The following is a 922746-nucleotide window of genomic DNA, read 5'->3' on the forward strand; positions in this document are numbered from 1 at the left end:
TTCGGCCATCGTGAAGCACTCGGTGATCCTGCTGTCGCTGTCGCAGATGTCCGAGACCTTCTGCATCCTGCTGATTCCCTTCTTCCTCCGGCGTTTCGGCATCAAGAAGGTCATGCTGATCTCGATGCTGGCGTGGGTGCTGCGCTTCGGGTTCTTCGGCATCGGAAATCCCGGGTCGGGCGCGGCGTTCCTCGTGCTTTCGATGATCGTCTACGGCGTGGCGTTCGACTTTTTCAACATCTCCGGCTCGCTGTTCGTCGAGAAGGAGACCAGCCGCGAAATCCGCTCCTCGGCGCAGGGTGTCTTCATGATCATGACCAACGGCTTCGGCGCCTTCTTCGGCTCGTATGCCGCGGGCGCCGTGGTCGACGCCTTTCACTGGCCCGACTCGTGGTTCATCTTCGCGGGGTATGCGCTCGTGGTGGCCGTGGTTTTCGCCGTGGTCTTCAAATACAAGCACGACCCGGCCGAAATGGAGGGCGTGAAACATTGATGACTGACGGTCCGGCGGCGGGGAGAACCTTGCCGCCGGATTGTTTTTTCATCCGCGCAGGAGCATTCTGACGTGGGGAATTCCCGCTTCGGGGTATTCGCCGGCGGACAGTTCGCCGAAAGGGCGGATGACGACCGGATGCATGGCGGTCGTTTTATATTATACAGAGGTGCCGTTACGATATCAAAGATAGGAAAATTATGAATACGATCGGAGTGAATGATTCGAGCTGCATCCGCTGCGGCCGCTGTGTGAAGGTATGCCCTTCGCAGATTTTCGTGCAGGAAAAAGCCGGGGGCGGTGTGACGCTGCACAAACCCGAGAATTGCATCCTTTGCGGGCATTGCGTGGCTGCCTGCCCCACGGGGTCGGTGAACCATGCGGAGTTTCCGGCGGAGCGGGTGCATGCGGTGGATTACGGCGCGATGCCCACGCCCGAGCAGGTGGAACTGCTGCTGGCCGTGCGGCGTTCGAACCGCGCGCTTTCGGCGCGTCCCGTACCGCAGGAGATGCTGGACCGCATCGTTGCGGCGGCCGACCGGGCCCCGACGGCGAGCAACGCCCGCCGGCTGGCCTACACGCTGGTGACCGACGCGGCGCAGCTGCGCGCCGTCACGGAGTATACGCTCGGGATTTTCGGCAGGCTCGAAAAGCGGCTGCTGCATCCGCTCGTGCGGCCGTGGCTGAGCCGCCTCGCGCCGGGGATATACCGTTACGTCCCGGTGTTCGAACGCCTGCGGCGCGAATATGCCGAGGGCCGCGACCGCGTGCTGCGCGGTGCGACGGCCCTGCTGTTCATCCATGCTCCGAAGGCGAACCGGTTCGGTGCGGAGGACGGGAACCTGGCTTATGAAAACGCTTCGCTGATGGCCGAGGCACTGGGGGTGAGCCAGATATACATGGGGTTCGTGCTGACGGCCGTCCGGCAGGACAAGGAGGCGAAGCTGGCCGCGATGCTGGGGCTGGAGGGGCGCCGCATCTGTGCGGTGATGGCCCTCGGAATGCCGCAGTTCCGCTATCCCAACTACATCGACCGCACGCCGGCCGAAGTGACGTGCAAATAGCGGTTTCGGCGCTTCGCTGTTGCCGATGAAAAAAGGCCCTGCACATGCAGGGCCTTTTCTTGTGGGTACACGGGTATGCGCGCTAATACATGTTGTCGTACATCGACTGCGACTTGTCGTATTTCAGGTCGGAGAGCGACGCGGCCTTGACGCCGATATTGAAACTCCACGAACGGTGGTAGCCGAACGGAATCCACGAAAAGGACATCTGCCAGCAGTGGAGGTCGCGTGTGATCGAGACCGATGAGGTGGTCAGTTTGTTGGCCTTGATGTCGTAGCCGCCCTGGAAGGTGATGCCCGTCTTGGGGGTGACGTTCAGCGAACCGTTGAAACCGACGGTCTGGGTGACGTTCTTCCGGTAGCCCGTCGTGCCGTTGTTGGTGTATGAGATCGAGTAGTTGACCGCGTAGTTGAATCCGAAGTTCCACGGCAGCGAGAAGTCGTAGTAGCTTTGCGCCATGTACTGCCTTCGCAACACGGGGTCCATTTGCCCGTAAGGGTCGTAGAACGGATTCTGGTACTCCGGAGGGATCGACGTGATGTCGTTGATGGCCGTCTCGCTCCGGTCGCTGCGCGATTTGAACGTATAGCCGAACGACCAGCCCGTCGAGACGACGCGGCCCGGGAAGAATAGTTTGTTGTAGCGCTTGCCCTCGGGCGAGACGCGGTAGGGGTCGAGCGTCAGCGAGAGGTTGATGCCGAAATTGTTGAACAGCGTCGTACGGAACGAGACCGGGATGTTCGAGAGCCCCATCGAGTCGGCCAGGAAGTTGTACGAACCGCTGATGCGCAGTTCGTCGATCAGCTTGATCTTCTTCACGCCCGAGGTGTCGCGCTTCGAGAGGACCTTCATTTCGAGGTTCTGCGACAGCGAGAAGTTCATCGACATCGAGCGGCCCGACGAGGGGACGCCGTAGGCGTTGACCGCATAGGGCGAATAGGTCGTGAAGCGGCCCGTGGAGTCGGTCTGGCGGGTCTTGTAATAGCCGTATTTGGGGTCGCTGAAGTCCGGGGCGTAGGAGAAGCCGATCGAGGGGGTCAGCGTGTGGCGGATCGCCTGGATCTTGCGGTCGCGGCTCTTCTTCGTGAAGTCGTACATGCCGTAGACCGTCGTGGAGGCCGAAACGCTGAAGTTGTAGTTGTAGAGGCGGTAGAAACCGTAGTTGGTCGGCAGCGTGTCGGTCTGGTTGGTGACGGGGTTCCACTCGAACTCGACCTTCTTGAAATACCACTTCTCGTTGTAGTTGACCGAAGGCGAGAGGTTGATGTAGTTGAACAGGTTGAACGACGCCGAAACGGGAATCGAGTGCTCGATGCCGTTCTTCATGTTTTCGAGCGTCTCCTTGGAGAAGACCTCCGATTCGGTGGTGGTCACCGAGTTGGTCATCTTGCCCGTGTACTGCATCGAGATCTTTTCGTACCAGCGGTCCTTGCCCTGCTTCTCCTTGCGCTTGAAAGGGTAGAAGCGCGAGACGTTGAAGACCATCGTGGGGAGCGTGATGGAGATCGTCTTGTTCTGCGAGTTCTGCGAGATGGCCATGTTCGCCGACAGCGAGAAGGGCGTTCCGGCCCAGTTCTTCGAGTAGGAGACCGTCGAGTTGGTCTGCGTCGAGAGAATGTCGTTGAGGTTTGTGGCCGAATAGCGGCTGTAACCGCTCGTGGCGAAGTTCACCGAGGCCGAGAAGGTCGAACCCGGGTTGGCCTTGGGGTCCTGCGAGTGGGTCCACTGGATGCGGAAGTTGCTCTGCTTGATGTAGTCGTCCTCGCCCTTTTCGCCCGTCTTGACATTCGAATACTGCATGTTGAAACTGCCGCTGTACTTGTAGCGCTTGATGTAGCGCGACGCGGCCGAAGCCTCCCATGACCCGAGCGTGTAGATGCCGCCGCGCACCGCCAGGTCGGCGTATTCGCCCAGCGTGAAGTAATAGCCCAGGTCGCGCAGGAAGAAGCCCTTGGAGTACTCCTCGCCGTAGGTGGGCATCAGCAGGCCCGACTTGGGACCCATGTTGATCGGGAAGAAGCCCTCGGGGATGCCGAGGAAGTAGATCGGCACGTCCTCCATCACCAGGTAGGCCGGGCCGGTGATCACCTTCTTGCCGGGGATGACCTTCGCCTTGGTCATCGCCAGGTAGAAGTGGGGGTGGTCCGTATGGTCGCAGGTGGTGTACTTGCCGTGCTCGATGTTGATCGTGTTGTCGGGCATCTTCTTCACGCTGCCGCCCACCAGCCAGCCGTCGCCCTGCTGCGTGGCCACGCCCTTGATCTTCGCTTTCTTCGAGTCGAGGTTGTAGGTGATCGTGTCCATCTGGTAGGTGGCCGATCCCTCGGTGAATTCGGGCTTGGTGACAATATCCTTGCCGTCGAGCGTGTCGGGCTTGCCGTAGGCGTAGACCATCTTCGAATCCATGTCGATGCGCATGTAGTCGGCCTTGAGGTTGCTGTTCTGGTAGGTGACGTCGCCCTGGTTGTAGATGTAGACCAGTTTGTTGCGCACGTCGTAGACCAGCGAGTCGGTGTTCTTGCCCGTGATCGGGTCGTCGAGGAACGCCCCTGCGGGCCGCGGCGTCTTCACCGAATCGCGGCGGAGCGTGTCGGCGGCGAGCGAGTCGGGCCGTGCTGCGCCCGGCGAATCGGCCTTCTGCGCCACGAGCGAGTCGACCTGCGCCGAGAAGAGCGAATCCCTCTCCTCCTGCGACAGGGCGTTGAAGGCTTCGCGCCGCCGGGCCTCTTCGCGCGCCTGCCGCCGGGCCTCGCGGCGCGAGGGGGCGGTGAAAGGCGGACGGGCGCTCGTGTCGGGACGTATCGTGTCGGCGCGGGAAGGGACCGGAACGGTGTCTCCGGGGGCGGGATTGCGGGTCGTGCGGGGCGCTCCGCCGCCCAGTACGATCTGGGCAAACAGCAGAATCACCGTCGCCGACAAGAGATATTTTACCCTAATTCTATCCAAAATCCCAAAAATTTTCCGTACCTTTGCCGACAAGTCGGCAAAAACGCCCGGATCGAGGCTCTGCGCCCTTCCCGCCGCGTTTTCGGCCCGACAAAGATAGGTAAAAATTTATAGAAAGCTTACACTTGGTACTATTAAATATGCGCACACGACTTTTGCTGCTATTCGCCTTCGCGGCCGCAACTATTTTTACGAACGTTGCGTTTGCGGGGAATATTGCGCACGGTGTCGAAGTCGTGGTCATCGACGCCGGGCACGGGGGTAAATTCCCCGGCGCGCACTACGGCGGGGTCTATGAAAAGGACCTCACACTGAAGGTGGCGCTCAAGCTCGGGAAGCTCGTCGAGGAGGGGATGCCGGGCGTGAAGGTGGTCTACACCCGCTCCACGGACAAGACCCTCGGGGCGGACCTGGCGGCCGACCTGCAGGCGCGGGCCGATATTGCCAACAAGGCCGGGGGCGACCTCTTCATCTCGATCCACGCCAACGCTGCCCCCCGGGCGACGGGCGTGCGGGGCGTCGAGACGCTGATCATGGGCGAGAGTTCGAAGGAGCAGCGCTACAACGAAAACGCCCTGTTCGAGAACAACCGCGAGGACCTAATCGACATGTCCGACGAGCGGACGGCGGCCATCGTGCGGGCTTACATTCAGAATCTCCAGTTCACCTACGGCGAATACAGCATGGCTTTCGCCCGTTGCATCCAGAACAGCTACCTCAAGGCGGGGCGCCATTCGCGCGGCATAAAGCCGCAGCTGCTGCGGGTGCTCTATGCGACGGACATGCCGGGCGTGCTGACCGAGATCGGGTTCATGTCCAACCAGCAGGAGCTGGCCTACATGAAATCCGACAAGGGGCAGAACGAGATCGCCCGGTCGCTCTACCAGGCGATCCGCAACTATTCGGCCTACGTGCTCGGGACCCGGATGGCCGAGGAGGAGCAGGCCGCTTCGGCGAAGGCTGCCGTTGCCGGGGAGAAAGCGACGTCGGCGAAACCCGGGGCCGCCGAACAGGCTCCCGCATCCGCTGCGGGCACGGCGCCGGAGAAGAAACCCGCGGAGGGAAAAGCCGCAGCGCCCGCTCCGTCCGAAACCCCGGAAAAACCGGCTGCGAAACCCGCCGTACAGCCCTTGCGCTATACGATTCAGGTGATGGCTTCGGCGTCGTCCGTGCCTGTCTCTTCGGCGCAGTTCCGCGCCTACCGCGGCAAGGTGAAGGAGTACAAGGCCGAGGGGCGGTTCCCCTATAAATACGGTGTGGGCGAGTACGACACCCGTGAAGCCGCACAGCGGAAACTGGCCGAGGTGCGCAAGGTATTCCCCGGGGCCTTCGTGGTGAGTTGTAAAGGAACGCAAATTGTGAAATAGGGAATCGCATTCCGGGCGCATGCGATAAGTCCCCGCCGAGGCGGGGATTTAGGGGTGGGTCAGACTTGCAAACGTGGCGGAACGCCGCGGGAACATCCGGCGATGGCGGGAAAGCGGTAAGATTATGAATTAAGATTTATTAGATATGAGAAGGGAAGTTAAAATCGGAATTTTCGGCGTGACGATGATCATTGCCGCGTGGGCCGGAATCCGGTTTTTGAAAGGATTCGACATTTTCAGCCGCAATTCGGTCTATTACGCTGCCTACGACCAGATCAACGGCGTGCAGGCGGCGTCGCCGATCATGATGAAAGGCGTCAAAATCGGTACGGTGACGGGCATTTCGTTCGATCCGCAGCGCAGCGACAACGTCGTGCTGCAATTCACCGTCAAACGCCAGTACCACATTCCGACCGACTCCGAGGCCAAGATTTACAGCAACGGGCTGATGGGCGGAAAGGCCATCGAGATCACCTACGGCACGGCGCACACCTATCTCCAGAAGGGCGACACGCTGCGCTCGGTGCGCGAACGTGACCTGATGGACGTGGCCGGGTCGGAGCTGGATTTCTTCAAGCAGAAGGTGTCGCAGGTGACGGCCGACCTCTCGCGAACGCTGACCAACCTCAATAGCCTGATGGAGGCCAACTCGCAGAATATCTCCGGGACGCTGAGCCACCTGAACGCCATCACGGGCAACATGGCAGGAATCCTCGACGCCGAAAAGCACAATCTGAAAGCCGCCGTCGACGACCTTACGGAGTTCTCCGCGATGCTGGGCCAGAACGCTCCGCGCGTAGACAGCATCGTCGGCAGCCTGAACCGGATGACCGGGGAACTGGCCGACGCCGGGTTCGCCCGCAGGCTTACGGATGCCGTGGGCGAGGTGAACGGCCTGCTGGCGAAGATCGGGGCGGGCGAGGGGACTGTCGGCAAGCTGATGAACGATCCCGCGCTTTACGATTCGCTGATCGAGGCCAGCGGTAACCTCGCCTCGCTGCTGGCCAACCTCGAACAGTATCCCGGCCGCTACGTGCATTTCTCGCTTTTCGGGCGCAGCCCCGAGAAGATGCAGGAGAAGGCCGAGCGCAAAGCCGCCAAAGCCGCGGCCAGGGCCGAACGGGATTCGCTGAAAAGGCTGAAATAGGTTTTTTCGGGCTGCATTCGGTGTGCTGTTCGCTGCCGCTTCCGGTCGTAATTCCGGGTGCGTTGCGACAAGTCCCCTCCGAGGAGGGGATTTGGGGGAGGGTCAGACTTGCATACACGGCCAAAGGCCGTGGGTGTAACCCGTCCGGAGCGAAATGGCGGCCGATATTTAAACATGACTTCGATTCCATGATTTACCCTGCTACATTCGAGCAAAAGATAGGTTTCGACCGGCTCCGCGAACAGGTCGCAGGACGTTGCACGATGCGTGCCGCCCGCGAGCGGCTCGCTGCGGAGGGCTTTTCGACCTCGGCGCGCGAGATCGAACGGCGGCTGGCGCTCTCCGACGAAATGCGCCTCGTGCTGGACATGGAGCACGATTTCCCCGGGGGCGAGTACCCCGATGTCGATTACATCGTCGCCAAACTGCGCGTCGAGGGTTCGTTCCTCGACGTGGAGGAGGTCGTGACACTGCGCCGGGCGCTGGCTGCGATCGGCGGCATCGTCTCGTTCATCATCGGCCGCGAGGAGCGTTACCCGGCCCTCCATGCCCGCACGCGGGGCGTTGCGGCGTTCCCCGAGATCGTGCAGCGCATCGACGGCATTCTCGACCGCTTCGGCAACGTGAAGGACGACGCTTCGCCCGCCCTGCAGGAGATCCGCCGCTCCATCCGCGAGCGCGAAGGGCAGGCGGCCAAGCGCCTGCAGGCCGTACTGTCCTCGGCCAAGGGGGCGGGCATCGTCGATGCCGATGCCCAGATCTCGATCCGCGACGGCAAGGCCGTGATTCCGGTTTCGGCCGGCAACAAACGCAAACTCAACGGCTTTATCCACGACGAGTCGGCGACGGGCAAGACTTTCTACGTCGAGCCGGTCGAGGTGGTGGAGATCAACAACGAATTGCGCGAGTTGGAGTATGCCGAGCGGCGCGAGATCGTGCGCATCCTTACGGAGTTTACCGAAGCGATCCGTCCCGACGCGGGGCTGATCGCCGATTCGGGCGACTACCTGGCCGAGATCGACATGCTGCGCGCCAAGGGCCGCTGGGCCTCGGAGAACGGGTGCGTGCGGCCGATCCTCTCGACCGACGACAGGCTGGTGCTGAAAAACGCCCGTCACCCGCTGTTGCAGCAGACGCTGCGGGCCGCGGGGCGCGAGATCGTGCCGCTGGATTTGCAGCTCGACCGCCGCAAGCACATCCTCGTCATTTCGGGACCTAACGCCGGCGGCAAGTCGGTCTGCCTGAAAACCACGGGGATCGTGCAGTACATGTTCCAGTGCGGGTTTCCGGTTCCGGCCTCGGAGGTCTCGGAACTGCCCGTCTTCAGGAGTATCTTCATCGACATCGGCGACGAGCAGTCGATCGACAACGACCTGTCGACCTACTCGTCGCACCTGCTGAACATGAAGCACATGCTGGCGGGCGCTTCGGACCGCACGCTGGTGCTGATCGACGAATTCGGGTCGGGGACCGAGCCGATCATCGGCGGGGCCATCGCCGAGGCGATCCTCGAACGCCTGCTCGAGCGGGGCTGCTACGGCGTGATCACGACCCACTATGCCAATATCAAGTATTACGCCTCGTCGGTGGAGGGCATCGCCAACGGCGCGATGATGTTCGACGTGCAGAATATCCGGCCGCTGTTCCGCCTCGAAACGGGCAAGCCGGGGAGTTCGTTCGCCGTGGAGATCGCCCGCAAGATCGGGCTTCCGGAGGAGATCATCCGCGCGGCGAGCGAGAAGGCCGGGTCGGACCACATCAACATCGAGAAACAGCTGCGCGAGATCGCCCGCGACAAGCATTACTGGGAGCAGAAGCGCGACCGCATCCGTCTGACGGACCGCAAGGTCGAGGAGCTGGAGCAGAGCTACGCCGAGCAGCTGGCGAAAATCCGCGCCGAGCGGCAGGAGATTCTGAAAAAGGCCAAGCAGGAGGCCCGGCAGCTGATCGCCGACGCCAACAAACAGATCGAAAATACGATTAAGACGATCCGCGAGGCGCAGGCAGAGAAGGAGCTGACGCGGCTGGCGCGGCGCGAGCTGGACGACTTCCGCGAGGTGGTCGAGAAGGCCGACGAGGCCGGGAACGAAGCCGCCGTGGCCCGCGAGATCGAGCGCATCGAACGCCGCCGCCAGCGGCGCGCCGAGCGCAAGGCGCAGCAGGGTGCGAAGCCGGCGGCCGGGGAGACCCCTCCGGAACCCGAAAAACCGCGTGAGGTGGTCGCCGGGTCGAAAGTCCGCATGGCCGGGCAGGAGATGGTCGGCGTGGTGCAGTCGGTGAAGGGAAAAAGGGCGCAGGTGGCGTTCGGGCAGATACTTACGACGGTGGACAAAGGCCTGCTGACGGTGGTTTCGAACAACGAGTACCGCGAGGCGACACGCCCCGTCGCGGCCCGCACGGTCCTTTCGGTGGACATCTCGTCGCGCAAACTCAACTTCAAGGACCATATCGACGTGCGCGGCATGCGCGCTTCGGAGGCGCTGGACGAGGTGCGCAATTTCATCGACGACGCGCTGATGGTGGGCGTCGGCACGGTGTCGATCCTCCACGGCAAGGGCACGGGCGCCCTGAAGGAGGAGATTCGCCGTTACCTGCGATCGGTTCCTGAAATCGCGTCGGCCGCGGACGAGCATGCCGACCGGGGCGGGGCGGGGATTACGATAGTGACGTTCGATCTATCGTGATTTCGCCGCGATAGTGGCGACGGGTTTTGCGGTGTAGACTTTTTGCAAAAAAGTACTGTTAACCGCGGTCTTCGCCCGCGGAATTTTGGCACTTTTTGGTTCGGCAAAAAGTGCCTCAAAAACCGACCCGCCGACAAAAAGTCTAAAAGACGCGGCCTAACGCTGGCTCCGGGCGACTATTCGCGGGTTTGTAAACAAACCGTCCCCTCCGCTCGGGCTTTTAGTCCGCCTCTTTCTTGACGCCTTTTTTGCCAAGCGGGAGTTATTCGCCGTCTTTGGAGCGAGGAATAGTCCGCATTATCGCTTGCAGCGGAGAAAGAACAACCGAAAGCCCGCGCGCCCGGAGCGGGAGGCTGTAACGGCTTGATCTTACTGCACCCGCTTAGCGTGGGCTGGAGGTTGTTCCCGCGAAAGCGACATGCGGATGGTTTTGGCGCTACCTTTTGCCACCAAAAGGTAGTAATAACTCCGTGGGCGAAGACCGTAGTTAAGTATTTTTGTGGTCAAAAGGTATAAAGAAAAAATAGGTATTTTATGAAATATCTGCTTTCGCAAATCGCCGCCGTCGTGGGCGGCAGGTTCTCCGGAACGGACTGCGAGGTGCAGTCGGTGGTGACCGACAGCCGCTCGCTGACGTGCGAACTTGGCTCGGGGCCGTTGTTCGTCGCCATGTGCGGCGCGAATCACGATTCGCATGCGTTCGTCCCGCAGATGTATGCGCGCGGCGTGCGGGCCTTTCTGGTCGAACGGCCTCTCGAAGCCCTGCCGGAGTGCGGTTACGTGCTGGTGGAAAATGCCATCGCGGCCCTGCAATGCCTGGCCGCCTACCACCGGGCGCAGTTCCGGGGGACGGTGGTGGGCATCACCGGATCGAACGGCAAGACGGTCATCAAGGAGTGGATCGCCGAGGAACTGCCTGCAGGGATGAAGTGCTACCGTTCGCCCAAGAGCTACAATTCGCAGCTGGGCGTGCCGCTGTCGGTGCTGATGATCGAGGGTGACGAGCAGCTGGCGCTGATCGAGGCGGGGATTTCGAAACCCGGCGAGATGGCGCGGCTGGAGCGCATCATCCGTCCCGACGTGGTGGTTTTCACCTCGATCGGCGACGCGCATCAGGAGAATTTCCTCAATCTGGAGCAGAAATGCGACGAAAAGATGGTTCTGGCCCACCGTGCCGAGACCATCGTTTACCACAGTCACTACGACCCGTTGGGCCGCATGATCGCCTCGCGCTTCGCGGGGCGGAAACTCTGCGATGCGGCGGCATGTCCGGAGGTTCCGGAGGCGGTGATCGGCAACGCGGCATCGCGCCGCAATGCGCAGATCGTCGAGGCGTTCTGCGCGGCGATGGGCTATCCCGCGCCGTCGTTTACGGAGGCTCCCGAGGTTGCCATGCGCCTCGAAGTCAAGGACGGCATCAACGATTCGGTGCTGATCAACGACGCCTACAACCTCGATCTCAATTCGCTGGCCCTGGCGCTCGACTACCTGCACAGCGTGGCGCTGTCACGCCGCCGAACGCTCGTGCTGTCGGACATTGCGCAGAGCGGACTGACCGACGACGACCTTTACGGCCGCGTGGCGGGAATGGTCGCGCGGGCAGGCGTCGATACGCTCGTCGGCATCGGCCCGAAGCTGAAGCGCTACGCCGCGCTGTTCGGCTGCGACAAGGAGTTGTACGCTTCGACCGACGAGTGCATCGCCCGCATCGGCCGCCGGGCCGTGGCGGGGCGTGCCGTCTTGTTGAAAGGTGCGCGGGAGTACCGTTTCGAGAAGTTGGCGCATGCCTTGGCGCGCAAGAGCCACACGACGGTGCTGGAGGTCGATCTCGATGCCATGATCCACAACCTGAATTATTTCCGTTCGAAGCTGGATTTCTCGACCCGGCTCGTGGCGATGGTCAAGGCCGGGTCGTACGGCGCGGGGGATTTCGAGGTGGCGCAGATGCTCCAGCACCAGGGCGTCGATTACCTCGCCGTGGCGTTCGCCGACGAAGGCGTGTTGCTGCGCGAGCGGGGAATCACGATGCCTGTCGTGGTGCTGAACGCCGACGCCGACAGTTTCGACCAGATGATCGCCAACCGCCTCGAACCCGAGATATACAGTTTCCGTTCGCTCGCCGACTTCGCCGATGCGGTGTCGCATGCGAGCGAAACCCGCTATCCCATTCATATCAAACTCGATACGGGCATGCACCGGCTGGGATTCATGGAGGAGGAGATCGGGCGGTTGTGCGAGGTGCTGCCGACGATGCCCGCCGTGAAGGTGGCGTCGGTCTTCTCGCACCTGAACTGCGCCGACATGCCCGAAGAGGATGCCTACACCCGGGAGCAGATCGCGCGCTACGACCGCATGAGCGCCGCCGTAGCCGCGTCGCTGCCCTATCCAGTCATCCGCCATACGGCCAATTCGGCGGCCATCGAGCGGTTCCCCGAGGCGCGGTTCGACATGTGCCGCCTCGGACTGGGGCTTTACGGCTTCGGCTGGGAGCACAATGCGGGTCTGCGTCCGGTTTCGGCGCTCAAAACCCGCATCGTGCAGATCAAGCGTCTCGAAGCGGGCGACGCCGTGGGCTACGGGCGCGCCGGGAAATTGCTGCGGCCGACCGTGACGGCGACCGTGCCGATCGGTTACGCCGACGGGCTGGACCGCCACCTGGGGTGCGGACGCTGGTCGATGCGCGTGGCCGGGCGGCCTGCGCCGATCGTGGGCCGCGTCTGCATGGACAGCTGCATGATCGACATCACGGACATTCCGGGCGTCGGCGAGGGCGACGAAGTGACGGTCTTCTCCGCCGGGCCGGGCAACGACCTCGAAACGATGGCCCGGGTGCTCGACACGATACCTTACGAGATCATGACCTCGGTCTCGTCGCGTGTGAAACGAATCTACCTCAAAGAGTAATGGCAACCGGAACCCTTTACCTGATTCCCTGTCCGATTTCGGACGAAACGGCGCCGTGGGACGTGCTGCCTGCGGCCAATCGGGCCGTGATGGATGCGCTGGACTACTTCATCGTCGAGAACACCCGCACGGCGCGGCGTTTCCTGTCGAAAGCCGGCATCGCGCGGCCCATCGGCGAACTGGAATTCCGCGAACTGAACGAGCACACCGCGGCCGGCCGCGAAATCGAGGAGCTGATCGCGCCGCTGCTCGAAGGCCGCTCGGCAGGGGTGATCTCCGAGGCGGGCGTACCGGGCGTCGCCGATCCCGGGGCGCCGGTCGTCGGGGCGTGCCACCGCCGCGGCATCCGCGTCGTGCCGCTCGTCGGCCCGTCGTCGATCATCCTCGCAGTGATGGCCTCGGGGCTGAACGGCCAGTCGTTCGCTTTCAACGGCTACCTGCCCGTGAAGCCGCCCGAACGGGTCAAAGCCATCCGTTTTTTCGAACGCCGTGCGTTGACGGAGGGGCAGTCGCAGCTTTTCATCGAGGCTCCGTACCGCAATGTGAAGCTGATGGAGCAGCTGGTGCAGACGCTCGGGGCCCAGACGCGCCTGACCGTCGCCGTGGATCTCACGGCTCCGGGCGAGCGGATCGAGACCCGTACGGCCGGGGAGTGGCGCCGCTGTCGGCTGCCCGAAATGAACAGGCGTCCGGCCATTTTCATCATCGGATAGCGGCGTCTTGCCGTGAAGCGGTTTTTGGGCGGTAGCACGCAGATCGGTTCGATGCCCGGCATGCAGGTATTGCCCTTGAAGCCCGGCTTTTAGCCGGGTTGGTATGCAATTTGTTCGAATAAGGGGAAGAAAACTGAAAAATCACAAGATATGAAAAAGGAAAAAGTTTATAATGAGGCTGTTAGCGGCGATGAAGGGTTCGCCCCCGGCGATGGCTATCCGTCGTGCGACGGGGAGCCTTGTGCCAATGTGTCAGATGAAACCGACGAGGCGACTGACACAATGGCAGACGGCGAATCCGCTGCCGACGCCGACGCCGCCAAGGCGCTCGAAGCGGCCGTGGCCCAGTGGCAGGACAAGTACGTCCGTCTGCAGGCCGAGTTCGACAACTACCGCAAGCGTACGCTCAAGGAGAAGATGGACCTGGTGCAGACCGGGGGCCGCGACGTGCTGCTGGAGATGCTGCCCGTGCGCGACGACGTGCAGCGCGCCGTGGACGCCATGCAGAAGAGCGACGATCTGGAGGCGCTGCGGGCGGGCGTGACGCTCATTTCACAGAAATTTACCGAGGCGCTCCGCCGCAAGGGCGTGACCGAGATCGAGGTGCTGGACAAGGAGTTCGACGCCGATCTTTCGGAGGCCGTTGCCCGGTTCGCCGCCGGCGAGGAGAAGAAGGGCAAGGTCATCGACGTCGTCCAGACGGGTTACATGCTGGGCGAGAAGGTGCTGCGCTTCGCAAAAGTAGTTGTAGGAGAGTGAGACCATGGCAGAGAAGAGGGATTACTACGAAGTGCTGGGCGTTGCGAAGAACGCTAACGCAGACGAAATAAAGAAGGCTTACCGCAAAGCGGCCATCCAGTACCACCCCGACAAAAACCCCGGGGACAAGGAGGCCGAGGAGAAATTCAAGGAGGCCGCAGAGGCCTACGACGTGCTGTCGAACCCCGACAAGCGCGCCCGCTACGACCAGTTCGGCCATGCCGGAATGAGCGGTGCGGCAGGCGGCGGGGCCGGAGGCTTCGGCGGATTCAGCGGCGGAGGGTTCTCGATGGAGGACATCTTCTCGCAGTTCGGCGACATCTTCGGCGGCCATTTCGGGGGCGGCGGATTCCGCTCGTCGAACGGCGGCGGGGGGCGGCGCGTGAACCGCGGCTCGGACATCCGCGTGCGGGTCAGGCTGACGCTGGCGGAGATTGCCAACGGCGTCACGAAGAAACTCAAGATCAACAAGACCGTCGCCTGCGACAAGTGCGGCGGCACGGGAGCCAGGGATGCCAATTCCTATTCGACCTGTTCGACCTGCAACGGCACGGGCCATGTGACGCGGGTGGAGAACACCTTCTTCGGCCGGATGCAGACGCAGGGCGTGTGCCCCACGTGCGGCGGCACGGGCAAGGTGATCACCGCGCCGTGCGACAAGTGCAAGGGCGAAGGCACGCTGCGCGGGCAGGAGGTCGTGGAGATCAAGATTCCGGCCGGCGTGGGCGAGGGAATGGTCCTCACCGTCACGGGCAAGGGCAACGCCGCGCGTCAGGGCGGCGTGAACGGCGACCTGCAGGTGATGATCGAGGAGGAGCGCAACCCCGAACTGGTGCGTGACGGCAACGACCTGATCCACAACCTGAACATCACCGTGACGACGGCCCTGCTGGGCGGTACGGTCGAGGTCCCGACGGTGGACGGGCGCGCCAAGATCAAAATCGCCCCGGGAACGCATGCCGGCAAGGTGCTGCGCCTGGGCGGCAAGGGACTGCCCGACGTGAACGGCTACGGCCGCGGCGACGAGCTGGTGGTGGTGGACATCACCGTTCCGTCGAAGCTCTCGGCCGAGGAGCGGAAACTTGTCGAACAACTGGCCGCACAGCCCTCTTTCCAGAAGGCGGAATCGGTCAAGAACCAGAATATTTTCGAACGGATGAAGAGTTTCTTCCGGTAAAGAGATACTAAAACCGCGGAAAATTCGTACCTTTACCAAGTAGAGGAGACGAATTTTTCGTTTAGGGCCGTCCGGGTTATTCTTTCTGCCGCGATAGCGGCAGATACAAGTCCCCGCCGAGGCGGGGATTTAGGGGATTTAGGGGTGGGTCAGATTTGCATACACGGCGGAACGCCGTGACGACACCCCTCCGGGACGTACTTACGGTTGCAATAATTTAGAACTTACTGTTATGTTAGGCTTTACACCCTTCAAACGACACGCGAATAAATTCAACTATATCCCGCGTTATTACGACCCCGAGAAAGAGGCTCGTGAACAGCGCCGTGCCGAGCTGCGCGGCGAGCGCGCCGAGGATGCCGACCGCGAGTACCAGCCCGGACAGTACATCCGCACCCAGCGCGAAGCCCGGGAGGTGCGGCGTTCGAACGAGGAGGAGCGGGGGCGTATCCGCGTGCTGAAGATGGCCGCGGGGGCCGTGTTGGTGATGCTTTTCATCTACCTGCTCTACCCGAAGCTGGCCGATGTGTTCCTGCGCGCGCAGACCGTACCTGCGGCTAAAACGCAGCAGGTCGAGGAGGGCGGGTTCAATCCCTATGCGCCTATCACGGTCGTTCCCAACGATTACGAGGAGTAAATGGCAGACAAGATCAGATTATTGCCCGAGGTCGTTGCCAACCAGATCGCCGCAGGCGAGGTCGTCAACCGGCCCGCCTCGGTGGTGAAGGAGATGATGGAGAATGCCATCGACGCCGGGGCGGCTTCGGTGAAGGTCAACTTCCGCGACGGCGGCAAGGACCTGATCCAGATCGTCGACGACGGCTGCGGCATGTCGCCCATCGACGCGCGCATGGCCTTCGACCGCCATGCCACGAGCAAGATCGGGGCCGTGGAGGATATTTACGCCCTGCACACGTTCGGATTCCGCGGCGAGGCCCTGGCTTCGATCGCCGCCGTGTCGCAGGTCGAACTGCGCACCCGGCAGGCGGGCGACGAGGTGGGGACCGAGACCGAGATCAACGGCGGTCAGTTCGTGGCGCAGAACCCGGTGATGTGCCCCGTGGGTTCGCAGTTCTTCGTGCGCAACCTCTTCTACAACGTTCCGGCGCGCCGTCGTTTTCTGGACAAGAGCACCACCTCGGCGTCGCAGATCAAGGCCGAGTTCCAGCGCATCGCGCTCTGCAACCCGCAGATCGCCTTCGAACTCTACGCCAACGACGCACCGGTCTATACGTTGCAGGCCGGGTCCCTGGCGGGGCGCATCGTCGATGTGGTGGGACGTCACATCAAGCAGAACCTGCTGGAGGTCGAGGCCGACACTTCGATCGCCCGCATCGAGGGATATATCGGCCGTCCGGCGGCCGCCAAGAAACGCAACACGGAGCAATACCTGTTCGTCAACGGGCGCTTTTTCAAGAGCACCTACCTGACGAGCGCTATCCTGAAAGCCTACGAGAAGCTGATTCCCGAGAGTTGCCAGCCCTCCTATTTCCTCTACCTGACGCTCGATCCCGGGCGTATCGACGTCAACGTGCACCCGCAGAAAACCGAGGTCAAGTTCGCCGACGAGGAGGCCGTGTGGCAGATCGTCAACGCCGCCGTGCGCGAGACGCTGGCCAAAACGGGTGCCGTGCCGCTGATGGATTTCGACCGGGACAGCACGGTGGAGATTCCCGTTTTGCAGAAGGGCGCCGTCTACAGCGAGCCGCTGGCCATGTCGAACAGCGACTACAACCCTTTCCGCGAAGAGTACATCGACCCTTCGGCGCCCGATCCGAACGTCGATTTCACGGGTTTCGACGTGCCTTACCGCGACGGCGGAGGCGTGTCGGACAGTGCCGCCGGAGGATTGCGCACGGGCGGGGGCCGGAGCGCCGTGCCGTCGTTCCCGCGGGCCGCGGCGGGCGGATTCGCCCTGCTGGGTGCGGACGCCGGGGAGTTCGAGGAGTTCGAGTCGGGCGGCGGTTTCGAGATCACCCCTTCGGGCGGCGGTTTCGACGACAGCGTCCTGGATTTCATCCCTTCGTCGGCCGCTCCCGAACAGCAGCGGTTCGATATGCCGCAGCGCCCGGAATTCACCGATGCGCTGCCGCTGCCGGGCGGATATGTCGCCGCCCTGCTGGGCGGCCGCTTCGTGGTCGTCGACGTACGGCGTGCCCGCGAGCGGATTCTTTACGAGGATTACCTCCGGATGCTGGGCAACGGCTCGTCGGTGAGCCAGCAGCTGCTGTTTCCCGAGCGGCTGGTCCTCTCGGGCGACGAATACGCCCTCCTGGAGGAGAACGCCGTGGAGTTCGCGGCCCTGGGCTTCGACATCGACTTCTGCGGCGAAGGGGCCGTCGAGGTGAAGGGTACGCCCGCCGACATGCCCGCCGATTCGGTGGACCGGCTGTTGTTCGAACTGTTGCAGGCCTTTGCGACCCCGGTGTCGCTCTCCGACGTGCGGCGCGAGAAGATCGCCGGCGTGATGGCCCGCTCCGGCTCCAAGGGCGCAGGACGGACCTTGTCGCGCGAGGAGGCCGCGGCGCTGCTCGCACAGCTGGCCGACACGGGCAGTTTCAGTTTTTCGCCCTCGGGCAAGGCGATCACCGCCGAGATCACGCCGGAAGATTTGCGCGCCAAGTTGGGATAATCCGGCGGAAAAGAGTTACATTTGCAAAAATTAAAACGCATGAACCGCTATTTTCAGACCCCTCCGGTGGTCAAGAATTTGATAATCATCAATGTACTGGTCTACATGGCCACGGCGCTGCTGCCCGTCGGCGACACGATCATGCAGTATTGCGCCCTGTCGCTGGGAACACCCTATTTTCATACCTACCAGTTCATCACCTACATGTTCCTGCACGCCAATTTCGAACATATCTTCTTCAATATGTTCGCATTGTGGATGTTCGGGCGCACGCTCGAATACGAACTCGGCTCGCAGCGTTTCCTGACCTTCTACATGGTCTGCGGCGTGGGGGCGGCGCTGATCCAGTACCTCACGGCGCTGGCGTTCGGCGAACTGCCGCTGTTGCTGGTCGGCGCCTCGGGTGCGGTGATGGGCCTGCTGCTGGCGTTCGGCGTGATGCACCCCAATGCGGTCATCATGCTGCTGATTCCGCCTATTCCGATGAAGGCCAAGTGGTTCGTCATCATCTATGCCGTCATCGAGCTGTTCCTCGGATGGAGGGGCGTGGGCAACGTGGCACACTTCGCCCACGTGGGCGGCATGCTGTGGGGATTCCTGCTGCTGCATTGGTGGAAACGCCGGGGAACGATCCGTTTTTAGGCGATGGCTTCCGATTACTATAACGAATACGGGGGAGGCCCTTCGGGGAAACGGCGCCGCAGTCTCGTCATGCGGCTCGTCGACCTGGTGCTGACGCTCGTGACCCTGGTCGTGGGCGTGACGATGGTGCTCACCTATTTCGTCCCGTACGTCGATCCGGGCCGCGTGTGGTTCTTCCCCGTGCTGGGGCTGGCCGCTCCCGCGGTCTACGTCGCGTCGGTCGTGCTGACGCTCTACTGGATCATCCGCTGGCGCTGGGTGTGCGCCGGAGTGATGCTGGCCATCGTGGTGGCGGGGCTTTTCAAGGTCTCGCTCTTCTGGCGTCCCGAAATCCGCCGCAGCTATGCCGCAGAGGCGGCTTTCGACCGCGGTGCGGTCAAGGTCATGAGTTACAACGTGCGCAGTTTCTACGGCGAGGACGGCCGGAGCAGTGTCGACGACATCCTGCGCCTGATCGAGGAGCAGGCTCCCGACCTGATCTGCCTTCAGGAGTTCAATGCCCGCCTTGCGGAACAGTCCGAGGAGTTTACGCTGCTGGGCGAGAAGTACGAGATCGCGCACTTCGGCCGCACGCAGGCCCCGGACTCGGTCTACGGATCTACGCTGACCATCCTGAGCAAATACCGCATCCTGCGTTCGGATACCGTGCTGACGCCTTCGTCTTCGGTTTGGGCCGACGTGATGGTGGGCGAGGACACCGTGCGGATTTTCAACAACCACCTGCGCTCGACGGCCATCAACGCCTCGGACAACCAGTTCATCACCAGCCACCAGTTTCTCTCGGACACGGCGCGCGAGACCAAAATCCGCAGCATCGTGACCCGGCTGCGCGAGAACAGCGTGCTTCGGGCCGCACAGGTCGACAGCATCGCGCAGGTCGTGGGGGCGACGCGCACGCGGCGGATCGTCTGCGGCGATTTCAACGATACGCCCATGTCGTATGTCTACCGCACGATGGCGCGGGGGCTGCGCGACGCCTTCCGTGAGTGCGGGTCGGGCTATGCGCATACGTTCCGCGGTTTTTACAACACGCTGCGCATCGACTACGTGTTGAGCGGCGGTTTCGAACCGCTCTCCTACGAGGTGCTTTCGGTCGACTATTCGGACCACCACCCCGTCGTCGTGCGACTGCGGAAAAGTTCCTGACGAGTTGCCCGGAAAACGGGATGTCGTCCGGCGGAACCGGCCTTTCCGCCGGGTTTTAATTTTCCGGCGGGCGTTGTCCGAAGCGATTTTTTTGCTATCTTGTGGCAAAATTCAGCCATTCGTTCGCTATGATCCGATCCTTTTCGTTCGTAAGGAGAACGCTCTTCCTCTCCGTATGTGGGCTGCTTCTCCTCTCCGGCCGGCTTTTCGCCGGAAATCCCCTGCTGACGCCTTCCGATGCCCCTTACGGGGCACCCCGTCTCGACCGCATCCATGCCGCCGACATCATGCCCGCCATTGAGGAGGGAGTCCGCGCCTATAAGGCCGGGATTGCGAAAATCAGGGCGCTGGACCCCGCGGAGGCGACTTTCGAAAACGTCGTCGCGCCCCTCGACCGCGCCGACAGCCTGCTGGACGTTCCGCGCGCGGTGCTGGGTTACCTGAAATCGAATTTCGGAGGCGACTCCGTGATCCGGATCTCCCTGGAATCCGCGCAGCTGACCGGGGAGGCATACGACGCCGTGACACTCGACACGGCGATCTTCCGTCTGGTGAAGGCCGTCTACGACCGGCGCGACGCGGCCGGGCTGGATTCGCTCCAGCTGCGGACGCTCGGCAAGGTCTACCGGAGCTACATCCGCGGCGGGGCGCTCTGCGCGCCCGAACAGAAGGAACGGCTCAAGGAACTGAACCGCGAGCTTTCGCTCAAACGCATCCGCCACGGACAGAACATCACGCAGGCGACCCAGGAGTTCGTCCTGTACGTGCAGGACAGCAGCCTGCTCGACGGGCTTGCGGCGACGACCCGGCAGCGCTTCGCTCGCAATGCGGCCCGGCAGGGACACCCGGGCATGTGGGCCGTCGGGTTCACGAACGGCGACTATGCGTCGGTCATGGCCTCGGCCACGGATCGGGATTTGCGCAGGAGGCTCTACGAGGCCTACACCTCGCGCTGCATGGACGGGAAGTACGACAACCGGCACTTGTCGGTCGACATCGTCAACCTGCGCCTCGAAAGGGCCCGGATGCTGGGATACGAGAACTATGCCGCCTATACGCTGGAGACGAACATGGCCGGGACGCCCGAAAAGGTCCGCGAACTGCTGCTGCCGCTCAAGGATGCTGCCGCGAGGAAAGGAAGTGCGGAGCGTGCCGAGCTGGAGTCCTTCGCCGTGAAATACGAACGGGATTCGGCTTTCCGGCTGGAACCGTGGGACGTGGCGTTCTATTCGAATAAGCTGCGCAAGGCGAAATTCGGCTCCGAACTGGGACGCATGCGCAACTACCTGCTTTTCGACAATGTGCTCAATGACGGCGTTTTCTATGTGGCCAACCGCCTTTTCGGAATCACGATGACGCCGCGCACGGACATTCCCGTTTTCCACCCCGACGTGCTGACCTTCGAGGCCAGAGACGCCGAAGGCCGTCCCCTCGGACTGCTTTACCTGGATTGCTTCGTCCGCAAGGGCAAACGCGGCGGCGCGTGGTGCTCGCGCCTGCGCGGGTATTCGTGTGCCGCAGAGCGGGAGGTGCTGCCGCTGGTGACCATCAGCTGCAATTTCTCGCGTGCGGCCGAAGGCAGGCCGCAGCTGCTGTCGACCTCCGAGGTCAAGACCCTCTTCCACGAATTCGGGCACGCCCTGGCGGGCTTCTTCTCGCGCGGGCCGTATCCCCAGGTGACGGGCAGTTTCCCGCGCGACATGGTCGAACTGCCCTCGCAGCTGAACGAGCATTGGGCCTGGGAGCCGGAGGTGATGAAGCATTACGCCCGCGATTACGAGACCGGGCGGCCGATTCCCGATGCGCTGATCGCGAAGTTCAAGGAGGCGGAGAACTTCCTGAAGGGGCTTTACCTGACCGATTTCTATGCCACCGCGCTGCTCGACCTCGAATGGCACACCGTGCGGCAGCCGGTCGAAGGGTGCGACGTCGGGGCGTTCGAGCAGGCGTTCCTGAAATGTTACGACTTCCCGGAGCATACCGCTTTCCGCTTCCGGACGACCTATTACAACCATATCTTCGCCAGCAGTTATCCCGCGCAGTACTACTCCTACACGTGGTCGGCGGTGCTGGATACCGATGCCTTCGCGGCGTTCACCGAAACGGGCGATATTTTCGATCCCCGGACCGCGCGCCGTTACCGCCGCCACATCCTGACCGAAGCGGGGTATGACGAGCCGATGGCGCAGTATGTGCGTTTCCGGGGCGCCGTGCCCGATGCGACACCCCTGATGCGCCGTTACGGACTGGCGGAATAGCCGTCCGGCGCAATGGAAGGGGCGTCCGGCAAGCCGCCGAGAACGGAAATCACCCCTGCCGGAGATTGCTCTGACAGGGGTGAAACCGTAAGATTCAGGCTTGTTGGACAAGCCTCTGTTCCGTTCCGGTCACTCCCCGATCTTCTTGCGCGGGTGGACCATGTTTTCGGGTTGCAGCACCTTGTGCAGCTCCTCCTCGCTCATCAGATGGTGTTCGAGCACGAGATCGTAGATCCCCTTTCCGGTTTCGAGGGCCTCCTTGGCCAGCATGCTCGACGTTTCGTAACCCAGGTAGGGGTTGAGCGCCGTCACCAGCCCGATGCTGTTATAGACCATCCGGCGGCAGACCTCCTCGTTGGCCGTGATGCCGGCGATGCACTTCTCGCGCAGCGTGTTCATGGCGTTGATCAGCATTTCGATGCTCTCGAACAGGCAGTGGACGATGATCGGCTCCATGACGTTCAGTTCGAGCTGTCCGGCTTCCGATGCGATCGTCACGGTGAGGTCGTTGCCGATCACGCGGAACGCTACCTGGTTGACGACCTCGGGGATCACCGGGTTGACCTTGCCCGGCATGATCGACGATCCCGGCTGGCGCGGCGGGAGGTTGATTTCGTTCAGTCCGCAGCGGGGACCCGACGAGAGCAGGCGCAGGTCGTTGCAGATTTTCGAGAGCTTCACCGCGAGGCGTTTCTGGGCCGAGGAGTTCATGATGAAGGCGCCCGTGTCGCTCGTGGCCTCGATCATGTTCGACGCCTCGACGAGCGGCAGTCCGGTGATCTCGCGCAGGTAACGAGTGCAAAGCCCCGCGTAGTCGGGGTCGGCGTTGATGCCCGTTCCGATGGCCGTGGCCCCCATGTTGATCTCGAAGAAAAGTTTCATGTTGGCCGTCAGCCGCTCGGTCTCCTCGGTGAGGTTGGCGGCGTAGGCTTCGAACTCCTGTCCGAGAGTCATCGGCACGGCGTCCTGAAGCTGCGTGCGGCCCATCTTGATGATTCCGGAGAACTCCTCGCCCTTGGCATGGAACGCTGCGATGAGTTCGCGCAGCGAGGCCACCAGTTTCTCGATGCTGCGCACCAATGCGATCCTCACGGCCGTGGGGTAGGCGTCGTTGGTCGACTGCGAGAGGTTGACGTGGTTGTTGGGGTGGCAGTAGCGGTACTCGCCCTTTTCGTGGCCCAGGAGTTCCAGCGCCCGGTTGGCGATCACCTCGTTGGCATTCATGTTGGTCGACGTGCCGGCGCCGCCCTGCACCATGTCGACGACGAACTGCTCCTCCAGTTTCCCGGCGCGCAGCTCCTCGCAGGCCCGGATGATCGCGTCGGCGATCGCGGGGTCGAGCAGTCCCAGGTCGCGGTTGGCCATCGCGGCGCCCTGCTTGACGTCGGCCAGGGCGCGGATCAGCTCCGGAAAGAAGTTGAGCCGCACGCGGCTGATGTGGAAGTTCTCCACCGCGCGCATGGTCTGCACGCCGAAATAATACTCCGCCGGGATTTCCATTTCGCCCAGCAGATCGTGTTCACGACGGGTTTTGCCCGAAAGTCTGATCTCCGTAAAGTCCATGATCGGTATGTTTTTATCAAAGGTACGCAAAAGTCGGATGGGCTGAACCGAACCGGATGCGGTCCGGTAAACCGTTCCGACATCAAATATAATGCTTTTTCCGGCACTTTGTTAAAACAAAAAATCTTGTTAACTTTGTATTCGTTCCGCGGGGATCACAGAATCCGGCGGCGGACGAACGCAGGACCGAAAAACAAATAAAGAACATGATTTTAGACTCTCTGAAAAACAGCGCGCTTTACTACGGCGTAAGCCCGCGCATGAAACAGGCTTTCGAACTGATCGCCTCGACCGACTGGACAGCGATGGAGCCGGGTATTCACGAACTCGACGGCAAGGACATCTATGTCAACGTGATGGAGCGCGAGCTGAAACAGAAGCCCGACGCCAAACTCGAAATCCACAACGAGTACATCGACATCCAGGTTCTCATCCGGGGTGTGGAGGAGTCCTTCGGCTGGAGCGAGCGCAAGGATCTCAAGAAGCCGCTGGACGAATTCAGCGTCGAAAAGGACATCCAGCTCTTCGACGACGTGCCGCAAACCTATTACACGATGCGTCCAGGCCAGTTTACGGTGCTTTTCCCCGAGGACGGGCACGCTCCGATGGTGGGCGAGGGCACGGTGCGCAAGATCATCGTCAAAGTGCGCCGGTAAACGCGCAGGCGATACCTTCCGGGCCGGGATTTCCCGGCCTTTTTTTGTGCCCGGGCTTGCTCGTCTCGGGGATTTGTACTAAATTTGCCATACGGATATTCCCGTATGATATGAAAACATCGGCCTTCATATTCCTCTTCCTGCTGGTCTCCTCCCTTTCGTCCGCCATGGATCCGGGAGCGGAATCCGGTATGCCGGCTGCGGACGCGGTCCGGCAGACGGCGGAATGTTTCCTTGCCGGTTCCGAATACGGGGATTGCGTGGCGACGGAGACCGTCCGGACGGCCGTTCCCTCTCCCGTGCGGGCACTGCGCAAGCCGGTGGAAAGCCCGCAGCGGGTATCGGGCGGCGACCGTGATGTCTGCTCCGGGCGGTATTTTCCGCTGGTGCAGGGTTGCTGCACGAAATACGTCGTTTCTTCTTTATTGCGCGGCGGGCAGGCCGTCGTGCCCTTCCATCGCGCCGACTACCTCCGGTTCGGCATTCTGGTCATTTAGCCGTCAAATCCTTTCGTTTTCAATCGTATGATGCCGTCCGTGCATCGTACGTCGGATTTCCGTGTGCGGACTCCGGCTGCCGCATCGACGCCGGTGCGGTGCGGCGAACGACGTTCGGCATGCTTTGCCGCATGCGCAGAATGCTCCGGCACACCCAATGGCAAAACTTTGACGAATGTAAAAAATGGATTTGATTCATATGATCGAAGAGACGTCGCTGATGATGGGCTTCACGTTTATCGTGGGAATAGCCTTCGCGTACGTACTCAAACTGATGACGTTTTTCTTCTCCCGGCTTAACGGAACGGAGATGTCCGCGCTGTTGAGAAAAGGCCGTATATGGGGCCGTGCCTACCGCATGGACATTGCGCGTACCGACCGCTACATCCGTTCGGCCGCCCGGATCGGCGGGGAAGTCCCCGCCGATCCGGATGCGGACCGCGCGATGGACGCTCTGGCCGAATATCATCTCGGCAACCCGGAAGATGCCGCAAGGCAGGACAAGGAGATGACACGCTTATACGAGCTGCACCATGGAACGGTTTGATCTTGGCAATATTTTCCAGGGTATCTCGACGCTGCTGCAATCCGATCCCGCGATCATGTATACGCGCATCGGGCTGATCCTGCTGGGTATCCTGCTGGTTTACCTGGGACGCAGGGGCGTACTCGAACCGCTGGTGATGATTCCGATGGGGCTGGGCATGGCGGCGGTGAACGCCGGGGTGCTGATTTTTCCGGGCGGAATGCACGGCAACCTGTTTCTGGACCCCATGGTCACCGAAACCGATCAGTTGATGAACATTCTGCAGATCGACTTCCTGCAACCGGTCTACACCTTCATGTTCAGCAACGGACTGATAGCCTGCCTGATCTTCATGGGCATCGGGACGATGCTCGACATCAATTTCGTGCTGGCGAAGCCCCTGCAGAGCATGTTCCTCGCGCTGTGCGCCGAGCTGGGCACGTTCGCCGTACTGCCGATCGCCTGTTCGATGGGATTAAGCCCCAGCGACAGCGCTTCGATCGCGATGGTCGGCGGGGCCGACGGGCCGATGGTGCTTTTCACCTCGCTCAACCTCTCGAAGGAGATTTTCGTGCCGATCACCGTCGTCGCCTATCTCTATCTCGGCCTGACCTACGGCGGCTATCCCTATCTGGTGCGGGCGATGGTCCCCAAGCGTCTGCGGGCTATCAAGATGAAACCGGCGAAGAAACCGGCTAAACAGTACAGCGCCGCGACCAAGATTTCGTTCGCTGTGGTGATGTGCGTGATCCTCTGCCTGCTCTTTCCGGTGGCTGCGCCGCTCTTCTTCTCGCTCTTCATCGGCGTGGTGATCAAGGAGTCGGGACTCAAGCACGTGAACGATTTCATCAGCGGGCCGATGCTCTACGGTTCGACGTTTTTCCTGGGAATCCTGCTGGGCGTGCTGTGCGACGCGCATACGCTGCTCGATCCCACGGTGCTCAAACTGCTCGTCCTGGGAATTCTCGCCCTGCTGATCTCGGGCATCGGGGGCATTCTGGGCGGTTATCTCATGTATTTCTTCAAGCGGGGCAACTTCAACCCCGTCATCGGCATCGCCGCCGTCAGCTGCGTGCCCACGACGGCCAAGGTCGCGCAGAAGATCGTCGCGCACGACAACCCCTCGTCGATGATCCTGCCCGACGCGTTGGGAGCCAATATCATGGGCGTCATCACGTCGGCCATCATCGCAGCGATCTACGTGACGGTGATTCCGATGCTGTGACCCGAAAGAGAACCGGCCCGCGGAAAGCGGGCCGGTCTTTTATTTTCCGATGCCGGAATAGCGGAATCCCGCCGCTTCGACCTCGGGCTTGTCGAAAATGTTGCGGCCGTCGACGACTACGTCGCCCCGCATCGTCGCGCGCAGGTGCGTCCAGTCGGGCATGCGCAGCTCCTTCCATTCGGTCAGAAGGGCCACTGCGTCGGCGCCTTCGGCGGCTTCGTACATCGTCTGGGCGTAGCGGACCGGCAGGCCCGCCATCCGGCGGCGGCTTTCGGGCATCGCCACGGGGTCGTAGGCGCACACCTCGGCTCCCGCGTCGAGCAGGCGGCCGATCACCACCTCTGCCGGGGCCTCGCGCATGTCGTCGGTCTCGGGCTTGAAGGCCAGGCCCCAGATTGCGACGACCTTGCCCCGCAAGTCGCCCAGCGCAGCCCGCAGTTTCTCGAAAACCACCCCTTTCTGCTGCTCGTTGACCCGCTCGACGGCCTCGATGACCTGCATCGTGTAGCCGTGTTCCCGGGCCGTGTGGGCCAGCGCCTTCACGTCCTTCGGGAAGCATGAGCCGCCGTAGCCGCAGCCGGGGTAGAGGAACTTGTTGCCGATGCGGGCGTCGGAACCGATGCCCTTGCGGACCATCTCCACGTCGGCGCCCACGCGGTCGCACAGGTTGGCGATCTCGTTCATGAACGAGATGCGTGTCGCGAGCATGGCATTGGCGGCATATTTGGTCATTTCGGCCGAGGGGATGTCCATGAACAGTACGCGGAAATTGGTGATCAGGAACGGCCGGTAGAGCTTGGCCATCAGCTTGCGCGCCCGTTCGCTGTCGACGCCCACGACCACGCGGTCGGGCGACATGAAGTCCTTGATCGCCGCACCTTCCTTCAGGAACTCGGGGTTCGAGGCGACGTCGAACGGGACCTTGCAGCCGCGTTTTTCGAGTTCCTCTTCGATCACGGCGCGCACCTTCTGCGCCGTACCCACGGGCACGGTGCTCTTGGTGACCAGCACGGTGTATTTGCGGATGTGGCGGCCGAAGGTGCGGGCCACGTCGAGAACGTATTTCAGGTCGGCCGAACCGTCCTCGTCGGGCGGGGTCCCGACGGCCGAGAAGACCACTTCGACATGGGGCAGGCACTTCGTGAGGTCGGTGGTGAAGTGCAGGCGTTCCGCCTCCACGTTGCGCCGCACGAGTTCTTCGAGTCCCGGCTCGTAGATCGGGATAATGCCCGCGTTCAGACCGTCTATTTTTTTTGCGTCTATGTCCACGCAGGTGATGTCGAGTCCCATTTCGGCGAAGCAGGCCCCCGATACGAGTCCTACGTAACCCGTTCCCACGATTGCTATTTTCATCATGATTCCTGGAGTTTTTTCCTTTCGGAATGTAAATATAGTCTTTTTTTCGGAATATCCCCGCCGCAGCACGAAAAAGGGCGGTCCGAAGACCGCCCTTGCGTCGTTTTATTTTCCGCACCTGCATCCGGCGACAGCCTCCGCCAGCGTTGCGCAGGGGTCGCACATCTCGTGCGAGTAGCCCTGTTTCATCTCCACGGGATCGCACAGAGGCTCCCACTTCATCTTCTGGGCGAATTCCGCGAGCAGGCGCACCGAGGCTCCGGCCCAGCAGAACGAACCGAACCAGCCGAATTTGCGCTGGGGAATGCCGCGCGCGGCGATGCGGTCGAGCAGTTCGGCCACGGGCGGGAACAGGTTGCCGTTGTAGGTCGGGCCGCCGACGATCAGCGTGTCGAAACGGAAAACGTCGCGCAGGACCACCGACGGGTCGGCGTAGGAGAGGTTGTAGACCCGGATCGGGCCGACGTTCCGCGAGGCCAGTTCGCGCGCGATGCGCTCGGCCATCTGCTCCGTGTTGCCGTACATCGAGGCGTAGGCCACGACCACGCCCGGTTCGCCTTCGTAGCGGCTCAGACGGTCGTAAATGTCCAGGACCTTTGCGATCTGCCGCTGCCACACGGGTCCGTGCGTCGAGCAGATCGTCTCGACGGGAAGCGTGCGGACCTTCTGGAGCGCTTTCTGCACGGGGCCGCCGTATTTGCCCACGATGCAGGCGTAGTAGCGGCGCATCTCGTCCCAGTAACGGTCGGTCTCGACCTGCGAATCGGTGATGCCGCCGTCGAGCGCCCCGAACGTGCCGAAGGCGTCGCCCGAGAAGAGCGTCCGGTCACCGGCGCACCACGTGACCATCGTCTCGGGCCAGTGCACCATCGGGATCATGTGGAATGACAGCGTCTTGCCGCCCAGGTCGAGCGTGTCGCCCTCCTTGACCTCGACCGTGCCGGCGTCGATGCCGTAGAATCCGGCGAGCATCTGCAGGGTCTTGGCGTTGCCCACGACCTGCAGCTCGGGGTAGATGCGGCGCAGGGCCGAGATCGACGACGAGTGGTCGGGTTCCATGTGGTTGACGACGAGGTAGTCGATCCTGCGGTCGCCGATGGCTTCGCGGATGTTGGCTTCGAGGCGGCTTCCGAAGGACTCTTCGACGGTGTCGATCAGGGCGATCTTTTCGCCCACGACCAGGTAGGCATTGTACGACACGCCCGTCGGAAGCGACCAAAGGGCTTCGAAGCGCGTGGTGGTGCGGTCATTGACCCCGGCGTAGTGGATGCCGGGAAGTATTTCGGTAATTGCCATAAACGTTTGTGTTTTGTTTTGGCACAAATTTACGAAAAATATTTTTCCGGTGCTACTGCCGGTTTTTTTATTGCTCCGGCAAGTTGCATGCCGGGGTGTGAAAAAGCACCGTGTGCGGTGCGGCCCTTCATCCGGAAGCAAAACGCCGCAGCCCGGCGAGGGGCTGCGGCGCATGCCGGCAGAACGGCGTATCAGAGGAACCGCGGCATATCTTCGGCCCTGCTTTGGGGAGTGGCCTCCAGCGCGCCGGAGATGATGTCCGACGGGATTTCGGCCTTGACGAAGACGGAGACGTCGCTCGTGCTCGAAGTGCTGGTCAGCGTCATCCGCGTCCCGTCAGCGTTGAACGAAACCCGGTACGAGGAACTTCCCCACGAGGTGTTGTCGCTGTACCGGCCGCTGAGCGTGGGTTTGTCGTAGGAATACGTGCCGTCCAGGTGGACGTATTCGGGCTTGTACAGCCGCTGGTAGAGCTGGAACGAACCCGCCTCGCTGAACGAGAGGTAGACATCGGCGGACTGGAGCGTACTCCACGAAACCAGATGCCAGCTGCCGACGACGCTGCCGTCGCCTTCGGGTTCGGGGGTGTCCTTGGAATCGCCGCACCCGGTCAGCGCGAACGCAGCGGCGAGGCCGATCAATAACAGTTTGATGCTTTTCATAATATGTCCTTGTTTTATAACCAACCTCCGTTCTGGGAATGAATTTCACGCGCGATGAAGGCGAATTCCTTCGTGATCGGCATGCCGTTCATTCCGCTGTTGTTGCCGTTTCCGGCGAGCAGCTTGATCCGGACCACCGCAGAACCGGGTTTGGTGCATTTGAGGATGATCTGGTTGGCGAAGATGGTCGGGGTCGACGAAATGCCCAGCCGGTTCATGTCGTCGGCCGAAATGGAGATTTCCGTAATCTTCAGATCCAGGTTTCCGCCGCCGAGGTACGGCTGCAGGTTCAGCGTGTACTGGCTGCCGACGGGAATCGGGATGCAGGTGATGCCGCGGACGTTCATCAGCACCTGGTAGGCGTCGATATAGCCCGTGCCCATTCCCTTTTTGTGCTGCGACAGGTCGAGCGTCGCCAGGCTGCCCTTGTCGGTGACATACTGTTTCGTTCCGGTGCAGTATTGGTTGATGTCGTTTACCGATGTCAGCAGCAGCGTCGTGAATTCGTTCTGGGTGAAGGTTTTGCCGAGTTGCAGCGCATAGGATAGCCCGAGCGCCGCAACGCCCGAAACATGCGGGCATGCCATCGACGTGCCCTGCATGTAGCCGTACTTTCCGCCGTTGACGGTCGATAACACCTCGGACGCCCCGCTCGTGATGTTTTCCAGATAGGACTGGTAGGCGTCGCCGCCGGGAGCCGCAATGTTGCAGCCGGGGCCGTAGTCGGTGTAGTAGGCCGGGGTGTAGTCGCACGACATGGCCGTTACGGAGATGTAGTCGCGGTAAGCGCCGGGGTAGCTCGACATGCCGGTCATGTCGTTGCCGGCGGCGAATATGGCCAGTCCGCCGCTGATGGCCGCACAGTTCTGTTTGGCGATGAAGTAGTCGATGGCCTGTTTCTCGGCGCTGGCGCCGCTCGAATAGGCCGCGTCGGAGGTTACCGAACCGGCGGGGTAGCCGTAGCTGCATTGGATGATCGCAGCGCCGTTGTCGGCGGCATATTTGATGGCTTTGGCCGATATGGCCGCCGAGCCGCCGTCGTCGTCGTGGAAAATCTGACAGGACATGATCTTCACGCCGTCGTTTTTGCCCGAGCCGCCTGCGATGCCTGCGACGCCCGTGCCGTTGTTATTCACGGCTGCGACCGTCCCGGCCACGTGCGTGCCGTGGTCCGGCGCGTCGCCCTTGGTGCTGATGGTCAGCGTCGTATTGTCGACGAAGTTGAAACCGTGGATGTCGTCGGCATAGCCGTTCGAATCGTCGTCACGGCCTTCCGAACCGTTCTGCTCGGCGGTGTTGGTCCACATGTTGGCGGCCAGGTCGGGGTGGTCCCACTGCACGCAGTTGTCCACGACCGCGACGATGACGCGCGGGTCGCCCGTGCAGAGCTGCCATGCCTCGTCGCAGTTGACGTCGGCGCCCGCCTTGATCTTCGAATAGATCGACTTGTCGCCGGTGTTGATGTAGTGCCACTGTTTGCCCAGGTGGGGATCGTTGAAGCCGACGGCCGCGCGGGTCTGCGGCGCAGCTCCGGCTTCGGCCAGCGGGATGACCTTGCCGTCGTGGACGTGCATCAGCTGCTGGTTGAATTCCACCTTGCTCACTTCAGCGATCCGGGCCATGTCGAGGGCAGCCTTGTCGAGATCGGCGCTGTCATCGAACTCCACGACGTACCAGCGGTGCAGGCCGGCGGCGCGCGTGCGTTCCTCGTTCCGTTCGTCTACCGGAAACAGGCGCTGCAACGCCTTTACCCCGATGTTGCCGAGCACGGCGTCGAAATCGGCGATGCCCGAACGGGTGGCGACGCCGCCCGAACGCGTTACCTGCATGACCGACGATTCGATGCCCGCTACGGCCTCTTCGCCGAAGCAGACCAGCAGTTCGCCCTTGACGGCGTTCTCCGACGAGAATACGAGTTTGGAGGCGGCTTTCGCTTCCGGCTCGGGACCCGTCGCCTGTTCCGTCGCATCCTTGGCGCACGAACCCAGGGCGAGTGCCGCAGACAGGAGCAGCAGGCTCCATAAAGTTGTTGTCCTTGTCATAATTTTATAATCCTAATTAGTATATGTCGTGACCGGCGTTTCGTTTCATTGGACCACAGAACCCGACACGGTCGCTCGGACTGTGTCGGGTCGTGTGGAACAATATACGTCAATTATTTCAAAATCGGAAGGTTTTCGCGGATTTTGAAATCTGCGCGGCGGCCGATCTGCTTCGGCAGCGGTTCGCATTTCGCCGTCTTCACGCTGAGCGTGCGGACACCGTGGTTCGAGCTGTCGCTGTTTCTGACGAATTTGGTGTTCATCTGAAGGCTGCGCCTGTCGAGAGACTTCCCGATATGGGCCGGAACGCGGACGCTGCTGAACGGAATGTTCGTGCGGACGCCCTGAACTTTGGCTGCGGATGCCGCGGATGCCGTTCCGCTTTGCTTCGTGATGACTGTCCCGTCGGCATAGTATGCCGCCATGGCTCCGATGATCTTTCCGGCGGTGAAATCAGCAACGGGAACCTCGATGTCGGTCGCCAGCGCTGAAACCTGTTTCGACGTCGGATCGATCGTCAATACGATCGGGTCGTTGCCTTGGCTGTCTTCGGTTGCGAACGAGAAGATACCGTAACCGAGAGACTGGTCCGGAGTGAGCGCCTCCGTGAATTTGCCGAGCAGGTTCCCGTCGTCCTCCCGACCGAGCTGCACGCCGCTCATCGTCAGCGTCGACTTGGCCGGGTCATAGGTTGCATACCATTGGGTGCCGTCCTCTGCCGCGAAATCCTGCACGAAAAATTCGGTGTTGCTTCCGACGGTAGGTATTACCTCGAATACATTTTCGAACGTGTCTTCCGCGCTGGCCGCATAGGACATATCGTATTTCCCGATGACCAACTCTCCGGTATAGGGCGGTATGTCCGTCACGAACGGTTCGCACACGATCAGTTTTGTCTTGCCGTAGTTGTTCGTCGCTTCGACAACCAGCGTATAAGAAGCGCCCGGTGTCAGATTGATCATTATGTTCCAATACTTTCCGGTCGTTGCAAGTTCTTCCATCGCATCGGCACCGAGTTCTTTGCCGTATTTAGCGACCGCTTCCTGCAGGGTCAGGCCTCCGGTTTGAATCTCGATGTTCTCGATTATGGAAGTCTTGTTGAAGTAGGTCTTGATCTTCTTCATCTCCGTACCGGTGATCTCGTACACGGCCGATGAGTAATCGGGGTACTTCGACACATATGCTGCGGCATCGGGATAGGCGCTGACTTTATAGAGCGAGCCGGCGATGTCGTTGGGGACAGAGGCCCCTCCTATGCCCGGGAAGTAGAACGATGCTGCGGAAGCTTCGCCGGAAACCGGTTTCTGGGCTTTGTTAAGAGGCAGGGCAACTACGGTATAAGTTCCGGCTTTGGGCAGTACGGCTTCGGCCGAGACTTTCTCGCCGCCTACGGTGAAGTCCTGGAATTCGTTGATGTTCTCGGCTGATCCGTCGGCGATTGCTGCGACAAGCGTAGCGGTTTCGGCCTCGGTCAATTCATTTTCGACGAGAACATAGCGGATGTTCGTAACGTCGGCGCCGTAGGTGAAGTTGATGACGGCGCTCGCAGTTTCGCCGTCGGCGCTGACCTTCATGCCGTCGTATACGGCGGAGAGCGTGTAGTCGGTCAATTCGGCGTCGGGCAGGAGGATACGGAACAATCCTGACTTATTGGCTTTGAGGTTGCCGGCGCTGCAAACGAACGCGAGGGCCTCTTGGGGGAACGTGATTACGCCGTTTACCAGCGTACCTTCCCCGCCCGGGAACATGGCGATTTCATAATCGCCATAAGCCGGGTCTCCGTCGGTAATACCCGTGAACTGACGAGGCATGACCACTTTCGTCGGGTCGCTGCAATCGATGGTGATGTTGACCGGAGTATAGGTCAGTTTGACCTGCGACTCGATCTCTTCCTGCGAACCTCCGAAGAATTCGGTCAGGAACGGCCAGCCGTACATCTCTTCGACCATGTAGATACCCGCCTTCGATTTGTGCTTGTGGATCGTGACCTCGATTTCAGGATTTCCGCCGTTAAACATGCTGCAAAGATAGTCGTCGCGGAATTTTCCGGTTCCCAACTCCACCCAGGGCCACGGGGCAACGACGATGTCGAGCGAACGGTTGCCGTAGGGTGTCGTGTTGTCCTCGTCGTTGAGCAGGAATGAGATAGGATATTCCTTGCCGTCTTCGAGCTTGGTGCGGTCGAAGGTGATCAGCAGTTCGGAAGTCTCCTTGCCGGCTGCGAACGACACCGACGAAGGAATGGTGAACATTCCCGACTCGTCGCTGGCGAGAACCGCCACGGTCAGCGCCTCGTCCTTGGCGATGCGTTTTACCGGAATGGCGATGGAGGTGACGTCGTCGCTGATGCTGTAATCGGTGGTCACATTCTCGGGGAAGTAGACCTGTGCGCCGTCGACCTCGGGACCTGCTTTGAAGTCATCGTCGCTGCAGGCCGTGAACAGCCCCGCGACGATGGCGACAGTCGCCAGAAAGAATATTTTCAGACTTTTCATAAATAGCGATGTTTTTATTTAACAGACTTGACTGTTTGAGTCGGGTTCGGGTTGTTCTTGCCCGAAAGCGCCTTGTTCTGCTGTACGGCGTTCAGCGGGAATACGCAGTTCCACCAGGGGGCGCGGCCGTCCGTGGAAAGCTGGGCCATCGGCGGAGCGTTCGTTCCGGCGTCGCCGTTGTGCATGCCGATGTTCAGACGCTTCAGGTCGTAGTAGATGACGCCTTCGCCCCAGAACTCGATCCGTTTCTGGAAAATGATCTCGTCGATCAGGTCGTTGGCGGCGGGAACCGTATAGGCCGGGTCGCGGTTGGCCATGAACGACAGCAGCAGCGACTTGCCGGTGGCGGCGTCGTAGTGTGCCGTAGCCTCGGCCTCGATCAGGTACATCTCCTCGACACGCATCATCGGGATGCTCGTCACGTTACCCGTGGAATAATTCCGCTTCTCGCCGTTGGCTGCGTGGAACTTAAACGATGCGTAGGGGGCTACCGTTGCGAACTCCTCCTCGGTCAGGGTCGTATAGGGTGCGATGGCGTCGAACGAGCGGTCCGCTCCGACAAAACTCTTTTTGCGGAAGTCGCCCGACGAAATGCGGTTGTAGCTGAATACCGAGATACCCGGCTGTGCTCCGTAACCGTAACCCCAGATAGCCTCGGTCGCCATGTGGGCCGACCACGACAGCAGGTTGTTGAGCACGGTGTCGGTGGTCTGGATCATGGCCCACATCCACGACGAATTGACCGTGTTGAACCCGGTCTTCGGGTCGAGCCACTGGCTCTCGGTCATGATCGTACAGCCCGAAGCGTCGATAGCCTTGCGGGCGTATTCGGCGGCCAGACGGTAAGCGGCGTCGCCGGTCGGAACTTCCGCATACGATTCGGTGAAGCCGCCCAGCCAGAGGTAGGCGCGGGCCTTGAGTCCGTAGATCACGGCCAGCGAGGGCAGGTTCTTCGTCGCAGGCGAATAGTTGGCAAGCAGGGTCTCGGCGGTGTTGAGGTCTTCGAAGATGAACTTGAAGATCTCCTCACGCGATACGCGCGGGTTGTTCTCCAGTTCCTCCATGCTCGTATCTTCCCGGACGATGGGAACGGTCAGCCCCTTGACGGCTTCCAGCTCGGTCTCGTAGGCGGGACGCTCAGGAGCTTTGGCCGGCAGCGCGTCGTAGAGACGGGCCAGGTCGAGGTAGCAGAGCGCGCGGAAAGTCTTGGCAATGCCCATCATCTCCTCTGTGCCTTCGCTCTGGTTTGCGATGGCGATAGCTTCATTGGCCGTGAAGATGAACTTGTAATAGTTGGTGTAGAAGAACGGGGACGCCCAGCCGTTCGCTGCCAATCCGGTCGAGTTGCCCGGATAGAGCCAGGCCTGCCAACGGTCGTAGTACTGGTTGCCGCCCGGCAGGTTGCCGCTGACGGGGAATACCTCGCCGACCATGCGGTCGGTGGCGCCGAAGATGCCCGGGTAACCGAAGTCGATGTGCTCGCCGAGGTCTGTATAGTTGGTGATGAGCACCGTCGGCATCGCAGTGATAAGACCCTCCTTTGCGAACGGAGATTCGGCAGTCTGATCGCTGGTGGCGTATCCGCTTTCGGGGAAGGTCTCCTTGATACAGCCCGAAAGAAGCACGGATGAACCGAGAAGCAGCGCCGTTGTTTTCAGTATGTTGTTCATTTTCATAATATTCGTCGTTTAACAATTAGAACGTAACGGTTACACCGCCCGAGAAGGTGCGAATCGGGGCGTAGTAGTACGGGTTCGTGATGCCGTTGATAGCCTGGCGCGGGTCGAGTCCCTGACGCTTGGACCAGTACCATACATTGTCGCAGGCGAGGTAGATACGCAGATTCTCGACGAGGAACTTGCGCGTGATACGCTTGGGCAGCGTATAGCCGAGCGTGATGTTCTGGATGTTCAGGTACGATGCGCTGGTGAGGAACCGGTCCGAAATAGCGGCCTGGTCCGAGTCGTTGTAGGCAAAACGCGGAATGTTCGAGCCGGAGTTCTCGGGAGTCCACGAATTGAGCAGGTCGTGGTGGTAGTTGTTTCCGGTCGACGTTCCTGCAGGAGAACCCATGTAGAACATGTAACCCTGGTCGAGAACCTGTCCGCCGAGCTGGTAGGTGAAGCCGATCGAGAAATCGACGCCGTGGAAGCGCAGCGACGTGCCGAAACCGCCGTAAACGTCCGGCAGGGCGTCTCCGTGCATTTCGCGGCCCTCCTGCGAGGCCACCGAGTAATCGTCGGTCTTGATGCGCTCCTTGTTCCCGGCGTCATCGGTTTTGTAGGTGTACCACAGCGATTTTCCGGTCTCGGGGTCTACTCCCGCGTAGGTCGGAACGTAGAACGAGAAGACGGATTCACCTTCGGTGAGGAATTTGGTGCTCTGCCAGCGGCCTACGTGTTTGCCGTCGGCCGTCGTGTTGTTTTTGAACTGCTCCGGCAGGTGGGTTACCTTGTTCTTGTAGTGGGTCATGTTGAGCGAGAAGTCCCACACGAGGTTTTTGGTCCGGATCAGGTCGGCGTTCAGTTCGATTTCGAGACCGCGGTTGACCATGTCGCCGATGTTGGTGAAAATGGTCGTGTAACCCGACTCGATCGGGGTGGCCAGCTCGAACAGCATGTCGGTGGTCTTGCGGTTGAAGACGTCGATGCTACCCGACAAGCGGTTGTCCCAGAAGCCGAACTCGACGCCGACATTGAGGTTGGCGTTGGTCTCCCAGGTGATGTCGGGGTTGCCTTTCTGATAGAGTACGCTCGTGACGCCGTCGCCGCTGCTCAAAATTTCGCGGTAGTCGGTATAGCGGTAGTAGGATTCCGCCCTCGATCCGAGGTTGTCGTTACCCTGTGAGCCGTACGATGCCTTGACCTTCAGCATGTTGACCCACGAAGCGTTGAACCAGCTTTCGCGGTTGATGATCCAGGCTGCGCCGAGCGACCAGAAGTTGCCCCAGCGGTGGTCGGGGTGGAAGCGCGACGACGCGTCGCGACGGTACGATCCCGAGAAATAGATGCGGTTGTCGTAGTCGTACTGTCCACGGAAGAAGTAGCCTTCGTTGTTGTACTCCAGGACCGACGAACCCGACCGCGACGAGTCGACGACAGCGCCGCTGAGCTCGGTGTTGTCCGGCGAGAACATCATGGTTTTCGAGCCGTACAGAGCGTAGGATTTGCGGTTGTACATTTCATGACCGAAAAGCAGGTCGAGGTTGTGGACGTCGGCGAAGGTATTGGTGTAGGTCAGGAGCTGCTGCATGTTGTAGGCGATCTCCCGGCTGTGGCTCTTGAAGATAGCGCCGCCCGATTCGGCGAACTGTCCGTAGTAGGGATTCGACACTTCCGTACCGCGGGTCTCGTCGAGCGATACGCTGCCGTTGAGGGTCAGTTTCAGACCCTTGTACAGGGAGAAATCCGCAAAACCGTTGGCCATGAAGGCGTTGCCCTCGTTGGTGTATTTGTTGAGCTGGATGTCCTGCAGGTCGTTGCTCTTGCCTCCGTTGGTGCGCAGGGCGCCGCCGTTGCGGCCGTCGCCGGTATCGTACATCTTGAATCCGTACTCGTCGATCATGATGTTGCCGTTGCCGTCGCGCATGTAAACCGGATAGATCGGCGCCATGCGGATCGCCGTGGCGAATGCGTTTCCGCCGTCGGCGTTGCCTTCACCCTGGCTGTCGCCGTCGTCGTTGGTTTTGTTACCGTTGTTCCAGACGAAATGGGTGTAGGACATGTTACCGCCGACTTTCAGCCACTTTTTGGCCTGGTAGTCCGCGCGCAGACGGGCGGTGTAACGCTCGTTGCTCGAACCGTCGACGATACCCGTGTTGTCCAGGTAACCGAGCGATGCGAAGAAATTGGCGCGGTCCGTCGCGCCGGAAACGCTGACGTTGTACTCCTGACGGAACGACGACGATTTGTAGATTTCGTCGAGCCAGTTGTCGGGTTGCAGGTAGAACTGCTGGCCGTTGGCGTCGGTTACCAGGCGGCCCTGCTTCGCACGCGGATTGAGGCGGCCGTTTTCGCCGATGAGATTCTGGCCGTCGGGTACGGTGAAGACGTTGTAGCCCAGACCGCCGGCATCGGTCGACGTCAGCAGCTTGTTGGCAGCGATGTTGGCTGCCAGGGGAGTGTACTTCTGGTCGAGCGTGTAATAGTTGTACAGCGACTTGTAGTGCATCTCGTAGTATTCGCCGGCATCCTCCACGATGTCGTAAGTCTGGAGCGCACGGGTGTTGATGCCCCACTTGCCGTCGAAAGTCACGGTGGCCTCGCCGGCCTTCGCGCGCTTGGTCGTGACCATGATTACGCCGTTCGCGCCGCGGGAGCCGTACAGTGCATTCGATGCGGCGTCCTTGAGGACGCTGATCGACTCGATGTCGGCACTGTTGATGTTGTTGATGTCGCCTTCGTAGGGAACGCCGTCTACAACCCAAAGCGGGTCGTTCTTGGCATTCATCGAACCGTAGCCGCGTACGTAAATCTTCTGACCGGAACCCGGACGGCCCGACGCGGAGGAGAACTGTACGCCGGCGATTTTGCCGACGAGGGCATCCCCGACGTTCGAGGACTGCGTTTTTATCAGGTCGTCGGATTTGATCACCTTCGCCGCTCCGGTGAAGGCGTCTTTCTTGGCCGTACCGAAGGCCACCACGATCACGTCGTCGATGGCCTGGGCGTCTTCTTTCAGCGTGATGGTGATTCGGGTCTTGCCTCCGATGGCGACCTTCTGGGTTTCATAGCCGATGAAGGATACGACCAGCGATCCGTTTCCGGGAGCCGTGATGGTGAAGCTACCGTCTCCGTTTGAGGTCGTGCCGACATGCGAGCCGTCGACCATGACCGTTGCTCCGGCTACCGGTTTCCCGTCGGGACCGGTGACTGTACCGGAAATTTGCTTACTCTGGGCCAAAGAGAGTAATATTCCCCCCCCCAATAAAGCAATTAACGATAGTAGAATTTTTCTTACCATAAGCGTTAATCTAATAGATTTTTTAAAATAAAAAGTTCACAAGCAAAGGTATGAAATTGCTAACTCGTTTACAAATAAATTATTAAAATAATTTACCAATATAACATATGTGTAGAAGATTGGTTGATAACGGTTACGATTTAGGAAATATCGTCTCGTGGGGATTACAAATTGTAATCCCCATTTTTCGGTGTTTTCGGGCGTTTCGGGCGAATCTGTTAGCTGCGTGAACTTCTGCGTATACGTCAATCAGCCCTCAAAAACGCTCCTGGACCTTATCCAGATCGGTATCGCGATACAGCGTGTCGAGGCGTTTCGAAAGACGCTCCATGTCACCGTCGAGCTTCGAATGGGTGATGGTCGCATAAATCTGCGTGGTGCGTATGTTTTTATGCCCCAGTAATTTGCTGATGGTCTCGATCGCCATTCCCTGCGAAAGCGTGATCGTCGTGGCGAAGGTATGACGTGCTGAATGGAACGTGATGTGCCGTGGAATGCCCGCCAGGGACATAATGCGTTCGAGACAGATGTTGCACCAGCCGTTGCTCGGCAGGCAGAATATCCGTGCATTTCGCTGTATCGGTTTGTATTTCAACAGAATGGCGTACGGAATCGCGAAGATACGCACGTTGACCGCAGACCCGGTCTTGCGGCGGGTCGTGTTGATCCACAATTGTTTACCGTCCTGCTGGATATGCTGCGGGGTAAGCGTGCAGAGATCGATGTAGGAAAGTCCGGTGAAACAACTGAACAAAAACGCGTCGCGTACCAACTGTAAGGTCATGTCGTCGAGATCCAGACGGATCAGTTTGCGGATTTCGGCCATGGACAGGTAATTTCGCGAGACGAATTCGCTGTGCAGTTTGTAATTTGCGAAGAGGTCCTTGGCCATGTGGCCCCGGCTGCGGGCCAGCATGAGGATGTGCTTGAACGCGATCATGTAGATCCACGTCGTGTTCTTCTTGCGTCCGCACTCCTGCGCGATGTAGTGGTGGAACCCCGTCAGGAACTCTTTGTCAAGCTCTTTGAACAGCAAATCCTTGCGATTGAATTTGTCGTTGATGTAGTTTTCGAGATGCTTGTAAACACACCTATATTTATAATAAGTCGTTTTGCTGCGGCTGATGCCCACCATCCGGCTGAACTCCTCGTTGTGATGCCTGAAGAAGGCCAGCAGCGTTTCATTGCGCTGGTCGTTGCCGAAATACATCTCCTTGACCATTTTCGGAGTGACCAGCGCATGTTCGTAAAACAATGTGTTGTAACATCTTTCGATGTGAAAACGAATCTGCGAGAGTTGTTCGTTGACACGTGAGGCAACCGCACTGCGTCCTGCCGCCCGTCCCATACTCACACACCATAGATTCGGATTCACGGATAGTTGCGTGGACAGCTGCGTTCGCTGTCCGTTGATCGTGATGCGTCCCATGATCGGCGTGTTCCCATTGCGTAAAGGCGCATTCTTCTTGATGTAAAACAGTACTTTGAACGTGTTTCTCATTCCCTTCCTAACCTTTATTAAAACAATAAACAAACCGCGATAAAGGTAATGATAAAGTTACTTCCAAACGGTATACTAATTGGACCAAATAGCTTATTCAGTAGGGTTTAACCCGTCTTGTTCAGTAACTCTCTGGTAACACAACCCGGACACACGGAGGCATCGCCCGTATATCTTACACGCTTAGTACCAAACTGTTATCCATTTTCTTGAAAAATGCGATTCGGTACGCTATAATTATCACATATACAGATATTTGTTATTTAAAATCCGGGGCGATTGATTTTTATTTTAAAATTTTATTAAAATTAACGCTTATGGTAAGAAAAATTCTACTATCGTTAATTGCCGTTTTGGGCCTTTGTGCGTATGGATTCGCCCAAAACCGGCAGATTTCCGGTAAAGTTGCCGATGCGGAAGGCAAGCCTATCGCGGGCGCAACGGTTATGGTCGACGGTACGTCGACCGGTACGACCACGGGCACGGACGGTAAATTCACCATCGCCGCACCTGCTAACGCTACGCTGGCGGTTTCGTTCATCGGTTACGAGCCGCAGAAAGTGGCTGTTGCCGGAAAGACGCATGTCGACATTGTGATGCACGAAGATGCGCAGGCCATCGAAAATGTCGTGGTGACCGCTTTCGGCACGACGACGAAAAAGGACCTTACGGGGTCGATCGCGACCATCCGCGGTGAGGAACTTTCGAAGCGTCAGGTTTCGACCGTTTCGAAAATGCTCGAAGGAGCCGTTCCCGGCGTGCAGCTGACTACGGCCACCAACCAGCCCGGTACGGATGCTGCGATCTATGTCCGCGGCGTCGGTTCGCTCAATGCGGGCAACGGTGCGCTGATCGTGCTCGACGGCTCGCCCTATCAGGGCAGCCTGTCCGACATCAACCCGGCCGACATCGAGTCGATTTCCGTGTCGAAGGACGCTACGGCCAACTCGCTCTACGGTTCGCGCGCCGCCAACGGCGTGGTTTTCATCACGACCAAGCGCGGCAGCCTGGACAATCCCACGATCAGTGTCGACACGCGATTCGGTATCAACACCCGCGCCGTCCCCGAGTATGACATCATCACCGATCCGGGCGAATATCTCGAGGCGCAGTGGCGCACGATGCGCGACACGAAGTGGGTGGAAAACGGCGGCGACCTGGCTGCCGCGTCGCTCTACGCCTCGCAGGAGGTGCTGGGTGCACACGGGAACTACAGCCCGTACAAATTTTCCTCGACCTACCTGATCGACCCTGCGACCGGTAAACTGGACCCGTCGGCCCGGCGCATGTACAGCGAGCGCCTGCAGGACGAACTCTTCAAGTCGGGGTTCCGCAACGAGACGAACGTGTCGGTCAGCGGCGGAAACGACAAGTCGGACTACTTTATTTCGCTGGGTTACCTCAAGGACGAATCCTACGTGATCGAGTCGGGATTCGAGCGTTACAGCGCCCGTGTGAACGTCAACACCAAACTGCGCAAGTGGATCAAGGTGGGCGCCAACCTCTCCTATGCCCATACCGTTCAGAACAATGTTCTGGAGAACAGTTCGGCGGCAAGTTCCGCATTTGCCACGGCGCGTTCGTGGGAGCCGGTGTATCCGGTCTACGCGCGTGACGCCGAGGGCAATATCAAGTATGATGAAAACGGCGACAAGGTCTACGACCTGGGTACGGGGCAGACCGACGGTACGACGACCCGTCCCGGAACCTCGGGCCAGAACATCATCGCCACGCTGAAGATGGATACGCGCGACATCAAGCGTAACAACCTTCAGGGCCGGGCCTACGGGGAGATCTATTTCCTGCGCGACTTCACCTTCACGTCGAGCGCTTCGCTGGGCTACCGCGCTTCCGACGAACTGCTTTTCTACAACCCCACGATCGGCGACGGACGCGGAACCAACGGCCGGGTCAACAAAACGTCGACGGACGTTTACGATCTGGACCTGATTCAGATGCTCAACTACAAAAAGTCGATCGGACGCCATAGCATCAACGCATTGGTCGGCCACGAGTACAACAGCTGGGTGCGCGATTATCTGGACGTTTCGAAGACCAACATCTACGACCCCAAAAACCCGCAGCTGAACAATGCCGGCGAAATGGGGTCGATCAACGGCTATCAGGACGTGCTGCGCATTCAGGGCTTCTTCGGCAAACTGGAGTACAACTACGACAACCGCTACTATTTCTCGGGCGGTATCCGCCGCGACGGAACCTCGCGTTTCAAATACCACCCGTGGGGCACTTTCTGGTCCGTCGGCGGTTCGTGGCGCATCGGGGCCGAGAAATTCATGGAGAACACCCACGACTGGCTTTCGGAACTGAAACTCCGCGCGACGTACGGTACGCAGGGTAACGAGGACCTTACCAACTATTATCCCTACACCGACCAGTATAACGTGACGATTTCCGAGGGCAAGCTGGGCACGGAGATCTACTATTACGGTAATCCCGACCTGTCGTGGGAGAAGCAGAAGACCTTCGACCTGGGTCTGGACGTGGGCCTGCTCGACGACCGCATCAACCTGACGATGGACTATTTCATCCGTGTGTCGGACGGTCTGCTTTTCAAGCGCACGAAAGACATCTCGACCGGCCGCGCATACGACTGGTACAACGTCGGCAAACTGCGCAACTCGGGCTTCGAGTTCGATGTGAACGTGAAGATCATCCAGAAGAAGGACTGGTACTGGGATGTGTCGATCAACGGTTACACCTATGCCAACAAGATGCTCAACCTGCCCGACGAGTACAAGGAGGCGGGTATGCCCAACGGCAATCAACGCATTTACGAGGGCAAGGACATCTACCGCTGGGAAATGCGCCAGTATGCCGGACTGGACGAGAAGGGCAACTCGCTCTGGTACATGGATCAGGACATCACGGACAGTGAAGGCAACGTTGTCGGCGTGGAGAAAGTCACGACCGACAAGGCTACCGAGGCCACGCAGTACCTGCTGGAAAAGAGCGCGCTTCCCGATTTCACGGGCGGTCTGAACACCACGCTGCGCTGGAAGAGCCTCGACCTGACGATCATGGCCAATTTCCAGTTCGGCGGCTACGGCTACGATTACGACTTCTCGGCGTTCAGCAGTGCGAATTTCCCGATGAACCGTCTGAAGGATTATGCCGACGCCTGGAATCCGGAGACCGGGAAAGGCTCGGCCCCGATCTGGAACACGAACGACTCGAACATCAACGCTTCGTCGGACCGTTTCCTGGTCAGCAACACCTATTTCAACCTGCGTAACATCACGCTGGGCTACACGTTCCCCGCCGGCTGGATGAGCAAAATCGGAATCAAGAGCGCCCGCATTTACTTTGCCTGCGACAACGTCTTCTTCGCTTCGAAGCGCAAGGGCTACGATCCCCGCACGAGCATGGGCGGTCAGGGTGCGACGATTGCTTTGAACAGCGTGGACGGTACGTATTATTCGCCGATCCGCACCACTTCGGTAGGTCTCAACATTAACTTTTAAGCAGCGACATCGATATGAAAAAAATACTGATATTTTTAATGTGTGCGGCCGTTGCGGTATCCTGCAGCGACGACATCTTCGACGTGGACCCTTCGGGAAAAGTCTCTTCGGAGACCCGTGACGAAGTGGCCAAGGAAGATCCCGACAAGGTGCTTCAGGGTATCGAGGCTTCCATTTACGTGCACTATGCCACCTATTACAAGAACGACCTCCAGTGGCTGACCGGCTTCAAGGGTTTCGAACTTTCGTTCGGCATGGCAGGACAGGATATGGCCATGCTGCTGCAACACAGCATGAACCTTTACATGTACATCAACGACTACTGGCAGGAGGAGTATACGCCGACTTTCAACGTGTGGAACATGTTCTACATTCCCATTGCCACGGCGAATGAAATCCTCGCCACGGCTACCGCCGAGGCTTCCGCCGAGTCGGAGACGATGAAGGCTTACCGTGCCCGTGCGCTGACCTCCCGCGCGTTCGGTTACTACCACCTGATCAATGTGTACCAGTATCCCTATTCGGCGGCGAACAAGGACCTTCCGGGCGTACCCCTGGCCACCGAGGAGACCCTCGGCCAGAATCTGCCGCGCGCCACGATGGAGCAGGTTTACAAGCGGATCACCGACGACCTGGACGAAGCGCTGGACATTTTCGAGGAAATCGGATACGACGACACCGGCTCCCGGACCGATTTCGACGCCAGCGTGGCCGGTATCCTGCGCGCCCGTGTCGCATTGGTCATGGAGGACTGGGGGAAAGCCGTCTCGCTGGCCGACGATATTCTGGCCAAATACACGCTCGTCTCCAAGGAGAACTACAACAACGGCTTCAACCGTATCGAGAACGTTCCGAGCCTGATTTTCGGCTTCAAGATGACGGCCGACAACTGCCAGACGTGGGCTACCTGGTGTTCGCAGATGGACCCCTACATGAGCGGTTATGCGGGTATGTGGGCCGAGCGTCCCATCCACTCCTACCTCTATGAGCGTTTGAACAAGACCGACGTGCGCCGCGGCTGGTGGCTCAACGCGACGGACAATCCCGATCCGAATGCCGCGACGAGCGGTTATGCCTGTCTCCTGCCTTCCAACCTGCCCAATACGCTTGCTTCGGGCGTAAAAGCGCGTTCGGAGTACGTTTCGGTCAAGTTCCGCAGTTACAACGGCGACTGGAACAGTACCGACCTGATCTACATGCGAGCCGAAGAGGCTGTCTTCATCAAGGCCGAGGCCGAGGCGCACAGCAACATCGCTGCGGCCAAGAAGACGCTCAAGGATTACGTGACCGCTTACCGCGATCCGGGTTACGACATCACGGCGACCTCGCTCGACGACGTTGTCGAGGAGATCATTCTCCAGAAACGCATCGAGATGTGGATGGAGGGCGCCCTGGAGTGGCTCGACCGCCGTCGCCTGAATATGCCGATCGACCGCAGCGACGATGCCGCGATGACTGCCGCCGGCGTCGAGAACAACCATATCTACAAGGCGAAATGGGAGCAGGATGAGGTCGGCATGCGTTTTCAGTTGCCGCGTTCCGTCGTGATCGCCAATCCGGAAATCGGCGAAGCGAACCAGAATAAATCGAATTAAGCGCCTCTGTATCATACTTGTCAAGTCCGCTGTTCATTTGGGCAGCGGGCTTTTTCTGATTTCCGGTGCCGGCTGTTTTTGCCGGGCCGGGAAAAAATTACCGACAAAATTGCATGCGGCATTTGCAGTATTGAATTTTTTGCTTATCTTTGCACCACGATAACACGGAATAACCCGTTTTTCGCGGATGGTGCCATAGCTCAGTTGGTAGAGCAAAGGACTGAAAATGCCTCGGTCAAGCACTTGAAATAGACTTATAAAACATTAAATACAAGATGGTTACAGAAATGTAACCATCTTTTTTTATCCCTCGGAATCGGTCGAAAATACACTGGTTTACACAACTTGTGTAAACCAAATGTGTAAACCGAAACGAGGATGTCTGCAACGGGAGTAAACGTACTTTTATACCGTTCCAAAACACTTGCGAACGGAGAACATCCGCTGATGCTCTGCGTAACGAAAGAGCGTAGGCGCAAATATGTCAGCATGGGTATTTCGTTGGCCGCCCGATATTGGGATTTCGACAAGAGCAGGCCGAAACGGAATTGCCCCAACCGAATCTATATTGAAAAGTATATCGCCGACAAACAGCGGGAATATACGGATAAGGTGATTGAACTGACTTGCGAGGAAAAGGCATTTACGGCCAATACACTCGTCGAGAAAGTTTGTGGCGGCTATACGATCAAGACCGTAGGGCAGCTCTTTACCGAGCAAATCGAAGCGTTGATTGCGGCCAAACGAACAGGATATGCCTTATCGGTACGACAGGCATATACCTCGCTCATGCGGTTCAACGGGCATCTGAATATCTACTTTTCAGAGATAGATGTTACATGGCTCAAACGCTATGAAACATGGCTGCGTTCGGCAGGGTTGGCGGATAATACAATCGGGATTCGATTCCGTTCGTTGCGTATGCTCTACAATCTGGCTATCGAACAGAAAATCGTCAAGGCCGAATACTATCCGTTCCGCAGTTTCAAGGTATCGCGCCTGCATCAGCAGACAGCCAAACGAGCCATTCGCAAGGACGATATTTTACGCATCGTTCACTATTCGACGAATGATGAACGGGTGCAGTTAGCCGTCGATTTGTTTGCGTTCTCCTATTACATGGGCGGCATCAATTTCGTGGATATGTGCTATCTGACCGAGAAGAATATCATCGACAATCGGCTGGTCTATATTCGTAAGAAGACAAAGAAACTTATCAAGCTCCCGTTGCAGACGGAAGCCTTGAAGATTCTCGCTCGCTACAATGGAGTATCATTGCCTTATCTGTTTCCTATTCTCTCCTCGTTCCACAAGACGGAAACGCAACAGCACAACCGCGTGCATAAGGTGATTGCCAAAGTGAATATACGGTTGAAAAAGATCGGAGAGGAATTGAATCTGCCGATAGATATTACCACCTATGTTGCTCGGCACTCCTTTGCCACCGTACTGAAAAGGTCGGGTGTCAGCACCTCGCTGATTTGTGAAACGCTGGGGCATAGCTCGGAAAAGGTAACTCAAATCTACTTGGATAGCTTTGAAAACTCGCAGATAGATGCGGCGATGCAGAACTTGTTATGAATGAAAATAGGGGCTACGGATTGTTCCGTAGCCCCTTTTCTTTTACTATGGTAGGCAGATGTTACGCCGCTGCCTCGTCTTTTGCAGGTCGAGCCGCAATCTGTCCCTCTATGCCTTCGCGGTAATTGTCAGCTTCGACAGGCGAGAACCGCTCCTTGTAGAACTGAATCGATGCACCTAACGTGTTCTGCACACCCTCGCGCAGTACCTTTCTCATGGGTGCGCTTCCGAGGAATACCACATGCTCGGCTACGTTCTCTGGCTGGTAACCCAGCGCCTTGCACTCGCGGCAGAATCTGCGGCTGTCCAAGAGGATGTTCACCTGCTTCATGAACTCGATCCAAAACAGATTCTCATCGGCATAGAGGGCAGGCATGAACCGCTGAATACAGCTTGCCTTCACCTCGTTGGTCTTGCTGATCTGCACCGTGAACACGGGCCGAGCCTTGCCCAGCACTTTCCACAGGGCGGGAATTTCGTGCCGCTTGGATGCGGTGTACTCGCGGCGGCGTTCCGTCTTGGGCGTGTTTGCCTTGACAGCGTTGTTCATGTTCTCGATGTTTGCAGCGACCTCGGCTGCGGTGTTAATAGCATTATTTGCCATATCTATAATTACTCCTTGTTAGGGAGGGGCCTTAATTATTCCGCTCGCCTTGCCCAGAGGTTTGCAGGTCATCCGTTCGGCTTGACACTACAAAAGTATAGGCATATTACCCGCTTCATTAGGGAGTAAAAAACTGGGCAATCCACTCACCCTTATCAAAAGTAAACTTTGGAGGTCAGGGGAAAAGTGTAATCCCCGTATTCCTTGACAATGCCTTTCAGGGAAGAACTATCGACCGCAAAGGCTTCGTTACGGGTCAGACGGCAAAAGTAGATCAGACGCGAGATAAGCAACAGCTTGCTGTACGATACTGGTTCGCCCCGTTTCGCCCGTTTCTCGGGCAGTTGGAGGACATTAAACAGCGTTTCGAGTTGCTTATACATAAAAATTTGCTGATAAGATGCCGATAATTGCGTGTCGAATCCATTTTCATAACTGACGCTCCTAAACTCTTTCTGCTCGGGATGCTCCTCCAACAAAGTGAGATTTTCCTGAATGAACCGACGCAATGCCCCTAATACCATCGGGCTGGTGATTTCACAACGGTTGTCTTTCGGAATATCCTTATCATCGGATAGATAGAGACGGGCGTTGGGATGATTCGCCAGATAACTCTGAATATCGGTCAATACCTCATATTGTGATTTTCTAAAGTCAGCCAGATTCAGCGTTTTATCCATTGTCAGATCATAGATAAAGAGCAGTACCAGCCAAAATTTCTCGACATCCAGTCCGTAACCTTCTAATGTAGCGATAATATCCTCGTTGTCGCAGAACGCCTCCCATGTAAAGGGAGGTGTAATCTTCCCATGTTGCAAACGGTTGTAAAAATGAATGATCCAACCGCCGAGCCATCCGCCGTCATTTTCGTCAATCACGACATCGATCTCATAACATAAGCGCAAAACATACTCGAATCGCTCATCACTAATGCTTTCAATATCTTGATAATCCATAATCAGGTAAGAGTTAGACAACCAAAGTTAGCAAAAAGCCCTCGAAACGCCAAGCAGGAGACAAACAGAACAAAATATCCTGCATAATTGTTCTAATTATCTTTTGAAACAATGTTTTATCGGGTTTTTAGTACAAAAATGCAGTGCATTTAAGGGTATTCAGAACAAAATCACAATCACAAATGCGGCAAAGGCCATCTGGGGTATGCTGTATGCGAATCTGTAAGGGGTTATGAATGAGGGCGATTTTTCACAGAGAGTGCTTGAAATATCTCCCCAAAAGCAGCCAATAAACTTGTAAATAGTAAGGATTTTTAATATATTTGTGGTAGCAAATCCGAGATAGGGAATTCTTTTTGCTTCCATAGAAAAATAAGTTTACAAGGCAGATAAGGACAGTAGATAATGCTGTCCTTGTCTTTGCTTCCTATTTCCATATTTTTTGAGTGCGAAACGGATATTTCCTTTAATACGATCAATCCAGAATCAAAAATTATGGAAGATACGGATCAAGAGATAGAGTAGGTTTCCGAATGACGGGATAGAGAGTTGCTCAAAACTGTCCTGTGCAAACTGCTCAAAACTGTCCTATATATACACTACCTACTTATACATAACCTATTAAAGTCTTTCAGACCATGTACTACCACATCAAAGACCGCAAGTGATTCGATAACCGTAAGCAGGCTAAAGAGCATTACGGCATTGCCTGTTTTCGGAAACTATTGCATCTAAAAGAGATTATATTTACCAATAACACAAATTCCATTGCTAACGATGAATTATACCGTAATCCCCAAATCAATCGTGAACTTTCAGACGGGAAACAGTAAACCCGTCGATATTTATGTGTGAGCCGTCATTAAATGTTGCTCCAATCACAAGACCAACATATCCCATATAACTGAGGAAAAACTATCCCTGCTGACGGGATTGGATGAACGAACTATCCGCCGTGTTATCAAACGCTTAAAGGATGCGGGTTATCTGACCGTACAGACCACCATTAAAGAAGATGCAGACAGGGGCTTTATAAAGCGAAATTCCTATTATATAAAGCCAGCGAACAAAGATTATTTCTTTTTAGATAACGGTTTCTTTAAAAAGAACTATCCCGCCAAGATTGCAGGGTTTCTGCTGTTATTAAAGTCGGTATGCCTTAATAATACCGATACTGTCCAATGAAGCAACAGCCAGATTGCAAAGGCTGTCGGATTGTCCCGTAATACAACAACTGCATTATTAAATGAATGTAGGCAATTAGGGCTTATAAAAGCCATAGAGAAAGGTTATGAACTGACGGCAGGTTGTTTTATCAATTCAGCAGTTAGAAAGACTGCCGCAGGGATTTATAAAGAGATATGCGAATTCTGCAAATCCAAAGGTGCGATATCTCCAAATTGAGATAAGCGGGCAATGTCTGTGTTGCTTACAAAATACAATTCGATAAATTTATCTGCATCGGAACCGATAACGATTACATACCAACTGAACAAACGGTGTAAAAACCTGCCCGAAAAGGTATCGTTGCCTTACTTTATAAAAGCACTCGATATGCAGAAACAATATCGGAAGATTATAGAGCGAGAACAACAAATCGAAGCAGATTTCAGCGGTTTTGCATTTTAGATATACAGCCCCCGTGCTTACGCACGAGGGCTTTTTCATCTAATAAGAGACGGTGACATATTTCGGGAATTTCTTATTTATATACCCCTTGAAAATTGCGTCACTCCAATTTCTCTCTTTACATACGCGCCGTAGGCGCTTATCCTCAAAAGACAAAAAATACAAACTCCAACCCACAATGACAGCGGATTGGAGTTTTTCAATATTAAGTTGAAGACAATCTAATTCAAGGCCAACGAGTTTCCTGCAATATGCAACTTGGCATCCACATCAAGAGCCTTGAAAACTTTGAGGATTGTTGCAACCGTCAGATTCTGCCCATTCTCTATGCGTGAAATCTGTGCTTTCTTCACACCGATAAGATTACCCAAATCTTCCTGTGTCAGATTGCGTTTTTCCCGAATCTCACGGATGGTCTGACCTACCAAAAACAATTCGATGGTAAGGTCATAGGCATCCCGTTTGGCCGAACCTTTTTCTCCGACCAGCGTATTCACTACCTCATCATGTGTATAAATTCGTTTTTGTGCCATATCCGTATTTTTTATTCTTCGTAATATTCAGACCGAATCCGTATTGCTCGGTCAATCTCCTGTTTGGGCGTTCTCTGGGTTTTCTTCTTGAAACCATGCGTAGCGATTACCAATGTCTGTACGCTGTCCCGCTTATCCCAAAAGGCCAACAGCCGATATTGGATACCTGCATATTTCGTGCGGAACTCCCAAATCTCTCCTGTCAGCTTTTTCAGCAATTTGGGGTCTAATGCATAACGGGCCTTGTCGATATTCTCCAAAATCTTCAACCGTGAGGCTTCATCTATCTTTTGGAGAAAACGGTAGGCATCTTCCCAATATTTTACATCAAACAACGGTTTAGGTTCCATTCCTTTTATCGGTAATACGTTGCAAAGATACAAAAAGTTTCTATATATGTAAACTTAATATCTGTTTTTCTCTTTAAATACACGCCGTAGGCGTTTATCAGAAACAGGCTATAATGCCTGTTTTTTATAAAATATATCCCCTGCATATACAGATACTGTCTGTTAAAGCCCCCCCCCTTATTGAAATGGGGAATGATAATTATTAAGGATTGCAAACCAAAACTCCAAAATTGGATTTTTTAGTTTAATAATTTACTAATCATCTAATTCGTAGAGTTATGCAATTAAGACAATCCATGCGTCGGGCAGCCAAGATGCGGCTTGCTCTGGCGGGAGCTTCGGGTTCGGGCAAGACCTATTCGTCGCTTCTGATCGCTTACGGAATGACGGGCGACTGGTCTAAAATCGCCGTCATCGATTCCGAGAACTGCTCGGCAGACCTTTATGCCCATCTGGGCGGTTATCAAGTCCTCACCCTCGAAAACTATGCTCCCGAAACCTACATCGAGGCCATCGGTATCTGTGAGCAGGCAGGAGCCGAGGTAATCATCATCGACAGCATTTCCCATTGCTGGGATTATCTGCTGGATTTCCATGCCAACCTGCAAGGCAACTCCTTTGCAAACTGGGCCAAAGTCACACCCCGTCAGAACGCCTTTATCCAACGTATCCTTACCTCTTCCGCTCATGTTATCTGCACCATGCGTAGCAAACAGGATTATGTGCTCTCGGACAAGAACGGTAAGATGGTTCCAGAGAAAGTGGGCTTGAAAGCCGTACAGCGCGACAACGTGGACTACGAGTTTACCGCAGTCCTCGATATAGCCATGAACCACAAGGCTACCACATCCAAAGACCGCACGGGACTGTTCACGGGCCGTCCCGAGTTCCTCATCACGCCCGCTGTCGGTCAGGCCATCCTCAAATGGTGCAACCTTTCGAATCCGAGTGTTCACCCTCAAACTCCCTACCACCATGTACCCAGCGTTTCAGCCTAATGCAGAATTTGCCGTCGGTCTGAACTCCGACAGCCCTTTTCTCGATAACCCTGCCGCAGAGGGGACAACGATTGTAGAAGAACAACCAGCCCAATCAGCAACGACGGGTGTTGTCGTTCCTTTAGGTGTACGGCATAACCGCCACTTTATCGAGGCCAACACCAAGCCTGTCGATATAGCCCATTTGAGAGCGGATTGCGTCGTTCCCGTATTCAGCAAGGACAACGAGGTGACCATCTCCCACCAGAGCTTTATCGAAACGGTGCTGGGGGCTGCACACCGTATGTTCCCGCAGGAGGTAATCGACGCGCCCGATATAGTCGTGTCCCATATCATCAAGGGGCGTATTCCCGAAGCCATCCACAAGCCCGTGAACCAGCTCTTGGAAACCGATAAGACCATCTATTACGAACGGATGGCTTTCTGTTTCGAGATACCCACGATTTACGAGGATGTGGCAGGAAACAGACTGAATCTTTCGATTGGAGGGGTGCGAGCCTATAACCACGAGAATCTCTATTCCAAGAAGACGGTGGAGAAATTCAAGGTCTTCATCGGCTTCAAGAACCTCGTGTGCTGTAACCTTTGCGTTTCAACCGATGGATTCAAGAGTGAACTGCGGGTAATGGGAGTGCAGGACTTGTTCGATGCCACCTTGCGCCTGTTCCGAGAGTATGATGCCGAACGTCATGTAAAATTGATGGCTGCGATGCAGGAACGAACCCTTACCGAGCATCAATTCGCCCAGCTTATCGGCAAGACGCGGTTGTACCAATACCTGCCTACGGCAGAGAAACGACTGCTTCCCGCAATGGAGTTTACGGACTGCCATATCAACGCCGTAGCAAAGGCGTATTACGCTGACGAGAACTTTTCCAGAGGGGACAATCCAGAGATTGACCTTTGGAGGGTTTATAACCTCTTTACGGGAGCCAACAAGTCGAGTTACATAGATACGTTCCTTGACCGTTCGCTGAATGCTACCGAGCTTATCACGGGTATTGGCAGAGCCATTGAAGGCGATGCCCAGTACAGGTGGTTTCTGGAATAACCGAACGAAGAAGAATACCCTTGCTGTTTCACGACGGCAGGGGTATTTTCTTTGATAGGTAAACAAGACGACAATAACCTATATTCAATGATGCTGTCTGTTGATTTATTGCGCATTATATGGTTTTATATAATTCCAATGCTCAAAATATCGACTTTACGCTGGCATATTCTCGATAATTAAGGGTTGGAGTGATTTGCAACTCACTATTAGAGGAGATATGTCGGCTTGTTCTTTATAATTCAATCTGCAACAGTTCCGAGAAATCGGAAAGATGTTTTGCTTTTTAGTTTGTCTTGCCTATCTTTGTGGGACATACGACAAACACGGAAAGTGTTGCTTATTCTCGAAAGTCGAACGTAGGAAATTCACTTTTTAGCAGAGAAGGGCAGACATCTTGCCGCGTCATATCCATTCATGGATATAGGCGTGGGGCTGTTGCTTATTTTAATCTACAAGGTTTCCTACGACCTGACTTTCTAAAGTAAGTTTTCAGCACCACGCTTGAATTGATACTATTTCCATAATCATTTGAACTACACCAGATATATTTGGCGTCGACATCCAAATGATACCATAATGTTCCCGTTAAAACTATATTTCGGAGGCGGCAATCAACAGAGAGAGGTGGTTGCATTATAACTGACGTAGGGTTTATAATTGTATTAGATTGTAACAATCGACTACATAGAGGGATATTGACCTTATGTCCTAAAGTTCTTCGAATATAATTGTTTTATTACTCATTTTTTAGTTGTTTTCCGTGATAAATGACTTGTCTGCTCATTTATTATTAAAATTATCTGTATCTTTGTAAGAGATTGTATAGATAGAATAATTATGGAACGGAAACTTTTTAATCGTATTAAAGTCGTCCTTGCAGAGAAAAATAAATCTAACAAGTGGTTAGCTGAACAGCTGGATAAGGACCCTGCAATGGTTTCCAAGTGGGTTACAAATACGAATCAACCTAATATTGAAACACTTATTCATATTTCCAAAGTATTGAATGTAAGTGTAAATGACCTATTGAGAACCGAATAAGAAAAGAGCATCTGAATTATGAAGGAGAATAATATTATCATATCGGATTCGTTGGTTGCCGATGTGCGCAACATAATTGAGGAGGGGCGCAAGCGTGCTTTTTCAGTAGCCGGACAAGTAGCTATTCTAACTTATTGGAATGTCGGTCGCCGCATTGTAGAGGAAGAACAACAAGGTAATGCCCGTGCCGACTATGGCAAGGGGCTCATCCCTGCCCTCGCGGATAGACTCACTGCCGAATATGGGACTGGATATGGCAGGCGAAATTTGGCATATTATCGTAAGTTTTATTTGGAATTCAATGATTTGAATATTTTGCACACGCATGTGCAAAATCTGAATTGGTCGCATATCCGCCGCATCCTCTCCGTAAGTAACCCCGAAGCCCGTGAGTGGTATCTAAAAACTGCGGCAGACGATATGTGGAGCGTCAAGACGCTTGACCGTAATATTTCTACGCAGTATTATGAGCGAAGGCTTGCTGCACAGCGCGAAGATATAGCAATGCCTGCACCTCAAAGCGGCTCCGACCCTATGGAGTATATCAAGAATCCGATGGTGGCGGAGTTTATGGGCTTTCATCGGGATAACAACTACTCTGAATCTCAATTAGAACAGGCTCTTGTCGATAATCTTGAAAAATTCATTCTCGAACTCGGACGGGGTTTTGCGTTTGTAGAGAGGCAACAACATGTCGTCACCGACACGGCTGATTTTTATATAGACTTGGTGTTCTACAATTTCAAGATGAAGCGGTTTGTGATTTTCGAGTTGAAAACGCACAAACTGACGCATCAGGATATCGGGCAGCTGGATATGTATGTACGGATGTACGATGATTTGGTAAAAGGAACTGATGATGCGCCGACTGTAGGCGTTCTGCTTTGCACCGATACCGATAGCACCATCGCCCGATATTCAGTGCTTCATGACAATGAACAACTCTATGCCGCAAAGTATATGACCTATATGCCAACCGAAGATGAATTGCGCAATGAGATTGAGCAACAAAAGCGATTCTTCTTGGAACAACACGGGACGAACAATCAAGAATAAGCATATGGCGAAATTAAGGTATCTAAGAATTAGACATTTTCGAGGAATTGAATCTTTTGAGCAGACATTCTCGGATGGAATCACATGTATTATCGGACGAGGTGATACCTGTAAATCTACTATTTTGGACGCAATAGCCTATGTCTTTGCGCAATCTTGGAGTCTCCGTCTGAATGACAGTGATTTTTATATGTGCGATGCTTCATCGCCCATAATCATTGAAGGTGTTGTTTCAGATGTTCCAGATGATTTGGTGGCAAAGTATAGCAATCATCTCAGAGGAATTACGACAGATGGTCGATTGATTGATGATATGGAATCCGATGAAGCCATAGATGCTCAAGAAGTGCTTACAGTACGCCTTACAATAGGAAGAGATTTAGAACCCTTATGGGAGGTTGTCTCTTACAATGGCATTGAGCCATCTATTATCAAAGCCACAGATAGGGGAAAATTAAATGTATATATGGTGTCCGACTATATAGAACGTCATTTTTCTTTGAATAAAGTGACTCCTCTTTATAGCCTATACAGGCAGTTGTGTGGCGAGTATATGTCTGATAATGAAAATCTTGTATTAGATGTTGTTCGTGATGCCAAGAATGCATTTGATGCTAATATCGGCGACCGTTTTAATGGAGTTATAGAGAAGATAAGAGCAGTGTCCGAAGAATTAGGGATAACATTAAATGAGATGAAAGCGATGCTTGACCATAGAGATATTGCAATTAGCGAAAATAAGGTCAGCATTCACGAGGATGGGATTCCATTTCGGTTAAAGGGGAAAGGGTCAAAAAGGATTCTATCTCTTGCAATCCAATTAGCTTTAACTCAACCTTCAGGCATAATTTTAATTGATGAAATTGAACAAGGGTTAGAGCCTGATAGGGTTCAACATCTTGCTAACAGACTTTCTCAATATACTGATAAGCAAGTAATCATTACGACTCATTCAAGTAATGTCATTATTGAAATCCCTTGTACATCTCTCTTTATTTTACGAAAAGGTGCTTCCTGCTTACAACATATTAAAGGAGAATTGCAAGGATGCATTCGAAAGAATCCTGAGGCTTTTTTTGCAAAGAGAACATTAGTATGTGAAGGTGCCACGGAAGTTGGTTTCTGCCGTTCTCTTAACCAGTTTCGGATTCATAATACCAAAATCTCTGCCGCATGCAGAGGTGTGCGATTTGTAGATGGAACAGGAAATGAGATGGTTAACTATGTATTGGGGTTTAACGCTCTATCATATCCGACAGCTTTGCTGTGTGACTCGGATAACACTGATATTAATAAACGCAAAAAAGAATTTAATGATATTGGGATAAAAGTAATAGATTGTGAAGAGCCGTATTCCATCGAACAGCAAGTGTTTAATGATGTCCCTTGGAATGTAGTTAAGGAACTAATTCAAGTTGCAGTCAGAAAAATTGCAGAAGATGATGGAGTCTCTAATAAAGATGCTGAAAAAAGAATCTTTGATAGTACAAATGCAAATTTGCAGAATAAAATAGCACAGATAGAAAACTGGTGTGATAATGAAAGTATAGAGTTAAGGCAAGCTCTTGGGACGACGGCAAAAAATAAAGATTGGTATAAGAGGCAAACATATGGCGAACTTATGGGTGATTGTATTTTGTCACATTATTCTGAGCTCTCAGATGGTTGTCGTCTTAAAAGTATGATAGATGCTCTTTCCACTTGGATTGATGAGTAATTAGTATGGATATAAGCACTTTTCTTTCTGCCGACAAAAGTATGATTATTGCGCCGGCAGGTTATGGCAAGACATATACCATAGCCGAATGTATCGCCTCATATGATGGCAAGAAGAAAATATTAGTTCTGACTCATACCCATGCGGGAGTTGCTTCTTTGAGAGAGAAATTCAACCAGAAGCAGTTATCACCTTCGTCTTACCATCTTGAAACCATTTGTAGTTTTGCCCTAAACCTTACGCGCGTATTTCATATCAATAAAGATGAAATGCCTCAATCGTCTGATGCGGGGGCTCTATTCCTATTTGCTGTTGAGCATGCAACAAAAATATTAAGAGCTCAACCAATAAAAAGGTCTATATTCATCAAATATGATCATCTTATAGTAGATGAATATCAGGATTGTACCACAGGACAACATCAAATGATTATGGCTTTGTCCAATACGCTGAAGACACACATTTTGGGAGACCCGTTACAGGGGATATTTGGCTTTAGGAGAGAATCTATCGTGAATTTTTCCGATGCATCATTTGCTCCGTTTAACGATAATTGTCAGACATTGGATATACCGTGGCGATGGAATAATGCGGGTAAAAATGCTTTGGGACAAGAATTATCCTCTATACGAAGCAAACTCCTATCTTCCCATGCTATTAATCTTCAAGACTTTTCTGAAATCGAATGGGTTCAGGCACCTGAAAACGACTATGCAACTCCACGTTCATTGTATAAAGACCGTATATTTAACGCCTTACGCGAAGATAGCGTTTTGCTAATACATCCTGCAAGTGAATCTATCGAACCTCGGATAAAGTTTATCCAACAGTTTCCGCAGTTAAAAATGGTTGAATCTATAGATGACAAGATTTTTTATTCAAGTTGTTTGTCGTTTGATAATTCAAGCGGATATCCATTAATTGCAACTATTGTTAACTTAATGCGTAAAGTTGGGGCAAAAACTCAAATTAATGTTTGGTTTAATGATGCAGGCGGTCTAAAGAATAAAAGGTCTGCCGCAGATCAGCAAATCCGAAGGAAATTAGAAACAGTTATAACATCGTTAGTGTCAAAAAAATCATATGCCGATATTGCACTTTTAATTGAAGCTATTGCGGAGTTGCCATATGTTAGGATTTATCGTACAGACTGTTTACGAGATATTTGTCAGACCCTTCGAGATGCAGCGCGACTTGGAATTTCAGCCACAAAATCAATAGACCGGAATCGAAATATTTTGAGAAAAAGAGGACGTAAAGTTCAAGGAAGAGGAATTGGCACAACCTTACTTACTAAGGGGCTTGAATTCGATACAGTTGTTATTCTTAATGCTCAGCGTTTTACCGATAAAAAGCACTTGTATGTCGCCCTCACGCGTTGCTGCAAACGGCTAATTATAATCTCAAATAATCCGATCCTAAATCCTAATCAATAAAAAGATTGAGTCCTTAAATCTTGATGCAATTTTGTTCAAGTACTGAAATATCCTAAAACAGGAAAAGAATTCAGGCTTGTTCTTCGAGAAATGGATATAATGCAGACTCTCGTTTCTTTTCATTTTATCGTAAAAATACGAAGATGGCGTGCCTATATTTTGTGTCAAGCTTATAGGAGTGGGCTTAAAACCGAATGATCCTAAAATTTAGAAAGCGTTTTGATGATTCCACATTCGATGACGCTTGCGCCTAACGCTCGATGGTCAACAATTACCCTCCTTCAGTCGCCACAACTCAATATGGTTAAGAAGCATTAGGGCACCCTCCTCCGACTTGAGCTGTTGCTATTTACGTAATCAACTTAGATACAGCCTGCGCATTAGACTCCAGTAGTCAAATGCCACCACAATGTTCCTTACTTTTTACAACTTGCAATAGATCCTTCGGAAGGATGAAAGATCTCCTCTTAAACTTTCGAGAATGATTACAAATGGTTGCAGATAAGAAATACAATCAGTTCAAAAACTATACGAGGCATTTTTCGCTTTGGAAGCGTGGTCGGAGTTTCAGCCTGCCGGAAAGAAGATTATTTTCCTGCAATTTGTAATTGCATCTTCAATTTTGTCAATAGTTTCCAAAAATAGAGATGCTGTTAAACTGCATTCCCATATTGTTATAACATTCCATCCAGCCTGTTGAAGCATTATTATGGCATTTTTGTCTCTTTGCTGATTACCGCGAATTTTCGTTTCCCAGTATTCCACATTAGACTTTGGCAAGACAAAATGTTTGCATCCTTCGTGTCCGTGCCAGAAACATCCATTTACGAAGATTACAGTTTTGTATTTCGGCAAAACGATATCCGGTTTGCCTGGAAGTTTGCAGACATTGATTCGATAGCGATATCCTCTGCGAAACAATTCTTTTCTTACAAGAACTTCCGGTTTGGTATTCTTGGAACGAATTTGAGTCATACAATGATGGCGCTGTTCATTGGTCAATGTGTCTGACATAAGAACACTTTAATTTTTTATGTATTACCGTTGTAAAGATATGAATTATTCGTCAAAGAGTATGTAATCGCAGCAATCCAACATTAAAATAATTAGCAAAAAGGCGGCGATATTATAATACTTCGTATTATTTTTTATTTAGCTTAAGCTCTGACATGTAGAAAATTCGTATCTTTGTATAATGCTATTCGGCATATACATGCTGATGAAATAAAAATTATGAGGAGTGCAAACCATAAAATGAAGGAAGCCAATAAAAAAAATATAGGCATAGACCTCTTTGCCGGGGCAGGCGGTTTAAGTTTGGGTGCAGAAATGGCTGGCATATCAATGCGTTATGCTGTTGAATCGGACACTCATGCGGCGGCTTCATATAGAAAGAACTTTAAAGAAGCCACGGTTTTCTGTGAAGATATTAGAAAACTTTCAACTGACGGCTTAAAATCCGAACCTGTTTTTATAATAATGGGAGGCCCCCCTTGTCAGGGATTTTCACTCTCGAATACAAAAACCAGGGATATGTCTAATCCGAATAACAGAATGTTTGAGGAGTTTGTACGTTTTGTCCATGACATCGATCCGACGTGGTTTGTATTTGAAAATGTATATGGTCTGACAAAGTTTAAAAATGGAGACGAGAACATTCAAAATCATATAGAAAAACGATTCAGGGCTATAGGCTATGAAGTTAACTCAAAGATTTTGTATGCATCAGACTATGGCGTGCCGCAACGCCGGAATCGGTTGTTTATTGTTGGAAATAAAAATGGAATAAAATTCGAATTCCCCGACAAATTCGATTATTTGGTTTCTGTTGATGAAGCAATCGGCGATTTGCCGGTTCTCTGCAATGGAGAAACTCTAATGGAAGGGAAGTATACGATTTCATTTGAGCAGGCGACTCCGTATGCTCAATTAATGAGAAAAAAATCAAAAGCACCAACACAAAACATTGTCTCACGAAATAGAGATTATGTCATTGAGCGTTACAAATACATTGGGGAAGGTGAAAACTGGTCATCTATCCCCGACCATTTAATGGGGAACTATGCAGATAAAAAACGATGCCATAGCGGAATCTATAAACGATTGATTGGCAGCAAGCCGTCTGTGGTGATATCGAATTATAGAAAAAGTATGCTTATACATCCTCATCAGGATAGAGGACTGTCTGTTCGTGAAGCAGCTAGGCTGCAAAGCTTCCCAGACCATTTCATATTTGAAGGGCCGGTATCATATGTGCAGCAGCAGATTGGCAATGCTGTCCCGCCATTGTTGGCAAAGGCTGTTATGGAGAAAATATTAAGTTACAAATAACGCTTGTATGGGCACCTATAAAGAGAATATTCCCAAAGCTGATATGCTAATGGGGTCGATGCGCTCAATGGGCTATTCCTTTGAGTCAGCTGTCGCTGATATTATTGATAACAGCATTAGTGCCGGGTGCTCATATGTTTCACTGCTTTTCCCCACCGATGCGTTCCAGAAACAAGCGGTAGGTATTCTTGATGACGGCTGCGGATTGTCTCGTGAAGAACTTTTCGAGGCGATGTGCTACGGCAGTTCTGCGACAGAGGCAGTTCGTTCGGAGAATGATTTAGGAAGATTTGGCTTGGGACTTAAAGCTGCTTCATTATCACAATGCCGCATATTGACCGTTGTGAGTATGCAGGACGGAGAAATTTGTGCATATTCGTGGGATTATAATTACATACTTGAACACAAAAAGTGGTTTGTTAACGAACTGTCGGCGGATGAAATATCCAATCTGCCGTATATAGAGAATCTGCGTGAGACAGGGAAATCTAATGGCAGCGGAACCCTCGTGATATGGGAAGACTTTGATGTATTGGAGAAATCCAGCCATGGACAAGTTTTCAGCACTCTTCGTGAATTAAGCGATAAGGTGCAGGAGCATGTCGCTCTTATCTTTCACCGCTATATTTCCGCAAAGAAACTTGTTATCTGGATTAACAATGCAAAAGTAAAGGCGCAGGACCCATTTCTTGAAGGGAATGCTAAAACTACGACAAAGAAGGAGCGGACTATTGCGCTGCGGGACAGTCAGGGTGTAGAACGGCTGATTAAGGTTCGTCCGTTTGTGCTCCCATTTGGTTCTGATTTAACAGAGAAAGATAAAAAACTTTTAGGCGGTGCTGAAAATCTGAGGACAAGACAAGGATTTTATATCTACAGAAATCAGAGACTTATTATTTATGGGACATGGTTCGGTCTTAAACGCAGCGAATTGACAAAGAATGCCAGAATACGGGTGGATATCCCAAATTCATTGGATGATATTTGGGGCATTGATATTAAGAAACAGAATGCTTCAATACCTAAGTCTATTCAGAATCAACTTAAAAAGACTGTGGAGGAGGCAATGGATATTTCTGTTAGAAAGCAAACTCATCGCGGCCGCAAGGATAATTCGGAAGATAATATAAGCCACATTTGGGATAGAATTCGCGGCAGAAACGATGCCTACTACTATCAGATTAATCGAAACAGTCCGCTCTGCAAATATGTAATGGAGCACATTCCAGACGACGCGGCAGATGTTGTAGAAACACTGTTGTCCGAGATAGAAAAGGGTATCCCGGTGCAGGATATATATGTAGACCGATGCAATGATGCTATTGTTGCAGAAGATAAAGCGCAATATTTTGAAGATGACTTTCAGTTGGGAATTACGCTGATTGACAAAATGATGAAATACGGCAAAGAGTTCAATGACGCTGTTGATGCGATTACGACGGCAGAGCCGTGGTGCTTTCATCCGCAAATGAAAGAAATGTTGATAAACTATTATGCCAATGAAGATATCCAACGATGAGTTTAATGATCTTATTATGGTCATCGAACGCCGTATCGGAGCTGATAAGCGAACCGGGAAAACCATAAGATACGAAGATATTGACTCCTACATAGATAAGGGTCTTGAATTTATTCCAATCGTTCTGACCGCCGAGGACAGGGCAGAAGTGTTTCGCGCCATCGAAACTGAAGAGTCGATAAAACACACTAAGGGCAATTGTATATTCGATGATTATGATGACCCGCACAATTGGTACGGGCATGCAGAAATCGAAGATGAGCATTTTTGGAGGCTTTACAGCAGATATTTGAGAGAAGAGTCGTCGTTGGATGAAAAAAGTATTGATCTGCTGGACAAAACAACGCTTCCTGCAATTATGAACTGCCTTTGCAACCCAAAAGAGGAGCATGAAGGCAGGCGTCTTGTTCGCGGTCTGGTTATCGGAGATGTCCAGTCAGGGAAAACTGCAACATATTCAGGCTTGATTTGCAAAGCCGTTGATGCGGGTTATAAAGTTGTAATCCTACTTGCAGGAATAACAGAGAATCTCCGCCAGCAAACTCAGGAGCGAATAGATCAGGGGATCGTCGGTCTTGAAATTAAAAGAGATGATATAACGAAGATAGAGAAGCCCAAACGCGTAGGTGTGGGCAAATATGACAAGCAACTGCTTGCATCATCATATACGACTCAATCATCGGATTTTGTAGGACAAAAGGATAGTATCTTCGTATCGCTTGAAGCGCAGCGCTCTGTTGTCCTGTTTGTCGTTAAGAAGAATGTGTCTGTTCTTACAAAGTTGTATAACTGGTTAAAGAATAGCAATTATGACCATTTGGAAGAGTGCGTGAATGCGCCTCTGTTGCTTATAGACGATGAGGCGGATAATGCATCTGTCAATACAAGCAGGGATGAGACGAACCCGACTAAGACCAATGCCATTATAAGGAAGATTTGCAATTTGTTCAAAACTGCATCATATGTTGGTTTTACGGCAACACCATTCGCAAATGTATTCATTGATCCGGATTCGGTTGATGAAATGCAAAATGCGGATTTGTTCCCGGAGCATTTTATATATACGCTGCCAACGCCCTCATCATACATTGGAGCAAAGCAGATATTCAATGCCAGTTCCAAATATTACCGCAACATAAGACCAATCATCGATATTGATGAACCGGATTATGGAGATGAATGCTGGCGCGATTGGGCTCGCACACATATTGATGAGTTGAATGCAGGCACATTCTATTACAGGCATCAGAAAGAATGGAGCGGCATCCTTCCGGATTCGCTGAAAGAGGCTGTTTACTGCTTCTTCTTGGCAAATGCAATTCGGGATTTGCGCGGACAAAGTTCAGCGCCAAGAAGCATGCTGGTAAACATGTCTCGATTCGTAAAGGTGCAAAATGTAATTAAGAAGGAGGTAGAACGTATTTACAATGAATTTAAGAGTATAGTTGAAAAAGATTTCAGCGGCGACTCTTATAAAAATACAGACTTGCCCCTATATAAAGAATTGAAACGGTTGTGGGACAGGCATTACAGTTTCGTCTCCGATGTTTCATTTGAGAGAGCGGTAAAAAAAGAGAACCTTTTCAAAGCAGTTGAGCATATAAAAGTAGTTGTTGTAAATGGATTGAAATCAAGCGGGAGGCTCGATTACAAAGAGAACCCGTCATTGCGTGTTATTGCCGTTGGCGGTATGGCATTGTCTCGAGGCTTGACTTTGGAGGGGCTGCTGACGAGTTATTTCTATCGCAATACAGCTACTTTTGACGTCTTGATGCAGATGGGGCGATGGTTCGGTTATAGAAAAGGGTATGAGGATATTTTCCAAATATGGACAAGTGAGGAGAGTGCAAGCTGGTATGACGAAATATCAATGGCGTCAGAAGATTTGAAGGAAGAGCTGAAAGAGATGTTTGCACAGCGGCTGACACCGAAGGATTTTGGAATCAAAGTGCGCGACAATTGCCAAGAACTGCAAATTACGGCAAGCAACAAAATGAGGCAGGCGTACACTCTGGACATTCAGGAATCATTTTATGGCAATATATACGAGACACCGTATATCAGTTTGAATGCGGATCACAATAAAATAAACTTGAAGCAGGTGAATTGGCTGGTTGAGGAGCTGTATAAAAGAAATTATGCATTTAATAAATTCAAAAACAATACTTCTCTGATTGTAAGAGATGTGCCTAAAGAAGTCATAACTGCTTTTGTGAAAAATATTAAAAGTTCGAAGGTTAACCCGAATTTCAACACGGAATACATTTTAGACTTTATAACTGACTCGAATACTGTTGGGCTGGAGAAATGGGATATTGTGTTCCAGAGTGGTGACTCCAATAAATGTTATGGGGTATCACATATTGAATCAGTAAAATGTGCGGCGCGTACTGTTCATATCGAGAATAATGCTATCGCTGTCAGTTCGAGACGCAAATTGCTGAGCACTCAGGAAGGCACTTATGGACTATCTGAAGGACAGTTGAATATTGTAAAGGATAAATGCAAAGAACAGTGGCGGAAAGAAGGTAAAAATGAAAATCGGGAAATTCCGAATAAAGCATACTTTGAACATTTGGCAGACCGAAAGCCTCTGTTGATAATTATGCTTATCGAGCCAGTGAAAGTTGAGGGGAAAGATGAAAAAAGAAAACTGTCTGAATACCGTGAAGCATTGGGCGAAGATAAAATGGTTGCTTTTGCCATAGGTTTTCCGGGAGTGAAAGATGTTAAGAATGTAAAGCATTACAAGGCGAACAAAATATACTATCAGCAGTTTATGCAGGATGAGTCAGAAGATGTTGAATATGATGAAGCTGTACAATAGTCAGGACATATACGGAATCTTTTCAGAAGGATTTGAACAGGGATTCTTCAAAAGGGTTGGAGCAGTCCCGGAATTAAACACCTATGTTGGCAAAGATGACAAAGGCCGGTATGCTTTCAAGTTTAAGGGGCAGTATGTTCCGATACGAATATTCGGCTCCGAAATAATATCTGTCGAACAATATGAGGAGGATAGTTCGTATTCGCTGCTGTTTTTGCTTGAAAAGGAGGAATTGCTTGAGCGTTTCTGCACATTTTGTCAGGATCTTTTGTCTTCTGTTGACGGAATAGCCAATCAGGCAGAAGGATATCGCGCTATCTGCAACAGGTATGCTTCGTGGAAGCGTTTGTTCAAGCCCAATCATGGAGATATGACCGAGCCGGAAATTATGGGCTTGATTGGAGAAATGCTTTTCTTGAAAAACGAAATGATACCTGCCTATGGGACAGATAAGGCAATAGACAGTTGGATGGGGTCGGAAAAAACCAACAAAGATTTCTCCGTAGATAATGTATGGTATGAAGTGAAAGCTGTCAGCGCCGGAAAAGATTCGGTGCACATATCATCGATTGAGCAGCTGGACAGTGACGCAACCGGATACTTGGCTGTATACAAACTGGAAAAAATGAGCCCCGGCTATGACGGTGTTAAGCTCAGTTCTCTTGCTAATGAGATTATGACATTGGTAAGCAATGATTTCTATAAAGAGATGTTTGCCGGAAAGTTGATGTCATACGGTTTTGACTGGTCAAGCGACTACGACAACTTTGTGTATTCTCAAAGTTCATTTGCCAAGTATGTTGTATCAGAAGGGTTCCCGCGCATTTCGCGCAGCAGCATCGCTCTGCCAATTGTAAAGGTTCAGTATGAACTCATACTTTCAAATATAGACAAGTATAAACAATCATAAAACAAGTAGCAATGGATGTAGGCGAATTTAGAACACAATTTATGGAGCGGCTTCGCTTTGAAGCCGAACACGAAGGTTCGGAGCCCGAAGCACAGTTTATCAGCACAGCGCTGGAACTTTTGGAGGAGATTGGCGATGTCTCTGACCCTATGCCTATGTCCATTGAAATGAAGGGGCGCAGAGGGCGGATAATGTCTTTTGACGCCTATGCCTATGACGAAGCGGACGAAGCTCTGGTTATGATAGCCAGTGATTTTGTCAATGAGATTGATAATATCCCCACTTTAACCAACACTCGCATTGATGAATTATTCCTGCACATGAGGAATTTTATCGAAGAGAGTGTTGAGGGTGATATTTCTGCATATTGCGATGATTCAGACCAAGCCATTAATGTTGCAAAGGAGATTAAGGCGAAGATAGGCAAAAGTATGCTGACCACCGAAATATCCCGCTTTAAGTTTATTATCCTTTCCAATGCACTTCTCAGCAAGCAGGTTAAAAATGTCAGCCGCGAAGAATTCCTTGACCGCCCTGTCGAATTGAATGTGTGGACAATCGAGCGTTTTCATCAGACATACGCATCCAACTCCAGCGAAATCATTGAGATTGCCACAAAGGATTTTGATTGTGACGGAATACAGTATCTTAAAGCAGATATTGGCGAAGGGGCAAACTACGACGCCTATCTTGGCATTGTGCCGGGAGATTTTCTGGCGAGAATTTACTGCAAATATGGCAGCAAACTTCTTCAGGGAAATATTCGCGCCTTTTTGAGTGTGAGAGGCAAAGTCAATAAGGGAATACGAGAAACAATTATAAAGAATCCTGAAAATTTCTTTACATACAACAACGGTATTGCTGTTGTTGCCCGCTCCATCGGTTTTTCTGAGGACAGGACTAAAATAGTATATCTGAAAGACCCGCAGATAATTAACGGAGGCCAAACCACAGCATCACTGGCTAATGCGAAGATTAAGAAGGAGGTTAAGGCGGGCGGAATGGACAACTTGTTTGTGCCGATGAAGCTGACTGTACTTAATGTCGATGATGATATGTCAGAAGAAGATATTGAACGATATAACAGTATCACAAAAACGATATCTCAATGTGCTAACAGTCAGAATGCTGTGTCTGAAGCAGACTTTTTCTCAAATCATCCGTTCCATGTCTTAATGGAGCAGTTGTCGAGAAAGAAGATGGCTCCGCCGGTAAACGGAAATCCCTATCAGACAATTTGGTTCTATGAGCGTTCAAGAGGCAAATGGGAGCAGGAGCAGATGCAGCTCAGCCCTGCCGCACGTGCGAAATTCTGTGAGAAGCATCCTAAAAATCAGGTCATCAAAAAAGAAAAACTGGCTAAATGTCTTAATGCGTTTGCAATGAATCCGCATGAAGTCTGCCAAAGTTCGGCGATTAACTTCTCGCGTTTTGCCAAAACAATTGACAACCTGTATGAAACCTCAAAAGAGAGTATCAATGAGGTCTATTTCTCGAAATGTGTTTGCTCTGTGATCATTTTTGACTCTTTGGATCGTCGCATAAACAAAGCTGAGTGGTATCCAACAGGAGGCAATAAAGCACAGATTATCCCATATACAATTGCTAAGATGATGACGATGATTCCAAAAGATATGGATTTGGATTGGAAACTCATCTGGCAGAAGCAGGAAATGTACCCGGCTCTTGAGAAGGAGTTAATGAAACTGGCGCATAGTATTCATAATTTCTTTGAAGAGGAGGCTCAAGGCGGATTGGTTCGGAGTATGGCGCGTCGTGCTGATACCTGGAATAAGTGTAAAAGTTTGCAGTTGTCCTTGTCGGACGAGTTTATGTCTGCCTTAGTTTCAAAGAATGAGATGAAGCAGGAGGAGGTTGCTGCTAAAAAAGAAAGAAAATTCAGCCAAAATATAGATGTCTCTGTAGAAATATTTAAATTGGGAGCTGATTATTGGACTAAGGTGTACAATGAGCTATCAAAGGAGAATATACTGCCATATGGAGATGTCGCATTTATAGGCGGTATCGCAGAGTATATCAAGCGAAATTCTCTGCCGTCTGCCGCACAATGCAAACGCCTTGTCAAGATTGTTGAGAAGGCAGAAGATAAGGGATATATTATGCCATAACCTTATCAGTGGCTGTTTATGGAGTATAATGTAGAACAAGGACAAGCATAGGACAAGTTGACTATCCCTTTTCCCAAAGCACTGACAAATAGTAGCCAATCGAGATGATGGTATAGCAGAGCGGCAGGAGGAAGAACCACAGCAGTGTGTGGAATGCTTTTTTCGAGAGCCAGATGCCTTCGTTGGATTCGAGGTTGCGGCGTTGTTCGGAGAGAGAGGTGAGCCAAAGTTCTTTCTGCTTTTCCAGATGCCGGGTGAGCAATTGTTCCTCTGCTTTGAGAAATTCGTCAGAAAACAACGAAAGTTTCTGCAACTCGTTTTCGTCGATATGGGCTTTGATGTGAGTGTTCTCGGCTCGCAGCAGAGCAGCTTGAATGGTATCGATAATTCCCCAAAGACGTTTGTATATATTCTCACAAACCTCCCGCGCATCATCCATGCCGGCTTTTGCGTCTTTGAGTTGAATGATACTCTCCTGCAAAGTATCATTAAGTTGCTTCAATTCTTCGATATGCTCCACGGTAATAACTGCCTCGTGCTGTTTGGCGGCCTGCGTGTCAATCTCCTGCATCAAATTGTCGATGCCCGAAGTCTTTGTTTGTCGTATTGCCATAGTCCAATCATAAAAAGGTTTAACGGAATGTCGTGTTATCTTCGCCAGCCGCGTCTTTGCGGACGGTGCATTTCCATTGCCATGCGGGCGCAGCGGCGTACCCATTCGCGTTCGTCCTCGTCTTTGTCGCGTCCCCATCCGGATGAAAGTGCGCTGCCGCCACCTCCGTGCGATTCGGACATCACGGTTGCTGCGTCAACGTATCCTGCAAAGAGTAGCACGGCGGTCTTCTGCATCTCTAATATGCCGGCTGCGAACTCCTCGGCATCGGCAAGTGATATGGCATTGGCGAGGATGTGATATGCCTCCTTCGGAATATCGACCAGATAATGCTTGTCCGCAACCTCAATGTCGTAATGTACAATGGGATCGGGCTGAACGGTCGGTTGTGCTACCACATCGGCTGCCGATTGGCTTGTCTGTTGTGCAGCCGTTTTTTGCGCCGACTGTGCCTCCGAAATTCCGGATGCTTTTACCTCCGCAGTCTGTTTTGTCGGATGCAGATCGCGCCAAGTCTGTTCTATCTTTGAGGACGTCAAGTTGCGTCCCGAACCGAGTTGCCTTTGCCGACAGTGTAGCCGCGCACAATATCCTTCGAGTCTCGCTTCAGGTCTACGACATAGCCTTTGCGACCGAGCAGTTGCACATACTCCTCCCAGTCGAATTTGGACATCTGCCGCAGGACATCGAGACAGTTGTCGGCTATTTGCTGCCTGTTCTGCTCGCTGCGCTCCTCGGCGGTGAGCCAGCCGCGCTGTATGTTGATGCGCCGCGCCGTCTCCATCGCCCGTTCGTAGATGAAATGGGCATCGTTCACCCTGCCCTCCATATCGACGCGGTTGGCGACAATGTGCAGATGGGCGATTCCCGAGCGGCTGTCTCGGTGGAGTGCCACTACATACTGACTGTCTCCGAGGTTCGTCCGTGCCGCACTTTCGCGGCCAGCACGACTGGACATATTGATCCTGTCGAACTCCTGCACGAAGTCATTCGCCAGCCGTTCCCAGCCGGCGTGCGTCCACCCCTCCGATTCGTTCCGGGCAGGGGAGACCTCAATGCGTATGGCATTGTTCTGCAATGGGCGATGACGGCTCAATTTCGCCTCGAACTTTTTCTGATGAATGACCATTCGCTGCCAGATGCTTTCGAGGGGAATATCGTAAGGCAGGAGGTTCAACTTGATGATTTCCGCTTTATCCTTTTCAGTGGCGTAACGGACGGCATTTGCGCCATGTGATATAACTGCCGCTTTGGCTATCATAGTGTATAATGGTTTTCGTATTGATTGGTTAATGCAAGTTCTCTCGGTTGCTCCATAAGGGCTATTGGCTGATGTTACGGATGATATTGTCCCACTGCTCGACAAGGCGGTTCACAGCCATAATCCACTGCTCCATAAAGCGGGGATTTCCGAAGTATCGCTGCCTCTCCTGTTGGGTGCGTCCTTTGAGTGCATTGCGGATATGAATTAGTTCCGCCCGCGCGTCGGTTAGGCTGCACAGGGCTTCAATTCCTCGCTCCGACAATCGGCATTTGGGTCGTTGGCTGAGGGCACACCGGCGGACGTAGCCGCTCAATGTCAGCCCGCACTGCTGTGCCAGTGCGATGATGCGGTCCAGCTCTGCATCAGTTACCCGCGCTTCGATGCGGCGGCTGCGGGTTGTACCGCTTTTCTCCTGTTCTTCTTCGTTCATATCAAGTTCAATGAGTATTAAAAATTATTGTATAATAGTCAGCCCATGCGAGCCTGCGAGCATGGCAAGAATCCATTGGAAGTGCGGAATGGCAGCGCCATTTTGTACGACATAGGTATTTCTTGCAAAACACCACAAGTGATTGTTTTGGCTACTCCGCAAGCGAAGCACTGTCGGTTCTGTAAGAGGAATTTTTGAATGGTATGACTACTGCCATCTCATTGAGCCGGTCAGCGATTCGGTCGCCGTAACGCTTGCGGATGCCGTCGGGTGTGAGATTGGTGGTCATAAGCGTAAACAGTTGCTCGTCGTAGCGCTTCGTCAGAAGTTCTACAACAGGACTTATCACATTGCCATACTCCATCACTTCCAGCGGTTCGATACCTACATCATCTATGGCAAGCATCGGAGTCCGCGCCAGTGTGAGAAACGCCGGATAGTCGGTTCGCACGATATAGGCAATCTCTCGGGCATCGCAGAGACGCAGTCCCCAGACTTTGCCATGTCCGTCCGGGACGGGAATGTTCAGATAACAGAGCAGGTTCTGGAATGCTTTCACGAAGGTCGTTTTACCATTCCCGCAGCCGCCGCACAAGACCGCCGCGAACTTGGAAGAGTCGCCCGTAAGCCACGCCGCCATGCGACCGATTTGTTCGGACAGTGCATTGGTCATGGAAAAGGTTCGCCGCCTGTATGCGACTTCCGCCTGAACGGCAGCCAGCAGGGCATTGCTCGCCTGCGCAACATTCATCGGCAGCCTAAAACGCACCCTCGTAATCTTCCGGCGAAACAGTCGGGACATCAGCTCTCCGACGTCTATCGTTGTACGGTTGTTTATCAACTCCATTGCTATTCGTTTTCTGTTTTCTCAGCCAATTATAAAGGTGGTTTCTACAATCTCTCTCTTCCCTTTTCTCGAATCCCCGCGCTTTGAGCGTTTGAAAGAACTCGTGGATATACTCGCCAATCTTCGATTTGTCATTGTCCGATATAAGGGGAAGCAAAGACTGCTGCCATTCGGTATCGTTCAGAAACCGTCGTTCCATTTCATCCAATCCGATTTTCTCATCGGCTTTATTACTATAAAAATTTTTATCTATCTCTTTATCTTTATATACAGACGTCTTATCCGACAACCCGTGTGTCAATTCATCCGTCATCGGCTCCGACAACTGACCCGTCAATTCATCCGTCAGCAGTGCCGACAAAGTAATCGTGTAAAGGGAAGGCATATCCTTGCCTTTGCCCGGCGTAAACGTGATGAAGCCGCGCTGCCTGAGCGATTCCCGCGCCTTGACGATATTCTGTCGGGAGGTCTTCAGATGAAAGCATATCATAGCCGTCGGGCATCGCACAGGCATCTGCCAGCGGCGGTAGTTCGCCCTGTGCAGTAGATAGAAGTACAGTGCGATGTCCGATGTGGAGAACGGCTCGTACTCGTTTTCCTGCCAGAAGCGGTTCGAGAGTTCGTACAGATTCATGGCAGCAATTTCTTTTTGCGACAATAGGCGGAAACAGTCTCCTGATGGTTACCCGTGCGGATACGGTCGATATCTGTCTTGGTGTACATGTTCTTGTTGCCGAACTTGACGGGAACGAGGTAACTACGCTTTGCCCATAGGTTGAGCGTGGTGTCGCATACGTTGAACATCTCGCGCACCTGCTTCGTATTGTAATAGGTTTCGTCGTCCTCGCGGCGGACAGCATTCCGTTCTTCCTGTCGCGCCATAATGGTTCGTTGTACGATGGATTCCGCAAACATTTTAAGGTCTGAGGGAGTGACTTCCAGTTTCACGTTCGCACCCTGCTCGACCAGACTTTCTATGGTAATCATAAAATCGTTTGTTTAGGAATTTACAATGACCATCTGCATATTCCCTGATGCCCCGCTTCCGATGGCTTATAAAAGAGAAGCACCGCCGACCCTCAGGAAAGGATTGACGGTGCAAAACTATCTGCCCGTTATAAAAAGTTGAAATAAAATGGATTGTCATATTTGTCGTAACGAAAATGACAAATGTGACAATGCTAATTTGCCCTGTTTCGGGTTAATAAACGGATGAACTGGTTACGGTCAGCTTAGAAACATCAGCTAATTTGAGAGGACGATGGAATATTGTACCGCTTTTATCTCAGCTTTCAGCCGCCTTAAAACTGGGGTATATTCGTCACTGTCGAGCAGGCGGCCGCTGCGCATCTTCTGGTTGACGGTAATGTACTGTTCTCGCCGCAGCTGGCTTATCGCCTGCCGTATGGCGCTCTCGCTTTTGAGGGTCGGCATATCGCCGAACTCCTTGACCACGCCGACGCTGAACTCTTTGTCGGACGTCACTGTCAGCAGTTCGAGTTGTTGCAACGCATAGTAGGAAAGTGCCTGCCCGTTGGCGGTATGCTGACTGATAAGGAATTTGCGCAGCACCCCGATAACGGCATCTTTGTTCTCACCGTTGATATAAGAGGATAACGGCAAGTCTTTCGCCTTAGGTCTGCCGCCAGTGGCAGGTGTATCATTGTCAAATTGAGGTATCGGTTGTTCAGATTGCGTGTTTACGCCCCCCGTATCTTTAACCTCCTTAAACGCCCACTCACCGAGTTTGCCGCTTCGGACGGCGTTCTGCTCGGCAAAGAACCGCTCCCAGTCCTTACAACTGCGGTAATGGCCTTTGATACTGGTTTGGACGACCAGCTTCGAGACATAGCCGCAGGTCTGAATATCCAGCATACCCGCTTTGGGACGCTTTGCCTGCTTTTCGAGCATCAACACCATCGTCTCGAAACTCCGACCGAAGAACAGCCAGCTCAACACCAACGGCGCGGAAACACGGATGCGCGGCTCCGACCGCCAGCCGAAAAACATCCTGATGCGTTGCCACAGCGAAGGTGTGGCTGTATAAGCGGTGCTTCGTTCTCGCCCGTACTGCCCGACAATCTCCTGCGGTAGATTCTGCTCCTTGAACAGCATATAAATCTCGGCGAACTTGTCGGGGCAGGTGTCGTCGTTGTAGGTCAGCTCCCACTGCTTGACCAGCTGCGGCATCTGCTTCGCCACAGCCCGGTAAAAGAGGAAGAAGCCACGCTCGTCGCAGCCGCTCATCATTTGAGCAAAGCGATTGTACTTTTCCCTGTTATCGGTCTTCCATTTCCAGATATCCGCCTTGAAATCCTCAAAACGCTCGTATTTAGCTTTCATCTCCATAAGCCATGCAGTTCGTGTTAGTCCAGCAGACTGACCAGCTCTTTCTTCATCTCGTCATCAATCTTGCGGTATCGGGCGAAAGCGCGGCTACCCTCAGAGTGCCCGGACATGGAGGCAATCAGGTTCGGGTCCTTGACCTGCTTGTACAGGTTCCCGATGAAAGTCTTCCTCGCCGTGTGGGTAGTGGCCACCTCGTACAATGGTCTTGCCACATCCTCGCGCGTCTTCGGGTCGAGCACCCTGACCATACGGTCGATTCCCACGTGTTTGAGAATCTCCTTTATTTTCTTGTTGTAGCCGAAATGCGAGAATCTCGGGAGCAGCGCTTCTTCCAGGTCCTTGTACCGCTCCAGTATATCCAGTGCCTTCTGGTTAAGCGGGACACGTACCGTAGTGGCATGTTCCAGCCTGGTCTTCTGTGGGATGTATTCCACACAGCCGCCAACGATGTTCGCCTTGGTAAGCTTGTTCAGATCGCTGACACGGCAACCGATAAGACACTGGAACATGAATATGTCACGGTAGACCGGATAGGTGGCACCCATTCCGCTCAAGTCGGCATAATACACCTTGTCCCGCTCTTCAAGGGTGAGATAGAACGGGTCGCCATACATGGGCTGGGTTATCTGGTACTGGTCAAACGGATTGTTCCTTGTCAGTCCGCGTTTGATGCACCACTTGATGACGGTGCGGATGCGGTAAAGACTGCCTGACATGCTGTTTTCTGAACGTTTCTGCTCGACATTGCGGCGCAGTTCGTTCTGATAGAATACCGGGTACATGTCCACATACCTGTGTTCTTCCTGCATCCAGAACTTGAAATCCCTTATATCGTCTGCTGTAATGGAGTTGATGCAGAGGTGGAATCCGCGCTGGTGCATGACCTCGTGCCGGAAACGCTCGTAGCGCAGCACCTTGTTGAAATTGTCCTGATGATGTTTCATGCTGTCATGGGCAAGCGGAGTCTCGTCGATATATTTCTGAATCTGGTATGACAACAGGTATTCTTCGGCCTTGTTGCCGCCTCTTGCGTTGATGTTGGGGTGGTGGTATTCCTCTATCAGCCCTTTCAGCCAGTTGCCGTCCACGCCACGGTGGTACTCTTTGGTGATAAGGTGGGTTATTTGCTGGATGTCCCTGTCGAAGTTCATCCGCTTCTCTTCCGATACCAGGGCCACACGGGGCTTGTACCCCTGTTTCTCCGCGCTCCAGTGGTTGGGGTTGATGGAAAGTTCGCTTGCAGCCTTGATGTCCACACCGCCAATGTCACGGACACGGAAATAGACACGCGCCAGATCCGTCACGTTGTTCTTGGCAGATGTCTTTCTGATGAATGCCGTCACTTTCATATATGTATCTTTTTTGAGTTTCCTAATTTATCATTTCTACCAGCTTGCGCTTCATGTCGTCGTCAATGGTACGATAACGCCTGAACGCTCTGCTTCCCTCCACGTGTCCCGACATGGAGGCTATCAGGTTAGGGTCGGGGACTTGTTTATAGAGGTTGCCTACAAAGGTCTTCCGTGCCGTATGGCTACTGGCCACTTCATACAAGGGTCTTTGCACGGTATTGTAGCCGTGCGTATCAAGGATTGTCACCATACGGTCTATGCCGCAATGTTTCAGCAGTTCCCGTATGCCAAGATTATAGGTGTGTATGGGCTTGAACGGAAGTAATTTATCCGCATTTGCATCCGCATCATAGCGTTCCAGTATTCTGACCGCCTTTTCATGCAATGGGACCCTGACGGTTTTCGCCTGACACTTCTTGGTCTTTTGAGGCATATACTCCAGAAAACCGTCCTTGATGTTCTCCTTGGTCAACCTGTAGAGATCACCGACACGACAGCCGACATAGCAGTGGAATACAAATATGTCCCGGATGACAACCAGTTTCGGGCTGTCGCTCAGGTCCGCGTCGTACAGGACATTCCTCTCTTCCGATGTGAGGTAGAACGGGTCGCCGTAGGTCGGCTCCTTGCAGCCATAAACAACATAGACTTCGTTGTCGGAATACTTCATTCTCTTGCACCAGTGCAGGAACGTGCAGAAAAGGTTCATGATATTGATGACGGTCGTGTTGGATAGAGGTTTGGGCTTGTGGTTGATGAGCATACGGGGAGTATAAAAGTCAGGATACTCCTGGCGGAGCAGGTACTCGTTGGTGACGTACTCCCTGAAGTCGTTCATCTGCCCCAGGGTGACAGTTTCAACGAAGAGCGTGAAGTCAGTATCGCCCAATAATTCACGCCGGTACTCGTGATACCTGGTCATCGTTCGCTCGAAGCGGACGATGTGTTCCTTGGTTCTTTCCGCGCCGTCATATTTTTCCAGGTACTCGTGGATGCGGTGGAGCAGGTTCGGGTGATCACGCTCGAAAGCTCGCGCGGGATGCAGGACATCCTCGATGACCTGTTTCATCCATTTGCCGTCAGCCTTCTCCGAGAAGGTCTTTTCAGCTCTCTCGATGATGGCGGCGATCTGTTCGGGTACCCGCTTCTGTTCAATGGCCGTCACGGCAGTCGTTCGCCTGTAACATATGGTATCGGCATCCCAATACTTGTCATGGACCGCAATGGGGGAAACCACTTTGATGTCCACGTTCTTCTCCCGTACCCGGAAGCAGATGTTTGAAGTGGTCGCGGAACATTTTTTCAGATAAACGGAAATTTTCATTTGCTATGCCTTTTTGATTACATGACAAAGGTAAATAAATTCCCGGATATGTTCCCATATATCCCGAGGAAACTTGCAACGAATTAAGACAAATTAAAACAAATTAAAAAGTCATTCCCGAATCTGATACCACATAAAGTATTGAATATTAGAGATTATATTTACACTTGTTTAGCTCTTTTTTCATTTTCGGACTTATCTAACTTCTCAAATATCAGATATTGCAGTTCCACTCTTTCTGTTTATCTAAATCAAAAAAATTAACTGTCGCGGTGGTGCTGGAGCGACAACCTAAACTTATTCAATTATGAAAAAGTTGTTTCTTATTGTGGCCGCTATGTTTGCGGCAGTTTCTTTCTCGGCTTGCTCCGATGACAAGGATGATGCGTCCATTGTCGGAGAGTGGCAATTAACCCGTTCTGTCGGTTACGAAATTGAGGCAGGAGAACAGTATGATTTCGACAAGACATTCCCCGATGATGGCTACTACACGGGGTACATTTTCAATGAAGATGGCAAGGGAACGTATTATGCCACATATACAAACTCCGCCACTCCCGAAGAATCAACACCTATTACCTACTCTATTTCGGGAAAGACGCTGACAATAACCGCATCGGGCGATACGCAGACCTTTGAAATCAAAGAGCTATCCTCGGCAAAACTTGTTTTATATGAGAATAATTTAGATGCAGAATATGTCGAAACCACGACTTACAAAAGAGTAAAATAGACTTCTGCATAACTAAGGACAGACTTGTGTCAAAGGGTTAACTTATAGACCCTCTGCACAAGTTTGTCCTTTCTTTTTTTACTTGCATATCTCATAATTTTTTCGTATATTTATATCATAATCAAACATATAATTAACAATATAAATTTTAGCTAAAATGAATAAAACACCAAAAACAGAATGAAAAATCGGCAAACAGAAACAGGATGATTTGCAAATATCCTATATTGCCAAATCCGTAGCCTATAATGATTATGACGGAGTTTGCCTATTTGTTGGGAGAAAAGAAGATGAAACCGTCCCGTTTACCTTTTACTATTTCTTTGCATTGGACATCGACCAGCAGAAACCCGTAAAAATGACATTCCAACGACGAGGGAAGCCGATAGTTTCAATGTCTTGTCCGTTAGACGATATACACGGAGATATAACGCTAATCATGCCTAACGTTATTGAGTTTTCAAATTCCGCAGAGAGCGTAAACTTGTTTGCCGTTCACAACAAGAGTGACGCTGTTAGCTTTACATATACAGCAACGGACGGAACACAGAAAGATTTCAAATTCCCGTTAGTTGGGTTTAATGAAAAGTATTTAAAGCAGTTCATATAAAGATAATCCTCGGCCATGCGGTCGGGGATTTTTTATTTGCAGATTTGGGATTCTGTCAAAATTTTATGAAATTTGATAGAATCTAAAACTTTAAATATATGGACGTAGCAAATAAATACCCTCGTTTTTTAAATCGTCATTATATATTGGCAATAAAGGAAAATTTACAATCGCATTGTTTTGAAAAAACTATAATTACTTGTGGTACAGAATTGGATAAAGAGCGGGCTGAGTTATATGCAATATGCACAGACTGCCGTAAAAGCGTAAAAAATATGCTTGATTATATCAATTCCCGCGTAGAATTAAAACTAGCATATGAATCCTTTAATGGAGATGCTAGGTATAATAGTTTATCAACAGCTTTTGGTGGATTATGTGATTTTGAGTATAACGCTTTTGGCGAAAAACAAAAATGGGGTATCGCAGGTGCAGATTTATCTAATTTAGAATCAACTGATAAAGATATAAAATATAAGTTATTTAAATTGGTATTTCAACACATCATAGCATATAGAAGAGATATTACTATAAAACAGTGTTTGCAAGATGCAAATACTAAATTTGTAACCCATTGTCGCAAAGGATTCAGTACTTCTGAGTATAAAATTAGTAATTCCATTAAAATCATTTTAAAAACAAATTTTGCATATGGCCGATCTAGTTATTTGGGACTCGTTATAATGTATAAAGGGTTACAGATTCTGCCTTGCCATGATCTTGTTTTATTTTGGCATACTAGGATTACTATATTAATGAATTTCAGCAAATCATTTCCATTAATGCCAGATCTGGATAATCCCGAACCATGGGGTTGGGAGGCTGCTGTTAATTATATAGTTGATGCTGTAAATCTAGCTTCTATTAACGAGCAAACTTTTATTGATAGATATATTGTTTCACCATGTGAACAAATGGTAGAACAATTTGAAAAATGGGTAGCTCATAATGATTTTTATATTTTGGATATTTCTTCTGATGATGAGATTAACTTATTTGCAATTAGAGCAGAGCGGATCTCAAGTTCATTAAAATTTATGAATAGTTTACGGAAATTTGAACAAAATCATATCTCTGTGGGACAATTTATTTATAGAATCCAAAAATGTAATGAACAATTAAAGATTCGAATTGAAAAATATTTACCAGATATAATATTACGGATTCCAAAATGTAAATCGGAACTTGAAAAACTGGAATTAACAAGGTTGGAATTAGAGGCAAAGAAGCAATTATTACAAAATGAAGATGGGGTAAATCAGTTGATTAATACAATCAATGATGTTAGAACGCAGATTCGAATACGGAAGAGATTAATTGAAAATACACAATTAATACAACAGAGTTTAAGACAGATTAGGAAATATATAAAATAAAGATTACCAGTATATAATGCAAATATCGCCTAATTATATTGAGGTACTCCAATCTAACGAAATCTTCGTGTTCGGTAGCAACCTCGCAGGTATGCACGGTGGGGGTGCTGCACGGTTGGCATATCAGAAATTCAGGGCTGTCTGGGGACAGGGTGTCGGATTGCAGGGGCAGAGCTATGCCATACCGACCATGCAGGGTGGAGTGGAAACAATCCAGCCCTATGTGGACGAGTTTATCGAGTTTGCAAAGCAACATCCACAACTGAAATTCTTGGTGACGGAAATCGGTTGCGGGATAGCAGGGTTTAGTCCATCCGAGATTGCCCCGCTGTTTGAACAGGCAAGAGAGGTGAAGAATATCTACTTGCCCGAACGGTTCTGGATGGTTTTGAAATGACTTGCGAAAAGGTTGATGTTGGATAGAAAGCGGTTCTAATCGCGGTTGTATGATTGTTTGAGGGCAGAAAAGTTGTAAATTTTCGAGGAAACTTTTGCAAGTTTGAGAAATTTGCTTACCTTTGCACTCGCAATGAAACCGAAATAGGTATCGTTCTTTGCAAAAACGACTGTGTAAACCACGTTGTAAACCGAACTGAAAAGGTCGGGTGTCAGAGAAAAAGATCGAGTTTCGTAATCATTTGTAAACGAGTTTTATAACTCAACAGGATGGTGCCATAGCTCAGTTGGTAGAGCAAAGGACTGAAAATCCTTGTGTCCCCGGTTCGATTCCTGGTGGTACCACTTAAAGATCAGCGACTTGCAGAAATGCAGGTCGTTTTTCTTTTCTTATCGGCGCTCACCGTCATTCTGCGGGAGTATTTCAAATCTTTTATAAGTTTGGCATGACGGGTCGGTTGACCGCCCCGAAAGACGCTGCGGATCATCGGTTCACGGTGTTTCCTGGTCTCCGGCAGACGATTCCCGGTGGACGGATCGGGCCGCGAAATGGGCTTTGCCGCGCATATAGCTCTATATCCGGAAGGCGGGTACACACCGGAATCCGACCGATGAAGATTGAAACGAAAAGTCCCCGGCATCGGCCTTTTCGCTGCCGTTCCGGTTGTTTCCGTTGCTTTATGCAACAAATTATTTATTTTTGTATGTTCTAAAACGTCTGAAAAGTGGTTTAAACCGATTTGTATTCATAATGCTTCCGGCGACTACACGTTTGAAGGTGTCGTTTTAGTCGCTGTGCTACAAGTGTGTAGTAAAAATTGAGTGCATAATTGCGGAAATTTGCATTATGAAACGGCAGCGGCGTAATGATATTTTGGTGGAACAAGTCGTGGATCGGCTGAAAACGGTCCGCCGGGAGAGAGGCCTTACTCAAGAAAATGTCCGGTTCGACACCGACCTGAACATTGGTCGGATCGAAAGCGGAAGGCATAGCATTTCACTGACGACGCTGGCTGATTTGTGTGATTATTACAATGTTCCTCTGGAGGATTTCTTCAAGAAAATAGTGACGCGCTGAACAGTGAAATGAAAGAACCCGGGGAGTGGAGCCTCGGGTTCTGTTTTTTCGTATCGGTGTGTTCAGAGCCGTTTTTCATAAGCCAGCCGTTCTCCGCTTCGGTAGACGACTTTCCCGCAATAGCTGAATCCCGTGCGTTCGAGCAACCGCAGCATGGTCCGGTTGTCGAAGTTGGTGTCGATGCGGAAGGCCTTGACGCCGCGTTCCGACGCGAGCGCCTCCACACGGTGCAGGAACTCTGCCGCCACGCCGCGGCCCCGTTCCCCGTCGGCGACCGCTATGCGGTGCACCAGCACGTACGGTCCGTCGGTGAGCCATTGCCCGTCGATGGCATCATAGACCGGTTCGCCGTCGAACACCACCGCGCCGTAGGCGATCACCGCGAGCGGCCCCTCCACGCCGGGTTTGCACAATACATATCCACGGCTGCGGCCGATGTCCGCCGAAATATGCCCCGGGGCGGGATAGCCGTCCTGCCACTGGCGGCTGCCTGCCGCGTGCATCCGGGCCTGTGCCTGGCGGATGATCTGCATGATGCGGTCCGTTTCGCAGGACTGTGCCTGCCGGAAAATCAATTCGTTGTCCATGCTGCAAAAATAGGAAAATATTTAAGACGCCACACTGTCAGGACATTTTTTCTGGCTTTTCGGCAATTTTGTGCCGTATTTGTGACAATTCGTGACATTTTTTCAGTTTCTCCGAACTGGCATAGGATTTGACCGTATCGGATATGAAAGCGCTTCATAAGAGGCGCGGAGATGAAACGAAATGTTAAACCAAATAAAACCAAGGAGGACAAAACTATGGTACCTGTAAGACGTAATCAGAACTGGCTGCCGAGCATTTTCAACGATTTTCTGGGCAACGACTGGCTTGTCGAACGCCACAACACCACGGCCCCGGCCGTCAACATCATCGAGGACGAAAACGAATACAAGGTGGAAGTCGCCGCACCGGGTATGACCAAGGAGGATTTCAAGGTGCATATCAACGAGGATAACGAGTTGATCGTCACGATGGAGAAGAAAGCCGAGCAGAAGGAGGAAGACAAGAAGAAGGGCACGTACCTGCGCCGCGAGTTTTCCTACACGAAATTCCAGCAGAGCCTGCTGCTGCCCGACAACGTCGTGCGCGAGAAGATCGCGGCCAAGGTCGAGAACGGTGTGATGACCATCGAAATTCCCAAGAAGAAGGAGACGGAAGCCGCCGTTGCAGCCCGCCAGATCGAGGTCAGATAGCCTGCGGCCATTCTATGATGGGAGGGAGAATCCGGAAACGGGTTCTCCTTTTTTTGTGCCGGCCGCGGTGGACGACGGTCCGCTGGCGGTCGGCGGATATACGGAATGACGGAACGTGCGGCCGAAAGGCTGCCCGCCGTTTGTCAGCGTTCGAGGTGGAGAATGGGGTAGGGGCGTCCCGAAGGGTCCAGGGCGTCGCGCGAGACGATGCGAAAGCCCATCCGGGCATAGAATCCTGCGGCCTGCGTGTTCTGCTCGTTCACGTCCACACGCCGCACCCCGCAATGGGTTGTGACGTGCTCCACGAGTTCGCGTCCCAGCCCTTTTCCGTGCGCGGTAGGCGCGACGAACAGCATTTCGAGCCGGTCGGCTTCGACGCCCGCGAAGGCCGCGAAGTGGTTTTCGGAATCCCGTACGACATGGAGTTCCGCCGCCGGAAGCGCCTCTTCACGCACCATGCGGCGGAAAAAGGGGATGTCCTCCGGGGCCAGAAAGTCGTGCGTGGCGCGTACCGATTTCTCCCACAGATCGGTAAGTGCGTCCAGCTCATGCGCTGTCGGAGATGCGAGGCGTTCGGCCATGATTATAAAAGCGTTACGGGTGGTTTGCGCCGGGTGAAACTGCGTGCGAGGGCTGCGGCGAAGGGGGTGTGGAAACTCCGTGCCCCGACCGGACATCCCTTGACGCAGGCGCAGCAGCGGATACAGCGTGCAGGGTCGGTGTGCACCTCGTCGCCCCGTGCGATGGCCTGTGTCGGGCAGACCGCGGTGCAGCGGCCGCAATGGGTGCAGCGGTCGGCATCGCACGCGGGCAGGTAGACGGCGGGGTTTCTCTTCTGCCGGCGGCGGTAGCCCGCGACGAAACGGATGAAGCGCAGCATCGGCACGAGCGGCGTGCGCACGTCCTTCAGTTTCGCGGCGTCGACCGGGGCCGGCGTTCCCGCCGCGAGCTTTTCGCGCACCGCGGCGCCGAACTCCGCGGCCCGGGCGAGATCCTGCGCGTCGGGACGTCCCGCGGCGACGGGGGTTTCGGGGGTGCTGTACGAGTGTTCGCCGACGAATGCCGCGGCGGCCACGGGGACGAATCCCTGCCGGGCGGCCAGCGCGGCCAGCTCCGCGGCGGCCTTTTCGAAGGCCCGGTTGCCGTAGACGGCGATCACCACGGCGGGCGTTCCCGAGCCGCGGAGCGTTTCCAGCCTCTTTGCGGCCGTCGGGGCCACATGTCCCCCGTAGACGGGAGCGGCGATGACCGCCACGGCGCCGGCGGGCAGCACGGCGGACTGTGCCGCAGCGTGTGTCAGGTCGATGGTTTTCAGGGCTTCGGCCCCGGCGCCGGAGGCGATGCCCCGGGCTACAGCCTCGGCGATTTTTCTCGAAGTGCCCGTCGGCGAGAAGACGACGGTGCAGACGGTTTCGGGTTTCATGGCGTTGGGCGTTGACGTTGGATAAAGGTTTCAAAAAGTCGGATGATGCAAAACCGAATTGCGTGCGGTCTGGCATAACCTCTCGACTGGTAAAAGGGTCGTTACGACCCCAAAGGTAATCAAAAATCCCGTGCCTCGGACCTTTTGTTGCAGATTACGGCTCTTTGGCCTATATTTGCCCCGCAACTTTAAATAACAGATTATGAGGATCAAAACTTTTGAAATCCGCGTCGACCCGGCTTTCCGGGAGCACGACGAGCGGACGGTGAACGAATTTCTTTCGGCCGTCCGTGTGCCGCGCCTGCACTGCGGATGCCTGCGCAGCCGCAGTGCATGGATGCTGCTTGTCATTTTCAACGAGGAGACCGCCGACGAATCCGCGATGCGTGCCGCACTGGTCGGCGAGCACCTTCCCGCGGGGTCGGAACTCACGTCCGGGGAGTGCGAACGTTTCGAGGCGCTCCGCGTGTGGCGCGACCGGCGTGCGGCCGAAATGGGCTGCAAACCCTTCGTCGTCGCCTCGAACCGCGACCTGCTCAACGTGGCCCGGAGCGGAGCCGCCTCGCCTGCCGACCTGCTTTCGGTCGCGGGGTTCGGTCCCCGCAGGGCCGAACGCTACGGCGAGGAGATCGTCGCCGTGCTCGGCTCGGCTGCCGACGCGGATTTCGACTGAATGTCCGGAAGCGGGTTCGTGCCGGAAAAACGGGTGCGGATCGGAATTTTTTCATATATTCGTGGCGATACAACTAAATTTTGGGAAAGATGAAAACGAAACTGATTGCCTGCGCGGCGCTGCTGATGACGGCGTGCTGCGGAAGTCCGTCGGCCCGAAAGGCCGCGGCGACGAAGACCGAAGTGAAACACGGCCCGGAAATCGCCCTCGTGGCACCCGACACCGTGGGCGGGACGAGTGTGAACGAGGCGCTGGCCAACCGCCGCTCGTGGCGCGAATATGCGGCCGCACCGCTGACGCTCGAAGAGCTTTCGGGCGTGGTGTGGGCCGCCGCCGGCATCAACCGCCCCGGCACGGACCGTCTGACGGCTCCTTCGGCGCTGGCGCTTTATCCGGTGCGCGTCTATGCGTTTTTCGCCGAGGGCGTCTATTCTTACGACGCCCGGGCGCATAAGCTGGTGCGCGTGCTGGAGGGCGACCGCCGCAAGCTGGCCGGGATGCAGGACTTTGTCTTCACCGCGCCGCTGAATCTGGTTTACCTGGCTGACCGGACGGTATACGAGGGCAGGAACATCCCGGCGGAGCACGTCCGCTACCTCTGCGGGCAGGATGCCGCGGGCTATGCCGAGAATGTCAACCTCTATACGGCGGGGCACGGCCTGCGCTCGATCACGCGCGGCAGCGCCCCCGAGGCGGAACTGCTGGCGGCCCTCGGGCTGGACCCGGCGCGCTATTTTGTGGCGCTGGCGCAGACCGTCGGCAAATAGGCCTCCCGGCCGGTGAGAAGGGCGACCCTGCGAAAGGGCCGCCTTTTTTCGTGCCGTCAGTCGGCCGAGGGGGCCTCGTCTCCGGATTCGGAATTCCGTCCGCGTTCCTCCATCGGAACGACGTAGAAGCCCCTGCCGGGCGTCCATTCGACGCAGAACAGTTTTTCCGCGTCGGGATAGCCCGCCTCCCGGAGGTGGCGTGTGAGCCAGCGTTCGGTCTTGCCGCTGCGCCGGAGCGAGTCGCAGAGGACTTTGCCGCCGTTGACCAGCAGGTAGGATTCGGGCGGCTCGTTGCGGCGGGAGACGGTGATGTGTCCGTTGGTCTCGAAACGCACGTCGTCCACGTCGAACATCGAGAAGATGCCGTTTTCCCGCAGCATCGTCCGGAACTGTTTCATCTCCAGCCCGTTGCGGCGGAATTCGCGCAGCACCAGCTTGCGGTCGCGGACGAGCATCACCGTGTCGCCCCGGATCGCCTTGCGGATGCGGCGGAAACGCATCAGGTAGCGCAGGGCCACGTTCACGGCAGTCCAGACGACGAACGTGAAGACCAGCTGCCAGACCGAGGTCTCGGGGTTGTAGATGACGCCGCCGACCAGGGCGCCCAGTACGAAGGCGTTGACCGAGTCGAGCGGCGTGAGCTGCGCCATCTGGGTTTTGCCCGAGACGCGCAGAAAGAAGATGACGCCCAGCATGCCGGCCAGCAGCTTGACGGCGATCAAAAGGTACATAGGCGAAGGCTTTTTCGGTCAAGACTGCAAATTCCGGGCAAGAATGACGGCCGCTGCCGGGACTTCCGCCGGATGTCCGAAATGTTATTTAGGTCTTTTTGGATAAGTAGTAAAACGGAAACGTTTGGTTTTTCTGTCTGTTTTTAAGTTATTTTGAATTATTGCGAATGATATAGTACATAAAAAAGTGCGGAATGCTGTTTCGGTTTTCCGAAAAAAGTGTAACTTTGTAACTATTATAAGCCTGTCGCGGTTGGGTGTGCGGCGGCGAAAGGCGAATTAAAGCGTATTGATGGATGAAGTGCTGTCCGGGTTCGATTACCTGACATATTATTTCTACCTGCTGTATTATAAATTTATCGGCTATCCGGTGGTGGTGCGCATCTGCATCGCCGTCGTGACGCTGTGTGTGGTTTTCTACCTGTTCCTCGCCCTCTACCTGGTCTACGGCATCTACCGCCGCCAGCGGGAAAAGAGACTTTTCGCACGTATTCACAAACGCTTCTACGAGCCCCTGAAGGAGGTGCTGGGCGACCGCGAAAACCGTTCCGTCGGAGAGATCGCCGGGCTGGTGGAACACGACATCAAGAAGAGCCTGAAACGGCAGGAGATGCGTTTCCTGGTCCAGGTACTCATCCGGATCAAGAGCGAGCTGGGCGACGACAAGGTCAACAACTACAACATGCAGAACGTGCAGGGCGTGTTCAAGGTCGGCAGCTTCTTCGAGCGTGAAATCCAGTTCGGGCGGTCGCGGCGCAAGATTCAGGCCCTGTTGTCGATCCAGTCGGTCAACGGATACGTCTCCGAGGCCGTGCTGGTGCGTTTCCTCTACCACCGCCGCATCGAGCTGCGCCATGCCGCGCGCTTCGCCTACATGTGGCTGAGCCAGAGCAACCCGTTCCGCTTCTTCGACGAGGACGTCACGATGAAGCTCAGCCGGTGGAACATGGCCGAGATCCACATGATCGTGCGCCACCGCGAGAAGATGGGCTTCGTGGTCCCGAGTTTCCTCAAATGGGTCAACAGTTCGGTCGAGGACAACGTGAAGGCCTTCTTCGTGAGCGAGATCAAGCTCTTCGACCAGACGGACAACTGTCCGCCGCTGCTGGAGATGCTCAACACGAAAACCTGGACGCTGCGTAACGAGATCGTGCGCACGCTGGGCGGCATGAAATACATCGAATCCGAGTCGAAGATGGTCGAAATCTACGACGTGCAGCCCGAGTATATCAAACGGAACATCCTCGCCTCGGTGGCCGGCATGCAGACCGGGCAGGCGCTCGGGTTCCTGCACGAGGCCTTCGAACGCGCCGACGACCTGGGTACGAAACTCTGTGCGCTGACCTACCTCTACGATTACGGAGAGTCGGGCCGCGCCCTTTTCGGGCAGCTCGAAACCCTGACGACGGGCTACGCCTCGCAACTCTTCGCCCACGTCAAGAATCCACTAACGAACCGGGCATGAAAGCGATTCTCTTCGATTTTTTCAATTATTTCGTATTTTTCTATACGAGTTTTCTGGCGGTCAGCTTTATCGTCATGATGTTCCTGTCGTTCATCTCGCTCAAACTCCGCAGGAGCTACTACGACGACAACTACGTGCGCAAGGTGTTGAGCGAATCGCCCTATACGCCCGGCGTGTCGGTGATCGCCCCGGCCTACAACGAGGAGAAGACCATCATCGACAACGTCGATTCGATGCTCGGACTGGACTACCCGCTGTTCGAGGTGGTCATCGTCAACGACGGCAGCAGGGACTCCACGCTCGACAAGCTGATCGAACACTACGAGCTGGTCGAGGTTCCGTTCGCCTACATCGAGCGCATCAAGACCCAGCCGTTCCGGCGCGTGCTCAAGTCGACGAATCCGGAGTACCACAGGCTGATCGTCGTCGACAAGGAGAACGGCGGCACGAAGGCCGACGCCTCGAATGCCGGCATCAACGCCGCGCAGTATCCCTACTTCATCTGCACCGACGTGGACTGCATCCTGCGCCGCGACGCCCTCTACCGCTGTATCTGGCCCGTGCTCTCGTCGTCGAAGCACGTGATCGCCGTGAGCGGCACGATGCGCATGGCCAACGGCTGCAAGATCGAGAACGGGCAGGTGGTCGAGGTGCGGCCGCCCCATACGCCGATCCCGCTGTTCCAGAATCTGGAGTACATGCGCTCCTACCTGGTGGGCAAGATGGGGTGGTCGGCGATCAACGCCATGCCCAACGTCTCGGGCGGATTCGGGCTTTTCGACCGTCAGATCGCCATCGCGGCAGGCGGTTACGATCCGATGTCGTTCGCCGAGGACATGGACCTGCTGGCCCGCATGGTGGGTTACATGTGCGACTTCTCGCGCCCCTACAAGGTCGTGCAGGTCCCCGAGACCTGCTGCTGGACCGAGGGGCCTCCGAACCTCGTGGTGCTCTACCGCCAGCGTACGCGCTGGGGCCGCGGGCTGTTCCAGGCGCTGATGATCCACCGCAAGATGATCTTCAACAAGACCTACCGCCAGACGGGGCTCGTCACGCTGCCCTACATGGTCATCTTCGAGTTTCTGGCCCCGATCATAGAGGCCACGGGATTCATCCTGTTCCTGTTTCTGGCCTTCACCGGAGCCGTCAACTGGCACACGATGTGGGTGATTTTCCTGGCCATCTACCTTTTCTGCCAGTTCCTCTCGCTGGTGGTCGTCGCCTACGACTATTATCTGGGCACGCTCTACCGGCGGGGTTACGAATATATCTGGATCATTGCCGCGTCCATCCTCGAACCGTTCATCTACCACCCGCTGATCACCTTCTTCTCGCTGAAAGGTTATCTCAACCACCTCATGTCCCGCGACTACAAGTGGGGTAAGATGACCCGCAAGGGATTCAGCCAGCGCGAGGAGCCGGTTCCGGTGGACAGGCCGAAGGTTCCCCCTCCCTCGCCTGGCGGGATTTCCGGCAATGATCTCTAAACCCTGTGGACAGTATGAAGAATTCGATACGAACCTTGACAAGATTCCTGTTTGCGGGCTGTGTGTGTCTACTGGCCCTGGCGCCCCGGCACGCCGTAGCGCGGGACATGACGCCGGAAGAGTACGCCGAAAAGGTCCGGGACTATTTCTCCGAAGAGCAGTGGGAGGAGGGCAAGCAGTTGCTCGACGAGGGTCTGGCCAAGTACGACCTCGCCTCGAACCTGCAATACCTGATGGGCAGATACTGGTTCCACGGGCAGGACTACGACAAGTCGCGTTACTATCTGCTCAAGGCCGTCGACCTCAATTACGACAACGTCGAGGCCAAGCAGCTGCTGGTCGACGTCGAGGACATCACGCAGAACTACTCCAGCGCCATCTGCTTCGTCAACGAACTGCTGGAGGTGAATCCCTATTGGCGGGGGTTGTGGCGGCGTAAGATCGACCTTTACCGCAAGCAGGGCAACCACGTAGAGGCCGACCGGCTGCTCAAACGCATCAACCAGATCTATCCGCAGGACACCGTGCTGCACAGGGACCTGGTCTACTCGATGGAGCTGAATTATCAGCGTCAGAAGCGCGCCGGGGATCGGAAAACGGCCATCCTGACGCTTGAGGAACTGCTGAAAAGCGTTCCCGACAACGAACAGTATTACCTCGACATCATCAACCTGCACCTGCAGGAGGGCGAGCAGGAGCAGGCGCTGGCCTGGACTTCGCGCGGATTGGCGGCCCTGCCGGGCAGCGTGACGCTGGTCTACAAGAAGGTCGGCATTCTGAGCGAGATGAACCGCCATCCCGAGGCGCTGGCCTTCATGCGCGACCGCATGCGGAGGCGGAGCACGCCCGAGCTGCAACGGCTTTACAGTACGCTGGTGCTGGACGCTGCGCGCGCCGAGCGGCAGCGCGACCCCTACGTGCTCTACGGCACGGCCTTCGAGCGCGGCGACCACAGCCGCGAGGTGGTCGACTACCTGCTCAATACCTCGATGCTGCGCGGCTACAACGACGACGCGCTTTTCTACCTGCGCGAGATGCGCCGTTACTACGGCGACGACAAGCCGCTGTTATATAAGGAATACCTGATCTACCGCAACATGGGCGAGGAGCGGCAGGCCTTCAACCGGCTGACGCTGCTCTGCGAACGCTATCCCGGCGACGGGGAACTGACCGATGCGCTGTGCCGCATGCAGTTGCAGCGCGCCGACCGCCTGATGGAGCAGGAACTCTACACCGAGGCGCTGCCCGCCGCGATGTTCGTCACCCGCCAGCGGACCGACGCGGAGACGCTCCGCGCGGCGTGGGAGAAGGTACTCTCTTGCCGGATCCGGATGAAGCGTTACGACGACGCCATGGCGACTCTGGACACGCTTGCGACGCGCTTCCCGGATACCGAGAACCTCGTCGGCAAGCGGGCGTACGTGCTCGACCGCATGGGCCGCACCTCCGAGGCGATGTACCTCTACCTGGGGGCCATCGGGCGCGCCGATCCCCAGATGCGCGACTTCTACGTGGCGGGTTATGCCGACATCGCCATTCCCTACATCAGGCAATGCCTCGACGAGGGCGCCACGGCCCATGCCTTCGCGGAGGCCGACCAGCTGCTGGCGCTGGACCCCTCGAACGACCTGGCGCTGCGCTACGCCATCAACGCCGCCGCGCAGATGGGCCGCGACGACGTGTTCCGCGAATATACCGACCGGGGGCTGGAACGCCATCCCCGCGAGCCGTTCTATTTGGCCAAGAAAGCCGCGTCGCTCGACGCCGAGGGGAGGTACGAGGCTTCGATCGAGCTGATCCGGCCCGTACTGTGGGACTATCCGGGCAACCCCCAGCTGACGGGGGCGCTCTCGCAGAGCAGCGAATACCGGGCGCTGGACCTGACCCGCAGGGGGCGTCCCGACGAGGCGCTGACGGTGCTCGACACGGCGCTGCACTACGACGCCCGGAACAAGTCGCTGCTCTATGCCAAGGGACTCGCCTACGAGAAGAAAAAGGAGTACGGGCTGGCCTATTTCTACCAGCAGAACTACGAGCCTTCGGCCGCCGAACACTATGCCTTCAACCGCCACCTCAAGGGGCTGCGCTACGGGATGCTCCGGAACGAAATCGGGCTGGAGTACCTCCAGTCGCGCTACGGCGACGAGGATGCCATCCAGTCCGTCGCCACGCTGCAATATTCGCGCAAACAGCCCGGGAACACCTATACGGGGCGCGTCAACTATGCGGGCCGCAACGGCGAGCGCGAGGAGGACATCAATGCCAACGCCACCTCGTTCGACGGCGGCGGCGTGGGCGTCCAGCTGCAGGGCGAGTGGATCCACAAGTTCCCGCGCGACTGGCAGACGATGGTCAACCTCGCGTGGTCCGACCGGTATTTCCCCGCCTGGATGGCCAACGCCTCGCTGACCAAGTTCTTCCGCCGCGACTGGGAGGCGGAGGCCCGCGTCGGCTACCGCCGGCTCGACGGACGCAACCTCTGGTCCGTGGGACCGGGCGTCGCGAAGTTCCTCGGTCCGGTGTGGCTGAACGGCAAGTGCGATTTCTTCGTCATCGACTCGAAATTCTACTACAACGCGATGGCCCAGGTGCGCTATTACCCGGTGGACGACGGCCGGTCGTATGTCGTGGGCATGGCGGGCATCGGTTCGGCTCCCGAACTGTCGGTGCTCGACCGGGCGCTGCCGGGAACTTTCGACCACGCCAATACGATGGTGGGCATGGGCGGTCAGTATATGTTTACGCCCAACCTCACGCTGGGGCTGCTCGGCACGTGGTACACCTATTATACCGAAAAACGCCTGGGTTACGATACGATTCAGACCCGTTATAAAAACATGTACAATATTTATGTGCAGTTGTATATCTCGTTCTGAAAGGTTGGCGGCCGTCTTTTGCGCGACGCTGTGTCTGCTCCTCGCCGGGGCGGGCTGCTCCGCGGCGGCGCTGTCGCCCGCGGAGTGCGGGGGCTATGCGGTCGCGCCTGCCGACGACGCCTCGAAGCAGGACGCACGCTGGGCCGGATACCTGCGCGATCACCTGCGGCGGCGCGCCGAAGGCGGCATCCGGACGGTTCCGGACGAAGGGACCGGCGACCGGGAGCTGTTCGGGCTGACGGTGCGGATCGACACGCTGCTGAAAGGCGATTTCCGCGTCGAGCGCAGCCGCCGGGGCGTGCTGATCGCAGCCCGCGACGAGCGGACGATGCTCTGGCTGCAATACCAGCTGATGAAATCGCTCGCCGGGGAGGACCGGCGCATCGACGCCGCGGACTTGCCGCCCGCGGCGGTCGGACTGCGCGATACGGCGGGGCGGTTCGCATTCGCATACCGGGCGGTCTATACCCCTGCGGCGCAGGATGACGACCTGGCCGGAATCCTTTCGACGGACAATGTGGAGACCGGATGGGGACTTTGGGGCCACCAGCTGGACCGCGTGCTGGCGGACGCTCCGAAGGAAGTCTTCGCCACGGTCGGCGGCGAAACCTGCGACGGGCAGTTCTGCTTCTCGTCCGACGAGACTTTCCGCCGCATCGAGAAGTACGTTGCGGACAATTTCGGCGAGGGCGGCACGCTCCCGGCGCGGTTCGTGATCGCGCCTGCCGACAACGACGCCATCTGCACCTGCGAGGCCTGCTCGGCTGCGGGCAATACCTCCCGGACCGCGACTCCGGCCGTGATGCAGATGCTCGGGCGGCTGGCCGCGCGTTTCCCGCACCATACGTTCTTCACGCTGGGTTACCTCTCGACCGGGGAGCCTCCCGCCGTGCGGATGCCCGCCAATACGGGGGTGATCGTCAGCGCGATGGGACTGCCGCTGTCGGCCGGCGCCCTGAAATCCGCTTCGGGGAAGAAGTTCGCCGCGCGGCTCGATGGCTGGAAGGACGTTACCGACAACGTTTACATCTGGGATTACATCCAGAATTTCGACGACTACCTCACGCCCTTTCCCGTGCTGGAACGGATGGGCGAACGGCTGCGGTTCTACCGCGACAAGGGCGTGGAGGGCATTTTTCTCAACGGCAGCGGTTACGACTACGTGCCTTTCGACGATGTGCGGACCTATGTGCTCGCGTCGTTGCTGCGCGATCCCGGCCAGCCGGTCGGGACGTTGATGCGGCGTTATTTCGCCGCGAATTACCCGAAGTCGGGCGACCTGCTGGCGGGGTTCTGCGTGCAGGCCGAACGGCGCGCCGCGGCTTCGGCGAGGGCGCTGAATCTCTACGGCGGCATCCGCGATGCGGAGGCTTCGTGGCTCGATGCCGCGAAGTTCGCCGCCTTCTACGACGAACTGGGGCGCGTCCTTCCCACGGCGAAGGGCGCCGAGCGGCGGCAGCTGCACGAACTGCTGACGGCCTTGAGCTACTCGCGGCTCGAAGTGGCCCGCAACCACGCCGCCGGACCGTCCGGATGTATGGAGCGCAGGGGCGGGAGTCTCCGCGTGAGGCCGCAGGCCGGGCAATGGCTCGCGGCGTTGGAGGAGTGCGCCTCCTTCGCCGGCATGAAACACGTCGGCGAATCGGGACTCCCGGTCGGGGAGTATCTCGGCGCGTGGCGCAGCCGCATTTTCCAGGCTGAAACGGTGTCGAACCTGCTGCCGGACACCGGGTTGAAGGCCGTTTCGAGGCCCGACGAAGGCTATGAGGACCTCGGGGTGCTGACCGACGGGGTGCGCGGACTGCCGGTCGGATATCACTACGGCTGGCACATCAGTTCGGCCGACCTGGAGGTCGAAATACCCGCCGGGGCGGCTTCCCGGGCGCAGCGGTTCGAAATGTCGTTCCTCGACATGCCCCGCCACCGTCTCCGTGCGCCGCGGAGCGTGGAGGTTTACAAGGACGGCGCGTTGTACCGGGCCTTCGTGCCGAAGCCCGACGCCACGGGGCGGATCTTCACGGTTTCCGGTCCCGTGGACCTCTCGGGCGCGGAGCGGATAACGGTCCGCGCGCTGCGGCCCGAAGGCGGGCGCACGCAGCTTGCGGCCGATGAAATTTACTTGATTCCGTAGTTATGCGAAAAAGCGGTTTGACATACGCCGTGCTGCTCCTCGCAGCCATGCTCGTTTCCTCCTGCAGCAAGCGGGTGCAGCCGACCTCCGTCGAGGCCAAAGATCCTGTGCGGCACTATTTCCCGATTTTGCAGGGGCAGAAACTCGAACTGATGTTTCCGGTGACCAATACGGGCGAAAACCCGCTGGTGATCCATGAGATACAGACCTCGTGCGGATGCCTCGTCGCCGACCGCAAGTCGCGCATCATCGTGCCCCCGGGGCGTACGCAGCATATCCGCCTGACGTACGACAGCAACAAGAACGTCGGCGCGGTGGAGCATACCGTCTGGGTTTACGGCAACATCCTCCCGGCGGGAGTCCTGAAGCTCCGCTTCGACGTCAATGTCGTGCCCGATGCGGCCTACACGCGCGATTACGAGGAGCTGTTCCGCGAGCACAACCTCAAGAACGGCATCGTGAAGGAGCTGGTCGACGGCAAGGAGGCGGAAAAAGGTTATTATGTCGATGGAAGCTATGAAGATGCACGTCAATAGAATGTTCCGGATCGCGGCGGCCCTGCTGCCGCTCTTGGCTGCCGGCTGTTCGGACCCGGACGAAGGTCCCGGCAAGCCGCTCGAAATCACCCTCTCGGCACAGACGCTCGAATTGGAACACAGCGAGACGGGCTGCCTGCGCTTCGCGCTCACGCCCTGGAACGATGCGTGGAGCGTTTCCCGCGTCGAAATCACGGCCGCACCCGGCGGATCGTTCACCTCGGGATGCACGGTGACGGGGTGGAGCGGGCCGGTGGGCGGGCAGTTCTCGCTCTTCGTCACCGACCCGGCGACGGGGCAGGCCTACGACGAGCGGGTGTGTCTTACGGTGGAGATCGGCGGACAGCGGATGACCTCCGAACCGTTCACGCTCCGAAGTTCCCCGGCGGCGGCCGCCGGGCTGCCCGTGATCTATGTCACGGCTTCGGCTCCGGTCGAGGACACCGACACGTGGATCGCCGGGGCGATCCGCATCGAGGGCAACGGCGGGTTCGACGATCTGCCCGAGATGGCGGCCGAGGTCAAGGGCCGCGGCAACTCGACGTGGAACTGGGAGAAGAAGCCCTATGCGCTGAAACTCTCGAAGAAGACCGAAATACTGGGCATGCCGAAGCACAAACGCTGGTGTCTGATCGCCAACTACATGGACCGGACGCTGATGCGCAACCGCGTGGCGCATTACGTGGCGTCGCACACCTCGCTGCAATGGACGCCCCGCACCCGTTTCGCGGAGGTGTGGTTCAACGGCGAATACCTGGGCAACTACTTGGTCGTCGAGCAGATCAAGATCGACGAAAACCGTCTCAATATCGACGAACTGACCACCGACGACAACGAGGGCGATGCCCTCACGGGCGGCTATCTGCTCGAAATGGACTCCTATTTCGACGAGATGAACAAATTCCGTTCGTCGTATTCCGACATGCCGGTCAACATCAAGTCGCCCGACGAGTCGATCACCGCGGCGCAGTTCCGGTATATCCGCACCTACTTCAACGAGGCCGACAACCTGCTTTTCGACAAGGATTACCGCGATCCGGCGGCGATGTTCGACATCGGGTCGTTCGTCGACTACTGGATCGTCAACGAGCTGATGGGCAATCAGGAGATCAAGCATCCCAAGAGTTTTTACATCCACAAGCCCCGCGGGGGCAAGCTGACGGCGGGGCCGGTCTGGGATTTCGACTACGGCACGCTGACGCTCGCCGACGCCGAACGGTGGATGGTCCGGGAGAGCAGCATGTGGTATTCGCGGCTGTTCCAGAGCCGTGCGATCCGCCGGCAGGCGCGCGAACGCTGGGAGGCGCTCTATCCGTTCCTCGCCACCGTGCCCGACTACATCGAGGCGCAGCGTGACTATATCTCCGACTCGGCTCACCGCAACCTGGCGCGCTGGCCCGAGATCAAGATTTCCGATGCGGAGGTACAGATGCCCAACGGCGACGAACTGCTCACGTTCGACGAGGCCGTCGACCGCCTGAAAGCCAGCTATTCGATGCGTCTGGCGTGGCTCGACGCCCGGATCCGGAGCTGGTGACGCCCGCTTCTACGCCTTGTTTTCACAGAAATAACGCCACAGCGGTGCGGCCATCAGGGCCTGCCGGATACGGTCGGTGCGGAGCAGTTCCAGCACCTCTTCGCGCGTCATGAGGTGCACGCGCAGGTCTTCCGTCGGATCGAGGTGCTGTTCGCCGAGCGGTTCGACGCCCGTGGCGAGGTAGCAGTGGGTGAGGTTGTTCTGCGTGGCGGGGTTGGCCGAAAGGGTCGTCAGCAGGCGCCACTGGCCGCCGCCGTAGCCCGTCTCTTCCATCAGTTCGCGCTGTGCCGCGGCGAGCGGCGAGGCGTCCGACGGCTCGGTCACGCCGGCCGGAATCTCGTACGACGTTTCGCCAAGCCCGTGGCGGTACTGGTCGATCAGCACGAACCGTCCGTCGCGGGTGACGGCCGTGACGTTGATCCAGTCGGGGTATTCGAACACATAGTAGTCCGGGATGCGGCGTCCGTCGGGCAGTTCGAGGCTTTCATGGCGCACGGTGAACCACGGTTTGCGGGCGAGATATTCGCTCGTGAGGACTTTCCAACTGCGATTTTTCGGATTTTCCATCATTGTAATGCTTTCAGATAGGGCAAAAATAGTGTTTTTTTGTTATATTTGCGATTCAAGAAATTTCCGATCATGATAGCTCAAGCCGAACGCAACCAAATCATAGACCTGATCAACCGGGAGGTGGTCCCCGCCATCGGGTGCACCGAACCGATCGCCGTGGCGCTCTGCACGGCGCGCGCCGCGGAGACGCTGGACGGGGAACCCGAAAAAATCACGGTGCGCCTGAGCGCCAACATCCTCAAGAACGCCATGGGCGTCGGAATCCCCGGCACGGGGATGATCGGACTGCCGATCGCCGTAGCCCTCGGGGCGCTGGTGGGGCGTTCGGAATACCAGCTGGAGGTGCTGCGCGACGTGACGCCCGAAGCCGTCGAACGCGGCCGCCGCATGATCGACGGGCGGCGCATCGCGATCTGCCTGAAAGAGGACGCCGACGAAAAACTCTATATCGAGGCGGAGGCCGAAACCGCCGGCCACAGGGCCGTGGCGGTCATCGCCGGGGGACATACCTCCTTCGTCTTCGTCAGCCGCGACGGCGAGACGCTGCTCGACAGGCGGACCCCGGCGGCGGGCGGCGGGGAGGAGGACGACGTGCCCCTGACCCTCGCGCGCGTATGGGATTTCGCCATGACCTCGCCGCTGGACGAACTGCGCTTCATCCTCGAAACCAGCCGCCTGAACAAGGCCGCCGCCGAACGCTCCTTCGCGGGCGAGTTCGGTCACTGCGTGGGCCGCACGCTGTGCTGCGACCGCGAGCGGAAGGTGATGGGCGACAGCATCTTCACACGGATACTATCCTACACCTCCGCCGCCTGCGACGCCCGCATGGCCGGGGCGATGATCCCCGTGATGAGCAACTCGGGAAGCGGCAACCAGGGCATCGCCGCGACGCTGCCCGTGGTGGTCTACGCCGAGGAGACGCACGCCTCGGAGGAGCAGATGATCCGGGCGCTGACGTTGAGCCACCTCACGGTCATCTACATCAAGCAGAGCCTGGGACGTCTGTCGGCGCTGTGCGGCTGCGTGGTGGCGGCCACGGGATCGAGCTGCGGCATCACCTACCTGATGGGCGGCGGCTACGGCCAGGCGGCCGCGGCCGTGAAGAACATGATCGCCAACCTGACGGGCATGATCTGCGACGGAGCCAAGCCCAGTTGTGCGATGAAGCTCACGAGCGGCGTCTCGACCGCCGTGCTGTCGGCCATGATGGCCATGGACGGCCATTGCGTCACCCCGGTCGAGGGCATCATCGAGGAAGATGTGGACAAATGTATCCGCAACCTCACCGCCATCGGCCGCGACGGCATGAACGAGACCGACCGCCTCGTACTCCGGATTATGACCAACAAATGCTGACTATGAGATACCTTACACTGAAAACCCGTCTGCTGGCCCTGCTGCTGCTGGCCGCGACCTGCGCTGCGGCGCAGCCCACCCCTGCCCAACTGGCCGCCCGTCCCGAACTCTCCGCGGGCATCTATCACTCCTACGAGTACCGGCCCGGTCCGGCCGCACCGGTTCCCGACGGCTACGAGCCGTTCTACATCAGCCACTACGGCCGTCACGGAAGCCGCTATCACTCGAAGGAGGAGGCTTATGCCGAGCCGCTCGCCGCGCTGCGCAAGGCCGACAAGGCCGGGGCGCTGACCCCCAAGGGCCGCGAGGTGCTGGCCAAGGTCGAGATGCTGGCCGCCGATGCCTGCAAACGCTACGGCGACCTCTCGCCCCGCGGCGTACAGGAACACCGCGACATCGCCGGGCGGATGTTCGCCGCCTATCCCGGGGTGTTTTCGACCGACGGGGGCCGCGTGTGCCGTATCGAGAGCCGCTCGACGCAGGTTCCGCGCTGCATTTTGAGCATGGCGGCTTTCAACGAACGCCTCAAGGAGCTGAATCCCGCGATCAGCGCCACGCGCGATGCGAGCGCCCGCGATCTCTGTTACCTGGCCAACGGACCCTCGCTCAAGGCGAGCCGCAAGGCCGCTTCGGCAGTCGCGGACAGCCTTACCCGCGTGCGTGTGAATCCCGACCGGTTCGTGAAGTCGCTCGTCACCGATCCCGGATGCATCGACGAGCCGCTGGACCTGATGGAGGACCTTTTCATGCTGGCGGCCATCACGCAGGATGTCAGCCATCTGGGCATCAAGCCGTTCTATGAAATCTTCACCGAGAAGGAACTCTACGCGCTCTGGGAGTGCGAGAACCTTCGCCGTTACCTGATCATGGGACCTTCGGCCCGCTTCGGCGATCCGCTCGTCGCCGACGCCAGGCCGCTGCTGCGCAATATCGTCGAGACGGCCGACCGCGTCGTTGCGGGTGAATCGGACCTTTCGGCCTCGCTGCGTTTCGGCCACGACACCTATGTGGTTCCGCTGCTGGCCCTGCTGCGCGCCGAGGGCGCCTGTGCCCGCGTGGAGTCGCTCGACGACGTCGCTGCGGCGTGGAACGCCCATACGGTGACACCGATGGGAACCAACGTCCAGTTCATCTTCTTCCGCAATCCCGAAACAGGGGACGTGCGCGTCCGCGTGCTGCACAACGAACGCGACGCCAATCTGCCCCTCGCCGGGGGCCCGTACTATCCGTGGAAGGAGCTGAAGAAATACTGCGAATCGCTGTACGGAGCGAAAAATTGATAAAACAGACGAATTGATTTGGTTTTTGGGCGGAAATGTGTATCTTTGAGCGATCAAACGTTTGAACCATGCACATTTCCAGACTGGCATTCGTGCTCGCGGCATTGTCGGCCGCGTCGTGTATCGACAAGGATGTCGACAACGCCGAATTTTATGAGGAGTATACCAGGGAGTTCGACAACCGGACGACCGTGTCGGTGAATATCGCTTCCGAGGTTGCCGGGGAGTACTTTGCGGTGTACTTCGGGAATCCCTACGACGAGGAGGCGCTCGTGAAACAGCCTGCATTGACGGGTTTCACGCCGGTTTCGACCACGCTCGAGGTGCCGAAAGACGTTGAAAGACTGTACGTCGTGGCGCAGGGCGAGATGAAAAGTTACGAGGTGGGGAACCTGTCGGTCACGGCCGCTGCCCGGCTTCGTCCGCAGACCCGCGCCGCCGATGTGAATCCGGTCAGCGCCCGGGTCATGACGGCCGTCAACAGCATCTATTTCCCCGAAAAGACCAATAACGTCCGGGGTGACAACCTTTTCAAGTGCACCGACCTGGTGATCGACCAGACGCCGAGTTCGGGCGATTTCGACGAGGCGGAGATCTGGCTTACGTTCCTCGGCGACGGGGGCTGCCGCCAGAGCCAGCTTTTCGGCAAACTCTGGTTCTACACTTATCCGTCTTCGAAACGGGATGCGCTGACGCCCGGCGACTGCACCTTCTACGGGGTGAAGAACGGCGAAGTGGTCGGGATTCCCTATTCCGAGGTTCAGGCGCAGCGCAGCTGGGTATTCTACACCAAGGAGGAGTTCACCTCGAATATCGCCTCTTACAAACGCTACAAGCTGGGTGCATTCCCCAAGGGCGTGAACCTCGGGTTCGTCTACATCGGCAACAGCACGGTGAGCAACGGCGGATTCCGCTTCACCACGCCGCGGCTCAACGAGCGCGTGCGGGATTATACGCTGACCTACCAGGACGACAAGAAGACCTGCCGGATCGTCGACAAGCATCTGGCCAACGGCTATATCTGCCATGTCACGGAGGGTGATTTCCAGGGTAATATCCTCGGCATGGAGAACCGTGTGGTGACCGAAGGCGCGAAGTACGACGGCGACTACAACGACATTCTCTGCATGATCGAGAGCAACCCGAAGACCATCGCCCCCGACGAGGAGGTCGAGATCGGCAACAGCGGCAGCAAGGACCCCGAAGAGATCGCCTGCAAGACCTCCGTCGGACTTTACCTGTTCGAGGACAATTATCCGTACCGCGGCGATTTCGACTTCAACGATGCGGTGATTCAATACGAGATCAAGGATTACTACCAGTCGAAGAACCGGGCCAAGCAGATCACCGTGCAGTTGATGGCGACCGGATCGCATATGTCCAACAGTTTCGGATTCCGGGATTCGAAGGGTTTCCAGCCGTTCCTTTCAGGCCTGAAAGGGTACCAGAACGTCTATGCGGCGCAGGCCTTCGAACCCATCGGCGAGCCTGTCGTGCAAACGCTTTACGGCGACGTGGTTCCCTGCCTGAAAAACGAATCGGAGTATTATATCTATCCGTCGAGCTTCAATACGGCGGAGTATCCCAGCGTGCTGGACATTCCGCTCTCGGACCCCGACGACGCTTCGTGGAAGTTCAGGTGGCCGCAGGAGATGCAGAGCATCGACAACTGTTACTGGTTCCTCAAAAGCGCTTCGGGCGGTTCCCGTGAAAAGGACTGGTACAAGCATCCGAAGGATGACGCCCTGTTGTTCGAGCGCTGACGCTCCCGGTTTGCAGGCGGCTTTCCGTACAATCTTTTAAGCGGGGCGGATGGACGGGTACTAGACGTACGTTCCGTCCGTCCTGCTTTTTTCGATGCACGAATCTTCTTTTGAATTTGGAAACAGCCGGAGGAAATCCCGCGGATTTGCCGCTTGCGGCAGAACGGCTTTCCGGAAGTCGGGATGGCCGGTTCATGGGGCTGCTGCCCGCCGTTTCAGCAGCTATCGTGTGCCGGGACTGCGGCGGCAGCCCGTCGTTTGCATGCGGTCATTCGCCTGCCCGCCGCTGTTGTAACGGCGGCGGCAGCGGCGGAAACGCCTCCGAGCCGGCTCCAAGCCGGAGGAGGGGCTGCCGGAGAGATTTAGTGGAAGATCGTTTTGACGATTATACCCGTGGCTCCCTGGTGACGGGTGGTGTAATCTTTGGCGATGCGGCTGGTTTTCAGCAGGAACTCCTCGTTGTCGCGCAGGGGCACGAACCACGTGCGCAGCTGCTCGTAGTCGGTCACCGAACGGGCGGCGCCGAGCGTCACTAGATCGCGGGCCTCCTTGAATTTCCGGTAATTGGGTCCGAAGGCCACCGGAAGTCCGAACGTCGCGGCTTCGAGCGTGTTGTGAATGCCGACGCCGAATCCGCCGCCGATATAGCTCCAGGTGGCATAGCCGTAGACCGAGGCGAGGATACCCACCGTGTCGAGGATCAGCAGCTGCCGCGAACCGTACGTCGTGCGGGGCGTGCATTGCGTGTAGCGCAGCGCGCCGCCCTTGGTTTCGGCCATCAGCCGTGCGATGCGGGACTCGTCCATTTCGTGGGGCGCGACGACGAATTTCACGTCGGGATTGTCGTTCATCAGCCTGATCAGCAGTTCTTCGTCCGGTTCCCACGTCGAGCCGGCGATGAACAGCCGGTTGTCGCCCTTGAAGCGGTCGATGACGTCAATGTGCCTGGCCGCGCGGGCGATCTCCGCCACGCGGTCGAAACGCGTGTCTCCGGCCACCAGCACGTTGTCGAAACCCAGCGTCGCCAGCAGTTTCTTCGACTCCTCGTTCTGCACGAACATCACGTCGAACGACTCCAGCGCCTGCCGCCACATGCCGCCGTAAGGACGGAAAAAGACCGAATTGCGGCGGAAGATGGCCGACACGACGTAGGTGCGGATTTTCCGGCGGCGCAGTTCGCGGAGCAGGTTGAGCCAGTACTCGTATTTGACGAAAATGGCGATTTCGGGGTGTGCGGCGTCGAGGAAGCGGCGGGCATTGCGCGGCGTGTCGAGCGGGAGGTAGAAGATGTAGTCGACGCCCTTGTAGTTCTTGCGGATTTCGTAGCCCGAAGGTGAGAAGAAGGTCAGGAGAATCTTGTATTCGGGGTGCGTCTTGCGAAGCTGTTCGATGATGGGGCGGCCCTGTTCGAATTCCCCGAGCGACGCGACGTGTATCCAGACGATCCTGTCCGTGGGGGCGATGGCCTCCCGCATGCGTCGGAAGAGGTCTTTGCGGCCTTCGATCCAAAGGCGGGCCTTCGGATGGCGCGGAGCCACGAGACGGATGGCCCAAACGTAGAGAATCAGACCGAAATTATAGAACCACATCGGTATTTACGGTGTTGAGTTTTCAGTTTCTAACGCCCGCGCCCGGTGACCCGACGTCAGGCAGTTCTTTTTCAGTCCGGCAAAGATAGTACAATTTGTCGGAACTGCAAAATTACCAGTTGTATTCCAGCGCGTTTTCGATCAGTTCGACGCGGACGGAGCCGTCGGCGGCGGCTTCGGCGGCCGCCAGATCGAACTGCACTTCGCCCTCCCAGCCCGCGGTGCGCAGGTAGCAGGATGCGGCGCGGGACAAGGCCCGGAACTTGCGCTGCGTGGCGGCCGCCTCGGGCGGCGTGAGCGATCCCTCGCGCCGGGTCTTGACCTCCACGAAATGCAGCACGCCGTCCCGGAGGGCCACGATGTCCAGTTCGTAACGGCCCTGCCGCCAGTTGAGCGCGCAGATTTCGTACCCCGCACGCCGGAGGTATTCCGTTGCGGCGCGCTCGCCGGCCCGGCCCGTTTCGGCTGCCGCGGTCATCAGCGGATGATGCGTTGGATGGTATTGGCGCGCTCCATGGCGTTTTTCAGCCCCTCGGCGTCGTCGCGTTCGAGCATCCGGCGCATGATCTGCAACTGGTGTATGTGTTCGCGCAGTACGTCCAGCACGTTGTATTTGTTGCGCAGCAGGATCGGGACCCACGTTGCCGCCGAACTCTTGGCCAGGCGCACCGTGCTCTCGAAACCGCCGCCCGCCAGGTCGAAGATGTGGCGCTCCTCGCGCTCCTTTTCGAGCACCGTGAGCGCCAGCGCGAACGAGGTGACGTGCGAGATGTGCGAGACGTAGGCCGCGTGCAGGTCGTGCTCCTCGGGGTCCATGTAGACGGCCGGGCTGCCCAGCGTGCGGAAGATCCCTTCGACCGTGGCCAGGGCGTCCTTGTCGCTCCGCACCGTGTCGCACAGCACGACGCTGCGGCCCGTGAACGCGCCCCGCTGGGCGGCCTTCGGACCGCTGTACTCCGTGCCCCACATCGGGTGCGCGGCGACGAAGCGCCCGCGGCGGGCGTGCATCGAGATCACCTCGCACAACTCGCCCTTGATCGAACCCATGTCCATCACCACCTGCTTGCCGCCCGCGCGGTTGAGTGCCTTGACGGCCATCAGCGGGATGGTGTCGACGGGGGTGGCCAGCACCACGAGGTCGGCTTCCGGGATACCCTCCTCGAAACTCACTATCCGGTCCGCAAGGCCCAGTTGCAACGCTTCGGCGGCATGCTCTTCGGAGCCTTCGGCCCCGAGTATCTCCTCTGCGATGCCGTGGTCGCGAAGGGCCAGGGCGAACGAACCTCCGATAAGGCCCAGACCCGCAATCAGTACTTTCATAAACGATATACCTATTTATAATAAAAACGACAGGTCGCCGCCCGGTTCGACCTCGAAGGTTTCGACTCCCTTGCGGAACATCCGCATCGGACGTCGGCCGATCAGTTCCAGTTTCCCGTCCTCGCAGCGCAGCATGCAGCCTTCGCGCAGTCCGGCCACCCAGCGGCGCGGATTGGCCTCGATATACTCCAGGATGCGCTGTTCGCGGGTCTCCCCGGCGTGCCCTGCGGGGTTGGCGTCGAGGTAGTGGGGGTTGATCTGGAATTTGACCGCTCCGATGGCCTTGAACGACTCCGGTTCCACGATGGGCATGTCGTTTGTTGTCGAGATCGTCGGGCAGCAGACGTTGCTGCCTGCCGACCAGCCCACATAGGGCGTTCCGGCCTTGATTTTGCGGAGGATGGCCGTCATAAGCCCCTGCTGCTGCATCTTTTTGGCCAGTGCGAACGTGTTGCCGCCGCCGACGCAGATCGCTTCGGCCCCACGGACGAGGGCTGCGGGGTCCTTGGCCCGGTGGACCGAACGCACGCGGATGCCCAGTTCGGCGAAACGCGCCTGCACCTTTTTTTCGTAATCGGCGTAGGAGAACGTGACGGCCGCGTAGGGAACGAAGACGATTTCGTGCACCCCGTCGAGGAAACGCCCTATCTCCGGCAGCGGATAGCGCAGGTATTCCTCGCCGGCATTGGTCGAATTCGAGATCAGAAGCAATTTCATAAGGCTATGGTTTTGAATGTATTGATTAAATTTTTGTGCTAAATGTCGAAAAAGTTGTGAATAAAAAAACATGCCGTTTTGTCAAAAGTAATAAAAAAAGTGTTACTTTTGCGCAAAATTGCTCTGGAAATGTAAAAGAACTATTTCCAAATAATTGTTTAACTAAAAAATTAAAATTATGTCAGAAGTTCAATCAAAAGTTGTCGAGATCATCGTCGACAAACTGGGTGTCAAGGAGTCGGAGGTAGTCCCCGAAGCAAGCTTCACCAACCACCTGGGCGCAGACTCGCTCGACACTGTAGAGCTGATCATGGAGTTCGAGAAGGCTTTCGATATCCAGATCCCGGATGAGGACGCTGAGAAGATCGCTACCGTCGGCGACGCGATCTCGTATATCGAGGAACACAAGAAATAATTTTCCTTAAACAACGTTTCACGGCTGATAAAGCCTTAAATTTATGACAGGAAGAAGAGTAGTTGTTACGGGCATCGGTACGATAAACCCGCTCGGTAATAATATAGAGGAGTATTTTTCGAATCTGGAGAAGGGAGTCAGCGGTGCCGCACCCATTACTCATTTCGATGCCGAAAAATTTAAGACCAAGTTCGCTTGTGAAGTAAAGAATTACGATCCGAACCAGTATTTCGACCGTAAGGAAGTCCGTAAATACGACCTTTTTACGCAGTACGCTCTGATCGCGGCCACGCAGGCCGTGGAGGATTCGGCCCTCGATCTCGAGAAGGTCGACAAGGAGCAGGTGGGCGTTATCTGGAGTTCGGGCATCGGAGGAATCAAATCTTTCTTCGATGAGTGTCTGGGCTGGGCCGCCGGGGATGGAACCCCGCGGTTTAGCCCGTTTTTTATTCCCCGCATGATTTCCGACATCGCAGCCGGTTTCATCTCCATGAAGTACGGCTTCATGGGACCGAACTACTGCACCGTGTCGGCGTGCGCTTCGTCGAACCACGGCATCACGGCCGCCTTCGACGCCATCCGTTACGGCAAGGCCGACATCATGGTGGCCGGCGGTTCGGAGGCTGCGGTCAACGAACCTTCGGTCGGCGGATTCAACTCCATGCAGGCGCTTTCGACGCGCAACGACGATCCGCAGCACGCTTCGCGCCCCTTCGATAAGGACCGCGACGGCTTCGTGATCGGCGAAGGCGCCGGTGCGCTGATCCTGGAGGAGTACGAGCATGCCAAGGCGCGCGGCGCGAAGATCTATTGCGAGGTTGTAGGCGGAGGCGCTTCGGCCGACGCTTACCACTTCACGGCTCCCCACCCCGAGGGCAAGGGCGCCATGAAGGCGATGCGCGACGCCATCAAGGACGCGGGCATCACTCCCGAGGACATCGACTATGTGAACGTGCACGGAACTTCGACCCCTGCGGGCGACATTCCCGAACTGAAGGCCGTAGCAGGCGTTCTGGGCGACCACGTTTACAACGTCAACATCTCCTCGACCAAATCGATGACGGGACACCTGCTGGGTGCTGCCGGCGCTGTGGAGGCTCTGGCGTGCATCTTCGCGATGACGCACGGCGTGGTTCCCCCCACGATCAACTGCGAAAACCGCGATCCCGAGATCGACCCGAAACTGAACCTGACGCTCAACGTGGCGCAGAAGCGCGACGTGAAATGCACGTTGAGCAATACGTTCGGATTCGGCGGTCACAACTCGACGGTCATTTTCCGCAAACTCTGATCCCTGTAACGTCCGCGCCGTGATTGACTTTTTACTGCGTCCTTTCCGACGGAATTTCGGGCGTGACCGGGCATATTACAGAATTGTCGACGATCTGTTCGGATTCATTCCGCACAACGTCGAACTCTACAAGCTGGCTTTGATTCACAAGTCAGCTTCTTTGGTTTTGGAGGACGGCCGCGCGATCAACAACGAACGCCTGGAATATCTGGGCGACGCTGTGATCGAGGCCGTGACTTCGGACTATCTGTTCATCGAATATCCCGACCGCGACGAGGGCTTCATGACCCAGCTGCGGTCGAAGATCGTTTCGCGGCAGTCGCTCAACGCGCTGGCCGTGAACCTCGGGCTGGATGTCCATGTGATTTCGAACGGCGGTGCGGGTATCGCCCAGAAGCATATCTACGGCGACGCCTTCGAAGCGATGATGGGGGCGGTTTACCTCGATCAGGGGTACGAGTTCGTCAACCGGCTGCTGATCAATGATATTTATTTCCGTTTCCTGAACCTGGAGGAGCTGACCGAGTCGGAGAACGATTTCAAGAGCCGCCTGATCGAGTGGAGCCAGAAGAACCGTCACCGGATCGAGTTCCGCACGGAGCACGACAAGGAATACGCTTCGAACCACCCGGTTTTCTATTGTACGGTGCTGGTCGACGGCATGGAGGTCGGCCACGGAGCCGGAGATTCGAAGAAGGAGGCCGAACAGCGTGCGGCGTTCTCCGTGTCGCAGTACATGAGCGACGAGCAGTGCGCCTCGTTGCTGGACAAGGTGGACAGTCTGGAAGGCGCCCGCCTAAAAGGCGGGATTTAGGGGGCCGTCCAAAAGATGGGTTTTGAGGGGCGATGCTTGCTTCTCGTGTATCCGAACGGGGTTTTGGCCTGCCTGGGTGATGGTGGTCCGTTGTATTTCCTGTCCGGGTTTGCGTCCGCTCGGCAGATGGGATTCGGGTCCGGTTTCAAACGCCGCCCGCAGATTGCTGCTGCGGGTGTGGCTGGTCCAGCTGGTCCGGCTTGCCGGGATGGGAACGGTGTAAATTCGTATATAGTCACTTCTGCTTTTATGAAGAATATCCTCGATAAAATGGCGTCGCGGGGCGTGGAAGCCTTGAGCGACCGCGAACTGCTGGCCCTGCTCACCGACGACGAACAGTTGGCCGAGGTGGTGCTGTCGGCCTACGACGGTTCGCTGGCGCGTATCGGCGACCAGCCCGAAGCCCGCCTGCGCATGGTCGGGGGACTGGGCCTGAAACGGGCGCGGATGCTGTTGGCCGCGGCGGAATTCGGACGGCGGGCAGTTGCTGCCGGGGTTTCCGGGGCCGATTTCATCAATACGGGCGACGATGTGGTGCGGCTGTTCCGGCCGCAGCTGGAACGCCTCTCCTACGAGGAGTGCTGGGCTGTCTTCCTCACCTCGTCGAACCGGGTCATCGAGCGTTATCGCATCAGCCAGGGCGGGGTGACCGGCACGGTCGTCGACCACCGGCTGATCGTCAAACGGGCGCTGGAACTGCTTGCCACGCAGCTGATTCTGGTGCACAACCACCCATCGGGGACACCCGAGGCAAGCGCGCAGGACAAGGCGCTGACCGAACGCGTGGCGCGCGCCGCGGCGCTGTTCGACATCCGGCTGCTGGACCACATCATCATCGCCCGCGACGGGGATTTCTCGTTCCTGCGCGAAGGGCTGATGGGGTAGCGGTCCCCCGATCTCCGGCCATGAAAAAACAAGCAGCGGTTCCCTTGCGGAACCGCTGCTTTCCGATGGAACAGCGACGAATCAGATTCCGTCGAAGGTAAGCACGAAACGCGCCTCCCGCGATATACTGCTTTTGACGGTGATCTCCATGCCTTCGATCTGGGTGCCGATTTTCCAGCCGGTGAGATCCTTGTATTTGTAGGTGAGGGTCTCGGTTTCCGAGTCGCTGCCCCAGTTCGTGACCACTTTTTCAGGCAGTCGGGTGCTTTGATGACCGAGGAAGCCCAGCATGCGCAGCATGTCGGGATCGCTGATGACGTAGAGTGCCGGGTCAATGGCAGGGTAACTGGCAAAGAGACGTTCGAATTCATAGGGCTTTTGCTCATTGCCATAGGTAAAGGTCTGGGTGCCGCCCGTTCCCGAAAGGGCGCCCCATGTTATCTTCGTGCAGTCGCGATCCTGGTAAATATAGCGGTCCTCGTCTTTATTTCCCGTAGGGCCGTCTTCATCGACCGGTTCGTAAGTCACAGCAGAGAGTTGTTCGTCTGATGATGAATAGTCGAAGTGATAAATGTAATTGTTTCCGCTTGCGATCTCATGGCACTCGGCTGTTCCGATGAACGAAGCGCGTGGAGTGAGAACCGGATCCGGACAATTCCATTCTTTGCCATAGATGGTCGGAAGTTTGTCGTAATGTTTCTCCTCGATGAGCAGGTTGTCGTCGTCATAGGTGAAGAGATACTCTTCATAGAGATCTGCCAGTGTTTCGTCCCAATACATTTTGAATGACTTGATGCGGCTTCGGCTCTCGTCGGAGTCATCGTAGGTGATGACAGCCACGCTTTCCACCTCCTGACCCACATACTTGGTGATTTTTACCAGCCGGCCGTTCGGGGCGCGTTCCACCGGTTCGTCGCCGCCGTCGTCTTTGGTGCCCTCCTGCGTGACGGAGATTTCGATTTTCGACGTGCCGCACGTGATGACGATCGTCGCCGAGCGGGATTCTTCGGAATCGTTGGGTTCAAGGGTGATTTTCAGCGTGTAGGTTCCCGCGGCGTCGCCGTGGTCGGGTGATACGGAGATCCAGTCGGGCGCCTCGGCGCGGGTCTGGGTGATCGCCGAGGTCCACGCCCCTTCGGTGGAGAAGGTCACGCCCCGGGCGCTCTGCGTGTCGTCGGCGGAGATCGTCTGCTCCAGCTGACGGGTGTCCGGAACCTTGATCTGCCCGAAATCGCCCGAGTAGTCCTTGTCGTCGCTGCATGACGCGAGCAGCGCGGTGGCCAGTAGTGCCATGAAGAATTTTGCTGTTTTCATTTTTATTTTGTTTAAAGGGTTGTTCCCGTTCCGGCAAACAAAAGGCGCAGGCAAAATTCCACATTCACTGCAGGGGTATTGGACGACCCGAATGGTAGAATGACGGAATATGCCCACGCTGAAAAACAGCGAGAGCATCAACCTGATTCCTTACCATTCGTGAAAGTGTCCAATTTTCCGCAGTAAGAAAAAAGCCGATGCGCTTTTTATCGTCGTATGTCGGCGGCCCTCGCAGGCCGTCGGTACAAATATAGAAATAAAATCCCGATCGAAAGCGGCATTTTCCATTTATTTTGTACTTTTGTAATTCGGTAAATCAGTAAAGTAAAATAGATTGCGATGACTCAGGAAGAACTTTTCAAGAAACTGGTCGCCCATTGCAAGGAGTACGGATTCGTATTCCCTTCGAGCGAGATATACGACGGGCTCGGTGCCGTATACGATTACGGACAGAACGGCGTGGAACTGAAGAACAACATCAAGCGCTATTGGTGGGATTCGATGGTCAAACTGCACGAGAACATCGTCGGCATCGACGCCGCGATCTTCATGCACCCCAAGACTTGGGAGGCTTCGGGACACGTCTCGGCCTTCAACGACCCGCTGATCGACAATAAGGATTCGAAGAAACGCTACCGCGCCGACGTGCTAGTCGAGGAGTGGCTGGCCAAGCAGGATGAAAAGATCGCGAAAGAGGTCGAGAAGGCCCGCAAGCGCTTCGGCGCCGATTTCGACGAGGCCAAATACCGCGAAACCTCCCCGCGTGTCGTGGAGTTGCAGGCCAAGCGCGATGAGGTGCACAAGCGTTTCGCCGATGCGCTGAACGCCAACGACCTCGGGGAGCTGCGCCAGATCATCGTCGACTGCGAGATCGCCTGCCCGATCTCCGGCACGCGCAACTGGACCGAGGTGCGGCAGTTCAACCTGATGTTCTCGACCCAGATGGGTTCTACGGCCGAGGGTGCCAATACCATTTACCTGCGTCCCGAGACGGCGCAGGGTATCTTCGTCAACTTCCTGAACGTCCAGAAAACCGGACGTATGAAAATTCCGTTCGGCATTGCGCAGATCGGCAAGGCCTTCCGCAACGAGATCGTGGCCCGTCAGTTCATCTTCCGCATGCGCGAGTTCGAGCAGATGGAGATGCAGTTCTTCGTGCGCCCCGGGACCGAAATGAGGTGGTGGAACGAGTGGAAGAACACCCGCATGGCCTGGCATCGTGCGCTGGGCTTCGGCGACGACAACTACCGCTTCCACGACCACGACAAGCTGGCCCACTACGCCAACGCCGCGACGGACATCGAATACAACTTCCCGTTCGGCTTCAAGGAGGTCGAGGGTATCCACTCGCGCACGGACTTCGACCTGGGCAGCCACCAGAAGTTATCGGGCAAGAAGTTGCAGTACTTCGATCCGGAGACGGGCGAAAGCTATGTTCCCTATGTGGTCGAGACGTCGATCGGCGTGGACCGCATGTTCCTGCAGGTGATGTCGGCAGCCTATACCGAGCAGGCGCTCGAAGGCGGCGATTCGCGCGTCGTGCTGAAATTCCCGCCCGCATTGGCTCCGATCAAGGTGGCCGTGCTGCCGCTGGTGAAGAAGGACGGCATGCCCGAAGTGGCGCAGAAGATCGTCGACCTGCTGAAATACGATTACAATGTCGTTTACGACGAGAAGGACTCCGTCGGCAAGCGTTACCGCCGTCAGGATGCCGTCGGTACGCCGTTCTGCGTGACGGTCGACGGTCAGACGCTGGAGGACGGCACGGTGACGGTCCGCCACCGCGATACGATGGAGCAGGAGCGCGTCAAGATCGAGTCGCTGCCGTCGCTCGTCGACGAGGAGTGCTCCTACCGCAAGCTGTTCAGGACGCTGAACCTCTGATTTGGGACGCATTCTTGCCATAGACTACGGGACCCGGCGCACGGGAATCGCCGTGAGCGATCCCCTGCGCCTGATCGCCGGAGGGCTGGAGACGGTCGAGACGAAGGGTCTGGAGGCCTGGCTGGCAAAATATTTCGCCCGTGAGGACGTTAGTACGATAGTTGTGGGAAAACCCTCGCGGATGGACGGCACGCCGTCCGAGACGTGGAGGTTCATCGAGCCGCTGGCCGGCCGCCTGCGGCGGGCGTGGCCCGACAAGGAGGTGGTTTTTTACGACGAACGCTTTACTTCGGTGATGGCCCACCGCACGATGCTCGAGAGCGGTATCGGCAGGATGGCCCGCCGCGACAAGGCGTTGGTGGACAAGATTTCGGCAACCATTATCCTTCAGTCCTACATGGAAAGCGTTTTCCGTGACGACGGCTGACCCGTTTAAGAAGCGGGCGGAAGGGGGCACGCCTGCATTCCGGTGGTTGTCCGCATCCCGCGGCACGAAGCCCGGAATTCAGTTCGTTCGGACGGGAAACGGAAAAGAAAAAAAGGAATTTTTAGTTTATGATATACCCGATTGTAATTTATGGGGACGAGGTGCTGCGCCGCAAATGCGAGCCGATTGCGCCCGATTATCCCGAAGTGAAAAAACTCGCCGAGGACATGTTCCTCACGCTCGAAGAGGCCGAAGGCGTCGGACTGGCCGCGCCCCAGATCGGCAAGGACATCCGGCTGTTCATCGTCGACTGCACCCCGTGGGCCGAGGAGGACCCGTCGTGCGCCGACTACAAGCGTGCTTTCGTCAATCCCGAGATTTACGCCTTCTCCGAGGAGAAGAAGACCTACAACGAAGGCTGCCTCTCGTTTCCCGGAATTCATGCCGACGTGCCCCGCTCGCTGTCGATCCGCATGCGTTACATGGACACCGACTTCGTCGAGCACGACGAGGAGTTCACGGGGCTTAAGGCGTGGGTCATCCAGCATGAATACGACCACATCGAAGGCGTGGTCTTCACCGACCGCATCGCGCCCCTGCGCCGCCAGCTGCTCAAGAGCAAACTGCTGAACCTCGCGAAGGGAAAATACCGCTGTGCCTATAAAACCAGATAGCATGAAAAAACTTTTCGCTTTTGCATTCGCCGCGATGATGCTGGCGGGATGCGTCAAATCGCCCCTCGTAGGCGGAATCTATACCGATGTGAAGGACGGGTTGGCCGTGACGGGCAATGCCGGGTCGAGCAAGGTCGGCACGGCCGAGGCCAAGGGATATGTAGGCGTCGTCGCTCTGGGCGATGCGAGCATCCAGGCTGCTGCCCGCGAAGCCGGCATCACGCGCATCCACCACGTAGACTACCAGGCCAAGTCCTATGTCGGCGTCTACACGATCTACACGATCATCGTCTACGGTGACTAAACGCTTCTTGCTGGCGGCACTCTGCATCGCCGGAGCCTCGGCGCTCCCGGCGCAGAACATCCGCAGCCATTACGTGTCGAAGGCCGAGACCGACGGGGTGATCTATCATACCTTCCCCGTGACGCTTTTCGAGAGTCGCGAGGCGGGCGATCTGACTTTCGACATCACCTACAAGGAGCATCGCGGCGGGCGCGCCACGATCAATTTCACCTGCCGTCTGCCGCAGGCCGTGCCGGCCGATTCGGTGCGTTTCGCTGCGGACGTGGCGACGATGTCCGGACCGGTGGAAAAACTCTACCTCGAACCGGAAAGGAAGGTTTGGAAGCATCGTTACACCTTCGATGCCGACGGGTCGGAACTCTGCGGTTTCTTCGATGAGCGGGCTTCGCCCGAAGTGACGGTTTACGTCGGGGAAAAGTCGTATGTCTATCGTGCCAAGCGCTCTGCATGGCGCAGTTACGCGCCGATAGGGTATCGGATCTTCGATATGATTCGTGTAAACGAACAATAGTTTTAGATGATTGCGGCACACCTGCCGCACATCCCTCAAATTCCCGAATGGGACGTACTTCAGTACTACCCATCCGGGGATTTTTCTCGATGCACGGCATCTGCACCACACTGATCGGAAATGATGAATCCTGCTCTGCGATAATCAAAAACTCATCCGGGGCTTTTGCACGATGCACGGCATCTGCATCCCACTGATCGAAAACGGTTGAGGCCGATCCGCAAAAAAACAACCGGACCCGAAATGAATCGGGTCCGGTCGCTGTTTTCGGGCGTCTATGGTTAGAACTTGTATGCTGCGCCGATGCTGATGACTACGGGATTCTTGCGCCAGTCGTCGAACATGGGCTGCCATTTCAGGCCGGCCGAAAGGTCCCAGTTGCGGGCTACCTCGAAGTCGAAACCGCCGCCGATGTTCAGACCTGCAGCCCATTTGCCGATGTCGTTGGCCGTGAAGCCGACGGCGGGGTAAACGCTCCAGCCTTCGCTCAAGTGGAAGACGTACTGCGCGTCGACGCTGATGTCGATCGAACAGCCGCTGTGCAGCAGCGCCGTGAGCGACGGTTCGATACGCCAGTTATCCGAGAAACTGTAACGTCCGAATGCACCCAGACCCACCACGGCGTCACCCGTGTTGGTGTAGATGTTCATACGTGGGCCGAGCGCCCAGTTGCCTTTGTCCTGCGCCGATGCTGCCGTTACTGCGAACAGCGCGACGATCGCCGTTAAAAGAATTTTTTTCATGTTTCCGTTTTTTTATATTGAATAAACGTTATTCAAACTGTTTGCCAAAACAAATATAGGAAATTTCCCGGCTGCGGCCAAATATATTCAATGAACCCGACTTTTTTATAAATAAAAAGGAGGTCCGCGACAATCGGGTGCGGACCTCCGGAGTGTGTCGCCCCGTCGGGGCGTGAAATGCTATTTCTCGTTGAGCGCAGCGTGAGCCGCAGCCAGGCGTGCGATGGGCACGCGGAAGGGCGAACAGCTCACGTAGTTCAGACCTGCGTAGTGGCAGAACTCCACCGACGAAGGTTCGCCGCCGTGCTCGCCGCAGATGCCGCACTTGAGCGTCGGGCGCGTGCCGCGGCCCTTGAAGACGGCCTCGCGGATCAGCTGGCCCACGCCGTTTTGGTCGAGGATCTGGAACGGGTCGTTCTTCAGGATACCCTTCTCCAGGTATACCGGCAGGAACTTGCCGATGTCGTCGCGCGAGAATCCGAGCGTCATCTGCGTCAGGTCGTTGGTTCCGAACGAGAAGAACTCGGCGACTTCGGCGATCTGGTTGGCCGTCACGGCGGCGCGCGGAACCTCGATCATCGTGCCGACCATGTAGTCGATCTTGTCGTTACGCTCCGAGAATACCTGCTCGGCCGTGGCGTCGATGATCTTTTTCTGGTAGCGCAGCTCCTTGTGGTTGCCCACCAGCGGAACCATGATCTCCACGTGCACGGGCATGCCCGAAGCCTTGACGTTCATCGCAGCCTCGATGATGGCACGGGCCTGCATCTCGGTGATTTCGGGATAGGTGTTGCCCAGGCGGCAGCCGCGGTGTCCCAGCATGGGGTTGAACTCGGCCAGCGACTCGACCTTGGCGACGATCTTTGCGAGGGGCACGCCCATCTCGGCGGCCATCTCTTTCTGGCCCTTCTCGTCGTGGGGCACGAACTCGTGCAGAGGGGGATCCAGAAGGCGCACCGTCACGGGGAATCCGTTCATGGCCCTGAACAGTCCCTCGAAGTCGCCGCGCTGGATCGGCAGCAGCTTGGCCAGCGCCACGCGGCGTCCGGCTTCGTCGTCGGCGAGAATCATCTCGCGGAAAGCCTTGATGCGGTCGCCCTCGAAGAACATGTGCTCCGTGCGGCAGAGTCCGATGCCTTCGGCGCCGAACGAGAACGCCTGTGCGGCATCCTTCGGGGTGTCGGCGTTGGCGCGGACCTTCAGCACCGAGTATTTTCCGGCGAGGTTCATCAGCTGGCCGAAGTCACCGCTCAGGTCGGCGGCCATGGTGGCTACCTGGCCGAGGTACACTTCGCCCGTCGAGCCGTTGAGCGAAATCCAGTCGCCCTCCTTCACGGTGAATCCGTTCACCTGGATTGTGCGGGTTTTATAGTCGATCTGCAGTTCGCCTGCACCCGATACGCAGCATTTGCCCATGCCGCGGGCCACGACGGCCGCGTGCGAGGTCATGCCGCCGCGTGCGGTCAGGATACCTGCGGCGTCGAGCATGCCCTTGAGGTCCTCGGGCGAGGTCTCGATGCGCACCAGGATGGCGCGCTGGCCGGTTTTCTCCAGCGTTTTCTCGGCGTCCTCGGCGAAGAATACCACGGGTCCCGTGGCGGCTCCCGGCGATGCGGGCAGGCCCTTGGTGATGACCTGCGCACTGGCGATGGCCTTCTTGTCGAAAACGGGGTGGAGCAGTTCGTCGAGCTTCGCAGGCTCGCAGCGCAGTACGGCGGTCTTCTCGTCGATCAGACCCTCGCGCAGCATGTCCATGGCGATCTTGACCATCGCTGCGCCCGTGCGCTTGCCGTTGCGGCACTGGAGCATCCAGAGCTTGCCGTCCTGAATCGTGAACTCGATGTCCTGCATGTCCTTGAAGTACTGCTCCAGGTGGTGCTGGATTTCGTCCAGCTCCTTGTAAACCTCGGGCATCACCTCTTCGAGCGAGGGGAACTTCGCCTTGCGCTCCTCCTCCGAAACCTTCTGGGCCACGGCCCAGCGCTTCGAACCCTCGATGGTGATCTGCTGCGGGGTGCGGATGCCGGCTACGACGTCCTCGCCCTGGGCGTTGATCAGGTATTCGCCGTTGAAGAGGTTCTCACCCGTTGCGGCGTCGCGCGAGAAGGCTACGCCCGTCGCGGAATTCTCTCCCATGTTGCCGAACACCATGGCCTGCACCGATACGGCCGTGCCCCACTCGGCGGGGATGTTGTTGAGTTTGCGGTAGAGGATGGCGCGTTCGTTCATCCACGAGCCGAACACGGCGCAGATGGCGCCCCACAGCTGGTCCCACGGGCTGGTCGGGAAATCCTCGCCGGTCTGCTTCTTCACGGCGGCCTTGAAGTTCTTCACCAGCTCCTTGAGGTCGTCGGTCGTCAGGTCGGTGTCGTTCTTCACGCCCTTCTTGGCCTTCTGCTCCTCGATGATCACCTCGAACGGGTCGTGGTCCTCCTTCGAAACGGGTTTCATGCCCAGCACCACGTCGCCGTACATCTGTACGAAGCGGCGGTACGAGTCCCATGCGAAACGCGGGTTGCCCGTACGCTTGGCCACGGCCTCCACGGCCTGGTCGTTCATGCCCAGGTTGAGGATGGTGTCCATCATGCCGGGCATCGACGCGCGCGCGCCCGAACGTACGGATACGAGCAGCGGCATCTCCTTGTCGCCGAATTTCATGCCGGTCAGTTTCTCGATGTTCTTCATCGCCTTCTCGACTTCGGGGCGGAGCATCTCGATGACGGCCTCTTTGCCGTGCTTGTAGAATTCCGCACACACTTCCGTGGTGATGGTGAATCCCGGGGGCACGGGGATGCCGATGAGGTTCATCTCCGCAAGGTTCGCACCCTTGCCGCCGAGCAGTTCACGCATTTTGCCGTTTCCTTCGGCCTCTTTGTTACCGAAGGTATAGACCCGTTTTACGTCTGCCATAACTTTTTTTGGTTTTGAATTATAGTATAAATATAAAAATTTTTTCTTATACCTCTCCTTTGAAGCCGAAAAATTGCGGTGACGTTTCCGTTACCGCATCCGTAAAATGCATTTCCGTCGAAGGGATTGCGAAAATACGAAAACTTTTCGAAATATCCAAAAAATTCTACCGGATGTAAATGAATACCGGCAGCGAATAACCGTAGCCGCCGCGATAAACCCCGCGTGAGTAGGTCGTGAAGGGGTTACCGCTCTTTTGGTCAACCAGATAGCGGCGCGCGAAAACGTCGCCCTCCGAGGTCGTCAGCGCCGTGTCCGCGAGGATGCGGTCGCGCATCTGCCACCGTCCGCCGCGCCGTATGGTGCCCCGTCCGGCCTGTTCGGCGCGCCGGGTCGCATCGCGCAGTCCCCAGCGTCCGGGGTCGGGGAGATCCGAGCGTCCCAGTACGATCAGTTTCGCGTGCGGGCGCTCCGCGCGCAGGTCCTTCACGACCCACCGGGCCATGCGCGCGTCGCCGCACAGCGCCAGCCCCACGGTGTCGCGTCCGAGTTCGCCCTCGACGTAGAGGTAGCGGCGTCCCGGTTCGTCGTAGGTCGGGTAGAAGAGGTCCCCGTAGTAGAGCAACGCAAAATCCATTCCGTCGAGCGAATTGAGCGTGCGGTGGAGGTAGGAGTATTCGCCCCGGCAGGCGGCGGCGATGTCGCGGACGACCTGTTCGTTTTCGACGCCCCACAGGGCGACCAGGGGCAGGGCCATCGAGTCGATCACGGCCGCCGTATTGCGGATTTTGCGTTCGTAACGCTCTGCGGTCCAATGCAGACGGCCTTCTGGCGTATAGTCTGCGTCGTCGTAGAAAAGCGCCGGGAGGGTGTCGTAAATCCGGTCCACGTCGTAGAAGGCGATGCCGACGGGCCGTTGCCCGAGGGCGGCACAGCATCCGGCCCAGAGCAGGGCGGCCGTTATCAGTCGGCAGATCTTCACGGCCGACATTCAGAGCGGTTTTTCGGGCAGGAAATCGCGGGGCGAGCAGCCCAGGAATTTGGCGATTTCGTTGATGTGGTTGACATTGTATTTGATGTCGTACCGCGGACTTTCGGCCATACCGATGAATCCTTTCGAGACGCCGATGCCGTATGCCAGCATTGCCTGCGACACTTTCTGGGCCATTCGCTCTTTGCGGATGGCTTCGATAACATAGATGTCGGCAGGAGTTTTCACAAGCGGCTTGTTTTTGCTTACAAAACTAAAAAACATGCCATTTGCGATGCTCTTTTATACATGAGTATGCTCATTTATACTTGAGCGAATATTTCGTTCGCCCCAGCCCCCCCCCTGGGGGCGAACGACGGATCGCCCGGCGATCCGGGTGTGTTGCCGCTTTTTGGTCGGCAGTTAGCGCGGTCTTCGCCCGCGGGTTGTAGCTACCTTTTGATGTCAAAAGGTAGCACCAAAACCATCCGCATGTCGCTTTCGCGGGAACGTCGCTCGGCTACGCTAAAACGGGCGCCTTCGCGGGTTTGCGGCGCAAAGGAATGCGCCGCTTCGACTGTGGCGGCTCGGCAAAGCAAGCTTTGCTCTCGCCTGCTGGACGTCGTTGCGAGCAAACCGGCCTCGTTTTTTAACGCTCCGCCTTCGCTCCGTTCTTTTTCCGCTGCAAGCGATAATGCGGCGGTTTAAAACCGCTTCCAGAGGCGATGGCCGGATTCTGCGTTTCCGATCCGGTTGCTGTGCCTTCTCTCACGCCGCCGTTGGCGGCGCAGGATTCCGGCTCGATGCCAGAGCCGTCAAACGAAGGTCCGGCTAAAAGTGGTAAGAAACGGGGCCGGGGCGCGTGCGCCCCCGCGAATAGGCGCCCGTTTCGAACGTTAGACGGGACCGAAGCAGGCGAAGGCATCCGCTGGAGAGTTTTTGGTACTTTTTGCAGCCAAAAAGTACATAACCCTCCGCGGGGAAAAACCGCGGTTAACCACCGATCAAAAAACGGTAATATTCCTGGGGCAAAGACACATTCCGTTTTGGACACTTTTTACCTTTCAAAAAGGGTTCCGATGCCTGAAAAACAACCGGCCCTTCACGCCGAAGCGCAAAGAGCCGGAGAATATTGCCGGAATGTCCGGACGGCTATCTGATTCCGTATTTGCGGAGTATCTTCCGGATGCGGGGCAGCCGCTCCGAGATCATGCGGTCGTAGCCCAGGTCGGAACCGTGGTCGCAGTCGATGGTCCCTTCGGAGTCCTTGCCGTAGTACCACTCGCCGTCGAGGAAATAGACGTTGTCGTATTGTTTTGCCAGCCGCCGCATCATTCGGTCGGCGGTGTCGATCCGCTCGCGGTGGAACTGTGCGGCTTCTTTGTTGAAATTGCCTGCGGCGTGCCAGTGGGTCTGCATGAAAATCAGCGGTTTGTCGGGGTGGGCCTTGACGAGTGTCGCGACGAATGCGTCGAGACGGTCCCGGATCATGGCCGCAGAGGGGTTCGAGAAGGCGTCGAAGAGAAAGGCGTCGGCGTCGGTCTCGGCGAGCAGCCGGGCGAATTCGGGCTGGAGCATACTGTTGCCGCTGTATCCCAGGTTGACGAATTCGATGCCTGTCATACGGCTCATGCGCGCTGGGTAGGCCATTCCGGGGCGGCTGGCCGAAGCTCCGTGGGTAATGCTCGACCCGAAGACGATGACACGGTGTTTGTAGGGCGATGCGAGCGGTGTGACGGAGGCGTCTTCGTCCACGCCGATCTCCAGCGTCAGCAGTTCGCTCCATGTCGGCAGATAGAGCATGCACTCCCGGGTCTCGCGGTCCATGTGTTCGACGATGGCGCTGCTGTGCCGGCCGGTCGCTTCCGGGCCGGGCCGCGACGCACCGGCCATTGTCCAAATTCCGTCTTTGCGGATATAAAGGTCCATGCCGCGTTGCAGGACAGGACTCATGTTCCAGCCGTAGTTGCGTGGGGTCGTGGTCCAGCGGGCTTCGATCCGGCGGCTGTCGGTGGTGAAAAGCACCGCTACGCCGGCCGGATAGCCGCAATAGCGGCGGATGGTGGCGTTGTCGAAATGGTAGCGTGTCGTGTCGACCCGGTAGTAGGGGTGTCCCTCCATCGGGCAGGTGCGGCCGATGATGGTCAGCGTCGAGGCGTCGACGTACTTTTGGGCTGTCGCCGTGTGCAGGGACAGGACTCCGGCGGCGATAAGTGCAAAGTGTTTTATCATAGAGGTTTCAGTTTGGTCGGTTTTCAGTTCGGTCAGCCTTCGATCACGCCCGAGCCGATCAGCTCGTCGCCGTCGTACCACACCGCGAACTGTCCGGGGGTGATGCCCCGCTGGGGCCGGTCGAAAACGAGGTAAGCCCCTTCGTCGCGGACGAACAGCCGCGCGCCCTGCAACGGCTGGCGGTAACGGATGCGGACGGAGAAGCGGGCGCTCTGCCCGGCGGTCAGCTCCTGCGCGGGGTTCACCCAGTGGATTTCGCTGGGCGCGATGTGCAGCGCGGGGCGCCACAGTCCGGGGTGGGCGTCGCCTTCGCCGACCCAGATCACATTCTGTGTGGTGTCCGTGGCGAGGATGAACAGCGACTCCTTGCGGCCCCCGATGCCGAGTCCCTTGCGCTGTCCGATGGTGTAGTAATGGGCGCCGTTGTGCTCGCCGATCTTCTTGCCGTCGCGCACGGTGTAGCGCCACGGTTCGGCCAGCGCCGCGAGTTGTTCCGTCGTCGGCTCGCCCTCCGCCGGGGCGGCCTCACGCGCGTATTTCGGCCATGCGGGGAGTATTTCGTGGACGTTGCCCTTTTTCGGGGCGAGTTTCTGCTGGAGGAAGGTCGGCAGGTCGACCTTGCCTACGAAGCAGATGCCCTGCGAATCCTTGCGTTTGGCCGTGGCGAGGCCCTGCTCCTCGGCGATGCGCCGCACCTCGGGTTTCAGCAGTCCGCCGACGGGAAACAGCGCCCGGCGCAACTGCTCCTGCGAAAGCTGGCAGAGGAAATAGCTCTGGTCCTTGTTGGGGTCGCTTCCCGCGAGCAGTTTATGGATCGTCCTTCCGTCGGGCAGCGTCTCCTCGGCCTTGCGGCAGTAGTGGCCCGTGGCGACGTAGTCGGCGCCCAGCTTCAGCGCCTCGCGCAGGAAGACGTCGAATTTGATCTCGCGGTTGCACAGCACGTCGGGATTGGGCGTGCGGCCTCGTTCGTACTCCGCGAACATGTAGTCCACGACGCGCGCGCGGTAGTCCTCCGAAAGGTCGACCACGTGCAGCGCGATGTCGAGTTTCCTGGCCACGAGTTCGGCGAAAACCCGGTCGTCGTGCCACGGACAGTCACCTTCGAGCGTTCCCGTCGTGTCGTGCCAGTTGATCATGAAGAGTCCCACGACCTCGTGCCCCTGCTGTTTGAGGAGCCAGGCCGCGACGGACGAATCCACGCCGCCCGAAAGTCCGATTACCACCCGTGCCATATCAGATAATGAAAGCGATTGCGTTGTTCGATGCGTGTATGAGGAATACGAGCCAGAATGCCTGGGCGAAGCCCCGCCGTTCGAAACGGCTCAAATAGGCGAAAGCCCAAATCAGCCCTGTGACGAGCATGCAGGCCAGGTAGGCCGGACCCGCCTGGTGTCCGCTGCCGAAAACCCCGGCCGAGAAGATGACCGGCCACCAGAATGACCGGGGCAGCGCCTTGCGCACGAGCCAGATGACCAGCGCCTGCGCGACGAGTGTTTCCGCGAGCGGCGCGACGATGACGACGACGAACCAGCCGATGCGCCGGGCGCGTTCGGGATCTATGTCCGCATCCTCGATTCCCGTCGTGACGCCGAACAGCAGGAGGGCGGTTGCCTTGGCGGCGAACGAGACGATGAATACCAGTATGGCGAATTTCCATCCCGGCATGCGTCCCAGTGCGATGCGCCACCTTTGCAGCAGGCGGCCTGCGGTGAATTTTCCCTTCATCGGTCCAGGTCGATCAGTCCTTCGGGAAGTACCAGGTGCATCGTGCGCCCCTCGAAGTCGATGCGGGCGATGAACTCCTCGACGGCGGGGACCAGCACCTGCCGTCCGCCGATCTCCAGTTCGAACAGCGGATTGGCGTCGCTGTCGTAGTAGTCGGTGAGCGTGCCTTCGAATTTCCCGGAGGCGCGGGGTCCGGCTTCGGCGGCGGTTTCCGCCCCTCCGGACGAGGCTCCGGCCTCTTCGGCTACGACCGCGAAGCCGATCAGGTCCTCGAGGTAAAACTCGTCGTCGTCCTCCTCGCCGTTCAGTTCGATGCGGAATTCCAGCCCCATGAGTTCCTGCGCCCTGCGCTCGGTGTCGAAATCGGCGAACGTGGCGGTGGCGCCCGACTGGCCGCGGCGTTCGAAACGCTCGCACCAGAGCGGTACCTCCAGTGCGTCGATGGTGACACGCAGCGGGGTGTCGGTCGTGAAATCCTCGGGGAAAGCGGGGTAGAGCGAGAGCATCACTCCGCCCTCCGTGCCGAAAAGTTTGTTGATTCTGCCTGCGGGAACGATCATGTCGGTTGAATTATGGCGTAAAAATACAAAAAAAACGGTAATCTCCCGGACGGAAGTTTACCGTTTTTATGCGGATCAGGAAACGTCTTGCTGCGCTCCCTCCCCTGTGTCGCCTTATTCGGCGGCGGGAGCTTCCGGAGCGGCCTCTTCGGCAGCAGCCTCCGCAGTCTCGGCAGCGGCAGCTTCCGCGGCCTCACGGGCGGCAGCCTCGGCAGCGGCCTTCTTCTCGGCGATTGCGGCAGCGCGCTCCTCCTTGATCTTGGCCTCGGCAGCCAGACGTGCCTTCTCGGCCGACTTGGCGTCGGTCATCAGCTTGTTGGTCTTGGCCTCGATCTTGCCGGCTTTGGCTTCCATCCACTTGTTGAAGCGGGCTTCTGCCTCGGTCTCGGTGAACGCACCCTTGGCGACGCCGCCCAGCAGGTGTTTCTTGTACATTACGCCCTTGTACGAGAGGATAGCCCGACAAGTATCCGTAGGTTGTGCGCCTTTCTGTAACCAATCCAGGGCTTTCTCGAAGTCCAGATCAATCGTAGCAGGATTCGTGTTGGGGTTGTAGGTTCCCAACTTCTCGATGAATTTACCATCACGTGGCGCTCTGCTATCTGCGGCAACGATGTGATAGAAGGCATAACCCTTCTTACCGTGACGTGCCAGACGAATTTTAACAGCCATTTGCTATAAAATTTTGTTGTAATTAATAAAAAAACGCTCACCCCTTCGGGCTTTTAAGCCTGCAAATGTAGGGAAAATATTCCGCTCGGCAAAATAAATGCCGTAAAAAACTGCATTTCACGGCTGTGCCGGGATCATTCGGGCGAATGAAGCGGGCCGCTGCGGATTGCCGCGGGACGGGGCGGAAAGAAAAGACGGATGGAATTCAATTGCCTGAAAACCAATCCGTCCGTTGTGATCCCGGCGGGATTCGAACCCACGACCGACAGCTTAGAAGGCTGTTGCTCTATCCAACTGAGCTACGAGACCATCGTTGAAATGACGCTGCAAAAGTAAGAAATTTCGGGCCAACTGCAAACTTATCGTCCGATTTCTTGCGACCGGACCCTTGTCGGGAAACTCCCGGTTCCGCCGGAGCGGGGATGCCGGGACCGGGCGGATTGGCAAAAACAATCCGGAAAATGGGTTTTTCCGTCTGTAAATTGTTCAATTTGAGAAATTTTTCCTAACTTGACATAGCCCAACTCGCCCGTCATGCAAAAACAGACCCTTCTGTCGCTTCTGGCGATATTTTCGTGCGCATCGGTATGTGCGCAGGAACCCGACTATCGGCTCGGAAAGGTCTCCCTCGACGAGCTCCGCATGGAGCGTTACGACAAGGACCCCGCCGCCGATGCAGTCATCCTCTGCGAGGACAATTCCTGAACTACCAGTTCACCTCGACGATCACCCTCGTCCAGGAATACCGCGCCGTAGGCTGCGAGGACGTGACGACCGTGGAGATCCGTCTGCCGGCAAACGGGGGCCCGCGGTGGGACCCCGTTGTTTTTCGCCGGTGCCGCCTATTTCCGCGGCAGGACGACCACGATGCGCGTGCCTTCGGTGTACTCCGGGTCGATGCGGATTTCGCCGCCCAGGTGGCGGACGATCAGGCGGCAGAGGTAAAGTCCCAGTCCGTTGCCCTGGCTGAACGGGTCGAGCTTGGTGAACCGCTCGAATGCCTGGTCGTATTTCTCGGGCGGGATTCCGCAGCCGGTGTCCGTCACGGCGATATACACGCGCTCGTCGCCTTCGCGGCCGCATTCGAGGCGGATATGGCCTTCCCGGGTGAATTTATATGCGTTGCCGAGCAGTGCCGAGAGCAGGACGCCGAGGTATTTCTCGCTCGATACCACGGCGATCGTTTCGGCGGGAATGCCGTCGGCGTAGGCCACGCCGGTCTTCGGGCAGCGGATCTTCATGGCGCGCAGCTGCGAGCGGCACAGCGCGCAGAGGTTGAGGTAACTGCGCGGCAGCGGCTCGGTCAGGTTTTCGAGATAGGAGACTTCGAGCATGTCCTCGAACAGGTAGCGCAGCTGGCGGCGGCTCTCGTGGATGATCTGGCAGTATTGGTCGTGCGCTTCGGGCGACACTTCGTCGGCGCACAGCAGTTCCGAGAACCCGGCGATGCTGTTGAGCGGCGTGCGGACTTCGTGGCAGATCGAGTTGATGAAGGCGTTTTTCCTCTCCTCGCTCTTGCGGCCCTGCTCCATCTGCCGCAGCAACTCCTGCTGGAGCTGTTTCGTGCGGCGGTTGCCGGCGTAGATGAACGCCACGGCCGCGCCGGCCGCCAGCAGCAGCAGGGACAGCGACACGAGGGCTATCTTGTGGTGGCGGGCGCTCAGCAGCGCCTTGTCGAGCGCCAGCCGGTCCAGTTCGTACGAGGCCTGCATCTCGCGTATCGTCTCGGTCTGTTCGAAGCGCATGGCCGAATTGCGGACCTTCACGGCGAGGTCGTAGGCCGCGCAGGCTTCTTTGTCGCGGTGCAGGGCGTGGAGCACCCAGGCGCGTTTCTGGTAGCAGGCCGTGGGGCGCACGCCCTGTATCGGGCGGTGTTCGGCGAGGTAGATCAGCGAATCGGTGCAGGCGAGCGCGCGGACGTATTCGCCGCGGTTGACGGCTTTGCGATAGGCGGCCTGGAAGTAGCGGGTGCGGGCCATGGTCAGCCGGCTTTCGCGGATCGATTCGAGGAATCCGCTGGGCAGGAAGAGGTGCATGCCGGGTTTGCCGCCGAAGGGGGTATCGCCGTCCTCGGGAAGCCACGGCTGCGCCGAAACTCCGCGCGGAAGCGCCGTCAGAGCCAGTACGGCCAGCGTCGCCAGAGCGACGACGGATCGGATACGGTTCGTCGTCATGGCTTCAGGGGTATTGTGAAGATGAAACGCGCGCCTCCGGTGTAGTCCGCGTCGAAGCGTATCGAGCCGGAAAGGTGCCCGGCGATGATGCGGCAGAGCGAGAGGCTCAGGCCGCGCGACCCCACGGGGCCGTCGGACAGCGGACGGAAAATCTCCGCCTGCCGTTCGGGGGCGATTCCGCAGCCGGTGTCGGTGACCGAAACGCGGAGGATGTTGGCCGCCGGGTCTGTCTCGTAGCGGAGCGTGATGCTGCCCTCGGAGGTGAATTTCGCGGCGTTGTCGAGCAGCGCGCGGACCACGAACGAGAAGTATTGGGCATGCGTCGGGACGATACAGCGCGTCCCCGGCGTCTCGATGCGGTATTCGACTCCGCCGCTGTGCGGCAGGCGCGAGGCGGTCAGCAGTTCCGCGTTGCACAGTTCGTCGATGTCGGCCTCTTCGAACTGCAACTGCTCGGTCAGGCTGTCGAGGTTGGCGGCTTCGAGCATGTTGTCGAGCGTCGAGAGCAGCAGGTCGGTGTTTTCGCGGATGTCGCCGAGCATCTCCAGCCGTTCCCCGATTCCCGTGTCGGCGAGCATCAGTTTCTGCGAAGTCTGGTCGATGGTTTCCAGCGGCTGTCCGATTCCCCGGCAGATCGTGCCGATGAAGATCGACTTCATGTGCTCGCTCTCCCTGGCCTTGCGGTTGTGCCGGGCGATGGCGGCCTGGAGGCGGCGGTTGCGGCGCAGGGCGACGTAGTAGTAGACGCCGGTTCCGAGCAGCAGGACGCCGATGGCGATGAACGAAAACAGCGCTGCCATGCGGTTGCGGATCAGGGCGTGTGTCTCGGCGAGTTTGAGCCGGTCCATGTCGTGACGGCGGCGGATGGTTTCGCTCCGCTCGCGGCGCTCGGCCGAGAAGATCGAGTCCTGCACCTCCGCCGTGCGTTCGTAACCGGCGTACGATTCGTCGTAGCGGCCTGCGCGGGCCAGCATCACGCTGCGGTCGCGGTTGACCCGGTAGATTTTCGAGGGCATCATGCGGAAATAGCCCTTGCCCTGGTCGATCATCCTCATCAGCGAGTCGCAGTAGAGAACGCTCTGGTCGTAGTGGCCCCGGATTCCGTTCCAGAGGTAGCCCAGTTCGTAGATGTAGGTCTTGTTACGCACGAGGTTCTCGCCTTCGGCGTTGAGCATGCGTTGCCGGAATTCGTCGAAATTCCGTTCGATCAGATCGTCGCGTCCGACGTTGATCGCACAGCGGATCAGCTGCCGGTAGGGGTTTACGTAGCTGTTGTCGCGGTAGAGGTAGGGACGGCGCTGCAGGCGGTCTTCCAGGGCGTAGTAGGAGTCGATCAGGGCGATGAAATCCGAGGTCAGCCGCACCTGGCCGGCGTAATCGCAGGCCTGGTTGTAGGCGCCGCTGAGCAGGAAATAGACCAGATTGGCGAAATTCTTGCGCACGACCAGTTCGGGCATCTGCCGCGTCAGTTCGTAGGCCTCCTCCCAGGTTTTCGTCTGGGGGACGTAGGCCGATTTGACGCCCTTTTCGTAATAGTCGATCGTGATGCCCGCATGGCCTTTCAGCATGAGCCGCTTGACGCGGTGGAACACGTTGTCCGGGTGTGCGGAGTCGTCGTCGCACCATGCGACGATCTTATGGGCCAGCTCGAGGGCCTTTTTCCGGTCGTATTCGTTGTCCTGCCGGTAGTAGGTGACGGCCATTTCGGCGTAGGCGTCCATGCCCTCCTCGGGTGTTCCGGGCGTCAGTTCCCGCAGGTCGCGGATGTAGCGGTCGAGCGAATCCGCTTTTTCGGGATAGGGGGCGTACTGCGCCAGGATGGGCACGGTGGCCATGGTCATGGCGTAGGTGTCGCGGACGGCGGCGGCTTCGCGGAAAAGCTGGATCGAATAGGCCAGGTTGAGGTTCGAGTCTTCGTTGAGGTCTTTCAGGTTGAGCAGCAGCGCCACTCTCTGCCGGGGATCGGCCGTCTGCGCGAGCGCCTGCTGGAGGCTGTCCGACAACTGCTTGTGTGTCGATGCGTTCAGGCCTGTGCCCCACAGGACACAGAAGGCGAGGAGTATTTTCCGGAAGTGACGCATTTCCAAGGATGGCCGGATCGCAGCTTTTGGTGAGGAGAAAAAAAACGGACCGGAAGGGTCCGCTGTACACCGGTAAAACGGTTCCCGACCTTATTTCGTGAGGTATTTGTCGAGATACATTTTCAGTTCGCGCGGCATGACGGGTTTGGTGATGAACCCGTTGCATCCCGCTTCCTCGGCGATGCGCCGGTCGGTGTCGAAGGCGTAGGCCGTCTGCATGATGACGGGCAGCTTGTCCGTATGGAGACGAATCTCCTTCAGCGCCTCGATGCCGTCCATCACGGGCATTTTAATATCCATCAGTACGGCGTCGGGATTGTGCGATAGCGCATACTCCACAGCCTCCTTGCCGTTCTTCGCCCAGAGCAGATTATACTCTTTTTTGAGGATTATTTCCAGCAGCTTGTAGTTGCTTTCCACGTCTTCCGCAATCAGGATCAACGGCTTGCGTTCGGATGTATTGTTGTCTGTCATTGTGTATTGCATTGCAGTTCCCGCAAATATAGGAAAATTTTTCCAAAACCATTGTCCGTCAGCGGTAAAATGTTCCTTCGAAGTGCGTTGTATTTCCGCATCCGTCCGTGACCGAAAGCCGCACGGCGTGGGTGCGCCGCTGCGGCGGGGCGTCGAAAAAGTGCACCAGCGTTCCCTTCATCGGGAAGCGGTCGCAGGGAACCCATTCGCCGTCGATGTGCAGCGTCCACGAGGCGATGCCCGAGAAGTTGTCCGAGGCGCGGAACCGCACCCCTTCGGTCCGGGTGAGGTCGGCGCCTTGGGCGAAGAGCGGACGGATAGCGGGCGGCAGCGTGTCGGCCACGATCACCAAATCGCCGGCCGTGCGCACCGAAGCCGTCACCGCGCCGTCGGCATAAGCGCCTCCGACGCAGGCCAGCGAGCCTCTGCGCGTGCGGACGGCCAGCTGGGCGTGCAGTTGCAGGGGACGCGGCACGCGGGCGCGGAGCGTGACCTCCACGGCGCGGAAAAGGGGCGTCGCGGGATCGAAGAAACGGTAGGCGGGCGAGAGTACGACGACGCCCGAATCCGCCTGCGGGGCCTCCCCGCGTCCGGGACGGACGAAAGTCGGCTCGTAAATCGTCCCTTCGGGGATGCGGACCTCCGCCTCGCGCCCGATGCGCAGGACCGAAGCCCGGTCGGGCCGCAGTGCCACGGCCGTGGTGTCGGCTTCGGCGCGGAACTCCCCGGCGCGTCCGCGGACGGTGAATTCCAGCGTCGAGACATTGCCGCAGTCGTCCTCGGCCTCGATGCGGATGCGGCGCACCTGTCCTTCCGCCGTGCGTATCAGCCCGCGTTCCGCCATCGCCGGGTAGAAACTGTCGGGCGCGCCTTCCAGCTGCGCCAGGCGGATTGCCTCGTTGCGCGACGCGACCTGTATCGGGTAACAGCTCACGGCGTCGCTGCAACGCGATATGTCGTAGGTGAAGCTGTCCATACGGAATTCGAAGCAGGGGACACCGTCCGCGAAGACCGTGACGCGCCATACCCCGAAGGTGTTCCAGACGTCGTTGCGGCGGTCGGTGACTTCGGCCACGAAATAACCCCTGCGGCCCGCGCCGACGGGTCCGTCGTGCGTCAGGGCGTAGCGGCCTGCGGCCGTGCGGACCACGGCGTAGCTCTCCGGGACACTGCGCACGGGCACGCCCTGCACCGTGTCGACCTCGACGTAGTGCAGGCGCACGATGCGCGGCGGATATTCGTCCTTGGGGCGGATGATTCCCTCGCGGACGGGGTTGTAGAGCCGCTGGGTCTCCGTGTCGCGGATTTCGTAATGGAGGTGCGGGCCGCCCGACGAACCGCTGTCGCCCGAGTAAGCCACCGTGTCGCCCTGCTTCACGGGCCACTTTTCGGGACTGAACCAGAGGTTCACGCCGTTCGAACGGCGGTCGTAACGTTCCCTGCGCACGTGCCGCTCGATGTCGTTGCGGAAACGCTGGAGGTGGCCGTAGACGACCGTCGTGCCGTTGCGGAGCGTGAGGTAGACGGCGCGTCCGTAGCCGCCCGCCTGCAATGCCACGCGCGAAACGTAGCCGTCGGCCACGGCCACGACCGGTTTGCCCTCCTCGGCGTCGGTCTTGATGTCCACGCCCGCATGGAAATGCCCGGGGCGTATCTCGCCGAAATTGGCCGAGTAGAGCCGTTGTTTCAGATCCCGCAGGGGGTAGATGTAATCCTTCGGGTCGAGTTGCTGTCCCCGCACTCCCGAAGCGACTGCCGTAAGCAGAAGCAGTGTTAGAATTCGTCGCATGCGTCCGTCTCCCTGACCATTGCCGAGGCGGCGTCCATGACGGCCTCGTAGTCGTATCCGAGCGAAAGCCCGTAGCGTATCAGTTTGGTTTTCAATTCGTATTGTGTGGCGTATTTCACCGTCCGTGCCTTGCGTTCGAGCTGTTGCGCGAGCCGCTCGCCCATCCCCGAACGGTCGGCCTGCGACAGCGCCGCGCCGATCCGTTCCTTCGAAACCCCCTTGCGTTGCAGGGCCGTGCGGATTTTGTACTCGCCCCAGCCGCTCAGCCGCAGTTTTTCCCGCACGAAGGCCTCGGCGTAGCGGCTGTCGTCGATAAAGCGGTCGCGCACCAGCCGGGCGAGCACCTGCTCGGCATCCTTTTCCGCCACTCCCCAGCCGCGCATCAGCCGCCGGGCGTCGCCCTCCGACTTTTCGGCGCGGGCGCAGAGGCGCATCAGCGCCGCGAGCGCCTCGTCGGGCGTCTTGCCGCGTTTTTTCCTTATTTCAGCCGGCTGCATACCATGCGTGGTTTTCCGAAGAGGTCCTCGCGGACCTCGGTGTCGGTGTATCCTTCGGCGCCGAGCATGCGGACGATCTCCGCCGCGGCGCGTTCGTAAATCTCGAACCAAAGGCGTCCGCCGGGCGTCAGCATCCGCCGTCCCGCCTGCGCGATGGCGCGGTAGAAACGGATGGCGTCGTCGTCGGGGACGAACAGCGCCAGGCCGGGTTCGTGGTCGCGGACATTGGGGTGCATCGCCGCGCGGTCACTCTCGGGGACGTAGGGCGGATTCGATACGATCATGTCGAAGCGCTCCGGAAAAGCCTCCTCCAGTCCGCCGAGGGCATCGGCTTTGCGGAGCGTGACCGCCGCGCCGAGTTTCTGGAAATTCTCCGCCGCCACGGCCAGCGCGTCGTCCGAGATGTCGGCGGCGAAGACCTCCGCCCCGGGCATCCCCAGCGCCAGCGAAGCCGCGATGCAGCCGCTGCCCGTTCCTACATCCAGCAGCCTCCGTGCCCGGCGTTCCCCGCGCAGGATCGCGTCGACCAGCTCTTCGGTCTCGGGTCGCGGGATCAGGACCCCTTCGCGCACGGCGAAGCGGCGTCCGTAAAATTCCGTGTGTCCGACGACATATTGCAGGGGCCTTCCGGCGACGAGCTGCGCCTCCGCTTCCGGCAGGCCTTCCACGGTGAGTTCCGCCTCCGGGTCGGTCAGCAGGGCCGACGGCGACAGCCCCGAAAGTTCCGCTACGGCGGCCAGCGCGATGCTGCGGGCTTCGCGTGCGTCGTAAAGCCCCGTGAGCCGTGCGGCCAGCGCGTCGATGGTCCCGCGGCGCGTCATTGACGGAGGAAGTCGGCCAGGGCGATGGCCACGGCGGCTTCGACGACCACCGCACCGCGCAGGGCGACGCAGACGTCGTGGCGGCCGTGGATTTCCAGCGGTTCGACCCTGTCGGTCGCTAGGTTGTAGGTGATCTGTTCGCGGCCGATGCTCGGCGTGGGTTTCAGCGCTGCGCGCACCACGATCTCGTTGCCGTTGGTCAGCCCGCCGTTGATGCCCCCGGCGTTGTTGGTCGCCGTCGTGCCGGCGCAGTCCGTGAAGCAGTCGTTGTTCTCCGAGCCGCGCAGGCGCGCCCCGGCGAATCCGCTGCCGAATTCGACCCCCTTGACCGCCGGAACGGCGAACAGCAGGTGGGCGATCATGCTTTCGGCCGAATCGAAGAAGGGCTGTCCCAGGCCGAGGGGTACGCCCTGCACGCGGCATTCGACGATGCCGCCCACCGAGTCGCGGTCGGCCGTCGCGGCGTGCAGCACCTCGTTGAAACGTTCGGGGTCGGTGCAGCCGCCGATCTCGGTCAGCCGCGTGGCGAACTGCACGCCCGCGGGCAATACCTTCTTGGCCACGACGCCCGCGGCGACCAGCGCCACCGTAAGGCGCGCCGAGAAGTGCCCGCCGCCGCGCGGGTCGTTGAATCCGGCGAATTTGTGGTAGGCCACCAGGTCGGCATGCGAGGGCCGGTAGTGGCGCATGACGGTCGAGTAGTCCTGCGAGTGGGTGTTGGTGTTGGCGAATTCGATGGTCAGCGGCGCACCCGTCGTGTGGCCGTCGTAGACTCCCGACACGATCTGCGGTATGTCGGGTTCGCGCCTCGGCGTCGTGCCGGGCGCTCCGCTGCGGCGTCGTGCGAGGTCTTCGGCGAAGTCCTCCTCCGAGAGCGGGATGCCCGCCGGGACGCCGTCCAGCGAGATGCCTATCTGGTGTCCGTGCGACTCGCCCCAGATGGCGAGCCGGAAATTGTGTCCGAATTGGTTCATGGTCGGTTTGGTTTTAGACCCGAATATGTTCCAGGTCCTCGAAGAACCCGGGATAGCTTTTTGCGACGCTTTCGGCCCCCTCGATCTCCACGGCTTCGTCCGAGCGCAGGGCGGCGACGGCCAGCGACATGGCCATGCGGTGGTCGCCGTGGCTCTGCGTGCGTGCCGCGCGGACCTTTCCGCCGCGTATTTTCATCAGATCCTCTTCCGAGGTGTCGACCTCGATGCCCAGTTTGGCATACTCCTCGCGGATGGCCTCCGAGCGGTTGCATTCCTTGTATTCGAGGCGCGAGGTTCCCCGGATGACGCTCACGCCGTCGGCCGCCGCGGCCAGCGCGGCCAGCGCCGGGAACAGGTCGGGACAGTTCGTGGCGTCGAATTCGAAGGCCCGGAGCGGCCGGTGCAGGGCCGTCACCGAGTCCTCCTCGTTGATCACGGCGGCTCCCGCACGCACCAGCGCGGTGCAGATGGCCGTGTCGGCCTGCTTCGAGAGCATCGAGACGTTGCGCACGGTGACCTCCCCGGCCGTGGCACCCGCCACCAGCAGCATCGCTGCGGCGCTCCAGTCGCCCTCGATGCTGAAATAGGTCGAACGGTAGTGCTGCCGTCCGGGGATGTAGAACTCCTCGTAGTCGCGCTGGCTGATTTCGATGCCGAAGCGCGCGGCCGTGTCGAGAGTCATATCTAAATAAGGTGTCGAGACCGCCCCGTGCACGTGCAGCGAGGTGTCGCGTTTGGCCAGCGGCAGCGCCAGCAGCAGTCCCGTGATGAACTGCGACGAGACCGACCCGTCGACTTCGACCTCCCCGCCCTGGATCGGGCCGCAGACCTCGATGGGGAGGAATCCCCCGTTGTCGCGGACCCGCACGCCCAGCCGGCGGAGCGGTTCGAACATCATCTGCATCGGGCGGCGCAGCAGCGAACCGCGCCCCTCGATGGTGACGGGTGTGGGGCAGAGCGATGCCACGGGCGTGAAAAGACGTGTCGAGAGGCCCGATTCGCCGACGTTGAGCACGCGGCCCTTCGGGGCCAGCCCGCCTTCGATCGAGAGCGACGTGGGGTCGACCCGGTGCACCCGTGCGCCGAGCGTCTCGATACATTGCAGGGCGGAACGGGTGTCGTCGCAGAATTCGATGTTGCGCAGCACAGAGACCTCCTCCGAGAGCAGTGCCGCTGCGAGGGCACGCTGTGCATAGCTTTTCGAGCAGGGCGGCGTCAGCGTGCCTTTGACGCGGCCCGGCGGAACCGTTTTATCCATATTCACTCATTAACCTCCTGTCCCTTGCGGTTTTTCATCTCCTGCGTCAGCTGATGGCTCTTCTTCAGCTCGAAATGCTGTCCGAGGTAGACCTTGCGGACCATCGGGTCGGCGGCCAGCTCTTCGGCCGTACCCGTTTTCAGGATCTTGCCTTCGTAGAGCAGGTAGGTGCGGTCGGTGATGGCCAGCGTCTCGTCGACGTTGTGGTCGGTGATGATCACGCCGATGTTCTTGTGCTTGAGCGTCGCCACGATCGACTGGATGTCCTCCACGGCGATCGGGTCCACCCCGGCGAACGGTTCGTCGAGCAGGATGAACGCCGGGTTGATGGCCACGGCGCGCGCGATCTCCGTACGGCGGCGCTCGCCGCCCGAGAGCTGGATGCCGAGGCTTTTGCGCACCTTCTGCAGGCGGAACTCCTCGATCAGCGCCTCGACGCGTTCGGTCTGGTACTCCTTCGTGAAGGAGGTCATTTCCAGCACGGCCCGTATGTTGTCCTCCACCGAAAGGCGGCGGAATACCGACGCCTCCTGCGCCAGGTAACCCACGCCGAGCTGGGCGCGGCGGTATACGGGCAGGTCCGTCAGTTCGGTGGTCTGGCCTTCGTCGCTCTCGAGGAAGATGCGGCCTTCGTTGGGCTTGATCAGTCCCACGATCATGTAGAAAGTCGTGGTCTTGCCGGCTCCGTTGGGACCCAGCAGGCCTACGATCTCTCCCTGATTGACGTCGATCGACACGTGGTCGACGACGGTCCGGGCCTTGTATTTCTTGACGAGTTCGCTGGTGTAAAGGCGCATTGTGTTTTTCGATAAATTTTTTACAAAGTTATGCTTTTTTCCGAAAAGTTTTTTATCTTTACATTGAATTTTCTGATTTTAAAGCATACTATCGGCGAAATGAAACAATTTGATTCTTCCCTGCTGCATGACAAGCTGAAGGAGTACTTCGGCTTTTCGTCGTTCAAGGGGAACCAGGAAGCGGTGATCCGCAATGTGCTGGAAGGCAAGGATACCTTCGTGCTGATGCCCACGGGCGGCGGCAAGTCTTTGTGCTACCAGTTGCCGGCCATGCTGATGGACGGCGTTGCGATCATCATATCGCCGCTGATCGCCCTGATGAAGAACCAGGTCGACGCCATGCGCACCTTCTCGGCCGAGTCGGGGATCGCGCATTTCCTGAATTCGTCGCTCAACAAGACTGCCGTGGCGCAGGTCCGCCAGGACGTGCTCGACGGCAAGACCAAACTGCTCTATTTCGCCCCCGAGTCGCTCACCAAGGAGGACAACGTGGCGTTCCTGCGCAAGATAAAGGTTTCGTTCTACGCCATCGACGAGGCGCACTGCATTTCGGAGTGGGGCCATGACTTCCGTCCGGAGTACCGCCGCATCCGGCCGATCATCAACGAGATCGGCTCGGCGCCGCTGATCGCCCTGACGGCCACGGCCACGCCCAAGGTGCAGCTCGACATCCAGAAGAACCTGGGCATGTCCGACGCTTCGGTTTTCAAGTCGTCGTTCAACCGCCCGAACCTCTACTACGAAATCCGGCCCAAGCACAACGTCGACCACGACATCATCCGCTTCATCAAGCAGAACGAGGGCAAGAGCGGCATCATCTACTGCCTGAGCCGCAAGAAGGTCGAGGAGCTGACCGAGCTGCTCGTGGCCAACGGCATCCGGGCGCTGGCCTACCACGCCGGGATGGACGCGTCGACGCGCGCCGCCAACCAGGACGACTTCCTGATGGAGCGCGTGGAGGTTATCGTGGCCACGATCGCCTTCGGCATGGGTATCGACAAACCCGACGTGCGCTACGTCATCCACTACGACATTCCCAAGTCGCTCGAAGGCTATTACCAGGAGACGGGCCGCGCCGGCCGTGACGGCGGCGAGGGCTACTGCCTGACCTTTTACAGTTACAAGGACATCCAGAAACTCGAAAAGTTCATGCAGGGCAAGCCCATCGCCGAGCAGGAGATCGGCAAGCTGCTGCTGCTGGAGACGGTTTCCTACGCCGAGAGTTCGATGTGCCGCCGCAAGACGCTGCTGCACTATTTCGGCGAGGACTATACCGAGGACAACTGCGGCAACTGCGACAACTGCCGCAATCCCAAACCGAAGGTCGACGCCCGGGCGGCGCTCAAGATGGCGCTCGAAGCCCTGCGCGACATCGGCGACAAGTTCAAGGCCGACTATCTGGTCAACGTCCTGGTGGGCAAGACCACGGCCCTGATCAAGAGCTACGGGCACAACAAGTCGAAATGGTTCGGTGCGGGCGCCGAGTACGACGCCCGTTTCTGGGGCGCGGTGCTGCGTCAGGCCTTGATACTGGGCCTGATCGACAAGAATATCGAAAACTACGGGCTGATTTCGGTCAACAAGAAGGGCGAGGGCTATATCGCCCTGCCGTTCCCGGTGACCGTGACCCTCGACCACGACTACGACGAGGAGGAGAAGGAGTCCGAGTCCGTGGCTCCGATGGGCAAGGGCGGTGCGGCCGACGAGGAGCTGTTCTCGATGCTGAAGGACCTGCGCAAGAAGGTCGCCAAGCAGCACGGTCTGCCGCCGTTCGTCATTTTCCAGGACCCGTCGCTCGAAGACATGGCCGTGCAGTATCCGATCACCGTCGAGGAGATGCAGAACATCACGGGTGTCGGCGTGGGCAAGGCGCGCAAGTTCGGCGAGGAGTTCGTCCGTCTGATCAAGGCCTACGTCGAGGAGAAGGAGATCATCCGTCCGCAGGACATGATCGTCAAGGGCGTGGCCAGCAAGTCGGGCAACAAGATCTTCATCATCCAGTCGATCGACCGCAAGATGGATTTCGAGGACATCGCCCGCGCCAAGGACCTCGACTTCGACGAACTGCTGACCGAGATCGAAGGCATCGTCAACGCCGGAACGAGACTCGATATTTCGTACTACCTGAAGGAGTTCATGGACGAGGACAAGATCGAGGACATTTACCTCTACTTCAAGGAGGACGCCGAGAGCGACTCGCTCGACGCTGCCATCGAGGAGCTGGGGGCCGATTATACCGAGGAGGAGATACGCCTGGTGCGCATTAAGTTTATGTGCGAACAGGGCAACTGATCTTTGATTCTACAGGGCCATTTTCCGCACTTCGTTTGCGGCCCGAAACAGTCCGTGCTTTTGTATGGCTCCTGCTTCGGCCCACATCCCGAAGCTCGGAAACTGCTCCTCTGAAATCAAAAACGAACGGAACGGGGCTGGCGCTTTTGACGCCGATAGCAAGGAGGTAACTAACCGATATAACCTAAATTATGACGCCTATGAACAAGAAGACTTTTACTTTAGCCGTGATTTTTCTGATTTGCGCGTTGGGGTGGCTCGGGGCCAATGTCTATTGGCGCGTGACGCGTTCCAACTGCGTGAACGCATTCGATCTGGTCGTGGGCGTGCTGTTCGTCGCGGCCGGGATCGGAATGGTGTATAACGAATTCAACAAAAAGAAATGCAGACACCTCGACGAGGTGAACAAACACAAAATTCCTTGACCGATGCGTGCGATCGACCGTTTTCAGGCCATCATGGCCGTCGTATTTTTCATTGGGACCCTGGTTTCGGCCTGGCGGGTCTCCGTCGCCGACGGAGGGGACATCTGGTACGTTCCCGTGATCATGGCCCTGGCATCCGCCGCGATGACCGTCGGCGCTTTGCAGCACCGGAAAAGGAAAGTTACCCAAAATGAGGATTGACATGAAAACCAATCTTATGCAGCTTCTGCGCCTTGTATTGATGGTGCTGGCTGTCGCGGGCGTCATCTATGCCATCGAATTCATGGAACGCGGCATCGCCGTGTGGTTCTGGGTTGCGCTGCTCGGCATCGGATTCGCGGGTCTGCTCTACACGTTCCGCCTGACGCAGCGCCGCGTCGCCCGGGAACAGCGTGAGCGTCAGCGGCTCGAAAAGAAGCGCAGCCGCCGTTCGAAACGCTGACCGGGAACCGTAAGCGGGGCTTTCTTGCAGGCCCCGGGAACGGAGGATTGGGTTCCGCACCGCCCGGTCTTTCCTGGCCGGATTTGTTTTGCCGGCTGCGGGTTCCTGGGGGCGGGTTGCAGGTTTTGTGCGAGGCATTAGCCGCCGCCTCTAACGACCTTGCCGATAGGACATGCCGCTTTTGACGGCCGTATGCGAAAGCCGCCGGACGATCCGATCGTCCGGCGGCTTTCGCATGTCAGTTCTGAATCGAGGCGAGCGTTCCGTTTTCGAAATAGAGGTAGCTGTTCATTCCGTAGACCCATTGTTCGTGTACGCCCCAACTTCCCGACGAGCGGTTGATGTCTTCGGGCGAACCCCACGCCTCACGGCACATTTCCCGGGTCATGCCGATCCGGACTTTGCCTTCCAGAATCAGTTCGGCGGTGGCTTTCCCGTATTTCCGGCAGAGTGTCGCCCTGCGCTCCTTCTGCTCCTTCTCCTGCTGCAGGCGCGCCTCTTCGCGCAGACGCGCTTCTTCTGCCCGCTGGGCATATACCGCTTCGGAAGGGGTGAGGACCACTTCGTCCAGGAAGGCGCGGTCCCGGCCGATGGTGTATCCTTCTATTCCGAAGGGCGTCGGGTAGCGGCAAAGCGGAATGTAGAGCTGCGCGCTGTCCTCTTTCCGTTCGAATACGAACGACGGCACGGCGTAACCCTTTCCGTCGCCGATCAGCCGGATGTCCGTGCACCGCAGTTCCGTGCCGAAATTCAGCCGGGTCTCTTCGCCCTGCATGGTGTTGGCCCGTAATCCGAAATATTCGGAAACATATCCCTTTGCCCCGGGTTTGCGTTTGGTCAGGAAGAGATCTTTGCCGACGTATGCCGCGCGGTATTTTCCGATCAGCCCTTCGACGACGGCCGGATAATACTCGTCCCGCAGGTTCGTTTCGTCTTCGCCCATGTGTGCGAACCAGTAGAGCACTTTGCCTGCGTTGTCGCGAAGCCGGAACAGCAACAGTTCGGAATCTTCGAGCCTGCTTTGTTCGATTCCGAGAATTTCGAAACTCTGCCCTTCGACCGCCTCCGCCGGAGTGAACCATCCGGAACGGGTTAGCCCCGAATAGTCCAGCGTGCCGATCCCCCTGGCCTCGTGCAGCGAGCACCCGAGAGGCGTTATGTCGCCGTATCCGAAATGCTCGAAAAATCGGGGATTGTACACATCGCTGTAAAGGGTGTCCACGCGGAAATCCTCGGGGCGGACCTTCTTGCGGGGTTTGCGCAGCCACGTTGTGTCGATGCCTACGATGGCGGGCTGTTCGGCGAGGAAATTGAAGTAGGCGATCGGGCGGAGATTGGCATGAATGTCCCGGGGATAGAAAAGGATACGCTGTCCGACGAGGCTTTCGTAATAGGCAGCGTCGCCGCCCACGCGGATGTTCGCCGTTGAATCGTATACCGCCGCCGCGGTTTTCTCCGGTGCGGCGCCGTGCGGCAGGACGGATTGGACTTTGAACTGTGCCGGGGCGTTTGCGATGCAGCAGAGGCCGAGCAGGGTAGGGAGGAGGCGTTTCATTTCTTAAATCGTATGGACGCAAAGGTAGCAATAATCCGTACCGTTGGTGTCGCGGCGGCGCTTTTATTTGCCGGAGGGCTTTACAAACCTCCGGCGATTCGGTTTTGAACCGGCTTTTTCGTATCTTTGCTGCCTACAATGTAAAGCTATGGGTGAAGTAAGGGCAAAAAAGGCGCTGGGACAGCATTTCCTGGTCGATCTGAATATCGCGCGCAAAATCTGCGATTCGCTTTCGGGCGGCGATGCGGCCGGCGGGCCGTGCACGGTGCTCGAAGTGGGGTGCGGCATGGGCGTGCTGACGCAGTTCCTGCTGCGACGCAGCGACATCGTGACCTGGGGCGCCGAGATCGACCCGGAGAGCGTCGAGTACCTCCACGCGCACTACCCGGAGTTCGCGCCGCGGCTCGTCGCGGGCGATTTCCTCGGGATGAACCTGCGCGAACGCTTTCCCGAAGGGCTGAAGATCATCGGCAACTTCCCCTATAACATCTCGTCCCAGATTTTTTTCAAGGTGCTGGAAAACCGCGACCTCGTGCCCGAGTGCGTGGGCATGATCCAGAAGGAGGTCGCCGTGCGGCTGGCCGAGCCTCCCGGTTCGAAGGAGTACGGCATTCTGTCGGTCCTGTTGCAGGCGTGGTACGACATCGAATACCTCTTCACGGTGGGCGAGACGGTTTTCAATCCGCCCCCGAAGGTCAAGAGCGCCGTCATCCGCCTGCGCCGCAACGCCACGGAGCGCCTCGGCTGCGACGAGACCTTGTTCGTGAAGGTGGTGAAAGCCTCTTTCGGCCAGCGGCGCAAGATGATCCGCAACTCGCTGAAGTCCGTTTTCGGCGATTTCGGCGGGGCCGAGCATCCGTTCTTCACCCGGCGTGCCGAGCAGCTGGGCGTCGCCGAGTTCGTGGAGCTGACGAATTGGGTTTCCGAAAACCGCCGGTAGCGGCCGCTATTCCTCTTTTTTTAAATACGGTTCCATACGCTTTGTTTCCACGACGACGCCCGATTTTTCCAGCCGGGCGATGATCTCGCTGTAATCCCTGCTGCGGATTCCTTCCAGATAGTGCCACCGGACCTTTCCGCTGTCGTCCGTCAGACGGATGCGCGGGTTGGCCCGCAGGTCCCGGATGAACTCTACCCGCCGCAGGGTGTCGTAGGGGTAATCGAGCGTGCGCCGTGTGAACGGATTGCGGATCGAAATCTCGTGGTCGGAGAGTGCGATGCAGTTGCGGGTTGCGAGGTAGAGCAGGTACATTCCGGTATAGAAGCCTCCGAGGATGAAAAATCCCCGGGTCCGCAAAGTGTCCCATAGCAGCAGGCACATCGCGAGCGACCCGGCATAGATCCAGGTTTCCTGACTTCTGAAGAGGGGATTCCGGTATGTTTTCATAACCGGGGCTTTTCCGCCCCGGCGACCACCGTCACCAGGTCTTCGCGGCGGAGGTATTTTCGGGCCAGCTGCAGCACCTCGGCGGGCGTCATCTGCCGGATGCGGCGGATGTTCTCGCCGATCACCGTGTTGTCGCGGCCGCAGAGGATGTTCTCGATCGTCACGTCGGCGATACCGAACGGACCGTCGAGAATGCGCATCATCTCCCCCGTCATCATGTTCTTCACCAGTTCCAGTTCCGCTTCCGGCATCGGCTCCGCGCCGAGGCGTTCGATCTCGGCGTAAATCTCCCGCAGGGCCTCCTGCGTCACGTCGGCGCCGACCTGTGCCGCCACGGCGAAGTAACCTTCGCGCTCGAAGTTGACCATCGCCGAGACCACGCCGTAGGTGTAGCCGTGCTCTTCGCGCAGGTTCTGCATCAGGCGCGAGCCGAAGTATCCGCCCAGGGCCGTCGCCACGACCTGCATACCCAGAAAATCGGGATGTGTGCGCGGGAACAGCAGGCGGCCGATGCGCAGCGACGACTGCACGGCCCCCGGGTATTCGACGAACGCCGCATGCGTGGTCTCGGGCGCGGGGAAGACGGGCGGCGCTTCGGCGGCGCCGCGGGGAATCCGTCCGGCGAGTTCCGCCACGGCTTTCAGCTCGTGGTCGCCGATGCGCCCGCTGCACACGACGAAGCAGTTTTCGGCGGTGTAGAACCGTTTGTAGAAACCGGCCACGTCCTCGCGCGTGAGGCTGTCGTAGGCCTCTTCGTGCGACGAGACGCCGTAAGGATGCCGCTCCCCGAACAACGCCCGGGCGAACGCTTCGCGGGCCTTCACCTCGATCTTCGCCCGTTCGACCGCCAGCCGCTGTTTGCGTTTGGCGGCGTAGGTGCGCAGCTCTTCCTCGGGGAATGCGGGGCAGAGCAGGATCTGCTCCGCCACGGCGAGCGTCGGGTCGAAGAATTTCGAGAGGGTGGCGAAATTGATGTAGGCGTAGTCGCGGTCGACGTTCACGTCGTACCACGAGCCGTAGTAGTCGAGTTGTTCGGCGATCTGGTGCGCCGTCATGTCGCGCGAGCCTTCGGAGAGGAGGTTGGCGGCGGCCGACGCCGAGAAGGGCGCCTGCTGGAGGGCCGATCCGGCGCGGAAAACGAACGAGATGCGCAGCACCTCGAAATCGTCGGAGGCGAGCGTGTAGAGTCCGATGCCGTTGGGCAGCGTCGTGCGGCGGGCTTCGGCGACCTCGACCTGCGAGGGAGTTATGCGGGGTTGTGTCATTTCCTGGCGTTGTAAATGAGTGTAGAACTGTTTTCGGGCCGCAGCGTGCGGCGGCTGAACGAGCGGATGTCCTCGTCGGTGACGGCGCGGTAGCGGTCCACCTCGCGGTTGATCAGGGAGAGGTCGCCCAGCATCTCGTAGAACCCGAGGTTCATCGCCTTGTTCATCACGTTCAGTTCGCCGAAGAGCGTGTTGGCTTCGAACTTGTTCTTGACCTTTTCGATTTCGTATGCGGTCGCGGCGGTCGTTTGCAGGGCTTCGATCTCTTCGCGGAAAGCCGCTTCGGCCGCTTCGGGCGTCACGCCCGGGAGCAGCTGGCCCGTGAAGACGAACAGTCCCGGGTCGACGTCGCCCGTGATGTAGGCGTTGACGCTCGACAGCAGGTTGCGTTCTTTGACGAGGTGCGTGTAGAGGCGTCCCGAGTCGCCGCCCGAGAGCAGGTCCGAAACCAGGTCGGCGGTGTAGAAATCGGGCTTGGTGCGTGCGCACATGTGATAGGCTACGGTGACGGTCGAGGCCGGCACGTCGCGTTCGACCTCCTGGCGGCGGGCCTGTGTCTGCACGGGTTCCTGCGGGATGGCGGCCGTCTCGGACGGGTGGTCGGCGAGCGGCGCGAACCACTTTTCAGCCAGCTCCAGCATCCGCTCCTCCTCCATGTCGGCCGAGATCGACAGAATGGCGTTCGACGGGCGGTAGTGGGTGCGGTAGAAGGACTCGACGTCCGCGAGCGTGGCTCCGGCGATATGGTCGGTCGCGAGGCCGATGGCCGCCCAGCGGTAGGGGTGGACCTTGTAGGCGAGCGCCCGCAGCAGCATCGTCTGGTCGCCGTAGGGCTGGTTGAGGTATCGCTGGCGGAACTCCTCGATCACCACCTTCTTCTCGGCTTCGAGCTTGGCGGGGGTGATGTCGAGTCCCTCCATGCGGTCGCTTTCGAGCCAGAGGGCCGTTTCGAGGTTGTCCTTCGGGAGCGTGATGTAGAAATCCGTGTAGTCGTTGTTGGTGAAGGCGTTGTTGTCGCCCGAAGCCATCTGCACCGGAAGGTCGAAATTCTCCACGGTGCGCGTTCCGCGGAACATCAGGTGTTCGAACAGGTGGGCGAATCCCGTGCGTGCGGGGTTTTCGTTGCGCGCGCCGACCCGGTAGAGGATATTCACGGCGGCGAGTTTCGACGCCCGGTCGCGGTTGACCACGACGGTCAGCCCGTTGGGGAGTGTTTTTCTGGTGTATGGAATCATAGTTGCGCAAAGGTACGAAAAAGTCCGGTGGCTGCAAACCGGGATTGCGTGGGGTGGTCCCGTAGAACCTTCCGGCAGATAAAAGGGCGGTCGCGCCCCCGGGGACCGTAAAAAAGCAGCGGCGGGAAATACAAGTGACGCCTCATTGTTCGGAAAATGGATTCGGTGACTATGAAGAAGTTTGGGATAGGAATCCATCGCTCCCGCCGCTGCATGACCGGTACATCGGCAGAAACGAGAAGAGTGCTGCCGAGATCCTGGCTCCTGTGGCTCTGGTAAAGCCTGTAAACCCCTCACATCAGCGCGCACCCTTCGGGTACGATCCATTGTGGGTTTACAAAAAATTTACCAGATTTCAGGAGCCCCAATATAACCGTTTCAATAACGATATTTAAAGAACGAATGTAAACGTGTTTCCGAGGACAAAGTTAATAAAAAATCCCGGTTTGCGGCCAAAGTGTCCGAAAGTCCTATTCATAAACCTTATTTTAGGGGTTCCGGCCGGGCCGCGGGCCGCCCGGCCGCCGCGTGCTGTGTCCGGACGCTGGGCTTCCGCCTTCCCGCCGATGTGCCTGCCGGGTAATTCGCTATTGGTTAGCCAGTTCTGCAACTCGGTGATTTCCCGGCAGTTTGTTGTTAATCGAATAACAACCGGACTGTTAATCGATTCACATTTGAAATGTCAAAAAATAACGCTTTTTTGAACAAAAGTAAGTGCGGATTCTCGGCTGAAATTGCTATATTTGCATCGCCCGTTTGTCGGGGCTATGCCTGAAATATCGGAAAAACACACAAATATCATCTAAATTTCAACTAAAATGGCAGAAAAGAAATTTATCACCTGTGATGGTAACTACGCTGCGGCCCATGTGGCTTACATGTTCTCGGAAGTCGCGGCCATCTATCCCATCACGCCGTCGTCGACGATGGCCGAACTCGTGGACGAGTGGGCCGCCCAGGGCCGTAAAAATATCTTCGGAGAGACCGTTAAAGTCGTTGAAATGCAGTCCGAGGCCGGAGCCGCAGGTGCCGTCCACGGATCGTTGCAGAGCGGCGCCCTGACCTCGACGTTCACCGCTTCGCAGGGCCTGCTGCTGATGATTCCCAACATGTACAAGATCTCCGGCGAACTGCTCCCGGGCGTGTTCCACGTTTCGGCGCGTGCGCTGGCCGCGCAGTCGCTGTCGATTTTCGGCGACCATCAGGACGTGATGGCGGCCCGTCAGACGGGTTTTGCCATGCTGGCCACCTCGTCGGTCCAGGAGGTCATGGACCTCGCCGGCGTCGCGCACCTCGTGTCGCTCAAGGCCCGCGTGCCTTTCCTGCACTTCTTCGACGGTTTCCGCACCTCGCACGAGATCCAGAAGATCGAACTGATCGACGAAGCCGCGCTGACGGCGATGCTCGACCGCGACGCCCTGAAGGAGTTCCGTGCCCGTGCTTTGAACCCCGAACATCCCGTGACCCGCGGTACGGCCCAGAACCCCGACATCTATTTCCAGACGCGCGAGGCTTCGAACAAGTTCTACGACGCCATTCCCGACATGGTGGCCGACACCATGAAGGAGATTTCGAAGATCACGGGACGCGACTACAAGCCGTTCGTCTACTACGGCGCGAAGGATGCCGAGAACGTGATCGTCGCGATGGGTTCGGTGACCGAGACCATCAAGGAGACGGTCGACTACCTGATGGCCAAGGGCGAGAAGGTGGGCGTCGTCACCGTGCACCTCTACCGCCCGTTCTCGGTGAAATACCTGATGGCGGTGCTTCCCGAGAGCGTGAAGCGCGTCTGCGTGCTCGACCGCACGAAGGAGCCGGGAGCCAACGGCGACCCGCTGTATATGGACGTCGTCGAGGCGTTCTCCGCCTGCCCGTGCGACCGCAAGCCGCTCGTCATCGGCGGCCGCTACGGCCTTTCGTCGAAGGACACCACCCCGGCGCAGATGCTGGCCGTGTTCGAGAACCTGAAGATGAACGAGCCGAAGAACCAGTTCACGGTGGGTATCGTCGACGACGTGACGTTCCGTTCGCTGCCCGTCGGCGAGGAGATTTCGCTCGCGAAGCCCGGCACGTTCGAGGGCCTCTTCTTCGGTCTGGGCGCCGACGGCACGGTGGGCGCCAACAAGAACTCGATCAAGATCATCGGCGGCACGACCGACAAGTACTGCCAGGCCTATTTCTCCTATGACTCGAAGAAATCGGGCGGCTACACCTCGTCGCACCTGCGTTTCGGCGACCTGCCGATCACGTCGCCCTATCTGGTGACCACCCCCGACTTCGTGGCCTGCCACGTGCCTTCGTACGTCGACAAGTACGATGTGCTGAAGGGGCTGAAGACCGGCGGTTCGTTCCTGCTGAACTCGGTACACGACGCCGAGACGACCTGCGCGACGCTGCCCGACCACATGAAGGTCTACCTGGCCAAGAACAAGATCAACTTCTATATCATCAACGCCACGAAGATCGCCGCCGAACTGGGTCTGGGTTCGCGTACGAACACCATCATGCAGTCGGCTTTCTTCAAGATCGCCAATGTCATTCCGTTCGACAAGGCCGTCGAGGAGATGAAGAAAGCCATTCTGAAATCCTACGGCAAGAAAGGCGAGGACATCGTCAACATGAACTACGCGGCCGTCGATGCCGGCGGCAGCGCCGTGGTGAAGGTCGAGGTTCCGGCCGAGTGGGCGAATATCGTCGTGAAGGAGGAGGAGCGCACGGCCGATGCCGCGCGTCCCGACTTCGTGAAGAAGATCGTCGATCCGATCAACGCCCTGAAAGGCGACCTGCTGCCCGTTTCGGCCTTCAACGGCCGCGAAGACGGCACGTGGGACAACGGCACGGCCGCTTATGAGAAGCGTGGCATCGCCGTCAGCGTTCCCGAGTGGAAGATCGGGAACTGTATCCAGTGCAACCAGTGCGCCTATGTCTGCCCCCACGCCGTGATCCGTCCGTTCCTCGCCACCGAGGAGGAGGCCGCCGCTTCGGGCGTGGAGTGGAAGCAGGGCCTCGGCGAGACCAAGGAGTACAAGTTCCGCATTCAGATTTCGCCGATGGACTGTACGGGCTGTTCGAACTGCGTCGACGTCTGCCCCGCCAAGGAGAAGGCGCTCGTGATGCGCCCGCTCGAGGAGCAGATGCCCCAGCAGAAAAATTGGGATTACATCACCAAGCATATCGGTTACAAGCAGGTCGTCGACAAGACCAAGTCGGTCAAGAACCTGCAGTTCGCACAGCCGCTGTTCGAGTTCTCGGGCGCCTGCGCTGGTTGCGGCGAGACCCCTTATATCAAGGCCATTTCACAGCTGTTCGGCGACAAGATGATGGTTGCCAACGCCACGGGCTGCACCTCGATCTACTCGGGTTCGGCTCCCTCGACGCCTTACTGCACCAACGCCGCCGGCCAGGGTCCCGCATGGGCCAACTCGCTCTTCGAGGACAACGCCGAGTTCGGTCTGGGTATGCATATCGGCGTGGAGAAGCTCCGCGACCGCATTCAGGAGACGATGGAGAAGGCCATCGCCAACTGCGAAAAGTGTTCCGACGAGCTGAAGGCCGTGATGAAGGAGTGGATCGAAAACCGCGCCTCGTCGGCCAAGTCGGCCGAGGTTACGGCGCGCCTGATCCCGCTGATGGAGGCCTGCGGCTGCGACTACTGCAAGGAGATTCTCGAACACAAGGACTGGCTCGTGAAGAAGTCGCAGTGGATCATCGGCGGCGACGGCTGGGGCTACGACATCGGTTACGGCGGCGTGGACCACGTGCTGGCTACGGGTCAGGATGTGAACATCCTCGTCGTGGACACCGAGGTTTACTCGAACACCGGCGGTCAGTCGTCGAAATCGACCCCCGTGGGCGCCGTTGCCAAGTTCGCATCGAGCGGCAAGCGCATCCGCAAGAAAGACCTCGGCGCGATGGCCATGACCTACGGTTATGTCTATGTGGCGCAGGTTTCGATCGGCGCTTCGCAGCAGCAGCTGTTCAACGTGCTGAAAGAGGCCGAGGCTTATCCCGGACCTTCGCTCGTGATTGCCTACGCCCCGTGTATCAACCACGGCATCAAGGGCGGCATGACCCGCACGCAGACCGTCGGCAAAGAGGCCGTAGCCTGCGGTTACTGGCACCTGTGGCACTACAACCCGCTGCTTGAGGAGCAGGGCAAGAATCCGTTCGTGCTCGACTCGAAAGAGCCGGATTGGTCGAAGTTCCGCGAGTTCCTGCTGAAGGAGGTGCGCTACACCTCGCTCCAGAAGTCGTTCCCTGCCGAGGCCGACGAACTGTTCGCCGCCGCGGAGGAGAACGCCAAGTGGCGCTACAACGGCTACAAGCGCCTCGCGCAGATGGAGTACTGATCCCGCCTGTTCCTGCTGTAAAGGCCGCACCCCGATTCGGGGTGCGGCCTTTTTTGTTGAAACTCTGCGGCTTTCTCGTATAACGTCTGGATCGGCTCGTGATGAAATTCTGCTGTTTGGTGATGAATTTCCCCCCCCCCGGTTGAATTTATTTGATCGAGATAGGGCGGGGCAGTAATTTTGCGGCACAAATTGAATTCCAAATACCTCACTGATTATGAAAAAGATTTTTACGCGTGCAGCGATGCTGTTGGCAGTTGTTGCGATGGCATCCGCTTTTACCGCATGTGACGACGGCGACGACGGCGGAAAGAAAAAGTTCGAGTCCGAGTTGATCGGCAGCTATCAGCCGACCCCTGTGACGCTGACCATTCCCGATGTGGTCGAGGAACCCTCGCCGTTTTATTTCCTGCTGTTGCCGACGTGGACCGATCCCGATAATATCCCGGGCATCGACTTGTCGGAGTCGATGGGTATGCCTGCCGGAAGCTGGATTATGCCGATGAATACGATTTGCGGCTTGATTCAGGCCATGGCCTCGAATATCGTTAAAGGCGGTTTGGTGCAGGTGGATCTTAAAGACGACGGATCGTTCGGTGCCCGGTATCACGGTCTGATCATCGGCGACGACGTCATTTCGTCGATTATGGATCCGAAATTCACCCCGGAGATCAGTTCGTTCCCGAGTGCCGAGACCGCGGAACTGCTGCCCGAAGGCGCTCTGGGATATTATACGAAGGATTCGCACCTCTATTTCACCATCAGCAAGGCGTTCCTCAAACAGGTTGGCGAGACGTCGGAAATGGGCGACCTGACGTCGATTATCGACGGACTTCTTGCGGCTTACAAACTCGACATCGTCTCGACGGACGAATACTATGCTATTCCCTTGAAATACAGTGTTAAGGACGGTGTGACCAAACTCTATGTCGACCGTGCGATGATTATGCCTTTCCTGCCCCTGCTCGAAGAGTTGTTCAAACTGTTGGGTGACGAGGCCTCGTTTATGGGTATCAGCCTCGGCGATATCGTCACGACGGTTCTCAATAACACGACGGAACTGGAGATTGCGCTTCCCTTGCAGCGCCTCTGATCGGTAACAACCGGCTTATGGGCGGTCCGGATTTTCCGGGCCGCTTTTTTCTGCCGCTGTATTGGAGGTCCGGATTATATTGCCTATATTTGTCTGACAAAAACCGACCCGATATGAAGAAAAACTTTTTCCTGCTCGCCGCCGTGCTTCTCTGCGTTTGCGGCACGGCTTTCGGCTGGGGCAAGACCGGACACGATGCCATCGCCTACATTGCGGAATGCAACCTGACGCCCAGGGCGAAGAAAAACATCGGGAAGTACCTCGACGGCCGTTCGATCGTCTACTATGCCTCGTGGATGGACGCCGTGCGCGCTACGGAGCCTTACCGTGCCACTTCGAAATGGCACGGATTCGATGCCGACGCCGAATGCCGTTACGTGCCCCGTCCTGCCGAAGGCGACGCCGTGCTGGGCATCGAGGATGCGATGGAGAAACTCCGCGGCTACCGTCGTCAGGACGATTCGACGGTCCGTGTGGCGATCTGCTGCCTGGTGCACCTGGTGGGGGACATGCACTGCCCGACGCACGTCAAATATCCGTGGTACAGCAGTTTCAAGTTCGAACTCAACGGCCGGAAATGCGCTTTCCACGGCTTCTGGGACACCGAGGCGTTGGAACTCAACCACCGCTGGGGTTACGAGGACTACCGCTATCAGCTCGACCGCTGCCCGAAGTCCGAGCGCCGCGCCCTTGCCGCCGGCACGCCCCGCGAATGGGCCGCCGAGAACGCCCGCAACTGCCGCGTGATCTACGACTGGATCAAACCCGGCGACACGCTCGACAAAGCCCGGACGAGCGCCTACCTGATGACCGTACAGCCTCTTGCCGAGGCGCAGGTGCTGAAAGCCGGCTACCGTCTGGCGCGTATTTTGAATGAAATATTCGGTTAACAAACGTATTTTGAAATTATGAAAAAGATTTTTGCAGCCGCAGCGCTGCTTTTAGCCATGACCGCCTGCGGCGGATCGCAGAAAAAGGCTCTTCCGCTGGAGGGCACGACGTGGAAACTTGCCAAAATGGAGGCGATTCCCGCCAAGGCCATCGATGCCGAGGCCGATTTCTTCACCATGCAGTTCAGCGCCGCCGATACGCTCGTGTCGGGCCGCACCAACTGCAACCGTTTCTTCGGCAGGTACGAGCTGAAAGGTCAGAAGCTGGAGTTCGAAAACCTCGGCATGACCCGGATGGCCTGCCCCGAGATGCAGTATGAGGATGCCTTCGTGAAGATGCTCGACGAGGTGGACCGCTACGAGATCAAGGGTTCGGAGCTGAAATTCTACGACGACAAAAAGGTCGTTGCCGAATTCCGCGCCGTGCAGGACGCTGCGGCCAAGAAGAAATAAGTCGTATCCGGTCAGAATGACAAGCCCGCTTCCGACACACGGAAACGGGCTTGTCGTGTCTTGGCCGCGGGCTGCAGACGGCCCGTATGGGGTGTTATTCTCCGGAAGCGGATCCGGCCTCGAGCCGTTCGAAAAATTCCCGGAGCGGGATTCCGTAGTAGGCGCACAGATCGGCAAGCGTCGAGACCGAGATGTTTCCGCGTCCGGATTCGATCCGGCCGATGTTGATGTCGGTGTCGGTGAAGACCTGCTTCTGGGAGAGGTTGCGCGCATGACGCAGTTCGCGCAGTTGCGCGATCACGCCCCGGACCACCGGTTCGTTATATCGTTCGTTTTTCCGCCGCATGACGCAAAGGTACGTTAAATTCGGCAATTTCCGAAAGTCCGTCCGCTGCATCCTTCGCGGCCCTGTGTAAAGCCCGCACCCGCTGCCTTCGCGGCTCTGTAAAAAACCACTCTTGCCGCCCGCTGCCCCGTATCCCCGCCTTTTGTTCTGCCGCTGCACCGGGCGTATTCCTCTCCGGCAAGTCCGCTTTTTGTCCGAATGAGTGCCGGATCGGTTTTATATGTATTCTGAAAAGAGTTCGATATTGTTCTGTTTGGTTCAAGGCGTTGCCGGAACGGAAATTTTGCCTATCTTTGTACAAATAAACAAGGGTAAACAACTCTTTATACCTCTAGCAAACTTAGGGAACCTCACCAGGAGGCTGTTTGAACCGGGTATGATTGTTGTCAGTCCTGTGTTATGCCTCGACCTTAGGGTTGGGGCAGGCACGGGCGCGGGACGACTTTCCGGTTCATGGCTCCCTAAGGCCAGCATTGAGAGGGTCCGACTCGCGCTTTTTTGTTGGGAACAAAGCCGCGCGGTCATTATTCCGGGGCGGCGTCCGGCCGTTGCACTACGGTCGGGATTTCAGAAGAAATCCCCGTGTCGTCGCCCCAGTTGGATTTTTGGGGCGGTGGCTGTGATTTAGGCGTCACAGACAACATTCTTCCTATGGGATTCCTGTTTTGCCGTTCGTTTCCGAACGACGGGTGTACAGAGGCGTCACAGGAGAGTTCTCCGACAGGATCCCATCCGCCGCCCCTTTCTTTTTCGGGGACGGGCCGACGGCCAATACGTCACTACATACTAAAGTTTCACCCGGCGGAAGGTTCCGTCCCCGATTGTTCTTGAGACAGGCACACGAAAAAAGCGGCTTCCCGGAGGAGACCGCTTTTTATCGTTTTCGTTGTTTTGTTTACTCGCTGAGCGGGGAAACGCTTACGTAAGATTTTCCTTCGCTCTTCTTGCAGAATTCTACCGTTCCGTCTACGAGTGCGAAGAGCGTGTGGTCCTTGCCCATGCCTACGTTTTCACCGGCGTTGTGCACCGTGCCGCGCTGGCGAACGATGATGTTGCCCGCCTTTGCGAACTGACCGCCGAACAGTTTGATGCCGAGTCGCTTGCTTTCCGACTCGCGGCCGTTCTTCGAACTACCTACACCTTTCTTGTGTGCCATGTTGATTCAGTTTTTAAAGGTTATGCAACGATTTCCTCGACGAGAATCTGCGTCAGGTACTGGCGGTGTCCGTTGCACTTCTGGTAGCCCGTGCGACGTTTCTTTTTGAACACCAGAACCTTGTCATCCTTCAGATGCTTCAGGATCTTGCACTTCACTGCGGCGCCTTTCACTACAGGTGCGCCGACTTTAACCTGACCGTCGTTGTCTGTGAGCAGGACTTTGTCGAAACTTACGGACGAATTTTCTTCGCCCTGAAGACGGTGGACATAAAGTTTCCGACCTTTTTCAGCTTTAAATTGCTGACCTGCAATCTCTACTATAACGTACATTTAAGTCGATTATGTATTTGAACATAAATTCGGAGTGCAAATATACGCATATTTATCTTATAAACAACACAACCTGCAATTTTTTTTGTCCCGGCGCGCCTCTGGCACGGTTTTGGGCGCGGCAGACGCTGCCGGCAAAGCCGGCGGAAGGACATGCACCGAATATTGATTGTTTCCGACGAGGAGTTCCTGCGCGACGTGATCCGGCTTTCGCTCGCCGACATGCAGGCCGACGTGCGCTGCGCATCGGACGTATCCGACATGCAGCGCATGGCCCGGCGCATGCTGTTCGATCTGGTGATCGTCGTGGGGACTTCGGCCTTCTTCTCGGGCTGCGACGTGGTGCGCACGCTGCGCCCCGCCGGCCTCAAACGGCCGCTGGTCTATGTCGTGGCGTGGCAGCACGCCGAACAGACCGTGCTGAGCCTGCTGGAGTGCGGCGTCGACCAGTACATGACCTTTCCCGTAAGCCTCCAGCGATTGCGGACGAAGATCGCCAACGCCTTGAACCGACAGTTATGACCGAAACGCTTCTGATTCTCTATACGGCGCTTGCGGCGGCCGGGACATTCGTCCTGCTGTCGCTGCTCGGCGCGGCCGGACTCCGCGCCCGGAGGCGGCGCAGCCGCGACGCCGTTCTGCGCACGAAATACCTGCGTATCGTGATGCTTTACCTGCTCGCAGGCGAGGGGCCTGCGCCGCGTTTTCCCATGATCCGCCGCGTCGGCGCCCGGCTGCTTCTCGCCGAGACCATCGCCGGACTGGCCGACGTCACCTACGGACTGGACGCCGCGCCCCTGCGGCGCATCGTCGCGGAGTACGGACTCGATGACTGGCTGCTCCGCCGCACGGCCCGCTCCCGGGCCTACCGCCGGGCGCGCTGCCTGCTGCTGCTCTCGCGCCTGCCCGCCGGCGCTGCGGCGGGGGAGCGCGCCGCGCGTTATGCCGCGAGCCGCAACCGTTACGTGCGTTTCCAGTCGCTGATGGTGCGGCTTGCCGCCGACCCTTCGACGGCCCTTCGGCTGATGGCCGAATACCCCGATCCCTTTTCGGCCTGCGAAGTGGGGGAGATCATGGCCGTCCTGCGGCGCGGAATGCTGCCGATCGCCTACGAACCCCTCATCGGGTCGCCAAGCCGCAACCTGCGGATCGTGGGGCTGAACATCGTGCGGCAGTTCGGTATCGAGGAGGCCGAGCGGCTCCTGCTGCGCATCGTGTCCGGGGACGAAAACCCGGAGCTGGTGCGCGAGGCGCTCTATACGCTCTGCGCTCTGCGCCGTCCGCTGACGCGGCGGGCCGTTTCCGGGCGGCTGTCGGCCATGTCCCCCGCCGAACGCAAGGCCCTGCTGCGCTACGTCGTCGCCGAGGGTTATTCCCCGGGACCGCTCCGGCGGCTGCTCGACGAGCGCGAGCGGCCCTATTGCGAATCGCTCGTGCAAACCTATAAACGCAGCCTGGCATGAAGCTGATCCTTCTCCTGCTGTTCGCTGCGACGGCGGCATGCGTGGGCGCGCTGCTGCTGCTCATCTCCCGTGCCCGTGACAAACGGCTGTTGCTGAACGCCGTGCGCAGGGCTTCCAGCGACGCTCCCGACGGTATCGGCATCTCGGTCCTGTGCAGCGGCGTGACGAATGCGGCGCAGATCGAAAATCTCCTCTCCCCCGAATACTCGCGGTACGAGGTGATCGTGGTGCTCGACGCCCGTCGTCACGCCGCGGAATTTGCCGCACTGGTGGCGCGCTACCGCATGATCCGTGTCGAGTGGGCCTGTTCGGGCGAACTCGAAGTCTCGGGCGTCCGTGCGCTGGGGCGTTCGCGCAGGCGGTGTTTCCGGCGGCTGGTGCTCGTCGACCGGGCCTGGGATTCGGAGGCGGGCGATTTCGATGCCGCGGCGTCGGTGGCCGCCTACGACTACCTGCTGCCCGTCCGCACAGGATGCTTCCTGCTGCCCGGGACCGTCGAGCGGCTCGTCGCCGAACTGGGCGAAGGCCGGCCGGGGAGCCTCGACCTCATACGCTCGCCCCTGGGCGAACCTGCCGCCTTGTTGAGCCGCGAGGCGGTGGTCGCGGCCGGCGGTTTCGGGATGCGCCCGCTGCGCGGGATTCCCCGCGGCCGGAGGAGGAGGTTGTGGGAACCCCTGCTGGCCGCGCCGCGCTCCGGGACCCGGATGCCGGGGTGGCTGCGCGGACTGGCTGCGGCGGCGCTTGCCGCGGCCTTCGTCGCCGCTGCGGCAGCGGGGTGGTGGACAGCCGCCGCCGCACTCGCGACCCTTGCGCTGGTCTGGGCCGGCGGGGAGTATGCCGCGCGGCTTGCGGGCGGCGCGGTCCCTTGGGTCCCGGGCAACCTCACGGCATGGAGCCGCCTTTTCAGACATTATTAAGGCACTGAAAATTTTTCGATATCATAAATTCTTGTTACCTTTACCATGGCAATAAAAATTACCGATCCCAAAATACGAGTTACGATGATTAACGACAAGGTGAGAATGTATCTGCTGCCGCCGCTGTTCAATGCGGCAGTCAGAGCCGGAGCCTCGATCATGCACGTTTACAAGAATCTCGACGATTACGACATAAGCCTCAAAGACGATAAAACCCCGATCACGCTGGCCGACCGCGTCGCGCACAAGACCATCCGCGAATACCTCGGTCCCACACGCATCCCGATCCTTTCGGAGGAGGGTCGGGAGATGGGCTACGACGAACGCCGCAACTGGGAGCTGTACTGGCTGGTCGATCCGCTGGACGGCACGGTCGAATTTATCAAAGGCAACAACGAATTTACGGTCAACATCGCCCTGATGGAGAACAACGTCTGCATGGGGGCGGTTATTTATGTTCCCTATTTCGAAAAGATGTACATTGCGGGCCGCGATTCGGGTTCGTACCTCAAGGAGCATATCGCGCCGGACGCCGCTGCGGAGTATACCTACGACGAGATCGTCCGCAATTGGACGCCGCTGCCGCTGGCCGGGGAGGCGCACCACGCTCATCCGCGCGTGGCCCTTTCGCGTTCGCACCAGACGCCCGAGACCCGGGAGCATGTCGCCCGCCTTCGCGAGCGGCATCCCGACCTGGAGATCGTCGAGCAGGGCAGTTCCTATAAGTTCTGCCTGCTGGCCGAAGGCCGCGTCGACTACTACGTCCGCACGACGCACACCTACGAGTGGGACACGGCGGCGGGGGAGCTGATTCTCGCCGAGGCCGGCGGCAGCACCCGCACGCTTCCCGACAGCCGGGAACTGCTCTACAACGAGGAGGACCTCCGCAACCCGTGGTTCGTCTGCCGGTCGAAGTTCTGCAAGCTGTAAAAAAGTAGAGAGGAGCGCCGCTCCTCTCTATTTTCGCTTTTCCGTCCGGGGTTCCTCGATGTCGCAGGCTCCGCAGTTGCCCGAGCAGCCTGCGGGCTGGCTGCCGGAGCAGTCGGCCCCGCCGTCCGCCTCGCGCGTCTCGTGCACGGCGCATTTGATGCCGAGTTTCTGCATATTCTTATTGGTCGAGATCTCCGAGTCGATGTTGTGACCCTTGATCATCAGCGTGAGGGACATGCCCAGTACGAACAGCCCGACGGCGAGGATGGCGCAAAGCAGGACGATTAACCACGTTGGCATAGGATTCCGTTTTTTTACTACCCGAAATTTGGGGTTTCGGGGACAAATGTATACATTTGTAAGATAAATTGCAAAAATGTTGCCCGAATGTTCCGGGCCGACATATTGTGCTGACTAAACAGACGCAACTATGAAAATCGTGATAGCGGGTGCCGGCGAGATGGGCAGTCACCTGGCCCGGATGCTCAGCGGCAACGGCCACGACATCACCATCATCGACAGCGACCAGAAACTGCTCTCCGAGGTGGGCAGCCTGGCCGACGTGATCACCGTCGAGGGCGACTCGACGACCTTCGCCGTGCTGCGCAAGGCTTCGGTGCGCAAGTGCGACCTGTTCATCGCCGTCAACCACGAGGAGAACGACAACGTCGTGGCGGCGATGCTGGCCAAGAAGCTCGGCGCGCGGAAATCCATCGCCCGCATCGACAACAACGAATACCTCGAACCCAACAACAAGGAGATGTTCATCGACATGGGCATCGACTACCTGTTCTACCCCGAGAAGGTGGCGGCCCGCGAGGTGATCAACCTGCTGGGACACACCTCGACCACGGAGTACGTCGATTTTTCGAGCGGCAAGCTTTCGCTCGTGGTTTTCCGCCTCGAACCGGCCTCGCCGCTGGTGGGGGAGGTGCTCACGGGTTTCGACGACGACCAGGCTCCGTTGAGCTACCGCACGGTGGCCATCACGCGCGGCGGGCAGACGATCATTCCGCGCGAGGGCGAACAGTTCATGGAGGGCGACGTGATCTACGTCATCGCCCGCCAGGACGCCGTGCGTGAGGTGATGGAGTTTTCGGGCCAGTCGAACATCGAGATCAAGAACATGATGATCCTCGGCGGTTCGCGCATCGGCATCCGCATCGCCACCGAGCTGCAGGACGAGGTGAACATCAAACTGATCGACTATAACGCCGAGAAGGCCTACCGGCTGGCCGAGACGCTCGACAAGACGCTGATCATCAACGAGGACGGCCGCAACACCGAGGCGATGATGGAGGAGGGGCTTTCGAACATGGACGCCTTCGTGGCCGTGACGGGGCGCAGCGAGACCAACATCCTGGCGGCGATGCTGGCCAAGCGCATGGGGGTCAAGAAGGTGATCGCCGAGGTCGAGAATCTCAATTACATTAACCTCGCCGAGTCGATCGGCATCGACACGATCATCAACAAGAAGCTGGTGACCGCGTCGAACATTTTCCGCTTCACGATGTCGACCGACGTGCAGGCCATCAAGTGCCTGACGGGGAGCGACGCCGAGGTGCTGGAATTCATCGTCAAGCCCAACTCCCCGGCCACGAAGGCGCGGATCAAGGACCTCGGGCTGCCGGAGGATACGATCATCGGCGGCATCGTCCGCGGCGACAAGGTTTTCATCGCCGTCGACAACATGGAAATAATCCCCTACGACCGTGTGGTGGTCTTCGCCATGCCGGGTTCGGTGGGGAAGGTGGGGTATTATTTTAATTAGCGTAATGTCCTTTCGAAACATACTTCTCAAAGCCTGGTTCTCGCAGCGCGAGCGGGCCATCGACCGTTTTCGCCGCCGTCCTGCCGAGACGCAGGCGCGGATGTTCCGGCAGCTGTTGCGCCGGGGGCGCTTCACGGAGTTCGGCGACCGCTACGATTTGCGGCACATCCGTTCGGTGGAGCGGTTCCAGTCGCAGGTGGAGACGTTCGACTACGAGACCTTCAAGCCCTATATCGAACGGATGATGGAGGGCGTGCGGAGCGTCACGGCTCCGGGGCGTGTGTCGCTGTTCGCCCGTTCGTCGGGCACGACTTCCGACAGGAGCAAATACATCCCCGTGACGATGGAGTCGCTGTGGTGGAACCATACGCTGGGCATGCGCGACGTGGCGACGGTCTTTTCGGCCAACAACCCCAGGACCCGTGTCTTCGAGGGCAAGACCCTGACGCTCGGCGGATCGTGCAGCCGCGAGGGTCGCAACCTGGTCGGGGACCTTTCGGCGCTGCTGATCCACGAGACGACCTTCTGGAGCGGGTGGTTCCGGGCGCCGAAGGTCGAGACGGCGATCATCCCCGATTTCGACGAGAAATGCGCCGCCATCTGCCGCGAATGCGTCGGCGAACCGATCACGGCCTTTGCGGGCGTTCCGTCGTGGAACCTCGCGCTGATGCGCCGGGTGCTGGAGTATACGGGTAAGAAAAATCTGCTGGAGGTGTGGCCCGGGCTGGAGATGTTCGCCCACGGGGGCGTGGAGTTCGCGCCCTACCGGACGACGTTCGAGGAGCTGATTCCTTCGGAGAGGATGAAATACATGGAGACCTATAACGCGTCGGAGGGATTTTTCGCCATGGCCGACGATCCGTCGCGCAGCGACATGCTGCTGATGCTGGATTACGGGACCTTCTTCGAGTTCCGCAGCGGGACGCAGATCGTGCCGCTCGAAGGCGTGGAGTGCGGAAAGGTCTACGCCGTGCTGATCACGTCGAACAACGGCCTGTGGCGTTACGAGATCGGCGACACGGTGGAATTTACCTCGACGAACCCTTACCGCATCCGCTTTGCGGGGCGCACACGGCAGTATATCAACGTTTTCGGCGAGGAACTGATCGTCGACAACGCCGAACGCGCGCTGCTGGCCGCCTGCCGGAAGACGGGGGCCGTCGTGAGCGAATACAGCGTCGCGCCGTGCTACATGTCGCTCCGCGAACGGGGCGCACACGAGTGGATTGTGGAGTTCGAACGCGAGCCGGACAGCCTCGAACGCTTCGCCGGGACGCTCGACGGGGAGCTGCGGGCCGTCAATTCGGACTACGACGCCAAGCGGCGGACCACGCTCGAACGCCAGCGCCTGACGGTCGTGGAGCGCGGGCGGTTCCTCGCGTGGATGCGCGCGCGCGGTAAGAACAAGGTTCCGCGGCTGGTCAACGACCGCCGCGTGGCCGACGACATTTTGAAAGTTGAAAGTTGAAAATTTCGGCAGACTTTTCCGCCCGCATTTCGGTCGAAATCCCGGCCGCGCTGCGACAAGTCCTCTCCGGGGGCCGTTTAAGAAACGGCTTTTGGGAATGGAAGCGTGGAATTGAGTCCGAGTGCAGTAGCCTTACATCGCCCCTGAATCCCGGCTTTTAGCCGGGGAGGGTCAGACCTGTAGACGACGCCGGAGGCGGCGGGCATACAAGGGTCGGAGGCGAGAAAACGATTGAAAATATAAAACCCTATACCACTATGTACATAGCCATAGCCGGAAACATCGGGAGCGGCAAGACGACGCTTACCCAGATCCTTACGAAGCGTTACGACGCCAAGTGCTACCTCGAGGAGTGCGACAACCCCTATATCGGCGACTTCTACGAGGACATGAACCGCTGGGCGTTCAACCTTCAGATTTCGTTCCTCGGGAGCCGCATCCAGCAGACGATGGACATGATCTCCGGCTGCAAGTCGGGGGTGATTTTCCAGGACCGCACGATCTACGAGGATGCGCACATCTTCGCCGACAACCTGCATGAAATGGGACTGATGGCCACGCGCGACATCGAGACCTACATGAAGATTTTCCGGCTGGTGACAACGCTCATCCCCAAACCCGACCTGCTGATCTACCTCAAGGCGAGCGTTCCGACGCTCATTTCGCAGATCCGCAAGCGCGGCCGCGAGTACGAGATGAACATCGACGAACTGTACCTCAAGCGGCTGAATAACAAATACAACCACTGGATCGACAACATCTACGAGGGCGAGGTGCTCGTCGTGGACAAGGACCACGAGGATTTCGTCTCGAATCCCGCGGTGCTGGAACGGATCTGCGCGCGTCTCGACGCGCTCAAAGCCAGGGAATAGCGCATGACGCTGCCTGCGAAATTCGTGGAACGGGTCCTGCGCGACCTCGGTGAGACGGAGGGCGCGGCCCTCTGCGCGGCGCTCGACGCGGAGCCGCCGGTGTCGGTGCGGCTGAACCCGGCGAAGACCGGGACGGATAAGGCTTCCGCCGGACCTGATACCGGGTTTTCTGCTCTGGAGGCCATCGGACCTCCCGCTTCGGAGACCGCCGGACTTCCCGCTTTGGAGATCGCCGGGCGCGTGCCGTGGAACCGCGACGGGCGTTACCTCGCCGTGCGCCCGCCCTTCACGCTCGATCCCGATTTCCATGCCGGAGCCTACTACGTCCAGGAGGCTTCGTCGCAGTTCGTGGGGCACCTGCTCGCTGCGGTCCGTACCGAAGGGGCGCGCATCCTCGACCTGTGTGCGGCTCCGGGCGGCAAGACGACGCTCTATGCGTCGCTGGCCGGACCCGACGGGCTGGTCGTCGCCAACGAGATCGACCGCCGCCGCGCCTCGGTGCTGGCGGACAACGTGCGCAAGTGGGGCACGGGCAACGTGGCCGTCACGACCTGCGAGCCGCGTGCGCTGGGCGATTTCGAGGCGTGGTTCGACGTGGTGGCCGTCGATGCCCCCTGCTCGGGCGAGGGGATGTTCCGCAAGGACCCCGACGCCCGCGGCGAGTGGAGCGAAGGCAACGTGAGACAATGCGCCGTGCGGCAGGACGAAATCCTGCGCGAGGCGTGGCGGGCGCTGCGGCCGGGCGGCACGCTCGTGTACAGCACCTGCACGTTCAACCGCGACGAGGACGAAGGTGCGCTGGAGCGGATGGCGGCGTGGGCCGGCGACGAGATCGCCGAGTCGGAAGAAACGGCTGTGGAAGATGCGTGGGGCATCGTCTGCGGTCGTGTCGGAGCGTTCCGTACGTTCCGGTTCTATCCCCACCGGACCTGCGGCGAAGGGTTCTTCGCCGCCGTGGCCCGCAAGTCGTTCGACACCGGGGGCCGCGTGCGTACGCCGAAGGCGCGTCGCACGGTATTTGCGGCCGTGGACCGGAAGACCGCCGGCGAACTGGCCCGCTGGGTGCGGGACCCCGACGGGATGCGCTTCGCCGCGGTGGCCGACACCTGCTATGCGTGGTACGCCGCGCAGACGGATGCGGTCCGCCTGCTTTCCGGGGCGCTGCCCGTGATCTATTCGGGCGTGGCGCTGGGGCAGGTGTTCAAGGGCGTGTTGAAGCCCGATCCCGCGCTGGCCTTTTTCGACGGACTCTGCCGCGGGGCGCTGCCTGTTGCAGAGCTGGACGAAGCGGAGGCGCTGCGCTTCCTGCGCCGGCAGGACGTCGCCGCCGGGGGACTGGCCGAGGGGATGAACCTCGTGTGCTCGCGGGGACATGCGCTGGGATTCGCCAAGCGGATCGGCGCACGGGTGAATAACCTCTATCCCAACTCATTGCGAATTATAAAACGATAGATATGGCCGATAAACTTTTTTATTCGATGGGCGAGGTGGCCGAGATGTTCGACGTCAATACGTCGCTGATCCGCCATTGGGAGTCGCAGTTCAGCATTCTTCGCCCCAAGCGCAACAAGAAAGGCAACCGCCTCTTCTCGCCGGAGGACGTCGAGAATCTCAAGATGATCTACCACCTGGTCAAGGAGCGCGGCATGACGCTCGAAGGGGCCAAGAAGGCGCTCCGGAAAGCGCCCTCCGAGAGCGGCGTGGACCGTGACGCCGAGCTGATGGAGCGGTTGCAGCGTATCCGCGCCCTGCTGGTCGAGGTCCGTGAGGACCTGAAAGCCGGGGAGGGTGAGATCGTGGCGGCTTCGGATGCCGATATGGCCGATGCCGATGCCTCCGCCGCTGCCGCCGATGATACCGCTGCCGCCGCTGAAACGCCCGTGCGCCGCCGCCGGGCCAAGGCCGTGGTGAAGATCGCCGAGCCGTCGGACGCCGCCGGGGATGCCGCCGCGCAGCCTGCCGTCAAACGCACCGTCCGCAAGCCCCGCCGCAAGAAGGAGGAGGTCGAAAACAAGGAGCTGTTCGCCTTCTACGAGCAGTCGTTGTTTTAAGGATTGTTCGTAAAGACGCTCCCGATCCGTGGGGGTATTATGTCGCGAAGCGGCGTTTAAGATTCCGCATTATCGTTCGGAGCGGAAACGGACCGGCTTGAGTCCCGAGTGCCCGGAGCGGAAGGCTGTAAAGGCCTGATCTTACTGCGCCCGCTCAACGAGGGGCGTGGGCCGGTCCCGCGGAGAACGACATGCGGATGGTTTTGGACACCTTTTAACTTCGCTGCGCTCGTTTTCCTCCTTCTGGCGCGGCATAGTCCGCAAGCGGCCTCTACGCGCGCTGCGTGCGTCGGTTGCCACCAAAAGGTGTGAAAAGAGGACCGCGGTGTACCGCGATGAAAAACGATATAAATTATACGTTATGACTATCAAACAGATAACCGATGTCATCGAACGCTTTGCCCCGCTTGAATGGCAGGAATCGTATGACAATGCGGGACTTATCGTCGGCCGCCCCGACGACGAGGTGCACAAGGCCCTGCTGGCCGTGGACGTTACGGAGGAGGTGCTGGACGAGGCCGAAGCCGAAGGGTGCGATCTGGTGATCACGCACCATCCGATCGTCTTCCGCGCGCTCAAGCGGTTCAATTCGGCCGATCCCGTCGAGCGGTGTGTCGAGCGGGCCATCCGCAGCCGAATCGCGCTCTACGCCTGCCACACCAATCTCGACAGCGCCCCCGGGGGCATGAGCTGGCGGCTGGCCGAAATGCTGGGCGTGGGGAACCTCCGGGTACTCCAGCCTTCGGAGGCGGGGGACGGCGCGGGGTTCGGCGCCGTGGGCGAATTGCCGGAAATGGTTGATACCTTGGAATTTATGCGGATCATTCAACGGCGGCTTGAGGTAAGCGTCGTACGGTACAGTGACATAGCTACATCCGAGGTGCGCCGCGTGGCGGTCTGCACCGGGGCCGGGGCCTCGCTGATCGGCGAAGCACGCCGCGCCGGGGCCGACATCTACATCACCGCCGACATGAAGTACAACGACTTCATGACGCCCGATAAGGCCCTCACAGTAGCGGATATAGGCCATTTCGAAAGCGAATATTGCGCAATTCAATTAATATTTGATATTTTATCGAAAAATTTATGTACCTTTGCGGTTCGCAAGAGTGAACGCTCGCGCAATCCGGTAAACTATCTGGTTTAAGTCTAAACTATAAAGACAATATATGGCAACGCAAAAGAAGACGGCCGACGTCGATTATTCGATGCAGGAGAAGATCATGGCGCTCTATGAGCTGCAGAAGATCGACAGCAAAATCGACGAAATCAACAAGGTGAAAGGTGAACTGCCTCTCGAGGTTCAGGATCTCGAGGATGAGATGGCCGGGATGAAAACCCGCATCGAACACATCAACGCCGAGATCGAGGAGCTGAATACGCTGACCAAGCAGCGCAAGCGCGAGGTGGACCAGGCTAAAATCATGATCGGCAACTACAAGGAGCAGCAGAACAACGTGCGCAACAACCGCGAGTTCGACGCCATCACCAAGGAGATCGAGTATCAGGAACTCGAAATCGAGCTGGCCGAGAAGCGCCTGAAGGAGTATTCCGCCGGCGTGAAGGCCAAGAAACTCCAGCTGGAGGAGGCCGAGAACCTCTCCACGGAGCGCGCTGCCGACCTCGCGGCCAAAAAGGCCGAACTGGAGGGCATCGAGGCCGAGACGGCTCCGCTGGTGGCGGAATACGCCGTGCAGGGCGAGCGCGTCAAGGAGAAGATCGACGAACGCCTGCTGTCGGCTTACGACCGCATCCGCCGCAACGTCCGCAACGGACTGGCGGTGGTGACCGTCAAGCGCGACGCCTGCGGGGGCTGCTTCAACCGCATCCCGCCCCAGCGTCAGGTGGACATCCGCCAGGGCAAGAAGATCATCATCTGCGAATACTGCGGACGCATCCTCGTCGCCGATCCCGACGAAGCGCAGGAATAGAGACGATATGAACAGCGAAAAGGCTCCCGGATTTTCCGGGAGCCTTTTCGCTGTTTTTAAATATTTTCGTAAATGCGGAAATGTTAATTTATTAACATTGAAAATCTTTCCGACTTTTGCAAATAATCCTTAACTTTGCAAAGTCGTAATTTCCGGACTTAAATTACTCGCATGAAAATAGCCATAGCTCAGCTGAATTACACGATCGGAGACGTGGACGGCAATGCCTCGAAGATCATCGACTCCATTCACAAAGCGAAATCGCAGTGCGCCGATCTGGTGATTTTTGCCGAGCAGGCCGTGAGCGGAACCCCTGCCTTCGACCTGCTGCGTAAGACGACCTTCCTCGAACTCTGCGAGGACGCCCTGGTCGAAATCGCCTCCTGCTGCGACGGCATCGCCGCCATCGTCGGTCTTCCGATCCTCACGGCGGACGGCACGATCAGCGCCGCGGCGCTGATCCAGGACCGCAAGGTGCTGCGCTACATCGGCAAGAAATACATCACGGCGCGTCGTGAAATGGGTTTCCTGGTCCCGTCGAAAGGCTATGAATACGCCACGATCAAGGGCCACAAATGCGCGATCATCGTGGGCGACGATTTGAGCCGCGAGCGTGACTTCGACCAGTCGGTCGAGACGGTCATTTCGATCAACGCCCGCAAATACGGCAAGGGAACCATGACCTACCGTTACGAGATGATGCGCAACCTGGCTTTCGTCGAGAGCAAGAACCTCGTGCTGGTCAATCAGGTGGGCGGTTCGACCGACATCGTCTACGACGGCACGTCGGGCGCGCTGAACAGCCGCGGAGAACTGGTGCTGATGATGAAGAATTTCGAGGAGGATTTCCGGATTTTCGACACCGACGCCGAAGCGGTGCCGATCACGATCCCCTCGACCTACAACGACCGCACGCGCCTGGTCTACGAGGCGGCCCGCTGCGGACTGCGGGATTTCTTCCGCAAGAACGGCTACCGGAAGGCCTCGATCGGCCTTTCGGGCGGCATCGACTCGGCCGTGGTGGCCTCGATCGCCGCTGATGCACTGGGGGCGGAGAATGTCCGCGCGCTGCTGATGCCCTCGCCCTTCTCGTCCCACGAGTCGGTGGAGGACGCCAAGGAGCTGGCGCGCAACCTCGGCATCGAATACAACGTCATTCCGATCTCGGAAATCTATACCAGCGTGGTGAACACCCTCAAGCCGGTCATCGGCGGCACGGAGTTCGACGCCACGGAGGAGAATATCCAGACGCGCATCCGCACGGTGCTGCTGATGGCCCTCCAGAACAAGACGGACTACATCCTGCTGAACTCCTCGAACAAGAGTGAGAACGCGCTGGGTCTCTGCACCCTGTACGGCGACACGGCGGGCGCTTTCAGCCCCACGGGCGACCTCTACAAGAGCGAAATGTACGACGTGGCACGCTATATCAACCGGACGCAGGGCAACCCGATTCCCGAAAGCATCCTGACCAAGGAACCTTCGTCGGAACTGCATCCCGGGCAGAAGGACAGCGACATTCTGCCGCCCTACGAGGTGGTGGACGCCATCCTGTTCCGCATGATCGAGGAGGGGCAGCACCGCGAGGAGATCGTCAATGCCGGCTTCGACTCGGAGGTGGTGGAGAAGATCCACGCCATGATCATGCGCAACGAGAAGAAACGTTACCAGTTCCCGCCCGTGCTGCGGCTCTCGTCGTGCACGTTCGGACACGAGCGGCTGATGCCCCTCACCAATAAATACGGAGATTAGGGCGTGGCGGATTTGATCGAACACAGCGGCGTGGTGGAACGTACGGAGCGCGACACGGTCTATGTGCGGATCACCTCCCGGAGCGCCTGCGGAACCTGCAAGGCCCGCCAGGCGTGCGGCCTGGCCGAGGCGCAGGACAAGATCGTCGCCGTGGCGACCCCCGAGGCCGGGCAGTATGCCGTCGGCGGGGAGGTGATGGTCGGCGTGCGGCGGAGTGCCGGCGTACGCGCCGTCGTGCTGGCCTATGTCGGTGCGCTGGCCGTCCTGCTGGCCGTTCTGGCCGGGACGATCGCCGTCGCCGGGTGGAGCGAAGGTGCGGGCGCCCTCGCCGCTATTGCGGGCGTGGGCGTTTATTATTTCGTGCTGTGGCTCTTCCGGCGGAAAATCGAACACACAATTCAATTTACAATAACAAAAATCTGATGGAAGTATTACTTTACACGATCCTGACGCTGTGTGCGCTGGGAGTGCTCTCGGCGGTAATCCTCTATTTCGTGGCGCAGAAGTTCCGCGTCGAGGAGGACCCGCGGATCGACGAGGTGGAGAAGATGCTCCCCGGGGCCAACTGCGGCGGCTGCGGATTCGCCGGATGCCGGGGACTGGCCGATGCGCTTGTGAAGCGGGACGACATCTCGGCGCTCTTCTGCCCCGTGGGCGGCGGCGAGACGATGAAGTCCGTGGCCGCGTACCTCGGAAAAGCCGCTGCCGAAAAGCAGCCCGAGGTGGCGACCGTCCGCTGCGGCGGCACGTGCGAGAAGCGTCCCCGCACCAACGAGTACAACGGGGCCAAGTCGTGTGCCGTGGCTGCGTCGCTCTACGTGGGCGAGACGGGCTGCGCGTTCGGCTGTCTCGGCTTCGGCGACTGCGTTGCGGTCTGCGCCTTCGACGCCATTCACATCAACCCGGAAACGGGGCTTCCGGAGGTCGACGCCGACAAGTGCACGGCCTGCGGCGCCTGCGTGAAGGCGTGTCCGAAAATGATCATCGAATTGCGGAAGAAATGGCCCAAGAACCGCGCGGTCTACGTGTCGTGCGTGTCGAAGGATAAGGGAGCCGTGGTGATGAAGGCCTGCAAGGCAGGGTGTATCGGCTGCGGCAAGTGTGTGAAAGTATGCGCTTTCGACGCCATCACCGTGGAGAACAACCTCGCCTACATCGACCCGCAGAAGTGCAAACTCTGCCGCAAGTGTGTGAACGAATGTCCCACGGGAGCCATCCGGCTCGTCGGCATGGACCCGCTGCCCAAAGCCCCGAAGGCCGCTCCGGCAGCCCCCGCCGCTCCGAAGGCCGAAGCGGCTCCGAAAACTGAATCCGCACCCGCCGCTCCGAAGGCCGAATCCGTTCCGGCTCCCGCTGCGCCGAAGGCCGAAACGGCTCCCAAGGCCGAAGCCACGCCTGCTGCTAACAAAGAATCGTAAAAAAGGAATTCCAACTATGAAGACATTTCCAATGGGCGGAGTCCATCCGTCGGAAAATAAGTTGAGCTGCGCCAAGCCGATCGAGGTACTGCCGCTGCCCGACGTGGTGACGATTCCCCTCGCACAGCACATCGGTGCCCCGGCAGTAGCCAAGGTCGCCAAAGGCGACAAGGTGCTCACGGGCCAGCTCATCGCCGAAGCCGGCAGTTTCATGTCGGCCAACATTCACTCCCCGGTGTCGGGTACGGTGACGGCTGTCGATATGGCCGTCAACGGCCAGGGTCTGCGCCAGATGATGATCACCATCAAGCGCGAGGGCGACGACTGGGTCGAGGGCATCGACCGTTCGGACGCGCTGGTGAAGGTCTGCCCTTTCTCGGCGCAGGAGATCATCGCCAAGATCAAGGACGCCGGCATCGTCGGCATGGGCGGCGCGACGTTCCCCACGCACGTGAAACTTTCGGTGCCTCCCGGAAAGAAGGCCGAAGTCGTCATCATCAACGGTGTGGAGTGCGAGCCGTACCTCACTTCCGACCACCGCACAATGCTGGAGCACGGCGAGGAGCTGGTGATGGGCGTTACGATCCTGATGAAGGCCGTGGGCGTCGGGAAGGCGTGCATCGGTATCGAGAACAACAAGCCCGACGCCATTGCGCTCCTTCGGCGGATCGTGGCCGGGTATTCGGGCATCGAGGTCGTGCCTCTGAAGGTGATGTATCCGCAGGGCGGTGAGAAACAGCTGATCGCGGCCGTCACGGGACGTCAGGTCCCGCCTCCGCCCGCACTGCCGATCGACGTGGGAGCCGTGGTGTGCAACGCCTCGACGGCATTGGCGGTCTACCAGGCCGTGCTGAAGAACAAACCGCTGATCGAGCGCGTGGTGACCGTCACCGGCAAGAGCGTGAAGGAGCCGAAGAACCTGCTGACCCGTATGGGGACGCCGGTCTCGGCGCTGCTGGAGGCCGCGGGAGGCCTTCCCGAGGATGCCGGCAAGGTGATCAACGGCGGTCCGATGATGGGCCGGGCGATGGTCAACCTCGACTCGCCCGTGACGAAGGGCTGCTCGGGAATCACCGTCATGTCGGGCCGCGACGCACAGCGCCGCGAGGCGACGCAGTGCATCAAGTGCGCCAAGTGCGTCTCCGCCTGCCCGATGGGACTGGAACCCTATTACCTCTCGAAGATGACCCAGAAGAAGGGCTGGGACGAACTGGAAACGCTGATGATCACCTCGTGCATCGAGTGCGGCTGCTGCCAGTCGACGTGTCCGGCCTATCTGCCGCTGCTGGACTGGGTGCGCCTCGGCAAGCAGACCGTGATGGGCCTGATCCGCGCACGAGCCGCCGCAGCACCTAAAAAGTAAATGAAAAAACAGTATAGATATGGCTAATAAACTCATTGTGGCTCCCGCACCCCATGTGCAGACGGCCCAGTCGACGACCCGGATCATGCGCGATGTCGTGATCGCGCTGATGCCCGCGCTGGTCGTGTCGACGGTGGTCTTCGGACTGGACGTGCTGCGCGTTACGGCCCTTTCCGTGGTGTCGTGCGTGGTGATCGAGTACCTGATTCAGAAATTCATGGTCCGCGGCGCGACCACCGTCGGCAACTGGTCGGCCGTGGTGACCGGCGTGCTGCTCGCCTTCAACCTCCCGGCGTCGATTCCCTGGTGGATCGTCGTGATGGGCGCTTTCGTGGCCATCGCCGTCGCCAAGATGACCTTCGGCGGCCTGGGCAAGAACCCCTTCAACCCCGCGCTGGTGGGACGCGTGTTCCTGCTGATCGCCTATCCGGTGCAGATGACTACCTGGCCTCTGCCCGTGAACGGCTCGTTCGACGCCCTTTCGGGCGCCACGCCGCTGGCGGCCGTGAAAAACGGCGCGTGTCCCAATGTGCTCGACGTGCAGGATTTGGTGCTGGGCAACATTCCCGGTTCGCTGGGCGAGGTGGCCGCTGCGGCCTTGCTGTGCGGATTCGTCTACCTGCTGTGGCGGCGCGTGATCACGTGGCATATTCCCGTGACGGTGCTCGTGACGATGGCCGTGTTCGCCTTGGCCGTCGCGCTGGCGGGCGGCAAGACCGGAGCCTGGCTGTGGTCGGCTCCGCTGTTCCACGTGCTGGCGGGCGGTGCGATGCTCGGCGCGATCTTCATGGCCACGGACTATTCGACCTCGCCGATGACCGTCCGGGGCGGTGTGATCTTCGCCGTGGGAATCGGACTGATCACCATGTGCATCCGTTTGTGGGGCGCTTATCCCGAGGGCATGTCGTTTGCGATCCTGATCATGAACGCCTGCGTGCCCCTGATCAACAAATATGTCAAACCCAAGCGCTTCGGCGTGAAATAGAGGAGGTGACAGCATGAAAAGTACACTTTTGAACATGACGGCCGTCCTCTTCGGCATCACACTCGTGGCTTCGGCCGGAGTGGGCTTCGTCAATATGATTACCGTGGAGCCGATCGCGGCGGCCAAGGAGGCCGCGACGCTGGCAGCCCTGAACGAGGTGCTTCCCGCGTTCGACGCCACGACGACCGAGGAACTGACCATCGACGACATGCCGATCACGGTCTACACGGCGACGGCCGGGGGCAGCGTGAGCGGCTATGCCGTGCAGTCGATGACCAAGCAGGGCTTCGGCGGCGTGGTGCGCCTGATGGTGGGCTTCACGCCCGAGGGCGAAGTCGTGAACGTCAACGTGTTGGAGCAGACCGAGACCCCGGGTCTCGGCACCAAGATGGCCGACGAAGGCAACGTCCTGCTCGGCAGCGTCAAGGGGCAGAAGCTCGAAGAGAAGAAACTTGTGGACGGCCGACTGGCCGTGAAGAAGGACGGCGGCGACGTCGACGCGCTGACCGCCGCGACGATTTCGTCGCGCGCCTATGTCGACGCGATCAACCGTGCATGGATGGCTTACAAGAGCGTGGCGACGGGCGAAGCCCCGACGGACGTAGCATCCGGAGCGACGACGGCCGCCGCCGAACAAACCAACGAGCCTGCGGCTCAGGAAGGAGGTCAAAATGAATAAACTGCAAATTATATCGAGCGGTATCGTCAGGAACAACCCGACGTTCGTGCTGGTGCTGGGCATGTGCCCCACGCTGGGTACGACGACTTCGGCCGAAAACGGCATGGGCATGGGGCTGGCGACGATGGCCGTGCTGATCATGTCGAACCTCGTGATTTCGCTGATCAAGAACATCATTCCCGACAAGGTCCGCATCCCGGCGTTCATCGTCGTGATCGCCTCGTTCGTGACCATTATCCAGATGCTGATGCAGGCCTATGTGCCGGCGCTGTACGGCGCGCTGGGCGTCTTCATCCCGCTGATCGTGGTGAACTGCATCATCCTCGGCCGTGCCGAGGCCTTCGCGTCGAAGAACTCCCCGCTGGATTCGATCCTCGACGGCGTGGGTATCGGCCTGGGCTTCACGCTGGCGCTGACTGTGATCGGTGCCGTGCGCGAGATCCTGGGCAGCGGCGCCATCTTCGGCGTCAGCCTCGGCTTTGCGGACGTCGCGCCGCTGATCTTCGTGCTGGCCCCGGGAGCGTTCCTGGTGCTGGGCTATCTGATGGTATTGTTTAACAAATTAGCCAAGAAATAGTTATGGAGCTTTCCTATTTTGCAATCATCATCGGCGCCATCTTCGTCAACAACGTCGTGCTGGCGCAGTTCCTCGGCATCTGTCCCTTCCTGGGCGTGTCGTCGAAAGTCGAGACTTCGCTGGGCATGGGAGCCGCCGTAACCTTCGTGATGGCCATTGCGGCCGTCGTGGCATGGCTGATTCAGACCTACGTCCTCGTGCCGCTGGACATCGTCTACATGCAGACGATCGTCTTTATCCTCGTGATCGCGGCCCTCGTGCAGATGGTAGAGATCATGCTCAAGAAACTCTCGCCGTCGCTCTATCAGGCGCTGGGTATCTTCCTGCCCCTGATCACCACCAACTGCGCCGTGCTGGGCGTCGCGATCCTGATGATCCAGAAGGAGTTCAACCTGTTGCAGAGCGTCACTTACTCGGTGGCCACGGCCCTCGGTTTCGCCCTCGCGCTGGTGCTCTTCGCGGGTATCCGCGAGCGTCTCGATTTCGAGGACGTGCCCAAGGCGTTCAAAGGCATTCCCATCGCGCTGATCACGGCCGGGATTTTGGCCATGGCGTTTATGGGATTCTCCGGCCTGGTATAGTTTTCGATGATTGCGGCGCACCTGCCGCACATCCCTTAAATCCCCGAATGGGACGTACTTCAGTACTACCCATCCGGGGATTTTTCACGATGCACGGCATCTGCACCGCACTGATCGTAAAACGGGTTTCGGGGTCGGTGTGCATGCCGCTTCGGTTGCGGTCGGATTCAGTTGAAGTCGATAAGGAGATGCGTCGCCCAGAAAGGGTTGGGGGCTTCGCCCGGCAGGGGAAGGGGAGGAGCGAGTTCACCGGGAAAGAGCGTCCGCAGGGCATACCCGGCCTCCCCGGTGCGTTCGAGGACCAGTTGGCAGGTGCCGGTGGTTATCGTGCGGGAGGTGCGGACCGTGCGGACCGGGCATCCGTTGCGCAGGATGCTGCGGACCGTAGCCCGCTCGGCGGACGTCAGCTCCGAATCTGACGCCAGTCCGCTCGTTCCGACGGGTTCGTCGTAGCGGAACGACAGGCGCACCCGGCCGTCGGCTTCGGGGCGCAGGGCGGTGAAGGACCCGGGGAAATCCCGTTGCAGCCGTGCGACGGCTTCCTCCGGAGACCGGGCGAAAGAACGGAGGAATTTGGACCCCGGCATGCGTAACTGGCCGTCGATCTCCTCGTCGGTAAATCCCGCCCGGCGCAGGCTGCCGCGCAGCGGCTCGTCCGCCGCTTCGAAATGGGCCAGGACGTGGAAAAGCGCTTCGGGCGAGTGGGATATTCGTTCCATGTCCGATCAGGATTTGTTGCGCCGGTAATGCCAGACGGAGATGCTTGTGATCACGATTGCGGAGAGCAGGAGCGCGGCGAAAATCCGGAACGGGGCCGTGCCGCTTTCCCAGCCGAAATAATCCTTGACCAGCGACGCGCCGTCGTAGGTCGCCGAGCAGACGGTCAGCATCGTCAGGAAAAGGATAAGGCCCGCCAGCCGCCGCTCCGAGTTCTTTTCGAGACGTTCGGCCTCCTGTTCGAGGTGGCGGTGCAGTTGTTCGCGCTCGGTGGCGATGTCCAGCCCGGTGTCGATGGCCCGGTAGATGAGCTGCGGCAGGAAGTTGTAGGAGATGTTCGAGAAGGCGTACCAATGCTCCTGTTCCTTCATTTTGTGGAGCAGCCGGATGGACTTCCGGTCGTTGGTGTCCGAGCGGAATTGCCGGTTGACGACGAAGAGCAGCGTCTTCTGGTAAAGCGCATGGATGTAGATCAGCCGGAAATAGCTGTTGGGCCATACCCACATCTGCGCGGCCGTGCGGCCTTTTGCAACCACGGTGAAACTGTCGACCAGCGCCAGCGCTTTCCAGTCGCGGAATGCCGAAACCGTGTGGCTGCGGATGATCCGGTCGTAATACTCTTGGGAGGGGGAATATTCGTGTTTGTGGTCGGCGACGCAGCCGACGGGACTCAAGGTTCCCAGTTCGAAGAGCAGTTCGTCCGAGAAGTCGTCCAAAATGAAGATCTGGAAACATTTCAGTTTGTTGCCCGTGAGGGTCAGGCCGGAGAAACGTCCCTGGCGCGGGGATTCGGCCGACGGCCGGGGAGGGCACAGCCGCAGGATCTCTTCCAGCAGGCCGAGGTACTCCGGGGCGTCGATCTGCGATTTTGGAATCCCCTGCTCTACGGTCTCATAGCAGGAGGTTTCGCGCAGAATGCCGTGTGCGGCGATCAGCGTGTCGAGCGTCGTTTCAGGCTCCTCGGCGATCTCCATGGCGAAGAGGCAGATGTCGTAGGGGAAGAAGAAGAGGTGGAACCGGCACAGCCTGAAGGCGTATTTCTCGGCGGGGAGCTTGGGATGGCGCAGCGTGCAGAGCCGGTCGGTCTCCAGGGTCAGGTGAGCCGTGCCGGCGTAGACCGCCCCCGAGGTCTGTCCGTCGACCTGCATGAGCGAATCGATGAAACTCTCGTAATAGATGCTGCTGAGCCGTTCGTAGGCCTCGCGGGACAGCGGCTTCTCCGCCTGCCACCGTTTGTCGGCGGACAGCACTTCGGAAGCGCGCCCGACGGCGGCGAGGTGGCCGCAGAAAAAGGTATGCGCGTAATGCAGTTTGTTATCCATGGATCGTTGTGGGTTAAAGCAGGGTTACTCGGACGAAGGGATGGCGCCGCTTCGGGTCCCCGGGGTTTTCGATGCGGACGACCGTCACCTCGGATATGGTTGCGCCGGGCTGCGGGATGAACCGGCCGACGCCCGTGAAGAAAAGTTTCATGTCGGCCTTGGAGATCGTGGCTTCGATCCCGGTATCCCCGAGCAGGACGACGACGCACTCGTCCGAGGAACGTTGTACCGTAGCCGGGTAGCCGGTCCCGGTCTTGAGCGTGTGTTGGAGGAAGGGGTCGCCGATGGTCTGCCTGTGGCCCAGCAGCAGGCCCCCTTCCGCGGGCGAGAGGTGCAGTATCCGGCATGAAACCTTCTCGCCGCGCTTCCAGACGCCGTGCCACTGATCGCAATACTGCCACATGATCTCGGAGCAGTGGAGGAAGCCGACGGCTCCGCCGCAGCGCATCAGGTAGCCGCCTGACGTCGTCCCCAGCACCGTGCAGGAGAGCGTGTCGCCGGTCTCGCAGGTCAGCAGCGGGTTGAGGGTCAGCACGCAGGCGTTGAGTGTCGTGTACTTTGTCTTGCCGATGATCTCTTCGCCCGTGATGACGGCGTTGATCCGGTCGCCCGGCTGGCACGGCACGTCGGTCGGACGGTTCCAGTAGAACTCCGAGGACCGGATCGCCGCGTCGTAGAGCCTGCCCCGTTTGGGGAACGTGCAGAACACATGATGCGCCGTGGCCTTGACCACGGTGCACTGCACGCGGGAGCCGACGGCCAGGTCGTTGTTGGCCGTGGGCGTGAGCGAGAATGCGATCTGCCGCTTCGTGAAACGGATGGAGGAGACGTACACCGTTAGTTTCGCATCGGCCCGGATGTTCATGGCCCTGATCTGCGCTTCGCTGACCGGGAGCATGCCGACGAGTCCGTTGACCCGGACGAGGCACATCGTCCCGGACAGGCTCTGCACCGTGCCTTCCGCCTTCTGCCCCACGCTGAACGTGAGCAGCGGATCGTGCGTTACGGCGCGCTGCGAAACGCAGAAGGCGCGTTTGACCTTGTCCACCGACAGTACGCGGACTTTGACCTCGTCGCCGCATTCGGGCGCGTGTCCCGGTAAAACCTCCTCCCGTGGCATCGAGAGGTAGAGTTCCCCGCAGCGGAGCACACAGACCGTCCTGTCGCCCCCGACCATCGTGGCTTTCACGATGTCGCCGTTGCGGAGCCTGGCTTGCTCGAACGGGTCGGTTGCGGCGCGGGTTCCGATCGAGACGCAGATCATGCGCGCCTCGGGGTCGATGCGTTCCACGACGGCCTCCTCGCAGCGCGAGCCGATTGGGTAGAGCGCGAGTTCGGTCGCCGGCTGCCAGAAAAGGCTCTCGGCGCACACCCGGTAGAAAAGATCCCCGTCGCGCAGCAACAGTCCGAAACGCGGCGACCGGAAGCAGATTTCGCCCGAAACCCGGTCGCCCGGCCGCACCGGGATCTCCGACCAGTCGTTGTAGCGCTGCTGCACGCGGAGTGTCAGCGTCCGCGTTTCGGGGTCGGCGGCTTCGACGACCATCGTCAGCTGCTCGCGCACCGCGTAGAGCATCTTGGCGTTGGCAATCGGGAAGAGGCTGGCCCGTTCGAGCGGAACCCGGCAGTAGATGCCCCGGAAGCAGACCGTGATCGCCTTGACGGCCACGTGGACCACTTCGGCGACGTCGACCGTGCCTGCGGTACAGCTGTCGAACTGCGAATAGTCGCTGACCAGCTCGGCCGATACCGTGAGCGCATTGGCCTTTTCGTCGATGCCCGTCACGCGCATCCGGATCAGCTGGCCCGGTACGTAACGCTGGCTGGGGTTCTCGTTCTCCCGGAATCCGGCATCGGCGTCGGACAGGAAGGCGCGGTAGCCTTCGTATTCGGCCCACAGGCCCGCGTCGGCCCGTTCCGTCACGGTGAACCAGAGCCATTCGCCGGGGCGGAACCGGATCTCTTCCCCGGACAGCTCTTCGCAGCGGCGGGTGAGCCGGATTTTCCGTTGCCCGGGGTCGATGGAGAGAACCCGGGCGCGGAGCGCGTCGCCTGCCTTGTAGCTGCGGTGGATGTCGCCTGCGAACTCCGTATGGGCGATGTAGCACGGATACCCGCTGCAATTCACGTAGATGCCCTGCGGTACGGTCTGCATGACGGTTCCCCGGACCAGATCGCCCTCCGCAAAGGGCATCTCCTGCAGGAACGGGTTGGGCAGAAGTTCCCGGACGCTGAATTTCAGGATGCGGTTCTCCCGGTCGAACCGTTTGACTTTCACCCGGAGGGTGTCGCCGTCGCGGTAGTTTTCCCCGATGCGGAAAACCGGCAGCCAGCTCAACTCCTCGCGGCGCAGGGTCACGACGATTCCGTGGTAGTTGACGAAGAGGGCCGAATCCATCACGTAGTCCGCCTCCACTTCGATCGTGTCGCCCTCCGCAATCCGGATGCCTTCCCAGTCGGGCGTATATTCGTCTTCGGGCAGCCGGAAAGCCAGGCTTCGTTTGTCGGGATCGACCGCCGTTACCTCCGCTTCGATCTCGCGGCCGGGACGGAAGAAGTTGGCGAGGTTTTCGACGCCGCTCCAGACGGCGTCGTCGAGCGTGAGCCGTCCGGCATAATCGTAATAGGACACTTCGGCGGCGAACTCCTGCGGGATGAATTTGCGCAGCGTCACGTCGAGTTTCTCGCCCGGCCGGATGTCGTCGAGCGACCGCGTGTCGTCGACCATGTCGCGCAGGCTCGCCTTGAAAGTCAGTTTGCGCGGCATCAGGTCGGTGACCACCGCTTCGATCTCTTCGCCCGGACGGTAGGCCGCCGCCGAACGCCCGGCGCGCTCCCAGGCCAGGTCGCGGGCGAAGATCACGCCGCGCAGCGCCGGCATTTCGACGCTCTCGACGGCGAGTTGTTCGGGCATTTTCCGCGCCGCGGTCCGCACGTCGGTGATCCGGAAGCGGTGCGCCTCGCCGATGCGCAGCGGCATGTTCGCCGGGGGAATGCCTTCGGCATAGCGGAGGCTCAGCGTGAGGGCGAGGTTTTCGTAGTCGATCCGCAGGATCACCGCCGAGAGCCGCTGACCCGGAACGAACGTCGCGGAAGGTTCGCCCCATGCCAGTTCCCCGCGCGGTACGATGCCGGTATAACCGGCCGCCTCGACTGTGAGCGTTCGGTCGTCCCCGACCGAAACGACCGAGCATTCCACCGTGCCGTACTGCCGGAATCCGGCTTCCACCCACGGGCGGGGCAGGATTTTCACGAGCGAGAAGCGAAGGCGTCCCTGCTCCCGGTCGATGACTTTGCAACAGACGGCCACACGGTCGCCCGGAACGAGCGTCGAACCCAGTCCCGGGGCGAGGTCTTCGATCAGGCCGGCATAGCCGGCATATTCGGCCGCAGTCCTCTCCCCGCAGTGCCCGACGACCTCGGCGACGACCGTACCGTTGTGCGGTACCGGGCAGTAGAGCCACGGATTGGGTTGCAGCCGGCGGATGCTGAGCCGCGGAACTCCGGCTGTTTCCAGCCGTTCGACCACCGCTTCGATCTCCCCGCCCGCCGCATAGCGGGTCGGCAGGTAACGCTCGCCCAGCCGGAAGGGCGGGGTCCAGGTCGTATCGCCGAGAAGTACCGATGCCTCCGTGTCGTTGCACTTCACCACCATGAGCTTCTCGGTGATGCGCGTGATCCGGGCGGAGAGACGCGCTCCCGCGACGAACGGAACGGAGGCCCCGGCCAGCAGTCGCCGCCGGCTGAAGCGGCAGAGGCCGCGGGCGGCGTCGTAATCCAGATTGCAGACCCACAGTTTTTCGCCTTCGTCGTAGAGCGAGCAGGCCGAGTCGACGATTCCCCAGATGATCTCCTCCCTGGGGATGAATCCGAAGCACCCTTCGCCCGGACAGAAGACATGGATGCCCTCTTCGGTGCAGCGCTTCACCTCGACTTCGGCCCCGGCTCCGTTGCGGAATGCGTCGGAGAGTTGCGGGCGCGGTTCCGTCAGCAGCCGGCGTTTTCCGGCGTCGAACCCGGCGACATAAAGCCGGAAACGGCCGTCTGCCGGCAGCTCGTCGGCTGCGACGGAATCCAGCCACGGCTTTCCGGCGAGGATCGCCGTGTCGCGGGGCGAAAGCCGCAGGTCGATTCCTTCGTAACGCACGATGGCCGATCCTGCGTCGAAGGCGACGAACTGCGTTTCGATGAAGGATTCGGGGACGATACGGAGCGATTTCCACGGATCGGGGATCAGGGTGCGACGGTCGAACAGCAGGCAGCCGCGTTTGAAGTCGTAGGCCGCGGCCCGTGCCTCCAGACGGTCGCCGGGTGCGAGGCGGGAAGTTTCCGGCGCACTCCACGTGGCACGTTCGAAGGGAAGCATGCCGCGGATGCCGTCGGCGGTTTCGACCCGGTATTCGGCCCATTCCCGGCCGAGGACGGTGATGTCGAATCGGCGGCCGACCATCGGACGGCAGTCCTCGCGGTCGGGCGAACCGACGTAGAGGCGCTGGCTGCGGCGGTCGATGCCCTCGATGCGCACGCGGCGGAGTTCTCCCGGGTGGAAGAGCGCGTCGGGCTGCACGTCGCCGCAGGCTCCGGCGACGAACGCGCGGGCCATTTCGCGGGAGCAGACGCCCAGCCGTCCCCCGACATCGAAACGCACCTCTGCCGCCGAGGCTTCCACGACTTTCGCGTCCACCACATCGCCTTCGGCGATCGGGACGGTCCAAGGATCGGGCAGCACGGCCTTGCGGCTGAACTGGGCCACCCGCTTCGTGCGGTTGATGAAGATGAGCTGCGCCTCGATCCGTTCGCCTTCGGCGAATGCGCCCTCGGCGCTCGGCGGGGTGATCCATCCGATGCGTTCGCGGGTAATTTCGCCGATGATTCCGTCCAGGGCGACCATGACGGCCATGCGGTCGCTCCGCAGCACCGTTACCTCATACTTCGCGCCGACCCGGTAGTTTATCCCGTTCCACGGCGATTCGGTGCCGCCGGTTCCGCTCAGGAACAGCACCCGGGCCTCGGGGTCGAACTTCATGATCTGGACCCGGAGCCGGTCGCCCGTTCTGTAACGGTTCATTCCGCTCTGGAAGTTGAACCACGAGACATTGTATTTCAGCACCTCGCCCACGATGCCGTCGGCATTTACGAGCAGGTTGCCGTTCGGCAGCACCGCCGCGACGGTTCCCTCCGTCGTGTCGCCCTCCCGGTGGGGGTAGGCCGGCCAGGGGTCTTCGAGCAGCGCCTTCCGGCTGAAGACCAGCTCTCCGCTCGCCGCGTCGGCCCGCAGGACGAGCGCTTCGACCTGCATGCCCGGGCGGTAGGCCGAGCGGTCGACGATCCGGGACGAATTCCAGTCGAGTTCGTCGTTCGGAATATAGCCGATCACGTCGCGGTGCGTCACGATCATCCGGTCGGGGCGTACCTCTGCGATGACCGGGTAGCAGCGGTCGCCTTCGCGCAGTCCGGCCTGCGCCCAAAGGGTCTCCCTGTCGTAGAGCAGGCGGACCCGGCGCACGCCGTCGCGCTCTTCGGCGCGCACGCGGATCCGGCTGCCGTGGCGGAGCAGGCACTCGGTGACGTAATCGGGCATTTCGGGCCGCTCCAGTTCGATTTCGAGCAGCCGTTCCTGCTGCAAGGCCCACAGTTTGCCCGCCCCGGCCGCGTGGGCCACCACCTGAAGGTCGTATTCGGTTCTCGGTTCGAGGCAGTCCGGAACGGCGTCGTAATCCGTGCTGAAACACTCCAGCAACGCCTCCGACGGAGAGAAACGCGAGACGAACGCCTCGACCGTTTCGCCGGCCTCGGGCCGGCGGGCGGTATGGGGTTTCAGGATGCCGAAAACCCGGTCGTAGCCGATCCGGATTCCGTCCTCCCGTACGTCGCACACCTCCACCCGGATCCGCTTCCCCTCGGCGATGCCGGAGAGTGAGTCCCAGGGGTTGACCGGCGGCTGTGCCAGCCGGAAAAAGGTCTTTCCGTCCGACTGGCTGACCCGGATGGCGATCCGCTCGCCGGGCGAGAAGGCGATGTTGCGGGCCATCGGGAAGGAGTAGCTGCCGACGGGAAGGAAGCCGAACACCTCGCCGGCCCGCCAGAGGATGCGTCCGGCCTGCTCGTCCTCGAAGAGCACTTCGGCGTCGAGCGTCAGACCGTCGTCGAGGGTCCGGATACGTTCGACGATCAGACTTTTGAACTGGAACTTCGGGTCGCCGTGTTCGAAAAAGCCGCAGACGCGCACTTCGGTTTCGAGCGTGTGTTCCCGGAGATAACCGGTCAGCGAGAAGGGCAGCTCCTGCGGGTGGAGGTGGAACGAGCACGCGCGTCCGTCGATCGTGGTTCGGATCTCCGTCGTGTCGGGGATTTCCGTCGGGGTGATTTCGCAGCGGAGGATGTCGCCTTCCGTCAGCCCGTAATCGACCGTTTTGTCGAGCAGCTCGAACAGGAAATGGCGCAGCTTGTCGTTGCGCCTGATCATCTTCACCCGCAGCGGCTGGTTCGGGTGGTAGACCCCGTTGCGGAAGCGTTCCGTGCAGTTGGGGACCGAGTTCCTGTCGACCGTGTGGACCTCGCCGCGATAGCGTACGGAGAGTCCGTTGCGGGTTATGCTGTTGACCTGGACCGTCACCGTGTCCCCGACGTCGAGCGTCAGCACGTCGAAGGCCACCGGGGTGTCGTCCGCTACGGGGTCGAACGTATAGCGGACCCGGCCCGATTTCTCGTCGAGGGTTTTCGAAAGGAGCTTCGCCGGGATTTTCATGCCGCGGCGGTAGGCGGCGGCGATCTCGCCGCTGCGGAAACGCTCGTCGTAGTTCGGGAACGACTTCTTGTGGATCAGGCCGTCGTTTCCGCCGAAGGTGACGAACAGTCCGAAATCGACCGCCCGGTTGACATAGACATCGAAGCATTCGCCTTCCGCGGCCTCGACGGGCGCAGGACGCACCGGATTCAGACAGACCGGTTCGTCGACATTGGTTTTCAATCGGTTGAAGTCCGTGTAGTCCCAGCATTGCGCTTCGATCCGCTCGCCCGCCAGCAGATGGAAAAGGTGCTCGCCCGTGCAGTTCTTCGGGTTGAGCGTGAAGTGGCAGCTGTTGCCCGGGGCGTAGACCCGGAAGCGTCTGCCCGAAGGGGCCGGGGAGGTCAGCTCGCTTCGCAGCCGCTCCACGTCCGCCGCGGCCAGTCCGACTTCGAGCGTCGTACGTTCGCGGATCGAGGCGATGAGCTGGTCGAACGACTGCTGCACGGCCTGCTGCTGCGAAACCGCGTCGTGCCAGGGGGTCGCCCCGGCGGCGATCTCCACCTCGACGAAGGCTCCGTCGGCATAGCGCGCCGCGTCCGCGTCGGAGACGGCGATCAGCTGGTCGAATCCGCAGTCGAGGTAGCGGCGGCCGCCGACGCTGCACACGCGCCCCAGCAATCGGTCGGCAGGGGCGGCGGTACGGATGGGTTGCAGGGAATTCCTATTCTCCATGTGCGTTTTCGGTTGAAGGGGTTTGTGCCGGGTCGGGGGTCAGGTGGAGATACCACTTGCCCTTGACGATGAAGAAGGAACACGGGGTTCCCTTTTCCCAGGCGGAAATGACCGACCACCGCTGGTTCGACGTGTCGTAGAGCGTGATGGTCACCTGCGACCGGGGAAGGCGCTTGTCGTCGGATGCCACGGTGAGTTCGAACAGCGTCATGCCGCTCGCGGCATCCTGCCGGGTGACTTTGTCCGCGATGCGGCCCCGGTAAGAGGGCGCTGTGCCCGCATACTGCACCTTGTCGGCCATCATCGTTTTGTCGGCGTTGCGCCGCCGCTTGTAGAGCAGGTTCTCCGTGGCGAAGAAGGTAACCCGGTCGCCGGGCTGGAGCGCCTCGTCGTCCCGCATCGGGTAGTAGTAGTCCTCCGTTTCGTTCTCCACGGAGATAAAGGCGTCGCGGCGTTCGTTGTAATAGACCACCACTCCCGTCTTGCACCCCATGCAGGGCTGTCTCGGAATGTCCCGCAGCAGGCGGATGCGGTGGTTTTTCTCGAAGAGAACATGGCTGTCGGCCTCGTAGCCGGGAGCCGAAAAACCCGCCTCCGTGTCGCAGGTGCAGGCCGTGGTCTTGTGCAGCGGCGAATAGACGGTCAGCCCCTGGGCGTTGTCCTGGGAGACGATGCGGCAAACGTCGAAAACCTGACCGCAGGTCTTCATCCGGCAGATTTGTTCGAAGAACTTTTCGTTGTCGAGCAGCAGGTAGGAACGGCTCTTGGCCACGAAAAAGTCGATGATCTGTTCGTTTATGATCGTGACCGTATGGGCCATTTCGCTGCTGACGACGTCGCAGATGTCCGCGTGGTAGCGTTCGGGACGGCCGTATGCGATCAGCGGGAAGATCACTCCGAATCCCACCTGCTCGGGTTCCGTGCCGGACTCCCCGCGGCGGAAGAAATGGACGCTTCCCGTATTGAGGATGCGCGGAACCACGCCCGTTTCGGTTTCCACGCCCAGGCACAGGTACTCCACGCCGTCCAGTATTTCGGTGACCGGGTTGCGGGGGCGGCACATGATTTTGGTGTCGTCGAGCGAAAGCCACAGTTTGTCGATTCCGGTCAGCGGCCGGACGATCCGGATCCGGTTGCTGCCCGCCTTGTTATAGCCCAGCGAATGGATTTTGTACAGCGTCTTGTCGACCTTGGGAATGTCGATCGTGTTGACGACCGGCATCAGGATTTCCACCCGGAGCCGGTTTGCGGCGTAGTATGCCGCGGCGTCCGCCTTCGCGCCGCCCGGGAAATCGACGACCGCCAGCCGCCCGTAACCCGTTCGCCGAACGGCGTTGCCCGCCTGGTAAAGTTCCATCTGTGTCCGTCGTCCGCCGGACGACAAGGTGATCCGGGCCGCCTGCGACACCGCCCGGATGAAGTTGTCGCAGTCGACCGCCTCTTCTCCGGCACACCACACGAGAAGCGTGCCCGTCCGTTCCCCGGCGGTGAGGTTCCGGAAGCCGAACAGGATGCCGGGGAACTCTTCGAATCCGATTTCACCCGATTCCGGAAAGCGCAGTTCGGCGCGCAGTTCGAGTTCGACGCACCACTGCACCGGCTGCGGCGCCTGCCGGATGCACAGGTGAGCCGTCGAGCCGGGGGCGCGCAGGTAAAGCCCTTTGGCGAGCGGCATGCCCGAGTCGGGAACGAGGAAGCGGGCTTCGCGGCCCTCCAGGTCGATTCCCGCACAGCAGACGTTGACCAGCATGGTGGAGGGACCCCGCGATTCGCCGGTGAACGAGAGCTGCGCGGGCTGCATTTCGTGCTTCAGCGTGATGGCGAGCGAACCTTTGGCCGGAACGGCGGATTGCCCGTCGGCAAGCTCCAGCTCCAGAAGCGACAGTTTGGAATTGGGCTCGTAATACTCCGCCGATTCGAGGCGCAGGCTGAGTTTCCCGACCCGGAAATCGTCCCTCCCGGCGATGTAGCGGTCGCAGACCGCCCGGTCGCGGATCCGGGCCACGAAATCCTCGTGGAATATGCGCAGGATGAACGTGGTGCGGTTCGAGAGGCAGAAGATATAGGGGATATGCTCGGTCGAACCGTCGGGGAGCGTATGGCGGAGCGTTCCCGACGGTTTCAGGTCCCATTTGACGGACGAGCGCAGGGTGAGTTCCGCGAAGCCCTGCTGCATTTTGCATCCCGCCACGAACCGGCAGGCGGCCGACTGGTTCTTCGTCCACAGACGGACGCCTGCGCCGGTGTAGCGGTCGGCGTTCATCAGTTTGTCGGTGATCACCATGGCCTTGCGGCCGGCGTATCCGAAGAGGATGTAGGGGGTCTCCGGGGCTTTGAGGGGAGCCTGGGTGATCGGCTGGAACAGACGGTGGCTGCGGTAACGGTTCTCCGGGCGCGTGCGCCGGTCGATGACGACCGGCTCGGACCGGTCGCCGTCGCGGAAAAAGGTGATTTCGCCCGTGAAGCGGGGAAGGCCGCAGGCCGCATCGCGGCGGAGCGTAAGGACGCGGTGGCAGATGAGCGGGGCGCTCACGGCGAAACGCAGGCTGCACTCCGCCGATCCGATCCGCACGCCGGTTCCGGCTTCGGCCAATGCGTGCAGCCAGGCGATCTCCGCCGTATCGTAGCGGGTCACCGAAATCTCCTTGTTGCTGGCCGAGGCCGCATAGGCGAGCTCCGTCCCGTCCGGTGCGACGATCTTCCCCGAGACGGGCAGCAGCGAGCCGTCGCGGCTGCTCAAACTGAAGGTCTCGCCCCGGGCGTCGACGTATCCGTCGGCCTCCACGCGGTAGAACCTTCGCGTGTCGTCGGTCCGGATACACGCCGTCAGCCCTTCGAACGGGGTGTCCGCATCCTTGATCGCGAGCCGTATACGCTCTGCGTTCACGTCGAAAATGCGGTAGATCAGCCCGTCGTCCGACTCCTCGCTGCGCGTCTCCTGTGTCAGGTAGTCGTAGATTTCGTTGTCGTAGCGCCTGCGGGCCTCCTCGACCGGAATCTTTTCCAGCGGGAAAGCGTCCAGCAGTTCCGAGAGGTTGCCGGGGGAGATCCCTTTGCGGCCCGTACCTTCGAAAAGGAACTGCATCATACTGCGCGAGAAACGGTTGCGGAAGATGTAGTAGCGGAAGAGGTAAAGCGCCATCTGTTCCCGGTAGAGCAGCAGTCCGAAGAAACGCTCGGTGAACATGAACGCGGCCAGCCGCTCGTCGTCGTAGTTGCGCACCAGTTTGCGCAGCTGCGACCATCCGATCTTCGTCCGGGAGCGTTCCGCCGCGGGGAGGTCGTATCTCGAAATCAGGTAGTCGACGTCGTCGATACAGAGCAGCAGGGTGTTGGCATCCTGCGCCAGGTAGTGGTCTCCGCCCTGCCGCTGCGCGTCGGCTTCCCGCCACTCCGCGATATAGCCGTAAAGCAGTTTCTGGGTGTATTTTTTCAGGTTCCCGAAAAGCAGCGAAAGGAACTTCCTTATCCGCTGCGCCGAGCGGGGGCGGAACAGCACCAGGTCGAGGTAGCGCGAATGCAGGAACCGGTAGAACAGCCTGACGTCGGTGCAGTTGTCGATCAGCACCCGGTGGAGCGCCATCGCCTTTACGGAATTCTCGGGCAGCTGCATGCCGAAATCGTCGGCGACGGTCAGCCGCAGGGCCGTCAGCCAATAGTCCGAAAAAAGCTCCCTGAAAATCCGCTCGCTCGACAGGACGACGGCGCATTCGGCCAGCTGCCGGATATAGTCGTAATCTCCTTCCGTGTCGGGAACCGGATGGCCGATCCGGTAGACGACCATCGTATTGAGCAGCCACGATTCGATCAGCAGCCGCGCGTTGGGATTCGTTTTGTCGGTATAGGGTTTCAGACCGGAAGCCATGCGCGCCACGAGGGCCAGGTTTCCGTTGACGGCCGGTTTGGCGGGCAACCCGTCGGTTTGCAGCACGCCGTCGGCGGTGGTCGTCGGCGCCGGCTGCGCGGGACTGCGCCCCAGGTCGTAGAGGGTCTTGACGAAGTCGCGGCCGTCGGCGATGCGCCCCTCCTTGCGGCCCCATCCGTTGCAGATCAGCTCCAGCGTGAGTTTCAGGATTTCGAAATTGCGCTCGTTGCTTACGTCCAGCTGCCCGGGCAGCGGCTCGTGCCGCTCGCAGAAGTCGAACGCCAGGCGCCGGGCGAAGAAATATTCGAGGTAGGTGTCTACGAAAAACGTGAGCCAGCTTCCCTGGTGGTCGACGTTTTGTTCGACGATGTGCAGTCCGATCAGGCTGTCGACGAGTTTCTCTACCCGGTCGGCCCCCTTGTATTGCGGGTCGCGGGCGATCTCGATGACGAAATCCTCGCGCAGGACCCGTTGCCCTTCGGCCGCAATCCGCCAGGCCATCCGTTGCAGCAGGTCGAAGGCGTTGAAATTGACCGCTTCGTCCACCAGCTTCTCCCGGCTCCGGAGGCTCAGCGACGAACGCATGAACATCTCCAGCAGTTCGCCCCGGTTGCCGACCGCCGGAATCTTGTATTCCGTACTGCCGAGCAGCAGGGCGGCGATCATCATGAAGTTGAGCGGCGTGCCCAGCAGCTCCTCGATTCCGGCCCGGATTATTTGCAGCCGGAATTCGTCGATCCGCTCCTCCGGGAGTCCCAGCTGGCGGAGGTAGAGCAGAATCTGGTCGAGCGAAATCTCGCAGAGGTGGTAAACCCCGCACCCCTCGATCCGCCGGAAAGCCTCGCGGCAGGCCGCGAATTCGTGGATGCGTCCCGTGATGTGGAAACGGCACTTGTCGTATTTGGCGATGAACGATCCGAGCGAGGCGATGAAGAGTTCGGGGCGGGAGACCTTCAGTTCGTTCAGTCCGTCGATGAAGAGCGCGATGCGGCCCTCTGCGAGCAGCTGCTCGGCGTGGGCGAACACCATGCGCTTCCGGTCCTCGGTCGTCGTGATTCCGAAGCCCGCGTTGAAGGCCGTCCGCAGGGCGTCGTCCATCGTTTGGCCTTCGGTGACCGCGTTGAGGTTGATCCGCAGGGGCAGGATCGAACGGTCGCCGTTGTGCCACAGGTCCGCATACTGGCGGATCAGGCGGATCAGCACCGTGGTCTTGCCTGCGCCCGGGTTGCCCAGAATCAGGCTGATGCGGTCTCCGGCGTCCATCAGGTCGTCCATCGCCATGCCGCCCTGCTCGCCGTCCGTAAAGTCGCCGCCTTCGTGCGGACGGTCGCCGTAGTCCGGGTCGGACGGCTCCTCCCCGGCGTCCTGCCGGCGCTGGAGCTTCAACGGCAGCAGGTTCAGCGTCTGCTGGTTGTCGATCCGGCCGATGAAGCCCACCTTCTGTTTCAGTTCGCGGTTCTGTTCGCCGAGCAGTTCTTCGAGGTAGTGGTCCTTGAACCGTTCGAGGTCGAAATCGTCGGCCGGCGATTCCGCTGCGGCTTTCTTCGGGGGAAGCTCGGGCAGGTGTTCGTCGAGATACCGTCTGTAATAGTCGGCATGGTGGTGGAGCAGCAGCAGCAGTCCGGTCAGCGTCAGCAGGAACAGTTCGTCGTACGCGTCGTTCGGGTTTTTCCGGACTACCAGGATGTCGCTTTCATAAACGTTGGTGTCGCTCGGGGCGTGCGTGATTCCGTTCCGGTAGCGGCGCAGTGTGTCGAACAGACCCGCGTACCGGGCGTCGAACAGGCCGGATTTCCCGTCCGGGGACGGGACGGCGAGATTGTTGAGGATGTGGCCGAGGCCCCGTTTCTCCGCGTCGATCTGCCGCAGCAGGTCGCCGTTGCCGCACAGCAGGTAGATAAAGACCTTGATGTAGGATTCGAACGAGATAAGTCCCATGCGCGTGCACTCGATCCGGTCCTTGTCGTCCTTGTCCGGGAGATCGAGCCGGTTCCACAGCCCCTGTAATTTGTTCGCCAGCTCCGGCGTCGCCGCGCTGAACAGCACGATGTCGTCGAGCAGCTTCATCAGCCTCTCGAACTGATCCAGGGGGATGATCGACCGGGTAGGGATCTCCTCCACCGGGCAGTCGGTTCCGTTCTTCCGGTCGAAATAGTCGATATAGCCGCGTCTGAACCGTTTTGTCAGGTCCGGAATGATTGTCTCGCCGATGCGGTCGCTGCTGAATGTGGACATGGGCTGTGGATAACGTTTATGGCCGCATGCCGACCTCCCGGACATCCGGTGAACCTGGGATGGCCGCTCTGTCGGAACGCGTAATGTAACAGGTAGACAAATATACGAAAATTAGCCCGAATATGCAAACGATACGTCGCGGCGGTCCGCCGTTTGCGATACGTGACCGCCGCGGCTGCGGTCCTGCTGCGGACCGGGCGCAATCCGGGTCCGGCCGGAGGAAAGGGCCGTGCGGAGTTTTCCGCCGGGGAGGAGAAGGTTCCGGCGGAAAATGGCCGCAAAATGAGAAAAGTGGTGCTTTTCTATTGTCTTTTTGGTTGGAATGACTATTTTTGCAAAACAGGGTTAGGTTAATTACATGGCATACACTTTCGACATATCCGATAACCGTCGGATCGTAGAGGCTTTGAAAGTCGGCGACGAGGAGACTTTCAAGGAGGTCTATACGGCTTTCTGCGCGCCTTTGCGAAACTATGCCGCGACCATTCTCCAGAACGAACAGGCCGCTTACGAGGTCGTGCAGGACGTTTTTACCGCCGTATGGCTCAACCGGAAGCGGCTCGACGCCGCAAAGCCGCTGCGCAACTACCTGCTGCGCGCCGTGCACAACAACTCCCTGCGTCTGCTCAAGTACGACGAGGCCCGCCGGCGCCGCGAAATCAGCGCCGCCGCCGAACTGCACGGCGGATGGGAACAGGAGAAAGAGGTTCCCCCCCCCGAATTGGCCCCTGCTATCTCACGGCTTCCTGAACAGAGCCGCAAAGTGCTGATGATGAGCTATTGGGAAAACAAGAAGAACGCAGCGATAGCCACCGAACTCTCCATCTCCGTGCGAACGGTGGAGACTATTTTGTACAAAGTAGTGAAGAAATTGCGCGGAGAAATCAAAAAAAAGTAAAAATCCAGTACGTAGTTTTCGGGTTCACTGTATTTATAGGGTAAAGAATAGTTACCCTATATTATGGAAAAATCCAATTTTCCGCATCGGAACATCGATGAGGACGAAGAAGAATTGCTGGACGGCATCTGGGCCGGGCTGGAGACGCCGAACGGTCGTCCCGATGCGGACAGCAGGGATTTCGACGATGTGAGAAAACGCATTCGACGTCGTGTGCGGCGGCGCTGGATGTCACGTGCGGCCCTGGCCGGAAGCGCGGCGGCGATCGTTGCCGCCGTGTTCCTGGTCGTCCGTCAGCCCGGGGTGCTGCCCGAGCCGGACGCCTTTGCGCAGTTGCAGCAGATGGGTGTGACGGTGGAGCGGCCCCAGGTGGTGATGACGGCCGATGACGGAATGCGGCTGGTGCTGGAGAACGCGGCCCGCCTCGAACGGCGTTCCGAGGGCGAAGTGGCCCTGCGCACCGAGACCGGCGAGCAGCGGCCCCTGGCCTCCGAGCGCAAACTGAAAGTCGAAGTGCCCAACGGACGCCAGTTCCGCCTGGTGCTGGACGACGGCTCGGAGGTGTGGCTCAACGCCGGGTCGAGGCTCGAATATCCGGCGACCTTCGAAAATGCCTCCGAACGCCGCGTGCGGATCGAGGGAGAGGCCTTTTTCGAGATCAAGCGCGACACGTGCCGGCCGTTCTGCGTGGAGCTGGGCGACGGCGAGTGCATCCGCGTGCTGGGGACGAGTTTCAACGTCAATGCCTATGCCGGGGCAGGCCGGCACGTGACGACGCTCGTAACGGGCAGGATCGGTTATGCCGCGGAGGCCGGTGCGGAAGAGGTGGTGCTGAAGCCCAACCAGCAGGTGAGCCGCGACCTGGCGGCAGGGACCGTCGCGGTCAACGCCGTGGACGCGTCGGTATACGGCGCCTGGAAAGAGGGATGGCTGTGGTTCGAGAACGAAAGCCTGCCCGCCCTGGCAGAGCGTCTGGGGCGCATATACGGCATCCGGGTGGAGGTGGCGGCCCGGCTCGGGGAGTATACCTTCTCCGGGAAAATCCGCCAGGACAGGGGCGTCGAATACATCCTCAACCTGCTGTCGGAAACGTCGGACGTAGTCTGCGAGGTGGAGGACGGCGTGATGCGGCTCGGCTGACGCGGCCGTTTCGCTGAACGGAAACTTAAATAATGAAAGGATCGTTGTCTATGAAATTTTGCCAATCAATTCCGCGGAACCGGTGGCGGGGGAGGACCCTGATGCTGCTGGCGCTGCTGCTGTGCATCGCGCTGCCGAAGACTTCGTCGGCCCAGCGGGTGTCGGTCGTGCTGGAAAACGTGTCGCTGGCCGAGGCGCTGAAAAAGGTGAGCGCGGCCTCCGGGTACGAATTCTTCTATAACTCCAACGTGGTGCTGAAAAGCGACAAGCGGATCACCGCCTCTTTCGACGGCACGGAGCTGAAAACCGTGCTGGACCACGTCTTTTCGGGAACGGAGTTTTCCTACCGGATCAAGGACCGCACGATCGTGGTCCTGCCGCGTGCCGCGCAGCCCGTTCCCGAGGAGCCGAAGTTCGTGGAGATCGCAGGTCGGATCACCGACGGGTCGAACAGGAGCCCGATGGCGGGCGTGACGGTCGTCGTCGAGGGATCGACCATCGGAACCTCCTCGGATGCCGACGGACGCTACGTGCTGAAAATTCCCGTCGGCGTTTACAACATCATGTTCTCGTTCATCGGTTATGAAATCCATGTGAAGCACTACAACGGGCGGAACCTCGCGGAATTTCAGAAGGTTTCGCTGACGCCGACCTCCGTGGAGGTGGCCGACGTGGTGGTGACGGGCGTCTACCAGCGCAAGAAGGAGAGTTTCACGGGTTCGGCGACCACGTTCAAATCCAAGGAACTCAAGGCCGTGGGTACGCAGAGCGTCCTGCAGAGCCTCCGCACGCTGGACCCTTCGTTCAAGATCTCCGAGAGCGTCCAGTTCGGTTCCGACCCCAACCGCATGCCCGATTTCGAAATCCGCGGCAAGAGCAGCGTGATCGGCCTGAAGGAGGAGTACGGCACGGACCCCAACCAGCCGCTGTTCATCCTCGACGGATTCGAAACGACGCTGGAGACGGTGATGAACCTGAATATGAACCGCGTGGCGTCGGTGACGCTGCTCAAGGACGCCGCTTCGACGGCCATCTACGGTTCGAAGGCCTCGAACGGCGTGGTCGTGATCGAGACCAAGGCGCCCGAGCGGGGGCGTCTGCAACTCTCCTACAAGGGCGATTTCAGCGTCACGATGGCCGATCTGACGGACTATAATCTGATGAATTCCAGCGAGAAGCTCCAGTTCGAGACCCTTGCCGGGGTGTATAAGGACGCCACTCACAGCATGGCCAACCAGCTGCGGCTGGACGACCTGCGCAACGAGCGGCTGAAAGGCATCGCCCGGGGTATCGACACCTACTGGCTGAACGAGCCGCTGCGCACGGGATTCACCCACAAGCACAATATCTACGCCGAGGGCGGCGAGGAGAAGATCCGCTACGGCATCGGTTTGAGCTACGGTGAGGTGCAGGGCGTGATGAAGGGTTCCGACCGTCAGACCATCGGCGGCAACATCGACCTGATCTACCGGACCGGGAAATTCCAGTTCAGCAACAAACTCACGCTCGACTACCAGAAAACCAACGATCCCGCGGTCCCCTTCTCGGAGTATGCGCAGGCCAATCCCTATTTTAAGAAGTACAACGACGAGGGGAAGATCGACCGCTACCTCTATTATTACCAGGATCCCGAGACGCTCGAAACCGAGGCTATCAGCAATCCCCTGTGGAACGCCCACCTGAACAACTACGACAAGGGCGACCAGTTCGGGTTTACGAACAACTTCATCATCGAGTGGTTCGTGATGAAGGATTTCCGCGTGCGCGGCAAGTTCGGAATCACGCACGCCACGGGGACGACCGACACGCGCCTGTCGCCCCTGCACACCAGTTTCGACGACCTGGAGGAGACCGAAAAGGGCCTCTACACCCACTCGACGACCAAGCGCACCAACTACGAGGGCGACCTCACGGCGACCTACGGCCGCGTGCTGGCCGAGAAGCACATGCTCAACGCCGTGGCAGGATTCAACTTCAACGCCACGAAACGGACCGCCAACGGATACAAGGCCAACGGCTTCACCGACGACCAGTTCGGCGCTCCGTCGTTCGCGAACGGCTACCCCGAGGGCGGCAAGTCGACCTACTCCGAGAGCCAGACGCGCGCCGCGAGCTTCTACCTGAACGGCGGCTACTCCTACGACAACCGCTACCTGCTGGACTTCAACTACCGCAGCGACGGCGCGTCGATGTTCGGCACGAACAACCGTTTCCGCAACACGTGGTCGGTGGGCGTGGGCTGGAACATTCAGAACGAGCGATTCCTTCGCGACAGCAAGTTCTTCCAGCTGCTCAAACTGCGCGCCTCGGTGGGTAATCCCGGCAACCAGAATTTCGCCGCCTACCAGGCCTTCTCGACCTACGCCTTCAACGGCTGGATGACCAACATCTTCGGCACGGGCGTGATCCTGAACCAGCTGGGAAACCCCGACCTCGCCTGGCAGGAGACGATCAACTACAACGTGGGAACCGACGTGACCATGTGGGGCAACCGGGTCAACTTCACGTTCGACTACTACGTCAAGATCACCGACCCCCTGCTGGCGATCATCACCACGCCGGGTTCGATGGGCATTACGTCGGTGACGATGAACGCCGGGCTGCAGAAGACCAACGGTGTCGAGCTGACGCTCAAGGTGTCGCCGGTCTACCGCCCGCACGACCGCATCAACTGGAACATCAGCCTGAACGGCACGCACGCCAAGGCGAAGTACGCCAAGATCGGCAATGCGTTCAGCTCGCTCAACAACGAGGGCCGGGCCTCGCTCTCGGGGACGACGCGCTACTACGACGGCGGCAGCCCCACGGCGATCTGGGGCGTGCGCTCGGCGGGAATCGACCCCGCGACGGGCAAGGAACTTTTCATCAGGAAGGACGGTACGTACTCGTTCGGCTACGACGTGAACGACGAAGTGGTGCTGGGCGACACGGAACCCAAACTGGAAGGCGTGATCGGCACGACGTTCTACTACAAGGGCCTGTCGGTGGGGTGTTATTTCCGCTATTCGCTGGGTGCGCAGATCTTCAACAGCGCGCTGTTCCAGAAGGTCGAGAACATCGGCACGGCCGACGTGTTCAACAACCAGGACAAGCGGGCGCTCTACGACCGCTGGTCGCCGAACAACACCGAGGCCTATTTCAAGGGCATCTCGCTGACGCAGAAAACCGACAAGTCCTCGCGCTTCGTGATGGACGAGAACTACATCTCGGGCGAATCGTTCAGCATCGGGTATGAATTCACGCAGTCGTTCGTCCGCAAGCTGGGACTCTCGGCGCTGAGCGTGCAGGCCAACATGAACGATGCGTTCCGCATCTCCTCGGTCAAGAACGAGCGGGGCATCGACTATCCGTTCGCACGGACCATCTCGTTCTCCGTGGCGGCGACCTTCTGATCGTGACAACCTCAATACAAAGCGCATTATGAAAAACAGAATACTTACATTGATCCTGCTCGCCTCGGCCCTGTTTCCGGGGTGCAGCGGTTGGTTGGACGTAAAACCCTACGACCAGATTTCGGAAGACGAACTGCTCGGGTCGGAAGAGGGTTTCCAGAAACTGCTGAACGGCATCTATATCGAACTCAACAGCGACGAACTGTACGGCAGCACGCTCACCGTCGAGATGATCGAGATTCTCGGCGGAGCCTACGAGATCGGCGACAACTCCTCGGTGTGGGGCGATTATCGGGACCTGCGGGACTACGACTACAACACCGACTACTGGCGCGGCCGTTTGAGCGGGACGTGGAACAAGGCGTACGCCCTGATTCTGAACTGCAACAAACTGCTGAAAAACATCCAGGGCAAGCAGTCGCTCTTCACGGGGTACAACTACGACATCATCCGGGGCGAGGCGCTGGCTTTGCGTGCGATGCTGCATTTCGACATGCTGCGGCTCTTCGGACCGGTCTATTCGCTCAACCCCGACGGGACAGCCATTCCCTATTACACGGACGAGGCGCTGACGCCCGAAGCCCTGCTGCCGGCCAGCCAGGTCGTCTACAAGGTTCTCCAGGACCTGATGGCGGCGCGCGCGGCCCTGCTGAACGATCCCGTGATCACCGAAGGAACGCTGATGAGCGGCGCGGGCAACGGATCGAATTTCCTGCGTTACCGCGCCCTGCGGTTCAACTATTACGCCGTTTCGGCCCTGCTGGCGCGGGTGAACCTCTATGCCGGACAGAAACAGGATGCTCTGACCTATGCCGTGGAGGTGATCCGCGCTTCGAACAACGGAATTTTCCCGTTCGTGGACCGCAGTCTCGTGGTGGGCAACCCCGAAGACCCCGACCGGATTTTCTCGTCGGAGGTGGTCTTCGCGCTGTCGCACGCCAAGCGCAACCAGCTGTTCCTGAACTATTTCAGCCCCACGCGGACGACTTTCACCTTTAAGATGGAGAGCGACCTGATTTCGAAGGCGATCTTCGGAGGCGGAGCCGAGACGGGCGGCTATCAGGACGACTACCGCAACCGCGTGAACTGGAGCACTTCCGGCGAGAACCGCTATTTCTACAAATACACCGATATGGTTCAGACCGGAAAGATCCAGAATACGATGATCCCGATGCTGCGGCTGGGCGAGATGTACCTGATCGCCGCCGAGAGCCAGTCGGACGTGCTGGCCAACGGAACCTCCTACGTGAACACCCTGCGCCGCAACCGCGGTATCAGTTCGTCGCTCGACGCCCTGACGCCCGAGCTGCTCAAGTACGAGTACATCCGCGAACTGTACGGCGAAGGCCAGTTGTTCTACCTCTACAAACGCCTCTTCTCGAAGGTGATCTGGTCCTATACCGACTCCCGGAACCCCGAACCGAGCACGAACCTCTTCGTCGTGCCGCTGCCCGATTCGGAGACCGAAAACCGCGAATAATCCCCTGACGACATGAAAAAGAAGCATATCATTCATTCGGCGGCCCTCTTGCTGGGGCTGTGCCTGGCGGGCTGCAAGGAGAGCCTGCCGGATAATTTCGGCCCGATCGAAGGCATTTACTTCAACAACCAGCTGGCGGCGAACAGGACCGTCATCGACAGCGCCGCATACACGTTCATCTACGAGGATGCCGACGTGCTGGAAGTGCCCGTCCGGCTGCAGCTGGTGGGACGCGCAGCCGCGCAGCCCCGGGCGGTCGACATCCGGGTCACGTCGCAGGACGCCGAGGAGGGAACGGACTACACGCTCGGCGGTGATGCCGTGCTCCCCGCGGGCAGCGTGTCGTTCGATTACGTGGTCACCCTCAAACGCACCGACATCCTGAAGGAGAAGACCAAAAACCTGCTGCTGGAACTTCGCCCCAATGCGAACTTCATCATTCCGTTCACCAGCCAGGTCCAGTCGGGCGGCGACACGGTGTCGGCGGTGACCTTCAAAATCAATTTTTCGGACCAGTTCACGGCGCCGCCCGCAGGTTGGCGCACGATGTTCGTGGGGCCTTTCTCGCAGCAGAAATTCGAACTTATCTGCGACGTGATGGGGATTCCGAGGGCCGATTTCAACGAGGCCGGGAAGATCACCGATGCCAAATGGCTCTACATCGAGAGCCGGATGATCAATTATGTCAGGGATCAGGAGGAGCTGAAAGCCGGGGGAGAGCCTTATGACGAACGGGCTTTCGACGAGAACGGAGAGCCTCTGCAATTCTAAATGGAAAGACTATGACGATGAAACGATTTTTCTGCATACCGGTCCTGTTTCTGTTGGCGGCGTGTGCCAACGATCTGGGCAATTACGACTACCGCGACCTCACGGAACCCGACATCACGGGCATCGAGGCGAATATCTCGGTGCTGACCCATGCCCGGCTGCAACTGACGCCCGGCCTGGGCGGCAACGATTTCCCGGACGACCGCTATTCGTTCGAGTGGCGGACGCTCGCCCGGAGCGCCGATGAGACGGTGACGGTGATCGGCACGTCGCGCAACCTGGATTACGAGGTGGCGCTTCCCGCGGGCGCCTATACGCTGTTTTTCAAAGTGACGGAGAATGCCAGCGGCGTCTACTGGCAGCAGAGCTGCGAATTACAGGTGAGCGAGGCCACTTCCGAGGGCTGGATGGTGCTGTGCGCCGACGGTGCGGACGACCGGGCGCGCCTCGACATGGTCTCCACGGTGACGGGAGAGACCTACACCGACCTGCTCAAGAACAACGGCATGCCCCAAATGAAGGGTCCGCGGCGCATCCAGTGGTCGCGGTTCGCCGATGCCGATTCGCCCTACTACCTGCTGACCGATGACGGCGCCACGCGCCTGGGCCGCAACGGCTTCGAGTGGAAGGAAGAGTACCGGCTGGTCTACGAGATGGGCAATTCGGACGATCCGCGTCCGTGGGTGATCAACGACGTCACGGCGTCCAAGATGATGGTGAGCGGTTCGAAAACCTATTTCGCCGAATGCCTGGTGTCGGTCGGCCTGTTCGGACCGATCGGCGACGCGCCGCTGAACGCCGCGCCGGTGATCGGATGCAACATCGTGACGCAGAACATCGCGGTTTTCGCGATGATGATGTACGATCTCGACACGAAGCGGTTCGTCGGCTATGCGCCCAATCTGCGGTCGCCCGACGTGGGCGGATACGCCCCGTTGCAGGAGATGAACGACCTGGTGAAGCTGCTCGGAGAGATGGACAACGGCGGAAGAGTCACCGGCGACGCCTTCGACGAATTCCCCCAAGGGCTGGATTTCGTCTGGATGGAAAATACGAAATACGACCCGAACAGCACCAATATGGGCGTTATCTACACCGTGTTGAGGGACGGGGACCGGTATTGTCTTTACGGAACGCAGCTGGGCGAACTGTGGAGCGTTGTCACCGTCGGGGACTGCACGCAGGCCTTGAGCAAGGCCTATTACGGCGACCTGTCGGGGTGCACGAACATCGCGCGGGCGGAGCATTTCGCATTCAGCTCGCTGAAAAACTACATGTATTACGCCGTGGGCGGGACGGTCTACCGCGTGGACCTCTCGGAAAAGCCCCTGACGGCGACGGCACAGTTCACGCTCGTCGGCGAGACCATCACCTGCCTGAAATTCAATATCTACCGGCAGAGCGCCAACCTCGCCCGCACGTACGACCTGGTGGTGGGCAGCGTGAAGGACGACACGGGCACACTGCGGATTTACGAGGGCTTCAACTCCGACGGCAACTTCCGGGGTGTGGCGCCCGAGGTCCACTCCGGACTGGGACGGATCGTCGACGTGACTTACCGGGAAATGCTGAAATAACAGAAATAAGGATAAACAGAACTGATTATGAAAAACTGGATCTATGCCGCTCTGGCGGCGTTTCTCGCGACGGGGTGCGCCCCGCACGGAGGGTACACCCTTACCGGGGAGGTTCCCGAAGCCTGGGAGGGCAAGCCCGTGGTGCTGTTCACGACCGATACCGGGCAGGCCGAGGCCATCGACAGCACGACGGTGGCGAACGGGAAATTCCGTTTGCAGGGCGTGCTGGACGCGCCCCGCAACTGCCGGGTGGCCGTCTACCTCGATCCCCAAGACCGGACGGACCGCAACCTGACGGTGACTTTCCCGGTGTTTCTGGACAGCACGGCCGTGAACGCCGTGTGCGACGCTGCGAAAGGCGATCCCGTCTTCACCCTCACGGGCGGTGCCACCCAGACCGAGTGGCAGGCTTACCGTGCGGCCCTCGAACCGCTGGCGAAGGAACGCGAACGCGCGTTCGATGAATACATAGCCGCTTTTTACTACCGGGAAGATGGGAAAAAGGGCGTCGAACTGGCCCGCCGGGTCGATGAAAAGGCCGGCCGCATCCGGGATTTCAAGATCGCTTATGTGCGGGAGCACCCCGCTTCGGCGGTCAGCCTCGCCATCGTGCAGGAACTTTGCGACCGCCAGTCGCGGCTGGATAAGGCGCAGATGGAGTCGCTGCTCGGCGCGCTCACCCCGCAGCTCCGCGAGTCCGCGGCCGGGCGGTACACGGAGGCCGGCATTCAGGGCAAGCGGATCGTGGAAGGCCAGCCGCTGCCCGACCTCGAACTGCCGGATGCAGAGGGCATCGTGCGCCGGGTGTCGGATTTCATCCGTCCGGGGCATTACACGCTGGTCGAAATCTGGGCTTCGTGGTGCATGCCTTGCCGGGGCGAGATTCCGTTCGTCCGGAGGGCCTACGAAAAATACCACCGGAAGGGCTTCGACGTGCTTTACGTGTCGATAGACAGCGACGCCGCGAACTGGAAACGGGCGCTTGACGAGGAGAAAATGCCGTGGCCCCAGCTGCTCGACACGGGCCGCACGAGTTTCTCGGCGTATGAAACCACGGCCGTGCCGACCTCGATCCTCGTCGACGGCGAAGGCCGCATCTGCCGGCTCAACGCCCGCGGCGGGTGGCTGGACGGCGTGCTGGAGGAAATTTACGGAAAATAATTAACCGAAACAAATACATGAGAAAGATTCTATTGTTCGTGCTGGGAGCGGCTCTCTGCGCCTGCACATCGAAAAACCCGAACGACATCGTGGTGAATGTCGAGGTGGAGAACATGACCGTCTCCAACGTGGGGCTGCTGATCGACCGCTCGACGTCCTTCATCATTCCGCTGGACAAGCACGGAAAGGGCCGGCTGGTGATTACCGGGCTGGAGAACATCTATCCGCGCGTGATTTACGGACAGGCCGCGCAGTTGATCTTCATCGGCAGGGGCGAGGAGGTGACGCTGCGCTTCGACGGCCGCAAGTTCAAGGACGGCATCCGGGTCGAAGGCCGGAACGTCGAGGCCAACGAGTACCTGCAATCCACGACCCCGTCCGCATTCAACGCCTATGACCTGCCCTGGGAGAAGTTTTGCGCCGAAATCAACCGCCTGGCGGACGATGCCGTGCATCTGATGAAGGCCCGCAAGCTGGAGCAGACGTGTCCCGATTTCGCGAAGGTCGAAGAGGCGCGCCTCCGCTACCTCTACGCACAGCCGATGCTGTTGTACACGATGGGCTACCGGATGATGGGCGATCCCGACTACGTCCCCGGCAAGGAGGTTTACGATGCCGTCGGGAAGATGGTCGTGGAGCGCGAGGAGTTGGCCGACGTGGACGCTTACCGCGATTACATCCATTTTGCGATCCCGATGGTGCTCGAAGGACAAGGTAGCAAATTCGACGGTCCCTATGCCCGTACGGTGGCGACGATGCGCTATGTCGCCGACAATTTCACCAATGAGAAGGTGAAGCAAACCATGCTGCGGCTGCTGGCGATCGAGTACATGCAGAGCAACGGCGTGCGCAATACGGCGGAGTTGCAGAACATCGCGAATACCTACATCACCGACCCGCAGATGCTGCGCGAATACAAGGAGGAACTCGAAAGCCACAACCTGACGGCGATAGGGCGTCCTTCGCCCGATTTCACGGCGACGGACCTCACGGGCAAGAGCTACTCGCTCGCCGACTTCAGGGGCAAATACCTCTATATCGACATGTGGGCGACGTGGTGCGCCCCCTGCAAGGCCGAACTGCCCTATTTCCGCGAACTGGTGAAGAAGTTCGAGGGCAGGAACATCACGTTCCTGGGGCTTTCGGTCGACAAGGACAAGGCCGCCTGGGAGAAGATGGCCGAATCGGGCCAGCTGGCGGGCGTGCAGCTGCTGCTGGGCTCCGGCAGCCAGTTTCAGCGCGACTACGACATCGAAGGCATTCCGCATTTCATCCTGCTCGACAAGGAGGGGAAGATCGTGAACGCCGACATGCTCCGGCCTTCGTCCGAGGACACCGAACGGCTGCTGAACGAACTGGAAGGAATATAGATACCTATTTTTTAACTTTTTAAAACAAAAAGCATTATGAAAAAATTATGGCTTATGTTGCTGATCGGATGCACGGCGGGTGCATTCACAGCCTGCTCGGACGGAGATGACGACCAGAAGCCGTCCTGTCCGATTACGGAATATACGGTTCCCTCCACGGCCGAGATCGGTGGTTTTTATACGGTGACGGGCAAGGGATTCGAGGCTTCGGCGCAGCTCTTCCTGCGCAATGCTTCGGGCACGGAGACCGCTGCCGAAGACCAGACCGTGACGGCTGCGGGGATCGAATGTACGGTTCCGTCGACCCTCACGGCCGGCGTGTACACCGTCGTCGTGAAGCAGAACGGCAGTTGGGAACTGGGACAGGTGCGCCTGGAGACTGCGCAGAACCCGGTGTCGAGTGTCGTGCTGCCCGCTGCGATCAAGCTGAACAAGCCGCTGGAGATCGCCGGTAACGGATTCACCTCGGCTTCGCGCATCTTCCTGGAGACCGCCGATGCCGCCAAGACCCGTACGGAACTGACGGCTGCGCCCTCCTCGACGGGTATCAGCTGCACCATTCCCGACGGCGTTGCGGCAGGCACGTACAACGTGATCCTCAAGCACAACAATATCGACTGGACGCTGGGCGAGAACATTCCCGCTGCGGTGTACAAGCGGCTGAAGGGCATCAGCTATGCGATGTCGCAGACCTGCGATTTCTCCACCGTGGACGGCGGCGTAGAGGCTGTGAAGGCCATGCTGCTGGAGATGGTTGGAGGCGACCAGGCGACAGCGGATGCCTATTTCAATATGCTGTTCAGCGAAGGGACGAACGTCGTCTCGCAGTTGGCGTTCAAATATGGCAGTGACAATCGGGTGACCGCCGTTCAGCAGGGCGAGGGCGCAGATGCCGCCGACTGGTACACGTTCTCCTTCGACGGAGACAAGGTTTCGGCCCGGAACAAAATGTACGAAGAGGGCGAAACCGGTATCCGGGCATTCTCCTGGGTGCTGAACGACGGAAGAGTGGAGAGCAGCAACGTCGACTTCATGCGGACCGTCGGCGGAGAAGTCGTTTCGAGACCAGGTGATTTCACCTGGGCCTATGATGCCGTTAACGGACAGTGCACCGGTGTCGTTTATCAGAGCAATGGCGCCGATTACGCCTCGTTCAGTTTTGAAAACGGAAACTATACGGCGGACGGGATGTTCGAATACGGCGATGCCGGCAAGAAGAACAACATCTTCGGCGTCGATGTGGCGAAAGCCATTGTGGGCGTTACCTCCCAGCTGGATGACGACCATGCTCTGGCTTGTTTCCTGGGTTATGACGGAAAGGTTTCGCTCAACCTGCCCACTTCGACGTTGATCGACGCCATGTCGGAGGAGGATCCCGCCAAGGCGGTTACCTGCATCCAGGACGGCGAGGGTTACGTGACCGCTGCCAAGTGGGGTGGAGAAGGTTTCGATATGATGGGTATAGGAGTCAAGATTACCTCTGAAACGGTATTCGAATTTACCTACGCGGAATAGGCGAAAAGTGCCGATTTCGTTTTACGAGCCGCCCGGATAGCCCGGGCGGCTTTTTTCGCCGCCGTGCGGAGTTTGCGTGTTCTGCAATTTATTTTGCCCGAAGGCTTCGTTTGTTGCGCGCAAATAGTTACTTTTGCAAGTATAATCCAAAAAATCCCGTAACGAAATGGAGAATACCATACAACTTCACGACAAGAAGTTCAGAATCATGATCCCCGCCGAGCAGATCGACAGGGCCGTGGATGCCGTGGCGCAGCGAATCAATGCCGACTATGCCGGCAAGGAGACCCCGTTGTTCCTGGGCATTCTCAACGGTTCGTTCATGTTCATGTCGGACCTGATCAAGAAGATCGAATTCCAGAACGAACTTTCGTTCGTCAAGCTGGCGTCGTACGACGGGATCTGCTCCACGGGCTGCGTGAAGAGCCTGATCGGCCTGAACAATTCGATCGAGGGTCGTCACGTGATCATCGTCGAGGACATCGTGGACACGGGCGAGTCGATCGAGCACATGATCAAGGAACTGGAGGCCCGCAACCCGGCGTCGGTCGAGGTCTGCACGCTTTTTTTCAAACCCGGGTCGTACCGCAAGACGCTGCCGATCAAGTACCGCGCCATGGAGATCGGCAACGAGTTCATCGTGGGTTACGGGCTGGACTACGACCAGCTGGGCCGCAGTCTCAAGGATATTTACGTAGTGACGGAGTGATGGCGGCCGCGACCGATCCCGCATTGCTCGACGGCGGACGCCTGCTGCCGCTGGTCGAGGATTTCTACACCATTCAGGGCGAGGGATTCCACGCCGGGAAACCCGCCTATTTCATCCGTCTCGGCGGGTGCGACGTGGGCTGCCGCTGGTGCGACGCCAAGTATACGTGGAACCCGAAACTCTATCCGCCGACCGATGTGCAGACCGTGATCGACCGTGCGACGTCGTGCCCGGCGCAGGCCATCGTCATCACGGGAGGCGAGCCGCTGCTCTATCCGCTGGGCGTGCTCACGCAGACGCTGCGCGAGAGGGGGTTGCAGATTTTCCTGGAAACATCGGGTTCGCACCCTTTCAGCGGTGTCTTCGACTGGGTGTGTCTGTCGCCCAAGCGCCGGCAGCCGCCCCTGGACGAGGCGTTCGAACGGGCCGACGAACTGAAAGTGATCGTCGAGTCGGAGGCCGATTTCGAATGGGCCGAGCAAAATGCCGCCCGTGTGGGCGGGAAGTGCCTGCTGTTTCTCCAGCCCGAGTGGAGCGTCGCCGAAAAGGTGATGCCCGCGATGGTCGAGTACGCCAAGGCGCATCCGCGGTGGAATATCTCCATTCAGACGCACAAATACATGCATATTCCGTAAATGAAAATTCAGTTCGGCCGCAGGTTCTGGATCGTCGCAACGGCGGTCATCGTCGTCTTCACGGTGTTCGTCGTGGGGCGCAACGCCCTGCACGCCGTGAAGATCAAGCGGCAGATCAACGCCCTGACACGCGAGCAAGCCTATTACGCCGGGAAGATCGCACAGGACAGCACCCTGCTCGAACGGCTGAAATACGACGACTACCTCGAAGAGTACGCCCGGGAGAATTACCACATGCAGGGGCGCGACGAACACGTGTACATTATCAGGGAATAGGTTTTTCCCTTTTCAAAGGGAGATTCGGAGGAATTGTCGATATGAAGTCCGATATCCGAAGGATGGCGTAATATGAATCGGGGAGGGGTTATACAGCCTCTCCCCGATTCATATTAATAGTGCTCGAACCCGTGCCAGTCCAGCGGCTCGGGTTTTCCGTCGCGGAGCCACACGAGGCCCGGTTCGGGGGTGATGCGGCCGATGGGGTGGAGCGGCGTGCCGAAGCGGATGCGGAAATCCGCGGCGAGGCGTTCGGCGGCCTCCGGCGCGGCGGTGAGCAGGAGTTTGTAGTCCTCGCCTGCGCAGGCGGCCATGCGGACATCGGCGCCCGGGGCCGCGGGAATCCGCTCGACGGCGACTTCGGCGCCGACGCCCGAGCGGTCGAGGATATGCCGCAGGTCGGAGGCCAGTCCGTCCGAAAGGTCCATCATGGCGCGCACCTCGGGACGGCTGCCGAGCCAGATGCCTTCGGCGACCTGCGGCTGCGGGTTGCGGTGTACGGCCGCCGCGGGGGTGTCGCAGCGGCCTGCGAGGATGTCCCGCAGGCCAGCGCCCGAGGCCCCGAGCTGTCCGGCGGCGAAAATCACGTCCCCGGGGCGTGCGTCGCTGCGTCGCTTGAGGTGCGCGTCGGCCGCGCGGCCGATGGCCGTGACGTTGATCGTCAGGCCCGACAGCGAGCGGGTCGTGTCGCCTCCGGCGAGCGTCACGCCGAACTCTTCGGACAGTTCCCGGTAGCCGAGCATGAACTCCGCGGCCCACGCATCGGCAGCATCGGCCGGAAGGGCGATCGAGAGCAGCGTCGCCACGGGGCGGGCACCCATTGCGGCCACGTCGCTCAGGTTTACGGCGAGGGATTTTCGCCCCAGTTCCCGGGCCGTGGTGGCGGCACGCAGGAAATGGACACCCTCGGTCAGCAGGTCCGCGGTGAAGACCAGCGATTCGCCTCGGCCGACGGGCAGTACGGCACAGTCGTCGCCGATACCCTCGAACCCGTTGTCGGGAAGCGGGGCGAAAAGGTCTTTTATGCTGTCGATGAATCCGAATTCGGTCATGGAAGAGTTGTGTTATGGCGCAAAGTTACCGATTTTTTCGGTGAATTTGATTATCTTTGTCCGGGAATCGCCCGCTTGGGGCGTTAGGTTAATGTATGAAATGATGAAGATATTGATTCTCAACGGACCGAACCTCAATCTCCAGGGGCGGCGCGACACCGGGGTTTACGGATCGCAGACTTTCGAGTCGTATTTCGAAGCGTTGAAAGCGAGCTATCCGTCGGTGGAGTTCGGCTATTTCCAGTCGAACATCGAAGGCGAGCTGATCGACGCCGTGCAGCAGGCCGACGGCGTTTACGACGGCGTGGTGCTCAATGCCGGCGGGTATACGCATACTTCGGTGGCGCTGCGCGACGCCGTATCGGCCGTGTCGGTTCCCGTCGTCGAGGTGCACATCTCCTCGATCCTCGCACGCGAGGAGTTCCGCCACACCTCGCTGCTGGCGCCCGTGGCCAAAGGCTCGATCATGGGATTCGGGCTGAACTCCTACCGGCTCGGGATAGAAGCCCTGCTGCTTTCGATTTTATAGGGCATCTGCGGCACATTCCTTGTCCGTCCCGAATGGGAAATGCCTTTTGTATGTCCCATCCGTGACGGACTTCACGATGCGCCGCACCCGCTCCTCAAAAATTAAAAAATATTTCTCTCTATGTATCGCATGAAAAAAACCAAGATTGTCGCCACGATGTCGGATTTCCGCTGCACCGAAGAGTTCGTAAAACAGCTTTTCGACGCGGGTATGGACGTTGTGCGCGTCAATTCGGCGCACGTCACCGAGGACGGAGCCACGCATATCGTCGAGACGGTGCACCGGGTGAACCCGGCCATTCCGATCATGATAGATACCAAAGGACCCGAAATCCGCGTCACGACCATCGCCGACGAATACGGTAACAGCATCAATTTCCGCCCGGGAGACCGGGTGGCCGTGCGCGGTTCGGACGGCTCGGACCTCACGACCCGCAAGGTGGTCTACATGAACGTGCCGTCGATCGTGAGCGACATTCCCGTTGGGGCGCGGATGCTGATTGCCGACGGCGAGCTGGAAATCCGCGTCGTGGGCAAGAACGATACGGAGCTGGACTGCGAGTTCGTCGTGGGAGGCGCCATGCGTTCGCGCAAGAGCGTCAACGTGCCGGGCGTGTCGATCGACCTGCCGTCGGTGACCGAGAAGGACCGCCGCTTCATCGAATGGGCCGTGAAGAACGACGTCGATTTCATCGCGCATTCGTTCGTGCGCTCGGCGCGCGACATCCGTGCCGTGCAGGATATTCTCGACGCCCACGGCAGCAATATCAAGATCATCTCGAAGATCGAGAACCAGGAGGGACTGGACAACATCGACGAGATCATCGAGGCTTCGTACGGCATCATGGTCGCCCGCGGCGACCTGGGTGTGGAACTTCCCGCCGAGGTGATTCCCAACACGCAGCGGCGTATCGTCGAGAAGTGTATCTGCGCCAAGCGTCCCGTGATCATCGCCACGCAGATGCTCTATTCGATGGTCAAGTCGCCGCGCCCGACGCGCGCCGAGGTGAGCGACGTGGCCAGCGCCATTTACGAGCGCGTGGATGCCGTGATGCTGAGCGACGAGACCGCCATGGGCGATTTTCCCGTGCAGTCGGTGGAGACGATGGCCCGCATCGCCCGCGAGATCGAACGCGACGAGACGCATTTCAAGCCGATGATCGACATGGACATGGTCTCGGTGAACCACGAGATCACCGCACAGCTGGCCCGTTCGGCCGTGCGCGCTTCGACCAACCTGCCGATCAAATACGTGGTGCTCGACACCAAGACGGGCCGCACGGGCCGTTACCTGGCGGCGTTCCGCGGCCGCAAGACCGTGATGGCCGTCTGCTACCAGCTGCATGCGCAGCGCATCCTGGCCCTGTCGTACGGCGTCGTGCCGATTCTCCGGAACCAGGAACTCGCCGACAAATACCATTTCCTGGTCGATGCGCTGGAGTTTCTCGACCAGTACCGCAAACTCGACGACGGGGACCTGATGGCCATTGTGGGCGGCAGTTTCGGTCCCGACGGCGGTGCGTCGTACGTCGAGATCGCCAACGTGCAGAACATCCGCAAGCGTAACGAGGAGATCGTGGCGCAGCATAACTGTTAGTTTTTTGGGCGGCGAACTCAAAGAGAAAGTCGCGCAGGGCGTGGCGTGGAGCATGGCCGAGAAGATCGGCTCGATGCTCCTCGCAATGGCCGTGCGGCTGGTCATCCTGCGCCTGCTGACGCGCGACATACTGGGCTTCATGTCCATTCCGTCGGCTGTCGTGACGGTGCTGCTGGTGATCGTCGACAGCGGGTTCTCGCAGAGCCTGGTCCGCCACAAAGGGCCTTCGCAAAGCGATTACAAGTCGGTTTTCCTCTTCAATATCGCCGTTTCGGCGTTACTTTATGCGCTGCTGGTGGCGGCGGCGCCCTTCGCGGCGCGCTGGTACGGTATGCCCGAAATCGCGCGGATCGCTCCAGTTTTCTTCCTGCTGCTGCCGCTCAACGCCCTGTGCGCCGTGCAGAATACGATTTTCATCCGGCAGTTCCGTTTCGCGCTGCTCTCGAAGGTGACCTTCCTTTCGTCGCTTGCCGGCGGGCTTGCGGCCATCGCGCTGGCGCTGGCCGGATGGGGCATCTGGAGTCTCGTGACGGAGCGTGTGATCGCGGTCGGCGTGCGGACTGCGCTGCTGTGGTGGTTGAGCGACTGGAGGCCCTGCGGCAAGTGCGGGCTGAAACCCCTGCGCGAGATGGCGCCGTTCGGGTGCAGTCTGATGGTGACGGACCTGATCTCGAATTTCTATAACAAGATACCCCAGTTTTTCCTCGGGAAACTCTATTCGCCCGCGGTGCTCGGATCGTTCGACCAGGCGGTGAAACTCAAGGACATGCCCGCCGCGACGGGTATTCAGGCCGTGCAGAACGTCACGTTTCCGGCGCTGGCGAAGATCCGCGACGACGCTCCGAAGTTCGCCGAGGGTTACCGGCAGGTGGTGATGGTCGTCGCTTACGTGATGTTTCCGATCATGCTGGGGATGTCGGCCGTGGCGCACGACATGTTCGCTGTGCTGCTGGGCGAGGAGTGGATGCCGACGGTTCCCTATTTCGAGGCGGTATGTCTGGCAGGCTTGTTCTCGCCGATCGCTCTGACTGCCTACAACGTGCTGAAGGCCAAGTGTAACGGTCCGCTGATCGTGCGCCTCGAAGTAGTGAAGAAGATCATCATGACGGCGATTTTCGCCGTGACGATCCCGCACAGCGTGATGGCCGTGGTCTGGGGACTGGTGGCCATCGCGTTCTGCGAAATGGCGGTCAACTTCCTGGCGACGACGCGCTTCACCACGCTGACGCTGTGGCGTTTCGTTCGCACGCTGCTGCCCGTGGCGCTGGTGTCGGGGACGATGTATGTCCTTGTGCGGCTCTCGGCTTCGATACTTCCCGGAAGCGATATATTGCGCCTCGTGGCCGAACTGGCGACGGGCGTGGTCAGCTACCTCGTGCTCTCGGCGCTGTTCCGGCTGGAGGCCTTCCGCGAAGTGACGGTCATTATCAAAAAACAGGTTGCCCGGAGATAGGCAACCTGTCTTTTTTCGCCTTCTCCCGTTATTTGTAGACCTTCGGGGTGATGACGCCCCGGAGCACCACCAGCGCGTTGGTGACCAGTGCTTCGAGTTCGTTCTCGCCGGGGTAGACCGTGACGGGTGCGATGAACGAGCAGCGTTCGCGGATGTACTCCACGACAGGCTCGTTGTAGGCGATGCCGCCCGTGAGGACGATGGCCTGGACGCTGCCCGAGAGCGCCGCAGCCATGGCCCCGATCTGCTTCACGACGTTGTAGCACATGGCATCGAGAACCTTCCTGGCCCGCTGGTCGCCCTCGGCGATGCGTTCCATGACCTGAATCACGGAGTTGGTGCCCAGATAGGCCACCAGTCCGCCCTTGCTCGAAATGAATTTCAGCAGTTCCTCCTTCGTGTATTGCCCCGAGAAGCAGATCTTGATCAGTTCGCTCGAAGGGATGCTTCCCGCGCGGTCCGGGGCGAAAGGACCGTCGCCGTCGAGCGCGTTGTTGACGTCGACGATGCGTCCCTGCTTGTGTGCGGCGACCGAAATGCCGCCGCCCATGTGGGCCACGATCAGATTCGATTCCTCGTACACCCAGCCCATCCGTTCGCAATGGAGACGCGCCGTGGCTTTCTGGTTCAGGGCGTGGAAGACCGGCTTGCGCGGGCACATCGGCATGCCCGATATGCGCGCCACGTCGTCCATCTCGTCGACAACCGGCGGGTCGGCGATGTAGGCCTTGACGCCCGCCATGTGGGCGATCTGCGCGGCCAGCAGTCCCCCGAGGTTGCAGGCGTGCTTCATCTGCGCGTTCCGCAGATCGTAGCGCATGCGCGAATTGACCTCGTAGACGCCTGCGGGGATGGGGCGTATCAGTCCGCCCCGGCCGATGACGACCGAGAGGTCCTTGATGTCGAACGCCTGTTCGCGGAGCGCCGAGAGGATCAGGCCGCGGCGCCAGTCCAGCTGGTCGTTCACGCCGGCGAAGCGGGAGATCTCCTCGGTGGAGTGACGGAGGTTCAATTCCAACAAAGGCCGCTCCTCGTCGTAGAGGGCGACCTTTGTAGACGTTGAGCCGGGATTTATTGCTAAAATTTTGTAGCCCATAGGTTCTCGGTTCGTTCGTGTTGGGTTAGGGGTCCGGATGACCGGAGTTTTATTTTTTTACTGCCAGGCAGGCCAGCGCTATCGAGAAGAGCTTGGTCTTGCTCGTGTCGCCGCGCGAGGTGAGTACGCACGGAACCTTCGTGCCCATGACCATCGCTGCCAGTTCGCCGCCGCAGAGGTGCGTGACCGACTTGAAGAAGACGTTGGCCGATTCGAGGTTGGGGAACAGCAGGCAGTCCGGATCGCCGGCCACCGACGAGCCCTTGACCTTCTTGTGCTCGGCGACCTCCTTGTAGAGCGCCACGTCCAGCGACAGCGGACCGTCGACGACGACGTTGCCCAGCTGGCCGCGGTCGGCCATCTTGGCCAGCAGCGCGCCTTCGGTCGAGGAGATCACGTTGGGGAGCAGCTGCTCCGAGGGGGCGATGCAGGCGATTTTCGGCGTCGTGATGCCCAGCAGGTTGGCCGTGCGGGCCAGGTAGCCGATCTGCACCATCTTCTGCTTGAAGTCCGGGAGCGGAATGACCGCCACGTCCGAGATGATCAGCAGTTTGTGGTAGCAGGGCATTTCGACGATCGAAACGTGGCTCAGGACACCCTTCGGGGGGAACAGTCCGGCCTCCTTGTTGAGGATGCCGCGCATGTATTTGTCGGTCGAGACCAGGCCTTTCATCAGAACGTCGGCGTTGCCCGAAACAACCGATGCGACGGCCTGCTGGACGCACTTCACGTCGTTCGGCTCGTCGACGATGTTGAACGCCTTGACGTCGATGTCGTTCTCCTGGCAGACCTGCTTGATAACCTCCTTGTCGCCGAAGAGCGTAGGCTCCACGAGACCCTCCTTATAGGCTTCGTAGACCGCTTCCAGCGTATGCGAATCCTGTCCGTAAGCTACGACAAGACGTTTTTTACCCCGTTTCCTCGCCTCCTCGACGATTTCGGTAAGATGCTGAATCATAATGCTGTTACGTTTAAGAACTGAAATTTGTATGTAGTGATGTCTGTATTGCCCGAAGCGGATGCTATTTCACCAGGTTGTACGTGTCCGTGGCGATCACCAGCTCCTCGTTGGTGGCGATGGTGGCTACCTTGACCTTCGAGTCCGGAGCCGAGAGGATCTTGTTAACCCCGCGTGCGCCCTTGTTGGCGGCAGGGTCGAATTTCACGCCCATGAACTCCAGCCCGGTGCAGACCGCCTCGCGCATTTCGCACGAATTCTCGCCCACGCCGCCCGTGAAGATGATCATGTCGACGCCGCCCATCTCGGCGGCATATTCGCCGATGAACTTCTTGATGCGCCCGTAGTACATATCGCGCGCCAGAATTGCGCGGGGATTGCCTTCGTCGTAGGCGCGGTCGATGTCGCGCATGTCGCTCGAAATGTCCGTGAGGCCTTGTACGCCCGATTTCTTGTTCATCATGTCGTTCAGCTCGGCATAGCTCATGCCCTCCTTTTCGCCGATGAACGTGATGGCGCTGGCGTCCACCTGGCCGCAGCGCGTGCCCATCACCAGGCCGTCGAGCGGCGAGAAACCCATCGAGGTGTCGTAGGACTTGCCGTTGAGGATGGCCGTCACCGAGCCGCCGTTGCCGATGTGGCAGGTGATGATCCGCGAGTTGTGGAAATCAAGTCCGGCCAGTTCGGCGCCCGCCTTGGCCACGTACTTGTGGCTGGTGCCGTGGAAGCCGTACTTGCGCACGCGGTATTTCTCGTAATAGGCGTGGGGTAGGGCGTACATGTAATTCACCGCCGGGATCGACTGGTGGAACGAGGTGTCGAACACCGTGACCTGCTTCACGCCCGGCAGGACCTTCTCGATCGACAGCACGCCTTCGAGGTTGGCGGGGTTGTGCAGCGGGGCGATCTCGAACAGCGAGCGGATCTTCGCCTTCGCGTCCTCGGTGACGATGCAGCTCTCGGGGAAGAACTCGCCGCCGTGGGCTACGCGGTGGCCGACGGCCTTCACCTCCTCGAGCGACGCGATCACGCCGTGGACGGGGTCGGTGAGGGCGTCGAGCACGAGCTTGATGCCGGTCGTGTGGTCGGGAATCGGCCGGTGAAGCTCGAACGGCTCCTTGCCGACGGGTTTATGGGTCAGGTCGCCTTCCGGGAGGCCGATACGTTCCACGATGCCTTTTGCGAGCAGTTTGCTCGACGCGTCCTCCATGTCGATCACCTGATACTTGATCGACGAGGAGCCGCAGTTCAATACCAAAATTACCATAAGTGCTATTATAAGTTATATGTCTTTATATCATTTCTCGCTTTCGGCTGGCGTTGTCGCCGCCTTCGGCGTCGTTTGCAAGTCTGACCCCACCCGGCTAAAAGCCGGGATTTCGGCGCGATACAAAGTTACTGCGCTCTGACCCTGTTCTGCGCTCCCATTCCTAAAAGCCGTTTCTTAAACGGCCCTCGGGAGGGGCTTGTCGCGGCGCGACCGGGGTTTCGTCCGGGGTGTCTGCCGGAATTACAGCCGGTCTGCGGGCGGAAGCGCAATACCGGGTCGGAACCGTTCCTGCCTGCCGTCGCCCCTAAAACCGGCTTCTTAAGCCGGCTATCCACATGCCCAGCGCCGCGAAGGCGATGCAGACCACGACGCTCAAGGCGATATAAACCGCTGCGGAACCATAGTCCCCGGTACGGAGCAGCCGCACGGCGTCGGCCGAAAAGGTCGAGAAGGTGGTGAAGCCTCCGCAGAATCCTGCGATGAGCAACCATCCTGCCGCAGCCGAATTCGTGGTCTCCAGCAACATGCCGATCAACAGCGATCCCGCGGCGTTGACCGTGAACGTTCCGGCCGGAAAACCCAGCAGCGTGTGCCCTCCGAGCAGCCAGACGGAAAGCGCATAACGGACGATGCTTCCCGCGGCGCCTCCCAGGCCCACGGCCAAAAGTTCACGAATCATAATTTAAATATATGTATTATTTTACGGATGTGCAAATTTAAGCAAAAAATGATTACGAATCGTTCAATTTTTTGCCGAAATGAGTGGAAAATTTGTTACATATGACGCCTGGGGCGCTTTTGCACCGGCCGGCCGGTGCATACGGCGTTTCTCCTGCCGGAAGGGGCGTCGGGGAACGCAGCGGCGTACGGCAACTCCGATGCGCCTTCGCGGGGACGATTCGGGAACGCGGTGAATGCCGCGGAAACGGCGTGCGGCAGCGGGGCAGTCATGGCTCTCTGACCTGCCCGCTGCCTGAAATCACGTATTTGTAGGTCGTGAGCTCGGGCAGCCCCATCGGGCCGCGGGCATGGAGTTTCTGGGTCGAGATGCCGACCTCGGCGCCGAAGCCGAACTGGCCGCCGTCGGTGAAGGCCGTCGAGACGTTGACGTAGACGCATGCCGCATCGACCCGCCGGGTGAACTCCCGGGCCGTTTCGGCGTTCTCGGTGACGATGGCTTCGCTGTGGCGCGAGGAGTAGCGGGCGATATGCGCGAGGGCTTCGTCAAGGGAGCCGACGGTCCGCACGGCCAGCTTGTAGTCGAGGAATTCGGTCCCGAAGTGCTCTTCCGCGGCGGGGCGGAGCAGGCATGCGGGGTAGCGGCCTTCGAGCGCGGCATACGCCTCTGCGTCGGCGTAGATCGTGACCCGTTCGGCGGCCATCGGGTCGCACAGTTCCGCGAGGTCCCGGAGGCGTCCGCGGTGGACGATCAGGCAGTCGAGGGCGTTGCAGACGCTGACGCGCCGCGTCTTGGCGTTGCAGACCACGGCGCGGCCTTTTGTCAGGTCGCCGTCGAGGTCGAAGTAGGTGTGGACGATGCCTGCCCCGGTTTCGATGACCGGGATGCGGGCGTTTTCGCGCACGAAGCGGATCAGCCCCGCTCCGCCGCGCGGGATCACAACGTCGACGTAACCCACGGCGTTCAGCAGCGCTCCGGCGGCCTCGTGGCCCGCGGGCAGCAGGGTGAAGGCCGCCGGGTCGATGCCCTCGCTGCGGAGCGCCTCACGGAGCAGGGCGGCGATGGCTTCGTTGGAGCGGCGGGCGTCGCTGCCGCCCTTCAGCACGCAGGCGTTGCCCGTCTTGAGGCACAAAGAGAAAATATCGGCCGTGACGTTGGGGCGCGCCTCGCAGATCATGCCCACCACGCCGAACGGCACGCGGACCTTGCGGAGGGTCATGCCGTTGGGACGGGTCCACTGGGCGATCGTCTCGCCCTGCGGCGAGGGCAGTCCGGCGACAGACTCCATGTCGGCGGCGATCGAGGCGATGCGTTCCGCCGTCAGCCGCAGGCGGTCGCGCATGGGCGAATCGGCATCCATCGCCTCCAGGTCGAGGGCATTGGCCGCAAGCACTTTTTCGGTGTTTTCCCGCAGCAGGGCGGCGGCTTTCGCGACGGTGCGGCCCAATCGCCCGGCGTCGGCAAGGGCCAGTTCGTTTCCCGCACGCCGGGCGGCGGCGAAGATCGTATCGTATTCCATTTTTTATTCCAGATATAGGTAATCGCAGTGAATCAGCGGTTTGAGTCCTTTGCGGCCGAGGTTGCGGCGCGCCGTCGCACTGTCGCACGAGATGCGGCCCACGCCCAGCTGGACGCCTTCGGGTGAGAGGATGCGCACGATGTCGTCGCGCTCGAAATCCCCTTCGACGGCCGTGACGCCCACGGCGAGGATGCTTGCGGCCTTGCTCTGCGAGACGGCCGCGGCGGCCCCGGCGTCGAGGTGCAGGGCGCCCTTGGCGAAGCCTTCGCTGCTGGCGATCCACTTCTTGACCCCTGAAGCCGGGCGGGGGGCCGCCTCGAAACGCGTGCACACGACATCGCGGTCCGTGAGGACCAGATCCGTCAGGATATTGTCGCGGCGGCCGTTGGCGATCACGACCTCGATGCCCTCGCCCGCCACGCGCGACGAGATGCGGCTCTTGGTCGTCATGCCCCCGCGGCCGCGCGAAGAGCGCGCCGTGTCGATGTACTGCGAAAGGTCGCGCCCCGGGGCGACGCGGCGGATGACCTGCGACGCAGGGTCCGAAGGGGAGCCGTCGTAGATGCCGTCGATATTGCTTAAAATGATGAGCGCCTCGGCTCCCATCATCGCCGCCACGAGGCCCGAAAGTTCGTCGTTGTCGGTGAACATCAGCTCCGTGACCGAAATCGTGTCGTTCTCGTTGACGATCGGGACGACACCCGCCGAGAGCATCGCCTCCATGCAGTTGCGCTGGTTGAGGTACTGCCGCCGCGTGGAAAGGCTCTCCTTGGTGGTGAGCACCTGTCCGCAGGCTATGCCGTATTCGTTGAAGAGGTCGTAGTAGCGGTTCAGCAGTTTCACCTGCCCGACGGCCGAGAAGAGCTGGCGGGCCGAGACGGTGTCGATGCGTCCGACGCGGGTTTCGAGCAGGCTGCGGCCCGAGGCCACGGCGCCCGACGAAACGAGGATGAACTCCGTGCCGGCCCGGTGCAGGCGCGCCAGCTGGTCCACGAGCGCCGAGATGCGCGTGGTGTCGGGCCGCCCGTCCTCGCGGGTGAGCACATTGCTGCCGATCTTGACGACGATGCGGCGGTATTTCCGGGAATGTTCCATATGTTTTCCTAACTGACCCAATCTGTCTTCATGCCCGATTCTCTTTTCAGGCGGGGTCGTATTTGTAGCCCACGCCTTTCACGGTCACGATGCGCTCGTCGCCGATCTTCTGGCGCAGCTTGCGGATGTGCACGTCGATCGTGCGGTCGCCCACGACGACCTCCGTGCCCCATATCTTGGCGTAGATCTCCTCGCGGGGAATCAGCTTCCCGGGCGACGAGTAGAGCAGGTCCAGCAGCGCGAACTCCTTGCGCGGGAGGGTGATCTCCTGCCCGTCGCGGATCACCGTGTAACGCTCGCGGTCGACCGTGAGTCCCGGGGCCGGGGCCTTCTCGGGGGCTTTGTCGGCGTCGATGCGCTTGAGGATCGCCTGCACGCGGCTCACCAGCAGCTTCATCTTGATCGGTTTGGTCAGGTAGTCGTCGGCCCCCACGCCGAACCCTGCCAGCTGCTGTCCCTCCTCGCCCAGCGCCGAGAGGAAAACCACCATCGTATCCTTCAGCACGGGGTTCCGGCGGATCGCGCGGCAGGTCTGCGCTCCGTCCATCACCGGCATCATCATGTCCAGCAGGATCAGGTGCGGACGGCATTCGGCGGCCACTTTCAGCGCCTCGGAGCCGTTTTCGGCCGTGAAGACTTCGTAACCCTCGCGTACGAGGTTGTAACGGACGAATTCGAGGATGTCGACCTCGTCGTCGACCAGCAGGATACGGTGGCTCATGGTGTCGGTTTTCGGTCAGGCGGCCCGCGGGGCCGTGCGTGCGTAATTTTTGCGAAGATAATGATTTTCCGGTAAATATTCAATAAATTGTCGTACCTTTGACCTTTCAACTATTCATATATGATCAACGAAGCTGATTTCAGCACTTTAGGCTTGAGCGAGGAGATGCTCGCGGCCGTCCATGCAAAAGGGTTCGAAACCCCCACCTCCATCCAACGACTTACGATTCCCCGCCTGCTCTCGGGAGAGAACGACATCATCGCGCAATCCCAGACCGGCACGGGCAAAACGGCGGCTTTCGGGCTGCCGATACTCCAGCAGATCGAGCCTTCGAAAGAGGGCGTGCAGTCCATCATCCTCGTCCCGACGCGCGAACTGGCCGTGCAGGCCGCCGAGGAACTTTTGAGCTACAACCGCGAGCGGCGGCTCTCGATCACGGCCATCTACGGAGGGGCCGCGATGAGCGAGCAGCTGCGCCGTCTGTCGCGGGGCGTCGACATCGTCGTCGGCACGCCGGGGCGCGTGCTGGACCACATCCGCCGCGGGACGCTCAAATTGGACAAGGTCCGTTTCCTGGTTCTGGACGAAGCCGACGAGATGCTTAACATGGGCTTCGTCGAGGATGTCGAGGAGATCATGAGCCACACGGGCGAAGACCGCCGCGTGCTGCTCTTTTCGGCCACGATGCCCGAGCGGATCATCCGCCTGTCGGAGGCCTACATGCGCGATACGGAGGTCCTGCGCGTGGAGTCGCAGCACCTGATGACCGACCTGACGAACCAGATCTATTTCGAGGTGCGCGAGGCCGACAAGTTCGACGCCATGACGCGCATCATCGACATCGAACCGGACTTTTACGGCATCGTCTTCTGCCGCACGAAGATCGGCGTGGACGAAGTGGCGACGCGCCTGGTGGCACAGGGCTATTCGGCCGAGGGGCTGCACGGCGACGTGTCGCAGGCCCAGCGCGAGAAGATTCTCCGCAAGTTCCGCGACAGGGCGGTCAACATCCTGGTGGCGACCGACGTGGCCGCGCGGGGTATCGACGTGTCGAACCTCTCGCACGTGATCAACTACTCGCTGCCGCAGGATTCGGAGAGCTACGTCCACCGCATCGGCCGTACGGGCCGCGCCGGCAATCAGGGCACGGCCATCACTTTCATTTCGGGCGCCGAACTGCGCCGTTTCAACTGGATGATGCGCGACATCAAGGCCGACATCAAGCGCGAGACGCTGCCTTCGCCGCAGGACATCGTGGCGATGAAGCGCGCCAAGATCAAGGACGACCTGCAGGAGATCGTGGCCAATGAGAGCTACGGCGATTACGCCGATATCGCGGCCGAACTGCTCGAAGCCTATGCGCCCGACGTGGCGCTGGGGGCCTTGCTGCGGCTGGCCTTCCGCAGCGAACTGGACCAGAGCAATTACCCCGAAATCCGTTCGTTCTCGGTCGACCGCAAGGGCAAGGCGCGGCTGTTCCTGGCCCTCGGGGGCCGCGACGGCTACACGGCCCGCAGGATCGTGGACATGCTCAAGCGTAAATGCGGATTGCGGGACAAGAATATCGACGACGTGCGCGTTTTCGAGAACTATTCGCTGGTGAGCGTGCCGTTCAGCGACGCCGAGGCGGTCGTGGGGCAGCTCAACGCCTCGGGAGGCCGTCGCCGCATCGCCAAGATCGACGGTTCCGACGCGGAGAACGGCGGCGGAAAGCGGTGCCGTCCGGCTGCCGAGGAGCGTAACGGCGGCGAGGGCGGGTCCGGGAACGAATCCGCCGGAGCGTTCCGTCCCGAGAGGCGGAGCCGGAAGACGGCCGGGCAGCCGGAAGGCGCGGAGGAGTTCCGCCCCGAAAAGCGGTCGCGCAGGAAAACCGCCGAAGCCGCTCCCGGCGATGCCGGAGAGCAGCCCGCGACGCGGAGCCGGAAAAAGGCGGAAAACGACTGGAGCGCGCCTCCGGCAGGCGGCAACGACGGGTTCGACTGGGAGGCTTTCCAGCGTTACGACGATGCCGCGGCATGGGAGAAGCCCAGGCGCGGCGGCGGGACCAGGAGCGTACGCCGCAGCGGCCGCCCCGTCACCACGGGCCGTCAGGCAGCGCCCAAACGCATTGCCGCAAAGGGCCGCAAGCGCTGATCCGAGGGGGACGAGTGCGGCTTCAGGGGGCTGCAAACGCGGCTCCAGGGGCCGGGACAGACCGGAAAACCGCGCCGTCGTGCCGGGATGCCGCGATTTCGTGCTTCCGGAGGGCGGCGTTGTTGCATGTTTTGACGAAATCTTTTCGGCGTTCCGCATAAAATGGTTATATTTGCGAGATTTATATGCTCCCGCACATGCGGGAACCAAAAACGTGTACTGAAATGGCTACTGAAAAACCGACACTTCCTGCTCCCGAGGAGCAAGTCAGCCCTGCGGCTGAAGATGCGCAAGCGAATCCTGCCGTGACTGCCCGAGTCCCTGAACCCGAAATGCCCGCCGCCGAGCCGGCCGCGGAGAAGCCCGCCGCTGCGGAAGAAGCCGCTGCGGAGGTTGCGCAAACACCCGCGGAAATGCCCGTGGAGCCCGTCGTGACGGAAGAACCCGCCGCCGAAGCGCCTGCCGGGGTTGCGGAAACTCCTGCCGGGGCTGTCGAAGCGCCCGCCGCCGAAGCCGAAGCGTCCGCCGATACGGAGCAGCCCGCCGCCGAAGCGCCTGTCGAGGAGCTTGCCGCGGAGGAAATTTCCGGGGAGGAGGTTGCGCCGCGCGCCAAACGTGTGCGGATCAAGCCTGCCGCCGAGCCGGCGGCTGCGGAATCGGAGGAGGAAGCGCCCCGGGAGGTGCGGGTGGACTTTGCCGATGAGGAGGCTGCGCTCGCGGCGCAGAACGCCGGGCTGGAGATCGAGGGCGCGACGCCCGAGGAGGAGGCCGCGGAGGAACTTGCCGCGCAGACGCCCGAGGAGGACAAGTTCGCCGGGAAAGGCAAGGAGGAGTTGGTGGCCCTGTTCGCCCGGATGCTCGAAGAGCAGCCCGTGCAGTCGATCCGCCGGGATGTGGAGGCGCTGAAGATCGCCTTCTACCGCATCCGCCGCGCCGAGGTCGAGGCTGCACGCCGCCGGTTCATCGAGGAGGGCGGCGCCGAGGAGGATTTCGCTCCTTCGGTGGACGGCGCCGAGATTCAGCTCAAGGAGCTGTTCAAGGAGTATCGCCACCGCCGCGACGCGTTCATCGCCAATCTCGAAGCCGAGAAGGAGGCGAATCTCAAGATCAAGCAGGCGATCATCGAGGAGCTGAAGGAGCTGGTCAATTCGGACGAGACGCTCAACCATACGTTCAACAAGTTCCGCGAGTTGCAGCAGCGCTGGAAGGATACCGGCATCGTGCCGCAGCAGTATGTCAAGGATTTGTGGGAGACCTATAACCTGCATGTCGAGAATTTTTACAGCTTTATCAAGATCAACAAGGAGCTGCGCGACCTCGACCTGAAGAAGAACTACGAGCAGAAGCTGGCCCTCTGCGAGCAGGCCGAGGCGCTGGTGCTGGAGCCTTCCGTCGTCGAGGCGTTCCACAAACTGCAAAAGCTCCACGACGAGTGGCGCGAGACGGGGCCTGTCGCCAACGAATACAAGGAGACGCTCTGGGAGCGTTTCAAGGCCGCGTCGAGCCGCATCAACAAACAGCATCAGGAGCATTTCGAGACGCTGAAGGGCGAGCAGGTGAAGAACCTCGAGCTTAAGACCGGGCTGTGCGTCGCCACGGAGGAACTTTCGTCCCAGCCGCTCACCACCCGCAAGGAGTGGAACCGCGCGAGCGACCGTCTGCTGGAGATTCAGAAGACCTGGAAGACCATCGGTTTCGCGCCGAAGAAAGATAACAACCGCATCTACGAACGTTTCCGCACGGCGTGCGACCGTTTCTTCGAGGCCAAGCGGCAGTTCTATGCCGGGATGAAGGCCGAAATGGAGCACAACCTCCAGCAGAAAACCGAAATCTGTGAGGCTGCCGAGTCGCTGATGAACAGCGAGGAGTGGAAGAAGGCTACCGACGAACTGATCGCTCTGCAAGCCCGCTGGAAGCAGATCGGGGCCGTCTCGCGGCGCCATTCCGACGCTATCTGGAAGCGTTTCCGCGCCGCCTGCGACAAGTTCTTCGAGCGCAAGGCGTCGCACTTCGCGAGCGTCGACGGCGAGCACGAGGAAAATTTACAGAAGAAACTCGCCCTGCTGGCCGAGATGGCCGAGGCCGATGTGAAGGCCGGGGGCTACGAGGTGATCCGCGAGTTCCAGCGCCGCTGGGGCGAGATCGGCTTCGTGCCCATCAAGCAGAAGGACGCCATCCAGAAAAAGTACAAGGCCGCGGTGGACGAACTGTTCAACACGCTGCGCGGTTCGGAGCGCGACCGTTCGATGGGCCGCTTCCGCGAGAAGGTTTCGTCGTTCAAGGCGTCGGGCGACCGCCGTCTGCGCTCGGAACGCGAACGCCTCTACAACAAGGTGCGCCAGCTGGAGCAGGAGATCGGACTGCTGGAGAACAACATCGGCTTCTTCGCCAAGTCGAAGAACGCCGAGGCGCTGGTGGCCGACGTGCGTGCGAAGATCGAGCGCGCCCGCGAGGAGATGGCCTCGACGATCGAGAAGGTGAAGCTGATCGACAGACAGGATCAGGAGGAAAATAACAATGCCTGACGATCGGGTCGCCCTGCTGCTCCGGACGCCGGCCCACGGCGTTCCGCCGTGTATACAGGTTTGACCCACCCCCAAACCCCCGCCTTGGCGGGGGCTTGCGGAAAAAGGTGCTGAACGGTGTTACAACGAATTTATAAATAAAACAGTAATGAAACTTTCCAAACCCAAGTACATATTCGTAACGGGCGGTGTTGCGTCGTCGCTCGGAAAGGGTATTATTTCGGCCTCGATCGCACGGCTGCTCCAAGCCCGCGGTTACTCGGTGACCATCCAGAAACTCGACCCCTACATCAACGTCGATCCCGGAACGCTCAATCCCTACGAGCACGGCGAGTGCTACGTCACCGAGGACGGAGCCGAGACGGACCTCGACCTGGGACACTACGAGCGCTTCACGAACCAGCCCACGTCGAAGTCCAACAACGTCACGACGGGCCGCATCTACAAAAGCGTCATCGAGAAGGAACGCAAGGGCGAGTACCTGGGTAAGACCGTGCAGGTCATTCCCCACATCACCGACGAGATCAAGCGCCGCATTCAGATGCTGGCGCAGACCAAGAAATACGACGTGATCATCACCGAGATCGGCGGCACGGTGGGCGACATCGAGTCGCAGCCGTTCATCGAGTCGGTGCGCCAGCTGCGCTACTCGCTGGGTTACCGCAATACGGCGCTGGTCCACCTGACGCTGATTCCCTACATGGCCGCTTCGGGCGAGATGAAGACCAAGCCCACGCAGCACTCCGTGAAGGCCCTGCTGGAGAACGGTCTCCAGCCCGACATCCTCGTGCTGCGCGCCGAACATCCGCTGTCGACGGCGCTCAAGCGCAAGGTGGCGCTGTTCTGCAACGTCGACGCCAATGCCGTGATGGAGTCGATCGACGTGCCGACGATCTACGAAGTGCCGCTGAAAATGCACGAACAGCACCTGGACGAGGTCGTGCTGGACAAACTGAACCTCCCGGCCGACAAAGAGCCGGACATGGCCGCGTGGAGCGCATTCGTCGAGAAGGTGAAACACCCCTCGAAGAAGATCGAGATCGCGCTGGTCGGCAAGTACACCGAGCTGCCCGACGCCTACAAGTCGATCTGCGAATCGTTCATCCATGCCGGGGCGGTCAACGACTGCAAGGTCAAGCTGCGCTACGTCAATTCGGAGAAGATCACCCGCGAGAGCGCAGCCGCGCAGCTGGGCAAGATGTCCGGCATTCTGGTGGCCCCGGGCTTCGGCAACCGCGGCATCGAGGGGAAGATCGAGGCCGTGCGCTTCGCCCGCGAGAACAACATCCCGTTCCTGGGCATCTGCCTGGGCATGCAGTGCGCCGTGATCGAGTTCGCGCGTCACGCACTGGGCCTGGCCGACGCCAATTCGAGCGAGATGGAGCAGACGACGTCGCATCCGGTGATCGACCTGATGGAGGAGCAGAAAGGCGTTACGGCCAAAGGCGGCACGATGCGCCTGGGCGCCTATCCCTGCACGCTGAAAAAAGGCTCGAAAGTCGCTGCCGCCTACGGCAAACTCAACATTTCGGAGCGTCACCGCCACCGCTACGAGTTCAACAACGACTACCTGGAGCAGTTCGAGGCGGCCGGCATGAAGGCCGTGGGTGTGAATCCCGACACGAACCTGGTGGAGGTTGTCGAGATCGAGAACCATCCCTGGTTCGTCGGTACGCAATACCATCCCGAATACAAGAGCACCGTGTTAAGCCCCTCGCCGCTGTTCGTGGCCTTCGTCAAGGCCGCGCTGGCGTATGCGGAGAAGAAGTAAGGAATAATCATAGCCAAAATAGGATGTACCATTTCCTGCACCCGACCATTGTTCTTCGCCGCTTGCGGCGTCGTTTACAAGTTTGACCCACCCCCAACCCCCCCCCGTTTTAGACGGGGATTTAGTGCCGTTTCACGGCAAAATCGGGGCTTTGGGCTGTCGGTGCAAATAATTAAAGTTTAAATGGATAAAAAATCAATCATAGGCATCGCCGTCGTAGCGGTCCTTTTTCTGGGATTCGCCTACTTCAACAGCCAGCAACAGAAAGAATATCAGGAACAGAAAGCCGCATACGAGGCCTATGTCGATTCGGTGGCCGCAGCGGCGCGTGCGGCGGCGCCCATCGCCGATTCGGTGGCGTCGGGCAACGGCGTGCAGGCCGAAGCGGCTGCTGCCGAGGTTGCGGCCGCGGTGCGCGAACGTCAGGTGGAGACGCTGGGCGAGTCGCTGACAGCGGCCCGCGAGGCGGAGGCCGAGGAATTCACGGTCGAGAACGACGTGATTTCGGTGCTCTTCTCCACCCGCGGCGGTCAGATCAAGGGCGTTACGCTGAAAGATTACACCAAATACGCTCCGCGCGGAAAACGCGACCGGAAGATCGAGATGATGGATCCTGCCACGGCGCGTTTCGGACTTTTGTTCTACCTGAAAAACGGGTTGAAGAACGTGCCGGTCAACACGCTGGACTACGTCTTCACGGCCCAGCCCGTAGCCGGGGAGGCGGACGGAGCCAAGAGCGTCGTGATGCGCCTTCCGGTCGCGGAGGGGGCTTATCTGGAGTACCGTTACCTTATATATAATACGGAGGCTCCCGAGCGCGACTACCTCGTCGACTTCGACGTGCGGCTGGTCAACATGGCGCCGGAGATGGCCAACCAGACACAGATTCAGATCGACTGGGCGAACACCACCTTCCAGAACGAGAAGGGTTTCCAGAACGAGAACATGTACACCACGCTCTCGTACCGTTTCCCCAACGAGACCTCGATCGAGGAGCTGGGCATGAGCGAAAGCTCCAAGTCGAAGAATATCTCGACGCAGGTCAACTGGGTGGCATTCAAGCAGCAGTTCTTCTCGTCGGTATTCATCGCCCCGGACAACGTGTCGTACGCCAACCTCGCCTTCGACACGGCGGCTCCCGAATCGTCGCTGCTCAAGACCTTCACGGCGCAGATGGGGCTGCCCTATACGCCGCAGACCGAGGGCTATGATTTCGCGTTCTATTTCGGACCCAACAAGTACTCGATCCTCAAGAAGGTCGACGATGCGAACGGTGCGGATATTCACCTGGAGCGTCTCGTGCCGCTGGGCTGGGGCATCTTCGGGTGGGTCAACCGCTGGTGCGTGATTCCGGTCTTCGACTTCCTGCGCAACTACATCGGCAGTTTCGGCATCATCATCTTCATCCTGGTGCTCCTCGTGAAGCTGGTGATATCGCCGCTGACCTACAAGAGTTACGTCTCGATGGCCAAGATGCGCCTGGTCAAACCGCAGATCGACGAACTGGCGAAGAAGTATCCCAAGCCGGAGGATGCCATGAAAAAGCAGCAGGCGACGATGGAGCTGTACAAGAAGGCGGGCATCAACCCCATGGGCGGCTGCATTCCGCTGCTGATCCAGATGCCGATCCTGATCGCCATGTTCCGCTTCTTCCCCGCGTCGATCGAGCTGCGCGAGCAGCCTTTCCTGTGGGCCGACGACCTCTCGTCGTACGACAGCGTGCTGAACCTGCCGTTCTCGATTCCCTTCTACGGCGATCACGTTTCGCTGTTCGCCCTGCTGATGGCGGTGTCGATGTTCGGATACTCCTATTTCAACTACCAGCAGACGGCGTCGTCGCAGCCCCAGATGGCCGGCATGAAGTTCATGATGGTCTACATGATGCCGATCATGATGCTCTTCTGGTTCAACAGCTATTCGAGCGGTCTTTGCTACTACTACCTGCTGTCGAACCTCTTCACCATCGGGCAGACGCTCGTCATCCGGCGCATGGTCGACGACGACAAGATCCATGCGATCATGCAGGCGAATGCCGCGAAGAAGTCGAAAGGCAAGAAATCGAAATTCCAGCAGCGCTACGAGGAGCTGATGCGTCAGCAGGAGGCCCAGCAGCGCGCGAAGAAGAAATAGGCGGAACTCCGCTTTGAACACGGGCCGGGGCGGATTCCACATCGGGAAACTGCTCCGGCCCCGTTTTTGCCGGAGACGCATGAAACGATACCGTTATGAAACGAATTTTGATGCTGGCGTCGCTGCTGGCGGCCGGGATGCCGCTCGTGGCGCAGAACCTGGGGTCGGAGTACCGGCTGAAACGCGTGATTCCCGTTGAGGGGCGGCAGGGTATTGCCGCCGACTCGGCCTACTACTACGTGTCGGGGAGCACGGCGCTTTACAAATACGACAAACAGGGGCGGCTGGTGGCCAAAAACGAGCGGCCGTTCGAGGGGCTGCCGCTGGCGGCCAACCACATCGGTGACATCGACGTCTGGGACGGGGAGATTTACGCCGGGATCGAGACCTTCGACGACGGCCGCGGGGAGAATATCCAGGTGGCGGTTTACGATGCCGGCAACCTGAAATGGAAACGCTCGATCGACTGGGAACCCGAATCGGGGCAGGTCGAGGTGTGCGGACTGGCGGTGGACCGCGACGGCGACATGGTCTGGATGGCCGACTGGGTCGACGGACGCTACGTCTACGGCTACAACCGGAAAACGGGGCAGTATGTCCGCAAGGTCCACCTGCGTCCCGTGCCCCAGTGGCAGCAGGGGATTTTCATGGTCGGCGGACGCATGCTGATCTCTGCGGACGACGGGGATGCCGACCTCGATGAGCCGGACAACCTCTACGTCGCGGACCTGCGCGACGGAAAATCGTATGCCACGGTGCTTCCGCTGCGTTCGATGGCCGATTTTCGCCGCCCGGGCGAAATCGAGGGGCTGGCCCTCGATCCGGCGACGGACGACCTGCTGGTGCTGGCCAATCGCGGGGCGCGGATCGTGCTGGGCATGCCCCGGGGATTCTACCCGGGCTACGACGGCGAGGTGCACGAAGTCTACGTCTTCGAGAAGGTGAAATAAAGAAAGGTCCCGGATGTCCGGGACCTTTCTTTATGGGAGTGCGGCTATTTACCCAATCCGGTCGAAACGAATGTCAGCGCGTCGGGCAGCACCGTCTGCCAGTAGCGCCACGTGTGGCCGCCGTCGCGCATGCGGTATTGCAGGAGAATGTTGCGCTCGCGCATCAGCGTGTAGAAATCGACATTGCATTTCCAGAGGAAGTCGTCGTCGCCGCAGTCGACCCACCAGCGGACCGAGCGCACGCCGCCGAGCTGTTCGTCGGTCATTCCGCGCAGCAGGGCCACGGGCGAGTTCTCCGCGACGGACTGCTGGAAGGCGCTGTCGTAGCTGCGGCGGCCGGGGAACATGTCCAGCAGGCCGCTCATCGAACAGGCCGAGCCGAACAGTTCGGGGTGGCGCAGGGCGTAGACCGCCGTGCCGCCGCCGCCCATCGACAGTCCCGCAATGGCGCGGTGCGTCTTGTCGGAGGCGATGCGGTAGCGTTTTTCGACGGCGGGCATGAACTCCTCGAAGAAGAACCGTTCGTAGTTCCAGCCCGGAACGTCGAAATAGCCCATGTGTTCGCCTGTGCGCTTCGGGCCTTCGCCCGAGGCATCGGGCATGACGACGATCATCGGCCGGGCCATGCCCGCGGCGAAGGCTTCGTCGGCAATGCGGCGCAGGTCGCCTTTCTGCGTCCAGTCGGTGTGGCAGCCGCTGGCGCCGTGCAGCAGGTAGAGCACGGGGTAGGACTCCTGCGAGCGGTCGTAGCCGTCGGGCAGGTAGACCGTGCAGCTCTTTTCGGCTCCGAGGACCTCGCTCCGGAAGGTGTAGACTTCGGTACGGCTCTGCGCCCCGGCCGTCAGGGCCGCGGTGAGCGCAAACAGGGCGGTGATGAGTGGTTTTTTCATAGCAGTTTCGATTAAGCCCCTCTCTGGGGGAGGGGTTGGGTGGCGTCGGATTGGGATACCCTGCCGCAGACGGCGACGGCGGCAGTCGGCAGCGCGGAACGGGGCATGCGATTGCAACCGGTTGCCTATTCCACGTACAACACCAGCCCCTTGAGGTATTCGCCTTCGGGGTGGTAGATGTTGATCGGATGGTCGGCCGGCTGGGTCAGCTGGTGCAGGATGCGCACCTTGCGGCCCGCGATGGCGGCGGCGGAAAAAACCGTCGTGCGGAACAGCTCCTTCGTGACGGCCTGCGAGCAGGAGAACGTGAAGAGAATGCCGCCGGGGCGTATCTGCGACAAGGCCCTGGCATTGAGCCGCTTGTAGCCCTGCATGGCATTGCCCAGCACCTTGTGGTGTTTGGCGAAGGCCGGCGGGTCGAGGATGATCAGGTCGTATTTGTCGCCGATGTCCTTCAGGTAGTCCACCGCGTCGGCGGCGATCTGGCAGCAGTCGGCCTCCTTGCCGAAGTTGAGCGCCATGTTCTCCGTGGCCAGCGCCACGGCGCGCTCGGAAGAGTCCACCGAGCAGACCTTCTCGGCGCCGCCCGAGAGGGCGTAGACCGAGAACCCGCCCGTGTAGCAGAAGGTGTTGAGCACGGTGCGGCCCTTGGCGTAGCGTTTGACCAGCTGGCGGTTTTCGCGCTGGTCGAGGAAGAAGCCCGTTTTCTGCCCCTTCTCCCAGTTGACGTAGAACCGCTCGCCGTTCTCCGTCACGATGTGCGACGTGTGGTCCGAGGTTCCCCACAGGTAGCCGTCGACGGCGCCGAGGGCGGCCTTGAAGGGGAGTGTCTGCGACGATTTGTCGTAGATGGCCGTCAGGCGTGCGCCGTAGACCGTACGCAGCGCCTCGGCGATCTGCATCCGCGCGTGGTACATGCCCACCGAGTGGCACTGGACGACGGCGACCGGGCCGTAGATGTCGACGACGAGTCCCGGCAGCGAATCGCCCTCGCCGTGGACCAGGCGGTAACAGGTCGTCGCGGGGTTGTCCGTAAGGTCGAGCGTGCGGCGCACGTCGTAGGCGACGGCGATCCGGAGGTTCCACCACGCCTGGTCGATCTCCTCGCGCTCGAACGTGAGCACGCGCACGGCGATCGACCCTACCTGATAGTGGCCCAGGGCCATGAATTCGCCCTGCCGGGTGTAGACCTCGACGAGCGCCCCTTCGGCGAAGTCGGACTCCTCCTCGGCTTTGATGTGGTCGATGGCGCCCGAGAAAATCCACGGGTGGCGGCGCAGAAGCGATTCCTCCTTGCCTTTGCGCAGGTAAATTTGCGGTATCATTTGCGGATCGGTTTTTTCGGTGTGCGGAGCAGTTGTTCGTAGATGCGGGTGCAGACCCAGGCGTCGGTCGCGGCGTAGAGCTGCTGTTTGTCCGTGAGGGTCGCGGCTTCCCAGTTGCTCAGCCGCTGGGCTTTCGAGACGCGCTTTCCCAGCACGATGGCCGAGAGTTTGCGCAGGCTCTTTTCCCCGATGCCCCACTCGGGGGCGATGCCCTGCAGGTCGACGAAACCCCCGTCGCGGAAGTGGCGGATCTGGCGCAGCGAGCGCAGGTCGCCCGCCACGTCGGCGCCGATCTTGAGGACCTGCTTGTTTTCGAGCAGTTGCAGGATGGGCTTGGCCAGCGGAATCCGGTTGAGCCGGAACAGGTAGCAGACTGTCGGCGTGGAGAGTTGCAGCAGCGATACGCGGAACGTGACGCCCGGGCGGAACGAGGGGCGCGTTTCGGTGTCGAAGCCGATGACGGGCTGCTCGGCGAGCGTTTTGCAGGCCGCGGCGATGTCGCGTTCGTGCTCGACGATGCGGATCTCACCCCGGAACTCCACGGCCGGGAGCAGGGCGGTCTGCTCGTTGCTGATTTTATCGATGAAATTGTTAATTGTGGTCATGCGGTGAAAATTCCCACAAATTTACGCAATTATTTTCAGAAAAGCGGCTCTTCGGAGCGCTATTTTGCCTTCTCCGGGCTGTCGGGAGCGCTGAAAAGCCTGAGCCGTCCGTCTGCGAAGGTCCGGACCGCGCCTTCCCCGAGCAGTTCGCGCACCGCTTCGGCCAGCCGCTCGGGCGGGCAGGCCAGTTCGGCGGCCAGTTGGCGCGGGTCGGCCGGCGACCGGGCGAGGCGCTCCAGGAGTTTTTCGCGCAGGGCGCTTTCGGGGCCGGGCGCATCGCCGGCCGCTCCGGGATTCGGGGTTCCGGAAGCTGTGCCGGCCTCGCGGGCGGCGGCTTTCGCGGCCCGTTTGCGGGCCAGGCAGACGTCGCAGACCCCGCACGGAGCAGGGTCCTCCTCGCCGAAATACCGCTCCAGTACGGCGCTGCGGCACTCCTGCTCGTTGGCGGCGTAGGCGATCATCTGCTCGAAGCGTTCGCGCATCAGCTCCTGCCGCCGCTTGTAGGTCTCGGGGGCGATGTAGAGGTCGGCGCGCGGCAGGCGCTCCTCGTTCATGAAGAGGATCGGCGAGCGGTTCGAGGGGATGTAGCGGATCACGCGCAGCTGCCAGAGCCGTTTGAGCAGCTCCTTGACCCGTTGGACGGTGTAGCCGCTCCAGGTGGCCAGTTCGCCTTCGTCGATGGGCCGGAACTCGGTGAAGACGCCGTTGTAGAGCCGCAGCAGGGTGCGGATGAAATGGTCGAGTTCGTCGCGCTGCACGCGGAGTTTGTACAGTTCGTCGCGGCTGACGCAGAACATCACCCGCGCGGGGTTCTCCTGTGCGTCGGTGAGGGTCATGTAGCCGTTCTGCTGGAGCAGTTTCAGGGCACTCGCGACGGTCCCCGAATAGAGGCGCTCGCGGGCGCAGAAGTCGTGTATGTTGAACAGGAACGACGCTTCGCCCCCGTCGCCGATGCCGATTTGCAGGTAGGAACAGACCCGTTCGTAGATGTCTTTGATCTTCTCCAGCGGAGGGAACTCCTGCTCGAAGCGCCGCGCGATGCGGTCGCTGTCGTCCGAGGCCACGAGCAGCAGGGCATAGGCCCGCTGTGAGTCGCGGCCTGCGCGGCCTGCCTCCTGATAATAGCTTTCGAGCGAGTCGCACATCGCGTAGTGGACCACGAACCGCACGTCCGCTTTGTCGATGCCCATGCCGAAGGCGTTGGTGGCCACCATCACGCGCGTCTTGCCCGAGAGCCACTCCTCCTGCCGCAGCGACCGCTCGGCATGCCCCAGTCCGCCGTGGTAGGCGGCGGCCGTCGTGCCCTCCTGGCGCAGGAAGTCGGCGATCTGCTCGGTTCCCTCCCGCGTGCGGACGTAGACGATGCCCGTGCCGGGGACGTTGCGGACCAGCCGCAGCAGCTGCCCGTTCTTGTCGTCGGTGCGGCGGACGCTGTACGAGAGGTTGGGGCGCGCGAAACTGCTGCGCAGGATGTGCGGTTCGGCGAATTTCAGGTGGCGCATGATGTCGTCGGCCACCGGGCGCGTGGCCGAGGCGGTGAGCGCCAGCACGGGGACGCCGGGGAGCTTTTCGCGCAGTTCGGCGATGCGCAGGTACGAGGGCCGGAAGTCGTAGCCCCACTGCGAGATGCAGTGGGCCTCGTCAACGGCGATCAGCGAGACGTTCATGCGCACGACGCGCAGGCGGAACGCCTCGGTCGCCAGCCGTTCGGGGGCCACGTAGAGGAATTTCACGTCGCCGTAGGCGCAGTTGTCCAGCGCGATGTCGATCTGCCGCGGCGAAAGGCCCGAATGGATCGCAACGGCAGGGACGGCCCGCGCCCGGAGCCGGTCGACCTGGTCCTTCATCAGGGCGATGAGCGGCGTGACGACGATGCACAGCCCCTCGCGGGCGAGGGTCGGAACCTGATACGTGAGCGACTTGCCGCCGCCCGTGGGCATCAGCGCCAGCGTGTCGCGGCCCTCCAGGACGGAACGGATGATCTCCAGCTGCACGGGACGGAACTCCGTGAAGCCCCAGTAGCGTTTCAGCGTGTCGTATATCCTGTCCGGTGCGGGTCTCATGACACAAAGGTATAAAAAAGAAGGGACGGAAGCAAAACCCGGTTGCATGCGGTCCGGCAAAACGCCCCGGCCTCCTGAAAGTGCCGTTACGGCTCCAAAACCGGATTGCGGGCCGTTTTATAAAAAAATTAGGCGGTTTGGGGAATTTTTTATACTTTTGCACATTATCAGAACGTTCGACCGATGAAGATACGCGAAGAATACAAAGTCCGGGAGATGGCCGGCGAGCATGTGATCGTGATGCCGGGGCGCGGAGGCGCCGCCGATATGACACGCATCGTGTCGCTCAATCCTTCGTCGATGTATCTGTGGGAGAAGCTGCGGGAACGCGAGTTTACGGCTGCGGACGCCGCGCTGCTGCTCACCGAACGTTACGAGGTCGACGCCGACACGGCCCGGCAGGATGCCGAGCGGTGGATCGCGAGCCTGGCCGAATGCGGAATCGTGGAAAAGTGATGAAATTGAAAAGGTCCATATCGCTGCTGCTGCTTGCCGTCTATCTTTTTGCGACGGCGGGGACGGCTTTGGCGTCGCTGACGTGCAAGTGCGTGGCGATGAAGGCCCGCACGGAACACGCGTGCTGCAGCCATTGCCACCATGTGGCGGACCTTCCGGCTGCGGCCGGCGGCGAGATGCGCGCACCCTGCTGCGGCAAGCACCATTCGACCGAAATCGAACTCTACGTATCCTCCTCCTCCGACAGCAACGAGCGGTATACCCGCTGCATCGTCCTCGACCTGCCGCCCGCACTCGCTGCAGAGTGCCCGTGCCCCGCGCATGTTCCTTTTCTGCGCGAAAAGGTCGCCGAGAGGCGGACGCCTTTCGTCCGGGAAGCCTGCATACTCTCCGTCGGCTTCCGCGCCCCTCCCGTATTGGTTTAAGACTCCTTCGGGACCGCTGCCGTGTGCGCCGGTCCGCAATCAGTTTTAACCAATAACGGAATTTTCATGAGATTTTTCAAAATCACTGCATTTTCATTTTTCGCCCTCGCCGTGTGCGGTTCGCTCCGTGCGCAGGATTTGCGGGGTGTGGTCCGCGACGCCGATAATCAACCGCTCATCGGCGCCTCGGTCTATTGGGCCGGTACGACCATCGGGGCCAGCACCGACGCCCAGGGTGCGTTCCTCCTGCACCGCGTAAAGGGCTACGACCGCCTCGTGGCTTCGTATCTGGGCTTCGTCAACGACACGCTGGACGTGAAAAGCGGCGTCGACAAGGTCGCCTTCGCGCTCCGTTCGGAGGGCGTGGCGCTGGAAGGCGTCGTCGTCGAGGGCAATTTAAGCGGCAACTTCGTCAAGCGCGACGGCATCGTCAAGGGCGAGATGATCTCCTTCGCGGGGCTTTGCAAGATGGCCTGCTGCAACCTGGCCGAGTCGTTCGAGAATTCGGCCTCGGTGACCGTCGGTTACAGCGACGCCATTTCGGGCGCCCGGCAGATCAAGATGCTGGGGCTGGCCGGAACCTATACGCAGATTCTCGACGAGAACCGCCCGATCATGCGCGGCCTGAGCGCTCCCTACGGATTGAGTTACACGCCCGGTATGTGGCTCAACTCGATCCAGGTGTCGAAGGGCGTGGCTTCGGTCACGGCGGGCCACGAGGCCATCACGGGGCAGATCAACCTCGAACACCGCAAGCCCACCGACGACGAGCGGCTGTTCGTGAACCTCTACCTCGACGACGAACTGCGTCCCGAGGCCAACATTTCGACGGCCTTTCCCGTGACGAAGGACAAGAAACTGTCGAGCGTCATTCTGCTCCACGGTTCGATGGACACCGACGCCCGGAAGATGGACCATAACCACGACGGATTCCGCGACCTGCCGAAATCCGACCAGATCAACGTGGCCAACAAGTGGCTCTATGCCGCCGACAACGGCGCGCAGATCCGCTGGGGCTGGAAGTTCGTGCAGGAGAACCGTCTGGGCGGTATGCTCGACTACAAGGATACGAAGGCCATGCGCGAGGACATGGAGAAGAACTGGGACTGGCGGGCCGGCGACAAGAAAATGCCGCTCTACGGTTCGCACATCCGCAACCGCAACGCCAACGGTTATTTTAAAGTGGGTATGCCGGTCGGTCCGGCAGTCTACGACCCCGACGAACAGGACGAGATGCGTTCGAACCTGGCGTTCGTCGCCGACTTCGACCACTTCAGCGAAGACGCCTACTTCGGGCTGAACGACTATACGGGCAACCAGAACTCGCTGGCGCTGAATCTGATGTACAACCACTATTTCACCTACCGTTCGTCGCTCATCGTCGGCGTGCAGGGGCATCTGGACTACTACCGCGAGAAGCTCCTCAATCCCACGCCGTGGATCGCCGCCAACAGCGTCCGCGACTACGATTTCGACCGCAACGAGCGCGAGGCGGGAGCCTATGCCGAGTATACCTACGCCATCAAGGACAAGTTTTCGGTCGTGGCCGGACTTCGCGGCGACTACAATCACTATTACGACCGCTTCTTCCTCACGCCCCGCGGCCACCTGAAATGGAACATCACCCCCTCGACGACGCTCCGCGGCTCGGCGGGCCTGGGTTACCGTTCGACGAACGTCATTACGGACAACATCGGCGTCCTGGCCACGGGCCGGGCGATCACGTTCCTCGACAATGAGTCCGGGAAGTTCGATTTCCGGAAATTCGACCGTATGGAGAAGGCGCTCACCGTCGGCGGAAGCCTCACGCAGACCTTCGGGCTGGTGAACCCGGGCGATGCGACGCTGAGCTTCGACTATTTCCGCACGCAGTTCTACAACTCGGTCGTGGCCGATCAGGAGATGTATGCCGACCGGATCGTTTTCTACGACACCGACGGCCGTTCGTACACCGACACCTACCAGATCGACTTCTCGTGGTCGCCGGTCGAGCGTCTCGACATCTTCGCCACGTTCCGGTACACGGACAGCGAGATGACGATCCGGCGCGCCGACGGCGGTACGGCCCGCGTGGAACGTCCGCTGGTGAGCGAGTACAAGACGCTGCTCAACATTCAGTACGCCACGAAGTTCCGCCGCTGGGTGTTCGACGCCACGGCGCAGCTCAACGGTCCGGCACGCATCCCGACGCAGACGGGCAACCTCGACGACAGCTACTATTCGCCCCGTTATCCGATGTTCTTCGCGCAGGTGAGCCGCAAGGTGGGCAAGTTCGACATTTACGCCGGGTGCGAGAATATCGCCGACTACCGCCAGAAGGACCCGATCCTCAATGCGCAGGACCCCTACGACTACAAGTTCAACTCGATGAACGTCTGGGGACCGCTCATGGGCCGCAAGTTCTATGTCGGTCTACGGTTTAATCTCTATTAGGACTGTTTTGAAGACCGATATGGAACAGTGCAGCCAATCCCTCCGAACCTCCCTTTTCAAAGGGAGGCTTGGAAACAGGATAATGAAATTTTCGAAACCTTAAAATAACAGCAAGATGAAAAAGATTCTGATGATTTGCCTGGCTCTGGTGATGGGCCTCGGCATGTGCGTTGCGGCCGGCAAACCGGCACAGAAAAAAGAGGTGACGACGGTATTCGTTACGGACATCGACTGCGAACACTGCGTGAAGAAGATCATGAACAACGTTCCGTCGCTCGGCAAGGGCATCAAGGACGTGAAGGTGGATCTTCCGAAGAAGGAGGTCACCGTGATTTACGACGGTTCGAAGAACAGCGACGAGAACATCGTCAAGGGTTTCGCCACGATCAAGGTGAAGGCCGAACCCAAAAAGGCCCCTGCGAAGAAGTAGCTTCGGCGGGTTTGTTATCGGAAACGGGGAGACCTCATCGGGAGGTCTCCCCGTTTTTCAGTTCCGGGAGGAGGCGATGCGGCGGCGGATCATCAGGTCGGCAAGGAGCAGCACGAGAAAGGCCAGCGCGATGCAGACGCACATTGCGACCAGCGATTTGTCCTCCTCCGGCAGTTCGATGTGCGGCAGTTCGATGTGCGGCAGTTCGGGGCGGGGAAGGGCGAAGTCGGGGATTCGCAGCCTGAAATCCGGCCACAGCGCCGTCACACACGCGGAGATCAGCGCCGTGAAGCAGCCGACGCCCCCGGCCGTCAGCAGCCACGTTTCGCGCCGTTCGCGCCGTGCGGCCTCGCGTCGCATCCGTTCCATCAGCCGCGGGGTGAAGTCTGCGGGCAGTTCCGGGGCCGGGACCTGCCGGACCGCGCGGCGTATCGCATCACTCTTTTCCATTCATCTCGTCGTTTACCAGTACATATAGTTTTTTCCGGATCCGGTGGAGCCGCACCTTGACGTTGCCTTCCGAGAGTTCCGTGATCGCAGCGCACTCACCGACGGAGCGGTCCTCGTAGTAAAACAGCGTCACCAGCGCCCGTTCCTCGGGGTCGAGCCGTTCGACGGCGCGGTTCAGTGCGTCGAGGCGCTCCTGCTTTTCGGCCCACTCCTCCAGCCGGTCGACCTCGCTGTCGGGCAGGGCCGCCAGCCGCCGTTCATCCATGCCGCAATACTTCGGACGCGTGCGCCGCGCGTGCGATACGGCCGTGTTGTAGGCGATGCGGTAGAGCCACGTCGAAAAACTGCTCCGCCCGCCGAACCGGTCCAGCCTGGAGAACGCCTTGAGAAAAATATCCTGTGTCAACTCTTCGGCGTCCTCCGTGCATCCGGCGATCCGCGCCGCCAGCGTGTAAACCGCCCTTCCGTAGCGGTCGGTCAGCCGGGCGCAGAGTTCGGTTTCTCCGCCCGCGATTCGCCGGATCAGTTCCTGTTCTTCCGTTTGCATGGTTATCCCGTTAGACGCGCCGCGGCGGAAAAGGTTACACGCGGGCCGTGTTTTTTCGTCGTCTGTAACCTTTTTGCACATTCGGCGTCTAACAGGGCAAAGATCGCAAAAAAGAATCGGAAACCTTTTAATTTTACAGATTATGGATTTTATCATTATCCCGCTGGTGACGGCAATCGTCACGCTGGGAATTTACAAGTTCTTCGAACTGCTGATCTGTCGCCGTGAGCGGCGCGAGATTATCGGGAAACTCGAACCCGGATCGCTGATCGATTACCTGAAACTGGTGCCGATGGGGCTGCGGACAGGCACTACGATGCGGATTGCGCCCGAAACTGCTCCGGGTATTCCGGCCGGGGCATTGAAAATCGGCAGCTTGCTGCTGGGGCTGGGCGCCGGACTGCTTTTCGGCTTTATGCTGACCCGTGTGACCGAAATACAGTCTTATGAAACGCGCAGCATCGTCTACGGCGGTTCGGTGCTCGCCTTCGGCGGCCTGGGACTGATCGTCTCGTTCATCGCGGAGCGCATCCTCTCCCGCCGGAAGTAGGGCGGGCAGCCCGCTGCGAAAAAGAGCGTCCCTTGAGGGGCGCTCTTTGTTTTACAGGGGCGGGTCCGCTATTCCATTGGCCGGACGCGGACCTCCGTCACTCCGTCCAGTTCGCGCACCAGACGGTCGATATCGGTCTTTTCATCCACTTCGCCGTAGTGGTAGGGGTAGAAGATCGCCGGTTTCAGCGCTTTCACCGCTTCGACGGCCTGGTCGACGGTCATCGTATAGGGCTGGTTCACGGGCAGAAAGGCGATGTCGATATTCCGCAGTGCCTTCAGTTCGGGGGTGGGTTCCGTGTCGCCTGCGATGTAGATGCGTGTGCCGCCGATGGTCAGCACATAGCCGCAGTCCTCGCGCTCCCGGGGGTGGAATTGCAGATGGCCCGGCGTGGTGTTATAGGCCGCGACGGCCTCGACCTTCACATAGTCGCGCGGCGTGGCGACGCTGCCCGGACGCATCGTGTAGCAGTTCATCTCGAAAGCCTCGGCCGAGGTTCGGTCGCAGAGGATCTCGGTGTCGGCGGCGAGCAGTTTCTCGACGGCCGCCACGTCGAGGTGGTCGTAGTGCGAGTGGGTGATCAGCACGACATCGGCCTTCGGCAGCGCGCCGTAGTCGGCGTTGGCACTCACGGGGTCGATGTAGATGTATTTGCCGCCCACGGCGATCGAGAGCGAGGCGTGCTTGAAAAAGGTGATCGTGAATTCGGTCCCGTCGCGGGCGGTGAGCCGGTCGGCGGGATATTCGGGGGCCTTTGCGCGGCCGCAGCCGAAGATGGAAAGCAGTGACATAAGAATAAGTACGGTTGGTTTGTGTGTTTTCATAATCGTTCGATCCCGAAGTTTGCGATCAGCGTGTGGTTGGCCAGCAGCCGCAGCCCGAAGTAGCCGTCGCCTTCGCCGGGGGCGAGTTCCCGCGAGAAGAGCACTTCGCCGTCGGCGGCATAGGTCGTCCGTCCGCCGGCGACCGTGATCTCGATGCGCAGCGGGCGGTTGGGCCGGAGCAGGTGCGCCGTGTCGGTGTACTGGCCCAGCAGAGGTTTCACCTCGTCGGCCGGGGCGCCGAAACGCCTGCCGTGGTATTTGCGGAAGCGGGTCGTCGTGTTGTCGTTGCCGCCGTAACCCACGTAAAACAGGTCCAGCGAGTTGTAGCGGGCGAACGTGCCCGCGCGCCAGGCCGAGCGGGCGAAAAAGTCGTCCGGGTGTTGGGGATCGGAGGCCGCCCAGAAGCAGTTGAGGTCGGCGAGCCGGTCGTGTGCGCCGCTGCCGATCACCACCGTCGCGTCGTAGCGTATGCGGTAATCCCCCGAGAGCGGTTCCGGATACCAGAGCGTCAGCCCCTCGGGGGCCACGATTTCGAGCGTGTCGCCCCGTTCGGCGAGCGAGGCCGGACCGCCTTCGGATTCGGAGATCCACCGGCCGGAGTGGTTGCAGGCTGCCAGCAGTCCGGCAAAAAGGAGTGTCGTCAGTCGGAGCATCATGGAATAAAGATACAAATTTGCTGCGAAACGGCAAAATAGATTTCGCATACGCGAAAAAAAATCTATCTTTGTGGCTGTACAGCCCCGACGGAACGCCCAAACAGGACGTGAAAAACCCCGGCGCGGCGAAGCGTTCGGTGCGTGCGGACCGGGGCGTGGTGGTACACCGGACGAAAATCGGATAAAAGCAAATTTTTTCCGGCATCCGTGCAGTATATTGCCGCCGGATGCGTTTATATGAATAAATTAACTTAACATACCGTATGAATAAACTTTTTGCAACAATCGCGCTGGCGGCTCTCGCATTCACGAGCTGTATCAAGGAAAACAATACCTGGAAGGAGATGCGCCCTGTCCAGCCCGGAATGTACATCTATGAGATGACGACGAATCAGGATAAACTCGCCATGCGGCCGGCCAATGCGGCGTTGCGTCTGGCGATACTGCTGGCCGAAGCGGAGAAGCAGGGCGAGGATGTCCTGTCCGCAGACCTGAAGGAGATCGTGGTCAAAAAAGGCGACGCCTCGGTCAAGGTCTGGGAAACGCTTTTCGGTTCGCATACGAAGCTCGAACGGCAGGGTGAAGACTATCTGATCACTTACAGCGACGAGGCCCAGCTGCCCGACGGTTTCTTCATGACGGGTTCCGTGCTGGTGAAAACCAACGGGGCGAAGGTGCTGAACCAATCCTCCTATTCTGCGCCCTGGACCGTCGAGATGCAGGATCTCAAGGTGATCGCTTACTCGAATACCGGCCTGCGGTCGGCGTTCAATTTCGATAGCGGGGAGACTTCGCTCTATTTCGACGGCGGCGATTCCTATACGATCGAAGTCTCGTCGATCGATATGCATATCGATAACGTGGATGCATCCTCCAACTGGACCGGCCGTTATACGCTGCGTGCCGAGGATTCGAGCCTGGCCTATTCGCTCTGCACGGGCAAGGATTTCAAGGTCGAAGGCGGCGCTTCGGGGCCGACCGTCTATACGTCCGATGTGGCGCAGTCGGTGGGAATGGGTTATGAACTGACCAACGGCGTTTATCGCGGCATGCAGATCATCAGCGGAACGCAGGAGTGCCGTTTCCTCTCCCCTCTGGAGTATGATACGACCGCGTTCCCCGCATCGACGGTGACTTACGAATGGTCGTACGACAGTTCGTCCAACACGATTTACCAAAAGATTTACTACGACGGATACGTTTATCCGAAGGATTGATAAAAGGGCTTATTCAGACTTGCTTGCGAGGCGCGAATGGAATAATATCCATTCGCGCTTCATCCTTTTTGCTGGTGGAGGGGCGGTTCCGGCGGGCGGATCAGGGTTTGCCATCGAGCCGCATGACGGAGGGGATGAAGAATCCCGCTGCGCCCACCGCAACGATGACCGCTCCGGCGACGACGAAGGTCGTGGTGAGTCCCACGTTCTCGGCCAGGAATCCCGTGCCCAACAGTCCGAGGGCCGCGGGCAGCAGCCCGAAACTGCGGTAGAGCGACATGACGCGTCCCAGTACGCCCGCTTCGATCCGCGTCTGGACCACGGAGACGAACGAGGCGTTGAACACGCTGCTGGAGACACCCGCCGCAGCCGTGAAGAGCGCGAACCAGAGGAATCCCGCAGGCGACAGAAGCCCGGACAGCGCGAACGAGAGTCCCACGACCAGATACATCAGGTTGACCAGCACGATGCGGCTGACCCGGTAGGTGCGGGCGCCCATGACGGCGCCTCCGACGAGCGCCCCGCCGCCCCAGACGATCTCGATCAGGCTCATCTCGAACGTGCCTCCGCCGAAGTGCTGGAGCGTCATCAGCGGGAACATCACCCCGACGGGCATGATGAAGAACCACACGACGATGGACAGCGTGAAGAACCATCCCATGCCCGGGATGGCGTGCATGGCCGAGAAGCCTTCGCGGAACTCCCGCCACAGGCCGGGTTTGCGCGTCGTGTCGCGCGCCGGGTTGGGAATCCGGACGAACAGCAGCGAGGTGCAGGCGATGGCGGCTCCCGCCACGTCCAGCAGCAGGATGTTGCCGATCGAGGTGAGGCTGATCAGCAGCGCCCCGAGGGCCGGACCTGCGATGCTCGACAGCGAGGCGATGATCTGATTGACCCCGGCGATGCGCGTGAGCTGCGACGCGGGGGCCAGCAGCGGGACCGACGCCTGCATGGCGGGCATGTGGAAGGCCGAGCCGGCCGAGCGGCAGGCCAGCAGGATGTAGATGTGCCACATCCGGGCTACGCCGAACCAGAAGAGCACGGCCAGTGCCAGCGTGCAGAGGGCGATGAAACTGTCGGCGAGGATCATCGTGCGCTTGCGGTCCCAGCGGTCGACGTAAACCCCGACGAACAGCCCCAGCAGCGACTGGGGCAGCATCCCGGCGATGGCCGCGAGGGCCAGCACCTCGGCCGAGCCGGTTTCGAGGCTCATCCAGAAGATGATCGAGTAGGCCACGACCTCGCTGCTGAGGATCGAGGCCAGCTGCCCGCTCCAGATGACGGCGAATGTTTTTTTCCAGCTTTCCATAATGATTTCCGGACCTTCGGGGTGTGGCGCGCCGGACATTTGTCCCGAACGTCGACCGGCCCGGTCTGATTTCTCTGTATTATATATATGTATCGGGATTGCGGTGCGTTCCAGAGTTTCCGGGTCCGATCCTAACCCTTCTTGTATTTCTTATAGTCCGACGGGGACATTCCCATGTGTTTGGTGAACAGCCGGGAGAAATAATAAGGATCGTCGATGCCCAGTTTGGGGCATATCTGGCTTATTTTCATATCCGTAAAATCGAGATAAGTGCAGGCCTGCTGAATTTTCAGCTGGTTGAAATAGTTGACCGGCGCATATCCGGTCCGTTTGGAGAAGACGGCGGAAAAATACGACGGCGAGTAGTTCACATGTCGGGCGATGTCGGCCAGCGTGAGTTTTTTGCCGAGATTCTCCCGCATGAAATGGACGGCCGTCTCCACGATGCCGTGTTCGCTTTTCTGCGCCTCGTGGGATTCCCGGTATTTGCCGAGGTATTTGATCGTACCCAGGAAATAGTAGAGCGCGGCGGCGGAGTAATTCAGGTTGTCGCTGCTGTAACCGTTCTTCAGCGTGCGGTATATCTCTTCGAAAATTTCGAGCCTGGTCGATATTCGGGAGTCGTCGCCGCAGGGGATGCTGAACGGCCCCGAAAGCCCTTCGGCGAACGTGGCGGCCATGTCGCCCTTGAAATGCACCCAGTAGATCGTCCATGGGTCGCGCGGGTCGGCGCCGTAGGCATGCGGTTTGTCGGCCGGGAGCACGAAAAGCTGGTCGCTGCCGACGAGGTACTTTTGGCCCCCCCCCAGCTGATACCATCCGGCTCCCCGCGTACAGTAGATCAGAATGTATTGGGAAATAGGCTCCTTGCGCTCGCGGAAATGGTATTTCGCATTGGGGTAGTAACCGATATCCGTCACGTGCAGGTTCCTGCAGAAGGGGTCCGTTTCCATCTGGTGGACTACCGAACCGGGCAGGACGATGGCGCATTCGCCTTGGAATCCGTCTTTGAGCTTCGCCATGAACCGAATAGTTTGCTATTTTTCGCGTATTGGACAAAGATACGAAAAAGCCGGATGGTTGCAAAACCGGATGGTGCGTCCGGTCCGGGAAAACTTTCCGGCCGACAACAATATCGTTGCGACACCAAAGATAATGAAAAAAATGCGATGTGAACCGATTCTATCATAAAATCGTCCATCCCGTTCATCGATTTATCTATTTTTTTCCATGAAAGGATGGAATACATTTGTATACGAAAACAGACCGGACGGCGGATGCCGGAGAGACGTCTGTTTTTGACCGGACTACCAATCTGAAAACTGCATATGAAAAAATTCGACTATTCCTATCTGATTCTCATATCGCTGGTCTCGGCTATGGGCGGATTGCTGTTCGGTTACGACTGGGTCGTAATCGGAGGTGCCAAACCGTTTTATGAGCCATTCTTCGGCATCGTCGACAGCCCCGCCCTGCAGGGGTGGGCCATGAGCAGCGCTCTCATCGGCTGTCTGGCCGGAGCCTTGCTGGCCGGAACGTTCAGCGACCGTTACGGGCGCAAGAAAATGCTGATCGTTGCGGCCGCGCTGTTCGTCGCCTCGGCCGTCGGGACGGGTGCGACGAGCGGCTTTTCGATGTTTATCGTCTATCGCATACTTGGCGGGTTCGCCATCGGCATCGCCTCGAACCTCTCGCCGATGTATATTGCGGAGATCTCGCCCGCCGGACTCCGGGGCCGCTTCGTTTCGATGAACCAGCTGACCATCGTGCTGGGTATCCTGGCCGCACAGTTGACCAACTGGCTGCTCGCCGAACCCGTCGCCCCGGGAATGACCGCGGAGGCGATCCGCGAATCCTGGAACGGACAGATGGGGTGGCGCTGGATGTTCTGGGCCGAGAACGTTCCGGCCGGCCTGTTTTTCATCTTCGCGTTCCTGATTCCCGAAAGCCCCCGGTGGCTGGCCCTGCGCGGACGCCGCGAGCAGGCGACCCGGATTCTTGCGAAGATCGGCGGCGGGGAGTATGCCCGGGAGGAGTTCGGCCGGATGCAGGAGGCGATCGAGCTGGACGGCAAAGGGGAGTCGCGCGGCGGGTTCCGCCAGCTGCTCCATCCCTCGATGCGGAAGGTTCTCATCATCGGAATCGTCCTGGCCGTATTCCAGCAGTGGTGCGGAATCAACGTGATTTTCAACTATGCGCAGGAGATATTCAACGCCGCGGGATACGGCATTTCGGATATTCTGATGAACATTGTCGTGACCGGGGTGACGAACGTCGTCTTCACCTTCGTGGCCATCTTCCTCGTGGACCGCATCGGGCGGCGGCCGCTATTGCTGTTCGGCGCCGGGGGGCTGACGCTGATCTATCTGCTGATGGGAGCCGCCTACTATTTCAGCCTGACCGGAATTGCGCTGCTGGTCATCGTTGTCATGGCCATCGCCTGCTATGCCATGTCGCTGGCTCCCGTCATGTGGGTGGTCGTCTCCGAAATATTCCCCAATGCCGTGCGCGGCGTGGCGATGTCGGTTGCCACTCTTGCACTCTGGACCGCCTGTTTCATCCTCACATATACCTTCCCGCTGCTGAACAGCGCCCTCGGTGCGGCCGGCACATTCTGGATCTACGGAGTGGTTTGCCTCGCGGGGTTCCTGTTCATCTGGAAGCGCGTTCCCGAAACCAAAAACAAATCGCTCGAAGAGCTGGAAAAAGAACTGATAAAATAATCAAATATCTTATTTACAATTAATTATCGGCAGGGGCGGACCTCTGTCCTGCCGGTTATCACTCCTTGCAACAATGAAAGTAAAAGTCTGGAAAGAGCAGGTTGTCATCCCGACCTATGAAGTAGGTGCTCCCGAAAAGAATCCCATGTTCCTCGAGAAACGCGTTTATCAGGGCAGCAGCGGCGTCGTCTATCCGTACCCCGTCATCGAGAAGATTGCGGACGAGCCGGTGGACAAAACCTATCAGGCGCTTTACCTTGAAAACGAATATATCAAGGTGATGGTCCTGCCGGAACTCGGCGGACGGATTCAGATGGCCTATGACAAGATCCGGGAGCGTCATTTTATCTACTACAACCACGTTATAAAGCCGGCGCTGGTGGGGCTGGCAGGGCCTTGGATTTCCGGAGGGATCGAGTTCAACTGGCCGCAGCACCACCGCCCCAGCACCTATATGCCGGTCGATTTCGCGATCGAGGAGCTGCCCGACGGCGGCGCCACCGTGTGGGTCAGCGAGCGCGAGCGGATGTTCCACCAGCGCGGGGCGGCCGGGTTCACGCTGCGTCCGGGCAAGGCCGTGATCGAGATTCGGGGCCGCGTGTACAACCCCACGCCGGTTCCCCAGACGTTCCTCTGGTGGGCCAATCCCGCGGTTGCGGTCAACGACGAATACCAGAGCGTGTTCCCGCCCGATGTGAACGCGGTCTTCGACCACGGCAAGCGCGACGTTTCGACGTTCCCCATCGCCACGGGCGTCTACTACAAGATGGATTACTCGGCGGGCGTGGACATTTCGCGTTACCGGAACATTCCCGTTCCGACCTCGTATATGGCCGTGCTGTCGAAGTACGATTTCGTGGGCGGCTACGAGAACGACACGCAGGCGGGGCTGCTGCACGTGGCGAATCACCACGTGTCGCCCGGCAAGAAGCAGTGGACGTGGGGCAACGGGGATTTCGGCGTCGCCTGGGACCGCAACCTGACCGATGCCGACGGACCCTACATCGAACTGATGACGGGAGTCTACACCGACAACCAGCCCGACTTCACCTGGCTGCAACCCTATGAAGAGAAGACCTTTACGCAGTATTTCATGCCTTATCGGGAATTGGGCGTGGTGAAAAACGCTTCGGAAGACCTGCTGATCAATGTGGAGAAGGAGGGCGGAATGTTCGTCGTGAAGGCGTTCGCCACCTCGGCGCGCCCCGGAGTCACGGTGCGTCTGTCGGTCGCCGGGCAGGAACTGTTCGCCGAAACGACCGGTCTTTCGCCCGAAAAGGTGTACACGCGGTGTGTCGGGTCGGCTGCGGAACTTTCGCAGGCGCGGCTGGAGATTCTCGACGCGGCGACCGGAGCCGCGCTGATCGCCTGGCAGGGCCGGTCCGACGGGGCCACGGACATTCCCGAACCCGCCAAGGCCGCGCGGGAGCCGGAAGAGATTCCGACGACCGAAGAGCTTTTCCTCACCGGGCAGCATATCGAGCAGTACCGCCATGCGACCTACGATCCGACGCGTTATTACCGTGAGGCGCTCAGACGCGACCCGTCGGACATCCGCAACAACAATGCGCTGGGGCTGTGGCTGCTGCGCCGCGGCAAATTCGCCGAATCGGAATCCTGTTTCCGCACGGCGGTCAAACGCCAGACCGAGCGCAATCCCAACCCCTACGACGGCGAACCGCTGTACAACCTCGGGCTTTCGCTGAAATTCCAGGGACGGCTGGACGAGGCTTACGACGCTTTTTACAAAGCGACGTGGAACGGCGCCTGGCAGGACAGCGGCTATTTCTCGCTGGCGCAGATTTCCTGCCTCCGGGGCGATTTCCGGGAGGCGCTCCGGGAGATCGAAAAATCCCTGCTGCGGAACGGTAGCAACCTGCTGGGCCGCCATCTGAAGACCGCCGTCCTGCGCAGGCTCGGGTGCTGCGAGGAGGCCGCGGCCTATGCCGGGGAGGCGCTGGAAGCCGATATGTTCAATTTCGGCTGCCTGTTCGAACGCTACCTGCTCTCCGGCCGGGAGACCGATCTGGAGGCGTTCGCCGCGCTGATGCGCCGCGACAGCCACAACTGGGAGGAACTGGCGCTGGATTATCTCGATGCCGGATTCTGCGACGAGACGGAGCAGGTGCTGCTCCTGGCGCAGAAGTATTGCACGGCGGTCTCTCCGCTCGTATATTATTACCTGGGATATGCCCGGATGCTGGCCGGAAAGGCTGCTGCGGCGGCCGAAGCGTTCGCCGCAGGCGCGGCGAAGGAGCCGGGAACCTGCTTCCCGAACCGTCTCGAAGCGATTCTGGCGTTGCAGAGTGCCATTGCCGTGAATCCCGGCGACGCCAAGGCCTGGTATTATCTCGGCAACCTGTGGTACGACAAGCGCCAGCACGGCGACGCCATCGCCGCCTGGGAACGCTCCGTGGAGATCGATCCGACGTTCCCCACGGCGCTGCGCAACCTTGCGCTGGGCTATTTCAACAAGCAGGACCGGCGGGACGAGGCGGTGGCGCTTCTCGAACGGGCCTATTCGCTCGATCCGTCCGATTCGCGTATTCTGATGGAACTCGACCAGCTCTACAAACGCCTCAACCGGACGCATGGCGAGCGCCTCGCTTTCCTCGACGCCCACCGTGCGGAGGTGAACGACCGCGACGACCTTTATCTGGAGTACGCCACGCTGCTGAACCAGTTGGAGCGTTATGACGAGGCCCGCGCGCTGATCGACAACCGGAAATTCCATCCCTGGGAGGGCGGCGAAGGAAAAGTGCCGGCGCAGTACCAGATCGCCCGTACGGAATTGGCCAAGGAGGCGATTGCCGCCGGACGCCGGGAGGATGCCGTTGCACTGCTCGAAGCCTGTTTCGTCTATCCGCATAACCTGGGCGAAGGCAAGCTGCGCGGGGCGCAGGAGAACGATTTCAACTACTGGCTGGGTGTGGCCTATGCCGGGATGGGCGACAGGAGTGCGGCCGAGCGTTGTTTCACGCAGGCCTCCGAGGGGCAGAGCGACCCGACGGACGCGAGGTATTACAACGACCAGAAACCGGACAAGATTTTTTATCAGGGATTGGCCCTGTTGCAGCTGGGACGCGCCGACGAAGCCCGGGGGCGCTTCGGCAAACTGGTCGCGTACGGCGAAAAACATCTGTCCGACGATGTGAAGATCGACTACTTCGCCGTGTCGCTGCCCGACCTGCTGATCTGGGAGGACGACCTGAACCGCCGCAACCGGATTCACTGCAACTACATGATGGGGCTCGGACATCTCGGACTGGGGAACCGCGACCTGGCCCTGAAGTTCCTGGAAGCGGCCGCCGCGCTCGACAACAACCATCAGGGAGTGGCTGCGCACCTGAAGATGGCGCGCGAAAATGCACTCGGACTGTAAAAAACGAACGATATGAGACGCTATCTACCGATTCTGCTGCTGTTGACCTGCTGCTCGGCGGCGGTTACCGGCGAAAATGCCTCCGGGCAATCGGGAATCGTATACCGGATCGATCCGGCGAAGACCTATCAGACGATGCACAGTTTCGGTGCTTCGGATGCCTGGCGCGCCCAGTATGTGGGACTGAACTGGCCCGACGAGAAGAAAAACCGGATCGCTGACTGGCTTTTCAGCATGGAGGAGGATGAGGAAGGCAATCCCAGGGGCATCGGGCTTTCGATGTGGCGCTTCAATATCGGCTCGGGCAGTTACGAGCAGGGCGATGCGAGCGGCATCACCAACACGTGGTCGCGCGTGGAGTGTTTCCTCGCGCCGGACGGCAGCTACGATTTCTCCAAGCAGGCGGGCCAGCAATGGTTCCTCGAAGCGGCCCGTGAACGGGGCGTCGGGAATTTCCTCGCCTTTACGATCGCGCCGCCCTGGTTCATGTCCCTGAACGGAAAAACCACGTCGCAGGGAAAGAAGGGCATGAACATCCGCCCGGACCGGTACGACGATTACGCCCGGTTCCTGGTGACGGTCATGAAGCATTTCGCCGTGGAGAAAGGCATCCGTTTCGGTTACGTCAGTCCCGTCAATGAACCCCAGTGGGACTGGAATACGCCCCGGCAGGAGGGAACTTTCGCCAACAATGCGGATTGCTATAAGCTGATCGGCGAACTCAACGACGAGATCTCCCGCCAGCGGCTCGACACGAAGATCGTCTTCGGCGAGGCCGGGGCCGTCAAGTACCTCTACAAGTCGGGAACCGATACGCCGATCGCCGACAACCAGATTCACGAATTCTTCTCCGGACGGGGAGCCTTTCCGATTCTCGGGATGAAAAACGTGCTGCCGTGCGTGAGCGGTCACTCCTATTGGAGCACCTGGCCTGTGGACAGCATGATCTCCGAGCGGAGGCAGCTCCGGGAGTGTATCGGCCGGCTAAGCTCCGGACTGGGATACTGGCAGACCGAATATTGCGTGATGGAGAACAACGCCGAGTCGAAAGGCGGCGGCTGGGGCCGTGACCTGGGCATGGACATCGCCCTGTACGTCGCGCGGGTGATCCACTACGATATCACCGTGGCGCAGGCCGCCTCGTGGCAGTGGTGGACGGCCATCACGCCCTATGACTACAAGGACGGCCTGATCTATCTCGACGACGGACTCGGCAACGGGCTTCGCGGGGAGAATCCGTCGCTCGACGCCTCGCTCAAGCAGGACGGCGTGGCCCGGGATTCCAAGCTGATGTGGGCGCTGGGCAATTTCAGCCGGTTCGTGCGTCCGGGAATGGTCCGGGTGGAGATCGCCTCTTCGACCGGAGTGACCGATCCGGGCCTGCTCGTCTCCGCCTACAGGGGCGGCGGACGGGAGGTCGTGGTGGTCGTCAACCTCGGAACCCGGGGGCAGAGCTTCCGCCTGGACGGAGAGGCCGAAAAATACCGTATGTATGAAACGTCGGAATCGGCCAGCCTGAAATACAGGGGCGAAACCGGGAGAGACAAGGTCTCCGTGCCGGCCCGCTCGGTCGTTACGCTGGTCTCCGGCGGCATTTGATACGCATCAATCCGAAAACTAACCCATAAACCAAGCCTATGAATGAACGAATCCTATTTCCGGGGAAACGGCACGTCGTTCCGTAAAGCCCGTCTATCCCGTTTGCCTTTCCCGGCCGGATCCGGACGCGCCGGCGCCGGAACTGCGGAGAGGCCATCCCCGAAGTCTTGAAATAAGAACTTCGGATCTGTCTGCCCTGCGAATTTGCAAGCCGGGCGCCAAACCTCAAACCAAACCTATAATCTACTAAACCTGAAAAAGATGGAGAGAAAAACAAACTTCTTTGTTTTTACCATGCTGTGGGCTCTATTCTTCTGTTGTGCGGCTTACGGGCAGGACCGGAATGTGTCCGGAACCGTTACCGATGCCGATACGCACGCCCCCATGGCCGGTGTGACGGTCGTGGTCAAGGGGTCCAACAGGGGGACCACCACGGACCAGAAAGGCCGGTATGCGCTGACCGTCCCGGATAAAGCCGTGCTGGCGTTCAGTTTTATCGGCTATGCGGATCAGGAAGTCCCCGTCGGCACGAGCCTTCTGGTGAACGTATCGCTGACGGAAGCCACCCAGAAAATCGAGGAACTCGTCGTGGTGGGATACGGTGTCCAGCGGAAAGCCACCGTGACCGGTTCGCTGGTGTCCGTTTCCAATGAAGAGCTGCTCCGCGCGCCCGTGGCCGGCGTGAGCAATGCGCTGGTAGGTCTCACTTCGGGCCTCCAGGCCCTGCAAACTTCGGGCGAGTTCGGCAGCGACAAAGTCGACCTGCGCGTGCGTGGTATCGCGACGCTGAACACGGGCGGTTCGTCGCCGCTGATTTTGGTCGACGGCGTCGAGCGCGCCACTTACAACGATATCGACCCGACCGAAATCGAGAGCCTGAACATTCTGAAAGACGCCTCGGCGACGGCCGTGTTCGGTGTCCGCGGCGCCAACGGCGTGATCCTGATCACCACGCGGCAGGGCAAGGTCGGCAAGCCGAAAGTGAGTTTCAGTGCCAATATCGCGGGACTGCAACCTTCCGTTCTGCCGCAAACGCTGGGTTCCTACGACTATGCGATGCTCCGCAACGAGGCGCAGCGCAACGAAGGCGCATCCGAGGACGAAGTGTTCTTCAAGGCGCCGACGCTGGAGAAATTCCGGACCGGTTCCTCCCCGGTTTTCTATCCCGACGTCGACTGGCTCGACGAACTGATCAAACCGCTTTCGTTCCAGCAGAACTACAACGCGAACATCAGCGGCGGCAGCGAGCGGATGCGCTATTTCGTGTCTCTGACCTATTTTAACCAGTCGGGCGGTTATCACAAGCCCGAGCAGGACCTCGGATTCAAGTACAAGCACAATTTCGACCGCTACAACGTGCGCATGAATTTCGACTTCAACCTGACGCGGGACCTCGTCCTCTCGGTCAAGTTGGGCAACCAGGTGACCGACAACATCTATCCCAACGGCGGCGCCTATGCGGCTTTCGACAAGGCACTGTCCACGCCGCCGATGGCGAGTCCCGGATTCGTCGAAGGCAAACTCGTGACGCAGGTCGTAGGAGCCACGTCGGGGGTCCCGCAGTTCAACCCGTGGGCGGAGGCCGGACCGACGAGCGGCGGCTCGGCCGGCACGCAGGACCGGCAGTTCTCCAATACGCTCAACACCAACGTATCGCTGAAATACAACATGGACTGGCTGACGAAGGGCCTTTCGGTGCGTGCGATGGCCGCTTACGACAGTTATTACAAAAAGTCCGCGCACAGGCAGAAATACTTCGATTCCTACACGGTGATCCCGGCCGAGAATGAAAAGGGCTATACGATGTTTCGCAACGGCGATTCGGGCCCCTATGCCGGAATGTCCGAGTCGATCTCCGCATCGAACAAGTGGCGCAAGATCTACGCCGAGGCGGCCGTCGAGTACAACCGCTCCTTCGGCGACCATCGTGTGACGGCGCTTTTCCTGGCCAACCTCGAAAAACTGCATAAGCCTTCGCTGGAGACGGGGCTTCCGCACGGTTATCTCGGACTCGTCGGCCGCGTGACGTACGATTACCGCGGCAAGTACATGATGGAGTTCAACGCCGGATACAACGGTTCGGAGAACTTCGCCCCCGAAAACCGTTTCGGCTTTTTCCCGGCTGTTTCCGCGGGCTGGATGGTGTCCGAGGAGAATTTTCTGAAAGACAGCAAAGTGCTCTCCCACCTCAAAATCCGCGGTTCGTACGGCGAGGTGGGCAACGACCAGATCGGCGGACAGCGTTACATGTACCTGCTGGCGCCCTATGCGCTGGGCAACGGCGGATGGGTGAAGACGACTTTCGGAACGCCGGGTATCGATCAGACCACCTACAATATCTACACCGAGGGCCGCCTCTCCAACGAAAAGGTGCAGTGGGAGGTTGCCCGCAAGTGGAACGTGGGCTTCGACATGCGTCTTTTGGGGGAGATGATCTCGCTTTCGGCGGACTATTTCGAGGAGAAGCGCGGCAACATCCTTTGGACGCTCAGCACCGTACCCGAATACGTGGCCGCCAAACTCCCGGCGTCGAATTTCGGAAAGGTGAACAATTACGGCTATGAGTTCGAAGCGGCGTTCAAGGGGCATGCCGGCAAATTCAACTATTGGCTGAAGGGCAACTTCTCGTTCGCGAGGAGCAAGATCATCGACCAGGACGAGGTCAGGTACAAGAACGCCTACCAGCAGCGCACCGGTCACCCGGTGGGGCAGTATTTCGGGCTGGTCTGCGATGGCTTCTACAACACCTGGGACGAGATCAACGATCCGGACCGCCCGGTTTCCATCTGGGAAGGGGCCGGGTTGCAGCCCGGAGACCTGAAATACCGCGACCTCGACGGAAACGGTATCGTCGATTCGAACGACGTTACCAGCATCGGTTACGGCAACTGGCCGGAGATCACTTACGGTTTCTCGCTGGGCGGCAGCTGGAAGGGGATCGACTTCTCCATCCTGTTCCAGGGGGCCGGCCGCGTGTCGACCTATTTCTCCGCACGTTCGGGCACGTATCCCTTCGCTGCGGACTGGGGACCGGCCTACGAATGGAACCTGGAACGCTGGACGCAGGAGCGATACGAAAACGGGGACAAGATCACCTTCCCGCGGCTGAAACTCAAGGACATCGAACACAACTACCAGAAGTCGAGCTTCTGGGTGCAGGACGGTTCCTACCTGCGCCTCAAAAACCTTGAGATCGGCTATACGTTCCCCAAGGAACTGTTGCAGAAGGCCCGGATCAGCAACCTGCGCGTTTACATCAGCGGCAACAACCTCTGCACGTGGAAAAACAACAAATACCCGATGGACCCCGATGCGCGTGAAGTGTGGGGCCGCGTATATCCCCCGATGCGGGTTTACAACATAGGTGTCAACTTCCAATTTTAGCGATTACAGCCATGAAAAACAAATTGATTACAGCCTTGATGGTGTGCGGGTTCATGACGCTGTGCTTCTCGTGCCAGGATTTTCTGGAAAAACCGGTCAGCAGCGAAATCAACGTCGACAGCGTTTTCGCTTCGAAGGTGCGCACGGAGCAGTTCCTCTGGAACGTTTACAACACCTGCTCGATCTATGAATTCCCCTATTACTGGCATGCGAGCGATTATCGCTTCCAACACTACGGCTCCTACGGCGCCCTGGTGTCGGCCGCTACCGACGAGCTGCAATGCGAGGCCCAGTGGCCCTACATCGTCCGTTTCGTCAATCCCGGAACGTGGAATGCCTCCAACGTCCAGATGTGCGAGTTCAATTCGGGATATGTTTACATCGGCATCCGCAACGCCAATATTTTCCTGCAGAACGTGGACCGCACCCCGTTTTCGGATACGGAGCGGGATAAAATGAAAGCCGAGGCCCGTTTCCTGCGGGCGCTGATGCACTTCGACCTTTGGCAGCGGCTTGGCGGAATACCCATCATCACCGAAGTTTTCTCGGCCGAATCCGCGGAGCAAATCAGCCAGAACAAGATTCCGCGCAGCACCTATGCGAAGACCGTCGAGTTCCTCGTCGGGGAGTGCGAGGAGGCGGCCCGCCATCTGCCGAACAGTTACGAAAGCCGCTATCTGGGGCGCATCGTGAAGGGGGCGGCGCTGGCGCTCAAGGCCCGGGTGCTGCTTTATGCGGCCAGTCCGCTGTTCAACAGCGACGATCCCTATGTGGCCGTTACGGACCCCGAACTGCGGGAGATGATCGGTTACCCGGGGTACGACGCGTCCCGCTGGAAACTGGCGGCCGACGCGAACAAGGCGGTGCTCGACTGGGCGCAGAACGAGAGCGGCTGGTGCAGGCTCTACGACACGCCCGACGACCCTGTCGACCGCTATGAGGAGATTTTCGTCAACCCGGCTGTCCCTGAAATCATCCTCGATGCCGGTCTGATGGGCACGACGACGAACGGGTATTTCTGCCGCTTCATGCTGCCGGGGCAGATCATGGGCGCGCATGACGTTCCGGTCAACCATGCGGTGACGTTCAACTTCACGAAACAGTACCAGAAGAAAGACGGAACGGATCAGGTATGGGACGAAGTCGAGGGGCAGAGTTATCCTTACGAGCAGTACCAGGCCAAACTGGGCGAACTCGACCCGCGTTTCCACGCCTCGGCGTTCATTTCCGGTTCGGAGTGGTCGCGGGGCAGCGGCACGGTGTACCATTTCTACGAGAACAACAACCTCTATCTGAAAGGCGTTCCGGGCGTCGGGTTCCTCCGGAAATTCTGCAAGGGCGTGAAGAACGGTTCCGCCCCGGCTCCGCGCTGGATCACTTTCCGGCTGGCCGAGTTCTACCTCAACTACGCCGAGGCGCTCAACGAGTCGAGTACGTCGGTCGAGGCGCAGGAGCAGATCGAGTGGGCGCTGAACGAAGTCCGCCGCCGGGTGAAGATGCCCGACATCGAATACACCGATCAGGCGGACATGCGTAAGGTGATCCGCCGGGAGCGCGCCGTGGAGCTGGCCTTCGAGCAGCACCGCTATTTCGACGCCCGCAGGTGGAAAACAGCGGTTTCCGAACACATGATGGAGGGTGACATCTACACCCTGCAACTCGCCCCCGGTCCCGATCCGGCCCGTCCGGCGGTCGGCGTGACCTATCAGTTGAAGAAGATCGGCAGCAGGGTCTGGGACGACCGGATGTACCTCTATCCGTTCCAGCAGAACGAAGTGAATCTCGGATACCTGAAGCAGAATCCGGGATGGGAATAATGATGACGAATCGGGAGACGGACCCGGTGTGCACACGGCGTGCGGCCGGCTCCGGATTCCGGAAAAAACGATTACCAATGAACAATAACCCTATGAAATACGGTTTGAAAGTATTGCCGGCCCTCGTGCTTCTGCTGTGCGGCGCCTTTCAGGCGAAAGCGTCGTTCCCGACGGCTCCCGATACGACTCGTGTGGACGTTGCTTACGGTAAGCAGGACCGGGTCGAAACGAGTTCCGCCTTTTCGGCCATCAGCGGCGAGGAACTGCGCAAATCGCAGGTCAGTACGTTGAGCAACGCCTTCTTCGGGCGGATTCCCGGCCTGACTGCCATGTCGAAATCCGGCGAGATCGGCTACGACGAGGCCAGCGTCTGGCTGCGCGGCCAGCACACCTCCGGGGATAACGGATTCATGATCCTCGTGAACGGCTACGAAGTTTCGGGATTCAACCAGATCACCGCCGAGGAGATCGAGTCGATCACCTACCTGAAAGACGCCCCGGCGCTTGCACTCTACGGCATGAACGGCGGCAACGGCGTGCTGCTGATCACGACCAAGCGCGGGCGTCCCGGCGACGGGAAGCTCAAGATTTCGGTGACGGGGCGTTACGGCGTCCAGCTGCCGCAGTACAAACCCCGTTTCAAGGGGTCGTACGAATATGCGACGCTGTACAACGAGGCGCTGGCCAACGACGGGCTGCCGGCCCAGTACACCGAGCGCCAGCTGGAGGGCTACCGTACGGGGAGCAACCCCTATCTCTACCCGGACGTGAACTGGTATGACGAAATACTGAAAAGCTCGGGGCACATCCAGGACTATACGCTCTCGTTCCGCGGCGCCGACCGTTTCGTCAATTACTATGTGATGGCCGGTTTTATGGAGAACAAGGGCCTGTACAAGGGAACCGACGGCGAGAATAACTCGAATATCGGGTTCCAGCGGATCAACTTCAGGGCCAATGCCGACATTTACATCACGAAGATGCTGACGGCGCAGGTGGACCTGGGCGGCCGCATCGAGGACCGGAAATTCCCGCAGGTAGGGACCGGAACCATGTGGAAAAACATGGCCACGTACGCTCCCAACCTCTATCCCGTGCGTACGCCGGAGGGGTATTTCACCGGTTCCGCCAGATTCCCTAACAACCCGGTCGGCAACCTGCTGGGGCTGGGTTGGAGTTCGCGCCATGCGTACGACGTGCAGGCGACGGCGCGGCTGACCCATAAGCTGGACTTCATCACCAAGGGCCTCTCCGCATACGCCGGCATCGCGCTCAATTCGTCCTACCAGAACGGATACGCCAAGACCCGGCAATATGCCTATTACGAACCGATCTACACGAAGAGCGAATCCGGTGCGGACGAGGTTTATTTCGAGAAGCGCAGCAACGATACGGACCTGAGCGTCTGGACGGGCAGCGACTCCGAGACCAGCCGGATGTACTTGCAGGCCGGATTCGAGTACGACCGCCGTTTCGACGGGGACCATCATTTGAGCGGATTGCTGATGTATCAGCAGAATACGCGCTCGGTGCTCGGCCAGCAGGCGATCTATGCCCAGCAGCTGATCGCCGGGAGGGTCAACTACGCCTATCGCCAGAAATACCTGCTGGAGGCCGTCGTCTCCTATAACGGTTCGGAGAATTATGCGAAGGGCAACCGCTTCGGCGTGTTCCCGGCGGCTTCGGTCGGCTGGGTGGTCTCCAACGAGAATTTCCTGAAGGACAACCGGACGCTGAACTTTCTGAAACTGCGTGCTTCGGCGGGCCTGGTCGGCAATAACCGCGGTGCGTCGCGGTTCGCCTACGAGCAGTATTGGGGAATCGGAGCGAATAAAGGATATTACTACGGAACGGCCGTGAAGTATTACGACGCCTTCGTGCAGCTCGCGCTGTCGAACGAGGACCTCACGTGGGAGAAGTCGGCGATCTACAACGCCGGGCTGGAGACGCGCTGGTTCGGCAACCGGTTGGCTTTCGACATCGACGTGTTCCTCGAAAACCGCCGTGACATTCTGGTCGACAACCGCAATTCGATCCCCTCTTTCTCGGGCATCGGTTTCTCTACACCGGTCAACAAGGCCAAGGTGCGGAATTACGGAACGGAACTCTCGCTGATGTATTACGGTCAGGCCGCCGGGGTCAGCTACTATGCCGGAGGTACGTTCTCCTTCGCCCGCAACAGGATCACGGCGAGCTACGAGACACCCCGTGCGGAACCTTACATGTACCGGCAGGGACATCCCGTGGGACAGCCCTTCGGGCTGGAGGCCATCGGATTTTTCCGCGACGAGAGCGACATCGAGAACAGCCCCCGTCAGGCGTTTACCCCGGTGCGTCCCGGCGACCTGAAATACCGCGACCAGAACGGCGACAACGTCATCGACGCCAACGACGAGGTGGTGATCGGGCGGCCGACGGTCCCCGAGATTAATTACGGAATCAAACTCGGGGTGGAATACAAGGGTTTCGACCTGCAGATGCTCTTCGACGGCCTTACGAATTACAGCCTCTATCTGAACGACTACAACTTCTGGCCGTTCGTCAACGACGCCAATATTTCGGATTGGGCGGCCGCAGGGCGGTGGACTCCGGAGAACAGCGCCCGCGCCACGTTCCCGAGGCTGACCACGCAGGCCAACACGAACAACTACCGCTCGTCGGACTTCTGGGTGCGCGACATGTCGCTGTTCCGCCTGCGCAATCTCGAACTGGGATACACGTTCACCCCCGGGAAGGGCCGGGTTTTCGGCGACATCCGGTTCTACCTGAGCGGGCTTAACCTTTTTACGGTCCACAACCTCGACGTGGACGTCAACCCCGAAACCCGCAGCTACGGCTATCCGACCTACAGAACCTTTACGGTAGGTCTGAATGTCACGTTTAACGGTTATCGAAAAAAATAACGGTATGAAAGCATTTGAAAAAATAACGTTCTGCCTGCTCTCGCTCATCCTGGCGACGGGATGCGATTTCCTCGACCGCGAAATCTCGGCCAATTACCACGAGAAAGAGGTATTCGTCAACTACGAACGCATGTTCAAGGCCGGAACCGGAATGTACACCTTCATGTTCTATCATTTCGGCTTCAACCGGGTCGGCAGCGCCATGCTCGCCGCAGCCTGCGACGAGGCGGACCACGCCAACAAGAACTCCACGATCCACCAGTTCAACGAAGGGGTCTGGACCTCGACATCCAATCCGGAGGATTGCTGGAGCCATTTCTACCAGGCCATCCGCAGCACCAATCTCTTTCTGCGCGAGACGGAGAATTACAAGGAACTCCTGCTGCGCGACCTGACGATCGAGTCGAACCGGCAGGAATACGAGTTGCAGACCCGCGACATCGCGTGGATGCGCGCCGAGGCCCGTTTTCTCCGGGCGTTCTACCACTTCGAACTGGTGAAGCGTTACGGCGGGGTTCCGATCATGACGAAAGTCATCGACGACGAGGCCGAACTGGCCAAAATCACGCGCGACGATTTCGACCGGTGTATCGATTTCATCGTCGGCGAATGCAACGAGATCCAGCCATTGCTGAAGGATACGTGGGTCGGTTACGACGACAACACTTGGGTGGGCCGCGCTTCCGGGCCGGCGGCCATGGCGCTGAAGAGCCGGGCGCTGCTCTATGCCGCCAGCAAGCTCCACAATCCGGACAACGACAAGGAGAAGTGGTACGAGGCGGCCAAGGCGGCCCACGACGTGATCGCCCTGGGGAAATACAGTCTTTCGAGCGACTACAAGGGCTTGTTCCTGTTGGGTGAAGGTGCGGAAAGCCGAAGCCCCGAGGTGATCTTTGCGGTCCAGGGCTGGAACGACAACAGCTATGAGAAGGCCAACTATCCGATCGGCTACGACCAGGGCGGCCTGAACTGCACTTGCCCGTCGCAGAATCTCGTGGACGCCTATGAGATGAAGGCCACCGGCAAGAATATCTGGGAGATGGGTTCGGGATACGATTCTGCGAATCCCTACGCGGGGCGCGATCCCCGGCTGGCGATGTCCATTCTGGTCAACAATACGTCGTTCAAGGGGCGCCCCGTGGAGTGCTGGGTGGGCGGCATCGACGGATACGGCCGCGAAAACGCCACCACGACCGGATATTACATCCGCAAATACGTCAATGAAAACCTCGACCTGACACAGAACCAGACGAGCGTCCATGCCTGGATTCTGTTCCGCTATGCCGAAATCCTGCTCAACTACGCCGAGGCGCTGAACGAATACCTCGGCCCGGAAAGCAAGGGCGAGTTCACGATGACGGCCAAGGCCGCGGTGGACGCCGTACGCACCCGTGTCGGGGTCGGGCTGCCGATCCTGCCCCCGGGACTGACCCAGGACGAGATGCGCGCGCGCATTTACAACGAACGGCGGGTGGAACTGGCGTTCGAGGAGCACCGTTTCTTCGACGTGCGCCGCTGGAAGATCGCCGAACAGACCGAGAACGAACCGATCATGGGCATGCGGATTTCGAAGGAGGGCGACGGGTCGTTTTCCTACAGGGCGGTTATGCAGGAAGATCGCGTGTTCCGGGATTATATGTACCTTTATCCGATTCCGGAGGCCGAGGTGCACAAGGGCGCGATCGAGCAGAACCCCGGCTGGTAATTTACGATGTGGTTGAACCTAAAGCAAAAAACCTGAAAGATGATACGATCGTTTTTGAAAATGGGAATGGCGGCGGCGGTGCTTCTGGCCGTGTCGTGCAAGGATACCGTGACCTTTCCGGACACGCCCTCGCCGGCGCTTCCTGCGGTGGCCGATGCAGCGGCCGACTATCTGTGGATAGGTCCCGAATACAAACTCACTGTGAAGGCGAATCTGTCCGACGGAGAGAAACTCTCCTCCGTGCGGCTGATCAACCGGGAGTGGGGAATCGACAAGCTGATCGAGCTCGATGCCGACAGATACACCGTCGACGAGACGTTCGATGTGACGAAGGACCACAACCAGACGGAGCACCTGCTCCAGCTGGTCGTGCGGAACGGGGCCGGCGGTATACGGAAGGTCTCCGTGGCGGTCAACGACCTGACGTCCGAGAACCGGATTCCGGGTTACGAGGCCGACGAACTGCCTCCCTCGGTCGTCATTACCAAGCCGACGGTGACCCGTTTCTACGGGCTGGACGGCGTTCCGATCGAGATCGAACTCGAAGCGAAGATCACCGAAAACGTGGAGCTTACGAGCATTTACGCCCGCGTGTGGGGTGAAACGGCTGCCGGCGATCCCGTCGATTTCGAGACGACGATCACGCCTTCGACCGACGAGGAGAAACTGGCCTACGATTACAGCGGGAAGTTCACGATTCCCGCCGAAAAGCCCGGCGAATACCAGTACCTCGTGCGTGCCGACGATTCGAGCGGCAACAAGACGGTGCTGGGCGGCAACCTCGTCGTCGGCATGATGGACCGGCTGTATCTCTCCGACGCCAAAAACGAGGCGGAGGTCACCGGGCAGGGCTTCGATGCCTATGCCGACAACAGCGCCTGGGGCATGGGTACGCTCCTTCCGATGCGGCGTATCGGCACGAACCTCTTCCGGATCGAGAATTTCTACTACCGCAACGAGGCCGACGACAACATCCGGTTCGTGGCGTTCATGGGCAGCGACCGTCCGTTCGGGGCGTCGCGCAGGATCAACTATACGCTGACCGGAGCCAACACGCTCGCCTGCGACCGGCAGAACGGCGGCACGCTGGTCGGCGGACTCGATGCGGAGCCGTATAAACTTCCGGTGTCGCAGAAGGGATATTACAACGTCACCGTGAACATGACCACGCGGGAGGTGACGGCGGAGTACGTCGCCGATCCGACCAACCCGGATTTCGCCAATGCCGACAAGTTCCCCGGCTACTCGGTGGATGCTCCGTGGGCTTATATGCCCTTTGTCGCCGGCGGCGCCGTCGAGGGCACGGCCGGCTGGTCGGAGGTGGACAACAACACGAGCCTGGTACGCGAAGAGGAGCACCCGTTCATTTACAGCGGCGATTTCCGGACGGCAGGCGGCGTCAACATTAGCCTGCGCGCCCCGCGTGCCGCCCTGACCGGCGACCGTGCGAACTACGGCTGGTTCCGGCTCCCCTCCGCCCGCACCAACATCCGGGACGTATACGGGGACCTCTGCTCCGGACTCGGTCCCGTGGGAGTTGCCAGCGGCGGCACCAATTACGGCATTGTGCTGACCGGAAAGACCGATTGGCACGCTTCCTACGACCTGATCACCTATCGTTTGAGACTTGTTAAAAAATAAGAAGCCTGTGAAACTGAAAGAATTATCGATTGTCGCGGCATTGCTGTTGCTGGGCGGAACTCCGGTTCTTGCCCGGCAAGGCTCCGCGCCCGGAAAGCGGGAAAAGGAATCCCTGTCGCTGGCCGGAATATGGCAGTTCAAACTCGATCCGACGAATGTCGCCATTCCCGTCAAGGGAAGCCGGTTTACGCCGCAGCTGCCCGAAACCATCACGCTGCCCGGTTCGACGGACCAGGCGGGCAAAGGATACAAGACACAGGACATGACGTCTATCCGCCTGACCCGCATGTTCGAATACGCCGGGGCCGCCTGGTACGAGAAGCAGAATGTATTCATTCCCGAAGAGTGGCGCGGCAAGCGGATTTTCATTCACCTCGAACGGGCGCACTGGGAGGTGCGGGCCTGGGTCAACGGACACGCCGTCGGCCGGGAGATGAGCCTCTCGACGCCCCATGAGTTCGACATCACGGACCGGGTGAAGTTCGGCGAACGGAATACGGTCCGCTTCCGGGTGGACAACAGCAAGATTTTCAACCTGGAATACACGCATGCCGTCAGCGCCGAGACCCAGACCAACTGGAACGGCATCGTCGGCGACATGGAGATTCGCGCCTACGACCAGGTCCGCATGGCCGACATCCAGCTCTATCCCGACCGGAAAGGCCGGAAGGTGAAGGTCGACGTCACGCTGGCCAACCCGCAGAAACGGAGCGTCGAGGGCGAAATCGCCCTGCGCTGCTCCGGCGGGAACAGCGGGAGCGACACGGCCGTGCAGCTCCCGCTGCGGACCTATGCCTTTGCGGGAAGCGATTCCGTGTTCGTTGTGAGTTATGAATATGCGCTGGGCGACGAGGTGCTGCTGTGGGACGAGTTCACGCCCAACCTCTACCGTGCGGAGTTCTCCATGACCGCTTCCGACGGGAAGGATACCTTCGCCGACGAAACGTCGGAGACATTCGGTGTGCGCGATTTCGCGACCGAGGGAACCCGGCTCACGATCAACGACCGCATCCTGTTCCTGCGCGGGAACGTCAACTCGGCCGAATTCCCGATCACGGGCTATCCGCCGACGGATTACGACGAATGGTTCCGGATTTTGAAAGTGTGTAAGGACTACGGGCTGAATTCCGTACGGTTCCACTCGTGGTGTCCCCCGGAGGCGGCTTTCGAGGCGGCTGACAGGCTCGGACTCTACCTGCAGGTCGAAAATTCCGACTGGCGCTTCACGATAGGGACCGTTCCGGAACTCGATGCGTTCTTCTTCGACGAGGCGGCCCGGATTTTCCGCGAATACGGCAACCATCCTTCGTTCGCTTTCTTCTGCGAGGGCAACGAACTTGTAGGCCCGGGGCGCGATCCGTTCCTGAAAAAGATGCTGGCGCAGTGGAAAGAGGACCCGCGCCACCTCTATGCGGCGGCTTCGGGTTATCCCAACATCGAGGGCAGCGACTTCTTCGACTACTACGGACCCCGTCCGCAGCGGTGGCAGGAGGGGCTGAAAGGCCGTTTCAACGTCGCCCCGCTCAACACGATGTACGATTACAGCGACTATGTGAAAAAGGTATCGGTTCCGCTGATCACGCACGAGATCGGCCAGTGGTGCAACTATCCCGACTTCAATCAGGTCGGCAAGTATACCGGGGTGCTGAAACCCTATAACTACGAGATTTTCCGCGAGGGACTGCGCGACAAGAACATGCTCGACCAGGCCTGGAATTTCCACATCGCGTCGGGAAAGTTCCAGGTGATCCAGAAGAAGGAAGAGTTCGAGTCCTATTTCCGGACGCCCGGGTTCGGAGGTTACACGCTGTTGCAGATCAACGATTTTCCGGGGCAGGGCACGTCGCCCGTGGGCGTGGTGGACGTTTTCTACGATGCCAAGCCTTACGTGACGGCAGAGGAGTTCCGCCGCATGCAGGGGACGCGCGTGCCGTTGCTGCGCGCCGAAAAATTCACTTGGACCAACGGGGAGACCTTCACCGGGAAGGCGCAGATCGTGAATTTCGGTGACCGGGCGATCCGCAACGGCCGCGTCGAGTGGTCGCTGAAGTATCCCGACGGACGGGTCTACCGCAAGGGCGGCTTCCGGGCGACCGATATTCCGGTCGGCCCGATCACCGACCTGGGCGGGGTGTCGATCCCGTTGTCGGGAATCCGCGAGGCCGTGAAGATGACGCTGACCTTCTCGCTGGCCGGGACCGATGTCTTCAACGAATGGGCCGTGTGGGTTTATCCGCAGCGGCTTCCCGAAATGCAGATGGGCGATGTCGTGGTTGCGAGGGAGTGGAATGCGACGGTCCGGCAGCGGCTGCTCGACGGCGCCACGGTCTTTCTGATGGCCGATCCCGAACGGATCGACTCGGACGTGCCTCCCGGATTTTCGGGAATCTCGTGGAACGCCGTCTGGTCGGGAACGCCTCCCAACCTTCTGGGTATTCTCTGCGATCCGGAGCATCCCGCCCTGCGTGAATTCCCCACGGAGTTCCATTCCAACTGGCAGTGGTTCGACATGGTGCGCTACTCCCGTCCGATGGTGCTCGACCATACGCCCGCATTGTTCCGCCCCGTCGTACAGATGATTCCCGACTGGAACAACAACCGCAAGATCGGTCTGATCATCGAGGCGCGGGTGGGCAAAGGCAAACTGCTGATGACGAGTATCGACCTGGAAGGCATCCGGGAGAAAAGCCCCGTGGCCCGTCAGATGCTTCACAGCCTCGAACGTTACGTGGCCGGCGACGGATTCGCTCCGACGGCTGAACTGACCCCGGAGATGATCGACAAACTGTTCAGGACCGAATAGCCCGGCCGCGCTCCGGAAAACCGAAAACCTGCCGTGAGCGGACTAAATTCCGCTCACGGCAAAACCAAAGACAAAGACCATGCGCAAGGCATTTGCAATTATCCTCGTTTTCGCGGCTTTTTTCCTGCCGTCTTCCCCGGCTGCGGCCCGGACAGCTTCCGCCGAAAACTATCTGGACTCCCTGCGTTCGGAACTGAACGCCCGGTGGCCCCGGAACCGGACTCTTAACCTCGTGTTTCACGGGCACAGCGTGCCGTCGGGTTATTTCAACACTCCGAACGTGAGGACGCTCGAGGCCTATCCGCACCAGGTGCTGGAGATCGTCAAGGGGTGCTATCCCTATGCCGTCGTGAACAGCATCGTGACGGGAATCGGCGGCGAGAACTCCGAGCAGGGCGAGAGGCGTTTCGCCGCCGGGGTGCTCACGCACCGTCCCGACGTGCTGTTTATCGACTATGCGCTGAACGACCGCGCCATCGGGCTGGAAAGGGCCGCCGCGGCGTGGCGCAAAATGATCGGACGGGCGCTCGCAGAGGGCGTCAGGGTGGTTCTGTGCACGCCGACGCCCGATCTTACCTCGGACCTGCTCGACCCCGAGACCCCGCTGGCGCTCCATGCCCGGCAGATCCGGAAACTGGCCGCGGAGTACGGCGTCGGGCTGGCGGACACCTACGGGGCGTTCGTGGCTCTGGCCCGGGAGGGGCGCGACATCCGGAGTTACATGGCCCAGAGCAACCATCCCAACGGGCGCGGGCATGCCGTCGCGGCTTCGGAAATCGCCCGCTGGATACTGACGCCTGAACAGCACCGGGCGTTCCGGGCCGGGAGGGTGCTTGCCCAGATGCGCCGTGTCGCCGACTGGCAGCTGGATAATTTCGAACGGCAGTCGGCCGAAGGTTCCCGCTATCCGGATTCGCACGCCTATTGGTCCTGGGTCAATGCCGTGATGTACGTAGGGCTGGCCGGGATGACCGATCTGGCGACGGAGGCGAAATATACGACCTTCCTGCAGACGGTCGGCCGGAAGACCCGGTGGAAGCCCGGACGGAATATTTTCTTCGCCGATGACCTTTGCGTGGGGCAGTTCTACGCCATGTCCTATGAGAAATACCGTGACAGCGCCATGATCCGTCCGACGGTGGAGGCGCTCGACCGGATCATGGCGGCGCCCGACACCGCGAGCCTGAACTACTATGCCAAAGGCTCCCACAGCCGCTGGTGCTGGTGCGACGCGATTTTCATGGGCCCGACGGTCTATGCCCGGGTGGGCCGTGTGACCGGCGACCGCCGCTATTACGACTACCTCGACCGGGAATTCCGCGTCACCTGCGATACGCTCTACTGCCCCGAAGAGAGGCTCTTTTTCCGTGACACGCGCTATATCGGCATGCGGGAGAGGAACGGCGAACGTGTCTTCTGGGGCCGGGGGAACGGCTGGGTGACGGCGGGCCTCACGGTCATTATCGATAACATGCCCGACGATTATCCGGCCAAGACACGTTACGTGACGCTGTTCCGGGAGATGATGGAGCGGATCGCGGGGTTGCAGGGCGCCGACGGGTTCTGGCACGCTTCGCTGCTCGACCCTGCGTCGTACCCGGCACCGGAGACCAGCGCGACGGGATTTTTCACGTACAGCCTGCTCTGGGGCGTCAACCGCGGCCTGCTCGACCGCGCGCATTACGGCCCGGCTGCCGAAAAGGGGTGGCGGGCGCTCTGCGAGGCCGTGCATGAGGACGGAAAAGTGGGGTATGTGCAGCCCATCGGGGCCGATCCGCAGCAGGTCGGCCGGGACGATACGGAGGTGTACGGCGTCGGTGCGCTGCTCATGGCGGGCCGCCAGATGTATGATTATGTAATGAAACCCTGATATGAAAAATTTGCGGAATATTATATTGATGGCAGTCGCCGTGCTGGCTTTCACGCCTGGCCGGGCGCAGCGGGACACCGTCGCGCTCGACGGCGGGGGATGGACCTTCAGGACCGATGCGGACAGCGCAGGCTGGGGTGCATGGCAGGCGGGCGTGCCCGGGGGACGCGAGATCCGGGTCCCGCATACGTGGAACGTCGAGGACGGCACGGAACGCTATTTCGGACTGGCGTGGTACGAGCGGCATACGGAGGTTCCCGCGGCGTGGAAAGGCCGGCGGGTACGGCTGTGTTTCGACGCCGTGTACCGCGATATGGTCTGCTACGTCAACGGGCGCGAGGCCGGGCGGAACACGGGGACGGGATTCACTCCGGTGTCGTTCGACGTGACGCCGTTGCTGCGTTACGGTGCGTCCAACCGGATCGTCGTGGCCGTGTCGAACCGTTTCAGCGAGCATGCCTTTCCCTATAAGGCGTCCTTCGACTGGCCCAACGACGGGGGTATCATCCGCCCGGTCGCGCTCGTCGCAACGGACGGCGTCCCCGTGCGCTATGCCCACATAAGGCCCGATGTCGACCTGTCCGACAGTTCGGCGGTCGCCTCCGTGAAGATCCGGCTCTGGGACGAACGGGTTCGCCGGGCCGATTTCACACTGACCGTTCTGGACTGGAAAAACCGCGAACCCGTTGCGGAGAAGCGTGTGGCGCTGAAGTCGGAGGACGGTGTCTTTACGACCGGAATGGTCTTCGAAAAGGTCCGCCTGTGGCATTTCGACGCGCCGAACCTCTATGTGATGCGGGTCGATGTACACGGCCCGAAAGGGTTGCAGGACCGCTATGAAACCCGTTTCGGATTCCGTAAACTTGCGATCGAAGGGGACAGGCTCCTGCTCAACGGAGAGCCGGTCCGCCTGCCGGGCGTGGAGTACATGCCGGGCAGCTATCCCGATTACGGGATGGCCGAGCCGGTCGGAGTGATGGCCGAAGCGGTACGGCTGATGAAGGAGCTGAACTGCGTCGTTACGCGCTTCCACTGGCAGCAGGATGCGCGCATCCTCGATATGATGGACGAGCAGGGCATGCTGGTGCAGGAGGAACTGCCGTGGTGGCAGCAGCCCGGCGATCCGAACCCCGAGTTGGAGGCGCTGCTCAAACACCAGCTCGACGTGACGGTCGAACGGGATTACAACCGTCCGTCGATTCTCTCCTGGGGCGTCAGCAACGAGGTTTATCAGAATACGGATAAGAGCATCTATCAGCGGATGATCGACCATGCCCGCAGCTGGAACACGAATGCATTCGTCACGGTCGTGTCGAATCAGATTTACACCACTCTGGCCAACGACGAGTCGCTGATGGCCGACATCCCCACCTGGAACGACTATTCGGGGACATGGCACGGCGGCGACAGGACCCAGTCGCCCGTGCGCCTCGACGAGATCAACAAAAAGGCGCTGAAGGGCCGTCCGCTGCTGATCACCGAGCACGGTCTCTGCGAACCGCGTTTCGTCGGGGGCGACCCGCGGCGGATCACCGAAATGACCTACCATTACGACGCATGGGCAAAATCGCCCTTTGTCATGGGGTGTATCTATTTTTCGCTCAACGACTACCGCACGCACGTCGGCGAATCGGGCCGGGGGCGGTACAAGGCGCGCATACACGGGCTGACCGATATGTGGTTCGGCAAAAAGCCCTCGTTCGGGGTCTATGCGGGGCTGGCCTCCCCGGTTTATTTCGAATCCGTGCAGCAGCATGCCGGCGGGACGCAGGCCGAGGTCACGATTGCGGTGAAAAACAGCCTGCCGAGCTATACCTTGCGGGGCTATACGCTTGTCTGGGACTCCGTGGACGGCGAGAGGTCCCTCCCGCTGCCGGTGTTGAATCCGGGCGATAAGTTCACGGCGACGATCGGCGGTACGGACCCGCACCGGAAACCCCGGGTCCGGGTCGTTCGCCCGACGGGTTATGTGGCTGCGGAGAACGATTGACGACAAACGCATGAACCGATGAAATACAGACTCTTTCTGTTGATCCTGCTGGCCCTTCTCTCCCTGCGCGTGTCGGCGCGGGACGACGGGTTCCGGTTTTTCAGCGACGCGGACCGGGCGGCGGTCCGTGCTTCGGCGGCGACGCCGTGGGGCCGGGCGATCCTCGACTCGCTGGCCGGAGTCGTCGAACGGCGCCGGGAGCATCCGCTGGCGGTTCCCCTGCTCGAAGGGGGCCATCTGCATGACTATTTCTGTCCCCGCCACAACGTGATGCTCGTTTTCGACTGGGACCGGCCCGCGGCCCACTATTGCAGCCTGTGCGGAGATTACATCACGGGAGACAAACGCCGCGACTGGGCGTGGGTCAATGTGCTGCACGCCCGGAATCTCGACTATCTCGTCTGTGCGACCTATTTGTACTTGGCGACCGGGGAGCGGAAATATGCGGAGTACATCCGCGACATGCTGCTCGACTACGCCTCGAAGTACCCGACCTATTTCGAACACAACCCCGACCGCCGGGCCACTGCGCTCAATAGCGGACGGATGTTCGGCCAGAGCCTCGACGAAGCGGTCTGGGCCAGCGATGCGGCCCGTGCTTATGCGGTCGCGAGGCCGGTTATGACCGACCGGGAGGCCGGGGTGATCGAGAGCGGCTACCTGCGCGTGTGCGCCGATATGCTGCTTAAAAGGCGCGGCGGCGGCAACTGGCAGGTATGGCATAACAGCGGCCTCATCGCTCTGGGTGTGGCGCTGGGTGACGATTCGCTGATCGACACGGCGCTGAACGATTCCGAGTGCGGATACCGCCGCCTGATGGAGGCGTGCGTTTACCCCGACGGCTGGTGGAACGAAGGGTCGCCCACCTATCATTACTACCCGCTGCGGGCCATGCTGCTCTCGGCCGGGGCGCTGCGCTGCCGGGGGATCGACCTTTTCGACGGCAGGCTGTTCCGTATGTTCGCCTCGCCCGCGCAGGGAACCTATGCAGACCTGGTGTTTCCGGCCCACAACGACGGTTGGCACGGCGAATCCCTCACGGCGCAGGTGCGGCTGTATGAACTGGCCTATGCGCATTACCGCGACCCCCTGCTGCTCGACGTGCTGAAACGCTGTTACAGGGAGGTTCCCCGGAATTCGTACGAGGCGCTCCTCAATCCCGACGGCGCGGCGTTCGGCGGCGCGGCGGCGCTGCCCGGGAGCCTCGTGTTCGGGGATCTCGGGGTCGGGATTCTGCGCAGCGGACGGAGGACCGTCGTGCTGAAATACGGTCCCTACGGCGGCGGGCACGGCCATCCCGACAAACTTTCTGTTTCGGTTCACGACGGACGGCGGGAGATTCTGCCCGACCTCGGAACTTCGGCCTACGGGGTTCCTGCTTTCAGGGGATGGTATCGCAGGACACTGGCCCATAATACGGTGACGGTGGACGGCGCCGACCAGCGGCCCGTGGCCGGGGCGCTGAAGACCTTCCGCGCCGCGGCATCCGGCGGAACTGTCGCTGCCGTCTGCGACGACGCCTATGCGGGGGTCGGGATGGAGCGGACGCTGACCTTGCGCGGAGAGAGGCTGAAGGATGTTTTCATCGTACGTTCCGACTCGCTCCATACCTACGACTATGTGCTGCTGCTGACGCAGCGCCCCCGGATCGGCGGCACTGCACAACCCGCGGAGCTTGGCGAATTGCCGGCTTACGATTACATTTCGGATGTGCGGAGGTATGAGAAACGCAGGGAATTCGTCCTCGAAGTTCCGGGTGCGCGGATCGGCGTGAAGGTCGGGCCTGCGGCCGCTTTCGAGGTGTTTGCGGGAACGGCTCCCGGCATTCCCTCGTCGTTGAATTCCACGCCTGCGCAATCCGCTCCGGCCTGCTATCCGGTGATTGTCCGGGTGCGCGGCAAAAACCTTCGGGTGGAAACCGATTGGACGTTTCAATAATTATCAGACAACAGATGAAATCGAATTTGAGAAAAAATTTGCTGATCGTCGTTCTGGCGATGTGCGCGGCGTGTGCCGAACAGAAAAATGGAGCGGTGATCGACCTCTCCGGGACCTGGACGGTCGCCCTGGATTCGACTGATACGGGGCTTTCGAACGGGTGGGAGAACCGGGCGTTCGCGCAGCCGATCCAACTTCCCGGAACGACCGACGATGCCGGAATCGGCACTCCCTGCGCATTGGATGCGAAACTGGAAAAGCCGCAGCTGCTCCACCTGACGCGCAAACACAGTTACATCGGTCCGGCGTGGTATACGCGCGAAGTGGAGATTCCGGAGGCATGGAACGGCCGCCGCATCGAACTCGGACTGGAGCGGGTGATTTGGACCACCGACGTCTGGGTCGACGGCGTGAAGGCCGGGCCGGGCGAGCGGAGCCTTACGACGCCCCACCGCTACGACCTGACGCAATGGCTCACCCCGGGGCGCCACCGGCTGACCGTCCGGGTCGACAACCGGAAGAAATACGACCTGTCGGTGCGCAATCTGGCGCACGCTTATACCGATGACACGCAGATTATCTGGAACGGCATTGTCGGCGAAATGAGCCTGACAGCCTTCGGAACGGTGCGTTTCGTCGCCATTGACGTGACGCCGGATGTCGGGGGCGGGCAGGTTGAGGTCGCCGCGACGCTGAAGAGCGTTTCGCCCGTGCCTGTCGGAGGAGAACTCCGTTTCGAGGTGACCGACCGGACGACCGGGAAGCAGGTGGCGGCACGGAGCGTGCCGTGCCGCCTCGAACCCGGTTCGGAGACCGGGATGAACGAGACGCTTCGGTTGGACGGCGACGTGAAATTGTGGAACGAGTTTACGCCCAACCTCTACGAGGTGACGGTCGCTTTCGACGGCGGCGGAAACCGCGCGGAGCGGAGCGAGGTGTTCGGGATGCGTTCGATTGCGGCCGACGGAAACAGACTGCTCGTAAACGGAACTCCGGCCTTTATGCGCGGAACGCTCGAATGCTGCATCTTCCCGCTGACGGGCTATCCTCCCACGGACCCGGAGGGGTGGGAAAAGGTTTTCCGCACGGCGAAGGAGTGGGGGTTGAACCACCTGCGGTTCCATTCGTGGTGTCCGCCGAAGGCCGCTTTCGAGGTCGCTGACCGGTTGGGCATGTACCTGCAGGTGGAGCTGCCGGTCTGGACGCTCAATATCGGCGCCGACTCGCTGGCCACGGCTTTCATGTACGAGGAGGGCGAGCGGATGCTCGCCGCCTACGGAAACCATCCTTCGTTCTGCTTCATGAGCCTGGGCAACGAACTTCAGCCGGATTTCGGGGTGCTCAACGCCATGCGTAGCCATTTCCAGCGGATTGATCCGCGGCGGCTTTACACGGCGTCGTCGTTTACGTTCGAAAAGGGGCACGGCGTCTGGCCCGAACCGGGCGACGATTTCTACGTGACGCAGTGGACGAAGAAGGGCTGGGTTCGCGGTCAGGGGGTGTTCGACAGCGAATCGCCGCGTTTCGACCGCGATTTCTCGCAGGCTGTCGGCGGGATGCAGGTCCCGCTCATCACCCACGAGATCGGGCAGTATGCGGTTTATCCCGACCTCGCGGAGATCCCCAAATATACGGGCGTGCTGGAGCCGCTCAATTTCAGGGCCGTTGAAAACGACCTGAAAGCCAAAGGGCTGCTTCAGAAGGCTCCGGCCTATACCGAGGCGAGCGGCCGGCTGGCGGCGATCCTATACAAGGAGGAGATCGAGCGGGCGCTCAAGACGGCGGGCATCAGCGGTTTTCAGTTGCTCGACCTGCATGATTTCCCCGGGCAGGGTACGGCGTTGGTCGGTCTGCTGGACGCTTTCTGGGACAGCAAGGGAGTGATTACGGCCGAACGTTTCCGGAATTTCTGCTCTCCCGTGACGCCGCTGCTTCGTTTTGCCAAGGCCGCCTATACGAACGACGAGCATTTCCTTGCCGAGATCGAGGTGAGTAATTACGGTGAGAAGGCTCTGCCGGGACAGGTTGTCGGCTGGTCCGTTGCGGACGGCGGGACGGTGCTGGCCGAAGGGACCCTTCCGGCAAGGGACCTCGCCGTCGGTTACAATGCCGCCCTGGGCGGGATCGATGTGCCGCTTGCCGGGGTCGAAACGGCGAAAGCCCTGACCGTGCGGGTGAAGCTGGACGGTACGCCGTATGAAAATTCATGGTCGATATGGGTTTATCCCGCCGGTATCGGTCCGCAGTTCGGAGAGGTCGTTTATACCCGCGACTTCGGAGAGGCACGGCGGCGGGTTGCCGAAGGCCGAAAGGTGCTGTTCAATCCGGACTGGCGGAAACTGAAAGGCGTCGAAGGAAAATTCGTTCCGGTATTCTGGAGTCCGGTGCATTTTCCGGCACAGGCTGGTTCGATGGGCGTGCTGTGCGATCCGGACCACCCCGTATTCGCCGCTTTCCCGACGGCCATGCACTCCGACTGGCAGTGGTGGGACCTCTGCAAGAGGTCGGTGGCGATGGTGACGGACAGTATCCGGGGCGGCACTCCGCTGGTGGAGATGGTCGATAATTTCACCAACAACCGCCGGCTTGCGACGCTCTACGAAGGCCGTGTCGGGAAGGGCGAACTGGTGATCGCCTCGTTCGATTTGCAGAGCGATCTGGACGACCGTCCCGTTGCCCGGCAGATGCTCTGCTCGATTCTCGCCTACATGAACAGCGACCGTTTCGATCCGGAGCCTATTGCGAATCCCGAGGTGATCGGGGAGTTGATGAAGCAATAAGTCTCTGTGAAAAGCGCCTCGGAATCTTCTGTTTCCGAGGCGCTTTTGATGATAGTCCTGATCGGTTGAGGGGACGTATTAGCGAAAAAAGGCGGATACCGAGGTATCCGCCGCGCTAAAAACCTCCTTGCGAAGGGCTATTTAACTGCTTTAACTATTGCTTCGAATGCCTGCGGCTCGTTCATTGCCAGGTCGGCCATCACCTTGCGGTTGAGGACGATTCCCTTGGCGTTGAGTTTGCCGATAAACTGTGAATAGGTCATTCCCTGGGCGCGGACGGCGGCGTTGATACGCGTGATCCACAGCGAACGGAATGTCCGCTTCTTGAGGGCGCGGTGTGCATAAGCATAGCACAGACCCTTTTCGACCGTATTTTTCGCAACGGTCCAAACGTTTCCCCTTGAACCAAAGTTACCTTTGGCAAGTTTCAAAACTTTCTTTCGACGTGCGCGTGACGCGACAGCGTTTACTGAACGTGGCATATTGTAAAGTTTTTGGAGGACTGCCAGCGATACGGTTCTCCCGCATTCTTTGGGGCTGGTTCGTCCCGATGATTAATTAGGAGTCCGACGAATTTTTTGTTGTTTGTTTTCCCGAGGTCTTTTTTCTATGAAACTCGTCTGACTCCTATTACGGCGTTTGCAACGCCTGGTTCCATAGTTAAAATTCCTCTCGCTCCTCCTTTGTAAAGGGGGAAGACGGTTGCCTACCCGCGACTATTTAACGAGTAAGTTCTTGATTTTGGCCTCATCGACCGCAGAAACGGTTCCCGAATAGCAGAGGTTGCGCTTCTGTTTCGTCGTCTTTTTGGTCAGGATGTGACTGTGATAAGCGTGTTTGCGCTTGATCTTTCCTGTGCCGGTGAAGGTAAAACGCTTCTTCGCAGCGGCATTGGTTTTCATTTTCGGCATTGTCGTAAATAGTTAATTAGTTAAACATAGCCTGCAAAAATACGAAATTTTTCCCACAGTGCAACCTTCCCGCCGAAATTTCTTCGCAATCCGGGATTTTTTCTTATATTTGATGTCGTAACGACACTTTCGGCGGGGGCGAATCTTGTGCGGTTCGGTTTTGCAGCGGCCCTACTTTTTCATATATTTGTATGGACCCGAAACGCTCCGGCGGTTGTGTTTCGCGGAGCCGGATGCGGCGGCCGGAGTCCGCACGGAGGGATGTCGGAATTTGTTGTATGAATTTTGCAGGGCGAAGCCCGAAGTGCTTATGGAGATGGAATGGAATTTTATCGTGCGGTTGTGTGTGGCGGGCCTCTGCGGGACGGTCATCGGCCTTGACCGCGAATACCGGGTCAAGGATGCGGGTTTCCGCACCCATTTCCTGGTGGCGCTGGGCAGCGCGCTGATGATGATTGTCTCGCAATACGGGTTCGAGGACTTTCTGGCGACCCACGACGGGCTGCGCCTCGACCCCAGCCGCATCGCGGCGCAGGTGGTCAGCGGCATCGGTTTCATCGGGGCCGGCACGATCATCATTCACCGGCAGCTGGTACGGGGGCTGACTACCGCGGCGAGCCTCTGGGCCACGGCGGGTATCGGTCTGGCCGCAGGGGCGCACATGTACATCGTGGCCGGAGCGGCTACCGCGCTGACGCTGTTCGGACTGGAGGTGCTGACGCTGGTTTTCGGCGGATTGGGGCGGCGGCGGACGATGATCGTCTTCTCGGCCTCGAAGAAGGAGTTCATCGATGCGATGTTCGAGCGCCTCGAAAGCAAGGACTATTCGGTGATCTCCTATGAAGTCGAGACACAGCGCACTTCCGACGGGGTGGTGCACCGTGCCACGATCGTCATCCGGGCCAAAGGGCCGGCCGGCGAGGAGGGGTATATCGACCTGCTGCGCGCCAATCCCGACATTACTGTCGAAAAGATCGTCTGACGCAGATTTCGCCGTCACGGTCTCCGCTTTCGTTTCTCTCCGCCGCTTTGCGTGACGGTGCAGGCGTTTCTGCTTCCGGCGGAATTGCCCGGGAGCTTTTTTCATTGTCCGGTGACCGGCCGGATGGCATTCGTTTGCAAATCGGCCGCCTATATCTGAAAAAGATGTAAACATCTGATATGGACGCATATGTTTGATTTGCAAAAAAAGAAATTAATCTTTAATTTTGCAGCGTTTTTGTATGCGATACGCTGAAAGTTGAATGTTATTTATCTAAAAAATATTTTTCACTTGTATTTATTATTTGAATAATTATTTGCTTATGAGAACCTTACAAAAAAGAAGGGGGGGGGGAATATCAAGTCCCCGAAATTGAGATTGTCGATGTAATGGTCGAGGCGGGATTTGCTACGTCGACCGAAACCGGAGAGTCTACCTCCGGAGGATGGGGTATGACGGATGATTCCGGAGACGGCGAGTGGGAATAACATTGTCTAATTTCAATTTAAGGTAAATCATGAAAAAACTTTGGATAATTGCAGGTTCGGCATTGGTGATGTCCGCCTGCTCGGATAATGATGCTGAAATGCGCCCCACTCCGGCCGGAAATAACGATCTCGTTACGCTTACCGAGATTTCGGCCAGCCTGCCAGCGACCCGCGCGTATCTCGAAGACGTTGAATTCGGTGCGGGTAAAGAGGTTAAAACGCTTTGGTCTTCGGGTGATTATATCACCGTATGGAGCGAGCAGGAGCCGGACAGACTGTTGCTGTACCGTCTGAAATCCGGAGCGGATACTCCGAATGCGGTTTTCGAAGTTGTGGGCAGCGAAGAGGGTGTTCACGGTACCCAGTTCTATGCTTTGTACAACGGTTCTTCGAGTGCATCGAAGCAGATTACGTTGAGTTCGGTGCAGAATAACAATATAAACAGGCCTTCGAACAATATTGCCGAGGGTGCGGCCCCGATGGCTGCTTATGCAGCGGTAGAGGACGGCCACCTTTCGAATGTCAAGTTCGCCTTTAAGAACCTGTGCGGTATTATGGCCGTTACGGTGACTACCGATATCGATGCCACCTTGTCTTCGATCTCGCTCACTTCGACGACGAATCTTGCCGGTAGCGGTGAAGTGAGATTTATCGACGGTGTGCCGTCGTTCCGTGTCACGGCGAACGCAAGCCGTATGATTTCGCGCGAACTCGGTAATCAGGAAGTAAAAGGCGGTGCCCCTGCAACGTTCTATTTTGTGGTTCCGGCCGCATCTTACGGTACGTTGAAAATGGATGTCATGTCTTCGACGAGCCTTGATCCTGTTTGGTCCAGAACGCGTACCATTACCGGTAACGGTCTTTCTATTGGTGCCGGAAGCATAACGCGAATTGCAAATGTTACGGTTAAAACGGCTGCTCCTCATGTTTACGTAGAAGGTGATCTTTATCCTAATGGCGCAACGGGCGACGCTGTTAAAGGTATTGTCTACGAAGTCGCTGAAGATGGCTTGTCGGGTAAAATGATTTATCCTGGAGTTTTGGGTACTGCAAAATGGACGACTTTAGGTGCTGACGGCGATATTCCTCTTTCAGAAAACGGAGAACTCAATATGGAGAAGGCGAAAAAGAATATTGACGCTTTTCCTGCATTTAAGCTCTGTGCCGATCTGCCTGCGGTTGATAACCAAAGTTGGTATATGCCGTCGAGGTCTGAACTTGAGGCTTTAATTCCTTCTATCAATGTGATAAACAGTTCTTATAAAACGCTTAAAGGTGACGATGCCGGATCTTTGATTCCTTTAAATACGGAGACCTCGGTTCGAAATTGGTCATCGACGGGATATGTCGCTCCCAATAATGCGGTCAGAGCATATACCGCTCGCTATAGCTATACTATTGATGAAGAGACGGACGAGGATATATCTGAATGGAAAATTTCAGGCTCCAGTGTTTCGAGTGCTTATAATGTTCTTGCAATCACTAAATTTAAATCCAAGTAATAAGCTTTGCTTTTAATAAAAACGATCTGCCCGAAAGGACAGATCGTTTTTTTGTCCGCTTTTCACCAAGCAGGCCGGACGGAGCTTTATCGGCCTGTCCTTTTTGGGAAAGCCGTGTCAATAGTAGCGGGCGATCTCTTTGAGTTGCGGATCGTGTGCCATGTCGTTGGGATTCGTGCCGGGGATACCCTCGGGGATTTCTTCACCCAGTTTGGCGAACAAGTCGACCCAGAACTGCGGCATCGTGCCGTCCGCCGCGCGGAAATTCATCGGCCGGGCCGGAAAGAGACGGCTGCCGTCCGGGGCGAGATAACTTTCCCATACCAATTCACTGCAATAGAGCTGGCCGTTATCCGGCCGGAACGAGTAGTCGTAGGGTTGTCCGAGAAATGTCGCGGCCCGTGCGACCGCTGCCGTGACACCCGTCGTGTCGCGCAGACGCATTGCCACCACCGCCGGACGGCCTTCGATCTGCTGCGCGCGGGCGAGAAAATCCGCCAGCGCCGTCATCCGTACGCCGCCGTCGCTCGTGGCTTCCAGCACCGAATCGGCTCCGCCTGCCGGAACCGCAATTCCCACGTGCGAGTAATTCAGTTGCCTCGCTTTGCCCGTTGCGGCGGTGATCGCTCCGGTCATTTCCGAAGTTTTTCCGGCCAGGAACAGTAAATCGCCCGGGCGCAGATCCGGGAGGTTTCGGCCGCAGGAAACGGCGGAAAAGAGTATACTTATATATAATAAAGACCGCATGGCTGTTGTTTTGAATTTGTCACCGCAAAGATATTAAAATATTTTTAGAACTAACTCGCTGATCCATAATCGGGTGTAAAAGCTTCGCGAAAATTGTCGAAAAAAAGTCCTCGAATTATTTGGAAGTTGTCCGGAAAAGTCCTTATCTTTGCACCCGCTTCGAGAGAGAAACACCGCTCGAAAGCGACAAAAACAGGTTCTGAAAAATTTTGAAAAAAGTTCCGAAATCTTTTGGAGATTCAGAAAAATGACTTACCTTTGCACCCGCTTCGAATGCAACACACGGTTCGAAACGATACGAAAAAAGGTTCTGAAAAAATTCTGAAAAATTCTTTCAAAAAGATTTGGTGGTTCGAAAATAAACACTTACCTTTGCACCACTTTCCGCTGAAAAATCGCGGTCAGAACAACGGGAGAGGCCGAAAGGCGGACCCTGGCAAAATGAAAGAAATTGTTCTTATAGTAATATATTGAACAGCGTTCTTTGAAGTATTTGAGCAGCTAAAAGTTTTTTCCACTCTCGCAAGAGAGTGATTTCAAACAATACCTTTGAGATTAGAGCTAAAGATTTAGAACAAAACATTTTATACAATGGAGAGTTTGATCCTGGCTCAGGATGAACGCTAGCGGCAGGCCTAACACATGCAAGTCGAGGGGCATCACAGGTAGCAATACCGGGTGGCGACCGGCGCACGGGTGCGTAACGCGTATGCAACCTACCCATAACAGGGGGATAACACTGAGAAATTGGTACTAATACCCCATAACATCAGAACCGGCATCGGTTTTGGTTGAAAACTCCGGTGGTTATGGATGGGCATGCGTTGTATTAGCTGGTTGGTGAGGTAACGGCTCACCAAGGCAACGATACATAGGGGGACTGAGAGGTTAACCCCCCACATTGGTACTGAGACACGGACCAAACTCCTACGGGAGGCAGCAGTGAGGAATATTGGTCAATGGACGCAAGTCTGAACCAGCCATGCCGCGTGCAGGAAGACGGCTCTATGAGTTGTAAACTGCTTTTGTACGAGGGTAAACGCTTCTACGTGTAGGAGCCTGAAAGTATCGTACGAATAAGGATCGGCTAACTCCGTGCCAGCAGCCGCGGTAATACGGAGGATCCAAGCGTTATCCGGATTTATTGGGTTTAAAGGGTGCGTAGGCGGTTTGATAAGTTAGAGGTGAAATACCGGTGCTTAACACCGGAACTGCCTCTAATACTGTTGAACTAGAGAGTAGTTGCGGTAGGCGGAATGTATGGTGTAGCGGTGAAATGCTTAGAGATCATACAGAACACCGATTGCGAAGGCAGCTTACCAAACTATATCTGACGTTGAGGCACGAAAGCGTGGGGAGCAAACAGGATTAGATACCCTGGTAGTCCACGCAGTAAACGATGATAACTCGCTGTCGGCGATACACAGTCGGCGGCTAAGCGAAAGCGATAAGTTATCCACCTGGGGAGTACGTTCGCAAGAATGAAACTCAAAGGAATTGACGGGGGCCCGCACAAGCGGAGGAACATGTGGTTTAATTCGATGATACGCGAGGAACCTTACCCGGGCTTGAAAGTTACTGACGATTCTGGAAACAGGATTTCCCTTCGGGGCAGGAAACTAGGTGCTGCATGGTTGTCGTCAGCTCGTGCCGTGAGGTGTCGGGTTAAGTCCCATAACGAGCGCAACCCCTACCGTTAGTTGCCATCAGGTCAAGCTGGGCACTCTGGCGGGACTGCCGGTGTAAGCCGAGAGGAAGGTGGGGATGACGTCAAATCAGCACGGCCCTTACGTCCGGGGCTACACACGTGTTACAATGGTAGGTACAGAGGGCAGCTACCCAGTGATGGGATGCGAATCTCGAAAGCCTATCTCAGTTCGGATCGGAGGCTGAAACCCGCCTCCGTGAAGTTGGATTCGCTAGTAATCGCGCATCAGCCATGGCGCGGTGAATACGTTCCCGGGCCTTGTACACACCGCCCGTCAAGCCATGGAAGCTGGGGGTGCCTGAAGTTCGTGACCGCAAGGAGCGACCTAGGGCAAAACCGGTGACTGGGGCTAAGTCGTAACAAGGTAGCCGTACCGGAAGGTGCGGCTGGAACACCTCCTTTCTGGAGCCTTGTTTCAAAGGTAAATTTAGCTGCTCACTTCAAAGAAACGTTACAGCAGCACCGCTTTAGGCGTAGGTTCGAACCGAGTGCTGCTCACAGCGAAGCGATTCGCAGCGTTCATTGACATGATTAAGGAGATGAGATAGAGTTCCGTCACACAGCTCAATAGGGTGTGATGGAAGTTGTAAGAAAGTAAATAAGGGCGTATGGGGAATGCCTAGGCTCTTGGAGGCGAAGAAAGACGTGGTAAGCTGCGAAAAGCTCCGGGGATTTGCAAACAAGATTTGATCCGGAGATTTCTGAATGGGACAACCCGTCAGGTAGAAGACCTGACACATCGAAAGATGGGCCAACCCTCTGAACTGAAACATCTTAGTAGGAGGAGGAAAAGAAAGAAACATCGATTTCCAGAGTAGCGGCGAGCGAAATGGAAACAGCCTAAACCGGTATTGTTACGGCAATGCCGGGGTTGTAGGACTGCAACATTCGACAGACAACGAACTGGAACGATCTGGAAAGTTCGTCCATAGAGGGTGAAAGACCCGTACAGGTAAGTTCGTCATAAGATAGCAGTATCCTGAGTAGGGCGGGACACGAGGAATCCTGTCTGAATCCGCCGGGACCACCCGGTAAGGCTAAATACTCCCAAGAGACCGATAGTGAACCAGTACCGTGAGGGAAAGGTGAAAAGAACCCCGAACAGGGGAGTGAAATAGAACCTGAAACCATACGCTTACAACCGGTCGGAGCAGCTTCGTGCTGTGACGGCGTGCCTATTGAATAATGAGCCTACGAGTTACTAATCACTGGCGAGGTTAAGTGCACGGATGCACGGAGCCGAAGCGAAAGCGAGTCTGAACAGGGCGGCTAGTCAGTGGTTGTAGACGCGAAACCTTGCGATCTACCCTTGAGCAGGTTGAAGGTTGGGTAAAACCAACTGGAGGACCGAACGAATAAGCGTTGAAAAGCTTCTCGATGACTTGAGGGTAGGGGTGAAAGGCTAATCAAGCTGGGAAATAGCTCGTACTCCCCGAAATGCCTTTAGGGGCAGCGTTGTAATTGAGAGTCTACTGGAGGTAGAGCTACTGATTGGATGCGGGGGCTTCACCGCCTACCAAATCCTGACAAACTCCGAATGCCAGTAGTATGATTTACAGCAGTGAGCGACCGGGTGCTAATGTCCGGTTACGAGAGTGGAACAACACAGACCAGCAACTAAGGTCCCGAAGAGTATACTAAGTTGATCTAACGATGTTTTGCTGCAGAGACAGCTAGGATGTTAGCTTGGAAGCAGCTATTCATTCAAAGAGTGCGTAACAGCTCACTAGTCGAGCGGCAAAGCGTGGATAATAAACGGGCATCAAGTATACCACCGAAGTTCTGGGCACGAAAGTGCGGTAGGGGAGCATTCCATTGACGTCGAAGCCATTCCGCGAGGATAGGTGGAGTTTATGGAAAAGCAAATGTAGGCATGAGTAACGATAATGCGGGAGAGTAACCCGCACACCGCAAGACCAAGGTTTCCTGATCAACGCTAATCGGATCAGGGTTAGTCGGGTCCTAAGGGTAAGCCGAACGGTGATCTCGATGGACAATCGGTTAATATTCCGATACTAACATATACCTCGATGGAGAGACGAAGGAACGTAAGTGACGCCGCCTGACGGAATAGGTGGTTAAAGGGCGTAGGTATAGGGACAGATTAAGAGTTAGTCCTTGCTGAACCCCGACAGTACGGAGCGGCTACGGCCAATCCGATAGTTCACCCAAGTCGACTTCCGAGAAAATCTTCTAAGTTATAGTATATGTTACCCGTACCGTAAACCGACACAGGTGGTCGAGGAGAGTATCCTAAGGTGCTCGAGTGAATCACGGTTAAGGAACTAGGCAAATTAACCCCGTAACTTCGGGAAAAGGGGTCCCACCGCGAGGTGGGCGCAGCGAAGAGGTCCAGGCGACTGTTTATCAAAAACACAGGGCTCTGCAAATTCGAAAGAAGACGTATAGGGCCTGACACCTGCCCGGTGCTGGAAGGTTAAGAGGGGATGTCATCGCAAGAGAAGCATTGAATCGAAGCCCCAGTAAACGGCGGCCGTAACTATAACGGTCCTAAGGTAGCGAAATTCCTTGTCGGGTAAGTTCCGACCTGCACGAATGGTGTAACGATCTGGACACTGTCTCAACCGTGAGCTCGGTGAAATTGTAGTCCCGGTGATGATGCCGGGTACCCGCAACGGGACGAAAAGACCCCGTGAACCTTTACTATAGCTTAACGCTGAATTTGGGTACACAATGTGTAGGATAGGCCGGAGACAGTGAAGCGGGTACGCCAGTATTCGTGGAGTCAACGTTGAAATACGGCCCTTTGTGTACTTGGATTCTAACCCTCGAGAGGGGACACCGTTTGGTGGGTAGTTTGACTGGGGTGGTCGCCTCCAAAAGCGTAACGGAGGCTTCCCAAGGTACCCTCAGCACGAATGGTAACCGTGCGTAGAGTGCAATAGCATAAGGGTGCTTGACTGTGAGACTTACAAGTCGACCAGGTGCGAAAGCAGGGTATAGTGATCCGGTGGTTCTGTGTGGACTGGCCATCGCTCAAAGGATAAAAGGTACTCCGGGGATAACAGGCTGATCGCCGCCAAGAGCTCATATCGACGCGGCGGTTTGGCACCTCGATGTCGGCTCGTCACATCCTGGGGCTGGAGAAGGTCCCAAGGGTTCGGCTGTTCGCCGATTAAAGTGGCACGCGAGCTGGGTTCAGAACGTCGTGAGACAGTTCGGTCTCTATCTGTTGCGGGCGTAGGAAAATTGAGGGGTCCTGACTTTAGTACGAGAGGACCGAGTTGGACGAACCTCCGGTGTATCGGTTATGCTGCCAAGTGTACCGCCGAGTAGCCGCGTTCGGTTTGGATAAGCGCTGAAAGCATCTAAGCGCGAAGCCATCCCCAAGATAAGTTTTCCCTTGAGGGGCGTAGGAGACTACTACGTTGATAGGCTGCAGGTGTAAAGACAGTAATGTCAAAGCCGAGCAGTACTAATTACCCGAACGGCTTTTTTACAGCAATTCTTTATCTCATTTCCCTAATATGTCAACTCTTACCGGGTGCGACGGATTGTGATGATCTAAAGGCATCACTCGCACGGCTTCGATAAACTGAAGCATAGGTTCTTTTAGGTGGTTATAGCAGTGAGGTTCCACCTCTTCCCATTCCGAACAGAGAAGTTAAGCTCACTTACGCCGATGGTACTGCGGTTTTCCCGTGGGAGAGTAGGTAGCCGCCTCTTCAAGCCGGATCCTGATACAGGGTCCGGCTTTCTTTTTTGGGGTTGTGTAGATACGTCGCTCTGCATGCTGCCTGCCGTTGGTGCGGCTGACCTTGAATCGGCGGTGCCGCCGACTATATTGATAATCCCTCCAAACCTCCCTTTTCAAAGGGAGGTTTTTGTTTATAGAAGATTTATCGGAAGGTTCGTCAATCGCCAATATTTATGTGAGGCAGGTACGAATCGACTCTCTTAAAGCCGCTTAGATTCGTGAATAATTGCTATATTGGGAAAAACCTGAAAAGACCTATGACTGAATATGTGCGAAATGCTTCGGATGACGGAGCTGTTAAGGCCGAAATCATCGCTTTGGAAAAACAGGCTTTGGAGCGGTGGAACGACGGGGATCCCGATGGATTTATCGAACTTTCGGCTGACGATGTGGTCTACATGGACCCGGCTTTCGAACATAAACTCGAAGGTCGAAAAGCCCTGGAGGCTTATTATGACCAGGTTCGGGGGAAGATCAAAATAGATTCCTATGAAATGGTGGACCCTGTAGTCCGCTCCTTGCAGGATGCAGCCGTGTTGACGTATAATTACGAGGCCCGCCGGGACGGACAGTTATTCCGGATGAACTGCACGGAGGTTTACCGGTTGAATCCCTCCGGATGTTGGAAAATTATCCACACGCATTGGTCCTTTATTCAGCCGAACAACTGATATTCCATCGCTTATGATCGAAATACCCGAATCGAAAACCGTTGCGCGCCAGGTCCGTGAGACGCTGGCGGGACATACTGTGACCGATGTGTTCAATGCCACGCATCCGCACAAGTTCACCTGGTATTCGGGTGATCCGCTCGAATACCGAAAATTGCTGACCGGCCGGAGAATCGTCGGGGCGGAAGGTTACGGCGCATTTGTCGACATATTGCTGGACGACGACGTGCACCTCCTCCTATCGGACGGTGTGAACCTGCGCCTTTATGCTTCCGAGGCCGGGATACCCGCGAAATACCAGCTGCTCGTCACGCTTGACGACGAGCGTTTTCTGGTTTTTACCGTTGCGATGTACGGAGGTATCCTTGCTTTCCGGGGTGATTTCGAGAATCCTTATTACCGGGGTGCGAAGACGAAATATTCACCGCTCGATGCGGAGTTCGACACCGGATATTTCCGGAGCCTGCTGGCCGGTGCGAAGCCGAATCTCTCGGCAAAGGCTTTCCTGGCCACGGAGCAACGCATTCCGGGACTCGGGAACGGGGTGTTGCAGGACATTCTTTTCCGGGCAGGCATCCATCCCAAACGCAAACTCGCCACACTGGACGAAGAGGATGCCGAACGGCTTTTCAGAACGGTAAAAAGCCTCCTGACAGAGATGACCCGCCGTAACGGGCGCGATACGGAGAAGGATCTTTTCGGGAATTGCGGAGGGTATGCCGTGCAGCTTTCGCGCAACACCTGTGCGGACCCTTGTCCGGTCTGCGGCGGATCAATCGTCAAGGAGGCTTATCTGGGCGGTGCAGTCTACTATTGTCCCCGCTGCCAGCCGCTGAAATGAATCTTTAAGGCTCGTCCGAAAAATACCTCCACGTGCGCCACCGGCTGTGCAGGCCGCAATGCGAGCAGTAGAGTTTGTAAACTCCCTTGCCGTATTTGTGTGCCCGCAGATTGCGTGTGTGGCATTGCGGGCAGCGGGAGGTGTTGAGCCAGTGTTCGTAGCACTGGAAGATCACGAGGTTGAACAGGCTTAACAGGATGCAGGCGCATCCGACAGCGCCTGTATCGCCGAGAAAGAGCGGGACGAGACAGCCGATCAGCACGATGATCAGCACGACGAGGCCGATGCCCTGTATCGCTTCGTTGGGGAGTTGGCGTATGCGCCACATCGGACGCGTAACGAGGATGCCCGCGACGGCAGGCAGGATACAGATCGTGAGAAGCAGGAGGTAGGCTTTCATGGTGAGATGTACGCCTGTCCCGCAGCGCATGGAATTAAGTTCGGATTCGGAAAGGATCATAAAAAACGTGGGACAAAACTCTGATTTGCTTTCTGAGGCTCTGGAATAACCTGGCAACCAAATGCAGAATGAAGCCCACGTTGGAAACGTGAGCGTCAAACTTCATTCCTTGGTTGCTCTTTAAATTTTCCAGATTTTCAGAAAGCAAGGTACAAAGCTAACGCTTTTTATGTGTGTGCGCCGTCGCCTTTCGTGCGCAATCGGCGCTTTTTTGTTGTATTACTGCGACTTTGTGCGTTATTTCATCGGCGATTCAGTTGTTAGTGACGTACAAATATAAGAAAAACATCCGGAATTCCGGATGTTTTTCGGCTTGTGTGTTTAAAAGTTGTGCTGCGGCGTTCCCCTTCCGGACCCGGTTTCACGGGCTTTTCTACGGATTCCGGCGGGAGTAGGCTCGGCTACCTGTTCTGCTGCTGTGCGGCCGTGTAGGCATCGGCTTTCTCCTTCATGCGGGCCGCGCGCTTTTCGCTGTCGGGGTGCGAGGAGAACATCTTCTGTACGATGGAGGCTTTGGCGCCCTTGGAGAGCTCGACCAGCTTATTGAGCGAGTTGGCCATGCCGTAGGGGCTGAAGCCGTGTTTCACGCAGAACTCGAAACCGTGTTCGTCGGCTTCGTACTCCTGCTTCTGCGAGAACTGCGCATCGGTGAAGGCCGTCACGACCTCGCCCAGCTGCGATTGGCTCAATTTGGCCAGCGCGCTGCCCTCGGCGGCTCCGGCGGCATTGCGGGCTGCGGAGGCGAGGTAGGCGTTCTTCATGGCGTGTTTCGTGTCGGCATGCACGACGTGGCCGATTTCGTGGCCGATGATGGCCATCAGTTCGTCGTCGTCCATCAGGTCCATCAGGGCGGCGAAGACACGGATCGAGCCGTCGCCGCAGGCAAAGGCGTTGACATCGGTTACCAGATAGACCTTGAAGTTCAGCGGTAGCCCGTCGGCGTCGGTGATACCTTCGGTGAGCCGCTTGAGGCGTGCTCCGTAGGTCGTCGTATCGGCGGCCACGGGGTTGTTGGCATCCATCCATTCGACCGATTCGCGGCTCAACCGGGCGATCTCCTCATCGCTGAGCGTGACGGCCTTGGCCACGTCCTTGCCGGCATTGAGCAGTTTTGCGGCATCGATTTTCTTACCGCCGATTTTGAACTGAGCGAAAGCCCCCGCGGGGCAGGCTGCGGCGAGGAGTGCCGCCGCAAACAAAAGAAAAAGTCTCTTCATATCGTATACTGTTTTCAGTGAGGCAAAGATAGTGAAAACATCCGTATTTCGGGACGCTTCCGGGTCTTTAGCGTTCGCAGAACATGCGTTTGATCTCCCGCCAGTCGCCGTCGTTCGGCGCGGGTTCGATGCCCAGCAGGCGGCAGAGGATGAGGTTGATGTTCCGGTTCTGGAACGACCGCTGGCGGAAACCTTCGCGGAAGGCGTCCATCGAGAGAATGACGGCGTATTGTTTCTCCTGCGGAGCCGCGGCAGCGGGGTAGCTGCCTGCACGGTGCGATGCGGTGCGGCCCGCAAGAGAAAGGGCGAGAACGAGGAGTGCGGGTTTTTTCATGGCTCTTCGGTATTGACTGCCGTAAAGATACGAAAAAAGCGCCTTCCCGGTTCGGGAAAGACGCCAGCATATTGCGGACAGGGCTTCATGCAAAGGGCTGCACTGATTTCGTGCAGCCCTTTGCCGGTGTTTCCGTTCGGGAAACCGGTTATTTCATGTATCCCTTGATGTAGTGGTGATGCTCGCCCCAGCGCTCGAAAGCCGCGCGGTCCAACTCCTCCTGGGCCGAAGGATGGGCGATGGAGATCAGCAGGCGTGCACGCTCCTGCAGGGTTTTGCCGTAGAGGTCCACGGCTCCGAACTCCGTCACGAACCAGTGGATGTGGTTGCGCGTCGTCACCACGCCGGCGCCGTCCAACAGCGTCGGGCAGATTTTCGATACGCCCTTGTTGGTGATCGAAGGCATGGCGATGATCGCCTTGCCGCCCTTCGAGAGCGATGCACCGTAGACGAAGTCGATCTGTCCGCCGACACCCGACCAGAATTTCGTGCCCAGCGAATCGGCGCACACCTGGCCCGTCAGGTCGACCTGCAGGGCCGAGTTGATGGCTACGAAGCGGTCGTTCTGCGAGATGATGTAGGGGTCGTTCGTGTACCCGACGTCCATCATCAGTACGCCCGGGTTGTCGTCGATGAAGTCGTAAACGGCTTTCGAACCCATCAGGAAGGTCGAGACCATCTTGCCGGGGTCGGTTTTTTTGGCTTCGCCGTTGATCACGCCCTTCTCCACCAGCGGCAGTACGCCGTCGGCGAACATCTCGGTGTGGATACCGAGGTTCTTATGGCCGCCCAGCTGGCTGAGGACTGCATTGGGAATGGCCCCGATACCCATCTGGAGCGTTGCGCCGTCCTCGATCAACGCGGCGCAGTGCTTTCCGATGGCCGTCTCGACCTCGTTCGGCTCGGAGAATTTCGCTTCGATCAGCGGGGTGTCGTCTTGCACGAAGAAGTCGATCTTCGAGGAGTGGATCATGGCCTGGCCGAAGGCGCGCGGAACGTACTTGTTCACCACGGCGATCACATGATCGGCGCACTCCACGGCCGCCAGGGTGGCGTCGACGGAGGTTCCGAGCGATACGAAGCCGTGTTTGTCGGGCGGGCAGACCTGGATCATCGCCACGTTGCACGGAACAGCTCCGCAGCGGTAGAGTTTCTGGGTCTCGCTCAAGAAAATCGGAATGTAGTCGGCATAGCCGCTCTGGGTTACCTTGCGGACGTTCGCCCCCACGAAGAAGGAGTCGAGCTGGAATACGCCTTCGAATTTCGGATCGGCGTAGGGAGCGGGACCCTCCGTGTGCAGGTGATGGACATGTACGTCCTTCAGTTCGCCGGCCTCGCCGCGTTTGCACATGGCGTTGATCAGGCACTGGGGAGCCGACGCCACCGAGCTGAGGTGGACATGGTCGCCCGATTTGATGACCTTGACGGCCTCTTCCGCAGTCGTAAAATGGATTGGGTTAGTCATTACTGCCAAAAAATTGTAAGTAGTTGTTAGTTTTATGGGTTACTTGCGTTTCACTTCCACCTGTTCGTATCCTTCGACGATGTCGCCGACGCGGATGTCGTTGAACGACTCGATGTTCAGACCGCAGTCCTGCCCGACCACGACCTCCTTGACGTCGTCCTTGAAACGTTTGAGCGAACCGAGCTTGCCGGTGTAGATCACGATGCCGTCGCGGATGACGCGGATCGGGGTCGAGCGTTGCAGCTTGCCTTCGCGGACCATACATCCGGCGACGGTTCCGACCTTGGTGATCTTGAAGATTTCGAGCACTTCGACCGAAGCGACGATCTCCTCCTTCATCACCGGTTCGAGCATGCCCTCGATGGCGTCCTTGATGTCGTTGATGGCGTCGTAGATGATCGAGTAGAGGCGGATTTCGATCTCCTCCTTCTCGGCCAGCCTGCGTGCCGAAGCCGACGGACGCACCTGGAAGCCGACGATGATGGCGTTCGAAGCGGCAGCCAGCAGCACGTCGGACTCCGAAATCTGTCCCACGGCGGCGTGGATGACGTTGACCTGCACGGTCTCCTTCGAGAGCTTGATCAGCGATCCGGACATGGCCTCGACCGATCCGTCCACGTCGCCCTTGACGATGATGTTCAGCTCCTTGAACGAGCCGATGGCGATGCGGCGGCCGATCTCGTCGAGCGTCACGTGCTTCTGGGTCATGATGCCCTGCATGCGGGCCAGCTGTTCGCGTTTGTTGGCGATTTCGCGTGCCGAGCGGTCGTCGTCCATGACGTTGAACGTGTCGCCGGCCTGCGGTGCGCCGTTCAGTCCGAGCACCTGTACGGGCGTCGAGGGTCCTGCCTCGTCCACCTTCTTGCCGTTCTCGTTGAACATGGCCTTCACGCGGCCCGTGTAGGTTCCCGAGAGGATCACGTCGCCGACGCGGAGCGTGCCGCTCTGCACCAGGATCGTCGACACGTAGCCGCGGCCCTTGTCGAGCGTCGACTCGATGACCGTGCCCTGCGCCTTTTTGTTGGGGTTGGCCTTCAGGTCGAGCATCTCGGCCTCCAGCAGCACCTTTTCGAGCAGTTTGTCGAGGTTCAGGCCCTTTTTGGCCGAAACCTCCTGGTCCTGGTATTTGCCGCCCCACGACTCCACGAGGTAGTTCATCTGCGAGAGCTGCTCCTTGATGTGGTCGGGGTTGGCGCTGGGCTTGTCGATCTTGTTGATGGCGAAGACCATCGGCACGCCTGCGGCCTGCGCGTGGTTGATCGCCTCGACGGTCTGCGGCATGACGCTGTCGTCGGCCGCGACGATGATGATGGCTACGTCCGTCACGGCGGCTCCGCGGGCACGCATGGCCGTGAAGGCTTCGTGGCCCGGGGTGTCGAGGAAGGTAATCTTCTGCCCGTTCAGCACCACGCTGTAAGCGCCGATATGCTGGGTGATACCGCCGGCCTCGCCCTCGATGACGTTGGTTTTGCGGATGTTGTCCAGCAGCGAGGTCTTACCGTGGTCGACGTGTCCCATGACCGTCACGATCGGCGGACGCGGAACGAGGTCTTCCTCGCGGTCCTCGCTGTCGTCGGCGATGGCCTCCTGAATCTCCACCGAGACGAATTCGGTCTTGTAGCCGAACTCTTCGGCGACCACCACGAGCGCCTCGGCGTCGAGACGCTGGTTGATCGACACCATCAGACCCAGGTTCATGCAGGCCATGATGACCTCCGTCGGCGGGACGTTCATCATCGTGGCCAGTTCGCTGACGGTCACGAACTCCGTGACCTTGAGCGTCGAACGCTCCATTTCCTCGCGTTCGAACTCCTCGTTCATGCGCTCGGCGACGGCGTCGCGCTTGTCCTTGCGGTATTTCGAGCTTTTGCTCTTGGCTCCCTTGGCCGTCAGACGCGCCAGGGTGTCCTTTACCTGCTTCGAAACCTCCTCGTCGCTCACTTCGGGGCGCACGATCGGTTTGGGGGCGTTCTTGCCCTTGTTGCGGCGTCCTTCGCCCGGACGGGGCTGGTTCTGGCCCTGCCCGCCGCGGTTCTGACCCTGTCCTCCCGGACGGTTGCCGTTGTTGTTCTGGCCGCCCTGGCCCTGACGGTTGCCGCCGCCCTGCGCATTGCCTCTCGGGGCCTTGCTGACGTCGACTTTCTCCTTCTGGAGACGCTTGCGCTTGTGCTTGCCGCCTGCGACGAAGCCCGACACGTCCATCGTGCCGAGCACCTGCGGACCGGTGAGGGTCACCGTTTCGGGGCGGAAGATGTTGTCTTTCGGAGCCTCGGGCTTCGGTTCCGCCGCAGGGGCCGGAGCCGTTTGTGCCGCGGGCGCTGCCTGCGGGGCCGGAGCGGGTTTGGGAGCGGGGGCTGCGGGAGTCTCTGCGGCCTTGGGCTGCGGAGCCGGGGCGGGCGTTTCCGCCTTCGGAGCCTCCTGCGCGGGAGCGGTGACCTTCGCGGGGGCCGGCGTTGCGGCCGCAGCGGATTTCGGCGTCTCGGCAGGCTTCGGCTGGGGAGCCGGAGCGGGTGCGGGAGCCGGTTTCACGGTCTCCGGGGCTTTCGGAGCCACCTCCGCCTTTGCGGCGGGAGCCGTCGGCTGGGGCGCAGGTTTCACGGCCTCGGGTTTGGGCTGGGGGGCCGGAGCCGCCTTGGGCTTGGGCGAGAGGTCGATCTTGCCGAGGAACTTCGGCTGCTGAATTTCGTCCTTGACGCTGATGACGTTGCTTTTGATGACAACCTCCTTCTCTTCCTCGCGCTCCTGCTTCTTGGCTTCTTCGAGGGTTACGGTCGTCTGCTTCAGGGAGATGCGTTCGCGGATCGAATCGCGTGCGCTGGCGGCGCTGCGGTTTGCCCCGAACTCCTTCTCCAGAACGGCATAAGTCTCCGCGTCGACCAGCGTGTTGGGCGACCCGTCGCTTTTGATGCCCTTCTTCTGCAGGAAGTCCGTGACGGTGTTCAGTCCCACCTTGAACTCCTTTGCAACCTGAATGAGCCTTAATTTTCTTTCATTACCCATATCTTGTCTCTTTTCCTTTCTTGTCTTGCGTTGATTATTCGAATTCGGCTTTCAGGATCTCCACGACCTTCTGCGCCTGCTCCAGTTCGAGGTCGGCGCGGGCGGCGATCTCCTCGACGGGAAGTTCCAGCACGCTCTTGGCGGTGTCGCAGCCGGCGGCTTTCAGGGCGTCGATCACCCATCCGTCGATCTCGTCGGTGAACTCCGTGAGTGCCACGTCTTCTTCCTCGACCTCGCGGTAGACGTCGATGTCATAGCCGGTGAGCATCTTCGAGAGACGGATGTTGAGACCTCCCTTGCCGATGGCCAGCGAAACCTGATCGGGCTTGAGGTAGACCGAAGCGGTCATCTTCTCCTCGTCGATGGTGATGGACGACACCTTTGCGGGGTTGAGCGAGCGCTGGATCATCAGCGTCGGGTTTGCCGTGTAGTTCACCACGTCGATATTTTCGTTGCGCAGCTCCTTGACGATCGAGTAGATGCGCGAACCCTTCATGCCGACGCAGGCACCCACCGGGTCGATGCGCTCGTCGTAGGACTCCACGGCGACCTTGGCGCGCTCGCCGGGGATGCGGACGATCTTCTTGATGGTGATCAGACCGTCGAAAATCTCGGGAACCTCCTGTTCGAACAGGCGCTCCAGGAACTGGTTGGCCGTGCGCGAGAGGATGATGCGCGGTTGGTTGTTGTTCATTTCGACCGACTTGACGATGGCTTTGATCGTGTCGCCCTTGCGATAGAAGTCGTTGGGTATCTGCTCGGCCTTCGGGAGGATCAGCTCGTTCTCCTCGTCGTCGAGGATCAGCACCTCCTTTTTCCACACCTGGTACACCTCGCCCGTGACGATGTCGCCGACCTTTTCCGAGTATTTCTCGTAGAGGCTGGCCTTCTCCAGGTCGAGGATGCGCGAGGCGAGGTTCTGGCGCAGCGACAGCACGGCGCGGCGGCCGAACGAGGCGAGTTTGATTTCGTCAGCGTATTCGTCTCCGATCTCGTAGGTGGGGTCGATGGCCTTGACCTCCGAGACGGAAATCTGTGCGTTGGGGTCTTCGACGGCGCCGTCCTCGACGACGGTGCGGTTGCGCCAGATTTCGAGGTCGCCCTTTTCGGGGTTGATGATGACGTCGAAATTCTCGTCCGTTTCATACTGTTTCTGCAGCGCGTGGCGGAAAACGTCCTCCAGCACGCCGATCATCGTCGACTTGTCGATGTTCTTCAGCTCTTTGAATTCGGCAAAGTTGCTGATGAGATTGAGATTGTCCATTGTGTGCTTTATCTGATTTTTAATTGTTACTTGAAATCCAGCCACTCCTTCGTGTACTTGATCTGATCGAAGGGGTAGCTGCGCGTGACCTTCACCAACTGCTTCTTCTTTTTGCCCTCGACGGCCTGCTTCTCCTCGTAGGAGAGGACGATGCCCTCGCCGGTGACCTCCTCCAGCTTGGCCAGGATCTTCACGCCGCTCGTGAGCAGCACCTCGGCCGACTTGCCGGCGAGTTTGCGGTACTGGCGCAGGCTTTTCAGTTCCGAGCCGATACCGGCCGACATGACCGTCAGCGAAAAATCCTCCTCGTCGCGGTCGAACTGCGCCTCGACGGCGCGGCTCAGCTCCGCGCAGGCGTCGATGCCGACCGACGAGTCGCTGTCGATCGTCAGTTCGACCTCGTTGCCCGGCGTGCAGGTACAATCCACGACGAACATGTCCGTCCCTTCCAAATGACGTTCCGCCGCTTCGATTATCTTTTTCGTGTCTATCATAGTCGTTGAATTTCGGTCGAGTATAAGTATAAAATAAGGGGACTGCCCGTCCCCTTACCCTTCACGCTGTCTTTCGACACCGCAAATATAGTGAAAAATTCCGATATACCAATATTTATACGCAAAATTTACTCCTCTTTGCACCGCGATTCGTAAGGTTTGATGATGCCGCGCTTCGAGGTGCGGATGAATTCGACCAGCGCATCGCGCTCGGGGCTTTGCGGAATCTGCCGTTCGACCTCGTCGCAGCCGTTCAGGTAGTTCAGACCGCTCTGGAAGAGGATGCGGCAGGCGTCGTGGATTTCGGCGATGCGCTCGTGCGAAAAGCCGCGGCGCGCAAGCCCGATCTTGTTGATGCCCGCGAAACGGAGCGTGTCGTTGCGCACGATGACGTAGGGCGGAAGGTCCTGACCCAGCAGCGCGCCGCCCTGTATCATGGCGTGCGCCCCGATGTGGGTCCACTGGTGGACGGCGGCGTGGCCGCCGATGACGACCCAGTCGCCGACGTGCACTTCGCCGGCGAGCGACACGCGGTTGGCGATCACGCAGTTGCTGCCGATGATGCAGTCGTGCCCGATGTGGACGTAAGCCATCAGCAGGTTTTTCGACCCGATGCGCGTGGTTCCGGTCGAAGCGGTTCCGCGGCTGATGGTCACGTACTCGCGGATGTCGTTGTCGTCGCCGATCTCGCAGGTGGTGATTTCACCGGCGAATTTCAGGTCCTGCGGAAGGCACGCGACCGAAGCGGCGGTGTGGATGCGGCATCGTCTGCCGATGCGCGCCCCGTCGTGGATCACGGCTCCGGGACCGATCCAGCAGTCGTCGCCGATCACCGTGTCGCCCGCGACGCAGGCAAAGGGTTTCACCGTGACGTTGGCCCCGAGCTTGGCGTCGGGGTGGATATAGGCCAGGTTGCTGATCATTTCCTCTATTTTTTGTTTTTGACTACCTGCGCCATCATCACGGCCTCGCAGGCGAGCGTCTCGCCGACGAACGCCTTGGCCTCCACGAGGGCGACGCCCCGGCGGATCGGTTCCAGCAGGTGGATTTCGAATTGCAGCGTGTCGCCCGGAACGACCTTGCGCTTGAATTTCACGCCGTCGATCTTCATGAAGTAGGTCGAGTAGTTCTCCGGGTCGGGGACGTTGCTCAGGACCATGATGCCGCTGCACTGGGCCATGGCCTCGACGATCAGCACGCCCGGCATCACCGGCTCTTCGGGGAAGTGGCCCACGAAGAACGGTTCGTTCATCGTCACGTTCTTGATGCCCGCTACGGACGAGGGGTCGCAGTGGAAAATGCGGTCCACCAGCAGGAACGGCGGACGGTGGGGCAGCATGCGGCGGATGTCGTTGATGTCGTAGAGCGGCGGCTTGCGGCAGTCGTAGGTGTAGCGGGGTTTCTCGCCTCCGCGGCGAATGGTCTGCTTGAGCTGCTTCATGAATTCCGTGTTGGCGAAGTGTCCCGGGCGGGTGGCCCAGACGCGGCCCTTGATCCGTACGCCCAGCAGCGCGAAGTCGCCCAGCAGGTCGAGCAGTTTGTGGCGCGCCAGCTCGTTGTTGCAGCGCAGTTCGAGGTTGTTGAGATAGCCCGCCTTGATCTCGATGTCGGGCTTGTTGAAGACCTTCTTGAGTTTGTCCAGCTGCTCGTCGGGCACGGGGTTCTCCACCACCACGATGGCGTTGTCCAGGTCGCCGCCCTTGATCAGGTTCATGTTGATCAGCGGCTCCAGTTCGTGCAGGAAGACGAACGTGCGGCAGGGCGAAATTTTCCTGGCGAAGTCGTCGCCGGGGTTGAAGGTGGCGTACTGGTTGCCGATGACCTTCGAATTGTAGTCCACGTGCACCGAGACGGAGAATTCGTCGTCGGGGTAGAGGATGATCGCCACGCCCTTCTCGGGGATCGTGTAGACCATCTTTTCGGTCACGTGGTAGAACTGCCGCTCGGCGTCCTGGTCCGCCAGTCCGGTTTCGGTGATGGCCCGGGCGTATTCGCGGGCCGAGCCGTCCATGATGGGGGTCTCGGGGGCGTCGATGTCGATCACGGCGTTATCCACGCCGAGGGTCCAGAGCGCCGACATGATGTGTTCGATGGTGTGTACGCGGTGTCCGCCGGCTTCGACGGTCGTGCCGCGCGAAGTGTCTACGACGTTGTCGCACAGGGCGGGGATTATGGGTTGTCCTTCGAGGTCGGTGCGGCGGAATACGATTCCGGTTCCGGCCTCGGCGGGGTTCACGGTCATGGTAACTTTGACGCCCGTATGCAGGCCCTTTCCCGAGAATGAGATCGGCGCCTTCAGCGTTTGTTGTTTGGTTGACATAAGCGGTGTTTCTATTATTTGCGCGCAAAGATAGGAAATTTTCGGTAAAAAACGCTACTTTTGCTCAAAATTCCGACACACCGCAATGACTGAAACACCCCGTGACGACAAACCGAAACCCGCCCGCAGGCCGCGTATCAAACTGCCCTTCGACAACCGCAGGGAGGATGTGGGGTCGTGGACCTACGACCACCGTATCGGCCTGTGCGTCACGTTGATCGCCTACCTGGTGCTGATGATCGGCTTCGTTTCGTCGAAGATCGTCGTGGGCCGGCGCACGCATCAGCAGGGCATGTATATCGACCTTCAGACGCTGGCCGAAATGGAGCAGGAACGCGACCGCCTGGAGCGCGAAGTGCGCGAGCGTCAGCGGCAGGAGGAGATCGACTGGCGGAGCATCCGCAACCAGGCGTCGAACGAAAATGCCCTGAACGAGAAGCTCCGCGACGACCGCGGGACCAACGCTGCGGCGCTGAACGAGGCGGCGGCCGAGGCCGAGGCGCGGATGCGCGCCAACCGCGAGGCCTACGAGCAGGGGCTTGCCGAGGAGCGGGCCATCCGCGAACGCCGCGGGACGAAGGACGGCGCGGAACGTCAGGACCGCAAGGTCAAGGGGCGTGTCACGGTGTCGTTCTCGATCGCCAATCCCGTGCGCACGTCGCGTTATCTGGAGGTCCCGGCCTATCTGTGCGAGGGCGGGGGCGACGTGACGGTTGCGGTCACGGTGGACCGTGCGGGCAAGGTGACCGGCGCGCGCGTCACCGAGGGCGGCGACGACTGCATGCGCGAGTCGGCCCTGCGCGCCGCCCGCAATTCGTTGTTCAACATCGACGACTCGGCGCCCGCCCGTCAGACGGGGACCATCACTTATATCTTCATCCCCCAATGATTTTCGGTGATTGCGTCGCACCTGCCGCGCATCCCGGGGCATTTCTAATCTGATCAGACGGGACGTCTTGAGCGCTGTCCGTTCGGATTTCTGCCGCTTTTCGGCCGGCGGTCAACCGCGGGTTTCGCCTGCGGGATACTTTGTACTTTTTGGCTGCAAAAAGTACGAAAAACTTTCCGGTGGATGCCTTCGCCTGCTTCGTCCCGTCTAACGTTCGAAACGGGCGCCTATTCGCGGGGGCGCACGCGCCCCTGCCCCGTTTCCTGCCACTTTTAGCCGGGCCTTCGTCTCACGGCTCCGGCATCGGGCCGGAATCCTGCGCCGCCAACGGCGGCGTGAGAGAAGGCGCAGCAACCGGATCGGAAACGTAGCATCCGGCCATCGCCTCTGAAAGCGGTTTTAAACCGCCGCATTATCGCTTGCAGCGGAGAAAGAACTGCCGAAAGCCCGCGCGCCCGGAGCGGGAGGCTGGCAAAGGCGTCCGCAGGCGAGGGCAGACAGCTTGCTGTTTGCCGAGCCGCCACAGCCTTTACGGCGCGTGTTTTTGCGCCGTAAAGGCCTGATCTTACTGCGCCCGCTCAGCGCGGCCCGGAGGTTGTTCCCGCGAAAGCGACATGCGGATGGTTTTGGTGCTACCTTTTGCCATCAAAAGGCAGCTACTCCCCGCGGACGAAAGCCGCGGAAGACGTTTCTTGGCGAAAAAAGCCTTTTTGGTCCGCGGTTCCGTGCCGGGGAAATTGGCTTTTTTTATTGATAATTTCGGCTTTGGCCGCGGATTTATCCGAAAAAAATGTAACTTTGTAGCCGACGTAATTTTCCGAACCGTAAGATGCGTAAACTGCTTTTCATCGTGCTGGCCTTCACGGCGTGCCTGCTCTTTCCGGAGGGCGGCGACGGCGTGCGCATCCGGCAGCAGGCGCCCTCTGCGGCCTTTTCGGCGGGCGATGTGCGCGCCGACCAGTGGCAGTGCGAGCGTACGTACAATTCGGACCTGAACCACCAACCCCGCGTGCTCCGGGAGGCGGAAACCTGCCCGGCGCAGCCTTCGTTCCGTCACGGCGACCGGCAGGTTCCGGCCGAACGCGCCGTCGTGCGCGCTCTCGCTTCGTGCGGTTGTGGTACGGGAGTTGCCAAGTTAACCTCTGCGTTCCAATCCTCCGATCTCTCCGCCGGACCGCATGCCGTGGATTACTATGTCTACCGGCTGCGGCGGCTCATTATTTAGCGTACGGTATTTCCCGAACGGTTCGCCGTTTTGTTTGCCTGAAATACGAATGTCTGATAATGAAAGAGATATGGATAAGATTAAAATTTGCGAGGCGATGTACGCCTTGCCCGGGGAGGTTGTGGTACGCCGCCGCAAATCCCTCCTGCTGCCTGCCGTGCTGTTTGCGGCCGGCGTGGCGATACTGGTTCTGAATCACGTTTACGGAGCCTCGATGACCAACAACCTCCGCTCGTCGGCGGTGTTCATCGGCGGTTCGCTGGCCCTGGCGGGGATGATCACGCTCGCGGCGCGCTTTTTCAGCGCCGAAGGCGCGCCCTACTACCGTGCCGGACACAGTTACCTGCGTTACGACGAACTCTACTTCGAGCGCTCGCAGAGCCGCGACGTGGCGGATCTCGTGGCGGAAGGCAATGTGGAACGGCTGCTGGCAATGCCCCATGCGCGGGTTCCGGCGGTCTCCGTGGCCATGTACCGTACGCCCGACAACCGTTTCGCCGCCATGCAGGCCTTCGAGTATGCGGACCTGGAGTACCGGCCGCTGACCCGGTTGCAGATCACCCCTGTGAAAGAGGGGGTTTAGGAGGCGGAAGGATTGTCGCTGCGTTCCGGGACCGGTAACTGCGCCCGCTGAATTTTGGATACGAAAAAACAGATTGGACAGATGATAGACATCAGTGGTGAAAATGTAGTATTGGTCGGTGCGCTGCTGCTCTTCGTGGCGGTGATGGCCGGCAAGGTCGCCTACCGCTTCGGCGCCCCCGCGTTGTTGCTCTTCCTGGGGGTCGGCATGTTGTTCGGGCTGAATTTCATTTCGTACCGTTCGGTCGAAATGACGCAGTTCGTCGGTATGATCGCGCTGTGCATCATCCTCTTCACGGGCGGTATGGACACCTCCTTCCAGGAGATAAAGCCGATCATCGGGCCGGGCGTCGTGCTGGCCACGGTGGGGGTGGTCATGACGGCCATGGTGCTGGGGGGCTTCGTATGGCTCGTCGCGCCGTGGCTCGATCTGGAGATCTCCTTCGCGCTGGCGCTGCTGCTGGCCGCCACGATGTCCTCGACCGATTCGGCGTCTGTCTTCTCGATCCTGCGAAGCAAGAAGCAGGGGCTCAAACAGCACCTCCGGCCGCTGCTGGAGTTGGAGAGCGGTTCGAACGACCCGATGGCCTACATGCTCACGATCCTGCTGATCGGCGTGGTTACCAACTCCCAGGGCGGGAGCGGTCTGGGTATGAGCGTCGTCTATTTCGTGGTGCAGCTGGTCGTCGGCGCGCTTTCGGGCTACCTGATCGGGCGCCTGGCGGTGTGGACGATCAACAAGATCAACCTGGCCAATCACTCGCTCTACTCGGTGCTGCTGCTGGCCTTCATCTTCTTCGCCTTCGCCTTCACGGACCTCGTCAAGGGCAACGGCTACCTCGCGGTTTACCTCGCGGGTCTGGTCGTGGGGAACCATAAGCTGGCGCAGAAACGTTCGCTGACAGTCTTCTTCGACGGTTTCACGTGGCTCATGCAGATCGTGATGTTCCTCACGCTGGGACTTTTCGTCAACAGCGACGAGCTGCTCCGTCCCGAGGTGCTGATCCTCGGCGGGGCGGTCGGTGCGTTCATGATCCTCGTGGCGCGTCCCGTCACGGTTTTCGCCTGTCTGCTGCCGTTCCGGCACTTCACGACCAAGGCGCGCCTCTACGTTTCGTGGGTGGGCCTGCGCGGCGCCGTGCCGATCCTGTTCGCCATCTACCCGATGATGGCGGGCGTCGAGCACGCCGAACTGCTGTTCAACGTGGTCTTCCTCTCGACGATCATCTCGCTTCTGGTGCAGGGCACGACCGTGAGCGGCATGGCCAACCTGCTGGGGCTGGCCTACGAGGAGCGCGAATCGGCCTTCAACGTCGAGATGCACGAGGAGATGAAATCGGCGCTGACGGAGGTCGAGGTCAACGAGAACCTGCTCGCCAGCGGTCATACGCTCAAGGACATCACCCTGCCCGAAAATACGCTGGTGATGATGGTCTGCCGCGACGGGGAGTACTTCGTGCCGCAGGGCAAGACGGAGCTCAAGCTGGGTGACAAACTGCTGGTCATTTCGGACCGCAGCGAGGAACTGGAAACCACCTATAAGGATATGGGCATCGACGACGTGATGAAGCTCGGATAGCTTTCGGCACTCATTGCCTGCGAATTACGGCCCGGGATTGCATCCCTGTGCCGCGCCGCCCTCCGGCGGACGCCTGTTCGGATCTCCGGCGATTCTGTCGCCGGAGATTCTTTTTTTTTGCCCGTCCTGTTCCGTATTTCGGCGATTTTTCGTACCTTGAACCGGCAAACGGAGATTTGCGTTCCGGAACCCGAACCGGAGTCCGGAATGTCTCTTTGTTTCGATTTGTGACGTATAATATGCCTTTGTAGCATAAAACAAATAGAAAAGATTGAAAAAGAAAATCAACATTCGGCAAAAAGTCGTACATTTGCCATGTTCGCGGACGCCTTCCTGCGGCGGCCGGCCCTGACCATGAAACTGCTGAAACCCACATACCTGCTGCGAACCCTGCTGCTGCTCTGCGCCGTAGCGGCCGTGTCGTCCGCCTGCGAGCGGAACGAAGCGCAGTCGCTGTCGGACAAACTGGACCACATGATCGCCAACCGGCAGGTTTACGACTGCCGGAAGGAGCAGCGGATCGCCGAGCTGCGGCATCTGTTGAGCGTGAGCGGCCTGACTCCCGCCCAGGAGTACGAGATCAACGACAGGCTGTTCGGCGAGTTCCACAAATACAAACTCGATTCGGCCATCCGCTACACGGAGCGCAACGTCCTGCTGGCGCGCCGGCTGTGCGACCGCCGCAAGGTCTGCCTTTCGGGAATTCGCCTGGCGGAACTCTACTCGTCGACGGGCATGTCCATCGAGGCGAAGCGGATGCTGGACTCGATCGACCGCCGGTCGGTGCCCCGCGACATGCTGGCGACCTATTACAAGGCTTATAATCGTTTCTACCAGCAATACGTGGCTTTCAGCGGGCAGAAGTACTTCCGCGAACTGGAGGAACGCTACCAGGATTCGGTGATCATGGTGGCCGACACGGCTTCGGGGCGTTACAAGCTCGACCTGCTCGGCCAGATGAGCCGCCGTGACCAGTCGCACGAAATGGAGGTCCGGCTGCTCGGGTTCCTGGAAAGCCTCGAACCCGATTCGCAGCTCTACGCCGAATGCGCCTATGCGCTGGGCAGTTTCTACCGCCGCCGCGGCGACGACTGGCTGGCGCGGAAGTACTACATGCTCTCGGCGATGACCGACATCCGGAACTCCACGAAGGAGAACGCCGCCTTTCAGGCGCTCGCGACGCTCTATTACCGCCACGGCGATCTTTTCCGGGCGTTCCGCTACACGCAGGCGGCCGTCGAGGACGCGCTTTTCTCCAACGTGCAGTTCCGCACGGTCCAGATGTCGGAACTTTACTCGATCATCATTGCCTCGCACCAGGCCAAGGAATCCCGCACCAAGCACAAGCTGCAACACTATCTGGTGTTGATCAGCGTGCTGTCGGCGGTTCTCGTCCTGCTGTTCGTCTACCTCTGCAAACAGCTCCGCAAGGTCTACCGCATCAAGGAGGAGCTTTCGCAGACCAATGCGAAACTGGCCCGGCTCAACGAGGAACTGGGCGAGAAGAACGAGCAGCTGTCGGACTCCAATGCCGTCAAGGTGCAGTACATCGCGCGGTTCTTCGACCTCTGCTCCATGTATATCGACAAGATGGACGACTACCGCAAGTCGCTCAAGAAGCTGGCCCAGGACCGGAAGTTCGACGAGCTCAACAAACGGCTGAAATCGACCTCGATGCTCGAGGACGAGCAGGACGAACTCTACAAGAATTTCGACGCCATCTTCCTGAACCTCTACCCGTCGTTCGTCGAGGATTTCAACGCCCTGCTGACCGAGGACGAGCGGATCGTGCTCAAGTCGGAGGACCTGCTGAACAAGGAGCTGCGGATTTACGCCCTGCTGCGCCTGGGCATCACCGACAGCGTGAAGATCGCCTCGTTCCTGCGCTGCTCGCTTTCGACCGTCTATAACTACCGGACCAAGGTGCGCAACAAGGCGGCCATCTCGCGCGAGGAGTTCGAAAAGATGGTCATGAAGATCGGAACGGCCCATAAAACGGACGTCTGACCATTCCAGATTGTCTACATTTTTCGGGGTGTTTTAAAATGCAATGTATTGTTAATTAAAGATATGGTTCAAAAGTGGTTCTACATTTTCCGATTCAGTTTTCAAACCGAAGCCTATTCGGGTTAATTTTGTAATCGACGCGGTGCGTCTGCCGGTATTTTTCTTCGGAAACGGGAGACGCGGCGCGGAACCTAACTTTTAACCGACCTTATTGACTACACGATGAATCCTGTAAAAGTTGGCCTTATCGGCTTCGGCAGAATGGGAGGTTTCTACCTCGAACAAATGCAGAAAAGCGGCAGGTGGGACGTTGCGTACATCTGCGACGTCTGCGCCGAATCGCGGGACCTGGCGCGCAAGCTGGCCCCCGGGGCGAAGGTTGTGGACGACGAACAGGTTATTTTCGACGATCCCGAAGTGCAGGTCGTGGGGCTGTTCGCCCTGGCCGACTCGCGCAAGTCGCAGATCGAGCGGGCTTTCGCCGCGGGCAAGCACGTCATCGCCGAAAAACCCATTTCCGACAGCATCGAAAACGAATGGCAGGCCGTCGAGCTGGCCGAGAACACGCAACTGTTTTCGACGGTGAACCTCTACCTGCGCAACTCCTGGTATCACAATACGATCAAAGATTTCATCGCCCAGGGCGAGATCGGCGAACTGGCCATCGTGCGGGTCTGCCACATGACCCCGGGGCTTGCTCCGGGCGAGGGGCACGAGTACGAAGGCCCGTCGTTCCACGACTGCGGCATGCACTACGTGGACATCGCGCGCTGGTATGCCGAATCGGAATTCAAGACCTGGAACGCCCAGGCCCTGCGGATGTGGAACTACAAGGACCCCTGGTGGCTGCAATGCCACGGCACGTTCGAGAACGGCGTGGTGTTCGATATCACGCAGGGGCATGTCTACGGCCAGCTGGCCCAGACGCAGACGCACAATTCCTATGTGGACATCATCGGCACGAAGGGCATCGCCCGCATGACGCACGACTTCAAGACGGCGATCGTCGAGCTGCACGGCGTGACGCAGACCCACCGCCTCATCCAGCCCTACGGGGGCAAGAACATCGACACCCTGTGCAAGCTCTTCGCCGAGTCGATCGAGACGGGCCGCCGCAGCGAGGCGCTCCCGGAGTTCCGCGACGCGGCGATCGCTTCGGAGTACGCCTGGCGGTTCCTGCGCGACGCCCAGGGGCACGACCTCCCGGCCATCGGGGAACTGGAGACCCTGCGGCAGATCCGCGAACGCCGCCGCACGATGAAGGACGGCTACGGTCTGCTGCGCAAACACGCATGACAATCGCATAACCCTAAAACTACCTGAACTATGAATCATCTGTTATTTATCGGCGTGGGACAAATCGTCATCATCGCGCTCGTTGTGCTGCTGCTGTTCGGCGGCACGAAGATTCCGGAATTGATGAAGGGCCTCGGCAAGGGCTACAAGATCTTCAAGGACGAGGTCGACAATATCGAAAAGAACATTAAATAACCCCAATACTAACTCAAATTAAACCTCGAAACGATGGCAAAAGAAATGTCAAGAAGAACGTTCCTGAAGCAGGGAGCGGCTGCCGCGATCGGCTTAGCGGTCGTACCCAGCACGGTTCTGGGTAAGAAGTTCGGCTACACGGCCCCCAGCGACAAACTCAATATCCTGGGCGTCGGCGTCGGCGGACGCGGCGCTTCGGTGCTGAAGGGCCTGGAGAGCCAGAACATCATCGGCCTGTGCGACGTCGACTGGAAATACGCCGACCACATTTTCAAACGTTATCCTGCGGCCAAGAAGTTCAACGACTACCGTAAGATGTACGACGAGATGCTCAAGTCGGCCGATGCCGTGATGGTCGCTACGGCGGACCACACGCACGCCATCATCGCCGCCGACGCCATGACCGCCGGCAAGCATGTATATTGCGAAAAACCGCTGACTCACACCGTCTACGAGTCGCGCCTGCTGACCAAGCTGGCCGACAAATACAAGGTCGCCACGCAGATGGGCAACCAGGGCGCATCGGCCGAAGGCGTGCGCAAGGTCTGCGAATGGATCTGGAACGGCGAGATCGGCGAGGTTACCCGCGTGGACACCTTCACCGACCGTCCCATCTGGCCGCAGGGCCTGGCTCGTCCCGAGGAGGACATGCGCATCCCCAAGACCATGAACTGGGACGCCTTCATCGGCCCGGCTCCCTACCGCCCCTACAACGCCGCCTATACGCCGTGGAACTTCCGCGGATGGTGGGATTTCGGAACCGGCGCGCTGGGCGATATGGCCTGCCATATCCTGCACCCCGTGTTCAAGGGTCTGAAACTGGGCTATCCGACCAAGGTGGAGGGCAGTTCGACGCTGCTGCTGAACGAGTCCGCTCCCTCGGCACAGCGCGTGAAGTTCATCTTCCCGGCCCGCGACAACATGCCGAAGGTGGCCATGCCCGAAGTCGAGGTGCACTGGTACGACGGCGGCCTGATGCCGGAGCGCCCCGCAGGGCTTCCCGCCGGCAAGAACCTGAACGTGAGCGGCGGCGCCGCCATTTTCTACGGCACGAAGGACACGCTGATCTGCGGCTGCTACGGCAAGGATCCCTACCTGGTTTCGGGCCGTGTTCCCGAGGCTCCGAAGGTGTTGCGCGAGATCACCGAGTCGCACCAGATGGACTGGGTGCGCGCCTGCAAGGAGGACGCCGACGACCGCGTGCTTTCGGCATCGGACTTCAGCGAGGCCGGACCGTTCAACGAAATGGTCGTTATGGGCGTGCTGGCAGTCCGCCTCCAGGGCCTCAACCAGGTGCTGGAATGGGACGGCCCGAACATGCGTTTCACGAATATTCCGGACGATGCCATGATCAGGACGGTCATCAAGGACGGTTTCCACATCAAGGACGGACACCCGACCTTCGACAAGACCTGGACCGACCCCGTGAACGCACAGCAGTTCGCCCAGGAACTGATCAAACACACCTACCGCGACGGCTGGGCGCTTCCCGCCATGCCGCGCTAAACAAACCTGTCCGTAAAACCTAAAAAATACAGAAAGAATATGAAAAAGACCTTTTTATTTTCGGTATGCGCGGCTCTGACCGCATCGCTGGTTTCGTGCGGCGGCCCCGGCGGCAAGGCCAAGACGGCTGAAACGGCCGATGCGAAAACCGCCAAGAAAGCTGTTCCCGAATACACCGTTGTCGACAACGCGCAGGTGGACCTCGCCTCGTTCCCGCAGGACAAGGACGGCTACTATGTGATCTTCGACGGCAAGACGCTCAACGGCTGGCGCGGCTACGGCAAGGACAAGGCTCCTTCGCGCTGGACGGTGGAGGACGGCGCCATCAAGTTCAACGGCTCGGGCGGCGGCGAGGCCCAGACCGGCGAGGGCGGCGACCTGATCTTCGCCAAGAAGTTCAAGAACTTCGAACTGGAGATGGAGTGGAAGGTTTCGAAGGGCGGCAACTCGGGCATCTTCTACCTGGCCCAGGAGGTTACGACCCAGAAGGACGGCAAGACCAAGTACGAGCCGATCTACATCTCGTGCCCCGAGTATCAGGTGCTCGACAACGCCAACCATCCCGATGCCAAGCTGGGTGTCGACGGCAACCGCCAGTCGGCGTCGCTCTACGACATGATCCCCGCCGTTCCGCAGAACCAGAATCCCTTCGGCGAGTGGAACAAGGCCAAGATCATGGTTTACAAAGGCACGGTCGTACACGGCCAGAACGACAAGAACGTCGTGGAGTACCACCTGTGGACTCCCCAGTGGACCGAGATGCTGGAGAACAGCAAGTTCAGCCCCGAGAAGTGGCCTCTGGCGTTCGAGCTGCTCAACAACTGCGGCGGTGAGAACCACGAAGGATACATCGGCCTGCAGGACCACGGCGACGATGTCTGGTTCCGTAACATCCGTGTCAAGATTCTCGATTAAGGGTTCCTTGCGATGAGAAACAGGCTATTCGCAGTCATCTGCGCCCTCCTTGCTTTGGCGATGCTCCCCGGCGGAGCATCCGCCAGGGCGAAGAAGGCCCCGAAGAAGGATATCGGCATCCAGCTCTACTCGGTGCGCAGCCTGATCGGGGTTTTCGGCAAGAGCCAGGGCGATTACAAACCCGTCCTGAAACAGCTCGCCGACATGGGTTACACCTCGGTCGAGGCCGCCAGCTACAAGGACGGAATGCTCTACGGACAGACTCCCGAGCAGTTCCGCAAGGATGTCGAGGACGCCGGTATGCGGGTGATTTCCACCCACTGCACGCTCAACCTCTCCGACGAGGAGCTGGCCTCGGGCGACTTCTCGAAGGCCCTCGCGTGGTGGGACGAGTGCATCGCGGCGCATAAGGCCGCCGGTGCGGAGTATATCGTGGTTCCCTCGATGCGGAAGATTTCGACGCTCAAGGATTTGCAGACCTACTGCCGCTATTTCAACGAGGTGGGGGCACGCTGTGCCGCCGCCGGCATGAAGTTCGGCTACCACAACCACTCGCGCGAGTTCGAGAAGATCGAGGATAAGGTCATGCTGGACTACATGCTCGAAAACACCGATCCCGACAAGGTGCTGTTCGAAATGGACGTCTACTGGACCGTGATGGGCAAGGCCAGCCCGGTGGACTACTTCAAGAAGTATCCGGGGCGTTTCCGGCTCCTGCACATCAAGGACCGCCGTGAGATCGGCCAGAGCGGCATGGTGGGCTTCGACGCCATCTTCGCCAACGCGCGGGAAGCCGGCGTGGAGAACATCATCGTCGAGATCGAAGGTTCGAGCTACAACGACATCGTGCGCAGCGTCCGCGAGTGCGCCGACTACCTGCTCGAAGCGCCTTTCGTCACGGCTTTTTTTCGTAACGAATAACGCCTTCCGGCAGCGTTGCGCATATCCGGCCGTCTGTAAGACGGCCGGATATTTCGTTTTGTCGTTTTTGACTGTCGCTGTGGGTTTTCCGCAGAATTATCGCTAACTTTACGCTCCGAAAAACCGGTGTTCCGGGGTGCGCTGCGGCTGTCCCCGGTTCGTTAAAACAGAAAGAGATGCGTTACAGTTGGTTATTGGCAGCCTGCCTGCTGGCCTGCGCGGGAGTCCGTGCGCAGACGGTGCCGGAAGCGGGCGAAAAAAGCGGCAATCCGCTTTTCAAAGGATGGTACGCCGATCCCGAAGGGGTGGTTTTCGGCGATGAATACTGGATTTATCCCACCTATTCGGCGCTTTACGAGGAACAGACGTTCCTCGACGCCTTTTCGTCGAAGGACCTCGTGCATTGGCAGAAGCACCCCCGGGTCCTCTCGTCGGACTCCGTCCGCTGGGTGAAGCAGGCCATGTGGGCGCCGGCGGTCCTGCATGCCAACGGCCGCTATTACCTCTTCTTCGCGGGCAACGACATTCACAGCGAGCAGGAGGTGGGCGGCATCGGGGTCGCCGTGGCCGACTCCCCGGCCGGGCCGTTCCGCGATGCGCTGGGCAAACCGCTGATCAACCGGATCGTGAACGGGGCGCAGCCCATCGACCAGTTCGTCTTCCGCGACGACGACGGGGAGTATTACATGTACTACGGCGGCTGGGGCCATTGCAACATGGTCCGGCTCGCGCCCGATCTGTTGAGCGTCATGCCGTTCGACGACGGAACGGTTTACCGTGAGGTCACGCCGCAGGGTTACACCGAGGGTCCGTTCATGTTCAAGCGGCAGGGCAGATATTATTTCATGTGGTCCGAGGGCGGCTGGGGCGGTCCCGACTACCGGGTCGCCTATGCCATTGCCGACTCGCCGTTCGGGCCTTTCGGGCGTGTGGGGACGATCCTGGAGCAGGACCCCGAAATCGCCACGAGCGCCGGGCATCACTCCGTAATCCAGGTTCCGGGCAAGGACGAATGGTACATCGTCTATCACCGCCGTCCGCTGACGGAAACCGGCCGGGACAGCCGCGCCACCTGCATCGACCGGCTCCGGTTCGGCGCCGACGGGCGCATCAGGCCCGTGCGGATGACCTTCGAGGGTGTCGGTGCGCGTCCGATCGCACCGCAGGGCGAATACTTCAATCCGGTCGTGAATCAAAGCCTTCCCGATCCGACCCTCATCCGGGCCGACGACGGATGGTTCTACCTCTACGCGACGGAAAGCGTCCGCAACGTGCCGGTCCTCCGTTCGCGGAACCTTGTCGACTGGGAATTCGTCGGCACGGCCTTTACGCGGCAGAGCCGCCCGACGTTCGAGAAGGGCGGCGGCATCTGGGCGCCCGACATCAACCGGATCGGGGACAAGTACGTGATGTATTATTCGATGTCGCGCTGGGGCGGCGAGTGGACCTGCGGCATCGGCGTTGCCGTTGCGGAGCGTCCCGAAGGGCCTTTCGACGACCTGGGCAGACTGTTCCGCAGCGACGAGATCGGCATTCGGAACTGCATCGACCCCTGTTGTGTCGAGGACGGCGGGAAGAAATACCTTTTCTGGGGCAGTTTCCACGGGCTGTACGGTGCGGAGCTGACCGACGACGGGCTGTCGCTCAAACCGGGCTTCAAGCCCGTGCGGATCGCCGGGGATGCCTACGAGGCGACCTATATCCACAAGCGGGACGGGTATTATTATCTTTTTGCCTCGACGGGCCGCTGCTGCGAGGGACTGCAAAGCACCTATGCGACGGTCGTGGGACGCTCCGAGCACCTTTTCGGTCCCTATGTCGACCGGCAGGGTCGTCCGATGCTGGAGAACAACCACGAAATGCTGATCCACGGCAATCCCGATTTCGTCGGTCCGGGCCATAATTCCCGGATCGTTGCCGACGACGAGGGGCAGGACTGGATTCTTTACCATGCCGTGAGCCGGGCCGATCCCCGGGGGCGTGCGCTGATGGCCGACCGGGTGGAGTGGGCCGGCGGCTGGCCCCGTGTCGAAGGCTCCTCGCCCTCGCTCCGGGCGAAAGTGCCGCAATTCGGGAAATGACCCCGCAGTGTCGATTTCGGATTCGGCCCGAACCTCAACGGCGTGAAAAAGCAAAAGGGATCATCCTATGGATGATCCCTTTTGCTTGTGGAGAATACGAGAGTCGAACTCGTGACCTCTTGCATGCCATGCAAGCGCTCTAGCCAACTGAGCTAATCCCCCTTGTTGTGGGTGCAAAGATAATCGGATTTTTTTATTTCCGCAATTTTCGGCCCGAAAAATCGGTTCCGGAACTGAACTTTTTTCGAAAAAGCCATCCCGGAGGTCTGCGGAACGCTCCCGGAAGCTCGTCGCTGAAGGATTTCTCGGACATCTGGGCCTCGGCCGAGAATATCGTCCGCAGATCGGCCAATGTCTATTGATGCCCGGTTGCGGGGAGGGTTTCCTCCCCCTGCCGAAACCCCTCCCGCCTGCCGAAACGAACGGCGGACCCCGAAAAAGGGTCCGCCGTTTCTTTGTCCGGATGCCGGATTCCCGGCCGCGGGGGCTATTCCACCTCCCAAGTGGCTCCCGAGCGGAGCAGGTCGTCCACGCAGTGGATCTTGCTCGCGGCTTTGACCTCCTCGACCTGCTTCTCCACGGCGCGGTCGTAGACCGAGTCGTCCTCGACCGAGCGGATCACGCCCAGCGCTACCGGATAGTCGGGATATTTCATCGCCGCCAGCATCGAGTGCAGCGTGGTGTCGCGCTCGTGGGCGTCGTGCGTCAGCACGTCGTCCAGCGTGTAGCCGTCCTGGCCCACGGTCACCACCTTGAGCTTCATGTTCTCGAACACGATGCCCTTTTCGCGGTTGGCTCCGAACAGCATTTTTTCTCCGTGGCGCAGCGTCACCGTGCGCTCGGCGCGCGTGGCTTTGTCGGCTGCGAAGTCGTAATGGGTCTTGTCGTTGAAAATCACGCAGTTCTGCAACGCCTCGATCACCGACATGCCGGTGTGTCTGGCTGCGGCGATCATGCACTCCTTCGACAGGGCGACCTCCATGTCGATCGTGCGGGCGAAGAACGTGCCCTTGGCGCCGATGACCAGTTCGCCGGGGTTGAACGGCTTCTCGACCGTTCCGTAGGGCGAGGTCTTGGTGATCTTGCCCAGCTTCGAGGTGGGGGAGTACTGGCCTTTCGTGAGGCCGTAAATCTCGTTGTTGAACAGGATGACGTTGAGGTCCACGTTGCGGCGGATGGCGTGGATGAAGTGGTTGCCGCCGATGGCCAGCGAGTCGCCGTCGCCGGTGGTGACCCACACCGAGAGGCGCGGGTTGGCCGTCTTGACGCCCGTCGCCACGGCGTTGGCGCGTCCGTGCACGGAGTGGAACCCGTAGGTCTTCATGTAGTAGATGAACCGCGACGAGCATCCGATGCCCGACACGAACGTGAACAGGTTGTGGGGCGTGTCGAGCGCGTCGGCTATTTCGGGCAGCGCGCGCTGCACGGCGTTCAGAATGGCGTGGTCGCCGCATCCGGGACACCAGCGTACCTCCTGGTCGCTTTTGAAATCCGCAGGGGTGTATTTGTAGTCTGCCATGGTTACTTCAGTAAGGATTCGAATTTCTGTTTAAGTTCTGCGACCGTGAAGGGCAGTCCCTCGCACTTGTTGTACTGTTCGTAGGGGAACTCCTGGAAGTTCTGACGCAGGTAGTTGGCGAACTGTCCTTCGTTCAGCTCGCAGACGACGATCTTCTTGAATTTCGCGAAGATGTCGCGCACCCCTTTCGGCAGCGGGTTGATGTAGTTGAAATGGCACAGCGAGACCTTTTTGCCCTCTTTGCGCATTTCGTCCACGGCGTTCTGCAGGTGGCCGCGCGTGCCGCCCCAGCCTACGACCAGCAGGTCGCCTTCCGCGTCGCCCCAGACGCTCTGTGCGGGAATGTCCTCGGCGGCCTTCGCCACCTTCGCCGCACGGGTGTCGGTCATCTTCTGGTGGTTGGCCGGGTCGTGCGAGATGCAGCCCTTCACGCAGTCCTTCTCCAGTCCGCCCACGCGGTGCTCCAGACCCTCCTTGCCGGGGAACGCCCAGCCGCGGGCCAGTTTTTCGTTGCGCACGTAGGGCATGAATCCTCCTTCGGGGGCTTTGTCCACGATCGGGGGTTGGATGGCGGGGTAGTCCTTCATCTGCGGGATGCGCCACGGCTCGGAGCCGTTGGCGATGAATCCGTCGGTCAGCAGGATCACGGGCGTCATGTGCTCCATGGCCAGGCGTCCGGCTTCGAAGGCGTAGTGGAAGCAGTCGCTGGGCGACGATGCCGCCACGACGATCACCGGGCATTCGCCGTTGCGGCCGTAGAGCGCCTGCTGGAGGTCGCTCTGCTCGGTTTTCGTCGGAAGGCCCGTCGAGGGTCCTCCGCGCTGTACGTCCACCACGACCAGCGGCAGTTCGGTCATCACCGCCAGTCCCAGCGCCTCGCTCTTGAGCGACAGTCCCGGTCCCGAGGTGGTCGTCACGGCGAAGTTGCCCGCGAAGGCCGCGCCGATGGCCGTGCAGATGCCGGCGATCTCGTCCTCGGCTTGCACGGTCTTCACCCCGAGGTCCTTGCGCTTGGCCAGTTCTTCGAGGATCACCGTGGCCGGGGTGATCGGGTACGAACCGCAGAAGAGCGGAAGGCCTGCCTTTTCGGCCGCGGCGCAGAGTCCCCACGCCGTGGCTACGTTGCCGTTGATCGAACGGTAGGTTCCCTTCTCCCGGGGAGCCGGGGCCACGGTGTAGTTATTGGCGAACTGATGGGTGTTGGCGGCGTAGTTGTAGCCCGCCGCGATGGCCAGTTTGTTGGCCTGGGCCACGGCGGGATTTTTCTTGGCGAATTTCCCGTCGAGGTATTTGAGAGCGTAATCCTCCGGACGGTCGAACAGCCAGAAGCAGATGCCCAGTGCGAACATGTTCTTGCATTTGACGACGGCTTTGTTGTCCAGTCCGGTCTCTTTCAGCGCCTCGCGCGTCATGGAAGTGATGTCGGGAACGACGACGTTGTACTCGTCGAGACCCAGTTCGGCCAGCGGGTCGAGGGTTGCGAATCCCGCCTTCTTGAGATGTTCTTCGGTGATCGAATCGCCGTCGAGGATGACCGTCGCGCCCGGCTTGAGCCACTTTCGGTTGGCTTTGAGCGCCGCAGGGTTCATCGCCACCAGCACGTCGCAGTAATCGCCGGGATTCAGCTCGCGGTGGTCGCCGAAATGTACCTGGAAGCCCGAAACGCCCGCAACGGTTCCCTGCGGGGCGCGGATTTCGGCGGGGTAGTCGGGGAAGGTCGAGATGCCGTTTCCCAGCAACGCCGAAGTGTCGGAAAAGAGCGTGCCCGTGAGCTGCATGCCGTCGCCCGAATCGCCCGAAAAGCGGATCACGACGTCCTGCAACTCCCGCACTTTTGTTTGTTCCATGATTTTGGTTTCAGATTATGGGTTAACAACGATTTCGCAAATATAGGACAGGAGAGGGCAAGGCGGCGAATTTGTTCGCAGTCCGTGCCGAACCGCATCCTACATTATGCAAATATATTAAATAAATTGTCAAATTGGACTTTTTCGGGCGATTTTTTAGCTTTCCGCCCCGTGTCTGCCGATTTTCCGTGTCCCGGATTGCTAATGTTTTGTAATTCAAATGATAGCTTTTCGCTACGATCGCTACTGAAAAACCTTTTCCGGCCTCGTTTATGAAAAGGATGAATATATTGAAATTTTTTACGAACGCCGCCTGCTGTCCGGTCCGGGAGCCGGCGAAGCGGAAGCCGCCGCCCGCCGTCCTGCCTTCGGACGCACCCCGCATGCAGCCGGGATTTCGGGCCGAAAAACGGAGATCGGACCGATTTTTTCATTTCGGTGCGGTTTCCTCGTTCTTTTGGGCTACTTTTGTGCCGTTAAAATTGGATTATAAAGGATGATTACAGTTTCGAATTTAGAGGTACAATACGGAAAACGGGTTCTTTTCAAAGATATCAACCTCAAATTCACCCCGGGCAACTGCTACGGTGTGATCGGGGCGAACGGGGCCGGGAAGTCCACGTTTCTGAAAGTGCTCAGCGGCGAGGTGACTCCTACGAGGGGCAATGTGGCGTTCGGCCCGGGCGAACGCTTGTCGGTGCTCAAGCAGGACCACTTCGCGTACGACGAATTTACGGTCCTCGACACGGTTCTGATGGGCCATCAGCCCCTGTGGGAGACGATGAAGGAGAAGGAGGCGCTGTACGCCAAGCCCGACTTTTCGGAGGAGGACGGTCTCCGGGCCGGGGAGCTGGAGGAGCGGTTCGCGGAGATGCAGGGCTGGAACGCCGAGAGCGACGCCGCCAACCTGTTGAGCAGCCTCGGGGTCCGGGAAGCCCTGCACGGCCAGCTGATGCGCGATTTGAGCGCCAAGGAGAAGGTGCGCGTGCTGCTGGCGCAGGCCCTGTTCGGCAAACCCGACAACCTGCTGCTCGACGAGCCGACCAACGACCTCGACCGGACGACGATCGCGTGGCTGGAAAACTACCTGTCGAACTACGAGAATACGGTGTTGGTCGTCTCGCACGACCGCCACTTCCTCGATTCGGTGTGCACGCATACCGTCGACATCGATTACAGCGACATCAATCTCTTTTCGGGCAATTACAGTTTCTGGTACGAATCGAGCCAGCTTGCCCTGCGCCAGCAGCAGAACCAGAACAAGAAGGCCGAGGAGAAGAAGAAGGAACTGCTGGAGTTCATCCAGCGGTTCAGCGCCAACGTCGCCAAGTCGAAGCAGACGACCTCGCGCAAGAAGATGCTCGAACGGCTCAACATCGAGGAGATCAAGCCCTCGATGCGCAAATATCCGGGTATCATCTTCCAGCCCGGGCGCGAGGCCGGCACGAAGATCCTCGGGGTCGACGAGCTGTGCAAGACGGTGGGCGGCGAACGGCTTTTCAGCAACGTCAGCTTCACGGTCGAGAAGGGCGACAAGATCGCCTTTCTGGCGCGCGACCCGCGTGCCGTGTCGGCGCTGTTCGACATTCTGGCCGGCGACGACAAGGCCGATTCGGGCGTCGTCGAGTGGGGCACGACGATCAATTACGCCTACCTTCCGCTCAACAATGCCCCCTGGTTCGAGAGCCAGCTCTCGATCGTCGACTGGCTGGCGCAGTTCTCGTCCGACACCTCGGAGCTTTATTTGAGGGGGTATCTGGGCAAGATGCTCTTCAGCGGCGAGGAGATTTACAAGAAGGTGAGCGTGCTTTCCGGCGGCGAGAGGGTGCGCTGCATGGTGGCGAAAATGATGATCCAGCAGCCCAATACGCTCGTGCTGGATTCTCCGACCAACCACCTCGACCTCGAATCGATCCAGGCGTTCAACAACTCGCTGATCAATTTCAAGGGCAACGTGCTGATGAGTTCGCACGACCACGAATTCGTCAATACGGTCGCCAACCGCATCATCGAGCTCACGCCCAACGGCATGGTCGACCGCTATATGGAGTATGACGATTACATCACGGACGAGGTCGTCGCCGGGCGTCTGGAGGCCCTGTGGGCCTGAACTGCGCGGTATACCTGTCCTGAAAGCGAAAAGCGCCCCTGCTTCGGAAAGCAGGGGCGTTTTCATAGACGGTATGCGTAGCCTACTGTGGCTGCTTGCCGATGTAGGCCAGGATGCCGCCGTCGACGTAGAGGACGTGTCCGTTGACGAAGTCCGAGGCGTCCGACGCGAGGAACACGGCGGGACCCATCAGGTCTTCGGGCGTTCCCCAGCGTGCCGCGGGGGTCTTGGCCACGATGAACGAATCGAACGGGTGACGCGATCCGTCTGCCTGACGCTCGCGCAGGGGCGCGGTCTGGGGCGTTGCGATGTAGCCCGGGCCGATGCCGTTGCACTGGATGTTGTATTCGCCGTACTCCGACGCGATGTTGCGCGTGAGCATCTTCAGGCCGCCTTTGGCTGCGGCGTAGGCCGACACGGTCTCGCGGCCCAGCTCCGACATCATCGAGCAGATGTTGATGATCTTGCCGTGGCCCTTCTTGATCATCGAGGGGATGACGGCCTTCGAGACGATGAACGGTGCGTTGAGGTCCACGTCGATCACCTGGCGGAACTCCGCGGCGGTCATCTCGACCATCGGGATGCGCTTGATGATGCCGGCGTTGTTGACGAGGATGTCCACCACGCCGACCTCCTTTTCGATCTGCGCCACCATGGCGTTCACCTGCTCTTCGTTCGTGACGTCGCATACGTAGCCTTTGGCCTCGATGCCTTCGGCCTTATAGGCGGCCAGGCCTTTGTCCACCAGTTCCTGTTTGATGTCGTTGAAGACGATTTTTGCGCCTTGGCGGGCGAAAGCCGTCGCCAGAGCGAATCCGATGCCGTAAGAGGCGCCCGTTACGAGCGCTACCTTACCTTCCAGTGAAAAGTTTACCATTGTTATAGGATTTTGTTAGGTTTTGTTATTCGTTTATCTGTCCATATCTCCTTGTACTGCGCTTTCGGCCGCCGTTCTTGCCGCCTTCGCCGCCCCTTCCCGAAGGAGGGAGATGGCGTACGCTTTGTCCGGCTGGTCCGATCGCGATTCGGCTTTCCCGTAAAGCCCCCCCCCTCTTTGTGGAGACGGGTTTGCCGGGTGCGGCCTGCGGAGGACGCGAACTGCGGGCCTCCGCGACCGGAGGCTGCGGCCCGCGCGGCTCCGTGAGCCGCACATGGCTATTTCAAATCGGTTATTTTCGAAAAGTCCTGGTCGCCGTAGTCGAGGTTCTCGCCGCCCATGCCCCAGATGAAGGTGTAGTTGTGCGTGGCTGCGGCGCTGTGGATCGACCATTCGGGCGACAGCACGGCCTGGTCGCCCTTCATCCAGATGTGGCGCGTCTCGTCGACCTCGCCCATGAAGTGGCACACGGCCTGGTCTTCGGGCACTTCGAAATAGAAATAGGCCTCCATGCGGCGCGAATGCACGTGCGCGGGCATCGTGTTCCACACGCTTCCGGGCAGCAGCTCGGTCATGCCCATCTGCAACTGGCAGGTCGGCAGCACCTGGTTCACGAGCATCTTGTTGATGTTGCGGTCGTTCGACCCTTCGAGCGAACCCATGTGGGCCACCACGGCGTCGGCCTTCGTGACCTTCTTGTCGGGGTAGTTGCGGTGTGCGGTCAGCGAGTTGAAATAGAATTTCGCGGGGTTCCCGGCGTCCTTGCTCGCGAAGGTCACCTCGCGGTCGCCCGAACCGAGGTAGAGGGCCTCCTTGTAGCCGAGTTCGAATTCGGCGTCGCCGGCCTTCACCACGCCGGGGCCTCCGACGTTGTAGATGCCCATTTCGCGGCGGGTCAGGAAGAAGGGGGCCTTCAGCGGGTCGATGGCTTCGAGACGGAGCGTCTCGGCAACGGGCATGGCGCCTCCGACGACCATGCGGTCGTACATCGAGTAGACCATGTTGACCTCGTCGGCCGTGAATACCTTTTCGATCAGGAAGTCGCGGCGCAGACGTGCCGTGTCGTAGCTTTTCGCATCCTCGGGATGCGCCGCATAGCGGATTTCGTAGTTGGTTTTCATTGTTATAATTGTTTAATTCGTTGTATTCCGGAACGGCGGGCCGCAGCCTGTGGTTTAAAGCGGCCGAAATTGGCAAACCAATTCCATCTTTGCAAAGATAATAAAAAATCCGGAATTGGTTACCCAAAACCGGATTTTATTTGCGCGGCTTCGTTTGATTGCATTTTTTATTATTTTGTTCCACGTCCGCAATAGCGGGTTGCCGTCGCAACGGCGCGGGCTATATGTGCTTATTTTTAGCAAGACTTACCAGAGCCTCCATGGGAATAATGCAACAGTAGTTTGCGTTCGTTTTGGCGTCTTACGCCGGGGAGGGATCAAACTTATGACGCCATGGAAACGAATCCAACCGCGAACGCAACCTCAAAGACTGGAAACACCTCGAACAGATCATCGGAGAATCGGAGCTTTCGGTCAATGCCTTTGCCCACTACATCGGACTCACGCGGGGGTGAAAATCTCCGGCAAATCCGGCGCGGCAACAACGGCATCAGCCGCGACCTGGCCCTGCGCATCCATGAGCACCCTCCCCAATACGGCATCGGCCGGATACTCACCGGCGAAAACGACAGGCCGGGCGTCCTCTTCGCGCCGTATCCCGGCTGGCTATGGAAAACCCCTCCCGGCCAAACGGCCGGGAGGGGTTTTCCATAGGAGGGGAGCGACGGTTATTTCACCCCGAATATTTTGTCTTTCAGCGAGAATGCTTCGTACTCGGCGCGCAGCGAAGCCATCAGGTCTTTGACCGACTGGATCTTCTCGGCACGCCAGGCATTCGAGCCGCAGAAGGCGTAGCCGTTGCGGAGCCTGCCCTTGAAAGCGTTGTAGAGGGCCAGCATGATGCAGTAGGGGCTGTGCGTCACGTCGCACGTCTTGATGCAGTCGAACGGGCACGCTCTGGGAACCTTCAGCCCCTCCTTCACGCGGTCGAGGAACGAGTTGCGGATGGCCCGGCCCGGCATGCCGACGGGACTCTGGATGATCTCAATGTCCTCCTCGTGCGCCTCGATGTAGCTCTGCTTGAAAGCCGGATCGGCGTCGCACTCCTCCGTGGTGACGAAGCGCGTGCCCATCTGTACGCCGTCGGCGCCCAGCTCCATGATGCGGTAGATGTCCTCGCCCGTGTAGATGCCGCCGCCGGCGATCACCGGGATGCGGCAGCCGTGCGCGGCCTCGAAGGCGCGGACTTCGGCCACGATCTCCGGAACGATGGCTTCGAGCGAATAGCGCTCGTCGGTGATCTGGTCGGCCTTGTAACCCAGGTGGCCGCCTGCCTTGGGACCCTCGACTACGATGGCGTCGGGAACGTAGCTGTACTCCGAGAACCACTTCTGGCACAGCACCTTCGCGGCACGCGCCGACGAAACGATCGGGGCCAGCTTGGTCCGGGCGCCCTCCGTGAGGAACGACGGCAGGTTGAGCGGAAGCCCGGCGCCCGAGAAGATGATGTCGGCCTTCTCGGCGATGGCCGTCCGGACCATATCGGCGAAGTTGGACATGGCGACCATGACATTGACGCCGATGATGCCGCGCGTAGCCTCGCGGGCTTTGCGAAGTTCCTCTTTCAGCCCCCAGATCGAGGCGGCGCGGTAGTCCTTCGAGTAGTTGTTATAGATCGCCCCGAGGCCGGCCGACGAAATGACGCCGACACCGCCCTGATTGGCCACGGCCGATGCCAGGCCCGCAAGGGACACTCCTACGCCCATACCGCCCTGAACGACGGGCATGGAAGCGCATAAATTTCCGATTTTCAATGATTTCATGCTGTTTACTTAAAAGAATAAGTGACGTAACGGGGAACAAGGTACGGAAAATCGGGGCGTTTGGTTCCGCGCGGGAACATATTTAACGCAGGCTTCACATTGCCCGCTTAAAAAGCGGGGTTCGGCGGAGGGCGGTCCGCCCTCCCGCTTGTCATCCGGCTGCGCGTCCCTTCGCACAAGGGAACCGCACGTCCCGGAGGCCACGCCGCCCGCCGGAAAGGCGCAGTGCACGGGCGTCACACGGCGGTCCCGCTCACAAAAACCGTATGCCGCGGACCCGTTTCTGTCCCCGGCCGGCGGCCTCGCGTTCGACGATGCCCGTCACGACGTCCGCCGCATCGTGCCAGCGGTTGGCGCGGAACTTCCGGCGGTAGGTCGTCAGATGGGCGTAGAGTTCGGGCCAGCGGAGGTTCCAGCCGCGGGGAAAGCGCACGAGGTGGAGCGCCGTGGCCGAATTGGAGAGGATGCGCGCCTCCTTGTTGCCGCTCTGGTGGAACCACTCGACGCGCACAGCAGGCGCAAGGGCCTGCACGGCCCGGGCGAAACCGCGGCCGCCGTTGTTGCTCTCGATCGCGGCCTGCCGCGTGTCCGAGCGCACGAGCATCTCGCCCACGAGGGGTTCGGTCGCCTCCATCGGCTCGCGCGAGTAGACCGCGTCGGTGATGTAAATCACCCCGTCGGCGTCGACCGCATAGGAGAGCGAACAGAGGTAGTCGTCGCCCGTGTCGGCGGTGTCGGTGTAATTGGCGCGGCGGACGATCTCGTGCGGCAGGTCGTCGTACTCGGCGAAATTCAGCCCGTACAACAGCCCCTCGCGGGCCGAGGGGCGCCCCTGGTACATCGCCTCGAATTGCAGCGGGTCCAACCGCCGCTTGGCCTCGAGCAGAGCCGCGCCGTGCTGCCGCTCCCACAACGCCTCGCCCGGCTGCCGGGGATCGACCTCCGTGGGCGGCGCGGTCTTCAAGGCCTCGAAATTGAGGTGCAGCCACCGGTCGGCGGGCAGCGCGTCGAGCTGTGACCACGCGCGCAGCTCCTCGACCGGCTCGCGCGCCGCGAGCGTGCCGATCAGGTCCTCCTCGTGCCAGCGGGTGAAGACCACCAGTTCGCGCGAGGCGTTGTGCATGCGGGTCCGCACGACGGAGGTGTACCACTCCCAGCAGTTGGCGCGGACGAGCGGCGAATTGGCTTCAAGCGCGTCTTTATATAAATCGTCCAGGATAAAGCAGTCCACGCGGTTACCCGTCAGCGACCCTTCGCGGCCGACGGAGAGCAATCCGCCCCGGCGGCCGATGATCTCGACCTCGTCGGCCGTGCGGATGTAGCCCGGTGGCTTGGCGCCGCACTTGATGGAGGTGTCCGGAAAAAAGGCGGCGTATTCCTGCGATTCGAGGATACGCTGCACGCGGCGGTTGAATTTCGAGGCCAGCGTCCCCGAATAGGAGGCGATGGCGACCCGCTGGTCGGGGTCGAGACCCAGCACATAGGCCGGGAGCAGGGTCGTGGCCCCGACGCTCTTGCCGTGCTGGGGCGGCATGGTGACGATCAGCCGCCGGACACGCCCCGCGGCAAAGGCCTCCAGCACCCGGTAATAGGCCCGGTGGAAGGGTTCGAGTTCGAGGAAGGGATAGACCCCGAGGGCGAAATCGGCGAAGGAAGGGGGCGCGGCTGTCTGCGCGTCGTCCGGAAGCACCAGCCCCTCGGGGAATGGCGAGCCGCCGGAAAAAAGCGGGAAGCCCGCAAATACGGCATCGCACGCGGGAGCCTCCGGGAGCGCATCGCAGAGAGATGCAGGACGTTCGGGACGGGCGGTATCCCCGGGAAACGCCGCCCCGGACCCCGGAGAGACTTTCCTGCCGGTTGTGAAAACCTCTGCGGAGGAGTGCTCCGCAGAGGTCGGTTCGGTTGGTTTGAGCATTTTACTGAAATTTTTGGAAAAAACCCATGCGCGGCGCCGCGGCGGGCAGGTTTTTTGTCGGGGTGCGCTCCGGCGGCAGCGCCGTGCCGGGGAAGGAGGGCCGGAGCGCGGCGGCAGGTCAGAGGAGCGCGCGCACCTCGGAAAACGAGAAGTCGTTCAGCACCTCGCCGCCGTTGACGGCGGTGTGAAACTCCCACCAGACGGGAACCAGGTCCGCAATCGCGTCGCGGTCGCCCTCGGGGAGCCGCTCGCGCCGCCGGTAGACGATCACCGAGGCCGTAAGCCGGCACTCCATATCGCCGAAGGGGAACGTGAGCGAGCCTGAAAAGTAACTTCCGCCGCCGATGGCCTCCGCAAGACGCGCGGCCACTTCAAGGTAAAGTTCCGATGAAACCGAATACATCATTGATAATTAATCGTTTTTTTGCAAAAGAGTTTGCAAAAGAAAATAAATTGTTTAACTTTGCAGGGCAAAGATAGGTTCAAAATTTGAATTACGTGCAATAAAGTTCAAATATTTTATATAGATAATTCCGATAGCAAAGCGATGAACGAACGGGTAAAACTGATACGCAAACAGCTCGGCATGACGCAAGAGCAACTGGCACAACGGCTTGGAATCGGCAAAGCGGCGCTGTCGATGATCGAAACCGGCAAGGCGGGACTGTCGGCCCGCAACCGCAATATCCTGGTTCAGGAATTGAACGTGAATCCCGACTGGATCGAAACAGGCAAGGGCAACATGTTCAACGCCGAACCCGACCTGACGGCCTACATGCACCGCACGGACAACTCGCTGCCGCTGCAAAGCGTGCCCCTCTATTCGATCGAGGGCACGGCGGGGCTGGTCCCGCTGTTCACCGACCGGGCGCAGAGCAAACCCGTCAACTTCATCCACATTCCCAACCTCCCGAAATGCGACGGGGCGATCTACATCGTCGGCGACTCGATGTACCCGCTGCTCAAGAGCGGCGACATCGTGCTGTACAAGCAGCTGCGCGACATAAACGACATCTTCTGGGGCGACATGTACCTGCTGTCGATCGACATCGACGGCGAGGAGTACGTGACGGTGAAGTACATTCAGAAGTCCGACCGCGCAGGCTACGTGAAACTCGTGAGCCAGAACCAGCACCACGCCGACAAGGACGTGGAGATCTCGCGCATACGCGCCATCGCACTCGTGAAGGCGAGTATCAGGATGAATTCGATCCGTTAGCAAGAACTGCGGAAAATCGCGCAATCGAAGATTGCCGGAAACAACAGGGGGGGGGTGACAGCGGGTTTACACGCAATGCCGCTCCCTGTTGTTTCCGGGATCGCAATGCGACGCGATTTTCCATTGCCGCCGTCAGGAGCGAATCGCCGAAGCGGCGCGAAACGCATGTGGAGCGGAGCGAGGCAAATAAAGCAGAAACCGCCCGCCACAAGAATCGCCGAAGCGGTGCGATACGCACAAATCTGAACACACCTCGTTTCCCGGATTTGCCGGGCAAGTCCGGCAGCCCGAAGCCCCCGGCTGCGAAGGACTGCAACATGCGGCAATGCCGCATGCACACCCTTCGCGGGCGAACTGTTCGACCGTAGGCCCCGAGGCGCGCAGAACGAATTGCAGCCGCTCGTCGTCGTAAAGGCAGATACCGCTGCGGAGACGGCGGCCCGGACGGCGCCGTTGTGACGTAGGATCATATCCCGTGCCCGTAGCGGCGCGGGGCCGCAAACAGCAGGAATATGTACTCGACCTCTCTAAAAATATACCAGATTTCCAAGTTTGGTCAAGCGGCCCGCTATTGCGGACATAATGCAAATATAGACAATAAAAAATCCGAATGTCTGCGCATCCGGACTTTTTGGGGGGGGGACTGTTACAACTCTTCGGGCCGCGCCGCGGACGAAACCTCGGGCGAGGCGAATTCACCCTCGCGGTAGCGGTGGCAGCCTGTCATGGCGATCATCGCCGCGTTGCCGGTCGTGAACCTGAACTCCGGCAGGAAGGTGCGCTATTCCGCGGCGGAGTAGACGAGCATGAGTTTCGCCAGCTGCGCATTCTTCGTGTTGGTGATCTCGATCCGGTACCGTATGCCCGCCCGGGCTTCGATCAGCGTGTAAACCCACGTGCCGTCGGTGTCGAAGTCGAGCGAATACTGCGCTTCCGAGCCGTCTGCGCCCATCAGTTCCAACTCGACGTCGTTCTGTTGGGTCGTAGGCAGATAGCGGACTTCCGAAAGCGTTTTGCCCTGAATGGCCGGAAATTCGACGTAAGCACCCAATTTGCTAAAAAACAAACCTTTGTTCGGCTCCGGGATATTTTCGCTGAACTGCGTGTTGTCGATCCAGTAGAATTTGCCGCCTTCGGCTTTGTCGACGAAGATGGCGAACTGGTATCCCTTGACGGTGTATTCGTGGCGCCCGGTCGTGAAATTGTCCTTCGAATAGGGAGGCAGTTCGGGGGTGGTGACCGACGCTCCCTGCGTGAAATCGACGATCAGGGTTACGTCGCCCGGCGTGGGTGCGGGCTTGGCTCCCTCTTGGCTGACGGTGACGGTTTTCACCCCGTCGACGCCCGTGGCCGTGATCGCGATGCTGCCGAGCCGCTTCTCTTCGCCGTTCGCACCGGCTGCCGCGGCGGTTACGCGGATGGTCGCGTCGCCCGTGCCTTCGGTCCTGTCGAGCGAGAAGCCCCCGCCGGATGCCACGGCCTTCCAGGCGGCGGCGGTCGTGACGGTGAAGGTCTCCGAGGCGCCGGCTTCGGCGCCCAGCAGGATGTTGTCCGTGCCGACCGTCAGCGTCGCCGTGTTTTTGTCGTCGTCGCTGCTGCAGGCGGTCGTGGTAAAGGCGGACGCCAGCAACAGCAGGCCTGCGAAGGCCCGCGTGAATCTGAATGTTTGCATAAAATTATTTTTTTTGTGAGTGGGTAGCGTTACAACTCTTCGAGCCGCGCCACGGGCGAGACGTCGAGCGAGGCGAATTCGCCCTCGCGGTAGCGGTAGTAGCCCGCCATGGCGATCATCGCCGCGTTGTCGGTCGTGAACTTGAACTCCGGAAGGAACGTCCGCCAGCCGCGCCGGCGGCCCGCTTCGGCGATGCCGTCGCGCAGGCCCGAGTTGGCAGAGACGCCGCCCGCGATGGCGATGTCGCGGATGCCCGTCTCCTTCGAGGCGCGGATGAGTTTGTCCAGCAGGATTTCGACGATCGTGGATTGCAGCGAGGCGCAGAGGCCGGCCTTGTGCCGCTCGATGAAGTCGGGGTCTGCGGCCACGGCGTCGCGCAGCGTGTAGAGGAACGAGGTTTTCAGGCCCGAGAACGAATAGTCGTAGCCCTCGACGCGGGGATGCGCGAAGCGGAATGCCTTCGGATCGCCCTCCCTGGCCAGACGGTCGATCACCGGGCCGCCCGGGTAGGGCAGCCCCATCACCTTGGCGCACTTGTCGAAGGCTTCGCCTGCGGCGTCGTCGATCGTCGTGCCGATGATCTCCATTTCGAGCGGGGAGTCCACGCGCACGATCTGCGTGTGTCCGCCGCTCACCAGAAGGCACAGGAACGGAAAGTCCGGATGGGGCAGCGTGCGGTCCCGAAGGTCGATGAAGTGCGAGAGGATGTGCCCCTGCAGGTGGTTGACCTCGACCATCGGGATATTGCGGGCGATCGAAAGCCCCTTGGTGAACGACACCCCCACGAGCAGCGATCCCACCAGTCCCGGGCCGCGCGTGAAGGCGATGGCGTCGATCCGGTCGGCGGTGACGCCCGCGTCCTTGAGCGCCGTGTCCACGACGGGGATGATGTTCTGCTGGTGGGCCCGCGAGGCCAGTTCGGGGATCACGCCGCCGTATTTGACGTGAACCGCCTGGGAGGCAATGACGTTCGACAGCAGCACGTTGTTGCGGAGCACGGCGGCAGAGGTGTCGTCGCACGAGGATTCGATGCCGAGAATTGTAATATCCATCCGGAATTATAATTGTTTTTTAACTATTTTCGCTAAATTTGCAGGTTATATAGGACTCCTGATGCGCAAAGGTATAAAAATATTGGGAAAGGTGTTCTCGGCGGCGGTTTTGTTGCTGATAATCGTTCCCGTGGTGCTCTCGCTGCTGCTCGACATTCCCGCCGTGCAGAACTACGCGGTGCACAAGGCCGCACGTTTCGTTTCGCGCAAGCTGGAGACCACCGTGTCGATCGACCGCGTGGACATCGGCATCTTTTCGAAAGTCAGGGTGAAGGGCTTCTACGTCGAGGATTACCAGCGCGATACGCTGCTCTACGTCGGGAAGCTCGACGCCTTCATCACGAGTTTCGGCATTTTCGGCGGCGGGTTGGAGCTGAGCTGCGGCGAGATCGCCGACGCGAGGCTCTACCTGCGGCAGACGCCCGGCGGGGAGATGAACGTCAAACAGATCGTCGACCGCATTTCCGATCCCGACAAACCCAAGAAGGGCAATTTCCGCCTCTCGCTGAAGAAGGCCTCCATCGAGAACATGGACCTCTGCCTCGAACGGCTCGACCGCCGCGACCCGGAGTACGGCATCGACTTCTCGCACATGCACCTCTACGGCATCACGGCCCGCGTGGACGACTTCACGATCGACGGGCAGGCCATCTACACCTCCATCGCGGCCTTCTCGGCCCGCGAGCGCAGCGGCTTCGTGCTGGACCACCTGGCCGGGCGGTTCTACATGACGCAGGGCTGCCTGGGCTTCGAGAACGCCTCGATCATCACCCCGCATTCGAACGTCAACTTTCCGTTCGTCTCGCTGGCCGGCGATTCGTGGGCGCAGTACAAGGATTTCATCGGCGAGGTGCGCATCGACGCCTCGATGCGCAATACGACCGTTTCGACCGACGACATCGCCTTTTTCGCCCCGAAGCTCCGCGACTGGCACGTGGATTTCACCGACGTCAACGTCGAGGTGGCCGGCGTGGTGTCCGATTTCACGGGCCGGATCAGAAGCATGCAGATCGGCGAGGGGACGACGCTCGTGGCCGACGCCTCGGTGAAGGGGCTTCCCGACATCCGGAAGACCCGTTTCGACCTGTCGGTTCCCCGCCTGCGCTCCTCGGCCGGGGCGGTGGACGAACTGGCCCTCGCCATCGCGGGCCGCAAACTCTCGGACAAGCTGGTCGGCGTGCTGGGCAACTCCGGGCAGATCGACCTCAATGCCCGTTTCCGGGGACTGCTCTCGTCGTTCGACATGCAGCTGGGTGCCGCGACGGAGGTGGGCGACGTCTCCTGCAACCTGAAGCTGAACCCGCTCAAGGGCGGTTTGAGCAGCGTGCGGGGCGACGTCGAGACGCGCAACCTCCGGTTGGGCGAACTGCTCGACCGTCGCGATCTGCTGGGCAACGCCACCCTCACGGCCTATGTCGACGGCGTGATCGGCAAGGGAATGGCCGACGCCAACGTCGCGGGCAACGTCACGCAGCTGGGGTTCAATGGCTATGTCTACGACTCGCTGCGGCTCGACGGCCGCCTGCGCAACCGCGAGTTCGACGGACGTATCACGGCCCGCGATCCCAACCTCGACTTCGACTTCTTCGGCATGGTCGACCTGAACGACTCCGTGCCGCGCTACGACTTCACGATGGACCTGCGGCACGCCGACCTGGCCCGGCTGCACGTCAACCGCCGCGACTCGGTGTCGCAGCTTTCGGGCCGCATCGTCGCTGCCGCCGGAGGGCGTTCGCTCGACGACCTGAACGGCCGCATCCAGGTGACCGACGCCCGCTACCGCTACAACGACAAGGAGATCGCGGCCGCCAGCATGACCGTCACGGGCGAGAACTCCGAGCGGAGCAAGTTCGTGGAACTGCGCTCGGACTTCGCCGACGTCACGTTCCGGTCGAAAACCAGCTACCGCACCGTCTTCGAGTACCTGCGCCGGAGCGCGTGGAAATACCTGCCGATGTTGAGCCGCGAAAAGTGGGAGGAGACGCCTTCGGAGCGCAAGGCCGCCGTGGCCAACGACTTCTCGCTGCTGTCGGTCAACATCCGCAACTTCAACCCCGTGGCCGACGCCGTGTCGACGGGACTTCAGATCGCCGACGGATCGTCGCTGCAACTGTTGTTCAATCCGGCCAGCGACCAGTTGTCGCTCAAGGCCACATCGGAATACATCGAGCGCCGGCGCATGCTCGCCACGCGCCTCTCGGTCAACGCCTCGAACCGCGGCGACTCGCTGGCGGTCTACGCCTCGGCCGAGGATCTCTATGCCGGGGTGCTGCATCTCCCGCGCCTCTCGCTGACGGGCGGTGCGAGGCAGAACCGCGTGCAGCTCTCGGCGGGTTTCGACGACACCCTGCGACGCGTCTCGGGCCTCGTGGGCTTCCGCGCCGCGGTGGCTGACGAGCACGGACCCAACGGCCGCGTCGTCGACCTGCAGATCCTCCCCTCACACATCACCCGAGGCAGCAAGACCTGGCAGATTTACGCCCACAAAATCCTGCTGGACACCGCGCAGGTCGTGATCGACAAGTTTTTCGTGATGAACCGCGAGCAGGAGCTGCTGCTCGACGGCATCGCCTCGCGCAGCCGCGAGGATTCGGTGACGCTCTCGCTGCGCAATTTCGACCTGGCGCCCTTCGCGCAGGTCGCCGAGCGCATGGGCTACTACATCGAGGGCCGCACGAACGGTTCGGCGGCGATGAAGTCGGTGCTGCGCGGCGGCGAGGTCACGGCCGACATCCTGCTCGACAGCGTGGAGGTCAACGATATCCCCGCGCCGCCGATGCGTCTCACCTCGCGCTGGGATTTCGCCCGCAGCCGCGCCGGGGTGACGGTCGCCGACCGCGTCAGACGCGACACGCTTATCCGCGGTTTCTACGCTCCCGACCGCAACCGCTATTTCGCCCGGCTGGATGTCGACAGTCTCGACATGGCGCTGCTGGACCCGATTCTCGCGGGCGTCGTCTCCTCGACCGAGGGCGTGGCCTCGGCCGATCTCACGCTGCAAGGCCAGGGCCGCAAAGCCGAACTCGAAGGCGAAATCCGCGTCGCGGGACTGAAAACCACGGTCGATTTCACGCAGGTGACCTACTCGATGCCCGAGGCCGTACTGAACGTGAAGAACAACCGGTTCAGGGCTTCGAACGTCCCGATTTTCGATCCACGGGGCAACCGGGGACGGTTCGATTTCGACATGAGCCTCCAGCACCTTTCGAATATCTCCTACGACGTGCGCGTGGCCCCGCAGCAGATGCTGGTGCTCGACACCGACTCCGACGACAACGACGCGTTCTACGGCAGGGTCTACGCCACAGGCGCGGCCCGCATCTCGGGCGACAAGGGGGCGGTGAACATGGACATCACGGCGTCGACCGACGGCAACTCCTCGTTCGTGATGCCGCTGTCGAGCAAGTCGAACATTTCGAACGCCGATTTCGTGGTCTTCGAGCAGCCCGAGCAGGCCGATACGCTCGACGACGTGGCGCGCAAGAAACTCTCCTTCGAGCGCAAGCACCGTCAGAAATCCGAGGCCGGGAGTCAGATGAACATCACCCTCGCGCTCGACGTGCGGCCCGATGCCGAGGTCGAACTCGAAGTGGCGGGCAACACGGTGAAGGGGCGCGGCGCGGGCGCGCTGAACCTCCAGATCAACCCCAAGGCCAATATTTTCGAGATCTACGGCGACTATACGATCGCCGAGGGCAGTTTCATGCTGTCGCTCCAGCAGATCATCAACAAACGCTTCACCATCGAGAGCGGCTCGTCGATCCAGTGGACCGGGTCGCCGATGAACGCGATGCTCGACATCGACGCCGTGTACAAGGTCAAGGCGTCGCTGCAACCCCTCCTGCAGGGCACGGCCGACCTCGGGGGCGACCGTTCGGTCCCCGTGGAGTGCGTCATCCACCTCGGCGAGCGGCTTTCGAACCCCACGATCACCTTCGACGTGCGGGTGCCCGGCTCCGACCCCGAGACGCAGAGCCTGATCGCCAACGCCCTCTCGACCCCCGAAACGGTCGATACGCAGTTTCTCTACCTGCTGCTGTTCAACAGCTTCATGTCCGAGAACTCGTCGCAGGCCTCGTCGAACATCGGCAGCTCGGTGTCGGCGGCCACGGGACTGGAGTTCGTGTCGAACATGGTCAGCAACTGGCTTTCGTCGTCCGACTACAACGTGGTGATCCGTTACCGCCCCAAGTCGGAACTGACGAGCGACGAGGTCGATTTCGGACTGTCGAAGAGCCTGATCAACAACCGCCTGTTCGTCGAGGTCGAGGGCAACTACCTGATCGACAACAAGCAGGCCGTGAACAGTTCGATGTCCAATTTCATGGGCGAGGCCTACATCACCTACCTGATCGACCGGGCCGGGACGCTCAAACTGAAAGCCTTCACGCAGACCATCGACCGCTTCGACGAGAACCAGGGTTTGCAGGAGACCGGCATCGGCGTCTATTTCAAGGAGGATTTCAACAACCTGCGCGACCTGCGGCAGCGGATCAAAGAGCGTTTTACCAACAAGAAGCGCAAGGCGCGGCGCATCGCCCGCCGTACGGCCCGCGCGGCCGAAAAGGCGGCCGAGGAGGCGGAAAAGAAACGCCTGCGCGAACCGGCGGATACGCTTTCGCCGTTCGGATACGTTAAAGAGGAAGAGGACTAATAAATTCATAATTCATAATGTGATCATATACAATCTTATACCGACCGGGCGAAGCGTACGCCATCTCCCTCCCCGGGGGAGGGCCGGGGCGGGGTCGGATTTGTAAACGCCGCCAAAGGCGGCGATGACAGCGTTCGAAAACGAGGTAAGGAATAGAAAACTTGTAAACTTAAATATCGTAAACCATTATGACAACATTTTTGCAGGCCGCCGAGGCGGTGGCCGTAAGTGAGGAGACCCGTATGGGCTTGTGGACCCTGTTTACCAAAGGCGGCTGGCTGATGTGGCCGCTGCTGGCGCTGGGAGGCGTGACGATCTTTATCTTCGTGGAGCGTTTCATGGCCATCCGCAAGGCTTCGGTGCTGGACATGAACTTCATGAACCGCATCCGCGACTACATCTCCGACGGCAAGATCTCGACGGCCGTGAACCTCTGCAAGAAGACCGACACGCCTATCGCACGCATGATCGAGAAGGGTATCGAGCGCATCGGGCGTCCGATGAGCGACGTGCAGACCGCCATCGAGAACGTCGCCAACCTCGAGGTCTCGAAACTCGAAAACGGCCTTCCGTTCCTGGCCACGATCGCCGGCGGCGCGCCGATGATCGGTTTCCTCGGTACGGTGCTCGGCATGGTGCAGACCTTCATGGACATGTCCGCCGCGGGCGGCACGGTCGACCTGGGGCTGCTGTCGAGCGGTATGTACGTGGCGATGGTGACCACCGTGATGGGTCTTATCGTCGGCATCCCGGCCTACTTCGGATACAACTACCTTGTGGCGCGCATCGAGAAGCTGGTGTTCCAGATGGAGGCCAACTCGATCGCGTTTATGGATATTCTGAATCAACCCGTTCAAAAATAACGCATTATGGCAATCAAACACGGATCGAAAGTCGATAAATCGTTCTCGGCCTCGTCGATGACCGACCTGATGTTCCTGCTGCTGCTGTTCCTGCTGATCGCCACCACGCTGATCAATCCCAATGCCCTGAAACTGATGCTCCCGAAGAGTTCGAACCAGTTGAAGGACAAGGCGATGACCACGGTGTCGATCCAGCAGAGCGGCCCGTCGTACAACTACTACGTGGAGTTGCAGAAGGTGCAGGGCATCGAGGGGGTGGAGCGGGCGCTGAAGGCACGCCTCGACGGTCAGAAGGACGCCACGGTGTCGCTTCACTGCGACAAGACGGTTGCGGTGGACGAGGTGGTGAAGGTCATGAACATCGCCAAGGACAATAATTACAAATTAATATTAGCGACAAATCCGAGATAACGGGAGGTATGCGGGGTTCCGACCGCTGCTGTCGCCGCCTTCGGCGTCGTTTGCAAGTCTGACCCACCCCTAAATCCCCTCCTCGGAGGGGACTTGGTGCCGCTTTGCGGCAAAGGACGTTTCCGAATGTTGGTGAAATTACGCTTATGTATTATTACGATCCCGATAATAAATCCCCGCGGAGGTGGGCGATGATTGCGGCGGCGGCCTACGGCGTGCTGCTGGTCGGCTCGTTCGCGCTGGTGTCGTTCGACGTTTCGCGGGTGGTGGAGAAACCCGGCGATACGATTCTCGTCGACTTCACCGAGCCGCCCGTGCCCGAGCCGCCGAAACGGCCCGTGAAGGTGGCCAACGAGCCGCGCGTGCACGACGTTGTAGCCCCCGTGGAGCAGACGGCGCAGGTTGCGGGCAAGGATCCTGTGACGCAGACGCCCAACCCCAAGGCGCTGTTCAGGATGAACAAGGGCGGCGCGGACGAACCCGACAATGCGGGCAATCCCCGCGCTCCGGAGGGCGAGGACAAGGCGAGCGGCACGGGTCCGGGACTGAATCCCGACGGACTGGACCAGTTGGACCAGGGGCTGAAAGGACGCGGGCTGGTGGGCGACCTGCCCAAGCCGTCGTATCCCGGCGAAAAGGGCGGCAAGGTCGTGATCCGCGTGACGGTCGACGCCTCGGGCAAGGTCACGGGGGCTTCGTTCGAACCCAAAGGCTCGACGACGGACGCCGCTGAGCTGATCGAGGCGGCGAAAGCCGCGGCCCGCAAGGCGCGATTCACCGAGAGCCGCGCCGCGGTGCAGGGCGGCACGATCACCTATATTTTCCGCATGGAATAGAATTTGAACGATGAAAATACTACTGCTGACAATCTTCGGCTGCCTGTGTTTTACGGCTGCCGATGCCGGGAAGCCCGCCAGGGGGGCGCACCTGAAGCTGGAGAATGCGACCTACGACTTCGGCGACGTGCCCCGCAAGGGCGGCGACCTGGTCCGCGAATTCCGGTTCGTCAACGACGGCACGGCCCCGCTGGTGCTGGTGCGCGTCATCACTTCGTGTTCGTGCCTCAAGGCGTCGTTCTCGAAGCGCCCCGTGGAGCCGGCCGATTCGGGGGTGATCCGCATCACCTACGAACCCCATAAGAGCGAGCCGGGAGCCTTCAACAAGGTGATTCAGGTCTACTCCAATTCGGTGGACGGCCGCGACGTGATCACCGTGCAGGGCAACTCGATCGAGGGTCAGCCCCGCGGAAAGATCAAGACCGAAAGGGTGAAAGTGAAGTATAAATAAATACCATTATATTTATGGCAATTCTTTTTTCAAACGCGACGGTGCTGCCGATGACGGCCGCCGGGAACGCCCCCCGCACCTTTGCGGGCTGGGTGGGCGTCGACGGCAACCGCATCGCGCTGGTCACGGAGTCGGAAACGGCCGCCGCGGGGTTCCGCGCGGCGCACCCCGGGCTTCGGGAGTTCGACTGCCGGGGCAAACTCGTGATGCCGGGGCTGGTGAACACCCACTGCCATGCGGCCATGACCCTGCAACGCAGCCTTGCCGACGACATCGCCCTGATGGAGTGGCTCCACGACTATATCTGGCCCTTCGAGGCGCGCCAGAGTGCGGACGACGTGGTGCTGGGCATGACGCTCGGCGTGGTCGAGATGCTGCTGGGCGGCGTGACGTCGTTCGTCGACATGTACTATTTCGAAAACCGCTGCGTGGAGACCGTACGGCGGCTGGGCATCCGCGCCATGCTGGGCTGCAACTATTTCGATTCGAACGTCGACGAGGTGATGCCCCAGGCGGAGGAGGCCGTGCGGCTGGCCGCCGGATGCGACCGGGTGCGGATCGCTCTGGCGCCCCATTCGCCCTATACCGTGTCGCCCGAGAACCTCCTGCGCGGCAAGCGGCTGGCGGACAAATACGGCCTGCATCTGATGACCCATATCTCGGAGACGCAGGACGAGGTGCGCATCGTGCGCGAAAAGTACGGGAAAACCTCGGTCGAACACCTCGACGGGTTGGGACTGCTGGGGCCGAAGACCATCGGCGCGCACTGCATCCACGTGACCGACAGCGACATCGAGACACTCGCCGCGCGGGGCGTCGCCGTGTCGCACAACCCGCAGAGCAACATGAAAATATCGAGCGGCGTGGCGCCCGTCGAGCGGATGCGCGCCGCGGGTGCGCTGGTGACGGTCGGCACGGACGGAACCTGCTCGAACAATGACCTCGACATGTTCGAGGAGGTGCGCACGGCGGCTTTCCTGCAAAAATCCGCGACGGGCGATCCCGTGGCCCTTCCGGCCTGGGAGGCGCTGCGGCTGGCGACGGTGAACGGCGCGCGGGCGATGGGTTATGCCGATGGCGAGTTGGGCGTCGTCCGCGAGGGCGCGCTGGCCGATCTGATCGTCGTGGACCTTCAGAAACCCCATTTGCAGCCCGTCAACGACGTGGTGTCGAATCTGGTCTACTGCGGCAAGGCCTCGGACGTCGATACGGTGGTCGTGGACGGACGGATCGTCGTCGAGAACCGCTGCGTGTCGGGCGTCGACCTGCCGGCGCTCTATGCCGGGGTTGCGGCGGCCGTCGCGCGAATTAAAGCCGGCCGATGACCGGCTGCGGATGGACGCCGTGCAGCGCCCTGTCCCGAAAATCCGGCTCGCGGCCGGGTGGCATCGGAATTGCGTAGAACCACCTGATTATAAAAACTGTCGAATTATGGATCACAAGGTAACTTTCGGCGGCAAGCCCGTGACGCTTGTCGGCAATCGCTGCAAAGTGGGGGAGATCGCTCCCGTATTTACGGTCACCGATGCGGGACTGCAACCCGTTTCGTCGGACGTTTTCCACGGCAAGGTGCGCATTTACAGCGTCTTTCCGTCGGTCGACACCCCGGTTTGCTCGTTGCAGAACATCCGCTTCAACCGTGAGGCGTCGAAGCTGGGCGACAACGTGGTCGTCGTGTCGCTGTCGGTCGACCTGCCCTTCGCGCAGAAACGCTTCTGCGCCGCCGAGGGTATCGACCGCGTGCATGTCTTCTCGGATTACAAGGAGCTGGATTTCGGCATGAAGTACGGCTTCGTGATCGACTCCCTGCGCCTGCTGGCCCGCGGCGTGGTGGTTGTGGACCGCGACGACGTGGTGCGCTACGTGGAGTACGTGCCCGAGGTCACCCACGAACCCGACTACGAAAAGGCGCTCGCCATGGCGCGCGAACTGGCGAAGTAAGCCGCCGGGACGGCCGAAAAAAAGCGGACCTGTCGCAGGGTCCGCTTTTGTCGTTTCCGGGAATCCGGCTTCAGGGCTTTACCAGCGACCGGCTCCGGCCCCACATGTTGCGAGCCGCCGTGACGAGGACGGCGAGGAACGAGGCGGGGATGAGCGCGAGGATCGGCGGCTGCCAGCAGACGGCAGGGCCTTCGGCGTAAAGGGCGACGCCGGCGATGTAGTGGACGAGTCCGGCGGCCAGCCAGGCCGTCAGCATCACCGACCCGATCGTAATGTTGAGCCGCGAAGGGGAGTAGCGGCCCGCCTTCTTCGAAAGGAGGTTGCCGTTCATCTCCCAGGGGCGGCACAAGGCTCCCAGCCGATAGCGCTCCGGAATTTTCAGTCCTTCGGCTTCCTCCCGTTCGATCTCGAATATGTAGCGTTCGTAGACCTCGTACCAGGCTTTCGACCCCTTGGCCATCATGATCCAGATCAGGGCGAACGACGTTCCGAGCAGCGCCACCGCGCAGGCGGCTTCGTTCAGCGCCAGGAGGTTGGACGCTCCGGGTCCGGCGGTCAGGATTTCGGACGCCAGCACTCCGTAAACGGTGAAACAAAAGACCAGAAAAATGGAAAGAAGGAACGACCTCCGCCATAGGTTCGTGACTTCGAACCGCCGGCATCTGTAGAATCCTTCTCTCAACTCCTTTAAAGACACTTCGTTGCTGTTTTCATTGGGCATAGTAAATCTGTTTTGGTGAATAAAATGGAAAATATAGTCGTTGCGTAACTACTTTTTTCGCAGGTAGACCGTCGCCGTGCGCGAGGTGTTGTAGATGCGGATATGGGGCTGCCGCTGCCCGTCGCCCTTTTCGGCGTCGAACGAGAAGTGTTCGGACGTCATCGACTGCCGTTCCTGCCCGCCGAAGCGGCGCTCGTCGGTCGAGAGCACCGGCACGTACTTGCCCGGGGCCTGCACCGGAAGCTCGTAGTCGGGGATCGAGGCAGCGGGATGCCAGTTGAAGACGAACAGCAGGTCGCCGTGCGAGAAGGCCATCGTCTTGTTGTGCTCGTCCATCAGCAGGTTGAAGGCGTAGCCGTCGGCGAGTATCCTGTATTTTTTCGCCAGCTTGATCATCGCCTTGTCGAAATCCCCCAGCCACGCGTAGCGCAGGAACCCGTTTTTCGCCAGCGACCACTGCCGCCGGGCGTGGGCGTAGCTCCAGCCGTTGCCCTCGCGCGGGAAGTCGATCCACTCGGGATGCCCGAACTCGTTGCCCATGAAGTTGAGGTAGGCCTGTCCGCCGGTCGAGAGGGTCATCAGGCGGATCATCTTGTGCAGGGCCATGCCGCGGTCGATGACGACGCTCTCCGAGGCTCGGTCCATGTGGAAATACATCTCCTTGTCCATCAGCCGGAAGGCGATGGTCTTGTCGCCGACGAGCGCCTGGTCGTGCGACTCGGCGTAGGCCACGGTCTTGACTTCGGGCAGGCGGTCGGTCATCACCGACCACATCTCCCAGATGTCCCACTGTTCGTCGGGCACCTCCTTCAGCTGCTTGATCCAGAAGTCGGGGATGGCCATGCCCAGGCGGTAGTCGAAGCCGATGCCGCCGTCGGCGATCGGGATGCACATGCCCGGCATGCCGCTCACGTCCTCGGCGATGGTCACCGCCGGGGGAAGGAAGTCGTGCACGAGGCGGTTGGCAAGGGTGAGGTAGGTGAGCGCGTCCCCGTTGACCCCCTCGTCGAAGAAGCGGTCGCGCGAATCGAACGTGACGTAGCCGTGGTGGTGGTAGATCATCGAAGTCACGCCGTCGAAGCGGTAGCCGTCGAAATGGAATTCGTCGAGCCAGTATTTGACGTTCGACAGCAGGAAGTGCTGCACCTCCTCCTTGCCGTAGTCGAAGAGCTTCGAATCCCAGTAGGGCTGGTAGCCCGCCTCGCCCGGCGGCGAGTAGAGATGGTCGGTTCCGTCGAGGGAGTTGATGCCCTCGTTGAGGTTTTTCACGTAGTGGGCGTGCACCAGGTCCATGATAACGGCCAGCCCCAGCTCGTGGGCGCGGCGGATCAGCTCCTTCAGCTCTTCGGGCGTACCGCAGCGCGACGAGGGGGCGAAGAAACTCGACACGTGGTAGCCGAACGACCCGTAGTAGGGGTGCTCGGCCACGGCCATCAGCTGCACGGCGTTGTAGCCGTCCTTTTTGATGACCGGGAGTATCTTTTCGGTGAATTCGCGGTAGGTCCCCACGCCCTCGCGTTCCTGGGCCATGCCCACGTGGGCCTCGTAAATCAGCAGGCTGCCGATCTTCGAGGCGTCGAACGCGTCGCCCCGCCAGTCGAACGGCTCGGCGGGGTTCCAGAACTGCGCCGTGTAGTTTTTGGTCTCGTCGTCCTGCACCACGCGCGTGGCGTAGGCCGGGATGCGGTCCAGCCAGCCGTTGTCGCCGTGGACGTGGATTTTGTAGAGCGAGCCGTGCCGCAGCCGGTCGCGGTACATCGCCGCGGGAAAAAAGGCGCTCCAGACCCCCGCCGCATCTTTGTGCATGCGGATTTCGGTCCGCTGCCAGTTGTTGAAGTCGCCGAAGACGTAGACGTCGTGCGCCCCCGGCAGCCACTCGCGCAGCCACCAGCCGTCCAGCGCCTCGTCCCATTGCCAGCCGAAATAGCGGTAGCCGTTGGCGTAGTCTACGAGCGATCCCGCCGAGCGTTCGATGGCGGCCATTTTCCGTTCGTACCGCTCATGGCGCAGGTTCATCTGCGCCTCGACGGGGTGCAGCCATTCGTCGCGTTCGACGATCGGAAGTCTTCGGGTCGTTTTTTCCATAGAGGAGTTGATTTTCTACAAAGGTAATAAAAAGCCGGATGGATTCAAAACCGGATTGTGTCCGGTTCGGTAATACTTTTCGACTGATAAAAGTGGCGTTACGACACTGAATATATGAAAAATTTTCTATCTTTGTCCACGAACAAAAAAACGTATCCATTACTAATACCCTATTCTACTATGCTCAAGCAACCTAAAGGTCTGATTGCCGCGGCTCTCGCCAATACGGGCGAACGTTTCGGCTTCTACACCATGATGGCCATTCTGACGCTGTTCCTGATGTCGAAGTTCGGTATCGACGGCGAACAGGCCGGGAAAATCTATTCGTTTTTTTATACCTCGATCTACATTCTGGCGCTCGTCGGCGGCCTGATCGCCGACCGGTTGCGCAACTATAAGGGGACGATCATCGCGGGTATCCTGGTGATGACGGTGGGGTATGCCGCGCTGATGGTTCCCAGCGTTACTTCGAAGGCCGTGGTGATCGGCGCCCTGATGGTGATCGCCTTCGGCAACGGCCTGTTCAAAGGTAACCTCCAGGCGCTCGTGGGACAGCTTTACGACAACGAACAGTATGCCAAACTGCGCGACACGGGTTTCCAGATTTTCTACATGTTCATCAACATCGGCGCGATGTTCGCACCGTTCGCCGCCGTGGGCGTGCGCAACTGGTGGCTCCGCACGCAGGGATTCCTCTATAACTCCGACCTTTCGGCCCTCTGCCACCAGTATATCGGCGGCACGATGAGTCCCGAAGTGGCCCAGGGCCGTTTCAGCGAACTGGCTGCCGAGGTGAGTATCGGCGGGGTTCCCGCAGACATGGGCGTTTTCGCGCAGAGCTATCTCAACGCCTTCAACACCGGATTCCACTATGCGTTCGGCGTGGCTATCGTGGCGCTGGTCTTCTCGCTGGTGGTTTTCCTGGCCAACAAGAAGAAGCTGCCCGATCCCAAGGTTGCGGCCGCTTCCAAGGCGACGCCTTCGAAGGCCGAAATCCAGCAGGACGCGCGTGAGATCAAACAGCGCCTCTACGCACTGTTCGCCGTGTTCGCCATCGTGATCTTCTTCTGGTTCTCGTTCCACCAGAACGGTCTGACGCTGACGCTCTTCGCGCAGGATTACACCCGTCTCGAAATTTTCGGCATGCCCATCACGGCCGAGATTTTCCAGTCGGCCAACCCCTTCTGCGTGGTGTTCCTCACGCCGGTCATCATCGCCGTGTTCGCCTGGCTGCGCAACCGCGGCAAGGAGCCTTCGACCCCGATGAAGATCGCGATCGGCATGGGCATCGCCGCATTCGCCTACGTGCTGATGGTCTTCGGGTCGCTGGGACTTCCTAAACTCGCCGAAGTGCAGGCGCAGGGCGGTCTTTCGTTCGCCGAGCGCGTCACGCCGTGGCTGCTGGTGGCCACCTACCTGATCCTGACCATCGCCGAACTGTTCATTTCGCCGCTGGGCCTCTCGTTCGTGTCGAAGGTCGCTCCGCAGAAGCTCCAGGGCCTGATGCAGGGCTGCTGGCTGGGCGCCACGGCACTGGGCAACGGTCTGCTGTTCATCGGCCCGATTCTCTACAAGCGCATCTCGATCTCCGCGACGTGGAGCATTTTCGTGATCGTCTGTGCCATCTCGATGTTCGCCATGCTGGCCATGGTCAAGTGGCTCGAACGGGTCACGAAATAGACGGGACGTTCCCGTTTCCGACAAAGCCGCCGCAGGATTCCTGCGGCGGCTTTTTTTCTCCGATCTGTGCCGATCTGTTTGTTATTCGGGCGGATATTGTTATCTTTGTGACCTATACAATTGAATCCCGTCATGTCCTCACGCATCCGTTATTGTCTGTCCGGGTTGTTTCTTTTCGCGGTGTTTGCCGTCCTGCGGCCCGTGCAGGCCGGGGAGGAGCGCGGCAATTCGCCCGCGGACAGCACTTTGAGGGTGTATTACAAAGAGGTCAAAGCCCGCCTGACCACCCCCGGGGGACTGGCGATGTGCGATACGCTCTATGCGCGCGCCGCCGAGTCCGGATGGATGCAGATGCAGGCCATCGCGTTGTGCCTCAAACTCGACCATTTCTATTTCAAAAACGACCGCACGGGAATCCTCGAAGGAGTGGAGCGTGTGCAGGAGTTCTGCCGCCGGCACGGCAAACCGGAGGAGCTGCGCTATTTCTACTATTTCGCCTGGGGCAGCCGGCTGATTACCTATTATACGAAGCAGAACCAGTATAACGTCGCGGTGTACGAGACGCGCCGGATGCTTGCCGAGGCGCAGGCCGACGATTATCAGCGCGGCGTGGCCGACTGTTACCGGCAGCTGGCCAACCTCTACCTCGTGCAGAATGCCTTCGAACAGGCGTACGAGAATTTCCGGCGCGAAATCGACGTGTTCGAAGCCCACGGAATCGATGACATCAACCTGCCGACGCAGTATGCCTCGCTGGCTCAGTGCGCCCTCGAACTCAACCTGCCCGATACGGCGCTCACGGCTCTCCGGAAGGGGCGTGCACTCAATTCGGAACAGCCCTACCAGCGTTTCACACTCCATAAGGCTTCGGCGCTCTATTATCTGAAAGTCAGGGATTTCGAAAAGGCGCGGCAGTATGTCGATTCCGCCGAAATGCAGTTTCGCGCCAATCCCTCGATGCGGCTCTACGTTCCGGGCCTGCGCTTTCTGAAAGCCGAATATTACAAGACTACGGGACAGTACGACGAGGCGTTGCGCGTCGTGGCGGAATCGCTCTCCGATACCTCCCGGAACGAGACGGGCTACCTCCGGCAGACGCAGATGAAGGAGCTGGGCGACATCTACTGGCTGATGGGCGACGTGCGCCGCTCGGCTGCGAACTACCGCGAATACATCCATCTGTCGGACTCGGTGCGCGGGCAGGAGATCCGCAACGCCACCGACGACTTTTCGGGCATCCTCGAAATCGCGCGCCTGCAGAACGAGACCAAGGAGCTGCAGCTCACGCTTCAGCGCAAACGCCTGCGCAACACCTATCTGATCATCGGGCTGCTGGGCTTCGTGCTGGTATTGGGCGGACTGCTCTTTGCCCGCGTGGTGAAGCTCAACCGTCGTCTGAAAGCCTCCGAGGCGCTGGTCAAGGCGCAGAACAGTCACCTTGTGGCTGCCGGCGAGGAGCTTCGGCTCGCCAAGGAGAGCGCCGAGCGGGCGAGCCGCATGAAGAGCGATTTCATCCAGAACATGTCCCACGAGGTGCGCACGCCGCTCAATTCGGTCGTGGGATTCTCGCAGGTGCTCGCCTCGAAGTTCCGCGACGACCCCGCCGCGGCCGAATACGCCTCGATCATCGTGTCGAGCAGCATGAGCCTGCTGCGGCTGGTGGACGACGTGCTGAACGTCGCCTATCTGGACCAGGCCGAAGAACTGCCCCGCACGGACTGCACGGCGATGAACGACAACTGCCACGACTGCGTCTCCAAAACCCTGTCGCAGGTGCGGCCCGGTGTCACGATGATTTTCGAGCCTTCGACCGACGATCCCGTGGTGCACACCAACCTCAAGCGGGTCATGCAGGTTCTCCAGCATCTGCTGCACAACGCCGCGAAGTTTACCGTCGAGGGCGAGATCATCCTGACCTACGATTGTCTGGTCGCCGAACGGCTGATGCGCTTCACCGTGACCGATACCGGGCCGGGCATTCCGCCCGCCGAGCAGGAGGCGGTTTTCGAACGCTTCGTCAAACTCGACGCCTTCTCGCAGGGAACGGGTCTCGGGCTGCCCGTCTGCCGCATGACCGCCCTCAAACTGGGCGGCAGCCTGCGTATCGACGCCTCTTACACGGACGGCTGCCGCATGATCCTCGAAGTGCCGTTCGACCTGCCCGCCGAGGAGTGATTTCCGCATCCGGTTTTGCATGAAGGAGTCCTGATAGGCTCCTTTTTTGTTGTATTCGTTAAAAAACCGGGAAAAACAGAAAACTTTTTTTGTTTTACAAGTTTCGGTGCATATATTTGCACCCGTATCAATCGGATTGGATCATGGATCAGAAGGAACGAATCATTGAACAGGCGATGCACATGTTCGTCTCGCAGGGCATCAAGTCGGTGCGCATGGACGACATCGCGCAGCAGCTGGGGGTCTCGAAACGGACGCTCTACGAACTGTTCGGCGACAAGGAGGGGCTGCTCTACCTGGCGATGGCCCGCTATTTCGAAAAGACCCGCATCGAACGCGCCGCGGCGTGCGCCCATGCGCGCAACGTGCTCGAAGCGATGTTCATGGTGCTGGGCGGCGTGATGGACAACGCCGAAGTCATCCAGCGGCTGCTGAACAACCTGCGCAAGTTTTATCCGGCAGTGTACGAGAAAATGACGCGCGAAGGTTCCGCCAAGAGCCGCCGCGACCTGCAGGACATGCTGGAAAAGGGAATCGCCGACGGGCTGTTCGTCGACACGATCAATCTCGATCTGGCCATTTCGGTCCTTTACTACACGGCTTCGGCCATCACCGCGCGGAAGGACCTCATCCTGCCCGCGGGCATGACCGAGCGCGAGGCGTTCGTGCAGATCATCAGCAACTTCTTCCGCGGCATCTCCACGACCAAGGGGCTGCTGCTCGTCGACGACTACCTGAAACGCTACGAGCCGGCCAAAACCGTCCGCCGGATGCAATAGCCGGCTGGAAGGGGGGGGTATCCGTCCGTTCCGTTCGTCGGCATAAATGATAACGACAACATAATTTTACCGAATAATGATGAAACGACTTTTTTTGATCATTGCCTTTTGGGCGGCAGGCATCGCCGGCGCTTCGGCGCAGATGCGGCTGACGCTTCCCCAGGCGCTGGATCTCGCCTTGAGCGAGAACCCGACCGTCAAGGTCGCGGAGATGGAGGTGCAGCGTTACGATTACGTGAAGCGCCAGACGTGGGGCAACCTGCTGCCGCAGCTTTCGGCGTCGGGCAGCTACACCCGTTCGATCGTGAAGTCCGAGATGCGCGGCGGCATTTCGTTCGGAGCCGATAACACCTTCGCCGTGCAGGGCGACCTGTCGCTGCCGCTCTTCGCGCCGTCGGTCTACCGCACGCTGAAGATGAACGACGCGCAGATGGCCACGGCCGTCGAGGCCGCGCGTGCCTCGCGCATCGACCTGACGGCCGAGGTGAAGAAGGCTTTCTACAACATCCTGCTCGCCGAGCAGTCGCTCGCGGTGCTCCGCGAGTCGGAGGCCACGGTGCAGCGCACGGTCGACGACACGCAGGTGCAGTACAAACACGGACTGGCCTCGGAATACGACCTGCTGACCGCCCAGGTGCAGTTGAGCAACCTCAAACCCACGATTCTCCAGACCGAGAATTCGATCAAGCTGGCCAAGCTGATGCTCAAGATGTACCTCTCGATTCCCGAGGACGTGGAGATCGAGGTGGTGGGCGAACTGGACGCCCTGCGCGACGAGGTGCTGGCCGGAACGGACGGACTGACCACCGACGTGACGGACAACTCCGACCTGCGCTCGCTCGAATTGCAGGAGGAGGTCCTCCGGCGCTCGCTCAAGGCGGCCAACGCGGGACGTATGCCGACGCTCGCGGCTTTCGGGTCGGCCTCCTATACGGGTAACGACATGGAGCCGTTCAATTTCGGCGGCGCCGCCACGACGGACGATTCCAGGTATTTCTGGACCCACCCGATTTCGGTCGGCCTGCAACTGTCGGTCCCCATCTTCTCGGGTCTGACGAAGATGAACAAGTCGCGCGAGCTGAAAAACCAGATTTCGCAGCTTTCGCTCCAGCGCAGCTACGCCCGGCAGCAGATCGACGTGCAGGTGCGCTCGGCGCTGAACGACCTGCTGACCGCCCGCGAGACGATGTACGCCCAGGAGCTGACCGTCGAGCAGGCCCGCAAGGCCTACAAGATCTCCGACACCCGTTACCGGGCCGGTGCGGGGACGATCCTCGAATTGAACAGCGCGCAGCTCTCGCAGACGCAGGCACAGCTGAACTTCTCGCAGGCGATCTACGACTATCTTTCGGCCAAGGCCGAGTACGACCGCATCGTCGGCCGCGAACACGGAAATGAATAAAAAACAGGATAAAGAACGTATGAAAAAAATCGTGATTTTGTGCATCGCCGCCGCTTCTTTCGCCGGCTGCACGGGTAAAAAGGGCGTGACCGCCGTTACGGAAGACAAAGGCGTGCTGACCAAAAGCGCCGTTGCCGAAGAGGCTACGGTACGGCTCACGGAGGTCTTCACCTCCGAGATCGAGCCTTACAAGGAGAACGACATCACCCCTGCGGCTTCGGGCGTGCACATCGACAAGATTTACGTCGAGGTGGGCGATCCGGTGCGCGAGGGCCAGCTCGTCGTGACGCTCGACCCCACGCAGTACACCCAGCAGCTGGTGCAGCTGAAGACCGTCGAGGACGACTACAACCGCCTGCTGCCGGTCTATGAGGCCGGAGGCATCTCGGCCCAGCAGATCGAGCAGGCCAAGGCCCAGCTGGACGTGCAGCGCGAGGTGGTGGCCAACCTGAAGAAGAACATCGAGGTGCGTTCGCCCATATCGGGCGTCGTCACGGCCCGCAACTACGAGTCCGGCGACCTGTTCGCCCAGCAGCCGATCCTGCACATCATGCAGATCGACCCGCTGAAGGTCATCGCCAACATTTCGGAGCAGTACTTCCCCAACGTGAAGGTGGGCATGCCGGTGAAGCTGGCCGTCGACATCTTCCCCGACGAGGAGTTCACGGGCACGGTGTCGCTGATCTACCCGGCGCTCGACCCCACGACCCGCACCTTCAAGGTCGAGGTCAAGGTCCCCAACGCCAAGCGCACGCTGCGTCCGGGCATGTACGCCCGCACGACGTTCGACATGGGCAGCAAGGAGGGCGTGATGGTTCCCGACGTGGCCGTGCAGAAGCAGGTCGGCTCGGCCGAGCGCTATCTCTACGTCATCGTCGGCGACTCGGTTGCCGAGCGCCGCTCGGTCAAGGTGGGACGCCAGGTCGGCGACCGCGTGGACATCCTTTCGGGTGTCGAAGCGGGCGAGCCGGTGGCCGTTACGGCGTTGTCGAAACTCTTCGACGGGGCCAAAGTGGATATTAAAAAAGACTAAAACAGCCCCTTTCCAATGAAAATTTACGAAAGCGCGGTCCGCAAACCGATCTCAACGATCCTGCTGTTTGTCGGCGTGATGGTCTTCGGACTCTTCTCGCTGATGAACCTGGCCGTGGACCAGTATCCCGAGATCGAGATACCCCAGATTTCGGTGATCACGATGTACCCGGGCGCCAACGCCGCCGACATCGAGACCAACATCACCCGTGTGCTGGAGGACAACCTCAACACGGTGAGCAACCTCAAGAAACTGACCTCCAAGTCGCAGGACAACGTCTCGATGATCACCGTCGAGTTCGAATACGGCTCCGACCTGAACGAAGGGGCCAATGAAATCCGCGACGTGGTGTCGCGCGTGCAGTCGATGCTGCCCGACGACATCGACTACCCGACGATTTTCAAGTTCTCGACCTCGATGATCCCCGTGATGATGATCGCCGTCACGGCCGAGGAGAGCTATCCGGCGCTGAACAAGATCCTCGACGACAAGCTGGTCAACGTGCTCAACCGCGTCGACGGCGTGGGTGCCGTGTCGATCGTCGGCGCACCCGAACGCGAGGTGCAGGTCAACGTCGACCCCGCCAAACTGGAGGCCTACAACCTGACCGTCGAGCAGCTGGGGCAGATCATCGCCGCCGAGAACGTCAACATCCCCAGCGGTACGATCGACGTGGGCAACAACACCTTCAATATCAAGGCCGACGGTGAGTTCAAACTCTCGGACGAGCTGCGCAAGGTCGTGGTGTCGAACGCCGGGGGCCGCACGGTGAAACTTTCGGACGTGGCCCAGATCCGCGATACGCTCGAAAAGTCCACGATGGACGAGCGCGTCAACGGACAGCGGGGCGTGCGCGTGATGTTCCAGAAACAGTCGGGCGCCAACACTGTGAATATCGTCCACGAAATCCAGTCGCGCCTGCCGGAGATTCAGAAAACCCTCCCGAAGGACGTGAAGATGGAGCTGATTTTCGAAGGCTCGCAGGAGATTACCGATGCCATCGGGTCGCTCTCGGAGACCATTCTCTACGCCTTCATCTTCGTCGTGCTGGTGGTGATGGCCTTCCTCGGGCGCTGGCGCGCGACGCTGATCATCTGTATGACGATCCCCGTGTCGCTGATCTGTTCGTTCATCTACCTCTTCGCCACCGGCTCCACGCTGAACATCATTTCGCTCTCGTCGCTCTCCATCGCCATCGGTATGGTGGTCGACGACGCCATCGTGGTCCTGGAGAACATTACGACGCATATCGAGCGCGGCTCGAACCCCAAGGAGGCCGCCATCTACGCCACCAACGAGGTGTGGCTGTCGGTCATCGCCACGACGTTGGTCGTCGTCGCGGTGTTCCTGCCGCTGACGATGGTCCCGGGCATGGCGGGCATCCTGTTCCGCGAGCTGGGCTGGATCGTAACGATCGTGGTCTGCGTTTCGACCACGGCGGCCATTTCGCTGACCCCGATGATGTCGGCCTACCTGCTGAAACTCGAAGGCGGCCAGCACGACTACAAGGGTCTCGGCGTGATCTACAAGCCCATCGACCGGGCGCTCGAATGGCTCGACGGCGCCTACGCCCGTTCGCTCGACTGGGTCGTACGCCACCGCCGGATCACCTTCTTCTCGATGATGTCGATTTTCTTCGTCTCGCTGCTGCTGCTGACGCGGGTTCCCACCGAGTTCTTCCCGCCCTCGGACAACAGCCGCATTTCGGCCACCGTCGAGCTGGAGCAGAACATCGGCGTCGACTACACGGCGCGCATCGCCCGGCAGATCGACAGCATCATCTATGCGAAATATCCCGAGATCGTGCTCGTCTCGGCGTCGGCCGGCGCCAACTCGTCGGACAACGCCTTCGCGGCGATGCAGACCACCGGTTCGCACATCATCAACTACAACATGCGCCTGACCGACGTGGAGGAGCGCGAGCGTTCGATCTACGTCGTTTCCGACCTGCTGCGCGAGGACCTCGACAATATCCCCGAGATTCGCCAGTACACGGTGACTCCCGGCGGTATGTCGGGCAGCATGAGCGGTTCGGCGACGGTGAACATCAAGGTCTTCGGCTACGACATGGACGTGACGAACGCCATCGCCAACGACCTGAAGGAGAAGATGCGCCATCTGGAGGGCGTGCGCGACGTGAAACTTTCGCGTGACGACCTGCGTCCCGAGTACAACGTCGTCTTCGACCGTGACCGTCTGTCGTACTACGGCATCAGCAGCGCCGTGGCGTCGCAGGCCGTGCGCAACCGCATCGACGGCCTCGTGGCTTCGAAATACCGCGAGGACGGCGACGAGTACGACATCATCGTGCGCTATGCCGAGCCGTTCCGCAACCGCATCGAGGACGTCGAGAACATCACGCTCTACAATGCGCAGGGCCGCCCCGTGAAGCTCAAGGAGGTGGGAACCGTCGAGGAGGAGTACGCCGCGCCGATGATCGAGCGCGAGAACCGCCAGCGTGTCATTTCGGTCCAGTCTACGCTCGGGGCCGGCGTCGCGCTGGGCGACGTGGTGGCCGAGGTCGGCAAACTCATCGCCGAGTATCCCACGCCCGACGGCGTGGACCTCGAAGTGGGCGGTACGGTCGAGGACCAGGGCGACGCCTTCGGCGACCTGGGAACGCTGCTCATCCTGATCGTCATTCTGGTGTATATCGTGATGGCCACGCAGTTCGAGTCGCTCAAGTTCCCGTTCATCATCATGTTCACCATTCCGTTCGCCTTTACGGGCGTGTTCCTCGCGCTGTGGATGACCTCCACGCCGCTGTCGCTCATCGCCCTGATCGGAGCCATCATGCTGGTGGGTATAGTGACGAAGAACGGTATCGTGATGGTGGACTACATGAACCTGCTGATCGAACGCGGTTCGGGCGTCTTCGACGCGGTGATCGCCGGCGGCAAAAGCCGTCTGCGTCCGGTGCTGATGACCTCGTTCACGACCATCCTGGGTATGCTTCCGCTCGCTATCGGCACGGGAGCCGGTTCGGAGACGTGGCAGCCGATGGGTATCGCCGTGATCGGCGGTCTGACCTTCTCGACGATCCTGACGCTGTTCATCGTTCCGGTGCTCTATTCGATCCTCGTGAACCGTTCGCAGCGCAAGGAGCGCGAGAAACTGGCGCGCCTCGCGGCCGAACACCAGGCAAGTGTACATTAATAAGGGAAAACAACTATGAAAGCAGTATTTTTGTCATACAACCAGGCGCTGACCGACCGGGTGAACGCCATCCTCGACGAGCAGGGCATCCGCGGCTTCACCAAATGGGCCTTGACCGAGGGCCGCGGCTCGGTCGACGGCGAACCCCACTACGGCACGCATGCGTGGCCTTCGATGAACGCCTCGATCCTGGCCATCGTCGACGACGAGAAGGTGGCTCCGCTGATGGACGCCTTCCGCGAGTTGGACGCTGCGACCAGGATGCAGGGGTCCCGGGCGTTTGTCTGGAACATCGAAAGCGGTTTCTGATTCTCACGGGCATCTTTTGCCCTGCTTTGTCCGGCCCGGACGGGAAATACGTCGTGTATGTCCCGTCCGGGCCGAACTGCGTTATGGCCAGGCCTGCTCCGCGATAATCAGAAACCGGATGCAGCTTGTCCGGGAATTTTTGCGTGGTGCGTTGCGTTGTCCGAAATCGAAACGTGTGTGGCGATGCGATGCGAAAAATGAAGCAATGCTTCACAAAGTGCCGGAAATTGCGCTAATTTTTCTACATTTGCATTCATGAAACTCACCTTTCTGGGAACCGGAACGTCGCAGGGCGTGCCCGTCATCGGCTGCCGCTGCAAGGTCTGCACGTCGGCGGACCCGCGCGACAACCGCCTGCGCACCTCGGCGATGGTCGAAACGCGGGGCGTGCGCATCGTCATCGACGCCGGACCCGATTTCCGTTACCAGATGCTCCGCACGGGCGTGCGGCATCTCGACGCCATTCTGCTGACGCACGAGCACAAGGACCATATCGGGGGACTGGACGACGTCAGGGCCTTCAATTTCGTCGATTACCCGCCGACCGTCCACAAGGTCCACATCTACGCCGCTCCGCGGGCGCTGGAGTGCGTGCGCAAGGATTTCGACTACGCCTTTGCGCAGGACAAATACCGCGGCGTGCCGGAGATCGAACTGCATGAAATCGACACCGCAAGGCCGTTCCGGGTCGGGGATGTGGAGATCGTGCCCGTGTCGGGCCACCATTCCGAGCGCTTCGAGGTCACGGGTTTCCGCATCGGGCCGCTGGCCTACCTGACGGACTTCAAGACCATCGAGGACGCCGAGGCCGAAAAGCTGCGCGGGGTGGAGGTGCTGGCGGTCAATGCGCTGCGTTTCGCCCCGCATCCTTCGCACTTCAACCTTGCGGAAGCGCTGGCGCTGATCCGCCGCGTCGGGCCGCGCGAGGCGTATATCACGCATATGTCCCACGAAATCGGCCTCCACGCCGCGACGGACGCGACACTTCCTCCGGGCGTGCATCTGGCCTATGATATGTTGGAAATAGAAATAAAGGAAAAGCATGAAGACATTGGAAAATAAGGTCATCGTCATTACGGGGGCATCGTCGGGCATCGGCGAGGCGATGGCGAAGGTATACGCCGCCCAGGGTGCGAAAGTGGTGCTCGGAGCGCGCAGCGTGCAGAAGCTGCAACTTCTGGCGGGCGACATCCGCGCCCGGGGCGGGCAGGCGGCCTACTGCGGGGTGGACGTGACGAAACCCGAAGAGTGCAGGGAGCTGATCGACACCGCCGTCCGGGAGTTCGGCGGCGTGGATGTGCTGATCTGCAACGCGGGCATCTCGATGCGCGCCGTTTTCGACGACGTGGACCTCGGGGTGCTGCACAAACTGATGGACGTCAACTTCTGGGGCACGGTCAACTGCTGCAAATACGCGCTCCCGTATCTTCAGGCGTCGAAAGGCTCCGTCGTGGGCATTTCCTCCGTCGCGGGACTGCACGGACTGCCGGGCCGCACGGGTTATTCGGCTTCGAAGTACGCCATGACGGGATTCCTCGAAACGCTGCGCATCGAGAATCTCAAAAAGGGACTCCATGTGATGATCGCCTGTCCGGGGTTCACCGCCTCGAACGTCCGGTTCTCGGCCCTCACGGCCGACGGGAAGCAGCAGGGCGAAACCCCGCGCGACGAGGCGAAGATGATGACTCCCGATGAAGTGGCCCGCATCGTGGCGAAGGGCATCCTGAAGCGCAAACGCCTCTGCCTGATGGAGATCGAGGGCCGTGCGACGCACTTCGTCAAGAAGTTCGCTCCGGCGTTCCTCGACCGGATGTTCTACCTGGTGATGTCCCGGGAGCCGGATTCGCCTTTCAAGTAGCTTGAAACCGGATAACAGGGGCGGGGACTTTTGCCGGTTCCCGCCTTTTTTGCGCCCTTTCGCGGATTCCGGCTTTTTCGGTGGGCGGCGCGGGGCGATGGGGCCGGTGCGTCGGCCGGTGCGCATCAAGAAAACACCCGAAGCGATCGGCGCTCCGGGTGTTTTTTGTGGAATCGGGGTTTCCTATTTGGAGAAGATCGAGGAAATCTCCTTGTAGTTGTGCACGCGCTCGATCACGTCGGCGAAGAGGTCGGCGACCGACAGCACCGTGAATTTGTGCAGGTCCTTGTCGGGGTTGAGCGGAATGGAGTCCGTCACGATTACCTCCTCCAGCGCGCTTTCGTTGATGCGCTCGTAGGCCGGGCCGGAGAGCACCGGGTGGGTGATGGCCGCACGGACGCTCTTTGCACCGCGGGACATGAGCATGTCGGCGGCCATGCAGATCGTGCCGGCCGTGTCGATCATGTCGTCGACGATCAGCACGTTGCGGCCTTCGACGTCGCCGATGGCCGTCATCTTGCCCACGACGTTGGCCTTGGCGCGCTCCTTGTGCGAAATGATGATCGGCGTGCCCAGCAGCTTGGAGTAGGTGTTGGCGCGTTTGGCGCCGCCCATGTCGGGGGCCGCGATCGAGAGGTCCTCGATGTTGAGGCTCTTGATGTAGGGCACGAAGATGCCGCTGGCATAGAGGGCGTCGACCGGAACGTCGAAAAATCCCTGGATCTGGTCGGCGTGCAGGTCCATCGTCATCACGCGGTCGACACCTGCGGCCATCAGCATGTTGGCTACCAGTTTGGCGCCGATCGGTACGCGGGGACGGTCCTTGCGGTCCTGGCGCGCCCAGCCGAAGTAGGGCATCACGGCCACGACCTGATAGGCCGAAGCGCGGCGCGCGGCGTCGATCATCATCAGCAGTTCCATCAGGTTGTCCGAGGGCGGGAAGGTCGATTGGATGATGAAGACCGTACAGCCGCGGATCGACTCGTTGTAGCAGGGCTGGAATTCGCCGTCGCTGAAACGCAGGACTTCCGACTGTCCGAGCGTCGTGCCGAAGCTTGCGGCGATCTTTTTGGCCAGATACTCCGAATCGCGACCGGTGAAAATTTTGATTTTGTGGATAGCCATAGATTTCGAGGATTTTTTTGACGTTGCAAATATAGGACAATACGATGAAAAAACACGTCCGCACGGGCGTGTTTTTTCAACATTCGGTTAAACTTTTCCGCCGCGGGCCGGTTTTGGCTCCGGGTCCCCGGTGCGCTTCTTCCCGTTCCGGGACGGCAGGGGTCAGTTCTGTTGCAGGCATTCGCCGATGAAGGCGAGGATTTCCTCGCGTCCCGCGCCCTTTTCCGACGAGGAGACGAACATCGGCGGCAGTTCCTCCCACTGCTGGGCGAGCGCGGCCCGGAACCGCTCCACGCTCTTTTCGCGCTGGGTTTTCGAGAGCTTGTCGGCCTTGGTGAAGATGATGCCGAAGGGGATGCCGTTTTCGCCCAGCATCTCGATGAACCGCAGGTCGATCTTCTGGGGTTCGAGCCGGATGTCCACCAGCACGAACAGGAAGTGCATCTTCTCGCACTTGACGACGTAGTCGGTGATCAGTTTCGAAAACTCGCTGCGCTGGGTTTTCGACGTGCGGGCGTAGCCGTAGCCGGGCAGGTCGACCAGATACCAGGCGTCGTTGATGCGGAAGTGGTTTATGAGGCGCGTTTTTCCGGGCGTTCCCGACACCTTGGCCAGTCCTGCGCGGGCGGTGAGCATGTTGATGAGCGACGATTTTCCGACGTTGCTCCGCCCGATGAAGGCGATGTCTTTCAGGTCGTCCTTCGGAACCTGGGAAATGCGCTCGGAGGAGCATTTGAATTCGGCTTTGGTGATCTGCATCGGTATCTGGTTTTATACAAAGGTACGAAAAAGTCGGATGGCCGCAAAACCGGATTGCGTGCGGCTCCGTGAAACCTTCCGACTGCTAAAAGGGTCGTTACGACCCTAAAGGTACGGAAAAGTCCGGTGGGCACAATTCGGTTTTGTACCTTCCCGTATTTTACCTATATTTGTTTAACACGGGGATCGGCTACTCTTTCCACGCGAGCGATACCCACAGCGGACAATGGTCCGAGGCGACGGTCGTGTGGTCCACCTGCCGCTCGGTGACGACGGCCGATGCGGGCAGTCCGCGGCCGAGGATGTAGTCGATGCGGATGGAGGCGTTCTGTGACGGGAAAGTCATCTGCGTGGTGTCCGAAAGGGGCCGGAATGTGCCGCCCAGCCCGTCGAGAACGGTTTTGGCGACCTTCATGTTGAAGTCTCCGGCCAGCAGCACCGGTTTGCGGCAGGTGTCGGTGACCGTGCGGATGATCGGCAGCGACGCGCGCTGGTCCTCGGGCGTAAGCGAGAGGTGGGTGACGCAGACCACGTAGCCGGGAAACTCGGCGACGAACAGTACGCGGGCCTCTTCGCGTCCCGGAAGCGGGATACGGCGCACGGCGAGCGGTTCGTCGCGCGACAGCAGGCCGACACCGTAGGCGCCGCCGTCGTAGTCGATGGCGCGGCAGAAGCGGGCGTGCATGCCCGTCATTTCGCCCAGCTCCCCGGGGATGAAGCGTCCGGCCATGCGTCCGGTCACGCTGTCCAGTTCCTGCAGGGCCACGATGTCGGGAGCCGTGCGGTTGATCACCTCGGCCACGCGCCCGAGATCCTGGACGTTGTCGATGCCGCGGCCGTTGCGGATGTTGTAACTCATGAATTTCAGGGTCGTCTGCCGCTGTGAGCAGGCTGCGAGCAACAGGCCGCATGCGGCGGCCGGCAGAAGGATGCGCAGAAAAGATTTCATGTCGGGAAAGTCAATTTCCCGTAAAGATAAGGCAAACTGCGCGAAAGATCAAATTTATTTTTCCGGAAATACCCGTTTAGCACCCGATTTGAAGCATGACGCGTGTAATTCTAAATTTTCGTAGCCTATGAAAACACCCCTCCTAATGATGTTGAGCGCCGCTGCGCTGGCCGTCTTCCCTCCGCAGGCCGAAGCCTGCACCCGCGCCGTCTACCTCGGACCCGGCGGCATGACCGTCACGGGCCGCACGATGGACTGGCGCGAAGATCCGCTCACCAACCTTTACATCTTCCCGCGGGGGACCCAGCGCCGCGGGGCGAATACGGACAACACCGTCTTCTGGACCTCGAAATACGGCTCGCTCTCGGCCGCCGGTTACGACATCGGCGTCGCCGACGGCATGAACGAGGCCGGGCTGGTCGCCAGCCTGCTGTTCCTGCCCGAGTCGGTTTACGAACGCCCCGGCGACACGCGCCCCGTCATGGGGCTGAGCATCTGGACGCAGTATGTGCTCGACAATTTCGCCACCGTGGACGAGGCCGTGGCCGAACTTTCGAAGGAGAAGTTCCGCATCGACGCTCCCGACCTGCCCAACGGCGTGCAGTCGCGGCTCCACCTGGCCGTTTCCGACGCTTCGGGCGACAGCGCGATCTTCGAGTACCGCGACGGCAAACTGGAAATCCACCACGGACGGCAGTACCAGGTGATGACCAATTCGCCCTTCTACGACGATCAGCTGGCAATCCTCGGCTACTGGCAGCAAATCGGCGGTCTGACGATGCTGCCGGGGACCAACCGCGCTCCGGACCGCTTCGTGCGGGCGTCGTTCTACATCAACGCCGTCGAGCAGACCTCCGACCCGAAGATCGCCGTGCCGGCCGTGATGTCGGTCATGCGTAACGTCTCGGTTCCCTACGGCATCTCCACGCCCGACAAGCCGCACATCGCCTCGACGCGCTGGCGCACGGTCTGCGACCAGAAGAACCGGGTCTACTATTTCGAACCGACGCTGGCCATGGAGACCTTTTGGGTCGACCTGGCGGCGATCGACTTTTCGAAGGGCAGCGGCGAGCGCACCCTCACGCTTGCCGGCGGGCAGACCTACGCAGGCGACGCCACGGCGAAATTCCGCCGCAGCGCCAGGCCTTTCGTCTTCCTCTTCGGGGTGTGACGCACGCCGTCCGGTCCTGAAAAAGCCCCGGAATGTTCCGGGGCTCTTTCGTGTCAGCGGTGTCGCGGGTATTTGTTGTTGAAGCGGTAGCCGACGCCCAGCATCAGGAAGTTGGGCATGTGGAAATCGCGGAGGCTGTAACCGATGTGGACGTAGGAACTGCGCGTCACGGCCACCTTCAGGGTAAGCATCTGGTAGAAGGCCTTCAGGTCGCCGCCCTTGTGCAGGAAGTTGGTTCCCAGGCCGACCCCGATGTTGAAATAGGGCATTACGAACTCGGCGCGGGCCGAGACGCCGAGCGCCAGCTGCTTGTCGACGCCGGGTTTCTCTACCGCAAGGTCGGCGCTGCTGCCCATCTCTACGATCTGGTCGGCGATGGCGACGTTGGCGCTGCCGTCGTACACGCCGTCGAGCGACACGCCCGCGCGGAACTTGTAGCCGAAATTATACATCGAGGCGAAATTGAATCCCAGGACCGTGTAGGCATCCGGCGCGGCATACTGCTTGTCGCCGACCTCGATGCCCTTGCGCCGCCACGAGCCGAACAGCGTGAGGTCGTAGCTGAAATGGCGCGGGAATGCGGGGCAGACCGTCCGCGGGGCCATTTCGGCCGACTTCCGCCCGAAATTGTAGGTCAGGCCCGCGCGCAGTCCCACGGCGTTGAGTCCCGCGTTGGGGAATTTGGTGTTGCCGTTGGAGAAGTGCGTGAGGCTGAAACCCGCCGTGAAGTCCACCTCGCGCGTGACGCGCCAGTCGAGGAAGAAATCGGCGTTGAGATAGGCGTTCATCTTCGACCCCATCATCTTGTTGAGGGGGTTCACGGCGTCGTCGTAGGGTTTCCAGCCGAACGAGAGGCCGAAATTCCACTCGTAGTTGAACGACAGCCGCGGGCTGATCCGCGCGATGCGCGCGCCCTGGAACAGGTAGACGGCAATCGGGTTGCCCAGTTCGTCGGGATTTCCGAAGTCGTAATAGGCGGCCCCGATACCCTGGTAGGCGCCGCCGTAAATCTGGTCGGGAATCGACCCGGGGCGGAATTGGAACGAGTAGCGGAGGTGTCCCGAGAGGGAGAGGTCGATGGGCTGTCCGGCGCGGTTCTCGCCTTCGACGAAGGGGTTGGTCGGGAAGATGTATTCGGGGCGGAACTCCGCGCCGATGCGGTGCATGAAGCGGCGTCCGGAAGCGGTCGTGTCGCGGGGCTGGACAACCGATCCGTCGGCGTAGCGGCGCTCGGGACGGTATTCCCGGCGCTGTTGTCCGTCCCGGAATCCGGCGCGGTAACCGGCCTTGTAACCCCTTGTATAGTGGTCGTTCAGGTAGTTGCAGCGGTAGGCGGCGCTGTCCGGTCCGGCGTCCGGCGCACCCGTGGCCGTTTCGTCCGCATGAACGGTTCCGGGCGACACTCCTTCTGCCCGGGCCTGGCCGGAAAGGAAGAGCACGGCTACCGCGAGAACCGCCGCTATCCAGATCCGTATTTTGTTTTCCATGTGAGGCTGAAATTCACGTTTTGACGCCGAAGTTACGAATTTTTTCCGGAATCGGAACCGCTTCGCTCCGAATTGTCGCGAAAAGGCGCTGTGGGGTGGTGCGTGTTATCTGTTTTTTTGATATATTCGGAACGGGCGGTTGCGAATGCGGTTTGATTTTTTTATATTTGTAGCGTGAGGGCGGCGGACGAGAGAGCGAATAACAGCTTATTATTAAAATCGGAATCCGGGATGAAAGAGACGGACACTCCGCGTTGGTACGGATATTTGCAGGCTTTGGGCAGGGACCCGTGGGTCGACTGGGGTGTCACTGCCGGTTTTCTTTTGCTCATCATGAGTTGGTTTCTGCCGGGAGCGGCGGCGGATTTTGTCATCGATGTCGTTTGTATGGCGATTTTTGTCGGGATTGCGGTCCGGATCGGTTATGTGATCGCCTGTGTCCGTCTGGGGCACAGATCGCACCGGGAGTCCGTCCGGGCCGTCCGGTTTCGGAACGTAATGGGCAATATCGTCGTCGTTTTGTATTTTGTCGTCGCTATCCTGCTGATTGTGTGGCGTTATTTGAACGCGTGACCGGATCGGGACGCACCTAAAAAATCCACCCCGAAAGAGGTGGATTTTTTAGGTGGATAACACGCGCCCCGGCGGGACGTTCGGATTCAATACCCGAGTATGCGCAGCATCGAGCGGTAGGACTGCTCCTTGGCGAACAGGCGCGTGTAATACTCGTTGTCCGACTTGTCGCGGTCGATGATCACATGCTTGGGCGCGGGGATCAGGCAGTGCTGGATGCCGCCGAAGCCACCGAGCGACTCCTGGTAGGCTCCCGTGTGGAAAAATCCGATGTACTGCGTGTTGCCCGCTTCGAGTTTGGGCAGGAAGATGGCGCTGGTGTGGCACTCCGAGTTGTAGAAATCCTCGCTGTCGCAGGTCAGCCCGCCGAGCAGCACGCGCTGGTATTCCTTGTCCCAGTTGTTCACGGCCAGCATGATGTAGCGCTGGTTGATGCCCCATGTGTCGGGCAGGGTGGTGATGAACGACGAGTCGATCATGTACCAGTTCTCGCGGTCGTTCTGCTGCTTCTGGTTGACGATCGAGTAGAGCACCGCGCCGCTTTCGCCCACGGTGAACGAGCCGAATTCGGTGAAGATATTGGGTTCCTCGACGCCGTTGCGCTGGCAGATGTTCTTGATCTGGGCCACGATCTCCTCGGTGAGGTACTCGTAGTCGTATTCGAAGTTGAGCGAGTTCTTGATCGGGAAACCGCCGCCGATGTTGAGGCTGTCCAGCTCGGGACAGATGGCCTTCAGCTCGCAGTAGACGTTCATGCACTTCGACAGCTCGTTCCAGTAGTAGGCCGTGTCCTTGATGCCGGTGTTGATGAAGAAATGCAGCATCTTGAGCTGGAATTTCTTGCTGTTGCGGAGTTTTGCCTTGTAGAAATCGACGATGTCGTTGTAGCGGATTCCCAGCCGCGAGGTGTAGAAGTCGAACTTGGGCTCCTCCTCGCAGGCGATGCGGATGCCGACTTTGCACTTCTTGGTGAACGAGTCCTCGAACAGCTCCAGTTCCTCCTTGTTGTCCAGCACGGGGATCGTGTTCGAGAAGCCGTCGTTGACCAGCTGGGCGATGTTCTCGACGTACTGCGGGCGTTTGAATCCGTTGCAGATGATGTAGCGGTCCTTGTCGATGATGCCGCCGTCGTAGAGGGCGTTGATGATGTGGATGTCGTAGGCCGACGAGGTTTCCAGGTGGATGTCGTTCTTCATGGCCTCCTCCAGCACGAACGAGAAATGGCTCGACTTGGTGCAGTAACAATAATTGTACGAACCTTTGTAGTCGACCTTCGCCATCGCCACGTTGAACATGCGCTTGGCGCGGTTGATCTGCTGGGAGATCTTCGGCAGGTAGGTGATTTTGAGCGGAGTTCCGTACTGTTTGATCAGTTCCATCAGCGGAATGTCGTGGAAATTCAGCTCGTTATCCTCGACGGAGAACTCATCCTGCGGGAAATCGAACGATTGTTCGATCAGGTCGATGTACTTGTCTTTCATGGCTCGTTCGGTAAGTTTTTTACAATCCGGCTCGGTTACTTTGCAATTTTCGGGCGAAAGTAGCTCGCCCGGATTTTTGAAAAAACCGGGATGCAAAATAGGCGAATATTTTTCGGATAACCAACACTTTGCCCGATTATTTTGAAAAAGCCCTCCGGAATATTGCTTTTTCCGCTGAAAAAGGGTAATTTTGAACCCGGATTTAAAGGATTTTCAACCGTGCTGATTCATACCCTGACACAATATCTGGAGTCGCACAAGCGGCTCGTCGTACCCCAACTCGGAACGTTCATCGTCAAGGAGCCGGGCCGGAGCGTCGTCTTTTCGGAACTGCTCAAACGCGACGACGGCGTGCTGCGGGGACTTCTCCGCGCCGGGGGGCTGGGCGAACTGGAGGCCGCGGGCGAGATCGACCGCTTCGTTTTCGAGATCCGCCATGCCGTGGAGCACGGCTCGGAGTACTCTTTGGAGGGCTTCGGGGTGATGAAACCCGGTCCCAATGCCACCATCGCCTTCGTCTACGAGCCGCGTCCCGCGGCGGAATCCCCCGCGGAAGAACCGGCCGGCCGGAAGCGCCCGACGCTGCAACCCGAGAAGGTGGCCGAGGCAGTCAAGACGGCTTTCGCGGAGCCGCGCGTGTCGGCTTCAGCGAAGATGAATCCCGATCCCTCGGTGCGGGGACTGCGCTACGGCAAGCCGCCGAAGAGCACCGATGCCTACCGCTACGTCGACCGCGTGCCGCGCCGCCGCGCCGACCGGTTCATCTGGATCGCCGTGATCGCCGCCGTGCTGGCCGTGGCGGCCATCGCCTTCGGACTGTGGCGCGACGCCCGGGAGAAACAGGCCGAAAACGAATACATCGAACTTCCGCAGGCGGCTGCGCTCCCGTCCGCCGCATCCCAACCCGAACAACCCGAATAAATGACAGAGATCACCACCGTAAAACAACGCTTCGGCATCATCGGCAGCTCCCCGCTTCTGGACAGGGCGCTGGAGGTGGCCCTGCGTGTGGCCCCGACCGACCTGACGGTGCTCGTCACGGGCGAGAGCGGCGTGGGCAAGGAGTTCTTCCCGCAGGTCATCCACGCCTATTCCGCGCGCAAGCACAGCAAATACATCGCCGTCAACTGTGCGGCGATTCCCGAGGGTACGATCGACTCCGAGCTGTTCGGCCACGAGAAAGGCTCCTTTACCGGCGCCGTGGAGGCCCGCAAGGGCTATTTCGAGGAGGCCGACGGCGGTACGATCTTCCTGGACGAGGTGGCCGAACTGCCGCATCCGACGCAGGCGCGCCTGCTGCGCGTGCTCCAGACGGGCGAGTTTATCCGCGTCGGTTCGTCGAAGGTGCAGAAGACCAACGTCCGCGTGGTCGCCGCCACGAACATGAACCTCCAGGAGGCCATCGCCCAGGGGCGTTTCCGCGAGGACCTTTATTACCGCCTGGGGACGGTCCCCATCACGGTTCCCTCGCTGCGCGAACGTCCGGAGGACATTCCGCTGCTGTTCCGCAAGTTCGCCGCCGACGTGGCCGTGCAGTACCGCATGCCCGCCGTGACGCTCGACGACGCGGCCCGCGAGATGCTGAAGAGCTACTACTGGCGGGGCAACATCCGCCAGCTGAAGAACGTCGCCGAGCAGATTTCGGCCATCGAGCAGACCCGGGTGATCACCTCCGAGGTGCTGGCGAAATACCTGCCCCCGCAGGGCGGAGGCGCGCCGATGCACGCCGGGGCGATGCGCATGGACGACACGATGTCGACCGAGCGCGAACTGCTCTACAAGGTGCTGTTCGACATGCGCGCCGACATCAACGACCTCAAGCGGATGATCTCCGAACTGGCGAAAGGCGGCGTGCCGTGCCCCGAGCCGGTCCATGACGTCAAGGCCCTGCTGCCGACCACGGCGCAGAGCAGCTACGTTCCGGCCGTCGCGGCCTATCCCCAGCCCCCGGTCTACGCCGAGAGCGAGGAGGTGGCCGACGAGCCGCCCCGCGAGATGACCAAAGCCGACATGCAGCGCGAGCAGATCGTCCGCGCCCTGCGCCGCAACAACGGCCGCCGACGCGAGGCTGCCGCCGAACTTTTCATGTCGGAGCGCACACTATACCGCAAGATAAAGGAGTTAGGTATAGAGGAAATTTAGCTTATGAAGATCAGACTTACGATACTGGGCCTTTGCGCCGCGCTCCTAACGGGCTGCGGGGTGTCCATCAAATATTCGCTGTCGGGCGCCTCGATTCCGCCCGATGCCAAGACCTTTTCGGTGGCCTACTTCCCCAATAACGCCACGATGGTTTCGCCGATTTTGAGTTCGACGCTCACCGAGGCGCTGGTCGACATGTTCACGCGCCGCACGCGCTTGATGCAGGTCGACGAGGGCGGCGACTTCGCCTTCGAGGGCGAGATCGTCAACTACACGTCGACGACGGCCTCGGTGTCGAGCGACGACTACGCGCTGCTGAACCGCCTGACGATCACCGTCAAGGTGCGCTTCACCAACGCCCTCGACGAGAAGATGTCGTTCAACCGCACCTTCCAGGCCTACGAGGACTACGACTCCACGAAACTGCTTACGGAGGTCGAAGGCGAGCTGATTCCGCAGATCGTCGACAAGATCGTGACCGACATTTTCCAGGCCGCGGCCTCCAACTGGTAATCCCGACGCGCGATGTCCGACCTGAAAACATACTTTGCGGCTCCCGGCAGGGCGGAGAAGCCTTCCGGGGCCGAAGCCGCGGACCTCGCGGTGCGCTTTCCGTGGTTTCTCCCGGGGCGCATCCTGTGCGAAGGGCTTACGGGCGAATCCGACCCGCGGGTGGCGCTGATGGCCCCGTGGCGGGCCGAGAGTTCGCTGCGCAGGGCCGCGGTCGACGCCTCGGCGCTCACGCAGCTCTCCTCGGAGGAGATCATCGAACGTTTCCTGCAGGAGGAGGACCTGCGCATTGTCGCCGGCGAGGGCGAACCCGAGGAGGAAGTCGTCCTGCAGCCCGAACTGGACGACGACGACGAGGTGGTTACCGAGGAACTGGCCGAAATCTATCTCGCTCAAGGCCTTCGTGACAAGTCCGTGGCGATTTATCGTAAATTAAGTTTGCGAAATCCCGAAAAAAGTGTTTACTTTGCCGAACTTATTGGCAAAATAGAAAACAATATTAAAATTTAAGGTAATATGTTATACACGATTTGCATTGCCCTGATACTCGTTGCGAGCGTACTGGTGATCCTGGCGGTATTGGTGCAGAACCCCAAGAGCGGCATGGCCGCCAATTTCGGCGCGTCGAACCAGGTGATGGGTGTGCGCGAGACTACGAACTTCCTGGAGAAATTCACCTGGTCGATGGCCATTGTCATCGTGGTCTTGAGCCTTGCGGCTACGCTGGCCATGGACCGTGGTCTGGTCGCCGACAGCAATTCGGAGATTTCGAAGGACGCCAAGGCGCTTCAGGAGCGTGTCATCGAGTCCGAGGCCGCCGCTACGATGCCGCAGGCCGAGATTCCCTCTGCCGGACAGACCGAGCAGCAGGCCGAGTAAAGTCCGCGTTCCGTCCGGAACGCCGGGGGGGGGGAAGAGACTCCCGCTATTATAGAAGACCGAGGATTTTCTCCGCGGTCTTTTTTTGTCGGCCGGAGACGGCCCCGCATGGACGATTCATCGGGAGAGACCGGAACAGTCCCGCAATGGCGAATCTCCGGAGGGGCAGCCTCGCAATGAAAATCCTGCGGCTGTTTGCCTTCAGGAGCGGGAACCGGACGGATGAATCCCGCCTGCGTTTTACGTATGGGAAAGGACCGCGAAGGAATTCGCGGTCTTGCTTTGTGCGCTCCGGGATGACGGCGACAGCCCGTCCTCCGGAACCGGTCAGAGGTGCTGCGGGCTGAAAGCTCCGATGGTCTTGATCCGCTCCTCGAAATCATCGCGCGAGACGAGCGTGTGCCCCTTGATTTTCGACCGGTAGTTGTAGATCGTGCTCACGGAGTAGCGCAGCAGCGCGGCGATTTTCGAAGAGTCGTTGATGCCCAGCCGGATCAGCGCGAAGATGCGCAGCTCGGTCGTCAGCAGTTCGCCCTTTTTCGGTTCGATGCGCGCCTCCCTGTCCAGCAGGGAGTTGAAATCCTCGATGAACGTGGGGTAGAGTTGCAGGAACGTCGTGTCGAAGTTGTGGTAAAACTCCTCCAGTTCGCGGCTGTCGCCGTCGGTCGGGGAGTACTCCTTCCGCAGTTCGTCGACGCGGCCGTCACGCAGCAGGCGGCGTACGTGGCGGCGCGAGTCGATGATTTTGTCGATGTACTCCGAGCACATCGTCAGGAAGATGCCGATATACTCCTCCTTCACTTCGTTGGCCTCGGAAATCTGGCTGTTCAGCCCGGCCAGCCGCTTGTTGATGTGCTGGAGGTCCTTGTTCGAAATGTTGAGCCGGTTGTTGGCCTGCTGCAATTCGAGCCGTGCGAGGCTCAGCTTGCGGTTCTGCCGCAGGACAAAGATCACGCCGCCCACCGCCAGCAGCATGAAGCCGGCGATCGACAGGACGAAGATGTTGTACATGGTGTCCATCCGCTGCCGCCGGACGCGGTAGGCTTCTTCGATGACGTGCAGCGCCAGTGCGTCCTGCCACGGGCGGAGCCGTGAGTTGAAGAACCGGGCGTCGTCCATCACGATGCGCATGTAGCGCATCGCGCGCTGGATGTTGTCGTCGTCGAGCAGCGTGTTGGCAAGGCTTTTCAGCGCGGCGTTGTCGCGGATCGCCAGCTGGATGTCGGTCATCGCCGAGCGTGCGAACCACACCTGCGCCGTGGGAGTGTCGTCCATCAGGTCCGCCACGAGGGCGCGCATGTACGACGCCTCGGCGTATTCGCGCGAAAGGGGTTGCAGGGTGCTGCACAGCCGCTCGGAAATCTCCACGGCCTGCGGGTAGTCGCGGGCACCGATCGCCTGGCGGAGCCGGAAGTTGAGGTGCGTGGCCGACTCCGGCTCGGTGTTGTCCACGATCAGCCGGGCGTAGATCTCCGTAAGCCGCCACGATTCGTGTCCCTGCGCCGAATCGTGGGAGTAGAGCTGGAGTTCGTCGTTGAGTTTGTGGCGGGCGATGTAGTAGTCGACCAGCTGCCTGCGGTCCAGCGCCGTGGTGTCGACCAGTTTCAGCATGTTCGCCGCTTCGAGGTAGATGCCCGCCGAACTGTACAGGTAGGCCAGCTGGATACGGCTCTCGTTGAGGTGTCCCGCGTCGTTCATGCGCGTCGCCAGGGCGATGTTGCGGTAGAGGTAGTCGATGGTCGAATCGGCCTGATAGGGGGTGTATTCGTCGATCAGCTGCTGGTTGAGGATGTAGCGCTGGGCGTCCGAGAAGTCCGATTTCCGGAGTATGTTTTTCAGCGACTCGATCCGCTGTTCGCGTCCGGCGATGTAGGAGTCGCGGTGCGCGAGGGTGGCGTCGAGTTGCGAAAGCACGCTTTTCAGGTCGTTTTGAGCCGAGGCGGACAGCGTTGCGGCGAGCAGCAGTGCGGTTGACAGAAGGTTTCTCATTTGCGGGCGGTTCTCTGTTTGGTCCTGACAAATACAGTTAAAAGGACGGATGGTTCCGAAACCGAATCGGGTGCGGTAAGCGTTCCGGTTGATAAAAGTCTCGTTACGACACCAAAGATAGAAATAATCTCGGGAAAATCAATACCGGGCAGGCGGTTCGCCCGGCGAACGGGGCATGCGCCGGGAGCCGGATTTATTTAAAATATTTTATTATATGCCGCTTTCGGGCTGCCGGAACGTTTGTATATATTCCGACCGATCTACTTTTTTTTGCAATTGTCAAATAATTAATATATTGATTGACAGCATGATGCATTTTTATAAACGAGTTTCGGGTTTACAATTTGCAGTTTAAATTTTTTTCATGTCGCGGAGGATGATTATTTTTATTTAAGCGGAAATAAGGCGATGGAACGCTGATTTTTTAAGAACTGCGCCTTACCTATTTATAATATTAACTTATAACTTAAAACCTTAAATTCCTATGGCACATTTTTGCAAGAAACTGCAAGCGGGCTGCCGGAGAGGGTGGATGCTGGTGCTGGCGGCGATGCTGACCGTTTTTGCGCCGGCGGCCTTCGCCCAGTCGGCGCCGACCGTGACGGGAACGGTCACCGACCAGTCGGGGCTGCCCGTTATCGGCGCCACGATCATCGAGCAGGGGACCACGAACGGCGCTACGACGGGCGTGGACGGCTCTTATTCCCTCAAACTCCGAGGGGGGGGGGAATTCTGCTAACCTGATTTTCCAGTCGCTCGGATTCGTTTCGCAGACGGTTCCCGTCAACGGCCGCACGAAGATCGATGTCAAACTCGCCGAAGATGCCGTGGCGCTCGACGCCGTGGTGGCGATCGGTTACGGCACGGTCAAGCAGAAGGACCTCACGACGGCCGTTTCGATCGTCAAGACCGACGACCTGGCCCGCCGCCCGATCACCTCGGCTTCGGGCGCACTTCAGGGCAAAGCCGCCGGTGTGCAGGTCATCCAGCCCAACGGCTCTCCCGGACAGGGCATGGTGGTCCGCGTCCGCGGCGCTTCGTCCATCTCGTCGAGCAACGACCCGCTCTATGTGGTCGACGGCGTTCCCGTGGGCGAAGGAAACTACGCCATCGCTTACCTCTCTCCCAACGAGATCGAGTCGATGCAGGTGCTGAAGGACGCCTCGTCGGCCGCCATCTATGGTTCGCGCGCCGCCAACGGCGTGGTGCTCATCACCACCAAGCAGGGCAGCCGGAAACGGGGTCCCGAGATTTCGTTCTCGACCTTCGTCGGCATTTCGAAGGTGACCAAGAGCTACGATGTGCTCAACGCCCGGCAGTATCGTGACCTGATGCAGGAGAACGGCGCCGTGTCGGGGCTTCCGGCCGATCTGACCGACCGGACCGACTGGTTCGACGAAACCTACTCGACGGGCGTCAACCAGAACTACCAGTTCTCGGTCTCCAACGGCGATGAAAACTCGTCCTATTACCTCGGCGGCGGTTACACCGACGAAAAGGGCATCATCAACACCACCTCTTCGGACCGCTACAACGTGAAGGCCAGCTTCGACAAGAAGATTTTCAAATGGGTTTCGGCCAACGCCTCGACGACTTTTTCGCACTACACCACCAAGGGCACGATCATCTCGGGCCAGGGCGCCAACCGCGCCGGCGTGGTGGTGTCGGCCATCACGACCCCGACCTACGCGCCGATCTGGGACACCGAGAATCCCCAGCAGTTCTACAATGATTTTTACGGCGCCAACCTCACCTCGCCGCGTGAGAACATGGCCCGCACGGATTACAACCGGGATGTCACCGACCGTCTGCTGCTTTCCGGCGGCCTGACGTTCTACCTGGCCAAAGGCCTGACCTTCAAATCGACGGTTTCGATGGACCGCCGCTGGGTCCATTCGTCGTCGTTCCTCGATCCGATCCGCACCTCCTACGGGCGGACGCAGCACGGCACGGCGTCGGACACCCGTTCCGACGATATGCGCATGGTCTACGACAACATCCTCACCTGGAACAAGTCGTTCGACCGCCACGGCCTCGAAGTGATGGCCGGTACGTCGGCCACGACCTCCGTGTGGGAGCAACTGAGCGGCTCGCGCTCCTATTTCTCCTCGACCAACAACAACGCCATCCCCAACCTGAACGGCGGTAACAACGGCGGCGTCCGCGGCCAGAGCTACGGCAAATCGGAGTGGTCGATCATGTCCTACCTGGCCCGCGTGTCGTACAACTACGACAGCAAGTACCTCGTGACGGCCAATTTCCGCGCCGACGGTTCCTCGAAGCTGGCTCCCGGCCATCGCTGGGGTTACTTCCCCTCGTTCTCGGCCGCGTGGCGCATCTCGGGCGAGAAGTTCCTGCGCGACGTGTCGTGGATCAACGACCTGAAACTGCGCGCCGGCTGGGGACAGACCGGTAACCAGGCGGGCCTCGGGGAGTACGGCTGGATGCAGCAGTACAGCACCAACTACTACGACTGGACGCTGACCGAGAACGCGCAGGCCGTGCCGACGGTCGGCGGTCGCAGCAACATCAAGAACGAGGACCTTACGTGGGAGACCTCCTCGCAGACCAACGTCGGACTCGATTTCGCGCTTCTGAACAACCGTTTGAGCCTTTCGCTCGACTATTACTACAAGTACACCGAGGACATGCTGATGAGCGTGCCCCTGCCTTCGCCCTATCCCAACATCACGCGCAACGACGGCGAGATGTCGAACCAGGGCTTCGAAATCACCCTTTCGTCGGTCAACATCGCCAAGAAGGATTTCAACTGGTCGACCGACCTGAACGTTTCGATCAACCGCAACAAGGTCGAAAAACTCAACCTGAAGCAGGTTTACTACTACGCCACGACCTCCGACGCGACCAACGACAACGTCGTGCGCATGACTCCGGGCCATTCGCTTTCGAAGTTCTGGGGCTATGTCTCCAAGGGGGTCGATCCCGAGACGGGCGACCTGGTTTACGAGGACCGCAACGGCGACGGCGAGATCACGCCGCTGGACAAGACCTGGATCGGCAACGCCAATCCCAAGTTCACCTTCGGCATGACCAACAACTTCTCGTGGAAGGGGCTTAACTTGAACATCCTGATCACGGGTTCCTACGGCAACGACATCTTCAACGCCTCGCGCATCGAGACCGAGGGAATGGCTTCGGGCAACAATCAGACGACCACGGTTCTGCGCCGCTGGCGCATCCCGGGCCAGCAGACCGACGTGTTCCGCTCGGACAACCCCTCGTGGAACGTGAAGAACTCGACCTACTGGGTCGAGGACGGCTCCTACCTCAAGGTGAAGAACATCACCCTGTCGTACGACATCACCTCGCCCAAGCTCAAACGCATCAACATCACGCGTATCCAGCCCTACGTTTCGCTCCAGAACTTCATCACCTGGACCAACTATTCGGGCTACGATCCCGAGGTGAGCCAGTCGGAAAGCGCTACGCAGATGGGCATCGACTGGGGAACCTATCCCAACGTGCGCACGGTCGTCGTGGGCCTGAACCTCACTTTCTAACCACTGAAAAAAGAACCGATCATGAAAAAGATATTTTTAATAGTCGCGGGTCTCTCGCTGGGTGTTGCCGTTACGTCGTGCAGCCTTGAGAAATTCCCCGAGACGATGTATGCCGAGAACAACACCTCCGGCACGGGTGATGCCGAGACGGCCATCAACACCCGCGAGCTGCTCGAAGGGCAGCTTACGGCCATGTACAACTACATGAAGGGCGATCTCCAGACCTACTGGTATCAGCTGATCACGCTTGCCGAAAGCCGGGCCGACAATGCCTACGGAGCGGCGAACGAAGCCAAAACTATGGCGGTCGAGCAGAATCAGATCGACAGCGACAGCGAATTCGCCTCGAACCTGTGGAACTACTCGATGAATGCCGTGGACTATGCCAACCAGGTCATCTGCAACATCGACATCGTGAAGGAGAACGATCCCTCGCTCACGGAGAAGGAGTATCAGGAGTGGCTCTCCGAGGCGCTCTGCTGGCGCGCCTATGTCTGGATGAACATGATGCAGCTATTCGGTGAAATCCCGATGCTGACGGAGATTCCGCCCGCCATCAACGCCGGGAACGTCGAAGAGGTCTATCCGCTCTATTTCCCGGCCCGCGTGTCGAAGCAGACCGTCGGCGAGCAGATCGTCAAGGACATCGAGGAGTACGCCTGCCTCTACGCCCCCGACACGGACGCTTCGAACAAATTCCGTATCACCAAGGGATTCGCCTACGGCCTGATGGCCCGTTTCTACTCCATGCGCGAGTTCCGCGACTGGTCGAAGGTGATCACGGCCTGCCAGGCCGTCGAGGGAATGGGTTACGGCCTTTGCGACAGCTACGGCGACCTCTGGGCCTACACCACCGGCGATACGGGCATGGCCGCGATGAACACCCGCGAGTCGATCTTCGAGGTGCAGTGGACCAGCCAGACGTCGGGTTCGTGGATGTGGATGATGTTCCACCGCAATGCCTATGTTCCGAACGACAGTTTCTCGTGGGGCAAATGGGCCACGCCGTCGCGCAATCTGACCCGCGCTTACGATGCCGAGGGCGACACCGAGCGCAAGAATGCGTCGGTCATCTACGACGAGTGCGGCTGGTCGTACCGGTATCCGAGCGATGAGTACGCTTTCATGCACAAGTTCCCGACCAACGTGACGCCGGTCTACGTGATGCGCCTCGCCGAAATCCGGCTCCTGCATGCCGAAGCGCTGGCCAATACGGACGATCCGGGCGGTGCCGCCGACATCGTGGACGAGATCCGCGACCGTGCGAACATCTCTCCGCTGACCGACGCGCAGCGTGCCTCGTCCGACCGGATGCGCGAAGCCGTGTTGCACGAACGCCGCCTGGAGCTGGCTATGGAGGGTTTCCGCTGGTTCGACCTGATGCGTTACGGCGACGACTATTCGAAACTGTTCGAAATCTGCGACGGCGTCAACGTCCGAGGCTCCTCGTCCTACGACTCCTACTTCCAGACCCGCCGTGCGATGAACGACAACCGCGTGCTGATGCCGGTTCCGACCTCGGTGCTGGAGGACAACACCAACATCGAACAAAACCTGGGTTATTAACTTAAAATTGCGATTCTGCCATGAAATTCACGATCAATAACGACCTGCGCCTGCTGACCTGCTCGCTGCTGCTTGCCGGGGCCGTATGCTGTTCCAGCGGGAGCGACGGCGATACGCCGGCTCCCGGTCCGGGTCCCGAACCCGATCCCGTCACGGGCGATGTTCTCGCCTATGTCACCTCGGCCGACGGCAACCGCCTCTTCGCGGAGGAGGGGCTCGACTACTCGAAGGTCTCGATGTCGCCCTACCGGGTTACGATCGACCCCTCGACGACCTACCAGACCGTCGACGGTTTCGGCCCGGCCATCACCGGCGCCACGTGCTACAACCTGCTGCAAATGACGCAGGCCGACCGTACGGCAATCCTCAAAAAGTGCTTCGACCCCGAGACCGGAGCAGGATTCAGCTTCATCCGCGTGCATATCGGCGGTTCGGACTTCTCGATGGACGAATACACCTGCTGCGACCGGGAGGGCATCGAGTTCTTCGCCATTCCCGACATCGAGAAGGAGGGTATCTTCCCCGTTCTGAAGGAGATTCTGGCGATCAATCCCGAGATCAGGATCATGGGTTCGCCCTGGACGTGCCCCCGGTGGATGAAGGGCACGGTCGCCGACCCTTCGAAACCCTATAACTCGTGGACCAGCGGCCGACTGAATCCCGCCTACTACGACGACTACGCCGAGTATTTCGTGCAGTGGGTCAGCGAAATGGAGGAGAACGGATTCCCAATCTACGCCATCACGATCCAGAACGAGCCGCTCAACCACGGCAATTCGATGTCGCTCTACATGCCGTGGGAGGACCAGGCAGCCTTCGTCAAGAAACTCGGCCCGGCGTTCAGGGCCGCGGGCATCGAGACCAAGATCCTCTGCTACGACCACAACTACAACTACGACAACGTCGCCGGCCAGCAGAACTATCCGCTCAACATCTATGCCGACGCCGATGCGGCGCAGTGGGTCGACGGTTCGGCCTGGCACAACTACGGGGGCAGCGTGAGCGAGCTGGACAACATCCGCGCCGCCGCGCCCGACAAGACGATCTACTTTACGGAGGCTTCGATCGGCACGTGGAACTACAATTTCGAGAGCTGCGTGATCGACGACTTCGAGTCGATTTTCCTGGGGACGTTGAGCCGTTACGGCAAAGGGGTTCTGCTGTGGAACCTGATGCTCGACGACAAGGGTGCGCCCAACCGTCCCGGAGGCTGCACGACCTGCTACGGCGCCATCGACATCAATTCGTCGGACTACAAGACGCTCAAGTACAACAGCCACTACTACAACCTGGCGCAGTGTGCCAAGGTCATTCGGCCGGGGGCCGTGCGCATCGGCGCGTCGGGCTACACGGCGTCGGGGCTGACCTATCTGGCCTTTGAGAATCCCGACGGATCGAAAGCCTTCGTGGCGCTCAACAGGAGCGCCGGCGAGCAGACCGTCGCCGTGTACGAAAGCGCCGACCGTTCGTTCAAATACACCATCCCGGCCAAGTCGATCGCCTCGTTCCGCTGGGGAGCCGGGGCCGAAAACTAACCTTTAAAATTCGCAGAACATGAAAACGCTGAAATACATCGCATTGTCGCTGCTCGTCGCGGCCTCGACGACGGCGTGCAAGGACGATCCCGAACTGCTCACCACCGACGTCGGTCCCGAGATGACCGTCGTTTCGGCCGATGCGTCGGGCGTCTACGGCGGCAAGGTCAACTTCGAGGTGACGATGACCGACCGCTATGCGCTCTCGACGCTCAAGGCGCAGGTATTCTTCGACGACGAGATGGTCGCCGAGGAGGTGATCCGCACCAAGAGCGACGGAACCTACTCCGGCTCCGTGACGCTTCCCTTCTACAAGAACATTCCCGACGGCGACGCCACGCTGCGCCTCGTGGGGCAGAACGTCCGCTTCGGGACCACGACCGTGGAGCGTTCGCTCGCCGTGTCGCGTCCCAAGCCCGCCTACCTGACGTTCGTACTCGGCGATGCGGAGTACCGCATGGAGCCTACGGGCAACGACTACGAGTACGCCGTGACGGACGATTTCCCGCAGAAGCCGCAGGGCTATATCGCGACGCCCGAACTCGACGCTTCGGGCTCGGTGGTGACCTTCGGCTACGATTCGGAGTCGGGCGGTGTCGTTGCCGACTCGACCGACGCCATTCCCTTCGCCAATTCGAATGCCGGGGAGTTCACGATCACCTTCAACCTGCTGACTTTCGAGGGGTCTCCCTTCATCAAGCTGCTCTTCGGCGAGACGGAGATGACGATGGTCGACAATGACAATTACAGCATCGTCACCACGCTGACCAAGGACCGGACCTACACGCTGACGGGCGTTTCGGACTTCGCCGACTGGGACGTCGACCGTGATTTCTTCGAACGGGCCGATGCCTCCGATCCCGAGACGCTGACCTTCCTGCCGATGACGGGCATGTACAAGGTGACGGCCAACTTCAAGCACAGCTACCTGCGTATCGAGGCCATGAAGTCGGCGACGGAACTCGCCACGCTGGGCGACGACGGCTCGGGGGCTATCTGGGCCATCGGCGGCATGGATGTCGGCAAGCCGACGCTGAAAAACGCCGCCAGCTGGAGTCCCGAGGACGGAGGTATGTGCCTGGCGCGCGTCGCCGACAAGAAGTACCAGCTGACGCTCGTTGCGGGAATCTCGCTCAATGCCTCTTCGTTCGACTTCAAGTTCTTCCACCAGAAGACCTGGGGCGGGGAGTTCGGCGGCGACGACATCACCACCGCGAGCGACATCGTGAAGATCAGCGATTCGGGCAACCTGGGCCTGGTGGAGGGCAAGACCCTCGACCTGGGCGGCATCTACCGCTTTACGGTGGACATCACCGGCGGCAATACGGCGGCCGTGCTGACTGTCGAGAAGGTGGGTGAGCAGCAGCTTCCGCCGGCCGACATCACTGTCAACGGAACGCCGATGACCCAGCTCGACGTGGACAACTACCAGCTGGACATCGACCTGACGCAGGGCCAGACGCTGACGCTGGGCGGCGCCGACGCCTTCATCCCGGCGTGGATCAACCCCGACTTCTTCGAGGCGGCCTCGGCGACGAGCGTCAAACTGGTTCCCGTCACGGGCAAATACCGCATCACGGCCAACCTGGCGACCCGGGTGATCGACGCGCTGGTGCTCAACGCTGACGGTTCGGGGCTTGCCACGCTGGGCGACGACGGCCACGGGGCGGTCTATTTCATCGGTTACGGCATCGGTTCGCCCGCGGCCGTGAACGAACCTGGCTGGACCACCGAAAAGGGTGTCTGCGTGCCCGAATCCGCCCCCGGCATCTACACGATGACGGCTCAGGCGGGTCTGGAAGGCAGCACGACCCTCGGACAGCGTTTCCGCGTGAGCGGCTGGAGCGGCAAGTTCTTTCGGAACCGCGGCTGGGACGGTATGGGAACCTTCACGCTGGCGCCGGGCGCCGGGGCGTTCTTCTCGATCGCCGGGGACGGCAACATCGAAATCGCCTCGGGAGTTACTCTCGAGGAGGGTGCGACCTACTGCCTGACACTCGACGTGACGGCCGGAAATGACAAGCCCGTTTTGTCGATGGTTAAGAAATAATCGTTAATTTTGCATCCCGGAGTGCGCGGCCTCTCGACTGCGCACTCCGTTTGCAAACACAACAAATCTTTTTCCCAAAATGAAGAACAGAACATGGATAAAAGGCCTCGCTGCGCTCTGTGCGTCTGCGGCTGTCGCCTGCGGGGGCGGGGCGGGGCCGCAGGGCGGCGTCGCCGTCTACCTCGACGAATCGCAGCCCATCGAAAGACGGGTCGAGGATGCTCTTTCGCGCATGACCCTCGAAGAGAAGGTCGCCATCCTGCACGCGCAGTCGAAATTCTCGTCGGCGGGCGTTCCGCGCCTGGGCATTCCCGAGGTGTGGTGCACCGACGGTCCCCACGGCATCCGTCCCGAGGTCCTGTGGGACGAATGGAATCAGGCCGGCTGGACCAACGACTCCTGCACGGCTTTCCCGGCGCTGACGTGCCTCGCCGCGACGTGGAACCCCGAAATGTCGGCGTTATATGGTAAATCCATCGGCGAGGAGGCGCGCTACCGCGAGAAGGACATCCTGCTGGGCCCCGGCGTGAACATCTACCGCACGCCGCTCAACGGCCGCAATTTCGAGTACATGGGCGAGGATCCCTACCTCTCCTCGCGGATGGTCGTTCCCTACATCGAGGAGGTGCAGAAGAACGGCGTTGCCGTCTGCGTGAAGCATTTCGCGCTCAATAATCAGGAGTCTCACCGCCACGGCGTCAATGTCGTGGTCGACGACCGTGCGCTGTACGAAATCTACCTCCCGGCCTTCAAGGCGGCTGTCGAGGAGGGCGGTGCATGGGCCGTCATGGGCGCCTATAATAAATATAAGGGAGAGCATTGCTGCCACAACCGGTATCTGCTGAACGACATTCTGAAACGCGACTGGGCCTTCGACGGCGTGGTCGTCTCCGACTGGGGCGGCACGCACGACACGAAGCAGGCCGCCGAGAACGGTCTCGACATGGAGTTCGGTTCGTGGACCGACGGCTTGAGCTGGGGAGCCAGCAACGCCTACGACAACTACCACCTCGCCGCCCCCTACCTCGATATGCTCCGCAAGGGCGAGGCTTCGATGGCGACGCTCGACGACAAGGCGCGCCGGGTGCTGCGGCTGATTTTCCGCACGGCGATGAACACCCGCAAACCGTTCGGGTCGCTCAATTCGCCCGAACATCTGGCCGCTGCACGCCGTATCGCCGGCGAGGGCATGGTGCTGCTGAAAAACGAGGGCGGGGTGCTGCCCATCGACCTCGGGCGTGCGAAGACCATCGCCGTCGTGGGCGAGAATGCGATCAAGATGATGACCGTGGGCGGCGGTTCCTCGTCGCTCAAGGTGCGGCACGAATATACGCCGCTCGAAGGCATCCGCGCCGCTGCGGCCGGCAAAGCCGAGGTGATCTACGAACGCGGCTACGTCGGCGACGTGACGGGCGACTACAACGGGGTGAAGACCGGGCAGGATTTGAGCGAGAGCCGTTCCGAGGCGCAGCTGATCGCCGATGCCGCGGCCGCGGCCCGCAAGGCCGACGCGGTGATCTTCGTCGGGGGGCTGAACAAGAGCAACCACCAGGACTGCGAAGGCGACGACCGCCTGCAATACGGCCTGCCGTATGCGCAGGACAAAGTGATCGGGGCGCTGGCCGAAGCCAATCCCAATCTGGCGGTGGTGATCGTCTCGGGCAACGCCGTGGCGATGCCGTGGATCGACCGTGTTCCGGCGGTGCTGGAGGCGTGGTTCTCGGGTTCCGAGGCGGGCAATGCGCTTGCCGACGTGGTGTTCGGTGCGGTGAACCCTTCGGGCAAGCTGCCCTTCACGTTCCCCGTGCGGCTGGAGGACAACGGCGCGCATGCGCTGGGCGAATACCCGGGCGCGGACAAGGTGAAGTATAACGAGAGCATCTTCGTCGGTTACCGCTGGCACGACAAGGAGCAGCTCAAGCCGCTGTTCGCCTTCGGCCACGGGTTGAGCTACACCGCCTTCGCCGTCGGCAACGTGAAGGCCGACCGTACGACGCTCGCCCCGAACGGCAGCATCCGTATTTCGGCCGACGTGACCAACACGGGCGACCGTGCGGGCGCCGAGGTCGTGCAGCTCTATATCGGCGACGAGCAGTCGTCGCTGCCGCGTCCGGTCAAAGAACTGAAAGGGTTCCGGAAAATAGCTTTGGACCCCGGCCAGACGCAAACTGTTACTTTCGAGATCACGCCCGACATGCTGCGGTACTACGACGACGCGAAGGGCGCGTGGGTCGCCGAACCGGGGGCTTTCACGGCTTATGTGGGCGTCGCTTCGGACGATATTCGCGGCACGGTGGGCTTCGAACTGAAATAGCCCGTGCCCGTAAACGCGAAGTCCGCGGCCTGTCAAGGGCCGCGGACTTCTTTTTTACCGGATCAGGATGTGGTACAGCGCGTGCCGCCGCAGGGGATGCCCCTCGGGCAGGGCGGGGTGGTTGAACTCCCCGACGCACTCCATGCCGATCTTCTGCATCACGCGCCGGGAACGCTCGTTTCCGACGAAGGCGAAGGCTACGAGTTCCGGGATTCCGAGTTTCGCGGCGAAGGCGACACAGGCCCGGGCCGCCTCGGTGGCGTAGCCCTGTCCCCAGGCGTCGTGCCGCAGCCGCCAGAGGATTTCGACCTGGCCCTCCAGTCCGCCGGAGAACGTCACGCGGTGCAGTCCGGTGAATCCCAGCAGTTCGCCGTCCGAGAGGCGTTCGACGGCATACGGGCCGAACCCCTCGGTCGAAAACTCGTCGCGGATGCGGTCGAGCAGGTCCGCCGACTCTTCGGCGGTGAGCGTCGCGGGAAAATACTCCATGACGCGCTCGTCGGCGTTCATGGCCGCAAATTCCGGCAGGTCTTTCTCCCGCCATGCGCGCAGCGCGAGGCGGGGCGTTTTGGGTGGGAACAACATCGGTGCGTATTTTTCGGGACTCCGGCCCTTCCGGAAAAACTGCGGTGCGGATGGTCCCTGGTTTATCGTTTTGAACCCGCTTTGGGGACGGGTTTTGAGATTGTCTGTCGGAACCGCTCCGAAAACAGGCTTGTAAGCCTGCGGTTATTCGGCGACCTCCTTTTTCGAGCGTTTGCGCGAATTGATCGTCAGGTAGCGCTGCAAGGTCTGCTGCAGGCGGACAGGGTCGATCCGCTGGCGGATTTCACCGCCCTGGGCGATGGATATTTCGCCGGTCTCCTCCGAGACGACGACGATGATGGCGTCCGAAATCTCGCTCATGCCGATCGCCGCACGGTGTCGCGTGCCGAACGACTTGGGCACGTCGCTCTGCGTCACCGGGAGGATGCACTTGGCCGCCACGATCCGGTCGCCCTCGATCAGCGCCGCGCCGTCGTGCAGTGGGGCGTTCTTGAAGAAGATGTTCTTGATCAGCGACGTCGACACCTTGGCGTCGAGGGCGATGCCTCCTTCGGCTATCAGCCGCAGGTCGCTCTGCTGCCCGATGACGATGAGCGCCCCGGTCTTCGTCTCGGACATTTCGCGGCAGGCCGTGACGATCGGCACGACGTTGGTCTGCACGGTGTCCTCGCCCGTCGAGAAGATGCGGGTGATGAAGTTGAAATGTTTCTGGCGCATGCCGATCATCTGCAGGAAGCGCCGCAGTTCGGGCTGGAAGACGATGATCAGCGCGATGGCTCCCACCGAGATCAGCTGTCCGAGGATCGTCGACAGCAGCTCCATGTTCAGCGCCCGGACGACCACCCACAGCAGGTAGACGGCGATGATTCCCGAGAGGATGTACGGTGCATTGGTTCCCTTGGTCATGCGGTAAATCCAGTACATGATCACGGCCACCAGAATAATGTCTATCAGGTCGACGAATGTGAACGGAACGAATCCCATCGTGTGTCAGAAATTTATCAGGTTTCAGTTATCGGACAAAGATACAAAAAAGAAAGATACAAAAAAGTCGGGCCGCTGCAAAACCGAACCGCATGCGATTCGGCAAAACCTTCCGACTTCCTGAAAGTGTCGTTACGACACCGAATGTATAAAAAATACCGGCTTCGCCGCGAAAGGGAAGCCGGTTTTCTGTTTTTCGCAGACGGAACTATTTTTTCACGGCCTTTTTGTCGGCAGCATACAGCTCGTTGACCTTCGCCAGCACGGCGGGGGTGATGTTGAGCGTCGAGTCGGCGTCGATCAGCGCCGAGGCGTTGATGATCAGTTTGTACTTCTTGCCGCTGTTGATCTCCTGCACGGCGCGGTGCAGCAGGTCCTGGGCGCGGTTGGTGAATACGTAGTTCTCCTCGTCGAGCGTCTGTGCCTCCTTCTGGGCGTTCGACTGGTAGGAGGCGACCTTCTTCTGGATGCTCTCCTGCTGTGCCTGCGCGTCACGCGAGGTGATCAGTCCCTTTTCGTATTTCTGCTGCAACTGGGCGGCTTCGGCCTGGAGGTTCTGCTCGCGCTGCGCCCAGCTCTTCTGCGCCTTCTCGGTCTTCTCCTGGAGCGCTACGCCTTCGTTCTTGTAGAGGTCGCACTGGGCCAGCACGGCTTCGACCTGGACGTATGCGATGTCGCTCGAAACAACCTGCTGCGCCGCCGCCTCGGCCGTGGCTTCGGCCTGCCCGGTGGTCTTCGTGCCGCAGGCCGCGAGGACGAGAGCCGCAGCCAGCGCCGGAAAGAGAGTTTTTTTCATATCGTTTTTTGGTTTGTTTAGTTAATTATTCAGCATTTGAGACACAAAGGTAAAAAAAAATCTTTACTTTTGCCCAACCCGCAGCAAAATTTGAAACACATGTACGAATACATCAAAGGCACAGTCGCCGAAGTGGCTCCCGCTTACGCAGTTATCGACGCCGGCGGGGTGGGCTACTACCTCCATATTTCGCTCGAAACCTACTCCGCCATCGAACACGAGACCGAGACCCGGCTCTACGTCCATTACGTCGTGCGCGAGGATGCGCAGCTGCTGTACGGCTTTTCGACCAAGGCCGAGCGCGAGCTGTTCCGCCTGCTGATCAGCGTCTCGGGCGTGGGCGGCAACACGGCGCGGATGATTCTCTCGACCTATTCGCCGCGCGAATTGCAGGGCATCATCACGGCAGGCAACGCCGTGCTGCTGAAGAACGTCAAGGGGCTGGGCCTCAAGACGGCGCAGAAGATCATCGTCGAGTTGAGCGGCAAGATCATGCCGTCGGGCGCCGACGACGGCGTGGCGCAGCCCGGGGCGGGCGGGAGTTTCGACGAAGCCCTTGCGGCGCTGGCCATGCTGGGCTTCGCCCGCGCCCCGGCCGAGAAGGTTCTGCGGGGCGTTCTGCGCGAATCTCCTGCGGCTCCTGTCGAGGAGCTGATCCGAATGGCGCTGAAAAAACTCTGAATTCGTTATCCCCGGCGTGTGAATCTGTCACACGTGTAGTTGTATATCGTAAAAAGTTGAAAAATAGACCCGAATGTCTCGCGTCGTTTTGTTTTGGATGTATTTTGTCGTATCTTTGCATTGCCTAACAAAATGCCTCATTTTTAATTTGCCTCTATGGAAGACATTCCGCTTGGATTCATTCTGATCCTGTTCGGCTTCTTTGTCGCGGCTATCGTGCTGACAGCCATCGCTATTGCGTGGAAACAGCGCAAATTGCAGCGGCTCAAGAACCCGCATAAGGACTATTACCGGAGAAAGGGATAACCGTTTTTTCCGTTCTTTTCGACACGCCCGCATGCAAAGCGGGCGATTTTTTACGTTTCTTGTTCGAAAATCGGATTGTTTTTGTAAATTTGCACGATTATATGCCGATGAAACGAACATTCGCCACATTGATTTTCGCCCTGCCCCTGCTGTTCTGCGGTTGCTCGGAGGAGGAGGACATCCTTCCCGAACAGCGCCAGAAGATCGTTTCGTACCTCGAAAGGACGCACTCCCCGGCGCTGATCCCGGAGTCGCAGGTCGAGGCGGGGAGCCAGCAGCGCTTCTACACCATGTCGGGCGGCACGGTTTACCGGTATATCGACAATTACTACCGGGACGGGCGGAGCGCGCTCCCGGAGGTTACCGCCGCCGCGAAGGCGACTATCACCTTCCGGGCCTACGTTTTCACCTTCTCGAACATCACCGATTCGACCTTTCCGTTCTACTCGAACGATTCCGCCTTGCAGCAAGCCTACGAGAACATGGGGCTTACGCCGGGGGCGTGGTCGTTCGAACCGCTGACGCTCGATATGCGCGGCGACATACTAAACGGGTTGCGGCATGCGTTACTTGGTTGTCGCGAAGGCGACATCGTCGAAGCCTACATGACCTACAACATGGCTTACGGGGACAAATACGTGAGCACGATTCCGAAGGAAAGCCCCGTCGCCTGGTTTTTCACGGTCGAAAGCGTGGAATACGACGAATAGACAGAGCACCGAATTTATAGAATTGTATAACAAGATATGAAGTTGATCACCCGTTTTCTCTACCTCTCGGCAGCCGGCATCATGCTGCTGACATCCTGCGCCAAGGAGCAGACCGAGTCGTATGACAAATTCGAGAACCAGGCCCTTGAGGCGTGGATGACGCAGAACCGCCGGGAACTGCTGAAAAATTACCAGTCCGAAGGCGGCTATTACGTCGAAATCCTCGATGCCGGCAATCCCGAAGCCAAGCCGGTGAACGACACCGCCTGCTGGGTGAAGTTCGACTTCTCGGGCCGCGATTTGAGCGGCAACATCGTGCTTACGCGCCGTGCCCATGAAGCCCATCAGCTGGGCACGTTCACCAAATACACCCACTACGTTCCCTTCTACCGCTACTGCGGCACGGAGAATACGAGCCTGATGGAAGGCACTTTCCTGGCCATGCGCAATACGCTGCACCTCGATCCGGACTATGCCGCCGGCAAGGGAGTCGATCCCGAGTTCCTGCTGCGCGAAGGCTCCAGGGTGCGGCTCTACCTTCCCTCGCGCGTCGTCGGCAACGGCGTGGAGGGCGACGGCGGTTACGAGGGGCAGTTCGACTTGAGCGCCAAGCGTCCGCTTATCGTCGAGATGGAGATCCGCGATACGGTGAAGAACCCGCTGGAGGCCGAAGGCTCGGTGGTGGACGCCTTCTGCGAGGCCAATGGCGGAACGGTGATGTTCACCAAGGACGGCGAGGACGATTCGGAGAAACGCCCGACCGATCCCGAGGACGCGAAACATCCTTACAACCGCCCGGAGCGGTGGGTGAGCGCCTGCGATACCGTGGCGCAGCTCTATGTCGACGTGCGCTACGATCCGGCCAAGGAGCTTGCCGGCGACAAGTTCACGTTCTCGTTCCCCGTCGGCAGCGAACGCAACGAGCCGTACAACGTCGGGTTCGAACCCTACAACGGTTCCGACCTGGAGAAGAAGATCGCCGAGGCGCTCGTGAAGCGTTTCCACGGCGAGGGCGACGACGCTGAACCCTACAAGGGCGTTGCGGACCTCGAAGCCGATTCGGTCGGCATGGAAGGTACTGCCAATATCTGGTATATCGGCCGTTTCCTCGACGGGTTCATCTTCGACACGAACATCGACGAGGTGAAGCAGATCATCTACGGCGAGGTGCGCAAAACCGGTTCGGCGCATCCGTACGACGTGCAGAATCCCGATCTGATAACCGCGTTCTATTACACCGTCCCGCATCTGAAATACGGACAGTGGGCGGCGCTGGTCACCACGTCGACCAATGCCTACGGCACGACGGGCAAGAGCGGCGGTTCGAGTACGTCGACCTCCTCCAACGGCTACACGTCGAGTTATTACGATTACCTGAACTACCTGAACTACTCGCAAATGTATTACGGCAATAACGGCTATTACGGCGGCTATTACAACGATTACTACGGTTACGGCGGTATGGGTAACTACGGTTATTACGGCGGCTATTACGGGGGGTACGGCGACTATTACGACTCGGGCGAGACGACGACCACGACCGAAGTCTATACCGACATTCCGGCCTTCACGCCGCTGATTTTCCAGTTCTATATCGAGCCGGCCGACGAATGATCCGCTCCTTCCGGCGGTACGGAATACGCTGTAAATCATAAAAGGTCCCCGCTTCGGCGGGGGCTTTTGTTTTGGAACGGCAGGCCTTTCGCTTCTTTTCTTTCGAGTTGCATTTTTATTACACTTTTTCAGGCAGAAATTTTGCAGTTCCGTAAAATTGTATTAATTTAGTTGTGTAGAACCATCAACCAAAAATTCAACGGATATGATTATCACATTTAACGAGTTGCGCCGTATCAAGGACCGGTTGCCCAGCGGCAGTTCGCAGCGCATTGCAGATGAATTAGGAATCGACGTGGACACAGTCCGCAACTACTTCGGCGGTAAGCACGAATCGAAGGAATGCGTCGGCGTGCACTTCGAACCGGGACCGGACGGGGGTGTCGTTACGTTGGACGATACGACGATTCTCGATGTTGCAATGCGCATCTTGAGCGAGCAGTAACGGAGTTATAGCGATTTGTCCGGCATCCGCCGGAGAAGGGCCTGCGTCTTGCAGGCCTTTTTTTTGTGCTTTTTTCCGCAAAAAGTACCGATTGCAGTCTTCGACAGCTTTTCTTTGCCGCTTTTTGGTCGGCGATTAACCGCGGTCTTCGCCCGCGGGGTACTTTGTACTTTTTGGCCGCAAAAAGTACGAAAAACTCCCCGGCGGATGCCTTCGCCTGCTTCGTCCCGTCTAACGTTCGAAACGGGCGCCTATTCGCGGGGGCGCACGCGCCCCTGCCCCGTTTCTTGCCACTTTTAGCCGGGCCTTCGTTTGACGGCTCCGGCATCGAGCCGGAATCCTGCGCCGCCAAAGGCGGCTTTATCCGCCCTTCCACCGCATCTGCGCTTTATCCCTAAAACAGGCGTCTTACGCCTGTAAACCGCCGCATTATCGCTTGGAGCGGAAAAAGAACAACCGAAAGCCCGCGTGCCCGGAGCGGGAGGCTGCAAAGTCTTGTTCTTGCTGCACCCGCTCAACGCGGGCCGGAGGTTGTTCCCGCGAAAGCGACATGCGGATGGTTTTGGTACTTTTGCCATCAAAAGTACAAAGATACCCGCGGGCACAGCCCGCCGGCGGGTGACAAAAGGGCGTACAACAACCCGATGTCTGGCATTCTTTCTGCCATCGGGCTGACAATTTGGCAGGGATTGCCGATCGGCACGACCTTTGTTCGATTCGAGGGCGTAACCGGCGGCCGGAGTCGGAAAAGGTCCGGACCGGCGGATACGAAACCGAAAAATAAACAATTAAAACATATTACTATTATGGCAAAGATTATCGGTATTGATTTAGGAACCACGAACTCCTGCGTGGCAGTGATGGAGGGCAACGAGCCTGTTGTGATCCCCAACTCCGAAGGACACCGCACGACCCCTTCGGTCGTGGCATTCACGGCTGACGGCGAGCGTAAGGTCGGCGACCCCGCGAAGCGTCAGGCGATCACCAACCCCAAGCGCACGGTCTTCTCGATCAAGCGTTTCATGGGCGAGACCTACGACAAGGTTTCGGCCGACATCGCACGCGCTCCCTATGCCATCGTCAAGGGCGACAACAACACTCCGCGTGTGGACATCGACGGACGCCAGTACACCCCGCAGGAGATTTCGGCCATCATCCTGCAGAAGATGAAGAAGACGGCCGAGGATTACCTGGGCCAGGAGGTCACGGAGGCCGTGATCACGGTTCCGGCCTACTTCTCCGACTCGCAGCGTCAGGCTACGAAGGAGGCGGGTGAGATCGCCGGCCTGAAGGTCCGCCGTATCATCAACGAGCCGACGGCCGCCGCATTGGCCTACGGTCTCGACAAGAAGTCCAGCGACCAGAAGATCGCCGTGTACGACCTCGGTGGCGGAACGTTCGATATTTCGATCCTCGAACTGGGCGACGGCGTCTTCGAAGTGAAGTCTACGAACGGCGATACGCACCTGGGCGGCGATGACTTCGACCACGTGCTGATCGACTACATGGCCGAGTCGTTCAAGGCCGAGCACCAGATCGACCTGCGTCAGGACCCGATGGCCCTGCAGCGTCTGAAGGAGGCCGCCGAGAAGGCGAAGATCGAACTGTCGTCCTCGACCACCACGGAGATCAACCTGCCGTATATCATGCCCGTCAACGGCATTCCGCAGCACCTCGTGATGACGCTCACGCGCGCCAAGTTCGAGCAGTTGTGCGACCACCTGATCCGCAAGACCATCGAGCCTTGCAAGCTGGCGCTTCGTGACGCAGGTCTGGACGCCTCGCAGATCAACGAGGTGATTCTCGTGGGCGGTTCGACGCGTATTCCCGCGATCCAGAAGATCGTCGAGGAGTTCTTCGGCAAGACCCCGAACCGTTCGGTCAATCCCGACGAGGTCGTGGCCATCGGCGCCGCCATCCAGGGCGGTGTGCTCACGGGCGAGGTGAAGGACGTGCTGCTGCTCGACGTTACGCCGCTGTCGCTGGGCATCGAGACCCTGGGCGGCGTGATGACGAAGCTCATCGACGCCAACACGACGATCCCAACGCGCAAGTCGGAGACCTTCTCGACGGCTGCCGACAACCAGCCTTCGGTGGAGATCAACGTCTGCCAGGGCGAGCGTCCGCTGGCCCGCGACAACAAGTCGATCGGCCGCTTCCATCTCGACGGCATTCCCGCCGCACCGCGCGGCGTGCCGCAGATCGAGGTCACGTTCGACATCGACGCCAACGGCATCCTGAACGTCTCGGCCAAGGACAAGGGCACGGGCAAGGAGCAGAAGATCCGCATCGAGGCCTCCTCGGGTCTTACCGAGCAGGAGATCCAGCGCATGCGCGACGAGGCCAAGGCCAACGAAGAGAAGGACAAGGCCGAGAAGGAGCGCATCGACAAGATCAACGCCGCCGACTCGAACATCTTCACCACCGAGAAGCAGCTCAAGGAGTACGGCGAGAAACTTCCCGCCGACAAGAAGGCAGCCATCGAGGGCGCTCTCGGCAAGCTGAAGGAGGCGCACAAGAACGCCGACGTGGCCGCCATCGACACGGCGATGGCCGAACTTAACGCCGCATGGCAGGCCGCTTCGCAGGACATCTACGCGCAGCAGCAGGCACAGCAGGGCGCACAGCCCGGGGCCGATGCCGGCCAGCAGTCGCAGTCGAACGCCGGCGGCCAGCAGGGCGGCGGCAGCGACGGGCAGCCCGAGGACGTGGAGTTCGAAGAGGTGAAATAAAACCTCCGGGGAGAACCCCCGCCGATCATAACGCGAAGAGCGCGGTTCCTTCGGGGACCGCGCTCTTTATTTTGCCCGGAAGACAAATTTTGCTATCTTGCCGCCAAAATTCGATTCCGATGGCTTGGTTGTATCTGATTCTGGCGGGTCTTTTCGAGATGGGGTGGCCGCTGGGCTTCAAACTGGCGGACCTTTACCCGCGTTACCACTTTCTTTTCCTGGTCCTTGCGGTCGTGTCGATGGGCGTGAGCGGCTGGCTGCTCTACGTGGCCCAGAAGACGATCCCGATGGGCACGGCCTACATGATCTGGACCGGTATCGGGGGCATGGGAACCGTGATCCTCGGCATCGCCTTCTTCCACGACGCCGTGACCTTCTGGCGGATGTTTTTCCTGTCGCTGGTCTTCGTCGGCATCGTCGGTCTGAAGATGGTGCATTAAGCTCCGTGCTGCCGCGCCCGGGGGGGCTTTCTCTGTGCTTTTTGCGGCCAAAAAGCACGGCCTTTTTCAACCCTTTTCCGCCCGCCACATGCCGTAGAGGATCAGCGCCGCCCCGGCCAGCGCCGCGAGGGTGATCCGTTCGCCGATGCAGAGCGCCGCCGCGACGATCGTCACCAGCGGGTTGAAATAGATGTAGTTGGTCGTCCTGACGGCTCCCAGGCGGTGCATCGCGGCGTTCCAGAGCACGTAGCAGAGCATCGAGGCCACGACGCCCAGAAAGAGCAGGTTGCCCCATACGACGGGCCGCGACAGCACCTCCCAGCTCACGTCGAAGGGCTGGAACGCAAAGACCGGGAGGATCGTCACGAGTCCGTAGAAAAAGACTTTCCGGGTGATGAAGATGGCGGGGTAGCGGCCTCCGATGCGTTTGATCGCCAGCGAGTAAACCATCCATAGCAGCGCCGCCGAGAGCGCCAGCAGGTCGCCCCGCGGCGAGAGACGGAGCACGAAGTGCCCGTTCAGCACCACGAGCACCATGCCCGCGAATGCCAGCGCCGAGCCTGCGATCTGCCGCCGCGACATCCGCTCGCTGCCGTACAGCAGGCTCAGCAGCACGGCGGTCCATACGGGTGCCGTGCAGACGATCAGCGAAACGTTCGAGGCCGGGGCGTACTCCAGGGCCACGTTCTCGGTGAGGAAATAGAGCGATCCTCCGCTCAGCCCCGCGGCCGCCAGCAGCAGCTCGTCGCGCAGCCCCGCGGCCCACATGCGCCCGCGTGCGAAGGGCAGGATGCAGACGTATGCCATTGCGAACCGGAGCAGGAAAATTTCCGCCGGAGTCAGCGAGTTGGCGATCAGGACCTTCGTCGAAACGAACGTCGCGCCCCATACGGTCACCGTGAACAGCGCCGCGAGGTGGTATTTGTATTCCGTGTATTTCAGCATGCGGTTCCAAAAATACGGATTTTTTACCGTTCGGTGCTGTTTTTTCTTTTGTCCGGGCCGAAAAAAGGGGGATTGCCTGTGTGGCCGGGGCCTCTTCCGGACGCCCCGATGCGGCGCGGAAGGGAGCCGTATGGCGTGAATTGACAGATAAATGGCATTTTCCTCCCTTCCGGGCCGCATTATTTAATTCTTTTTTTCTATCTTTGCGTGCTATTGTGCGTAATGACAATAATTACAACAAATAATAACAACTATTTTTCACTCAAATGCAAAGTAAAGGTTTTATTAAACTCATTGCGGTCCTGCTGGCTCTCGCGTGTGTTTATCAGCTCTCGTTTACGTTCAAGACGCGTGGCGTAGAGAAGAAGGCGGCCGCGTATGCCGCGCAGTTCCCCCTCGACCAGCAGGGCGAGGCCGAACAGCATTACCTCGATTCGGTGCAGAACCTGCCGGTTTACAACCTGGGCTTCCGCAAGTTCACCTACAAGGAGTGCAAGGAGAAGGAGCTGAACCTGGGTCTGGACCTCAAGGGCGGTATGAACGTCATGCTGGAGGTGCAGGTCGAAGATGTCGTGAAGGCTTTGGCCGGCGACAGCCAGAACGACCCGGCCTTCATCGAGGCGATCGGCGTGGCCAACGAGGCGATGAAGCAAGGCTCTTCGACCGACTATATTTCCGACTTCGTGAAGGCTTATTCGCGTCTTTCGAACGGCCGCCCCATCGCCGAGATTTTCGTAAGCCCCGACCGCAAGGACATCACGCTCGAAAGTTCGGACGCCGACGTGGAGAAGATCCTCAAGAAGGAGACCGAGGCAGCCATCGGCGCGTCGTTCAACGTGCTGCGCAGCCGTATCGACCACTTCGGCGTTACGCAGCCCAACATCCTGCGCCTCCCGAACTCGCACCGCATTCTGGTCGAGCTTCCGGGCGTGAAGGAGCCGCAGCGCGTCCGCGACCTGCTGCAGGGAACCGCTTCGCTGGAGTTCTGGACCACCTACGACGCCAATGAGGTTTTCCCCGCGCTTTCCGCCGCCGATAAGCTCATCAAGGCCGAACTGGCGCAGGCTCCTGCCGCCGGGGCGCCCGAGACCGCAGCCGCCGAGGCTGCCGTTGCCGCCGGGACTCCTGCCGGCGAGGCCGAGGGCCTGATCGCCGAAGTCGGCGCCGCCGATTCGACCGCCAAGGCCGAGACCGCCGTTCAGGAAGGCAACTTCGACCACTCGCAGAACCCGCTCTTTGCAGTTCTCAATCCCCGCTTCGCAGGCGGCGCCGCCATCGGAGCCGCTTATAAGGCCGACATGGCCGCCGTCAACGAGTACCTCGCCCAGCCGGCCGTCCGCGAGCTGTTCCCCGCCGACATCCTGTTCAAGTGGGGCGTCAAGGGCGACGACAAGATCGACGGTCGTTTCTACCTCTACGCCATCAAGGTTTCGACGCCCGACGGCAAGGCTCCGCTCGACGGTTCGGTCGTTACGGAAGCCACCGAGCAGTACGCCCAGCGCGGCGCTACGGCCGAGGTCTCGATGACCATGAACGCCGAAGGTACGCAGGAGTGGTCGCGTATGACGGGCGAGAACATCGGCAAGTGCATCGCCATCGTTCTCGACGGCTATGTCTATTCGGCTCCCCGCGTCAATTCGAAGATCGACAAGGGTCAGTCGCAGATCACCGGCGACTTCACCATCCAGGAGGCCAAGGACCTGGCCAACGTGCTCAACTCGGGTAAGGTTCCCGCGCCCGCCAAGATCATCCAGGATACGGTCGTAGGTCCTTCGCTGGGCCAGGAGTCGATCAACGCCGGTATGATCTCGTTCGTGATCGCCTTCATCCTCGTGCTGCTCTACATGGGCCTGTTCTATAAGACGGCGGGCTGGATGTCCGACGTCGCGCTGCTCACGAACGTCTTCCTGCTGATGGGCGTTCTGGTGTCGTTCGGCGCCGTGCTGACCCTTCCGGGTATCGCGGGTATCGTGCTGACGATGGGTATGGCCGTCGATGCGAACGTGATCATCTACGAACGTATCAAGGAGGAGCTTCGCGGCGGCAAGGGACTTTCGCTGGCCATCAAGGACGGTTTCTCGAAGGCCTACTCGGCCATCATCGACGGTAACCTGACGACCATCATCACGGGTATCGTGCTCTTCATCTTCGGTAACGGTCCGGTTCAGGGCTTCGCCACGACGCTGATCATCGGTATCATCACCTCGTTCTTCTGCGCCATCTTCATCACGCGCCTCTTGATCGAGTGGATCGTCGGCAAATGGGGCAACATCTCCTTCTCGCGCCGCTGGTCGGAGAATTTCCTCAATAACACGCGCGTCGACTTCATCGCCAAGCGCAAATTGGCTTACGGCATCGCCGTTTCGCTGATGGTTCTGTCGTGCGTTTCGTTCTTCGCCCGCGGTCTGAACCTCGGTGCCGAGTTCACCGGCGGCCGTGCCTATGTGATCCGCTTCGACAAGGCCGTTTCGGCCGAAGAGGTTCGTCAGAATGTGGAGAAGGCTTTCTCGCAGTTCGCCGATGCCGACGCTTCGTCGATCAGTTCCGAGGTGAAGCAGTACGGCAAGGAGAACCAGATGCGCATCGTGACCCAGTATCGTTACGACGATACGTCGGACGAGGCTACCTCGGAGGTCGAGCAGATCATCTACGACGCTCTGAAACCGCTCTATTCGTATGACATCACCTTCGAGCAGTTCCGCAATACGCAGACCGACGCCAACGGTATCCTGACGGCCGACAAGATCGGTCCCTCGATCGCCAAGGACATGACGTGGAACGCCATCTATTCGGTGCTCTTCTCGCTCATCGCCATCGGTCTCTACATTACGTTCCGCTTCAAGCGCTGGCAGTGGGCTACGGGTGCCACGGCGGCCCTGGCCTTCAACGCCCTGCTGATCATCGGTATCTTCTCGATGTTCTACGGGCTGCTGCCCTTCAACCTCGAGGTCAACCAGGCGTTCATCGCCGCGATCCTGACGATCATCGGCTACGCCATCAACGACACGGTGGTCGTCTTCGACCGAATCCGCGAGTACCTGGGTCTCTACCCGAAGCGCAACCTGAAGGAGAACGTGAACAACGCCATCAACTCGACGCTGTCGCGTACGATCAACACCTCGGGTACGACGCTCGTGACGCTGCTGGCCATCTTCTTCTTCGGCGGCGAGACGATCCGCGGCTTCATCTTCGCGCTGATCATCGGTGTGGTCGTAGGCACGGCCGCCACGATCTTCCTCGCGACGCCGATCGCTTACGACCTGATGGCGAAGCGTGCCAAGATCGACGGGGAGAAGTAGTGGATACGCTCCCGATCCGACAGAAACGGACCGCACCGGAAGGCGCGGTCCGTTTTTTCAAATAAATTTGGCATTGCGCCCGGCTTGCACTATCTTTGTCATATATTATAGGTTCCCATGATGGAAAATTGGTTGAAATGGATGCACCGCTACGTGTCGCCGGTCTTTCTGGCGCTGCTCGTCGCGTCGTTCATCCTCTGGTATATCGCGAAATTGAGCTATACGTACACCACCGAGCAGACCGTGAAGGTGAGTGTCGACGGACAGCCTTTCGAGGTCACCTGCGTGGTCGAGGGTGTCGGTACGAACCTTTTCGGCTACCGGGTCTACATGAACAAGACGCTGCGCATTCCGCTCGCGGAGCTCAAGACGAAGCGTTCGCACGAGGAGGGGCACGAGGGTAAACTCATCATCGACCCCCAGTCGCTGCAAAACGCCCTCGCGCCGCGGTTCAGCGACATCAAGATCATTTCTGTCGGGGACATCCCGGAAATCGACGTTCCCCGTAACCCATGATGAAGGTCGGAATCACAGGCGGTATCGGTAGCGGCAAAAGCACTGTTTGCCGTCTTTTCGCCCGTTTGGGTGTCGCGGTCTACGACTCCGACGCCGGGGCCAAACGGCTGATGACGGAGGATGCGGAGCTGCGCAGGCGCATCACGGACCGTTTCGGGGCCGGCGCCTATGCGGACGGGACTTTGAACCGTGCCTATCTTGCCGGGCGGGTCTTCTCCGAGGCGCAGGCCCTCGCCGACCTGAACGCCATCGTCCATCCGGCCGTCCGGGCCGATTTCGCGGCTTGGGCCCGGCGGCAGGAGGGCGGCTATGTGATCCTCGAAAGCGCCCTTCTTTTCGATGCGGGGTTCGACGCCTGCGTCGACCGCACGGTTGCCGTCCTCGCCCCCGAGGAGCTGCGCGTCGAACGCACCTGCCGCCGTGACGGGCGCACGCCCGGGGAGGTCCGCCTCCGCATCGCCGCCCAGACGGACGACGATACGTTGAGCGCGAAGGCCGACTATACCCTTGTCAACATCCTCGAATCCGACCTCGAACCCGCCGTTGCGGAGTTGCACCGAATTTTCAGCCATGAAGCCCATGACCGTTGACTTTTCCTCGCCGCAGGTGATGGCGATTCTCAATGTCACCCCCGATTCTTTCTATGCCGGCAGCCGCACGCCGGAGGCCGAAGCCGTCGAGCGCCGCGTCCGCGAAGCCGTGGCCGAAGGGGCGCAGCTGATCGACGTCGGGGGCTACTCCTCGCGTCCCGGGGCTGACGAAGTTTCGGCCGACGAGGAGTGGCGGCGCGTCCGGCTGGGCGTCGGGACCGTGCGCCGGCTGGCCCCCGGCATGGTTGTCTCGGTCGACACGTTCCGCAGCGAAGTCGCGGCGAAGGCCGTCGAAACGTTCGGTCCGCTCGTCGTCAACGACATTTCGGCCGGGGAACTCGACCCTGCGATGCTCTCCGTCGTTGCGGATTGCGGCGTGCCCTACGTCGCCATGCACATGAAGGGCGATCCGAAAACCATGCAGTCGCAGACCGACTACCGGCGCGACATCACGACCGAAGTCGTGGACTATTTCCGCCGCCGCACCGAAGCGATGCTCGCCGCGGGCATCCGGCGTGAAAACATCATCCTCGACCCCGGCTTCGGCTTCGCCAAGACCACGGAGCAGAATTACGAATTGCTTGCGGGCCTGCACCGCCTCTGTGCGCTGGGCTACCCGGTGCTGGCGGGTCTTTCGCGCAAGTCGATGATTTATAAGGTTCTCGACGCCACTCCCGCCGAATCGCTCGCCGGAACCGTCGCGCTGGGCTGGGAGTGCCTGCGTCAGGGTGCGGCGATCCTCCGTGTCCACGACGTGCGGGAGGCCGCCGACACGGTGCGGATTTTCAAGGCATACGAACATAACAGCAGATAGTTATGGCAAACGAACATCAGGCGGCGGGTGCCGCTGACAAGGCGGGCGGCAAACCCGCGCACCGTTCCCGGCATCGGTCGGGGCGTTCGGGCCGTCCTGCGGCAGGTGTACCTGTCGCAAAATCCGGATTGCGCTGGACTTGGCGGGACTATGCGCTGCAACTTTCGGTGGTTGTCATCGGCATCGTGGTTACTTTTGCCGGCAGCGGCCTGATCGAACGCTGGCAGCGAGCGCGGCAGGTCCGCACAACCATGCTGTTGGTTTATGAAGAGTTGAAAACCAATCTCGGCCTGCGTGACAACTGCTGCGAGAAACTGCGTTTCGATCAGGACGGGATGCTGATGTTCGACCATTACGGACGGAATGTAGACCTCATACCGACAGATTCGCTCGATCGTTACGTGTCGTTGTTGGGTACGATGCGCGGCGTCGATATTCAAAACGATGCTTTCGAAGTGCTGAAAAGTTCGGGCGCGATTCAATTTGTCGGAGATAAGGAGTTGCTGATGAAGGTGCTGGGCTGTTATCGGCAACTGGCCACTTTCAAAGCCCGTGTCGATTCGTACAATCAGAGTAAGATAAATGCGATAAACCATTTTTCCGCCGGCGGCCTCCTTGCCGATTTTCACATGGAATCGCGTAAACTGTGGCGGGCGTTGCTCCACGATCCGGTATGTAACAGTTTTATCGGTATGTCGGCCTACTATGTCGGCTATCCGGACTATCTTCGGAGCGACATCGCCGGCGTTGAAAAAACCATCGCCGCCATAAACGATAAATACCGTTTCGAATGATCAGAGTTACCGACATACACAAGAGCTTCGGCACGCTGGAGGTGCTGAAAGGCGTTTCGCTCGACGTGGCGCAGGGCGAGGTGGTCTCCATCGTGGGGGCCAGCGGCGCCGGGAAGACCACGCTTTTGCAGATCATCGGCACGCTGTCGCGTCCCGACTGCGGCCGCGTGGAGATCGACGGCCGCGATGTCTCGGGCCTGGGCGATCGGGCCTTGTCGCAGTTCCGCAACGAGCGCATCGGCTTCGTTTTCCAGTTCCATCACCTTTTGGCGGAGTTCTCGGCCTTCGAGAACGTCTGCATTCCGGGGCTGATCGGCCGTCGTCCGCGCGCCGGGGTCGAACGCCGTGCCGCCGAACTGCTCGGCATGATGGGCCTCGCGGCGCGCCGCGACCACAAGCCCGGACAGCTTTCGGGCGGCGAGCAGCAGCGCGTGGCCATCGCCCGTGCGCTGGTCAATTCTCCCGCCGTGCTGCTGGCGGACGAACCCTCGGGCAACCTCGACTCGCATAACCGCGACGAGATCCACCGCCTGTTCTTCGACCTGCGCGAACGGCTCGGCCAGACCGTCGTGATCGTCACCCACGACGAAAACCTCGCCGCAATGGCCGACCGCAAGATCACCATGTCCGATGGAACGATTCTCTGACGACAGCCTGCGGGAGCTTCTGGAAGCGCTCCACGACAAATATAACAGCCCCGATTTCATCGCCGACGACCCGATTTCGGTTCCGCACCGCTACACGGACCGCGCCGACCGCGAGATCGCGGGATTTTTCTCCGCCACCATCGCCTGGGGCAACCGCAAGGCCATTGTCCGTAGCGGGCACCGCATGATGCACTTCATGGACGACGCTCCGGCGGATTTCGTGCGCAACGCCTCGGAGCGCGAACTGGCGCTGCTCTCCTCCTACGTCCACCGCACGTTCAACGGCGCGGACCTGCGCGATTTCGTGCTGGCCCTGCGGCGCATCGGGGAGCGCCACGGGGGGATCGGAAATTTCTTCGAGGAGCGCTATGAGGCCACGCAGAGCATGCCCGCCGTGCTGGCCGATTTCCGGCGGGAGTTCTTCGCCGGGGAGCACGCTCCGCGCTGTGAGAAGCACCTCTCGTCGATCGAGAAGGGCGCGGCCTGCAAGCGGCTGTGCATGTACCTGCGGTGGATGGTGCGCCGCGACGACCGGGGCGTCGATTTCGGCCTGTGGCGGCGTATTCCGATGTCGGCCCTCTACTTACCGCTGGATGTCCATGTCGGCGACATGGCGCGTGCGCTGGGATTGCTCGGCCGCCGCCAGAACGACTGGCGGGCCGTCGAGGAGCTGACGGACGCCCTGCGCGCGTTCGATGCGGAGGATCCCGCGCGGTACGATTTCTCGCTGTTCGGAGCCGGCATGGACGGCTATTTGAATGAACAATGAATAATACTCATAAATCCTGCTTCTTAAGCGGGTTTCGGTTTAAACAATTTGCAATAGCCCAGGACCGCTGTCCGATGAAGGTCGGGACCGACGGCGTCCTGTTGGGCGCATGGGCCGCGGTGCGGCCGCAGGACCGGCGGATGCTCGACATCGGCACGGGCACGGGGCTGATCGCCCTGATGCTGGCCCAGCGTGCCCCGGGGGCACACGTCACGGGGGTCGACATCGATGACATCGCGCAGGCCCGCGAGAACGCCGCCGCTTCGCCCTGGAGCGGCAGGGTAGCGTTCGCGCAATGCCCCGTGCAGGAGTTCGAAACCCCGGAGCCGTTCAATCTGATCGTCTCCAACCCGCCGTTTTTCGTCGATTCGCTCACCTGCCCCGACCAAGGGCGCACCGCGGCCCGCCATGCCGTGCACCTGCCGTTCGACGACCTGCGCGACGCCGTCCTCCGCCTGCTGGCTCCCGGGGGCCGCTTCGCCGTAATCCTCCCCACGGCCGAAGCGGAGCGTTTCCTCACGATCTGCGCCGGACGGCTGGCCCTCGCGCGCCGGACCGACGTGCGCACCACGCCGCGCCATCCGGCCAAACGGGCGCTGATGGAGTTCGTCCGTGCCGACCGTCCCGCCGCCGTGCCCGAGGTCTCGGAACTCGTTATCGGCACGGGCGAACACGAATGCTACACCCCCGAATACCGCGCCCTGACCCGTGATTTTTACCTGAAATTTTGACGTCACACGAAAATAAGCTACATTTGTGAAACCGCAATAAAATTTTTCGGACTATGAAATTCAGACTTTTGGCTTTAGCCATGCTGCTCGCGGGCGGCGTCTCGGCCCAGAACCCATACATCGCCCTTCAGGGCGCGAACGAAACCGCCGGCGGCCTCACCGTCGCCCAGCCCCGCACGATCCTCGCCGTCGATGTCACCGTCGGGCACGACGTGACGTTGAGCGGTCCCTATGCGCGTTATGCGCAGAAATTCCTCGGGGTGCGCGCTCCGCTCACCGACAAGACGACGTGGAGCATCACCGGGGCGCAGATCGCCCTGCTCGACGGCGACACCTACCTCAAAGCCGCGGCTCCGGCTCCGGCATCGGCCCGCCTGCTGTCGCACACCGCCTCCGAAAACGAGTTCGCGCGCCTGCAGCCGGACAAGACCGACATGACTACGCCCGCGCTGGAGGACGCCGCGCGCGCCGCCGCCGCGCAAATCTTCTCGCTGCGCCGCCACCGCATCGAGCTGGTCACGGGCGAAGCGGGGGAGAATGTCTTCGGCGAAGGCCTGAAAGCCGCGCTGGAGGAGATCGACCGCATGGAGCAGAGCTACCTGGAGTTGTTCCTCGGCAAGCGGATCGTCTCGACCGAGACCCGCCGCTACGTGGTCTACCCGCAGGCCGACAAGAAACAATATATCGTCTGCCGCTTCAGCCCGGCGGCCGGACTGCTTCCCGATACGGATCTTTCGGGCGACATCGTGCTGTTGCAGATCGAACCTTCGGGCGCCGCGAAGAGCGACCTCGAGGCCGGTCCGAAGGAGACGCAGGTCGTGGCGTGCCGCGTGGCCGATCCTTCGACCTGCATCGTCGTCTCGGGCGGCCGCGAGTATGCCCGCGCCGTGCTTCCGGTCTTCGAATTCGGCCGTACGATCAACGTCGCCCTGCCGCGCCGCAAATAACCTTCCGATGGATTTCACCTCCCGCATGGCGGCGCTGCTCGGGGCATTCCGCCGCGAGCGCAACGGCGCCGTTGCCGATTCGATGCGCTTCTACGGCGCTCCCTGCGGCCTGAACTACGGCGTGAGCCTGCCGACGCTCCGCACGCTGGCGCGCGCCGAGACCACCGACCACGATTTCGCCAAATACCTCTGGCAGCAGGATGTCCGCTGCCTGCGCCTTGCCGCGCTGCACATCGCCGATCCGGCGCGCCTTACGCCCGGGGAGTTCGCCTTCTGGGGCGACGGGCTTCTCAATTCCGAAATCGCTGCGGAGGCCGCTTTCGCGCTGTTGAGCCGCATCGGGGCGTTCCCCGAGCTGTTCGCGGCGTGGATTGCGCCCGATGCCGGGTGGCTGCGGCAGTATGCGGCCCTGATGGCTGTGGCCCGCGTTCCGCACCCTGCTCCGGAATGGTGCGAACCTGCGGCTGACGCCGTGCACCGGGCCGCCGCGGCCTGTATCCCGGAAGCGCACCTGCTGGCTCGCGGCGCCGTGGCGCTGTTCACGGCCCTCGGGACGCAAAACGAAGAGAACCGGCGTGCGGTTCTCCGCGCGGCCGGTTCTCTGGGGCAGCTCCCTGCCGAAGACTACGTCCACGAGGAGCTGGCCTGGCGACTGGAGGTTTAGGATTGCATCACCTGCTCGCGCTTTTCGAGTTCGTTCAGCACGTTGATCAGGTGCTCGTACCCCACGCGGCCGCTTTCGCGCCACAATACCTCCCCGCGGCAGAAAAACATCAGCGTCGGGACCGACATGATGTTGTAACGCCGTACGATTTCACGCATCGAGGGGTCGTCGATGTCCGCTTTGTAAACGTCGACCCGGCCGTTCATCCGCTCCCGGAACTTGTCGATGGCCGGCATCATCATCCGGCACGGTCCGCACCAGGTGGCGAAGAAGTCCACGAACGTCAGCGCGTCCCGCCAAATGATCTTGTCAAAGTCTGTCATAGTCCTATTTTGTGATCAGTTTATTTCCACCCACGATATTCCCGCATAGTTTTTGTCCGCAAGTTCCTTTTCGACGTAGCTGATCGTGCGCCGCAGACCTTCGACGAGCGGCGTGCGGGGCGCCCAGTCCAGTTCGCGCCGTGTCGCCGAGATGTCGGGCGTGCGGCGTCGTATGTCGTCGATGCGCGCTTCGGTGTGGACGATGTGCGAGCGGCTGCCCGTCAGGGCGATGATTTTTTCGGCCAGCGCGCGGATCGTCACCTCGTGGCTGCTGCCGAAGTTGGCCGTGCGCGTCGTCTCCGCCGGCGGAGCCTCCATCAGCCGCACCAGTCCGTCCACCACGTCCTCCACCCAGCAGAAGGTCCGCAGCTGCTCGCCGCTGCCGTTGATCGGAATGTCGCGGTTCTGCAGCGCCGCCACGATCATTTTCATCACCACGCGCTGGTCCATCAGGTCGGCGCCGCTGCCGTAGGTGTTGAAGATGCGCGCGATGCGTGCGTCGACCCCGAATTCGTACTGGTAGGCGCGGTGCAGGGCCTCGCCGGCCCGTTTGCCTTCGGAGAGGATGCGGTGCGTCGCGTAGCCGTCTGCTGCTTCGACCGAGGTGTCGCGGTATCCCGTGCCGTAGATGTCTCCGGCGGATGCGTAGAGGATGCGGGCGTGCTCCGAACGGGCCGTGTCGAGGGCGTTTATCGATCCCAGCATGCTGACCTTGAGCGTCTCGACGGGCAGCGCCTTGTTGTAGCGCACGCGCGAGGGCGCCGTGAGGTTGTAAATCTCGTCGCAGCGGATGCCGAAAGCGTTGACGATGTTGTGGCGGACGTACCGGAATTCCGGGTGCGGCGGCATGTCGCGCAGCAGCGGCGAGCTGGCGGCATCGCGTACGTCCACGCAGAAGACTTCGTGCCCGTCGTTCAACAGACGCAGACACAGGTGGGAGCCGATGAATCCCACGCCGCCCAGTACGACTATTCTTTTTTGCATTTTCTTTCCTTTTTACGGAAAGGGAAGCAATTTTTATTCCACAAAAAGAGCAATCCGGCAGGGAACGCCTCATTGCCGCTCGCCTGCCGGAATCGGATGCCGTCGTTCGGGGTTCCGCGGCCGTTATTCGATGAACAGGGCTTTCGGGAGCTGATCGACGCTGTTTATCGGGACGACCTCGATGCCTTTGGGGCGTTTGCCGCCTTTGGCCAGGTATCCCGACACGATGATGCGCCTGAATCCCAGCCTTGCGGCCTCGCTGATGCGCTGTTCGGTGCGGGGTGCGGGGCGCACTTCGCCCGACAGGCCGATCTCGCCGGCGCAGCAGACCCCCTCGGCCACGGGACGGTCGTAGTAGGACGAGATCACCGACGCCACGACCGCGAGGTCCAGCCCCGGGTCCGCGACCTTGAATCCGCCCGCGAAATTCAGGAAAACGTCCTTCTGGAACATCTTCATCCCCACGCGTTTTTCCAGCACGGCCAGCAGCATGTTCATGCGCCGGGCGTCGTATCCGGTCGTCGAACGCTGGGGCGTGCCGTACGCCGCGCCGCTCACCAGCGCCTGCACCTCGATCAGGTAGGGCCTCACGCCGTCGGCCGACGCCCCCACGGCGATGCCGCTCAACGGCTCCTCGTAGTGTGTCAGCAGGATTTCCGACGGGTTGTCGACCCCCCGCAGCCCGGCGTCGAGCATCTCGAAAACCCCGATTTCGAACGTCGCACCGAAACGGTTCTTGATGCCCCGCAGGATGCGGTAGATGTTGTTGCTGTCGCCTTCGAACTGCAACACCACGTCGACGATGTGTTCGAGTATCTTGGGACCTGCTATCGAACCGTCTTTGGTGATGTGGCCGATGATGAAGATGGACGTTCCGGTCGATTTGGCGTATTTCAGAAGCGTCGCCGCACATTCGCGGATCTGCGACACGCTCCCCGCCGACGAGTCCAGGAGGTCGGTGTAAATCGTCTGTATCGAGTCGATCACCACCAGGTCGGGGCTGTGCTCGGCGATCTGCGCCACGATGTTTTCCAGCAGCGTTTCGGGATAAATCAGACACTCGTCGTTGCCGATGCCGATGCGTGCCGCGCGCATCTTGATCTGCTCGGCCGACTCCTCGCCCGAGACGTAGAGGGTTTTCAGCCCGTTCGCCGCCAGTGCGATCTGCAGCGAGAGGGTCGATTTGCCGATTCCCGGCTCTCCGCCCACCAAGATCAGCGACCCCGGGACCATCCCGCCGCCCAATACGCGGTTGACTTCGGCGTTCCCCAGGTCGAGCCGGACGTGCTCGCTTTCGCGGATGTCCCTCACGCGCTGGGGCTTCGTCGCGGGCAGGGGACCCGCCACGGCCGCCGGAACCGAACCGCTCTCGCGGGCGATGATCTCTTCGGCGAACGTGTTCCATTCGCCGCACGAAGGGCAGCGTCCCAGCCATTTCGGGGCTTCGAAGCCGCAGTTTTTGCAGAAAAATGCCTTTTTGACCTTTGCCATGCTCCTCCTATCTTGCGTTTGCCGAGGTGTACTCCCGGCGCACGGCCCTCGTGATTCCGGCCTCGGGGTAGAGGGCCTTGTACTTTTCGGTCAGGTCGACCGTCAGGAGGGTCTTGGAACTGCCGTCCTCATCGTTGTAGGCCGCGACGGTGCAGGTGTACTCCATCGCCGGTTCCGGACAGTAGACGAGGATGTCGGTCGAGCCCGGGTCCTTGAAGAAGACGCCCCGCACCCGGTCCGCTTCCGCCGCCTGCCTGATCCAGAGACGCCCGCCGTTGTATTTGGTGAATTCCAGCACATAGCTTCCGCCCGCCTTCACGGGGGCCGCCGCCTCGATCTCCGCCTTGATCCGTTCGGCCACGGGGTCCGTTTCGTTTTCCCCGGCCTTCGTCTCCGGTTGCGTGGGGTCGGTGGGGTCGGTGGGGTCCGGTTCTGGGGTCGGGAGGGTGATTTCGGCCTCGACGCGCACGACGGGATAGACCGCCGTGTAATAGGCGTCGGAATCGTCTCCGCAGGCGGCTGCCGCCAGCAGCAGCAGGCAGGCCGTGCCGTATTTCAGTTGTTTCATCATAATCCGGAATCTTCGTCGATCAGTATTACCAGCACCCGTTTGTCGGGCCAGCATCGCAGCATTTCCATCCGGGTATTGCAGATGCGGTCCTGCGAGTTGCAGTCCGAGCAGACGCCCGTTTCGGCACAGGGCGTGCGGAACCCGGGGTGTCGCGCGACGTTCTGCGGTGCGGCGATCCGGCGGATGCGCTCCTCGGCCTCGTCGCGGTCGGCCACGATCTTGTTGCGTCCCGCCACGATGATCACCTTCCGGGGGCCGAATGCCACCGGTGCGATGCGGTTGCCCACCTTGTCCAGCCAATGCAGCGTCCCCTCTTCCGTCACGGCGTTCACGCCCGTGATGAACAGGTCCGACAAGAGCGCGCGGCGGCGGGTTTCCAATCGTTCGTCGTAGGTCATCGAGGGGTCGAATCCGTCGAGCAGCGTCAGCTGCCCGTTGCTCCGCAGCCACTCGACGATGCCCGTTCCGCGCATCGTCACGGAGTCTCCGAACGACACGAGTTGCGGGTTTTCGGCTTCGACGACAGCCTTCATCAGGGCGAAGGCCGCTTCGGCGTCGTTCACCGTCTCGGCTTCGAAATGGTGTCGCCGCAGTGCCGCGGCGCAGGCTTCCAGTTTTTCCGCAGTTCGGTTTGCCATGGGGAACGGTTGTCTACGATTTGTATAACGTCACACAAAGGTAAACTATTTTCCGGTTCCTGCAAAATCCTCCGCCTGCGCTTCCGCCCGTGAAAAAGGGAGGCGCGGACTGTTCCGTGCCTCCCTTTCGTTTGCCGCCGGGGCATTACAGCGTGCGGCGCATCCTGCCCGCCTCGTCTATTTCGAATTCGCCCCAGGGGAAGGCTTCCGTCAGGTTCAGCATCTGCATCACGAGGTAAACCGTGACGGCTGTGCCTGCCAGCAGGAGCACTGTGGCGATGATCCGCTGGCGGCGTCTTTTTCGCCGTGCTTTTTCGCGGATCTCCGCGATCGCCCGTTCCACAACGGCCGGGTCCGTCGCTGGCCGCGTGGTCGGATGGTCGTCCCGCTCGCTTGCGAGCAGGTCGAGCATCTTCTCCTTCTTGCCGCGGGGTTTTGCCTCGCGCCGGTTGGCGGCGAGACGCTGGATCATGTCCTGAACGTGCCCCATCAGCATCATGGCGTACTGTTCGCTATTTGATGAAGAACCGGTAAATGTCGTTGCCGTTGGCGTACAGCAGCAGGAACAGAATGATGATCAGTCCGACGTACTGCGCCCCTTCGAGCACCTTGTCGCTCACCTTGCGTCCCGAGATCATCTCCCAGAAGGTGAAGATCGCATGCCCGCCGTCGAGTCCCGGGATCGGCAGAATGTTCATCACCGCGAGGATGATCGACAGGAAGGCGGTCTTCATCCAGAAGTCCTGCCAGTCCCACGTGGAGGGGAAGATGCTGCCGATGGAGATGAATCCGCCCAGCTCCTCGTACATCTTGGTTTTGGGCTGTACGATCATCTTCAGCTGGTCCCAGTAGGAGGAGATCACCTTGCCCGTCCGGTGAATGCCTGCCGGAATCGCCTCCAGGAAGGTGTATTTCTGCGTGCGGAGCGTGAGTCCCTGCCGGATGACGCCGAGCGTGCCGTTCTCCGAAACGGGCACTTTGAACTCAAAGAGCATGTCCCCTTCCCGCAGGACCGTCAGCAGCACCGAATCCCCGGCGTGCGCCTTCAGGTATTGCCCGTAGCCCGTAAAGTCGAGTCCCGAAACGTTGTCGATGCCCACGATCTCGTCGCCCCTCTGCAACTGTGCCGCGGTCGGGGCCACGACGCTGTCGATCAGAAAGGGGATGCGGGGCAAGAGGAAATTCTCGTATCCCTTCTGCTGGCGCATGGCGATCAGCTCGTCGAGCGGGAGGATCAGTTCCACCTGCCGTCCGTTGCGCTCGACCACGACGCTGCGGTCCCCCTCGGTGATGATCAGCGAGTTGACGACCTTGTTGATGTCGTCCACCTCCTCGCCGTCGATCGTCACGAAACGGTCTCCGTCGTGGAATCCGAGTTTGTGTCCGGCCTCGTTGAAGTTGTAGCCCCACTTGGCGTCGGCATTCGAGAAATAGGTGTCGCCCCACGTGTAACAGATGCCGATGTAGACGGCCACGGCCAGCACGACGTTCATCACCACGCCGGCGATCATCACCAGGAAACGCTGCCAGGCGGGTTTGGCGCGGAACTCGTCCTGTTTGACGGGCTGTTTCATCTGTTCCGTGTCCATCGATTCGTCGATCATGCCGGCGATCTTGACATAGCCTCCCAGCGGCAGCCATCCCAGACCGTACTCGGTGTTTCCGCGTTTGAATTTGAACAGCGAGAACCACGGGTCGAAGAAGATGTAGAATTTCTCGACGCGGATTTTGAACACCCGCGCCATGATGAAGTGGCCCATCTCGTGAATGCCTATGAGAATGGTGAAACAGAGGAAGAACTGAATGATTTTTACGATAATGTCCATGTCGGAATGAGTTTACAGTTTCAGAAATTCCGCCGCCAGCGCGCGGGCTTCGGCGTTCGCTTCGGCGTAATCGGCCAGGGTGGGCGAGGGGACGAACGCAGCGTGCTCCAGCGCGTAGCGGATGGCGCGCACGATGTCGAGCCATGCGCACTTGCGGCCGAGGAACGCCGCCACGGCCACCTCGTTGGCCCCGTTCATCGTGCAGGCCGCCGTGCCGCCGCGGCGCAGGCAGTCGTAGGCGATGTCGAGCGCGGGGTATTTCGCGCGGTCTACCTCGGCGAAGGTCAGCTGCGGATGGTTCAGGAAGTTGAACCGCTCGCCGGGACGGTACGCCCGGTCGGGGTACAGCAGCGCGAAGCTGATCGGCAGGCGCATGTCGGGCGTTCCCATCTGGGCCTTGATCGCGCCGTCCTCGAATTCGACCATCGAATGAATGATCGACTGCGGGTGGAGCAGCACCGAAATCCGCTCGGCCGGAGTCCCGAACAGCCAGTGGGCCTCGATCACCTCGAACCCCTTGTTCACGAGCGTCGACGAGTCGATCGTGATCTTCGCGCCCATGTCCCACTGGGGGTGTCGCAGGGCCTGCTCGACGGTGACGCCGGCCAGTTCTTCGGCCCGGAGGTCGCGGAATGCGCCGCCGCTGCACGTGACGATCAGCCTTCTGACCGGGGCGCGCTCGCCCACGAGGCACTGGAAGATGGCCGAATGCTCCGAGTCGATCGGAATCACCGGGGCTTTCCGCTTCCGGGCCAGCGGCATTACGCAGGCGCCGCCCACCACGAGCGACTCTTTGTTGGCCAGCGCGAGTTTCTTGCCCGCCTCGATGGCCGCCACCGTGGGAGCGAGTCCCGCGTAGCCTACCAGGGCGTTCACCACCACGTCCGTGCCGCCTCCGGCCGCGACCTGCGCCACGGCCTCCTCTCCGGCATACACTTTGGTGTCGGTTCCCGCGAGGGCGTCGCGTAGCTGCGCGTAATATCGTTTGTCGGCGATCACCGCCGCGTCGGCGTCGAATTCCCGGGCCTGCCGGGCCAGCCGTTCCCAGTTGCGGTTGGCCGTGAGGACGCGGACCTCGAAGCGGCCGGGGTTTTCGCGGGCGATGTCGAGCGTCTGCACGCCGATCGAGCCGGTCGAACCCAGTATTGCGAGTCTTTGTTTCATGCGTTTGTCAGAAGACGATGTACCCCTCGGGGTCCACGGGTTTGCCGTTGTTCCAGAGTTCGAATTCGAAGAGACGGACCTCTCCGTCCTGCACTTCGGCGTTGTAGCCGATCAGTTCGCCCGAACGGATGGTCTGGCCGGTCGTGACGAGCGACTGCGAGAGGTTCTTGTAGACCGAGATCAGGTTCCCGGCGTGTTGCAGGACCACGATGTAGCCCGTCTCCGGAGTCCAGAGGCTTTGGACCACCGTACCGTTGTCGATGGCCGTGATGCGGTCGGCGGCGGTCGCGGCGATCTTCACGCCGAAATTTCCCTGGCGGATGTCGAATTTTCCGGTTATGATCCCCTCGACGGGCGTCGCCAGCTCGATGGCCTCGCGCACCTTGCGCCGCGAGCCGCCCTGCCCGGCGATGGCGTATTCGCCGTCGCCCTCCATCTGGGCCCGCAGGAGCGAGTCTTCGTGCGAGGGCATCACCAGCACCTTGCTGATGCGCGACGAGTCCGACGAGGCGAGCACGCGCGCCACGGGGGTGCGTCCCTCCATGATCAGGGCTATGTTCTCGTTGTAGGTCAGCATGTCGTTCATCATGCGTTCCATCGAGTCGAGCCGGATGATGTTCTGCACGAGGCTTTCGCGCGAACGGTCGGCTTCGGTGCGGTATCCGGGCAGAAATTCCAGCACGGGGGAGTAGGCCACCAGCGACAGCGTGAGGATGAAGAGCATCAGCACGAACGCCACCAGTCCCGCGAGGATACTCGCCGGCGAGAGGTGCATGTGCCACTCTTCGGTGTTGTCCGTGGCGTTGAGCATGTTGAACCGGCGTTTGCGGAACAGGCCGTGCCACCATGCCCGTATGGTTTTCAGAAATTTCATCTCTATCGGGAACGATTTCTCTTTGTTAACTCTACAAAGATAGGCAAATTTGCATAAATCCTTTGCGGGGCGCGCTTAATTTTTTACCTTTGCGGATGTTTTGAACCAATGTCATAAACAGATAAAATAACATGGTAAAACCCACATTACTGGTACTCGCCGCGGGCATGGGTTCCCGCTACGGGTCGCTCAAACAGATGGACGGCGTCGGTCCCAACAACGAGGCCATCATCGATTACTCGGTCTACGACGCCATCCGTGCCGGTTTCGGCAAGGTCGTCTTCGTCATCCGCCACTCCTTCGAGAAGGAGTTCCGCGAGGTCTTCTCGGCCGACCGCTTCGGCGGGCGCATCGCCGTGGATTTCGTTTTCCAGGAACTCGACTACCTGCCCGAAGGGCTTGCCGTTCCCGAAGGCCGTGTCAAGCCGTGGGGCACGAACCACGCCGTGATGATGGCTGCCGATGCGGTTCACGAACCCTTCGCCGTGATCAACGCCGACGACTTCTACGGCGCCGAGGCCTACAAGACCATCGGGGACTACCTGACGCAGCTCGGCGACAGCCGCAACAGCTACTGCATGGTGGCCTATGACCTGAACAAGACCCTTTCGGAGAACGGAACCGTTTCGCGCGGCGTCTGCGGCGTCGATTCGAAAGGCGACCTCACGTCGATGGTCGAGCGGACGCAGATCGAGCGGATGCCCGACGGCCGGATCGTCTTCCACGACAACGGCGCCGACGAGCCTCTCGCCGAGGACACCCCCGTTTCGATGAACCTCTTCGGCTTCACGCCCGACTTTTTCACCTACTCGAAGGAGTACTTCAAAGTCTGGTTCGAGGCCAACAAGGACAATGTCAAGTCGGAGTTCTACATTCCGACGATGGTCAACAAGCTGATCGGCGACGGTACGGCTACGCTCCGCGTGCTGCGTTCGGCCGCCCAGTGGCACGGCGTCACCTACAAGGAGGACAAACCCGCGCTGATGGCCGCCATCGAGAAGATGATTGCCGAGGGTAAATATCCCCGCAATCTCTGGGCGTAGTTTTCGATTCTCACGGGCATCTTCTGCCCTGCCTTGTCCGGCTCGAACGGGAAATACTTCTGTATGTCCCGTCCGGGCCGAACTGCGTTATGGCAAAATCTGCTCCGCGATAATCACAAACCGTTTCCGATTTATAAGCGGCAATTTCCGCACATCCCTCGAAAACGGGGCGAATGGGGACATACTTCGGTACTACCCATCCGCCCCGTTTTTCACGATGCCCGAAACTTGCCGGCCATCGACCTCCTCTACTTGTCACCTGCTCCCGCCCTTGCTTCTGTCGTCTCTGCCTGTTACTTGTTCCTGCCATCTGCTCTGGCAGCCGCCTGCCTGCCGCCTGCCTGCTCCTGCCACAACAAAAAAGCGAGACCCTGCGGTCTCGCTTTTTTGTTGTCCGGCCTGTCTTCGTTCGGAACCCCGGCCTTTCTGAATATCAGTCCAGAAACCCTTCCCGGACGAGTTGTTCGCGGATCTTGGCCCAGTCGGCCACAGGACGTTTCTCTCCGTCGACGAACCGCAGCGGGCATCCCAGGTTGCAGTCGTCGATGTAGAGGTCCGCATGAATCTTCGGTGACGAGGTCCAGCGCTTCTGCGACGGGTTTTCGTTCACGGCGTAGAGCGGAATGCCCCGAACGCGGAACCATTCCACTGCGCGGTCCAGCAGTTTTCCGTGCCGCATCGAGTAGAGAATCAGCCGGCATCCGTTGTCCGTCAGTTCTTTCAGTACGGGCACGGCTCCCGCATCCTCCCCGATTTCGGGATAGGCGTGGGTGACCACCGTGCCGTCGAAATCGAGGGCTATTACGGCATCGTGAATCGCCATCTCCTATCGCTTTATCTTACGTCCCAGCGACCGGAAGAAGTGCTTGATGCGCTTGCGGTAGCTTACTTCCTTGTACTCGTCTCCATACCCGTAGCCGTACCCATATCCGTAACCGTAGCCATATCCGTAACCGTATCCGTGACGGCGCGAGCGGGTTCCGTTCAGGACGATGCACATATTGTGGAGTTTCTTCTCGCGGTAGAGGCGTTCGATGTCGGGCAGCTGACGCCTGTCGAGCACGCCTTCGCGCACGATGTAGATACAGAGGTCCGAAAGCCGGTCGGTGATGACTGCGTCGGCCACCGACATGGCGGGCGTGCTGTCGAGGAATACGAAGTCGTACGTGTCGCGCATTTCGGCGATCAGTTTGTCGAGTTTTTCCGAGAGCAGCATCTCCGTGGGGTTGGGCGGCTGAATGCCGGCGTAGATCACGTCGAGGTTCTGGTGGAATCCGGTGTTCTTGATCATGCTCTTCGGGTCGGTGATCGTTCCTGCGAGGTATCCCGTGATGCCGGTCTTGCTGTTTCCGTGTCCCAGCAGGGTCGACAGCGCGTGGCGGCGCAGGTCGAGGTCGATGAGCAGCACGCGTTTGCCGGCCATGGCGAGCGTCATCGCCAGGTTCGTCGCCACGAAGGTCTTGCCCGCGTGGGGGTCCGACGAGGTGAAAAGGATGGTGCGCACGTCGGTTCCGGCCGATACGCCCATGAAGGACATGTTCGAGCGCAGGATGCGGAATGCCTCCGACAGGGCGTCGCGGCCCGTTTCGCGCACCACGATTCCGGTCTTGCCGTCACCCTCGTAGTAGGGGATGTCGCCCAGGAACGGGGCGTTGATGTTGTCCTCGATGTCCTTGCGTCCGCGGATGGTTGTGTCGAGCATGCCGATCAGGTAGAGCAGGCCGAAGGGAATGGCCAGACCCACGATCAGGGCGATGCCCAGAATCATCATCGGTCGGGGCGATACGGGAGCGTTGCTGCCGTAGGCGTAGTCGATCGATCGCGAATTGCTCTCGGCCACGGCGTAGTTGAGCTGGTTCTCCTCCTGCTTGTTCAGCAGGTAGAGGAACAGTTCTTCCTTGATTTTCTGCTGACGCGTGATGCCCAGGATGACCTTCTCCTGCGAAGGCATGGTCGAGATGCGGAGGTTGGCCTGCGTCTCCTCCTTGCGCATGGCGTCGCGCTGGATTTCGAGCGTCGAGATATTGGAGTCGAGCGACGAGATGATCGAACGCCGCACGGCGGCCAGCAGGTTGTCCAGGTCCTGGATGACGGGGCTGCGGTCCGAACTGTTCTCCAGCAGTTTCTCGCGGCGCAGGATCGCCGAGTTGTAGTCTTCGATCTGCTTGGCGATGGCCGTGTTGGTTCCCGCGGCCGCCATCGCCGGAATCAGCTCCCCGACGTTTTTCGGGTCGTTCAGGTAGGTGCGGATGTACTCCGCCACGTTGATCTGGTTTTCGAGCGAAAGACCTTCCGTCTTGTAGCGCGAACTTTCCGACACGCTGCGCGCGGCCTCCGAGGTGATGTCCACCATCCGGTTGTCCTTCTTGATGTCCTCGATGTTGCGGTCCACGTCGCCCAGCTCGCGTCCGATAACGTCCAGACGGGCCTTGATGAACTTGCCCGTGGCGACCGACACGCGGCGCTTGTCCTCGATGGCGTCTTCGTTGTAGGCTTCGATCAGCGTGTTGATCACGTCCTCGGCGCGCCGGGGCACGGTGTTGTTCATCGAAATGGTCACCACCGAGGCCTGCTTGTTGGCCACGTCGCTTTTCACGGCGGCGCGGTAGGCGTTGGTGGTCCCTCCCAGCGAACTTTTGCTCACGCGGATCGGTACCCCGATGTAGTCGGGGGCCATGTAGAGCGACTTCTGCACCACGACCTGCCCCACGGGGGTCGGGATCGTGTCTCCGTAAGCCGCCGTGATGACGCTGCGGCTCTCGTGCTTGGTGACGAACTGGTCTTCGAACCCGCTCAGCCGGATTTTGTCGTCGTCGAGCGGCGTGATCTCCATGGCGAGCGACTGGTTGTCGTTGTCGTTGATGAATTTCACGTCGATCGGGGCCTGGCCGTAGAGGTCGCGCCGGCGGAGCCGTTCGCTCACCGAGTAGTTGACCGTCAGGTTGAGCTGCTTGACCACGTTGGTCATCAGGCGCCGCGACTGGAGGATGAAAACCTCGTTGTCGACGTTGCGGCGGTTCTGGAATCCCGCCAGGTCGCTGAACGCCGTCAGGTCGACGTCGCCGCCCTTGCGGCTGTCCTTGACCATGATGGTCGCCGTGCGGCTGTAAATCTTCGGGGTGCTGGCCAGGTAGTAGTAGGCCGCGCAGAGGCAGAGTACGGCCGAAAGCACGAACCAGTACCAGTTTGCGATCACCATGCGGATGATGTCGTGCAGGGTGATGGTCCCTGTGAGTTCTTCGTTGTTGGCCTGCGTCTGGGAATTGATATGCTGTTCTGTCATGGATACTTGCTATTTGGTGAGGGTTACGATGAGTGTCGCCACCGAAATCGCGGTTCCCACCAGCGAGAGGTAAAAGCTGCGGTTCTGGCTGATTTCGCCCGTCTGCGCCTTGTACTTGTTGGGTTTCACGTATACCACGTCGTTCTGCTGGAGGTAGAAAACCGGGGAGTTGAAGATGTCGGTCGACGTGAGGTCGAGGTATTCGATCGTGCGCACGCCGTCCGTTTCGCGCGTCACGGCCACTTCCGAGCGCACGCCGTACACGGTCATGTCGCCGGCCATCGCCAGCGCGTCGAATATCGAGACCTTGTCGCGCGTGATGTCGTAGAATCCGGGACGGGCCACCTCGCCGATCACCGAAATCTTCATGTCGGCGAACTGCACGTTGACCGTGGGGTCGTTGATGTATCCGCCCTCGATGATTTTTTCGGCGATGGCCTGGGCCAGTTCGCTGCGGGTCTTGCCCTTGCATTCGATCTTGCCGATCACGGGCATGTCGAGCATCCCTTCCTCGTCGACGGTGCGCATCTGGAGCGCCTGCGAGCTTGCTGCGCTGGAGACGTTGGCTCCCGTGAGCGAGTTGTAGGAGGTTGCCGAGTTGAACGGCACTGCCAGTTCGGGGTCCTTGCTGTTGACGACGATCGTCAGCCGGTCGAGCGGCTTGATGCGGATCTGTCCGTTTTCGGCGATTTGTTCGGGCGTGAAGGGCTGGGCGTCCTGCAAATACCAGACGCGTTTCTGTGCGGAGCACGAAACGAGCAGAATGCCGAGGACCGCTGTCCCGATGAGAAGGCAGAGTTGCTTCATGTTTTAGTAAGGCGTTGATTTAATACGTGCGCAAAGATATAAATTAATTCTGAAAAACAGCCCCTTTCCGAAGGTGATATTTTACAAGTATGTAGGTAATACGTTGCCGGATACGCATTTTTTTCGAAAAAAATCGTATCTTTGGTATCCGAAAATCAAAAAATGATAGACTGCTGCATATTCGATTTGGACGGAGTTATCGTCGATACGGCCCGCTACCACTATCTGGCGTGGGCCGCGCTTGCGCGTGAACTGGGCTTCGTGTTCACCCCTGAAGCGGGCGAAGCCACCAAGGGGGTGAGCCGCATGGCGTCGCTGGAGATCGTCCTGCGTGCCGGGGGGCTTGAGGATCGCTTTTCCGCCGCTGAAAAGGAGCGCCTCGCCGCCGAAAAGAATGCGCGTTACCTGCGCTTCGTTTCGCAAATGACTCCCGCCGAGGTGCTTCCGGGTGTGGCGGCGTTTTTGCACGACGTGCGCAGCCGCGGCGTGCGGGCGGTGCTCGGCTCGGCGTCGAAGAACGCGGGGACGATCCTCGACCGGTGCGGCCTCCGGCCGCTGTTCGACGCCGTGGTCGACGGCAACGAGGTCGCTCGGGCCAAACCCGATCCCGAGGTCTTCCTGAAGGGGGCCGCCGCCGTGGGGGCCGCGCCGTCCGTGTGCGTGGTCTTCGAGGACGCCGCCGCGGGCATCGAGGCCGCTTCGCGTGCGGGCATGCGTTCGGTGGGCGTCGGGGGCGGTGCGTCGCTTTCGGCCGCCACGATGCGGCTGGAAACCTTCGAGGGATTCACGTTTGAAAAATTGGCAATGAAGATCGACCGGGGCTGACTTTCCGGCCCGTGCGGCAGGCCGCTCCCGGGGGAGGGGTTCAGGGCGGGGCCGATTGCAGCCCCGGCGCGGCGCCGCCGAGGGTTGCGGCCGGATACGGTGAAACAAGCGATAAAGAACAATGTGTAAATTATGAACGACTACATAAAAACCGATCCCTGGCGCCTCGTCGAGGATCGCTTCGATCCTTCGCGGGCGCTCGCTTCCGAATCGCTCTTCGCGCTGGGCAACGGCGTGATGGGCGGCCGGGCCAATTTCGAGGAGCGCTATTCCGGCCCTTCGCTTCCGGGCAACTACATCGGCGGGATCTACTATCCCGACAAGACCCGCGTGGGATGGTGGAAGAACGGCTACCCGGAGTATTTCGCCAAGGTCCCGAACGCCGCGTTCTGGATCGGGGTCGACGTCGCGGTCGACGGCGAGCCGCTCGACCTGGCGACCGTCGCGGAGGTGAAGAGTTTTTACCGCGAGACGGACATGCGCCGTTCGGTGCTGACGCGCCGCATGCGGGTCGTGCTGAAAAACGGCGTCGAGGTGGCCGTCGAGGCGGTGCGTTTCCTCTCGCTGGCGCGCCGCGAACTGGGCGTCGTGAAATACGCCGTCACGCCGCTCAACCGGGCGGCCCGGATCACTTTCTCGCCCCATATCGACGCCGACGTGCGCAATGCCGACGCCAACTACGACGAAAAGTTCTGGGAGGAGGTCTCGACCGGGGCCGACGCCACGCAGAGCCGTACCAAAAAGAGCGGGTTCGAGGCGGCCTGGGCGCAGGCCGTCGAACTGGACGGCGCCGAGTGGCATTGCGAAACCCGTCCCGAAAAGGTCCGGGCCACCGCTGCGGTCAGCCGGGAAAAGGGCTGCGCCGCCACTTTATATAAATATGCGGGCATCTGCTCGTCGCTCAACCACGCCCCGGCGGACCTTACCGCCGCTGCGCGCGCCGTCGCGGCTTCGGGTCGGGAGGCGGGCTTCGAAGCCCTGCTCGAAGAACAGACGGCCGCCTGGGCCGCCCGCTGGCACGGCTGCGACGTCGTCGTCGGGGGCGATCCCGCGGCCCAGCAGGGCATCCGCTTCTGCATTTTCATGCTCCTGCAAACCTACACGGGCGTCGACACCCGCCTCAATATCGGTCCCAAGGGCTTCACGGGCGAGAAATACGGCGGCGTGACCTACTGGGACACCGAGGCCTACTGCCTGCCGTTCTACCTGGCCACCGCCGGGCAGGCCGTGGCCCGCGAACTGCTGGTCTACCGCTACAACCAGCTCGACAAAGCCATTGAAAACGCCGCGAAACTGGGTTTCCGCGACGGTGCGGCGCTCTACCCGATGGTCACCGTCAACGGCGAGGAGTGCCACAACGAGTGGGAAATCACCTTCGAGGAGATCCACCGCAACGGCGCCGTCGCCTACGCGATTTTCAACTACATCCGCTATACCGGCGACACGGCGTATCTTGCCGACTGCGGACTGGAGGTGCTGTTGTCCGTGGCGCGCTTCTGGGCGCAGCGCATCACGTGGTCCGCGGCCCGTCGGAAGTACGTCATGCTGGGCGTCACGGGTCCCAACGAGTACGAGAACAACGTCGACAACAACTGGTATACCTCCTATATCGCCTGCTGGTCGATGCGTTACGCCGCCGAGGCGGCCCGTTGGGTGCGTGAAAACCGCCCTGCGGACTACGCGCGCATCTGCGCGAAGCGCCGTTTCGACGAGGCGGCCGAGACAAAGCGGTGGCTCGAAATCGCCGACGGCATGTACTTCGGCGAGGACCGCGAACTGGGCATCTTCCTCCAGCAGGACGGCTATCTGGACAAGGAGCAGATCCTTGCCGGCGACCTCGACCCTGCGGAGCGGCCCATCAACCAGCGATGGTCGTGGGACCGCATCCTGCGCTCGTGCCTGATCAAGCAGGCCGATGTGCTGCAGGGGCTTTATTTCTTCGGGGACGATTTCGACCTCGATACCGTCCGCCGCAATTTCCGCTTCTACGAGGCGCGCACGGTCCACGAATCGTCGCTTTCGCCCTGCGTCCACGCCATCCTCGCCGCGCGCATCGGCGATCTGGACAAGGCCTACGAACTCTACCTGCGCACGGCGCGCCTGGACCTCGACGACTACAACCGCGAGGTCCGCGAGGGCTGCCACGTCACTTCGATGGCGGGTTCGTGGCTCTCGGTGGTCGAGGGTTTCGGGGGCATGCGCGTCCGCGACGGCGTGCTGTCGTTCGACCCGCAGCTGCCCGCCGCGTGGGAGTCCCTCTCGTTCAAAGTCAATTTCCGGGACCGGGTGCTGGCCGTGAGCGTTACGCGCGAGGCGGTTGAGGTCGCCTGCGAGGGCGAGCCGATCGAGATCGAAATCCGCGGGGTCCGCCGCCTCGTCGGCCCGATTAATGATTGAATTGTGAATTATGAATTGTGAATCGACCGGCCTTCATCCCGAATGGAGCTATCAGGCCGTCCTGTATGAAATGAACGTGCGCCAGCTCACGCCCGAAGGCACGCTGCGCGCCGCAGCCGCAAAACTGCCTTTCCTCAAAGACCTCGGCGTCGACGCCGTGTGGCTCATGCCGGTCTATCCGATCGGCGAGGCCGAGCGCAAAGGCTCGCTCGGCTCCTACTATTCGATCCGCGACTACTGCGCCGTGAATCCCGAACTGGGCACGATGGCCGATTTCGACGCCTTCGTCACCGAGGCCCACCGCCTCGGCATGAAGGTCCTGCTCGACTGGGTGGCCAACCACACGGCGCGCGACGCGCGGTGGATCGCCGAGGAGCACGCTTCGTGGTACGAGCGCGACGCTTCGGGGCAGCCGGCCGTACCGTGGGACTGGTCCGACACTGCCAAGCTCAACTACGCCAACCGCGACGTGTGGCGGGCCGAGGCCGAGGCCATGGAGTTCTGGCTCACGCGGCACGCCGTCGACGGCTTCCGCTGCGACATGGCGATGCTGGTTCCCATCGGTTTCTGGAACGAGACCTCGCTGCGCCTGCGGCGCGTGAAGCCCGACCTGTTCATGCTGGCCGAGGCCGAGGAGCGGAATCTTTTCGAGGAGGGTGCTTTCGACGCCTGCTACGCCTGGCGGATGCACCACCTGATGAACGACGTGGCCCAGCAGCGGACCCGCGTCACGGCCCTGCGCGACTATATCTACGCCGACCGCGGCGACTATCCCGACTCGGCCATGCGCCTCACGTTCACGTCGAACCACGACGAGAATTCGTGGAGCGGCTCCGAATTCACCCGGCTGGGCGATGCGCGTGAGATCATGGCGGTCTTCACGTTCGTCGTGCCGCGCGGTCTGCCGCTGATCTACACCGGGCAGGAAATCGGCTACGACCATTCGTTCGCCTTTTTCGACCGCGACCCGATCCCGGCCTACGGCGCCAACACCTTCACGGAGTTCTACCGCCGGCTCACGGCCCTGCGTCACGACAACCCGGCTCTGGCGTCGGGGGAGCGGGGCGGCGCGGTGAGCGAGATCCGCAACAACGCCGAGGACTGCCTGATGACGCTGGTCCGCGAGACGGCGGGCAACCGGGTCGTGGCGGTGATGAACCTCTCGCCCTACGCCATCCATGCCGACTACTATACGGGCATCTACGCCGGGATGTACACCGACGCCATGACGGGTGAGCCTTACGAACTCCGCGGCCGCGTCGAGGAGGACATGGCCCCGTGGAGCTACCGGATACTGACACGCTGAATGAAGAAACGAACCAATCGAACCATGCGAAAAACATTTTGTCTGCTGGCGGCTTTGCTGCTGGCGGCGGGGCCTGCGGGAGCCTCGGGCGACGGGGCCGGAAAGCACCGGGAGTGCGCGGCCGGAATGAACCTCGTGCAGAATCAGTGGTCTGGCAAACGGGTCGCCTTTCTCGGCGATTCGATCACGGACGAGCGCCATGTCGGCACAACGAAAAACTACTGGCAGTATCTGGCCGAGATGCTGGGCATCGTGCCTTTCGTCTATGGAATCAACGGCCACCAGTGGTCCGATGTGCTGGGGCAGGCCCGGAAACTGTACGCCGAGCGGGGCGACGCCGTCGATGCCGTCGTCGTCCTTGCCGGGACCAACGACTTCAACGCCGGCGTGCCGCTGGGCGAGTGGTACGAGGTCCGGGAGTCGGAGTGCCCGATGCCGGGTTCCGGCGTGGGGACGCGGATGCGCCGCACGCCTTCGGCGGACCCCGGGACCCTCTGCGGACGAATCAACGCCGTGCTGGCCTTTCTCAAAGAGCACTATCCGACCAAGCAGGTCATCCTGCTCACACCGCTCCACCGCGGTTATGCGCGTTTCAGCGACCGGAACGTCCAGCCCGACGAATCGTTCCCCAACCGGCTGGGGCTGTATGCCGATGCCTATGTCGCGAAGATCCGCGAGGCCGGCAGCGTCTGGGCGGTTCCGGTGATCGATCTTAACAGCATCAGCGGCCTTTATCCCCTTGCCGATTCCCACGTCCGTTACTTCAGCGACGGGCAGACCGACCGGTTGCATCCCAACGCTGCGGGGCATGAGCGTATGGCCAGGGTCCTGGCCTGTCAGTTGCTGGCGTTCCCGGCCTGCTTCGATTGACTGCGCCGGAAAAAGCCTTGAATCCGTCGGCGAATCTTGCCGGGCGGAACAGGTTTGCGAAATTTTTTCTATCTTTGCCGGAACCAAAGCAGTACAGCGCATGTTTTTCGTCGTAAAATATTCTCCGGATAAGGACCGTCAGCCGGTCCTCGCCGCGCTGCGCCGCAACTCCCCCCCCCGAAAATAACTGATATACACTGTGTCGGTCCTGCCGCCGACGCCCCGCGGATGATTCGTTTCGTCCGCGCGCATCGTCGTGTCATGTTTTCACGCACCCTTTTTACTAATCCAATAAATTCTTTATGCAAATGAAAACACTGTTTTCTTCTTTGAGAGCGCTCCGGACGGGAGCTTTCTATCTTATGGTTGCGGCATCTGTCTGTGCCGCGGGACTTGTTTCGTGCGACGACGGCGATGACGACGGCAAGATCGACGGCGGCGCGCCTTTCACGGGGGCATGGGTCATGACCCACATCGAGATCACGGACGAGGAGGGGACCGACGGCGGCGACACCGCGGGCCTGGGAACCGTGCGTCTGACGCTGAACGACGACAATACGTTCGTCTACGAGGTGAATATCCCGGGAGACGGGGAGGAGGAGCCGGAGAGCTACACCGAGCGCGGCACATGGGCCTGGGCGAATCCGCTGCTGACGTTGAACTACGGCGACTATCGGAGTCAATTGAAGGTCCTTACTTGGACTGACAACAAGCTCGTCACCGAACAGTCCGAGGACGGCGAGACGGAACGGCGTACGTGGAAAAAACAATAGCCCGCTGCCATGAAAAAGTTCTTTGTCTCTTTTCTTCTGGCCGTTTTTGCGACCGGAGCGTATGCCCAGGAGAACCAGTCGCGGCTGGACTCCCTGCAACAGGTCGTGAGCGCGCTTTCGTCGCGTGTGGAAGACACGCAGAAGGCCGAACTGAACCGTGCCGTCTGGAAGGACCGCGCCAAGTATTTCAACCTCGGCTATGTCAAACAGACGCTCGCCGACCGGACCTACGGCGGGGAACTCAAGAGTGATTTCGGAGCCTCGTTGAGCTGGGGCAAGACCTACTACCTGCACCGGAAACCGCTTTTCGGCATGCTGAAATTCGGCCTCGACTGGTCGTGGATGGACATCAACTACGCTAAATTCTCGCTCGACGCGTTCGACGGGGAGACGGGCGAACCGCTTCCGTCCGACGTGCACCAGGCCGAGATCGGCATGCAGTTCGGCCCGTCGCTGACGGTCAACCCCGTGCACCGCCTCAAGGTCGGCGGCTATTTCCGCGTCACGCCCTCCTATTCGCTCCTTTACATGGACGAGACCGTGCACCACCACTACGTGACCTTCTGCAATGCCGGCTGCACCCTGGCCTGGAAGGTCGTTTCGGTGGGTGTCGAGTGGCGCTGGGGCACGGCCAGCTACGACGGGCTGAAATTCGACGAGGATGCCTTCGACGAGGATTATGCCGAGGGCGACGATGTCCCGTCGGCCGGTGACGTGATGGATCAGATGAAGGTTCCCGACCGCAAGTTCAAAACCACTTCCGTACGTTTCTACTTCGGGTTCCGGTTCTGACGTCCGGTTCCGGACCGGAAGCGTTGCGGCGGCGACACCTCGCGGTGCGCCGCCGTTTTTGCGCACCTGCGGCCCGTTGTGGCGGAAAACGCTCCGGGAGGTGTGCGGAATCCCGGTTTTTTGTCTATCTTTGGCGCAGTAACGACGCTTTCGGAAAGTTGGAACGTTTTGTCGAATCACATGCGGTTCGGTTTTGCGGCGGCCCGACTTTTTGCTATCTTTGTTCCGAGGTTATGAGAAAAATAACGATTCTTTGCCTGCTGCTCGCCTGCGCATTGCCCGTCTTTGCGGGCACGTACCGTCCGGAGCAGATTCCCAACGTCCAGCGAATGGACGGGAGCCGTTACGTCTCCGATCCCGACGGTATCCTGTCGCCTGCCGCCGTGGCGCATATCGACTCCGTCTGCGCTTCGCTGCGTGAGCGGGGACTCGCGCAGGTCGCCGTGGTCGCCGTCGACGACATCGCGGGCGGCGATCCGTTCTCGTTCGCCGTCGATCTGTTCCGCAGCTGGGGCGTGGGCAGCGCCAAAAGCGACAACGGCCTGGGCATCCTGCTGGTGAAGGACCTGCGGGAAATCCGCTTCGTCACGGGCGGAGGTCTCGAAGGCATCCTTCCCGACGCACTCTGCAAACGTATCCAGCTCACCTACATGCTTCCCGCCTTCCGCGAGGGGGATTACAGCGCGGGCATGGTCGCCGGAGTCGGGGCAGCGGCCACGATTCTCGAAGGGGGCGAGGTCGACCTGAGCGGCGACGCCGACGAGGAGCTTCCGGCGTGGATGATCTTTTTGATCGTCGTGGGATTCGTCGTCGTTCCGCTGGGCGTGGTGCTGGTGAACTACTATTTTTCCCGCCGTTGCCCGAGGTGCCGTAAGCTGACGCTGAAACAGCAGTCGCAGCAGGTGTTGAGCGTCACGCGAAGCTACCGGCTGGTCGAATATACGTATGTCTGCTCGAACTGCGGCGCCGTGGTGAAACGGCAGGCCAAGAACCTTCGCGACGACAATTTCGGCGGCGGGGCCGGGGGCGGCACGATCATCGGCGGCGGCTTCGGACGCGGCATGGGCGGCGGCGTGGGCGGCGGTGGCTTCGGGGGAGGTTCCTTCGGCGGCGGCGGAGCGGGTTCGCGCTGGTAACGGGAGCAATGAATAATGAATAATGAACGATTAACGATTTGCGGATATGAAAAAATGGATTTGGATCGGCGTTGTCGCCGTGGTGGTGATCTTCTTTTATGCGACTTACAACGGTTTCGTCAACAAGGAGGAGGGGCTTAAAAGCGCCTGGTCCAACGTCGAAACACAGTATCAGCGCCGTGCGGACCTGATTCCCAACCTGGTCAGCACCGTGAAGGGCTATGCGGCCCACGAGACGCAGACTCTGAACGAGGTTACCGAGGCGCGTGCCCGGGCCACGTCGATCAACCTTTCGGCCGACGACCTGACGCCCGAGCGCCTTCAGCAGTTCCAGCAGGCGCAGGCGCAGGTGCGCTCCGCGCTGGGCCGCCTGATCGCCGTGTCGGAGAGTTATCCCGATCTGAAGGCGAACCGGAATTTCCTCGAATTGCAGGCCCAGCTGGAGGGGACCGAGAACCGTATTGCCGTCGCTCGCAAGGACTTCAACGCCGTGGCGCAGCGGTACAACGTCTCGGTGCGCCGCTTCCCGGCCAACCTCGTCGCGCGGATGTTCGGTTTCGGGCCGAAGCCCTATTTCGAGTCGGCCGAAGGGACCGAAGCCGCTCCGCAGGTTACCTTCTAAATGGCCTCGGAACGTTCCCGCGGTTATGTGCTGGGAGCCATAGCCGCGGCCAGTTACGGATTGAATCCGCTCTTTGCGCTGCCGCTTTACGGCGCGGGCCTGGGAGCGGATTCCGTGCTGTTCTACCGTTATGTGCTGGCGGTGGTGATGCTGGGTGCGCTGATGCTTTTCCGGCGGCAGTCGTTCGCCCTGCGGCGGCGTGACGTCCTGCCGCTCGCGGCGATGGGCGTGCTCTTCTCCGTCTCGTCGCTGCTGCTTTTCGAGAGCTACAACCTCATGGACGCCGGCATCGCCTCGACGATCCTGTTCGTCTATCCGGTGATGGTCGCCGTCATCATGGCCGTGGGCTTCCGCGAACGGGTCACCGCTGCCACGGTCGTCTCGATCGCCCTGGCGTGCGGGGGCATCTCGCTGCTCTACAAAGGGGGCGACGGCGCGACGCTCAACCTTGCGGGCGTCGTGCTGGTCTTCCTTTCGGCTCTCTCCTATGCGGTCTATATCGTGGCCATCAACCGCTCGTCGCTCAAGGATCTCCCGACCGAGAAACTCACCTTTTACTGCCTGGTTTTCGGCTCGCTGGTCTATGTCGTTCGGCTGCGCGGCTGTGCCGATCTGCAAGCCATCCCTTCGCCCCTGATGTGGGTCAACGCCGTCGCGCTGGCGCTTTTCCCGACGATCGTTTCGCTGGTTACGATGGCCGGGGCCATCCGCCGCATCGGCTCCACGCCCACGGCGATCCTCGGGGCGCTGGAACCCGTCACGGCGCTGTTTTTCGGCGTCGCGGTCTTCGGCGAGCGGTTCACGCTGCGCATCGGGGTCGGCGTTTCGCTGATCCTCGTCGCCGTGACGCTCATCATCGCCGGCAAGTCGATCCGCATTCCCACCTCCGTCACGCACCTGGCCCGATGGATGGCCCGTCCGCGCCTGCCTCGCTGGGCCGTGCGCTGGGCGCGCCGCCTGCCGCTGCCGCGCATCCGCCGCAACGGCTGACCTACATTCCCTTTTTGATTCCGGCGCGGATCAGCCCGGCGTTGACCGGCAGCGCCGCGAGGAATCCGCAGGCCATCGCAATCTGCATCATGAACCAGAACTGGAACGAGGTGCGGGGCAGCGTTGCGCCGCCGTTGAAGGCGAAGATCACCACGGCCATCCAACCGTACATCCCCGCCTGCCAGGCCGTCAGCGACAGTATGTCGGCCTTTGCGGCCCGCCGCACGATCTCGCCGCGGGGCGTTTTCGGCTCCATGCCGCGGATCGCCGCATACTGGAACCCGATGCCGAAAACGAGAGCGAGGATATAGTCGAAGACCCACGACCCGGCGATCATACTGCCGCCGATGGCCACCGGGACGAAGAAGAGGAACCATTCGCCCACGAGGTCGGCCAGCGTGCACCCGGCTCCGCAGTGGAGCGTCGAGAGCACCGCCGACTGCCACCGGGGCCGCGCCGGCATCGCCATCTGCTCCATCCGCATCCCGTGCATGTCCATCCCCGGCATGTCCATCCCGCCGGCCCCAGCATTGCCGCCATTTTTCCCGCCGGACGCCGTCCCTTCCGTGCGCCTCTCCTTTTCATCGAGCGAGCAGCGTTTCACACGTCCGAAGGCGTAGTAGGCCCACAGCCCGAAGAAACCGGCCCAGAGGCCCGTCAGTATCCATACGCTGTTCATGATGCGCATCGGTTGGCGGCATGTGCGCAGGTCGGCGGCGATGACGGCCGCCGAGGCGATGCCTCCGACGACGAAGATTTCGGCGATATACGGAAATTGCTGCATGAGGAAAGGTTTTTCCCCGATGCAGCAATTTATGTACCGTTCGGACTGCGGATGCCCGGGGATGTTACAGACGGCTCTTTTCGTCGGCCGACCCCGCCTCGACGGCTTTGCGCTTGAAGGCCTTTCCCGACTTGAAGTTGTAGGTCAGCCCGATGCGGAACGAGCGGTTGCTCCAGGTCTGCCGGGCCTTCATCGTGCGGACGAACCCGTCGCCGTGCGCTCCGATCTCCTGTCCCTGGTCCAGGAGGTTCTGCACCGAGAACGAGGCGGTGAACCTGTCGCCGAAACGTTTCTTCACACCCGCCTGCAAACGGTGGTCGGGTTCGACCCAGCAGTTGCCCAGGTCGAGCCGGCTCTGGTAGCGGTAGGAGAGGTCGATGTAGAATTTCGCCGGGAGGGTGAAGGTGGTCGAGAGGTTGACGAATCCCCAGTTGAAGAACTCCTCGGCGCCGTGCTGTTCGACGCGCTGTCCGCGGCGCATGTAGGTCACGTTGGCGTTCAGCTGCCACCATTTCGCGGGTTGGAACGGCAGGTTGACCGAGGCGTAACAGTTCTTCGTGGCGTCGTAATTGACCCATGCCAGTTGCAGCAGGTCGGGATTCTCCGGGTCGGCCTGCATCGTCTGCTGAATCTCGTCGCCGACGAGCTGTACGCCTGCCGTGAGGGTGTATTTGTGAGCCGCCACCAGCGTCAGGCTCACGTCTTGCTTGAACGAGGGGTCGAGCGACGGGTTTCCGGTCTGGTAGGTGTAGTCCGAAATCTGCATCCGCTGGGGGCTGAGGCACCAGAACCGCGGCCGTTCGATGGTCCGGGCGTACTGGGCGATCAGCGACCATCCTTTCTCCTTCGAAAGGGCGAAGGAGACGTTGGCGTTGGGAAAGAGCGAGAAATAGTCCTGCCCGACGTCTTTTCCCGTCGTGTGGGTGTACTCGCCGCGCAGTCCCGCCACGAGGCTCCAGCGTCCGAGCTGCGCCGAGGCGATGGCGTAGGCCGCCGCGATGTTCTCCGTGTAGTTGATCGTGAAGCTCTGGTTGTCGTTGCGCACCCACGCGTCGCCCTTGAGGTACTCGTAGAGCGCGTCGTTGTGCATGTCGTTGTAGGTGTACTTGGCGCCTGCCTTCAGCGACCAGCGGGGCGAGAACTTCTTTTCGAGGGCCAGCGTCGCCGTGGCGACGTTGTAGACGCTCGCGGCGTTGTCGCGGTAGGTGGAGTCCGCCGCCGAACCCGGAGCCGTTATGCGGCTGAAATTGTCGTTTCCGGCGTCGGTCTCGCGGCGGGTGTAGTCGAGGAGCAGTTTGAGCGTCGAGCCGAGCGTGTCGATCTTGCGGATGTAGTTGAACGTCGCCGAGTAGTTGTTGCGGACGTTGAGGTTGTCGAAATAGCTGTCGGTGTGTGTCAGCGTTCCGCCGTCGTGGAAATCCGTGTAGGTGTTGTTCGGCTCTCCGTTGCGGTTGCGCCAGTATTCCACCTCCGCGCCGACGCTGTTTTTGTCGTCGATCTCGACCACCGCTCCGGCGCTGGCCCCGAAACTGCGGTTGCGGCCCTTCATCTCCGAATGGGCGTTGAGCGCCTTGTCTGCGGTGTTGTAGAGGGTCTGCTCGTCGGTGGTCGTCCTGTCCTTTCCGAAAGACCCCCATGCCGAGGCGTAGAAGTCCGCGCGGCCCGAATGTACGTTGATGTTGGCCGACGGATCGTATCGGTGAATGATTGTGCCCTGCGAGGTGTTGAACGACACCGAGCCGTCGACGCCGTTCTCGCGGCGTTTTTTGAGCGTGATGCGGATGATGCCTCCCGCCGAGTCGGCGTCGTAGTCGGCGCCCGTGGTGGGCACGACCTCGATTTTCTGAATCTCCTCGGCCCGGAGCGACCGCAGGTAGGTCAGCAGCTGTTCCGGCTCCATGCGCAGCTCGCGGTCGTTGACGTAGACCTTCGAGCCGCTCTTGCCGTTGATCGAAATCTTCTCCCCGTCGATCCATACGCCGGGGGCGCGTTCCAGCAGCTCGATGCCGTCTTTGCCGATGGCCGCCGGGGCGTTCGCCACGTCGACCACGAACCGGTCGGCTTCGCGCCGCACCAGCCGGGCCTTTACCTCCACGCTCTGGATGCCGGTCGCCGAGGCGTGCATCACGAAATCGCCCAGGTGGCTCTCCTGCTCCACGCGCACCGGCTTCTTCACGGGGTCGAATCCGAGATACTGAATCCAGAGCGTGTATTCGCCGGGGGCGGCTTTCAGCACGAAGCGCCCTTCGGCGTCGGTTGCCATGCCGGCCACCTGCTCGGTTCCTTTCAGCAGGACGACCGTTGCGTATTCGACGGCTTTTCCCTGTTCGTCCACCACGCGGCCCGTCGAGGGGCAGAGGTGCGCCGCAAAGAGCTGGGTTGCGGTTGTCGCGAGCGTTACGATAAGGAGGATCAGTCTTTTCATAATATTCTGTTTTGCATTTTATTTGTTAGCGCAAAGATATATAATAATATTTGTACTGTGCAAAGCATAGTACTAAAAATTTCAGAAAATTTTCGATACTTATGTATATGGATGTCCGCAGCTGTTGCGGGGGTGTTCTCCGGGTGTAAAGATACCCCCCCCCGGCTGCGGACCAAATTTTTACGTGACTTTTTTCGCGGCCCCGCTTTTTCGCCTCCTGGAAACGGATGCCGTGAACATTTTGTTGAAAATTCGCCGACTGGCGGGGTAGGAATCCCGGGAAATAATTCCTAAATTTGCAAATTGAATTAATATGGCTAATTGTCCCCGGACGCCGGATATGCAATAAACGATGACGGTATGTTAAGTGCTTTATACTACCTTTTTTTGGTGCTTCTGTGCACGCTCTTTATGATTCTGTCGGCCCTTGCGCTGGTCGTCTGCTATCCCTTCGACCGGGGGCGCCGGACGGTGCACGAGCTGTCGCGCATCCTGGTGCGGATTTTCTTCTTCATCCCGCCCTTCTGGCGGCAGCGGGTCATCGGCCGCGAACTGATCGACCGGAAGAGGCGCTACGTCATCGTCGTCAACCACAACACGGTGATCGACATCCCGGCGCTTTACTACATTCCGCTCAATTTCCGCTGGGTATCGAAGCGCGAGGTCTTCCGAACGCCCTTTTTCGGACAGTACCTCCTGCTTCACGGCGACATCTGCATCAACCGCGGCCACGCCGCCGCCGCGCTGGAACAGCTGGTCCGCGACGGGAAAAAGTGGATTTCGCGCGGGGCTTCGGTGGCGGTTTTCCCCGAGGGCACGCGCTCGAAAGACGGTGAGATCCACCGCTTCAAGGCCGGAGCCTTCACGCTGGCCAAGGAGGCCGGCGTGGACATCCTTCCCGTGGTGCTGGACGGAACCAAGACGCTGATCAAAAAGAACCTGGCATTCAACTGGGGCAACCGGATCACCGTCCGCGTGCTGCCTCCCGTCCCGGCCGCGGAGGTCGCCGCTCTGGAGACGCACCTCCTGATGCAGACGGTCCGCGACCGCATGTGCGGGGCGCTCGCCGAAATCCGGAAACAGCAATAGATTATGGCAGATTTACTCAATACCAACTCGAACGCAACCAATTACGGCGACGACGCCATCGTGACCCTCTCTCCGAGGGAGCACATCCGCCTGCGCCCCGGCATGTACGTCGGCGTGGTGGGCGACGGTTCGCAGCCCGACGAGGCGCTCTACGTGCTGATCAAGGAGGTCGTGGACAACTCGATCGACGAATTTATCATGGGTGCGGGCCGGCAGATCGACATCACGCTGGCCGACAACGTGGTCACGGTGCGCGACTACGGCCGCGGCATCCCCCTCAAGTCGCTCGCGGCGGCCGTCGGGCAGATGAACACGGGCGGCAAGTACGGGGGCGACGCCTTCAAGAAGACCGTGGGTCTGAACGGTGTGGGCGTCAAGGCCGTGAACATGCTTTCCGAAGAGTTTACGGCCCGTTCGGTGCGCGACGGCGAAGCCCGTACGGTGACCTTCGCCAAGGGACTCGAAGTGAGCGACAGGTGGGAGAGCGGGGTCAGCGAGAAGAACGGCACGTTCATCTCGTACCGCGTCGACAAGGAGATTTTCGGCCAGTACGCCTACAACCTCGAATACGTCGAGCAGAAAATCCGCAATTACAGCTACCTGAACCTGGGCCTGACGCTCAATTTCAACGGCAAGAGCTACGTTTCGAAAAACGGCCTGCTGGACCTCGTGAACGACAACATGACCGAAGACCCGCTCTACCCGCCGATCCACCTCACGGGGGAGGACATCGAGGTGGTGATCACCCACGGCACGGGCTACGGCGAGAGCTACGACTCGTTCGTCAACGGCCAGCACACCACGCAGGGCGGCACGCACCAGACGGCCCTGCGCGCCGCCGTCGCCAAGACGGTCAAGGAGTTCTACCACAAGGACTACGATCCCTCGGACATCCGCACGTCGATCATCGCGGCCATTTCGATCAAGGTCACCGACCCGATCTTCGAGAACCAGATGAAGACCAAATACGGTTCGAAGGAGGTCGAGCCGGGGGTTTCGGTCAACAACTTCGTGGCCGACTTCCTCACCAAGCACCTCGACGACTACCTGCACAAGCACGCCGAGACGGCGCAGATTCTCCAGAAGAAGATCGTCGAGAACGAGAAGGAGCGCAAGGCGATCTCGGGCATCCAGAAGAAGGCCCGCGAGACGGCCAAGAAGGTGAGCCTGAACAACAAGAAGCTGCGCGACTGCAAGATCCACCGCACGGACCGCAACGAGCTGGCCGAGCAGTCGATGATCTTCATCACGGAGGGTAACTCGGCGTCGGGCTCGATCACCAAGAGCCGCGACGTGCGAACGCAGGCGGTCTTCTCGCTGCGCGGCAAGCCGCTCAACTGCTACGGGCTGACGAAGAAGGTGGTCTACGAGAACGAGGAGTTCAACCTCCTTCAGGCGGCGCTGAACATCGAGGAGGACATGGACAACCTGCGCTACAACAAGGTCGTCATCGCCACCGATGCCGATGTCGACGGCATGCACATCCGCCTCTTGATGATGACCTTCTTCCTGCAGTTCTTCCCCGAGGTGATCCGCCAGGGGCATCTGTTCGTGCTGCAAACCCCGCTGTTCCGCGTGCGCAACAAGAAGGAGACGCTCTACTGCTACTCCGAGGAGGAGCGGCTGAAGGCCGTCGCACGGTGCGGCGCGAACGCCGAGATCACGCGCTTCAAAGGTCTGGGCGAGATTTCGCCCGATGAGTTCAAGGAGTTCATCGGCGAGAACATGCGTCTGGACAAGGTCCGCATCACGAAGGACGACCCGATCCACGACCTGCTGGAGTTCTACATGGGTAAGAACACCTACGAACGGCAGGGCTTCATCATCGACAACCTGCGCATCGAGGAGGACATCGTCGAGCAGGACCTGAAAATCAGCTAACGGAATATGGCAGAGAATAAAGATAAAGACGAACTGATCCCGGGCGAAGCGTTCAGCGAGGATGCCTCGGCCCCCGAAACCGCGGACGATGCGGCGGACGACACGCCTGTGGCCGAGGCTCCGGCCAAGGCGGGCAAGTTCGACCGCCTGACGCAGGAGGAGGGGGGCGTCCGCAAGCTCACGGGCATGTACAAGAACTGGTTCCTGGACTACGCCTCGTACGTGATCCTCGAACGTGCCGTGCCGCATGTCGAGGACGGACTGAAACCCGTCCAGCGGCGCATCCTCCATGCGATGAAGGTCGTCGACGACGGCCGTTACAACAAGGTCGCCAACCTCGTGGGCCAGACCATGCAGTACCACCCGCACGGCGATGCGTCGATCAAGGACGCGCTGGTGCAGCTGGGGCAGAAGGACCTCTTGATCGACTGCCAGGGCAACTGGGGCAATATCCTCACGGGCGACGAGGCCGCCGCGGGCCGTTATATCGAGGCGCGCCTTTCGAAATTCGCCCTCGACGTGGTCTTCAACAAGAAGACGACGGAGTGGATGCTGTCGTACGACGGCCGCAAGGAGGAACCCGTGACGCTGCCCATCAAGTTCCCGCTGCTGCTGGCACAGGGTTCGGACGGCATCGCCGTGGGTCTGGCTTCGAAAATCCTGCCCCACAACTTCGTGGAGCTGATCAACGCCGCCATTGCGCACCTCCAGGGGCGTGATTTCCAGCTTTACCCCGACTTCCCGACGGGCGGCATGGCCGACGTGAGCCGCTATAACGACGGCCTTCGCGGCGGTGCGGTGAAGGTGCGGGCGAAGATTTCGAAGATCGACAAACGCACGCTTGCCATCACCGAGATTCCCTATACCACGACCACCGAGTCGATCAAGGATTCGATCATCAAGGCCAACGACAAGGGCAAGATCAAGATCAAAAAGGTCGACGACAATACGGCCGACCGGGTCGAAATCGTCATTCAGGTCTCGCCCGACGAATCTTCGGACAAGACCATCGACGCGCTCTACGCCTTCACTGACTGCGAGGTGTCGATCGCCCCGAACTCGTGCGTCATCTGGGACGAGAAGCCGCACTTCCTCGGGGTTTCGGAGATCCTGCGCCGCTCGGCCGAGCACACCAAGTCGCTGCTGGGCCTGGAGCTGAAAATCCGGCTGGGCGAGTTGAGCGAGGCGTGGCACGCCGCGTCGCTCGAACGCATCTTCATCGAGAACAAACTCTACCAGCTGATCGAGGGCTGCAAGAGCCGCGAGGAGGCTTATGCCGCCGTCGATAAGGGGCTGGAACCCTTCAAGAAACGGCTGCGACGTGAAGTAACGCTTGAAGACGTGCAGAAGCTCACCGAGTTGAAATTTATCCGAATTTCGCGTTACGACAGCGAGAAGGCCGACAACGAGATCAGGCAGATCGAGGAGGACATCAAGTCGACGCAGTACGACCTGGACCACCTCACCGAATATGCCGTGGCCTGGTACGAGCGCATCCGCGACAAGTACGGCAAGGGCAGGGAGCGCCGCACCGAGCTGCGTGAGTTCGACTCGATCGAGGCTACGAAGGTGGCCGTCACGAACGCCAAACTGTACGTGGACCGGGCCGAGGGGTTCTTCGGCATCGGCAAGTCGATGAAGGATGCGGAATTCGTCTGCGACTGCTCGGACATCGACGACGTGATCGTCTTCACGAAAGACGGACGTTACGTGATCACCAAGGTTTCGGACAAGGCTTTCTTCGACAGGAATATCTATTACATCGGGGTCTTCAAGCGCAACGACGACCGCACGATCTACAATGTCCTCTACCGCGACGGGAAGAACGGCGCGATCATGATGAAGCGTTGCGCCATCAAGGGCATCACGCGCGACAAGGAGTACGACATCACCAAGGGAACCGCGAAGAGCGAGATACTCTATATGTCTGTCAATCCGAACGGTGAGGCCGAGGTGCTGAAGGTTTACTTCAAGCCCCGTCCGCGCCTGAAGAAGGTGATCGTGGACCTCGATTTCTCGACCCTCGCCATCAAGGGCCGCCAGAGCCAGGGCAACCTGTTCTCGCGCTACGGTATCCACAAGATCGTGCTGAAGGAGCGCGGAACCTCGACGCTCGGGGGGCAGAACATCTGGTTCGACGAAGATGTCCGCCGGCTGAACGCTGACGGGCGCGGCAAGCTGCTCGGCGAGTTCAAGGGCGACGACCGCCTGATCGTCTGGACCTCGAAGAACCAGTACTATATCACCAACTACGACCTGGGCCAGCACTTCCCCGACGAAACCGTCCGCGTGGCGCGTTACGAGCCGGACCGGGTTTACAGCCTGTGTTATTACGACCGCGGCCAGCGGTACTACTACATGAAGCGTTTCATGGCCGAAATGTCGGATAAGATGCAGGATTTCCTCGACGCCGACGCCGATTTCGTCTGCGTGACGGACCGCGCCGGGGCCAAACTGGAGATCACCTACAAAGGGGCGCACGCCACGCGGCCTGCGGATGTGATCGACGTCGACGAGTTCGTGGGCGTCAAGAGCCACCGGGCCAAGGGCAAACGCCTGACGACCTACGACGTGGACCGGCTGCGGATGATCGAACCCGAACTGCCGCCCGAGCCGGAACCGTCGGATGATGAGGGGCTTGAAGGCGGTCAGCTGACGGGCGCTTCAGCTGACGCGGCGCAAGGCGCTGTGACAGAGACGGAAAATTCCGGAAAATCCGCCCCGAAGAAGCCGTCCGCCGCGCAACCCGCCCCGGAGAAGGCTCCGGCCGGCCAGCCCCGCACGGGCACGGCGGCGGGGGGCGTGGAGTTCGAGGTGGAGCGTCCGAAGGGCGATGCCGGCGAGATGATCGACCCCGAGCAGCTGAACCTGTTTTAACGAACTGTTTGCGATGAAACCTCTCTTTCTGGTCGGATATATGGGCTGCGGCAAGAGCACCCTCGGACGCAAGCTGGCGCGGCGTCTGGGCGTCGATTTCATCGACACCGATGCGCTGGTCGAGGAGCGCGAAGGCGCCTCCGTGGCCGACGTCTTCCGTTACGAGGGCGAGGAGCGTTTCCGCGAGGCGGAGCGCCGGGTCCTCGACGAGGTGATCGCAGCAGCGCCCTTCGCCGTGGTCTCCACGGGGGGCGGGCTGCCCACGTGGCGCGACAACATGCCGTGCATGAACGCCGCCGGGCATACGGTCTACCTGCGCCGCTCGCCGGAGCAGATCGCCTGCCGGTTAAGCCCCTACGGACGCCGCAAGCGGCCCCGACTGCAAGGTCTCGACGACGAACAGCTGGTGGCCTTCATGCGCAGCGACATGTCGGTCCGCGAACCGTTCTACGCACAGGCTTCGCTCGTCGTCGACTGCGACCCGATGTCCGACGAGGAGCTGATAGAATATATTCTGGGACGACTGACGGCCCGAAATTGAGGAAATTCCGGGCGCATGCGATAAGCCCCTCCCGAGGGATGGGCTTGGGGTGGGGTCAGACTTGTATGCGCGGCTGAAGGCCGCGGGTGAGGCATCCGAAAAAACAAAAACCGTGAATGGATTTTCAAATAACGCTCCTATCGGAGTTTACGACTCGGGGCTGGGCGGACTGACCGTCTGGCGCGAGATCCGGCGCGCGCTGCCCGGCGAATCGCTCGCCTACCTCGGTGACGGCGCCAACTGCCCCTATGGCTCGCGGCCCCGCGAAGAGGTGCAGGCGCTGGCCGATGCCGCCGTCGCGCGGCTCGTGGAACTGGGCTGCAAGATGGTCGTCGTGGCCTGCAACACCGCCACGGCGGCGGCCATCGACTTCCTGCGCGAAAAATATGCCGGCGTGCCCATCGTGGGCATGGAGCCGGCCGTGAAACCGGCCTGCCTGGCGACCCGCAGCGGGGTGGTGGGGGTGCTGGCCACCGAGCGGAGCCTCGACGGGGATCTGTTCCGCCGCACGGCCGCCCGGTACGGCAGCGGCATCGAGGTCCTGACCTACCCGGGTACGGGCTTCGTGGAGCTGGTCGAGGGTGACCGGGAGGATACGCCCGAGGCCGAAGCCACGGTGCGCGCCGCCGTGGAGCCGATGCTGGCGCGGGGCGCCGACCAGATCGTGCTGGGGTGCACGCACTATCCCTTCCTGATGCCGGTGATGGAACGCATCGTCGGCGGGCGGGGCGTTGCGATCGTCGACCCGTCGCCCGCCGTCGCCCGCCGTGTCGGCCAGCTGCTCGACCGCGACGGCCTGCGCGCCTCGGCGGATAACCGCCCCGTGTTAACGTTCCACACCTTCGCCGGCGAAGCCTACCGCCTCCGCCTCGAACGGAAGGCGCAGCAGTCTTTGTGAAAGCCCTTTCCCTGAACGAAAAGCCCGGACTCCGACAAGCGGAGTCCGGGCCTGTATTTCGTTTTCCGGGCGTCAGCCCATGATGTAGACGGCCTTTTTGCCCAGCAGCCTGTACATCAGGGCCGTGAATCCCCAGGCCACGAGGAAGATGCACACCGACATCAGCGGAACCTGCAGCGGAATGGGCAGCGACGAGGGGCCGATCAGCAGGAAGAACGGACCTACGAGGAAATAGTGGACGATGTAGATGCCGAACCCGCATTTGGTGATGTTGGCCAGCAGCCGGGCGACCCGCTCGCCGTTTATCCGCACTTTCTGGAACAGCAGGAACACCGCGGCGGTCATGATCGCCACGTTCGGGCTGCAGAAGGTGAAGAACAGTTCCATGTCCGCCTCGGTCGACATCGCGTCGGCGGCCGCTGCGGCGAACCCGGAGTAGGTGACCCAATACCCCGCGCCGAACAGCACGGCGCTGATCGCGAGGGTTTTCGGAAAACTCCAGCCGTTGCCTTTTTTCAGGTAGTGGCCCAGGACGAGGTAGCCGTTGAATCCGGCGAAGTAGTAGAACATCCCGAAGGCGTTCCAGGTGCTTTCGCCGAAGAGGTAGCCGACGCCGAACCACGGGGCGACGTACGCCGTGGCGTAGGGAATGAAGAGCGATGCGAACCAGATGCCTAGGTAGACGCGCTTTTCCTTCGCGGCCGCCTTTTCGATCCACGCCGAGAAGAACGGCATGTAGAGGTAAAGTCCGATCAGCAGGTACATGTACCACATGTGGTTCTCCTTGAAGCTGAACTGGAAGGGGATCATCGCCACGTCCCGGAGCGAGTCGCCCAGCGCCTGCGATTCGCTTCCTTGGGTGTAGCAGAAGAAGTCGCCGATGATGCTCTTGTCCAGTCCCAGGACGCCCGTGAACCACGGGAAGAGGTTGTAGAGCACCGACCAGATCACGACGGGAAAGAGGATGCGGAAGATGCGTTTTTTGTAGAACGCGCCCAGCGGCTGGCCGACGGGCAGCAGCAGCAGTCCGGTCATCATCGCGAACAGCGGCACGGAGGGGCGGAACAGCGATCCGTAGATGGAGGCCCAGCGGGTGTACTCGGGAATGTCCCGCATCGTGGGTGAGATGTAGAAGGGATCGATGCAGTGCACGCCGATCACCATGAGGATCGCCGCGAGCCGGACGACGTCCAGCCAGACGATGTGTTTTTTGGTTTCTGTCTTGAGTTCCATTTCAGTTCGGGTTTCGTGATTGCCGGCTCTCCGTCGTCCGTTTCGGTGCGGAAGCCGTGTGCAAAGGTAATGGATTCCCTCTTTCCCGGAGGCCAATTTTCGGTCAAAATCGTGACCGGCGGCCAAGAAAGTTCGCTGCGGTCCCGGAATTGTCGGAAAAAATTAGTACCTTCGCTCGATAATATCGACATTCGGGAAATGGCATCTAAAAATACATCCACCAACAGCCGGCAGGCCGTTCAGCGCTCCAACAGCGACAGCGCGCGCTGGATCGCCGGACTGTTGCTGCTGTTCATCGGTCTGTTCGCCGCCGCCGCGGTGTTCTTCTCGTTTTTTAGCTGGGCCGCCGACCAGAGCGGGCTGCAAAAATCGGTCGAGGAACGGGTGACGCTCGGCATCGAGCCGGAAAACCTCTGCGGCTGGGCCGGAGCGCGGCTGGGCCGCCTGCTGGTCGACAATTCGTTCGGCCTGTTCGGCCTGCTGATTCCCGTGATGATCGTGCTGGTCGGCGTGCGGATCATCCGCCAGCGGCCGCTGCTCATGAACCATTCGATCTTATCGCTGTTTCTGATCATGATTCTGGGGTCGCTGACGCTGGGATTCGCCTTCGCCGGCCGCTGGAGCCTCTGCTGCTCGACGGGGTGGGGCGGCGCTTTCGGCATCGCCTCTTCGGCCCTGCTGCGCACGCACATCGGGGCTTTCGGGACGCTGATCCTGCTTGTCGGCGGCTGGATACTGACAGGGGTTTTCATCAACCGCAACTTCATCAACAAAGTCAACGAGGCGGGTAACGTCGTGGTCGACAAGAGCGGGAAAGTCGTCGAGATACTCAAACACAAAGTCGTGCCACATGTCCGTGCGGCCGGGGAGGACGAGGCCGCGGAACCTGCCGCGGAACCGGCTCCGAAACCCGGCCCGAAGGCGGCTGCGCCGCAATCCGCGGCACCGAAGGCGGCGGAACCCGCGGTGCAGAAGGCCGCTCCGATCCATGTGGAACGCCCGGCGGAGGCCGTTGCGGCCCGGAAATCCGCGGCGGAAGACGACGAAAATCCCTTCCTCGAACTGACGCCCGACGGAAAACCCGTCGCCGGGGAGACCGCCGCGGAGCAGACGCCCCCTCCCGCCGAGGACGGGGAGTTCATCGAGGTGGACCTTTCGCGCCCCGAGGGCCGCGTGGTGATCGGCCGCAGCGGGCTGGTCGAACTGGAACGCCCTGCGGTGCGCGACGCCGTGTCCGCGGAACCCGCCCCGAACCCTGCCCCGGAGGAGATTCCGGACGGGGAGGCCGCACCGTCCGATTCCGATGCGCCCTTTACCGAGATCATCGTGCGTGACGACGCGCCCGCTGCGGAACCGGAGGGTGTCGTGGTGACGGTCGAGGCCAACGAGGCGAAGCTCCTCGACGAAAAGGCGATCCCCACCGAGAGCTACGACCCGCTGAAGGACCTGGTGAACTACCGCAAGCCGCCCGTGACGCTGCTGGAGGACTACATTTCCGATTCGGAGGTCTCGGACGAGGAGATTTTCGAGAACAAGACCAAGATCGAGGAGACGCTCAGGAACTTCGGCATTCCCATCCAGCGCATCAAGGCCACGGTGGGTCCCACGGTGACGCTCTACGAGATCGTGCAGGCCCAGGGTATCAAGATTTCGAAGGTGCAGGGCCTTGAAAACGACATAGCCCAGAGCCTCAAGGCGCTGGGTATCCGCATCATCGCGCCGATTCCGGGCAAGGGAACCATCGGCATCGAGGTCCCCAACCGCGACAAGCAGGTGGTGTCGATGTATTCGGCCGTGCGTTCGCTGCGTTTCCAGGAGTCGAAGGCCGAACTTCCGGTGGTGATCGGGCGCACGATCCAGAACGAAAATTACGTCTTCGACCTGGCCAAGATGCCGCACCTGCTGGTCGCCGGCGCCACGGGACAGGGCAAGTCCGTGGGGCTGAACGCCATCATCACCTCGCTGCTGTACCGCAAACACCCCGCGCAGCTGAAGTTCGTGATGATCGACCCCAAGATGGTCGAGTTCTCGCTCTACGCCAAGATCGAACGGCATTTCCTGGCCAAGATGGAGTCGGAGGACGACGCGATCATCACCGACCCCAAGAAGGCGGTCTATACGCTCAACTCGCTCTGTACGGAGATGGACAACCGTCTGGAGCTGTGTAAGAAGGCCGGGGCGCGCAACATCGCCGAGTACAACGAGAAATTCACCGCGCGGCGGCTGAATCCGATGAACGGTCACCGCTACCTCCCGTATATCGTGGTGGTGGTCGACGAGTTCGCCGACCTGATCATGACGGCCCGCGAGGTCGAAGGGCCGGTCATGCGCCTCGCACAGAAGGCCCGCGCCATCGGTATCCACCTGATCATCGCCACGCAGCGTCCCGACGTGAAGGTCATCACGGGCGGCATCAAGGCCAATTTCCCGGCCCGCATCGCCTTCCGCGTGATGCAGATGATCGACTCGCGCACGATCATCGACCAGCCGGGGGCCAACCAGCTTATCGGCCGGGGCGACATGCTCTTCTCGAAGGACGGCGACCTGACGCGCATCCAGTGTGCGCTGGTCGAGACCCGCGAGGTCGAGCGCATCTGCGAATACATCTCCAAACAGCAGGGCTACACCGAGGCCTACACGCTGCCCGACTATACGCCCGACGGCGGCGACGGCGCTCAGATGGGCAGCGAGGAGTCCTCGGCGCCCGTGAAATACGACTCGCTCTTCGCCGAGATCGCCCGCGACGCCGTGTCCGGGGGGCAGATTTCGACCTCGATGATCCAGCGCAACTACGAGGTGGGCTTCAACCGTGCGGGCCGCATCATGATGCAGCTCGAAAGGGCCGGCATCGTCGGCCGCCAGCAGGGGGCCAAGCCGCGCGACATCCTCTACCACGACATGCCTTCGCTGGAGGCGAAATTGCAGGAACTGGGGGTATTTTAAGCCGTCGGCTTAAAACAAGCCTAATTGAAAATTGAGAATTAAGAATTAAAAATTGGCTGCGCGGCAGTTGGGGGACGATATGAAGAAAAACGCATCTTTCATTTTTCATTTTTCACTTTTCATGGTGGTGCTGTGCTGCGGAATGCCGCAAAGCCGGGCAGCCGGGCGCGCCACGGAGATACTCGAAAAACTCGCCGCGGGGTTCCGCGCGATGCCCGGTTACAGTGTGGATTTCGAAGTCTCGGCGGGCGATTACAAAAGCCGTGGCAGCTATGTCGTCGAGGGGCGGTGCTACTACCTCGCGCTGGCCGACGCCGAGGTTTTCGCCGACAGCGTGGTCCGCTACGAAATCGACAACCGCCGCCGCGAGGTGACCGTGACGGAGGTGGACGCCGCGAGCCGCAATATCCTGAACAATCCCGTCCGGGCTTTCGATTTCCTCGGCAGCGAGTATATCCCGGCGTTGGTCTCCGAAGCCGGGGGGCGCGCCGTCGTGCGGCTGACGCCCGCTGCCGGGAACGACTCTCCGGCGGGCAGCGTCACCGTGACGGTCGATACCGCCGCGATGCGTCCTCTGTCGCTCTCCTACGATTACGACGGCGAGCAGGTGCAGGTCGGCATCCTCGGCATCGCGCCGCTTGCGGGGCACGTCCGGCTCTTCGATAAAAATGCCTATGCCGGATATGAATTCATAGACTTCCGGTAATTTTTTACGAAATGAAACACCGGGCCGCCATGTACGCAATCGCATGGCGGCCCGGTGTGTTTTCGGTCAGACTGTCATTACAAATCTTCGCCGTTGGCGTCGTTATACCTGTTTTCGTAAAACATACAGATGCGATATTTTCCAGCAGATTCTTCATGGATCATAAAACCAACCGTTTTATTTTCAAATGCCATCGCACATTTTTGGAGGTTGGAGTAGTGTTCAACGACTTTTTCAGGTGATAATTCTCCTATCGGACCGGTCATATCTTCTATCGGACCTGTCAGATAACCCAATGCTTGTTCCTTGGTAACGGAGTCCGGAACTTGTGAATAGAAAGCCGCATAGCCTTTGTTATTTACAGCCATTTCGTAGGAAAGGTGTTCATCGTCGGGAATTGTCTGTTCCTTATTGGGTTTGGTACGAGGTATATACTTTGGATTGTTTTCGAATTGTCGGCAGAGTCTGTTGAAGCGGATTTTAATATCTGTTTCACCGCAAGTATTTTGATCTGCCAACATAATTCTCCAGACTTTATTGTTGTTTGTTGCGATGTGTACATGGACATCAACTCCATTGAATTCGCCTTCCAAAACATCTTTGCCCGCTATGGAGGGTATGAACCCTTTGGCTTTCAGCTTTTCAATCATGGCGGGTTTGTATCCGTCAATCGGAATGCCGAGAAATTTCGTCACACCTGCTTTTTCGTCTTGTGCTTGCATGGCCGTGGCATACAAGAGAGCAATAGTTACACACAAAAGTTTCTTCATGGGTGTTGTCATTTTGTTGCACTTAATTGAACTAAATGGGTATGTATTTTAGTTTGCAACAAATATAGGAAAAAGAGCCGAAATTTGATAGTTTGAAATGATTTTTATCCCAAAATCACAATGCTTACGTAATTTCAGGTTGTCGGACGACATCGTGTCTTTCGGCCTTTTCGCCCGGCATTCTGCCGGGATATTTTTTTCAGGGCGTCAGATCGCCGGAAAAGGGGCAAAAACGGGGTGCTCCGTCGAAAATATCGCACGCGCGAAGCAGATTTATTCCTCTAAAGTTGCTCAAATCGGAAATAAATCGTATTTTTGTTCGTTAAAAAAGTGGTAATTTGAAGGTATCGACGGCCGGGCCGGACTGTCTTTGCAGGAATGGAGCCGAGGATCGTATGGCAATACCCTAACCCACAGCTTCGGAAATTCCGATTTTGCCGCAAAGCGGCACCAAGTTCCCTCCGAGGAGGGGATTTAGGGGAGGGTCAGAATTGCAAACGCCGCCATGGGCGGCGAACGAGTCCGGCGGATCGTGGTATCGGTGCAAAAAGTTTTAAACGGTAAATAATGTTAACTGAAGAAGAAAAGAATGCCGGTTTGACGGGGCGTATCATCCCCATCAATATCGAAGAGCAGATGAAATCGGCGTACATCGACTACTCGATGTCGGTCATCGTGTCGCGTGCGCTGCCTGACGTGCGCGACGGCATGAAACCCGTGCACCGCCGCATCCTCTACGATATGAGCGCGGAGCTGAACCTCTACTCCGACAAACCCACCCGTAAGTCCGCCCGTATCGTCGGCGACGTGCTCGGTAAGTTCCACCCCCACGGCGACACGTCGGTCTACGACGCGATGGTCCGCCTGGCGCAGGACTGGTCGATGCGTTACCCGCTGGTCGACGGGCAGGGTAACTTCGGTTCGATGGACGGCGACTCACCCGCCGCCATGCGTTACACCGAGGCCCGCATGAAGAAAATCACGGACGAAGTGATGGCCGACATCGACAAGGAGACGGTCGACTGGACGCTGAACTTCGACGATACGATCCCCGAACCCACGGTCCTGCCCACGAAAATCCCGCTGCTGATCGTCAACGGCGCCAGCGGTATCGCCGTCGGTATGGCCACGAACATGGCTCCGCACAACCTTTCGGAGGTGGTGGACGCCTGCTGCGCCTATATCGACAACCCGGAGATCACGGGCGAGGAGCTGCTGCACTACGTCAAGGGTCCCGACTTCCCCACGGGCGGTATCATCTACGGCTACGAGGGTGTGAAGGAGGCGATGCTGACGGGCCGCGGCCGCGTGATGATGCGCGCCAAGACCGACATCGAGCATACGCCCAGCGGCCGGGAGTGCATCGTCATCACGGAGATTCCCTACATGATCAACAAGGCCGAGATGATCAAGAAGATCGCCGACATGATCAACGACAAGAAGATCGACGGCATCTCCTACATCAACGACGAGTCGGACCGCAACGGCCTGCGGATCATCATTATCCTGAAGCACGACGCCGTTGCGAGCGTGGTGCTCAACACGCTGTTCAAGAACACGCCGCTGCAAACGTCGTTCGCCGTGAACAACATCGCGCTGGTCAACGGCCGGCCGCAGATGCTGCCGATGCGCGACCTGATCAAATACTTCATCGAGCACCGCCACGACGTCGTCGTGCGCCGCACGCGCTTCGACAAGCGCAAGGCCGAGGAGCGTCTGCACATCGTGCAGGGCCTGCTGATCGCACAGGACAACATCGACGAGATCGTGCGCATCATCCGCGCCTCGCAGACGCCCGACGCCGCCAAGCAGACGATGATCGAGCGTTTCGCGCTGTCGGACATCCAGGCTTCGGCCATCATCGAAATGCGCCTGCGCGCCCTGACGGGACTCGAAAGGGGCAAGCTGCTCGCCGAGCGCGACGAACTGGAGAAACTGATCGCCCACCTGACGGAGGTGCTTGCGAACGTCGGCCTGCAAATGCAGATCATCAAGGACGAGCTGCTGGAGATGAAGGAGAAGTACGGCGACGAACGCCGCTCGGAGATCGTCTACGCTTCGGAAGAGTTCAATCCCGAGGATTTCTACGCCGACGACGACATGGTGATCACCATTTCGCACATGGGTTACATCAAGCGCACGCCGCTGGCCGAATACCGCACGCAGAACCGCGGCGGAGTGGGGGCCAAGGGCAGCGCCACGCGCGACGAGGACTTCATCGAGCACATCTACGTGGCTTCGATGCACAACACGATGCTCTTCTTCACGGAGAAGGGCCGCTGCTACTGGCTCAAGGTCTACGAGATTCCGGAAGGCGCCCGTTCGTCGAAGGGCCGTGCCATCCAGAACGTCATCCAGATCGAGCCGGACGACAAGGTCCGCGCCTACATCAATGTCAAGAGCCTGGCCGATGCGGAGTATGTGAACGACAACTACATCATCATGTGCACCAAGGACGGCACGATCAAGAAGACCAAGCTGGAGGCCTACTCGCGTCCGCGCCAGAACGGCGTCAACGCCATCGTCATCCGCGAGGGCGACCAGCTGATCGAGGCCAAGCTCACCAGCGGCAACGCCGAGGTGTTGATCGCCGCCCGCGACGGCAAGGCCATCCGTTTCAACGAGTCGACGGTGCGTCCGATCGGGCGTGTCGGGGCCGGTGTGCGCGGCATCTCGATCGAGGACGGGGACGAGGTGGTCGGCATGATCTGCGTGGAACCCGATTCGAAGCAGGATGTGCTGGTATTGAGCGAGAACGGCTACGGCAAGCGTACCGATCTGGACGAATACCGCATCACCAACCGCGGCGGAAAGGGCGTGAAGACCATCAACATTACGGAAAAGACAGGCAAACTCATATCGATCCAGGCCGTCACCGACGACAACGACCTGATGATCATCAACCGTTCGGGACTCACCATACGCACCGCCGTCGGGCAGATCCGCCTCGCGGGCCGCGCTACGCAGGGCGTGCGTATCATCAACCTCCGCGAGGGCGATGCCATTGCTTCGGTGATGGCCGTGCCGGCTGCCGGGGAAGAGGAAGAAGTGCAGCCCGCGGAAGGCGTTGAGACCGGAGGCGAAACCCCCGGAACCGCTCCCGCGGAGGAATAAGAAAAAGAAACAACAAAAACTTTAAAATTTCAGTTTACCATGAAGAAAACGATTTTGACGGCTCTTGCGGCGCTGCTCGTGGCAGTTCCCGCCGTGAAGGCCCAGAAAGTGAACAAGGAAGCCCTTCTCGCCAAGATCGAAAAGAGCGACGCCGACATCGCCAACGAGAAGAAGGCGGCGAAGGCAGCAACGTGGCTCGCCCGCGGCAAGGCTTTCTACGAGGTGGCGGTGGAGCCTACGAAAAGCATCTTCGCCAACATGGAACCTGCGATGCTGAAACTGGCTGTCGGCGAACCCAAGTCGACGACGAAGGAGACGCTCAACGGCACGGAGTACGACGCATGGGTGTATCCCTATTTCACGGCTTATGTCAAGGACAACAAGGTCGTGACGTGGAAGCAGAGCAAGTGGGTGCTGAAAGACGCTCCCAAGAAGGCCATCGAGGCTTACAACAAGGCTTATGAACTCGATCCCAAGACGGCCGACAAGGTCAAGGAGGGGCTGAAGCAGGTCAGCGACTTCTGCTCGCAGGTGGGCAACGTCGGCATCGACTCGGGCAACTACGTCGAGGCCGCCGACGCTTACGTGACGGCTTTCGAAGCGCAGTCCAGCCCGGCTTACGAGAAGGCCGATCCCGCGCTGCTCTACTATGCGGGTTACCTGCTGACCGTCGACGGTTCGAACAATCCCAAGTCGTTCGCCAAGGGCGGCGAGTACCTGACCAAGGCCATTGACCTGGGTTATGCCGACGAGGAGGGCAATATCTACTACTACCTCTTCCACTGCCTCTACGGACAGAAGGACCTCGACAAGGGGAATATCATGAAAGCGAAGGATGTGCTGCTGACGGGTATCGGGAAGTTCCCGAAGAACGAGCGCATCCTCGACGGACTGATGCAGCTTTACACTGCGGAGCAGGGCGTGGGCGACCCCGCCGACCTGATCGCGCTGATCGACAAGGCCATCGAGGACAACCCGTCGAACGTGGACCTCTGGTTCGGCCGCGGCCGTATCTTCTATGCGCTGAAGGACTACGACCAGAGCATCGAATCGTTCAAGAAGGTCGTGGAGCTGAAGCCCGACCTGTTCGAAGGCAACTACTACCTGGGTGTGTTCTACACGATCAAGGGCGACGCGCTCAACAAGGAGATGAACGAGAAGCAGTACAGCAGCCAGTCGGTTTACGACGCCGATCTGAAAGTTGTCAACGATGTCTACAAGGAGGCCGTGCCCTGGTTCGAGAAGGCTCACCAGATCAAGCCCGACGATGTCGACACGCTGGAGTTCCTCAAGTCCATCTGCTTCCGTCTGCGCGACGAGGCCGGCATCATGGAGAAGTACAACACCTACAATGCCCTTTACAAGCAGGTGAAAGGCATCGAATAGCCGCTTGACGGGCGGGATTCAGCGGTGATAGTTCGCCGGTCCCGCCCTTTGAACGGAGTTGCGCTGCCGTCCGTTCGGCAGACGTTATGAAAAATGCCCGGCTGGAAAGCCGGGCATTTTTGTTTTGAAATGGAACGGGCGCAGAATCGCAGATAAGGTTTTGGGGACTGTCCCTGCGCATCCTGAATTCCGGCTTTCAGCCGGGCGGTTAGCGGGCGATGCGGCCCGAGACGGAGCCGCGGGCCAGCTGTTCGACCTCCGCGGCCGTGAACTGGTTGTAGTCGCCCGGCACGGTGTTTTTCAATGCGCAGGCCGCGGTTCCGAAGTCCAGCGCAAACTGTGCGTCGCCGGGATGTGCGGCCATTCCGTAGAGCAATCCGCCCACGAAGGCGTCGCCCACGCCGACACAGTCGACCACGGGGTCGATGTCGTAAACCCGTGCGGAGAGCAGACGCCCGCCCGTGTAGAGCGTCCCCGAGATCAGGTGGTGGTTGGCGCTCAACACGCTGCGCAGTCCGAAGACGATGCTCCGGCAGCGGGGGAAGCGCGCCGCAACCTGTGCCGAAGCCCGTTCGTAACCCGCCGTGTCGGGACGGTAGCCGGCGTCGCGGGCCGCAAACTGCGGCAGCTGCATGCCGAGCACCTTCTCGTATTCGTCGTCCGTGCCGAAGAAGGCGTCGCACTGCTCCATCAGCGGCGGCAGCACCTCCTGGGGCTCCTTGCCGTATTTCCAGAGGTTCTTGCGGTAGTTGATGTCGCACGAGACGGTCAGTCCCGCCGCGCGTGCCGCCGCAATCGCCTCGGCGCACACGGCCGCCGTGTCGGCGCTCACCGCGGCCGAAATCCCCGACCAGTGGAACCACGAGGCGCCGCGGAAGACGCCGGCCCAGTCGATCATCCCCGGTTGCAGGGTGTCGAAGGCCGAGTCGGCGCGGTCGTAGACGACGTGCGACGAGCGCATCGCGGCGGCCTCCTCCATGTAGCAAATCCCGAGCCGCTTGCCGCCGCGCAGGATGCCGTCCGTCCGTACGCCGTAGCGGCGCAGGTCGTCGATGCAGGCGTCGGCTACCCGGTTGTCCGGCAGGCGGGTGACGAATTCGCTTTGCAAGCCGTAGTTGGCGAGCGATACGGCGACGTTGGCCTCGCTTCCGCCGTAGCTGGCGCGGAAGAGGTTCGTCTGGTTGAAACGTAGGTAATCGGGCGGCGTGAGCCGCATCATGATCTCCCCGAAGGTAACGATCTTTTGTCTGTCCATGATTTTTGTGAATAGGAATTACAAATATAGGTAAAAAGCCGGACAACTGCAAGACCGGATGACGCCCGGTTCGGGAAAAGGCTCCGACATGTGAAAGGCCCGGTCGTCGGACCGGGCCTTTCGGAAAAGGCAGGACGTTATGCCTGCCCTTTTTTTGGGGGGGGGCTTTTACTTGCGGACCGTTACCTGGAGGGGCGACACGGCGGCGGCCTGCGCCTGCGCGATCTCTTCGACCCACTCCTTCATGTCCTCCACGCCGCCCTGGCTCCAGCCCGAACCGGCGTAGTAAGTCAGCGTCTGGCCGGGTTTCACGGCCTTGACGGCTACGGCGTGGCCCAGCGTGTCCGCGAGCATCTCGGCTCCGGGCAGGATCACACCCAGGTAGATGTCGCCGTCGCGCGCGGGGTTCTTCGAGTCCGAAGCGGCCTCGCACATACCCATCCAGCCTTCGCCGCGCTGCATCTGCTTCACGTCGTGGCGCACGAAGCCCGCGGCGATCGGCATCTCGGCGAACGCGCCCTCGTAGACATTGTCCATGCGGTTGAAGCGCTGGTTGGCGTCGAGCGAGATGACTTTGGTGAGCGTCACGGGCGTACCGTCGACGTCGAACGGGGCGTAGGTCAATTCGACCGAAGTGCGGATCGGGCCGTTGTCGAGCGTCCGGGCCGTGGCGTAGTTGTGTCCCATCATCCAGAATTTGCCGCCGGCGAAGGGCAGCGATGCGCCCGAACCGAGCGTCACGCCCACCTTGTAGCAGTCCATGCCGTCGCCGTAGTTGTGGTGGTAGTTGCCCCGGGCGTACCACTCGTCGATCACCAGTTTGTCGGAGCACTTCACCCATACGTCAATGCCCGGGGTGATGAGCTTCTCGGGCGAGGTTTCGAGCGCCGGGCCGTAGAGGCGGTAGGCTACCTTGTTGTTCTCCCAGGCGTAGTCGTCGTAACGCTCGGGAACCGTGCGGCCGAACGCCTCGGCGGGGTAGTTCTCACGCTGGCCGGTGGCCAGTCTGAACCGCTTGGTCTCCATCGGGTCGGCATCGGTCTGGAAGATCAGCGCCTGCGGCTCCGTTCCGCCGCGGAAGAGGACCTGCGAGGGGATCTGCTCGTTGTCGTCGTTCAGGACGACGATGTTGTCCGGCGTCACGCCCTTGAGCGCGGCGACTTCGGACCAGGTGATTTCGACGGTTTCGTCATCGCGTTCGGTCGGGGTCGTGTTGGCGACTTCGACCTTCAAACCGGGCGTGCAGGAGGCCATCAGGAGGGCTGCAGCCCACAAAATCGGGTTTTTCATAAAATTAGAATTGAAGTTTTTCCATTGTTTGTAGGCAAATTTACAATTTTTCCGTATATTGGTCAACCAAAACGGCAAATATTCTATTTAATTCGGTAATTTTTCATATTCCGAGTGGCGGAAAGTTACTAATTTTACGTTGTGAAAAAGAGCCTGATACGCATAGAAATTTAACCGCGATACCTTTATTTTTTATGAAACAGTTCAACGACGACAACTTTCTGTTGCAGACCCCGACGGCCGAACGCCTCTACCACGAGCATGCGGCCCGGATGCCGATCATCGACTACCATTGCCATCTGATTCCCGAGTATGTGGCTTCGGACCACCGCTTCGACAACCTGTCGAAAATCTGGCTCGAAGGCGACCATTACAAATGGCGCGCCATGCGCACCAACGGGGTCGACGAGCGTTACTGCACGGGCAAAAATACCTCCGACTGGGAGAAGTTCGAGAAGTGGGCCGAGACGGTTCCCTACACCATGCGCAACCCGCTCTACCACTGGACCCACCTCGAACTGAAGACGGCTTTCGGGGTGACGGAACTCTTGAACCCCTCGACGGCGCGCGAAATCTACGACCATTGCACGGCGCTGTTGCAGCGTCCCGAATACCACGCCCGCGGCCTGATGCAGCGCTATAATGTCGAGGTGGTCTGCACGACGGACGATCCCGTGGATTCGCTCGAACACCACATCAAGGTCCGCGAGGACGGTTTTGCGACGAAGATGCTCCCCACGTGGCGTCCCGACAAGGCGATGGCCGTGGAGGTCCCGTCCGAGTTCCGGGCCTACATGGACAAGCTGTCGGAGGTCTCGGGCGTCACGATCGCGAAGTTCGCCGATGTGATCAACGCCCTGCGCGTGCGTCACAAGTTCTTCGAGTCGGTCGGCTGCCGCCTTTCGGACCACGGCATCGAGGAGTTCTATGCCGAGGATTACACGCAGGCCGAGATCGACGCCATTTTTAATAAGGTATACGGCGGGCACGCGCTCACGCACGGGGAGATCCTCAAGTTCAAGACCGCCATGATGGTCGAGTTCGCCACGATGGACTGGGAGACGGGCTGGACCCAGCAGTTCCACTACGGCGCCATCCGCAACAACAACTCCCGCATGTTCCGCCAGTTGGGCGCCGACACGGGTTTCGATTCGATCGGCGACTTCACGGTCGGCAAGCAGATGTCGAAATTCTTCGACATGCTCGACCGCAACGACCGCCTCACCAAGACCATCATCTACAACCTCAATCCCCGTGACAACGAGCTGGTGGCCACGATGATCGGCAACTTCCAGGACGGCCGCTACGGCGCCGGGAAGATCCAGTTCGGTTCGGGCTGGTGGTTCCTCGACCAGAAGGACGGCATGGAGAAGCAGATGAACGCCCTCTCGACGCTGGGATTGTTGAGCCGCTTCGTGGGCATGCTGACCGACTCGCGCTCGTTCCTTTCCTACCCGCGCCACGAGTATTTCCGCCGCACGCTGTGCAACCTCGTGGGCAATGACATCGAGAGCGGCCTGCTGCCCGCCTCGGAGATCGACTTCATCGGAAAGGAGATCATCGAGGGCATCTGCTACCGCAACGCCAAGGACTATTTCAAATTTTAAGTTGACACAATACCATGAAAATCGTAACATTAGGTGAAATCATGCTGCGTCTTTCGACGCCCGGAAACACGCGTTTCGTTCAGTCCGATTCGTTCGACGTCGTCTACGGCGGCGGCGAGGCCAACGTGGCCGTTTCGTGCGCCAACTACGGCCACGAGGCTTATTTCGTCTCGAAGCTTCCGAAGCACGAGATCGGCCAGTCGGCGGTCAATGCCCTGCGCAAATACGGCGTCCGGACCGATTTCATCGCCCGCGGCGGCGACCGCGTGGGTATCTACTACCTCGAAACCGGGGCTTCGATGCGTCCCTCGAAGGTGATCTACGATCGTGCGCATTCGTCCATCGCCGAGGCCGACGCCGCTGATTTCGATTTCGACGCCATCATGGAGGGCGCCGACTGGTTCCACTGGTCGGGCATCACCCCCGCGATTTCGGACAAGGCCGCCGAGCTGACCCGCCTGGCCTGCATCGCGGCCAAGAAGCACGGCGTGACGGTGTCGGTGGACCTGAATTTCCGCAAGAAACTCTGGACCAAGGAGAAAGCCCAGTCGATCATGAAACCCCTGATGGAGTATGTCGACGTCTGTATCGGCAACGAGGAGGACGCCGAACTGTGCCTCGGGTTCAAGCCCGATGCCGACGTCGAGGGCGGCGAAACCAATGCCGAAGGCTACAAGGGCATTTTCCGCCAGATGGCCGAGACGTTCGGGTTCAAGTATGTGATCTCGACACTGCGCGAGTCGTTCTCGGCGACGCACAACGGCTGGAAGGCCATGATTTACAACGGCAAGGAGTTCTACGAGTCGAAGCGTTACGACATCGACCCGATCATCGACCGCGTGGGCGGCGGCGACTCGTTCTCGGGCGGCGTGATCCACGGCCTGCTGACCAAGCCCACGCAGGGCGAGGCACTCGAATTCGCCGTGGCGGCATCGGCCCTGAAGCACACGATCAACGGCGACTTCAACCTCGTATCGGCCGAGGAGGTGGAATCGTTGGCCGGAGGTAATGCCAGCGGCCGCGTCCAGCGCTGATTTTGCCGTGAGGGCGGACGCCTTTCGGCCTTCCCTTGCAGGCCCCGAATGGGAAATAGGCTACTATGTCCCATCCGTGTCCTGCGGCGCGAAAACCGAAATCCGTCTCGCCCTGACGACAAAATGGATTTGATTGGTAATTAAAATACAATGAGATAATGGCACGTTTTTCAAAAATGCAAGTCATGGAGGCCATTGCCAAAACCGGCATGGTTCCCGTTTTCTATCACGCTGACGCCGAGATCGCCAAGCAGGTCGTGAAAGCCTGCTACGAGGGCGGCGTGCGCGCTTTCGAGTTCACCAACCGCGGCGATTTCGCTTCGGAGGTATTCGTCGAGGTCATCAAGTTCGCCGCCAAAGAGTGCCCCGAAATGGTGCTGGGCGTCGGTACGATCGTCGATGCCCCGACCGCGGCGCTTTACATCCAGTACGGGGCCAATTTCGTCGTGGGTCCCTACCTGAACGCCGAGGTCGCCAAGGTCTGCAACCGTCATCTGGTTCCCTACACTCCCGGCTGCGGATCGGTCACCGAGATCGGTTTCGCACAGGAGTTGGGCTGCGACCTGACGAAGGTGTTCCCCGCGGGCAACGTGGGCGGCCCGTCGTTCGTCAAAAACGTCAAAGCGCCGCTGCCGTGGTCGAACATCATGGCCACCGGAGCCGTGGAGCCGACCGAGGAGAACCTCACGGCGTGGTTCAAGGCCGGCGTTTTCTGCGTGGGCATGGGCTCGCAGCTCTTTCCGAAAGAGGTCATCGCCGCGAAGGACTGGGCGGCTATCACCGAAAAATGCCGTTTCGCACTCGGCGTAATTGCCGGGCTGCGCTGAATGTAAACCCGCAGGCCGCCGGAGGGCGCGCCTGCAATCACCGACAGACACTGACACTACTTAATTAAACCTCCATAATGACAAACAACAAATCGACTCTCGCTGGGAAGATGACGCAGTATCGCTGGGTCATCTGTGCGATGCTCTTCTTCGCAACGACCGTTAACTACCTCGACCGTCAGGTGCTCTCGCTGACGTGGGACGAGTTCATCAAACCCGAATTCCACTGGAACGAGTACCACTACGGACTTATCACTTCGATCTTCTCGATCGTCTATGCCGTCTGCATGCTCTTCGCGGGCCGTTTCATCGACTGGATGGGAACCAAGAAAGGTTATCTGTGGGCCATCGGCGTCTGGTCGATGGGCGCCTGCATGCACGCCCTCTGCGGCATTGCCACCGAGGCGTGGGTGGGACTTCCCGATGCCGCCGCGCTGCGCGCCGTCGAGGCCGGGTCGGCCCTGGCCGCTACCATCGCCATGGTCAGCATGTATTTCTTCATCGCCGCGCGCTGCATCCTCGCGCTGGGCGAGGCGGGCAACTTCCCGGCAGCCATCAAGGTGACCGCCGAGTACTTCCCCAAGAAGGACCGCGCCTACGCTACCTCGATCTTCAATGCCGGCGCCTCGATCGGCGCGCTGTTCGCCCCGCTGACCATTCCGCTGCTGGCGAAAGCCTGGGGCTGGGAGATGGCCTTCATCGTGATCGGCGCCCTGGGCTTCGTCTGGATGGGCTTCTGGGTCTTCATGTACAAAAAACCGTCGGACCACCCGAAGGTGAATGCCGCCGAACTGGAGTACATCGAGCAGGACCAGCACGAAGTGATCGACGGCGAGGCTGTCGGAAAGGAGCAGGAGGGCGAGAAGATCTCCTTCTGGAAAACGCTCGGCTTCAAACAGACATGGGCCTTCGCCTTCGGTAAGTTCATGACCGACGGCGTGTGGTGGTTCTTCCTCTTCTGGACCCCCTCGTACCTCAATTCGCAGTTCGGCATCAAGATGTCCGAAGGGCTGGGCGTGGCGCTGATCTTCACGCTCTACGCCATCACGATGCTGTCGATCTACGGCGGCAAACTCCCGACGATCATCATTAACAAAACGGGCCTGAACCCCTATGCGGCACGTATGCGCGCCATGCTGATCTTTGCGTTCATCCCCCTGCTGGTGTTGCTGGCGCAACCCTTGGGCACCATTTCGCCGTGGTTCCCGATCATCCTGATCGGTTTGGGCGGCGCGGCGCACCAGTCGTGGTCGGCCAACATCTTCTCGACCATCGGCGACATGTTCCCTAAGTCGGCGATCGCCACCGTGACGGGTATCGGCGGCATGGCCGGCGGCGTAGGCTCGATGATCCTGCAATGGTTCGCCGGGTGGCTGTTCGTGCATGCCGACGAAACGTCGATGCAGTTCATGGGCTTCGAGGGCAAACCCGCCGGATATTTCGTCGTTTTCTGTATCTGCGCTGTGGCTTACCTCATCGGCTGGATCGTGATGAAGACGCTGGTTCCGAAATACAAGCCGATTGTATTGGAGTAATTTAAAAAACTGACATACAATGATTAAGCAACTGAATAAGTCGACCGTCGAAAAGGTCGGCCGCCCCGTTCGCATCCTGCAATTCGGCGAAGGCAACTTCTTGAGGGCCTTCGTGGACTGGCAGATCGACATCGCCAACGAGAAAGGCGTCATGGATGCCGGCGTGGCCGTGTGCCAGCCGATCGTCGACCCCGAGCATAAGGTGCTGGGGATGATCGATCTGATGCACAAACAGGACAACATGTACCACGTCTACCTGGAGGGCATCGAGAACAGGCAGCCCAAGAAGGACGTGCGGCTGGTGAAGAGCATCATGGATTCGTTCAATCCCTATGTGGACTATGCGAAATACGAGGCCTGTTTCCTCTCGCCGGAGCTGAAGATCACCATTTCCAACACCACCGAGGCGGGCATCCGCTACGAGGAGGGCGACGACCTGACGGCCTGTCCGCCGAAGTCGTATCCCGCCAAGATGACGGCGCTGTTGTACAAGCGTTTCAAACACTTCAACGGCGATCCGGCGAAAGGGCTGTGCATCATCTGCTGCGAACTGATCGAGAACAACGGCTCGACGCTGCACGAATATGTCATCCGCCATGCCGAATATCACAAGCTGGGGCAGGACTTCATCGACTGGGTCGAAAAGAACTGCCACTTCTGCGACACGCTCGTGGACCGCATCGTGCCGGGCTTTCCGCGCGAGCAGATCGGCGAGATCAAGGAGGAGATCGGCTATGACGACAATCTCGTGGTGAAGGCCGAGCTGTACCACCTCTGGGCCATCGGCGGAGAGGGCTACAAGGAGGTGATGAAGGAACTTCCGCTGGACAAGGCGGGGCTGCACGTCGTTTTCATGCCGTCGATCAAGCAGTTCCGCGACAAGAAGGTCCGCATCCTGAACGGATCGCACACGGGTATGGTCCCCATCGCCCTGCAAATGGGCTGCCAGACGGTGATGGACGCTTTCAATACGCCCGCCATCGAGCGGTTCATCAACGACATGGTCGCCGAGGAGGTCATTCCGATGATCGACGAGGACCGGGAGGAGCTGACGAAGTTCGCCGCCGGGATCCTGGAGCGGTTCTACAATCCCTTCATCAAACACATGCTCCGCTCCATTTCGCTCAACTCGCTCTCGAAGTGGGAGGCGCGCAACTATCCGACCGTGCGCGACAACTGGTTCAAGGCGCAGCGGCTGGCCGAGCGCGAAGCATTCACGTTCGCCGCGCTGATGACCCTCTACGGGCCGAACAGCGGCTTCGAACCCGACGACACGAAGGAGTTCGTGGACTACATCCGCGCCAACTGGGATTCGGCCGACATGGAGGCCGCGATCGCGAAGATCGTGAAGGAGAGCGGCATCTTCACCGTCGACTTCTCGGAGGTTCCGGGATTCATCCCGGCCGTTGCGGGCTATGTCCGCGACATCGAGGCGCTGGGCATGGAGGGCGCCTTGGCGAAGTTCTTGAAGAAATAATTTACCTTCGGAGGGCAGGGTGCGGCCTCTTTTCGGAGGCCGATCCTGCCCTTTTCAGCATACGATGATTATGAAACGATTCCTGAAAATCAACGCCGCGGACAATGTCGCCGTGGCGCTGGCCGACGACTTGCACGAGGGCGAGACGCTCGATGTCGAGGGCGTCGCCGTGACGCTTCGCGAGGACGTTGCGCGCGGTCATAAGTTCGCCCTGCGCGACATCGCCGCGGGCGAGAACGTCGTGAAGTACGGCTATCCCATCGGCCATGCCACGCAGGACGTGCCGCAGGGCGGGTGGATCCACTCCCACAACCTGAAAACCAACCTGCGCGACGACCTCGAATACAGCTACACCCCGAAGGTCTACGACGTGGACTTTCCGCGGCGCGACGTGCGGGTGATGGGTTACCTGCGCCGCAACGGCGCGATGGGCATCCGCAACGAATTGTGGATCGTGCCCTCGGTGGGGTGTGTCAACGGGCAGGCGCAGGCCATCGCGGAGCGCGTGAAGCGCGAGTGCGACTGTTCGCACCTCGACGATGTGCGGGTTTACACCCACAACTACGGCTGTTCGCAGCTGGGCGACGACCACGCCAATACGCAGCGGGCGCTGGCCGCGCTGGTGAAGCACCCCAATGCGGGCGCGGTGCTGGTGCTGGGCCTCGGGTGCGAGAACAACCAGGTGTCGGCGCTGAAAGAGGTGATCGGCGAATGGGACGACGAGCGCGTGAAGTTCCTCGTAGCGCAGGAGGTCGAGGACGAGATCGAAGCCGGCTTCGAGATCTGCCGCGAACTGGTCGGAAAGACCAAAGCCGATAAACGCCAACCGCTTCCGCTCGCTTACTTCAAGGTGGGCTTGAAGTGCGGCGGCTCGGACGGTTTTTCGGGCATCACGGCCAATCCGCTGGTGGGGCTGTTCTCCGACTGGCTGATCGCGCAGGGCGGCACGACGGTGCTGACGGAGGTTCCCGAGATGTTCGGCGCCGAGACGATCCTGATGGACCGCGCCGCGGACCGCGGGGTTTTCGACGGGACGGTCTCGCTGATCAACGATTTCAAGCACTATTTCCGCAAGTTCGACCAGCCCATCTACGAGAATCCCTCGCCGGGCAACAAGAAGGGCGGCATCACGACCCTTGAGGAGAAATCGCTCGGCTGCGTGCAGAAGGGCGGGGCGCAGCCCGTCGTCGACGTGCTGACCTACGCACAGCCCATCGAAAAGCAGGGGCTCAATCTGTTGCAGGCTCCGGGCAACGACCTGGTGGCCGCCTCGGCGCTGGCCCTCTCGGGCTGCCAGCTGGTGCTCTTCACCACGGGGCGCGGCACGCCTTTCGGGTCGTTCGTGCCCACGATGAAGATTTCGACCAACACGCAGCTCGCGGAGTTCAAGGCCAACTGGATCGACTTCAACGCCGGTACGCTGGTCGAGGACGAGGAGCCGCAGGCCGTGCTGGACCGCTTCATCGACAAGGTTCTGGCCACGGCCGGCGGCGAACGTCTCAAGCACGAGAAGACGGGCTTCAAGGAGATCGCCATCTTCAAGACGGGGGTGACGCTGTAAAATATTACTCCGGTTTTCGATCGTTCCAGTGCATTGCTCGGCTGTATTCGTCGCCTGCGGCGCCGTTTATAAGTCTGACCCACCCCTAAATCCCCTCCTCGGAGGGGGCTTAAGGCGCAAAAACACGCGCCTTGACTGCAGTGGCGGCTCGGCAATTCGCAAGCGATTGCGCTCGCCTGTTGCCCGCAGTTGTCGCGACGTATCCGGAATGACGAAGGTAATGAATTCCAAAATGCTTGATAATGAAATTTTCAGTAATCGCAGCGATACTTCTCTTTTCCGTTTTTGCGGCCTCGGCGGAGACGGTTTATACCGTCGACTGCAACGGCGGCGGGGATTTCCGGACCATTCAGGAATGCTTCGACGCCCTGCCTTCGAAACCGTCGGAGTGGCGCACGGTGCGGATCATGCCCGGTGTCTATCGCGAGAAGGTGACGCTCGACGTCTACAAGGACAAGGTCCGGATTCTGGGCGATGAAATGGCTGAAACCCGCATCGTCTGGGACGACTATGCCGGCAAAGTCGTCGATGGCCGCGAGCTGACCACCTACGACAGCTATACGATGTCTGTCCGGGCCGACGAGGTCTGTCTGGATTGCCTGACCGTCGAGAACGATGCCGGAAGGGTAGGGCAGGCCGTGGCGCTCGAAACCCGCGGCGACCGCATCCATCTGTATCATTGTGCGCTCATCGGCGATCAGGACACCTTTTTTGCCCGCGGCTACGTTTCGCGCGTGCATGTCGAGAATTGCCATATCGAGGGAACCACCGATTTCATCTTCGGCCCTTCGATCGTGCTGTTCGAGTGTTCGACGATCCATTGCAAGGCCGACAGTTTCATCACGGCGGCCTCGACCACCGAGCGTAACGAATACGGATTCGTCTTCTCCTGCTGCCGTGTGACGGCGGCCGAAGGGGTGACGCGGGTTTACCTCGGGCGTCCGTGGAAATCCACGGCCCGCACCGTGTGGCTGGAGTGTGAATTTCCGGCGGCGATCCGTCCCGAGGGGTGGCGCGACTGGCACGACGCGGCGCGCAAGGGCGACGTGTACTATGCCGAATGGCGCTGCGAGGGTCCCGGCGCCGACCGTTCGGGCCGCGTGGCGTGGTCGCGGGAGCTGACCGACGCCGAGGCCGACGTTTACGACAACCGGCGTGTCTTTGCCAAAAAGACCGGCTCCGAACAGTTCCGCGACGACTGGGAAGGCGGCGCGGAATGGACAGCCCGATAAGCCTTATTTTTACGGTATCACCCCTGCCGGAAGTATCTCCGGCAGGGGTGATTTTCATTCGGGGACACTTCTTCCGTGCCGGCGGCCGGTTCCGGAAGCCTTACGCGATCTTGTCGTAGATGGTTTTCAGCCGGCGGGTCATGAAGAACTGGATCACCCCGCGCAGGAACATGTAGAGCGTGAAGGCCAGCCAGAGGGCGTTGTTGCCGATCAGCGGGTAGCAGGCGTAGTAGATGGCGAAGTAGGCCGCCGTGGCCCAGAACATCGAGTTGCGCATGACGCGCGTTTCGGTGGCCCCGACCATGATGCCGTCCATGATGAAGGGCATGGCCGAGGCGATCGGGATGAGGATGATCCAGACGATGTAGCGGCCCGCCAGTTCCTCGATCGCCCCGGCGTTGGGCGCCGAGTGGTCTATGAACACGCCCACCAGGTCGCGCCACCAGACGAGGTAGATGCCCACGAAGACCACCGATACGAGCGTTCCCCAGGCGATGCACCTACGCAGGCAGTCGCGCAGCGACACGCTGTCGCGGGCGCCGATGAAACGTCCCGTGAGCGCCTCGGCGGCGTAGGCGAAGCCGTCGTTCATGTAGGAAAAGAGCGTGAAGAGTTGCAGCAGCAGGGTGTTCACGGCCAGCAGCGCGGGGTCGTCCATGCGCGCCGACGCCCCGGTGAAGAAGGTGTAGACCGCGACGATGCAGAACGTGCGCAGGATGATGTCGCGGTTGATGATGAAGAACGTCTTCAGCGGTTTGAAGTCCAGCACCTCCGACCAGTCGATCCCGGTTAGGATCGGACGGTATTTGACCGCGAGCAGCAGCGCCGAGAGCACCACGCCGGTCCATTGGGCGATCACCGAGGCGTAGGCGATGCCCACGATGCCCATGTCCATCCCGAAGGCGAACCAGAGGCTGCAAAGGATGTGCACGACGTTGACCGTGATGGCCGTCAGCATGGGGAATATGGCGTTCTGCATCCCCGTGAACCAGCCGTTGAAGCCGAAGAGCACGATGCCCGCCGGCACGGCCCAGATGCGGGCGTAGAAGTAGTCGCGGGTCATCCCGCTGCCGTTCATGGCCCAGAGGGCCAGTTCGCCCACGGGGTATTGGAGCAGGATCATCAGCACGCCCATCACCGCCGATACCGACAGCGCGCGGGCCAGCATGTTGGTGCACTCGCGGAAATCGCCCGCGCCGAACGCCTGGGCCGTCAGCCCGCTGGTTCCCATGCGCACGAACGAGCAGTTCCAGTAGATGAAGTTGAAGATCGAGACGCCGATGGCCAGCGCGCCGATCGTGGCGGCGGAGTCGGCTCCCCAATGTCCGGCGATGGCGGTCGATACGATGCCCATCAGCGGCACGGTGATGTTCGAGACGATATTGGGGAGCGCGATGCGCAGTATTTCGCGGTTCATGTTCATAACGCAGGATCGGGTGTCGCAGCCGATGCCGGGCGCCGCAGGGTTCCCGCCGGAATGCGGCCGGTCATCGGGGAGTTAATTTTCGGCAAAGATACGGCAAAAGCGGGCGTTTTGTCGCCCTTCGGCGCAATTATTCCCAAAACGGTTGAAATCGGGCACGTTATGTGTTATAATCCGGAAAAATGGATTACCTTTGCCGGGTGAGAACCCGGCTCGGACGGGCTGCGCCCGGCATAACGCGCGTGACCCCGGTCGGCACGTCCCGGTCTCTGCCCGATAATTTATTAGACGAATAGAAAATGAAAGATCCTAAAAACGACTCGACCCCGGTGCTCGAACGCTTCGGACGCGACAAACGCAAGCGCACCGTAGTGGCTACGGCGGAGCGTGTCGAGCGTCGCCCGCGTTTGCAGCGTGATGCCGCCGATTCGGAGCAGCCCTCCTTTGAGAACAGGCCCGAACGCCGGGCTTCGTATAACCCCCATTTCACGGCCGACAACCGTCCGGCTTTCGAGAAGCCGCACTACGGCGGCAAACCCCGCGGGGAGGGCGACCGCCCGCACCGCCAGTATGACGACAAACCGCGGCAGTACGGTGACCGCCCGCGTCAGTATGACGATAAGCCGCGTCCCTATGGCGACCGTCCGCGTCAGGACGACGACCGTCCGCGGCGTTCCTTCGGCGACAAACCCCGCTACGATAACGACCGTTCCCGCAACGACGAGGAGCGTCCTCGCCGCAGTTACGGCGACAAGCCGGCCTACGGCGAGAAGAAATTCGGCCCCAAGAAGTTCGGCGACAAGCCCTACGGTGAGAAAAAATTCGGCGAGAAGAAATTCGGGGATAAGAAATTTGGCGACCGGAAGTTTGTCGACAAACCCTTCAAACCCGCCTACAAGAAACACGACGACAAACCGGCGCCGTATCCGAAATTCAATCCCGAGAAGCAGACGGGCGAGATGCGCCTGAACCGTTTCATCGCCCAGTCGGGCATCTGCTCGCGCCGCGAAGCCGACGATTTCATCACGGCGGGTGTCGTTTCGGTCAACGGCGTGATTGTCACCGAACTGGGGACCAAGGTGCTGCCGACCGACGAAGTGCGGTTCAACGACGAGCCGGTGCAGGGCGAGAAAAAGGTCTATCTGGTGCTGAACAAGCCTAAGGGCTACGTCACCTCGCTCGACGATCCCCATGCCGGAAAGACGGTCATGGAGCTGGTCGAAGGCGCCTGCACGGAGCGCATCTATCCCGTGGGGCGTCTGGACAAAAACAGCCTCGGGCTGCTGCTGTTCACCAACGACGGCGACCTCACCAAACAGCTTACGCATCCTTCCTACAGGAAGAAGAAAATCTACCAGGTGACGCTCGACAAACCCCTGACGCGCGCCGACATGGACCGCATCGCCGAGGGCGTCACGCTTGAGGACGGCGAGATCTTCGCCGACGAGATTTCCTATGTCAAGGAGAACAAGCAGGAGGTGGGGATCGAGATCCACTCGGGCCGCAACCGCATCGTGCGCCGTATTTTCGAGTTTCTGGGTTACACTGTGACCAAACTCGACCGCGTTTACTATGCGGGTCTCACGAAGAAGAACCTCAAGCGCGGAGCGTGGCGGTTCCTGACCCGTGAGGAGGTGGAGCGGCTGAAATCCGGCCAATACGAGTAATTTCGATGACTGCGGCGCACCTGCCGCACATTCCTCAAATCCCCGAATGGGACGTACCTCGAGTACTACCCATCCGGGGATTTTTCACGATGCACGGTATCTGCACCGCACGGATCAAGAACCGATGAGGATGACGGGTTAATACAGTTCGATGAACTCGTAGGTGTTGCCGACGGCGGCGAGGTATCGCAGAAACTCTTCGCGCGCGATGACCACCGTCGCGCGGTTGTCGTTGGGGTGGAACGAATAGGCGGGGCAGTCGCGCAGGTGGACGTCGAGGAACAGGTGGACGTGGTTCTCCGGGTCGTTGATCAGCCCGAAGGGTGACACCGAGCCGGGACGCAATCCCAGCCAGCGCTCCATACGCTCGGGCGAGGCGAACGACAGCTTGCCCTGCCGCAGGCGCGCTTCGAGGTCGTGGATGGCCAGCGACCGCTCCGAGTCGAAACACACGAGGTAGTGGCGGTTGCCCTTGTGGTTGCGGAAAAAGAGGTTCTTGCAATGTTTCGAACCGTCGTCGCGCCACCATTGGCGGGCGATTTCGATGGTCGGGGCCTCGGGGTGCTCGTACCACTCGTAGCGGATGCCGCGGGCGTCGAGAAAGTCGAAAACAGGTTGTTTGCGGTCCATGAATCAAGCATTGAAACGTCCGCGCAGGCGCAGCGATGACCTGCGCAGCGCGATTCGGAAATAGAGGAGCGTGCGGCACTTCCTTCCCTTCAGAATGCGGTCGAGCAGCGGGCGTTTCAGCAGCGGATGCCAGCGGGGCGTGTAAGTCTCCGCGCCGAACAGTTCCGGGCGGGCGGCAATGGCCCCGAGGACGTTCAGGCGGTCGCCGAAGCGGATGTTGTTTGCGGCCCGGAGCAGCGTGTCCCGGACGAGGTTCTGCCGCAGGGCGAAGAGATAGGCCTCGTCCGTGATGCCGAAGCGTTGGGCCAGCTGCGGGATGAAACGGTCGAGCCGCTCGGCGGCCTCGACGAGTGCGCCGGCCGGCATGGGCCGTGTGCTGAGCGTGTTCCGCCCGCGGCGCATGTAGTGCATATGAACGCCGCTGCGCCAGATGACCGACTGCATCCGGCTGATGCAGGTGAAGAAGAAGAGGTGATCTTCGCGGGAACAGAGGTGTTCGATGAAGCGGATTCCGAGGCGGCGGAGCGTCTCCGTGTGGTAGAGTTTGCAGACGCTGCACCCGTCTTGCAGGAATCGCTGGCCCATTGCCGCCGAAGGGTCGTCTCCGATGGTGAAAGCCGTATCCTCGTAACCGAACAGAATCTGGTTCGGTTCCGGCGGCTCGGCCTCCGAGAAGTCGAGCAGGATGCCTTGTATGACGATCGTTCCGGGTTCCGGCGCCGGACCGCGGAAAAATTCGGCCAGAAACTCCTTTTCGGCCCAGTCGTCGGCGTCCATGAAGGTGATGAAGCGTCCGCGGGCGGCGTCGATGCCCGCATTGCGGGCCGCCGAGACCGACGCTTCGTCGAGCGTCAGGGTGCGGATGCGTCCGGGGTGTTCCGCGGCGTAGCGGGCGCAGCGCTCCCGCGAATCGTCCGACGAGCCGTTTTCGACCAGGATGAGTTCGAAATCGGTGTAACTCTGGGCCAGCAGGCTCTCCACGCATGCGCCGAGATGGGACGCTGCATTGTGGACCGGGATTACGACAGTGAGGCTGGGTTCGGGCAGGGACATCGGCTATTGGTTATTTGAGGTGTAGAAATCCCGGATGTTGCGCGCGATGCATTCCACGAGTATTTCGATCGCCTCGACGGGCGACCAGGCGTTGTGGGGCGAGAGCAGCAGGCGGTCGGGTTCGCGGACCGAGAGCAGGGGATTGCCCGGTTCGAGCGGTTCGTGCGTGAAAACATCGAGCCCGGCTCCGGCCAGCTTCCCGGCGTCGAGGGCCGCGGCCAGCGCCGCTTCGTCCACGATGCCGCCGCGCGCCACGTTGACGAGGATGGCCGAAGGCTTCATCAGCGCCAGTTCGCGCGCGCCGATCAGGTTGCGCGTGCGGTCGGTCAGCGGGGCGTGGATCGACACCACGTCGGCCCATCGGAGCAGGTCGTCGAGCGGCTTTTCGGGATAGGGTTCCTCGCGCACAACGCCCGAGGTCGAGGCGTAGGCGATCTCGCATCCCAGCGCCTCGGCGACGCGGGCGACGTTGTGGCCGATGTTGCCCAGCCCGACGATGCCCCATTTCGAGCCGTAAAGCTGGTGGGTGGTGCGCCCGAAGTGATATTGCAGGGGCGATCCGGCATATGCGGTCTTGACGTAGCGGTCGTAATAGACCACCTGCCGCCGAAGACCGATGGCCGCGCCGATGGTGGTCTCCGTCACGGCGTGGGTCGAGTAGCCCACGGCGTTCTTCACCGTGACGCCCTGCTCGGCCGCGGCGTCGAGGTCGATGTGGTTCATGCCCGTTGCCGCCACGCAGATCAGCCGCAGGCGGGGAAGCCGGCGGAGGGTTTCGCGGCTGAAAACCACCTTGTTGGTGATCACCGCGTCGGCTTCGCGGCAGCGGCCGATGACCTCCTCGCGGGCCGTGGTCCGGTAACCCGTGTAATTGCCCAGCGCGCGGATGGCCCCGAGGTCGGCGCCTCCGAGGCTGTACTCGTCCAGAAATACGATGTTCGGTTGCATATCCTTTGTGTTTTTTTAATTACGTTCGGCAGCGCGGACTTGGTTCCCGCATGCGAATCCGGTCCGCCGTCCTTGCAAGAGGGCTTTCAGCCCTTCAGTTCTCCGATCAGGCCGCGGATGACCACCGATGCGCATCCGATTCCGAACAGCGCGGGGATGTAGGAGATCGTCCCGACGTTCGACTTCTTGTTCAGCTCCTCGCAGAGGATCATGGCTCCCTCGCGCATCGGCTCGGGCGAGAATACGGCCCGGAACCCCTTGCGGATGCCGATTTTGTGCAGCCGCTTGCGCAGCATGTGGGCCAGCGGGCAGTGGTGGGTCTTCGAGATGTCGGCGATTTCGAGTTTCGTGGGGTCGGTCTTGGCCCCGGCGCCCATCGAGCTGACGAGCGGAAGTCCGCGCTCCAGCGAGGCGGCGATCAGCGCCAGCTTGGGCGAAAGGGTGTCGATGGCATCCACCACGTAGTCGTAGCGCGCGGCGTCCAATAAGATATAGGTCTCCTCGTCCTTGATGTACTTGCCGACCACCGAAAGTTCGATCTCGGGGTTGATGTCGCGCAGGCGTTCGGCCAGCACCTCGGCCTTCGGGCGGCCGACGGTCGAGTGGAGGGCCACCAGCTGGCGGTTGATGTTGGTCGCGTTCACCGTGTCGGCGTCGGCAACGGTCATGCGTCCCACGCCCGCCCGGGCGATCATCTCCGCGGCGTAGGCCCCCACGCCGCCCAGCCCGACCACGAGCACATGAGCGTTGCGCAGCAGGTCCAGTTTCTCGCTGCCGAGCAGCAATTCGGTTCTTTCCAGCCAGTTATGCGTATGCGTTTCCATTTGTCATTGTTATTTAAACGCCCTTCGTTCGGTCCGGTCCGTCGTATTCGCCGCCTTTGGCGTCGTTTACAAGCCTGACCCCACCCCAAACCCCTCCCTCGGGAGGGGCTTGTCGCGACGCAACCGGAATGCGGACAATTTCAGTCGTCTGTGAATATTCGTTTATAATTATCTAAAATCCCCCGTTGCAGTTCCTCCACCGGCACTCCTTTCGCCTCCGCCGCCCGGGCGTAGATTTCCGCAATGGACACGGGGCTGTCGTCGGTCTCCAGAAAAAGCTGCGAAAGAGGCGTCTCGCGCAGCGCCGCCAGGGTCTTGGGCGATGCGAAAGCGCGCTCGCCGAACGAGAGGTAATAACCTTTCGCCAGCGCCTGCCGCGCCTGCTCGGGCGAGCCGATGAAGCCGTGGAAAATCACGGCCCGGGGTTCCGAAGCCGCCAGGCAGCGCATCAGCGGCTCGAAAGCCTTCACGCAGTGGAGCACCACGGGAAGTCCCCGCTCGCGGGCCAGCCGCAACTGGGCGCGCAGCGCCTCGAACTGCACTTCGCGGGCGGGACCGTGCACGAAGTCAAGCCCCGTTTCGCCCACGGCCTGCGCCCCGCCGAGACGCTGGCCGAGCGTTGCGGCATCCTGCGCCGCGGCGTCCCACGGGTGCACGCCCGCCGTGCGGAGTTCGATCCCCGAACCGGTCGGGCGATGGGTGTGTATGTTGACGTAGGGAAGCATCCGGACTGCAAATGTAGGAATTTTAACGGGAGCATTGCGAATTTGAAGCCAATTTTTTAACCTTCGGTCCCAGCTGTCGGCCGGCGTTCGGCCGGGGTGCTTTCCGGCGGCTGTTTCCGCTTCGTATTCTTTCGATGTTCTTTCGCATCGTAAGCATTCGTAAGGCCTTTATTTTGTCCCGAAAGCGGACACTTCAAATCTTAATTAAATTTAAGAAATAATGGTTTGTGCATAGGAAATTTCGGGAAAAAATTCGTACTTTCGCACGCGAATTAATTGTTAGCACACTAACAGCCGAACTTAAATTCCAAACATAACAATCAAAATCATTAACCATGTCGAAAATCATTACACTACGCAAGGGTTTAGACATCAATCTGGTGGGCAAACCCCAGGAGTCGCTCGCGGACGCGCCGCAGGCTTCGGAGTATGCCCTCTCGCCCCTCGATTTCGAGGGCGTGACTCCCAAGCTGCTGGTTAAGGAGGGCGATCGGGTGAAAGCCGGCACGCCGTTGTTCTTCAACAAGTACAACGAACGCGTGCTCTTCACGTCGCCCGTCAGCGGTACGGTGGCCGCCGTCAACCGCGGAGAGAAGCGCAAGGTCCTCTCCGTGACGGTGACTCCCGACGCCTCCCAGGAGTACGAGGAGTTTGAGAAGACCGACCTCGGGTCGGCTTCGCGCGAGCAGATCGTCTCCCTGCTGCTCCGGTCGGGTCTCTGGCCGATGATCGTGCAGCGCCCTTACGGCATCATCGCCGACCCCAGCGACACGCCGAAAGCGGTCTTCATCTCCGCCTTCGACTCCGCGCCGCTGGCCCCGGACTACAATTTCGTGCTGAAAGCCGAACAGAAGAACCTCCAGACGGGTATCGACGTGATGCGCAGGCTCACTCCGGGCAAGGTGCACCTCTCGGTGCGCGCCAAGGCCGAAGGGCAGATGCCCTCGATCAAGGGCGCCGAACTCCACGCCTTTGCGGGCAAACACCCCGTCGGCAATGTCGGCGTGCAGATCCACCATGTGGACCCGGTGAACAAGGGCGAAGTGGTGTGGACGGTCAACATCCAGGACCTGGCCATCATCGGCCGCCTGTTCAACGAAGGCCGTGTCGACATGACGAAGATCATCGCCGTGGCCGGTTCGGAGATCGAGCGTCCGCAGTACGTCCGCATCGTGGCGGGCGCCCGGGTCGATTCGATCCTCAAGGGCAACGTGAAGAAGCAGAAGGAGGGCGACAGCGTGCGCATCATCTCGGGCAACGTGCTCACGGGCACGAAGACCCCGGCCGACGGCTTCATCGCCTTCTACGCCAATCAGCTGACCGCAATCCCCGAAGGCGACAAGTACGAACTGCTGGGCTGGGCGATGCCCCGTTTCGGGAAGTTCTCCGTGTCGCGCGCCTATTTCTCGTGGCTCTGCCCGAAGAAGGCCTACAACCTCGACACCAACATGCACGGCGGCGAACGCCCGTTCGTCGTGACGGGGCTTTACGAGCGGTACCTGCCGATGGACATTTACCCGATGTACCTGCTGAAGGCGTGCCTCGCGGGCGACATCGACAAGATGGAGAACCTCGGCATCTACGAGGTCACCGAAGAGGACTTCGCGCTGTGCGAGTTCGTCGATCCTTCGAAGATCGAGATTCAGCAGATCATCCGCGACGGTATTAACTTAATGATCAGGGAGGCTTAAAGATGGGACTTCGTAAATTCATGGACAATATCAAGCCCACCTTCTCCAAGGGAGGCAAGCTGGGCTTTCTGGAGTCGACGTTCGATGCGTTCGAAACGTTCCTCTTCGTACCCGACACCACGACCTCGAAGGGCGCGCACATCCGCGACTGCAACGACATGAAACGTACGATGATCATGGTCGTCGCGGCGCTGATGCCGGCTTTTCTGTTCGGTTGCTACAATACGGGCATCCAGGTCGGACTCGAAGGCTTTGAGGCCTTCTTCTACGGACTGGTCCGCGTGCTGCCGATGGTCTGCGTTTCCTATATCGTGGGTCTGGGCATCGAGTTCGGGTTCGCGCAGGCGCGCGGCCACGAGGTCAACGAGGGTTTCCTCGTCACGGGTCTGCTGATCCCGATGATCTTCCCGGTGTCGACGCCGCTCTGGATGGTCGCGCTGTCGACGGCTTTCGCCGTGGTCTTCGGCAAGGAGGTCTTCGGCGGTACGGGCATGAACGTCTTCAACCCCGCGCTGCTGGCGCGCGCCTTCGCCTTCTTCGCCTACACCCCTTCGATGTCGGGTGAGACGGTGTGGTACTCCGACTGGACGATGATGGGCGCGCAGGTCGACGGCATCACCGGCGCCACGGCCCTCGAACAGCTCGGCACGACCGGCGCGATGAACTTCTCGCCGCTGGACGCCTTCCTGGGCTTCATCCCCGGATCGTTCGCCGAGACTTCGACGCTGGCCATCCTTCTCGGCGGCGCCATCCTCCTGTTCACGGGCATCGCCTCGTGGCGCACGATGGTGTCGGTGTTCGTCGGCGGACTGGCGATGGGCTACCTCTTCCAGGCGCTCGGCGTGACGGCCTATCCCGCCTGGTATCACCTGATCGTCGGCGGCTTCGCCTTCGGTGCGGTCTTTATGGCCACCGATCCCGTGACTTCGTCGCAGACCGATACGGGCAAGTACATCGTCGGCCTGCTGACCGGTGCGCTGGCCGTGCTGATCCGCGTGGTCAACCCGGCCTATCCCGAGGGCATGATGCTTTCGATTCTCTTCATGAATGCGCTGGCGCCGCTGGTCGACTACTACGTGGTCGAGGCCAATATTTCGCGCCGCAGGAAACGTGTCAAACTCGCAAAATAGGGGAGATAAGCTATGGCAACGAAAAAATTCAAATGCAACGTCTGCGGCTACATCCACGAAGGAGACGCCGCGCCCGCTAACTGCCCCGTCTGCGGAGTTCCCGCCTCGGAATTCACCGAGCTGAAGCCGGAGAAGAAGGGCCTGCTGAGCGACAAGAACGGCAACGCCTATATTATTATGTACTCGACGGTGATGGTCGTCGTCGTGGCCACGCTGCTCGCGCTGGCCGCGCTGGGACTCCAGAAACGTCAGTACGAGAACGAACTCAACGAGAAGAAGCACGCCATCCTCGCGTCGCTGTCGGCCGGGGACCGGTCCTACGACGAGTTCATCGACGCCTATGTCGTCGACAAGGACGGCCGGCGGATCGACGGCGAGGATGTCTTCGCCCTGCTCAACGACCTGCCGGGGACCTTCGGGGCGGGCAAATTCCCGATCTTCGAGGCCCGGGACGGCCGCGTGGTCATTCCCGTGACCGGGATGGGTCTCTGGGGTCCCGTCTGGGGCTATGTGGCTCTCGAGAAGGACATGAACACCGTCGCCGGCATCATCATGGCCCACAAGGGCGAGACCCCGGGTCTCGGCGCCGAGATCGCGACGCCCAAGTACCAGGCCAATTTCGTCGGCAAGACGATCTTCGAGGGCGACAAGTTCGTCTCGGTGACGCTCCGTAAGGGCGGCGCCAAGGATCCCGCACACGAGGTGGACGCCATTTCGGGCGGTACGAAGACCTCGGACGGCGTGACGGCGATGCTCTACAACAGCCTGGAGAACTACCTGCCCCTGCTGGAGGCCAAGCGCGGCGCTGCGGCCCCCGCTCCGGCCGAAGTGTCTAACGAAGAAAACGTAGAAAACAATGAGTAAGATGGAAAAAGAGCCTTTGTTTTCGGCAAAGAACCTCAAATACCTGACCGGCCCCTTCTCGGCGAACAACCCGGTCATCGTGCAGATCCTCGGTATCTGCTCGGCGCTGGCCGTCACCGTACAGCTCAAGCCCGCCATCGTCATGGCACTCTCCGTGACGGTCGTCACGGCCTTCTCGAACCTGGTGATGTCGCTGCTGCGCAACGGCGTTCCCTCGCGCATCCGCATCATCGTCCAGCTGGTGGTCATCGCCGCGCTGGTGATCCTCGTCGACCAGGTGCTCAAGGCTTTCGTCTACGAAGTCTCGAAACAGCTGTCGGTCTACGTCGGACTGATCATCACCAACTGTATCGTCATGGGCCGCATCGAGGCCTTCGCGCTGGCCAACAAACCCTGGGCGTCGTTCCTCGACGGCATCGGCAACGGTCTGGGCTACGGCCTGATTCTGGTGATCGTGGCCTTCTTCCGCGAGCTTTTCGGTTCGGGCAGCCTTCTGGGTTACCGGATCATTCCCGAGAGCTGGTACATGGCCGAGGGCGGATTCTACGCCAACTGCGGACTGATGCTCTTCCCGCCCATGGCGCTGATCATCGTGGGCTGCATCATCTGGGTGCACCGTTCGCGCAACAAGGACTTACAGGAAAAATAGGAGGATAACGTATGGAATCATTGAATATCTTTATCCGGTCGATCTTTATCGACAACATGGTCTTCGCCTTCTTCTTCGGCATGTGTTCCTACATCGCCGTGTCGAAGAGCGTGAAGACGGCCCTGGGACTCGGCGCCGCCGTTACGTTCGTGATGGTGATGACCGTTCCGCTGAACTACCTCTTGTACGAATACGTGCTGAAGGCCAATGCGCTGATCGAGGGTGTGGACCTGAACTTCCTGTCGTTCATCGTCTTCATCGCCACCATCGCGGCGTTCGTGCAGTTGGTGGAGATGATCGTCGAGAAGTTCTCGCCGACGCTTTACAGCCAGCTGGGCATCTTCCTGCCGCTGATCGCCGTGAACTGCGCCATCATGGGCGGCTCGCTGTTCATGCAGCAGAAGGTCGACGGCGGCGAACTGACGTCGCTCTGGCAGACGATCGTCTACGGACTCGGCTCCGGCCTGGGCTGGTGGCTGGCGATCGTGATGATGGCCGCCATCCGCGAGAAGACGACCTATTCGCACATCCCCGCGGCGCTCAAAGGCCCCGGCATCGCCTTCATCATCACCGGTCTGATGGGTATCGCCTTCATGATCTTCTCGGGCATCCAGTTCTAACCTTTAAAAAGAGATTCCGATAAATGACTACAACGATTTTAATTGCGATTGCGGCCTTTTTGGCCATAACGCTCGTGCTGGTCGCACTGCTTCTCTATGCGAAGGCGAAACTGACCTCCTCGGGCGATGTCGTGATCGACATCAACGGCGGCGAGAAGGTCATTACGACCGAAAGCGGTTCGACGCTGCTTTCGACGCTGGCCAACAACAAGGTGTTCCTGCCGTCGGCGTGCGGCGGCGGCGGTTCGTGCGGCATGTGCAAATGCCAGGTGCTCGAAGGCGGCGGCGACATCCTGCCCACCGAGACGGGTTTCATTTCGCGCAAGCTGGCCAAGGACCACTGGCGCCTCGGCTGCCAGGTGAAGGTCAAGGAGAATATGAAAATCCGTGTTCCCGAGGCCGTGCTGGGCGTCAAGAAGTGGGAGTGCACGGTGGTCTCGAACCGCAATATCTCGACTTTCCTCAAGGAGTTCGTCGTGAAGCTGCCCGAGGGCGAGAACCTCAAGTTCCGCAGCGGCGGCTACATCCAGATCGACATTCCGAAGTACGACGCCATCAAGTTCTCGTCGATGGACGTGGACGAGAAGTACCGCGCCGACTGGGACAAGTTCAAGATGTGGGACCTCGTCGCCACCAACCCCGAGCCGACGTTCCGCGCCTACTCGATGGCCAACCACCCGGCCGAGGGCAACATCATCATGCTCAACATCCGTATCGCCACGCCTCCGTTCGACAAGGCTACGGGCGGCTTCATGAAGGTCAACCCGGGCATCTGCTCGTCGTATGTCTTCTCGCGCAAGCCGGGTGACAAGATCACGATTTCGGGTCCTTACGGCGAATTCTTCCTGCCGGACAACCTGCCCGATACGCAGGAGCTGATCTTCATCGGCGGCGGTGCGGGCATGGCTCCGATGCGCAGCCACCTGATGCACCTGTTCAAGACCGAAAAGACCAGGCGTCCCGTGTCGTTCTGGTACGGTGCGCGTGCGCTGAAGGAGGTTCCCTACCTCGACGAGTTCCATCAGATCGAGAAGGATTTCCCCAACTTCAAGTTCAACCTGGCGCTCGACCGTCCCGATCCCGAGGCGGACGCTGCCGGAGTGAAGTATACGCCGGGCTTCGTGCACAACGTGCTCTACGAAAACTACCTCAAGAACCACCAGGCTCCCGAGGACTGCATCTACCTCATGTGCGGACCTCCGATGATGATCGCGTCGGTCGTCAAGATGCTCGACAACCTCGGCGTGCCGCCGGAGAATATCCTCTACGACAACTTCGGCAGTTAGTTTTTCGATTTTATAGGGCATCTTTCGCCCTGCCTTGTCTGCCCCGAATGGGAAATAGGAAACTATGTCCGATCCGGGGCAGTCTGCGTTAGGACAAAACCTGCTCCTCTAAAATCAAAAAACGTCCCTGCATCGCTCTGACGCCGAAACGTTTTCTTCGGAGGATTGGCGGATCATTGCCGAGCGCCGGCCGAAATCGCGGAGCGCAGCCGTTGCGGCCGGAGACGGACCGTGTTGAAAAATGGGCGGAGCCGGTGCAGTTTATGGCGAATATCGACGGAATCGGAGCCGGATGCGGCTTTTGGCGCTTTGAAATTTGGCAAATATGAAATAAAACCGTAAATTCGAAGTAAACCAGATATTTATGCTATGAGACTCCTTTTACCGTTCGTCACCTTGCTGCTGTTGCTCCCTTCGTTTCCGCAGGCCAAATCGAAAGGGACTAAAATAGATTACTACCGGGTTCGCCTGGAGTCCGTCGAGGTCGGGGATGCCCCGCAGGGCATTATCGGCAATCCCGAGAATGAGGAGGGGTTTACAACGCCCCGGTATCAGGATTCCATGATCCGCATTGTTTTCACGTTCGAACCTACGCATATTGATTTTTTCCTGACCAACGAAGGCGACTCCAACCTTAAAATCATCTGGGATGAGGCCCTTCTTGTGGACGGAGTCTCGAATATCAGCGAGGGGGTCTTTCACCGGGGTGTGAAATTGTTCTACAAGAATGATGCGCAGGTTCCTTCGGTGGTCCTGAAAGGTTCCGGCATTTCGGAGTCGATTGCCGTTAAGAGCCGGGTTTATTACAGTTCCTACCTCGAACGGTGGGTATTTAAGAATCTCCTGCGGGATAAGGATAAACTTACGCAACTGAAAGTGTTGCTGCCGATCGAGACCGACGGAGGGCGCCGGGACTATTTGTTCGTATTTTCCGTCCGGTGGGAAAACCGGAAGGTCGAAGCCGAGTTCGATACAGGCCGGTGGTTTTACGTATCGGGAAAGTAGCCGTTCCCGCCGACGGCGGGGGCGTGTCTTTCCGGAGACGGAACCGCCCGGGATGTTGCCGAGACCTTTGCGGATTCCGCCCCCGCACACGAAAGCACCCCGCAAGTCCTGCGACCTGCGGGGTGCCGTGCGAGTGCGCTTCCCGGACCTATTCGATGCCCTCGAACAGATAGGGGGCGTAGTTGTAGCCTTCGGCCTTGTAGACGGCGACCAGCGCCGGAATCCGGCGCACGAAATCGTTGTAATCCTTGCGGTCGTTGGCCCAGCCCGTCTCGGCGAGAGCCGCCATGCGCGGCAGGACCATGTGCTGTGCGTGGCGGATGTCCGCGATGTACTCCGTCCAGAGGTTGCACTGCACGCCCTTGATCCGCCGCTGGTCGGGCGGCGTGAGCCGGTCGCAGGGATCGAGACGGTAGGCCTGCCGCACCGAGACGTAGCGGGTGCTGCCCAGCGGTTCGTAACGCTCCGGGTCGGAGGTCTGGCTGTAATCGAAGTAGCAATACCATTTCGGCGCCATGATGACCGGGTTTCCCTGCTGCGCGGCCTTGATCCCCGGGTCGCAGCCGTTCCACGACATGATGTTCGCGGTTTTCGAAATGCCGCCCTGGAGGATTTCGTCCCAGCCGATGATCTCCCGGCCGTGGGCGTGCATCCAGCGTTCGATGCGGTGGATGAAGTAGCTCTGCAACTGGTATTCGTCCTTGAGTCCCTCCTCGCGGATGCGCTGCTGGCAGAGGGGGCACGCCTTCCAGCGTCCTTTGGGGCACTCGTCGCCGCCGATGTGGATGAGTTTCGAGGGGAACAGCGCGAGCACCTCCGTGAGCACGTCCTCGATGAATCCGAACGTCGTCTCCTTGCCCGCGCAGTAAACGTCGTCGCTGATGCCCCAGTGGGTCCATACGGCATAGGGACCTCCCGTGCAGCCGAGCCACGGATAGGCGGTCAGCGCCGCCAGCCCGTGCCCGGGCATCTCGATCTCGGGAATCACCTCGATATGGCGTTCTGCGGCGTAGCGGACGATCTCGCGGATCTCCTCCTGCGTGTAGAACCCGCCGTAAGGCTTGCCGTCGTAAACGCCCTCCTTCCTCTTGTCGTAGCGTCCGACGAGCGTTTCCGCGCGCCGGGACCCGATCTGGGTGAGGAGCGGGTATTTTTTGATCTCGATCCGCCAGCCCTGGTCGTCGGTCAGATGCCAGTGGAATTTGTTGATCTTGTGCAGCGAGAGGATGTCGATGTAGGTCTTTACGTCCTCTGTCGGGAAGAAGTGGCGGCAGACGTCGAGCATCGCCCCGCGGTAGGCGAACGTGGGCTTGTCGCGGACGATGCAGGCGGGAATCTCTCCCCCGGCGACCAGCTGCTGAAGGCTCCGAAGCCCGTGCAGCACCGCCTGGGGCGTCGATGCCGTGACCGTTATATGCCGCCTGCCGACTTCCAGCAGGTACTCTTCGGCTTCGTAGCCCGGTTGCAGTTGCAGCGTCACGGCGTGTTTTACGGGCGCGGCGGTGACGGCGGGTGCGGTTCCGGTGAGTTTGCCGACGGCGCGTGCGAAAATCTCCGCGGGCGTGCGCAGCTGTTCGTCCGTGATGACGACGGGCGTTCGGGGCGTCAGCCGGAACGATCCCGGCAGTTCCTCGACCTCCGCGGGGCGGGGTACGATGCGGACCCGTCCGTCGCAGGCGGCGAATCCAGGCAGACAGGCGGCCTGGACGGCGAGAATCAGGAATAGAAGGTATTTCACGGTTTTGGTTCTGGTTGAGCGGTTAGGGAAGCCCCGCCTGCAAACGTTTTGCAGGCGGGGTGCTTCCGGACAGGGTTATTTGTTGTAACGTACGCCGATGTAGGAGAAGGCGATCTCTCCCGTGGTGATGGTCTGGTCGTCGAACTCGCCGTCTTCCTTGCCGCCGGCTTTCTTGTTTGCGGCCGAGAAGCGGATGCAGACGTCGTCCTTGCCGAGCAGTTCGAGCGGCAGGGGCACGTTGACGTACTTGTAGCCGGCGCACTGCCAGTACAGGGTGTACGACCAGTTCACGATGTCGGGAACCTGGAATTCGGTGATCGTGTTCCAGTCGTCGCGGTTGTTGTCGCCGTGCTCCGACCAGTCGACCCTGATGTAGCGGGGGCCTCCGATGCTGCGGTTCTGCATGGCCACTTGCAGCGAGAGCACGTTGGTCGAGATGCCCTGCGTCGAGAAGTGGAGCAGCCACGCTTCGCTGCGGTCGGTTTCGGTGTTCCACCACTGGCACTTGTTGGTCCAGGCCGAGAATTCCGCGCTCGACAGGTTTCCTTTGCCGTCGGAGTTGGTTCCCTTGTCGGTGCACATCTGCTTGCCGTTCTCGACGACGCCGTTGCCGTTGATGTTGCCCGTGTGGATGCCCGCCGTGGGACCCTCCTTGTCGAGGTTGTCCTTGTTGCCGATGGGGCCGAGGTAGCTCGGGTCGCTCACGCCCCAGCCTGCGTCGCCCGATTTCTCGTCGGGACGGGTGAAGGTCAGGTAGCCGTTGTCGCCGGTCGTGGGGCGGAAGATGTGGCTTTCGAGCTTGCCGTAGCGGTATTCGGTCAGGAGGGCCGAGAAACTGTTCTCGAAATCCTTCTCCAGCGCGATGTCCTCGCGGGTGAGGTGGCGGATCTGGTAGCGGCCGATGTCGCCCATGTCCTTCGATCCCATCCAGACGAAGCGGTCGTGGGTCTCGTGAACCAGTACGCCCGAGATGTTCCCCGAACCGTAGGGCAGCATGCTGCCGTCGCGGCGGTATTTGCAGGTGGTGTTGGTCAGCATGTAGAAACTGTCGCCGTTCCGGTCGCGCACCAGCATCGGGTATTTCGTTTCGCGGTTGGCTCCGGTGTTGCGGGCGTAGCCTTCGTTGATCGGCGTCAGGCTGCCTTTGCGTACGGGAAGTTCGCAGTCGGCCAGCGTGACCCAGGTGTATACGTCCATGTCGGTCAGTTCGTTGTAGTGCTTCACCTTCTGCGGAATGTCGGCCGCCGAACCCGAAACCGAGGACATGACCATCGCCGAGGTGACTTTCTTGAGAATATAACGTTCGGGGTTCGACTCGGCTTCGACCGTGACGCCCTTGAGCAGGATGCGGACCTTGCTGTAACGTTCGAAGATGTTGTCGTCTTCGGTCACGGTCTTGATCATGAAGCCCTGCGAACCGTCGAGGCTCTGGATGTAGGCCGTGCGGTAGGTCTCGGTGTAGTCGATCGAAGTCTGTCCCGTCATCGTGTTCTCGCCGTTGTTGCCGTTGCCGATGTCGCTGATGATGCGTCCCTCGATGTAGACGTCCTTGTTCACGATGCCCACCATGTCGCGCACCTCGCCGAACGAGATTTCGTGCCCGAATTCGTTCTTGGCGTTGGCCTGCGTAAGGTAGACCGTCGAGGAGATGGTCCGGTTCCACCCGTCGCGGTAGCTGAGGGTGATGCGGGCGTTGCGCAGGGCTTCGGGATCGGCGTTGGGGTCGGTCTGGAGAATCAGGAACCCGTTGCTGATGTCGAGGTCCGAAATCCATCCGCCCTCGTCGGCGCTCGTGTAGACGATCGACTGCCGGAGGTCCTCCAGTTCGAGGTTCGTGGAGAGCTGCGCCGTCGCCTGTCCGCCGTCGCCGGGCACCATGATGCTGCGGGTCGAGAAGTCCAGTTTCGGAGTGATGAAGCCCTCCTGTTTGATGTATACGGTGTCCGCGCGGTTGTGGGTCCAGAGGCGGATGCCCTCCATGCGGGGGAAGCCGTCGTTGGTCGTGGCATGGACTTTGAAATAGTCGTCGCCCGTGAAATGCGTTCCGCGGCCCTCGGTGTCGAGCGTGAGCCATCCGTTGTCGGGATTGATCAGTTCGATGTCGTAGGGTTGGTTGGAGAGGACCGGAATGTTCCTCGTGCCGCCTTTCCAGGGAGCTACGATCTCTTTTTCGTAAGGTCCGAACTCGGAGACGCGGGTCTCTTCGCCGTTGTCCTTTTCGCAGGCCGTGAGCGCCAGTCCGCCCAGCAGCGGGAGCAGCAGCCTTCGGTAGAGTGATTTTATCTGTTTCATTGTGTTCGAAATTAGGTTTTGCCGCATCGGCGGGGGAGGGACGCGCCCTCCCCGCCGGGGCGGTTTATTTGTTACTCTTTACGGCTATGGTTCCGAAACGCATCGGCGAGCGCTTGTTGGTCGCCATGTCGGACGTGATCGTGCCCGTGTCTCCCTGGTCCACCGTGGCGGTGTTCGAGGCGATGCACTGCGTGCTGCGTGCTTTGATCAGCAGCGTGACTTCCGGCTGGTTGCGCAGGGCGTCCGGCAGGATGAACACGCGGTCGGCGTAACCGGGCGTCGCGCAGTAGGTCATCGTCGACGCCCAGAAGACGAACGGACGGGCGCAGAATCCCGATTCGGGCAGCACGGTGAAGTTCACCCCGTCGGTCGAGTACTCTACCTGCCAGTATACGGGGCCGTAGATGCTCGTGCCGCCGGCGTTGCCCTGCGAGTTGGTGAAGTTGAGCGAGAGGTTCTCACCGGCGCCTTCGGTCGAGAATTTCAGCGCCACGGCGTAGCCCGTGTTCTCGGCGAAGTTCCACCAGTAGGTATTCTCGAATTTCAGGGCGTTCTTGCCGTTCAGTCCGGCGCCCGTCGTGAGTCCGTTGTACTCGTTGTCCAGCGCATTGGTAGCTCCCGGATCGGTGCACCAGAGCGATCCGCTGCCCTTATCCGGGGCGATCGTTCCGTCGGTGTTGGTCTTGATCGCGGCGTCGTTCCAGTTCCACTCCACGAGCGTCCGGCGGTTGGAACCCGACTCCGAAGCGGCGAGGTCGATCTCCTCCTTTTCGAGTACGCGGACCGAGTAACGGCCGATGTACCCCTCGTTGGTGTAGCCGTAGCGGGGCTGGAGGTCGTGGACGATGATGCCGCTCAGCGTGCCTTTGCCCTTGGGCATGCCGCTGCCGTCGCGCCGCCACGGAGTCTTGTTGTTGACCAGCATCGAGATCGTGCCGCCGTTCTTGTCGTAGAGTGTGCGGGGTACGCAGCTGACGAAGTTCGACGTTCCGAAGTAGCCCTCGTTGACATTGGTGTAGCTGCCGTCGGGCAGGGCGAATTCCACCTCCCGGAGCGAGACGTAGGTGTGGATGTCCTCGTCGGTGAGCTGGCCGATCGACTTCTCCTTGCGGATGAGGTCGCTGGCCGTGCCGGGCGTCTGGCTGACGATGTTCCCGGCTGTCAGTCCGCTGAGCGTGTAGCGTTCGGGATCGGCTTCCTTGGTGAGGGTCACGCCGTTGAGCGAGATCTTCACCTGCGAGTAGCGTTCCAGCGTGTTGTCGGCCGCCGAGTTGAACTGCACGCGGTATCCGTAGCTGCCGTCGAGCATCTGCACATAGGCCGTCTTGGCGTTCACCGTGTAGTCGGTGGCGTTGGGCGCCGAGTTGGGCGTCGTCTCCACGTTGGCGTTGTCCTTGTCGCTGATCACGATGCCCTCGAACCAGGCTTCGGGATTGTTGATCACCACCTGTCCGCTCTCGCCCTTGATCAGCGTGCGGTAGTCGGCTTCGTAGGTCTGTTCGACGATGAACGGCGCTGCGGGCGTGAGCTCTCCGGCCGTTCCCGGCAGCGAGAAGACGATCGACGCGCGGCGCGGGCCTTCCGAATCGTTCTCCTTCACGTCGAACGACAGCACTTTGTCTTCGAGCGTGATGTTCTCGATCCAGTCGGCCGACGCGCCTTCGTAGACCGGCGTGCAGACCACCTCGCCGAGCAGGCTGCCGAGGTTCTGCTTCAGCTCGGCCTTGATGGTCGTGGCCTTGCGCGTGGTCTTGGCGCGGTCGGGCGTGAAGGTCATGCTGGCCTCTTCGGTCGCCTGCGTGACGGTCAGCGTGACGGCGTGTTTCTTCTCTTTGGCGTCGGTGTAGGTCAGCGTGATCGCGGCCTGGCGCTTGCGCGGCGAGTTGTTCTTCAGGGTGCTGAACGTGACGGCGTCGGTCCCGACGGTCAGGTTTTCGATCCACTCCTCGTCCGGCTCGGGCGTTTCGTCGTCGTCCTCGTCGGGAATCACCGAATAGACGATGGTGTCCCGGATCTGTTTGTAATCCTCCCGGAGGTTGTTGTCAAGCCCGATGCGGAGGTCCCAGGGGTTGCTGAAAATCTCGATGCGGCTCTCTTCCAACGACAGGATGGGGTCTTCGCCCTCCTGCGTCATGCGTACCGCCTGTTCGAGTCCGCCGCGGGTGAAGATGATGTCCACGGCGCGCGGCACGCCGTAGTTTGCGCCGTATTTGAACAGGACGGGGGTGTTTCCCGAGCCGTTCAGGCGGTTGATGGAGGCCCATTCCACGTCTTCCGACAGACGGACCGACCATTCGCCGGTGGAATAGATCCGCACCTGGGTGGACCCGGCGTCCGAAGTCAGCGTGTATTTGTTGGAATCCACGTTCAGCGGCAGGTCCATGTCCGAATCCATTTCGCATCCGGTCAGCAGGAGCAGCGCCGTGACGAGGGGCAGGATGCCCGTGCGCCACGCTTTGTAGATGCTGTCTGTAAGGGTATTTTTCATCGTTGTGCTTTTTTATTCGTTCCGTAGGCCTTACATGCCGTATTCGTTATAGGCCTTGTTGTCGAGCGCGCCGCCCGAATAGACGACCTCCTTGTCGGGGATCGGGTAGTATTCGTGACAGGGGAGCATGTTGTCCTTGAGCGTCGGGTAGTTGGTGTATTCGTAGGTCATCTGATACCAGATTCCCCAGCGTACCAGATCGAACTTGCGCTGGAATTCGCCCAGCAGTTCGCGTCCGCGCTCTCTCTGAATCTCCTCCAGCAGCGCATCGTTGTTCTTGAAGACATAGGCGGTGGTTCCGGCGCGTTCCCGGACCATGTTCAGGTAGCGGACGGCCTCGTCGGGATTCTCCGTCTCGGCGTAGCACTCCGCCATCATCAGGATGGCGTCGGCGTAGCGGAATACCTTCTGGTTGGAGAAGTCGGCGGTGTTCTGCATCCCCGGGCACCAGAACTTCGGGCCGAGCCACGGACGGGTTCCCACGCCCGAGAAGGGCTTGCCGTCGTATTCCCACGCCATGTTCAGGGTTTTGCGCTTGTCGCTGCTCTTTTTGGTCTGGAGACCGTCGCAGAAGTAGCTGTTGGGGCGCATCGAGGTCCAGGTGGTCATGCCGGTGCCCATTTCGGGAATCTCCACGCCGTCGTAGATGCCCTTGCCGTTGTGGTACGGGGTGGTGATGGCGGCCACGTTGGTCGTGACGGCCAGTCCGCCGGGCGTGTAGGTGCGCTGCACCTCGAAGATCGACTCCGGGGTGTTCTTGTTGCGGAACATGATGTCGTCGAGCGGATACTGCTGCAGGTCGCCGTAGATTTTCTCCAGCTCGCCGAGCGCCTCGAGGGCGTCGTCCCAGCGGTGGTTCCACTGCGCGAGTTTGGCAATCATCATCCAGCCCATCGCGGCGCCCATGCGGTTGTCGGCTACCTCCGACGAACGCACCTGGTCCATCGAGGGCACGTAACGCTGCAATTCGTCGATCAGGTAGTCGCGGGTCTCCTTCGCCGGCATGCGGCCCATGTGGGCGATCTCCTGCATCACCTGCTGGTCGGCGACCTCCTTGGTGTAGAAGGGCACGTCGCCGAAGATGCAGGTCAGCAGCCAGTAGTAGAACGAGCGGATCACCACGCCTTCGGCCAGCAGCGGCAGCTTGTCGGCTTCCGAAGCCTCCTTGATGTCGTTCAGGGGCGAACGTTCGATGGCGGCGATGGTCGAGTTGCAGTACATGACGCCCTTGTAGCACTGGGTCCATATCTTCTGTCCGTTGAGCGGCTTCGCGGGGGATATGTCGAGCTGGGCGTCCTTGGTTCCCGAGGCGATGTACATCAGGTCGGTGACGCCTTCGGTCATGATCAGGAAGCAGTAGTCGTAGATGCTGTTGATCGGGATGTAGCAGGCATTGAGGCCCGCCAGGCACTGCGCCCGGGTCTTGTAGTACTCCTTGGGTCCTACGAACGACGTGGGGTGTTCGTCCAGGTCGCACGCGCTGAACAGCAGGGCGGCGGTTGCCGTCGCTGCCAGCAGGTATTTTTTCAGGAAACTGTATGATTTCATGGTCTTGGCGGTGTTAGTATCTGATCTGGAGGCTGAAAATGATGGTCCGGGGCTTGGGGTAAGCGCCGATGTCGACGCGCCGCAGGGCCGAGTTGGAACTCGATGTCGAAACGTCCGGATCGAATCCGTTGTATTTCTTCCACAGGTAGAGGTTCTCGCCGCTGACGCTTACGCGGATGTCGCGCAGGCGGTTCTTGGTGGCCTTGCGCATGTCGAAGGTGTAGCTCGCGGAGATGTTCTTCAGCCGCAGGTAGCTCGCGTCGTGCACCAGCCGGTCGCTGGGCAGGGCGTCGTAGCTGCCGGCCATGGGCAGGTTCGAATTCGGGTTGCGGACCGGATGCCAGGAGTTCTGCATGTACTTGTATTGGTTGGTATAGGGCGAACCGTTGCCCATCCAGAGTTCGGCGACGTTGTAGATCTTGCCGCCGATCGAGTAGTTGAAGAAGAAGCTTAATGTGAAATTGTGGATGTTGAACGTGTTCTGGATACCGCCGTAGAGGTCCGGGTCGGCCGATCCGAGGTACACCAGGTCGTCGCTGTTCAGCGCTCCGTCGTGGTTGATGTCCTGGTAGCGGGCGTATCCGGGCTTGAAGGTGTTTCCGCTGGCCGAGGCGTAGGCCTTGGTGATCTTGTTGCGTTCCACCTCCCCTTCGTTGTGCCATACGCCGCCGTAGCGGAATCCCCAGAGGGCGTTGAGCGTGTAGCCCTTCTTGTAGCCGTACATCATGTAGGTGGTTCCCGACGACGACGGCGACGAGTAGGCTGTCACGAAGTCTTCTGAGGCGATGTCGTCCACCATCTGCTTGTTGCGCGACAGGGTGAGGGTCGTCGACCACTGGAACTTCGGACGGACGATGTTGCGGCTTTCGACGGTGAGTTCCCAACCTTTGTTGGTGGTGCGTCCGGCGTTGGCGAAGTAGTTGGTGTAACCCGTTTGCGAGGCTACCTGTACGGTCAGCAGCAGGTCGCGGGTCTTGATCAGGTAGGTGTCGGCCGTGACGTTGAGCCGCCCGCCGAACAGCGAGATGTCGGCTCCGAGGGTATACTGGTCGGAGGTTTCCCACGTCAGGTCGGGCGACGCCAGGCGCGACGGGTAGACCGCCAGCTGCTGCGTGCCTCCCATCAGGTAGCCGCTCGTCGAGTTGCCGACGGCCGCCAGCGAACGGTAGGCCGAGATGGCGTCGTTACCGGTGCGTCCGAGGCTGGCGCGCAGGGCCAGTTCGTCGATCCACTTGGCTTTTTGCAGGAACTTCTCGTTGGCGACGTTCCAGCGGAGGGCCGCCGAGGGGAAGAATCCCCATTTCTTGTTGGCGGCGAAGTTCGAGGCGCCGTCGTAACGGGCCGTGAACGTGATGTAGTAACGCTCCTTGTAGTTGTAGTTCAGACGCCCGAACACCGACATCTTGGTCCAGTCCGTGTGGTTGGTGCTGATCGAGGTGTTCTGCTTGTCGGGAACCGCGGCCATGTTGTTCCAGGTGAGTTCGTCGAGCGTGTAGCCGCGTCCGGTGATGCTCAGGTTGTTGTCGTACTTGACCTGTGCGGTGTATCCGCCCAGCACGTCGAAGTTGTGGCCGCTCTTGGGGCGTAATTCGTAGTAGACCGTATTCTCGCTGGAGAAACTCGTGTCGTCGTACTCGTCGCGGCTGGCGTAACCGCCTTCGTTCTCCTTTTTGGCAGGCAGGTAACCCGGCTCGTAGTAGCGTCCGTGGCGCTGGTAGGAGTAGTAGGTGAACTGGCTGCGCAGCTTCAGTCCCTTGACGGGTGTTATCTCGACGAATCCGCTGTTGTTGAGCGAAATGCGCCGGGCGTTCTTGAAACAGTGGTCGAGCATGAGGCGCGGGTTGTTGAATTTCTGTCCCGAATACCACAGGTCGTTCATGTCGGATGTGGGGGTGAGGAACGGGCTGAGGAACACGGCGGCGTTCCACCAGTTGGTTCCGCCGATGGTGGCCAGGTTTTCGTCCTGGTCGCGGTAGGTGTAGCTCAGGTTCAGTCCGGCCTTGAGCCATTTGGCGAACTCGTGGTCGACCTTCAGGCGTGCGGAGTAACGTTTCAGCCCGCTGTTGTCGATGATTCCCTGCGTTTCGTTGAATCCGGCCGAGGCGTAGTAGGAGCTTTTCGCGGAGGCTCCCGAAATCGAAAGGTCGTAATTCTGGTAGAGCGCCGTGCGCGTGATGGTGTCGATCCAGTTCGTGCCGGCGCCTTTGGCCTCGGGGTTGGGGAAGGGGTATTTCGAGATCGGCGAGTCAGGCTCGATCTTGTCGTTGCCGTCGGCGCTCGAGAAGAAATAGGCGTAGTCGTTGCGGTAGCGGGCGAACTCCGTGGCGTTCATGATGTCGAGCTGGCGCGGGAGCTGCGAGAATCCCAGATCGGTCTTGAAGGTGATGCTGGGACGTCCGTCCACGCCGCGGCCTTTCTTGGTCGTGATCACGATCACGCCGTTCGAGCCGCGTGCGCCGTAGATGGCCGTCGACGAGGCGTCCTTCAGCACCGAGATCGACTCGATGTCCGCGGAGTTGATGTCGTTCAGGTCGTGAATGCCGTCGATGACGCCGTCGACGATGATCAGCGGTTCGTTCGATGCCGAGATTGAGCGCGTGCCGCGGATTCGGATCGAGGTCGTGGCGCCCGGCTCTCCGGTCGTGGCCATGATGTCGGCGCCGGCGATGCGGCCCTGGAGGGCCTGGTCGACCGAAACCACCGGGATGTCCTTGATGTCGCTCATCTTGACGTTGGCCACCGAACCCGTCAGGTCGGATTTTTTCACCGTGCCGTAGCCGATCACGACCACTTCGTCGATGGTCTGCTTGCTCTGGTCGAGTTTCACGTCGACCTTCGTGCGTGCGCCGACCTTTTCGGTTTTGGGTTCATAGCCGATGTACTGGAACGTCAGCGAGGCGCCTTCGGGAACCTGGATCGAATAATCGCCCGCGGCGTTGGTGCTGGCGCCGGTCGTCGTGCCCGTCACCAGCACGGTCGCGCCGATCAGCGGCTCGCCGCTCTGGTCCGTAACCTTGCCCGTTACGGTGTGTTTGGTTCCGCTTTTCTGCGCGAGGGCAGGCGCTGCCGTCAGCGCTCCCGAAACCAGCAGGATCAGTAATATGATATATCGTTTCATGCGAATTGTTTTTTAGGTGCGACTCCTGTGCTTATTTCCCCGAGGGGTAGTGACGGAATTCGATCATGACAGGGTAGTGGTCCGAATAGTTGGCCGTAAATTCGTCGTAGATGATGCGCGAGTCGGTTATTTCGCGCATCATGCCCTGCGAGGCGTAGATAAAGTCGATCCGCCGGGGCGCGCCGCCGTTCTCGAGGTTGTAGAGCGTGGGCACGCTGCGGAAGAACTGGCTGTGGCGGTCGCGCAGCGCGTCGAAATAGCCGCTCCGGAGCACTGTCGAGTGGGTTTCGTAGTATGTCCCGGCGGGCATCGCGTCGGCGTCCTTGGGCGAGTAGGAGTTGAAGTCGCCCGACATCAGCCACAGCGGTTCCACCGGATAGCGGCGGATGGTGCTGTCGAGGATGCAGTTGATCTCCCGGTCGCGGTAGGCGTCGCCCGTTCCGGCTGCGCCCTGCCCGTTGGGATAGGTTCCGAACGGATAGAGGTGCAGCACCACGACGTTGATGTCCTTGATGCGGGCGTGGATGGCTCCGTGCCAGAGGGGAACATCTTCGAGCAGGCGGTTGCGCAACTCGATGGGGTATTTCGATGTCAGTCCCACCGGATATCCGGTCTCCTTGCAGAGTACGGCGTAGGAGTGCCCGTAGCGGTTGGCGAGGGCCGTGAGCGACTTTTCGGTGAATTTGTTGCACTCGCAGAGTGCCATGAAGTCGGGGTCCTTCTCCTTCACCCACTCCACGAAGTTGTCGAAGTTCTGGCCTTTGTCGAGCTTCATGCCCTCCAGGATGTTGTAGTTGATGAAGCGCAGGGTCTCGGGCTGTACGCTCGTTCCGGGATCGGTCGTCAGTTCTTCGTCCGGGACGGCCGGGTCGTCGTCGCAGGCGGGCAGCAGGACTGCTGCGGCCAGCAGCGCACCGCCGAACGCCATCCGGCGCAGAAAATCTATGATGTTGTGTGTTTTCATGTCGTTGGCTGGTTTATTTGTTGTAGCGCAGGGCTGCGTAGGAGACGGTGAACGCGTTGGCCACCTGCCCGTTGGATGCGATGGTCGCGGTGTCGTAGGTCGTCGCCGTGCCGATCTTGTTCTGCACGGGGCGCAGGCGGATCCATGCCACGCTCTGTCCCAGAATCTCGGTGGGAACCTGCATCCACACGCTCTTGTCGCCCGAAAGCTGTTCGAGCTGCATGTTGCCCCAGTTGCCGTTGTCGGGAACCGTGAAATCGGTGAGCTTCTTCCAGTTGTCGCCGTCGAGCGAATATTCCGCCGTCCAGTAGCGCAGCCCGCCCTGTGCCGAGTGGTAGCGGCAGGTGAAGACGAACGAGCACTGCGTGGAGCTGACGCCCTGCGTCGAGAACTCGAACAGCAGGGAGTTTCCCGTGTTCTTCGCCGTGTCCCACAGCTGCTTGTGGCCCCACGAAGCGTTGTTGATGGTCAGCCCGTTTTCGGCGGCCCGGTAGGCGCTGCCGACGGCCAGCCAGGCGTAGGTGCTCATGAACGAGAGTCCCGAACCCGTCGTCGCGGCCACGCAATGCGCCTGACCGCTGTCGGTCGCCGGATGCGGATACTGCGGGAATGCGTAGGCGCGGGGGTCCTTGCTGCCGTCGGGACTCCACTCCACGGCCACGGCCGAGAAGGCGTTGTCGGCCGACTCGTCCAGCGCGATGTCCTCGCGCGTCACGTTGCGGATCTGGTAACGGCCGATGTCGCCGCCCCGTTCGAAGAAGGTGTAAGGCTCGTGTACGATGATGCCGGTGATCGTTCCTTCGCCGTCGGGCATCTCCTTGAAACGCCAGTCGCAGCCGTGGTTGGTCATCAGGTAGATCATGTCGCCGTGACGGTCGAGTACGGCCGCGGGGTAGTAGCTGTTGAAACTGTTGGTGTAGTTGATGTGCACGGGGATGAAGCGTCCGGTGCGCACGGCCATCTGGCAGCGTTTGAGCGTCACCTGGGTATAGAGATCGGCGTCGGTCAGCTGGTCGATGAAGCGGCGCTTCGCGGGCAGTTCTTCGGCCGTTCCGGACTCTTTGGTGACGATGTGGTCCTGCGTCACGCCGCTCAGCGTATAGCGTTCGGGGTTGCTCCGCTTGGTCAGCGTGAGGCCCTTGCACCAGAGTTTGAGTTTGTCATATCGTTGCAGGTTGTTCTGCTGGGCGTCGGTCGTGACCAGGGCGAGGCCCAGCGAGGCGTCGGCGTTCTGCATGTAGGCCGTGCGGTCGTTGATGCCCAGATCGGGTCTTGCCGCGGCCTTGAGCATGGGGCTTCCGGCCATGTTGGGCGAGGTCCGGTCGCTGACGACCACGCCGCTTACGGCGATGTCCTGATCGAGGGTGATCTCGCCCTCCGCATCCGCGATCAGTCCGCGCAGCTCCTCGAAGGTCACCTCGCGGGTCTCCGGCGTACCGCCCGGGATACCCTGGTAGGCTGTGAAATAGGTTGCGTGATCTTCACCCCAGTCATCCCGGAACCACAGGCAGAACCGTACCGCGCGGGATTCGAAATTCTTGTTGTCGGCGATCCGGAATCGGAAATATTTGTAATCCTGGGCGTAGCTGACGCTGTCGGCCCACGGTTCGGCGGCGGAATTCTCGTCGTAAGCGACCGTCCAGTAGATTTTTTTGGACAGCGGAATGTTGGTGTCTATCGCAATCGAGTCGATTTTTTCCACCGACGAGTACTTTTTTCCCTCTGACAGGAACGCCAGGACCGGCGCCGTGCCGTACTGCATCAGGTAAATCGTGTCGATGACCTGCTGCCGGGCCGATGAGACGAGAATGGTTCCCTTGCGGGGAAGCGAGTTGTTGGTCCGGTAATTGAGGGTGAACGAGCCGCCCGTTTCGCCGCTGTCGGCGCCGTCGACCGAGACCCAGAGTTTGGTCTCGGGCGTGAGACGCGCCTGCCACGGCCCGGTGGTCTCTACCTTGATGGTGCGTGTGCCTGCGTCGCTGGAGACGAAGACTTCGCTGCTGACGCCTTTCGAGCCGATGACCGGCTCTGTCTCATCCTCGCTGCACCCCCCCCCGAGCAATAGGGCCGAGGCGGCGAAGGCGCAGATCAGGCTGAAGCGCTTGGTGTAGAATTTTTTCATCGTATGTCGTAGTTTGGTTTTTTAGTGTCGCGGGATATTCTGTTCCCAGGGGAGTTTTCCGAACAGGTCTTCGAAATCGTACCATTTCAGGCGCAGCACGTAGAGGTTGTCGATGAAAATGCGGGTGTTGCCGCTCTCCATTTCGTATTTGCCGGCCATCAGTTCCACGCGCGTGTTGCTCGTAAAGGGATTTTTGGGGTGGGAGAAGATGATGAACTCCTGCTGTGAGTTTTCCCACATGGCCGTCGGAAGCTCCTCGGCCGTTGGGTCGAGGTGTCCCACGCGGACGGTTTTCTCGGTGGTTCCGTCGGCGAACTGTCCGCCTCCCGTGATCCGCACGGTCAGTTCGTCGTTGTCTTTCGTGCCGTCGGCCGCCGCATAGGCGATGGCGTTGAAACGGACCATGGCGGCCGTGTCGTTCCGGATGGCCGGATCGTACGGGGTCAGCAGGTTGGCCCCGTGTCCGTCCTCGTCGCCGAGTTTGACGTAGCCGTTTTTGCCGTAGCAGTAGGCCGTGCCGCCCTCCTGTACGGGCGTCGATTCCAGCCCCATTTTCTTCTGGTCGGCGGTCCAGCTGTCGATCGGCGTTTCGCCCCGGGTCTCCAGAGGCTCCGCCGAACCGTACTTCAGCCAGTCGAAGTTGCCCTCGTACTCTTTGGTGTATTTCGGGAATCCCTGTACGACGGCGATGAATTCATTGAGGAATTCGACGTCGGTGTGCAGCGAGATGCACCCTTTCCGTTCTACATAGGCTCCCGTGTGCGGGGTGATCAGCAGGACCAGTTCGTCGATGCCGGGTCTGACGCCGCGTCTGATTTCGTCGACGCGGAGCCACTCCCCGGCCGGCAGTTCTCCGGACTCTTCCTTTTCGCCTTCGAATCCGGCCTGATAAGCCACATTGCTTCTGATATAGATGGACCTTTTGAACGGTGCGGATTCCTGCTCTTTCGACGCTCTGACGGGGATGTGCAGGGTTCCCGTCAGCGCTTCTTCGAATTCCGGCGAGTTCGACCACTCGATGTGTTCCCTGCGGGAGTAGTCCTTGTCGTCGTCGCAGGCTGTGCCCAGAGATACCGTGCCGGTCAGCAGCAGTACCGCGATCAGCGAGGTGACGCTTCTCTTCGGGATTTTTTGAGATAGAGTTGTTCTCATAGCATTTAGGTTAATTGGTCTGAAAAGGTTTGAAAATTTTTAGTTAAATTTCGGACGGATATTGAAAATATTTTCATTACAAAGGTAGCCCTTAATAAATATCCGGAAAGGGTCCTCCTCGAAAATGTAAATGTTTGTAAACGCTATTTCGCTTATTGTCAGAATTTTATGTTTTTCGATCCCTGTGCGTTATGTAAATGCTGAAACTTTAAGATTTTACTTTTTAATACATTTGTAATACGCAAACCCTTTCTTTCGATTTGCTTTTTTGTTATTAAAGTGCTATGTTTGCAATAAACCGAAACCTGAAATGAAAATCCTCCTTCTCGCCGCAGCCTTGTTCTCCGTGCTGTCCGCGTCTCCGGTTTCCCCGGGTGAAAAGTCCGATCTGCAGGAGTTGTTCCGCAGTCTCGACCGGGTGATCGCCCGCGGCGGCGAGTACACGGCCCGGCGCGAATCCCGCATCGACTCGCTCAAGCGCGCTCTGGTCCGCGGCGGGCTTTCGCTGCGTGAGCGCTTCGACCTGACCGAGCGGCTCGCCGAAGATTACAACTCCTACCAGAGCGATTTCGCGCTTCTCTACCTGCGGCGGAGCCTCGCGCTGGCCGAGGAGACCGGCGACAACGACCTGATCATGCGTGCCCGCTCCGGGATTGCGCTCTGTTACAGCCTGGGCGGGCGTTTTTACGAGGCCGAGGAGATCTTGAGCGGCATCCGCGATACGGTGCGTGTCAGCCGCCGGACGCTGCAATCCTATTATGTCGCCCGGCATCGCATGAACCGCGAACTCTACGCACTGACCGAGCCGGGCGAACGCCGCGACCTCTTCCGCCGGCGCGAACATTATTATGCGCTCAGCGCGGCGAGAATCAGCGAGGACCGCTTCACGAGCCTGTACTACGGGTATATGGACGCCATCGTCCGCGAGGACTGGTCCGAGGCTTCGATCCTCTGCGACAGTCTGCTGGCCTCGGTCCCTCCCGATTCCCACGCCTACGCCAAGGCCGCCAACCACAAGGCGCTGCTCGAAGGGAAGGCGGGGCGTTCCGACGAGGAGCTCGCATGGTTCATACGTTCGGCCATGGCCGACATCCAGTCCGCCGTGCGTGACCACGGATCGCTGTGCGCGGTCTCCGAGGAACTTTTCAACCGGGGCGACGTCGAGCGGGCGATGGACTATATCCGCGTGGCGATTCGCGACACGCGTTTTTTCAACTCTCCGAGCCGTTCGTGGCGCGACATGGCCATCCTGCCGCAGATCGAGGCGGCTTACAGCGAGCGCAACGCCCGCCTGCACACGATGTACGTCGTGCTGATCGTCGTCATCCTGCTCTTTTTCGTTTCGGCCGCCGCCGCGGGGCTTTACGTGCTCTCCCGCAACCGGAAGCTCTGCGCCGTGCAGCAGACCCTCCGCGAGTCGAACGACAAACTCAACGGCCTGGCCCGGAGCCTGCGCGAGACGAACGACCGTTTGAGTGCGCAGAACCTCCGGATCGCCGATGCCAACCGGATCAAGGAGGTCTACATCGGGGGCTTTCTCCAGACGATCTCGGAATACATCAACAAACTTTCGGCTACGTATCAGTATGTCAACAAGATGCTGCGTGACGACCGGATCGCGGAACTCCGCCGCGAATACGCCCGCAGCAACGTCCGCAACGACGAACTGAAGGAGTTCTATGCGCTATTCGACGAGACCTTCCTCGGGCTTTTCCCCTCGTTCATCGACGAGATGAACGGCCTGCTTGCCGACGAGGCCCGCACCGAGGGGCGCCACGACGGCGAGCTGACCACCGTGCTGCGCATCTACGCGCTGATCCGCCTGGGCATCACCGACACGGCGACCATCGCCGCGCTGCTGCACTGTTCGATCCGCACGGTCTACAACTACCGCTCGTTCACCCAGCGGCACACGCGGCCCGAGGTCGGCGATTTGGAACAGCGCGTGCAGCTGATCGGGCTGAACGGGATCGCGGTCCGGTCCTGACGGAGCCGTGTGTGCCGGAAAGCGTAAAATAACGCCGTTCCGGCAATTTTAACCTCCCGGCCGTAACAACGGCCGGGATATTTTCTTATATTTGTTTTCATTCTTACCCGATTGCAACCAACTAACTCTATTTATGATATGAACATTCCTTCGATTTTCTGGATCGTACCTGCCGCGTCCGTCGTCGCCCTGGCCTTCGCCTGGGCGTTTTACCGCCTGATGAAGCGCGAGGACGAAGGTACGCCGCGCATGCGCGAGATCGCCGCGCACGTGCGCAAGGGCGCCATGGCCTACCTGCGCCAGCAGTACAAGGTCGTCGGCATCGTCTTCGCGGTGCTGGCGCTGTTTTTCGCCTACCTGGCCTACGGCGCCGGGGTGCAGAACGGCTGGGTTCCCTTCGCCTTCATCACGGGCGGCTTCTTCTCGGGGCTTGCGGGCTATTTCGGCATGAAGACTGCGACCTACGCCTCGGCCCGTACGGCCAACGCCGCGCGGCAGTCGCTGGACCGCGGCCTGAAGGTCGCCTTCCGCAGCGGTGCGGTGATGGGACTGGTGGTCGTGGGTCTCGGCCTGCTCGACATTTCGTTCTGGTACGTCATTCTGAACCGCTTCGTCGAAGTCGCCGGACCGCAGAAACTCGTGGTCATCACCACGACGATGCTGACCTTCGGCATGGGTGCCTCGACGCAGGCTTTGTTCGCGCGTGTCGGCGGCGGCATCTACACCAAGGCGGCCGACGTGGGCGCCGACCTGGTGGGCAAGGTCGAGGCGGGCATCCCCGAGGACGACCCGCGCAATCCGGCGACCATCGCCGACAACGTGGGCGACAACGTGGGCGACGTCGCCGGCATGGGCGCCGACCTCTACGAGAGCTACTGCGGCTCGATCCTCGCCACGGCGGCGCTGGGCGCCGCGGCCTTCTCCTCGGCCGGTTCCGAGGCGTTGCAGATCAAGGCCGTGATGGCCCCGATGCTGATCGCTGCGGTGGGCATCCTGCTCTCGATCCTCGGCATCTTCCTCGTGCGCACGAAGGAGGGGGCCACGATGCGCGAACTGCTCCGTTCGCTGGGCGTGGGCGTCAACTTCAGCTCGCTGCTGATCGCCGCCGCCACATTCGGCATTCTCTTCCTGCTGGGCGTCGAGAACTGGGTAGGACTGTCGTTCTCGGTCATCACGGGTCTCGTGGCGGGCATCGTCATCGGGCAGGCCACGGAATATTATACGTCGCACTCCTATAAACCGACGCAGAAGATCGCCGGGAGCGCCCAGACGGGTCCCGCGACGGTCATCATCGCCGGTATCGGCTCGGGCATGATCTCCACGGCCATCCCCGTCGTGACGATCGGCGTGGCGATCATCCTTGCCTACCTCTGCGCCATCGGTTTCGACATCGAGAACATGATGGCCCCGCAGAACATGTCGATGGGACTCTACGGCATCGGCATCGCGGCCGTCGGCATGCTCTCGACGCTGGGCATCACGCTGGCCACGGACGCCTACGGCCCTATCGCCGACAACGCGGGCGGCAACGCCGAGATGAGCGGCCTCGGTCCCGAGGTCCGCAAACGCACCGACGCGCTCGATGCGCTGGGCAACACCACGGCCGCCACGGGCAAGGGTTTCGCCATCGGTTCGGCAGCCCTGACGGCCCTCGCGCTGCTGGCCTCCTATATCGAGGAGATCCGCATCGGGCTGATCCACAACGGAGTGACGATGCTCGAAATGTCCGACGGGACGATGCGCTTCGTGCAGGATGCCTCGATTCTCGATTTCATGGAATACTACCGTGTTTCGCTGATGAACCCCACGGTGCTGATCGGCGTCTTCATCGGTGCGATGATGTCGTTCCTCTTCTGCGGGCTGACGATGAACGCCGTGGGCCGCGCCGCGCAGAGCATGGTGGAGGAGGTGCGCCGCCAGTTCCGCGAGATCAAGGGCATCCTCACCGGCGAGGGAACGCCCGACTATGCGCGCTGCGTCGCCATTTCGACCCGCGGTGCGCAGCGTGAGATGCTGTTCCCGAGCCTGCTGGCCATCGCCGCCCCGGTCGTCGTCGGACTGGTCTTCGGCGTGGCGGGCGTGATGGGTCTTCTGGTCGGCGGATTGAGTTCCGGTTTCGTGCTGGCGGTCTTCATGGCCAATGCCGGAGGCGCGTGGGACAACGCCAAGAAGATGGTCGAGGAGGGGCACTTCGGGGGCAAGGGTTCCGACTGCCACCGGGCCACGGTCGTGGGCGACACGGTCGGCGATCCCTTCAAGGATACGTCGGGTCCGTCGCTCAACATTCTCATCAAACTGATGTCGATGGTTTCGATCGTGATGGCGGGACTGACCGTCGCCTTCCATTTGTTCTGACGTTTCCGGTTTTAAGCGGCTGTTTCCGCACATCCCTCCAGCGGGGCGAATGGAAAGTACCTTAAGTACTGACCATTCACCCATCCGGGGATTTTTCACGATGCACGGTATCTGCACCGGACGGATCGAAATTTATCGGAAGCGGCCGGAACCTGCGTCTCTGAAACAGAATTCCGAATTTGTCCGAGCGTCTAATGCGTGTCCCGATACCAGTTCGTCAACCGGTTTTCGGCGGCGTACCGGGGCGAGGGCTCGCTCACCGAGACGCCCGAATAGTGATGAACCTCGTGGTTGCCCTGCCCGTATGCCGAGTAGAAGCGCGCCGTGTGAAGACGGCTGTCGGCGGGGAACGCCCGGTCCAGCTGCGCCGTGAATTCGTCGACGAGCGCCGGATCGCCGCAGCTCAATCCGACGTAGTGCCCCAGGTCGTAGAAAAGCGGGGTGCTGCCGCCCTTGTAATACTGCAATTCCGAGAGTTCGAACGGCTGTTTCTCCTTTTCGTTGATGCGCCGCATCACCCCGGCCAGGCCGTCCAGTTCCGACAGGACGGCCAGCGATATGCAGCCCGACTGCTCCTTCCAGATTGTGTTCTGGTATTCGTTTTCGTAGAGGTTCCAGAACTCCCGACAGGTTTTCGCGAGCCGTTCCGAAACAGCCGTTTCCTCGAACAGGTGGGGGATAATCCGGTCATAGGGGAATCCGTCGCCCATGATTTCGCAAGGCGATGCCACGACGTAGCCGACGGTCGAACGCAGGTCGTAGAGCGTCTCGATGTTGGCCATGAAGCAGTCGTCGAAGATCAGGTAGTCGAAACGGAACCGCTGCGCTTCGAATGCCGCGTTCAACTCCGTGATGTCCAGCTCGTAGCCCTTGTCGCCGAACGAACGGGTCTGCTTGGCTCCCGGGGCCGTGGCCCATACGTCGTCCTCTGCGGGACGCTGCAACGAGTAGGGGATCGAACCGCTGGCGGCCGGAATCCACGCCTTGCCGTGACAGCCGATGATCAGCCCGTAGCGTTGTGCCGGGGCCGTTTCCGCCGCATCGGCGAACAGCTGCCGCACCTTTTCCGGATTGCCGGCGTTGAAACCGTCGTAGGTTTTCAGCGTCGTGCGTTGGCACTGGTCCGTCGCCGGGTCGTAACGGATCTCCTGCAGGACGGCCGACGAATGTTTCTCGGGCTGGTAGCAGACCAGAATGCGCCCGTCGCCCGGAATTCGGTTCGTCACGGCTGCGCTGATGCCTTCGATGTTGTGCTCGTAATAGGCGATCAGGCTTCGCCCGGGCATGTACAGCAGGAGGGTCTGCGTCGCCACGGCGGGCCGCTGGTAGACCTCGACCGGGTAATCGCCCATGTTGGCGGGGTAGTGGACGGTTATCGTGCCCAGCTTCCGGCGCGCCTTGGCGGAGTTGATTTCAGTGGCGGTCACCGTGACCGTCGTTTCTCCGCGGGCGCCGCCGGCCGGCGTCACGGTGAATCCCTCTCCGGTATACGACAGCGTCCACGGTTCTTCGGCCGACACGGTGAACGCCGCCCCGGACGAAGCGTCGCCCGGGAGATGAACCTCTCCCGTCGAGACCTCGATTCGCGGTTCGCGGTCTTTTTCGCAGGCCGCGAGCGTCAGCAGCAGGGCGAGGCAGAGCGTATGCCGGAAAATGCGGATCATTTATAGGTGCGGGGTTTGAGGTTGTTGAACTGCCATGTGCGGTCGCGCTGGTAGGTGTAGCCTTCGGGCTTGTTCCAATAGACGCGGCTGAAATCGAAATAGAATCCCTTGCGCTTCTTGCCCTCGACCACATAGGGAACGATCAGCGGCACGAACTCCACCGTGCGGCTGACGATGCGCGCCTTGCCGAAGGAGAGTCCTTCGGCGGCCAGCACGTCGAGCGCATGGTCGAACATCAGCACGTGGCGCGGGGTCTTCTGCGTGAATCCGTCGCCCGAGTCGAGGATCGTGCGTATGACGCCGTTCATGCGGTCCGACCAGGCTTTTTCCTGCTCCTTGTCGCCCAGCGCACCGTAGGCGAACGACATGAGGTTGAGGATTTTGGGACTGAACGGATCGCGTTTCAGTGCGTCGTTCCCCACCGAGACCATCGTCTCCAGCGCGGTCCTGTCGGGTTTGTCGGGGTCGATACCCGAGGCCAGCATCAGCATTTTGTCCAGGTCGGGGTTCACGGCCAGCGGCTTGTAGTCGTCGCGGTAGGCGTATCCGTAGTAGAGGTAGTGGTAATCCTCGTCGGTCAGCGTCGCGTCGCCCGCGTTGTAGCGCATCATCAGCGCGGGGTAGTAGAACGCGGACTGGGCGTCCATCGTCCGGTCGAGGATCATGTCCTCGTCGGGGACCCTGGCGGCGGCCAGCGCCGGAACCAGCAACAGGAGAAGCAGCAATCGTTTCATAGCGGTCGTTTCCGGTACAAACGCAAAATCAGCGCAAATCGTATCTGGCGATCAGTCGTTCGAACTTCGCGCGGAGTTTTTCCGATCCGGCGACCAGCGGCAGGCGCATCGTGTCGCCGATGCGTCCCATCACCGAGAGGGCGCACTTCACGCCCACGGGGTTGCCCTCCTCGAAGAGCGCGTGCACGGCTTCGTCCAGCGTGGCGTAGGCTTTTTCCGCCGCGTCGAAGTCGCCCGCCTTGGCGTGGTTCACACACTCCATGAACCGCTGCGGGAAGGCGTTCGCCGCCACGGAGATCACGCCGTCGCCCCCGCGGCGCATCAGAGAGAGCGTCATGCCGTCGTCGCCCGACAGCACGAGAAATCCCTCGGGACGGTTGTCCAGGATGCGCTGCATCTGGCAGATGTCGCCCGACGCCTCCTTGATACCGATGACGTTGCGGAAGTCGGCGGCGCAGCGGAGCGTGGTCTCGGCGGTCATGTTGACGCCTGAGCGGCCCGGGATGTTGTAGAGGATCACCGGCAGGGGAGAATGTTCCGAGACGGTGCGGAAATGCTGATAGAGACCTTCCTGCGAAGGCTTGTTGTAATAGGGCGTCACGCTCAGGATGGCGTCGGCGCCCCGCAGGTCGAATTCGCGCAGCTGGTCCAGCACCTCCGAGGTGGAGTTGCCGCCGCAGCCCATCACCAGCGGCACGCGGCCTGCGATCTGGTTGGTGATGAACATGGCGATCACGGCGCGTTCGGGCATGTAGAGCGTGGGGGTTTCGGCCGTGGTTCCGAGTGCGACGATGTAGTCCACGCCGCCTTCGATCACGTAGTCGATCATGCGGGCCAGCGCTTTGTAGTCCACGCGGCCCTCTTCGGTGAACGGGGTGATCATGGCGGCGCCTACGCCGGAAAGTTTGTGTCGTAGCATAGTGTATGTCTTATTATCGTTATATCGGTTTGTCGCGGTTGTCCGTAAAGCAGGCGTCTTACGCCTGTCAAAAAAGCTCTCCCTGCTGCGCGGTCTCCTCTGCCGGGCCGCCGCCCTCGACCATCCGGATGAACTCCTCCTCGGAGATGATCCTTACGCCCAGCTTCTCGGCCTTCTTGAGCTTCGCCGGTCCCATCTTGTCGCCTGCCACGAGGTAGTCGACGCTGCCCGACACCGCCGCGAGGTTTCGGCCTCCGTGCAGCTCGATCAGCTCCTTCATTTCGTCGCGGCTCCGCGTGAACTTGCCCGAGACCACGAAACTCCGGCCCGCCAGCGCCTCCGACGCCAGGCGGCGCGCTTCGGCTTCGAATTGCAGCCCCGCGGCGCGCAGGCGGCGGATGATCCGCAGGTTGTCCTCCTCGGCGAAGTATTCGATGATGGCGTCGGCGATCCGTCCGCCCACTTCGTCGGCCTCGACCAGCTCCTCGCGCGTGGCCCGCATCACGGCGTCGAGCGAGCGGAAATGCTCGGCGAGGTATTTGGCCGTAGTCTCGCCCACGAAACGGATTCCCAGCCCGAACAGCACGCGCTGGAAGGGGACCGTCTTCGAGCGTTCCACCGAGCGGATGATGTTGTCGGCCGACTTCTCGCCCAGCCGGGGCAGGGGAGCCAGTTGTTCGGCCCGCAGGTCGTAGAGGTCCGCCACGTCGCGCACGAGTCCGTTTTCGTAGAGCAGTTCGACGGTCTCCTCGCCCAGCCCCTCGATGTCGAGGGCCTTGCGGCGGATGAAGTGGATGATGCGCCCGATGATCTGGGGCCGGCATCCGCCCTGGTTGGGGCAGTAGTGCTTGGCCTCGCCCTCGTAACGCACCAGCGGCGTTCCGCACTCGGGGCATACGGTGATGTAGCGGAACGGCCGGCTGTCGGCGGGACGCTGCGAGAGGTCCACGCCGATGATCTTCGGAATGATCTCGCCGCCCTTCTCGACGTAGACCGTGTCGCCCGGGCGGATATCCAGCTGGGCCATCTGCTCGGCGTTGTGCAGCGTCGCGCGACGCACGGTGGTCCCGGCCAGCAACACGGGTTCGAGGTTGGCGACGGGCGTGACGGCGCCCGTGCGGCCGACCTGGAACGATATGCTGTCGAGCCGCGTCGCGGCCCGCTCGGCCTTGAACTTGTAGGCCACGGCCCACTTGGGGGCTTTGGCCGTGAATCCCAGCTGGCGCCGCACGGCGAAGTCGTTGACCTTGATCACCACGCCGTCCGTCGGGAAGGGCAGGCGGCGGCGCGCCGTGTCCCAGTGTTCGATAAATGCGTCGATCTCGTCGGCGCTGCGGCAGATGCGCGCCGCGTCCGAGACCTTGAACCCCCATTGGCGGGCCTTTTCGAGGCTCTCCCAGTGGGTCGTGAACGGCAGATCGTCGCCCGCCAGCTGGTAGAGCGTGCAGTCCAGCCCGCGCCGGGCCACCACGGCCGACGACTGCTGCTTGAGCGTCCCGGCGGCGGCGTTGCGCGGGTTGGCAAAGAGCTGCTCGCCGTTGGCCTCGCGCTCGGCGTTGAGGCGGTCGAACGAGGCGTAGGGCATCAGGATCTCGCCGCGGATTTCGAAGTGGTCGGGCCAGTCCGTGCCCCGCAGGCGCAGGGGCACCGTGCGTACCGTGCGCACGTTGGCCGTCACGTCGTCGCCCTCGACACCGTCGCCGCGCGTCACGGCGCGCACGAGCCGCCCGTGCTCGTAGGTGAGCGAGATGGCCGTGCCGTCGAATTTCAGTTCGCAGACGTAGTCCGTCGCCCCGGCTTCGCGCTCGATGCGGCCGATGAACTCGTGCAGTTCTTCGAGCGAATAGGTGTTGCCCAGCGACAGCATCGCGTAGCGGTGCTTGACGGTTTGGAACTCGGCCGTCAGATCGCTTCCCACGCGCACCGAAGGCGAGTTGGGGTCGGCGTATTCGGGGTGTGCGCGCTCCAGGTCCTGAAGTTCGCGCATCATCGCGTCGAACTCGAAATCCGAAATTTCGGGGGCGTTTTCGACGTAATATTTGAAATTATGCAGTTCGAGCTGCCGGCGCAGCTCTTCGATCCGTTCGCGTACCATAATCCTAAAATAACGTGGGTAAAGTTACATATTTTGTCTTTAACAACGGGTGAATTTGGTGTAAAATCAAAAAAAATGCAAAAAAAAATTGCAGATGTGGTGCGATATTCAAATTTTGCTTATAATTGCAAAAAATTTCGAGACACTAACATGGCTAAACAGAATATCGTGAAGAAACATATTGCGACGAGTTTTCATAACCTCAGCCCCGAGTTGCAGGAGGCTGTGAAGGCGAAATACCCGCTGGGGTTCACCGATGCGATGATCCGTGTCGACAAACCCAACGGCGATTTTTTCTATGCCGTCCCCTATGATACGGACGAGATCGCTTACATGGTGAAGGTCGACGTGAAGATCGACGACAATTCGCACGAAGACGACGATAAGGACTATTACGACGACGAGATCAAGGGAGCCGACGACATTCAGGGCGACGACGACAGCTCGGATGTTTCGGACGCTTCGGACGACGACGTGAATATCTGACGCTGCCTATGGTTCGCGCCTTTCCCGCCCTGCTCGTACTGCTCTCGACGGCCTGCGGCCTTGCCGAGGACGAGCACGACGAGGAGAACAAGTACATCTACCTGACATTTTACGACAAGGCGTTCGAGGCCTACTGCCTGGGCGCATTCGACGTCGATGGCGACGGACGCATCTCGCGCTACGAGGCGCAGCGTGTCCGCGGCATGGAGTGCCCGGAACGGGGCATCGCGTCGCTCTCCGACCTGAAGGAGTTCTCGCGTCTGGAACGGCTCGATTGCCGGGGCAACGCGCTCACGCAGCTGGACGTCACGATGACGCGCCTCGAATGGCTCGACTGCTCGGACAACGACCTCGTGTCGCTCGACGTGAACGGCCTGCGCGGCCTCACGTACCTCGATTGCGGCGGCAACTCGCTGCCGCGCCTCGACCTGCAGTCGAACGCCTCGCTCGCAACGCTTCTTTGTCCGGATAATGCCCTTGCGGGGTCGCTGGATCTGACCTCCTGCGCCTCGGGGCTGCGTGCCGACGTGCGCGGCAATCCCGCCCTTGCGACGGTTTACTGCCTCGCCTCGCAGAACGTCGGCTTCAACGGCCCGACCGAGCTCGTCCGCAACTGATTTCACGGCAGGAAACGACCCGCCGGGCCGTTGGGAGGACTTTCGTTCCGGATGGAGCGGCTCCGCTTTTGGACGCATTGTTTTCCCTTTTTCGACAAAACACCGTCCTTTCCGGACGGTTTTTCTTTATAATTTGTTGAAAAGTCCGCCGCACGGCTTGGGCGTTTCGGATAATAATTCGTACCTTTGGATGCAAAAAATGTCTTTTGCAAACATAAAACAGAACCGGATACAATGAAAAAAGTTGACGTTATCCTCGGCCTGCAATGGGGTGACGAGGGCAAAGGGAAGGTCGTGGACGTGCTGACGCCCCGTTACGAGGTGGTGGCCCGTTTCCAGGGCGGTCCCAATGCCGGTCACACGTTGGAATTCAACGGCGAGAAATACGTGCTCCGCTCGATTCCTTCGGGCATTTTCCAGGGCGGCAAGACCAACATCATCGGCAACGGCGTGGTGATCGACGCCATCCTCTTCCGCGAGGAGGCCGAAGCGCTGGCTGCCAGCGGCCACGATCTGACCAAACAGCTTTGCATCTCGAAGAAAGCCCACCTGATCCTGCCCACCCACCGCATGCTCGACGCTGCGTACGAGGCGGCGAAGGGTAGCGCCAAGATCGGCACGACGGGCAAGGGCATCGGTCCCACCTATACCGACAAGGTGAGCCGCAACGGCATGCGCGTCGGGGATCTGTTGAGTCCCGATTTCGAAAGCATCTATGCCGCGGCCAAGGCGCGCCACGAGAAGATTTTGAAAAGCCTCGGTTACCAATATGACATCACCGAACTGGAGAAGCAGTGGTTCGAGGCGGTGAAGTACCTCCGCCGCTTCCACATCATCGACAGCGAATATTTCGTCAACGACTGCCTCGCGCAGAACAAGTCGATCCTGGCCGAAGGTGCACAGGGCACGCTGCTCGACGTGGATTTCGGTTCCTATCCGTTCGTCACCTCGTCGAACACCGTTTGCGCGGGCGTCTGCACCGGACTGGGCGTCGCCCCGAACCGCATCGGCGAGGTCTTCGGCATTTTCAAGGCCTATTGTACGCGCGTGGGCAGCGGACCGTTCCCCACGGAACTGTTTGACGAGATGGGCGACGAACTGTGCCGCGTAGGCCATGAGTTCGGCGCCGTGACGGGCCGCAAGCGCCGCTGCGGATGGCTGGACATGGTGGCCCTGAAATATTCGATCATGGTCAACGGCGTGACGCAGCTGATCATGATGAAATCCGACGTGATGAACGATTTCGACACGATCAAGGTGGCCACGGCCTACGAGATCGGCGGCCGCAGCACTTCGGAATTCCCCTATGAGATCACCGACGACCTCCGCCCGGTCTACACCGAGTTCGAGGGCTGGAAATGCGACCTGCGCCGGTACGGCAGCTACGAGGAGTTCCCCGAGGCGTTCAAACGCTACGTGGAGTTCATCGAGCGGCAGACGGGCGTCCCCGTGAAGATCATTTCCGTGGGACCCGACCGCGGCGAAACCATCACCCGTTAAGAACGGGTTTTTAAGGGCGCCGGCAGGTTGTTTTGCTATCGTTCGGTTCCGCGCTCCCGCCCGCTTGAAAAGCCGGGTTTTAGGGGTGTTGCGCTGTGCCGTTTTTGCGTAATTTCCGTCCGTATTACGGCTGACAATCCGGCTGCGTCGCGACAAGTCCCCTCCGCGAGGAGGGGATTTAGGGGAGGGTCAGACTTGTAAACGCGGCGGAACGCCGCGATAACGACGCTCGACAGAAAAATGACAGACAATAATTGTAACATACTTAACTTATATGCAACAACAAAACCTTAAAATTCTCGTTTTGGCCAAGCAGGTTCCCGATACCCGCAACGTAGGCAAGGACGCGATGACCCCCGAAGGGACGGTCAACCGCGCGGCGCTTCCGGCCATCTTCAATCCCGAGGACCTCAATGCGCTCGAAGCCGCCCTGCGGCTCAAGGACCGCGTCGAAGGTTCCACGGTCCATATCCTTACGATGGGTCCGCAGCGCGCCGCCGACATCATCCGCGACGCGATGTTCCGCGGGGCCGACGGCGGCTACCTGCTTTCGGGCCGCGAGTTCGCCGGTTCGGACACGCTGGCCACCTCCTACGCCCTTTCGTGCGCGCTGAAGAAAATCGCCCCCGACGTGATCTTCGCAGGCCGTCAGGCCATCGACGGCGACACGGCGCAGGTAGGCCCGCAGGTCGCCGAGAAACTCGGCCTTCCGCAGGTGACCTATGCCGAGGAGATTCTCGAAGTCCGCGAAGGCGCGCTGGTCATCAAGCGCCGCCTGGAGCACGGCACGGAGGTCGTCGAGTGCCCGATTCCGGCCGTTGTGACGGTCAACGCCTCGGCCGCCGAGTGCCGTCCGCGCAATGCCAAGCGCGTGATGAAGTACAAGGGCGCGCTGGCCGGTTCGGAGATCGCCGCGGCTCCCGAGTCGCCCGCCGGGCAGCGCGCCGCCGCGAAGGAGTACCTCCGGATCGTGGAGTGGGCCGCCGCCGATGTCGATCCCGATCCCGCACAGCTCGGCCTCCAGGGTTCGCCCACGAAGGTCAAAAAGATCGAGAACGTGGTTTTCGCCGCCAAGGAGGCCAAGAAACTCACCGCCGCCGACAACGACATCAATGAACTTATGGTTGAACTGATTGCGAGCCACACGCTCGGTTAATACGCTCCGGAGATGAACAACATATTCGTATATATCGAGATGGAGGGCGGCAAGGTCGCCGACGTGAGTCTCGAACTGCTTACCAAAGGCCGCGAACTGGCCACGACGCTCGGTGTGAAACTCGAAGCCGTCGTGCTGGGCCACAACCTCGCCGGCATTGAAAAGGAACTGGCCAAATACGGGACCGATACGGTCTGGGTCGCCGATGACCAGTTGTTTTCCCCATTCCGCACGCTGCCCCACACGGCGGTCCTGTGCGGTCTGATCGGGCAGGAGAAGCCCCAGATCGCGCTGTTCGGCGCCACGCCCGTGGGCCGCGACTTCGCACCCCGCGTATCTTCGGCCCTGCACAGCGGTCTGACGGCTGACTGCACGCAGCTCGAAATCGGCGACCACAAGGACGCCAAGACGGGCACGGAGTATAAGAACCTCCTCTATCAGATCCGCCCGGCCTTCGGCGGCAACATCATCGCCACGATCGTCAACCCCGACCACCGTCCGCAGATGGCCACCGTCCGCGAGGGCGTGATGCGCAAGGAGTACGCCGCACAGCCCGGAGCGGGCGAGGTGAAGGCGATCGACTGGAAGAAATTCGTCAAGGACGCGGACCTGGCGGTGAAGATCATCGACCGCCAGATCGAGGAGCGCAAAATCGACATCAAGGGCGCAGGCATCATCGTCGCCGGCGGCTACGGTATGGGTTCCAGGGAGAACTTCAGGCTGGTGCATGAACTGGCCGACGTATTGGGCGGCGAAGTGGGCGCCAGCCGCGCCGCTGTCGACGCGGGCTTCACGGAGCATGCGCGCCAGGTGGGCCAGACGGGCGTCACGGTGCGTCCGAAGCTCTACATCGCCTGCGGCATTTCGGGCCAGATCCAGCACACGGCCGGCATGGACCAGTCGTCGATGGTCATCTCGATCAACTCGGACCCCGAAGCCCCGATCAACAAGATCGCCGACTACGCCATCACGGGCGACGTCAACGAGATTATCCCCAAGATGATCAAATACTACAAACAAAACTCGAAATAGCGATGCGCAGGCTCCTGACGGTAATCTGTACGGTTCTTCTCACTGTATCCGTTTCCGGACAGCAGATCAAGAGCCGGCCTGTCGGGTTCGACGACTTCCGCTCTCTGCTGGAAGCCGCCGGTTACGAGGCGTTCGGTTTCGACTTGTCGGAACTACTCGAAGGACCGGGCCGCTATGACATGACGGTATATATCAAGGAGTATGAATCGGGCGGGGAGATTCATTCCCGGAAGTTTCCCTGCGGGCCTAACAAACTGCTCGTAAGCGATTTTCCCGAGGAGATGCGCGGTGAAATCCTGCCCGAAGATATGGCTGATCCGCAGGCGGGTATTTACATGCTGGCGAAGAAACTGACGATCGGATTCTATCCTTCGGGGACGGATTCGACGGCGATGCTGAATTTCAGTATCCCGGAGATGCGGGAGGCCAGTCAGCGGCTCAAGCTCCGCAGCGTGACTTCGTCGAGCGGTTATACGCTTACCAAGTATCGCACCCGTCCGTTCGAGATCGACTCGTTCGAGGCCGGAAAGTTCATTCCTCTGGTCTTTTACGGTTCGATGTGGTTCGATGCGGAGCACAATCTGTTCCGTTTCTGCGGTGAGAACGAGATCGCGCCGGACCTGTCGAGCGAAATTGTCGGCAACATTCCCCACTTCTATGTCATAGGTATTGAATTTTCCCCAAAACAGGAGCCTACGAATCTTAAAAACAACTAATTATGGCTAATTTCTTTTCAGATAACAAGGATTTGCAGTTCCACCTCCAGCATCCGTTGATGCGCAAGATCGTGGAGCTGAAAGAGCGCGGTTTCGCGGAGAAGGACCTCTACGACTATGCACCGCAGGATTTCGACGACGCGATGGACAACTACCGCCGCGTGCTGGAGATCGCCGGCGAGGTCTGCGGCGAGGTGATCGCCCCCAACGCCGAGGGTGTGGACCACGAAGGCCCGCGGGTCGTCGGCGACCACGTGGAGTACGCTTCGGGTACGGTCGAGAACATGAAGGCCGTCGTGGACGCGGGGCTGAGCGGCATGACGCTCCCGCGCAAGTACGACGGACTGAACTTCCCGCTCATCTGCTTCGTGATGGCCAACGAGATGGTGGCCCGTGCGGACGCCAGCTTCGAGAACATCTGGGGATTGCAGGACTGCGCCGAGACGCTGAACGAATTTGCTTCCGAAGAACTCAAGCAAAAATATTTGCCCTGGGTTTCGGCGGGTGCGACGTGCGCCATGGACCTCACGGAGCCGGACGCCGGTTCGGACCTCGGTGCGGTGATGCTCAAGGCCACCTGGTCGGAGGAGAAGCAGACGTGGCTGCTGAACGGCGTGAAACGTTTCATCACCAACGGCGACGGCGAGGTTTCGCTCGTGCTGGCGCGTACCGAAGAGGGTACGACCGACGCCCGCGGCCTTTCGATGTTGGTCTATGACAAGCGCGACGGCGGCGTGAAGGTGCGCCGCATCGAGAACAAACTCGGCATCAAGGGATCGCCGACGTGCGAGCTGGTCTTCACGAACGCCCCGGCGCAGCTGGTCGGCGACCGGAAGATGGGCCTTATCAAATATGTGATGTCGCTGATGAACGCCGCCCGTCTGGGCATCGGCGCACAGTCGGTGGGTCTCTGCGAGGCCGCTTACCGCGAGGGCCTGAAATACGCCCACGAGCGCGCCCAGTTCGGCAAGCCGATCATCCGGTTCGCCGCCGTTTCGGAGATGCTCTCGAACATGAAGGCCAAGGTGCAGGGCGTGCGTGCGCTGCTGTACGAAACCGCGCGTTTCGTCGAGGTCTACAAGCAGTACGGCCACATCGCCCACGAGCGGCAGCTCGAGGGGGAGGAGCGCCAGGAGATGAAGTTCTACAACCGCCTTGCCGACGGCTTCACCCCGCTGGTGAAACTCTTCTCGTCGGAGTACGCCAACCAGCTGGCCTACGACGCCATCCAGATCCACGGCGGCTCGGGCTTCATGAAGGACTATCCCTGCGAGCGCCTCTACCGCGACGCCCGCATCATGAACATCTACGAGGGAACCTCGCAGCTGCAGGTCGTTGCGGCCATCAACGCCGTGACGAAGGGTACGTTCCTGGAGCAGATCGAGCGCTATGCCGCCGAGAGCTATCCGGAGGCCATGTGCCCCGTGGTTACGAAGCTCAAGGAGCTGACCGTGAAGTTCTCGGAGATGCAGGCCCGCGTCGAGGCCGGCGACAAGGAGGTTTGCGGATTCAAGGATTTCCATGCCCGCCGTCTGGTGGAGACCGCCGGACACATCATCATCGCCTACCTGCTGGCCCGTCAGGCCGGCCAGGTCGAGGAGTATGCCGCTTCGGCGCGCGTGTTCTGCAAAATGGCCGAGGCGAAGATTTCGGAGGCCTATACCTACGTGATGAACTCCACGACGGAGGACGTCGCGCTGTTCAAAGCCGTCGAAAACGAGTTTTAAACACACTCAAACCGGATACGATGCGGAGGATCCTGAACAATCCTCCGCATCGTTTTTCCTGACGGGGCGCGGCCTTGCGGTGCGGGGGGGGCCGCAATCCGCTCCGGAATCCGGAAACGATTGTCTAATAGCGTATGAAAGCACGATTACTGGCATTGTATCTGCCTCAATTTCACCCCATCCCGGAGAACGACCTGTGGTGGGGAAAGGGCTTTACCGAGTGGACGAACGTGGGTAAGGCGCAACGGTATTTCCGGAATCACTATCAGCCCCGTGTCCCGGCCGATCTGGGGTATTACGACCTGCGGGTCGCCGAGACGCGACAGGCGCAGGCGGATATGGCCCGCGAATACGGTGTCGAGGGCTTCGTCTACTGGCATTACTGGTTCGGTAACGGCAAACGGCTGCTTGAACGCCCCTTCAACGAGGTGCTGGCCTGCGGCGAACCCGATTTCCCGTTTGCGCTGGCCTGGGCCAATGAAAGCTGGCGGGGATTCGCCCACGGGATTACAAACCGGAACATGTTGATCGAACAGCTTTACGGAGGCGTCGAAGACTATACGGCGCATTTCCGGGCCGTGCTGCCCGCTTTCCGGGACCATCGTTACATTACGGTGGACGGCAAGCCGCTGTTCATGATTTATAAACCGCTGGCGGACCCCGAGGTGAAGGTGTTCATCGCCACGTGGCGGGAGCTGGCCGAAAAGAACGGCCTGCCGGGAATCTATTTCGTCGGGCACGACAACGCCCCGGTTCCGAATGTCGAGGCCATTTTCTCGACGGGAGTCGACGCCGTCAATCCGTTGCGGCTGGTCGGGTATTTCAATGTGAAGCATTCGTTTTTCGAACGGCAGCGGGTAAAATTCGACCGCTGGCGGAAGATTCCGCTCAATTACCCGTATGAACGAATGGCCGCCTGTTTTCTCGACAGGGACGAAGACACCCGGGAGAACGTCTTCCCCTCGGTCATTCCGAACTGGGACCATACGCCGCGCAGCGGCAGAGAGGGGTGGATCGTGACGGATTCCACGCCAGAACTGTTCGGGAAACACCTCCGGGAGGCGGTGGAAATGGTCCGGGGGAAGGCTCCCGAACACCGGGTCATCCTGCTGAAATCCTGGAACGAATGGGCCGAGGGAAATTATGTCGAGCCGGACCTGAAATGGGGACGCGGGTATCTCGAAGCCATCCGGCGGGAGATCGCGGACGAATGATTGTTCGTGATGAATTTTCCCCTTTCCGTGCCTGTTGTGCGGCTGTCCGTTGAACGGATTGGCTTCGTTGCGGGATTTTTGCTATATTCGTAGTCGTAAAACCTGAAAAACAGCGAAAAATGATCAAGAAATTGCTGATGGCGGCGGCCGTTGTCGTGATGGCCGTTCCCGCCGCTGCCCAGGGATCGCGCCGCAGCGAGGTTTCGGTGTCCTACGGCGTCGCTCCCGTCACCGACTGGATCGACTCGTACAGCGATATGCTGACCGGGCTTTTCACGAATGCGAATACCGACCTCAAGGGGTGGGGCGCCGTCACCGTGGGTTACAGCTTCCGCCTGATCGGCAGCCTGCGCCTCGGTGCGCAGGTCGTCTACTCCTCGAACACGCAGGAGATCAGGGGCGCCGGCTCGGAGATCCGTAACCGCTACTGGTCGCTGCTGCCCAACGTGAAGTGGAACTGGTTGAATCTCCAGGTGGTTTCGTTCTACTCGCGCCTCGGTGCGGGAGCCACGTTCTCCAAGTCCGAGGTCGGGAGCGAGAGCGGTAAATCCACCCAGTTCGCCTTCCAGGTGTCGCCTGTCGGTGTCGAAGTCGGGGGACGCATCGCGGCCTATGCCGAGGCCGGTATCGGTACGTCGGGCTGTCTGCTGGTAGGCGCCCGCTACCGCTTCTGACACGCCTTCCGGACACGGAAAAGGGGCGCATTCCTTGCGGGATGCGCCCCTTTTCGCCGGCGGGTCTCCCCGCGGGGAGTTTTACGCCTTCACGGCCTCTTTCTCGGCCATCACGCAGCGCGTCGTGCCGAAGACGTTGAGGTTGAGGTGTCCGGCGATGAACGCCAGCGCCTTCTGGGCCTTCACCGAGTTGCCGGCCTCGTCGAGCGGGGGCGCGAACGCCGCAACGCCCATCACGCCCGGCACGACGCCCATGATGCCGCCGCCCACGCCCGTCTTGGCCGGAAGTCCCGTCGTGAAGAGCCAGTCGCCCGTGTGCTCGTAGAATCCCACGGTCGCCATCATCGAGGCGATCTTGGGCGTCAGCTCGGGTTTGAACACGGCCTTTCTGGTTACGGGGTTCACGCCGCTGTTGGCGATCGTCGCGGCCATCGTAGCCAGCTGCTTGGCCGTCACGCCGATCGAGCACTGGCGCGTGTAGATGTCCAGCGCCATGTCGGGATCGTCGTAGATGCGGTTGTAGTTCTTCAGCAGCCACGCGATCGACTTGTTGTTGAAGTTGGTCGCCGTCTCCGATTTGTAGAGTTCGTCGATCACCTCGACGTCCGATCCCGCGAGTCCGGCGATGAACGAGACGATGGCTTTCCATTTTCCGTCGCTGTCGCCCACGGGCTTGACCATCGAGCAGGCCGAAATGGCTCCGGCGTTGACCAGCGGCGTCGAGGGGTGGTCCTTTTCGAGCAGGATGGCCATGATCGAGTTGAAGGGGAGTCCCGTGGCGTCGGCGCCGATCTTGTCGAGCACCTCCTGTCCGCTGTACTGGTTCATGGCGAGGATCGCCGTGGGAACCTTCGACACCGACTCGATGCCGAATCTGTAGTCCGTGTCGCCCACGGCCACCATGTCGCCGTCGGGCAGGCAGGCCGCGATGCCGAAGAGGTTCGACGGCACATCGGCCAGGTAGGGGATATAGTCGGCGTTCTTGCCGCCGGTTTCGTTTTTACAGCGGTCGTATGCCATCTGCACGGCATCCTGAACCGCTTTCTTGTCGATTTTCTGGATCATGTTGTTGCTTATTTCATTGATTGGTTGTTATTGGCGGAAGGCTGGCCCTGCGACGGCGCTGCTGCGGGCGCTGCGACCTTGGCCTGCGTTTCCCAGTGGAAGGGAGCGAAGTCGGCGGCGGCTTCGGGGTCTTTCCACGACGGCTTTCGCATGGAGTAGATGACGAACGGGGCGCCTACGACCACCACGCAGCCGATGATCAGCACCGAAAACCAGACGGTGTTGCTGCCGGTCGAAATCTGGCTGGGCGGCACGAAGCTCAGCACGAAGGCCAGCAGTGCGCCGCAGAATCCGAGGCATCCGAGGAACCACATCAGGCCGTTCTTTTTGCCCAGGCGGAACGGACGGGGCGTGTTTTTCATCTTGTAGCGCAGGACGATGGCGGCCGAGAACATCAGCATGTACATGATCAGGTACAGCAGCACGGTCAGCTGCGAGAGGATCTGGTAGAACGACTGCACCGAGGGCATCACGACGAACAGCAGCGCCAGCAGTGTCACGACGCAGCCCTGGATCAGCAGGATGTTCTTCTGTACGCCGTTCTTGTTGGTTTTCTGGAAGAACGGGGGCAGGTAACCGGCCTTGCCCACGGCGAAGATACCCTTCGAGGGACCCGCCACCCAGGTCAGCACGCCTGCCAGCACGCCGAACATCAGGGCGATGGCGATGATCGGGCCGGCCCACGAAATGTGGAGGTAGTGGAAGTAGTTGTCGAATCCGACTAACAGCGACTGCGTGAGGCTGATGTCCTTGGCGGGGATGATCAGGCCCAGCGAGAAGGTTCCCAGGATGAAGATCAGCACCGTGACCAGCGAACCGATGATGATGGCCTTGGGGTAGTTCCGCGACGGATTTTTCACGTCCATGACGTGAATACCCATCATCTCCATACCCGCGTAGAACAGGAAGATACTACTTGCCAGCACGAGGTTGCTGAATTTCGACAGGTCGGGGAAGAAACCCTGCGACATGTCCATGTGGTTGTGTCCGCCGGTCGAAATGTAGATGATGCCCAGCACGATCAGCAGGCCCGCGGGAATGATCGTACCGATCATACCGCCCCATTTGCTGATTTTCCCGACCCATCCCAGACCTTTCAGGGCGATCAGCGTGGCGATCCAGTAGATGGCCAGCACCATGCAGAGCGTGAAGACCTTGTTCGAGGCCAGCGCCGCGTCGTGCGTGTCGTTCATGCCGATGAATGCGATCGACACGGCGCCGAAGGTCAGCACCGTCGGGTACCAGATCGTCGACTCGATCCATTGCAGCCAGATCGCGAGGAATCCCGTGCGTGCGCCGTAGGCTTCGCCGACCCAGCGGAATACGCCGCCCTGCTTGTCGGAGAACATCGCGGCCAGCTCGGCGGCGACCATCGCCGTCGGGATCAGGAACACGATGGCTGCAAACAGGTAGTAGAATGCCGACGAAAGTCCGTAGACCGCCTCGGCAGGCAGCCCGCGCAGACTCACTACGGCAGTCACGTTCATAATTGCCAGTGTCATGACACTCAATTTGAAACCTGTGCTTGTGGTAGTTTTCTTTACATCCATAATGAATTGATTTGGTTTTTGTCGCTGTTGGGTGTTGCAACTACCGTGCAAAACCGCCGGGAAGCCTCCTTTACGGCCTCGGGTGCACGATTGTTGCCGGAAATTTCTATCTTTGCGTACAAATAATATCCATGACCATGCAACGCATCCTGATCATCCTTCTGGCGGCCCTGTGCGTCGCCGCGTGCGGCCGCCGCCGGAGCGCTCCCTCGCAGGAGACGGCGGCTTCGGCACCCCGTCCGCGGGTTTTTCTTCCGGCCATCGCCCCTGCGGGACTCTCTCCGGACGAACAGCGCGACTATCTCCGCCGGCACTACTGGGACCGCTTCGACTTCACCGACACGCTTTTCGTCTCCAAGGCCGACACCGTGCAGATGATCGAGTCCTTTGCGCGCTACATTGCGGTGCTCTCCGACCGTCCGGCGGATTCCGCGCCGATGGATTTGCTGATGCGCCGGGCTTCGTCGTCGAAGCCGATGCTCGACTATTTCGCGATGCTCGCCCAGACGGTGCTCCACGATCCCAACTCGCCGCTGCGCAACGACGAGTTCTACATTCCCGTGCTCCGGGCGCAGCTCGCCAGCCCCTTCTACGACGAGTACGAGCGCATCGCCCCGCAGTACGACCTCGAAATGGCCATGCAGAACCGCCTGGGCCAGCCCGCCAACGATTTCCGTTACACGCTGGCCTCGGGCGCCTCGGGGACGCTCTACGGGCTGAAAGCCGAATACGTGCTGCTGTTCATCAACAATCCCGGCTGTGCGATGTGCCGTGAAATCCGCGAGGCGATCACCTCGTCGCCGATGCTTTCGGAGATGATCGAGCGGGGGCGGCTGAAGGTGCTGGCGCTCTACCCGGACGAGGACCTTACGGAGTGGCGCGACTACCGCGACCGCATTCCGGCGTCGTGGATCAATGCCTACGACAAGGGGTGTGTCGTCCGCGAAAAGAGCCTTTACGACCTCCACGCCATTCCGGCCCTGTATCTGCTGGACAGCCGCAAGCGGGTGCTGGTGAAGGATTCGGCCGACGTAGCCCAAATCGAAGAGGTAATAGATCGCCGCAGCTGATATAAGCGCAGCCTATCCCGCCATCAGAAAAGACAATCGGAAATTTATACGTACTTCGCCCGGATTTGCTACCTTTGTATCACAAACAGAATACAATCACACACATTAAACAGTAGAAGATTATGGCAAAGAAATGGCGTTGTACCGTATGCGGTTACATTCACGAAGGTCCCGAGGCACCCGACCAGTGCCCGATGTGCAAGGTAGGCAAGGAGAAGTTCGTAGAACTCGTTGAGGCCGAAGGCGACTTGGATTTCGTAACGGTACACAAGATCGGCGACGGCAAGGGCGCCAGCAAGGAACTCTGGGAAGGTCTCCAGAATCATTTCATGGGCGAGTGCACCGAGGTGGGCATGTATCTGGCGATGAGCCGTCAGGCCGACCGCGAGGGTTATCCCGAGATCGCCGAGGCTTACAAACGTTACGCCTGGGAGGAGGCCGAGCACGCCTCGAAGTTCGCCGAACTGATCGGCGAGGTCGTCTGGGACACCAAGACCAACCTCGAAAAGCGCATGAACGCCGAGTGCGGCGCCTGCGAGGACAAGATGCGTCTGGCCCGTATGGCGAAGGAGGAGAACCTCGACGCCGTTCACGACACCGTACACGAGATGGCCAAGGACGAGGCCCGTCACGGCAAGGGTTTCGAAGGGCTTTATAAGCGCTACTTCAAGTAGTTTTCGATTTGTAAGCGGCTATTTCCGCACATCCCTCGAACGGGACGAATGGAATGTACTTCAGTACTATCCATTCGTCCCGTTCTTCGCGACGTACGAAACTCGTTCGCTTAAAATCAAAAACTTATCGGAGCCGGGCGTCTGTCCCGCTCCGACCGGAAATCTTCCTGCTTGTTCGGGCCGGACTTCGTTATGCCGGAACCTGCTCCTCTGAAACCGCGGGTATCTCCGCCGTACGAAAAATCCGGATGCCATGGCATCCGGATTTTTCACTCCCGACAGGCAAGGGGAGGCGGAAACTCATTCTTTACGCAGTTCCTCGCGCAGTTTGAGAAACAGAGAGACCTTCCCGGCGAGCCATTCGTAACCAGTTTGCGCGGCACGGGCCACCTCGTAGACCGTTTCGGCCTGCCTGCGGATCTGTTCCACGGCATCGCGGATCGCGAACAGGTAGACGAGGAGTGCGAGGACGGCGAAAAAGCCGCCTGCGATCAGCGCCGAGGCGATGAACGAACCCGTAACGGACGAAAGCCAGATAACCAGTGCCGTGAGCAGCAGCAGGATGGCAATGCCCGCAGTCGTTACGAAGAACAGCAGCGCGGCTATGAAGCGGCCGCCGGAAGGTTTATTCTCCATTGTTGCGTCGTGCAGGGAGGGTCACTTTTCGTCGCATTTGCAACGGGCTTCCTCGATCTCCTTCTCGACTTTCCCGAGTTTGTCTTTCACCTTGTCGATCTCGTCGTCGATCGAATCCTTGATTTTCTGGCGCAGTTCCGGGCCGGACTGGGGTGTGAAAAGCATCGTGAGGGCCGAACCGATGATCATGCCGCCCACGAGCGATACGATGGCAATTCCTGTGTTTTTCATAGTTGCTGAAAGTTTAAATTCAGCAATGAGGCTTGCAAAGTCCGGGCCAAAGCCTTACCTTTGGACGCATGACTGCCGATCCCCGGACATCCGTCGCCTTTACCGGCCACCGCACCTATCGCGGCGGGGCTGCGGACGCTCTGCGCCGGACGCTGGAGGCGTTCTACGACCGGGGTTTCCGGACCTTTTTGAGCGGCATGGCCGTGGGTTTCGACCTCGCTGCCGCCGAAGTCGTGCTGGAGATGGGGCGTCGGCGTGCAGGCGTGCGGCTCGTCGCCGCAGTCCCGTTCCGGGGGCAGGAGAACCGTTTCTCTCCGGCCGACCGCGAACGTTTCCGCCGCGTGCTGGCTGCGGCCGATGCCGTCGAGGAGCTCTCCCCGGTTTACCACCGGGGCTGTTATGCCGTCCGCAACAACTACCTCGTCGACAATGCCTCGGTGCTGGTCGCCTGGTACGACGGTTCGCCCGGCGGCACGCACTACACCGTCCGCCGCGCCCTCGGCCGCGGGATGGAGGTCGTCAACCTCCACCCGGCAGCCCCTTCGCTGCCCGCTTTCGCCCCGACGCTCTTCGGATAAAAAGAAGCGGCCCGGAGGCCGCCCTTCTCTGTCGTGCGAATCGTTCTTATTCCGCCGTTCCTGTCGTCTCTTCCGGCTCCTCCGGCTGCGTCAGCTCGATGCCCCGGAGCAGTTCTTCGACGCGTCGGAGGGTACCCGTCCTGCCGTATTCCTTCGAGGGGTAGCTGATGCCGACGGTGATGAGCGACTGTCCCTGTTTGAGGTCGTAGGCCGTGAATACGAATCCCGGATATTCGGTCCGGCGGCCTTCGCTGTACAGCATGTCGATGCCGTTCGAGACGAGGGGGCGCGAGGCCTTGATGATCCCGCCGTCGTAGTAGGCCGAGTCGCGGCTGGCGCAGTAGCCCGAGAGGTCGGCGATGCTCTTCGCCTCGGGATCGAAGACATCTTGCAGGGCGTCGATGTTGAATTCCCATTCGCCGTCGAGGACGTACATCGTGTAGCGGGCATAGGTCGAGTCGGTCTCGGGTTCAACGCTCTCTTCGAGGACGGAGTACCCGGCCGGAATCCGGATTCGCAGCCCGAGGTCCGTGCAGTCATAGGTCTGCTCGGTGTCGAGCAGCGGCAGCTCGCCGTCTTCGTCCACCAGCTGCGTGGAGAGCACCGTGAGGTATCCGATGAGCAGGGCGGTGCAGACGGCTGCTGCGAGCATGCGCCAAAAGGCTGCGTATTCACCGGCTCCATGTTTGATTTTCAGCCAGACGTATAATCCCGTGATCGCCTGCCAGGCACCCCAGAGGATGGCTCCCGTGGCGATGACGTAACGGCCCCCGGTTTCGGTGAGGTAGTAGGAGATGAAGCTGAAAGCCAGTCCGCCGACGCACCACAGCAGTCCGACGAGGATGTTCTTTTTCGCTTCGGCGAGCGATGCCGCCGGCTGTCCGGCGGATTCGGAGACCGTGGATGCCGGCTCCGCAGGTGTTTCGGGCATCGGCTCGAACACCGGTTTTTCGGTCTTTTTCATGATGAATTGGATTGCTTCTGGGATGCAAATATACGAAATCCCCCCCCCGAGCAAATATTTTGCGAAAAAATCCCCGCCTTATCGGGGCGGGGATCGGAGTTATGGGATTGCTGCCGGATTATTTCCAGTTGAGAATCTTGTGGAAGTCGTACTCCTCGGGATTGGCCACGTATGCCTTGGCGGCTTCGTAGTCGGCCGGGGTGATGGCGTTGAGGATGGTCTCCACCACCGACGTGAACTTGTCCGACTTGATGTCCACCAGACGGGGCGGAATCTTGCCCGTCGTGGGGTCCTGCAGGTCCTTGAGGTAGAGCGGCGAGACGTTTCCCTCCGAATCCACGTAAACCATGCAGCCCGTCTTGCCCTCGGCGAAGAGCTTGTGCACGCCGATACCCAGCTCCGAGCAGTACGTCAGGTCGTAGGCGATCGGGGTCTGGCAGCGGATCTCGTAGCCCAGTTCCACCGGACGGCTCTTGACCTTGAGACCCAGCTCCTTGAGCTTCATCTCGATCATCTCGTTGAAGATGTGCGCCTTCGACACCTTGCCCAGCTCGGGATGTCCGTGCTCGTCGTAGGTGAAGTGGATGCCGCTCTTGCGGATCTCCTCGTCCGACAGTGCGTGGAACACGCCTTCGGAAATCACGGCGGCACCGTAGTCCATGCCCATGATCTTACGCTTGATGATCGACGAAATCACCAGGTTGACGATCTTTTCGACGGTGATCTCCGTCTTGTCGAACATCTCGGGGATGACGATCATCGGGTAGTGGCAGGCCTCGCCGATGCCGAATGCCAGGTGTCCGGCCGAGCGGCCCATGGCAGCCAGCACGAACCAGTTGCCGCTCGTACGTGCGTCGACGTAGACGGCGCGGGCGATGACGGCGCCCTTGTCCTTGGCCGACTCGTAACCGAACGTCGGCGTGCCCTTCGGGAGCGGCAGGTCGTTGTCGATGGTCTTCGGCACGTGGATGTTGGCGATGGGGTATTTCTTGGCCTCGAGGAACTTGGCGATACGGTTGGCGGTCGAAGCCGTGTCGTCGCCGCCGACGGTAACGAGCAGTTTGATGTTGTTGTCGGTGAAGAACTTGAGGTTGAAGTTGTTCTCGAAATCCGAGTCCTTGGGTTTGAAACGGCTCATCTGCAGGAACGAACCTCCCTGGTTGAAGATGCCGTCGGCCATCGGGTAGTCGATGTCTACGGTGCGGGGCGAGGGATTGAACAGGCCCGTGTAGCCTTCGTGGAGGCCGATGACGCGGTAACCCTGGCGCAGGAACGTTTTGGCCACACTGCCCACTACGGTATTCATGCCGGGAGCCGGTCCGCCGCCGGTCAGAATTGCGATTGCTTCTTTCATGATTTGAGTTTTTATGTTTTGAGAACCTTTTTTTCGGTTTCGGACGCCCAAAAGTACTGTTTTTTTTTCAAACGGGCAAGAAAAAAGGAGGCCTCCTGCATGAGGGGACCTCCTTTTTGATCTCTGTAATTATAGTTTGCGCGATTACTCAACTACAGTTACGTTAATAGCCTGTTCGCCCTTGGCCCCGGAGCCAACTTCGAACTCGACCGCCTGACCTTCGTTGAGCGACTTGAAACCGTCCTTAGCGATGCCCGAGAAGTGTACGAAAATCTCTTTTCCGTTCTCCGCCGTAATGAATCCGTAGCCTTTCTTGCCATCGAACCATTTTACCTTACCTGTCATAAAAATAGAGAATTAAAGTGTTAATGTGTTCGGCAAAGTAAAATAAAAATCATTGGCTTTCAAAACTTTTTGGCATGTTTTTTCGTCTTATGCGGAAAATTCTTATCTTTGCGTAGAGAATGTTAAACCACATGGCGTTATGAACAGAAATCTGAAACTCGCGCTGGCGGCCCTTCTGGGCTTCTCCGCGGCCTGCACATCGGTGAAAAACGCTCCCAAGGAGGACACCGCGAAGTCGCAGGACGCCGACACGACGGTCGTAAAGGGATACTCCGAGTTTCCCCGCCGTGTCGTGGTCATGTACGGCGTGCGTACGCCCCGTCAGGACAGCGTCCGCAACGAGCGGCTCAAACGCCTGGAACGCGAACGCCCCGATTCGCTGCCTCCCGTGGCCGAACGCCCGCAGGAGGAGGACCCTTCGGCCGGCGGGAAATAAGCCATGTCACGCCGCCGGCTGGGGCTTCGCAAACGATTGGCCCTCAATATTTTTTCCGACCTGTATGCTTCGAAGGTGCGCGAACACCGTCTCGATACGCTTTTCTGGGAGTGCACGCTGCGCTGCAACCTTTCGTGCCGTCATTGCGGCAGCGACTGCCGGGTTGATCCCGGCGTGGCGGACATGCCGCTGGGCGATTTTCTGAAGGTGCTCGACGAGGAGGTCACGCCCCACGTCGATCCCGCCGATGTGCTGATTATCTTCTCGGGCGGCGAAGTGCTCGTCCGCGCGGATCTGGAGGAGGCGGGCGCCGAGGTCACGCGCCGCGGTTACCCGTGGGGCATGGTGACCAACGGCATGGCCCTGACCCCGGAACGCTTCGGGCGTCTGCTCGACGCGGGCTTGAAATCGGTTTCGGTGAGCCTCGACGGTTTCGAGCGTGAGCACAACTATATCCGCGGGAATCCCCGCAGTTACGACCGCGCGCTGGAGGCCGTGCGGATGATCGTGCGCGAACCTTCGCTGTCGTACGACGTGGTCACCTGCGTCACGGGGGCGATGGTTCCGCAGCTGGAGGCCTTCCGCGACATGCTCCTTTCGGAGGGGGTGCGCCACTGGCGGCTCTTCTCGATTTTCCCGATGGGGCGTGCCAAGAACGATCCGACGCTGCGGATGACCGACGCCCAGTTCCGGGAGATGCTGGAATTCATCCGCCGCACGCGGCAGGAGGGCCGGATCGAGGTCAGCTACGCCTGCGAGGGCTTTCTGGGCGGTTACGAGGCCGAGGTCCGCGACCATTTCTACCAATGTGCCGCGGGTGTCTCCGTGGCTTCGATCCGGGTCGACGGGGCCATTTCGGGGTGCACGTCGATCCGCGCCAACTACCATCAGGGAAACATCTACCGGGATCAGTTCTGGGACGTGTGGCAGAACCGCTTCGGGCCGTTCCGCGACCGCGAATGGGCGCGCAGGGGCGAATGTGCCGATTGCCGGATGTTCCGCTACTGTCAGGGCGGCGGCATGCACCTGCGAGGCGACGACGGCGAATTGCTCTACTGCCACTACCACCGGCTGTGACGTTTGCCGGGAAATCGTAGCTTGATAATGTGGTTGAGGGGATTCTTACTGCTTCTTCTGTCGTGCGCTCTTCCGGGATTCGCACAGGATCGGACTTTCGGGGTCCGAAATCAGGACGGGGACCCCGTTCCGTTTGTTTATGCCGTCTGCGAGCGCACCGGCCGGTATGCGATGTCCGACAACCGGGGCCGGATGACGCTTCGGCAAGGCGATTTCACCGACAGCGACACACTCGTATTCCGTTCGATGTTTTACCGGCCGTTGTATGTCGGGGTCGGTTGACTCCGAACGATGTCCGAGGTCGTTCTGACGCCCGAAACGGTGGCGATCGCCGCTGTCGGCGTATTCCCTGAAAAAGAAGTGGCTGCGCTGGTCCGGAAAACGGCCGTGAACTTCTCGATCCATACGGCAAAAGATTATGCGGCCCGTGTGATCTGGCTTTCTTCGGTCGAGTGCCGAGGTAAATACCGGGAATTCATGGGCTATGACGGATTGTTCGCTTCCTGCAATTTCTCGCTTGCGGCTGCCCGCTTCGATTGGAACGACAAAAACAAGCGTTATTGGTTCCCGCTGACGGTTATGAAAAGCGATCCGCTGGCTGCCAACAGCGACGAAGTGCTGGAGATACGGGGTGTGTATTCCGGCGATGCAGGCGATGTGGGCAGTCTCAAGATACGTTACCAGAACGCGGAAAACGATCCCTGGAAGTGGAAACGGTCGCTCGAAATGTATTCTCCGCTCAATCCGAGACAGGTCCGGAATTTTACGTATCGCGTCGATAGTGTTTATACTGTCGGGGAGGATGAGGTGTGGGTGATTCATTTTCAAAACAAATCGGGCACTTTTCCGCGTAAAACGCGGATTTGCGGCGAGGGATTTATCCATTGTCTCTGTGATGAGGCCCGTGTGGTGAAAGTTCAGACGGAAAATCTCGAAGATCATTACGTCGCTTTTCCGCGCACGACGGTCGCGGCTTATCCGTCGGCGACGCGCCATCGGGTCGAAGTCGATTACGCGGTTTCGAACGGTGTGCTTTATACGTCGCAAATCACGGCTCGGGTCGCGTGGGTCGATCCGGGCATTGAGTCGGGCCGGTACTACTCCTTCGGGCAGAATCGGCGGCGTAATCCGGCGGCGAACGAACTCCGGGAATATACGTCGGTGCACTTTTTCGACCCGGTCATGCTCGGCGACTCGCTGAAAAGGCTCGTCGAAAAACATGCCATTCCTCAAAATGAATACGGGTTCGTTCTGACAGCGCCTTTTGAGCGCCGACGGTGGGAGCGGATTCCCATGCCCGGTATCGATCGGCCGCGGTTGTTCCGCGAGCTCGGCGTCAACGGCCGGACGCTCTATGAGCAGGCGCAGGCGCGTGCGTTTGTTCTTCCGGTATACAATTCCTCTTTGGGCGGTCCGGAACGTCTCGGTGCGGAGGAGGGGATCTATCGCAAACGCAGATTGCAATATTAAAAAATCGGCCGGGAAATCATCTATCCGACATTGTACGGAATCGACTATGAATAGAATGTTATGCGTACTGCTCTTCGCCTTGCTTTTCATTTCGGGGTGCAGCCGTTCCGACCGGGCGGATGAATACGCCGGACTGGAATACCGGGGCGGCCGGCATGTTTCGCTCACGGCCTTTGCCGATACGGATACGCTGCTCATAGCCGCCGGTCCGACATCTCTCGACGGCCGGTGGATGCTTTCAGACGGCAGATTGTTGTTTCTGGACTATTACATGGTCGGAGTCCGTGAATACGATATGCAGGGCCGTTTCATTTCCCGGCATATTTCGCGCGGCCGGGGACCCGATGAGATGCTCTCTCCGGCCTTTGTGTCTACGATAGCCGGCGATGGCGGGTTGGTCATGCTCGACAGCAGCTGGTGGATTTACGTTTACGATTCTGTATATCGTAGAACGGCCGATCCCTATCCGTTCCTGTCCGATATTCCTCTCGACCGCGACGACTGGATGCAGCTTCTGCACAAACCCGATCCGGAGGTGAAATACATGTATGAATTCAACGCTAACGTGCGGCGCATAAAAGTCGTAGACAGTCTGTTGGTCATGCCTGTCGTTACGGAACACGTACTTTACAACGGATATGAAACCGGAGGCCAGGTCCGGAAATTCTGGAACGAGGCCTATAATTTTATCTTTGTCGATCTGAAAAACCGGACTACGGGCCGTTTGTTCGGGTCTTATCCGCCGGTATACCGGCAGCGGAACATCCCCGTTTTCTCGGCATTCGATTTCGATACCGATGCCGCCGGGAATAATATTTACGTGGGTTATGCTGCCGATTCCCTGATTTATGTCAGGAATCTGGCCGATGGCCGGTTGCTGTACAGTTTCGGTTGTGGGGCAGAAGGTGTAAGCTCCGATTTTCCCGCTACCGGTTCTTTCCGCGAATATGAGACCGTCTACCGATCCCATTCGCAGGCGTACGGATATTACACCCATCTCGTGCGGGTCGGAGATTATTTGTTCCGGAGTTATAAAAAGGAGGGGAATGCCGGATATGGAATCCAGATTTATCGCGGTACGGAGCTGATCGGCAATGTTGTAACGGATAGTCATCTCGAAATTATCGGTCGGCATGACGATTGGTTTTACGGCATTCTGCCTGCGGATATGGATAACGAGTCTTTCAAAATTCTGAAATTTATGTTATGAGACGTTTCCTCTTGACTGTTTTAATATTGTTTTCGATGGCTGCCGTTTATGCCGGAGAAGGAAACGCGGAGTTGATTTTCTTGGATAAGCGGATTTTTCGGGTTCCCGATGTGAAATCCGGCGATGTGGTTGAGAAAATTGTACGGATTAAAAACGTCGGAGCGGTAGATTTGAATATTTTGAATTATAAACCCTCCTGTAATTGTACGAAGGTTGAATTGCCTCAAACGCTTGGACCCGGACAAACGGGGCAGATTAGAATAATAACGAATACGGTCGGCAAACAGGGCGAAAATACGATTACGGTTTTGTTTGATGCGAACACTTCGCAACGGGATTACGTCATCCGGATTGTTTTGGACATTGTGCCCTGATCTTTCACATACGCCTTAAATACCCCCGCCGGACCAGCTCCTCGTCGTTTTCGCACGGATAGGCTTGCCCGTCGGTCATCACGTAGAGACGGTCGGCGATACCTGTCACGTGGCGGTACATGTGGTCGGTGAGCAGGATTCCTTTTGCCATTTTTTCCTGCCGGATAAGCGTCTGGAGCGTCTCCACGTGCAGGGGTGCGATTTGCGAGAACGGTTCGTCGAGCAGGACGAACTGCGTGCGGCTCCGCAGGATGACGAAACACTCCAATATGCGCTGTTCCCCGCCCGACAGCTCCCCGATGCGGCTGCCGCGCAGGGGGACGAACAGCGGAAACCATCGTTCCAGTTCCTCCCGCGACAGTCCGAAATCGCGGAGCACGCGCTCCAGCCGGAGCCATCCGGGGATGAATGCGTGCTGGGGGAGGTAGCGGACCTCCTTTTCGGTGAACCGCCCGTGCCATTTCCCGTCGATGCGCATCGAGCAGAACCCGGCCTTCAGCGCCCCCGAGAGAATCTTCATCAGACAGCTCTTGCCGCACCCGTTGCGTCCGAGCACGGCCGTCACGCAGCCCGTTTCGGCGAGCAGGTAAACTCCCGAGAGGATGCTCCGTCCGCCGAACGCCAGCTCTGCGGAGTCGATTTCGAGGATATGTTTTTCAGCGGGCGGCATACAGCAGGGCGGCGGAACCGTTCAGCAAAAGGCAGCACAATCCGAAATCCACCGCACAGCTTATGCCCAGCAGAGCACGGCGGCGGATGCCGAGGTTGCGGTAATAGTAGAATTCGTCGGAATAGCGCGGCACGATCCACACGTAGAGGAAAAGCGGGTAAATCAGGGCTTTCCCCAGCAGCAATGCCGGGACGATCGGCGCTCCGTGGACCTTGGCGACCCACGCCAGGGCGAGGCTCACCGCTCCGCAGAAGAAGAGCATTGCCGAGCGGTAGAAACGGAGTATGAGCAGCAGTTTGGCGGTCATTGTCTGAAAACATGAAAGAGCCGGGATGGCCGCAAAACCGGGTTGCACCCGGTATGGTTGCGCCGCCTGGCCCGTAAAAGCGTCGTTACGACGCCAATATACGAAAAAAAGCGGCACTTTGTTCCGAAAACCGGGATTTCCCGATGCCGCCGGGGCTGACCGGGGGCTGCGAGGCTTGCAGACGGGCGGCCGTGGCTGTCCGCAGCGGGGGCTTTTGAGGCCTGACCGTAATTTTAGGAGAATGTTTTTTCGGAAATATTTTGTCTTTTCGGATTTTAGACTTATCTTTGTGCGCTCTTAAAACGATAAGGGCACTTGTTCGGGGTGTAGCGCAGTCCGGTTAGCGCGCCAGCTTCGGGAGTTGGAGGTCGCTGGTTCGAATCCAGTCTCCCCGACAAATCGGCAGACTGCTCGATAGGGTAGTCTGCTTTTTTATTGAAATTCCGGCGGAAGCCGCAGCGTTCGGAGTGTAGCGCAGTCCGGTAGCGTATCTGGTTTGGGACCAGAGGGTCGCAGGTTCGAATCCTGTCACTCCGACAGACAATGTATGAAATGAGGCAACCCCTCCGATCACAGGATCGGAGGGGTTGTTTTGATTTATTCCTGCCTTTGCCCGACCGGCGGAGTCCCTGCCGGCGGTGCGGTTTCCGTGGTTTCTGCGGGTGATGCGCCTCCTGCCGCCGGCGCGGTGTCCGTTGCGTCCGGCAGATTGTCCGCCGGGAGGGCCGGACTGCCCGCCGCACCGGCGCTTCCCGCCCCGTTGGCGCTTTCAGGCGAGGCGGCGCTTCCCGTCGCATGGCCGCTTCCCGGTGATGCGGCGTTTTCTGCCCCGTTGGCGCGCTCGGTCCCGTCGCTACGCGCTGTCCCGCTGACGCTTTCCGCCGCACCGGCATTCTCCGGCTGCTGTTCCCCGATTTCGAGGGTCTCGCCGTCGACGCCCAGGGCGATCGTGTAGCGGTTGCGGCCCGTGTAGGCTGCAAGGGCCAGCGAGTCCATCGGTTGCAGACGGAATGCCGGGGGCTGGATCCCGTGCGTGCTGAACATATACTCCGCCAGCGCCTTGTCGCGCGAGGCCATCATCCGCCGGAGCTGTCCGAGTGCCTGCCCGCGGTAGAGCGCGAGGGCTTTGGCGTCCGGCGACAGGCCCTGCACCGGGCGCCCCTGCGCCGTGAGCAGCGAATCGGCGAAGGCCTCCACGGCGGGGGTGCGGATGTCTGTCTGCTGGAGTTTTTCGTATTCGAGCATCGAGAGCCGCGGCCGCTGTCCCGCCGGGTCGGCTGCCGCGAGGCTGTTGTGGTAGGCCAGCCGCAGGACGTTGGCGGCCTGTGCCGGCAGCGCGCGGGAGAGGTTGATGCGCTGGGTCAGCGCGACCTGCATCTCGGGTTTCTCCTTGAGCAGCTGGGCGATCTGGTCGAACGAGGCGTATTGTTCCGACGTAAAGGCGTACTGCGCCGCGTCGAGGGGGATGTATTCGAGGTTGTCGCGGCTGCCCGAGAGGAACGAGAAGGGCGCCGTCACGACTTTGAGCAGTACGTTGCCGATGGCCTTGAGCACGATTTTGCGGTAGGAGAACTCCGGCGAATCGAGGTCGCCGCCGACCGGAAGGTCCATCTTCACGTGACCCGTCTTGTCCTTGAGCACGTAAAGCCCCAGTTTGAGCGGAATGTTCATCTCGGGTTTGAGGTCCTTGCGCTTTTTGTCCACGCGCGGCTCGAAGACGTCGAGGTGGTTCGTGCCGTCGAGATACCGGTTGCGGATGACGTTCTGGCTGCGGAACGTGAGGTTGCCCCGCGTCAGGGGGTAGGCCGTGAAGTGCTCGCAGTAGGGCGAGAAGTCGCGCAGGTCGAGGTTCGAGAGCCAGAGCGTGATGTTCTGGTTGTTCATGTCGTCGAGTGTGCCTTCCCAGCGGAGTTTCGCCTGTCCGGTGCGTTGCATCCGCGCGTCGATCTCAAGGCGGTTGCGCTTCGAGGGGTCGAAGCCGCGGCTCCGCATCCGGATGTCGGTCACGGCGTATTCGAACGGGCGTTCCATCGTCAGGTCGCGCAGCGTCACCCGTCCTCCGGCGATTTCGAGGTCGGCGATCTGCAACGTCGGACCGGGGCCGGATACGGTCTTTGGCGCGGGTTCCTCCGGCGCGGTCGGGGCCGCCGGGGTCTCGGGCGAAGGCTTTATCAGCGCCGAGAGGTTGTCGCCCCCGGGCGTGAGTTCGGTCAGCAGGGAGAATCCTCCGACGTAGAGGCGGTCGAATCGGAAGCGCATCTTCCCCAGATCGCCCTCCGCGAGCTGTACGCCCAGCGTGTCGACCCCGGCCACGGGCCGCTGCTGCATGTCGACGAGCGAGAATCCCGCCAGCGAGGCGGTCCCTTCGGTGCGCAGCGAAAGCAGGTGCTCCGTGTCGCCCCGCAGGCGGATGTCGGCCGAGAGGCGTCCCGCGACGCCTCCGATGTCGAGCGACTGGCGGAAGTAGGGCAGCATTTCAGCAAGGGTCATGTCTTTGAGCTTCAGCTCGATATCGAATTCCGACGAGGCGATGTCGTAGGCCACGCTCGTCGCCAGCGAACCTCCCTCGGCGAAGTTGAGCACGGCGCCCACGTCGGTCTTTTCGCCGCCGAAATAGACGCCCGGAATTTGCAGGTCGATGTCGTTCAGCCCCCACGTGGCGTTGAGTTCGAGGTCCTTGTAGAAGAGGCGTCCCCTGCGGATGCGGATGTCGTAAAGCCCGATTTCCCACGGTTCGGACGGTTCTTCGGCCACGGCCGTGGTGTCCGTCGTCATGAAACGGCCGAGGATGTCGTCGAAACTGAACGCATTGCCCTGCTGGTAAACCTTCACGTCGGGAGCGGTGAAGTGCAGGTGCTTCACCTCGACGCGGTTCGAGAGCAGCGGCAGCAGGCGCAGGCGCATGTCGAAACTGTCGAGCGCGAAGAAGACCGTCGAGTCGTTCGTGCCGCCGATCCGCAGCCCTTCGACACGCAGGCGTCCCGTGAAAATATTGATCCGCAGGCGCTCCATGCGGATCGAGCGGCCCAGCAGTTCGCGGTCGTGTTTCTCGACGTAGTTCTTCGTCACGGGCGAAACGGCCACGGCGAGGGCCAGTACCAGTACGATCAGTACGGCCGTGACGATCAGCGCGATTTTATAGGCTTTCTTCATAGCGGTTGAGATTTTCGAGTATGTGGCCGAAATCCTCCTCCGGGCCGGGCATGTATACCGAGAACCCGAGGGACTGTGCGGCGTCGACGTTCCTCTGTCCGTCGTCGATGAACAGCGTTTGGGCGGGAAGCATGCCGTCTGCGGCGATCATCTTGCGGAATATGGCCTCGGAAGGTTTCAGTTCGCACAGCTGGTAGGAGAGGTAGACGGCGTCGAAATAGTCGTCCATCGTCTTGCCGTCGGCCGTGAACATCCGGCGGATGTACTTCATCGACGCGGGGTTGTTGTTCGAGAGCACGCAGGTCCGTATTCCGCGCTCGCGCAGGGCGTCTATCTGGCGGAGTTTCGCGACCGGGATACGCACCAGAAACCGGCCGTAGGCCCAGGCGATCTGCGCGTCGGTGACCTCCTGCCGTCCGGATAGCTGCCGCATCTGGTCGCAGGCCTCGTGGAACGAGATGTCGCCGCGCTCCAGCCGTCCGATCATTTCGGCGGGGTAATAGGGGTTGATCAGATCGGCCACGGCATCCATCCCGAGGCTCCGGAAGGCGCCGATGCAGCGGTCCCTGTCCAGATCGACCAGCACGCCTCCGAGGTCGAAGACGACGGTTTTGATTGTATTCATGGTTTATCGGTTATTTGCTTGTTGTGCGTTTTTTTGTCTTGTTTTTCGCCCTTCTCTGGGCGAACGACGGATCGCCGGGCGATCCGGGATTTATGTACTTTTTGGCCGCAAAAGTACCGAGCGCAGTCTGCGACTGCTTTTCTTTGCCGCTTTTTGGTCGTCAAAAAGCGGCGCAAAAACCGCCCCGCGACAAAAAAGGCTGAAAGACGCGGTCTAACGCTGGCTCCGCCCGCTTAAGAAGCGGGTTTTTAGAATAGATACTGTTGTTCATAAAACAGGCGTCTTACGCCTGCGCTCGCGCTTTTAGTCCGCCTCTTTCTTGACGCCTTTTTGCCAGGCGGGATTCTCACGCCGCCACAGGCGGCGAATGATTCCGGCTCGATGCCGGAGCTGTCAAACGAAGTCCCGGCTAAAAGTGGCAAGAAACGGGGCAGGGGCGCGTGCGCCCCCGCGAATAGGCGCCCGTTTCGAACGTTAGACGGGACGAAGCAGGCGAAGGCATCCGCCGGAGAGTTCTTGGTACTTTTTGCGGCCAAAAAGTACAAAGAATTCCATCAGCCGCAGACTGCGGAAAAGTACAATCTCAAAGAGCCTATTTCTGAAACTTCATCGTGAACCTGCGCACCGGACGCAGCACCCACATCGGCAGTATCTTGCAGAGGGGAATCCACACGCGGTTCCACCAGTCGGGGACGATACACCGGCGTCCCCGCCACAGGGCACGCAGTCCGCGACGGGCGCACGAGTCGGCCGTGATAAGCACCCCGAGGCGTGTGCCGATGCGCTGCCAGCGGGGAGTCAGTCCGTAGAGGTCGGTCGCCACGCCCGCCGGGCAGACCGCCGTGACGCGGATGCCGTGCTCCCGGACCTCCTTCGCGAAGGCCACCGAGAACGACCGCAGGTAGGCCTTCGACGCGCTGTACAGGGCCAGTCCCGGAAAGGGCATCCACAGCGAGTAGGAGGACATGTTGAGGATATGACCCCGGCAGCCGCGGCGCACCATGTCGGCCGCCGCCATCCGGCACAGCTGGGTGTTCGTCAGGTCGTGCAGCAGGATGATGCGCTCGATGCGCTCGGCGGGGGTGTGCAGGATGTCGCGGAACGAGAATATCCCGGCGTTGTTCACCAGTACGTCGATGGCGGCGCCTTCGCGCCGCACGGCCTCCCACAGCTCCGCGGCGGCTTCGGTGCGCGCCAGGTCGATCTCCACGATCCGCACGTCGGGCCGGAATCCGGCGGCGGATGTCGCTTTCGGGGCGTCGCCGTCCGGACCCGCTCCCGCGGCGGCGAGTATCTCGCCGCATACCGTCTCCAGCGGTTCGCGGCGGTTGCCCGCCAGCACCAGGTTGTAACCCAGCGCCGCCAGCCGCAGGGCATAGCAGCGCCCGATGCCCGATCCCGCGCCCGTGACCAGCGCCCAGGCGCTCCCCGGGGCGACGGCTCCCCGCCGGCCGGCGCTGCGGCCGCTGCCGGAAACGGCGGCGGGCGAGGCGCTGCGCTCCCCGCGCGTCGTGATTGCTTCGCTTTTCATCACGGCAGGCGTTTGAGTTCCTCGATGATCCGGCGCGGCAGGTCGTCGCAATGCTTGCAGCACTTCATGTCCACGGAGTACATCCGCGCGATGCAGTAGTTGCGGTGGTCGCAGGCGCTGCGCGTCGCCGCGTCGCCCTCGCGGAGCCTTGCGACGAACGCCGGGTCGTTGACGAGCGCCCGGGCCATCTGAACCAGCTCGAATCCCGAGTCCAGCGCCCGGTCGATGCCCTCGCGGCTGACGAGTCCCCCGACGTAGATCAGCGGACCTTTCAGCGCGGCCCGGAATTTCTTGGCGTCTTCGAGGAAATAGCACTCCTCGAAGGGGAACTGTTTGATCATGAAGGGTCCGCACCAGCGGATGAAGTAGCGCAGCCACAGCGGCGAGTAGTAGCTCATGGTGTAGATCGGGATCAGCCCCCGCATGACGGCCATCGGGGCTTTCGAGACGAACCCGCCCGAGAGGACGATGCCGTCCACGCCGAACGATTCGATGACCCGTGCGATCTCGATGCTCTCGGGGATTTCGATGCCCCCTTTGAAGCCGTCGTACATGTTGTGCTTCACGGTGATCGCCATGCCGCACGCCCGGGCCGCCTCCACGGCCTCGCCCAGACACATGCGCATGAAGCGCATGCGGTTTTCGAGCGAACCGCCGTATTCGTCGTGCCGGTGGTTGGTGTAGGGCGAGAGGAACTGCGAAATGAGGTAGCCGTGCCCGGCGTGCACCTCCACCGAGTCGAACCCGGCGTCGCGGGCCGTGCGCACGGCCTTGCCGAAGTCGCGGGCCACCTGTTCGATCTCGCGTTTTTTCATGCCCCGCACGGGCGTGTAGGCGTAGAGGTTGAATCCCGTCGAGGCGCCGATGGGCATCTGTCCGGCGGTGGTCCAGTGGGTCATGTTGCCGCAGTGGCCGATCTGGATGGCTGCGGCGGCCCCTTCGCGGTGCACGGCGTCGGTGATTCCGCGCAGTCCCGGGACGATCTCGGGGCGCAGCCACAGCTGCTTGTTGAACGACAGTCCGCTGCGGCACACGGCGGCGTATGCCAGCGTGGTCATGCCCACGCCGCCGCGGGCCACAGCGACGTGGTAATCCTTGAGCTGCTCGGTGGGACCGAAGTCCTTGCCCATGGATTCGAAGGCCGCCGAACGTATCGTGCGGTTGCGCAGCGTGACGGGGCCTAATTTATAAGGGGTGAAAAGGGAAGACATTTTATATTAAAAGTTGGAAGTTAAACAGTTGGGGCGCAGAGTTGGGTGAAAAACGTTGTGACAGACCGTCCGCAACCTAAATCCGCTTTTTAAGGCGGTTAATATATGAAGGGTATGATGCGTTTGCGTCGGAGGCGCGAAAATTCCTCGCCGAACTCCTGTTCGTAACGGCGGCGCAGCGACGCGGCGCGGGGTGCGAGGTTGGCGAAGGTCCACCATGCGAAGACCGCTCCGGCCCACGACCACGAGGCCACGGCGAACCCCACCCATTCCATCAGCTCGCCGAAGTAGTTGGCCGACGATACGTAGCGGAACATGCCCCCGCGGGGGATGTAGTGGCGCGTGTCGCCCGGTCGGCGGAGGTGGCGGATGATGTGGTCCGAATGGAGGTTTACGGCCATTCCGGCCGCGAACAGCGCCCCGCCGATATAGATATAGGGCTGTGCGAACCATCCGGCGTAGTAGTCCGGGGGCGAGACGTAGAAGATCCATCCTCCCTGCATCAGGGCGTTGAGCGTGTTGAAGACCATGCCCATCACGACGATGCCGAGGGGCATGCGGCCCTTGCCGCGGATCAGCAGCGGGAAGATGAAGGCCCGCTGGAGGTAGTGGGCCTGGAACAGGCAGAACAGCGCCAGCGGTCCGGCCTGCCACATCCGCCCGGACGAGGCCCACAGCACGCACATGAGGATGAAAACCGGGGATTCCATCACCATCCATCCCATGCGGTTGGGCACGGGAGGTCCGTAGCGGCGGTCGAAGAGGTAGCCGTAGCCCGCTTCGAAGAAGTGCAGCGCGGCGTAGACCACGGCGGCCAGGAGAGCCATGACGATCAGGAAAATGTCGAAATTTTCTTTCATAGACGGTTAGGGATAAAACGCACGAAAGATACGCATTTTTTCCGGTCCCGGCAAGTCCTTTGCGCCCTATGTTTTGTCCGTTGCGTCGTGCCGTTGCGGGGCCGGTTTTGGCGCGGCCCGGGCGTGCGTGCCGGATAAAAAAGCCTCGCATTTGCACCGGGCGTTTTTTTTAGTTATATTTGCACTGCAATCCGCCGATAGCGGGTTGGCTTGACCGACCGGGAAAATCTGGTAAATTTTAATGGCATCGGTTGGGCACATATTCCTGCTGTTTGCGGCCCCGCGCCGGAATGGCATGGGATGTGATCCTACGTCACAACGGCGCGGGCTATATGTGCTTACTTTGCCATGGCTTACCAGAGCCTTCCCGGAGTAAGTAACAGTAGTCCGCGTTCGTGTTTTCGGGCCGGACGCTTAAAACCATTGTGTTATGAAGCAAACGAACGATGCCGGTCCGCGCGGCGAGTACCATTTCCACGACGCCGAGCGCATGCGGTTCGTAGTCGGTGCGTCGGGACTCAATCTCGAACTTTTTGCCCGGTGGCTCGGGCTGCGCGGCAGCGTGCGGATCCGCAGGGTGCTGTTGGGCCAGGCGCGCCTGGCCCCCGATCTGGCCCGGCTGATCCACGCGCGTTTTCCGCAGATCGACCTGGAGTGGCTGAAGACGGGTGAGGTCGGCGGTTCCCCGGCTCCGGAGTCTGCCGGCGGACGAAGTGCCGCCGGCAAAGGCCCGGAAGAGACTCCTGCCGCAAATAAAAAGACGGCCCCGCTTCGGGGGTGAAGCGTGAGCCGTCCGGCATTCTGCCGCCCGGAGGGGGCGCGTGTCGCGGGGAAGGTCCCTGAATATTCGGTCAGCCGTTACCGGCCGCGAGAAAGCGCCCTTCAGGGGCGGCTTGAGAAGCCGCTTCCGGATGCGGCGGCCGAAATTGCGGTCCGGGGTCCGATCCGTGCCCGCGACCCGTTCAAACTCCGCTCCGAAGTCCCGCCGGGGCGGGAGCTTCGGGACGGGGCGGGTCTGCACCCACGGCCGAAGGCCGTGGCGGCACCTCCCGGAAACGTTCCGGCCGTCGGAGGTCCGGTGACCTCCGGCCGCATCAATGTGTATATACCTTGCCTTTCTGATGCACCTTGTTCTCGTACTTGATGCGCGAGGGAGTGGGGTACTGGAGTTTCTCGAACTCGGCCACGGCGTTGCGGATGTCTCCCAAAAGCATGTCGGCCATGTCGCGCGACATACCCTGGCGAACCACGATGCGCATGACGATCATCTCGTCGATGTTCTTGGGCATGGTGTATGCCGGGACCATCCAGCCGCTCTGCTGCAAGGCGGCCTGCAGGTCGAACAGCGTCCATTTGGCCTTCTTGTCGTACTCGGGGTTCATCATCCAGATGAACAGCGGGTTGACGACCTCTTTGGCGTAGTTCCGGAAACACGGCATCTTGCCGATCTGCTCGTGGCAGTACTTGGCAATGTCCATCGAGTTCTGCTGAACCTCCTTGTACCCCTCGAATCCCAGCCGGATGAAGTTGTAGTACTGGCCGAGAATCTGCGCCGCGGGACGCGAGAAGTTCAGGCCCACCTGCGTGATGTTTGCGCCGAGGTAGTTGACCGAGAACGACATTTCGTCGGGCAGGTACTTCTTGTCTTTCCATACGACCCATCCCAGTCCGGGGTATACCAGTCCGTACTTGTGGCCCGACGTGGAGATCGACAGCACCCATTTGAGGCGGAAGTCCCATTTCTTCTCGGGGTGCAGGAACGGCAGGATGAAACCGCCGGAAGCCGCGTCGACATGGATCGGGATCTCGTAGCCCGTCTTGGCGTTGTAGGCGTCGAGCGCCTTGTCGAGGCCTTCGATGTCGTCGTCGAGACCGGTCCACGTCACGCCGGCGATGGGCACGATGCAGATGGTGTTCTCGTCGCAGACCTTCAGCGCCTCGTCGATGTCGAGCGTCGGCTTGTCCAGCGTCAGGGGCACGGTGCGCATCTCGATCTGCCACAGCTGGCAGAACTTCTCCCACACGACCTGAAATCCGGTGCTCATCACCAGGTTGGGTTTGTCGAAGGGTTTGCCTGCGGCCTTGCGGCGTGCCCGCCAGCGCAGCCACGCGGCCACTCCGCCCAGCATGCACGCCTCGGACGATCCGATGCCCAGCGCACCGGTTTTCCACTCGGCCTTTTCGGGCGAGTTCCACATGTTGGCCACTATATTGAGGCAACGGCCGCACATCACCGCGACGCGCGGATACTCCGTCTCGTCGATATAATTGATGTTGATGGCCTCGTTCATCAGACGCGTGGCGTAGTCGTCCATATAGGTGGTCACGAACGTCGCCAGGTTCAGCCGCGGCTGGGTCTGGGGATAGGTCTCGTCCTTGACCAGCTGATAGGCGATTTCGGGTGCGGTCTTGTTCTTGGGGATGAATTCCGTGGGAGCCGGCGAGCGCATCTCTTTCGAGCCGAAAATGTCGGTCAGCGTGTCTTCGGTGGTGTGTTTCTGTTGATCCATAACGTAAAAATATTTATTTGGTTTACATCGGACCGATCTTGCATGAACTATGCCATAAATTTGCTACCTTTACGGGGCGAAACTACATCATATTATGAAAAAACTTGTTGTCTTTACCGGCGCCGGCGTCAGCGCCGACAGCGGTTTGGCGACCTTCCGTGACTCCGATGGGACGTGGGGAAATTACCGGATCGAGGAGGTCTGCATTCCCGAAGCGCTCGATTTCAACCGTCGGGGGGTCATTCGTTTTTACAACGAGCGCCGTGCCGAGATGCTCAAGGCCGAGCCGAACGCCGCCCATCGGGCGATTGCCGGTCTGGAACGCGATTTCGATGTCCGGGTCATCACCCAGAATGTCGACAACCTGCACGAAAGGGCGGGTTCGACGCATATTCTCCACCTGCACGGGGAGCTTACCAAACTTCGTTCGACGGACGATCCGTCGCTCGTCCTGCCGTTCGACGGCGTCGAGCAGGGTCTCGACGACCGTGCTCCCGACGGTTCGCTGCTGCGTCCGCACATCGTCTTCTTCGGCGAGCCGGTTCCCGAGTTCGACCGTGCGGCGGAACTTGCCGCCGGGGCCGACATCCTGGTGGTGGTCGGAACGTCGCTGGCGGTCTATCCTGCGGCGTCGCTGGTGCGCTGCGTGCGTCCCGACATCCCGGTCTATGTGGTCGACCCGGGCCGCCCGGCGATCCGCGGTGTCCGCAATCCGCTGGAGGTGATCCGCAAACGCGCCGCCGAGGGCGTTCCCGAGCTGGCCGACCGCCTGCGTGCGGCCTTTGCGGAAGAGTTGTCCGAACCTCTCCCGGCCGGGAAAGCGTAGCCCGCCTTTCCCGGCGGTTTCCCGGTTTTTGGCTCCCGGTTTTCTCGCCGTTCCCGGTTTCCCGTTTCCCGGTCTTCGGTTCTCCGTTCCCGGCTTTTCTCGGTCGCACTCCGCCTCCGGCCGTTTCCGCTTTTTATTCTCGGTGCTGCCGCCTCCGGATTTCTCTAATCCGCAGAACTATACGCCTCCTTTGACTTTGCATGAAAATCCCCGCCTTCTCATCGAGAGGGCGGGGCTGTTTCGGCGGTCTTCGGGTGTGCCCGGGACCGTTCCGGCGGCGTCATTCCAGCGTCCGGGTATCCTTGAAATAGATCTCCAGCAACTCCTTGGCGGCGATGAACGACGAGATTTTGTCCTCCAGCACACGCTTCTCGTACTCTCCGATGCGCGCCTCCACGGCCGGGTCGCGGTAGAAACTCCCGCGCAGCGCCTCGTTGATCGACTCGTACATCCAGTATTTGTTCTGCCGGTTGCGGTTGTGCTGGAAATAGCCGTTTTTCTGAATGTGGTCGAGGTACTCCTCCACACCTTTCCAGACCTCCTCCAACCCCGTCCGGGTCACCGCCGACGAGGTGTAGACCTTGGGCCGCCACCCCGATTCGGGCACGGGGAAAAGCCTCAAGGCTCCCTGAAACTGGGTCTGCGCCAGTTCGGCCTTGTGTATGTTCTCTCCGTCGGCCTTGGTGATGACCATCAGGTCGGCCATCTCCATGATACCGCGCTTGATGCCTTGCAGTTCGTCTCCCGCGCCGGAAATCTGCAGCAGCATGAAAAGGTCCACCATCGAGTGCACGGCGGTTTCCGACTGCCCGACGCCCACCGTTTCGATGAAGATGACGTCGAATCCTGCGGCTTCGCACAGCACGATCGTCTCGCGTGTCTTCCGGGCCACTCCGCCGAGCGACCCCGCCGAAGGCGAGGGCCTCACGAAGACCGAAGGGTTGTTGCAGATGCTCTCCATGCGGGTTTTGTCGCCGAGAATCGAGCCGCCGCTGCGCTCCGACGAGGGGTCTATGGCCAGCACCGCCAGCTTGTGGCGCAGCCCCGCGACCATGTTGCCGATGGCCTCGATGAAGGTCGATTTGCCGGCTCCCGGGACGCCCGTGATGCCGATGCGGACCGATTTCCCGGCATGCGGGAGGCACGCCTCGATGATCTCCTGCGCCTGCGCATAGTGGTCGGGGTTCGCCGATTCGACGAGCGTGATGGCCTGCGAGAGGGTGGTGATGTTGCCTGCGAGAATGCCCTCGACATACTCCCCGGTGGAGAGCGCGCGCTTCTTGCGGCGCTTGAAGTAAGGGCTTACTATCGGTTGTTCTTCAACGCCTTGCGTAACGTTGAGGGCTGTGTCGTGGTGCGTGTCTGCGTACTCTTTTTCGTAATGGTCTATCTTGGTGAATGACATGGTGTGTCAGCGTGTTGATTGTTCGATCAGTTTTTCGTTGATTTGCAGGGAATTGCCCATCCATAGAACGCGGTTTTTGGCGTCGGTCAGCACGCCGAACGGCAGGTAGCTGACACCGAACGCCGTGAAACCCTTTTCGGCGTTGAGGCCGGCGGAAATACGTTCCGAGAGGTAGGGGCGCAACTGCGGGGCGATCTTCGCCGCGTCTTCCTTCGTTACGACGATCACGCGGAGTTTGGTCCCTAATTTGCCCGTGAGCTCTTTCAGGCGTTCGAGCGAGGTCTTGCACGCGGGGTTCGTCGAATGGAAGAACTCGATGTAGGTCATCGGGGCCGGTGCGGGCTGGCGGTCGTCGAGCCACGCCTGAATCTTGAGTTCGGGGGCGCGTTCGCCGAGGGCGATGTTTTGGGCCGTGGCTCCCGCGGATGCGAAACCCGCGGCCAACAGCCATATAAGCAGCACTTTCTTCATAAGAGAGCCTTGTTTTATTCGATAAAGATAACAATTATTTGCCATATAGACCAATTTTTTAAGACCAAGTTATGAAAATAGGACTCGACACAGCTCCCGCCACACCCCGCGGGACCTATTCCCAGCACCTTGCCAACGTACTGGCGCATTACGCTCCGGAGCATGAGTATGTCGTTGACGGAAAAGATTATAGACATGTTGACCTTTACCATGGCTTTAAGTCGTCGCTGCCGCTGTCCGTGCATTTGCGGCGCGTGCCTTCGGTGATGACGGTTCCGAATCTCAATTTCCTGCGCTACCCGCATCTCTATACGTTCGCCGAACGGCTTTTCGCCCTGAAGCTCTACCGCCGTGCGTTGCGGCGGGCCAGCCGGGTCATCACGGTCAGCGCTCCGGCCCGCGAAGAGCTGTCGGAACGCCTGCGCATCGACCCTTCGAAGATCGAGGTCGTGATGCCGCTGGCGGTTCCGGTTCCGCGTGCAGATCCATCTCAAGCGGAACTTGAATACGTGCGTCGCAAGTATGTTCTTCCAGAGCGTTTTATATTGATGCTCGGAACCGTCGAGCCGCGCCACAACCACCAGGCGGTTCTCACCGCCCTGGTCGACGCCGCGTTCCCGGCCGGGGTAGTCGTCTGCGGCCGCCGCACGGCCTGGTCCGATTATCTGCTGGACTATGCCCGTGCCCGGCACGTCGCCGCGCGGGTGGATTTCATTTACGAACTGACCCCTGCGGACCTTCCGGCCCTGTTCCGTCTGGCACGGGTCTTCGCCTACCTGCCCGACGCCGATGCCGAGGCGTCGATCGTCCCCGTGGTCGAGGCCCTGCGTGCGGGGCTGCCGATGGTCTTGAGCGACACGCAGGTCAACCGCGAAGCGGCCGGGAATGCCGCCGCCTACGTGCGTCCGGAGGCGCAGGGCGAGGTCCGCGCGGCGCTCGAAAATGCGTTGGAGGACGAACCGTGGCGCCGCACGATGCAGGAGCGCGAACGCCGCCGTGCGGAGCTTTTCTCCGAATACGCCGTGGCGGAACGGCTTGTGCAGATTTACACGTCGCTGTAACTCCCGGCTTTCGAACCGCAAGTCGCCGGAGGCTCCGCCGGGGCGAATCGCCTTTCCGGACATTTCCTGCGAATTTCGAACCCGAAGTTATTGCCAAAAAAAGTTCCCCGAATTTTGGCGGTTCTGAAAGATTCGTCTATCTTTGTGTTCGCAAAATAACAACGAACGAAACAACATACGAATATCCACTAACTTAAATTTAAATTTTGCTATGAAAGTTTCTCATATCGAGCATCTTGGCGTTGCCGTGAAGAGTCTCGACGAGGCGATTCCCTATTGGGAGAACGTATTGGGCCTGAAGTGCTATGCCATCGAGGAGGTCGCCGACCAGAAGGTCCGCACGGCGTTCTTCATGCTGGGGCAGACCAAGATCGAATTGCTGGAGCCTACTTCGGAGGATTCGACGATCGCAAAGTACATCGAGAACCGCGGCGTCGGCATTCACCACATGGCGCTGGCCTGCGAGAACATCGAGGAGCAGCTCGCCGACGCGGAGGCCAAGGGCATCCGTCTGATCGACAAGACTCCCCGCAAGGGCGCCGAGGGCATGACCATCGCATTCCTGCACCCGAAATCGACCCAGGGCATCCTGACGGAGCTTTGCGAAAACAAAAACAAATAGGATTATGAGCCAGATACAGGAAAAGATCAACAAACTGATCGAGAACCGCGAAACCGCGCGTCTCGGCGGCGGCCAGAAGGCGATCGACAAACAGCACGAGAAGGGCAAGTACACGGCCCGCGAACGTATTCAGATGCTCCTCGACGAAGGTTCGTTCGAGGAGTTCGATATGTTTGTGACCCACCGCTGCTACGATTTCGGCATGGACCGCAAGCACACCTTCGGCGACGGCGTAGTGACGGGTTACGGCACGATCGACGGACGTCTGGTCTACGTTTTCGCACAGGATTTCACCGTGACGGCCGGTTCGCTGTCGCTGTCGATGTCCGACAAGATCTGCAAGGTGATGGACATGGCCATGCGCAACGGTGCGCCCTGCATCGGCATGAACGACTCGGGCGGCGCCCGTATCCAGGAGGGCGTCAACGCCCTGGCCGGTTACGCCAACATTTTCCAGCGCAACGTGATGTCGTCGGGCGTCATTCCGCAGATTTCGGCCATCTTCGGCCCCTGCGCAGGCGGTGCGGTCTACTCGCCCGCGCTGACCGACTTCATCATCATGAAGAAGGAGACCTCGAACATGTTCCTCACCGGCCCGAAGGTCGTGAAGACCGTCACGGGCGAGGATGTGACGCAGGAGCAGCTGGGCGGCGCCCTGATGCATACCACCAAGTCGGGCGTGGCGCAGTTCGCCGTCGACACCGAGGAGGAGGGTATCGAGCTGATCAAGAAACTGATCTCCTACATGCCGCAGAACAACATGGAGGACGCCCCGCTGGCCGTCTGCACCGATAAGATCACCCGTCTGGAGGATTCGCTCAACGACATCATCCCCGACAGCGCCAACAAACCCTACGACATGACCGAGGTCATCAGGGCCATCGTCGACAACGGCGAGTTTCTCGAATCGGCCGCAGGCTATGCCAAGAACATCATCACCTGCTTCGCCCGTTTCAACGGACAGTCGGTGGGCATCATCGCCAACCAGCCCAAGTTCATGGCCGGCGTGCTGGACATCAACGCCAGCCGGAAGGCCGCACGCTTCGTGCGTTTCTGCGACGCGTTCAACATTCCGATCGTGACGCTGGTGGACGTTCCGGGCTTCCTGCCGGGTACGACCCAGGAGTACGGCGGCGTGATCACCCACGGTGCCAAACTGCTGTTCGCCTACTGCGAGGCCACCGTGCCGAAGATCACCGTGACGTTGCGCAAGGCTTACGGAGGCGCCTACATCGTCATGTCGTCGAAGCACATCCGCGGCGACATCAACTACGCATGGCCGACGGCCGAGATCGCCGTGATGGGCGCCAGCGGCGCCGTCGAGGTGCTCTACGGCAAGGAGCTGAAGGAGCTGGCCGACAAACCCGAGGAGAAGGCGAAGTTCATCGCCGAGAAGGAGCAGGAGTACAACGACAAGTTCTCCAATCCCTACAACGCCGCCCGCTACGGCTATATCGACGACGTGATCGAGCCGCGCAACACGCGTTTCCGCGTGATCCGCGCCTTGCAGTCGCTGGCTACGAAGCGTTTGCAGAACCCCGCGAAGAAACATTCGAACATTCCTCTCTAACAGACTGAAAAGATGACAATACTGACAGTTATGAACTGGGGATGGTCCGAGATACTCTGGGTGTCGCTGATCGGGTTCAGCCTGGTGTTTATCCTGCTGGTGGCGCTGATCTTCATTATGAAGGCCTTCGGGGCCTGCTTCCGGGTCCGCCCGGCGAGCGGCAAGAAGGTCGACGCCCAGCCGATGATCAGCGAGGAGGAGATCGCAGCCATCGCCACGGCGCTCAAGATCTACAGGGGTGCCCTGCACGACCGCGAGTCCGAGGTGCTGACCATTCTCAACATCAAGCGGGCCTACTCGCCCTGGAATTCGAAAATTCACGGTTTAACCCAGCTTCCCGACCGGAGATAGGACCCTGCGTCGGAACAAGACAACCCAAAAAAGAAAATGAAAGATTACTCTTTGAAAATCAACGGACATAACTACAACGTCCAGATCGACGACGTGAACGAGGCCTCGACCGTAGCGCACGTCGTGGTCAACGGCGTGGATTACGAAGTCGAGATCGAGGGCGCGAAAGCCTCGTCGGTCTCCAAACCCCAGGTCGCCCCGGCTCCCAAGTCGGCCAACAGCGCCATGATAACCCCCTCGACGGCCACTCCTTCGCCGCGCATCGCTCCCGCGCCCTCGACGTCGGGTTACAGCGTGAAATGTCCGCTGCCGGGCACCGTGCTGAGCGTGAAGGTGGCCGTGGGCGATACCATCGCGGCCGGACAGACGCTCGTCGTGCTCGAAGCCATGAAGATGGAGAACAACATCGACGCCGACCGCGCCGGTGTGGTGAAGCAGGTCCTCGTGCAGCAGGGCGCTACGGTCATGGAAGGCGACGTTTTAATCGTAATCGGATAGGCTTATGTGGAGTGCATTGACTTCCAGCTCCAATTTCGTGCTGGAGAGTCTGAAAACCTTTGTCGAGTCGACCGGCGTAGCCGGCCTCTTCGCCAACATGGGGTGGGGCAGCCTGATCATGATCTGTGTGGCCTTCTTCCTGCTGTACCTGGCCATCAAGCATAAGTTCGAACCGCTGCTGCTGCTGACCATCGCGTTCGGCATGCTGCTGACGAATCTTCCCGGAGCCAACCTGTTCCATACGGAGCTTTTTGCCGGGGGACACGTCCACTGGGATATTTTCGTCGCCCAGGCGGGACTTCTCGATTACCTCTATCTGGGCGTGAAGCTCGGCATCTATCCCTGCCTTATCTTCGTGGGCGTGGGGGCCATGACCGACTTCGGTCCGCTGATCGCCAATCCCAAGAGCTTCCTGCTGGGAGCCGCGGCGCAGATCGGTATTTTCCTGACGTTCATCGGCGCCTATGCGCTCGGGTTCTCACCCGCCGAGGCCGGCTCGATCGGCATTATCGGCGGTGCGGACGGTCCTACGTCGATCTACCTCACCGCGATCCTGGCGCCCGAACTGCTCGGCCCGATCGCCGTGGCCGCCTACTCCTACATGGCCCTCGTGCCGGTGATTCAGCCGCCTATCATGCGTATGCTGACCTCGGAGAAGGAGCGTAAGATCAAGATGCGCCAGCTGCGTCCGGTGTCGAAGACCGAGAAGATTCTCTTCCCGCTGATCATCACCGTGATCATCGCGCTGCTGCTGCCGTCGGCCGCTCCGCTCGTAGGCTGCCTCATGCTGGGCAACCTGATGAAGGAGTGCGGCGTGGTGGACCGTCTGTCGAAGACGGTGCAGAACGAACTGATGAACATTGTCGTCATCTTCCTGGGCCTTACGGTGGGCGCTACGGCTACGGCCGAGGCGTTCCTCAATCCGCGGACGCTGTTCATCCTCGTGCTGGGCGTGATCGCCTTTGCGATGGGAACCGCCGGCGGCGTGCTGCTTGCCAAGGTGATGAACGTCTTCTCGAAGGGCGACAACAAGATCAACCCGCTGATCGGTTCGGCAGGCGTTTCGGCCGTCCCGATGGCCGCCCGCGTGTCGCAGACCGAGGGCCAGAAGGCCGATCCTTCGAACTTCCTGCTGATGCACGCCATGGGTCCCAACGTGGCCGGCGTGGTCGGTTCGGCGGTTGCTGCGGGTATTCTGCTTTCGTTCCTCGGATAGGGAATCGCGTTCCGGGCCGCAGTGCCCGATGCCTGATAAAAGAGGGTCCGGTTGCCGGACCCTCTTTTTTGCGCCAGTGCCGTTGTAAATCCCGCATTTTTCGTTATATTTACGAAACCGAATCTTCAATACCCCGAATGCCATGAAACGTTTGACAGCATGGGTCGTGTGCCTTATGTTGCTGCACGCCGCCGCGCTTGCGGAGGAACCGGTGAAAAACGGTAGCAAGCAAGAGACCCCCGACAGGAGTGCCGATGTTGCAGTCAGCCTTTGGCCCGAGGAGATGGGTCCCTCTTTTCAGGGCGGTCGTCCGGAATGCTTCAAACTCTGGGTGATCCGCAGCCTGCGGTTTCCGGCGGATCGCTACGATGTCGGGGATGAGGCGAAGGTCGGGGTGGCGTTCACGATCGACAGGAACGGCCGACTGACGGGCCTGAAGGTCACGGAGTGTGAGGAGCGGCATTTCGTCGACCGGCTCAGCAGGGAGATCGCCTTGTCGCCGATGTGGTCGCCCGGACGGAAGAAGGGGAAACCCGTGAAAACGGAGCTGGAGATGCGGTTCGTCTTCCGGCTGGTTGCTCCTCCTGCGGGCCAGGAGGAGCTGGGGCTTTGCGCCGAGGATTGCGACACCTATACGACGGCTGATAGACGGCCCTCGTTTTGCGGAGGCGGCCCGGACGAGTTTCGGGGGTGGGTGCAGCGCCAGGTCGATAGCCTGATGGGGCCGGGTGCGCTCACGGAGCCGCGGAAACTGATCCTGCGGTTTGTCGTCGAAAAGGACGGGCGGATGACTCCTGCCCCCGAACCGAAATACCGGGACGAGGATGCTTTGGAAAAGGCGGTGCGAGGGGTGCTTACGGCGGCTCCGGCGTGGACTCCGGCGACGATTGCCGGGGAGCGGGTTCGTTTCGGTGCCTCGATTCCGGTCGCTTTCGGTCCCGGGGCTGCCGGGGCGGAATATAACGATAGGGACGCTTACCAGGTCGTTGAGATCATGCCGAAGTTCTTCGGCGGGGGCCTGGATAAATTCCGGAGTTGGGTGATGGCTGAAGTGAAATATCCGTTGGACATGCTGAAGCTGGGCGTACAGGGGCGTGTGGTGGCGGCATTCGTCGTCGACAAGGAGGGGCGGATTACGATGGCGGAGATACTCAAATCGCCGCATCCGCAATTTTCGGAAGAGGTCATGCACGCGCTTGAACGTGCGCCCCGGTGGACGCCGGGCAGTCAGGACGGTGAGGTCGTCCGGGTGGAGTTCACGCTGCCGGTCGATTTCAAGATTCGGCCGGGACTGCGGTTCTCGACCGGCGCCCCCGGCCGGAGCCGAGGTTCCTCCCGCTCGTATTGATGCCGTTCCCGGCCTGCTCCCGCGGTGCTTTCGGTGCGATTCCGGGGCGGTTCCGATCCGGTTCCGGACACCTGTTTATAAATGGTCGAATTTACATTGTGAATGATGAACAGTTCCTATCCGATTCGTTTCGTGCTGGTCGCAGGGATGCTTTGCGCTCTCCTGCCCGGGCGCGCTTCGTCCTTCCGGGACGGGGCGGAGAAGAACCTTGCGGCCGGTTCTCCGGCTACGGGAATCGCGGCCATTCCGGCTGCGCAGGCCCCGGCAATTCCGGTTGCCGGCTCATCGGCCGTCGCGGCTGCGGATTCACGGGTCGCCCCGGTTTCAGATTCTGCGGCCGGTTCGCTGCCCGATTCCCTTTCGGATGCGTCTTACCTGACTGCCGATCCGATGCCCGTCTTCGGGGACGGGGGCATCGAAGAATTCCGCCGCTGGGTGCAGGAGCGGCTGGTCTATCCCGACGAGGCGCTCGGACGCGGTATCCAGGGCCGTGTGGTGGTCAGCTTCGTTGTCGAACGCGACGGCACGGTGGGCGGGGTCCGGACGCTGGCGTCGCCCGACTCCCTCTTGTCCGAAGCCGTCATCCGCGTGGTGCGCCGCTCGCCCGCCTGGACGCCGGGGATGCTGGAGGGTAAGCCCGTGCGGGTCTGGCACTCCATCCCGGTCGATTTCACGGTCCGGGCCGACACGACGGGGCAGGCGGCTCGGGAGGAGGTGATGCCGGAGTTCCGGGGCGGCGGTCTGACCGAGTTCAAACGCTGGGTGCTCCGTCACCTCGAACTGGAGGACGACGTCTTCTTCCCCGGGGACAACGGGTGGGTCGAAACGGAGTTCTGCATCAATAAGAAAGGACGGGTCCGGAAGATCGACACTCCGCGTTTCAGCGACCCGGATTTCGCCGACCGGATTCGCCGGGCAATCGCCTCGGCTCCCGACTGGACGCCCGCCGAAAAGCCGTATGACGTCTATCTCCGGATGCGTTTCGACCTGCTGCTGCAACGCACTTCGGAGGGGCTTCGTACCGAAGACTGTACGGCTTACACGGTGGCCGACAAACTGCCGCTGTTCCGCGGCCGGAGTTTCGACGCCTTCCGCGATTGGGCGTTCGGACGGGTGGACAGCCTGTTGGGACCGTCGGTTCCGGCGCCCCCGGCGGTGGTCATGGTGCGCTTCGTCGTCGAGCGCGACGGCACGGTGACCGACATGGACGTGGGTGCTCCCGGGAAATACGGGGCGTTCGCCAAACTGGTGCGGCGGGCCATCGACGATATCCCGCTGTGGTCCCCGGCCGAGCTGGCCGGCGAGAAGGTCCGTTTTCGCGTTACGCAGCTGCTCGATTTCCGCGAGGCGGAAGCGCCCGGGAAGCGGGATTCGACCGCGATGCTCGATGCCGACCCGGAGTTCTGCGGCGGCGGCCTGCTGGATTTCCGCCGCTGGGTGGAGCAGACGGCCGAATTTCCGCCCGAAACGCTCGGACAAAGCCTTCATGGGCTGGTCGCGGTCGCTTTTGTCGTGGAGACCGACGGTTCGGTGTCGTCGGCCGAGGTGCTTCAGTCACCCGATTCGACACTCTCCCGGGAGGTTGTCCGCGTGGTCCGGCAGTCGCCCCGGTGGACCCCCGGCCGGAAAAACGGCCGGCCCGTTGCCGTGAGGTTCGTGCTCCCGGTCGATTACCGGCGGGCCTATCCGCTGCCTCCGGCCGCCAAGGGCGTCCGATAGCGCCGCGCTCCGGCTTCAGAATACCGCAATTGTCCTGAATACGGGGCCGTTGCGGTTTTTTTACGCGGTTTTCGATTTTGATTTTCATTTGTTTTTGCAGATCAGAAACTTTTTCGTACCTTTGCGCACCCGCAATGTGCGGGGAACGGATTACAATAAGTTAAATTAAACGTAAAAACAGTGGATTCATTAAGCTACAAGACTATCTCGGCGAACGCTGCGACCGTCACCAAGGAATGGGTGGTGATCGACGCTACGAACGAGGTATTGGGACGTCTTGCATCGCAGATCGCGAAGATCCTCCGAGGCAAGAACAAGCCCAGCTACACACCCCACGTCGACTGCGGTGACTACGTCATCGTCATCAACGCGGAGAAGGTGAAGCTCACGGGCAACAAAATGACCGACAAGGTCTACACGCGTCACACCGGATACCCCGGCGGCCAGCGCTTCGCTACGCCTGCCGACTATCTGGCGAAGAAACCGACCTTCCTCATCGAGAAGGCCGTCAAAGGCATGCTGCCCAAGACCCGCCTGGGCGACAAGCTGCTCATGAACCTGAAGGTCTATGCCGGCGCAGAGCATCCCCACGCCGCACAGAACCCGAAGACTATTAAATTAAACGAGATTAAGTAAGAGTTATGGAAGTTGTAAACACCGTAGGTCGTCGTAAGGCCGCTGTGGCTCGCGTATACGTGAAGCCGGGCAAGGGTCAGATTACAATCAACCGCAAAGCGCTTGAAGTTTACTTCCCGCTCGAAATTCTCCAGTATCAGGTGAAGCAGCCCCTGCTGGCTACCAACACGGCGGAGAATTACGACATCGTCATCAACCTCGATGGCGGTGGTATCACGGGACAGGCTTCGGCCGCTCGTCTGGGCATCGCACGCGCACTGTGCGAAATCGACGCAGAGATGCGTCCGGTACTGAAGAAGGCCGGATTCCTCACGCGCGATTCCCGCGAGGTTGAGCGTAAGAAGCCCGGTCAGCCCGGTGCACGCCGCAAGTTCCAGTTCAGCAAGCGTTAATACGCACGACCGGAATTTCGGCAACGCACGGCGTCGGTTCCAAACCCAGCGGACTACCTATTATATTATATATTCGCGTATTACCGCCCGGTTGCCGCGCCGCGGAAAACTCCCCGGGACCGGCCAGGCCGCTACCCGGAGGGTTGAAGAAAAGAGAATTAAAATTAATCAACGAATCGAATTAAAATGTCACGTACAGATTTTAATACATTACTGGAAGCCGGTGCGCACTTCGGTCACCTGAAGCGCAAATGGAACCCCAAAATGGCTCCTTACATCTTCATGGAGAAGAACGGCATCCACATCATCGACCTGCACAAAACCGTCCTGAAGATCGATGAGGCTGCTGCGGCCATCAAGCAGATCGCCAAGAGCGGTCGCCGCGTGCTGTTCGTAGCGACCAAGAAACAGGCCAAGGACATTGTTGCCGAAAAGGTGGCAGCCGTCGGTATGCCTTACGTCACCGAGCGTTGGGCAGGCGGTATGCTGACAAACTTCCCCACCATACGTAAAGCCGTCAAGAAAATGTCCACCATCGACAAGATGGCGACCGACGGCACGTTCGATAATTTCTCCAAGCGCGAAAAACTCCAGATCTCCCGCCAGCGTGCGAAACTGGAGAAGAACCTCGGCTCGATCGCCGACCTGACGCGTCTTCCGGCGGCTCTGTTCGTCGTGGACGTGCAGAAGGAGTCCAACGCCGTGAAGGAGGCCAAGCGCCTCAGCATCCCCGTATTTGCAATGGTAGACACTTGTTGTGATCCGACCGACATTGATTACGTTATCCCTGCAAATGACGATGCCACCAAGTCGATCGCCGTGGTTCTCGAAGCCATGTGCGCCGCTATCGCCGAGGGCACCGAGGAGCGCAAGCTCGAAAAGGAGAAGGAGGCACAGGAGGCTGACGCCGAAGGTGCAACCGTTAAGAAAGAGGGCAAGCCCCGCATCAAGAAGGCCGTGAAGGCTGCGATCGATGCCGAGGAGGCTGCCGTGGCAGAGGTTGTAGCCGCTGTCGAGACTCCCTACGAGGAGCCTGCTGCCGCTCCCGCAGAAGCAGCCGAAGCCGTTGCCGAGGCCGCCGAGGAAAAGGCAGAATAATTGTATTTACGAACCTTATAGAGAAAGGACAAGATTATGGAAATCAAAGCTGCTGATGTAATGAAGCTCCGCAAAATGACCGGTGCCGGTATGATGGACTGCAAGAAGGCCCTTATCGAAGCCGAAGGTGATTTTGCACGCGCTCAGGACATTATCCGCGAGAAGGGCAAGCTCATCGTCGCCAAGCGCGCCGACCGCACCGCTACCGAGGGTGTCGTCGTTACGAAGATCGTAGGCCAGAAGGCTTACATCCTCTGCCTGGCGTGCGAGACCGACTTCGTGGCCCAGAACTCCGAGTATGCGGCTTCGGCCGAGGCCATGCTGGAGGTCGCCGTGAAGAACGACGCTGCCGACCGCGATGCGCTGATGGCTTCGAAGAACGACGAAGGCCGCACCGTCGAGGAGATGGTGACCGAGAAATCGGGTCAGACGGGCGAGAAGATCGAGCTGGCTTACTACGGCCGCATCGAGGCTCCCTACTGCGCCGCTTACGTGCACTTCAACAAGAAGCTGGGTACGATCCTGGGCTTCAACAAGGAGATTCCCGCCGAGGTCGCCCACACCGTCACGATGCAGGCTACGGCTATGGCTCCCGTTTCGATCTCGGAGGCAGACTGCCCCGCAGAGGTCGTGGAGCACGAGCGCAAGATCGCCGTGGAGGCCATGAAGCAGGATCCCAAGAACGCCAACAAGCCCGAAGCCATTCTGGAGAAGATCGCCGAAGGCAAGATGCGCAAGTTCTTCGAGGAGAACACGCTGCTGGCACAGCCGGTGGTAGGCGAGAAGGAATCGATCGCCGACTACATCCACAAGGCGGACAAGGACGCTACGGTTGTCGCATACAAGCGGTTCGCGCTGGGCGAATAGTTTTCGATTTTAAGCGGGTATTTCCGCACATCCCTCGAAATCCCCGAATGGGACGTACTCCGGTACTGCCCGTCCGGGGATTTTTTTCGCGATGCACGAAACATGGTCGCTTAAAATCAGAAACACAAGGAGTTCGGCACATCCATCCGGAGTTTCCCGGGACTCCGAAAACGTCACGACGGAAAAGCAGGGCTTTCAAAGCCCTGCTTTTTTCATTTCCAGCCCGAATGCCAGAGCACGCGCAGCACCTGCCGCCGCAGCCAGGGCGGGATCGCGAGCCAGAGGCGCGACCGGAGCCGCCAGCCGGGGGAGTCGCAGCCGACGGTGCGGCCCGAGGCGCGGATAACCCGTATGACAACGCCGATGACGTCGCGCGTCGTGCACTGTTCCGTGATGCGGTAGTTTCCGTCGCCCGCGAGCGTGAGGCGCTCGCCGTCGCGGCGGACGATGCGGTGGAGGATGTGGCGGCCGCAGCAGCGGAACAGCACCACGTCGCCCGGTTGCAGGCGCGCGGGGTCGGTGCAGGGCGCCAGCACGACCCGGTCGCGTTCGCTGCGCAGCAGGGGCCGCATGCTGTGGCCCTTCATGCGGATCTGAACCTCGCGGCCTTCGGCGAGCATCGCCTCGACCTCGGCGAAAAAGAGCTGGTTGGGGAGCAGGATCATAGCGCCTTACCGTTGAAAACCGTGTCGCAGGCGAGCTGAGCCGCCGCCGCGTCGGGCAGGCACTCCAGGTGGTAGACGGGAACCTGGGCGATCACCCGCGAGAGCAGGTTGCAGGTGTCGTCCGAAAGCCGCTCGTCGCGGGCGAAGGCCGGGGGTGCGGAGGGGAGCAAGGCCCCGATGGATTCGATCGGCCGCAGGCGGCGGATGCGGTTGTGCGGGGCCTGCGAGAGCCGTACGACGGCGGCTATCGGGCAACGTTCGTTGCGGTAGCAGGGCGTCTTGCCGCTCCACGGCGAACCGTGGACGAAGGCCTCGCTGTCCGTGGCCCGGATGATCGGGCTGTCGTCGTTGAGCAGTTCCGCGCCCGGGATATGCTCGCGCCACAGCCGCGTGTGGGTGCTTTTGCCCGTTCCCGATTCGCCGAGGAACAGCACTCCCCGGCCGCGGTAGCGGATCACCGAGGAGTGGAAGGCCACGGCCCCGCGGGGCAGCGCCGCGATGTTGAAAAGGATCCAGACCCCGAACCGGAACAGCGCGGGGTTGTGCCCGGGGGTGATGTCGCTCCGTGCTTCTGTGGCGCCGTAGGCCATGCGGTAGCGGGCCGGGGCGCTGCCGTCGCGGGGCGTCATTTCGAGCAGATAGCCCGCCGCGTCGGCGCCGAAACGGCAGTCGGCATCGGCGTCGGTGAACTCGAAACTGTTGAGTTCGCGGTAGCCGGTTTCGTTCGGAATCCGGGGGACGATCTCCAGCGCGAGGTCCGCAGGGCCGTGCTCCGTCGTTTGGAACGGGTGCAAGGCCCGGGTGAAATGCTCTCCCGTGCAGGCGTCGGGCAGGGAGACGCGGATATTGGCAATCGTGTAATTCATAAGGCGTTCGTTAGCGTTCATTTTTTCGCACAGGGGGTGCAAAGATATACTCTATCGTACGGACCGGGTGAATAGTACGCCATCTCCCTCTCCGAGTGAGGGTCGGGGTGAGGGCAGATTTGTAAATGATGCCGCAGGCATCGGAAACAGCGCTCGGCAGCGGTTGGCAGATGGGAATATGCGATGGCCTCCGATTCTTCATCTTATCCTTCCAGTGTTATGATTCGGTCACAGTATTCGAGCGAGGTTTCGCGGTGGGCGATCACCAGCAGCGTAAGACCCGGGTTTCGCGCGGCGATCGAGGCGATCGAACGGTTGATCTCCCCTTCGGTGCGGCTGTCGAGCGCCGAGGTCGCCTCGTCGAAGAAAAGCACGTCGGCACGTCGGTAGAGGGCGCGTGCGATGCCGATGCGCTGCCGCTGTCCGCCTGAGAGGCGGCTGCCGCATTCGCCGACGGGGGTGTCGATCCCCCGGGGCAGCGAGGCGACGAATTCACCCAGCTGGGCCGCTTCGAGGGCTTCGGCGACCCGCCGGCGGTCGATTTCGGCGGCCGGGACACCCGGCGCGACGTTGGCCGCAAGCGTTCCGTCGGTGAGGAACAGGTGTTGCGAGACATAGCCGATGCGGTTCTGCCATGCCCGGCGGTTTGCGGCGGTGAGGGGTGTGCCGTCGACGGCGATTTCTCCCGATGTGGGTTCGTAAAGGCCCAGCAGGAGGTTGAAAAGGGTGGTCTTGCCTGCGCCCGACGCTCCGCGGATGCCGATGCGTTCGCCCCTGCGGATGGTGAACGTGAGGCCGCGGAAAAGGTCCCGGCTCTCTTCGGTGAAGCGGAACGAGAGGCTGCGGACCGAGATTTCGCGCTCGAAGGGCAGCGTTTCGCGCGTCGGAACCCCGGGGTGCGCGGAGTCCGGCTCGTGGAGGGCCGCTTCGCGCAGGATGGGAATGGTGTAGCGGTTGTAGCGGATCGTGGCCCAGCCCGACATGATGCCGCGCACGGAGGGCATCAGCCGCAGGGCCGCCACGGCGAAGACGCCGAACAGCAGCTGCGACTGCCCGCCGCCGAAACTCACGGCCGCCAGCAGGGCCATGCCCGCGGCAAGCCCGATCTCGGTGAACAGCTGGGGCAGCTGGCCGATGTCGGCCTCGCGCGAGCGGGTGCGCACCACTTCGTCCATCGTGCGGTCGAAGGCGCGGAGCATCCCCGGGAAGGCGCCGCTCAATTCGATGTCGGCGTATCCCCGGAAGGTCTCGGCCACGAGGCGCGACTTCTCGCGCTGGGCGCGGTTCTCCAGTTCGCCGTAACGGTTGATGCGGTTGCGGACCAGCGCGTAGTAGAGCCACACCGCGGGGAGGAAGATCGCGACGGAGAGCAGCGCCGCGAGGGGCGTGTAGAGGGCCAGCGAAGCGAACAGCAGGACGAAGAGCATCGCTTCGGCGATCATCGCGGCGGCGGGGCGCAGGACCCCGGCGGCGAATGCCAGGCAGACGACGTTGACGTTGCGCGCCAGCACCGAGGAGTTCGAATTGTTGATGAAGGCCAGCCCCCGGTCGTGGTAGGCGATGTAGAGGCGGCGCGAGAGGGTGCGGTAGAGGTCGTAGATGTAGCGGCGTTCGGCGCGTGCGAGCAGGAAGTTGACGCCGCATTTGAGGGCGATGAACGCCAAGACGGCCCCGCAGACCGCGAGTGCGAACGTGCGCGGCGAGGCGACGCCCGACCAGGCGTAGACCCTGGCCAGCGGCCCGCCGCCCTCGAATCCCGCGGGATCGAGCACCAGCGTCAGCACCGGCAGCAGGGCCGCCAGTCCCGCCAGGTTCAGCACGGCGCGCAGCACGAGGGTCGCGGCGATGCGGAGGCCCCGGCGGCGGAATGCGGCGGGAAGGCTTCGGAGGATGCTTCTCATGGCTCTACTTTTTCAATCGTTCCCAGTTTCACGTACCACAGATAGCCCTCGGCCGGGGCATAACCCATTTCGCCCAGCAGGCGGAGGTATTCGCGCATCTGCCGGCGGTAGCGTTCGGCGTCGCGCAGGCCGAATTTGTAGTCGACGACGACGGCCCGCCGCCCGTCGATCATCACGCGGTCGGGACGCCGTGTCGACCCTCTGCCGGGGATGATGATTTCGTTCTCGTTGCGCACGCGCTCCCAGCCTCCGCCGAACCATTCGCGCACCTCGGGGTGTTCCAAGGCCCGGGCGATCATCTGCCGCAGGGTCGCGGCCTCGGCTTCGGACAGCGTGCCGTCGGCCTGCATGCCGCGCACAGCCTCGTGGATCTCGGCCTCGTCGTCGGCCTGCTCGAAGGCCTTGTGCATCAGGATGCCGAGGTTCCGGGGCGAGAGTTCGACCTCGCCGCCGTCCTCGAAATAGCGCTGCGAGGGGAGCCGCAGCCGCAGGTCGGCCTGCGCCGTGGGATACTCCTCCAGGATGACGTGCTCGGCCTCGGAGCGCTTCGAACCGCCCGCGACGGGACCCGCGAACTCCCCGAAGGCGAAGTGTTCGCCCGTCTCGTCGGCGGTGCGGCGTCCTTCGAAGTCGCCCAGCAGGGCCTTGTCGCCGTCGGTTGCGATGCTCTGGAGCAGCAGTCCCCCGACCGTGCGGCCGCCCTTCTGCGGGATGAAGACGTGCAGCGACTCGGCGGCGCGCGTGAGGGCCACGTACAGCAGGTTCACGTTGTCGACGTGGGCGTAGACCAGTTCGCGGTAGTACTCCGGCGAGAAGCCCGATTCGGCCATCGTCTTCTTGTACCTCACCGGGAAGCGGCCGATCTCCTCGGCTCCGCCGCCGCGGGCCTCGGCCCAGACGATGTTCTGCACCGTGCCGCTCGACTTGGGGTCCAACGGCCACGAGCAGTAGGGGATGAGCACGGCCCGCTTTTCAAGTCCCTTGGCCTTGTGGATGGTGGTGATCTCGACCGTCGTGGCGCTCTCGTCGACCGACAGCGAGCGGTTCTTGCCCGTCTCCTCCCACCAGCGGAGGAACAGCGCGATGTCGGCGATCTTCGTCGCGCAGAACGAGATGATCTGCTCGTGGATGGCCTGCAGGTAGGCCGTCTGCCGGCGGTCGCCCTGAAGGGCGTGGCGCATGACGATCCGTTCGAACGCCTCCTCGGGCGACAGAAGCCGCACCGAGCGGAAGAAGTCGCATTCCGGGGCGTCGAGCGGCCGGTCGAACGGATGGCCGAGGTAGTGGTTGTAGACGGCCCGCGAGAGCGAGTCGTCGGGGTTGAGCGCCAGCCGCAGGGCTGCGGCGATGAACGAGCTGACGGGGGCGTTGCCCACGATCAGGGCCTCCTGGGTCATCACGTCGAAACGGTAGCGCGGCTCCTCGTTGCGGCGTTTGAAGTCGAGCAGTTCGGCGGCGACCTTCGCGCCGTCGGTGGCCCCGCGCACGAGGATCATGATGTCGCACGGCCGGAACCCCTTGTCGATCAGCGCGCAGATGCGCTCCACGACGGGCGGCCGCTCGGCGAAGGTCTCGACCGAGACGTAGCCCGGGTGTTCGGCCTTGCGGCGCGGGAGCTGGGCGTGTCCGCGGTAGGCGTCGGCGAGGGTGTCGCGCAGCGCGGCGGCCTCCGCCGGATCGACGGAACCCACCTCGGAGGCCTTTGCGAGGGTTTCATTCAGCGCGCGGTTGTCCGCGGCGACGATCCGTTCGATGATGCGGTTGTTGAAGGCCACCACCGCGGGGAGGCTCCGCCAGTTCTCGCGCAGCACCTCGACTTCGGTGTCGCCCGCGCCCAGCGCCTGCTGGGCTTTGCCGTGGAGGATCTTCCAGTCGCCGCCCCGCCAGCGGTAGATCGACTGCTTGATGTCGCCCACGATCAGCACCGAGGTCTCCGCGGACTGCGCCATGGCGTTTTGCAGCAGGGGCAGGAAGTTTTCCCACTCCTTCAGGGAGGTGTCCTGGAATTCGTCGATCATGAAGCGTTCGAAACGGTTGCCCACTTTCTCGTAGATGAACGGCGCGTCGTTGTGGCCGATGAACTCCGAGAGGACGTATTTGGTTTCCGAGAGGAGCATCGTGTTCTGCTCGTCGCACAGCTGCTGCACCCGTTTGTAGAGGTCCGACAGCAGGGCGAAACTGCGGTAGTTTTCGCGCAGCAGGTCGCAGGTGTTCCAGCTCTTGCGGTTGGCGTCGTAGATGTCGCACATCTCGCGCAGCAGGGGCTGCAGCTCGGGGGCTAGCGCCTGCGCGGGTGACCCCTTGGCGCCCCAGCCCTCGGTCGCGGCGGCCATTTTGGCCACCGTCGCGCCGTAGGGTTTCAGCTCGCCCGCGGCCACCGAGAAGAACCAGTTGGCGAAACTGCGGCTCTTGCCCGAGAAGTCGGCGGCCGTAAGCCCGGCCCGGGAGATAATTCCGACGGCCTTTGCGGCGGTTTCCTGCAACAGCTTTTTCGTCGCCTCGGCCTGCGCCGTGGCGCGCGATACGATCCGGCCCAGCTCCTCGCGCGGGCGCGGCACCGACAGCGCGTCCTTGTTCTTCTCCTTGAACAGTTCGCCGCCCAGCGAAAGGATGCCGTCGCGGACGTCCCATTTGCGGCCCTCGTCGATGCGTTCCTGCACGAACTCCGTGAGCCAGCGTTGCAGGTCGCGGTCGACGGTGATCTGCTCGATGAGCATGTCGGCGCCCTTCGACAGCACCGACGCCGTCTCGATCTCGACGTTGTAATTGAGGTCGATGCCCAGCTCCTTGATGAAGGCCCGCAGGATACGCTGGAAGAAGGTGTCGATCGTCAGCACCGTGAAACGCGAGTAGTCGTGCAGGATTTTCGAACGCACCTCGGCGGCGCGTTTGCGCACCGAACGCTCGTCGAGCGACAGCTCGCGGCAGAGGTTTGCCAGATAGGGGCTTGCGGCGCCGGAGGCCAGGCAGTGAATCTCCTTCAGAATGCGCGATTTCATCTCCTCGGTGGCCTTGTTCGTGAAGGTCACGGCAAGGATATGGCGGTAGAGACCGGGCTGGCCGATCACGTCGCGGACGTATTTGTAGGCCAGCTGGTAGGTCTTTCCCGACCCGGCGCTCGCATTCAGAATCTTCGCTCTCACTGTCCGAAATTTCGTTTTAACGGGTAAAAATACAAAACAAATCCCGAACTTCGCAATAATTTTGTAATTTAGCGGAGGTAAAACAAGACCTTGTTATGAAGAAAATGATTCTGACGGCCGTGATGCTGGCCGCCGCAGTGCTCTGCCGGGCGCAGCAGCCCGCCGAAGCCGGGGAACGCCGCGAATGGCTCACGTCGTTTACCGCCGTCGAAGTGTCGGCGCCGCTCGATGTCAGGTTCGTGCAGGTTCCCGACACCGAGGCCCCCAAGATCGTCTACGACACCAAAGGTTCCTATACGACCAAATTCCGCGCCGAGGTGAGGGACAAGGTGCTGCGCATCACGGAACGCTCCGACGCCCGCCGTCCCGAGCGGACTTCGGTGACGGTCTATTACAATTCGCTGGAGCGCATCGCCATCGCCGATGCCGTGGCGTCGTTCGAGGGAACGCTCGCGGCGACGCTTCTGGACATGACCGTGGGCGGCATGGCGCAGGTGACGGCCAAACTGGACGTGAAGGACCTCAAGATGGAGCTGACGGGCAAGAGCACGGCGACGCTGACGGGCGCGGTGCGCTATCTCTCGCTGTTCGTCTCGACCGGAAAACTCGAAGCCGCGGGGCTGGAGGTGATGGCTGCCGAGGTCAATGTCACCAGTTCGGGCGCTGCCGCGCTGTGGGTGACCGACCGTTTCCAGGGCAAGACCTCGACCGGAGGCAAGATCACCTACAAGGGCGCTCCGCCGGTCGTGCGCAGCGGCGCGAAGTTCATGGGCGGCGACATAACGCGGGTGGAATAGTCTGCCGAAAGGTCCGTTTGGCCGGATACGCTGATTTTGCCGCCTGCGGCGTAAAGTCCCCTCCGGGGAGGGGATTTGGGGGAGGGTCAGAATTGTGAACGCCTCCGGAGGCGGATACGGCCTGCATCAGCGGGTATCCGGTGCGGATCTAATAATGCATTTTTATCGTGAAAACCTTTCTCTGCGAAGTTGCCCGGGACCTTTACGAACGTTACGGCGAGGGACTTTCCGAAAGGGCGATGCTCTTTCCGTCGCGCCGTGCGCGGCTGTTCTTCGTCGACGCCCTGACGGGCATCGCCGGGCGTCCGATGTGGCAGCCCCGGTGGGTGACGGTCGACGACCTGACGACCGAGATTTCGGGACTCCGCACCGGGGACCGCGTGCGGCTGATCACCGAACTCTATAAAATCTATTCGGAGTATCACGCCGAGCCGTTCGACAAGTTCTATTTCTGGGGCGACATGCTCCTGACCGACTTCGACACCATCGACAAATACCGGATCGACGCCGCGATGCTGTTCCGCAACATCTCGGAGATCAAGGAGATCGAGGCCGACATTTCGTACCTCACTCCCGCGCAGCTGCAAATCCTGCGTTTCTGGTCGACGCTCGCCGACGAAGCCGACCTCTCGGAGGAGAAGCGCCGCTTCCTGGCGATTTGGAAGACCCTGGGTCCGGTTTACGGCCGCTTCCGCGAACGGCTCTCCGAGCTGGGCATCGCCTACAACGGCATGGTTCAGCGGGCCGCCGTCGACCGCATACGCGAGGGGGCCTACGCGTTCCCCGAGGCGCGGCGGTATGTCGTGGCGGGGTTCAACGCCCTGTCGGAGTGTGAGAAGCAGCTTTTCCGCTTCCTCTCGACGGCCGCCGAGACCGATTTCTACTGGGATTACGACTCCTATTATAAAGACAGCCCCGAGCAGGAGGCCGGGATGTTCGTGCGCGAGAACGTCGTGCAGTTCCCGCCGCGCGGGGACGTGTCGCACGACAATATGGAGCGTCCGAAGGAGCTGACCGCTGTGGCCGCCGTGTCGAACGCCGTGCAGTGCAAGCACGCCGCCGCCATCCTGCGGGAACTGGCCGTCCGGGGACCGCTGGACAAGCGCACTGCCGTGGTGCTGACCGACGAGAACCTGCTTCTGCCGCTGCTTTACGCCCTGCCGCCCGAGATCGGGAAGGTCAACGTCACGATGGGCTATCCGCTGCGGGCCAGCCTGGCCTATACCTTCGTCGAACGCCTCGTGGAGTTACAGGCCCACCGCCGTACGAAGGGCGCGGGGTGTACCTTCTACCATGCCGACGCCGTGGGCATCCTCGCGCATCCCTACATCGCGGACAGCGACGCCCGCGAGACCCGCGCCATGCAGGACGAGATCGTGCGCGAACGGCGCATTTCGGTCGACGCCGCATGGCTGGGATGCAATGACCTGCTGCGGATGATCTTTTCGCCCGCCGCCGGGTGGCGCGAGCTGTCCGACTGGCTGCTGCGGGTCGTCGCCGCCGTGGCCCGGACGCCCTACGAGGGTGATGACCGGCGTCAGCGCGTGGAGTTTCTGGCCGTGATTTCGGAGGAGATTTCCAAACTCCGCAATTCGCTGGACGAGTGCGACATCGAGTTGACGACGGAGGTTTACACCTCGTTGCTGCGCCGCCATTTGCAGACTGTGCGCATCCCTTACGAAGGCGAGCCGCTCGAAGGGGTGCAGGTCATGGGCATCCTCGAAACCCGCAACCTCGATTTCGAAAACGTCGTCCTGCTCTCGATGAACGACGACAACTTCCCGGGCAACCACATGGCGCAGGCGTCGTTCGTGCCCTACAACCTGCGGGCGGCCTACGGACTGCCCACACCCGAGCACCACGAGGGGGTCTACGCCTACTATTTCTACCGCCTCGTGCAGCGCGCCCGGCGGGTGTGGATGCTCTACTGCTCGCACGCCGACGACAAATCGACCGGCGAGCCGAGCCGCTACATCTACCAGCTCGACTACGAGAGCGGATTTCCCGTCCGGAAGGTCGAGGTGGGCGTGGATGTCAACCTCGCCGAGACCGATCCGATCGAGGTCCGGAAGGACGAGGGGATCATGCAGCGTCTCGGACGCTTCACCGACCCCGAATCGAAGGCCACGCTTTCGCCGACGGCTTTCTTCCGCTATGTGGCCTGCCCCCTGCGGTTCTACTTTCACTCCGTGGCGCGGCTCCAGGCCGACGACGAGATCGCCGAGGAGGTCGACGCCCCGATGTTCGGCACGATCCTTCACGCCGCGGTGCAGAAACTCTATGCCCGGGTCGTGGGCGAGGCGCACCCCGGCGAGACCCTGCGGGCGATGATCCGCACGGGCGGGATCGCCGCGGCGGTCGAGGCGGCGATCAATGAGAATTATTTGCAGGACCCCGCGGCCACGACCGACGACTATACGGGCAACCTGCTGCTGGTCAAAGACATTGTCACGCGTTACCTGCGCGGCGGGGTGATGCCCTACGATGCGGCGCACGACGCTTTCACGGTCACGGGGCTGGAGCAGGAGGTGGCCTATGCGTTCCCGTTCCGCACGCAGGGCGGGGAGACGGCGGTGAAGTTCGCAGGCATTGCCGACCGCATCGACGCGCTGGACGACGGAACGCTGCGCGTGGTGGACTACAAGACCGGGGCGCCGCACCTGGAGTTCGCCGGGGTGGAGAGCCTCTTCCGCGGCGAGGGCAAACAGCGGCTTTCGAACATCCTCCAGACCCTGCTCTACGCCATGATGCTCTACCGCACACGGGGCGTCGACGCCGAACCCGCGCTCTACTACGTGCGGGCGATGAACCGTCCCGACTACCTGCCGACGCTCGACGACAGGGAAACGGGCGTCCGCGGCGGCCGTTACACGCTTTATGCCGAACGGTTCGAGGAGCTGGTGCGCGAAACGCTGGCGGAACTCTACGATCCGGCGGTTCCCTTCCGCCAGTGCGAGGACGCCGACACCTGCAAGTTCTGCGATTTCAACATCATATGCAAGCGTAATAGCTGATCCCGACTCGATGCCGAAGCCGTTAAACGATGGACTGGCTAAAAGCGCGAGCGGAGGGGACGGTTTGCTTGCAAACCCGCGAATAGTCGCCCGGAGCCAGCGTTAGACAGTCCAAAGTAGGCGGAGGTATCTGTCGGGGAGTTTTTGGTACTTTTTGCGGAAAAAAGTACATAAATTTCCGCGGTCGAAGAGCGCGGTTATCTCTTTTCAGAAGAGTTTTACCACGAAATACGACGCTCCGCTGCGGCGTGCCGCCTCGATGCCGATCGGCGAATCCTCGAAGATCAGCGTCTCGCGCGGCGTGCATCCCTCGCGGCGCATGGCCTCCAGAAAGCAGTCCGGAGCGGGTTTCGGACGCTCCACGTCGGCGCCCGAGAGAATGCCGTCGACCCGGCCGAGCGGGGCTGCGGGGTCCGTTTCGTCGGAGCGGCAGTCTGGTTCGGAGGCCGCGGGGTACGTTCCGGCGGAGCGGCTGTCCCTTCCGGACACCTCGCCCTCTGCCGCAGGTCCGCCGATTCCCAGGTGGCGCATCACGTTGTCGATATTGGCCCGGCTGCCCGTGGAGACGATCCACACGCGGCCGCCGTCGGCGCGGAACTGCCGGCAGAATGCCCACAGGGGTTCGTTAAGCCGCACGGTGTCGAAAAACGTGGGGTAGAGGGCGATCTTGCGAAGCCGCAGCCGCTCGCGCTCGGCGGGGTCGGCGATCCCGAAGCGCGTGAGAAACTCGTCGCACCGCATCCCGAAGTAGTTGGCGGCGTACTCCTCCTCGGTGAGCGCGTGACCGGCTTCGCCCAGCGCCGCGACGTAGGAGAGCGTGTTGGCCCGCCGGGTGTCGGCCAGCGTGCCGTCGAAGTCTAAAAGGAGAAGGCGTATTCGGGAATTTTCCATGAGGTCGTTTTCGTGCCGGCCGGGCCGTTCTGAAACCCGGCTTCCGGGCGGGTTAGTCGAACGACTGCATGCCGGTCTGGGCGATGCGCATCAGGCGTTGGTACTCGGTGGGGGTCAGCTCCATGAAGAAGTAGTGGATCGGGTCGACGCGCATGCCGTCGAGCCGCACTTCGTAGTGGAGGTGGGGGGCCAGCGAAAGGCCCGTGTCGCCCGAGAGGGCGATGATGTCGCCCCGCCGTACGGTCTGGCCCTTGCGGACGTTGATCTTCGAGAGGTGGCTGTACGAGGTTTCGTAGCCGTTGCCGTGGTCGATCACCACGGTCTGTCCCTGCGTCGAGTTGCGCTGTGCCGCGTCGCGCACCACGCCGTCGGCCGTGGCGAAGACGCGCGAACCCTCGGGGATGGTGTAATCCACGCCCTGATGCGATTGCAGCGTCTTGTAGAAGGGGTGGATGCGCATGCCGTAGGAGGCCGTGAGCAGCGTCAGCTGCTTGTTGATCACGGGCTGGATCGAGGGGATGTTGTCGCACCTGCGGCCTGCCGTGTCGATGCGCGCCTGCAGGTCGAGGTACGAGGCGTTGAGCGTTTCGAGCTGTCGTTCCATCTCGCTCACCCTTTCGCGCAGTTCGCGTTTGAGCTGGCGCGTCGAGCGGCCCACGATCTTCTCGTAGGTCGAACTCTGCCGCTGTTCGTGCTCCGAGTCGAAGTCGTACGGCTCCGATTCGAAAAGGATGCGGAAAACGTTGCGGTCGCGCTCCGAGAGGTTGCCCAGGACGGTCGAGAGCGAGTCGTACCGGGCGGACAGCGCCTCGTATTCGCGGCGCAGGCGGTCGGTCGAGTGCTTCATCTGGTACTCGAACGGCGTGTCGAAGAAGACCGAGAAGCCCACGTAGTAGAGCACCGCCATCCCCAGCCACACGAAAAGGTGGACCGTGGCGCGGATGATCCGCTGCTTGCGCCGCCTGCGCCTGCGCAGACGCTCTAAATCCTTTTTACCTGCCATGTCAGAGCTTTTCGAAGTTGGTCTCGCGCATGTTCTCCATCAGGCGTTCGTACTCCTCGGGGGTCATGTTGCGGTTGAAATAGTTGATCGGGTTGACGGGCACGCCCTTGTGGATCACCTCGTAGTGGAGGTGGGGCCCCGTCGAACGCCCCGTGTTGCCCGTCCGGGCGATGACCTGGCCGCGCGTGACGCGCTCGCCGGGCTTCACGAGCACTTCGTTCAGGTGGGCGTAGCGCGTCTTGTAACCGAATTCGTGGTTGAGCAGCACCTGCTTGCCGTAGCCGCCGTTGAAGCCGTTGGTCGAGGCTATTTCGACCACGGCGTCGCCCGTGGCGTAGACCGGGGTGCCGCGGTCGCAGCCGAAGTCGATGCCCGTGTGGGGGCGGATGTAGCCCAGTACGGGGTGCATGCGGCGCGCGCTGAAGGCGCCGATGTGGTTGTTGTGCAGCGCCGAGCGGTCGATGGGCCAGATGGCCGGGACGGCCGCCGAGAGCTGCTCCTTGTTCTTCGAGAACTGCTGCAATTCGTCGAAAGACACCGATTCGAGGTAGATCGTCCGGGCCAGCGCGTCCAGCTGCCGCCACGTCCCGACCATCAGCGGGGCGTAGTCGTCGTCGGCGAGCGGGGCGTATTTCGAATCGGGGTAGGGCTGCCACACGCCCGGGATCGAGAGCGTGTCGGTCGAGAAGAGCGAGCGGTAGACGTAGTTGTCGCGGTGGCGTATTTCGTCGACACGCTGCTGGGCCGTGCGGATGCGGTCCTGGAGGATGCGGTATTTGATCACCGTCTCGCGGTTGTCGCGCAGGATGCGGTACATCTTGGGCGTGTAGAAGAAGTAGGAGAAGAGGACGTTGGCGATCGACACGAGGATGAATCCGATCAGGATCTTGCGGATCAGGCGGTAGGTGCGGAGCCGGAACGGAGCCGTCACCACGCCGTGCGTGAGGACCTGCGCCTCGTGCGTCAGCTCTCCGGCGCCGGCCCGAAGCGTTTCGGTTCCGAATCTGTGTCCTTTTTCACCCATCGCGGAAAAATCTCCTTTAATAGGATGCAAATTTAGTTTAAAATGTGTAATTTTGCAACCCGAATCGAATAACGGAAAAATAGGATAAATCAATATACAATGGAATCGAATAAAATCCGTCAGGCCTTTCTCGACTTCTTCGAGTCGAAAGGGCATGTTATCGTGCCTTCGGCCCCGATGGTCGTCAAGGGCGACCCCACGCTGATGTTCACCAACGCGGGCATGAACCAGTTCAAGGACATCTTCCTGGGCAACGCGCCCCGCAAGTATCCGCGTGCGGCCGATACGCAGAAGTGCCTGCGTGTGTCGGGTAAGCACAACGACCTGGAGGAGGTCGGCCACGACACCTACCACCATACGATGTTCGAGATGCTGGGCAACTGGTCCTACGGCGACTACTTCAAGAAGGAGGCGATCGAGTGGGCCTGGGAACTGCTCCACGATGTCTACGGACTGCCCGCCGAGCGGATGTACGCCACGGTGTTCGAAGGCTCGGAGGAGGACGGCGTGCCGTTCGATCAGGAAGCCTACGACTACTGGCTCCGGTACCTGCCTGCGGACCATATCATCCGCGGCAACAAGCACGACAACTTCTGGGAGATGGGCGAGACGGGACCCTGCGGACCCTGCTCGGAAATCCACTTCGACCTGCGCGACGAGGCGGAGATCGCCTTGAAGCCGGGCCGCGAGATGGTCAACGCGAGCCATCCGCAGGTGATCGAGATCTGGAACCTCGTCTTCATGCAGTTCAACCGCAAGGCCAACGGCTCGCTGGAGGAACTCCCCGCGCGCAACGTCGACACGGGCATGGGTTTCGAGCGCCTCTGCATGATCCTGCAAGGCAAGAAATCGAATTACGACACCGACGTTTTCCAGCCCACGATCGGCCGCATCGCGGAGATGTCGGGCAAAAAATACGGCGAGGACGAGAAGGCCGACGTGGCCATGCGCGTGATCGCCGACCACCTGCGCGCCATCGCCTTCTCGATTGCCGACGGCCAGCTGCCGTCGAACGTCAAGGCGGGCTACGTCATCCGCCGCATCCTGCGCCGCGCCGTGCGCTACGGCTACACCTACCTCGGTTTCACCGAGCCGGCGCTCTGCCGCCTGGTCCCCGGGCTGGTGGAGCAGATGGGCGGCCAGTTCCCCGAGCTGAAGGCCCAGCAGGGACTTATCGGGAAGGTTATCGAGGAGGAGGAGGCCTCGTTCCTGCGTACGCTGGCCACGGGCATCAGCCTGCTGGACGGCGTGATCTCCAGAACCAAAGGCGAAGGCAAGGAGCTCATTTCGGGTAAGGACGCCTTCGAACTCTACGATACGTTCGGCTTCCCGATCGACCTCACGGAACTGATCGCCCGCGAGCAGGGTGTCGGCGTGGACCTCGCCGCCTTCGAAAAGGAGTTGCAGGCCCAGAAGGAGCGTTCGCGCAACGCCGCGGCCGTCGACACCGACGACTGGGTGGAGCTGTTTCCGATCCGCGAGAGCGTCTTCACGGGCTACGACACGCTGACCGAGAAGGTCCGCATCGCGCGCTACCGCCGCGTCACGTCGAAGGGCAGGACGTCGTACCAGCTGGTTTTCGACCGCACGCCGTTCTACGGCAACTCGGGCGGCCAGATCGGTGACATCGGCTCGGTCGAGAGCGCCAACGAGCGCATCCCGGTCGTGGCCACCGAGAAGGAGAACGGCCTGATCATCCATATCGTGAACCAGCTTCCGGAGAACCCCGAGGCCGAATTTACGGCCAAGGTGGACCCCGAAAAGCGGCAGGCCGCGGCCAATAACCACACCGCCACGCACCTCATGCACGAGGCGCTGCGCAAGGTGCTCGGCACGCACGTCGAGCAGAAAGGCTCGCTGGTGACGCCCGAAATCCTGCGTTTCGACTTCTCGCATTTCCAAAAGGTGACGCCCGAGGAGCTGCGCGAGGTGGAACGGCTCGTCAACCGCGCCGTGCGCGCCAACTACCCGCTCGTGGAGAACCGCGAGGCTACGAAGGAAGAGGCCGAGAAGTGCGGTGCGATGATGCTCTTCGGCGAGAAATACGGCGATAAGGTCCGCATGGTCCGTTTCGGGTCGTCGGTCGAGCTGTGCGGCGGTACGCACACCAGCGCCACGGGCAATATCGGTCTCTTCAAGATTCTCTCGGAGAGCGCCATCTCTGCCGGTGTGCGCCGCATCGAGGCCGTCACGGGCGAGCAGGCTGAGAAGGTCCTCTACGCCGCCGAGGACACGATGCGCAACATCGCCGAATATCTCAATAACCCGCAGGTCGTGCAGGCCGTGAAGAAGATGCTCGAAAGCAACGAGACCCTCTCGAAGGAGGTCGAGTCGATGCGCCGCGAGCAGGTGGCCCAGTGGGCCGACAAGATCGCCGCTTCGACGCCCGAGCGTCACGGGATGCAGGTTTTCGCCACGCAGACCGACCGCCGTCCCGACTTCGTGAAGGACCTGGCCTACAACCTGCGTCAGCGTTTGCCGAAGCTGGTCTTCGTCGTGGGTTCCGTCTGGGACGGGAAGCCGACGCTGACGGTGATGCTGGGCGACGAGATCACGGCCCACGGCGTGAATGCCGGAGCCGTCGTGCGCCAGGCCGCGAAGCTGATGCAGGGCGGCGGAGGCGGACAGGCCTTCTTCGCGACGGCCGGCGGCAAGAACCCCGAGGGGTTGCAGGCCGCCATCGACAAGGCCGTGGAGCTGATCGGGGCACAGTTGAAATAGCCGCCGCAGGCGGCATTGGGTTCCGCATTCTCGTTCGGAGCGGAAAAAGGGCGTTTGAGGGCCGGAGGACGATCCCACGGAGAACGACATGCGGATGGTTTTGGGTACCTTTTGCCACCAAAAGGTACGGAAAATGAATTAATAATTAAAAATGAAGCATATATGAGCACACAAAAAGTTCTTCTCATGATCCTCGACGGCTGGGGAAACGGCCGTCACGACAAGGCGGACGTTATTTCGACCGTGCATCCCGAATACATTTCGGCCATGACCGCGAAATACCCTCATGCCGAACTGCGCACCGACGGCGAGAACGTCGGTCTGCCCGACGGACAGATGGGCAACTCGGAGGTGGGCCACCTCAATATCGGCGCCGGCCGCGTCGTGTACCAGGACCTCGTGAAGATCAACCGCGCCTGCCGCGACAACTCGATCATGCAGAACCCGGAGGTGAAAGCCGCGTTCGAATATGCCGCGGAGAACGGTGTGAACGTGCATTTCATGGGCCTCGTGTCGGACGGCGGCGTGCACTCGTCGCTGGAGCATCTCTTCAAACTCTGCGACATCGCCGCCGAATATAAGATCGAAAATACGTTCGTGCACTGCTTCATGGACGGCCGCGACACCGACCCGCGCAGCGGCAAGGGCTTCGTCGCCGATCTCGAAAAGCACATGGCCGCATCGACGGGCCGGGTGGCCACGGTCATCGGCCGTTATTACGCCATGGACCGCGACAAACGCTGGGAGCGGGTGAAAATCGCTTACGACGCGCTGGTGAACGGCATCGGCGAGAAGGCGTCGGACATGGTCGAAGCCGTCCAGAAATCCTACGACGAGGGCGTTACGGACGAGTTCATCAAGCCCGTCGTGCGCGTCGACGGGAACGGACAGCCCGTCGGCCTGATCCGTCCGAACGACCTGGTGATCTTCTTCAACTACCGTAACGACCGCGCCAAGGAACTTACCGTCGTGCTGACGCAGGAGGATATGCCCGCCGAGGGGATGCACACCATGCCGCTCTACTACTGCTGCATGACTCCCTATGACGCCAAGTTCACGGGCCTGCACATCCTTTTCGACAAGGAGAACGTGCCCGACACCATCGGCGAGTGGGTTTCGAAGCAGGGCCTCCGGCAGCTGCGCATCGCCGAGACGGAGAAATACGCCCACGTGACGTTCTTCCTGAACGGCGGCCGCGAGGAGAAATTCGACGGCGAGGAGCGCATCCTCGTCGCTTCGCCCAAGGTGGCGACCTACGACCTCCAGCCCGAGATGTCGGCCCCGGAGGTGGCTGAAAAACTGGTCGCTGCGCTGGGCGAGAAGAAATTCGACTTCATCTGCCTGAACTTCGCCAACGGCGACATGGTGGGCCACACGGGGGTCTACGACGCCATCGTGAAGGCCGTGAAGGCTGTCGACAAGTGTGTTTCCGAGGTCGTCGAGGCCGCCAGGGCCAACGGCTACGAGGTGGTGATGATCGCCGACCACGGCAACGCCGACAACGCCGTCAATGCCGACGGCACGCCCAACACGGCGCACTCGCTCAATCCCGTGCCCATCGTGGTGGTTTCCGACCGCGTAAAGGCCGTGCACGACGGCATTCTGGCCGACGTGGCTCCCACGGTGCTGAAACTGATGGGGCTGGAGCAGCCTGCCGAGATGACCGGCGAGGCATTGGTAGATTTGTAATTTTCGATTATATAGGCATCTTTGCGCTTACACTTGCAGGGCACGAATGGGACGTATTTCTATACTACCCATCCGTGCCCCGCTTCGTTTAAGCACAAACCTGCGCCTCTGACATCGAACGAAGTTTTTGCGTCTTACGCTTTCTTGCCGGCTCCGCTTTCGAGGATCGAGACGATGGAGTAGAGCGTGAAGCAGATGGCGCCGAATCCCGACAGCACACGCGCCGGGACGAAGAATTTGGCGTGGAAGAACGCCTCTTCGTAGAGGAATGCCGCGAGGAACAGACATGCCAGCGCCGTCAGTACGGGGATGATCGGAATGCGGTTGGCCAGCGGGAAGTCGGCGTGCCAGATTTTCGCCAGCAGGATCACCTTGCTCGAAATGCTCCAGCAGATCAGCGCCAGTCCGATCAGCACGAATCCCACGAAATTGATCGTTTCGCCCCAGAATACGAAGATCAGGACCAGCCCCAGCACGAAGGCCAGTGCGCCCATCGTCAGCACGAGACTCATCCATTTGCGTTTCTCGGCCATCGTGTAGCTGCCGCGGGCCTGCCGGGCGATGCTGGCTACCAGCGCGATGAGCGACGTGCAGACGCAGGCGATGCCGAACATCACGCTGCCCGCGACGATGTGCGCCGGGAGTGTTCCGCATGTGTAGAGCAGGATGCACCAGATCCACGCTACGGCGGCTACGGCGGCGACGATGAAGATCAGCAGCGACGACTGCGCACGGGTGAATCCCGCCGTGTTGATCGAAAAGGTGTCGTCGGCGGAGTTCTTGGGAATCAGGCTGAAACGTGTCGACGAGGTCGCCGCCGTGGCTACGCAGGCCGTGATCAGTCCCAGTCCGCAGACGACGTGCCCGGTGACCAGCGCCCCGGGCCAGTGCGAGGAGATGATGAATGCGCCGCTGATGAGCGTCAGCACGGCGAACGCGTAGCCGATCGCCGGGAAGAGGTACTTCGCGGCGGCCGTGTAGGTTCCGATGATCTGGCGGATGATCGTTGCGGCGGTGCAGTAGAGCGCGATGCAGATGGACCCGAGGTAGAAGACGACGGGTCCGGCCGTCAGGCGCGCCGCGTCGGTCCCGGCGGAGAAGACGTAGGCTCCGTAAGCGAAGCAGAAGGCGGCCATTGCGAGCGGAATGGCGCGGAAAAGGATGCTTATACCGTGATTCATAGGTTTGAATGTTTCCCGGACACCCTGCAAATCCCGCACCAACGGAATTTTTATTATATTTGTAACCATGAAAAACATCGTTTTTGACCTTGGCGGGGTCCTTTTCGCCCGTGATAAAAGCAAGTGCACCCCCGAACTGCTCGAATTTTTCAGTTTCCTCCGCGCTCCGCGCATGCCGCTCTTCTGGGAGGAGTACGACCGCGGCACGTCGACGCTCGCCGAAGTGACCGCCGCCATCAGCGAGATGACCGGCCGCTCCTGCGAAACCTGTGCCGCCGTCCTCCGGCTGGCCGTCGACCTGCAGGAACCCGTCAGGCCGACCGAACGGCTCGTCGGCGACCTGAAAGCCGCGGGGTACAAACTCTACGTGCTTTCGAACATGTCGCGCGAGTTCATCGACTTCCTGCGCCGCTTCCCCGTCTACGGGCTTTTCGACGGCGAGGTGGTCTCCTGCGAGGAGCGCACCGTGAAGCCCGAGCCGCGCATCTACGAAATCCTGCTCGAACGCTACGGCCTCACGCCGTCCGAGACGCTTTTCATCGACGACCGGGAAATGAACATCGAGGCGGCTGCCGCCCTGGGCATCCGCGGCTTCCTCTTCGACCACCGCGATCCCGATGCCGCATGCGACGCCCTGCGGGAACGGCTGCTGTGAATAGGACCTTATAATAAGAGAGGAGGCCGGTACATACCGGCCTCCTCTCTTTTGGGACTGATTCCGGAGGATCAGTTGAAGGTGTAGCGGATGCTGAACATCGCCGACCAGGTCGAAATCGTGCTGGCATACTTCGACCAAGTGGGTTTGTCGAACGTGTAGGCGTCGTTCTCGTATTTCAGAATATTGGTCGTGCTGATCTGTTTCACGTTGCCCCAGTCGCGGTTGAGCATGTTGGCGATGTTGTTGACGTCCAGACCCAGCGAAATCGTGTTGCGCTTGCCTTTGACGTTGATGTAGAAGTCCTGCGAAAAGCGGAAGTTCAGCATGTGCTGCCAAGGCATCACGGCGCCGCCGCGCTTCGAGTATTCGCCGGTGTGCTTCGAGAGATAGTCGTCGTTCTGGATGAATTTCCAGTACTCCTCCCTGTTTTCGTCCGACGTGAACGGCATGCCGTCGAGTTCCTCGCGGGTCGGGATGTAGATCAGGTTCACGGCGCCGCGGTCGTTCGTCACGGGATTCTGGTACTTGCCGCTCTGCACGTACATCGTGTAGGAGTAGCGCGAATAGGAGTACGAACCGATATATCCCTGACGGAACGCCTCGTAGTAGAGACCGAAGTTCGACGCGCCCCTCTTGTGCGCGAGGCGGTAGCCGACGTTGAGCAGGATGCGGTGGGGCGACACGTAGGATGCGTAACCCAGTTCGGGCACGTTCGAACCGTTCTTGTTGAACGTGTTGGTGCTGAATGCCGAGGTCACCTGGTCGCCGATGCCGTCGATCACGTTCTTGGCGCTCGAATAGGTGTAGGCCGCCATCACCGAGAGGCCGAATCCCCAGGTTTTCGACACCTGTGCCGAGATCGAGGCGTAGTAACCGTCCAGATCGTCGGTATTGTTGATCAGATAGGGATTGACGGTCTCGCCGTCTTTATTCTTGATATTTTGGCTATCCCAGTAGGTGCGTGTGCCGGGTTCGCCCGGGAGCTGGATGCCGCCCTCTCTCTCGACCATGCCGAGCTTGGTGACGGTCACCGAGTTGAAGTCCTTGTTGTAGATACCTTCGATATTGAGGTTGACGTCGCCCGGAAGTTTCAGGTCCAGGGCCAGCGAGCTTTTCCACGTCGAAGGCATTTTGAGGTTCTTGTCCAGAATGGTCGGCTGCGTGTTGGCCGCCAGGTCATGTCCTTCGTAGGTTCCCTTGTATACGTCTTCCAGCATGTCTTTGACATTGGTGTGGAACGACGGCATGGGTTTTGTCCGCTCTTTGTCGTCTCTGTAAAGCGTCAGTCCGTTCTGGATGGTGTTGCTGTTTCCGGCCACCGATACGAGCCATACGAAGGGCAGGCGGCCGTTGAATACGCCCGTACCTCCGCGGAGGATATACTTGCGCTCGCCGGTCATGTCCCAGTTGAAGCCTACGCGGGGAGCCACCGACAGACGCGCCTTGGGCATGTCCGAGGTCTTGTAGCCGCCGTGTTCCGCGAAAATCTCCGTAAAATCCTTGTTTTCGTTGCCCGAGATCGACGGATAGACCGGAACTTCGAAACGCAGTCCGACCGTCGCCTTGAAACGCTCGCTCACGTTGATCTCGTCCTGGAAATAGACCGAATACTGCATGTGGGAGAACTGGGGGAACGCCTGCGACAATGCGTCGTTGTTGCCGTGTGCGATGCGGAACGCCAGCGGGGCCTTGTCGTTCTTGAAGTCGTCCCAACTCTCGTAGACGTAGTATCCGGCGCCGCCCTGCAGGTAACCGTTCGTGGTCAGGTTGTGCTCGAACTGCAGGCCGGCCACCAGCCGGTGTTTGCCCAGCGTGTAGCCGATTTCGTCGGTTACGATGTGCGTCGACACTTCGCGCAGGTTTCCTTCGGTGAAGGGGTCGAGTCCGAACGAGGCGTACAGGGCGCTCGTGCCGCTCTCGGTGGCCTCCAGGATGTCCACCGTCGGGAAGATGCCGCCGTCGTAGCTGCGCGGCTCGTACTGGTGCGAATAGGTGTAGCGCAGCGTGTTGGTCAGGCGGCTGTCCATGAAGCGGGAGTTGAGTTCGGCGGCCACCGACGTGAAGTTCTGCTCCTGATAGTAGCGCGAATTTCCGAAATACATGGCGTAGATCGAGGTGCGGCCGTAGTTGTCTTTATCGTATGCATATTTGGCATTGAGCGGCGAGATCGACGACGACGGGGCCGACGAATACTTGTTCTGCGTCCTGCTGAACCGCACGTTCAGCGCGTGGTTGCGGTTGATGTTCCAGTCCACGCGTGCCATGAGCTTGTAGCCGGGGGTCTTCACCGAATAGTTCTGGTAGGCGCCGGGATTGTAGCCGTAGCTGTCGATCAGGAACCGGCTCATTTCGTCGAGTTTCGCGGTGGTCGGGCGGTTGTACTGCAGGTCCCTGCCGAAATCCTGGCTTTCGCTCGTGCGGGCCAGCCGGGAGTTGCCCGGCGTGGTGTTCCACTCGCGCTCGAAGTTGGCGAACACGAAGAGCTTGTTCTTGATGATCGGGGCGCCGATGCTGAATCCGAGGGTGTTGTTCCGCATCTCGCTCAGCGACAGTTTGCCGCCGTCGTACTTGTCGCCCTGGAGCTGGTCGCTCTTGGAGTAGAGGTATGCCGAGACTTTCAGGTCGTTGGTTCCCGACTTGGTGACGGCGTTGATCGCACCTCCCGTGAAGCCGCTCTGACGTACGTCGAAGGGGGTTACCGACACCGATACCTGCTCCAGTGCGTCGAGCGAAATGGGCGAGCCTCCTGCGGGCAGGTTGCCGCCGATGCCGAACATGTTGTTGAATGCCGCGCCGTCGACCGTCACGTACGACTGGCGGTAGTTGCCGCCGCCGATTGCGAGTCCCGAGGTGGTCGAGGAGGCCTGGGGCGTGAGGCGCATGATGTCGTTCATGCTGCGGTTGACCGAGGGCATCAGTTCGATCTGCTCGTTGGAGATGCTGGTGACAGCTCCTGCTCGGTTGACGTTCATCGAGCTGTTCTTGCCGTCGGCCGTGATGACCACGGCTTCGAGCTGCTGGCTGTCCTTGAGGACGGCGTCGCGCTTGAGGGTCTGGCCCAGCGACAGCATCAGCCCCGGGAATTCGACGGACTGGCAGCCTACGAACGAGAAGGTCACCGTGTAAGGGCCTCCCGTGCGCAGTCCCTGCAGGTTGTAGTCGCCGTTCTTGTTGGTGATGGCGCCGTACTGCGTGCCCGAGGGGGTGTGCACGGCGATTACCGTAGCGCCGACGAGCGGCTGCCCGTCGATGTCGGTCACCGTACCGTTCATTCCCGAAGTCGTCACCTGCGCATCGGCTGCGCAGCATGCGAAAATCGAGAGCATGAGAAGGAAAAGTTTCTTCATAAACATTGGTTTTTGTGAATAAGGGATTTTTGGGTTTTTCGTTGTGAATGGATCGCGTGTTTTCGTTTTTGCGACGTTTTGGTTTCCGGATTCGGGCGTTTTGAAAAAAGCCGCGAGGGACATTCCTTCTGCAGGAATATCCCTCGTCAGTCGTATGTGTGTTCTGAAAGCGGCTTTCGCCAATGACGGGTATTCATTTTCGGGGTGTCCTTATGGACGATTTCGGCCATTCTTTCCATGTCGCAAATATATATCAAATATTTGTGCGCCGCAACAGAATACTGCTATTTTTTAGTCGACAATGTTTCAACATTTTGGCGGTCCGGTCCGGAAGCCTGCGGCACGTTCCTTGCGCGGGGCCGGGAGTATGCTTTCGGTGCGTGAAAAATACTGGCGTTATTCGCTTTTCGTGCTTATTGCGGGACTGGGTCTCACGATCTTCGTCGAGCTGACTCCTTTTTTGGGCGGTTTGCTGGGGGCCGTGACGATCTACGTGCTGCTGCGGCGTCAGATGTGGTTCCTGAGCGAACGGCGGCGGTGGCGGCGGAGCCTTGCGGCGTCGCTGCTGCTCGGCGAGGCGATCTTCTTCTTCCTCATTCCGATCAGCCTGATCGTCTGGATGGTCGTCGACAAGATCCAGGGTGTGGCCCTCGACCCGCAGTCGGTCGTCACGCCGGTCCGCCACGTCGCCGACCTTATCCAGCAGAAAACCGGCTACGACCTCTGGTCCGAGAGCAACCTGCAATCGGTGCTGGGCTACCTTCCCAAGGCGGGGCAGTGGCTCGTGGGCGGCATCGTGAACTTCTCGGTCAACCTCGTCGTGCTGCTCTTCGTGCTCTATTTCATGCTGATCGGGGGCCTGCGCATGGAGACCTACTGCCGTGAAATCCTGCCGTTCGACCGCCGCGTGGCACGCAGCGTGATGCGTGAAATTCACATGATCGTCCGCTCGAACGCCATCGTCATTCCGCTTTTGGCCGTCTCGCAGGGCGTGGTGGCCTACATCGGCTACCTGGCCTTCGGGGTTCCCGCGCCGCTTTTCTGGGGCGTGCTGACCTGCTTCGCCACGATCCTGCCCATCGTCGGCACGGCCCTCGTGTGGCTTCCGCTGGCGGCCTACATGAGCCTCGACGGCAACTGGGGACAGGGTGTCGGGCTGGCGATGTACGGCACGCTGGTCGTCACGCAGGTGGACAACCTCGTGCGGATGGTCATGCAGAAGAAGATGGCCGACGTGCATCCGCTCGTCACGATCTTCGGGGTCTTCATCGGCCTGTCGCTGTTCGGGTTCATGGGCGTCATCTTCGGGCCGCTGATGCTGGCGATGTTCGTTTTCTGCGTCAATATCTTCAAGCGCAAGTACCTCGACGGGCTTCCCGACCGGGAACTGTTCGTGCCCGGCGGCAGGTCGGGCGGATGATTGTTCTGTTTTTCGCCTTTTTTTACGGAAAGAAAGCAGATGAGGTGTTTTTCCTGAAAATTCCCCGGAAAAAAGTTGCATATTCGTGAGGGTTTATTACCTTTGTTATTGGAATAACAATAGATTCGTGCCAAAGAACCCTTAAATTGATATTACAAAATGGCGAGAAATCTCAAAATCAGAGACCTTACGTTGCGTGACGGCCAGCAGTCGTCGTTTGCAACGCGTATGAACCAGGAGCAGATCGACCGCTGCCTGCCGTTCTACAAAGATGCCAATTTCTATGCGATGGAGGTGTGGGGCGGCGCCGTTCCCGACTCGGTGATGCGTTATCTCGGCGAGAATCCGTGGACGCGCCTCGAAACCATCTACAAGGCAGTGGGCGATGTCTCGAAACTCACGGCCCTTTCGCGCGGCCGCAACCTGTTCGGCTACTCGCCCTATACGGACGAAATCATCGACGGTTTCTGCCGCAATTCGATCCGGAGCGGTTTGGGCATCATGCGGATCTTCGACGCCCTGAACGACGTCGACAACGTGAAATCGACCGTCAAATACGTCAAGCAGTACGGCGGCATCGCCGACTGTGCGGTTTGCTATACCGTGGACCCGAAATACCCCGAGCCGGGTTTCTGGGCCAAGCTGACGGGCAAGTCGAATCCCAAGCCGGTCTTCACCGACGCCTATTTCCTCGACAAGGCCCGGCAGATGGCGGAGCTGGGTGCCGACATGATCACCATCAAGGACATGTCGGGTCTGATTCCGCCGCGCCGCGTCGCCACGCTGGTGCGCCTGCTGAAGAAGAACCTTTCGATTCCCGTCGATTTCCATACCCACTGCACGCCGGGCTACGGACTGGCTTCGGTGCTTTCGGCCATCATCGCCGGGGCCGACATCGTGGACACCAACTGCTGGTACTTCGCCGAAGGCACGGGCGCCCCGGCCATCGAGCTGATCCACGTCTTCTGCAAGAAGCTGGGCATCGAAACGGGCGTGAACATGGAGGCTGTGGCCAAGATCAACACCCGGCTGCGCGACATCCGCAAGGAGCTGAACCAGTCGGTCTTCGGCGTCGAGAAACCCGAGCCGAAGGCGTTCAACCCGGTGACCGACACGCTTCCCGCCGAGATCGACGCCCTGTTCGACCGGGCGATCGCCGCGGCGCAGCGCGACGACGAGAATGGCACGATCGACGCCTGCCGTAAGATCGAGGCCTATTTCGGCTTCCCGGCCCCGAACGAACTGGTGCAGAAGGCCGAGATTCCCGGCGGCATGTATTCGAACATGGTCGCCCAGCTCAAGCAGCTCAAGGCCGAGGAGATCCTGCCCCGCGCCATGGAGCTGATTCCGTCGGTGCGCCTGGCTGCGGGTCTGCCGCCGCTGGTGACTCCCACTTCGCAGATCGTGGGTGCCCAGGCCGTCAACTGCGCCCTCGACGAGAAGGCCGGACGTCCGATGTACACCAACAAGTCGTCGCAGTTCGTGGGGCTCGTGAAGGGCGAGTACGGCAAGACGCCGGTGAAGATCGACCCCGAGTTCCGTTTCAAGATCTGCGGCGTGCGCGAGGAGACTCCCTACGACACCTCGAAATACCAGATGCAGCCCAACCCCGAGCTGCCCGAAGCCGGCGGAGTGAAACTCGCCGCCAATGAGAAGGAGGTGCTGCTGCTGGAGCTGTTCCCGCTGGTCGCCAAGACTTTCCTTACCAATATGAAGGTGAAGGCCTACGAGGCTTCGAAGCCCGCCGAACCTGTTGCCAAGGCCGAGGAGAAGCCCGCCGGGGAGCCGCAGGCCGTGATCACGGGCAACGTCGTGACGGCTCCGCTGCCGGGCCGCGTCATCGAACTCAAGGTAAAGGTCGGCGACGCGGTGAAGGCCGGACAGGAGGTCGCCGTTCTCGAAGCGATGAAGATGGAGAACGCCATCACGAGCGATTTCACCGGTACGGTCAAGCAGATTCTGGTCCGTCAGGGGCAGACCGTGGCTACCGACGCCGTTCTGATGGAGATCGGGTAACGCGATACACTCTTTCCGGACACCATTCCGTCCGCAGCGCCCGAATGCGTTGCGGACGGAACTTTTTTTCGGCGACTTTGGTATTGATCTTGGACGCTTACGGGACGATGCAAACAGTTGAAAATACCGATATTATGGGAAAGAAAGTAGCCGACCAGCTGGTCGAAACCATTTGCCGGGCGGGTATCCGCCGCATCTACGCCGTGACGGGCGACAGCCTGAACGAAGTCAACGACGCCGTGCGTCGCGCCGGAACCGTCCGGTGGGTCCACATGCGCCACGAGGAGAGCGGGGCTTTCGCGGCTGCGGCCGAAGCCGAACTCAACGGCATTGCCTGTTGCGCGGGCAGCAGCGGTCCGGGGCACGTCCACCTGATCAACGGACTCTACGACGCCCACCGGAGCAACTGCTCCGTGCTGGCCATCGCTTCGACCTGCCCGTCGGATCAGTTCGGCACGGGCTATTTCCAGGAGACCGATCCGATCCGTCTTTTCGACGATTGCAGCGGTTACAACCAGATGGCCGTCACTCCCGCGCAGTTCGCGCGGATGCTGCCTGCCGCATTGCAGCACGCCGTCCACAAGCGCGAGGTGGCCGTAGTGGGACTTCCGGGCGACGTGGCGGCCAGCCCCTGCGCCGAAAGCCCCGGAGCCTCGGGACCGCTGCCGTCGCATGGCATTTACCGTCCGCTCGACGGCGAGCTGCGGCAGCTGGCCGAAATGATCGGTTCGGCCGAACGCATCACGGTCTTCTGCGGCATCGGCGCCCGCGAAGCCCACGACGAGGTCGTGCGGCTCGCCGCGATGCTCAAGGCTCCCGTGGCATATACTTTCAAGGCGAAGATGGAGGTGCAGTACGACAATCCGTATGAGATCGGCATGACGGGCCTGCTGGGCCTTCCTTCGGCCTACGGAGCCATGCACGAATCGGACCTGCTGCTGTTGCTGGGCACGGATTTCCCCTACGACTGTTTTCTGCCCTCGGAGTGCCGCATCGCGCAGGTGGACATCCGACCCGAGCGCATCGGCCGCCGCGCCCGGGTCGAACTGGGGCTTGCCGGGGATGTGAAGGACACTCTGCAGGCCCTGCTTCCGATGCTGCGCGAACGTTCCGACCGGACGTTCCTCGACCGTCAGCTGAAAATCTACCGCGCCTTGTGCGACGACATGGCGGCCGTGGCCTCGAAGCGGGGGAGTACGGGCAATATCGCCCCCGAATACGTAGCGACGCTGATCGACTCGCTGGCTTCCGACAGTGCGATCTTCACCGTCGACACGGGTATGTGCTGTGTGTGGGGAGCGCGTTACCTGCGCGCCACGGGCCGCCGCCGGATGCTCGGCTCGTTCAACCACGGCTCGATGGCCAATGCCCTTCCCATGGCCATCGGCGCGGCTTTCGCGCGGCCCGGACAGGAGGTCGTGGCACTGTGCGGCGACGGGGGACTCTCGATGCTGCTGGGCGACCTGGCGACGATCGTGGAGTATAAGCTCCCGGTGAAGATCGTCGTCTTCGACAACCGTTCGCTGGGGATGGTGAAACTGGAAATGGAGGTCGCTGGACTTCCCGACTGGCAGACCGACATGTGCAATCCCGATTTCGAGGCCATTGCCCGGGCCATGGGCATCCGTGGATTCACGGCGGATGCGCCCGACAGCGTAGAGGCGGTGCTGACCGAGGCCTTCGATACCCCGGGTCCCGTTCTGGTGAACGTCCGGACCGACCCCAATGCGCTGGCGATGCCCCCGAAGGTCGAGTTTGCGCAGATGAAGGGCTTTGCGCTGGCCATGACCAAACTGATTCTCTCGGGCCGAGCCGACGAGGTCGTCGCTACCGCCAAGAGCAATCTGAAGCACCTCCGCGAACTGGTCTGACCGTTGCGGGATTCGCCCTTCTGCCGGTTCTCCGGACGGAAGGGGCCTGCCCCGTGTGTCTCTGCGCGCTCCGGTGTTCCCGTTCTCCGAAGGCTTTACCCGTTCTCCGTCCGGAAAACCCTGCCCCGTGTGTGTGCCTGCGCGCTTCGGTGCTCCCGTCTTCCGGAGGCTTTGCAGTCCGGTGTGCTCCGCCGTTTCCCGGCAGGGGAGGCTACTCTTCCGGCGTGGGGGCTTCGTCCGTCCGGTCGGTATAGAGAATCCCGTCGAGATGGTCTGTCTCGTGCTGGAAGATTACGGCCGTGAATCCGTCGATCGTCTCCGTCTTTTCGGCGAACAGCTCGTCGCGGTAGCGCAATACGATCCGCTGCGCCCGCACCACCGTGCCCGCGAGTCCCGGAACCGAGAGACATCCCTCCCGTCCCGGGGCGGTTTCGGCCGACGATTCGACGATCTCCGGGTTCAGGTAGAATTCGAACGGTTCGCCGGGCTTGTCGAAACGCTGCACGGCGATCATCCGCCGGAGAATCCCCACCTGCGGAGCGGCGATGCCGACGCCCGTGTTCTGCGGGTCCTGCACCGTTGCGAGCATCCTGCGGCGCAGGACGGCATAGTCGTCCGTCCGGAGCATCCGCCCGGTCACCGGAGCGGCCTTTTGACGCAGGACGAGCGAGTCGGCCGGGTCTCCGACGGTCAGTACGCGCATGATTTCGCCCTCCCCGGCGTGAATGATCCCCTTCTCTGCGGCGCTGAACCCTCCGGAACACCCGGTGAGCGCCAGTGTCGCGGCCGCGCAGGCCGCCAGTATCGTTTTCTTTTCCATGATGGTCGCTGTTCCTGCAAATATACCTGTTTTCCGGATATTCGCCCGGTTTTCCCGGATAACGAAAAAAACGGAGATCATTTAGACCTCCGTTTCCTTCCGTAGCGGGTCCGAGACTTGAACTCGGGACCTCATGATTATGAATCATGCGCTCTAACCAGCTGAGCTAACCCGCCATTGCTGAAAGCGAGTGCAAAGGTAATAGAAATTTTCAATCGTGCAAAATCTTTCGGCAAAAAAACGCTGTAAAATTTGCGGTTTCGGGTTGTGGCATTGATTTTGAACGTACTACGGAAAAAACCGTAATCTATGTCTCTTACTCAATCTGCGCGTGCCGGAATCCGTGATACGCTCGGCGTCGTCAAACTCATTGCCGGACTGGTGCTCCTCGTGGCTATCTCCTGGGAGATCATTGCCGGCGACCATGTCAACATGTCCCGCACCTACCTTGCGATCCAGTTCATCGTCTGCCTCGTTTTCCTGTGCGATTTCTTCGTCCGCTGGGCCGCTGCCGAGCGTCCTGGCCGTTTTTTCTGGCGTAACCTGCTGTTCCTGCTGCTTTCGGTTCCCTACCTGAACATTCTGGCGTGGAGCGGCGTCCGCATGACCCACGACTGGGGTGTGCTTGTGGGCCTTATTCCGCTGCTTCGGGCCTTCCTGGCCATGGTGATCATCGTGCGGTGGCTGGTCTCCGAAAACAAGATGCGGAGGCTCTTTTTCGCCTATATCTTCACCGTCGTCGTCTTCACCTATATCTCCGGGCTGGTGTTCTACGACTACGAGGTACTCGTCAATCCCAAGCTCCACGGTTTCGGCAATGCGCTCTGGTGGGCGTGGATGAACGTCACGACCGTCGGTGCGGAGATTTTCCCCGTCACGGCCGTCGGCAAGGTCTTCTGCGTGCTGCTTCCGTCGCTGGGCATGATGTTCTTCCCGATCTTCACGACCTACGTCCTGCAGGAATATACCCATAAAAAGGAGGAGTAGCCTTCTGCAAAAAGTCCGGCCGATAAGGCCGGACTTTTTCGTTTCGGGATTTCCCTCCCCGCTTATTTCTTCTGTTCTTTCAGCAGGTCGCGGATTTCGGTGAGCAACAGCTCCTCCTTCGTCGGTGCGGGCGGTTCGGGAGCGGGGGCCGGCGCCTCTTCCTTTTTCTTCATCAGCCGGTTCATCAGCTTGACCATCAGGAACACGCAGAGCGCCAGGATCGTGAAATCCACGCACTGCTGGATGAATGCGCCGTAGTTCCAGTAGATCGGCTCCGCGGCGGCGGCAGCCTGCGCGGGGTCGGCTCCTCCGATCACCATGTCGCCCACGGAGTGCATGGCGTTCGACGTCACGTCGCGGACCTTCGAGATGTCGAGCCGCAGCTGCGAGAAGTCGGTGTTTCCGATCAGCGCGCCGATGGGCGGCATCAGGATGTCGTTCACGAGCGACGATACGATTTTACCGAATGCGCCGCCGATGATCACACCGACAGCCATGTCCATTACGTTGCCTTTGAGGGCGAACTCCTTGAATTCTTTGAAAAATGCCATATCGTTTAAGGGTTTGATGTTTTTAAGTAGTAGCAAAAATAGCTGTTTTTTCCGGAAATCCAATAAAACGTACGATCTTCCGCATCCTGTTTTCGGGTTTATAAAATCCGTGCCGACCGGCCTTCGTGTCCGTCTTTTTTTATACCTTTGTAATCCGAACCCAAATACACGTCATGACTCCTGCCGCCGTCACCGCCACCGTCCTGGGCTACATAGCCGTCCTGTTCGCCATCGCATGGGCTTCGGGCCGCCGCGCCGACAACGCCGGCTTCTTCACCGGCAACCGCCGCACCCCGTGGTACATGGCGGCTTTCGCCATGATCGGCGCCGCGATGTCGGGCGTGACTTTCATTTCGGTTCCCGGCTCCGTGGCCGCCGACTCGTTTTCCTACATGCAGATGGTCGCGGGTTTCACGGTGGGGCAGCTGGTTGTGGCTTTCGTCCTCATTCCCACGTTCTACCGCCTGCGTGTGGTCTCGCTCTACGAGTATCTCGACGACCGCTTCGGCGTAAGCTCCCACCGCACCGGGGCGTGGTTTTTCTTCATTTCGAAGATGCTGGGCGCCGCGCTGCGCGTCTATGTGGTCTGCGCCGTGATGCAGCTGCTGGTCTTTTCGCACTACGGCTTCCCGTTCTGGGCCAACGCCCTCGTCACGATGTTTTTCGTCTGGCTCTACACCCGGCAGGGCGGCGTCAAATCGCTGATCTGGACCGATACACTCAAGACTTTCTGCCTCGTGGCGAGCCTCGCGCTGTCGATCGTCTTCATCGTGCGGGGACTCGGCCTCTCGTTCGCCGACACGGTCCGCGAGGTCTCCGCTTCGCCCATGTCGCGCATTTTCTTCTTCGACGATCCCGCTTCTGACCGCTATTTCTGGAAGATGTTCGCCGCGGGCATCGTCCTGCTGGTGGCCATGACCGGACTCGACCAGGACATGATGCAGCGCAACCTGAGCTGCGCCACGCCGCGCGACTCGCAGAAGAACATCGTGCTGACGGCCGTGAGCCAGATTTTCGTCATCTTCCTGTTCCTCGTGCTGGGCGTGCTGCTCTATTTGTATATGGAGCGCAGCGGTATGGCCGCACCCGCCAAGAGCGACCAGGTCTTTTCGCTGGTAGCCGTCGAAGGAGGACTGCCGCTTGTCGTTGGCATTCTGTTTGTTGTAGGTCTTATTTCAAGTACTTATTCAGCTGCCGGGTCGGCCCTTACGGCCCTCACGACCTCCTTCACGGTGGATATTCTCGAAGGCACGAAACGTTATGGCGACGCACGCCTCACGCGCATCCGCCGCGGGGTCCACGTGGCGATGGCGCTTTTGATGGCCGGGGTGATCCTGGCCTTCGAGTATTGGGCCGACGACAGCGTCATCAATCTGGTCTACAAGGTCGCCAGCTATACCTACGGCCCGATTCTGGGCATGTTCGCCTTCGGGATGTTCACGCGCCTGAAGGTCCGCGACCGCTGGATGCCGCTGGTGGCCCTCGCGGCTCCGGCGTTGAGTGCGCTGGTGCAGTGGTGGGCGTTGAAGACCTGGGGCTATCAGATTGGTTTCGAACTGTTGATTTACAATGCCGCCTTTACGATGGTCGGCATGTTATTGCTTGCAAAACACCATGAAAAATAGAATTTTATACCTTCTAATCTCACTCTTTGCTTTAAGTGAAGTCTCCGCCGCGGAAATCGGTTCCGCGACGCGGCAGGAGATCGGCCGGACCCTCTCGCGCATCGTTTCGCGCGAGGTGTCGGGCGGTTACCAGAAGCCGGAACCGATCACCGTGCGCGTCCAGGCCGTCAAGGCCTCGCGCGGCCGGGTGCGGATCTATGCCACGGCGGGGCTGGCCAACTATCCCTTCCGCGAGGACAACCTGCGGGCCATGCGCGACTCGGTGCGCGCCCTGCTGCCGCATGAGTTCCGCAAGGCCTCCATCGAACTCTATACCGACAACCGCGAGGTCTCCGAACTGATCCCGCTGGCCTGCCGCAACGCCGCGCAGGTGCGCAAACTCGTCGACAAAAAGAGGATCGTCCTCTTCACCAACCGCTCCGGGCGGCCGCTCGTGACGCGCCTTTCAGCTCCCGAGACTCCCGCGCGGGGACTTTCGGGACGCCATATCGCCCTGTGGCAGAGCCACGGACGCTATTTCGACCAGACGGAGAACCGCTGGAAATGGCAGCGTTCGGCGCTCTGGCAGACCTGCGAGGACCTCTATACGCAAAGCTACGTTTTGCCCTACCTGGTTCCGATGCTCGAAAACGCCGGGGCGTGCGTGCTGCTGCCTCGCGAACGCGACGTGCAGAAGCACGAAGTGCTGGCCGATAACGACAATGCCGGGCAGTATGCGGAGGAGGGGGCGTGGGAGAGCGGCGGCACGGGCTTCGCGCACCTCCGGCAGGTTTACCTTACGGGCGAAAATCCCTTCCGCGACGGCACGACGCGCCGTGCGCGCACCGTGACCGGCGGGGCCACGAGCCGTGCCGTGTGGCGTGCCGACATCCCCGAGCGGGGCGAATACGCCGTCTACGTGAGCTACGAATCGACGCCCGAAAGCGCCGACGACGCGCATTATACGGTCCGCCACCTCGGCGGCGAGACCTCGCTGGCTGTCAATCAGACGATGGGCGGCGGGACGTGGATTTACCTCGGGCGCTTTCCGTTCGCCGCCGGACGGCAGGAGGTCGTGACCCTCACGAACCGTTCGCGGAAGGACGGGCGCATCGTTTCGGCCGACGCGGTGAAGATCGGCGGCGGCTACGGCAACGTGGCCCGCACGCCCTGCGACTCGCTGCGTCTGCCCGACATGGAGTATACCGCGGAGACCAGCGGTTACCCGCGTTTCTGCGAGGGTGCGCGCTACTGGCTCCAGTGGGCGGGATTTCCGGAAGAGGTCTACACGCCGAAGAACCATACCGACGACTACAAGGACGACTACATGTCGCGCGCCCATTGGGTCAATGCCCTGATGGGCGGTTCGGAACGCCTGCCCGACTCCGCGGGACTGCGCATTCCGGTCGACATGGCGCTGGCGTTCCACTCCGACGCCGGGGTGCGCGACGGCGACGGCATCATCGGCACGCTGGGCATCTTCTTCACCCGCGAGAACAAGGGCAAATTCCAGGGCGGGGCCGACCGCTACCGTTCGCGCGACCTGACGGACCTCGTGCAGACACAGATCGTCGAAGACATCCGCCGCACCTGCGAACCCGACTGGAGCCGCCGCGGGATGTGGAACCGCGCCTATTACGAAGCGCGCGTGCCGGGCGTCCCGACGATGCTGCTCGAGCTCTTGTCGCACCAGAATTTCGCCGACATGCGCCTGGGGCACGACCCGCGGTTCAAGTTCCTCGTGAGCCGCGCGGTTTACAAGGGTATCCTGCGCTATATCAGCTCGCAATACGGTTTACCTTATGTAGTGCAGCCGCTGCCGGTCGAGGCGTTTGCCGCGGAATTCGCCGGTGACGGCGAGGTCGCGCTCTCGTGGAGTCCGGTGATGGACCCGCTCGAAGCGACCGCCGCGCCGACGGGCTATGTGGTCTACACGCGCGTGGACGACGGCGGTTTCGACAACGGCCGCTATGTCGACAAACCCCGCCTGACCGTCCGGCAGGAGCCGGGACGCATGTACGCCTACCGGGTCACGGCCGTCAACGAGGGCGGCGAGAGCTTCCCGAGCGAGACGCTTGCGGCCTGCCGCGTGCCCGACGAAAAGGGCTGCGTGCTGATCGTCAACGGGTTCGACCGTGTGAGTGCCCCGCAGAGCGAACGGAGCGATTCGCTGGCCGGATTCCGCATGGACCTCGATGGGGGCGTTGCGGACCGGCAGGACATCGCCTTTATCGGAGCGCAGCGCGTCTTCGACCTCGCGCAGGCCCGCTGCAACGTCGACAGCGTCGCCCTCGGGGCCTGCGCGTGCGACTGGGAGACCGACGTGATCGGCGGCAATACGTTCGACTATCCGGCCCTGCACGGACGTTCCGTCGCGGCGGCGGGCTACTCGTTCTGCTCGGCGTCGGCCCGGGCCGTGGAGCGGGGCGAGGTGTCGCTCGAAGCCTATCCGGCCGTCGACCTGATCCTGGGCAAGCAGCGCACCACGCCGCTGGGCCGCGGGGTGTGCGAACCGGCTTTCCGGACCTTCCCGCCGGAGTTGCAGAGCGCCCTGCGGCGTTACCTGGCCGGCGGCGGAACGCTCTTTGTGTCGGGAAGCTACGTGGCGGCCGACCTTTGGGCCGAAGGGGCCCCGGAGGAGGGGCGCGCGTTCGCCCGGGAGGTGCTCCGCATCGACTCCGACGGGGGACATCCTTCGGAACGCGGACGGGTGCGGGTCATGACTTCGAACACGTCGTTTTCACGCGGCGAATACCGCTTCAACACCGAATACCGCCGCGACCGTTACATCGTCGAGCAGGCCGATGCGCTGAAACCCGCAGGTGCGGGCGCTTTCGCCGTGATGCGCTACGACGACAACGGCCGCACGGCGGGCGTGGCCTGCGACGCCGGAGGACGGACTTTCGTCATGGGTTTCCCCTTCGAGTCGCTCCCCGACAGCGTGCAGCGCGACCGGCTGATGCGCGACGTGCTGCGATTCCTCCTGAAGCGGAATGATAAATAAATTGTATAACCGATTAAATCATTTAGAGTTATGTCGTTGGAACAGCAGATTTCGAAAGGAATCATGGAGGCCATGAAGGCCAAGGACACGGTGCGCCTGAGCGCGCTGCGCAATGCGAAGAAATACATCATCGAGGCCAAGACCGCAGGTCCGGAGATCGCCGAACTGCCCGATGCCGACGTGCTGAAGATCATCTCGAAGCTCGCCAAGCAGGGGACCGACTCGGCGGCGATCTTCTCCGAGCAAAACCGTGCGGACCTGGCGTCGGAGGAGCTGGCCCAGGTGGCCGTTTTCCAGGAGTTCCTGCCCAAGCAGCTCACCCCGGAGGAGCTGACCGCCGAGGTGAAGGCCCTGATCGCCGAGGTCGGCGCCACGTCGATGAAGGAGATGGGCAAGGTGATGGGCGTGGCTTCGAAGAGGCTCGCGGGCCGCGCCGACGGCAAGGATATTTCGGCCAAGGTCAAGGAGCTGCTGGCTTAAAATGCACCTGCTGGAACATCTGCACCGCAATGTGAAGACCGTCGCCATGCCGATGGCCATGGTTGTCGGGGCGCTGCTGTGCCGTCCGATCTCGGCGCTGGAGGAGCTTTCGGGGCAGATGATCACCCCGACGCTGATTTTCCTGATGCTGTTCGTCACCTTCTGCCGCGTGAAGCCCAGCCAGATGAAGCCTTCGATGCTTCACGTGTGGCTGCTGCTGTTTCAGACGGTGGTCTGCATCGGGGTTTTTCTGCTGCTGCGGCCGCTGAACGTCATCCTGGCGCAGGGAGCGATGGTCTGCGTGCTGGCCCCCGTGGCGATGGCCGCGGTGGTCATCGGGGGTATGCTGGGGGCCAACGTCGCCACGATGGCTACGTACAGCCTGCTTTGTAACATGGCCGTCGCGCTGCTGGCGCCCGTGATTCTGACCTTCACGGGAACGGGGGCGTGCACCTTCGCACAGATCCTGGCCCGCATCGCGCCGCTGCTGGTGATGCCGTTCGCCGCGGCGCAGTTCTGCCGGCTGGTCATCCCCAAGGCGGCGAAATGGGTCGGCGACCACAGCCAGATTTCGTTCTATATGTGGCTGGCGTCGCTGCTGGTCATCATCGGACGCACGACGGCCTTCATCCTCGACCTGCACGACGCTTCGCTCTCGACGGAACTGTGGCTGGCCTTCGCCGCGCTGGCGATCTGCCTCGGGCAGTTCAAGGTGGGGCGCATGCTGGGCCGCCGTTACGGCGACGCTCCTGCGGGCGGCCAGTCCCTCGGGCAGAAAAACACGGTCCTCGCGGTGTGGATGGCCCAGTCGTTCCTCGACCCGATCTCCTCGATCGCCCCCACGGCGTACATCGTGTGGCAGAACTTCGTGAACAGTTATCAGATTTATAAAAAGGATAGAAAAACGGCGAAAAATCAAACATAAACCACTAAAATACAGCTATTTATATTTGATTGAAGATTTTTCTATTGTTTTTGTAATTTCCCCATCAAAGCCGATAATTGCCCGATATTTGTTACTATTTTGTTACTCAAAATACGGTGCTAACAAAACAAATTCGCTATATTTGCCGTTGAAGTAATAAACAGGAGCGGTATGGCGAAGCAGAAACAGACGGTCAAATTGAAGGAGCCGGTGCGAATCCGGTTCAAGCAACTGTCCAACGGAAACCAATCCATCTATTTGGATTACTATACGGGTGACGTAATCCGCAAGGAGAATTATGTCGGCGGCAAACGGAAGTACGAGTTTCTGAAACTATACCTTATCCCCGAACGGACGAGGGAGGATAAGGCGAAGAACGAGGCGACGCTCGCCCTTGCCAAAGCGATTCAGAGCAAGCGGATCGTCGAGGTGCAGAACGATGCACATGGATTCCAAAATACGAACAAGTCCAAAGCGAACTTGCTCGACTATTTGGAGGGTATCGGAAAGCAGTCCGCCGGGCAGGGGAGTACGAACTATGCCCGCACGGTGCTCAATACCGTCCGTGCGTTGAAACTGTTTCGTGGCGATTACATCGCTTTTCGGGACGTCGATAAGGAATTTCTTTCGGAGTTTACCGACTACCTGCGGCAGATGCCGAAAGCCAGCAAATACGGCGTATTGAAAGCCGGAGGTCGGTTGAGCAATAATTCGGTCGTGTCCTATTACGGTACGCTGCGGACGGCCATCAATCGAGCCTACAAAGAGGGTATTATAACCGTCAATCCTACAAAGGAGTTCGATTTTGCATCTAAAGTGAGACAAGAACCGAGCAGGCGAGAATATTTGACAATCGAGGAGTTGAAAATATTGATAAATACCGATTGCCGTCACGAGATCATTAAACGGGCTTTTCTGTTCAGTTGCTTGTGCGGGTTGCGGGTCAGTGATATTCGGAAATTGAAATGGAGCGATTTGCAACACAGCGGCGAACGTGTCCGCATTGAAATCAAGATGCAGAAGACCAAAGAACCGCTTTACCTGCCGATTTCCGACGAAGCGTTGAAATGGTTGCCGGAGCGCGGTGACGCGAAAGATAGCGACTTCATTTTTCCGCTGACGCACGAGGGAACGGTGAACGACACGCTGCAACATTGGGCGAAAGTCGCCGGAATAACCAAACATATCTCGTTTCATGTGGCCCGTCATACCCATGCGACAATGATGCTGACTTTAGGTGCGGATTTATATACCGTTAGCAAATTGCTCGGTCATAAGAATATCGCCACGACACAGATTTATGCTAAAATCGTGGACAAGAAAAAAGAGGAGGCCATCGGATTGATTCCGAATCTGACTGAGTAAAGTAAAGACCAAACGTGCGGACAATAATTCGCACGTTTTTCTTTTTCGTCCGTTTTTCCTATCTTTATAAACGGATTTTAATAGGAAAGCTATGGACGTTTTGGCGCTGAAACCCCAACTCGACGGGATACAGGAGTTGTTCAACCGTTGTATCAATCATGCCTATCGGGTATTGACGGATCGTATTACGGATTTGGATCATGAACAAATGCGGGAGTTGGAACGGCAGGAATATATCCGCACAGCCGACGAATTGGCAGAGTTGTATTTGCGTCATTCCGTTCTGTCCGACATTCGATATTGCTATTCAGATGTTGCGTTTCTTTGGGAAAGCAGCTTTTTCGAGGCATTGAATGCCGACGAAAAGAAGAAATACCGCACCTTTTCTCTGTCGTCGTTCGATTACTCCCGCTACGAACGTGAGCCGACGATTTATGATGTTTCTTTGCCTTATTTTTCGGTGGTAGTACGAACCGTCGTGCTGGAGCGATATGCTGCCTATTTGGGCGATCGGAAAAGGGCCGAATGGCATGCGAAGGAAAACCGGACGACAGATGCCGAATTTCCGCCTAAAGCCGTGCCGCCTATCGCAGAAACGGATAATCCGTTCGATTCGATATTGACCGAACCGCAAGTTGCGTTTTTGGCGGAGGCCGTGAATGATGTGAAAATGTTCAATGTGTCGCTGACGGCCGATGATCTGGCAGCGATTCTTGCGGGGAAGCCCCATGCGATCGTGCGGTCGAACAACAATCGTCTCGTTGCCTTCTTTTTCTCCGGATTGAGTAGTCGCGGATTGATAACTCCGAACTGGCAGTCCGTGATCGCCAACTACAAACTCTTTCTCTCGAAGGATAGGAGCCGCGATAAATATATCAACCAAAGCGATTTATCGACAGCGACCAACTATATCCGCGATGTGGGTGCGGAGGGGAAATATGCAACCATCGAGAAGTATCTCAAGCAAGTGAAAAAACTTTAAGAACAGGTTGATGTTTTAAAGATCGGTCAATCCGCTATCAAGCTAATCGTCAATACCTTCGCCGCCGTAACTGTTACAAAGTACACGGAGGGCATGCACTCCATTTGTTTTATTTCAAATTGATTTAGTTATGGAGAAGAGTATTGAAATGCGGGTTGAAGAACTCGAAAAGCAGGTGTTTTGCACCAAAAACGTGTTGAGCTTCGAGGAGGCGAGCCGTTTTCTGAATTTATCCAAAAGCTACCTTTACAAATTAACGTCAGGCAATCTGATTCCCCACTACAAACCGCAGGGAAAGATGCTCTATTTCGAGCGTGAGGAGTTAGAGGCGTGGTTGCGTCGGAATCCGATTAAAACGCGGGCACAGATCGAGGCCGAAGCACAGCAATATGTACTCGGCCGCACCTCGAAGAAGAAGTAGCGATGGGTGCGCAACGTGATTCTGATTCGGTTCCAGCATCCTCATGGCGATCTGCCCGTCTGTTTGTAACGGACGAGTTTGCGGCGCCGCCCGTAATTTTGCGGGTGGATGATTCGGTCGTCGGGACTTTGGGGAATTTCAGCGCTTCTACGGGTAAGGCAAAGAGCAAAAAGACGTTCAACGTTTGCGCGATTGTGGCAGCGGCCATGACAGGCGGCACTGTGTTGAACTATTCGGCCTCTTTGCCGCCGGAGAAGCGCGGAATACTCTATGTGGATACCGAGCAGAGCAAGTTTCATTGCAAGCGAATGTTGAGCCGGACTTTGCGTCTTGCGGGGCTGTCTGCCGAGGTGCATCCGGCGTGCTTGGAGTTTCTGTGCCTGCGCGGTTTTGCGACCAAAGACCGGCTGAAGAAGATCGAGGAGGCTATTTATGACATCGATGGCCTCGGCTTGGTTGTGATCGACGGTATCCGCGACCTGGCGCACGACATCAACAGTCCCGGCGAATCGACTGACCTGATTACGAAACTAATGCAATGGACGGACGAGCGGAAAATACATATCCACACCGTTCTGCACCTGAACAAAGGCGACGACAACACGCGCGGACATTTGGAACAGAACTGAATAACAAAGCTGAAACCCTCCTGCAAATCACAAAGGACGATTTCGACTGGGATATAAGTTTCGTTGCGGCCATGCATATTCGGGATTTGGATTTCGAACCGTTCGCCTTTCGCATCAACGCCGAAGCTCTGCCCGAACTGGTCGAGGGCTATCAACCCCGACAAACGGGCGTGGCTAAAGGATTCGATTATGCCGAGGTCAGCGAAGCCAAGCACCGCGAGGCATTGCAGTTGCTATTTTCCGAAGCCGACAGGGTTTCCTATGCGTCGCTTATCGGTAAGTTGCAGAACAGTTATGCCGCTATCGGTCATTCGTTCGGTATCAACAAGGCCAAACAACTGAAGGTCTTTCTGGAAAACAAGCGGATGATTGTCAAAGAGGATAAATTCTACCGCTACAATCCCGATTTCCATTATTGATGTCCTTAAATCGGTTTAGTTCGATACGGGGGTATATAGATCTAAACCATTCTAAACCGGTACGGTGGGTTAAACCACTGTCCGTACCGTTCTGCGAATTTCTATTTCACTGATTTATTGACATTATTATGATTGACATACATCAAATTAAACAGTTTTCTATCCGCACCTATCTTTCTCGCCGGGGCATCCAGTCTACGAGGGAGAACCCCCGTTGCGGTTTCTATCTTTCACCGCTTCGCTCAGAACATACGCCGAGCTTCAAGGTGGACTACGCACAAAATCTCTGGTACGACCACGGCACAGGCGAGGGCGGCTCGATCATCGACCTTGTGATGCGGTTGGAGAATTGCGACTTCACGCAAGCCGTGCAATCCCTCGGTCGCGATGAAATAAAACCGATATCATCCGTCGCTCCGGCTTTGGCGACTCCGACCGTCCCTGCACTGCGCATACTCTCCGATTCCCTTCTTCGGCATCCGGCCTTGCTCGGTTATCTGAAAGAACGGGGTGTTGATCCGGCTATCGCCAACGAGTATTGCCGTGAGGTACGGTATGCCGTCGGCGATAAGACCTATTTCGCCATCGGCTTTCGCAACGATGCCGGAGGGTGTGAATTACGTTCCGAACGGTTCAAAGGGAGCAGTACGCCCAAGAACATAACCACCATCGACAACGGCAGCAGTACGATCATGGTGTTCGAGGGGTTTATGGACTTCCTTTCCTATCTCTCATTGAAAGGGAATGTGCATCCGAGCTGCGATACCGCCGTGCTGAACACTGTCGTCAATCTGCCGAAAGCCCTTCCGTTTCTCGAACGCCATGCCGTTGTCCATACCTTTCTCGACAACGACGAGGCCGGACGGAAAGCGACTGCCGAGATCGTCCGCCGATGCTCCCGGAGCCAAGTGGTCAAGCAAGCGTTTTACCGCGACCACAAGGATGTGAACGAGTATCTGCAAGCGCGGATCAAGGAGCAGCAACGCCACGCTCCGGCACCCAAAACACCCCGGCAATCCGGGCCCAAGCCGCGACGATAGTGTTTTGCGGTTTTGTATTGCAAGACGTCAGTTTGTGGTCACAAGTGTCCCCAAACTGCACCTTGCCCCGCTCCCTGTCGGTCGGGGAGTCGGCGGGCAATCACTTCGTTCTCGACCCATTCTATTTATTTTCCACAGACACCAAGACAATGAAAACAAGAAAGCATAACACCGCCGTATCCCGAAGCGCCGTCATCAAATTCCGGTGTTCGGTCGGCGAAAAGAAAATCATCGGGCAGCAGGCCGCCGCTTCCGGCAAGAACCTTTCGGAGTTCTGCCGGGGGCAAGCCCTGCATGGAAAGATTTACGCCGCCCGGAAGCTCTCATCCGAAGAGAAGCAATATTTCATCCTACTCAAAAGTCACAATCTCGGCTTCACACGGATTACCAACCAAAAGCCCGCGACCCGGAATTATACCGGGAGATCAGGGTGTTCCTTGCCGAATCGAAAGCATTGTATAACCGTTTCTTTTAAACAGACGCAAGATGATAGCCAAAGGAAAAGCTATCGCCCACGGCGGCAATGCCATCGAGTATGTATTACGCGAAGGCAAACTCGGCCGAATTATAGCAACCAATCTGTTGGGCAGCACCGATCCGGGCGAGATACGCTTCGAATTCGAGATAGTCAACCGCCACAACGAGCGGTGTAAGAATAAGTACCTGCGCTTCGAGATCGGCATCGCCCCGCAGGACGAAACGAAACTCCGGCCGGGCGACTTGCTGAACATCGTGCGGTCGTTTGCGAACAAAATGCACCTGGGCGAACACCAGTGAATAGCCTGCACACACAAGGACACCGATAATCTGCACATCCACCTCGTCGCAAACCGCATCGGGCTGGGCGGCGAGGTTTACGACACGACCTTTATGAGCAACCGCTCGGCAAGGGCGGCCGAGGAGATCAGTCGCGAGATGGGGCTGACCATCGCCAACGACGTACATAAGCTAAAACAGCATCGGGCCGAACACGCTAATCCCACACGACAGACGGTTAAAGAACAGTTGCAGCGGATCGCCTATGGAGAATTAGGCCGCGGCCATAACGACATTCGGGATTTTCTGGCGGCGTTGCGCAAACAAGGCGTCCGAATAATCCCAATGGAGAACAAACAGGGAAAGACATACGGCCTGCGGTTCAGCTATGCCGGGCAGACGTTCAAAGCCTCGGAGATCGGACGCGAGTTCGGCTGCCGTTCGCTGCTCAACCAGTTCAGGATAACTGCCGAGGGGCAGAAAGGCATAAGCAAAGTGCCGCGTTACCCGATACGGCGGCAAGCGCCGGAACCACCGCAGCAGCGACACGAGCAGCACCAAGCCCAGAGCCTCGGTGCGTCATTGATCGAAGGAGTGGCCGACGCGATCGGAACAATGATGACACCCTCGACCAGCGACTACGATCCGACACTTGCCGAATGGTACGAAATGCTGAAACGCAAAAAGAAAAAGAAGAAAGCGCATGGAATCTCAAGATAGAAAACCCCGCAAACGGCGGGAACGCGAGGAGATCGGCGGGCAGGTATTGGCCAACAACCTGATCGGCGAGATCGACCGGCTGGAGAAAGTCGGGGAGCAGGCCGAAAGAACGGCAGCAATGTACGGCCGGATGTTCGAGGATATCAAATCGACCGTACTGAAAGTCGATACCGCCACCCTCGATGCGAAGACGGAAGAGTTTGCCGACGCACTGGAACAGCAAGCCAAACGAGTTCGGACGACTGTCCGGGCACTCAAAGGGGCGATGTGGCTGCTGATCGGGATGCTGTTCCTCGTGTTCGCCGTCGGATACTGCTTCCTCGAAGCCCGGCCGTAGGAAGCCCGGTAGAAATCAGTTCGGACGACAACGCCTGTCCCCGCAGATTTTTTGCGGGGACAGGCGTTGTCGGTGGCATCCGGCGGCGGAGCCGGGGAGGCGCGGGCAGATAAAGCCCGCACACCCCGGCTGTGTGTCGCCTGCTGCCCGGCTTCAGAAGGCCAGCACGGCACGGACGTAATGCGCATCCTTTTTGGGAGACGTCGATCTACTTTTATCGCTGAATCTTGTACAGTTGGCATTTGTCTTAATGGACGCAGTTTCCGTACTCTCCCAATAGTAGTCGTTTATAAACTCCCTGCCTCCGGCTTTGGTGAACGCGGCGTTGAGGGTGGTGGCCATACCGAGGTCAGCGTTGAGGTTCAGCGTTCCGAGGGCCATGACGCGCATCTCATAAAAACCGGGGAAGTACCAGCCGCTGCATCCGTCGGGCGTGGCATTGGCATCGGCTTTGGCATACTGTTCCACGGCGTCGAGGGCTTCGGTGCGCTGGCCTCCGGCGTCGCGGTACCATTGGAGGAGGCGGGTCATATTGTAACCGTAACCGCTGTCTGACCACTGCATCAACTTCTTTTCCTTTTCATGTCCGGTGGCCGGATAACCCCTGAACCACTCGTGCGTGAAATCCTTGCTCGTAGAAGACCACGGTATTTTCGTGTCCGCGACATCCGTGAGCGCCACCACCAGCCCGTGCGTGCACGCGGGATGCTCGTGCATCAAGAGGTGGTCGCCATCCGTCCAATGATAGCTATCGCCATTGCCGTTGATTTTCTCGCCCACCCAGAAGACGACGCCGAGGCAGTCATCCTTCACGTTTTGGGGCATATCACTGTTCTTGTAATGCTCCTGTGGCAGGACGGTGCCGTTCTTCATGTAGAAGTCGCCTTCCGCGAGCGGACGTTCCGTAGTGGTCTCCGCGCCGCCGTCGATGGTGTAGGTTTTATATTTGCCACGGAGGTCATCTTTCCTGGGAATCTCAATATCGAACTTGCGCTCCACGGATCTGGAATCGTAGTAAGAGCAGCCCGTTATTTTCTTCACATCACCCGAGGGGTTTGTTATGTAGCGTGCCGTGTGAGGATTTTCCATCCAGAAGTTGGGCACGTGGGCAACACCCGTGTAAAGGTAGTAGCTTTTCGTCTGCTGGTTCCCGCTGATTTCCTCGGTGTAGGTGCTCTTGATATACGGCAGGCGGACGATGTTGAGCTGCATCTGATGCTCCATCTTGAAACTGAGTGTGGAGCCGGGGGTGCCGTCCGTGCGGGTAGCGACCTCGCCACGTGCCACCATGAGGTCGGAGGCGGCGTAGTCGGCGTAGGTACTCTGGTCGTCCTGGGGCTTCCAACTGCCGATAAGCCTATGGAAGAACTCCGGGGCGGTGGCGGCGGGCAAGCCGTCTGGATTGGTTCCGTCAAGCTCGTTGCCACTCATATCCGCCTGATAGGGATAATAGGCAAAGTAGAGGATGTCGCGCCCTTTGGCGGGGTCGTATTTCAGCTCGGTATCGGCGGGGAGCGTCCATCTGGTGCCGTCGTAGGTGAGGCAGAGATTGGAAGCGGTTATTCGCAAGTCGTTCAGGTTGCCGGGGCCGTACACCTTGGCGTCCGCGACGTACAGCCCGATTTTGTCGCCCTTGGTAAACCCGGTGGCAAAGCCGTTCTCCACGGCGCGGGTGACGGGTGCGCCGTTGTCCGTCGCGGCATTGGCGGCGGAGGCTTCCGGGGCGTATGCTCCGTCGGTGACGATGATGGTGAGCGGGGCGGCAGGGTCGGTGGCGTTGCCCGGGGCAGCATCATCGAACGTGTCGTCGCGGGTGCAGGCTGCTGCCAGCATCAGGAGCAGGAGCAGCACCGCAGTCCGGTATAAGGATTCTGTTCGTTTCATAGGGAATGGATTTAATTGGTTGTATTGATATCGGTGTTGCCGCCGTCACCCCACTCGTTGATGTCAGCGAGTTCGATGCCAAGCGAGCCGTTATTCATCTTTACATTATAGGTATAGGAATAGCCCGCGCGGAGTTCGCGTGTGCTGCCGTTGTCCGCGTTCTCGGGAAAGTCGATAGTTCCCGTGTAATCCACACCGTTCATCGTGATTTTAATATTTGCACCATTTGCCTGTTGCGGGAAAACAATCAGCGTGGAGGACATCCCGCTTGCGTTGTTGGAAACGGACAGCGTTAAATTTCCTGTCGCTGTCCCTGCTGTCGCGCCTGTCTTGGTATTGAATGTACCCTCCAACGCGAGGTCGTTGATAGTGTACTCAAGGTTGCTAAGCGAGGCGATGCCATTGCCCGGTAGGAAATTAAGTATAATGCGGGACATGCAATGCTTGAATTGGAACTTCACGTTGGGGTTTGCCGAGCTGGCGGTGGCAGTGGCGAAAAGGTAGTCTATCAGCGGCTGCCCGTCGGCGGTCTGGTCGGCGTCAGTGATGCTTTTGCTGATGATGCCATTTGCACCCGGAGCCGTGCCGGTCTCTCCGTTGAAGGGATAGTAGGCGGTAAACGTCGCGCTCCTTTTGTCCTGGAAGTAGATGTCATTGTCTTCTCCCGGGCCGTTGTTCACCACGGTGAACTTGCCGTCGCCCGCCGTGGTGACGTATTTCACATGTATATACTCCACTAGTCCCGTTCTTCCGCTTACACCGATGGCGTCGTCTGCCGCCCATGCCGTGCCTGCTGCACGGGTAGCCATGTCGTCGATGGTGGACGTGATGCGTGCCGCCACGGGTGCGTTATCCACTGTGTTATCACTCTCTTTTTCGCATCCTCCCGCGAGGATGGCTACCGCTGCCACGAGGGCCGCGAACCGGATTTGGTTTACTGATTTCATAATTTCTTTTGTTTTAATGTGTATATTCATTTTTTATCTGTTATTGATTACATATTCGCGTCCACGTCGCTGCCGTCGCCGTTACCCGGCTTCCAGTCGATGATGGTTCCGTCCGGTTCTGCACCCACGGGAGCGTAAAGGCTGCCCGTAACGGTGAGCGGGGTGAGTTTGTCCGCGTTGAAGTTGCGGAAAATGTCGGTCACGTCGGCAATGGTTTCCGTCCGGTTTCCGTCGGAAAAGGTGAGGGTCGTCACAATCTGTTGTTTCGCTCCCGTGGCTATTCCCACCGTCCATAGATTGGCGGTGAGCTTGTTGTCTTTGCGGACAAAGGACAACATCACGGAGGCGGAATTGCCGGTTACTTCGCCCGTTCGCAGGTCGATAGATGCCGCCACACCGTCCAGACGGGCTTCGATGGCGGTGATTCGTTCCGGGTCGCCGTCAGTGACGGTGAACGTGAAGCGCACTTCGCGCATCCGTTGCTGCATGGCAAGGGTTACCCGTGCCGTATCGTCAGCCAGCACGTGAGCCGTTGCCACGCCGGAGAAGAGGACGCCCGCGTCGGGGACGAGCAGCGTGCCGTCCGCCCCGGTGTTGACCGTAGCAATGCCACCGTCCGCGCTGACGCCTGCCGGGAGATTATAGGCAAGCACTTCCACGTCGCCCGGCTCAAAAAGTCCGGGCAAGGTGAACGCCGCCCCGTTTGCCGTGGTCGTCGTGCCGGACGCTTCCACGCGGTATTCGGTGGGAACCGCCACACCTTCGCCGCGCTGCGACCATTCCGTAACCCCCGTTACAATGCCGTGGTCGGGATGCGGTGTGTTGTAGATCGGGTCTTTCACGTCGCAGGACGTTAAAAGAAGTCCCGCGCACCCCAGTAAGGTAATGATGCTTGTTGTTTTCATATTTTGCATTTTTTATCGGGTCTGTTTATTCCCGCCGATTGTCCAGATCAGGTTGATTCCCGCCTGCGTGGGGCCGAAGAAGTTTTTGGTCTTGCTGCGCTCTTTGATTACACGGACACATTCGATCGCCGGAAAGTCGTCGCCGGGAATGCGGATTTCAGTCATAATGGGCGTGAAACTGTCGTACTCCGAGCGGGTATAGCCCAGCCCGAGGTTGAAATCGACGGAGAAACGACGCGAGAGGTAGAGTTGGTAGCCCACCGTGAGGCCCGCGCTCCACAGCGAACCCTGATAGCCGGTATTTTTCGAGAAAAGGCCGCCGAGGGGATATTTATAGATATTGTACTCACCGTAGCTACCCGACACGCCCACATAGAAGCGTTTATTGCGGAGCAGGTACCGGCGTACCTCGGGGTTCAGAAGCCACACTTTCTGCACCTTGCCTTCGCCGCCGCTCCAGTGGGCGAAGCTGCCGTCGAGTTTGACGCCCCAATCGCTGCTCACGCGCCACTCCACACCCAGCGTGGGCAGCAGCATCGCGTCGTAAAGCACATTCGTCCGCACGGCGAAGCAATAGGGTTTCGCCGCCGGGGCGGGCTGTGGAGCGGCTTCGGCAACCGGAGCGGGTTGCGGTTCCGCTGCGGCAGGCGCCGCGGGTGTCGCGGGCATCACGGGTTCGGGCGCCGGGGCAGGTTCGTTCACGGCGGGCGTTTCGGGCTGCGCGGCTTCCGGAGCCGGGATGCGCAGCGTCACGGTCACCGCCTCTTTCCCGCCGTCCGAGGCCCCGGTATGGAGCGTCGTGCGAAAATCGACCTCCCGGAGCCCCTTCTGCGTGACAAGTTCCGACTTGACGCGGCTGGCCCGCAGGTAGGCCGTGCGGCGGTTCTCTTTGGCAGTCGGCAGCGATGCGCAATAACCGTCCACATAAACCGGTATCCGCCCGTCGGCAATCTGCTCACGGTACGTGTCCACCAGCGCATAGAGGCGTGTCAGTTCGGCCTCGTTGCCTTTGAGCAGGAACATGTCCGCTCCCGCCCGGAAGCGGAACGTGACGGTTTCGGCGTCCGGCGTCAGTGCGTCGGCAGTTCGGGCGAACCCGGCCGTCACCGTCGCTAAAAGAAGAATCAGCAATGCAAGTATCTTTTTCATATTCGGTGATTTTTAACGGAATAATCTGTTTTATCGTCAATTACGCCGGGTCAGCGCTCCGGGCCGGTGTAGACGAAGACCGAGCTCGCCATGCCGTCCGCCGTCAGGGTGTAAAGTTCCCCGTCGTTCTTCCACACTTTGGCAGGGTACCCGTCATAGCCCGCCGTATAGACATCGCCGTCCCAGACGGAAATCGAATTCAGCCAGGATTCCTCGTTCTGATCGGTCGGCGTGTAGGAGTGGAGCACCTTGCCGTTCTTCCATACTTGGAGCATATACACGTTTTCACTCACCTCCTCTATACCACAGACATAGACATCGCCGTCGGCGACATAGACCGAAGAAGCATTGGAATACCGCGTTCCGTCGGTCAGGGTATGCAGCACCGTGCCGTCCTTCCACACTTTGGCGACCGACTTGCCGTTTTCATTGTCCTCATAGCCCGCCGTATAGACAGCGCCGCCGGAAACGAAAATCGATACGGCATAGGCATTCTGTTTTCCGTCGGTCAGGGCATGGAGCACTGTACCGTTCTTCCACACTTTGGCGACATCCTTACCGTTTTCGCTGCCCTCTTCGCCCGCCGTATAGACCACGCCGTCGGAAACGAAAACCGACCAGGCTTCGGCATACCGCTTTCCGTCGGTCAGGGAGTAGAGCTTTTTGCCGTTTTTCCAGACGACGGCGACATCCGGATTGTTTTCTTTTTGTTCATAGCCCGCAACGTAAATATCGGGGTTGACCGTCAGGGCGCAGGTGCCCGTCTTGCCGCCCGCCGCGGCCGTGATAGTCGTATGCCCGGCCCGGACGGCCGTAATGACGCCTTCGGAGCTGACCGTGGCGACGGCCTCGTCGCTGCTCGACCATGTCAGGGTCTTGTCCGCGGCATTGTCGGGCGTCACCGCGGCCGTCAGCCGTTCGGTGCCGTCCAAAGCGAGTTCCAGCGTCGGCTGGCTCATCTCGACGCCTGCGACGCCAATCGGCGCGGGGTCGTCCTTGTCGGAGCATCCCGCCAGCAGCACGAGCGGCGCGGCGGCAAAAAGAATCTGTCGGAGAATGGGGAAGTTGATTTTCATAATCATAGGTGTTTTTTAAGATTTCTTATTGATATATAAACAGGAGTGAAGCGTGTTCCGGGGATTAGGGGTCGTCCTCTTGCGGGGCGGACTGTTCAGCCGCCGTCAGCCGGGTCGTCAGCACCCGCTCGAAGGCCTGTTTCTCGATGCGCACATGTTCCAGCTCCCGGGCCAGGAGGTCCTGCTCGTGCAGGACGCGGGCGATGCGGCGGTTCTTCTCCCGCCGGATGCGGCGGCAGCGGAAGTAAATTGCACCGGCTGTTACGAGTGCGGCCAAAGCGACAGCCAGCGACAGGACGATAATCTCTTTGTACATATCCGTTTCCTTTTTTACAAAGGTCCGCAAAGGGGCCCGGAACGGACTTGCATTTTGTCCCGACTTTCTCTCATTTTGTCACTATCCGCCTCTTCCGGCGCTTCCGGGCACAAAAAAAGCACGGATCGCTCCGTGCTTCGGTCTGTTCCGGCGGGTGGTCGTTACGCCCGCTGGGACTCCGCCATTTTGCGGTATTCCGCGGGACTGATGCCCCACTGTCGGCGGAACAGGCGGTAGAAAGTGCTCGGGATGTTGAACCCGCAGCTGAAAGCAACCGCCTCGATGGTCAGCTCGGGATGGCTGTCCAGCATCCGGCGGGCCTCGTCGAGCCGCATCCCCCGCAGGTACTCCATCGGGGTCTGGCCCGTCACGGCCCGGACGGCATCGGTCAGCGTATTCTTGTTCGTGCCGAGCGCCGTGGTAATCTCGTCCCGGCCCACATCGGCGTTGGAAAGGTTGTCGCCCGTAAGCAGGTATTCCCGCAGGCGTCCGACCAGTTCGCGCTGCTGGCGGTCGCCCGGGAGCGGCGTTCCGGGCTCCGTTTCGCCCTTGGTCTGCGCCCGCAGGCGCACGAGTTCCTCTTCCAGGCGGTCCTGCTCCTTGATTCGCTGGTACAGCCCGAGGTTTTTGCGCGTGACCACCCGGTTGTAATAAAACATCACGCCCAGCAGTCCGGCCAGCAGCAGGCAGCCGCCCAGCGCAAAGAGGAAGTAGTTGCGGTTGCGCTCCTTCTCAGCGATGTATTTGTCCACCTCGTACTGCGTTCGGATTTCGTCCAGTTTGGCGTTGTACTCCGTATTGTGGCGCGCCTGCAGCTCCCCGACGACCTCGCTGAACAGCTCCACGGCTTTCCCGGAATCTTTCAGCTGGGTCAGGGCCATCAGCTTCAGGGCTTTGGGCTCCAGCGTTTTGGGCGAAGCCGCAATCGCGCTGTCGAGCATCTCGACCGCCTCCCGGTAGCGCTTTTTCCCGTAGAGGATATGACCCCGCTCCTTATACATCCTTACCGACCCTTTGGTAATGGAGTCGATCTTGTCCACATAAATTTGCGCCTTGTCGAACTGTTCCGTTTGGCGGTAGATGTCCGCATAGGTCAGATAGAGGTTGTACCACGCCGACGCCTGCGTGGATTTCGTAGCCTGCTCGAAGCGGCGGTTCACGGCCTCGGTTTCGCGGGCGGCTGCGAGGGCCTCGTCGTAACGTTCCTGCGCAATGAGGTTCTGCACCAAGTGGTTGTAGACCGATGCCAGCGTATTGAGGTAAGCCGTTTCGTCCTGCATCATTTCGATGCTCTCCCGCAGGCTCTTCTCGGCCTCCGGGAAACGCCGCTGGTCGGTGTAGATCCGCGCCACGGCGTGCAGCGCGACGCCCATACCGGCTCTATCGCCGCGCCCCTTGGCATCGTCGTAAACCCGGTTGGCCTCTTCGAGCGCCCGGTCGAAACCCCGTTTGCGGCGGTAAGCGTCGAGCAGCATGATATAGGTCTGGTAGTAATTCTTCCACAGCCCGTTTTCAGACTGGAAGGCGAGGATAGCGGGAGCCTGCCGGATGATTTCGTCGAAAAGCCAGTTGTCGTACAGCGCGATCAGCCGGTTGTAACCGGCCGCAGACTGCTCCGCGACATCACCCGTCCGCCGCGCTTCGGCCGCCAAAGCGTCGTAGATCGTCAGCAGCGTATCGAGCACGCCCTCCTTGCGCGACTCCATCCGGTAGAGGCGGGCCAGTTCCTTGTAGGCCTCGATTTTATCGGGCCCGTCGGTGCGGGAAACGGCCTGCCGCAAAGAGTCTTTCTGCGAGCGGGAAGAATCAGACGCACGAACCACAGCGGGGAATCCGGCACAGAGGGTCAGGAAGCCCAGAATAAGAGTCAGACGCAACGTAAATTTCATGTTTTTCGAACCTTTAGAAGAAACAAGGTAGGAAAAAAAGATGACATACTCAAATGACCCATCGGATACGACAAAACCGTCCCAAGAGCAAAAAAAATGATAAAATATGATTTATTTTCGAGGACTTGCGGTCGCGGTGCGGTCGCGACGGAAAAAGAAAAAGTGCCCGGAGCCGAGATCGAAAGAGGCGATATATGTGGAGAAGGTCTGTCATACGGTTTAGTTTAGTGCAGAGTTAACAAGATGATTTCTGCGATAGGTTTGATTGGCTTCAAAAAGACGTTTCCATTTTATAATTCTGTTGTAGAATACAATATAGAAATTTATGAAATTGCTACGAGGAACTACAAATGAAATATTAAATTTAATTTTTACCTTTATATGAAAATTGACCTATCCTATGTTAGAAGATATAGAATTTAGTTCACCTCAATTATTAGAAACTTTAGTCAAGATTCCTCTGACTGATCCCAAGAATATTGATTATTCTTCATTAGATGATAGGGATTTTGAGATATTACTATACTCGTTAACGAAAAGGAAAATCCTCGAAAGTAAATATCTCGGACAATATGATGATATCCAACTCCTTTCTGGCATAAGAGACAAGGGCCGAGATTGTGCATTATTTTACAATAGTAATCAAGTAGGGTTGATACAATGTAAGAAATATGCAGAACCGTTGACTCCTACCATAATGGCAAAAGAACTTTTAAAGTTTCTTCTTTGGAGTTTTACAGATGAGAGAATCTTTTATTATACAGATAAACAGCGATTTAATTATATTTTTGCAACGATAAATGGTATTTCAGAGGATGCTGTAAATATAGTTAATAGCTTTAGCGATTGGTTGATAGATTGTGAAAAATTTGATTCTTGGTGCAAAACTATCATTAAGGATTATTCGGGGTTGCAGTGTAAGATAAACTATGAAGAAATTAAACCGTTATTGATTGAGAAAATAAAAGCGATTAAGATTTATGTTCTCCAGGCGGTAGATATTTCAACAGATCTGATTGCTTATAAAGATATTTTATCATCTTTCTTTACTATAGTCGGGATTATACAGACGGATGCTTTAAAACCGCTTGAAGCAAAACTGGATAGGTTTCTAGCCAAAGCAGAACACAGCAATAATGACATAGATAAGATTGCGGATCAAATAAAAGACAGTTCTACTATTCTCGAACAAGTTGTAATTAGTTCATTTAGCAATACGAATAATTATCACATCGACAGGGCTGAGACTGATAATATTTTTAATTGGATACAATCACCAACAAAAGAACAGCTTGCATTCATTGTTGGGGAGGCTGGATGCGGTAAATCAGTTATTATAAAGGATTTGTTGCAAAAATGCCGTAATGTGGATATTCCCACATTGGCTATTAAGGCTGAATACCTAAAAGGGAATAGTTTCTTAGAACTACAAAAAATATTGCAATTTCCAATTATCGACTACATTAGAACATTAGCACAAACATCAACAGTTGTGATTCTCGTCGATCAAATCGATGCATTATCTCAATACTTATCGACAACAAGAGATTATTTATTAGCTTATACAGAGTTGATCGTTAAGCTACAGTCTATTCAAAATACAAAGATCGTTGTTTCGACGCGAAAATTCGACTGCGATAATGATCCGGAAATCCATCAACTAGCACAGAATAGTCAAAGGTTTAATATCGCGACTCTGTCTAAACAAGAAGTCGAGCAAGTCCTAATGAAGATTTCTTGCACTAAAGACAACCTATCGTCTGCGCTATTAGACATATTGCAAACTCCTGTATATCTTGAGGTTTTTTGTAGGATATACTCTTCATCACAACCTTACATAAATATTAGAACTGTATATGAACTTTATAATCGTTTGTGGGATAAATTAGTGCTGGAAAATAAATCGCTGCCAGTAAAGGATATATTATTCGCAATTGCGAATGACATGCATAGTGCGCAAGAAATTACGATATTAGCCAGAAAATACAGAGAGCAAGATCATCAAGTTATAGATTATCTATGTAGAGAACATCTTATTGAGATAAATGGTGGAACAATACAAATGTTTCATCAGAGTTTTTATGATTATGTTTTTGCAAAATGTTTCATTGAAAAAGAGAGCGATCTTATCACTTTATTAAAACAACAAAAACAAAGTGTTTTTATCCGCTCTACAGTCAAAATGATCGTTTCTTATTTGCGAGAATATGATCAGAGAAAGTATTTGGATACAATTAACACGATTATAGCTTGTCCTGGCTTTAAATTCCACATTAAACATTTGATATATAATGTTTTTGGGAGCATAAACCATCCGACTAAAAAAGAAAAGGAATTTGTCCGAGATGTGATTTGTGAGTCGGACGAATATCTTTGTCAATTCCTTAAAAATTGTTCTTCCCCAGACTGGTTTGATCACATACTTGATAATCCTATTTTATATGGGTTCAATTCCCCAAAATCGAATTTAGAGAATATTCAACTCTCTCTATTCTATCGCTTCATGGGGTGTAGAACTAATAGAATAATTTGTTTTATTTCAGAGAATAGAGAACTGCCTATTTTTAAACAAGAAAATGTATTAGGTTTGTTGAGTTGTGTCGATACATGGACTGATGATACTTTTGAACTTTTGGAATCATACGTTAGTCTTTCATTGAGGGATTATCGCCATATTGGATTGCTGATTAAGATCGTAAATTCGAGCACTGAATACGTTGTAAATATTCTCAAAAACCAGCTATTAGACTTTTTGAAAATACACAAAGAGGACAACTCAGTTAAAGGCAATGAATATGAATTACTTATATTGTTGAAAGCTATTTCCGAGAAACAACCGGATGTAGTCTGTGAAATCCTATTCGATGCAATTGATCAAATCATCTATGAAAATTTAGATGAATTAAACACAATTCTAGACAGGCAACTTCTGGAAGATAAACTCACTCAAGAATATGAATATTCTGACAATGAAAATAATACATGTTTCTTATATCAATGTCTGGATTTATTCATTACAAACTTAATCAATGTTTCGAATATTAATATTTCAGTCTATCGGCAATATCATACAAAGTTTTTATCATCTAATAAATGGATTTGGTTATATTGCTCAATCATCGTTTTGAGAAAAACCGAGTGTCGAGAGAGAAACCGTCTATTTCTTGATTTTGTTAATAAGATGAGTGTTATTGATGGCTTTGCAGGCTCTCATCCATTGCAACACGAAGCATATGAATTATTAATAGAGGTTTTCCAAAATTTCTCAGAAGAAGATCAAAAAATTATTGTTGAAATTTTATTTGCTCTGAATCCATCATGGGAACGGCATATCTTTGATAAAAAGAGACCAAAATATTTTATCGGCAATACCTCTTATCGTTATTTAAGAGGACTCCCTAAATCGTATTGGGTGCGACATAAGCAATATCGCAGAAAGTTTCAAGAACTACAGCGTAGATGGGGACATTATCAATATGACTGGCAACATAATGTAGTACTTGCAGGTGTTGGTGTTCCTTCCCCAATTAAATCATCTGCTTATGAGCATATGACGCAAAAACAATGGATACAATCATTTATTAAATATGATAATGGCTATCATAGATGGATTGGGCATTTCCCTGCTGGAGGGCAGGAGCAGCACGCTAGTGCTTTTAAAAGAGTAGTTAAAGAATTGCCGGATAGAATGTTGAGTGTGATAGACGAAATTATATTTCGTCCGGACATCAACATAACTTATAAAATAAGTGGAGTAGAAGGATTAATTGAATCCAAACGATTTCCGGAGAAGTCATGTGAATTATTCTGTGAGTTAATGTCATTATCTCTTGAGGATTATATGCATAAACAGCTAATATGGGCTATTCTGCATAATCCGGAGGGGATTATTGTCAATAAAAAAATATTCGATTATATAGTTCAACATGCAAAACATAATATATATGAAGATAAGGACGACGGCTCCATTATGTATGGAATAAACTCATTACAAGGAAGTGCTTGTATGTGCCTTATCATGCAGTATAATCAAGTTTTATACAAAGATCTGATTATTCCAATAATATCTTCAATATCTAAAAGTTGTCCTACAGGAGTAAAAGCAGCGATTCTTTATCGAGAAGCATTCTTAAAATGGATCGATGAACAAAAAGCATTCGAGATTTTCCAACAATGCCTTGCCTCTGTAAATAATAATCTAGTTGTTGCTGCACAATGGAGCTTACAATATTATTACAACCAGTATGCTAAAGAGCTTTCAACATTTTTTTATTCGGCAATTGATTGTTTGACAGAAGATACAGTACGGAGAAATTATGCTATTTTCATTACGCAAATGTACTTAAAAGGCAATATCGAATATGAAAATATATTAAATCATATGGTCGAAGTACATAAAGAAACTATTTCCGTAGCTATAGAGGTAGCATTAGCCCATTATTCCGTTCCGGAGTATAAAGTTCGATGTGTAGAAATATTGGATAAATTTTATAAGTTAGATGACGAAAACATCTGCGAAGCTTATGAATGTGGGATATTGAGAGATGACCATCATAGAGGAATGGATTTAAAAGAATATCTGCCATTCTTAACAGAATATGTAAAATCGACAGTTTTCAAATCCGGAAATCATCACTATTTGATTGACTATTTATTCTCACAAGCAGCAAAATATCCGAAATTAGTTTTAGACCTTTTGCAGATAATTGATATACAACGACTAATAGAAGGGAATAAAAAAGGATGGTATAGACAGGAGGAGGAATGTCAAAAGTTGATATTAGGTACTATAAACTATGTAAAAGACGATCCTAAGTATTGTGCTATTGCCATTGATATACTTGACAATATTTTGAAGCACTCAAGGATGCAAGATCAGATGATGCATCAGATTGACAGTATCTAAAAAAGTTGAAGAATGATAAGAAGTGCACTACTCACTCAAAGACTATTGACATAGTATTGGTTCAATGATCGAATGAAATGAGACATACAACCAATATTGATCAACATTATGCACTGAATCCGGACGGAAAACTTGTCTACATAAGAGAAGCCCGACATAATGTACGATTCACGTGTGTTAATTGTGGCAGTGAAATGATTGCCAAACAAGGCAAGATTAGAGAATGGCATTTTGCGCATAAAACGCTTTCGAAGAATTGTAGTCATGAATCTTATCTTCACTCATTGGCAAAAATAAGAATTCACGATTGGTTTTATAATGCAGATCAATTTTTACTTGGTCTTAATACTGAGTATAGATGTTCGCAAATGGCTGATTGTATATGGTTTGACGGGGAAAATCCAAGTTATTGTAAGCAGAACAAACTACACATAATTGACTTGAAAAAATATTATAATTCGTGCGATATTGAACGTACATATAAAAATTTTCGGGCTGATTTATTTGTTTATAATAATCAATCTGACAAATCCCCTGTATTCATAGAAATTTGTGTCAATCATCCATGTTCAGAGGAAAAAATTAATTCAGGGATAAGAATTATCGAAGTAGTTATTAAGTCGGAAGAAGATATTGATCGTATTATTTCATCTACAATCTGTGAGGGAGATGACCTTATAAAATTATATAATTTCAACCCTAAATCCCAAGTTATAGATTCGTGCTATAAAGAACTCACTAAATTTGTTTTAGATAAAAATAATAGAGGATTTTTTATCCCTTTGGGCGATGTCAATTGCAAAACCTATACAGACCGAGATACTAAATCCATATTCGAACTGACATGTGATGCAGGTAGTCTTATGGAATATTCTATATATCAGATGGGAATGGCCACAGCATATAAATACAAATATCCCGTTCGAAATTGTTTCTTATGCAAATACCATAGAAGGAACGAGGATAAGTATATGTATGATGAAGGTGATGTAACATTACCAATAATTTGTTGCCTTTATAAGAAATTGGGAACGAATAAATATTGTAGGTCCACCAAGGCAATAGAGTGTAGAGCGTTTGCTGTTGATAAAGAACTGTGTGATACTATTGAAAAAAAGATGAGGACATGTTATATTGAGATCTGGGAGCGAAAGAAAGAACTTCCGATATAGCTTGTTGAAGATTCGTCTTTTGTTACCTTTGCCCCAACCTTTGTTGTTACATATTTTGTTGCTATTTTGTTACTCGGTGTTGAGGTGTGGTTGTATTATATTTTGATAATCAATCTGTTATAATTAGTAGTATATAATATCTGGCAGAACTTCGTGAACTCGTGGCAGATATACCGCCACGACAAAACAGTGCGTGAAAATGGCTGCAAAAGGTAAGATTTATCCCCGTGAAGGGGACCGGCAGACGGTCTATCTGAAGGAGGTCGTCAGCGACCCCAACATCGAAGTCGGGGAATATACGATATATAACGATTTTGCGGCCGACCCCGTCGGCTTCGAGCGTAACAACGTGCTGTACCACTATCCCGTGAACGGCGACCGGCTGGTTATCGGGAAGTTCTGTTCGCTGGCCTGCGGCGTGCGGTTCCTGTTCAACAGCGCCAACCATGCGCTCGGGTCGCTGTCCACCTATCCGTTCCCGATTTTCTGGGGCGAGGAGTGGGGCATCGACAAGTCGGAGGTGGCTTCGGCCTGGGACAACCGGGGCGACATCGTCGTCGGCAGTGACGTGTGGATCGGTTACGAGGCTGTCGTGATGGCGGGTGTTACGATCGGTGACGGGGCGATCGTCGCCTCGCGGGCCGTTGTGACGCGCGACGTGCCTCCCTACGCCATCGTGGGCGGTGTCCCGGCCCGGGTGATCAAACGCCGGTTCGACCCGGCGACGGTGGAGTGCCTGCTCGGAATAAGGTGGTGGGAGTGGCCCGCGGAAAAGATTCGCAGGGCGTTGCCGCTGATTCGCGGCGGAAAGGTCCGGGAGCTGGCCCTATTTGCGGAAAATGAAATAGACGGCTAAAATCAGGCAAAGGAATCCCGCGAGGTGATTCCAGCGCAGGGTGTCGGATTTCATGAATACCAGCGCGAAGACGGTGAAGACCGAAAGCGATACGACTTCCTGAATCACCTTCAGTTCCCAGATCGAGAACGGGCCTCCGAATTCGGCGCTGCCGATACGGTTGGCGGGGACCTGGAAGCAGTATTCGAACAGCGCGATGCCCCAGCTGAGCAGGACGATGGCTATCATCCCGAAGCGTTCGAGCCGCGATTTGAAGGCGATATGGCCGTACCACGCCAGCGTCATGAAGGCGTTGGAGACGACGAGCAGCAGAACGGTGGCGAGACCCCGAAACATAGGATACAGATTTTTAAACCGCGCAAAAGTAGCAAATTATTCGATATGATCTCCTCCCGGCAGCAAAAATAAGCGGCGAGAGCGTTCCGCCTGAAAAAACGCTTTTGGGGCGGAGAAAGTGCCGGACGCGGAAGGGTTTTCCAATATTTGTCGTATATTTGTCATACAGGCCGGGATTCGAAGCAAAAGATGTCTCGGGGCTGAAACAAAATTCTACCCGGAGCATGATGAAAAGTATGAGCGTGAAAAAACTGTTCGGAGCGTTGGCGATGCTCCTGGTCACAATCGGTTCGGCCGGCTGCGATGACGATGACAAATCGGGGCGTCACCTCGAACTCTCCGAGGACGAGTGCGAAGTGGTTCAGGGGAGCAGCATCACCATCGGCCTGACCGCCCATGAGAACACGACGCTGGATGTCGGGAATCCGGAACTGATAGAGGTCGTATATACTTGGAAGTTCGATGGATATAAGGCTGAAATAGAGATCCGGGGAAAGCAGAAAGGCGAAACCGGGATTATTGTTACCGACCATGAAACGGGTGAATCGGCCATGATAAGGGTGACTGTGACGGAATATCCGATGCCCCGCCTTTCTGTGAAACGGCCGAACGGGAATATCTTCGATCAGATGATTTTCTATATCTACGAAGACGGCATGCAGGGGCTTACTTTGAACCTCTCTTCGGTATGCGATTCCATCGTCTGGACGGCCGACGGCATGAGCGGCAGTTTCCGCATATTTGAACACGACGAAGGGGATAGCTGGGCGAGTTCCCGTCTGACCTATGAATGGGGCCATTGCTTCAAGTATCCGGGCGAATATAAAACCAATCTTTCCGTATGGATGGACGGCAAGGTGATCTTCCGGGACCAACTCGGCGTTTCGGTTGCCGATGGCCGGGATTTTCTGGCATATAATTGGAGCGACATCACCAAAAACTCGCAGACGTGGATCGCCTATGACGACAGACTTATGAGCGGTCCCGATCTGATGACCACATCCGGTCTGGCCGGAAGTGTTCCGTTTGTCGAAGCAAGACTTCTTCACGAGGATGATAACGCTCAAAGTTACTGTGTGCTTTATGACTATTTCTGCAGGCTCTGGTCGCTTCCGGCCTACGAAGACAGCGTCGATAAGCAGGAGATGTGGCGGCGGTACGACGAGTTGTTCTCCGAACAGAAGAAATATCCCGATGTCTATCCCGTCGCGATCTGGACGACGAGACGGACCAATATCGTCTTGTTACTGCTGGATGAGTCTGCAGAAGTTCCCGGCTATATGGTCTATGCCGAACCGGCCGGACAGTGAGGGCGGCGCTATGCCAGCAGGGCGTCGATGTCGTCGATGTTGGCGAATGAGTCGATGATCCGATCGGCCAGCGGCCCGCGCTCCAGCTCTTCGCGCGGCAGGGTGGTCGTGAGGGCCACGATCCGGCCTGCGCCGGCCCGCTTCGCCGCTTCGAATCCCGCCCGCGCATCCTCGAAAATCACGCAGTCGGCGGGCGAAACGCCCAGCGCGGCGGCCGCCGTGAGGTAGATCTCCGGGTCGGGCTTGCAGCGCGACACCATGTCGCCCGAGATCGCCGCGTCGAAATAAGGCCGGATCGCACAGCTGTCGAGCACGAAATCGACGTTGGCCTTGCAACCCGACGAACCCACGGCGCACGGAATCCCCGCCGCACGGAGCCGTTCGAGCAACTCCTTCAGCCCTTCCACCGGGCGGATGTCCGGGGCGTATATTTCGCGGTAGATGGCTTCCTTCTCGTCGGCCAGCGCCGCGAGGCCCTTTTCTCGGATCACCTCCCCGGGCATCACCAGCCGCATGATGTCGTCGTTGCCCATGCCGAACCCGTTGGCGAGTTTCTCTTTCCAGTCGGTGACGCCGTAGCGGGCGCAAAAGATTTCGAAGGCCCGGATGTGTACCGGGGAGTTGGCGACCAGCGTGCCGTCCATGTCGAATATAGCTGCTTTCTTCATCGTCGGTTCATTTTCAGGTTGCAAAGGTACGAAAAAACGGGATGGCTCCAAAACCGGATCGTCAAGGTCCGGGAAAAACTTTCCGGTACGGCGGCACGGCGCCGGTCAGAATTTGAGCCGCAGACTCAAATTGACGGCGAAGTTCTGAATGTCCTGCCCGGGCATTGGGTCGCGGTGGGTGAGCCGCCAGATGCAGTCCACGCGGAAAAGTTTGAAGATGTTCTCCACGCCGAACCCCGCCTCGACATAGGGGTCCGACACCGAGGTCATGCCCACGGGAAACAGGAGGTCGGCCTGCGTTCCGGCCAGCGACCCGTTGTTTTCGCGCGAAAGCGTACCCCATACGCCTTTGCAGACCAGCACTTCGCGCCATTTCAGCTTTTTGATCAGCGGCAGGCGGCCCAGCAGCACGCCGTTGAAGTGGTGTTCCCAGAACCACGACACCCACGCGTCGGAAGCGAATTCGTAGAAATTCATGCACGAGAAGGCGTAGGGGTCGTAAAAATAGGTTCCGTTGCCCTCGTGGAGTTTCAGCAGCTGGTAGGGGACCTTGCCGAAGATGCGCCCGCCCTGCACCGTGATGTCCGAATAGCCGACGGGCGGCAGTTCGGGACGGTAGCGGAGGCTCCCTTCGAGGCGGTAGTATTCGTAGCTGCCGTGCAGCGCGCCGGGAATCCCGGCCGAGAACCCGAGCGTCAGGATGGGGCAGACCGAACCCATCGACTGCTTGTCGAAGGGCATGCGGTAGACCGTTTCGTTTTTCGAGAGCCGCACGCCGACGTGCACCGCGGCGTCGGAAACCGAGTTGACGGGCACGCCGCCGGGCCGCAGCATCGGCACGTAACGGTTGGCGAAGATGCGCTGCATGCGTGCCCCGGCGAAGGTGCTCACGCCGTGACACCACTCGTGCTCGTAGACCGCTTCGCCGCGGTTGACCATCGAGAGCCGCTGGTCGCCGCGCGAGAGGATCGACGAGAGGATATTGCTCTCGGTCAGCGCGTTCTGCCCGGCGCCGAGCTGCATCACGTCGTGCCGCGCCGTGAGGGTCAGTTTGCGCGTGAGGTGGCGGTTGAAGGCCACCTCGACGCTGCCGCCGCCCTTCACGTCCTCGTCGCGCGTGCCGTAGGCCACGTAGCCCCCGACGCGCACCGTGCGGCTCACGTTGGTCGTCGTGCGCCCGCCCAGCTGCATGCGGAAACCTTCCAGCTTGTTGAAGCTGGCCAGTTTGTAGTAGGGTCCGATGCCGATGTATTTCGTATTCCAGTAGCCGACGATCAGCGTGTTGATGAAGGTGTAGATGTTGCGGTACAGCGGCACGCGCTGCACCGAGTCGACCATCGCGTAGATGCCTTTCTCCCGTTCGCTCAAACTGTACGGGCGTATCTGCTCCCAGAACTCCTCCCTGCGGTGCTCGGGCTCCTCGTCGCGCACCACGACGTTGTTGTCCATGCGCAGCACCTCGTCGGGAATCGGCTCGCCGATGCGCACGTCGCTGTAAACCACCTCGCGCGTGCCGATGAACGAGGTGATTTTCGACGAATCGGCCGTCGAGACGGAGAATTCAGCCGACACGCGGTCGCGGACGCGGAACCAGCGGCCCTTGTCCGAGGGGCGGTTCTCGTTGTCGAGCATCAGGTGTCTGACCCAGTTGACGTTGACGCCCTTGGGCATGCGCGCCGAGGCCGACCGGAGGGCGAAGGACGCCGAGTCGATGTTGACCTCTCCGTCGAGCACCGGGGTGGTGAGGCGCTTGGGGTGGAAGCGGATTTTGTAGACCTTGCGCCCTTCGGTCACCGTGCTGTCCACCAGGAAATAGTTGTAGAAGGCGCGTCCTCCGTCGGCGAGCGGGCTGGCGAAGCGCACGTTGAAGATGTCGATGAAGTTGTCGTAGAAATTCACGTCGCCGTGCATGCCTCCCGTGAACTGGGCCACGGCGAAGTTGTCCTCGACGCCCGAGACGCGGCTGGCGCGGATCACCTCGCGCTTGAACGCCGGACGGCTGCTGCGGTAGAGGTCGGCCGTGGACTCGGAGATCATCGCCGGGAGGTAGGCCTGGCCCGTGAGCGCCGAGGTGTCGACGTAGTCGAAGACGAACCCGAAGTTGCGCTGGAGACGGCGGCTCCGGAACTGCGGTTTGATGTTCGTGAGGTCCAGTTCCATTTTAGTATAGGTGCGGCAGCTGTACGTGTCGTACCGGTCGGGGTCGTTCAGCGGCTTGTTGCGGATCACGCCGTCGAGAATGGGGTAGGCGGGATTCTCCCCAGGGGTGATGACCACCTGCCCGATGCCGAACTCCACGGCTTCGAGTGCGAAATCCACGTGGTTGAAGACCCCGGGCGTCAGCGGCAGGGTCCGTGCGGCGTAGCCGACCATCGAGGCCTGCACGCGGCTCACGGTGTCGCGGGTTTCGAGGGCGTAGATTCCCTGCTCGTCGGTGGTGATCCCCGTCGTGGTCCCGGGGAATACGACGCTGACGAATTGCAGGGGTTTTCCGTCAGCGGCGTCGGTCACCCGCCCGCGCACGCGGGTGGTTTGCGCCGAAACGCCTGCGGCCCAGAGAAGTCCTGCCAGAAGTATGATTATCCGTTGCGTCATGATCGGGCAAATGTAGCAAAAATGCATACATTCGGGTAATTTAAACTACCTTTGCGGCAGATAAGAAGATAAAAGGAACAATATGGCACACGCGAAAGTCGAAAAGACGAATGCCGCGCGGCTGCTCGACCGCGCGAAGATCGCATACGAACTTGTCCCGTACCGGGTGGACGAAGAGCATCTCGCCGCGACGCACGTCGCCGAGCAGCTGGGCGAGGATATAGCTACCGTTTTCAAGACCCTCGTTCTGAAGGGCGACCGCACGGGCTATTTCGTCTGCGTCGTGCCCGGCAACCACGAAGTGGACCTGAAAGCCGCGGCGAAGGTCTCCGCCAACAAGAAAGCCGACCTGATCCCGATGAAGGAACTGCTGCCCGTGACGGGTTACATCCGCGGGGGCTGTTCGCCGGTCGGCATGAAAAAGGCCTTTCCGACCTACATCCACGCCACGGCCGCCGGTCTGCCTTTCATCTATATCAGTGCGGGCGTGCGGGGCTTGCAGCTCAAGATCGCCCCTTCGGACCTGGCGGCCTACGTCCGGGCCTCCTTTGCGGACATCAGCCGCGAAGGGTAGTTTCCGAATGGGAGCGATGATGTTACGCTCCTCCTTTTGCTTCTGAATCCCGGCTTTTAGCTGGGCGAACGACGGATCGCGAAGCGATCCGGAACGTATGTGCTTTTTGGCCGCAAAAAGTACCAAAACCTGCGTTTACAACGCAGGGGTGTTGCCGCTTTTTAGTCGTCAAAAAGCGGCGCAAAAACCGACCTGCGGCCAAAAAAGGCTGAAAGATGCGTCCTAAGCTGGCTCCGGGCGACTATTTGCGGGTTTGCAAGCAAACCGTCCCCTCCGCTCGCGCTTTTAGTCCGCCTCTTTCTTGACGCTTTTTTTGCCAAGCGGGATTCCTTCGCCGCGTTCCGCGGCGTAGTCCGCATTATCGTTCGGAGCGGAGAGAGAGCGGACGAGGGTCCGTGTGCCCGGAGCGGAAGGCTGGCAAAGGCGTCCGCAGGCGAGGGCAGACAGCTTGCTGTTTGCCGAGCCGCCACAGCCTAAACGGCGCGTGTTTTTGCGCCGTAAAGGCCTGATCTTGCTGCGCCCGCTCAAACGGGCCCGAGGACGATCCCGCGGAGAACGACTTGCGGATGATTTTGGGTACCTTTTGACACCAAAAGTTCCGATCAGCTTTAACCATCTGCCAGACAGCAATGACAAAAGTCGAGGTAATGATTTGTCAACTCTGAAGGCTATATCCTTTGCATCCCATTTAACTTGTCAAAGACTCTTGTACAAAGAGAAGAAATATGCAGAATATAGGCAAAACATCTTTCAATATTGTAGAATAATATATCGTTGTGATAAAAACCAAAGCTGATTTTACAATTGATAAATCGCTCAATTTCGGTAAGGTGAATAAAAGCTTCGTTAAGTTTGCGGGCGCTTGAAGTCAGTTCCCATGTTCGTTTGTAAATATAGTTTCCATCCTGTCACCCAGCCACGTTGGAATTGCCGGGTAGCGGGGAATAAAAAGCCGTCACGTTTCCGTCTTCATGGCTGCTACTTGATGTAACAGCTTTATAATAACACACCTCTTCGCAACGGAAAGCAGCGGACTCCGAACCGGTTACTTCAGACATCCAAAGGATAATATGACCATACCGATCGGTGGCCGGCAAAAAGTACCGGGAGAATTACTTGATCACCCAACTTTTGGATTGTCTGAAAGCGATCACCCTTTGCCCGGAGGTCATCTTGCAGCATTTGTCCTTCAGAGAATACAGGTTCTTGGGCGGAATATTCTTACGGACGAAACTTCCGAACCCCATCTATATAACGGGCTCTCCCGACTCAAGAGCTTCGGAGACAATTTTCATAGCACGATTCAATACCGCACGAACCTGCCGTTGTGAAACGGATTTTTCGCACTGGGCGATTTTACGAATAAGATCTTCCTTGTTCATGCCGTTTTCTTATTACGTTATTGTATAATTATTGTACACTTAAGTGCCGCCAATCGAGTTATAGGTGTTATAAATTTAGATATTTTTTCTTTTTCTGTTTCACAATAAGCCACATAAATTTCATCTGTTTCATCTTTTATAAGTTAGGGGCAGCGTGGGTACTTTTAATTCAGCTAATTACTAAAAAGAGAGCGGCAGCACAAAAGTGCTGCCGCTGCTCATTGACGGTCTAATAGAGGCAAAACCCTAAATCCCCGTATTGTTGAATCCTGCGCAGGTACAGGCATATATCAGCGTCAAGTGCTGCATGTAAATTTCCAAAGGAACAATCTGTTCACTAACCTGCTTTACCGAAGTTAGGTTGCCGGCATTCTTCTTAACGCATAATCAACCGACGTATCTCCTTCTTTATTCCGTCCTCCAAATCCACCATGGCATTGATAAAATAAACCGTATCGAACGCTTGAAGGTCATTCACCGTAATATCCCGCTCCTTAATTTTCCCGCGGTCAAGCAAAAATTGCCGTTTCGTGCCGGGCAGCAAATAATTTTTGGGAGTGAACAGCCCCTCCTGCGACTTGAAAACAAGATTCGACGAAGATGCGTCCGTCACCAATCCGTTCTTTACGATGATCATATCGTCACAGCCGGATTTTTGCAGCAAACTGTCGATACGGCTCCTGTCTGCATATTTGTAGGCGTAATCGATTTCATCATCAGCGACTACCGCCACTGTTTCGGGGTTGCGGAATATATAAGGTATGAATTCCACCTTTTCTATTTTATCGGAATACAGCACCCGGCATTTATACAGTCCGCTGTTCATGCGGGCCGGAACCATGGCCTTGATTACGGAAAGGTCTGCCTTTGTCCGGTAAAACGTCTGAGTCGTTTCGTTCATTCTCCGCTGATGGTAGGGTAGGTTGTACAGCACTCCGTCTTTCAGTTTTATAGCCTCGCTAAACAATGTCATACGAAAGGAAGGTATATTTTTTCGATTACTTCGTTATACTCCGACTGCGGGTCGCTCGAAACGGTGATTCCTCCGCCACTACGGAAATATTTCCTGCCGTCCTCTTCTTCAATGAACCGGATCATAACGGCACTGTCGAACATTGCTCCGTCAAAATAGCCGAACACGCCGGTATAATATCCTCTCGGAATACCTTCGGCTCTTTTAACAATATCGACTGTGGATTTCTTGGGCGCTCCCGATACGGATCCTGCGGGAAGCATACTGAATATGATATCTCCCAGCCGGAGCAAATAGTCTTCAGCAAGGCGGCCTATTATCTCGGAACTGACCTGCAAAATATCCCGCTGGCTCGTTGTAATGCGGTCGATATAGCGGAAACGGCTTATCTCTACCTCTTCGGCCGCCATTCCCAGATCGTTTCGCAAAAGGTCGACGATGGTATTGTGTTCCGCGGTTTCCTTATCATCCTGCAGAATCCGGTTTTCGGCATCGGGAATGTTCGCATCGATCGTCCCTTTCATGGGATTGGTCGATATGACGCCGTTCTCGATACATACGAACCGTTCGGGGGAAAAGCATACGAACCGCTCGGGCAGGTACAGACAATACGGAGCGGTACTTCGGTCGAATACCTCCCGCAGCGACAGATCGGTTTCGACCGGCGTTCTTACCGTCAGGTTGGTCAGGAAAGAGTCGCCCCTGTGAAGCCCGTCCGCTACGATCCGGAATTTCTCCCGATAAACCTCATAAGGTTCCGGAAATACGGACAGCGAGGCGTTCTTTTCCATATTCCCTCTCTCTGAGGCCGCATTCGAAGTTCGGGGTGTCCTGAATAATATTTCTTTCTGTTCCAGGGGATTCTCGATCAGGAACCCGTCCGACAATTCAAAATCGACGGCAAAAAGAAACGGTTTTCTTCCTGCTGCCAGGCGGTTGATCCGATCTCGTATGGCTGTCGCTTGCATTATGGCCGTATTAAAAAATTCTTCATGATTCGTGCGCCTTGCTCCGTCATAAAGGATTCGGGGTGAAATTGGAGCCCATGAATATCATACAAGGTATGGGACAGTGCCATTACCTCTCCTTTGCAATCGACGGCGGTAACCTTCAGACAATCCGGCACCGTATTTTTATCCACGAGCCATGAATGATAACGCCCCGCCTGAATATACGTTCCCAATTCCTTGAAAAGCCGCGAGGTATCTCTGATCTCTATCTTTGACCGCACTCCGTGCAGGGGCTTTTCGCAACAGTAGATTGTGGCTCCGAAAGCTTCGGCGATGGCCTGATGTCCGAGGCAGATACCGAGAATCGGTTTACAGGGAGCCAATTCCCGGATAATTTGCAGGACGTTGCCTGCGGCGGACGGTATTCCCGGCCCCGGAGATATGATGATGGAGTCGTAGCTTCGGGCCTTGGGAGAATCTATACGGTCGTTAAGAACAATATCTACCTGATCCGTTACGTCGCAAACCTTTTTTATGAGATGCAGCAGATTGTATGAAAACGAATCGTAATTGTCGATCAGTAAAATCTTCATTCTATCGGAAATTCGGTTTGCAAAAATAGAAAATATATGGTAAACGTATTAAATTACCGCTTAAAACCTTATTTGCCGGCCTGATGTACCGTAAACTGCGGATACGGGAACTCAATGCCCTCGCGGTTGAAGGCGGCGTAGACGGTCATAAAAGCACACCAATATTTTCGGATTGCACAATATTTTCACCTTATTGCCGGTAATAAGACAAGAACCGATCCTATCGCTCCAATGGCAGGACGCCCGACGTCCGCGCTACCCAGCGGATAAAGCTATGGGGAATCAGCCGGACGATCGGCAGTGTGATCCGGTTCAGCATGCCGGGAATCACCACTGCTTTCCTTCGGAACATGGCGTCGACAGCCTTGCGGACGAGCTTTTCAGGCGGCAGCATGACGCCCAGACGCACGAGACAGCGGCGCAGCTTCCGGTTCAAATTATAGAGGTCGGTATCCACCGCCCCCGGGCAGACTGCCGTCACGCCTACACCGTAGTCGTAAAGCTCCGTATGCAGGCCGCGCGAGAACTGTTTGAGGTAGCGTTTGGTCGCGCCGTACACGTTGATCCCCGGATAAGCGAGCCATGCCGTTATGGAGGACATGTTCAGGATGTAGCCGTGTTGCCGGAGTTTCATCTCCTGCCCAAAAAGCAGGCAAAGGCGTGTCGGGGTGAATACATGCAGATAAAGCATCTTTTCGGTGAACCCCTTGTCGATACCGAGCGTTTCGCCGAAACGGTAGATACCGGCGTTATTTACCAGCACGCTGATTTTCAACTCCTCGTGCCGACATGCGGCAAAGAGTGCGTCGGCGGCATCCGCTGCGGCCAGATCCATATAGAGGGGGCGTACCTCCACACCGTAACCGTTTGCCACCCGCGCGGCAGCGTCGCGCAAGGCGGCATTTTCATTGCTGACGATAACCAGATCGTAACCGCGCGAAGCCAACTCTTCGGCATACCGGTATCCGATGCCGGAACTGGCTCCTGTAATCAGTGCCCAAGGACGTTTCATATCAGGATATATTTAAGTAACATCGGCATTTTACCTTTTCACTTTCACCTCGTACAGGTCGCCCCGGCGGCCCTTTGCAGGTTGCGGATCTCGACCTTATTTATCTCCAACTGTTCCATAAACTTATGTGTTGAAAAAACGCACAAAGATAGTGAAAGCCGAGAGGAAAGCCAAACTTGTTTGGGCTTGTCCGAGGCATATCCTATCTAAAACCATGTCAAAGATAGTGATTTTAGAAACAAGCTGCTTTATTCAAGCGCTTTATGTTTTGTCCTTTGTGCGTCCGGACTTTGCAAAACCACGGCTGATCCACCCGATAGAAGCAGCAATGTTTTCCGGCGTTTCTATTGTCATTAGGTTTTAACGTGGCACCATTCCCTTTTAGGCGCATTGTCAATAACCTCTAACCATTGATATACAGAACCTATAATTGAGTATGTTCGGTAGTTAATACCTCTTTTGTATCTTGTTCGAACGGGAGTTTCCGACGCTGTTTGAACTCTTTTTTCAGTATGGCTTTACGGTAGTTTGCCGTGAAGTCGAAATAACGCTTCAGGGGTGATTTCCGGAACTGCCCGTTCAGAATCCGGTAGGCCTGGAAATGCCAGGTGTCCGCAGTAGGAATTGATCACGGCCGGCATTTCCGCGAGTCGTTCGGGCTGCGGCTCTTCCCTTTGGCATTCCCGTTCTAGTTTGCGGATCGCCGCATGGAACATGTTGACGGTTCGTGTGGCCGGATAGTATCGGTGCGGCCTGATGCAGGCCCTTAAGAACAAGACGCCCTTCGAGTAGTGTTGCAGTACGATTTTGTCGGGGTGGAGCGTCAGCTTCAGTTCCGGGAACAAGAAGTCGTTCAGACGCGGGATCAGCCCTCGCAGGTGGTTCCGGAATGCCGAGGCGAAGATCTCACCTTTGCCCGGATACTCCGTAATGAAGCACATGCAGGGCCGGAGGCGGTATGTCCGCTCTCGGATCTGTTCGTGTAACGCGACGAGGTTATGTTCCGGATCCATTTCAAAGGAGAGTTGGCTTTTCGTGTTCTTTTTATGTTTTCTCGCATCGAAATAGGCTTGGAAAATATCGGTTAGCAATTCTTCGGATCCGATATCCATACAGGCAAGAGTGGTTTGAGCCGTGTAAATTCTTGGACGGGGCACACGGGGAAGCCGTCGGAGCGGTTGTTGTTCAACGGGTTGACGCTACCCGAGTTGAAGTTCAGTTTGCGCCCGTTCGTCGTCTAGTTCGGCACTGCCGTCCACGAATAGCCGTTGCCCGTAACGTTGTTCAACGCGCCGGACGTGTTGTTGCGGTAGCCCGAAACCGGGATACAGTAACCGCTTGCTAAATGCAGAGGGGTATCCAACAAGAGTGGGACTATAGGAATGCAACGGCTTGATTTATTGAGTCGCTACATGTTTGTAAATAGAATAGGTAACGAGAAGGTAACGGTTTATTTTCAGTTAATTGCATGAAAATGCCGCATTTCAAATAGCCTCTTGTAAGATAGGGAAAATCTTCGGGATCGCAAATTCTATTCGATCGAAGAAAAAATGGCTGAATCAACAAGCTATTGCAATAGTAACTTAAAAATTGAAGGATTTATTTTTTAGATAAGAGCTTTCCAAGCTTTTGCATCTAAAATATAATTAAACATAAATATCTGATAAGCAATACTCTGGAAAATTTTAGGTGACAATTTGTCAACTCTGAAGGCCATTTTCCTTATATTCCATTTCAAATTGTCAAAGTTCCCGTTACAAAGACCCGAAAGCTACATAATGTAGATAAATATTCGATGGAACAAATATAGCGTAATTTATGGATTCCTGCCGCCGTGCCAAGAAAACCCGCCCGAATATCGGGCGGGTTCGTTTTCGGTCGCAGGGGGACTATTTTTTTGCTTTCTCCGCGGTCAGTTCCTTGATTCGGATGTTGCGGAACTTGATGCCTGCTCCGTGTCCGAGCAGTCCGATGTGTCCCGAGGGGTTGAAGAGTCCGGGGTGGTTCTTGTGGTCCACGGTGTATGGGTTGTTTTTGCCGCCGTCGGGGGCCACGTTGTGTCCCTGGCAGGCCTGGCGGATGTCTCCGTCGAGAATCACTTCACCGTTCACCGTGACGGTGATGCGGTCTCCCACGGCGCGGATCTCCTCGACGTTCCATGTTCCCAGGGGCGGGAATTTCACGCGTTTGGCCGGGATGATTCCGTAGACGGATCCGTGCTGCTGGTAGACGCGCAGGTTCTTGTAGATCGGGGCGTCGTGGTCGAGCACCTGGATCTCCATGCCGTGGTAGGCTGCGTCGACGCCCATCGGCGTTCGGATGCCGATTCCGTTGTTGACGCCCTCGCGGTCGAACGCGAATTCGAATCGCAGGACGAAATCTCCGTACTCCTTCTTGGTGTAGAGGTTGCCCGAGCCGCCGTACTGCGCCGTGACGTAGATCGTGCCGTCCACGGGGACGTAGTTGGTGGTGTTTCCGGTCCACTTGTGCATCGACATGCCGTCGAACAGCACCTCGAAGCCTTCGTGTGCCTCCTCCTCCGAGAGTTCGAAGCGCGGCGTGGCGGGCAGTTCGCGGACATACATTTCGCGGACGCTTACGGGCGCCTTGCCTGCGATGAGCAGGAGCTGTCCCTGGGCGTAGGCCGGGATCTCCCTGTTGCAGGCGTTTTCGAGGATGACGTTTTCCGCGGTCGTGACGCCGTTGAGGAGGACCGTCACACGGTCGCTGACGACCTTCACCTGCATCGTATTCCACTCCCGGGGGCTGTTCGCGGCTGCTTTGGGCGAGGTGTTGTCGTGGAGCCTGTTGCCCGTCAGGGCTCCGGAGTTCTTGCCGCCGAGGGCGATCTGCGGAATCGAGCGGACGCCCAGCCCGGCCTCTGCTTCGGTCTTCCATTCGAGGATCAGTTCGAAATTTTCGTAATTCTTCGCCGAGCCTATCACGCCGGCGTCAGCCGCTCCGGTCAGGACGCCGCCGGTGGCGGTCCAGTTCTTCGCCATGGCCGCGTCGGCCTCCTGCTGCGCTTTCGCCAGCGCCTTGGCCTTCATCTCCTTGCGGGTCTCGGGATCGCCGACCACGGCCTTCCAGCCGTCCGGTTCGAGCGATACCGGGGCATATCCCCCGGCGGGGAGTTTGGCCATCAGGCCCTTGATCTCGTCGACGGCGTAACCGGCGTCGGCGTCGGATTTGGCCAGCCCGGCATATACCTGCAGGGCCTTTTTCAGTGCTGCGGCAACCGTCTCGCCGCCCAGCGCGGGGTTCTTCGCGGCGACGGTCTTCACGACCAGCGCCGCCGTTTCGGCCGTCGCGGGGGTATCCATGTAGTTCACGGCGAACGTCAGGGCGGGGAATACCGGGGTTTTGGAGAGGGCTTTGAGCAGTTTGTTCTGCACCTTGGCCGCGGGTGCGGCCTCCAGGCCCCGGCGGTAGAGCTGGTATTTGCGCATCGGCGTATTGCGCGACTTGGTGACGAAATCCGCGTAGCGCGATATTGCGGCGTCGGTCCATGCGGGGTTCTCCCCGGCGAGCTGGTAGAGCACTTCGATCATCGAGGGGTTCTCCACCGTGAGCAGGGCTGCGAATGCGGCCTTCCGGTCGTCGGCTTTCAGCAGCGCCTGGATGGCGTCGTCGGTCGCCGCCTGCGCCAGCAGGGGGTAATACCGGGCTTTTTGGGGCGCTGCGGCCATCTGCCCTGCCACCATCTTGTACTGCATGTCGGGAGCCTCCTTGGCCAGGGCGTTTTTCAATCCGGCCTGCAGGGCCTTCACGTCATTCTCCTGCGCCTTGTTCAGCAGGCCGCACAGACGGTTGAAGTCTGCGGGGGTCGTGACGCCGGCCAGCGCGTCGTAGGCTGCCGTGCGCACCTCCCTGTCAGGGGAGTTCAGCAGGGCGAACACCTTGCCGGCGGCGGAGGTGATGCGCCGTTTGGCGACGAGCTTCAGGGCGTTGGCCTGCGTGGCGGGATCTCCGTCGAGTGCCGCTACGAACGCGGCGTTGGGCTTTCCGTTGAATGCCGCGAGGGCCGCCGCCGCCTCTTTGGCGTGTGCGCCTGCCAGCTGTGCGACGAGCGCGTTCAGTGCCTCCTGCCCGCCGATCTTTCCGGCGGCGCGGATGGCTGCCAGAGCCAGTTCTTCGTCGGGCGAGGAGATGGCTGCAATCACGGCGTTGGCCTGCGATGCGGCATGACGTGCGCCCAGCCAGCTCACGACGTCGGTTTTCGCAGCGTCGGAGAGCGACGGCATCTTCTTCACGATGGCGGCGTAAAGGGCGTCGTCGGCGAAATCGCCGGCGAAGTCGAGCGCAGCGCAGCGGTATTCGCGGTCGGCGTCTTTCAGCGCTGCGAGTACCTCCGAGGTCTGTTTTCTGACATCCGAACGCAGTACGATCCCCAGCCCTGCGGCCCGGACGTTCTGCGGCATTGAGGTTTTCTGCAACGCCTTGGCTGCTGCGAGGGCCTTGCTGTTGCCCGCGGCGGCGAGGCGTGCGATCAGGGCGATGTAGGCGCCCGTGGCGTCCGTCTTCGTGAAGGCGTAGCCGTCGGCCTTGGCGGCTGCGGCGAGCGGCGCGATCGAGGCGGCTGTGCCGCACTTGGCCAGTGCGTTATAAACGGCCTCTTTGGCCGGCGTGCCGGCCGCGGGGTCGGCGGCCCACTTCAGCAGCGCGGGTTCGGCTGCCGCGAGGCCCTTTTCCGCTGCGGCATAGGCCAGCAGGGCGTTCGGGGCCGGGCTTGCGTCGATCAGCGCGAGGATCGCTTCGTCGGTTCCGGGCGTGGAGATCAGTCCGCGCACGGCGTAGTCGGCGAGGTACTTGTCCCCTGCGTATTTCACGAATACGGGTGCTTCCTGCGCCGTTGCGCACAGCTGGAGCAGCGAGAGCAGGAAGGCCTGGTTGGGTTTGTCCGTGCAGGCGGCGACGGCGTCCGTCAGTCCGGCGCGCACCTCCCGGGCAAGCTCCCCGCGGCCTTGGGCCGAGACGTAGCTCACCACGCCGTTCAGGGCGTATTCCACGGGAGCGTTCTTGCCTTCGGCGGCAGGCACGAGCATGCCGGCCATCATCCGGATTCCGTCGGCTCCGGTCGCCGCGAGTTCCTGCATCAGGCTGTCGAACGCCTTGGGCGTCCGGGCCGGGAGGTTGGGCCAGGGCGTCCGCCACGATCGTCTCGGCGGTGCGCTGGCGCGCGTCCTGCGCCCCTGCTGCGAAGGGCATCAGGGCGGCGAGGAGTATGGTGATAAAGATCTTCTTCATGTTTTTTTCAGGTTTTGGACGTTATCAGATTTTCCACGGCGTGCGCATCGGCTGGTCGATGAGGCGGTTGGCGGCCTCGTCGCCGACGAAAAGCTGCTTGTCGGGATCGAACTTCAGCGTGCGGTTCAGGCGCAGGGCGCAGGTGCCGAGGTTTACGAGCGTGGAGCTGCGGTGGCCCTTCATCTCGTCGAGGGCGAAAGGTTCGCGGTTGCGCACGCATGCCAGGAAATCGGTGTTCTGCGGTTCGGGGTCGGGCATTTCGGCGATCTTCTCCATGACGTCGGGAATCGTGCACTCGAAGCCCTGGTAGACCTTGCCCAGCGGTCCTTCGATGTAGGGAACCTTGCCCTTGCTCTCGTAACCCTCGCCTTCGAGCACGATCTGGCAGCCGTCGTCGTAGGTGTAGACGATCTTGCGCCAGATGCCCACGGCGTCGGGATGCTGCTGCGGAGCGTCGACCTCGATCTTCACCGGCGACGTGCCGTCCTTGCCCAGCAGGTACTGCACGGGGTCCATGTAATGCTGGCCCATGTCCGTGAGGCCGCCGCCGTCGTAGTCCCAGTACCCGCGGAAAGTGGCATGCACGCGGTGTTTGTTGTAGGGTTTGTAGGGTGCCGGTCCGAGCCACATGTCGTAGTCCAGCTCTTCCGGAACGGATTGCGGACGGAGGTTCTCCTGCCCCACCCAGAAGAATTTCCAGGTGAATCCCGTGGCTCCGGAGATGGTCACCTTGAGGGGCCATCCCAAGAGGCCGCTGTCGACGAGTTTCTTGAGCGGTTCTACCGTCGTACCCAGTCCGTAGAAGGTGTCCTTGAATCGGAACCAGGTGTTCAGGCGGAAGATGCGCCCGTTCTGCCTGACGGCCTCCACCACGCGCTTGCCCTCGCCGATGGTGCGCGTCATCGGCTTCTCGCACCAGATGTCCTTGCCGGCCTTGGCCGCCTCGACAGCCATGATACCGTGCCAGTGGGGCGGGGTGGCGATGTGTACGATGTCGACGTTGGGGTCGGTGATCAGATCCCGGTAGTCGTGATAGCTTTCGAGAGTCTTGTCGAACTTCTTGCGGCCCAGCGCGACGGCGCTTTCGAGGTGCTTGCGGTCGACGTCGCACACCGCCACCAGGCGGCACGCATCGTTGGAGGTGAAGTGGTAGCTGCTCTTGCCGATGCCGCCCACGCCGATGATGCCCTTGGTGAGCTGGTCGCTCGGGGCGACGAATTTGGGGCCTCCGAGCACGCTGCGCGGCACGAGGGTCAGCAGCGCCAGTCCGCCTGCCTTTTTCAGAAAATCTCTGCGGTTACTCATAGTATTTCAGGTTGTGTTTTTGAATGCTGTCGATAAATGTGGAATGGAAAAAGCGGTTCCGTCCGGAAGGGGGAACCGCCGTTTGTTTACAGGGTCGTCAGCCGGAGGTTGCGCCAGAGCACCTTGATGCCGCCGCCGTCGTGAATCTGCAGGGCGATGCGTCCCTGCGCCGCTCCGATTTTGGCGTCGGTGAGGTCCACCATCTCTTCGCCGTTGAGCCACGTCTGCACGCGGTCGCCCTGGACCTTGAGCCGCAACGTGTTCCACTGGCCCTCCTTGAGGATCGACTCCTTCTCGTCGGGAATCTTCGCCAGCCAGCCGCGGCCGTAGGACTCGTAGATGCCCGCCGTGTCGTGGTTCTTCGGAGCCACTTCGCACTGCCAGCCGTGGACCTTCACGGGCGGCTCGACGAACGAGCGGAAGAAGACGCCCGAGTTGCCGTTGGCCAGCTGTTTGAACTCCACCGTCAGGTCGAAATCATCGTAGTATTCGCGCGTGGCGAGGTAGCCGTATTTCTTGTCGGGACCGCTCTCGCAGACCAGCAGGCCGTCCTTGTCGACATACCATTTCTCGGTTCCGTAGGCTTCCCATCCCGAGAGGTCGCGGCCGTTGAAGAGTTCGGCCTCGCGGCCGGCCTTGCGGGGCAGTTCCTTGATTTTCAGGTTGCGGAACGAAGCGGGGTAGCCGTGGTCCTGGAGGCACAGCACGCCGCGGTGCGCCAGTCCGTATTCGGGAGCCGTCTCCCACTTGCCGCTGTTCTTGCGGGCGAACCAGTCGTCGGTCCAGGCTTCGAATTCGAGGATCTTGCGGCCGTTGAGCCAATGCTCCACGTGGCCGTTGTCGCACACGATGCGCGACGAGTTCCACTCCCCCTGCGGATTCACGAACAGCGAATCAGCATTCGGCAGGTGCATGGCGTAGTCTACGCCCAGCTTCTGCCACTCTTCGAGCCGGGTCGGGGCGTTGGTCGCCTCCCAGCCTTCGTTGTCGATCAGCTGGTACTCCGGCCCGGTGACGTAGGGAACCTTGAAATAGGGATTCTCGACCACGTGGTAGAGCATGCCGCTGTTGCCGCCGTAGGAGAGCTTCCAGTCCCAGTCGAGGATGAAGTTCTCATACTGCTTTTTGGTGACGATGTATCCCGACAGGTCGCTCCCGTCGCCTTTGGCCTGGATGCAGCCGTCCACGACGTGCCAGGGCATCGTCAGCGAGTCTCCGTTGAAGTCTTTCCATTGGTCGAGGCTTTTGCCGTCGAAGAGCAGCTGCCAGCCGTCGGCGATTTCGGCCTGGGTGAGGGTGTTGTGCTTGGGGCAGCAGGAGCAGAGGCTGGCTGCGAGGAGTCCCGCCCCGAACAGGGTGCGGAACAGGTTACGGCTTAATTGGGATTTCATTAAGGTAGAAATTTAAGTAGTAATTCTTTATCTCGTTTCGTGAAGTAAAAATAGATGAAAAGTTTTCCGCAGTACGATAAAATAGTACATATCGAGGCCAATAATCTGAATGGAAAGGGAAAATCTAACTGTCGCGGCACGAAACATTGTCTCGTAACACCGAGATGTACGAAATTGGCCTTTTTCTGTATCATATTATCTTTGTAGAAAGTCCGGCATTTATTACATTTGTTAATAATCCAAATTTCTATGAAGCAAACTTTCCACAGCATTGCTGCATTTTTGTTTCTGCTCTGTATCTTGTTTTTGTTCTTGCCGGGGCGTGCCGAATCGGCGAATGCTTCCGTTTACCATAATCTGCGTAACTATACCGTGGACGACGGTCTGTCATCCAATCACGTCTATGGCATCGTTCAGGACTCGGTGGGATTCATCTGGTTCGGAACCGACAACGGATTGTGCCGTTTCGACGGCTGTGAGTTCCGCTGTTACACCCATACCGATGGCGACCGGTCGAGCATTTCGAGCAACAACATCCGCCGGCTGATGCTCGACAGCCGCGGGCAGATCTGGCTTGCACTTGATAACGGCGTGGACATCTACACACCCGCGACCGACCGTTTCCGACATTTCGATGCCAGAACTTCCGACGGAGCATGCGTTACGGGACAGACGACCGAAGTCATTGAGGACAGGGAAGGTGAAATTTGGATTGCGACTGTCAATTCGGGGCTTTTTCGCTGGAATCCTGTAACGGAATGCCTTACGGTTTACCGCCATGTTCCCGGTGATGACACTTCCATCGCGCAGGACTATATCTCGACCATTTACGAAAGCAAGGATGGAACCATATGGATTGGAACTTACAGCGAAGGGTTGTGCGCTTTTTCCAAGCAGACAGGATGCTTCACTCATTACCGGAACGAAACAGACGGACGGAATTGCATTTCGGATAATTCGATCGATGCCATCACGGAAGATTCATACGGCACGTTGTGGCTCGGGACGGTAAGTTCCGGTCTTGATCGCTTCGACCGGAGCACAGGCCGTTTCACCAATTATGACGATCGGAGCGGGGAGGGCCGGTTGCAACGTATCCACTGCCTGGCAGAGCGGGCGCCGGGCGAATTGCTTGTCTGTGCGAACAGTGGTGCGACACTCTACCGTATTTCTGAATCGGAACTTCGGCCCATAGAGGACACTGAAGTTCCTTTCATACGTACCAAGTATTGCAACATCTTCTCTTTTCTATACGACCGCGAAGGAAATTTTTGGTTTGGATCTTGTTATGAGGGTGTAGAATTTCACCCGGCCCGTAACAGCTTCACTTGCTATGCCACACGAAAGAACGATAGTTCCGACCGGGGTAAGGTCGTCAGCGCGGTCTGTGAACTGAAAGACGGACAGTATCTGTTGGGAAACGAAAATGACGGCATTCTGCTCTTCGACAGACATACCAGCACGGTCGTTCCGTACCGCACGGCTCAAAACGTTGGGACAGCCATTTACAACGTCTTTTCAATGCTTGTCGATGAACAAACGCTCTGGATCGCTGCTTTCCAACGGGGTATCGAAGCCGTGGACCTGAAAAGCCGAACCGTGAAATCCTATCTTGCAGACCCGTCGGATCCCAGTTCTCGTGTCTTCGTCCTATTCCGGAGCAGCAGCGGCCGCATTTGGGCCGGGACTTCCGTGGGGCTTTTTTATTATGACCGATTTGAAGATCGTTTTGTGGCATGCGACCCCAAGGTGCGTATTTCGGACATTACGGAGGATCATGCTGGCTGTCTTTGGATCGCAACGAACGAAGACGGCCTCTACTCCTACGATGCCCGTACCGACCTCCTGCAACACTACCGGTACGATCCCGACAACTCTGCGACGATCAGCCGCAATGCGGTCAACACGCTTGCCGTCGACCGCACGAACCGGTTGTGGATCGGAACCAACGGTTACGGACTTTGCAGTTATGACGAAAAGGGCGGTTTCGTTCGCCATGGAACCTTGCCTCTGCCCAGTAAGATCATTCAGCGGATCATCCCTGAAAACGACAGACTTTGGATCACCACGGACAGGGGGCTGATCGTCTTTTATCCCGCATCTGGACAATTGAAACGTTATTCACGCGCCGACGGGCTTCACACCGAACAGTTTATGTCCAATTCGGGTATCCTCACTTCCGACGGGCGCATCGTGCTGGGTACGACCGATGGTATATGTACGTTCACCCCCCCCCATGACATCATGGGCAACTGGAACCTCTATCCGGTCATAATCACCCGGTTTTCGCTTAACGGACTGCCTGTATCCCATGCGGAAGACGGAAGTTCGCCGCTTTCGGTTCCTGTCGAATACACCCGGAAGATCACGCTGTCGCACCGCCAGACGTCGGTGGGATTTCGTTTCGTTTCGCCAACCTACCTCTTCCCGGGAGATTGCCGTTACCGTTACCGGCTCGACGGCCTCGACGATCATTGGTCCATGACCGACAGCCGGAACGCTTCGGTCAACTACAATAACCTGCGTCCCGGAGAATATTGTTTTCGGGTGCAGGTTGGCAACGGCGACATGCAATGGAATCCCGATGAAACGAGACTCTGGATTCGTATCCGGCCGTCATTTTTCCAGTCGAAAGGCGCTTTGGCAGGTTACGCGGTGCTGACGCTTATCGTAATCGTTGTCGGTCTGCATTACTGGGTGCGGCGTACCGGGCGGCAGCAGCAAGAGAAGATCGAACAGGTCAAACGTGAGAACGAACGGAATCTCTACGAGCAGCGCATCAGTTTCTTCACCAATATCACTCATGAGATCCGAACTCCTTTGAGCCTGATTATTGGGCCGCTGGAGCAAGTGATGAAATCGCATCGGATTTCCGAGGAGGACGGAGAGTATCTGGCCGTTATCAAGCAAAATTACCACCGGCTTCATTCGCTGGTCAACCAACTGCTCGATTTCCGGAAGATCGATTCGAACAAATACAAACTCCGCTACGATATCTGCGATGTCGGCCAGCTCGTCCGGGAACAATTGGCTATGTTTGGTCCCACGGCACAACAGCGGCGCATCCGTTTGATCGAAGAGATCCCTGATCACTTGATGCAAATCACCGACCGGGAGGCGCTGACCAAAATCATAAGCAACCTGTTGTCCAACGCTCTGCGTTTCGCCGCAGAAGAAATCCACATTCGCATCGATCGCAGAGACGACGGTCTTGTGATGGAAGTGTGGGACGACGGTCCCGGCATCCCGGCTGAAGAGCGGGAAAAGGTTTTCGAAGCTTTTTACCAAACCCGGAACAACGGATTCGCGTCCGGCGTCGGAATCGGCTTGCACCTGTGCCGAATCTTCATCCGCCTGATGGGCGGAACAATTACAGCGACAGAACGTCCGGACGGCAAATCCGGAGCGCTGCTGACGGCATTCATCCCTGAACCTGCGAGCGAAAAGATGGATATTCGCGAGGAAACACATCTCAATACGGAGCCTGTCGGGCAATCGCAGCCACAGAAAGAACCCGGGACGAACCTGGCGATACAACGGCCCTCCGCGATGACGGTTCGCCATACGGTCATGATCGTAGATGATGACAGCAATATTCTCGATTTTTTGGTCAAAGTGCTCGGAAACGATTATTTTGTTATCTCAACGGATAGCGGGAGCCAGGCGCTCAACCTGCTTCGAAACAACGATCCCGATTTGGTCGTAAGCGACATCATGATGGCCGACATCGACGGAATAGAGCTCTGTCGGCGTATCAAAAACGACATTTCCACAAGCCATATCCCTGTGATCTTACTCACGGCTCGGACTGGCGTAAGCTCTAAAATCGAGGGTCTCGAATGCGGCGCTGACGCCTATATCGAGAAACCTTTCTCGCCTGACCAGCTCAAAGCGCAGATTTCCAGTCTGCTTCGTACGCGTGACGAGATCCGGCGCCTCTATGCAGGCAAATTCATGACCGAATTCGATACGGTTTCTCAACAAAACCGGTTGGATGAAGAGTTCATCCTTAAATGCCGCGACGTGATCATCGCCCATATGCGGAATCCGGACTTGTCCGTGGGACTTCTTGCCCGCGAGTTGGCGATGGGCCGTACGCTGATTTTCCGAAAACTGAAAGCCGTTACGGGCTTGACGCCAAACGATTTCATGAAACTCATTCGTTTGAACGAGGCGAAACGAATGATCATCGAAGGCCGATACCGCATTACCGAAATCGGATTTCTTACCGGTTTCAGTTCGTCGTCCTATTTCGCCAAATGCTTCGCCAAGCAGTTCGGGGTCCTTCCGACGGAATTCCTCGAAAAACAGGAACCCGGAACACAGTAGTCAGGGGCGGCCATTTCTCAACTTCCGGTGTCTCGGGGCCGATTTTATCGTAAAAGTGAACGATATTTTCCAACGCGGAATCTCGGATTCAGTAATTTTACATCGGATTCGGCTGTTCGCAATATCAGCCGGCCCGGATTGACAACGCGGAATCAACCAACCCAAAATTACCCATATGAAACATTACCTACTTTTATTACTGGCTTCCTTGGCCATGTTGACCGGATGCGAGAAGGATGACGATCCCACATCGGTTTCACTTCGAAGCATTACGCGTGAAAAATTCGACTACAAAGGTGGCCTTGCCAGTGCAGTTGTAGATGCCGGTGGACGGGATGTAACGGCGGAGTCGAGCGAATCGTGGTGTCGTACCGCGGTCATCGGTTCGACCGTCAATTTCAACGTTCTTGCGTATACGGGCGATCAGGAGCGTTCAGCCACGGTCACCGTGAAGGCAGAAGGACTCAAACCGCTGCTTATCAACGTTGTTCAGGATAAATTCAGGGGACTTGTCGTTGTGCCCTCGACGCTCATCTTCTCCGATACGGACCGCACGCTCTCCGTTGCAGTAACCTGTTCCGGGGGCTATGACGTAAAATTTACGGAGAATCCGAATAACGCGTTCTCGTTCTTGAAGAGCGAAGACGGCACGAGCGTCAGTTTCACATCGAACAGGGCGTCGAGCCGTGTCGAGGTGAAGGGGCGCGCGGAGTTTACACCCGAAGAAGGCGATCCGGTGATCGTCACGCTTATACAACCTAAAAAGAGCACCTATGATTTCCTGCTCGGCACGTGGAACGTAACCAAAACTGACATTCTTGCCGGGAGCATTCAGAATCTCTCGTCGATCACGTTCGCCGCCAAGGAAAATCAATATTCGTATAAGGTTACCATCAACGATCCCGCCCTCAAGGATTATCCCTTTACGGCCGAGTTCACCGACGGCAAGGTGGTCATTCAGACCGGTCAGGAACTGGGTTTTTCGGGAACGAAGTTCTATACCCTCCATTTCAATGGCCCGAATAACGGCCAAGGCAACTATATTTGGTCGCAGGCGGGCGTGGTTGCATGGGCGGCGGAACCTCTCTTCGACGAAAATGCAAGCACGATCCGGCTCGTGTTCAGCGATAACGGCCAAGGCAATGGCCGGGAGGCCAAGACGCTCTGTTTCTGGGAGAACAACGACCGGTATTGGACGTTTACCGGGCAACTCTGTTTAACCGACGCACTGGAACTTTCCAAAAACTACTAACCGACTCCGAATGCAGCGGGCGGGCCGCAACCTTTGCCGACCGCGGCCCTGCCTGCGCACCGGAACCAAGAACTTCAATGACTGACCAATGAAAAAACTGACCATACTCATTCTGCTCGCCATGGCAGTGGTGTGCCGGGCCTCGGCACAGAACCGCGTGGTAACAGGCACGGTGTCCGAAGAGGACGGTACGCCGCTGACGGGCGCCGTCGTTCAAGTCGTTGGCACGAACAATGCCGCCACGGCAGTGGCCGACGGGCTTTATACACTCAAAAACGTCCCCTCTGGAGCCGTACTGCGCGTCTCCTTTCTGGGATACGATTCGGTCGAGAAGAAAGTCGATGCCGACCGCATGGATTTCATACTCAAGGCGAGCGCACAGGAAATCGCATCGGTCGTAGTGACCGGTATGCAAAAGATGGACAAACGAATCTTTACCGGGGCCACTGACCAATTGTTGGCCTCGGATGTCAAACTGGACGGCATCAGTGAAATCAGCCGCGGCCTTGAAGGCCGTTCTGCCGGCGTGTCCGTGCAAAACGTCTCCGGAACTTTCGGTGCCGCTCCGAAAATCCGCATCCGCGGCGCCACGTCGATCTTCGGTGACTCCAAGCCGTTGTGGGTGGTGGACGGTGTGATCATGGAGGATGTGATCAACGTCGATGCCAATTCCCTGTCGTCGGGCGATGCCACAACGCTCATCAGTTCGGCCATCGCCGGGCTCAACGCCGATGACATCGAGAGTTTCCAGATACTCAAGGACGGCTCCGCGACCTCGATCTACGGTGCCCGCGCCATGGCCGGAGTCATCGTCATCACCACGAAGAAAGGCACGCCGGGCATCACGAAGGTCAACTACACCGGCGAATTCACGATGCGCATGGTTCCCGGCTACTCGAACTTCAACATCATGAATTCGCAAGAGCAGATGGCCGTCTACCAGGAGATGTACGACAAGGGATGGCTCAACTATGCCAATACCGTTTACCGTTCGGAAAGCGGAGTCTACGGCAAACTGTCGCAACTGATCAACACCTACAACCCCGCCACGGGGCAGTTCGCCGTGCTGAACACCCCCGAAGGGCGCAACGCCTACCTGCGGCAGGCCGAGTTCCGCAACACCGATTGGTTCAAGGAACTCTTCCGCAACAGCATTCAGCACAGCCACTCGGCCAGCATCTCCTCGGGCAGTGAAAAAGGTTCTTATTACGCTTCCGTCGGTGCGATGGTCGATCCGGGATGGAGCATCCAAAGCAAGGTGAACCGCTACACGCTTCTGGTCAATACCACGCAGCACATCCTCAAGGACAAACTGACGCTGAACCTCATCGGCAACGCATCGTACCGCGAACAGCGTGCGCCGGGATCGCTCTCGTCGGAGGTAGACGCCGTGTTCGGAACCGTCAAGCGCGATTTCGACATCAACCCCTACTCCTATGCACTGCGTTCGTCGCGCACGCTCGACCCTAATGAATTCTATACGCGCAATTACACTCCGTTCAACATCAAGGACGAGTTGTCCAAGAACTATATGGACCTGAATGTGAGCGACGTGAAATTCCAGGCTGAACTCAAATGGAAGATTACTCCGAAAGTCGAAGTTTCGGCCCTTGGGGCAATCAAATATCAAGCTTCGAGCACCGAGCACCACATCGAGGACGGCTCGAATCAGGCGCAGGCCTACCGTTCGATGGCCACCTCGATCATTCAGAACAACAATCCCTACCTCTACGACAATCCCGATGAGCCGAACCGTGACAAATATTCGATCCTTCCCCAGGGAGGTATCTACAAACGGAGCGACTTTCGCGCCAAGAGCCGCGATTTCCGGGCTTCGATCAGCTACAACGACGCGTTCAATGACAGGCACATTCTGAATCTGTTCGGCATTGTGGAGATCAATGCCATCGATCGCCGCGCCACCTCGTTCCAAGGCTGGGGCCTGCAATACGACATGGGCGAAACGCCGTTCTATATCCTTGACCTGTTTAAGAAACAATTGGAGGAAAACACCCAGTATTACAGTCTGTCCAATACGCGGGAACGCAACGCCGCCTTCGCCGGCACATTCTCCTACTCCTACGACTACCGCTACACGATCAACGGTACGCTCCGTTACGAGGGTTCCAACCGGTTGGGCCGATCGCGTAAGGCGCGCTGGTTGCCGACCTGGAATATCGCCGGCAAGTGGAGCATCGACCAGGAGTCGTTCTTCGAACCGTTGCATCCGGCCTTCTCCAGCCTCGCGCTGCGTCTCTCGTACAGCCTCACTGCCGACCGGGGCCCCACATGGGTCAATAACTCCACGGCCACGATTTACCCGCTGAACCCGTGGCGCGGAGCGACTGAAATCCGGGAGCCTGCATTGAGCATTTCAGCTCCCGAGAACTCGGAACTGACCTATGAAAAAAAGCATGAGTTGAACGTCGGCCTCGACATGGGATTCCTCGACGACCGCATCACTCTTTCAATGGATGCCTACCGGCGCAATAATTTCGACCTGATCGGCAACGTTGTAACAATGGGTTTGGGCGGAGCCGTGGATAAGCAAGGAAACGTTGCGGAGATGAAATCGCAGGGCGTGGAACTTTCGCTTTTCACCCGCAATATCGAACGTAAAGACTTCAAATGGCAGACCAATTTCATCTTTGCCTGGATGGATAACGAGGTTACCAAACTCAAAACCTCGACACGCATGATCAACTATATTACCGGCACCGGTTACTCAATGGAGGGAACGCCGCGCGGGTCGCTCTTCTCCCTGAAATTCACAGGGCTTAACGAGATGGGCATTCCGACGTTCCTCGCAAGTGACGGCAGCATTACCTCGACGAACATCCAGTTCCAGGAGACTGTGAACATGAGCAACCTCGTCTATGAAGGTCCTGTCGATCCTACCATTACGGGCAGTCTAGGCAATATCTTTAAATACAAGGGATTCACGCTCAACGTCTTTATGACCTACTCCTTTGGAAACGTCGTTCGTCTCGATCCGATTTTCTCGAACAGTTATTCCGATTTGACGGCTATGCCCCGGGAATTCGCCAACCGCTACCTCAATCCCGGCGACGAACGGCGGACCACTGTCCCGGTCATCGCCAGCACGCGACAGAATAACGATATTTCCAACCTCTACGTCGCGTATAGCGCCTACAATTACTCTGATGTACGGGTAGCCAAGGGCGATTTCATCCGCATGAAAGAGATTTCGCTCTCGTACGATTTTCCGCAGTCAATCGCTTCGAAATTGCGCATGAGCGGATTATCGCTCAAATTCCAGGCAACCAACCCGTTTTTGATCTATTCGGACAAAAAGCTGCAAGGCCAGGATCCCGAGTTCTTCAATACGGGCGGCGTTGCAGTACCGATGCCCAAACAGTTCACGCTGACGCTTCGTGTCAGCTTCTAAATTCGCTCCGCCATGAAAATCAAACAATTAATATCACGCATAATGCTTCTCGGCGCCGGTTCGCTCACACTCGCTGCCTGCAACGATTTCCTCGACGAACTGCCCGACAACCGTACCGAACTCGATACGCCGGACAAAATCAACCGGTTGCTCGTGTCGGCCTATCCTTCACGCAGTTTCACCCGCATGTGCGAAATCGCATCGGATAACTGCGACGACATGGGAGCGGACAATCCCAACACCAGCCTGCTGCTGGAGCACAACAGCTATTGGATGGACATGAACGAGGCCGAGAACGATAGCAACAAAAATACCTGGCAGGCCTACTACTCCGCGATTGCCGCAGCCAACACTGCTCTGGAAGCGATCGAAAAACAAGGAACGCCCAAAGAGTTGCTTCCGGCCAAAGCCGAAGCCCTGCTTTGCCGGGCCTATTCGCATTTTTGCCTCACGATGCTCTATTGTCTTCCGTATCATCCTGAAAAAAGTGGCGAATACCTGGGAGTCCCTTACATGGAAGCTCCCGAAACAACGCTCAATCCGGTTTATCGCCGGGACAATCTCAAGGAGGTATATGAGAAAATCGACCGGGACATCGAGGAGGCGCTTCCTCTGGTCAGCGACGCCAACTATGCGGTTCCGAAGTACCACTTCAACCGCAGCGCCGCCTATGCCTTTGCCTCGCGCTTCAACCTCTATTATCTGAAGTGGGAAAAGGTGGTCGAATACGCCTCCGAGGTTCTCAGCAGCGCCCCTTCGACCGTCATGCGCGACTGGGCGGCAGTCAAGCATCTGGCTTGGGATGGCTCGGTCCGCACCCTCGACTACATCAGCGTCGGACACTCGTTTAACCTGCTGATGATTCCCCTGGTGACCGGTAACGGATCGCTTTTCAACGCCTGGAGCAGCTCCGGCGCACGCTTCACTCACAACTACCGCGTCGCCAAGAGGGAGACCTACCGCGCGAAGCGGCCGATGGGCGGTCCGTGGGACCGGTGGAAGGACAACTGCATCGAAAAGGTTTATCAGCACCCGCCCTTCATTTGGCAGAACAACGACCATAACAAGATCTACATGCCCAAATGGCCCAATCAGTGGGAGGTAACCGACCCGGTAACCGGCGTAGGAATAGGCCGTTCGACGATGGTGGCGTTCACAACCAACGAAACGGTGTTGAGCCGTGCAGAGGCCTATGTCCATCTCAAGGAGTACGACAAGGCAGTCGCCGACCTCAATGCCTGGATCGGCTCTTTCTATCTGGTCGGACAGAACGGCATTGAACCGCTGACCCGCGAACGCATCGCCGAGGTCTACGGTGATCCGTCATCGGACCACTACATCGCCGAATACACCGCTTTGGAGCCGACATCGCGCAAGCCGCTCCATCCCCACGGCTTTACAGTCGAGGCTGGCGAACAGGAGCACCTCATTCAGACCACGCTCTTTTGCCGCCGCATTGAGACCATCGCCGACGGCCTGCGCTGGGGCGACATCAAACGCTATGGCATCGTGATCGATCGTTTCGACGACTCGGCCTACAACGATGACAATACGACCGGATTCACTGTTGCGGCCACGCTCGGCGAGAAAGATCTTCGTCGTGCGCTCCAGCTACCTCAAGAAGTTATCACAGCCGGATTGGAGGCGAATCCCCGCAATGAGAATTGTCCTGACCATCCCTTCTGCCAATAACCAATTCGCCAAATATTTTATTATTGAATTATGAAACCGACAATCATATCCCTGTTCTTGCTTCTGCTCGTCGCAGGCGCGACCTCATGCGACAAGGACGAACCGGACGGCAAAAGCATCTTCGTCGATCCTGCCGAGGAGAAGACCGAGTTCGATCTTTGGCTCGACCGGCACTATACGGAACCTTATAACATTCGTTTCGAATACCGCATGCCCGACCGCGAAACCCACTTCAACTACTGGGTCTCGCCGCCGCCCGTGGACAAATCGATCGAGGTGGCCAAACTGATCAAATACTCGACGCTCGACGCCATGGCGGAGCTGATGTCCGATCAGAAAGATCCGTTGCTTTTCGCAAAGAGCTATTTCCCGCGGGTGCTCTATTTGGTAGGCAGTTTTGAGATCAGCAGCACCGGGAACACCGTGCTGGCCTCGGCTGAAAATGGCCTTCAGATCAATGTTCTCGGCGTAAAATTTTTCGACCGGGAAAAGGACAGCGAACGAATCGCCGGAACGATGCTTCACGAGTTCATGCATATCCTCGATGGTACATATCCCGTACCGAGCGACTACGACACCATTACGCAAAGCGATTACGTGGGTGACAAGTATGCCCAAAGCGGCAACGATTACATGGAGCTGGGCTTCGTTTCGAAGTATGCACGTTCGAGTCCCGCAGAAGACATCGCCGAAACGGGCGGACGCCTGATCAGCATGAATGAAGAGGAGTGGAAGGCGATGCTCTCCTCGATCGAAAGCGCAGAGGGCCGTGCCAAAATCGAGAAGAAGCGCTCGATTCTCATCGCATGGCTCCGCGACGATTTCGGTGTGGACGTCGCGAAATGGAGCGACATCTACCTGCGGCGTCTTTCCGAGCTCGGAAGCATCGACTGGACAAATCTTGAAGATTAAAATGAACGTATGAAAAAGAGAATCAATATATTACTGCTGGCCGGGCTGCTACTCTCGGCTGTTGCATGCGACGATTCGGAAAATAACTTCAGCGAATCGACCTCGACCCGGATCGAGCAGACGCTTGAACGCTACAAATTCGCATTGCAGGCCGGGAAGACATGGGTGATGGAGTATTTCCCTGACGAGAATCTCGGTTATGGCGGTTGGATTTATATCCTCGAATTCCAGGATGACCGTATGGTCAAGGCCTGGTTCGAGGGGAGCACTTTCGTCGAAGCCGACCCGCTGCGGACGGAATCGGAATATCGGGTCGAATTCTCGACCGGTCCCATGCTGAAATTTGCGACCCATAACGATTACCTGCATTTCTTCTCGTTTCCCGGAGACAACGGCGCCGGCTACCAAGGATGGAAAGGAGATTACGAATTCACGTTCATGTCGATCTCTCCGGCTTTCGACGAAATCATTCTGCGGGGCATTAAAACCGGCAACCGGATTCGTATGACGCCGCTTTCGGGACAATACACTCCGGAGAGCTACCTCGAAACCATCCGCAGCAGCCAATTGGCGATCACCGAGACCGAATTCAAGGTGGTGGCCAATGGCGAACAGATCGGGACACTCACGCGGCCCAATGCGACGCTGATGACCAATTTCCGGCAATATGCCGCCAGCAAGGTTTGGTCGTTCCGCTACAGTTATCGTCGACAGGCTTCCGACGATTATGGACGGCCGAAGGTGGACGAACAAGGAAAACCGGTCTACGAAACGGTCGAAGCCAATGATCCCGTCAGCGTCATCTGTCTGCCGGACGGCATCATGCAGTTTTACGCCCCCTACACGTTCCGGGGTGAATTGTTCGGCCTCCCGAACCAGACGGTGCGAACCTTCAAATGGCAATTGGGACCTACCTCGGCATCGGATTGTTATGTCTGCACCGATTCGTTTCTCGATATCAAACTGGTTCCGTGATCCTTAAAAAATGTTTATTCGGTCCGGATGCCGCCTGCCGGCTCCGGACCTTTTTCCTTTAAAACCGATGAAACACCTCTCTTTCTTTCTGACGCTCCTCCTGCTGACGGCCTGTGCCGGAGACCCGGAATCCGGCCCGGCTCCCTGCGTCGGGCAAACCCCGATACAGGAGTTTTACGTACCCGGCGTATTCCGTATTAAACTGCGCGAAACGACAGCCGAACTCGATACCCGTGCCTTTACCCGCAGCGGTTCCGGCTCGGGAATCGCTGCATTCGATGCCGCCGCCACCCGTGCCGGGGCAACTGCCGTACAGCGTGTCTTTTCCGATGGCGAACGTTTTCGGGAACGCCGCCGCAGGGCCGGACTTCATCTGTGGTACGACGTCCATTTCTCCGGGGCGATTTCTGTCTCCGAGGCCATGGAGCGCTTCGGACGGGTGGACGAAGTCGAGTGCATCGAACCTGTTCCGCGTATGGTTCCCGCCGGGGCGACGGTCTCGCGTGCCGATTTCGGCAGCGCCGCAGACCCGGGCAATGCCTCAATCACCGGATTCAATGATCCGCTGCTGGTCAATCAGTGGATTTACCACCGGGAGGGCGCTGCGGTCGGATCGACGGCCGTGGCCGATCTCAACGTTTTTCCGGCATGGAGCGTCAGCACCGGACATAAAGACGTCGTCGTCGCTGTGGTGGACGGCGGCATCGACTGCACGCATCCCGACCTGGCGGCGAACATCTGGCGCGACGGACAGGGCGCCTGCGGCTACAACTTCTGCCGCCATAATACGGAGATCACCCCCAGCAGCCACGGCACGCATGTCGCAGGCACGATCGGCGCCGTCAGCAATAACGGAATCGGCGTATGCGGCATCGCGGGAGGCGACGGAACGCCCGGAAGCGGTGTGCGGCTGATGAGCTGTCAGATATTCGACGAGCCGGGACGCGATGCCGCGACGATCGAGGAGATCATGGTCTGGACGGCCGACCATGGGGCCGTCATCAGCCAGAACAGCTGGACTTATGTCGCCGGTCTTCCGGACTTGTCGCAGTCGGGCAAAGCGGCCATCGACTATTTTATAGAGTATGCCGGGTGCGATGAGAACGGCAATCAGACAGGTCCCATGAAGGGCGGCATCGTCATTTTTGCCGCGGGCAACGACGGCATTTCCGACCCGGTGTTTCCGGGCGCCTACGAGAAAGTGGTGGCCGTAGCGTCGCTGGGCATCGACGGCCGTAAGGTCGCCGGGTCCAACTACGGTTCGTGGATCGATCTCGCGGCTTTGGGCGGCCATGCTACCGGTGACGAACGATTCCGCGTTTTCAGCACCACGACGAACGGCGGTTACGGTTATTCCGCAGGAACCTCGATGGCCGCGCCACAGGTTTCGGGCATTGCGGCCCTGGCTGTCGCCGCATTCGGTGTGCAAAGACCGGGGTTCACCAGCGGGAAATTGCGGGAAATGCTCGTGGGTTCGGGGCGAAAGCAGTTTACGGAAACGATCAACCCCGAGTATGCCGGAATGCTCGGTAACGGACTGGTTGATGCCGAATACGTTCTTTTCTATGATACCCGGCCGGATCCGGTCGACGAACGTACGATTGCGGTTTCGGGATACCGCACCCATGCGGAACTGTCGTGGCGTGTTCCGCGATGCTATCTGGAGCGTCCTGTCTCATCATTCGATGTTTACATCGACACCCAGGCATTTACAGCCACTACGGTCGACGATATTCCTGCCACAGCCGTCAGGCACACCTTCGTCTCCACAGTAGGCGTCGGCGAGACTTTCACCTGCCGGATCGAGGAACTGGAACCGCAGGAGGTCTATTACCTGGCGATCGTCGGCCGAAGTCCGTCGGGCGTTGCGTCCCGTCCCGTCATCATCTTCGTCCGAACCGGGGAGAACACTCCGCCCGAAGCGACCACAACCATTCCGAATTTCTACTTGCAAAGCGGCGACCCGGCAGGAAGAAGCATCGATCTCTCGAAGTATTTCACCGATGCCGATGCTCCGGGCGATCGGCTTTCCTTCTTTGTTTCGTCTTCCGCGGAAGGGGTCGTGGAATGCCGTATACAGGATTCGGAACTGCTCATACGGCCCCGCGCTGCGGGCCGCACGACGCTGACCGTAACGGCCAAAGACCTCGACGGCGCCACGGCGACTTCGGAATTCCAGGTGATCATCGACGGTACGGGCGCCGCGATGGAGCTTTTCCCCAACCCGTGCCGCGACGTACTCATTGTACGCATTCCGGACGTCGAGGGCGATTTTCCCATCCGGTTCCACAATGCGGCGGGGCAACAGGTGCTCGCCACGCAGGCTTCGATCCGCGCCGGCGACAACGGTAACACAGGGCGCATCGACGTTTCCGGACTTTCTCCCGGGACTTACAGCTGCACGGTCGAGTGCCGCGGTCGCAAACTCAACAGCCATATCATCAAACGATAATCGCAAACACCATGTATATCAGCCAATCGATCAAACACCTTGCCGCGGCACTTTTTTTCGCGGCAGGCGGTTATGCGGCGCAAGCCCAGACCTCCGATGCCGGGATCATGCCGTTTCTCGGTCTGGAAACCAATGCCCGCACAGCCGGTATGGCAGGGGCCGCAACGGCCGTTGCCGACAATCCGCTGGCCGTTTATGCCAATGCCGCATTAAGTCTCATCGGCGAACGACATGCCGGAGGCGCCCTGTTTAACGGACCTTGGAATACGGCTTTCGACAGCGCCAATGTGCTTTACGGCGCTGGGGGATTTTATGTTCCTGACTCACGAAACGCCCTGTTGGCCGGGGTGCGTTATTTTCGCGGTCCTTCGGTCGGGCTGACCGACGAGCAGGGATTCCCCGCCGGAACGGCCCGTCAGCAGGACCTTTCGGCGGAGATCGGCTACGGCCGTCGGATCGGCCGGAATCTGGCACTTTCGCTAACGGCCCGCTACGCCCGTTCCGATCAGGGATTCGGAGAGAAGCCGATGCAGGGCGTCTCGTTCGACGTCGGCGCGGCCTACCGCGGGACGCTCCGTGCCGTGGAGGGCGCCCGCTGGATCGTCGGGCTGCGGCTGGCCGACATCGGCCCTGATGTGAAAGCCTCCGATGGAGAGCGCTATGGCTTGCCAATACGTGGGTTGTTCGGAGGTTCGCTCCATCTGCCCTTCCGCCCGAACCACGTGCTCGGCATCGCCCTCGACCTCGGCCACCAGTTCCGGGGAGGGATCACCGGTCTGGCCGCAGGCGTCGAATATACCTTTTTTCGGCACGGCGTCGTGCGCGGCGGATACCACTTCGGTCAGAAGAACAAAGGAGCCGGCAATTACGCTTCGTTGGGTTGCGGATTCATTGCAGGCCCCGTGCGGTGTGACGCCGCATGGCGCTTGGGCTGCGATAGATTCAATCCGCTCAACGACACGTTTCTCTTTTCGGTCGGATTTCTGTTGTAAACGGCGGTCGGCATCCATACGAAAGCAGCGGCATCGGAAGATGCCGCTGCTTTTTCCGTTGCAGGTCTGCTACTCGTCAATCCGGATGCAGCGGATCGCCGCACCTCGGTCGGAATAGGTGTTCTGTGACTTGCAGGTAACACTCCGTTTGGTCTCATCGCTCGGGAATCCGACATCCGTTACGAAAGCTCCGACGTGCCCCCATGGGTTATAATCCGGTCCATCGACATAATAGGTCGCACAGGAACCTCCCCACGTATTTCCGTTGCAGGAGCCGTCCGAATTGTGCCAGTGCTGCGCACCTCCCGTCAGCGGAAAGAACCACTTGCCGTCCAGCCAGATACCGCGTCCGCTTTTCGAAACATCGATCACGGCGTTAGGCTTTTCATTGTCGGTCAGCGCCATCCAGGCCTGCTTGCTCATCACCTTCCAGCCCCGGGGACACGGGTCGTAAATCGTCTTTACACCGTACGCATCCTTCGACGGATTGCCCCAGGCGGCCAATCCGGCCTTGTCGGTCAGGTAATTTTGATTTTTGTAAAGCCAGAGGTGGGGGTTGGTCCTGCCCAGGTTGAACGCATCCTGCGACACATAACCCGCTCCGAGCGCCGCGTTGATGTCGATGGCGACCGTCACCTTCGTGTTACCGATAATCTGATGATGCGCCTCTCGGCCCCATGCTTCAAAAGTGCCTCTGTCCAGCGCGGGAATTGGCGTATAGGCCGGAGAGAACCATAATCCGGTCATGTAATAGGCGTTGCCGCTCATATAATCCGGCAGACCCGGGAACGGATCTTTCCGTCCCCACTGGTAACAGTTGCCCGAGGTCCAGGCCAGGTCGACGGACTCCTGCTGCTGGTTAGGCTTGATGCTGGCCTGCGACCAGTCGATCACGGCGCCCAGATTGCGGCCCATAAAGGTATAGCCGCCCTTTACGATGCAATTCTCCGCTGCATCGGGGTCATATCCCTCCGAGAACACGATATTCCAGCTCCAGAGAACTTCAGCATTCGAGATGCGGTTATCCGCGTCGGCCTCGATCTGGTCGTAGTTGAGTTCTTTGTCAATGGCCGCAATCACCACATTGCCGTTGACGAACGTTTCGGGCGTATCGAAATGGATATAGCCGTCCTTCTTGAGTTTCACGCTGTTGAGCACCACGGGCGACGCCTGTATCCACGGCAGATAGCCCGTCTGCAAACAATTGTACCACAGTACGAAGGCGGCTTTCGGTTCGATTTTGAGGTCCTCCTCCGTGTAGGAGAGGTCGCCGCAAGTCAGCGCCTTGCCGTTACCTTTCACGTCGGCACGGAAGCGGTAGAACGTATTGGCCGCATTGACATAATAGGTGTTGGCTGTACCGTCTGCGCTCAAATCGATGACGGGAAGCGCATCCTCGGGGTCGAGCGTAGCTTCCCCTTCGACAACCACCGTTCTGCCTGCGGGAATACCTCCGTTGGACGGAGCCTTCACGGTGGCGAAGATGTACTCCTTGCCATTGACGAGGGCGACGGCTTCGAATGTTTCACCAGCATGTCCGGGTGTTACGACCAAATGCAGCACCAGTGCCTCGGTGTCGGACGTATTGCCTAAACAGTCGAGTCGCACGGCATTGGAAACTACAGCCTCGGAGACGTTCACTTCACCCGTGCGCAGATCGACCGTGGCGTTTTCCATCGACACGGCGGCATTTTCGTTCGAGACGCAACGGAAAATCACGCCCTCGAGTTTTGCCCGCAGGTCGGTCGTCAGCCGGATTTCGAGTGCTGAAAAAAGATGTTTGAATTGCAGGTTGACGGCGTTGTCGCCCTTTTTGATCCCGCGCGTAACGGCGTAGAGAAAATCATGGGTTGCCAAAGTCGCCATCGGATCGCTTTCCGAACGGGTCTGCACAGCGGGCACCGACACCGGGACGGCCGTTGCATCGACTGCGGCTCTGTCCGTATAGGGATAGCATGCATAGAAATCGTGATCGGACGTTTCATCGGCCCAGCGGATCACATTGAGCCGGGAAGCAGCTGTAAAATCGCTCGTCGCTCCCGACACAGCCGCCTTGTAGGCGAAATTGGCTCCCAGGTTCTTTCCGCCGGACTCGGCGAAGAGACCGATCAGATCGTTTTTGACCCAGTTTACCCGGAGCGCTGTTTCCGTATCTTCATAGGAGGTCCGGACTTTGGAACCGACAGTTGATCCCGAGAAAAGGATCTCGCCCTCCTGCGGTGTCGGCGACACGGTGTCGCCGTTTCCGGCGCATGCGACCGTCAGCAAGGCGGCCAACAGAATTATATAGTTTCGTTTCATCGTGTTCTAAATGTTTTAAGGTTACTCCCAACCTTCCCATTTGTCGAGGTCGTCAATCTGTCCATCGCCGTCAGTTGCATTTGGATCGAAGAGTGCTTTGTCGACGGCTTCCTTAAGGATTTTCTCCATTACGGCATAACCTGCCGCACTGGGATGCACACGGTCGTCCGGTGTCCAAGAGTATTCGAGTTTCAGTCCGTTCTGATCGTCTTTGAGCGCGGAATGGTAGTCGGCATAAACGAAGCCTCTCTCTTCGGCATACTGTTTCAGCAGCCTGTTCAACTCGACAACACGCTGTCCAAGATCGGCATGGGTGGCATTCCACTCCTCGCTCTGCCACCAGATCCGGTTGGCCGGGGGCGTCGAGCCAATGACTACCTTGAAACCTCTTGCAGCGCCTGTTTCGGACATCAAACGGATGTCTGCGAAAACTCGTTCGATCGAGCAGGGCTGTCCGTCGTTTTCAGCCAGGTCGTTGACCCCGCAGGCGATGACCACGCACGCCGGATCGTTGACAATTACGTCGTTGTAAAAACGCGCACTGATCTGGAGGGAGGTCTGACCGCTGATGCCCTTGGGCAGGTAGTCGTTTTCGGAAAAGAAGGTCTTGTTGTCGGTACGTCCCTGCCATACTTCCGTAATGGAGTTGCCGATCAATACGGCTCGCGGACCCTCCAGACGCCCTTTGGGCATTGCCGTCGTCTGCTCGCGAACGCAGCGCAGCTGGTAGCCCGCTCCCGTATATGAGTTATAGGACGAATATCCGCCCAGACTACCCTGGACCGGGTAATAGTTGCCGCTGGCGCTGGAACTGGTCAGCACGAGCATCTTGTTGGTGAGCGAACGGATATGGCTGCCGTTGAAGGCCGACTGTCGCTGTCCGGTATAGGGGAAGTAGAGATCGTATGCACGGGAGTAACGCCCGAACGGTTTTTCGTCGAGTTCCGCCGCGCTGCCGAGGGCGAAATCGAGGGCTTCGGGCGGTGCCACTTTCCAGCCCGCGGGACACGGGTCGTAAATGCTCTTCAGATTGTCGCCAACGTATTCGCTTCCCCACAACCAGAACCATCCGGTCTGATTCTCGGCCGAGCCTGTATTATTGAACCACGAATAGGAAGGGGAGTACCAGTTGTCGGCCTGAACGCCGCTGACCTCTTTGGCCATCCAACGGTAGGGATATTTCACCGACAGGGCAACGGCGTCGTCGACGGTCTTGTCACCCACGGCATAGGCGTTATTTGCACCGATCTTGCCGAACATCATGTTCCGGGCGCCCCAACTCTCGGAGGAATAATCCTGCTGCAATTCTTCGATAGGCGTATAAGTCGGAAGTCCCCAGTACATCTCGCTGCCGAATCCCGTGTCGTCGTACTCCGCAGCTGCCGGGAACGGGTCCTTGCGCCCCCACTGGTAATAGTTGCCTAAAGCCCAGGCCGCAACGCGTTTATCCGAGGAGTTCATCGCCTCGCGTCCGGCCATGGCGCCCAGATTACGGTCCATCATCGTATAACGGCCTACCTGCCGCGATTCAGCGTCGCAATCGTAATTTTCGACAGCCCAGATATTCCAGCTCCAAAGGACTTCGCCGCCGGCATCATAAGCTGCAATCAGGGCATTGCCGGGAACGAACTCGGCCGGGGTAGTGAAGTAGACGTTACCTTCCCAGTCGTCGTACTCTACGGATTCGATAATCACGGGGCTTTCGCGTACCCAGCCGTCGGTCGTTTTCGGCGAATTGTACCACACGAGTTTTGCCACCATAGGCTTGATAGCCAGATCGGTCTCAGAGTAGGATTTGCTTACAGGATGGCCGTCTACCGAGTACGAATAGGTGCGCGGCGTTCCGTTGCCCTTGGTCGTCGCACGGAACTTATAGGTCGTACCTGGTTTGGTTACCAGATAAGTATTCGCCGTACCGTTGGCGCTCAAGTCCTCCGCGATGCGCTGTGGAAATTTGTAACCCAATGAGAATATGGTCAACCGTCCGGCAGGAATTCCTGTTTCGGGAACGGTCACCGATCCCAGCGACAGATGCTTTTCTCCGTAATCGACCAGCACTTCCAGTGTTTTTCCCGCTTCTGCGGGATTCACAGCCAGGAAAAAGCTCGTCGGCGTGCGTGAAATCGTCGCTTGTCCTTCGATTTCATAGTTTATCTCGGCCGTCGTCTGCTCTCCGGGTGTTACCGCCCCGTTCCGCAGATTCAGCGACCCCGTTTCGAAAGCCAATATCCCGCCGTCGGTACTGCGCAACGTTATGTTCCTAACATCCGATAATGTCCGGTCGGCGGCAAGTCGGAGTTCGATGACTGCAGCAACGCTTTCGAATGACAAGGATATGGTTTCGACAGGATCTTTCACACCCTTGCTCACGGCATATAAATTGACCAGTTGTTTCAGATGCTTCGTAGCGCCCGCCGCTCCTTTCTGTTTCGAAGCAATCGCCACCGGAACAGCCGTCAAATCATCATATGTCGTACGATAAGGATAATAGGCGTAGAAATCGCGTGAGGCAGCATCGGCGCTCCACACGATTCGCCGGTCCTGCGAAGGACAGACGAACTGCGTATTTGCTGCCGATGAAAAGGCCGCATAATAAATATTGGCATGCTCGACGGTCTCGCCGTCGGCTGCAAACAGTCCGATCCGGTCTACATCGGCATTCCAGATCAGATCAAGTCCTTTTTCAGCCGGGTCCACAGTCTTGAATGAAGCCGATCCCTGGAATGAGACCACATCCGGATCAGACGATCCATTCTGCGTGGGATCTTTTTGACAGGCAGCGATAACCACCGTCAAAAATAGAAGTGTTAAGAGTCGCGGTTTCTCCATAATTTGAGGTTGAAATTTAAGGTTGGTGTCATTGGAACCCTCTCGACGTTCAAAAATACCAGATACGACAAGTTCCAAATGATATTTCAAATATACGCAGACCTCATTCCTCATAGGGCGAAAATCGTACATAATAAGGCCAATTTTAGTTGCCAGACTATAGAAGGCATCTTGTCTGCATCCTGATTGCTCTGTTTCATAGTCCTTAATACGGAAAAACTCCGTAAAATATATAGGATTTTTCTTTTTCGGCGATTTTAGTATTGGTATGGTCTTTCAAGCTATTTGACTATCTTGGATTAATGAGTAATAGGTATTTTTTGCACCGATATTTTGACGAGAAATTCAAAGCTGTTTACATTTTTACTTCTATATCAAGGTGAAAAAGACCGCTGAATTTACAGGTTTAAGTCATGACATAGTAAATAATATTTACTGCAAATTACGAATACGTATCGCTGAACCTTGTGTGGCAGAAAGTCCCTTTACTAACGGCGAAGCTGAACTCGATGAGAGTTACTTTGGGGCACGCTATGTACGCGGTATCCGAGGAAGAGGAGCGAAAAGCAAAATCTCTGTTTTTGGAATGCTCAAACGTGGTGATAAAATAATAGCAAATCTTTTCTTTTGGGGTTTATACAGTCCGGTCGTCGAGTAAACCACATTTCAGATAACCTACTGCAAGATATGAAAGATTTGCAGAATTGGCAAATGAAAAAATCTTAAGCTAATAACAATTCGAAATAGTAAACATATTGAAATCGCTTTGGATTTTAATGTCGTTTCATTATATAGATGCAGATTTCACCCTCCTGCGCTGGAGTTCATAGCCGACTGAAATGTTCAGAACGGCGAAGCAGTCCCAGCCGATTACGACAACTCAAAGCAAGTAGTGGGAAGAAAATATTTGCCACCAGGCGACCGGTAGGCGCAACGGACCAATATTTCTGCATCAGACCTCCGGGCAGCTGGCGCCGGCAGCGGCGGCGACGGTAAGGAGCCGCCGCGATTTCGGCTACCTTCGCATCTCAATTCGGTAGAAACCGCGCGCTGACGTTTTATAAATCATAAAGTTTTGAGTTCAGATTTCGGACCCGCTACAATGAAAAACAAGAGGTTGGAACGATTGTTCCAACCTCTTGTTTTTGCGTGCAAACCCTCCTGTAAATACAATGTGGAAACAACGGCGGGCCGCTCCGAAGGGCGGCCCGCCGTAAAAACTGTGGAGGAGTGTTTATTTCCTCTTCACGATCACATCGTCGATCCAGACACGGTTGCCCACCGACTTTTCATTGCGCGTATACAGCTGGATGAGGGTCGTGGCCGTGACGTTTTCGATCACCACGCGGTGCTCTGTCAGCCGGTAGGTCCGGAGCTTGTCTGCGCCGTACTCGGTCGGAAGCTGGTGCTTGAGCAGTATATTCTCCTGATCAGCAGCGGCTACCGTCATACCGTCGGCTTCGACGATCCGGGCGCCGTCGGCCACTCTCAAACGAACCCAGACACCTTCCTTGCCATCGATTACATAGGGGTTCTCCAAGCTATTCGACGTGCGGTTCGGCTCGACGTACGGCGACGAACGGAACGTCAGCACGACCGTCGTCGGAGCGGTCAGCTGTGTCAGGGGAACCGCCAGGTAGCCGTTGCCCGATCCGGTGCCGAATTTCACGAGGCCTGCGGTCATGTAAGCGCGCAGCACATAGTCTTCCGTACCTGTTTTCATTTTCGCGGCATCCCATTGCGAGAAGAACAGACGGTGGTAATCGGCCGGATTCTTGCCTACGCCATTGTTAGGGTTATTCATGTTGTTGACCGGATTGGCGCGCGAATAGGAGAATTTAGTCAGGTCTCCCGTCAAGTCGAGTTGATTTTGCGCTCCGTTGGGCCACATGCCGAATGCAAGGTGCTCGCCGTTGCCGCCCCACCAGTGTTCGTTGAAGTCGGCGTAGAACAGACAGTCCGAATGGTCGGCCTTGGCCGTGGTCGTGAACTGGAACTCACCCCAATCCGAATCGCCGAACTTGGAGGCGTCACGCGTCACGCGTTTGACGCGTACCGTATAGGTTGTCTGCGGCTGGAGTCCACCCACGACGAAACGCCGGTAGGGGAATCCCGCGATAGGCATCGACCACTTCGAGAAATCGTAGACCTTCGTCGATCCGTTCAATATCTGAAGCGATGCCTGCGTGTCCTCCTGCTCCGAGGCGTCGATGTTCCACTCGAAGACAGCCATGTTGTGTGTCACGTCGAACCCGCTGTACAGCTGTGCCACGGGTTTGGTGAGCAGCGGCCGCGTCCGTATGGCGACATCCTCCGAGAACTTCGAATCGTACTCGGAATTGCTTTCGTAGAGCGCCTGTACCGAGACGGCATAGTCGCTATCGGGCGTCAAGTCTCCGAACGTCGCCGACAACTGTTCGCTTTTGACCGTCTGTTCGCCGATCTGTGCGCCGTTCTGTTTGAGCACCGCCTTGTAACCGGTGGCTCCGCTGACCGCTTTCCACGAAGGAGTGACGGTGTAGGCGGTTGACGAAGCCGTCACCTCCGGGGTCTTCAGCGGCCCGGCGACGTAACCCTCCGTGCCGAGCAGGATGGAAACCTTTTCCGAATTGAATTCGGGGTTGGGTTCGTAGAGTGCCACGACATCGATGAGGTAGAATCCGGGCTTCAGCTCGTCGAACTGGTGCGAGAATGCGCCGTCGGCTCCCTCGTCGGCGGAAACGACCACTTTGTTTACGAACGAGGGATTCTCCTGCGGAGCCAGTTTCAGTTCATAGCCCGTGGCATCGGGTACACCGGCCCAGTCGACCTTGATCCAATCCGCTCCTGATGAATAGACGAACTGCTCGGTGTCGATCTTGTCCAGCGGTTCGGTGCGCTCCTTGACGGCGGATGCCATCACCGAAATATTGTCCAGCTGGAAACGTCCTTTGCCGTCGGTTTTGGTTGTCGTCCACTTGAACGAGGTGGCCGAGGTGGCGCCGTTGACGACGAACGTGCAGTTCGTCCACTTGGCATTCGCCCAGCCCGAAAAAGTCGGCAGGGATACCTCGCCGCTGCCTTCGATTTCGCCGGCTCCTTCGGCCGAGAAGATGACCTTGTCATCGGCCCCGTCGTAGAGCGATACATCGAACGAGACGACGACCGTCTGCGGCGCCGACGTGAGCTGACTCATCTTGGGGGTCTGAATCCAGCCGTTGCCGCTGCCCGTGCCCAATTTGATGTATCCCGGATGCTCGTAAACGCGTGCACCCGACCAGTCGGCCACATCGCGGTTCGTGCGATACAGGATGGTCATCGTGTTGAACACGTCGTTGGTTCCGTCGGCACCGACCTTGCTTTCGTAGGTTCCCTGTTCGGTTCCGTTATACTCCTTGCCGGCGGTTCCGCCCGAAGGATTGGGCGTCACGCCGCTCTTGTTGGCCATCAGGTCGCTGCCCCATACGAATTTGCCGAAATCCATGCTGAAGATAAAATTCGAGGACTGAATGTTCAGCGGAACCACATCGTCGAAGATCGTCTTGCCCTCGATGACCATCTTCATATTCAGCTTCACGACGCCGATATCGGTAGGGGTTCCCGTAATCGGCAATTCGATCTTGCCGTCGCCTTCGCTTTCGATCGTTCCCGAATAATCCTTGATCGCCAGGCCGCGGCTGTCGCCGTCGAATGAGAAATCGATCTCGACAGGCTCACCGCCTTTGGCCTTGCTGTAGGCGATAGCCAGGAGTGCCTTCGATTCAGAATCAGATTTGAGTTTACCCGAAAGTTCCGGTTGTTTCACTTCGAACGTACCGTCTTCCTGCGCCACCGTCACGTCAACAGAGGTGCCGCGCGCAGCGTCCACGATCGTTATCACGGCTTCACGTTTCGCCCCGACGTTGCGGTCGGCGATCACCGTGATCCATTGGTAATCCCGGCCGTTGCCGGCTCCCTCTGCGGGGTCGAGCCGCAGCCAGGTCGCCGTCGGTTCGCCTGCGGCATCCTTGCATGCCGCCGATGCAGACCATGCTCCCGGTACGCGAACCGAGACGCGAGTGGTCGCATCCTTGTTATAAGCCACACTCACCTCGTCGGTATCGCGTGTCAATTGACTCACCTCGTCGGTACGGTCTTCGGTACAGCCGACAACGCCAAAAGACAGGAACAACGCGGTTGCAGCCATCCATTTCGTTAGTTTCATAAAATTCAGTTGATTTAGAGTGATACTATTGAACAATAGTTTTCAGGAAACATCCGGTGATGTATCCTGCCTCCAAGAAAATTTAGATCAACTTGCGTTACAAATATAAAAAAAAATGTTCCGACATGCAACTTTTTTCTAAAAAATCGAATATATCTCGATTTCACAGACTTCTTCACAGCGGGCAATTTATTTTTTCATACCATTATTTCTGCTTTTACAACAAAAAAACATCCTAAAAACATATTTTAATCATATTTTAATTTTATTTTTTCTTGCTTTTCTATTTTTTTTCTCTACATTTACGAAGACAAAATTTCTTTAAAGCACACATTAATCACATACACCAAACCTAAAAACGACTTAAAAAACAAATGAAGTAAATTTAACCAACCTTTTTTCATTCCTCCCGGAACAGTTTATACCAGATCAACCTTGCAGCGTGCGAAAGCCCGAATGGGCCGTACACAAACCGAATTCTAACTTAAACTGTTTTAATAATGAAACAATGCTCTACTCAAAGAAGAGTCCGTACGCTCGCAAACTGCTGCCGGCGCATCGGGTTCTTTATGGTTGCACTTGTTTTGACTGCCACGACGGCCGCCGCCCAGCAGAGGGGGGGGGGAAAATTCCGTTTCCGGTATCGTTAAAGACAAGAGTGGCAATCCCATTATCGGTGTAGCCGTCACAATCCCTAACACGTCGCGCGGTACGTCTACCAATACCGACGGTCGCTACACCATCAAAGCCTCCGGCAAGGAGTCGCTCAATTTCAGCTTCATCGGCTACAAGCCCCAACTCATCCACATCAACAACCAAACGGCGATCGACGTCGTTCTGCTGGAGGACAACACCTCGCTCGAAGAGGTCGTGGTCGTCGGTTACGGCGTGCAGAAAAAACGCGATATCGTAGGCGCCATCGAGACCGTTTCGAGCAAGGACATCGAAAATCGGTTCAGCTCCTACCAGAACGCCGCGCGTTCGCTGCAAGGCTCCGTACCGGGCATGACGGTCACCTTTTCCGACGGTAAGCCGACCCGTGGCGCATCGATCCAGATCCGCGGCTCGAAAAACTCGATCGGCGCAGGCGGTTCCGCACTCGTGCTGGTCGACGGCGTCGAGACCGACATCACCACCGTCAACTCCGAAGACATCGAGAGCTACACCATCCTGAAGGATGCCTCCTCGACGGCCGTCTACGGTTCGCGCGGTACGTTCGGCGTGGTCCTCATCACGACCAAGAAACCCGAAAAGGGCCGGATGAAGATCACCTACAACGGTTCGTATAACTTTTACAAGCGTACGGTGACGCCTCAGATCGTCGATAACGGCTACGACTGGACAAGTTCCTATCTCGAATCCTATATCAACAACAAAGGTGTCGATCCGGCAAATATCAACAACGTCTTCAAGTTCAGCCGCGCCTGGTACTCCGAACTCGAACGCCGCAACGGCGACCCGTCGTACGAGAAGTGGCGTGTCAACCCGTCGAACAACCGCTACGAATACTTCGGCAACACCAACTGGTACAAGATTTTCTACAAGGACTACACGACCGGACATCAGCATAATCTCTCGATCACGGGCGGCAGCGACAAGGCGTCGTATTACCTGTCGGGCCGCTTCTTCCACCAGGACGGTATCTATAACGCGGGCGACGAACGTTATAATCAGTACAACGTCCTTGGCAAGGGAACCGTTCAGGTCACCAAGTGGCTCACCGTCGAGAACACAACCTCGTTCATGAGCCGTTTCCACCACGAACCCATGCTCACCACGGGCGACCAGTCGTTCTGGATGACGCCCGTGCGTATGTTCAATCACCAGGGTTATCCGATGACCCTTGAGAAAAACCCCGACGGGACGTGGACCGAAGCGGCCGTTTACCTGGGCTGGGCCGGTTTCGTCGAGGGACATACGTGGATGGAGAAAGACAAGTTCGACCTCACGAACCGCACCAAATTCTCCTTGAACCTTATCAAGGACGTGCTGGTGGGCGAATTCGACGTCAGCTATTACCGCAACCACACCGAACTGCACCGGCTGGCCGTACCTTATACCTATTACACGGGGCCCGAAAGCTACGGAGAGCGCCCGGCGACCTCGTGGTACAGCGAGAGCTATTCGAACTACGAGCGGATCGCGTCGAACGCCACGCTGACCTGGACGCCGAAATTGGGCGAAAACAACTGGCTTAAGGTCATGGGCGGCTGGAATCTCGAAGACGAAACACATCTGGCCACCTACACCCGCAACACGGACGTTGTCGACCCCGACCATCCGAGTCTGAGTCTCACCTCCGGCGAATTGCCCATCGTAACGGGCAACGGCTCCAACTCCTGGAGCGTCGTGGGAGCATTCTTTCGTGTCAACTACGGCTACAAAGGAAAGTATCTGGCCGAAGTGAGCGGCCGCTACGACGGCAACTCGCGTTTCCCGACGAACCAGCGGTGGGGTTTCTTCCCTTCGGGTTCGATCGGGTGGCGCATCTCGGAGGAGAAGTTCATGGAGAACGCTAAAAATTGGCTGGACAACCTGAAAATCCGTGCATCGGTCGGCACGGCCGGCAACGGCAACGCCTCGCCTTACAGTTATCTGAGTACGGTGGCCATCTCGAAAAACAACAGCTTCCTCGTCGGTGGCAGCCCGCTCATCTATGCCGGAAAACCATCGCTCGTACCGGACGGCCTGACCTGGGAGAAGGCTACGACCTACGACTTGGGTATCGACCTGGAGATGCTCAACGGCCGTCTGTCGATCGTGGGCGACATCTATCGCAAGAAGACCACCGACATGATCGTCGTCGGCCCCGAACTTCCTGCCGTATTCGGTAATGCGGCGCCCAAAGGCAACTACGCCGACATGCGTACCGACGGCTGGGAGGCAAGCATTTCGTGGCGCGACAACATCAAGCTGGGCGGCAAGGATTTCAGCTACAACCTGAAGTTCGCCTTCTGGGACAACATCAGCAAGATCACCCGCTACACGGCAACCACCAATACGCTGCCGACCAATTACACCACGAACTATTACGAAGGGATGACACTGGGCGAACTGTGGGGTTACACCTGCAACGGCCTGTTCCAGAGCAACGAAGAGGCGCAAACCTACGCCGACTATTCGAAATTCACCATAGACAAGGTCGTCTGGCAGAAAGGCGATCCGAAATTCGAAGATATCAACGGTGACGGCAAAGTCAACAACGGCGCCAACCGGCTGGAGGACCACGGCGACTTGAAAAAGATCGGCAACACCACGCCGCGCTACTGTTACAGCATCGCCGCCGGCGCACGCTGGAACGGCATCGGTCTGTCGATGCTGTGGCAGGGTGTCGGTCAGCGCGACTGGTATCCCGCCAAGGAATCGGGTTACTTCTGGGGACAGTACGGCCGCCCGTACAGCATGGCGCTGCCGTGGCACAGCAACCGATACACCGATGAGAACCAGAATACCAAGGCTTACTGGCCGCGTATCATCGGCTACTCGGCGCAAAGTTCGGGCGGACTCCTTTCGCAGCCCAACACGCGCTATCTGCAGAAGGCCCGCTACATCCGGCTGAAGAACCTGACCATCGACTACACCTTCCCCAAACAGATGCTCGCCAAGGCCGGCATCCAGAACCTGCGCGTTTATCTTTCGGGCGAGAACCTGCTGACGATATCCCCGCTGAAAAAGTACGCCAAGAACTACGATCCGGAGGGCATCTACGCCGGCGACGCCGACTTGAACAGCACGGCCGGCGGCGACGGTTCGGGCGACGGCGACGGTTACCCCGTCATGCGCTCCTACAGCATCGGTTTGAGTATCACTTTCTAATCTGAACGAAATTTATGAAAAGAATAATCTATGCGGCAATCGCCTGTCTGACACTCGCCTCCTGTGAAGATTTCCTCGACAAGCAGCCGATTGAAAAAATCGGCACCGACGAATACTTCAAGGACGAAGCGTCGTTGGACAAGTACGCCAACGGCTTTCTGAACTCCTACACCCCAGGATCCGGCGCCATCACGCGCGGCGACGGCAACTGCGACATCATCGAGGTGCGCGCCACGTCGAGCTACCTCTACCAGCCGGTCTGGAACCCCACGCTGCAGGGCGGGTGGAGCACCGGCACCTGGAATTTCGTCTATTACATCAATACCTTTCTCGAACGGATGCGCGAGGCCAAAGGCGTCAGCGAAGAGACTTTCGCCCACTACGAGGGAACGGCCCGTTTCTGGAGGGCGTGGAACTATTTCGAACTGGTGAAAACATTCGGTGCGGTGCCGTGGTACGACCATGTCATCCGTTCCGACAACCAGGAAGATCTCTACAAGCACCGCGACAGCCGCGAATACGTCATGGATCGCGTGCTCGAAGACCTGAACTACGCCTGTGAGCATTGCTACAGTTTATCGGCCTGGCTCAACAACCAGAAAATCAACCGCTACATCGCATTGGGCATCAAGTCACGCATCTGCCTCTTCGAGGGAACCTATCGCAAATACCACCGTGTCGATCCGTCGACGGGTAAGGCGTGGGATCCCGAATACAACAAGGACAACAAGTGGCTGCGCGAAGCGGCCAAAGCCTGCGAAGAGCTGATGGAAGCGGGTATCTATTCGCTCGTAAGCACTCCGGCGAATGTGTCGACGCAGTACCGTTCGCTCTTCACGTCGGCCGACGTCCAGAAGCAGGAGGTGATGTGGGCCCGTGAATACAGCGCCGAGAAGAACGTCACACACGATGTGACATGGTATTTTACGTCGGGGTCGATGGGCCCGGGCTGGTCGCTCGACGCCGATTTTGTCTACACCTATCTGAATAGGGACGGCAGCCGCTTCACCGACCGCTCCGACTACAAGTCGACGACCTATGCCGAGCAGTTCCAGAACCGCGACTACCGTTTGCAGCAGACGGTCATCTCGCCTGAATACCGCAAGCTGGTGGGCGGGGTCTCGAAGCTCTTTGCTCCCGACTTCTCGGTGGGGTATACGGGCTATCAGGTGATCAAGTTCAACATCGACGACGACTCGTACGAAGCCTCGGGTATCTGCTGGAACTCGCTGCCGATCCTGCGCTACGCCGAAATCCTGCTCAATTACGCCGAGGCAAAAGCCGAACTGGGCGAGTTCGACGCTACGGTCTGGGACCGTACCATCAAGTTGCTGCGCGAACGTGCAGGTGTCGATGGAACGCGTCCCACGAAGATCGACGAATACCTGCAGGAGGCTTACTTCAGTCCCGACGACGGCAACAACAAGATCACTGACTGCGACATCCTGGAAATCCGCCGTGAACGCGCCATCGAACTGCTGCTCGAAGGACGCCGCTACGACGACCTGATGCGCTGGCATCTGGGCCACTTGCTCAACAAGACCTGGTACGGCATCTACATCGGCGAAGTGGACAAGGCCTATGACCTCAATGGCGACGGAATCAACGACGTGTGCTGCGTGACCGGCGAGGCCGGCAGCGAGCCTGGAGTGAAGTACGTCGTGCTCGACTCTTCGCATGCACTCGAAAACGGAACTTCCGGCCGGCTGATCTACAATCTGGCACGCCATTTCAGCGAACAGCGTTACATTCATCCGATTCCGAAGACGGCGCTCGACAAGAATCCGGATCTGGGACAAAACGCCGCTTGGGAATAAACGTTCCGGATTCCGCGGCGGACAAGCTCAGCCGGCTGTTCGCTGCGGATCTTTGATCCATAAACCATAAATACATTTAAACAATGAAGCGAATCATATATTCTTTGTTATTTGCCGCCGGGATTCTCTTTACGGGCTGCTCCGACGACGATGGAACGACTCCGCTGAAGACCCCCATCGAAGAGGGGAACAACCTTTACGGTGTGGTGACGGACCCCAGCGGGGCGCCGGTTGAGGGAATCGTCGTGAGCGACGGTTTCTCGTGCGTGTCGACCGATGCCAACGGTGTTTACCAGATGCCGCGCAGCGCCGATGCCTTCCACGTATTCTACCGCATCCCCGCCGACCGCCAGATTCCGATGTCGGACGGGCGTCCCTGCTTCTGGCAGCGGCTTTCGAAAGCGCAGGAGCGCTACGACTTCAGGCTGATGCAGAAGCAGGAGGTTGAGACCGGTTTCAAACTGGTCTGCCTGGCAGACCCGCAGGTGCAGAAGGACACGGATCTCTCCCGATTCAAGAAAGAGTGCGTGCCCGACGTCTGCAAACACGTCTCGACGTTCGAAGGCCCGGTTTACGGCATCACGCTGGGCGACATCGTCTTCAACACCAACAACCTCTACGTGACCAACCAGATGATGCCCCTCATGGCGCAGGCCATGCGTGAGAGCGAAATCGGCTTGAAGGTGTTTCAGGTGATGGGCAACCACGACAACTGCATGAAGCCGAAGATCACCGACGAAAGCAGCAATTACGACCTGGCGGGCCGCCGTGATTTCGAATACAAATTCGGGCCTTGCGATTACTCCTTCGACCGGGGCAACGCCCATATTATTGGTATGGACAACGTGCTGCTGCTGAATGAGAAACACAATCCGTCGGCCTACGATTCGGGGTTCACCGATGCGCAGTTGGAATGGCTGCGGCAGGACCTGAGCTTCGTGCCGAAGGATAAACTTATCATCTTCTGCGTGCATATTCCGATTCGCAATGCCACCTCCAATAACCGCGAAGCCGTGCGCAATCTGCTGAAAGAGTTTGCCCAGGTGCACATCATGACCGGGCACACGCACTACGGACAAAACTACATCGACACCGAGCGCGACATCTACGAGCATATCCACGGCGCCGTGTGCGGCGCATGGTGGAAATCGACCATCAACGTCGATGGCACGCCCAACGGATACGGCGTTTACGACATCTCAGGCACCGAGGTCAAGGACTGGTACTACAAACCCACCTGCCTGCCCAAAGACTTCCAGATTCGCATGTACCGTGCCGAAACCTCCTATGCCGGAAACTACAAGTTCTCCTATACAGCGTCCAACGAGATCGTGGCCAACATCTGGAATGCAGACAGCAGCTGGAAAATCGAGGTCTATGAAAACGGCGCCAAGACGGGTGAGATGACCGAACAGCTGCGTTACTCCGACCGGGATGCGTGGGGTGCGGGTTACCATGTGGGAGTGCTTAAAGCGAACGCCAGCTCGCACGGAAACGGCAAGTACGACCATTTCTACCATTATACGCTCAAGGATGCCACGGCAAGCATAGTAGAAATCCGTGCAACAGACGCATTCGGTACGATTTATACACAAAACGTCTTCACAACCGCTACTGAATCGGACTATCCATCAGTAGAGAACTATCCTGCAGAAGAATAATAATTGTTCGTTTTTTCTTCCGCGTATTTTCATCTTTTTTATAAAGTCCGGCCGCGTGGAACGGCCGGACTTTATAAATTTATCGCAGTTCCACTGCGGCTTCCGCTAATTTTTATATGCAACGCAACAATGAAAAAATAGGGAGCTATAGCGTTAAATAACGAACGTGGGTGGAAGTTCTGTCCGCATTTTACATAAACTCAATCGTCGTTTTTGCTATTTCTATGAAAAACACTCTATATGCATAGAGTTGTTCGACGAGATACAAAACGTAGCAATTCAGCATAGTTATATCGTCATCAAATTCTATATTTATCACTGTTATTCAGGAAAATACAAGAAATTTCCTATCTATTGCAGAAAAAACGGACTCGACTATTGAGAACGGGGATTTCAGAAAACGATCATTGCCAAAAACAAAAATATTTTTTTGGCAAATCTTGCAAGTGCCTGATTTACCCTCTTGTTTGCGGTACGTGCCGGAGCAGGAGGCGGGTGTCCATCCCGTTTGCGGATAATCGTATAGGGAGCCGTCGCGCCCTCCCGCAGCGTAGTGCCGATGGGCATACGGCTGAACACCCTGTCAACATGCCCCGGACTCTTCGTTGCCGTTTCCACATGTTTCACATCCTGCTTTTCCCCGTGTCGCAACCTTGCGTTTGCGGAGAAAAATTCGTCGATTTGCTATCGACAGACATTTCCCTGCACGATGATCATCTTCGACAGATACGAACAAAACAAGGGTAAACACCGGATTTCCCCGGCGCTTCTCTGGGAATACGACCTGCAGCGTTTCGACTGGCATCGCAGCCGTCGCCTCGTCGTGCAGCGCGTGATCGAGCGTGGCCGCGTGGAGGACTACTTCGCGGCGTTCGACCTGTACGGGGGCATAGAGGGTTTCCGGGGGATTCTCCGCGAGGTCGCCACGCTCCCGGAGCGGGATATGAATTTCGTTTGTAAAGTTTTCGACCTTAAAAAGGAAGAATTACGATGCTATACGCGCAGACAGTTGCGCCTGCAACTCTGGGATTATTGAAGAGACTCCAGTCGGAGCCCGCTTTAGGCATATCGTGCCTTACCGGCCGCATGGCCCTCGCCCTGCATCTGGGACACCGCGCGTGCCGTGCTGCGGAGCTGCTCCTTCCGGATGTTGTCTGCTGGGAGCTGCTGGAAGAGCTCTTTCGGGACAGCTACGGCTTTCAGGGTCGCCGTGAGGACGACGGCTTGCGGGGGCGTATCGGCGAGACGGAGATCTTCCTGCACGAGCAGCGCCATACGTTGGTGAGCCGCCCTGTGGAAGAGGCAGGCCTGCGCCTGTGCGGCTTGGGGGATTGTGCGGCCGGTACGCTGCGTGAGATCGAAACCGACGGCACACGCGAGTCGTCCTTCGCGAACCTTGCCTGCCTGTCCGCCCGTCTGTCGCTCAATGCCATGCTGGCGTGCTACTCACGGAAATACCCCTCTTCGAATGTCGTCGGAGCCGTGAAGGCGTTCCTGTACTTCAACGATATCGCACCGGACAGGTATCCGCAGCCGCTGCCCGGCTATGAATACACATGGAAGGCGACAGCCGTACGGATTCAGGAGATGATAGATGCGCCGAACAAAGTCTTCGCGGGATATCCGTTCCCGCAGCGCCAGGGGCTGCAGGAAGAGGCCGTATCGAAAGAACAAGGCCGGAAAAGGCAGTAAGGTGTCGCCCGAAGGGGAGCCCGTCCGAAAACTCAACTCCGAAGCTGCGCAAACTTACAATTCGTAAGTTTTACCGACAAGTTTTGCTAAATACACTGCCTTCGATCCTGTTTTTTCGGGAAGACACCTGTGAGTTGAAAATTCAGGCGTTGAAAAATTGAGTTTTGGGACAACTTGGGGTGATTGCCTAACTCCGGCAATCGCAAGCCACATACGGGAATAGCACAAGAAGATCGGCGACATCAGCCCGGCGTCTCCGCTCCTGCCGCCGTCCCCGAGACCCATCTCTACGGCCAACACTCCCGAGAGGTAGATATACCCGTGGCGGTTTACGCAGATGGTTCTGCGCCGGGCTGACATCGTAGGCGAATAGCTGTTCACCCTGTTCCGGTTAATGAGTTGCATTGTCGAATCGATTTCAGGTTTGACATGCGGGTTTCGCCGCGATACCCCTCCTCGTCGTATGGTTATATGCTGACGGGCGGCTTCGTTTCCTGTGGAGCCTCCGGGGAAAGAAAAGGCTCCGGATGTTTGTGCGCCCTGGTAAAAGGTTGAGGACTGAAAGGCGATAGTCCGTATATGCTTTTAGCCCGGATACATGAAAACAAGATTCGGAGCAGCGCAGGTCTGCTCCGGGCCTTCGGGGATTGTCACTCGGCTATGCCGCCGATTTCAACTACTCCGGCATCCGGGTATCGGGTTCGAGATCCGGGTTTTCGGGGATAAGCAGCGGCTGCAGTACTTGTTCCGGATCGTAGGGAATTCCTGCGGGGAACGAATCCAGAACCGCTGCGGTATCCGTTGGTGCAGCCGCTCCCGGATCGGCAAAGGGTGCCGGAATGGGAAGTAACGTCGGCCGTGCTGCATGTGCATGTGACATGCTTTGAACTTTCAGCATAACCTGAATACAGTTTTTACCGTGTGTCTCACGTTTCTGTGCCTGCACGCCCTTTGTCGTTCGGATCGTACAGGCGGATGAATAAAATCGGATGGTGAGGCTTTTCCCGAAAGGGTCGGTTGCCTCGGGAAGATTTCCAATCCCGCAACGCCGACCGCGAGCGGGATTAGCTTGCACGAGGCAACCGACGCGGGATGGAATAGTATCGCCCTACGGATGAGGACAGAGGAGGTGGAAGCAACCGAAAACAGAACGAGGTGTGCTGTGAATAAACGGGGGACACTCGCAAATTAATATAAAGGGGGGAATAAATTGCAAATTACCCGGTTTACATATTTATAGAACAATTGAAGATATATCGGATGAAACACAGCAGCGATAGCGTAGTGAGAACACGGTCGTTGCTTTTAGTATGCCCACATATGGGGATACCGAACGAGCGGGCACCGTTTCTCAACGAGGCCCGCTCCGCAAAGTGTAACACAAATTTCGTTGGAGTATGAAACTTTGGGAATGTGTTTTCAAAGATACCTGTTTTTTCGGAATCGGCAAACCTGTTTTCTGCGAATTTTCGCCGGTACACTTCCGGAAATAACTTCTGAATACCGTCAATCGTTATCCGGAGTCCATTTATACCTCTTATACCTCCGACCGGATGCTTGTCTGCTTCTTGATGTCCGACAAGCGAAACAGCCCGGAAATACCGCTTCCGCGATTGCGGGCGGAAGAAGGAATATGAGAATCGACAAAACAATGCGTCGCTCCTTCATATCGCAATCCCCGGTATTTCACAACTGCGAGCCTGTTGAAAGCAACTGCTCCTTGTCTCCAGAGACCGGCGCAACGGTTCCCTATCCCGCGAAGCGTCCGGCCAGTTTCTCCTTGAGCATCTCCACTTCCCGGTCGATCATCGGCTGGGTCACCCTGTTTCTAGGCAAGGGATTTCAGATCCGCGTAGCAGATACCCGTAAAACAGGAGAAGAGGGACAGGTCGCGGATGAGGCGCTGTTTCTTCGTCCGGAGCGCGGTGAGCTGAAGGGTGAGGATTTCTGTCTCGTTCAGGAAAGCATGTTCCGGCGTGGGTTCGTTGTAACGGTACGAGGCGAACGGGTTGCGGGGCATGATCCCGTCGTTGAAGGCAATCTTGACCACATTGATCAGGCAGTCCAGATAACGGCAGATGCTCGTGAGTTTAAGCGCCCGTTCCGTTTTCAGATAGACATGGAACTGTTCGATGAACGACAGTTCCAGTTCGGCAAGGGCGATGTCGCTCACACGGTATTTCGCCGTAAGGAACGCCTGCAGGTGTTTCATCGTCGCAAGATAACGGTACCATGTGTTTTTCGAGCGGTCGACGCCGATACGCCCGTGCAGGTCGTCCGTGAAGCTGCGGAAAGTGGACAGCAGGGTGCGGTAACGCTTCCCGAATCCCAGCCAGGCGTTCTTCACCTTCTCGGCCGTCACATAGCTTTCCCGGTCGCGGATATCCCGATAATGACGGTCGAGCTGCGAGCGGATCTCGTCCAGATGGCGGTTGATGCGGTCGGATTCGAGACTCCGGCCCTTGGCGCGGCCCCCGCGGACTTCCCACAAACGCTCCGGAACCGTGAGCTTCGCACTGAACTGCGAAATCGTACCGTTGACCGTGATGCGGCCCATGACAGGAACCGCCGACTGTGTTTTTTCCTTGTTCCTTTTCAGGTAGAACAGAACCTTGAACGTGCTGCGCATAAACTCTGCTTTTTGAGGGGTACAAAACTAATTTCAGCAGAGTCTCCGATCAAGATGAATGGAAATGCAATAGACGGTAAATCACCGTTTTAGGAAATGAGAAGCATTCCCGGACAAGGTAATGCTTTGGAAACCGAACCCTCGTTCGACGATGCCGCCTGCTGCCCATTCGAAAGCTTCTACAGGGCGAACCGAAACGAAAAACAGCCTGATTATCAATACTGCTGCGCTTATTTGCCGGTTTTGAGGATTGTTGTACTTTTGACACCAAAAGTACACAAGGTTCTGTTTTCAGGAAAAAGGTAATTACCTTCCGGTATACATTTCCCGGTAATACTTTTCGTACTCCCCGGAGGTGATGTCGTCCATCCACTTCTGGTTGGCCAGATACCACCGCACGGTCTTCTCGATGCCCTCCTCGAATTGCAGCGAAGGCTCCCAGCCCAGTTCCTCCTTGAGTTTGCGCGAGTCGATGGCGTAGCGCAGGTCGTGTCCGGCCCGGTCGGTGACGTAGGTGATCAGCTTCTCCGAAGTCCCCTCGGGGCGTCCCAGCAGGCGGTCCACGGTCCGGATGATCACCCGGATCAGGTCGATGTTCCGCCACTCGTTGAACCCGCCGATGTTGTACGTTTGGCCGTCGCGTCCCCGGTGGAAGATCAGGTCGATGGCCCGGGCGTGGTCCTCGACGTAGAGCCAGTCGCGGACATTCTCGCCCCGGCCGTAGACCGGCAGCGGTTTGTTGTGGCGGATGTTGTTTATAAACAGCGGTATGAGTTTTTCGGGGAACTGGTAAGGCCCGTAGTTGTTCGAGCAGTTGGTCACCACGGCCGGGAATCCGTACGTGTCGTGGAACGCCCGCACGAAATGGTCCGACGAGGCTTTCGATGCCGAGTAGGGCGAGTGGGGGTCGTAGCGGGTCTGCTCGGTGAAGAACGTTCCGTCGAAGGGCAGCGCCCCGTAAACTTCGTCGGTCGAGATGTGGTGGAAGCGTCGGCCCTCCCATGCGCCGTTCCAGTGCTCCCGTGCGGCCTGCAGCAGCGTCAGCGTCCCCATCACGTTGGTCCGCGCGAAGGTGAACGGATCGCGGATCGAGCGGTCGACGTGGCTTTCGGCCGCGAGGTGGATTACCCCGTCGATGTCGTATCGGGCGAACAGCGCGCGCATGGCCTCGTAGTCGCAGATGTCGCCTTTGACGAACGTGTAGTTCGGACGGTTCTCGATGTCCCGCAGGTTCGCGAGGTTGCCGGCGTAGGTCAGGCAGTCGAGGTTTACGATCCGGTAGTCGGGGTATTTCCCGACGAACAGCCGCACGACGTGCGAGCCGATGAATCCGGCGCCGCCGGTGATCAGGATATTGCGTTTCATGTCCGGTTGTTTTGCTGTTTCAGTCGTTTCCTTGCGGCGCGCTTCTTCCTCCGGCGCCAGCGGTACGCCTTGAAGGCGTATTTCAGTGCCAGGCGGATGCGCTGGTCGCCGATCATCTGCCGTTTGAGGCGGCAGTCCGGGTCGAGCCAGCTCCCGGCGCAGTGATGGAACGCCGCCGTGCCGAGGCGCAGCAGGTGGATACTGCTCGGCAGCAGGCTGTTGCGGCCTATGTAGAGCCGTCCGCCGCCAAGCACCTGCTCCTTGTCCAGATAGCGGAACCCGTGGCGCTCGGCGATCTTGGCAATGACCAGCGGCATGGTCAGGTCCGTGCGCAGCCGTCCGTCCGCCTCGCGGAAATGACGCCCTTCGTAATAGTCCATGCACTCGCGGACGAACCCGCTGCCCTTCGCCGCGCCCATGATGGCCGCCTGGATGCCGTACCCCGGGACGAAGGCGTCGCGGTCGAGGGGGATGCCCTGCGCGTCTATCGGCACATCGGCGTATTTGTAGTCGATGGGACTGTACTCGGTTCCGGTGAAGAATTCGTAACCCAGCAGTTTGTCGAACGGGCGGAACACCTCGACGTCCGAATCGAGGTAGATGCCTCCGTCGGTATGGAGGGCATAGAGCCGGATGTAGTCCGCCGCGAAGGCCCATTTGCGCTCCTCCACGGCCTCCTCGACCCATTTGACGGCGTGGATGTCGAAATTCTCCTGTGTCCAGCATTTGAGGACGTAGTCCGGCATCCGGCGTTTCCAGCTCGCCATGCACTCCCGGAGGAACTCCGGAACCGGCTCGCCGCTCAGCCAGCACCAGTGGATGATCTTGGGTATTCGGGCTTCGTGTTTCATCGCAGCATGTTTTTCAGACAGTAGAGCATCGACTCCCGCCAGTGGGGGATCTCCAGCCCGAACGTCTCCTTGATTTTACGTTTGTCCAGCACCGAGTAGGCCGGGCGGGAGGCCTTGGTCGGGAATTCCTCCGTGCGGCAGGGGCGGATGCGGCATTTGTCATGCCCGACGGCGGCGGCGATCTCCGCGGCGAAGTCGTACCACGACGCCACGCCCTCGTTCGAGAAGTGGTAGAGACCCTCGTTCCCGGCATAATAGCGGCCCTCGACGATCGAGAAGATCGTCATGGCCAGATCCCCGGCGTAGGTCGGGGTTCCCGCCTGGTCGAAGACCACGTTCAGGTGCTCCTTTTCGGCCGTCAGCCGGAGCATTGTTTTCAGGAAGTTGTTCCCGTATTCGGAGTAGAGCCACGCCGTGCGGAAGGTCAGGTATTTGCATCCCGACTCCGCGACGGCCCGTTCCCCGGCGAGTTTCGTGCGTCCGTAGACGCCCAGCGGTGCGGTCGGGGCCTCTTCCGTGTAGGGCCGGTGGGCCGTGCCGTCGAAGACGTAGTCCGTCGAGACGTGGATCAGCGTCGCGCCGTTCGCCTCCGCGGCCCGGGCGAGGTTCTCCGCCGCCCCGCGGTTCAGCCGGTCGGCCGCCTCCCCGTCCTCCTCGGCGCGCTCCACGTTGGTGTAGGCCGCGCAGTTTACGATCACTTCGGCGCGGGTCTGCGCCACGGCCTGCCGGACGGCCCCGGCGTCGGTGACGTCGAGTTCCGCCACGTCGGTGAAGGTGTAGCTGTTGGGCGATACGGTGCTCAGCCGCTGCATTTCACGGCCCAGCTGGCCGTTGGCGCCCGTTACGAGTATGTTCATGGTCTGTCGTATTCGAAAAGTTCCGGTGCGTCGGCCAGCCGCGGGTGCCGGCGGTCCTTCTCCGAGAGAAGCGTTTCGCCGGCCGGGAGCCGCCAGTCGATCGCCAGCGCGGGGTCGTCCCACGCGATGCCGCCCTCGCTGCCGGGGGCGTAGTAGTTGTCGCATTTGTATTGGAAGACGGCTTCGTCGCTCAACACGGCGAATCCGTGGGCGAATCCGCGGGGGATGAACAGCTGCCGCTTGTTCTCTCCGTCGAGCAGCGCGGCGACGTGCCGTCCGAAGGTCGGCGACCCGCGGCGGATGTCCACCGCCACGTCGAGCACGCGGCCCCGGACCACGCTCACCAGCTTTGCCTGGACATGCTCTCCCCGCTGGAAATGCAGGCCCCGGACCACTCCGTAGCGCGATTTCGACTCGTTGTCCTGTACGAACCGCACCGGCCCGACCAGTTCGTCGAACCTCCGCTGCGAGAACCGCTCCATAAAATAACCCCTTGCGTCGCCGAACACCTCCGGTTCGAGAATCACCACGCCGGGGATCTCCGTTTCTATCGCTTTCATCGTTTCGATTCTTCGATTACCTTCAACAGATACTGCCCGTACTGGTTCTTGAGCATCGGTCCGGCCAGTGCGCGCATCTTCTCCTCCGTGATCCAGCCGTTGCGGTAGGCGATGCCTTCGAGGCAGGCGATTTTCAGCCCCTGCCGTTTCTCGATCACCTCCACGAAGATCGAGGCCTCGGCCAGCGAGTCGTGCGTGCCCGTGTCGAGCCATGCGAATCCCCGCTGAAGGGGCTGCACCTTCAGCTCCCCGGCGGCGAGAAACGCCTGGTTCACCGAGGTGATCTCCAGCTCGCCGCGCGCCGAAGGCTTGATCGACCGGGCGATCTCCACGACCTTGTTGGGGTAGAAGTACAGCCCCACCACGGCGTAGTTCGACTTGGGGACGGCGGGTTTCTCCTCGATCGAGAGGCAGTTGCCCGCGGCGTCGAACTCCGCCACGCCGTACCGCTCGGGGTCCTCGACCCGGTAGCCGAAGATCGTCGCCTTGCCCGCTTCCTCCGCGCTGCGCACGGCCTCCCGGAGCATGCCCGTGAATCCCGACCCGTGGAAGATATTGTCGCCCAGCACCAGGCAGACCGAATCGCCGCCGATGAACTCCTCGCCGATCAGAAACGCCTGCGCCAGCCCGTCGGGCGAGGGCTGTTCGGCGTACCCGATGCTTACGCCGTAGTCCGAGCCGTCGCCCAGCAGCCGCCGGAATCCCGGAAGGTCGGCCGGCGTCGAGATCACGAGTATCTCGCGGATGCCGGCCAGCAGCAGCGCCGACAGCGGATAATAGACCATCGGCTTGTCGTAAATCGGGAGCAGCTGCTTGCTCACTCCCTTCGTTATCGGGTAGAGGCGCGTGCCCGAGCCTCCGGCTAATACGATACCTTTCATCTTCTTGCGTCGTTGACGCCGCCCGCGGGCCTTTTCGCCGGGCCATCGGGCGGATAATTTTGATCGAAGGTACGGTTTTTTTGCGAAATTCCGATCTCCGAGCCTGTTTTTTTGCAAAGTATCGTTATCTTTACCGGGACTAATTCAAACCATAGACAGTATGATTCTCGACGATAAACTTCTGGACGAAGTGACCGCCCGGGCGAAGACGAGCGAACGCCTGCGGATGAATTTCAACCTTCACGACTCGCTCGACGCCAAGGCCCAGCGTCTGCTCAACGCCCTGGAGCCGGGCACGGTGCTGCCCGTACACCGCCATCCCCATACGGCCGAAACCTACGTCGTCCTGCGCGGCCGCTTCGACGTGATTTTCTGCGACGGGCACGGCCGCGAGACGCAGCGTTTCGCGCTCGACCCGCTGAAAGGCGTCTACGGCATCCACGTCCCCAAAGGGCAGTGGCACACGCTGGAGGTCCTCGAAAGCGGTACGGTGCTCTTCGAGGTCAAGGATGGGCCCTATGCGCCGTTGGCGCCGGAGGACATGGTGCGATGACGCGGGCCGCCGAACGGCTGTTCGCCCTCGTGCGGGCGACGCTGCGCGGGCGCATGGACGATGCGGCGCTGTTCGAGGGGACCGACGCGGCGCTGTGGCGCGAAATCTACGACCTCTCCTCGGCGCAGGGCGTGCTGGCCCAGGCGTGGGACGGGATACAGTTCCTGCCCGAGGCCGTGCGGCCGTCAAAGGCGCTGCGCCTGCAATGGGCCGTCAACGTCGACCGGATCGAAAACACCTACCGCCGGCAGGAGCGGGCCATCGCCCGCCTCGCGGCGTTCTACCGCGAGCATGCGATTCCGATGATGCTGCTCAAGGGCTACGGCCTGAGCCTTTTCTATCCCGTTCCGGAACACCGTCCCTGCGGGGACATCGACATCTGGCTTTTCGGGCGCCAGCCCGAGGCCGACCGGCTGGTCGCCCGGGAGTGGGGCGCTCCGGTCGACGTGCACAAGGAGCATCACACGACGTTCGACGTCGACGGCATCATGGTCGAGAACCATTACGACTTCGTCAACACGCAGACGCACGCATCCAACGCGCGCCTCGAACGGCTGTTCAAGCAGTATGCCGCGCAGCCCGGCGAGTCGGTCGCCGTTGGGGGCGTGGCCGTCTACCTGCCTTCGGAGCAGCTCAACGCCCTGTTCCTGCTGCGCCACGCCGCCGTGCATTTCGCGGCGATCAACATCGGCCTGCGGCATGTTGTGGACTGGTGCGTCTTCGTTGCGCACTGCCACGGCCGGGTCGACTGGACGGCTTTGTACGCCGCGGCCCGGGAGGCCGGAATGGTCGGGTTTCTGGACTGCCTCAATGCCGTCTGCATCGATTATTTGGGGCTGGACGCCCCGTCGCTTCCGGCTTTCGAACGTGACGCCGAACTCGAAAAGCGGGTGCTCGACGAAATCCTCTCCCCGGCGTTCTCCGACGAACGGCCCGAGGGGCTGCTGCGTGTGGTCCGGTTCAAGGCCCGCCGCTGGTGGACGAACCGCTGGAAACACCGGCTGGTCTTCGACGAGGGCCTTGCCGGCGCCTTCGTGCGTTCGGCCTGGGCTCACCTGAAACGTCCGCAGTCCATCGTAAAGTGACGGAAGCCGGCAAAGGCCGGCTCTTCCGTCTTGCCGGATAATCCGATCGCATGATGAAGAAAAAGAGTCACCCGGAGTTCGTGCGTGCGCTGAAAGCGCGGAATCTCAAGATCACGGTCGTCGGGACATACGAAAACTGCCTCTCCAGGGTAGCCGTAAAATGCGACGTATGCGGTTGGGAGTGGGCGCCGGTCGGAGGCAGCCTGTTGCGCGGCCACGGCTGTCCCAGGTGTGCGGGAACCATGCGGAAATCCCATGCGGAGTTCGTGGAAAAGCTGAAATCCAGAAGGGATGACGTGATCATCGTCGGCCCGTATGTGAAAGCGCTCGAAAAGGCCCGGTTCCGGTTTCTGAAATGCGGGCACGAATGGGACGTAACCCCTGCGCACATCCTCAACGGCCGGGGATGTCCGCTGTGTGCGCATTCCCGCCGGGGAGCCTCCCAGCGGCTGACGATGGAGCGTTTTCTGAAACGCCTTCATCGAATCGACCGGAATCTCGTCGTCCGGGAGGGCGGGGAATATGTAAACTATACGACGCCGATCCCTCTCCGCTGCAACGTCTGCAAATATGAGTACGAAGTAAAGCCGAGCGATGTCCTGCACGGCGGCGGCTGTCCCAACTGCCACAGGGCATGCACCTCCTTCCCGGAACAGTTCGTCTGCCACGCCTTTGTCCGCGTGCTCGGCGAATCGGAAGTCCTGTCGCGGGACAAAGCCGCGATAGGGGTCGAACTGGATGTCTACATCCCCGCCTTGAAGGCGGCCGTGGAACCCGGTTCGTGGTACTGGCACCGGAATCTGGTGGAGAGGGACCGGGCAAAGCGTCTGCTGTGCGAAGAAAAAGGCATCCGGCTGATAACCGTATACGATCATTATGATGAAGCGGCCGTTCCTTTCGACGATTGCCTGGTGACCCCCTGCGACCTTGCCTCCCGCCGGAATATGGACAAGCTGGTTGCGGTGACCAAAACCGTTCTCGAAGTGTTCGGCCTGGACTCGAATCTCGCTGCGGGCGAATGGGCGGAGATCCGGAGGAAGGCCGAACTGGATTCGCGGCGGATAACCACCGAAGAATTCCGGGCGGAGCTGGCCGGGATCAACGATAAGATCGAGGTTATCGGCGAATATACGAAAGCCAATGATAAAATCAGGGTGCGGTGCAGGGTCTGCAACCACGAGTGGTCCGTTGCGCCCACGACCCTGCGCCGGGGTTCGGGATGCGCCGGCTGTGCCGGCAGGTTGAAACTCACGCATGAACGGTTCGTCGAACGGCTGAACCTGCTGCATCCGGATATTGTCCCCCTGACCGAGTATGTCAACAGCCAGACCCGCATGACATTCGAATGCAGGGCCTGCGGCCGCGTATGGACGACGCAGTCGTATAACCTCATCGCGAAATCCCGCTCTTCCGGCTGCCGGAAATGCTCGGTCGAGGCGATGCTGCGGCGACGGAGCCGGAAGGTAAGATGCATCACCACCGGGGAGGTGTTCGACACGCTTCGGGAAGCCGCCGCCAGATACAATATAAGCCGCTCGGCGATCAGCCGGTGTTGCGGCGATCCTGCGAAACTCACGCGTGCCGGCGGCCGGGAGTGGGAATATGTCGACCTGCCTTCCGGGGAGCGGTGATCCGATGCGGCAGACGCTCTGAAACCCGCCGGAGGAACCCTGTCTCTCCCTCCCGAAAACGAAAAAAGGAAGGCTATTGCCTTCCTTTTTCTGGTGATCCCGCTGGGGCTCGAACCCAGGACCCCAACATTAAAAGTGTTGTGCTCTACCAGCTGAGCTACGGAATCTCCGTGTGCCGAAATGGAAATCGCTTCCGTTTTGGTGGTGCAAATGTACGGATTTATTTTTAAAATCCAATACCCGGCCTGCAAATTTTGCGCAAAAGTGTGTTTTTGTCCTTCCGGATGCCGGCTTCCGCCTGCTGCCGGCAGGCGTTGGTGCGTCTTCAGGCGTCTTCCGACGGCAGGGATGTGAAATTTGGCGCGCGGATTTTGTTTTGCCGAAATAAAAGAATATTTTTGTAGGCGTTAAGATGAAATCAAACTTTTAAAACTGAATAATTCTATGTGTAAAGCGCTGATAATCGGAGCCGGCGGCGTCGGAACGGTGGTGACGCAGAAAATCGCGGCCAATCCCGTCTTCACGGACGTGATGCTGGCCAGCCGTACCAAATCCAAATGCGACGCCGTTGCGGCCGCCATCGGCGGCAACCGCGTGAAGACCGCCGAGGTCGATGCCGACAACGTGCCGCAGCTGTGCGAGCTGTTCCGCGCGTTCAAACCCGACATCGTGGTCAACGTGGCGCTTCCGTACCAGGACCTTACGATCATGGACGCCTGCCTCGAATGCGGCTGCAACTACCTCGACACAGCCAACTACGAGCCGAAGGACGAGGCGCATTTCGAATACTCGTGGCAGTGGGCCTATCAGGACCGCTTCAAGGCCGCGGGCCTCACGGCGATCCTCGGCTGCGGCTTCGACCCGGGCGTGACGGCCATCTTCACGGCCTATGCCGCCAAGCACCATTTCGACGAGATCCACTACCTTGACATCGTCGACTGCAACGCCGGCAACCACGGCATGGCTTTCGCCACGAACTTCAACCCCGAGATCAACATCCGCGAGGTGACCCAGAAGGGCCGCTACTACGAGAACGGACAGTGGGTGGTGACCGAGCCGCACGAAATTCACAAGCCGCTCAATTATCCGGGTATCGGCGAGCGCGAATCGTACGTCATCTACCACGAAGAGCTGGAGTCGCTCGTGAAGAACTATCCCACGATCCGGCGTGCGCGCTTCTGGATGACCTTCGGCCAGGAGTACCTGACGCACCTGCGCGTGATCCAGAACATCGGCATGGCGCGCATCGACCCGATCATCTACAACGGCGTCGAGATCGTCCCGATCCAGTTCCTCAAGGCGGTGCTTCCCGATCCCAAGTCGCTGGGCGCCAACTACCACGGACAGACCTCGATCGGCTGCCGCATCAAGGGCCTGAAGGACGGCAAGGAGCGCACCTACTATATTTATAACAACTGCGACCACGAGCAGGCTTTCAAGGAGACCGGCACGCAGGCCGTGTCGTTCACCACGGGCGTTCCGGCTGCGCTGGGCGCTTCGATGTGGGCCAAGGGGCTGTGGCGCGGCGCCGGCGTGTTCAACGTCGAGGAGTTCGATCCCGATCCGTTCCTCGCCGAGCTGGGCGAGCAGGGGCTTCCGTGGCACGAATTGTTCGACGTGAACCTGGAGGTATGATTTCCCGGTTCTCGAATAAAAAATTGCGGATGCGTGTCTCGTGTCCGCAATTTTTTTTATCTTTGCCTTGCAACCCAATCTATTTGCCTATGGTGTAAAAAACTGAAACTGAAATTGCGGCGTCCGGACATAGACGCCTTACATATAAAAGCGCATCGGCTTTTTTCTTACTCGCGAAAATTGGACACTTTCAGGATAGTAAGGAACAAAGGTTGATGCTCGCGCTGTTTTTTCAGCGTGGGCATTGTCTTATATCCTGCTATCTGGGTCGTCCAATACCTCGCGAGTGGATATAGTGATATGTCCACGTTTTTTTATTTTGTAGTAATCCGACTTTCCCAGAGAAAGTATTAACAAACTGAATTCGATGAAGAAAATCAATGTTTTATACCAAGTTATCCTTTTTGTCTGCGGCATTTGCCTTTTTCTGTTTTTTCCGCTGGTTCAGGGAGATCGTTCGACCGGGGCCGAATTGCTCGAAGACCGGGGTAATTATTGGGACATGCTGACCTCCAGTTTTAAAATCGGACTGGTGCTGTTCAATTATGCTTCTACCGTTTTGTTGGCAGGATGTATCCTACTGAAAAAGAAGGTCGGAGCCATTCTTCGCCTGATCGGCCTTGCCATGCCGTTGTGGATGGTTTGCATTTGGTTCGACAGCGATATGTCGGTGTCGGTCTTTTTCTCATTCGTGCTGCTGTCAGCTGCCGTCGTCTGGGCGGCGATCGGAGTCTGGCGGGCCTTTGCGCAGGGCGAAAAGAAATCTGCGGAAAAGGATCGTTTCGGCTGGGTTGCGGTCCGCAGAGCACGGGTTGTTGGTTGGTTGGACCGGATGAATCCCGCCCTCGTGCGGGCGTTTGTCGGGCTTGTCGGCATTGCGTTGTATTTTTTCGTCGCACTGATGTCGATATTCTCCATCAGCCACGGCAATCCGCTTAAGATGGCGGCCCACGTTGTAGCGGGTCTGTTCGGATTGGCGCTGGCTGCCGTCGTATTCGTAATTTTACGTCGGGCGGTTAAGTGGACCGGCGCTCGGAATATAGCGTTGCCGTTTTATCTCTATCTCATCTCTTATGCGCTGCTGGTGCCGTCTTTTGTTTTTCCGGGCAGCACCTCCGACTGTTTCGGAATGGCTTGGGTGGCTGTTGTCTTATGTTCGGCCGTCGTTGCCGTCTTCCGACTCTGTCTTTCCAAAAAGAGTTCGAAAAAGACGAAGCGTGCCGGAGCGGTGTTTGCTGTCGGCAGTCTGACACTTATCGGGGTTTTTGTGGCCGTACCGGTTGCATTCGGCATGTTGATGCCGGAACTTACCGCGCATACCGATAGCAATGCGTGGCCTTCTGCACGCTGACGCTTTTCTGCCGATACACAGACTCCGGGGCCGCAGGACTCCGGAGTTTTTGTTGTCCGTGGCGGTAAGTATAAATACGTATTTCTCCCAAAAACAGCCCTGTGCGAAGCGGTTGTTAACGATGATTTTGCTACTTTTGCAACTGTTTTGAGTTAAAAAACAATTCGATGATTGACTTTCTGACGATGCCTTCACCGTGCTACGTCCTCGATGAGGAGCTGCTGGACCGGAACTTGGCGACTATCGACCGTGTGCGCCGGGAATCGGGCGCCGAAATTATCGTCGCCCTGAAGGCCTGCGCCATGTGGAGCATTTTTCCCGAGCTGGCGAAGCACTCCGACGGAGCCACGGCGAGTTCTGCCGCCGAGGCGCGCCTCGTTTTCGAGGAGTTCGGGCGTCCCGCTCACACCTATGCTCCGACCTACACGGACCGTAATATCGACGAGATCCTGCGTTGCAGCGACCATATCACGTTCAACTCCCTGGCGCAGTTCCGCCGTTTCGGCCAGAAAGCCCTTATCAACGGCATTTCCTGCGGTCTGCGGATCAATCCGCAGTATTCGCCCGTCGAAACGGACCTCTACAACCCCTGCGTCCCCGGCTCGCGGCTGGGCGTCACGGCCGAACAGCTGGCGGCGCACGGAGGGCTTCCGGCCGGCATCGAGGGGCTTCATTTCCATGTCCTCTGCGAATCGCGCCCGGAGCATCTGCGAAAGGCGCTGGAGGCCGTCGAGGCGCATTTCGGACCGTATCTCGACCGGATCAAATGGCTCAATATGGGCGGCGGCCACCTGATGACCGCCTCGTGGTACGACTGCGACGCCCTGATCGCCCTCCTACGGGAGTTCAAGGCCCGGCATCCGCACCTGCGGCTGATCCTCGAACCCGGCAGCGCCTTCACGTGGCGCACGGGCTACCTGGTGTCGACCGTCGAGGACATCGTGGAGAACGGCGGGGTGACGACGGCGATGCTCGACGTGTCGTTCGCCTGCCACATGCCCGACTGCCTCGAAATGCCCTATAAACCCGCGATCATCGGTGCGCACGATCCCGCCGACGGTGAGAAACGCTGGCGCATGGGCGGCACGAGCTGCCTTGCGGGCGACTACTGCGGCGACTGGGCCTTCGACCACGAGTTGAAGGTAGGGGAGCGCATCGTCTTCGAGGACATGATCCACTACACGATGGTCAAGACCACGATGTTCAACGGCGTCCACCATCCGGCCATCGTCATCGCGCGCCGCGACGGCCGCACCGACCTCATCCGCGAGTTCGGCTACGAGGATTTCCGCAACCGCATGTCATAGATAGACAATTTGAATTTAGCTATACGAAACCTTTTCATGGAAAATTTTACACCTACCCCCTACACGTTGGAATGCGTCGCCACGGGCCGCGAATTCGAAGACGCCGGCTGGATGCTTGCCGACCCGCAGTGCAAGGAGCCTTCGCTCGTGCGCACCAAATATGCCCGCCGGCAGATCGACGTGAAACCCGCCGACTGGGGCCTGTACCGTTTCTCGGACTGGATGCCCGTGCGGCGCATCCTCAAGGGTTCGTCGGCTCCCGTGACCTATAAGAGCAAGGGACTGGCCGCGCACCTCGGGCTGGAAAACCTCTGGATTACCTTCAACGGCTGGTATCCGGCCATCGGGGCCACGATGTCGACCTGCTCGTTCAAGGAGACCGAGGCCTATTCGGTCTGCGGCCGCGCCGCTGCCGGCGAACAGCGCGTGCTGGTGGTGGCTTCGGCCGGAAACACCGCGCGGGCCTTCGCCAAGGTCTGCTCGGACAATAACATCAAGCTGCTGCTCTCGGTTCCCTACGACAATATCGGCGCGCTGTGGTTCGACCGGCCGCTGAACCCCTGCGTGAAACTCATTTCGTGCGAGAAGGGGGGCGACTATTTCGACGCCATCCATTTGAGCGACATCGCGCTGAAAGGTCCCGGCTTCTACGCCGAGGGCGGCGCCAAGAACGTCGCGCGCCGCGACGGCATGGCCTGCACGGTCCTTTCGGCCGTGACGACCATCGGCCGCATCCCCGACTACTATTTCCAGGCCGTGGGCAGCGGCACAGGCGCCATTGCCGCCTGGGAAGCCAACATGCGCCTCGTCGAGGACGGCCGCTTCGGGCGGAATACGATGAAGCTGATGGTGTCGCAGAACGCCCCGTTCGTTCCGATGTACGACGCCTGGCAGGCGGCATCGCGCAAACTGCTGCCTTACGACGACGACAAGGCGCGCCGCGACGCGGAGATCATCGACGCCAAGGTGCTTTCGAACCGCCGTCCGCCTTACAGCGTCACGGGCGGTCTTTTCGATGCGCTGAAAGCCACCGGCGGCGAGGTTTTCGTGGCCACCAACGCCATGGCGCGCAAGGCCCGCAAGCTGTTCCACGAACTCGAAGGCGTCGACATCTACTCGGCGGCGGGCGTTGCGCTGGCATCGCTCGTCAACGCTGTGAACGCGGGCAAGATCGAGAAGGACGCCACCGTCATGCTCAACGTCACGGGCGGCGGCGAGGAGCACTTCAAGGAGGGCAAGGAGCTGTGGTATCTCAAACCGAGCCACGTCTTCCCGCTCGAACCCGACGAAAACGACGTCGTGGAGAAGGTCGAGGCATTGTTCAACTGATCCGTTAAATAACCGGGCTTATGAAAAAGACATTCATTGTTTTAGCCGTATCGTTTATGGCTGTTTCCGCAGTTGCGCAGCAGCCTGTTTCCGCCGACCGTTTCGCCGATGCCGTGAACCATTGGAACAAGGAGCACGGCGCGCAGTCCTACGAGCGTTACAAGCCCGACCAGTTCCGTGAAATCGCCGACAACATCGTCGCTTACCAGAATGCCGACGGCGGCTGGCCCAAGAACCTCGACATGCTGGCCCGGCTCGACCCCGACTCGGTGAAAGCCGCCCTCAAGCCGCGCCACCGCCTCTCGACGCTCGACAACGCCAATGTCTATACGCAGGTCGAATACCTTTCGAACGTCTACCTGCTGACGGAGGACACCCTTTACCGCAATTCGGCCCGCCGGGGCATGGAGTACATGCTCTCGGCGCAGTACCCCAACGGGGGCTGGCGGGGCTGGGACGCCGACGCCGTGACGTTCAACGACGGCATCATCTACGGCGTGCTCTCGACGTGGAACGAGGTCCTCTCCGGAAAGCCCCACTATGCGTGGGTCGACGGCGATTTGAAAGCCCGCATCCGGTCCTCGTGGGACAAGGGTATCGAGCTGATTCTCAAAACCCAGTGGGTGCAGGACGGCGTGAAGACCGTCTGGGCGCAGCAGTACGACCACGAAACGCTGCAACCCGTGAAGGCCCGTGCCTATGAACTTCCCGCGCTGTCGGCCGGCGAGAGCGCCGACATCACGATGCTGCTCATGCGTATCAAGAACCCCTCGCCCGAGGTCGTCGGGGCGGTCGAGGCCGCAGCCGCATGGTTCGACCGCACGAAGATCACGGGCAAGAAGGTCGTGACGGTTCCCGTGCCCGAGGGGCTGGTGGAAGACCGGAAGATCACGAAAGACCGGGTCGTGGTCGACGATCCCGAAGCCGCTCCCATGTGGCCGCGCTACAGCGAACTGTCCGACAACCGTCCCTTCTTCGCCACGCGCGAGGGGAAGAAGGTCTACGACCTGCGCGAGGTCCCCGCCGAACGGCGTGTGGGCTACTCGTGGTACGGCACGTGGGGCAACAAGGTGCTGAAAAAATACCCCGAATGGCTTCGCCGCCGGACGGAGGGAAAGTGACGGAGCCTCGCGGCGCGGATGCGCCGCATGCGTTCTTTACCGGAAACGGACCGTTGCGGTCCGTTTTTTTTATTACCTTTGCGGGGCCGAACCGGAAGCCAGTGCAGCCGGACCGGTTCGGATTCTGTTTTTCTCATTCTTAACCCAAATTTCAAACACATGGAAAACATCCAGGCAAAACAGCTCTCCGTCACTCACTGGCGGCGCTGGAACCGCAAAGGCTGGTCGGTCTTTGCGAGTCTGCGCCGCTGCTGGGCGATCGGGGTCCTCTCCGCCGGGATGTCGATCCTGCTGCTTGCGACGCAAGGTGCGTCCGCGCAGACTGCCGACACGACCGCTGTCCTCAAGACATTGCGGATCCGCGAAGTCGGCGTCACCGGGAGCCAGACGGCTCCCGCGCGCAACGCCCAGTCGCACACCCCGCTTTTCGACCGGAAAGCCCAGGCCCCGGCGCCTGTCCAGACTCTGGAAGCCGCCCTGCGCCTTGCGCCTTCGGTCGATGTCCGCGAACGCGGAGGCAAGGGAGCGCAGGCCGACATCTTCATCCGGGGAGGCTCTTTCGACCAGACCATGGTCCTTCTCAACGGCATCGATTTCACCGATGCCCGTACCGGGCATCAGTCCCACGCGCTGCCCGTCGACCTCGACTGCATTTCGGCCGTCGAACTGATCGACGGCGTTCCGGGCGTCGGGGCCTACGCCGGGGCGGTGAACATCCGCACCGCGCCGCTGCGGCCCACCTACCTGCGCCTCGAAGCCTCGGGCGGCCAGTACGGCTACGGCTACGGGAATCTTTCGGGCGCGGTGAGTGCAGGACGCTTCTCGGTGCTCGGTGCGGCCTCGTACCGCCGCAGCGACGGCTACCGGCACAACACCGATTTCTCCAACTACAACGCTTTCGTGCGCGCCACCTGCGACGGCGGCCGGGCCGGGTTCTTCGACCTGCAAGCCGGGTGGCAGGACCGCGATTTCGGCTCCAACGGCTTCTACGCGGCCTACAATCCCGACCAGTGGGAGCATACCGCCACGGCGCTGGCGTCGCTGCGGTGGCTGAAAACCGCGGGCCGCTTCTCGTTGGGGGCCGCCGCGAGCTACCGCAAGAATTTCGACCGCTACGACTGGACCCGCGGCACGGCGATGAACCGCCACAATACGGACAATGCCGGGGCGAAGCTCTGGGCCGACTGCGACTGGGCGGCGGGTGTGACCTCCGTGGGCGGCGACTGGGCCTTCAACCACATTTACAGCACCAACCTCGGTCAGCCGCTCGCGCATCCCGAAGGGCACTACACCCACGCCAAGGCGCGCCACACGGGCAACCTGTGGCTGCGGCACGCCAAACGGTGGCAGCGTTTCGACGCGGCGGCTTCGGCGGGCGTGAGCCTCACGCCCTACGGCACTTCGGCCCTGTGGAGCCTTTCGGCGGGCTATGCCCCCGCGGCCGGGCTGCGCCTCGAAGCCGGGGCATGGCAGTCGATGCGCCTGCCGACCTTCACGGACCTCTACTATACCTCCCCGGCGCAGATCAACAACCTCGACCTTGTGCCTGAACATGCTGTCACATACCGTTTTGATATTGATTACCTCAAGCGTTGCTGGAACATCTCGGCGCAAGCCTATTACCGCTCCGGACGCGACATCATCGACTGGGTGTGGCGCGAGGACATGGGCGGCAAATGGCATTCCGAGCAGACGAGCCGCCTCGACACCTTCGGGGCCGAGCTCGCGGGCGGCTATGCGGCCTCGGAAGGCTTCCTGCGCCGCGTGACGCTTTCGTACGGCTACATCACGACCGACCGGAACGCGGATGTCATCGCCAAAAGCGCGATGGACTTCATGCGCCACAAGGCGGCGCTGGCCGTGGAGGTTCGTTTCCTGCGCCGGATGTCGCTTGCGCTGACCGGATCGGTCTACGACCGCAACGGCAGCTACACGCATTATCCCGAGCCGGGCAACGCCTCCCTCACCGAGGAGCGCGGCTACAAGCCCTATTTCCTGCTCGACGGACGCCTCCAGTGGGAGAAGGGCCTCTGCCGCCTCTACGTCGACGCCACGAACATCACCGACACGCGCTACTGCGACATCGGCGGAATCCGCCTGCCGGGCGTCTGGTGTACGGGCGGGGTGGTGCTGACCATCGGCAGATAACCCCTCTTTTCCGGGACCGGGGCGCTTCCGTCTCCGGATTCCCGTCCGGCTGCTCTTACGGTCCGGCGCATCGTTGCGCCGGACCTTTCTGTTTTTCGCAAAAAGTGCCTGTTTTGTTACGGTTTTTTCGGATTTCTCCCGATTATTGTTTATCTTTGAAGTATAAGAATTTAAAAGCGACGATCCTATGTCCCAAAGAATCATTGAATGCGTTCCCAATTTCAGCGAGGGACGCGATAAGGCCGTGATCCGGCAAATCACCGCGGCCATCGAGGCCTCCGGGGGCGTCAAACTGCTCGACGTGGACCCCGGCGAGGCGACCAACCGCACGGTCGTGACCTTCGTCGGCGAACCCGAAGCGGTCGTCGAGGCCGCTTTTGCCGGGGTGAAGCGGGCGGCCGAACTGATCGACATGCGTCGCCACAAGGGGGCGCATCCCCGCATGGGGGCCACCGACGTGCTGCCGCTGATACCGATTGCGGGCGTCACGCTTGCGGAGTGCGCCGAACTGGCGCGCGCGCTGGCCCGGCGTATCGCCGACGAACTGCGCATTCCGACCTATTGCTACGAGGCCGCGGCCTTTGCGCCCGAACGGAAAAACCTCGCCGTGTGCCGCGCCGGGGAGTACGAGGCCCTGCCCGAGAAACTGGCGCACACGGCATCCGCGCCCGATTTCGGGGCGCGTCCCTTCGACGAGGGGGTTGCCCGCACGGGAGCTACGACCGTCGGGGCGCGCGACTTCCTGATCGCCGTGAATTTCAACCTGAACACCACCTCCACGCGCCGCGCCAACGCCATCGCCTTCGACGTGCGCGAAAAGGGGCGTCCCGTCCGCGAGGGCAATCCCATCACGGGCAGGGTGGTGAAGGATGCCGCGGGAAATCCCGTGATGCAGCCCGGAACGCTTCCGGCCACGAAGGCCATCGGCTGGTTCATCGAGGAGTACGGCATCGCGCAGGTTTCGATGAACATCACCGACATCTCCCGGACGCCGCTCCACGCGGCTTTCGACGAGGTGTGCCGCAAGGCCGACGCCCGCGGCGTGCGCGTCACGGGGACCGAAATCGTGGGGCTGGTTCCGAAACGCGCTTTGGTCGAAGCCGGCAAATACTTCCTCCGCAAGCAGCGCCGCTCGACGGGCGTCGCCGAGGAGGAGATCATACGCATTGCCGTCAAGTCGATGGGACTGGACGACCTGAAGCCGTTCGATCCTGCCGAGAAGGTGATCGAGTACCTGCTTGAAGCGGAGGTTCCGAAGAAGCGGCTTATCGACATGACCTGCAAGGCGTTCGCCGAAGAGACGGCGAGCGAATCTCCCGCTCCGGGCGGCGGCTCGATCGCGGCCTACATGGGTGCGCTGGGCGCGGCCCTCGGGACGATGGTCGCCAACCTCTCGTCGCACAAGGCGGGGTGGGACGACCGCTGGGAGGAGTTTTCCGACTGGGCCGAACGGGGGCAGGCCGTTCTTGCGGAGCTTCTGCACCTCGTGGACGAGGACACGGCGGCGTTCAACCGCATCATGGCGGTTTTCGCCATGCCCAAGTCGACCGACGAGGAGAAGGCGGCGCGCGCCGCGGCTTTGCAGGAGGCGACGCTCTATGCCACGGAGGTTCCTCTGCGGACGATGAAGGCCGCCTCGCGGGTTTTTGAAATCGTGCGCGCCATGGCCTCGGAGGGCAACCCCAATTCGGTCTCCGACGCCGGCGTGGGTGCGCTGGCGGCCCGCAGCGCGGTGCTGGGGGCGTGCCTCAATGTGAAGATCAACGCCGCGGGGCTGAAGGACCGTGCCGTGGCCGATGCGCTGACCGCCGAGGCCGATGCGCTGGCCGCCGAAGCCGTGCGTCTCGAAGCGGAGGTCTTGCAGATCGTCGAATCTAAAATCGGATAATATGACACGCGAAGAGTTTCAGAACGACATTCGCGCGGGCATTCCCGACCGGCTGCCCGCCGCGAAACCCTATGACAAACAGATCAACCATGCGCCCAAACGCAAGGACATCCTTTCGGACGAGGAGAAAACGCTGGCTCTGAAAAACGCCCTGCGCTATTTTCCGGTCAGGCACCACGCCGTGCTGGCGAAGGAGTTCGCCGAGGAGCTGCGCCGCTACGGCCGTATCTATATGTACCGCCTGCGTCCCGACTACGAGATGCACGCGCGTCCGATCGGCGAATATCCCGCCCGCTGCCGGCAGGCTGCGGCCGTCATGCTGATGATTCAGAACAACCTCGACCCGCGGGTCGCCCAGCATCCCCACGAGCTGATCACCTACGGCGGCAACGGCGCCGTGTTCCAGAACTGGGCGCAGTACCGCCTTGCGATGCAGTATCTTTCGGAAATGACTGAAAATCAAACCTTGGTCATGTATTCCGGGCATCCGCTGGGGCTGTTCCCGTCGCATCCCGACGCCCCGCGCGTGGTGGTTACGAACGGCATGGTGATTCCCAACTACTCGAAACCCGACGACTGGGAGCGGCTCAACGCCCTCGGGGTGTCGCAGTACGGGCAGATGACCGCCGGGTCGTACATGTATATCGGGCCGCAGGGCATCGTCCACGGCACGACGATCACGGTGATGAACGCCGCGCGCAAACGCTTCACGGCCGGCCGCACCGATACGCGCGGGATGCTGTTCGTCTCGTCGGGTCTCGGCGGCATGTCGGGAGCGCAGCCCAAGGCGGGCAATATTTCGGGCGTGGTGTCGGTCGTCGCCGAGATCAACCCCAAGGCGGCGCAGAAACGCCACGAGCAGGGGTGGGTCGACGAGCTGCATGAAGCGCTGGATGAGCTGATCCCGCGTATCCGTCAGGCTGTCAAGGCGAAAGAGGTCGTGTCGATGGCCTATGTGGGCAACGTCGTGGACCTCTGGGAGCGGCTGGCCGCGGAGGAGATTCCGGTAGACCTGGGTTCGGACCAGACCTCGCTGCACAACCCCTGGGCGGGCGGTTACTATCCCGTGGGGTTGAGCTACGAGGCGTCGAACAAGATGATGGCCGAGGAGCCGGGCCGCTTTAGAGAGTGTGTGCAGGAGTCGCTGCGGCGGCAGGTCGATGCCATCAACAAATTGACCGACAGGGGAATGTATTTCTTCGACTACGGCAATGCCTTCCTGCTGGAAGCCTCGCGCGCCGGGGCCGCGGTGACGGGCGAGGGCGGACGCTTCCGCTATCCCTCCTACGTGCAGGACATTATGGGACCCATGTTCTTCGACTACGGCTTCGGGCCGTTCCGCTGGGTCTGCACCTCCGGGAAGCCCGAAGACCTCGAAACGACCGACTCTCTGGCCGCCGAAGTGCTGGAGGAGATCCGGAAGACGGCTCCCGACGACATCCGGGGGCAGCTGGACGACAATATCCACTGGATTCGCGAGGCCGGGCGCAACCGGCTGGTCGTCGGGTCGCAGGCACGCATTCTCTATGCCGACTGCGAAGGGCGCGTGAAGATCGCCGAGGCGTTCAACCGGGCCATCGCCGAGGGCCGCATCACGGCTCCCGTGGTGCTGGGGCGCGACCATCACGACGTTTCGGGAACCGATTCGCCCTACCGCGAGACCTCGAACATCTACGACGGTTCGTGCCTGACGGCCGACATGGCCGTGCAGAACGTCATCGGCGATGCGTTCCGCGGCGCGACGTGGGTTTCGATCCACAACGGAGGCGGCGTGGGCTGGGGCGAGGTGATCAACGGCGGCTTCGGCATGGTGATCGACGGTTCGGAGGATGCCGGCCGCCGCATCCGCGAAATGCTGCTGTGGGACGTCAACAACGGCATCGCCCGTCGCAGCTGGGCGCGTAACGAAGGGGCCGTCGAAGCCATCCGCCGCGAAATGGACCGCACGCCCGGACTGCGTGTGACCCTGCCTGTTTTTGCCGACGAGGAACTTGTCCGCGAGGCGCTGAACGAACAGGGCGGCGCTTCGGATAAATTATGAATTTCGAATTATGAATTTTGAATTGTCATCCATGGAACATCACCATATCACCGCGGAGCACCTTTCGGTCGGGCGCGTCCGCGAAATCCTCGAACGGCGGCTGCCGCTCGCGTTGAGCGACGACGCCCGGGCGCGCATCGTCCGCTGCCGCGAGTACCTCGACCGCAAGATGGAGAACCCCGAGCGGCCGATCTACGGCATCACGACCGGTTTCGGGTCGCTGTGCGATATTTCGGTGGGCCGCGACGAGCTGTCGCGCCTGCAACAGAACCTCGTGATGTCGCACGCCTGTGGAACCGGGGAGCGCGTGCCCTCGGAGATCGTGCGGCTGATTCTGCTGCTCAAGATACAGTCGCTCGCCTACGGCCATTCGGGCGTGCAGCTGGCGACGGTGGAGCGTCTCGTGGAGTTTTTCAACCGCGGCATCCTGCCCGTCGTCTATCAGCAGGGTTCGCTGGGCGCTTCGGGCGACCTCGCGCCGCTGGCACATATGAGCCTGCCGCTGCTGGGGCTGGGCGAGGTGGAGTATAAGGGCGAGGTGCGTCCCTCGGCCGAAGTGCTTGCCGAACTGGGGCTGGAGCCGATCCGGTTGCAGTCGAAAGAGGGCCTTGCGCTGCTGAACGGCACGCAGTTTATGAGCGCCTACGGCGTCTGGTCGCTGATCCACGCCCGGCGGCTGAGCGAGTGGGCCGACCGCATCGGGGCGTTGTCGTTAGACGCCTTCGACGGTCGTATCGAGCCTTTCTGCGACGAGGTGCACCTGATCCGCGCCCACCGGGGGCAGCTCGCCACGGCCCGGAATGTCCGCCGGCTGCTCGAAGGCAGCGAACTGATCGCCCGCCCCAAGCACCACGTGCAGGACCCCTATTCGTTCCGCTGCATGCCGCAGGTTCACGGAGCCTCGAAGGACACGATCGACTATGTGGAGAGCGTGCTGACCACGGAAATCAACTCCACGACGGACAATCCGACGGTCTTCCCCGAGGAGGACATGGTCGTCTCGGCGGGCAATTTCCACGGACAGCCGATCGCTCTGGCGATGGATTTCCTGGCGATCGCCCTGGCCGAGCTGGGCAACATCTCCGAGCGTCGCACCTACAAGCTGATCTCCGGGGCGCGCGAACTGCCCAAATTCCTCGTGGCGAACCCCGGGCTGAACAGCGGCTTTATGATTCCGCAGTATACCGCGGCGTCGATCGTGAGCCAGTCCAAGGGGCTGTGCATGCCCGCGTCGGTCGATTCGATCCCCTCGTCGCAGGGGCAGGAGGACCATGTGAGCATGGGTTCCAACGCTGCCACGAAGCTCTGGCGCGTGGTCTGCAACACCGAACGGGTGCTGGCCATCGAGCTGTTCAACGCCGCGCAGGCCATCGAGTTCCGCCGTCCGGCGCACACGTCGCCCGAGTTGGAGCGAATGCTGGCCGACTATCGCAAAGAGGTTCCCTTCATCGACAACGACGAGGTGATGTATCCCCATATCGAAGCCTCCGTCCGATTCCTCCGCGGCCTATGAGACTGCTGGTGAAGAACATCGCCCGCATCGTCGGCATCGAATCGACGGGCCGTCTGCGCTGCTGCGGCGCCGACATGAACAAGCTGGGCACGCTCGACGACGCGTGGCTGCTGGCCGAAGACGGCCGTTTCGCGGCGTTCGGACGCATGGACTCTCTGGGCGACATCGCCGCCGACGAGGTCGTTGACGCGGCAGGGGGCATGCTCTTCCCGTCGTTCTGCGACTCGCACACCCACCTGGTCTACGCCGGGAGCCGCGAGCGGGAGTTTCTGGACAAGATCAACGGTTTGTCGTACGAGGAGATCGCCCGGCGGGGCGGGGGCATTCTCAACTCCGCCGACCGGCTGCACGAGACTCCGGAGGACGAACTCTATGCGCAGGCGATGGAGCGCGTGCGCGAGATCGCGGCGATGGGTACGGGGTGCGTGGAGATCAAGAGCGGCTACGGCCTTTCGACCGGGGACGAGCTGAAGATGCTGCGCGTCATCCGCCGCATCCGCGAAAGCGTGCCGCTGGAGGTGCGGGCCACGTTCCTCGGGGCGCATGCCGTGGCGCGTGCCTACCGGGGACGGCAGGGGGAGTATGTCGATCTGGTGTGCAACGAAATGCTGCCCGCTGTGGCGGCCGAAGGGCTGGCCGATTTCGTCGACGTCTTCTGCGACGAAGGTTTTTTCACGGTCGAAGAGACGGCCCGTATTCTCAAGGCCGCGCGCAAACTGGGGCTGCGGGCGAAAATCCATGCCAACGAACTGGCCGTCTCGGGCGGCGTGCAGGTGGGCGTGGCCTGCGACGCCCTGTCGGTGGACCACCTCGAACGCATGGGACGGGAGGAGATCGAGACGCTGCGCGGCACGGCGACCATGCCGACGCTGCTGCCGGGCGCGGCGTTCTTCCTCGGGATGAGCTATCCTCCGGCGCGCGCGATGATCGACGCGGGGCTGGGCGTGGCGCTGGCTTCGGACTACAACCCCGGCTCGTCGCCCTCGGGCAACATGCGCATGGTCTGTTCGCTGGCCTCGATCCGCATGAAGATGACCCCCGCCGAGGCGGTCAACGCCGCGACGCTCAACGGCGCCTATGCCATGGGGTTGAGCCGCGACTACGGAAGCGTCACTTTAGGTAAGGTGGCCAACTTTTTCATAACCAAACCGATGCCGTCGGTCGAATTTTTCTCCTACGCGTATACTACACCCCTTATCCGGCACGTTTTCCTAAAGGGCGGTTTAGGAAACCGCTTTTAGAAGTTTTAGAAGGCCCGGGCGCAAGACGCCCGATTTGCAGGCGGGGGCCGGCCGGTACGCCTCGGAACGGGGTTGCGGCCCGTCCTCGTCGTAACCCGGCTTTTAGCCGGGCGGCGTAGTTTTTGATGGGAGCTGTTTATGAGAACCGTTATTCTGATAATTTGCCTCGCCCTGTGCGGGACCGTAAATGGACAAACTATGAAACCGTTGACACCGGAGGAGAAGCGGGTGATCGTGGACAAGGGGACCGAAGTCCCCTTCACGGGCCGCTATTACAAACACAGCGAGGACGGAACCTACGTCTGCCGGCAGTGCGGCGCGCCGTTGTACCGTTCGTCGGACAAGTTCGATGCGGGGTGCGGCTGGCCGAGTTTCGACGACGAGATTCCCGGTGCGGTGAAACGGAGCGCTGATGCCGACGGGCGGCGTACGGAGATCACCTGCGCGCGGTGCGGCGGCCATCTGGGCCATGTTTTCACGGGCGAAGGGTTTACGCCCCGGAACACGCGCCACTGTGTCAACTCCGTGTCGCTGGAGTTCGTGCCTGCGGCGAAGAAGGAACGTACCGAGACGGCGATCTTTGCCGGAGGCTGTTTCTGGGGTGTGGAGCATCTGCTTTCGAAGGAGCCGGGCGTCGTCGACGTCGAGTCGGGCTACACCGGAGGCCATACCGAGAATCCCACCTACGAGGAGGTGTGCGGTCACCGCACGGGACATGCCGAGGCGGTGAGGGTGACGTTCGACCCGGCGAAAGTCTCCTACGAAAGGCTGGCGCGGCTCTTTTTCGAGATTCACGACCCCACGCAGGTCGGGCGGCAGGGTCCCGACATCGGCGACCAGTACCGTTCCGAGGTCTTCTATACGACACCGGCCCAGCGCGCGACGGCTGAAAGACTGATCGCCGAACTGCGCGCGAGAGGGTACGACGTCGCCACGCGCGTCACCGCGGCCACGACCTTCTGGCCCGCCGAAGGGTATCACCAGGACTACTACGACCGCAAGGGTACGCAGCCCTATTGCCACGCCTACACCAAACGTTTCTGACCGCTGTAAGAGGCCGGGTATAGGGGCGGGTTTCAGCCGTTTCCGGCCCGGCGGCTTTCGTTCGGTCCGACGCTCCGGTCTCGGCGCTATTTCAGCAGATTGTCCTCTTCGTCCTCGTATTCCGATTTCCGGGTGAACAGCGAGCCGGCGCCTTTCAGCGCCTTGACGGCCCGCACGCGGAAGCTGTCCAGCAGCGTGCCGTCCTTCGAGACGGTTCCGTAACCCGTCACGGCGCGTGCCCGGCGGCTGCGGACGAAGACGATGCGGCCGTACTGCTTGAGTCCGAGGGCCAGCGAGCCGTCTTCGCCGCGGATGATGTCGGTGCGGATGCCCACCTTGCGGGCCAGGGAGGTGTCGTAGGCGAAGACCAGTCCGCGGACGCTCAGCTCGGGACGTCGGAACGACTGGAGCCACAGGTGCGTGTCGCGGGCCAGTTCGTAGCACCAAAGTCCGAAGGCCGGGTGCGAGGCGTCGGGGATGTATCCCCACAACGAACTGACGGCCACGACCCCCGGGCGTTCCAGCGCCCCGACCAGCGTTTCGACGTAGCGCGGCGGATACATCGTGTCGGCGTCGATGTTGATGTGATATTTTCCCCGGGCGCGGTTCAGTCCGCAGAGGCGCGCATGGCCGCATCCGGGCGTCGTCTCGCGCTGCCACGGAAGGCCCAGGGCTTCGAGCACCTCCGCCGTGCGGTCCTTCGACAGGTTGTCCGTGGCGATGATCTCCATCGGATAGCGGCATTGCTGTTCGGCCAGCGACCAGAGGCAGGCTGTCAGCCGCTTCTCCTCGTTGTAGGCGATGACCGACACGGTCACCAGCGGTCGGTCCGACTGCCGTTCGGCGAGTTTCGCGCGCACTTCGGCGACCGTCGCCGCAGGAACTTCGGCGAAGGGCTTTTCATAGACGGAGAGGTATTTCGAGTACCATTTCATGCGATCGGGGTTTGTAAGACAAAGGTAGCATTAAATTCCGCACGGGCAAACGATTCGCCGGCAATTACCGGGCGGACGGGAGCTGCGGGGCGGAGAGAGGCCCGGTGACGTTTGGCGGACGGACCGGGAAGACCAGGGCCGGAAAACGGTCTGCCGAGGCTGGCGGACGGTCCGGGTCAGGGCGGTCCCGGAGGCGAATCCCTGAAGCCCTGCCGGGAAATGCGGAAATCCGTTCTGCGGAGGCGCTTTTCCGTCCGCGACCGCACGGATTGACGATATATTTCTTATTTTTACGGCTCCAAACGAATTTTTATGCTGCGTGTCAAAGGCATTCTCTGGGCGGCTCTCTCCTCGTCGACATTCGGACTGGCCCCGCTGTTCACCCTGCTGTTGCTGGGCGTGGGTTATTCGTCGTTCGAGGTTCTGACCTACCGCTGGGGCGTGGCGTCGTTGTGCCTGGGGGCCTACGGCGTGCTGGCGGGTTGCGATTTCCGCCTCGGGAGGCGCGGGCTGGGCACGGTGTTTCTGCTGAGCCTGTTCCGTGCCGCGACGTCGCTGAGCCTGGTGATCGCCTATCAGAACATCGCCAGCGGGGTGGCCTCGACGATCCACTTCATGTATCCGCTGGTCGTGGCCGTCGTGATGATGTGTTTCTTCCGCGAACGCGGTTCGGCGAGGACCTTCGCGGCGATCGGCATGTCGATCGTCGGGGCCGTGCTGCTGTCGCTGGGCAACGTCGATTTCACGCGCGGCGACACGACGCTGGGAATCGTTTCGGCGGCCGTCTCGGTCGTCTCCTACGGCGCCTACATCGTGGGCGTGCGCCGGAGCCGCGCGGTGGAGATCGACTCCACGGTGCTGACCTGTTATGTGATGGCCTTCGGCGCGCTGTTCTTCATCGCCGGGGGCCTGCTGACGGGCGGCGTGCGCCTCGAGACCGACCCGCATACGTGGCTTTACATCCTCGGCGTGGCCATTCCGGCGACGGCCGTCTCGAACATGGCGCTGGTGCAGGCCATCAAGAGCATCGGGCCGACGCTGACCTCGATTTTCGGGGCCATGGAGCCGCTGACCGCCGTGGTGATCGGCATCTGGGTCTTTGCCGAGCCTTTCACGGCGAAGGGCGCCGCGGGCATCCTGCTGATCGTGGCGGCGGTGTCGGTCGTGGTCCTGCGCAGCCGGAAAGGGTAGCCGGGGGCGGGACGGCGTGCGGCGATACGAAAAATCCCGGAGTGCGAACTCCGGGATTTTTCGTGTCTATAAGGTGAAGACCATCGCGATGGGGTAGTGGTCCGAAATGTAGGGCGCTCCGTAGTTGCCGTCGAGCGTGGCGAAAAGCCGGCATTTGAGCTTCCCGCGGTAGTAGAGGTGGTCGATGACGATGGTGTCGGGAGCCGAGCCGAAACCGTTGAAGGTTCCTTTGTGGTCGGTCGTCGCGGCCTTGGCGCGGGCCGAGACCATGTATTTGGTCAGGGGTTTGAAGATCGGGCTGTCGACCGGGGTGTTGAAGTCGCCGCCGACGATGGCCGGGGCTTTCTTGCCGGCGATCTCGTGGATTTTACCGATGAGCAGCTTCACGCCCTCTTCGCGCGCCGCCTTGCCCTTGTGGTCGAGGTGGGTGTTGAAATAGAAGAACTCCTTGCCCGACTTCCGGTCCTTGAGTTCGACCCACGTCACCGTGCGGTTGCAGGCCCCGTCCCAGCCGCGCGACACCTTGTCGGGTGTTTCGCTGAGCCAGAATGTGCCGCTGTCGAGCAGCTCGAAACGGTCGCGCAGGTAATAGACGGCCATGAACTCGCCCTTCTCGGCGCCGTCGTCGCGGCCCACGCCCACGCGGGCGTACTGCGGGCATTCGGCGTCGATGTATTGCAGCTGGTCGATAAGTCCTTCCTGCACGCCGAACACGTCGGGAGCCTCCCGGCGGATCATCTCCGGAGTGGCGTGACGGCGTTTCATCCAGGCGTTGTCGCCGTCCTTGCCGTGGCTGTTGCGCAGGTTGTAGGAGATCAGTTTGACCGGTTCGGCGCCGACGGCGCCGAATGCCGGCATTGAAAGAGAGGCTGCTAACAGCAGCAGAAGTGCGATTTTCTTCATTGGGGTTATAGGTGTGGTTAACTGTGCAAAGGTAGAAATATTTTCCGGAATGCCAACCGTTTTCAGGCTGTCAGGACCCTTTTCAGACGGTCGAGACCCTCGGCCAGCAGTTTGCGCGGGCAGGCGATGTTCAGGCGGATGAAGCCTTCGCCCGCGGCGCCGTACATGGACCCGGAGTTGACGTGCAGGCGGCCTTCGTCCAGCAGCCGTCGGGTGAGCGCGTCGGACGTGAGTCCCGCGGCCCGGCAGTCGGCCCAGACGAGGTAGGTCCCTTCCAGCGGAAGCACGGGGAATTGCGGGAGATGCCGCGCGAAGTAGTCCCGCAGGAAAAGGTAGTTCTCCCACAGGTAGCCGTTGAGCGCGTCGAGCCACTCGGCGCCGTCCGTGTAGGCCGCCGTCAGGGCTTCGATGGCGAAGGGGCTGATCATGCCCGTCTCGTTGATTTCGAGCGACCGGGCGATCCGCTCCCGGATGCCGGTGTCGGCGGCGAAGATGTTGGCAACCTGCACTCCCGCGAGGTTGAACGCCTTGCTGGGCGAGGCGCAGGTGACCGAGCGGCGCGCGAACTCCTCCGAAAGCGAGGCGAAGGGGGTGTGGCGGAATCCCGGCATCACCAGCTCGCAGTGGATTTCGTCGGCCACGACCAGGATGTCGCGGCGCAGGCAGATGTCGCCGATGCGGCGCAGTTCTTCGGGCGTCCAGACCCGCCCCGCGGGGTTGTGCGGGTTGCAGAGCAGCATCAGTTTCACGGCAGGGTCGGCGGCACGGCGTTCCAGGGCGTCGAAATCGACCGTATAGCGGTTGCCGCTGTAAGTCAGCTCGCACTCCGCGGCGGTGCACCCGCTGTTGTCGATGGCGATGAAGAAGTGGTTGTAGACGGGCGTCAGCACCAGCACCCGGTCTCCGGGGCGGGTCAGCGCCCGGAGGATGGCCGAGAGCGCCGGAATCACGCCCGTGACGGGGAGTATCCAGTCCGCCCCGGGCGCCCAGCCGTGCCGCCGGGAGAACCAGGACGTGACCGCTCCGTAGTAGCTCTCCGGGACCGTGGCGTAGCCGTAGATGCCGTGTTCCACCCGGCGGCGGAGCGCCTCGACGACGCACGGGGCCGTGCGGAAATCCATGTCGGCGACCCACATCGGGAGGATGTCGGCCGCAGGTTCCTCGTCCCACTTCACCGAGTTGGTTCCCCGGCGCGGGATCGGTTCATCGAAATCGTATTTTGCCATATCGTTATGCGTTTTGGATGTAAAGTTACGAAAAAGTCGGACCGTTGCAAAACAGAACAGCATGTGATGCGGCAAAACCTCCGGCTATTTGCTCATCCGGTATGCCGACGGGGTCATGCCCGTGTGGTTGCGGAAATACTTGCCGAAAAACGACTGGTTGGGGAAATTGAGACAGTAGGCGATCTCCTGAATGCTCATCGTCGAGTATTTCAGCAGGTTCTTGGCTTCGAGCACCACGTAGTCGTCGATCCATTCGGCCGCGGTGCGGCCCGAGGTCTTGCGGATGAGCGTCGTGAGGTATTTGGGCGTCAGGTGCAGCAGCCCGGCATAGAAGCCTACCGAACGCTCCTGCATGTAATGCTTGGCCAGTTCGCTCATGAACTGGCTGAAATACTCGTCGTTGCGGCTGCGGGCCGAGTTCTCCGGGGCGGGCTGCGCCTCGATATGCCGCCCGATGATGCGGCAGACCTTGTAGGCCAGCGTGCGGATCATCGAGCGCAGGACCTCCGGCGAATAGGCGTCGCCCGGGCGGGGCACGCCTTCGGAGCGGATTTCGTCGAACGAGCCGGTGATGCCGGTCCATTCGGTCTCGCAGAGCCGCAGGCAGGGTTGTTTCTCGACGCTTAAAAAGAGCCGCGAGAGCAGTTTGATGTCGATGTTGATGCGTTTGATGAACTCCTCCTCGCACATCACCGCGTAGACCGAGGACTCCGGCCGGATGGATTCCACCTGCAGGATCGAGCCGGGCAGGAGGACGAAAAGCATCTTCTCGTCGAGCGTGTGGCGGCGCAGTCCCGAGGTAAACGAAATCGAACCTTCGGAACAAAAAAGAATCGCGAAGGCATCGAGCCGTGTCGGGTAGCGGAACAGGTCGATGTTGACCGTGTCCATGATATTGACGCGCGAAGCGATCAGGCAACCATCGAAATAGAGGTCTTCCGGGCGGGGTTCGTTGACGTTGAGCAATGTTTCGAGCGAGAAGCTCCGAATCTCCTTTTCGTTCATTTTATCGGTCGTATTTCGGACAAATATAACGAATTGTCGAATACGATTTGTCGAAAAGTTTAAAATCGAACCAATCGACGAATTTAACCGACACGGCGGCCTTTACCGGAGAGGGCTAAAAGGGGAACTTTGCATCGAAAAATTGAAGAACCGATGAAACGAACTGTTTTCTGTGCCGCGCTGCTGCTGGCCGCCGGCTGTTCATCTCCGAAAAAGGACCGCACGGTCGATCCGCTGCGTGTCGAAACCATCGTGGCCGCGCCCTCGGCCGACGCCGGGGCGGCTGTTTATGTAGGTGCGATCGAGGAGGAGGCTTCGGCGGCCTTGAGCTTCCCCGTCGCCGGGACCGTCGCCCGCACCTTTGCGGACGAGGGCCGGCGCGTCGGCAAAGGGCAGCTGCTGGCCGAACTCGACCCCACCTCGGCGCGCCGGACTTTCGAGGCCGCCGAAGCCGCGCTGAACCAGGCGAAGGACGCCTGCGCGCGTCTGAAACAGCTCTACGACGCCGAAAGCCTGCCCGAGATCAAGTGGGTCGAGGCGCAGACCCGGCTGCGGCAGGCCGAGGCGGCCTTCGGGATCGCGAAGAAGAATCTGGAGGACTGCTCGCTTTACGCGCCCTTTTCCGGAGTGGTCGGCCAGCGGCGGATTTCGGCCGGGGAGACGGCCCTGCCGGGCGTTCCCGTGCTGACGCTGCTCGAAACCGGATGCGTTAAGGTGCGCTTCTCGGTCCCCGAGCAGGAGATCGCCCGGCTCGGCGCCGACAGCCGGATCGGGGTGGGCGTCGCCGCGCTCGGCGACCGGGTGTTCCCCGCCGGGAAGATCGAAAAGGGCGCCGTGGCCAACCCCGCGGCCCACACCTACGACGTGCGCGCCACGCTGGACAACGCCGCGGGCGAGTTGCTGCCGGGGATGGTGTGCCGCGTGACGGTTTCGCCCGCAGAGTCGGCCGAGGAGATCGCCGTTCCGGTGCGCGCCGTGCAGCAGGCGGGCGACGGGAACCGTTTCGTGTGGACCGTGCGCGGCGATTCGGCCGTGCGTACGACCGTCACGACGGGGCGGCTGGTGAACAACGGCATTGTGCTGACCGGAGGCGTCGCGGCGGGAGACCGCATCGTCGTGGACGGCATGCAGAAGATCGGCGAGGGCAGTAAAGTCGTATGGCGATGAAAGGTTCGAATAGCGTAATAGCCTGGTCGATGCGGAATTTCCGCATCACCTTCCTGATCGTGGGCTGCCTGTTCGTGTTCGGCATCTACGCCCTCGCGCGCATCCCCAAGCAGGAGTTTCCCGAGTACACGATCCGGCAGGGCGTCGTCGTGGGCGTCTATCCCGGGGCGACGGCCGAGGAGGTCGAAGAGCAGCTGGCGAAGCCGCTCGAACAGTTCCTGATGACCTACAGGGAGGTGAAGCGTGCGAAGACCACCTCTACGTCGCAGAACGGCATGTGCTATGTGATGGTCGAGCTGAACGACGATGTGAACGACAAGGACGAGGTCTGGTCGAAAATCAAGCACGGACTGGCGGCGTTCAAGATGCAGTTGCCTGCGGGTGTCGCAGCCGTGGTGACCAACGACGATTTCGGCGACACCTCGGCGCTGCTGATCACCCTGGAGTCGGACACGCGCTCCTACCGCGAACTGAAAGGGTATATGGACGATTTGAGCGACCGCCTGCGCCGCATCGAGTCGGTCTCCAACCTGCGCCCCTACGGCGTGCAGCAGGAGCAGATCTCGGTTTACGTCGATCATGCGCGTCTGGCGGCCTACGGCATCGGCGAGAAGGTGCTCTCCGCGGCGCTGGCCGCGCAGGGGCTGACACCGCTGGGCGGCTCGGTGAGCAACGCCGAAACCGAGACCCCGATCCACATCGCGCCGTCGCTGGCCGGGGAGCGGGAGGTCGCCGAGCAGATCGTCTGGAGCGATCCCGAAGGGCACGTCCTGCGGGTGAAGGACGTGGCGCGCGTCGTGCGCGAATACGACGATCCGGACAGCTACATCCTCAATAACGGCCACCGCTGCGTGCTGCTGTCGATGGAGATGCAGGCCGGGAACAACATCGTGGAGTACGGCCGCGAGGTCGACGAGGTCCTGCACACCTTCATCGAAGAGGAGCTTCCGGCCGATGTCCGGGTGCAGCGCATAGCCGACCAGGCCAAGGTCGTCGGCGACTCGGTGCACTCGTTTCTGCGCGACCTGTTCGTGGCCATGGCCATCATCATCGCCGTGATGATGCTCCTCTTCCCGCTGCGGTCGGCCGTCGTCGCCGCGCTGACGATCCCGATGTCGACCTTCATCTCGGTGGGCATGATGTACCTCTGCGGCATTCCGCTGAACACCGTGACGCTCGCCGCGCTGGTCGTCGTGCTGGGCATGATCGTCGACAATTCGATCGTGGTGATCGACGGCTACCTCGACTACCTCGGGCGCGGTCATTCGCGGTGGTTCGCCGCCGTGGAGAGCGCCCGGGAGTTCTTCCCCTCGCTGCTGCTGGCCACGATCTGTATCTGCATGATCTTCTATCCGATCCTCTTCACGATGACGGGCATGATGGGCGACTTCCTGACCTGGTTCCCGTGGACGATCACCATCAACCTGATGGTGTCGCTGCTGCTGGCCGTGATGGTCATTCCGTTCCTCGAAATACTGATCATCCCCGTCGTGCACGTGCGCAGGGACGGCCGCAGGTCGTTCACCGACCGGGTGCACGACGTCTACCGCCGCGTGCTGGCGTGGACTTTCCGCCATGGGTGGCTGACGATCTCGCTCGGCGCCGCCTCGGTGGTCGTGTCGCTGCTGATCGCCACGCAGCTCAAGTTCCGCATGGTCCCCTTCGCCGACCGCGACCAGTTCGCCGTGGAGATCTACCTGCGGCCCGACACGCCGCTGGAGCGCACCGGGGCCGTCGCCGACTCGGTCTACCGGGCACTGCGGGCCGACGGGCGGGTGAAATCCGTCACCTCGTTCGTGGGGTGCTCCTCGCCGCGCTTCCAGATGAGCTACGCCCCGCAGATCGCGGGCAAGAACTACGCGCAGTTCATCGTCAACACCACGTCAGTGGACGATACGGAGTCCATTCTCGACGAGTACGCCGACGCATGGGCCGACCGGTTTCCCGAAGCCTACGTCAAGTTCAAGCAGCTCGACTACCAGAACGTGCCGTCGCTGGAGTTCCGCTTCTACGGCAGCGACATCGACTCGCTGCACGCCGCGGCCGACCGGCTGATGGCCCGCATGCGGCAGATGCCCGAACTGCAATGGGTGCATGCCGATTACGAGGACCCGCGGGCGATCGCCGAGGTGCGGCTCGATCCCGTCACGGCGTCGCAGCTGGGCATCACGCGCACGGTCGTGGCTGCCAACATGGCCCTGGCGTCGGGCGACGTGGCCGTGGGTTCGGTCTGGGAGGGCGATTACAGACTCCCGGTGGTGCTCAAGCGCGACGCCCGGCTGGGCGAACGCTCGCTGTCGGAGATCGGGGACACTTATGTCTCCTCGCCCGTGCCGGGGGTCAGCGTGCCCCTGCGGCAGATCGCCGACGTGGAACCCGCGTGGAGCCAGTCGAAGATCGTCCACCGCAACGGCATGCGCTGCATCACCGTGACGGCCGACCTGAAACGCGGCGCCAACGCGATGCGGATGACCTCGCGGATCAACCGGATGCTGAAAGACGAAATTCCGCTTCCGCCGGGCGTCGGGACCGAGCTGGGCGGCGCGCACGAATTCGACGCCGAGACCCTGCCGCCCATCGCTGCGGGGTTGAGTATCTCGCTGGTGATCATCTTCTTCTTCATCCTCGTCAACTTCCGCAAATTCGGCATCACGCTGGTCGTCATGGCCTCGATGTCGCTGTGCCTGTTCGGCGCGATGATCGGGCTGTGGATCGCCGACTTCACCATCGGGCTGACCTCGGTACTGGGTTTCATCACCCTGCTGGGCATGATCGTGCGGAACGTGATCCTGATGTACCAGCACGCCGAGGACAAGCGCAAGGTCTGCCACTGGTCGGGCAAGCTGGCGGCCTACGACGCCGGAAAGCGCCGCATGGTTCCGATCTTCCTCACGACGGCCACCACGGCCGTGGGCGTCGTGCCGATGATGCTGGGCGGCAGTACGTTCTGGGCGCCCGTGGGCGTCACGATTTTCGCCGGGGGCATCGGCTCGCTGATCCTCGTGGTCACGATTCTTCCGGTCCTTTACTCCAAAATCTACAAGTGATGAAAAAGGCTCTCGTATACCTGATCCTGTGCTGCGCGGCCCTTCCGGCCGGGGCGCAGACCCTGACGCTCGACGAATGCCGTGCGGCCGCCGCCGAACACAACCGTACGCTCCGCGACAGCCGGTTCGACCTCGAAGCGGCTCTGCAAACGCGCCGCGAGGCGTTTACGAACTACTTCCCGCAGGTCTCGGCCACGGGAGGCGTTTTCCAGGCCCAGCACGGACTGGTGCAGGCCGATTTCGGCATGACCATCCCGCAGCTGGGGACGATGAACCTGCCGCTGTCGATGGTCAAGCGGGGGCTTGTGGGCGGCGTCACGGCCGTGCAGCCCGTCTTCGCGGGGCTGAAAATCGTCAACGGCAACAAACTCGCCCGGCTGGGCGAGGAGGTCGGACGCTTGCAGCTGCAGAAGACCGAGGCCGAGGTGCGCGAGCAGACCGACACCTATTACTGGCAGGTCGTGTCGCTGCGCGACAACCTTTCGACCATCGAAGCCGTGGAACGCCAGCTGGAGGAGATTCACCGTCAGGTGGAGCTCTCGGTCAAGGCCGGACTGGTGACGACGAACGACCTGCTGCGCGTGGAACTGCGGCAGCAGGAGATCGCGTCGAACCGCCTGAAGGTCGAAAACGGGCTGAAAGTCTCGAAGATGCTGCTGGCACAGCATATCGGCGTCGACTGGCGCGGTTTCGACGTGGCGACGGCGGAGTTCGGCCAGCCCGAGGCGCCCGCGGCCTTCTACGTCCCGGTCGAGGAGGCCCTGGACAACCGGGCCGAGTACCGGCTCGCCGAGAAGAACGTCGAGGCGCAGAAGTACCGGAAACGCATGGAGCGCGGCAAACGACTGCCGACGGTGGGCGTCGGGGCCGGCTACCTCTACTATAACGTGACGGACAAGAATGTGGACGACGGGCTGGTTTTCGCCCAGGTGTCGGTCCCTATCTCCGACTGGTGGGGCGGGGCGCACGCCCTGAAGAAGGCCCGCATCCGGGAGCAGCAGGCCGAGAACGACCGGCAGCAGGCCCGCGAGATGCTGACCGTGGAGATCGAACGGACGTGGAGCGAGGTGCAGGAGTCCTATGCGCAGATCCTGCTGACGCGGCGTTCCGTGACGTCGGCCGCCGAGAACCTGCGGCAGAACCGCAATTTCTACCAGGCCGGAACGGCGCCGCTCACCGACCTGCTGGACGCCGAGACGCTCTACACCCGGAGCCGCAACGACTTCACCTCGGCATGCGCCGCCTACCGGACTTCGTTGGCGCGTTACATGCGCGTGACGGGCCGGTAGCGGCCGTCAGCCGCAGAAACGGGCGTCCGGCCGGTTCCGGGCGCCCGTTTTTTCACTCCTTCCGGGCCGGTTTCGGGTCGAACATGCTCAACAGCAGTCCGCCCATGACGGCGCCCCACAGCGTGCTGTTGAGCGGCGCGGAGGTGATCGGACACGTGCCGTCGGCACACCCCGCGAAATACCAGTAGAGACAGCCTCCCAAGGCCCCCAGCGCCGCTCCCAGCAGCGTCGGCCAATGTCGTTTCAGCAGTTTCATCTTATACGAACAGGTTTACGTTTGCACGCTCGGCGCGTTCCATGTAGGTCGCCACGCCCCCGACGGTCACTTCGTCGAGCAGTTCCTCGCGTTTTACGCCCATCACGTCCATCGACATCTGGCATGCGATGAACTCCACGCCGCTGTCGAGCGCCTGTCGGCGGAGCGATTCGAGCGAGTCGATGCCCTTGCGTTTCATGATGTGGCGCATCATCCGGTCGCCGATGCCCAGCATGCTCATCTTCGAAAGCCGGAGCCGGAGCGAACTGGACGGCAGCATCAGGCCGAACATACGTCCGAAAAAGTCCTTTTCGACTTTCGGTTTGGAGACCTTCTTGATGACGTTGAGTCCCCAGAAGGTGAAGAACACCGTCACCTTGCGTCCCGTCGCGGCGGCTCCGTTGGCCAGTACGAACGTGGCGAGGGCCTTGTCGAGGTCGTCGCTGAACAGAATGAGCGTCTTGCCCCTGTCGTCGCACGGCGTGGCGCCGTCGCATGCCGCGGGCGAACCCTTCTCGATGACGACCGTGTAGCGGCCTTTCGACTCGCTGTTCGAGATCAGCCGGTTGCCCGTGGTGTTGCACCACGCCTGCGCGTCGCGGGCGAATCCCGGATCGGTCGCCACCATTTCGATACGCTCGCCGTCGGAGAGCGCGTCGACGGCCTGCCTGATCTTCATGACCGGGCCGGGGCACTGCAATCCGCAGGCGTCGATCTTCAGGGTTTTCACGAACCGGGCGGGACGCTGCGTGTCCGGGTCGGCGGTTTCGGGCTGTGCGGGGTGTGCCGCCGGGCGGTTTTCGACCGGGGCGGTAGCCGTGGAGTAGGTCCGGTAACCTCCCGAGAGGTTTTTCACCTGCCGGAATCCGTGTGCCGTCAAAATCCGCTGCGCCAGGTAGCCCCGCAGCCCGACGGCGCAGAAGATGTAAACGGCCTTGTCTCCGGGAATTTCGTCCAGCCGGTCGCGAAGCTCTTCGAGCGGGATGTTCACAGCCCCGGGGATCGTTCCGAAGGCGTACTCCATCGGGGTGCGCACGTCGAGCAGGAAGCCGTCTCGGCACGCTGCATCCGTGATTTCGCGCCACGATACGACGGACATCGCGCCGCTGACGATGTTCCCGGCGACGTATCCCGCAATGGCGATCGGGTCCTTGGCCGAGGAGAACGGCGGGGCGTAGCAGTGTTCCACCTCCGCCAGGTCGCGGACCGTCCCGCCGCGCTTGATGAGCAGCGCGATCTGGTCGATGCGTTTGTCCACGCCGTCGTAACCGACCGACTGCGCTCCGTAGAGGCGGCCGGTGCGGGGATCGAACGTGAGTTTGATGGTCAGCGGAAGCGCGTCGGGGTAGTAGCCCGCGTGCGACGCCGAGTGCGTGGTCGAAGCGGCGTACTCGATTCCTAACTGCCGGAGCCGTTTCGCCGGGAGTCCCGTCGAGGCGACCGTCATGTCGAACACCTTGGCGATGGAGGTTCCGATGGCCCCTTCGTAGCGTGTCGTGTTGCCGAAAACCATGTTGTCGGCAACGATGCGTCCCTGCCGGTTGGCGGGGTTGGCCAGGTAGTTCAGCCACGGCTTTCCGGTGATCGGGTGCGGGAACTCGATGGCGTCGCCCACGGCGTAGATGTCCTTTGCGGAGGTTTCGAGGTACTCGTCGACCCGGATTCCGCCCGTCTCGCCGATGCGGATGCCGGCGGATTCGGCGAGCGACGTTTCGGGGCGCACGCCGATCGAAAGGATGACGATGTCGGCCATGATCCGTTCCCCGCTTCTGAAGACGACAGCCACCTGTTCGCCCTGTTTTTCGAACCGCTCGACGCTCTGTTCCAGATACAGCGCCACGCCCTTTTGCAGCAGGTGCTGGTGGACGTGTGAGGCGATCGAGAAGTCGACGGGGGCCATGACCTGATTGCCCATCTCGACGATGGATACGTGTGCTCCGGTGCGGTGGAGGTTTTCGGCCATCTCCAGCCCGATGAACCCCGCGCCCACGACCACGGCGCGCCCGATCCGGTGCGTGGCCATGTAGGTTTTGATACGGTCGGTGTCGTCCACGTTGCGGAGCGTGAAGATGCCTTCCGTGCCGATCCCTTGCAGCGGCGGCCGCACGGGCGACGCCCCGGGCGAAAGCAGCAGTTTGTCGTAGTGTTCCGTATAGGTCGATCCGTCGGCACGGCGCACCGTGACGGTTTTGGCCGCGGGGTCTACCGCCACGGCTTCGCTTTCGACACGCACGTCGATCCTGAACCGTGTGCCGAACGAGGTTGGGGTCTGAACGAAGAGTTTCTCGCGTTCGGCGATCGTGCCGCCGATGTAGTAGGGCAGTCCGCAGTTGGCGTAGGAGATGTAACGGCCCTTTTCGAGCAGGACGATTTCGGCGGTCTCGTCCGCCCTGCGAATCCTTGCCGCCGCAGTAGCGCCGCCTGCAACGCCTCCGATGATGATGTGTTTCATAGTGTGTTTTGTCTGATAATTTTCCCGGGTCGGATTTTTTCCGTCGGAAACAGCACTGCGAAAGTATTAATTATTTTCCATTAAAACAAATTTCCATTGGAAAATAATTAAATGGGGCTGACGAACGCAGAGCAAAGGGCAGTATGCTTGACGGTGATCCGATGTTGGATTTTTCGGAAGTTTGTCAGATTCTGCATCAGAGTGAGCGTCAGGTTCGGCGCTATAGGGAACAATGCGGGCGCTGCCTCTCCGTCTCCATGCCGGGGACTATGTCTTCCAATGCAAATATTGCGATGAGGATTTTTACAGCTCCGAGGTCCTCACCTCACCCTCGACACGACCGTCCGATGCTCTGCACATCGTCCGCGGTGTATTTTGTCGATTTGTCTCTTGCCGGTATTACCGGCTTTTCGGAACGGTTCCCTTGCTTCCGCTTTCGGAATATAATGTCCGCATCCGCAAGCGTCCGATAATTCGGGAATTCCTGTTTTTCGGGAGAGACGTACCTGATTTTAGTTAAATGCACCACAGGAGCAATGTGTAAAATACCCAAAAGTCGGGATTGCCGTGCTTTTCCGGGGCGTTTACCTTTGCAACACACAAAATGAAGAATCCGTTACGACACGGTTTCTGTTGCAAACAAAATGTTCAAACACACACTTTTTCGAATTCTCACATTGCTGCTGGCGTTGGGCTGTGGCTTTTCGGCGGCGGCGCAAAATCCGGCCCGCGGCCATCACGGGCATCGTCCGCTGTCTGTTCTCTCCGGACGGGTCGTAGCTGCGGACAGCACGGCTGCCGGTTTCGCTACCGTCTATCTGAAAGATACCAACTACGGGTGCTCAACCGATCGATAAGGGGATTTATCACCTGAAAGCTCCGGCCGGAACCTACGAGCTGGTCGTGTCCGCCGTCGGTTTCGAACCCTATAAAAGTCGCGTGACTATTGGCCGGGACGGCCGGAATCGCTATACTGTGGTTCTGAAACCTTCGGTCACGGAAGTCGAAGAGGTCGTCGTGACGGGCAGCGGAGTGAGCCGCATCCGCCGGTCGCCTTTCAATGCCGTAGCGTTGGACACCAAAGAGTTGCAGAACTCGACCAAGAGCTTGAGCGAAGCGCTGTCGCAGCTCCCGGGCATGAAACTCCGCGAATCGGGCGGCGTAGGTTCGGACATGCAGCTGATGCTGGACGGTTTCAGCGGGAAACACGTCAAGATATTTATCGACGGAGTTCCGCAGGAGGGTGCGGGAACGGCTTTCGACTTGAACAACATTCCGGTCAATTTCGCCGAGCGCATCGAGGTCTACAAGGGTGTAGTTCCCGTGGAGTTCGGGACCGACGCCATCGGGGGCGTCGTGAATATCGTCACGAACAAGAACCGCCGCAGCTGGTTCGCAGACGCTGCCTATTCTTACGGGTCATTCAACACCCACCGTTCGTATGTCAATTTCGGACAGACGTTCAAGAGCGGTTTCATGTATGAGATCAACGCTTTCCAGAACTATTCCGACAACGATTATTACATCAACAACTGGGTGCGGGAGTTCGAAATCAAGGAGGACGGGTCGGTACACAAATTTCCGGTGGACGAAAACGATATCCGGCGTGTACGCCGTTTCAACGATGCGTTTCACAACGAGGTCGTGATGGGAAAGATCGGTTTCGTGGGTAAGAAATGGGCCGACAGGCTGGTGTTGGGCTTTTCGTACTCCAATTTCTACAAGGAAATTCAGACCGGCGTCTATCAGGAGATCGTTTTCGGACAGAAACACCGCAAGGGACACTCTTTCGTGCCGTCGCTGGAGTACCGCAAACGCAACCTGCTGGTGGAGAATCTCGACCTGACGGTGACTGCCAACTACAACCACAACATCACCAACAACATCGACACGGCGGCCCGCGCCTACAACTGGTACGGGCAGTATTACCCGACGGACAGCCGCGGCGAACAGTCGTTGCAGAACAGCGAATCGAAAAACACGAACTGGAACGCCACGCTGAACCTGAACTACCGCATCGGCCGGGCGCATTTCCTGACGTTCAACCATGTCTTCAGCGATTTCCGGCGCAGGAGCCGCTCCTATGTGGGAACATCTTCCGTGCTGACCGATTTCGACATTCCGAAAATCACACGCAAGAACATCGGCGGACTCTCTTACCGTCTGATGCCGTCGGAGAGGTGGAACGCTTCGGCCTTCGTCAAATATTACCGCCAGTACAACGAGGGTCCGGTGTCGCAGAGCGCCGACGGTGTGGGCAACTACGTCAACCTCGAAAAACGGGTAGGTTCGTGGGGCTACGGAGCCGCCGGGACCTATCATATCCTGAAGGAGTTGCAGGCGAAACTCTCCTACGAGAAGGCTTACCGCCTGCCGACTACCGACGAGCTGTTCGGCGACGAAGACCTCGAAGCCGGCAAGACCGACCTGAAGCCCGAAAAGAGCGACAATTTCAACTTCAACCTCAGCTATAACCGCTCGTTCGGACGGCACAATCTCTACATCGACGGCAGCCTGATCTACCGCAACACGAAGGACTACATCAAGCGCGGGCTGGGCAAGCACGGCAGTACGCAGTACGGTATCTACGAAAATCACGGGCATGTGAAAACCAAAGGGTACAATATCTCGGTGCGTTACGCCTTTGCACGGTGGTTCAATGTCGGGGGAACCTACAACAACATCAATACCCGTGATTACGAGAAGAACTGGACCGGAAATTCGCAGCAGGAGAGTATGCACTACAAGGTCCGCCTGCCGAACATCCCTTACAGGTTCGCCAATATCGACGCCAGTTTCTTCTGGCACGACCTGTTCGCCAAAGGGAACACGCTGAGCATCACCTACGACAGCTTCTGGTCGCACGAATTTCCGCTCAAATGGGAGAATATCGGCGACAAGGAGTCCAAAGCCTATGTGCCGGATCAGTTCTCGCACAACGTCGCCCTGTCGTATAGTCTGATGAACGGACGCTACAACCTTTCCGTCGAATGCCGCAACCTCACCGACGCGCGGCTGTACGACAATTTCAGTCTTCAGAAAGCCGGACGGGCTTTCTATTTCAAGGTGCGGGTGCATTTCGGCGATTGATACACTATCAACTAAAAACAGATAATTATGAAACACAAGTATTTTGTATGGGCCTTGATGGCCGCATTCTGCATGGGCGGTGCGCTGACCTCGTGCACCGATGACGACGAAGGAACGAACGGCAATCCGCCCGTCGATTGGGACGAAGCGTATGTCATTGCCGCCACGGTGGACGACGCCAGCTATCTGGTCGTTTCCCAGTCGCTCGACGAAGGGAGCGTGAGCACCGTGGGACAGGGTACGGAAGTAATCGAAGGAACCTACTGGGTGTTCAAAGACAACAAATATGTCTTCGCACTGGTCTATAATAAGGGCGGCGCCGGAACGGGAGCTTCCTACTACCTGAACAACGCCGGCAAGCCGACGAAGAAGTACACCTACGAATACAACCGTATCACCACCTACGGCACCTGGGGCGATAACGTCATCACCGCGTCCACGGGCGATTCGACCGAAAAGGACGGTGACGACGTGGCGCAGGCCCTGTTGTTCAACTATCTCGACGCTTCGACCGGATCGCAGACGGAGAGCGCCGTGCTGGCTGAGAATTTTCTGGGCAACGGCGAGAAGGTGACCTTCGCGGGTATCGTCGAGGCCGACGGCAAACTCTACACCTCGGTCGTACCGATGGGCATGAGCAAATACGGCATCAAGAAGTGGCCGGAGAAAGTGACCGACCGGGACCTGATAACGACCAAGGACGGCGGTTCGGGCAGCGGAGCCTATACGGCCGGCGTAATCCCCTCGACGCAGTACCCGGACGAGGCTTACGTCGCCATTTACAGCGGGGACAATTTCGACGAGACGCCCGTTATCGTCAAGACAGACAAGATCGGTTTTGCCAGCGGCCGCATGCGTTCGCAGTATTATCAGACCATCTGGGCCGCAGACAACGGCGACCTGTATGTTTTCTCTCCGGGTTACGGGCGCACGTTCACGTCGTCCGACGATCTGAAGAAAGTGACGGGCACACTGCCTTCGGGCGTAGTGCGCATCAAGAAGGGCGAAACGGCGTTCGACCCCTCTTATTATGTGAATTTCGAGGAGATCGGGACACGGCATCCGATCTTCCGCTGCTGGCACATAACGGAAGATTACTTCCTGCTCCAGCTCTACTCCGACGGTGTCGAGGGCATGATGAGCGGCACGAGCGCCGTTACCGACGAACTTGCCGTCTTCAAGGCCGAGGACAAGACCATCACGCCGGTGACGGGATTCCCTGCCGATCTGGCCGGGTTCGGCGGCGAACCTTACGGCGAGAACGGCAATGCCTACATCGCCGTCACGGTGACGGGCGGCGACAGACCTGCATTCTACAAGATCGACGTGAAGACCGGTCGGGCGACCAAGGGTCTTACGGTCGAGGCCGATGCCATCAGTACGGCCGGCAAACTCTCCATACAGCGCTAAAAGACGATGAAAAGGTTCTTTGCGAAGGTTCATCTCTGGCTGTCCATCCCGCTCGGCATCCTCGTATCGGTCATTTGCCTAAGCGGTGCAGCGCTTGTCTTCGAGCAGGAGATCACCCGTGCGCTCGATCCGCAGCTCTATCGGGTCACACCGCCTGCGGGCATTCGGCCGCTGCCGCCTTCGCAGTTGGCAGCGCGTATTCGGGAACAGGTGCCCGATTCACTGAAACTCTCCGCCCTGCAACTGTCGGGTGATCCCCGGAAAACCTGCATGGCGAGTTTCAAGGGCGCGGGACGCCGGACGTTAAGCGTGGATCCCTATACCGGCGAGGTGAACGGATGGACGAAAAGCCATGCGTTTTTCCAGACGACGCGCAAACTCCATCGCTGGCTGATGGATGCCCCGGCGGCAAAGGGGCAGAAGTCGGTCGGCAAAGCGGTAGTGGGTGTAACGACGCTGCTGCTGGTCGTAATTCTCGTAAGCGGTCTTGTGATTTGGATTCCCCGTACCCGCAAAGCGCTGAAACACCGGCTGAAAGTATCGTGCAACAAAGGTTGGCGGCGATTCTGGTACGACAGCCATGTGGCGCTGGGGTTCTATGCCGCTCTGTTCCTGCTGGTGATGGCCCTGACAGGGCTTACCTGGTCGTTCGGCTGGTATCGCAAGGCCGCCTATTCGCTCTTCGGGGGCGGAACGCAGCAGACTGCGGCCGCGCATGCTCCGGCGAAAGGAAATCCGGGCCAGGATGTACGCGGCGGACATGGCGGCAGGGGTGCGGAAACTGAAAGGCAATCCGACTACGCCGTGTGGGACAATGTGCTGGAAGGGTTGAAAGCACAGTATCCCGTGTATAAGACGATTACGCTGAACGAGCGGAGCGCGCAGATCGCTCCCGATCCGCATACGTCGATGCGCCGCACCGATACGGCGCAGTTCGATCCGCGCGACGGACGTATCGGGGAGATCGTCCGCTATCGGGACACACCCCGTTCACAAACCCTGCGCGGGTGGTTCTACGCTTTCCACACCGGGTCATGGGGTGGAACGGTGACCAAGATCATCTATTTCCTGAGCGCTCTGATCGGCGGTACGCTTCCGCTTACGGGTTATTACCTGTGGTTGAAGAAAAAGCGCCGAACTGCTAAAGAATGATTCGTTTCTTCAGTTAAACGGATGGAGCCGGTCGGGATATTCGACCGGCTCCATTGTATAATTTTCACTATCGCCGCACTTGGGACATACTCCCTCTTCGTTGAGCGAAATGCCCTACAGCGGGCAGCGGTCAATGTTGTTGTCGGGATAGGCCGTGGCAAGCTCGGTCTTGAACACTTCGCCCTTCATCATGTTCTGCGAGAGGCCGTTCTTAATGCCCTGCTTCTCGTATACGTCCGAAACGGCGGGCAACAGCGGGTCGTCTTCGCGCAAAATCAGCGCGTGATCGAAATTTTTCAGCTCGTTCCAAGCCGTTTTCTGAATCTCGTTACAAGGGAATGCCATGTTTACCCCTTCGTTGACCGTGTCCTCGACCTCGATGGTCAGGACTCCCGTGGGCCGCGAAGATACTGGGCCTCGCCCTTGAAACCGTAAAAGCGGAGTGCGTACTGCAAGTCGAATTCTCGATATCGGCAGCGGGTTATGTTGTGGTTCTCCAGATACTGCCGGATCAGGCGGACCAGCTCCGCATCGTTGTAAACCATGATTCGTCCTCCGTCGAACAGGTGGTGATGTTCGTGCACCGTGATGTCGTAGTTGCATTTGCCCGTTTCGAGATGGCATGCCAGCGACAGATACCGGCCTTGCAGAACAGTCGAGGACCCGATGGATCGTCGAGAGCGTCATTGCCTTGTCTTTTGACTGAACTTTGGCTATGATGACTTCGATCGGTGCATGGCGCAGTTCCATATGGCCTCGTAGACAGCCCTTCGTCGGGGTGTCAGTTTCAGTCCCGCTTTGCGTGTCGTATTTGTTGTCTTTATCTGTCGCTTGTATTGCGCTGCACACGGGGAGAAGCACGCTGTGCGCCTGACAATAGGGATGTGCTTTGTAGCGGTCCAGAATCTTTCGAGCTTCCTCCAGCAAGGGAATGTTACACATGTTTTTGGTTTTCTGCCGCGCCTTTCGAATCCATTCCGGACAATGCCCGGGGCACCGAATAGGCCACGGCCAATCTGCTTTAAACAACTCTTTCTTGCGTATGTATAAAAACAAGAAAGCCTTATAAACGATTCGTTTACAAGGCTTTGCTGTTTTGTTCCATCGAACTCTGCGGTGCGTAGGGGACTCGAACCCCTGACCCCGTGCGTGACAGGCACGTATTCTAACCAGCTGAACTAACGCACCATTCCGGTTATTGCGAGTGCAAAGGTATTATATTTTTTTTAGTTTACAACTTTTTTTTGATTTTTTCTGCATCGCACCGACGGTATTCGTGCCAATCTATTTGATTTTAAGAATAAAAGCATTGATTTTTTTGCCGCCTTCACGCTTGTGCACCTTGTGAGCGGGGAGGGCAGATCGACATTTTGCGACCGAAGCGCCGCGCCCGGGCCGGACGGCGGAGTGCCGGAAGTGCCGTAATCGGCGGCGACAGGATGGTACGGTTCACCGGCGCGCGGTCTGCGGCGAAGGCTTTCTGTTTTATATTTTGGCTGTTTTGTCATATTTTGGCCGACGCAGGCATGTTGTCTGTCATTAAATATAAAATAGTATGATTGTAGGTTATTTAAGAGTGAGCACTTGCAAACAGCACCTTGCCAATCAGCAGGATGAAATCCGCCGTTTTGCCGAAAGCCGGGATCTCAAGGTGGATGTATGGGTCAACGAAGTCGTCAGTGGTAAAAAACGAGAGCAGGAGAGGCGTCTGGGCAATCTGTTGCGGCGCATGAAGCGTGGCGATACGCTGATCGTCACCGAGATGTCGCGCCTGAGCCGGTCGATGACCGATCTGATGGCCATCATGGGAAAGTGCCTGCGGAAGGGGATCAAACTCTACACCACCAAGGAGAAGTACTCCTTCGACGACTCGATCAACAGCAAGGTGCTGTGCTTTGCGTTCGGACTGGTTGCCGAAATCGAGCGTAACCTGATCTCCATGCGTACGCGCGAGGCGCTGGCGCTGCGTAAGGCCGAGGGCATGGTGCTGGGGCGTCGTGCGGGAAGTTATACGAAAATGAATGTGTTGATCGAGAACCGGTTCGACGTCATCGAAATGCTTGGCAAGGGAAAATCCATCGGGGAGATCTGCCGGCGTTACGACCTGTCGCGGGATACGTTTGCCAAGTTCAGGATGAAATACCCGTCCGTGCAGAAGGCAGTGGCGAAAAAAGAGCGGCAACGGATGTTGAGAGCCGCCATAAACGGCGCCCGAACGTCTTCGGACAAGCCTGAACGGGGCGAATAGGCGCGTTTGGCAGGAAATCGGTTTTATATGTTGGTTAAACCGTTGGTTAAACCGTTCGTATTCAGCTGCAAATATATAAAAGATCGAAAAAACAAGCAAAACACTTCATAAAAAATTCATTATGCCGCGATTATTTTTTTGCAAGTTATTATTTAACGTTTTATACCGGGGTTTGAACCTTATATTTTTTTAAAGGAACATATAAACAGGCAGCATATTGTTTAATTTGCTGTTCAATTGTTGGTTAGACCTTTTCGTGTCGATGGTAATTGGAATAGCGATGAAGATAAAACTGAAAGCCCTCTGCATTTTTGCAGTTACGGCATTTGGGGTGTCGGGTGTCAAAGGGCAGGATGCAGCAGTCAAAACAAATCTTCTTTACGACGCTGCTTTGACGGTAAATCTCGGGGTGGAGTTCGGCTTGGCTCCCCGATGGACGCTGGATGTTTCCGGCAATTTCAACGGTTGGACGCTTTCGCACGATCGCCGATGGAAACATTGGCTTTTGCAACCCGAGGCACGCTACTGGTTCTGTGATCGTTTCTCGGGTCACTTTCTGGGAGCTCATGCGCATGGCGGCCAGTATAACGCCGGCGGACTGAAAAACAACATTTCGTTTCTGGGCAGCGATCTGTCCGAACTCTCCGATTATCGGTACCAGGGCTGGTTCGTCGGTGCGGGTGTGGCCTACGGTTACGCCTGGATTCTGGGCCGGCACTGGAATCTCGAAGCCGAGTTGGGCGTGGGGTATGCCTATACGCGCTATGACAAGTTCCGCTGTGTGGGCTGCGGCAAGAAACTCGAACGCGACAAGTCCCATCATTATGTCGGCCCCACGAAACTGGCGGTCAATCTGGTTTACGTATTTTAAAATCGAACATCAATGAAACGGACAATAATCCTGCTGACAATGTTTCTGCGGGGCATCTGCGCCCCGCTTCAGGCCCAGGAAATCGACGGCGTTTCGGTCCGCAATGTGACGATGGACCGCAACGGCGCATACATGGCCGTGGATATGGACGTCGATCTGTCGGCGCTCGAGGTCGACGGCAATCGTGCCGTGCTCTTCACCCCGCGCATCGCCAACGGTGCGGATACGCTCTCGCTCGCCTCGATCGGCATTTACGGCCGCCGCCGTTACTTCTATTATATACGTAACGGTGCGAGCATGCTCTCGGGTGAAGGCGAGATGTCCTACCGGGCCTCGCTGAAACCCGATGACCTGGCCTACCACACCATCGTCCCCTATGCCGAGTGGATGAACGGGGCATCGCTGCTGCTCGACCGCAGGGACTACGGTTGCTGCCATACGCTTCTGGACGAGCAGCGCGGCAGGCTGGGCGGCTATGCCGAACCGGCGGTCTATGTCCCCGAGATCGTCTTCGTACGCCCGGTCGCCGAGGCGGTCAAGAGCCGTTCGCTGAGCGGATCGGCGTTCATCGACTTCCCCGTGAACAAGACGGTGATCTATCCCGAATACCGCCGCAATGCGGTCGAGCTGGCCAAGATCAACGCGACGATCGATTCGGTGCGCCTCGACGCCGACGTGACCATCACGGGCGTGTGGCTGAAGGGATACGCCTCGCCCGAGAGTCCCTATTCGCACAACCGCGATCTGGCGATCGGTCGTACGGCGGCGTTGAAGAACCACATCCGGCAGCTCTACCAATTCGCCGAAGGGGTCATCTCGACCGATTACGAACCCGAGGACTGGGCCGGCCTGCAACGCTATGTCGAGGCCTCGAATCTCGCCCACCGCGGGGAGATACTCGCGCTGATCGCCAGCGACATGGAGCCTGACGCCAAGGAGGCGGAGATCCGAAGGACCTATCCCGAGGAGTATCGGTTCCTGTTGCAGAACTGTTATCCGGCCCTGCGCCATACGGATTACCGCATCGACTACACGATTCGCAGTTTCAGCGATGCGGAGGAGATCAGGCGTATCGTCAAGACACAGCCGCAGAAGCTCAGCCTCAATGAGTTTTTCCTTGCGGCCCGGAGCTGCGATCCGGGTTCGGAGGAGTTTGCCTCGATTTTCGAGACGGCCGTGCGCATGTATCCCGACGATCCGACGGCCAACCTCAATGCAGCCAATACGGCGCTCGAACGCGGCGATCTGAAGCGTGCCGAGGACTACCTCTCCAAGGCGGGTTCGTCGTCCGAGGCGGTCTATGCCCGCGGCGTGCTGGCCGCGTTGAACGGCGACCGCGAATCGGCGCGCGGGCACTTCGTCCGGGCTGCCGGGGCCGGAATCGTCGAGGCGCAGCGCGCCTTGCAGCAACTCGACGCAATGGAGGGCCGGTAACGGCCGGGCTGCACCCGGGGCTTCTGCAGTTGTTGTGCTGCTTTCGATCCGCGGACGCCCCGGGTGCCACGGCTCCGGGTGCGAATCACCCGGGGAAGGCGGGGTAGGACCGTGCCGGCGATGCCTCCCTGCGGCTCGGAAGGCCCGAAGACCGGCGCGATAATGCGGTGATATTTAGTGTAACGTGTCGAGCGTAATATGAGAAACTTTATACATTTTTTTTCAACAAACCAATTACAAACAGTATGAAAAGGTTATTCTTGACTCTGGCGGCATGCGCAGCGTTGTGCGCGTGCTCCAAGGATGATGCCGATTCGCAAAAAACTCCGGTTTTCACGGGCGATACGGCATATCTGAACGTTCGCATCTCCGATGCGGCAACACGTGCTTCGGCGGGTGATCCGAACGAGTTCGAAAACGGTTCCGCGAATGAGCATGCCGTTTCGGATGCGAAGTTCTATTTTTATGACGCCAACAAGGCATTCGTTACGCAGGCGAGTGTCTGGAACGGCGGCACTCCGGTCGCTGGAAACGACAATATCGAGTTTAACGGAAATTCGGTGGTTGTGCTGCGCGGCCTGACGGGGACGTCGTTCCCCAAATACATGGTGACGGTGCTCAATGCGCCTGCCGGTTTCCAGCCCGGCCAGAGGCTCGACGACATGCTGGCGACCATGGCCGGGTCCATGTATAACAACGACGGCGAGTTCGTCATGAGCACCACCAGCTACCCCGATCAGAAGGATGCCGACAACCAGACGCTGCCCTACTACGTGACGGAGGTGACCGCGGCCAACTTCTCGCCCGAGCCGGTGAAGCCCACCTTCACCAATGCGGTGACGGTCTATGTCGAGCGTCTGGCAGCCAAGGTGTCGCTGCGCCTGGGCGACCTCGCGAATCTGGATGCGGCGACCGGCCGCTGCAAACTGAACGTCTCGGTGGCCGGCGAACTGAACGGTACGGACGACGGCACGACTACGCCCGCTGAAGGCGCCACCGACATCTACATAGAGTTCCTGGGCTGGGCGCTCAACGGTACGGCGCTGGATTCGTACATGATGAAGAACATCGACGAAACGTGGACCAATACGGCTGCCAGCCTCGGCCTCGGCTGGGATTGGAAGGACCCGACCCGCCATCGCTGCTACTGGGGCAAATCCTACAACTACGCCAAGAGCGACGGCAACTACCCGCTCACTTCCGGGGACGAGAACCTGGCGGCTCCCGGCAACTCGCAGGCCGGCGACATGAACGCGAAGTACCTGCACTACATCACCGCCGCCCAGATCGGCAACACGGTATCCAAGACGGGCAGCTCCGACTATTGCTTCGAGAATACGAACACGGCCGCTCTGGCTCAAACCCGCTCCGCGCTGACGAGCGTGCTGCTCAAGGCCAAGATCTGCGACAAGGACGGCGGTACGCTGAACCTGGTACGCTACAACGGTCTGCTCTACAACAGGGATACCTATCTGGGATACGTGGCCAATAGCCTGGGTCTGAATGCTTTTTACGAGGACGGCCAGACGCCGGAGGGTCTGAAAAAGTATACGCGCATCGGTAAGGAGTACCTCGAACTGGCGACCCTGGGCGACGGCAAGGTCTACGTGAAGATGAAAGAAACGCTTCCGACCCCTGTCTATGCGATCAACGGCGAGACCGTGACCGAAATTACGGACTTCACGGCCATCGACGCGGCTCTGAAGGAGTTCAACGAGACGGGCGCCGAGGCCATCGCCTACACCGGCGGCGAGATGTACTACAACATCCCCATCGAGCACCTGCGCAACAACGAGGCCGACGACAAGACGATCTACGAGGCCAACTACGGCGTTGTCCGCAACCACCACTATGTGCTGTCGATCGACAAACTCTCCAAACTGGGTAAGGGTATCTTCGATCCCGACGAGGTGATCATTCCCAACGTCGAAGACGAAAAGGAGACCTATTACATCGGAGCCACGATCCACATTCTGTCGTGGAAACTTGTGAACCAGGGTGTCGAACTCTAAAAAATTTCAGCGTATGTCTTGGGCGGAGGCGGACTTCGGGTCCGTCTCCGGCCCGGGAACTACGTGACGACGCACTTCCGTTCCGGTGCAAGGAGAGGAACGGCCCCGGAGACATCCCGCGCGGAGTGTTTCCCACCTAAAACGAACATTCGCTGCAAGCGATTGCAGACAAGATACAAGCAAGCGTATAAACTCAAGGATGACGCAATGAAGTTATCGTCTTACATACACGGAATCTGCCTGAAGCTGTCGCTTCTGCTGGCCGCCGGCAGCCTGCTGCCGGGCTGCGACAGTCTGATTTACGACGGGGAGGGCGACTGTAAGGTGACTTACCGGGTCCGATTCCGCTACGACCGCAACCTCAAATTCGCCGACGCCTTCGCCAGCGAGGTCGAATCGGTCACACTCTGCCTGTTCGACGAACAGGGCCGGATCGTGTGGCGGAAGACGGAGCGGGGCGAGGCCCTCAAGGCCGAGGGCTATGCCATGGAGGTGGACGTCGTGCCCGGGACCTACGACCTGGTGGCCTGGTGCGGGTCCACGGACAAGAATTCGTTCGCCATTCCGGACGGGCCGGCCCGCAAGCAGGAGTGGACCGCCACGCTCAACCGCGACCATGCCTCCGGCGGGGCGTTCGTCCGCGAGGACCTCGACCGCCTCTACCACGGCTATCTGCCTGCGCAGCTCTTCGCCAAGGCCGAAGAGGGCGTTTTCACCTACACCATGCCGCTCACCAAGGATACCAACAACGTGCGGGTGGTTTTGCAGCAGCTTTCGGGCGAGGCGATGGACAAGGACCGTTTCATCTTCCGGATCACGGCCGAGAACGGCCGCATGGACTGGGACAACGGACTGCTGCCCGACGAGCTGGTCTCCTATTACGCCTGGTACCAGCAGTCGGGAACGGCCGGCGTCGACGTGCCCGACGTGCCCGGCACGGTCACCTCGCTGAGCGCCGTCGTGGCGGAGCTGACCACGGCCCGTCTGACGGTGCGCGACAGGACGCGGGCTGCCGGCGACGATTTCCCCGACGAGCGGCGCATGTTCCTCGAGGTGTTCGACAAGGAGACACAGCGTATGATCGTGCGTGTCCCGCTGGTCGACTACGCGCTGCTGGTCAAGGGCGAAAACCGCCGCGACATGGACGATCAGGAGTTCCTGGACCGTATGGACGAGTACAATCTGGTCTTCGTGCTGGACGCGAACATGCGTTGGCTCAGCATGGACGTCAACATCCACTCCTGGAAACTGGTTTTTCACAACAAGGAAATCTGATCGCTCAATTTTCATGAAATCGAACGGAATCATACGATACGCCGCCCTGGTCGCCGCGCTGCTTTGCGCGACGCTCCCGTCGTGTCGCCGCACCGCCGATGAGCCGTCCCTGCCCGAAGCGGAGACGGCCGTGCAGGTCGGATTCCGCATTTCGCTCGGCGCCCTCGGCGGGGCGGCGCGTGCGACCCGTGCCGACGGCTACGACGACGGCCGCGGCGTCGACTACGAGAACCACATCGATTTCGAACACGGCAGCTACCGGTTCCTGTTCTTCGACCTGCAGAACCGCTACCTGGCCTCCTTTACGCCCACTCGTCTCCGTCCGGTCGAGTTCGGGGCCTTCCGCTCGAAGGTCTACGAGGTGGGCGGCACGATTCCCAAGCCGCTTCCCGAGGATTTCAAGGTCGTGGTGCTGGCCAACTGGCCCGATTACCCCGACGGGCTGACCGTCGGGGTGACGACCATCGAGCAGATCTGCTCGGCCGCCTGCGGCCGCTATGCCTATACGCCGCCGTTCCGGCTCGGCGAGCGGCTGATCCCCTTCTACGGCGTTAAACTCTGCGAGGGCGTCACGTTCATCCGCGACCTGCAGACCGATCTGGGCACGATCCACCTGTTGCGTGCCATGGCCAAGATCGAGGTGGCGTGCGTCACCCCGGGTTGGAACATCTCGGGCGTCGCGTTGCAGCGCTACAACGCCGCGGGTTACTGCGCTCCGTCGGGCGTCTACGGTTTCGGGGACTACTCCTGGCCCGATTACGTCGGGACGCTGCATCTGGTCGGCGACCGCAACGACGCGGAGCCGAAGAGCCTCGACTTTGCACCCTCGGCGCAGGGGACGTTCGTCGCCTATGTCCCCGAATATCGCAATCTGGCCGGGGGCACGACCGGCGTCAGGGCGCAGGATGCCGCCGAACTGCGCGTGACGTTCCGCGAGAGCGGCGATAAGGAGTATCCCGTCGAATTTAAATACTATACCTCGGTTCCGGCCGGCAGCCGTCTGGGCGACCCGTTCGACATACGCCGCAACTACTACTATAAATTCACCATCACGAAGGCCGCCGAGCCCCTCATCGTCGTGGATGTGTATCCCTACGAGGAGGTCGAGCTGGACCCCGGATTCGGGCTGCTGTCCGCTTCGAAAAACGAAAAGAGGAATGAAAAATAGAATTTTGTCTTGTCTCGTGCTGGCTGTCGTGTCGCTCGGCCCGACGGCCTGTGTCGATCCGGAAATCGACTCGGAGCACGGTTATATCGGCCCGGGCGAAAGTTCCGTGTCGCTGGGCGTGACGTTCCGTGCGCTGTCGAACGGTTCGCTGGGTGCCACGCGCAGCCAGAAGGGCGATCTGATCGGCACCATCGGCGATGTTTTCGTGGCGTGGTACACCGAGGACGGAGCGTTGGCCGGATCGGACTATCTGCCCCGTGATCGGATGGATGTGACCGATGTCGAACGCCCGGGAAGCGCCACCGAACTGCGGACACAGCATGCCGAGTTCCAGTGCCGCATTCCCTACGGCCGCTACCGCATCTATGCCGTGGCCAATATGGGCGACCTGTCGGCCGATGCCACGCTCGCCGCACGGATCGGGCGCGAGGAGGACCTGCGGTCGATCGTGCAGGAGTGGGTCGACGACCCGGTGGGGGACAATTGCCAGATGGCGGGCTACTTCACGCCGAACGATTCGGGCGGCACACGCGGCGAAGCCCCGCTGCTGACGGTCGATGCGCCCAGGCAGCGGCTTCATGCCTGGATTCGCCGCCTGGTGTCGAAGGTGACCGTCTCGTTCGACACGACCGGCCTCTACGAGAACGTCTACATCTATATCAAGTCGGCCCGGATCCGCAACATTCCCCGCAGTTGTACGCTGCTGGACGCCAACGACGGGAAGCGCATCGCCGATCCGGCGAAGGACGTCATCTTCGCCGGCGATACGATCGCCTACGGCTCGGGCGACGACTTCAACGCATGGCCGCGTCTGACCAAGGCCAACAATCCGCTGGGCGGCGGCGACACCAAGGCGCAGCTGCACCGCAACGACGCCCGCTCGCTCTTCTTCTTCGAGAACATGCAGGGCGAGGGCAAGCTCAAATGGCAGGATACCACCGGCATGAACTCGTCGATCACCTTCCCCGGCGGCAATGACCCCGGCGACGAGGGCTACCGCGACGGCAAGCCGTGCGGAACCTATATCGAGGTGGAGGGCTACTATATCTCCAATACGGTCGCAAACCCCGGCAAGGGCAAGATCATCTACCGTTTCATGCTGGGCAAGGATACGGAGCGCGACTATAATGCCGAGCGCAATTTCCACTACAAACTCACGCTCCGCTTCCGCGGCCATGCCAACGACGTCGACTGGCACATCGAGTACGACGAGGATGAGGGCATTTATGCCCCCAATCCCTACTATATCTCCTACCTCTACGATCATGAAATGATGCTTCCGCTGAAGATCAAGGGCACCCCCGTCGGCAAACTCAAGGCCGAGATCGTCGAGAACAACTGGCGGCCCCACGAGGCCGGCAGCGAGTTCGAGTATTACCGGGGTGAGGTGTACACCGTGAGCGGAAACCCGGGAGCCGGCAGCTATGCGACTTCCGATCCCGATAGACCGCAGATCAAGGACGGCCCGTGGAACGGCTTCCTGTCGCTCGTGAAGACGCATATCAACTGGATCGGACGTAGCAAACCGTATTGGTCGGGCTACAACTATTTCTACTGGAAACAGCGTCCGGAGGATTTCGGAAAGGGACTGGGAGGCATGGACCTCACGTCGCACGGCACCACGCTCTTGAATAGTCTGAGCGAGGGCGGATTCTCTCCTCGCGGCTACCGGGAGTACGACTTGTCGCAGAGCGGGACCGTTCCGGATGCGGTCGACGGCGACTACATCGTCACGCGCAACGATGCCGAGGGGCAGACCGTCGTGCAGCTTCCGTTCTACACCCGGGCCATGCAAATGACCGACGCAACCGGTTTCACGGGCAACAATATCTATTTCGCTTACCGACGTTCGGCGAAGGTGCGGCTCGAGGTGCAGTTGGCGGGCCACGCCCAGCCGACGGTGGACACCATAACGATCTATCAGGTGCGCCGTGTGGTCAACCCCAAGGGCATCTATCGCCGCCACGACAACGATGCGGCATTCCAGGTGGCATTGACACATCGGTTGAACGAAGCGGCCACGCGGTATACGGTGTTCGAATCCGAAGGCCCCTGGAAGGCCGAGGTCGAGGTCGGCAAGGAGTGGATCAAACTCAACGGCGTGCTGGGCGGCACGGTGGAGGGATCCACCGGGTCCGAAATCCGCTTTACCTATCAGCCTGCCGGAACGATCGGCGAGGACCAGAGCCGGTGCGGCATCATCCTGATCCGCTATCACAACCTGGCGTGCTACCACCGCATCTTCGTGCGTCAGGGCTATGCCCCTATGCAGGTGGCCGGATCGGCCAAATGGCACACTTTCAACCTCTATTACAAGGATCACGAGACCGCCGCGCCCTGCGAGGAGGGTTCGCTCTTCCGCTTCGGCAACATCGACCAGCCCATCGATGCCGTCAACAACCAGTTCGACCGGTTCGCCGACCATGCCACGACTCCGTTTCGGCTGGCTCCCACGAGTTCGGGGCTGACGGGAACCTGGAATGCGGTTGCCGGACAGACCCGGATTACGAGCAAGTCGCGCACTTCGGACGGTTTCAGCGACATGCCCCAGACCATCGGCGGCCGACAGTGCCGGGTCGCCGAAAGGAGCGATTTCAAGGAGTTGCAGAATGGCTGTCAGTTTGCGTTCGGCGTGCTCTACGACGATGCGTCGGCCGAAACCGCGCTGGAGATGTCGGACGCGCACGGCTATGCCCATTACAACGCGAGCAACGAGAACAAGGGCATGCGCGGCTGTTTCGTCTTCAATCCTGTGGGGAGCCTCAATTCGGGCGGCGAGGGGGCCAATATCTTCTTCCCGGTGGGCGTCTCGGGATACGGCCGCCGGAAGCATTGTTCCCAGGAGAATGGAAAGTACGGCGTATTGCGTTATGCCGCCCGCGGTGCACTCTATACCGACCCCGAGATACCTTACCGTCCGATTTTTTATACCGTATACACCAATTTCGGCGGAATTTACTGGTGCAATCGGGAGTCGGACAATACCTCTTCGTGGGACATCAACGTCTCGACATTCGATTTCAACGATTTCGGAAAGAATGCGTTCCTGATAGACAAATGGACCGCCGGCGACGGTCCCAATGTCAGCGACGCCTGCTTCGTCCGTCTGGTAGAGTAGGCGGGGGCAGGGTGCCGATGCGGTTTGCCGAAACCGATGTCTGCAACCGCCCTTTTGTCCGTTTGCCGGGGCCGACCGCATTCGCCCCGGACATCTGAATTTCGCGAACGACAAATCCGGCATTCGCCGTGAAAAACGAAAAAGCCTTGCAAACGATTCGTTTGCAAGGCTTCGTTGTTTTGTTCCATCGAACTCTGCGGTGCGTAGGGGAACCGAACATTTCCCGGACACCGTTGGTTATCAATGGTATTATACAGTCACAAAATTTAGTACACCGAATAGGCCACGATAATCGGGTGATGCTTTCATTCCATCTTTGCGCTGTAAACCAATATTCGCATTTATGGAAAATCAATCTGGAGACAGCATTTCTCGTATTCTGACAATCGTTTTGGAGATTCTGGAAGATGTGCGTTATCTGAAAGAACATCGCAGTATGCTTGACGGTGATCCGATGTTGGATTTTTCGGAAGTTTGTCAGATTCTGCATCAGAGTGAGCGTCAGGTTCGGCGCTATAGGGAACAAGGCCGGCTTGTCGGCTTTAATTTCGGGCATCGCAGAATGTATCTGCTCTCCGAAGTGCAGGAGTTTATTCGTAAAATGCGCAAACAGGGGAAACTCGAAGACCTGAAAGACTCGAATCAATAAAGATCAATTATGGAAAATCCGAAAAATGCCCAGACTTATGTACTGGTGGCTCCTGAAAAACTGGAAAGCCTTGTCAAAACGAACTTCATGTTGAGTAAAAGTGTCCTGCTGTTTGAATATCTGTGTAGTCAGAGCAGATATCCCATGTATCTTTCGGCCCGAGCCGCCTGTGAGGTTCTTGGCATCTCATCCGAAACACTTTTATCCACGAGCCGTTTCACGGCTGGATGACTCATACCTGACAGGATGCCATATCCTGCTGTAAGAATCAAGATGGCATACGCCTGAATTTTCGTTTTTTCCACAAAACCGGAAATATGAAAATTCAGGCATATGATCGTGTTGTCATTTTCGTCAGCATCCTATTCCTGCTGTTTTTGCAGATATGCATCATACATATCGAGTATCCAGGCATCGTTCTCCTTAGCCTCCTTTTTATGCTCTTTCCCTTCAGGCCCCTTGAACCATTTTTTGCAGAAATCTTTCAGCCCCGGATACTTTTTGTCCATCAGCACGGAGCTGACCAGCATATACGGATAGACGATCTTGTCGGGATCATTATGAAACCGGATACCGTACATGGTTTTCAGCACCCGGCGGTCTTGATTGCCCACTCGCTCTGTCGTCCATATTTTCCACCAGTAAGCTGTGGCGTTTTGTCCGGCCTTATTCAGGCACACCATGCGGCGAAACGTGCGGTTGCGATCCGAAAGGCCGGGCGAGGCGATGTCGAGTGCTTCCCAGCGGATACCGTCGGGATTGGCCTCGGTCTTTTCGACGTATTCGACGCTTTCCACATCATCGGCGGTGTATTTGACCTTCTCTTTGTCTTCGGGGGTCTTGGCAAGTTTGAACGAATAGTTCTCCTTTTTCATAAATGATGATTCGGCGTGCCAGCCACGATGCAGGTAGCCGTCGATCTTCTCTCCCGATTTAAGGGTTACCACTACGCGGCGGAATTCCTGATCCTGGGGTTTCTTGGCTTCCGCCCGATCCGTCGTGCCTAACATGATGAACATGGTGGCAGCGAAAAGTAAAAACTGTTTCATGTGCTTTGATATTAGGGTTAATGTCTGGTCGGATTGTAGTCATGCAGCATAAGGATCGTTTTATCCCGATAGGCGTTGGATTGGCGTATGCGCTCGGCCAGCGTGGGATCGTCGTCTATGTAGCAGGCTATGCGTTTGCGGAATGTGTCCTTGGACCGTCGGTATGCACTGCCGACATTCCGGAATCCTCTGTCGCCTTGTTTTTGCAGGAAATAGGCTGCCCGCGAACGGCTGAACCATCTGCGTCGTTGCCAGACCTGTATACCGCCGTTGGTATTGATGCCGTACCCTTTTTTCGAATATATGCAGGCTTTTATATATGGAGTCTCAACGTAAACCCACATCCATCCGGGTTTTTCCGCGAAGAGGAATTTGCGTGTGTGTTCCGGACTTTTGGCATGCCAGCAGATCACCGAATCTATATCTCCGGGCGACAATATCTCTTTGGCTTTAGTTTTCCGGAAAGCATCTTGAAATACTTTTAATTTGCCGTTTTTTTTGGGCATTTTCAACCTGTCGTTCCCCGTACATTCTACGACCGAGCCGTTTTTCATATAGATGCGTCCTTCAACGAGGGATGCTGCAAGTAAGGGCGCTGTTGCGACAAATAGAAACAGTGTCAGTAGAAAACGTTTCATGGTTGCTATGACATGGATTGATATCGGGATGCAATTTAAGAATTTTTTCGTAGATTATTCATTTTATCATCATGGCAACAAAAACCACAACGCAATATGCAGTTGTTGGAACGGAATGTATATTGGATTGCAGCTTATCCTGAATTTGAATACATGATGTATGAATTGTTTATGGACAAGGTATTGTAAGCATTGCGGATGTTTCTGGATGTCAGAAATGGAAGACGAGAACGAGCCTCCATAAAATGGTGCCGGAAGAGATAAATCTGTTTTTCAATACGTATCGGCCGGACACAATAAATTCGGCCGGGATTTTGTTTTATTATTAAATATTGGTAATTTTGCGTAAAGACTGAACAACTATGAAAACGACATCGGTAGCTCTCGGGGTTTATTTCGAGGATTTCATCAAGGCAAAAATCGCACAGGGGCGTTATAACAACGCCAGCGAGGTTATCCGGGCCGGCTTGCGGCTTTTGGAAGAGAACGAAAGCCGTCTGACGGAACTGAAGGCTGCTATCCGCGAAGGAATCGACAGCGGCGTGACCGAAGGATTCGACCCGGAGGAGCATCTGAAAACCCTGAAAGCGAAGCGGACGAACGGCTGAAATACGGTTTACCCGCAAAGCGGTCGAAGACCTTTCCGACATCTGGGACTATACGGCGGATATGTGGTCGGAACGACAGGCGGATACCTATTACAGGTTATTGATCGCCTCCTGCCGTAAGTTGGCAGGCAATCCCGTGTTGTTCGGTCGGGAATACAAGGAACTCGGAGCAGATATTTTCGGATTCAAGGTCAACAAACACATCGTCTTTTATCGCATTGCGGGCGATAAAGGGATAGAGGTCGTGCGTATACTTCACGAACGGATGGACCTTAGCAACCGATTCGCAGATTAAAAACATTAAAAAATAAGCATCTACGACAAAACAAGAAATCGTTAAACAAATCGCCAGGGAAACAGGTGTCGAGGCCACGACCGTATCAGCTGTCATGGAGGGTTTTATGGAAGAGGTGCGCGCCGCGCAGATTCGTAAGGAAAATGTTTTCTTGCGCGGCTTCGGAACATTTCTTATCAAACACCGTAGGGAAAAGACGGCGCGTAATATCACAAAGAATACGACGCTCAAAATCCCGGCGCACGATATTCCGGCGTTCAAAGCATCGCCCGAATTTTTACGTCTGCTGAAATAAATATAGAAATATTTTTCGATAAGTTTCTTTAACCGCCTGATAATCGCGCATTCGGAAAAGTTCTCGAATAGCCGCATGAATAAAATGGGCTGTCTATGACTTGTTAGACAGCCCTAAGTTTTAGGTATTCCTACCTAAAAATATTCCAGTCACCGAAGAGGCATCCCCGTATCGGACCAACGCGTCGGCCAGTTGATTGAATCCGGTGCCTGTATTACATACGTCGTCGAACAGAAACACATGACGTTCCCGAAACCGGTTGTAATGTATGCGTAAGTTTTCTATTTTACTTTTATAACGTATTCCCCGCATGGAAGCTCTGGAACGGGTTATTTCGATTGCATCGAACCCGTTTTCCAAGCCAGTCGTTTCACACAGCAATCTGCAAAATGTCTGGAAACGACGTTGATTCTCCCAGAACGTGGAAGCGGGTATGACGGTTAAAACAGCATCGGTTAGCTTGTCGGCAAGATTTTGCTCCCGCCGCAGTGCCTGCTCCACCAGCCGTACCGTTTCCCACGGTCTTGCAAAGTGTTTACTGTCCTTGAAGCGATAGATAAATATATCGTAGTCGGTCATAGGATGGATTCCATGAGTGGCGGTGTAGTCATCCAGTGCGTAACAATCATAACAATCTATCTGAAAACGATGTTTGAAGCGTACCGGTAAGGGGACGACTGCCCGGTAGCAGCCGCTTTGCAGTTCGTTCTCTATGGCTTGTTTGAACCACTCCGCGCGGTCCGTGTTGCATATCCAGCAGTCCAGCTCCGTCCATGACGTCAGGCCGCAGAACATACGGATTCCCTCGGTTGCCGAGAGCAAAGGATTGTAAGATTCCGTTCGAACCCAATTCATCTCTTTGAGTACGGGACGGAGCCGGGTATAATTGTCGTAGGTCGCTGCAATGACAAATGCAGCATCCGAGATTCGGCATACGAACTCCGTTTCTACGGATTGGAGTGAATCGCTGATCTGACGCAGTATATTCAGTCCTTCATCGTCGCTCCGATTATTCGGCAGATATTCTATACTCAGTTTCATGACGCTATGAAATATGCAGAGCTATAAATATAAGAAATATCCGGGATTTTATACGCGGTTAATGCCAATTTTCTGAGGTGACTTGTCATAACAGCAGTCCCTCCTTGCCCCATTTCAGTTCGATGCCGAACAGTTCGGAGGCCGTGCGTACGATGTCGAATCCACACGCTTCGGGCGACGGCCTTACCAAATCGGGATGACGGCAGGGTTTTCCCTCAGCGCGCGTGCAGGTTCCCTTCGGGCGATAAAAACAGCTTCCGACAGGTGAGCGCTCGTCCGTCGCACGCACGGTCCATTGTCCGTCGGCCGGTTTTCCGTGAAGCCCGGCCTCCATGCGCGTGGCGTTGATGTCGCAGTTCTGTCGGTAGGCCGTCGTGTCGTAGGCGATCTCGCCCAGCGTGTTGCGGCGGCGGCAGCGGATTTGTACCGGCCGGTGGCGTTGGTCCACTCGCCGTATACCGTTGCAGTTTTTCGAGCAATCGTGCCCCCCCCCTGCGATAATTTCGTTGTCCGTATCCGGTCTTGTCCGGTTCACGCTGCTGCCCCCGTCACACGTCGTCTTATTCGACTCCGGGTACAGGAAAAATCGCTTAATTTGCTGATAATAGCGAATTAAGCGATTTTTATTTTGTCTGTTTTCCCCGCATTTTCCCCACTCTGGCCACTCTCTCCAAAAAATAGCAACAACTCGAGAGTCAGAGATAAATCGTTGTATGGCAGACAACTTTTTACCAATCTCTAAAGACTCCGCTCTCGAATTGCTGCTATGAAAGAACGGCGGCGGGATTTAAATGCAGGAATGTTTGCAATGGTTCACCGCGATCAAAGGACCCGCCGCCGATTGACTATTTGTAAATCGAAATGAGTTTTCGAAGTTCAGAAAACTTGAATTGCCTGTTATTTCGGTCTTTATCGCCTTGTGTGTATTTCCTCTTTGAGCAAATGCAGGTCTTCCACACCCATTATTTCGGTCGAACATTCCCCAAGCCAACCGTTCTCCTGGTTGACTCCGGTATATATTTTTATATAATCGACTCCCGGCAGGTTGACTTTGTTTCCGCTCGCATCGACAGCCCAACTTATATCTATCGACGAATCGTCATAGCTGTTGATTTCATTGTCCGCATAGCCGTAGCGGAATTTGTAAAGAACGAAATAGGTTCCCGAACCGCTCTCGTCAATGGCATTCTGGGGCAGACATGTACCTGTAAACGTCAGCGTATTTCCGGCCCAAAGCGGATAATACGGTTGTGAGTGGTACTGGTTTTTCACTTTGTAGCCGGAATTTCCCTGATTATCCTCCCATTTTATATAAGTATCCCATTCGTCTCTCGATGCCGGTTCGCTGTCGGGGCGGTAGTAGGTTATCCGGTAATCGAAGTAAATGTTTACATCGTTGCCATTGACCTTCGCCATTTCATACCACGGTTCCTTGGTCGGATCTGCGTGGGCGCTGCCCTGTATTTCATACCATTGTACGTTGTCCGGCCCGAGATTGTCGGGATCATAGGCCACCATGATCACCCCGGGCTCACAGCTTCCGCCCTCTGGAGCATCCGGATTGGGATTGGCATTTGCATAAAAGGCATTGCCTAAAACCCGGAAGTCTCGCAATCCTTCGACATTCTGGATCGTGTGGTCGAAACCGACCGTCACATAGCCGCCGAATCCGCCGAGGGTGATCATTCCGCGCTTATTATTGCCTATGGCGTCCAGCACTTTCTGATTCATTGTCTCCTGCGTATCCCCCTCCTCGTACAGCGGCAGCGTATTGGTAAATTGCCCGACTGCCGGCATGTAGTCGAAGACCTTGGTGATGTAGGGATTCGACCCTTCCGCAGGCGGGTCGATAGGAGCGTATTCGACAAAAACAGTGAAATAATAATTAAAGGTGATATCCCCTTGCGATACTGTTAATGTCAAACCGATAGCGCCGCCATGTGAAAACATGTGCTCGAGATTCTTGGTTTGTGCGACAGGCTCCTCATCCTCGAACCATAAGTAAGAAACACCGTCGTCGGACACGCTGCTTACTTCTATCCGAAACAGTTGGTCGACCTTGGCCCTGAATCCGCCTTCCGGCTCTTCGACGGTTATATCTTCCTGTTTGAGTAGATAATCGGTGGTTACTATGACCTCGAAATCATAGTCGAAGACGGTCGTTCCCTGGCTGGCATGCAGCGTCAGGGTGAATGTTCCCAACGAAGTGAAGGTGTATTCCAGATTCTTCGAATCGGCTATTTTCGAATCGCCGAGGGACCATTCATAGGAAACGCCCTCGTCCGAGACGCTTTTCACTTCAATCCGGAAAGGCTGGTTGACCAAAGCCTCAAATCCCCCGTCGGGCCGGTTTACGGAGATATCTTCCTTTTTAAGGAGGTAACCGCGGTCTCCGTTATCAGCGTCGCTGCACCCGGCAAGAAATCCGACCGGAAGTAACGCCGACAGAAGCAGTAAAACGATTCGCGTGTAATTTTTTTTCATATTCAAGTGTGTTAAGTTACTCTTCCAGCGGTTGTAATTTTTTACGGGTGAATACGATATGTGCCGGGATGTTCCCCGTGCTTATCGACCATTTTCGTATGCCGTCCGGCCCGAAGCAGTGCAGGGTTCCGGCTCGGACGTAGTCTTTGGCGTCGGTAACCAGAAACTCTCCGGTGTTCGGGTTGACGGCAATTCCATAAGGTGTCTGGATCCGCTTTTCTGTGCCGTCTTTGATAAAGTTGCGCGTAACGATCTCCCGTGTGCGCGTGTTTACGATGGCGTAGGATACCGTCCAATCGTTCGTTATATAACTCCATTCGGTACTGTACAGGAACAGCGAATCCCGACATAGGGTCATATGTGTGTTGGGCAGGTCTTCGAACTCGTATGCAACCTCGTCCGTCGAGGTGTCGATTATGAATGTTTTGGAAGGGATTTCATAATAGTCTCCGCGGGAAGAAACATACAGGTTGCCGTAATTGTCCGGCTGTATCCGGTGAAGGTTGATAGCGACGTCTATTTTTTTCTCTTCCGTAAAAGTTTTCAGGTCGATAACCGACACGGTACGGTCGTAATTCGGAACACGGTAACCGCCGGAATTGGCGACATAGAGTTTATCGCCCACGATGGCCATCTCTTCGGGCTGATAACCTACGATGCACTCATCGACGACCTGAAGACTGGCCGTATCGATTTTTGCTACATACCCGATCCGGGCGTCCGGAGCTATCTGCACGGGACCTGCGTAGGCGCTCACATAGGCGTATTTGCCTTTGAATGCTAGGTAACGGCAATTGGGGATAGCTATTTTGGTGATATGTTTGGCCGTATTGACATCCATCACCTCGACATAATTGGAACAATTGATAACCGCCCAGAGTTTGTCGCCGTAGATTTGAATGTCGTTTCCCACGTCGCCGAGGTCTTTTACTTCATACGGGTTGCGTTCGCCGTAAATATTTCGCGTGTAGACGCCTGTCTCATAGTCATAATAGTCGAGCGAAGCCTGATTCGTACCCATATTGCCTTCGTTGAGCAGGAAAAATCCGTATATATCGCCAGTAACCTGTTCCCACGGATTCACCAAGGTCGGCTCGGAGGGCAACACCGGGTCATCCTTGCGGCAGGAAGCCGCAAGTGTGAGAACGCCGATGGAGACTGCAAGCCATTTTAAATAAAACCCTTTCATCATAATGTAAGACTTAGAATAATCTTGAAATTGGTTCCCGGCATGGGATACCATTTAACCACTTCGTATTGCTGGTTGAAAATGTTATTCACCTCCGCGGTGATACGAAGCTGAGCGTGTTTGAATGGAAAATTCCGCGACAGCGACATGTCGTGCGTGTACCACGGCTGGATGTAATTGGCCGGAGTATTGTTCCCGAGCATATACCGCTCGCCCGTGTAGATAAAACTGTAATTGAAATCCCACTTTCGATAGGAGGCGTTGAGAATCGCGGAGCCGCTGTGCCACGGAATGTAGGGTATCTGGTCGCCGTATCCGTCCATAACGGTTTCCTCCCAACCTTCATCCTTCTCCTTGGTGAAGTCCTGCGCCTTCTGATAGGTATAACTCAACCGGGCGTCCAATGCCACGCCGCCTATATTGAAACAGGGATTGAACGTCACATCCACGCCGCGTATCTCCACATACCCGAGGTTGACCATCGTCCAGACGAGCTGGTTGGAGGTCGGGGTGGCGATTATCTTGTCTTTTACCTCGTTGTAATAGGCATCCACCGTAAGATTGAGCGACGACAGCACTCCTTTGCCGAATTGTTTGGAGTAGACAACTCCCACATTGTATTGGGTGGCGTATTCCGGCCTCAGAAGCCGGTTACCCAATTGCACATAATAGAGGTCGTTGAAGGTCGGCATCCGGAATATCTCTTTATAAAAGGCTCTTATATCGAGACCGATCTTTTCAAACGGACGGTACGATGCGACTACCGTGGGAGAGAATATGTTTTTATCAGGCGCGGTTTCCATCCTCCGAGCGCTCCGGTCATGTACATATGTGTAAAGCAGGCTTGCCTGCATGCTGAATCGTTTGAGGTTGACCGATGTGGCTATGGCTCCCAGCAACGTATAACGCCTCGGTTCGATGAAATGCGCATTGAACATATCGGTGCCGTCCGCATCGAGTTTGTTCCATTGGAAATCCGCGGACAAATTCGCTGTCCACCACGGGGTGAAAGCGAACAGATTGGCTGCCGTAACATAGACCTCCTGCTGCCAATAGTGATTATCCATCGGTTGTACGGTACTTTCGGGCGGCATGACGTAATTCATATAGTCGTTGGCGTATTTGGCTTGGATTTTATAGCTGTAGAAATCCGTCACCTCTTGCCTTAAGGAGCCCTGAAAGAAAAAATTACGGTCTTTCTGCCGGTCTTCGTTCAGCAATGAAATACCGTAATCCTTTTTTACGGCTGCACCGGGATAGCCCCGCTCGGAGTTGTAGAAATATCCTTTCGCCTGCCATTCTCCGCGCTTTACCTTGCCGAAAAGAGCAGCCTCGGCGCGAAAAAACCAGACATCCCCGTTGCGCCTGACTTCGGTGGTGTCATAGCCGCCGTCCTTATGGTAGCGAAATTTGTATTTGCCCGATGTGTTCAGGTATTCGATATTGGCCGACGACGAAAGGTTTTCGCTGATTCGGTGCTCCCAAAGGGCGGAAGCGTTGATAAGGTCGAAGGAACCGCCTTTGAGTTTCACATTGAAACGGTTTCTGCGCCCGCTCTCGAAAGCAGGTCTGCGCGTCACCATATATACCGCACTCGCCGAGGCGAAGTCGCGTGCGGACTGGAATATGTCGCTTTTCTGGCCGTTATAAACGGATACCAATTCCATGTTGTCGAGCGAAAATTTACCGAGGTCCACCGTCCCGTTCTGGGCATTGCCGATCTGTATGCCGTCGTAGAATACCCCCACGTGCTGGCTGCCCATACTACGGATGTTGACGGTTTTCAATCCCCCGATACCTCCGTAATCCTTTATCTGCACACCGGAAAAATAGCGCAACGCATCCGATACGGAGTGTGAGTTGAGCCTTTGCAGCTTCTCGCCGGAGAGGATCTGTGCCGGGACAATCGCCTTGTTCTGCTTTCCGAGCACCGTCACCTCGTCAATGGCCAAAACCCGGACCGAATCCGGGATTTGACCTTTTTCGGCCTCTTGAGCATTGGTAGTGCCGAAGGCGAGAAAGATGTACAGTACTGAAATTACCGATATTCTTTTCACTTCGTGATAGCGCTTGTTAATTAAGGAGTGCCGGGATTTTCTTACCCCGGCACTCCGGGTGTTGTCGCAAATGAGGGCCGGTTATTCGAACCTCACCGCCAGATCGTCCCACGCAAAATATGCCGGCTGGCTGAACCCATAACCGTTATCGCTGTCGCCTGTGACGTTGAATTCGATGCGACTGACTTTTCCGGGTTCGGAAAGATTCCATTTCTGCCAGTCGATGACGCAGCAGCGACGCTACCACTCGACGGTAATGTCATCCACTGCATAATAGGCAGGCAGCGAGTAACCGTAACCGTTATCGGCGCCGCCAGCCTGGTTCAGCCGAAGCGAAACGATCGGCCCCAGTTCGGAAAGATCCCATTTCGTCCATGTTTTCGTGATGGCCTCGGGCGTAGCGAAAATCATCGTAATGGTTTTGATTTCGTTGCCGTCGGCATCGAACCCCGTAGCGTAGAAGGTTACGTCTTTGGTCAGTTCGGGCGACAGTCCGTTGCCGGAGGTGGCAACCGAGTAGAAATAGCAGGTCGAATTGACGTACAGACTTCGGATCGTCCGTGCTTTATTGTCGGCAAATTCGAGAATGGGACGTCCATCACCGTAAGGAAAGTCAAAATCCAAATAGCCGAATGTCGTCAGGAAATTATCGGAACCATTGCGGCCTCCGCCTGTCATACTATCCTCTACTCCGTCGGGATTGTACACATACAGATCGTATAAATAACTGCCATATTTACTCTGATCCAGCGAATTGGAATTATAGGAGCATACGAACCAAGGATAGCCCCATCCGTTCATGAAGCCGGTAGGACGGCCAGTAGTGAGCTGCGTGGTTTCATCGACCCAGGCATAATCGTCTGGACTCCCTAATTGTGTCGTTGAATATTTTCCGGGGTTATAGTTGCAGGCGACCCATTTGGCCCAGTCGCTACCCTCGAAGGTAATTGTATAGCTATGCGTATCCGCCGCACTTACTGTCAGTTCTGCCATGCACGAGAAATTCCCGGCCATTCCGATCAAGGCGATCACACCCTCCGTTTCTGCATAGCTGTTCGCTTTGGCCGGCGCTACAACCGTCAGTACATTGCCTTCGACCGAAACTTTCCATCCGTCGGGTTTAGTCCATGTCATCCGTTCGACACCCTTGCTCTCGATCGTAAAGGTCTGCGTCTCATCGTAAACGAATATGCCTCTCTTTGCGGAAATCGCGAGATTCAACGCACCTTGCATGGGAATTTCGAGTTTTCCGCCGTCGACAAGCGTAAAGACCGCCATACCGGGGTTCGAGACCGTATCCACCGACTCGAACATCGAATCGCCATCCGTTCCTTCAGCCCTGACACCCATCGAAGTCCATGTAGTACCATTGTCGATCGACATTTCCCACTCCTTGGTTTCGGTATTGATACGCAATTTCGGGGACACGGCATTCTGTCCGGGGGCGCCGTCCTCACCCTGCGCCTTGATCTTTTCGCCGTCGACCAGTATGAAATCGCCATCGAGCGTCCAGTAATAAAGGCCGTCGCCATCTTTTTTCACCGAGACAGCGGGAGCATCAATTCCATTTTTTCCGTTGGTGATCGTGGCGGTTTCACCATTGGAGAATGTAATTGTGTATCCGTCATTATTTTTGATGACGGAGGTCACAGTTACATTCTTTTGTAAAGCATCGACCAGTTTTTGGAGTGCATCGATATCGGTGTTAGCACTCTTCATGGCCTGCTCCATAGCTTCCATGCGCGAATCGAGGTCATCGACCGCCTTCCACAAATCGTCGTCGTCATACGAGCAGCTCCACATCGCAACGCCGAACAGGGCGATTGCCAAAAGGGTAAATAGTTTTTTCATTCCTGTTGTATTTTAAGTTTGACAAATAAAAAATCAACCGTATCCTTTCGGGATACGGCACAACAGAAATTCAAAACGGATTTACACCTTGGCAAGGCTGTCGGAAGCCTCGTATTAGACCGGAATGCCGGATGCAGGGGAAATCGCAGTTTTGATTTTCACCCGTACACCCGCAGGTTGCAAATCTTATAAAGGCATCGGCAGGTCTTCTGACTTGTTCCGGTTTTACGCCTTCCCAGCCTTGCGGCCAGTGGCAAAGATTGTAAAACCTTTTGCGCCCCATGTCCGGGGCAGGAACTCACAGCAACGGGTATTGTCGCAGATTCTCACTGCATTCCCTTTTCATTCCTCATCGCGCAATCGGCGATTCGGAAACCTTTGCGACGGCAAATATACAAATATTTTTTAATTCGGTATCTTCGATACAAAAAAATGCAATCCTGTATTTTGGGCATTTTACAGTTATGAATCATGCTTATCCAATTTGAGATTTTTAAGAATAATTACTTTTTTCTCAATTGCCCTGCATCTTGGAGTAGCTCATACGCTTTGCGCTCCTTGATAGTCGCCTGCTCCAACTGATCGGCTCGAAGTTTCACGCCTGTTTCATACCGTTCGACCCGATTACGAATCGTATTGCGGACGGCCTTGCGCTTGTCTTCGCGGAATATTGCTTCCAATTCCGTCAGTTTCTTTTCTCCGATTCCCCCGCACATCTTTACATAACGGTATTTCAGGTCGTTCACGGCCAACAGCCGATTGTTTTCTGAAATTCGGTAGATGAATGCGCCTTGCAGGAAAATACATTACCCGTGCAGGAGCATCGACACACCTACACGCTCGACATTAAATCCTCGAAAACCTTACTGACAATGTTTGTCAGATCTTCGAACCGGAGAACTCGAAGCCGTTTTTCGAGAACAGAACACCTTGTTTCAGGTCAGTATTTCCGCAATATTTATAGCGGATGCCGATACCCTGTTCCCATAATTTGCCGTCCAGTTTGATTGCATCGTAGATTGCGTATCTGGCCTTGTCCGGTTCGCATAGCCGCTCCCTCCGCACGTCGTCTTTCCCGGCGCTGGATACAGCCCGTATTTCCCGGTCAGCTCCTGGCAGACCTCGGCGTTGCGGAGCTTGATATTCTTGTCCGAAATGGTCTGTCCGTCATTTCCGACCTTGTTGTAGACCAGGTGGCAGAGCGGATGGGGCCGGTCGAGATGGCGCACCAAAAGATATTGCGTATCGGTGATGCCCATCTTCTGCATGTACTCCTTTGCGATCTGCGTCATCGGGGCGTCGGTCATGCGCGGAGCGCCCTTGGGTGAAAAAGAGAGGAGGATATGCCCGGCGGTGTTTTTCAGCCGCGGGTTGAGAAAGATCTGGTATTTGAAGTCCTGCACCATGTTCTTCACTTCCGGGGACATGACGCCCTCGGCGTCCAGTATCCGGGATTTCGGACTACGTTTGCCGATGCAACAAAGGCACGATATTTTCGTTTGTATTGCGAACGAACTCCGCAGGGAGTACCGAGGAAACGACGCAATTTCACACTACACAGCCGGTAGAGCCGGCAAAAGCCCCGCTTAACTATTTGTCGAAACGACGACACGATGCCCGACTGCATTGCGTGCCGACACCCTCGTATGCCCCTGCGCCTTAATTATGCCCGATGAATACGCATTTCGATATATACGGTCTCATGACGACAACCGTCGAACCGCTGCCCTACGTCAGCGAGGGCATTCCGGCGGGATTCCCGTCGCCGGCCGCGGACTATATCGGCGACCGCATCGACCTGAACGAAGTCCTCATACTGAGTCCGGGTGCGACATACTATGCCCGCGTTCGGGATTACTACTTGGTCGAGGAGGAGCTGGAGCAGGGCGACGGCATCCTTTTCGACACGCGGCTTGCACCGCGCACCGGGGACCTCGCGTTCTGCGAGGTCTGCGGCGAACGGATGCTGAAATATATCCGTAAACGGGGGCGCGAGCTATGGCTTCTCGGTGGCGGAACGGACGACACGCTTTCGGTCGACGGCGATATCGAAGCGCTGGCTCGATCCATCCGTCGTTACGGAAGAGGCCGTCGCGGCTCTGCTGACCGTATACCCTGAAAAGGAGATGACGGCATGGCCCGTCAGGCCGAAGTTCAACTACGGAGACCCTTGCGACGAAGGCATCATAGAGCCGGTCGCGGAAATGCAGAAGCCCGGACTCTGAGCGCAAGGCCGCATGGGCTTCATGCAAAAAGAGGGGAGACCGATAACGGCCTCCCCTCCGGCAATGAGTCGCGTCACTCTTCTAATACATGAACTCTGCCAGTGCTTCGACGAGCAGTTTGAGGAGCTGCTCGGCCGTCAGAGGGTGTGACGATTTTCTGAATATGCGGTCCATCTTCGTCCGGAGCAGTTCGAAGAAACGGTTGGCTTCGTGAGGCGGCATTTTCTTGACCGTCATCACCATCAGCCAGAGCGGAACTTCGATATAGGGCGGCTGGATGAAGAGCTCGAGCAGTTCGTCGGAGTGATGCCTGTAATCCAGATAACTGTTTTCACAGACTCCGTACAGCGGCAGAATGATTAACTCGTAGACGTTATGATGCGTTCTGCGCATATCGCCTTCTTCATAAAACCATACGTCGATCTTTTTGGCGCCGACTATCCGGTACGGATTATAATTGTCTCTGCTCATTTCATGAAAAGCCCTTTATTTCCGAATAAATGCTGTTGGCCATATAATCGCGTAATTCGCCGCGGGTCGAAAGCCGGCAGAACCGGTATTGCGCCGGCAAACGCCGGCCTTTCGAGAAGTTCTTCTGGTCCGTCGAGCACGATTCCAGTCGGATCGAGTTCCCGTCGTGTCTGTCGTAAAGACCCCATAAGGATTCCGCATCAGGACATCGGGGATCGTCGGTATGGAAAAGATATACCTCCCCGACTTTGAAATTGCAATGTTTCACCGTCATTCGTTTGGGCTGTTTTATAGTTTGTGCGGCAAAGATGGATGAAAGGCAGAGACCTTGCAAGAATATGTGGAACCATTCCAATATTTTATTTTAGCAGATACTCCGAGTTGCTAATAAAAAAGCAACTCGTGGATGTCTGTACGACTTTATCGAGTTCTGATTTTTAGGGGCGGAGGGGGCCGGCCTTAAGTTCCAAACTTCGGGACAATACGGAAAATCTCGAATATGTGAATTATGTAAATTTAAGATAAGGATAATGTCATCCGTCTTAAAACTTTACAGTTATGAAAAAGGATAACGAGAATCCCTATCGCCCTTATCGTGTGGTAAGCGTCAAAAAGATCGACCGCTGGTTTTTCGAGAAGCACGACCATCGCAGAACCCATGCGAAAATCTATCACTCAATCATTCGGCCCAAGTTCGGGATTTGTGAAAACACGTTTCTCGACTACCGCCACGAACCCGACGAATTGCTGGAACTGTTCCGGCAGTCGGTCAACGTCGAATTTTCGATGTGGCTTCCGACCATGGAGGTCAAATACATGGGACCGGTCGAAGCCGACCGGTTCAGCCTGATACTTTGGGATGCGTTCGACAAGGCTTTCAAACGTATATTCAAAGAGGAACCGGCTAGCCGGATAGATTCTGAAAAGTTATTGAAGCATCTGATAATCTGTTTGGGAGAGAAATCACCCGTCCTGGTGGGGTGACGCAGCGCGTTTATGAAAGGAGGGTGCTGTTCGAATTTCGGACAGCACCGGTGTTTTCATGGATCAGTCAATTTTATATTATAACACCTTGGTATTCAAAATCTCTCGGCTCGGAATTTCGATAGTCTGATGCCGGGCTCCGTTTTTCTCGATGATTTCCACTAAAAGTACCTTGTCATCGGAGATCGTGAGTATAGGAAGCGTGAATACCGTCCGCTGACGCTGATACCCCCCCCTCACGACTGCCGGATCGTTGCAGATGCGCAGGATTTCGAGCGGCGTCTGCTGCTGCGCTGTGCGTTTCGAGAGTTTGCGATCCGCTACGATGAATTGTCATGCTGCCATCTGCTCAATAATTTCGACATTCCCATCGGCATCGAGCATCCCGAGGGTGAGTGTCCGGACATTCCGAGCGCTACGCAGTGGACCTCGGCCATCGACCTGACCAACCGCCGGGCCTACTTCAAAACGGCTTACAACAATACGATACGCTGTATCGATCTCGCACGGATCGACTTCGGGAAAACGGCCTATCAGTCCCATCCGCTGGATCCGAAACGGGAACAGCTCGTGGAGCGGATCGCGATTCCGGAGTAAGCGGGTGGTTACGGCACGGTTTCGGACACCTCCTCGTCGGCATCTCCGATGCTGAACTCCTTGTCGGCGAAGAGTTCGGCGAGGCCCGTGATCTGTTTCAGACGAAGCAGTTCGTCGCGGTCCATGCCGATATGGCGCATGATCCACTGGTCGGACATCCGCGCGCGGGTCAGTTCGGCGACGATCTCGCTCATCAGCTCGACGTTGTGCGTGCCCCGCGCCCGGTTGTGGCGGATGGTCGAGGCCATGCGGTTCGAAAGGTCCTTCTCGATCACGGTGACGGGCAGCAGCCCCCGTTCGCGTTCGTAGATGCGCTTCGAGGTTTTGAGCACCAGATAGCGGTGGTAGCCGTCCACCAGTTCGTAGCGGTCCCTTTCGGCGTCGTAATAGCAGACGCACGGCATCGTATAGCCGTCCTCCCAGATAGACAGTTCCAGCAGCTTCATCTCGGGCGGTGCCACGACGTTGGGGTTGTAGCTGTTCGCCACGATCTTCTCCACCGGTACAGCGCGGACGTTATAGACAGGGCTCCGGAAGTTTTTCTCGGTCGGATGTTCGTAATAGCGATTCATATTTTTCCATGATTTTCCTGCGGCGCTGCGTTTCGCTTTTGTTGGGCGAAAACCCCATGTATTTGCAGGCGTGGTCGTTTTTCAGGATGCAGATGCAGATACGCTTGAACGTGGGCAGCTGGCTGAATTCCGGCAGGTCCGTGTCGTCGAGATACTCCATGCGCACCGGACGCTTGTCGGTGCGGTAGGCGCTCCTGTCGCCGACTTCGATGCGGATGCCGGCCTTTTGCAGTCTGGCGATGGTCTCCTCGGAGAGACATCCGCCCTTTTCGCGCCAGAAACGGATGCTTACGGAGAGTTTTTCCAGATAGTTGCGCCGCGTCGGCTCCGGGAGCGTCGAGAGCAGGAAATGCATGTAACGCTCCCACGTCATTCCCTTCGGCAGACGCACCGACTGCCAGCCGACGGCCGCCGTCCTGCCGTACAGCGCCGCGAAATTGGCTCCGTCGACTCGGCCGACCATGCGTCCCCATGTGTCCGGATCTATGGCTTTGTAGAGGTGCAGGCTGGCGATGGCCGGCGAGATGAACGGACTGGCCACGCGCTGACTGTCGAGCGGCACGCCGGCCCGGTAGAAAAGGTCGTACAGCCGGTTGTAGGGCCAGCCGAAACGTCCGTTCGCCGTCCAGATGTCGGTCGTCAGCCAGTCGTAGAGCGGATAGGCGTTGCAGATGCCGCCGCCGGCCCATTGCCGTATCCACCGTTTTCCGCCGAACCGGTGGTGGTTGCGGTCGCTGTATATCGTGCGCCAGCGGTTGAAGCTCTCCTGCGTGCGGATGCCGATCAGACAGCATGTGCGCGCCGCGCCGCTGCGTGCGTGGAGCCATTCGGCGAAGCGGTTCTGGAATTCGTAGTCCCACATTTCGTCGGTGAAGAACGGGAAGTCGCGCCGCGTGAGAGATCCTTCGGGCATCTCCCGCACCCAAATCTCCCGCTTCGACTCCTCCCACGGCCGCCAGTACTGCCGGAACATCGAGGTGCAGGTCTGGACCTTGAACGGCACGCAGACCCGGTAGACATCGAGAATATCGGCGTTCGCGGCCAGCGTCCGGTCTACATAATCGAGCGTGTCGCGGTACTGGATTTCGTAATCCATGTGGAATACGCCGATCCGTCGGCGCAGTCCGTGACGCCGGATGTAGTCGATGCAGAGGTTGAGCAGCACGCCGCTGTCCTTGCCGCCGGAAAAGGAGACGTAGATGTTGTCGAAAAGGTCGAAGACCGTTTTCAACCGCTGCTGTGTCCGCTCGTAGACGTTCATGGCTGCCGTTTTTTCCCGTACTGCATCGTCACATACTGCGTCCACTCCTTCGTGGGGACGAAGCCCTCGGTGCGGAACACCTCGGCGTGGCGGAGCAGCGTCACGGAACGTATCGTATAGTCGCGGTGGTAATATTGGATGATTTCGCGCAGGAAGCGCGACAGCAGCTGCGGGTCGTCGCCCGAAACGTAGTAGTTGTTGATCTTGGCCACTCCGCCGTCGGTGATCTCCACGGGCATGAACCCAAAGACGGTCTGGCCTTCCCACGCGACGAACCACGTATGCGCACGCGAGGTCCAGAACGGGTAGTTGTTGTTCTGGCGCAGCACGCTGCGCCGCATGACCAGCGGAGCGACGAGTGTATAAAGGCGGGGCGAAGTGCCGTCCAATTTCTCGATTGTCATATCCGAAAGGTTATAAAACGACCGAATGTTATATATCTGAAACCAAATGCATTAAAAATGCATTCAATCCTTACAAATGTAAAAAATATCGGCCGTTTTCTCAAATTTTCAGATCGGGGCAATGGGCAATATCGTACTGTTTTTCTTTTGCAACAGTGTATTTTTTCTGTTGAAAAGATTATTTTTGTACTGGAACTATTCGTCCTGATTTATGAATTGTGCAAATCACCCTACCCAAGCAGCAGTCGCCCAATGTACGGAATGCGGAAAAGGACTGTGTGTGCAATGCGTACACAACCAGCAAAAACCTCTATGTGCCGCATGCCGTGAAACATTAAAAAGCCAAGCTATCGGTTCAACCATCTTTCATTTGCTTGTCTATGTCGGATTATTTATTGGGGGATACAAGTGGAATTTCATGGAAGGAGATGGATTTCCAGACGGGAGATTAGCCAGCGGTTATATGTTGATGGCCATAGTTTCCGGCTGGCAGTTTTTGAATTCAGTCGTTGGATGGCGTCTGGTACAGGGTGAGTTGACGACTTGGGCGATTTATTATGTGCTCAAATTGCTCCTTTCCGTGATTATCGGTTTTTTCACAGCCCCTTTCACGATCCTGTGGAACCTGATAAAACTGATACGTTTCCTGATTCGACGATAACGATCTTCTAAAAAACAGAGGATAGCTCAATACTCCGGGGTGCATTCGACAAGACTTTCAACCGTATACTTAAAGAGCAACCGGCTTGTCGGATAGATGGCGAGAAATTATTGACGCATCTGTGTTTGGGAGAGAAATCACCCATCGGGGTGAGGTGACGCGACTCGTTAATGAAGAGAGGGCTGTCCGAATTATTCGGGCAGCCCCGGTTATATTGCTCCGTCAGAGTTATCTCTCCCACATTGTTTACATATCGGAGCATATTATTACTCAGCATCCACCGAAACTTCTCCATAAGTTTTCGATCCTCAGGATTGGAGATTTTCACAGAACATAGACCGTCATTCAGTTCACTCTCACCTTCCAGCAATTTTAGTTTCTGAATAGTATAGTATCCCCGAATAAAATCCGTATAACTCGTCGGCAGCCCATGTGCCAAATCGAAGCCGTTTCCGATCAATATGATTCTGTTCATCCCCAGCCAGCAAGATAGCCACAGTAGGCGACACTCCTATTCTGCCGATAAATACGTTGAAAACTATTTAACTACAATATTTTGACAGTAAATAAATGACAAGGAGCAGCGGGAATTTCGCTGCTCCTTGTTTACTGGATTGTTTCGATCTGATTCTTTTTTAATATGTTCACTATTTCAGACAGCGGATAAAGAATCTTTCCTCCGATTGTCGTATAGGGGATCATTCGCTCATCTCTATAATTCTGAAGCGAACGCTTGCTCAATCTAAGCATGGTGCAGACTTCATTTGCTGTTAAATAGGTTTCCGTACAGAGACAGGAGGGTAGGGTATCCATCATATGATCGATTCTTTCGAGCGCTTCCATTGCTTTCTCTCGCAGTTCCATGTATTCCGGACTGCTTCGGGTAATCCAATCATTCATCATTGCTTGGGTTTGATCAGGTTTAACTTGAGCATTCGTTTTATATCCGCTTCTCGAAAAAAGATCTTATTTCCGAGCCTTGTATAGGGAATTTTACGCTGTTGCCGAAGGTATTGCAACGCTCGTTTTGTGACATGCAAAATACGACATAGCTCTTCCTGTGTCAGCCACCCATTCGGGGTGCCGGGTGTGGTATGAACGGCCAGGCGGGTTGCTTGGGTATGCAGCCGATTGACGATTGATTTCAATTCGTCAAAGGCTGCAGTTTCAATCAGTTTGCATTCCATCTTTTTTGTTTTGAGGTTCAACAATTCCCCGACTTATCGGCATATGTCCGCCAGTTCCTTCAGATACATATTCATCTTCTGATTGCTGCACACGGGGAGAAGCACGCTGTGCGCCTGACAATAGGGATGTGCTTTGTAGCGGTTCAGAATCTTTCGAGTTTCTTCCAGCAAGGGGATGTTACACATGTTTTTGGTTTTCTGCCGCGCCTTTCGAATCCATTCCATTCCGTTGATATCCTTGACAATATGTTCCGGCTTCAATTGTTGTACATCCGCAAAGGCTAATCCTGTCAGGCAGCAGAAACAGAAGATATCCCGAATCTGACCAATCCGTGGAATGTCGATCTGTTTATTCAACACCTGCAGGAATTCGTGTTTTTCCAAGAAAGCCCGTTCGACCTTTTCCATATGGATATGCTTTTCCCTGAACGGATCTTTTTTCAACCATCCGTTCGTCATGGCTATGCGTATGATTTTTTTGAAGTTTTTGAGATTCTTCATCACTGTATTATGAGCGCATTTTCGCTGAATCTTCATGTAGAATTCGTAATCCTCTACCAACCGTTCGGGTAACTCATCCAGATAAAAATCCGTTTTCCCGTACTGTCGGTTTAAAAATTCTTGTGTAATACGCAAAAGACTGTCGTATCGTTGGACGGTTGTGGGCGAAAAATCAATTCCGGACAATGCCCGGCATTTTTCATTATGCTCTTTAAATACCTCTATTAATGAATGCCGCCGAGGAGCATCCTTACCCAGATAGCGGAGTAGGACGGCCGATGCTGATATCTCCTGTCCTTCGGACTCCAATTGTCTTCTGACCTGTGTGATATTAAAAGAAATTGCATCCAATAGGCGATTGAGTTCCTTGCCTTCCTTGCTGTTCTCTACGGCCCGTCCTTTTGCAGTACACCAAAGTCGTAGTGGAATGTGGTATTTTATACTCGCATCCGCCCGTTGTCCGTTTACCGTAATTCGCATGAAGACCGGAGCCTTACCGGTTTTGTCTAATTTCGTTCTACGAATATAGAACGTCATACCGAATGTTGTTCTTTCCATAGCGCTGTTTTCACCGTTGCAAAGTTAGTTTTATAAACATCTTCTGTCAAGATGAAATACGTTGCAAATCAATGAACTAACGCTCTATTCGGTGTGCTTTTTCCGGTGCCTGAAAAGTACACCGAATAGGCCACGGCCAATCTGCTTTAAACAACTCTTTCTTGCGTATGTATGAAAACAAGAAAGCCTTATAAACGATTCGTTTATAAGGCTTTGCTGTTTTGTTCCATCGAACTCTGCGGTGCGTAGGGGACTCGAACCCCTGACCCCGTGCGTGACAGGCACGTATTCTAACCAGCTGAACTAACGCACCATTCCGGTTATTGCGAGTGCAAAGATAGTGTAATTTTTTTAATCGGCAAATGGTTTCAGGGCTTTTTGAAGAAAGAAAATTGCACGCTTCCGTAACTCCTTAATTGCCAGAACTCATTGAAATCCGAAAAATCCATTTTTTTCGAATGTTCGAAGATCAGGATGCCGCCCGGACGGAGCAGATCGCGTTCCAGGACCAGCTTCACGACCTGCCCGCTGCCTTCCAGGTCGTAGGGGGCGTCGGAGAAGATCACGTCGAACTGCTTGGCACAGCTTTTCAGGTAGAGGAATACGTTGGCCTTGACGGGATAGAAGTTTCCGATCCCCAGCTGTGCGGCCGTCTGGCGGATGAAACTGTAATGCACGGCGTTGATCTCGACCGCCGTGACGCTCCGTGCGCCGCGCGATGCGAACTCGTAGCTGATCGACCCCGTGCCGGCAAAGAGGTCGAGCACGTCGCACTCTTCGAAATCGAGCAGGTTGCCCAGCACGTTGAAGAGGTTCTCCTTGGCGAAGTCGGTCGTGGGCCGCGCCCGCAGGTTTTTGGGCGGGTTGATCGCCCGGCCCCGGTATTTTCCGCTGACTATTCGCATGTCGTCTGTCTGAATCGTTTGCCGAGCAGTTTGCGCGCCGCTTTCGGATTGTCGCCCGCAATGCGGAGTTCGTATTCCTTGAGCGGGAAACAGCCGTCGAGCCGATCGAAAAAGTAGGCGACATCGGTGTCCGTCGCCGCGGGAATCACTTCGGCAAGCTGCAATTCGCCGTTGTCGTATACCTTAATATATAGAAGTCCCGCCCTGCGGCTCATCCATACGGTTTTGGCGGCATTCGCAGGGGTATGCAGCAGCGGGGTGGTGAACCGCGCCCTGTCGCCCAGTTTCTCCTCCACCTGCCGCAGCGCCTCGCGGTCGATAGCCGTCACGGCCACCGTCTCCGCTTCCGGGTCGCTGGCGACGACGCACTCCTCCGCCGTCGGCGGCATGCCGTTCGCCGCGAGCATCTCCGCGCCCCGCTCCGCATCGAAGAGTTCGCCCGGCACGAGCATCGTGCGGGGCAGCAGCAGTTCGACCTTCACCGAAGCCCCTCCGGCGGGCAGTTCCGAGAGCGCAGGGACCGAAAAAGAGTGTCCATCCAACGAGAGCTGAATGGACACCTTATTGCCTGACTGCGGCGTGTTACTCCCAGTTGCCTGCCTCATTGTTACCGGAATCCATTGATCCGAACTTGACGCCGGGATAGCGGTTGAAGTTGTTCTGCTCGTCGTCGATCAGGTTGATCACCTCCTGGCGGTAAGCCACCGTGTCGAGGAACATCTTGTAGGGTGCGCGGCACTCCACGACGGGAATCACGACCTTCGACTCGGTGGTGATGATGCCGGCCTCCATGATGAACTGGGCCTTGTTGCCGGTTCCGGGAATGTAGCGGAAATTCTCGACATCCTGACGCGTCACCTTTTTGGGGGCGAAAATGGTGTCGATCACAGCGATCTTGAACTTTTCAATATTCTTTTTGCCCGACTTCTTCAGCATGGCCATGGCCGCCGAGTCGTCTTCGTCGACAATCTTGCGCTCCAGTTCGAGCGTGTCGGTCAGCACGAATGCCGTCAGCGAGTCGAAGCTGGCCGTGAAATGCTGGTACTTGGATTTGAAGGCGCGCTGGGCCGTACGGATATCCTTGATGCGGTCGATAACCTGGGCTTTCTTCGCCTTCGTTTCTTTGTCGAACCGGATCGGGGTGGAGATCTGGACGTAGATGACGTAGATCAAACCCACGATTGCTACGGCAAGAATGATTTGAAAGAGTTTTTTCATTTTAAATAAATATTTGTTATTAATTTTGCATCAATTAAAAACCGACGCATGTTCAGCACACGTATCGCGACCCAAATTTACGCTAAAATTTGTTTCGAAACAACTCCCGGACAAAAAAAAATTATAGAAAAGTTGTCCGAATATCTCGCAGACGACGATTTTTCGAGGATTTTCGTGCTGAACGGCTATGCCGGAACCGGAAAAACGACGCTTATCGCCGGGCTTGTCGGTGCGCTTAAAGACCTGGGAATCAAACCCGTGCTGCTGGCCCCCACGGGGCGTGCCGCTAAAGTGCTGGCCCAATACGCTCAGGAAAAGGCACTTACCATCCACAAACGCATTTACCGTCAGCGCACGAACGCCGATTACGAATCGAAATTCTCGCTCAACATCAACCCCGAGCGCGGAGCGGTGTTCATCGTCGACGAGGCCTCGATGCTTTCGGACAACTCGCAGGGCGGAGCCGTTTTCGGCAGCGGATCGCTGCTTTCGGACCTCGTGGAGTACGTCCGCAGCGGCCGCGGATGCCGCCTGGTGCTGGTCGGCGACAGCGCGCAGCTGCCGCCCGTCGGGGCCGATTTCAGCCCGGCGCTCGACCCGGCGTCGATGGACGCTTACGGTGACATCGTCTACGGCACGATGGACGAGGTGGTGCGGCAGGAGGCGCAGTCGGGCATCCTCTTCAACGCCACGCTGGTGCGTTGCATGCTCGAAAACGGGCTTTATGAGATTCCCCGTTTCGAGATGGATTTCCCCGACATCGAGGCGGTCGAGGGCGGGGAGTTCCTCGAAAAGCTCCAGGACTGCTATGCCCGGTACGGCCGCGACGAGACGATCGTCATCACGCGCTCGAACAAGCGGGCCAACCGCTACAACGAGGGCATCCGCCGCAACGTGCTCTATGCCGAGGAGGAGATCGAGAGCGGCGACATGCTGATGGTCGTCAAGAACAACTACTACTTTCCCGAGCACACCGAGGACTGCCCGATGAACTTCATCGCCAACGGCGACATCGCGCGGCTGAAACGCCTGCGGCGGTTCGAGGATTTCTACGGTTTCCGCTTCGCCGACGCCGTGCTCGAATTCCCCGACTATAACGATGCGGAGATCGAGTGCAAGATTCTGTTGGACACGATCGCCTCGGAGTCGCCCTCGCTCACGCGCGAGGAGTCGACGCGCCTCTTCTACGAGGTGGAGAAGGACTACACGGACATCAAGAGCAAACTGAAACGTTTTAAGGAAATCCGTGAAAATCCGCATTTCAACGCCGTTCAGGTGAAGTTTTCCTACGCCGTCACGTGCCACAAGGCGCAGGGCGGCCAGTGGCGGGCGGTCTTCGTCGACCGCTGCCTGTTCGGCGACGAGCCGATGTCGCGCGACATGCTCCGCTGGCTCTACACGGCCCTGACGCGCGCCACCGATAAATTATACCTTGTAAATTTCGACGAAAAATTCTATGAATAGCGAACGGCATCCCCTCGAACCCTTCCTGCCCGAAAACGCCCGCCTGCTGATGCTGGGCAGCTTTCCGCCCAAGCGCATCCGCTGGTCGATGGAGTTCTTCTATCCCAATCTGCAAAACGACATGTGGCGGATCGTGGGTTACCTCGCGGCGGGTGACAAAATGCACTTCCTGGAACCGGGCGGACGGCGGTTCGACCGGGAGCGCATCGAGGCTTTCTGCCGCGAGCGGGGGATTGCGCTCTACGATACGGCCGTGGAGGTCATCCGACTGAAAGACAATGCGTCGGACGCGGCACTTCAAGTGGTGCGCGAGGTCGACCTCGAAGCCCTGCTGGCCCGCATTCCCGCCTGCCGGGCCGTCGTCACGACGGGACAGAAAGCCACCGACACGCTGCGCGCCATCACGGGCTGCGGCGAACCCGCCGTGGGGGAGTGCGTGCCGATGCCCTTTGCGGGGCGCGACCTGACGCTGTGGCGCATGCCCTCCTCGTCGCGGGCCTTTCCGCGTCCCGTGGAGTGGAAGGCGGAGTTTTACCGCAAAATGTTCTCCGAGAACGGGATTCTCTGACGCTCCGGCGGAAAGAACCTGCCGGACGGGCGAAAAAAAATTGGTTGCCGGCTTTGCACGGCATCCAAAAAAGGCCTATCTTTGTTGTATAAATTATACAATATTCTATTTTGACTTCCGAAAAGAAAATCGACAAAAAATATGTCGAGACGCCCCTGATGAAGCAGTATTACTCCATCAAGGCAGTACATCCCGACGCCATTCTGCTGTTTCGCGTGGGCGACTTCTACGAGACCTTCGGCGACGATGCGATCAAGGCCAGCGGCATTCTGGGCATCACGCTCACGCGCCGCGCCAACGGATCGGCGACGTACGTCGAACTGGCGGGATTTCCCTACCATGCTGTCGACACCTACCTTCCGAAGCTGGTGCGGGCGGGTGAGCGCGTGGCCATCTGCGAGCAGCTGGAGGACCCAAAACTGGTGAAGGGACTCGTCAAGCGCGGCGTGATCGAATTGGTGACCCCGGGCATCGTGCTGGGCGACAACATCCTGGCCAACAAGGAGAACAACTTCATCGCGTCGGTCTACTTCGGCCGGCAGACGACGGGCGTGGCTTTTCTGGACATCTCCACGGGCGAGTTCTACGTGGCCGAGGGGACGGACGGCTACGTCGACAAGCTGATTTCGAACCTCCAGCCCAAGGAGGTCGTTTACCAGCGCGGCTACGAGGACCGTTTTTCCGGCTCGTTCGGGTCGAAACTCTACACCTACCGCCTCGACGAGTGGGTCTTTTCGGAGGACGTCAACCGCGAGAAACTCTGCAAGCAGTTCGGGACCAAGTCCCTCAAGGGTTTCGGCGTGGACCACTTCACCAGCGGCATTTCGGCCGCCGGGGCCATTCTCTACTACCTCGAATTCACCGAGCACCGCGAAACGGGCCATATCGCCTCCATCGCGCGTATCGACCAGGACGACTACGTGTGGGTCGACAAGTTCACGATCCGCAACCTGGAGCTTTTTTCGTCGAACGGCGCGCGCGAGAAGTGCAGTTTCGCCGACGTGATCGACCGCACGCTGACGCCGATGGGCGGCCGCCTGCTGAAACGCTGGATCGCCATGCCGATCAAGGACCCCGCGAAGATCAACGAGCGCCTCGATGTGGTGGAACGGCTGATCAAAGACGCCGATCTGGCGGATGTCATCCGCGAGCAGGTGTCGCTGGTGGGCGATCTGGAGCGTATCGCGGGGCGTATCGCCGCCCAGAGGGTCACGCCCCGCGAACTGGTGCAGCTCAAGAACTCGCTCGGAGCCATCGAGACGCTCAAGGCTGCGCTGGAGTCCACCGACGACGACCGTCTGCATGCGCTGGCAGAGCAGATCGACCCTCTGGCGGAGGTTCGCGAGCGTATCGCCCGCGAAATTTACCCCGACCCGCAGAACAACCAGATACAGAAGGGCGGCGTGATCGCCGACGGCGTCGATCCCGAACTGGACGACCTGCGCCGCATCGCACTCCACGGCAAGGACTATCTCGCGCGCATCCAGCAGCGCGAGAGCGAGGCCACGGGCATCCCGTCGCTCAAGATCAGCTACAACAACGTTTTCGGCTACTATATCGAGGTCCGCAACGCCCACAAGGACAAGGTCCCCGAGACGTGGATCCGCAAGCAGACCCTCGCCAACGCCGAGCGTTACATTACGGGCGAACTGAAAGAGTACGAGGAGAAGATTCTCGGCGCCGAGGAGAAGATGCTCATCCTGGAGCAGCGCATCTACGCCGGGATCATGGCCTATATCTGCGGTTCGCTGGCGCCGATGCTGCGCGATGCCGCCGCGGTGGCGCGCATCGACTGCCTCCAGTCCTTCGCACGCATCGCCTGCGAACGCCGCTACGTGCGTCCCGTGCTGGACGACGGCAAGCGCATCGACATCCGTCAGGGCCGCCATCCGGTGATCGAGACGCTGATGCCCGTGGGGGAGGAGTACATCCCCAACGACGTGATGCTCGACGACAAGCAGCAGCAGATTATGATGATCACCGGACCCAACATGTCGGGTAAGTCGGCGCTGCTGCGCCAGACCGCGCTGATCATCCTGATGGCCCAGATGGGTTCGTACGTACCCGCGAAGTCGGCCCATATCGGCTATGTGGACAAGATTTTCACGCGCGTCGGGGCTTCGGACAACATTTCGCAGGGCGAGTCGACCTTCATGGTCGAGATGCTCGAATCGGCCAGCATCCTCAATAACATTTCGGACCGCAGCATCGTGCTGCTCGACGAAATCGGCCGCGGCACGTCGACCTACGACGGCATTTCGATCGCCTGGGCGATGGTCGAATACCTTCACAACCACCCCTCGGCCCGCGCCAAGACGCTTTTCGCCACGCATTACCACGAGCTGAACGAGATGGAGCAGATGTGCTCCCGGGTGAAGAACTACCACGTCTCGGTCAAGGAGATGGGCAACCAGATCGTCTTCCTGCGCAAGCTCGAGCGCGGCGGCACGGAGCATTCGTTCGGTATCCACGTGGCCCGCATGGCCGGCATGCCGGTGTCGATCGTCTCGCGGGCGGACGAGATTCTGCGCAACCTCGAACTGGTCTACGGCAACAACGAGATCGTGCCGAGCCGCAGCCTCAAGGAGCGGGGCCGCAAATCCGCGGCGCAGGCCGTGAAGGAGGCCGCCGAGAGCGCCGGGCCGCAGAACATGCAGCTGTCGATGTTCCAGCTGGACGATCCCGTGCTGGTGCAGATCCGCGACCAGATCAAGGGCCTCGACATCAACTCGCTGACCCCGATCGAGGCGTTGAACAAACTCAACGAAATCAAGAAGATAACCGGCATCTGATAAAGCGATGCTTAAAGCGGATATACACGAGCCCCGGATCTCTTTTCGAGAAGTCCGGGGCTCGTGTTATTATTTGATTGGGTGTTATTCTAATTATACACGCCTTCTTTTTCTCTTATTATGCCTTTCTCATATTTGTTGGCACGTTTACCTGAATAAATTACAAGTTGACTGAATTTGGGTCTTCCAACCTGAATTTGTCCATTAGAAAAAACATATAGATAGACATTTTTCATAGTCTTATTCCATACTATTTTACCGTTAGAGTCTGTTACTTTTACTTTAACCCTATGCTTATTAACGAAAAAGTAATCTGGGCTATTGGATTTGATAGCAACTTCTACATCGGTATATATTTCGCCTTCTATATCAAAATGTAAAACTTTACGAATTAACTCTACACCTTCCATTGGCGGTGCTTTTTCAGTTTCATCGTTGGTGCTTTGAGCAAAAGCAAACGAATCAAATGAAAGCGTGATAATTAGAAAAGCAATAAATTTTTTCATAGCTTCATCATTTTAAGTATGCTCTTAAGTTACCTATTTACTGCGCTCGATAAGCGAACGGATGTTCTGGATCAGCATCGCTACGGCCACCGAGTTGAAGCCGCCTTCGGGAATGATCACGTCGGCGTATTTCTTCGACGGCTCGACGAACTCCTCGTGCATCGGCTTCACTGTCGAGGTGTACTGCGTGATGACCGACTGCATCGTGCGCCCGCGCTCGCAGACGTCGCGCAGGATACGCCGCGCCAGCCGGATGTCGGCGTCGGTGTCGACGTAAACCTTGATGTCCATCAGGTCGCGCAGCTCCTTGTTCTCGAAGATCAGGATGCCGTCGACGATGATCACCTTCGAAGGTTTCACGCTCACGCTCTCCGACGTGCGGTCGTGGTCGACGAACGAGTAGACCGGGTGTTCGATGGGCACGTTGTTCTTCAGCGCCTTGATATGCTCCACGAGCATCTCCGTGTCGAAGGCCTGCGGATGGTCGTAGTTGAGTTTCGTACGCTCCTCGTAGGTGAGTTCGGGATGCGCCTTGTAGTAGTAGTCGTGGCAGAGCGTCACCACGTCGTCGCCGACGAACGCTTCCTGCAAACGCTTGACGAGCGTCGATTTTCCCGAGCCGGTTCCCCCGGCGACTCCGATTACCGTTACGTTCATAAGATCAGTAAGTTTTTGATATTATAGACCGTTTCATCGCATCTGATCGTCTTTATTCGCCGCCTCCGGCGTCGTTTGCAAATCCGACCCTCCTCTAAATCCTCTCCTCGGAGAGGACTTTATGGCATCCGTCGTCAGGATTATTCTCAACAATGCGATTTGCGGTGGTTATTAAAAAAAAGGATCACCCTCCTGAAGAGGGCAATCCTTTTTTTTGACTGTCGTTTATGCGTCGATATTCGCGTAATGCGCATTTCGCTCGATGAACTCGCGGCGGGGCGGAACCTCGTCGCCCATCAGCATCGAGAAGATGCGGTCGGCTTCGGCGGCGTTCTCGATGTTCACCTGGCGCAGGATGCGCGTGTCGGGGTTCATCGTCGTCTCCCACAGCTGGTGGGCGTTCATCTCGCCGAGACCTTTGTAACGCTGGATGTGCACGCCCTTGCCGAACTCGGCCGAGATCTCGTCGCGCTCCTTCTCGGTCCAGCAGTAACGCTCCTGCTTGCCCTTCTTCACGAGGTAGAGGGGCGGGGTGGCGATATAGACGTGGCCGTTTTCGATCAGTTCCTTCATCTTGCGGAAGAAGAACGTCAGCATCAGCGTGGCGATATGGCTTCCGTCGACGTCGGCATCGGTCATAATGATGATCTTGTCGTAGCGCAGTTTTTCGAGGTTCAGGGCCTTGGAGTCCTCCTCGGTTCCGATCGTGACGCCGAGGGCCGTGAACATGTTCTTGATCTCCTCGTTCTCCCACATGCGGTGCTCCTGGGCCTTCTCGATGTTCAGGATCTTACCGCGCAGCGGCATGATGGCCTGGAAATTCCGGTCGCGGCCCGATTTGGCCGTACCGCCTGCTGAGTCGCCCTCGACGAAGAATATCTCGGCGATCGAACGGTCGCGGCTCGAACAGTCGGCGAGTTTTCCGGGAAGCCCGGCGCCCGACAGCACGGTTTTGCGCTGCACCAGTTCGCGGGCGTGGCGCGCCGCGTGGCGGGCCGTAGCCGCGAGGATCACCTTCTGCACGATGGCCTTGGCGTCCTTGGGGTTCTCCTCCAGATAGTCGCCCAGCGCCGAGGCCAAGGCTTGGTCGACGGCGGCCGCAACCTCGTCGTTGCCCAGTTTGGTCTTGGTCTGTCCCTCGAACTGCGGCTCCTGCACCTTCACCGATACGACAGCGGTGAGTCCTTCGCGGAAGTCGTCGCCGTTGATGTCGAACTTCAGCTTGGCGAGCATGCCCGAATCCTCGGCGTACTTCTTGAGCGTACGGGTCAGCGCACGGCGGAAGCCCGTCAGGTGCGTACCGCCCTCGATGGTGTTGATGTTATTTACATAGGAGTGTACGTTCTCCGAGAACGAATCGTTGTATTGCATGGCCACCTCCACCGGGACGCCGTTCTTCTCGGTGTCGAGGTAGATGATCTGCTCGACGATCGGCGTGCCGCGCGTGGCGTCGAGGTATTTGACGAACTCCTTGAGTCCCTCCTCCGAGTAGAAGTGGTCCTCGCGGGTCTTGCCCTCCTCGTCGGGACGCTTGTCGTAGAGGTTCAGGCTGATGCCCTTGTTCAGGAACGCCAGCTCGCGCAGGCGGTTGGCCAGGATGTCGTATTTGTATTCGGTGGTATGCGTGAAGATCGAGCCGTCGGGCTTGAAGGTGATGATCGTACCGCGGTCCGTACATTCGCCGACCACCTCGACCTGCGAGGTCGGGGCGCCCTTGCTGTATGTCTGGCGGTAGATCTTGCCGTCGCGGCTGTGGATTTCGGCGATCAGCAGCGTCGAAAGCGCGTTGACGCACGAGACGCCGACGCCGTGCAGACCTCCCGAGACCTTGTAGCTGCCCTTGTCGAACTTACCGCCGGCGTGGAGCACCGTCAGCACCACTTCGAGCGCCGATTTGCCCTCCTTCTCGTGGTAGTCGGTCGGAATGCCTCGGCCGTTGTCCCTGACGGTGATGGAGTTGTCCTCGTTGATCGTCACGTCGATGTCGGTGCAGTAGCCCGCCAGCGCCTCGTCGATCGAGTTGTCCACGACCTCGTAAACCAGGTGGTGGAGACCCTTCTCGCCGATGTCGCCGATGTACATGGCGGGACGCTTGCGCACCGCTTCGAGGCCCTCGAGGACCTGGATGTTCGACGCGGAATATTCTTCTTCTTGTTTTTTTACGTTTTCTAATTCGGTACTCATCGTAGTCTTTAAATATCGTACAAATATACGAAATATTTCCGGATAAAACAAGCGTCCGGAAACGGCTTTACAGACGATTTTTTTGCCTGTTCGTTCGCTTTGCGGCCCCGGCGCGGAATTTACGCCAGCTCGGCCTTGAGGTCCACCTCGCGGATCCGGCCCTTGGAGAAGAGCACGGCGCGGGCGGGGTAGTTCTCGATCAGGGCGGTGTTGTGCGTCGACATCACCACGGCGCAGCCCTGCGAGGCGATCTTCTGGAACAACTGCATGATGCCGTCGGCCGTCACCGGGTCGAGGTTGCCCGTCGGCTCGTCGGCCAGCAGCACCTGCGGGTCGTTCAGCAGCGCGCGGGCGATCACCAGCCGCTGCTGCTCGCCGCCCGAAAGTTCGAAGGGCATCTTGTAGCTCTTGGCCCCCAGTTCCACCAGTCCCAGCACCCGGTCGATGCGTTCGCGGATCTCCTGCTCGCGCTTCCAGCCCGTGGCCTTCATCACGTAGTAGAGGTTCATGAAGACGTTGCGGTCGGTGAGCAGCTGGTAATCCTGGAAGACGATGCCGATGCGGCGGCGCAGGTAGGGGATGTCCCTGCGGCGCAGGCGGCGCAGGTCGAAGCCTGCGACATATCCCTTTCCCGTAAGGAGTTGCACCTCGGCATATAAAGTTTTGAGTAAACTGCTTTTTCCGCTCCCGACACGGCCGATCAGGTATACGAATTCGCCCGGGGCCACCGAGAGGTTGACCTCAGAGAGGACCATTTCGCCCCGTTGCAGGAGTTTCTTCTCCGAGCAGCCGCCGAAGGGATCGTCGGCGTGGTAGATAGCCACGTCGCGGAGATTTACGACATATTTTTCATTCATAGCGTCTCGCTCTGTTTTCCGAATAAATAAACAAAAAATAGCAAAAAGCCGGGAGGGTGCAAAACTGAATCACGGGCAATTTCAGTAAAACGTTCTGACTCCGAAAAGGGTTGTTACGACCCCGCCCCCAAAGATACGAATAAGCCGAATACAATGCCAAATTTATTTGAGCATTGTTGAAGCGGAGTATCTAAGGCGAAGCCAAAGATAAGCAAAATATTCGTATACCCTTCTTCCGTCCGGCGAAAAAGCGCTCCGTTTTCGCCCGGAGGACGGCTGTGGCCGGAATGTGCCTTGCGCAGAACGGATTTGTGTCTAAAAACGCTACCCATTATTTGCATATTCCGGCCTCAATGCCTACTTTTGTTAGATGCCTTTTTCCAGGGATTTGACAAAATTATGAAAGAACACGAGATTCTGCAAGCGGTCATGCGGGATATGAATGCCGGCTGGTGGGAAGCGGACATGTCCCGCCGGGTTATCCGCATGTCCGGTTTTTTGCAGGACCTGCTCCGGTTTCCGACTCCGGAAATCGGATTCGACGAATTCAAAAGCCATATTCCGGAGCCTTACATGCGTTATTCCGGCTCCGAAACTTGCCTGTTCCACGGTGATAGCACGCTCGAACGCACGCTCCCGTTGGTCCTGCCCGACGGGCGGCAGCAGTGGTTCGTGTGGAAATTGATTCACCGCGAGACCGCACCCGATGGCGATATGCTGATCGGTTACGTGCGGCCTGCCGGACCGGCGCAGGGGGAGGGGACGGTCGGGCCTGACAAGGCGCGTATCGACGATTTGCTCTACCGCCTCACCAGCATTTCGCACACGCTGCTGTCGCTGCTGCACACCGGGAAGACCGGAGACACGGTGAACAAGATACTCCACGAGGTGCTCACGATGTTCCGCGGCGGACGCGCCTATATCATCGAGTTCGACTGGGAGCGGCGCACGCACGACTGCACCTATGAAGTGACGGCGGACGGGGTTTCCAGCGAGCAGGACCGTTTGAGTTCGCTCCCGATGGACGATTTCCCGTGGTGGACGGAGCATATCCAGCAAAACCTGCCGATCATCCTTTCGGACCTCGACGAACTGCCTCCCGAGGCGTCGGGCGAACATGATCTGCTGGAGGTGCAGGATATAAAGTCGCTGATCATCATGCCGCTGGTCTCCCGCGACAAGGTGTGGGGGTATGCCGGTATCGACATCGTCGGGGAGCACCGGAGCTGGACCAACGAGGACTGCCAGTGGTTTGCCTCGCTGGTCAATATCATCGGTCTGTGCCTCGAGTTGCAGCGTTCCGAGCAGGCGGCGCAAGACGACCGGCTCTATCTGCAAAGCCTCTACCGCCACATGCCCCTGGGCTACGTCCGGATGAAGCTGCTCTACGGCGAGGACGGGGCGCTGTGCGACTACCGGATCGTCGAGACGAACGACGCCACGGACGAAATCGTGGGCGCTTCCCGGGAGACGTACATCGGACGCACGGCCTCCGAACTGGGCATCGACCTGGAAAAACACCTCGCAGGCCCCGCCGAGGTGCTCCGGACGGGCAGTTACGTCGAAGGCGACATCTGCGCCGACCCCGGGGACCGTTACCTGCACTACGTTCTCTACTCCACGGGCGAGGACGAGATCACGGGCTTTTTCCTCGACCAGACCGAAATCCACCAGGCACACGAGACGATCCAGCGCAACGAGAAACTGCTGCGCAACATCTTCGACAACATCCAGGTCGGCGTGGAGCTTTACGACCCCGACGGCAGGCTGGTCGACATCAACAACAAGGACATGGAGATCTTCGGCGTTTCCCGGAAAGAGGACGCCGTGGGACTGAACTTCTTCGAGAATCCGCTCGTGCCGCAGGAGATCCGCGAGGGCGTCCGTCAGGGGCGCGAACAGGCCTTCCGGCTCAACTATCCCTTCGACCGGCTGGGCGGCTACTACACCTCGGCGAAAACCGGATTCCTGGAGATTTACACCACGGTCAACATGCTCTACGACTCGCAGGGGCGGCTGGCCAACTTCATGCTGATCAACATCGACAATACGGAGATCAACCGCGCCCACTCGCGGCTCGCGGAGTTCGAAACCTCGTTCTCGCTGGTGAGCCGCCTGGGGAAAATGGGCTACTGCCGTTTCGACCTGCTGACCAAGGAGGGCGACGGAGTCCCGCAGTGGTATCTGAACCTCGGGGAGAAGCCCGAAACGCCGCTCCGGGAGATCATCGGCATCTACCCGCATGTCGACCCGGCCGACCGCGACGCGATTATCCGGGAGATCACGCGCGTCAAGGCGAACGAGTCGGACAGCTTCAACCTCGACCTGCATATCCTGAACGACGACGGTTCGGAGAACTGGACCCGGATCAACGTGGTGCGCAACCCGATGAACAACGATCCGAAAAAGATCGAGATGGTCTGCGTCAACTACGACATCACGGAGCTGAAGATGACCGAGAAACGGCTGATCGAGGCCAAGAACAAGGCCGAGGTCAGCGACCGTCTCAAATCGGCCTTCCTGGCCAACATGAGCCACGAGATCCGCACGCCGCTCAACGCCATCGTGGGCTTCTCGAACCTGCTGGCCGAGACCGACGACCCCGTGGAGCGGAACGAATACATCCATGTGGTCGAGGAGAACAACGACCTGCTGCTCCAACTCATATCCGACATTCTCGACCTTTCGAAAATCGAGGCCGGGACATTCGACTTCAACTTCGGTTCGGTCGATGTCAACCAAATGTGCGAGGAGGTCGTGCGGTCGCTGAGCCTCAAGGTGCAGGACCGCCCCGTCGAGTTGCGTTTCATCCGCCGCGAGGAACGGTGTTGCATCCTGGGCGACAAGAACCGGCTGACGCAGATCATCACCAACTTCATCAACAACGCCCTCAAATTCACCGCCGAAGGCAGCATTACGCTCGACTATGCAATCGAGGGGGACAACGTGCGTTTTTCGGTCGAGGACACCGGTACGGGCATCGACCGGGAACATCTGAAAAATATCTTCGAACGGTTTGTCAAGCTCAACAATTTCGTGCAGGGCACGGGGCTGGGACTGTCGATCTCGAAGTCGATCGTCGAACAGATGGGCGGGCATATCGGCGTCGAATCGGAACTCGGCAAGGGTTCGCGTTTCTGGTTCACCGTGCCGGTCGGCTCGTGCGCCTGCGCGCCGGAACATCCGGCCGGGGCGCCGCCTGCGCTCGTGCCGGCGGCCCGCGACGGCAAACGGCCTTTGCTGCTGGTCGCCGAGGACACCGACAGCAACTACCTGCTGGTGTCGCTGATGCTCAAGAAGGAGTACGACGTGATCCGCGCCGGCAACGGCGCGGAGGCCGTGCGGCTCTGCGCGCAGACGAACCCCGATGCGGTGCTGATGGATATTCGGATGCCCGTGATGGACGGACTGGAGGCCACGCGGCAGATTCGCAGCAGCGGCAGTCAAGTTCCGATCATCGCCGTGACGGCGTTCGCCTACGACCGTGACCGCCAGAAGGCCCTCGATGCCGGGTGTAACGAGTATCTCGCCAAACCCCTCACGGGCGACAAACTGCGGCAGACGCTCCGCCAGCTGCTTCGGAACGGATAAGCGGGGACGGTTTCCGGCCGCGGAGGCTCCGGATCCGGGAAATCCCACAGCCGATGCCTTCGGTCCGGCGGGGCTGCGCACGGCATTTGTCAAATAAATTTGCGAATGCCCGCGGTTTGTACTATCTTTGCACCGTTTCCGATTGACTTTGCGCGGAAAGACCGGGGGTGCCTGGTTTTGACAGCAGGCAGAGTTTGATTGTAAGCACGCCGAGCGCTGTGTGGCGGCTCGTTAATCCCGATGCTCAAACTACAAATGGCAATAACAGCCTTGCACTCGCTGCCTAATTTTCAAGGAAAATTGGCTTAATCGCCGAAGCCCAGGCGCTTTGGCGACGAGTATCCCGAAGGGACGTTCCGCTCTTTAACGGCTCTTCATACGGGGTATCATCCATTTAGAGATAGTGCGCCGGAGTGTTCCGGCCGGTGCGCGAAAATCAAGGAACTGGGCCTCGTGTTCGGTCGCTGCCTGCCAGGCACGGGGAGAAGGATCAAATGGCGGCTAAGCGTGTAGAAAGCTTTCGGGTTCCCTGTTTGGACGCGGGTTCGACTCCCGCCACCTCCACTGAAAATCAAGTAGTTATGAGAAAAATCCTGTAATTCTGAGAATTACGGGATTTTCTTTTTGTGCCCTGTATGCAGTTCTCGGCAGGATTCGGAAAGAGTTTACTTGGAGAATTCATGGGAGTTGCAGTTGGACTTCCCAAGTCCAAGTAAAAGTCCAAGAGAGTACTGTATATTTCTCTGTATTGCAGTATTTTACGCTTGCAAAACTCGTTTATTTTACTTATCTTTGTACCATCGGATTTCCCGATAAATTCATCGTAACGATGCTATCCATTTTATTTTTTGTTAAGCGGAGGAAACCGCTTAAAGATGGCTCTGTGCCTATCTTTATGCGTGTCTCCTCCCATCAGGAGTATGTTGAGTGCTCGCTTCGGCGGAGCACTATGCCGTCCCAATGGGTTACGGCCAAAGGCAGGGTAAGGAACAATACCCTCGTAAACAAACAGTTGAACGAGTATCTCGACCAGCAGGAGTTTCGGATTTACGACATTGAAAAAGGGTTGTTGGCCGAGGGTAAGCAGGTAAGCGTTCAAGAGGTAATGCGGCAATACCGAGGTGTTGAACAGCCGGAGGGTGAAATGCTGTGCAAACTTTATGAGGAGCACAATTCCCGGATGAAAGAACTGATTGGAAAGACGGTGGCTGCCAATACCTATAAACGGCATCTGACCTCGCTGAAACTGTTCCGGGAGTTTTTGACAGCGACTCGCGGCATCGGCGATATAGAGGTTAAAGCGTTGGATGCACAACTCATGGAGGAGTATCAGCATTACTTAATGACGGTTCGGAGTAACAATAACAACACGACGGTCAAGTATTTGCGTAATCTGAGCAAGATTGTGAATCTTGCAAAAACGCGGGGACTTATTCAGACCAATCCAATAGATTTGCTACCTCTTAGAATGCAAACAGTTGAACGGGAATTTTTGACGCAGGATGAGTTGAAACGGCTGGAAGAAAAGCAGATCGGCATTTCGCGTTTGGAACAGGTTCGCGATGTTTTTCTGTTTTGTTGTCTGACCGGATTAGCTTATGTCGATGTGGCCTCTCTCAGCACGGAAAATATCGTCGAGGGTAAGCGGGGTAGGCAGTGGTTGCGAAAAGCCCGAAACAAGACCAACAATATGTGTAACATCCCTTTATTGCGCCCGGCATTGCGTATTTTGGAGAAATATGCGGAATATCGGGCTGCGACGGGAAAGCTATTGCCTGTACCGAGTAATCAGAAGATGAACGCTTACCTCAAAGAGCTGGCGACGTTGTGCGGAATAACTAAAAATCTGACGACACACTGTGCCCGGCATACTTTCGCCACGACGGTTACTTTGGCAAATGGAGCTTCGTTGGAAAATGTTTCGAAAATGTTAGGTCATAGTAGCGTGCGCATGACCCAGCATTATGCCAAGATTCTGAATGGTTCCATTGAACGTGATATGGATAAAATCGAATCAGAGCTGATAGGAGAAAATGAATAAGCATAAGGGCTGGAGTATCTAACTCCAGCCCTTTTCCTTTCTAATCTCAGTCCTAAGCCCTGAGCAAGTATATTATTAATAAGACATAATTTACTGAGTCAAAGGAATCCAAAAATTTTATTTTTTAATTTTTTTCCAGCTTTATCCGCACAAATCCATTCCAATCCCCACCTGACCCCTCCCCGCCTACGGCGTGGGGGATAGTCCCCCGTCACAATCCTTTAAAATCAAATTTTGGTATGGAAAGTACTCTGAAATTCATCAAGACATGGGAGGTTGCTCAGTTCAAAGCCCAGCAGGAGGTTGATAAGCTGGAGGTAAAGCGAAATCCCCACACAGGCAAGGTATTCTTCGTCTATGGCTGTGAGTGTGGCCCTTGCAGCCGGAAAGTGGAAGAGGGGCTTCTGACGGACCCTGTGGTCTCTCAAGTGTGCAATGCCGAGACAGGGGAGATGTTTATGATGCTCCACCAGCGTGGAGAGGGAGGAGCACCTACATTGGCTGTGTTTTAGGCTTTTCACTCTCAATACAGGCAGGAGGCTTTGGGCTTTCTGCCTGTTTTATAAATTTCCCCAGATAGCCGGATTGGTTAGAATATTTGCTAAAACATTAGACGCTACATCTGATCCGAAACTCTTTATTTTATCAAATATTTTAGTGCGAGCCTTTTTAACATCTGGCTCCTGTGCATAAATCTCTTTTATTTCTTTAACCTGCTTACCTGTTAATTCATCTCTAACCGCGTCTATAAATATCTCAATAGCTATACTTTGAGCCTGTTTTTGTGTCTGGGTCTGAGTCTGATTAACATTTATATTTATTGCTTTATCCCCTTTGCTTGAAGGTGTAATAGAATTTTTTCGAATAATTGTTGGATTATCTCTACAAGCTGTTAGTACTCCTATGAGCATGTCGAAAGAAGATGGGGACCGATAGCCACTTTGGAAAGATGTAATAGCGTTTTCAAAATCTTCTATACATCTGTCTCCCGGAAATTCTGCGGATAATATCCGAATAGTTGATTGTTTCCAGATTTCATAACGAGAAGTATCGGAAATAGAATAACCATATTTAACTTCATATATGCTAGCTTTTATTGCTAATGCCTCTGTGATTGATTCTTCAAGTGTTTTGCAAGCCATAATATTATATTTTTCACAAAAATAACAATTTTATCTTTTATTCCTATGTTAACCATCCGCCCCTCTACAAGACACCGGGCCAAAATCAAATTAGCCCTCCAAGGCTGTGCAGGTTCCGGGAAAACCTATTCAGCCCTTTTATTAGCTTATGGCCTGACCTCCGACTGGTCTAAAATTGCCGTCATAGATTCAGAAAATGGCTCTGCTGACCTCTATGCCCATCTGGGAACTTATAATGTGGTTTCCCTCGGAGGAGACTACTCCCCGGAACACTACATCGAGGCTATTGCCCTCTGTGAAAATGCAGGCATGGAGGTAATCATTGTGGACAGTATTTCCCAATGCTGGGACTATCTGCTGGATTTCCACGCAGGACTGCAAGGCAACTCCTTTGCCAACTGGGCCAAGGTCACACCCCGTCAGAATGCCTTTGTGCAGAAAATCCTCCAATCTCCGGCACATATCATCTGTACCATGCGTACCAAACAGGATTATGTGCTCAATGAGAAGAATGGCAAGTTAGTCCCCGAAAAAGTAGGGCTGAAAGCCATGCAAAGGGATGGCATGGACTATGAATTTACCGTCGTCTTGGACATAGACCTCAAACACCATGTGCAGGCTTCCAAAGACCGGACAGGGCTATTCATGGGCCGTCCCGAATTTACCATCACCCCGAAAGTAGGGCAAGCCATCCTGAACTGGTGCAACCTCAATTCCCAGCAAACTATCGTACAACCCCAAACATCCCAAAACTATGGAAACAGCACTCCAGCTCCATCCTGTTAGACAAAATCTGATTCCCCTGCCAGTATCTCCGATTCTTCCAGCCTCTGACCATGCGGAAGAGGAACCTTTGAAACCCTTTGTGGAAGCCAACACCAAAGCTGTCACCTTACGGCATCTGCAAGAGGATTGTGTGGTTCCTGTCTTCTCCAAAGACAATGAGGTGACCATCTCCCATCCGGCCTTTGTGGAGACAGTCTATGAGGCGGCACAGGAGTTCTTTCGGGGAGAGAGCATCGACAGCCCTGAGATAAGGGTAAGCCATATCATCAAGGGGAGAATCCCCGAAGCTATCCATAAGCCCGTGAACCAGCTTTTGGAGACAGACAAGACCATCTACTACGAGCGGATGATGTTCTGCTTTGAAATTCCCACTATCCACGAGGACATCGACGGAAACCCCTTAAAGCTGACGGTAGGAGGAGTAAGGGCCTACAACCATGAAAACCTCTACAACAGGAAATCTGCGGAGAAATTCAAGGTCTTCGTGGGCTTCAAAAACATGGTTTGCTGTAATATGTGTGTCAGTACGGACGGCTATAAAAGTGAAATCAAGGTAATGAACACACAATCTCTCTTTAAGGCTGTCATGGAGCTGTTTCAGCTCTATAATCCGGAGAAGCACACAAGACAGATGCAAAACCTGCTGAGTTCCTCCATGACGGAACACCAGTTTGCTCAGTTTCTGGGTAAGTCCCGGCTTTATCAATGTCTGCCGCAGGAGGAGAAACGAAAACTGCCTCAGCTCCTGATGACAGACACCCAAATCAATCTGGTGGCAAGAGCCTACTACCAAGACGAGGATTTCGGGGTGGATGCATTCGGCCGGGAGATTTCCATGTGGAGGGTCTATAACCTCCTGACAGGGGCCAATAAGTCCTCCTACATCGACAATTTCTTGGACAGGGCACTCAATGCCTCACAGTTGGCAGAGGGCATCAATAAGGCCCTTTATGGAGAGAGTGAGTACAGGTGGTTTGTGGAGTAAAAAAGTAGCCCCTTTAATTAATAGGGGCTACTTTACTACTTTGATGAATTGTATTGGCAGAATCCAACGATTGTATCAATTCTACTTTCCCATGAATTAGCGAATTCCTCAATATATTCCGGAGACCAATCAATATTGGTTTCTCTAATTGTGTTGAAGAACTCGTCGGAATCCAATATCCCATCATCGTATTCTAACAGAGCATGCATAAATTGGTAAAACTTTTCCATATCGTATGGATGGCAACTCTCTGGCGCATTTTCAAGCCAGTTTTTCAATAAATAAGATGTTTGTTCATTCATAATGTGTCTATTTTTAGAATTATACAACAAACTTATAAAATGGGAATTGAATTTCCTGCCTAAACTTGTCACAAAAAAATGTCACGAAATCACTAAAATCTGCGATGTATAATTTACGCACTTACTTTTCTATATATTCCAAAACTAAGTGTGTAGAATGACTAACTGAGATTCCAAACCCTCTTTCTATCCAACCCACACCTCAGTCTTATCACTCACACACTTTAGAATATCACTATCCTTCTCACCCTTTCTCCATTATGATATGAAAGTTGGAGGATGCGCACTTAGTTGGTTATAATAATACAATCTATCTGCGTATAGGCTGTACATCTATCTTCCTTATATAATAGAAAGATAGGTGTACAAGCCCTCCAAAAGAGCGACGGAAATTATCTTTTGTCTGAAATTTGTGTATTTTTGTGCGTATGGATGACAAGTTGAAACAAATAGATACCCTTTTAGGTGAACTGAATCAATACAGGGCCAATGAGAATTACCGCATTACGGAGGCTCTGGAGATTGAGTATACCTATGACAGCAACCGCATCGAGGGAAATACTTTGACCCTCAATGAGACGGAAATGGTGGTCAACAAAGGCATTACCATTGCAGGCAAAGGGCTGAGGGAGCATCTGGAAGCTATCAACCACAAAGAAGCTATTGACTTTATCAAGGACATAGCACAGAAAAAAGAGCCTGTCTCGGAAAGGGTGCTGTTGGATATTCACTCCATTGTCCTGCACAGCATAGATAAGGAGAATGCCGGAAAATACCGCCGTGTACCTGTCATTATCAGCGGTAGTAAACACATTCCACCTCAACCTTATTTGTTACAGCCCAAAATGGATGAGCTGTTTCAATGGTATGAGGCAAACAAGGATTCCATGCATCCGGTTGTATTGGCAGCTCAGATGCACGAGAAATTCGTATCTATTCATCCCTTTATAGATGGAAATGGCCGGACAGCACGCCTGCTGATGAATCTTATATTGATGCAACACGGCTATCCCATTGCCAATATCAAAGGGGATAATGACACGAGACGCCGCTACTACCAAACTTTGGAAGAAGCATCTTCGGGGGATAACTCGGCTTTTGTGGAGTTCATTGAAGATGTGGTGATTCAAAGTCTGGAATACTATCTGAAAATCATCCGGGGATAGCTCCGGAGGTTTGAATACAAGGAGAGGTGTGGAGCAATCCATGCCTCTTTATTTTTGCCCTCCCCTCAGGGGGTAAATCCGATTTAACTTTAAATTCTCGCTTATGAAAGATTTGTATATAACGCTTGTTGTCTGGGCTATAATCTGCCTTGTGGCTTACATCAGGGCAGACCCCCGCAAGCAAGAGTAAATGTTGTGCCATAGTGATTTTATACAGAAAATCGGCTATTTCATACATTCTATATTAGAAACTTTGTCTATAAGGAATAACTTGGCTATTTTTGTTTCTCGATAGAATAACCGATGAAGAAGCATTTGATTATATCCACTTCGAACGATCTTGTGCGAATTGCGCCTGACCGGATTGTTTATATTTCATCGGATGGGAATTATTCCACTCTTGTGCAAGCTGATGGAGAAATGCGTATGTTGTCATTCCAGTTAGGGCAAATCGAAAAAATGATTGCCAGTCAACTTGGCGTCGAAGGAAACATCTTTATTCGCATTGGCAAAAGTTTGATTATTAACCGCTCCTACATATATTATATTAATGTTCCGAAGCAAAAACTTGTGTTGTCGGATGTCGAGACTGTTAATCATTCTGTTACAGCATCGCGAGAAGCATTGAAACAATTGAAGGAGTTTTTGGAAAAGGAGGGCTGGTAATGAAAACGGAAAAAGATATTAGGGACGATGAAATCCGAGTAATTGGAGGTGACTGTAATGCAACACAATCCAATTCACATAGATGGTGGATGTGGGGCGGAGTTGTGATCGCAGCTATTTTCATAATTGTTGTAGCTGTATTTATACTTGGTGAAAAGTTTCAAGTTCCGAATGAGCAAACCTATTTTGAACCACAACCGAGAATCGAACATTCTGTGGATGTAACACTGGAAAAATTTGGTCGAGAGGTCGATTCATTGGCCCGTGGATTTATTGAAATACAAGATACGGTGATTAATGATATTCCATTACGCATTTATATTCCGCACAATGCCAAAATGTCGTTACATGTAGGACGTTTGGATAAACGTGATACCAGTATCATTTTCGCGGCACAAGCTGCTGATATTCGTCGGGATAATCGAAAAATTGTTGGGGCATTTGTATTGAAAGGGGAGCCTTTGGCTTGGGGATTGTCGAAAACAGGCTATTGCGCAATTATAGACGATAAAATAACTATTGGTATAGCTAATAACTCTCCATTATTTGAAGAAGCGACTGAAAAAAATGGTTATTTTTTTCGTCAATATCCATTAGTCGATAATGGTAGGTTAGTAGAGAATGAACCGAAGAATAAAGCTGTTCGTCGAGCCTTATGTGATCGCAATGGTGAGATTATGATGGTTGAAAGCGGTACGGGAGAGTCTTTCCATGACTTTGCGCAGGCATTAGTTGATTTAGGAATGACTAATGCAATTTATTTAGTTGGCAGTTCTGCGTTTGGGTGGGCTGTTGATGACAATGGTAAGCGGAGTGAGTTCGGAATAGAGAATCCACGTCTGCCTAAAAATGCAAGCTATATTGTTTGGCGACGTAGATAATCGCACGAGCAAAGCTATTTCGTACAGTACAGATTAGATTTCGTACAATGGCGGGAGAATCCCAATGTTGTACGAAATCTTTTTTTGATATTTGTTGCAATAAAACACTTAATAATTAGATATTTACACATGAGTCGGTTTTTAATGATCTTCTGCGGATTGCTGACGATTGGATGCGGACAACCCGTAACACAAAGCCCCGGTTCTGAGAAGATAGATTCTCTGCAAACCGGGATAGTTAAAGCGCATCGGGAATGTAACTCGATTTATTTTTGGAAAACAACATTTGATCCGACGAAGACAGAATTGGATTTCTTGCAAAAGTACGATGTACAGCGGTTGTATATCCGATTTTTCGACGTAGCGCTGGATAATAGTTGGCTTGAAGAGAAATTGACCGTAGTACCTATCGCAACTACTGTGTTTGCGCAAACTCCTCCTGCCGGGCTAGAGATCGTTCCTACTGTATACATTACGCTTGAGGCTCTGCGGAGTGTCAAGGGGAAGGAGGCAGAATATGCAGATAAAATTACCACCAGAATCTTGGCAATGGCCACACGTCATAAAATCTCGAATATAAGCGAGGTGCAGTTTGACTGTGACTGGACAGGAACGACGCAGGAAAGCTATTTTGAATTATGTAGGATTGCGAAAGATACTTTGTATAGGCGAGGTGTCGGATTAAGTGCCACGATCCGATTGCATCAATTGCGAAAAGACCCTCCTCCCGTTGATCGGGGTGTGCTGATGTTGTATAATACTGGCGCATTAAAAAGCGCTGATACTGAAAATTCCATATTGAATTACTCGGATATTGAATTTTATCTGAAAAATGCTGTTTATCCGTTACATCTTGATTTTGCATATCCGACTTTTTCGTGGGGCGTGTGGTTTCGGGATAATAAATTCAGAGCCATATTGCGCACAATCAATTTTTCTGATAAAACATATTATCAATCACTCAAAAAAGGAACTTATAAGGTCGTTAAAGATCACTACTTAGAGTCGCACGAACTCTTGAGGGGCGATATAATACGGCTGGAAAATTCTCGCTATGTCGAGATATTGAAGACGCAATGTCGTGTCGAGAAAGAACTGGGTGGAGACAACTATTCCGTCATACTTTACCATCTGGATTCTGCAAACCTTTCAAAATACACACCCGATGAAATCATGTATATATACAATCGTTAGTGCCTTCCTACTCTCTTTGTTGCCAATGCAGCAGGCCCATCCGTGCGGTGGCCCGTGGTATACTCCTCGGGATTATTATACATTTCGCATCTATAATCCAGAGAATGATAGAGAGTTGTGCATTGAGGATGAGTATGGTCGTCTTAAGTTGAAGAGTGAGTCGAGACTAAACTGCGAACTTTGGCAGAAGCAGACCGCCGCCGAGATTCCTGTTGAGGATATCTATAAAGCGGTCTATAAATCTACTTACGAGGATATTGCACGGATACCTCAGCTTATTGCGCAGCCAAATGCGAAAGACTCTCTGATGCAGAATCAGTTTGTCAAATGGATCGTTTCGCACAAAGATCGAGAAGTCGCAGAGTTTCTATTGCTTGCTAAGCTTTGCGAGAAAATTCGCTGGGAGCAAAGTTCTCCGTGGTACTATCCGACAGACAACGATCACGTCAGCTTAACATTAACAGATGTTGCCGCGCAAGCTCAAGCGTATGGGGGTAAACGATTGCAAGATCGTTATGCTTTGCAGGCAATTCGTGCCCTATTTGCAACCGCCCAATACGATAAATGCATCAATTATTGGAATGACATGCAAAATAAGCTTCCTGATAACTTGTTGAAAAAGATGATATGGCCTTATGTTGCGGGCGCATATTTTCGGACAGGGGCTATTGAAAAAGCAAAACAGATTTATGCAGAATGTGGGGATGTTAGCTCGTTGCTCTACTGTGCAGGTAAGCAAGGTAAACAAACCAGCGAAATCGAGCAAATGGAGTTGGTCTATAAATATTGTCCGAACTCGCCAATGCTGGCTAGCACGACACAACAACTGATTCGATTCATTGAGGAAATGTCTGATGGTTGGGGTGAACCTAGTGATGGGTGGTGGGCATCACTTCTCCCTCTTTCTGAATTTGCATTAAAGGCTATTTCAGAAGGCAAGACTGCCAATCCTGCAATGTGGTACTATACGGCTGCGTATATTGCGGATAAAAATGGAAAAGTGCAGCAAGCATCCGATCTGTTAACTAAGGCGGAGCATGCCCGGGGAGATAAGTTTACTAAAGAATCGATCAAAATTCTGCGAATCTATCTCGATGCGAAGTTGTTGCCTTGTAATGCAGCTTATGAACAAACACTATTTGGTCAGTTGCGGTGGCTCGATAAGAAGATAATAGACAATATAGATGAGCGAGTTGTGAAAGAGACCGCAGACGGATATTACTTAAATGCCAATATCAGCTACTATTACTGGAATGACATGCTGCGGAAAATTGTCCTATCGACCATTGTCCCTAAATATATAGCACACGGGAATTGTGTCCGGGCAATACAGCTCGCGAATTTGGCCGATAACAGATTGTATAATCTGGTCGATAAGCAAACTTATTCATGCTGCATCATAGACAGCACAAGAACAGGCACAATGGCCGAGTATCGCAAAAATGCTTCGTGGAATTCTTCTGATTATAGCAATTCTTTATTTATGCTGGTGGATACGATCGGTGTAGACAATGTTATTGCTTATACCAAAAGGCTTAAACATCCTCAAACTGCATTTGATGATTTCTTAAATACAAGAGGATATGTCAGTCTGGATTATTTTAATGACATCATTGGTACACAATGCCTGCGGGAGATGCGATATGCCGAGGCCGTTGCATATCTGGGTAAAGTTCCGTCGGCGTTCCAATATACACTAAACACATATAGAGGCGGATATATGAAGCGAGATCCATTTAACGTAGATAGTCAGGTTTTAATTTACGACAATTCAGATTACAAGTTTAATTTTGCCCGCGAAATGCTCTCTTTGGAACGAATAGCAAATCAGACGACTGATCCCAATCGCAAGGCGCAAATGTTAATCCGTTACGCCGTTGGTATTCGCAATTCAATGGATCGTTGTTGGGCCTTGACACAGTATTATCGCGGGACATCATACTGGAGTGTTGTCAATGATTGGACAGAGACTGCCTGTTGTAAAAAGGCGCGAAGCCGGAGTGACATATTATTGAAAGATGCATTTGCGATGTTTACAGACGATGAGTGTGCGGCACATGCACATCATCAGTTATGTCATTATCATACGGTTGTTGAAAAATATCCGGATACGGCAACTGCGAAAATTATCCGTGGTGCTTGTGATAATTACCGAGACTACCGCCCGTCTAAAAAATGATGTGACATTATCTGAACAAATAGCTTTTAATGTTCTTTGCAACAGCCCTGAAATTTAGGATAAGTTATTGCATTATCCGAGTTAGTTTTCTACTTTTGTGGGACATACTAACTGACACGGAAAGTGTAAGTTTATTCCCATAAAGCGAATCTGGAAAATTCATTGATGGTGAGAATAAGCGAACTTATCCTATCGTCGTATACTTATCACAAGTATATAGGCGTAGGGCTGTTGCTTGTTTTATCCATCGAGGTATTCCAGAACCTGCTTTAGTAAAATAGGCTTTCAGTCCTGCGCTTTCTTTTTACGACTAACCATCTGTGAGGGACGGCAGAAAAAACTGTGCGTCTTATGGATATTAAAAAAGCTGAAGCTCTCCGTGAAGCATGGGGAGATAACCCTTGTGAACATCCTGCATTTGAACCAGAAACTATCGGTGCCCCGATTAGTGGACTTAGATATCTTCAAAGTAAGACCAACGATTATATCTGTGTCCAATGTGGCCGTGATTTCACAAGAGAGGAAAAAGAGCGAATTGAACAAAGTAGATAATTCCAAATAAATATGAAAAAATTATCATACCTCATCATTTCGACTTTATTAATAAGTAGTTGTAGTCGAGATGCTGATATATGGGAGTTTCCACAAGAAACCCATAAATGTATAATTACCAAACATTATGAACCATTAACTCTCGATAATGGAGAGGTTATATGTGGCGCTCCTTCTGAGTTAGATTTAGCCTATGGTTTTAGCCAAGTAGAGCATGGAATTCCCGGAGCATATTCAGATACAGTCTATTATGATAAGTTTGGTAATGTTCTTTTAATCAAAGATATAAAAGATTATCGTAAAAGAGTGTATTATGTGAAGCCAGAGGATGAAATGCGTTCTAAACAGATTATACAGTATGGAAAAGGACGTGCAGTATTGGAAATTACAAAAGATTCCAAGCATAATTCATTTAAAATAAAAAATACAGTACGAGGACACATTCCAAATAGTGATGATGCATTCTCTTTTGAAGAAATACAAATTGGGGATGACCAAGGCCGATTAATGAGAGTTGTTAGAGATAATAAAATTATAACAGATGTAGAATATCTGCCGTCATCCGCTGGTAAAAAAGTTGAGTATTATACAACTACAAGAGACGGTGAAAAGACAGAAGAAAGTACTTGGGTGTATGATGCCGAATCAGGAAAATTGCTATATAATGAAATTACTCAATATGAGAATTATCCGGCAACAGTTACAAAATATAATTATTCTTATGATGAAAAATGGAATTGTATATACCAAGATATTGTAACAACGAAAAATACTGAGATTCAGCGCTGGCATAGATATGTTTGGGAATACAATCTAAGCGATGATATTATTTCTGTTAATCATGCTTTCTATACGAATGATAAAGCTCAGACAGTTACAATAGATGGAGAAACAATGCAAGAGATAGCTCATAGTGAACCTGTAGATGTTTTTGAAAAGGGGAAATTATGGGATGCCGGAACAATAATTTATAAGTACAAATATAATCAACGCGGAGAGTGGATACATCGCATTGCCTATCGGCGGTCCCCGGAAGATATGATTAAATTAAGAATGCAAATGGGTAAATCTTATGAGGACCTTACGTCGCGTGTCATTGCAATTACAATCCGAGACATCCAGTATTATGATTAGTGTTTTACTCACTTACTTTTCCATAATATACAAAATCTAACTGCGCAAAATCTGACAACCCAAAGATGAAAAAATACCTGTCTATACTTATTGTGTTGCTGATGTTTGGATGTGGAGGTCAAGCACTTAAGCAACCAAGAGGTGAGAGCCTGATAAATTCGCCAGTTCTTACACAGATAGATTTGGTTATACCCCAGAAACCTCCGGTTTGGCCAGACTCTGTGACCAAACTAAAATATGGCAAAATTATAGACAAAATTCGCACAAAATGTGATTCTTACATCGAAGTAGACTCTTTGCCGGACTTTGTCAATCAAATTCCCCGGATGGGAAATACCGATTTTACAGTGGAGATGTCGATACAGTTAGTCAAGGTTCTGACTATGTAACCTATATAGAATTCACAGATTTGTATGGAAATCTTGTAAAAAAGCAATGGAAACCTAATTTGCGCTCAGACTTTACGGGTTTAATTTGTGGAGTATGGCAATTTAATTATGGCGAGAAAGATTATTATGTCTTAAAATATTTCCATAGACATTATAATCCATGTTGGAGTTATAGTATGGAAATTATCTCTTTCGATAATAATGGTAATCCTACATTCCATCCAGAATTTTATCCTGCGGACATATTTGAACCATATGATGAAACATATTTAATACAAGATGATAAAGGCGAGGTCATTGATGAATACACGAGTCCGGGGTATGGAGTTACAGTCTGTTTGACAGAGGATTCCGGGGAGATAGGATATTTCTTTGACACAGACTCTCTAACAGTTCACACTATTGTCGATACTACATCTGTAAGGTGGAAACCAAAACTTGCATATAAATCGTGGAAATTAGTTTTACCCAAGCATCTACAATGAAGAAAATAGAATTAATTGGATTGCGACAAATAGGTTTACCCCTCCTCATCGTAAAAGCACAGGCCCAAAACCTGTGTTTTTTGCTTGATACGGGGAGTAACATCAATGTCCTTGACAGACGAGTAGCTGAGTTCTTCCAACTTTCGGGAGGAACAGCCAAACAGCGTCAGTTTGGAATAGATGGAGAACTTCGAACAACAGATGTTGTTGAACTGGCTTTTTCTTTGGAGGAGCAGGAATACAAAGCTAATTTCTCAGTCATGGACTTGTCCTCAGCCTTTGGAAAAGTGGAAGAAGAATCGGGCATACAGATTCATGGCCTTTTAGGATGCTCTTTCATGGAACAGCAAAAGTGGATTCTCGATTTTGAAAATCTGATACTCCGCTTTCCGTTGTAATTTGGGTTGAGTTTTACAGACTGCTTACCCTGCTTACCCATAAAGCAAAAAATAGGGGAGAGGCATAATGGCCACTCCCCTTAATACCGATTTTATCGGTTTGTAACTTCTTGATTTTTAGTCTTTATCATATATTCGTAACGGCCTTGACGTTTTATTCGTTTAAAATGTGCCATCAACACCCTGCCTAACTTCTGTTCTGACAAAGAGCGCAAACCAGATAAACGAAGCAAATTTTTTAAGATATCGGTCGTTTTCATAAAAACTGCCTCAGGATCGGCATCGTTGCATGGTTCGTAAAAGGCCATGAGTTGCTCCTCTTCTGGAATTACAGCCCGGAATTCCTCATTATTCTGTTCCAGCTCGGCCATTTCTTCCTGCGAGAACCAATATTGGAACCCATTCTGAGCTAAACTAATTGCTTGAGCATAGGCTTTGTCTAAATCTGTAAAAATTTGATAATCTATGCGTTTAGCTTCAAAACACAAAAATCTTCGATTTCCTGTAATATCATGCAGAAAATCTTTGTTGTTAATCGAGCCTGCAAATGAAGCTCGTCGGATATATCGTTCGTGAGTGAAAGCATAAGCACGACGTAAGTATATGTCTTTCTTGGTGATAAGCTCTTTCAGAGCATCCAGATTACGTCCCATATTCTCCAACTCATCCATAACGATCAAACAACACTCGGAGAGTTTTACCTGTGAGTCCTTGTCGCGGACATTAATCATTCCGGCGAAAACGTACTTCCGCAGAGGTGGTGGAATAAGGTTGCCCAGCCATGTTGTTTTTCCCACGCCTTGTGCCCCACTCAGAATAAGGGCTGTGTGATTCACTACCTCTGTTTGCATCCACGACGCAGTCATAGCAACGAACCACTTTTTGAAAGCTCGTTGCCAGAAATCCGGGTTTCCTGTTGTAACCGTATTGGCAAGCCGTTCGATGTAGTCTGTCTGTCCATCCCATTCCGGGAGGGTAGATGTATACTCGATATACGGGTCGTATTCAGGCATAAATTTTGAGGCTAAAATCATCCGCAGAGTACTCATAGAACATTGTAGATCAGCGTATTTCAAATCCCGGAGAATGCTATTATAGTCAAAGTCTCGCATCTCAGTAAAAGGGGCGTCTGGTTTTTTAACTAGCTTGAATTCAGCCTTATTCGCAACTATGTTATACCGAAATAACCATTGGGAACGTAAAAATAATTCAATCTGTTCGATGAGCGTATCTCCGCCCGTTGTTTTTAATTGCAAGCCTTGGGGTTGCGAGGCCACCTCGGTAGGCGAGGCTTCGCCTTGTAAGAATGCTTCCAATCCGGGATTATCGTCCGGCGTAATCCCTACATCACCAGCTCCTTGGAAATCTTGCAATGCGTTACTCATGGCGACCTCCTTTCTGCATCTTAGGTTCGCCATCGATAATAGCATCGAGACGGGATTTACGGATGTAAAGTTTACCACCAACCTCGGTGAGTGGTAAAATACCTTTTGCACGCCAGTTGAACAAGGTGCGGCGCGACACCTTCAAAAGCCTTTCAAGGTCTGCTAAGTCGAGATATACATCGTCCTTGATTGCTACTTCTTTGGTTGTTTGCACCAGTCGCTCGGCACATATGCCGTTCGAAGAGATGCCCGTAACCACCGGCTCTACTTGGTGTGTTTCATTCTTACTCGTTTTCATGATTAAAATTGGTTAAGTCATTAATAATTAGATTGCTAAAATATTTTTTCATAACATTAAAGTATTATGTCAGGAGCTACCCGACGTGATACATTACGAGGCATGGCGCGACCATTCCTCCGATTGCCCTATTTTTAGTAGAGCGGGCTGCTCTCTTCTCATGTCAAAGAACCTTGTTACCGACGGCAACAAAAAATCCACGACAAATTACGGCTTCTTTTGCCATACTGACGTGAATAACGGTACTGTGCTTTCCGGACTTACGCAACGGCCGGTGCATCTTTCATCGTCCCCGTTGTAAACGATGATGGTGCAAAAGTCTGTAAAAAATTTGACATTTCCAAACATTTTCCGCAACCTTGCCGTATGTTTCCTAATTTTGCATTATTTTACATCGTCTGCGCGATAGCAGATACTTGGAGTTTTCGTGGGAGTTAATTTTTGTGCTTGTGTATATCGTTGATTATCAGTGTATATATTGTTTGGTTCGACTCCCGCCACCTCCACAAATGTAAAACGCATCTGCTTTATTATTGAGTAGATGCGTTTTGTTGTTGTATCAAGTGTTGTATTAATTTTTGTTTTGCGTAAAAAAAGGGTGCTGGCTCAACATTTCGGCATTTTCTTGGGCCGATACTTTGATGTATTTTAATAAATCAGAAATATGATTTATTAATCTGACAATCAGATTTTTGAATAGATTTTGCGGGATTGACGGTAACGATTTGGGATCGTGCGAAATGCGTTGTTTTGCGTAACCGTCCTGTCAAATAACCCTTGTTGACATAAACATAATAATTTTGCTTAATCCTCCAAAACTCGACAAAAAACTGCGGTCCCCGTTTCAATATAGGATCGCTGTCCGGAGCGTGTAAAGTCTTTGCCTAATCCCACTTATCGCCCCTTTCCGTCGCGTTTGCACTATTCGCCGCATCCGTCGGCCGATCGGTTTTCTGCCGTTCTGCCTTTATGAATCGAGTCCTGCGCATTCGCTTCCGATGTAGTTTCCGAACGTTCGGACGGTTGAGTGCGCCCGTCTATGGCAAACGTTTGTAAAACCTCGTCGTAAGCGCCGAAATCCAGCAGGTCGAACGGCCCTACCGGTTCTCCTTCTTCCCGTTTTGCGGCGATCCGTTCAAGTAATTCGCGGAACTGCATGAAGCGATTGATGGCTTCGTTTCCGTATGCTACCTCCTTTTTACCGCGCCGGGTCGTATAGGCGAAAGCAAACGCTTTAAGTGACAGACAATCGCGGTTAGGCCTGTCTTTCGTAAAGAACAGCGCCGAAAGGTCCTCCGGGGACATCAGGTATCTGTAACATCTCGTCGGGAGTTCTGCGAGCCATTTGCGCAGGAAGATCATCGGAAGCCGGTCCGATTGGATGCTGAATCCGTTTCGCCGGATATATGAGGTGCTTTGCCCGTATTCCGCTGCCGGATCGTAATAGACGCTTTGCGAATCGAGGTATTCCCGACGGTCGGGCGGATAGCTGATGGCGGCATATCCGGGAGCACCGAGACGGTATTGCACGGGAATCGGCACCCCCGATTCCTGAACCTGCGTATCGAACATATCGGTTTCCTCCCTGCCTGCGCGGTGTTCGTTGAAAATTATGAGGTCGCAGCGTTCGATGAAGAGCTGAAACAATGCGGATTGGGACAATATCACTTTACTGCCGGGCAGTATCTCGCAATGATCTGCGGCGGCGATGATGCGGCAGCACTCCTCGCCTCGGTCGCTTGCCACGCCGGAGATATAGTTGCTCCATTGGCGGCTGGAAAGCATAAGATATATTTCCATCCGCGAATCGCCGGCCCTGCATTCCAGCAGATGCGAAGCCACCGAACGCTCGCCCGCAGTAGTCACGGGAAGCAGGAAGCGGATGCGGGAAAAGGTTTTCAGATAGTAGTTTACGACGGATTCGAAATACTTCGCCGTACTGCGGCCCTTGCCGCAGCCGCCCAGAAGACCGAGGGTGAAAGGTGGTTGCATAGGAAGTGATTAGAGGGTTCAAAAAGCGATTCCCGGCCGCCGTCATATTGCGTATTTGGGAACTTTCGAATCGCGGCCGGGAATCGCAAACGGTTCAATCGACCTCCGCCGCACCGGATTGTGCGGCGGGACGGCACTCCGTTGGCCCCGGTGATTCTATAATAATTGTCGGTGAATTGTTCGAAAAAAACGGGTGCGGAACCGCCGAGAAAAAATAAGTGACGCAACTTCGACGTGAAGAATTCAAATGTTCCGCACCCAGTTCGGAGAACAGCCTGCCGTTACCAGATTCAGGTGCCTTTGAAGCGGGATTGTTATCGACGACAGGCGTTCCCGTTACTGCGGATGACGACACACACACCCGCACCGACAGTTCGTCGGTGATGCAAAATCTTGTCTGCTGGGGAATGTAAGGCCGTAACATCGTGTCGGGGTTAGTGGGTTGATTTCTGCACCCCGTTCCGGCTTGAACGCAAAAAAGCACGGAACGCAGGTACAGTCCCTTCCGGTCGGCCTTGCGAGCCTTGGTCTGGTAAACTGCCCTTACGCCCGTGCCTGCCTACGGCGCAAGGCCGCAGGCATGACAAGGGTTTCAGACAAGTTTTACACCAGACCTAAACCTGTTATATTGCTATAACAGTCGCAAGTTTACCGGATAAGGTATAAAAGGTTGTCCTAACCTTATGAATATGTTACGGCTATGGCACCGTTTTCATCCGCAAAGGTAACATAACTTTTTCAATTTAAGTTATGCGACCCGCCGGAAATTAAAAGTTACGGAACGCACCCCGCTTATAACCGAAAGGCTCTGGTAAACCCAACACTATAAGCACAAAAGGCCCACGCCCGTAACGTAGGAGTCATACCCATTCTTACGCCGGACATGGGCCGACGTTCGTGGGACTAAATTTGTGCTTTGCCTGTGTCTAAAATTTTACCAGAATTTTTCGGTCGGCAAAGTTCACGAATCCGTCTTCCGACGAATCGCTTGTCCCAAAGGTAATACAAAAAATCCGAACCGACAACAAACCGCGTGCATTTTTTCCGCCGGAAGAATCCATTTCGGTCCGAAATCATTATCTTTGCCGCGATGGAAGAGCAGCTCGGTCGGCGGATCGATTTCATAGACCTCACCAAAGGCCTTTGTATCATGCTGGTAGTGATGATGCACGTCGGGGGAGCCTTCGACGGCCTCGCAGACGGCCCTGTCCTGTCGAGTTTCACCATGCCGCTCTATTTCTTCGTTTCGGGACTTTTCTTCAAGTCCTACGAGGGATTCGCGGGCTTCCTGCTCCGCAAGGTCGACAAACTGCTCGTCCCCTTCCTGGTCTTCTACCTCGGCTCGTTCCTGCTGATGTACGGCATTTCGAAGCTTCTGCCCGGAACGTTCCGCCTTCCGGTGCGCTGGAGCGAATTGCTGCTGGTATTCCGGGGTCACGAACTGATCCGGTTCAATCCCCCGATCTGGTTCCTCGTCGCGCTGTTCAACTGCAACATGCTGTTCTACATCGTCCACTACCTGCGCGAGAAGCATCTCCCGGCCATGTTCGCCGCGACGCTGCTGATCGGCGGCGCCGGATTCTGGCTGGGCAGGGAGCGGATCGAATTGCCGTTCTACATCGACGTCGCCATGACGGCCCTGCCTTTCTATTTCGCGGGGTTCTGGATTCGCCGCTACAACTTTTTCCTCTTTCCGCACCACCGCTTCGACAAACTCATTCCGCTGTTCATCCTGCTGGCCGTCGTGACGATGTATTTCACCGCCACGCCCCTGGGGATGCGGACGAATGACTACCCGGAAAACCTCTTTCAGGTGTATCTTGCGGCTTTCGCCGGGATTTTCGCCGTCATGCTCCTCTGCAAGGAGGTGAAGCGCGTGCCGGTCGTCACCTATCTGGGCCGCTATTCGATCATCACGCTGGGTGTCCACGGACCGCTGCTCTTTTTCCTGCGTCCCGTCGTTTCGCGGTTCCTCGCCGGCGGCTGGGTGCAGTCGGTCGCCCTGCTGGCGCTGACGCTCGCCGTCTGTCTGCTGCTGACACCCGTCATCGTCCGCCTGATGCCGCAGTTCGTCGCCCAGAAGGACCTGCTCAACCGTAACCAATGAAAAAGGCTTCCCTTCAAAGGGAAGCCTTTTTCGTTATCTCCGCCGCGGCTATTTGTACCAGTCGGCGTTGTCGGCGCCGTTCGATGCCGCCCAGCCCGAATAGGCGGGGTAGAGCCGGTCGATGGGCGTCTTCTCGTTCGTGGGGTCGAGCAGTTTGGCGAGGTTCACCTCCGTCGCTCCCGAAAGGAAGAAGGCGAACGGATAGCTCTCGGCACGCACGTAGTAGCGCCCCGAAGCCGGGTCGGACTTGTCGTCGCTCGTGCCGAAGAATTTCGGGTCCGCTTTGGCGGTCGGGGCTTCGAAGGGGAGGTGCACCTCCTTGCGGAGGCCCGGCGTGAGGTCCTCGTCGTCCGTGCGGTAGATGAAGGGCTTGACGACGGCGGCTTTCTCCTCGGCGATCGGCGATGCGTACTTCGCCGTCACCTTATAGGTGGCGCCCATGTCCTGCTTCACGTTGGGGGTCAGCAGAATCACGCTGCCATCGCGCCCGACGGCGTACGGCTCGTATTCCGGCGACGGTTCGTCCTTGGTGGCGGGACGGAGGATCGAGAATTCCAGGTCGGCCGACGCGGCGGCTCCGCCGAGGGTGAAGGCCAGTCCGTTCTCAAGTCCGGCGAGGTTGTTGAAGGTCTTGAAGAGATACGACTCCTCGTAGATGCCCTTGTTGCCGAGCGTCTTCACATAGTCGAGTTTCACCATCACGTCGTTCATGTCGTAGTCGCCGCGGCTGGGCCACAGGTCCTCGAAGGCGTAGATACCCTTGAGCAGGCGCACCTCGCGCTTGGTGTCGTCGGCGCCGGGTTTTTCGTCGACCGACGGGATGTCGACTACGGCATCCACCGGGTTCGACTTCATCGTGAAGATCACGTCGCTGAAATTCTCGTCGGTGGTGTAGTCCTCGAACGAGCAGATCACCGAATTGAGGCCGAGCGACGAGTTGGTGTAACGGTAGACGGCCGTGCGGGGCTGCTTGTAGGCGACGCCCCTGTCATTGACGCTCAAACCGCTGGACGTCGCGGCGCGGTACATCTTGGCACCCGTGAATCCCGGCAGCCGGTTGCCCCAGGCGTTGGTGGCGAGGACGAATCCGATGCGGTAGCCCTTCGGGAAGGTGGTGGTGGCGCCTTCCATGCTGTTCTCGGCGATTTTCGGGTAGAACATCAGCTGCACGGCGGTTCCGCGCTCCACGCCCCTGTATTTCCGGGCTTTGTTGGGGTCGTTGCTCCAGTATCCGTCCTGCGTGTTGGGGAAGATCATCACGGGGTGTATGTCTTCGAGCGACGCGGGGTGCTCCGAAGCGTCGTAATAGTAGTAACCCATCGAGCAGTTCCAGCAGGTGTTGCTCATCAGGAACGTGATGGCCACCTCGGCCGGCTCCTCCAGATAGAGATCGCTCGACGAACGGTATTCCTCGGGGCAGGCCTTGTTGGTGTCGAAAACCTTGTTGGCCGCAGTGTAGAGCCGCTGCCAGTTCTCCTCCTTGAGGTTCATTCCCTTGCCCGAATACTTGTATTCGTAGTTGATCCGGCCGTAGGTCTTGTCGTAGCTTCCGAGCCACGTCTTCCAGCCGTCGCCGGTCACGGCGGCCGACTCGTAGCCGGCGCGGGTCACCGCTGCGGCTGCGGCGGTTTCGGGCATGACGGCCGAAGCGGTCAGGGCCGTGCCGTCCTTTTCGGCGGTCAGCAGCGTCCGCGCATGGACGTTGGGTGTGTAGATATAGGCTTTCCCGAGGTAGGCCGGAAGGTCCACTTTCGCCGAGAAACGGCCCTGAGCATCGGTGTAGCCGGCGTACAACGGCTCGATGTCCTCGACTTTCACATACGCCGTACCCTCGGCGTTCGGTTTGACGGGTTCGGCGTCGTACACTTCGAAATAGACTTCGGCCTGCGAGCCGTAATCCACCGAAAGGGTGGTCGGCGTCACGGTCGTAAAGTCGAATTTGTTGAACTCCGCACCGGTCGTTTTCGGACCGTCGTCCGAAACGCTCTCGACGCAGCTGCCCAGCAGCGTCAAGGCTGAAAGTGTATAGACTGCTCTTTTCATATTTGTTTGCATGTAAGGTGTTTTCTGTCTGCGTCCGCTTTCGGGCCTTATTGTTTGGCTTTTGGGCGGAAGTGTTATATCGTGCGACAAAGGTACGAAAAAAACGGACCGAAGCAAATTTTCCGGTCCGTTTTTTACAAATTCGGCTTCAAAGTCAGTTATTTAGGTATACGGAAGAGCTTCCCTTCGGCGAAAGTCACCCACAGCGAGCCGTCGGGGGCCGGGACGATGAAGTTCGCCGCCGAATTGCAGCACTTGACGCACCACAGCGGCGTGCCGTCTTCACGCACGGCGGCGACATTGCCCGAGCGGTCGGCGAGGTAGGCGATGCCGCCGCTCACGGTCACCGGACAGGCCGTGTAGTCGTAGCCGAAGCCTGCGGGGGCGATCCACAGCCGGCGGAAGTCGTCCGGGGCCGTGTCGACAGCCAGCAGTTCGCCGTCCATAGTCTTGACGTAGAAACGCTTGCCGTCGGCGCTCATGCCCGATGCTTCGCGAGCCTTGTAGTCGGTGCAGCGCCATACGACGCTCCCCGAGGCGAGGTCGAGGCAGGTGACGGCCCGGTCGGGCGCGTCGATGAACACACGGCCTCCGGCGATCCGGGGAACGATGTTGCCCGGGGACAGGAAGAGGCTTTTCGCGCCGTTGGTCCACTTCCAGCGGAGGCTTCCCGTCGCAGCGTCGAGACAGTAGAGATGCCGGTTCCAGGCTCCGAAAACCAACTTCCCGTCCGCCAGCGCGGGCTGCCCCTGCGACTGGCCGCGGCCGTAGTCGTAACACCACAGAATCCGCCCGTCGCGCACCGCGATTTTGGCCATCGTGCCGTTGCCCAGCCCGATGTAGAGCGCGGCGTCGCGGCCGCGGCCGTCGACGAGTCCCTGCCCGATGATCGGCGTCGGGGTGTCGATGTGCCACCGCTCGCGGCCCGTGCGGGCGTCGTAGGCGCGCAGTCCGTCGGTCGTCGTGCCTGCGATGACCAGCCCTTCGGCCACGAGGGGCGTGGTGTAGAGCGCCCCGCCGAAGCGTTTCTGCCACACCTCGCGGTTGCGGCGCGTGTCGTAAGCCCGCAGCACGCCCTGCGTCGTGCCGTAATAGAGCAGGTCTCCGTGGAACGCCGCCCCGGTGTAGACCGTGGCGCTGTCCTGGAGGACAAACTGCGCGTGAGGATGGAAGTCGGGCGCCGCGGGCATCGGGTCGGAGGCGATGGCCAGCGTCTGCGGGTCGTCCTGCATGCGGATCGTGAAACGGGTGCGCGGAGCCGCGCCCAGCACCTTTTCGCGCACGCGGACCGAGTCGCCCCAGAAGTCGAGCAGCGTGTAGCCCGCGTCGGAGTCCTTCTTGCCCCGCAGGGCGCGTCCCTGAATGCCCGCTATGGAGTCGAAGTTGAACAGCGAGGGAGCGTGGTGGTAGTGGCCGAACAGCGTGAGGGGGATCCCCAGCCGCCGGAGCGTCGCCGTCACCTCCGCGCGGTTCGTGAGGTCGCGGTTCAGCGGGTAGTGGCAGAGACTCACGATGCGCTGGCCGGGCCGGGCCTTGGCGGCCTCCGCGGCCAGCCACGCGAGGTCTTCGGTGCGCACCGCGCCCATGGCCATCTTCATGAAAGGTCCCGAGGCGTAACCCAGAAAGAGGTAGTCCCCGGCACGGAAGGCGGTGCGCCCGTCGTGACCGAAGATCCGGGCGAAGGTCGTGCAGGCGCTCTCGGACCACGTGGTTTCGTGGTTGCCCGGCACGGCGTGCCACGGTTTTTCGAGCCGTGAGATCAGCCCGTGGACATGTTCCAGTTCGGCATCGCTGCCCAGGTTGGTGAGGTCGCCGCCGAAGATCACGATGTCGCACGGCGAGGCGTTGACTTCGGCTACCGCGACGCGGAACAGCGAGTCCTGCGCATTGCCGGGTGTCACGTGGATGTCGGTCAGGAAAGCGACGCGGAGCGTGTCGCAGGGCGCCGGGGCCGGGAATGCCGATGACGCCCACAGCACACCGAAGCACAGCAGGATTTTGGAGTATTTCATTGGGCTTGCGTAGTTTTGTCGTTACAAGATACGAAATTCGGCGGAAAAAGCTATCTTTGCGTTGCAAAAAAACAGGGGGACTATTCCCGATAAGCGGTGCCCGCATTTTGGTTGACAATCCGGTCGCATGCGATAAGTCCCTTCCGAGGAGGGGATTTAGGGGAGGGTCAGATTTGCAAATGTGGCCAAAGGCCGCAGGTGATTGACCATGAGGACTAAACGATACTGTAACTAAACTACATGCTGATATGAAAACCATTCTTCTTCTGGGCTCCGGCGAGCTGGGCAAGGAGTTCACGATTGCGGCGCAGCGGCTGGGACAGACCGTCGTGGCGTGCGACAAGTATGCGGGCGCTCCCGCGATGCAGGTGGCCGACGCCGCGGAGGTCTTCGACATGCTCGACGGCGACGCGCTGGCTGCGGCGGTCGAAAAACACCGTCCCGACATCATCGTTCCCGAGATCGAGGCCATCCGCACCGAGCGGCTCTACGATTTCGAGCGGGCGGGCGCCCAGGTCGTCCCGAGCGCCCGGGCCGTGAACTTCACGATGAACCGCAAGGCCATCCGCGACCTCGCGGCGAAGGAACTGGGACTGAAGACGGCGCGGTATTACTACGCCGCGTCGCTCGGCGAACTGCGCGAGGCCGCCGCGAAGATCGGTTTCCCGTGCGTGGTCAAGCCGCTGATGTCCTCCTCGGGCAAGGGCCAGTCGCTGGTCAAGGGTCCCGACGAGCTGGAGCGCGCCTGGCACTACGGCTGCGAAGGGTCGCGCGGCGACATCCGCGAACTGATCATCGAGGAGTTCATCCGCTTCGACAGCGAGATCACGCTGCTGACCGTCACCCAGAAGGACGGCCCGACGCTTTTCTGCCCGCCGATAGGCCACGTGCAGAAGGGCGGCGACTACCGCGAGAGTTTCCAGTCGCCCGAGGTCGCGCCCGAACACCTCGCCGAGGCGCAGCGCATGGCCGCCGCCGTCACCGGGGCACTCACCGGGGCCGGGCTGTGGGGCGTGGAGTTCTTCTTGAGCCGCGACAACGGGGTCTATTTCTCCGAACTGTCGCCCCGTCCGCACGACACGGGCATGGTGACGCTGGCCGGGACGCAGAACCTCAATGAGTTCGAACTGCATCTGCGGGCCGTGCTGGGGATTCCCATTCCGGCGGTCACCTTCGAGCGCATGGGCGCCAGCGCGGTGATCCTCTCGGGCGTGGAGACCTCCGCGCCGCGTTACGAGGGCGTGGGGGAGGCCGTCGCCGGAGACCCCCGCACCGACATCCGCATCTTCGGCAAGCCCTCGGCGCGCGTGAACCGCCGCATGGGCGTCGTCGTGGGCTACGAACCCCACGGCAGCAGCCTCGAAGCCCTGCGCGAACGGGTTTGCGCCGCCGCCGCAAAAGTGAAAGTCACCGAATAACGACAACGCCGGCTCACCGGCCGCTCGGCCGCGGTTTCCGCAGGCCGTTCTGCCGGTGCCGGACCATAAAACATGCTATCCATGAAAAAGTACGCAATCATTTCGACCGAGAAGGGGACGATGAAAGCCGAGCTGTATGCCGACGAGACCCCCGGAACCGTGGCCAACTTCGTCGAGCTGGCCGAACACAACTTCTACGACGGGCTGACCTTCCACCGTGTGATTCCCGGCTTCGTGATCCAGGGCGGCTGCCCCAGGGGCGACGGCACGGGAGGCCCGGGCTACACGATCAAGTGCGAAACGTCGGCCCCGCGCCAGCGCCACGACCGCGGCGTGCTGTCGATGGCCCATGCCGGGCGCGACACGGGCGGGTCGCAGTTCTTCATCTGCCACAACCGCGAGAACACCCAGCATCTCGACGGCCGCCACACCTGCTTCGGGCAGGTGATCGAAGGGCTGGACGTGATCGACGACATCCGCCCGGGCGACAAGATCCTTTCGATCCGCATCGTCGAGGAGTAACGAATCCCATCCGATTCCCATGTCTGCGACTGCAACCGGTTATCTGGCCTCGAAACCGCGCTACGAGATCCTCGACGGACTGCGCGGCGTGGCGGCGATGATCGTGGTGGCCTTCCACCTGCTGGAAACCTACTCCAAAGGCCCTGCCTACCAGGTGCTCAACCACGGCTATCTGGCCGTCGACTTCTTCTTCGTGCTCTCGGGCTTCGTGATCGGCTATGCCTACGACGACCGCTGGAACCGCATGTCCCTCAAGGACTTCTTCAAGCGCCGCCTGGTGCGCCTGCATCCGATGGTCATCATGGGGTCTCTCATCGGCGCGCTGTTCTTCTACTTCGGGGCCGCGGCCTTCCCGGTGATCGCCGGCGTACAGTGGTGGAAGGTGTTGCTGATCTGCCTGCTGGGCTGTACGATGCTGCCCGCGCTGCCGTCATGGGACATCCGCGGCTGGGGCGAGACCAACCCGCTGAACGGCCCCTCCTGGTCGCTGCTCTACGAATACATCGCCAACATCCTCTATGCCCTCGTCATCCGGCGCTTCCCGAAATTCGTGCTGGGGCTGTTCGTGGCCGGGGCCGCGGTGCTGACGCTGGACCTCACGCTGAACCTCGATCTTTTCGGTCTGCTTCCCGCCGACCGTTCCGCGGCCTACACCGTCATCGGCGGCTGGAGCGTCAATCCGACACAAATTTACATCGGCTTCTCGCGTCTGCTGTACCCCTTCTTCGCGGGCCTTCTGCTCTCGCGCCTCGGCGCGGCGATCCGCGTGCGGGGCGGATTCTGGTGGTGCTCGCTGCTGATCGCGGCCGCTTTGGTCATGCCTCATGTCGGAAGCGTTTCGACCCCGTGGATCGACGGCGGCTACCAGGCGCTGGTCATCCTGTTCGTCTTCCCGCTGATCGTCTCGATGGGGGCCGGAAGCCGTGTCGCCGGCGCCCGGTCGGTGGCCGTCTGCACGTTCCTCGGCGAAATCTCCTTCCCGCTTTACATCACCCATTACCCGCTGGTCTATATGCAGATGGCCTGGGTGGCCGGGAATCCCGACGCCCCGCTCGGCACGGGCATTTTCGTGAACGTCGCGATTTTCCTGCTTGCCGTCGGTCTGGCCTGGGCCTGCCTGAAACTCTACGACCTGCCCGTCCGCGAATGGCTCAAGCGCCGCTGGCTGATGAAGTAGGCTGCGGTTCGTTCCGCCATACGGGAAGGTCCCCTCTCTCTGGAGGGGACCTTCCTGTTTTGCGGCGAATGGCTTCCGCTCGACGCGCAGAGATGCCGGGGGAGAGGCGCGAACGAAAAACAGCCGCCCTTCGGGGCGGCTGTGTCTGTAAAGCCGTAATTCCGTGCCTACTTGGCGAAGGCGATTTTGATCTTCTCGGTGGCCTTCTTCAGCAGCGCCTCGGGGCAGCAGAGCGTGATGCGGATGTAGCCGTTGCCCTCCGACCCGAAGATGCCGCCGGGGGTCAGGAACACGTCGGTCTTCTCCATCACCTCGTCCGAGAACGCGAAGCTGTCGCCCTCGTAGCCCTCGGGCAGCTCGGCCCACACGAACAGGCCGGCCTGTCCCTTGCGGTAGCGGCATCCCAGCGCGTCGAGCAGTTCGTAGGCCTGCTTCTCGCGGCCGTAGTAGATGTCGTTCAGCTCCTTGAACCACTCCTCGCCCAGCGCCAGCGCCGTGTCGGCAGCGGCCTGAATGGGGTAGAACATGCCCGAGTCCATGTTCGACTTGAAGGTGAGGATCGATTTGATCCACTCCTCCTTGCCCACGACGACACCCACGCGCCAGCCGGCCATCGAGTGGCCTTTCGACAGCGAGTTCATCTCCAGCGCCACGTCCTTCGCGCCCTCGGCCTCCATGATCGAGATCGGGTGCTCGGCATTGCGGATGAAACTGTACGGGTTGTCGTGCACGATCAGGATGTTGTGCTTGGCTCCGAAGTCGACGATCTTCTGGAACAGCTCCATCGAGGGGGTCTGTCCCGTCGGCATGTTGGGATAGTTGACGAGCATCATCTTCACACCGTCCAGCCCGGCCTTTTCGATCGCCTCGAAGTCGGGGTAGAAGTCGGTCTGCTTGTTCAGCGCATAGGGGAGCATTTCGCCGCCCGCCAGACGCACGGCCGCCGAGTAGGTGGGGTAGCCGGGGTTCGGGACGAGGACCTTGTCGCCCTTATTGAGGAACGTCATGCAGATGTGCATGATACCCTCCTTCGAACCGATCAGCGGCAGCACCTCCGACTTGAAGTCCAGTTCGGTGCGGTACCATTTCTTGTACCAGTCGGCAAAAGCCTTTCGCAGGATGGGTTCACCCTGATAAGACATGTATTTGTGCACGTCGGGGCGCTGTGCCTCTTTCGCCAGGCGGTCGATCACGGACTGGTGGGGCGGCAGGTCGGGGCTGCCCATGGCCAGTTTTACGATCTGGCGGCCGGTGGCCGCTTCGATCTCGGCGATCTCGCGCAGACGGCGCGAAAAATAGTACTCTCCGATGCCGTCCAACCGGTGTGAACGGGCGATGTTGACTGCTTTTGCCATAGTATCAAGTGTGTTTGGGATTATGCTTCCGGGCAAAGATAGGGAAATAATCAATAAAATTAAAAATTAAGAATTAAAATTTAAGAATTAATTCCCCGGTCTGCGCCGCACGGCGAACCGGATTGATCTCCGCGCCCCGTTGCTTCGCCGCACGCGCATGGAGCCTTGCATCTAATACAGATATTTCTCCATCAGCGGCATGAGCAGCGCCGTCGCCAGCCCCATCAGGGCCATGGCCAGACCGCTCAAAGCACCTTCGGCGGCTCCTATTTCGATGGCGCGGGCCGTTCCGATGCCGTGTGCGGCGGCTCCGAGGGCGAACCCCCGTGCCTCGGGGTCGCGGACCCCGCAGCGGCGCAGGATCCATTCGCCGAAGATGCTGCCGAAAATCCCCACGCAGAAGACCACGACCGACGTCACCGAGACGTTGCCGCCCAGCGGTCCGGCGACCGACACGGCGATGGGCACCGTGACCGATTTGGGGGCTATGGAGTTGAGAATCTGGCGTTCGGCGCCGAATGCCATGGCTATATAGACGACGCTCAACACCCCGGCGACGCATCCCGCGAGCGTGGCTATGCCCACGGGAAGCAGGCTTCCGCGCAGACGTTCCAACTGTTCGTAGAGCAGGTATCCGAGCGCTACGACCGACATGCCGAGGGCGAAATTGAGGATGCCCGTGGCGTCGCGGTAACGCTCGTAGCCGATTCCGGCGCAGCGCAGGAAGACGATCACGGCGACGAACGTCAGCAGCACGGGATGCAGCAGCGGCAGCCGCGTGCGGCGGTAGATCATCCCTCCGAGGCAGTAAAGCCCCACGGTGAGGGTCAGCAGGAAGAGGTCCGAGGAGAGGAATGAGGCGTCAGGCATCGTGGCGGAGGTGTTTGATGTGCCGCAGGCGGGCGCGGCGGTTCAGGCTCTGGAAGGTTTTGCCGGCGATGATCAGCACGAGGATCGTCGAGACGATTCCCGAGACGAGGATGGCCCAGAGGTTTTCGAGGATCACCCGGTAGGAGTCCATCAGCCCCACGCCGTAGGGCACGAAAAAGAGCGCCATGGCCCCCAGCAGAAACCGCGCCGCGGGACGCACCGTCTCGGCCCGCACCCAGCGCAGGCACAGCGCAGCAAAGAGCAGGATCATGCCGATGATGTTGCCCGACACGTAACCTCCGGTGATAAGGCTCAACGCATTGCCTATGAGCCAGAAAAGCAGAATCTGAAAAAGTCCTGTCATCGTCGTTCGACTTTGGCGGCGGGCCTTGAACGTTCGGGACCGGACTTTTCAGCCGGTCCCGGAACCCTGCCGCCGTTTGCGGTGACAAATATAGTGCATGCCGGGGGCAATGCCAAATTTATTCGGAGAATCTCCCCGGCGCAGCCCGTGTCCGGCGAATCAATTCCTGCCGGTGCGCTTCTTGAGCGGGCATTGCGCCGACGCGCACGATGCGCATCCTCCCCGCCGCCGTCCGCTGACGAAGCACCACAGCCGCCTCGCGACGACGGCCGCGACCGCCAGCCCGATGGCTGCGACGATGTAATCCTGCCAGCCCATTGTTCAGAATATCAGTACGATCCGGTATACGATCCACGCCACGAACCAGGCCAGCGCCGTGTTGTAAACGACCGACGCCGCGGCCCATTTCCACCCGGCTTCGGAGCCGATGGCGACCACCGTGGCGATGCAGGGCACGTAGAGCAGGATGAACACCAGGAACGCCAGCGCCGAGGCCGTCGTGAAGTCGCCGCTGGCGAGCAGCCGCTGCGAGAGCGAGGCCGTCTCCTCGTCTTCCGCGGTCCGGAACGCCTCTGTCGGCGTCGTTTCGGCCGTTTCTACGATGATTTCCGTCACTCCGTCGGCGCCGCCGATCACGACCTTCTCCTCTGCGGGAGCAGCCGTGGTGCTTTCGGAATAGAGCACGCCGAGCGTCGACACCACGATCTCCTTGGCCGGAAGTCCCGACAGCAGGGCCACGCTGGCTTTCCAATTGAATCCCAGGGGGCTGAACACCGGTTCGCAGCCCTTGCCGAGCCGTCCGAGGTAGGAATTTTCATAGTGCGCTTCGCTTCCGGCTGTCGCGTCCGTTCGGGGGTAGTAGCTCAAAAACCACACGACTACCGAGGCGATCAGGATCATGCCGCCCATCTTCTTGAGATACTGCGCACACTTGTCCCACATGTGGCTGAGCGTGGTTTTCCACGTCGGGAGGCGGTAGGGCGGCAACTCCATCACGAAGGGCGTCTCGTCCACCGGGAAGAGGAACCGCCGCATCAGCCGTGCCGTAACGACGGCCAGCACGATCCCCAGCACGTAAAGGCCCAGCATCACCAGTCCGGCGTCGGCGGCGAAGAACGTGCCCGCCAGCAGGAGGTAGATCGGTATTCGCGCGCTGCATGACATGAACGGCGTAATGAGTATGGTTATCAGGCGGCTGCTCCGGCTCTCGATGGTCCGGCAGGCCATGATCGCGGGCACGTTGCAGCCGAAGCCCATGATCAGCGGGATGAACGATTTGCCGTGCACCCCGATGCGGTGCATCACGCGGTCCATGATGAACGCCGCGCGGGCCAGGTAGCCCGAATCCTCCATGAACGAGATGAAGAGGTAGAGGATCATGATGTTGGGCAGGAAGACGATCACGGCTCCCACGCCGCCGATGATGCCGTCGACCAGCAGGTCGCGGAGCGGACCCGCGGGCAGCAGCGCGTCCACCGTGCCGCCGATCCATCCCACCAGCGCGTCGATCCACTCCTGCGGGTAGGCTCCGAGGCTGAACGTGCACCAGAACATGAGCCACATCAGCGCGAAGAAGATCGGGAATCCCCACAGTTTGTGCGTCACGAAGGTGTCGATCACGGCCGTCGTCGTGACCTCCTCGCGCCGTCCGGGGGTGAAGGTCTCCTTCAGCGCCCCCTGGATGAATCCGTATTTCTGGTTGGCGAAGGCCGTCTCGACGTCCTCGCCCAGCGCCTCGGCGATGCGCCGGGCCTCGCGGTCGCGGATCTCGACCCACACCGGATAACGCTCGCAGCCGCGGAGGCTCTCCTCGGCCTGCCTGTCGCCTTCGAGCATCTTCATCGCGTAGTAGCGGGGCGGAAAGGCCTTCGGGAGTTCGTCGCGGAAGGCGCTCATGTCGCCGTTGAGTTTGCGCAGCCCCTCGTCGATCACGGGTCCCATGTTGATATGGATGTGCCGCACGCGCTCGTCGCGGTTCTCGTAAACGTCGATCACCGTGTCCAGCAGGGCCTCTATGCCGCGGTTGTTGCGCGCCTCGACGGGAACCATCGGCACGCCCAGCATGCGGCCCAGGCTGTCGTAATCGAGTTTCGCACCGCTGTCCTGCAACTCGTCGAACATGTTGAGTGCCACGACCATGCGCGGGTTTATATCGATCAGTTCAGTAGTTAAGTAGAGGTTACGCTCTAAATTTGAGGCCACTACGGAGTTTATCACCACGTCGGGGGTCTTCGTGGCGAGGTGGTGGCGCACGTAACGCTCCTCGGGCGTGTAGGCCGAGAGGGCGTAGGTTCCGGGCAGGTCGGTGACTTCGAAACGGTAGCCGCGGTAGATGCGGTGGCCGATCTTGGCCCCGACGGTCACGCCGCTGTAATTGCCCACATGCTCGTGGCCGCCCGATATGGCGTTGAAAAGCGAGGTCTTGCCGCTGTTGGGGTTGCCCACCAGCGCGACGGCGATGGTGCGGGTGTGGCGTGCCACGACCTCGTCGATGCTCGCGCAGCATGCCTCGCCGGGTTCCGTCGCGCCGAACTCCCCGGCCGGGGCTTCCGCGGGGGCGGTCTCCGCCGCGGGGCATCCGCACTCCCCGGCGTGTGCGTGGTGGTGATGGCGGTGGTGTTCGCGCCGCGCGAGGTACTCCCCGGCTTCGCTGTCGGTGAGCACGACGACCATATCGGCCTCGCTGCGACGCAACGAGATGTCGTAGCCCATGATTTTATACTCGATCGGGTCCTTCAGGGGGGCGTTCAGGATCACTTCGACCCGCTGTCCGCGGACAAAACCCATCTCCATGATGCGGCGGCGGAAACCTCCGTGGCCCGTCACCTTGACAATCGTCGCCGATTCGCCGGTCTTCAGTTCGGATAAGCGCATTTTTTTCTACTGCTGTTTTGCGCACAAAGGTATGATTTTGCGGCGACATCTGCAATCCCCACAAATAGGTATCGCCGCTTGCGGCCATGTGCTTTTCTGCACCTTTCCTTCGGGCAGCCCGGGCATTCGCTTTGCCATTTCGGCCTCTCCCTGGAGGTGACTGACGGATCGTCGGACGATTCGGGATTATTGCCGCTTTTCGGTCGGCGGTCAACCGCGGCTTTCGTCCGCGGAGTGTAGCTGCCTTTTGGTGGCAAAAGGTAGCACCAAAACCATCCGCATGTCGCTTTCGCGGGAACGGCGCTCGGCTGCGCTAAAACGGGCGCCTTCGCGGGTTTGCGGCGCAAAGGAATGCGCCGCTTCGACTGTGGCGGCTCGGCAAAGCAAGCTTTGCTCTCGCCTGCTGGACGTCGTTGCGAGCAAACCGGCCCCGTTTTTTTCCGCTGCAAGCGATAATGCGGCGGTTTAAAACCGCTTCCAGAGGCGATGGACGGATGCTGCGTTTCCGATCCTGCCGTTGCGCCTCTTCTCCCGCCGCCACAGGCGGCGAATGAATCCGACTCGATGCCGTAGCTGTTAAACGAAGGCCCGGCTAAAAGTGGCAGGAAACGGGGCAGGGGCGCGTGCGCCCCCGCGAATAGGCGCCCGTTTCGAACGTTAGACGGGACGAAGCAGGCGGAGGCATCTGTCGGAGAGTTTTTGGTACTTTTTGCGGCCAAAAAGTACAGAACCCTCCGCGATACAGGGCGGCTATGCTACCATCCGCCGCCCAGCGCCTTGCAGAGCGTGACGTAGTTGATATACTGCTGCACGACGAGATTGACGTGCGCCATCTGCGACTGGTAGAGACTGCGTTCGGCGTCGATCACGTCGAGGTAGTCGGACAGTCCGCTGCGGTAGAGCGCGCGGGTCATCGTGGCGATGCGGTCGTTGGAGAGCACCAGTTCGCCCGTGCGCTCGGTCTGGCTGCGGTAGGTGGTGATGGCCACCAGCGCCTTTTCCACATCGGCGAACGCCGTCAGCACGGTCTGCTCGTAGGTCTTGGCCGACTGGGTGTAGGCCGCCATCGCGGCCCGCTCGGCGTTGCGCAGCTTCCCGAATCCGAAAATCGGCTCGGCTACGGAACCCAGTGCATCCCATGCCCAGGGGTTCGCCGCAGTTAAATCTTTGATTGAACTGGATGCCACGCCTCCTTTGGCAGTCAGCGAGATGGACGGGAATCGCGCGCTTCGGGCCTGCCCGGCCTGCGCCGCCGCCTGCAACATGTTGAAATGCGCCTCGCGGATGTCGGGGCGGCGTTTGAGCAGTTCCGAGGGCAGCCCCACGGGAATGTCCGCGGGACGGTAGTCGGTCAGCAGTTGCAGCCCTGCTCCGGACAGCTGTGCCCGGGAGGGCGTCTCGCCCAGCAGAATTCCCATCGAGAGCCACGTCTGCTCCACGGCGCGGCAGTACTGCGGTATGTCTGCCTCGGCGGTGTAGACCAGGCTCCGGGCCTGCTCCAGCGCCACGCCGTCGGACATGCCGTAGCGGAACATCGAGTCGATCAGCGCGGCCGACTCGCGCCGCAGCCGGAGGGTCTGGCGGGCGATCGAGAGGTCGCGTTCATACTCCAGCAGGGTGAAGTAGGTCGTGGCGACCTCGGCGGCCAGCGAGAGCCTGACACCCGCCAAAGCCCATTCCGAGGCGGCGATTTCGGCCTTTGCGGCTCGTTTGGCGTTGCGCAGCGCCCCGAACAGCGACAGCTCCCACGAGAGGGTCGGCTCGACGGCATACGACTGCACGATCTTCGTTTCGGGCGTATATTCGCCCTCGGCGGTGGCTTCCGCACCGATCTGCGGCAGGTATTGCGCCCTTACGGTCTTGAGGTTGGCCCGGGCCTGCTGGACGCGTGCGGCCGCCACGGCCACGTCGCGGTTGTTCTCCAGCGCCTGTTCGACCAGCGCATCGAGCGTCGTGTCGCAGAACAGTTCCCACCAGCGTTCGCCCACACCCGTCGTGTCGGACGAGAAGCCCGCGCCGTAGACGTAACTTTCGGGCGCTGCGACCTGCGGCGGGTAGAATTTCGGGGTGCAGGCGGCCAGCAGCAGGGCGGCTATTATGATTTTCGTTTTCATTGTGCTTCCTCCGTTTTTTGGCGTTCGCGGCGCTGTTCGAAGCGGCCGATCTTCCCGACGAAATAGTAGAGCGCGGGGTAGACGAAGATGCCCAGCAGCGTGGCGAAGAGCATGCCGCCCACGAGGGCCACGCCCATGATGTTGCGGGCCGTGGCGTAGACGCCGCTGGCGAAGACGAGCGGCATGACGCCCAGGATGAAGGCGAAGGCGGTCATGATGATGGGCCTTACGCGCAGCTTGGCAGCCCCGATGGCGGCATCCATCAGCGACGCGCCCTGCTCGCGGAACAGCCGGTCGGCGTATTCGACGACCAGAATGGCGTTCTTGGCTGCCAGCCCGATCAGCATGACGAGCGAAATCTGCATGTAGATATCGTTGACGTACAGGCTGTTCATCAGGTGCGTGCCGCCGACGAACAGCACCGCGCCCAGCACCGCCACCGGAACGCTCATCAGGATCGCCAGCGGCAGTCCCCACGATTCGTAGAGGGCCGCCAGCGCGAGGAACACGAACACGAGGGCCAGCGCGTAGACCAGTCCTCCGGTCTTCGAGGCGTTGGCCTCCTGGTAGGAGGTTCCGCTCCACGCCGTGCCGATGTCGTCGGGCAGCACTTCGGCGGCCGTGGCGGTGATCTCCCGCATGACGGTCGTCGTCGAGGCCCGCGCCGCGGGGGTGACGGTGAGCGAGACGGAGCGGTAGAGGTTGAACTGCGAGACGTACTCCACGCCCACGGTGTCTGCGACCTCGACGAGCGACGCCACGGGAACGCTCTCGCCCGAGGCCGAAGTGACGTAGTAGCTGTCCAGCGACCGCCGGTCGAGGCGGTAGTCGGGCGCGGCCTGGATGTAGGTCTGGTAGAGTTTGCCGAAGCGCGTGAAATTGTTGATGTATGCGCCGCCCAGCAGGGTGGTCAGCTCGCCGTAGAGCGTCCCCAGGTCCACGCCCGCGGCCAGCGCCTGCTGTTTGTCGATGCGCAGCCGCCGCTGGGGAACCCCGGCGTCGAACTGCGTGGTGACCGAGGCGATCGCAGGGCTTTTGCGCAGCGAATCCATCAGCCGCCCGGCGTTTTCCATCAGGTAGGCCGTGCCGCGCCCTTCGAGGTCCTGCATCTCGACCGAGACGCCCGAGGTGACGCCCAGCCCGGGAATCGAGGGCGGGATGAAGGCGTAGCACTCGGCCCCCGGGACCGTGACGTAGAGTTCCCCGGTGAGCCGCTGGGCGATCTGCATGGCCGAGAGCTTGCGGTCGGAGTAGTCGACGAGTTTGACGAAGATGATGCCGCTCGACGTCGAGGCGATGCCGGCCATCATGTTGAATCCCGCGGCGAACGAGGTCGAGGCGACCTCGGGAAGCGTGCGGATCACGGCGTCGGCGTCGGCCATCGCCTGCCGGGTCACCTGCAGCGACGAGGCTTCGGGCGTCGAGACCATCACCATCACGTAGCCCTGATCCTCCTCGGGGAGGAATCCCGCGGGCAGTTTGCGCCACACGACGAAGATCACCCCGAGGACCACGGCCACGAAAATGCCCGTGCGGGCGACGTGGCGCATCAGCGTCGGCGTGAAAGCCGTGTAACGGTCCATCTGCCGCGCGAACCAGCGGTTGAAGGCGGCGAAAAAGCCTTTTTGCGACGGCTCCCGGTGGCGCAGCAGCAGGGCGCAGAGCGCCGGGGAGAGCGTCAGGGCGTTGAAGGCCGAGATGACCACCGAGACGGCGATGGTCACCGAGAACTGCTGGAACAGCCGCCCCGTGATGCCGCCGGTGAACGACACGGGGACGAAGACGGCCAGCAGTACGACCGTCGTGGCGACGATGGGCGAGGCCACGTTGCGCATGGCCTCCAGCGCCGCTGCGCGGGGTTTCATGCCCCGTTCGATATTGACCTGCGCGGCCTCGACGACGACGATGGCGTCGTCGACCACGAGGCCGATAGCCAGCACGAGTCCCAGCAGCGAGATGATGTTGATGGAGAATCCCAGCAGCGGGAACAGCGCGAAGGCGCCGACGAGCGATACGGGGATCGCCACCAGGGGGATGACCGTCGCGCGCCAGTCCTGGAGGAAGAGGAAGATGATGAAGATGACGAGTATGAGAGCGATGACGAGCGTGCGGAAGATGTCCTTCACGCCGGCGTCGATGCTCGTGGTGCTGTCGACGATCGTGGCGGCCTCGACGCCGTCCGGGAACCGCTTCGAGAGGCGTTCCATCGCGGCCTTGACCTTGCCGCCCACGGCCACGGCGTTGCTGCCCGGCTGCTGGTAAATGACGATCATGGCCGTCGGGTCGCTCTCGTAGGACGAACTAACGCCGTAGGTCTGGCTGCCGAGCGACACCTCGGCGATGTCGCCCAGACGGATCTGTTCGCCCGAGGAGGTGGTCCGCACGACGATGTCGGCGAACTCCGCGGCGGTGGAGATCTGCGGCGGCATGGTCACCGTGTAGGTGTAGGCCACGCCGTCGGGGGCCGGTTCGGCGCCGAACTGCCCCGCGGGGTAGATGCCGCCCTGCTTCTCGATGGCGGCCGTCACCTCGTCGACGGCGATGCCGTAGTATTTCAGTACGTCGGGCCGCAGCCACACCCGCATGGCGTATTCGCCCGCGCCCATGATCGAGACCTTGCCCACGCCGTCGATCTTCAGCAGCTCGTTCTGGAGGTTGATGTAGGCGTAATTCGAAAGGAACTCCCCGTCGTAGCGGCCGTCGCTGTGCAGCGAGTAGACCATCAGGAAGCCCGTCATGGTCTTGCGCGTGGTGACGCCCTGCCGGGTGACCGTCGCCGGCAGTTCGGCCGTGGCCGACGAGACGTTGTTCTGGGTGAAGATGGCGTCGAGGTCGGGATCGGACCCGATGTCGAAGGTCACTTGCAGGACCATCGAGCCGTCGTTGGCCGAGGTGGCCTGCATGTAGAGCATGTCGCTGACGCCCATCACGGCCTGGGCCACGGGCGTCGCCACGGCGTTGTTCACCGTCTCGGCGTCGGCACCGTCGTAGGTGGCCGACACCTCCACGACCGGAGGCGTGATGTCGGGGTACTGCTCGATGGGCAGCCCCATGATCGAGATCAGGCCGACGAGCACGATGACGATGGCCAGCGAAATGGCGAAAATCGGGCGCGAAACAAAGAATTTCTCCATGACGCTACCTCTTTTCGGGGATTATCTTCGCGCGCTCGGGAATCACCTTTGCGCCGTTGCGCAGTTTCTGCTGCCCGGCGACCACGACCTGTTCGCCCCGGTCGAGTCCCTCGTCGATGCACCACATCGCGCCGTAGGTGTCGCCCGGGGTGACGCGGCGGTACTGTACCGTACTGTCGGCTTCCACGACCCACACCGAGCTGATGTCCTGCGCCTGGCTCACGGCCTGCTGGGGCACGACGACGCGCGGCCGCACGGGGCCCACGTTGGCCTCCACACGGGCGAACTGCCCGGGTTTCAGCGCCTCGTCGGGATTGGGGAACATCACCACCACGACGAGCGTCCCGGTGGTCGACGAGACATCCTTGCGCGTGTAGTCGTAGATTCCTTCGAGCGGGTATCGCGAGCCGTCGGCCAGCACGAGGCGGATGTCCGACAGCAGCCCTTCGTTGTCGTAGATCGAAGTCCGGTCGCCCGCATAGCGCAGGTACTGCGACATCGGGATCGCCACGTCGACCGTCAGCGTGTCGATGTTCGACACGGTCGTCAGCACGCTGAACTGCGTGCCGGGACCCACGTAGTCGCCCACGTGCGCCGCGGTGTGTTCGATGATGCCGTCGATCGGCGAGCGCAGTTCGGTGTATCCCACGTTCATCCGGGCGTTGCGCAGCGACTGTTCCGCCGAGCGCACCGAGGCCTCGGCGGCCTTCCATTGGGCCGTGTACTGGTCCAGCTGCGACTGGCTGATGGCGTCGATGCGCGCCAGCGGCACGGCGCGGTCGTAGTTGTTGCGGGCTTCGAGGGCCTGTGCGCGGGCCGATTCGAGTTCGGCTTCGGCCGCCAGCATCGAGGTCGACAGCTGGTCGGGGTCGATGGTGAACAGCAGCTGGCCGCGCCGTACGGGCATGCCGTTGCCGTACTGTTTCGACGAGAGGTAGCCGTTCACGCGCGGCTGGATCACGGCGTCGAAGTTGCTCGCGAGGTAACCGATGAAACTCATGCGGTTGGGCACGCTGTCGACGGCGGCTTGGGCCACCCCGACCCGCAGGGGAGGCACCGCCTGTTTCGGCGTATGTTTCGCGCATCCCGTGAGGAGTGCGGCGAAAAGGCATGCGGTGGGGAAAATTTTGTCCATAAGGGTATGTTTTACCCCGCAGGAAAGGCAAAAAACGTACCGTCAACCCCTTGAAATGGGGTTTTTCCTGTAAAAAAGGCTGTTTTTTCCGATTCCGGATGATGATGTTTAGAATATTTTTATATCTTTGCGTTGATAACAAACCCAATTAACAAATAAAACTATGAAAGAGTTAGTAGCAAAAATCAACGCAGAGTTTGAGGTATTTGCAGCCAACGCAGCTGCTCAGGTTGAGAAGAACAACAAGGCTGCCGGCACGCGCGCCCGCAAATCGGCTCTCGAAATTTCGAAGCTGATGAAGGAGTTCCGCAAGGTTTCCGTAGAAGCTGCGAAATAATTGAATTCCGCGCAACGATAAAGGCTGTCCTTCGGGGCAGCCTTTGTTGTTTTCGGTTCTCACGGCCTCTTTTCGTACCGCCTTGTCCGGTCCGCACGGGAAAAATACGTTTGTATGTCCCGTCCGCGCCCTGCGAGTGCAAATGCAAAGATGGCCTATAAAATCGAAACCTAAAGTTCGATTCCGTACCTGCGGAACACCTCCATGTCCTCGGGACGCAGGCCCGTCTTGCGGAAAGGCACGGCCTCGTTGTGGTCGTTCAGGTAGCGGCGCGGAGCCGTGCGGTCGAAATCGGGGCTTACGAGCGAGACTTTCGTCGTGAGGAACCGCCCGCGGATCGAGGCCATGTCGGCCATCGTGTGAAACAGCGCGTGGGTCGTTGCGGGGGCCGTTTCGTTGGCCTCGGCGGCAGCGGCCTTTTCGGGGAAATGTTTCCGGTAGTCCTCCGAGAACCAGGCCAGCGAAGCCACGTAGAGCTGGTAGGCCGTCGTCGTGGGCGAGGCGTGCAGGAACCGTTCGCGGTCGTCGTCGATCAGGTCCTCGCCGTGGTCCGCGCAATAGAGCAGGGCCGACGAGGTGCCTTTCAGCGACCGCAGGTAACCGATGGTCTGCGCGAGGAAATAATCCGTATAGCGGATCGAGTTGTCGTAGGCGTTGACGAGCATCGGACGGTGCTGCCGGGCGATCGCCACGTCGTTGTCGGGCTGGAAATGGGCGAACTCGCGCGGATAGCGCTGGTGGTAGCTGAAGTGCGAACCGTAACAGTGGAGCACGAAAAGGAGTTTCTGCGACGTGCTTCTTTCGAGCACCTTGCGCATCTCGTCGAGCAGCTGCGTGTCGTGGCGCGGCGAGCGGATGTAGATCACGTGCTTGGCGTCGTGGGCCAGGTGGTCGATCATCGCGCCCTGCGGCGACTGGTTGGAGATGAACCACGTGTCGAATCCCGCCTCGTTGAAGAGTGCCGGAAGGCCCTTGCGGCGGTACAGCTCCTCGTGTTCGTCGGTGGCTACGGACGAAAGGATCAGCGGCACGCTCTTGTGGGTGGTGTTGCTCTGGGTCAGCACGTCACGGAAAACCACCAGGTCGCCGACTCTGGAAAGCAGGGGATTGGTCTCCCGCTCGTAGCCGTAGAGCTGCCAGTTCATCGCGCGCGCCGCTTCACCTATAATATATACATAGACCTCGCGTCCCGGGGCTTCGGCCGTGCGTTCGGCCTCGTAGGTGAATCCCCCGGAGGTTTTGTGGAAGTTGTACGATTTGCGGAACTCCGAGCCGCTCAACCCGAGGTTATACATGATGTTGAGCGGGAAAATCTCGTCGCGCAGCACGTGCCGCTCCTCGCTGACGCGGTAGGCGGGCCACAGGGCCAGCAGGCCCACGGCGAAGAGCGCCGCACCGGTCAGGCCGATGTTCATGCGCGCCGTGCGCGTGATGTAGCGTTTGTGTCCGATCTCGCGGGCCGCGAGCCACAGCAGCGGCAGGTAGATGACGCAGACCAGGATCACCGACGGATAGATGTTGCCCAGCAGTTCGCCCGCCTCGCCCGGATTGGTCGTCAGCAGGTTGGTGAACATGTCCGTGGCGATGATCGAATTGCCGAACAGGTACAGCAGCACGATCTGGAAGGCGCAGAAGAAGATGAACGGAAAGGCCAGCCAGATCATCACGCCCGAGCGCCGCAGCGCCACGCTCCACATCATGTAGAATCCCAGCGGCATGAGGATCAGCGCCTCGACGGTCCACACCGAGTAGGGTTCCGTATTGGCCAGCACGCAGTTGGGGATGATCAGCGCCACGAAGAAGTAGACCGTCAGCAGCGTCGTGAAACGGCTGCGGGTCTTGACCACCCTCCGGCGGTTCGTCTTGTTCGTGTTATTCGGATCGGCACTCATAAAAACTATCTTAAAAAGCCTCGTTGATGTTCAGCAGGAATCCGCTCGTTTTCTTGCCGAATCCGTAGTCGAGGCGCACGTTCACCCGTTTTTTCAGTTCCCACCGGAAGCCTGCGCCGTAGTTGGGCAGCGTCTGCGACCAGTCGAATCGCGGCAGCGAGGGAAAAACGTTGCCCGCGCCGCCCCATACCGCGCATCCGATCCGCCGCCAGATGCGCTGGCGCAGTTCGACCTGCACGGTGATCATATCGTTGTCCGTATAGCGGCCCTGGTAGTAGCCGCGCATCCGCTGGCCCCCGCCCATGCGGGCGAGCATCGGCCACGGAGTGCCGTCGGAATTGAATACCGCATACAGATCGGCGGCCAGGATACCGCCCTTCCAGACCTGCCGGTAGGCGTCGGCCGTGAAGGTCGAGCGCCACAGCGTCTTGCCGCAGTTGCCCAGCCCTTTGGGGAACAGCGTCTCCTGGAAACTCACGTAGATGCCCCGGAACGGATTGGGGATGAAGTCGCGCGAGTCGTATTCCAGAATTGCGCCGACGCCCGTGGCGGTGTATTTCAGCTTTTCCCCGCGCAGGTATTCCGGCTCGGAGAATTTCAGCCCCCGGGTATGCTCGAAACTCACCAGTCCCCCGATGTAGGCGTGGGGCAGGAACTCGTGCAGGTAACGCCCTTCGACCAGATAACGCTTCTCGGAGTAGGTGCTCTCGGGGTTGTGACGCCCGGCGTCGTAGCCGATGCCCCAGAAACTGCGGGGCGCCGAGGCGAACATCACCGTATAGTTTATGCGGCGTTTGTTGTGCGAGAAAATGTTGTTTCCCGTCACGCCCAGCGCATAGAACCCCGATACCGAGACGTTGCCGAAGATCGAAACGTCGGACGGCGCCGTGATCGAGTCCGTGCGGTCGAGACGGTAGAGTCCCGCCGCCAGCAGGCCGATGCCGAAACTCGTGTTCTTCGAGTAGCTGGGACCTCCGGCGAAGGTGAAGTCGATCTTCTTCTCGAAGGTCTTGTCGGTGGTCGACTCCCCGAAGTAATCGACGACGCGCCGCAGGAAGGGTTTCTTTTCGGGAGCCTGCGGCGGCAGCGGGGTGTAGGAGTAGCGGAGCGTGTCGCCGTCGGAGGAGCGGATGGCGGTCTCCTGGGCATGCGCCGTGAGGCGTATGCCCGCGCTTATGAGCAGCAGAACGGCGAGGCGGCGCAGCATCCGGGCCTATTTGTACTTCTCGATGGTTTCGTAGAAGGCCTCCTTGTCGGCGTCGGAGAGAACTCCCTTGCGCAGGAACACCAGTTCCCCTTCCTTCGATACGATCATCAGCACGAACTGGTTGTTGCAGTCGCCCAGCCCCCATGCCGTGCTTAAAATACGGTCCTGGTCGGCGAGCACCGTGGCGCCGTTCTTGGCTGTGCGCTTCTTGGCCATGTTGCGGGCCATGCCGTTGGGGACCATCGGGGCGTCCTTGAGGTTCATCACGCCGAAGCCGTAAATATTGTCGCTTTCGGCGCGGTGGTTCTGTTCCAGTTCGATGGTGAAATCCTCGTTCTGCTTGTGGCGGTCGGGGTCCACGTAGAATATCATCAGGTTCTTTTCGCCGAAATGGGGGAGTTTGGCCGGCTTGCCGTCCAGATCGAGCACCTCGACGTTCTGCACTTTGCGGGGCAGTTCCTGCGCCTGAACGGCCGATGCGGTCAGCGCGAAGGCGGCCAGCATCACGATCACTTTCATCTTCATTACGTTCTGATTTTGTTGGTTTCTAATGAAAACAAATCGCGACAAAGGTACAATATTTCTCCGAAGATGGAGGCTGCGGGGGTGCATATTATTGTTCGATTGGTCATTTTTTTCGGCCGGACGAGGCCAGAGCCACGTCGAAGGCGTACAGTCCGCCGCCCGAAACGATCAGGAATACGTAGATTCCGAGCCACACGAATTCCGGTTCCCCGGCTCCGAATCCGCCCCAGGCGAACATCAGGAGGATGCCCAGCGACATGACGAGGGCCGACATCCGCACCCAGAGGCCCATGATGATCAGCACGGCCAGCAGCACCTCGGCGATCGTGACGATGACGAATACAGCCGGCGGATTGATGTAAAGCAACGATGGATATGAACTGATTATCTCGTTATAGTTCTGTATTTTGCCGATGTTGTGGAACAGCATCATGGCCCCCGTGAACAGCCGCAGGTAGAGTACCGCCCAGTCCATGCACCTGTATTGTTCGATCCAGTCTGAAATTCGTTTTCCCATGCCCCGGTTCCCTGCAATTCGCGTTCCGGAAATTCCGCTGTCCCCGGTGCCGTAACGACATTTTTCACAGGTCGGATGGTTTTGCCGACCGGGCGCGGTTCAATTTTGCATCCATCCGACTTTTTACTACCTTTGGCGGCGTATTATAAAACAGGGCGATGATGCAGGATATGATAGACGGACGCTGCGGTTGGTGCGGAACCGACGGGCTGTATGTGAAATACCACGACGAGGAGTGGGGGAAACCGGTGGCCGACGACGGCAGGCTGTTCGAATTCCTCGTGCTGGAGAGCGCCCAGGCCGGGTTGAGCTGGATAACGATTCTCCGGAAGCGGGAGGGCTACCGCAAGGCCTTTTGCGGTTTCGACGCCGGAAAGGTGGCACGGATGACCGATGACGATGTCGAACGGCTGATGCACTTCGACGGCATCGTGAGAAACCGGCTGAAAATCAAAGCGGCCATCACGAACGCGCGGCTGTTCCTCGCCGTGCAGGAGGAGTTCGGCAGTTTTCGGAACTACACGCTGTCGTTCTTTCCCGACGGAAAGCCCATCACCAACCACTTCCGGTCCCTGAGCGAGATTCCGGTGTCGTCGCCCGAATCCGACGCCATGAGCCGGGACATGAAAAAACGGGGTTTCAAATTCTTCGGATCCACGATTTGTTACGCCCATTTGCAGGCCTCGGGATTTGTCAATGACCATCTGACGGGCTGCATTTGCCGGAACGGACAATGACGATACGCCATGAGCCGGCCCTTTTCCGGCTCCTTCCGGGGCATTGTTCCGGAAAGGCTCTGAATCTTTTAACTATATGAAAACGAGTATATTATTTGTCTGCCTCGGCAATATCTGCCGTTCTCCGGCCGCCGAGGGCATCATGCGCCGCCTCGTGGAAAAGCGGGGTCTGTCCGGAGCGTTCGAGATCGACTCCGCGGGAACCTACGGGGGACACCGCGGCGAACTGCCCGATCCGCGCATGCGCAGCGCGGCCTCGCGCCGCGGTTATGCGCTGACGCACCGTTCGCGTCAGGTCCGGGAAGAGGATTTCGGCCGCTTCGACATGATCGTGGCGATGGACGACATGAACTACGAGTCGCTCAACCGGCTGGCTCCGTCGCGCGAGGCCGCGCGGAAGATTTTCCGCATGACGGAGTTCTGCCGCCGCCATCCCGACCGCACCTACGTGCCCGATCCCTACTACGAGGGACACGAGGGCTTCGAACTGGTGCTCGACATGCTGGAAGACGGCTGCGAGGGGATTCTGGAATATCTCTCCGAAAACGACAAATGAAAGAGTCTCTCTTTGACGAGGGAGACCCGGAGGGATCGCCGGAACGGATGATGCCGCGGAACGCGACCCGGTGCGGAATCGGCAGGTTCAGCCCGGGATGAAATCCGTGCCTGTTGAACTCGCCGGTGTTACATCAGAAATCCAGCCCGAAACTGATGCTGTAGGTGTTGCGCAGCAGCGAGTGCTTCTTGGCAAAGAGGTAGGCGAAATCGAGCCGCAGGTGGAGGATGCGCAGTCCCGCGCCGACGGTCCAATAGCTCGGGTAGTAGTCGCGCCGTTCGCCGTAGTGGTAGCCGGTGCGCAGCTGCACGAGCTGCATCAGGTTGTATTCGGCGCCCAGCGACATCTGGAAACCGCGGACCGCGGAGGGCGAGAAATAGTAGCCCAGGTCGGTTCCGACAGTGATTTCGTGTGCATCGGTGAGGAACGTGTCGAGGGCCGCACCCACGGTGAAATCCATCGGCAGGGTGTATTCCGTATCGCGTAAATACCCGCCCAGGTTGCCCAGCTTGGCGCCTGCACGCAGTGTCGAATAGCTGCCGACGTTCTCCAGCGGCCGCTGCCATGCGGCGCTCAGATCCACGGCCAGCGCGTCGGCCGAGACGTCGGGGCGTTTGAGGTGCATGTAGCGGCCGACGATGCCGACGGCCCACTGGTCGCCGATGCGGCGCGCATAACCCAGGTCGACGGCCATGTCGTTGTTGCCGTGCCCGCGGAGGAACTGCCTCCAGCCGGCCTGCACGAGGTTGATGTTGTCGAACCGGCAGAATCCCGACACGGCATAATAGTCGAAGCTCCGCTGTCCGTAATAGGAGGAGGAGACCTGCGACGGCGTGTGCGAGAAGATGGCCGTCGCGGAGTTGTTGTAGATGGCGTGCGAGCCGGAAAGGGTGGTCATCATCACGCCGCCCATGCCCAGCGACTTGGCGTCGGGACTGGGAAGCGTCGCTTCCTGGGCGTATGTCTGGAGCGCGGCCAGCGCCGCGAGCAAGGTTATAAGTCGTTTCATTGTTGCAAATATAGTGAAAGTTGGGCGCAGAACCAAAGTCGGGTCTGTCGAAACGCGTTTTAAAGGTAACAAAAAAGATGCAAGTTGCGCATGGTAGGGTTCTTCTGATCGATACAAGTTTCCGATAGCGGGATTTACCTTCGCTTCGCTCGGTGACTGCAGCGGCGCAATAACAGCTAAAAAAAGAATCCCTCCGGGTGCAGGCATAAACAAAAGCGCCTGTCCGAATGAATTCGACAAGCGCTTTTGTTTATGCCGGATGCCTTGCGGCATCATTCTTTTTTTATCTGTCCGTATTGTTTCCTAACAGTTCATCGCTCCGCAGCAGTGGATGACCTGCCCGCTGACATACGACGAAAGGTCCGACGCGAGGAACAGCGCCACCTTGGCGACATCCTCCGGCGTTCCGCCGCGGCGCAGCGGAATCTGCTTGTACCAGCCCTCCTTCACCTCGTCGGGCAGTTTGTCGGTCATCTCGGTCATGATGAAGCCCGGGGCGATGGCATTGGCGCGGATGCCGCGCGGACCCATCTCCTTGGCGATGGATTTGGCAAGGCCGATCATGCCGGCCTTCGACGCCGAGTAGTTGCACTGGCCGGCGTTGCCGCTGACGCCCACCACCGACGACATGTTGATGATCGAGCCGCTTTTCTGGCGCGCCATGACCGGCACGACGGCGTGGATGAAGTTGAACGCCGACTTGAGGTTCACCGTCAGCACGGCGTCCCACTGGGCCTCGGACATGCGCATCATCAGGCCGTCCTTGGTGATTCCGGCGTTGTTCACGAGGATGTCGATACGGCCGAAATCCTTCATGATCCGGTCGATGACCGCGTGCGTCTCTTCGAAGTTGGCTGCGTTCGAGGCATAGCCCTTGGCCTTCACGCCCAGCGCGGCGATCTCGGCTTCGGTGGCCTTGCCGTTCTCGTCGATCGCAAGGTCGGTGAACGCCACGTTGGCGCCCTCTTTGGCGAATTCGAGTGCGATGGCCTTGCCGATGCCGCGTGCGGCGCCGGTCACAACGGCCACTTTTCCGTCCAGTAATTTCATAATTCTCTTATATTTTTAAGGCAATGTCTGCCAATTTTTATTCGCAAATATAGGAAAAATATCTTAATCGTCTGCCCGCAGAACGAATTTCGGCATTTTTGCTTATCTTTACCGACCGTAAACAGCATTCCAAAATCCTTTATAACGATATGAAAAGAGACTCCCAGATTTTCGATTTGATTGCCGCCGAGCGCAGCCGCCAGATGCATGGCATCGAGCTGATCGCTTCGGAGAACTTCGTCAGCGACCAGGTGATGGAAGCCATGGGTTCGGTTTTGACCAACAAATACGCCGAGGGCTATCCCGGAGCGCGTTACTACGGCGGCTGCGAGGTCGTGGACAAGGTCGAGACGCTGGCCATCGAGCGCATCTGCCGCCTCTACGGCGCGGAATACGCCAACGTTCAGCCCCACTCGGGCGCACAGGCCAACATGGCCGTTTTCTTCGCCTGCATGCAGCCGGGCGACACGTTCATGGGACTCGACCTGGCGCACGGAGGACACCTCTCGCACGGTTCGCCGGTCAACATGTCGGGTAAATATTTCAAGGCCGTGGGCTATCAGCTCGACGAGGCCACAGGCGTGATCGACTACGACGCCATGGAGCGCAAAGCCCTGGAGTGCAAGCCGAAACTGATCGTCGGCGGCGCGTCGGCCTACTCGCGCGAGTGGGACTACAAGCGCATGCGCGCGATCGCCGACAAGGTGGGCGCGCTGCTGATGGTGGACATGGCCCACACGGCCGGCCTGATCGCCGCGGGGCTGCTGGAGAATCCCGTGAAATACGCGCATATCGTCACCTCGACGACCCACAAGACCCTGCGCGGTCCGCGCGGCGGCATTATCCTGATGGGCAAGGACTTCGAGAACCCCTGGGGGCAGACCACGCCGAAGGGCGCCGTGAAGATGATGTCGCAGATCCTCAATTCGGCCGTCTTCCCGGGCATCCAGGGCGGCCCGCTGGAGCACGTCATCGCCGCCAAGGCCGTAGCCTTCGGCGAGGCGCTCGAACCCGCCTACAAGGAGTACCAGACGCAGGTGCAGAAGAACGCCGCGGCGATGGCCGCAGCGTTCGTGAAGCGCGGCTACAAGATCGTCTCGGGCGGCACGGACAACCACCTGATGCTCGTCGACCTGCGCACGAAGTTCCCCGAACTGACGGGCAAGCTGGCCGAGAAATGCCTCGTGGCCGCCGACATCACCACCAACAAGAACATGGTTCCGTTCGACAGCCGCTCGCCGTTCCAGACCTCGGGCCTGCGTTTCGGAACCCCGGCCATCACCACGCGCGGCCTGAAGGAGGACAAGATGGACTACATCGTCGGGCTGATCGACCGTGTGCTGCACGATCCGGAGAACGAGGCGAACATCGCCGCCGTGCGCAAGGACGTGAACGCCCTGATGGCCGATTATCCGCTTTTCGCGTGGTAATATGAAGGAGGTCATCGATTTCTTCCGCCGGCTGCACGACAACAACACCCGGGAGTGGTTCGACGCCAATCGCGCCGAATGGACCCGGGTGAAGGGTCGGTTCGCGGATTTCACCGGGCAGCTGATCGAGGGCATCGCGTCGTTCGATCCCACGGTGCGCGGGCTGCGTCCGCAGGACTGCACCTACCGCATCGCCCGCGACACGCGTTTCTCGCCCGACAAATCGCCCTACAAGACCTACATCGGGGCCTACATTGCGCCGAAGGGCAAGAAATCGGGCTTCGCGGGATACTATTTCCACATCGAGCCTTGCGCCGATTCGCTGGTGTGGTGCAACCTGCTTTCGGCGGGGGCCGTCTGCATCGAGCCGACGGTGCTGCGTTCGATCCGCGAGGAGGTGCTCGACAACGGCGCGCAGATCGAGGCGGCGATCCGCAAGGCCAGGGGCTTCCGCCTGTGCAGCAGCAACAAGCTCAAGCGGGTCCCGACGGGATTCCCGGCCGACAGCCCCTATGCCGAGATGCTGAAGCTGAAGGATTTCTACCTCGAACAGCCGATCACCGAGGAGTTCTTGCTCGCGCCCGGCCTGCTGGACCGCACCGTCGAACGGTTCCGCCTGACGCAGCCGTTCATCGCCATCCTGAACCGGGCGATCCAGTACGCCTACGAAGAGATGCAGTAGCATGAGACGTCTGTTTCTGATCGCTGCACTGTTCCTGCGGACGCCGGCCGGAGCGCAGAACGACGGCGCGACGCCGTGGAAGATCGAAAAAGAGACCTTCGTCTATGCCGTGCGGGATGCCGACACGCTGCGGCTGGACCGTTACACGGCCCTCACGTCCGACAGCCGGACGAAACCCTGCCTGATGTTCCTTTTCGGCGGCGGCTTCATGACCGGCACGCGGGACAACCGGCGTTTCCGGCCCTTCTTCGACTACTACGCCCGCAAGGGGTTCGTCGTCGTGTCGATCGACTACCGGCTGGGGATGAAGCGGGCCAGACAGGCCGGCCTGCTCGACGAGGAGCATTTCACCCGGGCGCTGGACACGACGCTTTCGATGGCGACGGAGGACCTCTACGACGCCACGGCCTATATATGCCGGGAGATGCCGGACGTCGATCCTTCGCGGATCGTGACGTGCGGGTCGAGCGCCGGGGCCATCACGGTGCTGATGGGCGAATACTGGCTCTGCAACGGGCATCCGCTGGCCGCCGGGAAGTTCACGCAGAACTTCAGATACGCCGGGGTAATCGCCTTTGCGGGAGCCGTTTGCGACACGCAGGACAGCCTGCGCTGGAAGCGCGATCCCGCGCCGATGCTGCTTTTCCACGGCGACGCCGACCGCAACGTGCCCTACGGCACGATCGGTGTCGACGGGGTCTGGCTGTTCGGTTCGGAAAGCATTGCCGGCGACCTCGCGCGGCGCAGGGTTCCGCATGCGTTCTACTCCGTCGCCGAGACCAATCATTCGATGGCGTGGCGGCCGATGACCGAGAACCGCGGCGAGATCGACTCGTTCCTCGAAAAGCTGGTCTTCAAAGGCCAGCGGCTCGTGATCGGCGCCCGCATTACGCCGCTCGATGCACCCGCTGTTCCGAAGGATTTCGGGATCTCCGACTACATCGACGCCAACTACGGGCATTAGACGTCCGCCGCAGATGAAAAATCCGCAGCCTTCCTCGGGAAGCTGCGGATTTTCGTTTGCCGTGCGGCGCGGGATGTCACTCCACCGTCACCGACTTGGCGAGGTTGCGGGGCTGGTCGACGTCGCGGCCCTTGTAGACGGCGATGTAATAGGCCAGCAGTTGCAGCGGGACCGATACCACGATGGGCATCAGGCACTCGGCGATCACCGGAACCTCGATCACGAAGTCGGCCGAGCGGCGCACCTGCTCGTCGCCGCGGGCGATGACGGCGATGATCTTGCCGCCCCGGGCCTTGATCTCCTCGATGTTCGACGCCGTTTTTTCGTAAGTGTGGTCCGGCGTGGCGATGGCCACGGTGGGCATCTCGGCGTCGATCAGCGCAATGGGCCCGTGCTTCATCTCGGCCGCGGGGTAGCCCTCGGCGTGGATGTACGAAATCTCCTTGAGTTTCAGCGCGCCTTCGAGCGCCGTGGGGTAGTTGTACCCGCGGCCGAGGTAGATGAAGTTGTGCGCGTAGGTGAATATCTTCGCCAGATCGGCGATCTGCGGGGCGACTTTCAGCACCTCTTCCATCGTCTCGGGCAGGTGCAGCAGCGCGGCTGAAACCTCGTTGTAATGCGCTTCCGTGACGGTTCCCTTCTCGCGGCCCACGGCCAGCGCCAGCATGGCCATCACGGTCACCTGTCCGGTGAAAGCCTTCGTCGAGGCGACGCCGATCTCGGGGCCCACGTGGATATAGGCTCCCGAATCCGTGGCCCGGGCGATCGACGAGCCGACGACGTTGCAGATGCCGAAGACGAACGCCCCGGCCTTGCGGGCCAGTTCGACGGCGGCCAGCGTGTCGGCCGTCTCGCCCGACTGCGACACGGCCACGACGATGTCGTCCTCGCGGATGATGGGGTTGCGGTAGCGGAATTCCGAGGCGTACTCCACCTCGACGGGAATGCGGCAGATCGACTCCACGAGGTGCTCGCCGATCAGCGAGGCGTGCCACGACGTGCCGCACGCCACGAAGACGATGCGGCGGGCGTTCACGAACTTGTCGCGGTGGTCGATCACGCCCGAAAGTTTCACCTCGCACGTGTCGGGGTTGATGCGTCCGCGGATGCAGTCGACGATGGTCCGGGGCTGCTCGTATATCTCCTTGAGCATGAAATGGGGATAGCCTCCCTTTTCCAGCTGCGAGATCGAAAGCTGCAATTTCTTGATGTCGATCTTGGCGTCGTGATTGTCCAGCGTGACGATTTTCAGCGGGGCGTTGCGGTCGATCACGGCGATTTCGCCGTCGCCCACGTAGACGAAATCCTCGGTGTATTCGATGATCGACGCGGCGTCGGACGAGAGGAAGAACTCCCCGTCGCCCACGCCCACGACCATCGGGCTGCTCTGCCGCGCGGCGACGATCCGGTCGTGGTTGCCCTTCTCGACGACGGCGATGGCATAGGCGCCGATCACCTGCCGGAGGGCCTGCCGCACGGCTTCGGGCAGCGAGCAGCCGCTGGTCGCGCGGACGTATTCGATCAGATTCACCAGCACCTCGGAATCGGTGCTGCTGCGGAAGGTGTACCCGTTCTGTTCGAGTGCGTCCTTCAGCACGCGGTAGTTCTCGATGATGCCGTTGTGGATCAGGGCTATGTTCTCCGATTCGGAGTAGTGGGGATGGGCGTTGGCGTCGTTCGGAACCCCGTGCGTGGCCCAGCGGGTGTGGGCGATGCCGATGCTGCCGCCGAGATCCTTTCCGTCGAGGAAATGCTCCAGGTCGGAGACCTTGCCCTTGCATTTGAAGACGTTGAGACGCCCGTCCGGATTGACCAGCGCGACGCCCGCGCTGTCGTATCCCCTGTATTCGAGGCGGTGAAGCCCCTTTATCAGAATCGGGCACGCGTCGCGCCGCCCGACATATCCAACTATTCCGCACATGTTTTTTTCTGTTTTTTGTCCGGGTCAAAAATAAGAAAAAATTTTAATAAACACACATGTGTAAGGGCGGGAATTTACTCCCGCCCTTTTCCGGAATAGGCTGCAATGCCTGCAACCGTTTGATTCAGAATTGATTTATCGCACGTATTTCAGAATTTCCTTCACAATCGCGCCGTTGCCTGCGACGATCGAGATGCCGCGGTCGCGGCGCAGGTCGCAGACGACGCCTCCGGCCTCGGCGAGGATCAGTTCGGCGGCGCAGACGTCCCATTCGTGCAGCGCCAGTTCCCAGTAGCCGTCCAGCAGTCCGGCGGCAACGCAGCTGATGTCGTAGGCCGCGGAACCCAGCCGCCTGACATCCCGCACGTAGGGGATGATCCGGGCGACGTTGTCGCTGTTGTTGTCCGGATCGACGTCCTTGTCGTAGGGGAATCCCGTGGCGATGACCGAGGTGGCGAGCGTCTGTTTCTGTCCGACACGGAGACGTTCCGGCTCCCGCGAAGCGTATTGCAGAAATGCCCCGCCGCCCTTCGTTGCCGTGAACAGCTCGTTCAGATAGGGCGCGTAGACGACCCCCACGACGGTTTCTCCCCTGTGCCGGAGGGCTATCGAAACCGTGAACAGCGGAAGTCCCTGGCTGTAATTGGTCGTGCCGTCGAGCGGATCGACGACCCAGCGCCAGTCGCTCGCGGCGTTGCCCCGGCAGCCGCCCTCCTCGCCCAGAATGGCGTGGTCGGGGTAGCACTCCGTGATGCCCCTTGCGATATACTCCTCGCTCTCCCTGTCGGCGCGCGTCACCACGTCGCAGACGTTGGATTTGGTCCGGATCGACAGGTTGTCGCCCCGGAAGTAGGCGAGTTGTATCCCGCCTGCGGCCTTTGCCAGCTGCACGGCGAATTCCAGAAACTCGTCGTACATGCTATTCGGATTCAGCGAAATACTTGTAGAACAGCGGAATGGTCTCCACGCCCTTGTCGAACTGCTCCAGTCCGTAACTCTCGTTTGGCGAGTGGATGGCGTCCTCCGCCAGCCCGAAGCCGATCAGCAGCGACTTGATGCCCAGGATCGACTCGAAACCGCTGATGATCGGAATCGAACCGCCCGAATAGAACGGCAGCGGCTTCTTGCCGAAAGTCGCCTCGACGGCCTTTTCGGCGGCCTTGTAGGCCGGCATGTCGGTCGGTGCGACGTAAGGCATGCCGCCGTGGAGCGATTTCACCACGACCTTCACGCTCTTGGGCGCGATGGCGCGGAAATGCTTTTCGAACAGCTCCGAAATCTTGCGGTAGTCCTGATTCGGCACGAGGCGCATCGAGATCTTGGCCGAAGCCTTCGACGGAATGACCGTCTTGGTCCCCTCGCCCGTGTAGCCGCCCCAGATGCCGTTGACGTCGAGCGACGGGCGCACGCCGGTGCGTTCCAGCGTCGTGTAGCCCGCTTCGCCCTCCACGTCGCCGATATCGAGCGACCTCTTGTAGTCTTCGAGGCTGAACGGCGCCTTGTTGAACGCCTCGCGCTCGGCGGGCGTCAGCTCCCGCACGTCGTCGTAGAAGCCGGGGATCGTCACGCGGCCGTTCCCGTCGACGAGTCCCGCCACCAGCCGCGCCAGCACGTTGGCCGGGTTGGCCACCGCGCCGCCGAACAGCCCCGAGTGCAGGTCCTTGTCCGGTCCCGTCACCTCGACCTCCATGTAGGCCAGTCCGCGCAGCCCGCAGGTGATCGACGGCGTCTGCATCGAGATCATCGACGTATCCGATACCAATATAATATCGGCCTTGAGCAGCTCCTTGTTCCGTTCGCAGAAGCCGTAGAGGCTCGGCGAACCGATCTCCTCCTCGCCTTCGAGCATGAATTTCACGTTGCAGGGCAGCGAATCGGTGGCGCACATCGCCTCGAACGCCTTGGCGTGCATCCACAGCTGGCCCTTGTCGTCGTCGGCGCCGCGGCCCCAGATGCGCCCGTCCTTGATAACCGGCTCGAAAGGTTCCGTGCGCCACTCGTCGCGCGGGTCCACGGGCATCACGTCGTAGTGGCCGTAGACCAGCACCGTTTTGGCCTTGGGGTCGACGGTCTTCTCGGCGAAAACCACCGGATTGCCCTCCGTGGGCAGCACGTCGGCACGGTCTGCCCCGGCCTTCACGAGTGCCGCCGCGAGAAACTCGGCGCAGCGCTGCATGTCGGGTTTGTGCTCGGACTGCGCACTGATCGAAGGGATGCGCAGCAGGTCGAACAACTCATTGATAAACCGCTCTTTATTCTCCTTTATATAAACCTTTGCTTTATCCATTTATTCGGTGGTTTTTTGCAGTACGTAATTGTCCGCCAGCGCGCCGGTGACCGGCTGTTTTTCGGCGTCGAGGCGGCGCAGGCGGTTCTCCTCGACCTTGTAGTATTCGGGCTGCTCCCCGTCGGCGGGCGTCAGCGTCAGCAGGTTTTCCCGTACCGTATAGCCGCCCTTCTCATCGAACTCCGCATCGCGGCCGATGTATTTCAGGTGCTGTTCGTACGCGCCGCCGGGCTTGAGCCGGAGCGTCACCTCGATACCCGGGCAGTCGGCTGCGGGCAGCGTGCCCCTGTATGTACCCTGGTAGTCGAGCGACGTTTCGGCCGTGTGCATGTCGGGCGCGGCGGCTGCGGCCTTCTGCGTATCCGCGGCCGCGGTTTTCCTCTGCGCGTTTCCGCCGCAGGAGACCAGCGCGAGGACCGCCGCAAGGATCAGAATTTTGTTTTTCATGGTCTTAAATGTTGCAGATTTCCTTGATTTCGGCGATGAACCGCTGCGCCAGCGCGTCGGCCTCGTCCATCGACTTGGCCTCGGTGTAGACGCGGATGATCGGCTCGGTGTTCGACTTGCGCAGGTGCACCCAGTTTTCCGCAAAGTCGATCTTCACGCCGTCTATATCGTTCACATTCTCATCGGCGTAACGCTCCTTCACCTCACGCAGCACTTTATCTACGTCGATGGCGGGCGTCAGCTCGATTTTGTTCTTCGAGGCGTAGTACGAAGGGTAGGTGGCGCGCAGCTGCGTCATGGTCATGCCTTTCTTCGCCAGCCACGTCAAAAAGAGTGCCGTGCCCACCAGCGCGTCGCGGCCGTAGTGCAGTTCGGGATAGATCACCCCGCCGTTGCCTTCGCCGCCGATCACGGCGCCGACCTCCTTCATCTTCGTCACGACGTTGACTTCGCCGACCGCCGAAGCGTAATACCTGCCGCCGTGGCGCTCCGTGACGTCGCGCAGGGCGCGCGACGAGGAGAGGTTCGAAACCGTGTTGCCGGGCTTCTCGGAAAGGATGTAGTCCGCAACGGCCACCAGCGTGTACTCCTCGACGAACATCGAGCCGTCCTCCGAGACGAACGCCAGACGGTCGACGTCGGGGTCGACGACGATGCCCAGGTCGGCTTTCTCGCGCACGATGACCTCCGAAATCTCCGTCAGGTTCTGCGGCAGCGGCTCGGGGTTGTGGGCGAATTCGCCCGTGGGTTCGCAGTTCAGCTCCACGACCTCGCAGCCCAGCTCGCGCAGCAGCTTCGGCATCACGATGCCGCCCACCGAGTTCACGGCGTCGACGACGACCTTGAAACGGCGCTTGCGCACGGCGGCAACGTCCACCAGCGGCAAATCCAGTACCTGACGGATGTGTACCTCGTTGAAATCCTCGCGCGACAGCACATGGCCGATGGCGTCGATGGCGGGGTAGTCGAAATCCTCCTCCTCGGACATGGCCAGCACCTGCTTGCCCTCGGCGTCGTTCAGAAATTCGCCGTCGGAGTTGAGCAGTTTCAGGGCGTTCCACTGGCGGGGGTTGTGCGAGGCGGTGATGATGATGCCGCCGTCGGCTTTCTTGGTGATGACGGCCATCTCGGTTCCCGGAGTGGTGCACAGCCCGACGTTGACGACATCGGCACCGCAGGCCAGCAGGGTCCCTTCCACAAGGTTCGAGACCATTTCACCCGAAATACGGGCGTCGCGTCCTACGACTATGGTAAGTTTTTTGCCCGGTGCACGGCGGGCGATCAGGCGCACGTAGGCCGTGGTGAATTTTACGACGTCGGGGGGCGTCAGATTCTCGCCCGCGGGTCCGCCGATCGTGCCGCGGATGCCCGAAATGGATTTGATGAGTGTCATGTTTTATTCGGTTTTACGTATACTTATGTTTATGAAAAATTCGCTTCGATGTTTTGATATTCGAGGTAAATATATTACTTTTATGCCAATTATGGAAATTAAAAAACGACAATTATGAGAACCATCCCCGCTTCCGAATTGATTATCAACGACGACGGTTCGATTTTTCACCTGCACCTGCATCCCGGGCAGCTGGCCGACACGGTGATCCTCGTCGGGGATCCCGGCCGCGTGGCCCTCGTAGCCGGATTTTTCGACACGAAGGAGTGCGAAGTCGCGAACCGCGAGTTCAGGACCGTGACGGGCAGCTATAAAGGAAAACGCATGACGGTCCTCTCGACGGGCATCGGTATCGGCAACATCGACATCTGCGTCACGGAGCTGGATGCGCTGGCCAACGTCGATTTCGCCACGCGGCAGGAGAAGGCCGTGAAGAAGCGGCTCACGCTGGTTCGGCTGGGCACGTCGGGCGCCATCCAGCCCGACATCAAGGTCGGTGAATTCGTCTTCTCGCGCACTTCATGCGGATTCGACGGCCTGTTGAGCTATTACAAGGGCCGCGACGCGGTCTGCGACCTGGCGCTCGAAGAGGCGTTCGTGAAGCACACGGGCTGGTACGAGAAGATGCCGCGCCCCTATTTCGTCGACGCCGACAAGACCCTGTTCGAGCATTTCAGCGACGTCACCCGCGAGGGCATCACCGTCGCCGCCCCGGGCTTCTACGCCCCGCAGGGCCGCTGGGTGCGCCTCGAACCGCACGATACGCACCTGAACGAGAAGATCGAGTCGTTCGGCTACGAGGGACGCCGCATCACCAACTTCGAGATGGAGGGTTCGGCGCTGGCCGGACTGGCGGCCCTGATGGGCCACCGCGCCGCCACGATCTGCACGATCATCGCCCAGCGCATCGCGCAGGACGTCGACACCGACTACAAGCCGTTCGTGCGGAAGATGATCGAAACGGCCCTCGACAAACTGGCAATTTTAGAGTAAGAAACCATAAACAGACAAAAACAGAAACAACGTATGAAATTTTCCGTATCAAGCTCGGCCCTGCTTTCGCTTCTGGCTACCACCGGCAAGGTTATCAGCAATAAGAACACGCTGCCCATCCTGGACTACTTCCTCATGGAACTCAACGGCAACACGCTGCAAGTCACCACGTCGGACCTTGAGACGACGCTCGTCGGGCAGATCGGGGTGGACAGCGTCGAGAGCGAAGGTACGATCGCCGCACCGGCCAAACTGATGCTCGACTCGCTGAAGGAGTTCCCCGAACTGCCGCTGACCATCGAGGTCAACGACAAGAACTGGGAGATCAAGATCAGCTGGAAGAGCGGATCGCTCTCGATTCCCGGGGCCAGCGCCGTCAGCTATCCCGCCGTGCCGCAGCTGAACGCCGAGAAGAAGGAACTCCGCCTCGACGTCGACACGCTCGTGAACGGCATCAACAAGACGATTTTCGCCACGGCGGACGACGAACTGCGCCCCGTGATGAACGGCATCTATATCAACCTGGCACCCAACGCGCTGACGTTCGTGGGAACCGATGCGCACAAACTCGTGAAGTACGAGGCCGAGACCGAAAACGAAGTGACGGCGTCGTTCATCCTCCCGAAGAAACCCGCCAACCTGCTCAAGTCGGTGCTGCTGAAGGAGGACGACGCGATCGAAATGGCGTTCGATTCGAAGAACGCGCTGTTCAAGCTCAAGAGCCACACGCTCGTCTGCCGCCTGATCGAGGGCAACTACCCGAACTACAACGCCGTGATCCCGGCCAACAACCCCAACAAGGTGCTGGTGGACCGCATCGAGCTGGTCAACGGCATCAAGCGCGTGGCCGTCTGCTCGAACCCCACGACGAACCTGATCCGCATGGACATCGCCGACAACCGGATCACCCTCACGGCACAGGACATCGACTTCTCGGTGTCGGCCAACGAGACGATCTCGTGCAGCTACGACGGGCAGCCCATTTCGATCGGTTTCAAGTCGACGTTCCTCGTCGAGATCCTCTCGAACATGGACACCCCGACGGTGGTGGTGGAACTGGCCGACTCGACCCGCGCCGGCGTCTTCAAACCCGTTTACGACGACAAGCAGTCGAGCGCGACGCTCATGCTGCTGATGCCGATGATGATCAACGCATAACGGCCGTCAGATGAAGTTAAACCTCAAACGCCCGATCATCTTCTTCGACCTCGAAACCACCGGCGTGGACACCGCCCGGGACCGCATCGTGGAGATCTCGATGGTCAAGGTCATGCCCGACGGCGAGGAGATCACCAAAACCCGGCGGCTCAACCCCGGGATGCACATTCCCGAGGAGGCGTCGGCCATCCACGGCATCACGGACGACGACGTGAAGGAGTGCCCGACGTTCGCGCAGGTCGCGCGGTCGCTCGAGCAGTTCATCCGCGGCTGCGATTTCGGCGGCTTCAACTCGAACCGTTTCGACCTGCCGGTGCTGGTCGAGGAGTTCCTGCGCGCCGGCGTGGACGTGGATTTCAAACGCCGCAAGTTCATCGACGTGCAGAACATCTTCCACAAGAAAGAGCAGCGCACGCTGGTCGCGGCCTACAAGTTCTACTGCGACAAGAACCTGGAGGACGCCCACTCGGCCGAGGCCGACACGAAAGCCACCTACGAGGTGCTGATGGCCCAGCTGGACCGTTACGACGACCTGGAGAACGACATCGACAAGCTGGCCGAATACTCGTGCCGCGCCGAGTCGGCCGACTACGCCGGGCGTATCCTCTACAACGAAAAGGGCGAGGAGGTCTTCGGGTTCGGCAAGTACAAGGGCCGTCCGGTGGCCGAGGTGTTCCGCGTCGAACCGAGCTACTACGCCTGGATGATGAACGGCGATTTCCCGCTCTACACCAAGAAGGTCATCACCGAAATCCGGATGCGCGATAAAATGAAATGACGATGAAACGACTCTGTGCCGCCGCTCTGATGATCGTCTGGGCTTTCTGCGCCGTTGCGGCGGGGAAATCCGGGACGATCGTCTACATCAACGGTGCGAAATACTACATCCACACGGTGCAGGCGGGCGAGACGCTCTACGGGCTTTCGAAAACCTACGGGGTGGGCGAGAAGGTGATTCTCGAAAACAACCCCTCGATCGCCCGCGGCCTGAAAACCGCCGAGAACATCAAAATTCCGTTCGTGAGCGACGTGCCCGAGCCGAAGTCGGACAAGAAGCTGCGCAAGACCTTCGATTTCCACTTCGTGTCGAAGGGCGAGACGCTCTACGCCATTTCGCGGCAGTACGAGATTCCGGTGAAGACCCTTCTGGAGGACAATCCGAACCTCGACCCGCTGCACATGCGCCTCGGCGAACGCATCCTGATCCGCAAGAAGCAGATCGGCTCGGAGGACGAGGCCGGCACGAAGGAGCAGTGGGAGGAGTACCGGCAGTCGCTGAACAGCGTGGCCGAGGAGGGCACGGCCTACCACATCGTGCACCCGGGCGAGACGTTCTATTCGCTCTCGCGCCGCTTCGGGATCACCGAGGCGGAGTTCAGCGCGCTCAACGGCGGGCTGAAACCCGCGGACCTCAAGGCCGGGGCCATGGTCAAGATTCCCGCGCCCGAGGCCGGACAGGTCCCGGAGGGCGCCGACAGCCTCCAGCGGCAGGACAGCGTGCCCGAGGCCGGGCAGCAGGTCGTGCAGATCGACTTCCGGGCGCTCCGGGCCGGCGACCCGCTCGACGTGGCGCTGCTGCTGCCCATCGCCGTCGACGGCGAGGCCAACGGCAACTACCTGGAATTTTACCAGGGGTTCCTGCTGGGACTGGACAGCGTGAAGCTCAAATACGGGCGTTCGGTGAACGTGAACCTCTACAACACGGCCCGCGACACGGCGCGCATCCGCGGGATCGTCGAAAGCGATGCCTTCCGGAATGCCGACCTGATCGTCGGTCCCGTCTACGAGGAGGGGTTGTATCCGGTGATCCGTTTCGCCGAGGAGAAAAAGATCCCCGTGGTGTCGCCGCTGGCCAATATCGAGGGGATGAACAGCGACGTGCTGTTCCAGCTCGCGCCCGACCCTTCGCGCAAGTACGAGAAGGCGGGCGACCTGGTGAACGGAGACAAAAAGGTCACGCTGATCTACACCGAGTCCACCGACAAGGAGTTCGAGCGCGAGATGCTCGCGCTGCTGGGCGATTCGGAGTACCGCCGTTATACCTATAAATACGAGCATCCCACGGCCCGCTCGGCCGACAGTCCGAGCGACCTCACGCCGCTGCTGGAGAATACGGACGACAACGTTTTCATCATCCTCTCCGACAACGAGGTGGACATCGACCGCATCCTCGCGGCCCTGGCCTCGGCCGATACGAGCCTTACGAGCCGCGGCCGCATGGCGCCCCGTTTCGTGGTGCTGGGCAACACCCGCTGGAACCGCTACAACACCGTCGACCGCGCGATGTTTTTCAAGGACCGCGTGATCTTCTTCTCGACCTACCACGCCAAGCGCGACTCGGAGACCGTGCGGGCGTTCGACGACGCTTACATCCGTTCGTTCGGCGCGCTGCCGACCCTCTTTTCCTACCGGGGCTACGACACGGCGATGATCTTCGCCCCGGCCATGTACGGCGACATCGAATACGACCTCGAAGACCGCCGCTATACGCCGTTGCAGACGACCTATCGGTTCGGCCAGAACGAAGGCCGCGAGAACCATGTCAACCGCGACTGGACGCGGGTCAACTACAACAGCGACTTCACCATAACCATCGAATGACAGAGCCATGGCAACTTTGACGAATACGATTCCCGAGAAAACCATCGAGCGATTGAGCGAGTACCGCCGCACGCTGCTCGCCAGCCACCGGCAGGGCATCACGCATATCTTTTCGCACGTGCTGGCCGGCATCCACGGCATCACGGCCGTGCAGGTGCGCCGCGACCTGATGCTGATCGGCTTTTCGAGCGACACGAAGAAGGGCTACGACGTGCAGGTGCTGATCGAGTACATCAGCCGCATTCTCGACAGCCCCTCGGCCATGAACATCGCCGTGCTGGGCATGGGCCACCTGGGCCAGGCCATCACCAAGTATTTCAACGGCAAGGGCCTCAAGCTGAAGATCACCGCGGCGTTCGACGTCGACCCCGAAAAGGTCGGCAAAACCATCGACGGCATCCCGTGCTACCACATGGACTCCTTCGAGGAGGTGGTCGAGGACAAGGACATCTCGATCGTCATCGTCTCCTCGCCGACGAAGGTGGCCCCGAATCTCGTGCTGCCGATCATCAACGCCGGCATACGCGGCGTGCTGAACTTCACCTCCACGCCGCTGAACTTCCCGCAGGGGATCATCGTCGAGAATTACGACATCACCACGCTGCTCGAAAAGGTCGCCTACTTCGTCAAGGAGAGCGACGGGAGCAATTCGTAACCGTGTGCCGGGAGAGGGAGAGATGAGGGTTTTTCACGGTTTCGACGCACTTCCGCACTTCGTCCGCCCGGCGGTCACCGTCGGGTCGTACGACGGTGTGCACCTGGGCCACCGCGCCCTGATCGGGCGGCTGATCGCCGAGGCCCGCGCCAACGGCGGCGAGAGCGTCGTGCTGACCTTCGAGCCGCACCCGCGCATCACGCTGGGAAGGGCCGAAGGACTGCGTCTGCTGACGACGCTCGACGAGAAAACGGCCCTGCTGGAAGAACTGGGAGTGGATAACGTGATCGTCATTCCCTTCGACAGGGCGTTCAGCGCCTTGTCCGGGGAGGAGTTCGTGAACGACTACCTGATCGGACGGGTCGGCGCCGAAACGCTCGTCGCGGGCTACAACCACCGTTTCGGCCACGACCGGATCGACTGCGACACGCTCGCGGCGTCGGGACGGCTCCGCGTCGTGAAGGTGGAACCGTGCACCGTCGATGGACAGCGCGTCAGTTCGACGTTGATCCGCCGGTTGCTGGAGGAGGGAAAGACCGCGGAGGCCGCCCGCCTAACAGGCGCCGGCTTAAAAAACCGGTTTTAGGACAGCCGCCCGCTTAAGAAGCGGGATTTAGGTGCGATGGGAACTCTGATTGCTCTCACCCGGTTCCGCGCCCGCCCGCTTTAGAGGCGGGTTTTAGGAGCCACGGTGGCGCTGCTGATCCGAAGGAAAATAATCGGGGGGGGGTAATGGTCCAAAATGCTGTGTTGCCAAGTAACAGCACAAAGTCCCCTCCGAGGAGGGGATTTAGGGGAGGGTCAGATTTGTAAACGCGGCCAGCGGCCGCGATAACAGCTGCCGGGAGAGAGAACCGGAAAAACAAACTGTTGAATTAACGATAATAACCATGTTAAGCCACGATTGTCAGATACGCGTGTGGTACAAGCACACCGACCAGATGGCCATCTGCCACCATTCGAATTACATCTGCTACTACGAAGCCGCCCGCAGCGAATTTCTGCGCGCGCTGGGCATGTCGTTCGCCGAGGTCGAACGGCGGGGCATCATGATGCCGATTCTCGAAGTGCAGTCGAAATACCGCAAGCCGGCCTATTTCGACGAACTGCTGACCGTGCGCATCCTCCTCCGGGAAATGCCCTCGACACGCATCAATTTCTTCTACGAAATCTACAACGAGCGGGGCGACCTGCTCAATACGGGCATGACCCAGCTGGGATTCATCCACAGCGATTCGCGCCGTCCGTGCCGCTGTCCGGAATGGTTCCTGGAACTGATCCGCAGCCGCTGGACCGAATAAGACCCCTGCCCCGGGTCCGATTCACGCCGCTCCGCCCTGCGAAGCGGTTTTTTCAGTGCCTTTTATTGCCCGGAAAGTCCCGCTGTCCGATTTTGGAAGCGGCCCTCCTTTTTCGTACCTTTGGCTTCGCCTTAAATAAGCGGCGCCTCGGCATAGTCAAATAAATTTGCCTCTGCGCCCGGCTTGTACTATCTTTGCGGCTCAATTTGCGATAACTTATGATTTCAATAGACGGCCTTACCGTAGAGTTCAGCGGCACGACGCTTTTCAAAGACATCTCCTTCACGATCGGCGACAAGGACCGGATCGCCCTGATGGGCAAGAACGGAGCCGGGAAATCGACCCTGCTGAAGATCATCGCCGGGGTGCGCACCCCGACGCGCGGCCGGGTGACCGTGGGCGGGAGCGGCAAAGTGGGCTACCTGCCCCAGCACCTTCAGGTGGAGGACGGGCGCACGCTCGTCGAGGAGGCGTCACGGGCATTCGAACACCTGTTCGAAATCGAGCGGCGGATCGCGGCGCTCAACGAGCAGCTCACGACCCGCACCGACTACGAGAGCGAGTCGTACATGCGGCTGATCGAGGAGGTCACGGCCATTTCCGAGAAATTCTACGCTGTGGACCTCTCCAATTACCAGGAAGACGTGGAGCGCATCCTGCTGGGACTGGGCTTCGAGCGGAGCGACTTCACGCGCCAGACCTCCGAATTTTCGGGCGGCTGGCGCATGCGCATCGAGCTGGCCAAGCTGCTGTTGCAGAAACCCGACCTGCTGCTGCTGGACGAGCCGACGAACCACCTCGACATCGAGTCGATCGAGTGGCTGGAGGATTTTCTGATGAACAACGCCAAGGCCGTGATGGTCATTTCCCACGACAAGGCCTTCGTAGACCATATCACCACGCGCACCATCGAGATCACCCGCGGGCGTATCTACGACTACAAAGTCAACTACTCGCGCTACCTCTGCCTGCGGCGCGAACGGCGCGAGCAGCAGCAGGCGGCCTACGACAACCAGCAGAAGATGATCGCCGAGACCCGCGAGTTCATCGAGCGTTTCAAGGGGACCTATTCGAAGACCAACCAGGTGCAGTCGCGCGTGCGGATGCTCGAAAAACTGGAACTCGTCGAGGTGGACGAGGAGGACACCTCTGCGCTGAACCTGCGCTTTCCGCCCGCTCCGCGTTCGGGTTCCTATCCGGTCATCACCTCCGAACTGGGCAAGGCGTACGGCGGCCACCGGGTGTTCGGCGGCGTGTCGATCACCATCGGGCGCGGCGACAAGGTGGCTTTCGTGGGACGCAACGGCGAGGGCAAGTCGACGATGGTCAAGGCCATCATGGGGCAGATCGACTTCGAGGGTGAGATCCGGATCGGCCACAACGTCCGGATCGGCTACTTCGCGCAGAACGAGGCGTCGGGACTCGACGAGTCGATCACCGTCTTCAAGACCGTCGACGACATCGCCGTGGGCGACATCCGGACCCGTATCCGCGACATCCTGGGTGCCTTCATGTTCGGCAAGGAGGCCAGCGAGAAGCTCGTCAAGGTGCTCTCCGGCGGTGAGCGGACGCGCCTGGCGATGATCAAGCTGCTGCTCGAACCGGTCAACCTGCTGATCCTCGACGAGCCGACCAACCACCTCGACCTGAAGACCAAGGAGATTCTCAAAGAGGCGCTGATGGCTTTCGACGGCACGCTGATCGTCGTCTCCCACGACCGCGATTTCCTCGACGGACTGACCGATAAGATTTACGAATTCTCCCACGGCCGCGTCACCGAGCACCTCGACGGGGTCTACGGCTTCCTCCGGAAGAAGAAAATTGAAAATATCAGCGAAATCGAACGGCGCAAGGCGTAGGCGCCGCATCCGTGAAGTCCCGGCACTTCGGGATTCCGTGCCGCCCGTCCTTGACGAAGACAAAACGGCCGCCCCTCGCAGGGCGGCCGTTTCCGTTATTCGATGAGTTTTTTGAGCGTCTTTTTCAGTTTGTCGTGGTTGCGCAGGTCGTTGCGCAGTTTGCCGGTTCCGTCCCTGCCGACGAGCACATAGGAGGGGATGCCGTCGACCTTGAACTGTTCGCAGAGATATTTCCACTGCTCGTCGTTGAGCCGGTAATGCTTGCCCTGAATCTTACCGATCTGCTTCTTATAGGCGACCAGCGGCGAGGTTTCGTTGGCGATGTAAATCCACACGAGGTCGTCCGATTTCAGTTCTCCGCTTTTGAGCGGCTCGTTGTCTTTGATCGCCGCCTGACAGGGTCCGCACCAGGTGTTCCAGAAATCGACCAGCACGACCTTGCCCTTGTAGGGTGCGACGATGGCGTCGAACAGCTTGTCGGGGGCCACGTCGGGCGTCTCTTCGATCTTCACCTTGCCTTCCAGCGCCGCCAGTTCCCCGCGCACCTTGGCCCGGATGGCTTCGCACGCCTCGGCGTAGAACGGATTCTTCAGCGAACGGAGCGAGGCGAGGTCAGCCTCCGTGAGAGCATCGTTTTCCGCTTTGGAGGGCAGAGAACTCACTTTGCGCAGATCGGCAAGCGGACTGGTAGCCTCGACGAGTTGCGCCCAATCGATATCGGGAGCAAGAGCTGCACGCTGATATTCGAAAATACGGACGCCCATCGGCAGTTTCGGGTTGTTGATATCGAAAAGCTTGCAGAGCATCGCCTGATTTTCGGATGTCAATTTGGCAAATTCATAGTCGGGCTTCGCATTGCGGTCCCACATATTATGCTCCGACCGGTAATTGTGTTCCAAAAAGAAACGACTGTTGGCAAATGCGTTGAGTGTCTCCTGCTGGAGCGAAAGCAGAGACAGTTCTGTCATCATGCTGGACATGCCGCTGCGGGCGATGCTGTCGGCTAATAATTTATATTTCGATGCCACCATCTGCACATATTCGTCCGCTGTCATCCGGTAATCCGCAAATTCGCCGGTATGGGTATCAAGAGCGATTGTTTTGGTCTCGCTCCCGTTGAAAAGCGTATTCAGCGCGCCGTACGTCCCTGTCGAGTACAACGGGGCACGTTTGGGCTGCTCGTTGTTCCGACGTTGGACAATGGCCTTGCCGGCTTCTTGCAAATCGGCATAAACGTCTATCGTCTCGCCGGGGGCGATCCAGAATTGCCCGAACACGATTCCGATTCTTGCAAGGAAAGCACTTGCCGTACCGTATTGCTCGAATTTGAAGGTTGCGACGCCATCGGAGGTTATTTCCGAATCATAGCTTTTTTGTCCGTTGAGCAATGAATTCACATAAAGTGAAATTTCCCGGAACATCCCTTCGCGGAATCCGAGCAGGTGGATGTTGACGGTCGTTTCGCCGACGGCGAGGATCGGGTCGGGAACCGGACCGTCTTTCGGAGCCTTGCGCAGCTCTTTGGGCAGGCCTTCGGGATATTCGGGATACTCCGTTTTGCCCGTCAGGTCCACGCCGTAGATCTTGAAACAGTCGTCGCAGTCCGACTCGATGAAGTCGAACGATTTCGTACCGCGGGGCAGGGGCGGGAATCGCAGCACGAACGACGCGCGGCCCGACTTCGGCATCCAGAACAGCGAGTCGGGCGTTATGCCTTCGGCCCCGGTGAGCATGAATTTCCGGGCGGGGATTTGCAGATAGCTGTCCGAAGAAATGACGATCCAGTTTTTGGGCCGGTAGTAGGCATTCACGTGGAGCACGGTCGCCGTGTCGCTCAATTCGACTTTCACGATGTCGAGCGTCCGGGTGTTGGCCGTGGCGATCAGCGGGTTTTCCACGACCCGGTCGGCCGGGGTGCAGGACGGCAGCAACGCACCGAGCGCCGCTGCGATCAGGAACAGAAGGTTTCTCATGGCAGGTTGGTTGGGTTTGTAGTGACAAACAAATGTAGCCTTTTTTTGTTGTTTTTGCAACTATTTCTGCAAAAAGCGGTTGGGTGGCTCCAAACGGAAAAGGGGCCGCACTCCGAAAGTGCGGTCCCTTCTCTGCAAACCCTTCAAAAACTATTTTTCGATCAGCGAAATCGAACGCTGGATGAAGTCCGTCAGGTTCTTGCCCTTGAGCATGCCGTTGGTCAGCAGCGCCAGGTCGATGATCTGCTTGACGAGGCGGTTTTCGCCGCCGATCTCGCGCAGACGCTGGCTGCGCTCGTCACGCAGGGTGACGATCTTCTTCGACAGCTCCTCGCGCGTGGATTTCTCCTCGGGCGAAAGGTCCTCCTCCTTCTTGTCCTTCACGACCTCGTCGAAACGCTTCTCCTCGGCCACCGCGGCGTCGATCTTCTTGGTGATCGTCTTGAGTTTGTCGCCGTAGGACTTCTCCACGTCGGCGAGGATGTCGATGACGATGGGGTGATTGGCGTTGACCGCGATGGTGAAGTTGTCAGGCATCTGTCCGTAGAACTGGCTCATGCCCCCGCCGCCCGTCTGGGCCATCTCCTTCATGCGTCGCATGAACTCGTTCTGCGTGATCACCACCGGAGCCTCGTCGGGCGACATGGCCTCGAACGAGATGTTGTAGTGAATCTTGTCGTCCTTGGGCATCTGGCTCTCGAAAACGGGCGTCAGCACCTCCTGCTGGCCCTCGGTGAGCGACATCTTGACGTTTTCCTCCTTCTGGATCAGCTTGTCGACCACGTCGCTGTCGACGCGCACGAAGCGCGACTCCTTGTTCTTCGACTCGTACCAGTTGACGTAGTGGCTGTCCAGCTGGCCGTCCATCACCAGCACGTCGTACCCCTTGCCTTTGGCCGCTTCGAGGAACGTGTGCTTCTCCACGGGATCGTCCACATAGAGGAACACCACCGTCTTGTTCTTGTCGGTCTGGTTCTCCTTCACCTTCTCGACGTACTCCTTGGGGGTGAAATACTTACCTTCGATATTCTTCCAGAGCATGATCCCGGCGGCCTTCTCGGCGAACTTCTCGTCGGTGAGAATGCCGTACTGGATGAAGATCTTCAGGTCGTCCCACTTCGCCTCGTAGTCCGAGCGCATGGTCGAGAACAACTCCTGCAGGCGGTCTGCGACCTTGCGGGTGATGTAGCTCGAAATCTTCTTCACGTTGGCGTCGCTCTGCAGGTAGCTGCGCGAGACGTTGAGCGGGATGTCCGGCGAGTCGATCACGCCGTGCAGCAGCGTCAGGTACTCCGGCACGATGCCCTCGACCTGGTCCGTCACGTAGACCTGGTTCGAATAGAGCTGGATCTTGTTTTTCTGGATCTCGAAGTTGTTGTGGATTTTCGGGAAGTAGAGAATGCCCGTCAGGTGGAACGGATAGTCGATGTTCAGGTGGATCGAGAACAGCGGTTCGTCGCTCATCGGGTAGAGTTCGTGGTAGAACTCCTTGTACTGCTCTTCGGTGATGTCGGCGGGCTTGCGGGTCCACAGCGGCTCGACGTTGTTTATGACGTTGTCCTTGTCGGTGTCGACGTACTTGCCGTCCTTCCACTCCTTGACCTTACCGAAGGCGATGGGCACGGGCAGGAAGCGGCAGTACTTCTTCAGCAGGGCCTCGACCTTGGCATCCTCGGCGTATTCGAGCGAATCCTCCGAGAGGTGCAGCACGATGGTCGTGCCGCGGTCGCGGGCCTCGTCGGTCTCCTCCATCTCGAACTCGGGCGACCCGGTGCAGCTCCAGTGCACGGTCTTGGCGCCCTCGCGGAAGGACCGGGTGAATATCTCGACCTTGTCGGCGACCATGAACGAGGAGTAGAATCCCAGTCCGAAGTGCCCGATGATGGCCTGGTTCTTATACTTTTCCATGAACTCCTCGGCGCCCGAGAAGGCGATCTGGTTGATGTATTTGTCGACCTCCTCGGCCGTCATACCCACGCCGCGGTCGGTCACGGTGAGCGTTTTCTTGTCCTTGTCGGCGGCGACGCGGATCGTCAGGTCGCCCAGATCGCCCTTGGCCTCGCCGATCGACGAGAGGGTTTTCAGCTTCTGGGTGGCGTCCACGGCGTTCGAAATCAGCTCGCGCAGGAAAATTTCATGGTCCGAGTAGAGGAATTTCTTGATGACGGGGAAAATGTTCTCCGTCGTAACTCCGATTTTTCCGTTTTTCATAGTTGCTATCTTTGTTGTTTCATTTGATTTCCTGCCCTTCACTTCAACAAACGGTGTGCCAGTACTTTTTTTCTGCCATTCTGTCAGCCGGACCTGCCAAAACAGGACGTTCCGTTGTATAACAGCGTGCTTTTTTATACCTTTGGGGTCGTAACGACCCTTTTACCGGTCGGGAGGTTTAGGGAACCGCATGAATCGGGGGTTGGAATCGCCCGGCTTTTTCGTACCTTTATATAATTAAAACCTGTGCAAATGGATTTTCTGAAACTGGCGAAGAAGCGGTACGCCTGCCGCAAATACCTCCCCAGGCAAGTGGAGCCGGAGAAACTGGACCTGGTCCTCGAAGCGGGCCGCGTAGCCCCCACGGGCGCCAACCGCCAGCCCCAGCGGCTGGTGGTCGTGCAGTCGAAGGAGGGCATGGAACGCCTTGCGCGGTGCACGCGCGATTTCGGCGCCCCGACGGCTGTCATCGTCTGCGCCGACACCTCCGAGGCGTGGACCCGCAAGTACGACGACAAGCATATTTCGGACATCGACGCTACGATCGTCACCGACCACATGATGCTGGCCGCCGCGTCGCTGGGCCTCGACACGCTGTGGATCTGCATGTTCAAACCCGAAGCCGTGCGCGAGGAGTTCGCCCTGCCGGCGAACGTCGAACCCGTGAACATCCTGCTCGTCGGCTACGGCGACGGCATTCCGGCCGATCCCGAACGTCACGACACGCTGCGCAAGCCGCTCTCCGCGACGGTCTTCCACGAGACATTCTGAAACAGAAAGGGGATCGGTTACCGATCCCCTTTCCTGTCGCCCCTGCGGCATCTATTTCGCGTAGAGCCGGAAGGTCATGCGCCACGATTCGCCGGGGTAGATCGAGCGGAACCCTTCGGCCGCGGGATCGGCGGCGTTGGGGGCGTTCGTGGTCCACGTCTGCGGCTCGGGACAGCAGTAGGGCACTTGTCCGCCGTTGTTCCACAGCGTCCAGTAGGTCGTCTGCTCGTCGGCCTCGTAGAAGGTCCTCACACCCGTGCGCAGGTTCTCGACCAGCGCGCCGCGGAACGGTTTGCCGTCCACGTCGATCTCGCGCAGCGTGAAGCCCGCCTCGATCGGCTCGCACCCGGTGACCCGGAGTCCTTCGCGGCGCAATTTGGAAAATTGCGCCGACAGCGGCAGTCTGCGTCCCGTCGGGAGGTTGCGTCCGTCGAGTTCGACCTCTTCCCCGACGGCGAGGCGCATCACGTAGTCGGTGTCGGTCCCGCCCGCGAAGGGAATCGTCAGCGGGGTGTGAAACCCCACGCCCAGGGGCATACGCGCCTTGCTGCGGTTGGAGAACATCACCTCCTGCTCCAACCCTTCGGCCGTGAGCCAGTAGGTGATCTTGCACTTGAACTCGTGCGGGAAATCGCGGTAAACGGCGTCGTTCCCCGCATTGGCGTAGTAACGGCACTCGATCATCACCTCCTCGTCCGTCTCGCGTGCCTTCGACACCATGAACGCCTCGCTCTTGAGAACGCCGTGGTGGTAGTTCCGCTCCTTCTCGATGGTGATGGGGTACCGGTACGTGCGGCCTTCGAACGTGTAGCGGCCGTCGGCGATGCGGTTGGGCGGGAACAGGATCGGAAGCCCGAAGACCTGCGGGCGGCTCCGGAACGTCCCGATCTCCCCGGGCCCGGGCGTACGCAGGATCTCCGCGCCCAGCCGGGTGTTGGCCAGCCGCACGAGGTTGGCCCCCATCTCCGGAATCAGAACTGCGGTATAGTCCCCCTTGGAAAACTCCACGCCTTTCAGACTGTGGAAGTCGATGGTGCGCAGCATCAGAGAAGTTTCTCGATTTTGGCCTTCAGGGCGTCCTTCGGGCATGCGCCGACCTGCTTGTCGACCAGTTCGCCGCCCTTGAGGAAGATGATCGTCGGGATGTTCCGCACGCCGTACTTCATCGTGATGTCGTCGTTCTCCTCGACGTCGCACTTGCCGATGACCACTTTACCGTCGTATTCGGCGGCCAGCTCGTCCACGATAGGCGACATCGTGCGGCAGGGACCGCACCACTCGGCCCAGAAGTCGATGACTACCGGCTGGTCGCCTGCGACCAGCGCTTCGAAATTGTCTTTGTTGATTGCCAATGCCATTGTTCTGTTGTTTTTATGGATTATTGATGAATGTCGGTTACGCGATTGAGTAGTGGATGCTGTTGTCATCCAAATATCCGACCAGGGATTGCGTGAGGCTCACCTTGTGGCTCTTCGAGAAGAGGCGCAGCGAGACCTGAGCTCCGCGGTCGTAGACGTTCAGGCGCAGCAGCGTGTCGCCCTTCGACTCCTTGACCTTCTCCGTCAGATCGCGGATGAGCGCTTCGGTCACCTCCTCGATCGGCAGCTGCACGATCATCTCCTTGATCGTGTCGCGCATCTCCTGCAACTGGACCATCGAAATGATCTTGAATTCCAGCTCCTTGTCGTTGTAGGGCTTGGCCTGCACGCGGCCCCGGACGAAGAGGAAATAGTCCGGGAAAAGGTATTTGCGGAAGTTCTCGTAGTCCTTGCCGAAAAGGGCGAACTCGTGGCCTCCGTTGTAGTCTTCGAGCTTGAACTTGCCCCACGGCTTGCCGGTCTTGGTCATCAGGTTCTGCACGCCGACGACCATGCCCGCCACGGCGATCTCCTGCCCCTTGAGGGGGTCGAGGTTCTCCAGCTCCGAAAGCTGGGTCTTGCACATGTGGTCGATGATGATTTTGTAGTCGTCGAGCGGGTGCGCCGAGAGGTAAAGGCCCACCATTTCGCGCTCCTTCGTGAGTTTTTCCAACTGGCTCCAGTCGGCGCAGGCCGGAAGCACCGGGCGCTGGATGTCCACGTGCTCACCGCCGCCGAACAGGCTTTGCTGGGCGTTGTTCTGCTCGGTCTGGAACCGCTGCCCGTAGCGCATCAGCTGCTCGATGAAGGTGATGCCGCTCGAATCGCGCAGGTCGACGCCGAAATACTTGCAGCGTGCGAAATCCGAGATCGAGTCGAACGCCCCGGCGTAAGCCAGGTTTTCGAGGCATTTGCGGTTGACGAGCGAGTAGTTCACGCGCTCGACGAAGTCGTATATGTCCTTGAAAGGCCCGTTGGCCTTGCGTTCGGCGATGATGCTCTCCACGGCCGCCGCACCGACGCCCTTCACCGCCGCGAGGCCGAAGCGCACGTCCCCGGCGGCGTTGGACGAGAAAGTCCGCATCGACTCGTTGATGTCGGGTCCCATGACGCTGATGCCCATGCGTTTGCACTCGTTCATGTAGAGCGTCAGCTGCTCGATGTTCGTGAGGTTTCGGCTCAACACGGCAGCCATGTACTCCGAAGGGTAGTTGGCCTTGAGGTAGGCCGTCTGGTAAGCCACCCACGAGTAGCACGTGGCGTGCGACTTGTTGAACGCGTAGGAGGCGAATTTCTCCCAGTCGCCCCAGATCTTTTCGAGCACCTTCGGATCGTGTCCGTTCTTCCTGCCGCCCTCGATGAACTTGGGTTTCAGGTGGTCCAGCTTGTCCTTGAGTTTCTTGCCCATGGCCTTGCGGAGCGTGTCCGACTCGCCGCGGGTGAAGTTGGCCAGAAGACGCGACAGCAACATGACCTGCTCCTGGTAGACCGTGATGCCGTAGGTGTCCTTGAGGTACTTCTCCATCACGGGGATGTCGTACTCGATGGGGCTGCGGCCGTGCTTGCGGGCGATGAAGTCCGGGATGTAGTCCATCGGGCCGGGCCGGTAGAGGGCGTTCATCGCGATCAGGTCCTCGAAGGTCGAGGGTTGCAGCTCGCGCAGGTACTTCTGCATGCCCGCGGACTCGAACTGGAACGTCCCGACGGTGCGGCCCTCGCCGTAGAGGCGGTAGGTCGCGGGGTCGTTGATGATCGTGAAGTCGTCGATGTCGATCTTCACGCCCTTGGTCAGGCGGATGTTCTCCACGGCGTCCTTGATGATCGAAAGGGTCTTCAGCCCCAGGAAGTCCATCTTGATCAGTCCCGTGTCCTCGATCACCGAACCCTCGTACTGCGTGACGAGCATCTTCTCGCCGGTCTCCTTGTCGTCGGCCGTCGAGACGGGGACCCAGTCCGTGATGTCGTCGCGGCAGATGATCGTGCCGCAGGCGTGCACGCCCGTGTTGCGGACGTTTCCTTCGAGCATCTTGGCGTAACGGATCGTATCGCGCAGAATCGGGTTGTCCGACTGTTCGGCGGCTTTCAGTTCGGGGACGTAGTCGATGGCGTTCTGCAGGTTGAGCTTCTTGTCGGGAATCTTGTCCGGCACGAGTTTGCAGAGGCGGTCCGACTCCGAGAGCATCAGTTTCTGCACGCGCGCCACGTCCTTGATGGCCAGTTTGGTGGCCATCGTGCCGTAGGTGATGATGTGGGCCACCTTCTCCTTGCCGTATTTCTGCGTCACCCAGTTCAGGACCCTTCCGCGGCCGTCGTCGTCGAAGTCGACGTCGATATCGGGGAGCGAAATACGGTCGGGGTTCAGGAAACGCTCGAACAGCAGGTCGTAGGCGATGGGGTCGATCTGCGTGATGCCGAGGCAGTAGGCCACGGCCGATCCGGCGGCCGATCCGCGGCCCGGACCCACCGACACGTCCAGCTCCTCGCGCGCGGCGCGTATGAAGTCCTGCACGATCAGGAAGTAGCCCGGGAAACCCATCGTCTTCATGATGTGCAGCTCGAATTTCAGCCGTTCCTCCTGCTCCTCGGTCAGCTGCTCGCCGTAGCGCCTGTGCGCGCCGTCCATCGTCAGCTTGGCCAGGTAGTCGGCCTCGAACTTGATGCGGTAGAGTTTGTCGTAACCTCCCAGTTTCTGAATCTTTTTGAGTCCCTCCTCCTCCGACATCACCACGTTGCCGTTCTCGTCGCGCGTGAATTCGTCGAAAAGGTCCTTTTCCGTGAGCCGGGCGCGGTATTCGGCCTCGGTTCCGAACTCCTCGGGAATCTCGAAGTTAGGCATGATCGGCGCATGGTCGATCGAATAGCACTCGACCTGGTTGCAGATGTCGACGGTCGCCGACATCGCCTCGGGGTCGGTCTGGCCGAAGATCGCAGCCATCTCGGCCGTCGTCTTGAGCCACTCCTGCTTGGAGTAGAGCATGCGCTTGGGATCGTCGAGATCCTTGCCCGTCGAGAGGCAGATCAGCCGGTCGTGCGCCTCGGCGTTGTCCTCGTCCACGAAGTGCACGTCGTTGGTGCAGACCATTCTGACGTTGTGCTTCGCCGCCAGCTGGCGCAGGTACTTGTTCACGTGCAGCTGCATGGGGTAGGCCTCGTGGTTGGCCCGCTCGACGGTGGCCTTGTGGAGCTGCAATTCGAGGTAATAGTCGTCGCCGAAGACCTTCTTGTGCCATCGGATCGACTCCTCGGCCTTTTCGAGGTCGTTGGCCGTGATGGCGCGCGGCACTTCGCCCGCCAGACAGGCCGAACAGCAGATCAGCCCCTCGTGGTATTTTTCGATCTCCGCACGGTCCGTTCGCGGACGCATGTAGAAACCTTCGGTCCACGCCTTCGAGACGATCTTGATGAGGTTGTGGTATCCCTTGAGGTTCTTGGCCAGCAGGATCAGGTGGTAGCCGCTCTGGTCGGGCTTGCCCTCCTTGTCGTGGAGCCGGCGGCGCGCCACGTAGACCTCGCAGCCGATGATGGGCTTGAAGGCCAGCTTGCGGCGGCACTCCTCGAGTTGTTTTTCGCATTGGGCGATCTCCGAGGCGGGATCGGCACAGGTCTCCGTGCCGTCGCGCAGGGCGGCGATGCGAGCCTCCGCCTCGGCGGCCTTGTCCTTGCATTTGCCCTTGACTTTCTGGACGTAGTTGTAGAACTCCTTGATACCGAACATGTCGCCGTGGTCCGTCACGGCGATGCCGGGCTGGCCGTCGGCCATGGCTTTGTCCACGAGCCGCTGGATGCTGGCCTGTCCGTCGAGGATCGAATATTGCGTATGTACGTGAAGGTGTACGAATTGGGGCATTGCGTCAAAATTTTGCTACGACAAAGATAATATAAATCGGGAGGATAATCAAATGCCGGACGACTTGTTTTGCCGGGGTGCGTTCCTTCCCCGGCTCCGGACGAAGATAACGGTTTTTATTGAAGAATTCATGGCAGGGCTATTGCATTTTACCGACAAAATGCTTAACTTTAAATACCGAACCAAAAACCGAAAAATTATGCAAGACGACACGTTGGTTGTACTGGCGGAGTACAACACCATCACAGAGGCCGAAATCGCCAAGTCGATGCTCGACAGCGCCGGTATCTGGTCGACGATCCGCAACGAATACATGTCGGCCATCTATCCGATAGGGACCATGCCCGCCCAGGTTGTCGTCCGCGAAGAGGACTACGAAAAGGCGAAGGCGATGCTCCGCCACCGATAAAAGGACCCTGTGAAAAAGCTCCGCTGCACGGCGGAGCTTTTCGTTCAGTTGTTGTGGTAGTTGACCCGGTAGTCGTAGGCCGTCCGCTGGGGCACGCCGCGCACCTTGCGGGGCGTCCATTTGCCCTTGCTGCTGCGGATGGCGCGGAGCACCTCTTTGGTCAGCCGTTCGTCGGGCGACTGCACGACCTCGCCGATGGTGATGCGCCCGTCCGGCTCGATGTAGAACCGCACGTGCACCAGTCCCTCCACGCCCTTCTCCGTGAAACGCCCGTCGTAGCGGACGCGCATCTTGGCCCAATTATGAAAATTTTCACCGGGGATTTCCCCCATAAACAGCAGCGGATCGGCGTCCTGCGCCCTCCGGATCTTCTCGACCGGGATGCGGATCGTCATCCGCGAGGTGTAGGAGACCGTACTTCCGTCGGCCAGCGTCGCGGGACTCCACGTTCCGCCCAGACGGGCATAGGCCTCCTCCATCGCCCGGCGGGTGGCCGCCGTCGCCGGGGCGAACTCCGCATGGTCGCGGCCCTCCTGCGTATTGTCCATGTAACGCCACTCCGCGACGTTTCCCGTCTTGTCGATCTGCAGGGCGATGCCCACGACCGGGGAGATCGAGTCGGCCGGAATCTGCCGTTCGACGGCGATTTTTTCGACCGTGGCGGCCATGCGCGTCATGAAGACCTTGATCACCGCACCGTTGAATGCGGGAGGCGTCACCTCCGACTGCGCGAAGAGCGATCCCATTCCGGCAAACAGAATGGCCGATATTGACAAGAAACAGTTTTTCATGGTATTATAAGATTTACCTGAAGGTTTGCTTTAAGCGTTCCAGATGCGCCACGAGGCTTCGGCCTGCTCCACGAACATCGTCCGCCCGTTCAGGATATGCGCCCCGCGCTGGCGGCCGTAGTCGAGAAACTGCGTCAGCGGCGGGTTGTACACCAGATCGAGCAGGTAGTGGTCCGGCGTCACATAGCCGTAGGGGATGCGCGGCGCGGCGTCGACGTTGGGGTAGGTCCCCACGGGCGATGCATTGACGATCAGGCGGCTGGCTTCCACAACCTCGCAAGGGAGGTTGTCGTAGGTGTAGTTGCCTTTCGCCGCTTCGCGCGACACCAGCGCGAAGGGGATGTCGCGTTCTGCAAGGGCGTACTGCACGGCCTGCGAAGCGCCTCCCGTGCCGAGCACGAGGGCCTGTTCGGGCTGGTCCGCACCCAGCAGTTCGTCCAGCGCGGCCCGGAGGCCGATGACATCGGTGTTGTAGCCTGCGAGACGTCCGTCCGCCGTGCGGCGGATGCAGTTGACGGCCCCGATGGCCTCGGCTTCAGGCGACACCGAATCCAGGAAGGCCATTACGTCGCGCTTGTAGGGAATCGTGACGTTCAGCCCGCAAAGATCCGGGAGACGCTCCAGCAGGCCGGGCAGCTCTCCGATCGACCCGAGTTCGTAAAGCGAGTATTCACAGTCATTTACCCCCTCCTTATTAAACTTTTCCGTGAAGTAGGCGGCCGACGCCGAATGCCCCAGCGGGCGGCCGATCAGTCCGAAGCGTCGCATGGGTTACTTCTCCTCTTTTTTGACGATGAGGCGCGCCAGCAGTTCGATGCCGTAGATGGCCAGAAACCCCACGGCGCAGAGTGCGACGGCTTCGAGGAGTTGCGACGGCTGGCCGGTGAGCTGCTCGAAGGCCCCGGGGGCGACGTTATGCTGGACGAGCGGCTGCTCGACGCCGTGGCTGTCGAGGTAGGTCTCGACGGTCTCCTTCCACGGCCAGACCTTGTTGAGCGAGCCGACCATGAAGCCCATCAGCACCGAGACCGTGACGTCGTGCCAGTGTTTGAGCAGCCACGACAGCAGGTGCGAGAAGGAGATGATGCCCGCCGCGGCTCCGACGACGAAGATCACGATGACGGGAATGTTCAGGTCGCCGACAGCCTGCATGATGTACTGGTATTTGCCCAACAGCAGCAGGATGAAGGCTCCGGAGATGCCGGGCAGAATCATGGCGCAGATGGCGATGGCACCCGAAAGCATCACGAACCACCAGTCGTTGGGGGTTTCGGCGGGCGTGGCGACGGTGATCCACCAGGCCGCGGCGGCCCCGACGACGAACGCCAGGACGGTCCGCCAGTCCCAGCGTCCGATCTGCCGGGCGACGAGCAGCGCCGAGGCGACGATCAGCCCGAAGAAGAACGACCAGATGGCGATGGGGTGGTAGGTCAGCAGATAGGTCATCAGCCGTGCCAGCGAGAAGATCGCTATGGCGATGCCCAGCAGCACGGGCAGCAGGAAGTTGCCGTTGATATGGCGCCAGAACTCGCCGAGGCGGAGTTTCAGCAGCAGTTTGAGCGCCGTGGCGTTGACGCTGCGGATCGAGTCGAGCAGTTCTTCGTAGATACCCGAAATGAAAGCGATCGTACCGCCCGAGACGCCGGGAACGACGTCGGCCATACCCATGGCGCACCCTTTGAGCGCAAGTACGATGTACCGGGAAAAATTCATGGTCTGTTTGCGTTTTTTGGTTTTAAGCGTAAAGATACGAATAAGCCGAATACAAAAGCAAACTTGTTTGCGATTTTGTCAGGGCGGAGTATCTTCTGCGGCGTCAAAGATAGGGGATAAAAGGCGAAAGCCCGCGCTGCGAAAATTAAGTTTTCATCAATTTTTCGGAAACCTGCCGTTTTTTCGCACCTGCCTGCGTTCTCCGCGGAGGGATTTCCCGCAGTCGGCACCGTTCCTTTCGGAATGCCGCGCTGCACAGGGCGCACATTCGCCCCGGACGGCTTTGCCGGACGTTTTCCCGTTCCCGGCGGTAGTTCCGGGAAGATTCCCGTACGAAAAAGCGCCTGCCGCTTCCCGGAGGCGCTCCTTTCGAAATGGCTCTCCGGGCAGAGCACGCATTCGCCCCGGACAACCGCTGCCGGACGTTCTCCCGTTCCCGGGAGCTGCTGCCGGAATCCCGGCGCATTTTGCTTCGGAACCGGCCCGGCAGCCGATTCCGAAGCGGTTTCGGGACGACCGGACGGCTATTCCACCGGCTCGGGGCACGCCTTGCTGCGGCGGATGAACTCGACGACCTCGTTCAGCCCGTCGGCGAATTTCGAAAAATCCTCCTTGTAGAGGAATATCTTGTGGCGGTCGTAACTCGACGTGCCGTCGGGAGCCGTGATTTTGCGGCTCTCGGTAATGGTCAGGAAATAGTCGTCGCCGCGCGTGGCCCGGACATCGAAGAAATAGGTTCGCCGGCCCGCTTTTACGGCCTTGGAAAGAATCTGGTCTCCGTAATCCTCGCCTTCGCGACGGAAATGGGTTGGGGGTAACATGGGCTTCGTTTTTGGGTTGGTTTCAACTTTTCAGTGCGCGCTCGTACTTACGAATATACGCAGAAAAAAGCGAATTTCCAAAAACTTGCAGGGCTATTTTTACGGTTCCAGAACCGGCTGGCCCGACTTGTCCCAGTCTTCGAGAATCGCCACGGCCCGGGCGTAGGCGGGGCTTGCGGCGGGGTTGATGACCTGGAAATAGGCTCCCGTGCCGAACAGCCGCTGCGCCGCAAGGGCTTTGAGTTGCATGCGCACGAGGGGTTCGGAGACGGCGAACCCTTCGGCGTCGAACTTCACGCCGCGGCTTTCACCGAGCGCCGTGAGTCTTTCGAGAACCTCGTCCGAGGGGGTATACCCGGCGTCGAAGGCTTCGAACGAGGCGTAGCGGCGCGAGAGGCTGTCGCGCGAACCGTCGAGCCAGTCGCCCACGAAATCGGCCACGATGCCGCGGCGGATCAGTTCGCCGTAGTAGTTCGAGAAACCCGCCGTGTCGGCCTCGACGAGGATGTCGGGACGGATGCCTCCGCCGCCGTAGACCGTGCGTCCGGTGCGGAGCGTGCGGTAGGCCGGGGCCGCCGCGTCGAGCGAGTCGCGCGCGGCATCGTCATAACGGCGCAGGTGGTCGAGGTAGTACTCGCGGCGCTTCCCCTTCTCGTAGGGACGCTGGATGACGCGGCCCGAAGGGGTGTGATAACGGGCCACGGTGATGCGCACGGCCGAACCGTCCGAAAGCCCGATCTGCCGCTGCACGAGACCCTTGCCGAAGCTCGGGCGGCCTACGACCACGCCGCGGTCCCAGTCCTGCACGGCCCCTGCGACGATCTCCGAAGCCGAAGCCGACGATTCGTCGATCAGCACCACGAGACGTCCCTTGAGGTCCTCGCCGTTGGTCTGGGCGCGGAACGACGACGCCGGAACGGCGCGCCCCTCGGTCGAGACGATCACCGCGCCGCGCGGCAGGAAGAATCCCGCCATCCTGATCGCCTGCTCCAGCAGGCCGCCGCCGTTGCCCCGCAGGTCGAGGATCAGCCCTTCGGGCCGTCCCAGCTTGCGGTAGGCCTCGGTGAATTCCTCCATCGTGGTGCGGCCGAAGCGGTTGACCTTGATGTAGCCGATGCCGTCGCCGGCCAGATAGGAGGCGTCGACGGTGTTCAGGGGGATTTTGTCGCGGACGATCACGAAATGAAGCCGTCCGGGCGTGCCGTGGCGCACGACGTCGATTCCGACCTTCGTGCCGGTCTTGCCCCGCAGGTGTTTGGGCACGTCCGTGCGGCTCATCCCCACGGCGTCGAGCGTATCAATGCGCACGATGCGGTCGTTGGCCCTGACGCCGACCCGTTCGGCTGGTCCCCCGGCGATGGTGTTCACCACGATCACCGTGTCGCGCAGGACGTTGAACTCCACGCCGATGCCGCTGAATTCCCCGTCGAAACTCTCCTGCACGCCCTTCATCTCCTCGGCGCCGATGTAGGCCGAGTGGGGGTCCAGCTCTTCGAGCATGCCCGTGATGGCGCCCTCGACGACGGGTTTCATCTCCACCTCGTCGACGTAAAGACCCGAAAGATAACGGAAAACCTGCGCGAGTTTCTGGAACTGGCGCGCATCGTCCTCGTTCTGCGCCGCGAGGGGCAGGACGGAGAGGGTAGCGAGTATGACGAATAATCGGCGCATGGCGTAACAATCTTTAAATAAACAGTTTCAATCCGGCAGCGTGCCGGTTTTCGTATCGCCCGGCGGCAAGACGGCGGGGTCGCGGGGCGAGCGGAAAATTCCCGTCAGCAGACAGCCTCGGCCAATTCGGCGAACGCCACCTGCCTCTGTTCGCCCGTGCGCATGTCCTTGACGGTTGCGGCCCCGGTCTCCAGCTCCTGCGACCCCACGATCACCACGCAGGGGATGCCGCGGCGGTTGGCGTATTCCATCTGTTTCTTCATCTTCCCTGCCTCGGGGTAGATTTCGGCGGCGATGCCGCGTCCGCGCAGCTGCCGCAGCAGCGGCAGCACGGCGGCCTCCTCCTCGGCCCCGAGGTTCACGAACAGCACGCGGGTCGAACTGTTGACCTCCTCGGGGAAGAGCGAAAGTCCCGTCATCACGTCGTAAATGCGGTCCGCACCGAACGAAATGCCTACGCCCGACATATTGGGCATGCCGAAAATTCCCGTCAAGTCGTCGTAACGGCCGCCGCCGCAGATCGAGCCGATGGCGAAATCGAGGGCCTTGACCTCGAAGATCGCACCGGTGTAGTAGTTCAAACCGCGTGCCAGCGAGAGGTCCAGCTCCACCGTGAGGTCGATGCCCAGCCGCCCGACATAGCCGAATACGGTCTCCATCTCCTCGATGCCCTTCATGCCCGTCTCCGAAACAGCGAGCCCCTCTTTCAGCTGGTTGAGCTTCTGTATATTGTCGCCGCTCAACTCAAGTATCGGTTGAAGTTTGTCGACCGCCTCCCGATCCAGGCCGCGCTCCATCAGTTCGGCCTTCACGTTGTCCAGTCCGATCTTTTCCAGCTTGTCGATGGCGATGGTGATGTCCATCATCTTGTCGGCATGGCCGATGGCTTCGGCGATGCCGAACAGGATCTTGCGGTTGTTCATCTTCAGCGCCACGCGGATGCCGAGGGCCTTGAACACCCGTTCGACGATCTCGACCAATTCGACCTCGCACAGCAGCGAGCGCGTGCCGATCACGTCGACATCGCACTGGTAGAATTCGCGATAGCGGCCTTTCTGCGGCCGGTCGGCGCGCCACACGGGCTGAATCTGGTAGCGTTTGAAGGGAAACGTCAGTTCGCCCTGGTGCTGCACGACGTAACGCGCGAAAGGCACCGTAAGGTCGTAACGAAGTCCTTTTTCACAGATTTTCGACGCGCTGCGAACCTCCTCGTCCGACAGTCCGGCGGCGTAGTCGCCCGAATTGAGAATCTTGAACAGGAGCTTGTCGCCCTCGTCGCCGTACTTGCCCAGCAGGGTCGAGAGGTTCTCCATCGAGGGAGTTTCGAGCGGCGCGAACCCGTAGGCGCGGAACACCCGGCGGATCGTGTCGAAAATATACTGGCGGCGCATCATCTCCACGGGGGAGAAGTCGCGCGTGCCCTTGGGAATCGAAGGTTTCTGCATGGCAAAAACAAATTTTAATTTTTTATTCTTAATTTTCAATTGATACAAAAAACTAATCCGCGATCAGTTTTTTGTACCTCACCCGGTGGGGCTGCGTGTCGCCGCCCTGCGCCTTCTTCCACGCCTCGTACTCCGAGTAGGAGCCTTCGTAGAAGACCACCTTCGAGTCGCCCTCGAACGAGAGGATGTGCGTGGCGATACGGTCGAGGAACCAGCGGTCGTGCGAAATGACCACGGCGCATCCGGCGAAATTTTCGAGACCTTCCTCCAGCGCCCGCAGCGTGTTGACGTCGATGTCGTTGGTCGGTTCGTCCAGCAGCAGCACGTTGCCCTCCTCCTTCAGGGCGAGGGCCAGGTGCAGGCGGTTGCGCTCGCCGCCCGAGAGCATGCCGCATTTCTTCTCCTGATCGGCGCCCGAGAAGTTGAAACGGGCGACATAGGCGCGGGCGTTGACCTGCCGGTTGCCCAGCGTCATCAGGTCCAGACCGCCCGAGATCACCTCGAAGACCGTCTTTTCGGGGTCGATCGACTTGTGCTGCTGGTCCACGTAGGCCAGTTTCACCGTGGGACCCACGCGGAACGAGCCGCTCGTCGGAGTTTCGAGGCCCATGATCATGCGGAAGAGGGTGGTCTTGCCCGTGCCGTTCGCGCCGATCACGCCCACGATGCCCGCAGGGGGCAGCGAGAAATCCAGCCCCTCGTACAGCACGCGGTCGCCGAAGGCTTTCGAGACCTCGTGCGCCTCGATCACCACGTCGCCCAGACGCGGACCGTTGGGGATGAAGATTTCGAGCTTCTCCTCTTTCTGTTTCGTATCCTCGTTCATCATCTTGTCGTAGGCCGACAGACGGGCCTTCGACTTGGCGTGGCGGCCCGAGGGCGACATGCGCACCCACTCCAGCTCGCGTTCGAGGGTCTTGCGGCGCTTCGACTCCTGCTTCTCCTCCATGGCCATGCGCGTGGTCTTCTGGTCGAGCCAGCCCGAGTAGTTGCCCTTCCACGGAATGCCCTCGCCGCGGTCGAGTTCGAGAATCCACCCGGCGACGTTGTCCAGAAAATAACGGTCGTGGGTCACGGCGATCACCGTACCCTTGTATTGCTGGAGATGCTGTTCGAGCCAGTCGATCGACTCGGCGTCGAGGTGGTTCGTAGGCTCGTCGAGCAGCAGCACGTCGGGCTGCTGCAACAGCAGGCGGCACAGGGCCACGCGGCGGCGCTCACCGCCCGAAAGGTGTTTCACCGGCTCGTCGGGATCGGGACACCGCAGGGCGTCCATCGCGCGCTCCAGCACGCTGTCCAGCTCCCAGCCGTTGCACTGGTCGATCTTCTCGTACAGCTCGCCCTGACGCTCGATCAGCCTGGCCATCGTGTCGTCGTCCATCGGCTCGCACAGCTTTTGGTTGATCTCCTCGTACTCCTTCAGCAACGCCACGGTCGTCGCGCAGCCCTCCTCGACGACCTCGCGGACCGTCTTCGAGTCGTCGAGCCTGGGTTCCTGTTCGAGATAACCCACCGTATAGCCCGGCGAGAAGACCACTTCGCCGTCGAAGTTCTTGTCGATTCCGGCGATGATCTTCATCAGGGTCGACTTTCCCGAGCCGTTCAGGCCGATGATGCCGATTTTCGCGCCGTAGAAAAAGGAGAGGTAGATGTTGTTGAGCACCCGTTTCTGGTTGGTGAAGGTCTTGCTTACGCCGACCATCGAAAAGATGATTTTTTCGTCTGCCATATCTTGTGTTTGAATTGTCCGAAATAAGGATTCTTGCAAAGATACGGAGAAAATCCGGAATTTTAAGTCTCCGGGGGCCGAATATTTGCACGTCCGCACATGCAGCGGAAATAAAAAAGCCCCGTCTCCGAAGAGACGGGACTCGTATGCGGGCCGCAAGGCGGACTAATAGTTCTCCTTCTTCGGCTCGAAATAGGCCTGGGGATGCTTGCAGGCGGGGCACAGCAGCGGAGCCTGCTCGGCCTCGATGACGAAGCCGCAGTTGCGGCACTGCCACCAGATCTTGCCGTCGCGCTTGAAGAAGTTGCCGTCCGTGAGGCGGCTCAACAGCTTCAGGTAGCGGCGTTCGTGCTCGGCCTCCACCGTCGCGATCATCTTGAACGCCGTGGCGATCTCCGTGAATCCCTCCTCCTCGGCGACCTTGCCGAATTCGCGGTACAGCACGTCCCACTCCTCGTTCTCGCCCTTGGCGGCAGCCAGCAGGTTCTCGGCCGTCGTGCCGATGGGTCCGGTGGGGTAGCTGGCCGTGATCTCCACGTCGCCGCCCTCGAGGAACTTGAAGAAACGCTCGGCGTGCTCCTTCTCCTGCTCCGCGGTCTCGGCGAAAACGCCTGCGATCTGTTCGTAACCCTCCTTCTTGGCCTTGCTGGCGAAAAATACGTAGCGGCTGCGGGCCTGGCTCTCGCCGGCGAATGCCTTCAGCAGATTCTGTTCGGTACGCGTACCTTTGATGCTCTTTTCCATAATGTCGTATTGTTTAATGTGTGTGCATTCTTACTGTTACAAAGATAACGATTTCCGGAAACAATCTCCAAAAAAAAGCCATCGTTTCTTCCTATGGAGCCATTCGGTTTACCTATAAGCCGTTTCCCGGCAGCGCGTCGAGGTCGGCGCGGAAAATCCCGTAGGCCGCGGGCAGCGTCATCGTGTCGGCGGCCTCGGGCGTCAGGATGCGGTAGCCCGGCACACTGACCCACACGGGCGTCGTTTCGAGCCGATAGGTCATCCGCCCCTCGGGATGCCGGACGGCCTCCACCGTGGCCGCCAGACCGCCGTCGGTGTAGCGGCGGCGCTGGCCCGAGACGAGGTTGCCCAGCGAGTAGAGCACCACGTGCGACGAATCGGCCACCCAGGGCTGAATCACGTGCGGATGGCTCCCGACCACCACATCGGTTCCGTGACGGCGCAAAAACGCGGCCAAACTCCGCTGCGCGGCGTTCTCGCGCCGCTGGTATTCGTCGCCCCAATGGACGCACGCGACGATGAAATCGACCCCCGAGGCGCGTGCCGCCGCCAGATCAGCGGCCATGCGCACCGTGTCGATCAGGTTCACCACCGTGCCCTCGGGAACGGGCATGCCGTTGGTCCCGTAGGTGTAATTGACGATCGCCAGCCGTATGCCGCAATGCGTGAGGTAAAGCGGGTTATTCTTCTTGTAATCAGCGCTGTCCGCAAACACGCCCGTGTGGCGTATCCCGCAGCGGTCCAGCTCTTCGACGCTCGTGCGGATGCCTTCGGCGCCGTTGTCGCAGCAATGGTTGTTGGCCAGCACGGCGACATCCACGCCTGCGTCGCGCAGGGCGTCGGCCAGCGCCGCGGGCGACCGGAAAAGCGGGTAACCCGTATAGCGGCTGCGGCGCGTGAGAGTGGTTTCGAGGTTCACCACGGCCAGGTCGGCAGCCCTGATGCGGGGCGCGAGCGCCCGGAAAACGGGTTCGTAGTCGAACCCGTCGCCGCGGCGCACGGCGTTGACCTGCGGCATGTGCTGCATCACGTCGCCGCCGAAAAACAACCGCATCCGCCGGGGCGGCGGCACGGGTCCCGGTCCCGACCAGCCGGCGGGCAGCGGGGGCGTGACGGGCGCAGGGCCTCCCGCGGGCGTGCAGCACACGGCGGCGAAGGTCAGTGCCGTCAGCAGACATATCCGGCGTACGCGCATGCTATTTCCGCTTGGGGTTTTTCGGGAACCAGCCTTTGGCCACGCGCTCGCGCTGTTCGAACAGCTCGCCGATCGACCACAGCGACGAGGCGCCCCACACGGCCAGCAAGGTCGACCAGAGGATGTGCCGCACGGCGATCGAGCCGGCGACGGCGGCGATTCCCATCACGAGGAACAGCCACCAGATTTTCACCCCGAAATAGTATTCGCCCTTGGTGACCATCGGGTGAAAGATGCCGATGATCAGGAAGGTGGCGATGCCGATGACGATTCCGGTAAGGTTGTATTGCGCTAAAAATTCCATCGTTGCTATCTGTTAAGATCAGGATTCGGAGGATTGAGGCTCGCGGTCGGAGGAGCGTTGGTAGGCCCGCAGGCCGAAGTCGGGAAGGACGGCGAACAGGTGGTCGAAAACAGCCCCCTGCACGGCCTCGTAGGCCACCCAGTCGGTCTCCCGGGTGAAGCAGTAGACCTCGACCGGGATGCCTTCCGGGGTGGGCTGGAGCATTCGGACCATCTGCATCAGGTCGGGGTGGATGCCCGGGTGGCCCTTCAGGTAACGTGCGGCGTACTCCCGCAGGGCATAGAGGTTGACGACGGGTTCCGCGGCCGCCGCCCCGGCCAGTCCTTTTTCGCGGAGCGCGGCCAGCTCCCCGGCCGTGCAGTTGCGCACCGAACTGGCGTCGATCAGCAGCGACCGCTTGATGCGCCGTCCGCCGCTGTCCCACATGCCGCGCCAGTTCTGGAACGAGTCGCTGACCAGCGCATAGGGCGGGATGGTGGTGATGGTCTTGTCGAAGTTCTGCACCTTGACCGTCGTCAGCGTCACCTCCGTCACATAGCCGTCGGCGCCGTACTTGGCCATCGTGATCCAGTCTCCGGGACGCAGCATGTCGTTGGCCGAGAGCTGCACGCCGGCGACCAGTCCCAGGATGCTGTCCCTGAAAATCAGCATGATGATGGCCGCCGAAGCGCCCAGTCCCGCGAGTACGGCCGTGGCGTCCTGCCCGATGAGGATGCTGACGACGAGGATCGCCCCGATGCAGACCGCCAGCAGCTTGATCATCTGGTAAACGCCTTTCAGCGGACGGTTGCGCAGCGTTTCGTGGCGGCTGGAGATGTCGTAGAGCGTATCGAGGAACGCCGAGACGAGTTGCAGGGCGGCGACGATCAGGTAGATCAGACAGGCCTTGTGCAGCACGTTCAGCAGAACGGGCGCATCGTAGAACGCCACCCGGAGCAGGACATACCAGATCAGGGGCGGGATCAGGCGCGCCGCGCGGTGCATCACCTTGTCGCTGAAAAGGTGGTCGTCCCACGCGGCTTTCGTCCGGGCGCTGATTTTTTGCAGGAGCGGAACGACCAGACGCCGGAACAGGACCGCCGCCGCATAGGCGACGACGAGTATGCCCAGGATGATGATTGCCTTGACTGCCAGATTGATATACGTTTCGCTCCATCCGGCTTCGGCCAGCCAGCGGGCTATCGCGTGGTTCGTTTCTCCCATACGTTGTCGATTGGTCCGATGACAAAGATACGAAAAAGTCGGACCGTTGCAAAACCGAACCGCATGCGATTCGGCAAAACCTCCCGACCTCCTGAAAGCGTCGTCACGACACCGGAGATGCGCTGCCGCCGGGGAGCGGAGAAAAAACCGGGGGCGGGGCCTAATCGCTGCGGTTGAGCTTATTTTAGATTGGTCGGGCATTCCGCGCCGCCGCCCCCGGAAGGTAAAAAAGGACCGGCGGTTACATACTCCATGAAGAATCAGAAAGCAGTGACGCAACGTTCAGCCGCCGGTCCGTATGGCCGGGCCGGCGCTTTCGAAAAAGAAAGGCGCAGGCCCCAAGATACCCATACTCACGTGAAGGTCGACTAAAACCCATGCCGAATACAGATACAAGGAACCCACGCCCGTAACGCGCAGTTTCGATAATAAGCAAGTCAGAACCCCTCGTTGCCGGGCCGTGGGCCGACAACTCGCGGAGCATCCTTGCACCTTCGCCTCGACATTTGAAAGTTAGTCGTTTTCACGTGAAGCAAAGCAAACAATCCGCACGCAGGCGAATCGTCAAGACAAAGGTAGCAAAAAAAACGTTCCGTGCAACAGTCGGGCCATTTATTTTGGCGGAACGGCTTTGTTTGCGGAAGCCGGCGGCAAAAGGCCGAATTGCGGTCTGCGCCCGCGGGGTACTTTGTACTTTTTGGCCGCAAAAAGTACCAAAAACTCTCCGACAGATGCCTCCGCCTGCTTCGTCCCGTCTAACGTTCGAAACGGGCGCCTATTCGCGGGGGCGCACGCGCCCCTGCCCCGTTTCTTGCCACTTTTAGCCGGGCCTTCGTTTGACGGCTCCGGCATCGAGCCGGGATCTTTCGCCGCCTGTGGCGGCGTGAGAAGAGACGCAACAACCGGATCGGAAACACAGAATCCGTCCATCGCCCCTGGAAGCGGTTTTAAACCGCCGCATTATCGCTTGCAGCGGAAAAAGAACGGCGCGAAGGCGGAGCGTTGAAAAACGGGGCCGGTTTGCTCGCAAACCCGCGAAGGCGCCCGTTTTAGCGCAGCCGAGCGACGTTCCCGCGAAAGCGACATGCGGATGGTTTTGGTACTTTTGACATCAAAAGTACAAAGAAACCCAGCTGTCGGAGACTGCGTTTAGTGCCTTTGCACCAAAAGGTAGCTACACCCCGCGGTTGCCGCGAAAAAAGGCGGTTCCCGAAGAAACCGCCCGAAAATACTCAATACTATTTAATATACGGTATCGTCAGAAACTGTATTGCAGCATCACGTTCACGCGGTTGGCGTGCCCCTTGTCATTGTTCATGTCCTTGCGCGAACCGTAGAGGTACTCGCCGGCCACCTTGCAGCGCGGGGTGATCGAATAGAAAATGTTGCCGAAGATATACTGGCCCTGCTTGTACTGGTCGTCGGAGTAGAAACCGTGGCTGCGCTGCACGCGGACGGTCGAATAGCCGCCCGAGATGAACAGACGCCGGGTCAGGTTGATCTGTGCCGCGGCCTGCCATCCCCACATGGGCATGGTCTGGATCTGGTCGGCATTCTCCGGATTGGGGGTGAAGTCGAGTCCCGAGCCGGTCAGGTCCTGGATATACGGGGTGATGCCCTGGCCGTAGACGCCGTTCATGAAGAGCCGCAGGGGCTGCGCCACCTTGATCGTGCCGCTGAACTGCACGCCCCAGCCCAGCAGCGAGGTGTTGTTGCCCGTGCGGAGGTTGTGGAGATACATGTTGCGCACGACGCCCGAAGCCCGGATGTGGCTGTCGCGGTTGGCGCCCCACGCATACTGGAAGTAGGCCGGGAAGTCGGGAACGCGTTGTTTCAGCGTCGCGAAGTTGTCGTTGTACGTGCCGCTGACCGAGGGCATCTCGGCCGCAACGCCGAATTTGAGGTGGTTGTCGGCGAAGGCGTATTCGTAGCGGATCATCGTGGCGAAGTTGAAGTTATAGGCGTTGGGACCCTGGAAGTCGATGGTCGTCGGGGCTGCCGAAAGGTCGCAGAACGTCGTCACGTCGCGGCCCAGCGTAAAGCCCAGGAATGACACGTAGGCCGAACGCAGGCGGGGCGTGTAGCTGCCCTCGGCGCCTCCGCGGAAGTCGGCGTCCATGAATACGACCACGCGGCCCAGCGCACGGGTGTTGGTGATGGCCTTCATGAACAGGCGCGAGGTCGAAGCGTCCATCATCAGCTTCTGCTTGGTATCGTAATTGCCGTGAACGGGGATGTCGTAGGTCACGAAGTCGATGTTGTCGACGATGCCGTCGAAGTCATACCCGGCACGGAGGCTGACGAAACCGCCCAGCGAGAAGGAGAAGCGGTTGTTCTTCGTGGCGAAGACGAACTGCGGTTTCTCGACCTGCTGGAAGCCCGGACGATGGGTCTCGATGTAGTCCTGCGTGGCGTTGTCCATGGCCATGCGGTTGAGCGCCGCCGCCTGCTGCATCGCATAAGGCCCGTAGTTGTAGATGGTGTCCACCTCCTGCACCGAGATCAGGTAGACCGTGGGCGAATACTCGCCGCGCATGGCCTTGCGCTCGTAACGCTGCGCCGACGCGGAACCTGCAACCAGCAGAGCCACAATTAAAAGTCGAAATGTTTTCATAAGCCGAATAAATTTGGTTTTATTAATGTTCTTGCTCGTTCTCAAAGAGTTGTAACTCACCGGACAAATCAGCAAGTTGTATGCCAAAGGAAACCGCGGGAAAAGCAAATTTTGTTTTGCCGAATCACAGGCGGTTCGGTTTTGCAACGGTCCGACTTTTTCGTATCTTTGGCGCCATATAAATAAAAGGTATATGCTCTTTTTTCTGACGTTGATTCTCTCCCTGACGGCCATCGCCGCCGATTTCATCCATTTCCGCCGTCGCCGCCGCCGGAAGCGGCCCGTGCGCCGCGCACTCGTGGCATGGGCCGCCGCGACCGACGCCCTGCCGATCCTCTCGTCGATCATAAGCGCCTTGAGCCGCGACAACGGCACGGGGCTGATGCACCTCTATATGTGGCTGTTCTGGGCGTGGATCGTCACCGTCCTGCCGCGCCTGGCGTTCTATGCGTTCAACTTCGTGAACCTGCGCCGCACGGGCTACGTAGCGGCCTGCGCGTCGGTGCTGTTCGTCATCTGGGGTACGACCCGGGGACGCACCTCCATCCGCGTCAACCGGGTGGAAATCTGCTCCGACCGCATTCCCGAGGCTTTCGACGGCTTCCGGTTCGTGCAGATCACCGACACGCACGTCGGGACCCTCGTCCGTCCCGAACGCGAACTGACACGGCTGGCCGACAGCGTGAACGCCCTGCGCCCCGAGGCGGTGTTCTTCACGGGCGACCTGGTGAACATCCGCGCCGGGGAGCTGGACGAACGCACCACGGCGCTCCTGCGGCGGATCGCAGGTCCGGTCTGGTCGGTCACGGGCAACCACGACGTGGGAACCTACGTCAAGGATTCGCTGCGTTTTCCGGCGGCCGGGGAGGCCCGCAAGGTGGTCGCGCGCCAGCGGGCGATGGGGTGGACCGTCCTGGAGGACACGACCGTCTACTTGCGGCGCGGCGCTGACAGCATCTCGCTCACGGGGTTGTCGTTCGACCCCGCGCTGCGCGAACGCCGCCACGACCGCGACCTGCCGGGCACGGCCATTCCCAAGGCTTACGCCGGGGTTCCGGATTCGCTCTACAACATCACCCTCGTACACATCCCGCAGCTCTGGGAGCAGATCGTCAAGGCCGGCTACGGCGACCTGACGCTCGCGGGGCACGTGCATTCGATGCAGCTGAAAATCAGACCCTGGGGCCGCGGCTGGTCGCCCGCGAAATGGATCTACAAACACTGGAGCGGACGCTACGATACGGGCCGCCACACACTTTATGTCAACGACGGCACGGGATATGTTGCATATCCCATGCGACTGGGCGCATGGCCCGAAGTCACCCTGTTTACCTTGAAACGATGCAGATAACACTATCTTTCGCCACGACGGCCGACGGCTACCTGGACGACGACAGCCCCCGGCGGCTGATGATCTCGACGCCCGAAGACTGGGAGGCGGTCCTGCGCCTGCGCGCCTCGCACGACGCGATCCTCGCAGGAGCCGAAACGCTGCGGCGCGACAATCCCGCGCTGCTCCTGCGCGATGCCGCAGCGCGGGAGCAGCGCCGTGCGCGGGGCATGCGCCCCGACCTGACGAAAGTCACCGTAACGCGCTCGGGACGGCTCTCGCCCTCGATGCGCTTCTTCACGGAGGGCGACGCCCGCCGGTATGTGTTTTCAGAGATGGAACTTCCGGAACTTAAAGGTGTTGCGGAGGTTATCTCAAGCAACGGTCCAATTACGGCCGCATTTATCGTCACCGAACTCGAAAAGCGCGGCGTGGAGCGCCTGCTGGTCGAAGGGGGAGCCTCCGTCCTGCGCATGTTCCTCGCCGAAGGGATGGCCGACACGGTGCGCCGGGCGGTCAATCCGCGGCTGACGCTGGGCCGGGAGCGGGGCGGCGCGCAGTTCCGGTTCGAGGTCCCGGAGGGGGCCGCATGCCGGCGGGAAAATCTGGGCGGCATGGAGGTCACGACCTGCACGCTTCGTCCCGACACCCGGGACGAAGACCTCCGTTACCTGGCGCGGGCGGTGGCCGAAGGGCTGCGGTGCGTGCCCAGCCCGACCTCCTATTGCGTCGGGGCTGTGGTGGTGCTTCCCGACGGGAGGACCTTCACGGGCTACACCCACGAGACTTCGCCCACGCACCATGCCGAGCAGGAGGCGATCCGCAAGGCCCTCGATGCGGGCGCCGAATTGCGCGGGGCGGCGATTTACTCCTCGATGGAGCCGTGCTCGCAGCGGAAAAGCGAGCCGGAGAGCTGCACGCAGCTGATCCTGCGCCACGGATTCGCGCGCGCGGTCTTTGCGCTGTACGAACCCGACCGGTTCGTCTGCTGCCGCGGGGCGCAGACGCTGCGCCAGGCGGGGGTCGACGTGCGGGTTTATCCCGAGCTGGCCGAAGGGGTGCGCCGGGCCAACGCCCACCTCGGGAGGTGAAACGGGCGTGATTTGTGTCCATAAGGGCCTAAAAATGTCCTAAACACCCTCTCGATTGAAAAAGTATTGCAAGAAAATCTATCTTTGCCGAATAAACGCATGAATACTATGAAAATAGCTGTCAAAATCGCCTTCATGGCGGCAGCGATGGTTCCGGCGGCGGCGTCCGCACAGGAAGCCGGGCGGATGCTCTCGCTCGACGAGGCGGTCGCCGTCACCCTCACGGAGAACCCTGCGCTGAAAGCCGCGGCCTACGAGGAGCGCGCCGCACAGCAGCAGCGCCGCGCGGCCATCGGCCTTCGCATGCCGCAGATCAACGTCACGGGCGCATACGCCTACATGGCCAAGGACATCGGATTCGACTTCAACGAGATGAAAGGTCCGGCCAAGGACCTTGCGGGGAAAATCCTCGGCAGCGGCATCATCACCGATCCGGCCATCATACAGGGCATTCAGGGGCTTCTTAACCCGATGATGAATGCCGACTGGTTCCTCAAGGTGCAGGACCGGAGCCTCGGTTTCGTGGGCGGCGAAGTGACCGTCCCGATCTGGATGGGCGGCAAGATCAACGCCGCGAACCGCGCCGCGCGGATCAACGAGAAGACGGCCGTCGAACAGGGCAACCAGACCCGTAACGCGCTGATCTCGGAACTCGTGGAGCGTTATTTCGGACTGGCCCTCGCCACGCAGGTCGTCGAGGTGCGCCAGCAGGTGGTCGACGGCGTGCGCAAGCACCTCGAAGACGCCCGGGCGCTCGAACGCAACGGCATGATCGCCCAGACCGAACGCCTCTACGTGGAGTTCAAGATGGCCGAGGCCGAACGCGAGCTGGCAAATGCCAAATTGCAGGCCGAGACCATCGCCAGCGCACTGTCGAACACCCTGGGCCGCGAGAGCGACTGGCGTCCGGTGACGTCGATGTTCCTGCTCACGAAGGTCGAGGATCTGGCCTATTACCAGGACCTCGCGCAGGCGCGCAACCCGCTGCTCAGCCAGGTGTCGCTCAAGCGCGAACTGGCCCAGGAGGGCGTGCGGGTCCAGCGTGCCGATTTCCTGCCGCAGGTGGCGGCCATCGGAGGCGGTTCGTTCTACAACTACCAGGTGGCGGGACTCGTACCGCGCTGGGCCGTGGGCGTGGGGGTCAACATCAAGATTTTCGACGGTCTCAACCGCGAATACAAGTACTCGGCCGCCAAGCAGACCGTGCGCCGCGTGGGCGAGTTGCAGAACAAGGCCGGGAAGGACATCGCGGTGCTGGTGGAGAAACTCTACAACCAAATGATGAACTACCGCAACCAGATGACCTCGATCGACGCGTCGCTGAAATTCGCCGAGGAGTATCTCCGGATGAAGAACGCCGCGTTCCTCGAAGGGATGAGCTCCTCGTCGGACCTGATCGACGCCGAGCTGAACCTCGCGGGCGTGCGCACCGAGCGTCTGCAGGCAGCCTACAACTACGACCTGCTGCTGGCCCAGCTGCTCGAGGCCGCGGGCATCAGCGACGAATATCCGTCCTATGCGCGCCGCAGCGACGCGCAGGCAATTCTCTACGACAGAAAATAGCACGGAGGCGAAATCACCCGCCGACAACTCCTGTTTTGCCGCACAGCGGTACATAGACCCCGCCCGGGGCGGAGTCGGGGAGGGCGGCAATGACCGGCCGGGCTGTATGAACGAACGCAAATTATAATAGACATCAAGATATGAAACGAAGCAACGTAATCGGAATTCTGGCGGCCGCAGCGGTCATCGTCCTCTCGGTCGTACTGATCAGCTGGTACCTCACCAAACGGACCCCGACGCTGATTCAGGGCACGGTGGAGTGCACCACCTACAAGGCCTCGTCGAAGGTTCCGGGCCGCATCGACGACATGAAAGTGGCCCAGGGCGACCGCGTGGAGAAGGGACAGCTCCTCTACACGCTCTCGACGCCCGAACTGGAGGCCAAGCTCCGGCAGGCCGAGGCCGTGAAGAGCGCCGCCGCGGCGTTGGACGCCATGGCGCTAGCCGGTGCCCGCGTGCAGCAGATCGAGGCCGCGATGAACATGTGGCAGAAGGCGCAGGCCGGGCTGGAACTGGCCCGCAAGACCTACGAGCGCGTGCAGAACCTCTACAACGACGGAGTGGTTCCGGCGCAGAAGCTCGACGAAGCCACGGCCAACTACAAGGCCATGGAGGCCACGGCGCTGGCCGCCAAGGCGCAGTACGACATGGCGACGGACGGCGCCCGCAAGGAGGACAAGGAGGCCGCCGCGGCCCGTGTCCGCCAGGCCGAAGGGGCCGTCAGCGAGGTGGAGTCGTACATCAGCGACGCGATGGTCTATTCGCCCGTGACGGGCGAGATCTCGACGATCATCGCCGAAGAGGGCGAGCTGGTCGGCAGCGGTTATCCGGTGGTCGCCATTCTCGACATGAGCGACATGTGGGTGACCTTCAACGTGAAGGAGACGCTGCTCCCGGGCCTTCGGATCGGAACCCGCATGAGCGGCTACGTCCCGGCGCTGGACAGCGACGTGGAGTTCGAAGTGACCTACATCTCCCCGCAGGCCGATTTCGCAACATGGTCGGCGACCCGCACGCAGGGCGGGTTCGACATCCGCACCTTCGCCATCAAGGCCAAGGCCGTCACCGAGGCCGCGAACATGCGCCCCGGCATGAGCGTACTCGTCGACTGGGACCAAATCGGAAAGTAAGCGATGCCCGGATTCCTGCACAATACCTGCGCCGTGATGCGCCGCGAGATGGGCCGGCTGACCCGTCAGCCGATGTATTTCGTGCTGATGATCGTCCTGCCCGTGGTGTCGTTCGCGTTTTTCGCCCTGCTGTTCAACCAGGGTGCGATCCGCAACATCCCGATCGCCGTCCTGGACCAGGACAACACGACGCTTTCGCGCAAGGCCGTGCAGATGATCGACGACACCCCGACGGCGATGGTGGCCTACGGCATTCAGGGCATGGACGAAGGCGAGCGGCTGATGCGCGAGGGGCGGGTCATGGCCATCGTGCAGATTCCGGCCTTCTTCGAGAAAAATATCTTGAGCAACAGCCAGACCCACCTCGAAAACTACGTCTCGGGAACGAACATCACGGTCAACGGACTGCTGTCGAAGGACATTCAGACCGCCGTGACTACCTTCACGGCCGGCATCCAGCTCCAGGTGCTCATGAAACAGGGGCTGACGCAGCGGCAGGCCATGGCGCAGCTGATGCCCGTGCGCTTCGACAAGCACGTGCTCTTCAATCCGCACATCAATTACGGATACTACCTCTCGCCGAGTTTCATGCCCATGATGCTGATGATCTTCGTGGTGATGGTGACCGTTTTCGCCATCGGCACGGAACTCAAGCACGCCACGGCCAGCGAATGGCTCGGCACGGGAAACGGCTCGGTCACGGCGGCGCTCGCGGGCAAGGTGCTGCCCATTACGGCAGTGATGTTCCTGATCTCGCTGGTGATGCTGGTGATCAACTTCAAGATCGTGGGAACGCCGCTGAACGGCAGTCTTACGGTCATCCTCATCGGCACGCTGCTCTTTATTTTGAGCTACCAGTCGATCTCGGTGCTGATCGTCTCGCTGCTGGCCAACCTGCGCCTGTCGCTCTCAATCGGCGGCGGATATTCGGTGCTGGCCTTCACCTTCTCGGGACTGACGTTCCCGATCATGGCCATGTGGGAGCCGATGCAGTGGGTGAGCAAGATCTTCCCGTTCACCTTCTACACCGATATTTTCGTCGACCAGATGCTCCGCGGCACGCCGTGGGTCTACTCGCTGCCCGACCTCTGCTACATGTCGCTGTTCATCGTTTTACCGCTCCTGTGCCTGCCGCGCCTGAAAAGGGTGTGCACGGAGGAAAAATTCTGGGGGAGATTGTGATATGAGCCGATTTACGAAACAAACAGCCTCTTACTGGAAGCAGCTCGGGTCGGTCATCCGCAACGAGTTCCGAACGATCTTCAAGGACGGGGGCGTGATGCTGATTCTGATTTTCGCACTGATCATCTACGCCACGGCCTACTCGCTGGCCTACGGATCGCAGGTGCTCCGCAACGTGCCGATCGGCGTGGTGGACGAATGCCGCACGCCGACCAGCCGCAGTCTGATCGACACCTTCAATGCCGGACCGAACACCTATGTGGCCTACAACCCGACCTCGATGGAGGTGGCCAAGGAACTGTTCTACGGCCGCAGGATTTACGGCGTGGTCTACATTCCGTCGGATTACGAGGAGAAACTCTACGGCGGAGAGCAGGCCAACGTGGCGATTTACGCCGACGCCAGCTACTTCCTGATGTACCGCCAGGTTTTCCAGGAGGTCGTGACCTCGATCGGCAAGACGGGAGCGATGGTCGAATTCCAGCGCCTGATCGCCAAGGGGGCCAACATCCCGCAGGCGCAGGCCACGACCCAGCCCGTGATTTACGAGTCGCACAACCTGTTCAATCCCTATCTGGGCTACGGCACGTTCGTCATGCCGGCGATCATCATGGTCATCATCCAGCAGACGATGCTGATCGGCATCGGCATGATCGGCGGCACGTGGCGCGAATTCGGGCTTTACCGCAAACTCTGCCCTGCGGGGCGGCGGCGGATGTCGACGCTGCCCATCGTCCTGGGTCGCGGGCTGGTCTACGCCCTGATTTACGCTGTGACCTGCACCTATATCCTCGGCCTGCACTACCGGCTGTTCCACTTCCCGATGAACGGCGCGACGGGAGCCGTCGTGCTCTTCATGGCGGCCTACCTGGCGGCCTGCATCGCCATGGGCATCGCCGTCTCGACGCTGTTCCGCTACCGCGAAAACTCGCTGCTGCTGTTGCTGTGGACCTCGATCCCGGTGCTGATGCTCAGCGGCGTGTCGTACCCGCGCCAGGGCATTCCCGACTGGCTGTTCAACCTCGGACAGCTGTTCCCGAGCAGCCACGGCGTCAACGGGTTCATCCGCATACAGACCATGGGGGCCTCGATCCCGGAGGTTTTCGCAGAAATCAAGTGGCTCGTCATCCTCACGGTCGTATACGGCGGACTGGCCTGCATCGGCATTCACCAGGTGATCGGCCGCGAACAGCGAGAGTTCAAAAAACGGGGTCCGGAGAACCGAGGAGAGTGATCCCGGTTTTGCAGCCATGACGAATTTTCCCGGCGGGCATCATACCTGCCGGGAAAATTCGTTATCACCGCCTGCGAAGGAAGTTCAAGCTCCGATCACCTTATTGAAAGTGAGCCCGGTACCGGGAGGGCGACATCCCCGTGGCCCGCTTGAAAACCCGGATGAAATGGGGCAAATCATTGAAACCTACCATAAAGCATATCTCCGACACCTGTTTCTGCGAATGCTTCAACAGTTCGCAGGCCGTATTCAGCCGGTACCGGGTGACAAACTGCGAGAAAGTCATTCCCTTGCATCGCCGGAAATACGCGCAGAACGCAGACCGGTTCATACCTGTTTCCGCGGCGATCTCGTCCAGGGAGATCGCGTGAACGTAGTGTGCCATCACATAGGCGCATATCTGCTGCATACGCCGCACGTCCCGCTCGATGCGCATGGGGCTGCCGGCAAAAGTGCGGTCGGACGAAGTGAAGATGAAGGGCAGCAGCCGGAACATCTCACACAGACGTCCCAACTCGTCCAGATCGTTCATCCCTGCGAGTGTTTTTCGGATGATCCGGGAACTCTCGGACCCGAATTTCAGCGCGTCGGTCGGGAAGACGACGCCCGCCAGACGGTTGCGCACTTCGGGAAATACCTCCATGCACCGTTCCACCAGCGAATGGCTGAAAGCCGCCATCAGATAACGGACGCGCCCGTCATCGTCCGCCGAATCCGGTGCATAGATCCAGCGGTGGAGCATGCCGGGCGGGATCAGCACCGCATCGCCCGCCGAAAAAGCCTGCAACGTATCGCCCGCCATCCTGTTCCCGTACCCGTGGACGACATAATACAATTCCCACGCATCGTGTCGGTGCAGTTTGGCTTCGATGCCTGTTTCGACCCGTTGGTCGATGAAGAAAAACGAGTGATCCTTCGTTTCGGGCAGTTCGTAAGGGATGGCTGTGTCTTCCATGAGAGGGTGGGGGCATGAATTGGTCCGAATGCAAATATACGACAAATATCAAAAACAATATGGCAAATACGCAACAATCAAGCGGCGTAACTTTGCAGACAGGAACATCAAGTATCACCTAAAAACGTATTGTTATGGATTTCTACGAAGTATTGGAGAAAAGAAGAACCATCCGCGACTTTTCCGACAGGGAAGTCACGGACGAAATGTTGGAAAAGATTCTGTCGGCAGCTTTCAAGGCTCCGACCAACGACCATCTGCGCCAGTTCGAGTTCGTCGTGGTGCGCGGCCGCGAAAACATAGCGAAGGTAATTGCGCCGCTCGCAAAGAACATGGAGAAGTTCAAAAAACTCGTTTCCGAAGTGGACGAATCCGGCGACAAGGACAAAATGGCGATGTTCGCCGACGCACTGCCCAAACAGCAAAAGATGCTCATGGAGAGTGGACTGCTCGTCATCCCGTTCTTTCGCCAACTGACATGGCCATTGCTCGCACCTGCGGAGCAGAGCTCGCTCAACTACTTCGCTTCGGCATGGTGCGCGCTGGAGAACATCCTGCTTGCCGCCGCTTCGGAAGGTCTGGGAACCGTGTTCCATATTCCTGTGGGAGACGAAGCCGGCAAGATAAAGAGAATCGTGGGTGCTCCCGAAGATTACGAATTCACTTGTCTGCTCACAATGGGCTATCCCGCGGAAAACGCATTCCTGCCCAAACAGAAAGAGATCCGCACCGTGGATCGAATTCATAAAAACAATTGGTAATCGGGAATCGGTCTCTTATCTGTAAAAAAGACGTCGGGGTTCGGCCCGGCGTCTTTTTTTGTGAGTAAGTGGCGATCTAAAACTTATCGGGATTCTCCGCTTTATACTGCTCGTAGGAGATATACGACAGGTATTTATCCACCGTTTCCTTGTCTGTGGCGATATGCCCGACAACCCGGCAATAATCCCAATAAACGCCCTTCGAAGTCCATCCACCCATGTACGCAAAAGGTTGCAAACCTTCCATCACGAATACACCGTCCTTGTAATAGAGCAGTTCGAGCGTCGTCCGGGCGGCATACTGGTCATAGTTGACGGTCTTTGCCTCTTCCTCAATCCGGGGACTGTAAAGGGAAAGCGTATTCTTCGATTGGTCGCTGACGTTCCATTGTATTTCCTTATATACATCCGGAGCTTCTGGCAGGTGATCAAGCCAAAAAAATACACGGCATTTACCTTCGAAAAAAAGCATCATATTATAGATATCCGAACCACCCATCAATCCACGTCCGTCCCTGATTTCACCATTTGTATAGGCGGTATCGTAACTGTCAATCACCCAAACGCCTCGTTGTGCATCCGCTATGAATGCAGCCATATCTATTTTACCGTCGTAACCGACCATAAGTTCCTGGATTTTCGTCTCCGTCGGTGTTCGCGGAACAATCTCGGGATCACTGTCGCATGCCGACAGCATCGCCGACGACAGAACTAAAATTGTTATCAACTTTTTCATGGCAGCTGTCTAAAATCTATCGGGATTCTCCGCTTTATACTGCTCGTAGGAGATATACGACAGGTATTTATCCACCGTCGCCTTGTCTGTGGCGATATGCCCGACAACCCGGCAATAATCCTCATAAATACCTTTCGAAGTCTTCCCGCCCCAAGATCCGAACGGTTGCAAGCCTTTCATTACGAACACACCGTCCTTATAATAGAGCAGTTCGAGCGTCGTCCGGGCGGCATACTGGTCGAAATTTGCCGTTTTTGCCTCTGCCTCGATCCGGGGACTGTAAAGGGAAAGCGTATTCTTCGACTGGTCGCTGACGCTCCATTGCGATTCGAGATATACGGTTGGTCCGAGAATATATCCAAGCCATATATATGTGTGACAGCTACCGTCAGGAAAAAGCATCATATTGTCAAGGAAAGCACCCCCTGAAAGATCCTGTCCATTAAGGACCTCTCCATTGGTATAAATCATATCATACTCATCGATCATCCAAACCCCTTGCTGTGCATCAGCTACAAATGCAGCCATATCTATTTTGCCGTCGTAACCGACCATAAGTTCCTGGATTTTCGTCTCCGTCGGTGTTCGCGGAACAATCTCGGGATCACCTTCGCATGCCGACAGCAGCGCCGACGACAGAACTAAAATAATAATAATCTTTTTCATAATTGCTTTATTTTGAGTTTGCAGATCTATATAACCAAATTGAATCTATCATTTTAATTCCATTAAATGTAGTACCATTAACAGTATAACTGCTCATTGGGGTATAATAACCATTGAACATTCCATAGGCTCCCCAATTAAAATGTATCATATTGGTAGTTTCAACATCGGAACTTATCAGCACATATTCGTAATGTGCTGGGCGTAATCCGTCTTTTATCAGCCTTTCTTCGTAATATTCCGTTCCAATCCGTGAATATTTATATCCGTCAGCAACCCAAGCATGTCCATCTCTTGTGTTTGCCGCATTCCGTCCATCGACATATACTGGACGCTCTTTGTCCAACGCGCCTTGGACTGACCCATTAAAATAGTTTACAAGCCCATTAAAACAGACATATCCAAAAGATTTCATACAATTCGGGACATTGTTTGATGAAGCACTGCTACTATTTGGCGCAGTATAGTCCATATCTACTCTTTCTCCGATTTCACGCAACAATGCGGATATTTGGTATCCGTATGAATAGTTTATCAGATAATTCCAGTCCAAAGCGATCGTTTCGCCCGCATGCGGAGCATCGGTGTAGGTCGTCGTGAAAGAAGGCGGGAAACGGTAATAGGCCATAATCTGCGCAATGGCTGTCGCCACGCAGCCTGATGTCTTATTGCTGCAATAGTCTCCATAGGGAAACCCCTGCCCCCAATTAACCGGAATAAGCGGCTCGCAGGACCGGGATTCATTGACCTCCACCGTCTTGAATTTAGGCGTAGTGCGTATTGTGTCGAACTTCGGCGGCTTTATCACAGCCAGACTTTGCGCCATGACGTCCATATAGAAATCGAAATTCTCCACGCCGGTCGGCTCGCCGTAGGTGTAGTTCCCCTTCTCGGCGACAGCCAGCACGGGATCGACGGCGCGGTTGGCGGCAATGATCGAAAAGCCGTCGTCACCCTCGAAATTGAAAACATACATCAGCGTGTCGGTCTCGACGCCGCTGCGCGTAGACGGGGTAGTGACGCATTGGCCGCGTTCGCTGCGGATCGAACGGGCAGTGGCCGAGCGGGTTTGGCCCCGGTCGACAAGGGCGATGCTCTTCCGGGCAAGGGAAAGGGCCTCTTTGTAACTGCGCGTCGGCAAGAGCACGGTAGGCTGAACGGGCTGTTCCGGTGCGACAGCGGATGATCCGTCGTCGATTTTTGCGCACGAAACGGCGCAGATCAAAGCAAGGGCAACCAATACGGAGCTCCTTGCCTGTTTCATTGTACTTGTTTTCTCCATGGCATCATCATTTAATCTGTTAGCACGTATGTTGTTCGCCCAGAGCGATTTGGCGGAAAACAACCGCGAAAGGCCATCATGCGGAGATACAATTACATACAAATATTGTCAAAATTTTCAGTATATACAAGTATTTTATTGAAAATTTTAAAATAAAATATACGATTTATAAAAATTCTATTTCTGTCGTCGGAGGCCTGAAAAAAACAGGTTGACGGGAATGATCTCGTCAACCTGTTCAAAATCGTTTCGCGGGGTCCGTTACTGCGGTCCGTGGAAACCGCCCGGAGGAGGTCCGCCCGGACCGCCGGGACCCATGCGGCGGGAACCGGAGGAGGACTCGACGCCGTCGTAATCCTTCATATTGCGCGAACCCTTTTTGCCGAAGCGGCGCAGGTTGTAGTTGAACTGCACCATGTAGTAGCGGCCGATGACGCTGTTGGTGGAGTTCTGCGTGTAACCCGAACCCGTCGAGCGGGAGAAGGCCCGGTTCTGGTTGAAAAGGTCATTGACGCCGACCATCACTTCGCCGCGCTTGTTCCTGAAGACCTTTTTACCCAGCCAGACGTTGCACAGGAGGTAATCCTCCGAGTAATCGTTCGTAAAGCCGATGTACTGCGTGTAGGCCGCGCTCGCCGTGAAGGTGAAGCCCAGCGGGAAGACCACCTTCAGGTTGCCCTGCGCCGAGTGGTTGAAATAGCGGTTCTTCGACTTGTCGGTGTTCAGCGAGTTGGTCGCCTCGTTGTAGGTGCCGTTCCACGAGAGGGTGAAGTCGACATTCTCCGAAATGTTGCTGCCCAGCACGGCCCGGAAGTCGTAACCCATGTTCTTGGTGTCGTTGCGCTCGCCGCCCGAAATCATACCCGTCGCCGCGTCCACCGCGCCGCCCAGCATGCTGGGGGTCTTGGTGTAGATGACGCCCGCCATGACGTTGAAATTCGACTTGAGGAACCCGATCGGCAGGCCGTAGCTCAGGTGGGTCCGCAACTGCCAATAACCGTCGAGATTTTCGGTCGTCGAGTAGAAATTGGGCGAATAGGCCTGTCCGTCGATGGTGATGTCGCCGGGTCTTTGCACCAGATGCTGGGCCGTGTAATCCAGCGTCGTGTTCATCGAGAACATCCACATGAAGGTCCGGCCCTTTTCGACGTTGGAGTTGGTGTAGTGGAAATTCACCCGGTGCGAATAGGTCGGTTTCAAGTTGGGGTTACCGTGGCTGATGTTCTGGGCGTCCGATACGTCGTAAACGCTTTGCAGGTCGGTGATCGACGGGCTGTCGGTGTAGGACGAGACGAAGAGCCGCAGCGAGTTCTCACGGTTGATGTTCAGCTGGCCCATCATGAAATAGGTCACGTTGTCGTAGGCGTGCTTGATCTTCTCGGCATCGTCGCGCACGATCTGTCCGTCGAGGGCCGAACGCTGGTAGTAGACATTGGCCACGAACGTGTTGCGCTCTTTCGAAAAGCGGAAGCCGGGGCCTACGCTCTGCGTCAGGTAGCCGCTCTCGTAGGAGTTCGACAGCGAGCGGTCGGGAGCAAGTCCCGCGATCGAGAAATCGTCGCCCGTGATATAGGAACGCTTGTCGCGCTCCTGCGAGTTGTACGACGCACGGTACTGGAAGCTCACCTGCGCGTATTTGGCCACCGGCTCGGTGTAGGTGAAGCTGCCCCGCAGGCTGTACGACGACGACGGCGCCAGATTGCGCAGGTAACGCAGTTCGGTGTAGTTCGCCGGATCCCAGACGCCGGTCTCCGGGTCGACCGCCGGCCGGTCGGGCCGGGTTGCGAGGATGTTCGACCACGAGTTGGAATTGTTCGTGTTGTCCGAATAGCTGAACGATCCGTCGAGGGTGATCGTGCGGCCGTTCTTGCCCAGCTTGGCCCGGTAGACGGCGCTCGCCCCCACGTTGTAGCCGTGGCGCAGGGCGTCGCTGAAGTTGTCCGTGCGGCTGTAACCGCTGCCGCCGTCGGCGGGGGCGCCGTACTGCCATCCGGTCGTGCGGCTCCACGGGTCGTTGGACTGGTAGCTGAAACGCGGGCGGATCATCAGGTTCTGGTTCTCGGAGATCTTCCACTCCAGACGGGCGTTGAACCGGTGGTTGTAGCCCTTCGTATCGGAATAGCCGTTGGTCGACAGCGTATCGGGGATCATCGGAGCCTCGTACCATTTCTCCACCGTCGATCGGTTCTCGGTGTTGGTGTTGTTGAAGAAATAGCTGCCCTGGAACGTCACCTGGTTGCGCTTGCCCCACGTATCGGAGTAGTTGACGCCGATGGCGTTGACCGACGCCACGCCGCTCTGCGGACGCACCATGTAATTGCCCATGCCGCCGCGACGTCCGCCACCGCCGCCCGAGACGCCCAGAATGTCCTCGAACGAGAAATTCTGCTGGTTGACGTTGTTGAACAGGCCGATGAATGAAATGCGACTGTCGCCGCTGAACACGTTGGCATTGCCGCCGGCGATGTATTTGAACTTGTCTTCGGTCTTGGTGTCGGCGTCGTAGCCGAATCCGGCATAGAGCTTGCCGAACTGGCCCTGCCGCATGCCCGGACGGGTGACGATATTGAGCGCCTTGTAGCCCTCACCGTCGTCCATGCCCGAAAATTCGGCCGCGTCGGAGAGCTTGTTGTAGACCTCCACGCGGTCGACGGCCTCGGCCGGAAGCGACTTGATGGCCGTGGTGACATCCTCGCCGAAGAACTCCTTGCCGTCGACGAAGACCTTCTTGACCGTCTCGCCCTGCGCCTCGACCGTACCGTCGGTGACGGTGATGCCGGGCATCTTCTTCAGCAGCCCTTCGACATCGGCGTCGGCCACGACCTTGAACGCCCCGGCATTGTAGCTCACCGTGTCGCCTTTCTGCGAGGTGCGCAGCGCCTTGGCCTCCTTGACGACCGTTTCGATCTGCACGCCCGGTTTGAGTTTCAGCAGTCCGAGGCTGACCTTCGAAGCCGAGACCCGAAAGGTCGTGTCGAGGTTGTTGTAGCCCAGGAAAGCCACCGAAAGCGAATATTCGCCGTAGGCGAGCGACGGAATCGACACCGCGCCCTTGAAAGCCGAGGTGAAATACTGTTTCTTTTCCGGGGTTTTCACGGGCGAGAGTGTCAGCACCGCTCCGGCGACGCTCTCCCCGGTGTCGGCGTCGACGACCGTGGCTGTGACGCCGCCCCTTTGGGCGAATGCCGCGGCGGCAAAAAATGTCAGCAGGGTAGTCAGTAGTATTCGTTTCATATCTTCTGTTTGTGTGTTCTCTTTCTCGGGGCAACTCGAACCGGAATCCCGCGCCTTAAGCGAACGTAGAACCGGTTCGATAGCGATGTTGCGTTCCATGCGCCCATAAATCCCGTTGTTTAGGCGGGCGCGAAGTTAACCTTTTTGCGGCTATTTTATGCCCGCCGCGGGGCGAATCGGCAAAAAAAGGGCGTCAGTCGACCAAAACCGACGCCCCGGCCGTAACAAGCCGCAGAGAGACCTAACCTCACTCCTTTCCCTTCTTGTCCTTCTTCGGACAGGGCTTGTCACAGCATTCCTTACCGCCTCCGCGACGGTCACCCTTGTGCATCATCTGCGGGCCGCGCTCGCCGGGACGCGGAGCCTGCATCTGCGACCACTGCACGAACTGCTCGGTCGTCAGGATCGACTTCATCTTCTCGGCCTCGGCCTTGCGAGCCTCCTGCATCTTTTCGCGCATGGCCTGCATCTCCTTGATCTGCTGGAAATTCAGGTTATAAACCTCCTTGGCCTGCGCGTCGGTGAGCTTCAGCTCCTTCTGCATGCGTTCGGTCATGCGCTGGGCCATCTGTTCCACGGTCGGGCGCTCCTTGGGAGCGGCGGCCGGCTTGGCCTCCTGTGCGAAAGCGCCCGTTCCCGCCATCAGGCAGAGGGCTGCGGCAACTGCAAAAATCCTCTTTTTCATAATTTTTCGAATTTGGTTGTGGATCACTTTTTGTTTTCCGGCAATCCGGTTTTCCGGAGTTCCTGATGCAAAGGTAACGCCAAAACGAAAACCCGGAGCCAGGCCCCGGGTGAAACGGCAGAACGGCGGGGTCAACCGCCTATTCGACAGGGTGAAGCGACTTCAGCCACGCCTTGAATTCGGGAACGCGGGCTTTGGAAATGACGATCCGCTCGGGAGTTTCAACTGTGAGGTGCAGCGTGAGACGGCTCCCGAACCACACGGCGATCTCCTTCACGGCCTGCCGCGCGACGATGAACTGACGGTTGGCCCGGAAGAATTCGGCCTCGGGAAGCAGGCCCTGCAACGCTTCGAGGGTCTTGTCCAGCGGGTAGGCCGCGCCGTCGAAACCGTAGGCCGTGACCTTCTCGTTCGACGTATAGCAGTAGGCGATCCTGTCGCGGTGCAGCGGGATGATTTTGTCGCGCACGTGGACCAGGAAAACATCCTCGCGGCGGCTGGCGGCCAGCGTGCGGACCCGCGAGCCGTAGTCGCTGCGCTCGACCGACGTGAGGCGGTGCAGCTTGGCCAGCGCGCGGCCCACGTCGGAGGCGTTGAGCGGCTTGAGCAGGTAGTCGATGCTGTTGACTTTGAAGGCTTCGAGGGCGTACTGGTCATAGGCCGTCGTAAAGATCACCGGGGCGGTGATCTCCACGGCGTCGAAGATGCGGAACGAATCGCCGTCGGCCAGGTGGATGTCCATGAACAGCAGGTCGGGATGGGGGTTCGAGCGGAGCCATTCGACGCTCTCCTCGACGCTTTCGAGCGTCGCCACGATCTCCACGTCGGGTGCGGTCTGCCGCAGGATCGCCGCGAGATTGCGCGCGGCGGCGGTTTCGTCTTCGATAATCAGGGCTTTCATCATACGGCGGGATTTTGCAGCGGCATGCGCACGGAGAAGGTGGTGCCGTCGTCGGCGATTTCGATGTCGCGGCCCGTGATCAGGTGCCAGCGGTTGCGCAGGTTCTCCAGCCCGATGCCGGTCGAAGGTTCGGGTTCGAGCTTGGGGACCTTGGGGTTCGACACCACGAGCAGGCCCTCTTCGGTGCGGACCGAGATGTGGAACGGCTTGGTGCGGGTGATCGAATTGTGCTTGACGGCGTTGTCGATGAGCGGTTGCAGCGAGAAGGCCGGGAGTTTCCACCCGAGGTATTTCTCATCGACGTCGATATCGAAAAAGAGTTTGTCGGCGTAGCGTATCTTGAAAAGGTAGCTGTAAGCCTCCAGGAATTTCAGCTCCTCGTCGAGCGTCATCAGCATGCTCTGGCCGTTCTGGATGATGTAGCGGAACGTGTACGAAAGCTGGTCGATGTAGGTCAGGGCCTTCTGGTCGTGCTTCTCGCGCACGAGCATCGCCAGCGAATTGAGCGAGTTGAAAAAGAAATGGGGGTTGATCTGCCCGACGAGCATGTTGTAACGTGTGGTGAGGTTTTCGTTCTTGAGCCGCTCGTTCTCGACGACGACGGCCTGACGCTGCGAGATCAGCACGTAGATGCGCCCGTAGAGCATCGACGCCACCACAGCGAACGAGCATTTGAGCAGCAGCATGTAGTCGAACATCCGTCCGCTCATGAAATTCAGCTCGATGCGCCCCGTGTGCCACGCCGTGACGGGCGCCACGCAGTAGAGCGCGGCCGCCGCGACGCAGCACCACAGGCAGCGGCGCACGAAGCGCGACATGGAGTAGTTGCGCCTGACGGACGTGAGGATCGAAAGCATGACGAACGACACGACGAGGTAGTAGAACAGCTGCAGGAGCAGTTCCGTCATCTTCGAAGGCCCGTTGTAGAGTTTGCTGTAATCGAACTCCCCGCCGTTGTGCCGGCGGATTTCCGCCAGCATCGGATGCGCCTTCTCCGAGCGCGGCGGCATCAGGTCCGCGACGATCCGGTCGCCGGGCGAGATCCCCAGCCACCGCATGCGCCGCGTGGGTACGTAGACGCTGTCGCCGTTCTCGTAAATCAGGTATCCGTAGCCGTCGGGGTGCACCGAAAGTACGCCCTCGTCGGACCGCTCGATGACTCCCTGGTCGGAAGGGCGGGGCTGGCTGTCGCTGTTCAGGTCCACGAGCATCAGCAGCACGTAGGAGAAATTGACCACCAGGCTGATCGCCACGGCAACCAGCAGGTTGAGCACCAGATCGGCGTATTTCGATTGCAGTTTCATGGGTGAAAGTTTTTGTTCGGTTTCAGGCGACGGCCGGGAACATCATTTTGCCGCTTTGCGGCGTCGGGCGGAACGGAAACCCGGCTATTCTTCCGGCTCGCCGTACCAGGAGGCGTACAGCATATAGTCGTGGGCCGTGCGGCGGATGATCTCTTCGCGCTGCTCCGCAGTCACCTCCTTGACCTTCTTGGCCGGGACGCCCGCGTAGACCGAGTCGGGTTCCAGCTGCGCGTTCGAGAGCACCAGCGCATTGGCCGCGATGATGCAACCCGAGGGGATGCGGGCGTTGTCCAGCAGGGTGGCGCCCATGCCGATCAGGCAGTTGTCGCCGATCACCGCGCCGTGGATGATGGCGTTGTGGCCCACCGAAACGTCGTTGCCGATGATCGTCTGCGAAGGGTGCTTCGCCTTGTCGTAGATGGTGTGGAGCACCACGCCGTCCTGAATGTTCGTGCGGTCGCCGATGACGATCCGGTTCACGTCGCCGCGCAGCACGGCGTTGTACCAGATCGAGCAGTCGCGGCCGATGGTCACGTCGCCCAGGATGACGGCCGTTTCGGCCAGAAAGGTGTTTTCTCCGATCACGGGCACATGCCCGCGGACTTTTCGTATAAGTGCCATATTTCGTTATTCTAAATGGTAGCGTAAAAAACCTCGTCCAGCGCGATAACCGTCCATCGCCCCTAAAACAGGTGTCTTACACCTGTTTGGCTTCCTGCCACAGCTCCTCCATCGCGTCGAGCGACATTTCGTGAAGCGTATGTCCTTTTGCCGCAGCGTGTTCCTCCATGTAATTGAAGCGTTGGATGAACTTCTTGTTCGTGCGTTCCAACGCCGATTCGGGGTCCACGCCGTAGAGGCGGCAGGCGTTGATCAGTGCGAAAAACAGGTCGCCGAATTCGCCTTCGAGGTCGGTTCGGCTGCCCGATTTCATCTCGACTTCCACTTCGCCCAGTTCCTCGCGGACCTTGTCCCAGACATCCTCCTTCTGCTCCCAGTCGAAGCCCGCTCCCGCGGCCTTTTCGCCCATGCGGTAGGCCTTGACCATCGCCGGAAGCGAGCGCGGAACACCGCCCAGCGTGCCGCTCTTGCGGTTCTTCTTGCGGAGTTTCAGCGCCTCCCAGTTCTCCCTGACCTGGTCGGGCGTGTTGACGTGGATGTCGCCGTAGACGTGGGGGTGGCGGTAGATCAGCTTGTCGCACAGCGCGTCGGCCACGTCGCCGAAATCGAACGCACCCTCTTCCTCGCCCAGTTTCGAATAGAACACCACGTGCAGCAGCAGGTCGCCCAGCTCCTCCTTGATGCCCTCCATATTGTGGTCGGTGATGGCGTCGGCCAGTTCGTAAGTCTCCTCGATGGTGTTGCTGCGCAGCGAGTCGAAAGTCTGCTCGCGGTCCCAGGGGCACTCGCGGCGCAGGGTGTTCATCACCTCCAAAAGACGGGCCGTAGCCTTCAGGCGTTTATCTTCCATAGTCGTAAATTGTTTTTTCACACCGGGCGCAGAAGCGCGTTTGTCCGTGATTCGCTCCGTTCACCCGCTAAAACCGGGGTTTTACCCGGACAAAGGTAGCACATTCGGCGGAAAAAAAGTAACTTTGCGGGAAACAAAATCCTCCCGTCGCATGAAACTACGACTTCTGATCCCCTTGACGACAGCCCTTTGCGGCCTGTGCACCGCTGCGGCGCAACCCGCTCCCGAAAAGACGACACCCCGCGAAGGGACCTTCACGTTCGGTCCCGGAACGACAATCTCCGCCGACCGCGAACTGGCACCCCTGGCCGAATACGCCGCCGAATACCTCGGGTGCGAGGTCCGCAACGGCATGGCGGGAGAGGGTTCCGTCGTGCTGACGCTCGATGCCCCGGACGGGGAGCCGTCGGAGGCCTATACCCTCGACATCGCGCCCGACCACATTCAGATCGGAAGCTCCACCTGCGGCGGGGTTTTCAACGGCCTGCAACAACTGTTCCGGCTGCTGCCGCCCGAAGTCTACGCCCGCAGGGGGATCGCCCCAGGGACCGGCATCGCCTGCGCCAGGATCGAGGACAAGCCGCGGTTCGGCTACCGGGGAATGATGCTCGACGTGGCGCGGACATGGATCGGAATGGATGAAGTGAAGCGTTATATAGACCTGTTTTCCTACCACAATATCAACAAATTGCATCTTCACCTGTCGGACGACGAGGGGTGGCGCATCGAGATCCGTTCGCACCCCGAGCTGACCGAGATCGGCGGCTTCCGCGGCGGCGACTCGCCCGTAAGACCCGTATACGGCAAATGGTCAGAGAAATATGGCGGTTACTTCAAGCAAAGCGAGATGCGCGAACTGATCCGTTACGCCGCCCTGCGCAACATCGAGATCATTCCCGAGATCGACCTGCCGGGCCACAGCCGCAACATCGCCTCGGTGCATCCCGAAATCCGCTGCAACTATCCGCCCGACACCGTGTCGACCAACGGTTACGACTACCGTTCGGCATGGTGCGTGGCCCGGGAGGAGAATTACACGCTGCTGGGCGACATTCTGGGCGAACTGTGCGAGCTGTTCCCCTCGGAGTACATCCATGTGGGCGGCGACGAGGTCGACATGTCGCAGTGGGAGCGGTGTCCCGACTGCCGGGCGCTGATGAAGCGGGAGGGGATGACCGACCCGCACCGGCTGGAGGACCTCTTCATGGAGCGCATGGCCGCAATCCTCCGTTCGCACGGCAAACGGCCCGCGGTGTGGAACGAGGCGGTGCGAACGGGGGCCTTCACCCGGGAGTGCCGCGTGCACGGCTGGGAGAGCGTCAAGGCCTGCCTCGACGCCACGGCGAAGGGTTACCGCACCGTCGTGATGCCGGGCCAGTACTTCTATTTCGACATGCGCCAGTCGCCGCGCGAGGACGGGCACGACTGGGCGGCGATCTTCGACGCCAAAAAGGTCTACGGCTTCGGCCTCACGGAGTTCAGCCCCGAACAGATGCGCAATGTCGAGGGGTTGCAGGGGGCGTTTTTCAGCGAAGCCTACGTCTCACACGAGCCGGAAAAGCCCGATTACCTCGACTACATGCTTTTTCCGCGCGTCTGCGCCCTCGCACGCATCGCCTGGAGCGGCAACGCCGAAGGGTGGGACGCCTATTACGAAGAGCTGAAAGGAAAACATTACGACCGGATGGCGGCCATGGGCATCCGGTTCCGGCTGTTCCCGCCGAAGGCCGGCTACAAGGACGGCGCGTTCACCGCCGCTGCGGACGACGGCTCGGCGATTTACTACCTTATGGACGGCTCTCCGGAGGAGCACCGCTATACGGCTCCGGTCCGCACCGGAAAACCGCACCTCTACCGCTTCTATTCGCGTTACGGGACCGCCCGCAGCCCCTACGTGGCCGACAAGTCCCGCTGGCGGACCCTTACGCCCGCCGTGGCGATCACGACCTCGATGGGCGAGAGCGGGAAGTTCCCCTATGCCAACGCCGAGACCTACAAGGGTCTTTCGCGCACGCGCCGCGCCTGCCGGCAGCAGGATTGGATACTTTACACGTTCAGCGAGCCGGTGACGTGCCGCGAAATGTATTTGCAGACGGGAAACCGCCAGCTGCCGAAGACGATCGTGACGACGGGTTACGCCGAAGTGTCGTACGACGGCGTACGGTTCGAGCGGGCGGGCGATCTGGAAATGGGAAGCGTCACGCTGCGGCCAACGCGCCCGGTGAAGGCCGTGCGGATCGTCTCGACGTGCGACGACAACGGCACGCCCTACGTGACGATCCAGCCGCCGCAGGTGAAACCGGTGCTGTAAGTGCGTCAGTCCCGGATCGCGGTTTTGACGGCGAAACGGAAAAAGAGGTATTGCGCCAGGTAGTAGGTGGTCATGATGACCCACATCCGGGCGGGAACGGGTCCGATGAAGCGGTTCCAGGCGATCACCGCGTCGGAAAAGACGAACAGCAGGGCCGCACAGCGGAAACCTGCGGCGTGCGCCCCGTCGTACTGAAGCGCCGAACAGAGCATCGCGGCGATGACCAGCCCGTAGACCGCGACGCCGATACGTTCGGCCGGGACCGGAACCTCGGGGACGATGACGGCGAAAAGGAAGACGAGCAGCGGGACGGTGACGGCCAGCGAAACCGCTCGGGGCGTACGCTGCGCCCGGGGCAGGAACCAGCACACATAGGCGGCGTGCGCCAGTGCGAAGAAGGCCATCTGGGGAATGAACAATCCCTTGGCACCCACGGCGTCGCCGGCGGCAGAGAACAGGAAGGCGAACCCGAACGGGAGCAGTTCCCGGCGCCGCAGCAGAAGCGTCGACACGCCCAGCAGCAGGACCGGATAGGCAACTTTAAACGGGAGCGCGGCGGCTTTGGTAAAGAACAGCACGGCTCCCGCAACGAAGAGCGGGGTCGTCCACGCAAATATTCTGGAAAATCGTCGCATCGGTGTATTTATAGAGAACCGCCCGGCTCGCGATGGGGCCGGGCGGTTTTTCGGTTGCCGAAAGTTCGTCAGGCCCGGACCTGCGCGCCGCACTTCTGCTCGAACTGCCGGGTGAGGTTCGACATCACACGCTCGATAGTCTTGTCGTCCAGCGTGCGGGTCTTGTCCTCCAGAATGAAACTCAAAGCGTAGGATTTCTTGCCCTCGGGGAGTTTGTCGCCCTCGTAGACATCGAACAGCGAGACGCTTTTCAGCAGCTTGCGTTCGGCGGCGAAGGCCGCGTCGCGCAGCGAGGAGAAGGTCACGGACTTGTCCACCAGCAGCGCCAGGTCGCGCCGGACCTCGGGGAATTTCGAAAGCTCCCCGGCGACGATCTTCAGCTTCTTCGTGGATTTCACAAGGGCGTCGAAATTCATTTCCAGATAATATACGTCCTGCTTGACGTCGGTCCGGCGGCGGATGGCGGCGGCCACGGAGCCGATCTGCAACAATTCCTTGCCGCCCAGCGACAGCGAGAGTCCCTCGCTGAAAAGGTCGCTTTCGAGCGTCTCGGTCTTCAGCGCGTAGATGTCGATGCCGAAGCGGCGGAGCAGTTTTTCGGCGACAGCACGCAGGGTGAAGAACGACGCCTTCACGGGCTTCGCGTTCCACGACTGCGGCGTGGCGACGCCCGTGACGGCGATGGCCAGGCGATACTCCTCGGAATAGGCCGCCAGGCGGTTCTCCTCCGTGCGCTTCGACTCGTCGTAGAAGTAGCAGTTGCCGAACTCGTAGAGGCAGAGGTCGCCGTTGCGGCGGTTGGCATTCAGCCCGACGGCCTCCAGCATGTTGAACAGCAGGGTCTGGCGCATCACGTTCAGGTCGGCGCTCAGGGGATTGAGGATGCGCACGCAGCGCTCGGCGGGGCAGGAGGTCAGGCCCTCGTAATACGCGGCCTTCGTCAGCGAATTGGACATGATCTCGGTGAACCCGTTGGCCGTGAGGAAATCGGCGGCAAGGTTCATCAGACGGTTGCGGTCGGGCTTCGGCGCATAGGAGAGCGTCGAACGGACCTGCATGGGGATTTCGACGTTGTTATAGCCGTAGATGCGCAGGATGTCCTCGATAAGGTCGGCCTCGCGCTGCACGTCGACACGGTAGGGCGGCACGGCGACGGTCAGCACGCCGTCCCGCTCGGCGAGGATCTTCACCTCCAGCGCCGCGATGATCGTACGCACGGTTGCCTCGGGGATCGGCTTGCCGATCAGGGCGTCGACCCTCGCCAGCGAGAGATCGAAGACGAAGTCCCCGACCGGCTCCGGACAGATGTCCGTGATGTCGCTGGAGATCGTCCCCCCGGCCAGTTCCTTCATCAGCAGGGCGGCGCGCTTGGCGGCGTAGACCTGCATGTTGGGGTCGATGCCGCGCTCGAAGCGGAACGACGCATCGGTATTCAGGCCGAAGCGCTTGGCCGTTTTGCGCACCCACACGGGGTTGAAATAGGCACTCTCGATAAATACGTCGGTCGTGGTGTCGCTCACGCCCGAGTCCAGGCCCCCGAAGACGCCGGCGATACACATGGGACGCTCGGCCGAGCAGATCATCAGGTCCTTGTCCGTCAGCTTGCGCTCCACGCCGTCCAGCGTCACGAAGGGCGTGCCCTCCGGGCAGGTGCGGACCACGACCTCGCGGCCCTCGATCTTCGAGGCGTCGAAGGCGTGCAGGGGCTGGCCCAGCTCGAACAGCACGAAATTGGTGATGTCCACCAGGTTATTCTTGGGATTGATGCCCGCGGCGCGCAGGCAGTTCTGCATCCACTCGGGCGACGGACCGATCTTGCAGCCCGTGACCGTAACGCCGACGTAGCGGGGAGCGGCCTCGGGATTTTCGACGCGGATCGCCACCTCCAGATCGTGATTGTCGGGAGCGAAGGCCGAAACGTCGGGCAGTTTCACCTCGGTGTTTTCGCCGCGGCTCTTCAGGTATGCGGCCAGATCGCGCGCCACGCCGATGTGCGACGCGGCATCCACACGGTTGGGCGTGAGTCCGATCTCGATCAGGTAGTCGTCCTCGATATGCAGGTATTCCCTGGCCGTCATGCCCACGGGAGCGTCGGCCGGAAGTTCCATGATGCCGTCGTGCGAAGCCCCGATGCCCAGTTCGTCCTCGGCGCAGAGCATGCCCAGCGACTCCACGCCGCGGATCTTCGAACGCTTGATCTTGAACTCCTCGTCGCCGCCGTCGGGGTAGAGCACCGCACCGACCGTGGCGCAGAGCACCTTGAGTCCCGCCCGGCAGTTGGGTGCGCCGCAGACGATCTGCAACGGCTCGGCGGCCCCCACGTCGACCGTGGTCAGGTGCAGGTGGTCCGAATCGGGATGATCGGCACAGGTCAGGACCTCGCCGACGACAACGCCCTGAAGGCCGCCTTTCACGGTTTCGATCTTCTCGAAGCCTTCGACTTCGAGGCCGATGTCCGTCAGGATTTCGGCCACCTTTTCGGCCGGGAGATCGGTCGCGACATAACGTTTGAGCCAGTTATACGAAATATTCATATCGATAAGTTTTGAATTTGCGGATAATCATGCAAAAATATAAATTTTTCCGCAAAGTACGGTAAAAAATCCTTACATATATAGGTGTCGAAAATAATTCGTAAAAAATTTGCATTTTACGAACCGACCGCATATATTTGCAGAAACAAAGCTGAAAGATGATTCGCAATTTCAACATACAGGCATGGTGGTGGCGCTCGTTGACTCTCGTGAACAATGAGTGCGGAACCGCGCGTGTATAGTGAAAGCCCGAAAATACACAAGCCCGTTGTTTACGAGACAGTAAACAGCGGGCTTTTTCTTTGGCACAATCAAACATTCAAAAACCGATAACGACAATGGAAACGAAAAAATTCTGCCTCTCCGAAAACCAGATGCCCACGCAATGGTACAACATCGTGGCCGACATGCCCACAAAACCGCTGCCGCCGCTGCATCCTGCGACGAAACAGCCCGTCACGAAAGAGCAAATGTCGGCGATCTTCGCCGAGGAACTGATCGACCAGGAGATGTCGACCGAGCGTTACATCGACATCCCCGAAGAGGTGCAGGAGATATACAGGATATGGCGCCCGACGCCCCTCGTGCGCGCTACGGGGCTGGAGAAGGCCCTCGGAACGCCCGCGAAGATCTTTTTCAAGAACGAAAGCGTGTCGCCCGCGGGTTCGCACAAGCCCAACACCGCCGTGCCGCAGGCCTATTACAACTACAAGCAGGGCATCAAGCACCTGACCACCGAGACCGGCGCCGGGCAGTGGGGCGCGTCGATCGCCTTCGCGGCGAAGCACTTCGGCATCGACCTCCAGGTATTCATGGTCAAGGTCAGCTACGACCAGAAGCCTTACCGCCGCCTGATGATGAACACCTGGGGCGCGGAGTGCGTGGCGTCGCCCTCGACGCTGACCGAATCGGGACGTGCGGCCCTCGCCCGCGACCCGCACTGCTCGGGAAGCCTCGGGCTGGCAATCTCGGAAGCCGTGGAGATGGCCCTGCGCCGTCCGGAGGATACGCGCTACTGTCTGGGCAGCGTGCTGAACCACGTCGTGCTGCACCAGACGGTCATCGGCCAGGAGGCCGTGGCGCAGATGGAGATGGCCGACGCCGAGCCGGACATGGTGATCGGATGCTTCGGAGGAGGCAGCAACTTCGCGGGCATCGGCTTCCCGTTCCTGCGGAAGAATTTCACCGAAGGGAAGAAGATCCGCGTGATCGCCGTGGAGCCTTCGGGATGCCCGAAACTCACCCGCGGCGAGTTCCAGTACGACTTCGGCGACGTGGCGGGATTCACGCCCCTGATCCCGATGTACACGCTGGGCCACGACTTCCAGCCGTCGGACATTCACGCCGGAGGCCTGCGCTACCACGGAGCGGGTTCGATCGTCAGCCAGCTGCTCAAGGACGGGCTGATCGAGGCACAGTCGCTGCCGCAGGTCGAGACCCTCGCCGCGGGTGTATTGTTCGCCCAGACCGAAGGCATCATCCCGGCCCCGGAGTCGACGCACGCCATCGCCGCGACGATCCGCGAAGCGCTGAAAGCCAAGGAGGAGGGTGTGTCGAAAACCATTCTGTTCAACCTCTCGGGCAACGGTGTGATCGACCTCTATGCCTACGAGCAGTATCTGGCCGGAGCGCTGAAGGACTTCTCGCCGAGCGACGAGGAGATCCGCAAGACGGTCAATCAGCTGGAGCAGCTGATCTAACAGGCTCAAGAGGCTTTTTCAGCGGGCACGGGACGGTCGTGGTGCAAACCATCCGTTCCGTGCCCGTTTTTTAATGAGAGCCGAGCCAGAGGAAGATCATGCCGACGAGGATAAAGGCCAGGTCGACGGCCTTGGAGCGCAGGTTGCGCTCGCGGAACAGCACCGCGCCGCAGAGGAACGACACCACGACCGAGCCGCGGCGGACCATCGAGACCACGGAGATCATGGCGTCCGGATCGCGCAGGGCGAAGAGGTAGGCGAAGTCGGCCAGCGAAAGGAACACCGAGATCAGCGGAATGGCCCAGCTCCAATGGAACGGGGTGGTGGCGTGCCGCCGGGGCCACCAGACGATGCCGGCCACGACGGCCATCATCCCGAGCTGGTAAAGGTTGTACCAGCTCTGCACGAAAACCGGGTCGAGGCGCGCCATGATGAACTTGTCGTAAAGCCCGCTGACGGCGCCCGTGACGGCCGCCAGGGCGATGAACAGAATCCAGACATTATGGGTGAAGACGACTCCCTCGCGGCGGCTCGAACGGCTCAGCAGGAAGAGCGACACGAGGGCCAGCGCAACGCCGGTCCACTGGCAGGCGTTGAGACGTTCGCCGAAGATCGCGAAGGCCCCGACGAGCACCATCACGGGGCGCGTGGCGTTGATCGGGCCGACGATGGTGAGCGGGAGATGCTTCATGCCGAAGTATCCGAAAATCCACGAAGTGAGCACGATGGCCGACTTCAGGACGACCAGCCCGTGGGCCTCCCACGTGCCGGGAGCCGTCGCCAGAAGGGTGTGGTCGAACCACCCGAGGCCCAGTTCCGCCGAGAGGATCGCAGGCAGGAAGAACAGCGTCGAGAAAAGCGTGTTGAGCAGCAGCACGGGCAGCACGGCGTTTCCGGTGAGGGCCTTTTTCTTGGCCGCGTCGTAGAAGCCGAGCAGCGCCGCCGAGGTGAATGCCAAAGTGAGCCACATAGCGATGAGGAAAGGCGGCCGGAGCCGCCTTTATCTATTTGATTTCGTCGCTGTAAACGGCGCCGGGAAGATCGTGGAGGTTGTAGCGCGAGGCCATCGACATGCCGTAGGCCCCGGCCGACTTGATCGTCAGCAGATCGCCGCGGTGGGTCTTGCGCAGGCTGACGTTCTCGTCGAAAACGTCCGTCGATTCGCAGGCCGTGCCCACGACCGTATATTTTTCGCTGGGGGCTTCCTCCTCCTTGGCCGTGATGTTCTCGATGTTGTGGTACGAACCGTACATCGCCGGGCGGACCAGCTCGGTCATCGAAGCGTCGACGATCACCAGTTTGCGCCCCGTGGCGGTGGTCTTGTTGAACAGCACCGTCGTGATCAGCTCGCCGCATTCGGCGACGATCGAACGCCCGAATTCGAAGTGCACCTCGCGGTCGCCGATGCGCAGGTGGTTGTGGACGATCGAGAACAGCGACGCGAAGTTGGGAATCGGCTCGTTCTCGGGAACGTCGTAGTTGACGCCCAGGCCGCCGCCCACGTCGACGAAACGGAACTTGCAGCCCAGTTTTTCGAGGTTCTCGACGATGACGTTGACCTTGTTGCACATGTTCTCGAAGACATGCAGCTCGCGGATCTGCGACCCGATGTGCAGGTGCAGTCCGATGATGTTGACGTTTTCGAGCGACCGGATCTCCGCGGCGTGTTCGAGCACCTCTTCGTAGGATATGCCGAACTTGCTGTCCGCCTGACCCGTGTCGATGCAGTGGTTGGTCTTGGGGTCGATGTCGGGGTTGATGCGCAGCGCAATGTCGGTAACTTTGCCCGTTTCGGCCGAAAAGGCGTTGACGAGTTCCAGCTCCTGGATCGACTCGCAGTTGATGGCCAGGATCTCCTGCTCGATGGCGTATTTCAGCTCCTTGTCGCGTTTGCCCACGCCCGCATAGACGATGCCCTTGGGATCGAATCCGGCCTCGACGGCCTTGCGCAGCTCGTTGCCCGAGGCGCAGTCGATGCCCAGCCCGTATTCGCGGATGACCGCCAGCAGGTGGTCGTCGTAGTTGGCCTTGATGGCGTAGTGGACCTTGTAGCCGTATTTCTTCGACTCGTAGACGACGCTTTCGAGGGTCTGGCGCAACAGCGCCATGTCATAGAGGTAGAACGGGGTCTCGTAGCCCCGGAGCTTGGATGCGATTTGTCTGCTTAACATCTTTAACCTAACTTGTTGAAGTCGCAAATATAAGCAATTTGTGCCATTCCGGCAAACGGAAGCCCTCCGATATATTCAAAAATTTATGTATATTTGCCGAAGATTTTACCCCTATATATGAAAAACATCCGAAATTTCTGCATCATAGCCCACATCGACCACGGCAAGTCGACACTCGCAGACCGTCTGCTGGAAAAGACCAACACGCTCAACCAGCGCGAAATGCAGTCGCAGGTGCTCGACGACATGGACCTCGAACGCGAGAAGGGAATCACCATCAAGAGCCACGCCATCCAGATGGAGTACACGGCCCGCGACGGACAGCGGTACACGCTCAACCTGATCGACACCCCGGGACACGTCGACTTCTCGTACGAAGTGTCGCGCGCAATCGCCTCGTGCGAAGGGGCACTGCTGGTGGTCGACGCCACGCAGGGCATTCAGGCGCAGACGATTTCGAACCTCTACCTCGCCGTGGGGCACGACCTGGAGATCATCCCCGTGCTGAACAAGATCGACATGGATTCGGCGATGATCGACGAGGTGAAGGACCAGGTGATCGACCTCATAGGCTGCAGGGACGAGGATATCCTGCTGGCATCAGGAAAAACGGGAATGGGCGTCGAGGAGATGCTGGAAGCCATCGTGCACCGCATCCCGGCCCCCGAAGGCGACGAAAACGCACCGTTGCAGGCGCTGATCTTCGACTCGGTGTTCAACCCCTTCCGCGGGATCATCGCCTATTTCCGCGTCTTCAACGGCACGCTGCGCAAGGGCGACCTCGTGAAATTCTTCAACACGGGCAGCGAGTACGACGCCGACGAAGTGGGCGTGCTGAAACTCAAGATGCAGCCCCGGCAGGAGATCAGGGCCGGGGACGTGGGGTATATCTGCTCGGGGATCAAGACCTCGTCGGACGTGAAGGTCGGCGACACGATCACGTCGGTGACCAACCCCGCCAAAGAGGCCATCGCGGGCTTCGAGGACGTGAAACCGATGGTCTTCGCGGGCGTCTACCCGGTGGAGGCCGACCAGTACGAGGACCTGCGCGCGTCGCTCGAAAAATTGCAGCTCAACGACGCTTCGCTCACGTTCGAGCCGGAAAGCTCGCTGGCGCTCGGATTCGGGTTCCGCTGCGGATTCCTCGGGCTGCTGCACATGGAGATCATTCAGGAGCGGCTGTACCGCGAATTCGACATGGACGTCATCACGACCGTGCCCAACGTGTCGTACCGCATCACCACGACGCAGGGCGACGTGGTCGAGGTGCACAACCCCTCGGGACTGCCCGAGGTGACGAAGATCGACAAGATCGAAGAGCCTTATATTCTCGCGCAGATCATCACCAAGTCGGAATTCCTGGGCAACGTCATCAAACTCTGCATCGACAAGCGCGGGGTGATGAAGAACCAGACCTTCATCACGCAGGACCGCGTGGAGATCAACTTCGACATGCCCCTCTCGGAGATCGTCTTCGACTTCTACGACAAACTCAAGAGCATCTCGAAAGGATACGCCTCGTTCGACTACCACCGCACGGGATTCCAGCCCTCGAAACTCGTCAAGCTCGACATCCTGCTCAACGGCGAGCCGGTCGACGCACTCTCGTCGCTCACCTACACGGACCACGCCTACGATTTCGGACGCAAAATGTGCGAAAAGCTCAAGGAGCTGATCCCCCGCCAGCAGTTCGACATCGCCATACAGGCCGCCATCGGCGCCAAGATCATCGCCCGCGAAACGGTCAAGGCCGTGCGCAAGGACGTGACGGCGAAGTGCTACGGCGGCGATATTTCGCGTAAGCGAAAGCTGCTCGAAAAACAGAAGAAGGGCAAGAAACGCATGCGCCAGATCGGTAACGTCGAAGTACCCCAGTCGGCATTCCTCGCCGTGCTGAAAATGGATTAGAGCCATGAAAAAGACCATCATCGACCTCTTCGAGGCCTCCGTGCGGAAATACGGGGCCAAGACCTTCCTGCTCGAAAAACGCCATCACAAATTCGAGCCTACGACCTATGCCGAGACCCGCGAGCAGGCGCTCGAAGCCGGAGCCGGACTCGCCGCGCTCGGCATCCGCCCCGGAGACAAGGTGGCGATACTGGCCGAGGGCAGCAACGCGTGGATCATTTCCGAACTGGGACTGTTCTACGCCGGGGCGGTCAGCGTGCCCCTGTCGGTGAAACTCGAAGAGTCGAACGACCTCGTGTTCCGCATGCGGCACGCCGAGGTCAAAGCCGTTTTCGTGTCGAAATACCAACTGCCGAAGATCCGCCGCATCCGCGCCGGGCTGCCGCAGCTGGAGCAGGTGATCGTCCTCGGGCACATTCCGCTGGAAGCCGGAGAGACGGCCTACGGAACGCTCAAGCGGCTGGGCCGCGAATACCTCGCTAGGAACAGGGAGGAGTTCATGAAGATCGGACAGGCGATCCGGAATGACGATTACGCCACGATCACCTACACCTCGGGCACGACGTCGGACCCCAAAGGCGTGATCCTGACACACCGCAACTACACGGCCAACGTCGAGCAGGCGTTGTCGCGGGTCGATATTCCGCCGCATTTCCGCACGCTGATCATCCTGCCGCTGGACCACTGTTTCGCACACGTCGTGGGTTTCTACATCATGATCGCCTGCGGAGCCTCGGTGGCCACGGTGCAGGTCGGAGCGACGCCGTTGGAGACGCTCAAGAACATCCCGCAGAACATCCGCGAAGTGCAACCGCACTTCCTGCTGTCGGTCCCGGCACTGGCCAAGAACTTCCGGAAAAGCATCGAAAGCTCCATCCGGGCCAAAGGGAAATTCACCGAGGGGCTTTTCAACCTCGCGCTCCGCACGGCATACGTCTACAACCGAGACGGGTACGGCAGGGGCAGCGGATGGCGCATCGTGCTGGCTCCCGTCGTCGGGATTTTCGACGCGCTGCTGTTCCGCAAGGTGCGGCAGGCGTTCGGAGGCCACCTCGAATTCTTCGTCGGGGGCGGCGCGCTGCTCGACGCGGAGTTGCAGCGGTTCTTCTACGCCATCGGGATCCCGATGTTCCAGGGATACGGACTTTCGGAGGCGACGCCCGTGATTTCGACCAACTCGCCCAAACATCACTGGCACCGGTTCGGATCGTCGGGCAAGATACTCATTCCGCTGGACCTGAAGATCCTCGACGAGGAGGGCCGCGAGGTTCCCCGCGGGCAGAAGGGTGAAATCGTCGTCCGCGGCGAGAACGTCATGGCAGGCTACTGGAAGAATCCCGAAGCCACGGCCGACACCGTGCGCGACGGATGGCTCCACACGGGCGACATGGGTTACGTCTCGGAGGACGACTTCCTTTATGTGCTGGGACGTTTCAAGAGTCTGCTGATCGCTTCGGACGGCGAAAAATACAGTCCCGAGGGAATGGAGGAGGCGATCGTGGACAAGTCGCCCTACATCGACCAGATCATCGTGCACAACAACCAAAGCCCGTTCACGGGGGCGATAGTGGTTCCCAACCGCGAGGCGCTGCGCCGCGAACTGGAGGCCCGCAAAACGCCCGAAGCGGAGCGCACGGCCGTCGCAGCGGAGATTCTCGGCACCGAGATCGACCGTTACCGTGCCGGCGGAACCTATGCCGGGGAGTTTCCGGAACGGTGGCTGCCTGCGGGACTGGCCATTGTCGACGAGGCTTTCACGGAGCAGAACGGATTGGTGAACAGCACGATGAAGGTCGTGCGCGGGAAGGTCGAGGAGCATTTCCGGAACCGGCTCGACTACCTCTATTCGGCCGAGGGACGCAACCTGAAAAACCCCGAAAACCTCGCATCGCTGAAAAAAATCGTGGGGTAGGCGCATTTTTCAGCCGCCGAAAACTTGACAAATAAAAAAAACGGAGTAACTTTGTACTCCGTAACGCGGAAATAGCTCAGTCGGTAGAGCATCAGCTTCCCAAGCTGAGGGTCGCGGGTTCGAATCCCGTTTTCCGCTCGAAGAGGTCTTTGCAGACCTCTTTTTTTGTTTGGAGAGGCGGGGGGGGGCGAGCTTCGAAGCCACATCCGGCAGAATGCTCCGGCGAATGGAACGATACCTATATCCGCATGGCGGAATGCCCGTCCCAACCCCGACCGCTACCGGGCTGCCGTCCCGCCCTCGCCGGCGACAGGTTCCGTCCAAACGGAGAACCGCCGGATGCAGGCTCTGCGGGCCGCCTCCTGACAGGCTTCGGCCTCCTGCGGCGTCAGCTCGTGAGGGGTTCCCGCCAGACGGCAGCCGTTCCCGGCGACGTTCGTCCCGAAGGCCGGGGCCACGAGTGTCTGGAACCATGCGCAGGCCGCAGTGTAACGTCCGGCCCCGGGATTCAGGTGGTATCCGTCGCGCGTAAGGTCCAGCGAGTCGCACAGCGCCGTGCTGCGCAGGTCCTGAATCGCCGTGCCCGACGGGACGACCACTTCGACGGAGGTCTCCCGCATGAGTTGTTCGACCGAAGAGACGATTCCCCGGTACATCAGTTGCTGGTTCTTCTCGTATCGACCGAAATCCCGGTGCTGCGAATTGCGGGCATAGGCCCATGTCTGTTGCCAGGCGATACAGGCTCCGGCATTGGGGCAGTTCCATCGCACGATTTCGACCAGCCGGCCGAACCAGGGCTGATAGGTCGGATAGATGCCCGATTTGCCCGACGACTGTTGCAGCACCACGACGTCCCACCGTTCGTCGGTGATTCCGTCCAACAGGGTCGCTTTCTTCGAAACGGTCTCCCAGCGGTTGGACGCCGACTTGTAATAGATATACGCAGGGGTGTTGCCGGCATATTCCCGGCAATGGCGTTCGAGCGAACATCCTGCGATATAGAGCCGTCCCAGCACTACGTTCCGGATGCCGGCAGCCTCCAGCAACTCGGGCAGGTACATCATGCCGTCGTCGGTGAAGCTGTTACCGATGCCGAGGATGCGCAGCGTGTCGGGCTGCTGCGGGATCGGATAGTTGGGAAACTTTTGGGCGAACAGGCTGACGCAGACGAGAGACACTCCTACGGTCAGCAAAAGACGCAATGTGCGTTTCATAATCGTATGGTTGGTTTATCGGGTTTGTTGCAGATGGGTGATTCGCAGCAGCCGGCCGAATCCGGACCGGGGCAGCGCCGTTGCGATCCGGACCGTTCTGCCCGCGGCAGAAAGACGCCGCAGGGAATGAGGCGATTGAGGAGGATGAAAAGGTCCTCGTTCGCATTCGGGATGATCTCCTGCTGTATCTCTTTCATGTCCGGTAAGGGTTTCATGTCCGGTACAAAAATAGGAATAAACCGGAAAGTTTCAAGGACAATTCAAAAAAGTATGTTTGTTTAACCGACTTATACGATCCGATCGCCACGCTTCGGACCCGTCAGGCAGGATATTCCCGGAAACGGCCTCCCGCAAAGTTTCGATAAAAAACCCGGCGGTTTCGTTTCGAATCCCGGAAATTTTTCATAGATTTGTAATCGGGCGTCTCCGGGCGCCCCGCAGGATTCCGCGCAACGATTAAACCGAAAAAATATGGAGCAGTACATTTTGTCATTGGATCAGGGAACGAGCAGTTCCCGCGCCATCGTTTTCGACCGCAAGGGGCAGATTTGCTCGATGGCCCAGCGGGAGTTCACCCAGTATTTCCCCAAACCGGGATGGGTGGAGCACAATCCGCACGAAATCTGGTCGTCGCAGGCGTCGGTGATCGCCGAAGCCATCGCGGCCATCGACATCAACGGGCTGAACATCGCCGGAATAGGCATCACCAACCAGCGCGAGACGACGATCGTATGGGACCGCGAAACGGAGGAGCCGGTCTACAACGCCATCGTGTGGCAGGACCGCCGGACCTCGGAGTACTGCGACCGGCTGAAGGCCGAAGGTAAAGCAGAGTGGATCCGCGAAAAGACCGGCCTTATCATCGACGCCTATTTCAGCGCCACGAAGATCAAATGGATTCTGGACAACGTGCCGGGCGCCCGCGAGCGGGCCGAGAAAGGCAAGCTGATGTTCGGAACGGTCGACACGTGGCTGATCTGGCGGCTGACGCGCGGCGAGGTGCACGTGACCGACCCGAGCAACGCCTCGCGCACGATGCTGTTCAACATCCGCACGCTGCAATGGGACGGGGAGTTGCTGAAACTGTTCGGCATTCCGGCGTCGATGATGCCCGAGGTGCGCTCGTCGAGCGAGGTTTACGGAGCGACGAAAACCACGATCTTCGCCCACAAGGTTCCCATCGCGGGCATCGCCGGCGACCAGCAGGCGGCCCTGTTCGGGCAGATGTGCGTCGAACCGGGGTCGGTGAAGAACACCTACGGCACGGGCTGCTTCCTGCTGATGAACAGCGGCGAAAAACCCATCGTCTCGAAGAACAACCTGCTGACGACCATCGCCTGGAAGATCGGCGACAAGGTCAGCTACGCCCTCGAAGGGAGCATCTTCGTCGGCGGATCGGTCGTGCAGTGGCTGCGCGACGGGCTGGGGATCATCCGCTCCTCGTCGGAGGTGGAGGAACTGGCGGCGTCGGTTCCCGATACCGGCGGCGTCTACTTCGTGCCCGCGCTGACGGGACTGGCGGCCCCGCACTGGGACCAGTACGCCCGGGGCGCGATCAGCGGCATCAGCCGCGGCACGACGGCGGCACACATCGCCCGCGCGGCGCTGGAGGGCATCGCCTACCAGACGCTGGACATCGTGAACGCGATGCAGCGCGACGCCGGAGTCTCGCTGGTGGAACTGAAGGTCGACGGCGGAGCGGCGCGCAACAACCTGCTGATGCAGTTCCAGGCTGACCTGCTCGCGACGAAGGTCATCCGTCCCCGCGTGACGGAGACCACGGCGCTGGGCGCCGCCTACCTGGCGGGGCTGGCCGTGGGGTATTGGGAGAGCATCGGGGAGATCAGGAAGCAATGGCAGGCCGAGCATATTTTCGAACCCGCGGCCGACCGCACGCAGATCGCAAAGGCCGTCGCCGGCTGGGAAGATGCCGTGCGGCGGGTTTTGCACGACAGAAACGAATAAAAGGAAACGGACATGGAAATTACCTTCTTCACCAAATGCCTGTTCGAGTTCATCGGAACGCTGGTGCTCGTACTGCTGGGCGACGGGGTGGTCGCATCGACCATCCTCAAACGATCGAAAGGTTTCGACGGCGGCTGGGTCGTGATTACGATAGCCTGGGGACTGGCCGTGATGTGCGGCGTGCTGATCGCGGGTCCCTATTCGGGCGCGCACCTCAATCCCGCGGTATCGGTGGGACTGGCCGTGGCGGGGTCGTTCCCGTGGGCGTACGTCCCGGGATACGTCGCCGCCCAGCTGCTGGGCGGATTCTGCGGCGCCGTCGTGGTCTACCTTTATTATAAGGACCATTTCGACGCGACGGACGACCCGGCGGCGAAACTGGGCGTCTTCTGCACGATGCCCGCCATCATGAACAAACCGCGCAACCTCTTCTGCGAGGTGGTCGGCACGTTCCTGCTGGTGTTCGTGATCCTGGCCATCGGCAACGAGCAGAACACCCCCGAAATCGGAATGGGAAGTCTGGGAAGCCTTCCGGTGACGATGCTCATCATGGCCATCGGCATGTCGCTGGGCGGCACGACGGGCTATGCGATCAACCCCGCGCGCGACCTGCCGCCGCGGCTGGCGCACGCCCTGCTGCCGATCCGGGGCAAAGGAGGCAGCGGATGGGGGTACAGCTGGGTTCCCGTGGCAGGCCCGCTGCTGGGCGCCCTGGCGGCCGGACTGATCTACGGCTGCGTCTATTTTTGCGGATAAATAAAAAAAGGCTTCGACAATCGAAGCCTTTTTTCGTCATTCTGCCAATCCGAGCGACCTAACCCATTTTCCGACGGCCTCTTTCGAGTTGCGCACCGCGCTGCCGCGGACGGCCAGTCCGTCGGGGACGGTCGACTGCGGGCAGAGTTTGCGGATGTCTGCCTCGCTGCGGCCCATGCCGCTGCCCTCGTGAGTCATGAACGGAATGACGGTCTTGCCCGCAAAGTCGCAGGAGGTGAGGAACGTCGCCACGGGAGGCGCGATCGTCGCCCACCAGCAGGGCGAACCGACGAAAATCACGTCGTACTGCGAAAGGTCGCCGACAGGGTTTTTCAGCGCGGGACGCACCCCGGCTGCGATCTCCTTCTTGCCCTGGTCGACCACAGCCTGGTATTCCGCGGGGTAGGGCGTCGCGGGAACGATCTCGAACAGATCTCCGCCCGTGGCCTCGCCGATCTGCCGCGCCACCTCGCGGGTGTTGCCGCTGTGGGAGAAATAGGCCACCAGCACTTTCTTGGAGGGCTGCTGCGGCTGCGCCCCGGCTCCCGAAACGGCGAAGGCCGCCATCGTCGCCAAAATAAGTCTCTTTTTCATCGTTTTTATCCTTTTACACAATTCCACACTGCAAAAGTAGGGCGGGAAACGGACGCAGGGCATACCCCGATTACGGTTCGTCGTACCATAATTACCGATTCGGGACGGAAGGCGGAGCAGGTATCGAAAATTCTGTTAATTTTGTGACAAACAAAACTATTCAGGACATGGACACGGTGGTTAAATACGACAACATCTTCCAATTCAACGAATCGCGCGGCGTGGAGACGCTGCATCCGCTGGTGAGCGTCATCGACTTTTCGAAATGCGGCCCCGCCCGCTTCGAACGGCAGGTCTACGGCTTTTATACCATATTTCTCAAGGAGGTGAAGTGCGGCGACCTGCGCTACGGACGCAACTATTACGACTACCAGGAGGGCACGCTCGTCTTCCTGGCCCCGGGGCAGGTCATCGGCTACGAAAACAACGGGCAGACCTACCAGCCCAAAGGCTGGGCGCTGCTGTTCCATCCCGACCTGCTGCGCGGCACGTCGCTCGGGCGCAACATCGCGGGCTACACGTTTTTCTCCTACGAGGTGAACGAAGCCCTGCACCTCTCGGAGCAGGAACGCCAGGTCGTGCTGGACTGCCTGCTGAACATCCAGTCGGAACTGAAACACGCGATCGACAAACACAGCCGCACGCTGATCGTCTCGAACATCGAGCTGCTGCTGAATTACAGCACGCGGTTCTACGAACGGCAGTTCATCACGCGCAACAACGTCAACCGCGACGTGCTGGCCGGATTCGAACGCCTGCTGGGCGACTATTTCGCAGGAGACCGCCCCGAGCAGGACGGCGTGCCGTCGGTGCGCTGGTGCGCCGAACAGCTGCACCTGTCGGCGAACTATTTCGGCGACCTGGTGAAGAAGGAGACCGGGAAATCGGCGCAGGAGTATATCCAGCTCAAGGTGATCGACATCGCCAAGGAGCGGATCTTCGACCCCGGACGCTCGATCAGCGAAATCGCCTACTCACTGGGATTCCGATACCCGCAGCACTTCACGCGTCTGTTCAAGAAGGTGGTGGGGTGCTCGCCCAACGAATACCGGAGCGCAAACTGACACAAAAAAACCTTCCGTGGCGCGGAAGGTTTTTTCACACACAAACATTAACAATACAAACAATGCAATGGCTGAAATTCCTGCTTTCATTGTTTCCGGAACAAAGGTCGCGCAAAATTCCGAGACCCGCAATCGCCATTAGTAGGTATTTCGCCCCCGGACAATCCCCTTCACCCTGCCGTTCAGGGAAGTAAGGCGTTTTTTTATTTTGTAATTCGAAATAATGCATTATCTTTGCATGCGAATTCCAACGAACAGGGCGACCGTCCTGTTTCTGAAAATCACATTCAACGGAAATAAACTATGCAAGATCTGAAAGCGCTGGAAGGGAAAAGCCTTGCCGAGCTGCGTGAAATAGCCAAAGTGTTGGGTATTAAGAACGTCATGGTTAAAAAGCGCGAACTGATAGAGAAAATCGCCGGAACGGACTCCCCGAAGGAGGCTCCCGCGGAAAATAAGGACGAAGCGAAAGGGCAGGTTTCGGAAGCCGCCGCAGAGCCGGTGCAGGAAGCAGTCCCGCAGGCCGCGGCACCGAAGGTCAAGGCCCCGCGCGGACGCCGTCCGCGGCTGGCCAAGAACGAAAACGCAGCCCCGCAGCCGGAGGCCGCGGCAGAACCGGAACTCCCGATGGAGACCAAGCCGGCGACGGCTGCCGAACCGGAAGCCGCAGCGGCTGCACCGCAGGCCGAAACGCCCGCGGCGGAGCCTGTGAAGGCCGAACCCAAGCGCCGGGGCCGCAAGCCCAAGGTACAGGAAATGCAGACGGTGCAGGAGGCGGCTCCCGCCGCCGCGCAGGAGGTCCACACGGAACACGCTCCCCGGCACGTCGAGGAGGAGGTCATCACCAAGGACGACTTCGCAGGGGAGATCGAAGGCGAAGGCGTGCTGGAGATCATGCCCGACGGCTACGGATTTCTCCGCTCGGCAGACTACAACTACCTCAATTCCCCGGACGACATCTACGTTTCGCCCTCGCAGATCAAGCTCTTCGGACTGAAGCCCGGCGACACGGTGAACGGCGCGATCCGTCCCCCGAAGGAGGGCGAGAAATACTTCCCGCTGGTGCGCGTGAACGAAATCAACGGTCTGGCCCCGGAATACATCCGCGACCGCGTGCAGTTCGAATTCATGACACCGCTCTTCCCCAGCGAGAAATTCTGCCTCACGGGCAACGGCCACAACAACATGTCCACGCGCATCGTGGACCTCTTTTCCCCCATCGGCAAGGGCCAGCGCGCACTGATCGTAGCCCAGCCCAAGACGGGTAAGACGGTGCTCATGCAGTCGATCATCAACGCCATCGCCGACAACCACCCCGAGGTTTACATCATCGTACTGCTGATCGACGAACGCCCCGAGGAGGTGACCGAAATGGCCCGCAACTCCAAGGCCGAGGTCGTGGCCTCGACTTTCGACGAGCAGGCCTCGCGCCACGTGAAAGTGGCCGAGATGGTGCTCGACAAGGCCAAACGCATGGTCGAGAGCGGACACGACGTCGTGATTTTCCTCGACTCGATCACCCGTCTGGCCCGCGCCTACAACTCCGTGCAGCCCGCCTCGGGCAAGGTGCTTTCGGGTGGTGTCGACGCCAACGCCCTGCACAAGCCCAAGCGCTTCTTCGGCGCGGCCCGCAACACGGAGGAGAAAGGTTCGCTGACGATCATCGCCACGGCGCTGATCGACACCGGTTCGAAAATGGACGAGGTGATCTTCGAGGAGTTCAAGGGTACGGGCAACATGGAGTTGCAGCTGGACCGCAAGCTGGCCAACAAGCGCGTATACCCGGCCGTAGACGTGATCGCCTCGGGAACCCGCCGCGAAGACCTGCTGCTGCCGCGCGACGTGATGAACCGCACGTGGGTGCTGCGCAAGTACCTCTCGGACATGAATCCCGTGGAGGCCATGGAGTTCCTCCAGAAACAGATGGGACTCACCGACACCAACGAGGAGTTCCTCGCCACGATGAACCACTGACCGCACGGACTGCAAACACCCAGGTATAGATGAAAAGACTGATTCTGATGGGCTTGTGTCTCCTTTTCGCCCGCGGGGCGTTCGCGTGGGGACAGAAGGGGCACGACGTGACGGCGCACATCGCCGAATGCCACCTGACGCCCGAAGCGGCGGAGAAGGTCCGCAAGGCGCTCGGCGGCTATTCGCCCGTGTACATCGCCAACTGGCTCGACTTCGCCAGCTACTGGCCCGAATACGCCTATTCGAAAACCTGGCACTACCTCAATATCGACGAAGGCGAGACGCTGGAGAGCATGCCCCGGAATCCCAAGGGCGACGTGCTGACGGCGGTGACGGAACTCACGGAGAAACTCAAGTCGGGGCGCCTCACGCCCGAGGAGGAGACGATCTCGCTCAAGATGCTGATTCACCTGGTCGGGGACATGCACTGTCCGATGCACCTCGGACGGTTGAGCGACCTGGGCGGCAACAAGCGGCCCGTGCGTTTCTTCGGCCGCGACACGAGCCTGCATTCGGCCTGGGACACGAACATCCCCGAGGCGGCCCACAAATGGAGTTACAGCGAATGGCAGCAGCAGATCGACCGGCTGACGGACGAAGAGGCCGCGCAGATCGCCGCCGGGGAACCGGCCGACTGGGTGAAGGAGACGCACGAAATCTGCAAGGAGATTTACGCCTTCAGCCCCGAAGGGACCGATATTTCGTACGACTACATCTTCAAGTACACGCCCGTCGTCGAACGGCAGTTCCTGCGCGGCGGACACCGCCTGGCCCGCCTGCTGAACGAGATATACCGATAAATACATACGCGCAAGACAAAACCGCCCGCCGATCGATAGACCGGCGGGCGGTTCGTTTCCGGAGCGCCGAATCAGTAATTCAGGTAGGAATTTCCGTAATCCGGCTACTTCGGAAATCCCGTTTTCGGTCTATCTTTGCATTGTGAACGGAAGGAACCGGATTCCGGAACCCGACGAAACGGAAAAAAGGAGGACGATCATGGAATACAGAATTTTGGGCCGAACGGGCCTGCGCGTGAGCGCCGTCGCACTCGGCTGCGAGGGCTTCATCCACAAAACGACGGAAGAGGTGTGCGCCGATTTCGACTTCGCCATCGCGCACGGCGTCAACTTCGTCGACATCTACTCGCCGAATCCCGAACTGCGGACGAACATCGGCGCGGCGCTCGAAGGCCGCCGCGGGGACTTCATCATCCAGGGACACCTCTGCACGACCTGGGAGAACGGGCAGTACCTGCGCACGCGCGACCCGAAGAAAACCCTCGCGTCATTCGACCTCCAGCTGCAACAGCTGCGGACGGACTGCCTCGACGTGGGCATGATCCACTACGTCGACGCCGAGGCGGATTTTCACCGCGTCTTCGACGGGGAGATCATCCGCATTGCGCAAAGACTCCGGGAGGAGGGCCGGATCCGGCATATCGGCATGAGCAGCCACAATCCCGCGGTGGCCCGGATGGCCGTCGAAACGGGACTGGTGGACGTGCTGATGTTCTCGGTCAACCCCTGCTACGACCTGCAACCGGCCGGCGACGACGTCGACGCCCTGTGGGCCGAGGAGAGTTACGCCGGTACGCTGCACAACATCGATCCCGACCGCGAACGGCTCTACGAACTGTGCGAAAGGTCGGGCGTGGGCATCGACGTCATGAAGGTATACGGCGGCGGCGACCTGCTGAGCGAGGAGAATTCTCCGTTCGGGAAGGCCATGACGCCGGTGCAGTGCATCGAATATGCCCTGACGCGTCCGGGCGTGGCATCCGTGATGGTCGGATGCAGGACGCAGGACGAAATCCGGGCCGCACTCGACTGGTGCGGCGCATCGCCCGCCGAAAGGGACTATGCCTCCGCAATGGCCGGCATGGAGCGGTTTACCTGGGAAGGGCATTGCATGTACTGCGGCCATTGCGCCCCCTGTACAGCGGGAATAGACATCGCGGCGGTCAACAAATTCCACAACCTCGCCGTAGCGCAGGGCGAAATCCCGGAAACCGTGCGCGAACATTACGCCGCGCTCACGCACCACGCTTCGGAATGCATCGGTTGCGGCGCGTGCGAAACGCGCTGCCCGTTCGGCGTGGAGATCGTCGCGTCGATGCGCCGCGCGGCGGAACGATTCGGCTATTGACCGCAAATCCGGAAAAAGATGAGACCAGACAACGCAAACAAGGACCGGCAGGCCATAGACCTGCTCTTCGCCGAGAAATGCTCGTGCGTCGTACGCAACGGCGACACGATCCGGATATTCCGCGAACGGGGCGTCCGGGACCTCTGGAGGCTGCTGCACGAGGAGCCGGAACTGCTCGACGGCGCGTTCGTGGCCGACAAGGTGGTCGGGAAGGGCGCCGCGGCGCTGATGGCCGCGGGCCGTGTGAGGAAGCTGTTCGCCGATGTGGTGAGCCACGCGGCGCTGGAACTGCTGAACGGGGCCGGGATTCCGGTAAGCTACACGGTCGCCGTGCCCCACATCATCAACCGCGCCGGGGACGGCATCTGTCCCGTGGAGCGGCTCTGCGCCGGGGCGCGGAGCGCCGCGGAGTGCCTGCCGCTGATCGAAGGGTTCCTGACGGCCGGCAAGGGCGCACCCTGATTCCGGCGGAGTACGAAAGGACCGTCCGCGGCCTTCGCCCGGGAGGCTGCAAGCCACCCGGACCCGGTCCGCCGCAGGCGCGGGGAGACCGAAAAACAAAACAAATACGGAACAATGAACAAGATTCTTTCGATTTTACTGGCCTGCACGGCCGCCGGCGCCGCATACGGCGCGCAGGAGACGGAACAGGCGGCGAAGAACGTCGCGATCGACTCGGTGGTGGTGACGGGGGCGCGCTACGCCTCGGACATCCGCCACCTGCCGATGTCGGTGGCGGTCGTGGGGCGCGACGAGATCGTCCGCCGGCAGGAGGCGTCGGTACTTCCGCTGCTCACGGAGCAGGTTCCGGGGCTGTTCGTCACGGGACGCGGCGTGATGGGCTACGGCGTCTCGGACGGCGCGGCCGGAGGCATCAGCCTGCGCGGCATCGGCGGAGGGTCGGCGGCCCAGATGCTCGTGCTGATCGACGGGCATCCGCAGTACATGGGGCTGTTCGGCCATCCGATCGCCGACGCCTACCAGTCGATGCTCGCCGAGCGGGTCGAGGTGGTGCGCGGCCCAGCGTCGGTGCTCTACGGCTCGAACGCCATGGGCGGGGTGATCAACATCGTCACCCGCCGGCAGCGCGAGGAGGGCGTGAGAACCGGTCTCAACGTGAGCTACGGCTCCTGGAACACCTTGCAGACCGAACTGGCCAACCGCATCCGCAAAGGCCGCTTCACGAGCGTCGTGACCGGCTCGTACAACCGCACGGACGGCCACCGCGCCGACATGGGCTTCGAACAGTACGGCGGGTACGCCAAGGCGGGCTACGAAATCAGCCGCCGCTGGAACGCTTGCGCCGATGTGAACCTGACACACTTCAACGCCTCGAATCCGGGCGAGATCGCCGCGCCCGTCTTCGACAACGATTCCCGCATCACGCGCGGCATGGCATCCGTCTCACTGGAAAACAGCTACGACCGGACCTCGGGTGCGTTGAAGTTCTTCTACAACTGGGGCCGTCACCGGATCAACGACGGCTACGACGCGGGCGAAGAGCCGCGCGACTACCGTTTCAACTCGAAGGACCGGATGCTGGGCGTCTCGTGGTATCAGAGCGTCGGGCTGTGGCGCGGCAGCCGCCTGACGGCGGGCATCGACTGGCAGCGCTTCGGGGGCCGGGCATGGAACCGGTTCACGGCAGACGGCCGCGAGGAGCCGATCGTGGACCAGACGGAGGACGAAATCGCCGGGTATGCCGATTTCCGGCAGGTGCTGGGACGCCTCGCAATCGACGCCGGGGTGCGTATCGACCGCCACACCCGCACCGGCACGGAGTGGGTTCCGCAGGCGGGCGTATCGTTCCGGGCAGCGCGCGACGGCGAGCTGAAGGCGATGGTGAGCAAGGGTTTCCGCAACCCGGTGCTCCGCGAACTCTACATGTTCGGGGTGAAGAATCCCGACCTGAAGCCCGAGCGGCTGTGGAACTACGAACTTTCGTGGACCCAGCGGCTGGCCGGAGGAAGGGTGTCGTACGGCGTCAACCTCTTTTATATCAAGGGCGAGGACATCATCCGTCGCGGCAGGGCCGACGGCCGCAACATCCTGCTCAACCAGGCCCGGATCGAAAACTGGGGCGCGGAGGCCGACGCCGCATGGCGCATCGGCGGGGGATGGAGCGTCAATGCCAATTACAGCTGGCTGCGGATGGAGTATCCCGTGCCGGCGTCGCCCGAACACAAACTCTACGCCGGAGGCGATTTCGAAAAGGGCCGCTGGTCGGTGTCGACAGGCGTGCAATACGTCGCGGGGCTTTACACGGCGGCGGCTCCCGATCCGGAAGTCCGGGAAGCGGGATTCGTGCTCTGGAACCTGCGGGCGTCGCTGCGCGTAAGCCGTTTGCTGACGATCTTCGTCCGGGGCGAAAACCTGCTGGCCGAACGTTATGAAATCAATGCCGGATACCCGATGCCCCGGGCGACGGTCTTCGGCGGTCTGAAGTTAAACCTTTAATTGAAATAACCATGAAAACAACATCTGTAACAATCTATTCGACCGGCTACCGGGAGACGCGGACATACCTCGCGGCGGCCCTGTTCGCGGCGGGCAACATCGCCCTGCCGCAGTTGTGCCATCTCGTGCAGCTGGGAGGCCCCACGATGCTGCCGATCTACTTCTTCACGCTCGTCGGCGCCTACAAATACGGCTGGCGCACGGGACTGCTGACAGCCCTCGCTTCGCCGCTCGTGAACGCCGCGCTGTTCGGGATGCCCACCGTCGCGGCGCTGCCGGCGATCCTCGTGAAATCGGTGCTGCTGGCCGGGGCCGCAGGGTATGCCGCCCGGCGGTTCAACCGTGTGTCGGTGGCGCTGCTCGCCGCCGTCGTGCTGTTCTACCAGGTCGTCGGATCGGCCGGGGAATGGGCCTTGACGGGCAGCTTCACGGCCGCCGTGCAGGATTTCCGGATCGGGATTCCCGGCATGCTGTTGCAGGTGTTCGGCGGATACCTCTTTATAAAGTACGTAATACGCAAATAGTCATGATGAAAAAAATCTGTATGATCTCCTTTGTTTTGCATTTCGCGGCCGCAGGCTCCGGCTGTGCGTCGGGCAACGACAAAAAGGCGGCGGAGGCGGCTCCCGCCAAAGTCTACATGACCCGCGACATCTCGCCCGCGGGAATGAAAGCCGTCTACGAGGCCCTGGGCCGGAAGGCCGAAGGGAAGAAGGTCGCCGTGAAACTCTCGACCGGAGAGCCGGGAGGCAACAATTTCCTGCAACCGGCCCTGATCGGCGATCTGGTGAAGTCGGTGAAGGGCACGATCGTCGAGTGCAACACGGCCTACGGCGGCGGACGCGCCAAGACCGAAGACCACCTGAAAGCCGCCGCCGACCACGGGTTCACGGCCATCGCCCCGGTGGACATCATGGACGCCGAGGGCGAAGTGCGTCTGCCCGTCGAGGGCGGCAAACACCTCACGTACGACATCGTGGGTTCACACTTCCCGCAGTACGATTTCGTCGTCGTGCTGTCCCACTTCAAGGGGCACGCGATGGGCGGATTCGGCGGCGCGATCAAGAACATCTCCATCGGCATCGCCTCGTCGGCCGGAAAAGCGTGGATTCACTCGGCCGGAAAGACCGAGGACACCGAGAAACTGTGGAGCAGTCTGCCCGCACAGGACGATTTCCTGGAGTCGATGGCCGAAGCGGCCAAGGCCATCGCCGACCATTGCGGCGAGCGGATCCTCTACATCAACGTCATGAACAACCTCTCGGTGGACTGCGACTGCGACGCGCATCCCGAGCCGCCCCGCATGGGCGACATCGGCATCCTCGCCTCGCTGGACCCCGTGGCGCTGGACAAGGCGTGCGTCGACCTGGTCTACGCCTCGCCCGACGAGGGCAAGGTACACCTGATCGAGCGTATGGAATCGCGCCACGGCATCCACACGCTCGAACACGCCGAAGCCATCGGCGTCGGCAGCCGGCGGTACGAACTGGCAGACCTGGACAAATAGCGGAAGCGGCGGCATGAGAAAGTATCTGATCGCCCTGCTGGCGCTCGTTGCGGCGCTTCCGGTGCCGGGAAGACCGAACCCGCCCGCGCAGGAACAAAACAGGGTCCGGCTGTCGAAAATAACGGTCGACCCGGCCCGCGTGACGGAGTACAACGCCCTGCTGAAAGAGGAAATCGAGGCTTCGATGCGGTTGGAACCGGGTGTGCTGACGCTCTATGCCGTGACGGAAAAGGAACGTCCCGAAATCGTGACGATTCTTGAGATATACGCCGACGAAGCCGCTTACCGACACCATATCGGCACGCCCCATTTTCAGAAATACAAGCAGGGGACGCTCGACATGGTGCAGTCGCTGGAACTGATCGACGCCGTGCCGCTGATTCCCGGACTGAAAATCAAATGACAATCCCGGTCCGGCCGGAGCAAGGACATCCCTAAAGGAGGGGATGTCCTTTTTTTATCCCCGGCAGGGCGGGGTCACTCGCCCGGATCGTGCCGGTAGCCCTCCTCGTCGTAGACGGGACGGTCGTCCTCGACGATTTCGTCGATCCCGTCCGGAATCCGGTCGTCGACCGGGATTTCCGTGTCCACCAGGTCCTCCTCGATCAGGTTCTCGTCGCGTTCGCTGCCCGCATAGCCGTTGTTTTCGGTGGAAAGGACCGTGCGGTCGTTCCGGATTTCAAGTTTTCCCATAGCTTTCAGATTTAATCGTTCCCCGGTCCGCCGCAACAACGATACCACGACGGGCGGTTTTCCCGCCTGCTGCGCCACCCAGCCGGACAGGAGCCGGAACGCGTGTTTGTTCACAAAATGTTCATTAAAAGCCCCGGCGGGTATTCCCTTTGCCGGAAACTATCCCTATATTTGTTTCCGTGCAAGGTTCTCCGCCGGCGGCTGCCGGCCCGGGATCAAAAGGGAACTCCTGTGAAAATCAGGGACTATTCCCGTAGCTGTAAGCTCCGTTGCGTTCCGCACACTCTTTGAGCCACTGGTGAAAACCGGGAAGGCGTGCGGGAGGAGCGAGTCAGAAGACCTGCCTTGCCGGAAAAGGTATCCGCCTTCGGGATTTAGGGCGATACCCGGACCATTTTTACACCGATACGTTTTTCAAGGAAGGAACGACCTTTCCCGCGGCTGCCGCGCAGGAGGGAACGTAACCCCGCACAGTGCCGGAACACAAACAAATATGGGATAGATATGGGTATTTCGGAAATTTACATCGTCAAGCGCGACGGCAAACGCGCCGCCTTTTCGGTCGAAAAGATCAAACGCGCGATCAGCAAGGCATTCCTCTCGGTGGGCGGCTACGCCACGGACGACGACCTCACGTCGGTATTGAGCCGCGTCCGCGTCTCGGACGGCATGTCGGTCGAGGAGATCCAAAACCAGGTCGAGGTGGCCCTGATGGCCGAACGCTACTTCGCCGTGGCCAAGAGCTACATGCTCTACCGCCAGAAGCACACCGAAGACCGCGAGGACCGCGAAAAACTCGAATTCCTCATCAACTACTGCGACGCGAAGAACCCCGCGACGGGGTCGAAATACGACGCCAACGCCAACGTCGAGAACAAGAACATCGCCACGCTGATCGGCGAGCTGCCCAAGCAGAACTTCATCCGCCTGAACCGCCGCCTGCTGACCGACCGCATCAAGGAGATGTACGGCAAGGAGCTGTCGGACAAATACCTGCGCCTGCTGAACAACCACTTCATCTACAAGAACGACGAAACGTCGATGGCCAACTACTGCGCCTCGATCACGATGTACCCGTGGCTGCTGGGCGGCACGCTGTCGGTGGGCGGCAACTCGACGCGCCCGACCAACCTCAAGTCGTTCTGCGGGGGATTCGTCAACATGGTCTTCATCGTCTCGTCGATGCTCTCGGGGGCCTGCGCGACGCCCGAATTCCTGATGTACATGAATTACTTCATCGAGCAGGAGTACGGCGAGGATTACTACACGCGCGCCGACGAAGTGGTCGACCTCTCGAAGAAACGGCGCACGATCGACAAGATGATCACCGACTGCTTCGAGCAGATCGTCTACTCGATCAACCAGCCCACCGGGGCACGCAATTTCCAGGCCGTGTTCTGGAACGTCGCCTATTACGACCGCTACTATTTCGAATCGCTCTTCGGGGAGTTCGTCTTTCCGGACGGCTCGAAGCCCCGGTGGGAGTCGCTGTCGTGGCTGCAAAAGCGGTTCATGACGTGGTTCAACCGCGAACGCACGAAAACCGTGCTGACCTTCCCCGTCGAGACGATGGCGCTGCTTACGAAGGACGGCGACGCGATGGACCGCGAGTGGGGCGACTTCACGGCCGAAATGTACGCCGCGGGGCACTCGTTCTTCACCTACATCAGCGACAACGCCGACTCGCTGTCGTCGTGCTGCCGCCTGCGGAACGAAATTCAGGACAACGGGTTCAGCTACACGCTGGGCGCGGGAGGCGTCTCGACGGGATCGAAAAGCGTGCTGACGATCAACTTGAACCGCTGCATCCAGCACGCCGTGAAGAACGGCATGCACTACCTCACCCATCTGGAGGAGGTCGTGGACCTGATGCACAAGGTGCAGATAGCCTACAACGAGAATCTCAAGGAACTAAAGGCCAAGGGCATGCTGCCGCTCTTCGACGCGGGGTACATCAACCTTTCGCGCCAGTATCTGACCATCGGCGTCAATGGGCTGGTCGAGGCCGCGGAATTTCTGGGTATCCGCATCGACGACAACGACGACTACGCCGCATTCGTGCAGGGGGTATTGGGGCTGGTCGAGCGCTACAACAAGAAATACCGCTCGAAGGAGGTGATGTTCAACTGCGAGATGATCCCGGCCGAAAACGTCGGCGTGAAGCACGCCAAGTGGGACCGCGAGGACGGGTATGCCGTGCCGCGCGACTGTTACAACTCCTATTTCTACGTCGTGGAGGACGAGTCGCTGAACGTCATCGACAAGTTCCGCCTCCACGGACGCCGCTACATCGACCGCCTCACGGGCGGCTCGGCCCTGCACATGAACCTCGAAGAGCACCTCTCGAAGGAGCAATACCGCCACCTGCTGCGCGTGGCGGCTGCCGAAGGGTGCAACTACTTCACGTTCAACATCCCCAACACGGTGTGCAACAAGTGCGGCCACATCGACAAACGCTACCTGAAGGAGTGTCCCTCGTGCCACTCGGACGACGTGGACTACCTGACGCGCGTGATCGGCTACATGAAACGCGTCTCGAACTTCTCGGCGGCGCGCCAGCAGGAGGCGGCGCGCCGCTATTACGCCAAGGCGGAGTAGGATGGTGCGGTATCACAATTTCGACATCGTGTTCGCCGAGATTCCCGGCGAAACGACGCTGGCGTTCAATATCACGGGCTGTCCCAACCGCTGCCCGGGATGCCACAGCCCGCACTTGCAGACGGACGAGGGGCGCGTACTCGACGACGCGGAGCTGCTGGCCCTGCTGGCCTGCTACGGACGTTCGGTGACCTGCGTCGCATTCATGGGCGGCGACGCCGAGCCGCACAAGATCGCCCGGCTGGCAAAGACAGTGCGGAAAACCTATCCGGTGCTGCACACGGCGTGGTACTCGGGCCGGGAAGAGTTGCCGGAGGGTTTCGAGTCCGCGGCGTTCGACTACGTCAAGCTGGGCGGATGGGTCGAGGCGCTGGGTCCGCTGACGGCACCGGCGACCAACCAGCGGCTCTATCGGGTCGGACAGGACGGGACGATGGAGGACATCACGGAGCTGTTCCGGCGCAAGCCGTGACGCGACGCCATTTTGCCGGTGGGAGCCGGAAATCCAGAGATTAGTTCAGCGTTGTCTGCCATGCAACGGTTTACGGCCGGCTCCCACGGCAAATATCGCGAAAACCGCCCGGAATGGGCGGTTTTTTCATAACTTTGCCGTATGGATCATTCGTTTCGATACACCGCCGCGGATTTCACGGCGGAATTGCCCGCCGCCGACTACGTCGCCCGCTTCCGCGACGCCGAACGGGTGGGCGGCTACTGCCGGGAGTGCGGCAACTACGGCCGCAGCTGGGGATGCCCGCCGTTCGGGTTCGACGCAGGGGAGTACGTCACGCGCTACGGCACGGCCCTGCTCGTCGCCACCAGGATCACGCCCGAAGAGCCGGGTCTCCCGGCCTCCGAAGCGGGACGCCTGATCCTTCCCGAACGACAGCGGCTCGAACGGCTGCTGCTGGAGATGGAAGGGCAATACGGCGGACGGTCGTTCGCCTACGTCGGAACGTGCATCCATTGTCCCGAGGGAAGCTGCACGCGCCCCGAAGGCAGGCCCTGCCGCCATCCGGAACTGGTGCGGCCGTCGCTCGAAGCCTGCGGGTTCGACGTGGCGCGCACGGCCTCCGAACTGTTCGGAATCGAGCTGAAGTGGGGCAGCGGGGGCCGCATGCCCGAGTACCTGACGCTCGTATGCGGATTTTTCCACGACGCAGAATCGGTCGTATGGAACGGATAAGGGCGGTTTTCAACTGGAGCGGCGGCAAGGATTCGGCGCACGCCCTGTGGCGGGCCGTCCGGTCGGGCAGGTACGAGATCGTCGCCCTGCTGACGACCGTCGACCGCGGCACGCGCCGCTCGTCCATGCACGGGATCCCCCTGCCGCTGTTGCAGGTACAGGCCGAAAGCATCGGCATTCCGCTTTACGCCGCCGACCTGCAGGAAGCCTGACGCGCGGTCAGACGTTGAGCTGATTGCCCTCGGCAAAGAGGGAATCGAGGATCAGGCGCAGCTCGGAGAGGAGTTCTTCCTCGTCCAACCCGCCGTTCAGGGAGAAGAATTTCCCCGGAGGCGTGCAGTACTGCACCGTCGAGGCCGCTTCGCAGGACTCGATGCCGCAGATGATGACCGCATCGACATCGTCCTCGTGGCGCAGCATGGCGTTGTAAAATGCCAGCAGGTAGCGCGGGGTGCTTATCGGCGGAACAAGCACCATCGTTCCCGATGCGTCGAACTTGTCGGGCGAGTTGATCACCTTCAGGCCGTACTGGCCTGCGATCCGGCCGGCGGTCTTCGCCGGAACTCCATACAGTACGATATTCATAAGCGTTCGTTTTTGAAAAAAGCGCGGCCGACTGCGAATCTCTTCCGGCCTGTTACGGCAGTAACGCGTCCGTCTTTACCGCACCTTTTTGTGTTTAACCGAATATCAGTATCAAAAGCTGGGCCGCCAGCACCCGCAGGAACATCGACAGCGGGTAAACCGTCGCGTAACCGACCGACGGAGCGTCGGACGAGGTCTGCTCGGCCGAATAGGCCAGCGCAGGCGGATTGGTCGAGGCCCCCGAAAGAACGCCGATCAGCGTATAATAGTTGAGTTTGTAGTAGAAGCGTCCGAAAATGCCCGCCAGCAGGAGCGGCACGACGGTGATCACGGCCCCGTAGGCGATCCAGACATATCCGCCCGCCGCGAGCGTCGGCACGAACTCCTCGCCCGCGCCCAGTCCCACACCCGCCAGGAAGAGCGAGATGCCCACCTCGCGCAGCATCAGGTTGGCCGACATCGTCGTATAGGTGACCAGTTTGTAGTGCGGTCCGTAGCGGCCGATCAGGATGGCCACGATCAGCGGACCTCCGGCAAGCCCCAGTTTCACGGGCTGCGGAACGCCCGGAATCCAGAACGAAATGCTGCCCAGCACGACGCCCAGCGCGATGCCGATGAAAATGGGAATCAGGTTGGGGTGGTTGAGCCGCTTGAGCGAGTTGCCGAAAAGTCGCTCGGCATGGGCCACCGACAATTCGGGTCCCACGACCGTCACGCGGTCGCCGATCTGCAATTGCAGGTTTCCGGAGGCCACCAGGTCGATGCCCGAACGGTTGATGCGCGTGATCGTGACGCCGCAGGTGGAACGGACCCGCAGTTCGGAGAGGGTCTTGCCGTTCAGTTCGGGCTTGGTGATCAGGATGCGCCGCGAAATCATCGTCTTGTCATGGACCATCGGCTCGGCGTCGACCTCCCGCCCGAGCAGAGCCACCAGCGCCTCGACATCCCGGGGCGCGGCGATCAGCAGGATGCGGTCGCCGCAATGGAGCGCCGTCGAAGCGTCGGCCAGTTCGGGACTCCCGCCGCCGCGGCTGATGCGCGAAATGACGAAATCCCGCAGCGCAAGGTCCCGGATCTCGGCCACGGTCTTGCCGTTGACGGCGGCATTGCCGATCTCGACGGAAAGACGCCGGGTCGTCAGGTCTTTCTGCGCGTCCGAGTCCTGTCCGGCGGCGGCCTCTTCGCGCTTCACGTCGATGCGCAGCAGGTAGCGGAGCCCGATCAGCGTGAGGATGGCTCCCACGACGCCCAGCGGGTAGGCCACGGCGTAGCCCGTGGCGATGTCCGGGGCATCGGCTCCGGCGTGCATGTCGCTGAAAGCCTGCTGGGCGGCACCCAGTCCGGGCGTGTTGGTCACGGCGCCCGACATCACGCCGACCATCGTCGTCATGGACAATCCCGTAATATAATAGAGCGCCACCGTCGTGGCGACACCCAGCGCCACCACCAGCACCGCCAGTTTGTTGAGCGTGACGCCGCCCTTGCGGAACGAGGAGAAAAATCCGGGTCCGACCTGCAGGCCGATCGAATAGACGAAAAGGATCAGTCCGAACTCCTTGAGGAAGTGCATCAGGTGTTCGTCGATATTCATACCGAAATAGCTGAAGGCGATGCCGACGAACAGAATGCCCGTCACACCCAGCGACACCCCGGCGACCTTGAGTTTGCCCAGCATGACACCCAACGCCACGACCAGCGCCAGAATCAGCACCGAGTGGGCCACGCCTCCGCCCCAAAGCGACTCGGAGCCAAATAACAATCGTTCGATTAATTCCATATCCAATCCTCATCCGGTCGGCTTCCGTCCGGGAAAAATCCCGTGAGCCGAAAGGTGCGACACCCGGCGGCAAAGTCCGACATAAAACAATAAGCATTACATAACCGATGTCAAATACCCATCCCCCGGGGTCTCACGACGTCGAATCGGCCTGGCAGGTCTTCTGACTTGCTCCTGTTCCGAAGCCTTCCCGGTCCTTGCGGACCAGTGGCGAGATGTTCGGAACCTTCGCGGAGTTTCACAGCAGCGGGACTGTCCGGGACTTGCACCCGATTCCCTTTTCGCTCTCTTCCACGCCCGGGAAGGAGAGAACCAAACCTGTGGCAAATATAACGGTTCTTTCCGAAAAACTGTCCGAAAGCCCGGATTATTTTCACGAACCGCCGTCAGAAGGCGCTGGAGAGGGCATTCCGCTCCGGCTCGCGCGGCCGGGCGGGTGGCCAACCGGACAAGCCGCATCGGGCCTGCCGGGTTCCAACCCGTGACCGGCCGCTCCGCCGAAAGCCCCCAAAAGCGGCATGAACGGAACGGGGGCCTGCCGGGATTTCCACGATCCCGCAAGCCCCCGCTCGTTCAGATGATTGAACGCCTATTGCCGTTCGCTCAACTCTTTATAAAGCTCCAGCCGCAGCCCGGCGTAGTTTTCGATAATATCGCCCATCTTCTCCACACGTTGCAGGTGCATTTCCAACTCCTGCGGCGCAATGTCGAAACCAAGGTCATAACGCGCTTTGACCAGAAATTTCTTTAGGCAGGGGAGCGTGAAGATCCGTTCGATATTCGTATCGTCGAAGGTAAGCATCAATTTCGTCGAAAGCGTCCGCATCCGGTCGTGCATCACCACCGGATCGTGGCTGTCGAACTCCTGACCGTGATAGACGTAGTAGAGCGTGTGGTAGAAATAGACCGCCGCCTGCGCAGAGAAAAGTGCGGCCAGACGTATATTGCGGCTTTCGCTCAATGCTTCCCGCGCCTGCTCGATCAGCTCGTTGCCCAGCATCCGGAACGTGTCGTAATGCAATTTGGCATCGGCATACGCTTTGGCAAAGTCGATCGGGTGTTTCGGACGGCGGAAATGGCAGTGATCGCTGCAATAGAGCAATTCGCCCTCGGAGTGCGCGAAATAGAGAAAGGGCGTCTTGTTCGATTCGACGTAGTTCAACGTCATAATATAGAGATTGATGTATGCAATATCCCGGTGTTTGACGGGCATTCTGTACCGGAGTATCCGCTTCGCACGTATCCAGTCGTATTCGGGAGTTTCGCGCACGACCATCAGCAGGTCATAGGCCACGGCATCGCTGTGGGGCGTGCCGCCGGCCAGATTCCCGAACAGCAGGATATATTCGGGATCGAAATAGCCGTCAGTCAGGCATTGGACGATCCGGGCGGCTTCGGCGGGATTGTAAAGGCGTTCGGCGGGCTGTCCCGGTTCGGGGACTATGCGTTGTGCAGCGTTTTCCTGCACGGGGTTTTGATTCGTTTCCATTCGATTGATTGTTAGAAATTTGACATAGTAAGGGCTGTCCTTATCGTGCGCAGGGCACAACAAAGAGAATAACGATTTGGTTAGCAGTTACTTGCTAATCCGGCGGGTGAAAATGGAAACGAATCGGGAGATTGCACGGCGGGAACCGCCTGCGGCTGGCCTTGCGGCATGTCTGTACCGGAGTACGGACGGAAGATAGTGTTCGCATAAAACAAAAAAAGCGTGCGCAGCTGCGAACACTATCTTCACCTTTTTACGGGCTCAACACAGGTGCCGTTCGCGGGATTACTCCCCAACGGCTCTGCGCATACTTTTTTCGTGGGTTCCTGTATCAAGAATCCAGTAGAAAGGTTATTTGAAAATAATGTTCGCAGGGGCAAAGATAGAAATTTTTCTCTAAAGAGCAAACGTTTCGCGGCTGTCACCGCAAGAGGTTTTGTACCTTTTGGTGGCAAAAGGTACCCAAAACCATCCGCATGTCGCTTTCGCGGGATCGGAGTTCGGCGACGCTAAAACGGGCGCCTTCGCGGGTTTGCGGCGCAAAGGAATGCGCCGCTTCGACTGTGGCGGCTCGGCAAAGCAAGCTTTGCTCTCGCCTGCTGGACGTCGTTGCGAGCAAACCGGCCCCGTTTTTACACGCTCCGCCTTCACTCCGCCCTTTTTCCGCTGCAAGCGATAATGCGGAGGCTCAAAACGGCCGATTTGCGGCCGCGGTGCGGTCGTGACGGAAAAAGAAGAAGTACTAAAGCATTATTTATTAACACTTTAGCACTTCTGAAAAGTACCCGGAGCCGGGATCGAACCGGCACGGCCATTACTGGCCACAGGATTTTAAGTCCGGCGTGTCTACCGATTCCACCATCCGGGCGCAGTCTTTCGCCGAAAGACGCCGGCAAAAGTACGAAAATATTTACGATTTGCCAAAATCTATGTAATTTATCATCGCCGCATCGTCGTCGGGACGGAACCAACGGATTTCCGGATCGCGGCGGAACCAGGTGAGCTGCCGTTTGGCATAGCGGCGCGAATTGCGCTTGATCAGTTCCACGGCCTCGTCATAGCCGATACGCCCGTCGAAGTAATCGAAAAACTCGCGGTAGCCGACCGTCTGCAACGCATTCAGTTCCCGGTAGGGGTACAGCGCCCGCGCCTCGGCTTCCAGACCGTCGGCAAGCATGCGGTCCACCCGGCGGTTGATGCGGTCGTAAAGCTCCTCGCGAGGCAGGTCGACACCGATTTTCACGATCTCGAACGGACGCGCACGCCGTATGCCGGTACGCTGCCGGGAGTAGGGCATGCCGGTTTGAAGGCAGACCTCCAGCGCACGCATGACACGCGCCGGATTGTCGAGGTCGACAACCCGGTAATACTCCGGGTCCAGTTCCCGGAGCTTCTCGGCAAGCGCCCCGAGTCCCTCCTCCGCCAGCTGGCGGTCCAACTCCCCGCGCAGCGATTCGTCGGCCTGCGGCAGGTCGTCCATACCTTCGCACAACGCCCGGACGTAAAGCCCCGAACCGCCGACGGCAACGACGTAATCGTGGCCGGCAAAAAGTCTTTCGAGCCGCGCAAGGGCCTGGACCTCGTATTCCCCGCAGTTCAAGCGATCCTTTATATCATGCGAGGCAATAAAATGATGTTCAACGGCTTGAAGCTGATCGGCAGTGGGCTGCGCCGTGCCGATCGGCATTCCCCGGTAAACCTGCCGGGAATCGGTCGAAAGGATCGGTGCCGCGTAATGGCCGGCCAGACGGATGCTCAAATCCGTTTTGCCCGAACCCGTCGGCCCGACGACGACCAGCAGCCGTTTAGTACTCATCGTCGTAATTATCGTCGCCCTCGAAATCGCTGAATTCGCTCATCACATCGCCGAAAATCGACCCCTCGTCGTCCACGCGCGTTTTCGACGGGTCGTACTGGTCGGGAGCGGCGGCCTGCGCGTAGATTTCACGCGGATAGGAAGCCCCTTTATCGGCCTCGAAGGTTCCGGTAAGTTCCAGAAAATAAGCCCGGTCGCCGAACATGTCGAAGAGATAGATCAGACGGTCGCGGCGGTTGTGGATGATCTGGCCGAGCGTCACGCTCTCCATCGCCGCGGGAGCATCCCCGGAGCCGTCGCCCATGTCCACGATCGTGAATTCGCGCTGTTTCTCCCAGCGGTCGTCGGCCGTGAAGAACGAAGCCATACAAGGCTCGTACTCAAGCGACTGAAGGATGAAATTATGGAAATCGAGCAGCGTCATGTCGTACAGCGCCTCGTAATCGCGCACGAAATTGTCGTTCTCGTCGCTCAACATCCGGAATCGGAAAACCATCGACATTGCAGTAGTATTTTTAGAATATTGTTACGTTACAACACCAAATATAACACTTTTTGTCAATCCAACGCCGCAAGCCACGCAAGAACGTCGCGGTCGTCGGGATAATCGGTCAGGGCCGGGGACTGTGCGCAGCCGAAACCGGCGCGGCGGCTGTGGGGGAGACACCCGGTGACGACGCATTGCAGTTCGCCGTCGTGCCCGGCAAGCCATGCGGCCACTTCGTCCAACGCCGTGTAGTGCGCATAGGCGATCAGGCTCAACGCCGCCGGAAAGGCGCATTGTTCGACAGCCACGGCACATCCCAGATCGACAAACGGCCGTCCCTGCATCTCCAGCAAGGCTCGCTGCTGTCTGTAATTGTTTATATACTTATCGTTTACAGGCGGCATTTGAAGCGCAGGTTCATATCCTTCCGGCATGAAAATCAGCGACACGCTGCGACACCCCAGCCCGGAATAGGCCCAGATGTCGTCGGCCAGTCCGGCAAGCTGTTCCGGCGTCTCACGTCCCGAAAGCACGGCTACCGACTGGCGGCTGCCCCGCAGCAAGGAGGGAATGCCGGCGTAATGCGCCCGGAAATAGCGGTTGGCGTTGTCGCTGCCGGTGGCGATCACAGCGTCGACGGGCGACGTTCCGTCGTACAGGTGGACCGGCACGGAAGGGTCGATTTCGCGCAGCAGCCCCACGACATATTCCATCAGCACGGAATCCTTGGCGGAGGGCTTCACGAGGCAGCCGTGGCCGCTCACAAGCACGCACAGCAGGTCGAAAAAACCGACGAGCGGGATATTTCCGGCCATGACGACCAGCACGCGCCGCGGCGCCGCAACCGGAAGGGCAGGGTAGTTCGCCAGCCAGGCTTCGAGCTTTTCGCGTTGCAGCATGTCGCAGGCGACCGCGCGCACCGCACGGCGGACATCGGCGGGCGCAAACCAGCCGTTGGCACGACAGGCGGCGTCCATAACCGCGCGCGTCGCATCGTCATCGCCGAAACCGAGCAGGCGCGCGCCCAATGCGGAAAATGTTTCGATCGTGTTCTTCATGGCTACAAAGATACTATTTCGCGTTGTAATCCGCACATTTTTCCCAAAGTTGTGTTATTTTTGCAAAAGGGCATACAATAACATGCCAACGACCATGGAGAGAAATCTGAAAGAGGCGCTGCAACACCGGCGCAGTTATTATGAACTGACCCCCGAATCCCCGATCGACGACGCACGGATCGAGGAAATCGTGCGTTTCGCGATACAGCACATCCCGTCGGCCTTCAACTCGCAGTCGACGCGGCTGGTGCTCCTGATGCACGAACAGCACAAGGCGTTCTGGGAGATCGTGAAACGGACCCTGCAAGCCATCGTTCCCGCGGAGGCGTTCGTAGCCACGGAGCAGAAGATCGACCGCAGTTTCGCATCGGGGTACGGCACGGTGCTTTATTACGAGGACACGACCGTCGTGCGGAAACTGCAGGAACAGTTCCCGCGCTATGCGGACAATTTCCCGATCTGGTCGGAGCACACCTCGGCCATGCACCAGCTGGCAGTATGGACGATGCTTGAAGACGCAGGGTTCGGCGCTTCGCTCCAGCATTACAACCCGCTCATCGACCGCGAGGTGCGTGAACGCTGGAACCTGCCCGGAGCGTGGCGGCTGATCGCCCAGATGCCGTTCGGACTGCCGGGCGGAGAACCGCAGGAAAAGAGTTTCGAGCCTTGGGAAGAGGGCATACGGATATTCAAGTAAAGCACCCGGAGGCCAGCATATCGTAAAAAAATTGCAGAATGCGTTTGAAAAATTTGGAGTTTCGGATTTTTTAGCTACCTTTGCACTCGCAATTACGAAACATGCTTTTGCGGAAATAGCTCAGTTGGTAGAGCGCAACCTTGCCAAGGTTGAGGTCGCGGGTCCGAGTCCCGTTTTCCGCTCACGCAAAGCGAGTGATAATCAATGGATTGTCGCTCGTTTTTCTTTTTCTGCCGTGTGTTACAGATGTCCGTTATGTAACACAAAATGCCCTGAAATCGCTGTTTGTGATACAGAGTGTGATACATAAAATCATGTAACACATACTTTGCATTTTGTTGCTTGCGTAATCCGTAAAGATTATGACAATCAACATCGTATGTCGCAAAGACGCTATCAACAGAAACCGTTTAGCCCCTCTTGCCCTTGTCTTTACCCATGACCGCCGCCGAAAATTCGTCGGCTTGGGCATATCGGTAGCTTTGGAACATTGGGATTTTGAGAAACAGCAACCGACGGCAGACTGCCCCGACGGAGCAGAGATACAGTTTCAAATCACCTCTAAAATCCGTGAATACGAAAAGAAGATTAAGAAGTTGGAGGTGTTGGAAATTCCAGTTACGTTCGATACGCTTTTTGAACAGAACGGCAAACGAATCAACTGCACCGTTGGAGATTATTTCAAGCAAATAATAGATAGGCTTGAAAAGGTCGAAAAATACGGTTCCGCCAGCAAACACAAGGTAACGCTTGCCCTTATGTCGCAATTCCGCTCTGTCAATATGCGCTTTGAGGAGTTGGATTTGACTTATTTAAGGGAATTTGAAATCTTCCTGCGTCAGCGTGGTAATGTCAATAACAGCCTTGCCACCAAGTTCAGTGTGCTGAAAGCGGTCTATAATAAGGCCGTATCGGAAAATATCTTTACCCCGAAGCGCAACCCGTTCCAGCAGTTCAAAGTGGGTAGCTTATGGACGAATACCCGCAAACGGGCCATCACGAAAGAGGACATCCACAAACTGATTGAATTGGATTTATCGGACAGGGACTTTTACACCCGACTTGCCAAAGATATTTTCTTGTTTTCGTATTTCATGGCTGGAATCAATTTCAAGGACATTGCCTTACTGACATACGGGGACATCGACAACGGCAGAATCTACTATGCAAGACGCAAGACAGGTAAAATGATGAACTGCTGTCTGACGGAACAGGCACAGGAAATCATCGACAAGTACCACACCGACCAACTGGACGAAGATTATATCTTTCCAATCCTCAATCGTACTGTTCACACGACCGAGAAACAGATATTGGAACGGGTGAAAAAGACCTTGAAACACGTCAATAAACGCCTGCACGAATTGAGTGAGGAAATCGGACTGCATACGCCACTAACGACTTATGTAGCCCGTCATACTTACGCCACAGTCTTAAAACGGTCAGGTGTAAGCGTAGCCCTCATTTCTGAATCGCTCGGCCATTCTGATTTATCGACGACCCAAATCTACTTGGATAGCTTTGAGAACTCTCAAATCGACGCGGCTATGCAACACTTATTGTAGGAATCGGGAGGTCGGCGCCCCATAAGCGAACCGACCTCCTTTTTCTTTACCTCCGTCCTATCCGAGGTATTGTTCCAGCAGTTCAACGACCATCTGTTCACGGGATTTTAACCCTATCTTGCGGGCTTCCATGATTTCCGCCGCCTGTGCAGGCGTGAGTTTTTTCAATGCCTGCTCTATCTGACGGCAGTAGGCCACGGGGTCTGCGGCGTTGTTATACTGCATGACGATATAGGCAATCAGATACTTTTTCGACAGGAACGAATCTGAAAACTTTTCCTGTGCGGCCTCATACCATCTGATACTCCGCTGATACCATGTTTCGGATTGCAGGATTTTAGGCAGTTCACCGCTTTTCACGCAGTTCACCAAATCTTTGGGTTTTAGTGAATTTGTCCCCGTACACCATTGCGATATGGTTGCCAGCGGGAAACCCTTGCTGCGGAGTTGTACGGCAAACTCAAAAACGTCGTTCGTCTTGGAGAGCGTCATGGCAGGTGCGGCCATATAGTCCGTTCCTTTCCATGTGGTCGTGCAGATATTCATTTCAGCAATCAACGCTGCAATCGACATATCCACATTCAGCGGCTCGGTAATCACGAGGTCGTTCAGATTCAGACCTAATTTAATATAGGCAATCAATCGGTGCTGGCCGTCCAGCACGGCGTAATAGTTCACCGACTGGCTGTCGGGAATATCCTTGCCGTTCAGGTCTACCAAATGTCCGCCAGATGTAATTACCTGTTCACCGTCCACAACCGTAATCGGCGACAACAGCCCGTATTCCTCGATGGACTTCATTTTTGCCGTCACCGCTTTGGAGTTGGTCGGGCGGTTGCCTTTTACAAAGGCGAAATTACGGTTTGCAATGACTGAAATTACATGCATCTTTTTCATTTTAATTGTGCGGGTTGACCTCATACCACCCGCGAGGTTTTAATTATTATTAGAAAGTTATATATCTCATTTTCTCGGCGTTAGGTCTGACTGGTGAGCTCTTGCCAGCTCTTGCGGCAGTCGGGTGATGGCTTGGGCAAACTCCCGTCATCGTCCTGCCGTGCGATTCGACCTGCGGCCTTTCGGTTCGGATTCTCTCTCCCTACCGAGAAGCGGAGTGTATGTCAAAGATCCTGTGTTTGCGTTTCTACTGCAAATCCTACGAAAACCATACATAACTCACTATGGCAGAAATAGTTGTCGGATAGTAAAAAAGTGCATGATTTTTACTACCCCTTATCGGCAGAATAAAAAAGGACGGCTCGTGCCGTCCCTTATCATTGGATATGTAAAATGGATTTATCTAAAATTCTTGCCGATTGTCGTCCACTCCCTGTCCTTGTAGGATGTCCAGATTCCCTTGATACCCTCGTCACTATCAAGAAATTTCGGATTATCCGTATAGCCGAAGAAATAGACGATGCGCGAAATCAACAGCATCCTGTTATAGGAAACCTTGCTGGGATTCGTACTGCGGTTATCTTCCTCTTTGAATTGTTCCAAGAGCGGCAAAAAACACTTGATGGCAAGCGTAATCTTGTAACAACTCTTGAGATTCACCGAAAATCCGTCCATCCCGAACGAACGGACATTTGACAGATTGGCATAGAGTTCTGCCATGTTGTCAGCGAGCAACTTGCCCAACACCCGCTTTGCAAGGTAGGATTCAAGGGTTACGCCGTGCTCGCGCCCTTGCCATGCACGCACTTTGGCATCGGGATTTTCTTGCAGGTATCTGGCGAAAGCCCGAAACTCCTCGAATACCGAGGTCGGAACCTGCTGTACATTTTCCGTCCGTTCCCGTACCACATCATAGACAAAGAGCATCGCCATCCAAAATTTCTCGGTGTCGAGACCCATAGCCCGCAGGGAACGGATAATCGGAGCATTTTCTAAATACCGCTCTTTAGTAATAGAAAATTCCAGCCGTTCGTCCTCCAACTGATGCACGAAATCCCATCCGCGGAAAGAATCGGTCTGATACTGTTCGCCGTTTATATCAGTATCCCAAGTGGGATACATACGGTTAGCAATCTCGAAAACATAATCATAAAGCGGGTTCATAGCGGTTGTATTCGGTTAAAGCAAAGATAGAAAATTTCCGCTGAATCGTCTGCACTTAAACTTGTATTTATTAAAGATTTTTACTATATTTGTAATAGCAAATCCGAGATGGGGAAATTCTTTTTGCTTCCATAGAAAATAGGCTTACAAATGGATAAGGACGGCATTAATTGCTGTCCTTGTCTTTGGCTTACAGTCGCATATTTTTTGTGCAGGAAATGAAATTCCCTTATATAAAAGATATTTCACACACAGAAAAAATGCGGTGAAATCCTATCCTATAATTTATAAATCTATGGAACAAAGAATTATTACAGCCCCTATGACGGCGCGATGAATCGAAGAGATTCCCGCAATCGGGCAGCACTTACCCGAAAACTGCCTTTTAGATAAAGGCATAACGGGATGCGGCGCAACAAGTCTTGCCATTACAAACGACCGTTCAACTTTGATTGCCGCGCCGACGGTCAATCTTATCAAAAACAAGATGCAGGAACACCCCGACCTTTTAGGCGTTTACGGGGGTGTTACGAATCAAGAGATTGCCGACTATCTGAAAGCCCACGACCGCTGGAAGATTATGGCCACCTATGATGCAATCCCCCGTATCGCGGATGTCGCGGGTGCAGAGATTTACAGCAAGGCATTTCTATTGGTGGATGAATACCACCGCTTGTTATTCGATTATTCATTCCGCCATTCCGCGATTGCTGGACTATTGGAACAAGCACCCCGTTTCGCAAGCAAGACCTATCTTTCGGCAACGCCTATCGAACAGGAGTTTCTATTGGACGAGTTACAGGGCATGCCGCAAACGAAAATCATCTGACCGAACGCCGAGCCGATACAGGTAAGGTTGTGGAAAGCGACAAGCCCGTTAGCGACTGTTACGGCCTTATGCCGAAATGCCATTGCGCAACAAATCGGTTTCAACCTGCACTTTTTCGTGAACAGCGTGACATTTATCGGCAAGGTGATTTGCCATGCGAAACTGACACCCGACCAAGTAAAGATAGTCTGTTCGCAAAGCGGCGAGAGTTATGACCGCAACAAAGAGAAGATAGACGGTTTCCCGATAAATACACCCAGCGGCGAACCCTGCAAAATCAATTTCTACACCTCGACGGCCTTTGAGGGGTGCGATATTTTCGACAAGACAGGACGCACCTACATTGTGAGCGACGGAACGGCCACACACTCGATGCTGGATGTCGCGACCACGATACGGCAGATTGCAGGACGCATCAGAGATACCCGATACAAAGAGATAACGCATATCTTTTCCGAATCCCGATACGGTCGGGATGTCAGCTATGCGCAATTCAAGGCTTCGACGGAAAAGGAGATAGACAAGGCCGAACGCTGGCTGAAATGGTATGTCTCGGGGGACGAGGATTTGAAACCCTTAATCCACGCAGATATGAATTATATAAACAAGAAAACAATGACATTAGACCGCAACAGACTGAAATTGGATATGCTGAATTTCCGCAACTGACAGGAGATTTACGCAGACGGGCGTAACCTCATTACGGAATACCAGCGCAACGGAAATGAGATAACAGACACGGCAAAACACAGTTTTCGGGTTGACAGGTTGGAAGCGAACGGCAAGGCAAAGATACCTTTTCGGGAGTTGTTCGACAGATACGCAGAATTGCGGGCTGATACCAGCATGTTTTCGTTAAGCCGTTTTTCGGCGGATTTGATAGCGCAGCGCAACCCGCTCGTTAAGGAGAGTTACGAGAAATTAGGAAAAGACAAAGTAAGGGAACTCAATTACAACCAAACGCAGATAAAGCGGGAGTTACTCAAATACGGAAAAAGCGAATTGGCCTATAAAATCGTACAGCGGATTAAGAGCGACCTGCCGCAACAGACGGCTGTTCCCGCAAGAACCGCAAAGGCGAAATTACAGCGTATTTACGACGATTTGGGGATAAGACAGACGGCCAAAGCGTCAGACCTCGCCGAATGATACGACATAGATACATGCTACCGAAATATCGACGGCAAGAACACCGCCTGCATAATCCTTATAAGAAATAAGATTATTGCGAAAAAAAGGATTGCCGCAGAGAACAGATAAGATGAAGAACTCCGACTGGTTTTGTGCTGGTTGGAGTTTTCTATTATATATCCCCTGCACATACAGTTACTCCATACTAAAGCCCCCTCTCCCTTGTCGAATGTAAAACCTTTTCAGATATGAAAACACTTGACAGGAGAGCGGCGGAGATTTTCCGCAGTATGTTAGCTTTACAGACAACCAAAATCGACAATTCGGACGGTACTTATATGCCCGTCTATCTTGAACTAATCGGCCGTATTGACAAGTACGACTTTTTTTCGCTGGCTCATTACGGACAGCAGAACGGCGATGCCATGCGCGACCCTGAAATGCTCTTTGCCCTGCACAAAGAGACACGGCAATTCATTCCGTACTACTATCGCAACGATTATTGCGGTATCGAGGAAAACAGCGTCAGATGGTCGGAAGATGGAATAGCGTTGAACCCGCTCTTACAGGCCAGCCACACAACCTTTGCTAATCAATGGTTACGCAATATCGCCACACAACAGCACCTATTATGACAGCACAGCGATTGGTGGAGAACTGCGTATTGACGAATCAAACCGCAGTCGTGGATGAAATGCTCGACAAAAACTTGCTTCCCGAAGAATATATCTATCCATTTTTGGGTGATATTATGGAATGGTGGCTTATTGACAGTTGGCTGGCCGAACGACTGAAACGCGAGGGAGAGGTTATTATCGACGAATACGGGTGCTGTTGGTGGGGAAGATTAGCCAGCGGACAGTCTATCTGTATGGATAGCGTAATACAAAAGATAGCCGCAGAATAACGTGCGGAACACTCTATATACTCGGTTGGTCGGTCGGCTGATTATCGGTTGCTTGTAATCCTTACAGCCAATTACCAAACCGTCAAAACAGATTTTAAGTCGGCATATTCTCGGTAATTGAGGGTTGGAATGATTTGCAACTCACCATTAGAGGGAATATGTCGGCTTATTCTTTATAATTCAATCTGCAACAGTTCCGAGAAATCGGAAAGATGTTTTGCTTTTTAGTTTGTCTTGTCTATCTTTGTGGCACATACGACAAACACGGAAAGTGTAACTTGTTCTCAACTTGCGAACGTAGGAAGTTGGCGATAGCGCTCTTTTAAGGTATTTAATACCAAATAGATATAAATTTACATCTTGGCATCAAGAAACAATTCGGAAACAAAATCGGCATTTTATACAGATTGTCGATTTTTTGTTTTCAGATGGTTTCTTTCCTTGCATTTGGTCGCAATCTGCAAAACAGATTCGTATAATTCCTGCAATATTTTACCCGTCATACGAAAGATTCGCGGGGTCGAATATTGATGAATCGTTGCAGCCAAAAGAGAAAGATCAAAATATCCGTTTTCGTTGAGGAGCTTTATTCATGGCAAGGCAGCTGCATCTCCCCAAACATACACATACAGGCAGCCAAATATGGTTGCCTATATTTAGTTTACTTTATGTTAGCATATATATAGGCTAATAGACTAAACTAAACCTTTTCGCCCCCCCCCTTATTTATATCCGCAGCCAAAAGAGAGATAAGGCTATCGTATATTTTCTCTTTTCGCTGCAATTTTATTGGCGACACTTTATAATTCCACAGAATTATCCAATCCGATATGCAGTTCGCATCGCTTTTTTCAAAAAATGTCGTATCTTTGCTCCTGCGAACAGTATTACAAAAATCTATTTCTACCAAAGCTCTGAAAAGCATTTGGTATTAACAGAATGTGCAGAGTCATTGGGGAGCAATCCCGCGAATGACACTTTGCAGAGCTTAGAAATAGGTGATGTACTGTTCGCAGCTGCACATTCTTTTTTGTACCATTATGCGAACAGTACATCATCGAGTCCGCGTTGCGACGCAGACAAGCCGAAGGACCGGCTGCCGGCGGTTTCCGCCGCGAAACATTCCGATTCATTTCCATTCCCACCCGCCCGATTGACAACCGACTGCCAATCAAACCATCTATGTTCTTTGTTGTGCCGTGCGCACGATAAGGACAGCCGCTTTATTATCAAACAATCAACATTCAATCAAATGGAAATGAATCGAAACATCATGCAGGAACAGTCTGCACAAACCATATTACCCACGTCCGTACAATCCGAAAATGCGAGTAGTGAATCGCAAATTGCTTTAGTTGGACCCGAACTTAACAAGCCGACCGATGCAGCCGAGTTGCAATACGACTCTATCGAAGCCGCACGGATCGTCCGACACCTTACCGACGGATATTTCGAACCCGAATACATCCTTCTTTTCGGCAAACTCGTGGGCGGCACGCCCCACAGCGACCCCGCGGCGTACGACCTGCTTGTGGTCGTGCGCAATACTCCGAAATACGACTGGTTGCAGGCCAAACGCATCTTGCGTTACAAGATGCCCTACCGGCACCGTAAAATCACCTATATCAATCTTTATATTTTACCGTTGAATTACGTCGAATCGCACCGCACGCCCTTTCTCTACTTCGCCCACGCCGAAGGAATGCTGCTCTATTGCAGCGACCACTACAGTTTCCGACGACCGAAACGTCCGATCGACTTCGCTCGGGCATACGCCGACGCCAAGTTCCATTACGATACTTTCCGTACGCTCGGCAACGACCTGTTGGAACAGGCGCAGGATGCGTTTACGGAGGGGCACAACGTAAGGTTGGCAGCGCAGTTCACGGCGCAGGCAGCAGTCTATTTCTACCATATGCTCTACTATGTCTACCACGGCATGCCGTTCGACCTGCACGACCCCGTGGTAATGCACGACCGTATGCGGACGCTTTCGACGAAGCTGATGCTCGTGTTCGACGATAATCATATCGAAAATATCTTCACGATTCCACGGCTAAAAGAGGTGTTGATGAAAACGACCTATCAAGCAGAGTTTTACATGGCGTCGCAAGAGGCGGAGTTGCACATGGAGCGCGTACAACGGGCTGCGGAGATCATCGAGAACTGCGCAGGGATGAGGCTCGAACTGTATAAGGAACTCAGCGAAAAACAGTAAACCCGTATCGGGCCGGAACGAGGATTGGGGAATCGTGCGATTCCCCAATCTCTATATACAATGATTCGGAGTTCGGTCAACTCCTATGCCAGTTATAAATTTTCAGCGGGCTTACACATTGTCCACGAAATTTCTTTCGGGGGAGCCTAATACCCCAGACGACGTTTGTCGGCGGGCAGATATTCAATAATTACGAGCGTATTTGTTGTATCGTTTGAACAACATCGGATGCTTATATATATTAGGACTTTTGTTAGGTGGCTATCATAAAGATATTTGTATATTTTATCTTTCTATCGCATAAAATTTTATATCTTTGTAGACGAATATCGCAAGCATTGAATCATGGACAAACCAAAGAATCGCATAAAAGAGGTGCTTGAAGAAAAAGGTATCAAGCAGACATGGTTAGCAGACAAACTCGGAAAGAGTTTTTGCATTGTCAATTCTTATGTCTGCAACAGACGTCAGCCAAGTTTGGATGTGTTATTCCAAATTGCAAATATCCTACAAGTTGATCCGAAAGATTTAATCAGCAGCAAATAAGCCCAAACATATGAAACTATACGAAATTCTCAAAGGTTCCGAATACAGTCTGGAGCTGTTCAGCCAAGACGCCATCGTCGAATTGGAAAACCGAATCATTGAACGAACCGACAAAAAAGGTAAAACCTATCCGGCTGTATCTTGTCTTATTCGCAATAAAGAAATTAAACTAACACCGGAAGAAATTGTCCGGCAATTATACACAGCTAAGCTGATAACCGATTACGGCTATCCTAAAAGTCGATTGGCTTTTGAATATCCTATTTATTTCGGACGCGAAGCTAAACGTGCTGACATCGTGATTCGAGATAATGATGATGCCAATGTCGCATATATCATTGTAGAACTTAAGAAACCCAAAGCGAAAGATGGGCGAGAACAATTAAAGTCTTACACCCATGCGACGGGTGCAAGTATGGCTGTGTGGACGAATGGAACGACGATAGCTTATTATCAACGCCAGAATCCGAACTATTTCAAGGATATTCCTAATATCCCCGATGTACACCAAACATTGGAGGATATTCTGCAAACTCCATTTACGATGGAAGATTTGGTCAAGAATGATAAGTTGACCAAAACAGGCAAGTCGCTTAAGGACTTGATTCTCGAAATGGAGGATGAAGTTTTGGCAAATGCCGGCGTTGATGTATTCGAAGAGGTTTTCAAACTGATATTCGCCAAATTGCATGACGAGCAGATCGGAGCAACAGATAAAGATTATAACCTTGAATTTCGCAACTCAGGGCAAAGTGATATCCAGTTGAAAGATAAAATAGAAAAGCTATTCAGAAAAGCCTGCAAAAAATGGCCCGGTGTATTTGCCGAAGATGCCAAGATAGCTCTGACTCCGCCGCATTTGTCGATTTGTGTCTCCTCGCTTGAAGGCGTAAAACTTTTCAATTCCAATCTCGATGTGGTGGATGAAGCGTTCGAGTATCTGATGAGCAAAAGCAGCAAAGGTGAAAAAGGTCAATATTTCACGCCTCGTTATGTGATCGATATGTGTGTAAAGATGTTGAATCCGCAAACGCACGAAACTATGATCGACACAGCAGCCGGAAGCTCAGGTTTTCCCGTTCATACTATATTCCATGTATGGAAACAGATGCAGATAGCAGCAAATAAACCGGTAAATCATCTGTTCACGGCAACGCCGAAAAGCCATACGGAAATAGAATACGTGCAAAATAACGTATATGCCATTGACTTCGATGAAAAAGCCGTTCGGGTCGCTCGAACCCTGAATTTGATTGCCGGCGACGGTCATACGAATGTTCTGCACCTGAATACGCTCGATTGGGCCCGCTGGAATACGGTTACAAAGGAAGAAACATGGGTAGATACCTACAATGATGGCTTCAAAAAGTTGAAACAGTTACGTGTCGGTAATGATTTCGGACAATTCGATTTCGATATTTTGATGGCAAATCCGCCATTTGCTGGAGAGATTAAGGAGGGACAGATTCTGAGCCGCTATGATTTGGGAATGAAGAATGGCAAAGCACAAAAGAGCGTCAGCCGAGATATTCTTTTCATAGAACGCAACCTTAATTTCTTGAAACCGGGCGGGCGTATGGCAATCGTATTGCCGCAAGGGCGATTCAACAACAGCAGCGATAAGACCATCCGCGAATATATTGCAGAACGATGCCGTATCCTTGCCGTCGTAGGGTTGCACGGCAACACCTTCAAGCCGCATACCGGCACCAAGACAAGCGTATTGTTCGTTCAGAAATGGGACGAGGTCCTGTGCCCGAAAGTCGATGATTATAACATATTCTTCGCAACCCAGCAGAAAGAGGGTAAGAACAACAGCGGCGATAAACTCTATTGGAAATCGGATAAAAGCGGTACGACGACCGATCCGAAACTTGCGCTTTGCGATAAGTACGGGCACCCCGTTGTCTATCACGATTTGCTCGCAACCGTAAATTACAACTGGAACGAAGAGAAAAAGTGTAATGAGATAGAGCAGATTACTCCCAACGGCATTGCCGAAGCGTTTGTCGAATTCGCAAAGAAAGAACAGCTATCTTTTTTCGCGGATGCCCCTTTGATAAAGTAAGATACGAGGCTTTATTAGAGGGGCTGGAGACAAAAGAGAAAAGCCTAAGTGAAGTATTAAACAATAAGGATTTTAGAATCGACAGTTCATTCTACACAAAAGAGCCCAAGAAAAATCCGAATCTAATTTATGCTAAAATCGGAGAACATCTGACTTTATCGCAGTATGGAATATCCATCGAAATGAACACGGATTCAATAGGATATCCTATTTACCGCATGAATGAGATTCATGATATGTTATGCGACCTTGATGTTGATAAATGTGCCGATATTACAGAAACTGAATACAACAAATTTGCCTTAAAAGACGGAGATGTGCTATTTAATCGAACCAACTCTTTTGAATGGGTAGGTAGAACGGGCATATATTATCAAAATGATGATATACAGCGCACATTTGCTTCTTACCTGGTAAGACTTAACCCCAAAGAAAGTATTCTTCCCGAATATCTATGCGCCTATCTAAATTGCAAATATGGCGAATGGGACATAAAGCGCAGGGCAAGGCAGTCGATCAATCAAACCAATGTGAACCCGGAAGAAGTCAAAGAAATTGAAATTCCGATTCTAAAGATTGATTTACAACGAAAGATTCAAGATTGCTTTACGCGAGCAAACTCTTTAAGAGTTTTATCGAAAACCATCTATTCAGAGACTGAATTGATATTGCACGAAGAGTTAGATATTGATTCGTCAGCTATGGTTAGTACAACCATAACTCAGAAACGATTTTCCGACTTTGTGAATAGCGGGCGGTTGGATGCAGAGTATTACCAACCTAAATATGATCATATAACTAAAAAAATATCCCAATACCCATTAGGACAAGACAATATAAGAAATTTGTTTATTCTTCGAGATAGAAATACTGTGCCGGATAATGATATTCAATACAAATACATTGAATTATCAAATATCGGAGCAAATGGTGAAATTACAGGATGCACATATGAATATGGTGCGAATCTTCCGAGTCGGGCAAGGCGCATTGTACATACAGGAGATATCATTGTTTCATCGATCGAAGGGTCTTTACAAAGTTGTGCGATTGTAACAAATGAATATGACGGAGCATTATGTTCTACTGGTTTTTATGTCTTGACTCCACGAATTATAAATTCTGAAACATCATTGGTTTTGTTTAAATCCGCAATGATTCAGGCATTGTTAAAACGGGCTTGTACAGGAACAATATTAACAGCAATCAACAAGGAAGAATTTGTAAATATAAGTCTGCCACTAATAGATAATGATACTCAAAATAGCATCGCAGTTATCATTAAGCGAAGTACATCGTTACGTCAAGAAAGCAAACGATTATTAAACCTTGCCAAAACCGCTGTTGAAACGGCTATCGAACAAGGAGAAAATGCGGCAATGAATTTTTACTCAATATTTAATTAGATAACGATTATGAAAATTATAGATCTCATAGCTATTTTCGGCGCATTGGCATGGCTTCCGCAAATAATATCGTGGATTTATCACTGGTTGCAAAAACCAAAGATAAGTATTTATCATGAAGAAGAAGCAGAGGTCGGTTTTATTAAATTCGGTAATGCTTTCAACATTAGGTTATCTTTTTTAGCTCGAAGAAAACACGCTTTAATCGACAATATTGAGTTATGTATAACGGATAAAGACGGCGCCAGTCATACGTTTAAGTGGATATGGTATAGTGAAACGTTATATGAACTTCAAGCCCCGACCGGCAATGCGACTATGGCTAAACAGCAAAACGCCATAGCGATCAATGCCTATAAAGATGTATTGATAGAAAAGTTTATAGGTTTTCAATCATCGTCATTTCTTGATGAAAGAAAACAACTTGCCTACAAATTAAATTCATTCATTGAAAATCAAAGAACTGTTGGCCAGATTGATGCAGATACAATAAAACGCTCTAATGAATATAATGAGTTGTTGAGACTTTATAAAAATTCGATGATTTGGAAGACTGGGGATTATTCTGCTATATGTAAGATTCATATTGCAGATACCGATACTTATATGCAACATTCCTTTAAATTCAGATTGTCTGATATTGAAGTTGAAACACTTAAAAAGAATATTGAATTTGCCCAGAAAATAATAGATGTGGAATTTATCAACCCACAACAACAAATAGAAGGTACTTGGTTATGGACAAAACCGAGTATAATAAACATGTAGTTTCTTCATAATATGATTAACTTCGACGAATACATACGCCAAGGCGAACCTCAACAACGGGAAAAGAGTTATGCGTGGCAGACCGCAATCGGCTTGCAGGCAGTCGATGGACTGAAACCCTCCGATTATCTTATCGAGACAGCGCGTAAAGATATTGAGGGTGAAATTACGATTGATGAAGCCGAACAGCTAATAAAGAGCTATTACCAGTCAAAAAATGCTCGTACACCAGAAGATGACGAAATGCACGAGGCGGATACGGCTTCGACTAATATTCGCCGACTGCTTACCGAAAAAACCTTTGCTTTTACGCTTGTCGGGCTAACCTCGATCCATCGCCGTATTTTCGACGGCGTATTCAGGTTTGCCGGTCAGATTCGCGATTACAACATTACCAAAAAAGAGTGGGTATTGCGCGGCGATACGGTGTTGTATGTTTCCGCACCCGATCTTCGCAATGCGATCGAATACGACTTGGAACAAGAACGCCAGTTCGACTTCTCCAAAGTGGACAGAAATGGATTAGTGAGCCACATTGCCAAATTCGTATCGGGGCTGTGGCAAATCCATCCGTTCGGGGAGGGAAATACACGGACGACGGCCGTATTTACAATTCTCTACCTTCGTTCTATGGGCTTTGACGTGACAAACGATTTGTTCGCCAACCATTCGTGGTACTTCCGCAATGCGCTGGTACGCGCCAACTACCAGAACGTGCAAAAAGGCATCATGCGTAATTCCGAATACTTAGAACGATTTTTTCGCAATCTGCTGATGGGCGAAAATAACGAGCTTCGGAATCGGTATATGGTCGTAAATGCACCGGAAGAGCTGGTTGTTGAGCAAACACAGCACGAAGACCGTACAAGTACCGTACAACTTACCGAACAAGTTCGCACTTTGCTGTTAGCCCTGTCAAATGAACAATTGTCGTTAAAAGGATTGATGGAAAAAGTTGGCCTGAAACATCGCCCGACATTTTTGGAGAACTATATAAACCCCGCTTTGGATGCCGGTTTTCTCAAGGTGGTATATCCAGACAAGCCCAATCATCCGAGACAAAAATACTTGCTGACGGCAAAAGGCTTGGCACTGTATAACGAAATCAAGAAAATATAATAGTCTTGACAATTGCGGTTGTTTAGGATCTCACTATCCCTGATAGTGACATTTTTATTGAGCAGTTCTCGGCGGCAGACGCCATTTTGGGCGTTAGATGTTTGCCAAAGCTATTTTTGTTCGGGCTTGCCCGTTGTCCACAAATTTTGGTTTGGGGTAGCCTAATCCCCCTGCCGGCTGTCGCCGACGGGAGGGTTGCCACCCTATCTGCAAGCAGAGGCAGAGAGGTTATCCAACCAAACGGTTGTTTGCGTATGGCAAATGCCCAAGGAAATGTCATTACTTGGCTTGTCTCCCGACAATGCACCGCAATAGGGCAAATGATGCGGCAATATAAGGGAAACGAAAGGCCGAAAATCGTTACGCACACTCCGAACGGTCAATGTTGCAAGACGGGGGAAATCGCCCTGACCGATTGCCGAAAGCTCCTCTTATAACCATCCACAAAAACAGTTTAATTTAGTTTGCTCCCCTATATACCCACCAGAGTAAAGTAAAGTGTTTTTGGAGGTATTTTGACCCGAAATCAATCGAATAGTCCGTTCACAAGATTTACCGCTTCATCCTTCTTTCGGTTGATGATTTTGGCGTAGACCTGCGTCATCTTTATATCCGTATGCCCGAGTAGTTTTGAGGTGGTATAGAGGTCTGCCCCGAGCGTCAGCATCATCGTGGCGAAAGTATGCCGAGCGGTGTGAAACGAAAACCGCTTGTCGATACCTGCCGCTTTCGCCCATGGTTTGAGCAGAATATTGACGTGCGTTACCGAGGGTAGGTCGAATACCGCATCCTCCGCCCTCTTTTCGCCCCGCTCGGGCATCCAGCGTAATGCTTCGGGCGAGAGCGGCAGATAGATCGGCTCTTTGGTCTTCTGCATTACGACCTCCAACCGATACTGCCCGTTGTCTACATAGACGTTTCCCCATTTCAGGCCAATTATATCGCTTATCCGCAGTCCGCAGAAGCAGGAGAACAGATAAGCCTGTTTTACCGTTTCATTCTTCATCGGTGTAGCAATCAATGCCCGAAGCTCCTCGATGGTCATATACTCCCGTTTGCTTTCGGGACGACGAATCTTGTCCGAGTTGCCGATTTTCGTAAAGGGGTTCAGTTTGATTGCGTCGGCACGGACGGCAGCGTTCAACGCTCCGTTCAGCACCCGATAATAGTTCTGTGCCGTAAATTTGGAAACGGGTTTGCCTTGCGGACGGTATTCAGTCAGGAGGTAGTCGATATATCCCTGACAAAACGCTTTGTCTACTTGATCCATCGTCACCCGTTCTCCGGCATACTCTTTCAGAATCTGAATGGCGACCTTAATCTGGTGTCCGTCCTTCTTGCCGCGCTTCTGCTGGTTCCCCATGTAGATATTCATCCAATCCAGCAACAGCACCGCCTCTTTGTCCTCGGCACGCTTGATTCCCGCCTCGCCGTTGGTCAGCTCGATGATGCGTCGGGATTTGATCGTATTGGCCGCCGTCATGGTCGCTGCATTCCGTTTGCGGGCATTATCGTCTGTTTCGGGAATGATGTACATCTTGAGGTATTCATACGACCGTTTGCCGTTGCGGTAAATATCTAAATAGAGGCTCTTGCTGCCGTTGGCTAATTCTTTCATCCGAAGACGGATCGGCTCCTTGACTTTGGCGGGTTTCTTTACTCTGGGCATAATACTCGTTTTTGCTGCTACAAAGGTAGAAAGAATAATCCGAATGGAGAAACAAACAAGAAACAAAAACACACCGAAAAAGAGCCAGACAACTATAGGCACTGCGAATAAGTGAAAATACGGATTCCGTTATAATACATTGATATATCGCAAATTTATTTGCAGTTAGTTAGTTCTTATTTTCATTCAAGAATCTTACTTTATAAATGTAGGAAATTCGGAAAGGTAGAGAGAATAGGTCAACATCTTCTCGCGTCATATCCATTCGTGGGTATAGGCGTGGGGCTGTTGCTTATTTATCTACCAAGGTTTCCTACGACCTGCAAGTTTAAGTAAGTTTTCGGCACCACGCTTTCTGTTTACTTAAATCAAAAACATTAACCGTCGCGGTGGTGCTGGAGCGACAACCTAAACTTATTCAATTATGAAAAAGTTGTTTCTTATTGTGGCCGCTATGTTTGCGGCAGTTTCTTTCTCGGCTTGCTCCGATGATGATGACAACAAGATTGACCCGAATCAAATTACAGGAACATGGCAGATTACACATGAAGTTGGCTATGAGATTGTACAAGGAGAGGGTAAAGTGGAAAAGGATATTACATATCCTATTGACGATGTAAATGACGATTATGGCTTTTATTTTACCTACATGTTCAATGAAGATGGAACGGGAAGATATAAAAGCTACTATTATTATGACAATAATAACTTGGATAGTAATTGGTCTATTGAATACACGATTTCTAATAATCAATTATTAATATATGAAGAACCAGAAGAAGGCAATCCGACATCTGTGTACGATATTAAAGAATTGACAAAAAATAAACTCGTACTTTTTGAGAAAATTGATGATAATGACGGCTATAAAGCAGAAATAACTACGACTTTCAAAAGAATCTGATTTATATTCCAAAATTAACGGGACAGACTTGTGCAAAAGGGTTAACTTATAGACCCTCTGCACAAGTTTGTCCTTTCTATTTTACTTGCACAAGTCACATATTTTTCGTATATTTACATCATAATCAGAGAGTTATTTAACAATACAAATTTTAGCTAAAATGAACAAAACACCAAAAACAGAATGAAAAATCGGCAAGCAGAAACAGGATGATTTGCAAATATTCTACATTGCCAAATCCGTATCCTATGATGATTATGACGGAGTTTGCCTATTTGTCGGGAGAAAAGAAGATGAAACCGTCCCGTTTACCTTTTACTATTTCTTTGCATTGGACATCGACCAGCAGAAACCCGTAAAAATGACATTCCAAAGACGAGGTAAGCCGATAGTTTCAATGTCTTGTCCGTTAGAAGATATACACGGAGATATAACGCTAATCATGCCTAACGTTATTGAGTTTTCAAATTCCGCAGAGAGCCTAAACCTGTTTGCCACTCATAACAAGAGCGACGCCGTTAGCTTTACATATACAGCAACGGACGGAACACAAAAAGATTTCAAATTCCCGTTAGCGGGGTTCAATGAAAAATATTTAGAGCAATTTATATAAAGATAATCCTCGGCCATGCGGTCGGGGATTTTTTCTTTATAGAAATCAAAGCTACTGAAAATTGATAAAAACGGGAAAGCGGTAGGAGGGGAAAATTTTTCTCTTTTTTTGCACCGAGGTTGGGGGCGGTTCCCTTGTAAATTCAACGAATTAACCGATATAATTACTTAATATTTAATTCAATAAATGCTTATGGGGAATACAAGTTAAAAGATTTATGTATCACGACAGAAAGATTTTCTCTTAACAAACTAAAAATCTGCAAATTACAAACAATTTGCAAGCCTCAAAATGTGATACAGAGTGTGTTACAGACCGATTTTAGGATGCGAGTGGAGCACTCGGTAGAGTGCGTAACGTGAAATAGCTCAGTTGGTTACCCCTAAACGCGCAGCGTTTTGGGGGCTTGAGAGCGCAACCTTGCCAAGGTTGAGGTCGCGGGTCCGAGTCCCGTTTTCCGCTCAAAAGAGGTCATTTTGACCTCTTTTTTTGTTGCGCAAAGCGACGCAAATAGAAGCAAATAATCCTGTATATCAACGATATGCGGGATTATTTCGTTTTCCGGCCATAGCAAAGGAACGCATACGAAAGCAGGTCACTAAAGTGCTTAATCGTGGTACATGGGTACGAGTTGTGAAAATGTACCACGCGAATGGTGATAATGCGCTGAACGACATCGGTTTGCTCCAAACATTCAGGGCTTTTCAATCGTAAGGATTGTTAAACTAAACCGAATTTTGAACGATGGAAAGAAAACGATTTTGCGTGACCTTTTTTCTGCGCAGGGCACGAACCAACAAGGCGGGACTGGCCCCGATTCTCGCCCGGATCACCACGAACGTAGGGTTGAATTTTTCAAAATTAATTGATTCCCTCAAAAATAAGGATGATAAGAATTCGTAAATAATAATATATAAAGCACTTATGATCTATTTGTCCTTTCTGTCTTTTAGTTCTATATCATGAAAGAATTCCTCAAAAGAAATATCATAGAATTTGCATAATGCCGATAAGGTACTAACTGTAATATTAGAGTTGCCAGATTCGATGCGCCCCAAATGTATACCTGAAAGTCGATAAGCCTCGGCTTGAGTAATACCTTTTGACTCCCGTAAGCTTTTCAATTTTATAGCGACAAGGTGCATTAATACTTCGTTATGTCTTTGATTTTTCATACAATACACGTTATGGATTAGGCATACCTTTGAAAAATTCTTTCAAAGACACATTGTAATAGGTGCAAAGTTCCGCGAGCGTACTCAACGTTATATTGTACTCTCCGCGTTCGATCCGTCCCATATGTAGTTCTGTATCAATATAAACAATTTGCTGGGATAATCCTCTGTCTTCCCTTAACTGTACTAATTTTTCAGCTATAGCCTTAATTAATACATCATTACGCCTTTGTCTTTTCATAATACAAAGGAGCCTATTAATGACATAAACATCTGGGATGTATTTGTCATTAAAGCCAATAAAAATTACTATCTTTGTTCCCGAATTATAAAGGCAGAAAACGGGCCATCATTTGAAAAAAGATGAAAAGATGTTATCTTTGTATTTGAATAGTACGGCATAGCCGACAGACATAACATTATAGAGGGTAAACAACTCTTTATATCTTTAGTGTGAACTTGGGAGCCTCCTCGGAGGTTGTTTAGCTGGGTATAAAAGTTGTCAGTCCTTGTTATGTCCTGCCCTTTAGGGGTAGGACAAGCAAGGGCGCAGGACAGCTACCAGCAACGGGTTCCCAAGACCTACACTAAAGGGCTGCAAATGCGCCCCTTTTTTTATTTCCATTCCGGGGCGCACCCACACAACTCAACCCCGGTATTATGTCACGGCAAATCAATCGAAAAGAGGCGTTTTTGGCATTCGTCGGCCCTTGGTCGGCAGGCATTGCCGTGTCTGCCGGGGATTTCACAAGGACGGCGGACATGGCTCTGAAATCTGGTAGTAACAAGCAAGTAATCCCGTGCCCGGCCGTCCTTTTTATTTTGCGGATGCGGGCGACCGAAACGAATTCTTCAATCTGTGAAGTTGCGTCACTTGATTGTTTCGGCCCCGCTTCCGCTTTTTAATCCGACAACCACAAACTATGGAACCAGCCTTTACCCTCGGCATCCTGTACGGCTGCGGCCGCGGTTTCCGCACGGCGCAGTATTTCGAACAACTCGCCGCATACTATCTGAAATCCATGTCGCGCGTCCGGGTGCTGATCGCCCTGACGGGCAAAGCCGAGCGGTCGGTTGCGGCCTGCCTTTTGGAACAACGGGCGAAGCACTCCGGGCTGGAGGTCGCCGTTGTGCTGACGGCCCGGCAATGGCGGGAATATCTGCAAAACGTTTCGCACGGCAAAGCCGCCGAATGCAACCCGATTATCGATGCGGCGGATCGTCGGGAGGTGATGGAACAATGCGCGGAGCGTTTTTCGCCTCCGGAGCTGTTCCGGCTGTTTATCGAGCGTTGCGACCTGCTTGTTTTTCAAGAACACCATGCCGGGGCGCAGATGGTCGGACTGCTGCACGAACTGCTGACGGATATGGCCGTGCCGCTGCCCGTGCAATACGAACTGCTCCATCCCGGCTATGCGAGCCTGCATTATCCGGCCGACCGGAAGCAGTACCGAATATACGGAGGCCCTTATTACGATCCCTATCAAGAGATTCGGCAGAGCGTCGCCTACCTGCGGCGCAATAATTTCGTGATCCGGGCGGAACACCTGCCGATGATCTTCGTGCGCAAATGGCGGTCCGAGCCGCCGCCGGGGTGGTATCATTACCTGACGACCCCGGACGATACGGATGCGATATTCCGCCTGCGGGAAACGCCGCGCCACGATCATCTTTCGCTCAAGGTGTTTGCATACGCCTATGCCGTAAGGCATGATATGTGGGCGGGAGGCCGGGAAACCCCGTCGGGAGCCGACGCGATAAGGCGGTTCCGGCAATTCGGGCAACTGTTGGAGATCATAGCCGCACGGCGGGAAGCGGGGGAGCGGGTGGAAGCGTTCGACCTGATGGATTTCGACGGGTACGATAAAATACTCCGCCAAAATAGATAGAATAAAAGATTTGTTTTTGTCTAAAAGATTGTGTATCTTTGTATTGACGCGTAGAAATGCAGCAAGGCGCAAAAGGTGAACTGCTTATCGGTGACCTAAAAAACCAAAGAACGCCGTAACATATTGATACATAACGGAAAGAAACCCAAGGTTCGGCTTCCGTTTTACGCTCTGAAAATCAGCAACTTACAAAAAGAGATTGCTGATTTTTTCATTTACAGACGCTAGAATTGCAATGCATTTAAGGGTATTCAGAACAAAACCGCAATCATCAATACGGCAAAGCGATCTGGGGAATGTTGCATGCGATTCTGCATGGGGCGCCTGATTGCCGGGCGCCGGGAGGCGCCAACGGCTTATCTGTCGATTTCCAGAATGACGCCTGTATTCCGGAAAGTTTTCAGTTTCAGGCGTTTGTCGGCGGACAATATGCGCCGCAAGGTGCAGATCGACTGGTTGAGGTAGATATCGGCGTTGATCAGGTTGTCGCCCCATATTTTCGTGGTCAGGAAATCCCGTTCACAGATGTGGTTTTTCCGTTGCAGGAGCAATTTGAGCAGTTGGATATGCCGGCCTCCGACTTTGTACGCTTTATCCTGCACGACGATCGTCATTTTCCGGCTATCGACATAACAAGCGTCCGTGATGCGCACGACGTTGTTGTATCCGGTGCGGGCCAGGATCGCTTTGAGGCGCATTTCTATTTCCGGCAGGTCGGTGTCTTTGCGGATGTAATCGTAGGCCCCCGATTGAAGCCCCTTGATTGCGTTCCGGCTGTCGGACAGCGATGTCAGGAAAATAACCGGTACATCTTCATCGATCTCCTGCATGCGTTTGCAGACCTCGAAGCCCGTCGTGTCGGGAAGCATGATATCCAGCAGGACGATGTCCGGAGCCACTTTCCCGAATGCTCCGATCGCCTCGGCCCCGGTTCGGGCATATACCATTTCATACCCCTGCTCATCGAACCATCGGATGTTGAGTTCGGCGATATCTTCGTCGTCTTCAACATATAAAATGATACAGTCATTCGTTGTCATAAGGAATTCCTATCGTAAATTCGCTGCCTTGTTTATAAATGCTCGTGAAAGAGACCGTTCCGCCATGCGCCCGGGCGACCATCTTTACATAGCTCAATCCCAGACCGAATCCGGAGACGTTGACCGATTTTTTGTGCGGAACCCGGAAATAGCGGTCGTAAACCAATATCTGAAACTCCAGCGGGATTCCTATTCCCCAGTCCTTGACCGAGACGCATACGTGATTCTTTTCCAGGTAGCAGCGGATGGCGATCCGCTTTTCGGCGGGAGAATACTTAATGGCATTGTCCGCCAGATTCAGCAGCGCATTGCCGTAATGGACAGGGTCGGCCTTAAACGTCGGGACGTCCGGAGCGATTTCCAGGGTTATAGCGGCATCCGGGTAGGATTCACGGATATTTTCCAGAATTTCCCGGATGTCGATCTTCTGTTTCTGAATTTCCAGTTTGTTCGAAGTCGTCGAAAGGAGTTTCTCGATCAGCAGATTGATCTGGCCGATTTTCCTCGATGCCGTTTGCAGGTTTCTGTCATCGTCCGTTCGTGCGGATAGTTCCAAAACCCGTTTCAGGTATCCGACCGGATTTCTTATTTCGTGAATCATGTGCCGGACAAAATTCTCGCGGAAATCCGACAGTTTTTGCTGTTGAATGACAATCTGGATGATGCCGAACAGAATCACCGCCACCAGCAACGTGATGGCAAACGACGACAGGAGAATATAGCGGATCTGTGCGAACATCCCCGAATAGGAGCCGTCGAATTTCACGACAATGCCGTCTGTTCCGGTTATGCCCAGTTGCAGGGTATCACAGACAACCGTATAAATGCCGTCAGCCAACTCGCTATTCGTGCTTTTCTCGACCCGCCCCGTCTGGGTATTCACCTTTTCGATTATATAGGGAATATAAATACCGTTTACTCGAAACACGCTATCCAACTGCAAATTGAACTGTCCGAGGTCCAATCCGCAAACGTGATAAAGCATATGAGGCCCCATCCCATATTTAGCCAAGTCTGTTTTTGAACATTTTCTGCCGAAGTGATTATAAAGTCCTGTTTTGGGATTATAAACTTTAATTACAGCCAAACTATCATTATATGTAACACTCCCAATATAAGGTCTTATACTTTTGCCATATCGCTCTTGTATTGAATCCCACCATTCATGAGAATCTCGTAAAGTTGTTTCATGTATAGTCTGTTCAATCAACGGAGTTGCCTTCTGTATAAGTTTCTTCTGCTCCAATTTATAGGACGTTGATAACCATAATGCTTGCAGAGACAGAATGGCAATTACTCCTACAAAGGCTATCAGAATGGCTATTTTTACTCGTTTGTTCATTTTCTTTCGGAGAAATCGCTTTCAAAAGTAGTAAAAAAACGACTGTAATAAATATTTATAACCTATAAATAACATAACTCTCGGGCAGAGCAGGTAATTTTGAATCCGTTAACCAAAACATATGGGATACTATGAAGAAGATTAAAATTTTGTTTTGTGGTCTGTTGGTTGGATTATCCGTTTTGAGCTATTTAATCGCGACCCAGAAAAATTCTATAAAGGAATTAGTTCTGTTAAACGTGGAAGCATTAAGTCTGAATGAAGATGATGTTGATGGTTGTGTAAGTTGTTCTGGAGTATGCATTACTTATAGCGGTGTATATTTAGGGATGGCGATGGCCGATTAAACTCACATGAGACCCTTTTTATTTATAGCGTTTTTGCTTTTTGTCGCCTGCAAGGGCAATTCCGGACGGGAAAATCCGCTGGCTGACTTGGATAAATCCCCGGAAGCCGTTATGGAGGAGTTTCTGTGTCTGGATTCGATCGAGGCCTTCGGCGTGAACGATTTTGCCGTGACGGACAGTGTCTTATGGTTTCTTTTTCAGCGGCCCGGCAGTGAAGATGTCCTTGCTCAATATAGATTAGGCGATAATTCCTGCAAGAGTGTTATAAAGCGGGGCCGGGGTCCCGGAGAGATGATCACCACAACGTCTTTGGATGCAAACGGACATATCGTAATCGCAGACTGTAACACGAATGCGATGGCCTCGGTCGTCCGGAACGATGCTACGTTCCGGCAACTTCCTTCCGGAGGTTTGGTCTCGTGCATTACCGACGGGAATCGGGTCATCTCCACGGGACTTTATCCCGAGGGACGTTACCGGCTTATAAACCTGGAATCCGGACAAGTCGGCTATTTCGGGGAATATCCCCAGGGGGAACGCAAGATCGGCGACGAGTTGCTGCCGACAGCCTATATCAACAGCAAGCTCGCCATGAAACCGGACTGCTCCCGCTTTGTCTGCGTGAACAGCAACTGCGGCATTATCGAGATCAACGCGATAGCAGGAGATTCGATCAGAAGCATAGCCCGGATCGCATACCATTACCCGGACATTGTCGGCACGAGATCGGGGAAAATGGCGGTCGCGGCGATCCGGAAATCGAATGTCAACGGCTTTTTCGACGTGACGTGCAGCGATGAATACATATATACGATATATTCGGGAAAAACATATAACGAGGCGGGGTTAGGGCTGGAAAGCTGTGACCATCTGGTCACTTTCGATTGGTCGGGCAACTTAATCGAAGCTTTCCATGTTTCGCAAGCCCTTGGTGCGATCCAGTACGACAACAGCCAAGGTCTGTTGTACGGGCTGGCGCACACCCCGACTCGTTCTTTAATTTACAGGTTGAATTTGGACCGGTGAAGACGGTTCGGGATAGAGAAGCCATAATTTTATGGCCTTATCAAATTATTAACCTAATTTTTACAATTATGAAGAAAAAACTTCTTCTTGCAGGGGCTGTCGCATTGATGGCCGCTGCTGCTGTAACCGGGTATTCCGTTTACAACAAAACAAATGTATCGGATTTGCTCAACGCAAATGTTGAGGCTTTGGCGCATGACGAAAGTGACTGCAATTACCGAAACGGTTATCGAAGTTTTACCAGTAGAAACGGAGGAGCGTATGATTGTTGCAAAATTTGGAGATCACACAGACCGGTAGAAGATGATCATTGCATTTAATTTACATTTTATGGGCCTTCCTTTTGGATAGGCCCATATAAAATATACGAACATGAAAAGAATTGTCATTAGTGTAGTGTGTATTATTCTTGTGATAGCATGTACCAAGCGACAAAACACTTATTACACTACAATAATCAAAACGGATGCGATAAGGACTGAATTATGCAGTGATATTGTTTCTCCCGACTCCACGATTACACTATTCAATTGGTGTCTGGTTGATGATAATTTAGTTATAAACAGTTCTCAAACAGAGGGAATTATCCAGTTATGGAGTTGGCCAGAACTTCATTATAAGAATAAAGTCCTTAAAATTGGCAGGGGACCGGATGAATTTATTTCTGCAAATTGGGCAGAATGCGCTTTAAACAATAAAATCGCATTGTACGACATCCCAAGTAGAAGGATAAGGAGCTATGTGATTCAAAGAGATTCTTTATTTTTATGTCTAGATTATGATTTAATCGGAACAAATGCAGAGGAGAAGTCATTGCTGAAACCTTATGTAAATATTCTGCAAATAAACGATTCAATTTATGTAATGAGGGCATCGGATCGCAGTAAAGATGAACTTTCTGTGGTCGATTTATCAAATAAAAATATTTTATCGTTTTATAGGGATATTTTAAAACGAGATAGGACTAAAGATCAATATCTAGGATATGATTATTTGCTTAAAACCAATGGAAAATATATTATCAAAGCATATGAATCTTTTAATCGAATCGAAATACTGGAGTTATCGGATAACAAAGACCTCGTGCCCCGATATGTGATTACAGATCCACTTGAATCTCAAAATTCCACTTTGATATATTATAACGACATTATCTGTACCGATAATTGGTTTGCTTGTTTGTTTGCTGGGAATTCTTCAGGTAACGCAGTCGTTTTAGAGTTATACAATTACAAGGGGGAACAGCTAGATCGTATTAAGTTGAATCATTCATTAACACATATTTTATATGATAAAGAAAGACATGCTTTTTGTGGATATGATGCAAATTCGGAAGAAAATTATTTTTATTTATTTTCATATGCAATGCGATAATCGGCTTCTACAAAATGAAAAAAATAGTTAGTTTTTCAATTATTGTTGCCGTTTTTTGTAATCAATGCAGCCGACAATCTGCGATTACATACGAAGGAACAATAACAGCCGGAAAAACAGAGCGCCTTTTATCGACTGTATTGAATAAATCCTTTTTATTTAGTTCTCCGGAAGATATGATGATTTTAGACTCGCTATTAATTGTCCATGACTCTTATCAACAAGCTGAATGTTTCCATATTTTCCGGAAAAGTGATGGTACATTTATTAAAAGTTTCGGTCGGAAAGGCCGTGGTCCCGGAGAATTTATGGATATTAATTCCGCGAATACGAATTATAATGGTTCGATAACAGCATACGATCCCAATTACAAAAAAATAGTTGTTTTCGACATTATCGACATATTACAAGATCGGAAACCGTATTTTAAAGAGTATACGGTTACGAATGCTCCCAATTTTATAACGCAAATGCTTCTATATAAAGATGAATTTATCGCAAAAGGCAATGATGATAAACTGCGTTATGGATTCTGGGATCCTACAAACGAAACGTTTCATAATATTTATACTGACTATCCTCAACTCTCCAATGAAGACGAAGATAATTGGGCGTTGACCGAATATGCCGTAAAAGCCAAATTGAGTCCGGATGGCAAGACGCTTGTCTCGGCGACCTACATAGGCGGCATATTGGAGTTATTCGATATCGACGATAATGGATTGAAATTGAGAACAGCGCGTTTCTTTTTTGAGCCTCGGTACAATTATGCTCAAGGCGCAAAACCGCGTTGGGTAACTACATCTTCGGAATCTATCATTGGTTTTGAAGATCTTTTCCTTACCAACGACGCTATATATGGACTTGTGTGGGGCGTTGAAAGACCCCAAATGGAGAATAGCATGCCGCAACTGTTCTGTTTCGATTTTGACGGAAATCCGGTTAAATCCTATATTCTGAACGATGCGCTTGAATCGGTGGCAGTAGATGACGACGGTACAATATACGGAGTAGGATGTGATTCCGTCGGCCAATATAAATTATGCAAATATATTACATCTAAAAGATAAGTCTAAAATGAAATATCTACTTATTCCCATCAGCATTATCCTGCTCTTATCCTGCACGGAACACCACCGGAAGAAACAGATCGGACAACTTTTTTCGACTGAAATCATACTGCCGGACACATCTTCATTATTCAATAAAGCATTGGATTCCATAAATTTGAATATCCCGGCAAAAATGGTGGTTTATTTCGATGCTGAAACTTGTGCTTCTTGTGCCCTTTCCCGCATATGGGAGTGGGACGAGGTGTCGCATATTACACAAGCCAGCAACGGTAAGTATCAGACTTTATTCATTTTCACACCGAAACAAAAGGATCTCTCGACTGTCAAACGTGTCTTCCAAGGAATGCACATGGAGAACAAGCTGGTATATATTGATGACCGGCAGGATTTTATCACCAATAATCCGACTATTCCGGAAGACGCGATGTTTCATACATTTCTTTTAGATCGGAAAAACAAGATTGTTCTTGTCGGAAACCCTGTCCATAATGAAAAACTGTGGGAACTGTATAAAAACACGATTGATCAATTGATTAAAAACGAAGGAGTACTAAACAGAGAATAGGAAGCCCCCGATAATATTATGAATTTCCGACATTTATCATTCTTTTTGACGCTTATTTCCGCCGTTTCCTGCCGGACCGCGCCGAAACCGTCGGATACGCTGGCAGCGGCCAATATGGCTGCGTTGGAGCAAAGCGTCGATATGGAAAACAACACGGTCGAGACGGACGAGGTGCTGAAATTCGCGCGGGCGGTCCTCGACCTCGGAGAAATCCCACTCGGTGAAAGCCGGGAGCTGACGCTGGAGGCCGTGAACCGGTCGGAGAAGCCGCTCGTACTGCTCGACGCCTACACGTCGTGCCACTGCACCAAAGTCACATGGGACAAAAAGCCCGTTCCGGCAGGCGGGCAGACCCTATTCAAAATCCACTTTACCGCCGAACAGCCGGGAACTTTCTTCAAGAAGATCGCCGTACGGCACAGCGCCAATCCCGGCCCCGTAACCTTTGCCATCCAGGGCACCGTAACGAAAGGAATATAGAACCGTCCTTTCACCCATCATAACGGAAATACAATGTGGTTGTAAAATAGGGATAAAACCATGGAATTCAGAGCACAGAAACTGTTTTCAGCCGTCGCGGCCGGACTGCTCGGCCTCGCGCCTGCCGCGGCGCAACCGCCGGCAACGCCGCCCCGTCAGTCCGTCAGCCGGGCCGAACGGACTTCGCAGCCGGAGACGATCCACGTCCGGCTGACGCTCGACGACGCCATCTATGCGGCCCAGAACCAGTCCATCGCGGCGATGGTGGCCAAATATACGTTCCTTTCGGCCTACTGGTCGTTCCGGTCGTTCCAGGCCAGCCGGCTGCCGTCGCTCAACCTGACGGGCGAGGTGTTGAGTTTCGACCGTTCGCTGCGCCTGCTGCAGGACTACGACACGGGGGAAATGCGCTATCTGGACAACTACAACCTGCAAAATACGCTGGGCTTGTCGATCAAGCAGGACATCGCGCTGACGGGCGGAACCCTGCGGCTCTATTCGTCGCTCAACCGACTGGACCAGTTCGCCCCGAAGGATTCGAAATCCTACTATTCGCAGCCCGTTACGCTCTCGTACACCCAACCGCTGTTCGCCTACAACAAACTGCGCTGGAACAAGAAAATCGCCCCGAAGGAGTACGAACTCGCCAAGCGCACCTACATCGAGTCGATGGAGGCAGTCACGACGCAAGCCGTCAGCTATTACTTCAAACTGCTGTTGAGCAAGACCAGGCACTCCATCGCCGTCAAGAACTACGCCAACACCACGGCGCTGCACGCCATTGCGGAGCAGCGGCTCCGGCTGGGCAGCATCACGCAGGACGAACTGCTGCAACTCCAGCTGCGCATGCTCAACGACAGCCTGTCGATCAACGACACGGGCCTCGCCGTCCGCGAGCAGCAGATGAAACTCAATTCCTACCTCCGTTACAACGAAAACGTCGACATCGACCCCGTGCTCGACGACCGGATTCCGGCCATCGACGTCGATTATGTCCTCGTCCTGGACAAGGCGCTGGAAAATTCGTCGTTCAACGTCGACAACCAGATCCGCACGCTCAACGCCGATGCCGGCATCGCCCAGGCCAAAGCCGAGCGGGGCGCGTCGGCTACGATAAACGCCCGTTTCGGATTGTCGCAGACCGGGGAGACGTTCCGGTCGGCCTATTCGAACCTGCTGGACCAGGAGGTCGTAGGCCTGCAATTCTCGATCCCGATTTTCGACTGGGGCATGGGCCGGGGTCGCGTCCGCATGGCCAAAGCCAAGGCGGAGATGGTCCGCAACCAGATCGAGCAGGACGAGATCGACTTCCGGCATGCGGTCTATACGCTGATCGAGCAGTTCCACAACCAGCGCAACCAGTGCGCCGTGGCAGCCCGGGCCCGGGAGGTCGCCGAACGCCGCTATGCGATCGCGATGGAGAATTTCCGGCGCGGAACGGTTTCGGTCACGGAGATGAACACGGCGCAGACCGAGAAGGACCAGGCGAACCAGACCTACGTTTCGGCGCTGGCCGATTTCTGGAACTACTACTATTCGCTGCGGCGCAAGACACTCTACGACTTCCTGTCGCACACCGACATCAACGCAGAATTCGACAAACTCATCAAAGAATAACCTCTACATGAAACAATACACGCTGTGGATGCTCTGCGCCGCGCTTCTCGGGGGCTGCGGCAAAGCGAAAAAGGACAAAACGGACGCTTCGTCCGACCGGATGCAGCACCGCATCGAATACAACCAGGTGACGGTCGACACCCTCCGGCGTCGCGATTTCCAGCGCGAACTGATCAGCAACGGCCGTCTGATCGCCTCCAGGCGCAGCACGCTGTCGTTCCCGGTCGCGGGAATCATCGCCGCCATCGGCGCGAAAAACGGTGCCCGGGTGGGGCAGGGCGGCCTGATCGCCCGTCTCGACACGGCGGAATACGCTCTGCAGGTGCACAGGGCGCAGCTGGCCCTCGACAAGGCGCGGTTGAGCTTCTTCGACGTGCTGGTGGGGCAGGGCTACCCGCTCGGCGACACGGTCGCCCCTCCGGCCGAAGTCGTACAGCTGGCGCGTATCCGTTCGGGTTACGCCGACGCCGTAGCGTCGCTGTGCAGTGCGCTCCGGAGTCTGGAGCAGTGCTCGCTGCGCGCGCCTTTCGCGGGAAAGGTCGCCGACGTGGAACAGCAGGTCTACGAGAAATCGAAAGGGGAGTTCTGCACCCTGCTCGACGACAGCCGTTTCAACGTCCGGTTCACGGCCCTCGAATCCGAATACGGCCTTCTGCGCCCGGGTATGGAGGTCGCCGTGAGTCCGTTCGCCGACCTGCGGAAAGAGGTGAAGGGCCGTATCACGGCCGTCAACCCCTCGATCGACGAGCACGGGCAGGTGCAGGTCGACGCCGAAGTCGTCAACGACGGCACGCTGGCCGACGGCATGAACGTGCGTGTGGCCGTGCGGCAGCGTGTCCCCGGCCGGCTGGTCGTACCGAAGAACGCCGTGGTCATCCGCGACAACCTGGAGGTACTGTTCCGCTACAAAGACGGCAGGGCGCAGTGGACCTACGTCCACACCTCGCTGGCCAACAGCCGGGAATACGTCGTCGAGGCGAATACCGACCGGGGCGCCGAACTCAACCCGGGCGACCTGGTGATCGTCTCGGGGAACCTGAACCTGGCCGACGGCTCGGAAGTCACGCTCGGCGAAAACCGCTAAACGCGAACGGCCCATGCTACGCAAATTACTCGACCGGCCCATTGCCGTGACGATGATCGCCGTGGTCCTGATCATCCTGGGCATCGTCAGCAGCCGTCTGCTGCCGGTTTCGCTCGTTCCGGACGTCGACGCGCCATATATCACCATCCAGATTCCGGCGCAGGGACTCTCGGCGCGGCAGCTGGACGAAACGGTCGTCACGCCGCTGCGCCAGCAGCTGATCCAGCTGTCGCAGCTCACGGACCTCCGCAGCGAAGCCCGGGAAGGCAGCGGCATCATCCGCCTGACCTTCGAGCAGGGTTCGGACATCGACTACCTGTTCATCGAGGTCAACGAAAAGATCGACCGCTCGGTCTCCTCCCTGCCGCGCGACCTGGAACGTCCGAAGGTGATCAAGGCCAGCGCCACGGACATCCCGGCCTTCTACATCAACCTGACCGTGCGCGGCGAACGGCCCGCCGGTCCCCGGGACGAACTGCACCCGGTGTCGGACGACTTTTCGGCCTTGAGCCGCTTCGCCTCGCAGGTGATCACCAAGCGCATCGAGCAGCTGCCCGAAGTGGCGATGGCGGACCTGAGCGGCACGGTGGCCCCCGAACTGCTGGTCATCCCCGACGAAGCGAAACTGCGGCAGGCGGGGATTACGATGAGCACCGTCGAGAGCGCCCTCAAAAAGGCCGACGTGACGCTGGGCAGCCTGACCATCCGGGACGGGGAATACCAGTACAGCGTCAAATTCCGCTCGGTGGTGAGCGGCCGGAGCGACATCGAGAACATCTTCCTGAAAATCAACGGACGGCTGTTCCGTCTGAAGGAGTTCGCCCGGGTCGTCGAACACCCCCGCAAACGGCAGGGGATGGTCCTCTCGGACGGCCGCGACGCCGTGTCGCTGGCCGTCGTGAAACAGGCCGACGCCCGGATGTCGAAACTCAAGGAGGAGCTTGACAAACAGCTGCGCCAGTTCCGCCGGGACTATCCGGACGTGGAGTTCACGGTCACGCGCGACCAGACCGAACTGCTCGACTATTCGATCAGCAACCTGGTGAACAACATCATCACGGGAGCCTTGCTGGCCTGCGTCATCATTTTCTTCTTCATGCGCGACCTGAAGTCGCCGATGCTCGTGATCCTGACCATTCCGGTAACGCTGATCATCTCGGTGCTGGTCTTCTTCCTGATGCACATTTCGATCAACATCATCTCGCTGTCGGGACTGGTGCTGGGCATCGGCATGATGGTCGACAATTCGATCATCGTCGTGGACAACATCACGGCGCGCTGGTCGCGCGGCGAGCCGCTGACCGAGGCCGTCGTCCGGGGCACGCAGGAGGTGATCGCCCCGATGCTTTCGTCGGTGCTCACGACCTGTGCGGTCTTCGTGCCGCTGATCTTCATCAACGGCATGGCCGGGGCGCTGTTCTACGATCAGGCGATGGCCGTCACGATCACACTCTTCGTGGCCTACGGCGTCGCCATTACGCTGCTGCCGGTCTACTACCGCTGGTGGTACGGCCGCCAGGAGGCCTTCCGTCCCACGCCGTGGCTCGAACGTTTTTCGTTCGGCCGCATCACCGACCGCTACGACGCCGTTCTGAAATGGTTTTTCCGCCGCCGGTGGCTGATGTGGGGCATCTACGCCGTTTCGGCGCTGGGGCTGGCCGTGCTGTTCCTCGACATCGACAAGCAGCGCCTTCCGGCCATGACTTACAGCGACATGCTGGTGCGCATCGACTGGAACGACCGCATCTCCGCCGGGGAGAACGGCCGCCGCACGCAGGCGCTCGTCGCGTCGCTCGGGGAGCGGATTTCGCAGTCCACGGTCATGGCGGGCGTCCAGCAGTTCATCCTCTCGCATACCGAGGAGAACGGGGTGGCGGAAGCCACCGTCTACCTGAAATGCCGCGACGCCTCCGACGTTAAACCCGTGCAGCAGTCCGTACGCGACTACCTGGCGGCCCATGCGCCCGGCGCCCGCTGCTCGTTCGGGGTTTCGGGCAATGTCTTCGACATGATCTTCGCCGACCGGGAAGCCGCGCTGACGGCCCGGCTGCGCTCGACGTCGGGACGCAGCGCCGACCCGGACGAACTGCAACGGCTGATCGACCGCATCCGGGAGGCGCTTCCCGACCTGGAGATACCGCCCGTTTCGATGCAGGAGGACATCCTCTACGTCGCACAGCCCGAACAGATGGCGCTCTACGGCGTTTCGTTCGGCGACCTGATCGCCACGCTGCGCAATGCGCTGAACGAAAACACGCTCTTCACGGTCACCACCGGCGACGAGTCGCTTCCGGTCGTGATCGGCAACAACCTGCGCAGTCTCGACGACCTGCTCGGCAGCACCTTCATCCGCACCTCGAAGGCCGAAATTCCGGTGAGCGTCCTGATGCGCCAGACCATGAGTCGCGACCTGAAAAACGTCGTCGCCGGCACCGAGGGCAACTACTATCCGCTCGACCTGGCGCCCCGCTCCGGGGAGGTTCCGGAGGTCATCTCGGCGATCCGCAACTGCGTGTCCGCCGACGACCGCTTCGAGGTGAGTTTCAGCGGCAGCTATTTCTCGAACCGCGGCATGGTCGGGCAGCTCGTCGGCGTACTGGCCGTGGCCCTGCTGCTGCTCTTCTTCATCCTGGCCGCGCAGTTCGAGTCGCTGCTCCAGCCGTGGATCATCCTCTCGGAGATCGTCATAGACCTGTTCGGGGCGCTGGTCGTGCTCCGGCTGTTCGGACAGACGCTCAACCTGATGTCGATGATCGGACTTATCGTGGTGTGCGGCATCGTGATCAACGACTCGATTCTCAAGATCGACACGATCAACTCGCTGCGGCGGCAGGGCATGGCCCTCCGGCACGCCATCATGGAGGCGGGACGACGACGCCTGAAAGCCATCGTGATGACCTCGCTCACGACGATTCTCGCCGTAGCACCCTTCCTGATGCGGGGCGACATGGGTTCCGACCTGCAATTCCCGATGTCGCTGACCATCATCAGCGGCATGATCGTCGGTACGCTGGTCAGCGTCTTCTTCATTCCGCTGGCCTACTACGAAATTTACAGACCCCGCCGATGAACGATCCGCGGAACATACCCACCCCGCGGCGCGGTATTCCCGCCTTTTCGGTGCTGCTGATCATGGCGGCGCTGACGGTTATCGGCGTGGCGATGCTTCCGATGCTCAACATCCAGTACACGCCGACGGTCCCCGAGCGGAAGATCGACGTCTCCTTCTCCTGGCCCGACGCATCGGCACGCCTGGTCGAGCAGGGCGCCACGTCGCGCATCGAAGGCACGCTTTCGACCGTCGCGGGCTGCGAAAGCGTCTCGTCGCGTTCGTCGAAGGGGCGGGGCAGCGTCACGGTGTGGTTCCGCAAGGGCACGGACATGGCGGCGGCACGCTTCGAGGTGGCCTCGGCGATCCGCAACCTCTACGCAAAACTGCCCGAGGAGGTCAGCTATCCCAACATCTCGCTCGCCACATCGGGCAGCCGGGAATCCGAGACGCTGGTCTACACCATCAAGGCCGACCTTCCGTCCGAACGCATCGAGGAGTATGTCTCGAACTACGTTTCGGCGCCGCTTTCGCGGATCAAAGGGGTCGGCAAGGTCTCCCTTTCGGGCGTCACGCCTTTCGAATGGGTGATCACGTTCGACCCCAAGGCCATGGAGCCGGTCGGAATCGCGGCTTCGGACCTCGCCGCCGCCTTCCGGGATTACTTCCGCAGCGAAGTGATCGGACTCACGACGCTCCCGCAGGCCGACGGCTCCGGGCGCAGCATCGTGCTGAAACTGCGCAACCGGGCGTCGCCCGACTTCGGGGAGATCCCCGTGGCGCACCGGAACGGCCGGATCTATTACCTGCGCGATTTCGCATCGGTGCGCTGGAGCGAGGCTCTGCCGACAAGCTATTTCCGGATCAACGGGCTGAACACCATCAACCTCTCGGTCTCCTGCGAAGGCCATACGAACATGCTGCGCGTCGCCGCGGCGGTCCGCGCGGAGATGGAGCGCCTGCAAGCGGGTTTTCCGCCCGAAATCTCCGCGACGCTCAACTACGACGCCTCCCGCTACGTCTCCGGAGAGCTGGAGAAAATATACGTCCGGACGCTGTTGTGCGTGGCGATCCTGCTGCTGTTCGTCTTCCTGGTCAGCCGCGACCTGCGCTACCTGTTCATCATCCTGGTGACGCTCGTGGTGAACATCCTGGTCGCCGTGGTCTTCTACAACCTGCTCCGGCTGGACATTCACATCTACACGCTGGCGGGCATCACGGTCTCGCTCGGCATCATCATCGACACGTCGATCATCATGGTCGACCATTACAGCTATTACCGCGACCGCCGGGTTTTCGTCTCGATCCTCGGGGCGCTGCTCACCACGATCGGGGCGCTGGGCATCGTCTGGCTGCTTCCCGAGAAACAGCAGGCCAACCTGACCGACTTTTCGCTGGTAATCGTCATCAACCTCGCCGTCTCGCTGCTCGTGGCGCTGCTGTTCGTCCCGGCGCTGCTCGACAAATTTCCGCTGGGGCGCAGCATGACGGCCTCCTCCGTCCGGCGCAGACGGTTCGCCGTACGGTTTTCACGGCTCTACGGACGCTTCATCGCCTGGGGACGCCGCCACCGCTGGATTTTCATCGTGGCCCTGGTCTGGGGCTTCGGCATCCCGACGTTCCTGCTGCCCGACAAGATCGAACCGAAAGGCGGGAAACCGCTCCCGCGGCGCTCCGAATGGTACAACGGCATCATGCAGAGCCGGTTCATATCCGAACACCGCGCGACCATCGACAAGGTTTTCGGGTCGTCGCTCCACCTGTTCAACACCGCGACGGGGCGTTACAGCAACTTCCGCGAACCCGAGCAGAAGGTGCTCTACGTCAACGCCGGCATGGCCGAAGGGTGCACCGTCCAGCAACTCAACGAGGTCGTGCGGCACATGGAGAACTACATCAGCCGTTTCGATGAAGTGGAGATGTTCCGCACGCGCATCTATTCCTACGACAACGCCCGGATCGAGATCACGTTCCGCCCCGAATTCGTCTACACGGCCTTCCCCACGATGCTCAAGCAGGAACTTACGGCTGCGGCGATCAATTTCGGCGGTGCGACGTGGCGCGTCTGGGGCATCGACGACAACTCGTTCAACAACAACGTCGTAAGCAGCTACCGCCCGAACCAGATCCGGCTCCGGGGCTACAATTACGACCAGTTGTCGGCCTATGCCGACGCCCTGATCGACTCGCTGTCGCGGAACCGCCGCGTCGCGGAACCCGAGATCATGGACGGCAACGCCTGGACGCTGCCCCATAACGAATTCAGCATCCGCTACGACGACGAACGGATCGCCGCGGCGGGTCTCGACGTGACGGACTACTACCGCCTGCTCAGCACGATGCTCTACAAATCGCGTCTGACGCCGGTCTACGACGGCCGCGAGTTGCAGCAGGTCGTGCTCGAATCGGGCGACCGCGGTCGTTTCGACCGCTGGCACATCGCCAACGCGCAGGTGCGGATCGACTCGCTGCACACGAAGCTCTCGGCCGTGGGGTCGATTGAAAAACAGCGCACGGGCGTCTCCATCCGCCGTTACAAACAGTCCTACGAAATTCTCGTCGGGTTCGACTTCATCGGCTCCTACGAACTCGGGAAGCGGCTGATCGAGCGCACGGTGAAACAGCTCAACGAAGAGATCCTGCCGATCGGATTCCGGGCCGACTCCCCCTCGCACAACTTCGGCCGGAAGGAAAAACAGCAGCAGGTATGGCTGATCCTGCTGGTCATCGCCATCATCTACACGATGTGCGCCGTCATCTTCGAGTCGCTGCGCAAACCCGTCGTCATCGTCCTGATGATTCCGATTTCGTTCATCGGGGTCTTCCTGACGTTCGGATGGTCCGACTTCATCTTCGACCAGGGCGGCTTCGCGGCCTTCGTCCTGCTGTGCGGCATCGTCGTCAACGCCGGCATCTACCTGATCAACGAGGAGGACAACTGGGCCGCAAATACCCGGAAACGGGGAATCCCGCTCTACCTGAAAGCCTACAACCACAAAATCGTGCCCATTCTCCTGACCATCGTCTCGACCGTTCTGGGACTGGTTCCCTTCCTCTACGACGGTCCCGAGGAGGTTTTTTGGTTCGCGTTCGCCGTGGCCGCCATCAGCGGCACGCTGTTTTCAATCCTGGCGCTGGTCGTCTATCTGCCTATTTTCCTGCCGATGCGCCGCAAAACCCGCAAAACAGTATGACAAAGTATGTAAAACCGTCGACCCGCTATCTCTCGCTGCTCGTTTTCGGGGCCGTTTGCTGGTACATGCTCTCCGCGGCGCTCGACGTGCCGACCCGGGAACTGCAGGCCAACACGCTCTCGACCCTGTACGCGACAGCCGCCCTGCTGGTGCTGGCCGTCGTTTTCTGCCCGCTGTTCCGCCCTTCGCTGCAAATAAACCGCACGGACCTGCTCGCCGCGATTCTCTTCGCCGGTGTCACCCTCGCCCGGTTCTGCCACGCGGGACCGGCCGGAGCCGTGCGCTACGACGAAGTGTTGCAGGCCGCGATGCTCTACGCCGCCCTGCGGATCATCTACACGGCCGAACGGCGGACGATGACGGTGCTGCTGATGCTGCTGTGCGGCTTCGGCATCTGCGAGGCCTGGACCGGCATACGCCAGATCTACGGCTTCGCCTGTTCGAACCACAGCCTGTTCCGGGTCACCGGGACGTTCTTCAATCCGGGACCTTATGCCGGATTCGTCGCCGTCGCCGGCATCTGCGGCGTCGCCTGCATCGTCCGCCGGCAAAACCTCGCGGCGCGCGTATTCCGTTCGTGGAGCGTCTTGCGGCGGCAGCGCCCGGCCGTGCTGATACTGGGCGTCGCACCTTACCTGCTGGGGTGGGGCGCGGCGATCCTCGCCGCGGTGGTGCTGCCGTCGACAATGAGCCGCGCGGGACTGATCGCCGCCATCGCCGGGTGTGTGGCGCTGCTTCTCCGCGAATTCGGTTTCGGCCGCCGCCTGCGCCGGGCCTGCCGGGTGAACCCGCTGCGGACGGTTCTCTTTTCCGCCATCGCACTGCTCCTGCTGGGCGGAGCCGCCACGGGTGCCTATTTTCTGAAACGCCCTTCGGCGGACGGGCGTTTGCTGATGTGGAAGATCGACGCCCGCATCATGCTGCGCCACCCGCTCTGCGGAGTCGGACCCGGGAATTTCGCCGGAGCGTTCGGCAAGGAGCAGGCCGCCTACTTCGCCGCAAAGGAACGCCCGGAGAAGGAGACGCAGGTCGCGGGATGTCCCGAATCGGGTTTCAACGAATACCTCCAGTTCGGGGCCGAGACCGGAATCGGCGGATTCGTCCTGCTGCTCCTGATGACGGGCACGGCGCTCCTGAGCCTGATCCGCCGGGGAAACCCGCTCGGGTACGGCCTGCTGGCGGCCGCGGTTTTCGCGTGTTTCTCCTATCCGTGGAGCGTGCTGCCCCTGCGCCTGCTCTTCGTGCTGCTGCTCGCGGCTACGCAGGCCCGGCCGGCGGTCCGTATCCGCAAAGGGCGTTTCATCACGCTCGTGGCCCTGCTGCTGACGGGATGCTTCGCGGCCTGGCCCGGATTGTACAGACGTTCCGAGCTGCGGGTAAACGCCAGCCGGCAATGGAACGACGTGCGTATCTGGGTCTCCGCCGAACGGTACGACTACGCCGCGGAGGACGGCGGACGCTACTTGAACGCCATGCGCTGGGATTTCCGGTTTCTCTACGACTACGGCTATTCGCTCCACAAAACCGGCGATTACCGGCGGAGCAACGAAATCCTCGCTCTCGGAATGCAGATCAGCAGCGACCCGATGTTCTGGAACATAACGGGCCGAAACTGCGAAGCGCTGGGGGACTTCGAAGCGGCGGAACGAGCCTACCTGCATGCCCACGATATGGTTCCGGACCGCATCTACCCGCTGTACCTGCTTGCGAAGCTGTACTTCTCGACCGGGCAGACGGCAAAGGCCCGGGCAGCCGCAGGCCGGGTCATCGCCCATCGGCCCAAGATCGAATCGGTTCAGACCCGTGAGATGCAGGCCGAACTGCATGAACTGACAAACACCCCGAACAATCCCGACCGATCATGCGACGAATCCTGAAATACCTGACGTGGACCCTCGGCGGAGGCTGTCTGCTGTTCGCCGGCTGGCTGTTGCTGCGGATTTTCCTCTGCGACCAGTTCGTCGTACCCTCCGATTCGATGAACCCGACGCTGATCGCCGGAGACCGCATTCTGGTCAACAAGCTGATTGCCGGAGCGCGCATCTACAAAAAGCTCGAATTCGGGAAGGACATTCCGCTGCGCTCATTCCGGACGCCCGGCATCCGGAAGGTCGGCGTAAACGACGTGGTCGTTTTCAACGCCCCGCGCGGCTACGACCGGAACCGCATCGAATTCCGGATCAACTACGTCTATTCCAAGCGGTGCATCGGAACTCCCGGTGACAGCGTTTCGGTCCGGAACGGCTATTTCCGGAACAACCGTCATCCGGGGCCCATCGGCGACACCGGACAGCAGCGCCGCCTGCACGAAACCCCCGATTCGCTGATTCCGCGCAAGGTGCTCCGCGCGATGCCTTTCGACGACAGGCTGTTCGGATGGACGATCCGGAATTTCGGGCCGCTCTGCGTTCCGCAGGCGGGAACCCGCATCGCACTCGACCTGCGCAACTACAAACTATACAGGCAGGCGATCGAATACGAAACGGGCGGAAAGCTGACTTACAGCGGCGGACAGGCGCTGCTCGACAAACAGCCCCTCCCGGAATATACGTTCCGCTGCGACTATTACTTTTTCTGCGGCGATAACGTCTCCGATTCGAAAGACAGCCGTTACTTGGGCTTCGTCCCCGAGGAGTTCATCATCGGGGTGGTCCGGCGCATCAGCTTTTCCGAAGACCCCTACACTCATCACCGGCGTCCGGACCGGTGGTGGAAACGGGTTGAATAAACCGATTATCCGAAAAACGATTTCACCATGACGAACCTTCTGCGAAGTTATTTTTGTGCGGTGTCGGTCATCGCCGTTGCGCTTGCAGCCTGCGACGACGGCCTGCCGACCGTGAAGCGGGCCTTGGAAATGGCCGGCGACAACCGTCCGGAGCTTGAAAAGGTGCTGGAGCACTACCGGCAGGACCCGGCCGACAGCCTGAAATACCGCGCCGCCGAGTATCTGATCCGCTACATGCCGTACCATACTTCAATCGGCGGAGCGTACGACGCTTATTTCGACACCGTAGATTCGCTGCTTTCGCTTCCGGACCGGACCGACGTGATGCAGAAGATCGAACGGGTTTCGGACTCGTTGCGGTCCGCGGTTTTCACACAGCGCGACATCCGGGCCGTGACGGCCGAGTACCTGATCCGGAATATCGAAGCGGCATTCACCGACTGGCGGCAGACCGGCTGGGCCTACCATCTGGATTTCGATCTGTTCTGCGAATTTCTGCTCCCCTACAAATGCATCGACACACAGCCCCTGGACAATTGGCGCGAGGCACTGAAAAACGTTTGCAGGTCGGAATCGTACGACCAGATACAGCAGAATTACGATTATGAATACAATCCGCTCGCGTCCGTTTCCCGGGTGAACGGCACGATGAAGAAGAGCGTTTCTCCGCAAATCTGGCTCCACGATCTGAAATTCATGCCGATAACCCGTCCCACGACCTTCCTGAAAATGAGCGGCGGCACCTGTTGGGACTACGCGACCTCGGCCATTCAGCTGATGCGCAGCAAGGGGCTGCCGGTAGCTATCGACTTCACGCCCCAATGGCCGGACCGCACTTACGGGCACAGCTGGTGCGTGGTACACACGACGCGCGGAATCAATTTGATGTTCAATCCGTTTGCCAGCAATCCCAACTATCCGCACTACGTCTACGCGCGGTTTTCGAAAATCTTCCGCCAGACATATAAAGTAAACGGAGAGTTGTACCGCTTGCTTTCGCAGGGCGTGGAGATGCCCGCCCAAGTCATCCACCTCTGTACGGAGGACGTAACGCACGAATACGAACGGACCTCGGACCTGAAAATCCGCCTGTTCCCGGAATACAAGCGCGAAAAAATGGCCTATATCGCCACTTTCGACAACAAATCGTGGGTCCCGGTCTACTGGGGCAAAGTCCGCCGGGGATATGCCCTATTCAAAAACATGGGACACGACGTGACGTATATGGCCATGATCTGCCGCGACAGTAATCTGGAACCGGCCAGTCTGCCTTTCACGGTCAGCGCCGGGGGCGAAATCCGTTATATGGAGGCCGACACGACCCGGAAGCAACGGGTCGTACTGGACCGGAAAAACCCGATGTACCAGCACGTGTTCTATAAAACGGAATACCTCGGCAACGGACTGATCGAGGCCTCTGACCATCCGGATTTCCGCCAAGCCGACACCGTCGCGATGATCTCCCGCTGGAAGATGACCTCGGGAACGGTGCTCCCGCCGAGACGCCCCTACCGGTATTGGCGGTTAAGGGCCGCCGGGGGCGACGAATACGACATGGCCGAAATTTACTTTTTCCGGGAAGGTGACAAACGGCCCGTAAAAGGGCGCCTGATCAGCTCCGGCCGATCACTCGACCGGGAACACCTGCCGGAGCATATCGCCGACGACAACCCGGAGACCTATTGCCGGGTGAAAGGAACCGATTACTGGGTCGGCTTCGACTTCGGCGAGCCGGTCGGAATAGATCGTATTTCCTACATACGCCGCGGGGACGGCAATGCGATATGCGTCGGCGACACGTACGACATTTATTACTGGGACAACCGGAAATGGGTTCTTGCAGACACGCAGGAGGCGGCCGATGTCACCCTCGAAACGGACCGGCTGCCGGCGGACGGTCTCTATTTCATCCGCGGCAACCGGGGCTATTCCCAGCGGATTTTCACCTGGGAGAACAACCGGGTACGGTGGCACTGATTAAAATTAACGAGATGTTGAGATTATTCCGATGGACAAGTGCCGTTTTCTCCGTTGCGGCGATTGCCGCGTGCAGCCACTACGGGGCGGCGGTCGAGAAAGCGTTGCGCCATGCCGGCGACAACCGTCCGGAGCTTGAAAAGGTGCTGGAGCACTACCGGCAGGACCCGGCCGACAGCCTGAAATACCGCGCCGCCGAGTACCTGATCCGCTACATGCCGTACCATACGTCGTATCCCGCCAAGCCCTATTACGCCTA

At 58.6% G+C, this 922746-nt stretch carries 741 protein-coding genes, 12 tRNA genes, 3 rRNA genes, 1 other RNA gene, 11 pseudogenes and 3 riboswitches (2 of these 771 only partly in view); of the genes and pseudogenes, 442 read left to right on the forward strand and 326 right to left on the reverse strand.

All coding sequences use genetic code 11. The features are described 5' to 3' along the window. Together ACGHP5_RS11780 and ACGHP5_RS11785 are read left to right on the forward strand one after the other, a co-directional pair. Positions 1-493 carry the 3' portion of a nucleoside permease gene (locus tag ACGHP5_RS11780; RefSeq protein WP_290532418.1) on the forward strand. It extends 752 nt beyond the left edge of the window, so 493 of the gene's 1245 nt are visible here — the last part of the coding sequence; its start codon lies beyond the left edge, outside the window; it ends in the stop codon at positions 491-493. A 200-nt stretch (positions 494-693) separates the two neighbouring features. Next, the gene (locus tag ACGHP5_RS11785; protein ID WP_390566928.1) at positions 694-1557 is read left to right on the forward strand and encodes a nitroreductase family protein; all 864 of its coding nucleotides are present in this window, start codon (positions 694-696) and stop codon (positions 1555-1557) included. An 82-nt stretch (positions 1558-1639) separates the two neighbouring features. Here ACGHP5_RS11785 and ACGHP5_RS11790 read toward each other — a convergent pair whose 3' ends face one another. Further along, positions 1640-4504, reverse strand: coding sequence for a putative LPS assembly protein LptD (locus tag ACGHP5_RS11790; RefSeq protein WP_390566929.1), 2865 nt, complete (start codon positions 4502-4504; stop codon positions 1640-1642). Between the two features lie 140 nt (positions 4505-4644). On the opposite strand from ACGHP5_RS11790, the gene ACGHP5_RS11795 reads away from it, so the two are divergent. The 12 genes from ACGHP5_RS11795 (at position 4645) to ACGHP5_RS11850 (ending at position 21933) form a co-directional block, all read left to right on the forward strand. Further along, complete coding sequence (locus ACGHP5_RS11795) at positions 4645-5871, forward strand: N-acetylmuramoyl-L-alanine amidase (RefSeq protein ID WP_390566931.1); 1227 nt, start codon at positions 4645-4647, stop codon at positions 5869-5871. A gap of 145 nt (positions 5872-6016) precedes the next feature. After that, positions 6017-7018: an MlaD family protein gene (locus ACGHP5_RS11800; RefSeq protein ID WP_390566933.1), complete on the forward strand. Its 1002-nt coding sequence runs from the start codon at positions 6017-6019 to the stop codon at positions 7016-7018. Positions 7019-7206: 188 nt separating this feature from the next. After that, the gene (locus tag ACGHP5_RS11805) at positions 7207-9702 is read left to right on the forward strand and encodes a Smr/MutS family protein (RefSeq protein ID WP_337771650.1); all 2496 of its coding nucleotides are present in this window, start codon (positions 7207-7209) and stop codon (positions 9700-9702) included. 534 nt (positions 9703-10236) lie between these two features. Then, positions 10237-12606 (forward strand): alanine racemase, encoded by a 2370-nt coding sequence (gene alr, locus ACGHP5_RS11810; RefSeq protein ID WP_390566935.1) that lies wholly within the window; start codon positions 10237-10239, stop codon positions 12604-12606. Beyond that, positions 12606-13319 (forward strand): SAM-dependent methyltransferase, encoded by a 714-nt coding sequence (locus ACGHP5_RS11815; RefSeq protein ID WP_295904133.1) that lies wholly within the window; start codon positions 12606-12608, stop codon positions 13317-13319. The genes alr and ACGHP5_RS11815 overlap by 1 nt, the downstream gene beginning before the upstream one ends. A 150-nt stretch (positions 13320-13469) precedes the next feature. Then, a complete protein-coding gene (locus tag ACGHP5_RS11820; RefSeq protein ID WP_337657793.1) occupies positions 13470-14078 on the forward strand; it encodes a nucleotide exchange factor GrpE in 609 nt (202 codons plus the stop codon). A gap of 4 nt (positions 14079-14082) precedes the next feature. Then, positions 14083-15255, forward strand: a complete 1173-nt coding sequence (gene dnaJ / locus ACGHP5_RS11825; RefSeq protein ID WP_295904127.1) for a molecular chaperone DnaJ — start codon at positions 14083-14085, stop codon at positions 15253-15255. Positions 15256-15487: 232 nt separating this feature from the next. Continuing rightward, positions 15488-15892 carry a hypothetical protein gene (locus ACGHP5_RS11830; protein ID WP_290532408.1) on the forward strand — a complete coding sequence of 135 codons (405 nt, stop codon included), beginning with the start codon at positions 15488-15490 and terminating at the stop codon, positions 15890-15892. Next, entirely contained in the window at positions 15893-17887 is a 1995-nt protein-coding gene (gene mutL / locus ACGHP5_RS11835) for a DNA mismatch repair endonuclease MutL (protein ID WP_390566937.1), read from the forward strand. It begins immediately after the preceding gene. 39 nt (positions 17888-17926) lie between these two features. After that, on the forward strand, positions 17927-18529 hold the full coding sequence (locus tag ACGHP5_RS11840) for a rhomboid family intramembrane serine protease (protein ID WP_022062236.1): 603 nt from the start codon (positions 17927-17929) through the stop codon (positions 18527-18529). Between the two features lie 3 nt (positions 18530-18532). Next, entirely contained in the window at positions 18533-19675 is a 1143-nt protein-coding gene (locus tag ACGHP5_RS11845; RefSeq protein ID WP_390566940.1) for an endonuclease/exonuclease/phosphatase family protein, read from the forward strand. Positions 19676-19803: 128 nt separating this feature from the next. Continuing rightward, positions 19804-21933, forward strand: a complete 2130-nt coding sequence (locus ACGHP5_RS11850) for a M3 family metallopeptidase (protein ID WP_390566942.1) — start codon at positions 19804-19806, stop codon at positions 21931-21933. A gap of 129 nt (positions 21934-22062) precedes the next feature. On the opposite strand, the gene aspA is transcribed toward ACGHP5_RS11850, so the two are convergent. Next, positions 22063-23496: an aspartate ammonia-lyase gene (gene aspA / locus ACGHP5_RS11855; protein ID WP_290532404.1), complete on the reverse strand. Its 1434-nt coding sequence runs from the start codon at positions 23494-23496 to the stop codon at positions 22063-22065. Positions 23497-23702: 206 nt separating this feature from the next. On the opposite strand from aspA, the gene ACGHP5_RS11860 reads away from it, so the two are divergent. From ACGHP5_RS11860 to ACGHP5_RS11875, 4 genes are all read left to right on the forward strand, one after another. Further along, positions 23703-24152, forward strand: a complete 450-nt coding sequence (locus ACGHP5_RS11860) for a YhcH/YjgK/YiaL family protein (protein ID WP_290532403.1) — start codon at positions 23703-23705, stop codon at positions 24150-24152. Between the two features lie 110 nt (positions 24153-24262). Beyond that, positions 24263-24649 (forward strand): hypothetical protein, encoded by a 387-nt coding sequence (locus ACGHP5_RS11865; protein ID WP_337771638.1) that lies wholly within the window; start codon positions 24263-24265, stop codon positions 24647-24649. A 184-nt stretch (positions 24650-24833) separates the two neighbouring features. Continuing rightward, positions 24834-25196 (forward strand): hypothetical protein, encoded by a 363-nt coding sequence (locus ACGHP5_RS11870; protein ID WP_390566944.1) that lies wholly within the window; start codon positions 24834-24836, stop codon positions 25194-25196. Next, positions 25183-26400 carry a sodium ion-translocating decarboxylase subunit beta gene (locus ACGHP5_RS11875; protein ID WP_290532400.1) on the forward strand — a complete coding sequence of 406 codons (1218 nt, stop codon included), beginning with the start codon at positions 25183-25185 and terminating at the stop codon, positions 26398-26400. The genes ACGHP5_RS11870 and ACGHP5_RS11875 overlap by 14 nt, the downstream gene beginning before the upstream one ends. A 39-nt stretch (positions 26401-26439) precedes the next feature. On the opposite strand, the gene ACGHP5_RS11880 is transcribed toward ACGHP5_RS11875, so the two are convergent. From ACGHP5_RS11880 to ACGHP5_RS11915, 8 genes are all read right to left on the reverse strand, one after another. Beyond that, positions 26440-27753 (reverse strand): UDP-glucose dehydrogenase family protein, encoded by a 1314-nt coding sequence (locus tag ACGHP5_RS11880; protein WP_390568430.1) that lies wholly within the window; start codon positions 27751-27753, stop codon positions 26440-26442. 108 nt (positions 27754-27861) lie between these two features. Next, entirely contained in the window at positions 27862-29052 is a 1191-nt protein-coding gene (locus tag ACGHP5_RS11885) for an FprA family A-type flavoprotein (RefSeq protein WP_390566946.1), read from the reverse strand. Positions 29053-29243: 191 nt separating this feature from the next. After that, a complete protein-coding gene (locus ACGHP5_RS11890; protein ID WP_290532398.1) occupies positions 29244-29714 on the reverse strand; it encodes a hypothetical protein in 471 nt (156 codons plus the stop codon). 14 nt (positions 29715-29728) lie between these two features. After that, positions 29729-31756 carry a S8 family serine peptidase gene (locus ACGHP5_RS11895; protein WP_390566947.1) on the reverse strand — a complete coding sequence of 676 codons (2028 nt, stop codon included), beginning with the start codon at positions 31754-31756 and terminating at the stop codon, positions 29729-29731. Between the two features lie 113 nt (positions 31757-31869). Then, entirely contained in the window at positions 31870-34251 is a 2382-nt protein-coding gene (locus ACGHP5_RS11900) for a hypothetical protein (protein ID WP_390566949.1), read from the reverse strand. Between the two features lie 14 nt (positions 34252-34265). After that, entirely contained in the window at positions 34266-35927 is a 1662-nt protein-coding gene (locus ACGHP5_RS11905; protein WP_290532395.1) for a RagB/SusD family nutrient uptake outer membrane protein, read from the reverse strand. 19 nt (positions 35928-35946) lie between these two features. Further along, positions 35947-39213 (reverse strand): TonB-dependent receptor, encoded by a 3267-nt coding sequence (locus tag ACGHP5_RS11910; RefSeq protein ID WP_337756003.1) that lies wholly within the window; start codon positions 39211-39213, stop codon positions 35947-35949. 256 nt (positions 39214-39469) lie between these two features. Continuing rightward, positions 39470-40714 carry a site-specific integrase gene (locus ACGHP5_RS11915; protein WP_390566951.1) on the reverse strand — a complete coding sequence of 415 codons (1245 nt, stop codon included), beginning with the start codon at positions 40712-40714 and terminating at the stop codon, positions 39470-39472. Positions 40715-41031: 317 nt separating this feature from the next. On the opposite strand from ACGHP5_RS11915, the gene ACGHP5_RS11920 reads away from it, so the two are divergent. From ACGHP5_RS11920 to ACGHP5_RS11930, 3 genes are all read left to right on the forward strand, one after another. Continuing rightward, the gene (locus ACGHP5_RS11920) at positions 41032-44196 is read left to right on the forward strand and encodes a SusC/RagA family TonB-linked outer membrane protein (protein WP_337771631.1); all 3165 of its coding nucleotides are present in this window, start codon (positions 41032-41034) and stop codon (positions 44194-44196) included. A gap of 14 nt (positions 44197-44210) precedes the next feature. Continuing rightward, positions 44211-45791 (forward strand): RagB/SusD family nutrient uptake outer membrane protein, encoded by a 1581-nt coding sequence (locus tag ACGHP5_RS11925; RefSeq protein ID WP_290532391.1) that lies wholly within the window; start codon positions 44211-44213, stop codon positions 45789-45791. A gap of 378 nt (positions 45792-46169) precedes the next feature. Beyond that, on the forward strand, positions 46170-47372 hold the full coding sequence (locus tag ACGHP5_RS11930; protein ID WP_390566954.1) for a phage integrase SAM-like domain-containing protein: 1203 nt from the start codon (positions 46170-46172) through the stop codon (positions 47370-47372). A 61-nt stretch (positions 47373-47433) separates the two neighbouring features. On the opposite strand, the gene ACGHP5_RS11935 is transcribed toward ACGHP5_RS11930, so the two are convergent. Then, positions 47434-47976 (reverse strand): hypothetical protein, encoded by a 543-nt coding sequence (locus ACGHP5_RS11935; protein ID WP_390566956.1) that lies wholly within the window; start codon positions 47974-47976, stop codon positions 47434-47436. Between the two features lie 155 nt (positions 47977-48131). Further along, positions 48132-48932 carry a hypothetical protein gene (locus ACGHP5_RS11940; RefSeq protein WP_390566958.1) on the reverse strand — a complete coding sequence of 267 codons (801 nt, stop codon included), beginning with the start codon at positions 48930-48932 and terminating at the stop codon, positions 48132-48134. A 933-nt stretch (positions 48933-49865) separates the two neighbouring features. On the opposite strand from ACGHP5_RS11940, the gene ACGHP5_RS11945 reads away from it, so the two are divergent. Both ACGHP5_RS11945 and ACGHP5_RS11950 read left to right on the forward strand, forming a co-directional pair. Further along, positions 49866-50117 (forward strand): hypothetical protein, encoded by a 252-nt coding sequence (locus ACGHP5_RS11945; protein ID WP_390566962.1) that lies wholly within the window; start codon positions 49866-49868, stop codon positions 50115-50117. Positions 50118-50129: 12 nt separating this feature from the next. Next, positions 50130-50336 (forward strand): hypothetical protein, encoded by a 207-nt coding sequence (locus ACGHP5_RS11950; RefSeq protein WP_390568432.1) that lies wholly within the window; start codon positions 50130-50132, stop codon positions 50334-50336. Between the two features lie 446 nt (positions 50337-50782). Here the strand turns inward: ACGHP5_RS11950 and ACGHP5_RS11955 are convergent, their stop codons facing one another. Next, positions 50783-51094: a helix-turn-helix domain-containing protein gene (locus ACGHP5_RS11955; protein WP_195285307.1), complete on the reverse strand. Its 312-nt coding sequence runs from the start codon at positions 51092-51094 to the stop codon at positions 50783-50785. 11 nt (positions 51095-51105) lie between these two features. Then, positions 51106-51444, reverse strand: a complete 339-nt coding sequence (locus ACGHP5_RS11960; RefSeq protein ID WP_337756008.1) for a type II toxin-antitoxin system RelE/ParE family toxin — start codon at positions 51442-51444, stop codon at positions 51106-51108. Between the two features lie 278 nt (positions 51445-51722). Between ACGHP5_RS11960 and ACGHP5_RS11965 the strand changes: the two genes are divergently transcribed. From ACGHP5_RS11965 to ACGHP5_RS11990, 6 genes are all read left to right on the forward strand, one after another. Next, the gene (locus tag ACGHP5_RS11965) at positions 51723-52442 is read left to right on the forward strand and encodes an AAA family ATPase (RefSeq protein ID WP_337756009.1); all 720 of its coding nucleotides are present in this window, start codon (positions 51723-51725) and stop codon (positions 52440-52442) included. Continuing rightward, the gene (locus ACGHP5_RS11970) at positions 52420-53493 is read left to right on the forward strand and encodes a DUF3871 family protein (RefSeq protein WP_337756010.1); all 1074 of its coding nucleotides are present in this window, start codon (positions 52420-52422) and stop codon (positions 53491-53493) included. Before ACGHP5_RS11965 ends, ACGHP5_RS11970 begins: the two co-directional genes overlap by 23 nt. Before the next feature lie 840 nt (positions 53494-54333). Then, positions 54334-54537: a helix-turn-helix transcriptional regulator gene (locus ACGHP5_RS11975; RefSeq protein ID WP_337756011.1), complete on the forward strand. Its 204-nt coding sequence runs from the start codon at positions 54334-54336 to the stop codon at positions 54535-54537. An 18-nt stretch (positions 54538-54555) separates the two neighbouring features. Continuing rightward, entirely contained in the window at positions 54556-55593 is a 1038-nt protein-coding gene (locus ACGHP5_RS11980; RefSeq protein ID WP_337756012.1) for a PDDEXK nuclease domain-containing protein, read from the forward strand. A 4-nt stretch (positions 55594-55597) separates the two neighbouring features. Continuing rightward, a complete protein-coding gene (locus ACGHP5_RS11985; protein WP_337756013.1) occupies positions 55598-57310 on the forward strand; it encodes an AAA family ATPase in 1713 nt (570 codons plus the stop codon). 5 nt (positions 57311-57315) lie between these two features. Further along, entirely contained in the window at positions 57316-58746 is a 1431-nt protein-coding gene (locus ACGHP5_RS11990) for a UvrD-helicase domain-containing protein (RefSeq protein ID WP_390566966.1), read from the forward strand. A 567-nt stretch (positions 58747-59313) separates the two neighbouring features. Here the strand turns inward: ACGHP5_RS11990 and ACGHP5_RS11995 are convergent. After that, positions 59314-59760, reverse strand: coding sequence for a very short patch repair endonuclease (locus ACGHP5_RS11995; RefSeq protein WP_337756015.1), 447 nt, complete (start codon positions 59758-59760; stop codon positions 59314-59316). 240 nt (positions 59761-60000) lie between these two features. Between ACGHP5_RS11995 and ACGHP5_RS12000 the strand changes: the two genes are divergently transcribed. The 5 genes from ACGHP5_RS12000 to ACGHP5_RS12020 are packed head-to-tail and all read left to right on the forward strand — an operon-like array spanning position 60001 to position 68462. Continuing rightward, positions 60001-61077: a DNA cytosine methyltransferase gene (locus tag ACGHP5_RS12000; RefSeq protein ID WP_390566968.1), complete on the forward strand. Its 1077-nt coding sequence runs from the start codon at positions 60001-60003 to the stop codon at positions 61075-61077. A gap of 7 nt (positions 61078-61084) precedes the next feature. Continuing rightward, entirely contained in the window at positions 61085-62596 is a 1512-nt protein-coding gene (locus ACGHP5_RS12005) for an ATP-binding protein (RefSeq protein WP_390566970.1), read from the forward strand. Further along, positions 62577-65423 carry a Z1 domain-containing protein gene (locus ACGHP5_RS12010; RefSeq protein WP_390566971.1) on the forward strand — a complete coding sequence of 949 codons (2847 nt, stop codon included), beginning with the start codon at positions 62577-62579 and terminating at the stop codon, positions 65421-65423. Before ACGHP5_RS12005 ends, ACGHP5_RS12010 begins: the two co-directional genes overlap by 20 nt. Next, positions 65404-66333 (forward strand): PD-(D/E)XK motif protein, encoded by a 930-nt coding sequence (locus tag ACGHP5_RS12015; RefSeq protein WP_337756019.1) that lies wholly within the window; start codon positions 65404-65406, stop codon positions 66331-66333. Before ACGHP5_RS12010 ends, ACGHP5_RS12015 begins: the two co-directional genes overlap by 20 nt. An 11-nt stretch (positions 66334-66344) precedes the next feature. After that, complete coding sequence (locus ACGHP5_RS12020; protein WP_337756020.1) at positions 66345-68462, forward strand: AIPR family protein; 2118 nt, start codon at positions 66345-66347, stop codon at positions 68460-68462. A 61-nt stretch (positions 68463-68523) separates the two neighbouring features. On the opposite strand, the gene ACGHP5_RS12025 is transcribed toward ACGHP5_RS12020, so the two are convergent. From ACGHP5_RS12025 to ACGHP5_RS12065, 9 genes and pseudogenes are all read right to left on the reverse strand, one after another. Then, entirely contained in the window at positions 68524-69180 is a 657-nt protein-coding gene (locus ACGHP5_RS12025; RefSeq protein WP_337756021.1) for a hypothetical protein, read from the reverse strand. Further along, a pseudogene (locus ACGHP5_RS12030) lies at positions 69111-70336 on the reverse strand (relaxase/mobilization nuclease domain-containing protein). The gene ACGHP5_RS12025 and the pseudogene ACGHP5_RS12030 overlap by 70 nt, the downstream one beginning before the upstream one ends. Positions 70337-70397: 61 nt before the next feature. Continuing rightward, positions 70398-70769: a plasmid mobilization protein gene (locus ACGHP5_RS12035; protein WP_337756024.1), complete on the reverse strand. Its 372-nt coding sequence runs from the start codon at positions 70767-70769 to the stop codon at positions 70398-70400. 151 nt (positions 70770-70920) lie between these two features. After that, positions 70921-71571, reverse strand: a complete 651-nt coding sequence (locus tag ACGHP5_RS12040) for a hypothetical protein (protein ID WP_337756025.1) — start codon at positions 71569-71571, stop codon at positions 70921-70923. Next, the gene (locus ACGHP5_RS12045; protein WP_337756026.1) at positions 71528-72250 is read right to left on the reverse strand and encodes a hypothetical protein; all 723 of its coding nucleotides are present in this window, start codon (positions 72248-72250) and stop codon (positions 71528-71530) included. The genes ACGHP5_RS12040 and ACGHP5_RS12045 overlap by 44 nt, the downstream gene beginning before the upstream one ends. Then, positions 72247-72498, reverse strand: coding sequence for a helix-turn-helix domain-containing protein (locus tag ACGHP5_RS12050; protein WP_337756027.1), 252 nt, complete (start codon positions 72496-72498; stop codon positions 72247-72249). The genes ACGHP5_RS12045 and ACGHP5_RS12050 overlap by 4 nt, the downstream gene beginning before the upstream one ends. 363 nt (positions 72499-72861) lie before the next feature. Next, a complete protein-coding gene (locus ACGHP5_RS12055; RefSeq protein WP_390566975.1) occupies positions 72862-73965 on the reverse strand; it encodes a DUF6043 family protein in 1104 nt (367 codons plus the stop codon). Between the two features lie 17 nt (positions 73966-73982). Further along, positions 73983-75314, reverse strand: a complete 1332-nt coding sequence (locus ACGHP5_RS12060) for a site-specific integrase (RefSeq protein ID WP_390566977.1) — start codon at positions 75312-75314, stop codon at positions 73983-73985. 22 nt (positions 75315-75336) lie between these two features. After that, positions 75337-76641 carry a site-specific integrase gene (locus ACGHP5_RS12065; RefSeq protein WP_390566979.1) on the reverse strand — a complete coding sequence of 435 codons (1305 nt, stop codon included), beginning with the start codon at positions 76639-76641 and terminating at the stop codon, positions 75337-75339. 307 nt (positions 76642-76948) lie between these two features. Here ACGHP5_RS12065 and ACGHP5_RS12070 point away from each other — a divergent pair, with 307 nt between their 5' ends. The 5 genes from ACGHP5_RS12070 (at position 76949) to ACGHP5_RS12090 (ending at position 80834) form a co-directional block, all read left to right on the forward strand. Then, complete coding sequence (locus ACGHP5_RS12070; protein WP_337756031.1) at positions 76949-77374, forward strand: lipocalin family protein; 426 nt, start codon at positions 76949-76951, stop codon at positions 77372-77374. Positions 77375-78082: 708 nt separating this feature from the next. Beyond that, a complete protein-coding gene (locus ACGHP5_RS12075; RefSeq protein WP_337756032.1) occupies positions 78083-79360 on the forward strand; it encodes a hypothetical protein in 1278 nt (425 codons plus the stop codon). 16 nt (positions 79361-79376) lie between these two features. Further along, positions 79377-79757: a hypothetical protein gene (locus tag ACGHP5_RS12080; RefSeq protein WP_337756033.1), complete on the forward strand. Its 381-nt coding sequence runs from the start codon at positions 79377-79379 to the stop codon at positions 79755-79757. A 271-nt stretch (positions 79758-80028) separates the two neighbouring features. Next, positions 80029-80101 (forward strand) — tRNA-Phe (locus tag ACGHP5_RS12085). A 502-nt stretch (positions 80102-80603) separates the two neighbouring features. Then, positions 80604-80834, forward strand: coding sequence for a helix-turn-helix domain-containing protein (locus ACGHP5_RS12090; protein WP_290533863.1), 231 nt, complete (start codon positions 80604-80606; stop codon positions 80832-80834). Between the two features lie 62 nt (positions 80835-80896). On the opposite strand, the gene ACGHP5_RS12095 is transcribed toward ACGHP5_RS12090, so the two are convergent. Further along, positions 80897-81421, reverse strand: a complete 525-nt coding sequence (locus ACGHP5_RS12095; RefSeq protein ID WP_390566982.1) for a GNAT family N-acetyltransferase — start codon at positions 81419-81421, stop codon at positions 80897-80899. A 216-nt stretch (positions 81422-81637) separates the two neighbouring features. Here ACGHP5_RS12095 and ACGHP5_RS12100 point away from each other — a divergent pair, with 216 nt between their 5' ends. Continuing rightward, complete coding sequence (locus tag ACGHP5_RS12100) at positions 81638-82072, forward strand: Hsp20/alpha crystallin family protein (protein ID WP_277089487.1); 435 nt, start codon at positions 81638-81640, stop codon at positions 82070-82072. A 143-nt stretch (positions 82073-82215) separates the two neighbouring features. On the opposite strand, the gene ACGHP5_RS12105 is transcribed toward ACGHP5_RS12100, so the two are convergent. Both ACGHP5_RS12105 and ACGHP5_RS12110 read right to left on the reverse strand, forming a co-directional pair. After that, complete coding sequence (locus ACGHP5_RS12105) at positions 82216-82653, reverse strand: GNAT family N-acetyltransferase (RefSeq protein WP_390566985.1); 438 nt, start codon at positions 82651-82653, stop codon at positions 82216-82218. A gap of 2 nt (positions 82654-82655) precedes the next feature. Beyond that, positions 82656-83495, reverse strand: coding sequence for a 4Fe-4S binding protein (locus tag ACGHP5_RS12110; protein WP_390566987.1), 840 nt, complete (start codon positions 83493-83495; stop codon positions 82656-82658). Between the two features lie 202 nt (positions 83496-83697). On the opposite strand from ACGHP5_RS12110, the gene ACGHP5_RS12115 reads away from it, so the two are divergent. Then, entirely contained in the window at positions 83698-84168 is a 471-nt protein-coding gene (locus ACGHP5_RS12115) for an HRDC domain-containing protein (protein ID WP_290533867.1), read from the forward strand. Positions 84169-84257: 89 nt separating this feature from the next. After that, on the forward strand, positions 84258-84935 hold the full coding sequence (locus tag ACGHP5_RS12120) for a nitroreductase family protein (protein ID WP_390566989.1): 678 nt from the start codon (positions 84258-84260) through the stop codon (positions 84933-84935). A gap of 56 nt (positions 84936-84991) precedes the next feature. On the opposite strand, the gene ACGHP5_RS12125 is transcribed toward ACGHP5_RS12120, so the two are convergent. After that, positions 84992-85666 carry a DUF421 domain-containing protein gene (locus ACGHP5_RS12125; RefSeq protein WP_390566991.1) on the reverse strand — a complete coding sequence of 225 codons (675 nt, stop codon included), beginning with the start codon at positions 85664-85666 and terminating at the stop codon, positions 84992-84994. A gap of 292 nt (positions 85667-85958) precedes the next feature. On the opposite strand from ACGHP5_RS12125, the gene ACGHP5_RS12130 reads away from it, so the two are divergent. From ACGHP5_RS12130 to ACGHP5_RS12155, 6 genes are read left to right on the forward strand one after another with little or no spacing between them, the layout of a single operon-like run. After that, positions 85959-87131 (forward strand): HEAT repeat domain-containing protein, encoded by a 1173-nt coding sequence (locus ACGHP5_RS12130; protein ID WP_390566993.1) that lies wholly within the window; start codon positions 85959-85961, stop codon positions 87129-87131. Next, entirely contained in the window at positions 87128-88618 is a 1491-nt protein-coding gene (locus ACGHP5_RS12135) for a glycosyltransferase family 2 protein (protein WP_390566995.1), read from the forward strand. The genes ACGHP5_RS12130 and ACGHP5_RS12135 overlap by 4 nt, the downstream gene beginning before the upstream one ends. Positions 88619-88632: 14 nt before the next feature. Further along, the gene (locus tag ACGHP5_RS12140) at positions 88633-91494 is read left to right on the forward strand and encodes a tetratricopeptide repeat protein (RefSeq protein ID WP_390566997.1); all 2862 of its coding nucleotides are present in this window, start codon (positions 88633-88635) and stop codon (positions 91492-91494) included. A 4-nt stretch (positions 91495-91498) separates the two neighbouring features. Beyond that, on the forward strand, positions 91499-93625 hold the full coding sequence (locus tag ACGHP5_RS12145) for a DUF4838 domain-containing protein (RefSeq protein WP_390566999.1): 2127 nt from the start codon (positions 91499-91501) through the stop codon (positions 93623-93625). 2 nt (positions 93626-93627) lie between these two features. Continuing rightward, on the forward strand, positions 93628-94161 hold the full coding sequence (locus ACGHP5_RS12150; protein ID WP_390567001.1) for a DUF1573 domain-containing protein: 534 nt from the start codon (positions 93628-93630) through the stop codon (positions 94159-94161). Continuing rightward, positions 94127-95698 (forward strand): CotH kinase family protein, encoded by a 1572-nt coding sequence (locus ACGHP5_RS12155; protein WP_390567003.1) that lies wholly within the window; start codon positions 94127-94129, stop codon positions 95696-95698. Before ACGHP5_RS12150 ends, ACGHP5_RS12155 begins: the two co-directional genes overlap by 35 nt. Positions 95699-95707: 9 nt before the next feature. Here ACGHP5_RS12155 and ACGHP5_RS12160 read toward each other — a convergent pair whose 3' ends face one another. After that, entirely contained in the window at positions 95708-96265 is a 558-nt protein-coding gene (locus ACGHP5_RS12160) for an NUDIX hydrolase (RefSeq protein WP_290533876.1), read from the reverse strand. A 72-nt stretch (positions 96266-96337) separates the two neighbouring features. On the opposite strand from ACGHP5_RS12160, the gene ACGHP5_RS12165 reads away from it, so the two are divergent. The 3 genes from ACGHP5_RS12165 to ACGHP5_RS12175 all read left to right on the forward strand — a co-directional run bounded on the left by ACGHP5_RS12165 (position 96338) and on the right by ACGHP5_RS12175 (position 100667). Beyond that, positions 96338-97624 (forward strand): serine dehydratase subunit alpha family protein, encoded by a 1287-nt coding sequence (locus tag ACGHP5_RS12165; RefSeq protein ID WP_390567005.1) that lies wholly within the window; start codon positions 96338-96340, stop codon positions 97622-97624. After that, a complete protein-coding gene (locus ACGHP5_RS12170) occupies positions 97618-98904 on the forward strand; it encodes a histidine-type phosphatase (protein ID WP_390567007.1) in 1287 nt (428 codons plus the stop codon). The genes ACGHP5_RS12165 and ACGHP5_RS12170 overlap by 7 nt, the downstream gene beginning before the upstream one ends. 68 nt (positions 98905-98972) lie before the next feature. Beyond that, positions 98973-100667 (forward strand): LruC domain-containing protein, encoded by a 1695-nt coding sequence (locus ACGHP5_RS12175; RefSeq protein ID WP_390567009.1) that lies wholly within the window; start codon positions 98973-98975, stop codon positions 100665-100667. Positions 100668-101029: 362 nt separating this feature from the next. Here the strand turns inward: ACGHP5_RS12175 and ACGHP5_RS12180 are convergent, their stop codons facing one another. The 4 genes from ACGHP5_RS12180 to pepE all read right to left on the reverse strand — a co-directional run bounded on the left by ACGHP5_RS12180 (position 101030) and on the right by pepE (position 104293). Then, the gene (locus ACGHP5_RS12180) at positions 101030-102256 is read right to left on the reverse strand and encodes a glycosyltransferase N-terminal domain-containing protein (protein ID WP_337658296.1); all 1227 of its coding nucleotides are present in this window, start codon (positions 102254-102256) and stop codon (positions 101030-101032) included. A 112-nt stretch (positions 102257-102368) separates the two neighbouring features. Next, positions 102369-102734, reverse strand: a complete 366-nt coding sequence (locus ACGHP5_RS12185) for a YraN family protein (protein WP_337756413.1) — start codon at positions 102732-102734, stop codon at positions 102369-102371. After that, positions 102734-103576, reverse strand: coding sequence for a prephenate dehydrogenase (locus tag ACGHP5_RS12190; protein WP_337756415.1), 843 nt, complete (start codon positions 103574-103576; stop codon positions 102734-102736). The genes ACGHP5_RS12185 and ACGHP5_RS12190 overlap by 1 nt, the downstream gene beginning before the upstream one ends. Before the next feature lie 15 nt (positions 103577-103591). Further along, entirely contained in the window at positions 103592-104293 is a 702-nt protein-coding gene (gene pepE / locus ACGHP5_RS12195) for a dipeptidase PepE (protein ID WP_290533883.1), read from the reverse strand. 178 nt (positions 104294-104471) lie between these two features. Between pepE and ACGHP5_RS12200 the strand changes: the two genes are divergently transcribed. The 4 genes from ACGHP5_RS12200 (at position 104472) to ACGHP5_RS12215 (ending at position 107698) form a co-directional block, all read left to right on the forward strand. Beyond that, on the forward strand, positions 104472-104708 hold the full coding sequence (locus ACGHP5_RS12200; RefSeq protein WP_015546678.1) for an acyl carrier protein: 237 nt from the start codon (positions 104472-104474) through the stop codon (positions 104706-104708). Positions 104709-104751: 43 nt separating this feature from the next. Then, positions 104752-105999, forward strand: coding sequence for a beta-ketoacyl-ACP synthase II (fabF, locus tag ACGHP5_RS12205; RefSeq protein ID WP_290533884.1), 1248 nt, complete (start codon positions 104752-104754; stop codon positions 105997-105999). 34 nt (positions 106000-106033) lie between these two features. After that, positions 106034-106813, forward strand: a complete 780-nt coding sequence (rnc, locus tag ACGHP5_RS12210) for a ribonuclease III (RefSeq protein ID WP_337756435.1) — start codon at positions 106034-106036, stop codon at positions 106811-106813. 249 nt (positions 106814-107062) lie between these two features. Continuing rightward, positions 107063-107698, forward strand: coding sequence for a RadC family protein (locus ACGHP5_RS12215; protein WP_290533885.1), 636 nt, complete (start codon positions 107063-107065; stop codon positions 107696-107698). An 81-nt stretch (positions 107699-107779) separates the two neighbouring features. On the opposite strand, the gene ACGHP5_RS12220 is transcribed toward ACGHP5_RS12215, so the two are convergent. Further along, positions 107780-109012: a BACON domain-containing protein gene (locus tag ACGHP5_RS12220; RefSeq protein WP_390567014.1), complete on the reverse strand. Its 1233-nt coding sequence runs from the start codon at positions 109010-109012 to the stop codon at positions 107780-107782. A 339-nt stretch (positions 109013-109351) separates the two neighbouring features. Here ACGHP5_RS12220 and ACGHP5_RS12225 point away from each other — a divergent pair, with 339 nt between their 5' ends. The 5 genes from ACGHP5_RS12225 to ACGHP5_RS12245 all read left to right on the forward strand — a co-directional run bounded on the left by ACGHP5_RS12225 (position 109352) and on the right by ACGHP5_RS12245 (position 112812). After that, positions 109352-110896 carry a glycine--tRNA ligase gene (locus tag ACGHP5_RS12225; protein WP_390567016.1) on the forward strand — a complete coding sequence of 515 codons (1545 nt, stop codon included), beginning with the start codon at positions 109352-109354 and terminating at the stop codon, positions 110894-110896. A gap of 1 nt (position 110897) precedes the next feature. Then, positions 110898-111323 carry a Holliday junction resolvase RuvX gene (gene ruvX, locus ACGHP5_RS12230; protein ID WP_290533888.1) on the forward strand — a complete coding sequence of 142 codons (426 nt, stop codon included), beginning with the start codon at positions 110898-110900 and terminating at the stop codon, positions 111321-111323. A 128-nt stretch (positions 111324-111451) separates the two neighbouring features. Next, positions 111452-111997, forward strand: a complete 546-nt coding sequence (gene def / locus ACGHP5_RS12235; protein WP_290533889.1) for a peptide deformylase — start codon at positions 111452-111454, stop codon at positions 111995-111997. A 1-nt stretch (position 111998) separates the two neighbouring features. Then, complete coding sequence (locus tag ACGHP5_RS12240; RefSeq protein ID WP_015546684.1) at positions 111999-112301, forward strand: TRL-like family protein; 303 nt, start codon at positions 111999-112001, stop codon at positions 112299-112301. After that, positions 112294-112812 (forward strand): hypothetical protein, encoded by a 519-nt coding sequence (locus ACGHP5_RS12245; protein WP_390567019.1) that lies wholly within the window; start codon positions 112294-112296, stop codon positions 112810-112812. Before ACGHP5_RS12240 ends, ACGHP5_RS12245 begins: the two co-directional genes overlap by 8 nt. Before the next feature lie 281 nt (positions 112813-113093). On the opposite strand, the gene ACGHP5_RS12250 is transcribed toward ACGHP5_RS12245, so the two are convergent. From ACGHP5_RS12250 to ACGHP5_RS12295, 10 genes are all read right to left on the reverse strand, one after another. Next, a complete protein-coding gene (locus tag ACGHP5_RS12250) occupies positions 113094-113555 on the reverse strand; it encodes an outer membrane beta-barrel protein (RefSeq protein WP_276722401.1) in 462 nt (153 codons plus the stop codon). 180 nt (positions 113556-113735) lie between these two features. Further along, positions 113736-116465, reverse strand: coding sequence for a pyruvate, phosphate dikinase (gene ppdK / locus ACGHP5_RS12255; RefSeq protein WP_295902110.1), 2730 nt, complete (start codon positions 116463-116465; stop codon positions 113736-113738). 166 nt (positions 116466-116631) lie between these two features. After that, entirely contained in the window at positions 116632-117456 is an 825-nt protein-coding gene (locus ACGHP5_RS12260; protein WP_390567021.1) for a hypothetical protein, read from the reverse strand. Next, a complete protein-coding gene (locus tag ACGHP5_RS12265) occupies positions 117457-117684 on the reverse strand; it encodes a helix-turn-helix transcriptional regulator (protein ID WP_337658123.1) in 228 nt (75 codons plus the stop codon). It lies immediately after the preceding gene. Positions 117685-118587: 903 nt separating this feature from the next. Then, positions 118588-119667 (reverse strand): SGNH/GDSL hydrolase family protein, encoded by a 1080-nt coding sequence (locus ACGHP5_RS12270; RefSeq protein ID WP_290533951.1) that lies wholly within the window; start codon positions 119665-119667, stop codon positions 118588-118590. A 32-nt stretch (positions 119668-119699) separates the two neighbouring features. Next, complete coding sequence (mnmA, locus tag ACGHP5_RS12275) at positions 119700-120899, reverse strand: tRNA 2-thiouridine(34) synthase MnmA (RefSeq protein WP_337772477.1); 1200 nt, start codon at positions 120897-120899, stop codon at positions 119700-119702. Position 120900: 1 nt separating this feature from the next. Further along, complete coding sequence (locus ACGHP5_RS12280) at positions 120901-121392, reverse strand: hypothetical protein (protein WP_390567024.1); 492 nt, start codon at positions 121390-121392, stop codon at positions 120901-120903. Further along, positions 121389-121952, reverse strand: coding sequence for a 16S rRNA processing protein RimM (locus tag ACGHP5_RS12285; RefSeq protein WP_337772473.1), 564 nt, complete (start codon positions 121950-121952; stop codon positions 121389-121391). Before ACGHP5_RS12285 ends, ACGHP5_RS12280 begins: the two co-directional genes overlap by 4 nt. 114 nt (positions 121953-122066) lie before the next feature. After that, positions 122067-122624 carry a 30S ribosomal protein S16 gene (locus ACGHP5_RS12290; RefSeq protein ID WP_290533947.1) on the reverse strand — a complete coding sequence of 186 codons (558 nt, stop codon included), beginning with the start codon at positions 122622-122624 and terminating at the stop codon, positions 122067-122069. 235 nt (positions 122625-122859) lie between these two features. Beyond that, positions 122860-122933, reverse strand: a tRNA-Arg gene (locus tag ACGHP5_RS12295). Between the two features lie 225 nt (positions 122934-123158). Here ACGHP5_RS12295 and ACGHP5_RS12300 point away from each other — a divergent pair. Then, positions 123159-123329 (forward strand): hypothetical protein, encoded by a 171-nt coding sequence (locus ACGHP5_RS12300; protein WP_337657614.1) that lies wholly within the window; start codon positions 123159-123161, stop codon positions 123327-123329. Between the two features lie 137 nt (positions 123330-123466). On the opposite strand, the gene ACGHP5_RS12305 is transcribed toward ACGHP5_RS12300, so the two are convergent. The 9 genes from ACGHP5_RS12305 to lptB form a co-directional block, all read right to left on the reverse strand. Continuing rightward, positions 123467-124798: a HAMP domain-containing sensor histidine kinase gene (locus tag ACGHP5_RS12305; RefSeq protein ID WP_337772471.1), complete on the reverse strand. Its 1332-nt coding sequence runs from the start codon at positions 124796-124798 to the stop codon at positions 123467-123469. Further along, positions 124795-126879 carry a sensor histidine kinase gene (locus tag ACGHP5_RS12310; RefSeq protein WP_390567027.1) on the reverse strand — a complete coding sequence of 695 codons (2085 nt, stop codon included), beginning with the start codon at positions 126877-126879 and terminating at the stop codon, positions 124795-124797. The genes ACGHP5_RS12305 and ACGHP5_RS12310 overlap by 4 nt, the downstream gene beginning before the upstream one ends. 90 nt (positions 126880-126969) lie before the next feature. Continuing rightward, complete coding sequence (locus tag ACGHP5_RS12315) at positions 126970-127353, reverse strand: response regulator (protein WP_290533943.1); 384 nt, start codon at positions 127351-127353, stop codon at positions 126970-126972. Positions 127354-127411: 58 nt separating this feature from the next. Continuing rightward, positions 127412-129142 carry a M23 family metallopeptidase gene (locus ACGHP5_RS12320; protein WP_390567030.1) on the reverse strand — a complete coding sequence of 577 codons (1731 nt, stop codon included), beginning with the start codon at positions 129140-129142 and terminating at the stop codon, positions 127412-127414. Further along, positions 129127-129639, reverse strand: coding sequence for a regulatory protein RecX (locus tag ACGHP5_RS12325; protein WP_390567032.1), 513 nt, complete (start codon positions 129637-129639; stop codon positions 129127-129129). The genes ACGHP5_RS12320 and ACGHP5_RS12325 overlap by 16 nt, the downstream gene beginning before the upstream one ends. Beyond that, positions 129621-130460, reverse strand: a complete 840-nt coding sequence (gene prmC / locus ACGHP5_RS12330) for a peptide chain release factor N(5)-glutamine methyltransferase (protein WP_337657619.1) — start codon at positions 130458-130460, stop codon at positions 129621-129623. The genes ACGHP5_RS12325 and prmC overlap by 19 nt, the downstream gene beginning before the upstream one ends. Next, the gene (locus ACGHP5_RS12335; protein ID WP_337657620.1) at positions 130457-131434 is read right to left on the reverse strand and encodes a chorismate synthase; all 978 of its coding nucleotides are present in this window, start codon (positions 131432-131434) and stop codon (positions 130457-130459) included. The genes prmC and ACGHP5_RS12335 overlap by 4 nt, the downstream gene beginning before the upstream one ends. Before the next feature lie 13 nt (positions 131435-131447). Next, complete coding sequence (gene aroA / locus ACGHP5_RS12340; protein WP_290533938.1) at positions 131448-132692, reverse strand: 3-phosphoshikimate 1-carboxyvinyltransferase; 1245 nt, start codon at positions 132690-132692, stop codon at positions 131448-131450. 2 nt (positions 132693-132694) lie between these two features. Continuing rightward, on the reverse strand, positions 132695-133489 hold the full coding sequence (gene lptB / locus ACGHP5_RS12345; protein ID WP_290533937.1) for an LPS export ABC transporter ATP-binding protein: 795 nt from the start codon (positions 133487-133489) through the stop codon (positions 132695-132697). A 99-nt stretch (positions 133490-133588) separates the two neighbouring features. On the opposite strand from lptB, the gene recQ reads away from it, so the two are divergent. The 4 genes from recQ (at position 133589) to ACGHP5_RS12365 (ending at position 136648) form a co-directional block, all read left to right on the forward strand. Continuing rightward, positions 133589-135781 carry a DNA helicase RecQ gene (gene recQ, locus ACGHP5_RS12350; RefSeq protein ID WP_337657623.1) on the forward strand — a complete coding sequence of 731 codons (2193 nt, stop codon included), beginning with the start codon at positions 133589-133591 and terminating at the stop codon, positions 135779-135781. 200 nt (positions 135782-135981) lie between these two features. Then, the gene (locus ACGHP5_RS12355) at positions 135982-136206 is read left to right on the forward strand and encodes a hypothetical protein (RefSeq protein ID WP_276722415.1); all 225 of its coding nucleotides are present in this window, start codon (positions 135982-135984) and stop codon (positions 136204-136206) included. Positions 136207-136209: 3 nt separating this feature from the next. Continuing rightward, entirely contained in the window at positions 136210-136407 is a 198-nt protein-coding gene (locus ACGHP5_RS12360) for a hypothetical protein (protein ID WP_276722413.1), read from the forward strand. Position 136408: 1 nt separating this feature from the next. Then, a complete protein-coding gene (locus ACGHP5_RS12365) occupies positions 136409-136648 on the forward strand; it encodes a hypothetical protein (protein WP_276722411.1) in 240 nt (79 codons plus the stop codon). 238 nt (positions 136649-136886) lie between these two features. On the opposite strand, the gene ACGHP5_RS12370 is transcribed toward ACGHP5_RS12365, so the two are convergent. Next, positions 136887-138203, reverse strand: coding sequence for a hypothetical protein (locus ACGHP5_RS12370; RefSeq protein ID WP_390567036.1), 1317 nt, complete (start codon positions 138201-138203; stop codon positions 136887-136889). Positions 138204-138351: 148 nt separating this feature from the next. Here ACGHP5_RS12370 and rsmA point away from each other — a divergent pair, with 148 nt between their 5' ends. Further along, complete coding sequence (rsmA, locus tag ACGHP5_RS12375) at positions 138352-139143, forward strand: 16S rRNA (adenine(1518)-N(6)/adenine(1519)-N(6))-dimethyltransferase RsmA (protein WP_290533933.1); 792 nt, start codon at positions 138352-138354, stop codon at positions 139141-139143. Positions 139144-139149: 6 nt separating this feature from the next. Here the strand turns inward: rsmA and ACGHP5_RS12380 are convergent, their stop codons facing one another. The 3 genes from ACGHP5_RS12380 to ACGHP5_RS12390 are packed head-to-tail and all read right to left on the reverse strand — an operon-like array spanning position 139150 to position 142090. Further along, a complete protein-coding gene (locus tag ACGHP5_RS12380) occupies positions 139150-139590 on the reverse strand; it encodes a hypothetical protein (protein ID WP_290533932.1) in 441 nt (146 codons plus the stop codon). Beyond that, a complete protein-coding gene (locus ACGHP5_RS12385) occupies positions 139587-140855 on the reverse strand; it encodes a M16 family metallopeptidase (protein ID WP_390567038.1) in 1269 nt (422 codons plus the stop codon). The genes ACGHP5_RS12380 and ACGHP5_RS12385 overlap by 4 nt, the downstream gene beginning before the upstream one ends. Further along, a complete protein-coding gene (locus ACGHP5_RS12390) occupies positions 140852-142090 on the reverse strand; it encodes a M16 family metallopeptidase (protein WP_390567040.1) in 1239 nt (412 codons plus the stop codon). Before ACGHP5_RS12390 ends, ACGHP5_RS12385 begins: the two co-directional genes overlap by 4 nt. A gap of 818 nt (positions 142091-142908) precedes the next feature. Between ACGHP5_RS12390 and nifJ the strand changes: the two genes are divergently transcribed. From nifJ to ACGHP5_RS12410, 4 genes are all read left to right on the forward strand, one after another. Further along, complete coding sequence (nifJ, locus tag ACGHP5_RS12395) at positions 142909-146442, forward strand: pyruvate:ferredoxin (flavodoxin) oxidoreductase (RefSeq protein ID WP_390567042.1); 3534 nt, start codon at positions 142909-142911, stop codon at positions 146440-146442. Between the two features lie 217 nt (positions 146443-146659). Next, positions 146660-147535, forward strand: a complete 876-nt coding sequence (locus ACGHP5_RS12400; protein ID WP_390567044.1) for a hypothetical protein — start codon at positions 146660-146662, stop codon at positions 147533-147535. 113 nt (positions 147536-147648) lie between these two features. Beyond that, on the forward strand, positions 147649-148425 hold the full coding sequence (locus ACGHP5_RS12405; protein WP_290533927.1) for a S1/P1 nuclease: 777 nt from the start codon (positions 147649-147651) through the stop codon (positions 148423-148425). Between the two features lie 18 nt (positions 148426-148443). After that, positions 148444-148878, forward strand: a complete 435-nt coding sequence (locus ACGHP5_RS12410; RefSeq protein WP_290533926.1) for an META domain-containing protein — start codon at positions 148444-148446, stop codon at positions 148876-148878. A 94-nt stretch (positions 148879-148972) separates the two neighbouring features. On the opposite strand, the gene ACGHP5_RS12415 is transcribed toward ACGHP5_RS12410, so the two are convergent. The 3 genes from ACGHP5_RS12415 to rplU all read right to left on the reverse strand — a co-directional run bounded on the left by ACGHP5_RS12415 (position 148973) and on the right by rplU (position 150712). Further along, positions 148973-149224 (reverse strand): helix-turn-helix domain-containing protein, encoded by a 252-nt coding sequence (locus tag ACGHP5_RS12415; protein WP_390567046.1) that lies wholly within the window; start codon positions 149222-149224, stop codon positions 148973-148975. An 895-nt stretch (positions 149225-150119) separates the two neighbouring features. Continuing rightward, positions 150120-150380: a 50S ribosomal protein L27 gene (rpmA, locus tag ACGHP5_RS12420; protein ID WP_290533924.1), complete on the reverse strand. Its 261-nt coding sequence runs from the start codon at positions 150378-150380 to the stop codon at positions 150120-150122. A 20-nt stretch (positions 150381-150400) separates the two neighbouring features. Beyond that, complete coding sequence (gene rplU / locus ACGHP5_RS12425; protein ID WP_015546709.1) at positions 150401-150712, reverse strand: 50S ribosomal protein L21; 312 nt, start codon at positions 150710-150712, stop codon at positions 150401-150403. Between the two features lie 153 nt (positions 150713-150865). Between rplU and ACGHP5_RS12430 the strand changes: the two genes are divergently transcribed. The 4 genes from ACGHP5_RS12430 (at position 150866) to ACGHP5_RS12445 (ending at position 154022) form a co-directional block, all read left to right on the forward strand. Then, the gene (locus ACGHP5_RS12430) at positions 150866-151234 is read left to right on the forward strand and encodes a response regulator transcription factor (protein ID WP_290533923.1); all 369 of its coding nucleotides are present in this window, start codon (positions 150866-150868) and stop codon (positions 151232-151234) included. Continuing rightward, complete coding sequence (locus tag ACGHP5_RS12435) at positions 151231-152175, forward strand: hypothetical protein (RefSeq protein WP_290533922.1); 945 nt, start codon at positions 151231-151233, stop codon at positions 152173-152175. Before ACGHP5_RS12430 ends, ACGHP5_RS12435 begins: the two co-directional genes overlap by 4 nt. Beyond that, positions 152172-153092 (forward strand): hypothetical protein, encoded by a 921-nt coding sequence (locus ACGHP5_RS12440; protein WP_295902184.1) that lies wholly within the window; start codon positions 152172-152174, stop codon positions 153090-153092. Before ACGHP5_RS12435 ends, ACGHP5_RS12440 begins: the two co-directional genes overlap by 4 nt. 84 nt (positions 153093-153176) lie before the next feature. Further along, complete coding sequence (locus ACGHP5_RS12445) at positions 153177-154022, forward strand: 3'(2'),5'-bisphosphate nucleotidase CysQ (RefSeq protein WP_290533920.1); 846 nt, start codon at positions 153177-153179, stop codon at positions 154020-154022. 27 nt (positions 154023-154049) lie between these two features. On the opposite strand, the gene ACGHP5_RS12450 is transcribed toward ACGHP5_RS12445, so the two are convergent. After that, positions 154050-154322, reverse strand: coding sequence for a hypothetical protein (locus ACGHP5_RS12450; protein ID WP_290533919.1), 273 nt, complete (start codon positions 154320-154322; stop codon positions 154050-154052). Between the two features lie 130 nt (positions 154323-154452). Here ACGHP5_RS12450 and trkA point away from each other — a divergent pair, with 130 nt between their 5' ends. The 15 genes from trkA (at position 154453) to rsxA (ending at position 169470) form a co-directional block, all read left to right on the forward strand. Continuing rightward, positions 154453-155793 carry a Trk system potassium transporter TrkA gene (gene trkA / locus ACGHP5_RS12455; protein ID WP_295902190.1) on the forward strand — a complete coding sequence of 447 codons (1341 nt, stop codon included), beginning with the start codon at positions 154453-154455 and terminating at the stop codon, positions 155791-155793. 4 nt (positions 155794-155797) lie between these two features. After that, entirely contained in the window at positions 155798-157261 is a 1464-nt protein-coding gene (locus tag ACGHP5_RS12460; RefSeq protein ID WP_290533651.1) for a GH3 auxin-responsive promoter family protein, read from the forward strand. 257 nt (positions 157262-157518) lie between these two features. Beyond that, positions 157519-158133, forward strand: coding sequence for a deoxynucleoside kinase (locus ACGHP5_RS12465; RefSeq protein ID WP_290533650.1), 615 nt, complete (start codon positions 157519-157521; stop codon positions 158131-158133). A 3-nt stretch (positions 158134-158136) separates the two neighbouring features. Further along, positions 158137-159585: an rRNA cytosine-C5-methylase gene (locus tag ACGHP5_RS12470; RefSeq protein WP_390567050.1), complete on the forward strand. Its 1449-nt coding sequence runs from the start codon at positions 158137-158139 to the stop codon at positions 159583-159585. A gap of 2 nt (positions 159586-159587) precedes the next feature. Further along, the gene (locus ACGHP5_RS12475) at positions 159588-160184 is read left to right on the forward strand and encodes a MerR family transcriptional regulator (protein WP_390567052.1); all 597 of its coding nucleotides are present in this window, start codon (positions 159588-159590) and stop codon (positions 160182-160184) included. Positions 160185-160545: 361 nt separating this feature from the next. Continuing rightward, positions 160546-161331 carry a Nif3-like dinuclear metal center hexameric protein gene (locus ACGHP5_RS12480; protein WP_290533647.1) on the forward strand — a complete coding sequence of 262 codons (786 nt, stop codon included), beginning with the start codon at positions 160546-160548 and terminating at the stop codon, positions 161329-161331. Positions 161332-161353: 22 nt separating this feature from the next. Further along, positions 161354-162115: a zinc ribbon domain-containing protein gene (locus tag ACGHP5_RS12485; RefSeq protein ID WP_290533646.1), complete on the forward strand. Its 762-nt coding sequence runs from the start codon at positions 161354-161356 to the stop codon at positions 162113-162115. A gap of 171 nt (positions 162116-162286) precedes the next feature. Then, positions 162287-163867 (forward strand): NAD+ synthase, encoded by a 1581-nt coding sequence (locus ACGHP5_RS12490; protein WP_290533645.1) that lies wholly within the window; start codon positions 162287-162289, stop codon positions 163865-163867. 3 nt (positions 163868-163870) lie between these two features. After that, a complete protein-coding gene (locus ACGHP5_RS12495; protein WP_290533644.1) occupies positions 163871-164290 on the forward strand; it encodes a SoxR reducing system RseC family protein in 420 nt (139 codons plus the stop codon). Next, entirely contained in the window at positions 164290-165285 is a 996-nt protein-coding gene (locus tag ACGHP5_RS12500; RefSeq protein ID WP_290533643.1) for a Fe-S cluster domain-containing protein, read from the forward strand. Before ACGHP5_RS12495 ends, ACGHP5_RS12500 begins: the two co-directional genes overlap by 1 nt. 16 nt (positions 165286-165301) lie before the next feature. Further along, positions 165302-166648, forward strand: a complete 1347-nt coding sequence (gene rsxC, locus ACGHP5_RS12505) for an electron transport complex subunit RsxC (protein ID WP_390567056.1) — start codon at positions 165302-165304, stop codon at positions 166646-166648. A gap of 19 nt (positions 166649-166667) precedes the next feature. Then, positions 166668-167633, forward strand: coding sequence for an RnfABCDGE type electron transport complex subunit D (locus ACGHP5_RS12510; RefSeq protein ID WP_390567058.1), 966 nt, complete (start codon positions 166668-166670; stop codon positions 167631-167633). Between the two features lie 13 nt (positions 167634-167646). Next, complete coding sequence (locus tag ACGHP5_RS12515; RefSeq protein WP_290533640.1) at positions 167647-168312, forward strand: RnfABCDGE type electron transport complex subunit G; 666 nt, start codon at positions 167647-167649, stop codon at positions 168310-168312. Beyond that, positions 168305-168889, forward strand: coding sequence for an RnfABCDGE type electron transport complex subunit E (locus ACGHP5_RS12520; RefSeq protein WP_290533639.1), 585 nt, complete (start codon positions 168305-168307; stop codon positions 168887-168889). The genes ACGHP5_RS12515 and ACGHP5_RS12520 overlap by 8 nt, the downstream gene beginning before the upstream one ends. Positions 168890-168891: 2 nt before the next feature. After that, complete coding sequence (gene rsxA / locus ACGHP5_RS12525) at positions 168892-169470, forward strand: electron transport complex subunit RsxA (protein WP_015546724.1); 579 nt, start codon at positions 168892-168894, stop codon at positions 169468-169470. 167 nt (positions 169471-169637) lie between these two features. Here the strand turns inward: rsxA and ACGHP5_RS12530 are convergent, their stop codons facing one another. From ACGHP5_RS12530 to ACGHP5_RS12545, 4 genes are read right to left on the reverse strand one after another with little or no spacing between them, the layout of a single operon-like run. After that, the gene (locus ACGHP5_RS12530; protein ID WP_390567061.1) at positions 169638-170189 is read right to left on the reverse strand and encodes a hypothetical protein; all 552 of its coding nucleotides are present in this window, start codon (positions 170187-170189) and stop codon (positions 169638-169640) included. 6 nt (positions 170190-170195) lie between these two features. Continuing rightward, entirely contained in the window at positions 170196-171509 is a 1314-nt protein-coding gene (locus ACGHP5_RS12535; RefSeq protein WP_337772598.1) for a hypothetical protein, read from the reverse strand. A 13-nt stretch (positions 171510-171522) separates the two neighbouring features. Continuing rightward, positions 171523-178971, reverse strand: a complete 7449-nt coding sequence (locus tag ACGHP5_RS12540; protein ID WP_390567063.1) for a S1 RNA-binding domain-containing protein — start codon at positions 178969-178971, stop codon at positions 171523-171525. Then, positions 178961-185071, reverse strand: coding sequence for an NACHT domain-containing protein (locus tag ACGHP5_RS12545; protein ID WP_390567065.1), 6111 nt, complete (start codon positions 185069-185071; stop codon positions 178961-178963). The genes ACGHP5_RS12540 and ACGHP5_RS12545 overlap by 11 nt, the downstream gene beginning before the upstream one ends. A 358-nt stretch (positions 185072-185429) precedes the next feature. On the opposite strand from ACGHP5_RS12545, the gene ACGHP5_RS12550 reads away from it, so the two are divergent. The 12 genes from ACGHP5_RS12550 (at position 185430) to ACGHP5_RS12605 (ending at position 199995) form a co-directional block, all read left to right on the forward strand. Continuing rightward, positions 185430-185969: a sigma-70 family RNA polymerase sigma factor gene (locus ACGHP5_RS12550; protein WP_290533634.1), complete on the forward strand. Its 540-nt coding sequence runs from the start codon at positions 185430-185432 to the stop codon at positions 185967-185969. Between the two features lie 63 nt (positions 185970-186032). Continuing rightward, positions 186033-187109, forward strand: coding sequence for a FecR family protein (locus tag ACGHP5_RS12555; protein ID WP_295902235.1), 1077 nt, complete (start codon positions 186033-186035; stop codon positions 187107-187109). 50 nt (positions 187110-187159) lie between these two features. After that, positions 187160-190501 (forward strand): SusC/RagA family TonB-linked outer membrane protein, encoded by a 3342-nt coding sequence (locus ACGHP5_RS12560; protein ID WP_390567068.1) that lies wholly within the window; start codon positions 187160-187162, stop codon positions 190499-190501. A 28-nt stretch (positions 190502-190529) separates the two neighbouring features. Continuing rightward, entirely contained in the window at positions 190530-191981 is a 1452-nt protein-coding gene (locus ACGHP5_RS12565) for a RagB/SusD family nutrient uptake outer membrane protein (protein WP_290533631.1), read from the forward strand. A 12-nt stretch (positions 191982-191993) separates the two neighbouring features. Continuing rightward, entirely contained in the window at positions 191994-192752 is a 759-nt protein-coding gene (locus ACGHP5_RS12570) for a DUF4843 domain-containing protein (RefSeq protein ID WP_337657412.1), read from the forward strand. Between the two features lie 17 nt (positions 192753-192769). Then, a complete protein-coding gene (locus ACGHP5_RS12575; protein ID WP_290533629.1) occupies positions 192770-194329 on the forward strand; it encodes a PKD-like family lipoprotein in 1560 nt (519 codons plus the stop codon). Between the two features lie 27 nt (positions 194330-194356). After that, on the forward strand, positions 194357-195490 hold the full coding sequence (locus tag ACGHP5_RS12580; protein WP_390567071.1) for a redoxin family protein: 1134 nt from the start codon (positions 194357-194359) through the stop codon (positions 195488-195490). 17 nt (positions 195491-195507) lie between these two features. Further along, positions 195508-196860 carry a TlpA disulfide reductase family protein gene (locus ACGHP5_RS12585; RefSeq protein ID WP_295902251.1) on the forward strand — a complete coding sequence of 451 codons (1353 nt, stop codon included), beginning with the start codon at positions 195508-195510 and terminating at the stop codon, positions 196858-196860. Positions 196861-196896: 36 nt separating this feature from the next. Further along, positions 196897-198375, forward strand: coding sequence for an IPT/TIG domain-containing protein (locus ACGHP5_RS12590; RefSeq protein WP_390567073.1), 1479 nt, complete (start codon positions 196897-196899; stop codon positions 198373-198375). A 166-nt stretch (positions 198376-198541) separates the two neighbouring features. Continuing rightward, entirely contained in the window at positions 198542-199084 is a 543-nt protein-coding gene (gene hpt, locus ACGHP5_RS12595) for a hypoxanthine phosphoribosyltransferase (RefSeq protein WP_390567074.1), read from the forward strand. Then, positions 199084-199719, forward strand: a complete 636-nt coding sequence (locus ACGHP5_RS12600) for a 7-carboxy-7-deazaguanine synthase QueE (RefSeq protein WP_295902258.1) — start codon at positions 199084-199086, stop codon at positions 199717-199719. Before hpt ends, ACGHP5_RS12600 begins: the two co-directional genes overlap by 1 nt. Then, complete coding sequence (locus ACGHP5_RS12605; protein WP_290533623.1) at positions 199720-199995, forward strand: septum formation initiator family protein; 276 nt, start codon at positions 199720-199722, stop codon at positions 199993-199995. Between the two features lie 113 nt (positions 199996-200108). Here the strand turns inward: ACGHP5_RS12605 and thiL are convergent, their stop codons facing one another. Then, a complete protein-coding gene (thiL, locus tag ACGHP5_RS12610; RefSeq protein WP_390567076.1) occupies positions 200109-201047 on the reverse strand; it encodes a thiamine-phosphate kinase in 939 nt (312 codons plus the stop codon). Positions 201048-201150: 103 nt separating this feature from the next. Here thiL and aroQ point away from each other — a divergent pair, with 103 nt between their 5' ends. From aroQ to ACGHP5_RS12625, 3 genes are all read left to right on the forward strand, one after another. Then, positions 201151-201576, forward strand: coding sequence for a type II 3-dehydroquinate dehydratase (gene aroQ / locus ACGHP5_RS12615; protein ID WP_290533621.1), 426 nt, complete (start codon positions 201151-201153; stop codon positions 201574-201576). A 120-nt stretch (positions 201577-201696) separates the two neighbouring features. Continuing rightward, a complete protein-coding gene (pyk, locus tag ACGHP5_RS12620; protein ID WP_290533620.1) occupies positions 201697-203172 on the forward strand; it encodes a pyruvate kinase in 1476 nt (491 codons plus the stop codon). A gap of 4 nt (positions 203173-203176) precedes the next feature. Then, positions 203177-204625: a lipopolysaccharide biosynthesis protein gene (locus ACGHP5_RS12625; protein WP_390567078.1), complete on the forward strand. Its 1449-nt coding sequence runs from the start codon at positions 203177-203179 to the stop codon at positions 204623-204625. 28 nt (positions 204626-204653) lie between these two features. Here the strand turns inward: ACGHP5_RS12625 and buk are convergent, their stop codons facing one another. The 7 genes from buk to ACGHP5_RS12660 all read right to left on the reverse strand — a co-directional run bounded on the left by buk (position 204654) and on the right by ACGHP5_RS12660 (position 211963). Beyond that, positions 204654-205721: a butyrate kinase gene (gene buk / locus ACGHP5_RS12630; protein WP_290533618.1), complete on the reverse strand. Its 1068-nt coding sequence runs from the start codon at positions 205719-205721 to the stop codon at positions 204654-204656. A gap of 49 nt (positions 205722-205770) precedes the next feature. Beyond that, entirely contained in the window at positions 205771-206679 is a 909-nt protein-coding gene (locus ACGHP5_RS12635; RefSeq protein WP_290533617.1) for a phosphate acyltransferase, read from the reverse strand. A 64-nt stretch (positions 206680-206743) separates the two neighbouring features. Beyond that, a complete protein-coding gene (locus ACGHP5_RS12640; RefSeq protein WP_290533616.1) occupies positions 206744-207946 on the reverse strand; it encodes an acetate/propionate family kinase in 1203 nt (400 codons plus the stop codon). Positions 207947-208253: 307 nt separating this feature from the next. Continuing rightward, a complete protein-coding gene (gene crcB, locus ACGHP5_RS12645) occupies positions 208254-208628 on the reverse strand; it encodes a fluoride efflux transporter CrcB (RefSeq protein ID WP_290533615.1) in 375 nt (124 codons plus the stop codon). Positions 208629-208896: 268 nt separating this feature from the next. Then, entirely contained in the window at positions 208897-210147 is a 1251-nt protein-coding gene (locus tag ACGHP5_RS12650; RefSeq protein ID WP_337772581.1) for a glutamate-5-semialdehyde dehydrogenase, read from the reverse strand. Positions 210148-210150: 3 nt separating this feature from the next. Further along, positions 210151-211242, reverse strand: a complete 1092-nt coding sequence (gene proB / locus ACGHP5_RS12655) for a glutamate 5-kinase (protein ID WP_290533613.1) — start codon at positions 211240-211242, stop codon at positions 210151-210153. Between the two features lie 46 nt (positions 211243-211288). Continuing rightward, positions 211289-211963, reverse strand: a complete 675-nt coding sequence (locus ACGHP5_RS12660; RefSeq protein WP_290533612.1) for a response regulator transcription factor — start codon at positions 211961-211963, stop codon at positions 211289-211291. A gap of 120 nt (positions 211964-212083) precedes the next feature. On the opposite strand from ACGHP5_RS12660, the gene ACGHP5_RS12665 reads away from it, so the two are divergent. The 5 genes from ACGHP5_RS12665 to ACGHP5_RS12685 all read left to right on the forward strand — a co-directional run bounded on the left by ACGHP5_RS12665 (position 212084) and on the right by ACGHP5_RS12685 (position 221472). Further along, positions 212084-214096: a DEAD/DEAH box helicase gene (locus tag ACGHP5_RS12665; RefSeq protein ID WP_390567082.1), complete on the forward strand. Its 2013-nt coding sequence runs from the start codon at positions 212084-212086 to the stop codon at positions 214094-214096. A 224-nt stretch (positions 214097-214320) separates the two neighbouring features. Beyond that, a complete protein-coding gene (locus ACGHP5_RS12670) occupies positions 214321-216621 on the forward strand; it encodes a DUF349 domain-containing protein (protein WP_390567084.1) in 2301 nt (766 codons plus the stop codon). Between the two features lie 148 nt (positions 216622-216769). Then, positions 216770-218392 carry a CTP synthase gene (locus tag ACGHP5_RS12675; protein ID WP_390567086.1) on the forward strand — a complete coding sequence of 541 codons (1623 nt, stop codon included), beginning with the start codon at positions 216770-216772 and terminating at the stop codon, positions 218390-218392. Positions 218393-218575: 183 nt separating this feature from the next. Then, a complete protein-coding gene (gene yidC, locus ACGHP5_RS12680) occupies positions 218576-220522 on the forward strand; it encodes a membrane protein insertase YidC (RefSeq protein WP_390567088.1) in 1947 nt (648 codons plus the stop codon). A gap of 95 nt (positions 220523-220617) precedes the next feature. After that, positions 220618-221472, forward strand: coding sequence for a hypothetical protein (locus ACGHP5_RS12685; RefSeq protein WP_390567090.1), 855 nt, complete (start codon positions 220618-220620; stop codon positions 221470-221472). A gap of 44 nt (positions 221473-221516) precedes the next feature. Here the strand turns inward: ACGHP5_RS12685 and ACGHP5_RS12690 are convergent, their stop codons facing one another. The 4 genes from ACGHP5_RS12690 to ACGHP5_RS12705 form a co-directional block, all read right to left on the reverse strand. Next, on the reverse strand, positions 221517-222362 hold the full coding sequence (locus ACGHP5_RS12690; protein WP_390567092.1) for an alpha/beta hydrolase: 846 nt from the start codon (positions 222360-222362) through the stop codon (positions 221517-221519). A gap of 125 nt (positions 222363-222487) precedes the next feature. Continuing rightward, the gene (locus tag ACGHP5_RS12695; protein WP_290533605.1) at positions 222488-223687 is read right to left on the reverse strand and encodes a class I SAM-dependent rRNA methyltransferase; all 1200 of its coding nucleotides are present in this window, start codon (positions 223685-223687) and stop codon (positions 222488-222490) included. Further along, on the reverse strand, positions 223684-224292 hold the full coding sequence (locus ACGHP5_RS12700) for a 3'-5' exonuclease (protein WP_290533604.1): 609 nt from the start codon (positions 224290-224292) through the stop codon (positions 223684-223686). The genes ACGHP5_RS12695 and ACGHP5_RS12700 overlap by 4 nt, the downstream gene beginning before the upstream one ends. A 59-nt stretch (positions 224293-224351) precedes the next feature. After that, positions 224352-226355 carry an ATP-dependent DNA helicase RecQ gene (locus ACGHP5_RS12705; RefSeq protein WP_390567094.1) on the reverse strand — a complete coding sequence of 668 codons (2004 nt, stop codon included), beginning with the start codon at positions 226353-226355 and terminating at the stop codon, positions 224352-224354. Between the two features lie 183 nt (positions 226356-226538). Between ACGHP5_RS12705 and ACGHP5_RS12710 the strand changes: the two genes are divergently transcribed. From ACGHP5_RS12710 to ACGHP5_RS12725, 4 genes are all read left to right on the forward strand, one after another. Further along, the gene (locus ACGHP5_RS12710; protein WP_290533602.1) at positions 226539-226811 is read left to right on the forward strand and encodes a PqqD family protein; all 273 of its coding nucleotides are present in this window, start codon (positions 226539-226541) and stop codon (positions 226809-226811) included. Then, the gene (locus ACGHP5_RS12715; RefSeq protein WP_290533601.1) at positions 226811-227236 is read left to right on the forward strand and encodes a hypothetical protein; all 426 of its coding nucleotides are present in this window, start codon (positions 226811-226813) and stop codon (positions 227234-227236) included. Before ACGHP5_RS12710 ends, ACGHP5_RS12715 begins: the two co-directional genes overlap by 1 nt. 66 nt (positions 227237-227302) lie before the next feature. Then, positions 227303-229669 (forward strand): TonB-dependent receptor domain-containing protein, encoded by a 2367-nt coding sequence (locus ACGHP5_RS12720; protein WP_390567097.1) that lies wholly within the window; start codon positions 227303-227305, stop codon positions 229667-229669. A 115-nt stretch (positions 229670-229784) separates the two neighbouring features. After that, the gene (locus tag ACGHP5_RS12725; RefSeq protein WP_290533599.1) at positions 229785-230099 is read left to right on the forward strand and encodes a heavy-metal-associated domain-containing protein; all 315 of its coding nucleotides are present in this window, start codon (positions 229785-229787) and stop codon (positions 230097-230099) included. Positions 230100-230156: 57 nt separating this feature from the next. Here ACGHP5_RS12725 and ACGHP5_RS12730 read toward each other — a convergent pair whose 3' ends face one another. Together ACGHP5_RS12730 and ACGHP5_RS12735 are read right to left on the reverse strand one after the other, a co-directional pair. After that, positions 230157-230549 (reverse strand): hypothetical protein, encoded by a 393-nt coding sequence (locus ACGHP5_RS12730; RefSeq protein WP_390567099.1) that lies wholly within the window; start codon positions 230547-230549, stop codon positions 230157-230159. Next, a complete protein-coding gene (locus tag ACGHP5_RS12735; protein ID WP_390567101.1) occupies positions 230536-231096 on the reverse strand; it encodes an RNA polymerase sigma factor in 561 nt (186 codons plus the stop codon). Before ACGHP5_RS12735 ends, ACGHP5_RS12730 begins: the two co-directional genes overlap by 14 nt. 142 nt (positions 231097-231238) lie before the next feature. Here ACGHP5_RS12735 and ACGHP5_RS12740 point away from each other — a divergent pair, with 142 nt between their 5' ends. After that, entirely contained in the window at positions 231239-231646 is a 408-nt protein-coding gene (locus tag ACGHP5_RS12740) for a hypothetical protein (protein ID WP_295902313.1), read from the forward strand. 68 nt (positions 231647-231714) lie between these two features. Here the strand turns inward: ACGHP5_RS12740 and ACGHP5_RS12745 are convergent, their stop codons facing one another. Then, on the reverse strand, positions 231715-232437 hold the full coding sequence (locus ACGHP5_RS12745; RefSeq protein WP_290533595.1) for an MBL fold metallo-hydrolase: 723 nt from the start codon (positions 232435-232437) through the stop codon (positions 231715-231717). A 29-nt stretch (positions 232438-232466) separates the two neighbouring features. After that, positions 232467-233123, reverse strand: a complete 657-nt coding sequence (locus ACGHP5_RS12750; protein ID WP_390568435.1) for a DUF6250 domain-containing protein — start codon at positions 233121-233123, stop codon at positions 232467-232469. A 266-nt stretch (positions 233124-233389) separates the two neighbouring features. On the opposite strand from ACGHP5_RS12750, the gene ACGHP5_RS12755 reads away from it, so the two are divergent. Further along, a complete protein-coding gene (locus ACGHP5_RS12755; RefSeq protein ID WP_290533593.1) occupies positions 233390-234343 on the forward strand; it encodes a hypothetical protein in 954 nt (317 codons plus the stop codon). A gap of 100 nt (positions 234344-234443) precedes the next feature. On the opposite strand, the gene ACGHP5_RS12760 is transcribed toward ACGHP5_RS12755, so the two are convergent. Together ACGHP5_RS12760 and ACGHP5_RS12765 are read right to left on the reverse strand one after the other, a co-directional pair. Beyond that, on the reverse strand, positions 234444-235652 hold the full coding sequence (locus ACGHP5_RS12760) for an MFS transporter (RefSeq protein WP_390567104.1): 1209 nt from the start codon (positions 235650-235652) through the stop codon (positions 234444-234446). A 131-nt stretch (positions 235653-235783) separates the two neighbouring features. After that, a complete protein-coding gene (locus ACGHP5_RS12765; RefSeq protein ID WP_337656433.1) occupies positions 235784-236674 on the reverse strand; it encodes an AraC family transcriptional regulator in 891 nt (296 codons plus the stop codon). A gap of 306 nt (positions 236675-236980) precedes the next feature. On the opposite strand from ACGHP5_RS12765, the gene ACGHP5_RS12770 reads away from it, so the two are divergent. From ACGHP5_RS12770 to ACGHP5_RS12830, 13 genes are all read left to right on the forward strand, one after another. After that, positions 236981-238375, forward strand: a complete 1395-nt coding sequence (locus tag ACGHP5_RS12770; RefSeq protein ID WP_337656431.1) for a sugar porter family MFS transporter — start codon at positions 236981-236983, stop codon at positions 238373-238375. Positions 238376-238448: 73 nt separating this feature from the next. Then, the gene (locus ACGHP5_RS12775; protein WP_337656430.1) at positions 238449-241757 is read left to right on the forward strand and encodes a DUF5107 domain-containing protein; all 3309 of its coding nucleotides are present in this window, start codon (positions 238449-238451) and stop codon (positions 241755-241757) included. Positions 241758-241769: 12 nt separating this feature from the next. Beyond that, positions 241770-243356 (forward strand): glycoside hydrolase, encoded by a 1587-nt coding sequence (locus tag ACGHP5_RS12780; RefSeq protein ID WP_390567107.1) that lies wholly within the window; start codon positions 241770-241772, stop codon positions 243354-243356. 294 nt (positions 243357-243650) lie between these two features. Continuing rightward, a complete protein-coding gene (locus ACGHP5_RS12785) occupies positions 243651-246740 on the forward strand; it encodes a SusC/RagA family TonB-linked outer membrane protein (protein ID WP_390567109.1) in 3090 nt (1029 codons plus the stop codon). A gap of 11 nt (positions 246741-246751) precedes the next feature. Next, entirely contained in the window at positions 246752-248557 is a 1806-nt protein-coding gene (locus ACGHP5_RS12790; RefSeq protein WP_390567111.1) for a RagB/SusD family nutrient uptake outer membrane protein, read from the forward strand. A gap of 77 nt (positions 248558-248634) precedes the next feature. After that, a complete protein-coding gene (locus tag ACGHP5_RS12795) occupies positions 248635-251460 on the forward strand; it encodes a SusC/RagA family TonB-linked outer membrane protein (RefSeq protein WP_390567112.1) in 2826 nt (941 codons plus the stop codon). 4 nt (positions 251461-251464) lie between these two features. Continuing rightward, complete coding sequence (locus ACGHP5_RS12800; RefSeq protein ID WP_337772555.1) at positions 251465-253165, forward strand: RagB/SusD family nutrient uptake outer membrane protein; 1701 nt, start codon at positions 251465-251467, stop codon at positions 253163-253165. Positions 253166-253204: 39 nt separating this feature from the next. Further along, entirely contained in the window at positions 253205-254806 is a 1602-nt protein-coding gene (locus ACGHP5_RS12805) for a hypothetical protein (protein ID WP_337772554.1), read from the forward strand. A gap of 7 nt (positions 254807-254813) precedes the next feature. Beyond that, positions 254814-257609 (forward strand): sugar-binding domain-containing protein, encoded by a 2796-nt coding sequence (locus tag ACGHP5_RS12810; RefSeq protein WP_390567115.1) that lies wholly within the window; start codon positions 254814-254816, stop codon positions 257607-257609. Positions 257610-257688: 79 nt separating this feature from the next. Then, a complete protein-coding gene (locus tag ACGHP5_RS12815) occupies positions 257689-259479 on the forward strand; it encodes a glycoside hydrolase family 88 protein (protein WP_390567117.1) in 1791 nt (596 codons plus the stop codon). Position 259480: 1 nt separating this feature from the next. Further along, positions 259481-261469: a glycoside hydrolase family 2 protein gene (locus ACGHP5_RS12820; RefSeq protein ID WP_390567119.1), complete on the forward strand. Its 1989-nt coding sequence runs from the start codon at positions 259481-259483 to the stop codon at positions 261467-261469. Between the two features lie 18 nt (positions 261470-261487). Continuing rightward, a complete protein-coding gene (locus ACGHP5_RS12825; RefSeq protein WP_390567121.1) occupies positions 261488-263407 on the forward strand; it encodes a heparinase II/III family protein in 1920 nt (639 codons plus the stop codon). A 26-nt stretch (positions 263408-263433) separates the two neighbouring features. Further along, on the forward strand, positions 263434-266187 hold the full coding sequence (locus ACGHP5_RS12830) for a sugar-binding domain-containing protein (protein WP_337772545.1): 2754 nt from the start codon (positions 263434-263436) through the stop codon (positions 266185-266187). A 137-nt stretch (positions 266188-266324) separates the two neighbouring features. Here ACGHP5_RS12830 and rplT read toward each other — a convergent pair whose 3' ends face one another. Further along, the gene (gene rplT, locus ACGHP5_RS12835; RefSeq protein WP_147620292.1) at positions 266325-266669 is read right to left on the reverse strand and encodes a 50S ribosomal protein L20; all 345 of its coding nucleotides are present in this window, start codon (positions 266667-266669) and stop codon (positions 266325-266327) included. A gap of 234 nt (positions 266670-266903) precedes the next feature. Then, positions 266904-267098 (reverse strand): 50S ribosomal protein L35, encoded by a 195-nt coding sequence (gene rpmI, locus ACGHP5_RS12840; RefSeq protein ID WP_022333333.1) that lies wholly within the window; start codon positions 267096-267098, stop codon positions 266904-266906. Between the two features lie 310 nt (positions 267099-267408). On the opposite strand from rpmI, the gene ACGHP5_RS12845 reads away from it, so the two are divergent. Both ACGHP5_RS12845 and ACGHP5_RS12850 read left to right on the forward strand, forming a co-directional pair. Further along, on the forward strand, positions 267409-268080 hold the full coding sequence (locus ACGHP5_RS12845) for an MgtC/SapB family protein (RefSeq protein WP_295902382.1): 672 nt from the start codon (positions 267409-267411) through the stop codon (positions 268078-268080). Positions 268081-268597: 517 nt separating this feature from the next. Beyond that, on the forward strand, positions 268598-270070 hold the full coding sequence (locus ACGHP5_RS12850; protein WP_337755826.1) for a hypothetical protein: 1473 nt from the start codon (positions 268598-268600) through the stop codon (positions 270068-270070). A 117-nt stretch (positions 270071-270187) separates the two neighbouring features. Here the strand turns inward: ACGHP5_RS12850 and ACGHP5_RS12855 are convergent, their stop codons facing one another. Then, on the reverse strand, positions 270188-270817 hold the full coding sequence (locus tag ACGHP5_RS12855; RefSeq protein WP_390567124.1) for a YiiX/YebB-like N1pC/P60 family cysteine hydrolase: 630 nt from the start codon (positions 270815-270817) through the stop codon (positions 270188-270190). Between the two features lie 588 nt (positions 270818-271405). Here ACGHP5_RS12855 and ACGHP5_RS12860 point away from each other — a divergent pair. From ACGHP5_RS12860 to ACGHP5_RS12880, 5 genes are all read left to right on the forward strand, one after another. Further along, positions 271406-272927, forward strand: a 16S ribosomal RNA gene (locus ACGHP5_RS12860). A 186-nt stretch (positions 272928-273113) separates the two neighbouring features. Continuing rightward, positions 273114-275986, forward strand: a 23S ribosomal RNA gene (locus ACGHP5_RS12865). A 112-nt stretch (positions 275987-276098) separates the two neighbouring features. Further along, a 5S ribosomal RNA gene (rrf, locus tag ACGHP5_RS12870) occupies positions 276099-276212 on the forward strand. Together the 16S, 23S and 5S rRNA genes form the textbook arrangement of a ribosomal RNA operon. A 288-nt stretch (positions 276213-276500) precedes the next feature. Continuing rightward, on the forward strand, positions 276501-276914 hold the full coding sequence (locus ACGHP5_RS12875) for a YybH family protein (RefSeq protein WP_390567126.1): 414 nt from the start codon (positions 276501-276503) through the stop codon (positions 276912-276914). Positions 276915-276927: 13 nt separating this feature from the next. Next, on the forward strand, positions 276928-277755 hold the full coding sequence (locus tag ACGHP5_RS12880) for a DNA-formamidopyrimidine glycosylase family protein (RefSeq protein WP_337757636.1): 828 nt from the start codon (positions 276928-276930) through the stop codon (positions 277753-277755). A 4-nt stretch (positions 277756-277759) separates the two neighbouring features. Here ACGHP5_RS12880 and ACGHP5_RS12885 read toward each other — a convergent pair whose 3' ends face one another. From ACGHP5_RS12885 to ACGHP5_RS12925, 9 genes are all read right to left on the reverse strand, one after another. Continuing rightward, the gene (locus ACGHP5_RS12885) at positions 277760-278155 is read right to left on the reverse strand and encodes a hypothetical protein (protein ID WP_390567128.1); all 396 of its coding nucleotides are present in this window, start codon (positions 278153-278155) and stop codon (positions 277760-277762) included. A gap of 461 nt (positions 278156-278616) precedes the next feature. Further along, entirely contained in the window at positions 278617-279432 is an 816-nt protein-coding gene (locus tag ACGHP5_RS12890; protein WP_337757633.1) for a M48 family metallopeptidase, read from the reverse strand. 67 nt (positions 279433-279499) lie between these two features. Beyond that, the gene (locus ACGHP5_RS12895) at positions 279500-279766 is read right to left on the reverse strand and encodes a hypothetical protein (protein ID WP_390567130.1); all 267 of its coding nucleotides are present in this window, start codon (positions 279764-279766) and stop codon (positions 279500-279502) included. Positions 279767-279914: 148 nt separating this feature from the next. Next, a complete protein-coding gene (locus ACGHP5_RS12900; protein ID WP_290533009.1) occupies positions 279915-281231 on the reverse strand; it encodes an acetyl-CoA hydrolase/transferase family protein in 1317 nt (438 codons plus the stop codon). A gap of 39 nt (positions 281232-281270) precedes the next feature. Next, complete coding sequence (gene infB / locus ACGHP5_RS12905; protein ID WP_390567132.1) at positions 281271-284231, reverse strand: translation initiation factor IF-2; 2961 nt, start codon at positions 284229-284231, stop codon at positions 281271-281273. A gap of 34 nt (positions 284232-284265) precedes the next feature. Continuing rightward, positions 284266-285495: a transcription termination factor NusA gene (gene nusA / locus ACGHP5_RS12910; RefSeq protein WP_290533011.1), complete on the reverse strand. Its 1230-nt coding sequence runs from the start codon at positions 285493-285495 to the stop codon at positions 284266-284268. Between the two features lie 26 nt (positions 285496-285521). Continuing rightward, positions 285522-285989: a ribosome assembly cofactor RimP gene (gene rimP / locus ACGHP5_RS12915; RefSeq protein WP_390567135.1), complete on the reverse strand. Its 468-nt coding sequence runs from the start codon at positions 285987-285989 to the stop codon at positions 285522-285524. 128 nt (positions 285990-286117) lie between these two features. Beyond that, the gene (gene lpxA / locus ACGHP5_RS12920; protein ID WP_390567136.1) at positions 286118-286912 is read right to left on the reverse strand and encodes an acyl-ACP--UDP-N-acetylglucosamine O-acyltransferase; all 795 of its coding nucleotides are present in this window, start codon (positions 286910-286912) and stop codon (positions 286118-286120) included. 5 nt (positions 286913-286917) lie between these two features. Next, on the reverse strand, positions 286918-288309 hold the full coding sequence (locus ACGHP5_RS12925; protein WP_290533014.1) for a bifunctional UDP-3-O-[3-hydroxymyristoyl] N-acetylglucosamine deacetylase/3-hydroxyacyl-ACP dehydratase: 1392 nt from the start codon (positions 288307-288309) through the stop codon (positions 286918-286920). Between the two features lie 85 nt (positions 288310-288394). Here ACGHP5_RS12925 and ACGHP5_RS12930 point away from each other — a divergent pair, with 85 nt between their 5' ends. From ACGHP5_RS12930 to ACGHP5_RS12985, 12 genes and pseudogenes are all read left to right on the forward strand, one after another. Further along, positions 288395-289198 (forward strand): TonB family protein, encoded by an 804-nt coding sequence (locus ACGHP5_RS12930; protein WP_390567138.1) that lies wholly within the window; start codon positions 288395-288397, stop codon positions 289196-289198. A gap of 829 nt (positions 289199-290027) precedes the next feature. Further along, complete coding sequence (locus tag ACGHP5_RS12935) at positions 290028-290423, forward strand: hypothetical protein (RefSeq protein ID WP_290533016.1); 396 nt, start codon at positions 290028-290030, stop codon at positions 290421-290423. A 70-nt stretch (positions 290424-290493) separates the two neighbouring features. Then, positions 290494-291006 (forward strand): hypothetical protein, encoded by a 513-nt coding sequence (locus tag ACGHP5_RS12940; protein WP_290533017.1) that lies wholly within the window; start codon positions 290494-290496, stop codon positions 291004-291006. Positions 291007-291087: 81 nt separating this feature from the next. Further along, positions 291088-292584 (forward strand): potassium/proton antiporter, encoded by a 1497-nt coding sequence (locus tag ACGHP5_RS12945; protein WP_290533018.1) that lies wholly within the window; start codon positions 291088-291090, stop codon positions 292582-292584. A gap of 315 nt (positions 292585-292899) precedes the next feature. After that, positions 292900-294591: a DUF6377 domain-containing protein gene (locus ACGHP5_RS12950; protein ID WP_290533019.1), complete on the forward strand. Its 1692-nt coding sequence runs from the start codon at positions 292900-292902 to the stop codon at positions 294589-294591. Between the two features lie 222 nt (positions 294592-294813). After that, complete coding sequence (locus ACGHP5_RS12955; protein WP_290533020.1) at positions 294814-295887, forward strand: Gfo/Idh/MocA family protein; 1074 nt, start codon at positions 294814-294816, stop codon at positions 295885-295887. Between the two features lie 30 nt (positions 295888-295917). Further along, a complete protein-coding gene (locus ACGHP5_RS12960; RefSeq protein ID WP_015545763.1) occupies positions 295918-296082 on the forward strand; it encodes a twin-arginine translocase TatA/TatE family subunit in 165 nt (54 codons plus the stop codon). 33 nt (positions 296083-296115) lie between these two features. Next, positions 296116-297588, forward strand: a complete 1473-nt coding sequence (locus ACGHP5_RS12965) for a Gfo/Idh/MocA family oxidoreductase (RefSeq protein ID WP_390567142.1) — start codon at positions 296116-296118, stop codon at positions 297586-297588. A gap of 39 nt (positions 297589-297627) precedes the next feature. Beyond that, positions 297628-298503, forward strand: coding sequence for a DUF1080 domain-containing protein (locus tag ACGHP5_RS12970; protein WP_290533022.1), 876 nt, complete (start codon positions 297628-297630; stop codon positions 298501-298503). 12 nt (positions 298504-298515) lie between these two features. Next, positions 298516-299424, forward strand: a complete 909-nt coding sequence (locus ACGHP5_RS12975; RefSeq protein ID WP_390567143.1) for a sugar phosphate isomerase/epimerase family protein — start codon at positions 298516-298518, stop codon at positions 299422-299424. A 176-nt stretch (positions 299425-299600) separates the two neighbouring features. Then, positions 299601-300581: pseudogene (locus tag ACGHP5_RS12980) on the forward strand (glycoside hydrolase family 43 protein); the annotation flags it as partial. Beyond that, the gene (locus ACGHP5_RS12985) at positions 300579-301505 is read left to right on the forward strand and encodes a family 43 glycosylhydrolase (protein WP_390568437.1); all 927 of its coding nucleotides are present in this window, start codon (positions 300579-300581) and stop codon (positions 301503-301505) included. The pseudogene ACGHP5_RS12980 and the gene ACGHP5_RS12985, both read left to right, overlap by 3 nt. Before the next feature lie 88 nt (positions 301506-301593). Here ACGHP5_RS12985 and ACGHP5_RS12990 read toward each other — a convergent pair. From ACGHP5_RS12990 to ACGHP5_RS13005, 4 genes are all read right to left on the reverse strand, one after another. After that, positions 301594-301667, reverse strand: a tRNA-Ala gene (locus ACGHP5_RS12990). A gap of 325 nt (positions 301668-301992) precedes the next feature. Next, on the reverse strand, positions 301993-303024 hold the full coding sequence (locus ACGHP5_RS12995; protein ID WP_290533025.1) for a 2-oxoacid:ferredoxin oxidoreductase subunit beta: 1032 nt from the start codon (positions 303022-303024) through the stop codon (positions 301993-301995). Between the two features lie 2 nt (positions 303025-303026). Then, entirely contained in the window at positions 303027-304871 is a 1845-nt protein-coding gene (locus ACGHP5_RS13000; RefSeq protein ID WP_390567145.1) for a 2-oxoacid:acceptor oxidoreductase subunit alpha, read from the reverse strand. 104 nt (positions 304872-304975) lie between these two features. After that, entirely contained in the window at positions 304976-305305 is a 330-nt protein-coding gene (locus ACGHP5_RS13005; RefSeq protein ID WP_337657667.1) for a hypothetical protein, read from the reverse strand. A 62-nt stretch (positions 305306-305367) separates the two neighbouring features. Here ACGHP5_RS13005 and ACGHP5_RS13010 point away from each other — a divergent pair, with 62 nt between their 5' ends. After that, positions 305368-306981, forward strand: coding sequence for an ABC-F family ATP-binding cassette domain-containing protein (locus ACGHP5_RS13010; RefSeq protein WP_290533028.1), 1614 nt, complete (start codon positions 305368-305370; stop codon positions 306979-306981). A gap of 82 nt (positions 306982-307063) precedes the next feature. On the opposite strand, the gene ACGHP5_RS13015 is transcribed toward ACGHP5_RS13010, so the two are convergent. From ACGHP5_RS13015 to ACGHP5_RS13035, 5 genes are all read right to left on the reverse strand, one after another. Next, positions 307064-307858, reverse strand: coding sequence for a gluconate 5-dehydrogenase (locus ACGHP5_RS13015; protein WP_290533029.1), 795 nt, complete (start codon positions 307856-307858; stop codon positions 307064-307066). Positions 307859-308136: 278 nt separating this feature from the next. Then, positions 308137-308979 carry a 5-dehydro-4-deoxy-D-glucuronate isomerase gene (gene kduI / locus ACGHP5_RS13020; RefSeq protein ID WP_290533030.1) on the reverse strand — a complete coding sequence of 281 codons (843 nt, stop codon included), beginning with the start codon at positions 308977-308979 and terminating at the stop codon, positions 308137-308139. Positions 308980-309647: 668 nt separating this feature from the next. Then, on the reverse strand, positions 309648-310742 hold the full coding sequence (locus ACGHP5_RS13025) for an NAD(P)H-dependent flavin oxidoreductase (RefSeq protein ID WP_390567148.1): 1095 nt from the start codon (positions 310740-310742) through the stop codon (positions 309648-309650). A 253-nt stretch (positions 310743-310995) separates the two neighbouring features. Next, on the reverse strand, positions 310996-312657 hold the full coding sequence (gene terL, locus ACGHP5_RS13030) for a phage terminase large subunit (RefSeq protein WP_390567149.1): 1662 nt from the start codon (positions 312655-312657) through the stop codon (positions 310996-310998). A gap of 118 nt (positions 312658-312775) precedes the next feature. Continuing rightward, a complete protein-coding gene (locus ACGHP5_RS13035; RefSeq protein ID WP_337657670.1) occupies positions 312776-313063 on the reverse strand; it encodes a hypothetical protein in 288 nt (95 codons plus the stop codon). Between the two features lie 141 nt (positions 313064-313204). Here ACGHP5_RS13035 and ACGHP5_RS13040 point away from each other — a divergent pair, with 141 nt between their 5' ends. Further along, a complete protein-coding gene (locus ACGHP5_RS13040; RefSeq protein WP_295904472.1) occupies positions 313205-313876 on the forward strand; it encodes an XRE family transcriptional regulator in 672 nt (223 codons plus the stop codon). A 781-nt stretch (positions 313877-314657) separates the two neighbouring features. Here ACGHP5_RS13040 and ACGHP5_RS13045 read toward each other — a convergent pair. Beyond that, on the reverse strand, positions 314658-315548 hold the full coding sequence (locus ACGHP5_RS13045; protein ID WP_390567151.1) for a hypothetical protein: 891 nt from the start codon (positions 315546-315548) through the stop codon (positions 314658-314660). Positions 315549-315577: 29 nt separating this feature from the next. Continuing rightward, complete coding sequence (tsaD, locus tag ACGHP5_RS13050) at positions 315578-316600, reverse strand: tRNA (adenosine(37)-N6)-threonylcarbamoyltransferase complex transferase subunit TsaD (RefSeq protein ID WP_295904468.1); 1023 nt, start codon at positions 316598-316600, stop codon at positions 315578-315580. 61 nt (positions 316601-316661) lie between these two features. Here tsaD and ACGHP5_RS13055 point away from each other — a divergent pair, with 61 nt between their 5' ends. The 7 genes from ACGHP5_RS13055 to tpx all read left to right on the forward strand — a co-directional run bounded on the left by ACGHP5_RS13055 (position 316662) and on the right by tpx (position 325756). Beyond that, positions 316662-321254 carry a translocation/assembly module TamB domain-containing protein gene (locus tag ACGHP5_RS13055; protein ID WP_390567154.1) on the forward strand — a complete coding sequence of 1531 codons (4593 nt, stop codon included), beginning with the start codon at positions 316662-316664 and terminating at the stop codon, positions 321252-321254. A gap of 188 nt (positions 321255-321442) precedes the next feature. Beyond that, positions 321443-322117, forward strand: a complete 675-nt coding sequence (locus ACGHP5_RS13060) for a MotA/TolQ/ExbB proton channel family protein (RefSeq protein ID WP_022061887.1) — start codon at positions 321443-321445, stop codon at positions 322115-322117. Between the two features lie 6 nt (positions 322118-322123). Continuing rightward, positions 322124-322528, forward strand: coding sequence for an ExbD/TolR family protein (locus ACGHP5_RS13065; RefSeq protein WP_390567156.1), 405 nt, complete (start codon positions 322124-322126; stop codon positions 322526-322528). A 146-nt stretch (positions 322529-322674) separates the two neighbouring features. Continuing rightward, positions 322675-323364 carry a TonB family protein gene (locus tag ACGHP5_RS13070; protein ID WP_390567158.1) on the forward strand — a complete coding sequence of 230 codons (690 nt, stop codon included), beginning with the start codon at positions 322675-322677 and terminating at the stop codon, positions 323362-323364. Between the two features lie 10 nt (positions 323365-323374). Beyond that, positions 323375-323815: a DUF1573 domain-containing protein gene (locus ACGHP5_RS13075; RefSeq protein WP_337657342.1), complete on the forward strand. Its 441-nt coding sequence runs from the start codon at positions 323375-323377 to the stop codon at positions 323813-323815. A gap of 14 nt (positions 323816-323829) precedes the next feature. Further along, positions 323830-325140, forward strand: coding sequence for an amidohydrolase (locus ACGHP5_RS13080; protein ID WP_390567160.1), 1311 nt, complete (start codon positions 323830-323832; stop codon positions 325138-325140). A gap of 106 nt (positions 325141-325246) precedes the next feature. Further along, a complete protein-coding gene (gene tpx / locus ACGHP5_RS13085; protein ID WP_337756628.1) occupies positions 325247-325756 on the forward strand; it encodes a thiol peroxidase in 510 nt (169 codons plus the stop codon). Between the two features lie 70 nt (positions 325757-325826). Here the strand turns inward: tpx and ACGHP5_RS13090 are convergent, their stop codons facing one another. Continuing rightward, positions 325827-326477, reverse strand: a complete 651-nt coding sequence (locus tag ACGHP5_RS13090) for a hypothetical protein (protein ID WP_278422594.1) — start codon at positions 326475-326477, stop codon at positions 325827-325829. 48 nt (positions 326478-326525) lie between these two features. Then, positions 326526-328562 (reverse strand): alpha-amylase family glycosyl hydrolase, encoded by a 2037-nt coding sequence (locus tag ACGHP5_RS13095; RefSeq protein WP_290533045.1) that lies wholly within the window; start codon positions 328560-328562, stop codon positions 326526-326528. Positions 328563-328742: 180 nt separating this feature from the next. Here ACGHP5_RS13095 and ACGHP5_RS13100 point away from each other — a divergent pair, with 180 nt between their 5' ends. The 9 genes from ACGHP5_RS13100 to ACGHP5_RS13140 all read left to right on the forward strand — a co-directional run bounded on the left by ACGHP5_RS13100 (position 328743) and on the right by ACGHP5_RS13140 (position 340954). Beyond that, entirely contained in the window at positions 328743-330242 is a 1500-nt protein-coding gene (locus ACGHP5_RS13100) for a peptide MFS transporter (RefSeq protein WP_337657332.1), read from the forward strand. Positions 330243-330374: 132 nt separating this feature from the next. After that, the gene (locus tag ACGHP5_RS13105; RefSeq protein ID WP_390567163.1) at positions 330375-332417 is read left to right on the forward strand and encodes an ATP-binding protein; all 2043 of its coding nucleotides are present in this window, start codon (positions 330375-330377) and stop codon (positions 332415-332417) included. Between the two features lie 143 nt (positions 332418-332560). After that, positions 332561-333196 (forward strand): TetR/AcrR family transcriptional regulator, encoded by a 636-nt coding sequence (locus ACGHP5_RS13110; protein ID WP_278433005.1) that lies wholly within the window; start codon positions 332561-332563, stop codon positions 333194-333196. A gap of 94 nt (positions 333197-333290) precedes the next feature. Then, a complete protein-coding gene (locus tag ACGHP5_RS13115; protein WP_278433007.1) occupies positions 333291-334598 on the forward strand; it encodes a TolC family protein in 1308 nt (435 codons plus the stop codon). Positions 334599-334617: 19 nt separating this feature from the next. Continuing rightward, on the forward strand, positions 334618-335631 hold the full coding sequence (locus ACGHP5_RS13120; protein ID WP_278433009.1) for an efflux RND transporter periplasmic adaptor subunit: 1014 nt from the start codon (positions 334618-334620) through the stop codon (positions 335629-335631). Positions 335632-335646: 15 nt separating this feature from the next. Beyond that, positions 335647-338787, forward strand: coding sequence for an efflux RND transporter permease subunit (locus tag ACGHP5_RS13125; protein WP_278433010.1), 3141 nt, complete (start codon positions 335647-335649; stop codon positions 338785-338787). 15 nt (positions 338788-338802) lie between these two features. Further along, positions 338803-339096, forward strand: coding sequence for a PG0541 family transporter-associated protein (locus ACGHP5_RS13130; RefSeq protein WP_276722374.1), 294 nt, complete (start codon positions 338803-338805; stop codon positions 339094-339096). A gap of 255 nt (positions 339097-339351) precedes the next feature. After that, positions 339352-340158 (forward strand): MBL fold metallo-hydrolase, encoded by an 807-nt coding sequence (locus tag ACGHP5_RS13135; protein ID WP_278433018.1) that lies wholly within the window; start codon positions 339352-339354, stop codon positions 340156-340158. After that, complete coding sequence (locus ACGHP5_RS13140) at positions 340139-340954, forward strand: SDR family oxidoreductase (RefSeq protein ID WP_278433020.1); 816 nt, start codon at positions 340139-340141, stop codon at positions 340952-340954. Before ACGHP5_RS13135 ends, ACGHP5_RS13140 begins: the two co-directional genes overlap by 20 nt. Positions 340955-341137: 183 nt before the next feature. Here ACGHP5_RS13140 and ACGHP5_RS13145 read toward each other — a convergent pair whose 3' ends face one another. The 3 genes from ACGHP5_RS13145 to ACGHP5_RS13155 form a co-directional block, all read right to left on the reverse strand. After that, positions 341138-342079 carry a ribose-phosphate pyrophosphokinase gene (locus ACGHP5_RS13145; protein ID WP_278433021.1) on the reverse strand — a complete coding sequence of 314 codons (942 nt, stop codon included), beginning with the start codon at positions 342077-342079 and terminating at the stop codon, positions 341138-341140. Positions 342080-342241: 162 nt separating this feature from the next. Continuing rightward, entirely contained in the window at positions 342242-342838 is a 597-nt protein-coding gene (gene yihA, locus ACGHP5_RS13150) for a ribosome biogenesis GTP-binding protein YihA/YsxC (RefSeq protein ID WP_278433023.1), read from the reverse strand. Between the two features lie 190 nt (positions 342839-343028). Then, positions 343029-343787, reverse strand: a complete 759-nt coding sequence (locus tag ACGHP5_RS13155; protein WP_337756620.1) for an endonuclease/exonuclease/phosphatase family protein — start codon at positions 343785-343787, stop codon at positions 343029-343031. Between the two features lie 127 nt (positions 343788-343914). Here ACGHP5_RS13155 and ACGHP5_RS13160 point away from each other — a divergent pair, with 127 nt between their 5' ends. Further along, a complete protein-coding gene (locus ACGHP5_RS13160) occupies positions 343915-344958 on the forward strand; it encodes a linear amide C-N hydrolase (RefSeq protein WP_337658238.1) in 1044 nt (347 codons plus the stop codon). A 53-nt stretch (positions 344959-345011) separates the two neighbouring features. Here the strand turns inward: ACGHP5_RS13160 and ACGHP5_RS13165 are convergent, their stop codons facing one another. Beyond that, complete coding sequence (locus tag ACGHP5_RS13165; RefSeq protein ID WP_390567168.1) at positions 345012-346445, reverse strand: acyloxyacyl hydrolase; 1434 nt, start codon at positions 346443-346445, stop codon at positions 345012-345014. A 231-nt stretch (positions 346446-346676) separates the two neighbouring features. Here ACGHP5_RS13165 and ACGHP5_RS13170 point away from each other — a divergent pair, with 231 nt between their 5' ends. Next, positions 346677-347018 (forward strand): hypothetical protein, encoded by a 342-nt coding sequence (locus ACGHP5_RS13170; protein ID WP_290533051.1) that lies wholly within the window; start codon positions 346677-346679, stop codon positions 347016-347018. Between the two features lie 86 nt (positions 347019-347104). Here ACGHP5_RS13170 and ACGHP5_RS13175 read toward each other — a convergent pair whose 3' ends face one another. Further along, positions 347105-348499 carry an arginine decarboxylase gene (locus ACGHP5_RS13175; RefSeq protein WP_118406507.1) on the reverse strand — a complete coding sequence of 465 codons (1395 nt, stop codon included), beginning with the start codon at positions 348497-348499 and terminating at the stop codon, positions 347105-347107. A 222-nt stretch (positions 348500-348721) separates the two neighbouring features. Between ACGHP5_RS13175 and ACGHP5_RS13180 the strand changes: the two genes are divergently transcribed. From ACGHP5_RS13180 to secG, 5 genes are read left to right on the forward strand one after another with little or no spacing between them, the layout of a single operon-like run. After that, positions 348722-349420, forward strand: a complete 699-nt coding sequence (locus tag ACGHP5_RS13180; RefSeq protein WP_374048493.1) for a hypothetical protein — start codon at positions 348722-348724, stop codon at positions 349418-349420. Beyond that, positions 349421-350641: a sigma-54 interaction domain-containing protein gene (locus tag ACGHP5_RS13185; RefSeq protein WP_390567170.1), complete on the forward strand. Its 1221-nt coding sequence runs from the start codon at positions 349421-349423 to the stop codon at positions 350639-350641. Between the two features lie 3 nt (positions 350642-350644). Then, positions 350645-351154 (forward strand): LptE family protein, encoded by a 510-nt coding sequence (locus ACGHP5_RS13190; RefSeq protein WP_290533054.1) that lies wholly within the window; start codon positions 350645-350647, stop codon positions 351152-351154. A 12-nt stretch (positions 351155-351166) separates the two neighbouring features. Beyond that, positions 351167-351661: a hypothetical protein gene (locus tag ACGHP5_RS13195; RefSeq protein WP_390567172.1), complete on the forward strand. Its 495-nt coding sequence runs from the start codon at positions 351167-351169 to the stop codon at positions 351659-351661. A 6-nt stretch (positions 351662-351667) separates the two neighbouring features. After that, on the forward strand, positions 351668-352030 hold the full coding sequence (secG, locus tag ACGHP5_RS13200) for a preprotein translocase subunit SecG (RefSeq protein ID WP_390567174.1): 363 nt from the start codon (positions 351668-351670) through the stop codon (positions 352028-352030). A gap of 327 nt (positions 352031-352357) precedes the next feature. Here the strand turns inward: secG and ACGHP5_RS13205 are convergent, their stop codons facing one another. Next, positions 352358-354019, reverse strand: a complete 1662-nt coding sequence (locus tag ACGHP5_RS13205; RefSeq protein ID WP_390567176.1) for a DUF6377 domain-containing protein — start codon at positions 354017-354019, stop codon at positions 352358-352360. Positions 354020-354503: 484 nt separating this feature from the next. Between ACGHP5_RS13205 and ACGHP5_RS13210 the strand changes: the two genes are divergently transcribed. The 6 genes from ACGHP5_RS13210 to ACGHP5_RS13235 all read left to right on the forward strand — a co-directional run bounded on the left by ACGHP5_RS13210 (position 354504) and on the right by ACGHP5_RS13235 (position 365005). After that, positions 354504-354758, forward strand: coding sequence for a carboxypeptidase-like regulatory domain-containing protein (locus tag ACGHP5_RS13210; RefSeq protein ID WP_390567178.1), 255 nt, complete (start codon positions 354504-354506; stop codon positions 354756-354758). A 4-nt stretch (positions 354759-354762) separates the two neighbouring features. Next, the gene (locus tag ACGHP5_RS13215; protein ID WP_390568439.1) at positions 354763-357540 is read left to right on the forward strand and encodes a SusC/RagA family TonB-linked outer membrane protein; all 2778 of its coding nucleotides are present in this window, start codon (positions 354763-354765) and stop codon (positions 357538-357540) included. A 21-nt stretch (positions 357541-357561) separates the two neighbouring features. After that, the gene (locus tag ACGHP5_RS13220; RefSeq protein ID WP_290533059.1) at positions 357562-359106 is read left to right on the forward strand and encodes a RagB/SusD family nutrient uptake outer membrane protein; all 1545 of its coding nucleotides are present in this window, start codon (positions 357562-357564) and stop codon (positions 359104-359106) included. A gap of 20 nt (positions 359107-359126) precedes the next feature. Beyond that, complete coding sequence (locus ACGHP5_RS13225; RefSeq protein ID WP_295904423.1) at positions 359127-360641, forward strand: glycoside hydrolase family 30 beta sandwich domain-containing protein; 1515 nt, start codon at positions 359127-359129, stop codon at positions 360639-360641. A 19-nt stretch (positions 360642-360660) separates the two neighbouring features. Beyond that, on the forward strand, positions 360661-362691 hold the full coding sequence (locus tag ACGHP5_RS13230; protein ID WP_390567181.1) for a DUF5125 domain-containing protein: 2031 nt from the start codon (positions 360661-360663) through the stop codon (positions 362689-362691). Positions 362692-362770: 79 nt separating this feature from the next. Next, a complete protein-coding gene (locus ACGHP5_RS13235) occupies positions 362771-365005 on the forward strand; it encodes a glycoside hydrolase family 3 C-terminal domain-containing protein (RefSeq protein ID WP_390567182.1) in 2235 nt (744 codons plus the stop codon). A 54-nt stretch (positions 365006-365059) separates the two neighbouring features. Here ACGHP5_RS13235 and ACGHP5_RS13240 read toward each other — a convergent pair whose 3' ends face one another. From ACGHP5_RS13240 to ACGHP5_RS13250, 3 genes are all read right to left on the reverse strand, one after another. After that, a complete protein-coding gene (locus ACGHP5_RS13240) occupies positions 365060-365590 on the reverse strand; it encodes a GNAT family N-acetyltransferase (RefSeq protein WP_290533063.1) in 531 nt (176 codons plus the stop codon). A 144-nt stretch (positions 365591-365734) separates the two neighbouring features. Then, positions 365735-366535 (reverse strand): diadenylate cyclase CdaA, encoded by an 801-nt coding sequence (cdaA, locus tag ACGHP5_RS13245; protein WP_290533064.1) that lies wholly within the window; start codon positions 366533-366535, stop codon positions 365735-365737. Between the two features lie 208 nt (positions 366536-366743). Then, entirely contained in the window at positions 366744-367331 is a 588-nt protein-coding gene (locus ACGHP5_RS13250) for an OmpH family outer membrane protein (RefSeq protein ID WP_290533065.1), read from the reverse strand. Between the two features lie 99 nt (positions 367332-367430). Here ACGHP5_RS13250 and ruvA point away from each other — a divergent pair, with 99 nt between their 5' ends. The 7 genes from ruvA (at position 367431) to ACGHP5_RS13285 (ending at position 374259) form a co-directional block, all read left to right on the forward strand. After that, positions 367431-368012 carry a Holliday junction branch migration protein RuvA gene (gene ruvA / locus ACGHP5_RS13255; RefSeq protein ID WP_290533066.1) on the forward strand — a complete coding sequence of 194 codons (582 nt, stop codon included), beginning with the start codon at positions 367431-367433 and terminating at the stop codon, positions 368010-368012. A 156-nt stretch (positions 368013-368168) separates the two neighbouring features. Beyond that, positions 368169-368318, forward strand: a complete 150-nt coding sequence (locus ACGHP5_RS13260) for a hypothetical protein (protein WP_290533067.1) — start codon at positions 368169-368171, stop codon at positions 368316-368318. Positions 368319-368425: 107 nt separating this feature from the next. Next, on the forward strand, positions 368426-369028 hold the full coding sequence (locus ACGHP5_RS13265) for a hypothetical protein (protein WP_390567185.1): 603 nt from the start codon (positions 368426-368428) through the stop codon (positions 369026-369028). 36 nt (positions 369029-369064) lie between these two features. Continuing rightward, a complete protein-coding gene (locus ACGHP5_RS13270) occupies positions 369065-370642 on the forward strand; it encodes a hypothetical protein (RefSeq protein ID WP_290533069.1) in 1578 nt (525 codons plus the stop codon). Positions 370643-370847: 205 nt separating this feature from the next. After that, positions 370848-371087, forward strand: a complete 240-nt coding sequence (locus tag ACGHP5_RS13275; protein WP_015545881.1) for a hypothetical protein — start codon at positions 370848-370850, stop codon at positions 371085-371087. Between the two features lie 806 nt (positions 371088-371893). Continuing rightward, the gene (gene dnaK / locus ACGHP5_RS13280; RefSeq protein ID WP_290532924.1) at positions 371894-373819 is read left to right on the forward strand and encodes a molecular chaperone DnaK; all 1926 of its coding nucleotides are present in this window, start codon (positions 371894-371896) and stop codon (positions 373817-373819) included. A 119-nt stretch (positions 373820-373938) separates the two neighbouring features. Continuing rightward, positions 373939-374259 carry a DMT family transporter gene (locus tag ACGHP5_RS13285; protein WP_390567187.1) on the forward strand — a complete coding sequence of 107 codons (321 nt, stop codon included), beginning with the start codon at positions 373939-373941 and terminating at the stop codon, positions 374257-374259. Positions 374260-374325: 66 nt separating this feature from the next. Here ACGHP5_RS13285 and ACGHP5_RS13290 read toward each other — a convergent pair whose 3' ends face one another. Next, on the reverse strand, positions 374326-375204 hold the full coding sequence (locus ACGHP5_RS13290; RefSeq protein ID WP_390567189.1) for a DMT family transporter: 879 nt from the start codon (positions 375202-375204) through the stop codon (positions 374326-374328). Between the two features lie 266 nt (positions 375205-375470). On the opposite strand from ACGHP5_RS13290, the gene secDF reads away from it, so the two are divergent. From secDF to ACGHP5_RS13340, 10 genes are all read left to right on the forward strand, one after another. Then, positions 375471-378503 carry a protein translocase subunit SecDF gene (gene secDF / locus ACGHP5_RS13295; RefSeq protein ID WP_290532927.1) on the forward strand — a complete coding sequence of 1011 codons (3033 nt, stop codon included), beginning with the start codon at positions 375471-375473 and terminating at the stop codon, positions 378501-378503. 120 nt (positions 378504-378623) lie between these two features. Next, positions 378624-379019 (forward strand): hypothetical protein, encoded by a 396-nt coding sequence (locus tag ACGHP5_RS13300; RefSeq protein WP_290532999.1) that lies wholly within the window; start codon positions 378624-378626, stop codon positions 379017-379019. After that, positions 379016-379609: a dephospho-CoA kinase gene (gene coaE / locus ACGHP5_RS13305; protein ID WP_390567191.1), complete on the forward strand. Its 594-nt coding sequence runs from the start codon at positions 379016-379018 to the stop codon at positions 379607-379609. Before ACGHP5_RS13300 ends, coaE begins: the two co-directional genes overlap by 4 nt. A 19-nt stretch (positions 379610-379628) precedes the next feature. Then, positions 379629-380423 (forward strand): dihydropteroate synthase, encoded by a 795-nt coding sequence (folP, locus tag ACGHP5_RS13310; protein WP_290533000.1) that lies wholly within the window; start codon positions 379629-379631, stop codon positions 380421-380423. 2 nt (positions 380424-380425) lie between these two features. Continuing rightward, positions 380426-381217, forward strand: coding sequence for a hypothetical protein (locus tag ACGHP5_RS13315; protein ID WP_390567193.1), 792 nt, complete (start codon positions 380426-380428; stop codon positions 381215-381217). Continuing rightward, the gene (locus ACGHP5_RS13320; RefSeq protein WP_290532930.1) at positions 381214-381864 is read left to right on the forward strand and encodes an ABC transporter ATP-binding protein; all 651 of its coding nucleotides are present in this window, start codon (positions 381214-381216) and stop codon (positions 381862-381864) included. Before ACGHP5_RS13315 ends, ACGHP5_RS13320 begins: the two co-directional genes overlap by 4 nt. Then, positions 381848-382633: a TIGR02757 family protein gene (locus tag ACGHP5_RS13325; protein ID WP_337771271.1), complete on the forward strand. Its 786-nt coding sequence runs from the start codon at positions 381848-381850 to the stop codon at positions 382631-382633. The genes ACGHP5_RS13320 and ACGHP5_RS13325 overlap by 17 nt, the downstream gene beginning before the upstream one ends. A gap of 74 nt (positions 382634-382707) precedes the next feature. Beyond that, a complete protein-coding gene (locus ACGHP5_RS13330; RefSeq protein WP_390567196.1) occupies positions 382708-383364 on the forward strand; it encodes a tRNA1(Val) (adenine(37)-N6)-methyltransferase in 657 nt (218 codons plus the stop codon). A 53-nt stretch (positions 383365-383417) separates the two neighbouring features. Next, positions 383418-384311, forward strand: coding sequence for a DUF4831 family protein (locus tag ACGHP5_RS13335; RefSeq protein WP_390567198.1), 894 nt, complete (start codon positions 383418-383420; stop codon positions 384309-384311). 7 nt (positions 384312-384318) lie between these two features. After that, on the forward strand, positions 384319-384975 hold the full coding sequence (locus ACGHP5_RS13340) for a DNA alkylation repair protein (protein WP_390567200.1): 657 nt from the start codon (positions 384319-384321) through the stop codon (positions 384973-384975). On the opposite strand, the gene ACGHP5_RS13345 is transcribed toward ACGHP5_RS13340, so the two are convergent. The 9 genes from ACGHP5_RS13345 to ACGHP5_RS13385 all read right to left on the reverse strand — a co-directional run bounded on the left by ACGHP5_RS13345 (position 384972) and on the right by ACGHP5_RS13385 (position 392846). Further along, entirely contained in the window at positions 384972-385298 is a 327-nt protein-coding gene (locus tag ACGHP5_RS13345) for a co-chaperone YbbN (RefSeq protein ID WP_290532935.1), read from the reverse strand. The genes ACGHP5_RS13340 and ACGHP5_RS13345 overlap by 4 nt on opposite strands. Before the next feature lie 15 nt (positions 385299-385313). After that, positions 385314-386282 carry an NAD-dependent epimerase/dehydratase family protein gene (locus ACGHP5_RS13350; RefSeq protein ID WP_290532936.1) on the reverse strand — a complete coding sequence of 323 codons (969 nt, stop codon included), beginning with the start codon at positions 386280-386282 and terminating at the stop codon, positions 385314-385316. Between the two features lie 123 nt (positions 386283-386405). Further along, complete coding sequence (gene radA, locus ACGHP5_RS13355; protein WP_390567203.1) at positions 386406-387773, reverse strand: DNA repair protein RadA; 1368 nt, start codon at positions 387771-387773, stop codon at positions 386406-386408. A gap of 7 nt (positions 387774-387780) precedes the next feature. After that, entirely contained in the window at positions 387781-388341 is a 561-nt protein-coding gene (locus tag ACGHP5_RS13360; RefSeq protein WP_390567205.1) for a hypothetical protein, read from the reverse strand. Next, positions 388341-388982: a lactate utilization protein gene (locus ACGHP5_RS13365; RefSeq protein ID WP_337771321.1), complete on the reverse strand. Its 642-nt coding sequence runs from the start codon at positions 388980-388982 to the stop codon at positions 388341-388343. Before ACGHP5_RS13365 ends, ACGHP5_RS13360 begins: the two co-directional genes overlap by 1 nt. Before the next feature lie 145 nt (positions 388983-389127). Further along, entirely contained in the window at positions 389128-389481 is a 354-nt protein-coding gene (locus ACGHP5_RS13370) for a hypothetical protein (RefSeq protein WP_290532940.1), read from the reverse strand. A 13-nt stretch (positions 389482-389494) separates the two neighbouring features. Continuing rightward, positions 389495-390808 carry an RIP metalloprotease RseP gene (rseP, locus tag ACGHP5_RS13375; RefSeq protein WP_390567207.1) on the reverse strand — a complete coding sequence of 438 codons (1314 nt, stop codon included), beginning with the start codon at positions 390806-390808 and terminating at the stop codon, positions 389495-389497. Between the two features lie 12 nt (positions 390809-390820). Continuing rightward, on the reverse strand, positions 390821-391972 hold the full coding sequence (gene dxr, locus ACGHP5_RS13380) for a 1-deoxy-D-xylulose-5-phosphate reductoisomerase (protein WP_337657828.1): 1152 nt from the start codon (positions 391970-391972) through the stop codon (positions 390821-390823). Positions 391973-391979: 7 nt separating this feature from the next. Next, positions 391980-392846, reverse strand: coding sequence for a murein hydrolase activator EnvC family protein (locus ACGHP5_RS13385; RefSeq protein WP_390567210.1), 867 nt, complete (start codon positions 392844-392846; stop codon positions 391980-391982). Positions 392847-392977: 131 nt separating this feature from the next. Here ACGHP5_RS13385 and ACGHP5_RS13390 point away from each other — a divergent pair, with 131 nt between their 5' ends. Next, positions 392978-393889, forward strand: coding sequence for a sugar phosphate nucleotidyltransferase (locus ACGHP5_RS13390; RefSeq protein WP_290532944.1), 912 nt, complete (start codon positions 392978-392980; stop codon positions 393887-393889). Between the two features lie 433 nt (positions 393890-394322). On the opposite strand, the gene ACGHP5_RS13395 is transcribed toward ACGHP5_RS13390, so the two are convergent. Genes ACGHP5_RS13395 through ACGHP5_RS13405 form a run of 3 tightly spaced genes read right to left on the reverse strand, consistent with a single transcriptional unit; the run spans position 394323 to position 397979 of the window. After that, positions 394323-394712: a hypothetical protein gene (locus ACGHP5_RS13395; RefSeq protein ID WP_295905092.1), complete on the reverse strand. Its 390-nt coding sequence runs from the start codon at positions 394710-394712 to the stop codon at positions 394323-394325. A 3-nt stretch (positions 394713-394715) separates the two neighbouring features. Further along, the gene (locus tag ACGHP5_RS13400; protein WP_337756935.1) at positions 394716-397172 is read right to left on the reverse strand and encodes a polysaccharide biosynthesis tyrosine autokinase; all 2457 of its coding nucleotides are present in this window, start codon (positions 397170-397172) and stop codon (positions 394716-394718) included. A gap of 9 nt (positions 397173-397181) precedes the next feature. Beyond that, positions 397182-397979, reverse strand: coding sequence for a polysaccharide biosynthesis/export family protein (locus tag ACGHP5_RS13405; RefSeq protein ID WP_295905097.1), 798 nt, complete (start codon positions 397977-397979; stop codon positions 397182-397184). Between the two features lie 162 nt (positions 397980-398141). Between ACGHP5_RS13405 and pgmB the strand changes: the two genes are divergently transcribed. The 9 genes from pgmB (at position 398142) to ACGHP5_RS13450 (ending at position 407690) form a co-directional block, all read left to right on the forward strand. Further along, positions 398142-398804 (forward strand): beta-phosphoglucomutase, encoded by a 663-nt coding sequence (gene pgmB / locus ACGHP5_RS13410; RefSeq protein ID WP_337756934.1) that lies wholly within the window; start codon positions 398142-398144, stop codon positions 398802-398804. 132 nt (positions 398805-398936) lie between these two features. After that, positions 398937-401201 (forward strand): family 65 glycosyl hydrolase domain-containing protein, encoded by a 2265-nt coding sequence (locus tag ACGHP5_RS13415; protein ID WP_390567214.1) that lies wholly within the window; start codon positions 398937-398939, stop codon positions 401199-401201. A gap of 10 nt (positions 401202-401211) precedes the next feature. Further along, positions 401212-402507 carry an alpha-amylase family glycosyl hydrolase gene (locus tag ACGHP5_RS13420; RefSeq protein WP_337658163.1) on the forward strand — a complete coding sequence of 432 codons (1296 nt, stop codon included), beginning with the start codon at positions 401212-401214 and terminating at the stop codon, positions 402505-402507. Positions 402508-402531: 24 nt separating this feature from the next. Then, on the forward strand, positions 402532-403377 hold the full coding sequence (locus ACGHP5_RS13425) for an SGNH/GDSL hydrolase family protein (RefSeq protein ID WP_290532951.1): 846 nt from the start codon (positions 402532-402534) through the stop codon (positions 403375-403377). A 308-nt stretch (positions 403378-403685) separates the two neighbouring features. Continuing rightward, positions 403686-404150: a lipocalin family protein gene (locus tag ACGHP5_RS13430; RefSeq protein WP_290532952.1), complete on the forward strand. Its 465-nt coding sequence runs from the start codon at positions 403686-403688 to the stop codon at positions 404148-404150. A 9-nt stretch (positions 404151-404159) separates the two neighbouring features. Beyond that, positions 404160-404942 carry a hypothetical protein gene (locus ACGHP5_RS13435; RefSeq protein ID WP_390567217.1) on the forward strand — a complete coding sequence of 261 codons (783 nt, stop codon included), beginning with the start codon at positions 404160-404162 and terminating at the stop codon, positions 404940-404942. Between the two features lie 233 nt (positions 404943-405175). Continuing rightward, the gene (locus tag ACGHP5_RS13440) at positions 405176-406078 is read left to right on the forward strand and encodes a TPM domain-containing protein (RefSeq protein ID WP_290532954.1); all 903 of its coding nucleotides are present in this window, start codon (positions 405176-405178) and stop codon (positions 406076-406078) included. 46 nt (positions 406079-406124) lie between these two features. After that, positions 406125-406700: a LemA family protein gene (locus ACGHP5_RS13445; RefSeq protein WP_290532955.1), complete on the forward strand. Its 576-nt coding sequence runs from the start codon at positions 406125-406127 to the stop codon at positions 406698-406700. Beyond that, entirely contained in the window at positions 406701-407690 is a 990-nt protein-coding gene (locus tag ACGHP5_RS13450) for a DMT family transporter (RefSeq protein WP_390567219.1), read from the forward strand. It abuts the gene before it with no gap. 1 nt (position 407691) lies between these two features. Here the strand turns inward: ACGHP5_RS13450 and ACGHP5_RS13455 are convergent, their stop codons facing one another. Both ACGHP5_RS13455 and ACGHP5_RS13460 read right to left on the reverse strand, forming a co-directional pair. Beyond that, on the reverse strand, positions 407692-408474 hold the full coding sequence (locus tag ACGHP5_RS13455; protein ID WP_390567221.1) for a DUF4396 domain-containing protein: 783 nt from the start codon (positions 408472-408474) through the stop codon (positions 407692-407694). A gap of 64 nt (positions 408475-408538) precedes the next feature. Further along, complete coding sequence (locus tag ACGHP5_RS13460) at positions 408539-410899, reverse strand: outer membrane beta-barrel family protein (RefSeq protein ID WP_290532958.1); 2361 nt, start codon at positions 410897-410899, stop codon at positions 408539-408541. Positions 410900-411259: 360 nt separating this feature from the next. Between ACGHP5_RS13460 and ACGHP5_RS13465 the strand changes: the two genes are divergently transcribed. The 5 genes from ACGHP5_RS13465 to murI all read left to right on the forward strand — a co-directional run bounded on the left by ACGHP5_RS13465 (position 411260) and on the right by murI (position 418185). After that, positions 411260-411988 carry a 1-acyl-sn-glycerol-3-phosphate acyltransferase gene (locus ACGHP5_RS13465; RefSeq protein WP_278434042.1) on the forward strand — a complete coding sequence of 243 codons (729 nt, stop codon included), beginning with the start codon at positions 411260-411262 and terminating at the stop codon, positions 411986-411988. A gap of 3 nt (positions 411989-411991) precedes the next feature. Continuing rightward, positions 411992-413869, forward strand: a complete 1878-nt coding sequence (locus ACGHP5_RS13470; RefSeq protein WP_278434043.1) for a DNA topoisomerase IV subunit B — start codon at positions 411992-411994, stop codon at positions 413867-413869. Between the two features lie 6 nt (positions 413870-413875). Next, positions 413876-416746, forward strand: a complete 2871-nt coding sequence (locus ACGHP5_RS13475) for a DNA gyrase/topoisomerase IV subunit A (RefSeq protein WP_390567224.1) — start codon at positions 413876-413878, stop codon at positions 416744-416746. 13 nt (positions 416747-416759) lie between these two features. After that, positions 416760-417287 carry a shikimate kinase gene (locus tag ACGHP5_RS13480; RefSeq protein ID WP_295905123.1) on the forward strand — a complete coding sequence of 176 codons (528 nt, stop codon included), beginning with the start codon at positions 416760-416762 and terminating at the stop codon, positions 417285-417287. A gap of 112 nt (positions 417288-417399) precedes the next feature. Beyond that, a complete protein-coding gene (gene murI / locus ACGHP5_RS13485; protein ID WP_390567226.1) occupies positions 417400-418185 on the forward strand; it encodes a glutamate racemase in 786 nt (261 codons plus the stop codon). A gap of 72 nt (positions 418186-418257) precedes the next feature. Here murI and ACGHP5_RS13490 read toward each other — a convergent pair whose 3' ends face one another. Further along, positions 418258-419418: an acyltransferase gene (locus ACGHP5_RS13490; protein ID WP_390567228.1), complete on the reverse strand. Its 1161-nt coding sequence runs from the start codon at positions 419416-419418 to the stop codon at positions 418258-418260. A 198-nt stretch (positions 419419-419616) separates the two neighbouring features. On the opposite strand from ACGHP5_RS13490, the gene ACGHP5_RS13495 reads away from it, so the two are divergent. Both ACGHP5_RS13495 and ACGHP5_RS13500 read left to right on the forward strand, forming a co-directional pair. Next, positions 419617-422361 carry a DNA translocase FtsK 4TM domain-containing protein gene (locus tag ACGHP5_RS13495; protein WP_390567230.1) on the forward strand — a complete coding sequence of 915 codons (2745 nt, stop codon included), beginning with the start codon at positions 419617-419619 and terminating at the stop codon, positions 422359-422361. Positions 422362-422440: 79 nt separating this feature from the next. After that, positions 422441-423067: a hypothetical protein gene (locus ACGHP5_RS13500; RefSeq protein WP_337757522.1), complete on the forward strand. Its 627-nt coding sequence runs from the start codon at positions 422441-422443 to the stop codon at positions 423065-423067. A gap of 77 nt (positions 423068-423144) precedes the next feature. On the opposite strand, the gene ACGHP5_RS13505 is transcribed toward ACGHP5_RS13500, so the two are convergent. Then, the gene (locus ACGHP5_RS13505; protein WP_390567232.1) at positions 423145-423837 is read right to left on the reverse strand and encodes a hypothetical protein; all 693 of its coding nucleotides are present in this window, start codon (positions 423835-423837) and stop codon (positions 423145-423147) included. Positions 423838-424404: 567 nt separating this feature from the next. Between ACGHP5_RS13505 and gyrA the strand changes: the two genes are divergently transcribed. Together gyrA and ACGHP5_RS13515 are read left to right on the forward strand one after the other, a co-directional pair. After that, positions 424405-426951, forward strand: coding sequence for a DNA gyrase subunit A (gyrA, locus tag ACGHP5_RS13510; RefSeq protein ID WP_290532967.1), 2547 nt, complete (start codon positions 424405-424407; stop codon positions 426949-426951). Positions 426952-426990: 39 nt separating this feature from the next. Continuing rightward, positions 426991-428337 carry a lipopolysaccharide assembly protein LapB gene (locus ACGHP5_RS13515; protein ID WP_290532968.1) on the forward strand — a complete coding sequence of 449 codons (1347 nt, stop codon included), beginning with the start codon at positions 426991-426993 and terminating at the stop codon, positions 428335-428337. Positions 428338-428545: 208 nt separating this feature from the next. On the opposite strand, the gene ACGHP5_RS13520 is transcribed toward ACGHP5_RS13515, so the two are convergent. Both ACGHP5_RS13520 and ACGHP5_RS13525 read right to left on the reverse strand, forming a co-directional pair. After that, positions 428546-429592 carry a PfkB family carbohydrate kinase gene (locus ACGHP5_RS13520; RefSeq protein WP_390567235.1) on the reverse strand — a complete coding sequence of 349 codons (1047 nt, stop codon included), beginning with the start codon at positions 429590-429592 and terminating at the stop codon, positions 428546-428548. Between the two features lie 168 nt (positions 429593-429760). Then, a complete protein-coding gene (locus tag ACGHP5_RS13525) occupies positions 429761-430882 on the reverse strand; it encodes a DUF4861 family protein (protein ID WP_390567237.1) in 1122 nt (373 codons plus the stop codon). A gap of 194 nt (positions 430883-431076) precedes the next feature. On the opposite strand from ACGHP5_RS13525, the gene uxaC reads away from it, so the two are divergent. The 7 genes from uxaC to ACGHP5_RS13560 all read left to right on the forward strand — a co-directional run bounded on the left by uxaC (position 431077) and on the right by ACGHP5_RS13560 (position 440155). Next, positions 431077-432489 carry a glucuronate isomerase gene (gene uxaC / locus ACGHP5_RS13530; protein WP_390567239.1) on the forward strand — a complete coding sequence of 471 codons (1413 nt, stop codon included), beginning with the start codon at positions 431077-431079 and terminating at the stop codon, positions 432487-432489. A 14-nt stretch (positions 432490-432503) separates the two neighbouring features. After that, positions 432504-433523 (forward strand): sugar kinase, encoded by a 1020-nt coding sequence (locus ACGHP5_RS13535; RefSeq protein WP_295905478.1) that lies wholly within the window; start codon positions 432504-432506, stop codon positions 433521-433523. 158 nt (positions 433524-433681) lie between these two features. Continuing rightward, positions 433682-434350: a bifunctional 4-hydroxy-2-oxoglutarate aldolase/2-dehydro-3-deoxy-phosphogluconate aldolase gene (locus ACGHP5_RS13540; protein ID WP_390567241.1), complete on the forward strand. Its 669-nt coding sequence runs from the start codon at positions 433682-433684 to the stop codon at positions 434348-434350. A gap of 110 nt (positions 434351-434460) precedes the next feature. Then, entirely contained in the window at positions 434461-435885 is a 1425-nt protein-coding gene (locus tag ACGHP5_RS13545) for an MFS transporter (protein WP_374048500.1), read from the forward strand. Positions 435886-435904: 19 nt separating this feature from the next. Then, positions 435905-437362, forward strand: a complete 1458-nt coding sequence (locus ACGHP5_RS13550) for a tagaturonate reductase (RefSeq protein ID WP_390567243.1) — start codon at positions 435905-435907, stop codon at positions 437360-437362. A 67-nt stretch (positions 437363-437429) separates the two neighbouring features. Further along, positions 437430-438923 (forward strand): UxaA family hydrolase, encoded by a 1494-nt coding sequence (locus tag ACGHP5_RS13555; protein WP_390568442.1) that lies wholly within the window; start codon positions 437430-437432, stop codon positions 438921-438923. 242 nt (positions 438924-439165) lie between these two features. Next, on the forward strand, positions 439166-440155 hold the full coding sequence (locus ACGHP5_RS13560; RefSeq protein ID WP_337757011.1) for a pectinesterase family protein: 990 nt from the start codon (positions 439166-439168) through the stop codon (positions 440153-440155). 100 nt (positions 440156-440255) lie between these two features. Here ACGHP5_RS13560 and ACGHP5_RS13565 read toward each other — a convergent pair whose 3' ends face one another. Next, entirely contained in the window at positions 440256-441578 is a 1323-nt protein-coding gene (locus ACGHP5_RS13565) for an MATE family efflux transporter (protein ID WP_337771689.1), read from the reverse strand. 299 nt (positions 441579-441877) lie between these two features. Here ACGHP5_RS13565 and ACGHP5_RS13570 point away from each other — a divergent pair, with 299 nt between their 5' ends. Continuing rightward, positions 441878-443245 (forward strand): pseudouridine synthase, encoded by a 1368-nt coding sequence (locus ACGHP5_RS13570; RefSeq protein ID WP_290532978.1) that lies wholly within the window; start codon positions 441878-441880, stop codon positions 443243-443245. A gap of 138 nt (positions 443246-443383) precedes the next feature. Here the strand turns inward: ACGHP5_RS13570 and ACGHP5_RS13575 are convergent, their stop codons facing one another. The 5 genes from ACGHP5_RS13575 to ACGHP5_RS13595 form a co-directional block, all read right to left on the reverse strand. Continuing rightward, a complete protein-coding gene (locus ACGHP5_RS13575; protein WP_390567246.1) occupies positions 443384-443875 on the reverse strand; it encodes a prolyl-tRNA synthetase associated domain-containing protein in 492 nt (163 codons plus the stop codon). Between the two features lie 3 nt (positions 443876-443878). Then, a complete protein-coding gene (locus tag ACGHP5_RS13580) occupies positions 443879-444928 on the reverse strand; it encodes a glycosyltransferase family 2 protein (RefSeq protein ID WP_390567248.1) in 1050 nt (349 codons plus the stop codon). A 3-nt stretch (positions 444929-444931) separates the two neighbouring features. Then, positions 444932-445876, reverse strand: a complete 945-nt coding sequence (locus ACGHP5_RS13585) for an NAD(P)-dependent oxidoreductase (RefSeq protein WP_390567250.1) — start codon at positions 445874-445876, stop codon at positions 444932-444934. Positions 445877-445962: 86 nt separating this feature from the next. Beyond that, complete coding sequence (locus ACGHP5_RS13590; RefSeq protein WP_337658249.1) at positions 445963-446700, reverse strand: tRNA threonylcarbamoyladenosine dehydratase; 738 nt, start codon at positions 446698-446700, stop codon at positions 445963-445965. A gap of 140 nt (positions 446701-446840) precedes the next feature. Next, positions 446841-447425, reverse strand: a complete 585-nt coding sequence (locus tag ACGHP5_RS13595; protein ID WP_337757001.1) for a TatD family hydrolase — start codon at positions 447423-447425, stop codon at positions 446841-446843. Between the two features lie 335 nt (positions 447426-447760). Here ACGHP5_RS13595 and ACGHP5_RS13600 point away from each other — a divergent pair, with 335 nt between their 5' ends. The 7 genes from ACGHP5_RS13600 (at position 447761) to ACGHP5_RS13630 (ending at position 454670) form a co-directional block, all read left to right on the forward strand. Next, positions 447761-449116, forward strand: a complete 1356-nt coding sequence (locus tag ACGHP5_RS13600) for a Na(+)-translocating NADH-quinone reductase subunit A (RefSeq protein ID WP_337771675.1) — start codon at positions 447761-447763, stop codon at positions 449114-449116. Between the two features lie 20 nt (positions 449117-449136). Then, positions 449137-450246, forward strand: coding sequence for an NADH:ubiquinone reductase (Na(+)-transporting) subunit B (gene nqrB / locus ACGHP5_RS13605; RefSeq protein WP_295905709.1), 1110 nt, complete (start codon positions 449137-449139; stop codon positions 450244-450246). Positions 450247-450258: 12 nt separating this feature from the next. Beyond that, positions 450259-451110 (forward strand): NADH:ubiquinone reductase (Na(+)-transporting) subunit C, encoded by an 852-nt coding sequence (gene nqrC / locus ACGHP5_RS13610; RefSeq protein WP_295905702.1) that lies wholly within the window; start codon positions 450259-450261, stop codon positions 451108-451110. A gap of 1 nt (position 451111) precedes the next feature. Continuing rightward, a complete protein-coding gene (locus ACGHP5_RS13615; RefSeq protein WP_290533003.1) occupies positions 451112-451759 on the forward strand; it encodes an NADH:ubiquinone reductase (Na(+)-transporting) subunit D in 648 nt (215 codons plus the stop codon). An 11-nt stretch (positions 451760-451770) separates the two neighbouring features. Then, the gene (gene nqrE / locus ACGHP5_RS13620; RefSeq protein WP_290532986.1) at positions 451771-452379 is read left to right on the forward strand and encodes an NADH:ubiquinone reductase (Na(+)-transporting) subunit E; all 609 of its coding nucleotides are present in this window, start codon (positions 451771-451773) and stop codon (positions 452377-452379) included. A gap of 23 nt (positions 452380-452402) precedes the next feature. Further along, positions 452403-453665 (forward strand): NADH:ubiquinone reductase (Na(+)-transporting) subunit F, encoded by a 1263-nt coding sequence (gene nqrF, locus ACGHP5_RS13625; RefSeq protein ID WP_290532987.1) that lies wholly within the window; start codon positions 452403-452405, stop codon positions 453663-453665. Between the two features lie 369 nt (positions 453666-454034). After that, the gene (locus ACGHP5_RS13630; RefSeq protein WP_290533463.1) at positions 454035-454670 is read left to right on the forward strand and encodes a hypothetical protein; all 636 of its coding nucleotides are present in this window, start codon (positions 454035-454037) and stop codon (positions 454668-454670) included. Positions 454671-454818: 148 nt separating this feature from the next. On the opposite strand, the gene ACGHP5_RS13635 is transcribed toward ACGHP5_RS13630, so the two are convergent. The 8 genes from ACGHP5_RS13635 to ACGHP5_RS13670 form a co-directional block, all read right to left on the reverse strand. Next, entirely contained in the window at positions 454819-456408 is a 1590-nt protein-coding gene (locus tag ACGHP5_RS13635) for a beta-N-acetylhexosaminidase (RefSeq protein WP_337658155.1), read from the reverse strand. A gap of 75 nt (positions 456409-456483) precedes the next feature. Beyond that, positions 456484-458700 carry a DUF5689 domain-containing protein gene (locus ACGHP5_RS13640; protein ID WP_390567254.1) on the reverse strand — a complete coding sequence of 739 codons (2217 nt, stop codon included), beginning with the start codon at positions 458698-458700 and terminating at the stop codon, positions 456484-456486. A 64-nt stretch (positions 458701-458764) separates the two neighbouring features. Then, a complete protein-coding gene (locus ACGHP5_RS13645; protein ID WP_390567256.1) occupies positions 458765-461188 on the reverse strand; it encodes a BACON domain-containing protein in 2424 nt (807 codons plus the stop codon). A gap of 30 nt (positions 461189-461218) precedes the next feature. Then, complete coding sequence (locus ACGHP5_RS13650; protein ID WP_295905146.1) at positions 461219-462736, reverse strand: RagB/SusD family nutrient uptake outer membrane protein; 1518 nt, start codon at positions 462734-462736, stop codon at positions 461219-461221. Positions 462737-462749: 13 nt separating this feature from the next. Next, on the reverse strand, positions 462750-465854 hold the full coding sequence (locus ACGHP5_RS13655) for a SusC/RagA family TonB-linked outer membrane protein (RefSeq protein ID WP_390567258.1): 3105 nt from the start codon (positions 465852-465854) through the stop codon (positions 462750-462752). Between the two features lie 31 nt (positions 465855-465885). Beyond that, the gene (locus ACGHP5_RS13660) at positions 465886-466818 is read right to left on the reverse strand and encodes an endonuclease/exonuclease/phosphatase family protein (protein ID WP_295905142.1); all 933 of its coding nucleotides are present in this window, start codon (positions 466816-466818) and stop codon (positions 465886-465888) included. Between the two features lie 13 nt (positions 466819-466831). Continuing rightward, positions 466832-468940 carry a DUF5689 domain-containing protein gene (locus ACGHP5_RS13665; protein WP_390567260.1) on the reverse strand — a complete coding sequence of 703 codons (2109 nt, stop codon included), beginning with the start codon at positions 468938-468940 and terminating at the stop codon, positions 466832-466834. Positions 468941-468961: 21 nt separating this feature from the next. Further along, positions 468962-470092: a hypothetical protein gene (locus tag ACGHP5_RS13670; RefSeq protein WP_390567262.1), complete on the reverse strand. Its 1131-nt coding sequence runs from the start codon at positions 470090-470092 to the stop codon at positions 468962-468964. 310 nt (positions 470093-470402) lie between these two features. Here ACGHP5_RS13670 and ACGHP5_RS13675 point away from each other — a divergent pair, with 310 nt between their 5' ends. Further along, positions 470403-472079: a DUF6377 domain-containing protein gene (locus ACGHP5_RS13675; RefSeq protein WP_337657931.1), complete on the forward strand. Its 1677-nt coding sequence runs from the start codon at positions 470403-470405 to the stop codon at positions 472077-472079. A 138-nt stretch (positions 472080-472217) separates the two neighbouring features. Further along, positions 472218-474434 (forward strand): sodium-translocating pyrophosphatase, encoded by a 2217-nt coding sequence (locus ACGHP5_RS13680; protein ID WP_290533453.1) that lies wholly within the window; start codon positions 472218-472220, stop codon positions 474432-474434. Positions 474435-474625: 191 nt separating this feature from the next. Here the strand turns inward: ACGHP5_RS13680 and ACGHP5_RS13685 are convergent, their stop codons facing one another. From ACGHP5_RS13685 to ligA, 4 genes are all read right to left on the reverse strand, one after another. Next, positions 474626-476098 carry a clostripain-related cysteine peptidase gene (locus tag ACGHP5_RS13685; RefSeq protein WP_290533452.1) on the reverse strand — a complete coding sequence of 491 codons (1473 nt, stop codon included), beginning with the start codon at positions 476096-476098 and terminating at the stop codon, positions 474626-474628. Continuing rightward, positions 476095-476832: a DUF4919 domain-containing protein gene (locus ACGHP5_RS13690; protein ID WP_290533451.1), complete on the reverse strand. Its 738-nt coding sequence runs from the start codon at positions 476830-476832 to the stop codon at positions 476095-476097. Before ACGHP5_RS13690 ends, ACGHP5_RS13685 begins: the two co-directional genes overlap by 4 nt. A 28-nt stretch (positions 476833-476860) precedes the next feature. Then, the gene (gene dapA, locus ACGHP5_RS13695; protein ID WP_390567265.1) at positions 476861-477751 is read right to left on the reverse strand and encodes a 4-hydroxy-tetrahydrodipicolinate synthase; all 891 of its coding nucleotides are present in this window, start codon (positions 477749-477751) and stop codon (positions 476861-476863) included. Positions 477752-477818: 67 nt separating this feature from the next. After that, on the reverse strand, positions 477819-479846 hold the full coding sequence (ligA, locus tag ACGHP5_RS13700) for an NAD-dependent DNA ligase LigA (RefSeq protein ID WP_337772978.1): 2028 nt from the start codon (positions 479844-479846) through the stop codon (positions 477819-477821). Positions 479847-479996: 150 nt separating this feature from the next. On the opposite strand from ligA, the gene ACGHP5_RS13705 reads away from it, so the two are divergent. From ACGHP5_RS13705 to ACGHP5_RS13745, 9 genes are all read left to right on the forward strand, one after another. Further along, positions 479997-480332 (forward strand): hypothetical protein, encoded by a 336-nt coding sequence (locus ACGHP5_RS13705; protein ID WP_290533449.1) that lies wholly within the window; start codon positions 479997-479999, stop codon positions 480330-480332. A gap of 8 nt (positions 480333-480340) precedes the next feature. Next, positions 480341-480949, forward strand: a complete 609-nt coding sequence (locus ACGHP5_RS13710; protein ID WP_337755924.1) for a leucine-rich repeat domain-containing protein — start codon at positions 480341-480343, stop codon at positions 480947-480949. A gap of 234 nt (positions 480950-481183) precedes the next feature. After that, on the forward strand, positions 481184-482449 hold the full coding sequence (locus ACGHP5_RS13715; RefSeq protein ID WP_390567267.1) for an adenylosuccinate synthase: 1266 nt from the start codon (positions 481184-481186) through the stop codon (positions 482447-482449). Between the two features lie 274 nt (positions 482450-482723). After that, the gene (locus ACGHP5_RS13720) at positions 482724-483605 is read left to right on the forward strand and encodes an electron transfer flavoprotein subunit beta/FixA family protein (protein WP_390567269.1); all 882 of its coding nucleotides are present in this window, start codon (positions 482724-482726) and stop codon (positions 483603-483605) included. A 12-nt stretch (positions 483606-483617) separates the two neighbouring features. Then, positions 483618-484637, forward strand: a complete 1020-nt coding sequence (locus ACGHP5_RS13725; RefSeq protein ID WP_290533445.1) for an electron transfer flavoprotein subunit alpha/FixB family protein — start codon at positions 483618-483620, stop codon at positions 484635-484637. Between the two features lie 2 nt (positions 484638-484639). Next, the gene (locus tag ACGHP5_RS13730) at positions 484640-485353 is read left to right on the forward strand and encodes a DUF5041 domain-containing protein (protein ID WP_295905562.1); all 714 of its coding nucleotides are present in this window, start codon (positions 484640-484642) and stop codon (positions 485351-485353) included. 2 nt (positions 485354-485355) lie between these two features. Beyond that, the gene (locus tag ACGHP5_RS13735) at positions 485356-487080 is read left to right on the forward strand and encodes an acyl-CoA dehydrogenase family protein (RefSeq protein WP_390567272.1); all 1725 of its coding nucleotides are present in this window, start codon (positions 485356-485358) and stop codon (positions 487078-487080) included. Positions 487081-487214: 134 nt separating this feature from the next. Continuing rightward, entirely contained in the window at positions 487215-488294 is a 1080-nt protein-coding gene (locus ACGHP5_RS13740; RefSeq protein WP_337773334.1) for a glycoside hydrolase family 99-like domain-containing protein, read from the forward strand. A gap of 119 nt (positions 488295-488413) precedes the next feature. Then, positions 488414-488968 (forward strand): outer membrane beta-barrel protein, encoded by a 555-nt coding sequence (locus ACGHP5_RS13745; RefSeq protein ID WP_390567274.1) that lies wholly within the window; start codon positions 488414-488416, stop codon positions 488966-488968. An 81-nt stretch (positions 488969-489049) separates the two neighbouring features. On the opposite strand, the gene glsA is transcribed toward ACGHP5_RS13745, so the two are convergent. Both glsA and gadC read right to left on the reverse strand, forming a co-directional pair. After that, a complete protein-coding gene (glsA, locus tag ACGHP5_RS13750) occupies positions 489050-490033 on the reverse strand; it encodes a glutaminase A (protein WP_390567276.1) in 984 nt (327 codons plus the stop codon). Between the two features lie 8 nt (positions 490034-490041). After that, a complete protein-coding gene (gene gadC / locus ACGHP5_RS13755) occupies positions 490042-491583 on the reverse strand; it encodes a putative glutamine/gamma-aminobutyrate antiporter GadC (protein ID WP_337658007.1) in 1542 nt (513 codons plus the stop codon). Positions 491584-491720: 137 nt separating this feature from the next. Here gadC and ACGHP5_RS13760 point away from each other — a divergent pair, with 137 nt between their 5' ends. Beyond that, positions 491721-492653 (forward strand): DUF5106 domain-containing protein, encoded by a 933-nt coding sequence (locus tag ACGHP5_RS13760; protein WP_390567278.1) that lies wholly within the window; start codon positions 491721-491723, stop codon positions 492651-492653. A gap of 122 nt (positions 492654-492775) precedes the next feature. Continuing rightward, positions 492776-493327, forward strand: a complete 552-nt coding sequence (locus tag ACGHP5_RS13765; RefSeq protein ID WP_044053933.1) for an NADH peroxidase — start codon at positions 492776-492778, stop codon at positions 493325-493327. A 300-nt stretch (positions 493328-493627) separates the two neighbouring features. Here the strand turns inward: ACGHP5_RS13765 and ACGHP5_RS13770 are convergent, their stop codons facing one another. Together ACGHP5_RS13770 and ACGHP5_RS13775 are read right to left on the reverse strand one after the other, a co-directional pair. After that, entirely contained in the window at positions 493628-493963 is a 336-nt protein-coding gene (locus ACGHP5_RS13770; RefSeq protein ID WP_290533438.1) for a hypothetical protein, read from the reverse strand. Positions 493964-493984: 21 nt separating this feature from the next. Next, positions 493985-494194, reverse strand: a complete 210-nt coding sequence (locus tag ACGHP5_RS13775) for a YtxH domain-containing protein (protein ID WP_290533437.1) — start codon at positions 494192-494194, stop codon at positions 493985-493987. Between the two features lie 68 nt (positions 494195-494262). On the opposite strand from ACGHP5_RS13775, the gene ACGHP5_RS13780 reads away from it, so the two are divergent. After that, on the forward strand, positions 494263-494772 hold the full coding sequence (locus ACGHP5_RS13780) for an SLOG family protein (protein WP_337755930.1): 510 nt from the start codon (positions 494263-494265) through the stop codon (positions 494770-494772). A 46-nt stretch (positions 494773-494818) separates the two neighbouring features. Here the strand turns inward: ACGHP5_RS13780 and ACGHP5_RS13785 are convergent, their stop codons facing one another. The 3 genes from ACGHP5_RS13785 to ACGHP5_RS13795 form a co-directional block, all read right to left on the reverse strand. Then, complete coding sequence (locus ACGHP5_RS13785; protein ID WP_337755931.1) at positions 494819-495736, reverse strand: hypothetical protein; 918 nt, start codon at positions 495734-495736, stop codon at positions 494819-494821. A 118-nt stretch (positions 495737-495854) separates the two neighbouring features. Then, positions 495855-497090, reverse strand: a complete 1236-nt coding sequence (locus ACGHP5_RS13790) for a 6-phosphofructokinase (RefSeq protein ID WP_290533434.1) — start codon at positions 497088-497090, stop codon at positions 495855-495857. A 144-nt stretch (positions 497091-497234) separates the two neighbouring features. Continuing rightward, entirely contained in the window at positions 497235-497435 is a 201-nt protein-coding gene (locus ACGHP5_RS13795) for a cold-shock protein (RefSeq protein ID WP_015545948.1), read from the reverse strand. A gap of 139 nt (positions 497436-497574) precedes the next feature. On the opposite strand from ACGHP5_RS13795, the gene ACGHP5_RS13800 reads away from it, so the two are divergent. The 5 genes from ACGHP5_RS13800 (at position 497575) to ACGHP5_RS13820 (ending at position 502002) form a co-directional block, all read left to right on the forward strand. Further along, positions 497575-497871, forward strand: coding sequence for a hypothetical protein (locus tag ACGHP5_RS13800; RefSeq protein ID WP_290533433.1), 297 nt, complete (start codon positions 497575-497577; stop codon positions 497869-497871). Between the two features lie 3 nt (positions 497872-497874). Further along, positions 497875-498948, forward strand: a complete 1074-nt coding sequence (locus ACGHP5_RS13805) for a TIGR04133 family radical SAM/SPASM protein (protein WP_337755933.1) — start codon at positions 497875-497877, stop codon at positions 498946-498948. Positions 498949-499239: 291 nt separating this feature from the next. Beyond that, complete coding sequence (locus ACGHP5_RS13810; RefSeq protein ID WP_337755934.1) at positions 499240-500418, forward strand: hypothetical protein; 1179 nt, start codon at positions 499240-499242, stop codon at positions 500416-500418. A gap of 46 nt (positions 500419-500464) precedes the next feature. After that, on the forward strand, positions 500465-501628 hold the full coding sequence (locus ACGHP5_RS13815) for a hypothetical protein (protein ID WP_390567283.1): 1164 nt from the start codon (positions 500465-500467) through the stop codon (positions 501626-501628). Further along, positions 501625-502002 carry a DUF1573 domain-containing protein gene (locus tag ACGHP5_RS13820; protein ID WP_290533429.1) on the forward strand — a complete coding sequence of 126 codons (378 nt, stop codon included), beginning with the start codon at positions 501625-501627 and terminating at the stop codon, positions 502000-502002. Before ACGHP5_RS13815 ends, ACGHP5_RS13820 begins: the two co-directional genes overlap by 4 nt. Positions 502003-502006: 4 nt before the next feature. Here ACGHP5_RS13820 and ACGHP5_RS13825 read toward each other — a convergent pair whose 3' ends face one another. Together ACGHP5_RS13825 and ACGHP5_RS13830 are read right to left on the reverse strand one after the other, a co-directional pair. Next, on the reverse strand, positions 502007-502672 hold the full coding sequence (locus ACGHP5_RS13825; RefSeq protein ID WP_390567285.1) for an ATP-binding cassette domain-containing protein: 666 nt from the start codon (positions 502670-502672) through the stop codon (positions 502007-502009). Next, positions 502659-502979, reverse strand: a complete 321-nt coding sequence (locus tag ACGHP5_RS13830; protein ID WP_295905622.1) for a hypothetical protein — start codon at positions 502977-502979, stop codon at positions 502659-502661. Before ACGHP5_RS13830 ends, ACGHP5_RS13825 begins: the two co-directional genes overlap by 14 nt. Before the next feature lie 320 nt (positions 502980-503299). Between ACGHP5_RS13830 and ACGHP5_RS13835 the strand changes: the two genes are divergently transcribed. Both ACGHP5_RS13835 and ACGHP5_RS13840 read left to right on the forward strand, forming a co-directional pair. Continuing rightward, a tRNA-Pro gene (locus tag ACGHP5_RS13835) sits at positions 503300-503374 on the forward strand. Between the two features lie 68 nt (positions 503375-503442). Next, positions 503443-503516 (forward strand) — tRNA-Pro (locus ACGHP5_RS13840). 60 nt (positions 503517-503576) lie between these two features. Here ACGHP5_RS13840 and ACGHP5_RS13845 read toward each other — a convergent pair. Continuing rightward, on the reverse strand, positions 503577-506132 hold the full coding sequence (locus ACGHP5_RS13845) for a DUF748 domain-containing protein (protein ID WP_390567288.1): 2556 nt from the start codon (positions 506130-506132) through the stop codon (positions 503577-503579). Continuing rightward, the gene (locus tag ACGHP5_RS13850; protein WP_290533425.1) at positions 506116-506757 is read right to left on the reverse strand and encodes an HAD family phosphatase; all 642 of its coding nucleotides are present in this window, start codon (positions 506755-506757) and stop codon (positions 506116-506118) included. The genes ACGHP5_RS13845 and ACGHP5_RS13850 overlap by 17 nt, the downstream gene beginning before the upstream one ends. Between ACGHP5_RS13850 and ACGHP5_RS13855 the strand changes: the two genes are divergently transcribed. After that, complete coding sequence (locus ACGHP5_RS13855) at positions 506748-506960, forward strand: hypothetical protein (RefSeq protein WP_390567290.1); 213 nt, start codon at positions 506748-506750, stop codon at positions 506958-506960. The two genes, ACGHP5_RS13850 and ACGHP5_RS13855, sit on opposite strands and share 10 nt — an antisense overlap. A 389-nt stretch (positions 506961-507349) precedes the next feature. Here the strand turns inward: ACGHP5_RS13855 and ACGHP5_RS13860 are convergent, their stop codons facing one another. From ACGHP5_RS13860 to ACGHP5_RS13870, 3 genes are all read right to left on the reverse strand, one after another. Then, positions 507350-508288 (reverse strand): SDR family NAD(P)-dependent oxidoreductase, encoded by a 939-nt coding sequence (locus ACGHP5_RS13860; RefSeq protein WP_390567292.1) that lies wholly within the window; start codon positions 508286-508288, stop codon positions 507350-507352. Continuing rightward, a complete protein-coding gene (locus tag ACGHP5_RS13865; protein WP_390567294.1) occupies positions 508288-509499 on the reverse strand; it encodes an NADH:flavin oxidoreductase in 1212 nt (403 codons plus the stop codon). The genes ACGHP5_RS13860 and ACGHP5_RS13865 overlap by 1 nt, the downstream gene beginning before the upstream one ends. A gap of 98 nt (positions 509500-509597) precedes the next feature. Beyond that, positions 509598-510359 carry a DUF1295 domain-containing protein gene (locus ACGHP5_RS13870; RefSeq protein WP_390567295.1) on the reverse strand — a complete coding sequence of 254 codons (762 nt, stop codon included), beginning with the start codon at positions 510357-510359 and terminating at the stop codon, positions 509598-509600. A 430-nt stretch (positions 510360-510789) separates the two neighbouring features. On the opposite strand from ACGHP5_RS13870, the gene ACGHP5_RS13875 reads away from it, so the two are divergent. Continuing rightward, positions 510790-511140 (forward strand): hypothetical protein, encoded by a 351-nt coding sequence (locus ACGHP5_RS13875; RefSeq protein ID WP_290533421.1) that lies wholly within the window; start codon positions 510790-510792, stop codon positions 511138-511140. Positions 511141-511453: 313 nt separating this feature from the next. On the opposite strand, the gene ACGHP5_RS13880 is transcribed toward ACGHP5_RS13875, so the two are convergent. Further along, positions 511454-512869: a glutamate decarboxylase gene (locus tag ACGHP5_RS13880; protein ID WP_290533420.1), complete on the reverse strand. Its 1416-nt coding sequence runs from the start codon at positions 512867-512869 to the stop codon at positions 511454-511456. A gap of 94 nt (positions 512870-512963) precedes the next feature. Between ACGHP5_RS13880 and ACGHP5_RS13885 the strand changes: the two genes are divergently transcribed. Further along, the gene (locus ACGHP5_RS13885) at positions 512964-513695 is read left to right on the forward strand and encodes a Sir2 family NAD-dependent protein deacetylase (protein WP_290533419.1); all 732 of its coding nucleotides are present in this window, start codon (positions 512964-512966) and stop codon (positions 513693-513695) included. 280 nt (positions 513696-513975) lie between these two features. On the opposite strand, the gene meaB is transcribed toward ACGHP5_RS13885, so the two are convergent. Both meaB and ACGHP5_RS13895 read right to left on the reverse strand, forming a co-directional pair. Then, complete coding sequence (meaB, locus tag ACGHP5_RS13890; protein WP_290533417.1) at positions 513976-515100, reverse strand: methylmalonyl Co-A mutase-associated GTPase MeaB; 1125 nt, start codon at positions 515098-515100, stop codon at positions 513976-513978. Between the two features lie 6 nt (positions 515101-515106). After that, positions 515107-515571, reverse strand: a complete 465-nt coding sequence (locus tag ACGHP5_RS13895) for a hypothetical protein (RefSeq protein WP_290533416.1) — start codon at positions 515569-515571, stop codon at positions 515107-515109. 71 nt (positions 515572-515642) lie between these two features. Between ACGHP5_RS13895 and ACGHP5_RS13900 the strand changes: the two genes are divergently transcribed. The 12 genes from ACGHP5_RS13900 (at position 515643) to tsf (ending at position 526949) form a co-directional block, all read left to right on the forward strand. Then, positions 515643-516632 (forward strand): glycosyltransferase family 1 protein, encoded by a 990-nt coding sequence (locus ACGHP5_RS13900; RefSeq protein ID WP_290533415.1) that lies wholly within the window; start codon positions 515643-515645, stop codon positions 516630-516632. Between the two features lie 211 nt (positions 516633-516843). Continuing rightward, positions 516844-517254, forward strand: coding sequence for a methylmalonyl-CoA epimerase (gene mce / locus ACGHP5_RS13905; RefSeq protein WP_022061034.1), 411 nt, complete (start codon positions 516844-516846; stop codon positions 517252-517254). A 4-nt stretch (positions 517255-517258) separates the two neighbouring features. Continuing rightward, positions 517259-518824 (forward strand): acyl-CoA carboxylase subunit beta, encoded by a 1566-nt coding sequence (locus tag ACGHP5_RS13910; protein WP_290533414.1) that lies wholly within the window; start codon positions 517259-517261, stop codon positions 518822-518824. A gap of 30 nt (positions 518825-518854) precedes the next feature. Beyond that, on the forward strand, positions 518855-519175 hold the full coding sequence (locus tag ACGHP5_RS13915; protein ID WP_337657899.1) for an OadG family protein: 321 nt from the start codon (positions 518855-518857) through the stop codon (positions 519173-519175). Between the two features lie 36 nt (positions 519176-519211). Continuing rightward, positions 519212-519673, forward strand: a complete 462-nt coding sequence (locus tag ACGHP5_RS13920) for a biotin/lipoyl-containing protein (protein ID WP_290533412.1) — start codon at positions 519212-519214, stop codon at positions 519671-519673. A 4-nt stretch (positions 519674-519677) separates the two neighbouring features. Next, the gene (locus ACGHP5_RS13925) at positions 519678-520889 is read left to right on the forward strand and encodes a sodium ion-translocating decarboxylase subunit beta (protein WP_295904999.1); all 1212 of its coding nucleotides are present in this window, start codon (positions 519678-519680) and stop codon (positions 520887-520889) included. Positions 520890-521031: 142 nt separating this feature from the next. Continuing rightward, entirely contained in the window at positions 521032-522237 is a 1206-nt protein-coding gene (locus ACGHP5_RS13930; RefSeq protein ID WP_390567301.1) for an energy transducer TonB, read from the forward strand. A gap of 102 nt (positions 522238-522339) precedes the next feature. Beyond that, complete coding sequence (locus ACGHP5_RS13935) at positions 522340-523956, forward strand: energy transducer TonB (protein WP_337773307.1); 1617 nt, start codon at positions 522340-522342, stop codon at positions 523954-523956. 180 nt (positions 523957-524136) lie between these two features. Beyond that, entirely contained in the window at positions 524137-524592 is a 456-nt protein-coding gene (gene rplM / locus ACGHP5_RS13940) for a 50S ribosomal protein L13 (RefSeq protein WP_290533408.1), read from the forward strand. Positions 524593-524597: 5 nt separating this feature from the next. Beyond that, complete coding sequence (gene rpsI, locus ACGHP5_RS13945) at positions 524598-524984, forward strand: 30S ribosomal protein S9 (protein ID WP_022061029.1); 387 nt, start codon at positions 524598-524600, stop codon at positions 524982-524984. 186 nt (positions 524985-525170) lie between these two features. Further along, entirely contained in the window at positions 525171-526082 is a 912-nt protein-coding gene (gene rpsB, locus ACGHP5_RS13950) for a 30S ribosomal protein S2 (protein ID WP_390567304.1), read from the forward strand. A gap of 36 nt (positions 526083-526118) precedes the next feature. Further along, positions 526119-526949 (forward strand): translation elongation factor Ts, encoded by an 831-nt coding sequence (gene tsf, locus ACGHP5_RS13955; protein ID WP_290533406.1) that lies wholly within the window; start codon positions 526119-526121, stop codon positions 526947-526949. Between the two features lie 212 nt (positions 526950-527161). Here tsf and ACGHP5_RS13960 read toward each other — a convergent pair whose 3' ends face one another. The 4 genes from ACGHP5_RS13960 to ACGHP5_RS13975 form a co-directional block, all read right to left on the reverse strand. Beyond that, positions 527162-527614 carry a S24/S26 family peptidase gene (locus ACGHP5_RS13960; RefSeq protein ID WP_290533405.1) on the reverse strand — a complete coding sequence of 151 codons (453 nt, stop codon included), beginning with the start codon at positions 527612-527614 and terminating at the stop codon, positions 527162-527164. Beyond that, positions 527611-528480: a hypothetical protein gene (locus tag ACGHP5_RS13965; protein ID WP_290533404.1), complete on the reverse strand. Its 870-nt coding sequence runs from the start codon at positions 528478-528480 to the stop codon at positions 527611-527613. The genes ACGHP5_RS13960 and ACGHP5_RS13965 overlap by 4 nt, the downstream gene beginning before the upstream one ends. A 203-nt stretch (positions 528481-528683) precedes the next feature. Continuing rightward, a complete protein-coding gene (locus ACGHP5_RS13970; protein WP_337755948.1) occupies positions 528684-530381 on the reverse strand; it encodes an ABC transporter ATP-binding protein in 1698 nt (565 codons plus the stop codon). After that, positions 530378-533524 carry a UvrD-helicase domain-containing protein gene (locus ACGHP5_RS13975; RefSeq protein ID WP_390567306.1) on the reverse strand — a complete coding sequence of 1049 codons (3147 nt, stop codon included), beginning with the start codon at positions 533522-533524 and terminating at the stop codon, positions 530378-530380. Before ACGHP5_RS13975 ends, ACGHP5_RS13970 begins: the two co-directional genes overlap by 4 nt. Positions 533525-533619: 95 nt before the next feature. On the opposite strand from ACGHP5_RS13975, the gene ACGHP5_RS13980 reads away from it, so the two are divergent. Both ACGHP5_RS13980 and ACGHP5_RS13985 read left to right on the forward strand, forming a co-directional pair. Next, a complete protein-coding gene (locus ACGHP5_RS13980; RefSeq protein WP_290533401.1) occupies positions 533620-534321 on the forward strand; it encodes a head GIN domain-containing protein in 702 nt (233 codons plus the stop codon). A 167-nt stretch (positions 534322-534488) separates the two neighbouring features. Then, on the forward strand, positions 534489-537335 hold the full coding sequence (locus tag ACGHP5_RS13985; protein WP_390567308.1) for a PD-(D/E)XK nuclease family protein: 2847 nt from the start codon (positions 534489-534491) through the stop codon (positions 537333-537335). Positions 537336-537542: 207 nt separating this feature from the next. Here ACGHP5_RS13985 and ACGHP5_RS13990 read toward each other — a convergent pair whose 3' ends face one another. Genes ACGHP5_RS13990 through ACGHP5_RS14000 form a run of 3 tightly spaced genes read right to left on the reverse strand, consistent with a single transcriptional unit; the run spans position 537543 to position 540253 of the window. After that, the gene (locus ACGHP5_RS13990) at positions 537543-538226 is read right to left on the reverse strand and encodes an HAD family hydrolase (protein WP_390567310.1); all 684 of its coding nucleotides are present in this window, start codon (positions 538224-538226) and stop codon (positions 537543-537545) included. Positions 538227-538278: 52 nt separating this feature from the next. After that, positions 538279-539229 carry a M23 family metallopeptidase gene (locus ACGHP5_RS13995; protein ID WP_295904977.1) on the reverse strand — a complete coding sequence of 317 codons (951 nt, stop codon included), beginning with the start codon at positions 539227-539229 and terminating at the stop codon, positions 538279-538281. A 1-nt stretch (position 539230) separates the two neighbouring features. Then, positions 539231-540253, reverse strand: coding sequence for a M23 family metallopeptidase (locus ACGHP5_RS14000; protein ID WP_337657907.1), 1023 nt, complete (start codon positions 540251-540253; stop codon positions 539231-539233). Positions 540254-540352: 99 nt separating this feature from the next. Here ACGHP5_RS14000 and alaS point away from each other — a divergent pair, with 99 nt between their 5' ends. Together alaS and gpmI are read left to right on the forward strand one after the other, a co-directional pair. After that, complete coding sequence (alaS, locus tag ACGHP5_RS14005; protein ID WP_295904973.1) at positions 540353-542974, forward strand: alanine--tRNA ligase; 2622 nt, start codon at positions 540353-540355, stop codon at positions 542972-542974. Positions 542975-543136: 162 nt separating this feature from the next. Next, the gene (gene gpmI / locus ACGHP5_RS14010) at positions 543137-544663 is read left to right on the forward strand and encodes a 2,3-bisphosphoglycerate-independent phosphoglycerate mutase (RefSeq protein WP_290533914.1); all 1527 of its coding nucleotides are present in this window, start codon (positions 543137-543139) and stop codon (positions 544661-544663) included. A gap of 134 nt (positions 544664-544797) precedes the next feature. Here the strand turns inward: gpmI and ACGHP5_RS14015 are convergent, their stop codons facing one another. Further along, entirely contained in the window at positions 544798-545844 is a 1047-nt protein-coding gene (locus ACGHP5_RS14015) for a DUF2776 family protein (protein ID WP_337658261.1), read from the reverse strand. Positions 545845-545911: 67 nt separating this feature from the next. Here ACGHP5_RS14015 and ACGHP5_RS14020 point away from each other — a divergent pair, with 67 nt between their 5' ends. Continuing rightward, entirely contained in the window at positions 545912-546499 is a 588-nt protein-coding gene (locus tag ACGHP5_RS14020; protein WP_290533912.1) for an HAD family phosphatase, read from the forward strand. A 71-nt stretch (positions 546500-546570) separates the two neighbouring features. On the opposite strand, the gene ACGHP5_RS14025 is transcribed toward ACGHP5_RS14020, so the two are convergent. Further along, positions 546571-549849, reverse strand: coding sequence for a carboxypeptidase regulatory-like domain-containing protein (locus tag ACGHP5_RS14025; RefSeq protein ID WP_390567314.1), 3279 nt, complete (start codon positions 549847-549849; stop codon positions 546571-546573). A gap of 367 nt (positions 549850-550216) precedes the next feature. Between ACGHP5_RS14025 and ACGHP5_RS14030 the strand changes: the two genes are divergently transcribed. The 3 genes from ACGHP5_RS14030 to ACGHP5_RS14040 all read left to right on the forward strand — a co-directional run bounded on the left by ACGHP5_RS14030 (position 550217) and on the right by ACGHP5_RS14040 (position 555156). After that, positions 550217-551269, forward strand: a complete 1053-nt coding sequence (locus ACGHP5_RS14030) for an AI-2E family transporter (protein WP_195285146.1) — start codon at positions 550217-550219, stop codon at positions 551267-551269. A 159-nt stretch (positions 551270-551428) separates the two neighbouring features. Next, positions 551429-553285, forward strand: coding sequence for a biotin/lipoyl-containing protein (locus ACGHP5_RS14035; RefSeq protein WP_290533910.1), 1857 nt, complete (start codon positions 551429-551431; stop codon positions 553283-553285). Positions 553286-553419: 134 nt separating this feature from the next. Then, positions 553420-555156, forward strand: coding sequence for a thiamine pyrophosphate-dependent enzyme (locus ACGHP5_RS14040; protein ID WP_390567316.1), 1737 nt, complete (start codon positions 553420-553422; stop codon positions 555154-555156). A 211-nt stretch (positions 555157-555367) separates the two neighbouring features. On the opposite strand, the gene def (ACGHP5_RS14045) is transcribed toward ACGHP5_RS14040, so the two are convergent. Together def (ACGHP5_RS14045) and ACGHP5_RS14050 are read right to left on the reverse strand one after the other, a co-directional pair. After that, complete coding sequence (def, locus tag ACGHP5_RS14045; protein WP_290533908.1) at positions 555368-555976, reverse strand: peptide deformylase; 609 nt, start codon at positions 555974-555976, stop codon at positions 555368-555370. Between the two features lie 102 nt (positions 555977-556078). Beyond that, a tRNA-Met gene (locus ACGHP5_RS14050) sits at positions 556079-556152 on the reverse strand. A gap of 133 nt (positions 556153-556285) precedes the next feature. On the opposite strand from ACGHP5_RS14050, the gene ACGHP5_RS14055 reads away from it, so the two are divergent. Further along, the gene (locus ACGHP5_RS14055) at positions 556286-556963 is read left to right on the forward strand and encodes a potassium channel family protein (protein WP_290533907.1); all 678 of its coding nucleotides are present in this window, start codon (positions 556286-556288) and stop codon (positions 556961-556963) included. A 62-nt stretch (positions 556964-557025) separates the two neighbouring features. On the opposite strand, the gene mscL is transcribed toward ACGHP5_RS14055, so the two are convergent. Next, positions 557026-557514, reverse strand: coding sequence for a large-conductance mechanosensitive channel protein MscL (mscL, locus tag ACGHP5_RS14060; protein WP_337772886.1), 489 nt, complete (start codon positions 557512-557514; stop codon positions 557026-557028). 173 nt (positions 557515-557687) lie between these two features. Between mscL and ACGHP5_RS14065 the strand changes: the two genes are divergently transcribed. From ACGHP5_RS14065 to ACGHP5_RS14120, 12 genes and pseudogenes are all read left to right on the forward strand, one after another. Continuing rightward, on the forward strand, positions 557688-559139 hold the full coding sequence (locus tag ACGHP5_RS14065) for a sodium:solute symporter (RefSeq protein ID WP_337772889.1): 1452 nt from the start codon (positions 557688-557690) through the stop codon (positions 559137-559139). Continuing rightward, on the forward strand, positions 559129-562122 hold the full coding sequence (locus tag ACGHP5_RS14070) for a xanthan lyase (protein WP_390567319.1): 2994 nt from the start codon (positions 559129-559131) through the stop codon (positions 562120-562122). The genes ACGHP5_RS14065 and ACGHP5_RS14070 overlap by 11 nt, the downstream gene beginning before the upstream one ends. A gap of 30 nt (positions 562123-562152) precedes the next feature. After that, positions 562153-562602: a GatB/YqeY domain-containing protein gene (locus tag ACGHP5_RS14075; RefSeq protein ID WP_290533903.1), complete on the forward strand. Its 450-nt coding sequence runs from the start codon at positions 562153-562155 to the stop codon at positions 562600-562602. Position 562603: 1 nt separating this feature from the next. Then, the gene (locus tag ACGHP5_RS14080) at positions 562604-563527 is read left to right on the forward strand and encodes a transporter (RefSeq protein ID WP_390567321.1); all 924 of its coding nucleotides are present in this window, start codon (positions 562604-562606) and stop codon (positions 563525-563527) included. A 171-nt stretch (positions 563528-563698) separates the two neighbouring features. After that, positions 563699-564892 (forward strand): site-specific integrase, encoded by a 1194-nt coding sequence (locus ACGHP5_RS14085; RefSeq protein WP_337756136.1) that lies wholly within the window; start codon positions 563699-563701, stop codon positions 564890-564892. Between the two features lie 91 nt (positions 564893-564983). Further along, positions 564984-565874: a hypothetical protein gene (locus ACGHP5_RS14090; RefSeq protein ID WP_390567323.1), complete on the forward strand. Its 891-nt coding sequence runs from the start codon at positions 564984-564986 to the stop codon at positions 565872-565874. Between the two features lie 130 nt (positions 565875-566004). Further along, complete coding sequence (locus ACGHP5_RS14095) at positions 566005-566295, forward strand: helix-turn-helix domain-containing protein (RefSeq protein ID WP_337756134.1); 291 nt, start codon at positions 566005-566007, stop codon at positions 566293-566295. A gap of 2 nt (positions 566296-566297) precedes the next feature. Continuing rightward, positions 566298-567343: pseudogene (locus ACGHP5_RS14100) on the forward strand (AAA family ATPase). Between the two features lie 128 nt (positions 567344-567471). Then, complete coding sequence (locus ACGHP5_RS14105; protein ID WP_337756133.1) at positions 567472-568383, forward strand: toprim domain-containing protein; 912 nt, start codon at positions 567472-567474, stop codon at positions 568381-568383. A gap of 149 nt (positions 568384-568532) precedes the next feature. Next, positions 568533-568688, forward strand: a pseudogene (locus tag ACGHP5_RS14110) (plasmid mobilization protein); the annotation flags it as partial. A 181-nt stretch (positions 568689-568869) separates the two neighbouring features. Further along, positions 568870-569859: pseudogene (locus ACGHP5_RS14115) on the forward strand (relaxase/mobilization nuclease domain-containing protein). Then, positions 569843-570196 (forward strand): hypothetical protein, encoded by a 354-nt coding sequence (locus ACGHP5_RS14120; protein ID WP_337756131.1) that lies wholly within the window; start codon positions 569843-569845, stop codon positions 570194-570196. Before ACGHP5_RS14115 ends, ACGHP5_RS14120 begins: the two are co-directional and overlap by 17 nt. 153 nt (positions 570197-570349) lie before the next feature. Here ACGHP5_RS14120 and ACGHP5_RS14125 read toward each other — a convergent pair whose 3' ends face one another. From ACGHP5_RS14125 to ACGHP5_RS14155, 7 genes are all read right to left on the reverse strand, one after another. Further along, positions 570350-572080 carry a fimbrillin family protein gene (locus ACGHP5_RS14125; RefSeq protein WP_337772900.1) on the reverse strand — a complete coding sequence of 577 codons (1731 nt, stop codon included), beginning with the start codon at positions 572078-572080 and terminating at the stop codon, positions 570350-570352. 11 nt (positions 572081-572091) lie between these two features. Beyond that, positions 572092-573027, reverse strand: a complete 936-nt coding sequence (locus tag ACGHP5_RS14130; RefSeq protein WP_390567327.1) for a fimbrillin family protein — start codon at positions 573025-573027, stop codon at positions 572092-572094. A 47-nt stretch (positions 573028-573074) separates the two neighbouring features. Beyond that, a complete protein-coding gene (locus tag ACGHP5_RS14135; RefSeq protein WP_337756128.1) occupies positions 573075-573932 on the reverse strand; it encodes a FimB/Mfa2 family fimbrial subunit in 858 nt (285 codons plus the stop codon). Between the two features lie 12 nt (positions 573933-573944). Beyond that, entirely contained in the window at positions 573945-575081 is a 1137-nt protein-coding gene (locus tag ACGHP5_RS14140) for a DUF3575 domain-containing protein (protein WP_337756127.1), read from the reverse strand. Between the two features lie 50 nt (positions 575082-575131). Next, positions 575132-576157: an Ig-like domain-containing protein gene (locus tag ACGHP5_RS14145; RefSeq protein ID WP_337756126.1), complete on the reverse strand. Its 1026-nt coding sequence runs from the start codon at positions 576155-576157 to the stop codon at positions 575132-575134. A 64-nt stretch (positions 576158-576221) separates the two neighbouring features. Beyond that, positions 576222-576473: a hypothetical protein gene (locus tag ACGHP5_RS14150; RefSeq protein WP_337756125.1), complete on the reverse strand. Its 252-nt coding sequence runs from the start codon at positions 576471-576473 to the stop codon at positions 576222-576224. A gap of 161 nt (positions 576474-576634) precedes the next feature. Further along, complete coding sequence (locus tag ACGHP5_RS14155; protein ID WP_337756124.1) at positions 576635-578362, reverse strand: helix-turn-helix domain-containing protein; 1728 nt, start codon at positions 578360-578362, stop codon at positions 576635-576637. 400 nt (positions 578363-578762) lie between these two features. Here ACGHP5_RS14155 and ACGHP5_RS14160 point away from each other — a divergent pair, with 400 nt between their 5' ends. The 3 genes from ACGHP5_RS14160 (at position 578763) to ACGHP5_RS14170 (ending at position 585296) form a co-directional block, all read left to right on the forward strand. Further along, positions 578763-583268 carry an ATP-binding protein gene (locus ACGHP5_RS14160; RefSeq protein WP_337756123.1) on the forward strand — a complete coding sequence of 1502 codons (4506 nt, stop codon included), beginning with the start codon at positions 578763-578765 and terminating at the stop codon, positions 583266-583268. A 77-nt stretch (positions 583269-583345) separates the two neighbouring features. After that, positions 583346-584440, forward strand: a complete 1095-nt coding sequence (locus ACGHP5_RS14165) for a competence protein CoiA family protein (RefSeq protein ID WP_337756122.1) — start codon at positions 583346-583348, stop codon at positions 584438-584440. Between the two features lie 199 nt (positions 584441-584639). Beyond that, positions 584640-585296: a CatB-related O-acetyltransferase gene (locus ACGHP5_RS14170; RefSeq protein WP_337657999.1), complete on the forward strand. Its 657-nt coding sequence runs from the start codon at positions 584640-584642 to the stop codon at positions 585294-585296. Here the strand turns inward: ACGHP5_RS14170 and ACGHP5_RS14175 are convergent. Continuing rightward, positions 585267-585632, reverse strand: coding sequence for a DMT family protein (locus ACGHP5_RS14175; RefSeq protein WP_337657998.1), 366 nt, complete (start codon positions 585630-585632; stop codon positions 585267-585269). The two genes, ACGHP5_RS14170 and ACGHP5_RS14175, sit on opposite strands and share 30 nt — an antisense overlap. A gap of 236 nt (positions 585633-585868) precedes the next feature. On the opposite strand from ACGHP5_RS14175, the gene ACGHP5_RS14180 reads away from it, so the two are divergent. After that, positions 585869-586942 (forward strand): hypothetical protein, encoded by a 1074-nt coding sequence (locus tag ACGHP5_RS14180; RefSeq protein ID WP_390568445.1) that lies wholly within the window; start codon positions 585869-585871, stop codon positions 586940-586942. 8 nt (positions 586943-586950) lie between these two features. On the opposite strand, the gene ACGHP5_RS14185 is transcribed toward ACGHP5_RS14180, so the two are convergent. Together ACGHP5_RS14185 and ACGHP5_RS14190 are read right to left on the reverse strand one after the other, a co-directional pair. Continuing rightward, the gene (locus tag ACGHP5_RS14185; protein ID WP_390567331.1) at positions 586951-587610 is read right to left on the reverse strand and encodes an HAD family hydrolase; all 660 of its coding nucleotides are present in this window, start codon (positions 587608-587610) and stop codon (positions 586951-586953) included. Positions 587611-587715: 105 nt separating this feature from the next. Continuing rightward, complete coding sequence (locus tag ACGHP5_RS14190; RefSeq protein WP_390567333.1) at positions 587716-590205, reverse strand: DUF5686 family protein; 2490 nt, start codon at positions 590203-590205, stop codon at positions 587716-587718. Positions 590206-590287: 82 nt separating this feature from the next. Here ACGHP5_RS14190 and ybaK point away from each other — a divergent pair, with 82 nt between their 5' ends. After that, complete coding sequence (gene ybaK / locus ACGHP5_RS14195; protein WP_290532779.1) at positions 590288-590779, forward strand: Cys-tRNA(Pro) deacylase; 492 nt, start codon at positions 590288-590290, stop codon at positions 590777-590779. A 1247-nt stretch (positions 590780-592026) separates the two neighbouring features. On the opposite strand, the gene ACGHP5_RS14200 is transcribed toward ybaK, so the two are convergent. From ACGHP5_RS14200 to ACGHP5_RS14225, 6 genes and pseudogenes are all read right to left on the reverse strand, one after another. Next, positions 592027-592161, reverse strand: coding sequence for an HU family DNA-binding protein (locus ACGHP5_RS14200; RefSeq protein ID WP_337756117.1), 135 nt, complete (start codon positions 592159-592161; stop codon positions 592027-592029). Positions 592162-592537: 376 nt separating this feature from the next. Further along, positions 592538-593134 (reverse strand): aminotransferase class IV, encoded by a 597-nt coding sequence (locus ACGHP5_RS14205; protein WP_390567336.1) that lies wholly within the window; start codon positions 593132-593134, stop codon positions 592538-592540. Further along, positions 593131-594102 (reverse strand): aminodeoxychorismate synthase component I, encoded by a 972-nt coding sequence (locus ACGHP5_RS14210; protein WP_337772488.1) that lies wholly within the window; start codon positions 594100-594102, stop codon positions 593131-593133. Before ACGHP5_RS14210 ends, ACGHP5_RS14205 begins: the two co-directional genes overlap by 4 nt. Continuing rightward, the gene (locus ACGHP5_RS14215) at positions 594102-594677 is read right to left on the reverse strand and encodes an aminodeoxychorismate/anthranilate synthase component II (RefSeq protein WP_337756114.1); all 576 of its coding nucleotides are present in this window, start codon (positions 594675-594677) and stop codon (positions 594102-594104) included. The genes ACGHP5_RS14210 and ACGHP5_RS14215 overlap by 1 nt, the downstream gene beginning before the upstream one ends. Positions 594678-594745: 68 nt before the next feature. Beyond that, positions 594746-594841 (reverse strand): annotated as a pseudogene (locus ACGHP5_RS14220) (mechanosensitive ion channel family protein); the annotation flags it as partial. 56 nt (positions 594842-594897) lie between these two features. Further along, the gene (locus ACGHP5_RS14225; RefSeq protein WP_337756113.1) at positions 594898-595689 is read right to left on the reverse strand and encodes an SDR family NAD(P)-dependent oxidoreductase; all 792 of its coding nucleotides are present in this window, start codon (positions 595687-595689) and stop codon (positions 594898-594900) included. A gap of 214 nt (positions 595690-595903) precedes the next feature. Here ACGHP5_RS14225 and ACGHP5_RS14230 point away from each other — a divergent pair, with 214 nt between their 5' ends. Next, positions 595904-596053, forward strand: a complete 150-nt coding sequence (locus tag ACGHP5_RS14230) for a hypothetical protein (RefSeq protein WP_337756112.1) — start codon at positions 595904-595906, stop codon at positions 596051-596053. A gap of 154 nt (positions 596054-596207) precedes the next feature. Here the strand turns inward: ACGHP5_RS14230 and ACGHP5_RS14235 are convergent, their stop codons facing one another. The 4 genes from ACGHP5_RS14235 to ACGHP5_RS14250 all read right to left on the reverse strand — a co-directional run bounded on the left by ACGHP5_RS14235 (position 596208) and on the right by ACGHP5_RS14250 (position 603632). Beyond that, a complete protein-coding gene (locus ACGHP5_RS14235) occupies positions 596208-596801 on the reverse strand; it encodes a hypothetical protein (protein WP_390567339.1) in 594 nt (197 codons plus the stop codon). 777 nt (positions 596802-597578) lie between these two features. Further along, positions 597579-600785, reverse strand: coding sequence for a family 16 glycoside hydrolase (locus ACGHP5_RS14240; protein ID WP_390567341.1), 3207 nt, complete (start codon positions 600783-600785; stop codon positions 597579-597581). Between the two features lie 175 nt (positions 600786-600960). Next, a complete protein-coding gene (locus ACGHP5_RS14245) occupies positions 600961-602241 on the reverse strand; it encodes a Gfo/Idh/MocA family oxidoreductase (RefSeq protein WP_290533233.1) in 1281 nt (426 codons plus the stop codon). 86 nt (positions 602242-602327) lie between these two features. After that, positions 602328-603632: a DUF1080 domain-containing protein gene (locus ACGHP5_RS14250; RefSeq protein WP_390567343.1), complete on the reverse strand. Its 1305-nt coding sequence runs from the start codon at positions 603630-603632 to the stop codon at positions 602328-602330. A 249-nt stretch (positions 603633-603881) separates the two neighbouring features. Here ACGHP5_RS14250 and ACGHP5_RS14255 point away from each other — a divergent pair, with 249 nt between their 5' ends. From ACGHP5_RS14255 to ACGHP5_RS14290, 8 genes are all read left to right on the forward strand, one after another. Further along, complete coding sequence (locus ACGHP5_RS14255) at positions 603882-607961, forward strand: two-component regulator propeller domain-containing protein (protein WP_390567345.1); 4080 nt, start codon at positions 603882-603884, stop codon at positions 607959-607961. 175 nt (positions 607962-608136) lie between these two features. Further along, complete coding sequence (locus ACGHP5_RS14260; RefSeq protein ID WP_390567347.1) at positions 608137-609213, forward strand: BACON domain-containing protein; 1077 nt, start codon at positions 608137-608139, stop codon at positions 609211-609213. Between the two features lie 88 nt (positions 609214-609301). Further along, positions 609302-612622 carry a SusC/RagA family TonB-linked outer membrane protein gene (locus ACGHP5_RS14265; RefSeq protein WP_390567349.1) on the forward strand — a complete coding sequence of 1107 codons (3321 nt, stop codon included), beginning with the start codon at positions 609302-609304 and terminating at the stop codon, positions 612620-612622. A 12-nt stretch (positions 612623-612634) separates the two neighbouring features. Further along, positions 612635-614314: a RagB/SusD family nutrient uptake outer membrane protein gene (locus ACGHP5_RS14270; RefSeq protein WP_390567351.1), complete on the forward strand. Its 1680-nt coding sequence runs from the start codon at positions 612635-612637 to the stop codon at positions 614312-614314. A gap of 30 nt (positions 614315-614344) precedes the next feature. Next, complete coding sequence (locus ACGHP5_RS14275; RefSeq protein WP_337756337.1) at positions 614345-615226, forward strand: putative zinc-binding metallopeptidase; 882 nt, start codon at positions 614345-614347, stop codon at positions 615224-615226. A gap of 9 nt (positions 615227-615235) precedes the next feature. Beyond that, on the forward strand, positions 615236-616201 hold the full coding sequence (locus tag ACGHP5_RS14280; protein WP_337657663.1) for a DUF4302 domain-containing protein: 966 nt from the start codon (positions 615236-615238) through the stop codon (positions 616199-616201). Between the two features lie 67 nt (positions 616202-616268). Next, positions 616269-618653 (forward strand): S8 family serine peptidase, encoded by a 2385-nt coding sequence (locus ACGHP5_RS14285; protein WP_390567353.1) that lies wholly within the window; start codon positions 616269-616271, stop codon positions 618651-618653. 11 nt (positions 618654-618664) lie between these two features. Further along, complete coding sequence (locus tag ACGHP5_RS14290; protein ID WP_390567355.1) at positions 618665-619645, forward strand: PorV/PorQ family protein; 981 nt, start codon at positions 618665-618667, stop codon at positions 619643-619645. A 69-nt stretch (positions 619646-619714) separates the two neighbouring features. Here the strand turns inward: ACGHP5_RS14290 and ACGHP5_RS14295 are convergent, their stop codons facing one another. Beyond that, positions 619715-621946, reverse strand: coding sequence for a fimbrillin family protein (locus ACGHP5_RS14295; RefSeq protein WP_390567357.1), 2232 nt, complete (start codon positions 621944-621946; stop codon positions 619715-619717). A gap of 21 nt (positions 621947-621967) precedes the next feature. Next, a complete protein-coding gene (locus tag ACGHP5_RS14300) occupies positions 621968-624643 on the reverse strand; it encodes a GDSL-type esterase/lipase family protein (RefSeq protein ID WP_390567358.1) in 2676 nt (891 codons plus the stop codon). 511 nt (positions 624644-625154) lie between these two features. On the opposite strand from ACGHP5_RS14300, the gene ACGHP5_RS14305 reads away from it, so the two are divergent. Next, the gene (locus ACGHP5_RS14305; protein ID WP_390567360.1) at positions 625155-625433 is read left to right on the forward strand and encodes a hypothetical protein; all 279 of its coding nucleotides are present in this window, start codon (positions 625155-625157) and stop codon (positions 625431-625433) included. A gap of 576 nt (positions 625434-626009) precedes the next feature. Here the strand turns inward: ACGHP5_RS14305 and ACGHP5_RS14310 are convergent. Continuing rightward, a complete protein-coding gene (locus tag ACGHP5_RS14310) occupies positions 626010-628958 on the reverse strand; it encodes a BACON domain-containing protein (protein ID WP_390567362.1) in 2949 nt (982 codons plus the stop codon). Between the two features lie 690 nt (positions 628959-629648). Here ACGHP5_RS14310 and ACGHP5_RS14315 point away from each other — a divergent pair. The 5 genes from ACGHP5_RS14315 (at position 629649) to ACGHP5_RS14335 (ending at position 637944) form a co-directional block, all read left to right on the forward strand. Then, complete coding sequence (locus ACGHP5_RS14315) at positions 629649-632774, forward strand: SusC/RagA family TonB-linked outer membrane protein (protein ID WP_390568447.1); 3126 nt, start codon at positions 629649-629651, stop codon at positions 632772-632774. Between the two features lie 14 nt (positions 632775-632788). Then, entirely contained in the window at positions 632789-634591 is a 1803-nt protein-coding gene (locus ACGHP5_RS14320; RefSeq protein WP_337771859.1) for a RagB/SusD family nutrient uptake outer membrane protein, read from the forward strand. Positions 634592-634674: 83 nt separating this feature from the next. Then, positions 634675-636252, forward strand: a complete 1578-nt coding sequence (locus ACGHP5_RS14325) for a calcineurin-like phosphoesterase C-terminal domain-containing protein (protein ID WP_390567364.1) — start codon at positions 634675-634677, stop codon at positions 636250-636252. 709 nt (positions 636253-636961) lie between these two features. Beyond that, entirely contained in the window at positions 636962-637288 is a 327-nt protein-coding gene (locus ACGHP5_RS14330) for a DUF6922 domain-containing protein (protein WP_337756321.1), read from the forward strand. A 50-nt stretch (positions 637289-637338) separates the two neighbouring features. Beyond that, positions 637339-637944: a hypothetical protein gene (locus ACGHP5_RS14335; RefSeq protein ID WP_337756320.1), complete on the forward strand. Its 606-nt coding sequence runs from the start codon at positions 637339-637341 to the stop codon at positions 637942-637944. 676 nt (positions 637945-638620) lie between these two features. Here ACGHP5_RS14335 and ACGHP5_RS14340 read toward each other — a convergent pair. From ACGHP5_RS14340 to rfbA, 7 genes are all read right to left on the reverse strand, one after another. After that, entirely contained in the window at positions 638621-638842 is a 222-nt protein-coding gene (locus ACGHP5_RS14340) for a hypothetical protein (protein ID WP_337771854.1), read from the reverse strand. A gap of 930 nt (positions 638843-639772) precedes the next feature. Then, positions 639773-640573, reverse strand: coding sequence for a site-specific integrase (locus ACGHP5_RS14345; RefSeq protein ID WP_337771853.1), 801 nt, complete (start codon positions 640571-640573; stop codon positions 639773-639775). Positions 640574-640879: 306 nt separating this feature from the next. Beyond that, positions 640880-641938, reverse strand: coding sequence for a dTDP-glucose 4,6-dehydratase (gene rfbB / locus ACGHP5_RS14350; protein WP_290532780.1), 1059 nt, complete (start codon positions 641936-641938; stop codon positions 640880-640882). After that, a complete protein-coding gene (locus ACGHP5_RS14355; RefSeq protein WP_337771848.1) occupies positions 641935-642789 on the reverse strand; it encodes a glycosyltransferase in 855 nt (284 codons plus the stop codon). Before ACGHP5_RS14355 ends, rfbB begins: the two co-directional genes overlap by 4 nt. Next, positions 642786-643646, reverse strand: coding sequence for a dTDP-4-dehydrorhamnose reductase (gene rfbD, locus ACGHP5_RS14360; protein ID WP_390567368.1), 861 nt, complete (start codon positions 643644-643646; stop codon positions 642786-642788). The genes ACGHP5_RS14355 and rfbD overlap by 4 nt, the downstream gene beginning before the upstream one ends. After that, complete coding sequence (gene rfbC / locus ACGHP5_RS14365) at positions 643643-644206, reverse strand: dTDP-4-dehydrorhamnose 3,5-epimerase (RefSeq protein ID WP_337757545.1); 564 nt, start codon at positions 644204-644206, stop codon at positions 643643-643645. The genes rfbD and rfbC overlap by 4 nt, the downstream gene beginning before the upstream one ends. Then, a complete protein-coding gene (gene rfbA / locus ACGHP5_RS14370; protein ID WP_390567370.1) occupies positions 644203-645087 on the reverse strand; it encodes a glucose-1-phosphate thymidylyltransferase RfbA in 885 nt (294 codons plus the stop codon). The genes rfbC and rfbA overlap by 4 nt, the downstream gene beginning before the upstream one ends. A 160-nt stretch (positions 645088-645247) precedes the next feature. On the opposite strand from rfbA, the gene ACGHP5_RS14375 reads away from it, so the two are divergent. The 3 genes from ACGHP5_RS14375 to ACGHP5_RS14385 are packed head-to-tail and all read left to right on the forward strand — an operon-like array spanning position 645248 to position 648356. Further along, a complete protein-coding gene (locus ACGHP5_RS14375; protein WP_290532785.1) occupies positions 645248-645640 on the forward strand; it encodes a WbuC family cupin fold metalloprotein in 393 nt (130 codons plus the stop codon). After that, on the forward strand, positions 645637-646725 hold the full coding sequence (locus ACGHP5_RS14380) for a nucleotidyltransferase family protein (protein ID WP_390567372.1): 1089 nt from the start codon (positions 645637-645639) through the stop codon (positions 646723-646725). Before ACGHP5_RS14375 ends, ACGHP5_RS14380 begins: the two co-directional genes overlap by 4 nt. A gap of 53 nt (positions 646726-646778) precedes the next feature. Then, positions 646779-648356 carry a hypothetical protein gene (locus tag ACGHP5_RS14385; RefSeq protein ID WP_390567374.1) on the forward strand — a complete coding sequence of 526 codons (1578 nt, stop codon included), beginning with the start codon at positions 646779-646781 and terminating at the stop codon, positions 648354-648356. Between the two features lie 91 nt (positions 648357-648447). Here ACGHP5_RS14385 and ACGHP5_RS14390 read toward each other — a convergent pair. Beyond that, positions 648448-648523, reverse strand: a tRNA-Lys gene (locus ACGHP5_RS14390). A 277-nt stretch (positions 648524-648800) separates the two neighbouring features. Between ACGHP5_RS14390 and ACGHP5_RS14395 the strand changes: the two genes are divergently transcribed. The 11 genes from ACGHP5_RS14395 to ACGHP5_RS14445 all read left to right on the forward strand — a co-directional run bounded on the left by ACGHP5_RS14395 (position 648801) and on the right by ACGHP5_RS14445 (position 664974). Next, positions 648801-649991: a saccharopine dehydrogenase family protein gene (locus tag ACGHP5_RS14395; protein ID WP_290532841.1), complete on the forward strand. Its 1191-nt coding sequence runs from the start codon at positions 648801-648803 to the stop codon at positions 649989-649991. Between the two features lie 367 nt (positions 649992-650358). Next, on the forward strand, positions 650359-651342 hold the full coding sequence (locus tag ACGHP5_RS14400) for a hypothetical protein (protein WP_290532842.1): 984 nt from the start codon (positions 650359-650361) through the stop codon (positions 651340-651342). 167 nt (positions 651343-651509) lie between these two features. Further along, positions 651510-652649, forward strand: a complete 1140-nt coding sequence (gene nspC, locus ACGHP5_RS14405; RefSeq protein WP_390567376.1) for a carboxynorspermidine decarboxylase — start codon at positions 651510-651512, stop codon at positions 652647-652649. A 36-nt stretch (positions 652650-652685) separates the two neighbouring features. Then, complete coding sequence (locus ACGHP5_RS14410) at positions 652686-653978, forward strand: cysteate synthase (protein ID WP_290532844.1); 1293 nt, start codon at positions 652686-652688, stop codon at positions 653976-653978. 20 nt (positions 653979-653998) lie between these two features. Beyond that, on the forward strand, positions 653999-655099 hold the full coding sequence (gene pelA / locus ACGHP5_RS14415) for a pectate lyase (protein ID WP_390567378.1): 1101 nt from the start codon (positions 653999-654001) through the stop codon (positions 655097-655099). A 159-nt stretch (positions 655100-655258) separates the two neighbouring features. After that, positions 655259-657247 carry a TonB-dependent receptor plug domain-containing protein gene (locus ACGHP5_RS14420; RefSeq protein ID WP_390567380.1) on the forward strand — a complete coding sequence of 663 codons (1989 nt, stop codon included), beginning with the start codon at positions 655259-655261 and terminating at the stop codon, positions 657245-657247. A 187-nt stretch (positions 657248-657434) separates the two neighbouring features. After that, positions 657435-659135: a glutamate formimidoyltransferase gene (ftcD, locus tag ACGHP5_RS14425; protein ID WP_168949130.1), complete on the forward strand. Its 1701-nt coding sequence runs from the start codon at positions 657435-657437 to the stop codon at positions 659133-659135. Between the two features lies 1 nt (position 659136). After that, positions 659137-661176 carry a urocanate hydratase gene (locus ACGHP5_RS14430; protein ID WP_276770195.1) on the forward strand — a complete coding sequence of 680 codons (2040 nt, stop codon included), beginning with the start codon at positions 659137-659139 and terminating at the stop codon, positions 661174-661176. 31 nt (positions 661177-661207) lie between these two features. Then, positions 661208-662689, forward strand: coding sequence for a histidine ammonia-lyase (gene hutH, locus ACGHP5_RS14435; RefSeq protein ID WP_288822351.1), 1482 nt, complete (start codon positions 661208-661210; stop codon positions 662687-662689). Further along, positions 662686-663930 (forward strand): imidazolonepropionase, encoded by a 1245-nt coding sequence (gene hutI, locus ACGHP5_RS14440; RefSeq protein ID WP_390567383.1) that lies wholly within the window; start codon positions 662686-662688, stop codon positions 663928-663930. Before hutH ends, hutI begins: the two co-directional genes overlap by 4 nt. A gap of 198 nt (positions 663931-664128) precedes the next feature. Then, positions 664129-664974 (forward strand): bifunctional methionine sulfoxide reductase B/A protein, encoded by an 846-nt coding sequence (locus ACGHP5_RS14445; protein WP_390567385.1) that lies wholly within the window; start codon positions 664129-664131, stop codon positions 664972-664974. Between the two features lie 86 nt (positions 664975-665060). Here ACGHP5_RS14445 and ACGHP5_RS14450 read toward each other — a convergent pair whose 3' ends face one another. Beyond that, positions 665061-665909 (reverse strand): glycosyltransferase family 2 protein, encoded by an 849-nt coding sequence (locus ACGHP5_RS14450; protein WP_337657015.1) that lies wholly within the window; start codon positions 665907-665909, stop codon positions 665061-665063. A gap of 312 nt (positions 665910-666221) precedes the next feature. On the opposite strand from ACGHP5_RS14450, the gene ACGHP5_RS14455 reads away from it, so the two are divergent. Then, on the forward strand, positions 666222-667100 hold the full coding sequence (locus ACGHP5_RS14455; protein WP_390567387.1) for a DMT family transporter: 879 nt from the start codon (positions 666222-666224) through the stop codon (positions 667098-667100). A 66-nt stretch (positions 667101-667166) separates the two neighbouring features. Here ACGHP5_RS14455 and ACGHP5_RS14460 read toward each other — a convergent pair whose 3' ends face one another. The 3 genes from ACGHP5_RS14460 to ACGHP5_RS14470 all read right to left on the reverse strand — a co-directional run bounded on the left by ACGHP5_RS14460 (position 667167) and on the right by ACGHP5_RS14470 (position 670234). After that, positions 667167-668003 carry an endonuclease/exonuclease/phosphatase family protein gene (locus ACGHP5_RS14460; RefSeq protein ID WP_337657019.1) on the reverse strand — a complete coding sequence of 279 codons (837 nt, stop codon included), beginning with the start codon at positions 668001-668003 and terminating at the stop codon, positions 667167-667169. Between the two features lie 62 nt (positions 668004-668065). Next, a complete protein-coding gene (locus ACGHP5_RS14465) occupies positions 668066-669229 on the reverse strand; it encodes a MalY/PatB family protein (protein WP_337772245.1) in 1164 nt (387 codons plus the stop codon). Between the two features lie 84 nt (positions 669230-669313). After that, positions 669314-670234: a helix-turn-helix domain-containing protein gene (locus ACGHP5_RS14470; RefSeq protein ID WP_390567390.1), complete on the reverse strand. Its 921-nt coding sequence runs from the start codon at positions 670232-670234 to the stop codon at positions 669314-669316. Between the two features lie 153 nt (positions 670235-670387). Between ACGHP5_RS14470 and ACGHP5_RS14475 the strand changes: the two genes are divergently transcribed. Genes ACGHP5_RS14475 through ACGHP5_RS14485 form a run of 3 tightly spaced genes read left to right on the forward strand, consistent with a single transcriptional unit; the run spans position 670388 to position 675737 of the window. Further along, on the forward strand, positions 670388-671401 hold the full coding sequence (locus ACGHP5_RS14475; RefSeq protein WP_295905325.1) for an efflux RND transporter periplasmic adaptor subunit: 1014 nt from the start codon (positions 670388-670390) through the stop codon (positions 671399-671401). Further along, positions 671398-674448: an efflux RND transporter permease subunit gene (locus ACGHP5_RS14480; RefSeq protein ID WP_390567392.1), complete on the forward strand. Its 3051-nt coding sequence runs from the start codon at positions 671398-671400 to the stop codon at positions 674446-674448. Before ACGHP5_RS14475 ends, ACGHP5_RS14480 begins: the two co-directional genes overlap by 4 nt. Beyond that, the gene (locus ACGHP5_RS14485) at positions 674448-675737 is read left to right on the forward strand and encodes a TolC family protein (protein WP_390567394.1); all 1290 of its coding nucleotides are present in this window, start codon (positions 674448-674450) and stop codon (positions 675735-675737) included. Before ACGHP5_RS14480 ends, ACGHP5_RS14485 begins: the two co-directional genes overlap by 1 nt. Positions 675738-675789: 52 nt before the next feature. Here ACGHP5_RS14485 and ACGHP5_RS14490 read toward each other — a convergent pair whose 3' ends face one another. Together ACGHP5_RS14490 and ACGHP5_RS14495 are read right to left on the reverse strand one after the other, a co-directional pair. Next, the gene (locus tag ACGHP5_RS14490; RefSeq protein WP_390567396.1) at positions 675790-675993 is read right to left on the reverse strand and encodes a DUF6132 family protein; all 204 of its coding nucleotides are present in this window, start codon (positions 675991-675993) and stop codon (positions 675790-675792) included. 1 nt (position 675994) lies between these two features. Next, a complete protein-coding gene (locus ACGHP5_RS14495; protein ID WP_390567398.1) occupies positions 675995-678445 on the reverse strand; it encodes an FAD-dependent oxidoreductase in 2451 nt (816 codons plus the stop codon). Between the two features lie 644 nt (positions 678446-679089). On the opposite strand from ACGHP5_RS14495, the pseudogene ACGHP5_RS14500 reads away from it, so the two are divergent. The 3 genes and pseudogenes from ACGHP5_RS14500 (at position 679090) to ACGHP5_RS14510 (ending at position 684097) form a co-directional block, all read left to right on the forward strand. Next, positions 679090-681535: pseudogene (locus tag ACGHP5_RS14500) on the forward strand (TonB-dependent receptor domain-containing protein). Between the two features lie 27 nt (positions 681536-681562). Then, positions 681563-682945 (forward strand): DUF4374 domain-containing protein, encoded by a 1383-nt coding sequence (locus ACGHP5_RS14505; RefSeq protein ID WP_337772234.1) that lies wholly within the window; start codon positions 681563-681565, stop codon positions 682943-682945. Positions 682946-682951: 6 nt separating this feature from the next. Beyond that, positions 682952-684097, forward strand: coding sequence for a PepSY-associated TM helix domain-containing protein (locus ACGHP5_RS14510; protein WP_390567400.1), 1146 nt, complete (start codon positions 682952-682954; stop codon positions 684095-684097). A 114-nt stretch (positions 684098-684211) separates the two neighbouring features. Here ACGHP5_RS14510 and ACGHP5_RS14515 read toward each other — a convergent pair whose 3' ends face one another. From ACGHP5_RS14515 to ACGHP5_RS14530, 4 genes are all read right to left on the reverse strand, one after another. Further along, a complete protein-coding gene (locus tag ACGHP5_RS14515) occupies positions 684212-684442 on the reverse strand; it encodes a hypothetical protein (RefSeq protein ID WP_390567402.1) in 231 nt (76 codons plus the stop codon). A gap of 38 nt (positions 684443-684480) precedes the next feature. Further along, complete coding sequence (locus ACGHP5_RS14520; RefSeq protein WP_390567404.1) at positions 684481-684681, reverse strand: hypothetical protein; 201 nt, start codon at positions 684679-684681, stop codon at positions 684481-684483. 530 nt (positions 684682-685211) lie between these two features. After that, positions 685212-685285 (reverse strand) — tRNA-Asp (locus ACGHP5_RS14525). Between the two features lie 38 nt (positions 685286-685323). After that, positions 685324-685605, reverse strand: coding sequence for a hypothetical protein (locus tag ACGHP5_RS14530; protein ID WP_390567406.1), 282 nt, complete (start codon positions 685603-685605; stop codon positions 685324-685326). Positions 685606-685652: 47 nt separating this feature from the next. Here ACGHP5_RS14530 and ACGHP5_RS14535 point away from each other — a divergent pair, with 47 nt between their 5' ends. From ACGHP5_RS14535 to ACGHP5_RS14575, 9 genes are all read left to right on the forward strand, one after another. After that, complete coding sequence (locus ACGHP5_RS14535) at positions 685653-686345, forward strand: recombinase family protein (protein ID WP_290534057.1); 693 nt, start codon at positions 685653-685655, stop codon at positions 686343-686345. A gap of 280 nt (positions 686346-686625) precedes the next feature. After that, entirely contained in the window at positions 686626-687216 is a 591-nt protein-coding gene (locus ACGHP5_RS14540; RefSeq protein ID WP_290534058.1) for a DUF3575 domain-containing protein, read from the forward strand. 12 nt (positions 687217-687228) lie between these two features. Beyond that, on the forward strand, positions 687229-688650 hold the full coding sequence (locus ACGHP5_RS14545) for a DUF3868 domain-containing protein (protein WP_390567409.1): 1422 nt from the start codon (positions 687229-687231) through the stop codon (positions 688648-688650). A gap of 245 nt (positions 688651-688895) precedes the next feature. After that, complete coding sequence (locus ACGHP5_RS14550; RefSeq protein ID WP_390567411.1) at positions 688896-690662, forward strand: Mfa1 family fimbria major subunit; 1767 nt, start codon at positions 688896-688898, stop codon at positions 690660-690662. Between the two features lie 207 nt (positions 690663-690869). Further along, a complete protein-coding gene (locus ACGHP5_RS14555) occupies positions 690870-691937 on the forward strand; it encodes a FimB/Mfa2 family fimbrial subunit (RefSeq protein ID WP_390567413.1) in 1068 nt (355 codons plus the stop codon). A gap of 13 nt (positions 691938-691950) precedes the next feature. Beyond that, on the forward strand, positions 691951-693105 hold the full coding sequence (locus ACGHP5_RS14560; protein WP_337772225.1) for a hypothetical protein: 1155 nt from the start codon (positions 691951-691953) through the stop codon (positions 693103-693105). Beyond that, entirely contained in the window at positions 693095-696223 is a 3129-nt protein-coding gene (locus ACGHP5_RS14565) for a DUF4906 domain-containing protein (protein WP_390567416.1), read from the forward strand. Before ACGHP5_RS14560 ends, ACGHP5_RS14565 begins: the two co-directional genes overlap by 11 nt. Positions 696224-696566: 343 nt before the next feature. Then, positions 696567-696872 carry a helix-turn-helix domain-containing protein gene (locus ACGHP5_RS14570; protein WP_290534064.1) on the forward strand — a complete coding sequence of 102 codons (306 nt, stop codon included), beginning with the start codon at positions 696567-696569 and terminating at the stop codon, positions 696870-696872. A gap of 9 nt (positions 696873-696881) precedes the next feature. Continuing rightward, positions 696882-697103, forward strand: a complete 222-nt coding sequence (locus ACGHP5_RS14575; RefSeq protein WP_390567418.1) for a hypothetical protein — start codon at positions 696882-696884, stop codon at positions 697101-697103. 131 nt (positions 697104-697234) lie between these two features. Here ACGHP5_RS14575 and ACGHP5_RS14580 read toward each other — a convergent pair whose 3' ends face one another. After that, complete coding sequence (locus tag ACGHP5_RS14580; RefSeq protein ID WP_288822876.1) at positions 697235-697921, reverse strand: hypothetical protein; 687 nt, start codon at positions 697919-697921, stop codon at positions 697235-697237. A gap of 17 nt (positions 697922-697938) precedes the next feature. Continuing rightward, the gene (locus ACGHP5_RS14585) at positions 697939-698559 is read right to left on the reverse strand and encodes a hypothetical protein (RefSeq protein WP_390567421.1); all 621 of its coding nucleotides are present in this window, start codon (positions 698557-698559) and stop codon (positions 697939-697941) included. Between the two features lie 362 nt (positions 698560-698921). Between ACGHP5_RS14585 and ACGHP5_RS14590 the strand changes: the two genes are divergently transcribed. The 3 genes from ACGHP5_RS14590 to ACGHP5_RS14600 all read left to right on the forward strand — a co-directional run bounded on the left by ACGHP5_RS14590 (position 698922) and on the right by ACGHP5_RS14600 (position 699757). Continuing rightward, entirely contained in the window at positions 698922-699167 is a 246-nt protein-coding gene (locus tag ACGHP5_RS14590; protein ID WP_278961286.1) for a type II toxin-antitoxin system ParD family antitoxin, read from the forward strand. A gap of 61 nt (positions 699168-699228) precedes the next feature. Next, positions 699229-699462: a type II toxin-antitoxin system RelE/ParE family toxin gene (locus ACGHP5_RS14595; protein WP_278961287.1), complete on the forward strand. Its 234-nt coding sequence runs from the start codon at positions 699229-699231 to the stop codon at positions 699460-699462. A gap of 37 nt (positions 699463-699499) precedes the next feature. Further along, positions 699500-699757, forward strand: a complete 258-nt coding sequence (locus ACGHP5_RS14600; RefSeq protein WP_278961290.1) for an HU family DNA-binding protein — start codon at positions 699500-699502, stop codon at positions 699755-699757. Between the two features lie 120 nt (positions 699758-699877). On the opposite strand, the gene ACGHP5_RS14605 is transcribed toward ACGHP5_RS14600, so the two are convergent. The 9 genes and pseudogenes from ACGHP5_RS14605 to ACGHP5_RS14645 form a co-directional block, all read right to left on the reverse strand. Further along, on the reverse strand, positions 699878-700798 hold the full coding sequence (locus ACGHP5_RS14605; protein WP_390567424.1) for a hypothetical protein: 921 nt from the start codon (positions 700796-700798) through the stop codon (positions 699878-699880). A gap of 85 nt (positions 700799-700883) precedes the next feature. Beyond that, positions 700884-701246, reverse strand: coding sequence for a DUF2284 domain-containing protein (locus ACGHP5_RS14610; protein ID WP_390567426.1), 363 nt, complete (start codon positions 701244-701246; stop codon positions 700884-700886). A gap of 461 nt (positions 701247-701707) precedes the next feature. Beyond that, complete coding sequence (locus tag ACGHP5_RS14615; protein ID WP_390567428.1) at positions 701708-703282, reverse strand: PKD domain-containing protein; 1575 nt, start codon at positions 703280-703282, stop codon at positions 701708-701710. A gap of 16 nt (positions 703283-703298) precedes the next feature. Then, a complete protein-coding gene (locus ACGHP5_RS14620; protein WP_147625837.1) occupies positions 703299-704474 on the reverse strand; it encodes a YncE family protein in 1176 nt (391 codons plus the stop codon). Further along, positions 704471-706528 carry a TonB-dependent receptor gene (locus ACGHP5_RS14625; RefSeq protein ID WP_390567431.1) on the reverse strand — a complete coding sequence of 686 codons (2058 nt, stop codon included), beginning with the start codon at positions 706526-706528 and terminating at the stop codon, positions 704471-704473. The genes ACGHP5_RS14620 and ACGHP5_RS14625 overlap by 4 nt, the downstream gene beginning before the upstream one ends. Before the next feature lie 81 nt (positions 706529-706609). After that, the gene (locus tag ACGHP5_RS14630; RefSeq protein WP_390568449.1) at positions 706610-706753 is read right to left on the reverse strand and encodes a DUF4465 domain-containing protein; all 144 of its coding nucleotides are present in this window, start codon (positions 706751-706753) and stop codon (positions 706610-706612) included. Between the two features lie 15 nt (positions 706754-706768). Next, positions 706769-708379: a PL29 family lyase N-terminal domain-containing protein gene (locus ACGHP5_RS14635; RefSeq protein ID WP_390567433.1), complete on the reverse strand. Its 1611-nt coding sequence runs from the start codon at positions 708377-708379 to the stop codon at positions 706769-706771. A 181-nt stretch (positions 708380-708560) separates the two neighbouring features. Continuing rightward, a riboswitch (cobalamin riboswitch) is annotated at positions 708561-708774 on the reverse strand. A gap of 108 nt (positions 708775-708882) precedes the next feature. Continuing rightward, a complete protein-coding gene (locus ACGHP5_RS14640) occupies positions 708883-709125 on the reverse strand; it encodes a hypothetical protein (RefSeq protein WP_290534070.1) in 243 nt (80 codons plus the stop codon). 136 nt (positions 709126-709261) lie between these two features. After that, positions 709262-709806 (reverse strand): annotated as a pseudogene (locus ACGHP5_RS14645) (relaxase/mobilization nuclease domain-containing protein); the annotation flags it as partial. A gap of 275 nt (positions 709807-710081) precedes the next feature. Between ACGHP5_RS14645 and ACGHP5_RS14650 the strand changes: the two are divergent. Then, complete coding sequence (locus tag ACGHP5_RS14650) at positions 710082-710498, forward strand: S24 family peptidase (RefSeq protein WP_390567435.1); 417 nt, start codon at positions 710082-710084, stop codon at positions 710496-710498. A 187-nt stretch (positions 710499-710685) separates the two neighbouring features. On the opposite strand, the gene ACGHP5_RS14655 is transcribed toward ACGHP5_RS14650, so the two are convergent. Then, the gene (locus ACGHP5_RS14655) at positions 710686-710997 is read right to left on the reverse strand and encodes a hypothetical protein (protein WP_290534072.1); all 312 of its coding nucleotides are present in this window, start codon (positions 710995-710997) and stop codon (positions 710686-710688) included. 636 nt (positions 710998-711633) lie between these two features. Here ACGHP5_RS14655 and ACGHP5_RS14660 point away from each other — a divergent pair. Continuing rightward, positions 711634-712059, forward strand: coding sequence for a hypothetical protein (locus ACGHP5_RS14660; RefSeq protein WP_390567437.1), 426 nt, complete (start codon positions 711634-711636; stop codon positions 712057-712059). Between the two features lie 78 nt (positions 712060-712137). Here the strand turns inward: ACGHP5_RS14660 and ACGHP5_RS14665 are convergent, their stop codons facing one another. Then, positions 712138-712386, reverse strand: a complete 249-nt coding sequence (locus ACGHP5_RS14665; RefSeq protein ID WP_390568451.1) for a DUF4138 domain-containing protein — start codon at positions 712384-712386, stop codon at positions 712138-712140. 9 nt (positions 712387-712395) lie between these two features. Here ACGHP5_RS14665 and ACGHP5_RS14670 point away from each other — a divergent pair. Beyond that, positions 712396-712656, forward strand: a pseudogene (locus tag ACGHP5_RS14670) (choloylglycine hydrolase); the annotation flags it as partial. Positions 712657-712664: 8 nt separating this feature from the next. Here ACGHP5_RS14670 and ACGHP5_RS14675 read toward each other — a convergent pair. From ACGHP5_RS14675 to ACGHP5_RS14685, 3 genes are read right to left on the reverse strand one after another with little or no spacing between them, the layout of a single operon-like run. Continuing rightward, a complete protein-coding gene (locus tag ACGHP5_RS14675; protein ID WP_290534075.1) occupies positions 712665-713228 on the reverse strand; it encodes a ParB/RepB/Spo0J family partition protein in 564 nt (187 codons plus the stop codon). After that, positions 713173-714489, reverse strand: coding sequence for a DUF3440 domain-containing protein (locus ACGHP5_RS14680; RefSeq protein ID WP_390567439.1), 1317 nt, complete (start codon positions 714487-714489; stop codon positions 713173-713175). The genes ACGHP5_RS14675 and ACGHP5_RS14680 overlap by 56 nt, the downstream gene beginning before the upstream one ends. Continuing rightward, the gene (locus ACGHP5_RS14685) at positions 714486-714893 is read right to left on the reverse strand and encodes a hypothetical protein (protein WP_337658225.1); all 408 of its coding nucleotides are present in this window, start codon (positions 714891-714893) and stop codon (positions 714486-714488) included. Before ACGHP5_RS14685 ends, ACGHP5_RS14680 begins: the two co-directional genes overlap by 4 nt. A gap of 211 nt (positions 714894-715104) precedes the next feature. On the opposite strand from ACGHP5_RS14685, the gene ACGHP5_RS14690 reads away from it, so the two are divergent. Beyond that, positions 715105-715554, forward strand: a complete 450-nt coding sequence (locus ACGHP5_RS14690) for a hypothetical protein (protein ID WP_390567440.1) — start codon at positions 715105-715107, stop codon at positions 715552-715554. A gap of 7 nt (positions 715555-715561) precedes the next feature. Here ACGHP5_RS14690 and ACGHP5_RS14695 read toward each other — a convergent pair whose 3' ends face one another. From ACGHP5_RS14695 to ACGHP5_RS14730, 8 genes are all read right to left on the reverse strand, one after another. Then, on the reverse strand, positions 715562-716029 hold the full coding sequence (locus tag ACGHP5_RS14695; RefSeq protein WP_337756312.1) for an AbiH family protein: 468 nt from the start codon (positions 716027-716029) through the stop codon (positions 715562-715564). Between the two features lie 131 nt (positions 716030-716160). Further along, positions 716161-716454, reverse strand: coding sequence for a helix-turn-helix domain-containing protein (locus tag ACGHP5_RS14700; protein WP_337773110.1), 294 nt, complete (start codon positions 716452-716454; stop codon positions 716161-716163). Then, positions 716454-716741 carry a helix-turn-helix domain-containing protein gene (locus tag ACGHP5_RS14705; protein ID WP_337773112.1) on the reverse strand — a complete coding sequence of 96 codons (288 nt, stop codon included), beginning with the start codon at positions 716739-716741 and terminating at the stop codon, positions 716454-716456. Before ACGHP5_RS14705 ends, ACGHP5_RS14700 begins: the two co-directional genes overlap by 1 nt. A 33-nt stretch (positions 716742-716774) precedes the next feature. Then, complete coding sequence (locus ACGHP5_RS14710; RefSeq protein WP_390567443.1) at positions 716775-717800, reverse strand: site-specific integrase; 1026 nt, start codon at positions 717798-717800, stop codon at positions 716775-716777. 239 nt (positions 717801-718039) lie between these two features. Continuing rightward, positions 718040-718113, reverse strand: a tRNA-Asp gene (locus ACGHP5_RS14715). Between the two features lie 55 nt (positions 718114-718168). Then, positions 718169-718705, reverse strand: a complete 537-nt coding sequence (locus ACGHP5_RS14720) for an RsmD family RNA methyltransferase (RefSeq protein WP_337773115.1) — start codon at positions 718703-718705, stop codon at positions 718169-718171. Then, entirely contained in the window at positions 718696-719265 is a 570-nt protein-coding gene (locus ACGHP5_RS14725) for a DUF3822 family protein (RefSeq protein WP_337657700.1), read from the reverse strand. The genes ACGHP5_RS14720 and ACGHP5_RS14725 overlap by 10 nt, the downstream gene beginning before the upstream one ends. A gap of 22 nt (positions 719266-719287) precedes the next feature. Beyond that, on the reverse strand, positions 719288-719923 hold the full coding sequence (locus tag ACGHP5_RS14730) for a hypothetical protein (RefSeq protein WP_337756302.1): 636 nt from the start codon (positions 719921-719923) through the stop codon (positions 719288-719290). A gap of 48 nt (positions 719924-719971) precedes the next feature. Between ACGHP5_RS14730 and ACGHP5_RS14735 the strand changes: the two genes are divergently transcribed. The 3 genes from ACGHP5_RS14735 to mutS all read left to right on the forward strand — a co-directional run bounded on the left by ACGHP5_RS14735 (position 719972) and on the right by mutS (position 724747). Further along, entirely contained in the window at positions 719972-721387 is a 1416-nt protein-coding gene (locus ACGHP5_RS14735) for an AAA family ATPase (protein ID WP_337657701.1), read from the forward strand. Further along, positions 721380-721955, forward strand: a complete 576-nt coding sequence (locus tag ACGHP5_RS14740) for a uracil-DNA glycosylase family protein (RefSeq protein ID WP_390567446.1) — start codon at positions 721380-721382, stop codon at positions 721953-721955. Before ACGHP5_RS14735 ends, ACGHP5_RS14740 begins: the two co-directional genes overlap by 8 nt. Positions 721956-722113: 158 nt before the next feature. Further along, complete coding sequence (mutS, locus tag ACGHP5_RS14745; RefSeq protein ID WP_390568453.1) at positions 722114-724747, forward strand: DNA mismatch repair protein MutS; 2634 nt, start codon at positions 722114-722116, stop codon at positions 724745-724747. An 89-nt stretch (positions 724748-724836) separates the two neighbouring features. Here mutS and ACGHP5_RS14750 read toward each other — a convergent pair whose 3' ends face one another. The 4 genes from ACGHP5_RS14750 to ACGHP5_RS14765 form a co-directional block, all read right to left on the reverse strand. Next, positions 724837-725253 carry a hypothetical protein gene (locus ACGHP5_RS14750; protein WP_149887292.1) on the reverse strand — a complete coding sequence of 139 codons (417 nt, stop codon included), beginning with the start codon at positions 725251-725253 and terminating at the stop codon, positions 724837-724839. Positions 725254-725286: 33 nt separating this feature from the next. Next, complete coding sequence (gene udk / locus ACGHP5_RS14755) at positions 725287-725910, reverse strand: uridine kinase (RefSeq protein WP_149887291.1); 624 nt, start codon at positions 725908-725910, stop codon at positions 725287-725289. A gap of 225 nt (positions 725911-726135) precedes the next feature. Next, a complete protein-coding gene (gyrB, locus tag ACGHP5_RS14760) occupies positions 726136-728094 on the reverse strand; it encodes a DNA topoisomerase (ATP-hydrolyzing) subunit B (RefSeq protein ID WP_015546062.1) in 1959 nt (652 codons plus the stop codon). A gap of 119 nt (positions 728095-728213) precedes the next feature. Continuing rightward, positions 728214-728951, reverse strand: a complete 738-nt coding sequence (locus ACGHP5_RS14765; RefSeq protein ID WP_295905645.1) for a cell division ATP-binding protein FtsE — start codon at positions 728949-728951, stop codon at positions 728214-728216. Positions 728952-729350: 399 nt separating this feature from the next. On the opposite strand from ACGHP5_RS14765, the gene ACGHP5_RS14770 reads away from it, so the two are divergent. From ACGHP5_RS14770 to ACGHP5_RS14785, 4 genes are all read left to right on the forward strand, one after another. Then, the gene (locus tag ACGHP5_RS14770; RefSeq protein WP_390567449.1) at positions 729351-732542 is read left to right on the forward strand and encodes an ATP-binding protein; all 3192 of its coding nucleotides are present in this window, start codon (positions 729351-729353) and stop codon (positions 732540-732542) included. A 163-nt stretch (positions 732543-732705) separates the two neighbouring features. Further along, positions 732706-733109, forward strand: a transfer-messenger RNA (tmRNA) gene (gene ssrA, locus ACGHP5_RS14775). A 262-nt stretch (positions 733110-733371) separates the two neighbouring features. Beyond that, on the forward strand, positions 733372-734583 hold the full coding sequence (locus ACGHP5_RS14780; RefSeq protein WP_390567451.1) for a site-specific integrase: 1212 nt from the start codon (positions 733372-733374) through the stop codon (positions 734581-734583). Positions 734584-734822: 239 nt separating this feature from the next. Continuing rightward, positions 734823-735095, forward strand: coding sequence for a hypothetical protein (locus ACGHP5_RS14785; protein ID WP_390567453.1), 273 nt, complete (start codon positions 734823-734825; stop codon positions 735093-735095). A 48-nt stretch (positions 735096-735143) separates the two neighbouring features. On the opposite strand, the gene ACGHP5_RS14790 is transcribed toward ACGHP5_RS14785, so the two are convergent. Continuing rightward, entirely contained in the window at positions 735144-735725 is a 582-nt protein-coding gene (locus ACGHP5_RS14790; RefSeq protein WP_390567455.1) for a peptide chain release factor 1, read from the reverse strand. Between the two features lie 45 nt (positions 735726-735770). Between ACGHP5_RS14790 and ACGHP5_RS14795 the strand changes: the two genes are divergently transcribed. Beyond that, a complete protein-coding gene (locus ACGHP5_RS14795) occupies positions 735771-736511 on the forward strand; it encodes an AAA family ATPase (protein WP_390567456.1) in 741 nt (246 codons plus the stop codon). Continuing rightward, the gene (locus ACGHP5_RS14800) at positions 736480-737496 is read left to right on the forward strand and encodes a DUF3871 family protein (protein ID WP_390567458.1); all 1017 of its coding nucleotides are present in this window, start codon (positions 736480-736482) and stop codon (positions 737494-737496) included. Before ACGHP5_RS14795 ends, ACGHP5_RS14800 begins: the two co-directional genes overlap by 32 nt. A 35-nt stretch (positions 737497-737531) precedes the next feature. Here the strand turns inward: ACGHP5_RS14800 and ACGHP5_RS14805 are convergent, their stop codons facing one another. Then, positions 737532-737798 (reverse strand): hypothetical protein, encoded by a 267-nt coding sequence (locus tag ACGHP5_RS14805; RefSeq protein ID WP_390567460.1) that lies wholly within the window; start codon positions 737796-737798, stop codon positions 737532-737534. Between the two features lie 428 nt (positions 737799-738226). Here ACGHP5_RS14805 and ACGHP5_RS14810 point away from each other — a divergent pair, with 428 nt between their 5' ends. The 10 genes from ACGHP5_RS14810 to ACGHP5_RS14855 all read left to right on the forward strand — a co-directional run bounded on the left by ACGHP5_RS14810 (position 738227) and on the right by ACGHP5_RS14855 (position 746842). Next, positions 738227-738964 (forward strand): Fic family protein, encoded by a 738-nt coding sequence (locus tag ACGHP5_RS14810; protein WP_390567462.1) that lies wholly within the window; start codon positions 738227-738229, stop codon positions 738962-738964. Positions 738965-739267: 303 nt separating this feature from the next. Continuing rightward, complete coding sequence (locus ACGHP5_RS14815) at positions 739268-739630, forward strand: LytTR family transcriptional regulator DNA-binding domain-containing protein (RefSeq protein ID WP_390567464.1); 363 nt, start codon at positions 739268-739270, stop codon at positions 739628-739630. Next, entirely contained in the window at positions 739630-740511 is an 882-nt protein-coding gene (locus ACGHP5_RS14820) for a phosphodiester glycosidase family protein (RefSeq protein ID WP_390567466.1), read from the forward strand. Before ACGHP5_RS14815 ends, ACGHP5_RS14820 begins: the two co-directional genes overlap by 1 nt. 129 nt (positions 740512-740640) lie before the next feature. Next, positions 740641-741705 (forward strand): hypothetical protein, encoded by a 1065-nt coding sequence (locus tag ACGHP5_RS14825; RefSeq protein ID WP_390567468.1) that lies wholly within the window; start codon positions 740641-740643, stop codon positions 741703-741705. Continuing rightward, on the forward strand, positions 741677-743884 hold the full coding sequence (locus tag ACGHP5_RS14830) for a hypothetical protein (RefSeq protein WP_390567470.1): 2208 nt from the start codon (positions 741677-741679) through the stop codon (positions 743882-743884). The genes ACGHP5_RS14825 and ACGHP5_RS14830 overlap by 29 nt, the downstream gene beginning before the upstream one ends. Positions 743885-744235: 351 nt before the next feature. Then, positions 744236-744436 (forward strand): hypothetical protein, encoded by a 201-nt coding sequence (locus tag ACGHP5_RS14835; RefSeq protein ID WP_390567471.1) that lies wholly within the window; start codon positions 744236-744238, stop codon positions 744434-744436. A gap of 12 nt (positions 744437-744448) precedes the next feature. Further along, on the forward strand, positions 744449-745570 hold the full coding sequence (locus ACGHP5_RS14840; protein ID WP_390567472.1) for a hypothetical protein: 1122 nt from the start codon (positions 744449-744451) through the stop codon (positions 745568-745570). A 65-nt stretch (positions 745571-745635) separates the two neighbouring features. Beyond that, complete coding sequence (locus ACGHP5_RS14845; protein ID WP_390567474.1) at positions 745636-745959, forward strand: hypothetical protein; 324 nt, start codon at positions 745636-745638, stop codon at positions 745957-745959. A gap of 176 nt (positions 745960-746135) precedes the next feature. Continuing rightward, positions 746136-746444 carry a hypothetical protein gene (locus ACGHP5_RS14850; RefSeq protein WP_390567476.1) on the forward strand — a complete coding sequence of 103 codons (309 nt, stop codon included), beginning with the start codon at positions 746136-746138 and terminating at the stop codon, positions 746442-746444. Then, complete coding sequence (locus ACGHP5_RS14855; protein WP_390567478.1) at positions 746441-746842, forward strand: aspartyl protease family protein; 402 nt, start codon at positions 746441-746443, stop codon at positions 746840-746842. The genes ACGHP5_RS14850 and ACGHP5_RS14855 overlap by 4 nt, the downstream gene beginning before the upstream one ends. Positions 746843-746934: 92 nt before the next feature. Here ACGHP5_RS14855 and ACGHP5_RS14860 read toward each other — a convergent pair whose 3' ends face one another. From ACGHP5_RS14860 to ACGHP5_RS14870, 3 genes are all read right to left on the reverse strand, one after another. Continuing rightward, a complete protein-coding gene (locus ACGHP5_RS14860) occupies positions 746935-748227 on the reverse strand; it encodes a VapE domain-containing protein (RefSeq protein ID WP_390567480.1) in 1293 nt (430 codons plus the stop codon). Then, positions 748220-748525 carry a helix-turn-helix domain-containing protein gene (locus tag ACGHP5_RS14865; protein ID WP_295905600.1) on the reverse strand — a complete coding sequence of 102 codons (306 nt, stop codon included), beginning with the start codon at positions 748523-748525 and terminating at the stop codon, positions 748220-748222. The genes ACGHP5_RS14860 and ACGHP5_RS14865 overlap by 8 nt, the downstream gene beginning before the upstream one ends. 921 nt (positions 748526-749446) lie before the next feature. Next, positions 749447-750517, reverse strand: a complete 1071-nt coding sequence (locus ACGHP5_RS14870) for a hypothetical protein (protein WP_390567482.1) — start codon at positions 750515-750517, stop codon at positions 749447-749449. 1090 nt (positions 750518-751607) lie between these two features. Here ACGHP5_RS14870 and ACGHP5_RS14875 point away from each other — a divergent pair. Then, the gene (locus ACGHP5_RS14875) at positions 751608-752624 is read left to right on the forward strand and encodes an acyltransferase family protein (protein ID WP_390567483.1); all 1017 of its coding nucleotides are present in this window, start codon (positions 751608-751610) and stop codon (positions 752622-752624) included. A gap of 48 nt (positions 752625-752672) precedes the next feature. On the opposite strand, the gene ACGHP5_RS14880 is transcribed toward ACGHP5_RS14875, so the two are convergent. After that, positions 752673-754667 carry an LruC domain-containing protein gene (locus ACGHP5_RS14880; RefSeq protein WP_390567485.1) on the reverse strand — a complete coding sequence of 665 codons (1995 nt, stop codon included), beginning with the start codon at positions 754665-754667 and terminating at the stop codon, positions 752673-752675. 158 nt (positions 754668-754825) lie between these two features. Then, positions 754826-756679, reverse strand: coding sequence for a PQQ-binding-like beta-propeller repeat protein (locus ACGHP5_RS14885; protein WP_390567487.1), 1854 nt, complete (start codon positions 756677-756679; stop codon positions 754826-754828). Positions 756680-756918: 239 nt separating this feature from the next. On the opposite strand from ACGHP5_RS14885, the pseudogene purT reads away from it, so the two are divergent. The 3 genes and pseudogenes from purT to ACGHP5_RS14900 form a co-directional block, all read left to right on the forward strand. Next, positions 756919-758097, forward strand: a pseudogene (gene purT / locus ACGHP5_RS14890) (formate-dependent phosphoribosylglycinamide formyltransferase); the annotation flags it as partial. Between the two features lie 81 nt (positions 758098-758178). Continuing rightward, positions 758179-758619, forward strand: a complete 441-nt coding sequence (locus tag ACGHP5_RS14895) for a peptidylprolyl isomerase (RefSeq protein WP_337656756.1) — start codon at positions 758179-758181, stop codon at positions 758617-758619. Between the two features lie 19 nt (positions 758620-758638). Continuing rightward, complete coding sequence (locus ACGHP5_RS14900) at positions 758639-759796, forward strand: acyltransferase family protein (RefSeq protein WP_390567489.1); 1158 nt, start codon at positions 758639-758641, stop codon at positions 759794-759796. Positions 759797-759963: 167 nt separating this feature from the next. Here ACGHP5_RS14900 and ACGHP5_RS14905 read toward each other — a convergent pair whose 3' ends face one another. From ACGHP5_RS14905 to ACGHP5_RS14915, 3 genes are all read right to left on the reverse strand, one after another. After that, a complete protein-coding gene (locus tag ACGHP5_RS14905) occupies positions 759964-761151 on the reverse strand; it encodes a pyridoxal phosphate-dependent aminotransferase (protein WP_290534095.1) in 1188 nt (395 codons plus the stop codon). Positions 761152-761322: 171 nt separating this feature from the next. Next, positions 761323-762021 carry an LrgB family protein gene (locus ACGHP5_RS14910; RefSeq protein WP_390567491.1) on the reverse strand — a complete coding sequence of 233 codons (699 nt, stop codon included), beginning with the start codon at positions 762019-762021 and terminating at the stop codon, positions 761323-761325. Next, on the reverse strand, positions 762014-762385 hold the full coding sequence (locus tag ACGHP5_RS14915; protein ID WP_290534097.1) for a CidA/LrgA family protein: 372 nt from the start codon (positions 762383-762385) through the stop codon (positions 762014-762016). Before ACGHP5_RS14915 ends, ACGHP5_RS14910 begins: the two co-directional genes overlap by 8 nt. A gap of 109 nt (positions 762386-762494) precedes the next feature. Here ACGHP5_RS14915 and ACGHP5_RS14920 point away from each other — a divergent pair, with 109 nt between their 5' ends. Beyond that, entirely contained in the window at positions 762495-762689 is a 195-nt protein-coding gene (locus ACGHP5_RS14920) for a hypothetical protein (RefSeq protein ID WP_390567493.1), read from the forward strand. Between the two features lie 17 nt (positions 762690-762706). Here ACGHP5_RS14920 and feoB read toward each other — a convergent pair whose 3' ends face one another. The 4 genes from feoB to ACGHP5_RS14940 form a co-directional block, all read right to left on the reverse strand. Continuing rightward, positions 762707-765259 carry a ferrous iron transport protein B gene (gene feoB, locus ACGHP5_RS14925; RefSeq protein ID WP_390567495.1) on the reverse strand — a complete coding sequence of 851 codons (2553 nt, stop codon included), beginning with the start codon at positions 765257-765259 and terminating at the stop codon, positions 762707-762709. A gap of 755 nt (positions 765260-766014) precedes the next feature. Then, entirely contained in the window at positions 766015-767373 is a 1359-nt protein-coding gene (locus ACGHP5_RS14930; RefSeq protein WP_390567496.1) for an efflux transporter outer membrane subunit, read from the reverse strand. Beyond that, positions 767370-770507, reverse strand: a complete 3138-nt coding sequence (locus ACGHP5_RS14935) for an efflux RND transporter permease subunit (RefSeq protein WP_390567498.1) — start codon at positions 770505-770507, stop codon at positions 767370-767372. Before ACGHP5_RS14935 ends, ACGHP5_RS14930 begins: the two co-directional genes overlap by 4 nt. A 4-nt stretch (positions 770508-770511) precedes the next feature. Next, entirely contained in the window at positions 770512-771642 is a 1131-nt protein-coding gene (locus ACGHP5_RS14940) for an efflux RND transporter periplasmic adaptor subunit (RefSeq protein WP_390567500.1), read from the reverse strand. Between the two features lie 163 nt (positions 771643-771805). On the opposite strand from ACGHP5_RS14940, the gene ACGHP5_RS14945 reads away from it, so the two are divergent. Then, on the forward strand, positions 771806-771979 hold the full coding sequence (locus ACGHP5_RS14945) for a histone H1 (protein WP_295942451.1): 174 nt from the start codon (positions 771806-771808) through the stop codon (positions 771977-771979). A gap of 170 nt (positions 771980-772149) precedes the next feature. On the opposite strand, the gene ACGHP5_RS14950 is transcribed toward ACGHP5_RS14945, so the two are convergent. The 4 genes from ACGHP5_RS14950 to ACGHP5_RS14965 form a co-directional block, all read right to left on the reverse strand. Further along, entirely contained in the window at positions 772150-773871 is a 1722-nt protein-coding gene (locus tag ACGHP5_RS14950; RefSeq protein ID WP_295942454.1) for a lipid A phosphoethanolamine transferase, read from the reverse strand. A gap of 10 nt (positions 773872-773881) precedes the next feature. Further along, the gene (locus ACGHP5_RS14955; protein ID WP_290533817.1) at positions 773882-775078 is read right to left on the reverse strand and encodes a BamA/TamA family outer membrane protein; all 1197 of its coding nucleotides are present in this window, start codon (positions 775076-775078) and stop codon (positions 773882-773884) included. Between the two features lie 6 nt (positions 775079-775084). Beyond that, positions 775085-775603, reverse strand: a complete 519-nt coding sequence (locus ACGHP5_RS14960) for a hypothetical protein (RefSeq protein ID WP_290533816.1) — start codon at positions 775601-775603, stop codon at positions 775085-775087. Positions 775604-775706: 103 nt separating this feature from the next. After that, entirely contained in the window at positions 775707-776120 is a 414-nt protein-coding gene (locus tag ACGHP5_RS14965) for a DoxX family protein (protein WP_390567503.1), read from the reverse strand. A 161-nt stretch (positions 776121-776281) separates the two neighbouring features. Between ACGHP5_RS14965 and ACGHP5_RS14970 the strand changes: the two genes are divergently transcribed. Together ACGHP5_RS14970 and ACGHP5_RS14975 are read left to right on the forward strand one after the other, a co-directional pair. Further along, positions 776282-776857 (forward strand): DNA-3-methyladenine glycosylase I, encoded by a 576-nt coding sequence (locus tag ACGHP5_RS14970; RefSeq protein WP_290533814.1) that lies wholly within the window; start codon positions 776282-776284, stop codon positions 776855-776857. 76 nt (positions 776858-776933) lie between these two features. Beyond that, positions 776934-777413 carry a low molecular weight protein-tyrosine-phosphatase gene (locus ACGHP5_RS14975; RefSeq protein WP_390567505.1) on the forward strand — a complete coding sequence of 160 codons (480 nt, stop codon included), beginning with the start codon at positions 776934-776936 and terminating at the stop codon, positions 777411-777413. A 133-nt stretch (positions 777414-777546) separates the two neighbouring features. On the opposite strand, the gene ACGHP5_RS14980 is transcribed toward ACGHP5_RS14975, so the two are convergent. Both ACGHP5_RS14980 and fabG read right to left on the reverse strand, forming a co-directional pair. Next, positions 777547-778422, reverse strand: a complete 876-nt coding sequence (locus tag ACGHP5_RS14980) for a PorV/PorQ family protein (protein ID WP_290533812.1) — start codon at positions 778420-778422, stop codon at positions 777547-777549. Positions 778423-778725: 303 nt separating this feature from the next. Next, the gene (fabG, locus tag ACGHP5_RS14985) at positions 778726-779472 is read right to left on the reverse strand and encodes a 3-oxoacyl-[acyl-carrier-protein] reductase (RefSeq protein WP_290533811.1); all 747 of its coding nucleotides are present in this window, start codon (positions 779470-779472) and stop codon (positions 778726-778728) included. A 149-nt stretch (positions 779473-779621) separates the two neighbouring features. On the opposite strand from fabG, the gene glyA reads away from it, so the two are divergent. Genes glyA through ACGHP5_RS15000 form a run of 3 tightly spaced genes read left to right on the forward strand, consistent with a single transcriptional unit; the run spans position 779622 to position 782548 of the window. Beyond that, positions 779622-780902 (forward strand): serine hydroxymethyltransferase, encoded by a 1281-nt coding sequence (gene glyA, locus ACGHP5_RS14990; protein WP_290533810.1) that lies wholly within the window; start codon positions 779622-779624, stop codon positions 780900-780902. 1 nt (position 780903) lies between these two features. Continuing rightward, positions 780904-781584: a DUF2461 domain-containing protein gene (locus tag ACGHP5_RS14995; protein WP_295905019.1), complete on the forward strand. Its 681-nt coding sequence runs from the start codon at positions 780904-780906 to the stop codon at positions 781582-781584. Position 781585: 1 nt separating this feature from the next. After that, positions 781586-782548, forward strand: coding sequence for an alpha/beta hydrolase (locus tag ACGHP5_RS15000; protein ID WP_337757316.1), 963 nt, complete (start codon positions 781586-781588; stop codon positions 782546-782548). Between the two features lie 76 nt (positions 782549-782624). Here ACGHP5_RS15000 and glmS read toward each other — a convergent pair whose 3' ends face one another. From glmS to glmM, 5 genes are all read right to left on the reverse strand, one after another. After that, the gene (gene glmS / locus ACGHP5_RS15005; RefSeq protein ID WP_290533807.1) at positions 782625-784469 is read right to left on the reverse strand and encodes a glutamine--fructose-6-phosphate transaminase (isomerizing); all 1845 of its coding nucleotides are present in this window, start codon (positions 784467-784469) and stop codon (positions 782625-782627) included. A 135-nt stretch (positions 784470-784604) separates the two neighbouring features. Continuing rightward, entirely contained in the window at positions 784605-785387 is a 783-nt protein-coding gene (locus ACGHP5_RS15010; RefSeq protein WP_295905023.1) for an inositol monophosphatase family protein, read from the reverse strand. Position 785388: 1 nt separating this feature from the next. Further along, entirely contained in the window at positions 785389-786756 is a 1368-nt protein-coding gene (locus ACGHP5_RS15015) for a dipeptidase (protein WP_290533805.1), read from the reverse strand. Continuing rightward, positions 786757-787203, reverse strand: a complete 447-nt coding sequence (locus ACGHP5_RS15020; RefSeq protein ID WP_290533804.1) for a copper resistance protein NlpE — start codon at positions 787201-787203, stop codon at positions 786757-786759. It abuts the gene before it with no gap. Positions 787204-787207: 4 nt separating this feature from the next. Then, positions 787208-788596 carry a phosphoglucosamine mutase gene (glmM, locus tag ACGHP5_RS15025; RefSeq protein WP_390567509.1) on the reverse strand — a complete coding sequence of 463 codons (1389 nt, stop codon included), beginning with the start codon at positions 788594-788596 and terminating at the stop codon, positions 787208-787210. Positions 788597-788710: 114 nt separating this feature from the next. Here glmM and ACGHP5_RS15030 point away from each other — a divergent pair, with 114 nt between their 5' ends. The 8 genes from ACGHP5_RS15030 to ACGHP5_RS15065 all read left to right on the forward strand — a co-directional run bounded on the left by ACGHP5_RS15030 (position 788711) and on the right by ACGHP5_RS15065 (position 797163). Continuing rightward, a complete protein-coding gene (locus ACGHP5_RS15030) occupies positions 788711-789589 on the forward strand; it encodes a nucleoside phosphorylase (RefSeq protein WP_290533802.1) in 879 nt (292 codons plus the stop codon). Between the two features lie 33 nt (positions 789590-789622). After that, the gene (gene dnaN, locus ACGHP5_RS15035) at positions 789623-790747 is read left to right on the forward strand and encodes a DNA polymerase III subunit beta (RefSeq protein WP_290533801.1); all 1125 of its coding nucleotides are present in this window, start codon (positions 789623-789625) and stop codon (positions 790745-790747) included. 10 nt (positions 790748-790757) lie between these two features. Next, the gene (locus ACGHP5_RS15040) at positions 790758-791525 is read left to right on the forward strand and encodes a 3'-5' exonuclease (RefSeq protein ID WP_290533800.1); all 768 of its coding nucleotides are present in this window, start codon (positions 790758-790760) and stop codon (positions 791523-791525) included. Then, entirely contained in the window at positions 791522-793348 is a 1827-nt protein-coding gene (locus tag ACGHP5_RS15045) for a LysM peptidoglycan-binding domain-containing protein (protein WP_390567512.1), read from the forward strand. The genes ACGHP5_RS15040 and ACGHP5_RS15045 overlap by 4 nt, the downstream gene beginning before the upstream one ends. Positions 793349-793355: 7 nt before the next feature. Further along, a complete protein-coding gene (locus ACGHP5_RS15050; RefSeq protein ID WP_290533798.1) occupies positions 793356-794003 on the forward strand; it encodes a redox-sensing transcriptional repressor Rex in 648 nt (215 codons plus the stop codon). 22 nt (positions 794004-794025) lie between these two features. Next, on the forward strand, positions 794026-794589 hold the full coding sequence (locus ACGHP5_RS15055) for an FAD synthase (protein WP_390567514.1): 564 nt from the start codon (positions 794026-794028) through the stop codon (positions 794587-794589). Between the two features lie 304 nt (positions 794590-794893). Further along, positions 794894-795304: a thioesterase family protein gene (locus ACGHP5_RS15060; RefSeq protein WP_290533796.1), complete on the forward strand. Its 411-nt coding sequence runs from the start codon at positions 794894-794896 to the stop codon at positions 795302-795304. A 218-nt stretch (positions 795305-795522) separates the two neighbouring features. Then, on the forward strand, positions 795523-797163 hold the full coding sequence (locus ACGHP5_RS15065) for an ABC-F family ATP-binding cassette domain-containing protein (RefSeq protein ID WP_337771729.1): 1641 nt from the start codon (positions 795523-795525) through the stop codon (positions 797161-797163). 95 nt (positions 797164-797258) lie between these two features. Here ACGHP5_RS15065 and ACGHP5_RS15070 read toward each other — a convergent pair whose 3' ends face one another. Next, a complete protein-coding gene (locus ACGHP5_RS15070; protein ID WP_390567517.1) occupies positions 797259-799136 on the reverse strand; it encodes a thioredoxin-like domain-containing protein in 1878 nt (625 codons plus the stop codon). Positions 799137-799286: 150 nt separating this feature from the next. Continuing rightward, the gene (gene htpG / locus ACGHP5_RS15075; RefSeq protein WP_290533793.1) at positions 799287-801347 is read right to left on the reverse strand and encodes a molecular chaperone HtpG; all 2061 of its coding nucleotides are present in this window, start codon (positions 801345-801347) and stop codon (positions 799287-799289) included. Between the two features lie 252 nt (positions 801348-801599). On the opposite strand from htpG, the gene ACGHP5_RS15080 reads away from it, so the two are divergent. Further along, positions 801600-802118, forward strand: coding sequence for a nitroreductase family protein (locus tag ACGHP5_RS15080; RefSeq protein WP_290533792.1), 519 nt, complete (start codon positions 801600-801602; stop codon positions 802116-802118). Positions 802119-802169: 51 nt separating this feature from the next. On the opposite strand, the gene ACGHP5_RS15085 is transcribed toward ACGHP5_RS15080, so the two are convergent. Genes ACGHP5_RS15085 through dnaE form a run of 3 tightly spaced genes read right to left on the reverse strand, consistent with a single transcriptional unit; the run spans position 802170 to position 807323 of the window. After that, positions 802170-803162 carry an aldose 1-epimerase gene (locus tag ACGHP5_RS15085; RefSeq protein ID WP_390567519.1) on the reverse strand — a complete coding sequence of 331 codons (993 nt, stop codon included), beginning with the start codon at positions 803160-803162 and terminating at the stop codon, positions 802170-802172. Further along, the gene (gene trxA / locus ACGHP5_RS15090) at positions 803162-803476 is read right to left on the reverse strand and encodes a thioredoxin (protein ID WP_290533790.1); all 315 of its coding nucleotides are present in this window, start codon (positions 803474-803476) and stop codon (positions 803162-803164) included. Before trxA ends, ACGHP5_RS15085 begins: the two co-directional genes overlap by 1 nt. A gap of 37 nt (positions 803477-803513) precedes the next feature. Further along, complete coding sequence (gene dnaE / locus ACGHP5_RS15095) at positions 803514-807323, reverse strand: DNA polymerase III subunit alpha (RefSeq protein ID WP_390567522.1); 3810 nt, start codon at positions 807321-807323, stop codon at positions 803514-803516. Between the two features lie 199 nt (positions 807324-807522). Between dnaE and ACGHP5_RS15100 the strand changes: the two genes are divergently transcribed. Beyond that, positions 807523-807732, forward strand: coding sequence for a DUF2007 domain-containing protein (locus ACGHP5_RS15100; protein WP_290533788.1), 210 nt, complete (start codon positions 807523-807525; stop codon positions 807730-807732). Between the two features lie 44 nt (positions 807733-807776). Here the strand turns inward: ACGHP5_RS15100 and ACGHP5_RS15105 are convergent, their stop codons facing one another. The 12 genes from ACGHP5_RS15105 to ACGHP5_RS15160 form a co-directional block, all read right to left on the reverse strand. Further along, positions 807777-808523, reverse strand: coding sequence for an energy transducer TonB (locus tag ACGHP5_RS15105; RefSeq protein WP_390567524.1), 747 nt, complete (start codon positions 808521-808523; stop codon positions 807777-807779). Positions 808524-808553: 30 nt separating this feature from the next. Beyond that, complete coding sequence (gene aroE, locus ACGHP5_RS15110) at positions 808554-809291, reverse strand: shikimate dehydrogenase (RefSeq protein WP_337757594.1); 738 nt, start codon at positions 809289-809291, stop codon at positions 808554-808556. A gap of 3 nt (positions 809292-809294) precedes the next feature. Continuing rightward, positions 809295-810236 (reverse strand): DUF368 domain-containing protein, encoded by a 942-nt coding sequence (locus ACGHP5_RS15115; RefSeq protein WP_290533785.1) that lies wholly within the window; start codon positions 810234-810236, stop codon positions 809295-809297. Positions 810237-810760: 524 nt separating this feature from the next. After that, positions 810761-811057, reverse strand: a complete 297-nt coding sequence (locus ACGHP5_RS15120) for a DUF3276 family protein (protein WP_290533784.1) — start codon at positions 811055-811057, stop codon at positions 810761-810763. Between the two features lie 99 nt (positions 811058-811156). Beyond that, entirely contained in the window at positions 811157-812728 is a 1572-nt protein-coding gene (locus ACGHP5_RS15125) for a S41 family peptidase (RefSeq protein WP_390567527.1), read from the reverse strand. A 104-nt stretch (positions 812729-812832) separates the two neighbouring features. After that, positions 812833-814173 (reverse strand): histidine--tRNA ligase, encoded by a 1341-nt coding sequence (gene hisS / locus ACGHP5_RS15130; protein WP_390567529.1) that lies wholly within the window; start codon positions 814171-814173, stop codon positions 812833-812835. Between the two features lie 52 nt (positions 814174-814225). Continuing rightward, positions 814226-815902, reverse strand: a complete 1677-nt coding sequence (gene ettA / locus ACGHP5_RS15135; RefSeq protein WP_147620042.1) for an energy-dependent translational throttle protein EttA — start codon at positions 815900-815902, stop codon at positions 814226-814228. 165 nt (positions 815903-816067) lie between these two features. Continuing rightward, complete coding sequence (gene rbr / locus ACGHP5_RS15140; RefSeq protein WP_015546108.1) at positions 816068-816646, reverse strand: rubrerythrin; 579 nt, start codon at positions 816644-816646, stop codon at positions 816068-816070. Between the two features lie 112 nt (positions 816647-816758). After that, a complete protein-coding gene (locus tag ACGHP5_RS15145) occupies positions 816759-817841 on the reverse strand; it encodes a CapA family protein (protein WP_390567532.1) in 1083 nt (360 codons plus the stop codon). A gap of 1 nt (position 817842) precedes the next feature. Further along, a complete protein-coding gene (locus ACGHP5_RS15150; RefSeq protein WP_015546110.1) occupies positions 817843-818145 on the reverse strand; it encodes a DUF4491 family protein in 303 nt (100 codons plus the stop codon). 18 nt (positions 818146-818163) lie between these two features. Next, positions 818164-819348, reverse strand: coding sequence for a mechanosensitive ion channel family protein (locus ACGHP5_RS15155; protein ID WP_295905063.1), 1185 nt, complete (start codon positions 819346-819348; stop codon positions 818164-818166). A gap of 1258 nt (positions 819349-820606) precedes the next feature. After that, positions 820607-821962, reverse strand: a complete 1356-nt coding sequence (locus ACGHP5_RS15160) for a DcaP family trimeric outer membrane transporter (protein ID WP_290531863.1) — start codon at positions 821960-821962, stop codon at positions 820607-820609. Between the two features lie 193 nt (positions 821963-822155). Here ACGHP5_RS15160 and ACGHP5_RS15165 point away from each other — a divergent pair, with 193 nt between their 5' ends. The 6 genes from ACGHP5_RS15165 (at position 822156) to ACGHP5_RS15190 (ending at position 829492) form a co-directional block, all read left to right on the forward strand. Beyond that, positions 822156-823313: a metallophosphoesterase gene (locus tag ACGHP5_RS15165; RefSeq protein ID WP_390567535.1), complete on the forward strand. Its 1158-nt coding sequence runs from the start codon at positions 822156-822158 to the stop codon at positions 823311-823313. Beyond that, complete coding sequence (locus tag ACGHP5_RS15170; RefSeq protein ID WP_390567537.1) at positions 823304-824383, forward strand: dihydrofolate reductase family protein; 1080 nt, start codon at positions 823304-823306, stop codon at positions 824381-824383. The genes ACGHP5_RS15165 and ACGHP5_RS15170 overlap by 10 nt, the downstream gene beginning before the upstream one ends. Before the next feature lie 108 nt (positions 824384-824491). Beyond that, positions 824492-825946 carry a TolC family protein gene (locus ACGHP5_RS15175; protein WP_295904937.1) on the forward strand — a complete coding sequence of 485 codons (1455 nt, stop codon included), beginning with the start codon at positions 824492-824494 and terminating at the stop codon, positions 825944-825946. Positions 825947-826086: 140 nt separating this feature from the next. Next, positions 826087-827076 (forward strand): efflux RND transporter periplasmic adaptor subunit, encoded by a 990-nt coding sequence (locus tag ACGHP5_RS15180; protein ID WP_337657903.1) that lies wholly within the window; start codon positions 826087-826089, stop codon positions 827074-827076. A 3-nt stretch (positions 827077-827079) separates the two neighbouring features. Continuing rightward, complete coding sequence (locus ACGHP5_RS15185; RefSeq protein WP_290531868.1) at positions 827080-828258, forward strand: ABC transporter permease; 1179 nt, start codon at positions 827080-827082, stop codon at positions 828256-828258. A gap of 1 nt (position 828259) precedes the next feature. Next, positions 828260-829492: an ABC transporter permease gene (locus ACGHP5_RS15190; RefSeq protein WP_390567540.1), complete on the forward strand. Its 1233-nt coding sequence runs from the start codon at positions 828260-828262 to the stop codon at positions 829490-829492. A 100-nt stretch (positions 829493-829592) separates the two neighbouring features. Here the strand turns inward: ACGHP5_RS15190 and ACGHP5_RS15195 are convergent, their stop codons facing one another. After that, complete coding sequence (locus tag ACGHP5_RS15195; protein WP_290531870.1) at positions 829593-830447, reverse strand: AraC family transcriptional regulator; 855 nt, start codon at positions 830445-830447, stop codon at positions 829593-829595. A 134-nt stretch (positions 830448-830581) separates the two neighbouring features. Here ACGHP5_RS15195 and ACGHP5_RS15200 point away from each other — a divergent pair, with 134 nt between their 5' ends. Then, the gene (locus ACGHP5_RS15200; protein ID WP_390567542.1) at positions 830582-831208 is read left to right on the forward strand and encodes a nitroreductase family protein; all 627 of its coding nucleotides are present in this window, start codon (positions 830582-830584) and stop codon (positions 831206-831208) included. Between the two features lie 76 nt (positions 831209-831284). Here ACGHP5_RS15200 and ACGHP5_RS15205 read toward each other — a convergent pair whose 3' ends face one another. The 9 genes from ACGHP5_RS15205 to mazG all read right to left on the reverse strand — a co-directional run bounded on the left by ACGHP5_RS15205 (position 831285) and on the right by mazG (position 841487). Further along, positions 831285-831944, reverse strand: a complete 660-nt coding sequence (locus tag ACGHP5_RS15205) for a hypothetical protein (protein ID WP_390567544.1) — start codon at positions 831942-831944, stop codon at positions 831285-831287. 9 nt (positions 831945-831953) lie between these two features. Further along, on the reverse strand, positions 831954-832610 hold the full coding sequence (locus ACGHP5_RS15210; protein WP_390567546.1) for a hypothetical protein: 657 nt from the start codon (positions 832608-832610) through the stop codon (positions 831954-831956). Between the two features lie 7 nt (positions 832611-832617). Then, positions 832618-833892, reverse strand: a complete 1275-nt coding sequence (locus ACGHP5_RS15215) for a C10 family peptidase (protein WP_390567548.1) — start codon at positions 833890-833892, stop codon at positions 832618-832620. A 261-nt stretch (positions 833893-834153) separates the two neighbouring features. Next, positions 834154-837126 (reverse strand): outer membrane beta-barrel protein, encoded by a 2973-nt coding sequence (locus ACGHP5_RS15220; protein WP_390567550.1) that lies wholly within the window; start codon positions 837124-837126, stop codon positions 834154-834156. Positions 837127-837373: 247 nt separating this feature from the next. After that, positions 837374-837811 (reverse strand): DUF4890 domain-containing protein, encoded by a 438-nt coding sequence (locus tag ACGHP5_RS15225; RefSeq protein ID WP_290531876.1) that lies wholly within the window; start codon positions 837809-837811, stop codon positions 837374-837376. Positions 837812-837950: 139 nt separating this feature from the next. Continuing rightward, positions 837951-838712 carry a LytTR family DNA-binding domain-containing protein gene (locus tag ACGHP5_RS15230; RefSeq protein ID WP_337658072.1) on the reverse strand — a complete coding sequence of 254 codons (762 nt, stop codon included), beginning with the start codon at positions 838710-838712 and terminating at the stop codon, positions 837951-837953. Continuing rightward, positions 838712-840016, reverse strand: coding sequence for a histidine kinase (locus tag ACGHP5_RS15235; protein WP_290531877.1), 1305 nt, complete (start codon positions 840014-840016; stop codon positions 838712-838714). Before ACGHP5_RS15235 ends, ACGHP5_RS15230 begins: the two co-directional genes overlap by 1 nt. Positions 840017-840100: 84 nt before the next feature. Beyond that, positions 840101-840637, reverse strand: coding sequence for a gamma carbonic anhydrase family protein (locus tag ACGHP5_RS15240; protein ID WP_337658073.1), 537 nt, complete (start codon positions 840635-840637; stop codon positions 840101-840103). A 76-nt stretch (positions 840638-840713) separates the two neighbouring features. Beyond that, entirely contained in the window at positions 840714-841487 is a 774-nt protein-coding gene (gene mazG, locus ACGHP5_RS15245; protein ID WP_390567553.1) for a nucleoside triphosphate pyrophosphohydrolase, read from the reverse strand. A gap of 151 nt (positions 841488-841638) precedes the next feature. Here mazG and ACGHP5_RS15250 point away from each other — a divergent pair, with 151 nt between their 5' ends. Continuing rightward, positions 841639-843798: a beta-N-acetylhexosaminidase gene (locus tag ACGHP5_RS15250; protein ID WP_390567555.1), complete on the forward strand. Its 2160-nt coding sequence runs from the start codon at positions 841639-841641 to the stop codon at positions 843796-843798. 5 nt (positions 843799-843803) lie between these two features. Here the strand turns inward: ACGHP5_RS15250 and ACGHP5_RS15255 are convergent, their stop codons facing one another. Both ACGHP5_RS15255 and pheT read right to left on the reverse strand, forming a co-directional pair. Next, entirely contained in the window at positions 843804-844433 is a 630-nt protein-coding gene (locus ACGHP5_RS15255) for a lysoplasmalogenase family protein (RefSeq protein ID WP_390567557.1), read from the reverse strand. A 68-nt stretch (positions 844434-844501) separates the two neighbouring features. After that, entirely contained in the window at positions 844502-846967 is a 2466-nt protein-coding gene (gene pheT, locus ACGHP5_RS15260) for a phenylalanine--tRNA ligase subunit beta (protein WP_390567559.1), read from the reverse strand. A 338-nt stretch (positions 846968-847305) separates the two neighbouring features. Between pheT and ACGHP5_RS15265 the strand changes: the two genes are divergently transcribed. Next, positions 847306-848667: a TrpB-like pyridoxal phosphate-dependent enzyme gene (locus ACGHP5_RS15265; RefSeq protein ID WP_295904912.1), complete on the forward strand. Its 1362-nt coding sequence runs from the start codon at positions 847306-847308 to the stop codon at positions 848665-848667. A 70-nt stretch (positions 848668-848737) separates the two neighbouring features. On the opposite strand, the gene ACGHP5_RS15270 is transcribed toward ACGHP5_RS15265, so the two are convergent. Both ACGHP5_RS15270 and lysA read right to left on the reverse strand, forming a co-directional pair. Further along, a complete protein-coding gene (locus ACGHP5_RS15270; protein ID WP_295904910.1) occupies positions 848738-849637 on the reverse strand; it encodes a DMT family transporter in 900 nt (299 codons plus the stop codon). 34 nt (positions 849638-849671) lie between these two features. Beyond that, positions 849672-850838 (reverse strand): diaminopimelate decarboxylase, encoded by a 1167-nt coding sequence (gene lysA, locus ACGHP5_RS15275; RefSeq protein ID WP_295904908.1) that lies wholly within the window; start codon positions 850836-850838, stop codon positions 849672-849674. Positions 850839-850955: 117 nt separating this feature from the next. Between lysA and lepA the strand changes: the two genes are divergently transcribed. The 3 genes from lepA to ACGHP5_RS15290 all read left to right on the forward strand — a co-directional run bounded on the left by lepA (position 850956) and on the right by ACGHP5_RS15290 (position 854796). Then, on the forward strand, positions 850956-852746 hold the full coding sequence (gene lepA, locus ACGHP5_RS15280; RefSeq protein ID WP_390567562.1) for a translation elongation factor 4: 1791 nt from the start codon (positions 850956-850958) through the stop codon (positions 852744-852746). Positions 852747-852750: 4 nt separating this feature from the next. After that, complete coding sequence (locus tag ACGHP5_RS15285; RefSeq protein WP_390567563.1) at positions 852751-854658, forward strand: AMP-dependent synthetase/ligase; 1908 nt, start codon at positions 852751-852753, stop codon at positions 854656-854658. Positions 854659-854723: 65 nt separating this feature from the next. Next, positions 854724-854796: transfer RNA gene (locus tag ACGHP5_RS15290), tRNA-Gly, on the forward strand. Positions 854797-854936: 140 nt separating this feature from the next. Here ACGHP5_RS15290 and ACGHP5_RS15295 read toward each other — a convergent pair. Together ACGHP5_RS15295 and ACGHP5_RS15300 are read right to left on the reverse strand one after the other, a co-directional pair. Next, entirely contained in the window at positions 854937-855872 is a 936-nt protein-coding gene (locus ACGHP5_RS15295) for a DUF4886 domain-containing protein (protein WP_390567565.1), read from the reverse strand. Next, positions 855869-856069, reverse strand: a complete 201-nt coding sequence (locus ACGHP5_RS15300; protein WP_290531886.1) for a hypothetical protein — start codon at positions 856067-856069, stop codon at positions 855869-855871. The genes ACGHP5_RS15295 and ACGHP5_RS15300 overlap by 4 nt, the downstream gene beginning before the upstream one ends. A 274-nt stretch (positions 856070-856343) precedes the next feature. On the opposite strand from ACGHP5_RS15300, the gene glpK reads away from it, so the two are divergent. Further along, positions 856344-857837, forward strand: coding sequence for a glycerol kinase GlpK (gene glpK, locus ACGHP5_RS15305; RefSeq protein WP_290531887.1), 1494 nt, complete (start codon positions 856344-856346; stop codon positions 857835-857837). A gap of 12 nt (positions 857838-857849) precedes the next feature. Next, positions 857850-858593 (forward strand): MIP/aquaporin family protein, encoded by a 744-nt coding sequence (locus ACGHP5_RS15310; RefSeq protein ID WP_290531888.1) that lies wholly within the window; start codon positions 857850-857852, stop codon positions 858591-858593. Between the two features lie 36 nt (positions 858594-858629). Here the strand turns inward: ACGHP5_RS15310 and ACGHP5_RS15315 are convergent, their stop codons facing one another. After that, positions 858630-859187, reverse strand: coding sequence for a flavodoxin (locus ACGHP5_RS15315; protein WP_290531889.1), 558 nt, complete (start codon positions 859185-859187; stop codon positions 858630-858632). A gap of 167 nt (positions 859188-859354) precedes the next feature. Here ACGHP5_RS15315 and ACGHP5_RS15320 point away from each other — a divergent pair, with 167 nt between their 5' ends. From ACGHP5_RS15320 to ACGHP5_RS15360, 9 genes are all read left to right on the forward strand, one after another. Then, positions 859355-860251 (forward strand): AraC family transcriptional regulator, encoded by an 897-nt coding sequence (locus tag ACGHP5_RS15320; RefSeq protein ID WP_290531890.1) that lies wholly within the window; start codon positions 859355-859357, stop codon positions 860249-860251. A gap of 303 nt (positions 860252-860554) precedes the next feature. Continuing rightward, a complete protein-coding gene (gene rho, locus ACGHP5_RS15325; protein WP_290531891.1) occupies positions 860555-862225 on the forward strand; it encodes a transcription termination factor Rho in 1671 nt (556 codons plus the stop codon). A gap of 29 nt (positions 862226-862254) precedes the next feature. Beyond that, the gene (locus tag ACGHP5_RS15330) at positions 862255-863025 is read left to right on the forward strand and encodes a S1/P1 nuclease (protein WP_390567568.1); all 771 of its coding nucleotides are present in this window, start codon (positions 862255-862257) and stop codon (positions 863023-863025) included. A 199-nt stretch (positions 863026-863224) separates the two neighbouring features. Next, positions 863225-864373 (forward strand): aldo/keto reductase, encoded by a 1149-nt coding sequence (locus ACGHP5_RS15335; protein WP_390567570.1) that lies wholly within the window; start codon positions 863225-863227, stop codon positions 864371-864373. An 18-nt stretch (positions 864374-864391) separates the two neighbouring features. Continuing rightward, on the forward strand, positions 864392-864835 hold the full coding sequence (locus tag ACGHP5_RS15340) for a DUF1893 domain-containing protein (protein ID WP_295904894.1): 444 nt from the start codon (positions 864392-864394) through the stop codon (positions 864833-864835). A 114-nt stretch (positions 864836-864949) separates the two neighbouring features. Continuing rightward, entirely contained in the window at positions 864950-866830 is a 1881-nt protein-coding gene (locus tag ACGHP5_RS15345; RefSeq protein ID WP_390567572.1) for a TonB-dependent receptor, read from the forward strand. Between the two features lie 11 nt (positions 866831-866841). Next, positions 866842-867354 carry an ECF transporter S component gene (locus ACGHP5_RS15350; protein WP_390567574.1) on the forward strand — a complete coding sequence of 171 codons (513 nt, stop codon included), beginning with the start codon at positions 866842-866844 and terminating at the stop codon, positions 867352-867354. 5 nt (positions 867355-867359) lie between these two features. Further along, positions 867360-868337: a DUF362 domain-containing protein gene (locus ACGHP5_RS15355; protein ID WP_390567576.1), complete on the forward strand. Its 978-nt coding sequence runs from the start codon at positions 867360-867362 to the stop codon at positions 868335-868337. A 13-nt stretch (positions 868338-868350) separates the two neighbouring features. Then, positions 868351-868740, forward strand: coding sequence for an antibiotic biosynthesis monooxygenase (locus tag ACGHP5_RS15360; protein ID WP_337772346.1), 390 nt, complete (start codon positions 868351-868353; stop codon positions 868738-868740). A gap of 74 nt (positions 868741-868814) precedes the next feature. Here the strand turns inward: ACGHP5_RS15360 and ACGHP5_RS15365 are convergent, their stop codons facing one another. Continuing rightward, the gene (locus ACGHP5_RS15365) at positions 868815-869030 is read right to left on the reverse strand and encodes a hypothetical protein (RefSeq protein ID WP_290531899.1); all 216 of its coding nucleotides are present in this window, start codon (positions 869028-869030) and stop codon (positions 868815-868817) included. Positions 869031-869197: 167 nt separating this feature from the next. Continuing rightward, a riboswitch (cobalamin riboswitch) is annotated at positions 869198-869393 on the forward strand. 141 nt (positions 869394-869534) lie between these two features. Here ACGHP5_RS15365 and nrdD point away from each other — a divergent pair. The 4 genes and pseudogenes from nrdD to ACGHP5_RS15385 form a co-directional block, all read left to right on the forward strand. After that, positions 869535-871628: an anaerobic ribonucleoside-triphosphate reductase gene (nrdD, locus tag ACGHP5_RS15370; RefSeq protein WP_390567579.1), complete on the forward strand. Its 2094-nt coding sequence runs from the start codon at positions 869535-869537 to the stop codon at positions 871626-871628. Position 871629: 1 nt separating this feature from the next. Beyond that, on the forward strand, positions 871630-872100 hold the full coding sequence (nrdG, locus tag ACGHP5_RS15375) for an anaerobic ribonucleoside-triphosphate reductase activating protein (RefSeq protein ID WP_337772343.1): 471 nt from the start codon (positions 871630-871632) through the stop codon (positions 872098-872100). Positions 872101-872241: 141 nt separating this feature from the next. Beyond that, positions 872242-872814, forward strand: coding sequence for a DUF2284 domain-containing protein (locus ACGHP5_RS15380; protein ID WP_290531902.1), 573 nt, complete (start codon positions 872242-872244; stop codon positions 872812-872814). Continuing rightward, positions 872802-873014, forward strand: a pseudogene (locus ACGHP5_RS15385) (ATP-binding protein); the annotation flags it as partial. The gene ACGHP5_RS15380 and the pseudogene ACGHP5_RS15385, both read left to right, overlap by 13 nt. 19 nt (positions 873015-873033) lie before the next feature. Here ACGHP5_RS15385 and ACGHP5_RS15390 read toward each other — a convergent pair. From ACGHP5_RS15390 to ACGHP5_RS15420, 7 genes are all read right to left on the reverse strand, one after another. After that, positions 873034-873399, reverse strand: coding sequence for a hypothetical protein (locus tag ACGHP5_RS15390; RefSeq protein WP_138265421.1), 366 nt, complete (start codon positions 873397-873399; stop codon positions 873034-873036). 94 nt (positions 873400-873493) lie between these two features. Next, the gene (locus tag ACGHP5_RS15395) at positions 873494-875176 is read right to left on the reverse strand and encodes a putative transporter (protein WP_290531903.1); all 1683 of its coding nucleotides are present in this window, start codon (positions 875174-875176) and stop codon (positions 873494-873496) included. A 135-nt stretch (positions 875177-875311) separates the two neighbouring features. Beyond that, positions 875312-875508, reverse strand: a riboswitch (cobalamin riboswitch). A 257-nt stretch (positions 875509-875765) separates the two neighbouring features. Beyond that, positions 875766-876665 (reverse strand): nucleotidyltransferase domain-containing protein, encoded by a 900-nt coding sequence (locus tag ACGHP5_RS15400; protein ID WP_390567582.1) that lies wholly within the window; start codon positions 876663-876665, stop codon positions 875766-875768. A 782-nt stretch (positions 876666-877447) separates the two neighbouring features. Next, a tRNA-Leu gene (locus ACGHP5_RS15405) sits at positions 877448-877533 on the reverse strand. Positions 877534-877575: 42 nt separating this feature from the next. Next, positions 877576-878481 carry a tRNA (adenosine(37)-N6)-dimethylallyltransferase MiaA gene (miaA, locus tag ACGHP5_RS15410; RefSeq protein WP_337771238.1) on the reverse strand — a complete coding sequence of 302 codons (906 nt, stop codon included), beginning with the start codon at positions 878479-878481 and terminating at the stop codon, positions 877576-877578. Continuing rightward, positions 878471-878983, reverse strand: coding sequence for a hypothetical protein (locus ACGHP5_RS15415; protein ID WP_290531907.1), 513 nt, complete (start codon positions 878981-878983; stop codon positions 878471-878473). The genes miaA and ACGHP5_RS15415 overlap by 11 nt, the downstream gene beginning before the upstream one ends. A gap of 56 nt (positions 878984-879039) precedes the next feature. After that, positions 879040-880026 carry an acyl-CoA reductase gene (locus tag ACGHP5_RS15420; RefSeq protein WP_390567585.1) on the reverse strand — a complete coding sequence of 329 codons (987 nt, stop codon included), beginning with the start codon at positions 880024-880026 and terminating at the stop codon, positions 879040-879042. Between the two features lie 94 nt (positions 880027-880120). Between ACGHP5_RS15420 and ACGHP5_RS15425 the strand changes: the two genes are divergently transcribed. The 3 genes from ACGHP5_RS15425 to ACGHP5_RS15435 all read left to right on the forward strand — a co-directional run bounded on the left by ACGHP5_RS15425 (position 880121) and on the right by ACGHP5_RS15435 (position 882288). Next, positions 880121-880723 carry a nitroreductase family protein gene (locus ACGHP5_RS15425; RefSeq protein WP_390567587.1) on the forward strand — a complete coding sequence of 201 codons (603 nt, stop codon included), beginning with the start codon at positions 880121-880123 and terminating at the stop codon, positions 880721-880723. A gap of 109 nt (positions 880724-880832) precedes the next feature. Then, a tRNA-Gly gene (locus ACGHP5_RS15430) sits at positions 880833-880905 on the forward strand. Between the two features lie 180 nt (positions 880906-881085). Continuing rightward, complete coding sequence (locus ACGHP5_RS15435) at positions 881086-882288, forward strand: phage integrase SAM-like domain-containing protein (protein WP_390567589.1); 1203 nt, start codon at positions 881086-881088, stop codon at positions 882286-882288. Between the two features lie 57 nt (positions 882289-882345). Here ACGHP5_RS15435 and ACGHP5_RS15440 read toward each other — a convergent pair whose 3' ends face one another. Together ACGHP5_RS15440 and ACGHP5_RS15445 are read right to left on the reverse strand one after the other, a co-directional pair. Continuing rightward, positions 882346-883185 (reverse strand): hypothetical protein, encoded by an 840-nt coding sequence (locus tag ACGHP5_RS15440; protein ID WP_390567591.1) that lies wholly within the window; start codon positions 883183-883185, stop codon positions 882346-882348. 399 nt (positions 883186-883584) lie between these two features. Beyond that, positions 883585-884349, reverse strand: a complete 765-nt coding sequence (locus tag ACGHP5_RS15445) for a hypothetical protein (protein WP_390567593.1) — start codon at positions 884347-884349, stop codon at positions 883585-883587. A 448-nt stretch (positions 884350-884797) separates the two neighbouring features. On the opposite strand from ACGHP5_RS15445, the gene ACGHP5_RS15450 reads away from it, so the two are divergent. The 11 genes from ACGHP5_RS15450 to ACGHP5_RS15500 all read left to right on the forward strand — a co-directional run bounded on the left by ACGHP5_RS15450 (position 884798) and on the right by ACGHP5_RS15500 (position 895341). Further along, positions 884798-885178: a DEAD/DEAH box helicase family protein gene (locus tag ACGHP5_RS15450; RefSeq protein ID WP_390567594.1), complete on the forward strand. Its 381-nt coding sequence runs from the start codon at positions 884798-884800 to the stop codon at positions 885176-885178. 27 nt (positions 885179-885205) lie between these two features. Then, positions 885206-885847: a hypothetical protein gene (locus tag ACGHP5_RS15455; protein ID WP_390567596.1), complete on the forward strand. Its 642-nt coding sequence runs from the start codon at positions 885206-885208 to the stop codon at positions 885845-885847. 138 nt (positions 885848-885985) lie between these two features. Continuing rightward, positions 885986-886327 (forward strand): hypothetical protein, encoded by a 342-nt coding sequence (locus ACGHP5_RS15460; protein ID WP_390567597.1) that lies wholly within the window; start codon positions 885986-885988, stop codon positions 886325-886327. Positions 886328-886557: 230 nt separating this feature from the next. After that, positions 886558-886944 (forward strand): DUF6908 domain-containing protein, encoded by a 387-nt coding sequence (locus tag ACGHP5_RS15465; protein ID WP_390567599.1) that lies wholly within the window; start codon positions 886558-886560, stop codon positions 886942-886944. Continuing rightward, complete coding sequence (locus ACGHP5_RS15470) at positions 886941-887216, forward strand: hypothetical protein (protein WP_390567601.1); 276 nt, start codon at positions 886941-886943, stop codon at positions 887214-887216. Before ACGHP5_RS15465 ends, ACGHP5_RS15470 begins: the two co-directional genes overlap by 4 nt. A 1252-nt stretch (positions 887217-888468) precedes the next feature. Next, on the forward strand, positions 888469-889434 hold the full coding sequence (locus tag ACGHP5_RS15475; RefSeq protein ID WP_390567602.1) for a nucleotidyltransferase domain-containing protein: 966 nt from the start codon (positions 888469-888471) through the stop codon (positions 889432-889434). 345 nt (positions 889435-889779) lie between these two features. Continuing rightward, complete coding sequence (locus tag ACGHP5_RS15480) at positions 889780-889980, forward strand: helix-turn-helix domain-containing protein (protein ID WP_390567604.1); 201 nt, start codon at positions 889780-889782, stop codon at positions 889978-889980. 10 nt (positions 889981-889990) lie between these two features. After that, positions 889991-892048 (forward strand): N-6 DNA methylase, encoded by a 2058-nt coding sequence (locus ACGHP5_RS15485; RefSeq protein WP_390567606.1) that lies wholly within the window; start codon positions 889991-889993, stop codon positions 892046-892048. Positions 892049-892266: 218 nt separating this feature from the next. Beyond that, positions 892267-893454: a restriction endonuclease subunit S gene (locus ACGHP5_RS15490; RefSeq protein ID WP_390567608.1), complete on the forward strand. Its 1188-nt coding sequence runs from the start codon at positions 892267-892269 to the stop codon at positions 893452-893454. Positions 893455-893463: 9 nt separating this feature from the next. Continuing rightward, positions 893464-894222, forward strand: a complete 759-nt coding sequence (locus tag ACGHP5_RS15495; protein ID WP_390567610.1) for a hypothetical protein — start codon at positions 893464-893466, stop codon at positions 894220-894222. 12 nt (positions 894223-894234) lie between these two features. Beyond that, positions 894235-895341 carry a Fic family protein gene (locus ACGHP5_RS15500; protein WP_390567612.1) on the forward strand — a complete coding sequence of 369 codons (1107 nt, stop codon included), beginning with the start codon at positions 894235-894237 and terminating at the stop codon, positions 895339-895341. A 526-nt stretch (positions 895342-895867) separates the two neighbouring features. On the opposite strand, the gene ACGHP5_RS15505 is transcribed toward ACGHP5_RS15500, so the two are convergent. Then, on the reverse strand, positions 895868-897010 hold the full coding sequence (locus ACGHP5_RS15505; RefSeq protein WP_390567614.1) for a tyrosine-type recombinase/integrase: 1143 nt from the start codon (positions 897008-897010) through the stop codon (positions 895868-895870). Between the two features lie 424 nt (positions 897011-897434). Here ACGHP5_RS15505 and ACGHP5_RS15510 point away from each other — a divergent pair, with 424 nt between their 5' ends. Both ACGHP5_RS15510 and ACGHP5_RS15515 read left to right on the forward strand, forming a co-directional pair. Beyond that, positions 897435-897914 carry a lipocalin family protein gene (locus tag ACGHP5_RS15510; RefSeq protein WP_390567616.1) on the forward strand — a complete coding sequence of 160 codons (480 nt, stop codon included), beginning with the start codon at positions 897435-897437 and terminating at the stop codon, positions 897912-897914. Positions 897915-898128: 214 nt separating this feature from the next. Continuing rightward, positions 898129-898527: a hypothetical protein gene (locus tag ACGHP5_RS15515; RefSeq protein ID WP_390567618.1), complete on the forward strand. Its 399-nt coding sequence runs from the start codon at positions 898129-898131 to the stop codon at positions 898525-898527. Positions 898528-899456: 929 nt separating this feature from the next. On the opposite strand, the gene ACGHP5_RS15520 is transcribed toward ACGHP5_RS15515, so the two are convergent. Next, positions 899457-899702 carry a helix-turn-helix domain-containing protein gene (locus ACGHP5_RS15520; protein ID WP_290531910.1) on the reverse strand — a complete coding sequence of 82 codons (246 nt, stop codon included), beginning with the start codon at positions 899700-899702 and terminating at the stop codon, positions 899457-899459. Between the two features lie 10 nt (positions 899703-899712). After that, positions 899713-899943, reverse strand: coding sequence for a helix-turn-helix domain-containing protein (locus tag ACGHP5_RS15525; protein WP_278719991.1), 231 nt, complete (start codon positions 899941-899943; stop codon positions 899713-899715). 682 nt (positions 899944-900625) lie between these two features. Here ACGHP5_RS15525 and ACGHP5_RS15530 point away from each other — a divergent pair. Beyond that, a complete protein-coding gene (locus ACGHP5_RS15530) occupies positions 900626-901591 on the forward strand; it encodes a hypothetical protein (RefSeq protein ID WP_390567621.1) in 966 nt (321 codons plus the stop codon). Between the two features lie 356 nt (positions 901592-901947). On the opposite strand, the gene ACGHP5_RS15535 is transcribed toward ACGHP5_RS15530, so the two are convergent. After that, positions 901948-902631 carry a response regulator transcription factor gene (locus ACGHP5_RS15535; protein ID WP_278961291.1) on the reverse strand — a complete coding sequence of 228 codons (684 nt, stop codon included), beginning with the start codon at positions 902629-902631 and terminating at the stop codon, positions 901948-901950. Beyond that, on the reverse strand, positions 902618-903973 hold the full coding sequence (locus tag ACGHP5_RS15540) for a sensor histidine kinase (protein ID WP_390567623.1): 1356 nt from the start codon (positions 903971-903973) through the stop codon (positions 902618-902620). Before ACGHP5_RS15540 ends, ACGHP5_RS15535 begins: the two co-directional genes overlap by 14 nt. A gap of 131 nt (positions 903974-904104) precedes the next feature. Between ACGHP5_RS15540 and ACGHP5_RS15545 the strand changes: the two genes are divergently transcribed. From ACGHP5_RS15545 to ACGHP5_RS15615, 15 genes are all read left to right on the forward strand, one after another. Next, positions 904105-904320 carry a hypothetical protein gene (locus ACGHP5_RS15545; RefSeq protein ID WP_337756840.1) on the forward strand — a complete coding sequence of 72 codons (216 nt, stop codon included), beginning with the start codon at positions 904105-904107 and terminating at the stop codon, positions 904318-904320. Positions 904321-904326: 6 nt separating this feature from the next. Next, the gene (locus tag ACGHP5_RS15550; RefSeq protein WP_337756839.1) at positions 904327-905346 is read left to right on the forward strand and encodes a BF3164 family lipoprotein; all 1020 of its coding nucleotides are present in this window, start codon (positions 904327-904329) and stop codon (positions 905344-905346) included. Positions 905347-905414: 68 nt separating this feature from the next. After that, positions 905415-905666, forward strand: coding sequence for an NVEALA domain-containing protein (locus ACGHP5_RS15555; RefSeq protein ID WP_295900641.1), 252 nt, complete (start codon positions 905415-905417; stop codon positions 905664-905666). 52 nt (positions 905667-905718) lie between these two features. Then, positions 905719-906720 (forward strand): hypothetical protein, encoded by a 1002-nt coding sequence (locus tag ACGHP5_RS15560; RefSeq protein WP_295900644.1) that lies wholly within the window; start codon positions 905719-905721, stop codon positions 906718-906720. A gap of 14 nt (positions 906721-906734) precedes the next feature. Next, positions 906735-907790, forward strand: coding sequence for a BF3164 family lipoprotein (locus tag ACGHP5_RS15565; protein WP_390567626.1), 1056 nt, complete (start codon positions 906735-906737; stop codon positions 907788-907790). A 7-nt stretch (positions 907791-907797) separates the two neighbouring features. Beyond that, the gene (locus tag ACGHP5_RS15570) at positions 907798-908358 is read left to right on the forward strand and encodes a hypothetical protein (RefSeq protein WP_337657581.1); all 561 of its coding nucleotides are present in this window, start codon (positions 907798-907800) and stop codon (positions 908356-908358) included. Between the two features lie 141 nt (positions 908359-908499). Continuing rightward, on the forward strand, positions 908500-908838 hold the full coding sequence (locus ACGHP5_RS15575) for a DUF1573 domain-containing protein (protein WP_337756836.1): 339 nt from the start codon (positions 908500-908502) through the stop codon (positions 908836-908838). Positions 908839-908898: 60 nt separating this feature from the next. Beyond that, entirely contained in the window at positions 908899-910455 is a 1557-nt protein-coding gene (locus tag ACGHP5_RS15580; RefSeq protein WP_337756835.1) for a TolC family protein, read from the forward strand. A gap of 7 nt (positions 910456-910462) precedes the next feature. Further along, positions 910463-911539, forward strand: a complete 1077-nt coding sequence (locus tag ACGHP5_RS15585; protein ID WP_337657576.1) for an efflux RND transporter periplasmic adaptor subunit — start codon at positions 910463-910465, stop codon at positions 911537-911539. 13 nt (positions 911540-911552) lie between these two features. Next, positions 911553-914609 (forward strand): efflux RND transporter permease subunit, encoded by a 3057-nt coding sequence (locus tag ACGHP5_RS15590; RefSeq protein WP_390567629.1) that lies wholly within the window; start codon positions 911553-911555, stop codon positions 914607-914609. Next, positions 914606-917782: an efflux RND transporter permease subunit gene (locus tag ACGHP5_RS15595; protein WP_390567631.1), complete on the forward strand. Its 3177-nt coding sequence runs from the start codon at positions 914606-914608 to the stop codon at positions 917780-917782. Before ACGHP5_RS15590 ends, ACGHP5_RS15595 begins: the two co-directional genes overlap by 4 nt. Next, the gene (locus ACGHP5_RS15600; protein WP_337657570.1) at positions 917779-919659 is read left to right on the forward strand and encodes an O-antigen ligase family protein; all 1881 of its coding nucleotides are present in this window, start codon (positions 917779-917781) and stop codon (positions 919657-919659) included. The genes ACGHP5_RS15595 and ACGHP5_RS15600 overlap by 4 nt, the downstream gene beginning before the upstream one ends. Further along, positions 919644-920510, forward strand: coding sequence for a signal peptidase I (lepB, locus tag ACGHP5_RS15605; RefSeq protein WP_337772165.1), 867 nt, complete (start codon positions 919644-919646; stop codon positions 920508-920510). The genes ACGHP5_RS15600 and lepB overlap by 16 nt, the downstream gene beginning before the upstream one ends. Before the next feature lie 27 nt (positions 920511-920537). Further along, complete coding sequence (locus tag ACGHP5_RS15610; protein WP_337772167.1) at positions 920538-922487, forward strand: hypothetical protein; 1950 nt, start codon at positions 920538-920540, stop codon at positions 922485-922487. Positions 922488-922501: 14 nt separating this feature from the next. Then, positions 922502-922746: the 5' portion of a hypothetical protein gene (locus ACGHP5_RS15615; RefSeq protein ID WP_295900679.1), read on the forward strand. 1711 nt of this gene lie beyond the right edge of the window; only the first 245 of its 1956 coding nucleotides appear in the window; its start codon is at positions 922502-922504; its stop codon lies beyond the right edge, outside the window.

This window comes from Alistipes sp. i18-0019-D1, from assembly GCF_042852885.1.
GTDB lineage: Bacteria > Bacteroidota > Bacteroidia > Bacteroidales > Rikenellaceae > Alistipes.

Excerpts from the sequence above, each read along its gene's own strand:
- ACGHP5_RS11820 (WP_337657793.1), top strand. The coding sequence starts at position 13,470 with ATGAAAAAGGAAAAAGTTTATAATGAGGCTGTTAGCGGCGATGAAGGG.
- ACGHP5_RS13470 (WP_278434043.1), top strand. The coding sequence starts at position 411,992 with ATGGCAGATTTACTCAATACCAACTCGAACGCAACCAATTACGGCGAC.
- ACGHP5_RS14555 (WP_390567413.1), top strand. The coding sequence starts at position 690,870 with ATGAAGTTATCGTCTTACATACACGGAATCTGCCTGAAGCTGTCGCTT.
- ACGHP5_RS13690 (WP_290533451.1), bottom strand. The coding sequence starts at position 476,832 with ATGAAACGATTGCTGCTTCTCCTGTTGCTGGTTCCGGCGCTGGCCGCC.
- ACGHP5_RS13615 (WP_290533003.1), top strand. The coding sequence starts at position 451,112 with ATGGAAAAAGAGCCTTTGTTTTCGGCAAAGAACCTCAAATACCTGACC.
- ACGHP5_RS14510 (WP_390567400.1), top strand. The coding sequence starts at position 682,952 with ATGAAAAGGTTCTTTGCGAAGGTTCATCTCTGGCTGTCCATCCCGCTC.
- ACGHP5_RS13015 (WP_290533029.1), bottom strand. The coding sequence starts at position 307,858 with ATGGTAAACTTTTCACTGGAAGGTAAGGTAGCGCTCGTAACGGGCGCC.
- ruvA (WP_290533066.1), top strand. The coding sequence starts at position 367,431 with ATGTACGAATACATCAAAGGCACAGTCGCCGAAGTGGCTCCCGCTTAC.
- gyrA (WP_290532967.1), top strand. The coding sequence starts at position 424,405 with ATGTTAACTGAAGAAGAAAAGAATGCCGGTTTGACGGGGCGTATCATC.
- ACGHP5_RS14920 (WP_390567493.1), top strand. The coding sequence starts at position 762,495 with ATGCCAAATTTATTCGGAGAATCTCCCCGGCGCAGCCCGTGTCCGGCG.
- ACGHP5_RS13830 (WP_295905622.1), bottom strand. The coding sequence starts at position 502,979 with ATGACCGCCAAACTGCTGCTCATACTCCGTTTCTACCGCTCGGCAATG.
- ACGHP5_RS12155 (WP_390567003.1), top strand. The coding sequence starts at position 94,127 with ATGTCGATGGAAGCTATGAAGATGCACGTCAATAGAATGTTCCGGATC.
- ACGHP5_RS14485 (WP_390567394.1), top strand. The coding sequence starts at position 674,448 with ATGAAAAAGGCTCTCGTATACCTGATCCTGTGCTGCGCGGCCCTTCCG.
- ACGHP5_RS12460 (WP_290533651.1), top strand. The coding sequence starts at position 155,798 with ATGTCCTTTCGAAACATACTTCTCAAAGCCTGGTTCTCGCAGCGCGAG.
- ACGHP5_RS12975 (WP_390567143.1), top strand. The coding sequence starts at position 298,516 with ATGAGAAACAGGCTATTCGCAGTCATCTGCGCCCTCCTTGCTTTGGCG.
- ACGHP5_RS15050 (WP_290533798.1), top strand. The coding sequence starts at position 793,356 with ATGGCAACTTTGACGAATACGATTCCCGAGAAAACCATCGAGCGATTG.
- ACGHP5_RS15285 (WP_390567563.1), top strand. The coding sequence starts at position 852,751 with ATGAAAAAGACCATCATCGACCTCTTCGAGGCCTCCGTGCGGAAATAC.
- ACGHP5_RS12750 (WP_390568435.1), bottom strand. The coding sequence starts at position 233,123 with ATGCTCCGACTGACGACACTCCTTTTTGCCGGACTGCTGGCAGCCTGC.
- ACGHP5_RS13205 (WP_390567176.1), bottom strand. The coding sequence starts at position 354,019 with ATGAGAAACCTTCTGTCAACCGCACTGCTGCTCGCCGCAACGCTGTCC.
- ACGHP5_RS14585 (WP_390567421.1), bottom strand. The coding sequence starts at position 698,559 with ATGAAACGTTTTCTACTGACACTGTTTCTATTTGTCGCAACAGCGCCC.
- ACGHP5_RS13570 (WP_290532978.1), top strand. The coding sequence starts at position 441,878 with ATGAAAGATCCTAAAAACGACTCGACCCCGGTGCTCGAACGCTTCGGA.
- mce (WP_022061034.1), top strand. The coding sequence starts at position 516,844 with ATGAAAGTTTCTCATATCGAGCATCTTGGCGTTGCCGTGAAGAGTCTC.
- ACGHP5_RS13980 (WP_290533401.1), top strand. The coding sequence starts at position 533,620 with ATGAAGAAAATGATTCTGACGGCCGTGATGCTGGCCGCCGCAGTGCTC.
- ACGHP5_RS12240 (WP_015546684.1), top strand. The coding sequence starts at position 111,999 with ATGAAAAAACTTTTCGCTTTTGCATTCGCCGCGATGATGCTGGCGGGA.
- ACGHP5_RS13260 (WP_290533067.1), top strand. The coding sequence starts at position 368,169 with ATGGAAGACATTCCGCTTGGATTCATTCTGATCCTGTTCGGCTTCTTT.
- ACGHP5_RS14190 (WP_390567333.1), bottom strand. The coding sequence starts at position 590,205 with ATGACGCAACGGATAATCATACTTCTGGCAGGACTTCTCTGGGCCGCA.
- ACGHP5_RS13860 (WP_390567292.1), bottom strand. The coding sequence starts at position 508,288 with ATGAAAAGCGAAGCAATCACGACGCGCGGGGAGCGCAGCGCCTCGCCC.
- ACGHP5_RS12720 (WP_390567097.1), top strand. The coding sequence starts at position 227,303 with ATGAGATTTTTCAAAATCACTGCATTTTCATTTTTCGCCCTCGCCGTG.
- ACGHP5_RS14420 (WP_390567380.1), top strand. The coding sequence starts at position 655,259 with ATGGAAAACATCCAGGCAAAACAGCTCTCCGTCACTCACTGGCGGCGC.
- ACGHP5_RS14460 (WP_337657019.1), bottom strand. The coding sequence starts at position 668,003 with ATGAAGAAAATCGCACTTCTGCTGCTGTTAGCAGCCTCTCTTTCAATG.
- ACGHP5_RS13775 (WP_290533437.1), bottom strand. The coding sequence starts at position 494,194 with ATGAAAAACACAGGAATTGCCATCGTATCGCTCGTGGGCGGCATGATC.
- ACGHP5_RS12590 (WP_390567073.1), top strand. The coding sequence starts at position 196,897 with ATGAAAAAATTATGGCTTATGTTGCTGATCGGATGCACGGCGGGTGCA.
- ACGHP5_RS14490 (WP_390567396.1), bottom strand. The coding sequence starts at position 675,993 with ATGAAACTGCTGAAACGACATTGGCCGACGCTGCTGGGAGCGGCGCTG.
- rfbC (WP_337757545.1), bottom strand. The coding sequence starts at position 644,206 with ATGAAAGCGATAGAAACGGAGATCCCCGGCGTGGTGATTCTCGAACCG.
- ACGHP5_RS11935 (WP_390566956.1), bottom strand. The coding sequence starts at position 47,976 with ATGGCAAATAATGCTATTAACACCGCAGCCGAGGTCGCTGCAAACATC.
- ACGHP5_RS12930 (WP_390567138.1), top strand. The coding sequence starts at position 288,395 with ATGACTGAAACACCCCGTGACGACAAACCGAAACCCGCCCGCAGGCCG.
- ACGHP5_RS15225 (WP_290531876.1), bottom strand. The coding sequence starts at position 837,811 with ATGAAAAAGAGGATTTTTGCAGTTGCCGCAGCCCTCTGCCTGATGGCG.
- ACGHP5_RS13005 (WP_337657667.1), bottom strand. The coding sequence starts at position 305,305 with ATGAAAAAATCGGTCCGATCTCCGTTTTTCGGCCCGAAATCCCGGCTG.
- ACGHP5_RS13760 (WP_390567278.1), top strand. The coding sequence starts at position 491,721 with ATGCAACGCATCCTGATCATCCTTCTGGCGGCCCTGTGCGTCGCCGCG.
- ACGHP5_RS15255 (WP_390567557.1), bottom strand. The coding sequence starts at position 844,433 with ATGCGACGATTTTCCAGAATATTTGCGTGGACGACCCCGCTCTTCGTT.
- ACGHP5_RS12435 (WP_290533922.1), top strand. The coding sequence starts at position 151,231 with ATGACCGAAACGCTTCTGATTCTCTATACGGCGCTTGCGGCGGCCGGG.
- ACGHP5_RS11895 (WP_390566947.1), bottom strand. The coding sequence starts at position 31,756 with ATGACAAGGACAACAACTTTATGGAGCCTGCTGCTCCTGTCTGCGGCA.
- ACGHP5_RS13970 (WP_337755948.1), bottom strand. The coding sequence starts at position 530,381 with ATGAGAAGCATCCTCCGAAGCCTTCCCGCCGCATTCCGCCGCCGGGGC.
- ACGHP5_RS12600 (WP_295902258.1), top strand. The coding sequence starts at position 199,084 with ATGGCGGCCGCGACCGATCCCGCATTGCTCGACGGCGGACGCCTGCTG.
- ACGHP5_RS12545 (WP_390567065.1), bottom strand. The coding sequence starts at position 185,071 with ATGTCCACATTCAGCAGCGACCGCATCGGCGAGACAATCATTCCGGAC.
- ACGHP5_RS14940 (WP_390567500.1), bottom strand. The coding sequence starts at position 771,642 with ATGGACAAAATTTTCCCCACCGCATGCCTTTTCGCCGCACTCCTCACG.
- ACGHP5_RS13680 (WP_290533453.1), top strand. The coding sequence starts at position 472,218 with ATGAACATTCCTTCGATTTTCTGGATCGTACCTGCCGCGTCCGTCGTC.
- ACGHP5_RS15020 (WP_290533804.1), bottom strand. The coding sequence starts at position 787,203 with ATGAAAAACAAAATTCTGATCCTTGCGGCGGTCCTCGCGCTGGTCTCC.
- ACGHP5_RS12770 (WP_337656431.1), top strand. The coding sequence starts at position 236,981 with ATGAAAAAATTCGACTATTCCTATCTGATTCTCATATCGCTGGTCTCG.
- ACGHP5_RS15300 (WP_290531886.1), bottom strand. The coding sequence starts at position 856,069 with ATGAAAGAGATACAGCAGGAGATCATCCCGAATGCGAACGAGGACCTT.
- ACGHP5_RS12380 (WP_290533932.1), bottom strand. The coding sequence starts at position 139,590 with ATGAAAACATACCGGAATCCCCTCTTCAGAAGTCAGGAAACCTGGATC.
- ACGHP5_RS13100 (WP_337657332.1), top strand. The coding sequence starts at position 328,743 with ATGCTCAAGCAACCTAAAGGTCTGATTGCCGCGGCTCTCGCCAATACG.
- ACGHP5_RS15420 (WP_390567585.1), bottom strand. The coding sequence starts at position 880,026 with ATGAAGAACACGATCGAAACATTTTCCGCATTGGGCGCGCGCCTGCTC.
- ACGHP5_RS15185 (WP_290531868.1), top strand. The coding sequence starts at position 827,080 with ATGCCCGGATTCCTGCACAATACCTGCGCCGTGATGCGCCGCGAGATG.
- ACGHP5_RS12305 (WP_337772471.1), bottom strand. The coding sequence starts at position 124,798 with ATGACGACGAACCGTATCCGATCCGTCGTCGCTCTGGCGACGCTGGCC.
- ACGHP5_RS13230 (WP_390567181.1), top strand. The coding sequence starts at position 360,661 with ATGAAAACGCTGAAATACATCGCATTGTCGCTGCTCGTCGCGGCCTCG.
- ACGHP5_RS12090 (WP_290533863.1), top strand. The coding sequence starts at position 80,604 with ATGAAACGGCAGCGGCGTAATGATATTTTGGTGGAACAAGTCGTGGAT.
- ACGHP5_RS15085 (WP_390567519.1), bottom strand. The coding sequence starts at position 803,162 with ATGCTGCGCACCATCGACTTCCACAGTCTGAAAGGCGTGGAGTTTTCC.
- ACGHP5_RS12150 (WP_390567001.1), top strand. The coding sequence starts at position 93,628 with ATGCGAAAAAGCGGTTTGACATACGCCGTGCTGCTCCTCGCAGCCATG.
- ACGHP5_RS15345 (WP_390567572.1), top strand. The coding sequence starts at position 864,950 with ATGAACAAGATTCTTTCGATTTTACTGGCCTGCACGGCCGCCGGCGCC.
- ACGHP5_RS14515 (WP_390567402.1), bottom strand. The coding sequence starts at position 684,442 with ATGGCATTCCCTTGTAACGAGATTCAGAAAACGGCTTGGAACGAGCTG.
- ACGHP5_RS13500 (WP_337757522.1), top strand. The coding sequence starts at position 422,441 with ATGAAGAAAAACGCATCTTTCATTTTTCATTTTTCACTTTTCATGGTG.
- ACGHP5_RS11870 (WP_390566944.1), top strand. The coding sequence starts at position 24,834 with ATGGATTTGATTCATATGATCGAAGAGACGTCGCTGATGATGGGCTTC.
- ACGHP5_RS15235 (WP_290531877.1), bottom strand. The coding sequence starts at position 840,016 with ATGAAACTGCAATCGAAATACGCCGATCTGGTGCTCAACCTGCTGGTT.
- ACGHP5_RS13190 (WP_290533054.1), top strand. The coding sequence starts at position 350,645 with ATGAAGATCAGACTTACGATACTGGGCCTTTGCGCCGCGCTCCTAACG.
- ACGHP5_RS14695 (WP_337756312.1), bottom strand. The coding sequence starts at position 716,029 with ATGAACAGAATCATATTGATCGGAAACGGCTTCGATTTGGCACATGGG.
- pheT (WP_390567559.1), bottom strand. The coding sequence starts at position 846,967 with ATGAATATTTCGTATAACTGGCTCAAACGTTATGTCGCGACCGATCTC.
- ACGHP5_RS14840 (WP_390567472.1), top strand. The coding sequence starts at position 744,449 with ATGAAAAAATTATCATACCTCATCATTTCGACTTTATTAATAAGTAGT.
- ACGHP5_RS11995 (WP_337756015.1), bottom strand. The coding sequence starts at position 59,760 with ATGTCAGACACATTGACCAATGAACAGCGCCATCATTGTATGACTCAA.
- hisS (WP_390567529.1), bottom strand. The coding sequence starts at position 814,173 with ATGCAGAAACCTTCGATTCCCAAGGGCACGCGCGACTTCTCCCCCGTG.
- ACGHP5_RS14080 (WP_390567321.1), top strand. The coding sequence starts at position 562,604 with ATGCACCTGCTGGAACATCTGCACCGCAATGTGAAGACCGTCGCCATG.
- ACGHP5_RS13250 (WP_290533065.1), bottom strand. The coding sequence starts at position 367,331 with ATGAAAAAAACTCTCTTTCCGGCGCTGGCTGCGGCTCTCGTCCTCGCG.
- ACGHP5_RS12660 (WP_290533612.1), bottom strand. The coding sequence starts at position 211,963 with ATGAGCCACCGTATCCTGCTGGTCGACGACGAGGTCGACATCCTCGAA.
- ACGHP5_RS14720 (WP_337773115.1), bottom strand. The coding sequence starts at position 718,705 with ATGCGAATAGTCAGCGGAAAATACCGGGGCCGGGCGATCAACCCGCCC.
- ACGHP5_RS12790 (WP_390567111.1), top strand. The coding sequence starts at position 246,752 with ATGAAAAACAAATTGATTACAGCCTTGATGGTGTGCGGGTTCATGACG.
- ACGHP5_RS15600 (WP_337657570.1), top strand. The coding sequence starts at position 917,779 with ATGACAAAGTATGTAAAACCGTCGACCCGCTATCTCTCGCTGCTCGTT.
- ACGHP5_RS13675 (WP_337657931.1), top strand. The coding sequence starts at position 470,403 with ATGAAAATCCTCCTTCTCGCCGCAGCCTTGTTCTCCGTGCTGTCCGCG.
- ACGHP5_RS13065 (WP_390567156.1), top strand. The coding sequence starts at position 322,124 with ATGGCAATCAAACACGGATCGAAAGTCGATAAATCGTTCTCGGCCTCG.
- ACGHP5_RS14055 (WP_290533907.1), top strand. The coding sequence starts at position 556,286 with ATGTCTCTTACTCAATCTGCGCGTGCCGGAATCCGTGATACGCTCGGC.
- ACGHP5_RS14430 (WP_276770195.1), top strand. The coding sequence starts at position 659,137 with ATGACACGCGAAGAGTTTCAGAACGACATTCGCGCGGGCATTCCCGAC.
- ACGHP5_RS15195 (WP_290531870.1), bottom strand. The coding sequence starts at position 830,447 with ATGGAAGACACAGCCATCCCTTACGAACTGCCCGAAACGAAGGATCAC.
- ACGHP5_RS14935 (WP_390567498.1), bottom strand. The coding sequence starts at position 770,507 with ATGGAGAAATTCTTTGTTTCGCGCCCGATTTTCGCCATTTCGCTGGCC.
- ACGHP5_RS15315 (WP_290531889.1), bottom strand. The coding sequence starts at position 859,187 with ATGAAAAAGAGACTTATTTTGGCGACGATGGCGGCCTTCGCCGTTTCG.
- ACGHP5_RS11955 (WP_195285307.1), bottom strand. The coding sequence starts at position 51,094 with ATGGCACAAAAACGAATTTATACACATGATGAGGTAGTGAATACGCTG.
- ACGHP5_RS11800 (WP_390566933.1), top strand. The coding sequence starts at position 6,017 with ATGAGAAGGGAAGTTAAAATCGGAATTTTCGGCGTGACGATGATCATT.
- ACGHP5_RS12650 (WP_337772581.1), bottom strand. The coding sequence starts at position 210,147 with ATGGAATACGATACGATCTTCGCCGCCGCCCGGCGTGCGGGAAACGAA.
- ACGHP5_RS13965 (WP_290533404.1), bottom strand. The coding sequence starts at position 528,480 with ATGAATTACACGATTGCCAATATCCGCGTCTCCCTGCCCGACGCCTGC.
- miaA (WP_337771238.1), bottom strand. The coding sequence starts at position 878,481 with ATGAGTACTAAACGGCTGCTGGTCGTCGTCGGGCCGACGGGTTCGGGC.
- ACGHP5_RS13490 (WP_390567228.1), bottom strand. The coding sequence starts at position 419,418 with ATGGAACTCAAGACAGAAACCAAAAAACACATCGTCTGGCTGGACGTC.
- recQ (WP_337657623.1), top strand. The coding sequence starts at position 133,589 with ATGAAACAATTTGATTCTTCCCTGCTGCATGACAAGCTGAAGGAGTAC.
- ACGHP5_RS15180 (WP_337657903.1), top strand. The coding sequence starts at position 826,087 with ATGAAACGAAGCAACGTAATCGGAATTCTGGCGGCCGCAGCGGTCATC.
- ACGHP5_RS14580 (WP_288822876.1), bottom strand. The coding sequence starts at position 697,921 with ATGAAACAGTTTTTACTTTTCGCTGCCACCATGTTCATCATGTTAGGC.
- cdaA (WP_290533064.1), bottom strand. The coding sequence starts at position 366,535 with ATGGGATTCGTTCCGTTCACATTCGTCGACCTGATAGACATTATTCTG.
- ACGHP5_RS15415 (WP_290531907.1), bottom strand. The coding sequence starts at position 878,983 with ATGTCGATGGTTTTCCGATTCCGGATGTTGAGCGACGAGAACGACAAT.
- ACGHP5_RS15170 (WP_390567537.1), top strand. The coding sequence starts at position 823,304 with ATGCAGATAACACTATCTTTCGCCACGACGGCCGACGGCTACCTGGAC.
- ACGHP5_RS13395 (WP_295905092.1), bottom strand. The coding sequence starts at position 394,712 with ATGGCGATTCACGATGCCGTAATAGCCCTCGATTTCGACGGCACGGTG.
- rfbD (WP_390567368.1), bottom strand. The coding sequence starts at position 643,646 with ATGAACATACTCGTAACGGGCGCCAACGGCCAGCTGGGCCGTGAAATG.
- ACGHP5_RS11850 (WP_390566942.1), top strand. The coding sequence starts at position 19,804 with ATGATCCGATCCTTTTCGTTCGTAAGGAGAACGCTCTTCCTCTCCGTA.
- ACGHP5_RS15530 (WP_390567621.1), top strand. The coding sequence starts at position 900,626 with ATGGAACCAGCCTTTACCCTCGGCATCCTGTACGGCTGCGGCCGCGGT.
- ACGHP5_RS14065 (WP_337772889.1), top strand. The coding sequence starts at position 557,688 with ATGACTCCTGCCGCCGTCACCGCCACCGTCCTGGGCTACATAGCCGTC.
- ACGHP5_RS14090 (WP_390567323.1), top strand. The coding sequence starts at position 564,984 with ATGGACGTTTTGGCGCTGAAACCCCAACTCGACGGGATACAGGAGTTG.
- ACGHP5_RS14105 (WP_337756133.1), top strand. The coding sequence starts at position 567,472 with ATGATTGACATACATCAAATTAAACAGTTTTCTATCCGCACCTATCTT.
- ACGHP5_RS13360 (WP_390567205.1), bottom strand. The coding sequence starts at position 388,341 with ATGAAACAACTGAAATACGGCACGGCCTGCCTGCTGCTGCTGGCGGCA.
- ACGHP5_RS14445 (WP_390567385.1), top strand. The coding sequence starts at position 664,129 with ATGAAACCGTTGACACCGGAGGAGAAGCGGGTGATCGTGGACAAGGGG.
- ACGHP5_RS12025 (WP_337756021.1), bottom strand. The coding sequence starts at position 69,180 with ATGGGTACGCCGCTGCGCCCGCATGGCAATGGAAATGCACCGTCCGCA.
- rho (WP_290531891.1), top strand. The coding sequence starts at position 860,555 with ATGCAAGATCTGAAAGCGCTGGAAGGGAAAAGCCTTGCCGAGCTGCGT.
- ACGHP5_RS13210 (WP_390567178.1), top strand. The coding sequence starts at position 354,504 with ATGGCACATTTTTGCAAGAAACTGCAAGCGGGCTGCCGGAGAGGGTGG.
- ftcD (WP_168949130.1), top strand. The coding sequence starts at position 657,435 with ATGTCCCAAAGAATCATTGAATGCGTTCCCAATTTCAGCGAGGGACGC.
- ACGHP5_RS11900 (WP_390566949.1), bottom strand. The coding sequence starts at position 34,251 with ATGAAAAGTCTGAAAATATTCTTTCTGGCGACTGTCGCCATCGTCGCG.
- ACGHP5_RS14850 (WP_390567476.1), top strand. The coding sequence starts at position 746,136 with ATGGAAATTATCTCTTTCGATAATAATGGTAATCCTACATTCCATCCA.
- ACGHP5_RS13195 (WP_390567172.1), top strand. The coding sequence starts at position 351,167 with ATGTCCGACCTGAAAACATACTTTGCGGCTCCCGGCAGGGCGGAGAAG.
- ACGHP5_RS12725 (WP_290533599.1), top strand. The coding sequence starts at position 229,785 with ATGAAAAAGATTCTGATGATTTGCCTGGCTCTGGTGATGGGCCTCGGC.
- ACGHP5_RS12805 (WP_337772554.1), top strand. The coding sequence starts at position 253,205 with ATGATACGATCGTTTTTGAAAATGGGAATGGCGGCGGCGGTGCTTCTG.
- ACGHP5_RS13345 (WP_290532935.1), bottom strand. The coding sequence starts at position 385,298 with ATGACAGACTTTGACAAGATCATTTGGCGGGACGCGCTGACGTTCGTG.
- ACGHP5_RS14835 (WP_390567471.1), top strand. The coding sequence starts at position 744,236 with ATGGATATTAAAAAAGCTGAAGCTCTCCGTGAAGCATGGGGAGATAAC.
- ACGHP5_RS14765 (WP_295905645.1), bottom strand. The coding sequence starts at position 728,951 with ATGAATGAAAAATATGTCGTAAATCTCCGCGACGTGGCTATCTACCAC.
- ACGHP5_RS14590 (WP_278961286.1), top strand. The coding sequence starts at position 698,922 with ATGAAAACGACATCGGTAGCTCTCGGGGTTTATTTCGAGGATTTCATC.
- ACGHP5_RS15495 (WP_390567610.1), top strand. The coding sequence starts at position 893,464 with ATGAAAATTATAGATCTCATAGCTATTTTCGGCGCATTGGCATGGCTT.
- ACGHP5_RS13320 (WP_290532930.1), top strand. The coding sequence starts at position 381,214 with ATGATCAGAGTTACCGACATACACAAGAGCTTCGGCACGCTGGAGGTG.
- ACGHP5_RS14185 (WP_390567331.1), bottom strand. The coding sequence starts at position 587,610 with ATGAAGAAAGCAGCTATATTCGACATGGACGGCACGCTGGTCGCCAAC.
- ACGHP5_RS14295 (WP_390567357.1), bottom strand. The coding sequence starts at position 621,946 with ATGAAACGAAACTATATAATTCTGTTGGCCGCCTTGCTGACGGTCGCA.
- trxA (WP_290533790.1), bottom strand. The coding sequence starts at position 803,476 with ATGGCATTGGCAATCAACAAAGACAATTTCGAAGCGCTGGTCGCAGGC.
- ACGHP5_RS13960 (WP_290533405.1), bottom strand. The coding sequence starts at position 527,614 with ATGATCCTGCTCCCCAACCAGCTCTTTTTCGCCGAGGTCGAGGCGATG.
- ACGHP5_RS11885 (WP_390566946.1), bottom strand. The coding sequence starts at position 29,052 with ATGGCAATTACCGAAATACTTCCCGGCATCCACTACGCCGGGGTCAAT.
- ACGHP5_RS13585 (WP_390567250.1), bottom strand. The coding sequence starts at position 445,876 with ATGCAACCGAACATCGTATTTCTGGACGAGTACAGCCTCGGAGGCGCC.
- ACGHP5_RS14085 (WP_337756136.1), top strand. The coding sequence starts at position 563,699 with ATGGCGAAGCAGAAACAGACGGTCAAATTGAAGGAGCCGGTGCGAATC.
- buk (WP_290533618.1), bottom strand. The coding sequence starts at position 205,721 with ATGGGCTACAAAATTTTAGCAATAAATCCCGGCTCAACGTCTACAAAG.
- ACGHP5_RS14550 (WP_390567411.1), top strand. The coding sequence starts at position 688,896 with ATGAAAAGGTTATTCTTGACTCTGGCGGCATGCGCAGCGTTGTGCGCG.
- dnaE (WP_390567522.1), bottom strand. The coding sequence starts at position 807,323 with ATGCCCCAATTCGTACACCTTCACGTACATACGCAATATTCGATCCTC.
- rseP (WP_390567207.1), bottom strand. The coding sequence starts at position 390,808 with ATGGACATTATCGTAAAAATCATTCAGTTCTTCCTCTGTTTCACCATT.
- ACGHP5_RS12010 (WP_390566971.1), top strand. The coding sequence starts at position 62,577 with ATGAAGATATCCAACGATGAGTTTAATGATCTTATTATGGTCATCGAA.
- ACGHP5_RS12690 (WP_390567092.1), bottom strand. The coding sequence starts at position 222,362 with ATGAAAAAACCACTCATCACCGCCCTGTTTGCGCTCACCGCGGCCCTG.
- rsmA (WP_290533933.1), top strand. The coding sequence starts at position 138,352 with ATGGGTGAAGTAAGGGCAAAAAAGGCGCTGGGACAGCATTTCCTGGTC.
- ACGHP5_RS13595 (WP_337757001.1), bottom strand. The coding sequence starts at position 447,425 with ATGCTTCCCTACGTCAACATACACACCCATCGCCCGACCGGTTCGGGG.
- ACGHP5_RS14735 (WP_337657701.1), top strand. The coding sequence starts at position 719,972 with ATGTTCAGCACACGTATCGCGACCCAAATTTACGCTAAAATTTGTTTC.
- ACGHP5_RS12815 (WP_390567117.1), top strand. The coding sequence starts at position 257,689 with ATGCGCAAGGCATTTGCAATTATCCTCGTTTTCGCGGCTTTTTTCCTG.
- ACGHP5_RS12300 (WP_337657614.1), top strand. The coding sequence starts at position 123,159 with ATGCAAAAACAGACCCTTCTGTCGCTTCTGGCGATATTTTCGTGCGCA.
- aroQ (WP_290533621.1), top strand. The coding sequence starts at position 201,151 with ATGAAGATATTGATTCTCAACGGACCGAACCTCAATCTCCAGGGGCGG.
- rsxA (WP_015546724.1), top strand. The coding sequence starts at position 168,892 with ATGGAGCTTTCCTATTTTGCAATCATCATCGGCGCCATCTTCGTCAAC.
- ACGHP5_RS15015 (WP_290533805.1), bottom strand. The coding sequence starts at position 786,756 with ATGGATAAAGCAAAGGTTTATATAAAGGAGAATAAAGAGCGGTTTATC.
- def (WP_290533889.1), top strand. The coding sequence starts at position 111,452 with ATGATATACCCGATTGTAATTTATGGGGACGAGGTGCTGCGCCGCAAA.
- ACGHP5_RS13720 (WP_390567269.1), top strand. The coding sequence starts at position 482,724 with ATGCAACAACAAAACCTTAAAATTCTCGTTTTGGCCAAGCAGGTTCCC.
- ACGHP5_RS13685 (WP_290533452.1), bottom strand. The coding sequence starts at position 476,098 with ATGATCCGCATTTTCCGGCATACGCTCTGCCTCGCCCTGCTGCTGACG.
- ACGHP5_RS11815 (WP_295904133.1), top strand. The coding sequence starts at position 12,606 with ATGGCAACCGGAACCCTTTACCTGATTCCCTGTCCGATTTCGGACGAA.
- ACGHP5_RS13550 (WP_390567243.1), top strand. The coding sequence starts at position 435,905 with ATGATTAAGCAACTGAATAAGTCGACCGTCGAAAAGGTCGGCCGCCCC.
- ACGHP5_RS15310 (WP_290531888.1), top strand. The coding sequence starts at position 857,850 with ATGGAAATTACCTTCTTCACCAAATGCCTGTTCGAGTTCATCGGAACG.
- ACGHP5_RS12110 (WP_390566987.1), bottom strand. The coding sequence starts at position 83,495 with ATGAAACCCGAAACCGTCTGCACCGTCGTCTTCTCGCCGACGGGCACT.
- ACGHP5_RS13290 (WP_390567189.1), bottom strand. The coding sequence starts at position 375,204 with ATGCTGAAATACACGGAATACAAATACCACCTCGCGGCGCTGTTCACG.
- ACGHP5_RS12740 (WP_295902313.1), top strand. The coding sequence starts at position 231,239 with ATGGATTTTATCATTATCCCGCTGGTGACGGCAATCGTCACGCTGGGA.
- ACGHP5_RS15265 (WP_295904912.1), top strand. The coding sequence starts at position 847,306 with ATGGAAACGAAAAAATTCTGCCTCTCCGAAAACCAGATGCCCACGCAA.
- ACGHP5_RS12060 (WP_390566977.1), bottom strand. The coding sequence starts at position 75,314 with ATGAAAGTGACGGCATTCATCAGAAAGACATCTGCCAAGAACAACGTG.
- gyrB (WP_015546062.1), bottom strand. The coding sequence starts at position 728,094 with ATGAGTACCGAATTAGAAAACGTAAAAAAACAAGAAGAAGAATATTCC.
- ACGHP5_RS12535 (WP_337772598.1), bottom strand. The coding sequence starts at position 171,509 with ATGGATAACAAACTGCATTACGCGCATACCTTTTTCTGCGGCCACCTC.
- ACGHP5_RS12500 (WP_290533643.1), top strand. The coding sequence starts at position 164,290 with ATGGAAGTATTACTTTACACGATCCTGACGCTGTGTGCGCTGGGAGTG.
- ACGHP5_RS13350 (WP_290532936.1), bottom strand. The coding sequence starts at position 386,282 with ATGCAAAAAAGAATAGTCGTACTGGGCGGCGTGGGATTCATCGGCTCC.
- ACGHP5_RS12170 (WP_390567007.1), top strand. The coding sequence starts at position 97,618 with ATGCTGACTATGAGATACCTTACACTGAAAACCCGTCTGCTGGCCCTG.
- ACGHP5_RS14120 (WP_337756131.1), top strand. The coding sequence starts at position 569,843 with ATGGAATCTCAAGATAGAAAACCCCGCAAACGGCGGGAACGCGAGGAG.
- ACGHP5_RS12450 (WP_290533919.1), bottom strand. The coding sequence starts at position 154,322 with ATGCCAACGTGGTTAATCGTCCTGCTTTGCGCCATCCTCGCCGTCGGG.
- ACGHP5_RS12140 (WP_390566997.1), top strand. The coding sequence starts at position 88,633 with ATGAAGAATTCGATACGAACCTTGACAAGATTCCTGTTTGCGGGCTGT.
- hpt (WP_390567074.1), top strand. The coding sequence starts at position 198,542 with ATGGAGAATACCATACAACTTCACGACAAGAAGTTCAGAATCATGATC.
- ACGHP5_RS14770 (WP_390567449.1), top strand. The coding sequence starts at position 729,351 with ATGAAAGAACACGAGATTCTGCAAGCGGTCATGCGGGATATGAATGCC.
- ACGHP5_RS14015 (WP_337658261.1), bottom strand. The coding sequence starts at position 545,844 with ATGAATCACGGTATAAGCATCCTTTTCCGCGCCATTCCGCTCGCAATG.
- ACGHP5_RS14290 (WP_390567355.1), top strand. The coding sequence starts at position 618,665 with ATGTATATCAGCCAATCGATCAAACACCTTGCCGCGGCACTTTTTTTC.
- ACGHP5_RS14280 (WP_337657663.1), top strand. The coding sequence starts at position 615,236 with ATGAAAAAGAGAATCAATATATTACTGCTGGCCGGGCTGCTACTCTCG.
- ACGHP5_RS14325 (WP_390567364.1), top strand. The coding sequence starts at position 634,675 with ATGAAGCGAATCATATATTCTTTGTTATTTGCCGCCGGGATTCTCTTT.
- ACGHP5_RS12510 (WP_390567058.1), top strand. The coding sequence starts at position 166,668 with ATGGCTAATAAACTCATTGTGGCTCCCGCACCCCATGTGCAGACGGCC.
- ACGHP5_RS13265 (WP_390567185.1), top strand. The coding sequence starts at position 368,426 with ATGAAACGAACATTCGCCACATTGATTTTCGCCCTGCCCCTGCTGTTC.
- ACGHP5_RS14375 (WP_290532785.1), top strand. The coding sequence starts at position 645,248 with ATGATTCTCGACGATAAACTTCTGGACGAAGTGACCGCCCGGGCGAAG.
- ACGHP5_RS13565 (WP_337771689.1), bottom strand. The coding sequence starts at position 441,578 with ATGAACATGAACCGCGAAATACTGCGCATCGCGCTCCCCAATATCGTC.
- ACGHP5_RS14690 (WP_390567440.1), top strand. The coding sequence starts at position 715,105 with ATGAATTGTGCAAATCACCCTACCCAAGCAGCAGTCGCCCAATGTACG.
- ACGHP5_RS14495 (WP_390567398.1), bottom strand. The coding sequence starts at position 678,445 with ATGAAACACATCATCATCGGAGGCGTTGCAGGCGGCGCTACTGCGGCG.
- ACGHP5_RS12880 (WP_337757636.1), top strand. The coding sequence starts at position 276,928 with ATGATCGAAATACCCGAATCGAAAACCGTTGCGCGCCAGGTCCGTGAG.
- ACGHP5_RS15335 (WP_390567570.1), top strand. The coding sequence starts at position 863,225 with ATGGAATACAGAATTTTGGGCCGAACGGGCCTGCGCGTGAGCGCCGTC.
- ACGHP5_RS14575 (WP_390567418.1), top strand. The coding sequence starts at position 696,882 with ATGGAAAATCCGAAAAATGCCCAGACTTATGTACTGGTGGCTCCTGAA.
- ACGHP5_RS13175 (WP_118406507.1), bottom strand. The coding sequence starts at position 348,499 with ATGAAAGACAAGTACATCGACCTGATCGAACAATCGTTCGATTTCCCG.
- ACGHP5_RS14800 (WP_390567458.1), top strand. The coding sequence starts at position 736,480 with ATGGAAACAGCACTCCAGCTCCATCCTGTTAGACAAAATCTGATTCCC.
- ACGHP5_RS13370 (WP_290532940.1), bottom strand. The coding sequence starts at position 389,481 with ATGATGCTGATGGGGCACGTTCAGGACATGATCCAGCGTCTCGCCGCC.
- ACGHP5_RS14660 (WP_390567437.1), top strand. The coding sequence starts at position 711,634 with ATGAAAAAGGATAACGAGAATCCCTATCGCCCTTATCGTGTGGTAAGC.
- mnmA (WP_337772477.1), bottom strand. The coding sequence starts at position 120,899 with ATGGCACGGGTGGTAATCGGACTTTCGGGCGGCGTGGATTCGTCCGTC.
- ACGHP5_RS11795 (WP_390566931.1), top strand. The coding sequence starts at position 4,645 with ATGCGCACACGACTTTTGCTGCTATTCGCCTTCGCGGCCGCAACTATT.
- ACGHP5_RS13670 (WP_390567262.1), bottom strand. The coding sequence starts at position 470,092 with ATGAGAACAACTCTATCTCAAAAAATCCCGAAGAGAAGCGTCACCTCG.
- ACGHP5_RS15505 (WP_390567614.1), bottom strand. The coding sequence starts at position 897,010 with ATGCCCAGAGTAAAGAAACCCGCCAAAGTCAAGGAGCCGATCCGTCTT.
- feoB (WP_390567495.1), bottom strand. The coding sequence starts at position 765,259 with ATGCGCTTATCCGAACTGAAGACCGGCGAATCGGCGACGATTGTCAAG.
- ACGHP5_RS13540 (WP_390567241.1), top strand. The coding sequence starts at position 433,682 with ATGGCACGTTTTTCAAAAATGCAAGTCATGGAGGCCATTGCCAAAACC.
- ACGHP5_RS14815 (WP_390567464.1), top strand. The coding sequence starts at position 739,268 with ATGAAGAAGCATTTGATTATATCCACTTCGAACGATCTTGTGCGAATT.
- ACGHP5_RS14980 (WP_290533812.1), bottom strand. The coding sequence starts at position 778,422 with ATGAAACGACTTATAACCTTGCTCGCGGCGCTGGCCGCGCTCCAGACA.
- ACGHP5_RS15395 (WP_290531903.1), bottom strand. The coding sequence starts at position 875,176 with ATGGAATTAATCGAACGATTGTTATTTGGCTCCGAGTCGCTTTGGGGC.
- ACGHP5_RS12710 (WP_290533602.1), top strand. The coding sequence starts at position 226,539 with ATGAAGATACGCGAAGAATACAAAGTCCGGGAGATGGCCGGCGAGCAT.
- ACGHP5_RS12485 (WP_290533646.1), top strand. The coding sequence starts at position 161,354 with ATGGCAACGCAAAAGAAGACGGCCGACGTCGATTATTCGATGCAGGAG.
- ACGHP5_RS14335 (WP_337756320.1), top strand. The coding sequence starts at position 637,339 with ATGGCCCTCGCCCTGCATCTGGGACACCGCGCGTGCCGTGCTGCGGAG.
- ACGHP5_RS12180 (WP_337658296.1), bottom strand. The coding sequence starts at position 102,256 with ATGTGGTTCTATAATTTCGGTCTGATTCTCTACGTTTGGGCCATCCGT.
- tsf (WP_290533406.1), top strand. The coding sequence starts at position 526,119 with ATGGAAATCAAAGCTGCTGATGTAATGAAGCTCCGCAAAATGACCGGT.
- ACGHP5_RS13740 (WP_337773334.1), top strand. The coding sequence starts at position 487,215 with ATGAAAGCACGATTACTGGCATTGTATCTGCCTCAATTTCACCCCATC.
- ACGHP5_RS13770 (WP_290533438.1), bottom strand. The coding sequence starts at position 493,963 with ATGGAGAATAAACCTTCCGGCGGCCGCTTCATAGCCGCGCTGCTGTTC.
- ACGHP5_RS12730 (WP_390567099.1), bottom strand. The coding sequence starts at position 230,549 with ATGGAAAAGAGTGATGCGATACGCCGCGCGGTCCGGCAGGTCCCGGCC.
- ACGHP5_RS13590 (WP_337658249.1), bottom strand. The coding sequence starts at position 446,700 with ATGGAAACGCATACGCATAACTGGCTGGAAAGAACCGAATTGCTGCTC.
- ACGHP5_RS14995 (WP_295905019.1), top strand. The coding sequence starts at position 780,904 with ATGAAGGAGGTCATCGATTTCTTCCGCCGGCTGCACGACAACAACACC.
- ACGHP5_RS12135 (WP_390566995.1), top strand. The coding sequence starts at position 87,128 with ATGAAAGCGATTCTCTTCGATTTTTTCAATTATTTCGTATTTTTCTAT.
- ACGHP5_RS12760 (WP_390567104.1), bottom strand. The coding sequence starts at position 235,652 with ATGGAAAGCTGGAAAAAAACATTCGCCGTCATCTGGAGCGGGCAGCTG.
- ACGHP5_RS13875 (WP_290533421.1), top strand. The coding sequence starts at position 510,790 with ATGAAGCAAACGAACGATGCCGGTCCGCGCGGCGAGTACCATTTCCAC.
- yidC (WP_390567088.1), top strand. The coding sequence starts at position 218,576 with ATGGATAAAAAATCAATCATAGGCATCGCCGTCGTAGCGGTCCTTTTT.
- rfbA (WP_390567370.1), bottom strand. The coding sequence starts at position 645,087 with ATGAAAGGTATCGTATTAGCCGGAGGCTCGGGCACGCGCCTCTACCCG.
- ACGHP5_RS13795 (WP_015545948.1), bottom strand. The coding sequence starts at position 497,435 with ATGACAGGTAAGGTAAAATGGTTCGATGGCAAGAAAGGCTACGGATTC.
- ACGHP5_RS11805 (WP_337771650.1), top strand. The coding sequence starts at position 7,207 with ATGATTTACCCTGCTACATTCGAGCAAAAGATAGGTTTCGACCGGCTC.
- ACGHP5_RS15440 (WP_390567591.1), bottom strand. The coding sequence starts at position 883,185 with ATGAAAAAGATGCATGTAATTTCAGTCATTGCAAACCGTAATTTCGCC.
- ACGHP5_RS13600 (WP_337771675.1), top strand. The coding sequence starts at position 447,761 with ATGTCGAAAATCATTACACTACGCAAGGGTTTAGACATCAATCTGGTG.
- ACGHP5_RS14615 (WP_390567428.1), bottom strand. The coding sequence starts at position 703,282 with ATGAAAAAAAATTACACGCGAATCGTTTTACTGCTTCTGTCGGCGTTA.
- ACGHP5_RS12845 (WP_295902382.1), top strand. The coding sequence starts at position 267,409 with ATGGAGATGGAATGGAATTTTATCGTGCGGTTGTGTGTGGCGGGCCTC.
- ACGHP5_RS12430 (WP_290533923.1), top strand. The coding sequence starts at position 150,866 with ATGCACCGAATATTGATTGTTTCCGACGAGGAGTTCCTGCGCGACGTG.
- ACGHP5_RS13545 (WP_374048500.1), top strand. The coding sequence starts at position 434,461 with ATGACGCAGTATCGCTGGGTCATCTGTGCGATGCTCTTCTTCGCAACG.
- ACGHP5_RS13910 (WP_290533414.1), top strand. The coding sequence starts at position 517,259 with ATGAGCCAGATACAGGAAAAGATCAACAAACTGATCGAGAACCGCGAA.
- ACGHP5_RS13140 (WP_278433020.1), top strand. The coding sequence starts at position 340,139 with ATGAAGACATTGGAAAATAAGGTCATCGTCATTACGGGGGCATCGTCG.
- ACGHP5_RS14480 (WP_390567392.1), top strand. The coding sequence starts at position 671,398 with ATGAAAGGTTCGAATAGCGTAATAGCCTGGTCGATGCGGAATTTCCGC.
- ACGHP5_RS13660 (WP_295905142.1), bottom strand. The coding sequence starts at position 466,818 with ATGAAAACACACAACATCATAGATTTTCTGCGCCGGATGGCGTTCGGC.
- ACGHP5_RS13165 (WP_390567168.1), bottom strand. The coding sequence starts at position 346,445 with ATGGAAAACAAAATACGGATCTGGATAGCGGCGGTTCTCGCGGTAGCC.
- ACGHP5_RS13460 (WP_290532958.1), bottom strand. The coding sequence starts at position 410,899 with ATGAAAAGACTGATCCTCCTTATCGTAACGCTCGCGACAACCGCAACC.
- ACGHP5_RS12885 (WP_390567128.1), bottom strand. The coding sequence starts at position 278,155 with ATGAAAGCCTACCTCCTGCTTCTCACGATCTGTATCCTGCCTGCCGTC.
- ACGHP5_RS12555 (WP_295902235.1), top strand. The coding sequence starts at position 186,033 with ATGGAAAAATCCAATTTTCCGCATCGGAACATCGATGAGGACGAAGAA.
- ACGHP5_RS15610 (WP_337772167.1), top strand. The coding sequence starts at position 920,538 with ATGACGAACCTTCTGCGAAGTTATTTTTGTGCGGTGTCGGTCATCGCC.
- ACGHP5_RS13745 (WP_390567274.1), top strand. The coding sequence starts at position 488,414 with ATGATCAAGAAATTGCTGATGGCGGCGGCCGTTGTCGTGATGGCCGTT.
- ACGHP5_RS15295 (WP_390567565.1), bottom strand. The coding sequence starts at position 855,872 with ATGAAACGCACATTGCGTCTTTTGCTGACCGTAGGAGTGTCTCTCGTC.
- ACGHP5_RS14635 (WP_390567433.1), bottom strand. The coding sequence starts at position 708,379 with ATGAAAAAACTATTTACCCTTTTGGCAATCGCCCTGTTCGGCGTTGCG.
- ACGHP5_RS14700 (WP_337773110.1), bottom strand. The coding sequence starts at position 716,454 with ATGAATGATTGGATTACCCGAAGCAGTCCGGAATACATGGAACTGCGA.
- glmS (WP_290533807.1), bottom strand. The coding sequence starts at position 784,469 with ATGTGCGGAATAGTTGGATATGTCGGGCGGCGCGACGCGTGCCCGATT.
- pelA (WP_390567378.1), top strand. The coding sequence starts at position 653,999 with ATGAAAAAGACATTCATTGTTTTAGCCGTATCGTTTATGGCTGTTTCC.
- ACGHP5_RS13420 (WP_337658163.1), top strand. The coding sequence starts at position 401,212 with ATGAATTGTGAATCGACCGGCCTTCATCCCGAATGGAGCTATCAGGCC.
- ACGHP5_RS12015 (WP_337756019.1), top strand. The coding sequence starts at position 65,404 with ATGATGAAGCTGTACAATAGTCAGGACATATACGGAATCTTTTCAGAA.
- ACGHP5_RS13630 (WP_290533463.1), top strand. The coding sequence starts at position 454,035 with ATGAGACTCCTTTTACCGTTCGTCACCTTGCTGCTGTTGCTCCCTTCG.
- ACGHP5_RS15535 (WP_278961291.1), bottom strand. The coding sequence starts at position 902,631 with ATGACAACGAATGACTGTATCATTTTATATGTTGAAGACGACGAAGAT.
- ACGHP5_RS13415 (WP_390567214.1), top strand. The coding sequence starts at position 398,937 with ATGAACGACTACATAAAAACCGATCCCTGGCGCCTCGTCGAGGATCGC.
- ACGHP5_RS13735 (WP_390567272.1), top strand. The coding sequence starts at position 485,356 with ATGGCTAATTTCTTTTCAGATAACAAGGATTTGCAGTTCCACCTCCAG.
- ACGHP5_RS13300 (WP_290532999.1), top strand. The coding sequence starts at position 378,624 with ATGGAAAATTGGTTGAAATGGATGCACCGCTACGTGTCGCCGGTCTTT.
- ACGHP5_RS12895 (WP_390567130.1), bottom strand. The coding sequence starts at position 279,766 with ATGAAAAAACCCGCACTCCTCGTTCTCGCCCTTTCTCTTGCGGGCCGC.
- ACGHP5_RS12825 (WP_390567121.1), top strand. The coding sequence starts at position 261,488 with ATGAAATACAGACTCTTTCTGTTGATCCTGCTGGCCCTTCTCTCCCTG.
- ACGHP5_RS14750 (WP_149887292.1), bottom strand. The coding sequence starts at position 725,253 with ATGAAAAAATTTATTGCTTTTCTAATTATCACGCTTTCATTTGATTCG.
- ACGHP5_RS15010 (WP_295905023.1), bottom strand. The coding sequence starts at position 785,387 with ATGTACGACGAGTTTCTGGAATTCGCCGTGCAGCTGGCAAAGGCCGCA.
- ACGHP5_RS12320 (WP_390567030.1), bottom strand. The coding sequence starts at position 129,142 with ATGCGACGAATTCTAACACTGCTTCTGCTTACGGCAGTCGCTTCGGGA.
- ACGHP5_RS12480 (WP_290533647.1), top strand. The coding sequence starts at position 160,546 with ATGACTATCAAACAGATAACCGATGTCATCGAACGCTTTGCCCCGCTT.
- ACGHP5_RS15500 (WP_390567612.1), top strand. The coding sequence starts at position 894,235 with ATGATTAACTTCGACGAATACATACGCCAAGGCGAACCTCAACAACGG.
- ACGHP5_RS14965 (WP_390567503.1), bottom strand. The coding sequence starts at position 776,120 with ATGGGAAAACGAATTTCAGACTGGATCGAACAATACAGGTGCATGGAC.
- ACGHP5_RS13825 (WP_390567285.1), bottom strand. The coding sequence starts at position 502,672 with ATGCCGCCCGCTGAAAAACATATCCTCGAAATCGACTCCGCAGAGCTG.
- ACGHP5_RS14125 (WP_337772900.1), bottom strand. The coding sequence starts at position 572,080 with ATGAAACGAACAGAATCCTTATACCGGACTGCGGTGCTGCTCCTGCTC.
- ACGHP5_RS13160 (WP_337658238.1), top strand. The coding sequence starts at position 343,915 with ATGAAAACACCCCTCCTAATGATGTTGAGCGCCGCTGCGCTGGCCGTC.
- ACGHP5_RS12070 (WP_337756031.1), top strand. The coding sequence starts at position 76,949 with ATGAAAAAGTTGTTTCTTATTGTGGCCGCTATGTTTGCGGCAGTTTCT.
- glmM (WP_390567509.1), bottom strand. The coding sequence starts at position 788,596 with ATGACACTCATCAAATCCATTTCGGGCATCCGCGGCACGATCGGCGGA.
- infB (WP_390567132.1), bottom strand. The coding sequence starts at position 284,231 with ATGGGTAATGAAAGAAAATTAAGGCTCATTCAGGTTGCAAAGGAGTTC.
- alr (WP_390566935.1), top strand. The coding sequence starts at position 10,237 with ATGAAATATCTGCTTTCGCAAATCGCCGCCGTCGTGGGCGGCAGGTTC.
- secDF (WP_290532927.1), top strand. The coding sequence starts at position 375,471 with ATGCAAAGTAAAGGTTTTATTAAACTCATTGCGGTCCTGCTGGCTCTC.
- ACGHP5_RS14845 (WP_390567474.1), top strand. The coding sequence starts at position 745,636 with ATGAAAAAATACCTGTCTATACTTATTGTGTTGCTGATGTTTGGATGT.
- tsaD (WP_295904468.1), bottom strand. The coding sequence starts at position 316,600 with ATGGATATTACAATTCTCGGCATCGAATCCTCGTGCGACGACACCTCT.
- ACGHP5_RS14960 (WP_290533816.1), bottom strand. The coding sequence starts at position 775,603 with ATGAAGATGAAAGTGATCGTGATGCTGGCCGCCTTCGCGCTGACCGCA.
- ACGHP5_RS13805 (WP_337755933.1), top strand. The coding sequence starts at position 497,875 with ATGTCACGCCGCCGGCTGGGGCTTCGCAAACGATTGGCCCTCAATATT.
- ACGHP5_RS15470 (WP_390567601.1), top strand. The coding sequence starts at position 886,941 with ATGACAGCACAGCGATTGGTGGAGAACTGCGTATTGACGAATCAAACC.
- def (WP_290533908.1), bottom strand. The coding sequence starts at position 555,976 with ATGGAAAAGAAAACGATACTGGCGGCCTGCGCGGCCGCGACACTGGCG.
- ACGHP5_RS12405 (WP_290533927.1), top strand. The coding sequence starts at position 147,649 with ATGAAGAAAAACTTTTTCCTGCTCGCCGCCGTGCTTCTCTGCGTTTGC.
- ACGHP5_RS14205 (WP_390567336.1), bottom strand. The coding sequence starts at position 593,134 with ATGACATTGTTTAGCGAGGCTATAAAACTGAAAGACGGAGTGCTGTAC.
- ACGHP5_RS12335 (WP_337657620.1), bottom strand. The coding sequence starts at position 131,434 with ATGAACCAATTCGGACACAATTTCCGGCTCGCCATCTGGGGCGAGTCG.
- ACGHP5_RS12475 (WP_390567052.1), top strand. The coding sequence starts at position 159,588 with ATGGCCGATAAACTTTTTTATTCGATGGGCGAGGTGGCCGAGATGTTC.
- dnaK (WP_290532924.1), top strand. The coding sequence starts at position 371,894 with ATGGCAAAGATTATCGGTATTGATTTAGGAACCACGAACTCCTGCGTG.
- ACGHP5_RS15595 (WP_390567631.1), top strand. The coding sequence starts at position 914,606 with ATGAACGATCCGCGGAACATACCCACCCCGCGGCGCGGTATTCCCGCC.
- ACGHP5_RS15590 (WP_390567629.1), top strand. The coding sequence starts at position 911,553 with ATGCTACGCAAATTACTCGACCGGCCCATTGCCGTGACGATGATCGCC.
- ACGHP5_RS14945 (WP_295942451.1), top strand. The coding sequence starts at position 771,806 with ATGAAAGAGTTAGTAGCAAAAATCAACGCAGAGTTTGAGGTATTTGCA.
- ACGHP5_RS15560 (WP_295900644.1), top strand. The coding sequence starts at position 905,719 with ATGAAAAGAATTGTCATTAGTGTAGTGTGTATTATTCTTGTGATAGCA.
- ACGHP5_RS14310 (WP_390567362.1), bottom strand. The coding sequence starts at position 628,958 with ATGAAACTAACGAAATGGATGGCTGCAACCGCGTTGTTCCTGTCTTTT.
- ACGHP5_RS14710 (WP_390567443.1), bottom strand. The coding sequence starts at position 717,800 with ATGGAAAGAACAACATTCGGTATGACGTTCTATATTCGTAGAACGAAA.
- ACGHP5_RS14795 (WP_390567456.1), top strand. The coding sequence starts at position 735,771 with ATGTTAACCATCCGCCCCTCTACAAGACACCGGGCCAAAATCAAATTA.
- ACGHP5_RS14825 (WP_390567468.1), top strand. The coding sequence starts at position 740,641 with ATGAGTCGGTTTTTAATGATCTTCTGCGGATTGCTGACGATTGGATGC.
- ACGHP5_RS15360 (WP_337772346.1), top strand. The coding sequence starts at position 868,351 with ATGAGAAAGTATCTGATCGCCCTGCTGGCGCTCGTTGCGGCGCTTCCG.
- rsxC (WP_390567056.1), top strand. The coding sequence starts at position 165,302 with ATGAAGACATTTCCAATGGGCGGAGTCCATCCGTCGGAAAATAAGTTG.
- ACGHP5_RS15435 (WP_390567589.1), top strand. The coding sequence starts at position 881,086 with ATGACAATCAACATCGTATGTCGCAAAGACGCTATCAACAGAAACCGT.
- ACGHP5_RS15445 (WP_390567593.1), bottom strand. The coding sequence starts at position 884,349 with ATGAACCCGCTTTATGATTATGTTTTCGAGATTGCTAACCGTATGTAT.
- ACGHP5_RS12055 (WP_390566975.1), bottom strand. The coding sequence starts at position 73,965 with ATGGAGATGAAAGCTAAATACGAGCGTTTTGAGGATTTCAAGGCGGAT.
- ACGHP5_RS11865 (WP_337771638.1), top strand. The coding sequence starts at position 24,263 with ATGAAAACATCGGCCTTCATATTCCTCTTCCTGCTGGTCTCCTCCCTT.
- ACGHP5_RS14730 (WP_337756302.1), bottom strand. The coding sequence starts at position 719,923 with ATGAAAAAACTCTTTCAAATCATTCTTGCCGTAGCAATCGTGGGTTTG.
- dnaN (WP_290533801.1), top strand. The coding sequence starts at position 789,623 with ATGAAATTTTCCGTATCAAGCTCGGCCCTGCTTTCGCTTCTGGCTACC.
- ACGHP5_RS14545 (WP_390567409.1), top strand. The coding sequence starts at position 687,229 with ATGAAACGGACAATAATCCTGCTGACAATGTTTCTGCGGGGCATCTGC.
- ACGHP5_RS13520 (WP_390567235.1), bottom strand. The coding sequence starts at position 429,592 with ATGGACAGACAAAAGATCGTTACCTTCGGGGAGATCATGATGCGGCTC.
- rfbB (WP_290532780.1), bottom strand. The coding sequence starts at position 641,938 with ATGAAACGCAATATCCTGATCACCGGCGGCGCCGGATTCATCGGCTCG.
- ACGHP5_RS14970 (WP_290533814.1), top strand. The coding sequence starts at position 776,282 with ATGCAGGATATGATAGACGGACGCTGCGGTTGGTGCGGAACCGACGGG.
- ACGHP5_RS12675 (WP_390567086.1), top strand. The coding sequence starts at position 216,770 with ATGAAACTTTCCAAACCCAAGTACATATTCGTAACGGGCGGTGTTGCG.
- ACGHP5_RS14180 (WP_390568445.1), top strand. The coding sequence starts at position 585,869 with ATGAGCGTGAAAAAACTGTTCGGAGCGTTGGCGATGCTCCTGGTCACA.
- ACGHP5_RS13995 (WP_295904977.1), bottom strand. The coding sequence starts at position 539,229 with ATGGCAGGTAAAAAGGATTTAGAGCGTCTGCGCAGGCGCAGGCGGCGC.
- ACGHP5_RS15355 (WP_390567576.1), top strand. The coding sequence starts at position 867,360 with ATGAAAAAAATCTGTATGATCTCCTTTGTTTTGCATTTCGCGGCCGCA.
- ACGHP5_RS12360 (WP_276722413.1), top strand. The coding sequence starts at position 136,210 with ATGCGTGCGATCGACCGTTTTCAGGCCATCATGGCCGTCGTATTTTTC.
- lysA (WP_295904908.1), bottom strand. The coding sequence starts at position 850,838 with ATGTTAAGCAGACAAATCGCATCCAAGCTCCGGGGCTACGAGACCCCG.
- ACGHP5_RS13340 (WP_390567200.1), top strand. The coding sequence starts at position 384,319 with ATGGATTTCACCTCCCGCATGGCGGCGCTGCTCGGGGCATTCCGCCGC.
- ACGHP5_RS13270 (WP_290533069.1), top strand. The coding sequence starts at position 369,065 with ATGAAGTTGATCACCCGTTTTCTCTACCTCTCGGCAGCCGGCATCATG.
- ACGHP5_RS11930 (WP_390566954.1), top strand. The coding sequence starts at position 46,170 with ATGTCTGCAACGGGAGTAAACGTACTTTTATACCGTTCCAAAACACTT.
- ACGHP5_RS12795 (WP_390567112.1), top strand. The coding sequence starts at position 248,635 with ATGAACAATAACCCTATGAAATACGGTTTGAAAGTATTGCCGGCCCTC.
- ACGHP5_RS12290 (WP_290533947.1), bottom strand. The coding sequence starts at position 122,624 with ATGGCTGTTAAAATTCGTCTGGCACGTCACGGTAAGAAGGGTTATGCC.
- ppdK (WP_295902110.1), bottom strand. The coding sequence starts at position 116,465 with ATGGCAGACGTAAAACGGGTCTATACCTTCGGTAACAAAGAGGCCGAA.
- ACGHP5_RS13650 (WP_295905146.1), bottom strand. The coding sequence starts at position 462,736 with ATGAAATCATACAGTTTCCTGAAAAAATACCTGCTGGCAGCGACGGCA.
- ACGHP5_RS14655 (WP_290534072.1), bottom strand. The coding sequence starts at position 710,997 with ATGCGCAGAACGCATCATAACGTCTACGAGTTAATCATTCTGCCGCTG.
- ACGHP5_RS13430 (WP_290532952.1), top strand. The coding sequence starts at position 403,686 with ATGAAAACACTGTTTTCTTCTTTGAGAGCGCTCCGGACGGGAGCTTTC.
- ACGHP5_RS14905 (WP_290534095.1), bottom strand. The coding sequence starts at position 761,151 with ATGGCAAAAGCAGTCAACATCGCCCGTTCACACCGGTTGGACGGCATC.
- udk (WP_149887291.1), bottom strand. The coding sequence starts at position 725,910 with ATGAACGTAACGGTAATCGGAGTCGCCGGGGGAACCGGCTCGGGAAAA.
- ACGHP5_RS14275 (WP_337756337.1), top strand. The coding sequence starts at position 614,345 with ATGAAACCGACAATCATATCCCTGTTCTTGCTTCTGCTCGTCGCAGGC.
- ACGHP5_RS15380 (WP_290531902.1), top strand. The coding sequence starts at position 872,242 with ATGGATCATTCGTTTCGATACACCGCCGCGGATTTCACGGCGGAATTG.
- ACGHP5_RS14865 (WP_295905600.1), bottom strand. The coding sequence starts at position 748,525 with ATGAAAACGAGTAAGAATGAAACACACCAAGTAGAGCCGGTGGTTACG.
- rimP (WP_390567135.1), bottom strand. The coding sequence starts at position 285,989 with ATGATAGACACGAAAAAGATAATCGAAGCGGCGGAACGTCATTTGGAA.
- ACGHP5_RS11845 (WP_390566940.1), top strand. The coding sequence starts at position 18,533 with ATGGCTTCCGATTACTATAACGAATACGGGGGAGGCCCTTCGGGGAAA.
- ACGHP5_RS14740 (WP_390567446.1), top strand. The coding sequence starts at position 721,380 with ATGAATAGCGAACGGCATCCCCTCGAACCCTTCCTGCCCGAAAACGCC.
- ACGHP5_RS14680 (WP_390567439.1), bottom strand. The coding sequence starts at position 714,489 with ATGAACGTCTACGAGCGGACACAGCAGCGGTTGAAAACGGTCTTCGAC.
- nqrE (WP_290532986.1), top strand. The coding sequence starts at position 451,771 with ATGGAATCATTGAATATCTTTATCCGGTCGATCTTTATCGACAACATG.
- ACGHP5_RS13575 (WP_390567246.1), bottom strand. The coding sequence starts at position 443,875 with ATGGACCGCAAACAACCTGTTTTCGACTTTCTCGACGCCCGCGGCATC.
- crcB (WP_290533615.1), bottom strand. The coding sequence starts at position 208,628 with ATGATTCGTGAACTTTTGGCCGTGGGCCTGGGAGGCGCCGCGGGAAGC.
- ACGHP5_RS12955 (WP_290533020.1), top strand. The coding sequence starts at position 294,814 with ATGAATCCTGTAAAAGTTGGCCTTATCGGCTTCGGCAGAATGGGAGGT.
- ACGHP5_RS12755 (WP_290533593.1), top strand. The coding sequence starts at position 233,390 with ATGAATAAACTTTTTGCAACAATCGCGCTGGCGGCTCTCGCATTCACG.
- ACGHP5_RS13925 (WP_295904999.1), top strand. The coding sequence starts at position 519,678 with ATGTGGAGTGCATTGACTTCCAGCTCCAATTTCGTGCTGGAGAGTCTG.
- ACGHP5_RS11980 (WP_337756012.1), top strand. The coding sequence starts at position 54,556 with ATGAAGGAGAATAATATTATCATATCGGATTCGTTGGTTGCCGATGTG.
- radA (WP_390567203.1), bottom strand. The coding sequence starts at position 387,773 with ATGGCAAAGGTCAAAAAGGCATTTTTCTGCAAAAACTGCGGCTTCGAA.
- ACGHP5_RS14900 (WP_390567489.1), top strand. The coding sequence starts at position 758,639 with ATGTCTGCGACTGCAACCGGTTATCTGGCCTCGAAACCGCGCTACGAG.
- ACGHP5_RS12160 (WP_290533876.1), bottom strand. The coding sequence starts at position 96,265 with ATGGAAAATCCGAAAAATCGCAGTTGGAAAGTCCTCACGAGCGAATAT.
- ACGHP5_RS12325 (WP_390567032.1), bottom strand. The coding sequence starts at position 129,639 with ATGCAGCCGGCTGAAATAAGGAAAAAACGCGGCAAGACGCCCGACGAG.
- ACGHP5_RS12190 (WP_337756415.1), bottom strand. The coding sequence starts at position 103,576 with ATGAAAGTACTGATTGCGGGTCTGGGCCTTATCGGAGGTTCGTTCGCC.
- ACGHP5_RS14675 (WP_290534075.1), bottom strand. The coding sequence starts at position 713,228 with ATGAATCGCTATTACGAACATCCGACCGAGAAAAACTTCCGGAGCCCT.
- mutS (WP_390568453.1), top strand. The coding sequence starts at position 722,114 with ATGAAGCAGTATTACTCCATCAAGGCAGTACATCCCGACGCCATTCTG.
- ACGHP5_RS13655 (WP_390567258.1), bottom strand. The coding sequence starts at position 465,854 with ATGAAACGATATATCATATTACTGATCCTGCTGGTTTCGGGAGCGCTG.
- ACGHP5_RS13090 (WP_278422594.1), bottom strand. The coding sequence starts at position 326,477 with ATGCCCAATGAAAACAGCAACGAAGTGTCTTTAAAGGAGTTGAGAGAA.
- ACGHP5_RS13820 (WP_290533429.1), top strand. The coding sequence starts at position 501,625 with ATGAGACGTTTCCTCTTGACTGTTTTAATATTGTTTTCGATGGCTGCC.
- ACGHP5_RS12565 (WP_290533631.1), top strand. The coding sequence starts at position 190,530 with ATGAAAAACAGAATACTTACATTGATCCTGCTCGCCTCGGCCCTGTTT.
- ACGHP5_RS15350 (WP_390567574.1), top strand. The coding sequence starts at position 866,842 with ATGAAAACAACATCTGTAACAATCTATTCGACCGGCTACCGGGAGACG.
- ACGHP5_RS14230 (WP_337756112.1), top strand. The coding sequence starts at position 595,904 with ATGTCAAAGATAGTGATTTTAGAAACAAGCTGCTTTATTCAAGCGCTT.
- ACGHP5_RS13125 (WP_278433010.1), top strand. The coding sequence starts at position 335,647 with ATGAAAATTTACGAAAGCGCGGTCCGCAAACCGATCTCAACGATCCTG.
- dapA (WP_390567265.1), bottom strand. The coding sequence starts at position 477,751 with ATGCTACGACACAAACTTTCCGGCGTAGGCGCCGCCATGATCACCCCG.
- ACGHP5_RS13445 (WP_290532955.1), top strand. The coding sequence starts at position 406,125 with ATGAAAAAATGGATTTGGATCGGCGTTGTCGCCGTGGTGGTGATCTTC.
- ACGHP5_RS15045 (WP_390567512.1), top strand. The coding sequence starts at position 791,522 with ATGACGATGAAACGACTCTGTGCCGCCGCTCTGATGATCGTCTGGGCT.
- ACGHP5_RS12120 (WP_390566989.1), top strand. The coding sequence starts at position 84,258 with ATGAAAACGAAACTGATTGCCTGCGCGGCGCTGCTGATGACGGCGTGC.
- ACGHP5_RS12200 (WP_015546678.1), top strand. The coding sequence starts at position 104,472 with ATGTCAGAAGTTCAATCAAAAGTTGTCGAGATCATCGTCGACAAACTG.
- ACGHP5_RS14035 (WP_290533910.1), top strand. The coding sequence starts at position 551,429 with ATGGCGAGAAATCTCAAAATCAGAGACCTTACGTTGCGTGACGGCCAG.
- ACGHP5_RS12945 (WP_290533018.1), top strand. The coding sequence starts at position 291,088 with ATGATAGACATCAGTGGTGAAAATGTAGTATTGGTCGGTGCGCTGCTG.
- ACGHP5_RS12965 (WP_390567142.1), top strand. The coding sequence starts at position 296,116 with ATGGCAAAAGAAATGTCAAGAAGAACGTTCCTGAAGCAGGGAGCGGCT.
- ACGHP5_RS15205 (WP_390567544.1), bottom strand. The coding sequence starts at position 831,944 with ATGAAAAAGTTGATAACAATTTTAGTTCTGTCGTCGGCGATGCTGTCG.
- ACGHP5_RS14870 (WP_390567482.1), bottom strand. The coding sequence starts at position 750,517 with ATGCAACCACCTTTCACCCTCGGTCTTCTGGGCGGCTGCGGCAAGGGC.
- ACGHP5_RS12560 (WP_390567068.1), top strand. The coding sequence starts at position 187,160 with ATGAAATTTTGCCAATCAATTCCGCGGAACCGGTGGCGGGGGAGGACC.
- rbr (WP_015546108.1), bottom strand. The coding sequence starts at position 816,646 with ATGGAAAAGAGCATCAAAGGTACGCGTACCGAACAGAATCTGCTGAAG.
- fabF (WP_290533884.1), top strand. The coding sequence starts at position 104,752 with ATGACAGGAAGAAGAGTAGTTGTTACGGGCATCGGTACGATAAACCCG.
- ACGHP5_RS13440 (WP_290532954.1), top strand. The coding sequence starts at position 405,176 with ATGAGAAAAATAACGATTCTTTGCCTGCTGCTCGCCTGCGCATTGCCC.
- ACGHP5_RS15550 (WP_337756839.1), top strand. The coding sequence starts at position 904,327 with ATGAGACCCTTTTTATTTATAGCGTTTTTGCTTTTTGTCGCCTGCAAG.
- ACGHP5_RS12410 (WP_290533926.1), top strand. The coding sequence starts at position 148,444 with ATGAAAAAGATTTTTGCAGCCGCAGCGCTGCTTTTAGCCATGACCGCC.
- ACGHP5_RS14450 (WP_337657015.1), bottom strand. The coding sequence starts at position 665,909 with ATGAAATGGTACTCGAAATACCTCTCCGTCTATGAAAAGCCCTTCGCC.
- ACGHP5_RS12780 (WP_390567107.1), top strand. The coding sequence starts at position 241,770 with ATGAGACGCTATCTACCGATTCTGCTGCTGTTGACCTGCTGCTCGGCG.
- ACGHP5_RS14380 (WP_390567372.1), top strand. The coding sequence starts at position 645,637 with ATGACGCGGGCCGCCGAACGGCTGTTCGCCCTCGTGCGGGCGACGCTG.
- ACGHP5_RS15525 (WP_278719991.1), bottom strand. The coding sequence starts at position 899,943 with ATGAAAAGACAAAGGCGTAATGATGTATTAATTAAGGCTATAGCTGAA.
- ACGHP5_RS15145 (WP_390567532.1), bottom strand. The coding sequence starts at position 817,841 with ATGCGCGTACGCCGGATATGTCTGCTGACGGCACTGACCTTCGCCGCC.
- ACGHP5_RS14285 (WP_390567353.1), top strand. The coding sequence starts at position 616,269 with ATGAAACACCTCTCTTTCTTTCTGACGCTCCTCCTGCTGACGGCCTGT.
- ACGHP5_RS12050 (WP_337756027.1), bottom strand. The coding sequence starts at position 72,498 with ATGGCGCGACAGGAAGAACGGAATGCTGTCCGCCGCGAGGACGACGAA.
- gpmI (WP_290533914.1), top strand. The coding sequence starts at position 543,137 with ATGAGCACACAAAAAGTTCTTCTCATGATCCTCGACGGCTGGGGAAAC.
- ACGHP5_RS13475 (WP_390567224.1), top strand. The coding sequence starts at position 413,876 with ATGGCAGAGAATAAAGATAAAGACGAACTGATCCCGGGCGAAGCGTTC.
- ACGHP5_RS15520 (WP_290531910.1), bottom strand. The coding sequence starts at position 899,702 with ATGAAAAATCAAAGACATAACGAAGTATTAATGCACCTTGTCGCTATA.
- ACGHP5_RS14595 (WP_278961287.1), top strand. The coding sequence starts at position 699,229 with ATGTGGTCGGAACGACAGGCGGATACCTATTACAGGTTATTGATCGCC.
- ACGHP5_RS14540 (WP_290534058.1), top strand. The coding sequence starts at position 686,626 with ATGAAGATAAAACTGAAAGCCCTCTGCATTTTTGCAGTTACGGCATTT.
- ACGHP5_RS14910 (WP_390567491.1), bottom strand. The coding sequence starts at position 762,021 with ATGCCTGACGCCTCATTCCTCTCCTCGGACCTCTTCCTGCTGACCCTC.
- ACGHP5_RS12670 (WP_390567084.1), top strand. The coding sequence starts at position 214,321 with ATGGCTACTGAAAAACCGACACTTCCTGCTCCCGAGGAGCAAGTCAGC.
- ACGHP5_RS12995 (WP_290533025.1), bottom strand. The coding sequence starts at position 303,024 with ATGGCAGACTACAAATACACCCCTGCGGATTTCAAAAGCGACCAGGAG.
- ACGHP5_RS12820 (WP_390567119.1), top strand. The coding sequence starts at position 259,481 with ATGAAAAATTTGCGGAATATTATATTGATGGCAGTCGCCGTGCTGGCT.
- ACGHP5_RS15575 (WP_337756836.1), top strand. The coding sequence starts at position 908,500 with ATGGAAAACAACACGGTCGAGACGGACGAGGTGCTGAAATTCGCGCGG.
- ACGHP5_RS15065 (WP_337771729.1), top strand. The coding sequence starts at position 795,523 with ATGATTTCAATAGACGGCCTTACCGTAGAGTTCAGCGGCACGACGCTT.
- ACGHP5_RS13110 (WP_278433005.1), top strand. The coding sequence starts at position 332,561 with ATGGATCAGAAGGAACGAATCATTGAACAGGCGATGCACATGTTCGTC.
- ACGHP5_RS14170 (WP_337657999.1), top strand. The coding sequence starts at position 584,640 with ATGGCTGCAAAAGGTAAGATTTATCCCCGTGAAGGGGACCGGCAGACG.
- ACGHP5_RS14040 (WP_390567316.1), top strand. The coding sequence starts at position 553,420 with ATGGGAAAGAAAGTAGCCGACCAGCTGGTCGAAACCATTTGCCGGGCG.
- ACGHP5_RS14505 (WP_337772234.1), top strand. The coding sequence starts at position 681,563 with ATGAAACACAAGTATTTTGTATGGGCCTTGATGGCCGCATTCTGCATG.
- ACGHP5_RS14570 (WP_290534064.1), top strand. The coding sequence starts at position 696,567 with ATGGAAAATCAATCTGGAGACAGCATTTCTCGTATTCTGACAATCGTT.
- ACGHP5_RS14020 (WP_290533912.1), top strand. The coding sequence starts at position 545,912 with ATGAAAAACATCGTTTTTGACCTTGGCGGGGTCCTTTTCGCCCGTGAT.
- ACGHP5_RS13710 (WP_337755924.1), top strand. The coding sequence starts at position 480,341 with ATGGTTCGCGCCTTTCCCGCCCTGCTCGTACTGCTCTCGACGGCCTGC.
- ACGHP5_RS14130 (WP_390567327.1), bottom strand. The coding sequence starts at position 573,027 with ATGAAATCAGTAAACCAAATCCGGTTCGCGGCCCTCGTGGCAGCGGTA.
- ACGHP5_RS14395 (WP_290532841.1), top strand. The coding sequence starts at position 648,801 with ATGTGTAAAGCGCTGATAATCGGAGCCGGCGGCGTCGGAACGGTGGTG.
- coaE (WP_390567191.1), top strand. The coding sequence starts at position 379,016 with ATGATGAAGGTCGGAATCACAGGCGGTATCGGTAGCGGCAAAAGCACT.
- ACGHP5_RS14215 (WP_337756114.1), bottom strand. The coding sequence starts at position 594,677 with ATGAAGATTTTACTGATCGACAATTACGATTCGTTTTCATACAATCTG.
- ACGHP5_RS15155 (WP_295905063.1), bottom strand. The coding sequence starts at position 819,348 with ATGGGAGAAACGAACCACGCGATAGCCCGCTGGCTGGCCGAAGCCGGA.
- ACGHP5_RS12900 (WP_290533009.1), bottom strand. The coding sequence starts at position 281,231 with ATGACTAACCCAATCCATTTTACGACTGCGGAAGAGGCCGTCAAGGTC.
- ACGHP5_RS12640 (WP_290533616.1), bottom strand. The coding sequence starts at position 207,946 with ATGGTAATTTTGGTATTGAACTGCGGCTCCTCGTCGATCAAGTATCAG.
- ACGHP5_RS13880 (WP_290533420.1), bottom strand. The coding sequence starts at position 512,869 with ATGGATCAACAGAAACACACCACCGAAGACACGCTGACCGACATTTTC.
- ACGHP5_RS14455 (WP_390567387.1), top strand. The coding sequence starts at position 666,222 with ATGCTGCGTGTCAAAGGCATTCTCTGGGCGGCTCTCTCCTCGTCGACA.
- ACGHP5_RS13000 (WP_390567145.1), bottom strand. The coding sequence starts at position 304,871 with ATGGAACAAACAAAAGTGCGGGAGTTGCAGGACGTCGTGATCCGCTTT.
- ACGHP5_RS14255 (WP_390567345.1), top strand. The coding sequence starts at position 603,882 with ATGAAGCAAACTTTCCACAGCATTGCTGCATTTTTGTTTCTGCTCTGT.
- ACGHP5_RS12515 (WP_290533640.1), top strand. The coding sequence starts at position 167,647 with ATGAAAAGTACACTTTTGAACATGACGGCCGTCCTCTTCGGCATCACA.
- ACGHP5_RS13285 (WP_390567187.1), top strand. The coding sequence starts at position 373,939 with ATGGCTTGGTTGTATCTGATTCTGGCGGGTCTTTTCGAGATGGGGTGG.
- ACGHP5_RS14175 (WP_337657998.1), bottom strand. The coding sequence starts at position 585,632 with ATGTTTCGGGGTCTCGCCACCGTTCTGCTGCTCGTCGTCTCCAACGCC.
- ACGHP5_RS14250 (WP_390567343.1), bottom strand. The coding sequence starts at position 603,632 with ATGAAATCCCAATTAAGCCGTAACCTGTTCCGCACCCTGTTCGGGGCG.
- ACGHP5_RS15070 (WP_390567517.1), bottom strand. The coding sequence starts at position 799,136 with ATGAGAAACCTTCTGTTCCTGATCGCAGCGGCGCTCGGTGCGTTGCTG.
- ACGHP5_RS13315 (WP_390567193.1), top strand. The coding sequence starts at position 380,426 with ATGGCAAACGAACATCAGGCGGCGGGTGCCGCTGACAAGGCGGGCGGC.
- fabG (WP_290533811.1), bottom strand. The coding sequence starts at position 779,472 with ATGAAATTACTGGACGGAAAAGTGGCCGTTGTGACCGGCGCCGCACGC.
- ACGHP5_RS12785 (WP_390567109.1), top strand. The coding sequence starts at position 243,651 with ATGCTGTGGGCTCTATTCTTCTGTTGTGCGGCTTACGGGCAGGACCGG.
- ACGHP5_RS12225 (WP_390567016.1), top strand. The coding sequence starts at position 109,352 with ATGACTCAGGAAGAACTTTTCAAGAAACTGGTCGCCCATTGCAAGGAG.
- ACGHP5_RS14245 (WP_290533233.1), bottom strand. The coding sequence starts at position 602,241 with ATGAGTAACCGCAGAGATTTTCTGAAAAAGGCAGGCGGACTGGCGCTG.
- ACGHP5_RS13780 (WP_337755930.1), top strand. The coding sequence starts at position 494,263 with ATGACTGCCGATCCCCGGACATCCGTCGCCTTTACCGGCCACCGCACC.
- ACGHP5_RS14140 (WP_337756127.1), bottom strand. The coding sequence starts at position 575,081 with ATGAAAAAGATACTTGCATTGCTGATTCTTCTTTTAGCGACGGTGACG.
- ACGHP5_RS13240 (WP_290533063.1), bottom strand. The coding sequence starts at position 365,590 with ATGTTGTTCCCACCCAAAACGCCCCGCCTCGCGCTGCGCGCATGGCGG.
- ACGHP5_RS13070 (WP_390567158.1), top strand. The coding sequence starts at position 322,675 with ATGTATTATTACGATCCCGATAATAAATCCCCGCGGAGGTGGGCGATG.
- ACGHP5_RS12260 (WP_390567021.1), bottom strand. The coding sequence starts at position 117,456 with ATGTCGGCCGTGAAGATCTGCCGACTGATAACGGCCGCCCTGCTCTGG.
- ACGHP5_RS12400 (WP_390567044.1), top strand. The coding sequence starts at position 146,660 with ATGAAAAAGATTTTTACGCGTGCAGCGATGCTGTTGGCAGTTGTTGCG.
- ACGHP5_RS12745 (WP_290533595.1), bottom strand. The coding sequence starts at position 232,437 with ATGTCACTGCTTTCCATCTTCGGCTGCGGCCGCGCAAAGGCCCCCGAA.
- ACGHP5_RS12605 (WP_290533623.1), top strand. The coding sequence starts at position 199,720 with ATGAAAATTCAGTTCGGCCGCAGGTTCTGGATCGTCGCAACGGCGGTC.
- ACGHP5_RS14135 (WP_337756128.1), bottom strand. The coding sequence starts at position 573,932 with ATGAAAACAACAAGCATCATTACCTTACTGGGGTGCGCGGGACTTCTT.
- ACGHP5_RS12105 (WP_390566985.1), bottom strand. The coding sequence starts at position 82,653 with ATGGCCGAACGCCTCGCATCTCCGACAGCGCATGAGCTGGACGCACTT.
- ACGHP5_RS13220 (WP_290533059.1), top strand. The coding sequence starts at position 357,562 with ATGAAAAAGATATTTTTAATAGTCGCGGGTCTCTCGCTGGGTGTTGCC.
- lptB (WP_290533937.1), bottom strand. The coding sequence starts at position 133,489 with ATGCGCCTTTACACCAGCGAACTCGTCAAGAAATACAAGGCCCGGACC.
- ACGHP5_RS14270 (WP_390567351.1), top strand. The coding sequence starts at position 612,635 with ATGAAAATCAAACAATTAATATCACGCATAATGCTTCTCGGCGCCGGT.
- nqrC (WP_295905702.1), top strand. The coding sequence starts at position 450,259 with ATGGCAACGAAAAAATTCAAATGCAACGTCTGCGGCTACATCCACGAA.
- ACGHP5_RS14410 (WP_290532844.1), top strand. The coding sequence starts at position 652,686 with ATGGAAAATTTTACACCTACCCCCTACACGTTGGAATGCGTCGCCACG.
- ACGHP5_RS13400 (WP_337756935.1), bottom strand. The coding sequence starts at position 397,172 with ATGACAGAACAGCATATCAATTCCCAGACGCAGGCCAACAACGAAGAA.
- ACGHP5_RS13010 (WP_290533028.1), top strand. The coding sequence starts at position 305,368 with ATGATTACAGTTTCGAATTTAGAGGTACAATACGGAAAACGGGTTCTT.
- rpmI (WP_022333333.1), bottom strand. The coding sequence starts at position 267,098 with ATGCCGAAAATGAAAACCAATGCCGCTGCGAAGAAGCGTTTTACCTTC.
- ACGHP5_RS13845 (WP_390567288.1), bottom strand. The coding sequence starts at position 506,132 with ATGAAGAAAGCCTATAAAATCGCGCTGATCGTCACGGCCGTACTGATC.
- ACGHP5_RS13785 (WP_337755931.1), bottom strand. The coding sequence starts at position 495,736 with ATGAAAAAGACCGAAAAACCGGTGTTCGAGCCGATGCCCGAAACACCT.
- ACGHP5_RS11940 (WP_390566958.1), bottom strand. The coding sequence starts at position 48,932 with ATGGATTATCAAGATATTGAAAGCATTAGTGATGAGCGATTCGAGTAT.
- ACGHP5_RS15490 (WP_390567608.1), top strand. The coding sequence starts at position 892,267 with ATGAATGAGATTCATGATATGTTATGCGACCTTGATGTTGATAAATGT.
- ACGHP5_RS13060 (WP_022061887.1), top strand. The coding sequence starts at position 321,443 with ATGACAACATTTTTGCAGGCCGCCGAGGCGGTGGCCGTAAGTGAGGAG.
- terL (WP_390567149.1), bottom strand. The coding sequence starts at position 312,657 with ATGCTCAAACCAACCGAACCGACCTCTGCGGAGCACTCCTCCGCAGAG.
- ACGHP5_RS13105 (WP_390567163.1), top strand. The coding sequence starts at position 330,375 with ATGTCCTCACGCATCCGTTATTGTCTGTCCGGGTTGTTTCTTTTCGCG.
- ACGHP5_RS15040 (WP_290533800.1), top strand. The coding sequence starts at position 790,758 with ATGAAGTTAAACCTCAAACGCCCGATCATCTTCTTCGACCTCGAAACC.
- ACGHP5_RS13495 (WP_390567230.1), top strand. The coding sequence starts at position 419,617 with ATGGCATCTAAAAATACATCCACCAACAGCCGGCAGGCCGTTCAGCGC.
- ACGHP5_RS11875 (WP_290532400.1), top strand. The coding sequence starts at position 25,183 with ATGGAACGGTTTGATCTTGGCAATATTTTCCAGGGTATCTCGACGCTG.
- ACGHP5_RS12215 (WP_290533885.1), top strand. The coding sequence starts at position 107,063 with ATGAAGAATATCCTCGATAAAATGGCGTCGCGGGGCGTGGAAGCCTTG.
- ACGHP5_RS13120 (WP_278433009.1), top strand. The coding sequence starts at position 334,618 with ATGAAAAAAATCGTGATTTTGTGCATCGCCGCCGCTTCTTTCGCCGGC.
- ACGHP5_RS11975 (WP_337756011.1), top strand. The coding sequence starts at position 54,334 with ATGGAACGGAAACTTTTTAATCGTATTAAAGTCGTCCTTGCAGAGAAA.
- ACGHP5_RS13075 (WP_337657342.1), top strand. The coding sequence starts at position 323,375 with ATGAAAATACTACTGCTGACAATCTTCGGCTGCCTGTGTTTTACGGCT.
- ACGHP5_RS13935 (WP_337773307.1), top strand. The coding sequence starts at position 522,340 with ATGATGAACAGTTCCTATCCGATTCGTTTCGTGCTGGTCGCAGGGATG.
- ACGHP5_RS12575 (WP_290533629.1), top strand. The coding sequence starts at position 192,770 with ATGAAACGATTTTTCTGCATACCGGTCCTGTTTCTGTTGGCGGCGTGT.
- ACGHP5_RS15165 (WP_390567535.1), top strand. The coding sequence starts at position 822,156 with ATGCTCTTTTTTCTGACGTTGATTCTCTCCCTGACGGCCATCGCCGCC.
- ACGHP5_RS11920 (WP_337771631.1), top strand. The coding sequence starts at position 41,032 with ATGGTAAGAAAAATTCTACTATCGTTAATTGCCGTTTTGGGCCTTTGT.
- ACGHP5_RS13505 (WP_390567232.1), bottom strand. The coding sequence starts at position 423,837 with ATGAAGAAACTTTTGTGTGTAACTATTGCTCTCTTGTATGCCACGGCC.
- ACGHP5_RS14810 (WP_390567462.1), top strand. The coding sequence starts at position 738,227 with ATGGATGACAAGTTGAAACAAATAGATACCCTTTTAGGTGAACTGAAT.
- ACGHP5_RS12550 (WP_290533634.1), top strand. The coding sequence starts at position 185,430 with ATGGCATACACTTTCGACATATCCGATAACCGTCGGATCGTAGAGGCT.
- ACGHP5_RS13390 (WP_290532944.1), top strand. The coding sequence starts at position 392,978 with ATGGTAAAACCCACATTACTGGTACTCGCCGCGGGCATGGGTTCCCGC.
- prmC (WP_337657619.1), bottom strand. The coding sequence starts at position 130,460 with ATGACGCGCCGCGGGACCATCGACGCGCTGGCCGCACGGCTCACGGGG.
- ACGHP5_RS12035 (WP_337756024.1), bottom strand. The coding sequence starts at position 70,769 with ATGAACGAAGAAGAACAGGAGAAAAGCGGTACAACCCGCAGCCGCCGC.
- ACGHP5_RS15330 (WP_390567568.1), top strand. The coding sequence starts at position 862,255 with ATGAAAAGACTGATTCTGATGGGCTTGTGTCTCCTTTTCGCCCGCGGG.
- ACGHP5_RS14820 (WP_390567466.1), top strand. The coding sequence starts at position 739,630 with ATGAAAACGGAAAAAGATATTAGGGACGATGAAATCCGAGTAATTGGA.
- ACGHP5_RS13885 (WP_290533419.1), top strand. The coding sequence starts at position 512,964 with ATGAAAAAACTTGTTGTCTTTACCGGCGCCGGCGTCAGCGCCGACAGC.
- ACGHP5_RS11830 (WP_290532408.1), top strand. The coding sequence starts at position 15,488 with ATGTTAGGCTTTACACCCTTCAAACGACACGCGAATAAATTCAACTAT.
- ACGHP5_RS13080 (WP_390567160.1), top strand. The coding sequence starts at position 323,830 with ATGGCAATTCTTTTTTCAAACGCGACGGTGCTGCCGATGACGGCCGCC.
- ACGHP5_RS14565 (WP_390567416.1), top strand. The coding sequence starts at position 693,095 with ATGAAAAATAGAATTTTGTCTTGTCTCGTGCTGGCTGTCGTGTCGCTC.
- ACGHP5_RS14070 (WP_390567319.1), top strand. The coding sequence starts at position 559,129 with ATGAAAAATAGAATTTTATACCTTCTAATCTCACTCTTTGCTTTAAGT.
- nqrF (WP_290532987.1), top strand. The coding sequence starts at position 452,403 with ATGACTACAACGATTTTAATTGCGATTGCGGCCTTTTTGGCCATAACG.
- ACGHP5_RS12970 (WP_290533022.1), top strand. The coding sequence starts at position 297,628 with ATGAAAAAGACCTTTTTATTTTCGGTATGCGCGGCTCTGACCGCATCG.
- ACGHP5_RS14475 (WP_295905325.1), top strand. The coding sequence starts at position 670,388 with ATGAAACGAACTGTTTTCTGTGCCGCGCTGCTGCTGGCCGCCGGCTGT.
- aroA (WP_290533938.1), bottom strand. The coding sequence starts at position 132,692 with ATGGATAAAACGGTTCCGCCGGGCCGCGTCAAAGGCACGCTGACGCCG.
- hutI (WP_390567383.1), top strand. The coding sequence starts at position 662,686 with ATGAGACTGCTGGTGAAGAACATCGCCCGCATCGTCGGCATCGAATCG.
- ACGHP5_RS13990 (WP_390567310.1), bottom strand. The coding sequence starts at position 538,226 with ATGGAAAATTCCCGAATACGCCTTCTCCTTTTAGACTTCGACGGCACG.
- ACGHP5_RS12765 (WP_337656433.1), bottom strand. The coding sequence starts at position 236,674 with ATGGCGAAGCTCAAAGACGGATTCCAAGGCGAATGCGCCATCGTCCTG.
- ACGHP5_RS14330 (WP_337756321.1), top strand. The coding sequence starts at position 636,962 with ATGATCATCTTCGACAGATACGAACAAAACAAGGGTAAACACCGGATT.
- ACGHP5_RS13915 (WP_337657899.1), top strand. The coding sequence starts at position 518,855 with ATGAACTGGGGATGGTCCGAGATACTCTGGGTGTCGCTGATCGGGTTC.
- ACGHP5_RS14780 (WP_390567451.1), top strand. The coding sequence starts at position 733,372 with ATGCTATCCATTTTATTTTTTGTTAAGCGGAGGAAACCGCTTAAAGAT.
- ACGHP5_RS13035 (WP_337657670.1), bottom strand. The coding sequence starts at position 313,063 with ATGATGTATTCGGTTTCATCGGAACTTTACCTTGAAGTGGCCGCGCGT.
- ACGHP5_RS13330 (WP_390567196.1), top strand. The coding sequence starts at position 382,708 with ATGAAGGTCGGGACCGACGGCGTCCTGTTGGGCGCATGGGCCGCGGTG.
- ACGHP5_RS12875 (WP_390567126.1), top strand. The coding sequence starts at position 276,501 with ATGACTGAATATGTGCGAAATGCTTCGGATGACGGAGCTGTTAAGGCC.
- ACGHP5_RS15240 (WP_337658073.1), bottom strand. The coding sequence starts at position 840,637 with ATGGCACTTATACGAAAAGTCCGCGGGCATGTGCCCGTGATCGGAGAA.
- ACGHP5_RS15510 (WP_390567616.1), top strand. The coding sequence starts at position 897,435 with ATGAAAAAGTTGTTTCTTATTGTGGCCGCTATGTTTGCGGCAGTTTCT.
- glpK (WP_290531887.1), top strand. The coding sequence starts at position 856,344 with ATGGAGCAGTACATTTTGTCATTGGATCAGGGAACGAGCAGTTCCCGC.
- rpsI (WP_022061029.1), top strand. The coding sequence starts at position 524,598 with ATGGAAGTTGTAAACACCGTAGGTCGTCGTAAGGCCGCTGTGGCTCGC.
- mutL (WP_390566937.1), top strand. The coding sequence starts at position 15,893 with ATGGCAGACAAGATCAGATTATTGCCCGAGGTCGTTGCCAACCAGATC.
- ACGHP5_RS12775 (WP_337656430.1), top strand. The coding sequence starts at position 238,449 with ATGAAAGTAAAAGTCTGGAAAGAGCAGGTTGTCATCCCGACCTATGAA.
- ACGHP5_RS14620 (WP_147625837.1), bottom strand. The coding sequence starts at position 704,474 with ATGATGAAAGGGTTTTATTTAAAATGGCTTGCAGTCTCCATCGGCGTT.
- ACGHP5_RS13405 (WP_295905097.1), bottom strand. The coding sequence starts at position 397,979 with ATGAAGCAACTCTGCCTTCTCATCGGGACAGCGGTCCTCGGCATTCTG.
- hutH (WP_288822351.1), top strand. The coding sequence starts at position 661,208 with ATGGAACATCACCATATCACCGCGGAGCACCTTTCGGTCGGGCGCGTC.
- ACGHP5_RS13045 (WP_390567151.1), bottom strand. The coding sequence starts at position 315,548 with ATGCAAACATTCAGATTCACGCGGGCCTTCGCAGGCCTGCTGTTGCTG.
- ACGHP5_RS13525 (WP_390567237.1), bottom strand. The coding sequence starts at position 430,882 with ATGAAAAACCCGATTTTGTGGGCTGCAGCCCTCCTGATGGCCTCCTGC.
- ACGHP5_RS13385 (WP_390567210.1), bottom strand. The coding sequence starts at position 392,846 with ATGAAATTTCTGAAAACCATACGGGCATGGTGGCACGGCCTGTTCCGC.
- dnaJ (WP_295904127.1), top strand. The coding sequence starts at position 14,083 with ATGGCAGAGAAGAGGGATTACTACGAAGTGCTGGGCGTTGCGAAGAAC.
- ACGHP5_RS13645 (WP_390567256.1), bottom strand. The coding sequence starts at position 461,188 with ATGAAAAATACCCTTACAGACAGCATCTACAAAGCGTGGCGCACGGGC.
- ACGHP5_RS12370 (WP_390567036.1), bottom strand. The coding sequence starts at position 138,203 with ATGAAACGCCTCCTCCCTACCCTGCTCGGCCTCTGCTGCATCGCAAAC.
- ACGHP5_RS15230 (WP_337658072.1), bottom strand. The coding sequence starts at position 838,712 with ATGAAAGCCCTGATTATCGAAGACGAAACCGCCGCCGCGCGCAATCTC.
- ACGHP5_RS15215 (WP_390567548.1), bottom strand. The coding sequence starts at position 833,892 with ATGGAGAAAACAAGTACAATGAAACAGGCAAGGAGCTCCGTATTGGTT.
- ACGHP5_RS11860 (WP_290532403.1), top strand. The coding sequence starts at position 23,703 with ATGATTTTAGACTCTCTGAAAAACAGCGCGCTTTACTACGGCGTAAGC.
- ACGHP5_RS12960 (WP_015545763.1), top strand. The coding sequence starts at position 295,918 with ATGAATCATCTGTTATTTATCGGCGTGGGACAAATCGTCATCATCGCG.
- glsA (WP_390567276.1), bottom strand. The coding sequence starts at position 490,033 with ATGATCCAGAAAATCGACAAGAAAGCGGTTCAGGATGCCGTGCAGATG.
- ACGHP5_RS13095 (WP_290533045.1), bottom strand. The coding sequence starts at position 328,562 with ATGGAAAAAACGACCCGAAGACTTCCGATCGTCGAACGCGACGAATGG.
- ACGHP5_RS12445 (WP_290533920.1), top strand. The coding sequence starts at position 153,177 with ATGATTAACGACAAGGTGAGAATGTATCTGCTGCCGCCGCTGTTCAAT.
- ACGHP5_RS12390 (WP_390567040.1), bottom strand. The coding sequence starts at position 142,090 with ATGATTCCATACACCAGAAAAACACTCCCCAACGGGCTGACCGTCGTG.
- ACGHP5_RS12635 (WP_290533617.1), bottom strand. The coding sequence starts at position 206,679 with ATGATTCAGCATCTTACCGAAATCGTCGAGGAGGCGAGGAAACGGGGT.
- ACGHP5_RS15150 (WP_015546110.1), bottom strand. The coding sequence starts at position 818,145 with ATGGAATTTTTAGCGCAATACAACCTTACCGGAATCGTCATCGGCATC.
- ACGHP5_RS11970 (WP_337756010.1), top strand. The coding sequence starts at position 52,420 with ATGTACCCAGCGTTTCAGCCTAATGCAGAATTTGCCGTCGGTCTGAAC.
- meaB (WP_290533417.1), bottom strand. The coding sequence starts at position 515,100 with ATGTCATTCACCAAGATAGACCATTACGAAAAAGAGTACGCAGACACG.
- ACGHP5_RS13515 (WP_290532968.1), top strand. The coding sequence starts at position 426,991 with ATGAAGAAAACGATTTTGACGGCTCTTGCGGCGCTGCTCGTGGCAGTT.
- ACGHP5_RS15175 (WP_295904937.1), top strand. The coding sequence starts at position 824,492 with ATGAAAATAGCTGTCAAAATCGCCTTCATGGCGGCAGCGATGGTTCCG.
- ACGHP5_RS14705 (WP_337773112.1), bottom strand. The coding sequence starts at position 716,741 with ATGGAATGCAAACTGATTGAAACTGCAGCCTTTGACGAATTGAAATCA.
- ACGHP5_RS13135 (WP_278433018.1), top strand. The coding sequence starts at position 339,352 with ATGAAACTCACCTTTCTGGGAACCGGAACGTCGCAGGGCGTGCCCGTC.
- ACGHP5_RS14530 (WP_390567406.1), bottom strand. The coding sequence starts at position 685,605 with ATGACAAAACAGCCAAAATATAAAACAGAAAGCCTTCGCCGCAGACCG.
- ACGHP5_RS13810 (WP_337755934.1), top strand. The coding sequence starts at position 499,240 with ATGTCCGAGGTCGTTCTGACGCCCGAAACGGTGGCGATCGCCGCTGTC.
- ACGHP5_RS14160 (WP_337756123.1), top strand. The coding sequence starts at position 578,763 with ATGTTAGAAGATATAGAATTTAGTTCACCTCAATTATTAGAAACTTTA.
- ACGHP5_RS14560 (WP_337772225.1), top strand. The coding sequence starts at position 691,951 with ATGAAATCGAACGGAATCATACGATACGCCGCCCTGGTCGCCGCGCTG.
- ligA (WP_337772978.1), bottom strand. The coding sequence starts at position 479,846 with ATGGTACGCGAACGGATCGAAGAGCTGCGCCGGCAGCTCGAACTGCAT.
- ACGHP5_RS13865 (WP_390567294.1), bottom strand. The coding sequence starts at position 509,499 with ATGTCTTCCCTTTTCACCCCTTATAAATTAGGCCCCGTCACGCTGCGC.
- ettA (WP_147620042.1), bottom strand. The coding sequence starts at position 815,902 with ATGGCAGACGAAAAAATCATCTTTTCGATGGTCGGCGTAAGCAAGACC.
- nusA (WP_290533011.1), bottom strand. The coding sequence starts at position 285,495 with ATGGACAATCTCAATCTCATCAGCAACTTTGCCGAATTCAAAGAGCTG.
- ACGHP5_RS14240 (WP_390567341.1), bottom strand. The coding sequence starts at position 600,785 with ATGCAGGAACTCGCGGCGACCGGAGCCGACGGAATCCGGATGATGGCC.
- ACGHP5_RS14685 (WP_337658225.1), bottom strand. The coding sequence starts at position 714,893 with ATGACAATCGAGAAATTGGACGGCACTTCGCCCCGCCTTTATACACTC.
- ACGHP5_RS12490 (WP_290533645.1), top strand. The coding sequence starts at position 162,287 with ATGAAAATAGCCATAGCTCAGCTGAATTACACGATCGGAGACGTGGAC.
- ybaK (WP_290532779.1), top strand. The coding sequence starts at position 590,288 with ATGGCACACGCGAAAGTCGAAAAGACGAATGCCGCGCGGCTGCTCGAC.
- ACGHP5_RS12280 (WP_390567024.1), bottom strand. The coding sequence starts at position 121,392 with ATGAAGGGAAAATTCACCGCAGGCCGCCTGCTGCAAAGGTGGCGCATC.
- ACGHP5_RS15000 (WP_337757316.1), top strand. The coding sequence starts at position 781,586 with ATGAGACGTCTGTTTCTGATCGCTGCACTGTTCCTGCGGACGCCGGCC.
- ACGHP5_RS15220 (WP_390567550.1), bottom strand. The coding sequence starts at position 837,126 with ATGAAACGAATACTACTGACTACCCTGCTGACATTTTTTGCCGCCGCG.
- dxr (WP_337657828.1), bottom strand. The coding sequence starts at position 391,972 with ATGAAACAAAGACTCGCAATACTGGGTTCGACCGGCTCGATCGGCGTG.
- ACGHP5_RS14400 (WP_290532842.1), top strand. The coding sequence starts at position 650,359 with ATGAAGAAAATCAATGTTTTATACCAAGTTATCCTTTTTGTCTGCGGC.
- ACGHP5_RS14930 (WP_390567496.1), bottom strand. The coding sequence starts at position 767,373 with ATGAAAACGAAAATCATAATAGCCGCCCTGCTGCTGGCCGCCTGCACC.
- ACGHP5_RS12465 (WP_290533650.1), top strand. The coding sequence starts at position 157,519 with ATGTACATAGCCATAGCCGGAAACATCGGGAGCGGCAAGACGACGCTT.
- ACGHP5_RS13900 (WP_290533415.1), top strand. The coding sequence starts at position 515,643 with ATGAAAATAGGACTCGACACAGCTCCCGCCACACCCCGCGGGACCTAT.
- ACGHP5_RS12695 (WP_290533605.1), bottom strand. The coding sequence starts at position 223,687 with ATGATACCGCAAATTTACCTGCGCAAAGGCAAGGAGGAATCGCTTCTG.
- ACGHP5_RS11840 (WP_022062236.1), top strand. The coding sequence starts at position 17,927 with ATGAACCGCTATTTTCAGACCCCTCCGGTGGTCAAGAATTTGATAATC.
- ACGHP5_RS12040 (WP_337756025.1), bottom strand. The coding sequence starts at position 71,571 with ATGTCCCGACTGTTTCGCCGGAAGATTACGAGGGTGCGTTTTAGGCTG.
- ACGHP5_RS13560 (WP_337757011.1), top strand. The coding sequence starts at position 439,166 with ATGAAATTTTCAGTAATCGCAGCGATACTTCTCTTTTCCGTTTTTGCG.
- ACGHP5_RS13025 (WP_390567148.1), bottom strand. The coding sequence starts at position 310,742 with ATGAAATCATTGAAAATCGGAAATTTATGCGCTTCCATGCCCGTCGTT.
- ACGHP5_RS12270 (WP_290533951.1), bottom strand. The coding sequence starts at position 119,667 with ATGATAAAACACTTTGCACTTATCGCCGCCGGAGTCCTGTCCCTGCAC.
- ACGHP5_RS12125 (WP_390566991.1), bottom strand. The coding sequence starts at position 85,666 with ATGTACCTTTTGATCGCCGTCAAGCTGCTGGCCGGCATGCTGGGCGTC.
- ACGHP5_RS12115 (WP_290533867.1), top strand. The coding sequence starts at position 83,698 with ATGAGGATCAAAACTTTTGAAATCCGCGTCGACCCGGCTTTCCGGGAG.
- ACGHP5_RS14235 (WP_390567339.1), bottom strand. The coding sequence starts at position 596,801 with ATGGATATCGGATCCGAAGAATTGCTAACCGATATTTTCCAAGCCTAT.
- htpG (WP_290533793.1), bottom strand. The coding sequence starts at position 801,347 with ATGAAAAACGGAAAAATCGGAGTTACGACGGAGAACATTTTCCCCGTC.
- nrdD (WP_390567579.1), top strand. The coding sequence starts at position 869,535 with ATGGGTATTTCGGAAATTTACATCGTCAAGCGCGACGGCAAACGCGCC.
- ACGHP5_RS15105 (WP_390567524.1), bottom strand. The coding sequence starts at position 808,523 with ATGAAAAACTGTTTCTTGTCAATATCGGCCATTCTGTTTGCCGGAATG.
- ACGHP5_RS13335 (WP_390567198.1), top strand. The coding sequence starts at position 383,418 with ATGAAATTCAGACTTTTGGCTTTAGCCATGCTGCTCGCGGGCGGCGTC.
- ACGHP5_RS13450 (WP_390567219.1), top strand. The coding sequence starts at position 406,701 with ATGGCCTCGGAACGTTCCCGCGGTTATGTGCTGGGAGCCATAGCCGCG.
- ACGHP5_RS12685 (WP_390567090.1), top strand. The coding sequence starts at position 220,618 with ATGAAACGAATTTTGATGCTGGCGTCGCTGCTGGCGGCCGGGATGCCG.
- ACGHP5_RS12585 (WP_295902251.1), top strand. The coding sequence starts at position 195,508 with ATGAGAAAGATTCTATTGTTCGTGCTGGGAGCGGCTCTCTGCGCCTGC.
- ACGHP5_RS12365 (WP_276722411.1), top strand. The coding sequence starts at position 136,409 with ATGAAAACCAATCTTATGCAGCTTCTGCGCCTTGTATTGATGGTGCTG.
- proB (WP_290533613.1), bottom strand. The coding sequence starts at position 211,242 with ATGGAACATTCCCGGAAATACCGCCGCATCGTCGTCAAGATCGGCAGC.
- ACGHP5_RS13185 (WP_390567170.1), top strand. The coding sequence starts at position 349,421 with ATGACAGAGATCACCACCGTAAAACAACGCTTCGGCATCATCGGCAGC.
- alaS (WP_295904973.1), top strand. The coding sequence starts at position 540,353 with ATGGAATCGAATAAAATCCGTCAGGCCTTTCTCGACTTCTTCGAGTCG.
- ACGHP5_RS11925 (WP_290532391.1), top strand. The coding sequence starts at position 44,211 with ATGAAAAAAATACTGATATTTTTAATGTGTGCGGCCGTTGCGGTATCC.
- trkA (WP_295902190.1), top strand. The coding sequence starts at position 154,453 with ATGAAAATCGTGATAGCGGGTGCCGGCGAGATGGGCAGTCACCTGGCC.
- ACGHP5_RS15565 (WP_390567626.1), top strand. The coding sequence starts at position 906,735 with ATGAAAAAAATAGTTAGTTTTTCAATTATTGTTGCCGTTTTTTGTAAT.
- ACGHP5_RS12130 (WP_390566993.1), top strand. The coding sequence starts at position 85,959 with ATGGATGAAGTGCTGTCCGGGTTCGATTACCTGACATATTATTTCTAC.
- ACGHP5_RS14265 (WP_390567349.1), top strand. The coding sequence starts at position 609,302 with ATGAAAAAACTGACCATACTCATTCTGCTCGCCATGGCAGTGGTGTGC.
- ACGHP5_RS13425 (WP_290532951.1), top strand. The coding sequence starts at position 402,532 with ATGCGAAAAACATTTTGTCTGCTGGCGGCTTTGCTGCTGGCGGCGGGG.
- ACGHP5_RS11985 (WP_337756013.1), top strand. The coding sequence starts at position 55,598 with ATGGCGAAATTAAGGTATCTAAGAATTAGACATTTTCGAGGAATTGAA.
- lpxA (WP_390567136.1), bottom strand. The coding sequence starts at position 286,912 with ATGATCAGCAACCTGGCCTATATCCACCCCGACGCCAAGCTCGGGGCC.
- ACGHP5_RS13170 (WP_290533051.1), top strand. The coding sequence starts at position 346,677 with ATGAAAGAGACGGACACTCCGCGTTGGTACGGATATTTGCAGGCTTTG.
- ACGHP5_RS13580 (WP_390567248.1), bottom strand. The coding sequence starts at position 444,928 with ATGTCCCTGCCCGAACCCAGCCTCACTGTCGTAATCCCGGTCCACAAT.
- pyk (WP_290533620.1), top strand. The coding sequence starts at position 201,697 with ATGTATCGCATGAAAAAAACCAAGATTGTCGCCACGATGTCGGATTTC.
- ACGHP5_RS12185 (WP_337756413.1), bottom strand. The coding sequence starts at position 102,734 with ATGACCGCGGCAGCCGAAACGGGCCGGGCCGGCGAGCGCGCCGCAACG.
- ACGHP5_RS11990 (WP_390566966.1), top strand. The coding sequence starts at position 57,316 with ATGGATATAAGCACTTTTCTTTCTGCCGACAAAAGTATGATTATTGCG.
- ACGHP5_RS15540 (WP_390567623.1), bottom strand. The coding sequence starts at position 903,973 with ATGAACAAACGAGTAAAAATAGCCATTCTGATAGCCTTTGTAGGAGTA.
- ACGHP5_RS15160 (WP_290531863.1), bottom strand. The coding sequence starts at position 821,962 with ATGAAAACATTTCGACTTTTAATTGTGGCTCTGCTGGTTGCAGGTTCC.
- ACGHP5_RS13480 (WP_295905123.1), top strand. The coding sequence starts at position 416,760 with ATGAAACCTCTCTTTCTGGTCGGATATATGGGCTGCGGCAAGAGCACC.
- ACGHP5_RS14225 (WP_337756113.1), bottom strand. The coding sequence starts at position 595,689 with ATGAAACGTCCTTGGGCACTGATTACAGGAGCCAGTTCCGGCATCGGA.
- ACGHP5_RS12000 (WP_390566968.1), top strand. The coding sequence starts at position 60,001 with ATGAAGGAAGCCAATAAAAAAAATATAGGCATAGACCTCTTTGCCGGG.
- ACGHP5_RS13930 (WP_390567301.1), top strand. The coding sequence starts at position 521,032 with ATGAAACGTTTGACAGCATGGGTCGTGTGCCTTATGTTGCTGCACGCC.
- ACGHP5_RS14095 (WP_337756134.1), top strand. The coding sequence starts at position 566,005 with ATGGAGAAGAGTATTGAAATGCGGGTTGAAGAACTCGAAAAGCAGGTG.
- ACGHP5_RS13665 (WP_390567260.1), bottom strand. The coding sequence starts at position 468,940 with ATGAAAAAATTCTACACCAAGCGCTTCAGCCTGATCTGCGCCTTCGCC.
- ACGHP5_RS13850 (WP_290533425.1), bottom strand. The coding sequence starts at position 506,757 with ATGAATACAATCAAAACCGTCGTCTTCGACCTCGGAGGCGTGCTGGTC.
- ACGHP5_RS14860 (WP_390567480.1), bottom strand. The coding sequence starts at position 748,227 with ATGAGTAACGCATTGCAAGATTTCCAAGGAGCTGGTGATGTAGGGATT.
- mazG (WP_390567553.1), bottom strand. The coding sequence starts at position 841,487 with ATGGAAGATAAACGCCTGAAGGCTACGGCCCGTCTTTTGGAGGTGATG.
- ACGHP5_RS11880 (WP_390568430.1), bottom strand. The coding sequence starts at position 27,753 with ATGAAAATAGCAATCGTGGGAACGGGTTACGTAGGACTCGTATCGGGG.
- ACGHP5_RS12005 (WP_390566970.1), top strand. The coding sequence starts at position 61,085 with ATGGGCACCTATAAAGAGAATATTCCCAAAGCTGATATGCTAATGGGG.
- ACGHP5_RS14320 (WP_337771859.1), top strand. The coding sequence starts at position 632,789 with ATGAAAAGAATAATCTATGCGGCAATCGCCTGTCTGACACTCGCCTCC.
- ACGHP5_RS15250 (WP_390567555.1), top strand. The coding sequence starts at position 841,639 with ATGAAACTACGACTTCTGATCCCCTTGACGACAGCCCTTTGCGGCCTG.
- kduI (WP_290533030.1), bottom strand. The coding sequence starts at position 308,979 with ATGAAAACCAACTACGAAATCCGCTATGCGGCGCATCCCGAGGATGCG.
- nspC (WP_390567376.1), top strand. The coding sequence starts at position 651,510 with ATGATTGACTTTCTGACGATGCCTTCACCGTGCTACGTCCTCGATGAG.
- ACGHP5_RS12520 (WP_290533639.1), top strand. The coding sequence starts at position 168,305 with ATGAATAAACTGCAAATTATATCGAGCGGTATCGTCAGGAACAACCCG.
- ACGHP5_RS14805 (WP_390567460.1), bottom strand. The coding sequence starts at position 737,798 with ATGAATGAACAAACATCTTATTTATTGAAAAACTGGCTTGAAAATGCG.
- ACGHP5_RS15485 (WP_390567606.1), top strand. The coding sequence starts at position 889,991 with ATGAAACTATACGAAATTCTCAAAGGTTCCGAATACAGTCTGGAGCTG.
- pgmB (WP_337756934.1), top strand. The coding sequence starts at position 398,142 with ATGATAGACTGCTGCATATTCGATTTGGACGGAGTTATCGTCGATACG.
- thiL (WP_390567076.1), bottom strand. The coding sequence starts at position 201,047 with ATGACCGAATTCGGATTCATCGACAGCATAAAAGACCTTTTCGCCCCG.
- ACGHP5_RS14535 (WP_290534057.1), top strand. The coding sequence starts at position 685,653 with ATGATTGTAGGTTATTTAAGAGTGAGCACTTGCAAACAGCACCTTGCC.
- ACGHP5_RS11960 (WP_337756008.1), bottom strand. The coding sequence starts at position 51,444 with ATGGAACCTAAACCGTTGTTTGATGTAAAATATTGGGAAGATGCCTAC.
- gadC (WP_337658007.1), bottom strand. The coding sequence starts at position 491,583 with ATGGATGTAAAGAAAACTACCACAAGCACAGGTTTCAAATTGAGTGTC.
- pepE (WP_290533883.1), bottom strand. The coding sequence starts at position 104,293 with ATGAAATTGCTTCTGATCTCGAATTCGACCAATGCCGGCGAGGAATAC.
- ACGHP5_RS13145 (WP_278433021.1), bottom strand. The coding sequence starts at position 342,079 with ATGGCTATCCACAAAATCAAAATTTTCACCGGTCGCGATTCGGAGTAT.
- uxaC (WP_390567239.1), top strand. The coding sequence starts at position 431,077 with ATGAAACAGTTCAACGACGACAACTTTCTGTTGCAGACCCCGACGGCC.
- ACGHP5_RS12850 (WP_337755826.1), top strand. The coding sequence starts at position 268,598 with ATGAAAAAACTTTGGATAATTGCAGGTTCGGCATTGGTGATGTCCGCC.
- ACGHP5_RS13765 (WP_044053933.1), top strand. The coding sequence starts at position 492,776 with ATGGCAAAGAAATGGCGTTGTACCGTATGCGGTTACATTCACGAAGGT.
- ACGHP5_RS12540 (WP_390567063.1), bottom strand. The coding sequence starts at position 178,971 with ATGGAGAATAGGAATTCCCTGCAACCCATCCGTACCGCCGCCCCTGCC.
- nifJ (WP_390567042.1), top strand. The coding sequence starts at position 142,909 with ATGGCAGAAAAGAAATTTATCACCTGTGATGGTAACTACGCTGCGGCC.
- ACGHP5_RS12045 (WP_337756026.1), bottom strand. The coding sequence starts at position 72,250 with ATGAATCTGTACGAACTCTCGAACCGCTTCTGGCAGGAAAACGAGTAC.
- lepA (WP_390567562.1), top strand. The coding sequence starts at position 850,956 with ATGAAAAACATCCGAAATTTCTGCATCATAGCCCACATCGACCACGGC.
- ACGHP5_RS12355 (WP_276722415.1), top strand. The coding sequence starts at position 135,982 with ATGAACAAGAAGACTTTTACTTTAGCCGTGATTTTTCTGATTTGCGCG.
- ACGHP5_RS12310 (WP_390567027.1), bottom strand. The coding sequence starts at position 126,879 with ATGCGTCACTTCCGGAAAATACTCCTCGCCTTCTGTGTCCTGTGGGGC.
- ACGHP5_RS11965 (WP_337756009.1), top strand. The coding sequence starts at position 51,723 with ATGCAATTAAGACAATCCATGCGTCGGGCAGCCAAGATGCGGCTTGCT.
- ACGHP5_RS13235 (WP_390567182.1), top strand. The coding sequence starts at position 362,771 with ATGAAGAACAGAACATGGATAAAAGGCCTCGCTGCGCTCTGTGCGTCT.
- ACGHP5_RS13435 (WP_390567217.1), top strand. The coding sequence starts at position 404,160 with ATGAAAAAGTTCTTTGTCTCTTTTCTTCTGGCCGTTTTTGCGACCGGA.
- ACGHP5_RS12100 (WP_277089487.1), top strand. The coding sequence starts at position 81,638 with ATGGTACCTGTAAGACGTAATCAGAACTGGCTGCCGAGCATTTTCAAC.
- ACGHP5_RS12800 (WP_337772555.1), top strand. The coding sequence starts at position 251,465 with ATGAAAGCATTTGAAAAAATAACGTTCTGCCTGCTCTCGCTCATCCTG.
- ACGHP5_RS12065 (WP_390566979.1), bottom strand. The coding sequence starts at position 76,641 with ATGAAAATTTCCGTTTATCTGAAAAAATGTTCCGCGACCACTTCAAAC.
- ACGHP5_RS13640 (WP_390567254.1), bottom strand. The coding sequence starts at position 458,700 with ATGAAACAGATAAAATCACTCTACCGAAGGCTGCTGCTCCCGCTGCTG.
- ACGHP5_RS14605 (WP_390567424.1), bottom strand. The coding sequence starts at position 700,798 with ATGAAACTGAGTATAGAATATCTGCCGAATAATCGGAGCGACGATGAA.
- ACGHP5_RS12095 (WP_390566982.1), bottom strand. The coding sequence starts at position 81,421 with ATGGACAACGAATTGATTTTCCGGCAGGCACAGTCCTGCGAAACGGAC.
- ACGHP5_RS15585 (WP_337657576.1), top strand. The coding sequence starts at position 910,463 with ATGAAACAATACACGCTGTGGATGCTCTGCGCCGCGCTTCTCGGGGGC.
- ACGHP5_RS13155 (WP_337756620.1), bottom strand. The coding sequence starts at position 343,787 with ATGAAATCTTTTCTGCGCATCCTTCTGCCGGCCGCCGCATGCGGCCTG.
- ACGHP5_RS14855 (WP_390567478.1), top strand. The coding sequence starts at position 746,441 with ATGAAGAAAATAGAATTAATTGGATTGCGACAAATAGGTTTACCCCTC.
- ACGHP5_RS14200 (WP_337756117.1), bottom strand. The coding sequence starts at position 592,161 with ATGAACAAGGAAGATCTTATTCGTAAAATCGCCCAGTGCGAAAAATCC.
- ACGHP5_RS13870 (WP_390567295.1), bottom strand. The coding sequence starts at position 510,359 with ATGAAAGAAAATTTCGACATTTTCCTGATCGTCATGGCTCTCCTGGCC.
- rplT (WP_147620292.1), bottom strand. The coding sequence starts at position 266,669 with ATGCCACGTTCAGTAAACGCTGTCGCGTCACGCGCACGTCGAAAGAAA.
- ACGHP5_RS12580 (WP_390567071.1), top strand. The coding sequence starts at position 194,357 with ATGAAAAACTGGATCTATGCCGCTCTGGCGGCGTTTCTCGCGACGGGG.
- ACGHP5_RS13730 (WP_295905562.1), top strand. The coding sequence starts at position 484,640 with ATGCGCAGGCTCCTGACGGTAATCTGTACGGTTCTTCTCACTGTATCC.
- folP (WP_290533000.1), top strand. The coding sequence starts at position 379,629 with ATGGCGATTCTCAATGTCACCCCCGATTCTTTCTATGCCGGCAGCCGC.
- ACGHP5_RS15200 (WP_390567542.1), top strand. The coding sequence starts at position 830,582 with ATGGATTTCTACGAAGTATTGGAGAAAAGAAGAACCATCCGCGACTTT.
- ACGHP5_RS14155 (WP_337756124.1), bottom strand. The coding sequence starts at position 578,362 with ATGAAATTTACGTTGCGTCTGACTCTTATTCTGGGCTTCCTGACCCTC.
- ACGHP5_RS14975 (WP_390567505.1), top strand. The coding sequence starts at position 776,934 with ATGAAAACGAGTATATTATTTGTCTGCCTCGGCAATATCTGCCGTTCT.
- ACGHP5_RS14355 (WP_337771848.1), bottom strand. The coding sequence starts at position 642,789 with ATGAAACACGAAGCCCGAATACCCAAGATCATCCACTGGTGCTGGCTG.
- ACGHP5_RS14165 (WP_337756122.1), top strand. The coding sequence starts at position 583,346 with ATGAGACATACAACCAATATTGATCAACATTATGCACTGAATCCGGAC.
- ACGHP5_RS13790 (WP_290533434.1), bottom strand. The coding sequence starts at position 497,090 with ATGAAAGAAGCAATCGCAATTCTGACCGGCGGCGGACCGGCTCCCGGC.
- ACGHP5_RS12415 (WP_390567046.1), bottom strand. The coding sequence starts at position 149,224 with ATGCGGCGGAAAAACGAACGATATAACGAACCGGTGGTCCGGGGCGTG.
- ACGHP5_RS15100 (WP_290533788.1), top strand. The coding sequence starts at position 807,523 with ATGCAAGACGACACGTTGGTTGTACTGGCGGAGTACAACACCATCACA.
- ACGHP5_RS13365 (WP_337771321.1), bottom strand. The coding sequence starts at position 388,982 with ATGGCAAACCGAACTGCGGAAAAACTGGAAGCCTGCGCCGCGGCACTG.
- rplU (WP_015546709.1), bottom strand. The coding sequence starts at position 150,712 with ATGTACGTTATAGTAGAGATTGCAGGTCAGCAATTTAAAGCTGAAAAA.
- ACGHP5_RS13725 (WP_290533445.1), top strand. The coding sequence starts at position 483,618 with ATGAACAACATATTCGTATATATCGAGATGGAGGGCGGCAAGGTCGCC.
- ACGHP5_RS12020 (WP_337756020.1), top strand. The coding sequence starts at position 66,345 with ATGGATGTAGGCGAATTTAGAACACAATTTATGGAGCGGCTTCGCTTT.
- ACGHP5_RS14785 (WP_390567453.1), top strand. The coding sequence starts at position 734,823 with ATGGAAAGTACTCTGAAATTCATCAAGACATGGGAGGTTGCTCAGTTC.
- ACGHP5_RS14885 (WP_390567487.1), bottom strand. The coding sequence starts at position 756,679 with ATGAAATACTCCAAAATCCTGCTGTGCTTCGGTGTGCTGTGGGCGTCA.
- ACGHP5_RS13895 (WP_290533416.1), bottom strand. The coding sequence starts at position 515,571 with ATGAAGAAAGTGCTGCTTATATGGCTGTTGGCCGCGGGTTTCGCATCC.
- ACGHP5_RS12315 (WP_290533943.1), bottom strand. The coding sequence starts at position 127,353 with ATGACAGACAACAATACATCCGAACGCAAGCCGTTGATCCTGATTGCG.
- ACGHP5_RS15210 (WP_390567546.1), bottom strand. The coding sequence starts at position 832,610 with ATGAAAAAGATTATTATTATTTTAGTTCTGTCGTCGGCGCTGCTGTCG.
- ACGHP5_RS12855 (WP_390567124.1), bottom strand. The coding sequence starts at position 270,817 with ATGCGGTCTTTATTATATATAAGTATACTCTTTTCCGCCGTTTCCTGC.
- nqrB (WP_295905709.1), top strand. The coding sequence starts at position 449,137 with ATGGACAATATCAAGCCCACCTTCTCCAAGGGAGGCAAGCTGGGCTTT.
- secG (WP_390567174.1), top strand. The coding sequence starts at position 351,668 with ATGTTATACACGATTTGCATTGCCCTGATACTCGTTGCGAGCGTACTG.
- ACGHP5_RS12285 (WP_337772473.1), bottom strand. The coding sequence starts at position 121,952 with ATGATCGTTCCCGCAGGCAGAATCAACAAACTTTTCGGCACGGAGGGC.
- ACGHP5_RS12175 (WP_390567009.1), top strand. The coding sequence starts at position 98,973 with ATGCACATTTCCAGACTGGCATTCGTGCTCGCGGCATTGTCGGCCGCG.
- ACGHP5_RS14000 (WP_337657907.1), bottom strand. The coding sequence starts at position 540,253 with ATGGGTGAAAAAGGACACAGATTCGGAACCGAAACGCTTCGGGCCGGC.
- rpmA (WP_290533924.1), bottom strand. The coding sequence starts at position 150,380 with ATGGCACACAAGAAAGGTGTAGGTAGTTCGAAGAACGGCCGCGAGTCG.
- aspA (WP_290532404.1), bottom strand. The coding sequence starts at position 23,496 with ATGGACTTTACGGAGATCAGACTTTCGGGCAAAACCCGTCGTGAACAC.
- ACGHP5_RS12570 (WP_337657412.1), top strand. The coding sequence starts at position 191,994 with ATGAAAAAGAAGCATATCATTCATTCGGCGGCCCTCTTGCTGGGGCTG.
- ACGHP5_RS14465 (WP_337772245.1), bottom strand. The coding sequence starts at position 669,229 with ATGGCAAAATACGATTTCGATGAACCGATCCCGCGCCGGGGAACCAAC.
- ACGHP5_RS15390 (WP_138265421.1), bottom strand. The coding sequence starts at position 873,399 with ATGAATATCGTACTGTATGGAGTTCCGGCGAAGACCGCCGGCCGGATC.
- ACGHP5_RS12735 (WP_390567101.1), bottom strand. The coding sequence starts at position 231,096 with ATGCAAACGGAAGAACAGGAACTGATCCGGCGAATCGCGGGCGGAGAA.
- ACGHP5_RS13535 (WP_295905478.1), top strand. The coding sequence starts at position 432,504 with ATGAAAATCGTAACATTAGGTGAAATCATGCTGCGTCTTTCGACGCCC.
- ACGHP5_RS13815 (WP_390567283.1), top strand. The coding sequence starts at position 500,465 with ATGAATAGAATGTTATGCGTACTGCTCTTCGCCTTGCTTTTCATTTCG.
- lepB (WP_337772165.1), top strand. The coding sequence starts at position 919,644 with ATGCGACGAATCCTGAAATACCTGACGTGGACCCTCGGCGGAGGCTGT.
- nrdG (WP_337772343.1), top strand. The coding sequence starts at position 871,630 with ATGGTGCGGTATCACAATTTCGACATCGTGTTCGCCGAGATTCCCGGC.
- ACGHP5_RS12080 (WP_337756033.1), top strand. The coding sequence starts at position 79,377 with ATGCAAATATCGCCTAATTATATTGAGGTACTCCAATCTAACGAAATC.
- ACGHP5_RS15125 (WP_390567527.1), bottom strand. The coding sequence starts at position 812,728 with ATGCGCCGATTATTCGTCATACTCGCTACCCTCTCCGTCCTGCCCCTC.
- ACGHP5_RS12440 (WP_295902184.1), top strand. The coding sequence starts at position 152,172 with ATGAAGCTGATCCTTCTCCTGCTGTTCGCTGCGACGGCGGCATGCGTG.
- ACGHP5_RS14345 (WP_337771853.1), bottom strand. The coding sequence starts at position 640,573 with ATGCGCAGCACGTTCAAGGTTCTGTTCTACCTGAAAAGGAACAAGGAA.
- ACGHP5_RS13715 (WP_390567267.1), top strand. The coding sequence starts at position 481,184 with ATGAAAAAAGTTGACGTTATCCTCGGCCTGCAATGGGGTGACGAGGGC.
- ACGHP5_RS14895 (WP_337656756.1), top strand. The coding sequence starts at position 758,179 with ATGAAAAAGTACGCAATCATTTCGACCGAGAAGGGGACGATGAAAGCC.
- tpx (WP_337756628.1), top strand. The coding sequence starts at position 325,247 with ATGGATCACAAGGTAACTTTCGGCGGCAAGCCCGTGACGCTTGTCGGC.
- ACGHP5_RS12925 (WP_290533014.1), bottom strand. The coding sequence starts at position 288,309 with ATGTCAACCAAACAACAAACGCTGAAGGCGCCGATCTCATTCTCGGGA.
- ACGHP5_RS14950 (WP_295942454.1), bottom strand. The coding sequence starts at position 773,871 with ATGAGTGCCGATCCGAATAACACGAACAAGACGAACCGCCGGAGGGTG.
- aroE (WP_337757594.1), bottom strand. The coding sequence starts at position 809,291 with ATGCGACGCTTCGGACTGATCGGCCGCCCGCTGGGGCATTCGGCGTCG.
- ACGHP5_RS11890 (WP_290532398.1), bottom strand. The coding sequence starts at position 29,714 with ATGAAAAGCATCAAACTGTTATTGATCGGCCTCGCCGCTGCGTTCGCG.
- ACGHP5_RS14025 (WP_390567314.1), bottom strand. The coding sequence starts at position 549,849 with ATGAAGAAACTTTTCCTTCTCATGCTCTCGATTTTCGCATGCTGCGCA.
- ACGHP5_RS13275 (WP_015545881.1), top strand. The coding sequence starts at position 370,848 with ATGATTATCACATTTAACGAGTTGCGCCGTATCAAGGACCGGTTGCCC.
- ACGHP5_RS12250 (WP_276722401.1), bottom strand. The coding sequence starts at position 113,555 with ATGAAAAAAATTCTTTTAACGGCGATCGTCGCGCTGTTCGCAGTAACG.
- ACGHP5_RS15190 (WP_390567540.1), top strand. The coding sequence starts at position 828,260 with ATGAGCCGATTTACGAAACAAACAGCCTCTTACTGGAAGCAGCTCGGG.
- ACGHP5_RS12705 (WP_390567094.1), bottom strand. The coding sequence starts at position 226,355 with ATGAGACCCGCACCGGACAGGATATACGACACGCTGAAACGCTACTGG.
- ACGHP5_RS13325 (WP_337771271.1), top strand. The coding sequence starts at position 381,848 with ATGGAACGATTCTCTGACGACAGCCTGCGGGAGCTTCTGGAAGCGCTC.
- ACGHP5_RS13455 (WP_390567221.1), bottom strand. The coding sequence starts at position 408,474 with ATGCAGCAATTTCCGTATATCGCCGAAATCTTCGTCGTCGGAGGCATC.
- ACGHP5_RS12950 (WP_290533019.1), top strand. The coding sequence starts at position 292,900 with ATGTTCGCGGACGCCTTCCTGCGGCGGCCGGCCCTGACCATGAAACTG.
- ACGHP5_RS15475 (WP_390567602.1), top strand. The coding sequence starts at position 888,469 with ATGGAAATGAATCGAAACATCATGCAGGAACAGTCTGCACAAACCATA.
- ACGHP5_RS13465 (WP_278434042.1), top strand. The coding sequence starts at position 411,260 with ATGTTAAGTGCTTTATACTACCTTTTTTTGGTGCTTCTGTGCACGCTC.
- ACGHP5_RS13705 (WP_290533449.1), top strand. The coding sequence starts at position 479,997 with ATGGCTAAACAGAATATCGTGAAGAAACATATTGCGACGAGTTTTCAT.
- ACGHP5_RS15545 (WP_337756840.1), top strand. The coding sequence starts at position 904,105 with ATGAAGAAGATTAAAATTTTGTTTTGTGGTCTGTTGGTTGGATTATCC.
- ACGHP5_RS14790 (WP_390567455.1), bottom strand. The coding sequence starts at position 735,725 with ATGGCTTGCAAAACACTTGAAGAATCAATCACAGAGGCATTAGCAATA.
- ACGHP5_RS14030 (WP_195285146.1), top strand. The coding sequence starts at position 550,217 with ATGCTTTCGGTGCGTGAAAAATACTGGCGTTATTCGCTTTTCGTGCTT.
- ACGHP5_RS14830 (WP_390567470.1), top strand. The coding sequence starts at position 741,677 with ATGAAATCATGTATATATACAATCGTTAGTGCCTTCCTACTCTCTTTG.
- ACGHP5_RS14915 (WP_290534097.1), bottom strand. The coding sequence starts at position 762,385 with ATGACAGGACTTTTTCAGATTCTGCTTTTCTGGCTCATAGGCAATGCG.
- ACGHP5_RS12890 (WP_337757633.1), bottom strand. The coding sequence starts at position 279,432 with ATGAAGAGACTTTTTCTTTTGTTTGCGGCGGCACTCCTCGCCGCAGCC.
- ACGHP5_RS12220 (WP_390567014.1), bottom strand. The coding sequence starts at position 109,012 with ATGAAAACAGCAAAATTCTTCATGGCACTACTGGCCACCGCGCTGCTC.
- glyA (WP_290533810.1), top strand. The coding sequence starts at position 779,622 with ATGAAAAGAGACTCCCAGATTTTCGATTTGATTGCCGCCGAGCGCAGC.
- ACGHP5_RS14145 (WP_337756126.1), bottom strand. The coding sequence starts at position 576,157 with ATGAAAATCAACTTCCCCATTCTCCGACAGATTCTTTTTGCCGCCGCG.
- ACGHP5_RS14650 (WP_390567435.1), top strand. The coding sequence starts at position 710,082 with ATGACGACAACCGTCGAACCGCTGCCCTACGTCAGCGAGGGCATTCCG.
- ACGHP5_RS14210 (WP_337772488.1), bottom strand. The coding sequence starts at position 594,102 with ATGCAAGCGACAGCCATACGAGATCGGATCAACCGCCTGGCAGCAGGA.
- ACGHP5_RS13225 (WP_295904423.1), top strand. The coding sequence starts at position 359,127 with ATGAAATTCACGATCAATAACGACCTGCGCCTGCTGACCTGCTCGCTG.
- ACGHP5_RS12935 (WP_290533016.1), top strand. The coding sequence starts at position 290,028 with ATGCGTAAACTGCTTTTCATCGTGCTGGCCTTCACGGCGTGCCTGCTC.
- ACGHP5_RS12665 (WP_390567082.1), top strand. The coding sequence starts at position 212,084 with ATGATCAACGAAGCTGATTTCAGCACTTTAGGCTTGAGCGAGGAGATG.
- ACGHP5_RS14470 (WP_390567390.1), bottom strand. The coding sequence starts at position 670,234 with ATGAACGAAAAGGAGATTCGGAGCTTCTCGCTCGAAACATTGCTCAAC.
- ACGHP5_RS15060 (WP_290533796.1), top strand. The coding sequence starts at position 794,894 with ATGTTAAGCCACGATTGTCAGATACGCGTGTGGTACAAGCACACCGAC.
- ACGHP5_RS14150 (WP_337756125.1), bottom strand. The coding sequence starts at position 576,473 with ATGTACAAAGAGATTATCGTCCTGTCGCTGGCTGTCGCTTTGGCCGCA.
- ACGHP5_RS14955 (WP_290533817.1), bottom strand. The coding sequence starts at position 775,078 with ATGCTGCGCCGCCTCGCCGTTCTGCTGCTCATAAGCGCGGGCATACGC.
- ACGHP5_RS12385 (WP_390567038.1), bottom strand. The coding sequence starts at position 140,855 with ATGACACAACCCCGCATAACTCCCTCGCAGGTCGAGGTCGCCGAAGCC.
- ACGHP5_RS15030 (WP_290533802.1), top strand. The coding sequence starts at position 788,711 with ATGAGAACCATCCCCGCTTCCGAATTGATTATCAACGACGACGGTTCG.
- mscL (WP_337772886.1), bottom strand. The coding sequence starts at position 557,514 with ATGGCATTTTTCAAAGAATTCAAGGAGTTCGCCCTCAAAGGCAACGTA.
- ACGHP5_RS15555 (WP_295900641.1), top strand. The coding sequence starts at position 905,415 with ATGAAGAAAAAACTTCTTCTTGCAGGGGCTGTCGCATTGATGGCCGCT.
- rpsB (WP_390567304.1), top strand. The coding sequence starts at position 525,171 with ATGTCACGTACAGATTTTAATACATTACTGGAAGCCGGTGCGCACTTC.
- ACGHP5_RS15320 (WP_290531890.1), top strand. The coding sequence starts at position 859,355 with ATGGACACGGTGGTTAAATACGACAACATCTTCCAATTCAACGAATCG.
- ACGHP5_RS15480 (WP_390567604.1), top strand. The coding sequence starts at position 889,780 with ATGGACAAACCAAAGAATCGCATAAAAGAGGTGCTTGAAGAAAAAGGT.
- ACGHP5_RS15580 (WP_337756835.1), top strand. The coding sequence starts at position 908,899 with ATGGAATTCAGAGCACAGAAACTGTTTTCAGCCGTCGCGGCCGGACTG.
- ACGHP5_RS15570 (WP_337657581.1), top strand. The coding sequence starts at position 907,798 with ATGAAATATCTACTTATTCCCATCAGCATTATCCTGCTCTTATCCTGC.
- ACGHP5_RS15340 (WP_295904894.1), top strand. The coding sequence starts at position 864,392 with ATGAGACCAGACAACGCAAACAAGGACCGGCAGGCCATAGACCTGCTC.
- ACGHP5_RS11785 (WP_390566928.1), top strand. The coding sequence starts at position 694 with ATGAATACGATCGGAGTGAATGATTCGAGCTGCATCCGCTGCGGCCGC.
- ACGHP5_RS14075 (WP_290533903.1), top strand. The coding sequence starts at position 562,153 with ATGTCGTTGGAACAGCAGATTTCGAAAGGAATCATGGAGGCCATGAAG.
- ACGHP5_RS15400 (WP_390567582.1), bottom strand. The coding sequence starts at position 876,665 with ATGGAAACGAATCAAAACCCCGTGCAGGAAAACGCTGCACAACGCATA.
- ACGHP5_RS14875 (WP_390567483.1), top strand. The coding sequence starts at position 751,608 with ATGGAAGAGCAGCTCGGTCGGCGGATCGATTTCATAGACCTCACCAAA.
- ACGHP5_RS13040 (WP_295904472.1), top strand. The coding sequence starts at position 313,205 with ATGAACGAACGGGTAAAACTGATACGCAAACAGCTCGGCATGACGCAA.
- ACGHP5_RS12700 (WP_290533604.1), bottom strand. The coding sequence starts at position 224,292 with ATGACCACAATTAACAATTTCATCGATAAAATCAGCAACGAGCAGACC.
- ACGHP5_RS15115 (WP_290533785.1), bottom strand. The coding sequence starts at position 810,236 with ATGAATTTTTCCCGGTACATCGTACTTGCGCTCAAAGGGTGCGCCATG.
- ACGHP5_RS13920 (WP_290533412.1), top strand. The coding sequence starts at position 519,212 with ATGAAAGATTACTCTTTGAAAATCAACGGACATAACTACAACGTCCAG.
- ACGHP5_RS15120 (WP_290533784.1), bottom strand. The coding sequence starts at position 811,057 with ATGTTACCCCCAACCCATTTCCGTCGCGAAGGCGAGGATTACGGAGAC.
- ACGHP5_RS15365 (WP_290531899.1), bottom strand. The coding sequence starts at position 869,030 with ATGGGAAAACTTGAAATCCGGAACGACCGCACGGTCCTTTCCACCGAA.
- ACGHP5_RS14880 (WP_390567485.1), bottom strand. The coding sequence starts at position 754,667 with ATGAAAAGAGCAGTCTATACACTTTCAGCCTTGACGCTGCTGGGCAGC.
- ACGHP5_RS11910 (WP_337756003.1), bottom strand. The coding sequence starts at position 39,213 with ATGGTAAGAAAAATTCTACTATCGTTAATTGCTTTATTGGGGGGGGGA.
- ACGHP5_RS12715 (WP_290533601.1), top strand. The coding sequence starts at position 226,811 with ATGAAATTGAAAAGGTCCATATCGCTGCTGCTGCTTGCCGTCTATCTT.
- ACGHP5_RS14340 (WP_337771854.1), bottom strand. The coding sequence starts at position 638,842 with ATGCTGAAAGTTCAAAGCATGTCACATGCACATGCAGCACGGCCGACG.
- ACGHP5_RS15270 (WP_295904910.1), bottom strand. The coding sequence starts at position 849,637 with ATGTGGCTCACTTTGGCATTCACCTCGGCGGCGCTGCTCGGCTTCTAC.
- ACGHP5_RS15425 (WP_390567587.1), top strand. The coding sequence starts at position 880,121 with ATGGAGAGAAATCTGAAAGAGGCGCTGCAACACCGGCGCAGTTATTAT.
- ACGHP5_RS12165 (WP_390567005.1), top strand. The coding sequence starts at position 96,338 with ATGATAGCTCAAGCCGAACGCAACCAAATCATAGACCTGATCAACCGG.
- ACGHP5_RS13130 (WP_276722374.1), top strand. The coding sequence starts at position 338,803 with ATGAAAGCAGTATTTTTGTCATACAACCAGGCGCTGACCGACCGGGTG.
- ACGHP5_RS13055 (WP_390567154.1), top strand. The coding sequence starts at position 316,662 with ATGCGCAAAGGTATAAAAATATTGGGAAAGGTGTTCTCGGCGGCGGTT.
- ACGHP5_RS15055 (WP_390567514.1), top strand. The coding sequence starts at position 794,026 with ATGAGGGTTTTTCACGGTTTCGACGCACTTCCGCACTTCGTCCGCCCG.
- ACGHP5_RS15465 (WP_390567599.1), top strand. The coding sequence starts at position 886,558 with ATGAAAACACTTGACAGGAGAGCGGCGGAGATTTTCCGCAGTATGTTA.
- ACGHP5_RS12075 (WP_337756032.1), top strand. The coding sequence starts at position 78,083 with ATGGACGTAGCAAATAAATACCCTCGTTTTTTAAATCGTCATTATATA.
- ACGHP5_RS11905 (WP_290532395.1), bottom strand. The coding sequence starts at position 35,927 with ATGAAAATGAACAACATACTGAAAACAACGGCGCTGCTTCTCGGTTCA.
- ACGHP5_RS15080 (WP_290533792.1), top strand. The coding sequence starts at position 801,600 with ATGGATTTTCTGAAACTGGCGAAGAAGCGGTACGCCTGCCGCAAATAC.
- ACGHP5_RS12470 (WP_390567050.1), top strand. The coding sequence starts at position 158,137 with ATGACGCTGCCTGCGAAATTCGTGGAACGGGTCCTGCGCGACCTCGGT.
- ACGHP5_RS12530 (WP_390567061.1), bottom strand. The coding sequence starts at position 170,189 with ATGGAACGAATATCCCACTCGCCCGAAGCGCTTTTCCACGTCCTGGCC.
- ACGHP5_RS12940 (WP_290533017.1), top strand. The coding sequence starts at position 290,494 with ATGGATAAGATTAAAATTTGCGAGGCGATGTACGCCTTGCCCGGGGAG.
- ACGHP5_RS14260 (WP_390567347.1), top strand. The coding sequence starts at position 608,137 with ATGAAACATTACCTACTTTTATTACTGGCTTCCTTGGCCATGTTGACC.
- ACGHP5_RS14385 (WP_390567374.1), top strand. The coding sequence starts at position 646,779 with ATGAAGAAAAAGAGTCACCCGGAGTTCGTGCGTGCGCTGAAAGCGCGG.
- ACGHP5_RS11915 (WP_390566951.1), bottom strand. The coding sequence starts at position 40,714 with ATGAGAAACACGTTCAAAGTACTGTTTTACATCAAGAAGAATGCGCCT.
- yihA (WP_278433023.1), bottom strand. The coding sequence starts at position 342,838 with ATGCAGATCACCAAAGCCGAATTCAAATGCTCCTCCGAGCGCATTTCC.
- ACGHP5_RS13800 (WP_290533433.1), top strand. The coding sequence starts at position 497,575 with ATGAACAGAAATCTGAAACTCGCGCTGGCGGCCCTTCTGGGCTTCTCC.